Source organism: Pseudomonas sp. CIP-10, from assembly GCF_020911845.1.
GTDB lineage: Bacteria > Pseudomonadota > Gammaproteobacteria > Pseudomonadales > Pseudomonadaceae > Aquipseudomonas > Aquipseudomonas alloputida.
Map to the genome: position 1 here is coordinate 3,704,308 of NZ_CP087160.1, position 922,746 is coordinate 4,627,053.

Genomic DNA, 922,746 nt, shown 5'->3' on the forward strand with positions numbered 1-922,746 from the left:
AGCATCAACTGGACAACGGCTGGCAATTGAAACTGAATGCCGAACACAGCCGTCGCAGCTATGACGACGCCTTTGCCACCGCGGCCAGCGGCACCGTCAAGCCCGATGGCAGTGGCATCAGCACCTGGACGGGGCGTTGGGCCGGCGAGCCCCGGCAGACCTCGTTCGACCTGTCGGCGTCGGGCCCGTTCGCGCTGTTGTCCCGCGAGCACCAGGCCTACGTCGGGGCCAGTCACTACCGCGCCTACTACCGCAACGACGGTTACCCACTGTGGACGATCCAGACCATCGACAACATTTACACCTGGGACGGTTCGCTGGCGATACCAGACGCCATCCATGCCAAGTCCTCGGAAGACGCGCTGGATGAAACCCAGGACGGCCTGGTGGCTTCGGTACGCTGGAGCCTGGCCGATGACCTGTCGCTGATTACCGGGGCGCGGCTGATCGACTGGAAACGCGACGAAACCTCTACCACCCTGTCGTCCGGCGCGACAAGCCGCACCTCGCGTAGCGAAACCGGGGTCGTCACGCCCTACCTTGGCCTGGTGTATGACCTCAACGAGCACTGGTCGGCCTATGCCAGTTACACCACCATTTTCAAACCGCAGAGCAACAAGGATATCAACGGGACCTACCTGGACCCGCTGGAAGGTGTTAACTACGAGCTCGGTCTGAAGAGTGAGTTCTGGGACCAGCGCCTGACCGCGGCTTTCAGCGTTTTCGAGGTGCACCAGGACAACCTGGCGGTAGCCGACGGAAGCAACCTGGCGCCAGACGGCAACCAGGCCTACCGTGCCGAATCGGGTACCAAGACACGTGGTTTCGAGATGGAAATGGCGGGCGAGATTTTGCCTGATTGGCAGGTCTCGGCCAGCTACACCTATGCGGTGAGCAAGGATTCGGATGGCGACCGCCTGAACACTGAAATACCGCGAGACACCTTGAAACTGTTCACCAGCTACCGCCTGCCGACCCTGCCACAGTTGAAGGTCGGGGGTGGTGTGCGCTGGCAGGGTACCGAATATTACAAGAGCGCCGGGCCCAACAACGAAACGTTCACCCAGGACCCCTACAGCGTGGTCGACCTGATGGCTCAATATGCCTTCACGCCGCAGACCAGCGTTTCACTGAACCTCAACAACGTGTTGGACAAAACCTACTACACAGCGATTGGCGCGCGCGGCTGGTATGGCAGCCCACGCAGCGCCACGGCCACGTTGGTGTACGCGTTCTGACCCGCCAAGGCGACGCCTGATGGCCCCTGAGTTCGCAGATCAGAACACCGACCATCCGATCCGCGAACTGAGCAGCTCAAGCGCCGCCATCCCGGCCAGGGAGTTGCCCGCAGCGTTCAACTCTGGCGACCACACGCATACGGTAAATTGACCCGGCACGATCGCCACGATCCCGCCACCCACACCACTCTTGCCAGGCAAACCCACCCTGAAGGCGAAATTCCCCGCCTCGTCATACAGCCCGCTGGTGGCCATGATCGAGTTCACTTGTTGGGTCTGGCGCCGCGTCAGGATCTGCTCACCGCTGTGCTTGCAGAACCCATCATTGGCCAGGAAGCAGAATGCCCGCGCCAGGTCCAGGCAGTCCATTTGCAGTGCGCAGTAACTGAAGTAACTGCGCAGCACCGTCTCGACCTCGTTATGGAAGTTGCCAAATGACTGCATCAGGTACGCCATGGCAGCGTTGCGCGCGCGAAACTGATATTCCGAATCAGCGACCCGGGTATTGATCGAGATGTGGGGGTTGCCTGAAAGCCGTCGGACAAAATCGCGCATCGACAACGTGGGGGCAGCGAAGCGCGACTGATTGATATCGCAGATCACCAATGCCCCTGCATTGATGAACGGGTTACGCGGCCGCCCGCGCTCGAACTCCAGCTGCACCAGCGAGTTGAACGGCTGACCCGAAGGCTCATGCCCCAACCGCTCCCAAATGGCTTCCCCCGAATGGCCAATGGCCTGAACCAGGCTGAACACCTTGGAAATGCTCTGCACCGAGAATGGCACCCGCGCGTCGCCTGCGCAGTGATAACTGCCATCGTTGCCATAGACAGCGATGCCCAGCTGGTTCGCCGGCACGTCCGCCAGCGCAGGAATGTAGTCAGCGACTTTGCCCTTGCCGATCAAGGGACGTACTTCTTCGAGAATCTCGTTCAACAGCGTTTGCATGGAAGGCCCTGTATCAATCCCCAGACGACGGCGAGGGGCAGTCTTCTTGACGAAGACTGAGCGGGAGAGATCACACATTCAGAAACAAATCACCGTCAGCGTCTTCATCACCAGGAAGCCTGACGACGCCAGCAGCGCATCAGGTCTTTTACAGGGCAACAGCTTGCTGCCGAGCGGCACAGCTTGACGCGACATTAGCGCCACGAAGTCTGCGATAAAAAAATTGGATATCTCATTAAAGAAATCCCGCAGGCGCTGCCCTGGACCATGGGATTACAGTCCGCCCCACGCCGTCGTCCGGCGGGGTGGTTGCTGCTGGGCCATTACGCGTTCGAAGCCTTACCGGAACCCGGCGCAATTCACACCAATACAAGAACAAAGGTGACCACGCATGCTTAAGCCTCCTGTCGATGCCCCTATCGATGTCAAAGACTGGATCGATAACCGCCCCATTGCTGCCTACCAGTGGCTGATTCTGTCGCTGTGCTTCCTGATCGTGCTGTTCGATGGCTTCGATGTCGCCGTCATGGGTTTCATCGCGCCTTCGCTGATGCAGGACTGGGGCCTGTCGCGCGCCGCCTTTGGCCCGGTGATGAGTGCCGGCATGGTCGGCCTTGCCATCGGCGCACTGACCGCCGGCCCGTATGCCGACCGGTTGGGCCGCAAGAAAGTGCTGCTGATCGCGGTCAGCGGTTTCAGCCTGCTGAGCCTGGCCTGCGCCTTCGCCCGCAACCCCTATGAACTGGCTGTGTTACGGCTGCTGACCGGCATTGCCCTGGGTGCGGCCATGCCCAACTGCACCACCCTGCTCGCCGAATACCTGCCTACCCGCAACCGCTCGTTGATGATCACCATCATGTTCACCGGCTTCAACATGGGCTCGGGCCTGGGCGGCTTTCTGTCCGCCTGGCTGATCCCTCATCACGGCTGGAAGTCGGTACTGCTGGCCGGCGGCCTGCTGCCATTGGCTTTGCTGCCCCTGCTGTGGTGGCTGCTGCCAGAGTCCGCCCGCTTCCTGGCTGCACGCCAGGCACCGGCCAGCCAGATTGCGGCAGCCTTGGCCAAGCTCGGCGGCCGCTTCGCTGCCAGCACCCGCTTCATCGTCAGTGAGCCAACCACGCAGCACAAGGCACCGGCCCGGCAGCTGTTCAGCGAGCGCTACCGGTTGGGCACCCTGGCCCTGTGGCTGACCTATTTCATGGGCCTGCTGGTGATCTACCTGACCATGGGCTGGTTGCCGACGCTGCTGCGTGATGGCGGGCTGTCCATCGAGCGCGCCGCCACCATCACGGGCCTGTTCCAGATCGGCGGCGCAGTGGGCGCAATCGTGGTCGGCTGGATCATGGACCGACGCAACCCCAACCGAGTCATCGCCATCGCCTACGCCCTCGGCGGCCTGTGCATCGTCTCACTGGGCGCCCTGAGCCTGGAGTCGAGCCTGCTGGTGGTGGGCGTGGCGGCTGCCGGGTTCTGCATGAGCGGCGCGCAGACCGGCCTGAACGCCTTCGCCCCTGGCTACTACCCGACCGAGTTCCGCGCCACAGGTGTAAGCTGGATGCTCGGTATCGGGCGCTTCGGGGCCATTTTCGGCTCCCTCATCGGTGGTGCCGTGCTCAGCCTGGGGCTGGGCCTGCCGCTGCTGTTCACCCTCCTCGGCCTGCCGGCATTCGCCGCCGCCCTGGCGATCCTGGCCAACGGCCACGCCCGGCTGCGCGCGACCCCCGCAGTAACCGCGCCGTAACCTGTAACAGAGGACTTTCGCATGGCTCGTATCATTGGTGGCCTGGCCGTCTCCCACACCCCAACCATCGGCTTCGCAGTCGACCACGACAAACAGGAAGAAGCCGCCTGGGCGCCGATCTTCGAAAGCTTCGAGCCGATCCGCACGTGGCTGCAGCAGCGCCAGCCGGACGTACTCTTCTATATCTTCAACGACCACATCACCTCGTTCTTCTTTGACCATTACAGCGCCTTCACCCTGGGCGTAGACGAGCAGTATGGCGTGGCCGATGAAGGGGGCAATCCGCGGGACCTGCCGCCAGTGGGCGGCCACGCAGCGCTGTCGCGGCACATCGGCCAGAGCCTGATGGCCGATGAGTTCGACATGAGCTTTTTCCGCGACAAGCCGCTGGACCACGGCTTCTTCTCGCCCATGTCGGCGCTGCTGCCCTGCGATGAAAGCTGGCCCGTACAGATCGTGCCGCTGCAGGTCGGCGTACTGCAGCTGCCGATCCCCACGGCCCGGCGCTGCTACAAACTGGGCCAGGCATTGCGCCGCGCCATCGAGAGCTACCCCGAAGACCTCAAGGTGGCGATCGTCGCCACCGGCGGGGTGTCACACCAGGTGCATGGCGAGCGTTGCGGCTTCAACAACCCGGAATGGGACGCGCAGTTCCTTGACCTGCTGGTGAACGACCCGCAGCGCCTTACCGAGATGACACTGGCCGAGTACGCCACGCTCGGCGGCATGGAAGGCGCCGAGGTGATCACCTGGCTGATCATGCGTGGCGCATTGTCTGCCAACGTTGAGCGCAAGCACCAAAGCTACTACCTGCCGTCGATGACCGGCATTGCCACCCTGCTGCTGGAAAACCGCGACCAGGCACTGCCGGCACCGGTCAACGAACGCCACCGCCAGCACATGCAGCATCAGCTGGCAGGGGCTGAGCAGCTTGAGGGCACCTATCCCTACACCCTGGAGCGCAGTGCCAAGGGCTACCGCCTGAACAAGTTCTTGCATCGCATGATCGAGCCGCAGTGGCGCCAGCGCTTCCTGAGCGAACCCGAAGCGCTGTACCGCGAGGCAGGCCTGAGCGAAGAGGAAAGCGACCTGCTGCGCCGCCGCGACTGGCGTGGGCTGATCCACTACGGGGTGATCTTCTTCGTACTGGAGAAGCTGGGCGCCGTACTGGGTGTGTCCAACCTGGACATTTACGCCGCCATGCGCGGGCAGAGCATCGAAGACTTCATGAAGACCCGTAACCAGCAGGTTCGCTACTCGGTGGCCGGCAAAGCACCCAACTGACCGATGCAACCCGCTTGATCGTGTGACGGCGCGTCCCGCGCCGCCACCCCCACCGCTCCCTGATTCAACCTGCCCAGCGCCGATGCGCCGCTGGCAGGCAGCGCTTTGCCCATCCCTGGAGAATAAAAATAATGAAATGCCGCACCCTGTACCCGCTCGTCCCCACATTCGCACTGGCAGCCAGCCTGCCACTGCAAGCCCTGGCCGAAGGCTTCGTCGACGATGCCAAGGCAAGCCTGACGTTGCGTAACTTCTACATGAACCGCGACTACACGGGCACGGCAAGCCAAGGCAAAGCCGAGGAATGGACGCAAAGTTTCATCCTCGACTTCAAGTCCGGCTTCACCCCCGGCGTGGTCGGTTTCGGCGTTGACGTGCTGGGCCTTTACAGCATCAAACTTGATGGCGGCAAGGGCACCGCCGGCACGCAGTTGCTGCCTGTTCATGACGACGGGCGCCCGGCGGACGACTTTGGCCGCACGGCGCTGGCGGGCAAGATGCGGGTGTCCAAGACGGAACTCAAAGTCGGCGAGTGGTCACCTACCCTGCCCATCCTGCGCGCCGATGACGGCCGCTCGCTGCCACAAACCTTGCAGGGCGCGCAGGTCACCTCCAACGAGCTGGCCGGCCTGAGCCTGTATGGCGGCCAGTTCCGCCAGAACAGCCCGCGCAACGACGCCAGCATGCAGGACATGAGCCTGTTCACGCGCACAGCCTTCACCTCGGACCGCTTCAACTTCGCCGGCGGTGAATACCGCTTCAACCAGGAGCGCACCCTGGTCGGCGCCTGGTATGCCCAGCTGGAAGACATCTACCAGCAGCGCTACTTCCAGGTGCAGCATCAACAGCCGCTGGGCAACTGGGTACTGGGCGCCAACCTGGGCTATTTCTGGGGCAAGGATGACGGTGGCGCCAAGGCAGGCGAACTGGACAACCGCACCGCTTCGGGCCTGTTCTCGGCGAAGCTGGGTGGCAACACGTTCTACGTCGGCTTGCAGAAGGTCATGGGCGATGATGAATGGTTCCGGGTCAACGGCACCAGCGGCGGCACGCTGGCCAACGACGCCTTCGGCTCCAGCTACGAAAGCGCCCGCGAGCGCTCCTGGCAGGTGCGCCACGACTTCAACTTCGTGGTGCTTGGCATACCCGGCCTGACCCTGATGAACCGCTATATCCACGGCGACAACGTGCACAACGCCAGCACCCAGGACGGCACTGAGTGGGGCCGCGAAAGCGAGCTGGCCTATGTGATCCAGTCTGGGCCGTTGAAGGCCCTGAACCTCAAGTGGCGCAACTCCAGCCAGCGCCGGGACTGGGGCAGCACCAACAGTTTCGATGAGAACAGGCTGATCGTCAGCTACCCGCTGAGCCTGCTTTGAGGCCCCTCCCGAGCTTATGCCTGCTCGGTGATAACCTGGCGGATACAGGCCATCAGCGCGACTGCCGCCGGTGACTGCAGGCAGCCACTGCGCTGCATGAGGCCGATGGCGCGGGCAGTGCCGGGCAGTGCCAGCGGCAGGCGTTGCAGTTCGCCGCTGGCAATCTCGTAAGCCAACTGGTGCGCAGACACCGCCGCCAGCATGTCCGAACGCACCAGCAGGCCACGGATAACCGCCAGATCAGCGCTTTCCACCACCGGCCACGGCGCTGTCAGGCCCGCGGCGGCGAAGCAGTTGTCGAGCAGCTGGCGGGCCGGCGAACCGGCCCGCGGCAACACCCAGCGCGCGTGGTGCACGTCCTTGAGCGTCAGGTGTGTGTGCAACAGCGGGTGCCCTCGACGGGCCAGCACCACCATTTCCTCGTTGATGAGCGGCTCGCCCACCAGATCGCTGGCATAGTCGTGAGGCCGCAAGGCGCCCAAGACGAAATCCACATCCCCTACCCGCAGCTCGGTTGCCAGCAGGTCGAACGGGCTTTCGTTGGTCACCACCCGAACCTGTGGGTGCTGGGCCGTGAAGCGTAAAATGGCATCCGGCAGAATGCGCGAGCGGCCCAACGGCAACGCGCCGACATGCACCACCCCGCGCAGGGTGCCTTGCATCGCGCTCAGGTCACTGTCCAGCAGGCGCAACTCGTTCAGCGCCCGGCGGATGGGGAACAGAATGTCCCGGCTGGCCACAGTGGGCTGCAGGCCGCGCGACGTGCGCACGAACAAGGGCTGTCCGCACCCGCCTTCGAGCACTTTCAAGGCCGCACTGACCGCCGGCTGGCTAAGGCCGAAGTGCCGCGCCACGGTTTGCATGTGCCGTATTTCACAGAGCTTCACGAACACCTGCAGGCGCCGCGCCTGAAACAGGTAGAGGGGCTCGCCCTGCGCGGTGCCCAGCAAACTCGGCACGCCGTCCAGTTCCGCCAGCACGCGCTGTGCGCGCGGCAGCAGGCACTCGCCATAGTCGGTCAGGCGCATGCCATTGGCATGGCGCTCGAACAGGGGCACGGCAAAGCGCGCCTCCAGCTCGGCGATGGCGCGGGTGACCACGGACTGAGCACGGAACAACACTTCCGTCGCCCGCGAAACGCTGCCCAGCTCGGCTACCCGGATGAACGCGCGGACTTGCATCAGGTTGGGCAGTTCGACATCGATCATAAGGGCTCCCGGCGCTCGGCTCGTGACTGCGGCGACTATGCCTCTACCCCGCTTGCCCGGCAATAAATAAAACGCATAGCCGCTGCAAATGAACGCATTAGTGCCCTGCACAGGCCAATGACATCCTGCGCCCACCCCCACTGCAGGAGCCAACGAACCATGAATACCCCACAAAAATCCGCCCTGGTGGTCAGCGCACATTCGGCCGACTTTGTCTGGCGTGCCGGTGGCGCCATTGCGCTGCACGCTGAGCAAGGCTATGCCATGCACGTGGTCTGCCTGTCTTTCGGTGAGCGTGGTGAGTCTGCCAAGCTGTGGCGCAAGGGTGAAATGACCGAAGCCAAGGTCAAGGACGCACGCCGTGAAGAGGCCATGGCGGCGGCCGAAATCCTCGGTGCCAGCGTGGAGTTCTTCGACATCGGCGACTACCCGATGCGCGCCGACAAGGACACCCTGTTCCGCCTGGCCGATGTGTATCGCCGGGTACAACCGGAGTTCGTACTCAGCCACTCCCTCAAAGACCCTTACAACTACGACCACCCGCTGGCCATGCACCTGGCCCAGGAAGCCCGCATCATCGCGCAGGCTGAAGGCTACAAGCCGGGCGAGAAGATCGTTGGCGCACCGCCGGTGTACGCCTTTGAGCCGCACCAGCCCGAGCAGTGCGAATGGCGCCCGGACACGTTCCTGGACATTACCTCGGTGTGGGACAAAAAGTATGCCGCCATCCAGTGCATGGCCGGCCAGGAACACCTGTGGGAGTACTACACCCGTGTAGCCCTGCAGCGCGGCGTGCAAGCCAAACGTAACGTGGGCATCACCAGTGCACGCAACATCGTCTACGCCGAAGGCCTGCAGAGCGTGTTCCCACGCGTGACGGAGAACCTGGCATGAGCGGGCTGATCGGCAAGACCGGCATCGTCGTGCGTAATATCCCACGCGTTGAGCCACACATCATCGATGCCCTGGGCCGGCTGGGTGTCGCCACGGTGCATGAGGCCCAAGGTCGCAAGGGGCTGCTCAATACTGCCGTGCGCCCCCTCCAGCAAGGTGTGGCGGTGGCCGGCAGCGCGGTAACCGTGCTGGTGGCCCCAGGCGACAACTGGATGTTCCATGTTGCCGTGGAGCAGTGCCGCCCAGGCGACGTACTGGTGGTGGCGCCCAGTTCGCCGTGCAGCGATGGCTATTTCGGCGACCTGCTGGCGACCTCGCTCCAGGCCCGCGGCGTGCGCGGCCTGGTGATCGATGCGGGCGTGCGCGACAGCCAGACACTGCGCGACATGGGCTTTGCCGTGTGGTCCCGCGCGATCAATGCCCAAGGCACAGTGAAGGAAGTGCTGGGTTCGGTGAACCTGCCGCTGCTGTGTGCCGGGCAGCTCGTCAATGCCGGTGACATCGTGGTGGCCGATGACGACGGCGTAGTGGTGGTGCGCCATGGCGAAGCCAAGGCGGTACTCGAAGCCGCCACCCAGCGCGCCGACCTGGAAGAACGCAAACGCCTGCGCCTGGCGGCCGGCGAGCTTGGCCTGGACATCTACGAGATGCGCCCGCGCCTGGCGGCGAAGGGCCTGCGTTATGTCGACCACCTCACCGACCTGGAAGGCTGAACATGGGCCAGACCCGCATACCCTGCCTGCTGATGCGCGGCGGCACCTCCAAGGGCGCCTATTTTCTGCATGACAACCTGCCCGCCCCTGGCCCGCTACGTGACCGGGTGCTGCTGGCAGTGATGGGCTCGCCCGATGCCCGGCAGATTGACGGCATCGGCGGCGCCGACTCGCTCACCAGCAAAGTCGCCATCATCCGCGCTTCGCAGCGCGATGACGCCGACGTGGACTACCTGTTCGCTCAGGTGGTCGTGGACGAGGCGCGGGTGGACTATGGGCAAAACTGCGGCAACATTCTGGCCGGCGTAGGGCCGTTCGCCCTCGAGCGCGGCCTGGTGGCCGCCAGCGGCGCGAGCACACCGGTGCGCATCTTCATGGAAAACACCGGGCAGATCGCCGTCGCCCAGGTGCCGACCGCCGATGGCCAGGTGGAGTATGCCGGCGATACCCGTATTGATGGGGTGCCGGGCCGTGGGGCGGCGCTGGTGGTCACGTTTGCCGACGTGGCCGGCGCCAGCTGCGGAGCCCTGTTGCCCACCGGCAACAGCCGCGACTGTGTCGAGGGTGTGGAAGTCACCTGCATCGACAACGGCATGCCGGTGGTACTGCTGCGTGCCGAGGACCTTGGCGTGACCGGCTACGAGCCGTGCGACACGCTGGAGGCCGACAGCGCCCTGAAAACACGCCTGGAAGCCATCCGCCTGCAACTGGGCCCACGCATGAACCTGGGTGATGTCAGCCAGCGCAATGTGCCAAAAATGTGCCTGCTGTCAGCACCGCGCAACGGCGGCACGGTCAATACGCGCTCATTCATCCCTCACCGCTGCCATGCGTCCATCGGGGTGTTTGGTGCGGTGAGTGTTGCCACGGCCTGCTTGATTGAGGGGTCGGTTGCACAGGGCCTTGCCAGCGCGTCCGGCGGTGATCGTCAGCGTTTGGCGGTGGAGCATCCGAGTGGGGAATTTACGGTGGAAATCAGCCTGGAACATGGCGTGATCAAGGGGTGCGGGTTGGTGAGGACGGCGCGTTTGCTGTTTGACGGGGTTGTGTGCATCGGGCGAGATATTTGGGGTGGGCCGCAGAAGTGACTCATCAATGGTCGCTTGGGGTTTCAAAAATGAATGGACACCGCAAGTGCACTGACCAGCAAACAGAGGCTCGCTACAGCAGTCAGATGCACGCGCATCGGCAGATACCACCCCGGCATCGCTTGCGCCAGTTTGCGATCCTGCCAAAGATTGCCGACAAAACCAAAGGTCAACACCAGACACCCCAATGGCACAGGCAGCAACGTGCCAACCCAAGCGATCAGGGCCGGTACAACGCTCCACACCAGTCGCTCTTGACGCTGCTTTGCGGGCAAACCCTGCAACGTCATGGCAAACCCCCAGTGCAGGGCACCGACGAAGCTCAATATCACCGCGCCATAGCCAACCATCATCATCGAGAAAAACGCTCGATACTCAGCCCAAAAAAGGATGAGCAGCGTCAAACCAATAAACGGCAGCAGACCGCCGTAACCCAGGACAGCGAAGCGGCTTGGAGATAACGCAGTAGCATCGGTATTCATCTGGGCGCCCCTTCGCGACGGTTCAGGACCGGACGTCAACTGTGTCGTCCAATGAGGTTAAGGAATTCGTGCCGCGTAGAGGGGTCGTCGCGAAATTCACCTAACATCACGGATGTCATCATCACCGAGTTCTGCTTCTCTACACCGCGCATCATCATGCACATATGCTTGGCTTCGATCACGACCGCTACCCCTGCGGCATCCGTGACTTCCTGCACGGCATACGCAATTTGCCGCGTGAGGTTTTCCTGTATCTGTAAACGACGGGCGAACATATCCACCACGCGTGCAACCTTGGAAAGCCCTAACACGCGTCCTGTTGGCAGGTACGCGACATGCGCCTTGCCAATAAACGGCAACATGTGGTGTTCGCACAATGAGTAGAGTTCAATGTCACGCACCACAATCATTTCATCGTTTTCACTCTCGAACAGAGCACCGTTCACGACCTCGTGAAGATCCTGAGCATACCCGTTGCACAAGTACTGCATCGCTTTTGCCGCACGCTGGGGTGTGTCCAGAAGCCCTTCGCGCTGCGGGTTTTCACCAATACCGACCAGGATTTCATGGTAGTGCTCGGCTAACGAATGTGACATTTGGACTCCTCACCGCTACAGCGGTGACCGCCAGCGGGATGTGGTAGCCAGGCCAAGTGTGGCCTCAATCGACAGAACAGCCTGTAAAGAACCGAAAACAGGGGACGTAGCGGACGCCAAGCCAGTGGCGCGACCCACAGGCCCACATCGGCAGCACGCCAACTCCACAAGGTGGCGTCCAAGCCTGTAACCCAGTGCCCGCTCGCGAACCTTCCATGCAGGCACGACCTCAGTTGTTCAACCGTGAAGCCCAATGCCCCTGCATCGAAATCATCCGCACTGATGTCAACCAGGATGAGCTTTCCCCCGGTCGATTGCCTGCGCAGAAAGGCGATCTCCCGAGCGCACAACGGGCAGGCGCCGTCAAAGTACAGGGTGAAGGGCCACTCGCAATACATGTACAACCTCTCATGCTTGTACAGGTTTTTGTATAAGTTAGCTGAAACCAGGAAATTCGCAATGGGGGCTGGGAGATGTTCGCCGGAGGGTTTGTATTGCCGGTGAGATCGAGCGCCGCCAAACCTCCCATGGCGGACACCTTCCACTCAAGGCCGCATGAGCGGCTCGATCCCGATCCATTTCTTAACGGGGTGATAGCAGAGCTTCAGCGGCGGAATCTGCACCTTGCGGCCCTGCACATTCAGTACCCCCAGATGAATCGTCCACTTGGAATCTGCCTCGAACTTGTCCGTCTGAAAGATCACATAAGCCGAGCCATAGCGCTTGTTGTTGGTCATCCTGGGAATCATCCGGTGCACTTCATCGCTGTTGATGTCGTATGGCGATGGCCGGGCGGTCTTCACATTCACCAACGGAAAGTCGTAGGTCTCGTTGATGCCCAAGTACACCTCGGGCCGCGCATTCAGGCGCGAGCCGTCTTCAAAGGTGATGTAAGCCCGACGGCTGTCGTACAGCACCGGTATCGGCGGCTCGCCACGCTTGGCATCGGTCGACGGGCGTTGGCGGTCTTTGTTGTAGGCGATCATTTGCACAAAGAATTCCTGCCGCGAGTACTTCTCGCCCGGGTACTGCACGTACAGGCTTTGCTCATAGCGCTTTTCGCCCCATAGGGCGGCGTGGTCGTAGAGGTAGGTTTCCAGGTAGAGGGTGGTCTCCCCCTGCGGGCCTGGCACTTTGAACTGGAACTCGGATTCGCAAAGGTCCGCGTAGGCGGCGCGTTCGCGTTTCCAGGGGAGGCAGGCGGTCAATGAAGCGGCTGCCAGCAGCAGCATGAGAGAGAGTGTGCGTTGCAGGTTATTCATGACCGGCCCTGGTCCAGATGCGAATGGATCAGTTTCGAGGGCTGGGTCGCGCAAGTCCATACTGACCCTTTGCCATTATCGCGATACAGACAACACACCTTGCAACCGCTCTGGAAGTGACCACAACGCCGCAACCGGATTTGCTAAGATCGCGGCCTTTCCGCTGGGTGAACTGCATGTTCACCCGAGCCATCTGCAGCCTGCTGGAAGACCCGATGAACAAACTGATCCTGCCTTTCGCCATCTTCGTTAGCGTCATCATCACAGGGAAGATCGCCGAGCATTACGGCCTGGAGGGCAGCTGGAAAGTCGGCCTACTGTGCCTCGTTGCAGCTGCCGTCCAGATCGCGGTTACCCGCTTTCAGCGCAAACAGCGGCAGAAAGCCGAGCTTTAAAGGGCGCGGGGCCCCGCTAACGTCACTGGATGATGACGTTATGGGGACCTTTCTTTCACCCCATTTTCACAGTGGCTTGGGCAGGATGAAGCTATCCCTACGTGATAGTACTTAGCCCGCCTCGGCGGGCTTTCTTTTGCCCGCATGTTTCCTGTCGACGTTCTGGGGAACGGGAGTGGGTCGAAAAATCAGAAATTACCCCTTCCTTGTAGGCCATTTCCCAAAGATACTCCTCGCGCCTGATTTTCGTTGCACATGGAAATAGTCAGCCCTAGTCTCGGCCTGTCGCCACCCATTGGCGGCACGGTTTTGACAGACCGTGGTTCACTGAGAGCATGTGCAATGCCAGTTATGGCAGCTGTGCGTGGGGCACCTTCGTGTGCGCCGGGATTCTCAGTGCCCCCGGTCTGTCAACCCACAAACAGCTGCCACCCTTCCGTTTGACAGCGGTACTGCGGCAGCCCTGTAAGGCACTGAGAGGGTTTATGCTGAAAATAGTACCTGATCCACCCCACAACGTTCTTTCCTTGGAAGACACCCTGATTCAGGCTACGGACTACGCGTTATGCGCGGCGACCGTCGTGCATCAGGCAATGCTGCTGCAGCCCAAGTCCCCCGCGTCGATTTTGATGATGACCTCGATGCATGAACTGGAGACCTTGAGAGCTTTGCTCGAGTCCGCAATAGCCCAAGTGCAGATGCCCAGTGAGCCTCGGACTATGCATTGACGTGTCGCTGATGTACTGCCTGGGCCGGCCTCTTCGCGGATACCCCCTCCCAGGCACTCCCTCAGCCTTGAAGACTGCCGTGCTCCTGTAGGAGCGGGTTCACCCGCGAATAGGCCCGTACAGGCTGAAGCAATCTTGGGGAAACTGAAGAATGTCCACAGAAGAAACCAAATTCACCGTCGGCAAAACCACCTTCTACCAAGGTGAAAACCAGACCCATCCCCTCTTCCGCATCGAAGCCGGCATCCCTTGCCAAAGGGCCCGTGAACAGGCGTCCGAGCTGATGGGCTATGCACGGGACATGACTCTGGATGGATTGATGGAAGATAAACCTCAGTTGATCTGGGCTTCGCACTACCTTTGCGCGTTGGCCAAGGCACTGATGGATGATGCTGAACTGGGCATGATGCGCTGAATGACTCATCATTGACTGGGTGCCTTCAAGACCTATGCGACTCCCGGTTTTGAAGGCGACTCAGCGACCTAACCCCTGCCCCTTTCTTGCTAGACGTGATCCAAGATTCAGTTCCATCGATTGCGACATCAAAGCCGAACCCTCACGCAAAGGCTCCGGTGCGCCGACTGCATGAAATCCGCTCGCTTTGTACAAGTGCATCGCCGGGCTATCTGCAATCGTCACACCAAGACGGACACATGCCGCACCGCGATCTTCAGCCCATGTGATAGCCCTCTCAAGCAAGGCACTCCCGGCTCCGAGCCCACGTGCATCAGGCGCAACCCACATCTGGAAAATCTCGACAACGCTTGACTCAACGTCGGATGCCTTGCACCACACCAAGCCACACGCCTCATTATTCCAATGAGCGAAGAAAGCTTGAGCAGTGCTGGAGCTAGCGACCGCTGATACGCGGGCTAGCCAATCATCGTCGTCCCGGACTGATTCACGCTCGTGAGTACTCGCGAACGCCTCATGAGAGTCACGTAGGGCCCGCAGACGTAGATCCCGATAAGATCGCCAATCAGATGCTGCTACAGGGCGAACAAAGAGCATACCACCTCCATTGTGCATTGCTTCAGCGAGAGCTATTGGCGTGTTAGAAGATACTCATATTATTGGATTGAACGCTGTAGCTAGGCTACTGAGGTTCGACGACCCATCGTCCGCGTAACATGCCTTTCAGCTCATCGACACTGAGGGTCATGTCGCGCTTGCGGTGGACTACCGCATGACAGTTGGCACATAACGTTACGAGGTCTGTCTCAGGATTCACAGCCTGTTCTCCACCAAATTTCGAAATAGGTACTACGTGATGAACGTGAATGAAGCCCTTTGCATGTTCGCCGTAAGCCTGCTCGAAATCAAAACCGCATGCTTTGCAGTCAAGCCCGTGAATAGCGATGGCCTTCATCCTAAGATCTTTCCGGCGTTCGTATCGGGTTCCAAAGTAGCTTGTCTTGCTGCCTTCATTAGCCGATTCAAATGTAATCGGATCGTCTTCTGACTGCGGTAGAGCAGTATCCAACCGCGGATCTAAAAGCTTCGCGTGGCTTAAGATAGCGTCGTAATCAGACTGAGAAATGAGCCGAACCCCGTCACGCCAGTAGTTACTCGCGCGGCTGCCGGGGATAGTCTCCCTGTACGCGCCGTCGATTTTGGCGGGAACAGCGCTTTCAAATGGAATGAAATTTTCAATCAAAGCAAAAAGATCACCCTTATTACTACTGCTATCTGCGTAGACCTTGCCTATACGTGCCTTGCCAAAATAGTGCGGATTGGCACAAAGACGGACCGAGGCAAAGGCTTTATCTTTGATACGCCCTTTGTAGTAAACAACCTCGGTTCCCTGAGCGAGCAAGGCTTGGTAACGCTTGGGGAAGTGATAGACAGCGCCTGTCTGGTCTTCCCACTGTGATGTATCGTTTTCAACGATGACGACGGGCATTCCATTTTCCTCTCGACTGACGGCAGAAGCCTATCAAAAAAGAGGAATTTTCCTACAGCGCAGCGGAAAAAGGACAACATTCCGGCGTAATCACAGTCGCCCTAACCGCTCAAGCGAATTCTCTGCAGGGGTGGTTTTGCGTAGCTCAACGGTTTTCAAAACAGTGGTACAAGCGTCCAATCCATGCAGCCTCAGTGACGTAATCGTTTAAAAAAAGACGATACGGCACGGCTACAGGCCGTTTCGCTCAAACCTGTCCCCAGGGGAAATTGCGTTTCTGGTTGGCTTTATGAATGCCAATTCTTTCTTGCGCGCCTTCAAGCCTGAAGAGGGATGACACCGGGCGAGTGTCGACGGCAGCACAGCCACTAAACTTGAGGGCTGATGGCAGCTTTGGCCTCAGAAGCGCTCATCACCGATAGCCGGCAAGATCAGCTCCCGTACAAACGAAGCCCCGGACAAGCGCAACAGCGCGTCGACCATAGTGACCACATCATGCACCGGTACCTGGCGCCGCTCGCCACGTGCTGCGGCTTGCGCCAATGGCGTGTTCAGGGAGTCGTCGGTATTCAGATAACCCAGTTGAAGCACGGTCACCGCCAGGTTGTCATCCCTGAAACCTTCGCGCAGCGCATCAGCCATGCCGTTGAGGGCAAACTTTGAGGCGCCGAACGCTACCTCCGGGCGCCCACTCTGGCGAAGAGCTGAGGTCGAACCGGTGAGGATCAACTGCGGCCGGGGCGCACCAAGCAACTTGGGCACCAGGCGCTTGAGCAAAAGCAGCGTGGCCGTGATGTTCACCTCGACCAGCCTGGTGATCGATTCGTCGCTGTCGTCAAGGAAGGCATAGTGCTCGCTGAAGGCGTGTTCTTCCCAGATGCCAACGTTGTAGATCAGGACATCCAGATCGGCAGGTGCCCGATCCGCGATCTGTGCCACAGCCGCCGTTGGCTTGGCAAGGTCGGCATCGACCCACTGCAGATCGATGCCCGGGGCAAGGGCCAAGTCTGACGGCTGTTTGCGTGATACGCCGATCAGCGTGTCCCCTGGCTTGCCGAGCCCTTCGAGCAAAGCCCGGCCCAACCCTCTTCCGGCGCCTACGATCATCATCTTCATCTGTTGCTCCTTTTAACTGAAATGCTCCAAGCTTCCCTAGGCCGCTCAACTCCAGCGGACATTCAGTACGACGAAGTGCAGCAGGATCCAGACCATCAACAGCAGATGGGTCAGTTGCAACCCTTCCTGGCGGATCCAGTAGCCGAACCATATCCCGCCCAGCAGCATCGCGAACAGGAACCCGACCGTTGCGCTCAAGGCCAGGTTCAACCAGGGCCGCGCCACCTCCAGGCCGGCGCCAAGCAGCAGTTCATAGCAGCCAACCCAAGCCGCGAGAACGGCGGCTGCCTGTGTCAGCACGATGATCGACAAGGCCAAGCGATGGATGGCGTGAGAGGTCATCGCTCGCACCAGCAGAGGGAGGCTGATTCCGGGAGGTTGGGTCAGCGGCGCCATCGACATGGTCTCCCCGATCGCCCCGGCTGAGCTGGCAAAGGCCTGCAGGTTGTTGATCAGGCTGATACTCAGCCACAGGCTCAAGCCAATGCAGCAGGTGATCTGGAAAATCAGCAGTGAAGTCGGAGTGTCCATTCCGGGTCCTTTGTGAGTTCGTTTCCGAAAGCAGCGAGAGCGTCCGGACGCCACTCTAAAACCTTGACTTAACTCGAGGTCAATACCGGTTTACCAATAAGGCAGCCAGGGGCGACAACCTCAACCGTTTGTTCAAGCCGCCGGTAAGCCTTAGAAGTTTGTCGAGGTCTTGGGCGACCGACCGAGCCGCGCCGATCAACGCCACAGGTATGACCCACTGGAGGATCCGGGATAGAGCCAACCGGTTTGCTATGCTCTCTACTTCGGCTGGCCTGAAGGCGCCGAGCGTGTGCGGCATTGGCCAAGATGCTTGAGATTTTTCTATCCGCGTTTGTGAAAAAACGAACCAAGGAGTGGAGTAACAGACATGCCAGCTTGTCCCCTACCCGCTGATGAAGCACTTCGTCAGCGCACACTTGATGACATGGACTTGGTCGATACGCCGGCCGAGCATTATCTTGATACCTTGGTACGACTCACCCAAGAACTAGCCCAGGTGGAGACCGTTCTGATCAGCCTAATCGATCAGGATCGGCAGTGGTTCAAGGCTCGAATCGGCATCGAGGTAAGCGAGACGAAGCGCAATGTGTCCTTTTGCGGCTACGCGATTCTCGGTGAAGATACCTTGATGGTTTCCGACGCCAGGTGCGATTCACGCTTCGAGGACAATCCCCTCGTGCTGAACCCACCCTATATCCGGTTCTATGCGGGCCACCCGTTACGTGCCTCAAATGGCAAAGCCATTGGCACCCTGTGCATGTTCGATCCTCGGCCGCGGAAGCTCAGCGAGGCACAACAGGCTCATTTTCGGGACTTAGCCACGCTCACCGAGGGTTATTTGCAACTGCGGAGCCTAGCTCAGGTCAATCGCGCTCTGCGTGTTGAAATGGATCGCGGGCAGCGCAGGGCTTTGCTTGATCCTTTGACACAACTATGGAACCGCGGGGCGTTGGCAGCATTTCAGAACCGAGAGCTTCATTTGGCTGAGGAGCGAGGTTTACAGCTAGGTGCCGTATACGCAGACCTCGACCGTTTCAAATCCGTCAATGACGAGCATGGCCACGATGCCGGCGATAAAGTGCTCTGCGAGTGTGCCCGCCGACTGCGGGCTACGCTTCGGCCAGATGACCTGCTGGTACGCCAGGGAGGAGAGGAGTTCGTGGCCCTGCTACGGGTTAAAGATAGCCAAGAATTAACGCAGATTGCGGAGCGCTTGCGTCAGTCAATCGGCAGCACGCCGTTTTTGATGCCCGGCGGCCCTCGGAAGATGACCATGAGCATTGGATGCACCCTGCTCACCCAGGGTGAGCAGATTGATGATGCAATAAAGCGCGCTGACGGCGGTCTCTATGCGGCCAAACATGGGGGGCGTGACCAAGTTGTCTATGTGCCAGCGTTATCCTGAGGACGTTAAGACTCGGTAACATGGAGCGATACTCCCCTATACGAGAGCGCCTCATCTGGACAGGCGCTCGCTAAGCGAACGTTCGATGTTCGAAAGCCGCAATCGTGCGCTTCATGAAACGAATTGAGTTAGCGCCTTGAGCTTCGGCATTGAGGGGGCGCTGAAACTCAGCGGGTCCCGGCGAGCCACGAGATTCACTGATGCCGCTTCGGTGAGGGAGTGTTGATAAAGGCGGCAAACAACGTTTCAGCGACGGACTCGCGTGGGCCGTTGCTGACAATTTTGAAGAGGAGGCAGGCGTAAAATCCTGAGACGTCACGCAAAAGTCACGCACATGAAAAAGGCCATCCCTTTCGGAAATGGCCTAAGTCATTGAAATATATGGTCGGGACGGAGTGATTCGAACACTCTACCCCTTGCACCCCATAAAGGTAAATACCCATCTTATCTGATTCAACCTCATCCGAAACACAATGCTCAAACCCCTGGTTTTACTGGATTTTATCCATTCTACCGTCCAAAATAGCCCACAGCGGTTCGAGGAAAGCCGATCTCAATTGGCAACGAATTGGCAACCAGAGAATCTCAATTGGCAACCAATTGGCAACGGGAAAACTAACCAGATGGCCAAGATTACAGACCGACAAATGACCGCCAAACCCGGGGTCAGTGACAAGTGGCTCAGTGAAGTTGCCATCTGGGGGCATGGCAGCCTGGTCGCTCGCATCACCACCAGCGGAGAACGCCTCTTTTATTTCCGTTACGCGAACAGCATCGGTGAACGTATCACCTATCCCATCGGCACCTACAGCCGTGATGGGCTTGAGGGAACCATGACCCTGGCCGAAGCTGGCCAACGTGCGAAGGAACTTGCTGGCCTGCACAAGGCAGGAATTAGGGATATCCGGGAGCATTTTGAAGCTGAAGAGGCGGCGCGCGTGGCCACCCGGGACGCCGAGCTCGCTCGCCTAGCAGCAGAAAAAGCAGCCGCAGAAGCGGAGCAAGCCCGACAGGCCGCAAGAAAAAGCGTCTCCGAGCTATTCGAACACTGGGCCACAGTCGACCTGATCAACCGCAAGGATGGTGGAGCAGAGGTTCGCCGCATGTTTGAAAAGGACGTTTTGCCATTGTTAGGCAAAATAGCCGTGGCAGACGTAAAAAAAGGACACGTCACCGAAGTGACCGATGCCCTTCTCGCTCGCGGCGTCAACCGTATGGCCAAGCTCATCCTTAGCCTGATGCGACAAATGTTTCGGTTCGCAGTGGATCGAGATCTGATTGAGCACGATCCGACCGCCAGCATCCGCAAGGCCAAGATTGGCGGCAAGGATGTCGAACGCGACCGAGTGCTGAGCGATGATGAGATCCGCGCCCTCGCCCTGCTCACTCCTGAAGCCGGCCTACTCCCATCCACCGAAGCTGCAATCTGGATTGCCCTCTCCACCTGCTGCCGCATTGGTGAACTGCTCAACGCACGCTGGGAGCACCTTGACCTCGCCAAAGGCCTTTGGCTCATACCGGCAGAGAACAGCAAAAACGGAAAAGCCCACAGTATCACGCTCTCTTCATTTGCCATCCGACAGTTCGAAAAAATCAGAGTGCTTAACAGTCACTCCGCTTGGTGCTACCCCAACACGGAAGACAGCGGCCCGGTCTGTTCCAAAACCGTAACCAAGCAACTTGGCGACAGGCAGCGCCAGCCTGATCAGGGAGTGATGAGTAATCGTAGCGCCAAAGCACAAGCCCTATTGTTGAGCGGAGGGAAATGGACCCCGCATGATCTTAGGCGCACCGGTGCCACTATCATGACCGCCTTGGGAGTACTTCCTGAAGTAGCAGAACGGTGTCTGAATCACACTGAAGAAAACAAGGTTAAACGCACCTATCAGCGTCATAGCTATACAAAAGAGATGGCTGACGCTTGGCACAAGCTTGGATTACATTTGGACCAAATGACCTCAGAGACTCTCGCCACCCCATCTTCATAAGATACTGTTGCACCTGTATAGCCCACAGAAACCACGAGAGACGACTCTAGCAACAGACGCTCGATCTCACCTCTCATGCTGGCCCCACTACACTGAGGCGCCATTCGAACAATGAGGAGTATAAACTTGTCTTTCCGGAGTGAGCGTGGATCAAGGCCAGATATGCGTACAGCGACGATATTACTCGCACAAGCTGAAAACGTCGAAAAGCAGGTACGTGATTTGCAAAAGATCGCTTTGCCTGCACACCAACAACGCGTGCAGTGGTTGTATGAAAGGATGGAAAGTCTAGAGATCCAACCTTCGCAAGATCAACAAATCGAGCTGACTATCCGACAAGGTAAACATGCGATTGATGAGCAACTATCCAAGCATGCCGAGATAGCTCTACGCCAAGCAGTCTATGTGAAACATATCTATAAAAATCATTTCATCCCAATGAGTTCCCTAGGAGCCGCTGCAACTGATCATATCCTGCAGAATATGATCAATGCCCTGATGCTATCCAATCGCCACTTGGCGATGCTCGAAGTACTAAAAAACTTGGAAAACAAGCACTACAGCAATCGCGCAAGCGCCGGGGGACGGGGCAAGAATCAGCAGCCCTCTAAGAGCATGAAATCACTGCTTCTTGAATCCATGATCCGAGGCATGATATATAACGACCCTAAATGTAAAAATTTGGATAAAACCGTAGCAGCCGACGAAATGGCAACACGCATTTTCAAAGCCAACAAAGAATACCAAATGTTAGACATCACCAACCTCGAAGACTTAAAATTCCAGGTTCGCAATGTCCTGTTTGATATTGCTCGCACTGTCACACGAGGCAGTCAGCGAAAAGCGGATCGAGAACAATTAGGATACTCCCTGCGCCATTCGTTTCCCAAGCAGGATACAGAGGAGTCACGCCAGATGGACCTAGACGCCGCACGCACCCTGGGACGTATTGAAGGCGTACGAGCAACATTAATTCTGCAACTTAAGCAGCGCTTTGGGGATTTGCCGAAATCAGCAATTGAAAAGCTGGAGGCTACAAACGACATGGATCAACTGCAAACTTACGCAGAGCAGCTTGCAGAGGTCAGATCGCTGAATGACGTCATCCAGAACCTCCAGTGAACGATATTCACCTATAATGAAACGCCATCCTAACGGGTGGCGCTCTCGACTTACAAGAAACGGCAAAACTTACAACACACCAGCAAGAAACTGAGACCTTCTGGCTATTTATCACAATCGAGACCATCAAAACAAATTTATACATTGATACCTATCTTGATCTCGACACAACATCACGCAGGACAAATGCCCCCTAAATTGAAGACTTGTAAGGAGAGATAATAGTCCTAGAAGAAAAGTTACTCATCGAATACTCAGGAAGAATATCGAGATATGTGACATTTTCAAATTTTGACCGAGAAACCTTACCCTGCGCAGAGAGCACTTCAATAGCAGAATCTAAACGCTTTACTTTTCGTAACTTCCCGGGCCCCTTTTGCAGTATGATATTCTTTGGTACAAATCTCTCACCCGCCTCACGTCTTACTTGTAGCCAGTCATCCAATTCTTGTGCGTCGATCTCTTCCTGAGGCGGCGATGAAAACAAACGGAGAAACTCGCCAGAGTACCAAAAACACACATCAATAGCAGCATCCAAAGTCTCCAGAGCTATATCACCACTTCTTCTCTCAAAGAAATGAAACAAGGCCGCCACCCTTGCAATATTGTCTGCCAACTTTGACGCATGATCACCCATGCCAAAAAACCTTCCTCCCGGCCCAATAGCCGACTCAACCGTATTGAAAATTTCTATCCACTTTTGAGCCGCCGCCTGAGAAAACTTAATCACTAATCTTGACCTAGCCGGACCCATCAGGAATCCAACACTTTCTTTAAGTATCTCCCCAATGCGCTCAGAGAATTTCTCGCAACAATTCCAAGTGGCCACCCCTCCACCAATCAATCTAGTTCCCTGGGTCGATCTTGGATTGCAAACCAAAAACCTAGCCCACAAACCAGATCCCCGTGATATCTCTCCATTCTTTGCCATATAACTCAAGAAAGTTTTTTCTTGAACCATTATCGATACCGTCAGACGAGCTCTTAGCTCGTAGCTTTCAGACGATACTCGATCAACAGTTATTGCATCCCCACTCCACAAGGCATTCTGCTTCGACAAATCATTAAATGCCTTGCCAGTCAAAACTCCCCCACCCTCACTAGAAATGAGCCCTGCTGCAGGAATGTTCTGGTATAATCCCAAAAACAAAGCCTCTGAAGTAGCATCTTCGTAAATCAACTTAAAACGTCTAGGCTTGACCGGTTCATTACCCATATGCGCCATAAATATCCGATATTCCTCACTCTCTCCTTCATCACCTGAACGAAGTATTTCCTTCAACATGGCCTTCCGGCGAGCCTCCCAGACTGACCACTTCGCATTCCAATCAGAAAGCTCCTTAAGATAAATCAAGTCCTTTTCATCCTGAAAATGGCGAACTCCTCTAAGAAATATATTTTCCGCCGTAGACTTCCTCTCTCCAGAGTTCGCAATCGTCAGCAGCATAAGTGATGCTGGAACTATTTGTCCATTCGGCTTACAAACATCAATCAAACCTTGAGAAGCTATAGCGATCGCCGTCAGAGCAGATGAAAAAACGAGTGCCCTCGGGGCCTTTATATGCCCTTCCGCCTCATCCACCGCACTCACTATCACCGGTAAAGACATATACCTTGGAAAGCCCCCTTCCAAAGCAGAGACCCCCCAAGACCCAAAGCTAGAGAAACTCATAAATCATACACCTTCAGAGATCACGACAAAATCTTCCCGGCCTCTTCGATCCTAGATCCAATCCACCGATGTATATCTTCCTCAACCCAACCCACGGCAAACTTTCCTAGTTTAATTGGCCTTGGGAATGTACTGTCGTATCTAGGCGACATTGGATTTAGCCGATCATAAATTGTCGATCTACTCAGCCCAATGCACTCTCGCAACTGCCGAATGCGTAAAATTCTTAATGTTGATTTACCACTACTTTCATTGCCCATCACCACGCCCTCTTCAATTGCGAACTCAATAGGGAAGGACTCTACAGCCCGTGCCACTCAGAGTCGTCAGGGGTGCTAAATGGGTTTTCCAACGCTAAGCAGATGTATTGACATTTTAGAAACACTGCGATCTAGAAATTGTCATCCTAGCAGCTTGTCCCCGCCCCACCGGATTTAGCCGGGACCACTGCAGCTGCTATTCCTGCTACTAATAGCAGGAATAGCAGTCTTGCTTGCCGTTCAGATCCCTTCCGTCCTTCGGAACCCAGTCGCCCCATAGCCAGGAAAAACGTTGACTCTCAGTCAGAACGACTCAGGGGGCCACTGATTGCCGGTCGATCCACAACTGCAGTAAGGCTTTTCCAGGCCCAGTGGGATGACGTCGCCCCTGCTCCCAGTCCTGCAGCGTGCGAGCGCTGACCCCCAAATGCGCAGCGAGCTCTTGCTGGGTTAGCTTCAAGCGTTGGCGCAAGGAACATGCAAGCCTGATGATGCTTGAGTCTGGCGTGACTCCGTAACACATCTTTGGCCGTTTCTGCGGGAAGATCTCCGAGACCTCGAAATTAGACGAAGCAGCTCCAGGTAAAGGTAATCTGTAATTTGACTCCGGCGCTGTATTTACCCTCGCATGCCATGGGAGCGGAGCAGCCCGGACAGATGGAGATGACTTCTCCGGTTCATACCGAAGCTCCTGGCACTGTTGTTCATACTCAGGATGTTCGGTAAGAAATTTACGACGCCAATAATCACTGTAGCTCATGCGAAAGACTCCTATCTGGTGAGTTATAGTGCGGCAATGCCGGACCATACAATAGGTAAATTGAACATGTATGCCGCAGCACTCAGATTCGGCTGGTAGTGAACACAGCAAAGCCTTGCCCTAACTCTTGCGCCTTGCTGTACGTCTTGCACAAGTAGCTCATAGCGTAGACAACCGGCCTGAGCGAGTCAGGAAAGCGTCGATCCAAGCACTGGTAAACCTGCCCACTGAGTTTGTCTTGGCAGGCATGTACTAGCCCTGACATCTCGTATTCAGAACAACCAATTGCCCAGGCCCAAGCACGCACGACGCGATGAAATAAGTTGTTCCTACTGTAAGTACCGTCGTCGCTAGGCCCGTAGTTACCTAGGCCCCCGATGGCGTCGTAGTTGAGCAGCAACATGACGTGGTAATGCGGTGCTTGACTGCTGTTACGCTCTCGACACCAGATGTAGCGGATATCAGTCGTGTACTTTGTACTCGCCCAGATCAGCTCTTTACTTAGATGGTAGAAGAAGCGACTCATCACCTCATTGCTGACGAGCGCATCCGACGGCATCAGGCCGACGGGGTAACGCAAGTCTACCCTACAGACCAAGGTACGGGCCTGTACCGAGAGACAGTGCTGCAAGGTTTCGAGCCCACGTTCCAAGTAGCTTTCAATCAAAGGGCCAAGTTTCAACTGCTGCTGCACAGCGAAACCACGATACTCGTTGCCGTAGTGTAGCTTGAGTTTAGTATTGATTGGGTGACGCTTCGGTTGATGATGAAACATAGTTAATTTCCTGTCAGTCGTGTATGGAAGACTCACCGGCAGGTACACGGGACTAGGTGTATTCAAGCACCTTGCTTCGACTTATACGCTTGATCTATCAACGCTTTGACCTGCAGTCAACGCTGCACATTGCTTCTGCGATTTATGGCGACTCTGCATTGCAAACCAATAACATGATAGCGCCCTATTGGTGAGCGCTATCTATCACGGCAGAATACATAGCAACCACATCAATTATTAATTACTGCATCGATGCTTATTAGACGCATACTACTTTAACCGTAACAGTAGCTATGCCGCACATGCAGCCCTCCCCCAAGAAATACCCCCAGCAGAAATATACCCCAGGAAAAAAGCAAGAAATCTCAATCAATAAAATCAAAAAAGATTCCATTTTCATTGAAAGCCAAAGCCGTATGAGCCGACAGGCGTGCGCCGCTTGCAAACTTGAGTCATGTAGACACTTCATACCGAAAACTTGTAAAAACTTACGGCACTACCGTATTCATGTCACCACGAGGACTTCAAATGGCCAGTTATTAACGGCTGTGCCGTACATAGGTGATCCGGTACGAGCTGAATCAAAAAAAACTCAGACCTATATCACCTCTGTGAACGCCCCACAGTATCAACTGCCGCTGGGGATTTTGCGTGCCAGGCTTTGGCTCAGCACGCTCATCACTGGAGAGGATCTGCGTATGTATACACCTTGCCCAAGCTGTAATTCAGGACGTGTCATCACGAAAAATCTCGGGAAACAAACGGGCGGATTAATTGGCGCTGCAGGCGGTGCAGCCAGTGGTGCCGCCGGTGCCCTGTCAGGTGCGGAAGCTGGCGCGGTACTGGGTGTAGTCGGTGGGCCGGTGGGCATTGCGATCGGCAGCATCGCCGGGGCGATTTTGGGTGGTCTGTTTGGCGGGGTCGCGGGTGGCATTGCCGGGGCCACGCTGGGCGAGCAGATCGACGACAAGGTGCTGGCCAATTACCAATGTCTGAAGTGCGGTTACAGCTTTAGCGTCAACCGTTAAGCCGTTGTGAACAGGCGTCGCTCGTTGATGAAACGACGCTCTTTCCCCTTCATTCGTAAGGAATCATTCTCATGGCTCATCTCGTTGAAACCATGGCCTACGCTGGCGCTACTCCCTGGCATGGCCTGGGCAATCAACTTCCCCGTAACCAGCCTATCGAGGTCTGGCAACGTGAAGCCGGCATGGACTGGCAGATCCAGGAAAGCCCAGTGCACTTCAAGTCGGATACTGTCGGTCACCTTGGCACTATCCACTCCTTCCCCGAACAGAAAGTGCTCTACCGTTCAGACACCAAAGCTCCGCTGTCGGTGGTCTCGCAGCGCTACCACACGGTGCAGCCGCGTGAAGTGTTGGAGTTTTATCGCGACCTCACCGACGCCTCCGGTTACGAGTTGGAAACGGCTGGCGTGCTCAAGGGTGGGCGCAAGTTCTGGGCGCTGGCACGTACCGGCCAAGGCACAGAGCTCAAAGGTAACGACCAAGTGAATGGCTATCTGCTGCTGGCAACCTCCTGCGACGGCACCCTGGCCACCACCGCCACGCCGACCACCGTGCGCGTAGTCTGCAATAACACCCTGACCATCGCCCTCGACGGCAGCAGCCGGGCAATCAAGGTGCCACACAACACCCGCTTCGATCCCAAGGCGGTGAAGAAGCAACTCGGTATCGCCGTCTCGCAATGGGACGAGTTTATGTATCGCATGAGAGCTTTGGCCGAGCGTAAGGTGCAGTGGCATGAAGCGCTAGGCTATTTCATGAACGTGGTGTGTGAGACCAGCCCGACCGGCGCTCTGCCGGAGCAACTGCCCAACGAGCGCGCCCTACGCAAGGTCCAGGAACTGTACGAGGGCCGTGGTCGTGGCAGCCAACTGGACTCAGCACGCGGCACTGCTTGGGGCCTGCTCAATGCCGTGACCGAGTACGTCGACCACGAACGCCGTGCCCGCAGTAACGAGTACCGCCTGGACTCGGCATGGTTCGGTCAGGGGGCGCAGATCAAGCAACGCGCCCTGGATGCCGCTCTGCAACTCGCCGCCTAACCCTTACTTACCTCACCCCTTGCGCCCGGTCAGCCATGTGCTGGTCGGGCGTTTTTTATACCAGCAGGTAAAGACGATGAAAGCAACGTCATTGAATAGCAGCACCCGCCAGAAACGCCCCGCCCTGCGCCTGGTCAGCACCAAGGAGCTGCCCCGCGAGGACTGGTTGCAGATCCGCAAGCAAGGCATCGGCAGTTCGGATGCTGCCGCTGCGGTGGGTCTGAATCCCTACAAGTCGCAGCTGGAGCTGTGGCTGGAGAAGACCGGTCGCGATGCCAGCATGCCCAAGGTCGATCCTCACGATGAGCAAAGCCCGCTGTACTGGGGCAATGTGCTGGAGCCCATCGTGGCTTGGCACTACAGCAAGCGCAGCCAACACAAGGTTCGACGGATCAACGCTGTACTACAGCATCCCGATCCGGCGCTCCCCTGGATGCTCGCCAATATCGACCGCGAGGTGATCGGTGCCGACGATGTTCAGATCCTTGAATGCAAGACTGCCGGCATAAACGGGGCACGCCTCTGGAAAGAGGGCGTGCCCGAATATGTGCAATTACAAGTCATGCACCAGCTCGCAGTCACTGGCAAGCAGGCCGCTGATGTGGCCGTGCTGCTCGGTGGCCAGCATCTGGAAATCCATCGCATCACACGCGACGAGGCGCTGATTGCTCGACTGATTGACCTAGAACGGCTGTTCTGGGATTACGTCGTCAGCGACACCCCTCCACCGGCCGATGGCACAGCGTCTGCGGAAGCGGCATTGCGCTGCCTCTACCCCGAGGATAACGGACAGACGCTGGACTTCAGCCAGCACACGGCGCTGACCAGCACCTTCCTGGAGCTCAAGTCAGTTCGTCAGAACATTGCTCAGCAGGAAACGCGTGAGGCGCAGCTCAAGCAAATTCTGCAGCAGGCCATGGGGGAAGCCACCCGTGCAGAGTTTGCTGAGGGCTACATCAGCTGGAAGAAATCCAAGGACAGCATTGGTCTGGATGTCGAACAGATACTCAAAGACAAGCCCTACCTGCAGGCTCGCTACCCCAAGGCCAAAGCAGGCACTCGTCGCTTCCTGCTCGCCTGAAACAACCTGCTCACCCTAGCCACCCGGACCGTTCACGTCCCGGTGGCTTTTTTATTTTCAGATCAAGGAGCACCACCATGCTCAAAGGTTTAGCCATCACTCCGCCGGTACTCGGGCGCATTTCCATCGGTAAGATCGTCGAGAAAAACGGCAAGCGCCTGCCCGAGAAAGATGATCAGTTCACCATCACCTCGCAAGTCCAGAGCCGTGACGGCTGGTTACTGCATCCACTCAATGAGGAACTGCGCAATGGCCTGGATGGCAAGCTGCGCAGCATTCCGATCCGATTGCTGTTCAACGAACCGGACCTCAACTTTCGCGCGGACTACAGCCTGTTCGACCGTACCACCGGCAGACCGTTATGCGTCGGCAACGGTGAAACGTGCAAGCGTTTGACCAAGGATGGCATCCAATCGCTGCCCTGCCCTTCACCCGATGGCTGCCCACTGGCCCAAGGCAATGCCTGCAAGCCTTACGGTCGGCTGAACGTGGTGATTGGCGATGACGACCCACTGGGCAGTTTTGTCTTCCGGACCACTGGATTCAACAGCATCCGCACCTTGGCAGCGCGCCTGCATTACCTGCAAGCCATCTCTGGCAATCGCCTGGCCTGGTTGCCATTGGAGCTGCGTCTGCGTGGCAAATCCACCCGTCAGAGCCACGGCACGCCGATATTCTACGTCGATATCACGGTGCGCAGTGGACTTCCCCTAGAAGATGCCTTGCTCGCCGCCAAGCAACTGGAGGAAACCCGGCAAGCCTCGGGCTTTGACCAGAGCGCCTTGGATCACGCAGCCCGACAAGGTTTTAACAATGGCGCTTTTGAAGACAACGAGGAGGACAGTGGCGCCATTGTCGAGGAGTTTTTTCCCGCTGCTGAAACCCCACCCAGCAACGCAGAGGCCAAACCGACAGCACCGTCAAAGCCCTCACTGGCTCAGAAGCTGGAGGCTCAGGCTATCGAGCACAGCACTAGGCCTTCCGTTCAGTAAAGCTCTGCTCAACCTCCCCAGCTTTCCCCATTCTTACAGGAATACCGTCATGAAATATCACAAGCTCAAAGCCGGTGAAGCGAGTGGCACCTACGTCATGGAGTCCCCCGTCACCGAGGCCGACATCCTGCAGATGGCGCAACAACTGGCCATGAGTCGTCTGTCTAAAGGCCGGGCACTGACTGAGCCGAAGCAGGTGTTCAGTCACCTGCAAACACTGCTGCAGTACCACGAGTATGAAGTCTTTGCCCTTCTGCTGCTCGACTCCAAACATCGGGTCATAGGCTTTAGAGAACTGTTCAGAGGCACTCTGGATGGCGCGAGCGTGTACCCGAGAGAGGTGGTCAAGATCGCCTTGGAGCACAATGCTGCGGCCGTCATTATGGTTCACAATCATCCCTCCGGTGACCCAGAGCCCAGTCAAGCTGATCGTACCTTAACCACCACCCTCAAGAACGCTTTGAACATGGTCGGCACCCGCATCTTAGATCATGTGGTGGTTGGCCATGAAGGTTGCGTCTCGTTGGCTGAACGAGGTCTTTTGTAAAACGACATCATAATGCCTCCATGGTGATCTTTAGGGCTGAGCCCTAAAGATCACCATGGAGGCAGCTGATTCGAGGTCTTATTTTTTTGCGTCGGTGCCCCAGCTGGAGCTACTCATTTGGGCCTAGAGCCCGCGTCCGTCATTTTGTCATCGAACTTTTTCAGCCCAGCCAGCAGTGTCCGGCCGATATAGCGGCTAGGGGCGGAAGCGAGCACCTTGTAACCCAGCTCTGCAGTACCCACCAGCGCCCGTGCGGTGCCTTCAATGGCCACGCCTGCTCCTGCAAACAGAGCCTCTACGCCATCGCCGCCGTTTTCGTAGTACTCTGCGGCATGGTTGATGCCCTGAATGGTGGCAAACAACCCGAGCCCGCCAACCCCGGAGAGCAATGCATCGAGGACAGTGTCCTCGGAGTCGACCACCGAGCCGCCAAGTGCAAGGTCTACCGAATGCTCCAACTCGATATTGCTGAAGCCTGAGTCGATGGCGCGAGTCCGCTCGGCCACTTCCGAGGTTGCAATAACCGGGATGTCAGCATCTACGCTGTTGATGTAGGTGGTACTGGAAGTGGCCTTGATCTGGTAGGCCACACCGTCGATGACGATATCGGTGCCGGGGTTGTTGAAGTATTCGAAAAGGCCCCCCCCGGTATCGCTCGCCACCAGTTTCTCAAAATAGGCGCCTTTGGCCAGGGAGGTCAGCCCAACCAGGCTATCTGAGGACATGAACAGGGTTTCCAGCCAGATTTCACCATCACTCATACCAGCATAGTTGCCGTTGACGCTCCGCAGGGCGTCGTAAATGTTGCCTGCCGTGGTGAAGTCATCCCACAGGGAAAGTGGCACCGACAGGGCTGACAGCATGAACCCGGCCCTGAGCGGCAACTCATTTTCCTGCCCACGAGTCACTTCATCGGCGATGAACTGCTCAATCTGCTTTTGGCTGGTGGTGATGCGTGCTTCAGCACGATATTTGAGTTCGGAAAAGTGCTTATCGAGGCAGGTGAAGTCTTCAGCGTGCTGAGCCAGCAACCTGTCATGCATCTTCTTGAGTTGCCTGATGACTTGATCTATTTTTCTGAAATCTGGGCCGTCGGAGTACTTTATCTTGTTCAACCAGGAGAACTTCTCGTAGGTCTCTTCCCACTGGTCGCTGAGCTGATCGCACCGCTGCTGCAGGCGCTGCAGTGTTTCGCGCACAATAGTTTCCGCCTGGATCAGAGGTGTCCGGCTACGGATAGCCTGCAGGCGCTGCCGGCAATGGTTGCGAACGGTTGTCACATCGGCCGCCAGACGCAGCTGCAGGTACTGCCGGGTGAGCCCGTCCAGGTGCTGTTCCAACTGTGGTTGAAGTGCATGCAGCGCGCTTGTGTTCAGGGGGCTCTGCCCGGCCTGCTCCCGGGCGACGGCCAGTGCCTGGCGAGCCGCCAACAACTCACGAATGGCGAGGACTCAGTGGAGTCAATCGACCACCTTGGCATAACGCTGCAGATGCATCCAATGGAATAAGCAGACGCCCCATGCGAGTAGCCCGAGCAGCAGCAACAAGCCGGTAGCGACGCAAGCAGCCAGCGCGGCTCAATCTGCTGGCCAACTGACAGGAGGGGTAGCGCAACAGCCCCTGCATGGCGACGCACATCAGCAGTCCCAACGCAGTCAGCCCCAGCGCTTGCCTCAGACGCTGCTGGCAGGTTTGCCGACATTGCAGTAATTCGGTGGTGGTGACTGCATTTGAAGGCTCTCTGTAGTGGCGCCCGGCAGGAGGCGGCTGGCGAACGCGGCCCGACAGGTTCTGAAATACGTCAGAGTGGGGATAGGATGTACAACTTCACTCACCTTCCCCCTCCCTTAAACAGATCCTTGAATGCTCTTTTTTCCCCACTCAGGCAGAATCCACTGCCCAATTGAACTACAGCCAAACACTGATGAAACTGCTCAACACCTATGACGACCGGGACGAAGCCGAAGCCGCTGCCGAAAAGCTCAGCGGGAACAAGCGCCTGGCCAGCGAACGCGACGCCACCGTGGTCATCTACAACTTGTTCGGCATCCCCAGTTGGAGCAATTTCCACCGCCTGCGCATGTACAACCTGGGCGAACTCAAAGGTCTTCTGGAGCGCAGATCTACTTGGCAAGCGACTGACCAGGCACGCCATGCCGAGATTCTCGCCACTCTCAAGACCGTGGCGAAGAACTACGAGATCGAAGTACCGGAGCATTGGTTGTAATCCGACATAACAGGGACGCTCCAACGAGCGCCCCCCCACTTCGCGAGCTAACCCTGTAGCTTCTCCAAACTCAGCTGATCGATCTCTGCTCCGAGCTTCGTAGGATCCTGCACAACCAAGTAGTGCCAAAGCCCGAACTCGCCCCCGCGGTTCACTGCGTCCACCCAACGCTGGGCAGCCTTGGCTTTAAGATCTGCATCGTCGTTGTACTGCCCCTTCACCTCGATGATCAGCTTCATGCCGATGTCCAACTCGGCGATGAAGTCAGGGATGTAGCTGTGCTTGATGTTTTGCTTGCGATAGCCGACGGTAAAGCCCAGTCGATCGTTCTTGACCCACTTGGTTACGCCGGGATGGATATCCAGCAAGAACCCTACGCTTTGCTCCCATTTTGCCGTATCGGCAACCATCAAGTTCAGATGGCACTTGGTCACAGCACGCACGGGCTTGGTGGTATGGAAGTCCACGTACAACGTGCTCCCGGTATGGTGGCCTGACTCAAGCGGTTCGGATCGATGTAAAACATACGTTCTGCTAATGAGGCGAGCATGAGGGAGTAGCGCGACAAGACGTGTCGTGATCGGATGATCCATCGACGTTTTGCTTACGACTGCACCCTTTTCGCACTACTCCAGCAAGAGCCCATTGACCAATCGATAAGCCTCAGGCAACGCCATTTTCCCGCCTTCCACCGCCTCGATCAGTCGCAGCGCCTTATCGGCACTGAGGACATCTTTTTCGATCACCTCTCGCAGTGACGAAATAAATCCGGACTTGTTCAACAACGTGACCGTCCCCATGCGCTCCTTGGCCTCCACCTCGGCCAATCGTTCCTGATACACCAGCAACAACTCCCGCTTGCGCCCCTCTGACATTGCGCCGCCACGAATCCAGCGGGAGACCCCGTAGGCCAGAACGCCACCGGCTGCCGCAGTACCTAAAGCCCAGCCAAGTGGCGTCGCTGCCACGGCAGTACCACCGACCCAACTGGCGGCCGTCGTGAGAAACTCCTTAAGCTTTCATCACATTTCGCCGCCACCCAATCAACCTCAAGATCATTCACAAGGAGCGTCAACGTGTCTGAAATGCGCATCACGTTCGGAATGCAATTAGACGGCCAGCGTGCAACCCTGGCGAGCAATCGGCTGGGGGTTTTGACAGTCGGGCCACAGGGCTTGCTGGATATTCTGGAAACTCAACTGGGTCTGGTGGCATGCCAGCCTTGCGCGGCGCAACGCACAGCTACGTATCGAGATTGCCTGGCACACTGCAATAACGCCCTGCGCTTCTATCACGCCAGTTTTTCCGCAGATGAACTGGGTGTGGCCGCTGCGTTGCTGGCCTGGCGGGATGACTTGTATCTGTACGGTTGGGATGGGCGCGTAAATGCAGATGCCAGCCAGCGCCTCAAGGACCTTGCCGAAGTTGAGATCAAAGCCCGCGAGATGGTTGCGCCTTCGCTGGGGTGACGCCTGCAAATTTTGCCGTGGCTCTGGCTAAGCGATGCGCCCCCATCAAGTCCGTGCTGCTGGCTGATGATTGGGACGTGTATCGATGCCCCACTGCACGTTGATTACCGCAAGCCCCTGCAAATCTCCGACAGGTTGAACCTTGCTCGACCATTCTCCTTGGCCTGATACAAGGCTTGGTCTGCCAGCGCCACCAGCTGATGGGCGTCCTGCCCGGGTTTAGGCTGGAGGCAGCCGACCCCCTGTGAGATCGTCACCTTGTCAGCAACGAGTGACTTCACGTGAGGGATCTGCAGACGCTGTACAGCAGTGGATAGCTGCTCGGCAACGGTGGCGGCGCCATTGAGGTGGGTGCCAGGCAGAATGCAGACGAACTCTTCTCCGCCAAAGCGCGCGACCATATCGAATGGGCGCTTGATCACATCGACTAGTGCCTGCGCCACACGGCAAAGGCACTGGTCGCCTTGTAAATGCCCATAGTGGTCATTGAAGCGTTTGAAGTAATCGATGTCGATAAGGATCAGTGCCAGCCACCCTCCATCACGGCACACGTGACCCCACGTATCACTGAGGTGTTGCTCGAAGGCGCGTCGGTTGGCTATGCCTGTCAAACCATCGAGCGACGCTAGGCTCTTGAGGTAATCGCTTTGTAACTTCAAAGTCAGGTGGGTTTTCACCCGAGCACGGGCAATACCGGGATGAAATGGCTTGCTTATGTAGTCGACGGCTCCAAGCTCAAGTCCTTTTGCCTCGTCTGCTTCTTGCCCTTTGGCTGTCACGAATATCACAGGTATGTCCGCAGTCAACGGACTGGCCTTCAAACGACGACACACTTCGTAGCCATCGATGCCAGGCAACATCACATCGAGCAAGATCAGATCCGGGAACTGCGTCAGGGCGATATCCACGGCCTTATTACCATCCATGGCCATGTAAATCTCATGGTCTGCACGGAACAGCTCATTCAGTGCATGGATGTTGAGCGGCTGATCATCCACGATCAGTAAACGTGGCTTACCCCGCACGCGGCTAGATTCATCGTCCATCAACATTCCTTTTGATTGAATGAGCCAACTTATCGCACCAGACGGTCGCTGAATGGAAATCGAGGTCGTCAACGGCCTGCTTGAGCGCCTCGTAAAGCGCTTTACTCTGCAGCGGAACCCCCTCCTGCAAGGCTTCAGCCCGCTGGAGGGCGAGGAGATTGCTGTTGACCAACAGCTCACGTAAGTAACCCAAGTCACTCTCCCAGTCCCGTTCCGTCATTGCAGATTGGCGTTCAATAACGGACGCCATAGGCGCGGCAAAGGCAAGATTGAGCCGAGCGCGGTCGGACGCCAGTTGCATGTGCAGGTGCGATAGCCAGCGAGGGCTGGCCATGAACGATTGCCCGTCCTCTGCCGACGCCCACAGCAGGCGCTGCTCCAGCTCAGCAGCCAGCGCGGCCAGACCACTGGCCCCCATGGTACCTGCACTGCCCTTGATGGTGTGCAATTGCATCAGCGCACCGGATTTGTCAGCACTCCTGCAGTGTCGCTCCAACTGATCAAGATTCTGTCGCATCTCATCCGGGAAACGCTGCAGCACGTTACGCAACAGCGTCAAGTTGCCACCAAATCGCCGCAATACACTCTCGGTGGGTTCATCATCCGGCGGATCATCTGCCTGAGGAGAGGACCGGACAGGCTCTTCACGGCCCAGAAGCTGCGTGAGCACAACGACCAGTCTCTCCAGGTCGACAGGTTTGCCCACATGTTCATTCATTCCCGCAGCCAAGCACGCCTGTCGCTCGGAGAGTGAGGCGTTGGCCGTCATGGCGACAATGGGCAAGCCGGCATGCAACTTGTTTTGACGAATCCGGCGAGTCGCCTCCAGCCCGTCCATATCAGGCATCTGGACATCCATCAGTACGGCGTCGAAGGTTTGTGTGCCTTGCATCACAGCCTCAACGCCCAGCCGCCCCCCCTCGGCCAGCGTCACTTTGGCCCCCTCGAGCTCTAGCAGTTCCTGAGCCACTTGGCGATTGAGCGGGTTATCCTCAACCACCAACAACTTGATGCCCTCAAGCCTGGCTACCGGGCTCACGTGCGCAGTAGTATCAGAAGGTTGCGGTCCCGAGACGGCAAGTTCCACAGCAGTCACAAGTTGCTTCGGGGTGATGGGCTTACTCAGGACAGCGGCATAAGGCGCATGAGTTCCCTGCGGTAAATCCGCGAACACTTCGTGACTGTGCGCAGTAACCATTACCACCACCGGCGCAGTACCAACCATCGCATCCTGCATCAGGCGTGCTGCAGTCGAGCCATCGATGTCCGGCATACGCCAGTCCATCAGCACGACATCGTAAGGGGCCACATCCGCAGCCCTTACCACGCGCTCCACAGCCTCACGCCCTCTACTGGCCTGATCTACCCGCCAGCCTAACGCGACAGCCGTTCTTGCGAGTACTTCACGGGCGGTGTCGTTATCGTCGACTACCAACACCCTCAGGTCAGCGCTAGCTGTTGCTGCCGGCTCCTCAGTCTCCGTGGTATTCGCCAAGGCAAACTGCAGCTCAAACCAGAAGCAGCTGCCCTTACCCTGCTGACTCTCCACCTGCAGCGTGCCGCCCATCAGTTCAATCAACCGCTTGCAGATCACCAGCCCAAGGCCTGTTCCACCATAGCGACGACTGATGGATGCCTCGGCTTGACTGAACCCGTCGAAAATTCGCTCGATCTGCTCCTCGCTGATACCGATTCCAGTGTCGGTCACAGCAATTCGCAACCGGACAGCATCGGCATGACGAACACACTCACGCAGGCTCACGGTAATTTCACCACACTCGGTGAACTTCAGCGCATTACCAGCCAAGTTGATGAGAATCTGTTGAAGGCGCAGGCTGTCGCCAACCAGGCACTCAGGTAAGGAGGTATCGAGATCGAACAGCACTTCGACGTCTTTATCCGCCTGATTGCCCGACAGCACCACTGCGAGGTCCATCATTAACCGATTGAGCTCGAAAGGATGTGGATCGAGCTGCAACTTACCGGCCTCGATCTTGGAGTAATCAAGAATGTCATTGAGCAGCCCCAAGAGAGACTTGGCCGCACCGTGCGCTTTGCGGATATAGTCAAGTTGCCTCGAATCAAGCTGGGTGGCCTGAACCAAATGCAGCATGCCCAGTACAGCATTCATGGGAGTGCGGATCTCATGGCTCATGTTCGCCAGGAAAGCACTCTTGGCGGCACTGGCTGCGTCCGCCTGCTCCTTGGCGAAATACAAACTTGCCTGCAATTCGTGCTCTGCTGTGACATCCCGATTGATCCCCGTGACTTTCTGGCAGCCGGTTTCAGCAACATGCTCTATCCTGGCAGCGGCCTGAACATAACGGATATCGCCACTGGGTAATTGAAGACGGAACAATGTCTCGAACACGCCGTTCCCTTCCAGCAAGCCCTGGAGCCACCTGCTGGCGGTTTCCGCATCGTCGGGGTGCAACCGCTCCCGCCAGTGCTCATAACCAAGGCCTGATACTTTCAAGGCGAGCGGCTGTTGGTAAATTTCGAACATCCGATCATTCCACTGCAGATCATTTTCTTCAGGCGACCACGTCCATACTCCCAGCTTCGCCACGTCTGAAGCCAAGGCCAGCTGGTCGCGGGCCGAAGTGATGGCATCATGCTGACGGCGTTGCTCAGATAGATCGAAGAGTACGGCAACAAGCATGGGCTTACCGCCAATCTGCATGCCGCCCAGTGTGATTTGTGAGGGGAAGATGTGTCCATCTTTTCGTCGAGCCTGCACTTCTCGGGAAACCCCTGCCGTATCGCTGCTGGCTGGATCACCATGCGCATCCTTCGAGGGCGATAAGAAATCCTCGGAGAATGCGGGCAACAAAGCTCGCACATTGCTGCCAACAAGCTCGTCAGGCAGGTAGCCGAAAACGGTCTGGGTGGCACGGTTACAGGATTGAATCACCCCCGCTTGGTCGATCCTGATGACAGGGTTGACTGCAGTATCGAGAATGGTCTCTGTCAGCGTCAGGCTGTCGGCCAAACGCTGTTCTACCTGCTTGCGCTGGCTGATATCGATGGCGATGCCCAGGTAACCACTCAACATGCCATCAGCATTGTGCATACCGGTGACCAGCAAGGTCACACTGAACCGCGTGCCGTCCTTGCGCACGTATGTCCATTCCCGAACCTCCGCCTCGCCCAATGAAGCCTTCTGCACAAAGACGCGGAAACCTTTTATCGTTTCGCCATACGCCCGACTCAACGCCTCGCCACGCGTCGCCATCTCCTCAGCCAGGTGGAAAATACCAGGGGTGTGAATGCCAACAACTTCCTCGGCTGTATAGCCAAGCAATTGCTCAGCCCCGGTGTTGAAAACCGTGATTATGCCCGTGAGGTCGGTGGCGATGATCGAGACCTGTGATGCCGAGTGCAGAACGTTGGTCAGCAGGGCATTCAGCTCGCGGAGCTCTGTAGTGCGCTCGGCCACCTGATGCTCCAGGCCGACATTCAGCTCGAGAATGCGTGCCTCTGCCCGCTTCTGCGGGGTGATGTCGCGAACTGTCGTGGAGGCTCCGACGACCCGCCCGGCAGCATCACAAATAGGAGATACTGTTACCGAAACGTCCAAAGACTGGCCGTCTTTGCGCACGCGACGCGTCTCGAAATGCTCGATGCGCTCGCTCCGCGCGATCTTGCCCAGCAAATGAAATTCCTCATCCGCCAACTCGACGGGCAATACCAAGCCTACCAAGGTACGACCCAGCGCCTCGTCGCTGCTATAGCCAAAAATCTTCTCGGCCCCGTGGTTCCACGCCGTAACGATGCCATCCAAGGTCAGGCCAATGATTCCGTCGTTGGAATTTTCCACAATGGCCGCGAGCTTGGCCTGTTCAGCGAGAATGTCGCGTCGACGCCTACGGCTGACCCTGAAGATGCCCAACAATGCCATGACCAAAAAGGTGCTGCCCAGCCCAATGGCGAAGGTGCTACGCGGAGAAAACTGACGCAACTCCTTTACGAAAGAGGGATATGCAACCAACTCGATCTCCCAGCGACGACCAAAAACCACCTGGGTCAATTGGGTACGCATGACCTCCTGCTCGTCCTCGCTGCTTTGTTTACGCTCATAGAACTGCACCGGAGCAGCCGGATCAGTCGCATCACGCAACTGCAACCGCACACCATCGGAGGGCAATGGAAGCCCCGTCAGGACATCCTCGGTCAGCAGCGGCGCATAGCTCCAACCAAATCCTTGTGCCACGCGTTCGGAAACGGTGTCCGGCGTGGTGACCGTTCGGTAAATCGGCAACAGGAAAAGAAACGACTGCAGTGGCCTGCCCGTCGCCTGGACGAGCGTAATCGGGCCTGTAAGCCGCGCTTCGCCGCTCTGTAGCGCTGCCTCAGCGGCCTCTCGCCTGTTTTTCTCGGACGCGATATCCAGGCCAATCGCTGCCTGGTTCCTCGCCTGCGGCTCGACATACTGAATGATGAAGCGCTCGCCATCATGCGGGGAGAGCTGGTGTAGCGTGAAGTCAGGTTTCCCGTCGAGCCGGGCCTTTTGAAGAAAGGTGGTTTCTACACTGGCTGGGATACGACGGATGAAACCAAACCCGCGAGCCCCAGGAAACTCGGCATCAAAGTCTCGAGTCTTGCTGTAGGTTAAAAAGCCATCACGACTGGCCTGCTGCTCGCCCATGACCTGAATAGCGCCACGCGCGCCCCGCAAGCCAAATTGATAGAGATAAATGCGTGCAGCAACCGCCTCGCTCGTGCGTTGGACTGCACGGGTTAATGCGGCCTTGGCCTGCGCACTGTTGTGCTCCATCATACCGTAGGTGGCCAGAACCGTAATTACCAATCCTGACGCAAGAACAGCGCTCAGCGCTGTAACAGATCCGAATTTCAGAATGCGATCTTTCAATTTCACCCCACATCGCGGCTGGCCGAACGAGAAAAATCGATTGCCCTAAACGAGTTTCAGCTTGCCGCACTTCAACATCTGTCGCAGCTGCACAAAGGGCACTGGTCGGGCGTAGTGATACCCTTGCATGAACCTGCAACCTAATGCCATGAGTTTGTTTGCCTGCTCTTGGTTTTCCACTCCTTCGGCAATCAACTCCAACTCCAATGCCTGGCCCATGCGCACGATGGCCTCAATGATGGCGGCATCACTGTGGTCGTCGAGCATGTGTTGCACGAAACTCTTGTCGATTTTCAGCACATCGATAGGCAGTTGCTTGAGATAACTAAGACTGGAGTACCCAGTGCCAAAATCATCGATCGCGACCCGCACACCCAAGTTTTTCAGTGCCTCAAGCACCTCCCGTGCTTTGGAAACATTGTCTGCCAATACTCCCTCGGTGATTTCCAACTCAAGCATGTGTGCAGGAAGATCTGAATCCTCGAGCTCCCCACGTACCATGTCGAAGAAATTATCTTCACGGAATTGAACAGCGGAAATATTAACGCTGACAGGAACTTGAAAACCTGAATGCAACAGTGTGCATGCGTCTGCACACGACTGCGCCAACACTTGACGCCCCAACGGAACAATTAACCCAGTTTCCTCTGCGACTGGAATGAACTCAGCAGGTGAGACCAATGTACCGTCGGACTGCCGACAGCGAATCAACGCCTCCATGCCGCGCATGCATCCGGTCTGTGCATCCATCTTGGGCTGGTAGAAAACCTCGAAGAACCCCTCTTCCAAAGCGCTGCGCATATGTTGTTCGAGGATATGCCTAGCACGTGCGATGGTTTCCAATGTCCTGGAAAAAAAACGGGAACGGTTCCTACCCTCACGCTTTGCCTGGTACATAGCCGCATCTGCATGGCTGTATAGCGCCTCCAGATCGGTACTGTCCTCGGGGTAAATGCTGACGCCAATGCTTGCCGTGATGCTGTAACGCCTTTCGCCAATTTGCATGGGGGACGCAAGCGTCTTCAAGAACTGTTCGCTCAAATCACCGATAGCTTCTAGCCGAGTGACCTGCGGCAGCAAAATCACGAACTCGTCGCCTCCCTGCCGGCTCACCGTGTCCATGGGACGGAAGCTGCTGCTCAAGCGCTCGGCGACGCACTTGAGAATGGCATCTCCAACTGAATGCCCCTGTGAGTCATTGATGCTCTTGAAATGATCCAGATCCAACAGTAACAACGCGACCTTACCGCCGTTGCTCTTGGCCTGCTGGATCGCTTGGTACGAGCGGTTGGTGAACAGTTGACGGTTAGGCAAACCCGTAAGCGCATCGTAATAGGCCAATCGCTTGGCTTCGCTGCGCAGATTCAGGTGTGCACGCACATGGGCCTTTACCACAGGGACATTGATGGGCTTTTGAATAAAACCTACGCCTCCGAACTCCAAGGCGCGCACTTGGTTGTCACAATGGGTATGGGAGCTGACGAACAAAATGGCAGCATCACAGAGCTTCGGGTCGGTCTTGATCGCCCGGCACAGTTCAAAGCCATTCATGTCGGGTAACTCGATGTCGATCAGAATTAGATCTGGGCGACATTGCCCCGCCACCTGCAGCGCTTCACGGCCGTCATGGGCAACATGGACCTCACCGAGGCTGCTGATAGAATCTTGAAGAATTTCAAGATCGCTTGATTGATCATCAACGATCAGGATTACGGGGTTCATCTGCTCTGCCAGATCAAACATTTCTGACTCCTGGAAGTCCATTTCTCAGCGTCACCCTAGACGATCAACTGCGAAATGCGCAGTCAGGCAAGCCCCGCCAAAGCTTTCAGACGTGCGACCGTTTCCACGGACTCATCGTGTTCGATCGCCGCCCCCAAGCGCATGATGACCTGATCACGGTGCACGTGAGACTTCGGCAACGCGTAAACAGCGCCAATCAATTCACGCATCGACATCGGCAGCGCCCAACGCGCCTTCAGCGCAAGCGCAAAGGCCCGCCCGTACCTGGCAAGTGCCACCGATAACATCCCGTCATCAACCGCATGTCCGCGCCCAGCCCAAAGATCCACCTGATACAAGACACACAATTCGCCGATCCGGTGCAACAAAGCAGCGGCGTGCAGTGGCCCCGGATCCAAGGCGCATTGCCTGGCGAGTGATACAACTCGCTCAGCCAAACGCTCCGAGGCCACAAACTGCTCGTGTAACCATAATCCAACAAGCGGATCTTCAATCACCGATGACTGACGCAATGCCATTGCTATCGCCAAGTTAAGTGCGGTTCGCCCGCCAAGGCGCGTCAATGCTTGCGCCAAGCCCTCACAGGGGTGCAACCCTCCCCCATAAGTGGCGCTGTTCGCGGCCGAAATGAGGTAAGCGCACAGCGCCGGTTCGTTTTGCCAGTGAATAGCAAGCTCGCGAAAATCCGTCGCAACGCCACTGAACGCCTGCTGAAGGCTTTCCTTCACACTGGAAAACAGTGGCAGGTCCAGATCAGAGGCAGACAACTGCCCCAGATAAGTCTCCAGGCTATCACTGAGGGCAGGCGCCGCAGGAGCCGGCTCGTCCTCTGGCAATAGTCCATTGATCTTTGCCATGACGGCTGGAATATCAAAAGGTTTGGTGATGTAGGCACTGATACCCAACTGCCTTACTTCCAAAACGCTCTGCCGGTCAGAGCGCCCAGTTATGACCACCAAAGGTATTTCTGAATCAGACATGCGAATAGTACGAAGCAAATCTACGCCTGCGCCGTCGGGAAGATTCCAGTCCGACAGCACCAGCTGATAAAGCCCACTGCGCCAAGCAGCCAGCGCAGTTTCAACGCAGGAAAAACACTCGACCTCGGCCGCAGGTCGAGATGACTGGATCATCTGGCGAATAAGCTCAGACATCCACGGATCATCGTCCACCACCATGATGCGTATCGACAATACTGATCACTCCATTGACGAAGGCTGAGCCGGTTGCACTGATGCCCCCGATCATAATCCGCTAACGTTGATACGCGACGGCACCCAGGCTGCGGATGCATAGGGTATAGCACGCCTTGGTGAAGGATGTCTCAGCTCACGGCTTTGATAACCGTGCCTGGTCGCTCTGCCACCACCTGGTTACGCCCTAGTTGCTTTGCACGATAAAGCAGTTGATCCGCCCTCTCGAACACTTCGTCCATCGAACCGCCGGATCGCCAAAGCGCTACCCCCAGCGAAACAGTAATGTGCCCGACAGTCTCCAGAGCGGTCGATGCGATCAACAAGCGCAAACGCTCTGCGATCTCTGCCGCAGTAGCAACGGAGCTTTCGGGTAGCAGCAATACGAATTCTTCCCCACCAACCCGGCAAAGCAGGTCGGTTGGCCGGGAGTTCTGCTTCATCAGCCCAGCCACAGCACGCAGCGTCTCGTCACCGACGCCATGACCAAAGGTGTCGTTAACACGCTTGAAATGATCAATGTCCAAGGAAATCACAGCGATGGTCATCTTTGTGGACAACCAAACCGTGAGCGTTTCCTGCATGGCCCGACGATTGGCCAATCCCGTGAGTGGGTCACACTGAGCCTGGCGATTGAGTTTTCCGATCTTTTCCTGCAATAGCGTGGTGCTCAATAAAAGTGCCCGACGTAACTGCCAGCTTTCCACATAGTCGACAGGGATTGTACTGATGCGTTCGTAGCTTTCAGGTACGTCCAGGTGCTTGGCACTGTCCGCCAGCCGGGACAGCGGCCTGGAGATTCTCGTCCCAGACCACCAGATCAGTAACAAACCCAGCATGCCCAGTGGCACGATCCCTTTAGCCACCTTCAACGCGCTAACACTCAATGCATCCTGGACAACGGCCATTGGCTGCTGCGAAATAATGCCCCAATGACTACTCGGTATACCTGCGTAACCTGCAAGCATCTCTTTTCCATCCCCGTCGAGCGCCTTGAGAGAGCCAGTCGCCTGGCCCAGTGCAGCATCAACAATCCGATCAGGACCTAGCACCCGACCTATTTGCTGAGCATCAGGGTGATAAAGCACGCGCCGCTGATTGTCCACGAGAAAGACATAGGCTCCGTTTTGTCGACGGTTGAGATCCATCAGTGCTCGAAGCCTATTCTGCTGTTCCAGTCTGATGGTTCCCCCTACCAGGCCAAGATACTGCCCATTGGCATCGAAGACCGGATGCGATACAAAAACCACCAAATTGCCAGTGATCGATTGAAATGCGTTACTGATCATTGCACTTCGTCGTTCGAGGGGCTCACGGCCTTGCAAAGACTTGCCGTTCAACTGCAACCCTTCTGGTGCGGATGCCACGATGATTCCTGCAGCGTCGGTGACTAGCACGGAATTGAAACTGTTGTCTTGTTCCAGCAGCCGCCGGGCCTCGACAGCCAGTAGTTGTCGATTGGAGAACGTCGTCGAAACAACCGTCGAACTATATTTCAGGCGGTCAAGGTCAGAACTCAACACCCCCTCTAGAGCGTCGGCGATACGCGTAGCGTAAGCACGGTTGCCATCCAGCGCGCGTTCAACAAGCTCTTGCTTTTGAATGTTGAACATTACCCAAAATGTGTTGGCGAGCGTGGCAACGGCACTGAACATCGCAAACACAAGCAAAACGATGCGCAAGTTCAATCTAGGTTTTGGCTGGGAAGGCATTTGGCGTTCCGGAGGTATGAAATTCAACTTTGGCGAAATCGCAGCAATCAAAAGAGGAAGATGACCCCAAGCGTCTCTAGCCCCTTGGCAATCCTGCAACACCAGGATTTCAACGATTTTCTCATGCTTGAGCGCCCGTGACCAAGGGATAACCCTCGGCGGGTTTACTGCGGAACAAAAAATCTCGGTGGCTGACCCTACGGGAGTGAGCACACCAATAGATGACGTCACTGCACTGAGCGCAAAAATCCGCGCAGGCAGCCCCAGGCGAAATTTTCTAATGCCCGCCGACCGAAAAAGCCGCGCAAATGCCGGGCAAAAAAGATGAAAAAATGGGGGATCAACTGGGGGATTTCAGCACCTAACAGAATCTGAAAAATGTTTATTTTCATAAAGTTATGTGAATAAAAAGCTAACCAAAAGCCGGCTTTTTAATGCCCGAACCAAAGCCATTCTCGCAAAAACCTTGAACACCATTTATCTGACGCTAATCCGAGAATCGACGGATAAATGACGTTCGCATGGACCTTTCACCCTCCTGATCTAGGCTCAAGCCATATGGGAGGAGGTGTAGTCCATGCGCAAATTATTGGTTGGCTCGTCGATCCTGGCTTGTCTCGTGGTGTTGGGCGGCTGGAGGTCGAGCGGGGACCGGTGGAGACGGTGGTGGCCAATACGCGCGCGGTACGCTGAAGTCCTGTCGACGCTCGCACCTGTCCTTCAGTGTCGGCGGCCAGGTTGCCGAGTTGCTTGTCAGCGAGGGCCAGCGGGTCCAGCCGGGTGAGGTGCTCATGCGCCTGCGGCAAACCAAGCAACAGGCCAGGCTGCAGGAGGCAGAGGCGCGGCTGGAAGCCCAGCGCAACACCCGCGAACAGCGCTGCCAGCAAGCTCTCCTCTACCGGCGTGACCTTGATCGCCTGGGCCAGTTGGCCGACCGCAAGTTGATTGCCGCCGATCGCCTCGATCAGGCCGCGACCAAGGCCAAACTGGCGAAGTTGATGTGCAGTGCCAGTGCCGTGCTGATCCGCGAGGCCGACGCCAGCCTGCAGTTGTAGCGTTCACTGCTGGAACAGACGCCACTGCGTGCGCCATTCGCGGGCATCGTCGCAGAAATCAACGGCGAACTCGGCGAGTTCGTCACCCCTTCGCCGCCAGGTATTCCCACGCCGCCGGCAGTCGACCTGATAGACGACAGCTGCCCGTATGTAGAGGCACCAATCGATGAGGTGGACGGTGCCCGGGTTCACCCCGACACCACCGTACGGATCAGCCTGGATGCCTTCCGTGATCAGCATTTCACCGGGCGCGTCAGCCGCATCGCGCCCTATGTTCGCGAACTGGAGAAGCAGGCGCGCACCGTCGATGTCGAGGTGCGCTTCGACCAACCGCCAGCAGACCTGGCCCTGCTCACCGGCTATAGCGCCGATGTCGATATCCTACTGGAGCAGCACGCGGCAGCCTTGCGCATCCCCACCGATACCCTGCTGGAGGGGCAGCGCGTGCTGCGATATGACCCGAGCGCCCGGGTATTGCGCGAGGTGCAGGTGCAAACCGGGCTGAGCAACTGGGGCTGGACCGAGGTGCTGGCGGGGCTGGACGAGGACGCACGTATTGTCGCCAGCCACGAGCAAGAAGGTCTCAAAGATACCGTGGCGGTGATTCCGGTGGATGCCGAGGAGGCCGAGAAATGATCCGCCTGCGCGGCAGTAGCCGCAGCTTCCAGCTGGGCGAACAGCAGGTGATGGGGCTGGATGGTCTGGATCTGGACATCGCCGCCGGCGACTACATGGCAGTAATGGGACCGTCGGGCTCGGGCAAGTCGACCCTGCTCAACATCCTCGGCTTGCTCGATGCGCCGAGCGCCGGCGAATACTGGCTGCAGGGCGAGGCCTCGGCGGCGCTGAGCGAGGCGCGCCGCGCCCAGTTGCGCAGCCGACTGATAGGTTTCGTGTTCCAGCCCTACCACCTGATCGCGCGGCTGACGGTGCTGGAAAACATCGAGCTGCCGATGGTCCTCGCTGGCATCGGTGCCGCACAACGGCGCAAGCGCAGCAGCCAGTTGGTGGCACGCCTGGGGCTGGGCGAGCGCATTGCCCACCGCCCGGCCGAGCTGTCCGGTGGCCAGCGCCAACGCGTCGCGATAGCCCGAGCGATGGTCATGCAACCGGCGCTGCTATTGGCCGATGAGCCCACCGGCAATCTCGATAGCCAGGCCGGTGCAGAAGTCCTCAGCCTGCTGGAGGAGCTCAACGGCGAGGGCCTGACCCTGATAGTGGTGCCCCACGATTCCAACCTGGGCGCCCGCGCACAGCGCCAGCGACACATGCGTGATGGGCGGATCCACAGTATTGCGCCGCAGTGGGCGCCGACCTGATGCACGCTGCCGATGCCCTGGGCTTCTGGCTAGGTGCCTTGCGCGGGCATCGCTCGCGCAGCCTGATGCTACTGCTGGCCATCGCTATCGGGGTTGTCGCGGTCAATCTGTTCACCGGTCTTGGCGCAGGGGCGCGGGCCTTCGTCCTGAACGAGTTCTCGCTGCTTGGGCGTGACATCCTGATCGTTTTCCCGGGGCGCAAGGAAACCACCGGGCGAATGCCACCGCTCACCGGGCTGACGCCGCACGAGTTGACCTTGCAGGATGTTCAGGCCATCACCCAGTTACTGGGCATCCGCCGGGTCGCGCCGCAGCAGGCCGGGCAGATGGAGGTGATAGTCGGCAACCGCAATCGTGAGGTGCTGCCCCTTGGCACAACTCGGGACTTCTTCACCATTCGCCAACTGACGATCGTCCAGGGCCAGCCCCTGCCGACGCTGGACCCTGGGAAGGCCGAAGCCGTCTGCGTGATAGGCGGCAAACTCCGGCGCGAGCTGTTCGGGGCTCGCCCGGCCCTGGGTGAATGGTTGCGCGCCGGCGACCGGCGCTTCCGGGTGGTCGGTATCCTCGATGAGCGGGGCGAGTCGCTGGGAGTGGATTTCGCCGAGATGTTGATCATCCCGGTGGCCAGTGCCCAGGCCTTGTTCAATAGCGAGGTGTTGTCGCGGGTGTTTGTCGAGGTACATAGTCCCAGCTTTCTCAACCGTAGCCAGCAGCTGATACTCGCCGCGCTCAAGGAGCGCCACGAAGGTGAGGGGGACGTCACCCTGGTCAGCCAGGACAGCCTGCTCAGCGCCTTCGACCAGATACTCGCGGTGCTGACCCTGGCGGTAGCCGGCATAGCCGCGATCAGCCTTGGCATCCTGATCATGAACGTGACCTGGATTGCAGTCAGCCAGCGCAGCGCCGAGATCGGCCTGCTCAAAGCCATAGGCGTGACGGCGGCGCAGCTGCGACTGCTGTTCCTCGGCGAGGCGGCGCTGTTGGCCCTGACAGGGGCGCTGGCAGGGCTGCTGCTGGCCGAAACCTTGCTCTGGCTGGGGCGCCTGGCGTTCGATCTACCGCTCTATGCCCCCTGGTGGGCGCGTGCTGGCGCAGTGCTGCTGGCACTCGGCACGGCGCTGCTGTTCGCCTGGCTGCCGGCCGCTCGAGCTTCGGCGCTGGAGCCGGTGGCGGCGCTACGCCCGCCGGGGGCGCACTGATGCGCTGGCAAGATGGATTCCGGCTGACCAGCTCGGCGCTGACCTGCCCCCCGCTGCGCAGCCTGCTGACCCTGCTCGGGGTAGCGATCGGCATAGCCGCCGTGGCGCTGCTCACAGCCATAGGCGAAGGCGTACGCGGCTATGCGCTGGAGAACTTCTCGCAGTTTGGTACGCGGATCATCACCGTGCGCCCGGGCAAGCCCCAGACCAGCGGCCTCGGCGGCCTGCTCGGCAGCGTGCGGCCACTGACCATCCGTGACACCGACGCTCTGCGGCGCTTGTCGCATGTCGAGGCGGCGGTGCCGATCATTCAGGGCAGCAGGAATATCCAGTTCGGTCAACTGAGCCGGCGCAGCGACATTCTCGGTGGCGGCCATCAGATGGCGCAGGCCTGGCGCATGAAACTGAGCCTGGGCGAGTTCCTGCCGCCGGCGCGTGACGGCCGTTCGCCGCTCTATGTGGTGCTCGGCCATCAGTTGCGTACCGAACTGTTCGGGACGCGCAACCCGCTGGGTGAGCTGATCCGTGTCGGCGGCGTGCGTTTCCGGGTGATCGGCGTGATGGCGGAGAAAGGCCAGCTGCTCGGTTTCAACCTCGACGATATCGCCTACATCCCGGTGGACTGGGCGCAAAGCCTGTTCAACCGCACCGGGGTGGTCAAGGCCCATGTGGTATTCGGCGCAGGCACTACTTCACGGGCATTGAGCCGGCAGATTCGCGAGGTGCTCCGCGAACGACACAGCGTGGAGGACTTCAGCCTGACTACCCAGGACGACATGCTGCGCAGCTTCAACCGCGTTCTCCGCACACTGAGACCGGCCATCGGTGCCTTGGGGGGCATTTCGCAGAGCAAACAATTTCCGCAAACCGAGAAAATCAGCCTGAAACAGCCGAGTGCTGTCTCAGGCTGGTGGGCTGCTTTTTTCTTTCCTAGGCTTCTCCAACATCAAGCCGGCCTGAGATAACGCTTGAAAAACACACCGCCAGCTTGCCCAGTGCTCATTGCGTCGTGACCGCAAGCCCGTTGTTCTTCGATAAAAGTGAATTGTAATCCATGATCGCGGCGTCCAGAAAATTCCGCGCACTTTGAGCCAGACCTTCCGCCTCGAACTCATCCTCGCCAAACAGTCCGTCTTTGTTACCCTCGGGCAAAGCTGCAGATAAGAGCAACCTTGAGGCTCTGTGTCTCAGGCAGATCCTTCTGCTACAAAGCGAAGTCCGCGTGGTAACGCTTGGCTGCATCAGTCGATGCGCTGCCAATGAAGCTTCTGTTGCTGCTTCATTAGCAACCATCGAAACAGCCTTGTATAGATTATCCACAACCGAAAGTAGACGACCGGTCTATTTTTTTGATACGGTAAACCTATGACTCCCGATGCCCTATCATCAGTGCCTAGCAACAACCCTCGACATCGCGCGGAGCTTACGCTGCTTGGCGGCAACGCCTTTGGCTCGGGGCCAGGACTACAGGCGAATGCCACACCAACTTGGTTGCCTTTAGAAGCAAGCTCTAACCAATCTCCAGCTATTTGGTTCGTAATGCACGCCGACGAGCTTCTGCCATAAAAATTCCACCGAAAACTATACGACTGGTCTACTTTTAAGGAGTAGAGAAATCTATGCTCAATTTTGACCTCTACAACCCCACGCGAATTATCTTCGGTAACCAAACTATTGCCCGGCTGGATGAGCTGATTCCGACTGAAGCCCGCATTCTGCTGCTCTATGGTGGCCAAAGCGCTCGTGCGAGCGGGACGCTCCACGAAGTCCGAGAGGCATTAGGTTTCCGGGAGGTGCAGGAGTTCGGGGGTATAGAGCCGAACCCCAGCTACGAAACGCTAATCAGGGCCGTTGATACGGTTCGCCTCCATCGCTTGGACTTTCTACTAGCCGTTGGTGGAGGCTCGGTCATCGATGGCACTAAGTTCGTTTCCGCCGCTGTTGGCTACGACGGTGATGCTTGGGACATCCTTGAAACGCGGGGCGCAAGTATTCGGCAAGCCTTGCCATTCGGTACCGTACTAACTCTGCCCGCAACTGGCTCAGAAATGAACAACGGCGGAGTGGTAACTCGCCGAGCGACACAAGACAAGTTGCCGTTTCGCAGCCCTCACGTGTTCCCGCAATTCTCGATTCTTGATCCTACTAAGACCCAGACCCTCCCTGCCCGCCAACTCGCAAACGGCGTGGTAGATGCGTTCGTGCATGTCATGGAGCAGTACCTTACCTACCCAATCGATGCCCGCGTGCAAGATCGTTTTGCCGAAGGTCTTTTACAAACGCTGATCGAAATTGGCCCCCTTGTACTGAAAGAGTCCGCGGACTACAGCACGCGTGCCAACCTCATGTGGACGGCCACTTTGGCGCTCAATGGCCTGATCGGAGCGGGCGTACCACAGGACTGGTCCACCCACATGATCGGCCATGAGCTCACCGCGCTGTACGGCATCGATCACGCACGGACCCTGGCCATCGTACTTCCTGCGAACCTAGAGATTCGTCGTGAAGCCAAGCGCGCGAAGCTGCTGCAGTACGCCGAGCGGGTTTGGCAGATCAGCCAAGGGGACGAAGAACAACGGATTGACATGGCCATACAACAGACCCGCATGTTCTTCGAGAGCCTGGGCTTACCGACGCACTTATCCGCCTACAAGCTCGGCACTGACGCTATAGATGCGCTAATAAACCAGCTCGACACACACCACCTCACCGCGCTCGGCGAACACAACAACGTCAGCTTAGACGTCAGCCGCCGTGTGCTTGAAGCGAGCCTATAAGCCAACTTCCAGCACTGCTTATCCACACAGGCAGCGCATTACAAAACATACACAAGCACGCACAACTGCAAGGTATACGACATGAAGATTCTCCTCGTTCTGACTTCCCACGACCAGCTTGGTGACACTGGCGAGAAGACCGGTTTCTGGCTCGAAGAGCTTGCCGCGCCTTACTACGCCTTCATCGACGCTGGCGTGCAAGTGACCCTAGCATCGCCGAAAGGCGGTCAACCCCCCATCGACCCAAAGAGCAATGAGCCCGACTTCCAGACAGACGCCACCCGTCGCTTTCAGACCGATTCAGTCGCCACTCACGTGCTGGCCAACACCGAGAAACTGAGCGACGTGATCAGTTCCGAGTTTGATGCTGTGTTCTACCCTGGCGGCCATGGTCCACTGTGGGATCTTGCGGAGAACACCTTTTCTATCTCTCTGATCGAGCAATCAATCCAATCCGGCAAACCTGTCGGAGCGGTTTGTCACGCACCAGCAGTTTTGCGCCATGTCAAGAGTGTAGATGGCAAACCTCTGGTTGCAGGCAAGACAGTAACCGGTTTCAGCAATAGCGAGGAGGCTGCGGTGGGTCTAACTCAAATCGTACCTTTCCTGGTAGAGGATATGCTCAAGGCAAATGGTGGGCGCTATACCAAGGGTGCTGACTGGAGCGTTCATGTCGAAGTCGATGGGTTGCTCGTAACTGGCCAGAACCCAGCTTCCTCTGAAGCTACGGCTCACTCGCTGCTCAAACTGTTGGCCCAAGACTACGTCAATGTCCGCCTACGTAGTCTTCACACGTGAACACACCACAGACGAGGCTGAGTTGAAACTCTATGCCCGTAAAGCACCGGCAGCACGCCAGGGTCGGAACCTCACACCATTGGCCTTCTACGGCCAACTGGAGGTGCTCGAAGGCGGACCGATTGAAGGCGCAGTCATTCTTCAATTTCCGGACATAGCAGCAGCTCGAGAGTGGTACTCCAGCCCCGCCTACCAAGTGGCACTGCAACATCGTCTTAAAGGTGCGGTTTACCGAGTATTCCTGACTGATGGCATCAATTATTAGTAAATGCACCAGAAATTCCCGCAGTTTAGGCTCTGTCTACTTACCAGCCTCATTAACAAATCAAATTTACTTAAAATTACTGGAGAAACAGCATGGCATACGCATCCGTTAATCCCTATACAGGTGAAGTTCTAAAAAGTTTTCCAGATGCAACAGATATTCAGATTGAACAGGCTCTTGAGGCGTCTCACAACGCATTTCTTGTCTGGAAGAATTGCTCAATCGCAGAGCGTGGGGCCGTCCTTCAGCGAGCTGCCGACCTGCTGCGCGCGCGAGCAAACGACTATGCCCGGTTGCTAACACTGGAAATGGGCAAGATCACTGCCGAAGCATTAGGTGAAGTAGAAATTTCAGCAAGTATCTTTGAGTATTACGTTAAACATGCAGAAGCTTTGTTAACTCCGCAGAAGCTGCCGGTAGCCGACCCAGCCGAGGGTCAAGCAATCTTGGTCCATGAGCCGTTGGGCACTATCCTGGCCATTGAACCATGGAACTTTCCTTACTATCAAATTGCTCGAATTCTCGCACCGCAATTGGCAGCGGGTAATACCGTGCTGCTCAAACATGCTTCAAACGTACCGCAATGTGCCGAAGCTTTCGAACAACTACTGCTTGATGCTGGTCTACCTGCTGGCGCATTCAGCAACATGTACGCAACTCGCCAGCAAATCGAGACAATCCTCAACGACTCTCGAGTACACGGGGTGGCACTGACCGGTTCCGAAGGCGCAGGTGCCATCATCGCCTCCCAGGCTGGCAAGGCACTGAAGAAATCTACATTGGAACTGGGGGGGGCAGATGCCTTCATAGTTCTGCGCGACGCTGAACTGAAAAAGACCGTGAAGTGGGCTGTTGTAGGCCGTCACTGGAATGCTGGACAGGTGTGCATATCATCCAAACGCATGATTGTAGTGGAAGAAGTCTACGACGAGTTCCTGCGCCTTTATGCCGAAGGTGTAGCACAACTGAAGGCCGGCGACCCGTTCGATCCGGAAACAAATCTAGCTCCCCTGTCATCTCAAACTGCCGCCGACGAAATCCGCGCGAAGATTCGTGAAGCAGTCAACTACGGCGCTACGGCCACCGAGGTTGGGCCCAAGGTACCAAGCAAGGGTGCATTTGTTCAACCGACCATTCTGACCAACCTGACGCCTGATAACCCTGCCTACTACTGGGAGTTCTTCGGTCCAGTCTCGATGATCCTACGAGCTAAAGACGAAGAAGACGCGATAGCTATCGCCAACGACTCTCCGTTCGGGCTCGGTGGTTCGGTATTCACCGCAGACGCCCAGCATGGTGTTGAGGTTGCTAAGCGCATCGAGACAGGCATGGTGTTCGTCAATCACCCAACGTCATCGAAAGCCGACCTACCTTTCGGCGGAATCAAAAGATCTGGTTACGGTCGCGAGCTGATTGGTTTGGGAATCAAGGAATTCGTCAACCACAAGCTGATTAACGTCATGGATATCGACGCGCCGTTCTGACTTACATCTTCACCTAAACGCAAACAGGCCTCAGTGCTTTTATGCAGCAGCCCCCCCTCGTTGATGAAGAGATCGGGGGGGGCTGGACTACGTAGCCAAGCCTGGCGCGCAGCACAGCGCGCTCCACGCCGATCCAGAAGCAGGCTGAAAAGATACGACGATAGGAATGTCTGCACGAATACACAACTACATATTGACATATGCCAATATCTAAAATAATCTCAACCAAACCCATCGCACTCACCTCAGGAGGTAACCCATGCAAAATTCCAGTGATACCCATCCGAGCTACCTTCCCGACCACAGCTACGGCCTGTTTATCGACAACCAGTGGGTGGCCGCCGAAAACGGTGAAACCCTCAACATTATCAACCCCGCCAACGGAAAAATTCTCACCAACATCCCAAACGCCACAGCTGCCGACGTCGACCGCGCGGTGCAGGCCGCAAAACGCGCCTTCGTGACCTGGCATACCACCTCGCCAGCGGAACGCGCCAATGCGTTGCTGAAGATCGCCGACCTGCTGGAAGCCGATGCCGATCGGTTCGCCGTTCTGGAAACCCTTGATGTAGGCAAACCCATTCGTGAAAGTCGCTCCGTCGACATCCCACTGGCGATTGATCACTTCCGCTACTTCGCCGGCGCAATCCGCAGCCAGTCGGATGAGGCGGTCATGCTGGATGAGCAAACACTCAGCATCGCTCTCAGTGAACCCCTCGGCGTCGTGGGCCAAGTGATTCCGTGGAACTTCCCGCTTCTTATGGCCGCCTGGAAGATCGCTCCAGCCATCGCGGCGGGTAACACCGTAGTCATCAAACCTTCTGAGCTGACCCCGGTAACCATCCTTGAACTGGCGAAGATCTTCGCCAAGGTACTTCCGGCCGGCGTGGTCAACATCGTCACAGGCTTAGGCACCTCAGTTGGCCAGGCGTTACTGGATCATCCAGACCTGCGCAAGCTTGCCTTCACTGGCTCGACGCGTGTCGGCGAACTCGTCGCCAATGCGGCAGCGAAGAAAATCATTCCTGCCACCCTTGAACTGGGCGGCAAGTCGGCCAACATCGTTTTCCCCGATGCGAACTGGGATAAGGCCGTGGAAGGCGCAGCCCTCGCCATCCTGTGGAACCAAGGCCAAGTCTGCGAATCCGGCGCACGGCTGTTCGTTCACGAGTCCATCTACGAGCGATTCCTGGCTGAGCTCAAGCATAAGTTCGAAGCTGTGCGTGTGGGCGACCCATTGAACCCAGACACCATGATGGGCGCACAGGTCAGCAAGACCCAGATGGAACGGATCCTCGGCTACGTTGATATCGCCAAACAGGAAGGTGCCGAGGTACTGATCGGCGGCGGTCGTCTTACAGGTGCCGATTACGATGCCGGCTTCTTCATCCAGCCAACGATTCTGGTCGGTGTTCGCAACGATATGCGCGTCGCCTACGAGGAAATTTTCGGCCCTGTTCTGTGCGTCATTCCTTTCAAGGATGAAGCGGAGGTCATCGCCATGGCCAACGACTCCGAGTACGGCCTAGCGGGTGCAGTCTGGACCCAAGACATCAACCGGGCGTTACGTGTGGCACGCGCGGTGGAAACCGGACGTATGTGGGTAAATACCTACCATGAGATCCCTGCCCATGCCCCCTTTGGTGGCTATAAGAAATCTGGCCTAGGACGGGAAACTCACAAGTCAATGCTGGAAGCCTACAGCCAGAAGAAGAATATCTACGTCAGCCTCAACGAAGCACCGCTCGGGCTCTTCTGACCTCGTTAATCCATGTTTTTTTGACTTATAGCATCGAATATTTTAGATATGCAGGTAAACGAAATGACACAATCAGAACTTTTCAAAACCACTCAGCTGGGCCCGTACACCCTCAAGAACCGTATCGTTCTGCCGCCACTGACGCGTTCGCGCAGCTCCCAACCCGGCAATATTGCGAACGACCTAATGGCCACATATTACCGTCAGCGCAGCGGTGCTGGCTTCATGGTGACCGAGGGCACACAGATCGAACCCCGAGGACAGGGTTATGCCTGGACACCCGGCATTCATAGCCCAGAACAGATACAAGGCTGGCGTAAGGTCACCGACGCTGTTCACGCCGAAGGGGGGGTGATCTTTGCTCAACTTTGGCATGTAGGCCGCGTGTCGCACACATCGCTGCAACCCGGTGGTGAAGCGCCCGTCGCGCCATCATCCATCCGCGCGGACAACGTCAAGGTGTTCATCGAAACTGGCCCCGGCACGGGTGCACTGGCCGACCCATCGACCCCACGAGCCCTGTCCACCAAGGAGGTAAAGGAACTGGTTGAGCTCTACGCCCAAGCAGCCCGAAATGCTTTAGACGCAGGTTTTGACGGGGTGGAGCTTCACTGCGCGAACGGGTACCTGGTAAACCAGTTCATTTCGGCCCATGCCAACCAGCGTGATGATGAATATGGCGGTTCGCTGCAGAACCGTCTTCGCTTCCTGCGCGAAATCACCCTCGCCGTTGCTGGTGTCGTCGGCAAGGAGCGCATGGGCGTTCGCTTCGCCCCGCTGTTCGCGACCACAGACGAAGACCGCGTATACCTTGGCCTGGTCGAAGAAGATCCTCACCAAACCTACATCGAGGCAGTGAAGATCCTCGAGGAAGTGGGCATTGCCTACCTGTCGCTCGCCGAAGCCGATTGGGAAAACGCACCCGAGCTGCCTGAGACGTTCCGGGAAGATGTTCGTAAGACCTTCAGCGGCAAGATTCTCTATGCCGGCAAGTACACCGCTGAACGAGGAAATCGCGTGATAAAAGCTGGCTGGGGCGACCTGATCGCTTTTGGTCGCCCCTTCATTGCGAACCCCGACCTGCCCGCTCGTATCGCCAACAACTGGCCGCTTAACCCACTTGATCCAAGCAGCATGTACGGCGGTACCGATAAGGGCTACACCGACTACCCGATTTACAAATCCTAAACGCTCAATGCCACGCCCCATAACTCAGGGGCGTGGCTCAGCGTTTGCTGACCGAGGAAGTTAAACATGTACCAACCGAGCACGATCCCCTACCAAGAGCATAGGGGATTCAAACGAACCTTCAGGCAGGGTCATCTAAGCCTTGGGCTGTTCTTTCCCCTAGAGGCTTTCGAAGGTGATACACCGAGCATGCTAGATCAGGTCGCGCTGGCCAAACGTGCAGAGGCACTTGGTTTTTCGGCGCTCTGGTTTCGCGACGTCCCACTCAGGGACCCAAGCTTCGGCGATGTCGGCCAGGTTTTCGACCCTTGGGTGTATCTGGGCTACATGGCAGCCCATACAACAAAAATCGCACTAGGTACCGCCTCCATCGCCCTTACTTTGCGTAATCCCTTGCACACGGCAAAGGCCGCAGCGAGCATTGATCAGTTGAGCGGAGGTCGCTTGCTCCTGGGAGTAGCCTCTGGCGATCGTCCCGTGGAGTTTCCCGCATTCAGCATTGATCCAGAAAAGCGTGGCGAGACCTTTCAAGAAAACTTCAATGTGATACGCCAAGCCCATCGAACACACTTCGAGCCCATTCGCTGGAGTCACGGCGAGTTACTGGGGGCCGACCTCGTTCCCAAACCTACGACTCGGGAAATACCGCTATTCGTAACCGGACACAGCCGCCAGCCGCTCGATTGGATCGCACGTGAAAGCCATGGATGGATCAACTATCCACGTCCGCCAAAAATACAGCGACTGATCGTGGAGGATTGGAGACAGGAAATAGTTAAACAGTGTGGCACTATCTACAAGCCGTTCTTGCAATCGCTTTATATCAACCTGGACGAACACCCATCCACGCCGCCCTCGCATATCCATCTAGGATTCCGACTAGGACGTAACCACCTTCGGACCTTGCTGGATACACTTCAGGAAATCGGTGTAGATCACGTCATCCTGAACCTCAAGTATGGTAAACGCCCCGCAGCCGAGGTTATCGAGGAAATTGGCAAGCATATCGTCCCGCAATTCGGCGCACAGGTGCCCGATAGTTCTACCTGACAGGACAATAGGATTCCAGTCCAGACCAGCCAGTCATTGCCACGGGCAGGCGCGCAGAGATCACGGCGAAGCCTTCCAATTTGATGCGCGAACCAGGAAGATATCTAGATATCGTAAAAAACAGGTATTAAAAAATTCATGACTATTGACGTCAACGAAGCCCTGAAAGCATTGGCGAACCCGATGCGCCTTGCCATCCTCAATTGGCTCAAGGATCCCAGGACAGTCTTTCCTGAGCAGGAGGTCGACCCAGAAACGGTAGGTGTGTGCGTCAGTATCATCCAAGAGCGCACGGGCCTCTCGCAGTCAACGACATCGCTTTATCTCGCAGCTCTACAGCGCGCGCAATTGGTGACATCGCAGCGGATCGGCCCCTGGACCTACTACAAACGCCACGATGGGAATATCGATGCCTTCTTCAAGGCGCTGCAAGAAAGAATCTAGGGCTGCAACCCTTGTATTTCTGACTGATTTCAGTCTTTGCCGATGTCAAAAACAGCAATCTGACCAAATAACGATCAGATCATCCGAAGCTTCGAGTGATCGAACAGCATTACCAGTGATGCGGTGCGCGGAAAAAACGCTCCTATAGCAAAACTGCCACTTGACAACGCTGAAACCAGGGGCTGTATACGCAAAAGAGAGCACACTCCAGAGAGGGACGCGAAGCCCTTCAAGTGCTCTTCTACGGCCAACCTTCTTTAGGGATGGTCTGAAAAAGACTTCCTGAATCTGGTGAAATACGCCGATCCCGTTGCCCGAGTTTCCCGATGAAGCAAATGACCTTCGCCGACGCCGAGTACGCCGGCAAGCGCAAGCAGACCCGCAAGGAGTTGTTCCTGATCGAGATGGATCAGGTGGTGCCGTGGAAGGGTTTGATTGCCCTGATCGAGCCGCACTACCCCAAGGGTGAAGGTGGCCGTCCGGCGTATCCGCTGATGGCGATGCTGCGCGTACATCTGATGCAGAACTGGTTCGGCTACAGCGATCCGGCGATGGAAGAAGCGCTCTACGAGACCACCATCCTGCGCCAGTTTGCCGAGCTGAGCCTGGAGCGCATTCCCGATGAAACCACCATCCTCAATTTCCGTCGCCTGCTGGAGAAGCAAGAGTTGGCGGCTGGGATTTTGGCGGTGATCAATGGTTACCTGGGCGACCGGGGGCTGTCGCTGCGCCAGGGCACCATCGTCGATGCCACGCTGATCCATGCGCCGAGTTCGACCAAGAATCAGGACGGCAAGCGCGACCCGGAAATGCACCAGACGAAGAAGGGAAACCAGTATTACTTCGGCATGAAGGCGCACATCGGCGCCGATGCCGAGTCCGGCCTGGTGCACAGCGTGGTGGGGACGGCAGCCAACGTTGCAGACGTTACCCTGGTCGACAAACTGCTGCACGGAGAGGAAAACATGGTGGGTGCCGACGCGGGTTACACCGGCGTCGAGAAGCGCCCGGAACATGAAGGCCGGGAGGTGATCTGGCAGATCGCGGCCCGCCGCAGTACGTACAAGAAGCTGAGTAAGCGCAGCGCGCTGTACAAAGCCAAGCGCAAGATCGAGAAGGCCAAGGCCCAGGTGCGCGCCAAGGTTGAGCACCCGTTCCGGGTGATCAAGCGCCAGTTCGGTTATGTGAAGACACGCTTCCGTGGCCTGGCGAAGAACACGGCGCAGCTGGTGACATTGTTTGCGCTGTCGAACCTGTGGATGGCGCGCCGGCATTTGCTGACGAATGCAGGAGAGGTGCACCTGTAATGTGGGAAATGGCCGCAACGCGGTGCCCGCGGCGGCTAAAAACACAGGAATAAGCGGGTGATCTGATCGTTTTTGATCAGTTTGCCGCGCTTCAAAATCGGCGGAGGCTGAAGTCGACCGGAAATGCAGGGCTACTTCAGACCATCCTTAGGGGGCAGCATAGAATTTCAACATGACAGAACCGCGCCACAACCCTGAGTGTATCGGCCTGGTACTCGCCGCCGGCACCGGGCAGCGCTTCGGCAGCGACAAACGCTGCGCCAAGCTGGCCGACGGCAACAGCCTGCTACGCGCAACAGTGCTGCGCACGCAAGAAGCCTTCAGCGATGTTCGAGTCGTGCTAAAAGCCGAGGACGATGCCCAGGCCCTGGCTATTCCGCCTGGCGTTCAGCTGGTACGTGCGGCCCACGCCAAACAGGGCATTGGCTCAAGCCTGGCTGCCGGCATCCAGAGCCTGGCACACTCGCAGGCCACTGCGGTGGCGGTGCTGCTTGGAGATATGCCGTGGATTTCTGCCGCCACCCTGCGGCAACTGCGAGCGCAGGCAGACGCTGAACATATCGTCGTGGCTTACTGCGAGGGCCAGCGCGGCCACCCGGTGTTGTTCGGCCGGCGCTTCTGGCCGGAGCTGATGCAACTGCAAGGCGAGAATGGGGCCAAGGGCTTGATCGCCAGCCATGCGCAACAGGTGATTGCCGTGACGCTCGATGACCACGGCATTCTGCGGGACGTCGACAGGCCGGACGACCTCAGCCACCCACCGATTTCATAATCAGCGCGCTGCCGGTAAACGTAGCGTCCTGCTTGTCCGCCAGCGCACGGCCGAGCAACGCGGTCAGCTGCGGCTGTGCCTGCTCAGTCGGCAGATCCAACAGCGTGCCCATAAAGTGCCCGCGATTGGATGACAGGCATCCGTATAACCTGCCGGTAGACGACAGGCGCAGACGGCTGCAGCTCCGGCAAAAGGGCGCGCTTTCGTTGGCAATGATGCCGAACGCCCCGCGCTCGCCAACGCTATAACGCAGCGCGGTGGAGTCTACCGGCGCCTCAGCCTGGGTGAAGGCATAACGCTCGCCGATAAGCTCCAGCAGCTCGCGCTGGCCGACGAACTGGGTACGAAAAGCCTCTGCATGCTGGGCCAGATGGCCCATGCGCATAAGTTCGATAAAACGCAATTCGTAGCCCTGCTGAAGGCAGAACGCCAACATGGGCAAAACTTGATCGAGGTTGCTACCACGCATCGGCACCATGTTGATCTTGATGCTCATGCCGGCTCGGCGCGCCTGCTCAATGCCGTTGAGCACCGTCTGCAGGTCGCCGCCCTTGGCGATCGTGCGGAAGGCACTCGGGTCGAGCGTATCGAGGGACACATTGAGCCGCTGGATGCCGGCGCTGCGCAATAACGGCAGTTTGCCGGCCAGCAACTGGCCATTGGTGGTCAGGCTAATGTCCTGCAACGCCAGCTTACCTATGCCCTGCAGAAAGGGCTCCAGCCGGTCACTCAGCAGCGGCTCGCCGCCGGTAATGCGCAGTTCCTCAACCCCTGCAACATCCCTGAGCAACTCGACGGCACGCAGCAGCGACGCGGCCGTCAGCTCATCGCGTGCGGCCACCAAGCGACGGCCATCGGCCACACAGTAGGTGCAGGCGTAATTGCATGCGGCAGTCAGGCTCAGACGAAGTTTGCGAAAACGCCGACCATGTCGATCAACTATCACCCGACAACGCCCGTACGTGGATCAATGGCGGGTTCGATGTCCTCCGCCAGCGCTTCAAGCACATAAACCTGACGATCGCTTAGCAGCTCGCCCAAGGCATTGGCCATGGCCGTGTAATGTGGCATCTGCCGATGGCGCGCTATCGCCTCATGGCTGGCCCAGCGCTCGACGAAGACAAAACGCCCGGCCTGTTCAATACAGCGATTCAGGACGTAAGACAGGCAGCCGTCTTCGGCGCGCGATGGCTGCACACAGGCGCGCAGAATCTGCTCGACCTGCGACTCTTTGCCTGCCTTGGCTGTCAGTATCGCTACAACGCGTATGGCTTGACTCATACTGATGGGTTCCTCGGTTGATAAATTGTTAACGCTGCACGGCCACCAGCCGACAACCTTCTGCCGCAACATCCGTTTGATCCCGGCCAGCCATCAGCACAGGGTCGCTGTCATGGATGCTCGCAGATCTGAAGCGCAGGCTGCCGCCATTGCGGCCGTTGAGCACTGCCTGAATTTCCGCCAGCACCGCCATGGCCACGCTTTCCGGGGTGTCGCCACCAAGGTCCAGGCCGATCGGATAATGCAAACATTCCAGCCCCGGCAGCTCGTCCTGCGGTTTAGCCAATTGTTCGTGGATGCCGGCCAACAAGCGCTCGGTGCGCTCACGCGGCCCCAACTGACCGACATAGCAGGGTTCACTGTGCAACACACCCTGTAGCCAATGCGCGTCTTGCACCAGGCTGTGGGTCATCACCGCCACCGCAGCCCCGCGCACCAGCTCGTGGTAATCGAAAGGCTGCTCAACATCGCCGACCAGCACCTGGTCAGCCTCGGCAAAACGCTCGGCCCGGGCAAAGTGCGCCCGGCCGTCGATCACCGTCACATGCCAACCCAACAGCTTGGCCATGCGCACCAGCGGCTGGGCATCATGGCCCGCGCCGAAGATCACCAGACGCCGGACCGGCGGCAGGTACTCCAGAAGCACTTCCACTTCGCCGAGACCATTCGGGTAGAGACCACGGGATGACTTGCCGCGCAGCAAGGTCTGCTGCAGGTCGGCGCTGATTTGCTCAACCAGCACCGAGCGCAGCAACTCGCCCGCGGCCTCCTGCCCAGGCATCAAGCACAAACGCTCGCCTAAGCGTGGCGCAGCCGCGCCCGAGCTGGCGATTACCGTGGCGATGGCCGCAGGCTGCTGGCGGTCGCGCACGCTGAGCAAAGCATCGACCAAGGCGCAAGGGCCGGCCGGCAGGCGCTCGAACAGCACGTGAACCTTGCCGTTACAGCCCAGGCCGAAGCTCAGCGCTTCCTCGCTGGCGTCATCCGCCTCTGCGGTGCTGTAGCTGCGCAGCGCCGGCCCGGCTTCGGTCAGCCACCAAGCCTTTTTCGCCACTTCCGCCTCCAGGCAGCCGCCACTGATGGTGCCCTCGGGCCGGCCGAAGCGCGACACCAGCATGCGCGCACCGGGCCGCCGATACGCCGAACCTTCGACCTTGACTACAGTCGCAAGCACCGCTTCGCGGCCAGCCTCGCGCTCGGCCAGGAGCGCATCCAGCAATGTGTTCAGGCCCGACATGCAGAACCTCCGCTCAATGCAGGGACTCGGTCCGGCGCTTAGCCACAGCCGGCACCGAAACCTGCGCACCACTCTCGCCGAAACGCTGCAACATAAAGCTGCTCAACGCGGCCAACTCTTGATCGGTATAAATGTTGCCGAACGATGGCATTCGCCGATTCACTGGGGCGTCGGCGGCGCCGTGGCCACTCAACAGAATGCCGAGCAAGTTGCTGGCGGCCGGATCGTTGACCGTCTTCAAGCCCAGCAGCATGGCCGTCTGGCTCTGGTTGCCCGTGCCGTCCCAGCGGTGGCAACTGGCGCAGGCTTCGGCGAACAGCTTGTTGCCGAGTGCACTGCCGCTGCCCGGTTCTGCAAGCGTGACCTGCTGCGGGCGAGGCACGCCTTCACTGCGCGGTGGCGAGTCCTTGAGGAACACTGCAATCGCCTGACGGTCAGCGTCAGTCAGGTGGCGCAAGCTGTTTTCCACCACCTCCGCCATGGGCCCTGAAGACAAACCCAGGCCTGGCGCTGCGCCATCCTTCAAATAGCCAGCTAGCACGTCCGTGGGCCAGGCACCAATGCCGTGCACGGGGTCGGCACTGATGTTGTAGGCGTTCCAACCCTGGATCAGATTACCGGCCAGCGAGCGCTCGCTGCTGACAGCCTGAAACAGGTTGCGCGGTGAATGGCATTCGCCGCAGTGACCCGGCCCTTCGACGAGGTATTTGCCGCGATTCCACTCAGCAGAGCGCTGGCTGTCCGCCTGAAATGGCTCATCGTTAAGGAACAGCAAATTCCAGAAAACCATGCCCCAGCGCTGATTGAACGGGAAGCCGATGTGGTTTTCGCGCGGTGCTTGCTCGACCGGTTCCAGGCTATCGAGATAACCCTTGATCGCGAGGATGTCATCGCGCGACATCTTGCTGTAGGAGGTATAGGGAAACGCCGGGTAGTAGTGCTTGCCGTCACGGCCAATGCCGGTCTGCAGCGCACTGACGAACTCGTCATCGGTCCATGCACCGATGCCGGTTTGCGTGTCCGGGGTAATGTTGGGCGAAAACAGCGAGCCGAACGGCAGCTTGAACTCAACACCACCGGCGAAGGGTTGACCGCCAGGCACGGTATGGCAAGCCACACAGTTGGCAGCGCGCGTCAGGTATTCGCCCTTAGCCAGCAAGTCCTCTTGCGCATAGGCCGCTTGCGCCAGCAGAGCCGCGCTGGCGAGCGTCAGTAGGTTGCTTATTAATTTCATCAAGTGCTCCTTAAACCGGGTAGTAGCCGAAGCGGCTCAGCGGCAGGCGACGGATGCGCTGACCCGAGGCGGCGAACAGGGCGTTGACCAGGGCCGGACCGATCAACGCAGTACCGGCCTCGCCGACGCCACCCGGCGCCTCCAAGCTAGGCAGCAGGTGCACCTCCACCGCCGGCGCTTCGCTGATGCGCAGCTGCCGGTAGTTGTGGAAGTTGGTCTGCTGCACCTGGCCGTTTTCGATGAGGATTTCGTTGAATAGCGAGGCGGACAGGCCGAACAGCGTGCCGCCCTCGATCTGCGCCTTAACCGAGGTCGGGTTAGTAGCAAAGCCGCAATCCACCACACTGACCAGCCGCTTGATGCGTATGCCCAAGTCGCCCTGCATCTCCAGTTCAACCAGGGTCGCCACATAGCTGCCGAACACCGCACTGACCGCCACACCACGGCCTTGCCCTGCGGGCAACGGCTTATTCCAGTCAGTCTTTTCAGCCAGCAAACGCAGCACCGCCTGGGCACGCGGCTGCTCCGCCATCAGTTCCAGGCGGTAGGCAACCGGGTCGGCCTTGGCGTTGTGCGCCAGCTCATCAATAAAACACTCCAGGGCATAGGTGCCGCGCAGCGGGCCCACGCCGCGCCACCAGGACACGGGCACAACGCTCGGCTCCTGGCGGATATAACGAACCTGCAAATGCGCCAGGCTGTAGATGGGGTCTACCGCCACTTCCACGGCATCACTATCCACGCCATTGGGCGGCAAGCTGCCGACATAACGGGCGAGAATCGAGGCGCCGGCGATGCGGTGCTCCCAACCCAGCGGCCGTCCCTGCTCGTTGAGGGCGGCCTGCATACGGTCGGCATACAGCGGCCGGTAGAGGTCGTGGGTCATGTCTTCCTCACGGCTCCAGATCAGCTTGATCGGGTAATCGACCTGGCATGCGATGGCCACCGCTTGGGTGATGAAATCAAACTCCAGACGCCGGCCGAATGCGCCACCGATCAATTGGTTGTGCACCTGGATTTTTTCCACGGGCAACCCGGTGACTTGGGCGGCCGTCTGCTGGGCAAACACCGGTACTTGGGTGCCGACCCACAGCTCGCAGGCATCTTTGCGCACATGGGCCACACAACTCATGGGTTCAAGCGGCGAATGGGACAACAGCGCCTGCTCGTAAACCGCTTCGAACTGGCTGGCCGATTGCTGCTTGGCTTGCTCAATGTCGCCGCTGCGCTTGGCGACCACGCCATCACGGCTACTGGCGGCGAGCAGCTCCTGGTCCAGCTGCGCTGAACCAATCGCGGCATGTGGGCCGAGTTCCCACTCGATCCTCAGCGCCCTGATGGCCTGCTGACAGGCCCAGAAGTTGCTCGCAGTGACGGCCACGGCATTGTCCAGGCGCACGATGTCGCGCACCCCAGGCACTCGTCGCGCCTGACTTTCATCAACGTTGAGCAGCCGCCCGCCATACACCGGACAGGTGATACTGGAGGCCACCAGCATGCCGGGGATTTGCAGGTCGATGGTAAAGTGCGCCTTGCCGTTGACCTTCGCAGGCGTATCCAGACGCTGCGCGGGGGTGCCCAGCAACTTGAACTGCTCGGGGGTTTTCAGCGGCACTGCGTCGGGCAATGGCAGCGTCGCAGCCGCCTCGACCAAGTCGCCATAGGCCGCCTGCAGGCCATTGGGGCCAAACACCTGGCCGTTCTGCGCATGGCACAGGCTCGGCGCGACGCGCCATTGCAGAGCAGCCGCCTGGATCAACAGGATGCGCGCCGTAGCGCCCGCCCGACGCAGCGGCTCCCAGGTAACACGAGTAGAAGTCGAGCCACCGGTGGCCTGAAACTGCATCAGGCTGTCGGTATACAGCGCCGAGTTCGGTGGCGCTTCCTGGATCACTACCTGATCCAGGGGCACTTCCAGCTCCTCGGCGACCATCATGGCAATACCGGTTTGCGCACCCTGGCCCATTTCAATTTTCGGCGAGATCACCGTGACCACGCCATCGGGGCCAACGCGGACAAAGGCACCGTAACCCTCCGCGGAGTGATCACCAAGCCGACCTGCCGCAGCCGCCTCGGCGGCTGCGCTTTTGGCCACCAGCGGCGGTAGCCAGGTACTCAACACCAAGCCACCGAGGGCGATACCGCTGCCCTGCAAGAGGCGGCGACGGGAGATATCAACAGTCACTTCGTTAGGCTTTTTCATCTCACGCCTCCTCAACCTGGCCAACACTGTGAATGGCCGTGCGAATCCGGGTGTAGGTGGCGCAGCGGCACAGATTGCCCGCCATGGCGGCATCAATTGCCTGATCATCGGGCTTCGGCTGGCTCTGCAGCAGCGCCGTGGCGGCCATGATCTGCCCTGATTGGCAGTAACCGCATTGCACCACCTCATGCGCCAGCCATGCCTGCTGCACGGCTTGGCCCACGACCGTCTCACCGATGGCCTCAATGGTGGTGATCGCGCGGCCCGCCACGGCGGAAATCGGCGTCACGCACGAACGAATCGGCTGGCCATCGAGGTGCACGGTGCACACGCCGCACTGGGCAATGCCGCAGCCATACTTGGTTCCGGTTAGGCCCAGCACATCGCGCAGGACCCATAGCAGAGGCATATCGGGGGCAACGTCAACCTGCTGCGACTGTCCGTTGATGATTAGCGTTTGCATGGTATTTCCTCTGCTTAAAGTGTTGATGCCGACAACCTTGGTTATCGCTTTGATCATGTGGGTGCGCGACGTGAGGCAGACTTAAACAGCGTCATGCCCTCACGAATCTATTCGCCTTAAACGGGCAACCAGCCACCCGGCCAATGGAAAGGAAATAAGCTGGGTGACAGGCACCAATACCAGCACTTCCACCAGCACCATTACCGGGAAACTCAGATCACGGGTCAGCGGGGCTAATACACTCAGCACCAACAAGAGTGTTGGGTAAAGCCCCAGACAACCAACCACTACACGCCAGAACATGGCGTTTATTTTATGCGAGCGCTTACTGGGTGTATGCATAACTCCCCCTGCAGGCATTGCCTGTAACTTAGCAATCTGGATTTTTTTAAATAAAAAAGCCCTACCAGCAAGGAGCTTGAGCTGGCAGAGCAATAACCTGTGTTATTCCAACAAGCGGCAATCAGTCCTCACTGACGCGAACCACTAACTTGCCAAAATTTCGCCCCTCGAGCAGGCCGATAAAGGCCTTAGGCGCCTCCTCCAGACCACTCACTAATTCTTCACGGTATTTAATCCGGCCCTGCGCAAACCAGCTCGACATATCGTTAAAGAACTCGTTGTAGCGGTGGCCGTAATCATCAAAAATAATGAAACCCTGCACATGAATACGCTTGCGCAGAATGCTGCCCATCAAAGCAGGCAAACGATCTGGCCCGTTGGGTGAAGCGGTATCGTTGTAGTGCGCAATAATGCCGCAGACGGGCACTCGGGCCTTGGTATTGAGCAGCGGCAGCACCGCATCGAAGACCTTGCCGCCGACATTCTCGAAGTAGATGTCGATACCTGCCGGGCAGGCCTTGGTCAGTTGCTCGGCGAAGTCCGGCGCACGGTGATCGAGACAGGCATCAAAACCCAGCACCTCGACCGCATGTCGGCATTTTTCCGCGCCGCCGGCGACACCGACCACATGGCAGCCCTTGATCTTGCCGATCTGCCCCACAGTCGCGCCGACCGGCCCGGTGGCCGCCGCCACCACCAGGGTTTCACCCGCCTGCGGCCGGCCAATATCGAGCAAGCCCATATAAGCGGTGAAGCCCGGCATGCCAAAGATGCCCAAGGCATAAGAAGGATGCGCCGGCGACTCACCCAACGCGGTCAGATCGCTTCCATCGGACAGCGTGTAGTCCTGCCAGCCAGCAAAGGACAGCACCCAGTCACCGGCCTTGTAGGCCGGGTTTTTCGAAGCCTCCACACGGCATACAGTGCCACCCACAATCACTCCACCGACTTCCACCGGCGCAGCATAGGACGGTGCATCACTCATGCGACCACGCATGTAAGGGTCAAGTGAGAGGTAAACGGTACGCAGCAGAACCTGCCCTTCTGCTGGCTCAGGAATGGGGCTTTGCTCAATGCGAAAATTCGCTTCGAGAGGCGCACCGTGGGGACGTGAGGCCAGAACGACGCGCCGATTGATTAGCTTTGATTGGGGCATGTGCAAACTCCTGGGGTTGCTGAAGTTGGGGTTGTCTCGATCACCCGAATTAGACCAGTCGGCTAGTTGGTCAGTGAAAAAAATGCCCACCAACAGGTGGGCAACCTCGCCATCAGATGTTGTCAGAGGTCAGAATGGTCTGAGTTGTGGCCATGGCGTTTTCCAGCGGCCGACTATTACGGTGTAGCTTGCTCAGCAGACTCGCACCGAGCCACAACTGGTAAAGGGCCGTCGCAGTGTGGAAAGCATCGTCCAGTGCCAGAGAACCGTCTCGCTGCCCCTGCTCAATACATTCAGAAATCCGCGCAATGATTTGATCTGCACCATCGCGCAGCGTGAGGCGCATGGGCTCCGAAAGATCAGCTACCTCTGCGCTCAGCTTCACCACCAGGCACTTCTGGTCGTCGCAGGGCTCGCAGTAGCTGTCTAGCCACTTCTGCCAATACCCCATCAGGCGCTCGCGGGCCGTGTTGCCCGTGACGGCAAAACGCTCATCCATGCTCGCCAAATAATTGCGAAAGTAATCCTCAAGCAACGACTGGCCGTACTGCTCTTTGGACTTAAAATAATGGTAAAACGAGCCTTTCGGCACGTTAGCGGCCTGCAAAATCTCGTTAAGGCCCACACCAGTGAAGCCCTTAACCACCATCATGCGGTGGCCGGTATCGAGTAAATGCTGACGCGTATCATCGTAACGTAGTTTCATGGAATTAATGTATCAATAAATAGACCAGTCGTCTATAGTGGATTTCTGAGAGAATTGTTAGCCATTCTTGATGACCACCAGACAGTATACAGACCAACCCACACTCAGCAGGCTCATGGCGGCGCAGTACGGCGAAGCACCTACCTGAAGCTCAAGGGGAACCTTCAAACCGCCCTTCGCTCGCGCCCCAGAAGGCAAGCTCCTGGATACAGGCCTCAGTGGATTCGGAGCGAACCTAGAGGGCATCGCTGCACTCAGCTTGCCGGACTAGTAGACCGGTCGCTTAGTCAGAGGTAACATTGATGCCGGGTTGCTGCTCAAACACCCTGTCGACAGCCCTCATACAAAGCACACTTCCTTTTCCACTATAACTTAAAAGGCATAATAACGATGATAAAACTTCACCACCTCAATGACTCTAGGTCGTTTCGTATTCTGTGGCTACTGGAAGAAATAGGCCAACCATATGAAATCATTCGGTATCAGCGTGATAAAAAAACACATCTAGCTCCCGAAACGCTGAGGAACATTCACCCCCTAGGAAAATCTCCAGTTATCGAGCTTGATGGAAAAATAATTGCGGAGTCAGGCGCCATCACAGAACTCCTGATAAATAAATTTGCACCTCGCTTAGCACCCAAAGAAAGCTCTCCAGAATATCTTGACTACTTACAGTGGATACACTTTTCAGAAAGCTCAGCAATGCTCCCGCTCTTACTGAAAATATTTAATGAGTTTGAAACACAATCTGGAACCAAACTAAAATTCCTTAACAACTACGCCGAAGTAGAATTCAATAAAGTTTTTTCCCATCTAAACGAACACTTGAACAATAAAAAGTTTTTGGTCGAGGAGAGGCTCACAGGAGCAGACTTCATGCTGGGATTTGTAGTAAAGAGCGCGCTCAACCTACTCAAATCCAAGAGCGAATTTCCACATATTGAAAACTACATTAAAACCCTTGAAAACCAGACAAGCTACAAGCTAGCGCTGATTATCGACGCGAAGTGAGTTTAGCTTTTTAACAAATAGCCGTGGCAGACCATCAAACTGCCATGGCCCTTCACTATCATAGAGCTAAGACCAACAAAGCTGACAACCTTCAAGTAACGGAACACTGGAGTGATGATCAACCTGCTTAGACCCTGGCCGCCGAACTCGGAGGGGCACGCCAGCGCCGTCCAGCCGCCTTCGGCGAACTGGCGGTAGCCCTCGCGGAACCCGGCCGGCGTCTTAACAGAGCGGGTCGCCGGGTCGTAATGGCAGCCTTCCTTGTCGCCCGAACTGTTCAGCGGTGCCAGCCACCCCTCAGCCACGCGCGCCGCCTCTTCGAGGATCGCTCCGCCCAAGTCTGCGCCGAATTCCCCCTGGGATGGCAGCGCCTGCAGGTGCGTATAGGCGTCGAGTAGTTCATCGAACACAAAGCGCATGTCGCGGAGCGGCGCGCGGTAAGCCGGCATAGTCGAGCCCCATAAAGCTGTACATTCAGTAAGTTTGTATAGATTTTCTACTGACGCGTATAAGTTTTCGCAAGATACTTGTACAACTTTTCCCGCCTGGGGGATGACCGGCCAGTTCCGCTTTCAGCGCCTCGGCAGGTCGCTTTGGCCAGCCAGGCCCCTCGCCCTGTAGCTTTCGCCCACCCGCAGGGAGGCCTTGAAGGAAACGCGCGTTATAAATCACCTCACTCATCCTGGCACTCATTGCCAGTGCCACAGGCGCCGGCTACCTGTACCTCAGCCAGGTGCCCCGCCTGGCCTACCTAGTGTATCGACGGCTGGGCCATGAGCGATGGGGGCTCCTTTGGGCTGGAGGTGGTAGATGTCGAGGGCCGTGTCGTTCTGCTGGGCATCCAGGCCACCGCCCTCAATGCACCGGTGGAGCACTATCCCGCCTTAATCGGGCGACCGCTGTTCGGCATAACCGCAAGAAGTGGTGAAGATGGCATTGGAGCACAATGCTGCGGCCGTCATTATGGTTCACAATCATCCCTCCGGTGACCCAGAGCCCAGCCAAGCCGATCGCACCCTGACCACCACCCTCAAGAACGCTCTGAACATGGTCGGCACCTGCCTATTGGATCATGTGGTGGTTGGCCATGAAGGTTGTGTGTCGTTGGCCGAACGAGGTTATCTCTAGCCAACTCCGCGTAAAAGGTTGCTCCTGGGGATCCCAAGAGCAATCTTCAGGACGGGAAATCATTTATTTTTTGTTCTGAAGTGACTACACATCAGCCGAGAAAGCCGGATCGGCAGCTGCTATCGAAAATTATGAACAGGCTCCAGACCCCGACACCTGGCCGACGTTCTTGACCGACCGGTTGAAGGCACGCCCTTTGGCTCTGGTTGGTGCCGATTAGTATATTCCTGCTTGGACAGGTCAACGGCTGTCGATACTGGCTCCTCCACGATTTTTTGTCACCTCTGATTGTCGATCGCGATCTCAGATAACTCCCACACAAATAAACTTGTAATCCCCCAAAGAAACACGACAAACTCACAGGCCGACGCCCCAACATCACGATAAAAAAATAAAATGTAACTTGGTTTATTTATATTGGATCAGCTTTTGACCTACATCAATCTAACAATACATCTTACCAGAATAAACAATAACTTAAAAAATAGCACGCACTCACATGCAAAGCACTGGAGCCAGTAAAATCCTACACAACAAGTTACTGATATGCCTTCACAACTTATCAGTAACTTTCATGAACAACAAAACCCCAAAAGCACCATTCAACACTTCGCAATCACGAGCTTCGATTCAGATCGAAAATATCGTCAAGATGATTGAGAACACTAGCGAACCAGCCTTTCATATTACCGAAAACACAACTGGTTATGAGCACATAGAGCTCAGCAGCCTGTCTGCACTTTTCTTCAACATTCAGCATCTGCTCAGCATCCACACGGACCACTACGAATATAGTGAGCACCTCCAATTATTTTGGAGAGCTTGTAGTGAAGTCGGTCTTGAGCGCAGCCCAGTTGGCCCCGTATGCCTAGACCCTACGGGCCTTTACTACCTCAGCTTTCACAGTTCTATGAACGAGTTAGTAAACAGAGTCAGGCAGCTAACGCGCGAGCCTGGATACAGGCGCAAAGCGAGTGACCGCAGTTACCAAGCCCGACAGCGCGAAGCGGACGTGGAAACCTACGCCCGTGCAGTACTTAACCGCTACTCACGCACTGTCGTCATTCGAGTAGACCTTCATTATTTGGAAATAGTTGACCCTTTACTACGTATCGAAGATCTATTCAGAGACTTAGCAACCCTGATTAGATCTCGCGAACGCAATCCGATCTTCGAATATGAAACGGGCTACATTTGGTCTGTAGAGCAAGGCAAGAACAAAGGTTTCCACATCCATACTGCCTTCTTCTTTAACAGCGCGCACGTTTATAGTGACTGGCACAAGGCGCAGGAGATAGGCGCTCTCTGGGAGAAAATAACGGGTGGACGAGGTTACTTCTTCAACTGCAACGCAGACAAACAAAAATATACAAAACTCGGCATCGGCACCATTAAGCGAGCCGATACGCAGGCTTGCGAAAACGTCATCAACACCATGCGCTATCTAGCCAAGGAGGAGCAACATCTGCGCATAAAGCCAACCAGAGCACGAACCTTCGGTATGGGACACTTGCCGCACTGACGATATTCAAGTACCCATCAAATCAGATCAACATAAGAGAACAGCCTTCCGTCGGCTGTAGGGCACGTACATAATCAAGTATTCGGCTGGGTGACCGCCGAATACTCGCACCATCGTACAGCTTAATCCCTAACCACCTTCTACCGGGCACGCCAATGGCATATCGTTAAAAGCAGGACCAGTATCACCGAGAGATTTTCATGAGTTTGAAACGATCTGGATAACGTTGATGTTATCGGGGTAAGAGGTGGATGTGGTGATACGGTCCACTTTGATGGTCGTATTATAGTATCGACCCGTCTTGGCGTCCTTTCGCTCATTCAGCCCATAGGCATGGTTCGTGTACGAGCAAGCCACAAGGTAAACCGCGGCGTCATCGTCACGCCCAACAATTGCTACCCAATGATCCCCCATCCCACCTTCTTCGAACTCAGCCTTTTCCTTCACACAGAGAATCGCCACCGACTCAGTGAAATCCATCGTTGCCAGAGACTCAATATCGGAGGGAGTGACCACCGAGGACACAGCAGAGCCATCAGTCATCACCTCGAGGCAGGTAGCAATAAACGCTTGCTTGACCTTAGCGTCTGTCGCGTTCCTGAGCTTCCCGAAGTCACTACCATCGCCCAGTACGAAATTGTGAAGGGATGGCGTGCTACCAATCACCCGCCTCCAAAAATTTGAATTCCTGTAAGAAAAGTCTGAAGCTTTTTCGCTAGGGCTTCTCAGTGCTTTGTACCCATTGAACAAAGAATAAATTAGGCACAGCCCATCAAAGTGCCCCTGAGCCAAGATCCGTTGAATCGGAGTCGATTTCAAGTCTATTTTCCTTTTCTTTATGCCAAATCTGAGGCACTGGCATCCATATTAAAAACGACTCGAAGAGTTTATCCTGACTGCGGAGCTGGCTACTTGACCAGCCCCATCAGCTTCCCATACCCATCCACCACGCCGTACCTCAACTGCATCTTTTCTCAATGTAGGCCTCCACGGCATGAATCACTGGTGGCGCTCACTCTTTCATAGCCCTCCATTCTCATTGCCGTACCCAGCAGCAAACCACTCCACCCAATAGAGCCCCCAACATAATTGAAGGCAATAAATCTTTAAATCGCTTGACCGCCGGCATAAAAAGCAGAGCAAAAAGCACGTAGGAGGATGAGTAAATTACCGCAAAAAAACAATAATCTAGACTTGGCGACAGCAATAATCGCCGCAGTGGAAAAGCGAGCCTCTTGATTCTTCGTACATACCCTCCGGACGCCCCAAGAATCGATACGCCTCCAAAAGACCATACCTCACTCAGACGCATGGAGAGCACTCGATCGCTGCACATACAAATCAACGACATCAAGATTTCGCACAAAGAAATCAAAATATCGACTACCATCTGGCAACAGCACCACGATGTTTTCTTTTGCCCTAGTCAAGCCCGCATACACCAACTCTGGCCCATCCAAGTCGTTAACGATCACGAAAATCGTGGGGGATTCAAAACCTTTAAAACTATGAAGAGTCGATAACTTCATTACGCCGCTATTCAGATTGAAGCCTTGCTTACGGCTGGCGCTCAACTGGCGCAACTCCTTTTTCTCTTCCGCACGCCCAAGCCTTTTTCCGCAAACTCTCTCAACATCTTCCTTCGAGGCAAAGCTTGTAATCGTCCGCTCCTGATGCCGAGGCCCTTTTCGGATAGCAAAATCGACCTCCCTCAGAACATCTTCCCTTGACGACACAATGGTGATGTCATTCGGATGAATGCCTTCGCGCTTCGCAATAGCGACAATGAGCTCAGCAACATCAATCAACCTATCAGCTGACCATGTCCCTACGGCACTCAAGCTAATCCCTGGCAGAAAAGCGGTTTGCTGATAAGACTCATCCCCATCAAAAACATATTTCTCTGAAAGGAATTGCTTCTGAAAGGCAACAGACAACTGCAACACCGGAGAGTCCTGCTTATACCTAAAGCTCTTATTCAATTTCTGCCAGCGGCCAAAGCCGGAAATAATGTTTGCCCTCTTCTCCTCATCGACAGCACGCTCATAGATATTCTGTTTCTCATCCGCAAACAGAACCATCTCACCGCCTTCGGCCAGGAAATTCATTCTTATGATTCGCTGCCATTCAGGCTTGTAGTCCTGAGCCTCGTCAATGAGGATGGTTTTGTACTTATCAGCAACATAATTAGCTAAAACAGACTCATTCGAATAATAATGCTCTTCAAGATATGCATTGGAATCCACCAATCCCTCTGGAACCTTCACATCGATTCCTGCACTGCTTAGAGCCGCACTCATAAATTTGTGGTAATTGACTATATGGAAAGCACCCCAACTGAAGTCTTCGCGAACCTCACTAATTTTGTCTCTGATGAACATGCGAAGCGTCAGGTTGAAGGTGAGTATCAACACGGGCTCGCCGTGTCGCCTGTGCGCATTCACCGCGCGCTTCGCCAAGACGGAGGTTTTACCCGACCCAGCCACTCCGCATACCTTGGCCCGGGCGCCTTCAATGCTCTCAGATAGCCGCACCTGTGGCTTTGTGTAGAGAATGGGCTTTCCTTCATTGGCGTAATGGAATGGGGGCTGAAGTAAGCGCATAAGCTCTGCATATACGCCCTCCTCAAACTGAGGATTCTGCTTGCCGCCTGAGAATGCAATTCTTTTCAGCGAGTCTCGCGTAATGGCCAATGAGCCCAAGTCGCGCTCTAGCTGTTTTTTCTTATTGGAGAGATAGAGTCGCTTCTTCTCATACTGCTCATACCCGATTTTTTTCTCACGAAACGCCTGTTGAACCTCATCCAATTCACTTCGCAACTCACGCATTGCAGGCTCATAAAAGGCTGCAATCTCATTTTTGGTAGCATTGTGGAAGTACACATAAACCTTTATCAGGCCGTAAAATGTTTCGCTAGCCATGCTTTTGTCAAGCAGACCATTTGCGTGCACTTCAAAAAGGTTCTGTTTATAGGCGAACGCCTGAGAAAAAGGAGACCTCAGCAGAGCCTGATTTTTGAGCAGCCGCCATTGATTCTTCACATCCACGCTGTAACTACTAAGGTTCCAGTCCTTGACCTCCACAACAATAGCGCCAACACCCTTTTTTATGATTACAACGTCAGGGCGCTCGCCATTGAAGCAAGGCTGAAAGTAAACCTCAGCTTCTGGATCAAAATTCTCTCTTAAATAAAAAAGCAAAAACAGCTCACCCTCTGTTGGCGACTGCCTGGAAAGCTTTGCCTCTTCAATACCTGGAATAATCTTGGCCAAGTTTTCACCTCAATAACTTCGCGGCAAAACAATAGACTCAGCGTTAGCCAGGCCATCATCAGTTTCCAGATAGCGACTATTCAGCTCAGCCACACGACGCTCATCCAAGCAAACAACATCAGTTAAGTGCTGGCGCCGCCCATGATCCGGGGGTTCAACAAAACCACGATCAAAACGCAATCCAGCACGCGGGCTGATTACATAACGGGCATGAAAGTCTTGATCCAAAGCAGCATCAGACAATAGATGAATACGTATACAAACCCCTTGCCTCAGTATAGCGTCAAGCATCCTTCCATAATCGGCAGCAATAAGGTCAACGCGACGGTCATCAGTGCTTTTTGCGGTAAAGATGCTCACCTCAACCAGGCGATGCTCCTGCTGGCGACAAAGATCAACCATTGCCTCCAGAACCTTGCAGCACTTGGGCATGGCCTGAAAATACGGGTCGACTAGAACAATGCGATCAGAACTTAGCAACACATACCGCGCAGCCTCGGCCAAAGCTTGAGCATTACGCTTAACCTGCACATCACGACGATTTTCAAACAGCGCCTCTTCAACCTCGGCTAGACAATGAAATCGCTCTGCATCGTTCTTATCCCGCACCAAGATTGCTGACAGACGCTCGCGTACACCATCTTGTTTGGCATTGGCGATCCAATCGTCACCATCAAACGGCAGCCCCAAGCGCACCAGCCGGTCGTTCTGGGCTTGGCGCAGCTTCTCGACGATACGCGCCCGCTCCACATCCCCCACGCCGCGACGCTCACAGGCCTCAATCACCAAGCGGGGCCAGGGCTTAGGAAAGCGTGCAATCAACAAGCCCTTGCTGTAGCCGAACTTCTCTAGTGCGTACTTCAAGTCTTGCCAGTTATTGATAGCGTCCGGCTCAATGGCGAATATGGCGTGCATCAGAACAGCTCCTCGCCACGCTCGGCGAAGAAACCATTAGGCCAGCGAGTAGTGAACTCGCCATAGCGATCAATCTCGATACGCGTTGCCTTTACCCCGCCTACTGCCGTGTCGAGGTAGATAATCGACACATCCTCAGGTTTCAGCTGCTGCAGGCCATTGGGTAAATCACCCTCAGTGCTTTCGCGAATACGCCGCAAAATCCGCAAGATCAAATGTTCGCTGTGGGTCTCGATCAGGTAGCTACATTGGCGATTGGCCTGGGTTAGCAAATCACCTATGCCAACCTGAATTCGCGGATGCACATGCAGCTCTGGCTGCTCGCAAGTCACAAGCCCCTGGCGCGCGACCACTGCCGCCACAATCAGCGGAAACAGCTGTGAAATCCCCACACCAACCTCGGAGAAGGCTACCTCGCACCGCCGCGCGTCATCCCACAGCGCCCATTGATTGCGCACCTGCTCAATAACGGCACCCTTAGGGGCAGCGCTCTCAGGCGCTAGCTCCTGCAGAAGCGCTTTCAGCTTCTCCATATCTATAGGCGCTTTCTGCTCTGACGGATTGCCTTCCTCATCAGCACCGCTGAAGCTGATTTCAAGCTTATCGCCATGCGCATCGAGCATGGCGCGCAACTCGCCCAGACTGTCGTCACCACCGGAATACACCACCTTGCTCACCACCGACTTTGCACGCAGTGAATAGCCCAGGCCGAGATGCCCCATCCACTGGTTAATCTCGGCCAGCAAGGCGGGCGCTTTGTGCTGGCGGCTGAGCGCACTAACTACGTCCCAGGCAGCCGCGCCGCTGTACCAGTCTTTCTGCTCAGGGTAAGGATTAGGCTGGCGCAAGGCATCGGCCACTATGCGCAGCGGGCCGATGCACAGACTCTGATTAAGCACTGTCAGCATGTTATCTAACGGAGCTACTAACACATCCGAGAGAATTTCATGCAGTCGTGTGGTGATACGCGGGTCGTCGTGTTCGACGGTGGTTTCCAATCGCTTGCCCAGCAGCGGTAAGGCGCCAGCAAAGCCTTTAAAACCCAACTCGGCATGTGCAAAGGTCATTTCGGGCATATGCCAGGAGTCGCGGTGACTGACTTGCTGAATGGGGCGCTGAGCGTTTAATAGCTCATGCAAGGCACTTACAAAGCCTTCGGCTTCGCGCTCCGGAGCTTCATCCAAATCAAGTTCGGCTAGCAAAGCGGGATGTTGGTAATTGAGCCAGGCCAGCACCGGCTGCTTCATCCCCGCATCGCTGGTCAGTTCAGCGATCAGCGTATCGTCCAGCCACAGCTTGTAGCAGGCCACATAGGCGGTTTCGGCTGATTTAGACCAGGCGATATGCAACTCCAAAGCAAAGCGTGCGGCATCGGCAGTTGGGCTGTCGACGGTGAGGCCAAAATCCTCGTTGATCAGCTCATACAGCTGGTTGTAAGTGGCACCGATGCTGTCGTTTTTTGCGACATGAAGCTTGATGACAATGCGTTTATTCAGGTCACCGCCATTCACCAGGCTGGCAAAGCCGCCGATGTGTTTTTCGCCCAACACATCAATGCGCTGCGGGTCGCAGTGGCCTTTGGCGAGGATTTGCTGCAGATAAAACAGCGCCTGCAGCACCGAGCTTTTGCCGACGCTATTAGGCCCAAACATCAAGGTTACCGGCGCCAGCGGGATGGTTTGGGTAGCCTGAAAGGAACGAAAGTTGGTGAGGGCGATTTCTGTAATTCGCATTTTTTATGCCCTAGCTCGGCCTATGGCCGGCAAATGTCTTATTTGTAATTTTTAGATGGCAATAGCTCTGCCGTTGCATGCGCTCACGCCGTCTCTGCATGGCTCACAGGCAAACCAAACCGCATTCGGCTGGCTCTCATATCGAGCTGAGTTCACGGAACCAACGCCAGCAAGTTCTCGACTAGCTCCTTGAGCTCCGAGCGCTGCTCAGCACCCTCTTGGTACATCGAGCGCTGGAGGATCTGCTCAGCAGCCATGTGAGGCCAGAACTTGTCGATCACATCATCCGCTTTGACACGCACCGCCTGGCCTATGATTTTCTTAGCGTCGCAGGTATCGGTGAAGGCCACCCTTACCCCGGTTTGAGTATCAATCATGTCAGGGCACAGATAGTTCTCGATTTCCCGCTTACGGGTGGAATAGAAGGGCCTACCTCTTCCTTCTACTTCCTGCTTGCGCTTGGCAATTGACGCGACCTGCTCCGGGCTGCCGCCAATGTCAGAGTCTAGGAACACGCACCATGGCAACCCGAGGTCATCGGCGAGATTGAGGGTGACCCAGTGCTTCACGCTGCCACAGCCGCCAATCAGAATCGGAACGATGCCGGCATCCTCAAGACTGGACGGGAGATGTCCGCCAGCCTTCAGGGTATTGGCGGCATGACGGAGGAAGGTGACGTCTGATTTACCTTCAACAAGCACGACGCCTTTCGCCCGCTCCATCCCCGTTTCGGGGAGCACACCCAGACTCTCTGCGGCCTCCTTGAGCACATCGTTATTGGGCATCTTGACGATGGGGATACAGTTCTCATCCTTGGTCACATAGCGGATGCCATCGATGGGCATCAGGCCGGCCAGAGCAGGGACGTGGGTGGTGACGATGATCTGCCGGTTGGGTTGGTTGGAAAGCTCCAGCAACGCCTTCATCAGCATCATCTGGTAGTTCGGGTGCTGGGAGGTCTCTGGCTCTTCGATGGCGTAAATCACATTGCACTGGGAGCCCACTACTGCCTTCTCCGCCTCGGCGCGGAAGAAGTTGAGCAGGATCAGGCGGCGCACGCCGCTGCCGCGCTTGTTAATCGGAATACCGTTCTCACCATCTAGAGTGAAGCTGAAGCTCCACTTGGGCTTCTCCTTAAAGCGCGGGGTCAACTCGTTGGCCAGCTCGGGGGCCATTTCCCGCAGCTTGTCGAGGGTACGCTCAGCAACATTCAGCACACTGGCTTCGATCTGCTGCTCCAGCGCGCTGATCTGAGCCTGCAGCGCGGCCTGAGCCTCCTTGACAGCCTGCTGCAGCGGATTCTTGGCCTCGGCGTCGCCATCGCTGCTTTCACGATCCGCCTTGAACAGGGCGAAGGTGGGCAACTGGGCCTCGATCTTTTCCCAGATGGGTTTGTTGTCCGCCGAGATTCCTTTGCCGACTTCGAGCAGGGTTTCCTGGCAAACAATGGGTTGCACTGAAGCACGAATAGCCTGTCGCCACTGCGAAGCAACCCGCTGATCCGCCACCTGCTCTGCAATGCCTCGTTGTACACCGAGCTTTTTCAAAACATCCATCTTGAGGCTTAGCAGCCCAGCCAGCGCCTCATCCGCTGGATGCTGGCAGCGGATGGCGGTACGCTCCAGCTTGCCTGTACTGGCCTTGAAAGTTTTGACGATCTCCAACGCACTCTCGGCGTTGAGCAAGTATTCCTGCGCCAGGGAGGTCTGGGCATTTTCATCCAATACCAGCGCCTCAGGCAGATCATCAAACTCACAGGCGATCTCGAACTGCTCGGCACCCTCCGTCAGGCTGAAGCAGTTCATATCGCTTTTATCGGCCTTGACGTCGCCGATCTCAAAGAAGATCGCCAAGGCTTCGAGGATGGTCGATTTGCCACAGTCATTCCGACCAACGATGCCGGTCATGGCTTCGTCGATGGGAATGACTGTGGCGGCACGGTAGCCGCGAAAATGGGTGAGTTTGACTGACTTGAGGCGCATGGGGATTTCCTTATCTACAGCTGGTCAGCAAAGGCTTTTTGAGACAGCGCACTGAAGTTCAACACATCCAATTGATGTGCAGACTCTTGATTGCTCGTGAGCGATTTGCTTTTCCAGTAAACAGCTGAAAATTCTCTTTGCTTTTGCATATCCGGTACCGGAAGCTCAATAGCATAAAGCTCTTTTGTGCGAATTCCTTTTACCGTACTACCGGAAGAGCGGGCATAAATCAAATCCTTAACAAAAGGATCCAGCAACAAGAACAGGAGGTACTCCTGTGTCACCTTCCCTTTGGATCGCAGAGCTACCAAACGCTGACCAATTGCAACCTTCTCATACTCACCTAGCAAAGCAACATTTCCGAGCGGTGCTTCAGTAGTAAAAAGAACATCGTTCGCCCTGGGAAAGCCTCTCGTCATCCATGCGTCATAATTTTCTTCGGGAATGTACTCTCTCGGCTCATCATCGACATACCCACTCTTGACGTTCTTTGCCGTTATCAGAGGAATTCCATACTCGGACTTTTCGGGAGTCTTACCTCTGTAGTCAATGTAATCAACCAACTCCTGCAGCTTGTACTTTTGCGAGTTTGCATACCCAGAAGATGTGACAAGCTCGCCGAACATGTCCAGAAACACGGCGCGGAGGAAGTCGTTGGCGAGCTGGATGGCTTGCTGGCGTTTACGGCGGATGGAGTCGGCCTTGTCGAGGATGGCGGCGATGCGCTTTTGTTCGGGCAGGGGTGGGAGGGGGATTTGCATCGCCTCGAAATTGCCCTTATTAACAATCGCTACGGTAGTTGATGGAGCCATGGCCTCCATTTTCGGCTTTAAAAGCTGTAAAGCGTAGAAGCCATACTTGGCATCAACTCTATTCTCGTCAAAGATCACTGAGTTGATCTGTTGATTTGTGGCAACAGGCTTGCCCGCAATCGCCATCTTTCCAAGCGAACCTATACAGCAAACCATCACAGCATTCTTTGGCACAAGCTTAATTGCCGAGGCGCCTTTAGCAGACAAGGTTCTTGGCGCACTCGTTACATAATTATCCAGACCAAGCTCAGCAGGAGTGACAAACGGAATATCCCCGCCAAAGTTTTGATCATCCACCGTTGATGGCGTTTTTCCGGTAACAACCTTTGCCACTTCTCTTATGGCAACAAGAGGCCAACTCACAGCATCCCCTCCAGCTCATCCAGGTCCGCCAGAATTTCCTGCTCCAACCCTTTTAGCCGTTGCAGAATCACCTTCGGGTCTTCGTACTGCTCCTGCTGGTACTCCACTTCCTTGTAACGGTTGATGGAGAGGTCGTACTTGTTGGCGGCGATGTCCTCGGCTTGCACGACAAAGGCCTTTTTGCGCTTGTCGCCGAACAGGGTGTTGATGGTGCTGGTGCTGATATTGCCTTCGACCATCTTCCGGTATTTGTGCCACTGGGCGATGGCGTCGGGAAGGTCGTTGCTGCCCTCGCCTTTCAGCTCGGTGCGTTTATCGTCCAGCGAGTAACCGTCGGCTTGCAGGTCATAAAACCACACACGCTCGGTAGCGCCGCCTTTGGTGAAAATGAGGATGGCGGTGCTGACGCCCGCGTAGGGTTTGAACACACCGCTGGGCAGGCTGACGATACCTTCCAGCTGGTTGTTGTCGAGCAGCTCCTGGCGTAGTTGCTGGTGTGCCTTGCTGGAGCCGAACAGAACGCCGTCCGGCACGATCACAGCGGCGCGGCCACCGAGCGTGAGCGAGCGGAGGATATGGGCGACGAACAGCAGCTCGGTCTTTTTTGTTTTCACCAGGCCGAGAACGTCGGGGTTGGTGTTGGTTTCGTCCAGGCTGCCTTTGAACGGCGGGTTGGCCAGCACCACGTCGAAGAAATCCTGCTCCTGACGCGGATAGTGCTCCTTGATGGATTTGCTCAGGGAGTCCTGGTAACGGATGTTTGCGTCGTTCACCCCGTGCAGCATCATGTTCATGCTGGAGACGCGCAGCATGGTGGTGTCGAAGTCGAAGCCCCAGAACATCTGGCTGTTGATGTGCTGGCGGTAGGGTTCGAGCAGGTCGCCGGAGTAATGCAGGTTGCCGTCTTCGTCGCTGAAGGTGCCTTCCGGGCTGGAATGCATGCGGTTGAGGTATTCCATGGTGCGGGCCAGGAAGCCCGCAGTGCCGCAGGCCGGGTCGCAGATCAGCTCAGTCGGTTGCGGGGCGATCAGTTCGATCATCGCGTCGATGATGTGGCGCGGCGTGCGGAACTGGCCGTTGATGCCGGCGGTGGTGAGCTTGCTGAGCAGATACTCGTAGATATCGCCCTTTACGTCGCTCTGGGTCAGCGGCAGGTCGTTGACCATCTCCACGGCGGAGGTGAGCACGGACTCGTTCTTAATCTCCAGATCGGCGTCCTGCATGTACTCGCTGATATGGCCAAGGCCTTCACGCTCACCGCCCTCGCCTTCGGCGCTGCCGAGTTGGGCGAAGAACGGGTAGACCTTCTGCCTGAGGTGGCTGTGCAGCTCCTTGCCGCTCATGTTGCGGAAGTTCTTCCAGCGCAGCAGCTGGCCTTCCGGGTTATTGGGAAACAAGCGGGCAAAGTCTTTACCGGTGCGGTTGGCTTTGCGCTCGGCGACGTCTTCCTGCATGTCGAGCATGCGGGCGAACATCAGGTAGCTGATCTGCTCGATCACGGTCAGCGGGTTGGTAATGCCGCCGGTCCAGAATTTTTCCCAGAGCTTGTCGATATCGTTGCGGATTTTGCCGGTGAGCATTCGAGGTACTTCTCTCGCTAAAAAGGGGGTCAGGCCTGCGGCAGCGCTTCGCTGTCGTGACTGTTGTGATTTATTTGCAGTGGCAACTCTTCGGTGGACTCATCCGCCTCGTCGAGCGCCTCGACGATCAGCGAGAGTCGCTCGCTTTCGAAATCCATGTGGGTTGGCTCCAGCGCCGGCAGCGTCTTGCTGACCTTGGCCGACAGCTTGTTGAAGCGTTCCACCTTGCCGTACAGGCCCTGCTTGCCAGCCAGTGCCTTGACGGTGTCGTTGTAGTGGTTGCTCACGGTATTGAGCGTTCCTCCCAGCTTGCCGAGGCGCTCGGCCACGGTGCAGACCTGGTTGTAGATCTCGCCGGCCTTCTCGCTGATCTCCCGTGCTTCGGCATTGCTGCGCTCGATCATCCAAAGGTTGGAAACGGTACGCAGGATCGGGATCAGGGTGGTGTGGGAAACCAGCACGATGCCCTTCTTGTAGCCGTACTCGAACAGATCCTTGTTGTGCTTCATGGCCTCGATGTAGGCCGGCTCGATGGGCATAAACATCAGTACAAAACTGGGGCTGCGCATACCAACGAGGTTGGTGTAGTCCTTGGAAGCCAGGTCATCGATGTGCCGGCGTACCGCTTTGACGTGCTCGGCCATGGCCAGCTGGCACTCTTCGGTGGACTCAGCTGCTACCGCACGGTCATAGGCGACCAGCGAGACCTTGCTGTCGATGATGATGTGTTTGCCATCAGGCAACTTGATCAGATAATCGGTCTGCTTGGAGCGGCCCTCGGCATCTTTGAAGGCTGTCTGCACTTCGTAGTGAGCCTCTTCGATAAGGCCACTCATTTCCAGCGTGCGACGCAGTTGCGCCTCGCCCCAGGCTCCGCGCTGCTGGGAGTCGCCCTTGAGCGCCGAGGTGAGATTGTTGGCCTCTTTGCTCATCTGCAGGCCGATTTCCAGCACCTTTTTGATTTCAGAGTTGAGACTGGTGTTGCCCTGCAGGGACGCATCGTGAACTTCGTTGATGCGCTTCTGGAAGCCTTCGATCTGCTCACGGAACGGTTTAAGCATGCCGTCGATACTGGTTTGGCTGGTCTGGGTGAAGGTCTTGCCCTTCTCCTCGAAAATCTTGTTGGCCAGGTTCTCGAATTCCTGAGTCAGCGACTTGCGCGCATCTGCCAGTTGCGTCATCTGCTCCTGGAAGTGCTCCTCGCGCTGGCTCAGGGTGGTTTTGAGCTTGGTGTGCTCGGATGACAGCGTGTTGAAGCGCTCCTGGAGTTCGCCGAACGCCTTTACCTGCTCATTCAGATGCTGCTTGGTTTCAGCCAACTGCTCGCGGGCATCGCGCTCGGAGGTTTCCAGCGACTTGGCGCGCTTGCCTTCGGCAGCCAGCTCATCCTTCAGGCGGTCACGATCTGCATGCAGTTGCTCGTTGGTGGTCTGAGCCTGTGCCAGACGATCCCGCAGCTCTGTCACCTGCTTCCCACTGTTATCCAGGGCCGTCTTCAGCTCAGCGTGCTGATTACTAAGCGGCTGATAACGCCCCAGCAGCTCGTTGTACTCCAGAGCCTGTGCAGCCATCTTCTGGCGAATTTCAGCAAGCTGCTCACGGGCCTCCCGCTCCCCCGTTGCGGCCACCTTGGCGCTGGCATCCAGATTTGCCAGTTCGTCCTTGAGAGTGTCGCGCTCACCTTGCAATGAGGTGATTGCAGTTTGCGCGGCTGTCAGACGATCACGCAGTTCAGAGACTTGCTCCTGCAGCGCTCGCCCTTCGGCTTGAGCGGTTTCCAGGCGTTTGGCGGCTTCGTTATACTGTCGGCTGGAATCGTCCAGCTTCAGCTGCAACGCAGCCTGTGCGTCTTTGCCTTCCTGCTGTTCCTGATTCAGCCGAGTCACATTGTCGAAGGCGGCCTGCAGCTGCGCCTTCAGCTTAGATTCTGCGACCTGCAGTTCATGGCCGCGCGCCTCTGCCGCCTTGAGCTGCTCGCTCAGCGCTGCGCTGCCGGCCACTGCCGTCGTTTGAGCCTGCTGGGCCAGCTCAAGCTGAGCCGCCAGCAGACTGAGTTGCCGGCCCTGACGCAATGCCGCAGCGAAATAACCCAGTAACGCGCAAGCCAGTGCGAGTACGGCTGTGATAACGATGATGTCGGTAGTCCATTGACTGGCTTGCATGTGCACTCCTAGTGACTGGTAGGCGGGGTTTCCCCGCGCAAGAAGGGCTTGAGCACGGCCACCAGCTCACCCACGTCGGCTGGCGTAAACACACCGTCGATGCCTTCGTGGGAAATGCTGGAGAACGGAGCGTCGTAGAGCTTTTCGATGACGATGCTGCCGTGCTGGGCGATGTAGCTTTTGAGCAGGTTCATGAAGCGCACCTGCTGGGCCGTGAGGCTGGGGTGGGCATGCAGGAACTGGGCGAAATGCTGCTCGATGGCCTGCACGTCCAGGCCAATCAGCTCGCGCACGGTCAACTGAAGCTCGCTGGCGGTGCGGCCATAGAACTCGTTGAGCACCTGCAGGTTGACGCCGGGGTGGGTGGTGAGGATGGTCGAGGTGAGCGAATTAAGCTCCTGCTCGGCAATCGGTTCGCCCTTGTGGATCTTCTGCAGAGTCGGATTGGCGGCCAACATGCCGTCGAGGATGTCCTTGAGACGGCGGCGGTAGCTCATCGCCTCGTTGGCACCGGCGATCTTGATTTCACGCTCAGCCTCCTGCACTCCACTATCGGCGGTGCGGGTACCCGGGGTGTTGTAGAGCGGACCATCCCCCGACTTGCGATACTTCATGATCCCGCGCAGTTCCTGGCGGGCACGTTCCAGCTTATCGACGCAGGCGTTGAGCCAGAAGTCCGCGCTGCGTACCTCGGCGATCAGCGCGTCCTTTTGCCGAACGGCCTGGATATTTATGGCGAGCTTGTCGAGCTCCTCCAGCAGCGTGATCTTGCCATCCTCGAAACAGCTGGCCTTTTCCACCATGCAGATTTCGATGCCGGCGATGAGCTTGTCGAGCGCGGTAGCATGTTTGTCCCGCAGTACACGGGCCGACATCAGCGGCGCAATGGTGGTCACCAGCAGGTGCTGAACCTTGGCATCGAACCTTTGCAGTTGGTCGCCCTGCTGCAACTGGTGCACGGCCCGCAGCTCACGTTTGACAGCAACGCTGCTGTCCGGCAGGTCATTGATGTCAGCACGCAGCAGTTCGATGGCTGCATCGAAGGCAGCAGCATGGTTGTGCTTGAGCGCGGCCTGCGCCAGCTCCAGACGTGCTTCGAAGGTGGTCTGCAGGAGCGACTTGCCGCCCTTGTCCTCGGGTTCCTCGTACTCCTGCTCGAAGAAGTCGAAATTGCCGTAGTGATCGAAGATGAGGAACTCGGCCTTGTGCTTGCCTTGACCAAACAGGTTGGGACTCAGGCGCGTGCCACGGCCGATCATCTGCCAGAACTTGACCCATGATTTGACCGGTTTGGCGAATACCAGGTTGACCACTTCCGGCACGTCGATACCGGTGTCGAGCATGTCTACCGAAATGGCGATGCGGAAGTCGTTGCCCGGTTTCTTGAACTCTTTGATCAGGGTGTCCACATGCGGAATTGCGTTGTGGATGACCTTGCAGACCTTGGCCCCATACTGCGGGTAAAGCTTGCAGAAGAGTTTTTCCAGATGCTCGGCGTGGTCCTGGCGCTGAGCAAAGATGATGGTCTTGCCAACCAGTGAGCCTGTTGCATCCTTGATACCGTTGTTGATCAGGTTTTCCAGGATGATGCGGTCAGTGTCTTCGCTGAAGATTTTGCGACCGATGTCTTTGCCGGCAATGGTGGTGCGCTTGGCTTCTTCCTCGCCGAGGTCCTCTTCGAGCTGGCGCCTCTGCTCGTCACTCAGGTCGTTGTAGTGAATGCCGTCACGCAGAAAATCGGTGGTGAGATCGCGCACGCGGAACGGTACCAGATACGGCGGCTCGTTGTTGATGGCGGCATCCAGCCCGAACTCGAAGGTGGGGTCGGTGGTTTCGCAGTCGAAAATATCGAAGGTGTTTCGGCTGATGAACCTCACCGGGGTGGCGGTGAGGCCGACCTGCAGGGCATCGAAGTAGTCGAACAGGTCGCGGTACTTGTTGTAGATGCTACGATGGCTTTCGTCGGCGATGATCAGGTCGAAGAAGCCGACATCGAGCTGAGCGAAGCGGTTCATCATACCCGGATAGGTGGCGATGTAGACGCGGGCGGTCTGGTCGACCTTGTTGGTTTCACCAATCACGCAACGCGGTTCGCTGGGCAGGTTCTGCTTGAAGGCCTCATCGGCCTGTACACGCAGCTCTTTGCGGTCACAGAGGAACAGCACGCGCTTGGCCCAGCCGGTGCGCAGCAGCAATTCGGCCAACGCGATGGCCACACGGGTTTTGCCGGTGCCGGTGGCCTGGATGATGAGGGCCTTGCGGCGCTGCTGCTGGAAGTGCGCAGCGACGGTTTTGATTGCTTCGATTTGGTAGGGGCGATCAGCAATGCTGAGCTCAGGGTTGTGTTTTTCCAGCGCGGGGATGCGGTACTGGCGCTGGTAGGCCAGGTATTCCAGGCTGTCTTTGCTGTAGAGGCCGTACACCGGGCGATAGGTGTTGTATTGCTTGTCGTCCCAGATAAAGGTTTCGTAGCCGTTGCTGTAGAAAATCACCGGACGCTGCATGCCCATGCGTTCGAAACCATCAGCGTACATGCGGGCCTGTTCGCGCCCGGTTTGCAGGCTGATATTGCCGGACTTCTTGGCCTCGATCACGGCCAGGGGCTGACCGTTGTCGCCCCACAGCACGTAGTCCGCCTTACCTTTGCCGGAGACGTTCTCGGGGAAATCGACCTCCACCTCCTGGCCAACCTGCGCGGGGTTGCTGACATCCCAGCCAGCTTGCAAGAGCATGGCGTCGATCAGCAGTGAGCGGGTCTTGGCTTCACTCCAATGCAGGCTGTCGGCAACCTTCTGGCTCTGCTGCTGACGCTTTTGCTGGTCGGGCTTGGCGGGCGCTTCAATCTTGTCGAGGTGGCGGGTACGCTCCTGCTCCAGCTTGTCCATGACGCGCTGCAGCTCTTCCTGGTACTGGTTGAGGTCCTTCTCGTAGCTGGAGACGGTTTTCTGCAGGCTGGCCAGCGCAGCCGTTGGGTCCTGCACGTCAGCAAACTCGGGGATCGCTGCCTGCACGGTGCCGTAGTACTTGATGGCCATGTACATGGCCAGTTGGTAGGCAGTCTTCAGTGCCAGCTGTGCGTTGCGCAGCTCGCCTTCGGCACCATGGGCAGTGTCGTTACCCTGGATACGCAAGAAGTTGATCTGATGAACCAGGGGTTTGTTGACGCAATCAACAAACACCGGATTTTTAACCAGATCGTAGAAGCTCGACTGCGGCATACGCGGCAGAAGCTCTTCCTTGTAGATGGCCTTGGTCAGTTCTTCGGCAAAGCTACGCAGACGAGTGAGCGCACTGCCAGGATCGATGTGCAGTACGGCTTCGGCAAGACCGGCGAGGTTTGCCAGCAGCTCATTGCCGGGGCGGAGGAACTCAAAGTTGACTGATTTCATAAAGGCGATTCTGTCCATGACGACCCTATAGCGAGGACCGTGCCAGTTTTATTCAATGCCGTATTTGTCCATCCAGTTGCTCAGCGTTTGCTGGCTTTTAAGGCCTAGCAGGCCGGCCGCCCGAGTCTTGTTGTTGCCGGTAAGCTTCAAAGCCTGACGCAAATAATGCCCAGCAACCTCTGAAATTATCTCTTGCAAATCAATACCTTGAGAAACATCCAAGGAAGTTGGATTGTGCTGCCCCCGGGGTAATTGGAACAGTGCCTGCTCAATATCCGCAGCGCCAATCACGTCACCCGGACACCAGAGGGCAGCGCGCAGCAACGTCGATTGCAACTCACGCACATTGCCTCGCCAAGCGCCGCAGAGGATAAGTTTTTTTGCATCTACGGAAATTTTCTTACCCTTTAGCGATTCGTCCCGCTCTGCAATTCCGCTCAAGAGGGAATCAGCCAACAGCAGCAAATCACCCTCGCGCTCACGCAGTGGCGGTAGATGCAGGACACCGATGGCAACGCGATAGAAAAGGTCCTCCCGGAAACCACCTTCTGCCACGGCGTGCATCAGATTGCGGTGAGTCGCAGTGATTAGTCGCACATCCACTCTGACGTCCTGGCTGCCTCCGACTGGAGTTACCACCCCTTCCTGCAGCACTCGTAGCAAACGCACCTGAGCATCACAAGTCAGCTCACCAAATTCATCCAGGAACAGGGTTCCACCATCAGCCTGCTGAAAAACACCGGCGCGACTCTCAACAGCGCCGGTGAAAGCCCCTTTGCGGTGACCAAACAATGTGGAGTCAATCAGCTCCGGCGGGATAGCGCCGCAGTTGATCGCAACGAATGCCCCAGATGAACGGGGACTAGCATTGTGAATAGCTCTGGCGAATAGTTCCTTGCCAGTGCCCGTTTCACCATAGATCAGAACAGGCACCTGCTTTTGAGCAAGAACCTGCGCCTGAACCTTGAGCATGAGCATGCGCTCGCTCTGCGTAATGATGCTGTCAAAGGCCGCATTGGCTGGAGCGTGGCCGTCAGCAAGCTGAAGCAGCTTGTCGTCTGTAATCGTGTTTGCAGCCGGGACATATTCCGCTGCGATCTCGAATGGCACATCGACCTTCTGCACACCCTGTTCTAACGAGGCCTGGTAGAAGGTGACTGGGTAACGGGTCTTGCCGAGCAAAATCCAAACAGCCTGCATGGCTGGGGTGCCGGGACTGAGCAAGATGGATAGCTGTATGCCGGAGGCTTGAAGCCGCGCTAGGTGGGTATTGGCAGCCTGATAGATATCTCCGAAATGCACAGGAGACCTGAGCGATTCATAGCTGACATTGATCTGCGCACCTACCTGCTCACGCAGCCAAGCCAGGTAGGGCTCAACCTGCTCAGCTGGGTAAGAAGAAAGCAATTCAACCTGATCGAAAGACTCTGCTCTCAGCGTCGAAAGCACAGGCCCAGCATCACTTCCTGATAGTGCCTTGAGGTCGTTGCCACCCACCCAGCAGAGCAGCACATTCTGCTTTTTAGCCACGCACCTAACCCTCTATTTTTTATTCGCTTCCGCATGCGCGACTTACCAGCACCGTGCTTTGCCTCACAGTTTTCTGGACAGTAAACCTCAACCTGGCGCCAGACTTGAGCGAACCCTTGAGGCTCTCGCCAAGCAGCGAATTGACGTTGTCGATCAGCTACATAGGCACTCCCCGCCCTATTGACCAGCGCCGTCATCCACGCAACGCGCATGACGCTGATAGCACTGCGCCTTCCTAACCGATACTAATCCCCCACCGCTTGCAAGCCAATCTCAATTGGCAACCAATTGGCAACCAGAACGATCATTTTTGATAAGCCATGAAAAACAGCAGGCATAAAAAAATCCAAGCACTCGTAAGTGCTTGGATTTCTTGGAGTTTTTTGGTCGGGACGGAGTGATTCGAACACTCGACCCCTTGCACCCCATGCAAGTGCGCTACCGGGCTGCGCTACGCCCCGACTGGGCTTTGAAGCATGTTCTCAATCTTGCCGAGAACGTTGAAGAATGTACCCTAACCCTCTGATAAATGAAAGCTTTTTCTCAAAAAAATTTCCATTCATCAGAAACCCGGTTTACTTCTTCAAAACCACCAACACATCCTCCAACTCAACAATCATCTGCCGAATCAGCTGCTTGTACTGGCTGGATTCATCTTTAGCCTCATCACTGGAGAGCCTCAACCGCGCCCCGCCAATGGTGAACCCCTGATCATACAGCAGCGCACGAATCTGGCGGATCATCAGCACATCCTGGCGCTGGTAATACCGCCGGTTCCCCCGCCGCTTCACAGGGTTCAGCTGGTCGAACTCCTGCTCCCAATACCGCAGCACGTGTGGCTTTACGGCACACAACTCGCTCACTTCACCAATGGTGAAGTAGCGTTTGCCCGGTATGGGGGGCAGTTCGTCGTTATGGCTTGGTTCCAGCATAGGCCTCAACCCGGGCCTTCAACTTCTGCCCTGGACGAAAGGTGACGACGCGCCGTGCGGTGATCGGGATTTCTTCCCCTGTCTTGGGGTTACGGCCCGGCCGCTGGCGTTTGTCGCGAAGGTCGAAGTTGCCGAAACCGGACAGCTTGACCTGCTCGTTCTCTTCAAGTGCGTGCCGAATTTCTTCGAAAAACAGCTCGACCAGCTCCTTGGCCTCACGCTTGTTAAGCCCCAGCTCCTCGTACAGCCTTTCGGCCATCTCAGCTTTCGTCAGAGCACCCATGCCGTTATTTCCTTAACGTGGTGTTCAACCTTTGTTCGAGCGAGGTGAGGATGTTTTGCAGGGTAGTGTTCACCTCATCGTCGTTAAGAGTGCGCGATGGATGCTGCCAGGTCAAGCCGACGGCAAGGCTTTTTCTATCAGGATCAATGCCTTTACCTTGGTACACATCAAACAGCCTGAGGTCTGTGAGCCATTCGCCTGCATTGTCACGAATTAATTCAAGCACCGCGCTAGAAGCCACATCACGTCCTGCGATCAAAGCCAGGTCACGACGGGTTTCCGGGAACTTGGACAGTTCGCTGAATTTCGGCAGGCGGCCTTCGACCACGTCGCCCAGCACCAGCTCGAACAGGAACACCGGGCGGTCCAGGCCCAGGGCCTTGGCCAGCTCTGGGTGAATGGCGCCGAGGTAGCCGACCAGTTTACCGTCACGCTCGATGGCAGCGGTCTGGCCTGGGTGCAGGGCTGGGTGTTTGCCGGCGCTGAAGGTGAAGTCGCTCAGGGCGCCGGAGTAGCCCAGCAGGGCTTCCACGTCGGCTTTGACGTCGAAGAAGTCGACGCCGTCGCGGCCGTTGGCCCAGCCTTCTGGCAGGCGGCTGCCGGTGATGACGCCGGCAATCATTGGCTGCTGCTGCAGGTCACCCAGTTGGCCGACAAAGCGCAGGCCGCTTTCGAACAGGCGCACGCGGTCTTGCTGGCGGTTCAGGTTGTGCTGCAGTGCCTTGACCAGGCCCGGCCACAGCGAGGCGCGCATGGCGGCCATGTCGCTGGAGATGGGGTTGGCCAGCAGCAGCGGCTCTACGCCCGGGCTGAACAGTTCGAACAGTTTCGGGTCGATGAAGCTGTAGGTGATGGCTTCCTGGTAGCCGCGGGCAACCAGCAGGCGGCGCAGGGTCGGCAGGTCACCGCGGGTTTCCGGCTTGCCCTGTGGGGCCAGGCGGGCTTGCGGGTAACGAACCGGCAGGTTGTTGTAGCCGTACAGGCGGGCCAGCTCTTCGATCAGGTCCACTTCCAGGCTGATGTCGAAGCGGTGGCTTGGTACGCTGACGGTCCACTGCCCTTCCCCGCTCTTGGTCGTGGTCAGCTCGAGGGCGTTGAGCAACTGCTCGACCTGGGCTGGGTCCATTTCCATGCCAAGCATCTGGGTGATGCGTTCGGCGCGCAGGGTGACCGGGGCTACTTGTGGCAGGTGCTGTTCGCTGACCGCTTCGACCACAGGGCCGGCTTCGCCGCCAACGATGTCCAGCAGCAACTGCGTGGCGCGCTCCATGGCTTCGCGGGCCAGTTGCGAGTCGACGCCGCGCTCGTAGCGGTGCGATGCATCGGTGTGCAGGCCGTAGGAACGGGCTTTACCGGCGACGGAAATCGGCTCGAAGAAGGCGCTTTCCAGGAACAGGTCGCGGGTTTTTTCGGTGTTCACACCGCTGTGCTCGCCCCCCATGACGCCGGCGATGGCCAAGGCGCGGGTGTGGTCGGCGATGACCAGGGTGTCAGCACGCAGGGCCACTTCCTGGCCGTCGAGCAGGACGAGCTTTTCGCCCTCTTCGGCCATGCGCACGCGGATGCCGCCGTTGATTTCCGCCAGGTCGAAGGCGTGCATCGGCTGGCCGAGTTCGAGCATCACGTAGTTGGTGATGTCGACGGCGGCGTCGATGCTGCGAACGTCGCTGCGGCGCAGGCGCTCGACCATCCACAGTGGGGTTGGCTTGCTCAGGTCGACGTTACGGATAACGCGGCCCAGGTAGCGCGGGCAGGCAGCCGGGGCGCTGACTTCGACCGGGCGCACTTCGTCATGGGCGGCCGCTACGGCTGGCACCACCGGGCGGGTGACCGGGGTGTCGTACAGGGCGCTGACGTCGCGTGCCAGGCCGGCGATGGACAGGCAGTCGCCGCGGTTCGGGGTCAGGCCGATTTCGATGCTGGCATCATCCAGGCTCAGGTACGTGCGAATGTCTTCGCCAACCGGAGCGTCGGCAGCCAGTTCCAGCAGGCCGTCGTTTTCTTCGCTGATCTGCAGTTCGGCAGCCGAGCACAGCATGCCGAAGGACTCGACACCGCGCAGCTTGGCCTTCTTGATCTTGAAGTCGCCTGGCAGTTCGGCACCGATCATGGCGAACGGGATCTTGATGCCTGGGCGGGCGTTAGGGGCGCCGCACACAACCTGGAAGGTTTCCTGGCCGCTGCTTACCTGGCACACGCGCAGCTTGTCGGCGTCCGGGTGTTGTTCGGTGGCGAGAATTTCGCCCACGACGATGCCGCTGAACTGGCCGGCAGCGGGGGTAACGCTGTCAACTTCGAGGCCGGCCATGGACAGGCGGGCGACCAGTTCGTCACGGGAGACTTGCGGGTTGACCCAACCGCGCAGCCACTGTTCACTGAATTTCATGCTGTTCTCCTGAAAGTTGCGTCGATTGGGCCTAGCGGAATTGGGCTAGGAACCGCAGGTCGTTGTCGAAGAACAGACGCAAATCGTTGACGCCATAGCGCAGCATGGCCAGGCGCTCGGCACCCATGCCGAAGGCAAAGCCCTGGAACTCTTCTGGGTCGATGCCGGACATGCGCAACACATTCGGGTGCACCATGCCGCAGCCCATCACTTCCAGCCAGCCGGTTTGCTTGCACACGCGGCAGCCGTTGCCGGAACACATCACGCACTGGATGTCGACTTCTGCAGACGGCTCGGTGAAGGGGAAGAACGATGGGCGGAAACGGACCGCCAGTTCTTTCTCGAAGAATACGCGCAGGAATTCTTCGATGGTGCCCTTGAGGTCGGCGAAGTTGATATCGCGATCGATCAGCAGGCCTTCGACCTGGTGGAACATCGGCGAGTGGGTGATATCCGAGTCGCAGCGGTATACGCGGCCCGGGCACACAATGCGGATGGGCGGCTGGGTGGACTCCATGGTCCGCACCTGCACCGGCGAGGTGTGGGTGCGCAGCAGCATGTTGGCATTGAAGTAGAAGGTGTCATGCATCGCCCGCGCCGGGTGGTGGCCAGGGATGTTGAGCGCTTCGAAGTTGTGGTAGTCGTCTTCCACCTCTGGGCCTTCGGCAATGCCGTAGCCAATGTGGGTGAAGAACTGCTCGATGCGCTCGAGTGTACGGGTGATCGGGTGCAGGCCACCGGTGGCCTGGCCGCGGCCTGGCAGGGTGACGTCAATGCATTCGGCAGCCAGGCGAGCGCTGAGCTCGGCTTCTTCAAAGGCAGCCTTGCGGGCATTGAGCACAACGGTGACGCGCTCTTTGGCGTCGTTGATCAGCGCGCCGACTTTCGGCCGCTCTTCGGCTGGCAGGTTGCCCAGGGTCTTCATCACCTGGGTCAGTTCGCCCTTCTTGCCGAGATAATTAACCCGGATCTGTTCCAGGGCGTTGATGTCTTCAGCGCGTTCCACGGCCTCTAGGGCTTGGGAGACCAGCGCATCCAGGTTTTCCATGTACAGACTCCAGATACGAAAATAGGGGAAGAGCTTTGAAGGCTCTTCCCCTATCGATGACGTTCAATGCCCGGCAGCGCTAGCACCGCCGGGTGATTGTCGCGGGTACTTAAGCCAGAACGGCTTTAGCTTTCTCGACAATCGCAGCAAACGCCGCTTTTTCGTTCACTGCCAGATCAGCCAGAACCTTACGGTCGATTTCGATCGAAGCCTTTTTCAGGCCAGCAATCAGACGGCTGTAGGACAGACCGTTGGTGCGGGCACCGGCGTTGATACGAGCGATCCACAGTGCGCGGAACTGACGCTTCTTCTGGCGACGGTCGCGGTAGGCGTATTGGCCTGCCTTGATGACCGCTTGCTTGGCTACACGGAATACGCGCGAACGTGCACCGTAGTAACCTTTAGCCAGTTTCAGAATTTTTTTGTGACGCTTACGAGCGATAACGCCGCGCTTAACACGAGCCATGAGTAACTTCCTCTATCTTAACCAGAATTAACGAACGCGCAGCATGCGCTCGACTTTTGCGACGTCGGACGGGTGCAGCAAGCTGGCACCGCGCAGTTGACGCTTACGCTTGGTCGACATTTTGGTCAGGATGTGGCTCTTGAAAGCGTGCTTGTGCTTGAAGCCCGAAGCTGTCTTCAGGAAGCGCTTCGCAGCACCGCTCTTGGTTTTCATTTTTGGCATGTTGGAACTCCGCATTCGATAAAATTACACATAATCATCAGGCCTGCCGTGCCCGGGAGATTACTTCTTTTTCTTGGGGGCGATGACCATCATAAGCTGGCGTCCTTCCATCTTCGGATGCTGCTCAACGGTGCCGTATTCGGCGAGGTCGGCTTCGACCCGCTTCAACAGCTCCATGCCCAGCTCCTGGTGGGCCATCTCACGACCACGGAATCTCAGAGAGATCTTGGCCTTGTCCCCATCGGTAAGGAAACGTACCAGGTTGCGTAGTTTTACCTGGTAATCCCCATCCTCCGTCCCTGGACGAAACTTGATTTCTTTGATCTGGATCTGCTTCTGGTTTTTCTTGGCTTCGTTAGCCTGCTTCTTCTTCTCGAAGAGGTGCTTGCCGTAGTCCATGACCTTGCAGACGGGTGGTACCGCGTCTGCAGAGATTTCTACCAGGTCCAGCTTCGCTTCATCAGCGATACGCAGCGCTTCATCAATCGAGACGATGCCAACCTGCTCGCCGTCTGCGCCAATTAACCGAACCTCGCGGGCCGAGATATTCTCGTTGATCGGGGCCTTCGGTACAGCACGCTTATCGTTTCTCATTTCACGCTTAATAGTCATTACTCCGATTCTTGGCGACCACGCCGGGAAACCGCTTGTGTCAGCAGCTCAACGAATTGGGCGACGGGCATGGAGCCCAGGTCTGCGCCTTCGCGAGTACGCACAGCGACGGTTTGCGTTTCGACTTCGCGGTCCCCTATAACCAAAAGGTACGGGACCTTGAGCAAAGTATGCTCGCGGATTTTAAAGCCGATCTTCTCATTTCTCAAGTCCGACTTGGCACGGAAACCGCTTCCGTTCAGAGATTTCTCAACCTCGAGGGCGAAATCGGCCTGCTTGTCGGTGATATTCATGATCACCGCCTGGGTTGGGGCCAGCCACGCCGGGAACACGCCAGCGTAGTGCTCGATCAGCATGCCGATGAAGCGCTCGAACGAACCGAGGATGGCGCGGTGCAGCATGACCGGGCGAACTCGGCTGTTATCTTCGGCGATATAGCTGGCATCCAGACGCTCTGGCAGGTTCGGGTCGTACTGCAGGGTACCGCACTGCCAGTTACGGCCGAGGCAGTCGCGCAGGGTAAACTCGATTTTCGGGCCGTAGAAGGCACCCTCGCCCGGCTGGTATTCCCACTCAAGGCCGGATTCGTTCAGGGCGTCGGCCAGCGCTGTTTCAGCACGGTCCCACAACTCTTCAGAACCGACACGCTTGGCCGGACGAGTGGACAGTTTCATGGCGATGTCGCTGAAACCGAAGTCCTTGTACACGTCCAGGGTCAGCTTGATGAAGTCGGCGGCCTCTTTCTTCACCTGATCTTCGGTGCAGAAAATGTGCGCATCGTCCTGTACGAAGCCACGCACGCGCATGATGCCGTGCAGTGCGCCGGACGGCTCGTTACGGTGGCAGGCACCGAACTCGGCCAGACGCAGCGGCAGGTCGCGGTAGCTTTTCAGGCCCTGGTTGAACACCTGCACGTGGCACGGGCAGTTCATCGGTTTTACCGCGTAGTCACGGCTTTCCGACGAAGTGGTGAACATGTTTTCGGCATAGTTTGACCAGTGGCCGGAACGTTCCCACAGGATGCGGTCGACAACCTGCGGGGTCTTGATTTCCTGGTAGCCGTTTTCGCGCTGCACGCCACGCATGTACTGCTCGAGTACCTGGTAGACGGTCCAGCCGTTGGCGTGCCAGAACACCATGCCCGGGGCTTCTTCCTGCAGGTGGAACAGGTCGAGCTGCTTGCCGATCTTGCGGTGGTCGCGTTTTTCGGCTTCTTCGATGCGCTGGATGTACGCAGCCAGCTGCTTCTTGTCAGCCCAGGCCGTGCCGTACACGCGCTGCAGCTGCTCGTTCTTGGCATCGCCACGCCAGTAGGCGCCGGACAGCTTGGTCAGCTTGAACGCCTTGAGGAAGCGGGTGTTCGGCACGTGCGGGCCGCGGCACATGTCGACGTATTCTTCGTGGTAGTACAGGCCCATGGCCTGTTCATCCGGCATGTCTTCGACCAGACGCAGCTTGTAGTCTTCGCCACGGGCCTTGAACACATCGATGACTTCGGCGCGCGGGGTCATTTTCTTGACCACGTCGTAGTCTTTTTCGATCAGCTCCATCATGCGCTTTTCGATGGCGGCCATGTCTTCTGGGGTGAAGGGGCGCTCGTAGGCGATGTCGTAATAGAAGCCTTCGTCAATGACCGGGCCGATCACCATCTTGGCGGTCGGGTACAGCTGCTTCACGGCGTGGCCAACCAGGTGGGCGCACGAGTGACGGATGATCTCCAGTCCCTCTTCATCTTTAGGGGTGATGATCTGCAGGGTGGCGTCGTTGCTGATCAGGTCACACGCATCGACCAGCTTGCCGTCGACCTTGCCGGCCACAGTGGCCTTGGCCAGGCCAGCGCCGATGGAAGCGGCTACTTCGGCTACGGATACGGCGTGATCGAACGAACGTTGACTGCCATCGGGAAGAGTAATAACGGGCATGGCGCCTCCTCTCCTAGTGGTGACCCCTACCAAAGGTCACGTGGGTTGGGATGAGCCAGTACAAGATCCGACCTGCCTTCCGGTAAAAGGAAGCCTGCCCCACAGTGGCAGAAGCCTTTCGGCTTGTCAGGGACGAACCAGAGTGACTGGAAAGAAAAAAGATAGCTGCAACCGGCAACAGCGCGACTGCAAGCCGAGCATGCTAGCACGCGGGTTGCACCCTAGGCAGAAATATTTGGAAATTGCACCACAACGGTGAACTAACGCGGAAAAATACCGCTCAGACTTTGGGAAGCAACCTACTCTTGATGAGACCTTAACCCAAGGAGTAACTGGTGATGCGAGTTCCGTCTCTTCTGGCCCTGGCGGCCGCTGGCGCCCTGCTGCTGCCCGTGGCTGCGAACGCCGGCAACTTCCCAGCCGGGAAGGAGGCCGCCTACATGACCCAGTGCACGCAAGTGGCCAGCGGCCAGGGCGTTGACGCTGCCACCGCGAAAAAACACTGCGACTGCGGCGCGCAAGCCATCAAAAAGAACTTCACCGACGCCGAGATTGCCGACCTCGACAGCAAGGACGGCGTTGACGCCAAGCTGATGCAGAAGGCGCAGTCGGTGGTGAGACAGGCCTGCGCACCGAAGAGCTGAAACCTTAAAGCCGGTGATGACCAGCCATTCTTTGAGCTGGATCAATATCCTGCGAAGGTAAAAGGCGCTAGATGCGCAGAATTAGACTATGATGTATCCCGTGCTCCGTAGCCTCGGCCGCATTGCACCACTGAAAAAACTAAATGTTCTGGAGATTCACCCATGTCCAATCGCCAACAAGGCACCGTCAAATGGTTCAATGATGAGAAAGGCTACGGCTTCATCACCCCAGCAGGCGGCGGCGACGACCTGTTCGTACACTTCAAAGCCATCGAATCTGACGGCTTCAAGAGCCTGAAAGAAGGCCAGACTGTTTCCTTCGTCGCCGAGCGCGGCCAGAAGGGCATGCAGGCTGCACAGGTTCGTCCGGAGTAATTCGGATAGCTGTAAAAAAACCCGCCCTTGTGGCGGGTTTTTTTATGGGTGATGCATCATCTGAGTGGGGCGGGATTGCCTGCGAAACCGACAGTAGGGTGAATGGCACGGGCTTTGCTCGTGTTCGCGGGTGAACCCGCTCCTACAGGCGACCGCACAGGCTTTTCACATTTTGCGCAAGGCAGTTGCCCCCGCGTGCATCAACCGCAGTTGACGCGGGTTACCCTACCCTGCTCGTCCACGTTCAGGTTCAAGCGCTCGGAGCGGTACTCCAGGGTGACCACGTCGTGCGGCTTGAGAATGCGCGCCATCTGCGAGCCGCTGGCCTTGCGTGCCTGCTCCAGCAATTCGGCGCTGGCCTGCTTGCCCAGGGCAAAGTCGGCACCACTGGCTTCGCAGCGGCCATCGTTGCCCGCTGGCGCGGCACCACCATCAGCATTGCCACCAGTGCTGCAACCCGCCAGGACAGCAGCCACAGCCAGAGTTGCCAGGTAAGCACGGGTACGGAACATGAAGCCTCCTAAATCGGTCCGGGAACTGCCTGATCCGACAGCTCCGCTCATCATTTGTTGCAAAACCGGTCAAGTCTGCCTGAACTGCAGCGGCGAGGCGAAAAGCAATCGTGACCGGATTTTGCACAACGTGCTGTATTTGCCATATGCTTAGCCCGCACGGTCACCGGCGCAAAGCCATGATTTGCTGCAAGAAGTGGAGCGCATCCCGCCTCCATCGAACACCAGGGTCAGGTGTTCCCCCTTCGTTCCGGGCCCCCAGCGAGAGCTTTTCATGAGCACCCACAGCATCGATGCCGATATCAAGGTCAAATGGGCCGAGGGCCAGAGCGCGTACAGCCCTGGCACACCGGAAGAGTTACTGTTGATCGCCATCGACCTGTTGGTGCGCGACAACGGTGCCGAGGCGGCACGCAGCTTCATCGACCAGGTATTCGAGCGCTACGCGCCGCACGCGGCTATTCCAATCGCGCCAGACGGTCACTGAGCAGGTTGAACAGCCCCTGGGCATCACCCTGCTCCACCCACAGCACATTCGCCGGCCGCTTGAGCACACCGTACCAGTCTGCAACTGTCTGGCCGAAAGTGGCCCCTTCGCGGCTGTCGATGCTCATGTGGATACGTCGGCCACTGAACAGCTCGGGCTTTAACAGGTAGGCGATGACGCTGGCGTCGTGCACAGGGCCGCCAGGTATGCCATACACGTCCATATCGTGGGTGATGTAGGCATTGAGGATATCCACCACGCGCTTGCTGGCCTGGTTGTTTACGGCTGCCAGTTGCTTCAGGCGGGCGTTACTAGTCAGCAGCTTGTGCGTGACGTCCAGCGGCAGGTAGGTCAGCTGTACGCCGCTGGCCAGCACCACTTCGGCGGCGTGCGGGTCGGCATAGAGGTTGAACTCCGCCACCGGGGTGATGTTGCCGCCGTTGAAATGGGCTCCCCCCATGACCACCACCTCTTTGATGCCGTTGACGATGCTCGGGCGCTGGATCAGCGCCAGGGCCAGGTTGGTCTGCGGGCCGAGCATGGCGACGGTGATGCTGTGCGGTTTGGCTGCGCTGAGTGTATCGACCAGGTATTGCACGGCATTGCCCTGGGCCAGGGGCGCTTTCGGCTCGTGCACCGGTACACCGGTGAGGCCTTCTTCGCCATGAACGTCGGCGGCGTAGATCGGCGTGCGCACCAATGGGCGGCCGGCACCGGCGTACACCGGGATGTCTTCGCGCCCCGCCCATTCGCGGGCCAGGCGGGCATTGCGCGAGGTCTTGTCCAGGCGCACGTTGCCGGCCACGGTGGTGATGGCGCGGATATTGAGTTCGTTGGGCGAAGCCATGGCCAGAAACAGCGCGACCACGTCGTCCGCGCCGGGATCGGTGTCGATGATCAGGTCGATGGGTGCGGCCTGGAGGGTGGAGGCTGTGGCCATGAAGACGACTCCTTGTAGCAGGGACTTGAGCATGGATGGCACTCCTGTTGCCTATGAATCATGCGTTTACACAGCCCGGCGTCCTTTGTGGAAGCGGCTAGAAGGTGACGCCGGAGATGAGGGCGATGTTGCTGTAGGGCTGGCACTCGCCTGTACGCACCACCGCACGGGCACTGCGCGACAGCACTTTGAAATCCTCATGGGTCAGCCATTCGCGCTTGCCCAGCTTGCCCTTCAGTCGCTCGATTTCGACCAGCGCAGGTGGCACCACTTTCTGCATTTCCTCAGCCAGCACGTGCCGCTCAACCTGCAATTCGCTCAGCACCACCCGCAGCACGCTGGCGAAGTCCGGCAGGCCAGGCGTAATGGCCAGGTCGATCAGCTCGACACCCGGCGGCACCGGCAGCCCGGCATCGCCGATCACCAGGATATCGCCATGCCCCATGCCGGCAATGACTCGCGACAGGGCAACGTTCAGCAGCGGGGTTTTCTTCATGGCGTCAGCTCCGCCAGGTAGGGAATCGACGGCTGGGCACCGGCACGGGTAACCGACAATGCCGCGGCACGCTGGCCAAAGGCGATCGCCTCGCCCTCCTTCAGCCCACGCACCAGGGCGGCAGCAAAGCCACCAATGAAGGTATCGCCGGCAGCGGTGGTGTCCAGCGGTTGCACGCGCGGCGCCGGATAGTGCTGATGGCCTTGGGCAGTAACCAGCAAGGCACCTTGCGCACCCAAGGTGATGATCACTTTGCCTGCCCCCAGCTGCAGCAAGCGCTCACCTGCGCGCCGGGCACTGTCCTGGTCGGTCACCGCCACACCGGTCAAGGCTTCGGCCTCGCTTTCGTTAGGGGTAAGGTAATCGATATGCGCAAACCAGTCCGCTGGCAAGGGACCGGTAGCGGGTGCTGGATTCAGGATGACCTGCTTGCCCAGCTCACGCGCCCTGGCCAGTGTGCACGCCACAGTGTCAGTGGGCACTTCCAGCTGGCAGATGACCACCTCGGCGGCCTGCAGCAGTGCATCGAAACGCAGCACCGACTGTGGCGTCAGCAGGCCGTTGGCGCCGGGAATGATGACAATACAGTTCTGGCTGGCAGCATCCACCGTGATCAGCGCCACACCGCTGGACGTGCCCGGGCAGGTGCTGACACCCTGACAGTCGATACCCTCGACATACAAGGCCCGGTGCAGTTGCCGACCGTAATCATCATCCCCCACATTGCCGATCATCGCCACGCTGCCCCCCAGCCGCGCTACCGCCACCGCCTGGTTGGCACCCTTGCCGCCCGGCACCGTGAAAAAGCTATCGCCGGGGAGTGTTTCGCCGGCCCGGGGCAGGCGCTGGGCGCGGACCACCAGGTCCATGTTGAGGCTGCCGACCACCACAACCTTGGCATTCATGACGTTTCCTTAGCGTTAGCGGTATTCATTGAACAGGTCCGGGCGCGGCCCGGTGGATTCACGCAAGACGATACGCGGGGCGACGATACGCTGCTCCGCCGCGCCTTGCCGGGGCGTAGCGATACGCGTCAGCAGCAACGAGGCAGCGCTCTCGCCCAGCTCGAGGATCGACTGGCCCACGGTGGTCAGTGGTGGGTACACGTAGCGGCTCAGTTCGATGTCGTCGAAGCCGATCACCGACAGCTCGCCGGGTACGCTGATATTGCGTTCGGCGGCAGCGCGCAGCACACCAAAGCCGATCATGTCGTTGCCGGCAAAAATCGCCGAGGGCCGCTTGCCTTCCAGCACCTGCGCCGCCGCTGCATGGCCACCCGGGCTGGTGAAGTCGCAGTGCAGTACACGGCTGCCCAGCACAGGCGCACCGGCTTCGGCCATGGCACGGCGGAAGCCGCTCAGGCGCAGCTGGGTAACACCGGTTTCGGCGGGGCCGCCGATATAGGCGACGTCGCGATGGCCCAGCTCCAGCAGGTGCCGGGTGGCCAGGTACGCCCCCTGCTCGTGGTCAATGCGCACCAGGTCGGCATCGACGCCTTCCAGCTCACGGTCGACGATGACCATTGGCGTGCGCACACCGGCCAGGCTTTGCAGCAGGTCGTCGTCCTGGCCCACCGAGGCCACTACCAGGCCGTCGATGCGTTTTTCCAGCAGCACGCGCAGGTAGCTGCGCTGCTTCTGTGGGTTGTCGTCGGAGTTGCACAGGATCACGCAATAGCCGTTGCGCTCGCAGGCGTCTTCGATACCCCGCGCCAGCTCGGCGAAGTAAGGGTTGACGCTGTTGGGCACCAACAGGCCGATGGTGGCCGTACTGCGCGCCTTCAGCGAGCGCGCCACCGCACTGGGCACGTAATCCAGTTCGACAATGGCGGCTTCCACCTTCAGCCGCACCTGTTCGCTGACCGGACGGGTCTTGTTGAGTACATGGGACACGGTGGTGTAGGAAATACCCGCCAGTGCCGCGACGTCTTTGATAGTTGCCATGGTGTCAGTTCCGCCGGCCTGCGCGCCGGCTACGGTAAGTGTCGAGCACAACGGCGATGACGATCACCGCCCCGGTGATGATGCGTTTGGTCGGCTCGCTGGCGCCGATCTGCGCCAGCCCGGCGGCCAATACGGAAATGATCAGTACGCCAAAGAAGGTGCTGATGACCGAGCCACGCCCGCCCATCAGGCTGGTACCGCCGATCACGACGGCGGCAATGACCTGCAACTCCAGGCCAGACCCGGCGTTGGGGTCGGCGGCTTCCAGCCGCGAGATCTGGAACAGTGCGGCCAGGCCGGCGAGCAGGCCCATCAGGGCGAAACCAGCACTTTGTAAGGGCGCGGATCGATACCGGCCAGGCGCACGGCCTCTTCGTTGGTGCCGATACCGATCAGGTAACGGCCGAACACCGTGCGCGTCAGTACCAACTGGGCGAGCACGATCACCAGCAAGGCGATGATAAACGCTGGCGAAACACCAAAGGCGACCGGGTTGGAGAACCAGGCATAGGCGTCGCCGATATAGGCGGTGCGCGAGTCGGTGAACTGGTAGGCCAGGCCACGGGCCATCTCCAGCACACCAAGCGAGACGATGAACGACGGGATGCGCCAGGCTACGGTGACGCCACCGGTAATGCTGCCGGCCAATGCGGCCACAGCCATGCCCAGCAGCGCCGAGGGCAGCACGCCCCAGCCCCAGCCGAGTATCGCCACGCTCACCGTCGAGGCGGCCAGCGCCAGCACCGAGCCCACCGACAGGTCGATGCCGCCGATGATCAACACGAAGGTCATGCCCACCGCCAGCACCATCAGGTCCGGGATCTGGTTGGCCAGCGTGCTGAAGGTGCCATACGACCAGAAGTGGCTGCTGAGGAACGAGAACAGCACGATCATCGCCAGCAAGGCGCCAGCCAGGCCCAGGTAGGTGCCCAGGCCAAAGTAGGTACCGCTGCGGCGCACGGGGGCGGCTTCCTGGTTGTTGAGCGGGGTGGTTTTCATGCATCCATCCTGGGGGCTGCATCATGCAGCAGCGCGTCACGTTTCTGATAACCGGCGAAGGCGGCGGCAAGCAACTGGTCCTGGCTCCAATGATCACGCGCGAAGGTGTCGATCAGGCGGCCGGCGGACAGCACGGCGATGCGGTCGCAAATCAGCATCAGTTCGCGCAGGTCACTGGACACCACCACCAAGGCCTTGCCTTGGCGCGCCAGCTCGGCTAGCAGGCCATAAATGTCGAACTTGGCGCCCACATCGATGCCACGCGTGGGCTCGTCGAACAGCAGCACCTGGCAATCGCGCTCCAGCCAGCGGCCGATCACCACTTTTTGCTGGTTACCGCCAGACAGCTCACCCACCACCTGCTGCGCGCCGGCACTGCGAATGCGCATGGCCTGGATCTGGCGTTCGGCCAAGGCCTTTTCCGCTTCGCTATCGAGCACACCGGCGCGCGATACCGCGCCCAGGTTGCCCAACGCAATGTTGGCGCTGATCGACTGCGTCAACAGCAGGCCCTCGCCTTTGCGGTCTTCGGTTATCAGCGCGATACCGGCCCGCACTGCAGCCTTGGGCGAGTCGATGTTTACCGCCTGCGGCGGTTGGCCGAGCGCGATACCGCCGCTGTCGGCGCGATCGGCACCGTAGATCAGGCGCAACAGCTCGGTACGGCCGGCGCCGATCAGCCCGGAAATGCCAAAAATCTCCCCTGCCCTGACTTCGAACGACACCTCGCGCACCTTGTCGCCGCGGCACAACTTGTCGACCTTGAGCAGCGGTGCACCCATCTGCCGTCGGCCCAGGTCGATATGCTCGCCCAGCTCGCGGCCGACCATCAGGTTGACCAGCTCGGCGCTGCTGTAGCGCTGGATCGGCTCGTCGCACACCAGCTTGCCATCGCGCAGCACAACGATGCGTTGGGCCACCCGCTGCAACTCTTCCAGGCGATGCGAGATATAGACGATGGCCACGCCGCGCGCGCGCAGGCGCTCGATCTGGATGAACAGCAACGCCACCTCGCGCGCAGTGAGCATGGCAGTGGGTTCGTCCAGGATCAGCACATGGCAGTCACCGATCAGGTTGCGGGCAATTTCGACCATTTGCTGATGGCCGATGCCCAGTTCACCGACAGGGGTGTCCGGGTCGATGGCGTCGAGCCCGACCCGAGCCATGGCGGCCGTTGCCAGCTGGCGCAGGCGCTTGTGGCTGATCCAGCCGAAACGGCTGGGCAGGTTGTCGAGAAACAGGTTTTCGGCCACGGTCAGCGTCGGCAGCAGGTTCAGTTCCTGCATGACCATGCGCACACCAAGGCGTTCGGCCTCGCTGCGGCTGCCGGGCGCGTAGGCCTGGCCACGGTAGGTCATGTGCCCGGTGGTGGGCACCTCCAGGCCGCTGATGAGCTTGGACAACGTACTCTTGCCTGCGCCGTTCTCGCCGGTCAGGGCCAGCACTTCACCGGCGCGCAGGCTCAGGCTGACCTCGCCGAGCACGGGCTGGGCGTAGGTCTTGCCCAGGCCGCTGGCGGCAAGCACCACTTCATTGGCCGATGCAGGCATGGCCGATTCTCCTGGCAGCATCAGGGCTTCTTGGTGATGAGTTCGACCGGGGTCTGGATGACGTTGTCGGCATCCACATCAGGCTTTTCGCCCTTGACCATTTTCAGCGCCGCCTGGATGCCATACACCGCCTGCTGGCTGGCCGCCTGGTCGAGGGTGGCAAGCACGCGACCGTCTTCAAGCATTGGCTTGATGGCATTGATGTTGTCATAGCCCACCACTTGCACCTGGCCGGTCTTGCCAGCGGCACGCACGGCGGACACAGCGCCCAGGGCCATGCTGTCGTTGCCGGCCAGCAAGGCCTTCAGGTCGGGGTATTCGTTGAGCATGGAGGCGGCGACGGCGTTGCCTTTGTCGATCTCCCAATTGCCGCTTTGTACCGAGACGATGTTCATCTGCGCGGCGCCCATGGCGTCCTTGAAGCCGGCGGTGCGCTGCTGGGCATTGGTGGTGGTCGGCACGCCTTCGATAATGCCCACCTGGTCGCCGGCCTTGAGCTTCTGGCTGGCCAGGTAATCGCCAACCAGGCGGGCGCCCTTGCGGTTGTCGGGGCCGACGAAGGGAACGCTGATGCCGTTGCTCTTGAGCAAGTCAGGGTCCAGACGGTTGTCGATGTTGATCACCACCACGCCCTGGTCCATGGCCTTCTTCACCGCCGACACAAGTGCTTTCGAGTCAGCCGGGGCAATCACCAGCGCCTTGGCGCCGGCATTGACCATCTGCTCGACGATGCGGATCTGCTCGCCAGTGTCGGTCTCGTTCTTGATGCCGTTGGCGATCAGGTCGAACTCGTCGGCGTGGGTTTTCTGGTAGTCCTTGGCGCCGTCTTCCATGGTGCGGAAGAACTCGTTGGCCAGCGACTTCATGACAAGGGCGACCTTGGGCTTGTCTTCAGCGTGGGCAGCAGACAATGGCAAGGCGAGGCTAAGCGAGGAAATGACAGCGATGGCCAGCAGACGACCGGGGAACGGCAGCTTCATGAACGATGACTCCGAATCTTGTGTTTTTTATCGGATCGCAAACGTTTGCGTTGACCAACTATGGTAACAGGACCGTTGTTTGTCAAATCCGTTTGGCTGTCGGAGGCCAATGTGCTGCCGGGGCCGATTATGCAGGCTTTTCCGAAAACCCGAACACCTTTTCCTTTTTTTGTTCGGAATTACGAATGCAATGCCACCGTTTGCAGGCGCGGCTCGGTGCAACACCACACATTGCCGGGGCTGCTACGCGGCCTCTTGCAACGCAAGGCCGCTCCAACCCAGGCAACGCGTGGTGCCTTGGTACGAAAAATGCCTATAGCCCTGCGCGACTCAATAACTATCTCACTAGGAAGCGAGAACAATAACGATGAATGCCGCACTCAAAACCTTCGCCCCCAGCGCACTCGCCCTGCTGCTGATCCTGCCATCCAGCGCCTCGGCCAAAGAAGCCGAAACCCAACAGAAGCTGGCCAACGTGGTCATCCTCGCCACCGGCGGCACCATTGCCGGCGCCGGCGCCAGCGCTGCCAACAGCGCCACTTACCAGGCTGCCAAGCTGGGCGTCGACAAGCTCATCGCCGGCGTGCCAGAACTGGCCGACATCGCCAATGTACGTGGCGAGCAAGTGATGCAGATCGCCTCCGAGAGCATCAGCAATGACGACCTGCTGAAGCTGGGCAAGCGCGTCGCCGAGCTGGCCGAAAGCAAGGACGTGGACGGCATCGTCATCACCCATGGCACCGACACCCTCGAAGAAACCGCCTACTTCCTCAACCTGGTAGAGAAGACCGACAAGCCAATCGTGGTGGTCGGCTCGATGCGTCCGGGTACCGCCATGTCCGCCGACGGCATGCTCAACCTGTACAACGCCGTGGCCGTAGCCAGCGACAAGCAGTCGCGTGGCAAGGGCGTGCTGGTGACCATGAACGACGAGATCCAGTCCGGCCGCGATGTAAGCAAGGCGGTCAACATCAAGACCGAAGCCTTCAAGAGCGCCTGGGGCCCGATGGGCATGGTGGTGGAAGGCAAATCGTACTGGTTCCGCCTGCCGGCCAAGCGCCATACGGTCAATTCCGAGTTCGATATCAAGCAGATCAGCAGCCTGCCGCAGGTGGACATTGCCTATGGCTATGGCAACGTCACCGACACCGCCTACAAGGCGCTGGCACAGAACGGCGCCAAGGCGCTGATCCATGCCGGTACCGGCAACGGTTCGGTATCGTCGCGGGTAGTCCCGGCGCTGCAAGAACTGCGCAAGAACGGCGTGCAGATCATCCGCTCGTCGCATGTCAACCAGGGTGGTTTCGTACTGCGTAACGCCGAACAGCCGGATGACAAGAACGACTGGGTCGTGGCTCACGACCTGAACCCGCAAAAAGCGCGGATCCTGGCGATGGTGGCAATGACCAAGACCCAGGACAGCAAAGAGCTGCAACGCATCTTCTGGGAGTACTGATCAACCACCCATGGCCGGTGCCCCACATCACCGGCCATTCTTCCCTTCCAGATCAATCCCGCCCGGCCGCCATTCAACTGGGGCTCGCATCAGTGGGTTTCTTCTCTGGCTTGCGCAAGCGGCTCTATTTGTAATCTCTCGGATCAACGCCCCACTTCTTGAGTCGAGACGCCAAGGTTGTGGGCTTCAACCCCAGCAATTGCGCAGCACCACCCTCGCCGGAGACTTTCCCTGCTGTTCGTTTGAGCACAGAGATCGCATTCAGCTTCATCTGCCGCTCCCAGTCTTTGTCGGCAGTCGGCTCAGGCTGGCATTGTGCAATTGAAGATACTGGGCCACTGGACGGGCCGTTTGGCGCCAGAACCTCATGAAAGCTCACGCGACCGTCTCGGGAGACGATGGTCTGTCGCTCAATCACATTTTGAAGCTCGCGAATGTTGCCTGGCCAGGCGTACTGCTGAAGCACCGCGACTTGGGTCAGCGACATGCGAATGCCCGGTTTGTTAAACGCCAGGCTAGCCCTTTCAAGAAAATGGCTGGCGAGCAACGGAATGTCCTCAAGTCGCTCCCGCAGGGGCACCGAGCGTATAGGGAACACATTCAAGCGGAAGTATAAATCTTCCCGGAACGCCCCTCGGGCGACCATATCGCGCAGGTCACGGTTCGTTGCGGCGATAACTCGCACATCAACGGCCCTGGTGCGATTGTCGCCTACAGGCTCAAACTGGCGGTCCTGTAGAACACGGAGCAACTTGCTTTGTAACTCCAGCGGAATCTCTCCCACCTCATCGAGAAACAAGGTTCCGCCGTCTGCCAACTCAAAGCGACCCACTCGGTTGCTGACCGCTCCGGTGAAGGCCCCTTTGAGGTGGCCGAAGAACTCGCTCTCGAACAACTCACGGGGTACCGCGGCGCAATTGACCCGAATCAGAGGGCGGTCGCGCCGGGGGCTGCTGGCATGAATCGCGCGAGCCACAAGCTCTTTACCCGTGCCTGACTCGCCGGTGACCAACACGTTGGCGTCGGTAGCTGCGACCAGGTCGATCTGCTGTAACAGATGCTTGACCGCTGGGCTTTCGCCGACGATCTCGTGGTGATTGCCGTGGGCGTTGATTTCCTCCTGCAGGTATTGGTTTTCCATCTCCAGCCGAGTCTTCAACTGCTCTACTTCACTTAGCGCATCGCGCAGGCGCGCTTCAGTGCGCTGTCGTTCGCGGATGTCCCGAAACAACACCACCGCCCCCACCAGCCTTCCCATCTCGAAGATTGGAGTGCTGGTGTACTCGACGGCGATTGGTTCGCCGCTCTTGTGCCAGAACACCTCGTGGTCCACGCGATGAACTTGTCCATCGCTGAACGAAGCATGGATGGGGCACTGATTGACCTCGAACGCACGTCCGTCGCTATGGCTGTGGTGGAACAAATGGTGGGCATCCTGGCCAATCATGTCGACGGCACTCCACCCCAGAATACGCTCGGCGGCGGGGTTGATGAACGTGGTCTGGCCCCGGGTATCGAGCCCATAGATGCCCTCGCCAACTGCACCAAGAATCAGCCGGTTCTGCTGCTGGATGCGCTCGAACACCTGGCTGATCCGCTCCCACCCCACGTGGCCCAAACGGTGTTGGCGGCGCGCCTCAGCCCGGTTACGGCGCTGCTCCAGAAGGTCCCGGCGCTGCACCGCCAGTACAATTTTCCCGCCCTCAACCGCGCTAGCCGAAACCTCCACCGCTATTTGCCGCAGTTGCAGATCCACCAGCAGCAGGTCGTCCGACCACGCTTCGCCTTGAGTCAGCACCTCATCCGTAAAGCTCACCCACAGTGCGATTCCCCCTCGCAGAAAATGGCTAAAGGCATGACCGGGCAGCTCATTTGCAGCGCAGCCCAGTAAATCAAGCGCGGCGGTGTTGGCTTGCAGTACCCGATCATCTACCGGGTGGATTAACAGCATGGCAACGGTGGAGTCGGCAGCGACTCCGAGGGCGACGGCGTCTGTCACAGATGCATATCCTTCAGCCGATTTTCACGAAATTTCGTAAACAATATTACGAGAGTTCGTAATTCACGAAATTTCGTCAATCCAATTCGCTATTAATAAAAAATAAACTAATAAAATCAGATAGTTAAAAAATAATGGAGATTGGCACATCTCTCGCTATGGGTGTGTTCACCTTAAACCAAACTGCGGGAGCAGAAATAATGGACAAACTTGAAATGCATCACCTGATCATGGCCGCGAAAGCACGCAAGGGCCTGAGCTGGGATGATCTTGCCAACGCAGTGGGCAAGGCCCCGGTATGGCTTGCATCGGTCTGCTACGGCATGAACAGCGCGCCGCTGGAAGTGGCAACGCATCTTTGCGAGGTATTGGAGCTGGATGATCAAGTCGCCGCCACCTTAACCGCTTTCCCAGTCAAGGGCTGGGACAAGTCCATCCCTCAAGACCCGCTGATCTATCGACTGTACGAAGTCGTGGGCGTCTATGGCCCAACCCTGAAAGACGTGATCCAGGAAAAATTTGGCGACGGCATCATGAGTGCCATCGACTTTTCCATGCATGTCGAGCGAATCGAAGACCCCAAAGGCGACCGGGTTCTGTTGACCCTCAATGGCAAGTTCTTGCCGTACCGTTCCTGGTAAACCCATCCAACCCTCGGCATCCCTCCGGGGGTGCCGCCCATTACCCGCAGTTGAGGGAGCCGCCATGTCTTATCTGCTACCCACCGATTTTGTCACCAAGATGCTCGATGCCGGCGCATCAAAGGTCCACATGTCCACTCGCGACACGCTGATCCGCAGCTACATGGCCGGGGCAATTCTGGCCTTGGCGGCCGTATTCGCAATAACCATCGCAGTGCAGACAGGCTCAGCCCTGCTAGGCGCAGTACTGTTTCCGGTTGGTTTTTCAATGCTCTACCTTATGGGCTTCGACCTGCTCACTGGGGTCTTCATGCTCACCCCGCTGGCATTACTGGACAAACGTCCCGGGGTCACCGTTAGGGGAATTCTGCGCAACTGGGGCCTGGTGTTCGTCGGCAACTTCGCCGGCGCCCTTACGGTCGCCTGCATGATGGCCTTCGTCTTTACCTATGGTTTCCATGCCTCCCCCGGTGCCGTGGGAGAGAAAATTGCCAGCATCGGTGAGGCCCGCACCCTGGGTTACGAGCAATACGGGCTGGCAGGCTGGTTGACGATCTTCCTGCGTGGCGTGCTGTGTAACTGGATGGTGTCGATGGGCGTGGTCGGCGCAATGATCTCCACCTCTGTGAGCGGCAAGGTGATCGCCATGTGGATGCCGATCATGCTGTTTTTCTTCATGGGCTTCGAGCACTCGGTCGTGAACATGTTCCTGTTCCCTTCCGCAATGATCATGGGCGGCGACTTCTCGCTCATGGACTACCTGGTGTGGAACGAAATCCCCACCGTACTGGGCAACCTGGTGGGCGGCCTGGCCTTCACAGGCCTGACGCTGTACGGCACCCACATCCGTACGGCCGCGAAGAAAGCCACCAGCGCAACAACCTGCTGAAGCGATAAAGAAGGCAGGCAGCCTCAGTCGCCGCCTGTCTCACTTCATACCCAGGACAAAAAAGAGGTTTTGCTTTGCACTGCCTCTAACCCGAACATCGTTTACATTTCAGAACGGAGTCATGGCTTACAGACCAACGCTGGATTTCCCCTGACAAGCTGTTGCGAATTTACTTACAGTGAAATACTGTATGCACATACAGCAAAACAAGGAAATTCCTGTGTCCAGCACCGCCCCCGCCACCCCGAGCAGCTATGAACAGCTGGGTGTACGCATCCAGAAGATCATCAACAGCCCCACCGCCCAGCGCAGCCGTGCGGCGCTGATCTTCCGCCTGGAACAGGAAAGCCCGGATGACTGGGAGACCCTGCTTCAGGAGATCGCAGAAAACGACAACGTCACCCTCGCCCATCGCGACGATGGCGGTGTGCAGATTTTCTGGACCGTACCGAAGGAAGATTGACTGCGCATGAGAGTTTCGCTTTTCGCAGCAGCTTGCCTGTTACTGACCACTCCGCTTGTTCAAGCCGACGCCCCGCGCACCTTCCAGGAGGCCAAGAAGGTCGCCTGGAAGCTCTATGCGCCGCAATCGACCGAGTTCTATTGCGGCTGTAAATACAAAGGCAACAAGGTCGACCTGGCATCTTGCGGCTATACCCCACGCAAGAACGCCCAGCGCGCGTCGCGCATCGAGTGGGAGCACATCGTACCCGCCTGGCAGATCGGCCATCAGCGCCAGTGCTGGCAGAGCGGCGGGCGCAAGCAGTGCTCGCAGCATGACGAAGTGTACCAACGCGCCGAAGCCGACCTGCACAACCTGGTGCCAAGCATCGGCGAGGTCAACGGCGACTGCAGCAACTTCAGCTTCGGCTGGCTACCAGAACAACGCGGCCAGTATGGCCGCTGCCTGACCCAGGTCGACTTCAAGGCCAAGAAGGTGATGCCGCGCCCGTCGATCCGCGGCATGATCGCCCGCACCTACTTCTACATGAGCAAGCAGTACAACCTGCGCCTGTCCAAACAGGACCGCCAGCTGTTCGAAGCCTGGAACAAGACCTACCCGCCGCAAGCCTGGGAGCAGCAACGCAACCAACAGGTCGCCTGCGTGATGGGGCGAGGAAACGCGTTCGTGGGGCCGGTCAACCTCAAGGCGTGCGGTTGATCCTCAGACCAGCGCCTGTAAATAGGCACTGGCTTGGCGATAACGGGCCAGCCGCGCCAGGTCGGCGGGGCCCGGGCAAGGGATGCGCGAGAGGTCGCTGTTGTCGGCCAGATCAGCCAGCTTGACGGTGCGCGCCAACGGGTCTTCGCCCAGGCGCACCACGAAATCCTGGTAAGGCTCGCCTTCGCGGCGGCTAAGCGCCAGCAACGCAGCCAGGATTTTCAGCGCGAAGCCCTCACGCGCCAGGTCGGACAGGGTCAACGGGGTGTCTTCGATCACATCGTGAAGCACCGCCACAATCCGCTGCTCAGGTGTGGAAACCCGCATCATCACGCGTAACGGGTGGAGGATGTAAGCCGCCCCACCCTTATCGTATTGCCCTTCATGCGCCCTGGCGGCCACGGCAATGGCCCGCTCCAGTGTAGACATGAGGCCCTCCCCGTTTGGCATCTCCCAACCCAAGCATAGCCAAACTTGTGTGAACAGCGCCTGACACAAGCCTTGGCCGCGGCGCCACTGTACCGGCTTAGGCTCTGCACGATAAGCCTTGATACTTGTTCATGCTGCGTTGAAAACAGCCTGACCTGCGCCTCAAGACTTTGTGTACAGCCTCTAGTGTGGTGTTTCACAAATAACGACCATAACTCGCGGCGCTTTTTGCGCTCATGCGGCGTTGTCGCTCCTCACCGTAGCTGGGCTACGACTCGTCGCGACGCCTTGCCTGAGCGCAAAAATCGCTCGCGAGTTATTGGCCGTATTTGCAAAACACCACACTAACGTGCTGCGCCGTGCTGGATGACCACCGAATCGGTACCAAGCTTGGCCATCACTTCATCCCTGCGCGCTTGCGCTTCTTCGCGGGTGGGGAACGGCCCCATCAGCACCACCGGCTTGCCGTCACGGTACTCCACCGAAGAGGGGATGCCCTTTTCGATCAGGCGCGCCGTCATATCGCTGAGTGCGCCCATGTTGGCGCCCTGTACCACTTCCACATCCCACCCCTGGGGCGCCGGCTGGTCTGCCAGCGCCTCGGCACGGCGCTGCAGGTCGGCTCCGCCGCAGAGTTCACGGATACGCAGGTTGTTGCCGGTATCGTCAACGATGATGTCGTACTGGCCATCGCGCTTGATCGCCACGTAGCTGCGGTAGGCTTCGTACTGCCCGGCATCGTCCTTGCCGCGGACCTGACCGCAGATGGTGCCCTGGGTGTCGATCCGCACGTTGCCGAACTTGGCGGTCTTGGGGTTATGCAGGTGTTCGGCCACCTGCTTGTGCACGCCTTCGACCTCGTTCTCACAGCCCGCCAGGGCGAGCACTGCCATTACCACAGCCAGTTTGCGCACGCGTGTACCTCCAGATTCGAAGGGGCGGATTCTAGCACGCCGGGTATGCCCCGAACCGCGACCAAACGTTACACGCTGCTTCGGGCGCAAATGCAAAAAGGGCGATCATTTCTGATCGCCCTTTTTCGATTTGGTAGGCACAATTGGACTCGAACCAACGACCCCCACCATGTCAAGGTGGTGCTCTAACCAACTGAGCTATGTGCCTGTCGTGTGGTGCGCATATTAGTGGCCCGATGCGTACCTGTAAAGCTTTTTTTTGAGAAAAATCAAAAACTTTCGAATGAAAGCGCTTTGCGTCAATGCCGCGGTATTCCCGATCGCGCGGCAATGGACAATGAAAAAAGGGGTGACCCTTTCGGATCACCCCTTTTTCGATTTGGTAGGCACAATTGGACTCGAACCAACGACCCCCACCATGTCAAGGTGGTGCTCTAACCAACTGAGCTATGTGCCTGTCGTGTGGTGCGCATTCTACGCATTACAAAAACCCTGTCAACACTTTTTTTCGCGCTAACCTACTGAATCTTAAACTCTTTATAGAGAGGCTGGCTGAGGGGGGCCCCGTAAAGGATTTTCACCAGACGACTAGCGGGTGTTTATTATTATTGATAGCATCGGTACATTCGTTAAAAATATAAAACACGAGGTTCCTGCAGCATGGCTAACACCCCCTACCCCCAGTCCTACTACGCCGCCTCGGCCAACCCGGTGCCGCCACGTCCGGCGCTGCAGGGTGAGGTGGAAACCGATGTGTGCATCATCGGTGCCGGCTACACCGGCCTGTCCAGCGCCCTGTTCCTTCTGGAGAACGGCTTCAAGGTGAGCATCGTCGAAGCGGCCAAGGTCGGCTTCGGCGCATCGGGCCGCAACGGCGGCCAGATCGTCAACAGCTACAGCCGCGACATTGATGTCATCGAACGCACCGTCGGCCCCAAGCAGGCACAACTGCTGGGCCACATGGCCTTCGAGGGCGGGCGCATCATTCGTGAACGCGTGGCCAAGTACAACATTCAGTGCGACCTGAAAGATGGTGGCGTATTCGCTGCCCTTACCAGCAAGCAGATGGGCCACCTGGAATCGCAAAAGCGCCTGTGGGAACGCTTTGGCCATAATCAGCTGGAGCTGATGGACCAGAAGCGCATCCGCGAAGTGGTTGCCTGCGACAGCTACATCGGCGGCATGCTCGACATGAGCGGCGGCCACATCCACCCGCTGAACCTGGCCCTGGGTGAAGCTGCCGCGGTCGAGTCGCTGGGTGGCATCATCTATGAGCAAACCCCGGCCGTGCGCATCGAACGTGGTGCCAACCCGGTCGTGCATACCCCGCAGGGCAAGGTCCGCGCCAAGTTCATCATCGTTGCCGGCAACGCCTACCTGGGCAACCTGGTACCCGAGCTGGCCGCCAAGTCCATGCCATGCGGCACGCAGGTGATCACCACCGAGCCACTGGGCGAAGAACTGGCACGCACCCTGCTGCCGCAGGACTACTGCGTCGAGGACTGCAACTACCTGCTCGACTACTACCGCCTGACCAGCGACAAGCGCCTGATTTTCGGTGGCGGCGTGGTGTACGGCGCGCGTGACCCGGCCAACATCGAGGCGATCATCCGCCCGAAAATGCTCAAGGCCTTCCCGCAGCTGAAGAACGTGAAGATCGACTACGCCTGGACCGGTAACTTCCTGCTGACCTTGTCGCGCCTGCCACAGGTTGGCCGGATTGGCGACAACATCTACTACTCGCAGGGTTGCTCGGGCCACGGCGTGACCTATACCCACCTGGCGGGCAAGGTGCTGGCCGAGGCCCTGCGCGGCCAGGCAGAGCGTTTCGACGCCTTTGCCGGCCTGCCGCACTACCCGTTCCCGGGTGGCCAGATGCTGCGCGTACCCTTCAGCGCCATCGGTGCCTGGTACTACAGCCTGCGCGATCGCCTGGGCTTCTGATTCAGGCAGGCCTGGCCTCTTCGCCGGCAAACCTGCGCCCACACGGACTGTGCAATAAGCACAAATCCTGTGGGCGCGGGCTTGCCGGCGAAGAAGCCGGCACAGGCAATGCTATTCGTTCAGGCTATTGACCGCCTGCTTCGCCGCAATCTCTTGCCCGGCCTTGGCCAATTCATCCGCAGCATGCAACCACCGCTGGCGATCAACCTGGGCCGGCAGTTGCCGAGGTGGCTGCACCAGCACCGCCCAACTCCCCTGCTTCTCCCATGCCGATGCAAATTCATCGAATGCCATCACCTGCCGCCGGTGCATGCCCGAGCGCAGCAGCACCCGCTGCTTGTAACGGTCATAGCCCATCAACACCGCATAGCGCGGCTCGCTCCACCAGGCCGAACCGTCCTCGTAACGCAGCAGCACCGGGTTGCCCGCTGCCACCTGGGTCAGCAGCGCGTCCAGTTGCTTGTCCAGCGGGTACACCACCCTACCGTAGTCCCGCGCCACACGGGGAATAGCGGTATCCAGCGTTTCGGCGCCCTGAGGCAGGTTGAGCGGCTTGTCCAGCAAGCCCGGCGTAATAGGCGCCCCCTGCTGCGACAGCACTGCCGCCAGCGCCATGGCCCCGCTGTGGTTGGCGTTGCCACGGTAGAACGGCACGCTGCTGATCTCGACTCGCTGCGGCAGGCCCTTGAGGTTGCCGGGCGGTGCGCTGGCGCAGCCGGCCAGGGTGGCAGCCAGCAGGCAGGCAGCCAGTAGCCGCCGGGGGGCAGCCTTGAAGGAATGTTGCTCCATGGACACTCGCTTGTTCCAACGCCAGGCAGGCAGCGCCCGGCTCTGGCCACCGATCATAGGTCCGACAGCGGCGCGGGTATAGTCCGACAGCGCCTTGGAGCGAATCGGCCCTAGAGATAGACCATTGTACGATGGAACGTCACAGACGAAGGGCTAGACTAAAGCAGTGTCTGGAAGGTAAACGCGGCCCAATCAAGCGCTTGCCGCAAAGATGGAGGCACAGATGAGCCTGACCATGGCAATTCTCATGCTGGTAGGCATGTGGCTGAGCGTCGCAGCCGCCATGCTGTGGGGTGTACTGCGTATCGTGCGGCGTCATGCACACCACCTGCCACCGCAGGCACCCGCCAAGCCACAGCCAGTAAGACGGCCGCGGCGGCATGCCGGGGTGAGCTAACCTCAGGATTTCCCGAAGCCCACTGACTGACAAGCCCGCTGCACAGGTATTCGCGTTGCCAGTGCCACGCGAATACCTATGCAGCGGGCTTGTCCGCAAGAGGGGCGCGAGGCGCCCCTTTTTACATCAACCTTCAGCCGCCTCACGCTTCAGACGCGCTCGGCGGGCCAGGATGTTGAGGACCTCGATAGCCGTCGAGAACGCCATGGCCGCATACACATAGCCCTTGGGTACATGGGCGCCAAAGCCTTCGGCGATCAGCGTCATGCCGATCATGATGAGGAAGCCCAGCGCCAGCATGACCACGGTCGGGTTGTCGTTGATGAAGTTGGCCAGCGGGTCGGCGGCCACCATCATCACGATCACAGCCGTGATAACGGCGATAATCATGATGGGCAGGTGCTCGGTCATGCCCACGGCGGTGATGATGCTGTCGACCGAGAAGACGATGTCCAGCAGCAGGATCTGGAAGATCGCCGCAGCAAAGCCCAGGGTCACCGTGGAGGAGACTTTGGCTTCCTCCTTGGCGCCATGCGGGTCGACGTTTTCGTGAATTTCCTTGGTCGCCTTCCACAGCAGGAACAAACCACCGGCAATCAGAATCACATCCTTCCACGAGAAGGCGTTGCCGAACACTTCGAACACCGGGTCGGTCAACTGGACGATCCAGGCCACGGTGCTGAGCAAGGCCAGCCGCATGACCAAGGCCATGCTGATACCGATACGCCGCGCCTTGGAGCGGTACTCCACCGGCAGTTTGTTGGTCAGGATCGAGATGAAGATCAGGTTGTCGATGCCCAGTACAACTTCCATGGCCACCAGCGTAGCCAGGGCAACCCAGGCGGTAGGGCTAGCGGCGAGTTCCAGCAAATATTCCATTGTTCAAATCCTGCAGCAGCGGTTGGGGTCAGATTTCCTGGGTTTCTTCTTTCTTCTCGGCATCCTTGGGCTTCTGCCCTTCGCCGCCGATGGCTTCGCTCAGCGCCTGCTGGGCAGCCTTGTTGGTGTCGTCGATGGCCTGCTTGGCCGACTGCGCGGCCTGGTCGAGCATCTGCTGGGCGGATTTCTCGGCCTGGTCGCAGCCTGCCAGGGTGAACAGGGCCAAAGCCAGCACCAATGGGGTGCCAATGGATTTGAGTTGCAGCATGGTGTCCTCGCTTGAAATAACCCGGCGGCGCATGGCGCCTGATAGCCGTGCATTCTAGAGACGGCAATAGTTCAGGAAAATTCGTATTTTCATGGCATATACTTCGGTTTTTACGAATCGGGACGACCGACGGTGCTTAACTATCGCCAGCTGCATTACTTCTGGGCCGTGGCCAAGACGGGCAGCATCACCCGCGCCAGCCAACAGCTGAACCTCACCCCACAAACCATTAGCGGGCAGATCACCCTGTTCGAGCAAACCTACGGCCTGGAGCTGTTCCAGCGCGCCGGCCGGCAGCTGGAACTGACAGAAACCGGCCGCCAGGCCCTGGTGTATGCAGAACAGATGTTTCAGATCGGCAGCGAGCTTGAAGCCATGCTGCGCGCCGGCCCTCAGGAGCAGATCCTGTTTCGTGTGGGGGTGGCTGACGTGGTGCCCAAATCCATTGTCTACCGCCTGCTGGCACCGACCATGGACCTGGAGGAGGTGCTGCGCATCAACTGCCGCGAAGACAAACTTGAGCGGTTACTGGCAGACCTGGCTATTCAGCGCCTGGACCTGGTGATTTCCGACAGCCCCATGCCTAACCACCTGGACATCAAGTGCTACAGCCAAAAGCTGGGCGAGTGCGGGCTGAGCTTCTTCGCCACCCCGGCGCTGGCACAACGGCTTGAAGGGCCTTTTCCAGCTTGCCTGCAGGATGCTCCGCTGCTGGTTCCCGGCCAGGAGACCGTGGTAAGCAGCCGCTTGCTGCGGTGGCTGGGCGAGCAGCAGGTGCAGCCACGGATCGTGGGGGAGTTCGATGACAGTGCCTTGATGCAAGCGTTCGGGCAGTCGGGCAGCGGCATTTTCGTTGCGCCCAGCGTAATCGCCGAGGAGGTGTGCCGTCAGTATGGCGTGCAACTGATCGGGCAGACCGAGGCCGTGCACGAGTCGTTCTATGCCATTTCGGTGGAGCGCAAGGTCAAGCACCCAGGGATCGTGGCGATTACCGAGGGGGCGCGGCGAGAGTTGTTTCACTGGTAGCCATCCAAGCCTGATTGACTACCAACAAGGCGCGCCGTGCCCACCAGGTGCTCTATGGTAAAGTCCGCCCTTTCCAGATTCCGAGATACCGCTGCACATGACCCCTCTCCTCCGCTTCCTCAACCGCACCAGCCTGGTGACTCAGATCGTCATCGGCCTGCTCGCCGGCATCGCCCTCGCCCTGCTGGCACCTGCCATCGCCCGCGACCTGGCCTTTCTTGGCAAGGTGTTTGTCAGCGCCCTGAAGGCGGTTGCGCCCGTGCTGGTGTTCATCCTGGTCATGGCTTCGGTCGCCAACCATCGTCACGGCCAGGAAACCCACATTCGCCCGATCCTCTGGCTGTACCTGCTGGGCACCTTTGCCGCAGCAGTGGTGGCCGTGGTTGCCAGCATGCTGTTCCCGTCGTACCTGGTACTAAGCACCAGCGAAGCCACGCTGAGCGCGCCAGGCGGCATCACCGAGGTGCTGCAGAACCTGCTGCTGAGTGCGGTAGACAACCCGGTCAATGCCCTGCTCAATGCCAACTTCATCGGCGTGCTGACATGGGCCATCGGCTTGGGCGTGGCCCTGCGCCACGCCGGCGAAACCACCCGTACCGTGGTCGAAGACCTGTCCACGGGTGTAACCCTGATCGTGCGCGTGGTCATCCGCTTCGCCCCGCTGGGCATCTTTGGCCTGGTCAGTTCCACCCTGGCCCAGTCGGGCCTGGACGCCCTGCTTGGCTACCTGCACCTGCTGGCGGTACTGATCGGCTGCATGCTGTTCGTGGCGCTGGTGATGAACCCGCTGATCGTGTTCTGGAAGATTCGCCGCAACCCCTACCCGCTGACGCTGCTGTGCCTGCGTGAAAGCGGTATTACCGCGTTCTTCACCCGCAGCTCGGCCGCCAACATCCCGGTGAACCTGGCGTTGTCGGAACGCCTTGGCCTGCATGAAGACACCTACTCGGTGTCGATCCCGCTGGGCGCGACCATCAACATGGCCGGTGCGGCGATCACCATTACCGTGCTGACCCTGGCCGCCGTGCATACCCTGGGTATCCAGGTGGACCTGCCGACTGCCGTGCTGCTCAGCGTGGTGGCGGCAGTGTGCGCCTGCGGCGCCTCGGGCGTGGCTGGGGGTTCGCTGCTGCTGATTCCGCTGGCGTGCAGCCTGTTTGGCATCCCTAGCGAAATTGCCATGCAGGTAGTGGCGGTGGGCTTCATCATCGGCGTGTTGCAGGATTCTGCCGAAACGGCGCTGAATTCTTCAACCGATGTGCTGTTCACCGCGGCGGCGTGTCAGGCCGAAGAGCAGCGTAACGGCTAAGCGGGCCGGGGCCGCTTTGCGGCCCCAATTGCCTTACGCGATCGCATTACCTACCCTAGTGGCCTTTCCCCAGCCACGAGACAGGGCCATGTCAGAACACGAAACCGCAGGTGAAGGCCGCTTCAACAGCATCGAGGTCCGCGTTCTCGGCTCGCTGATCGAAAAGCAGGCCACCAGCCCGGAAAGCTACCCGCTGACCCTCAATGCCCTGGTCCTGGCCTGCAACCAGAAGACCAGCCGCGAGCCGGTGATGAACCTCACCCAAGGCCAGGTCGGCCAGGCCCTGCGCGTCCTCGAAGGTCAGGGCATGACCCGCCTGCAGATGGGCAGCCGTGCCGACCGCTGGGAACATCGGGTAGACAAGGCACTGGAGCTGGTGCCAGCGCAGTTGGTGCTGATGGGCCTGATGTTCCTGCGGGGCCCGCAAACCCTCAACGAACTGCTGACCCGTAGCAACCGCCTGCACGACTTCGACGACACCGAGCAGATCCAGCATCAGCTGGAGCGCCTGATCTCGCGGGGCCTGGCCTTGCACCTGCCACGCCAGGCCGGCCAGCGTGAAGACCGCTACACCCATGCCTTGGGCGACCCGGCGGAAATCGAGGCTATTCTCGCTGCACGGCAGCAGGAAGGCGGCGCGCGCACCAGTGGCGGCAGTGTGTCCGAAGAACGCATCGAGGCCCTCGAAGCCCGCATTGCGGCGCTGGAAGCACGCCTGGCCGAGCTGGAAGGCTGAGCCGTCACGGCTCGGGGTCGGGGAAATTGCGGCAGCTCTTGCGCTCGGCCAGCTCCCGGTCAGTGGGGCGCTGGTCGACGAACACAGCGCGACCGTCGGCGTAGATTTCCAGGTAGCCCCAGTGCAGGTCCTGCTCTTGCTGCCCGGGCTTTGGGGGGACTAGCCACCAGGGTTCGCGGCTGATCAGGGTCATCGGTTTGATTCCTGAGGGGTCTGCAGTAAGCATAGACACCTTCAGGTCCTGCTTTGCTTGCACCGGCCCTTTCGCGGGTGAACCCGCTCCTACAGCGGCCTGTGTCCAACCCTCGATGTGTATCCGCCACCAATCTGCGTAGGAGCGGGTTTACCCGCGAATACGGTGGCGGCGGCGACGGTGAACGGCAGGTGGAGATTGGCCAGCAGGCCCGGCCTCTTCGCGGGTAAACCCGCTCCTACGACGGCCTGTGTCCAGCCCTCGATGTGTGTCTACCACCGATCTGTGTAGGAGCGGGTTTACCCGCGAATACGGTAGCGGCAGCAACGGTGAAAGGCGGGTGGTGATTGGCCAGCAGGCCCGGCCACCGACAGGTGTCCACCACCGATCCGATGTAGGAGCGGGTTTACCCGCGAATACGGTAGCGGCAGCAACGGTGAACGGCGGGTGGAGATTGGCCAGCAGGCCCGGCCACCGACATGTGTCCACCACCGATCCGATGTAGGAGCGGGTTTACCCGCGAATACGGTAGCGGCAGCAACGGTGAACGGCGGGTGGTGATTGACCAGCAGGCCCGGCCACCGACAGGTGTCCACCACCGATCCGATGTAGGAGCGGGTTTACCCGCGAATACGGTAGCGGCAGCAACGGTGAACGGCGGGTGGTGATTGGCCAGCAGGCCCGGCCTCTTCGCGGGTGAACCCGCTCCTACGGGGATCTGCACAGTTTCAACAACTGCGCAGTCCTGTGAGAGCGGCTTCAACCGCGAAAGGGCCGTACAGGCTTACGCCGGTGCCGAAGTCCGAATCAGGTGGTCAAAGGCCGCGAGCGACGCCTTGGCCCCCTCACCCACCGCAATGACGATCTGCTTGTACGGCACGGTAGTCACGTCACCTGCTGCAAACACACCCGGGATGCTGGTCTGGCCCTTGGCGTCGACAATGATTTCGCCACGCGGCGACAGCTCGACGGTGCCCTTCAGCCAGTCAGTGTTGGGCAACAGGCCAATCTGCACGAAGATGCCTTCCAGTGCCACCTCGTGCTGTTCATCCGTGGTGCGGTCCTTGTAGCGCAGGCCGGTGACCTTCTCGCCATTGCCCAGCACCTCGGTGGTCAGCGCGCTGGTGATCACGTTGACGTTCGGCAGGCTGCGCAGCTTGCGTTGCAACACCGCATCGGCACGCAACTGGCTGTCGAACTCGATCAGCGTCACCTGGGCGACGATACCGGCCAGGTCGATGGCCGCTTCCACACCCGAGTTGCCGCCGCCAATCACCGCCACGCGTTTGCCCTTGAACAGCGGGCCGTCACAGTGCGGGCAGTAGGCCACGCCGCGGCCACGGTACTCTTGCTCACCCGGCACGTTCATTTCGCGCCAGCGGGCGCCGGTGGCCAGGATCACGGTCTTGGCCTTCAGCGAAGCGCCCCCCGCCAGGCGCACTTCGTGCAGACCGCCCTCGGCGGCCGGAATCAGCGCTTCACCGCGCTGCAGGTTCATGATGTCGACGTCGTACTGCTTGACGTGCTCTTCTAGCGCCGTGGCCAGCTTCGGCCCTTCGGTTTCCTGCACCGAGATGAAGTTCTCGATGGCCAGAGTGTCCAGCACCTGGCCGCCGAAGCGCTCGGCTGCAACACCGGTGCGGATGCCCTTGCGGGCAGCGTAGATGGCAGCCGCGGCGCCAGCGGGGCCACCGCCGACAACCAGCACGTCAAAGGCTTCCTTGGCGTTGATCTTCTCGGCCTGGCGGGCGCCAGCGTTGGTGTCGATCTTGCCAATGATTTCTTCCAGGCCCATACGGCCCTGACCAAACACTTCACCGTTGAGGTAGATACTCGGAACCGCCATGATCTTGCGCGATTCCACTTCGTCCTGGAACAGCGCACCGTCGATGGCAACATGGCGCACATTGGGGTTGAGTACCGCCATCAGGTTCAGTGCCTGGACGACGTCCGGGCAGTTCTGGCACGACAGCGAGAAGTAGGTTTCGAAGTTGAATTCACCTTCCAGAGCCTGGATCTGCTCGATCACTTCGGCACTGGCCTTTGACGGGTGGCCACCCACTTGCAGCAGTGCCAGCACCAGCGATGTGAACTCGTGGCCCATGGGGATGCCGGCGAAGCGCAGGCTGATATCGGCACCCGGGCGGTTCAGCGAGAACGAAGGGCGACGGGCATCGGTACCGTCCGCGCTGAAGGTAATGAGGTTCGACAGGCTGGCAATCTCTACCAGCAGGTCGTGCAATTCGCGGGACTTCGCGCCGTCGTCGAGGGAAGCAACGATCTCGATCGGCTGGGTGACCCGCTCCAGGTAGGTTTTCAGTTGCGATTTAAGCGTGGCGTCCAACATACGGGCGATTCCTTTTTCAAAACTCGGATACAAAAACGCCCAGGCGAGGTCGCCCGGGCGCTTGACGGGGCGGTAGGTACTTCAGCTTTGGCGGCTGCTTACCGCCCGCGTTATGGGCATGACCTTAGATCTTGCCTACGAGGTCCAGCGACGGCGCCAGAGTGGCTTCGCCTTCTTTCCACTTGGCCGGGCACACTTCGCCTGGGTGAGCGGCAACGTACTGAGCAGCCTTGACCTTACGCAGCAGTTCAGCAGCATCACGGCCTACACCACCGTCGTTCAGCTCGACAATCTTGATCTGGCCTTCCGGGTTGATCACGAAGGTACCGCGGTCGGCCAGGCCGGCTTCTTCGATCAGCACGTCGAAGTTGCGCGAAATGACGTGAGTCGGGTCACCGATCAGCGGGTATTCGATCTTGCCGATGGTGTCCGAAGTGTCGTGCCAGGCTTTGTGAGTGAAGTGGGTGTCGGTGGAAACACCGTAGATTTCCACGCCCAGTTTCTGGAACTCGGCGTAGTTGTCAGCAAGGTCACCCAGCTCGGTCGGGCAAACGAAGGTGAAGTCGGCCGGGTAGAAGAACACGACAGACCACTTGCCTTTCAGATCGGCTTCGCTGACCTGAACGAACTCGCCTTTGTGGTAGGCGGTGGCGTTGAAAGGTTTGACCTGGCTGTTGATGATTGGCATGAGAGACACTCCTTCATGGGGTTGGAATCAGTTGATGGATAGAATCCTAACTAATCATCCCGCTGAAGGCTCATTGGCAAAGCTCATGCTTTCGATTGGTTTTGGCTATAACCGAGGTTACTTAATAGAAGGGAACGGGCTGAGCAAAGGATTGCGGTCCTGAGCGCTGCACTGGCAAAGAAATGTAACAGCTCCCCATTCGGCATCACGGGCAAACGGGTCTAGGCTCAAGCCCATGTGATACCGGGCCCCTCTGACGGCTGCCAAGCCGCCATGTCGGATCACTGTTGCCTTGCAACGTCGACATTCAAGGAGGGGCTCATGACAGCTCTGCAAGCATTCCTCACAACACCTGTCCTCGGTACCAGCGCCTGGTTGTGGCTGGTGTTCATGGCCATCGTCATCGGTTTGTTGGTACTCGACCTGGGCGTGCTGCACCGCCACGACCGGGAAATTGAAATGCGCGAGAGCCTGCTGCTGTATTCAGGCTATTTCAGTGTCGGTGTGCTATTCGGCGCGGGGGTCTGGTACCAGTTGGGTGCGCAGTCGGCACTGGAGTTCTACACCGGTTTCCTGGTCGAACAGTCGCTGTCGATGGACAACGTGTTCGTCATGGCGATGATCTTCAGCTACTTCGCCATCCCCCGCCGCTACCAGCACCGCGTGCTGTTCTGGGGCATCCTGGGCGTGGTGTTCCTGCGGGCCATCATGATCGGCGTGGGCGCGGCGCTGGTACAGAACTTTGCCTGGGTGCTGTACATCTTCGGTGCCTTCCTGCTGTTTACCGGGGTGAAAATGGCGCTGTCGAAGGAAGACAGCCGCCCAGACCTGGCCAACAACCCGATCCTCAAGTTCGTGCGGCGGCACATGCGGGTTACCGACCAGATCCATGGCTCGCACTTCTTTGTACGCCACACCCCGGCCGGGCACAGCAAGGCGCTGCGTTATGCCACCCCGCTGTTTCTGGCACTGGTACTGATCGAACTGGCCGACCTGGTGTTTGCCGTCGACAGCGTGCCGGCGATCTTCGCCATCACCCAGGACCCGTTCATCGTCTACACCTCCAACATCTTCGCCATCCTCGGCTTACGCTCGCTGTATTTCGCGCTGGCGGCGCTAATGCATCGGTTCGTCTACCTCAAGTACGCACTGGCGCTGGTGTTGATCTTCATTGGCTGCAAGATTTTCTACCACGGCATGGTGGGCAAGGTGCCGGCGCTCCTGTCGTTGGGCGTGACATTCGGGTTGTTGCTGGGTGGGGTGGTGATTTCGTTGATCAAGACGCGGGGGCAGACGTTGAATAAAGACGACAAGACGATAGAAAAAGCAGCTAACGATAAGAAAACAACGGGAGAAAAAAGGAATGACCCACAGTTACGGGTCTGAGTTGCAATCATTGCTTGATGATGAAGTAACCAACCGCTCCCCAAAGTGAGGCAATCAAGATCAACCAAAGGGCTGCTCCCATATCTCGCCTCAACTTTGGGGGAAAATTGTCAAGCTCCGCTTCGTTCAACCATCCGAGGCGTAAATGTAACCTTGGGAATGTGACCAAAGCGCTTACTGTACTCATCAGTAGGCATCGATGCCTTAGGTTTCGTCCGACCCATACGGGTTTCATCTGCTCAAGATAGGGGTTGCTCGTGATCGCTGAAAGGGCGACATCAAAATCACTCGACAAAGCAATTTTCACATTGATAGCGATCCCCGCAAGGCCCAGGACGAAAGGCGCAATCAGGAATCCTATTTGCAACAATGGGGACCAATTGTCAAAGTCAATCATCAGTCACCTCATGAAGGAGTTCACCGGTCCGCTCTCCGAGGGCGCCAATACCAATAGCGCCTGCAGAAGAGGCGGCGCCAACGATCGCAATCCCGCACACTGCACCAAACCCACCGGTACCCACCGCAAAAATACCGCATAACGCAGCTGCTGCAGCACCTCCACCAGAGGCGCCTACCAACCCTCCCGTTAGACCCCCTACAAAATTTCCCGCTTCAGTAAACCGAACCTTTCGACAAGCACGAGTCTCCCCGGCCCGACAGACTTCTTTTACTTTCAGATAAGACGAGGTCCCGCCCAGCCCAATCGCTGCATACCCTCCGTATTGAAGGTACTTACTTAACCGCGCCACCTTCTCAAGATGTGTCGCATACCCCGGAATCTGCCCCGGTCCGCCCGCTTTCGACCAATGGTGCACCAGGCTCTTGGTAGAGATATTCAAGCTCTTCTTCAGCCGCTCATAGCTCCCCAGATTCAGTTGCTTATTAAGCAACGCCGCTTTCAACTGGCCATCCAGTTGCTGCAACAACCGCCTGCGCTCGGCGAAGAAACCCGGACTATTCAAATGGCCATGGTGCATGAACTCACGCTGGTGCAATTGCTCGATGCTGGTCAAGGTATTGCTTACTTGTTTCAAGCCTTGATCCAGCATGTCCTTGCCCACGCCCATGGACAGACTGGCGTTGCTGAGCAAGCCGGCGATTTCGGCCTGGTGCTGCATCATGAAATCCGCTTCGACGTAGTCGAGTGCCTCCAGCGCACGCCGCGCATGCTGCGCAGCCGCCATAAGCTCTCCCTCTTCGCGCGTGCAGGCATTTCCATTGTCAGGATCACCGATAACGAAGATTTCCCCAGCTTTGAACCCTTGCGCATACGTGGGGTTGAGCCGCTGTAACCGTGAGATCGGCAACGTGGAATCGTGACCGGCCAGTTGAAGCAGTATCTGGGGAAACGACATGCGTCGTGGAACCACGTAGAAGCCAGGCTCCAGCGAACCAGGCAGTGCACCTATTACCGGTTGGGAGAAGCGCTCGGGGTTGAAGGTGGGTGACAGCTCGGCAGCGTGGGTATTGGCACGCCCTGCAATGGAGTGCATGGACGGCGGAGCCTCATACAAGGGCGCGACTACCCGGTTGGTGCCCGGCGAACAGCCACAGACAACCAACGCACCATCCATAGCCACCCGCTGGCCATCTGAAATAAAGTGATCCACACCTTCGGCGACAGTTCCCGCCTGCCCACAAAGAGGGCATGGCGTGGTGTGGTCGCCTTCACGGAGCACCATTCGGCCTTCGTCTAGATAGCCGGCCCCCGTCGCAATACAGACAGCACCCGTTGTGGTGACATCGCCGTCTACCGCCTGACCTTTCCCCTCTAGATTGACGCGCAGATATGAACTCCCTGTACTTGATTCAGGTTGGAAACCTATCACCAGCAAGGGAGATTCAAGTGGCCTCAGCCAAAATTCAGATACGTCCTACAAGTTGCAGGACTTTGCGCAATCACTGCAGGCGCGGGTTTAATCGCGAATGGGCCGGCGCAGGCTGACGCGTTCACCGCCCGCTACGCAACATCTCCACCGGCACATACTTGCCAATCTCGTATTTGCCAATCGCCGCCCTGTGCACTTCATCCGGCCCGTCAGCCAGGCGCAGGGTGCGCTGCATGGCATACATGTAGGCCAGCGGGAAATCGCCGCTTACCCCTGCCCCGCCATGTATCTGGATAGCCCGGTCAATCACGTTCAAGGCCACGTTCGGCGCCACCACCTTGATCTGGGCGATCTCGCTACGGGCCACCTTGTTGCCGACGGTGTCCATCATGTAGGCCGCTTTGAGCGTCAGCAGCCGGGCCATGTCGATTTCCATGCGCGAGTCGGCGATCTTGTCGACGTTGCCGCCCAGGCGTGCCAGTGGCCGACCAAAAGCAGTACGCTCCACCGAGCGCTTGCACATCAGCTCCAGTGCGCGCTCGGCCATGCCGATCGAGCGCATGCAGTGGTGGATACGCCCTGGACCCAGGCGGCCCTGGGCAATTTCGAAGCCGCGGCCTTCGCCAAGGATCACGTTTTCGTACGGCACCCGCACATGATCGAAAAGGACTTCGGCATGACCATGGGGCGCATCGTCATAACCGAACACCGGCAGCGGGCGGACGATCTTCACGCCTGGCGTGTCGGTCGGCACCAGCACCATGGAATGCTGCTGGTGGCGTGGCCCTTCAGGGTCGGACAGGCCCATGAAGATCATGACCTTGCAGCGCGGGTCGCAGGCGCCGGAAGTCCACCACTTGCGGCCGTTGATCACCCACTCGTCACCGTCCCGTATGGCGGTAGCAGCCATGTTGGTGGCGTCCGAGGAGGCCACGTCCGGTTCGGTCATGGCAAACGCCGACCGGATCTCGCCACGCAGCAGCGGCTCCAGCCACTGGCGTTTTTGCGCCTCGCTGCCGTAGCGCACCAGCACTTCCATGTTGCCAGTGTCCGGCGCCGAGCAGTTGAACGGCTCCGGCCCGAGCAACGAGCGGCCCATGATCTCTGCCAGCGGTGCGTACTCCAGGTTGCTCAGGCCGGCGCCGTATTCCGACTCTGGCAGGAACAGGTTCCACAACCCTTCGGCGCGGGCCTTGGCCTTGAGCGCCTCCATGATTGCAGTGGGCTGCCAGCGGTCACCCTCGGCGACCTGGCGCTCGAACACGGCTTCGGCGGGGTAGACATAAGCGTCCATGAACGCAGTGACACGCTCGCGCAGTGCCTGGACCTTGGGCGAATAGGCGAAATCCATCTGGGCTACCTTCACAGTTCGGAGTACTTGGGCCAGAGCCTAGAGCAGCATTGCTCCATCCACCTAGTCTATTTTCCGCGTGTATAAACATTCATAACCGATATATGATCGGCCGATAATTCCAACAAAGAGCGGCGCCCATGAACCTTAGCAAGGTCGACCTCAACCTGTTCATCGTGTTCGATGCGATCTACACCGAAGCCAACCTGACCCGCGCCGGGCAGATTGTCGGCATTACCCAGCCGGCAGTGTCCAATGCCCTGTCGCGCCTGCGCGAAACCTTCAATGACCCGCTGTTCGTGCGTACCGCGCAAGGCATGGTGCCCACCCCCATGGCGCAGAACATCATCGGCCCTGTGCGCAACGCGCTGGCGCTGCTGCGGACCTCGGTGCAGGAAAGCCGCATTTTCAACCCGCAGCAGGCCAACAAGACCTTCCGCATCAGCATGACCGACCTGACCGAGGCGGTCATCTTGCCGCCGCTGTTCCAGCGCCTGCGCCGTCTGGCGCCGGCAGTCGTGATCGAAAGCTTCCTGTGCAAGCGCCGCGAGACCACCAAGGAACTCGCGGCCGGCCGCCTGGACTTTGCCATCGACGCGCCACTGAACACCGACCCGCAGGTGCGCCATATCAAACTGATGCAAGACCGCTATGTCTGCGCCCTGCGCCAAGGTCACCCGCTGGCCGACAGCAAGCTGACCCTCGACAGCTACCTGGGCATGACCCACATCCATATCTCCAGCCGCCGCAACGGCCTGGGTTACGTCGACCTGGCGCTGGGCAAGATGGGTGTTCAACGCAAGGTCGCCCTGCGTTCGCAACACTACCTGATGGCGTCGCAGGTGTTGCAGCAGACCGACATGGCGATGACGGTCCCCGAGCGCTTCGCCCGTCGCCATCAGTTGCGTTATCAGGCGCTGCCGGTGGAGGTCCCTGCGCTGGAAACGCACCTGTACTGGCATGAAAGCACCGACCAGGACCCGGCCAACCGCTGGATGCGCGAGCAGATCACGGAATTGTGCGAGCGCGTGGTTGCAGAGGAAGAGAAGGCTCTGGAGCCCTGACGGTGCCGGCGAGGGACCCCTCATGGCCCTCATCAGGCAAAGTAGAAAATCCCATGAAAGATCTTCGATAGAGAATTTTTTTCTAAAATAATCGCGAATCGACCTGAGGGAAACGAAAAAAATACCGCTGCTGGCAGGTACGCTTACGTCAATGATTGCCGATTTCACGGCCACTGACACGGACCCGCCCTCAATGCCTAGCGCCCCACTCTACTTCGATTACGCCGCCACTACCCCAGTCGACGACCGGGTTATCGAAACCATGCTCGCCTGCCTGGGTAACCAGGCCAACTTCGGCAACCCGGCGTCCAGCGGCCACGCCTTCGGCCAGGCTGCACGTCACGCCGTGGACCAAGCGCGCCAGCAAGTCGCCGAGTGCGTCGGCGCGCACGCCGAGCATCTGGTATGGACGTCGGGTGCGACCGAGTCCAACAACCTGGCGCTCAAGGGTATTGCCCAAGGCATCGGCCAGCCCGGGCACCTGATCACCAGCCTGCTGGAACACAAGGCCGTGCTCGACACCGTGGCCGAACTGGAGCGCCAGGGCTGGGCCGTTACACGCCTGGCAGCGGATGCCGACGGCCTGATCCAGCCCGCAAGCGTGCAGGCTGCGTTGCGCGCTGACACCCGCCTGGTGTCGCTGATGGCGGTCAACAACGAACTGGGCACGGTCACCGATTTTGCCGCGATCGGCGAGCAGGTGCGTGCCCACGGTGCCCTTCTGCACGTGGATGCCGCGCAGGCCGTGGGCAAGCTGGCGATCGACCTGCATACGATGGCCGTGGACCTGATGTCTTTTTCGGCGCACAAGGTCTACGGGCCAAAAGGCATCGGTGCGCTGTATGTCGGGCCGCGCGCCCGCGTGCTGATGCGTGCGCAGATGCACGGCGGCGGCCATGAGCAGGGCCTGCGTTCCGGCACCCTGGCGACCCATCAGATAGCGGGCATGGGCAGCGCCTTTGCCTTGGCCGGCCAACCTGGCGACAGCGAGCACCAGCGCCTCGAGCAACTGGCAAGACGCCTGCGCACAGGCCTGCTGGCCATGCCCGGCGTTACCCTGAACGGCTGCGCCAAGCAACGCATTCCCCATACCTTGAACCTGTGCATCGACAGCAAAGGCTTCAACAGTGCGGCACTGGCCGGCGAACTGGCCTTGTCGACCACCTCGGCCTGCAACTCGGCGAGCAACGCTGCCTCGCATGTGCTGCTGGCACTGGGGCTGGATGAGCGTCAGGCTCGCAACAGTGTGCGTTTGAGCATCGGCCGTTTCAGCACCGAGGCTGACGTGGACAAGGCGCTCGAAGTGTTTGGCCGAGTGCTGACGACAGCATCGGCCGCACTGTGGTGACCACCTCGGCTGTTTTCGCCTTGCCTGACCTGCGTCTCAAGACTTTTCGTACAGAGGCTAGAACAGGCGGCTGTCCGGGGTGAAATCCTCAACCTGGATTTTCGCGCTCTGCGCCTGCGGGTGCCGTGGGTTGAACAGGTAATTGGTGGTGCTGGGCATGATCGCGCTTGGCACCGGCAGCAGCAATGCCGAACCGTCATCCAGAAAGCGATTGCCCAGCGTACGGGTCAACTCAGGCTGAGCAGACCAGCCAGGCTGCAAAGCGGGCAACTGCGCCTGGGAAACCGTGTCGGGCAGTTCGATGCGAAGCAAGCGCATGGTGGTCGGGAAATCCTCGGGGTCGATCTCCAGGTGCACCAACACTTCCAGCATCGCCCCGGGAGGGCTGGTGGCGGCATACACCACCGGCCGCCCCGCCTGGTGCCAGCGGCCACTTACACGCAAGCCCCCCGTACCACTCAAGTCTGCATAGGCGCTGATTCGCCACAAAATCACAGGCCATAGCCCTCGGCAATCTGCAGCAGCATTTCTTCGACCTGCGTGGTGCCTTGCTGGGTGGTGAGCATCTGCATCGGCGTCAGCCCCGAGAAACGCTCCTTGGGCTTGGAAAGCCAGCGTTTGGCCTTGCCCGCTTCACCAAACACGGCCTCGGCCATGGCGGTGATGTGGGCCGAGCGGAACAGCCGATCGCTCTCATCCACGGTCAGCGGTTGGTCGCGCTCGATACGGGATTTGAGGGTGCGCAGCGGGATGATCTGGTCGCGCTCCACCGGCGTGAGCACACCGCGTTCGGTCAGCTTTACCAACCAGGTGGCGGCAAAACCATCGGTGATGCGGGTGTGAATCTCGAAGTCACTGGCAAGCTCGGGAATGTCCAGCAGCGCCTGCAAGCGCGCCCGGTACTCGTGGTAACCGTTGTCGCGAAGCACTTCGGCAAGCATGGCAGGCTCCTTTTCGGCATTTGCCGATAAGTATGCGGTATATGCCGGGTCATTGCCAGTTTGCCTGATCGGGCGGTCGACGTCAGGGCTTTGCCAGATTAACTGCCAGCGTTGCCAGGGCCGCACAGCGGCCCCGGAAACCTCACAGGAAGGTGAACACTTGCGATGCCGGCAACCGCGACTTGCTCAGCCCGGCATTGAAGTCCGCCTCACTGCGGTAACCCAGGCTCAGGATCACCACACTGGTAAAGCCACGCTCACGCAAACCCAGTTCGGCATCGAGGACCTTGCTGTCGAAGCCCTCGATCGGCGTGGCATCCAGCCCATGCGCCGCTGCACCCAGCAAGGCAGTTCCCAACGCCAGGTAGGTCTGCTTTTCCATCCAGTGCTGCACATCCTTCTGGTCGAAGCGGTGCAGGTTGACGTAGTGCCGGCGGCTCTGGTTTTGCCCGGCGCGCGCTTGCTCATCACGGAAACGGCCATCGGCAGCCTCTTGATCGAGCACGGCGTTCAGGTGTTCTTCAGTCATTTCGGTACGGGTGCAGAACACGATCACATGCGAGGCATCGAGAAGCTTCTGCGTGTTGTAGGCATAACCCTCAGCAGTGCTCTTGGCCAGGCGGGCCTTGCCTTCGGCCGTGTCGGCGACGATGAAATGCCAGGGCTGGGAATTGACCGACGACGGGCTGTGACGCAGTTGTTCGAGCAGGGCGTCGACGGTGGCCTGGGGAATGCGGCGTGAGGCATCGTAAGCTTTGGTGGTGTAACGGCGCTTGGCCAGCGATACGGTATCCATGCGACAACTCCGGGATGAACAGTGGATTTGCCGGGCATCTTATCTTTCCAGCAAAAAAGAAAAAGCGGCACAATGTAACAACACTTTCATCCCTGGAATGAAAATGCTGCGCATCACCGACCTCGAACTGTTTGCCCGCAGCAGCGTGCTGGGTAGCTTCACTGCCGCCGCCCATGAAGCCGGCCTGCTGCCGGGCCAGGTGGCTGCCGCGATCAAACGTCTGGAACGCGACCTGGATGTACGCCTGTTCGCCCGCACCACCCGCAGCCTGCGCCTGACCGCCGAGGGCGAGCGCTACCTGCCAACCGCGCTGAATGTGCTGGAAAGCCTGCGCCAGGGCCATGAAGATCTGCATGGCAACCCCAATAGCCTGCGCGGCACCCTGCAGGTGTCGGCGCCTTCCGACATGGGCCGCAACATGTTGTTGCCCTGGCTCAGCGCCTTCCGCCACGACCACCCGGCATTGCAACTGCGCTTCTTCCTGTCCGACCAGATGGCCGACCTCAACCGCGACCCTGTGGATGTGGCCATCCGCTATGGCCTCAACCAGGATGCCAACTACATCGCCCTGCCACTGGCCGAATGGAACCGCCGCGTGCTGGTGGCCTCGCCCGACTACCTGGCCCGTCACGGCCGCCCGCTTACCCCCGACGCACTGCAGCAGCATGCCTGCCTGCTGTACATGCAGCACAGCCGGGTGTACGACAAGTGGCAGCTGGGTAATCGCACCGTGCAGGTGCGTGGGCCGCTGGTCAGTGACGATGCCGACGTCATCCGCCGCCTGGCCATCCAGGGGGAAGGTATCGTCTACAAGTCGTGGCTGGATGTCAGCGCCAACATCGCGGCCGGTGAACTGGAAATGGTCCTGCCCGAATTGCTCGGCGAGCCTACCCCGCTGACCTTGGTCTGCCCTCATCGCAAACAACTCACACCGGCCGTGAAGCAATTGCACCTGTGGCTACGCGAACGCTTCGAGGCCCTGCGCGCCCGGGCACTGACCAACGGCTGCACAATCGTTCCAGACTGAGCCGGGGGCGTTGCGCTAAGGTAGCCATTTACCCCACGGTACACGTCCATGAGCAACTGGATCGACTTCAAACAAGACGCCGACACCGGCATCGAGTCGGTCCGCGCGCATTTTGTCGGCCATGCCTATGATCCCCACTGGCACGACAGCTTCCTGGTCGGCGTGACCGAACAGGGCGTGCAGCAGTTCAACTGCCGCCGGGTGCGCCACCGCAGCACGCCGGGGCAGGTATTTTTACTTGAGCCTGGCGACATCCACGATGGCCTGGCGCCCACCGAAGAAGGCTTCACCTATTCGACGCTGTACCTGGAGCCCGCCTGGCTCGACCAACAGCTGCGCGCGCTGTACGAGCACGCGCCGGGCGACAGCCTGCCCAGCTTCGCCGACACCCTGTGCCACGACGAACGCCTGGCACGGGCCACCGCCCTGGCCTTCAGGGCCGTGCATGACCAGGACTTGCGCATCGTCAGGCAAACGGCCATGGACGATCTGCTGGCCTGCCTGACCCGCCACCTGCACTGGCGCCGCCGCATCAACCCCGACCCGCGCCTGCCGCTGACCGCACAGCGCGCCCGGGACTTCCTGCATGCCAATCTGGAGCGCGACATCGGCCTGGAGGACCTGGCCCAGGCCTGCGGCATTGACCGCTTTCGCCTGACGCGTGCGTTCAAGGCGGCGTTCGGCATTGCACCCCATGCCTACCTGATCCAGCTGCGCCTGGCCCGCGCGCGGCGCCTGCTTGCCCAAGGCCAGACACCGGCCGAAGTGGCCGTGGCGTTGGGCTTTGCCGACCAGAGCCACCTGGGGCGCTGGTTCCGCCGCGCCTACCAGTTGACCCCGGCCGACTACCGCAGGCGCTGCTCAAACCTTCCAGACTGAGTGCCGGCGGGCAGCGAGCATGGTGCTTCGATGTTACGGAGCCCATGAACCATGTCTGAGTCGCTGTTGCCCTTCATTCTGTTTGCCCTGGTGTCCAGTATCAGCCCGGGGCCGACCAACCTGTTGATCCTGGCCCATGGCGCCCGTCGGGGCCTGCGCGCAAGCCTGGCGCCGATCGTGGCGGCGTGTGGCGCGGCTGCAGCCATTGTGCTGCTCGTCGGGCTGGGGCTGGGCGAACTGCTGCTGCGCTACCCCTTGGCGCAACAGCTGATGAGCTGGGCCGGGGTGCTGTGGCTGAGCAGCCTGGCGTGGAAGATGCTGCGCAGTGCCGCCGCCCCGCTCCACGCGGCCACGGCACAAGGCTTCAGTGCGCTCAGTGCGGCCTCGTTGCAGGTGGTGAACCCCAAGGTCTGGTTGATGGCCGTGGCGGTGGTCGGGGTATTTGCCGCTCCGTCGTTGCCCGTGTGGCAGCTGGCGCTGGTGTTCTTGCTGATCGCTCTGCCGAGCATGGCCGCCTGGGCGGTGTTGGGGGTGGGGAGCGCCCGGTGGCTGCAGGCACCGGGGCGGTTGCGGGTGTTCAACCAGGTATTGGCGGGGGTTCTGTTGATATCGGCATGGGCTGCCGTATTGGCCTGAGTCTCTACTTGACCGGCAAGGGGCCTGAGCGGCCCCGGCTCAGCGTGCCAACGCCTCGCGAAAACGCCGGGTACTGGCAACGGCCAGTACCAGCCCGACCACTGCCACGCTGCCGCCCACCAGGCCGATATCCGCCACATTCATCTGGCTGCTGACGATACTGCCCAGCAGCGCACCACCGCCAATACCGATGTTGTAGATACCCGAGAACAGCGCCATGGCCACATCGGTGGCGTCGGACGCCAGCTTCAGGGTCTTGGACTGCAGCGCCAGGCTGAAGCTGAGAATTGCCACGCCCCAGAACATGCTCAGCACTGCGAACACATAGAAGTTGCCCGACAGCGGCAACATCAGCAACAGGCACGCGGCGAGTACCCCGATCGAACCCACCAGGAAGCCATGCGGGAAGCGGTCGCTGTAACGGCTGAACAACAACGAACCAAAAACCCCGGCACCGCCGAACAACAGCAGCAACAGTGTGGTGCGGTCGCCGCCGATCTGCGCTACGTGCAGGGCGAACGGCTCGATATAGCTGTAGGCCGTGAACTGCGCGGTAATGACCAGCGTCACCAACAAGTAGGTAATGACCAGTGCCGGGCGCTTGAACAGGACCGGCAGGCTGCGCAACGAACCGGAGTTCTGGCTGGGCAGCAGCGGCAGCGATTTCATCAGGCACAGCATGGTGGCTAGCGCTACCCCGCCAATGCTCAGGAACGTGATGCGCCAGCCCAGTGCCTCGCCCACCACACGGCCCAGCGGGATGCCCAGGACCATGGCCAGGGTAGTGCCGGTGGCCAGCAGGCCCAGCGCCTTGGCCTGCTGGCCCGGCGGCGCCACACGCACCGCCAGCGAGGCGGTGATGGACCAGAACACCGCATGCGCCAGGGCAATGCCGATACGGCTGACCAGCAGCATGGCGAAGCTCTGCGAAAGCCACGACAGCAAGTGGCTGACAATGAACACCAGGAACACGAACAGCAGCAGACGCCGCCGTTCGATGTTGCGGGTCAGCAACATCATGGGCAACGAGGCCAGCGCCACGATCCAGGCATAGATGGTCAGCATCAGGCCGACCTGGGCAGTGCTCATGTCGAAGCTGCGGCCAATGTCACTGAGCAGCGCCACCGGGACGAACTCGGTGGTGTTGAAAATGAAGGCCGCCAAGGCCAGGGCGATGACGCTCAGCCAGCTGCCGCTGCCCGTTGTGGGTGGCAGGTGTGTGGGTATGGGTCCGTTCATGGGTGGAAACCGCTTCTCCGCAGACAAAGCAACAGGTCGCACGCCAGCCACCCGCTTGCAGGGGTGCCAACGTACGTTTTGTTATGGATAGGAATGCCCGGCATGGTACGCGTCAAGCTGGGGCCTCACAACCGCAGGGCAGGCAGAAGGAGTACCATGCGCGCTTTGTGTGAAACGCGCGTGCAACAAGGAGCCCGATCCGCTCATGGACAAGCAGCACCCCCAGCAGCAGTGGCAGCAGGCAGTCATCGCCTATGCCCAGGCCGTCAACGACTACGTCGCGCAGGGCCGTGCGCACGGCTGGGACAACCTCGAAGAGCCGCAGGCACCCGCCACCGAACACCTGCTCGACGCCTGGCTGGCAGCCCTGCAGGCAGCCAACCGCCCTGGCATGGACGAACCGCAGCGTCAGGCATTTCGCGAGGCCTGGCCACCCGCACACCACCCCTTGATACCGTTGCTCGAAGACCACGGCCAAGGCATCAGCCATGTCCTGCTGCTGGAAGATGGCAGCCTGCTGGCCCGCATCGGTATGCCTTACGACAAGGGTCAGGTGGTGCGTATCGATCACCATGGGGTAACCCCGGTCATCGGCATCGAACACTTTGGCCGTTGCCCGGCGCGGCGCTATTTCGCCCTGGCCAATGCCGAGGGCGTGCGTGTGACCGATGGCTGGGGCGGCCCGCAAGTGCAGCGCCTGGCCTGGCCTACCGGGCTGGAGGGGTTGCCGCCAGGCTACCCGTTCGAGCCGTTCGACCTGCCGCCCACACCGACCGCGCTGATCCCCTTCCCCGATGGCCAGCGAGTGCTGCTGGTGAGTGCCGAAGGTATCTTCGTGCTGGCCACTCAAGGTGCGACTCGCCTGCTGCCACAGCAGACACGGGTGCTCGATGAGCTGGCCGAGGGCACCGACCCGGACGACATCAGCCTGGGGCTGAGCATGGAGCATGGTGCGGTGTCGGCGGATGGCCGGCTGATCGTCGTGGGTGAGCAAGGCAGCCGACACCTTGTTCTGGACGAACGACTCAAGCCGCTGGCGCACATCGGCCCGGGCAGCGAATACCCGCACTTTGCCTTGTTCAACCGCGCGGGTGACCAGTTGATCGTCAATGCCTGCCATTTCTACAGCGGTGCCACGCTGGCCGTGAGGGTGGCAAACCTGCACGGGCTGGATACCGATTACTACAGCCAGGACCCGCGTACCCCGCTGGTGCAGGATGGCGCAAGGGTGTATGCGGGGGTTGCGCGCGATGGCGAGTACATTGTGGGTGATGCCTATGGCTACCTGCGGGCGTTTGGCGAAGAGGGTAAGGAGCATTGGCAGCATTACCTGGGATCGACCATCAGTGCGATGGATATCAGCGCCGACGGACAAACGCTGGTGGCGGCGAGCCATGCGGGGGTTATTTCGGTGATTGCGCTGGATAGCGGGCGGCCCGAGTGGCAGATCGGTACCGGGGCGCACGGCGAGGTGCGGCGATGGTTGTTCTGGAAGGGCTGGGACAAGCCAATGGCCTGGTAAAACGGCTGCATCGTTGCTGCCTGTACCGGCCCGACCTCGGGCAAGCCCGCTCCTGTGTAGGAGCGGGCTTGCCCGCGAAGAGGCCCGTACAGGCAACCGACCCATCAGCCCTGTAACGTGGCCATGTCGATCACGAACCGGTACTTCACATCCCCGGCAATCATCCGCTCATAGGCCTGGTTGATGTTGCGGATATCCAGCATCTCGATATCGCAACGGATGCCGTGCTCGGCGCAGAAGTTCAGTACTTCCTGAGTCTCGGCAATCCCCCCGATCAACGACCCCGCCAGCACCCGGCGCTTCATCACCAGGTTGGCCGCATGCAATGCCGGGTCGATCGGTTCGATCAGGCCAACCAGGATGTGCACACCGTCGAACTTCAGCGTTTCCAGGTACGGGTTGAGGTCGTGCTGCACCGGAATGGTGTCGAGCAGGAAATCGAAACGGCCAGCAGCGGCGCGCATCTGCTCGGCATCGGTGGAGACGATCACATGGTCGGCCCCTTGGCGGCGCGCTTCCTCGGCCTTGGCCTGAGAGCGCGTGAACAGGGTCACTTCCGCACCCAGGGCCTTGGCCAGTTTGATGCCCATGTGGCCCAGGCCGCCCATGCCGAGGATGCCGATCTTGTGGCCCGGGCCAACGCCGTGGTGCTTGAGCGGCGAATAGGTGGTGATGCCGGCACACAGGATAGGTGCAGCGCTGGGCAGGTCCATGCCGGCCGGTATGCGCACCACGAAGTGCTCGCTGACCACGATGCTGCTGGAATACCCCCCCATGGTGTTGCTGCCATCGACCCGGTCCGGGGTGGCGTAGGTCATGGTCGGGCCTTCGAGGCAATACTGTTCCAGGTCCTTGGCGCAGGCTTCACAGGTACGGCACGAGTCGACCATGCAGCCGACGCCCACCAGGTCACCGACCTTGTGCGTGGTGACGTTGTCGCCCACCGCCGTGACCCGGCCGATGATCTCGTGGCCCGGCATCAGCGGGTACACGGCAATGCCCCATTCGTTGCGCGCCTGGTGGATGTCGGAGTGGCACACGCCGCAGTACAGGATGTCGATGGCGACGTCATCCGGGCGCGGGCTGCGGCGTTGGAACGTCATGGGGGCCAGGGGGCTGGTGGGGGTTTGAGCGGCATAACCGATGGCGGTATACATGCAGGGCCTCGCAGTGAAGTGAAACGATTCAGGCGACGCATTTTGCGCGTCGTTCGCCGCCTCGCCCACGGCTGATTCTCCGGCATGCATGCCTGATTCTACGAAGATGCCAAGCTATAGCTGGCGCCACGCCTTCAATCTGCGATGATCAAGCTGTCTGATTCTCTGCCCTTGGTCCACCATGCAACTGACCCGTCACGTCGATGCCAATGCGCCGCTCTGCTCACTGATCCGCAGCCTCACCACGCGCCCGGGCTTCGTGCCCACCCTCCTGCCCCAGGTGCAGGTGCTGAGCTGGGACCACTATGTGGCCAGCAGCCCACAGATCTACGAACCCAGCCTCATGATCCTGGCCCAGGGCAGCAAACTGGCGCGCCTGGGGCCGCGCACCCTCGAGTACGGCGCCGGGCATTACCTGGTGCAGGCGTTGTCGGTGCCGTTCATGTGCGAAACCTTCGCCACCCCTGACGCGCCATTGCTGGGCGTGGCGGTGGGCATCGACCGTGGCGTGCTGGGCGAGTTGGTGCAGAGCATGGGCTTGGCACCGGACGCTGAAGTGCAGGCGCAAACCCCGCAATCGATGACCTCCGCAGCACTGGATGCGCCAATGCGCGAAAGTGTGGAACGGCTGCTGCACTGCCTGCAGGACCCGCTTGACGCCAAGGTACTGGGCCCGGCGCGCGTACGCGAGGTGCTGTATACCGCGCTGCGCGGCCCGCAGGCCGGTGTGTTGCGGGCACTGGTGGAGCAACAGGGGCACTTCGCCCGCATCGGCGCCGCCCTCGCCCACCTGCGCGAGCACTACGCCGAGCCGCTGAGCGTGGAGGCACTGGCCGCGCGGGCCAACATGAGCGTTTCGACCTTCCATGAACACTTCAAGCGCTGCACCGACATGGCACCGATGCAGTACCTCAAGCGCTTGCGGCTGCTCAAGGCGCAGCAGATGCTGATTGGCGAAGGCCTGGGCGTGGCACAGGCTGCGCACAGGGTGGGCTATCAGAGCACCTCGCAGTTCAGCCGCGAATACAAGCGCCAGTTCGAACGCAGCCCAGGGGATGAATTGCCTTACCAAAGCATGCCGGTGTAATCACCCGATCTGAACAGCCCCTGCAGGTACGCATCCGGGACAAGGCGTTTTTCGCCCGGCGGGTCAGCCTGCCAGCGGCCACTGCGCCAAGGGCCGGTAAGCGCCCTTGCGTGACTCGTAAAGCGTGAAGTGGCGCGCGCTGAGGTAGAACTCCGGCGCGCTGCTGGCCTCGGGGGGTTGCCCGCGGTAATCCCTGGACAGGGTCAAGTGTGGCCGATACTCACGGTTGGCCGCCTCCACCCCCAACGGCAGCAGTGCCTGCTGCAAGCCGTACACCAGTTGCAACAGGGCTGGCGGTGTCTGCTGTGGCTCCAGCACCAGCGCGCCGGCCCGCTGCCACACCTGCAAGCGGTCAAGCAGAAGCCGCGGTGCCATGGCCGGCAATGCCAGTTGATCGACTGCCGCACAGATCGCAGGCACCTGGGCGGTATCTACATCGCCGAGGAACAGCAGCGTGACATGGAAGTTGGCCGCCGGCACCGGTTTGCCGCTGCGCAGGTTCAGCCCGCGTCGCCACTGGGCCAGGTCACGGCGCTGCGCGTCGCTGACCGGCAAGGCGAAGAACAGCCGCTTGAACGGGCTACCGCTGGGGCGTATATCCTGAACCATACAAACTCCCTGACATGAAACGTTTGCGCAAGACTGTAGGGTATTACACCAATGTCGCCCCGCAGTTTGGTAACAATAAGTACAAACTGCCCCCATGATTGTTTATGCTGGCGGGCTCATGCCTCGGCGCATGGCCATTTTTCGACAAGTAAACGTCCATGAAAATTGCACTCGTACTTATCTTCGTCTTCTCGATCGCCTATGTTCACCTGCGCGGTCGGGTTCGCCACAAGCTGACTCGCCAGCTGGGCGACCACTCCAGCTTCCTGGCCCCGATCAACAGCTTCCTGTACCTGTTCTCCAAACACCCGGCCAAGCCCTACCTGCCGGTCGAGGCCTTTCCAGAACTGAAACCGCTGCAGGACCACTGGCAGGAGATCCGTGAGGAAGGCCGCCAGTTGCTGCACGTAGGCGAAATCAAGAAATCCGACAATTACGATGACGTCGGTTTCAACTCGTTCTTCAAGACCGGCTGGAAACGTTTTTACCTGAAGTGGTATGGCGAAAGCCACCCGTCGGCAATGGCCCTTTGCCCACGCACGACCGAGCTGCTGCAAGGCATCGGCACGGTCAAGGCCGCCATGTTCGCTACCCTGCCTCCGGGAGCCAAGCTGGTGCGCCACCGTGACCCGTATGCCGGCTCGTACCGCTACCATCTGGGCCTGGATACCCCGAATGACGACGGCTGCTACATCGACGTGGACGGCGAGAAATACGCATGGCGCGATGGTGAGGGGGTGATCTTTGACGAAACCTACATCCACTATGCAGCCAACACCACCGAGCACAACCGCATCATCCTGTTCTGCGACGTCGAACGCCCGCTCAAGTACCGCTGGGCAACCGCGTTCAACCGCTGGTTCAGCCGCAACGTGATGGCCGCTGCCGCTGCGCCCAACGATGCCAGCGACAAGACCGGTGGCATCAACCGCCTGTTCACCCGCATCTACAAGATCCGCGAGCGTGGCAAGGCGCTGAAGAAGCGCAACCGCCTGCGCTACTACCTGGAAAAATGGGCAGTGGTCGCGGCGTTGGTGCTGGTGTTCATCTACATCTGAAGGCTCAACGCAGGCCACTGTACGAGTGACCTGCGTTTACCCACCAAAGTACCGCCTCGCACGTGCCACGCTTCGACTAGCCTGAAAGCTCCACTCGCAACCCCCCAAGGTGAAGACGATGAGCATGATGGACTGGGACGCCTACCGTAAGCAGTTGATGGCCGGCATCAGCGATCTCAAGCAACTCTCCCCCGACACCGTAGCCGGCTACATGACCGCCAGCGGTGCAGGCGCCAAAACCAACCACCTGGATGCCAAGACCCGCGAGCTGATCTCCTTGGCCGTGGCTGTGACCACCCGCTGCGACGGCTGTATCGCCGTGCATTCGCAGCAGGCCGTCAAAGCGGGTGCCAGCCGCGAGGAAATTGCCGAGGCCCTCGGCGTGGCCGTGGCCATGAACGCCGGTGCCGCGCTGGTGTACTCGGCCCGCGCAATGGACGCGGTGGGCAAGGCCAACGGTTGAGCACAAACGGCGTCGTCGCCCTTGCGCGACGGCGCCGCGCCACCCAGACTGGGCGGCTCACCCCGCGCAGGAACCCGCATGATCCACATTCGCCCCATGACGCCGGAAGATTTTGATCGTTTCTGGCCCACCTTCCAGGCCATTGTCCAAGCCCGTGAAACCTACGCTTTCGACCCGGCCCTGAGCTTCGAACAGGCGCGCCAGCTGTGGCTGGAGCTGCCCTTGCACACGCTGTTGGCCGAAGAAGATGGCGAGCTACTGGGGTCGTATTACCTCAAGCCCAATGCTGCCGGGCCTGGTGCGCATGTAGGCAATTGCGGCTACATGGTCTGCGAACAGGCGCGCGGCCGGGGCGTGGCGCGCTTGATGTGCGAGCACTCGCAAAAGCTGGCGCGCCAGGAAGGCTTTCTGGCATTGCAGTTCAACTCGGTGGTAGCCACCAACGCAGTGGCCGTGGCGCTATGGCACAAGCTGGGCTTTGAAACAGTCGGCCGTTTGCCCAAGGCCTACCGTCATGCCCGCCTGGGGCTGGTGGACTGCCTGGTGATGTACAAATGGCTGGCGGATGAGCCGGTGGTGGAGAAGCCGCCGCTGCTGATCGGGCGCAAGAACATCGAGGCACGGGTATCGCGGCGCCGCGGGCGCTAGCTTTTCAGGCAAGCCTGCCTCCCCAGCCAACTCATCACGCTGGGGCCTGATGTTCTTGCCAAATGGGGCTCCGGCGCCGCAAAAACGCACAACCTGTTGTTTTTTCTCAGCATTCACAGCACACCAACATTTGACGCCCCAGCCTTTCAATGGTCAGATGCGCGCCAGTTTCAGGTGCCCTGCGCCGCCGCGCGCAGGGTGAAACGGGAAACCGGTGCGTCGTGTTGCCCACGACAAGTCCGGTGCTGCCCCCGCAACGGTAAGCGAGCGAACCCTTCGAGATACCACTGTGCTCAAGCATGGGAAGGTGAAGGTTTCATGCCCCTCGCAAGCCCGGAGACCGGCCTGGAGCTTCACTTGGCAACCCGCGGTGGGCGGGCGCAGGCCGGAATCCGTGCGCGCGCCTGCCTGCATGGTTCGCCTTTGCGTGTTTTCCACCGGGATCCATTCATTCCTGCAGCAGTGGAACGACATGTCCCGTATGTTCAAACTTCACCCCCTGGCGGCCTGCCTGGCCGTTGCCCTGCCGGCGCTGGCTGATGACCGCGACCCGCAGCCTCTGGCCCTGCCTTCCACGGCCATCACCGACACTCAGGACAACCGCACCATCGACCTGGCCACGCCGACCCAGGCCGGCTCGCGCCTTGGCCTCAGCGCCCTGGAAACACCGGCCAGCACCAGCAGTATCAGCGAACGGCAGATTCAGCAGCGCAACAACATCACGGTGCAGGATGCAGTGACCCGCTCGCCGGGCATTACTTTCGTCGGCTCCCCGGGGGACGGCGGTACAGGCCTGTCTGCCCGCGGCTTTGCCGGCCACAGCTCAGTGATGACCCTGTTCGACGGCGCGCGCCTGTACACCGGTGCCGGCACACAGACCTTCCCGGTCGACCCGTGGATGGTCGAACGCATCGAGGTGATTCGCGGCCCGGCCTCGGTACTGCATGGCGAAGGCGCCACCGGCGCAGTGATCAACGTGATCCCGAAAAAACCTTTTGCCGGCGAGGTGCGCAACCACCTGCGACTGGGTTACGGCTCGTGGGACCGCCAGCAGCTCGGCCTGGACAGCGGCGGCAGCCTCAGCGAGCGCCTGAGCTACCGCCTGACGCTGAACCAACAGGCCGGCAATGGCTGGGTCGACCGCACCGCTTCACGTAGCCTGGCCCTGAGCGCCGCGCTGCGTTTTGACGCCAGTGATGACCTCAGCTTCACGCTGGCCCATGACCGCGGCGATGCACAACCTGCCAACTACTACGGTACCCCGCTGATCGACGGCCACTACCGCAGCAGCCTGCGCAAAAAGAACTACAACGTGCAGAACGACGTACAGCAGTACGTTGATGAATGGACCCGGCTCACGACCGACTGGGCGCTGAACGACCAGCTCGGCGCCAGCAACCAGCTGTACTACATCAAAAGCCGCCGCCACTGGCGCAACGCCGAGGACTACAGCTGGGACGCCGGGCGTCAGCAGTTGCTGCGCGGCAGCTACCTGGAAATCAAGCACAACCAGGAACAGTTCGGCGACCGTCAAACCTTCACCTTCGACCACACCCTGTTCGGCCTGGACAGCAAGACCGTGCTCGGTGCCGAATACAACAAGGTGCGCTTCAACGTCGACAGCAATTCACCCTACAACGATGTCGGCGGCGACTACCTCGACCCATGGCAGCCGCAGCCCGGCGGGTTCCATAGCGCCTCGCCGTTGCGGCCGCAAACGCTCTCGACCACCCATACCTTTGCCCTGTTTGCCGAGAACCGCCTGCAATTGAGCGATCGCCTGTCTTTGGTTACCGGCGTGCGTCGCGACCAGAACCACATCGACCGCAACAACTTGATCAACGACAGCCGTAGCGATCGCAGCCTGCAAGGGGGCAACTGGCGCGTCGGGCTGGTGTACGCAATCAGCGACGACCTGTCGTTGTACGGCCAGTACTCAACCAGCGAGGATGGGGTCAACAACCTCATCAGCCTCAGCCCCGCGCAGATGAACTATGACCTGACCGAGGCGAAGCAGACCGAGGTCGGCCTCAAGCAGCGCTTTTGGGAGGGGCGCGGCGAATGGACGCTTGCCGCCTACCACATCGTCAAGAAAAAGCTGCTGGTGGACGACCCGATCACGCACGAAAAGCAACAAGCCGGGCAGCAGACCTCCGATGGCCTGGAAGCGACGCTGGAGCTGGCCCTGGCCCATCAGTGGCAGGTGTCGGCCAACGCATCGCTGGTACGCGCCAAGTACGACGACTTCGACGAAATGGTCGGCGGCCTGCCGCAGAATCGGGCAGGCAACCGGCCGGCCAACGTGCCACGGCGTACCGCCAACCTTTGGTTGAGCAAAGGCTTCGGCCAGCAGGTGGAGGCTGGCATTGGGGCGCGCTATGTGGATGAGCGTTATGCCGATACCGCCAATACCCAGAGCGCCCCCGGGTACACCGTGGTCGATGCCAACATCGCCTGGCAGGTGATGCCGGATGTGAAGGTGGGGTTGCAGTTGAACAACCTGTTCGATCGCGAGTATGTGCAGTCGGCGTTCAGCGGGCAGCAGTGGTTGATGGGGATACCGCGGTCGTACTTCGCGACGGTGGATTACAGCTTCTGATCTGGGTGGCTTGTGCCGCGAAGAGCCCGGCACAGGCCACACAAAAACCTCTATTCCCTTTTAGCGTCTTGTTATACGATAACGTTTCACATGAAATTCATTCCTATTAGACAACCCATGACAAGTGCCAGCGCCACGCCCACGCTGATCACCCAGCGCCTGCAGAGCATCGATGCCCTGCGCGGCCTGGTGATCCTGTTCATGCTCCTGGACCACGTCCGCGAGACTTTCCTCCTGCACCGCCAGGTCAGCGACCCCATGGCCATCGACACCACGGAACCGGCGCTTTTCTTCAGCCGCACCCTCGCTCACCTGTGTGCGCCTGTGTTCGTCCTGCTGACCGGCCTGTCGGCCTGGCTGTATGGCGAGAAGCATCAGGGCCGTGGCGACGTCTCGGCGTTCCTGTTCAAACGCGGGCTGTTCCTGGTGGTGCTGGAGTTCACCCTGGTCAACTTCGCCTGGACCTTCCAGTTGCCCCCGAGTGTGATCTACCTGCAAGTGATCTGGGCCATCGGCGTCAGCATGATCGCCCTGTCGCTGCTGGTGTGGCTGCCACGCGCCGCACTGCTCGCCCTGGGCGCCAGCATCGTCGCCGGCCACAACCTGCTCGACGGCCTGCACTTTGGCGTGGATTCAGCCCTGCATGTGCCGTGGGCAATCCTGCATGATCGCGGCTGGCTGGCGTTTTCCGAAAACCTGCACCTGCGCACGTCTTACCCGGTGCTGCCGTGGATCGGCGTCATCGCCTTGGGTTACGGCCTGGGGCCCTGGTTCGCCCGCGGCAGCGATGCCGGGCAACGCCAGCAACACCTGCTGGCGGCTGGTTTGCTCGCGCTGCTTGGCTTTGTGCTGCTGCGCATGTTCAACGGTTACGGTGAGGCGCCGTGGAGCGGTTACCCAACCTTCACGCAAACCCTGATGAGCTTCTTCAACATCACCAAATACCCACCGTCGCTGCTGTTCCTGACCCTGACCCTGGGCTGCGGCCTGTTGTTGTTACGCGCGTTCGAACGGGCCGGCCTGGCGCGCTGGATCACTGCCCTGGCGGTGTTCGGTGCGGCACCGATGTTCTTCTACCTGCTGCACCTGTATGTGCTGAAGCTGCTGTACCTGGCCTGCGTGGCGCTATTCGGGCTCAACCATGGCGACTACTTCGGTTTCAACGGTGTTGCAGCGATATGGCTGGGCGCAGTACTGCTGGCGGTTTCGCTGTACCTGCCGGTGCGCGGGTTCGCCCGACTGAAGCAGCGCCGCCGTGACATCCGTTGGCTGAAGTACTTCTGAAAAGCGTTTTCACCTGGCGGCGCGATGGTCTACCATGCGGGCCGCCGGTTTCCACCACGGAACTAACAGGGAATCCCAGGCCTGCCAATACGGGCCAAACGGAACTGCCCCCGCAACTGTAGGTGCCGAGCCTGCTCCATCAATGCCACTGGGCCTGCCGCCCGGGAAGGCCGGAGCCGGGCCGTGACGCACCAGTCAGGAGACCTGCCGGCCTACATTCACCAACCGGCGGGGTGTCAGGGATTGGCCATCCGTGTTGCCCCGGCCACCCGCTGGGCCTCGGCGATGCCTGTCCGTGCGTTCCTCACCAGAACTGTCCGATAGGAGATCGCCCAGCATGCTGCCCCGTTTCGCCACCCTGCTCGCTGGCCTAGGCTTCACTGGCCTGGCCCAGGCCGCTGCCACCCACTATCCGCTGACGGTCGACAACTGTGGCAAGCCGCAGATTTTTGCCCAGGCGCCGCAGCGCGCCGTCACCATCGGCCAGGCCGGTACCGAGCTGCTCTATGCCCTGGGGCTGGGTGACAAGCTGGCGGGCACCTCGCTGTGGTTCAACAATGTATTGCCCGAATACCAGGCGGTGAACGCCAAGGTGCCGCGCCTGGCCGACAACGACCCCAGCTTCGAGGCGGTGGTCGGCAAGCGCCCGCAACTGGTCGCGGCGCAGTTCGAATGGATGGTCGGTGCCCAGGGCGTGGTCGCCACCCGCGAGCAGTTCGATGAGCTGAAGATCCCCACCTACGTGCTGCCATCGGACTGCGAGGGCAAAAACAACCTGGTCGGTGCAGACGGCACCCGCCTGCAAGCGTTCCAGGTAGACAGCATCTACAAGAGCGTCAGCCAACTGGCCGAGATCTTCGACGTTCAGGACCGCGGCGCGGCCCTGAACGCCGAGTTGCAAGGGCGTCTGGACAGTGCCAGGGCACAACTGGCCGGCAAGGACCTGTCGGCAACTTCGGCGCTGTTCTGGTTCTCCAGCGCCGACCTGGACATCGACCCCTATGTGGCCGGCCGCCAAGGTGTTGCCGATTTCATGCTGCGCACCCTCGGTGTGCGCAACGTGGTCGAGTCCAGCGAAGAATGGCCAAGCGTAGGCTGGGAAACCCTGGCCAAGGCCAATCCGACCTGGCTGATCATCGCGCGCATGGACCGCCGCCGTTTCCCCGCCGACGACTACCAGAAAAAACTCGAATTCCTGCGCAGTGACCCGGTAACCCGCAACATGGACGCGGTGAAGCACGACCGCATCATTGTCCTCGACGCTGACGCCATGCAGGCCGGCATTCGCCTGTTCCGCGGCGTGCAGACGCTGTCCACGGCCTTCGCCAGCGGTAAAGCAGCCCCGTGATGAACCGCCTGTTACCCTGCATCGCGGTTGCCCTGGCCGCTCTGTTGGCCGCCCTGCTGGCCGGTACCGCCATTGGCGAAACCAACCTGTCGCCCAGCGTGGTTGGCCAGGTGCTGGCCAACCACCTGTGGCAAGCCGATTACCCGGTGGACCCGATCGACGCCGGCATCATCTGGAACTACCGCCTGACCCGCACCCTGGTCGCCGCCGCTTGCGGCGCCGGGCTGGCCACCTGCGGTGTCATCCTGCAGGCGATGTTGCGCAACCCACTGGCCGAGCCCTACCTGCTGGGGCTGTCTGCCGGCGCCTCGACCGGCGCGGTACTGGTCGGCCTGCTGGGGCTGGGTAGCCTGGCATTAAGCATGTCTGCTGGGGCCTTCATCGGCGCCGGGGCCGCATTCGCCCTGGTGCTGGTGCTGGCCCGCGCGGCCGGCCCCAGCAGCAACAATGCACAGGTCATCCTTGCCGGTATCGCCGGCTCGCAGCTGTTCAATGCACTGACCGCCTTCCTGATCACCAAGTCAGCCACCGCCGAGCAGGCGCGCGGCATCCTGTTCTGGCTGCTGGGCAACCTGAGCGGCGTGCGCTGGCCTTCGGTGTGGCTGGCCGTACCGGTGGCGATTTTCGGCTTGCTGGTGTGCCTGTGGCATCGCCGTGCGCTGGATGCCTTTACCTTCGGTGCCGATTCGGCCGCCTCGCTGGGCATCCCGGTGCGGCGCACCCAGTTGCTGCTGATCAGTTGTGCAGCGCTGGTGACGGCTGTGATGGTGTCCATTGTCGGCGCCATCGGTTTTGTCGGGCTGGTTATACCCCATGCCCTGCGCCTTCTGCTCGGCCCCGGGCACAGCCGTCTGTTGCCCGCCAGCGCACTGGGCGGTGCGCTGTTTCTGATTGTGGCGGACATTCTTTCGCGCACGCTGATCACCGGCCAGGTGATCCCGGTGGGCGTGGTTACGGCGCTGATCGGTGCCCCGGTATTCGCGCTGATTCTGGTCAGCCGACGGGGGCGCCCATGACAGCCATGACCGCTGTTCGCATCCCCCCGCTGGCCTGCCATGGGCTGGGGTTGCAACTGGCCGGCACTACCGTGCTCAGCGCTATCGATCTCAGCGTTGTCGCCGGTGAAACCCTGGGCATCGTCGGCCCCAACGGCTCGGGTAAGTCCTCGCTGTTGAAGTTGCTGGCAGGGCTGCGCAAACCCGCCTGCGGCAGCGTGCAGCTCCTGGGTGAGCCACTGGCACAGATGCCCCGCCGCCGTGTTGCCCAAGCGCTGGCACTGGTCGAGCAACAGGCCGACACACTCGATGCGATCAGCGTGTTCGACGCGGTTGCCTTGGGCCGCACGCCGTGGCTCTCGGCACTGGCACCGTTCTCCCGGCAGGACTGCGCCATCGTCGAGCAAGCCCTGGCCGACCTCGACGCCCTGCACCTGCGCACGCGCCTGTGGGGGTCGCTGTCCGGTGGCGAGCGCCAGCGTGTGCACATCGCCCGTGCGCTGGCCCAACGGCCGCAGGTGCTGCTGCTGGACGAACCGACCAACCACCTGGACATTCAGCATCAGCTAAGCCTGCTGCAACAAGTGCAGGCGCTGCCGGTCACCACCCTGGTAGCGCTGCATGACCTCAACCAGGCGCTGACCTGCGACCGTGTTGCGGTTCTCGACAAGGGCCGTCTGGTCGCCCTCGGCAACCCCTTCGAAGTGCTTACCCCCGAGCGCCTGTTGAGCACCTTCGGCGTCCACGCCCACTACCTCACCGACCCTTTCGACGGCGCGCGCATCCTGCGCTTTCGCGCCCCCTGAACCTGGTAGCCTTGCCCATGCTGTTGCGCCCTGTCGCCCTGCTGCTCACCAGCACCCTGCTTGCCCCGACCGCACTGGCCGAAGTGCATGAAGTGAAAATGCTCAACCGTGGCAGCGACGGCGCCATGGTCTACGAGCCTGACCACTTGCGCATTGCCCCCGGCGACAGCGTGCGCTTCCTGCCGAGCCACAGCGGGCATAATGCCGCCAGCGTGGCGGGCCTGCTACCCACCGGTGCCAAACCGTTCAAGAGCAAGCTGAACCAGCCGTTCGAGCACACCTTCCGCGTGCCGGGCGTATACGGTATTCAGTGCATTCCGCACGTGGCCATGGGCATGGTCATGGTGATCCAGGTCGGTGATACGCCTACCGCCGAATTGCCGGCCAGCTTGCCGGCGCGGGCCAAAGCCCGCTTTGCCGCACAGTTGCAAAAACTCGAGGCCGGGCAGTGAGGCGGCTATTCGGGCCGCTCACACCCTGGCCGGCTCCGCCCCGTTGCACAGCAATGGCTTTACCGAGGATGGCAACTGGAACCTCATCAACCGCCGTGCGTTCGACCCAGTGACCCAGGGCGCGATCTTCATCGTCAATAGGCACGTTCCCACAGGTCAGCGTAATCGCAACTGCATGTGCGTGGTCTGCCACACCGGGTCCTGCTCCACATCCACCACCGTGAAGCCTTGCCGCTCCCAGAACGCAATGGCACCCGGCAGAAACGGATGAGTATGCAAGTAAAGGCAGTCCAAGCCCGCTTGCATCGCCCGTTCGCGCAAGGCACCAAACAAGGCAGCCGCCAGGCCATGCCTGCGGTAGGCCGGCAACACGAACAGCCGCACCACCTCGACTACCCGCTCTGCGCGGTAATCAAGCTGGGCAAAGCGATGGTCATAGGGCAAGTAACCGATCACCGCGACCAGCCGCTCACCCTCACGGGCTTCCAGAAAGCAGCCCGCACCGTCCAGGTAAGTGTCGGCGAAATGCGCCAGGTCACGCGGCAAGGGTGCGTTGGCGAGCATCGGGAAAAGCGCGCGCCGGGCGCTGTCGACAAACACCAGCACTTCGGCAATGGCGTCACGCGCCACAGGTTGCAGGGTCCAGTTCGGCATCGGGCTATTGCCAGTGTGGTTGGGAGCGCACGGTTCTACCGCAGCGTACCGCACAAGGCAAATCACAGGGCTCGTCGTGGCAAGGCGGACATCGGTATAATCAGCAGTCTTCACTGCCCGACCAGGCCACACCATGCCTCGCCTCCCGAAGTTGCTGTTACCCCTGTTGCTGGCTGCTGCATTCACCGCCTGCGACCAGAAACCCTCCCGTGAAGATCAGATCCTCAGCCAGCTGCCGCTGCAGGACGCCTACACGCACAACATCGAGCGCATGTCCGCGCTGCTGGGCCGCACTCACCCGCAGCTGTCGCAAGCGACCATTCAGGACGTACTGCGCAAGCACCTCACCGTCGAGGACCAGCGCCGGGACCTGTTCCGCCTGTACAGCGAAAAGAACTTCAGCGACGCCGAATTCGCCACCATCGTCGCCGCCACCCAGGACCCCGCCAAAGCTCGCGCCCTGGAAGACACCGAAGCCGGCAAACGCTTGAGCGAAAAACTCACCGCCCTGATGCGCGAAACCGCCCGCGATGTGAACGTGCAAGCCTTGGTGGAGCAGCGTATGCAAGAGGTGGAAGATGAGCTTGATGCGCTGGACAAAGCAGGCTCTTGACCGCTGCCCGGCAAGGTAACTTCCGTTCAGCCGCCCTTTACGATCACCCGAGGTCAGGATTGACACACACCAAGCATGGATTGCGCCTGGATCTACGTACACTCATTCTGGTGCTCTGCGCCCTTACCGCAGTGGTCATGCTGTGCGCCAGCTATTTCGCCAGCTACCGGGTGCAGCGCCAGCTATTGATCGACAATGCCCTGGAAGCCAACCGGGTGTATGCGACCAAGCTGGCCAGCATCACCGAAACCTTCATTGGCAACGCCTTGCAGCAACTGATGTTCAGCGCCGGCGTGCAAAGCCGGCAGTTGAGCGACACCACAGCGCTACAGTTGGAAACCGACCGCGTACTGGGCCAGAGCATGGCCTTCAACTCCACCTTCGTGATCGATGCCAACGGTGTACTGCTGGCAGTATCCCCCGCCCCGCTACGCCACCTGGTCGGCACCCACGTGCAGTCACCCGGCGCTCTGGAAGCCCTGCGCGAACGCCGCCCACTGGTTTCCACGCCCTACCTGTCGGCGGCCGACAACCTGGTGGTAGCCTTATCGCAACCCATTTTCGACAGCAACGGCAACTACCTGGGGTATGTGGGTGGCAGCCTGTACCTGCGTGAACGCAACATCCTCAACAGCCTGCTGGGCGAGCATTTCTACAAGGACGGTTCGTACCTGTATGTGGTCGACCGCAACCGACGCCTGCTGTACCACCCCAATAGCGAGCGGGTAGGCACGGTGGTGGAGGGCAATGCGCTGGTCGACCAGTTGGCGACACTGGACAGCGGTACCCGGCAGCTGACCAATAGCCTGGGCGTGGAAATGCTCGCAGGCTTCGCCACCGTCCCCAGCGCCGGCTGGGGCGTGGTAGCGCAGCAGCCCTTGGTGCAGACGGTGGCGCCGTTGCACCATCTGGTGCTGAACGTGATCGCCAGTTCGGCGCCCTTGGCGCTGGTTGGCAGCCTGCTGCTGTGGTGGCTGGCCCGTACCATCGCCCGACCGCTCTGGAAGCTTGCCGCCGGTGCCCGCACGATGGACCGCGCCGCTACCGCCGAGCACTTGCATCAGGTGCGGGCCTGGTACTTCGAGGCGGCAGAGCTCAAGCGCGCGTTGCTGTTCAGCCTGAACTTGCTGCAAGAGCGTATCGGCCGGCTCAATCGGGACGCCCAGACCGATCCGCTGACCGGCCTGGGCAACCGCCGCAGCCTGGAAATCAGCCTGTCGTTACTGGAGGCTGAAAACCGGGAGTTTGCAGCCATTGCGCTGGATATCGACCACTTCAAGCGGATAAATGACAGCCATGGACACGAAGTGGGCGACCAGGTGCTGCGCCAGCTGGCGGAGCTCATGCGCCGTTGTTGCCGCGAGGGCGACCTGCTGTGTCGCACCGGTGGCGAGGAGTTCCTGATATTGCTGCCTGGGGCCACCCTGAACGTGGCGGCCGCGGTGGCCGAACGGTTGCGTGTGACCGTACAGGATATGCCGGTGGAACCGGTGGGCGCCGTGACGATTTCGCTGGGGGTGACGCACTGGGATGGCGAGACTCACGGCGAGCCCATGAACGCATTGGGCGAGGCTGACCGGGCGCTTTACCGGGCCAAGCAGGAGGGGCGCAACCGGGTCGCTTTTGCCTGAACGTCTAGAGTTGTCTGCAGGGGGCGGGCTTGCCCGTGAAATGCCGTTACAGGCAACGATGAATCGGTGGCTTGTAACAATTCCTGTCATAAAACTGCAGTGTTTCAGTCATAGGATTGACCCCGACCTGACATTTTCACTTCATGGATGAGCGTCTCATGCGTCGTGTGGTTTTCAATCAGAAAGGTGGCGTCGGCAAATCCAGCATTGCCTGCAACCTCGCCGCAGCCAGTGCCGCCGAGGGCTACCGGACCTTGCTGGTCGACCTCGACCCGCAGGCCAATGCCACCTTCTACCTCACCGGGCTGGTCAACGACGCCATTCCTGCCGGCATCGCCGACTTCTTCCGCCAGACCTTGTCGCCGGTTACCGCCGCCGGCAAGAAGCACCGCGTGGCCATCACCGAAACCCGCTACCGCAACCTGCACCTGGTCACCGCCAGCCCTGACCTCAGCGACCTGCAAAGCAAGCTGGAGAGCAAGTTCAAGATCAACAAACTGCGCAAGTTGCTGATAACGCTGAGCGAGGACTATGAGCGAATCTACATCGACACCCCACCCGCGCTGAACTTCTACACCTTCAGCGCGCTGGTGGCGGCCGAGCGTCTGTTGATTCCGTTCGACTGCGACAGTTTCTCGCGCCAGGCCCTGCACAGTGTCATGGCCGAGGTCGAAGAACTGCGCCAGGACCACAACCCCGCGCTGGTGGTGGAAGGTGTGGTGGTCAATCAGTTCGCCGGGCGCACGGCGCTGCACCAGACCTTGGTCGATCAACTGCGCAACGAAGGCATGCCGGTGCTGCCGGTGTACCTGAGCAGTTCGATCAAGATGCGCGAATCGCACCACGCCTCGGTGCCATTGGTGCATTTGGCGCCGCGGCATAAACTGGCCCTGGAATTCATCGATTTACTGGATGTGCTTGAGCGTGCGGCCTGACAGGCCGTTGGGGGTACTCCAGCTGTAACCTGCTGGACCGGTCGAATCAGGTATACCGAGGTCGCCCTCGACAAAGCGCGTTGCAGCGCTCGGCTATCTACTGGCAAGCACAATAACGATGGCGCGGCCCGACTGCGCCACTTTCAACATGGCTGCCAAAGGAAACCGGAGAGCACCCGCATGTCCGCACATCATGAGGTATCCCCCGCCACCCTGCGCAGGGTGATTGCCGCTTCGGCCATCGGCAATTTCGTCGAATGGTTCGACTTCGCCGTGTACGGCTTTCTCGCCACGCTGATCGCAAGCCAGTTCTTCGCCAGCGAAGACGCCAGCGTAGCCTTGCTCAAAACCTTCGCGGTGTTCGCCGTGGCCTTCGCCCTGCGTCCCTTGGGCGGCATCGTCTTCGGCGCCTTGGGCGACCGCCTGGGACGCAAGCGCATCCTGTCGCTGACCATCTTGCTGATGGCCGGCTCCACCACGTTGATCGGCCTGCTGCCGACCTACGCCAGTATCGGCCTGGCAGCCCCGGCGCTGCTGACCCTGGCCCGCTGCCTGCAGGGTTTTTCTGCCGGTGGCGAATATGCCGGGGCCTGCGCCTACCTGATGGAGCACGCGCCTGACAACAAGCGCGCCTTTTATGGCAGCTTCGTGCCTGTGTCGACCTTTTCCGCCTTTGCCTGTGCGGCGGTGATCGCGTATGGCCTGGAAGCCAGCCTGTCGACCGAGGCGATGAATGCCTGGGGTTGGCGCATTCCGTTCCTGATTGCAGCACCGCTGGGCCTGGTCGGCCTGTACCTGCGCTGGCGCATGGAAGAAACCCCGGCGTTCCGCGAAGCCGTCGCCCAGGGCAAGGAGCACGAGCATTCACCGCTGAAGGAAACCCTGCGCCACCATGGCCGGGTCATTCGCAACCTGGGGGCGTTCATTTCGCTGACCGCATTGTCGTTCTACATGTTCACCACCTACTTCGCCACCTACCTGCAACTGGTCGGCAACCTGACCCGCGCGCAGTCACTGCTGGTAACCACCGTGGCCCTGCTGTTCGCTGCGGTCGGCTGCCCGCTGGCCGGGGCATTTTCGGACCGGGTGGGGCGGCGCAAGACCATCGGCTTTACCTGCCTGTGGGTGATGCTGTGCGTGTTCCCGGCGTACTGGCTGGCCAGCTCTGGCTCGATGTCGGGTGCGCTGCTGGGGGTGATCCTGCTCGCGGTGGGGGCATTGTGCAGCGGCGTGGTTACCGCAGCCTTGCTCTCGGAAAGCTTCCCTACCCGTACCCGCTACACCGCTTCGGCAATTACCTACAACGTGGCCTACACGCTATTTGGCGGCACAGCGCCGCTGGTGGCAACCTGGCTCATCGGGCAGACCGGCAGCAGCCTGGCACCGGCGTTCTACCTGGTGGTGATTGCGCTGGTGGCGTTGGTGGGCGGGTTGGCGTTGCCGGAAACGTCGCGGATTTCTTTGCATGACGACCTGGGTGTGGACGGTGTACGGGCTGGTGCCCGAAGGGCCGTTTGAGGTTGTTGGGGCTGCCTTGCAGCCCCACGTACTCAGCCTTCCTGCTGCTCATCCCGCCGATACGCCCACTGATACAACGCCGGCAACACCAGCAACGTCAGCGCGGTAGAAGACAAGATCCCACCAATCACCACCGTCGCCAGTGGCCGCTGCACCTCTGCCCCGGTCCCGGTGGCCAAGGCCATCGGTATGAACCCCAGCGAGGCCACCAGCGCCGTCATCAGTACTGGCCGCAAGCGGGTCAGCGCCCCCTCCTCGACCGCCGCCCGCAGCGTGCGCCCTTCCTCGCGCAGCCCGCGGATAAAGGCAATCATCACCAGCCCGTTCAACACTGCCACTCCCGACAATGCAATGAACCCGACGCCGGCAGAAATAGACAGCGGAATATCACGCACCCACAGCGCCAGCACCCCGCCGGTCAGGGCAAAGGGGATGCCGGTGAACACCAGCAGGCCATCCCTGAGGTTGTTGAACATCATCAGCAACAGCGCCATGACCAGCAGCAAGGCCACCGGCACCACCACCTGCAAGCGCTCGGCTGCCGACTGCAACTGTTCGAACTGCCCTCCCCAACGCGTCCAGTAACCCGGTGGTACCTGCACCTGGTCGATCAGGGCCTGCTCAGCCTCTTGCACAAACGAGCCCAGGTCGCGTCCACGCACGTTGGCACTGACCACCACCACGCGCTTGCCATCCTCGCGGCTCACCTGATTCGGGCCCAGTTGCAGGTTCAGCGTGGCGACCTGCGACAGCGGGATGAAACCGATTTGCCCGGCCCCCTCAGCGGCACTGGCCGGAACCGGAATCAGCAGGCTGGCCAGCCCGTCGACATCGGTACGCAAGGTCTCCGACAGGCGCACGACCATGTCGAAGCGGCGGTCGCCTTCATACAGCGTACCGGCGGTGCGGCCGCCCACGGCAATGGCGATGGCATCCTGCACATCGCCCACATTCAGGCCATGACGTGCGGCCTTGTCACGGTCGATGTCGATGGTCAGTACCGGCAGGCCCGTCGTCTGCTCCACCTTCACCTCGGACGCGCCCGACACCCCTTGCAGGCTGGCAGCGATCTGTGCGGCAGTGCGGTTGAGCACCTCCATGTCGTCACCGAACAGCTTCACCGCCACATCACTGCGCACCCCGGAAATCAGCTCGTTGAACCGCAGCTGAATCGGCTGCGACAGCTCGTAGTTGCTGCCCGGCACACTGGCAGCGGCGCGTTGCACCTGGGCGATCAGTTCATCTCGCGGTTTGCCCGGGTCAACCCATTGTTCGCGCGGGCGCAGCATCACGTAGGCATCGGAAATGTTCGGCGGCATCGGGTCGGAGGCAATCTCGGCAGTGCCGGTGCGGGCAAACACCCGCTCCACCTCCGGCACCTGGGCGATGATCGCCTGCTCCAGGCGCTGTTGCATGTCCACCGACTGCGACAGGCTGGTGCCCGGCACGCGCAGGGCCTGCAGGGCAAAGTCACCCTCGCTGAGGCTGGGGATGAACTCGCTGCCCATGCGGCTGGCCATCACGCCCGACAACAGCACCAGGGCGGCGGCGGCGGCACATGCCAGTTTGCGCCGGCCCAGCACCCAGGCCAGCACCGGGGCATAACGCTGCCGTGCCGTACGCATCACCAGGCCTTCCTCTTCCTTGACCTTGCCGGTGACGAACAGGGCAATGGCTGCCGGAACGAACGTGACCGAAAGGATCATCGCGCCCAACAGGGCCATGACCACGGTAAAGGCCATAGGGTGGAACATCTTGCCCTCGACCCCGGTCAGGGCAAAGATCGGCAGGTACACCACCATGATGATCAACTGCCCATAGATCAGCGGCCGGCGTGCTTCGCGGGCAGCGGCAAACACCTCATGGAACCGTTCGCCGCGGGTCAGCATGCGACCGTGGCGCTGCTGGGCATGGGCCAGGCGACGGATGGCGTTTTCCACGATCACCACCGCGCCGTCGACGATGATGCCGAAGTCCAGCGCGCCCAGGCTCATCAGGTTGGCACTGACCTTGTTGCTGAACATGCCGGTAAAGGTGAACAGCATCGAAAGCGGGATAACCATGGCCGTGATCAGCGCAGCACGAATGTTGCCGAGGAACAGGAACAGCACGGCAATCACCAGGATCGCGCCTTCGATCAGGTTCTTCTTCACCGTGGCGATGGCTTTCTCCACCAGGTTGGTGCGGTCGTACACCGTCACGGCGACTACGCCCTTGGGCAGGTTGCGATTGATCTCGACCAATTTTGCAGCGACCGCCTGCGACACCGTGCGGCTGTTCTCGCCAATCAGCATGAACACCGTGCCCAGCACCACTTCCCGACCGTTTTCGGTGGCTGCCCCCGAGCGCAGCTCTTCGCCAAGGCCAACCTGGGCGACATGGCTGACGCGGATCGGCGTGCCGTCGACGCTGGAGATAACGATGTTGGCAATGTCTTCGGCCGAGGCCACCTGGCCCGGCGCGCGAATCAGCAACTGCTCGCCATTGCGCTCGATATAGCCAGCGCCAATGTTGGCGTTATTGCGCTCCAGCGCTGCAATCAGGTCGTTGAGGGTGAGCTTGTAGGCCGCCAGGCGCTTGGGCTCTGGTGCAATCAGGTATTGCTTGGCATGGCCGCCGATACTGTTGACCTCGGCCACACCCGGTACATTGCGCAGCTGCGGCTTGATGATCCAGTCCTGAATCACCCGCAGGTCAGTTGGGGTGTAAGGTGTACCGTCTTCCTTGAGCGCCCCCTCCTGGGCTTCCACCGTCCACAGGAAAATTTCCCCCAGCCCGGTGGAGATCGGCCCCATGCCCGCCTCGATGCCCTCAGGCAATTGCTCGCGGGCCACCTGCAGGCGCTCGTTGACCAGTTGGCGGGCGAAGAAGATATCGGTGCCATCATCGAAAATGACCGTGACTTGCGACAGGCCCGAGCGTGACAGCGAGCGGGTCTGCTTGAGCCCTGGCAGGCCAGCCATCGCGGTCTCGATGGCAAAGGTGATGCGCTGCTCGGTCTCCAGCGGCGAATAGCCGGGGGCGGCGGTGTTGATCTGCACCTGGACGTTAGTGATGTCCGGCACAGCATCGATTGGCAGTTTCTGGTAGCTGTGGATACCCACCGCGGCCATCAGGACCACGGCCAGCATCACCACCAGGCGCTGCTCGATGGCAAATTGAATCAAGCGTTCGAACATGCAGGTGTCCCCGTGATCAGTGGCTGTGCTCGGCCGAGCCCTTGCCCAGTTCCGACTTGAGGACAAAGCTGCCGGCGGCCGCAACCTGAGTACCGGCGGCCAGGCCGCTGGTAATTTCCACCTGGCCAGCATCGCGACGGCCAGTCTTCACCGGGCGCGCCTCGAAGCCTTCCTCCGTGCGGGCGAACACCACGGTCTGCGCCTCCCAGGTTTGCAGGGCGCTTTCCGGCACCGCCACGGCGGCATCGAAGCGGTCGACGCTGACAGCCACATTGACGAACAGCCCGGGGCGCCAGGCGCCATTGGGGTTGGCCAGTGTGGCACGCACAGTGGCGGCACGGTTCTGCTCGCCGAGCAGGCTGCCGACGTAGTTGACCTTGCCCAGAACCTGGGCGCCCAGGTCCGGCGCACTGACCGTGACTTCACGGCCGGTCACCACCTTGCCCAGGTCACGAGGGGCCACGGCGAAGGTGGCCCACACCCGGCTCAGGTCGGACAGGGTGAACGCGTTGCTGGTCTCGTCGACCACCTCGCCCACAGTCAGGTGCTTCTCCACGACGACCGCATCGAAGGGGGCGCGCAGTTCATAGCGGTTGCCGGCACCGGCCGGCCCCACCGCTGCGACCTTCTGCCGAGCATTGGCCAGGGCGATCTCGGCCTCCTGCAGCGCCTGACGTGCCTGCAGGTAATCCTGCTCGGCGCTGATTCGCTCCTGCCACAGCTGTTGTTCCCGTTGAAAGGTCAACCGCGCCAGTTCCAGGCGACGTTGAGCGGCCTGCTGCTCACTGCGCAGGTCGGAGATCTGCTGGCTGGCAATCACCGCCAGTACCTGGCCGCGCTTGACCGCCTGGCCCAGCTCGGCGTGCACCGCTTCGACCACACCCGGCACGCGGGGAACCACATGTGCGGTACGGTCCTCGTCAAAGCGGATCTCACCCGGGAAGCTGATGGCGGTGCCCAGCTCACGGGGGCCTGCGGCAGCCAGTTGTATGCCAGCCGATTCGATCTGCGCGATAGACAGGTGCAGCTGGCCTTCTTCTTCGCCGTGCTCCTTCTCTGCATGGCCTTCGACGGCCTGCGCTGCAGCATGGCCGTGGCTGTCTTCACCATGGTCGTCATGGGGGGCTTGAGCCTTGGACGCCTGGCCGAGGTTGCCGGTCCAGGCCAGGCCCGTGAGGCCAAGCGCAGCAATGGCGGCAGCCAGAAGGGCTAGCTTGCGTGGGTTAGTCATTGTTGCTCCTGCTATTGGGTTTGTTGCTCACGCCATCGAGATCGCCGTAGATGCGCTCCACTTGTGCACGCGCGTCGGTCGCCGAGGCCAGCGCCTCGAGGTACAGCCCGCGAGCCTCGATCAGCGTGCGCTGGGCGTCGAGTACATCGAGGAAAGCGAACTTGCCCATTTCAAAACCGCGGGTGGCGGTGTCCACGGCCTGCTGCGCAGCAGGCAGGATGGTGCGGTCATAGGCTTCAACGTCCTGCATCGCCGTCTCCCACTGGCTGATGGCACTACGGGTTTCACTGCGCAGACGCAGCGCCACGGCATTGCGCAGGTCACGCGCCTGGTCGGCGCGGCGCGCAGCTGCCAGAACATTGCCTTGGTTGCGGTCGAACAGCGGCAACGGCATGGACAGGCCAACCACGTTCACTCGCTCCCGGTCTTCGCGGCTGTACTGGCTGCCAAGGCTGACGGTGAGGTTGGGGATACGCTGGGCTTTTTCCGCCCCCAGGGAGGCGTCGCCGCGCTCGACCTGGGCAGCGGCCAGGCGCCATTCGGCAGTCTTTTCGACCTGGTCAAGCAAGGTGTCGGCACCCGGCGCAATGCCTGGCGAAAGGTTGGCTGCCTGCAACCGGTCGAAGCTTGCCAGCGGGCTGCCCGTCAACCGGGCCAAGGCCTGGTAGGCCACGCTGCGCTGGGTTTTCGCGCGGCGCACTTCGGCCTGGGCCTGGGCCAGTTGCACCTGGGCACGGGTGGCCTCCACCGGTGATGACTGGCCTGCCGTAACCCGCCCTTGCACCACCCGCAGACCTCGTTCAGTCAACGCCTGCGACTGCTGAGCCAACTCCAGCGCGGTCTGTGCACGCAAGGCAGCGTGGAAAGCCTGCACCACATCGGCCCGCAGGGCGTTGCGCTGGCGCTCCAGGTCAAGCTGGGCAATGGCCTGGCCGGCACCCGCCACGGCGAGACGTGCGCCGCGCTTCCCGCCCAGCTCCAGCGGCTGGCTGAGGGTGACGGTGGTGGTGCTGGTGTCGCGGCGGGTGTCCTCGACCTCCCAGGCCAGCTCCGGGTTGGGGAGCAGCCCGGCCTGGCGCCGTTCGCCATCGGCAATGCCAATTTCACGGCCGGCTGCAGCCAGCTCCGGGTTCTGGGCGAAAGCGGCGGTAAGCGCCTGGGGCAGGCTCAGCACCTGGCTGGCCTGGGCGCCGGTGGCACTGGCCAGCAGCAGACAGAGCAAGGCGATCTTGCGGGGGATGGGCACGAAACAGTCCTCTGGGCGAAGCATTGGCGAGGGACTGTAGAAAGGGCTGGTTATCGGGGCGGTGGCGGCAAGATTACAATTTTGTAATGACGCCCTGCGGTTCGTTGCAGGGGCAGCTTTGCACGGCTGGGTACAGGGCATTCAACGCCCAATAAGTTCGATAATCGCCCACTTTCCCGGTGCGACGATCTTGGCCAATTGACGAAACTAACCAGTCAGTACAAAACTACGTGCATTCAACAACAACAAAGCGATGCCCGTCATGAAGCCCCTTATTCTCGTGCTCAACGGCCCCAACCTGAACATGCTGGGCACCCGCGAGCCTGCCCAGTACGGCCACGAAACCCTCGCTGACCTGGCTCAGGGATGTGCCGACACTGCCCACGCCCACGGCCTGGAAATCGAATTCCGCCAGACCAACCACGAAGGTGAACTGATCGACTGGATCCACGCCGCCCGTGGCCGCTGCGCCGGCATCGTGATCAACCCCGGCGCCTGGACGCACACCTCGGTCGCCATCCGCGATGCCCTGGTGGCCAGCGAACTGCCGGTGATCGAGGTGCACCTGTCCAATGTGCACAAACGCGAGCCGTTCCGTCACTTGTCGTTCGTATCGTCCATCGCCGTCGGTGTCATCTGCGGCCTGGGCAGCCACGGCTACCGCATGGCGCTGAGCCACTTCGCCGAGCTGTTGCAGGAGCGTGCGGCATGAGCCAGCAAGCCATCCTCGCCGGCCTGATCGGCCGCGGCATCCAACTGTCACGTACGCCGGCCCTGCACGAACACGAAGGCGACGCCCAGGCCCTGCGCTACTTGTACCGGCTGATCGACGCCGACCAGCTGCAACTGGAGGACAGTGCCCTGCCCGGCCTGCTCGAAGCCGCGCAACATACCGGTTTCACCGGGCTGAACATTACGTACCCGTTCAAGCAGGCGATCCTGCCGTTGCTCGACGAACTGTCCGACGAGGCCCGCGGTATCGGCGCGGTAAATACCGTGGTGCTCAAGGACGGCAAGCGCGTCGGCCACAACACCGATTGCCTGGGCTTTGCCGAAGGCTTGCGCCGCGGCCTGCCCGACGTTGCACGGCGCCAGGTGGTGCAGATGGGGGCCGGTGGCGCTGGCTCGGCCGTGGCCCATGCCCTGCTGGGTGAAGGGGTAGAGCGGCTGGTGCTGTTCGAAGTGGATGCGACCCGTGCGCAGGCGCTGGTGGACAACCTGAACGCCCATTTCGGCGCGGAGCGCGCCGTGCTTGGCACCGACCTGGCCACAGCACTGGCCGAAGCGGACGGGCTGGTCAACACCACGCCGGTGGGCATGGCCAAGCTACCGGGCACGCCACTGCCGGTGGCGTTGCTGCATCCCCGCCTGTGGGTGGCAGAGATCATCTACTTCCCGCTGGAGACCGAACTGCTGCGCGCGGCCCGGGCACTGGGCTGCCGCACACTGGATGGCAGCTACATGGCGGTGTTCCAGGCGGTGAAGGCATTCGAGCTGTTCAGCGGGCGGCAGGCGGATGCGGCGCGGATGCAGGCGCACTTTGCCAGTTTTACCTGAGTAGGTCGCCGTTGGCTTCTTCGCGGGTTCACCCGCGAAGCAGCCAACAAAGGCCAATCACCCTTTTTCATCCAGCAACGCCTGTATCACCTGTTCCTGCTCGCCATAATCCCCCTCGCCAACGTGCACATGGCGCACCTGCCCCTTGCGGTCGACAAAGTAATGCGCCGGCCAGAACTGGTTGCCCCAGGCATTCCACACCTTGTAGTCATTATCTACCGCCACCGGATACCCGATACCCAACCGGGCTACCTTGTCCCGCAAAGTCGCCACATCATGCTCGTAGTCGAACTCGGGCGTGTGTACCCCCACCACCACCAGTCCTTGATCGGCATAGCGCCGCGCCCAATCATTCACATGCGGCAGGCTGCGCCGACAGTTGATGCAGTCCCAGGTCCAGAAGTCCACCAGCACCACCTTGCCCTTGAGCCCCGGGGCATCCACGGGCGGCGAATTCAACCACTGGCTGGCGCCTGACAGCGACGGCATGGCGCCGTAGCTGTCGCGTGCCTTCAGGTGCCCAGCCAACCCAAGCCCCATCAGCGCCAGCGCAAAACCACCTGCCTTGAGCATCCGGCGCCGATCAATTGTCATGGCAACCGCCCGTGGCGTAGGTGCGGTACTGCACGCTTTGCCGCTGGCCATGGGAGTCAAGGTAGTCCATTCGGGTGTTCACCAGGCCGCAGGCGTTGCTCTGATCGTCCTGCACCGACAGCACTTTCTTCACATCCAGAGGCTCACCGTAGCGGTACTGCATGACCCCGCCATCCTGCATCGGGGCCGTGGCGGCCTGGGCAGCGATGGCGCCGAAGCTGAGCACGGCGAACAGGCTGGCGCTGGCGATAGTCTTGACGTTCATGGCATCTCTCCTGGGTAACACGTGGGGGTGGGGAGTGTTGCTCCCCGGTCGAGAGCCATTTCACGTCAGCCAGGTATCCCGCATGTGTCTCCCAGCGTTGTGATATGCGTCCTGCTGTATCCCTACCCGTGCCAGATACACTGCAATACAAACTCCCGCAGTCAAGGGCGAACGCGCTCGGTACACTGCGCCCAACCCCCTTTGCACAGGAACCCAGCGCATGGAACACGTCGATCACATCCTGATCGTCGACGACGACCGCGAGATCCGCGAACTGGTCGGCAATTACCTGAAGAAGAACGGCCTGCGCACCAGCATCGTTGCCGACGGCCGGCAGATGCGCGCCTTTCTCGAAGCCAACAGCGTCGACCTGATCGTGCTCGACATCATGATGCCTGGCGACGACGGCCTGCTGTTGTGCCGCGAGCTGCGCGCCGGCAAGCACCGCAATACGCCGGTGCTGATGCTGACCGCCCGCAATGACGAAACCGACCGCATCATCGGCCTGGAAATGGGCGCCGACGATTACCTGACCAAACCGTTCTCGGCCCGCGAACTGCTCGCCCGCATCAACGCCGTGCTGCGCCGCACACGCATGCTGCCGCCCAACCTGACCATCAGTGAAAGCAGCCGCCTGCTGGGGTTCGGTCAGTGGCGTCTGGACACCACCGCGCGCCACCTGCTCGACAGCGAAGGCACCCTGGTGGCCCTGAGTGGCGCCGAGTACCGCCTGCTGCGGGTGTTCCTCGACCACCCGCAGCGGGTGCTCAGCCGCGAACAGCTGCTTAACCTGACCCAGGGCCGCGAAGCCGACATCTTCGACCGCTCCATCGACTTGCTGGTCAGCCGCCTGCGCCAGCGCCTGGGTGACGATGCCCGCGAGCCCAGCTGCATCAAGACCGTGCGCAGCGAGGGCTACGTGTTTTCGCTGCCGGTGCAATTGCTCGAGTCCCCCTCATGAAATGGCCGCGCACCCTGGCCTCGCGCCTGGCGATGATCTTCTTCACCGGCCTGGTGTTGGCTTATGGTCTGTCGTTCGGCCTGCAGGCCTACGAGCGCTACATCAGCAGCCGTTCGATGATGCTCAGCAACCTCGAACAGGACGTGGCGACTTCGGTTGCCATCCTCGATCGCCTGCCTGCAGCCGAGCGTGCCGCCTGGCTGCCGCGCCTGGAACGGCGCACCTACCGCTATCGCCTCGACCAGGGCCTGGCAGGCGAAGCGATGGCCAGCAGTGACCCACCGATGGCCGCCGCGTCGATCGTCAAGGCCATTGGCAGCGACTACCGCCTGACCTTCCTGGAAATCCCGGGGCCCAATGCGCACTTCCAGGCGCACCTGAACCTGGCCGACGGCGCGCCACTGACCATCGACGTGACGCCAGCAACAGTCCCGGTAGCCCGTTGGTTGCCCGTGGTGCTGCTGATTCAGCTGGCTGTGCTGTTGCTGTGTACCTGGCTGGCGGTACGCCTGGCCATCGGCCCGCTAACCCGTCTGGCCCAGGCAGTGGACAACCTCGACCCGGACCAGCCCGGCGTGCAACTGGATGAAAGCGGCCCACGCGAGGTGCGTTACGCTGCCGTGGCCTTCAACGCCCTGCAGGCGCGCATTGCTGCCCACCTCAAGGAACGCATGCAGTTGCTGGCAGCCATTTCCCACGACCTGCAAACACCGATCACTCGCATGAAGTTGCGGGTCGAAGTGATGGATGAGGGGGTCGAAAAGGACAAGTTCGGGAGCGACCTGGATGAAATGGAACACCTGGTGCGCGAAGGCGTGGCTTACGCCCGCAGCATGGACAGCAGCACCGAAGCGACCTGCCGGGTCAACCTTGATGCCTTTCTCGACAGCCTGGTATTCGACTACCAGGACAGCGGCGCCCAGGTTGAACGCCACGGCAGCAGCGGGACTCTGCTGGAAACCCGCCCGCATGCGCTGCGCCGGGTACTGGTGAACCTGGTCGACAACGCCCTGAAGTTTGCAGGTGCTGCCGAGCTGCAAGTGTCACGCGAGGGCAGTACCACCATCATCCGCGTGCTCGACAACGGGCCAGGGATACCCGGTGACGAGCTGGATGAAGTGCTCAAGCCGTTCTACCGGGTGGAAGGTTCACGCAATCGCAGCACGGGTGGCACCGGCTTGGGATTGGCCATTGCCCACCAGCTGATCCAGGCCATGGGGGGCCGGCTGACCCTGAGCAACCGCGAACAGGGCGGATTGTGCGCGCAGATCGAACTCTCCTGAAGTGCATCTGCGATCGTTGGCAGGAACGGCCTTGGATCTCGATCGGGCCGTTCCTGTAAACCGCGCGGTCGCCTCTACATACAGATACACAACTGCATCCCCCTGACACACTGCAGATACCCCGCCTCGAGACACTCCCGGTCACACAACCACACCCCGGGAGTCCCTGATGAAAGCCCTCACCTTGCCCTCCGGCTGGAAGCTGTTCGCCGCCCTCGCCGGCCTGACCTTGGCGATGACTGCCGTAGTCCTGGCCAGCCAACCTGACCCGGACGGCTTGCGCAGTGCCATTCGTGCCACCGCACGCAGCTCGTTCGCACTGTTCCTGCTGGCGTTCCTGGCCTCGTCGCTGGTGACCTTGCTGCCTGGCACATCAAGCCGCCGCATCCTTCAGGAGCGACGCTACCTGGGGTTGGCATTCGCGTTCTCCCACACCGTGCACGGCGTGCTGATTTATCGCTACGCCCAGCAATTTCCCGAGCTGTTCTGGGCCGGCCGCACACTCACTTCCAGCCTGCCCGGCACAGTCGGCTACCTGTTCATGCTGCTGCTCACCGCCACCTCGTTCAAGCCCCCCATGCGGCTGTTGGGCGGCCGTGCCTGGCAAGCGCTGCACAGCAGCGGCATGTGGGTACTGGCTGCCGTGTTCTGCCTGTCGTTCTACAAACGCATCCCCATGGGCGGGTGGTACCCGCTGGCGTTCGCCCTGATGTTCAGCGCCATCGCCGTCAAGCTCACCGCCAAAGTGGCCCGTAAACAACGCCGCAGCACCCGCGCCCTTGCCTGAAGAGAGCACCGCAAATGACGACCTTGACCCGTACCCTGACCACCGTTGATCGCCTCGGCAGCTGGAGTGCCGACGTGCCATTACGGGTATTTTTGGCCTGGGAGTTTTTCGAATCCGGCCTGGAGAAATTCAACGGCAGCAACTGGTTCGCCGACCTGCAGTCCAACTTCCCGTTCCCCTTCAACCTGCTGCCCGCGGAGCTGAACTGGCAGCTGTCGATGTGGGCCGAGTTGGTGCTGCCGTTGCTGCTGCTGTTGGGCCTGGGTACCCGGCTGGCATCGTTGGGTTTGATGGTGGTCACCGTTGTAGCGATAGCGGCAGTGCACTGGCCGGCGCACTGGTCGGGCCTGGCGGAGCTGGCCCAAGGCTATACCATTACCGACCAGGGCTTCGGCAATTACAAATTGCCATTGATCTACCTGGTGGCGTTGCTACCCCTGCTGCTCAAGGGCGCCGGGCGCCTTAGCCTGGATCATTGGCTTGGCATGCGGTTCGGCAGATGAGGATCGGGGGCTGCTGCGCAGCCCCCAGTGCCTTCAAACTGTTCCGACAATGACGCCCTGCTCGCGCAATGCCTCCAACAATGCCAACCCTTGCTGCACATCCCCGCCCAATACCTGCAGCCGCTCTCTTCCAGTCCCCTGCTCCACCAGCAACCGATACGCCATAGGTGCCAACCGGGCAAAACGCACCTGCAACCGGGCATCGCGATAAACCAGCAGCAAGCTCGGCGATGCTGGGGCAGCCGTTGGCTGGTAGTCCACGCCAATGCTTTCTACCGGCCAACGATAGGCCAGCACCCGCGCCACACAAGACAACAAAGGCGCTCCAGCCAGCAGGTCACCACCCGGGTCATGCGCCGGGTCCTCGGCATCGCTCAGGTACAGTTGCGCCTCGACCCACTCATAGTGCGCCAGCTCCAGCTGCCAAGGGGTGTCCAGCGCCACACGTTGCAAGTAGTCGACGAACGTCTCGGCAATTTCGGTAAACAACGGCGTCTGGCAACGGTAACTGGCGTAGAAATCACGTACTCGGGCATGCCAGCGCTGCTCGCCCAACGCCTGGCGCATGACCGGGAAGCTGCCAGCCAGCAACCCTTCGATGGCGCCATAGAACAACTCACGGTAAACCTTCAGGCGGCGGGCCTCGACGCCGGGCGGCGGGGCATGGCGCTGTGGGTCGCGTAGGTGACGGGCCAAGGCATACTGCTGCGCACGCAGGGTCTCATTCATCTGCTTGCCCTCCGGCAGCGCATTGCACAGCACGCATACGCGCCGTCTCGGCCAACAGTTCGGCCAAGGGCGGGTAGTTGAAATCACGTTCAAGCACCGTCGGCTTTACGCCAAAGCGCACGCAAGCGCTGGCGTACAGCGTCCAGACATCCTCCTTCACGGCCGCCCCGTGGGTATCCACTTTGAGGTCAGGCGCTTCATCGTAATGCCCGGCAACGTGCATCCCGGTCACGCGCGCCGGGGGCAAGCCTGCAAGGAATTGCTGGGCGTCGTAGCCATGGTTGCAGGCGTTGACATAGACATTGTTGACGTCCAGCAGCAGGTCACAATCCGCTTCTTCGAGCACCGCCTGGATGAAGTCGAGTTCGCTCATCGCCTGATACGGCGCGGCGTAGTAGCTGATGTTCTCCACGGCAATGCGCCGCTCCAGCTGCTCCTGAGCCTGGCGTATGCGCGCGGCCACATGGCGTACGGCTTCATCGGTGAACGGGATGGGCATCAGGTCGTACAGGTGCCCGTCATCACTGCAGTAGCTCAGGTGCTCGCTGTACAGTCGCACCTGGTATCGCTCGAGAAACTGCCGGGTCTGCTCAAGGAAATGGCGGTCCAGCGGGGCACTGCCACCCAGCGATAAAGACAACCCATGACAGGTGACAGCAAAGCGCTCCGCCAACTGGGCCAAGCCCTTGCCATAGGCGCCGCCCACGGCAATCCAGTTTTCCGGCGCACACTCGAGAAAGTCCACTGCATCCGCCTCCATGGCCAGCAGTTCCGGCAACAGGCCGCGACGCAAGCCTAGCCCGATGTTCAACATCGCAGGAAACATAAAAGTTCTCCAACAAGCACAACGCCCCACCTGGCCAGCAGGAGGAGCGTTGTGGCGTTTCATGGGGTAGAACGTCAGGGCTTGCCGGTCAGGTGGCTGAACAAGCCATCAGGCATGGCTTTGCCATTGGCCTGGTAAATCGCCTTGAGGTGATCGGCCGCTTCCTGCTCGGAGATGAAACCGTCATGGTTGCGGTCGATCGTGTCGAAATCACGGGCACGGTCCTTGGCCACCGCCAGAAACTCATCGCGCGAGACCTTGCCATCGTGATTGCTGTCGGTTTTGGCGAACGAGGCGTCACCGCACTTGCCTTCACCACACTTGCCCTCAGCCCCAGCCTTGGCGCCGGCGCCGCACTTACCCTCACCGCACTTGCCTTCGCTTTGGGAAGCCTTGCCGCTCCCCCCGCACTTGCCCTCACCACACTTGCCCTCGCCGGCCACTTTGGCCGAGGCCAGTTGGTAACCTTGAGCCAGCGGCTCGACGGCGAACGCACTGTTGCTCAATGCCATGCTGCCGATCAGTGCGGCGCCGAGCAGGCCGAGGGTGTTTTTTGCTTGAGTCATGATGCAGCTCCACTGGGGTTGGAAAGTGGAGCCATTAGGCCGTTGCGGTTTGTCGTGGATGTATCGTGCCAGGCGCACTTTTGTATGGCAGTAGGTCTGCAGCACAGGCAGATACAGTGCGATACACACCACTAAGCAACGGGCCCCAAGTTGCCTCGGGGCCATCAGGCGTGATCAGTCTTCCAGCGGCTTGGGCGGGGCCGCTGGCTTGGCGGGCTTGGCTGGCTTGGCTGGCTTGCTGTCCTTGTCCTTGGCTTGCGGGGCCGCCGCTACGGGCTCGGGCGCCGCCACCGCCTTTTCGCTGGCAGGCAGTTCATCGACCGCTTTGAGGATCACCTGTGGGTCGATGGCCTCGCCGGTGTCGTCGTCCTTGAGCATGTGCCGCTCACCATCCTTGCCCACCAGGATCACCTTGGTACCCTTGCTCGCACCCAGCTTCAGTTCCCGAATCAGGGCCATTGTGGTCTGCTGCTCGAGGTTCTTGTCCTCTCGCTTGCCCATCATGTTGGCGACGCTGTACAGGACAAGGTTGCGCTCCTTGAACGCTGCCTGGGTGGCCGGGTCCTCGAGCGCTTTGTTCAGCCCTCGCAACGTTGGGTCGGCACTGCTGGGAGCGATAACCACCAATGGTCTGGCCTTGCCCAGTTCCTTGGCTAGAGGCGCATCACTGTCTGCGGCAAACAGGGGGCCGGCAACAGCAAGCAAGGTTGCGAGGGTCAGTGACCGGACAAGCATGCGTATCTCCTTATTGTCTCGATAAACCAATGACTACAGATCACGGAGAAAAATCCGACAGGGAGCCTAAACCACTTCATTCCAGAACGGGGTGCGCAAAAGTAACTGTCGATTTCCGAGCCACCTGAAGCCAAGACTACGGCGCTGGTACAAACCACATTCAGCTTGACTGAGCATAGCCCAAAGCCGCTTTGGCAGGGCCGGGCAAGCCCTTACCCTGAGCGCATGTCAACGTACATCGATCGAGGGCCCCTTGGGTCCCATTTCCATCGCTTGAATCGTCATATCCAGCATCAGTCCTCTGCGTGCAGCGCGCTGAGCATCACGAATGGCATCCGCCTGGTCGATCCTGGCCCCTTCGCTCAGCGCTTCGTCGTCAAGCACGGTTTCAAGCTGCCTTCTGAACGGCAGGTCGACCGCAGCGAATCGCTCAGGATGGGAACGCTCCAGGTGCGCCTGCCAAAATTCACGGTCAACCATGGAGCGGGCAATCTCTTCCGGTGTCTCTGCATCCCGCACCGCAGCCTCTGCCTCTGCAAGGTCCGCCTCCAGGACGCCAGAGATCGCAAGAAAGCTCATTTCTCCCACCTGCAATGGCAGGTCGAGACGCTCCCTCAGCCCGATCCTGAAAGCCAACCCCACCTCGCTTCCTTCCAGCGTCCTGCCATGCTGTAGCGCCCATCGGGTAGCGAACATGTCGACTGCATCCTGGCGCCATAAACGTCTGCCCAGGTCTAGCAAAGCGCGTTCGCTTTCTCCCTGAGCCGCGTGCTCAACCTGCCAAACCAGCAAATTCAGTTCAAGGTTGCTCAAGCACCAGGTTGCACCGTCCTGGCACCCCCACTCATCATTGGCCACTGACAGCAAGTTCTGCCGCAGCTCTGGCGTAATGGCCATCGCTTGCAATACCGCCATTACCCGATTGCCCAGTGCACGCGCGTTGACACGAAAGTCTTCGGACAGCAACAACTGGCGAAGCACACGGAAAAAACGCTCGGCGTCCTGCCCTGCATCCAGCGAGTCCCAGGCAGCAAGCATCAAGCCGCGATGCTCCGGGGCCACGGCATCCCCCCAGACTTCACGCGCGTGCTGCAGGCGCAGAAGCACTTGCTCCTCGTCGAGGGCCGGATCGACGCTGCTCAACGAAGCCTGCAAGCGTAACGTCTGGGCCTCGCCCAAGGGGTTCGCATTCAAGCGAAACCGCCGCCGATGCCACACGGGCAACTGGTAGAAACCCTCTGGAATGTGCCTGATCCGGTTATCCCGCAAGTCAACGGATACCAACTGAGCGTTGTCGAACACGCCCAGTGGAAACTGCGAGATCTGTGTGTCGCGCAAGTTCAGCCAACGCAACTCAGCCAAACCCGCCAACGTGAACCGGCTCCCCAGGGGGTTGTGGGACAGGTCGAGAGACTGCAGGCTCGTGCAACTGGCCAATGTGGCGGTTTGTGCAGTGTTCAGAACGATCCGGTTGTTGGTCAGGCTCAGATGCCGCAACTGCGGTATCTGCAGCAACGGCTGCGGAAGGCGCGTCAACAGGTTCCCTCCCAGATCGAGGGTTTGCAGGTTAGGGAAAGCCAGCAATAGGCTGCTGGGCACCTCCAGAAGGTCAAGGTGCAGCAGCGACAGGCTGGTCACACCTCTGAAGCTGACCTGTGGGGGTATGTTGGGCAAGCCGCTCGATCTGAAATTGCAGAACATGACGTGGAGGTTTTCCTGTGCATTGATCTGCAGTTCCCCCACGCCCACCGACCGCCGCCAACAATTGAACAACGTCTGGCGTAAAGCCTCTCGATCTTCCCTGACATCGCCCTGCCCTCGTGCCACCCAGGTATTCAGTGTGATGCGCAGGATGGCGAACTCATTGCGAAGGTCAGTCAGTACGTGTTCAATCTGCTGCCCTGAACGCCTGGCGTCATCGGCGAAGGTCTCGACCTGCTCATCACTCAACCACGGAAAGAGATCGCGCAGCGTTGCCCTCAGGGCACTCCCCCTTGATGCGAACCCACCTACTCCGCCACCACCCAGTGGGTAGCCAATACGTCCATCGGCCAAGCGCATGGGCCCTCGGACAGCACCTGGGCGTACCGCGCCAAGCAAACGACTGATCTCATCACGATGGCGTGCCGCTTCGCGCGCCAGTATCACCCTGAGGTTGTGCGTAAATGGATCGCCGATCCCCATCGCCGCCCTCTGCGCTTCGGTATAGGCTGGCGCCATGACGTCAAACAACTCACCTGCCTCACCCAGCGCCGTGCCCTGGCTGCCATGCAGTTGAAACGTACCGTTCACGTGCACCAGATCGAACGCCCGCTGCCCTTGCTCGGTCTTCGCCAGCATCGGCCCGCCCAGGCAACCTTCGTACAGGCGCCAGCACACACCTTCACCTCCGGGTAGATACCGCAACAAGCCCAAGGCCACCCGTGCCAGGTCTGCATGCTGCGGGGTATCAAGGTACAACGCTTCAAATACCCGAGCCTGGCGGGTAGCCAGCACACTGCCCCTTGCCGCTTCGGCGAGCCCCAGTGCAACCCTGCCGCTGGACAGCAGCCGCGTGCGATCAATGCTGCTGGCGGCCTGTACCAGTGCTTGCGCAGTGCGCGCGCTCAGCCCCGGGAACACCCGGCGCAACGCCGCGCTGCCAGCGGTGTCGCTGGGCTGCAAGGCTTCGAAAAGGTGCTGCAGCAGTGTTCGGCGCTGTGTCCATGCCAACGCGGCCAGTGCCTGATCTGTCAGGCCACTCGCGCCTGGCAGGCGCCGAGCGTGATCGAGCACTGTTGTATCTGCTACCGGCTCGCCGCTGCGCAGACGGCCAATCATGCTGCGGATGCGTTGATCAAGCCTGACCCGCTCCACACTGTCGATCATCCCGGGGCTCGGTGCCTGGGCGTGTACATGCAGGCCACGCAGGTCGTCGCCATCAAGGCCATGGAACAGCAGAACCTCATCGATCTGTTCGTCATTCAGCCTATTGAAGGGTTCGCCCAAACGCCGGAACATGCGGTATTTATCGGTCCACCGAGCCGGTTGCTCGCTCCACAAACGCCAGGCACCTGCGCCATTGTGGCGCAGCAACGGCCCGTGGCCGTCGACCGGATACAACTGCCATTGATCATCACCCGCCTCTGCCACGCGATAGTGATGCCCGTCCATTTCGATCCAGGCCCGCCCGTCCTGACGCCGAATACCCAAGGCATCCCGGCTCGAGGCCGCAACGGGGGCCTGGCTTTGAAACAGGGTCAAGTCGTGTTGCCAAAGTTTCTCAGTGCCGTCCTCCAGCCGGGCCGGCACCATGGCATCGACCTTCGCAGAGCGTGCCCAAACCCGTCGAGCGACACCCACCCCGGCTACCGTGGTCGCCAGCACGGCAAGGTCTGTCGCCACGTGGGTCAAATGGTCGAGCGCCTCCTGACGATCGCCTTGCTGCCAGGCCTCGGCGCCATGGTAGACCTCACCCAGTAGTTCGTAGGCCGTCACGGCCAGCAGCGCCAGGCCAAGCCCAGGCAGAAAGAAACTGGCCAGGTTGAGCAGCGCCCATCCTTCGGCTGCAAGGCGCAGGTCATGCTGGCGCTGAACCTCACGATCCAGCCTGGCCACAGGCACTGCGATCATCGCCGCATCGTCCTTGATCTGGTGGATACGTGCCTGTGCCAGGCTGATGAACAACGGCTGCGGGTAAGCCTGCAAGCGCGGTTCGAGATCGCGAAAAGCCCAGCCCGGCAGGCCATCGAAGCGCTCCGCGACCTGGGCGAAAAAAGCCTGGCTGTCGCGCCGCAGCACGAAGCGGCTGAAAAAACGCTGGTAAGCCTTGTCTCGCAAGCGACGGCCCAGTTCGCGGTTCAGTTTGTCGAGGCTCTCGAACGCGCGCCAGGGCGAAAAAGGGTCTCCAGGCACGTAAAGCAACACCCGACGCGTCGTGTTGAACAAAACGCCCTGCTCAACCACTACGAACACGGTCACCTGCTCAATCTGGCAACCCAGCAATTTCAGTTGCCTGGCCTGCACAAGGTCGCCCGCCAAGCGCGGCAGCTCACCCTTCTCGCACACAGCCACCATCACATTGAGTTCGCTGGCATCCAGCGTTCCCTCTTGCCTGGCTTTGTAGGCGTCCACAAGCATGGTGTAGCGCGTGGCATCTACAAGCTGCGATACCAGGCGCTCGGCACTGCCAGTGGGCGTGAGGATGGCATCCAGATGACGTTGATAGCGCTCACCCAGGTCCAGCTCACGACACAGTCCGGCAAACTCGATGCTCGTAGGGGGTTTGACCGTGCCGTGGCGTGGAAGCAGCAGGCGGTTACCGCGCGGCTGGCCACCTTCCTGCGCCTGCGCGTCCGTGAAGTTGCGCAATGCCACTTCGAGCAGCGGCTTTTCTTCATAGACCACGGTAGTCAGGTGCGCGCCCACCGGCTGACTGTTGATCACAGCTTCCCGGCGGCCCTCCAGGAACCTGAGCACGTGCGGGTTACGGCCAAGCCCGTAACGCTCGTCGAGGGCCTTTCCCAGGGCTGATGCGACGAAACTGTCGAGGCCTTCGATGCCTCGCAGCACCGTGTTCACTTGCTCACAGCAGCGAAGGCTGTTTGACAATGCCCTGCCGATCTCAGGCAGTTGCTCAGCGGGTGCATGACGCAACCAGGGTGGCAGGCGCCTGCCGATGATGCCGTCCTGGAACGCGTCGATGGCGGCCTGCGCATCTGACGGCAAAGTGGTGTCCATAGCGGGGGCCTCTTCATGAAAAGAGGCCAGACTAAGTTGCCTGCTCCCCGCCAGGCGCTATATAGCTAATGCCTGCGTTCAGACAACCGCCAACCCGCTAGCTGAGCGGACGCTGCACCGTGTTCCGGTCCAGCGCCTCCAGCGTCAACTGCAGCAACACCGCATGCTCGCGTTGCTGATTGCGGATCTGCAGCCGCGCGATTTCCTCGTCCCGATTCCCCAGCGCCATCAGCCGTTCCAGCTCAGCGTGCATGGATTGGGGCACTTGCAAGCGAACCGCGCAGGCCTTGCGCAAGTAATCCTGCCAGAACCACTGGCGTGACAGGTAATCAGCAATGCCCTCCCGGGTCTGTCGCGCCAGAACCCTTTCACGGGCCAGAAGAAGGTCCTGGCTACTCAAGGCAGGGATACCTGCATAGAGCATTTCATCGGGTTGGCCAGGCAAGTCCAGAGACTTGCGCAAGCCGATTCGATAGGCCAAGGCGAATTCGATCGATTCAGCGCTCGCCCCCACCCGATGAGCATGTTCAGCGGCAATTTGCTCAAGCACCGCCAACCGCCACATCCGGGCACCGAGCTTCAGCAAGGCCCGTTCAGGCCGGGCAGATCCGCTGTGCCTCGTGCGCCATATCATCACTCGCAGTTCCAGGTTGGCGAAACGCGCGGTGGCGTTATCCTGGCAACCGGTCGCCGCAGCGTGCTCGAACAGCTCCTGCCTGAGGGCATCATGCTCAGACATCGCCTGGAACATGTCGAACATGCGGGCCGCGAGCGCGGATGCAGTCGATGAGAAACTGAAGGCGCCCGATTCTGTCAGCATCGACAGGGTATTGAAGAACGCTTCCGATTGCTCCTCGGCCTCCAGATAGGCCCACAGTGCAGCCATTTCATCTCGACGTTCGACAGGCAGCGCATCCAGAATGCGCAACCGGTAAGGCACGCGACTGGCCTCAAGCAAATGCCAGTTTGATAACCCATCCTGCGCGCCCCCCAACCGATTGCCGGAAAGCTCGACCCTGCCCAAGCGCCACAGCTGCGACTGATGAAAACCCTCGGGCAGTTCAGAAATACGGTTGTCGCTGAGGTTCAGGGTGTGCAGTTCTGGCGCGTCCATCAGCCCGTAGGGGCACTCGGGCAACTGGGTGTTCGACAGGTAGAGGGCATTCAGCTCGGTCATTGCCTGGACGGAAAATGCCCTGCGCAACGGGTTGTCCGAAAGGTTCAGGTACACCAGGGATCGGCAATCTGCCAGGACCAACGCCTGGCCTTGGTCGAGGGCGATCTGGTTACCAGACAAGTCGAGCACCTCCAGCTTCTGGACAAGCATCAGAGGCAATGGCAAACGCCGGAGTCGGCAATGGGTGATTTCCAGGTTGCGCAAGTTGGGAAACGCCCGCAGAAACTCATCCGGAACGTGCTCCACGCGCATGGCGCGCAAGGCCAGGATCGAAACGTGGGGAAAGCCCACTTGCGCGGGCAGGGCCGGCAGGTGGCCCAAGCGGCTGATGGTCTGGGTCAGCATGAAGCGCCCATCGTCCAGTGCCGCTTGCCCTTGCAGTTCCGGCACAAGACAGCGCCAGCAGTTGATCAACCCCTTTCTGAATTCACGCCGGGCGGCCAGTTCTGGTGACAGCAAGGCACTGCGTGCCCACTGGGTCAAGTGCCTCTTGAGCACCCCGTATTGCTGTTCCAGCCTATGTAACCTGGCCTGCGCGTCGCCTGATGCGAGCCAGTGCCCGATCTGCTCGTCACTGAAAGCTGGGTACAGATCACGCAGCCGAGCCTGAAGCGCCCTGGGCCTGTTCCGCCCCAGCGCCCCCCAGAACCTGCCGCCCGCCAAAGGGTAGCCAACCCTGCCATCCGCCAGACGTTGCGGCGGGAGAAACGAGCCGGTCGGCTGTTCCAACCTGAGCAGACTCACCACGGTCTGGCGTTGCTCGATAGCAACGTCGGTCAGCGCCTGGCGCAGCGCAGGCACAAACGACCGGCCTTGGCCGATGGCCACTTGCGATGCGTCGTCATAGGCTGCGGCCAAGGTCTCGAACAACTCCCCCCTCTCACCGGCAACCGTGTGCGTTCGGGTACGCAGGCGGAACAGCCCATGATGATGAAGCAAGTCAAACGTCTGCCCCGATCCCTCGACCGTCAATAACGGCTCGCTGGCATCACCGTCGTACAATCGCCACCCGGGCCCGCCAGCCCCCGGCACATGCACCAGCAGATTAAGTACCACACGCGCCAGGTCGAGGTTTTGCGGCGTATCGATGCTCAGCGCCTCATACACCCGCGCCATTCGAATTCGCGCAACCTGCAACCTTGCTGCCTCGGCCATCGGCAACGGCACGCGCCCCGTCTCACGCAAAAGCTGCAGGTCATCCTCGCTGGCATCGCGTAGCACCTCATCCGCAGCCAGGCGGTGCAGGCTGGCAAAATTCTGCCGTAAGAGACGGCCCGTTTCCGTGTCGGGATTCTGCTCTTCGTACACCGCCTGCAGCAGTGCTCGTCGCCCGGCCCAAGCCACATCGGCCAACGCTGCTCCGTCCTTGCCGGCGGCCTGTGGAAGGCGCATGACCTGCTCCAGCAGTAGCGGGTCTGCCGTTACCCCTCCCTCGCGCAAGTGGTTGATCAACGTCCCAATCCTGCCGGCGAGCCGCACGCGTGCGACGGTGTCGACCAGCGCTGCTTCCGGCGCAAGGCCATACACATGCCATGCCCGAAGGTGCTGATCATCGAGGCCATGGATCGCCAGCGACTGGTCGATCTGCGCATCGTCAAGGTCGCTGAATGGCCCGCCCAGGCGGCGGAACAACTGGCGTGTGTCGCCCCACTCGGCGGGCTGTTCGCACCACAGCCGCCACGCGCCGGCCCCATTGTGACGGAGCGGCGGCGCATAGCCCTGGTAAGGGAGCAATTGCCACTGTTCATCATCATTGTGCCAGGTCACCTCATACCAGTGGCCGTCCATGCTGATCCAGCGGCGCTCGCCAACACGGTGCACACCCTCCATGTCCAGCACCGCCGTGTCTGAAGGGCTTTCGCAGCGATAGGGGCTGAGGTCTGCGTTCCACAGCTTTTCCTCACCGTTTTCCAGCTGCGCCGGTACCAGGTTGTCCACCACACTCCAGGCGCGTCGGGCCATGGCGACTACGGCAACGGTTGCCCCGACAGCCAGCAGTCCTTTGCCAACCTTCAGCAGGTGCGCCAGTGCCGCATTGCGCTCGTTTTCCTGCCAGTCCCCTACAGCCTGGAACGCCTGCTCAAGCAGTTCCCAGGCCATCACCCCCAACAACACCGCGCCGATGCCCGGAACGAAAAACCCTGCAACACCCAACAGGGTCCAGCCTTCAGCACGCAAACGGCGGGCGTGTTCGGCCTGGACCTCGCGATCAAGCAAGGCCACGGGCGGGGCGATGACCGCAGCATCGTCCTTGATCTGCGCAATCCAGTCGTCAGCAAGGTGTTCGAACAATGGCAGGCGATAGGCAAAGGTGTGCTCATCGAGGTCGCGGGTTGCCCAGCCGGGCACGTCATCGAGGCGCTCACTGACGGCCGAGAAGAATCGCTGGCTATCGCGTCGGCGCACGAAGCGGTTGAAGAAGCGCCGGTAGTCATCTTCGCGCAGGCGTTTGCCAAGCACCCGGCGGGCATAATCTTCCAGGTCGCTGCGCACGCTCCAGGGGCCGTGCGGGTCAACCGGTACATAGACCAACACGCGCTTGCTGGTGTTGAACAACAAGCCCGCGTCGATCACGTCCAGCACGACGATCTGCTGCAAGCGGCAACCGAACACCGCCAACTGCCGCACGCGAACCGAGGCGCCTTCGAGCTTGCCGAGCGTGTCCTTGGTGCAGAGCGCCACCACCCACTGCAGTTCGTCTGCGCTCAATACGCCCTGCGCCCTGGCCTGCAGGGCATCCACCAGCATGCTGTAGCGTTGCCGTCGCGTCAGCAATCCCCTGACTTCGGGCTGAAGTACCGAATCCAGATGCGCCTGGTATTTCTGCCCAAGATCCAGCGCTCGACACAGCCTGGCGAAGCTCGGTGCAGACAGCTCACTACGCCTTGCGCCGCGCACATCGACCAGGCAATTACCCTGTGGCTGGTCGCGCTGCTGTTCTGCGGTGAAATTGCTCAAAGCGGCCTCGAGCAGAGGGATGTCGTAGTAATCGCTGCCGACAACCGGAAGCCGACTGGTTACATAATGGATCGTGGGCGAGGTAAAGGTGTACCACTGGCGAAAGGACAGGCGATCGACGTCAAGGTCGCCGTGGGCACCGAGCGCTTGCTGCAGCAAGGGCTGGGTAAATGCATTCAGGTTGCGTAGCCGCGCCAGCGATGACACCAAGCCTGCGCGGCAGGCCAGCAGTTCAGGCAGCGCCTCGCTCAGCAAGGTGAATTCGGCCATGCTCAGCCGCTTCATCCAGGCCGGCAGCCGCTGTGCAATGTAGTGGTCCTGGCATGCTTGGGCCATGGCAAGGGTATCGACCGCAGCCGATGGTTGACGGCTATTGTTCTGCATCTCTGCCTCCGCGACGACATGGAGGGCCGAGTCTGAAGACTGTAGCGTCAGGCTGACGCCTAGCTATCTACCACCTGTTCAGAACAGCAGTAACTGATGGTCGGTAAGGCGCGCGAAATCATCGCCGACAAAGGGCAGGATGGCGTCGGCCACCGGCAGTAGCTGACGGCTGATGTAGTGATCGTAATCGATCGGTGCCTGCAGGTTTTCCAGCGGCTCAGGGCCGGCGGTGGTGATCACATAACTGATCCAGCCCCCACGCTGGTACTGAAGAGGGCGCTGCAGACGCTTGTTGTAGTCGTCGGCAAGGCGTGCGGCACGCACATGCGGCGGCACGTTGCGCTGGTAATCGGCCAGCGGGCGACGCAGGCGCTTGCGATAAACCAGCAGTTCGTCCTGCTCGCCCGCCAACGTTCGCCGCACGTACTCGCGGACATAATCACGGTAGGGCTCGCTGCGGAACACTCGGCCGTAGAGTTCCTGCTGGAACTGCCGGGCCAGCGGTGACCAGTCGGTGCGCACCGATTCCAGGCCCTTGTAAACCATTTCTTCAGCACCGTCGGCCCGCTGCACCAGGCCGGCATAGCGCTTTTTGCTGCCTTCATCGGTACCGCGGATGGTGGGCATCAGGAAGCGTCGGTAATGCACCTCGAACTGCAGTTCCAGGGCGCTCTGCAGGTTCATGGTCTCGTGCAGGTGGGCTTGCCACCATTGGTTGACCTTTGCCACCAGCTCGCGGCCGATGCGCGCCGCGTCTGCCTCGGCGTGGGCACCCTTGAGCCAGACAAAGGTGGAGTCGGTGTCACCGTAGATCACATCGTAGCCACACGCCTCGATCAGGGACCTGGTCTGGCGCATGATCTGGTGGCCGCGCATGGTGATCGACGACGCCAGGCGCGGGTCGAAGAAACGGCAACCGCTGGAGCCAAGCACGCCATAAAAGGCATTCATGATGATTTTCAAGGCCTGTGACAGCGGCGCATTGCCCTCGCGCTTGGCCGCTTCCCTGCCCTGCCAGACCCGTTCGACGATGGCTGGCAGGCAGTGCTGTGTGCGTGAAAAACGCCCACCGCGAAAACCCTCGACCGAATGTGCGTCGTCAGGCAGACGCAGGCCTTCAATCAGCCCGACCGGGTCGATGAGAAAGGTACGGATGATCGATGGGTACAGGCTCTTGTAGTCCAGCACCAGCACCGAGTCGTAAAGCCCTGGCCGCGAATCCATGACAAACCCGCCGGGGCTGGCTTCGTCAGGGCGGCTGCCAAGGCTGGGCGCGACAAAGCCAAGGCGGTGCATCTGTGGAATGTACAAGTGACAGAACGCAGCTACCGACCCACCGCTGCGGTCCACGGCCAATCCCGTCACCGAGGCACGTTCGAGCAGGAAGTCGAGCAGCCGGGTATGGGCGAAAATGCGCGTGACCAGTTCACAGTCCTTCAGGTTGTAGCGCGCCAGGGCCGGTTTGTCTTCGGCGAAGCGGCGATTGATTTCGTCCATGCGTTGGTACGGTGTGTCGATGGCCTTGCCTTCACCCAGCAGGGTCTGGGCAACGTTCTCAAGGCTGAACGAGGCAAAGCTCCAGGTGGCCGAACGCAACGCCTCGATGCCATCGATCAGCAGCCGCCCCGGCGCATCGGCGAAAACATGGCCGCCACCGGCATGGCTGCGCAGGGTCATGACCGCACCGTTGCGCCCCAGGGCCAGTGGCACCTGCAACGACTTGGCGTGCTCATGCAGCAGGCGCAGGTCGAACTGCACCAGGTTCCAGCCAATGATCGCGTCCGGGTCATGCCTGGCCATCCACTGGTTGAGCCGGGTGATCAAGGCGGCGCGATCGGCGCAATACTCCAGGTCGAAGTCAAGCCCGCTGGCATCGCCGTTGGCCGGGCCGAGCATGTACACCTGGCGCTGACCACAGCCCTCCAGCGCGATGCTGTACAGCTCGCCACGCTCGCTGGTCTCGATGTCCAGCGACACCAGGCGCAGCGCCGGGCGATAGCCTGGCTGCGGCTTGAGCTGGGCGTCCCGGTAAACGCCCTGCGTATCCGGCTGACCAGTGAACTGCACCGGCGCCGTGATGAAGCGCTCCATGAGGTAACGCTCCGGCGGGCGGATATCGGCCTCGAACACGTCGATACCGGCCGTGCGCAGACGCTGCTCCAGTTGCATCAATTGGCGATGCTGGCGGGTATAGAGGCCGAGCATCGGGCGATGCTCGAAGTCCTTCAGGCGCAGTGGCTTGAGCTTCGTCCCGGTTTCGTTGGCCAGCAGCACACGGGCGTGCTCGGCCTGCGCCTGAGGAATGAAAGCCACCGACTCCTGCGCCGCCAGCCGCAACAGCCGCGGCCCGGCATCGGTGGCCAGCCAGAACTCCACGCAGGTGCCTTCCGGCGTATCGTGCCAGTGCCGGGTCAGGACAAAACCCTGCTGCAACTCCACTGCGTCGACCTCTGGATTGTCTGGAGATGGCGCTATTCTACCTGTGTCGTGCCTGGCATGAGTGTTTTAGCGCCTACCCGCCACAAAACCGCTCCCCCGCCCGGCCACGGCCAGCAGCCAGGCCAAGGCGATCAACACCAGCACCACCCCGCCAAACCACGCCACGCCGGCCCCAGCCAGCAGCAATCCGCCAATGATCCCGCCCAGGGCAATGGCGCAGTTCCACACCGTCACCAGCATCGACTGCGCCACATCACCACCCGGGCCTGCGGCGTCGGCGCACGCTGTCTGCAGCAGGGTCGGGGCGCCGCCATAGGTCATTCCCCACAAGGCGATGCTCAGGTACACAAGCCACGACGATGCCTGCCCCAATGCCAGCGTGGCCAAGGCAAAACCGGCCAGGCTCAGCAACACCAGCTTGCGCAGGTGCCGGTCGACCAGCAGCCCTACCAGGCCGATCCCGGCCAGCGCCGACAGACCAAACACCATCAGCACAGGGCCAATGTCCGCAGCCATGCCAGCCGCCGCCAGCAACGGCACGATATAGGTGTAGAGAATGTTATGGCCAAGGATCCAGGTGAGGATCACCAGCAGTACGATCAACACCCCTGGCGTGCGCAATACCTGCATGGCCGCCGGGCGCTTGTCGGCAGCCTGCCCCGGGTAGTCCGGCACGGATCGCAACACCCACACCACCAGCAGCGACGCCACCAGCGTGACGACCACGAACGTCGCGCGCCAGCCCAGCCCCGCTCCCAGCCAGGTCGCAATCGGCAAGCCGAGCGACAAGGCAATCGGCTGCCCGAGCATGGCCAGCGCCATGGCCCGGCCCTGCAACGGTACCGGCACCATGCGCCGGGCATGGCCAGCGATCAGGCCCCATGCCAGGCCGGCCGCAGCCCCCGTGAAAAAGCGCAGCACCAGGGTCAGGCTGTTGGAGTCCGATAGGGCCGTCAGCCCGTTGAACAGCACGAAGCCGATGATCGCCAGCAACAGCGCCCGGCGCCGATACCAGCCTTGGGTCAATGTCACCAACGGGATGGCGGTCAGTAACGAGCCCAAGGCATACGCCGTGACCCATTGCCCAGCCATGGCCTGGCTGATGTGCATGCCATCAGCGATCTGGTCGAGCAAACCCGCCGGCAAGGTTTCGCTGAGGATGGCGATGAAACCGGTCATGGCCAGCGCCAGCAGCCCGCCAACGGGCAAACGTTCGTTGCTGGCAGCCAGCAACGGTGCGGAAGATGTCTGGGACATTGCAAATGCCTTGAGTGAGAGACGAGGCGAACAGTCTGCAAGACCAGGCCATTGCGGAAAAAGACGGTTACAATGCCGCTCACCCAGGACACCAGCGTCCGCAATCAGGAGTGCGACATGGACAGCCTCAGCGGCTTCGTGGTCTTCAATCGGGTGGCCGAAACCCGCAGCTTCGTGGCCGCCAGCCAGTCACTGGGGATCAGTGCCTCGGCAGTGGGCAAGCGCGTGGCGCGCCTGGAAAGCCGCCTGGGCGTGCGCCTGTTCCACCGCAGCACACGCAGCATCACCCTCACCGCCGAGGGCACGATGTTCCTCGAACGCAGCCGGCGCATCCTTGCCGAAATCGAAGCCACCGAGCAGGAGCTGTCGCAGGCCAGCGAAACGCCGCGCGGGCGCCTGCGGGTGAGCATGCCGCAGGTGACCAGGCTGGTAATGCCGGCCCTGGCCGAGTTCATGGCACTGTACCCACAGGTTGAACTGGACCTGGACTTCTCCGACCGCATGGTGGATATCGTTGGTGAAGGCTTCGATGTGGTGATGCGCGGCGGGCAGCCGGTGGATTCCCGGCTCAGCGCCAAATTCCTCGGGCACTTTCAGCACCGCCTGGTAGCCTCGCCCGAGTACCTGCGCGAACGCGGCACACCCTTGCACCCACGCGACCTGGCAGCGCATACCTGCCTGCATTATCGTTTCCCCAGCAACGGCAAGCTGGAAACCTGGCCGCTGCGCCAGGAGCATCCCGAGCACGCCTATGACATCCCCATCTCGATGGTCTGCAACCACGTCGAAACACGCGTCTGCTTTGCCTTGAACCACCGCGGCATTACCTGTCTGCCGGACTTCAACGTGGGTCGTGAATTGGGCAATGGCTCACTGGTCAGTGTCCTCGACGACTTCATGGAACGGCGCGGCAGCTTCTATCTGCTGTGGCCGTCCGGGCGGCAGATGCCGCCAAAGTTACGGGTATTCATCGACTTCATGCTCGATCGGGTATTCAACCGTACAGGTAGTTGATGTCCTTGTAGGCCAGCGGCGGTACCTGGCCGAGCAGGAAGTCACGCAGCTTGTGCATTTGCCGCGCTTTTGGGCTGGCCTTGAGCCAGGTCATGTAGTAACCGTCGCCGGTGGCCACGGCATGCTTGAAAGGCGTGACCAGGCGCCCGGCGGCCAGGTCGGTGCTGGCCAGTACCAGATCGACCACTGAAATGCCTAAGCCTTGCTGGGCGGCCGATATGCCCTGGTCGAGGGTATCGAACACCTGCCCCTGGTCGATGCTGATGTCCAGCGCGTCCATTCGCGCCAGCCAACGCCGCCAGTCACGCCGGTCGGGTGACGGGTGCAGGAACTCGCATCGGGGCAGGTCGGACAGTTGCGGTTGTGCCTGCGTCATGTAATCCGGATGACATACCGGGATCAGCCATTCATCGAACAGCTTGAAACTCTCGATATCGGCAGGAAAACGCCCGCTGGCCAGGAGAATGGCGCAGTCGTAGGGCTCGGAATAGAAGTCCACGCTGTCGATATCCATCCACACACTGGACAGTTGCACGCTGCAGTTGTCCTCGACCTTCTTGAATGCATCAAGCGCCCGCAGCAGCCAGCGCACCGTGAGCGTGGACGGCGCCTTCAGGCGCAGGCCGTAGCGATCCTGACGCAGCAGTGCGCAGGCATTTTCGATGATCTTGAAGCCTACCTTCAGCTCTTGCGCCAGCAGGCGGCCGTGCTCGGTCAGGCTCAATTTCGGGCCCCGACGTTCGAACAGGTCGCAGCCGAACAGGGCTTCGAGGGTCTTGATGTGGTGGCTGACGGCGCCCTGGGTCAGGGCCAGTTCCTCAGCAGCGCGGGTGAAAGAGCCATAGCGAGAGGCCACCTCGAAGGCACGCAGCGCGTGCAAGGCCTGAATCCGTTCCGACATGGCGGCGTCCCGAGCATGAGTAAGACTAATAGTAGGTCATAACTCCACGCGTTTTACAACGACAGGAGCGTCTCGGAAAATGCCGGTAAATAACAAACATAACCAAGATCCTGCCTGCATGTGACTGGAACGTTCACTTAAATCAACGCCTGGGGAAATCATGTTTACGGGATATGGAAATTGCTATCGCCTGGATGCGCTGGAGCTCGCCGCTGAACATGGACACACCATGCAACACTGGACGTTCAAAACCATAGAACACTTTCGCAGTATTCTCGCCAACCCCGAATTCCCCTGCCTGTTCGGCCGCAAGGCGGTAAACGGCGAAACCTGCCACATTCTCTTCGCCCGCGCCGAGCAACTGGCCGATGATATCGCACAGGGCCTGGCCAATTATGTGCGCACCGTCGCACCGATCGCACCCAAGCAGCGCATCGGCAGCCCATTGGTGGTGTTTCTCGAAACCGCCGCCGGCAGCAGCCTGGCCGAGCAACAGGCCTTGGCCTGGAAGGTACTGCGCGGCGTGCATGCGCGCGACCCGCACCCTTGGCCGCAGGGCATCCCGACCGATCCCGACGATACCGGCTGGTCATTCTGCTATGCCGGCATGCCGCTGTTCATCAACATGAACTTCCCCGGCCATCAGCAGATGAAAAGCCGCAATCTGGGCCAGCACATCACCTTCGTCATCAACCCGCGGGAGAACTTCGACGAAGTGGCCAACGCCAGCACCGAGAGTGGCAAGCGCATCCGCGAACGGATTCGCGAGCGCGTGCACCACTACAACGACGGCGTTGTGCCCGACACCCTTGGCTTTTTCGGCGATACCGACAACTACGAGTGGAAGCAGTATCAACTGCAGGAGGCAGGCTCGCTCAACCCGTCACGCTGCCCCTTCCATGCCCATGCCGCACACCAGGCGACACCCGACATACTGATCGAGAACTGACCGTGAATACCGCACTCACCGCCACCTACGCCCTCACCGTGCTGCTACTGATCGCCACTCCCGGCCCGGTGGTGGCACTGATCGTCAACACTGCGGCCGCCTCCGGCTCGCGCAAGGCCATGTTCACCGCCGTCGGCACCAACTGGGCATCACTGGTGCTGATCGGCGCGGCAGCGTGGATCATCCTCACCAGTGCCGCCATCGACAAAACATGGCTCAGCACCATGAGCCTGCTGGGCTGCCTGTTCATCGGCTACATTGCCATGGGCACGTTGAGGGACGCCCTGCAGGCACCCGCGTCAGACGCGGCGAGCGAGGCCCCCAAGGCTGGGCGCGGCGGGCTGATGCAAGGCTTCATGGTGGGCATTTCCAACCCGAAAGACATCATTTTCTTCATCGCCTTCTTCCCGCAGTTCATTCAGATCACCGAATCGTTCGGCAAGAGCATGGTGGTGCTGTCGCTGCTGTGGGTGGCCATCGATTTCGCCGTGCTCAGCCTGTACATCTTCGCCATCGGCAAGATCGCCTCGCAGCGCAGCAACCGCATCATCAGCCTGGCGTCGGGCGTCGCCCTGCTGCTGATCGCCGCCGGCGGCCTGCTGTACAACCTCAAGGAACTGGCGGCCTGAATCTGCTGCAAAGTACCCGCCCAAGCGAAGGAGAGACCATGACCACGACTGACACGCGCCCGTCTCCTTCGCCGCTGCAGCAGGACTACCAGCGCTTTCTCCTGCTGGGCAGTCGCCGTGCCCCCTATACCCTGCATGTGCACGAAACCGGCTACCGCTCCGGCACCATCAACACCGATGCCCTTGGCTTGCGCTACAGCCATTGCGCCGGCAAGCGCTTTTCGGCGGCCGAGCACGGTGGTGCGTCGCGCATCAACCTGCTGGTCGGCGGCTCCACAGCCCTGGGCATCGGCGCCAGCTCCGACGAACACACGGTGGCCTCGCACCTGTCGATGCTCACGGGCGAAGTCTGGCTGAGCCTGGCCGGCTGCGGGCTGAACGCCACCCAGGAATTAATGATGTTCCTGACCCACCAGCACCGCCTTGGCCAGCTCGGCCATGTGGTGGTGCTCAGTGGCCTCAACAGCCTGGCCCACGAAGCCCTGTGTGAAGTCCTCGCAGGCACCAACGACCCGCAGCACGCCAAGGCCTACCAGGCCTTTCTCAACAGTTTCAGCGAAGGCATGCAGCCCTGCGCACCGCCCCGTCGGCAGTCGCTGTGGCGGCGCATCGGCCAGGCGCTGGCCCCTCCCGTGGTCACAGCCCCGGTCAGCTGGCCACTGTCGTCCCCGGAAAAACGACTGGCCCGTGCCGCCGACAACATTGGCCGCACCTTGCGCCAATGGGACCGTCTGCTGGCAGACAGCCACGCCACGCTCACCTTCATCCTGCAACCGCTGCTGCCCTGGTGCCGGGATACCCTGCCCGCCGGCGAGCAAGCCATGTTGACCGCGCTGCAGCAACAACCGGCCAACTTCGACCGGTTGCTGGAGGGGGCATTCGACAGACAGTTGCATTCGGCATTTTTCCGCCGCATCAAAAGCCAGGCCGACCCGGTGCCCTGCTACGACATGAACTGCATGCTCGACAGCTCGCCCGTGTTCGGCGCAGACCTGTTCATCGACCGCCTGCACCTGAACGATCTGGGCAACAATGCCTTGGCCAAGGTGATCACCGCCAAGCTTGGGCTGGCCCAGGAAAAACATGCCCAGCGCAAGGTCACGCCGATCAAGCTCGTCTGACAGTTGTCGGGTGGTCTTTCGGCCACCCCCCTTGGGTGGCTAGAATACGTCGTCGTTACGATTTGCCCGAGGCGCACGTTTGACCGCCATGAACACCGAAGCCGTCCATCCGTACCTGGCCACCCATGGGGTTTGCCTGTGAGCCTTGTGCGACGCTTGCCCCCGCTGTTGGCTGCGCTGCTGCCACTGGCCGCGCAAGCGCTGGAGGTACGCATCGACCCTCATGCCGACTTGCTCTACCGTCAGGCCTTGCCACTACTGGAGCAGGCCGATAACCAGGACGACGCTGCCAGCACGCTGCGCACAGCAGCGGGCGGCGACCCAGAGCTTAGCCGCCAGGGCCAGGCCATGGCCCACACATTGCCAACGGCGGTAGCCCTGCTGAAAAAATCGGTAGCGCTTGGCCACCCGGTCGCACAGTACCGTCTGGCGCTGTATTACATGACGTACCTGCCCGCCGCGCAAATCCCGGAGGCCGCCTGCCCGTTGCTCGAAGCCAGCCTCCAGCAGGGGTTTGCCGCACCGGCGCCCGCCATCGCCACCTGGTGCCGGCCCTACAACGTCAGCAGCGAGTACCGTACAGCGCTGGAGGCCATCCCCAGCATGGCCACCGTGTACGCCCCCTACTACCCGCAACCGGCCACGCGCCTGGCCTGCAACCGCAGCCGGCCACAAGGCCTGGAAATGCTGTGGGGGCGTCAGCGCGACTACCAGGCCGAGGTGTACCGCCTGCTTGGCGACCTCGACCCACAGCAGCGCACGAGCCTGCTGCAGAAAGCCGTAGACATCAATGGCTGCGCAACGGCGCAACAGCTGCTGACCAGCCGCCCATAACCCAGGGTCATTCGGGGCCGCCTTGCGGCCCTGTTGTCAGTTGGCCACTGAGGTTGAGACGAACACGCCTCGACCAGCAAGATCGTTCAAGCCATCCCCTGCCCCGTCTGTCATGCTGGCCTGCCTCGTAGCCGTCATGCAGCCATCATGCCCCACATCGCCCGCCAAGCCTTTCTTCACGGCGCCATTGCCATTCTCCCGTTGTCCCTGGCCGTTGCCCCTTGGGGCCTGCTGGCCGGTTCCATGGCCATCGAGGCCAACCTCAGCGCCTGGCAGGGGCAGGGGCTGTCGGCCATCGTCTTCGCCGGCGCCGCGCAGCTGGTGGCCATTGGCATGCTCAAGGGGGGTGCCAACCTGGCATCGATCCTGCTCACCACCCTGCTGCTGACCTCGCAGCACCTGCTGTATGGCCTGTCGATGCGCCCGGTACTGTCCAGCCAGCCGCTGCGCTGGCGGCTCGGCCTGGGCTTTCTGCTGACCGACGAATTCTTCGCCCTGACCAGCCAGTACGACCAGCAGCAATTCAACCGCTGGTATGCCTTGGGGGTGGGCCTGACCTTTTACATCGCCTGGAACCTGTTCACCCTGGCCGGCATACTGCTGGGCCAGAACATTCCACACCTGGACCAGTTCGGCCTGGATTTCTCCATTGTCGCCACTTTTGTCGCCCTGATCGCGCCGCTGGTGCGCAACCTGGCCACCGTGGTGTGCGTAGCCGTGTCGCTGTTCTGTTCGGTGCTGTTCAGCTACTGGCACTGGGAAACCGCCCTGGTGGTCGCAGGCCTGCTGGGCATGAGCGCCGGGTTCATCTGCCAGAAATTCGCCGGAGCCCGCGCATGACCTGGATCCTGATTTTCGCCATGGGCGCCATCGTATTTCTCAACCGCTACGCATTCCTGGAGCCGCGCCTGCCCCTGCGCCTGAGCTCGAATGCCCGGCAGTTTCTCGGCTTTGCCGTGCCGGGCATGCTCACTGCCATCTGCGGCCCGATCATCTTCATGGCTGACCACCAGCTCAACCTGAGCCTGCTCAACCCCTACCTGCTGGGCTCCCTTGTGGCCATCGCCCTGGTGCTGTTGACCCGCAGCGTATTGCTGAGCATGCTGGTGAGCATGTTGATCTTCTTCCTTCTGCGCAGCTGGCTGGCATGAGCCCGCCCTTGCGCGAGCAGACACACCTCTGGCAGGCGCCAGCCCTTGGCGACGTCGAGATGCTGCACGCTCGCTACTACCAGCAGCGCTTCGCCCCGCATGTGCACGAGGGCTATGTATTCACCGTGATCGAGTCGGGCGCCCAGCGCTTCTGGCACCGCGGCAGCGAGCACCTGGCACCGGTTGGCAGCATGGTGCTGATCAACCCCGACGAACTGCATACCGGCGCTACGGCCCATGAAGCCGGCTGGCGTTATCGCGGCTTCTATCCCGAGCACGAGCGGGTCACCGGTGTGCTCGACGAACTGGAACTGGGCCGCCACGGCATGCCCAGCTTCAAGGACAGCGTGATCCATGACCCGGCCCTGGCCTTCGCGTTCAGCCAGCTGCATCAGTTGTCCGAAGCCAGCGCCAGCGCCTTGCAGCAGCAGACGGCCTGGCGCCAGGCGGTGCTGGCCCTGGTGCAGCGGCACGGGCAGTGCGCCGAGCCTTCGGCCCCTGGCCACGAACCCCTGGCCGTAGCCCGCGCCCGCGAACTGCTGGAAAGCCAACTGGCCGACCCGCCCTCACTGGAAGCGCTGGCGGCAGCAGTCAACCTGTCGCCGTTCCACTTCGCCCGGGTGTTCCGCCAGGCCACTGGACTGCCACCCCATGCCTGGCTGAAGCAACGCCGCCTGGCCCGCGCCCGCGAAATGCTGAAGCACGGCCTGGCCGCTTCGCAAGTGGCGTTCGACCTCGGCTTTGCCGACCAGAGCCATTTGAGCCGGCAGTTCAAGCAGGCCTATGGAGTGACCCCGGGGGCGTATCGGCAAGCCTGCGTTCACTCTGCTCTACGCGCATGAAAGGGCGGCAGCGCCCTCTCGAACTTGCATCTATACGCCAGGCCCAAGCTATGCTCTGCGCGTAAGCGAAAATCAGAAACGCGGAATTTTCCTACAACAACCATGCTTTGAATGCAGACCCGACGGCATTTTCCCGACTGTGCAGTTGAGCACTTCAACAGGTCACTTTCAGATACCGAGCCCTGAATCCCTTGCACGGCACGAGCATCAACTTTAAACATGCCGTTTATAAGTAACGAGTTGTTACTGCGCCGCAAGAGCAGCCACTGGCAGCTGCCGCAGCGCGCCTTGCAAAGGCCGCAAGAGCCTGGCCAACCCTCTGCTACACTGACAAGGCTGAATGGAGGATCCTGCCATGTCCGAAAGAGAGCTCACCACCCTTCTGTCGTTGATGAACCAGCGCCAGGCCTGTCTGAGCAGTGCCTGCAAGGAGATTGCCGACTGGATCGACCGGCAGGGCGATGTGCCCGCCGCCGGCAAGATCCGCGCTAGCCTGAAGGCACTGGAGGCCGATGAGGCCCAGGTTCGAAAGACCCTGACGTCGCTGACCCTCGACAGACCGCTGCCGCGCTTTCGTAGCTGAAAGGCGCAGTTGAAAAAAAGGGCCGCTGAACGCGGCCCTTTGATCTGTCAGTGGTTCATGTGCATGTGATCATGCCCACCACCCGCGTCGGCGTTGAGTGCACGCACTTGCGCCTGAACGTCCAGGGTTTCCTTGGCGCCCTTGGCATCCTCGATGATCAGGGTCAGTGGCACTTTGTCACCCTCCTTCACCTGATTGTTCAGGCCCATCAGCATGACATGCAGGCCATTCGGGTCCAGGGTCACTGCCTTGCCGGCTGGCAATTCGACAGCCTTGACCTCACGCATGCCCATCACGTCACCGTTCATGGTCATCTCGTGCACCTGCACGGTCTTGGCCACGGGCGAAGCCACACCCACCAGCTTGCTGTCGCTGCTGGCAGTCAGGACCATGAACGCACCGGTGGACTGCTGATGCGGCACGCTGGCACGCACCCAGGCATCACTCACGGTGGTCTGGGCCAGGGCCGGCAGGGCCAGCCCCATCAGTACCAGGGCAGCCAAACCGCGTTTGATCGGTTGCATCGACATTCAGCAGATCTCCATCAGGGTGACCAGATCTTCGGCGCATTCCTTGGCGTTCAGGGAATGACCCAGGCTCAGGCGCAGGGTGCCACGTGTATCGTAGACGTAGCTGGTGGACGAATGAGAAATGGTGTAGGTGTCTCCGGCCGGAACCTTCTCGTAGAACACCTTGAATTCCTTGGCCACTGCGGCAATTTCCTCGGGGGTGCCGGTCAGCGCGGTGAACGTCGGGTCGAAGGCCTTGACGTAGGCATCGAGCACCTCGGGCGTGTCGCGCTCCGGGTCCAGGGTGATGAATACCACCTGGAACAGGTCGCGGTCGCGGCCCCTCAGCAGCTTGCGAATCTGCGCCGCGCGCGCCAGCGTGGTCGGGCAGACGGCCGGGCACTGGGTGAAGCCGAAGAAGACCATCGGCATGCTGCCGTAGAAGCTCGACAGGGTGCGCACGTTACCTTGCGGGTCTTTGAGGCTGAACTTGCGCCCGAGGATTTCGTTGCTCATGTTCTTGCCGTACTTGAACTCGAGCCCCCGGGCCGGGCTGCAGCCTGCCAGCAGGCCAAGCCCGAGAACGCCCATGCCGGCGACAACCGCACGCCGGGTCAAAAGATCATTCATGAAACCATCCTTTACAGGGAAGGTGCCGGCCCTCGGGACGGGCCGGTCGAAAAACCGGGGCATTCTGGCATGACACCCAGAGGGGTTCTACCCGACCATGGCGGGTATGGCCTGCAGCCCTTTGAATACGGGCTGCGGCCTGTTGTCGCAGGGGTTGAAACCGTAACACTTTGTTGCTAAGGGAGCCGCCTTCAACTCAGTAGTAGGCGTTTTCTTTCTGGCTGTGGTCAGTCACGTCGCGCACGCCCTTCAGCTCCGGAATACGCTCGAGCAGGGTGCGCTCGATGCCTTCCTTCAGGGTGACATCGGCCTGGCCGCAACCCTGGCAGCCACCACCGAACTGCAGCACGGCAATGCCGTCATCGACCACGTCCACCAGGCTCACCTGGCCGCCATGGCTGGCCAGGCCGGGGTTGATCTCGGTCTGCAGGTAGTAGTTGATACGCTCGTTGATCGGGCTGTCTTCGTTGACCATCGGCACCTTGGCGTTTGGCGCCTTGATGGTCAGCTGGCCGCCCATGCGGTCGGTGGCGTAGTCGACCAGTGCGTCTTCCAGGAACGGTACGCTGACGGCGTCCAGGTAAGCAGTGAAGCTTTTCAGACCCACGGCGGTGTCGTCAGGCTTCTCTTCGCCCGGCTTGCAGTAGGCGATGCACGTCTCGGCGTACTGGGTGCCCGGCTGGGTGATGAAAATGCGAATGCCGATGCCGGGCGTATTCTGCTTGGAGAGCAGATCGGCCAGGTAGTCATGGGCGGCGTCGGTAATGGTTATAGCGCTCATGTAGGTTCCTCACAGACTTGCGGCCAAGTGTACGCCAACCCAGCCTTCGAACAAAGTCCTAGCAATTGACTCGGGAAAGCGCATATTCAGGGGCCGGCCCCCGTTGCGCCGCCAGCCAGGCCTGCATTCGCCGGTACAGGCCGCGCTCCAGCCACTGGTAGCTGAACCACGACATTAGTCCAATGGACGGCACGCACAGGGCAAATGTCAGGAACGGGTTCAGATGCAGGCGCTCACTGGCGAACCAACCGGCATACAGCACCAGCACATGTATCAGGTACACCGAGTACGAACAGTCGCCAAGGGCCTTGAGCAGCCGATTGCCCTGGAACAGCGGCTCCATGGCCACGAAGGCCAGGACGACCATCGCACTCGGTAACCCCCAGTGCAGCAAGCGCTGGGAAGCGTCCAGATAGTAGATCGCCATGCCCGCCACACCCAGCAACGCCAGCGGCAACCACCGGCCCTGGCGGATCAGCCCGCGGCGGTACAGTACGCCGACACCAATGCCCAGCAGAAACTCGTAGATGATGCCGTTGTTGTAGAAGCGGCTGACCACGCCCATGCGCCCCAGTACCTCACTGACCAGCAACAGAGCGGCAGTCACCAGCAGCAGGTGATGCCGTTGGCGTACCAGGAAGGCCAGGCCGAACAGCAGGTAGAAGAACATCTCGAAGTTCAGCGTCCAGCCCACGTTCAGGGTCGGGTACAGGCCATAGCCACCTGGGTTTTCCGCCGGGATGAACAGCAGCGACAGGAACAGGTGCCGCCAGTCAAACGCCTGATGTGGCATCCATTGGCTGAATGCCAGCAGCAACATGGCCATCAGGGCTGTGTAGAACCAGTAGGCAGGGACGATGCGCAGCGCCCGATTGAGCAGGAACTGGCGCGGTTCGATGGTTTTGTCGCGGGTCGACAGGTAGATGACCAGCCCACTGATGACGAAGAAGATGTCGACGCCTACGGCGCCACGGTCGGTGAGCAGTTGGCCGATGGGGCCGGTGGCGTGGAAGTCGAAGAAGATCTGCATGAAATGGTGGCAGACCACCACCCAGGCGGCGAACGCCCGCAGTGCCTGAAGCGAATACAGCATGGAATACCCTGCGCTTGGCGGTGCATTGAGGCCCGTATCGAGTGCAGAGGCCAGCGCCAGTCTTGAGAACCGCGCCGTACCTGTTGTAGGAGCGGGTTCACCCGCGAAGGGCTGCAAAGCAGCCCCCTTTTGCAATCGATCAAGACCACCCACCCGTTCCGACCGCAAGGTACTCGGAAAGGTCAGCCAACCCGATCAGAGGTTCTCGTACCGGTTCATGTCCAGCACGCCCGCCTCGACCGGTTCGGTTTCCTTGATATAGCTGTTCAGGTCATGGAAATAGCGCCAGAACGCCGGGTGACTGCGGCGCACACCCCAGCGCATGACAATGCGCTCGAACTTCGCCGCGTCATCTTTGGCGTACTCCATGTCCTCGACGAACTCCGGCACATCCTTGGTCGGGATGTTGAAGATGAAGTTCGGGTAGCTGGAGAGCACACCCGGGTACAGGGTCAGGGTATCCAGCCCCGGCTGGTAGCGGTACGCCTCACCCAGCAGGAACGCCACGTTGCTGTGCGCGCGGTTGCGCAGCAGGCTGTACACCTGACGTTGGCCGTCCTGCCCTTCGATACGCAGCATGGTCGCCTCGGGCAACTGGTTGATCACCTTCAGCCCGGCCGCCGGGCGCGACACCAGACGGCTGAGCGACTGCTCGGCATTGCGGAATTCTTCGCTCATCTGCGGCCGTGAGCAGAACGCGCCCTGGCAGCGGTTGATCGGGTCCGGTGCGGCATTCAGGCTGCCGGTGCGCTGCAGCAGCTTCAGGCCAAAGTCGCGTTTGGGGTTGCGCGGGTCGAGCTTGATGCCACTCGGGGTGTCGGTGTCGATGTCTTCATAATCCATCCACATCTTCACCTTGCCACTGTTCTGGTACCAGTCGCCAAGGATCGCCTTGCGCTGGTCGGCCGGCATCAGGCGCAGGAAGTTGACCTCGGCGCCGTTGCGGATCAGGTCGAAGTACAGGCGCGTCTGCAACTGGTGCGAAACGTTGCCATACACATCGAAGTTGACCGCCAGCTGGTAATACGTGCGCTCGAACAACGGGTAGTCGAACAGCCACACGGTCAGCGGCACATCCCCCACCAGGCCCTTGGTCACCGATGCGCTGTCGAAGTGGCGGAAGATGCTCAGCAGCGCATTGTCGTTACCGGCCCACAGCGTCGACCATTTCGGTGCCGGCATTTCGGCATAGGCTTCACGGCGCAGTTTCTCGTAGTCGTTGCGCTTGTCACGATAGGCGTGCCACAGGCTCAGCACACTGCCCACGTCATCGATCTGACCAGGCATGGCCAGCAGCGGGGTAGCCTCGCCGCGGTACTTGGCATCGGTGATGTAGCGATCGAAGGCCGGCTCCTGGAACAGCGCCCAGAAGTTGTCGCGGATCACGTCAGTGGCAATCTGCCCGCGGCACACCGGGCCACGGATGAAGGTGCGCACGAAGTACTCGGCGTTATCCAGCATGAACTGGTAGCGCGCCACCGCCGGGATCGCCTCGAAGGTTTCAAACGGATTGGCCCGGTGGCGCGGGCCGTAGCCCGGAAGCGCGGCAGCATGCCAGTCACCGGCATAGAACAGCTGCTTCACGCGCTTGAGCTTCTGCGGCCCCATCGGGTAGGTGATGTGCGTCTTGTGCACAATCACGCCCTGCACCGGGATCAACCGGTAGTAGAAGTCCGTGCCCGGTGGGTCGTTGGGGCGGCGGGTGGCAATGATATCGACCGGCTTGCCACTTGGCGTGCGCGAGCGCACCCACTGGAAGAAGTGGCCCTGCTCGCCGCCAGCGAAATAGATGTGCGCCAAAAACAGGTGCTCGTACAGCCAGCGGCCCACCAGCGCCTCGGTGGAACCCGGGCGGTTGAGCAGTTCTTCCCACTCTGCGATCTGCCTGGCTTCGGCCGCGCTAGGCTGGATCGGCTGGTACTCCACCGGCGCACCGGCCGCCAGCCAGCGGCGCAGGGTGGCGTATTCGTCGTCGGTCAGCCCGGTCACCGCCAGCGGCATGCCCTCCTTGGGGTGTGCGCCGGCATAGGCGTCAAATTCATGGGGCAACGGGCACATGTTGTTGCGGCTCAGGCCCAGGACGATCTCTTCGGGTAGCTTGGCGTTGGGCGTAAGCGGGGTCGTGTGGCCCAACTCCAGCATGCGCGCCATCAACGCAGCCTGACCGCCCTGGTTGTCGAGCACCGAGTAGAAGCCCTTCTTGCGCCATTGCTCTTCGCTGTGTGCGTCGTAGAACAGCCGCGTGGTGGGCACCGCCTTGCTCCGCTCGCCCTGGTACACCGGGACCTTGCTGGCCCCGCGTACCGCGCCTTCAGGGCTTTCCAGCTTGAGCTGGCAGGCGGCGTCGTTGCAGGCGTGGCAGGCCACGCACTTCTCGGTGAAGATCGGTTGAATGTCCCGGGTGTAGGAAATAGCCGGGCTCGACTGGGGGGCCTGCCCGAATACCGCGCCGCTGATGAGCAAGGCGAAGGCGCCGGCAAGGATACGATGCACCATGTGCGGAAAGTCCTGGTTCTTGAAAGCCATCACGATTTGTTGCCTGGTCGTCCTGGGTGCCTTGCGCTGCCTCCACCCGCCCAACATGAGCAGTTTTCATGCAAATGGGCGACATGCCTAAAAACCGCGCAGCTTTGTTATGATTCGGCACCTTCTGATATTCGCCCGACCAGGTAGTTCCTATGTCCGACCGCAGCGCTCGTCTCCAAGCACTCCAGAACGCACTCAAAGAGCGCATCCTGATCCTCGACGGCGGCATGGGTACTATGATCCAAAGCTACCGTCTGGAGGAACACGACTATCGTGGCACGCGTTTTGCCGATTGGCCAAGCGATGTGAAGGGTAACAACGACTTGTTGCTGCTCAGCCGCCCGGACGTGATCGCAGCCATCGAGAAGGCCTATCTGGATGCTGGTGCCGATATTCTCGAAACCAACACCTTCAACGCCACGCAGATTTCCCAGGCCGACTACGGCATGGAGTCGCTGGTTTACGAGCTGAACGTCGAAGGCGCGCGCATCGCTCGCCAGGTTGCCGATGCCAAGACCCTGGAAACGCCCGACAAGCCGCGCTTCGTTGCCGGCGTGCTCGGCCCTACCAGCCGAACCTGTTCGATTTCCCCGGACGTCAACGACCCAGGGTTTCGCAACGTCACCTTCGACGAGTTGGTAGAAAACTACATCGAGGCCACCCGCGGCTTGATCGAAGGCGGCGCCGACCTGATCCTGATCGAAACCATCTTCGACACCCTCAACGCCAAGGCGGCGATCTTCGCCGTGCAGCAAGTGTTCGAGGACGACAACGTCGAACTGCCGATCATGATCTCCGGCACCATCACCGACGCCTCCGGCCGTACCCTGTCGGGTCAGACCACCGAAGCGTTCTGGAACTCGGTGCGCCACGCCAAGCCGATTTCCGTGGGCCTGAACTGCGCCCTCGGCGCCAAGGACCTGCGCCCGTATCTGGAAGAGCTGGCCACCAAGGCCGACACCCACGTGTCCGCCCACCCCAATGCCGGCCTGCCGAACGCCTTCGGCGAGTACGACGAAACCCCGGCCGAGATGGCCGCGGTAGTCGAAGAATTCGCGGCCAGCGGCTTCCTCAACATCATTGGCGGCTGCTGCGGTACCACGCCGGGGCACATCCAGGCCATTGCCGAAGCCGTGGCCAAGTACAAGCCGCGCGAGCTCCCGGAAATCGCCAAGGCCTGCCGCCTGTCGGGCCTGGAGCCGTTCACCATCGACCGCCAGTCGCTGTTCGTCAACGTCGGTGAGCGCACCAACATCACCGGTTCCGCCAAATTCGCCCGGCTGATCCGCGAAGAGAACTATACCGAAGCCCTGGAAGTCGCCCTGCAGCAGGTCGAGGCCGGCGCTCAGGTAATCGACATCAACATGGACGAAGGGATGCTCGACTCCCAGGCGGCCATGGTCCGGTTCCTCAACCTGATCGCGGGTGAGCCGGACATCTCGCGTGTACCGATCATGATCGACTCGTCCAAGTGGGAAGTGATCGAAGCCGGCCTCAAGTGCATCCAGGGCAAGGGCATCGTCAACTCCATTTCCATGAAGGAAGGCGTCGAGCAGTTCAAGCACCACGCCCGCCTGTGCAAGCGCTATGGCGCTGCCGTGGTGGTCATGGCTTTCGACGAAGTCGGCCAGGCCGACACTGCCGCGCGCAAGAAGGAAATCTGCCAGCGCAGCTATGACATCCTGGTCAACGAAGTGGGCTTCCCGCCAGAAGACATCATCTTCGACCCGAACATCTTCGCCGTCGCCACCGGTATCGAAGAGCACAACAACTACGCCGTCGACTTCATCGAGGCCTGTGCCTATATCCGCGACCACCTGCCCCACGCCCTGAGCTCGGGTGGCGTGTCCAACGTGTCGTTCTCGTTCCGAGGCAACAACCCGGTGCGTGAGGCGATCCACTCGGTGTTCCTGTATCACGCCATCCAGAACGGCCTGACTATGGGTATCGTCAACGCCGGCCAGCTGGAGATCTACGACGAGATCCCGGCCCAGCTGCGTGAAAAGGTCGAGGACGTGGTGCTCAACCGCACCCCGCATGGCACCGATGCACTGCTGGCCATCGCCGACGACTACAAGGGTGGCGGCGCAACCAAGGAAGTGGAAAACGAAGAGTGGCGCTCGCTGCCGGTGGAAAAACGCCTGGAGCACGCGCTGGTCAAGGGCATCACCGCGTTCATCGTCGAAGACACCGAAGAATGCCGCCAGCAGTGCGCGCGCCCCATCGAAGTGATCGAAGGCCCGCTGATGAACGGCATGAACGTGGTCGGCGACCTGTTCGGCGCGGGCAAGATGTTCCTGCCGCAGGTGGTCAAGTCGGCCCGCGTCATGAAACAGGCCGTTGCTCACCTGATCCCCTTCATCGAAGCCGAAAAAGGCGACAAGCCGGAAGCCAAGGGCAAGATCCTGATGGCCACGGTGAAAGGCGACGTGCACGACATCGGGAAGAACATTGTCGGCGTGGTGCTGGGCTGTAACGGATACGACATCGTCGACCTTGGCGTGATGGTGCCGGCGGAGAAGATCCTGCAGACAGCCCGCGAGCAGAAGTGCGACATCATCGGCCTGTCCGGCCTGATTACCCCGTCGCTGGACGAAATGGTCCACGTTGCCCGCGAAATGCAGCGCCAGGGCTTCGAACTGCCGCTGATGATCGGTGGCGCCACCACCTCCAAGGCGCACACGGCGGTCAAGATCGAGCCCAAGTACAGCAACGACGCAGTCATCTACGTCACCGACGCTTCGCGCGCGGTCGGCGTGGCCACCCAGTTGCTGTCCAAAGAACTCAAGCCGGGCTTCGTCGAGAAGACCCGCCTGGAATACGTGGACGTGCGCGAGCGCACCGCCAACCGCAGCGCCCGCACCGAGCGCCTCAGCTACGCCCAGGCGATCGCTGCCAAGCCGCAGTACGACTGGGCCAGCTACCAGCCAGCGGTGCCCTCCTTCACCGGCGTCAAGGTGCTGGAAGACATCGATTTGCGCACCCTGGCCGAGTACATCGACTGGACCCCGTTCTTCATCTCCTGGGACTTGGCCGGCAAGTTCCCGCGCATCCTCACCGACGAGGTGGTTGGCGAGGCTGCTACGGCGCTGTACAAGGATGCCCGCGAGATGCTCGACAAGCTGATCGACGAGAAGCTGATCAGCGCCCGCGCGGTATTCGGTTTCTGGCCGGCCAACCAGGTGGCCGATGACGACATCGAAGTCTACGGCGAAGATGGCCAGGCACTGGCCACCCTGCACCATCTGCGCCAGCAGACCATCAAGCCGGACGGCAAGCCCAACTGGTCGCTGGCCGACTTCGTCGCACCGAAAGACAGCGGCGTGACCGACTACGTAGGTGGTTTTATCACCACCGCCGGCATCGGTGCCGAGGAAGTGGCCAAGGCTTACCAGGACAAGGGCGACGACTACAGCTCGATCATGGTCAAGGCCCTGGCCGACCGCCTGGCCGAAGCCTGTGCCGAATGGCTGCACGAGCAGGTGCGTAAAGAGCACTGGGGCTATGCCCGCGACGAACACCTGGACAACGAGGCGCTGATCAAGGAGCAGTACAGCGGCATCCGCCCTGCACCGGGCTACCCAGCCTGCCCCGACCACACCGAAAAGGAAACCCTGTTCCGCCTGCTCGATGGCACCGCCATCGGTGAGACCGGGCCAAGCGGGGTGTACCTCACCGAGCACTTCGCGATGTTCCCGGCGGCGGCGGTCAGCGGCTGGTACTTCGCCCACCCGCAGGCGAAGTATTTTGCCGTAGGCAAGGTCGACAAGGACCAGATCGAACGTTACAGCGCACGCAAAGGCCAGGATATCAGCGTAAGCGAGCGCTGGCTGGCGCCTAACCTGGGGTATGACAGCTAAACGACTGCGCTGGCTTCTTCGCGGGCTCGCCCACACAGGTATGAAACAGGCCTCAAGGGCCGTGATTGACCTGTAGGAGCGGGTTTACCCGCGAAGAGGCCGGCACAGGCAACCTCACAACCATTGCCTACACTGTCTTTGATTGCCTCTGATTTCCCCAGGAGCCACCATGGACGATTCCAGCCAGGGCAAACCCCCGACCTTCTGGCAGATGCTGCACAGCATCCTCGCTGCCGCCTTCGGCGTGCAAAGCGGCAAAAACCGCGCACGCGACTTCACCCACGGCAAAGCCAGCCATTTCATTACGCTGGGGGCGCTGTTCACCCTGGTGTTCATTGCGGTATTGATCGGCCTGGTGCAATTGGCGCTGCACCTGACCCGCTAGCCTATGCCGGCCTCTTCGCGGGTAAACCCGCGCCTACAGCGGCCTGTGTCCAACCAGCGATGCGTGTGTAGGAGCGGGTTTACCCGCGAATACGGTCGCGGCGGCAACGGTGAACGGCAGGTGGTAATTGGCCAGCAGCCCCGGCCCTTTCGCGGGTGAACCCGCTCCTACGACGGCCTTTCCCCAACCAGCGATGCGTGTGTAGGAGCGGGTTTACCCGCGAATACGGTCGCGGCGGCAATGGTGAACGGCGGGGGGAGATTGGCCAGCAGGTCCGGCCCTTTCGCGGGTAAACCCGCTCCTACGACGGCCTTTCCCCAACCAGCGATGCGTGTGTAGGAGCGGGTTTACCCGCGAATACGGTCGCGGCCGCAACGGTGAACGGCAGGTGGAAATTGGCCAGCAGGGCCGGCCCTTTCGCGGGTAAACCCGCTCCTACAGCGGTGCTGCGCCATTATCAAGGCAGATGTTTTCACCGCAAAGAGACGGGCACAGGCAATACTAAAGCGCCTGCGAGATTCCCTCCCACAGGCGCCCTGCTACATCACGGTCTTGAGTTTCAAGTCACTGGTGGCTGACCCAATACACGGCAGTGACCACCACCAGAACGATCAGGCAGAGGATCGCCCAGGCATCGACGCTGCTGTCAGCTTTGCGGACCTTGGTTGAGTTTCCCATTGCATTGCCTCTTGTAGTGGTTATGGGAATGCACTTCACCACCAGCAGTTAAGACGAGCAATGCCCTTCCCTCAAGCAGGGTCATTCAATATTCGACCGGTGACGCCAGAAACGGGTAACGGTAACCGGGCGGGCGCCCTTCAGCACTGTAACGCCGAAAATCGACGCCGTAGTCGTCCCTTTCCAACAGCTTCAGCCAACGCCTGGCCTTGGCCTGATCGATTTCCTGCAATACCGGAACACGGCGCTCGCGCAGGCCGTCGCGGTTCAACGCCAGCCCGTGGGCGTCATCGTGCAGCATCACCATGGCCCAACCGCCAAGGGTGAAATGCCCCCCCATCAGCACGCTCAAGCGCCCATCGATACGTGCGCGCAACGCTTCGGGCGAGCTGTTGACGGCAGCGAACAGCACGTCACGACCCGCCGTGTACCCGGCCTCCTCGAACGCCTGCATGGCACCAAAGGCCATCTGGTCATTGGCCGACCACACCAGCCGGGTGGCCGGGTAACGCTCAAGCAACTGCTTCGCTTGCTCGTAGGCGCGCTGGCGGTTCCAGCCGCCGTATACCACTTGCCGCAAGCGCACCTGAGGGAAATCGGCCAAGGCGCGGCGCATGCCCTCAACGCGCAACTGCGAGGCCGGGGTGGTCTTGACCCCGGCAAAAGCCACCAGATCCACCGGCCCTGCGTCGCGAGGCAGCTGCGCGAGCATCAGGTGCAACATCTGGAAGCCTGCCTTCTCGTCGTTGCTCATCAAGGTACCCAGTGGCTCGGCATACTTGCCGGGCTGGGCCTCGATGCTGAGGCGCTGGCTGGCGGTCAGGCCATTATTGACCAGCAGCAGTTTCACCCCGGTGCCACGCGACAACCGCAGGATTTCCGGTGCCACGTACTGCTCATTGACCAGCACCAAGTAATCCGGACGCTGCGGCGCACTCAGGATCGCCCGGGCCTGGGCCAGTGCCAGGTCGGCTCGGCGCTCGCTGTATTGCACCTGCAGGGTCATGCCCAGCTCGTCCGCGGCAGCCTGCATGAAGCGGGTATAGCTGGTCCAGAATGTCTCGGTGGACAGCCCCGGGTTGAGGAACACCACCGAAGCCGGTTGCGCATTTGCCACCAATGGCAACACAAGGCACAAGCTTTGGCACAGGGCCTTGAGCATGGGGTCACATCTCTGCGAAGCAAACGCCGGATTATAAACGCCTGGCGATGCTCCGCGCACAAATGGCAGTCAATCTCACATAGTCCATTTGGTTCTTTTCATATGCAAAAACATCACTTTAGCGCATAACCGCAACCTGCTATCGTTCCCCGGCTCCGTACCGGAGTGCGCGGCCGTGCGCGCGAATAGCTGCATGCCTGAGACAGGACTTTTATGTACGTATACGACGAGTACGATCAGCGGATCATCGAGGACCGCGTCAAGCAGTTCCGTGATCAGACCCGCCGCTACCTGGCCGGTGAGCTGAGCGAAGAAGAATTCCGCCCTCTGCGCCTGCAGAACGGCCTATACATCCAACGTTTCGCGCCGATGCTGCGTGTCGCGGTGCCGTACGGCCAGCTGAACGCCAACCAGGTCCGCACCCTGGCCAAGATCGCTCGCGACTATGACAAGGGCTATGCCCACATTTCCACCCGCCAGAACGTGCAGTTCAACTGGCCGGCGCTGGAAGACATCCCCGACATCCTCGCCGAGCTGGCCACCGTGCAGATGCACGCGATCCAGACCAGCGGCAACTGCCTGCGCAACACCACCACCGACCAGTTCGCCGGTGTGGCCGCAGACGAGATCGTCGACCCGCGCCCATGGTGTGAAATCGTCCGTCAGTGGACCACCTTCCACCCGGAATTCGCCTACCTGCCACGCAAGTTCAAGATCGCCATCAACGGTTCGCAGGAAGACCGCGCCGCCATCGAAGTGCACGACATTGGCCTGGAGCCCGTGCGCAACGCGGCCGGCGAACTGGGCTTCCGTGTGCTGGTCGGTGGCGGCCTAGGCCGTACCCCGGTGGTGGGCTCGTTCATCAACGAGTTCCTGCCATGGCAGGACCTGATCAGCTACCTCGACGCCATCCTGCGCGTGTACAACCGTTACGGTCGCCGTGACAACAAGTACAAGGCGCGGATCAAGATTCTGGTCAAGGCCCTTACCCCGGAAGTGTTCGCCGAAAAGGTCGAGGCCGAAATGGTCCACCTGCGTGGCGGCACCACCACCCTGACCGAAGCCGAAGTGCAACGCGTATCGCGCCACTTCGTCGACCCCGAGTACCTCGCACTCGACAACGTCGACTACACCGCCCTGGATGCGGAGCACCCAGGGTTCGCCCGCTGGCGCTCGCGCAACACCCGCGCCCACAAGCGCCCGGGCTACGTGGCTGTTACCCTGTCACTCAAGCCTACCGGTGTTGCCCCGGGCGACGTGACCGACAAGCAGCTGGACGCCGTGGCCGACCTGGCCGAACGCTACAGCTTCGGCTTCCTGCGCACCTCGCACGAGCAGAACATCATCCTCGCCGACGTCGAGCAACGCCAGCTGCACGCGCTGTGGCTTGAACTGCGCGAAGGCGGCTTCGCTACCCCGAACATCGGCCTGCTGACCGACATCATCTGCTGCCCAGGTGGCGACTACTGCTCGCTGGCAAACGCCAAGTCGATCCCGATTGCCGAGTCCATCCAGCGCCGCTTCGACGACCTGGACTACCTGTTCGACATCGGCGAAATCGACCTGAACATCTCCGGCTGCATGAACGCCTGCGGCCACCACCACGTGGGCCACATCGGCATCCTCGGCGTGGACAAGAAGGGTGAGGAGTTCTACCAGGTGTCGCTGGGCGGCAACGCCGCACGCGGCGCAAGCCTGGGCAAGATCCTTGGCCCGTCCTTCGCGCAGGATGACATGGCCGATGTGATCGAGAAGCTGATCGCCGTGTACGTCGAGCAACGTACCGAGGAAGAGCGTTTCATCGACACCTACCAGCGTATCGGCATCGACCCCTTCAAGGAACGCGTCTATGCAGCGAATCATTAAGAACAACCAGATCGTCGACGAAACCTGGCACCTGCTGCCCAAGGAAACCTCGTTTGACGAGCTGACCAACTGCGACGACTACATCGTGCCGCTGCAAATGTGGCGCGACCATGCCCATGTGCTCAAGGCTCGCGATGGCGGCCTGGGTGTATGGCTGGACAGCGACCAGGAAGCGGAGGAAATCGGTGAAGACGTGCACCACTTCCAGGTCATCGCCCTGAACTTCCCGGCATTCACCGACGGCCGCAGCTACTCCAATGCGCGCCTGCTGCGTGACCGCTACAAGTTCAAAGGCGAACTGCGCGCCATCGGCGATGTGCTGCGCGACCAGCTGTTCTTCATGGCCCGCTGCGGCTTCGACGCCTTCGCCATCCGTGCCGACAAGGACCCGGAAGACGCGCTGCAAAGCCTGAAGGACTTCTCGGTGACCTACCAGGCCGCCACCGACGAACCGCTGCCGCTGTTCCGCCGCCGCTGATCGTCCCGCCCCAGCGAACAGCCCGCCTCTCGGCGGGCTGTTTCGTTCATAGGCCGTGGCGTTGAATTGCCTCTCGGCTCAATTCAAGCAAAAGCTGCCGTTTCGCGACCTCACGCGCTGCGCAGATATGCTCGACCTGGGCAAAATAGTCGCCATCGCTCAGCGTTTTCGACTGTTCGAGCAACGCATCCAGGCGCTGCTGAAAAGGCTCGTCCAAGCGGCTGAAGCGCGCCGCCTGCTGCTCGTGCAGGTAGTCCTGCCAGAAGGATCGATCTGCCAGCGCCTGCGCCAAGGCTTGTGGCGTTTCCTGCCGCAGCACCTCGCTGCGCGCGGCGTCCAGGTCTTCGCGGCCAACCCCGCTGAAACTCTCATACGAAAGATGGCTGGGCTGCACGGGAAGGTCGAGGCTATCCGCCAGCCTGACGCGATAGGTCAGGTAAACCTCAACGGGATCGTTCGAAAAGTAATCCGCAATATGCCGCGCGGCAATTGCGTTGACTTTGTCCAGGCGGAACAATGAACGCCCCAGCCTGACCAGCGCCCGCTCCTTCTGTAACCCGGTACCGGCTGTACCGGCCTTGGCGACCAGCGCGCCAACCTCCAGCTCGCTAAGCGTCAGCAGCAACTCGTCGCTGCAACTGCGCGGTCGGGCAACTTGCTCGAACAGGCTCGCCCGTACTTCAGCGTGCTGCTCGCAGGCTTCGAGGATATGCCACACCCGCGCCTGAAGGTCGCGCGGTTGTGCGTCGTATTCACGCAGGGCGCGTAAATCAGAGAAAAAGCGAAACAGATCCTGCGCCCCGGCTTCCTGGCTCAAGCGGTTCCAGCTCGCCAATCGCACCTCGCGCTGGGCTGGCGTGAACCCTAAAAACCAAGGGGCTGCAGCGTTCGGGATCGAAGTGGCATGAGCTGCACGTCGACGCTCAGCAGCCCCGGCCGACGCCCTGGCCAACTGCAAGCGCTGCAGGGTTTCGTCCGAGAGTGGATTGTCGTGCAGCTCCAGGCCCCGCCACAAGCGAAGCGGCACTAGGGACAACGCTTCAGGCAGCGTCTGGATCTGGTTGTCACGCATGTCCAGCAACTCCAGATTACCGTGCCTGGCCAGATCAGCGGGCAGTTCGCCCAGCCCGGTGTTGCGCAAGGACAGCCGGCGCAGCAGGGGGAAAGACGCCAAGGGTGGCAGCAAACCGACCGGGTTGCCGTTGAGCTCCAGGCGGCGCAGTTCCACAAGCTGGCTCAAACGCAGGTTATCCTCGCTGGAAAGCACGATCTGGTTGCCGCCAAGGCGCAGGTTTTTCAATTCGGTCAGTTGCTCGATACCTGCAGGTAGGCGTGTCAGCCGGTTGTTCCGCAAGTCCAGGTTGCGCACATTGCTGAAGCGACCAAGAAAGCCCGCATCAAGGCTCGTCAGCTGCATATCGCGCAGGGTCAGGTGCGTGATGTGGTCAAAACTCACATTTTCAGGCAAAGCCGGCAGGTCACCCACCCGCTCACCCACGAGGGTCAGGTGGTAGTCACCCGCCACCTCCCCAGGGGTAAAGCGCTGCCAGCTTGCCGTAATGCGCCTGGCAACCTTGATACGACGCAGGCGGCGAACAATGTTCAGCCCTGCGTCATTTCGCCAGGCTTGCAATGCCTGCTTGAGGCTGACCTTGGCCTGTAACAGTTGGCTGACATGGTCCCACGGGTCCACCCCCCGCTGCGCCAGGTCTTGCAGGTAGACCTCCAGCTGCTCACTGCTCATCACCGGGAACACGTGGTTCAACGTGCGCCGCAGTGCCTGGCGGGTGCCTGTCAGGTGGCCACTGAGCGGGTAGCCCAAACGCCCATCGAACAACCGCACAGGAGGGCGAATCCCCTGCCCCACACGGGCCAGCCCAATCATTCGGGCCGCCGCTTCACGGTCAGCGAGCGCCTCACGCCCAAGCCGCTCACCCAGTGCGTCATCCGTCATCTGGCTAATACCAAGCAACTGTCGCTGGCGGCTGTCCAGTTGCCGTCTCAACGTCTGCAGCAACCCACCCCTGCCCGCGGCAGGCAGCTCAACGTTGACCCCAGCCGACCAGGGGGCGATGGCATCGAGCAGGCCCAGCGCGAGCTTGCCGGTATCGTCATTTTCTGCCGCGGCCTGGCGCAACCCTGCGCAGGCACGGTCTATCCGACTGTCGCGTATTGCCCAGCGTGCACGTTCCGCCAAGGCCAAGGGCACCCGGCCTGCGCCCGTCAGGCTCTCCATCTCGACACTGCTGGCCCCCTCGACGATTTCCCGTGCGCAGCGGTGGGAAAGGCCTGGGAAGTCCCGCATCAAGACCCGGTCTGCTGCTTGCGGGCTGATCTGTCGCTCGTTGAAGACCTCCTCGAAAGCCTCACCTCGCAACGCCGGGAAATCACGGTGCAATTGCTGGCGCTCGATGGCATCGAGCAAGCGTGCCGGCGGGGGCGCATTTTCCAGTAACAAACGGCGCAGGCTGTCAGCCTCGAAACCCGTGGCCTGCAACGCCACAGACACCGCCTCATCGGGCACCTGCGCCGTGCGACTGGCAAGGCGGCGCACCATGTAGGCGGCGTCATGCCAGCGCTGCGGTTGTTCGAACTCATGCACCCATCCCCCGGCACCATTGTGCTCAAGTGCCGGTACGTAGGCCTGTGGCCTTGATGGATGATGAATACGCCATGCGCCATCGTCCCCTTCACTCACCTCATAGACAGTATCGTGCAGGCGCCTCAGCGAACGGCCAGTTTCATTCACGGCCTGTCCTACCATCAGATCGACGCCCTCACGCTGATAGCCCGACAAGGACGGGTCACACAGCCGCAACTGGCCATCGCCCAGGCTTACCGGCACCAAGGCATCCACCTGCGCCACTCGCTGGGCCAGCTTGCCAAGTGCCGTCGCCCCGGCCGTCGTCACCGCCGTCATCACAACCGTGTCGGCCACGTTGAACAAGTGGCCCAATGCGGCGTCGCGATCACCCAACTGCCAATCCTGGTAGCTTTCGTACACCTCACCTGCCAGCTGCACCACCGTAAGCCCCAGCAGGGCCTGCCCCAACACAGGCACAAACAGCGCTGCCAGGCCTGCTACGCTCAACCCCAAATCCAGATAGCCCTGCAAACGTGCGCGACGGTCGGCGACATCCTCATCCTCTGTCGATACCGCCAATACCCGTGCGTCATCCAGCATTTTGTCGATCCGGGCTTGGCGCAGCGCGACAAACACGTCGCCCTCGATCGCAAAACAGCGGCCATCCAGCTCAAGCGGGAGAACGGTATTACCGTGGCTGAGCAGCGCGTTCAGCGCCGCGCAGAAGGCGACGCGATCACGCTCTGCGACGAAGCGCTGGAAGTAGCGCCGATACGCTTCATTACGCAAACGTATGCCAAGGGTCATGTACAGCAGCTCCCAGCTGGTGTGCCAACTCACCGGGGCATACGGGTCCTCAGGGAACCACGCGATAACACCAAGCAGGCGGGCGTTCTGACGCACTTCGATCACCAGTGCGCCAATGACCTCCTTGCCCAACAGCCGCAGGGTGTGACACTTCAATACGGTGTTGTCGGCTGGCAGGAAAGACCCTGTGCCCACCACCTGGTTGATCCACTGACAGGTCTGCTCATCGATTTCACCCTTGATTCTTGCGGCGATTGCAGCAAGCGCCAGGTTGGCGCTCATCGCCTCCTCCAGGGCACTCTCGACGGCCACCCCCTCGCCTTCAAGCTTCGATTGCAAATGGCTTTGATAACGCCTGCCAATATCGATGTCTCTGCAAAGGCGGACAAAAGCTTGCGCACTTAGCGGCAGCAGGTGCCCGCTGGCAGTGACCAACTGCGACCCGGCCGCGAACCAGCCAGGCTGCATTTCCTTTTCGTGGAAGTTATGCAGTGCCGCCGAGAGAAGCGTCTGGGTGCTGACGATGCGTGTTGACGTGCTTGGTAAAGCAGGTGATATCGACGGTTTTGGCTGCAGGGTCACCAGCCTGAGCTGAGCCTGGCGCAAATCTACCTGCTTGATCGAATGGGCCTCGGGTGCACGTTTGAGCAACGACTCGGCGAACTCATCCAAGGGGGTTACAGCCCCTAACCAGGCGTCGACGTGGTCCTGCGCCCGCTGTTGGCGCAAAGCAGCGGCGCGCAGCCCTGTCAGCTCTTGGGCAGATGCGCGCTTGAGCCAGCCTGGCAGCTGACGGGCAATCAGCGCATCGATGGAGTCGGCGGGTATTACTGAAGGGGTCATGGGCAGCCTCAACGCTTGATAAAAAAGCGCTAGCTGAACAAGGTTCCAGTCCCCTCGGGCCCTATTTATGTAGTGAATGCACAGCTTGAAAATGTATTTGTGACTACAGGTCAAAGGACTTTGGCGCCATGGCGGCTTATTCGCTGCCGTTCAAACCTGCACACTGGCCATCACATGATCCTCCCCCTATTCAGGAGCAACCCCATGAGCGTTCCTTCCTTCGGCCTCGGCACCTTCCGCCTCTCCGGCCAAACCGTCATCGACTCGGTCAAGTCTGCCCTGGCAGTCGGCTACCGCGTCATCGATACCGCCCAGATCTACAAGAACGAAGCCGAAGTGGGCCAGGCCATCGCCGAAAGCGGCGTGCCGCGCAGCGAGCTGTTCATCACCACCAAGATCTGGGTCGACAACTACGCCGCCGACAAGCTGATCCCCAGCCTGCGTGACAGCTTGCAGAAGCTGCGCACCGACTACGTCGACCTGCTGCTGATCCACTGGCCAGCGCCGGGCAATGGCGTAGAACTGCCCGAGTACATGAAGGCCCTGGCCGACGCCAAGCAGCAAGGCCTGGCTCGCCAGATCGGCGTTTCCAACTTCAACATCGAGCTGACCAGGCAAGCCATTGCCGTGGTCGGCAAAGGGGAAATCGCCACCAACCAGATCGAGCTCAGCCCCTACCTGCAGAACAGCACGCTGACCGCGTTCCTCAAGGAACAAGGGATCACCGTGACCTCGTACATGACCCTGGCCTACGGCAAAGTGCTGAAAGACCCGGTGCTGGCCCAGATCGCCGCCAAGCACAAGGCTACCGTCGCCCAGGTTGCCCTGGCCTGGGCCTTGCAACTGGGCTATGCCGTGATCCCGTCGTCGACCAAGCGTGAAAACCTGGCCAGCAACCTGCTTGCCCGTGGCCTGACGCTGGACACCGACGATATGGCACGCATCGCCAAGCTGGAGCGCAACGGCCGCGAGGTCAGCCCTGACGGCCTGGCGCCAACCTGGGACTGACACTGATGACTGCTCAAACAATGAGACCCGGCCGCGTGCTCTTCGCGTTGGCCATTGGCGCCTTTGGCATCGGCACTACCGAGTTCACCCCGATGGGGCTACTGCCAGTCATCGCCCAGGGCGTGGAGGTGAGCATCCCCAGCGCCGGCATGCTGATCACCGCCTATGCCATTGGCGTGATGGTCGGCGCGCCGATCATGACCTTGCTGTTCAGCCGCTTTGGGAAGCGCGCTGCGCTGATGGCGCTGATGGCCATCTTCACCCTTGGCAACCTGCTGTCGTCACTGTCGCCGGACTACTACACCCTGCTCGCTTCGCGACTGGTCACCAGCCTCAACCATGGTGCGTTCTTCGGCCTGGGAGCCGTGGTGGCAGCCAGCGTGGTGCCCAAGGAAAAACAGGCCAGCGCCGTGGCCACCATGTTCATGGGCCTGACCATCGCCAACATCGGCGGCGTACCGGCCGCCACCTGGATCGGCCAGCAGATCGGCTGGCGCATGGCATTTGCCGGTACCGCCGTACTTGGCCTGCTGGCCATGGCCGCGCTGTGGTACGCCCTGCCCAAGGGTGAACGCGGCAGCGTGCCGCATGTGCGCAAGGAACTGGCGGTCATTGCCCGCCCCAGCGTGCTGCTGGCAATGGCCACCACCGTGCTCGGTGCCGGCGCCATGTTCACCTTGTACACCTACGTGGCGCCGGTGCTGGCCGAACTGACCGGTGCCTCGGACAGCTTCGTAACCTTGGCGCTGGTACTGATCGGCGTTGGCTTCACCCTTGGCAACAGCCTGGGTGGCCGCCTGGCCGACTGGTCGCTGGATGGCGCGGCGAAAATCTTCCTTGCCGTGCTGGCGCTGATCATGCTGCTGATGCCCCTGGTACTGAGCAGCCACCTCGGCACCGCCATCGCCCTGCTGGTCTGGGGCATGTTCACCTTCGCCGTGGTACCGCCGCTGCAAATGCGCGTCATGACTGCCGCCATCGAGGCGCCAGGCCTGGCATCGTCGATCAACGTGGGTGCGTTCAACCTGGGTAACGCCGTGGGCGCGGCGCTGGGTGGTGCGGTTATCAGCCTGAACCTGGGCTACGCCGCCGTGCCAATGGCCGGAGGTGTGCTGGCGGCTGCGGGGCTGTTGCTGGTATGGCTGGGCGGGCGCAACAAGGTCGCCGGCAAGACCGCAGCCGATATGGCCTGAAGGCAACCACCTGCAGGAGCGGCCCACCGCGATACAAGGCCGCTTCTGCACACGGGCCGCACCTGACGCCTGCGACGCACCGTTCCTCACTGCAATGATGAAATGCCGGGCGATTGCGTGCGCTTGTCAGGCTGTGGGCACGGATGCCCGAAACGCGACATTGGCTGCCCGTTCGGCGTGAGACAGGCAACCTCGGCACTGGATAACCTGCTGCGGCAATGCCTTGCTCCCTTGCCATAGAAGAACCTTGCCCATGACAACTTCCGCCGCCTCCGTAGCAGCCGCCACGCCTGCCGACCAGCCTCAGGGCTTTGTCGTGCGCATCGTCGGTGCTGCTGCATTCGCCCACCTGCTCAACGACCTGATTCAAGCCGTACTGCCGTCGATCTACCCCATGCTGAAAAGCGATTTCGCGCTGAGCTTCGCCCAGATCGGCTGGATCGCCTTGGTGTATCAGGTGACCGCTTCCCTGCTGCAACCTTGGGTCGGCATGTTCACCGACAAGCACCCACAACCCTACCTGCTGCCTGCCGGCATGGTGGTGACGCTGGTGGGCATCGCCCTGCTCGCCTTTGCCGGCAGCTATGAAATGCTGCTGGTGGCCGCCGCCGTGGTCGGCGTGGGTTCGGCCACCTTTCACCCAGAGGCCTCGCGGGTCGCCAGGATGGCTTCCGGCGGGCGCTTCGGGACCGCGCAATCAACCTTCCAGGTCGGCGGTAATACCGGCTCGGCCCTCGGCCCACTGCTCACCGCCGCCATCATCATTCCGCACGGCCAACCGGCCATTGCCTGGTTCATGCTGGCCGCTGCGCTGGCCGTTCTGGTGCTGCTGCGGGTGACGGGCTGGAGCGTGCGCCACGGCCAGGCCCGGCTCAAGAGCTTCGCGGGCCAACAGGCCCCCGGCCTGTCGCGGGGTGCCATGTGGCGCGCTGTGGTGGTGATCGCCGTGCTGATGTTCGCCAAGTTCGTCTACATCGCTTCGTTCACCAACTTCTTCACCTTCTACCTGATCGAGCATTTCGGCCTGAGTGTGCAGCACAGCCAGCTGTACCTGTTCGTGTTCCTCGCAGCCGTTGCGCTGGGCACCTTTGCCGGTGGCCCGGTGGGTGATCGCATCGGGCGCAAGGCCGTGATCTGGGTCTCGTTCCTCGGCGTGGCGCCCTTCGCCCTGGCCCTGCCCCATGCCAACCTCGCCTGGACAGCCGTACTGGCGGTGGCCATCGGCCTGGTGATGTCCTCGGCATTCGCTGCCCTGGTGGTGTATGCCCAGGAGGCGGTACCAGGCCGGGTCGGCATGGTTTCGGGGGTGATGTTCGGGCTGATGTTCGGCATCAGCGGCGTGGGTGCAGCCGGCCTGGGCGCACTGGCCGACCGGCATGGCATCGAATGGGTGTACCAAGCCATCGCGTTCCTGCCGCTGCTCGGGTTGGCCACCGCCTTGCTACCGGCCACCCGCTCGCGGGCCCGCCCTGGCCGTTGCTGCTAAAGTGGCGCTGCCAGGCTGCTTCGATACGAGGTCACGATGGTAAAGCCGCAGCGTGAATTGCTGGTGGAGGTCGATGAGTGGACCTGGGAAGTGGGTAGCCGTGCGACAGACTACCCAAGCGACTGGTTCATCGAGCCCCATAGCCATACCAAGCATCAACTGATCTATGCCATCAAAGGCCTGATGATCGTCGAGTCCGGAAACGAATGCTGGACAGTGCCACCCAGCCGCGGTGTGTGGATGCCTTGCGGCCAGGTGCACGCCATTCGCTGTGTCGGCGACGTGAAGATGCGCAGTGTGTTCGTGCGCATCGACGCGGCAACAGGCCTGCCCCTGCAGAGCAAGGCCATCAGCATCTCGCCCTTGCTCAGCGAACTGATCAAGGCCTCGGTGGGGTTCACCGCACCGTTTGCCGAGGACTCGCGCGAAGCCCGGGTCATGCGCCTGATCCTCGACGAAATCTGCGTACTGCCGACCTTGCCGCTGAAGCTGTCGCAACCCAGCGACCAGCGCCTGCGGGTGATCTGCACGGCATTGCATGAACGGCCCGACGATAACGCCACCGTTGCCGACTGGGGCGTGCAACTGGGGGTGGACGAAAAGACCATCCAGCGGTTGTTCCGCAAGGAAACCGGCATGACCTTCGGCCAGTGGCGTCAGCAGGCGCGGCTGATGCAGGCACTGGAGCGAATTGCCCTGGGCGAGCGAATCATCGATGTGGCGGGGGCCTTGGGCTATGACAGCCCAAGTGCCTTCGCCAGCATGTTCAAACGCCAGTTCGGTACCACGCCCAGCCAGTTCTTCAGATAACCTGAAGTCCACGCATTTGCCGGCACTGGCCCGCCGCATACGGGCTGTCCGCTGACGGCTCGCCCTGCCTGTTCTTGCACAGCATCCCCGCCAAGCCGTATACAGTACCCCTACAACAATGCCCGCAAAGGAGCCCGGCACATGACCGTGACGCTGTCCCCCCTGCAGATCGACTGCGATTTCGACTCCGGCAACATACAGGTACTGGATGCCAGCAACCCGGCCCAGGTACACCTGGCCATTCGCCCGGACACCCACAGCGGCCACTACCAGTGGTTCCACTTCAAGGTCAGCGGGCTCACACCGGGGCAGGTTCATCGCTTCAGCCTGGACAACGCTTCTGGCTCCTCGTACAAGAACGCGTGGAGCGGCTACAACGCTGTGGCCAGCTACGACCAGCAGCGCTGGTTCCGCGTGCCCAGCCAGTTCGACGGTACGGCGCTATCGTTCGAGGTCAAGGCTGAACAGGACCAGATCTGGTTCGCCTATTTCGAGCCCTACCCGCGTGCCCGCCACAACCAGCTGATCGAACGGGCCCGCCAACTCCCGGGTGTCGAGTTGCTGGCCAGCGGCCGCAGTATCCAGGGCCGCGATATCCCGCTGCTGCGGGCAGGCGACGGTGCCGAAGGCAAGCGCAAGCTGTGGCTGATTGCCCAGCAGCACCCGGGCGAGCACATGGCCGAATGGTTCATGGAAGGCGTGATCGACCGCCTGCAGGCCAACGACGCAGTGGTCCAGCAATTGCTCGCCAAGGCCGACCTTTACCTGATCCCCAACATGAACCCCGACGGCGCCTTCCTCGGCCACCTGCGCACCAACTTCAAAGGCAAGGACCTCAACCGCGCCTGGCAGGACGCCAGCGTCGAATTCAGCCCGGAAGTGTTCTTTGCACAGGCGCAGATGAAGCAGTACGGTGTGGATGCCTTCATCGACGTGCACGGTGACGAAGAGATCCCGCACGTGTTCACGGCCGCATGCGAGGGCAACCCCGGTTACACCCCTCGGCTGGCCAAGCTCGAAGAGCAGTTCCGTACCACCTTGTGCAGCCTGACTCGCGACTTCCAGACGGTGCATGGCTATACCCGTGACGAGCCCGGACAGGCGAACACGACGCTGGCCTGCAACGCGGTGGGCATGGCCCATGACTGCCTGTCACTGACGCTGGAGATGCCGTTCAAGGACCATGACGACGCCCCCGATGCAGTTGCCGGGTGGTCGGGAGCGCGCTCGAAGGCACTGGCCGGCGCGGTGCTGGAGACCCTGGCAAGCATGGTAGGCGATTTGCGCTGAACCTCGTCTTGCGCAGCCCTGCAGGAGCAGCCCGTCGCGACACGCGGCGGCTGCTTCGGGGGTATTGATCGCCGTTCAGAACTGCACATCCAGTATCACACTGTCGGTATAGGTCGCAGCCGGCGGTGTCGCCTGATCGGTATAGACCTTGGCGTTGTAGTTGAACACCTGGCTACCCGTGCCGGTACCTACGCCGGGGTTGATGTCGGCATCCGTACTGGAACGCCTGGCAGCCCCTGACGCCCCCCAGCGCACGGTACCGGCACTTTTGAAAATGTCATAGGCCAGGTAGTTGTTGGCCGAAGACTTCATCCGCCGCCGCCCACCGGACACGTTCTGCCCGTCACCCAGCCCTACCGTGTAGCTGCTGCCCTTGGTGCATGACACGTTTATGCTCTGGCTCACCGTGCCGAACCCCGCCACCACCGGCGCACTGGCGAAGCTGATGTCAGGCGTGGTGATCTGGCAATCGTTGGTCACCGTCAGGCTCACGTTCAAGAGCTGGCTACCCGAGCCGATGTCGCGCCCAAGGCATATCCCCAACGCGCCAATCCCCGAACAATAATCCCAGCTCCAGGCCACGGTCAGGGCCTCTTGATACAACCCGGCCGCGACATTGCTGCCAATCTGGGTGCGCATGTAGATCGGCACCGCCTTGGGCGTGGTACCGCCGAGCAGCCCCAGCAAGTCGAGGATGCCGTTGCGGGCGAAGTCGTAGGCCACACCCCGGGTAATCGGGTAGCGGGTGGTGTTGTCGGCATAGAGCGTATAGGGAATGACATCGCCTGTCGGGCCGACCAGACCGCCCGAAGCGGGCGTGATCGTGGCGTAGAAATGATCACCGCTGCTGAGCAAGGTCAGCAGCGAACCGGTGCACTGCAACCCGGAGTTGAGGCTGGAAGCCGTCTGTACCGTGTTGCGAACCTGCGTCGAATTAAGGCTGCCAAACGCTGCCGGCAAGGTGGCCACCGACGAGCAAAGCGCCCAGGCCGTACTGCTCGGCAACAGCAGCACGCTCGCCACCAGGCCCCACCGCCAGGCATTCATCGGCACACCAACGGACCAATCAAAGGGACCGAGCCTTGCGCGTCAGGCAGGTCGAACGCCACTTCGCAATGCCCACCCCCTTCAAGCGCCACCTGAAGGCGGTTATGCGACGACAGGTTCTCCAGGTACACCAACCCGTCCCACCCCACCACCGCCTGGGTGCCACTCTCTGCGTGGGTGACACGGCTACCCAGTTTGAGCACCTGCTGATTGCCATCCACCAATTCGACACTGGCCGCCATGACGCGCTTGAGGGGGAACTCCAGCAAGTAACCGCTGCCCCGTCGTACCGCCACACGCTGCTCAACGTCCGGTGCGAGGACATCCGGTGGCAGGTTCATGGGGTCGATCTCGTACTTGCCCCGGTAGTAACCACTGCTGTAAGGCACCAGCAAGTGCCCCTTGGCATCGGTACGGCCGATTTCCTGGTTTTCATAACGCACCGGCACATCGGCGTAACCTGCGGTGCTGACCACCACGAAGGCATCATCGATACGGTTGGCGGCGAACACGCCGGCATCCATCCACACCAGAGAACCACTGGCGTCGGCCCAGCGGGTCATCTCGCCGCTGCTGCCATACACACCGGCCTGCAATTGCACCGATTGCAGGCGCCAGGTGACGTCGGCCTGGCGATAGGCATCACGGTCGCTGCCTGCGGCATAGCCCAGGTTGTAACCGACGCCGACACCCGCTGGCACCGCGCGGCTGTAGTTGACCCGTTGCAGGGTCTCGCCTTCATTGCTGCGTTCCATGCTCAGCGCCAGGGTGCCGTGCAGGTCGAACGGGATCACCAGCTGCGCCTGCACCGCCCACTGGCTGTCACCCACTTCACGGTTGGCCGACAGGTACACACTGCTGCTGCCCCACAGCGGCTTGCTGTAGCTCAGGTTGATCAACCGGGTACGCGTTCCGTCACCGGCGCGCACGTCGAAGTAGCCAGCGCCAATGCTGCCGTACGCGTTCAGGTTGACACTGAGGGTAACCTGTTCGCTGCTTTTGCTCAGTTGCATGTCCGGGGAGCCCACCCGGCTCAGGTCGGCATAATCGCCATGGCGTTGCAGGCGCTGGTAACCGAAGCCGATGCGCTGGCTGTTGTACTGGTAGCCAAGGGCGACCTGGTGGCCTTTGTCGCCCTCGAACCGGCTTTGCGCCAAGGCAGCGTTGAGCACGCCGAAATTGCCCACGCGCATGTTGCCACCCAGCCCTCCCAGCATCAGCGACTCCGCCGTTTCGGCGTGGGTTTCCAGGGTGAACATGTCACTGAGCCCATAGCGCAGGCTGCCCGAGGCAATACCCGGCCCATAGCTGAAATCGCGTACGCCGTAATCCCGGCGCAGGCTGCCGGCGGCCACCGAGTAGTCCGACAGGCCCTTCTGCAGCAGGCTGCTGGTGACATAGAACGGCAAGGTGGTCGACACCTGCCGGCCAAGGGCATCCGTGGTGACCACCACCGCCTCCCCGGCCCCGTTGATGAACGGCACGTTGGTCAGGGTGTACGGGCCTGGCTGCAGTTCGGTGGTGCTGGACTTGAAACCGTTGATGAACAGGTCGAGCGACGTGGGGACCGCCGCTTCACCGGCGAACGCAGGCAACGGGTAAGTGACAAGATCCGGACGCACCGCGAAGTCGCGTGACAGCTGCACCCCGCCCACGCGCACCGAACTGCTCCAGGGCAACGCACCCGTCACGAAGTCACCAGCTTCGTAGGTCAGCAGGCGCTGCTCGTCGGTAAAGCGCCAGGTGGTGTCGTAACGCATGAAGCCACGGCGGGTATCGTCCGCCTGTGCGCCATTGAAAGACTGACGCCACTGCCCGGTGCTGGAAAAGGTACCCCAGCTGTCGAACAGGCGCAGCTCGTTCCAGGTGGCCAGGTAGGTGCCGCCTTGATCGGTGTCGTTGAGATACAGGTCGTAGTTGAACAAGGCGCCAAAACTGCTGCGCGCATCGCTGGCCGGGTAAAGGTTGCGATCACCCACTTGCTGGTCAGGCAACCAGGCCGGCGGTACCTGCAGCAACAGGCGCTGGTTCTGACTGTCGTAATCGGTATGCAGCCCCGCGATGCTGTCCAGGGCCACCTCCCCCTGGGGGTTGCCCGGCAGCGAAACGCCGGCTGCACGCAATAGGTCGCTGTCCAGGTACAACCGCCCGGCCCGCTGCTGCACCGGTATCAGGTCAACCCTGGGCATCTGGTTCACCACCAGGTCGAGGTAAAGGGTGGCCTCGGCGATGGCGGACATCTCCGTGGGCGGTGGGGGCAAGTCGTCGGCCAGCACCAGCGCGGGGCTGACCATGGCCAGCCCTAGGCACCAGCGGCACGTCGTCGCCGGGAGCCATTTCACACACGGTTTCCAACCATTGCCGGGTCCTCCTTGGCCCCTGCACTTCATTCAGCCGTTGGCTCATTGGCCTTGGCGGATGGCGTCCGCCGAGTGTTGACCATTGACCCTGCCCTTCAGCACGCTAACGTTGCCGGATGCCACGGGAGCCGGCCAGCGCATGCTTGCCCCTGGCAGTACATAACCCAGCAGGCCTTCAGCCAGTGGCTTGCTCTGGGGGCCTTGCTGCACGACCACATCGGTCAGCCGCGCATGTACCGGGCCCGTGTTACGCAGTTCAATGTAGGGCTTGCCCTGCACCGTCACCGGGCGCCAACTGAGCTGCGGCTTGCCCACGCCCTCGGCATTGCGTTTGCCTTCAGGGTCGGCCTTGCCCCACAGCCCTTCGCCATAGACGAACAGCGGCACCGAATAGCGCATCTGCAATCGAATGGCCGCCGTCGCGCCGGGCTCGGCCTTGTCGACCGGGATGGCGGGCGGAATCTCGTCGATGATGATGCGGTAGGCCTGCTCCTGGCCGGCGGGTGAAGGGCCGGTACGGGTCAGGCGGATCAGCTGCTTCTGCCCGGGTGCAATGTTGGCGACCGGCGGGCTGCCGATAATCTCGCGCTGCGCCTGGAACTGCTCCTGGTAATCACCCTGGCGCCAGGCGAATACCCGCACCTGCAGGTTTGCCGGCGCAGTGCCACGGTTTTCCAGCCACAACGCACCTGCCTTCTGGTCGGCCTCCAGCACCGGGTCGATCGGCCAGATCAGCACCGAAGTGGCCGCCCAGGCCGGCAGGCTTGCCAGCGACAATAATCCAGTCAATCCACGCGTCCACTTCGCGCCTGCCCGCATGCAGCTCTCCTTAGACACTTGTCATGGGTGGCGCTGGCCGTTACCAGGTCACCGTCACTTGCACCACATCGGTGTAGGTCCCTGCCGGCTGCGTGCCGGTCAGCTGAACCCGCCCGTACACCGGTAGCTTGATCGCCGTCGGGTCGGAATAGCTCACCGCCACGCTCTGGCCGATCCCCAAGGCCTGGCTATAGGCGGCGTCCCGGTACAACTGGTAGGCCAGCACTTGCGTGCCACTGGTGCGCTTCAGGTTGCGTGTGCCACTGGCACTGTTTTGCCCGCCGTCCAGGCTCATGCTCATGGCCACGCCCGGCGTGCACTGGAACGTCACGGTAGAACCACCCAGCGATGTGCTGAGCAGCCCCGTGGACAGCGCCGACTGCGAGCCATAATCGAGCGTGCCGTAGCTGGTGACACCCCCCACCACCAGGCACCCGGCGACAACTTGCGCCGTCACCGTGAAGGTACTGGTGGTCACTGCCCCCAATGGGGCGGCCAACAACATGCTGACGCCAGTCAGGCTACCTGCCAGCCAGCCGCGCATGGGTCAGAACGACAGCTCGACCGAGATCGTGTCGCTGTAGACCCCTGCGGGCAGGCCCGGCTTGCCGACGGCCTTGCCGTAAAGGTTGACCGTCTGAGCGGCGCCGGTACTGGTCGGCAGGGTGATGGTGTCGTCGACCGCCAGCAACGCCGTACGCCCCGCGTCGGTATAGAGGTCGTACGGTACAAAGTTGCCAGAACCATCAGCGAGCGCACGGGTGCCGCCGCTCGACTGGCCGTCATGCAGGCCGGCACGCACTTTGATCACGGGCACCGTACCTGCCGAGCACAGGATGCTCATGGCGCCCCCCCCGCCTCCCAGCACCTGGGCATTGGCGGTGACGAACAAGGCATCCTGGGTACCGAAGTTCAAGGCACCGAAGTTAAGCCCCGACGTGCCCGACGTGCCATTGACCTGGCACGCCGCAGTCAGCGTCAGGGTCGAGCTGATACTGCCCGTCACCGTGGCCGCCTGGGCCTGGGAAGCCAACGCCAGGCCCAGGCCTGCGAGGACGCAATATGAAAGGTTCGTTCGCATCGGAGTCTCCTTGCGTGGTTACCAGTCCAGGGTCACTCTGAGGGTGTCGCGGTAAAGCCCGGCCGGCAGCGCACGCGGTTGCGCCACTACCACACCGTAGATGGGGATCGGTACTTGCTGGCTGCTGCGAATGGTGAAGGCCCGCGCCTGGCCGACGCCGTAGCGGCTGTTACCGCCTGGGTCGACCGCCAGCTGATAAGGAATCAGTTCACGGCCGTTGCTCAGGCGGCGAATGCCATCGTCGCCATTGAGGCCGCCATTGATACGCACGTTGAAGGCCCGAACTTCAGGCGTGCAACTGATTTGCAGGCTACCCTGGCCGCCCACTTCGTCCACCTGGCTGCGCAACGGCTGGTCCCAGTTCGGACCGCGCTCGCCAAAGTCCAGTACGCCTGGGTCACCCAGCACGGCCGGTTGCGTCTCGTTGCTGCTGATCTGGCAAGACGCGCTGATCACCAGCCGCGCCTGGATGAAACCGGTGGTGCTGCCATGCACCGCACCGCCGGGGACCAGCAGCGGGCCGAGGGTGAGCAACAGGATCGAAGTGCGGTTCATGGCATGGCGTCCTTGTGCATGGCGGCGTCCCTACCAGGTGACGGTGACTTTCAGCAGGTCGGCATAAACCCCTGCATCCGGCACCCAGGCCAATTTGTCGATACGTGCGTACAACGGCAATTCAACCGAACCGCTGCCCGGCACACGCGCCGACTGGGCTACCCCCACCGCCAGAGGCTCACGCCAGGCAGCGTCACGGTACAAGCGGTAAGGAATGGGCCGCGCCTGGCGATCGTCGCTGGCCAGGTAGCGCAGTTCGCCGACGCCACCATGCTGGCCACCATCGACGCGCACCTGATAGGGCGTATCCGGGTTGCACTCCAGGCGCGGCGGGCGCTGGCTTAGCAGCACACCGCTCAAGGGCGCGCCAGGGCCATCCAGGCGCGCCGTCACCCCCAGGTCGATACGTCCCAGGGCCTGAGCTCCCGCATCGCGGGTCTGGTTCACCAGCATGCAGCCACGCTGCACCAGTACCCGCACTTCCACGAGAAAATCCGCCGCCACGGTACTGCCGCTGAACAACAGGCCGAACAGCGCGGCCAGCATGCGCTCCGTCACCTTGTTATCCTTATCGAAACGTCCTGAACTGAGCGTAGCAGTGAGGCGGCGCAACCGATGTGGCATAAAGCCATTTTTTTTGTATTAGCGACAAAGCGATACCGTGGCATCAAAAAAAGCCTGTACCTCACAGAACCCGTGGCCACCCCGTGCCTCCAATGGCCAGGAGCCGGTAAATTCGCCGGGATTCTGTTAGGGTGAATCGTATTCGTCCCGCGCCAGACACCTGTGCCGTACACGGACGGACATGACAGGAGCTTTTTCAATCATGACTGCAGACAACTCACTGGCAGACGCCATGGAGCGCTGTGCCCAAGAACCGATCCAGGTTCCGGGCAGCATCCAGCCACACGGCTTTCTGCTGGTGCTGGATGCCACCGACCTGTGCGTGCTGCAGGCCAGTGAAAATGTCGAGCACTGGTTGGGCTTGCCAGCCCGCGAACTGATCGGTTGCCACTTCGCCGACCTGGTTCACGAGGGCTTTGACCTGCACGCGCACCTCACACGGCTTCCCGAAGACGAAGTCTTCCCCTTCCACATTGGCGACGTGCGCTTGCGCCAGGGCGCACCCATCAGTGCCCAGCTGCACATGCTGGTCCATTGCCACGATCAGGTACTGATTGCCGAGTTCGAACCGCCCCGCCTGCCAGCAGACCTGGTCGGGCAAGGCGACTACTACCCGTTGGTGCGCAGCTTTGTCGCCAGTCTGCAACTGGCCGGCAGTATCGAAGACCTTCTGCAGCAAACGGTGCTGCAGCTCAAGCGCATCACCGGCTTTGGGCGGGTCAAGGCCTACCGTTTCGATGCCGAAGGCAATGGCCAGGTGCTGGCCGAGGTAGCCGACCCGGGCTACCCCAGCTACGCAGGCCTGTGTTTCCCGGCTGCAGACATCCCGCGCCAGGCGCGCGCGCTGTACCGGGTCAACCGTATCCGCGTGATCGAGGATGCCAACTATCAGCCCTCGCCACTGCTGCCCGCAACCAACCCGCGCACTGGCAAGGCGCTGGACATGAGTTTCGCTGTACTGCGCAGCGTGTCACCCGTGCACCTGCAGTACATGCGCAACATGGGCACGCTGGCCTCGATGTCGCTGTCGATCGTGGTCGACGGCGAGCTGTGGGGGCTGATTTCCTGCCACCATCAGCAGCCACGCCCGGTGGACCTGCGCACCCGCACGGCCTGCGAGCTGTTGGCCAGCGTACTGTCGTTGCAGATAGAGTCCCGCGAGTCCCATGCCAGCACGCGCAAGCTGCTGGCGCTGCGCCAACACATCGTACGCATGATCTCGTCCATGGCCGACCACGACAGCGTCAGTGACGGCTTGCGCGACCTGCCTCACGTGCTGCTGGCCTTCGCCGACGCCCAGGGCGCGGCAGTGATCTCGGCCGAGCGCTGTGACCTGATCGGCCAGACCCCGCCTGAGGCCCAGGTGACGGCGCTGGTGCACTGGCTAGGCCAACGTGACGAAGACAGCGTGTTTCATAGCGACAACCTGCGCCGCGACATCACTGAGCTACCCGAGCTGGCAAACCATGCTGGCGGGGTGCTGGCAGTGGCCATCTCGCAGATCCACTCGCACTACCTGCTGTGGTTCCGCCCCGAGCAGATACGCACGGTCAACTGGGCCGGCCAGCCGACCAAGCAGGTCGGGCCACAGGGCAACCTCGACCCGCGGCACAGTTTTGAACGCTGGCAGGAAGAACTGCGCGGCTATTGTCAGGCGTGGGACCCACTGGTGATCGAGGGCGTGATGGAGCTGCGCACCGCGGTACTGGGCATTGTCCTGCGCAAGGCCGAAGAGCTGGCACAATTGGCTGGCGAATTGCGCCGCTCCAACAAGGAGCTCGAAGCGTTTTCCTACAGTGTTTCCCACGACCTGCGCGCCCCGCTGCGGCACATCGCCGGCTATACCGAACTGCTTGGCGAAATCGAAGGCCAGGGCCTGAGCGAACGCGGCAAGCGCTTCCTGCAGCATATCGGTGAAGCGGCGCACTTTGCCGGCAGCCTGGTCGACAACCTGCTCAACTTCTCGCAGATGGGCCGCTCGGCCTTGCGCCTGTCCGACGTCGACCTCAACGCCCTGGTCGAGGCCATTCGCAGCGAGCTGGCCCCCGATTACGAAGGCCGCGCAATCGTTTGGGACATCGCCCCACTGCCCAAGGTGATCGGCGACCCGGCATTCATCAACATGGCCTTGCACAACCTGATAGCCAATGCCATCAAGTACACTCGCGGCCGTACGCCTGCTCGCATCGAGATCAGTGCCGTACAGCACCCTGACGAAACCGAGGTCTGCATCCGCGACAATGGCGTGGGCTTCGACATGGCCTACGCCAACAAGCTGTTCGGCGTCTTCCAGCGCCTGCACCGCATGGAAGATTTCGAAGGCACCGGCATTGGCCTGGCGAGCGTACGCCGCATCATCGAGCGCCATGACGGTCGAGTCTGGGCCACTGGCCAGATCGACCAGGGCGCCAGCTTTCACTTCACCCTACCCCGAAACACTGCTACCTGAGGCACCGCTACCATCATGCTCAAGCCCATTCTGCTGGTCGAAGACAATCCCCGAGACCTGGAGCTGACCCTGCTGGCCCTGGAGCGCAGCCAGTTGGCCAACGAAGTCATCGTGCTGCGTGACGGCGCCGATGCGCTCGACTACTTGCTGCGCCGCAACGCCTATGCCGAGCGCGATGACGGCAACCCTGCCGTGCTGTTACTCGACCTGAAACTGCCTAAGGTCGACGGCCTGGAAGTGCTCAAGGAAGTGCGCGCCACTGCCGAACTGCGCAGCATCCCCACCGTGATGCTGACCTCTTCGCGCGAAGAGCCCGACCTGCTGCGCGCCTACGAGCTGGGGGTAAACGCTTATGTGGTCAAACCCGTGGAGTTCAAGGAATTCGTCACCGCCATCTCCGACCTCGGGGTATTCTGGGCAGTGCTAAACGAACCGCCACCCGGCTCACTGCGACTGAACCGTCGCGGTAGCAACTGAGGCCGCCGCGACGATGCAGCAAACGCCGCTGAAAATACTGATGGTCGAAGACAGCTCGATGGACGCCGAGCTGACCCTGATGCGCCTGGAGCGCAGCGGGCTGCATGTTCAGTCACAGCTGGTGTTCGACCATGCAGGTGTCGAACATGCCCTGCGCCAGGCCCGCTACGACCTGATCTTGTGTGACTGCGTGCTACCAGGCTCATCCGGCACCGAAGTGCTGGCCATCGCTCAACGCCTGGCACCCGACATCCCGTTCATATTCCTGTCCGGCATTTATGGCGAAGAGCACGCGGTGGAAATGATCCGCCTGGGCGCGACCGACTATGTGCTGAAGAAGAACCTGCCACTGCTGCCCAAAGCCGTGCGCCGAGCCCTGAGCGAAGTGCAGGAACGCCAACGCCGTCGCCGCGCCGAAGAGGCCCTGGCGGACGTCGAAGCACGTGCTCGCATTGCCATCGACGCCGCCGGCATGGGCACCTGGGACCTGCGCCCGCAAGAGGGCCTGTTGCTGTGGGATGACCGCTGCAAGACCTTGTTCGGCGTGCCCACCAGCACCGAAATGAGCCTTGAAGTGTTCTACGCCGGCATCTACCCCGATGACCTGCCACTGGTGCGCGAGGCAGTGGAACATGCCATGCGCCCGGAAAGCGGCGGTCATTACCGCGTGGAGTTTCGGATCGCGCAACCCAATGGCCTGGAGCCTCGCTGGTTGCTGAGCAGCGGCCAGAGCCAGTTCGTCGATGATCAGTGCGTTCGCTTTTCAGGCGTACTGCAGGACATCCACACGCAACGCCAGGCCACCCAGGCGCTGCGTCAGCTGAACGAGATGCTCGGCGAGCGGGTTGAGCGCCGTACCCGCGAACGCGATCGTGCCTGGGAGCTGTCGCAAGACTTGCTGGCCGTGCTGAACAAAGACCTGACCCCGGTCGCACTGAACCCCGCCTGGGAAGCCAGCCTGGGCTTCTCACGCGAACGCCTGAGCCAGTCCTCCTTGCTGCACCTGCTGCCTGAGCACGACCAGGAACAGTTACTCACCGAACTGGCCGCCCTCTCCCACGGCCGCACCAGCGCACGCTTTGTCGGCCGCATCCTGCATGCCGGCGGCCAACAGCGCTGGCTGTCGTGGGTGGTGGTGCCGGAGGACACCCTGCTGTACGTGGTGGCACGCGACATCACCAGCGAGCGCGAAGCCGCCCTGGGCCTGGCAGATGCCAACGCCCGGCTGCGCGAACAGATCAACGAGCGCGAGCGCATCGAGGCCGCTCTGCAGCAGATGCAGCGGCTGGAGGCGGTTGGGCAACTGACGGCTGGCGTGGCGCATGACTTCAATAACCTGCTGACGGTGATACTCACCGGTGCCAGCTTTCTGGAGCGCGACCTGGCCAAGGCCGACCTGGAAAAGGCCCGCACTCGCCTCACCCATATCCGCGAAGCGGGCGAGCGTGGTGCCAAGCTGACCTCGCAGTTGCTGGCCTTCTCCCGCCGCCAGCGTCTGGAGCCGGTGCCGCTGAACCTCAACCGTACCCTGGCCGGCCTGGAAGAGCTGCTGCGCCGCACGCTGGGTGGCAACGTTTCGGTGCGTCTGGACCTGGACCTGGCCCTGTGGCAGGCACTGACCGACCCCACCCAGACCGAGATGATCATCCTCAACCTGGCGATCAATGCCCGCGATGCCATGCCCGACGGCGGTCAGCTGACCCTGACAACGCGCAACACCCACATCGACCAGCGCCCGCAACGTCCGGAAGACCCAGACCCGGGCGAGTACGTGATGCTGAGCATCCGCGATACCGGTTGCGGCATGAGCGAAGACGTGCTGGCCAAGGTATTCGAGCCTTTCTTTACCACCAAGGACATTGGCAAAGGTTCGGGCCTGGGCCTGGCCCAGGTGTTCGGCTTTGCCAAGCAGTCCGGTGGCGGCGTGCGCATCGACACCACACTCGGTCGCGGTACCGAGGTGGCGGTATACCTGCCGGCGGTAAAAGAGGAGATGGTGAACGAACCCGTAGCAGCAGTGCTCAGTCAGTCAATCAGCGAAAGCGGCCATAACCGCACGGTGCTGCTGGTGGATGACGACCACCTGGTGCGCGACATGCTTGGCGATGTGTTACGCCAATACGGCTACCAGGTGCGCCAGGCGCACAGCGGCGAGCAGGCATTGGCATTGCTGGATGACGATATTGACCTGCTGCTGACTGATTTCGCCATGCCGGAGTTCAATGGTGCACAACTGGCGCTGGCTGCCCGCGAACGGTACCCCCGCGTGCCGGTGGTGTTTCTTACCGGTTATGCGGAGTTGCAGGGGCTGGAACTGCCGGGCAGCCTGGTGATCCAGAAGCCGGTGCAGGCTGATGAACTGGCCAGGGCGCTGAACGAAATGCTGGGGATTTCCGGGTAACCCGGTACGGCACGACCCGCGCTCAGGAGGCGCGGAGGCGCGCAAAATCACAAAAACGCGAAAACGCGAAAACCCAGTGCTCATCTTTCCTGGCACCGGGTTAAATACGTTTGAATCTTGAAAAATGGCAGGGGCGGCTGGATTCGAACCAACGCATGGCAGGATCAAAACCTGCTGCCTTACCGCTTGGCGACGCCCCTGTATCGGATGCAGCATTTGCTGCTCTGACAATTCCAACTGAGTGACAACTGGGTTGTTGTCTTGGAATGCGCGGCACTTTAACAACAAACTTTCGGTCTGTGAACCCCCCTGATAAAAAAATTGCCAAAAAACAGCGAGTTAGTCATTTCGGCGCTGACGCAGCGACCGTCCGTCGGTTTCCGCCCGCCTCGCTTCAACACAATCGCATTCCGCACTTCCAATCAGGTAAGCCCATCGCATTGACCAAGGAGGACCCCATGCCTGTCTCTCACGACCTCTACCAGGACCTGCACTACCCGCGCGAAATCGTCCAGCAGCGCCGCCAGCAGGACAAGGCGCTGGATCGCCTGCTGGACGAGTACGTGGACATCGACAACCAGGTGCTGGCTGCCGAATCGATATCGGCCGGTAACTTCGTCGACGAAGACCTGCGCCACCTCAAGGAGCGTCGCCTGGCGGTGAAGTACATGATCGAGCGCCAGCTGGAGCGAAAGTCATAGCCCGCACAGGCACAAGAGGCGGCCAGACCTATCGCAAGAAGTGATGATTGCCCGGCACTTTCTCTATTAGTCAAAATGGCCGCTCTCGGGCAAGCTGCAGGCTGCCCCGCCATCGCCCAAGGAGCGTTGCTTTTGTCTGCCTGGATCCCCACCCCGCTGCGCCAGCTTGGCCAACGCTTGCGCGGCACCGCCAATCAACAGAGCGAGCTGCTCGGCTGGTTCGAGGACAAGGCGCACAGCCGCGGTTATCAGCTGAGTGACGGTCAGCGGCGGGTAATCCACTGCATGGCCGAACAACTGACGCAGCTTGAACAAGGTCAACCGCGCAGTCTGTACCTGTACGGCTCGGTCGGCCGGGGTAAAAGCTGGCTGCTCGATGGCTTTTTCCAGGCCGTGCCGATAGCCGCCAAGCTGCGCCTGCATTTTCATGATTTCTTTGCACGCCTGCACCAGGGCATGCACCGCCACCGGGCGCTGGACGACGCGCTGGGCGCAACGCTGGACGAGCTGGTGGGTGGTTGCCGGGTGCTGTGCTTCGACGAATTCCACGTGCATGACATAGGCGATGCCATGCTGCTCACCCGGCTGTTCAACGCCTTGTTCGCCCGTGGCGTGTACCTGCTGGTGACCTCTAACTACGCGCCCGAAGGGCTGTTGCCCAACCCGCTGTATCACGAACGTTTTCTGCCGGTCATTCGCCTGATCAACAGCTCGATGCACGTGCTCGAAGTCGGTGGCGACACTGATTTTCGCAGCTTGCCGGCCAACCGCGAGCATCAGCGTTTTACCCAGGGTCATTATGTCTGGCCGGGTAATGCGGCGCAGCGCCAGGCACTGAACGTGCCGAACGAACAACCGGTGATACTGGACGTGAACAAGCGCCCGCTGCGAGCGCTGGCCATCGATGGCCGGCGGGTGGTGCTTGGCTTTGACGATCTGTGCGAGAAGGCCACTGCGGTCATCGACTACCTGGTACTGGCCAGGGAGTATGACGAGTGGGTGATCGATGGGCTGGATGACCTCTCGGCGTGTTCGCTGGCGGCTCAGCAGCGCTTCGTCAACCTGGTGGATGTGCTGTATGACCAGGATCGGCGGGTGATTGTCATAGGTAAACGTCCGCTGGAAGAGAGCCTGGGCGGCCCGCTGGCCGACCTGATGCGTACCCGCAGCCGGTTGGGGCAACTGCACCAGATTGCCCCCTGAGCCTGCAGTGCCTGAGCCGGCCCTTTCGCGGGTGAACCCGCTCCTACAACGACCTGGTGTAGGAGCGGGTTTACCCGCGAATACGGTAGCGGCCGCAACGGTGAACGGCGGGTGGAGATCGGCCAGCAGGCCCGGCCCTTTCGCGGGTGAACCCGCGCCTACGACGGCCTCTGCCGAACCACCGATGCGCGTCCCGCCCGCGAAGGGGCCATCGAGGTCAAACCATCAACCCGCCCTGGGCAAATCCGCCAGCACCGCTTCGATCTCTCCCAGCACTGCCGGGTCATCCAGGGTCGAAGGCGGCACATAATCCTGCCCATCGGCAATCTTGCGCAGCACCGCCCGCAGAATCTTGCCGGAACGGGTCTTGGGCAGGCGCTTCACCAGCCGTACCCGATTGAAACAGGCCAGCGGGCCAATTTCCTCGCGCACGCTACCCACCAGTTCCACCAGCAACTGCGCCTCGGCAATGCCCTCGCCATCCTTGAGTACTACCAGCGCCAACGGTACCTGGCCCTTGATCTCGTCATGCACGCCGATCACAGCACACTCCGCTACCGCCGGGTGCCGGGCGACCAGGTCCTCCATTTCACCGGTGGACAAACGATGACCAGAAACGTTGATCACATCATCGGTGCGCCCCATGATGTAGACGAAGCCATCATCGTCCAGATAGCCGCCATCGCCCGTGTGGTAATACCCCGGATACGTGCGCAGGTAGGCCTGCAGGTAGCGCTCGTGATCCCCCCACAGCGTCTGGCTGCAGCCGGGGGGCAGTGGCAGTGCAATCACGATCGAACCCTGATGGTTGGCCCCGAGCAAGTGGCCTTCGTCATCCAGTACGCGAACGTGGTAACCCGGCACCGCGCGGTTGCTCGACCCTGGCTTCGCCGCGCTGCCCTCCAGCCCGACGCAAGGCGCGGTGACCGGCCAGCCGGTCTCGGTCTGCCACCAATGGTCGTGCACCGGCTTGCCACTCACCCGCTCCAACCATTCATGGGTGCTGGAATCCAGCTTTTCCCCCGCCAGGAACAGTTGACGCAGCGAGCTGAGGTCATGGTTGCGAATCAGTTCGCCCTCCGGGTCTTCCTTGCGAATGGCGCGCATGGCCGTAGGTGCACAGAACAGCGCGTTGACCTGGTACTGCTCCACCACCCGCCAATAGGCCGAAGCATCCGGGGTGCGGATCGGCTTGCCTTCGTAGAACACCGTGGTACAGCCGCTCATCAACGGCCCGTAGACGATCAGTGAATGGCCGACCACCCAACCGACGTCGGAAATACCCCACCACACATCGCCGGCCTGCATGCCATAGATATGGCGCATGGCGTAACACAGCGCCACGGCATTGCCGCCGTTTTCCCGGACGATACCTTTGGGTTTCCCGGTGGTGCCCGATGTGTACATGATGTACAGCGGGTCGCCGGCATCCAGCTCGACGGGCGCCACCGGCACGGCGCCGGCCAAGGCCGCCTGCCAGTCCAGGTCGCGGCCTGGCAGCAGTTCAGCGTGCGCCTGTGGCCGCTGCAGCACCAGCACATTGCGCGGCTGGTGCCGGGCCAGTTGCAGGGCACGGTCAACCAGCGGTTTGTAGGCAATGACCCGGTCGAACTCCAGCCCGCACGATGCCGTCAGCAACAAGGTGGGCCGGGCGTCATCGATGCGCAGGGCCAACTCGTTGGCGGCAAAGCCACCGAACACGACCGAATGCACCGCGCCGATCCGCGCGCAGGCCAGCATCGCCATGGCCGCTTGCGGCACCATGGGCATGTAGATGATCACGCCATCGCCCTTGTTCACCCCCAGCTGGCGCAGCAAACCGGCCAGGCGTGCTACCTCGTCGCGCAACTGGTTGTAGGTGTAGGTCTGCTGCGCGCCGGTCACTGGCGAATCGTAGATCAGCGCCAACTGCTCGCCCCGGCCCTGCTCGATCTGGTGATCGAGGGCCAGGTAACAGCTGTTGAGGCGGCCGTCAGCGAACCAGCGGTGGGTACCGTCGGCGTTGTCTTGCAGGGTCAAGGCAGGCTTGCGGTGCCAGGCCAGGTGTGCGGCCTGTTCCGCCCAGAACGCGGCAGGGTCGGAAATGGAATGGGCGTAGCTGTGCTGGTAGCTCATGTCGTTAGAAACCCGGTACTTGTTGTTATTGAAGGGCGAAACTTGAGTATGGACCGCTATACCCACGCCGCCATGGGACTAAAGTCACAACCGACCTGCAAATTTGCAGACAACGCAATAGCGCCCCATAACGGTGCAAAGCCTCTAGAATAGGCAACCCCTTCAAACACCGAGCAGCCCATGGACATCGATCAGGCCCGTACCTTCCTGGAAATAGTGCGTTGCGGCAGCCTGGTCGCCGCGGCCGAACGCCTGTTCGTGTCTCAAACCGCGATCACCGCGCGCGTGCAGCGCCTGGAACAGCAACTGGGTTGCCAGTTGTTCGTGCGTAGCCGCAGCGGCGCCAGCCTGACCAGCGATGGCGAAGCGTTCGTCAGTTATGCCAACCAGTTGGTGCAAACCTGGGAAGCCGCGCGCCGCGACCTGCCGTTGCCTGAAGGTTGCCAGCAGGTGCTGCATGTGGGCGGTGAGGTGAGCCTGGGCAACCCGATGATGCTCGACTGGGTAAGTGCCCTGCACCGTGAATTGCCCAGCCATGCCATCCGCAGCGAGGTGAGCGATGGAGAGTCGCTGCTGCGCAAGGTCGAGATGGGCTTGCTGGACGCCGCGCTGGTCTACCAGCCGACCTACGGTCCAGGCCTGCAGGTGGAGCAGTTGATGGAAGAGAAGCTGATTCGCGTGCGCCGGGTCGAGCGGCCCGAGCCGTACATCTACATCGACTGGGGCGAGGCCTTCCGCCGCCAGCATGATGCGGCCCTGCCCGACTGCGCACGCCCGGCGCTAAGTTTCAACCTTGGCCCGCTGGCCCTGCAGTTCATACTCGACCAAGGTGGCAGTGGCTACTTCCGCACGCGGGTGGTGCAGGCCTATCTGGACAGCGGCGTGTTCGAGCGGGTACCGCAGGCACCGGAGTTCACCTACCCGACCTTTCTGGTGTACCCGCGTAAACGTGACAGCGAAGCCCTGCAACAGGCCTTCGCGATCCTGCGTCGGCTGGTAGCTGCCGGCGCCAGCGACTGGTCACAACGCTGGGACCCGGTTATCTGAAGCCTCGGTCTTGCTGAGCAACTGACGCTTGAGGCCGGCGATCAGGTCGGTCTGGGTGATCACCCCCACCAGCGTGTCGGCATCAAGCACCGGCAAGCAGTGCAGGCCTTGTTCGCACAACAAGGGCAGCAGGCGTTCCAACGGGTGCTGGCTGCTGACACTGACAACCCGCCTGCTCATCACTTGCGCCATGCGCACCGCCTGGCGGCCGAACAGACCGCGCCAGCTGAAACGCCCACGCTGCATCGCCGGGCCAACCAGGTCGCTGAGGCTGACGATGCCTACAAGCTTGCCGTGCTGCAGGACTGGCAGGGTTTTCAGGTGATGGCTGGCGAGCATTTTCCAGGCCTGCTCCAGCGTGGTATCAGGCGTGACGAACTGCACATCGCGGGACATCACCGAGGCCGCGGTGATACCGCCAAGGCTGCGCTGCAGGGCGTGCTGCTCGGTGGCGAGGATGATGCGCTCCAGCTCGTCACGGGTGACATCGACGAACTCGCCCAGCTCTTCCAGGGCCTGGTCCAGGTCTTCACTGCGGATGCCGACCCGCTCGCCGGGCAGCGGGTCATGGGTGTGGTGCAGGTCTTTGCGTGGCACCGTGCCTTTCGGGTAGCGCACCCCCGTCAAACGGTTGTAGGCGATTGCCACTGTCACCAGGATCAGCGCATTGAGCAGCACCGGCTCCAGCAGGTGATCGCCCATGGCGGTCAACCCCGGGTCGGCCAGCACCGCGCTCACTGCCACACCGCCACCCGGCGGGTGCAGGCAGCGCAACAGGCACATGACCAGGATCGAGATGCCGAGCGCCGCAGCGGCCACCCACAGCTCGGCGCCGAAGCCTTCACGCATGGCCAGCCCCACTGCACCCGCCAGGGCGTAGCTGCCCAACACCGGCCAAGGTTGGGCCAAGGGGCCGGAATGCACCGCAAACACCAGTACCGCCGAGGCTGCCAGCGGGCCGAGCAAGTGCAGGGCGATGCTGGGGCCATAGACCATGCTGGTCAGCCAGCCCGCGAGGAAAAGGCCAAGCAGCGCACCGATTCCGGCACGCAACCATTCTTTTGGGGGGATGTTGAGAGGGGCCGGCAACAGCCGCTGCAGACGACTTTCGGAACGCGAGGCAGACATTTGGGCAATCGGGATCTTTGGTTTTTCTGTTTAAAAAGAAAGCCCAGCCGAGCTGGCCTGGGCCTCGTATTGCGCATGCAATACCACAAGGGGCTCCGTCCGTGGAGAGATGGAAACCGCAGGGTTTCGTGGGGCGATTTTGCCGGGTGGGGGGAATTTGGGCTAATTCAAAAAACTGCGGCTGTACTGCAATTTTTTTGCAGTACTGATAGGGCCAAAGGGGCGCTGCGCGCCCTTTCGCGACACAAGGCCCCCAGGGGATTGCGTACACCTGTGGGAGCGGCCTTGTGTCGCGATGGGCCGCACAGCGGCCCCGGCATTAACGAGCCTTGCGCGGCAGGTCGATGCTCACCCGCAGGCCGCCCAGCGGGCTCTCCAGCAAGGCCAGGCGGCCGCCCCAGGCATCAACGATATCGCGCACGATGCCCAACCCCAGCCCATGCCCAGCCACCTGTTCGTCCAGCCGCGAACCACGCTCCAGCACCTGCTGCCGCTGGTCTTGCGCAATACCCGGGCCATCGTCATCAACCCACAGCTGGTAGCCCTCGGCGTTCGGCGCGATACCCACGCGCACTTCGCTGTCTGCCCACTTGCAGGCGTTGTCCAGCAGATTACCCAACAGTTCCAGAACGTCCTCGCGGTCCCAGGGCAACAACAGCCCGGGCGACACATCACTTGCCAGCAGCAGGCCCTCGCCATGAATCATGCCCAAGGTCCCGAGCAATCCCGGCAGTTCGGCATCACAATCGAACTGCGCGCCCGGCAGCGCATCCCCTGCCAGGCGCGCACGGTTCAGCTCGCGCGCCAGGCGCTCCTGAATCTGCTGCAACTGCTCACGCATTTGCGCCCGTACCTCCGGCAGACCCTGCAAGCGTTCACTGGAGGCCAGGCTCAGCAGCACCGCCAGCGGCGTCTTCAGCGCATGGCCGAGGTTACCGAGGGCATTGCGTGAACGGCGCAGGCTGTCTTCGGTATGGCTAAGCAAATGGTTGATCTGCCCCACCAGCGGTACCAACTCGCTGGGCACCTCGGCATCCAGCTGCGAGCGCTGCCCCTGCTGCAGCTGGGCGATCTGCTGGCGTGCCCGCTCCAGCGGCCGCAGCGAGCGGGTAACCGTGATGCGCTGCAGCACCAGAATCAGGATCAGCGCCACCAGGCCCATGCCCAGGCCGATCTGCTGCAAGCGCCGAAAACCTTCGCGCACCGGCGAATAGTCCTGAGCCACACTGATCGAAATGTCCTGGCCCAGGCGCCGGTAGTCGGCACGCAGGGCCAGCAGTTGCTGGCCTTCCGGGCCGAGCTCATGGCTATCGGAAAGCCCGGGCGCTGCGGGCTTGGGCATGTCCAGGTCCCACAGCGAACGAGACCTCCAGGTACCCTGGTCGAAATCGATGCGGAAGTAGTAACCGGAAAACGGCCGCTGATAGGCAGCTGAGATGCGCCGCTCATCCAGCTGCAGGCCGGAAGGCCCGCGCACCAATGCCACCAGAAGGTTCTCGCTTTCGTTGCGCAGGCCGTTTTCCAGATAACGTTGCAGGCCGGCCTCGAACAGCCACAAGGTCAGTTGCGCCAGCACCACGCCGACCACCACCAATACCGCCACCAGGCCCAGGCTCAGGCGCGCCTGGATCGACTTCACTCGCCGCTCCCGGCATAGATGTAGCCTTGCCCGCGACGGGTTTCGATCACACTGCGGCCCAGCTTGCGGCGTAAATGGTTGACGTGGACCTCCAGCACGTTCGAGTCGCGCTCGGTTTCACCGTCGTAGAGGTGCTCGGCCAGGTGGCTTTTGGACAGGATCTGCTGCGGGTGCAGCATGAAGTAGCGCAGCAGGCGGAACTCGGCGGCGGTCAGTTGCACATCCACCCCGTCGCGGCTCACGCACTGACGGCTTTCGTCAAGGTGCAGACCGGCCGCTTCCAGCTTCGGCTGATTGGCCAGGCCACGGGCACGGCGCAGCAACGCCTGGATGCGCAGTTGCAGCTCTTCGGGGTGGAAGGGCTTGCTCAGGTAATCGTCAGCCCCGGCCTTCAGCCCTTCGATGCGCTCGGCCCAGGAGCCGCGGGCGGTGAGGATCAATACCGGTGTGGCCAGGCCAGCGGCGCGCCACTGGGCCAGCACGTCCAGGCCAGGCAAGCCAGGCAGGCCGAGGTCCAGGATGATCAGGTCGTAAGGCTCGCTTTGCCCCTGGTAAACCGCGTCACGGCCATCAGCCAGCCAGTCCACGGCATAGCCCTGGCGCTGCAGGCCGGCGGTCAGTTCATCGGCCAACGGTACGTTGTCCTCGACAAGCAACAGGCGCATTCAGTCATCTTCCTCGTCTTTGAGCAGGGCGCCGGTGCTGGCATCGAGCTTGATCTCGCGCACCACACCTTCAGTCGTCAGCAACTCGACTTCATATTCGTAGCGATCATCGTCTTCTTCCAGCTCGGCTTCCAGCAGACGCGCCCCGGGGTGACGCCCCAGGGCGGTCTCGAGCAGTTGTTCGAGCGGCAGGATGATGCCCTTCTGACGGAGCTTCAGGGCTTCATCCTGGTCCAGGTCGCGGGCAACAGCCAAGGAGCAGACGGCAAGCAGCGAGAGCGCCAGGTAACGTGCCGTCCGGGATACATGGATCATCAGTTGTCTCGTGCGTCCTTGAGTACCTCACCGGTCTTGGCATCCATGTCGACGTCCCATTCGACGTTCTGCGGATCACGCAGTTCGACCTTGTAGATGTAGCGGCCGTACTCGTCTTCAAGCTCCGAGTCAGTGACGGTGGCGCCTGGGTGCTTGGCCACGGCAGCGGCCTTGAGCTCGTCCAGCGACTTGATGGTCTTGGCGTTGACCAGTTTGACCACTTCGTCAGGCTGAACGTCCTTGGCGAAGGCGGCATTGGCGCCCAGGGCGAGGGCAGCGGCGGTGATCAGGGCAGTCATGGTTTTCATCGTTCTTCTCTCCTGAGAACTGTGCAAGTTGTCTACGGGGTTAAGATTAACCAGCGGTCCTTAATTCAACCTGAAAACAGCTGGCGGCATGATAGCGCAGTTACGCCGCCAACCCGACTCGGCCCCGTGCAAGGTGCGGCCTTGTGCTGCGAAAGGGCCAATACAGGCACCTACAGGTGTGTTATCTGTAACGGCTGCTTTTCGCCCAAGAGACCCGCCATGAGCGCCATCCACATCAAATACCCCGCCCTCACCTTCAAGGCCGGCCAGCGTGCCTTGCGACACATCCGCGAGCGCGGCCTGCAGGCGGCCGATGTCGGGGTATTGCCGGGCGCGGCGGGTGGGCCGAAGCCGCTGGGCATCCAGGGCCTTGACCTGGCGCTGTTCGGCGAGTGGCTACCCTCGGCACCCCGTCAACGTGCCCTGATCGGTGCTTCGATCGGTGCCTGGCGCTTTGCCAGCGCCTGCCTCGACGACCCGATCGCCGGCATCCGTCGCCTGGGCGAGCTATACACCGAGCAGGATTTCGCCAAGGGCGTCACCCCGGCCGAAATCAGCCGCAGCTGCCAACGCATGCTCGATGACCTGCTGGAAGGCCGCGACGGCCAGCTGCTGGCTGGCCCACACTACCGCCTGAACATTCTGGTGGTGAAAAGCCATGGCCAGCTCGCGCACGACCATCGCGGCCGCCTGGGCCTGGGGCTGGGCTCGGTGGTTGCCAGTAACCTCCTGGGCCGTTCGCGCCTGGCCCGCCACTTCGAGCGCATCATTCTGCACGATGGGCGCGCCGCGCCGCCGCTCGACACGCTGACCGACTTCCCCTCACGCTACCTGCCGCTGGACTTGACCAACCTGCGCCACGCCCTGCTTGCTTCCGGGTCGATACCGATGGTCATGCAGGGCGTGAAAGACATCCCCGGTGCCGGCGCCGGCACCTACCGCGACGGCGGCCTGCTCGACTATCACCTCGACCTGCCCTACCGCGGCGACGACCTGGTGCTGTACCCGCACTTCACCGACAAGGTCGTACCCGGCTGGTTCGACAAGGCCCTGCCCTGGCGCAAGGGCGATGCCACCCGCCTGCAAAACGTGCTGCTGATGACGCCTTCGCCGCAATACCTGGCCGCCCTGCCCTACGGCAAACTGCCCGACCGCAACGACTTCAAGCGCTTCATGGGCGATGCGCCAGGGCGCAAGCGCTATTGGTACAAGGCCATTGCCGAAAGCCAGCGCCTGGGTGATGAACTGCTGGAACTGACCGCCACCGGGCGGCTGCATGAACGCCTGCAAGCCTTGTAGCGGCCATGCTGGTAGACTGCGCGCATTATTGATTCACACAGAGTTATGACAGCGTGGAAATTTTTAAGGAATTCACATTCGAATCGGCCCACCGCCTGCCCCACGTCCCTGAAGGGCACAAATGCGGCCGTTTGCATGGCCACTCGTTCAAGGTCGGCCTGCACCTGACCGGCCCGCTCGACCCGCACACGGGCTGGATCCGCGACTTCGCCGAGGTCAAGGCGATCTTCAAGCCGATCTATGATCAGCTGGACCATAACTACCTGAACGACATCCCCGGCCTGGAGAACCCCACCAGCGAAGTGATCGCCAAGTGGATCTGGGACCAGGTCAAGCCGCTGATGCCGGAGCTGTCCAAGGTTCGCATCCACGAAACCTGCACCAGCGGTTGCGAATACACCGGCGACTGATTCGCCCGGCTCACTGGCCCTGCGCGCTGCCCATGGCATCGCGCAGGAAGCTGGGGGCGATGTAGCGCTGGTAGTGCGCCTCTGAAAGCAGGAAGAACTCGCGATCGATCGCATCGCGCAATTGGGGCAGTTCCCAGTCACGGAACTCCGGCAGCAACACCATGCCATAGGCCTCCAGGTCACGGATCATCCGCGCCCCGCGGGCAATCAGCTGGTAAGCCCAGCAATACACCGACTGCTGCTCGACAAAGCGGATGGAGCGCTGCTCCAGTTGCTGGCGCAGCAGGCCTTTGTCGAACACCTCAAGCTTGGCCATCATCACCTGCACCAGCAGCTGCTCAAGGCGCAACCACACGGCGCGCTTCTGCGTGTCGTCGTAGCCGTTCCAGTTGATCACTTCGTGGTGAAAACGCTTGCAGCCACGGCACACCGTGTCTCCATACACCGTGGAGCACAGGCCGACGCAAGGGGTTTTGATGGACTTGTTGGACATGAAAAACAACAGCTTGGCGATGGAACACAGGCCCATGTTAGCCCTTTGTCTAACCAGGGTCACTCGTTAAAGTCACGAACACCGCCTTACCTTCAGGCTTTTTTTACCGTAGAATCACCCGGCCTTTTCAAAGGCAACAATGTCCGTTGGAAGCTGTTTTCAAAGCGTCACGAGCACAGTTGATCCGGTAGAACGGCGTTGGCCCGGGCCATGCATCCCTCGCATGCCCGCGCCAGCCCTCATCAGTCCCCGTTCTGCAGGCGTAAAACTTTGAAAGCAGCTTCTGTAAGGATTCCTTGCGACCCTGGTTGGGCGGCCCACAAAGCCGCGGCAGCGCATGGGTGCATTGAATGCTGGATAAGCGTCCCGGACCCCCTTTAGGGACCACTGATGAGGGAAATAACTGTGCTTGAAGCCTACCGCAAACACATCGAAGAGCGCGCCGCCCTGGGTATCGTTCCCCAGCCGCTGAACGCCGAACAAACTGCAGGCCTGGTCGAGCTGCTGAAAAACCCGCCGGCCGGCGAAGAAGCCTTCCTCGTAGACCTGATCACCAACCGCGTACCGCCAGGGGTCGACGAAGCTGCCTACGTCAAGGCCGCTTTCCTCTCCGCCGTTGCCAAGGGCGAAACCAAGTCGCCACTGATCGACCGCAAGCACGCCACCGAACTGCTGGGCACCATGCAGGGCGGCTACAACATCGAAACGCTGGTCGCACTGCTGGATGACGCCGAACTGGGCGCCGTCGCGGCCGAACAGCTCAAGCACACCCTGCTGATGTTCGATGCCTTCCACGACGTGGCCGAAAAAGCCAAGGCCGGCAACACGCACGCCAAGGCCGTCCTGGAATCCTGGGCTGCCGGCGAGTGGTTCACCTCGCGCCCGGCCATCGCCGAGAAGTACACCCTGACCGTGTTCAAGGTGCCTGGCGAAACCAACACCGACGACCTGTCGCCTGCCCCGGACGCCTGGTCGCGCCCTGACATTCCGCTGCACGCCCTGGCCATGCTGAAAATGGCCCGCGACGGCATCGAGCCGCAGCAGCCTGGTTCGGTCGGCCCGCTGGCCCAGATCGAAGCCGTCAAGGCCAAGGGCTTCCCGGTTGCCTATGTCGGCGACGTGGTCGGTACCGGTTCCTCGCGTAAATCCGCTACCAACTCGGTACTGTGGTTCTTCGGCGACGACATCCCGTACGTGCCGAACAAGCGTGCCGGTGGCTTCTGCTTCGGTACCAAGATCGCCCCGATCTTCTACAACACCATGGAAGACGCCGGCGCCCTGCCGATCGAATTCGACTGCACCAACCTGGGCATGGGCGACGTCATCGACGTTTACCCATACAAAGGTGAAGTACGCCGTCACGACAGCGACGAGCTGGTCACCACCTTCGAGCTGAAAACCGAAGTGCTGCTGGATGAAGTCCGCGCTGGCGGCCGTATCCCGCTGATCGTCGGCCGCGGCCTGACCGAAAAAGCCCGCGCCGAGCTGGGCCTGGGTGCTTCCGACCTGTTCAAGAAACCAGAGCAGCCTGCCGATTCCGGCAAGGGCTTCACCCTGGCGCAGAAAATGGTCGGCCGTGCCTGTGGCCTGCCAGAAGGCCAGGGCGTGCGCCCAGGCGCCTACTGCGAGCCAAAAATGACCACCGTCGGCTCCCAGGACACCACGGGCCCGATGACGCGCGACGAGCTGAAAGACCTGGCATGCCTGGGCTTCTCTGCTGACCTGGTCATGCAGTCGTTCTGCCACACCGCGGCCTATCCGAAGCCGATCGACGTCACCACCCACCACACCCTGCCAGACTTCATCCGCACCCGTGGCGGCGTGTCGCTGCGCCCGGGCGACGGCATCATCCACAGCTGGCTGAACCGCATGCTGATGCCTGACACCGTAGGTACCGGTGGCGACTCGCACACCCGCTTCCCGATCGGCATCTCGTTCCCGGCCGGTTCCGGCCTGGTGGCCTTCGCTGCCGCCACCGGCGTCATGCCACTGGACATGCCAGAATCGATCCTGGTGCGCTTCAAGGGCAAACTGCAGCCAGGCATCACCCTGCGTGACCTGGTTCATGCCATCCCTTACTACGCCATCCAGAAGGGCCTGCTGACCGTCGAGAAGAAAGGCAAGAAAAACGCCTTCTCCGGCCGCATCCTGGAAATCGAAGGCCTGGACGAACTGACCGTCGAGCAAGCCTTCGAGCTGTCCGACGCCTCGGCCGAGCGTTCCGCTGCCGGTTGCACCATCAAGCTGCCGGAAAAGGCCATCGCCGAGTACCTGCAGTCCAACATCACCCTGCTGCGCTGGATGATCGGCGAAGGCTACGGCGATGCCCGCACCCTGGAGCGCCGCGCCCAGGCCATGGAAGCCTGGCTGGCCAAGCCTGAACTGCTGTCGGCCGACGCCGATGCCGAATACGCCGAAATCATCGAAATCGACCTGGCCGACGTCAAAGAGCCTGTGCTCTGCGCGCCGAACGACCCGGACGATGCCCGCCTGCTGTCCTCGGTACAAGGCGAGAAGATCGACGAAGTGTTCATCGGTTCGTGCATGACCAACATCGGTCACTTCCGCGCTGCCGGCAAGCTGCTGGAGAAGGTCAAGGGTGGCATTCCGACCCGTCTGTGGCTGGCTCCGCCAACCAAGATGGACGCCCACCAGCTGACCGAAGAAGGCTACTACGGCATCTACGGCAAGGCTGGTGCACGCATGGAAATGCCAGGCTGCTCGCTGTGCATGGGCAACCAGGCACGTGTGCAGACCGGTTCGACCGTGGTCTCCACCTCGACCCGTAACTTCCCGAACCGTCTGGGCGACGCAACCAACGTGTACCTGGCATCGGCCGAGCTGGCCGCTGTCGCTTCGATCATCGGCAAACTGCCGACCGTCGAAGAGTACATGCAGTACGCGAAAGACATCGACAGCATGGCTGCCGACGTTTACCGCTACCTGAGCTTCGACCAGATTGCCGAGTTCCGCGAAGCGGCAGCCAACGCCAAGATCCCGGTGGTTCAGGCGTAAGCTGAGTTACACGTTGTAAACAAAGCCCCGGCAGCGATGCCGGGGCTTTGTTGTTTTGGCCTGTGCCGGCCGCTTCGCGGCTAAAGCCGCTCTTACAGGGCCCCCACGGTGTTCGAGACCTGCGCATGCCCTTGTAGGAGCGGCTTTAGCCGCGAAGCGGCCGGCACAGGCCACCTCATATCACAAACAAGTCCACGAACCTGTGCACAGCCGTGCCTTCCAGCTTCTGCTGGTCCTTGCACAGTTCGAAAACCTGCTGGCACCGCTGCCGGGCAAAGCGGGTCGCCAGGTTGGCCCTGAACTTGGCCTCCAGCAACGGTATCCCCTCCCCCCGCCGCCGACGATGCCCGATCGGGTATTCCACCACCACTTGCTCGGTGCTGCTGCCATCCTTGAAGAACACCTGCAGCGCGTTGGCGATCGAACGCTTGTCCGGCTCCAGGTACTCGCGACTGAAGCGCGGGTCTTCCACCACCTCCATCTTCTCGCGCAGGCGGTCGATACTGGGGTGGTTGGCATGGAAGGCGTCCTCATAATGCTCGGCCACCAAATGGCCAAAGATCAGCGGCACGGCCACCATGTACTGCAGACAGTGGTCACGGTCGGCGGCATTGGCCAGCGGGCCGCTCTTGGAGATGATGCGGATCGCCGACTCCTGGGTGGTGATGACGATGCGGTCGACTTCATGCAGGCGGTTACGCACAAGTGGATGCAGAATCACTGCTGCCTCACAGGCGGTCTGGGCGTGGAACTCGGCAGGGAAACTGACCTTGAACAGCACGTTTTCCATCACATAGCTGCCCAACGCCTGGGGCAGGCGCAGCTCGTACTGCCCGGCGGGCTTGAGCGCCAGGTCTTTGTTGGTGTGGCTGAACGAAACATCGTAGAACCCCCACTGCGTCGCCGTGAGCACGCCCGGCACGCCCATCTCCCCGCGCAAGGCGATGTCGGCCAGGCGCACACCTCGGCTGGAGGCGTCACCCGCAGCCCAGGACTTGCGCGAACCGGCGTTGGGCGCGTGGCGATAGGTTCGAAGGGCCTGGCCGTCGACGAAGGCGTGGGACAAGGCCGAGAGCATCTGCTCACGATTGGCCCCCATCAGCCTGGCACACACGGCGGTCGAGGCGACCTTCACCAGAATCACGTGATCGAGGCCGACGCGGTTGAAGGCGTTTTCCAGCGCCAGCACGCCCTGGATCTCATGCGCCATGACCATGGCCTCCAGCACATCACGCATCAGCAGTGGCTGTTCACCCGCGGCAACCCGTTTCTGTGACAGGTGGTCAGCCACTGCCAGGATGCCGCCAAGGTTGTCCGAGGGATGAGCCCATTCGGCGGCCAGCCAGGTGTCGTTGTAGTCCAGCCAGCGCACCGTGCAGCCAATGTCCCAGGCAGCCTTGACCGGGTCAAGGCGATAGGAGGTGCCGGGGACGCGAGCACCATTCGGGACCAGCGTGCCTTCCACCTGAGGACCAAGGAGCTTGGTGCACTCAGGGAAGCGCAAGGCGAGAAGGCCGCAACCGAGGGTGTCCATCAGGCAGTTGCGCGCGGTGTCCAGGGCCTCGAGGGATTCGACCCGGTAGCCGATGGCGTAATCGGCCAGGGTTTGTAGCACCCGGTCGTAGTCCGGGCGGTCATTGAGGTCTACGTTGGCGCTCATATCCAGCTCCCTTCAGAATTGCCGGGGTTGCTGTGCAGCCCTTCGCCGGCTCACCCGCTGCCACGGGTTGACCACAGCATCCAGAAGCTGTGGTTGCCCTGTGGCAGCAGGCAGGCCCGCGAAGGGCCGCCAAGCGGCCCCAACGAACTAAAGCCGAGCGCCAGTGGTGCGTTAGAAGCTGTCGCCAGGCACGCGAACCCAGCCCTCCATCAGCACGCGAGCACTACGGCTCATGATTGCCTTGGTTACCGTCCACTCACCCTTCACCTGGCGTGCCTCGGCTCCGACCCGCAGGGTGCCCGAAGGATGACCGAAACGCACAGCGCTGCGCTCGCCACCGCCAGCGGCGAGGTTGACCAGCGTGCCCGGAATGGCCGCCGCAGTGCCAATTGCCACCGCAGCCGTACCCATCATGGCATGGTGCAGCTTGCCCATCGACAAGGCCCGCACCAACAGGTCGATCTCATCGGCCTGCACCGCCTTGCCACTGGACGCAGTGTAGGTGCTCGGCGGCGCGACGAACGCCACTTTCGGCGTGTGCTGACGCCCGGCAGCCTGATCGACGTTGTCGATAAGCCCCATGCGCACAGCGCCGTAGGCGCGAATGGTCTCGAAGCGCAGCAGCGCCTGCGGATCGCCGTTGATGGCGTCCTGCAGTTCGGTACCGGTGTAGCCGATATCGGCAGCATTGACAAAAATGGTCGGGATACCGGCATTGATCATGGTCGCCTTGAACGTACCGATCCCCGGCACTTCCAGGTCATCGACCAGCTTGCCAGTGGGGAACATGGCACCGCCACCGCCGTCTTCATCGGCTGCAGGGTCAAGAAACTCCAGCTGCACCTCGGCCGCCGGGAAGGTGACCCCGTCCAGCTCGAAGTCGCCGGTTTCCTGCACTTCACCTTCAGTGATCGGGACGTGGGCGATGATGGTCTTGCCGATATTTGCCTGCCAGATACGCACGGTGGCGATACCGTTGCGCGGAATACGCGCCGGGTCGACCAGGCCACTGCTGATGGCAAACGAACCGACCGCAGCGGACAGGTTGCCGCAGTTGCCACTCCAGTCGACGAAGGCCTTGTCGATGCTGACCTGGCCAAACAGGTAGTCGACATCGTGTTCGGGCTTGATGCTTTGCGACAGGATGACGGTCTTGCTGGTACTGGACGTGGCGCCGCCCATGCCGTCGATCTGCTTGCCGTAAGGGTCGGGGCTGCCGATTACCCGCAGCAGCAGTGCGTCGCGAGCGGGGCCTGGAATTTGCGCCTGCTCGGGCAGGTCTTGCAGGCGGAAGAACACGCCTTTGCTGGTGCCGCCGCGGATGTACGTGGCGGGGATTTTGATCTGGGGTACATGTGCCATTTTCTTGGGCATCCTGATAGTCCGGTGAAATACCCTGGGGCTGCCTTGCAGCCCTTTCGCGACACAAGGCCGCTCCCACAGGTACTGCGCCGCCCTTTGTGGGAGCGGCCTTGTGTCGCGAAAGGGCCGCAAAGCGGCCCCCGATTCATGCTCAGGCGGTCGCTTCGAGGAAGTCCTGGGCAAAGCGCTGCAGCACCCCGCCCGCTTCGTAGATCGACACTTCCTCGGCGGTGTCCAGGCGGCAGGTCACCGGTACCTCCAGGCGCTCGCCATTGGCACGGGTAACCACCAGGGTCAGGGTCGCCCGTGGCGTACGCGCACCCAGCACGTCATAGGTTTCGCTGCCATCCAGGCCCAGGGTGTTGCGGTCGGTGCCCGGCTTGAACTCCAGCGGCAGCACGCCCATGCCTACCAGGTTGGTGCGGTGAATACGCTCGAAGCCTTCGGCCACGATCGCCTCGACACCCGCCAGGCGCACGCCCTTGGCCGCCCAGTCACGGGACGAACCCTGGCCGTAGTCGGCACCGGCGACAATGATCAGCGGCTGCTTGCGCTGCATGTAGGTCTCGATCGCCTCCCACATGCGGGTAACCTTGCCTTCCGGCTCGATACGCGCCAGCGAGCCCTGCTTCACGCTGCCATCGTCGTTGCGCACCATTTCGTTGAACAGTTTGGGGTTGGCGAAGGTGGCGCGCTGGGCGGTCAGGTGGTCGCCACGGTGAGTGGCGTAGGAGTTGAAGTCTTCTTCCGGCAGGCCCATTTTCGCCAGGTATTCACCGGCGGCGCTGTCGAGCATGATGGCGTTGGACGGCGACAGGTGGTCGGTGGTGATGTTGTCCGGCAGTACCGCCAGCGGGCGCATGCCGCGCAACGTGCGCTCGCCGGCCAGGGCACCTTCCCAGTAGGGAGGGCGGCGGATGTAGGTGCTCATCGGGCGCCAATCATACAGCGGCGCAACTTTCGGCCCGCGGTCTTCCTCGATGGCGAACATCGGGATGTAGACCTTGCGGAACTGCTCCGGCTTGACCGCGGCACGCACCACCGCATCGATTTCTTCGTCGCTGGGCCAGATGTCCTTGAGGCGGATTTCCTTGCCGTCGACCACCCCCAGTACATCCTTCTCGATGTCGAAGCGGATGGTACCGGCTATGGCGTAGGCGACCACCAGCGGTGGCGAAGCCAGGAAGGCCTGCTTGGCGTACGGGTGGATACGCCCGTCGAAGTTGCGGTTACCCGACAACACGGCAGTGGCGTACAGGTCGCGGTCGATGATTTCTTGCTGAATCACCGGGTCCAGGGCGCCGGACATACCGTTGCAGGTGGTGCAGGCAAAGGCGACGATGCCAAAGCCCAGTTGCTCGAGCTCCTTCTCCAGCCCTGCTTCCTCCAGGTACAGCTGCACGGCCTTGGAGCCGGGTGCCAACGACGACTTGACCCACGGCTTGCGGGTCAGGCCCAGCTTGTTGGCATTGCGCGCAATCAGGCCTGCGGCAATCACGTTGCGCGGGTTGCTGGTGTTGGTGCAACTGGTGATGGCAGCGATGATCACCGCGCCGTCCGGCATCTGCCCCGGCACTTCTTCCCAGCTGCCGGCGATGCCTTTGGCCGCCAGGTCGCTGGTGGCGACGCGGGCATGCGGGTTGGACGGGCCGGCCATGTTGCGTACCACGCTCGACAGGTCGAAGCTCAGGGTGCGCTCGTAGACGGCGCCGCCCAGGCTGTCAGCCCACAGGCCGGTGGCCTTGGCGTAGGTCTCCACCAGTTTGACCTGCTGCTCTTCACGGCCGGTCAGGCGCAGGTAGTCGATGGTCTGCTGGTCGATGGCGAACATCGCCGCCGTGGCGCCGTATTCCGGGGCCATGTTGGAAATGGTGGCGCGGTCGCCCAAGGTCAGGGCACGGGCACCCTCGCCATGGAACTCCAGGTAAGCGCCGACCACTTTCTGCTTGCGCAGGAATTCGGTCAAGGCCAGCACCAGGTCGGTGGCGGTGATGTTCGGGGCCAGTTTGCCAGTCAGCTCGACGCCGACGATTTCCGGCAGGCGCATCCAGGAGGCGCGGCCGAGCATCACGTTTTCGGCTTCCAGGCCGCCTACGCCGATGGCGATCACACCCAGTGCATCGACATGCGGCGTGTGGCTGTCGGTGCCGACGCAGGTGTCCGGGTAGGCGACACCGCGGTCGCTGTGGACCACCGGCGACATCTTCTCCAGGTTGATCTGGTGCATGATGCCGTTGCCCGGCTGGATCACGTCGACGTTCTTGAACGCCTTCTTGGTCCAGTTGATGAAGTGGAAGCGGTCTTCGTTGCGGCGGTCTTCGATGGCGCGGTTCTTTTCGAAGGCCTGCGGGTCGAAACCACCGCACTCGACGGCCAGCGAGTGGTCGACGATCAGTTGCACCGGCACCACCGGGTTGACCTGGGCCGGGTCGCCGCCTTTGTCGGCAATGGCGTCACGCAGGCCGGCAAGGTCGACCAGCGCAGTCTGGCCAAGGATGTCATGGCACACCACGCGGGCCGGGAACCACGGGAAGTCGAGGTCGCGCTTGCGCTCGATCAGTTGGCTCAGCGAGGCATCGAGCGTAGCAGGATCGCAGCGGCGCACCAGGTTCTCGGCGAGCACGCGGGACGTGTATGGCAAGCCGTCGTAGGCGCCGGGCTTGATCGCCTCGACCGCCGCGCGGGCATCAAAGTAGTCCAGGTCGGTGCCTGGCAGGTGCTTGCGGTATGCAGTGTTCATCATGGAATCAGGCTCGGTCACAGGATTCGGAAGGTTTCACCGTACCTGTGGGAGCGGGCGTGCCCGCGAATGCGTCAGCAGGTGCACAGTGGTTGCAAGGCCGGCGCATTCGGGGGCACGCCCGCTCCCACAAGGGGAACGGGTTGCCTCTCTATAGCTATTCAGCGCTGCTCGATCGGCACGAACTGGCGCTGTTCGACGCCGACATACTCGGCGCTCGGGCGGATGATGCGGTTGTTGGCGCGCTGCTCGAAGACGTGCGCCGCCCAGCCGGTCAGCCGCGAGCAGACGAAGATCGGGGTGAACAGCTTGGTCGGAATGCCCATGAAGTGATACGCCGAGGCATGGTAGAAGTCGGCGTTGGGGAACAGGCGCTTCTGCTCCCACATGGTCTTGTCGATGGCTTCGGACACCGGGTACAGCACCTTGTCACCCACTTCGTCAGCCAGCTGCTTCGACCAGCCCTTGATCACCTCGTTGCGCGGGTCGGACTCTTTGTAGATGGCATGGCCAAAGCCCATGATCTTGTCTTTGCGCTCGAGCATGCGCAGCAGCTCGGCGGTGGCTTCCTGCGGGCTCTGGAAGCGCTCGATCAGTTCCATCGCAGCCTCGTTGGCACCGCCGTGCAGCGGGCCACGCAGCGAGCCGATGGCTGCGGTGACGCAGGAGTACAGGTCAGACAGGGTCGAGGCGCAGACACGGGCAGTGAATGTCGAGGCGTTGAATTCGTGTTCAGCGTAGAGAATCAGCGACACGTTCATGACCTTGACGTGCAGCTCGCTCGGCTTCTTGCCGTGCAGCAGGTGCAGGAAGTGGCCACCCAAGGTGTCTTCATCAGTGGTGCAGTCGATGCGTACACCATAGTGGGTGAAGCGGTACCAGTAGCACATCACGGCCGGGAACAGCGCCAGCAGGCGGTCGGTCTTGTCGCGCTGGGCTTCGAAGGTCAGTTCTGGTTCGAGGGTGCCCAGTACCGAGCAACCGGTGCGCATGACGTCCATCGGGTGGGCATCGCGCGGGATGCGCTCAAGCACTTCCTTCAAGGCTTGCGGCAGGTCACGCAGGCCCTTGAGCTTGCGCTTGTAGTCGGCCAGTTCGGCCTGGGTTGGCAGCTCGCCGTACAGCAGCAGGTAGGCGACTTCTTCGAACTCGGCACCGGCCGCCAGGTCACGCACATCATAACCACGGTAGGTCAGCCCGGCACCGGCCTGGCCCACGGTCGACAGTGCAGTCTGGCCGGCCACCTGGCCACGCAGGCCTGCGCCACTGAGTACTTTTGCTTCGGCCATGGTGTTTCTCCTTTCTTGAATTTGTTATGGATGCTTTCTGGCTAATTCGGGCGCTAGCGCTTAGCCCTTCTTCTGGGCAAACAGTGCATCGAGGCTCTGCTCGAAGGCGTGATAACCAATGGCATCGTAAAGCTCCATGCGAGTCTGCATGGTGTCGATCACGTTCTTTTGCGTGCCGTCACGACGCAGTGCGGCATACACGTTCTCGGCCGCCTTGTTCATGGCGCGGAACGCCGACAGCGGGTACAGCACCAACGACACGTCGACCGAGGCCAGCTCTTCGGTTGTGTACAGCGGCGTGGCACCGAACTCGGTGATGTTGGCCAGGATCGGTGCCTTCACCCGATCAGCGAAAGTCTTGTACATCTGCAGTTCGGTGATGGCTTCCGGGAAGATCATGTCGGCGCCCGCTTCGACACACGCCTCGGCACGGTCCAGGGCGGCGTTCAGGCCTTCGACGGCCAGCGCATCGGTACGCGCCATGATCACGAAGCTGTCATCGCTGCGGGCGTCGACGGCAGCTTTGATACGGTCGACCATTTCCTGCTGGCTGACAATTTCCTTGTTGGGGCGGTGGCCACAACGCTTGGCGCCAACCTGGTCCTCGATATGAATGGCGGCAGCGCCGAACTTGCTCATCGAGCGCACGGTACGGGCAACGTTGAAGGCCGAAGCGCCGAAGCCGGTGTCGACATCCACCAGCAGCGGCAGGTCGCACACGTCGGTGATACGACGCACGTCGGTGAGCACGTCGTCCAGGCCAGTGATGCCCAGGTCTGGCAGACCCAGGGAGCCAGCGGCCACGCCGCCACCTGACAGGTAGATGGCCTTGAAGCCGGCGCGCTTGGCCAGCAGGGCATGGTTGGCGTTGATGGCGCCAACCACCTGCAGCGGATGCTCAGCGGCAACGGCGTCACGGAAACGCTGACCGGGGGTGCTCTTGACTGTCATTTCTCACCTCGTGTGCTGTTGTTGTGGGCGTCCAGGTAGTGACGCTCGATATTGCGCTTGGACGCGCCGATGTGGCGGCGCATCAGGAGTTCGGCCAGTTCGCCGTCACGGTCGGCGATGGCATCAAGAATGCGATGGTGCTCGGCAAAGGCCTGGCGTGGCCGGTTGGGGGTGGCAGAGAACTGGATACGGTACATGCGCACCAGTTGGTACAGCTCGCCGCAGAGCATCTTGACCAGGGTCTGGTTGCCGCTACCCTGAATAATCCGGTAATGGAAGTCATAGTCGCCTTCCTGCTGGTAGTACCCCAGGCCGGCCTGGAACGCGGCATCGCGCTCATGGGTGTCGAGCACCCGGCGCAGTTCGTCGATGTCGGCCTGGCTCATGCGTTCGGCGGCCAGGCGGCAGGCCATGCCTTCCAGCGACTCGCGAATTTCGTACAGCTCGATCAGTTCGGCGTGGTTGAGCGATACCACCCGCGCGCCCACATGCGGCACGCGCACCAGCAGGCGCTGGCCTTCAAGGCGGTGGATAGCTTCGCGTAGCGGCCCGCGGCTGATGCCATAGGTGCGCGCCAACTCCGGCTCGGAAATCTTGCTGCCGGGGGCGATATCACCCTTGACAATGGCCGCCTGGATGCGCCGGAAGACGTTTTCGGAGAGGGTTTCCGTTTCGTCTGTCAGCACCGGGCCGGGGGTGGAAAGGTCCTGCATATTGTCGACACCTTTTAAATCTCTTCGCCAGAAACTAACGAAACGAGCCCTCCAAGTCAAAGACAAAATGAACATTGTCGACAATCGTCTAATCGCGAACTATCACCACTACAACGCTGTCAGATCGCGCACCGCTGGCGTCAAGACGTCGGCGTGATAGAATGCCGCGCCTCCGATGGGGTATGGATAGCCTGTCTGTCATGCATTCGTGCCTGTTGACAGATCAACGAGGAAGCTTGCGCAGTAATTGCCAGTCACCTTGACCTGAACCTTGCCTAGAACCTTGCAATGCACCGCGCCAGGAATATGAGACTTACACCCGTTTTATTGCTGCTATGCCTCACCCTGCTGCCGGCCCTTGGCCAGGCTGCGGGCAAGACCGTGTATGGTCTCAACGAATACGCACATCTGGGCGACCTGGACCTGGAAGTGGCCGCCAAGCTCGACACCGGTGCCAAGACCGCCTCGCTCAGCGCCCGCGACATCAAGCGGTTCAAGCGCAATGGCGAAAGCTGGGTACGCTTCTACCTCGCCATCGATGCGGCCCATTCGCACCCGATCGAACGCCCACTGGCACGCGTCAGCAAGATCAAGCGCCGGGCCGGCGACTATGATGCCGAATCAGGCAAGGCCTACACGGCCCGCCCGGTCATCGAACTCGAAATCTGCATGGGCCAGACCAGGCGCACCATCGAAGTCAACCTCACCGACCGCAGCGCCTTCCAGTTCCCGCTGCTGATCGGTTCCGAGGCGCTCAAGCACTTCGACGCACTGGTTGACCCAAGCCTTAAATATGCGGCCGGCAAACCTGCCTGTGCCACCGACGCTCCCAAAGCAGAGTAATCCCGATGCGCTCTCTCACCCTCCATCTGAAAGTCCTGATCACCGTGCTGGTGCTATTGGGCGTGGCGGTCACGGCTTATCAGATCTTCGTGCTCGGCATCCCGGTGACCGAGGATGAAACCGACGACCTGTGGAACATCGACGCCAAGGTCGAGTTCGTGGCCAGCAGCAAGGACCCGGTCAAGGTGCAGATGTTCGTGCCACCGCTGAACCGCGACTACGTCAGCCTCAACGAGAGCTTCATCTCCAACAACTACGGGGTCAGCATCAACCGCGCCGACGGCAACCGCAAGGTTACCTGGTCGGCACGTCGCGCCAGTGGCAACCAGACCCTCTACTACCGCCTGGTACTGACCAAGCGCTACAGCAACGAGAAGACCAAGATCAAAGGCCCGACCTTCCGTGACAGCCTGGCCGTCGAGGGCCCCGAGAAGATCGCCGCTGAAGCCCTGATGGCCCCGATACGTCAGCACTCGGCCGACGTCGAGACCTTTGTCAGCGAAACCATCAAGCGGGTCAACAACCTCAACGACGACAACGTCAAGCTGCTGCTGGCTGGCGACACTTCGGCGATGAAGAAGGCCCAGGTCATCGACCTGCTGCTGTCGATCGCCCACGTGCCGATGGAAAAGGTGCACACCATCCGCCTGCTGGCCGACACCCCGCAAACCCCGGAGCTGTGGCTGCGCAGCTTCAACGGCGACGACTGGCTGTACTTCAACCCGGACACCGGTGAGCAAGGCCTGCCGAGCGACCGCCTGCTGTGGTGGACCGGTGACGATAACCTGATCACCGTCGATGGCGGCAAGAAGGCTACTGTCACCTTCAGCATGAACAACAGCGAGATGAACGCCATCCGCCTGGCCAAGCTGACCGACGAGAACACCGACGCCGACTTCCTCGAATACTCGCTGTACGGTCTGCCGCTGCAAACCCAGCAAACCTTCATGATCATGGTCATGATCCCGATCGGCGTGTTGGTGATCCTGGTGCTGCGCAACCTGATCGGCATCCAGACCCTGGGCACATTCACCCCGGTGCTGATCGCCCTGGCGTTCCGCGAAACCCAGCTGGGCTTCGGTATTGTGCTATTCACGGTGATCACGGCCCTGGGCCTGTCGCTGCGCTCGTATCTGGAACACCTCAAGCTGCAGATGCTGCCACGCCTGTCGGTGGTATTGACCTTCGTCGTGGTGCTGATTGCCGCCATCAGCCTGTTCAGCCACAAGCTGGGCCTTGAACGCGGGCTGTCGGTAGCACTGTTCCCGATGGTGATCCTGACCATGACCATCGAACGCCTGTCGATCACCTGGGAAGAGCGTGGTGGCGGCCATGCCATGAAAGTGGCCATCGGCACCCTGTTCGCCGCCTCCCTGGCACACCTGCTGATGATGGTGCCGGAGCTGGTGTACTTCGTGTTCACCTTCCCGGCGGTGCTGCTGATCCTGGTGGGCTTCATGCTGGCGATGGGCCGTTATCGCGGCTACCGCCTGACCGAACTCGTGCGCTTCAAAGCCTTCCTGAAAAAGGCTGACTCCTGATGTTTGGCCTGATCAAGACGTGGAAAGCCCTGGAGGCCCGGGGCATCATGGGGATCAACCGACGTAACGCGGACTATGTGCTGAAGTACAACAAGCGCAGCCTGTACCCGATCGTCGACGACAAGATCATCACCAAGGAGCGCGCACTGGCGGCCGGCATCCATGTGCCGGAAATGTACGGCATCATCGAGACCGAAAAAGAGATCGATAAGCTCGACCAGATCATCGGCGGTCGCAGCGATTTCGTCATCAAGCCGGCGCAAGGCGCCGGCGGTGACGGCATCCTGGTAATCGCCGACCGCTTCGAGGACCGCTACCGCACAGTGTCGGGCAAGATCATCAGCCACGAGGAAATCGAGCACCAGATTTCCAGCATCCTCACCGGGCTGTACTCCCTCGGCGGGCACCGCGACCGCGCGCTGATCGAGTACCGCGTGACCCCGGACCAGATTTTCAAGAGCATCAGTTACGAAGGCGTACCGGACATCCGCATCATCGTGCTCATGGGCTACCCGGTGATGGCCATGCTGCGCCTGCCGACTCGCCAGTCCGGCGGCAAGGCCAACCTGCACCAGGGCGCCATCGGTGTGGGTGTCGACCTGGCCACCGGCGTGACCCTGCGCGGCACCTGGCTGAACAACATCATCAGCAAGCACCCGGACACCACCAACGCGGTGGACGGCGTGCAACTGCCGAACTGGGACGGCTTCATGAAGCTGGCCGCTGGCTGCTATGAACTGTGCGGCCTGGGCTATATCGGCGTGGACATGGTGCTTGACCAGGACAAGGGCCCGCTGATTCTGGAGCTCAACGCCCGCCCGGGGCTGAACATCCAGATTGCCAACGACTGCGGCCTGACTCAGCGCACCCATGCCATCGAGGCGCACATCGAAGCACTGGCCAAGGAGGGTGTGACCGAAGACGCCGAGCAGCGGGTACGGGTAGCACAGGGTCTGTTCGGGCATGTGCCCAACCGCTGAAATACAGGGGCTGCTTTGCAGCCCATTCGCAGCACAAGGTTGCTCTTGCAAGCACTGCAGTTGAATCATGCGCTTCGCTCAACCTGCAGGAACTGCCTTGTGCTGCGTATGGGCCAAACACAATGTTGAATGTCGTACCCAGCGCTAGGCGCTTTTCCTGCACAGGTCTACAATCGCCCTCCTCGCTTTTACATCGCCGTCCATACTGATGCCGACCTGCACGCTACACCCCCTGCCCTACCAACCCGACCCTGCCGCCTATTTCGCCCACCTGCGCCAGGCCCCCGGTGCGATCCTGCTCGACAGCGCCCGCCCCGGCGCCGAACGCGGGCGTTTCGACCTGCTCAGCGCCTGGCCGCTGCAACAGCTGCAGGCGCAGCCCGATGAAGATGGCCGCGTCTTCCTCCAGCGCCTGCGCGCTGGCCTGGCACAACTGGGCCACGCCGACTTGCCCAACGGTGTAGAACTGCCCTTTGCCGGGGGCCTGATTGGCTACCTGAGCTACGACTTCGGCCGCCGCCTGGAACACCTGCCAAGCCTGGCCGTGGACGACCTCGGCCTGCCAGACGCACAACTGGGCCTGTATGCCTGGGCACTGGTCAGCGATCATCTGCTCGGCACCAGCCAGCTGGTGTTCCACCCGAGCCTGGCAGACGACGAACGCCAACGCCTGATCAGGCTGTTCCAGGACACCACCACCACCACCACCGGCGACTTCCGGCTGCTCGCACCGATGGTCGGTGACCTGGAGCCCGAGCAGTACAAAACAGCGTTCGACCAGGTACAACGCTACATCCAGGCAGGTGACTGCTACCAGATCAACCTCACCCAACGCTTTCGCGCGCCCTGCCAAGGCGATCCATGGCGAGCCTACCAGGCCCTGCGCCAGGCCTGCCCGACACCCTTCTCCGGCTACCAGCAACTGGCCGACGGCAGTACCCTGCTGAGCTTTTCGCCCGAGCGCTTCATCCGCGTCAGCCAGGGCCAGGTCGAAACCCGGCCGATCAAGGGCACCCGCCCACGCGCCAGCGACCCGGCTGAAGACCAGCGTAATGCCCAAGAGCTGCTGCACAGCCCGAAGGACCGCTCGGAAAACCTGATGATCGTCGACCTGCTGCGCAACGACCTGGGGCGCACGTGTGAGATCGGCTCAGTGAAGGTACCGGAACTGTTCAGCCTGGAGAGCTACCCCAACGTGCACCATCTTGTCAGCAGCATCACCGGCCAGCTGGCCAGCGACAAAGATGCGCTGGACCTGATCGGCGACAGCTTCCCTGGCGGCTCGATTACCGGCGCCCCGAAAATCCGCGCCATGCAGATCATCGACGAACTGGAACCCGCGCGCCGCGCGCTGTACTGCGGCTCGCTGCTGTATGTGGATGTACGCGGCGAAATGGACAGTTCGATCGCCATTCGCAGCTTGCTGATCAAAGATGGACAGGTCAGTTGCTGGGGCGGCGGCGCGGTGGTAGCCGACTCGCAGTGGCAGGCCGAGTATGAAGAGTCGATCGCCAAAGTGCGGGTGCTGATGCAGACCCTGCAGAGCTTGTGAGCCCATCTAGACCACGTTTTTTTTGTTACCATCCCCCTACTACGAGCGCACAGCGCCACAGCCAAGATGGAAACCGCCTGATGAGCCAACCCTTCGACGTCGCCGCCCTGGCCGCGACCTATGCCAACAAGTCCCCGCAGGACATCCTCAAGCTTGCCTTCGAGCACTTCGGTGATGACCTGTGGATCTCCTTCAGCGGCGCCGAGGATGTGGTGCTGGTCGACATGGCCTGGAAGCTGAACAAGCAGGTAAAGGTATTCAGCCTCGACACTGGGCGCCTGCACCCGGAGACCTACCGGTTCATCGACCAGGTACGCGAACAGTACAACCTGCCGATCGAAATCCTCAGCCCGGACCGCGCCAAGCTCGACCCGTTCGTCAAGGAAAAGGGCCTGTTCAGCTTCTACAAGGACGGCCATGGCGAGTGCTGCGGCATTCGCAAGATCGAGCCGCTGCGACGCAAGCTGGCCACCGTCAGCGCCTGGGCCACCGGCCAGCGCCGCGACCAAAGCCCGGGCACCCGCAGCCAGGTGGCAGCACTGGAAATCGACAGCGCCTTTTCCACGCCTGAGCGCACGCTGTACAAGTTCAACCCGCTGGCGCAGATGAGCAGTGAAGAAGTATGGGGTTATATCCGCATGCTCGAGCTGCCGTACAACAGCCTGCACGAGCGTGGCTTCATCAGCATTGGCTGCGAGCCATGCACCCGCCCGGTGCTGCCAAACCAGCATGAGCGTGAAGGGCGCTGGTGGTGGGAAGAGTCGACGCAGAAGGAATGCGGGTTGCATGCGGGCAACCTGATCAGCAAGGCTTGAGATAGCTAGGACGGCCTGTAGGAGCGGGTTTACCCGCGAAGAAGACACCGCGGTGGATGGCACGGGCTTCGCCCGTGTTCGCGGGCAAGCCCGCTCCCACAGGGATCGCGCCAGCTTTTAGACATTGAGCAAGGGCCGTTACTCCCACAGCGACCCCATCACTCCCGAATCAGTGAACCGGCAGCTCGACACCTTCGAACAAAGCTTCCAGCTCTTGCTTGTTATGGCACTGAATGGCCTTGGCCATCACTTCACGGGTCAGGTGCGGGGCAAACTTCTCAATGAAGTCGCACATGAAGCCGCGCAGGAAGGTACCCCGACGGAAGCCGATCTTGGTGATGCTGGCTTCGAACAGCTCACTGGCATCCAGCGCCACCAAGTCACTGTCGAGCTTGGCGTCCACAGCCATGCCGGCAACGATACCCACGCCCAGCCCCAGGCGCACATACGTCTTGATCACGTCGGCGTCAGCCGCGGTGAAGACCACCTTTGGCGTGAGGCCACGGTGATTGAAAGCCTCATCCAGCTTTGAGCGCCCGGTGAAACCGAACACGTAGGTGACGATCGGGTACTCGGCGACGGCTTCCAGGGTCAGTTTCGGCAGCTTGGCCAGCGGGTGCCCCTGCGGCACCACAACGCAACGGTTCCACTTGTAGCACGGCATCATGATCAGATCGCCGAACAGCTCCAGCGCCTCGGTGGCGATGGCGAAATCGACCGTACCGTCCGCAGCCATCTCGGCAATCTGCATGGGCGAACCCTGATGCATGTGCAGGGACACCTCCGGATACTGCTTGATAAAGCTGCTGATAACCGGCGGCAACGCGTAGCGCGCCTGGGTGTGGGTGGTGGCGATGGACAGCGTGCCCTTCTTCTCGTTGGAGAACTCTTGGGCAATCTGCTTGATGCTCTCGACCTTGCGCAGGATTTCGCCTGCGGTATTGATGATGCGCTCACCGGCCGGGGTCACGCGGGTCAGATGCTTGCCGCTGCGGGCAAAGACTTCAACACCCAATTCGTCTTCGAGCAGGCGGATCTGCTTGCTGATACCTGGCTGGGAGGTATACAGGCTCTGCGCCGTCGCGGAGACGTTGAGGTCATGGTGCGCCACTTCCCAGATGTAGCGCAGTTGTTGAAGCTTCATAGGTTTCCCTCGGTTCAGCGATGAGTCCGCGGCAGCAGGCAGCGACGATATATAACTATATTAGTGGTTCTGGAAATAAATCTAGAACTATTTTGTTACATGCCCACGGAAATGGACTGCACCTATCTTCACGTTTTCCTACGCCCCAGATGCTGCGCCAAGGGCACCATGTACACCGGCACCGGCGACAGCTGCAGCAGCCGCACCGCCGTGCGCCCAAGCGGTACATCCACCCCGGCACCGGCACTGTGGCTACCGAATATCAACAGGTCGACGCTTAGCCGCTGGGCCTGGTCGAGAATCACCTGCGCCGGGTCGCCCTGACGCACACGCACGGCCTTGATCACTGCCAGGTCAGCCTCTTCGCCCAACTCGTCGCGAAAGTTTTCCAGCACACGCTGCTCTATGTTCGCCATCACTGTGTTCACCCCCTGGCTGTGCAATTGATCGAGCGTCTGCTCATCGAGGTAGCTTTGCAGGAGGGATTCGGCGAACTGGCCCATCGGCTCGACCGCGTGGATCACATACAACTCGGCACCGAACGTGCGCGCCAGGGCCAGCGCGTGTTGCATCACGAAAGGGGCGTAGACACCGAGGTCGGTGGCGTACAGCATGGAGCGGATCATTCGACCTCCTCGACTGCCGCAGCGGCAGAGCAAGCTTCAGCTTAGCAGCGCGCCGGACGCTCGCTTTGCCGTCCGGCGCGCTGCCGCCGTGGGCTGGAGGGCCCCGCCGAAGCCTCGGCCACCCTCAGGCCGGCCGGTCGCGGTTGTCGATGAAACTCAGCGCTTGGTACAGCATTTCAATGCGCGGCATGCTGCAGCCTGCCGCCCGTGCGCGTGCCAGCGGCTCGGCGTAAATGGCCCCCAGCTCCAACGGGCGTTTGTGGACATGGTCGTGATACATGCTCGGCCAGTAGTCGGGCATGCGCTCGGTCACCTGGAACAAGTGCTCGGCATAGCCCTCGGGCAGTACATGGCCACAGGCTGCCGCCCCCTGCACCACCTCGGCCATCAAGGCCTGTATCAGCTCGCGGCTATTGCTGTCGGCCATCAGTGGCGCAGTGCTGGCCCCCAGCAGCACCGACAGCCCGTTGTAAGGCACGTTCCACACCAGCTTCTGCCAACGCGCCAAGGCCAGGTTCGGCATGGCCTGCGAGTCGATCCCCGCCGCCTGGAACAACCCGGCGCCTTCATTCACCAGCGCGACACCGCAATCGGTGGCCGGCCCGCTGTGATACCCCAGGTTGACCGCCCCCAGCGCCTGGTGGCGGATTACACCTGGCGCCTGGCGGTTGACGCAGATGAAGCACAGGCCGCCGAGCAGGTGCATGTCGCTGCGCAAGGCCGGACGCAACTGCTCCTCGACACCCAGGCCGTTCTGCAACAGCACCACCTTGGCGCCGGGCGCAGCAGCCTGGACGATCAACGGTGCCAACTGCTCGTTGCTGGTGGCCTTGGCCCCGATCAGAAGCCAGTCACAGGGCGGCATGTCGGCGGCACTGACGTAAGCCTGCACCCGCATGTGCAGTGCGCCATGCACGGCACTGTCCAGGCTCAGCCCGCGTTCACAAACGGCCTGGTACTCGCTGCGCAACAGAAAATGCACATCGAAACCGGCCCGGGCCAGCATTAACCCATAAAAGCCGCCGATGGCGCCACTGCCGATGATGCCGATGCGAGGGGGGTGCGAATGCATGCCAATCTCCAGGTAAAGGGTCAGCACTCTTTTTACACAGGTTACGTAGCGCTGGGCAGTCCATTCGCGCGCAACCCCCTCGCTCAGGTAAAAACCCCACAATGACTGGGTTCAGCCCATTGTCGTGCCATCTGTAACGCGCTAAGGTTCGGCTCCCCGCTGCGATTATTCTTGCTGCTGGGCCGCACGGGGATAGTTGGCGGCCGGCACCCGTGACCTGACGAGTAACACGATGGCTGATTTACCGATCGATGACTTGAACGTTGCCTCCAACGAGACCCTGATCACCCCTGATCAGCTCAAGAAGGAAATCCCCCTCAGCGCCAAGGCCCTGCAGACCGTGACTGCCGGCCGTGAAGTGGTGCGCAATATTCTCGACGGCAAGGACCATCGCCTGTTCGTCGTGGTCGGCCCTTGCTCCATCCACGACATCAAGGCAGCCCACGAATACGCCGAGCGCCTGAAAGTGCTGGCCGAAGAAGTGTCCGATACGCTGTACCTGGTCATGCGCGTGTACTTCGAAAAGCCGCGCACCACCGTCGGCTGGAAAGGCCTGATCAACGATCCGTACCTGGATGACTCGTTCAAGATCCAGGACGGCCTGCACATCGGCCGCAAGCTGCTGCTGGACCTGGCCGAAATGGGCTTGCCGACTGCCACCGAAGCGCTCGACCCGATTTCCCCGCAGTACCTGCAAGACCTGATCAGCTGGTCGGCCATTGGTGCCCGCACCACCGAATCGCAAACACACCGCGAGATGGCCTCGGGCCTGTCCTCGGCGGTGGGTTTCAAGAACGGCACCGACGGAGGCCTGACCGTTGCCATCAATGCCCTGCAGTCGGTGTCCAAGCCGCACCGCTTCCTGGGGATCAACCAGGAAGGCGGCGTGTCGATCGTCACCACCAAGGGCAACCCATACGGCCACGTGGTACTGCGCGGCGGCAATGGCAAGCCGAACTACGACTCGGTCAGTGTCGCCCTGTGCGAACAGGACTTGGCCAAGGCCAAGATCAAGGCCAACATCATGGTCGACTGCAGCCATGCCAACTCCAACAAGGACCCGGCCCTGCAACCGCTGGTGATGGAGAACGTCGCCAACCAGATTCTCGAAGGCAACCAGTCGATCATCGGCCTGATGGTCGAAAGCCACCTGAACTGGGGCTGTCAGTCCATTCCGAAAAACCTGGACGAGTTGCAGTATGGCGTGTCGATCACGGACGCCTGCATCGACTGGTCGGCGACCGAGAAAACCCTGCGCAGCATGCATGCCAAGCTCAAGGATGTGCTGCCGCAGCGTAAGCGCGGCTGAACATTGCGGGAATAAAAAACGCCGGGCACTGCCCGGCGTTTTTTTGTTGTGTCGGGTGCCTATGGTCAGCTCAGGCCTTGCTCGAATGCCGCTGCTGGCGCTCCATGTAACGCTCCACATACGAGCAAGACGGGATCACCGTGTAGCCCATCTGCTCGGCGTACTCCAGTGCCCGCTCGGTCAGGGCGGCAGCGATCCCACGGCCGCGCAGGGCGTTGGGCACGAAGGTGCGATAGATGTCCAGCGTCTGCTTGCCCAGATCCATGTACGTCAGGTAGGCACGATGACCGTCCACGTTGGTCTCGAACTGATGACCGGCCTGGTCATGGTGGATGGTCAGCGCTTCGCTCATCACTACTCCTCGCAGGTCTTCTCGGCAGACCCTTACCTTAACCGATGGTGGTTTATCCGGCACAGAATCCTCTACGCCACCCGTTGCCGCTTCGACCATTGGACGATTGTAATCGTTCGGATCGTCTGGCACTCACAAGATAGTAGGCACCGCGAGCGGGATTGCTCAAGGTGGTGGCGCTTAAAAAAGGTCAAAACGCCGCCCGGGTGACTTTCCCAAGCCCGCGCAACAGCCACCGGATGTTCTAGGGCTTAAGACGCTGATCGACAGTTAAAGTCACCCTTAGTTCAACAAAAAAGTTCCTGTACCACAACCGCTTGCGAACCCTGCACATTTTTTTCACAGACACGTCGCAAATCTTGTCGGCGCGGAGTCAAGCAACATTTTTTTTGCAGTTCTTGCGCTCTGTCAGTTTACTTACTACAAGTAATGGGTACTATGTACGCCGGCCAGTTTCTCTTTCCTGAGAGATGGCTATTTAATAGAAAGTCCTTGAAGGGGAACACGATGAACAACGTTCTGAAATTCTCTGCTCTGGCTCTGGCCGCAGTTCTGGCTACCGGTTGCAGCAGCGTATCCAAAGAAACCGAAGCTCGTCTGACTGCGACTGAAGACGCAGCAGCTCGCGCTCAAGCTCGTGCTGACGAAGCCTACCGTAAGGCTGACGACGCAATGGCAGCCGCTCAGAAGGCTCAGCAGACCGCTGACGAAGCCAACGAGCGCGCTCTGCGTATGCTGGACAAAGCCAGCCGCAAGTAATAATCCTCACGGATTGTTAAGAAGCCGACCCACTTGTGGGTCGGCTTTTTTATTGCCTTTGAATCCGACAAACGCGGCCAACAGGTACAAAAAGGCCTGCACTAAGGCAGGCCTGGGTGTGTCGAAATCACCTTACTGCAGTTCGGGCGGAATGCTCGACACCATCGGTGCGGCCCCTTGGTTTTCCACCGGCACGGCAATTTCTACCGGCATGCCATCTTCTGCAGCCACCACGTCACGTACCATGTCCCAGTTCATGCGTAGGTTATTGGCCAGGTCTTCACGCTTGAGCAAGGCATTGATAACTGCGGTGTGTTTGTCGACCACTGACGGGTTACCCTGGTCATCCAGCGGCGTGTGTGCCTCAAGATAGACCTTGCCGGCGCTGATACCGAACTTGTAAGGCTCGTTGATGATGCGCACTGGCGTCCCCACCGGCACCATCTTCGACAGTTCAAGCACGTTGTTGTTAAGCATGCGGAAGCAACCGTGACTGGTGCGCATGCCAATGCCGAACTTCTTGTTCGAACCATGGATCAGATAGCCCGGTACGCCCAAGGTGAACTTGAACGGCCCCAGCGGGTTGTCCGGGCCAGCCGGCACTACCGTCGGCAGGATGTCACCGTCCTCAGCGTGCTCTTTGCGAATCGAAGCGGGCGGCGTCCAGGTCGGGTTGGGCGTCTTGGCGGTGATCTTGGTGTTGGCGATCGGCGACCCCCACCCCTCGCGACCAATGCCCAGCGGGAAGGTGTACACCACGCTCTCCCCCTTGGGGAAGTAGTACATGCGGTACTCGGCCAGGTTGATGACGATGCCTTCGCGCGGCCCCGGCGGCAGAACGAAACGGGTCGGCAGGATGATCTCGGTGCCGGCGCCCGGCAGCCAAGGGTCCACGCCGGGGTTGGCGGCAATCATTTCCAGGTAGCCGAGGTCGTTTGCGGTGCCGATATCGGCGAACGTGTCCTCGTACTTTGCCTTGATCACATGCACTTGGCCGACGATGTCTTCACCGGGCGGTGGCAGTGGCAGCTCCAGCGCAGCAGCGGGGCCCGCTACCAACAGGGCGGCCAGGGACAGGCTACGGGTGACGGCAGGAAAGCGCGGCAACATCCGGTAAATCCTTCGAAAGATGGGTCAAGAGAATCGATTGTACACCCGCGCCGATGCAAGCGGGAGGCATTGGCACGCTGCAAGCGTTTCAGATGATGAAAGGCGCTTGTCGTTCAGCTGCCATGCAGCTCAGGCCACACCGGGCGCATGCCGCGTCGCTGGGCATCGAGGATGGCACGGCACAGCTCACACAGGCGGCCATCGCGGTAAATCGATCGCGGCACCCCCGACCAACGCGGCTGGGCTGGCAGCAGGCCGCCACACAAGGTACGGTCGACCGGCACGCCCAGCTCAAGCTGGCGGGCCACGAGGTGGACGCGGATTTCCTGGCAGGCGAACAGGTCGAGCTGCTCGTCGGGCTCGATCAGTTGATAGGCATACAGGGACCAGGCAGGGCGCGGCATTTGGAGCACTCGAAACGGGGGGCGCAACATTAGCCGAAAGGCGCCCCCGTTTAAAGCTTCACAGCAAGGGTTTTATCGCTGGCCAGGCATTTTCCAGCAGGCGCTGCTGAGCCCCCTGGGCCGGATGGATGCCATCAGCCTGCATCAGTTCAGGTACGCCCCCTACCCCTTCGAGGAAAAACGGCACCAAAGGAACCTGTTTGTCCGCTGCCAGCTGTTCATACACCTTGGCAAAGGCGGTGGTGTAACGCACACCATAATTGGGCGGCAGGCGCATGCCCAATAGCAGCACCTTGGCCCCTGCCTGACGCGAACGCTCGATCATCGAGGCAAGATTTTGTTGCAATTGTGCAGGCGGCTGCCCGCGCAGGCCATCGTTGCCGCCCAGCTCCAGCACCACCAGGCTTGGTTTATGTGCTGCAAGCAGCGCCGGGAGCCGCGCCTGGCCACCTGCGCTGGTATCGCCACTGATCGAAGCATTGACCACTTTGTCGTCAAAACCTTCGTCCCTGAGACGGGCCTGCAAGAGAGACACCCAGCCCTGACGGCTATCCAGGCCAAAACCGGCGCTGATACTATCGCCAACAACCAGCAGTGTTCCTGCCGCTGCGCTCTGGGCCAGGCAATACAGGGCCAGACCGGCACTCAACCACCACACTCGCATCGGATTCTCCATGAGCCCCAGCATTCTCGTTGCGCAGAACCTTAGCAAAGTGGTCCCCAGCGCGGAAGGTGACCTTACCATCCTCCACGCACTGTCTCTCGACCTGGCCCAAGGCGATAGCCTGGCCATCGTCGGCGCCTCGGGCTCTGGCAAGTCGACCCTGCTCGGCTTGCTCGCCGGCCTCGACCGCCCCAGCGCTGGCAATGTCGTGCTCGCCGGCCACGACCTGGGGCCACTGGATGAAGACCAACGCGCCCGTGTGCGCGCCGAACATGTGGGTTTCGTGTTCCAGTCGTTCCAGTTGCTCGACAGCCTCAATGCACTGGAAAACGTCATGCTGCCACTGGAGCTGGACGGCCGCCGCGATGCCCGCGAACAGGCTCGCACTTTGCTGGAGCGGGTCGGCCTGGGCAAACGCCTGAGCCACACACCTCGGCAGCTGTCGGGCGGCGAGCAGCAGCGCGTGGCAATCGCTCGCGCCTTCGCCGCGCAGCCTGCGGTGCTGTTCGCCGATGAGCCCACCGGCAACCTCGACAGCCACACCGGCGAACGCATCAGCGACTTGTTGTTCGACCTGAACAAGGAGCGCGGCACTACCTTGGTGCTGGTCACCCATGACGAACGCCTGGCCCGCCGCTGCCGGCGCCAGATCCGCCTGGACGCGGGCCGCCTTGTGGCGCCGATGGAGGCCCGGTGAGCCGTATGCCGCTGTCCCGCCTGTGTGGCCTGGCACTGCGCCAGTTGCTGCGCGATGTTCGCGCCAGTGAAGTGCGCGTGCTGTTCTTTGCCCTGTTGGTGGCGGTAGCTGCCAGCACCGCCATCGGCTATTTCGGCGCCCGCCTCAACGGCGCCATGCAGCTGCGCGCCAGCGAGTTTCTGGGCGCCGATCTGGTACTGCAGGGCAGCGCACCGGCCCGCGAGCAACAGCTCGATGCCGGCAAGGCACTGGGCTTGCGCCATGCACGCGTGGTCGAGTTCACCAGCGTGGTCGGCGGCGACAATGGCATCCAGCTGTCCAGCGTAAAGGCCGCCGACGGCGCCTACCCATTGCGCGGGCAAGTACGCAGCGCTCCGGCACCTTATGCCGAAGAAACACCCGGCGGCGGCCCTGCCCCTGGCGAAGTGTGGGTGGAACCGCGCCTGTTGGCAGCACTGGGGCTGGCAATCGGCGACAGCATCGACGTGGGCATGAAAACCCTGCGCATGAGCCGTGTGCTTACCTACGAACCGGACCGCGCCAACAACTTCTACAGCCTTACCCCGCGCGTGATGATGAACCTGGCCGACCTGGAGGCCACCGGCGTGATCCAGCCGGGCAGCCGGGTCACCTACCGTGACCTGTGGCGCGGCGATACCGAGGCGCTGGCGCAGTACCGTCAGGCCGTGGAAAAAGACCTGGCCGCCAACCAGCGCCTGCGTGACACCCGCGATGGCAACCAACAGATCGGCGGCGCGCTGGGCAAAGCCGAACGCTACCTGAACATGGCCAGCCTGGTGGCTGTATTGCTGGCAGGCGTAGCCGTGGCATTGTCGGCCAGTCGCTATGCTGCACGCCGACTGGACGCCAGTGCCCTGCTGCGCTGCCTGGGCCTGTCGCGCCACCAGGCATTGGGCCTGTATTGCCTGCAACTGGCCATGCTCGGCCTGGTCGCTGCCCTGGCCGGTGCCTTGCTCGGCTGGCTGGCTCAGCTGGGCCTGTTCCGCCTGCTGCACGGCTTGCTGCCGAGCGTGGTGCCCGCTGGCGGCATCGTTCCTGCGCTGGCAGGTATCGGTACCGGGCTGGTGGCACTGGCTGGCTTTGCCCTGCCGCCCATTGCGGCGCTGGGCCAGGTGCCGCCACTGCGCGTGCTGCGCCGTGACCTGCTGCCGATACCTGCGAGCAGTTGGCTGGTGTACGGCGCCGCCCTGCTCGCCCTGGGCCTGATCATGTGGCGCCTGAGCCTCGATCTGCTGCTCACCTTCGCCCTACTCGGTGGCGGCCTGGTCGCTGCGCTCCTGCTCGGTGGCCTGCTGTTGCTCGGTTTACGCAGCCTGCGCCAGCTGCTGGCCGGGGCGCCACTCACCTGGCGTCTGGGGCTGGGCCAACTATTACGCCACCCCATGGCTGCAGCAGGCCAGGCCCTGGCCTTCGGCCTGATATTGCTGGCCATGGCCTTGGTCGCCCTGCTGCGCGCAGAGCTGCTCGATACCTGGCAAGCACAGCTACCCAAGGATGCGCCTAACCACTTCGCCCTGAACATCCTGCCAGATGACCGTGAGCTGTTCATTCAACACCTGCACCAGGTCAATGCCGCTTCAGCGCCGCTGTACCCGGTAACGCCCGGGCGCCTGGTGCAAATCAATGAAAAACCGGTACAGCAGGTGGTCAGCAAGGACTCGGCAGGCGAGCGCGCCGTGCAGCGCGACCTCAGCCTGACCTGGGCCGCCGAGTTGCCCGAAGGCAACGTGCTGACCGCAGGCAGCTGGTGGCAAGCCTTGCCAGCCGACAACGATATCCCCGGGGTTTCGGTGGAGGCGGAACTGGCCAGCAGCCTGAAACTGCAGATGGGCGACCTGCTGACGTTCGATATTGGCGGTCAGCAGCGCCAGGCCCGCGTGAGCAGCCTGCGCAACGTGCATTGGGACAGCTTCCAGCCGAACTTCTACATGATCTTCCAGCCTGGCACGCTGCAGGGGCTGCCGACCACTTACCTGACCAGCTTCTACGTGGCACCGGGGCATGACCTGGATGTCGTCGCGCTGTCACGGGCGTTTCCGGCGGTGACCATCCTGCAGGTGGATGCCTTGCTCGACCAGCTGCGCAGCATTCTCGCCCAGGTAACCCTGGCGGTGGAGTATGTGCTGCTGTTCGTGCTGGCCGCCGGGCTGGCAGTGTTGTTCGCTGGCTTGCAGGCCACGCTGGACGAGCGCATTCGCCAAGGGGCACTGTTGCGCGCACTGGGCGCGGCGCGGCCCTTGCTGGTCAAGGCCCGGCGTATCGAGTTCGGCCTGCTGGGCGCGACCAGCGGGCTACTGGCGGCCGTGGGCTGCGAACTGATTACCTGGGTGCTGTACCGCTATGCGTTCGACTTGCAGTGGAGCCCGCACCCGTGGCTGCTGGTGTTGCCGCTGACAGGGGCACTGCTGGTGGGGGGTGCGGGGGTGCTGGGAACGCGGCGGGCGTTGAATGCCAGCCCGCTGGCGGTGTTGCGCGAGGCTTGAGGCCTGGCTGGCAGCGTTTCTGCAGGCGCAACCCTGAGGGCTGAGCGATCGCCTGCCGGGACAGCACATGCCTCACGCTGGCGCAAGACGGGCCCGGTCAGTCCGTCGAGACGCCCTGGCCGTAACGGATGCTGCTCACATACCAGGTCGCTTCACCGGTAGGTGTATGCACCACCACCTCATCACCCTCCTCCTTCTTCAGCAAGGCACGGGCCATGGGTGAATCGATCGAGATGTAATCGTTGCGCCCGTAGATCTCGTCGTAGCCGACAATGCGAAACTTCATGGTCTCGCCCTCGTCGTTCTCGATCTCAACCCAGGCACCGAAAAACACTTTGCCTTCCTGCTCGGGCGAGTACGCCACCACTTTCACATCTTCAAGCCGCTTGCGCAGGTATCGCACCCTGCGGTCGATTTCGCGCAGCAGCTTCTTGTTGTACTGGTAGTCCGCGTTCTCGCTGCGGTCACCCAACGAAGCGGCCCAGGCAACCTTTTGGGTGATTTCCGGACGATACACCCGCCACAGGTGATCCAGCTCTTTCTTCAGCGCCTCATGGCCTTCTGTGGTGATGATATTGGTGCTCAATAGCGCATTCCTCAGCGGCGGGTAATCAGGCCTTGACGCGCGATGCGGGTGAGATGGCCTATGACTTCGGCGGCCTCGTCCGGTGCCGGCGCCTGGATCACAGCCAGGTCGAAACGGTCATTGCCATACTGCGCGAGGTGGCAGCCACTGTCGGCGAACTGGATCAGAAAGGCACGCGCCTGCCCCTTGCGCCGTGACAGGCCTTCAAGATGACGCAAAAGGGTGGGTTGATGCCGGCCGCCGAGCAGGATGCGCGGTGTGCGGGACGCCTGGCTAGCAGGCAAAGGGCTTAAACAGACACTGGTACGTGGGCAACTCATGGAGCTTCTCTCCGCCTCGCGAATCCCGCTGGGCAGCGGTGGGAGGCGTCACCGAACCAGCGCTTTAGCGGTATTTCGGACGGCCCGGAGGTGGGGCTTTCCTGCGCCCCGCAAGTAGCTGTTTAAATCGGCGCAGGCGGTATGCTAGAGCGATGAGCCCCAAGTTGCAAGCGACAAGCCGCAAGCAAGAACACGCCGAGAATTGGCCCGCGCTTGCCTGCGGCTCGTAGCTCACAGCTTGCAGCTGATTACCGGGCGATCAGGCGGTCGAGCGAGAAGCGGCCAGCGCCTTCGATCATGACTGCAACAGTGCCGGCCAACAGCGCCAGGGCGAACTCATAGCCGTTGTTGGACATGAACAGGCCGTTGCCGATGTGCACCGAAACGATCGCCACTACCAAGGTCACCGTCAGCGCCAGGGCCGCCGGGCGAGCCAGCAGGCCGACCACCAAGGCCAGGCCGCCGAAGAATTCGGCACTGCCGGACAGCAGGGCCATCAGATAACCCGGCGCCAGGCCGATGCTTTCCATCCATTGGCCGGTGCCTTCCAGGCCGTAGCCACCGAACAGGCCGAAGAGTTTTTGCGCACCATGAGCCATGAAGATGATGCCGACCAGGATGCGGATAACGCTCAAGCCAGCGCCAGCACGTGTAGAGAACAGCGCGTTGAGGGTAGTGTTTTTCATGTCGAAGCGTCCTTGAAGTGAAGCAGTTGTGTGGGTATGGGCGCCATCATAATCAATTCTATTGATATGAAAATCGCAAAAAACCCAACATAACAATCGATAAAATCGATTTTAACGCTTCGCCACGCGCTCCAGTGCCGCGCGTTCGCGGTTGAAGGCCAGGTAGTACTTGTTGATGCTATTGACGAAATTGACCGGTCCCATCCCCACTTGCTCCATGGCGATGCGTTCAGTCTGGAAGAACCACTGGTTACCGTTTAGACCTCGCCGTCGAGCCTCTGCGCGCATGGCCTGAACCCGCTCGGGGCCGAGGTTGTAGGCTGCCAGCACAAAGGCCATGCGCTCACGCTCGTTGATCTTGGCACTGGCAAAAAACTTGCGCCGGATAAGCGCCAGGTAACGGGCACTGGCCAGGACATTGCCATCTACCGTTGCAGTGTTGCTCACCCCCACCCGCTGGGCTGCCGAAGGGGTAATCTGCATCAGGCCATGGGCACCGCCAGTACCGCGTGCAGCCGGGTTGAGCGTCGACTCCTTGAAGGCCAATGCAGCCAGGTTGAGCCAGTCGATCTGTTGCGCCTGGCCATGCTTCTGCAACACCGCCCGCACCGATGCCAGACGCTGGCGGTCCTTGCTGGCCAACGGGTTGTGTACCCGGTACTGGCGGCGGTAGATGCGCTCGAACGCCGCATCCTGGTTATCTGGCGCGCGGTAACCTTGCAGAAAGTGATCGACTGCGGCCAACAATTGCGGCGCATCACGCCCTACATACCAGCGCATGGCTTGCGGCGCACCCAGGCGCACCCGGCTGTCCAGGCGCAGGCGCGGCATAACCCGGGCCCAACGCCGGGCAATGGGCTGCTCGACCATGGTCAGGTGGTAGATGCCTGCCTGTACCATCTCCAGCACATCCTCCACCGCCAGCGTCGAATCGACCCACTCCACTTTGATCGGCGGCCGCTTGCGCAGTGCCAGTTGCTGGTTGACCTGCTGGATCAGCGGTCCGGCGGCACTGGCGCTGGTCAACGCCACGGTACGCCCTGACAGCTGTTCGACCTTGCTGAAACTTCGCTCGCCTTTGCGCCCGACCAGCATCAGCGGCACTTGGTCGAGTATCGGCGCACTGCTGCGGACACCGCTCACCGTAGTGGGGTCAAGCAGCTCGCCTGGCGCGGCCAGGTCACCCTCGCCGCGGGCCAGGGCGCCCAGCAACTGTTCCTTGGCCCGCGGGATGAGCTTTAGCTGGATCTGCTGGTCGTCGGCAGTACGAGCATTGAGGAAATGCTCCAGGGCACGCAGCCGATAATACTCGATGCCGACTGGCTCGCCCTTGACCTCACCGGAACTGTTGCGGCTCTGGTTGACCAGCACTCGCAGTACTTTGCTGGTGCGAATCTGCGGCAGGTCACGCACCTTGGCAGGCGGTATGTGCTGCTGTGGGCCCGGCGAGCGCGCCTGGACGGGGCAGGTCAAGATCAACCCCAGCGTCAGCAGAAAAATGAGCCAGCATCGCTGCATGCGAAAACGTGTCCGTGGTCGGTGAGCGGCATCCATGGGTTGCACCGCCAAGTGATAAACGACGGTAAATGACCACGGCAACAGCATGAAGTTCTTGGTTTTTTCAGAAAAACGCGCTTTTTGCTATGCTGGCCGCCCCGCGGCACGAGATAGCACCATGCAACTGATCGATATCGGCGTCAACCTGACCAACAGCAGTTTCCACGACCAACAGGCCGCAATCGTCGAGCGCGCGCTGGAGGCCGGCGTTACGCAAATGCTGCTGACAGGCACCAGCCTGGCGGTCAGCGAACAAGCCCTGGAACTGTGCCATCAACTGGATGCAAGCGGCGCCCACCTGTTCGCCACGGCCGGCGTGCACCCTCACGATGCCAAGGCCTGGGATGCCGACAGCGAGCGCCAGCTGCGACGGTTGCTGAGTGAACCGCGCGTACGCGCGGTGGGCGAATGCGGCCTGGATTTCAACCGCGACTTTTCCCCTCGCCCGCTGCAGGAAAAAGCCTTGGAAGCCCAGCTGAGACTGGCTGCGGAGCTGCGTCTGCCGGTGTTCCTGCACGAGCGCGATGCCAGCGAGCGCTTGCTGGCGATTCTCAAGGACTACCGCGACCACCTGACCGGCGCAGTGGTGCACTGCTTCACCGGTGAGCGTGAGGCGCTGTTCGCCTACCTGGACCTGGACCTGCACATCGGCATTACCGGCTGGATCTGCGACGAACGCCGCGGCACTCACCTGCACCCGCTGGTGGGCAACATTCCTCAAGGCCGGCTGATGCTGGAAAGCGACGCGCCCTACCTGCTGCCGCGCAGCTTGCGGCCCAAGCCCAAGAGCGGGCGCAACGAGCCGGCGTTCTTGCCGGAGGTACTGCGCGAGGTGGCCTCGCATCGCGGTGAATCAGCCGAGCACACGGCGGCGCATACCACGGCAACGGCGCGGGCTTTCTTCCAGCTCCCCTGAGTCTCGCGTGTTTCTGCGGGGCGGGTGAACACAGTTGATATGCATCAACACATGTCTAGGAGGATGAGGGCACAATGATGGCACCTTGCCAATATTGTTTCCGCTCAACTCAGAGAAGACCTGCCCATGGGTGCCTGGCTTAGCAATGTTTCCCTGAAGTACAAGTTCTGGGCCGTCAACGCAGTGGCCTTTGTCACCACCTTGCTGCTGGTGCTGTACGCCGTGCACCTGGAGCAACGCGCACGTGCCGAGGCGGCTCAGAGCCAGGCGGTCGCACAAGCCCAGTTGCTGGCCGCCTGGCCAGCCGGGCAAGCACTGCCACGCCCGGCCAACGTCATCAGTTGGTCAACCGGGCAAACGCCAACCTACGCCGGGGAGGCGCTCGATGCCCTGCGCAACGCCCAAGGCTGGGTCGCATTGCCGAGCGCCTGGGTCCTCGGCGAAAACCCACTGCGTGGCGCACAGGTGCTGCGCAGTGGCGACCAGCAGTTAGCTGTGCTGGCCCAGTCACCCAGTTTGCGCCAGGTCTTCTTCGATCGTTTCAGCAATTACGCGGTGTGTGTGCTGATCCTGATGCTGGCCATGCTCGGCGCCTCCCAACTGCTGATCCGCTTCCTGCTCAGCCAACTCAACACCCTCAAGGACGTGATGCTGCACGTGGAAAAGACCGGCGACCTGTCGGCCCGCGTACCGCTAGCCAGTGGCGACGAGGTCGGCCAGATGGCTGGGGCCTTCAACGCCATGCAGTCCACCTATCACCGCGTGGTCAGCACCGTCGCCCACAGCGCAGCACAGTTGGACTCGGGCGCTGCACGCCTAGCCGCCAGCATGAGCGACGTACGCCATGGCATGCTCGGCCAGCAGAGTGAAACCGACCAGGCCGCCACTGCCATCAACGAAATGTCGGCGACCGTGCACCACATTGCCCAGCACGCCGGTGCCACCCGCGATTTGTCACAAACCGCCGACACCTTGGCCGGCAGCGGTCAAGCGGTGGTCAGCCGAGTGCAGGATTCGATTTCCGGGCTTTCCAGCGGCGTGCAACAAACTGCCGAGATGATTCGACAACTAGCCGAGGACAGCCAGAAGATCAACGGTGTAGTCAGTGTGATCCACAGTATTGCCGAACAGACCAACTTGCTGGCGCTTAACGCTGCCATCGAAGCCGCGCGCGCCGGTGACCTGGGCCGTGGCTTTGCCGTGGTGGCCGATGAAGTGCGCAACCTGGCCAAACGCGTACAAACCTCCACGGATGAGATCACCACCATGGTTTCGGCCCTGCAGTCGGGCACCCGCGATGCGGTGGAGTTCATGCAGGAGAGCTCGTACAAGGCCGACGACTGTGTGCGTCAGGCGCAGGAAGCCGGTGAGGCGCTGGCTGAAATCACCGGTGCCGTGGCGCAGATGCGCGAAAGCAATACCCAGATCGCTGTAGCGGCCGAGCAGCAAAGCCAGGTAGCCGAGGAAATGAACCGCGCGGTGGTCAGCATCCGCGATGTCACCGAGCGGACCGTGCAGCAGACGGTCGGTTCAGCGACCACCAGCAGCGAACTGGCGACCCTGGCCGGCGAACTGAACAAGGCCATTGGCCAGCTCAAGCTATAGTCACCATAGCCAGCTTCGATTGGCCCCCGCGTGGGGGCCGCACTAAGCTTTGGGCATGACCGAGAGGAAATCCCCATGAGCAAACGCCTGCCCAATCTTCCCGCCTGGCAATGGCGCGGCTATCACCATAATCACCGCCACCCGGCCAACCTGGTGTTGCACCTGATCGCTGTGCCGTTGTTCATTCTGGGGACACTGCTGGTGCTGTCCGGTCTGTTCGGTTTCGACCTCGGCCAGATCGCGGTGGGTGTGATTGCCTTGATCGCAGCGTTGGGCCTGCAGCGCCAAGGCCACCGCCTTGAAGCCCAGCAGCCCGAACCGTTCGCCAACCGCCAGGATGCCGTGCAGCGCTTACTGACCGAGCAGTTCATCACCTTTCCGCGCTTTGTGGTGAGCGGGGCCTGGTGGAGGGCCTGGCGGGAGCGGCACAAGCACCGGCACTGAGCCAGCTGCCGGAGCGCTGCTTGTGAGCAGTCTTGCAAGGGTCAGGCGAAAACGGTGACGGTCTGCCGGCTCAACGCCAACAACTCGCCCTGCGCCGTCCACAATGCCGCAGCAGCATGCCCATAGCCATCCCGCGCATGCTCGGTCTCCACACAGTACCGGCACCAATCCAGGGTCGACAGCTTCGCCGTTGGCTGGATGAACTCGATGGTCCAGGTCAACGTACTGCCCGCAGCGGGCTGCTTGAGAAACGGCATGAGGCTGGGCGGCCAGGCATCGACCAACGCCAACAGGTGCGCCTCGTTCACCTGTTCTTCCACCACATCCCGCAAGCGCACCCAGCCGCCCATCTTGCGCGACTGATTGCCACTGAACGGCAGCCCCCCTACTGCCCAGCGCAGGGCCACATGCCGCATGAACTCAGGGGTAACGCCTTTGATATAGGGCAACTCCGGGGCCGCCTCATCGAGCGCAGGCATTTCGATGGCCGGTAACGCCGGCACTTCGACCACCGAAGGGCGGCCCGCACCGAAATTGCCCTGCACCAAAGTCACCACCTGGCCATCCTGAACCGCGCGGCCCAACAGCGTGCTAACCGCCTTGCCTTCGCGCAAAACCTCCACCTCGAAGCGGATGGGCACATCCGCAGCCGCCGGCGCCACGAAGCTGATGGCCAATGAGCGTACCGGGCGGCTGTCGCAGAGCCTAAGGCGCATGGTTTCATACACCATGGCCGCCATCAGGCCACCAAAGGCAGCGCGCCCCTGGGCCCAGCTGGGCGGAATGCTGACGGAATCCGGGTTGGCCCGTACGGCGTCGAGGAGTTGGTTGAAATTCATTGGCCGGCTCCTGCCTGCAAAGAAAAAGGTCCGCTAATCCTAGCCAGCAAACGCCGGGCAATCAGCCCGCATATCGGTCATTTTCCGTGATAACGCCGCGCCAGCGCCTCTTGCAGGGCATCCAGCGTCACATCTGACTGGCGCTCCGCCTCATGCAACTCCTGCTCCCAACCAGCCTTGCAGGGGAGCAGGTCGGCATGATCGCGGGCTTGCAGCAGCCATTGCAGGCGGTCGTGCCAATCCCCCAGGTTGCCCTGTGCCTTTTTCAACAGACGTTGCAGTTTCTTCCCTGCGTGATCGAGTTGTGGGTAGGCCTCATCGCCATAGCGCGCACGCTTGATCAGCAAACGCAGGCGGTGGCGATCGTGAGCCGGGTCCTGCAACGCTTTGTGCAACTTGCGCCACTGCTTGACCAGGCGCTTGTCGATACGCTTGCCCAGCGACTTGACCAGCCCCTCCCGGTCCGCCGCCCGCAGGAACAATGGAAAGGCGTCGAGAATCGCCAATACCCTGGCCAGCTGTGGGCTGGTAGCAACACTGGCGAAGGTCCTGTCACGCCCCTCCAGACGCCGCTGCCCGGCTGCCGCATGACCGCGCCCGATCAGCTCAGCCGCCAGCACCTCGCGATCACGCAGCGGCGTGGTAAGGGTACCCAGCGAACGTGCCGCATCCTCCAGTTGCTCCACACCCGGCAGCCCACGCAGCGGCCTCAGCAGACTGCGCAGGCGCCGCGAGGTGATACGCAAGTCGTGCAAGGCCTCGCTGTCGGTATTGGCAGCCAGGCGTTCACGACAGGCCAGCAAGCGCACCTGCAAGGTCAGTATCTGGGCAACGACATGGTCGAGCATGGCAGACATACGATGCTCCCTGTTCAGCGCCCGGCGCGAGATTCACGAATGTAGAACCGCGCCTTTTCGGCTTTGCGGGTACAGCTTTCGTAGCCTTCGAACTGCTGCTGGGTCTTGGCCCCGGTCAGCAGTGACAAGGCCTTGGAATAACTTACAGCACCGGCAAAGCCTTCGGCCTTGGCCAGGTCCAGCTCCTTCCAGGCGGCATCCAGCTGGGTCGCGCAGCTGTCACGGTAGGCCGTCTTGCCCGCGCAGCCAGCTAGGGCCAAGGCAATCAGTGGAAGGCAGATCCAGGCTTTCATCAGTAATACCTCTATGGAAAAACGGTGGCTGTTCGACGCTCCGACAGCTGGAAAGTGCCATGCCCAGCCGGCTTTGCCTGGCCAGTTTTATTACAGTAGCTCAGCACGATCTACATTGAAGCACAGGCAGCGATGGGTGCATTGTAGGACCATGATGGCACTGGCCGGGGAATGTTCATGAGTAAACGTGTGGCACTGGTACTGGGATCGGGCGGCGCCCGAGGGTATGCACACATCGGCGTGATCGAAGAAATCGAGCGCCGCGGCTACGACATAGCCTGCGTCGCAGGGTGCTCCATGGGCGCGGTGATTGGCGGTATCTATGCCGCCGGCAAGCTGGATGAGTATCGCAACTGGATCGAAAGCCTCGACTACCTGGATGTGCTGCGCCTGGTCGACGTCAGCTTTCGCCTCGGTGCGATTCGCGGCGACAAGGTGTTCGGGCAGATCCGCAAGATCGTCGGCGAGATAAACATCGAGCAACTGCGCATACCCTACACCGCAGTGGCCGCCGACCTTACCAACCAGCAGGAAATCTGGTTCCAGGAGGGTTGCCTGCATCAGGCCATGCGCGCCTCTGCGGCCATTCCCAGCCTGTTCACGCCAGTGATGCAAGGCAACCGCATGCTTGTCGACGGTGGCATCCTCAACCCGCTGCCAATCGTGCCGGTGGTGTCCAGCCATTGCGACCTGATCATCGCGGTCAACCTCAACGCCACCAACCAGAAGCAGTACCAGTTGCCGGTGATCGAGCGCCCGGCGGCATTCAAGATGCGCTTTGACGCCTTGTTGAGCTCGCTGGGTTCACGCTTGCCATTCCGGCGCAAACCGGCGGAAGAGCTGATCCGCATCGAAAAGGAAATCGTCGCCGAGGGGTTGGCACCGCCAAGCCCGTGGCTTACCGACAGCGCCGACCCGGAAAACCAGCAACCGGCAGCGGCCCCGGAGCGCGAGGGCGCGCCGAAGTCGGCCACCGGCTCTTTCATCATCGACAACGTGGGGCCAGCCTCGCTGCTGGATTTGATCAACCAGAGCTTCGAGGTCATGCAGACTTCGTTGGCACAGTACAAGATTGCCGGCTATCCACCGGATGTGCTGATCAACGTGCCCAAGCGGGTGTGCCGGTTTTTCGAGTTCTACAAAGCGCCGGAGCTCATCGCCCTGGGGCGAGAGATTGCACGCGATACGCTGGACAGTTATGAAGGGGTGAATCGGTAGCACCTGGTTGGCGCCGCACCTGAAGGCGGTGTGGTGCTCGACAATGACCGTGCTCGCGGCTGGCGAAAACGAAACAGGCCGCACGAGGCGGCCTGTTTCTTCATGCAACGAACACCTTAGTAACGGGTGATGTCTGCATTGGCTTCCAGCTGCTTGCGGTAAGCCGCAAAGTCCTGCTGGCCAGCACGGGACGCGAGGTAGCGGCGAATCTGCTGCTTCTCTTCGTCGGTGGCGGTAGCGCCGTCGTTCACACCCTTGAGCTGCAACACCACCAGGCTTCCGTCACGCAGCACCACACTGCCATAAACAGGCTTGTCCTTGGCTTGCGGCTTGCCCAGACGGAACAGTGCCTGCAGTTCGGCCGGGTCAATACCGTCCTCACCACGGGTGACTGCCTCATAGGCTTTCCAGCCTTGGCCTTCGTGAACGCTGCCTGCTGCGATGGAACCGTCACGCAGGCCGGCAATCAGCTTGTCCGCCTTGGCCTTGAGTTCGGCAGTCGCCTTCTCTTTGGCCAGGTGCTCCCTGATGTTCTTGGCCACAGCGTCCAGCGGCAGTTGCTCTGGTTTGCGGTGTTCCTTGACGCGCAGCACCACGGTGGTCTCAGGGTCGAGCTCGATGGCGGTGCTATTGGCACCCTCATCCAGCACTTCTTCAGAGAACGCCGCCTGCACCACCGCACGGTTGGCGGTAATGCCTTCACCGCCCTCACGGCCGAAGGCCGCGGAGGTGTGCACCTTGAGGTTCAGGTCCTGGGCCGGCTGGGCCAGGTCGGAAGCCTCGTAGGCAGCATCCTGCAGTTGCTTGCTGGCGTCGACATAACGCTGCTCGACCAGCGGCATCTTCAGATCGCGGGTCAGTTTGTCCTTCAGGCTGGCGAAGCTCGGTACTTCTGGCGCCTGGACGCCCAGCAGCTTGATCAGATGGTAGCCAAACTCGGTGCGCACCGGAGCAGATACCTGGCCATTCTGCAGCTGGTACAGCGCCTCTTCGAAGGCCGGGTCGTATACGCCCGGGCCGGCAAAGCCGAGGTCACCACCGCTGGTGGCGGAGCCTGGGTCCTGAGAGAACTCTTTGGCCAAAGCGGCAAAGTCCTCACCCTTGGCCAGACGCTGCTCGATCTCTTCGGCGCGGGCCTTGGCCTGGGCGTCGGTGACCTTGTCGTTGACCTCGATGAGGATGTGCGCGGCATGACGCTGCTCGGCCAGGTTGGCGATTTCCTTCTCGTACTGGGCCTTGAGCTCTTCGTCGGTCACTTTGACCTGATCGAAGAACGCCGACTTCTTCAGCTCGATGTAGTCGATCACGACCTGGTCAGGCGACATGAACTCCTTGGCGTGCTGGTCGTAGTGCGCCTTGACCTCTTCGTCGCTGACCTTGACTGCGGCCGGGTCGGCCTTGAACGTCAGGGAGGCGAAGTCGCGGGTCTGCTTCTCCAGGCGAGCAAAGGCATCGACCTGTTGATCGGTGACGAAGCTGCTGCCGGCCAGGCCGGTGCGCAGTTGGCCGATGAGCATTTCCTCGCCGAGCATCTCGCGGAACTGCATGCGACCGTAGCCCATCTGGCGGATCACCTGGTCGAAACGGTCAGCGCTGAACTTGCCGTCCACCTGGAACTCAGGGGTCTGCAAGATCACCTGATCCAGCGCGGCCTCGGAGAATGCGAACTTGGCATCCTCAGCACCTTGCAGCAGCAGCTTGCGGCTGATCAGCCCCTTGAGTGCCTCCTCTCGCAGCAACTTGTCATCCAACAGCGCCGGGTCGAAATCCTTGCCCAACTGTTGCATCAGTTGACGGCGCTGCATGTCGGCCGCCTGGCTCAGCTCGTTCTGGCTGATGGTCTGGCCGTTCACCTTGGCGGCGTCCTGGCTATGAGTGGCGGCCTGGAAAATGGCTTCGAAACCGGTCAATGCCATCAACACGACGATAAGGCCGATGATGGTCTTGGCAATCCAACCTTGTGAATTGTCCCTGATATTTTGCAGCATGCGTCCCCCAGAAACGGCTGTACCACTGCGTCGACAACCGCGGAGCGTGGGTAGAATCCTGATAAAAGAAAGGCGCATCCGAGGATGCGCCTTTTCTTAGCAAACGTGTCAGGCGGGAACGTTTGCGCCCCGCCATCACCGTGCTCGGACCAGGCCAGGCCGGGTCCGGCTGAAAGACGACTTAGTTGACGGCGTCTTTCAGGCCTTTGCCTGCCTTGAAACCTGGAACCTTGGCGGCTTCGATCTTGATTGCCTTGCCGGTTTGCGGGTTGCGGCCGGTACGCTCGGCGCGCTCCTTGACCGAGAAGGTACCAAAGCCAACCAGTACCACATCGTCACCTTGCTTCAGGGCGCCGGTGACGGATTCGATGACTGCGTCCAGCGCACGGCCGGCTACAGCTTTCGGGATGTCTGCAGATGCGGCGATAGCGTCAATCAGTTCCGACTTGTTCACTCTAAGTCCCCTTATTTCTCTATTGAGTTTGTTTCTAAGTATGTAATGAAAAGCTTATGAAACGTGTGCTGGGAGGCATGGCGACAATAACGTGCCGCTTTATAGCAAGGCGCCGAAAATACTGTCAAGGAAAGCCCCCCAGCCAAAAACTACTAATGCGTGCTGATTCTTTCCTTAGCATCGCCGTCGCGCTTCTCGTCTTTCGCGACAATCTCCGGAGCCACATCTGGCAAGGGCTCCGGGGCGTATTGCAGCGCAATTTGCAGGACTTCGTCAATCCATTTGACCGGTTTGATCTGAAGATCCTGTTTGATATTTTCAGGAATCTCCTTGAGATCGCGAACATTCTCCTCGGGAATGATCACCGTCTTGATCCCGCCACGGTGTGCCGCCAGCAGTTTTTCCTTCAGCCCGCCAATGGCCAATACCTGGCCACGCAAGGTGATTTCGCCGGTCATGGCCACGTCGGCACGTACCGGAATCTGCGTCAGCGCCGACACCAGTGCGGTGCACATTCCGATACCGGCACTTGGGCCGTCTTTCGGCGTGGCGCCCTCAGGCATGTGAATGTGCACGTCATGCTTCTCGTGGAAGTCGGCGGCAATCCCCAGGCTGCGGGCGCGGCTGCGTACCACGGTCTGCGCGGCGGTAATCGACTCGACCATGACATCGCCCAGCGAGCCGGTCTTGATCAACTGGCCCTTGCCGGGGATGACCACGGCCTCGATGGTCAGCAACTCGCCGCCCACCTGGGTCCAGGCCAGGCCGGTTACCTGGCCGATCTGATCCTGCTGCTCGGCCAGGCCATAGCGGAACTTGCGCACGCCCAGCAGGTGCTCCAGCTGCTCGCTGGCCACCTTGACCTTGACCTGCTTCTGCCCGGTATGTTCCTTGACCACCTTGCGGCAGACCTTGGCAATTTGCCGCTCCAGGCCCCGCACACCGGCTTCACGGGTGTAGTAGCGGATGATGTCGCGAATCGCCGAGATGTCGACTTCCAGCTCTTCCTTCTTCAAGCCGTTGGCCTTGACCTGCTTGGGCACCAGGTACTTGACCGCGATGTTGATCTTTTCGTCCTCGGTGTAGCCAGGCAGACGGATGACTTCCATCCGGTCCAGCAGCGCCGGCGGGATGTTCATCGAGTTCGAGGTGCACAGGAACATCACGTCCGAGAGGTCGTAGTCGACCTCCAGGTAGTGGTCGTTGAAGTTGTGGTTCTGTTCAGGGTCGAGCACTTCCAGCAGTGCCGAAGCGGGGTCACCGCGCATGTCGCTGCCCATCTTGTCGATCTCGTCGAGCAGGAACAACGGGTTGCGCACGCCCACCTTGGTCATCTTCTGGATCAGGCGACCCGGCATGGAGCCGATGTAGGTACGGCGGTGGCCACGGATCTCGGCCTCGTCACGCACGCCACCCAGGGCCATGCGCACGAACTTGCGGTTGGTGGCGGCAGCGATCGACTCGGCCAGCGAGGTCTTGCCGACACCGGGTGGCCCGACCAGGCACAGCACCGGACCGCGGATCTTCTTGACGCGCTTCTGCACGGCAAGGTATTCGAGGATGCGTTCCTTGACCTCTTCCAGGCCATAGTGGTCGGCATCGAGGATTTCCTCGGCCTTGGTCAGGTCCAGACGCACCTTGCTCTGAGCCTTCCACGGCACCTGCACCAACCAGTCGAGGTACGAGCGCACCACGGTAGCTTCGGCCGACATCGGAGACATTTGCTTGAGCTTGTTCAGCTCCGCCTGAGCCTTGGTCAAGGCATCTTTAGGCAGACCTGCGGCTTCGATGCGCTTTTTCAGCTCTTCGACTTCATTGTGGCCTTCGTCACCATCGCCAAGTTCTTTCTGAATGGCCTTCATCTGCTCATTCAGGTAGTACTCGCGCTGGCTGCGCTCCATCTGCTTCTTGACCCGGCCGCGAATGCGCTTTTCGACCTGCAGGAGGTCGATTTCGGCATCCAGCAGTGCCAGCACGTGCTCGACACGGGTAGTCAAGTCGACGATTTCAAGAATTTCCTGCTTCTGCTCGATCTTCAGGGCCATGTGCGCGGCCATGGTGTCGACCAGGCGCCCTGGCTCGTCGATGCTGTTCAGCGAAGACAGCACTTCGGCAGGCACCTTCTTGCCCAGCTGAACGTATTGTTCGAACTGCGACAGCAGCGTGCGCACGAACACTTCCGACTCGCGCTCGGCAGTGTCGGTTTCGTCGATCAGGGAGACTTCGGCACGGATGTGCCCTTCAACTTCGGAGAAGCGCTCGACCGCACCCCGCTGTTCGCCTTCGACCAGCACCTTGACGGTGCCATCAGGCAGCTTCAGCAGTTGCAGCACGGTGGCAACGGTACCGACGCGGTACAGGGCGTCCTCACCCGGATCGTCGTCGGCAGGGTTCTTCTGGGCCAGCAGAAGGATCTGCTTTTCGCCCGTCATCGCCGCCTCGAGGGCTTCGATGGACTTTTCGCGCCCCACGAACAGCGGGATAACCATGTGCGGGTAAACAACGACATCGCGCAATGGCAAAAGAGGCAAGTCGAGGGTGGTCTTCATGATTTCGCCTCTACAGCGGCCTTATGGCCGGAAACCGGTGGAAATGATGCTTGGACCTAATGTGGGGGCAGGCTTGGGAAATTACAAGCGCTTGCACAGGAAAAGCAGAAAGGGGCCCGTAGGCCCCCTTCTTGCTTGCAACCGAGAACCGGCCATTGCCTGAATCAGGCGTCTGGAGCGGCTTTGGCTTGCGGTTCGCTGTTTTCGTAAATCATCAGCGGCTGCGAGGTACCCTCAATGACGCTCTCGTCGATAACCACCTTGCTGACATCCTTTTTCGAAGGAATCTCATACATGGTATCGAGCAGCACGCCTTCGAGGATCGAACGCAGGCCACGAGCGCCAGTCTTGCGCTCCAGGGCCTTGCGCGCAACGGCCTTGAGCGCATCGCTGCGGAACTCGAGGTCGACGCTTTCCATCTCGAACAGCTTGGCATACTGCTTGGTCAGGGCATTCTTCGGCTCGGTGAGGATCTGCATCAACGCAGCCTCATCCAGCTCGTCGAGGGTAGCCAGTACCGGCAGGCGGCCGACGAATTCCGGAATCAGGCCAAACTTGACCAGATCGTCCGGCTCGACCTCACGCAGGGACTCACCAACCTTCTTGCCCTCTTCCTTGCTGCGCACTTCGGCACCAAACCCGATGCCACCTTTGGTGGAGCGGTTCTGGATGACCTTTTCCAGGCCCGAGAACGCACCACCACAGATGAACAGGATGTTGCGGGTATCAACCTGCAGGAATTCCTGTTGCGGGTGCTTGCGGCCGCCCTGCGGCGGAACCGAGGCCACGGTGCCCTCGATCAGTTTCAGCAGTGCCTGCTGCACGCCCTCGCCCGAGACATCACGGGTAATGGACGGGTTGTCCGACTTGCGCGAAATCTTGTCGATTTCGTCGATGTAGACAATGCCCATCTGGGCCTTTTCCACGTCGTAGTCGCACTTCTGCAACAGCTTCTGGATGATGTTCTCGACGTCCTCACCCACATAACCGGCCTCGGTCAGGGTGGTGGCGTCAGCAATGGTAAACGGTACGTTCAACAGGCGTGCCAGGGTTTCGGCGAGCAGGGTCTTGCCCGAGCCAGTTGGCCCGATGAGCAGGATGTTGCTCTTGCCCAGTTCGACTTCGTCACCCTTCTTGTCACGCTGGTTCAGGCGCTTGTAGTGGTTGTACACCGCTACGGCCAGCACCTTCTTCGCGCGCTCCTGACCAATCACGTACTGGTCCAGGATGCCGCTGATTTCTTTCGGCGAAGGCAATTTGTGCGCGCTGCTCTCGGCCTGGGCTTCCTGCACCTCCTCACGGATGATGTCGTTGCACAGGTCGACGCACTCGTCGCAGATAAATACCGAGGGCCCGGCAATCAGTTTGCGCACTTCGTGCTGGCTTTTGCCGCAGAAGGAGCAATAAAGCAATTTGCCGCTGTCCTCGCCGTTACGGGTGTCAGTCATTCGATCGATCCAATCCGGTAGGCTTGCAACACAAGATGAAGGCAATTGCGGGCTTTTTCAAGTCCGCAGGTAGGCGCTTTCGACGCCCACCTGCTCTGACCCCCCGGTTCAGGAGGCCAGTTGCCGCTTGTCGTAGACCGAGTCGATCAGGCCGTACTCGGCTGCGCGCGAGGCGCTCATGAAGTTGTCACGCTCGGTGTCACGCTTGATGGTCTCGAGTTCCTGGCCGGTGTGATAGGCCAGCAGCTCGTTCAGACGGGCCTTGATATTGAGGATTTCCTGGGCGTGGATCTCGATATCGGTGGCCTGACCCTGGAAGCCGCCCAGCGGCTGGTGGATCATCACGCGCGAGTTAGGCAGGCAATGACGCTTGCCCTTGGCACCTGCCGCCAGCAGGAAGGCGCCCATGCTGCAGGCCTGGCCGATGCAGATGGTCGAAACGTCCGGCTTGATGAACTGCATGGTGTCGTAGATCGACATGCCGGCGGTGACGGAACCGCCCGGCGAGTTGATGTACAGATGGATATCCTTGTCCGGGTTTTCCGCCTCAAGGAACAGCAGTTGCGCAACGACGAGGTTGGCCATGTAGTCCTCTACCGGGCCAACCAGGAAGATCACTCGCTCCTTCAACAGGCGCGAGTAGATGTCGTAAGCGCGTTCGCCACGGGCGGACTGCTCGATAACCATCGGGACCAGGCCGCCTGCGGCCTGGATGTCAGAGCTCTGCTGAATATAAGAATTGCGGGACATGTCCTGCGCTCACTCCCAAATAGTCATGGCTTGAATACGCACAAGCCAGCTCGAAGGCTGGCTTGTGGAGGTTTCCTACGAGAGAAGACCGTTACTCAGCAGCGGCAGGAGCCTCGGCTGGTTTAACGGCTTCTTCGTACGAGACCGACTTGTCGGTCACAGTCGCTTTCTGCAGAACAGTATCTACAACTTGTTCTTCCAGCACAACCGAACGCACTTCGTTCAGTTGCTGGTCGTTCTTGTAGTACCAAGCGATGACCTGCTCAGGCTCTTGGTAAGCCGAAGCCATTTCTTCGATCATCTCGCGAACCTTGGCGTCGTCCGGCTTCAGCTCGAACTGCTTGACCACTTCGGCCACGATCAGGCCCAGCACGACGCGGCGCTTGGCTTGCTCTTCGAACAGTTCGACTGGCAGCTGCTCAGGCTTGATGTTGCCACCAAACTGCTGAACTGCCTGCACGCGCAGACGGTTGACTTCGTTTTCCAGCAGGGCCTTTGGCACTTCGATCGGGTTGGCGGCCAGCAGACCGTCCATGACCTGGTTCTTGACCTTGGTCTTGATCGCCTGACGCAGCTCACGCTCCATGTTCTTGCGAACTTCGGCGCGGAAGCCTTCCAGCGTCGATTCCTTGATGCCGAACTGGGCGAAGAACGCTTCGTTCAGTTCTGGCAGTACAGGTGCCGAAACGCTGTTGACGGTGATGGTGAACTCGGCGGCTTTGCCAGCCAGGTCCAGGTTCTGGTAGTCCTCTGGGAAGGTCACGTTGACAACGCGCTCTTCGCCAGCCTTGGCGCCTACCAGGCCCTCTTCGAAGCCTGGGATCATGCGGCCGGAGCCCAGCACCAGCAGGGTGCCCTTGGCCGAACCACCGGCAAACGCTTCACCGTCGACCTTGCCGACGAAGTCGATGTTGACCTGGTCGTCATTCTGCGCAGCGCGCTCGACGGCCTCGAAGCGGGTGTTCTGCTTGCGCAGCACTTCCAGCATGTTGTCCAGGTCACTGTCAGCCACTTCGGCGCTCAGGCGCTCGACCTTGATCGACTCGAGGCCCGCAACAGTGAACTCAGGGAACACTTCGAAGATGGCGACGAACTCCAAATCCTTGCCCTTTTCGAAGGACTTGGGCTCTACAGCCGGGGCGCCAGCCGGGTTCAGCTTCTGCTCGACGATGGCTTCGTAGAAGGAGGCCTGGACCAGGTCACCGAAAGCCTCTTGACGAGCGTCCGCCTCGAAACGCTGACGGATCACGGTCATCGGTACTTTACCAGGACGGAAGCCCGCAATCTTGGCGCGCTTGGCAGTCTGCTGCAGACGCTTGTTGACTTCGTTCTCGACGCGCTCGGCCGGAACGGCGATGGTCATGCGGCGCTCGAGAGCGGAAGTGTTTTCAACAGAAACTTGCATGGATATTCCTCGTTGCACAGACGTTAGCCGGCGTTAGCCCGACTCCAGAATCAAGGGCAAACATTCTAGTGAGTCACGCAGCAGAAGTCACCCCACACGGGACGACTGAAAACAACGCCGGTCGATTAACTTTCAAGGCCCGCACGGCACAGCGCCAGGCCTGCTTCCAACAGGGGCTGCACGGCGCCGGAGGGCGGCCTGCAGCCGAAATACTTTGTCAAACAACTACCCGCAACGCACTCGCCTCCTTTATTGAGGATCAATGTCGTTGAACTGGCAGTATTCCTCCCATTCCAGCCCCAGCGCCTCAGCCACTTCACGGTGCGTTTCCAGGCGCATGGCCTGCAACTGCTCCGGGGACTCAGCAATCAATTGCAGCGCCAGCTCCCAGGGCTCAATGCCCTGCTCCTCGGCGGCATCCTCGAACGCCCACTCGATCTGCTGGGCCTGTTCGCGCGCATCCAGCTCGCGGATCTCCTCGAGCAACTGCGGATTGGCGTCGGCAAAGCGCTGCAGCGCCAGGGCCTGACGGGCTTCTTTTGCAATCATCGTGATGTCCTTTGCCGGCCGAACAGGCCGGTGTTTCAACCGGCTGAAATCTAACAGCTTTTATTGGGGTGCCACCAGAGGATTACAAGGGGCAGGAGGTGTTTTGGCTGAGGCGCGGCTCATCACCGCTACGCAGACCCAAAACAAAAAGGCGCCCGATCTCACGATCAAGGCGCCTTTCAGGAATATGGGGTGGACGATGGGAATCGAACCCACGACAACTGGAATCACAATCCAGCGCTCTACCAACTGAGCTACGCCCACCATATTGCGGTCTTGCGGTACAACCTTACAGAAGCATGGTGCGGACGAAGAGACTCGAACTCTTACAGCTTGCGCCGCTGGAACCTAAATCCAGTGTGTCTACCAATTTCACCACGTCCGCGTAACGCTTAAAACAAAGGCGCCAGATGCTATCGAGGCGCCCTTGAAAAATATGGGGTGGACGATGGGAATCGAACCCACGACAACTGGAATCACAATCCAGCGCTCTACCAACTGAGCTACGCCCACCATATTGCATTACAACCTACTTGCTTGCCAAAGCTGCCTAATGGCGCACCCGGCAGGACTCGAACCTGCGACCATCCGCTTAGAAGGCGGATGCTCTATCCAGCTGAGCTACGGGCGCTTAAGCTTGAAGCCTAACCGAACGAGACGCTAACAAGGAACTGTTAAACCACTCATTCTGCCCGACTTAGCCAACCAGTGCTAGGCTGTGCCCGACAAGTGCGGCGAATCTTATAGTCGACCCCGAAAGTCGTCAACACCTTTTTCGAAAAAATTTAAATTATTTAAGGGGTTAGGGGATTTGCCCGACCACCCGCCTTTGCCCTTGGCCCATGTCGTGCGAGAATGCACGTTCATTATTGTTCCCTCTCGATGGTTAATCACGCGTCTATGACTGCACACCTAATCGATGGCAAGGCTATCGCCGCCAGCCTGCGCCAGCAGATCGCTCAACGTGTCGTGGAGCGTCGCCAGCAAGGCCTGCGTACGCCGGGCCTGGCAGTGATCCTGGTCGGCACCGACCCCGCCTCCCAAGTCTATGTCTCGCACAAGCGCAAGGACTGCGAAGAGGTCGGCTTCATTTCGCAGGCGTTCGACCTGCCCAGCGAGACCACGCAACAAGCCCTGACCGAGCTGATCGACCGTCTCAATGACGACCCGGCCGTCGACGGCATCCTGTTGCAACTGCCGCTGCCGGCACACCTGGACGCCTCGTTGCTGCTCGAGCGCATTCGCCCGGACAAGGATGTGGACGGTTTCCATCCGTACAACATCGGCCGCCTGGCCCAGCGTATTCCACTGCTGCGCCCGTGCACACCGAAAGGCATCATGACCCTGCTGGAAAGCACCGGCCAGGACCTGTACGGCATGAACGCGGTGATCGTCGGCGCGTCCAACATCGTTGGCCGCCCGATGGCCATGGAACTGCTGCTGGCCGGCTGTACCGTGACCGTCTGCCATCGCTTCACCAAGGACCTGGCCGGCCATGTCGGGCGTGCCGACCTGGTGGTCGTGGCTGCCGGCAAGCCAGGCCTGGTCAAGGGTGAGTGGGTCAAGGAAGGTGCCATCGTCATCGACGTGGGCATCAACCGCCAAGAAGACGGGAAACTGGTCGGCGACGTGGTCTACGAGACTGCCCTGCCCCGCGCCGGCTGGATCACACCGGTGCCGGGCGGCGTCGGGCCGATGACCCGGGCGTGCCTGCTGGAGAACACGCTGTACGCGGCAGAAGAGCTGCACAAGTAATACCGCGTAATGCGAAAACGGCACCTTTTGCAGGTGCCGTTTTTTTTGCCCGTGACAAATGACCTCTTCGCGGACGAGCCTGCTCTTGCAAGCGGTTGTCCGGCCCCCCAGGGGGCGGGGGAAGCCACCACGGTGTTCAGCCGATCACTTCCTGGCCGCCTCCCAGGACTTCAGCAGTTCGTTGTAGCTGACGGTCTCGCCCATGGGCTTTTCGTTGGCCAGCTTGGCTTTCGGCGCACCCGGCTGGTCGAACCAGTACTGGGCGTCCTTCTCCGGATTCAACTTGGGTGCACACGTCGCCTGGGCATTGGAGCGTTGCAGGCGCTCCATCATGCGGTCCTGGTCGCGCGCCAGCCCATCCAGGGCTTCCTGCGGGGTCTTTTCGCCACTGGCGACTTCGGCGATATGGCTCCACCACAATTGCGCCAACCGCGGGTAGTCCGGCACGTTGGTGCCGGTCGGCGTCCACTGCACCCGCGCCGGGCTGCGATAGAACTCCACCAGCCCACCGAGCTTGGGCGCCAACTCGGTCATGGCCTGGGAGTTGATGTCCGACTCACGAATCGGCGTCAGGCCGACGATGGTCTTTTTCAGCGATACGGTCTTTGAGGTGACGAACTGGGCGTACAGCCACGCCGCCAGGCGTTGCTTCTCGGGGGTGGACTTGAAGAAGGTCCACGAGCCGGTGTCCTGGTAGCCGAGTTTCATACCCTCTTCCCAGTATGGCCCCTTCGGTGAAGGCGCCATGCGCCACTTCGGCGTGCCGTCGGCATTCACAACCGGCAAGCCGGGCTTCGTCATGTCGGCGGTGAACGCGGTGTACCAGAATATCTGCTGGGCAATGTTGCCTTGCGCCGGCACAGGGCCGGCTTCGGAGAAGGTCATGCCCTGCGCTTCCTTGGGCGCGTAGGCACGCATCCAGTCCACGTACTTCTGCGTGGCATAGACGGCGGCCGGCCCATTGGTATCGCCGCCGCGGGTCACGCTGGAACCCACCGGATGGCAGTCCTCCACGCGAATGCCCCATTCATCGACCGGCAAACCATTGGGCAGGCCTTTGTCGCCGCCGCCGGCCATCGAGAACCAGGCATCGGTGAAGCGCCAGCCCAGTGACGGGTCTTTCTTTCCGTAGTCCATGTGCCCGTAGACACGCTTGCCGTCGATCTCCTTGACGTCTTCGGTGAAGAACTTGGCAATGTCCTCGTACGCCGACCAGTTCACTGGCACCCCCAGTTCATAGCCGTACTTCTCTTTGAACCTGGCCTTCAACTCAGGCCGTTCGAACCAGTCGGCGCGGAACCAGTACAGGTTGGCGAACTGCTGGTCGGGCAGTTGGTAGACCTTGCCATCGGGCGCGGTGGTGAAGGAAATTCCGATGAAGTCCTTCAGGTCGAGGGTCGGCGAGGTGTAGGCTTTGCCCTCGTTGGCCATCAGGTCGGTGATCGATTCCACTTTGCCGTAGCGAAAGTGCGTACCGATCAGGTCGGAGTCGTTGACCCAGCCGTCATAAATGTTCTTGTCCGACTGCATCTGCGTCTGCAGTTTTTCCACCACATCGCCTTCCTGCAGCAGGTCGTGGGTCAACTGGATACCGGTGATCTCACTGAAAGCCTTGGCCAGCACCTTGGATTCGTATTCATGGGTGGTGATGGTTTCCGACACAACGTTGATCTTCATCCCGCGAAACGGCTCGGCTGCCTTGATGAACCACTGCAATTCGGCCAACTGCTGTTCGGGGGTAAGGGTCGAAGGCTTGAACTCGCTGCCGATCCATTTCTTTGCCGCCTCTTCGTACTGGTCGGCCCAGGCTGTGCCTTGCACGCTGGCCAGTACCAGCAACGCGGCCAGGGTCAAATGTCGCCTGTTGTGTTTGTTGTCGAACATTGTGATCTCCCGTTTCAGTTATCCCACAGGGCCGCTCGCTCAGCCCCAGCGCAACACCACCGCCAGCCACGCCAGCGACAGCAGCGAGGCCACCCACAATGGCCAGTCGCTGACACCGACCACCAGCAGGTGCAGGTAGGCGCTGGCCAGCAGGCCGATGAACAAACGGTCACCACGGCTGGTGACCAGCGGCAAAAAGCCCCGTCGTTCTACGCAGGGGCGACGCAGTTCAAGCAGGGTCATGCCCAGCAGCAACAGGCCCACAGCGGCGAAGAACAGCGCTGTCGGCAGGGTCCAGGCCATCCACTCCATGCGTTGCCCTCCTCATACCCGGCCCAGGGCGAAGCCCTTGGCCACATGATTGCGCACGAACCAGATCACCAGCATGCCCGGCAAGATGGTCAGCACCCCCGCCGCCGCCAGCACACCCCAGTCGATGCCCGATGCCGACACTGTGCGGGTCATCACCGCGGCAATCGGCTTGGCATTCACCGAGGTCAGGGTGCGCGCCAGCAGCAGTTCGACCCAGGAGAACATGAAACAGAAAAACGCCGTGACGCCGATGCCGGAGCCAATCAGCGGTATGAAGATCTTCACGAAGAAGCGCGGAAAACTGTAGCCGTCAATGTAGGCGGTTTCGTCGATTTCCCTTGGCACGCCCGACATGAAACCCTCCAGGATCCACACCGCCAGCGGTACGTTGAACAGGCAATGGGCCAGCGCCACGGCAATGTGGGTATCGAACAGCCCGATCGACGAGTACAACTGGAAGAACGGCAGCAGGAACACCGCCGGTGGCGCCATGCGGTTGGTCAGCAGCCAGAAGAACAGGTGGCGGTCGCCGAGAAAGCGGTAGCGCGAGAACGCATAGGCCGCGGGCAACGCCACGAGCAGTGAAATCAGCGTGTTCAGGCACACGTAGTACAGCGAGTTGATGTAGCCGCTGTACCAGCTGGCGTCGGTGAAGATCACTCGGTAGTTGTCGAGCGTGAACGCCTGCGGCCACAGGGTCAGGCCGCCAAGGATCTCGGCGTTGCTCTTGAACGACATGTTCAGCAACCAGTAGATCGGCACCAGCAGGAAGAAGAAGTACAGCAGCAGGGCCATTGATTTGCGTGTGCTCATGGCCTAGTCCTTGTCGGCATGGGTCATGGCTGTGTAGAACAGCCACGACACCAGCAGGATGATCAGGAAGTACACCAGTGAAAACGCTGCCGCCGGCCCCAGGTCGAACTGCCCTACGGCCATACGCGTGAGGGTCTGGCTGAGGAACGTGGTCGCATTGCCTGGCCCGCCGCCGGTCAGCACGAACGGCTCGGTGTAGATCATGAAACTGTCCATGAAGCGCAGCATCAACGCGATCACCAGCACGTTCTTGAGCTTGGGCAGCTGGATATGGCGAAACACCGCCCAGCCCGAGGCCCGATCGATGCGCGCGGCCTGGTAGTACACGTCGGGGATCGCACGCAGCCCCGAATAGCACAGCAAAGCCACCAACGAAGTCCAGTGCCACACATCCATCACCAGCACGGTGAGCCAGGCGTCGAACGGGTCACCGGCGTAGTTGTAGCTGACCCCGAGCTTGGCCAGGGAAGCGCCGAGCAGGCCGATGTCGGCACGGCCGAAAATCTGCCAGATAGTGCCGACCACGTTCCACGGGATCAGCAACGGGATAGCCATGACGATCAGGCACACCGAGGCCATACGGCCTTTGGTTGGCATGGCCAGGGCGATGCCTATACCCAACGGAATTTCGATCAGCAGGACGCAGGCCGAGTAAATGAACTGGCGCAGCAATGCATCGTGCAGCGCCGGGTCGCGCAGTACCTGGCGGTACCAGTCGGCACCGACGAAGTAGCGGCTGGACTGGTCGAAGATGTCCTGCACCGAGTAGTTGACCACCGTCATCATCGGCACCACCGCGCTGAACGCGACCAGCAGGAACACCGGCAGCACCAGCCACCAGGCCTTGTTGTTCGGCACCTTGTTGTTCATGGCCCGGCCTCCAGCAGCACATCGTCGACATACAGCATCAGCCACTGCGCCGGCAGGCTGACCCAGGCCTTGTCCACAGGCAACGGGCGGTCCTCGCCCAGCCTCGCCTTGAGCGCGACACCGCCCAGTTCGAGGGTGACGATGCGATAGGTACCCAGGTCTTCGACGTCCAGCACCCGTGCCGGGTAGGCACCCTCGAACGGGCTGTCCCACAGCTGCACGAACTCCGGGCGAATGCCCAGCTGCAGCCGCCCGCCCGCCAATGCAGCCAGGCGCTCGCACAAGCCATCGGGCAGTACCAACTGGACATCGCCGAACACCACCGCGCCCGCCTCGGCACGCACGTCAATCAAGTTCATGCCCGGGCTACCGATGAAATAACCGACGAACGTATGCCGCGGTCGCTCGAACAGCTCGCGCGGCGTGCCGAACTGGACGATGCGTCCGCCGTGCATCACCGCGATCTTGTCGGCGAAGGTGGAGGCCTCCAACTGGTCGTGGGTGACGTAGATCATGGTGATGTTGAACTGCTCATGGATCTGCTTCAGCTTGCGCCGCAGCTTCCACTTCAGATGCGGGTCGATCACCGTCAGCGGCTCGTCGAACAGGATCGCCGACACGTCATCGCGCACCAGGCCACGCCCCATGGAGACTTTCTGCTTTTCATCGGCGGTGAGGTTGCGTGCTTTCTTGCGCAACACGGCAGTCAGCTCGAGCACTTCGGCAATTTCTTCCACCCGGGCACGCACCCGGGCTTCATCGAGCCCCTGGTTGCGCAAGGGGAAGGCCAGGTTGTCGAACACCGTCATGGTGTCGTACACCACCGGGAACTGGAACACCTGGGCGATATTTCGCGCCTGCGGGGACAGCTGGTTGACCGGCTTGCCGTCGAACAGCACCTCGCCATGAGACGGCGTCAGCAGCCCGGAAATGATATTGAGCAAGGTCGACTTGCCGCAGCCCGACGGCCCGAGCAACGCATAGGCACCGCCCTGTTCCCACACATGTTCGAGTGCGTGCAGGGCATAGTCTGCCTCGCTGGCGGGCTGGCGGCTGTAACTGTGCGCCAGCTGGCGCAGGCGGATTTCGGCCATCACCCTCTCCTCGCCTGGCGCAGCCCCGGGGCCTGCACCAACACCCCGGCGCTGTCGAAAACGAACAGCTTGTGCGTGGGGATGAACACGCGTATCGGCGTGTCCACCTGGTATTCGTGCACCCCGGGAAGGTGCAGCACCATGCGCCAGTATTCGTTGCGCACATGCAGAAATGTTTCTGACCCACTGATCTCGGCCAACTCCACCAGCACCGCCAGCTCCAGGTCATCGTCATGGGCCGGCACCAGCGCGATATGGCTGGGGCGCACGCCGAAGCGGTAGTCACCTTCGGCCAGCGGCTCCAGGTCGGCATTGCGGGCAAAGTGCACGGTCTGGGCCAGGCTCACCTCGTTACCCGTGATACGGCCAGACACCAGGTTGATCGGCGGCTCGGAAAACAGCTCGGCAGCCAGCACGCTGCTGGGGCGCTGATAGACCTCGGCGGTGGGCCCGCTCTGCACGATACGGCCTTCGTGCACAAGCGTGGTGGTGCCGCCCAGTGCCAGCGCCTCGTTGGGCTCGGTGGTGGCGTACACAGCAATGCAATGGCGCGCCGCGAACAGCTCGCGCAGCTCCTGGCGCAGGCCTTCGCGCAACTTGTAGTCGAGGTTGACCAATGGCTCGTCGAAGAGGATCAACGAGGCATCCTTGACCAGTGCCCTGGCCATCGCCGTGCGTTGCTGCTGGCCACCGGAGAGCTCCAGTGGCAGGCGTTGCAGGTAGGTTTCGATGCGCAGCATCTCGGCAGTTTCCTGCACCCGCCGTCGGATCTGGTCCTCGGCCATGCGCGCCTGGCGCAGCGGCGAGGCGATGTTTTCGTACACGCTCAAGGTCGGGTAATTGATGAATTGCTGATACACCATCGACACATTGCGCTGACGCACCGGCACACCGGTGACGTCCTGGCCATCCATCAGCACCCGCCCCCGGTCCGGACGGTCCAGCCCGGCCATCAGGCGCATCAGGCTGGTCTTGCCGGCCAGGGTGCGACCCAGCAGCACATTGAACGAACCGGGCTCGAAACGCAGTGACGCCTCGACGATCCACGGCTGGTTGTCGACGCTACGGCTGACCTGCTCCAGCACCAGGGACATGGCGTGGCCTTTTTGTGATTGTTGTCTGCCGGCTACAGCCAGTTCCGTGCCAGTCCTTGCCCGGTGCTCTGGTTCGGGGCCTGGGTGGCAGCGCTGGCAAATCGCGGGCGCGCAGGTGAACACAATCACTGCACAACTGGACACTGGCCAGTTTGACAATGAACAGCCGTGGACAACACTGAACGGCGGTCGACCCATGACAACAATCACACAGGACAGGCCCATGGCCGCATCCGCTTCGACCCACACCCGCCTGATCCAGGCTTCCTGGGACCGCTGCCGCGACCACGGCCTGCAGCCGCAGCATGCGCCGGACTTTGACTGCCTGTCCCGCGCCGAGCTCAGCGCCCTGCTGGAGCGGCGCCAAAACCTGCTACGCCTGACCCGCGAGGAAGTGCTACCGCACTATGCGCACCTCTTGGGTAACGCCAGCTACCTGGTGATGCTGGCCGATGCCAGCGGCTGCCTGCTCGACAGCTGGGGCTCGCGGCGTTTCATCGAACCGCGCCAGCACCATGGTTTCAGCGCCGGCGCCCATTGGCACGAACGTGGCGTCGGCACCAATGCCCTGGGCACCACACTGATTTGCGCCGAAGCGATTCACGTCGGCCAGGACGAACACTTCCTGCGCCAGAACCGCTACATGTCCAGCGCCGCCGCCCCCCTGTTCGACGCCGCACGGCAGCTGGTCGGAGTGCTCGACGTAGCCAGCGACGGCTACCTGCCGGCCAGCCAGACGCTTGGGCTGGTGCGCATGATGGGCCAGAGCCTGGAAAACCGCCTGATCCTCGCCGAACATGCTGACCAGCATGCACAACTGATCTTCAACAGCGCCTCCGACAACCTCGACAGCCCTTGGGCCGGCCTGCTGGTGTTCGATGAGCGCGGACAGGTGTTGGCTGCCAATCACCGGGCCGATAGCCTGCTCGGCGTAAACCCGCTGCAGCAAAACATCGAGCAACTGTTCCAGTTACCCCTGCAACAGCTGCTCAGCCATCCCCGACAACAGCCCTTCGCTCTGCAGGCCACCGGGCGCAACCGCTTTCACTGCCAGTGGCACCCCCCACGCGAAACCATTCGACGCCCCGAAGCCGGCAACGCCGAGCCGCGCCTGGAAAAAGCCTTGAAACAAGCCGGCCTGCTATTGGAGAAGGACATCCCGGTGTTGGTGGAGGGCGAAACAGGCGTAGGCAAAGAAGTGTTCGTCGACACCCTGCACCGGGCCAGCAGCCGCGCCAGGCAGCCGCTGGTCGCCGTAAACTGTGCGGCGATCCCGGCCGAACTGGTGGAGTCGGAACTGTTCGGCTATGACAAAGGCGCGTTCACCGGCGCCCACCACAAGGGCAACCCAGGGCTGATCCGCAAGGCCGACCACGGCATCCTGTTTCTGGATGAGATTGGCGACATGCCACTGCCCACCCAGGCCCGCCTGCTGCGCGTACTGCAGTCGCGCAGCATCCAGCCGCTGGGCAGTGGCGAACCGGTGCCGGTGGATATCCGCGTGGTGTCGGCGAGCAATCGCAACCTGGCCGAAGAAGTGCGCGCCGGGCGCTTTCGCCAGGACCTGTACTACCGCATCGCCGGCCTGACACTGGTGCTGCCTCCCCTGCGCGAACGCGCTGACCGGCGCCAGCTGATTGAGCAGGTGCATGCCCGCTACCGCGAGCCCGGGCAACCTGCGCGGCTGCCCCCGGCCATAATCGACCTGTTCGATCAACACCCCTGGCCGGGCAACCTGCGCGAACTGGTGAGTGTGCTACAGGTCGCGTTGGCCCTGGCGGCCAACGGGCCGGTCGGCGTCGAGCACCTTCCAGCGGGTTTTCTGGCCGAGTCGAAAACACCGGTGCCGATAGCGACTGAAGAGACGGACCTGCAGAGCCTGGTCGAGCAAGCCAATGGCAACCTGTCGGCGGTGGCCCGCCGACTGGGTATCAGCCGCACCACACTGTACAAGCGGTTGCGTGAGCGATGAATCGATTGGCCCTGAAGCGCGCCGCACAGCAGGTTTTCGAAGCCACCCCTGATCGACAGCAGGTGGCGCCCCCGTGCAGCTCAAGACCAAGGCCCGCTGATGGCCTTCAAGGGTCACGCCACTGCACTGGCTGCCGGTAGGCCTGTGCCCAGGCTTGCACGTCACTGGCGGGCATCGGCCGGGCGATGCAGTAACCCTGCGCCAGCTCGCAGCCCAGGCCCATCAGTACCCGACCGTGCTCGACACTCTCCAGCCCCTCGGCAATCACCTCGCGGCCAAACGCCCGCGCCAGGCCGATCACCGCCTCCGTCAGCGCCAGGTCGTCCTGGTCATGAAGGATGTCACGCACGAACGACTGGTCGATCTTGATCGTCTGGGTCGGCAAGCGTTTCAGGTAACTCAAGGACGAATAACCGGTGCCGAAATCGTCCAGCGAGAAACGCACACCCAGCGCACGGCAGGCATCCAGGCAGCGGCTGACATGCTGCAGGTTGTCGATGGCCACCGACTCGACGATTTCCAGGTCCAGCAGCGCCGGGTCCACCGCCGGGTACGCTGCCAGCAACTGCTGCAGGCGCTCGGCAAAGTCATTGCGCTGCAAATGCCGCGCGGCAATATTCACGCTCAGCGACCAGGGCTGCCCTTGGCGCTGCCAGGCCTGCAACTGGCTCAACGCCTGCCCGATCACCCACTCGCCGATTTCGACGATCAGGTCGGTCTGCTCTACCCATGGCAGGAAATCGCCAGGCGGCACCACACCACGGCCTGGCCGCTGCCAGCGCAATAAGCCCTCGAAGCCCAGTACCTTGCCACTGCGCAGGTTGACCTTGGGCTGGTAGTAAAGACACAGCTCACCGTTGCGCAGCGCCCGGCGCACGCGCGCCACGGTCTGGTGGGTGGCCTTGAGCTCCTGTTCCTGCGACACGTCGAACAGATGGTAACGGTTGCGCCCGCGCTGCTTGGCCACATACATGGCCTGGTCGGCGTGGCGCACCAGCGTGTCGGCATCTTCGTCATCCTGCGGGTACAGGGTCACGCCGATACTGGCGCTGAGCGACAGTGTATGCTCACGCACCACACAGGGCGCTGCCAAGGCACGCAATACCCGCTGCAGGGCTGCATGCAGCTGGTGCTCATCATCGACATCGCGCAGGATCAGCACGAATTCGTCGCCCGACAGCCGGGCCACGGCATCCCCACCACGCAGGATACTCTTCAGGCGCTGCGCCACTTCCACCAGCAGCAGGTCACCCACGGCATGCCCGTAGCCGTCGTTGACCGCCTTGAAACCATCCAGGTCGAGCATGCACACCGCCAGCGAGATGCCTTCGCGGCGCGAGTAGGCCAGGGCCTGGTTCAGCAGGTCGGACAGGTAGGCGCGGTTAGGCAGGCCGGTGAGCACATCGTGGCCCACCCGCCACTGCAAGGTATGCAGCAGCTGGCGCTTCTCCGTGACGTCAAAGCGGATCGACACATACTTGCGCACCTGGCCTGTCAGCGGATCGACCAGTGGCACCATGGTGCTGTCGACCCAGTACAACGAACCGTCCTTGGACCGGTTGCAGATTTCGCCCTTCCACACCCGCCCGGCGACCAAAGCCCGCCACATGCCGACAAAGAACGACGGTTCATGCAGCCCGGAATTGAGGATGCGGTGGTTGGCCCCCAACAGTTCTTCACGGCTGTAGCCCGAGATGCTGCAGAACTGCTGATTGACGTAGGTGATGTTCCCACGCAGGTCGGTTTCCGAAAAGATTGCGGCCGCGTCCACGGCCGCGCGATAGTTATCATCCATAAAGCATCCTGCCTTAGCGGTTGAAGCGCTCCACCAGGGCGCGCAATCCGGCGCACACATGTTCCAGTTCGGTACCGCGCGAGGCGGCGGCGTTGGCGCTGTGGGCGCTGTGCTGGGCAATACCGGCTACGCCGTTGATCTGCCGCGAAACATCTTCTGCCACCGCCGACTGCTGCTGCGAGGCGGTGGCCATCTGCTGGCTCATGTCGCTGATGCGCTGTACCGCGTCACGAATGCCATGCAGCGCCTGTCGGGCTTCCTGCACCTGGGCAACGCCTTGCTCGGCACCGTCGATGCCTCGGCTGGCGATCGCCACGGCTTCCTCGGCGCCACTGCGCAGGGCATCGATGATGGCCTGGATGTGCAGGGTGGACTGGCGGGTCTTGTCGGCCAATGCCCGGACCTCGTCGGCGACCACGGCAAAGCCCCGGCCCTGCTCGCCCGCACGGGCAGCCTCGATGGCGGCGTTGAGGGCCAGCAGGTTGGTTTGCTCGGCAATGCCGCGGATCATCCCGGCTGCCTCGGCGATGGCGCCGGTCTGACCCGCCAGGTGGCTGACCGCCTGGTTGATCTGCGTCACAGTGCTGGCCAGGTTACGAATGGCCGTGCCGCTGGCATCGGCCACCTGGCTACCTTGCTCGGCCAGCAGGTGCGCCGTGTGTGCCTCGGCGGCGGTCAACTGCACGTGGTTGGCGACTTCGCCAATGGAGGCGGCCATCTGGTTCATTGCAGTGGCGCTCAGGTCGGTTTCGGCACGCTGCTCCAGCAATGCCGCCTCGGTGCTGCGCGACAACTGCCCGGCATCGCGAGCGGCCACGGCCATTTGCCCCGCCAGATCGCTTAGCCGCGTCAATGCGGTTTTCAGGCGTGCCTCTTCGCTGATCAGCATCAGTTGCAACTGCCCGGCAGCACCCGACAGGTCGCTGTAGGTCAAGGCTGCAACCGGGTCGGCGAAGGCACCTTCGGCACCCTGCACAATCTGCTGCAGCTGCCGCCCGAGGGCATTGCGCGCCCATAGACCGCAGGCCACGAACAGCCCCACGGTCAGCCCCTGCCCCACCAGGCCAGGCCACAACTGACTGGCACCCACCGCCAGCAGCCCACCGGCCAGTGGCAAGGCCAGGGCCTGCGTCAGCAAGCTCAGACGGCGCGGCGCCGACAATGCCGCCTGACCGTTGCGCAGCCGCGCATAGAGGGCTTCGGCACGGGCTACTTGCTCGCGCGTGGGGCATACGCGCACCGACTCGTAACCCACTACCCGCCCACCTTCGAGGATGGGCGTGACGTAGGCATTGACCCAGTAGTAGTCGCCGTTACGGCAGCGGTTCTTGACGATACCCATCCAGCTCTTGCCGGCTTTCAGGTAGCGCCACATCAACTCGTACACCGCCGGCGGCATGTCCGGGTGGCGCACCAGGTTGTGCGGGCTGCCGATCAGTTCGGCCTCGCTGTAGCCACTGATGGCGGCAAACTCAGGGTTGCAGTAGGTGATCAGGCTGGCGGTATCGGTAGCAGAAATCAGCCGCTGATCGGGGGGGAAACGTTGCTCGACCGGGGTTACCGGCAGGTTGAGGCGCACGATGAGACTCCATTCGATGACAAGCCGGTACCCAGTACATCGACGGCCATCGGAACCGATTCATGAGGATCCGTTCCAATGGGCAAAAGCGCTTCCTGCCGTTACGGCACGAGGCCGAACGGTACAAGGAAGGTGACGATGACTGACCGGTCAAGCCAAGAATTCTACGAAATTCATCACATAAATAAAACAAAGGTGATCGATCATGGCGTTGCGCCACATTGATAGATATCGTTAAGTTCTTGATTCTAAATGGGAATTAAGCGATGACGAGATCAGCTTTGGGTATCGCCCTGCGCCGCTACCGCAAGCTGGCGGGCCTGACCCAGGCACAACTGGCTGAACGAACCGGCTTCGACCCCAAGACCATCAGCCGTTTCGAAACCAGCACCTACACCCCCAGCATCGATGCAATCATGGCGTTTGCCCAGGTGCTGGGCGTCAAGCCCAAGGACTTCTTCGCTGAACCGGACGACGAAGAGGAGCAGCGCGCCTACCTGTTCGGTGTCATCCACAACGCCCCACCCAAAGATCTTGGCAAGCTGATTGCAGCGGTGGATCAGGCACTGGCCAAGCCCTGAGCTATTTCAAGCGCCCCCTTTTACGGCACGCACCGAACTAGAGCATGGCAGGCTGGATTGCCCCACAACTGGTCAGACCGGTAAGGCCAAAAAACCTTGCAATCAGGTATTTTTCGCGCTTTTATGGCCTCGCGCTGAACAAACCGGTAAGACCACAATAATTAAGTCCTGCGCTCTTTCGCCCCGTGCGGCTACCGAAGCAAGGACACCGATCAGAGACTCCTCCCATGCTCAAATGGTGCTCGCGTTCGATTTTCCTGCAAGTCGTACTCGGCCTTGCCCTCGGCATCGCCTGCGGTCTGAGCTTCCCCGACCTCTCCCTGCAACTCAAACCCCTCGGCGACGGCTTCATCAAGCTGATCAAGATGCTCATCGGCCTGATCGTGTTCTGCGTGGTGGTCAGCGGCATTTCGGGTGCGGGCGACCTGAAAAAGGTCGGCCGCATCGGCCTGAAGTCGGTGATCTACTTCGAAGTGCTGACGACCCTGGCGCTGGTGATCGGCCTGGTGTTCGCCTTCACCAGTGGCATTGGCAGCGGTGCCAATATTCACCTGGATCAACTGTCCGCCGCCGATGCCAACGGCTTGGCCGAGCGCGGCCAGCACATCCATGGCGCCACGGCGTTCTTCATGGACCTGATCCCCACCTCGGTGATCGGTGCCTTCGCCGACAACAACATTCTTCAGGTGCTGCTGTTCTCGGTGCTGTTCGGCAGCGCGCTGAACCTGGTGGGTGACTCGGCCGCCGGCATTTCGCGACTGATCAACGAACTGAGCCATGTGATCTTCCGCATCATGGGCATGATCGTGCGCCTGGCGCCGATCGGCGTGTTCGGCGCCATTGCCTTCACCACCAGCAAGTACGGCCTGGCGTCGCTGCAGCACCTGGGCGGGCTGGTGGCGCTGTTCTACCTGACCTGTGCCGGCTTCGTGCTGATCGTGCTGGGCACCGTCATGCGCCTGTCGGGCCTGAAACTGCTGCCGTTGATCAAGTACCTGCGTGAAGAGCTGACCATCGTCCTGGGCACCGCCTCTTCCGACGCCGTGCTGCCACAGATCATGCGCAAGCTTGAGCACCTGGGCATCGGCAGTTCGACGGTCGGCCTGGTGATCCCTACCGGCTACTCGTTCAACCTCGATGGTTTTTCCATCTACCTCACCCTGGCGATCGTGTTCATCGCCAACGCCACCGGCACGCCACTGGAAATGACCGACCTGCTGACCATCCTGCTGGTGTCGTTGGTGACTTCCAAGGGGGCTCACGGCATCCCAGGCTCGGCACTGGTGATTCTTGCCGCCACCCTGACTGCGGTACCGGCGATCCCTGTGGTAGGCCTGGTACTGGTGCTGGCGGTGGACTGGTTCATGGGTATCGGCCGGGCGTTGACCAACCTGATCGGCAACTGCGTGGCCACCGTGGCCATTGCCCGTTGGGAGAAGGACATTGACCTGGAGCGTGCGCAGAACGTGCTCGACGGCAAGCCTGGCTTTGCCCCCACGCCACGCAAGCAACCCAACGCCCATCAACAGGAATTCTGAGCGAACGTGGCCGGCATTGATGCCGGCCCTTCCAGGAGCGAAACGTGATCAGCTCATCAACCGTCGTCAACTCAGTGGTGGAAAAACTCCGCCAGGCCCTGGCCCGCGGCCAATGGCGCACTGGCGACATGCTGCCAGGCCAGCGCGAACTGGCCGAACAACTGGGCATCAGCCGCCCCAGCCTGCGCGAAGCGGTAACCGTGCTGGAAACACTGGGCCTGGTGCGCTCGTTACCCGGCAAGGGCGTATTGGTGCTGGATGCCGATGCCCAGGCGTCGGGCGTGGAAACCAGCGCAGCGGCCAGCCTGGCCGACGTGCTGGAACTGCGCTACACACTCGAACCGTTCATCGTCGGCCTGGTGGCGCAGTCGGCCAACAGCCAGGACATCGGCCAGTTGCGCCTGACCCTGATGGACATGCGCGAAGCGCTGGAGGCCGATGACAGCGAGGCCGGGGTCAAAGCCTACATTGCCTTCCATGAGGCGCTGTTCGCCCTGACCACCAACCCGATTTTCCAGAGCGTGGTGCAGCAGACCGGCAATGCCCTGAAGCAAAGCGCCGACATGCTGCGCAACTCGCCAGAGCACCTGGCCGCGCGGCTGAAGGAAAACGAAGCGGTGGTGCGCGCCATTCGCGAACGCAGCAGCGCCCAGGCCAGTGCCCAGATGCGTCAGCACATCGTGGCCGAAGGGCTGCGCATGGGCATCGCGCTGAATATCCCGGACGAACATCCACATCCATGACCTCAGGAGAGTGCCCATGAACGCCGCCCCCCACTTGCCTGCCCTGCTCGCGGCCGGCGAAACCCGCCTGTCGGCCGAGCAGATTTATCCGCGGCTGTTCGACGCCATTCTCGAACAGCGCCTGCCGCCGGGCAGTCTGTTGCCCGAACAGGCGCTGGGCCATGCCTTTGGTGTCAGCCGCACGGTGATCCGCCGCGTGCTGGGGCGCCTGTCCGACCAGCAGGTAGTGGTACAGCGCCCCAGCCACACCGCACATCTGGCTGCACCCGACCCAGACCAGGCACGTCAGGTGCTCAGTGCCCGTCGCCTGGCGGAAACCACGCTGATCACCCTGGCCGCGCAACGCGCCCGGCCGGCGCAGGTACGCCAGCTACGGCAACTGGTGGAGCGCGAGCGCCAGCACCATGAGCGTGGCGAACGCTGCGCAGCGATCCGCCTGGGCGGCGAGTTCCACCTGAAACTGGCGCAGGTGGCGGCCAATGCACCACTGGCGCGATTTCTCAATGGGCTGGTGCCGATGACCTCGCTGATCATCGCTCGCTACGAAACGCCGTGCTGCGATCACTGCGCGTGGGAAGAGCATGCGGCAATCATCGATGCCGTGGAGCAAGGTGATGCCGAAGCGGCGCTGGGGTTGATGCACAGGCACCTTGACCGTCTGGAAGAAAAGCTCGACCTGGAATAACCCGACCAAACGGACGCGATCGCTCCCACGCAGGCCGCGCTCACGCAACCATCTGCATCAGAGCGGATGCGGGCGATGGGCTGCACAGCAGCCCCAATAACCCCACCCTATACTTCGAGAACCACCCCAGCCTCTACCAGGGAGGCGGTCGCGTGAGTTCTCGAGTCCTCCTGTTGCTCTGCCTTCTGCTGGCCCTCGGCGGTTGTGCGAGCAAGCGCCCCCCTGCCCCGCCGCCGCCCACAATACTCACCCCCGCGGCCTGGCAACGCATCGACCAGGAACTGATCGATGCCTCGGTCGGTGCCGCCGGCTCGGCCAACGACTATGCCCGGCGCTCCATGCGGGTGTGGAAGGAGCAAGTGCAGCAACGCACCGAAAGCGACTTCATCCCCTGGTTCACGGGTTACTGGACCCAGCAGTGGCTGACCCTCAAGGTGGCCTGGTACAAGCTCGACAGTGGCGAGGGGCGGGAACCGGCAGAAAAACGCCTGGCCCTGTACCTGCAGGAGCAGTATCACGCGCGGGTGATTGAGCCGGTAGCCGAGCAGATCAACCCCGAGGGCATCCGCGACCGCGCCTGCGAACTGTACCTGCAACTGCTCGGCCAGCAACTGCCGGCCATCATCAGCCGTTACAACGCGCCGCCCGAGCAGTTCAGCCAGCGCCTCAACCGTATCCCCGCCATCGCCCTGGGGCCACCGGATGCGCGCAATGCCAGCCTGTATCAGCTGCTGCGGGCCAAGTCACTGGACCAGCAGCCGGCCTGGCAAGCCATGCGCCAGCACTTGCATCAGCAGGCCAGCAAAGGCCCCGGCAGGACCGATGTCGGGCTCAACTCGGTGGCCACCCAGGCCAGCGAAAAGCTTGGCGCCACCCTGGCCCCACGCGGTATCGCCAGTGCCGTGGCATCGGCAGTGGGCAAGGTGGCAGGGGCGATGATTTCGATTGCTGCAGCCGGTTACGGGATGATGACCCATGACCGTGATCACCCGCAGATGGTCGAACAACTGCGGGTGATCCTGAACGTGGCGTTGAACCAGGAATGGCAGGAGTTGATGGAGAACCGCCAGAGCGGGGCCATGGCGGGGGTCTATTACCTGTCGGGGCAGGTTGAGGACAGCTTGCTGGCCAGTGCGCCGCGGCCGGTGGAGCAGCAGGTCGAGCAACAGCAAGCGCCTTTGATCATTCGCCTGCCACCTTAGAGGCGGCCTGTGCCGGCTCCTTCGCAGTGCAAGGCTGTATCAAGCTGTGGCCAGGGCAGCGCTTGGCAAGCCAAACACACGATCAAACGCCCAGTTGTAGGCAAAGGTGTAGCACGGCACCAGGATGATGAACGCCAAATCCACCAGCAGCGCCTCCAGCAATGTCATGTCCAGCCACCAGGCAATCAGCGGAATCAAGTAAACCACCAGGGTCAACTGGAAGCCGATGGCATGCACCACCCGCCGCGCCACGCTGCGTCCCCGCTTGGCCTGGCGGCTCTCCCAGTACTCGAACAGGGTGTTGTAGATCAGGTTCCAGAGCATGGCGATGGTGGTGATCATCACCGCCAGCGGCCCGGTATGCGACGCCTGCGTATCTGACAGGTAGGCCAGCCCGAGGGTCGACATGCACAGCCCGATCAGTTCATAGAAAGTCACGTAGACCAGCTTGCGTTTCAATCCCTGCACCCAGGTTACCTCCAAAGACAAAAAGCGACGGGGGCAATCATGCTTCAACGTACTTGACAGAAAAAGTCAGCAGCTGTCAGATCAACTGACAGGAGGCTGCCATGAACTTTTCCAGCGACAACATCCAGCTGTTTCTGGCCGTGCTCGACAACGGTTCGTTTTCTTCCGCTGCGCGCGCCCTCAAGCGCGTGCCGTCAGCCGTGAGCATGGCCATTGGCAACCTTGAAGCAGAACTTGGCTATAGCCTGTTCGAACGTGGTCCGCGTGAAGTTCGCCCAACCGCGCAGGCCTTGGCCCTTGAGCCACACGCCAGGCTGATTGCCGAACAACTTGGGCTGCTGCAGGTTCATGCCCTGGAGTTGTCCCAAGGGCTGGAGAGCAGCCTGACCCTGGCGGTGGTACCCGACATCGATCACCGCCCGCTGCTGGCGGCCATCGCCAACCTCGGTGAGCGCCACCCCTTGCTGGACATTGCCCTGCTCAGCGCCCCGCAGGAAGAAGCCCTGCACTTGCTGGACAGCGGTCGTGCCGACCTCTGCGTAGCCTTTGCCGGCCTGCAGGTCGATGCCCGCCGCGGCTTCCAGTACATCGGCATGGAGTCGCTGGTAGCCACCCTGTCGCCGGCCCACCCGGCCTTGCGTGAGGGACGTATCCACTACCTTGAGGACCTGACCCAGGTGCGTCAGATTCTGGTGCGCAGCCGCGATCTGCCACTGGCTGACCCTCGCCCGCTGATCGGCGCCACACACTGGTCCACCGACAGCTTCGACCTGGCGCTGCAGATGGTTGAAGCTGGCTTGGGCTGGGGTGATCTGCCGTTGTCGCGGGTCGCGCCGCTGCTGGCCAGCGGGCGTCTGGTGCGCCTGGAGTTCCGCAATACACACAACGCGTTGCAACTGCCCGTGCATATCCTGTGGCGCAAACAACAGCCGCTGCAGCAAGCCGCACGCCTGCTGATCGAGCAGTTGGCTGACCCGTGACTGCCGTCCGTCGAAACGCCTGTAAGAAATTTCTCTAAGCACTTCAATCTTTTACCCCTCGAGCCGATATCTCGGTCGACAGGCCCCGCATCGCGTCATGAGCGCGTTGCGCCCTCCCCTCATTGGCTCAAGGTCTCGAAACATGAACCTGAAATTTCGCCACAAGATCCTGCTCAGCGCCTGCGGCGTCGTGGTCCTGGCATTTGCCCTGTTCACGCTCTACAACGACTACCTGCAACGCAATACCATCCGCCAGAATATCGAAGCCTCGGTGCAGCAGTCCGGTGCACTGACCGCCAGCAGTGTGCAGAACTGGATGAGCGGGCGCATTCTGGTGCTGGAGAACCTGGCCCAGGACATCGGCCAGCAAGGCGCCGGCGACACCTTGGCAGGGCTGATCGAGCAGCCGTCCTACACGCGTAATTTCCTGTTCACCTACCTGGGCCAGGCCAACGGCGAATTTACCCAGCGCCCGGATGCCCAGATGCCCGCCGGTTACGACCCGCGCCAGCGCCCTTGGTATGGCGCCGCCGCCAACGCCGGGCAGACCGTGCTGACCGCCCCGTACCAGGGGGCAGTCGGTGGCCTGATGGTGACCATCGCCACGCCGGTGAAGAGCAAGCGCAATGGCGAACTGATCGGTGTGGTCGGCGGTGACGTTACCCTCGACACCCTCGTCGAGATCATCAACTCGGTCGACTTCGGCGGCATCGGTCACGCCTTCCTGGCCGACGCCAATGGCCAGGTGATCGTCAGCCCGAACAAAGACCAGGTGATGAAGAACCTCAAGGACATCTACCCAGGCAGCAACCTGCGGGTTGCCGCCGGCATGCAGGATGTCACCCTCAACGGCCAGGACCGCATCATCTCGTTCGCCCCGGTGGCCGGCCTGCCTTCGGCGCAGTGGTACATCGGGCTGTCGATCGACAGGGACAAGGCCTATGCCGCGCTCAGCCAGTTCCGCACCTCGGCGATCATTGCCATGCTGATTGCCGTGGCCGCCATCGCCGGCCTGCTCGGCCTGCTGATTCCGGTGCTGATGAGCCCGCTGACCACCATGGGCCGCGCCATGCGCGACATCGCCGAGGGTGAAGGTGACCTTACCCGCCGCCTGGCCGTGCAGAACAAGGACGAGTTCGGCGAACTGGCTACCTCGTTCAACCGCTTTGTCGAGCGTATCCATGCCTCGATCAGCGAAGTGTCCTCGGCCACCCGCCTGGTGCATGATCTTTCGGAAAAAGTGGTCAGTGCGTCCAATGCGTCGATCAGCGGTTCTGAAGAACAAAGCATGCGCACCAACAGCGTCGCTGCCGCCATCAACGAACTGGGCGCTGCCACCCAGGAAATCGCCCGCAACGCCGCAGATGCTTCGCAACATGCCAGCGGTGCCAGCGAACAGGCACACGGTGGCCGTGAAGTGGTTGAAGAAGCCATCAGCGCCATGACGGCTCTGTCGCAACGGATCAGCGAGTCGTGCGCGCAGATCGAAACGCTCAACGCCAGCACCGACGAAATCGGCAAGATCCTCGACGTGATCAAGGGCATTTCTCAGCAGACCAACCTGCTGGCACTGAACGCCGCCATCGAAGCGGCCCGTGCCGGTGAAGCCGGCCGTGGCTTTGCCGTGGTGGCCGACGAGGTGCGCAACCTGGCGCACCGTACTCAGGAGTCGGCGGAAGAAATCCACCGCATGATCACCAGCCTGCAGGTGGGCTCGCGCGAAGCGGTGCACACCATGAACACCAGCCAGGTTTCCAGCGAACAGACCGTGCAGGTGGCCAACCAGGCCGGCGAACGCCTGGCCAGCGTGACCCAGCGCATTGGCGAAATCGATGGCATGAACCAGTCGGTGGCGACAGCGACCGAAGAACAGACTGCCGTGGTCGAGAGCCTCAACCTGGACATCACCCAGATCAACGCCCTGAACCAGCAAGGGGTGGAGAACCTCAACGAGACCCTGCGCCATTGCGACCAGCTGGCCCAGCAGGCCGGGCGTTTGAAGCAGTTGGTGGGCAGCTTCAGGATCTGATGGCCTTGGGGGCGCTTCGCCCCCTTGCGCAACGCAAGGCCGCTTCCACAGGTGTTACGCGGTTGCCGTGGAAGCGACCTTGTGCCGCGATCGGGCTGTCATGCAGCCCGTTACGCCACCGCCGCTTCAACAGCCTTGCCCCGCCGCACCCAGGCCAGCAGCACCGCCGCCATCAGCACAAAGCCCAGGTAACCGAAGAACGGGTACACCTCACCCACCAGGCTGATGAACCCCACCAGGCTGCAGCCGAACGCCACCACCCCGGTCACCACCGAGCCCCAGCGGAACTTTGTCGTGCCCGCCGGTAACAGCCGCGAGAGGAAGGAAAACAGCGTGCCCACCGCGGTGTTGACGATCATGCCGAAGATGATCAGGCACATCACCAGCCCCAGCAGTGGTGACACTTCGTTGGCAATCGACAGCATGGGCATCGGCTGGTCGGCCACACTGTCCAGGCGCGACAGCAGCCCGGCACTCATCACCAGCATCAGGCCGCCTAGCGCTGCACCACCGAGCAGGCCTCCCCACACAGCGGCTTTCTCGCCCTTGGCCGAACCACCCAGAATGGCCAGGATCGGCGCACCCGCGACGATGTTATACGACACATACAAGAACGCCCCCAGCAGCCAATGGCGGGTGCCGGCCTGTTGCTGGCTGGCCACCTGATCGAGCGCAGCAAAGCTCTGCTCGCGGGTGATCACGGCATACAGCGCTATTGCCGAAGCCACCAGGATCAGCAAGGGTGTGATGGCGCCAATTGCAAGTATCATCTTGCGCACGTCCAGGCACACGATACCGACTACCACCAGCGTCACCAGCACGCTGCCGGTCAGGGCCGGGATGCCGAACTGCTGCTCCAGCAAGGCACCACCACCGGCCAGCATGACCACGGTGACGGCGAACATGAAAAAGGTGATCAACCAGTCGACGAACATGCCCAGGTGACGGCCGCAGATGGCCAGGATCACATCCTTGTGCGAGGTGGCCTGCTGGCGATTGCCCAGCCCCGCCAATGCCATGCCGAGGAAGGTGAACAAGGCGGCGCTGACCAACGCGCCAGCCAACCCCCACACGCCGAAATCGACAAAGAACAACAACAGTTCCCGCCCTGAAGCGAACCCCGCCCCCACGATCACGCCGACAAATGCGCCGGCGATCTTCAGCTGCTCTTGCATGTGAACCTCTGGATTTATTGTTGTTTTGTCATCGCCGTCGCATACCGGTTGTAGGGGCGGCCTTGCAGCCCATCGCGACACAAGGCCGCCTCTACACGGGCTCTTTGCCCTGTCAGGCGTCGCCGACGAACGCCTGCACTTCGATCTCCACATCCACGCCCAGGGCCAACGCCGAAGCCACGGTGGAACGCACCGGTAGCGCCGCGCCGAAGAACGCCTTGTACACCTCGTTGAAGCCGGCGAAATGGCGCATGTCCGACAGCCAGACCGTGGCCTTCACCACCTGGTCGAGACGTGCGCCACAGGCCTCCAGGCTTTCGGCGATACGCTCGCAGGCAGCACGGGTCTGGGTCTGGATATCACCGCGCACCACTTCGCCGCCAGCGCTCATCGGCACCTGCCCGGAGAGGAACAGAAAGCCACCGGCCTTTACGGCGCGGGAAAACGGGAACGGCAAGCTGCTGGGGAAACGCTGAATGTCATTGCTCATGGGATGCTCCTTTCAGGGTTGCTGGAAACGGGCCGGGGACAGGCGCTCGGGCGCCACGCCCTGGCTGACAAGGTCGGGACACAAGGGCTGGCCCATCAGCAAGTCGGCGGCCAGGCGCGAGGCCCCCGCTGCCGACTGGATGCCATAGCCACCCTGGGCCGCCAGCCAGAAAAACGCGGGTGCATGCGCATCGAAACCGATCACCAGGTCGCCGTCGGCAACGAATGAACGCAGCCCGGCCCAGGTGTGGCTAGGGCGGCGGATCGCCAAGGTGGTCATGGCTTCAATGTTGTAAATACCCAAGGCCACGTCGAACTCGTCGGGCGCGGCATCCTGTGGCTCAACCGGGTCGGCATTGGCTGGAGACCCCAACAGTTGGCCGGCATCAGGCTTGAAGTAGAAGCTTTCATCGACGCCAATCACTGCAGGCCAGCGGGCAAAGTTTTGTTCTGCCGGGCCGGGGAAGGTGAACGCGCTACGGCGGCACGGTTGCAAGCCGATGCGCGCCACCCCGCACTGCTCGGCCACACGGTCCGCCCAGGCACCTGCAGCATTGACCAGACATCGGGCCTGCAAACGGCTGCCATCGGCCAACTCCACCTGCCACACGCCGTCCAGGTAGCAGGCCTGGATCAGCTCGGCGTTGCAGCGCAGTTCCCCGCCGGCGGTGCGATAACCCCGCAAGAAGCCTTGGTGCAAGGCATGTACATCAAGGTCCATCGCACCTGGCTCAAGCACCGCGCCGGCCAGGGTTTCGCCACGCAGGCTGGGTATCAGTGCCAAGGCCGCGTCCCGGTCCAGCAGGCTGACCTCTGTGCCATTGGCCAGGTTCTGCGCGTAAGTTTGCTCAAGCAGTTCTCGTTGCTCCAGGCTGGCCACATACAGACAGCCTCGCGGCTCCAGCAGCGGGTGCTCGCAGAAGCCCTGCGGTGGCGCTTCGTAGAAGGCTCGGCTGGCGCGGGTCAGTGCCTGGATCTGTGGGGTGCCGTAAGCCTCCATGAACATGGCCGCCGAACGCCCGGTGGAATGGTAGCCAGGCTGCGATTCACGCTCGACCAGCAGCACGCGCTGCTGACCGGCCAGGCGGTAGCCCAGCGAGGCGCCGGCGATGCCAGCACCGATGATCAGGGTGTCGTAGGTCGGGGTCATGCACGCTCCTGCCAGGCCAGTTATCATTTATGAGAATTCTAATATATGAGAATTTAGAAATGCGCAAGGGTCCAAGGTAAGATGCCCGACCAACGCCGCATGCCGAGATCCCTGAATGCCTTCAGCTCTACCCCAGCTTGACCGTGCAGTAGTGGGCCAGCGCCTGCGCCAGGTGCGCAAGGCGCGCCAGATGACCCTCAAGCAATTGTCCGAAGCCAGTGGTGTGCCGCTGTCCACGTTGTCGAAGATGGAACTGGCGCAGGTGTCGGTCAGCTATGAAAAACTGGCCGCTGCTGCGCGGGCGCTGAATGTCGATATTGCCCAGCTGTTCCGCGCCAGCGGCACGGTCAGCGCCCCGGTGCCGGTGACCGTGGTGGTTGACTCACTGCCCGCAGCGGCGGGTTATTCGACCGGCACCTACGACTATTATCCGATTGCCGGGGATTTCCCCGCGCGACGCATGACACCGGCTTATGCCCGCATCATTGCCCGGGAACGCGGCCAGTTCGACGATTTTATCCGCCACCCCGGGCAAGAGTTCGCGCTGGTGCTGAGCGGGCGCGTGCGCATTGAGTTCGAGACCGGTGAAGCGGTCAGCATCGGGCCGCAGGAGACGGCGTATTTCGACAGCCAGGTGGGGCACATCTACCTGTCGGAAAGTGATGACGGTGGTGATGCCCATGTCATGGTGGTGATGACTGATCGTTGATCGGTCACGCCCGCCCAAGGCAAACCCGGTTATAACCTAATAACGAACAAGTCTATTTGGCTATAAAAAAATCTATATGCTGACTGGCATCCGATAACGGGCAAAGTTGGGCAGTCGAGTAGCGTATGGATGTAGGTTCTTTCGGTTTCACCATTGCTGGCCTGGTCGTGGGCTTCATCGTCGGTATGACCGGCGTCGGTGGCGGCTCGCTGATGACCCCGATCCTGTTGTGGTTTGGTATCCACCCGGCGACCGCTGTCGGTACCGACCTGCTGTATGCAGCGATCACCAAGGCCAGTGGCGTCTGGGTGCATGCGCGCAACAAGAACATCGACTGGAAGATCACCGGCCTGCTCAGCCTGGGCAGCGTGCCCGCAGCGGCGCTGACCCTGTGGTTCCTCAGCACCCTGCACACCGACACCTCGGCGCTCAACGCCATCATCAAGCAAGGCCTGGCGGTGGTGCTGATCCTGACCGCGCTGGCCATCCTGTTCAAATCGCGCCTGCAGGCCTTCGCCAGCCGCCATGCCGGTGATCACTACCACCTCAGCGACCGTAGCCTGAACACCCTCACGGTGCTGACCGGCGTGGTGCTTGGAATAATGGTCACCCTCACCTCCATCGGTGCTGGCGCCCTGGGTACAGTGGCGCTGTTCCTGCTGTACCCGTTCCTGGTCACCCGTCGCCTGGTCGGTACCGAAATTGCCCACGCCGTGCCACTGACCTTGGTAGCAGGCCTGGGCCACGCGGGCATGGGCAACATGGATTGGTCGCTGCTGGGCTACCTGCTGCTGGGCTCGCTGCCAGGCATCTATCTGGGTAGCCACCTCACCGGGCGAATCTCCGACCGCGTGCTGCGCCCTTGCCTGGCAACGATGCTGCTGCTGATCGGTTACAAGCTGGCGTTCTGAGCCTTAGCCCAGGCGCAACCGCCACTGCCCGGTAAAGCTCAGTTCCAGACGTGACAGCGGCAGCACGTCAATTCGCTGCCCGGCACTCATCGGACACCCAAGCACCTGTACCAGCATGGCGCGTATGACCATCGGGTGGGTCACGGCCAGCCAGTCACCCGGCCTGTCAAAGGCCGCCAGCCAAGCGGCCAGGCGCTGGCATAGCGCAGCGAACGACTCGCCACCATGCACGGCACTGGCCGGATCCCGCAGCCATTCTGCCAACGCCTGCGGTTGCTCGGCTTGTAGCTGCTTCAACGACAAACCCTGCCAACGCCCAAGGTCGCAATCGGCCAAGCCCGGCTCGACCTGTACCGCCCCCGTTAACCACGCCGCCGTCTCGCAGGCCCGCCGCTCTGGCGCACTCAGCAGTTGCACGCCTGATCGGTCGGCGTCTGCCTGTCGGGCTAGCGGCAGGATGCCATCATCCGTATGGTGCAGGCGCCCGTTCTTCTGGGCCTGGGTCAGGGCATGGCAGATTAGGGTCAGGCGGATGGCTTTCACCAGGCATTTCTCGCAGCGGGCTGGGGTGCATGGTTTAGCACGCTGCGAGACGTTTGGCTGCAACAATGTCGCCGGCCATTCGCGACCCGATTGACTTGCGATTGGGCCGCAAGGCGGCCCTTTGGATCAGAAGTTGATATTCAGCGCAGCAAACACCGCCCTGCCCGGCTGGTTATACGTGTTTGCCCCCGAGCTGCTGGCGTTGCCGCCGCGCAGGATCTGCTTGTCGAAGACATTGTTCACGCCTACCCGCACGTCGTAGTTGGCATTGAACTTGTACCCGGCGCTCACGTCCACCAGGCCATAGGCCTCGACGTCCTGCTGGGCGGCCTTGTCGTAGTCCTGCTGGGTGCGGTAGTTGTAGGTCGGCGATTTTTGCTTGCCGAAGTAAGTACCCGCTACCTGGAATGACAGCTGCTCGGTCGCGCGCCAGTCGAGGCTGGTGTTGACGGTGTATTCCGGGATCACCGACAGCGGCTCGCCCGTTTCGCGATCATCGTTGTCGAGCATCCAGGTCAGGTTGGTGTTCCAGTCCAGGGTCGGGGCCAACTCGATGAAGAAGTTGCCTTCGACACCTTCCACCCGCGCCTTGCCGGCGTTGTCCCACTGCGTCACGCGGCTGCCGGTACCCATGGTGTAAAGCACATCGGTATCACCGATGATCTTGTTCTTGTAGTCGTTGCGGAAGTAGGTGGCACTGGTGCGCCAGGTACCACGGTCGTACAGCAGGCCGATTTCCTTGTTGACGCTGATCTCGGGCTTGAGGTCGGCGTTGCCCTGCAGGTAGCAGCCACCATTGTTGGCCTGTTGCACGCTGCAGCCATTACCGCGGCTGTACAGCAGGTAGTTGGGGTTGGACTGGTACAGGTTCGGAACCTTGTAGGCACGGGCGATGCCGCCTTTTACCGACAGCGCTTCGGTCAGCTTGTGCGACAGGTTCAGGCTGGGGCTGAAGTTGTCACCGAAGCTTTCGTGGTGGTCGAAACGCAGGCCCGGCGTAAGGGTGGTGTCGCCAACGATGATGTTGTCTTCGACAAACAGCGCATAGCTGCGTGCGGTCATCTTCGAACTGCTGCGATCGAAGCCGACAAGGCCGTCATTGTGGGTGGGGTCGGAGCTTTGCGGGCGCAACGAACCTTGGTCGTTGAGGGTTTCGTACAGGTACTCGCCACCCAAGGTAAGCACATGTTCTGTGCTGCCCATGGCGAACGGCAGGTTCACCTCACTGCTCAGGCGTGTGTTGCGTAAACGGGACATGGCCCCACCTTCGTCGCTTGGGGCACCTTCGGTGCGGCCAGCCAAGCCCTCGTTAAGGCGCCAGTTGCGTACGTATTCGTAGGCCAGTGTGGTCTTGCTGGTACCCCAGGTGAAATCACCGAGGTGGGTCAGGTCATAAGTACTGCGCTGCATCACGTTGGTTTCGTGGCCGTAGAGGCTGGAGACGAAGTCGACGTCTCCGCCGCCGTTGCTGTTCATGGTGTCGCCGGCAAAAATGTTGCCCTGACGGCTGTAGCCGGCACTGGCTTCCAGGCGGTGCTCGTCGTTCAGTTTCCAGCTGAGCAGGCCGTTGATGTCCTTGTTGCGAACGCCTTCTCGCCCCGCAACCAGGGCGCTGGTGGCATGCCCGGCGTTGATGTCCAGATCGTCGGCGTCAGTCTTGGCCAGGCCACCGTACAGGCGCAAACCCAGGTTATCGGTCAGGCCGCCACCGAGGTTGAAGTTGGCTCGCCGGCTGGCGCCTTCTGCGCTGTCTTCGGGCAGTTGCGTGTACAGGCTGACGCTGCCTTTCAGCTCGTCGGAAGGACGCTTGGTGATGATATTGACCACCCCGCCCATGGCGCCGGAGCCGTAGCGTGCGGCGGCCGGGCCACGCAGGATCTCGATGCGCTCGACCGCTTCGGCCGGCACCCAATTGGTTTCACCCCGAGTATCACGGTCACCGTTCCAGCCATAGCGCACAGCGTTGCGCGCGCTGGATGGCTTGCCGTCGATGAGGATCAACGTGTTCTCCGGGCCCATGCCGCGCAGGTCGATCTGCCGGTTGTTTCCGCGTGCGCCACTGGCACTGTTGCCGGTCAGGTTAACCCCGGGCTCGCGGCGGATGATGTCGGACAGGTCATTGGCCGGTGGGTGGCGCTTGATGTCCTCGGCCGTGATGATCGACGTGCCCAGGGCCTGTCGCGCCTCGCGCTCGGCGGTGATCAGGGTGTCCTGGATCACCAGCGCGTTGTCGGCGACGGGCGCTTCCACTACCTCACCCGCACGCAGCTCCTCGGACTCTGCCGCAGTCGCCAGCATGGACGGCGACGCCAGCGCGACGAACGCCAGGGCCAGGCTGTTGGATGAAGTTCTGCACTGCATGGGTACATCTCCTGCGATTCATGAGCGAAAAGGCACATCCCTGTCGGAAACCGGGAGCCCTCGCCCACCGGCCCCGCACTCAGTTTGGCGGCCAACAGGGGTGGTAAATATAGAGAGTCGCAAATGCGAGTAAATCTTATTTACGAAGTTTACATGTTTGTAACTGAACTTTGCTGAACCGTGATCTTTGGCACAGCGAGGCTCGCGAGGCTCGCTGTGGGAGCAACGGTCTTGCTCAACATCTGATAAGCCTTCGCGGTCTGTAAGAGCGGGTTTACCCGCGAACACCGGCGAAGGCACCCTATGACGGAATGACCACCCTGCATTCATGGACAGTTCAGTCATGTCCGCAGGCTGTTGCTGCCATCCACCTATCCGATTTGCATCCTGTGTGCAGGCATCTACAGTTTCGACGTACAACGCTGCGGAGAGACCAGATGCGTGGCGATGACAACAGCTGCGCGAACACTGCCAAAAGCCCGCCGAAGATGCCCCGCAGTATCTGGGCGCTGGGCTTCGTGTCGATGTTGATGGACATTTCCTCGGAGATGATCCACGCCCTACTGCCCCTGTACATGGTCAGTGTGCTCGGCGCTTCGGTGATAGCGGTGGGGCTTATCGAAGGAATCGCCGAGTCGACCGCATCGTTCACCAAGGTGTTCTCTGGTGCCCTCAGCGACCGACTGGGTAAACGCAAGCTGCTGACAGTCCTCGGCTACGGCCTCAGTGCGCTGATGAAGCCGGTATTTCCCATGGCTCCCGGACTTGAGTGGCTGACTGCGGCACGCTTCGTCGACCGCGTCGGCAAAGGTATTCGGGGGGCACCACGCGATGCGCTGGTGGCCGATGTTACGCCGGTCGAGCTGCGCGGCGCGGCGTTCGGCCTGCGTCAGGCGCTCGATACCATAGGCGCTATCCTCGGGCCATTGCTGGCGATCGTGTTGATGTGGTTGACAGCGAGCCATTTCCAGACCGTGTTCTGGGTAGCTATTATCCCGGCGTTCGTGGCGGTGTATATCCTGATTGCCTTCGTTCACGAACCTGCGGCCCCAGCGATGGGGCGTCCGGTGCGCTCACCGTTGGCACTACACGAGCTGCGGCGCCTCGGGCCGGTCTATTGGCGCCTGATCGGTCTGGCCACGTTGTTCACCCTCGCCCGTTTCAGCGAGGCCTTCTTGCTGCTGCGGGCTCAGAACATAGGCCTGACACCGCTATGGGCGCCGGCGGTACTGGTATTGATGGCGATGGCCTACTCACTGTCGGCCTACCCTGCCGGCGTGTTGTCGGACCGAGTGGGGCGCCGTGGCGTGCTGATGGCCGGGCTAGGCCTGCTGATCACTGCCGACCTGCTGCTGGCCCTTTTGCCAGGATGGGCCGGGCTTGCCTTTGGGGTAACGGCCTGGGGCCTGCACCTGGGCTTCAGCCAGGGCATTTTCTCTGCCATGATCGCCGACAGCGCCCCCGCCAACTTGCGCGGTACCGCCTTCGGCCTGTTCAACCTGCTGACCGGTGCGGCGCTGCTGATAGCCAGCGTGGTAGCCGGATTGCTGTGGGAGCGTGCAGGGTTCCAGGCAACCTTCCTGGTTGGTGCAGGGTTTGCCGTCACCACCCTTGCAGGGCTGACGCTGCTGCGCTGAACCTGGCTAGCCTGGCGGTTCACGGCTGCAGCGCACGCAGGTTGAACAGTTCCATCCTGTAACCCGAACGCTCCCGCCGCAGGGGTCGAACGCCTGGCCAGGGAGCACGGCCTGCCGGTGAAGGCGTTCGAGTGGTTCGGGTCACCAAGGATGTCGGCAATGCACGCAGTGAAGGGGCCAAGCTGATCGCGATGCTGGATGGCGATCTCCCCCTCAAGCCGAACTAGGCCAGCACAGCCTCCTGCTCCAGCAACGACCAACCGCCATGCCCATCCACCTCAAGCCGGTGAGTATGGAACGCTGCCAGCGTGCTGCGGTGGCCGACACTGACCAGCAATGCACTCGGCATTTCCGAACGCAACAACGCATACAGGGCATGCTCGAGCCCCTCATCCATCGCCGAGGTGGACTCGTCGAGAAACACCACCTCAGGCCGGTTGAACAGTACCCGGGCGAACGCCAGACGCTGCTGCTCGCCCACCGAGAGGATGTGTGACCAGTCACAGCTGACGTCCAGACGCTCGGCCAGGTGGGCCAGGTTGACCTGGCGCAGTGCCTGCTGCATGAGCAACTCATCCTTGGAATTACTGGCTGCCGGGTAGGCAATGACGGTACGCAAGTCACCCAGCGGCAGGTACGGGCGTTGCGACAGGAACAGTGCCTGATGCCCCGTTGGCCGCCTGACCTTGCCTTCGGCATACGGCCAAAGACCCGCCAGGGCACGCAGCAGCGTGGTTTTACCACTGCCCGATGGCCCTTTGATCAACAACGCCTGGCCGGCATGCAGGCTCAGGTCCAGGTCGGCGATAAGGGCATGTCCGTCCGGGCGCAGCACCTGCAATCCCGCGATCTGCAGCGCATGCGCCTGGTCTTCGGTGGTGACGCGCGGCAACGCACTTGCCTGCTGGTTGGCATCGAGAAAGCCGGTGAGACGGTCAAGGGTCGCGCGGTACTGCGCGAACGCATCGTACGACTCACGGAAGAACGACAAAGAATCCTGCACCTGCCCAAAGGCCTGGGAAGTTTGCATGACGTCGCCCAGCTTGATCGCCCCACTGAAGAAGCGCGGCGCCTGAAGAATGAACGGAAACACAACGGCTACCTGACTGACACCCAAGTTGAAGCCACTGAACTTCAAGTTCCGGTACACCAATGCCCAGGCATTCACGATCAAGGCAGCAAAACGGCCGAGCAACGTGCCCCGCTCGACTTGCGAACCTTGGTAGAAGGCAATGTTCTCGGCGTTCTCACGCAGACGCATCAACGCGTAACGGAAGTTGGCGGTGAGTTTCTCGTTGAGGAAGTTAAGCCGGATCAGCGGGCGCCCAAGGCGGAAGGCGACCCAGGTGGCGACGATGACATACAGGTAAACGGCAAATACCATCGCCCGAGGGATCTCTACGCCGGCCACCGTCAACGGTGCCGACAGCCCCCATAGGATGCCGGTGAACGCCACGAGCGAAACCAGCGCACTGACTGCGCCCAGGGCAAGGGTGACCGAGTTGGTGACAAAAGCGTTAACGTCCAGTTCGATACGTTGGTCAGGGTTGTCCACTGGCTCGGCAAGGAACTGGCCACGGTAATAGGCATCGCCCTGCATCCAGTCGTGGGTCAGGCGCTCGGTCAGCCAGACCCGCCACTTGATACTGAATGCCTGGCTGACATAGAAGGTGAACAGCGAGCGCAACACATGGATGGTAGCCAGCACTGCGAAGACGCCGAGCAGGTACCAGAACGCCGCCTGGTCAAGGCCCTGCAAGGCGCTGTAGAAGCCGTTGTACCAGAACGAAAAAAGAACGTTTAGGCGAACCGAAAACAGCGTCAGGACCAGCAGCAGGGCAAACACCAGCAACGGCCGCCAACTGCGCCTGAAACTGAAATAGGGCCCGGCAAGCTGCCAGAACTGGCTGCCCCAGCGTGTACAACGCACCGCCAGAGTTGCGGCTGCAGTGAAGCTGACAAGGGTGATGAACGAGGCGATTGCCAGCCAGCTTAGGCTCTCTTGCAGGGCCTGATGCCAGTTCATTTCCATGGTAAGTATCCGTGCTGAGTATTTCCGCGAGCGTAGCATTACGCTGTCATTCGTCAGGTATAAATGACGCACATTTCATGATTTGTAGGAGCGGGGTTACCCGCGAAAGGGCCGGCCTTGCTGGCCAATCTCCACCCGCCGCTCACCGTTGCCGCCGCCACCGTATTCGCGGGTAAACCCGCTCCTACACAGATTGGTGGTGGACACACATCGGGGGGTGGACACAGGCCGTCGTAGGAGCGGGTTTACCCGCGAACACCGGCGAAGCCGGTGCCCTCCACCGAGCTGCCTGTTCCCACAGTGATTCGAGCAGGTCCAGTTTTTTGCCCACAAAGACAAAACCCCTACCTGCATGCGCAGATAGGGGTTTTGCGAAATGAATCTTGACGATGACCTACTCTCACATGGGGAAACCCCACACTACCATCGGCGATGCATCGTTTCACTACTGAGTTCGGGATGGGATCAGGTGGTTCCAATGCTCTATGGTCGTCAAGAAATTCTGTTGCCAGAATGTCCAGATGGACAGCCCAGCGAATTCGGATATGCGATATTTGCGAAGCTCTTGTGTAAAGCACAAATTTTCGGGTCTTTCGTCTTCACCACCGCAATCTGCGTCAGCAAATTGCTTGGGTGTTATATGGTCAAGCCTCACGGGCAATTAGTATTGGTTAGCTCAACGCCTCACAGCGCTTACACACCCAACCTATCAACGTCGTAGTCTTCGACGGCCCTTTAGGGGATTCAAGATCCCAGTGAGATCTCATCTTGAGGCAAGTTTCCCGCTTAGATGCTTTCAGCGGTTATCTCTTCCGAACATAGCTACCCGGCAATGCCACTGGCGTGACAACCGGAACACCAGAGGTTCGTCCACTCCGGTCCTCTCGTACTAGGAGCAGCCCCTCTCAAATCTCAAACGTCCACGGCAGATAGGGACCGAACTGTCTCACGACGTTCTAAACCCAGCTCGCGTACCACTTTAAATGGCGAACAGCCATACCCTTGGGACCGGCTTCAGCCCCAGGATGTGATGAGCCGACATCGAGGTGCCAAACACCGCCGTCGATATGAACTCTTGGGCGGTATCAGCCTGTTATCCCCGGAGTACCTTTTATCCGTTGAGCGATGGCCCTTCCATACAGAACCACCGGATCACTAAGACCTACTTTCGTACCTGCTCGACGTGTTTGTCTCGCAGTCAAGCGCGCTTTTGCCTTTATACTCTACGACCGATTTCCGACCGGTCTGAGCGCACCTTCGTACTCCTCCGTTACTCTTTGGGAGGAGACCGCCCCAGTCAAACTACCCACCATACACTGTCCTCGATCCGGATAACGGACCTGAGTTAGAACCTCAAAGTTGCCAGGGTGGTATTTCAAGGATGGCTCCATGAGAACTGGCGTCCCCACTTCAAAGCCTCCCACCTATCCTACACAAGCAAATTCAAAGTCCAGTGCAAAGCTATAGTAAAGGTTCACGGGGTCTTTCCGTCTAGCCGCGGATACACTGCATCTTCACAGCGATTTCAATTTCACTGAGTCTCGGGTGGAGACAGCGCCGCCATCGTTACGCCATTCGTGCAGGTCGGAACTTACCCGACAAGGAATTTCGCTACCTTAGGACCGTTATAGTTACGGCCGCCGTTTACCGGGGCTTCGATCAAGAGCTTCGCTTGCGCTAACCCCATCAATTAACCTTCCGGCACCGGGCAGGCGTCACACCCTATACGTCCACTTTCGTGTTTGCAGAGTGCTGTGTTTTTAATAAACAGTCGCAGCGGCCTGGTATCTTCGACCGGCATGGGCTTACGGAGCAAGTCCTTAACCCTCGCCGGCGCACCTTCTCCCGAAGTTACGGTGCCATTTTGCCTAGTTCCTTCACCCGAGTTCTCTCAAGCGCCTTGGTATTCTCTACCTAACCACCTGTGTCGGTTTGGGGTACGGTTCCCAGTTATCTGAAGCTTAGGAGCTTTTCTTGGAAGCATGGTATCAACCACTTCGTCGCCTAAAGGCAACTCGTCATCAGCTCTCGGCCTTGAAATCCCGGATTTGCCTAAGATTTCAGCCTACCACCTTAAACCTGGACAACCAACGCCAGGCTGGCCTAACCTTCTCCGTCCCTCCATCGCAATAACTGGAAGTACAGGAATATTAACCTGTTTTCCATCGACTACGCTTTTCAGCCTCGCCTTAGGGACCGACTAACCCTGCGTCGATTAACGTTGCGCAGGAAACCTTGGTCTTTCGGCGTGCGAGTTTTTCACTCGCATTGTCGTTACTCATGTCAGCATTCGCACTTCTGATACCTCCAGCAAGCTTCTCAACTCACCTTCACAGGCTTACAGAACGCTCCTCTACCGCATCATCATACGATGATACCCGTAGCTTCGGTGCATGGTTTGAGCCCCGTTACATCTTCCGCGCAGGCCGACTCGACTAGTGAGCTATTACGCTTTCTTTAAAGGGTGGCTGCTTCTAAGCCAACCTCCTAGCTGTCTAAGCCTTCCCACATCGTTTCCCACTTAACCATGACTTTGGGACCTTAGCTGACGGTCTGGGTTGTTTCCCTTTTCACGACGGACGTTAGCACCCGCCGTGTGTCTCCCATGCTCGGCACTTGTAGGTATTCGGAGTTTGCATCGGTTTGGTAAGTCGGGATGACCCCCTAGCCGAAACAGTGCTCTACCCCCTACAGTGATACATGAGGCGCTACCTAAATAGCTTTCGAGGAGAACCAGCTATCTCCGAGCTTGATTAGCCTTTCACTCCGATCCACAGGTCATCCGCTAACTTTTCAACGGTAGTCGGTTCGGTCCTCCAGTCAGTGTTACCTAACCTTCAACCTGCCCATGGATAGATCGCCCGGTTTCGGGTCTATACCCAGCGACTAAACGCCCTATTAAGACTCGCTTTCGCTACGCCTCCCCTATTCGGTTAAGCTCGCCACTGAATATAAGTCGCTGACCCATTATACAAAAGGTACGCAGTCACCTAACAAAGTAGGCTCCCACTGCTTGTACGCATACGGTTTCAGGTTCTATTTCACTCCCCTCTCCGGGGTTCTTTTCGCCTTTCCCTCACGGTACTGGTTCACTATCGGTCAGTCAGTAGTATTTAGCCTTGGAGGATGGTCCCCCCATATTCAGACAAAGTTTCTCGTGCTCCGTCCTACTCGATTTCATTGATAAGAGATTTTCGTGTACGGGGCTATCACCCACTATGGCCGCACTTTCCAGAGCGTTCCACTAATCTCAAACCAACTTAAGGGCTGGTCCCCGTTCGCTCGCCACTACTAAGGGAATCTCGGTTGATTTCTTTTCCTCAGGGTACTTAGATGTTTCAGTTCCCCTGGTTCGCCTCTTGCACCTATGTATTCAGTACAAGATAACCAGCTTATGCTGGCTGGGTTCCCCCATTCAGAGATCTCTGGATCACAGTCTGTTTGCCGACTCCCCAAAGCTTATCGCAGGCTACCACGTCTTTCATCGCCTCTGACTGCCAAGGCATCCACCGTATGCGCTTCTTCACTTGACCATATAACCCCAAGCAATCTGGTTATACTGTGAAGACGACATTCGCCGAAAATTCGTACGTTGCTCTTTCGAGCAGAACTCACAAATTTTACCTTAGCCTGATCCACCAGCAGTGAAACTGGTGTTCAGTCTATATCTATCACATATCCGAATTTTTAAAGAACGATCTGACAAAAGTCAGAAATCAACATTCGACACGAATGCTCATTTCTGAGTTTGATCAAGGTACAGCAAGTGGTGGAGCCAAGCGGGATCGAACCGCTGACCTCCTGCGTGCAAGGCAGGCGCTCTCCCAGCTGAGCTATGGCCCCGCATATTGGTAGGTCTGGGCAGATTTGAACTGCCGACCTCACCCTTATCAGGGGTGCGCTCTAACCAACTGAGCTACAGACCTATATAGGGTCTTGATCGTCTTCGACAATGAATCAAGCAATTCGTGTGGGAGCTCATCAGTAGGCTGATGTCGTCGATTAAGGAGGTGATCCAGCCGCAGGTTCCCCTACGGCTACCTTGTTACGACTTCACCCCAGTCATGAATCACACCGTGGTAACCGTCCCCCCGAAGGTTAGACTAGCTACTTCTGGTGCAACCCACTCCCATGGTGTGACGGGCGGTGTGTACAAGGCCCGGGAACGTATTCACCGCGACATTCTGATTCGCGATTACTAGCGATTCCGACTTCACGCAGTCGAGTTGCAGACTGCGATCCGGACTACGATCGGTTTTGTGAGATTAGCTCCACCTCGCGGCTTGGCAACCCTCTGTACCGACCATTGTAGCACGTGTGTAGCCCAGGCCGTAAGGGCCATGATGACTTGACGTCATCCCCACCTTCCTCCGGTTTGTCACCGGCAGTCTCCTTAGAGTGCCCACCATAACGTGCTGGTAACTAAGGACAAGGGTTGCGCTCGTTACGGGACTTAACCCAACATCTCACGACACGAGCTGACGACAGCCATGCAGCACCTGTGTCAGAGTTCCCGAAGGCACCAATCCATCTCTGGAAAGTTCTCTGCATGTCAAGGCCTGGTAAGGTTCTTCGCGTTGCTTCGAATTAAACCACATGCTCCACCGCTTGTGCGGGCCCCCGTCAATTCATTTGAGTTTTAACCTTGCGGCCGTACTCCCCAGGCGGTCAACTTAATGCGTTAGCTGCGCCACTAAAATCTCAAGGATTCCAACGGCTAGTTGACATCGTTTACGGCGTGGACTACCAGGGTATCTAATCCTGTTTGCTCCCCACGCTTTCGCACCTCAGTGTCAGTATCAGTCCAGGTGGTCGCCTTCGCCACTGGTGTTCCTTCCTATATCTACGCATTTCACCGCTACACAGGAAATTCCACCACCCTCTACCGTACTCTAGCTTGCCAGTTTTGGATGCAGTTCCCAGGTTGAGCCCGGGGCTTTCACATCCAACTTAACAAACCACCTACGCGCGCTTTACGCCCAGTAATTCCGATTAACGCTTGCACCCTCTGTATTACCGCGGCTGCTGGCACAGAGTTAGCCGGTGCTTATTCTGTCGGTAACGTCAAAACAGCAAGGTATTAGCTTACTGCCCTTCCTCCCAACTTAAAGTGCTTTACAATCCGAAGACCTTCTTCACACACGCGGCATGGCTGGATCAGGCTTTCGCCCATTGTCCAATATTCCCCACTGCTGCCTCCCGTAGGAGTCTGGACCGTGTCTCAGTTCCAGTGTGACTGATCATCCTCTCAGACCAGTTACGGATCGTCGCCTTGGTGAGCCATTACCCCACCAACTAGCTAATCCGACCTAGGCTCATCTGATAGCGCAAGGCCCGAAGGTCCCCTGCTTTCTCCCGTAGGACGTATGCGGTATTAGCGTTCCTTTCGAAACGTTGTCCCCCACTACCAGGCAGATTCCTAGGCATTACTCACCCGTCCGCCGCTGAATCAAGGAGCAAGCTCCCGTCATCCGCTCGACTTGCATGTGTTAGGCCTGCCGCCAGCGTTCAATCTGAGCCATGATCAAACTCTTCAGTTCAATACTGCTTGGGTTTTTAAGAAACCCTAAACTTGGCTCAGCAATCTCAAATGACTATGTGATTTCTCGCATGGTCACTTGTGATGCTGATAATCTTTTTGACTACCAGTCCGTACTCACAAGCACCCACACGAATTGCTTGATTCAATTTGTTAAAGAGCGTTTGGTTAAGAGCTTTTCGTCTCAACCGAGGCGCGCATTCTACGCTTTCCTCAGAGCCTGTCAAGCGTTTATTTTGAAGTTTTTGCGAGAAACTCGTTTAGCTTCAAACACTTGACTCAACACAGTGGCTAGCTTTGCTTCGCTACCGCGTTGGAGTGGTGCGCATTATAGGGAGGCCATCGAGAAGGTCAACCTTTAATTTCAATGATTTGAAATATTTCTGGCAAAACCGCTTAAGGGCTACCACCCACCCCACCAATTGCGCACTATATTGCTCAACACCTCCCTCGCCAAAGGATTGCCGCACTTAAATGAACACCCAGCCCCGCAGCCTGGCCGCCACCCTCTTCCCGATCGGCCTACTGCTTATCGCCATGGCATCGATTCAGTCCGGCGCCTCTCTGGCCAAAAGCATGTTCCCCATCATCGGCGCACAAGGCACCACCACCCTGCGCCTGATCTTCGCCAGCATCATCATGCTGCTTATACTGCGCCCGTGGCGGGTACGCATGACCGCCAACACGTTGCGCAACGTGGTCATCTACGGCATGGCACTGGGCGGCATGAACTTCCTCTTCTATATGGCCCTGCAAACGGTACCCATCGGTATCGCCGTGGCCCTGGAATTCACCGGCCCGCTGGCCGTGGCGATCTTCTCCTCGCGCCGACCGATCGATTTCCTGTGGATTGCCCTCGCCATCGCTGGGCTGCTGCTGTTGCTGCCAGCAGGTCACAGCGGCCAGGCACTCGACCCAGTGGGCGCCACCTATGCGCTGGGGGCGGGTGTGTGCTGGGCGCTGTACATTCTGTTCGGGCAACGTGCAGGGGCCGAGCACGGCATCCAGAGCGCGGCCCTGGGGGTGGTAGTCGCCGCCCTGTTCGTCGCCCCCATCGGTATCGCCCACGCCGGTAGCACTCTGCTCACACCTGCCGTGATCCCCATGGCGTTGGCCGTTGCAATACTGTCCACTGCCCTGCCATACAGCCTGGAAATGGTTGCCCTCACGCGAATCCCGGCGCGCACGTTCGGCACCCTGATGAGCATCGAACCGGCATTTGGCGCCTTGTCCGGCCTGCTTTTCCTCGGCGAGGTGCTGACGCTTACTCAATGGCTGGCGATTCTGGCAATCATTACCGCCTCGGTCGGCACCACCCTGTCCATGCGCAAGGCACCCAGCCCGGCCATCGCAGCAGACTGATATGAGAAATATTTTCATTTGAGAAAGGATTAGTGATTGTAGCAGCCCGTCTCGCTGATTAAGCTGTCACAGAATCATCATCTTTACGCTATCTACTGGGCCGAACACGGACGCTGGGGAAGGTTCAGGAAGAACCGAAGCGACAACGACAGGGTCGTGACAACTGATTTGCCCTGCATTTAAGGACAGGAATGAAACGAATTTTTCTCATCCTGGCCATCTTGGCTATTGCTGGATGTGCCGCCACAGCCAAGACCGAGGTCAAAAGGGGCAAGAAGGGCCTGCATATCAATTGCTCCGGCCTTTCTTCCTCGTGGGACAATTGCTACAGCAAGGCCGCAAGCTCTTGCAGCACGCGCGGCTACCGGGTTGTTGCGCGTTCGGGCGATAGCGATGAAGAAGCTGGTGACTACTTGTTCGGCATCAACCCGGCGGGTTACACCAGCCGTAGCATGATCGTCATCTGTAAATAGAGAAAAGGGCAGATCGCAAACTGCCCTTTTCATCTGCGTTACAGCGGTGCAGTACGCACCTCCAACCAAGCTAACGCATCCCCTTGGAGCAAGGGCGCCAGGCGCTCACGTACGCGGGCGTGATAGCCGTTCAGCCACTCCACCTCTTCCTTGGTCAGCAGCTCGGGCAACAGACAGCGGGTGTCGATAGGGCACAGCGTCAAGGTCTCGAATTGCAGGAAGTCACCGAAGGCACTCCTCCCCGCTTCGCGGTTGACCACCAGGTTCTCGATGCGAACGCCCCACTGCCCCGGGCGGTACGTACCCGGCTCGATCGAGCTGATCATGCCCGCTTGCATGGCCGTCTGCGGTGCGGGTGCCGCCTGGTAGGCGATTACTTGAGGCCCCTCGTGCACGTTCATGAAGTAGCCCACCCCGTGGCCGGTACCATGGCCATAGTCGACCTGGTCAGCCCAGATCGGCGCCCGGGCAATGGCGTCGAGCAACGGCGACAGTACCCCTCGCGGGAACGTGGCACGCGACAGCGCAATCATGCCCTTGAGTACACGGGTGCAGTCCTGCTTCTGTGCCTGGCTGGGGTTACCGACCGGCACCATGCGGGTGATGTCGGTAGTGCCGCCCAGGTATTGACCGCCCGAGTCGATCAGCAGCAAGCCATTACCCTCGATGAGCGCATGCGACTGCTCGGTGGCACGGTAGTGTGGCATCGCGCCATTGCCATTGAAGGCGGCAATGGTAGAAAAGCTCAGTGACACGAAATCAGGGCGTCGAGCACGCGCGGCACTCAATTGCTCGTCAACCGTCAGCTCCGTAATGACCTCCCGGCCGAGGTTCGCCTCGAACCAGGCGAAAAACTCGCACAAGGCTGCGCCGTCCTGCTCCATGACCTGGCGAATATGCACCAGGTCGTCGTCACCCTTGCAGGACTTGCTCAGCGTGGTGGGGTTTAGCCCCTCGACAAGAACCACCTCTGCCGCCAGGTTGTCCAGCAGGCCGCAGGTCACCCGGGCCGGGTCCACCAGCAGCCGCGCCCCCGCAGGAACGGTGCCAAGCGCCTTGCCTGCTTCGCTGTAGTCGCGCACCTCGATGCCGTCGACCTCCAGCACATGACGCAGGTGCGCGTCCACCTTGTCCTGGCCCACGAACAGGATGGCCTGCTGCTGATTGATCAGGGCAAAGGCCAGGAAAACCGGATTGTAAGAAACATCGCTGCCGCGCAGGTTGAACAGCCAGGCAATGTCATCCAGGGTTGCGATGAAGTGCCAGTCGGCCCCCTTGGCCAGGATGCCCTGGCGCAATTGCGCGAGCTTTTCCGCCCGGCTCACCGTGGCGTGTGGCGGCAGGTGCTGGTACACCGGGTTGCCTGGCAGCGCCGGGCGCCCGTCCCAGACCTGACCCAGCAGGTCCATGTCAGTCACCAGCTGCGCCCCACGCGCCTTCAGCCGCTCGGCCAGCTGGCGCGCCGAAGCCAGGGCCATGACCGCACCATCCACTGCCACGCGACCGTTGGGCTCGACGTTTTCGCCCAACCATTCCAACGCTCCGGGTTTGCCCGGCAACAGTTTCATCAGTTCGATGCCGCTGCCCTCCAGCTCCTGAGCTGCCTGCTCCCAGTAGCGGCTATCGACCCACAGCCCGGCAAACCCAGGCGTCACCACCAGTGTACCGACCGAGCCCTGGAACCCCGAAAGCCACTGGCGCCCCTGCCAGTAACCGGGCAGGTATTCGGAAAGATGGGGGTCGGCCGAGGGTACCAGCAAGGCATCGATGCCCCCTGCCGCCATGGCTTGGCGCACGTGCACCAGTCGCTGCGGCACACTTTGCTCAAGGGTGGTCTGGACGTTCATGCGCTCTCCTGCGACTTCATAACGGTTGATCCAATAGGCCGATAATGGAACAGCCACCAAGGCGCTGCAATCGCGACGACCAAGATACGGCATGCATTGCCCACCACGCCCTGTGCCAATAGGACACTTCCTACAACAGGACCAGGACCACCGATCAAGTTCCCCTGAACTTCCCCAGGACACCGGCTTCACACACAGTACATTCATTGCACACAGGCAAATGACCATGCCCAGTGCCATCGAACGGAAAGCCGGCGTGGTGTTGCTTGACACCCGCGACCACACGCCCGAACACGAGCACGGCGTTCATCTCAAGCTTGCCGAAGGCCTGGCACGCTTGCTGGGCTGCCCACTTATACAGCCCATGCGGCCGCCAGGCGCTGCCGATGCCTACTATTATCTGCCAACCGAGACCCTGATCGACCCCAGACGATATGCCGCCTTGGGTATTTGCAGCGAGCAGGACCTGTTTGGCGGCATGGTGCCGTACCCCTACATGGCGACCAAGGCGATCTCTCACCCGTTACCAGCCGGGGCCAGCTTCCCGCCGGGCTGGACCGACGACTTCGCCCGACAGGCCAGCGATGCCCTGCTGCGCGGCTACACCGTGTTCAGCAAAGCCGACGCTCGCACTGCCGCACAGTTGCTGCTGCTCGACGGCCCGCTGAGGGTCAAACCGGTACTGGCCTGCGCAGGACGTGGGCAACAGGTCATCACCACTGCAGGCGCCCTGGAGCCTCTGCTGGCCGGTATGGATGACCAAACGTTGGCGCTGTGGGGCCTGGTGCTCGAAGAAGACCTGAGCCAGGTGCAAACCTTCAGCGTCGGCCAGGTGCGCGTCGCCGGCTTGACCTGCAGCTACTACGGCACCCAGCAATTGACACGTGACCATCAGGGTACCGAGGTCTACGGCGGTTCTGACCTGGTGGTGGTACGTGGCGACTATCAGGCGTTGCTACAGCTCCCACTGGACGACCACCTGCGCCTTGCCATCAACCAGGCCATGGTTTACGAACAAGCCGCCGAGCAGCACTTCCCGGGCTTTGTCGCTTCACGTCGCAACTACGACATCGCCCGCGGCATCAGCCCTTCGGGCCACCTGTGCAGCGGGGTGCTCGAACAATCCTGGCGCCTGGGTGGTGCCAGCAGTGCCGAACTGTTGGCCCTGCAGGCGTTTGCCGATGACCCCGCATTGCAACGGGTACGTGCCTCCACCCACGAAGTATTCGGCAACCCCGACCTGCCCACTGACGCCACCCTCTTTTACCAAGGAAACGACAGTGAACTCGGACAACTCAGTAAATTTGCGCGGATTCGCGAACATGGCCATTCAGAGTGAAACCGTTGAACTGCAGGTCGAGAATGACCGCATCGCCGGCACCTTGGTCAGTCCGGGCACCAAAATGCCGGGGATTCTCTTCGTACACGGCTGGGGCGGCAGCCAGCAACGTGACCTGGCCCGCGCCCGGCATATCACCGGGCTGGGATGCGTGTGCATGACCTTCGACCTGCGCGGTCACGAAAAGACCGAAAGCCAGCGCCTCACGGTCACCCGTGAACAAAACCTGCAGGACTTGCTGGTGGCTTACGATCGACTGGTCAGCCACCCGGCTGTCGACAGCAGCGCCATCGCCATTATCGGCAGCAGCTATGGCGGTTACCTGGCGACTCTGCTGACCCGCCAACGGCCAGTCAGATGGCTGGCCCTGCGGGTACCTGCCATGTACTGGGATGACGAATGGGGCACCCCGAAGCAAACCCTTGACCGTCAACGCCTGAATGCCTATCGCCAACGCCACCTGGGCCCGGCCGACAACCGCGCGCTGGCCGCGTGTGCCGAATTCGGCGGGGATGTGCTGCTGGTGGAGTCAGAGCAGGATGACTACGTGCCGCACAGTACCTTGATGAACTACCGCTCGGCGTTCGTCAACGCCCACTCGCTCACCCATCGCATCGTCGACGGCGCCGACCACGCACTGTCCAGCGAAGAGAGCCAGAAAGCGTACAGCTCGCTCCTGGCGGCATGGATCAGCGAAATGGTCATAGGTGCCCGCCTGGATCGCTACCCGCACTACGCACCTTGGTATGCCTGAGGACCGCCCACCTGGCAATGCAGGACGCCATCGTCGCCGCGCACCAGGCTACGCAGGGCCTGGTAGGCGGCGAAGTTGACGCCGCGTGCCTGATGCTGGCCCAGCAGGTCAAGAAAGGATTCCTCGATGAAGTGCACGGCCGCCGCCGCCCAGGCCTGGCGTGACTGCCATTGCAAGTACTGCAACACCCGGCTGCCATCGTCGCTGGCCTGGATGCTCACACCCTGCAGCCCTTCGCAACGCGCAGCCAACGCTTCACTACGGGCCACCAGGGCCTGAGCCAACGCTTGCTGGCACATACTGGGCACTTCGTATTCGATCATCTGGGTAAACCACAAGGCATGAGGTGATGCCAACATCGACAGTCTCCTGGCTACGTACGCATGCAGCGCGATGCCGAGCAGGGTAAAACCTCAAGCAAAGTCAAGGTCAAGTGGTTTCTATAGAGCCTCGCCGGATACCGCAAACCGCCGCCGATATTCACTCGGGGTAAGGCCAGTGACACGCTGGAATACCTTGCGAAACGCGCCCGGATCCTGATAGCCGACACCCCACGCGATCTGTTCGACGTTGCGCCGGGTAAACTCCAGCAAGCGGCATGCACGCCCCACCCTCACCTGCTGGCAATACTCGGTCGGGCGCAGCCCGGTAGCGGCACGAAAGCGCCGCAAGAAAGTGCGCGCCTCCAGCCCCGCGCAGGCCGCCATCGTGGCCAGGTCAGCATCCTGCCCGCCATTGCCCTGCAACCAGTGCTGCACCTTCAACACGGCCTCGTCGCCGTGATCCAGGCGCGGGTTGAACACAGCGCCGGGCAGCGGCGCCGCGACCGGATCGACGGCCAGATAGCGGGCGGTCTCCTGAGCCACCGTCGTCCCCAAAAAGCGCTCCAGCAGGCGCAAGCCGAGGTCCGTCCAGGCCATCAACCCTGCCGAGGTCACGATGTCGCCATCATCCAGCAACGGCTGCTGAGCCTCTACCCGCACCCTGGGGAAGCGCTGGGCAAGCGCATGCACATAATTCCAGTGCGTGCAGGCCGGGCGCCCGTCGAGCAAACCGCTGGCGGCAATGAAAAATACACCGATGCATACCGACGCCAGCACCGTACCACGCCCGTGCAGCAGGCACAGCGGCGCGCGATGACGTTCAAGCAACTCGGCTTGCGGAGCTGACTCCAGGCTTGGCGGAATGATCAGGACCCGCAGGCCTGGTACGGTGACAGCTGAGTTATCCGACGCAGGCAACAACTGCCCCGTCTCATCTGCCTGCCAGCAACTGACGCGAATGTGCGGCAGCTCGACGGCCCCCAGTTCGGCCGCAACCCGGTTGGCCACCAGGAACAGGTCGGCCAGGCCATGCACAGCGGCGCGCTGCACGCCGGGGTATAGCAGCAAGCCGATATCCAGGTTAGCGCCGGTGTCAGTTTTTGCCCGCATAGTGTCGTTCGCGCCAATCCTCAGGTGAGTGAACACAGCCTATAACTAACGTCTCTCGACGACTACTGCCACAGGAGGCAGCATGAGCAAGCAGGCACTGATCATCATCGACATCCAGAACGACTACTTCCCGGGCGGCAAGTGGCCCCTCGATGGCGCCGACCAGGCGGCCGACAACGCCGCCCGCCTGCTGGCGGCCGCACGCCAGCGCGGCGACCTGGTGGTCCATGTGCGGCATGAGTTCGACACTGCCGATGCGCCCTTCTTTGCCCCCGGCTCGCAGGGTGCGGCCATCCACGCCAAGGTCGAGCCATTGCCGAGCGAGCCGGTGGTGCTCAAGCACAAGGTCAACGCCTTCCTCGGTACCGATCTTGAGCACACGCTGGACCGGCATGGCGTCGAGGCGCTGACCATCGTCGGCAGCATGAGCCACATGTGCATTGACGCCGCCACCCGGGCTGCAGCCGATCTGGGCTATCAAGTGACTGTGGCGCACGATGCCTGCGCGACCCTGCCACTGGCGTTCGACGGCAAGCAGGTGCCGGCGGCTCATGTGCATGATTCGGCGATGGCGGCGTTGGCGTTTGCCTATGCCAATGTGGTGAAGACCGACGAGCTGCTGAAAAGCTGATCGGCTTGAGACCTTTGGGGCTGCACAGCAGCCCCAAAGCCTGCAGGCTCAAATCGCCACATTGCGCACAAACCGAACAGCCACCACGCCATCGTTACGGTAGGCATACCGGCAGTTACTGGGGAACACATGGAACTGCCCCACCTGCAAGCGATGCTCGACCTCTTCGATGATCAGCGTCAGCTGCCCATCGATCACATAAATCTGCTCGCTCCAGCCTTCGGCATCGGCCTCACTGTGATAGCACTCCCCCGGTGCCAGGGTCCATTCCCAAAGTTCCACCTCGCGCCTTGCCGGGCTGGTGCCCAGCAACACCGCTCGGCTCTGCGGGTGTTCGCCAGCCCACGCCAGCTCTTCAATGCGCCCGGGGTCGCGCAGGTCTGGCGCCTGGATCAGGGTACTGAAAGCCACGCCCAAGGCTTCGGCAATCAGGTCCAATGTGGTCAGGCTGACATTCTTCTCGCCCGCCTCGATCGCGACCAGCATGCGCCGGCTGACCCCTGAACGCTCGGCCAGCGCCGCCTGACTCAAGCCGGCGGCGTTGCGCAGACTGCGCACATTGAGGCTGACATGTTGCAGCACCGATGCCCGGTGCGAAGAATCCTTGTGCACTATATTGCTCACTGGTCAAGATTGCGCAGTATACTGCCCACTTTTGCGGCGATTGTGCGCCGCCCTTTCCGAGTGTGCAAGACCATGAATCAGCCCAGCAGCAAGCCTACCCCTGCCGTCACCTTCCGCCTGAGCAAGGCCGAACTGGTGCTGGTATTCATCACCATGTTGTGGGGCGGCACTTTCCTGTTGGTGCATAACGTAATGACCGTCAGCGGCCCGATGTTCTTCGTCGGCCTGCGTTTTGCGGCAGCCGCGCTGTTCGTTGGTGTGGTCTCGGCGCGAGCGCTGCCCGGCCTGACCTTCACCGAACTGAAGGCCGGCATGCTGATCGGCGTGTCGATCATGCTCGGCTATGGCCTGCAGACCATGGGCCTGCAAACAATCAGCAGCAGCCAGTCAGCGTTCATCACTGCGCTGTACGTCCCGTTCGTGCCGCTGCTGCAGTGGCTGGTGCTGGGGCGGCGGCCTGGCCTGATGCCCAGCATGGGTATCTGCCTGGCATTCATCGGCCTGATGCTGCTGGCCGGGCCGGAAGGCGGCAGCCTGCGTTTCAGCGAGGGCGAACTGGTCACCCTGATCAGCGCCGTGGCCATCGCCGGTGAAATCATTCTGATCAGCCGCTACGCCGGTCAGGTCGATGTGCGCCGGGTTACGGTGGTACAACTTGCGACCGCATCGCTGCTGGCGTTTCTCATGATCGTGCCGACCCAGGAGCGCCTCCCCGACTTCTCCTGGCTGTTGCTTGCCAGCGCAGTGGGCCTGGGCGCAATGAGTGCGGTGATCCAAGTGGCAATGAACTGGGCACAGAAGTCGGTCTCGCCTACCCGCGCCACACTCATCTATGCCGGTGAACCGGTGTGGGCCGGCATCGTCGGGCGTCTGGCTGGCGAGCGCCTGCCTGGCGTGGCGCTACTCGGCGGCCTGCTGATCGTGGTTGCCGTGGTGGTCAGTGAACTCAAGATGCGGCGCCCTCGCGAAACCGTCGAAACACGTGATGTGCAGAACCCTGGCGAAGGCCAGGCGGGGCTATAAAACAGTCAACAGCGGCTATTCTTTGTAAAAAACTGTTATAAAAAAACCGCTTGTCACAGCCGGTTTGTAGGATTCTGCGACAGCTTGCGTGTTGGTGATAAACACCTCGGCACGTATGATTCTTTGCAAACTTCTCCAGAATAGGCCGCTATGTCCTTGATAGTGCTATTGCTTCTGCCGTTCGTGGGCAGTTGCCTGGCAGCTGTGCTGCCGCACAACGCACGTAACGCCGAGTCCATTCTTGCCGGGCTCGTAGCCCTGGTCGGCACCGTCCAGGTAGCACTTCTGTACCCTCAGATTGCCCATGGTGGCGTCATTCGCGAAGAGTTCCTGTGGCTACCCAGCCTGGGGCTGAACCTGGTGTTGCGCATGGACGGCTTTGCCTGGCTGTTCTCGTTGCTGGTACTGGGCATTGGCACGCTGGTATCGCTGTATGCGCGCTACTACATGTCACCGCAAGACCCGGTCCCACGCTTCTTCGCGTTCTTCCTGGCCTTCATGGGCGCCATGCTCGGCCTGGTCATCTCCGGCAACCTGATCCAACTGGTGTTCTTCTGGGAACTGACCAGCCTGTTCTCCTTCCTGCTGATCGGCTACTGGCACCACCGCGCCGACGCCCGTCGCGGCGCCTACATGGCGCTGATGGTAACCGGTGCAGGCGGCTTGTGCCTGTTGGTAGGGGCCCTGCTGCTCGGCCATGTGGTCGGCAGCTATGACCTGGACAAGGTCCTGGCTGCCGGGCATACCATCCGCCAGCATGCGCTTTACCCGGTGCTGCTGCCCCTGATACTCATCGGCGCCCTGACCAAGAGCGCACAGTTTCCCTTCCAGTTCTGGCTGCCCCACGCCATGGCAGCGCCCACACCGGTGTCGGCCTATTTGCACTCGGCCACCATGGTCAAGGCCGGGGTGTTTCTGCTGGCACGCCTGTGGCCGGTACTCTCCGGTAGCGAGGAGTGGTTCTGGATCGTCGGCGGTGCCGGCGCCCTCACCCTGCTGCTTGGCGCTTTCGCCGCCATGTTCCAAAATGACCTCAAGGGCCTGCTGGCCTATTCGACCATCAGCCACCTGGGCCTGATTACCCTGCTGCTGGGCCTTAACAGCCCGCTGGCTGCCGTCGCCGCGGTATTCCACATTCTCAACCATGCCACCTTCAAGGCCTCGCTGTTCATGGCCGCCGGCATCATCGACCACGAGAGCGGCACCCGCGACATTCGCCGCCTCAGCGGCCTGATCCGCCTGGTGCCCTACACCGCGACCCTGGCCATGGTCGCCAGCGCCTCGATGGCCGGCGTGCCGCTGATGAACGGCTTCCTGTCGAAGGAAATGTTCTTTGCCGAAACGGTATTCATCAGTTCCACCGCCTGGGTCGAGGCAACGCTGCCGGTGATCGCCACCCTGGCCGGCACCTTCAGCGTGGCGTACGCCCTGCGTTTTACCGTCGATGTGTTCTTCGGGCCGACGGCCCAGGACCTGCCCCATACCCCGCACGAGCCGCCACGCTGGATGCGTGCTCCGGTGGAGCTGCTGGTGCTCACGTGCCTGGTCGTGGGCATCTTCCCCACCCAGTCGGTCGGCCCCCTGTTGGCCGCTGCGGCCCTGCCGGTGGTTGGCGGCACCCTGCCAGAATACAGCCTGGCCATCTGGCATGGCTGGAACGCGCCAATGATCATGAGCCTGGTCGCCATGAGCGGCGGCATCGTTCTGTACCTGCTGCTGCGCAAACAACTGCGCCTGGGTCGCTTCCCGTACCCGCCCGTGATCGAGCGCTTCAATGGCAAGCGGTTGTTCGAGCACGGCCAGGTTCATCTGATGTTGCTGGCGCGTCGCATCGAACGCCTGTTCACCACCCGGCGGCTGCAGTCGCAGCTGTTCATGCTGGTATTCGCCGCGTTCCTCGCGGGCCTCACGCCGATGCTCCATAGCGGCCTGAGCTGGGGTGATCGCCCGAAGATTCCGGGTTCCGGGGTATTCGTCGCCCTGTGGCTGATCGCCATTGCCTGCGCCATCGGCGCCGCCTATCAGGCCAAGTACCACCGCCTGGCGGCACTGATCATGGTCAGCGTCTGCGGCCTGATGACCTGCATCACCTTCGTCTGGTTCTCTGCGCCCGACCTGGCACTGACCCAGTTGGTGGTGGAAGTGGTCACCACCGTGCTGATCCTGCTCGGCCTGCGCTGGCTGCCACGGCGTATCGAAGGCGTGTCACCGCTGCCGGGTAGCCTGGAGCGCGCGCGCATGCGCCGCCTGCGCGACTTGCTGCTGGCCGTGCTGGTGGGTGGCGGCATGGCCGTGCTGTCGTACGCCATGCTGACCCGGCCCACGCCCAACGACATTTCCTCGTTCTATTTGAGCCGTGCGTTGCCTCAGGGCGGCGGCACCAATGTGGTCAATGTCATGCTGGTCGACTTCCGCGGCTTCGATACCCTCGGTGAAATCACCGTGTTGGTGGCTGTGGCACTGACGGTGTTCGCCCTGCTACGGCGCTTCCGTCCTCCAAAAGAGAGCATGCAGCTGCCGGCGCAACAACGCCAATTGGCGCCGGACGTAGTCACCGACCTGATCAACCCGCGGCATGCCACCGATACCGCGCTGGGCTTCATGATGGTGCCGGCAGCGCTGGTGCGCCTGCTGCTGCCGATCGCCTTGCTGGTGTCGATGTACCTGTTCATGCGCGGGCACAACCAGCCCGGTGGCGGCTTTGTCGCTGGCTTGGTCATGTCGGTGGCGTTCATCCTCCAGTACATGGTGGCCGGCACCCAGTGGGTCGAGGCGCAGATGAGCCTGCGGCCGCTGCGCTGGATGGGTACCGGGCTGCTGTGCGCGACCCTGACCGGGGTCGGCGCCATGCTGCTGGGTTACCCGTTCCTCACCACCCATACCGCCCACTTGCACCTGCCATTGCTGGGTGATGTGCACGTGGCCAGCGCGCTGTTCTTCGATATTGGCGTATTCACCGTCGTGGTCGGCTCGACCCTGCTGATCCTCACAGCCCTGGCGCACCAGTCGGTGCGCGCCTACCGCCCGGGCAACCCGGCAAAAACCAGCCAAGCAGGAGCCGCCTGATGGAAGAAGTGATTGCAGTCGCCATCGGCGTGCTGGCTGCCTCCGGAGTGTGGCTGATCCTGCGCCCGCGTACCTACCAGGTGATCATGGGCCTGTGCCTGCTTTCTTACGGGGTCAACCTGTTCATCTTCAGCATGGGCAGCCTGTTCATCGGCAAGGAGCCAATCATCAAGGATGGCGTTACCCAGGACCTGTTGCATTACACCGACCCGCTGCCACAGGCACTGGTGCTCACCGCCATCGTCATCAGTTTCGCCATGACCGCGCTGTTCCTGGTAGTGCTGCTGGCCTCGCGAGGGCTGACCGGTACCGACCACGTGGATGGCCGGGAGCGTGACGAATGAGTGATATCAGTCAACTGATTGTCGCCCCCATCCTGCTGCCGCTGATCACGGCGGCGATGATGTTGCTGCTGGGTGAAAAGCACAGGCACATCAAAGCCAGGCTGAACCTGCTGTCCACCTTCTCCGGCCTGGTGATCGCGGTCTGTCTGCTGCTGTGGGTGCGCACCCAGGGCCAGGCAGCGTCGATCGGCGTGTACCTGCCGGGCAACTGGCCGGCGCCATTCGGCATCGTGCTGGTGGTGGACCACCTGTCCGCGCTCTTGCTGACCCTGACCGGGGTCATCGGTTTCAGCGCGCTGCTATTTGCCCGTGCCCGCTGGGACGGTGCAGGGGCCAGCTTCCATGCGCTGTTCCAGATCCAGCTGATGGGGCTGTACGGCGCCTTCCTCACCGCCGACCTGTTCAACCTGTTCGTCTTCTTCGAAGTGCTGCTGGCCGCCTCCTATGGCCTGCTGCTGCATGGTTCGGGGCGTGCGCGGGTGCGCGCCGGCCTGCACTACATCGCTATCAACCTGTTCGCCTCGTCGCTGTTCCTGATCGGCGCAGCGATGCTGTATGGCGTGACCGGTACCCTGAACATGGCGGACCTGGCGCTGAAGATTCCACTGGTACCGGAGGCCGACCGTGGCCTGCTGCATGCCGGCGCGGCAATCCTGGCCATGGCCTTCCTGGTCAAGGCCGGTATCTGGCCGCTGAACTTCTGGCTGGTGCCAGCTTACGCGTCTGCCAGCGCGCCGGTGGCTGCACTGTTCGCCATCATGACCAAAGTCGGCCTGTACGCCGTGCTGCGCCTGTGGACATTACTGTTCTCCGGGCAGGCCGGGGCCTCGGCGCATTTCGGCGGCGAATGGCTGGTTTACGGCGGCCTGGTTACCCTGGCGGTGGCAGCGGTATCAATCCTGGCGGCACAGCGCCTGGAGCGTATGGCGGCACTCAGTATCCTGGTCTCGGCCGGCACGCTGCTGGGTGCGGTGGGTTTTGCCCAGGCGGCTCTGACCGGCGCGGCGCTGTTCTATCTGGTCAACTCGACCCTTGCGCTGTGCGCACTGTTCCTGCTCGCCGAACTGGTCGAACGCTCGCGCTCGGCCAATGAAGCGCCACTGGACGACGAAGAAGACGCCATGCCGCCGCCACTGGAATCGCTGCACCCGCCCAAGGGCATCAACCTCGACGATGAACAGCAGGTGGTAATCGGCCAGATCATCCCGTGGACCATGGCCTTCCTCGGCCTCAGCTTCATCGCCTGTGCGCTACTGATCATCGGCATGCCGCCGCTGTCGGGCTTTGTCGGCAAGCTCAACCTGATCAGTGCGCTGTTCAATCCACTGGGCCTCGGCGTACCGGTCGAGCAGCCCCTGAGTGCCGCCGGCTGGGGCCTGGTGGCGTTGCTGATCCTGTCCGGCATGGCCTCGCTGATCGCCTTCGGCCGCGTCGGCATCCAGCGTTTCTGGAAGCCCGAAGAGCGCCCGTCCCCGGTGCTGCGGCGCTATGAATGCCTGCCCATTGTCATCTTGCTCGGCCTGTGCCTCATCCTCAGCTTCAAGGCCGAGCCGTTGCTGCGCTACACCCAGGACACTGCCGCCAGCCTGCAGGCCCCCGATGCCTATATCGACGCCGTGATGGCCGCCCGGCCGATTCCTGGCCCCACCTCGCGCGACGTACAGGTGCAGCCATGAACCGACTGTTCCCCGCCCCACTGCTATCGGTCTCGCTGTTCGGCCTGTGGCTGCTGCTGAACCTCTCGGTCAGCCCTGGCAACCTGCTGCTGGGCGCCGCACTTGGCATACTGGCGCCACTGTTGATGGCGCCCCTGCGTCCGCAGCATGCACACGTACGGCGCCCCCTGGTCATCGCCCGCCTGATCGTCCGGGTCGGCATCGATGTGATCAGCTCCAACCTGCTGGTAGCCCGTGGTGTGCTGCGGGCCGGCAAGCAGCCGCCACGCTCTGCGTTCGTTCACATACCACTGGCATTGCGTGACCCCCACGGCCTGGCAGCGCTGTCGATGATCACCACGGTGGTGCCTGGCACCGTCTGGTCCGAACTGGCACTGGACCGCAGTGTGCTGTTGCTGCATGTGTTTGAGCTGGACGATGAAGCGGCCTTCATACAGCACTTCAAGGACACTTACGAACGCCCGCTTATGGAGATTTTCCAATGACAGGCCTGCTCGCCAATGCCGTCCTCGCCAGCCTGTTCATCTTCGCCCTGGCCATGGGCCTGGCGTTGATCCGGCTGTTCCGTGGCCCGTCCGCCCAAGACCGCGTGCTGGCCCTGGACTACCTGTACATCCTGGCCATGCTCACCATGTTGGTGCTGGGTATCCGTTATGCCAGTGACACCTACTTCGAAGGGGCCCTGCTGATTGCACTGTTCGGTTTTGTCGGCTCGTTTGCCTTGGCCAAGTTTCTGCTGCGCGGTGAGGTGATCGAATGACTGAAGCCCTGGTACTGCCATTCTGGCTGGAGCTGGTCACCGCCGCGCTACTGCTTACCGGCAGCCTGTTCGCCTTGGTCGGTGCTATAGGCCTGGTACGCCTGAAAGACTACTTCCAGCGCATGCACCCGCCAGCGCTGGCCTCGACCCTTGGTGCCTGGTGCGTTGCACTGGCCTCGATCATCTACTTTTCGTGGCTCAAGGGCACCCCTGTGCTACACGCGTGGCTGATTCCGATCCTGCTGTCGATCACCGTGCCGATTACCACGCTGTTGCTGGCGCGGGCGGCGCTGTTTCGCAAACGCATGTCCAAAGAGCCGGTGCCTGAAGAGGTCAGCAGCGGCCGAGACCGTGGCAATTGAAGGTTTGCCGTCTCAACCTTGGCTGAGGCGCTGCAACTCGCGCCGGACCATGGCGGCATATGGCGGCGGGCTGAGGCGATAGAGCTCAGCCGCCACCCAAGTCAACCAGGCGCCTTGCAGCTTTTCACGTCCGGCCAGCAAACGTTCTGCCTCAGCCACGGCATCTGCCTGGTGCTGCCGATGAAACTCGGCCCGCGAGGCTGGTGTGTCGTCACTGTCGGTCATTCACTGGCCTTGAAGGTGGTCAGTTCACCCTTGCGCCATTTGGCGACCTTGCCAGTCACTGCTTTAAGCAACTTGCCCAGGCCTTCCTGCACTTGCTGCTGCGCGGCGAATACCAGCATCACGCCATGGCCTTCACGAAACACGATACCCTCGCCTTCCGGCACAGAAACGAAGGCGTAGTCGCCCACGCCATACACATTCAACTTGATTTCGCGAAAGCGCATTTCCAGCTTGCCACCTTCGCGGCTGGGCAATACGGCAGCACGAAAGTGGTCGCCGACTTTCAGTTCAAGGCGCTGCTTGTCATCGACCACCAGTGCACTCTCGGTGTCGATTTCGGCCATGTACAGGCCTTCAGGACTCTGTTCGGTGACATAGATGAAGCGGCCCTGAAACAGTTGGGCCAATTTACCGCGCAAGTCGCCCAGGGCGAACAACGCATGCGTATCAAGTGTGCTGACTGCCAATGAAGTAATCCTCAACCGGTTACAACCCGCCCTCACCCAAGCTCGGGGAGGCACGGCCATTTCTTATCGATAGGCAAAAAGAGTAATAAAGCGATATGCGAAATGTCTGTGCTCGCTGACGATGCAGCGTGCAGGAATCTTTACTCTGGTTTGCCAGACTCGCCCTCAACCGAAGGCGTTTGGCTCATTCCCGGCTTGGGAAGCGTGATGCCTGAAATCACTTGCCAGAAATCGCAACCAATGGCGTGAGCCTGCAAGAAGACAAGCCCTGGCATCCATGTGCGCATTACTGTAGGACAAATATGCCCGAAAACACCGAAACCCGTCGAGAGGCAATAAACATTTTCAGGCAGCCAGGCCTTTCTTCAGTTGCAGTTGCCAGGCAGCCTGACACTCAAGCGCTTCTTCGCGCGTGGCGAAGGCGGTGCCGCGGCGCTCGCCGTTGACCAGCACGACCCAGCAAATGCGCTTGCCCAGCGCCTGTAAGGTGGCCGGCACACCCGACCCTATCATCACAGCCACATCGACTCGGCTATTCATCATTCCCTCCGGAATTTAATTAGCACCCTAACGATAAAGCCATGATACGCCCGACAGTGACGCGGAAACAGCGCATCCCGGTACATCAGTGTTTCGTAAGGCGTAACAAAAACGGTATCGACGAGAAACGCAAAAAGCCCCAGGAATTGCTTCGAGGGGCTTGCACCACGCGCGGGTTTATACCTGACGCTGGTGGCGGTCGAGCTGCTCGTGGCGCTCCTGGGCTTCGATGCAGTACTTGGTGGTCGGGCTGATCAGCAAGCGCTTCAGGCCGATAGGCTCACCACTGTCATCGCACCAGCCGAAGCTTTCGTCGGCAATACGGTCCAGGGCCATTTCCAGCTGTGGCAGCAGGCGCTGGTCGCGGTCGATGGCATTTACCAGCCAGCTACGTTCTTCTTCGACCGAAGCCACGTCGGCGGGGTCTGACGGGGTGTCCAGGCCTTCGATGGTGGTGCGGCTGAGTTCGATGCGTTCATGGGTTTCGACTTTCATCGCCTGCAGCAGCTCAGTAAAGAAGGCAAGCTGGTCGGCGTTCATGTAGTCATCGGCCGACATGGCCAGCAACTGTTCCTTGGTCATCGATTTCTCTATGAAAAAATGTGCATTTGGGCGATTCATGTGCCGTCGATGCCTATGCATCGCTAGCGGAATTCTTCAAGCGCCAACCGGCACTCTTTTACAGGGGGCGGCAGTCTAAGGCGCCACGCCGCGTGGAGCAACTGCAAATGGGTGCGAATTTGCTTCCACTGCTCACAATCCGCTGGTCGGCACCCCAGCTCAGCTGCAGGGCCAGTAGTAAACTGAGATTCTGGCAGTGCCCATCCACCTGCTGTTGCTGTTGCCGTTGCTGTTGCTGTTGCCGTTGATCTTGATCTTGATCTTCGCGACTTCAGGAGGCCGAACGCAGGCCTTGCGGAGGCAGGTGACGGGCATGGATGCCCGTCAAGCGCTGAGGCCCCAGGATGGGGCCTTCGGCGCGGTCCTGCCGGGAGCAAGGCCGGAGTGAGGGGACCCCGGAGCGCAGCGCAGGGGCCGGATGATGGGAGCGCAGCGTTTTTTGGTTACTTTTTGTCGCGTTTGACAAAAAGTGACTCGCCGTAAGGGCGAAAAGGTGAGTCAACGTCGCCATCGCAAATGGACTTGTTCGCTGAGTCAAAACAGACGAGTTTGCTTCTTGCTTCTTGCTTCTTGCTTCTTGCTTCTTGCTTCTTGGATGTGGGCATTCACATCGAGTAGGTATTCATTCACGCAGGTGGCGCACAGTCACCTTTCCGCCCTTACGGCGGGTCACTTTTTGTCAAACGCGACAAAAAGTAACCATGGGCCTGCCCCGTGACAACGGACGCCAAGAAGCGATACTTACATCGCTATCTTGGAGGTTGTCATGTACCCAACCACTCGCCGCAATTACACCGATGAGTTCAAGATTCAGGCCGTTGCGCTGGCTGAAATGCTTGGCAGGACGGAAGCTGCTCGCCAGCTGGAGATGTCTGTGAAGACGTTGGACAACTGGGTCAACGCTTCCCGCAACGGCCAGCCGTTGAGCTCTCCTGACCGTCGCGCAATCACCAGAGAGGACAGCGAGTTAGCACGATTGCGAGCCGAGAACGCCGAGCTGAAACTGGAGCGTGAAATCCTAAAAAAGGCGGCGGTATTCTTTGCCAAAGAGTCCAGGTGAGATACGCCTTCGTCGCTGAAGAACGGGCTCAGTTCCCGGTGCGTCTGTTGTGCCGGGTAATGGGTGTCTCGGTTTCAGGGTTTTACGACTATCAGCATCGCCAAGGCCGTCCAGATCCGGATGCACAAATACGCATCGATCTACACAAGGTTTACGCGGCTAGCCGCAAGACCTATGGCCGACCACGGCTAGTCGAGGCGCTAAGGCAGCAGGCCTATGCGGTAGGTCATAAGCGCGTTGATCGGCTGATGCATGAAGAGCACATACAAGGCCGATCCAAGGGCGGTTTCAGGCCGTGCACCACCGACAGTCACCATGCGCTGCCAGTGGCGAGCAATTTATTGGGTCGTCAGTTCTCCGTTCAAAGCTCCACCCCAGCCTGGGTCAGTGATATCACTTACATCGCTACGAAAGAGGGCTGGCTTTATCTGGCAGTGGTACTGAGCATCCAAACCCGCCAAGTGCTGGGTTACAGCCTGGCGGACAGGATGCCTGACGACTTGGTCGAGCGCGCTTTCATGAACGCTTGGAACGCATGTTTGGGCGTCTACGGAGTGATTTTCCATTCCGACCAAGGGCGCCAGTACGCGAGCAGCAGGTTTCGTCTCGCTTTGGCCAAGAAGGGCTTCGCGCAAAGCATGAGTCGGAGAGGAAACTGCTGGGATAACGCCGTAGCTGAGAGTTTCTTCGCTACATTGAAGAGAGAGGAAGCCTGCGCGGTCTACCCCACAAAGAAACAGGCTCACCTGGCAATTGCCAGCTACATCCATGGGTTCTACAACAGCTGTCGACTGCATTCAGCACTGGGTTACCGTTCACCGAACGAATACGCAAAAGGCTTAAGGCAGTTGGCTCTGTAGCCAGCTTCTTGGCGTCCGCTGTCACGGGGCAGGCCCACCAAAACCGTCGGCTCCCATCATCCGGCCCCTACGCTACGCTCCGGGGTTCCCTCGCTACGGTCTTGCTCCCGGGAGTACGCGCTGCAGGCCCCATCCATGGGGCCTCAGCGCTTGACGGGCATCCATGCCCGTCACCTCCCTTCGCAAGCCCTACGCTCGGCCTCCTGAAGTCGCAATCTGCGTCGTCTGAACTATCGCGCGCTTAGAAGCAAAAGCCACAGCAACGGCAACGGCAACGGCAACGGCAACGGCAACGGCAACGAACCGAGTCTGATCAACGGTCCTTGAACTGTGCCTCACGCTTGGCGATGAATGCGGCCATGCCTTCTTTCTGGTCTTCGGTGGAGAACGCCGCATGGAAGACCCGACGCTCAAAGCGAACCCCCTCGCTGAGGGTGACTTCAAATGCTCGGTTGACGCTCTCCTTGACCATCATGCTCACCGGAATCGACTTGCTGGCAATGGTCGCCGCCACCTTCAGCGCCTCTTCCACCAGCTCTGCCTGCGGCACGATCCGCGCCACCAAACCTGCACGCTCGGCTTCTTCCGCGCCCATCAGGCGGCCGGTCAGGCAAAGCTCCATGGCCTTCGCCTTGCCCACCGCACGCGTCAGGCGCTGGGTACCGCCCATGCCCGGCAGCACGCCCAGGTTGATTTCCGGTTGACCAAATTTGGCATTGTCCGCCGCGAGGATAAAGTCGCACATCATCGCCAACTCACAGCCGCCGCCCAGGGCAAATCCAGACACTGCAGCAATGATCGGCTTACGGCGATTGGCAATACGGTCGGCGTCGCTGAACAGGTCGTCGACGTAGATCTGCGGGTATTGCAGCTCAGCCATTTCCTTGATGTCGGCGCCAGCGGCAAAGGCTTTGGCCGAGCCTGTCAGCACCACGCAGCCGATGTTCGGGTCGCGCTCAAGCTGGTCCAAGGCCTGGTTGATCTCACCGACAATCTGCGCGTTCAGCGCATTGAGCGCCTGCGGGCGGTTGAGGGTGATCAAGCCGACCTTGCCGTGGATGTCCAACAGGATGGTTTCGAATGCCATGCAGTCTGCTCCTTCAAAGATTGCGCGCAATGACCATGCGCTGAATGTCGCTGGTGCCTTCGTAGATCTGGCAAACCCGAACGTCGCGGTAGATCCGCTCCAGCGGGAAGTCACTCAGATAGCCATAACCACCCAGGGTCTGCAAGGCATCCGAACAGACCTTTTCGGCCATTTCCGAGGCGAACAGCTTGGCCATCGACGCTTCCACCAGCGCCGGACGCCCCGCATCACGAAGGGCAGCGGCGTGCAATACCATCTGCCGGGCAACGGAAACTTTCGTTGCCATGTCAGCCAGGCGAAACGCCACGGCCTGGTGCTCGATCAGCGGTTTGCCAAAGCTTTGGCGCTCGTTGGCATAGTCGCGCGCCACTTCGAACGCCGCGCGGGCCATACCCACCGCTTGCGAGGCGATGCCGATACGGCCGCCTTCAAGATTGGCCAGGGCGATCTTGTAGCCTTCACCCTCCGCACCCAGCCGGTTGGCCACTGGCACGTGCACATTGTCGAAAACGATCTGGCAGGTGTCGGAGGCGTGCTGGCCGAGTTTGTCCTCGACCCGCGCTACCTGGTAGCCCGGCGAATCGGTCGGCACGATGAAGGCGCTGATGCCACGCTTGCCGGCCTCCGGGTCGGTGACTGCAAACACGATCACGACGCCGGCGTTCTGCCCCGAGGTAATGAACTGCTTGCTGCCATTGAGCACGTAATGGTCGCCCTCCAGGCGTGCACGGGTCTTCAGGCTGCTGGCATCAGAGCCAGCCTGCGGCTCGGTCAGGGCGAAAGCACCGAGCATCGCACCTGTCGCCAGCGGGGTGAGGAATTGCTGTTTCTGCTGCTCGTTGCCGAAGCGCAGAATCGGCACGCAACCCACCGAGTTGTGCACGCTCATGATGGTCGAGCAGGCGCCATCACCCGCAGCGATTTCCTCCAGCGCCATGGCATAGGCCACATAACCCGTGTCGCTGCCACCCCACTGCTCGGGCACCAGCATGCCGAACAGGCCCAGTTCGGCCATTTCGTCGATGGCCTCTTTCGGAAAGCGATGGTCCTTGTCCCATTGCTCGGCAAACGGCTTCAGGCGCTCCTGGGCGAAAGCACGTACCGCGTCGGCGATCTGTTGTTGCTCGTCATTTACCAGCATGGTTCACCTCAGTACAGGCATTCAACAGCCATGGCCGTGGCCTCGCCACCGCCGATGCAGATGGCCGCCACACCCCGACGCAGATTGTTCTGGCGCAAGGCCGACAACAGGGTGACCAGAATACGTGCGCCAGAAGCGCCGATCGGGTGACCGAGGGCGCAGGCGCCGCCGTGGATATTGACCTTGTCGTGTGGCAGGTCGAGGTGTTTCATGGCCGCCAGGGTGACCACGGCGAAGGCCTCGTTTATCTCGAACAGGTCGACTTCGGCCAGGTTCCAGCCGGTGCGTTTCATCAGTTTGTCGATCGCGCCGATCGGGGCGGTCGGGAACAGCGCCGGGGTGTCGGCAAAGGCGGCGTGGCCGTGGATGACGGCCAATGCCTTGAGGCCACGTTTGTCGGCCTCGGAGCGGCGCATCAGCACCAGCGCCGCAGCACCGTCGGAAATCGAACTGGCGTTGGCCGCCGTCACGGTGCCGCCTTCACGAAACGCCGGTTTGAGCTGCGCAATCTTGTCCAGGCGTGCCTTGGGCGGCTGCTCGTCATCCTTGATGACGCGCTTTTCCTTGCCCTCGGTGACTTCCACCGGCACGATCTCGGCGGCAAAACGGCCGCTGCTGATGGCTTCCTGCGCTCGGGTCAGCGAGGCGATGGCGAACTGGTCCTGGGCCTCGCGGCTGAAAGAATTGGCCTGGGCACAGTCCTCGGCAAAGGTGCCCATCAGGCGGCCTTTGTCGTAGGCGTCTTCGAGGCCGTCCATGAACATGTGGTCGATGATCTTGCCGTGGCCCATGCGGTAGCCGCCACGGGCTTTGTCCAGCAGGTACGGCGCGTTGGTCATGCTTTCCATGCCACCCGCCACTACCACGTCTGCGGTGCCGGCCAGCAGCAGGTCATGGGCCATGATCGCGGCTTGCATACCCGAGCCGCACATCTTGTTCAGGGTGGTGCAGGTGGTGTGCTTGTCCAGCCCGGCGCCTAACGCGGCCTGGCGTGCCGGCGCCTGGCCCTGGCCGGCCGGCAGCACGCAGCCGAACAGTACCTGCTCGACACAGGCGGCATCGATGCCGGCACGTTCCACGGCACCACGAATGGCGGCGCTGCCCAGTTGCGGCGCAGTCAGGCTCTTGAGGTCGCCCTGCAACCCGCCCATGGGCGTGCGCACGGCGCTGACGATAACGATGGGGTCATTGGCGAGGGTCATGTTCGCTCTCCTTACTTGGCAGCCATGCGCAGCGCACCGTCGAGGCGGATGACCTCACCGTTGAGCATGCTGTTCTCGATGATGTGGCGGGCCAGCGCGGCGTATTCCTGCGGGCGGCCCAAGCGGGGCGGGAACGGTACGCCGGCAGCCAGTGAAGCACGTACCTCATCGCTCATGCCGGCCATCATAGGGGTTTCAAAGATGCCCGGAGCGATGGTCATCACGCGGATGCCGAAGCGTGCCAGTTCGCGCGCAGCCGGCAAGGTCAGGCTGGCAATGGCCCCCTTGGAGGCAGCGTAGGCGGCCTGGCCAATCTGGCCGTCATAGGCGGCAATGGAGGCCGTGTTGATGATGACCCCTCGCTCGCCGCTCTCATCGGCAGCCCCTTCGGCCATGGCCGCCGCCGCCAGACGCAACAGGTTGAAGCTGCCGATCAGGTTGACGTTGATGACCTTGGCGAAGCTGGCCAGGCCATGCGGGCCCTGCTTGCCCAGCACCTTCTCGGCACCGACGATGCCGGCACAATTGACCAACCCATGCAAGCTGCCAAAGGCACTGACAGCTGCATCGACAGCCGACTGGGCTGCCTGCTCGTCACTGATATCAGCCACGGCGAAACGGGCGTTGTCGCCCAGCTCGCGGGCCTTGGCTTCGACAGCCTGGGCATTGAGGTCGACCAGCATGACCTTGGCGCCAGCCTCGACCAGCATCTGTGCAGTCGCGGCACCCAGCCCGGAAGCGGCGCCGCTGACGATGAAATGTTTATTGGCGATGTGCATGAGTACTTTCCTTTCAGACGCTGACAGGGGTGGCCTGTTGCGCTTGTTGTTTGGCGACTTCCTGGTTGCGCAGGATGAAGCGTTGCAGCTTGCCGCTCGGGGTCTTGGGCAGCTCGCTGACGAATTCGATTTCCCTGGGGTAGGCATGCGCGTAGAGGCGCTGGCGCACGTGCTGGCGCAAGGTTTCTTCCAGCTCGACGCTGCCGGCGTAGCCGCTGGCCAATACCACGAACGCCTTGATCAGCTCGGTGCGCTCCGGGTCGGGCTTGCCGATCACCGCGGCCTCGATCACCGCCGGGTGCTCGATCAACGCGCTTTCCACATCGAACGGCCCCACCCGGTAACCGGAGGTGGTGATCACGTCGTCGCTACGGCCAACGAAGCTGATGCTGCCATCCGGGTTCAGCTCGACAGTGTCGCCGCTGAGGTAGTACTTGCCGACGAAGGCTTTGGTCGGCAGGCCGTGGTAACCGCCGAACCAGCACAGCGGCGACTGCTCGCGGTCAACGGCGAGGATGCCTGGCTGGCCGGCTGGCCGCTCGTTGCCCTGCTCGTCCAGCACCACGATGCGGTGACCGGGGATGGCATAGCCGGCAGAGCCCAGGTGCACCGGGTGCTGCAGACCATGGTGATTGCACAGCACCATGCCCAGTTCGGTCTGCCCGTAGTGATCGTGAATGGTCACGCCCAGCTCGTCGGCGAACCAGCGGATCACCTCGGGGTTAAGCGGTTCGCCGGCACTGCTGACCACCCGCAGACGACCCTTGATCGGTGCCGAGAAATCTTTGCCCGCCGCGATCAGCAAGCGATACGCGGTGGGCGAGCCGGCCAGGTTGGTGATGCCCAGCTTGTCGATCACCCGGGCGCAGCTCTCGACACTGAACGGGCCATCGTAGAACGTGGTGGCATGCCCCAGCGACAATGGGCCGGTAACGGCGTAATACAAGCCGTACGCCCAACCCGGGTCGGCTAGGTTCCAGAAGTTGTCCTCGGGCAGCAGCTCGATGGCATCACGCATGTAGCCCTGAAACGCGACGATCGCACGCAGTGGCACTTCCAGGGGTTTTGCCGGGCCAGTGGTTCCAGAAGTGAACATCAGCAGGAATGGATCGTTGCCTGAGCGCATCACCGGCTCACATACGTCCGCTGCGCGCTCCAGGCATTGCTGGAAGTCCAGCTCACCACTGCGGGCCTTGACAGTGATGATGGTCGGGCAGACGTGCACTTCGTCCAGCTTGGCGCGGTTGTGGCTATCGGTGACTATCACTCGGGCATGGGATTGCTCAAGCCGGTGCTCGATGGCCTTGGGGCCGAACGCGGTGAACAAGGGCTGGTAAACCGCCCCGAGGCGCCAGGTAGCGAGGATGGTCACCAACAGTTCGGGGGTGCGCGGCATCAAGCCGGCAACCCGGTCGCCTGCGCCTACCCCCTGCGCCTTTAGCACATTGGCGAACCGGGCAGCCTGCACCTGAAGCTGATCGAAGCTATAGCGCGCGCTGTTACCATCGCGGTCTTCATGAATCAGTGCCAGCTTGCCGTCACCGGCATGGCGGTCACAGCATTCGACACAGGCATTAAGGGCTTCAAGGTTGCCGTGCAATGCCGCCACAACGGCCTGGTCATGGTCAAACGTGCGAGCGGCCTCGGCGTAATCGCGCATCATCGGACTCCTGGTTTCTTGTTTTTGGAGTTGAAGCATCGGTCCGACGATGTTCGCGCCGCTCATGCGCGGCGGCAATGGCCAAAGCTGTCAATCTGGATGACTGGTTTGGCCGCCGCCCATCACCCCTCTGCGCGCTCGGCTGCACGCAGGTAGGACTGGGTGAGCCCTGCGACCAGGCGCTCGATGTCGAGATCCTGCTGTGCCTGCAGCCGGTGTAGTTGCTGCTCGAAGGCCGCCGGCGCCAAGACAGGACGTTGAGCCTGCAGCTCAAGCGTGCGCCGCGTGTAGTCCGCACTGAGGGCATCGAACATTTGGTCATGTTGCTGGCGCAGGTAACGTCGCCAGAACGCGCGCTGGCTCAGGCTATCGGTCAGGCCCTCGATGGTCTGCGCGCGCGTAACCCGCAGGAACGCATCCTCTATCTGGGCCTGTGTCAGCGCGACAGCTTCGGGATAGCGCATGGCATATGGCTGGTTGGGCAGCTGCAACCGGCTACGAAGTTGCACCCTGTAAGCCAGCCCCAATGCCAACTGGTCAATATGTTCACTGGCAGCCAGACGCTGCCGGCCATCCTGGTAGGCAATCCCTTCCAGTTGATCCAGCCGGAACAGTTGCCTACCCAGTTCGAGCAGCTCTCCCCTGCTTTCAGGGTTGGCTGCGGCGGCTTCTGCCTGCGCCTGCCTCACCGATACTTGCAGTGCACTGAAGTGACTGGCAACGGCGTCCGAACATGACAGTGGCAGGCCGGCCTGCTCGAAGATCCGCCGGCACAGCACCGGGTCGCCGTCCAGCGTAGCCAGCAGTGTCCATACGCCGTCAACCAGCGCATCACGCCCTTCACCCGCTTCGCTGTAGTCCGCTGTCATCTCCAGGCGAGCCAACAACCTGAACAACCCGCTGCTACCCGCTTGCTCCAGCAACCGCAGCCACACGCCCTCCCGCTCGGCCTGAACCGTCGCATCCGTATGGCCTACCCAACGCGTACGGGCCCTGACCAGGTCAACTGAACCCAACTGCTCAGGGGAGTGCCGGTGCTCTTCGATCACATCGAGTGCATACAACCCTCTTTGCTGCATGACCGACAAGGGGTTGTTTTCTATCAGAATGGCGCGTCGAAATGCATAAGGCATCAGCTGGATCTCGGTGGGCACTTCGCGGAGTTGATTGTTGCGCAGGTCAGCACACTCGAGTAGACCACAGAGCTCCAGGCGACGCGGCCAACTGCCCAGGCGACAATGACGCAGGTTCAGGCTAGTCAGCCGAGAAAGTTGATGAAAGCTCATGTCCAGCGCTTCCAGCCGGTTATGGCTGAGATCAAGATGCGCAAGGTTGGACAAACCATGCAAAACGCCGATCGCCTGGGCATCGAGGCGTATCTCGTTATGCGCCAACCGAAGCGATTGAAGATTCGGTAAATGGGCAATGCCTGTTGGTAGACGCATCAACGCGTTGTTGTTGAGGTTCAGGTGCGTCAGGGCAGTGAAGGGGCGAAGGAAGTCGACCGGTATGTCAGTAATCCGGGTGTCGTTCACGCTCAGCAGGGTAATGCGATGGAAATCGATGTTCGGCGGCAGTGCCGGCAGTGTGCGCAAACTCAAACCGCTCATCGACAAGCGCTGCCCTTGTGTTTGCCCCTCGCCGGCCGAAACAGGCTCGCCCTGCAGTCGCCAGACTCGCAGGATGCTATCGGCCGTCAACCTGCGGGCGGCGCGTCGACCCTCCTGCAACTCGGCACCGACCCAGCGATTCAGGTACAGCACCAGTTGGTCATGGGCTTCCTGCAGTTCTACCAGGCGCTCGAAGACTGGCTGCGGGCCTTGTTGCACACGCGCCAGCTCCACATCGAGCGCGGCCTCGTCCAGGCCAGGATAAAGCGACCGTAGCTGGTCACGAATGATCGCCCGCTCATCTCTGGGTGCAGCGCCAGGGCGGCCACTGAGCGGGTATCCCACGCGCCCATCGTCCATGCGACGCCCTGGATTGAGCCTGGCCTGCTCCTCTGGCCAGCCGAGCATGCGCGCGATATCCCAATGGGAAGCGGGTAACCGCGCCAGAAGTTTCTCACGCAATTGGCTCGCCGCAGCACTGCCCACCAGTTGCATCGCTGCGCGCTGCTCTGATGTCAGTGCGGCAAAAAGCGCCTCGAAGATACATCCAGGCTCGTCAGCGATAAGCACGTGTGGCACACCTGACCCGTTGTAGATCAGAAACCTGCCTTCATGCCGGACCACTATTCTTCTTGCCTCGGTTCGCCCGCCGCTACCGAGGCGCCTGATAGACCGACCATCCAGCCCGCTGTCACGCAAGTCGAGGTCAAGTTGCTCGAGTTCGAAGCTATCCAGCAACGCAAGGGCCAACTCGCCGGTGACATCACTGTACGCTGTGCTCAGATACAATCCCGCCAGCCCCCGGCTCAGGCGAGCCAGACGCAAGAGCGAACGGGCGTTCTTCGCGCACGGCAATGGCAGCCGCCGCTCGACCCGCGCCATTTGGTGCTCAAGCTCATGCGCTTGGCCGGTTACTTCATTTATGTAGGCCGAAGGCAAACCCGGAAAGTCCCGCTTTACCAACATGCTCAGCGGGTCTGCTGCAAGTGACTGCTCTGTCAGGTGGGCAAACAATTGCGGCCGCAACCCGGCCTCATGCACCCGGATCTGTTCCAGTCCGGCGCCCACGTCTGGCCTTGCTTCACACCAGGCCAGCAGTTCACTGTCCGATGGCACCAACGCCTTCAGTCGAACACGCTCGAAAAACGTTTGAATGCGTGCATGCGCCTGGAAGGCGCGCAAGGTTTGGCCAAGACTCACCGGCGCCGGGCGATTCTCCACGAGAACGCCGCGCAACAAATCTGCATCGATACCTGCCACCCGCATGATCTGCTCGGCCTGATGTGCGTCGACAGGGGAATGCTGTGGCCATAATGCATCCAGCATGCGAGCAGGCGCCCGCCAGCTGAGTGGTTGCTCACGCATCAGCTGCCAGCCACGCTCACCATTGTGCAACACGACCGGCCCGTAGCCGCCCTCACTCGCTACATGGCGCAGGCGATAGGGGCCATCGGCGATAGGCTGATGCACTTCGAAGTTGCGCCCATCGATACGGACCCAGCGGCGGCCCACCTCGCCATAGCGTCCCTCTTCAAACAGGTCGATAGCGCCCGGCAGTGATCGATAATTCCTGGCGTTGAACTGCCACAGGCGACCGCGCCCATTCCCAAGGCTTACCGGCTCCAGGCCCGCGACAAACGCACTGCGCACAAAACTGACACCCGCCACCGTCGCAGCGGTAGCCGCCAAGGTTTCGGCAACCCCCAGCAGATGCTGCAGCGCTTCGTGTTGGTGCCCTCTCGACCAATCCCGTGTCCCTTCGAACACTTCAGCGCACGTCTGGGCAACCACCTGACCCAGCAGCACGCCGCCCACAGCCGGGATGAACAAGCCGGCGAGGTTTACCAGGTCCAGACCTGCCGCTTTCCACTCAGCGTGTCTGGCGCTTACCGCCAGGCTATCAGCGTCGGCAGTCGGTACCAGCAGCAACCGGGCATCTTCCTTGGCCCGTTGCACTTGCCGAGTCGCCAGTTGCGTGAAGATCCCTCCTTCAGGAGTTTCACCCTCAAGCTCCAGGTCCGGCAGCTTGTCTTTCAAGCGCTTGCCGAGGGTACTGACAAAACCTGCACGGTGCTCAAGGCTGATGAGCTGTGTGAAGTACTGCCAGTAACCGGGATCTGGCAACAACATCGCCACGGTACTGTTCATGGAGGCGGCATTATCGAAGAACCGCAATGCCTGCCGGGGATCACCAGGCAGGTAAAGTACGATGCCCCGTTCATTTCCCGTCTTGTCTTGCAGGTGGATCAGCAAGCCATCGACCACAGGTTTCCCTAGTGCCCTCAGCAGCATGGGTTTGCCTTCAAGCCCTTGTTGTCGCTGCTCCTGACCGTGGTCCACCAGCTCGCGCAGTGCAAGCTGCACATCGACGCTTATGTTTCCCTGCAAAGCCGCAAGCTCGGTCGCCAGCTTCAGCCCCGAACGTTTGTCTTCAGCCAGCACCGCCTGGGTAGCTGGCTGGAAGATCCTTTGCAACGCGTCCTGATAGCACTGACCAACGTCCAGATTGCGACAGGCCGTAATCAATGCTTCCAGCGATGCATTCAATGGTTTATCGCTGCCTGGCAAAACCAGCCCCGTGCCCTCGTAGTAGCGGGTATTCGCAGCAAAGTTGCGCATCAGCCGCAGTAACCCGTTTTCACGCGCCTGGCTGTACCCGTATGTCTGTTGCAAGGTACCTGGCAGTGTGCCGAAGCGCGGCGCTACCCGCAGCCATTCGAGCTGGGCAAATACCTGCCCGTCCGGCAACGGTGCATCCAGCAAAGCCGCCAGGTGCTTCTCGGCAAACTGCTGGAGCGACAGTAACTCAAGCGTCAGGCCACTCAAGCGTGCCTGGCTGGCGTGGTGCGCGTTCAGGCTGGTGCGCAGGGTGTTGATCTGGCCCCGTGACGCGCGTTTGAGCCACTCAGGTAATCGGGCACCGATGAATGGGTCATGGTCAGTCGCATTGATAATCATGGTGGGTTCCACAGCTATTTGACGAAGCCAACCATGTTGTTCAAATGCCGGACCAGGATGCAGAGGGAACGGGTTCGATCGGCGCCTGCTCGGTAAGCCTTCTGGGCCCGCGCGGTAATGCACTACGGCAGGAAGCGTTCGCCCTTCAGTGCCCTGCCCCTCGCGCCTGGATCAATGCCCGATAATGCCCTGGGTTGCAGCCGAACCACTTGCGAAATGCCTTATAGAACGAGCTGCTGTCGGCGAACCCCAAACGCTCGGCAAGCTCGCCCATGGCCACGTCTTCCTGGCTGAGCCAGGCGATCGCCAGCTCCCGTCGTACGCTGTCCTTCAAGCCCTGGTAGTTCTGCCCCTCTTCTGCCAGGCGCCGCCGCAGGGTCGATGGCGACAGGCACAGCTGCCGGGCCAGGCGGTCAGCATCGGGCCATTGCGCAGGGGCAAGGCGCAGCAGGTCGGTGCGGATACGCCGCCCGAGGCTGGCCGGGTCACGGTATTTGACCAGGATATTGCCCGGCGCTTCGGCCAGAAAACGCTGCAGTTCCTCTTCACTGCGCCGCAGGGGCAAGTCGAGGCATTGCGAAGCGATGATCATGCGTGTGCGTGGACGCTCAAAATGCAGGTTTTCCGAAAACATGACCCGGTAGTCGTCGCAAAAGGGTGGTTCGGTACAACGCAGATCAATGCTCAGAATCGGGATACGCCGCCCGGCCAGCCAGCAGGTCACGCCATGCACGATCATCCAGAACGTGAAATAGGTGAACGCGCGGCGCGGTTCGTCACGCGGCTCATTGATGACAATTTCGGCCAGGCCTTGCTGGCGCACCAGGCTGGGCTGCATGTCTTGAAGCATCAGCGACAGAAATGCCAGCGAGGTGTCCAGGCCTGCACCCAGGGTTGGTTGGCCCATGCTGGCACGGCACATGAATGCCAGGCTGCCACTGCGCAGACCGCGCGGGTCCATCGCGAAAAATTCGTCGTTGCAGCGCCGGGCCAGCAAGCGCCACAGGCGGGCATAGGACTCGGCACTGACCCTTGCCTCTGGCAGGTGCAATTGTTCAACGGCGATGCCCGCCCTGGCCAGCAAGCCGCTGTCAGGCTCACCGGCAGGGCAGGTCTGCAACAGCGCTTCGCGCACCAGCTGCATGGAAATGGTGTCTTTGTCGCTCATCGACGGTCCTGTCGGCTGATTGCCGGCCATATTAGGGTCTGTATGAAAAGCCTTGAGACGAAGGTCAGGCAAGGCGAAAACAGCCGAGGAAGCGGAGTTTACGGGTTGTAAATGAGCATTCCGAGGCTGTTTTCAACGCAGCATCACCGAGTATCAAGGCTTTTCATACAGAGCCTAGGGTGCCCCGCAGCAAACAGCCATCATAGCCCCGCTGCCAGGCTCAGGAATGCCTGAATCAGGCGCAGTTCGCGACGGCGCTCCAGGCAGCCGATCACGTGTTGGTTGACAAGGCCCTCGCCGGCCAAGGGTCGTGCCACCACACGGGGATCATTGGCCACTTCAGTGGAAGAAACAACGCCAATACCCAGCTGCGAGGCCACTGCCTCGGTTACCGCCTCCCGGCTGTCCAGCTCCAGCAATACACGCGGTTGCACGCCCGCCTTGATGCAGGCCTTGTCGAAGGTGCGCCGGGTGGTGGAGCTGGGTTCGCGCAGCACCATGATCTGCTGGTGCAGCTCGGCCAACGGCAAGTCCTCCCGCTCGCTGGCCCAGGCGTGCCCCACGGGTAACAACGCACACAGGCGCGACTCACAGAGATTTTGCAGGTGCAGCCCTTTGCGCGGCTCGATTTCGGTCAGCACTGCCACGTCGGCATGCTCGCCGAGCAGCGCAGCCAACGTCTCCTGTGCATTGCCCAGACGCAAGTTGACGGTGACGCCAGGGTACCGCTCACGCAGCAGCGCCAGCATCGGCATGACCCGGTGCGGACCGTCGGCGGCTACCTCCAGGCGCCCGGTCAGCAACTGGCGGTTGGCCTCGAGCATGGCCTGCGCTTCTTCAGCCAGGCCGAACATGGCGCGCGTGATGGCCGCCAGGCGCGTGCCCTCTTCGGTCAGTTCCACGCGCCGTGCAGTACGCCGCAGCAAGGTGATCTGGTAGTGCTCCTCCAGAGCCTTGACGTGCCCGGTCACCGCCGGCTGGCTGATGAAGAGGCGCTCGGCAGCACGGGTAAAGCTGCCCTCACGGGCCACGGCGTCGAAGGCGCGCAGCTGGAACAGGTTCATATTTATCGGCCTGACTTATAGCTGAGATAACAACAAACAATTTGATTGATGACAGCGCGAATTGCAACCTAGGCCTCGTAGTTTCAGCCCACCGCTTGTGAGGAATAACGGAATGAGCAACGCCCCGATTCTGCTGACCCCAGGTCCCCTGACCACATCAATCCGCACCCGCCAAGCCATGCTGGTGGACTGGGGCTCCTGGGACCGTGACTTCAACCAACTGACTGCCAGCGTCTGCGAACAACTGCTGGCCATCATCGACGGCGCCAGCAGCCACCACTGCGTGCCCCTGCAAGGCAGCGGCACCTTCGCCGTGGAAGCGGCCATCGGCACCTTGGTGCCACGCGATGGCAAGGTTCTGGTACTGATCAACGGCGCGTACGGCCAGCGCCTGGCAAAGATCTGCAAAGTGCTGGGCCGCACCTACAGCACCTTCGAAACGGCCGAAGACCAGCCGACCACAGCCGCCGACGTCGACCGGCTGCTGGCCGAAGACTCGGCCATCACCCATGTGGCGCTGATCCACTGTGAAACCAGCACCGGCATCCTGAACCCGCTGCCCGAAATCGCCCAGGTGATCAAACACCATGGCAAGCGCCTGATCATCGATGCCATGAGCTCGTTCGGTGCGCTGCCGATCGATGCCCGCGAAATCCCCTTCGAAGCGCTGATCGCAGCCTCCGGCAAGTGCCTGGAAGGCGTACCCGGCATGGGCTTCGTCTTCGCCGAAAAAAACGCCCTGGTGGCCGCCGAAGGCAATGCCCACTCGCTGGCCATGGACCTGCACGACCAGCACGCCTACATGGCCAAGACCGGGCAATGGCGCTTCACCCCGCCTACCCACGTGGTCGCGGCCCTGCACGAAGCACTGCAGCAATACAACGAGGAAGGTGGCCTTCCGGCCCGCCACCAGCGCTACGCAGACAACTGCAAGACGCTGCTCGACGGCATGGCAGCCATCGGCCTGCGCAGTTTCCTGCCCGCCGAAATCCAGGCGCCAATCATCGTCACCTTCCACGCCCCCACCGATGCCCGCTACCAGTTCAAGGACTTCTACGAGCGGGTCAAGGCCAAGGGTTTCATTCTCTACCCGGGCAAGTTGACCCAGGTCGAAACCTTCCGCGTCGGCTGCATCGGCGTGGTCGGGGCGGACGGCATGCAGGCCGCCGTGAATGCCGTGGCCGAGGTGCTGCGGGAAATGGAAGTGCTGGACATCTGACGCTTTGCCCACCCGAATTCAGGAGTTAGCGCACATGAACTACAACAACCCCACCCAACTGCAAGCCGCCATCCTCGACTGGGCTGGCACCGTGGTCGATTTCGGCTCATTCGCCCCCACCCAGATCTTTGTCGAGGCCTTTGCCGAGTTCGACGTGCAGGTGTCCATCGAAGAAGCCCGAGGCCCGATGGGCATGGGCAAATGGGACCATATCCGCACCCTGTGCGACGTACCGGAAATTGCCGAGCGCTACCGCAAGGTGTTCGGCCGTACCCCGACCGATGATGACGTCACCGCCATCTACAACCGCTTCATGCCGCTGCAGATCGAGAAGATTGCCGTGCACTCGGCACTGATCCCCGGTGCGCTGGACACCCTCACCGGTCTACGCCAGGACGGCCTGAAGATCGGCTCGTGCTCGGGTTACCCGAAAGTGGTGATGGACAAGGTGGTGGAACTGGCGGCGCAGAACGGCTACGTAGCCGACCATGTCGTGGCCACCGACGAAACCCCGAACGGCCGACCATGGCCGGCCCAGGCCTTGGCCAACGTGATTGCGCTGGGGATTGACGATGTAGCGGCCTGCGTCAAGGTGGACGACACCGTGCCAGGCATTCTTGAAGGCCGCCGTGCCGGCATGTGGACCGTGGCGCTGGTCTGCTCGGGCAATGCCTTGGGCCTGACCTGGGAAGGCTTCCGGGCGTTGAGTGCCGAGAAACTGGAAAGCGAGCGCCAGCGCATCCACGCACTGTTTGCCGGCTCCCGCCCGCACTACCTGATCGACACCATCAACGACCTGCCCGAAGTGATTGCCGACATCAACCGGCGCCTGGCCAAGGGCGAGATGCCGCAAGCCTTCTGACCCTTGCGGTTTCGCAGTGGTAGCGGCCCTTGCGCGACACAAGGCCGCGCCTACGGCGGCCTGCGCCCAATCACCGACCTGTGTCCACCCTCGATCAGGTGTAGGAGCGGGTTTACCCGCGAATACGGTGGCGGCAACAACGGTGAACGCCTGGTGGAAATTGGCCAGCAGGCCCGGCCCTTTCGTGGGTGAACCCGCTCCTACACGCGGCCTGTGCCCAACCACCGACCTGTGTCCACCCCCGATCCGGCGTAGGAGCGGGTTTACCCGCGAATACGGTAGCGGCGGCAACGGTGAACGGCGGGTGGTAATTGGCCAGCAGGGCCGGCCTCTTCGCGGGTAAACCCGCTCCTACGGCCGACAAACCTGAGCTAGAACGTTATTGTGGCAATTGCACCCGCGGTTTGGTCGCGGCAAAGATCGCCCAGCTGGAGACGAACAGCGCCGCGATCAACGGACCGATCACGAAGCCGTTTAGGCCGAACACCGCCAGCCCGCCAAGGGTCGACACCAGGATCAGGTAGTCCGGCATGCGCGTATCCTTGCCCACCAGGATTGGCCGCAACACATTATCCACCAGGCCGATCACCAGCACCCCGAACGCGGTAAGCACCACCCCTGGCAGTATCGCCCCGGTCAGCAGGAAATACGCCGCCACCGGCGCCCAGATAATGCCCGCGCCCACCGCCGGCAGCAGCGACAGAAACGCCATCAGCACCGCCCACACCAACGCACTCGGGATATCCAGCACCCAGAAAATAAAGCCTCCCAACGCACCTTGGGTAATGGCCACCAGCACGTTGCCCTTCACCGTCGCCCTCACCACACGATTGAACTTCAACTGCAAACGACGCTTCTGGTGCTCGGGCAGCGGGACGGCCATCCGCACCCGGCGCGCGACTTCCGGACCATCACGCAGGAAAAAGAACAGCAAGTACATCATGATGCCAAAACTGATCAGGAACTCGAATGTGCCCTGCCCAAAGCTGAACGCCTGGCTGGCCAATACCTGGCTACCCTGGGTTGCCCACTTGGCGATCTTGTCACGCAGCCCGTCGAGGTTACCCATGCCCATATTGTCCAGGCCACGCTGGGCGAATGCCGGGAGCATGTCCTTGCCGCGCTCGACGTAACCGGCGATGTCCAGTTGCCCGCTTTCGATGCGCTGGTACAGCGTGGCGCCCTCTTGAACCAGCAGGGCGCTGGTGATGATCACCGGCAGGATCGCCACAAGCAGGCACACCAGCGTGGACGTGGCCGCGGCAAGGTTACGCCGCCGACCGCAGCGGATCAGCAAGTGACGCTGCAGCGGGGCGAACAGGATGCCGAGAATCACCGCCCAGAAGATTGCGCCGTAATACGGCAGAAGAATCCAGAAGAAGGCAATGGTCACCAACGCCAAGAGTACTGCCAGGGCTTTGTTCTGTAGCGCGGTTTCGTTCATCGCAGTTCCTCAAATGGCTTATGAGTGATTAGTGCACCGCACCTGGACAAAAGTGCCGTGCTCACTTGACGCAAATCAATACGCGCCTTGTCCATCGCCCCTAGCATCCCGGCCTTTTTGCCCCGGTGCGCACATGAACCCTACTGCCAAGCCCGAACTGCTGGCCCCCGCCGGCACCCTCAAGACCATGCGCTACGCGTTTGCCTACGGCGCCGATGCGGTCTACGCCGGCCAGCCGCGTTACAGCTTGCGGGTGCGCAACAACGCGTTCGATCACGCCAACCTGGCGCTGGGGATCGAGGAGGCGCACGCCTTGGGCAAGCGCTTCTACGTGGTGGTCAACATCGCCCCGCACAATGCCAAGCTCAAAACCTTCCTCAAGGACCTGGCACCCGTGATCGAGATGGCGCCGGACGCGCTGATCATGTCCGACCCCGGGCTGATCATGCTGGTGCGCCAGCACTTCCCACAGATGCCGGTGCACCTGTCGGTGCAGGCCAACACCGTCAACTGGGCCAGCGTGCAGTTCTGGCAGCAACTTGGCCTGAGCCGGGTGATCCTGTCGCGGGAGCTGTCGCTGGACGAAATCGAGGAAATCCGCCAGCAGGTGCCGGGCATGGAACTGGAAGTGTTCGTGCACGGCGCCCTGTGCATGGCCTATTCCGGCCGTTGCCTGCTGTCGGGCTACCTCAACAAGCGTGACGCCAACCAGGGTAGCTGCACCAATGCCTGCCGCTGGAAGTACGACGCCACGCCGGCCACCGAGAACGCCACCGGTGACATCGTGCGCCAAGTGCAGCCCACCCTGGGCCTGGGTGCGCCCACCGACCAAGTGTTCCTGCTGCAGGAAAGCAACCGCCCCGGCACTGAAATGCCGGCGTTCGAGGATGAGCACGGCACCTACATCATGAACGCCAAGGACCTGCGCGCCATTCAGCACGTCGAGCGCCTGGCCTTGATGGGCGTGCATTCGCTGAAGATCGAAGGCCGTACCAAATCGCACTTCTACTGTGCCCGCGCGGTACAGTCGTATCGCCAGGCGATCGACGACGCGGTGGCCGGGCGACCATTCGACCGCGCCCTGATGGGCAACCTCGAATCCCTGGCGCAACGCGGTTACACCGAAGGTTTCCTGCGCCGCCACGTGCACGACGAGTACCAGAACTACCAGCGCGGCAACTCGATGTCCGAGCGCCAGCAATTCGTTGGCGAGCTGACCGGCGTGCGCGTCGACGGCCTGGCCGAGGTCAAGGTGAAGAACCGCTTCGCCGTGGGCGACCATCTGGAGCTGATGACCCCGCGCGGTAACTACCACTTCGACCTGCACCGCCTGTGCAACCGCCAGCAGCACGCCATCGAGGTAGCACCGGGCGATGGCCACGTGGTGTATCTGCCGATCCCGGAACAGGTTGCCCTCGACTACGGCCTGCTGATGCGCGACCTCCGCATCGACGAAGCAGCAAGCTGACAACACTGTAATGTGCACATCAGCTACCTGACAGCTGGCGGCAGCGAACATCGTGGCGCTTCTGCATGAGGCCACGCCATGTTGCGCAACCCCTCGCGCCGTACGTTTGTCAAAGGCCTGTGCGCCGCCAGCACGCAGGCGGGCGGCAACAAACCGCGCTGCGCCTGGAAGCCGCTTACGCTATGCTGCTGACCAACCGCTGGATACTGGAGCCGACCCTGGAGGCCAACCTGTACGGGCGCAACGACGCCGGGCGCGAGCAAGGCGCGGGTTGGCCGACAGCGAGGTGGGCCTGGGCCTGCGCGACGAGATCACGCACGGCTTCGCCCCCTACGTCGGGCTCAGTTTCAACCGCCTGCGCGGCTCACGTGCCAACCAGGCCCTGGAAGACGGCGAAGAGCTGGGCCAGACCCGCCTTGTCGCCGGTATCCGCCTGCGTTTTTTAAGGAGTGCTTCACCATGCTGCGCAAACACCTGCTGACCCTGAGCCTGCTGGCCGTCACTGGCCTGGCCCAGGCCGCCGAGACCATCGACGTCTACCGCGACCCCAACTGCGGCTGCTGCAAGGCCTGGATCAGCCACCTGCGTGACAACGGTTTTAACGTCAACGACCACGTCGAGCCAAACATGAGCGCCGTCAAGCAACGCCTCGGCGTGGCGCCACGCCTTGCGTCGTGCCATACCGGGGTGATCGACGGCAAGTTCGTCGAAGGCCACGTGCCGGCCGAGCAGGTGCGCCTGCTGGCCAAGCGCAACGACCTCAAGGGCCTGGCGGTGCCGGGCATGCCCATGGGCTCGCCCGGCATGGAGATGGGTGACCACAAGGATGCCTACCAGGTCATCGGGGTGACCCAGGATGGCCAGGACACCGTGGTCGCCAACTACTGATGCTCAGCCTGGGGGCGCTGTTTCTCAGCGCCTTTGGTGCCGCCACCCTGCTGCCGCTGCAATCGGAGGCCGTGCTGGTCGGTCTGTTGCTGCGCCAGCCCGAGGCATGGGCGATCCTGCTGCTGGTAGCCACCCTGGGCAACGTGCTCGGCTCGGTGGTCAACTGGCTGCTGGGCCGGGCCATCGAGCACCTGCGCGACAAACGCTGGTTCCCTTTCAGCGCTGCCCAGCTGGCGCGTGCGCAGCAGCGCTACCAACGCTGGGGGCAATGGTCGCTGCTGCTCAGCTGGATGCCGGTGATCGGTGACCCGCTTACGCTGATCGCCGGGATCATGCGTGAGCCGTTCTGGCGCTTCCTGTTGCTGGTGACCCTGGCCAAGGCTGGCCGCTATGCAGTGCTTGCCATGATCACCCTGGGCTGGTTTCACGCCTGGTAACACCTTTCAGGTTTCGCGTGGTCCACTGCCTGTTACAGTCGCCCCATTCAACCTGGCCCTACACGGAGTGCCCCCATGCTGCGCGCAACCGCCCTCGCCCTGGCCTGCCTTGCCAGCAGTTCGGCCATCGCTGCCGAGTCGCCTACCTACGGCCCCCAGCTTGAAGGCTTCAGCTACCCGCACCCCCTCAAGCATTTCGACTTCAAGTCCCAGGGCCAGGCCCTGCAGATGGGCTACATGGACGTGCCCGCCCAGGGCCAGGCCAACGGCCACAACGTGGTGCTGATGCACGGCAAGAACTTCTGCGCCGCCACCTGGGAAACCACCATCGACGCCTTGAGCAAGGCCGGCTACCGGGTCATCGCGCCCGACCAGGTCGGCTTCTGTACATCAAGCAAACCGGCGCATTACCAGTACAGCTTTCAGCAACTGGCCGACAACACCCATGCCCTGCTCGAACAGCTGGGTGTGAAGCAAACCATTGTGCTCGGCCACTCCACCGGCGGCATGCTGGCCACCCGCTATGCGCTGATGTACCCCCAGCAGGTGGAACGCCTGGCAATGGTCAACCCGATCGGTCTGGAAGACTGGAAAGCGCTGGGGGTGCCCTACCGCACCGTGGACCAGTGGTATGCCCGCGAACTCAAGCTGGATGCCGAAGGCGTACGTGCATATGAACGCAAAACCTATTACGCCGGGCGCTGGAAGCCTGAATATGAACGCTGGGTGCAGATGCTGGTGGGCTTGAACAAAGGGCCGGGGCATGAAGCGGTGGCGTGGAACTCGGCACTGATCTACGACATGATCTTTACCCAACCGGTGTACCACGAGTTCAAGCACCTGCAGATGCCGACCCTGCTGCTGATCGGCGACCAGGACACCACGGCCATCGGCAGCGATATCGCGCCGCCGGAGGTAAAGGCCAAGCTGGGCAACTATGCAGAGCTGGGGCCGCAGGTGGCCAAGCTGATACCCAAAGGTGAGCTGATCACGTTCGAAGGCATGGGGCACGCGCCGCAAATCGAGGAACCGGTGCGGTTCAATCGCACCCTGGTCGAATGGCTGGGCAAGTGAGCCAATGATTGGCCCCTGTGGGAGCACGCAGGCTTTGGGATTTTGCGCACGCCCGCTGCTGCCACAGGGTTCCTTTACACGTTCCAGACCTGCGCTTCCGTCCAGCCCAGCTCGGCAAAGTCGCCCGCCCGCAACTCAGCCTCTTCCTCGCAGAAAAACTCATCCAGCTGTGGTGGCCTGACCGCTGTATCACTGAGCATTGCGTGCACCTGCCCACGGTGATGCACCTGATGTTCGAACAGATGCGCCAGCAACCGCAGCCGCTGCTCGCGCTGCACCCGATCGGGCCGCACGACGCTCACATAGCGGCCAAGGTCGCCATCACTCAGCCCCCGGCAGTAGGCGATCAAACGGTGGTCAGCCTGGGCCTGCTCGGCATGCAGATCGGTGCAGGTGGCAAACGGCTGCTCCGGGTCGAAAAAGCGTTCGCCGTCGGCATCGGGCTGCTCGCCGCGCTGCTCGCACTCGAGCATATGCAGGTAAAACCAATCCACCGTCAGCAAGTGGTTGAGGGTGGCCTTGATCGACGGGAAGAAGCTGCAACGCGGGGCGACGAACTCGTCCTGGGTCAGTTGCAGGCAGGCCTTGTACAGGCGGTGGTTGGCCCAGCCATTGTTATAGGCCTGGGTCAGCAGATGATGCGATAGCGGCTGCATGGTCGGCTCCTTTTCAGGCGAAGCGTTGCAGTTGCATCTCCCGTAGCCGGCTGAGGGTGCGCTGGTACGGGAACGCCAGATACCCTTGAGTGTAGAGGGCATCGAGCGGCACCTGTGCCTCCAGGTACAACGCCACCCGACGGTCATAGCATTCGTCGACCAGGGCAATGAAGCGGCGAACCGCATCGTCCTTGGGCGACAGCGCCGGCAGTTCACGGTCACCCGCCACGACCCTCGCCGCGCCATCTTCGGTGCCTCGGGCAATACGCCCCGCCCGCTGTTCCGCGCCCAGCGCCGGAATGCCGGAGACCAGAATCGAGGGAAAACGGTCGCACAAGGCCATGAACTCCATGGCCGCCAAGGGTTGATCGCACAGATCCGTGAAACGACACCAGATAGCCTGCTCACTGCGCCGCACGACGTGAATGTGCCTTGAGCCAATAATCAAGGGCTGATCCGTGCCGGCGTCTTCGGGGCTGAGCTGGCGAAACACCTCGGCCAACGGGCTGGTCTGCCCTGCCTCGGCTACCCAATAGCGCTGCCGCGCTTCACCGGGGTGCAGGCGGTGATCCTGCTCGCCCGCTACCGGCAGGACCTGCATGTGACGACCAATGGCGGCGATGGCCGGCAGGAACCGCTCGCGGTTGAAACCATCGCGGTAGAGCTGCTCCGGTGGCTGGTTGGAAGTGGCAACAATCACCACGCCCTGATCGAACAATACCTGGAACAGGCGGCCGAGGATGATCGCATCACCGATGTCGTTGACGAACAGTTCATCAAAGCACAGCACACGGATTTGCCGCGCCAGCTCCGCCGCCAGGGCCAATAGCGGGTCGGCGGTGCCGTTGAGCTGAAACAGGCGTTGATGCACCCAGGCCATGAAGTGATGAAAGTGCTGGCGCCGGCTCGGTATGCGCAGACACTGGTGGAACTGGTCCATCAACCAGGTCTTGCCGCGCCCGACCGGGCCCCAGAGGTAGAGGCCCTGGGTGGGGCGGCCCTGCTCGAGGGACTGGAAGCAGGCTTGCAAAGCCTCGACGACGCGGGCCTGGGCGGGGTCAGCGACGTAGCCCCGAGTGCTCAGGGCTTGCTGGTAGAGGGTTTGGGGGTCGATGGCCATGGCCGCATTCTACCCGACTGTCACCCTCGGTGCAGGCGCGCGTCAGTCGGCCAGGCCGACCTTGAGTAGCGCGCCGTCCTTGTCATCGGTCAGTACATACAGGTAACCATCTGGCCCCATCCGCACATCACGGATACGTGCCTTCAGGTCACCGAGCAACCGCTCTTCGTGCACCACCTTGTCACCCTCCAGTTGCAAGCGGATCAATTCCTGCGTGGCCAGCGCCCCTATGAACAGATTGTGGTCCCAGGCCTTGAACGTTGGGCTGTCGTAGAACGCCATACCGCTGATACCCGGTGACTTTTCCCATACATGGTGCGGGTCGACCATGCCGTCTACATGCTCGCCCTTGGCCTCGGGGATGGGCAGCAGCGAGTAGTTGATGCCGTGGGTCGCAATCGGCCAACCATAGTTCTTGCCAGGCTTTGGAATGTTGATTTCATCCCCTCCGCGCGGGCCGTGTTCGTGGGTCCACAGCTGGCCGGTCCAGGGGTTGAGCGCGGCGCCTTGCTGATTACGGTGGCCGTACGACCAGATCTCCGGGCGCACGTTGTCCTTGCCGACGAAGGGGTTGTCTTTGGGCACTTCGCCGTCCGGCAGAATACGCACGACCTTGCCTTGCAACTTATCCAGGTCCTGGGCAGTGGGACGTTGGTTGTTCTCGCCCAGGGCGATGAACAGGTAGCCATTGCGGTCGAACACCAGCCGCGAGCCGAAGTGGTTACCCACCGACAGCTTGGGCAGCTGGCGGAAGATCACGGTGAAATGCTCCAGCCGGGCGCGGTCCTCGGACAGCTGCCCGCGGCCGACCGCAGTACCGGCCTTGCCGTCACTGCCCTCCTCGGCGTAGGACAGGTAAACGGTGCGGTCCTTGCCGAACTCCGGTGACAGTGCCACATCCAGCAAGCCGCCCTGGCCTTCGGCCCAGACCTTGGGTACACCGCTGATCGGCGGGCCGACCTTGCCTTCGGCATTGACCAGCCGCAGGTTGCCGGCGCGCTCGGTCACCAGCATGTCCTTGCCACCGGGCAGGAAGGCCAGGGCCCAGGGGTTGCGCAGGCCATCGGCAAGCGTGTCGACGATCAAGGTGCCTTCTTCGCTGGGGAACCGCTGTTCGGCCGCCGCATGCGCCCACAGTGGCAGCAGCGCGGCGGCGGTCAGGGTGACTAGCCAGGGTGCTCGAAGCATGCCGGATTCCTTTCAAGTGGGCTTAAGGCGCACGAGGGTTGTCGCGCGGTGGCCGGGTGGGTTCCAGGTTCGGGGTTTGCTGCTGACGGCGCAGGTTGTCGCCATTGCCGATGCCGCGGTTGTCCAGGGTGGGTGGGCGCTGGTACGGGTCGGTGGACGGGCCACGTACCGGAGGCGTAGCTGGCATGCTGCCTTGACGACTGTTGGGGTTGGCCCGCTGGATCGGGCTGTTGTAAGGGTTGCTGTTGCCGGCAGCATGTTGCACGGGCTGCTGCGCAGCTGCGTGCGCGGGCAGGCACAGCGCCAGGCTGAGGGCCAGGATGGGCAATGTCGGGGTCATGCTTCACCTCCTGTACGAAAATGCCGCGCCTGGTGGGTTTGATAGCCTAAGGCGCGAGGGGTTCGCGGCAAAAGTGTGAATGCGGGTGGAGTTGATTCCTGATGTTTCAGTATGGGCCGCGGAGGGCTGCTTCGCCCTCCAATGGCCGCAACCTTCTACTGGCCGTTATCCACCTTGTGCCGCGCCGCATACAGGCACAGCATCTCCATGGCCAGGGTTGCCCCGGCCAATGCAGTGATATCGGCATGGTCATAGGCTGGCGCCACTTCCACCAAGTCCATGCCTACCAGGTTGATGCCACGCAGCCCACCCAGAATCTCCAGCGCCTGCACCGTGCTCAGCCCGCCACACACCGGCGTTCCGGTACCGGGCGCGTAGGCCGGGTCGAGGCAGTCGATGTCGAAGGTCAGGTACACCGGCCGCTCGCCCACCCGCTGGCGAATCGCTGCAATCACCGCCTCTGTGCCCTGGCGGTGCACCTGCCTGGCGTCGAGAATGGCAAAGCCCTGGCTGTCGTCATTGGTCGTGCGCAGGCCAATCTGCACCGAGTGGGCCGGGTCAACCAGGCCTTCGCGGGCGGCATGCCAGAACATGGTGCCGTGGTCTATGCGCTTACCCGCCTCGTCCGGCCAGGTGTCACTGTGCGCATCGAAATGGATCAGCGCCAGCGGGCCATGGCGGCGGGCGTGAGCCTTGAGCAGCGGGTAGCTGATGAAGTGGTCGCCACCAAGGGTCAGCATGGCGCAACCCGCCTGCAGAATGTGCTCGGCATGGGCCTCGATGCTGTCCGGTACCGACTGCGGCGTGCCGCTGTCGAAGGGGCAGTCGCCATAGTCGATGACCGCCAGGTGGTCGAACGGGTCGAACGCCCACGGCCAGTGGCGGGCCCAGGCCTGCTGGACCGAGGCAGCACGGATCGCCCGCGGGCCGAAGCGCGCGCCGGGGCGGTTACTGGTGGCCGTGTCGAACGGCACACCGCTGACCACCACATCCACACCGCGCAAGTCGCGGCTGTAGCGGCGGCGGGAAAAACTGACAACACCGGCGTAGGTGCTTTCTGCGGCGGTACCATACAGGCTATCGCGGGTCATGGCCTGGTCATTGCTTGCGGCTTGGTCCACGGTCGGGCTCCTTGATTGTCATGGGCTACTGCCGGCTGCGGAAGGCGGTCCACAGACGGTTGCGTTGGCGCAGGTCGGCCAAGGCCATGCTGCGGTCGGCATACAGGCGCTGACGCACCTCGGCCGACGGATAGATATCCGGGTCGTTGCGCACCGCTTCGTCCACCAGCGGCGTGGCAGCCTGGTTGGCATTGGCGAAGAACAGCGTGTTGGTCAGCGCTGCCACCGACTCTGGCTTGAGCATGAAGGCGATGAACGCCCGTGCGGCCTCGGGGTGCGGGGCGTCCTTGGGGATGACCAGATTGTCCTGCCATACCAGCGTGCCTTCGCGGGGGATGCGGTAGATCACCTCGAACGGCTTGCCTGCACGACGGGCCTGGTCGGCGGCCATCGCGGCATCACCGTTGTAGGTCAGCGCCAGGCACACGCTGCCATTGGCCAGGTCGTTGATCTGCCGGCCGTTGGCAACGTAGCTGACCGACGGCTGCAACTGGCTGAGCAGGTTCTGCGCGGCAGCCAGGTCATCCTTGTTCTGGCTGTAAGGGTCCTTGCCCAGGTAATTGAGGGCTACGCCGATCACCTCCTGGGGCGAGTCAGGCAAAGCGATGCCGCAACCCTTCAGGCGGGTGGCGTACTCGGGCTTGAACAACAGGTCGAGGCTGTCCAGCGGTACATCGCCAAGGCGCTGGCGTACTGCCTCCACATTTACCCCCAGGCCCAGCGTGCCCCAGGTGTACGGCACAGCATGGCGGTTGCCGGGGTCAACCTCGGCCAGTTTGCCCAGCAGGTCCTTGTCGAGGTTGCCATAGCCAGGCATGGCCTGAGCGTTCAGCGGTTGCAGGGCATTGGCCTTGAGCGCTCGGGCCAGCACGGTGGACGACGGCACCACCACGTCGTAGCCGCTACCACCGGTCAACAGCTTGGTTTCCAGCACCTCGGGGGTGTCAAAGGTGTCGTAACGCACCTTGTAGCCCGTTTCCTGTTCGAAGCGCTGCAAGGTTTGCGGGGCGACGTAATCGGCCCAGCTGTAGAGATTGACGACCTTTTCTTCGGCCTGCAGCGGCAGGACCAGAACCAGAGACAAAAGGCACAACGATCGACGCATGGCGGACACCTCGGTAAATGGGTGGATGCCGCGAGCATGCCAGCCGGGTTACATTGCACCAATGGCAAGTTTGCAAAGCTGACATTCATCAGGAGCAATGTAATGCTCGGACAAGTGCACGACCCCGACCTGCACCTGCTGCGGCTGTTCGTCACTGTAGTCGAGGCAGGTGGCTTCAGCGCCGCTCAAGGCGTGCTGGGCCTGAGCCAGCCCACCATCAGCCAGCGCATGGCGCAACTGGAGGCACGCTTGGGTTACCGCCTGTGCAGCCGCGGCAAGGGTGGTTTTCGCCTGACGGAAAAAGGTGAATTGCTATTGGAGGCGGCGCGTGGGCTGCTGCTGAACATCGAGCAGTTTCGCCAGCAGGCCAACGGCGTTGCCGGGCGGCTGCTGGGAACTGTGCGCATAGGCATGGCGGAAAATCAGGACAAGGCGGTGAGCCTGAAACTGGCGGCGGCCATTGCGGCATTTCGCAGGCGAGAAGAATCGGTGCAACTGGAGCTTGTCAGTGCACCGCCGGCGGAGCTGGAACGGCTGTTGCTGGAGCAGCGACTGGACTATGCCATCAGCTACTTTTCCGGCAACCAGGCGGCCTTTGATTACCAGCCCTTGTTCGCGGAGCGCCAGCGGCTGTATTGCGGCAAGGGGCATGTGCTGTATGGCGAGACGGATGTTGGGCTTGAGCGGTTGCTGGACATGGACCAGGTGCGCCATCCGTACCGTTTTCTCAAAGGGGGCGAACCGTTCCAGAGCAGACGCAGCACGGCAGTGGCGGAGCAGATCGAAAGCGTGCTGACGTTCATTCTGTCTGGGCGGCATATTGGCTACTTGCCATGCCATTGTGCACAGGCCTGGGAGGCCGAGGGGCTGTTATGGGCGCTGGACCCTGAGCTTGATTTTGGGGTGCCGTTCACCTTGGCCCGGCACCGGGCACAGGGGGTTGGAGAGGCAGCCCATGTATTTGCGCAGGATTTGCTGGCGGCGTTTGCCTGAACGGCCCCTTCGCGGGTAAACCCGCGCCTACACCGGATCGGTGGTGGACACCTGTCGGTGGCTGGGCACAGGCACCGTCGTGTAGGAGCGGGTTTACCCGCGAAAGGGCCGGCCCTGCTGGCCAATCTCCACCAGACGTTCACCGTTGCCGCCGCTACCGTATTCGCGGGTAAACCCGCTCCTACGCCGGATCGGGGGTGGACACAGGTCGGTGGCTGGGCACAGGCCGTCGTGTAGGAGCGGGTTCACCCGCGAAGGGGCCGGCCCTGCTGGCCAATCTCCACCAGGCGTTCACCGTTGACGCCGCTACCGTATTCGCGGGTAAACCCGCTCCTACGCCGGATCGAGGGTGGACAAGCATCGGTGGCTGGGCACAGGCACCGTCGTGTAGGAGCGGGTTTACCCGCGAAGAGGCCGGCCCTGCTGGCCAATCTCCACCCGCCGTTCACCGTTGCCTCCGCGAACAGGCCCGTTCAGGCCACCACAATCAGTAAGCCATGCTCCAGGTCAGGGTGTAGGTCCGCCCGCGCCCCTGGTAGTCATACAGATACGCCGGCCCGTAGGTCGGCGAATAGAACAACGTCGCACGCTGTCCCCATACCGTGCTGTACTGCTTGTCCAGCAGGTTCTGGATACCGGCACTGACGGTGCCGAAACCGGTGTCCTGGCTGCCCAGCAGGTCGAAGGTGGTGTAGCCGTCAATCTCGTGATCGGCATCGTCCTTCAGGCTGAAGGCATGGTTGGCCTGCAAGCGTGCACTGCGGCCATCGCCCTTCCAGCCGACAAACGCGGTGGCCTTGGACAACGAGGCATAACGGGCATCGCGCTTGATCCAGCCGCCGTCCTCGGCCTCTTCCTCGGAGCGTGTCATGTGCAATGTGCCGCCAGCTTCCCAGCCGGTCTGGAAGTGCCGGGTCAGTGCACCTTCAAAGCCGAAGTCGCGGCTTTTCTGCTCTTCCACGTCGATGGTCAGCGTTTGCGAATCGACGTTGATGATCTTGTCCGACCAGATGTAGTACAGCGCTGCCTGTGCATCCCAATCCAGGTCGGCATAGCGCCAGCCCACTTCCACCTGGCGGCTCTTGATACCGGCCAACGGGTTATCGGCCACGCTCAGACCCGGCTTGCCGTAGTACTTGGCCGGGTCAGGCAGGTCGAAGCCTTCGCCATAGTTGCTCCACACCTGGTGGCCGTTCTTGAAGTCGTAGATGGCACCGATGTTGAACAGGTTGACCTGATAGTCGTTACTGCCACCTGGCACGCCCTTGAAGTCGCTGACATCCACGTCCATCTGCTGCCGCCGGGCACCACCGGACAATGTCAGGTTGTCGGTGGCATGCCAGTCCAGCTGGGCATACACCGACACACCATCCACCCGGTAGCTGGGGTAGCGTGCGGCCTTGCTGTCTTTTTCCAGCTCCAGGCCACCCGACTCGGACGAGGTCTGGGCGTTGAAGGTGGTTTGCTCGGCATTGAAGCGCTCGCGGTCCAGGTCAACGCCGTAGGTCAGCTTCAGCGTATCCCACTGTTTGGCAAACAGGCCCTTGAGGCTGGTGACTTCGAAGTTCTGCTGCGAGGCGGCAAAGTACACCCCGCGCGAGCCGGTGGGCGTGGCACGGTTGTAGTACGGGAACGGGTAGAAGTTGTCGTCTTCCTTGCGGTACGAGGCCTGCAGGTAGAAGTCCTGGCCCAGCACGTCGGTGTGGTGGTAATTGGCGTTGAGCAGCAAGCGCCGCGTACGCGGCTCCAGGTCCGATGAATAACCGCTGCGCAGCTCGGCGTCTTCCAGGTCGGATGGCGCGTTGTAGTTCAGGTTGGGGAAGTAGATACCCGTGCTGCCGTGGTTGCCCGAGTCGTAGTACTGGGCCAACAGGTCGAGGCTCTGCTGGTCGTTCAGCTGCAGGCCCAAGGTACCGAGTACGTCGATGGTGCGGTTGTACTGCAGGTCGGTCTGGGTGTTGTCGATGAAGATCTGGTCGCCAGCACCATCGTAGAAGGCTTCGTTCTGCTCACCGGAAACGCCCAACCGGGCATTGACCCGTTCGTTGCCGCCGCTGACCGACTGGGCGAAGCGGGTGGCCAGGTCGTCGCTGTTGTTGAAACCGCTGCTGGCCCCCAACTGGGTCTCGAAGCGCGCCGGGCCAGGCTCGCCCTTTTTGGTCACGATGTTGATGATGCCGCCAGTGGCGCCACCGCCGTAGATGGCGCTGGCGCCAGACAGCACTTCTACGCGCTCGACGTTGAACGGCGAAATGCTGTCGAACTGGCGCGACAGGCCGCGGGAGCTGTTCTGGCTGACCCCGTCGATCATCACCAGCACGTTGCGCCCACGCATGTTCTGGCCGTAATTGGTGCGCCCTTCCGGCGCCAGGTCAAGGCCCGGTACCAGCTTGCCGATGGCTTCCTTCAGGCTGACGCCGCTGTCGATCTGCTCGCGCAATTGCTGCTGGTCGACCACCCAGACGGTCCCAGGGATTTCGCTGATGGCAGTGCTGGTGCGCGAGGCTACGCTGACTTCGATCGGCTTGAGGTTGACCGCCTGCGGCGCGGCCTCGGCCTTGCGCAGGGTGACGGTGCGAGCCTCGCTGAACTGCCAGCTCATGCCGCTGCCGGCCAGCAACTGCTGCAGGACCTGCTCGACACTGTAGTTGCCCTGCAACGCCGGGCTGACCTGGCCGGCGACATCGCCTGTGGTGTACAGCAGGTGCAGGCCGGCTTGGTCGGCGAAGGTGGTCAGCGCCTGGTCCAGCGGCTGGGCTGGCAGGTCGAGCTGGACCTGGCGAGCTTGCATCTGGGTCTGTTCGGCAGTCGTCGCGGCCCCTGCGTGCAGGGGGCCGAGCAACAGGGCCATGGCACTGCAAGACATCAAGGCATGGTGAAAAGGACCGCGACGGCGGTGCAAGGGCTTGAGCATCAGAGGCACGAATGAGCTTCCTGACAAGTCGTAAATGAGAATGGGTTGCTGATCAGTCTCACTACGACGATCTGGCTTGCAGGAACTTGCAGTGGCAAATGGAAAATATTTTTGTTTCTGTCCGGCCTCTTCGCGGGCAAGCCCGCTCCTGCAACGACTGCGTCCGCCTGAAAGTTGTGCGACCTGTGCAGGAACGGGCTTGCCCGTTGAGAGGCCGGCACAGGCTGATCAATGCACCACGGCCAACCATGGCAGGTAGGTCACCTTCAGGCCATACCGCTGCTCCAACGTCCGCAACAGGGCCTCAGGTTCATCCAGGTCAAACACCCCGCTCACCTCCATCGCAGCCAGCTTGCTGTCGGACAACACAATGCGCCCATGCCGGTATCGCTCAAGCTCCGTCAGCACCTGCCCCAGCGGCTTGCCGTTGAAGATCAGCTTGCCACGCTGCCAGGCCATCTGCGTGCCGGCATCGGCCGCCACCGCCAGTTCATGTTCACCCACCTTGGCTTCACCGCGTGCCAACACGACGTGGCCATCGCGGTGCACGCTGAAGGTGGCGGCATTGCCCTGCACCCGCGCACCGGCCGTTTCGACCACGAACGGACGTGAATCATCGGCGGTCTCGAACAGCGCCTCACCCGCATCGAGTACCACACGCCGCTCATGCTCGCTGAACGCCACGCTCAAGGCACTGGCGCTGTTCAGCGTCACCCGTGTGCCATCTGCCAGGGTAATGACCTGCCGCTCGCCCACGGCGGTGTGGTAATCGGCCAGCAGCATCGGGGCTTGCTGCCAACCCGCCACGGCGGCGACCAGCAACACCACCGATGCCGCCACACCCGCCTGCTTCAGCCGGACGCGGCAATGGCGCAGGGCCTGGCCGATATACTTTGCCACCATGCTCTCGGAAACCCCCAGGCGTTGAGCGACCTGCTTCTGGGTCAGGCCCTCGACACGGTTGAGCAACAGCGCCTGGCGGGCATTGTCGGGCAACTGCAACAGGGCCTGGTCAAGAATCTGCAAGCGCTCGCGGGCCAGCAACGCCGCCTCGGGTGCCGGCGCCGGGCAGGCCACCTCACAGGCTCCGTCGCTGTCGTCGTGGCTGGCGGCGATGCGTTGCTCACGGCGCAAGGCGTCAATCGCCAGGTTGCCGGCCACACGGAAGATGAAACTGCGCGCGTGCACCACCGGCACCGCCTGCTCGTCGATGTTCACCAGCTTCAGGTAGGTTTCCTGCGCCACATCGGCCGCGCGATGACGGTCGCTCATGCGCCGCGTCAGAAACTGCAGCAGGTCGTCGTAGTGCTCCTGGAAGCTTGCCAGCAGGCCCGACATGGGTGAAGTCAGCATGATTGGGGAACAGCCAGTAAGAGAGGTTATCGGGCGTTAATGAGAAACAGTATCTTTCATATGAACCGATACTTTCAACGTCGACGCGCATTTGCCACACTGCCAGCTCCACTCCGGCAAGGTCAAAGCCCATGACTGCCCGTCTGTACCGCTACACCCGCCTGTTACTGGTCCTGCTGATGGCCTTTGGCCTCGCGGCCTGCGCGCTGTTCCAGCCACGCGAGCCGGTGAACATCAGCGTGATCGGCATCGAACCACTGCCCGGGCAGGAACTGGAACTGCGCATGGCGGTGAAAATGCGGGTGCAAAACCCCAATGAGGCACCGATCGATTACAACGGCATCGCCTTGAACCTGGAAGTGAACGGCCAGCCGCTGGCCGCTGGTGTCAGTGACCAGCAGGGGCACATTGGCCGCTACGACGAAGCGGTGATCGTGGTGCCGGTAAGCATCACGGCGTTTTCCTTCCTGCGCCAGGCCTATGGGCTGGGCAAGGTAGATTCGCTGCAGGGTCTACCCTACAAGCTGCGCGGCAAACTGGCCGGCGGGCCGCTGGGGACCGTGCGTTTTACCGATGAAGGCAAGCTGGACCTGCCCAAGGGCACCTACTGATAAGCGCCGGGCGGGTGTGCTCAGCGGTTGGCGCTGGCTGCGGCCATCAGCTTGTTGACTTCGCTGCGCACCATGCTGGCGTATTCAGGCGGCGTCATGCCGTCCAGTTCGGCGCGCACCCACTCGGCCCATTTGCCCTTGCGCCGTGGCTTTTCGGCAATCAGCCGGGCGGCTTCGCCCTTGGCTTTGCCCAGGTTGTTCTGCCACATCTCGAACAACCGGGCCTTCTCTGCCTCGATCTGCGCCCGTTCCTCGAAGCTCATGTTGGCCAGATTGAAACTCATGAAGGTACCTGCAGGTTTGAAAATGGCCGCTATCTTACACCCAGGCACAGCATCACCGGAAAGCCGCCGCAACTTTCCCGACGTGGCGGCATCCATTGTTCACATCACCCCCATTGACGAGGACGAGTTCATGGCCCGGAAAAACGCCACGCTGGCGGACAGCGATCAGATCAAGGACCAGGTATTCAGCGAACTGCAATCGCTGATAGAAGAATCGGAAAAACTGCTGAACGACAGTGCCGCACTGGTCGGCGAAGAAGCAGAGACGTTGCGCGCCCAGGTGAGCCTGAAGCTGCGCCAGGCACGCCAGGCGGCGAGCAACGTGCGCAGCAAGGCGCAACCGGTGGTGGACGCCACTCAGGACTACATCGGCGGCCACCCCTGGCAGACCGTGGCCATTTCCGCCGGCCTCGGGTTGGCGGTAGGCCTGCTACTGGGCCGGCGCAGTTAAGGCCTGCGCCGCCTGGTGCCCATCAGGCGGCCAAAGCCTGCGGGATGCCGCTGTGGAAGCGCAGCTCCTGGTCTGGCGACTGGATCAGCTCCATTTCCGCAGCGCGTACCAGCTCGACACGGCGGGCGATGTCCGCTTCATCACCGTAGTTGTGCGCCAGTTTCAGGTAGCCCTGGTAGTGGCGCGCTTCGCTTTTCAGCAGCCCGTGGTAGAAGCGGCCCAGCTCTTCATCCAGATGCGGCACCAGCGCGGCAAAACGTTCGCAACTGCGCGCCTCGATGAACGCCCCCACCACCAGTGTATCCACCAGCTTGACCGGCTCGTGGGCGCGCACCAGTCGGCGCAACCCCGACGCGTAACGCCCCGCCGATACCGGGCGCAACGGCACCCCGCGACGCTTCATGAGGCGTAACACCTGTTCGTGATGCACCAGCTCCTCGCGGGCCAGGCGCGACATCATGTTGATCAGATCAAGGTGAGTGTTGTACTTGGCGATCAGGCTCAAGGCCGTGCTGGCGGCCTTGAACTCGCAGTTCTTATGGTCGATCAGCAGGGTCTCCTGGTCGGCGAGCGCCGCTTCGATCCAGGCGTCTGGCGTCGGGCAGCCAAGAAAGGCGTCGATTTCGGGGATCAGGGACATAAGCGTGCAACCACACAGAACTGGCAGGGCCGGCGATTATACCGGCGGCGGCTGGCGATGCCAGTGACTATGCTTGATGTACATCAAGCGCTGGAGGGGGAAGCGCCGACTATAGTCAGGCATTGGTCGCCATCATCGAAGGGAGTTAACGCCCATGCAAGCCGTCCGCAGCATTCTCGTCGTCCTCGACCCCGCGCACGCTCACAGCCGGGCGCTTACGCGCGCCAAGCTGATTGCAGGCGTCACGGGCGCACGCCTGCACTTGCTGATGTGTGACAAGCGGCATGATCACAGTGCGCTGCTCAGCCTGCTGAGCAGCCAGTTGCATGATGACGGCTACGCCAATGTCACCCATGAAGAGGGCTGGCGCGACAGCCTGCACGACACCATCATCCATGTACAGCAGGCCGAAGGCTGCGAACTGGTGATCAAGGAACACCGCCCGGACAACCCGCTGAAAAAGGCCCTGCTCACCCCCAGCGACTGGAAGCTGCTGCGCCAATGCCCGGGTACCGTGCTGATGGTCAAGAGCGAACGGCCGTGGACCGGGGGCAAGATTTTGGCGGCGGTGGACGTGGGTAACCAGGACGAAGACCACCGCCGCCTGCATGCCAGCATCATCGACCACGGCTTCGAGATTGCCAAACTGGCCAAGGGAGAACTGCATGTCATCAGTGCCCACCCGTCGCCGATGCTGTCAGCGTCGGACCCGGCCTACCAGCTGAGCGATACGATCGAAAAACGCTACCGTGAAGCATGCAAGGCGTTCCAGGCCGAGTACGGCATCAGCGATGAGTGCCTGCACGTGGCCGAAGGGCCAGCGGATGTGTTGATTCCGCATACCGAAAAGAAGCTCGATGCAGTGGTGACCGTGATAGGCACGGTGTGCCGCACGGGGATTTCCGGGGCGTTGATTGGCAATACCTCGGAAGTGGTGCTGGATGCGCTGGAGGGCGATGTGCTGGTGCTCAAGAGCGAAGAAGCCATTGCCCACCTGGCGGAGTTGGCCCGCGGCTAAGTAGGCAATATGCAGGCCCCTTGTAGGAGCGGGTTCACCCGCGAATGCGTCATTGATTTCAACGCCACATTCGCAGGCAAACCCGCCCCAAGGTTCCGTTGCCGCCCGGGAATCTAGACCAACGCCTCCCGCACCTTCGGGTCAAGCCCCTCCCCCGCGTGGGCCTCGCTCCACTCCGCCAATTGCCGGAGCATCGCCGGCGTCCAGAAGCTCTTCAGATGCTGCCGCACCCCTTGCACCGCCAGCGCCCGGTCTGGCTCGCTGTCGAAGTAATGGGCAATCTGGTTGGCCATCTTGACCAGGTTTTCACTGCTCATCGGCGAACCTCGGCTTTCTCCGCAGCACGGCGCTCTTTCAGCAGCCGCTGCTGTTCATCACTGAAGTCCTGATAGCGCTTCTGCCATTGCGATGGCTGGAACACTTTCACCACCTCCACTGCCGTCACCTTGTACTCGGGGCAGTTGGTGGCCCAGTCAGAGTTGTCGGTGGTGATCACGTTGGCACCCGACTCCGGGAAGTGGAAGGTGGTGTACACCACGCCCGGCGCCACACGCGCACTGACCTTGGCACGCAGCACAGTCTGCCCGGCGCGGCTGCCGATGCCGACCCAGTCACCGTCGTGGATGCCACGGCTTTCCGCGTCGGTCGGGTGGATCTCCAGGCGGTCGGCATCATGCCAGGCAACGTTGGCAGTGCGCCGGGTCTGGGCGCCGACGTTGTACTGGCTGAGGATACGACCGGTAGTCAGCAGCAACGGGTAGCGGTTGTTGACCTTTTCGTCGGTGGGCACGTAGCCGGTGAGCATGAAGCGGCCCTTGCCACGCACGAACTGGTCGATGTGCATGGTCGGCGTGCCGTCTGGCGCAGCGTCGTTGCACGGCCACTGCAGGCTGCCATGGCGGTCGATTTCCGCGTAGCTGACACGACGGAAGGTCGGCGTCAGGCGGGCGATCTCGTCCATGATCTCGGACGGGTGGCGGTAGTTCATCGGGTAGCCCAGGGCGTTGGCCAGGGCCACGGTAGCTTCCCAGTCGGCCTTGCCTGCCAGCGGCTCCATGACCTTGCGCACCCGCGAAATACGCCGCTCGGCGTTGGTGAAGGTGCCGTCCTTTTCCAGGAACGAACTGCCCGGCAGGAACACATGGGCGAACTTGGCAGTTTCGTTGAGGAAGATGTCCTGCACCACCACGCACTCCATGGCCAGCAAGGCCGCGGTAACGTGCTGGGTGTTGGGGTCGCTCTGGGCGATGTCCTCACCCTGGCAGTACAGCGCCTTGAAGCTGCCATCCAGCGCCGCCTCGAACATGTTGGGAATGCGCAGACCCGGGTCAGGCTGCAAGGTCACACCCCAGGCCCGTTCGAACTCGGCGCGCACGCCCTCGTTGGAGACATGCCGGTAGCCGGGCAGCTCGTGGGGGAACGAGCCCATGTCGCACGAGCCCTGCACGTTGTTCTGCCCGCGCAGCGGGTTCACCCCTACCCCTTCACGGCCGATGTTGCCAGTGGCCATGGCCAGGTTGGCGATGCCCATCACGGCGGTACTGCCTTGGCTGTGCTCGGTCACCCCCAGGCCGTAGTAGATGGCCGCGTTGCCGCCGGTGGCATACAGCCGGGCCGCAGCGCGGATCTGCTCAGGTGGCACGCCACAAATCGGGCCGAGCACCTCGGGAGCGTTGTCTGGCAGGCTGACGAAGTCGCGCCAACGGGCGAAGTCTTCGGTTTCGCAGCGGGCATCGATGAAGCTTTGGGCCAGCAGGCCCTCGGTAACGATCACGTGGGCCAGGGCGTTGAGCATGGCCACGTTGGTGCCCGGGCGCAGTTGCAGGTGCAGGTCGGCGCGGGCGTGCGGCGAGTCGACCAGGTCGATACGCCGTGGGTCGATCACGATCAGCCGCGCCCCTTGGCGCAGGCGACGCTTGAGTTGCGAGCCGAACACCGGGTGCGCATCGGTGGGGTTGGCACCGATCACCAGCACAACGTCGGCCTGCATCACCGAGTCGAAGCTTTGCGTGCCGGCTGACTCACCCAGGGTCTGCTTGAGGCCATAACCGGTGGGCGAATGGCATACCCGTGCGCAGGTGTCGACGTTGTTGTTACCAAACGCCGTGCGCACCAGTTTCTGCACCAGGTAGGCTTCTTCGTTGGTACAGCGGCTGGAGGTGATGCCGCCGATGGAGTCGCGCCCGTATTTGAGCTGGATGCGGCGAAACTCGCTGGCGGCATAGGTCACGGCCTCGTCCCAGCTGACTTCCTGCCATGGGTCTTCCAGGCGCTTGCGGATCATCGGTTTGGTGATGCGGTCCGGGTGGGTGGCGTAGCCCCAGGCAAAGCGGCCCTTGACGCAGGCGTGGCCGTGGTTGGCGCCACCGTTCTTGTCCGGGACCATGCGCACCAGCTGGTCACCCTTGATTTCGGCGCGGAACGAGCAACCAACGCCGCAGTAGGCGCAGGTGGTAATGACCGAACGCTCAGGCTGGCCAAGCTGCACCAGGCTCTTTTCCGTGAGGGTCGCGGTCGGGCAGGCCTGCACGCAGGCGCCGCACGACACGCATTCGGAAGCCAGGAAGTTTTCGCCACCCGCTGCCGCCACCCGCGATTCGAAACCACGCCCGGTAATGGTCAGGGCGAACGTACCCTGGATGTCCTCGCAGGCGCGCACACAGCGGCTGCAGACGATGCACTTGCTCGGCTCGTAGTCGAAATACGGGTTGGAAACGTCTTTTTTCTCGTCCAGGTGGTTGGCGCCGTCATAGCCGTAGCGCACCTCACGCAGGCCCACCTGGCCGGCCACGGTCTGCAGCTCGCAGTTGCCGTTGGCCGAACAGGTCAGGCAGTCCAGCGGGTGGTCGGAAATGTACAGCTCCATGACGTTGCGACGCAGGCCGGCCAGGCGCGGGGTTTCGGTGCGCACCACCATGCCTTCACTGACTGGCGTGGTGCAGGATGCCGGGTAGCCGCGCATGCCTTCGATTTCCACCATGCACATGCGGCAGGAGCCGAAGGCTTCGAGGCTGTCGGTGGCGCACAGTTTGGGGATGCTGGTGCCCAGCATGGCGGCGGCGCGCATGACCGAGGTGCCAGCAGGCACGCTGATGGCGCGGCCGTCGATGCTCAGGCTGATCTGCACGTCGCTTTCGCGGGCCGGGGTGCCGAGGTCGCTGCTTTTATCAGAAGCGGGGTCGAAGAAATTGATCACTGTGCGGCCTCCGTGGTGGTCAGCCCAAAATCGGCGGGGAAGTACTTGAGCGCGCTGGCCACCGGATAGGCAGTCATACCGCCCATGGCGCACAGCGAACCGTACTGCAGGGTGTCGCACAGGTCGCGCAGCAACAGCGCCTGGTCATGGCGCTCGGTGATGTCGCTGCTGGCGATCAACCGGTCGACCACTTCCATGCCCCGGGTGGAGCCGATGCGGCACGGGGTGCACTTGCCGCAGGACTCCTCGGCACAGAACTGCAGGGCGAAACGCGCCATGCTGGCCATGTTCAACGTATCGTCGGCCACCACCACACCGCCGTGGCCGAGCATCGCGCCCACAGCAGCAAACGCTTCATAGTCCAGTGGGGTGTCGAAATGGCTGGGGGGTACCCAGGCACCAAGCGGGCCACCGACCTGCGCGGCCTTCAGCGGCCGGCCACTGGCCGTGCCACCGCCATAGCCTTCCACCAGCTCGCGCAGGGTCAGGCCGAACGCGCGCTCGACCAGGCCACCCTGGCGAATGTTGCCGGCCAGCTGGAACGGCATGGTGCCCAGCGAGCGGCCCATGCCGAAATCGCGATAGAACGCTGCACCCTTGGCCAGAATGATGGGCACCGAAGCCAGGGTAAGCACGTTGTGCACCAGCGTCGGCAGGCCGAACAACCCTTGCAGCGCAGGCAGCGGTGGCTTGGCGCGGACAATGCCACGCTTGCCTTCGATGGATTCGAGCAGCGCGGTTTCTTCGCCGCAAATATAGGCGCCGGCGCCCACCCGCACCTCCAGGTCGAACGCCTGGCCGCTGCCGGCTACGTCAGCACCCAGGTAGCCAGCGTCACGCGCGATGGCGAAGGCCTGGTCAAGTACCCGGATGGCGTCGGGGTACTCCGAGCGCACATAGACGTAGCCCTTGTCGGCCCCCACGGCAAGGCCGGCAATGATCATGCCCTCGATCAGCAGGAAGGGGTCGCCCTCCATCAGCATGCGATCAGCGAACGTGCCCGAGTCACCCTCGTCGGCGTTGCACACCACGTACTTCTGCCCGGCGCCAGCATCACGCACGGTGCGCCACTTGATGCCGGCCGGGAACGCCGCACCACCACGGCCACGCAGGCCGGAATCGAGCACTGCGGCAACCACTTCGGCACCGTCCAGCGCCACGGCGGCCTCGAGGCCTGCGAAACCGCCATGGGCACGATAGTCGTCCAGTGACAATGGGCGGGTGATGCCCGCGCGTGCGAACAGCAAGCGTTGCTGGGTCTTGAGATAGGGTATTTCTTCGACCGGCCCCAGTGCCAGCGAGTGGCCACCGGGTTCGCCCGCCAAGGCATCAAGCAGTGACGGCACATCGTGTGGCGTAATCGGGCCGAAACCCAGGCGCCCTTGCGCACTGTCGCACTCGATCAGCGGCTCCAGCCAGTAAAGCCCGCGCGAGCTGGTGCGCTGGATGTCCAGCGGCAACTGGCGGCGCTCGGCCTCATGCAGCAGGGCATCGGCAACCTGATCGGCACCCACGGCACGGGCTACCGAATCACAGGAAATATACAGCTTCAGCATGCTGAGTCCTCCCGGCAACCGTTGACCAAGTCCCGCAGGCGCTCAGGGGTGAGGCGCGCGTGCACCTGGCCGTCCAGCTCCAACGCTGGCGAGCAGGCACAGGCACCCAGGCAATAAACAGGGCGCAGGCTGATGGCGCCGTCGGCGCTGGTGCCGTGGTCGTCCAGTGCCAACTGTTCACGCAATTGCGCGGCGAGGGCTTCGGCGCCACGGCTCTGGCACGACTCGGCACGGCACAGGCGCAGGGTGTGGCGAGCGGGCGGCGCGGTGCGGAAGTCGTGATAAAAACTGATAACCCCACGCACTTCAGCCAGGCTGAGGTTGAGGGCATGGGCGATCTCGGGAACAGAAGCGTCGGGGATGTAACCCAGCTCGTGCTGGACGGCATGCAGGATCGGCAACAGGGCACCCGGGGTGTCCTTGTCGCGGGCCAGAATGCGCTGGATTACAGGCAGGTGGAGCAATTCATCAGGCATACAGCGGACCTCGGCATCACGGACCCTGCCTGATTTTTTTTAAGGGGCAGGTTTCCGGCGTGTTCTGCTGCGGCGCACCGCCCACGTCACAGTTGCGTGGTACTGGCGGCCTCCTCGCCCACGGCCGCACGTCTGCGCGCACTGACCCTTGGGCATCCTGCTAGCATGGCACTTGTAGCGCCGAGGGGTTGCATGCGAGCGACCAGGCGCATTCTGAAACCGACGCACGTGATTACGCCCCGGCATCATCTGCCACGGCTTGCCGATCAGGTGGGTCTTGAAACCATCGTTGCATGCACCAGGCCCTCGAAACCGAACCTGGTCCATTGCCGGGCCTGCCAGACGGCAGCCCCGGCAATGGGCTGCCATCCAGCATGGCGACGGGGCAGAACGCGACTGAGTTCAGTCGGTAGACTGCACCGTTGCGGTGTCGGCGGCGGGAGCCGGAGCCTGGGCCTGGGCCTGGGCCTTTGACTTCGCACGATTGCGTCGATCCTGGCTGCGTTGCCGCGCAGCCTGCTGCTTGGCATGCAGCGCCTGAGCGGCGGTCACAGTACCCGCGGCCTGACCGTTCAAGTCAAGGCGCGGAGCATTCTCCACCATGCTCGCCCAGTATCGAGCGCCCCGGCACCACGTGGAAATGCCCAGCTTGAGCTGTTCACGGGTTAACCCAAGCAGCTCCAGGTGTTGCTCGGCATCCTTGAAAATGCCCTCCTTGAGCGGCACCTTGGGGGCCGGGTTGACCGGGAAAGCCAAGGGAAAATGCTTCTGCAGTGGCCAGATCGCTGCCACCGCCGGGTCCATCTCACGCGGCTTCGCCTGCGGGGGCGACTTGCGCTTAGGCGGTTTCGCGCTCTCGGCCTTTACCTGCCCTTTTTCCGCCCGCAGGCGGTCTCGTAGCTCAGCTAGTTGTTCAAAACCCATTGTTCATTCACTGCTTCGAAGTTGATTGCGTGGTGCAAGGATACCCCATGCAGCCAGCACATTGCTTGCAGGCCAACTTTCCCGGCCAGCCCAGGCACAAGCGCATGCCTGTGCGACGGCCCTCAGCTGAACACCCAAAGCACGCGTGTGGGCTTGTCGGTCAGGTTGGCATACCGAAAACGGGCGTGGGGTTGCAACTGAAAACTGTCATTGGCGTACAGCGTGACCGGGTCAGCATCGCCCAACCATACGGTCAGTTCGCCTTCGAGCACGAAGCAGCCCTGCTCCGAGCTGTCGTCCAGGTACTCCTCGCCACTGCTGGCCCCCGGCTGCAAGTGGCTATCGAGCATGGAAAACGCGCCCGTTATGGAGGGCGATGCCAGCACGTCGGTGATGCCACCTGCCAGGTGCAGCGTGCGACGCTCGTGCGGGCGGGTGACCCAGTCGAGCTCACGGGGTTTGTCCAGCTTGTAGAAGTAGGCTGTGGATACACCGAGCTCTTCGCTGATGGCTGTGAGATCGGCCACAGTCGGGCGTGACACGCCGCGTTCGACCTGGGACAGAAAGCCCACCGAGCGGCCGATGCGCTGTGCCAGCTCGCCCAGTGTCAGGCCCTTGAACTTGCGCAGGTCGCGAATCAGTACTGCCAGGCCTTCGATTTCTTCGTGCACTTTCATGGTTGAATCGCGACTTTCAGACGGGAAATGGATGCCCAGAAAAGTACAGGATTCATTTCACAAAGCAAAATGCTTTGCGGAAGGTGCCTGACGTGAAATGTACGATTGCGGCACCGATCGAGCACCGCGCAGGCGGCGCTCGATCTCACAGGTGCTGAGAACAGCTAACCAGGCCCTCCGTCCTTACCGAACAGCCTCATAGGTCAGGTCCAGGCACTTGCGGGCTTTCTCCACCAGTTCGTCGATCTCTTCGATACTGATCACCAGCGGTGGGGCAATGATCATGGTGTCGCCTACAGCGCGCATGATCAGGCCGTTGTCGAAGCAGTGCTGGCGACAGATCATGCCGACACCTTTGCCTTCATAACGGGCCCGGGTGGCCTTGTCTTTCACCAACTCGATCGCACCGAGCATGCCCAGGCCGCGCACTTCGCCTACCAGCGGGTGGTCGGCCAGTTCGCGCAGGCGTTGTTGCAGATAAGGCGCGGTTTTATCGTGCACCTGCTGGATGATCTGCTCGTCACGCAGGATCCGCAGGTTCTCCAGGCCTACCGCTGCCGCCACCGGGTGGCCGGAATAGGTGAAGCCGTGGTTGAAGTCGCCGCCTTCGCTGATCACCTTGGCCACCTCGTCACGCACGATCACCCCGCCCATGGGGATGTAACCGGAGGTCAGGCCCTTGGCGATGGTCATCAGGTCAGGCTTGAGGTCGTAATAATCGGTGCCGAACCACTCACCGGTACGGCCGAACCCGCAGATCACTTCGTCGGCGACGAAGAGGATGTCGTACCTGGCCAGGATTTCCTTGATCTTCGGCCAATAGGTCTGCGGCGGAATGATCACGCCACCGGCGCCCTGGATCGGCTCGGCGATGAAGGCGGCGACGTTGTCCACGCCAACTTCGAGGATCTTCTTCTCCAGTTGCTCGGCCGCCCACACACCGAAGTCGGCCTCGGTCATGTCGCCGCCTTCGCCAAACCAGTACGGCTGCGGGATGTGCACGACATCCGGGATCACCCCGCCCTGCTGGTGCATGCCACTCATGCCGCCCAAGGCGGCGCCCGCCACGGTAGAGCCGTGGTAGCCGTTGATGCGGCCAATGATGACCTTCTTGTTCTTCTGGCCCTTCAGAGCCCAGTAATGGCGGACCATGCGCAGCACGGTGTCGTTGCCTTCGGAGCCGGAACCGGTGAAGAACACGTGGTTCATGCCTTGCGGGGCCACCTCGGCGATCGCCTTGGCCAGCTCCAGCGCGGGCGGGTGCGCGGTCTGGAAGAACAGGTTGTAGTAAGGCAACTGCTTCATCTGCTGGCTGGCGACATCGGCCAGCTCATCGCGACCATAGCCGACCGCCACGCACCACAGGCCGGCCATGCCATCGAGAATCTTGTTGCCCTCGCTGTCCCACAGGTACACGCCCTTGGCCGAGGTGATGATGCGCGGGCCTTTCTCGGCCAGTTGCCTGACATCGCTGAACGGGGCCAGGTGATGGTCGCGGCTCATGGTTTGCCAGGCAAGGGTCTGCGAATTCTGTTCACTCATTGACTTCACTCCATCAAGTTGCGCAGCCGCGCTGCGAGGGTATTTTTTACAGGTGGGAAAGGCCGCTGCTCAGGCAGACAGCAACAGCCTCTGGCGCAGTACCGAGCGGTGCCGGCAGGCCTTGCCAAAGGACTGGAAGATGGCCAGGTAATGGGGGTTATCCATGACCTGGAACTCGGGGTGCCATTGCACACCCAGGGCAAAACCCTTGCTGTTCTCGACCGAAATCGCTTCCACCAGGCCATCGGGCGCCAGCGCTTCCACCCTCAGCCCGGGGGCCAGTACGTCGATGCCTTGGCCGTGGATGGAATTGACGTCGAATATTGCCGGCAAGCCCATACGGTCGAGCATGCCGCCAGGCTCTACATGCAGGGTGTGGCGCGGCCCATATTGCTTGTCGAGGGGCTCATCCTTGCCTTCGCGGTGGTCCATGAACATGCCGGTCTCGTGGACCTTCTGGTGCAGGGTGCCACCCAGCGCCACGTTCATTTCCTGGAAGCCACGGCAAATGCCGAGTACCGGTACACCGGCGGCGATGGCGGCGCGCATCAGCGGCAACGTGGTGGCATCGCGCAGAGGGTCGTGATGGGTGCCCGCAGCACTGGCCGGGCCGTTGTAGTGGTACGGCTCGATGTTGGACGGCGAACCGGTGAAGATCAGCCCATCCACCACGTCAAGAATATCGGCGCTGTCCATCAGCTCACCGAGGCTGGGAATGACGATGGGCAGCCCACACGCCGCCTTGGCTGCCGCGCGCGCGTACTTCTCGCTGATGGTCTGGGTTGCATGCAGCTCAATCATGCTGGTGCATGCGGTAATGCCGATCACGGGCACACGTGGCATATCTTCCTCCGGCAAATCCATATTGCGCGTTGTATTGAAACGGTAGAAAGGGAGGGTGCAGCGTCGCTGTTCCAACCTCGGCACCTACAGGAACCAGCGGTATTCGCGGGCATCGATGTGGTGCATGAAGTCCAGTTGCTCCTGGTATTTGTTTTCGCAATAGACCATCACGAACTCGCTGCCCAGGCCTTCGTTGACCACCGGGTGGTGACGCATGGCGGCCAAGGCGCTGAGGGCATCCTTGGGGAAGTCGATGCCACTCTGGCGGTTGTCGTTCAGCGGGGCGATGGGCTCCACGCCGCGATCCAGACCATGCTCCATCCCGGTCAAAATGGCCGCCAGTACCAGATACGGGTTGGCGTCGGCGCCAGCGAGGCGGTGCTCGATGCGCAGGTTGCGCGGGTCGGACTCGGGGATGCGGATGCACGCGTCACGGTCTTCGAAACCCCAGCTGGCCTTGCTCGCCGCGTTGACCATGGCGCCATAACGTCGGTAGGCATTGTGGTTGGGGGCAAAGATCGGCATGCAGTGCGGCAGCAGCTCCAGGCAGCCTGCCACCGCATGGCGCAGCTTGCGCTGTTCACTTCCCGCCAGGATGTTATTGCCGGCGGCGTCGTACAGGCTGACGTGCACATGCATGCCGCTGCCTGGCGCGTCCAGGTAGGGCTTGCTCATGAAGCTGGCACGGTAGCCGTGCTTCATCGCGATACCGCGGGTACTGCGGCAGAACAGTGCCGACCAGTCCGCCGCACTGAGGGCATCGTCGCTGTGCGAGAAGTTGATCTCGAACTGGCCTGGGCCCAGCTCTGCGGTGATGACGTTCGCCGGCACGCCCTGCTCGTTGGCGCCATCGACCATCTCGTGCAGGACCGACGAAAAGCGCGACAACCGCTCGATGTGCATGTTCGGCTGATCGTCTTCATCCTCGGTTGCCGTGTCACGTGGGTACTGTGGCAGGCCGTTATCAAGCTTGCGGTCGAACAGGTAGAACTCCAGTTCGAACGCCACCACCGGGCGGATGCCACGCTTGGCCAGACGCTGAAGCACACGCGCCAGCACTTCACGGGGCTCGAATTCGATCGGCTTTGCGGTGCCGTCGGACGTGATCAGCATCTGGGCGATCACTTCCTTCTCCCAACGCACCGGCTTTAGCGTACCCGGCACCAGGCGCCGGGCGGCATCCGGGTCGCCGTCGGCGAAGCAATAGTCACCAATCGGGTAAAGGCCGCCCTGGGTCCCCAGCAGCACGCAGTTTTGCGGCAGCTTCAGTGGCGCACCGGCTGCGACTTTTTCCAGCATGTCCATGGGGTAGCGCTTGCCGTAGAAGTGCCCGGGGATGTCCAGCGCAATCAGGTCGACATAGCGAATTGCCGGGTGTTCTGCTCGGAACGAGCGCACTTCAGCCAGCAGGTCCGGAAAGATGACACTCATCTTCTTATCCTTGTGAGGTGAACGAATTCAATTGAAGACCCAGAGCACACGGGTGGTTCTGTCCGTCAGGTTGGCGTAACGGAACGGCGCATGGGGTTGCAGCTGGAAGCAGTCGTTGGCTTGCAGGGTCACGGCATCGCCCTGGTCCAGCCACACCGTGAGTTCGCCCTCGAGCACGAAACAGCCCTGCTCGGAACGGTCGCTCAAGTACGCCTCCCCACTGGTGGCGCCCGGCTCGAGAAGGCTGTCGAGCATGGAGAAGGCGCCTGCGATGGTCGGCGAAGCCAGCACGTCGGTGATGCCCGACTCCAGGTACAGCGTGCGCCGCTCGTTAGGGCGCGTGACCCAGCCAATGCTGCGGGGCTTGCTCAGGTTGTAGAAGTACGCGGTTGATACGCCGAGCGCTTCGCTGATAGCGGTGAGGTCTGCCACGGTCGGGCGCGAAACGCCGCGTTCGACCTGGGAGAGGAAACCCACCGAGCGGTTGATGCGCTCGGCCAGTTCACCCAAGGTCAGGTTCTTGAATTTGCGCAGGTCGTGAATAAGGATCGCGAGGGCTTCAACCTCTTCGTGTCTCTTCATCGTTTCGGACTGCCGTGAAATTTTTAGACTTATTTTTCATGAAAATTTACATGAAAAATTTCACGAGTCAAGCTGAACAATGAAAATGTGCAGCCGCCAACAGAGGGCTTGCTGCGCAGCGTGGCGGATTGCCTGCGGTGGCGCGGGTTTCTTTACAGGCGCTCGGCGAGTAGCCTCGTGGGTGAATCCTCCAGCCCGACCCTGTCCATCGCCATGCCAAACGGTTTCCCTGATTTGCCCTCACTCAATGCGCTACGTGTGTTCGAAGTGGTTGCCCGCCACCTGAACTTTCGCCTGGCCGCCGACGAGCTGGGGGTGACCCAGGCGGCAGTTGCACAACAGATACGCGGGCTGGAAGCGAGCCTGAACCTTCGTTTGTTCGAGCGCCTGCCCCGGGGCCTGGCACTGACCGATGCGGGGCTGGGCTACAGCGGCAGCATTCGCAACGCCTTGGCGATGATCGATGAGGCAACCCGCCTGCTGCGGCCACAAGCGTCTCACCTGACGGTCAGCGTGACACCGACCTTTGCCTCCAAATGGCTCATTCCCCGGCTGGGCCGCTTTGCGCACAGCCATCCGGACATCGATTTACGTGTACTGGCCACAGATCGGCTGTCCCACTTCAATACCGACGGCGTGGATCTCGCAGTCCGCTATGGCAAGCCCGACATCGGCGCGGGTTTGAACAGCGAGCTGTTGATGGAACAGCGTAACGTCGCCGTGGCCAGCCCAAGGTTGTTCGAAGCCAGCAAAGTCCCCACCAGCTTCGAGCAGCTTCAAGCGTTCACCCTGCTTCACGATGCCCATGATTTCTGGCCTCGGTTCCTTGCACAACTGTTCCCGCAACACGGGCAAGCGACTGCCAAAAACCTGCGGTTCAACCAGACTTCATTGGCCATCGATGCCGCCATCAGTGGTCAGGGTATTGCGTTGGCAAGCCTGGCGTTCGTCAGTGATGACCTCGTCGCGGGCAGGCTGACCCAGGTCTTCGCTCAGCAACTCAGGCTCGATAAGTCGTTCTACCTGGTGTGGCCACGAAAGTTGCAGCAGCCGGAGTCGCTAGGCATTGTCCAGCGCTGGCTCAAGCAACAGGCAGGCAATAGTTAATCTACTGCCTTGGTGAAGTTTAGCTGTCTCCCTCGCGACCACGACTGCTGCTAATTTTAGTGCACCTAAGCATTCAGCCATTAACGTTCCGGAGGCAGCATGTCAGTAGAAAAAGTTGCGATCATCACAGCAGGTGGCAGTGGTATGGGCGCGGCTGCGGCACGGCGCCTGGCCGCTGACGGGTTCAAGGTTGGCATCCTGTCCTCCTCGGGCAAGGGCGAAGCGCTGGCTGCCGAGTTTGGCGGTGTGGGTGTAACAGGTAGCAACCAGTCGGTTGAGGACCTGAAACGCCTGGTCGATGTCGTGGTGGAAAAGTGGGGGCGCATCGACGTGCTGGTCAATAGCGCCGGCCATGGTCCGCGCGCGCCAATCCTGGAAATCAGCGACGAAGACTGGCACAAGGGCATGGACACCTATCTGCTCAATGTCATTCGCCCGACTCGCCTGGTGACGCCCTACATGCAGCGCCAGAAAGGGGGTGTGATCATCAACATTTCCACCGCCTGGGCGTTCGAGCCCAGTGAGCTGTTCCCGACGTCGGCAGTGTTCCGCTCGGGCCTGGCCGCATTCACCAAAATCTTCGCCGACCAATTCGCCGGGGACAACGTGAGGATCAACAACGTCCTCCCCGGCTGGATCGACAGCCTGCCGGCCACCGAACAGCGCCGCGACAGCGTGCCGCTCAAACGCTATGGCACCTGCGAGGAAATCGCCGCCACCATCGCGTTTCTTGCCAGCGAAGGCGCTGCCTACATCACCGGGCAGAACATCAAGGTCGATGGCGGCGTGACACGTAGCGTTTGATTGCCCGTTGGCCCGCAGGCCGGTCGACTGATCGGGCCAAGGTGTTTACGCTGGCGCTTTCCCACCAGCACGGAAGCGCCAATGACAGAGGCATACCAAGGAAGCTGCTTGTGTGCAGCAGTCTCTTACCTGCTACTCACCCCACCCAAGGCAGTGACCCACTGCCACTGCAGCCAGTGCCGCAAAAGTCACGGCGCCGCATTCGCTTCGTACGGCAGTATTCCGCGCAGCATGCTGCGAATACTGCGCGGCGCTACCAGCATCAAGGCCTTTTCTTCATCACCGACGGTTACGCGCGAGTTCTGCACGGAGTGCGGCTCGACCTTGTTCTGGTCACGCGCCCAAGGTGAGTTTGCCGACTGGATTTCGATAGCACTGGGAACGCTTGATACACCGTTCCTGCCCAGGAAGCAGAAACATGTTTACGTCGACGCTGCTGCCCCTTGGTACTCACCCTGTAACCCTGACTTATCACCCAGCGCAGGCCCGATAGAGCAATCACGGCTAGGCACCTCGGTGCCTGAACAACGGATGCTAGCGCTTACCGCACCTTCCAGAGATTCCGTTCGTTGACTGACTCACAGCACAACCCTAGCTACATGAAACGGTTCGAAACCGTGCTTGCCTACATCGACAGCCACCTCGAAGGTGACCTGTCGGTGAATGCCTTGAGCCGCATCGCCAACTTCTCGGCGTTTCACTTCCATCGGCAGTTCACGGCCTACATGGGCGTTCCGGTTTCACGGTATGTGCAACTGATGAGGCTTCGACGCGCAGCGCATCAACTGGTCGCCTCGCCCGCGACGCCCATACTGGAGGCCGCATTCGGCGCCGGCTTCGAAAGCCCCGAAGCCTTTGCCAGAGCGTTCAAGCGCGCCTTCGGCATGGCGCCGAGCGCTTTCGCCAAGGCGCCGAACTGGCAGGCCTGGAGTGCTGTATTCAATGTTCCTCAGCGATCCAGGAGTATCACCATGCAGATCCGTATCGTGAATTTCGCCGAAACCCGCGTGGCCGCGCTCGAACACCAAGGGCCGCCCGGCCTGGTCAGCGAAAGCGTCGCGCGTTTTCGCCAATGGCGCATGCACAGCGGCCAGTCGCCTGTGGCCAGCAGCCGTACCTTCGGTATCCCCTACGACAACCCCGACACCACCCCGGCCCACGCCTTTCGCTTTGCCGTGTGCGGCGAGATAGACGAGGCAGTGCAGCCCAACGATTTCGGGGTGCATGAACGGGTAATACCGGCGGGGCGCTGTGCCGTGATTCGACATACCGGTTCGCCTGACTACATTGGCGAAACTATCTACCCGCTCTACCGTGACTGGCTGCCATCGAGCAACGAAGAACTGCGTGATCATCCGTTGTTCTTTGATTACCTGAGCGTGTATCCAGAAACGCCACTGCAGCAATGGCAGACAGACATCTACGTGCCGCTGAAATAGGCTGAGCCATGGACAGCGGGCGTAGCCAACTTGGCCAGCCCAGACGCATGGCCGGGCAACCGAGCCGGGGATCAGATACGTACCCTGGATGCCTCGCCATGTGTCTGGAGGCGTGTTTGCTTGCGGTAAAAGGCGTGAATAGCCCACACCACCCCTACGAACAACAAGCCTGTTCCAAGCGCTTCCATAGGAGACGGCCAGCGTTGGTTGATGAGCAGGCCCATCGTAGTTGCATAAATGGATCCGCTGGCGATCAATTGCCCGCTCAGCGCCAGCGGTAGACGCCGCGTTGCGATTGACCATGCCCAGGCACCTGCAAGGGTGGCCCCTAACCCCTGAATCAGCCCACAGACGATCAGCGCCTGAGTACCTGCCAATCCGCTCGGATGGCTAGCGAAATGAGACAGTTTCAAGTACAGCCCAATCGGGATGAACGCCAGCATTTCGACACTGCACATGAAGATCAACATGGCTGACCACAACATGGGAGACATGCTTGGGCGTCGAGCCAAAGCACTTTCATTCAATAGACCAAAACCGGTCCAGAATGCGATTGCCAGCAACGATGCAAGCAGCCCAAGCAGTAACGATGCGGTTGGGAGCACTGCCGCCGCACGGCTAGCATCAAACACGCTCAGATTGACCAGGCTGATGCCCAGACCCGCCACCAGCAGTGGCCCGGCAATGGCGCGCCAGGGCACGCTGGCACTGCGCAGGTTGCCGGCAATCGCGAGCACGATCGGTACTGACCCCATCATCACCGGAGGGATCACCGGCCCGGCTGCCAAGACCGCAGTGGTGATCAGGAAGAAGTAGCCAATGTATCCCAAGAAGCCCAGCAGTGCGGCACAGGCCCAGTCAATCAGTCGTAATTGCCGCACTGCGCTACGGTAAACGAACAGCACCAGCAGGCTACCTAACCCGGCAAAGGCATAGCTCACCACTGCCAGGTCAAAAAGGCTGTAGTCACCGACCAGCCCCGGAAAGATGTAGAGCAGTGACCAGGAAAAGGTGGCGGCAATGGCCGCTAACAAGCCCAGGGTCATACGCCCTGCTCCTGCCTCTGGATCCAGCAATGAGCTATTTGTCGGGCAGTGTCGAATACCCGCATGTCCTGGCCCATCGCGCCGCTGACAAAACTGCCCTCCAGCAAGATAAACAGCCCTTGGGCAACTGCGTCGGGGTCGTTTATACCGGCGCTCATGGCCAAGGCAGCAAGGTTTTCGCGTATCCCTTGCTTATGCCGGCTCACTGCCAAATGCACGGGGTGGCTAAACTGGGGGAATTCAGCCGCACTGTTGACGAACAGGCACCCACGCTCGCTATCTTTTAAAAGAAAGCGTTCATACAGATCGAAAAAAGCGAGCATGCCACTGACCGGCTCAGGATGCCTGGCCAAGGTGCACGCTACCTCTTCACGCCAGCGTCGGTCACGCTCCTCAAGGCACGCCACTATCAGCGCATCCTTGGAGGGGAAATGGCTGTAGAGCGTCATTTTGGTAACACCCGCCATCGCGGCAATGGCCGTTACCCCCGTCACGTATACACCTTGCAACAGAAACAGCTTCAGCGCGGCATCAATCAAACGCTCACGGGTATTGTCCAATTCAAGGCACTCCGGCAAAGGGACGGAGCTGACTATACTGACCGGTAAGATTCAGGCCGCATCCAGATACGACCTGAAGCATGGCCGCTACGACACAGAGCGCAGCAGCAAAACGCAGGCCTGGCCAATCAGAGACTTGCTACGCCAGCTAAGCGCCCCCTGTACTTGGGATGCGAATCTGGGCTGTGTGGCTGATCGTGCCGTCTACCCGCTTGCGAAACACCGCTTGGCCCAACGTGTCTTGGGCATGCCGGTGGCAACTGTGTTTACCGAGATCGATCCCGACCCGTGCTGACTCGCTCGTGATGATGGCCTTCAAAACAAAACACCCTGCGAAAGCTTAGCCCTCGCAGGGTGTGGGGGTGACCCATTCATTTAGCCCGGTCTACGCTGGGCTTTCGTGCACGCTAAAGCCGGTACGGCATGGATGCGGTCAAATCATCGATCATTTTTTGAAGAAGACCCGACAGCGTTGCTGAGGCCTTTCGAATTATGATCGCCTGGCGTCGTTCCAGAGATGGCCGTGGACTTGGCCAAACCGCGAGTGTCCTTGGAGTGAGCGACACCCGAGGTGGTGGTGCCATGACCGTTGTCGCTGTTGCGCGAGCTTCCGTAATGATTGCCGCTTACCCCATGATCGCGTGTCGCCTTTCCAGCGTGATCACTTCCAAGGCCCTTCCCGCTTCCACTATGCCCTCCCATGCCACCGCCATGTCCGGCGCCGTTTCCACCGCCATGTCCGCCGCCACCGCCATGACCACCGCCGCCGCCACCGCCGCCGCCACCACCACCACCACCACCACCACCACCGCCCTTGGCATAGGCGGAACTGATAGGAGAGATATCGGCAGGCAAGAATGCCGTCATCCCGAGTGCCAATGCACAAGCAAAGACAGCAACCAAAGGTTTTTTCATTTTTGTTCGGCTCCGGAGGCGCGAGTGGGTAGCTAAAGTGCAGGTTGGACCTGACACAGACACCAAAGTTCTCGCATTCCGACAGACTGCCAGGGAAACGCCGATCACGTTTTCCCGAGCGCGTAATGAGCAACATCTCGACCGCGCCAGGCCCATTTTTCGGCCGATAGCGCAGCGTTCAACAACTACCGGCGCCCCATCCACAGGTCCGACAGCGCAAACAACGTGGTCCGTTGTGCAGTGTTCTTGGCCAAGCCACGAAAGCGAGCCTTCACATAACCGAACTGGCGCTTGAGCGGACGACTGTGTCAGCACAGGTAGTCTGCCCCGTCCTGACGTGTTCGGAGAAACCTCGGCCAACCAAGCAGGGCCGAGCCCGCCAGTGCTAACAGCCCTTGAGGTTCCGCCTTGCTATTGGCGTACCCCACCGTCAGGATGGATGCTTCATCAGGCTTAAGGAGAGAGCCGTGTTTCCCATGAACGTATGGTTCGCCTATACCGCCGCCTGCGTGCTGTTGGTGCTGGCACCGGGCCCTGACAACGTGTTGGCCATTGGCCGCGGTCTCAGCCAGGGTAAAGTCGCAGCGGCCGTATCCGGCATGGCGTCAGGTGCAGGCATTTTGTTTCACGTTGCAGCCGCTTCGTTAGGCTTGACCCTACTGATGCAAACCTCGGTGCTCGCATTTTGGGTGATCAAGCTCATGGGTGCCGGCTATCTGCTCTGGCTAGGGATCAAGGTTCTGCGCGCTCGTAACCTCATAAGCTTTCAGCCGGCCTCCAGGCAATCGCTGCCCAGCATTTTTCTGACCGGTCTGCTTTCGGCTGCGCTCAACCCCAAGCCAGGTTTGTTCGTGCTGGCGTTCATTCCCCAGTTCGTCGACCCCGCACGCGGGTCGGTCAGCGTGCAGATGATGGTTTACGGCGTGTGGTTCGCTGTACTCACGGCATTGGGGTTTGCCTTGATGGGTATTTTCGCCACGGGACTGTCTCGCTACCTGTACCGGCGGCCACGGCTGGTGAATGGGCTGAACGTGGGCGCAGGCCTCACCTTCGTTGCCTCTGGCGTCTCGATTGCGACGTTGAGCCAGAGATAGCAAGCAGGAGAAAGCGGCGGGGCTGCGTATGAGCCCCGCGTTTCATCACGATGCTGAAGCCTCATCGGCCAGCTTCGCATGGGTGTTGAGCTCCTCGGCGATGAAGGCCGAAATCATCGCCCGATAGACCTGTTCCACCACCTCAGCCGAGGCACCGGTTTCGTCAGCCATCTCACGAACCTTCCTGATCACTTGCTCGACCCGGGCAGGCGCACGCACATCATCGGTGGTTTTCTTGAAACCCGCTGCTTGCGTTACGAGCCTTCCACGTTTGGCGAGAAGCGAAACGAGGCTGCGGTCGATTTCATCGATCCGTTGACGGACTTCGTCCAGAGAGGTGCAAAGTACATCCATTTGCTTGACTTCCTTTTCATGAGCCTGCGATGGATTGGAGCAGGCTGTCGTGGGTGACTGGGTCGTGCAGTGTAGCTTCTATGCCAGGTTCGCTTCACGCTCCTCAGAGGGGTGTAACGCCGCAGCGAGTGGCCCGTCACGATGACCGGAAATACTGGATGCACGCGGGATATCTCACTCCATTTCGCACAACCAGCTCACGCCTGCGTGGCGCATGTCGTGAAAATGCAGATCCTCCACGCCAACCATCTTTCACCCCGGCTTGGGCAGCCTGCTGGCGGGCGAATGTCTGGGACCTTTGGTAGACTAGGACACCCTTTTTCTTGAGGCGGATCTGGACGGTATAGCTAACCGTTCCATCGGCCTTTTTCCTTGCTCTGATCGTTGCCATGATTTCCGGTGGTACGAGTGTGTTTGGCGGCGGTAGCCCGCACCACTGTCAAACCCAACACGCCCCCGGAAAATGGTACATAAATGCGTAGCCCAGAATGCTCCTAGAAAACGCTTCAAAGCCACAAACCACGCGCCCTGAGCCGTCACGCCGCTTCAGCGTTGCCCCCATGATGGATTGGACCGACAGACATTGCCGGTTCTTCCTGCGCCTGCTCTCCCGGCAAACCCTGCTCTACACCGAAATGGTCACCACCGGTGCCCTGCTGCACAACGACGCCCACCGTTTCCTGCGCCACGATGCTTCTGAGCACCCGCTGGCCCTGCAACTGGGCGGCAGTGTGCCGGCCGACCTGGCCGCTTGTGCGCGCCTGGCTGAAGAAGCGGGCTACGATGAGGTCAACCTCAACGTTGGCTGCCCGAGCGACCGGGTGCAGAACAACATGATCGGCGCATGCCTGATGGCTCACCCGGCGCTGGTGGCCGACTGCGTGAAGGCCATGCGTGATGCCGTATCGACGCCTGTCACGGTGAAGCACCGCATTGGTATCAACGGCCGTGACAGCTACGCCGAACTGAGCGACTTCGTCGGCCAGGTGCGTGAGGCCGGCTGCCGGAGTTTTACCGTGCATGCACGCATCGCGATTCTGGAAGGGCTGTCGCCGAAAGAGAACCGCGAGATCCCGCCGCTGCGCTATGACATCGCAGCGCAGTTGAAGAGGGACTTCCCGGACCTGGAGATCGTGCTCAACGGCGGGATCAAGACCCTGGACGAATGCCAGGCACACCTTGAAACCTTCGATGGCGTGATGCTGGGGCGCGAGGCGTATCACAACCCTTATCTGCTGGCCGAGGTGGACCAGCAACTGTTTGGCAGCGATGCGCCGGTGGTCAGCCGTAGCGAGGCATTGGCGCAACTGCGGCCTTACATCGTGACGCATATGGAAAGTGGCGGTGCGATGCACCACGTTACCCGGCATATTCTGGGGCTGGCCCAAGGATTCAAAGGGGCGCGGCGCTTCCGCCAGTTGCTGTCGGCAGACATTCACAAGGCGGCCGAACCCTTGGCGGTGTTTGACCAGGCCGTGGAGTTGTTGCAGGGGCGGTGACCTCAGAGGGAGGGAACCTCGGGCTTGCTTGCGACTCGAATCTTCACCTTTCGTACAGCCCTGTGCGGGCCAGCGGGTCCGCAGGGTTTCGGCGGCCCTTGAGCGGCTGTCGGGCCTCGGGTAATGTCGAGTAAATGCACAGGACAGAGCACGCCCATGACCTCCAAGCTGGAACAACTCAAGCAGTTCACCACCGTGGTCGCCGACACCGGGGACCTGGACGCCATCACCCGCCTGAAGCCGGTCGATGCCACCACCAACCCGTCACTGCTGCTCAAGGCTGCTGCCATCCCGGGCTACGCCGACCTGCTCAAGCAGGTGAAGGCCGACGCCATGGGTAATGTCGACCTGGCCTGCGACAAGTTTGCGGTGGCGGTAGGCTCAGGCATTCTCAAGGTCATCCCGGGGCGTATCTCCACCGAGGTGGATGCACGCCTGTCGTTCGATGAGCCAGCCCTGCTGAACAAGGCTCGTCAGCTGATCGCCCTGTACGAGGCGGCCGGAGTGGCAAAAGAGCGTGTGCTGATCAAGCTGGCCTCCACCTGGGAAGGCATTCGCGCCGCCGAAAAGCTGGAGAAGGAAGGCATTCAGACCAACCTGACCCTGCTGTTCTCCTTCGCCCAGGCCCAGGCTTGCGCCGATGCCGGGGTGTTTTTGATTTCGCCGTTCGTGGGCCGTATCTACGACTGGTACAAGAAGAGCACCGGCCAGGAATACGTGGGCGCCGAGGACCCAGGCGTGCAGTCGGTCACGCGCATCTACAACTACTACAAGGCCAATGGTTACAACACTGTGGTCATGGGCGCCAGCTTCCGCAATATCGGCCAGATCGAACAACTGGCCGGCTGTGACCGCCTCACCATCAGCCCCGAGCTGCTGCAGCAGCTGAGTGATGACCAGGGTGAATTGCCGCAGGTGCTGAAACCGGGCAACGCCGGTGAAGCCAAGCAGCACCTGAACGAAAGCCAGTTCCGCTGGGCGATGAACGAAGACGCCATGGGCACCGAGAAACTGGCCGAAGGTATTCGCCAATTTGCGCGGGACCAGGAAAAGCTGGAGAAGTTGATGGCTGAAAAGGCCTGATACAGTTCGTGTTTGCCTGACGGGCGGGAAGTGTTCAGTATTTTCCGCCCGTTTTGTTTGCCTCACCTTAATTGTGTATTGAATTCTCGGGCCTGTTCGCGGGCAAGCCCGCTCCTACACCGATCGATGTAAGGGCGGGCTTGCCCGCGAACAGGCCGCCATAGCCACCCGAGCTGTCGATGACCTCCCCTAACCCGTTGCCCCTCGTTCTCGCCGGCCCGGTACTGCGCCGCCTGGAACCCCAGCGTCTGGCCGTCTGGCTGGTCACTACCCAACCGCTGCAGCCCGCGTTCGTCTGCCTGGCAAGCGAGGCCCACGTCGATTGCCAGGTGGTGCCGATTGGCCAGCATGCCTACGTTCACCTGCTGGACATCCAATTCGCCAGCCCCCTGCCCTGCAACCAGTTGCTCGACTATGACCTGCTGATCAACGGCCAGGGTATCGCCGACTGGGCGCCGCACTTGCTCTACCCGGGCGCCCAGCGCCCAAACCTGGTGCTGCGTGAGCGCCTCGACCAGTTGCTGCACGGCTCCTGCCGCAAGCCGCACCACCCTGCTGCCGACGGCCTGCTATGCGCCGACCGGCTGCTGCAGGGGTGCAAGAAGCCCGAAGACCGCCCCGCCGTGCTGGTGATGACGGGCGACCAGGTTTACGCCGACGATGTCGCTGGCCCCATGCTGCGCGCCATCCATAGCCTGATCTCGCGCCTGGGCTTGTTCGACGAGCAACTGGAGGGTGCGGTGGTAGCCGACAGCCAGGCGCTGTACCAGCACCCGGCCAGCTACTATCACCGCGCCGACCTGCTGCCGGCGCTGGAACGCAACGACACCCTGCGCGAGCGTTTTTTCGGCGGCAAGCGCAAGCCGATCTTCTCGTCCAGCAACGCCGACAACCACCTGGTGACCTTCGCCGAAGTCATGGCCATGTACCTGTTGGTGTGGTCGCCGGTGCCCTGGCAGCTGGTGGACCTGGGCATCCCCAGCGGGCTCAGCGACGAGCATCAAGCCCGATACCGGCAAGAGCTGCCGCTGATCCAGGGGTTTGCCGACAATCTCGGTCAGGTGGCGCGGGTGATGGCTCACCTGCCCTGCCTGATGATCTTCGACGACCACGACATCACCGACGACTGGAACCTCTCGGCGCAGTGGGAGGAAACGGCCTACGGCCACCCATTCTCGCGAAGGATCATTGGCAACGCCTTGCTCGGCTACCTGCTCTGCCAGGCCTGGGGCAACAACCCGGACGGTTGCAATCCGCTGATCGAACAGTGCCAGGTGCTGACCCGCCAGAACCAGGATGAGCTGATTGGCGAGCTGCTGCGCTTCCAGGGTTGGCAGTTCAGCCTGCCGACAGAACCACCGCTGCTGGTACTGGATACCCGCACCCGCCGCTGGCGCAGCGAAAGTAACCTGGCCAAGCCGTCCGGCCTGCTGGACTGGGAAGCGCTGAGTGAATTGCAGCAAGCACTGCTCGATCATCCCTCGGCAGTCATCGTGTCGCCTGCGCCGATTTTCGGGGTGAAGCTGATCGAGACGGTGCAGAAGGTGTTCAGCTGGCTGGGCTACCCGCTGCTGGTGGATGCCGAGAACTGGATGGCCCACCGCGGTGCAGCGCAGGTCATCCTCAATATCTTCCGCCACTCGCGCACGCCGGGGCACTACGTGGTGCTGTCGGGAGATGTGCATTACTCGTTCGTGTATGAGGTGCTGATTCGCCACCGCCAGCGCAGCCCGCACTTGTGGCAGGTGACCAGCAGCGGAATCAAGAACGAGTTCCCCCGGCGTTTGCTGGATGTGCTCGACCGGCTCAACCGCTGGTTGTATGCGCCGCGCTCGCCGCTCAACTGGTTTACCAAGCGCCGAGAAATGGAGGTGGTGCCGCGTACGCCCAGCCACAGCAAGGCCGGGGAACGGCTGTGGAATGGTGCCGGGCTGGGACAGGTGTTTTTTGATGAACAGGGGCGGCCGGCGCGGGTGTATCAGCTGGATGCGGGCGGGGGTGAGGCTACAGAGTTTAAAAACCGGGCGTAGTGAGATTCAGAGTTTTTACAGCCTGTGCCGGCCTCTTCGCGGGTAAACCCGCTCCTACACCTGATTGGGGGTGGACACACATTGGTGTTTGGGCGCAGGCCGTCGTAGGGGCGGTTTTACCCGCGAAGAGGCCGGCACAGGCCAGAGATCAGCCCCGCTCCAGCGCATTGACCAGATCATGGAAGGCTTCGCGGTTGGAGTCATTCAGGCCCATGAGGATCTTGTGCGCCTCCAGCACCTTGGAGCGCACCACCTCTTCATTCTGGTCCTGCGACGGCAAGTCGGTCAGGCAATCGGTGCAGGGTATCGGCCGATCGACAATGTTGAACACCTGATCGAAGCCCATCGACTGCAATAGCCGTGAAATGTCCGGATTGGTAGTCACCACCGTCGGCAGCAGGCCCACCTTCTGCCGCGACAGGATCGACAGCTTCGCCAGCAGGCCCAGTGTGGTGCTGTCGATACTCTCGGTTTCAGTCAGGTCGATGACAATCGCCGAGAAGTTCAGCGCAGTGAAAATCTTCTCGATCGTCGCATCCAGCGCCGAACACAGGGTCAGGCGCACTTCACCAACGAATTTCAGTACGAAGGTACCGCTCTGCTCGGCGAACTGAATTCTACCGGTACTCATTGAAGGTTCCTGCTCAACACCAATAGGGCGATATCATCCGGCATCTCCCCAAGCGTAGCCAATCCAAATCGTTGACGCAGCCCATCCAGACTGCCACCTGCTGCCTTGACGATCTCCGGCAAGGCGGCTTCTTTATCTTTGAGCGTATCACCCGGCAAAAGGTCCAGAATGCCATCGGACATCAGGCTGAGGCTGAACTGCGGGGGCAGCTCCACCACCAGGTCCTGGTAGGTGGCCTCATCGAACAACCCCACCGGCAGGCCGCGGCCTTCCAGGTAGCGGCAATGCTCGGGGGTATACAGTACCGGCAACGGCAAATGGCCGCCGACAGCGTAGGTCAGCAGGCCGGACTCTTCGTCGATCACCCCGCCGACCATGGTGACGTGCTTGCCCAGCTTGCTGTTGATCAGGCCGCGGTTGATGTGGCTGAGCACTTCAGACGGCTTGAACTCACGCATCCTGCTGCGCTTGAGCTCGAACATGAGGCGGGTGGTCATGAATTTCAACAGCACGGTGACAAAGGCCGACGACGCCCCATGCCCGGATACATCGGCGAGGTAGAAAGCAATGCGCCGCTCGTCCACGCGGAAATAATCGACAAAATCACCCGATAGGTACAACGACGGGATGATCTGGTGCTCGAAGGCGAACTCGCCGGCCACCCAGGGGCTTTCCGGCAACATGTTCATCTGCACCTGGCGACCGGCGGTCTGGTCCTCCTGCAACAGGTGCAGGCTAGCCTCCAGTTCGCGGTTGGCGGCTTCGAGCTTGTCGCGGTAGCGCTGGTTTTCCAGCACAAGGCGCGAGCGGTCGAGGGCGCGGCGCACCGAATGCTCGAGTACGGCCAGGTCTTCCAGCGGCTTGATGAGGTAGTCGGCGGCGCCCAGGCGCAACGCTTCCACCGCATCACTCATGACGCCGGCACCGGACACCACGATCACCGGCAACTGCGGCGCACGCTCGCTGACCTGACGGATCAGTTCGAGGCCGCCCATCTGCGGCATGCGCAGATCGCAGATCACGAGGTCGGGCTGGTGTTCTTCGAAGACCTGAAGCCCCTGCTGGCCATTACTGGCCTGGAGGACGCTGAAACCACTGTCTTCAAGGTAGGCGGCGAGGCTGGCACGGACCACGTCGTCGTCATCGATGATCAGCAGCGTTGCACTGGTTTTCTGCATGTGGGCGAACGGCGCCGATTTAGGTTGGTGCAGCGGTGTCGGCAAGGCAGACGGCCAGCTACGGGAATTCTTTATGGTCACACTCTACTTGAGTTGTAGGACAAGAACACCTGCCCGGCAACTGTCAGAGGTACCTTGTAAGGCGCAGACGGTACTCCCATCCGGCAGGGGTTTCAAGCATGCTGGGGTCGACCTCGCCGCTCTTTACAGGGCAAATCACCGGGAGTTATAAGAAAGTCGACCAGCGCAACCCGACGGGAAGGATGCAGCATGCCCCACACGCCCTCCAGCCATAGCGAAAAACGCGACTTCATTCGCATGCGCATCGACACCGAGGTCAGCCTTTTGCACGAAGGCCAGGTCATTGCGGCGGTGTGCCTGGACCTGTCCAGCGGCGGCATGCAGGTGCAGGCGCCGCAGCGCTTTCTGGTGGGTGATCTGATCGAGGTACGGATCGACTCCGACCATCCGGCGCTGAAGGGGCTGCATGCCAGCACCGAGGTGGTATGGATTGCCGACCAGCCGGGCGGGCAGCAGAAGTTCGGGCTGCGGATCCTGGCCATGCATTGATCCTGAGGCCGCTTTGCGGCCCCAGGGTCACAGATCAGAAGTCGTCTTCGACTTCGCCATCCTTCACCTTGAACTCGCGATTTTGCAGGTAGGCATTACGAATGAAGATGTACTTGTCACCCTGAATCAGCTTTTCGGCCGAGAGCAGGCTGGCGCGGGTGTCGATCACGTCCAGCGCAAAGATCGAGTTGCGCGTAGGCACGTGGTCGATATAGCGATAGGGTTTGGTATAGGTGTCCGGGTACTTGGCCACACCGTCACGCACGGTGCTTGGGCCCAGCAGCGGGATGACCACATACGGCCCGCTCGGCACACCCCAGTAGCCCAGGGTCTGGCCAAAGTCCTCGTCGTTGCGCTGCAGGCCCATCTTGGTACCCACATCGAAGAAGCCACCCAGGCCGAAGGTGGTGTTGACGATCAACCGCGCCGTATCCACGCCCGCCGCATGCGGCTTGAGCTGCAGCACGTCGTTGGCCAGGTTGGTCACGTCCCCCAGGTTGCGAAAGATGTTGTGGATGCCATCTTCGAGGAACTGTGGAGTGACCGCTTGGTAGCCCTTGGCCAATGGTTTGAGGGCATAGGTGTCGAGGGTATCGTTGAAGCGGAAGATCGGGCGGTTGACCGCTTCCCAGGGATCTTCCTCGGTGGCGGCCTGGGTGGCTGCCACGGGCGCCAGCAGCATGCTGGCGCAGACACAGGCCTGGGTGACTCGTTCGATCACACTGGCACCGATCCTACGCATAGATGTTTCTCCATCGAATTTCTCGGCCGCAAGCGCAACAGGTGGCGCTGCTGTTAAGGCGGCAGTATAGAGACTTGCGGGCTGATAAACAGCCTTACACATTTTTGCTGAATATTTTGTGAACAACTGTTGCGCAGCGGCCGATGTCACAAGACGGTAACAATCAACGCATAGCCTTCGAACCATTTGGGGGAAGTTGCCATGGACACTGCGCCCGCCTTCACTGCTGTGCTGTTCGGCTTGCGCGGCTGCCTGGTGCAGGCTACCCATGGCGCGCCATCACCCGCCCCCGGCGCCCTGGCCACGCTTGCCAGCCTGCGTCAGCGCCAAGTGCCGTGCATCTGGGTGGATGACCTCAATACCGCGCAAAGCGAGCGCCTGGCCCATGTGCTGCCCGACTGGCTGCCAGGGCATGCGGTCAATGGCGTGCGCTGGCCAGCGCCGAACGCTTGCTGGCAGGCACTGATGGCGCTGGACAGCGAGCGCCTGGATGGCTGCGTATTGGTCAGCGGCGACCCCCGCCTGCTGCAGTCTGGCCTTAACGCCGGCTTGTGGACAGTAGGCCTGGCCGCCTGCAGCCCGTTATGCGACCGCACTTCTGCACAATGGCAAGCCATGAGCCCGCAAGAGCAGGATCTGGCGCGCAGCAAGGCGACACTGGCGCTGTTCAGCCTGGGCGTGCACTCAGTGATCGACCATCTGGAAGCGCTGGACACCTGCCTGGTGGACATCGCCCAGCGCCGGCGCAAGGGTGAAAAACCCTGATACAGCAGCCTTGACGCGGATCATGCAAATCGCCAGCAGGTAGATTACCCTGAAGACAGGCCAGAACCTTTGCCACGCCGCTGAGGTCCATGGCTTGCCAAGCCATTGATGGAGAATAGCCAATGCCTGCCCGCGAATTGCAAGAGCGCCTGAACAGCTTGCGCGAGCAACTGGACCGCAACGTACCGCTTTCGGAAGAAGAGCTGGCCGCCCTGCACGAAGAGGCGCGCCAGATCGAGGCGCAACTGAAACTTGAGGAAGCCACGCCAGACAACAACCTGGTGGACGGCGTGAACCTGGCGATCGAGCGCTTCGAGGCCGACCACCCCGACCTCACTGCCACCCTGCGCAGCATTGCCAACTCACTGCACAGCATGGGGATCTGAAATAGCGGGGGCCGCTAAGCGGCCCCCCTGTATTACTGCCGTACCAGGCGTTTGTTATCCGGGCTGATCCCCCCGGTGCTGCGATACGGGTTGATGTCCAGCCCACCCCGGCGCACATAACGTGCATAGACCGTCAGGTGCTCCGGCTGCAGCAGATTCTTCAAGTCCAGGTAAATCCGTTCCACACACTGCTCATGGAAGTCGGCATGCTGGCGGAAGCTGATCAGGTAGGTCAGCAGGCTGGCGTGGTCCAGCGCCCTGCCCTTGTACTCAACCACCACGCTGCCCCAATCCGGCTGGCCGGTGACCGGGCAGTTGGACTTCAGCAGATGGCTGTGCAAGGTTTCTTCCACCACCCGCGCCGGGTCGCAGCGCAACAGCTCTGGTTGCGGCTGCTCGTAGTTGCTGATGGCCACATCCAGTGCATCGATGCACTGCCCCGGTAACGCCACCACACCCTGGGCTTCAACCTCGGCCAAAGTGCGCACCTTCACCCCCACCGGCTTGCCGGCAGCGGCGGACAGGTCTTTTTCCAGGCATGCCTGCAACGCGTCCAGCGAGACGAACACCGTCTGGTTCAGCGAGTTGAGGTACAGCTTGAATGACTTGGACTCGATGATGTTTGGCGAGTCCGCCGGGATGGCGAACTCGCCGATCGCCACCACCGGCTTGCCCGAAGGCAGCAGCCAGCTCAGCTCGAAGCAGTTCCAGTAATCCACCCCCTGCCAGGGCAAGGTCTGTGCAGTGACGCCCAGCTCGGCCCACTTGGCAGTACGCGGGATCGGGAACAACTGCTCCGGGGAGTAGGTGGCGATGTATTCGCTGGACTTGCCCAGCGGGGAATGTTCGGCAGCGGGATGCATGGAAACTGACCTAGAGGTTCGAAAATGCGCCTAGTCTACCGGTTTTGCACACCGCCTTGCAGGGCCAGTCACTCAATGGTCAGTGTCCCGACCATACCCGCCTGGTAATGCCCCGGCACGTTGCAGGCAAACTCGATGGGCGCCGATTGGCGGAAGGTCCAGGTCAGTTCGGCGCGCTGGCCGGGCATGACCATCACAGTGTTGCCCCCCCCGTGACCATGGCCGTCACCATGGTCCATCATTTGGCCGTGGTTCATCATCTTGCCGTGATCCATGCCTTCGTGGTTCATCGCCTCGGTGAACATCTTGCCTTGCATGGCGACCATTTCCTTCTGGTGTTCGGCATGCATGGCCTTGTCGCCCAGGTTGAATTCGTGCGGCAGCTTGCCCTCGTTGACCAGCACGAAGCGCACCGTCTCGCCGGCTTTTACCTGCAGGCTTTTTGGCTCGAAGGCGATGTCCTTGAGCACCACGTTGACCGTGCGGGTGGCCTGGGCCGCCGGGGCAGGCTCGCCAAAGGCGAAGCTCTGCGCCTGGCCAGCGAAAGCCGGCAGGCTGCCCAGGATAAGGGTGGCGGCAATGAACAGGTGTTTCATGATGACTCCGGGGTTACACAATCGGGATTAAGCCACATTAGCCGGGGGCGACTGGCAGTTACCTGACAGGCACATTACAACTTTGTCAGCTTGGGCGGGCCGGCACATCGTCACGTATCATTTCACCCATCCCATTGCCCCTGTGCTAGCAGTAAAGCGACGCCATAGGCTACGCACAACCTTTCAGAATATGGACAGTGCATGAAACTGCTGATCGTCGAAGACCAGGCCCGCACCGGCCAGTACCTGAGCCAAGGCCTGAGCGAGGCCGGCTTTGCCACCGAATTGGCTACCGATGGCGAGACCGGCCAGTTCCTCGCCCTGACCGGCGACCACGACCTGCTGATCCTCGACGTGATGCTGCCTGGCCGCGACGGCTGGCAGATTCTTCAGGCCGTGCGCCAGGCAGGCCTGGATACGCCAGTGCTGTTCCTGACCGCCCGCGACGCCGTCGAGGATCGCGTGCATGGCCTGGAACTGGGCGCCGACGACTACCTGGTCAAGCCGTTCGCCTTTTCCGAACTGCTGGCCCGGGTACGCAGCCTGCTGCGCCGTGGCACCAGCCCGAGCCAGGACACGACCCTGAGCCTGGCCGACCTGCGCCTGGACCTGATCCGACGCCGCGCCGAGCGCGCCGGGCTGCGCATCGACCTGACCGCCAAGGAGTTCTCACTCCTTGAGCTGCTGCTGCGCCGCCAGGGTGAGGTGCTGCCAAAATCGCTGATCGCCTCGCAGGTGTGGGACATGAACTTCGACAGCGACACCAATGTGATCGAAGTGGCCATCCGCCGCCTGCGCCTGAAGATCGACGACCCGCACCCCAACAAGCTGATCCACACCGTACGGGGCATGGGTTACGTACTCGAAGAGCGCGCCGAGTGATGCGCCGGATTTCCCTCGGCAGCCGCCTGGCCCTGCTGTTCGCCGCCTGCACGGCCACCGTCTCGCTAGGCGCCGGCCTGCTATTCAGCCGGGCCAGCGAGCAGCACTTCGTCGAACTTGACCAACAACTGCTGGACTCGCGCCTGTCCTTGTTTCGTACGCAACTGGCTGATGTCAGCACGGCTGATGAGCTCCAGGCCCGCCTGCCTGCCCTGCGCGATGAACTGAGTCACCAGGCCGACCTGGCCTTGCGTATCAGCGCCAGCAATGGCGCCACCTGGTTTGAAAGCCGCAGCGGGCTGCCGCAAGCAGCGCTGGCCACCGGGCTGGCCACCCTGCATGCGCAAGGCATCGACTACCGCAGCCTGTCCGTGCCCCTGAAACAGGGCGCCATGCAGTCGCCGCGACTGACCCTGTACCTCGACATCACCCACCACCAGCACTTCCTGCAGGGCATGCAACGGCTGATCTGGCTGACGGTCGGCCTGTCGGCGCTAACCACCGCACTACTGGGTGCCTGGGCCGCCCGCAGCGGCCTGCGCCCATTGCGGCAGATGGGCCAGGTGGCCGCCAGCGTGTCAGCGCGTTCGCTCACCACCCGTCTGCCGGTGGCGCAGATGCCCGAAGAGTTGGCCGAGCTGGCCAGCAGCATGAACGCGATGCTGCAGCGCCTGGACGATGCCTTCCAGCGCCTGTCAGCGTTCTCGGCCGATATCGCCCACGAGTTGCGTACGCCGCTGTCCAACCTGCTGACCCACACCCAGGTCACCCTCACCCGCCCACGCAGCCTCGAAGAATACCGAGAGGCGCTGCATGGCAACCTGGAAGAACTGCAATGGATGGCGCAGATGATCAACGACATGCTGTTTCTGGCCAAGGCCGACCACGGCCTTCTGGTACCGGGGCACGCGCCTTTGACGCTGCATGACGAGGTGGATGCGCTGCTGGAGTACTACGCGCCTCTGGCAGAAGACAACGACGTGCAGATGCTGCGCGAGGGTGAAGCCGTACTGCACGGCGACCAGCATATGCTGCGCCGGGCGCTGTCCAACCTGCTGGACAACGCCATGCGTTTTACCCCGGCAGGAGGACAGATCAAGGTGACCCTGGGGCCGGGGCCGACGATCAACGTGGCCAATACCGGGCTGGCTATCGACCCGGCGGCGCTACCGCGGCTTTTCGACCGCTTCTACCGGGTGGACCCGGCGCGGCGGGAAGGCAGCAGCGAGCATGCGGGGTTGGGCTTGGCAATTACCCGGTCGATCGTGCAGGCCCATGGTGGGTGCATACGGGCGGAGTGCGAGGGTGGGTGGACCCGATTCGTGATCGAGTTCGCTCAAGATCGGTAACCCTGGGGCGCTTTACGCCCCCAGGATCTCAGGCAAACATCAAACCGCCAGGCCAATCGCCGGCTGCACCTGCGACGCCCGGTAGGCCGGGTAAAGGGTCGCCAGGAAACTCATCACCAGGCCGGCGGTGCAGATGATCGCCACATCCCCCCACTGCAACTGCGACGGCAAGCTGCTGACGAAGTACACATCCGACGTAAAGATGTGCTGCCCGCTCACCCGCTCCAGCCAGCCGACGATCTGGCTCACATTGAACGCCGCAATCACGCCCAGTACGCCACCGATCAGCGTGCCGACAATGCCGATCAGGCTACCCTGGACCATGAACGTGCCCATGATCTGCGCCGGCGTGGCGCCCAAGGTACGCAGGATGGCAATGTCCGGCCCCTTGTCGTTCACCACCATCACCAGGGTGGCGATGATATTGAACGCCGCTACCGCGATGATCATCATCAGCAACAGGCCGATCATGGTCTTTTCCATCTTCATGGCGCTGAACAGGCTGCCCTGGGTATGCGACCAGTCATCGGCCCGGTAGGCGTCCCCAAGCCCGGCAGCAATCGCCTTGGCCACCTGCGGAGCGGCATACAGGTCGTGCAGCTTAAGGCGCACACCTTGCACCTGGCCCGGCGCCCAGCGCTGCATCTCAGCTGCATCAGCAACATGGATATAGGCCTGCGACCCATCCAGCTCGGCGCCGACCTTGAAGATGCCAACCACGGTGAGGCGCTGCATGCGCGGGGTGATGCCACCCGGTTCCTTGCTGATTTCCGGCACGATCAAGGTCAGCTTGTCGCCGGTGTTCAGGCGGAAGCGGCGTGCGGTCAGCTCACCGATAACCACACCAAACTCACCGGGCTGCAAGCCCTGCAGACGGCCCTGGACGATGTGCTGGCCAACGATGGAAACCTTGCCCTCCTCGGCCGGGTCGATACCACCCACCTGGATCGGCTGCATGGCGCCCTTGTACGACAGCATGCCTTCCATCTCGGTAATCGGCGCCACAGCCATCACCGCCGGATTCTTCATGGCAGCGTCGGCCACCTTGTGCCAATCGTCCAGCGGCTGCACGCCCAGGATGGCGGCATGCGGCACCAGGCCGAGAATGCGCGAGCTCATTTCGCGCTGGAAGCCGTTCATCACCGACAGCACCACGATCATCGCCAGCACGCCCAGCGACAGGCCGATCATCGAAGTCATTGAGATGAACGAGATGAAGTGGTTGCGACGCTTGGCTCGGGTGTAGCGCGCGCCGATAAAGATGGGCAAGGGTCTGAACATGTACGAAATCACCCAATGGAAACAGGAAAACGGGGCAGCACCTGCCACCCCGGCAGTCGATCAGATGGCCACCAGGTGGCCATCGTCGAGCTTCAGCACACGGTCCATCTGCCGCGCCAGGTTGAGGTCGTGGGTGACCACCAGGAATGCCGTGCGCGAAGCGCTGGACAGCTCCTGCATCAGTTCCTGGATGCCTTGGGCGGTATGGTGGTCGAGGTTACCGGTCGGCTCGTCGAGCATCACCAGGCCGGGGCGGTTGACCAGCGCCCGGGCAATCGCCACACGCTGGCGTTCGCCGCCGGAAAGCTCGGCCGGCTTGTGGTTCAAGCGGTGGCCCAGGCCTACCCGCTTGAGCAGCGCCTCGGCACGCTCCCGGGCCTCGGGGATGGGCGTTCGGCCGATCAGCAGCGGCATGCACACGTTCTCGATGGCGGTGAATTCCGGCAGCAGGTGGTGGAACTGGTAGACAAAGCCCAACTCGCGGTTGCGTAGCAGGCCACGGGCACGCTCGCCCAGTGCCGACAGCTCTTCGCCAGCCAGCCACACACTACCCTGTGTCGGCCGGTCGAGGCCGCCCAGCAGGTTGAGCAAGGTACTCTTGCCCGAGCCGGAACTGCCAACGATGGCCACCCGCTCACCGGCCTGCAGTTCCAGGTTGAGCCCGGACAGCACCTGCACCGACTCCGGGCCCTCGTCGTAGGACTTGCCCAGGTTGCGGCAACTCAGAACGGCTTTATCACTCATGCGCGACTCACTCATAACGTAGCGCCTCTGCAGGCTGGGTGCGGGCCGCACGCCAGGCCGGATACAGGGTGGCGAAGAAACTCAGGACCAGTGCCGCACCGCAGACCATGTACACGTCCTGGGCCAGGATCTGCGACGGCAGGTAATCGATGAAGTACACGTCGGCGTTGAGGAACTTGTGGCCGATCAGTGTCTCGATGCCGGCGATCGCCGCGCTCACGTTCAGGGCCGCGAAGATCCCGACGACGGCGCCGATCAGGGTACCGATCACCCCGATCACCGTGCCCTGGACCATGAAGATGAGCATGATCTGCCCGGGCGTGGCGCCCAGGGTGCGCAGGATGGCGATGTCGCCGCGCTTGTCGTTGACCACCATCACCAGGGTGGAAATGATGTTGAACGCCGCCACCGCCACGATCAGCAGCAACAGCAGGCCGATCATGGCCTTTTCCATACGGATCGCCTGGTACAGGTTGCCGTGGGTACGGGTCCAGTCACGGCTATAGAACTCCTGTTCGCCCAGCTGCTGGGCGATGCTCCAGGCTTCGCGCGGCGCCTGGAACAGGTCGTCGAACTTCAGGCGCAGGCCCTGGACCTGGTCGGGCTTCCAGCGGTGCAGGCGGGACAGGTCGCTGATGTTGGTCAGGCCCAGGTAGCCGTCGATCTCCCCCGCGCCAACGTGGAAGGTGCCGACCACGGTGAAGCGCTTCATGCGCGGGAACATGCCAGCGGGGGTCACGCTGACCTCGGGGGCAACGAAGGTGAGCTTGTCGCCGATGGCAACGCCCAGCTTGGCCGCCGCCTTATCGCCGATCATGATGCCCCACTCGCCCGGCGCCAACTGGTCCAGGCGGCCTTGCAGGACGAAGTTGTCGATGATCGACACCTCGCGCTCGCGAGCAGGGTCGATGCCGTTGAGCAGCACTTTCTGCACCTTGCCATCATGGGTCAGCAGGCCCTGCATCTGGGTGAACGGTGCAACCGCCACCACCTGCGGATTCTGCTTTACTTGTTGGGCAAGGGCCTGCCAGTCGGCAATGGGCTGGCCGCTCTCCAGCGTGGCATGGGGAATCATCCCCAACACGCGGGTGCGCATCTCGTGGTCGAAACCGTTCATCACCGACAGCACCACGATCATTACCACCACGCCCAGGGCGAGGCCGATCATCGAGGTCAGGGAAATGAACGAGACGAAGTGATTGCGACGTTTGGCACGGGTATAACGCGTGCCGATGAATGCGAAAAGAGGTCTGAACATGTCGGGGCTTGTTCGGATGAAAGGGAACGTCCTTGTGGCGAGGCGCCTACGGCGGCTTTACACTCGGACCACCGCCGCTACCTTGGGTTCGCCATGACGACATTAGACGAAGAAGATCGCCGCGAATACTACCGCATCGAAGATCGGATCGCACTTCAAATAAGCCCCCTTAGCGCGGCCGAAGCCCTTGAACCAGATGTGTTGCAAGATGATTCGCCGTTGTTCAACCTGCTCAGCGAGCTGCACCTGTCCGACTTCGAGTCGCAACACCTGTTGCGCCAGCTAAGCGACAAGGACCGCACCCTCGCCGCGTTCCTGCGGGCACAGAACAAGCGCCTCGACTTGCTCAGCGCGGTGGTTGCACAAACCCTGCTTGGCGAGGTCGGCGAGCCGCTGCCGGTGGTCATTTCCGAAGGCGGCATCGAATCCGCCCAAGCCACACAGATTGCCCCCGGCACCCGGGTGAAAGTGAAAATGGTGCTGATGCCGCGCGCCCATGGCCTGCTGCTGCGCGGCAAGATCACCCATTGCGACCCTCGCCCGGAGGGCGGCTTCGAAGTCGGCACCGAGTTCATCGACATGACCGATGCCCAACGACAACTGCTGGCGCGTTACATCCTGCAGCGCCAGCAACAGCAACGGCGCCAGCAGCTGGAACTGAACGACCCCGCCTCCTGAGCCAATTTCTCCCTGATTTGAAGGAACGAACGTGACCCTGATCTACGGCCATCGCGGCGCCAAGGGCGAAGCACCCGAGAACACCCTGAAGAGCTTTCAGCAATGCCTGTCCCATGGCGTGACCCGCTGCGAGCTGGACCTGCACTTGTCATCCGACAACGAACTGATGGTCATCCACGACCCCACCCTCAAGCGCACCACGGGCCGGCGCGGCAAAGTGGTCGAGCACCCGGCCGCCGAACTGGTCAAGATCGATGCCCGCAAAGGCGGCCCGGGCCATGTGCAGCCCTGCCCGATCCCGAAACTGGAAGAGCTGTTCGAAAAATGCCCGTTCGAACACTGGCAACTGGAGGTGAAAAGCGCCTCGCGCACCCGCGCGGCCACCACCGTCCTGGCGATCCGTGAACTGGCCCAGCAATATGGCCTGCTGGACAAGGTGACCATCACCTCCAGCTCACGCGAAGTACTGGGCGCCGCCCAGGAACTGGTGCCAGATGTGAAGCGCGGGCTGGTGGCCGAATACGCCTGGCTCGACCCGCTGAAGGTGGCACAGAACTACGGCTGCGAACTGCTGGCATTGAACTGGACGCTGTGCACCCCCGAGCGCCTGCTCAAAGCACAGGGCCAGGGTTTGCATGTGTCAGTGTGGACGGTCAACGAGCCGGCACTGATGCGCCGGCTTGCTGACTTTGGTGTGGACAGCCTGATTACAGACTTTCCCGGTTTGGCCAAGACCACCCTCGGGTAGGGTTGAAATCGGTCTCTCCGACCGGCTCAGGCCACCGGTCGGAGCCGCTCAAAAAAGCCGGTTCAGGCCGTCATAGGCAGCTACCCGATAGGCTTCGGCCATGGTCGGGTAGTTGAACGTGGTGTTGACGAAGTACTTCAGGTTGTTCTGCTCACCCGGCTGGTTCATGATCGCCTGGCCAATGTGGACGATCTCCGAAGCCTGGTAGCCGAAGCAATGCACGCCGAGGATTTCCAGGGTTTCGCGGTGGAACAGGATCTTCAGCATGCCCTGCGGCTCGCCGGCGATCTGCGCACGCGCCATGCTCTTGAAGAAGGCCTTGCCCACTTCGTACGGCACCTTGGCCTGGGTCAGCTCCTGCTCGTTCTTGCCGATCGAGCTGATTTCGGGAATGGTGTAGATACCCGTCGGCACGTCGTTGACGAAGCGCCAGCTGCCGTTATCGACAATGCTGCCAGCGGCCGACCGGCCCTGGTCATGGGCGGCACTGGCAAGGCTTGGCCAGCCGATCACGTCGCCGGCACCGTAGATGTTCGGCACGGTGGTGCGGTAGGCCTCGTCGACCTCGATCTGGCCGCGGCTGTTCACCTTGATGCCGATGTTTTCCAGGCCCAGCTTGTCGGTGTTGCCGGTACGGCCGTTGCACCACAGCAAGGCGTCGGCCTTGATCTTCTTGCCCGACTTGAGGTGCAGGATCACCCCGTTGTCCAGGCCTTCGACGCGCTCGTACTCTTCGTTGTGGCGCACAGTGATGTTGTTGTTGCTGAAGTGGTAGCTCAGCGCCTGGGAAATTTCCGAGTCGAGGAAGCTCAGCAACTGGCCACGGTTGTCGACCAGCTCGACCAATACGCCCAGGCCACTGAAGATCGACGCGTATTCGCAACCGATCACGCCGGCACCGTACACGATCAGCTTGCGCGGGGTATGGCTGAGGCTGAGGATGGTGTCGCTGTCGTACACGCGCGGGTGGTGGAAGTCGATGTCGGCCGGGCGGTAGGGGCGCGAGCCGGTCGCGATGATGATGTGCTTGGCGTTGAGCTTCTCGACCACGCCGTTCGGGCACACCACTTCCACGGTTTGCTCGTCGGCAAAGCTGCCGGTGCCGAAGAACACGTCGACGCGGTTACGGGCATAGTAGCCGGTGCGCGATGCCACCTGCTTGGCGATGACCTTCTCGGCGCTTTTCAGCACGTCCGGGAACGAGAACCAGCGCGGCTCGCCGATGGCACGAAACATCGGGTTGGTGTTGAACTGCATGATCTGCCGCACCGAGTGACGCAGTGCCTTGGACGGAATGGTACCCAAGTGGGTGCAGTTGCCACCGACCTGGCGACGGTCATCGACCATCGCTACCTTGCGCCCTGCTTTGGCGGCATTCATTGCCGCGCCTTCACCGGCCGGGCCGGAACCCAGCACCACTACGTCGTAGTTGTAGACAGCCATGCGTACTCCTTCAGAACTGGCCCGCAAGCCACGGTCGCTCGCGGGGCACGATCATGCCGCCGGGGCGCCATGAGAAAATTCGGGTGCAGTCTAATCAACCCTGAACGCCGCGCACATTAACCCTTGGTCGCGTCGTAGGCCAATTTTGCCCGCACTACATATGCTTCACCCATTCCGTGGCGGCAATCATCCCTGCTTGTGCTTTCACTGGCCTTTCACTGCCCGTTCGAACGCGGGCGTAGCTCGGGAGACGAAGCCTCCCTCTGCTCGAGTCACCAAAACCGCAGCCAAGTCATGCGCCACGGCAAAATCCCAGCCTTGCTGTGGGCCCAGGATGAGTAGCAGCGTCGAATAGCCATCGGCCAGCAGTGCTGAGGCGTCCAGCACCGTAACGGCAGCCAGGTCATGTTCGACCGGGCGCCCGAGGCGGGCATCGAAGGTGTGCGAATAGCGCCGGCCATTCTGCTCGAAATAGTGCCGATAGTCACCCGAGGTTGATACTGAAAGGCTATCGACCGGGATGATCTGGCGGGCGATTTGACGGTCTTCGCGGGGCAGTTCCAGGGCAATACGCCAAGGGCTGCCGTCAGGCTTGCGGCCAACCGCCTTCAGCTCGCCAGTGGCCTCGGCGACAAAACTGCTGACACCCATGGCCTGCAGGCGCGCAGCGATCAAGTCGACAGCATGACCGGCGACGATACTGTTGAAGTCGAGCTGCACAGGGGCATCCTTGCACAGGGCTCGACCTTTGACGCGCAGGTGCTGGTAGCCCACACGCTGGCGTACCTGGGCCAGTGCCTGTGGTTCGGGCACCTGCTGGTGACGGGCCTGAGGGCCGAAGCCCCACAGGTCGAGCAAAGGCTCTACCGTGAGGTCGAAGGCGCCATCGCTCTGCTCGGCAAGGTGCTGGCCCAGGCTGACCAACGCGAGCATGTCAGGCGGCAGGGCCAGGCACTGGCCGGCAGGTAAGCGGTTGAACTGGCTTACGATGGAATCGCCGCGGTAAGTCGAGTAGTGGTGGTCGATGTCGTGCAGAATGTTTTCCACCGCCCTCTGCACCTGGGCCGGCTCCGGGCCACCAGGCTCGCGGACGTACTGGATGCTGTAGCTGCTGCCCATGGTCGGGCCACCCAGGCGTTCCAGGGTGGGGCCCTGGTTGCAGGCGGTGAGTAGCAGCAGAATGAACAGTAGGGCTGTGCGCACAGTAGGGTTTCTCGGTTGCCAGTGCTGGCCTCTTCGCGGGTAAACCCCCGCCTACAGGGGCAGCGATAATCCTGTAGGCGCGGGTTTACCCGCGAAAGGGCCGGCACTGACAACACACATTCAAAATAAAAAAAACGGGAACCCGAAGGTTCCCGTTTTTTCATTGCCTTACAAGCGAATCAGCGTGGAAACGCTGGCGGGTTCACACCGGCCATGTCTTCCATCACACGAACCACCTGGCAGCTATAACCAAATTCGTTGTCGTACCAGACGTACAGAACAACGCGGTTGTCGTTGGCGATGGTCGCCTCTGCGTCAACCACACCGGCATGGCGCGAGCCGACGAAGTCGGTCGAAACCACTTCCTGCGAAGCCACGTAGTCGATCTGCTTGTGCAGCTCCGAGTGCATGGCGGTCTGGCGCAGGTACTCGTTGATCTCATCGCGGGTGGTGGCCTTTTCCAGATTCAGGTTCAGGATGGCCATCGAAACGTTCGGCGTCGGAACACGAATCGCGTTGCCGGTCAGCTTGCCCTTCAGCACTGGCAGTGCCTTGGCAGCAGCGGTGGCGGCGCCGGTTTCGGTGATTACCATGTTCAGCGGCGCGGCACGGCCACGGCGGCTGCCCTTGTGGAAGTTGTCGATCAGGTTCTGGTCGTTGGTGAACGAGTGAACGGTTTCGACGTGGCCGTTGACGATGCCGTACTGGTCGTTGATGGCCTTGAGCACCGGCACGATGGCGTTGGTGGTGCAGGAGGCCGCCGAGATGATCTTGTCATCGGCAGTGATGTCACCGTGGTTGATACCGTGCACGATGTTCTTCAGCGCGCCCTTGCCAGGTGCGGTGAGGATCACGCGGGCAGCACCCGGGCAGGCCAGGTGCTGGCCCAGGCCGTCGGCGTCACGCCATACGCCGGTGTTGTCGACGATGAGCGCATTGTCGATGCCGTACTGGGTGTAGTCGACTTCGCTCGGGCTCTTGGCGTAGATAACCTGGATCAGGTTGCCATTGGCGGTGATGGTGTTGTTGGCTTCGTCGATGGTGATAGTGCCATCGAACGGGCCGTGCACCGAGTCACGGCGCAGCAGGCTGGCACGCTTGACCAGGTCGTTTTCGGCGCCTTTGCGCACGACGATGGCACGCAGACGCAGGCCGTCACCACCACCGGTCTTCTCGATCAGGATGCGCGCCAGCAGGCGGCCGATGCGACCGAAGCCGTACAGGACAACGTCGGTGCCTTTGCGCGCCGAAGCGTTCTGCTGACCGACCACGTCGGCCAGCTCTTCACGGACGAACTGCTCGGCAGTGCGGCCATTGCCTTCCTGCTTGAACTTGTTGGCCAGCTTGCCCAGGTCGACCGATGCGGCGCCCAGTTTCAGCTCGCTCATGGCCTTGAGCAGGGGGAATGTCTCGTGGACGGACAGTTCGGTTTCGTCGGTTTGGCGGTGGCGCGCAAAGCGGTGCGCCTTGAGGATCGAGATAACCGAACGGTTGATCAGGCTGCGGCCATAAATCGAGCTCACCACATTGTTATTGCGGTAGAGCTGACCGATAAGCGGGATCATCGCTTCAGCCAGGGCTTCACGATCAATCCACTCACCAAGACACTGGTCGGGCTTCTGAGTCACGGGAACCTTCCACATGTAGGGACAGAAAAAAGGGGCTACATTATGACGCCCCAACGCGGAACCGGCAATGAGTGCCTGTCACAGTGACGCAAGCCAGCGTTCATGCCCTTTCGAGCCTGACAGCCGGCACTGTCACCGGTACAATCGGTCTCTTTGCCGCAACGCTTGGAGTGCAATCTCCCGTGTCAGTTCTGCGCCTACCGCAAATGTCGGCCACGGCCGGCAAACAAACCTGGGGCAACCTGCCCGGTGCCGCCCTCAGCCTTGCCATCGCCGAAGCCGCCAGCAGCGCTGGCCGCTTCACCCTGCTGCTGACGGCCGACAGCCAGGCCGCCGACCGTCTGGAGCAGGAGCTGCGCTTCTTTGCCCCAGACCTGCCAGTGCTGCCGTTCCCCGATTGGGAAACCCTGCCCTACGACCTGTTCTCGCCGCACCAGGACATCATCTCCCAGCGCATCGCCAGCCTGTACCGCCTGCCGGAGCTGAGCCACGGCATCCTCGTGGTGCCGATCACCACCGCCCTGCACCGCCTGGCACCCACGCGTTTTCTGCTGGGCAGCAGCCTGGTGCTGGATGTGGGCCAGACCATCGACGTGGAACAGATGCGCCTGCGCCTGGAGGCCAGCGGTTACCGTTGTGTCGACACCGTCTACGAGCATGGCGAGTTCGCCGTGCGCGGCGCGCTGATCGACCTGTTCCCGATGGGCAGCAAGCTACCCTATCGCATCGACCTGTTCGATAACGAGATCGAAACGCTGCGCACCTTCGACCCCGAGACCCAGCGCTCGATCGACAAGGTGGATTCGGTGCGCCTGCTGCCGGCACGCGAATTCCCGATGCAGAAGGAAGAAGTGACCCGCTTCAAGGCACGCTTTCGCGAGCGCTTCGACGTCGACTTCCGCCGCAGTGCAATCTTCCAGGACCTGGCCAGCGGCATCATCCCCGCCGGTATCGAGTACTACCTGCCGCTGTTCTTCGAAGAAACCTCGACCCTGTTCGACTACCTGCCGACCGACACCCAGGTGTTCTCGCTACCCGGTGTGGAACAGGCCGCCGAGCACTTCTGGAACGACGTGCGCGGGCGCTATGAAGACCGCCGCGGCGACCTCAGCCGGCCGCTGTTGCCGCCGGCCGAGCTGTTCCTGCCGGTGGAAGATTGCTTCGCCCGGCTCAAGCAGTGGCCCCGGGTGGTGGTCAGCAGCGAAGCGCTGGAGCCTGGCGTGGGCCGCGAGCGCTTCCCGGCGCGCGCCCTGCCCAACCTGGCCATCGAGGCCAAGGCCAACCAGCCGCTGGCCGAGCTGGCCAACTTCCTCGACCAGTTCCCCGGCCGCGTGCTCTTCACCGCCGAATCAGCGGGCCGCCGGGAAGTGCTGCTGGAACTGCTCGAACGGCTGAAGCTGCGCCCGCATACCGTCGAAGGCTGGGACGATTTCATTACCGGTGCCGAGCGCCTGGCGATCACCATCGCCCCGCTGGACGACGGCCTGCTGCTGGACGATCCAGGGCTGGCCCTGATTGCCGAAAGCCCACTGTTCGGCCAGCGGGTGATGCAGCGCCGGCGCCGTGACAAGCGCGGCGAAACCGCCAACGACGCGGTCATCAAGAACCTCACCGAGCTGCGCGAAGGTGCGCCGGTGGTGCACATCGACCATGGCGTCGGGCGCTACCTGGGCCTGGCCACCCTGGAAATCGACGGCCAGGCTGCCGAATTCCTGACACTGGAATACGCCGAGAATGCCAAGCTGTATGTGCCGGTGGCCAACCTGCACCTGATCGCCCGCTACACCGGCAGCGACGACGCCCTGGCACCGTTGCACCGGCTGGGTTCGGAGGCCTGGCAGAAAGCCAAGCGCAAGGCCGCCGAACAGGTCCGCGACGTGGCCGCCGAACTGCTCGACATCTATGCCCGCCGCGCCGCGCGCAAGGGCTACGCGTTTGCCGACCCGTCCGCCGACTACGCCACCTTCAGCGCCGGCTTCCCGTTCGAGGAAACCCCGGACCAGCAGGCCGCCATCGAGGCCGTGCGCGCCGACATGCTGGCACCCAAGCCAATGGACCGCCTGGTCTGCGGCGACGTGGGCTTCGGCAAGACCGAAGTGGCCATGCGCGCGGCGTTCATCGCCGTGCACAGTGGCCGCCAGGTGGCCGTACTGGTGCCCACCACCCTGCTTGCCCAGCAGCATTACAACAGCTTCCGCGACCGCTTTGCCGACTGGCCCGTGACCGTGGAAGTGATGAGCCGCTTCAAATCGGCCAAAGAAGTGGCCGCCGCCGCCGCGGACCTTGCCGAAGGCAAGATCGACATTCTCATCGGCACCCACAAGCTGCTGCAGGACGACGTGCGCTTCAAAGACCTGGGCCTGGCCATCATCGATGAAGAGCACCGCTTTGGCGTGCGCCAGAAAGAACAGCTGAAGGCGCTGCGCAGCGAGGTCGATATCCTCACCCTGACCGCCACGCCGATTCCGCGCACGCTGAACATGGCGGTGGCGGGCATGCGCGACCTGTCGATCATCGCCACGCCGCCAGCACGCCGCCTGTCGGTGCGCACCTTCGTCATGGAACAGAACAAGAGCACGGTCAAGGAGGCGCTGCTGCGCGAACTGTTGCGCGGTGGCCAGGTGTATTACCTGCACAACGATGTGAAAACCATCGAAAAATGCGCCGCCGACCTTGCCGAGCTGGTGCCCGAGGCACGCATCGGCATCGGCCACGGGCAAATGCGCGAACGCGAGCTGGAACAGGTGATGAGCGATTTCTACCACAAGCGTTTCAACGTGCTGGTGGCCTCGACCATTATCGAAACCGGTATCGACGTGCCCAGCGCCAACACCATCGTCATCGAGCGCGCCGACAAGTTCGGCCTGGCCCAGCTGCACCAGCTGCGTGGCCGGGTTGGCCGTAGTCACCACCAGGCCTACGCCTACCTGCTCACACCTACCCGTCAGAAGGTGAGCGCCGACGCCGAAAAGCGCCTGGAGGCGATCGCCAACACGCAAGACCTTGGCGCAGGCTTTGTGCTGGCCACCAACGACCTGGAAATCCGCGGTGCCGGCGAGCTGCTGGGCGAAGGCCAGAGCGGGCAGATCCAGGCAGTGGGCTTCACCCTGTACATGGAAATGCTCGAACGTGCGGTCAAGGCAATCCGAAAAGGTACCCAGCCGAACCTTGAGCAACCCCTGGGTGGCGGCCCGGAGATCAACCTGCGCCTGCCGGCACTGATCCCCGAGGACTACCTGCCTGACGTGCATGCGCGCCTGATCCTGTACAAACGCATTGCCTCGGCTGCTGACGAAGAAGGCCTCAAGGACTTGCAGGTCGAGATGATCGACCGCTTCGGCTTGCTGCCAGAGCCGACCAAGAACCTGATGCGCCTGACGTCACTCAAGCTGCACGCGGAAAAGCTCGGCATCAAGAAAGTCGATGCGGGGCCCAACGGTGGCAAGCTTGAGTTCGAAGCCGAAACACCGGTCGACCCACTGACCCTGATCAAGCTGATCCAGGGTCAACCCAAACGCTACAAGTTCGAAGGCGCCACCCAGTTCCGCTTCCTGGTACCGATGGAACGCCCCGACGAACGTTTCAATACCCTGGAGGCGCTGTTCGAGCGCCTGACCCCACAGCCTGCCTAAGGAAGACTCATGCGTGCCATCCGTTGCCTGACCCTGCTGCTGGCGCTGTTCGCCCCAGCGGCCTTCGCCGAAGGCCTGTATCAGGTAGAAATGATTCTGGTGCGGCAGAACAGCGTGCCCGCCTTCACCAGCCCGTTCGCCCCCGAAGACTGGAGCGCTGGCGCCCCACGCCTGGCGAAAGAGGCCGAGCGCCCCCCAGCACTTGAAGATGAAGCCACCCGCCTGGAAGCCACCGCCGACTACACGGTGCTGATGCACAAGGCCTGGCAACAGCAGGTGGGCAGCGAACCCAGCCGCATCGCCCTGGGCGAAGGCACCGAACAGTTCGGGCACTTCCCTATCGAAGGCAACCTGAGCATCGCTGAAGGCCGCTTCATCACCGTCGAGGCCAACTTCTGGGTCAACCAGCTGGATGGCAACGGCAACGTGCTGCAAAGCGAGCAGTTCAGGCAAAGCAACAGCAACGTCAAGGGCGGCCAGCTGACCTTTCTCGACGGCGGGCACCTGGCGGTGCTGCTGAAGGTGACCCCACCAGGCACGCCGAAAATGCCGGTGATGGACCCGGAGATGATGGAGCAGTAAGCCCATGAAGGACGATGCCGCCGAAATGGTGAACGCCTATCCGAACTGGATTCAATCGTTCAGCAAAGCTGCCCTGCAGCGCGGTGAGCGCTATGCCGAGGAAGGCAGGGCCGAACTGGAAGGCATTCATGGGCCAACCATAACGGCCAGTTGCCAGGGGAGCGGCAACAACCACTACCGGCAACACATCAAGTTGCACGTAGCGGGCGGCCGGTGCCATGTGCGCGGTGACTGCGATTGCCCGGTACGGCAAAACTGCAAGCATTGCGCCGCTGTCCTTTTTTGCGTCAGCGAGCGCTTTTCCAGCAGTAAGGACACGCAAGCCAACCCGGGCGCCTTGTCCGCCGAACTGCAGCACTGGTTGAGCGGCCTGGAGCAGGCCCCACCCAAGACCGACGCGACCGAAGACAAACGCGGGCGCATGGTGTGCTATCAGCTGCAGCTCACCGACGATGCGGGCTGCGCCCTGCTTGTGCGCAAGGGCACGCGAACGGAGGACGGCATCCGCTTCAGCCGCGTCCAGTCCCTTTACGATTTCCTCTACGAGCCACCGCGCTTCGTAACAGACGAAGACATCCGCATTCTGCGCCTGCTCTCGGCCCTGAATCAGGGCGGCGGCCAGGATCGCGGCTACCGACTGAAGGGCCATGAAGGTGGCGAGCTGTTCCAGCGCGCCCTCGAAACCGGGCGGATGTTCTTCGACACCGACCTCCCCCTGCTTCATGAAGGCCCGGTGCGCCACGCCGAGTTTCGCTGGGTACGCCTGGACAACGGAAATTACCGGGGGCGGTGGTACAGCGGCGAAGCGATGCTGCGCTGCGTTATCCCGCTGCTGCCGCTTTACTACCTGGACCTGCCGACCCGTGAAGTGGGCAAGGTCGAGCACAGCCTAGATCCCCACGTCGCCGTACAGCTGACTATTGCACCCGACGTGCCGGAACACCTGGTCGTACCCCTGAGCCACAAGCTCAATGCCCTCAGCCATAAGGTGCCGACCCCGACGCAAGTGCAGGAGCAGTTGCTCGATAACATCCAGCCAAAGCCCCTTCTTGCTCTCGGCAGCCTTGAATACACCGCCTACATGCCGAAAACCGGTCGCATGCAACGGCAAATGCAACACCGCGCCGCATTGGCGTTCGATTATGACGGCTTGCAGGCCAGCGGCACCGACGAAAAGCCGCTGACCCGCCTGGCAGGCAGCACCAGCCAGCGCATTCGCCGACAGACTCAAGCCGAGCAGGCGCTGCGCAAGGTGCTGCGCGATTTCGGCTTCAAGCCCGCCACACGGCAGAGCAAGGCCCTACCCGACAGCGCCGGCGAAATGCACCAGTTGCCTGACGACGAAGCCTGGCTGCGCTTTGCCCGCGAAGGCCTGCCGCGCCTGCGCGAAGCCGGCTGGGACATCGATATTCATCGCGACTTCGCCTTCAACCTGCAGGAGGTGGACGACTGGTATGCAACCATCGACGAAGCGCCTGGCCATGAATGGTTCGACCTGGAACTCGGCATCGTGGTCGATGGCCAGCGCCACAGCCTGCTGCCGATCGTGTTGCACCTGCTGCGCAGCAGCCCGGAGCTGCTACGCCCTAGCGAACTGGCCCGGCGCAGCGATGATGAACACCTGCTGATCGACCTCAATCGCGGCCGTCTCGATGCCCCGGCTTTGCGCGTCGCCCTGCCCTATGGCCGCATCAAGGCAGTCATGGGCACCCTGGGCGAGCTCTACCTGCACGAGGACACTGCAGGCCCGTCCCTGCGCATGGAGCGCGCCGACGCCGCGCGCCTGAACGAAATAGAAGGCCTGCCCCTGCACTGGGAAGGTGGCGAGCACGTACGCGATCTGGGCCGGCGCCTGCGCGATGCCCGGGACCTGCAGGTAGAACCGCCCACAGGGCTGCAGGCCAGCTTGCGCCCCTATCAGCAGCAAGGCTTGAACTGGCTGCAGGCCCTGCGCGAGATGGGTACCGGCGGTATCCTCGGCGACGACATGGGCCTGGGCAAGACCCTGCAGGCCTTGGCCCATCTGCTGCTGGAGAAACAGTCCGGGCGCCTGAATGCACCGGCCCTGGCAGTCATGCCGACCAGCCTCATACCCAACTGGCTGGACGAAGCCCAGCGCTTCGCCCCCGACCTGCGCGTCCTGGCACTGCATGGGCCGGGGCGCAGCAAGCACTTCACCAAACTCCATGAGTACGATCTGGTCCTGACCACTTACGCCTTGATGCCACGCGACCTGGAACAGCTGCGCCCCCAGGCCTGGCACGTGCTGATACTGGACGAGGCGCAAAACATCAAGAGCAGCAGCAGCAAGGCTGCCCTCGCCGTCTGCGAGCTACAGGCCGGGCAGCGCCTGTGCCTGACCGGCACGCCAATGGAAAACAACCTGGGCGAACTGTGGTCGATCTTCCACTTCCTGATGCCCGGCTGGCTGGGCGACCTGAAGCGCTTCAACCAGGATTACCGCAACCCGATCGAGCGCCACGGTGACAGCGAGCGCATGGCCCACCTGGCCAGCCGCATCCGGCCGTTCCTGCTGCGCCGCACCAAGGAGCAGGTAGCCACAGAACTGCCGGCCAAGACCGAGATGGTGCACTGGGTCGAGCTCAGTGATGCCCAGCGCGATACGTACGAAGCCGTGCGAGTGGCCATGGACCAGAAAGTCCGCGACGAAATCGCCCGCAATGGCGCCGCACGCAGCCAGATCGTGATCCTCGATGCGTTGCTCAAGCTGCGCCAGGTGTGCTGTGACCTGCGCCTGGTCAAGGGGGTAGAAAGCAAAGGCAACCAGGCCGATAAGGGCAAGCTGGGTGCGCTGCTGGAGATGCTCGAAGAACTGCTCAGCGAAGGGCGCCGGGTGTTGTTGTTCTCACAGTTCACCTCGATGCTGGCGCTGATCGAGCAGGAGCTTGAGAAGCGCAAAATCCGTTACAGCTTGCTGACCGGTGATACTCGCGACCGTCGCGCGCCAGTGCAGCAGTTCCAGCAAGGTGAAAGCGAAGTGTTCCTGATCAGCCTCAAGGCAGGGGGCGTAGGCTTGAACCTGACGGCGGCGGACACCGTGATCCACTTCGACCCCTGGTGGAACCCGGCCAGCGAAAACCAAGCTACCGACCGTGCCTACCGCATCGGCCAGGACAAGCCGGTGTTCGTGTTCAAGCTGATTACCCGGGGTACGGTGGAAGAGAAGATCCAGTTGTTGCAGCAGGAAAAGGCTGCATTGGCGGCCAGCCTGCTGGACGGCGGGCAGGCTGGGCAATGGCGGCTTGGCGATGAAGAAATCGAGGCCCTGTTTGCGCCATTGCCCGGAAAGCGCGGGCGGTAGATCAAAAGCGGATACTGCCTGTGCGGACCTCTTCGCGGGCAAGCCCGCGCCTACACACGCATCGGTGGTGCGGCACAGGCCGCTGTAGGAGCGGGTTTACCCGCGAAGAGGCCGGACCTGCCGGCCAATTACCACCCGCCGTTCACCGTTGCCGCCGCCACCGTATCCGCGGGTAAACCCGCGCCTACAGGCACGCATCGGAGGTTCGGCACAGGTCGTCGTAGGAGCGGGTTTACCCGCGAAGAGGCCGGACCTGCTGGCCAATTACAATCCGCCGTTCACCGTTGCCGCCGCCACCGTATTCGCGGGTAAACCCGCGCCTACAAGCATGAGATGCGGTACCTGTGAGCGCGAACAGGCCAGCGCAGTCAATCGACCAGCTGAGCTTCCTTCAACGCCCCCAACGCCTCCAGCCAGCGCGGCTGCTGGCGATAATCGGTCCGCGCAAACCCTTGCCCACGCATCCGGGCAATCCGCGGCGATGGCTTGACCTTCATGCGCTGCGCCGCACTCAGCGCCAGCTCCGCCGCCGCCCGGTCATTGCACACCAGGCCCATATCACAACCGGCGCTCAGCGCCGCCTCGATACGGCTGGCCGCGTCGCCCACCACATGCGCACCGGCCATCGACAGGTCATCACTGAAAATCACCCCATCAAAGCCCAGCTCGCCACGCAGGATGTCCTGCAACCAACGCCGCGAGAAGCCAGCGGGCTGGTTGTCAACCTGCGGGTAGATGACATGCGCCGGCATCACTGCCGCCAGCTGCCCACTCAGGCGGGTAAACGGCACCAGGTCGGCCTGGCGCAGTTGTTCCAGGCTGCGCTCATCGGTGGGGATGGCCACGTGCGAATCGGCTTCGGCCCAGCCATGCCCCGGGAAATGCTTGCCACACGCGGCCATACCTGCCGCATTCATGCCTCGGATGAACGCGCCGGCCAGTCGCGTTGCACGCAGCGGGTCACCCTCGAAGGCGCGGCTGCCCACCACGGCGCTACGCTGGTGGTCCAGGTCGAGCACCGGAGCGAAGCTGAGGTCCAGGCCAACTGCCAGTACCTCGGTCGCCATCAGCCAGCCGCACTGTTCAGCCAGGTATTCAGCATTGTCGTTATCGGCCAGCGCACGCATGGCCGGCAGGCGCACAAAGCCCTGGCGCAGACGCTGTACGCGACCACCTTCCTGATCCACTGCCAGGATCAGCTCGGGGCGAATGGCGCGGATGGACGCGCACAGTTCGCGCACCTGGCGCGGGCTGTCGATATTGCGGGCGAAGATGATCAGGCCAGCCACTTCCGGCTGGCGAAGCAGTTGACGGTCTTCGGCGGTCAGCCATTTACCGGCGATATCCACCATCAGGGAGCCTTGCAGGCTGACAGTCATGGGTAATCCTTCATTGAAGACAGAGAGAAGCCCACCGGGGGGCAGCAGACACCGACAGACACGCGCTGTTGGCCACAGGCGAAGCCATAAAGGCGCTGGTCAGCAAGGGAAATGTGAAGTAGATCGAGATAGGGCATGGGCGCTAGCTTAGCGGAAGCGCCCCGCCACGCCCAGCCTTCAGGCCTTGGCGGTAGCCGAACTGGTCTTGGTTCGCGGACGCAGCTGCGCAGTGGCCATCGCCTCGTCGGTCACACCGCTGTCAGCGCGCATGCCTGCCGCCAGGAACGGCACCATCAGGCGCATCACCTGCTCGATCGAGGTATTGATGCCGAAGTCAGTCTCGGCAATCGCCCGCAAGGCCTTGATACCGGACATGCTGAAGGCCGCGGCACCCAGCATGAAGTGCACACGCCAGAACAGTTCCAGTGGCGGAATGCGTGGCGCAGCCTCGTTCACCAGCAGCATGTAGCGGCGGAACACCTTGCCGTACATGTCTTCCAGATAGCGCCGCAGGTGACCCTGGCTCTGGCTGAACGCCAGACCCAGCAGGCGCATGAAGATCGACAGGTCGTTGTTGCTACGCGGCTGCACGGCCAGCGCCTGCTCTACGAGCATTTCCAGCAGTTCTTCAAGGCTGGGCTTTTGCTCCGGCTTGGCCTGGCGGCGCTCCAGCTCACGCTCGAGACTGGCGCAGAATGGGCCGAGGAAACGCGAAAAAACAGCCTGGATCAGCGCCTTCTTGGAGCCGAAATGATAGTTGACTGCCGCCAGGTTGACCCCGGCCTTGCTGGTAATCAGCCGCAACGAGGTTTCGGCGAACCCCCTTTCCGCGAACAGCTGCTCGGCAGCATCGAGAATGCGTTCAACGGTTTCCGATTGGGCCATGACTACTCCGACTACTCCGCCAGACAAACAGGTGTTTGAAACATACGTTTCAGCCCTGCTTCTGTCAAGGCTCGGTGACTGGGCGGTCGCCATTTAAAAGCGCCAGCCGGCCCACTGCAAGCGCCACCTCTTCTGTTTATTGCGGCTTTTGGCTTGCAGCGCACTCAGTACTGTATATAATCCCAGTCACTGTACAAAAAGACAGAGCGCTTACCATGTTGAAACTGACGCCACGCCAAGCCGAAATTCTCGCGTTCATCAAGCGCTGCCTGGAAGACAACGGCTTCCCGCCTACCCGCGCCGAGATTGCTCAGGAGCTGGGCTTCAAGTCGCCCAATGCCGCCGAGGAGCACCTCAAGGCCCTTGCCCGCAAGGGCGCGATCGAAATGACGCCGGGCGCTTCCCGCGGCATCCGCATCCCTGGCCTGGAAGCCAAGGCCGAAGAAACCGGCCTGCCCATCATCGGCCGGGTCGCTGCCGGTGCGCCGATTCTTGCCGAACAGCACATCGAGCAATCCTGCAACATCAACCCTGCCTTCTTCCACCCCCAAGCCGACTATTTGCTGCGCGTACACGGCATGAGCATGAAGGACGTCGGCATCTTCGACGGTGACCTGCTGGCGGTGCACACCTGCCGTGAAGCCCGTAACGGCCAGATCGTGGTGGCGCGCATCGGCGACGAAGTTACCGTCAAGCGCTTCAAGCGTGAAGGCAGCAAAGTCTGGCTGCTTGCCGAAAACCCCGAATTCGCCCCCATCGAAGTCGACCTGAAAGAACAGGAGCTGGTGATCGAGGGCTTGAGCGTCGGCGTCATTCGCCGCTGATCCAGGAGGCGTCATGCAGCAGTTCATTCACGCACCCGAGCAAGTCCAGTTGCCCCTGTTCGAAGCATTCCTCGCCCAGCCCGTGCTGCCAGGCCTGAAAGCCAGGGAACCGGCGCGCAAGAGCAGCCAGCCCGAGCTGTTCAGCGAACTGTCGCTGCGCGGCGCCCCTGGCCACTGCCAAAGCCTGCTGGCGCCCGTGCTGCGCGAGCTGAGCGAAGAGGACGAGGCCCGCTGGCTGACCCTGATCGCCCCACCGCCAAGCCTGACCCAGGCCTGGCTGCGCGATGCCGGGCTCAACCGTGAACGTATTCTGCTGCTGCAACCCCGCAGCAATCAAAGCGCGCTGCAGCTGGCCTGTGAGGCTTTGCGCCTGGGCCTCAGCCACACCGTGGTGAGCTGGCTGGGCAACGTCAATGCCACTGCACGCCAGCAACTGCTACGTGCAGCCAGTGCCGGAAACGCACAAAGCCTGAACATCCGCCTCGGCTGATGTTCAGGCTTTGCCTGTCACTTCAAATAGCCTGATACGCTGCCGCACACTCAGTGCAGCACACGCGGCCCTTCATCACGCTCGAGCTCGCCATCCATCAGGCGACCGGCCATCTGCACGCCCACACTGAGCATGGCCTTGGCCACTTCCACATGCTGACCCTGCAGGAACACCTTGGCGTCTTCCGAGAAATCCAGGGTTACCAGAGAGCCCTCATCCTCGGCGCGACGAAGTTCGATGCGGCCATCAGGCAACTCGACAATTTCCAGAAAAGACGTAGACATAAATGGCAGTTCTCCGCGAAAGGCGATTATTGTACCAGCCGTTGCGTCTATCAGCACTCACTCAACGCGTCGCGGAAACGTCTCACCAAACTTTTGAGGTCGTTGCGCCAGCTTTCCAGCTCAGCACGCGACAGCGCTGGATGCTCAGGCTCATCAAGATTGACGGCTTGAATCAGAGGCTGGGTAACGTCGGTTTTCGGCGCTTTTCTGGCGACCGGTGGTCGGAACAAATCGGCATAAGCACCGAGCATTTGCGCCAGCCAGGTTTCGCGTTGGCGAGCCAGCTCCAGCAACTCGGCCACTTCCGGGATGGCGATACCGTTCAGGGCATCGTCGGCCAGGGCTTGCTCCACCGTTGCGACGACCGGCAGGCGATAGAAGCCCCCGATTTCATGGCACAGCCCCAACAGAGCGCCATACAGGTGGAACAGCGCCGACTCGCGCTCAGCCTGGACCAGGCCTTGGGCATTCATGGCCTGGCTTTGTTCAGCCTTGGCCATGGACTCGAGGGCGAGGCCGGCGAAGAACAGTTTCTGGTTGGTGCGGGTGTAGAGTTCCTGGGCCATTTCAGTGCCCTCCCATAAGGCTACAAGGCGGATATCTGCATCATAAATGATTGGGGCCGCTTTGCGCCCCTTCGCGGGCTTGCCCACTCCCACCAGTACAGCGCCACATTCAAGGGCGGCGCGATACCTGTGGGAGCGGGCAAGCCCGCGAAGGGGCGCAAAGCGGCCCCAAATCACAGCACCGATGGATCAGCGCTTGTCTTCAACCTTCCAGGCATTGCCGTCGTAAAACGCCTTCCAACCGGTCGGTTTGCCATCGACCTCGGACTGCACGTACTGCTCCTTGGTCTTGCGGCTGTAACGAATCACCGCCGGGCGGCCATCCGGGTCTTTCTGCGGCGCATCGCACAGGAAGTGGTACTTCGGATCAATCTCATGCTTGTGCGGCACAATCTCCAGCACCAGCGGCGCACGGGTTTCGCGGTTCTTGGGGAACTGGCTGGCAGCCAGGAACAACCCAGAAGCACCGTCGCGCAGCACGTAGGTATCATCGACCTTCTCGCACTTGAGCTCCGGCATGTCCACCTTGTCCATCTTCGGTGGCGCCGCCTCGCCGCTCTTGAGCAGCTTGCGGGTGTTCTTGCATGCCGGGTTGGTGCAGCCGAAGAACTTGCCGAAACGGCCGGTCTTCAATTGCATCTCGCTACCGCACTTGTCGCACTCCAGGCTCGGCCCTTCGTAACCCTTGATGCGGTAGTTGCCTTCTTCGATCTCGTAACCGACACAATCCGGGTTGTTACCGCAGATGTGCAGTTTGTGTTTCTCGTCCAGCAGGTAGGCGTCCATCGCGGTGGCGCAGATCGGGCAACGGTGCTTGCCCAGCAGTACGCGCGACTCCGACTCGCCCTCGTCGTCAGCAGCAATCTCGTCGCCCGGCACCAGGTTGACGGTAGCCTTGCAGCGCTCTTTCGGAGGCAGGCTGTAGCCAGAGCAGCCCAGGAACACACCCGTAGAAGCGGTGCGAATCATCATCGGCCGACCACATTCCTTGCATGGAATGTTGGTCATGGTCGGCTGGTTGGCGCGCATGCCGTCTTCACTGGACTCGGCAGTCTGCAGCTTTTTGCTGAAATCGCCGTAGAACTCGTCGAGCACGTTCTTCCAGTCACGCTCGCCCTGGGCCACGTCGTCGAGGTTCTCTTCCATGTCGGCGGTAAAGCCGTAATCCATCAGGTTGGAGAAGCTCTCCGACAAGCGCTCGGTGACGATATCGCCCATCTTCTCGGAGTAGAAGCGGCGGTTGTGCAGCGTCACATAGCCACGGTCCTGGATGGTGGAAATGATCGCCGCGTAGGTCGATGGACGGCCAATGCCGCGCTTTTCCATTTCCTTGACCAGGCTGGCTTCGGTAAAGCGTGCAGGCGGCTTGGTAAAGTGCTGGCTCGGGTCGATCTGGATCAGTTTCAGCGCTTCACCCTGCACCATCTCTGGCAGCACGTCGTCTTCGCCCGGCTTGCTCTGCTGTGGCAGCACACGGGTGTAGCCGTCGAACTTGAGGATGCGGCCCTTGGCACGCAGCTCGAAATCGCCGGCAGCGACGGTAACGCTGGTGGACAGGTACTGCGCTGGCGGCATCTGGCACGCCAGGAACTGGCGCCAGATCAGCTCGTACAGGCGCTCGGCGTCACGCTCCATGCCGCTGAGCTTGGTCGGGTGGGTATTCACGTCAGAAGGCCGAATCGCTTCGTGCGCCTCCTGGGCGCCCTCCTTGCTGCCGTAAACCAGTGGCGCCTCTGGCAGGTACTGCTTGCCGAACTCCCGTTCGATGTAGCTGCGTGCCATATCCAGGGCGTCAGCCGACAGGTTGGTCGAGTCGGTACGCATGTACGTGATGTAACCGGCTTCGTACAAGCGCTGGGCCATCATCATGGTTTTCTTCACGCCAAAGCCCAGGCGGTTACTGGCCGCTTGCTGCAAGGTGGACGTAATGAACGGTGCCGATGGCTTGCTGCTGGTCGGGCGGTCTTCGCGCTTGACCACGCTGTAGCTGGAAGCCTTGAGCTTTTCCAGTGCAGCCATGGCCTGAGCTTCGTTCAGCGGCTTGAAGGCCTCACCCTTCTCGCGCGCCACCTCGAAACGCACCTTGGCGTTCTTGGCGGTGCCGAGGTCGGCGTGGATCTCCCAGTACTCTTCCGGGATGAAGGCGCGGATCTCACGCTCACGCTCAACCACCAGCTTCACGGCCACCGACTGTACACGGCCAGCGGACAGGCCACGGGCAATCTTGGCCCACAGCAGCGGCGAAACCATGTAACCAACCACGCGGTCGAGGAAACGCCGCGCCTGCTGGGCGTTGACCCGGTCGATGTCCAGCTCGCCTGGCTGCGAGAAGGCTTCCTGAATGGCCTTCTTGGTAATTTCGTTGAACACCACGCGCTTGTAGCGGGTGTCGTCACCCCCGATGGCCTCGCGCAGGTGCCAGGCAATGGCTTCCCCTTCGCGGTCCAAGTCGGTTGCGAGATAGATGGTGTCGGCATCCTTGGCCAGGCGGCGCAGCTCTTCGATCACCTTTTCCTTGCCAGGCAGGATCTCGTACTTGGCCTTCCAGCCATGGTCGGGGTCGACGCCCATGCGTGCCACCAGCTGGCGGCGGGCCTTCTCTTTCGGCGAAAGCGCCGGCGCCTCACCCGCAGCCTTGCCACGCTTGGCGGCCGGCTCTTTGCTCGCGCTGGCCGAACCGCTGGTGGGGAGGTCTCGGATATGGCCGATACTCGACTTCACCACGTACTGGTTGCCCAGGTACTTGTTGATGGTCTTGGCCTTGGCCGGGGATTCCACAATGACCAGCGATTTGCCCATGGATCGGAGTATTCCTGAATCTGAAGATAAAAAACGCGCCAAGTGCCAGACGCGGCACCGCTATATATAGTGGCAAAAGTGTGAGGTCAAGCTCGGACGATCACGCGTGCGACTTGCCCAGCAACCCGGGCAGCCCCTCTTCGGCCTTGACCAAAGCAAAGCGTGGCACCTGCTCGCCGTCAAATTCGACGGACTCCTGGAACATCGAAAGGGGACGTACCCAGAAGCTGTAATCACCATACAGGCATTGGTAGAACACCATCCACTCTTCGGTTTCGGAGTGCCGCGCAACACTGAAGACACGGTACTCAGGCCCTTTGTAATGCCGGTATACGCCTGGTTGTATCTGCATGTTGCTCACCTCCTGAATAAAACCTGAAAAAACAAAACCGGGGCACTAGGCCCCGGCTGCTGTCCCGCTACGCGATCAGACGCGTTCGAAGACAGTGGTGATACCTTGGCCCAGGCCGACGCACATGGTCGCAACACCCAGCGTACCGCCATTTTGCTTCATGACGTTGAGCAGGGTGCCGGAAATCCGCGCCCCGGAGCAACCAAACGGGTGGCCCAAAGCAATGGCGCCGCCGTGCAGGTTAACCTTCTCATCCATCTTGTCGAGCACTTTCAAGTCTTTCAGCACGGGCAGGGCCTGTGCAGCGAAGGCTTCGTTGAGCTCGATGAAGTCGATATCGGCCATGGTCAAGCCCGCACGCTTGAGGGCTTTCTGGGTCGATGGCACCGGGCCGTAGCCCATGATTGCCGGGTCGACACCGGCCACTGCCATCGAACGGATCACCGCCAATGGCTGGATACCGAGGTCCATGGCACGCTGACCGGACATGACGATCATGCACGAGGCGCCGTCGGTGATCTGCGACGAGGTACCGGCCGTGACCGTACCGCCTTTCGGGTTGAATGCAGGCTTCAGCGATGCCAGGCCTTCGAGGGTGGTTTCCGGGCGAATGGTTTCGTCGAAATCGAACACCTTCAGGAAGCCGTTCTCGTCGTAGCCCTGCATCGGGATGATCTCGTCCTTGAACTTGCCTTCGACCGTGGCCTTGTGGGCCAACTGGTGCGAACGCAAGCCGAACAGGTCCTGCTGCTCACGGGTGATGCCGTGCATCTTGCCGAGCATTTCTGCAGTCAGGCCCATCATCCCGGAAGCCTTGGCGGCATGCAAGGACAGGTGCGGGTTGGGGTCTACGCCATGCATCATGCTGACGTGGCCCATGTGCTCCACGCCACCGACCACGAACACATCACCGTTACCGGTCATGATCGCCTGAGCGGCCGTGTGCAGCGCGCTCATGGACGAGCCGCACAGGCGGCTGACGGTCTGCGCCGCGGAAGTGTGCGGGATCTGGGTCATCAGCGAGGCCATGCGGGCGATGTTCCAGCCCTGCTCCAGGGTCTGGTTGACGCAGCCCCAGATCACGTCCTCGACTTCTTTCGGGTCAACCTTGCCGTTGCGTTCCAGCAGCTTGCTGATCAGGTGCGCCGACATGTCTTCGGCGCGGGTGTTGCGGTGCATGCCACCCTTGGAGCGGCCCATTGGCGTGCGACCGAAGTCGACAATCACCACGTCTCTTGGATTCAGGCTCATATCAAATCTCTCGCTCTAGCTCGTTGACCGCTCAGTTGAAGAAGCGCTGGCCGTTCTTGGCCATTTCACGCAGCTTGGCGGTCGGGTGGTACAGCGGCCCCAGGTCGGCATACTGATCGGCCAGGGCGACGAATTCGGCCACACCGATCGAGTCGATGTAACGCAGCGCACCACCGCGGAAGGGAGGGAAACCAATGCCGTAGACCAGGCCCATGTCGGCTTCGGCAGCGGTTTCGACGATGCCGTCTTCCAGGCAACGCACGGTCTCCAGGCACAGCGGGACCATCATCCAGTTGATGATGTCTTCGTCAGTGACTTCGCGCTGCTCGAACACGATCGGTTTGAGCACGTCGAGCACGGTGGCATCGAAAACCTTCTTCGGCTTGCCGCGCTTGTCGGTTTCGTAGGCGTAGAAGCCCTTACCGTTTTTTTGGCCCAGGCGGTTGGCCTCGTACAACGCGTCGACTGCCGAGCGGCGCTCGTCCTTCATGCGATCCGGGAAGCCTTCGGCCATGACGTCACGGCCGTGGTGGCCGGTGTCGATGCCGACCACGTCCATCAAGTAGGCTGGGCCCATCGGCCAGCCGAACTTCTCCATGACCTTGTCGATGCGCACAAAGTCGACACCGGCGCTGACCAGCTTGGCAAAACCGCCAAAGTACGGGAACAGCACGCGGTTGACCAAAAAGCCCGGGCAGTCGTTGACCACGATCGGGTTCTTGCCCATTTTCTTGGCGTAGGCCACGGTGGTGGCGACCGCCACTTCACTGGACTTCTCACCACGGATCACTTCCACCAGCGGCATCATGTGCACCGGGTTGAAGAAGTGCATGCCGACGAAGTTTTCCGGGCGCTTGAGCGCCTTGGCCAGCAGGTTGATAGAGATGGTAGAGGTGTTGGAAGCGAGGATCGCATCGTCCTTCACCTGGCCTTCCACTTCCGCCAGTACCGCTTGCTTGACCTTCGGGTTCTCGACCACTGCCTCGACGACGATGTCGACATTGGCAAAATCGCCATAGGACAGGGTCGGTCGAATGGCGTTGAGGGCCTCGGCCATCTTGGCTGGGGTCAGGCGGCCCTTCTCGACGCGGTTGCCAAGCAACTTGGAGGCCTCGTTCAGACCCAGCTGAATGGCTTCTTCGCGGATGTCTTTCATCAGGATCGGCGTACCCTTGACCGCCGACTGGTAGGCGATACCGCCGCCCATGATGCCGGCGCCGAGCACGGCGGCCTGCTTCACGTCGTGGGCGATCTCGTCATGCGCCTTGGCCTTGCGCTTGAGTTCCTGATCGTTGAGGAACAAGCCGATCAGGCTCTCGGCGACCGAGGTCTTGGCCAGCTTGGCAAAGCCTGCGGCTTCGACTTCCAGGGCCTTGTCGCGACCGAAGTTGGCGGCTTTCTGGATGCTCTTGATCGCTTCGACCGGAGCCGGGTAGTTCGGGCCGGCCTGGCCAGCGACGAAGCCCTTGGCCGTCTCGAAGGCCATCATCTGCTCGATGGCATTGAGCTTGAGCTTCTCCAGCTTCGGTTGGCGCTTGGCCTTGTAGTCCAGCTCGCCACTGATGGCACGCTTGATCAGGTCGAGGGCACCGGCCAGCAGCAGCTCAGGGGCGACCACCGCGTCGACGGCCCCCACTTTCAGGGCGTCTTCGGCACGGTTTTCCTTGCCGGCGGCGATCCACTCGATGGCGTTGTCCGAGCCGATCAGGCGCGGCAGGCGCACGGTACCGCCAAAGCCCGGGTAGATACCCAGCTTGACTTCCGGCAGGCCGATCCTGGCGCTGGTGGACATGACCCGGTAGTCGGCCGCCAGGCACATTTCCAGGCCGCCGCCCAGCGCGATGCCGTTGATGGCGGCAACGGTCGGCACTTCGAGGTCTTCGAAGGCGTTGAAGATACGATTGGCTTCCAGGTTGCCGGCGACCAGTTCGGCCTCAGGCAGCTTGAAGTTGTCGACGAACTCGGTGATGTCGGCGCCGACGATGAACACGTCCTTGCCACTGCTGACGATCACGCCTTTGACCGAGGCATCGGCCTGGATGGCATCGACGGCCTGGCGCAGCTCGTTCAGGGTAAGGCGGTTGAACTTGTTGACGGACTCACCCTTGAGGTCGAACTTGAGCTCGACGATGCCACTTTCAAGAGCCTTAACCGTGATGGCTTTACCTTCGTAAATCATCAACTGATCTCCACGATATGGAAGCTGAACTGTACACGCCGATCACTGCAGCAGAAGCAGGCCTAAGCTGCCTTGCCCCAGGCACACCCGTCAGCGCGCTAGTCGGAAGTATGGCTTGGCGTCATGACATACAAACGCTCAATTCATACGCCCGTTTGATTTGGGTGTGCACACATTCTCCGAAAAGATGGGCGTTGTCAAATGCTCACGAGCACGGCGAAAACGCGACTTTCCAGTCATTTTCTATCGTCCGGGTACAAAACATGATGACAGTGATCGCCGGTCATTCATGTCAGCGATTGACCACAAGCATTGGCTGACGGCTTTGCGCTTGCGCGGCGAGCCAGTGCGACTACACTGGCACTTGCTTGAATGAATAACCCGGCCTGCCTGGCCTTTTCTGCGCAGCAGAACGCAAAGCGGCGACTTGGCACCCCACCCCTTCAGGGTTATGCCGAGCCGCCGCTTTGTCGTTGCAGAACAGATTGACCAGCCTGGATGCCCCCGTAGGAGCGGGTTTACCCGCGAAGCAGGCACCGCGGAGCTTGGCACCGACTCCGCCGGTGTTCGCAAGTGTCTCCTCGCCTACAGGAGTCGCGCATGGGCGGCGCTCAAGCCAAGGTTTCGAGGGCGTAGGCAACATCCTGCAACACAGCAGTATCGCCACGTTCGGTCCAGTACAGGGCAATCATCCGCGCATCGGCCTCGACCTTGTACACACTCGCCGGCAAGCGCGACAACGCGCCCATGAAACGTGGGTCTTCGCAGGGCTCGCGCCACTGGTTCCACCACACCCCGGGGCTGACCTGCCAGAAGCTGAAGCTGTCCTCATGCCCACGGCGCCGGGCTCTGTGATACTGCGGGCAGGGGCTTGGCGGCTCCTTTTCCAGCCAGTGCGGCCACTGCTGCGGCGCCAGTTGCATGGCCAAACCCATGCGCCGCGCCTCCAGGCGCAACTTCATCTGCTCGCTCTGCTTGCGCGAGCTGCGCAGCCAGGAAAGCGGACTGAGAATCAGCGCAAGGATTGACACCACCAGCAATACCGTCATATCAGTAGTTCCCATAAAGCGTTGCAAATGAGCTGGTTAGCCATTTTTCACGGTAGGCCCGCCCTAAAGCGACCATACTTCTTCTATCGCGATTGTCAGGAGTACCGCTCATGCAATACGAACATTTGTTGGTCGCCGTCGACCTGACCGAAGAATGCGACCCGGTGATCAAGCGCGCCATGGCGCTGGCAGAGCCTTCGAAAGCCAAGGTATCCCTGGTGCACATCGTTGAGCCGATGGCCATGGCTTTCGGCGGTGACGTACCGATGGATCTGTCGCAGCTGCAACAGCAGCAGTTCGACCAGGCCAAGGAGCGCATGGACCGGCTGTTCAACAAATACCCGGGAATCAACCGCGGCGACTCGCACCTGACCTACGGCCAGCCTCGCCAGGAAATTCACCAGTTGGCCAAGGACCAGAAGTGCGACCTGATTGTGGTCGGCAGCCATGGCCGTCACGGCCTGGCATTGCTGCTGGGCTCCACGGCCAACGATGTGCTGCACGGTGCGCCGTGTGACGTGCTGGCGGTACGCTTGCTGAAGAAGGATTGACTGGACCTGAACCCGCCTCTTCGCGGGCCTGTCCGCGCCTGCAAGGGTATGGCAATCCCTGCAGGTGCGGCTTTACCCGCGAAGAGGCCGGAACAGGCTAACGCCAATCAGCCTTCCAGCTCAGCCCAGCGCTCCACCAATACATCCAGCTCGCCCTGCAGCTTCTCGATCCGTGCCAGCACCGCCGAAGTTTCTGCAATCGGCCGCTGATAGAAGCCCGCCGCATTCACTTCTTCCTGGGCTTCAGCCATACGCTGCTCCAGCTCATCAATCTGCCCCGGCAGCATCTCCAGCTCACGCTGCAGCTTGTAGCTCAGCTTCTTCTTCGAAGCGTCTTCCACCACCGGCGCCGCAACAGGCTCAGGCTTGGCCTCGACCTTCTCCACTACCGCGCTGTTGAGCGCAGACTTACCGCCCTTGCTCTCGGTCACACCCAGCAGCTTCGGCGAGCCGCCCTGGCGAATCCAGTCCTCGTAACCGCCCACATACTCACGCACCTTGCCCTCGCCTTCGAACACCAGGGTGCTGGTCACGACGTTGTCGAGGAAGGCCCGGTCGTGGCTGACCATCAGCACGGTGCCCTTGTAGTTGGACAGCACCTCTTCCAGCAGCTCGAGGGTTTCCACGTCCAGGTCGTTGGTCGGTTCGTCAAGCACCAGCAGGTTGGCCGGCTTGCTGAACAGCTTGGCCAGCAGTAACCGTGCACGCTCACCCCCCGACAACGCCTTGACCGGCGTACGCGCGCGCTGGGGGCTGAACAGGAAGTCGCCCAGGTAGCTCAGCACGTGGCGGTTCTGGCCATCGATCTCGATGAAATCACGGCCTTCCGCCAGGTTGTCGATTACGGTCTTTTCCAGGTCGAGCTGGTGGCGCATCTGGTCGAAATAGGCCACCTCAAGCTTGGTGCCGCGCTCCACTTTGCCCGCAGTGGGCTCAAGGTCGCCCAGCATCATCTTGAGCAACGTGGTCTTGCCAGTGCCGTTTGCGCCCAGCAGACCGATGCGATCCTGCCGCTGCAGGACCATGGAAAAGTCCTTGACCAGCAGGGGGCCGTCCGCGTGATGGAAGCTGACATTTTCCAGCACCATCACCTGCTTGCCGGATTTGTCCGCGGCTTCGATCTGGATGTTGGCCTTGCCCTGTCGTTCACGGCGCTCGCCACGCTCCACACGCAGGGCCTTCAGTGCACGCACGCGGCCTTCGTTGCGGGTACGGCGGGCCTTGATACCCTGGCGGATCCACACTTCTTCCTGGGCCAGGCGCTTGTCGAACAGCGCGTTGGCGGTTTCTTCGGCGGCCAGTGCGGCCTCCTTGTGCACCAGGAAGCTGGCGTAGTCACCGTTCCAGTCGATCAGGCCGCCGCGGTCCAGTTCGAGGATACGGGTGGCCAGGTTCTGCAGGAACGAACGGTCGTGGGTGATGAACAATACCGCGCCGTTGAAGCCACGCAGGGCCTCTTCGAGCCAGGCGATGGCACCGATGTCCAGGTGGTTGGTCGGTTCGTCGAGCAGCAGCAGGTCGGGCTCGGACACCAGCGCCTGGGCCAGCAGTACGCGGCGGCGCCAGCCACCGGACAGCTCGGCCAGGGTCTTGTCGGCCGGCAGCTGCAGGCGGCTGAGTGTGCTTTCCACCACCTGTTGCAGGCGCCAGCCGTCGCGGGCTTCCAGCTCGTGCTGGACGTGCATGAGTTTTTCCAGGTCTTCATCGCCCTGGATGTTCATGCTCAGGTGGTGGAACTGCGCCAGCAATTCGCCCACGCCGTCCAGACCAGCGGCTACCACGTCGAACACCGTGCGCTCGTCGGCTACCGGCAGCTCCTGTGGCAACTCACCGATCTTCAGGCCAGGCGCACGCCAGATTTCACCGTCGTCGCCCTTCTGCTCGCCCTTGACCAGGCGCAGCATGCTCGACTTGCCGGTGCCGTTGCGGCCGATGATGCACACCCGCTCGCCACGAGCGATCTGCCAGGACACTTTGTCCAGCAGCGGCATGGCGCCGAATGCGAGGGACACATCGCTGAATTTGAGCAGGGTCATGTTCGTCTCCATAAATCGGGCGCGCATTCTACCTGACTTGGCCTTCGACGGCATCCGCCAGGCCAACCGGTGAGCACCTGGTGACATCTGGTCGAACTTAATATCCCGATACAAGCACAGTGCTTTCACCCACTGCCGGCAAACAGCTAAGCTAAGGCAATAGCTTTCAATAGTGCTGGCTCCGCCGACACTTCCCATGGTTCAACTGCCCGGACGTATCATGCGCAGCCGCCTGTTACATATCGCATCCTGCCTGCTGCTTACCGCTGCCACCTGCGCAGCGCAGGCCACCGACCTGACCCTGCAACGCCAGTACTATGACGAGGCCAAGCGAGCGCTGGCCAAAGGCGACAAAGGCCCGTACCTGCGCTATGCCCAGGCCTTGAGCGACTACCCGCTGACGCCCTACCTGGTCTACGACGAACTCACCGCCCGCCTGAAGAGTGCCAGCAACCAGGAAATCGAAGGTTTCCTGGCCAAGCATGGCGACCTGCCCCAGGCCAACTGGATGAAACTGCGCTGGTTGCGCTGGCTGGCCGAACGCGGCGAGTGGGATACCTTCGTCAAGTACTACGACCCCAAGCTCAACTTCACCGAACTGGACTGCCTCAACGGCCAATACCAGCTCAGCCACGGCCTGCGCGCCGAAGGTTACGCCACCGCCGACAAGCTGTGGAGCGTCGGCAAATCGCAACCTGCCGCCTGCGACACGCTGTTTGGCATGTGGGCAGCCGAAGGCCAACTGACCGAGGCCAAGCGCTGGGAACGCACCAAGCTGGCCGCCCAGGCGCGCAACTACGGCCTGGCCAACACCCTGGTCAAGACCCTGACCACCCTCGGCCCGCAGGGGCGCCTGCTGATCGACGTCGCGCAGAAGCCCGAGCTGCTCAACCAGCCGTCGCGCTTTACCCCGGTCAACGAGGCCATGTCCGACGTGGTCAGCCTCGGCCTTCGTCGCCTGGCCCGGCAGGACCCGGAGCGGGCCATGGCGCTGCTCGACGATTACGCCCAGCGCATGCACTTCTCGCGTGACGAAAAGGTGGCCATCGCCCGCGAAATCGGCCTGACCCTCGCACGCCGCTACGACCCACGCGCGCTCGACCTGATGACCCGCTATGACCCCGAGCTGCGTGACAACACTGTCAGCGAATGGCGCCTTCGCCTGCTGCTGCGCCTGGGCCGCTGGGAGGACGCCTACGAGCTGACCAAACGCCTTCCCCAGGACCTGGCCAGCACCAGCCGCTGGAAGTACTGGCAGGCTCGCAGCCTGGAGCTGGCACAGCCAAACAACCCGCAGATCCCGCTGCTTTACAAGACCGCAGCGCGTGAGCGTGACTTCTATGGCTTCCTCGCCGCCGATCGGGCACAGACACCCTACCAGCTGAACAACAAGCCGCTGCTGCTGAGCCCACAACTGGTCAAGAAGGTCCGCAACACGCCCGGCATCCAGCGCGCACTGGAATTCCACGCCCGCGGCCAGATCGTCGACGGCCGCCGTGAGTGGTACCACGTCAGCCGCCACTTCACCCGTGACGAAATGGTTGCGCAGGCACGCCTGGGTTATGAGCTGCGCTGGTACTTCCCAGCCATCCGCACCATCAGCCAGGCCCAGTACTGGGACGACCTGGACATCCGCTTTCCCATGGCCCACCGCGACACGCTGGTGCGTGAAGCCAAGGTTCGCGGCCTGCATTCGAGCTGGGTATTCGCCATCACTCGCCAGGAAAGCGCCTTTATGGAGGACGCACGCTCACCCGTGGGCGCCAGCGGCTTGATGCAACTGATGCCGGCCACGGCCAAAGAAACCGCACGCAAGTTCAGCATCCCGCTGGCCTCACCGGCGCAAGTGCTGAACCCGGACAAGAACATCCAGCTGGGTGCGGCCTACCTGAGCCAGGTACACAGCCAGTTCAACGGCAACCGGGTGCTGGCTTCGGCAGCCTACAACGCCGGCCCCGGGCGCGTGCGACAGTGGCTCAAAGGGGCCAAGCACCTGAGCTTCGATGTGTGGGTGGAGTCGATCCCGTTCGACGAAACACGCCAGTATGTTCAGAACGTGCTGTCGTATTCGGTGATCTACGGGCAGAAGCTGAATTCACCGCAGCCACTGGTGGATTGGCATGAACGGTATTTCGATGACATGTGATTGCTGTTGAGCCTGTACCGGCCTCTTCGCGGGTGAACCCGCGCCTACAAGGGTTACGCGGTCGTTGTAGGAGCGGGTTCACCCGCGAAGAGGCCTGCACAGGCAACACACCTATTCCAGGATTTCTACCTCCATCCCCACCTCCAGCCACCCACTGCCATCCACAGCCAGGTTCTGGCCGAACAGTACGTCGCCTTCTTTTTCGCGGAAAGTCTTCAGCGTAGCCATCGGCTCACGGTCAGCGCTGCGCTCCCCGGTAGCCGGATCGATGGTCGTGAAGATGCACCGCACACTGGGCTTGAGCACGCGAAACACCAAGCTGCCGATGCGAATCCGCTTCCAGGCATCCTCGGCAAACGGCTCCGCGCCCTGCACCACCAGGTTGGGCCGAAAGCGCCGCATCGACATGGGCCGGCCAATACGCCGGTTAAGCTCGTCCAGCGAGCCCTGCCCAATCAGCAGCAAGGGGAAGCCATCCGGAAACGCCGCACGGTCACTGTTGAAGCCGTAACCATTGGGCAGGTAACGCGCACGCTGCTCCGGGCAATGCACCAGGCGTACGGCTTTGCCCAGCAACTCACTCAACCAGGCCGCCGCGGCATCGCCAGCGTCCGGCACACGCAGGGTATCGCGCCAGATCGTCACGCCGCGCAGGGCGTCATCGGCAGGCGGTACAGGCACCCGCAACGGCGCCTGTCCAGGGGCTTGCAGCAGCAACTGGCCGCTGTCGTCATCGCTCGCGTCGATCTGGCCAAGTTGTGGCCAGGCACGCTGGGTCAGGAAGCGTCCGTTTTCTTCCTCGACCACCATCCAGCGCCGGTCGCCTTGCAACCCCAGCAACCCCACCGGTGATGCCTTCAGGCTTTGCGCCTGCCCCGACTTCACCGGGTATCGATACAACTCACTGAGAAACATCCCTGCTGCCTCGCTTCATGCCAAAAGCCAAGCTTATACCTGGCCGGCACAACGTTCACGCGGCGGTGGTATCCAGCAGCAGGCGCTGCTTGACCACATCGACCAGGCGATCAGGCTGGAACTTGGAAAGGAAGTTGTCACAGCCCACCTTCTTCACCATGGACTCGTTGAAACTGCCCGACAGCGAAGTGTGCAGCACCACATAGAGCTGGCGCAGACGGGCATCGCTGCGGATCTCGGTGGTCAGCCGATAGCCGTCCATTTCCGGCATTTCTGCATCGGTGAACACCATCAGCAGCTTTTCGCACACGTCCTCGCCGGCGTCGGCCCAGCCCTTGAGCATGCGCAGCGCCTTCAGGCCATCACTGGCCACGTGCAGCTTCATGCCCAACTGAGACAGGGTATCGCGCAATTGCGCCAAGGCCACACTGGAGTCGTCCACCAGCAGCACTTCGCGGCCGCGGGCCCGGGCCAGCACTGGGTCGGCGAGCTTGTCGCCAGAAACCCGGGCGTTGTAGGGCACGATTTCGGCCAGCACCTTTTCCACGTCGATCACTTCCACCAGCTTCTCATCAACCTTGGTGATGGCAGTCAGGTAGTGCTGGCGACCGGCACTGGAAGGCGGCGGCATGATCGACTCCCAGTTCATGTTGACGATGCGGTCGACACCGCCCACCAGGAAGGCCTGCACCGAGCGGTTGTATTCGGTGACGATGATGGTGCTGTCCGGCCCCGGCTGTAGCGGGCGCATACCGATCGCCTGAGACAGGTCGATCACCGGCAGGGTCTGCCCACGCAGGTTGACCACACCACAGACATAGGCGTGGCGCTGGGGCATCAGGGTCAGCTTGGGCAGTTGCAGTACTTCCTGCACCTTGAACACGTTGATCGCGAACAGCTGGCGACCGGCCAGACGAAACATCAGAATTTCCAGGCGGTTCTCACCCACCAGTTGCGTGCGTTGGTCTACCGTGTCGAGAATGCCAGCCATTGGAAAGCCCCCAGGCTTGAGTCTTAAAAGGTGAAATCATCTACCCTGTATCGGCGGCTTCACGCACACCTTGACCCCTGCGGGAAAATGCCGCGCAGATAATTGATATCACTTTACCATCATGCTTTACTGCCGACACGCCAGGGCAAATCAGGGGCACGACAAAAGTTCCCTACCCTAGCCCTTGATCAGGGAAACCCTTAGCGGCAATCGGGTGCAACCTGATGTTCGCGATATCCTTTAGCCATTAATGTGACGCCATTCTCATTGCATGAATGGAGTCAGGCTTTTGCTAGCTATCGTTTCGGCGTGCCCGCCCCCTGCGCCTACCCCACGCGCGGGGACTTGATGATGGACACTGCCTTATCGTTCGATGACGCCCTGCAGGGCTTCCTGCTGGATGCCCAGGTACTGCTGACCCAGGCCCAGGAATGCCTGCAGCATCTGGAGCTTATAGACAATGACCCGGATGCCTGCAGTTGCCTGAACAACACCCTCGACACTATCGCCCGTCAAGCTACGCGCCTGGGCCTGCGTGAAGTCGCCCACTACACCACCGCCCTGCAACAGTTGCTCGCCCCGGCCTGTCACGGTGGTTGCCTGCAGCGTGAAGCCCTACCCGCCATAGGGGCATGCCTGACCTTGCTGGCCTGGCAGTTGGAGCTTGTCGATAGCCGTACAGGGCGGCTGAACCTGGACATCGGCGAGCAACTGGTGTTGCTGGGTGAATTGGCCAAAGTCGTACAAGCACCCTTTGCGCCAGCCTGCGCGTCCTGCGATGAAGAAGGCAGCGCGTGCATTCACCCGCACAGTGACGTGGCAACCGGCAACCGCCCCAGCCGCTCTAATCGCATGCATTAACCTGACGCAAAGTGCAACTAAGCAACTTGATTGAAACCCGACCATGGTCGAACTTGGAAAGTTCACCAGGCTTTCGGTGCATGCCGTTGAATCATTGCCGCGCTAGTTACAGCACAAGTGGGTACAACGCGATTAAAGGGTGGCACTTTGCTACCCGAAAAGGCCCGACCAGTAGGCGTTTCAACGCGTTACACGGCCGCGACCAATGCAATGCAAAGTGATAATATGCGCCCCCACAAACGCTTGCTGCCGGAACAACGGTGGCAAGAATGCGTGTTCGAAAAAACATCGAAAGTACTGCGCCAAAGCCTCTGACCAGCATTGTGCAAGGCCTCCATCAGCAATACTTCAGTGGCCTCCCTACCTATGTTTCCACGCTTGAAGACTTCTTTGCATTGCTGCTCCCGCGCCGCCGTGCTGCGTTGGGCAACGGTCGGGCTTTGCGTGGCCTCACTGGTTGCCAACATGGCGCTATACCTGGCCAACCAGACAATCCCGGCCACCCTGCTGGTGCTGCAGTTGGTCGCCACGCTGGGTGCTGTTGTACAACTGGGCCTGAGCGCCAGGTCGATCCACCTGCGCCCGGCCGAGCTGGCCGAGCGCATGCTCAAGGTGCAAGAAGACGAGCGTCAGCATCTGAGCCGGGAACTGCACGACGACATCGGCCAACTGCTCACCGCTGCCAAGCTGCAACTGCAGTGGCTGCAACGGCGCATGCCCGACGAGTTGCAGGGGCACTGCGAGGCCCTGCGCAGCACGCTGGATGACACCCTCGGTAACGTGCGCGATGTTTCCGCGCTGCTCAACCCCCGGCAGTTGGCCAGCCTTGGCCTGGAGGCCAGCCTGCGCGCGCACCTGGTACGCACCCTGGCCAGCAGCGGCGTGCACTGGAGCCTGGCGTGCAACCAGCGCCTGGGCGGCATCGACGAAGCCGTGGCCATGGCGGTGTTCCGTATTACCCAGGAGGCAGTGACCAACATGCTGCGCCACGCCCAGGCACACAACCTGGTCATCCGCCTGCAACGCACCCCTGAGGGGCTGGCGTTGTCGATCCACGACGATGGTCGTGGTTTCGCCCCTGCCCGGCACCCGGCCGAGGCCGGTCAGCGCGGCTTGGCCGGCATGCAGGAGCGGGTAATCGCGCTGCAGGGCAGCCTCGACATCACCAGTCAGCCTGGCCGAGGCACACAGATCGAAGCGATGTTCCCGTGGTCCCCGCGCACTCAGCAACGCGCCAGGAGTATTACCAACCATGACCTGTAGACTACTGCTGGTAGATGACCACTCGCTGATCCGCGCCGGGGTGCGCGCACTGGTCTGCGATATCCCCGGCTATGACGTGGTCGGCGAAGCCGACGACGGCAGCCAGCTACTCGACCAGGTACGCACACTGACACCCGACATCATCTTGCTGGACATCTCCATGCGTTCGACCAGCGGCCTGGACGCCCTCACCCAACTGCGGGCCAGCGGCAGTACCTGCAAAGTGCTGATCCTGTCCATGCACACCGACCCGGACCTGATCATGCGGGCCCTGGAAAGCGGTGCCCACGGCTACCTGCTCAAGGACACCAGCGCCACCGAGCTGGAACAGGCGCTGGGTGCCGTACGCCACGGTGAGCGCTACCTCAGCCCGGCCATCGCCCACACCGTCATCAACCAGGCGCTGCGGCACACCAAACTAGGCAAGCAAAGCGCTGGCGAACGGCATAATCTGACTTCACGGCAGCTTGAGATCCTCCGCCTGATCGTGCGCGGCAAGTCCACCCGGGAAATCGCGGCAGGCCTGGGCCTGTCGATCAAGACCGTGGAAACTCACCGCTCACAAATCATGAAGCGCCTGCAGATTCACGACGTGGCCGGCTTGGTGCTGTTCGCCGTACGCGAAAAAATCATCAGCCTGGATGACTGAGCAACGGTGACCCGGCCGGCAGGTGCAGGTGCAACGCCGCCGGCCTTGCCTGAAAGCGCAGGTTGGCAGCTTGCAACGGCTCGCCATCGAGGTTGATGTCCAACCCTTGCGAACTCTTGATCTCGACCCATGGCAGCCTGGCCCGAACGAACAGGCCGTCACCGCCCAACAGGTCCCGCAGAGCCCCCACCACTTCCTGTGGTGCAGGCAGAATAGCGACGTCAAGCAAACCGTCGTTGACCATGGCTTCGGGGCACAGCACCTGCCCGCCCCCAGCCTGTCGGCCATTGCCGATACCCAGCGCCAGCAAATCCCCTTGCCAGTGGAAGCCTGGCCCTTGTAGCTCTACTGAAGCCGCCTGTAGCTCACTGAAGCGGGATAACCCGGTGAACAGGTAGGCGGCAGCGCCCAGCACTTTCTTGAGGTCTTCGGAGGTATTGGCGGTGACCTGGCTGCCAAAGCCACCCGTGGCCATGTTGAGGAACAACTGATCGCCAGCCTGCCCCAAGTCTATTGGTTGTGGCGCGATATTCAGCAAGGCCAGCGCCGACGCTGGCTCCAGGGGGATGCCAGCGGCTTTGGCGAAATCGTTGGCCGTCCCCAATGGCAACAAGGTCAGGCTGGCGTTGGTAGCAGCCAAGCCCATGGCCTCGGCCACATCCCGCAACGTGCCGTCCCCGCCACCGGCGACGATATGGCTGTAACCCGCCGCCAGTGCCTCGGCGACCAGCCGTTGGGCGTCGCCCGCCTCCCAGGTAACCCGTACATCCAGCACCCAGCCGCTATCGCGCAGGTCGCGCACGGCGCTGCGCACGTCTTCGTTCATCGCCTGCTTGCCGTGCAGCACCAACATTGCCTTGCGCCCTTGCATGTGCGCGTCTCCGTAAAGTGGACCACCCCCTATCTCGACCACTGGCCCACCCGGATCGTTGCATGCCCTGGAAAAAACAGTGTGCCGGCGCCAGGCCTGCAACTGGTCACGTCGCCGGTCATTTTTTCCACACCTGACAATCCCGGCTATGCTCAGCAAATATCCCTATTGCCATGGACGCGCCCGGCAGTGGCTCCCCCACTGCTCCCAACGGGCGCGTTTTGCTATCTGCAGCCTTTCGCGAGGACTTCGGGTCATGCGCATTCTCTGGACACTGCCCTACCTGCCTTGGCCGACCACCAGCGGCCACAAGACCCGGCAATACCATCTGCTGCGCGCACTGGCCCAGCGCGGCCACCGGATTACCCTGCTGGTGCAGTCGAAGATCCCTCTCTGCGACGCAGCACGTGAGGCCCTTGAGCCCCTACTCGAACGCCTGATCGTGCTACCCCGCAGACCGCTGCACAGCCCACTCAACCTGCTGGCTTCACCCATCATCGATTACCCCATGCGGGCTATCATCAATGGCCTGGCGCCTTGCCTGCGGCACCGGTTCGAGCAACTGCTGGACGAACCCTGGGACGTGATCCAGATTGAGCACAGTTACAGCTTCCAGCCGTTCGAAAAAGCCCTGCAGGCCCGCAGGCTGCCCTACATGCTTAGCGAGCACACCCTGGAGTCGGTAATGGGCGGCGCCTGCCACGATCGCCTGCCGCTGTGGCTGCGCCCGCTCAACGCCTTCGACCGCTGGCGCTACCGGCGCTGGGAGCACCGTGTGCTGCGCCAGCCCACCGAACTGGTGGCTGTCAGCGCCCATGATGCCGAGCTGATCGCGCAGATCAGCGGGCGCCCGGTGAATGTGGTGATTAACGGCGTGGACTGTGATTTCTACCAGCAGGTGCAACCTGCGCTGCACAGCCAGCGTCTGTTGTTCGTCGGCAATTTCGAATATGGCGCCAATCTGGAGGCCATCGAATGGGCACTGGACGACATCATGCCGAAGGTGTGGATGAGCAACCCGGCGGTGCGCCTGGCGATTGCCGGGCACGCGATGCCGGCCAACTGGAAGCTTCACTGGAACGACCCACGCATTGAATGGTTCGGCTACCGCCCCGACCTGCGTGAACTGCAACGACGTTCAGCCCTGTTCTTTGCCCCCCTGCGCTATGCCGGTGGCTCGAAGGTGAAAATCCTCGAAGCGATGGCCGCCGGCTTACCCGTGATCACCACCGACAAGGGCGTTTCAGGCCTGACCGTGAACAACGGCGAACACTACTTGGGCAGTGACGACGGTGATCAACTGGCATTGCTGATCACCCAGCTGCTCAATCAGCCCTGGCGCATGAGCCAGTTGAGCGCCGCCGGGCGCCAGTTTGCCCGCCAGCGCCACGACTGGAGCGTGGCTGCCCAACAACTGGAGAATGTGCACATACGCCTGACCCAGGCGGCACCGGCCGAGGCCGCGCCGCTGGCCAGTGCCTGGCTGGGCCGCTCAGCCAAGTAGCTCGCTGAAGGGGATGAATGGCACGATGTCGCCCTGCTTCGGCGTGCTGCCTTCACGCACTTCCACCAGGCCCTCCGCCCAGGCTGCGCTGCGCAGCACACCCGAGCTCTGGTTCTTGTAGATGCGCACTCGGCCCTGTTCGATGCGCGCGCGCAGGTATTCGCGACGCGTACCCGGCTTGGGCCAGTCAAACCCTGCCGGCATGTCGAACCGCAACGGCGTGACGTCAATCACACCCTGACGACGCAGCAGGTAGGGCCTGGTCAGCAGACCGAAGGTGACCAAGGTCGAGGCGGGGTTGCCCGGCAAGCCAATCACCGGCACGCCCTGGAAGTGGCCGAAGGTCAGCGGCTTGCCCGGCTTGATCGCCAGCTTCCACAACGCCAGTTCGCCGGCCTCGCGCAGGGCGGCACCGAGGTAGTCGGCCTCGCCCACCGAGACGCCTCCGGTGGACAGAATCAGGTCTACGCCACCCAGTTCAGCCAGGCAGGCGCGAGTGCGGGCCAGGTCATCCGGCAGGATGCCGGCATCGACCACTTCGCAACCCAGCCGCTGCAACCAGCTGACCAGCAGCCTGCGGTTGCTGTTGTAGATCTGCCCAGGCCCGAGCGGCAGGCCTGGCTCGACCAGTTCGTCGCCGGTGGACAGCACCGCCACTTTTACCTTGCGCACCACGTCCAGACGGCCATGCCCCAAGGTCGCAGCCAGGCCCAGTTCGATCGGCCCAAGGCGGGTGCCGGCGCTCATCACCTGCTCGCCCTTGCGGGTCTCCTGACCTTGAGGGCGTATGTTCTGCTCGGTGCGCAACGCTTCGAGAAAGCGTACCCGGCCATCTTCGAGTACGTCGGTGTTTTCCTGCATCTCGACGCAGTCGGCCCCCTCCGGCACAGGCGCGCCGGTGAAGATCCGTGCGCAAGTACCCGGTTGCAGCGGCTGGGGCGCATGGCCGGCGAAAATACGCTGGCTGACCGGCAGCGGCTGGCCCTGCCAATCAGCCAGGCGCAAGGCATAACCGTCCATGGCGCTGTTCGGCCAAGGCGGCAGGTCGAGGGAGGCCACCAGGTCAGTGGCCAGCACGCGGCCTTCGGCTTCGGCCAGCGGCAGGTTTTCGGTCTCGCGGATCGGTGCAGCTTCGGCCAGCGCCAGCAGTTGCTCCAGCGCCTGTTCCACCGGCATCAGCGGCCGGGCCGGGCTGACCTCAGCCACGGCTGTCACAGGCCGCTGCCTGCTTCAGGTGCGCCACGAAGTTGCACGGGCGATGACGGGCATCAAGCTGCTCGGCAAGGATGCCATCCCAACCGGTGCGCACAGCGTTGGTCGAGCCCGGCAGGCAGCACACCAGCGTGCCGTTGGCCAGCCCGGCCAAGGCTCGCGATTGCACGGTGGAGGTGCCAATGTCTGCCACGGAAATCTGCCGGAACAACTCACCAAAGCCGTCCACTTGCTTGTCCAGCAGGCAGGCCACCGCCTCGGGGGTGCTGTCGCGGCCAGTAAACCCGGTACCGCCGGTAATCAGCACCACTTGCACGCTGTCATCGGCGATCCAGGTGGCAACCTGGGCTCGGATCTTGTACAGGTCATCCTTGAGCAGCACGCGCTCGGCAAGGCGGTGACCGGCGGCGCTCAGGCGGTCGACGAACATCTGGCCAGAGGTGTCGGTGTCGAAGGTACGGGTGTCGCTGACCGTGAGTACGGCGATGCTTAGCGCCACGAAGGGGGTATCTGCCTTGGCTTTCATGGGTGTCCGTCACAACAGGATGAGATGGACGCAGTTATATCACAGCGCACCTTTTCCAGCGTTGCCCCCCTCAGCCTTGCCTTGGGTCAAGAGAACGAATTAATCGCTATGCTGCACTTGGAGTGAACTTGCACTAACGTCCTGCGTCATAAAAGTCATCTAGCACCATCGCACTTGGAGAAACACGATGATCAAACGGACCCTACCCGCCTTCCTGCTTGCCTTGGGTTTGGGCGCCCTTGCTGGCTGCTCGACCCCAACCGTCATTACCCTGAACGATGGCCGGGAGATCCAGGCAACCGACAAACCGTCCTACGACGAAGACTCTGGCTTCTATGAATTCGAGCAACTCGACGGCAAGCGCACGCGCCTGAACAAGGACCAGATCCGCACCGTCAAAGAGCTCTGATCAAGGCCCCGTTCAGGCCATGGCCCTTTAAACAACAAGGGCTTGCGGGCAAAAACGGGATGCAGTAGGATTTTGGTCATCGGAGTGTAGCGCAGCCAGGTAGCGCGTCTCGTTCGGGACGAGAAGGCCGCAGGTTCGAATCCTGTCTCTCCGACCAAATCCTTGTCAAAAAGCCCGCCTTGCGCGGGCTTTTTGTTGTGTGCGAAAAATACGTCAGTGCGCCGCTTCAGCCTCCAGGGGCACATGCAACCCCTGCAGACCCAGTCAGGCGGTCAGCCGGGAGGTGACTTCGCCCAACTGCCCTGACAAACCATGCAGGCGCTGCCCCGCCTGCTCGGTATGCTGCACCGCTTCCTGGTTGGCTGTGGCAATCCGGGTAATTTCGATCAGGTTACGCGAGATATCTTCGGCCACGCTGGTCTGCTCCTCGGCCGCAGTGGCGATTTGCCGGTTCATGTCGCGGATCGCCTCCACCGCCTGGGTGATACGCTGCAGCATCTGCCCGGCCTGCTCGACCTGCTCAGCCCCTTCCTGGCTGCGTTGCTGGCCGCTTTCGATGGCCTTGACCGCCTCCACCGCCCCTGACTGTACCGCTTCGATGATCTGGTGAATTTCTGCAATCGACGCTGCCGTGCGCTGGGCCAGGCTGCGCACTTCATCGGCGACCACCGCAAAACCACGCCCGGCTTCGCCCGCACGGGCCGCTTCGATGGCCGCGTTAAGCGCCAGCAGGTTGGTCTGCTCAGCAATGCCGCGGATCACTTCCAGCACTTTGCCTATCCGTGTGCTGTCATGCTCCAGGTCGCGAATTACCGACGCCGTGCCGGCGATTTCGCGGTTGACCAGCCCGATGATGTCGATGGTCTGCTGCATCACCTGCTCGCCGGCCTGGGCGCTGTGGTCGGCGTCATCGGCCGCGCGGGCAGCCTCGGCGGCGTGGCGAGCGACCTCTTGGGCAGTGGCGGACATTTCGTGCATGGCCGTGGCCACCTGGTCGGTACGCTGGAACTGGTCATGAGTACCGCGGGCCATGTCACCGGCAATACTGCGCAACTGCCCGCTGGCACCTTCCAGCTCCTGAGCGTTGTCCTGCAGCCGGCCGACAGTATCGGCAAGGAAGTCACGCAGGGTGTTGGCCGCCCGCGCCAGGCGCCCCAGCTCATCCTCCCGACGGCTGTCGACCCGGGCAGCAAAGCAGCCTTGGCTGAGCTGCGCGACGTACTCGATCAACTGGCGGATCGGCTCGATCAGGCTACGGTTGACCAGCCACAGGCTGAGCAGCCCCACCAGCACCGCAGAAGCCAGCATCACCAGCAGGCCCAACCATACCGTGCGCTCGGCACTGGCATTGATGCTGGCGGCACGCTGGCGGGCATCGGCGCGCAGTTGCTCGACCAGTTCGCTCATTTGCTCACTGGCGGCACGGTCCACGCCTTTGACCGCCCGGTCGCCCGCTACCGGGTCACCGCCTGCCGCCAGGAAGGCCTGACGGCCTTGCGCATAGGCCTGGCCCAACTGGCGATGGCTGTCGCGCAATTGCTGCAGCGACGGCTTGAGCCTGGCATCGCTGTTGTCGATCAATTGCCCGAGCAGTTGTTGTACTTGCTGTTCTCGGGCCTGGAACTGCTGCCAGTACTTGTCCATCTCCGCAGGCTGGCGCCCGCGCAACAGCACGTTCTTCCATTCCTGCACCTGGATCTTGAACTGCAGGTTGGCTTCGTCAATCAATTGCGAGGCCCGCAGCGGCCCGTCGACCAGCTCGGCGTAGCCACGCACGCTGGACGACAGGAACTGGAAACACACCAGGGCGATCAGCAGCATCGCCAGCACACTGCCGCCGAGCAGCGAGAGAATTTGCACTCTGAGGGATTTACGCAACATCGAGGGTCTCGGAACCAGAGGGAGTAGGCTGAGGCCGCTGTGCAGCCTCATTACTGGCAGGCCAAAAAAAAGCTGCCATCACGCAATGGCAGCCAGGTCGAGCACTTACGCAACAGTTGAGGCAAATCTTCTCAGGCAATTACTACAGAAATGTTACAAAGCCACGACACGCTAGCCCGTGGTGAACTGCAGCGCTGCCAGCCGCGCATACAGCGGGCTGTCCTCGATCAACTGACGGTGGGTGCCCACCGCCACCAGCCGGCCTTGGTCGATGACCGCGATGCGCTCGGCATGCTGTACCGTGGCCAGGCGATGGGCGATCACCAGCGTGGTACGGCCGGCCATCAGGCTGGGCAGCGCTTGCTGGATCAAGTATTCGCTTTGTGCATCCAGGGCACTGGTGGCTTCGTCCAGCAACAGGATCGGCGCATCGACCAGCAAGGCCCGGGCAATCGCCAGGCGCTGGCGTTGCCCGCCGGAAAGGCCGATGCCGCCCTCCCCCAGTTGTGTCTGGTAGCCTTGGGGCAGTTGCCGGATGAATTCGTCGGCATGGGCGCCGCGGGCTGCTGCTTCGACTTCAGCCAGGGTCGCCTCGGGCCGGCCATAACGAATGTTGGCCTCCACCGTGCCACGGAACAGCGAGGGGTTTTGTGCCACCAAAGCGAACTGCCGGCGTAGCTGGTCGGGATCACATGCGGTAACCGGCTGGCCATCGAGCAGGATGCGCCCTTGTTGGGGGTCGTAAAAGCGCAGCAACAGATCGAACAGGGTCGACTTGCCTGCCCCGGAAGGGCCAACCAGGGCGACGGTCTGCCCGGGTTCGATGGTCAGGCTCAGGCCGTCGACAGCTGCCACCGTGGGCCGTGAAGGGTAAGCGAACACGACCTGTTGCAGTTCGATATGCCCGCTGGCCCGCGGCTGCGGCAGCACCTGCGCCACGTCGGGGGGCAGGATGGCACTTCGCGCTGCCAACAGTTCGGCAATGCGCTCGGCGGCACCCGCGGCCCGTTGCAGTTCGCCGATCACCTCACTGAGGGTACCGAAGGCACTGCCGACGATCAGGCTGTAGAACACGAATGCAGCCAGCTCGCCTGCGGATATACGCCCGGCGATCACATCCATGCCGCCGACCCACAGCATCACCCCCACCGCCCCCAACACCAGCACGATCACCAGGGTTATCAGCCAGGCACGCTGTGTAATCCGCTTGCGGGCAACAGTAAACGCTGCTTCGACCGTATCGGCGAACAGTTCGCGGTCGTGCGCCTGGTGGTTGTAGGCCTGCACGGTCTTGATCTGCCCCAGCGTTTCAGCCACGTAGCTGCCCACATCGGCGACCCTGTCCTGGCTCTGCCGCGACAGGCTGCGCACCCGACGGCCGAACAACAGGATCGGTGCCAACACCAGCGGCAGCGTTACCACCACGATGCTGGTGAGCTTGGGGTTGGTGATGAACAGCAATACCACACCGCCAATGACCATCAGCGCGTTGCGCAGGAACATCGACAGCGATGAACCGATCACTGATTGCAGCAAGGTGGTGTCCGCAGTCAGCCGAGACTGGATCTCGGAGCTGCGGTTGTCCTCGAAAAAACCTGGGTGCAGGCCGATCAGGTGATCGAAGACCGCACGACGGATATCGGCCACACAACGCTCGCCAATCCACGACACCAGATAGAAACGGCTGAAGGTACCCACCGCCAGCGCCAGCACCAGCAGCAAGAACAGCCCGATGGTCTGATTGAGCTGGTGCGCGGAGCGGGTCATGAAGCCTTGATCCACCAGCAGGCGGATGCCTTGGCCCATCGACAGGGTGATGCCAGCGGTGACTACCAGCGCCAGCAATGCCAATAGCACCTGACGGCGATAAGGGCGAACAAACTGCCAAGCCAGGCGCAAGGCACGGCGTTGGCGCGGGGAAACCGATTCGGGCATGGCGACGACCACAAAGGGTGGGGAAGCGGCAGCCTACCACTCATCCCGGTAGGGAGACTGCATGAAGGTTGCTATAACGCATCGATCTAACCAGCTTATGGAGCTTTCACAGGGTTTCTGCTGGACTGTTGCTGCCGTGACCCGGAAGCTGTCACAGGCCAGTCACGGCGCAGGGCTACCCTGAGCTTGAACCTGAAGAGGAGACAGTGCATGAGCTTGCAGCATGGCAGTGATAACCAGAAGCCCCAAACCTCCCCGCAACCGCAAGTATGCGGTTCGATCATCGACGCCAAGGGGCGCGAAGTGCCGATCACCGAGCAGATGATCCAGCAGGCCTGCAAGGCCCTGGAAGAAAGCCGTGTCGAGCGCGTACGCAAAGGTTGATCGGCGAATTCTTTGCAACCCGGCGCTTGCGCCGGGTTTTTATTGGCCCAGCCAGTGGGCTTGGCCGCCCCCACAGGTAACCGCACCTACCTGCAAGATCAAGGCAAGGCGTGCTTAGACCAACACCCCACCCAGGGCACTGACCAACTGCGCCAACTGCGGCGCCTCCCCGTGCAAGCGCACGGCCAGCCCCTCGATCTCGCGCCTTGGCGGGTATTGCTTGCGCAACTGGTCGAACGCTGCTCGCTGTTGCTGCGGATCATCGCTGAGGCTACGGCGGAAATCGGCATCATCACGGCGCGGGTCATACACGGCGCGACACAGGGTGGCCAAGGCCCAGGACAGGTCGGTGCTGGCATCCAGGTCGATCTGCGCCAGCGGTGGCTTGGGCAGCAGCTCGGCCAGTCGCACCTGCTCGTTCACACCCAGGTAGCGGCAAAGCGCCTGGTAGATCTGCGCCGTGCCACGCTGGCGGCCATCGAGGCTATAGCCGGCAATGTGCGGCGTAGCGAGGGTGCACAGGTCGGCCAACGTCAGGTCGACCTGCGGCTCCCCTTCCCACACATCCAGCACCGCGTGCACGTCTTCACGGTCCAGCAGCAGCTCGCGCAGGGCCACGTTGTCCACCACCGGGCCACGGCTGGCGTTTACCAGCCAGGCACCCGGGCGCAATTGTGCCAGCTGCGCCTGCCCCAGCAGGTGCCAGGTCGGGTACTGGCCGCCGCGTTGCAAGGGGGTATGCAAGCTGATCACATCGCACTGCTGCAGGATGGTTTCGAGGCTGACGTAGTCGCCGCCCTCCGCGGCCTGACGCAATGGGTCGCACACCAGCACCTTCCAGCCCAGGCCATGCAGCACCCGCACGAGGCGGCCACCCACTTCACCCGCGCCGACAACGCCATATACGCGCTCAGGCAATGCCACGCCATCCAGTTCGGCCAGGGTCAGCAGGCTGCCCAGCACGTAATCGACCACGCCGCGGGCATTGCAGCCAGGTGCGCTGCTCCAGCGGATGCCAGCTTCTGCAAAGTAGTCCAGGTCCAGGTGATCAGTGCCGATGGTGCACGTGCCGACAAAGCGTACACGGCTGCCTTCGAGCAACTGACGGTCGACCTTGGTCACCGAGCGCACCAGCAGGATATCGGCGTCCTTGACGCTGGCAGCATCGAGGCTTCGGCCGGGGTAGCGGCGAATTTCACCGAAACCCTGGAAGAAGGCATCGAGCAGCGGGATGTTCTCGTCGGCAACTATCAGCATGGCGCTCTCCTGTCTGGGGAGCGCAGTGTAGGCGCAACGCCGGGCGTGTTCCAGAGCGATTCAGTCGGCTTTCTTGCGGATCCAGTACAGGAAAGTGCCGGCGTCCTCTTGTTGCTGCAGCAGCTCGTGGCCGAGGAAGTTGCAGAACTTGGGGATGTCGCGGCGGGTCGACGGGTCGGTGGCGATGACCTTGAGCAGGCCGCCGGCGGCCAGGTTGCGTACGTGCTGGTGCAGCATCATCACGGGTTCCGGGCAGTTCAGGCCGGTGGCATCGAGGATGGCGTCGGGGGTGAAATCGGTCATGGGGGGCTCCGAAAATGATCGCTATTGTCGCGCATAGCGCGACGCGGTCCAAGCACGGCTTTCAAACCCAGCGCTGAGTCAGGACAGACGAATTTGCTTCTTGCTTCTTGGATGTGGGCATTTAGATTGAGCAGGTATTCGTTCACGCAGGTGGCGCATAGTCACCTTTCCGCCCTTACGGCGGGTCCCTTTTTGTCGTGGCAAAAAGGAACCAAAAACCGTCGGCTCCCATCATCCGGCCCCTGCGCTGCGCTCCGGGGTCCCCTCGCTCCGGGCTTGCTCCCGGGAGGACCGCGCTGCAGGCCCCATCCTGGGGCCCAGCGCTTGACGGGCATCCATGCCCGTCACCTCCCTTCGCAAGCCCTGCACTCGGCCTCCTGAAGTCGCAATCTGCGTCGCCTGAACTATCGCGCGCTTAGAAGCAACAGCAAAAGCAGACGCAGAAGCAGAAACAGAACGACGCGCTGGCCTCAGCGGGGCTTCAAGTCGAGCCGCCGCAGGTGGCAGGTTACTTCTTCACGGTCGTGGTACAGCTGCTTGCAGGCAATCGACACCTTGATCTTGCGTGCCTTGAATGTTGCCTCCATACGGTCGAGCAGGCGCCGTACTTCGGCATAACGCTGCTTCATCGGCAACTTCAGGTTGACCACCGCCTCGCGGCACAGCCCCTCACCCAGCCAGGTTTCAATCAGCGAGGTGGTACGCGCCGGCTTCTCGACGATATCGCACACCATCCAGTCTACCGGCTGCTTCGGCTGCCAGGTAAACCCATCGGCCATCAAGTGCTGGACCAGGCCTGTGTCCATCAGGCTTTCGGCCATCGGCCCATTATCGATGGCTGTCACCAGCATGCCACGGCGCACCAGCTGGTAGGTCCAGCCACCCGGTGAGGCTCCCAGGTCGACGCCGGTCATGTCATCCCCCAGGCGCTGCTCCCACTGCTCACGCGGAATGAACTGGTGCCAGGCTTCTTCCAGCTTGAGTGTCGAACGGCTAGGTGCCTCGCGAGGGAACTTCAGGCGCGGGATGCCCATGGGCCACAAGGCGCTGTTGCTGGCCGATGCAACGCCGACAAATACCCGGCGGCCGCTGATGAAGGTCAGCAGCAAGCGTGGGCGACCGGGGTCGTCGACCAGGCGGCCGGCCTTCTCCAGAGCCTTGCGCAACGGCACTTCGAACTTTCGGCAAAAAGTGGACAATTCCTTGCCTTCGTTGCTGTCCAGCACCTCCAGCCAAAGGCTACCGAACACCGGGAAGTCAGCCAACTGCGCCAGCAGTACGCTGATGCGGTCACTTTCCGGCAGTTCAACGTAACCGCCACGTGCCCACTGCCGCGGGAAAATCAGCTGGTTGAAACGCAGTTCCCCCATCAAGCGCTCGGCACCGCCCTCCTCGCTACAGACAAACTCGGCACTGGCACTTTGCGGCTTGCCTTTGGCATAGCCGGCAACACCCAGGCGGGCGGCATGTTCGCTGATTTCGGCGCAAACCTCGCCCTCGAAACCGGGCCGGCAATGCATGAACAGGGTATTCATCTCTCACTCCACGACGGCTGGCGCACCACAGGCGCCGGCAGGGCGGCGATGATAAAGGAAGTTCGGAACCTGCGACACGCCCCGCCGGTCCAGAAAAGGGTCAGGTAGCGTAAACCGGTCTAACCTGACCATTCAGCCAGGTCCGTGCCGTGCGGACCGATACAGAGCGGTGCTGCCGGCAAACCGTGACTATTTGCCGGGCACCGGTGCAGAAGGAGTTGGCAATGCCCTCGCTCGATAGCCTGAACACCCTCAAGCCCCTCAAGGTCGGCGACCAGACCTACCACTACTTCAGCCTCACCGAGGCCGCCCGCCAGCTGGGTGACCTGCAGCGCCTGCCCATGTCGCTGAAAGTGCTGCTGGAAAATCTGCTGCGCTGGGAGGATGGCGCGACCGTCACCGGCGACGACTTGCGCGCCATTGTCCAATGGCTTGGCGAACGCCGCTCGGACCGCGAGATCCAGTACCGCCCGGCGCGGGTGTTGATGCAGGACTTCACCGGTGTGCCCGCCGTGGTCGACCTGGCCGCCATGCGCGCCGCCATGGCCAAGGCTGGCGGCGACCCGCAACGGATCAACCCGCTGTCACCGGTCGACCTGGTGATCGATCACTCGGTAATGGTCGACCGCTACGGCACGCCGCAAGCCTTTGCCGAAAACGTCGACATCGAAATGCAGCGCAATGGCGAGCGCTATGCCTTTCTGCGTTGGGGCCAGAGCGCCTTCGACAACTTCCGCGTAGTTCCCCCGGGCACCGGCATTTGCCACCAGGTCAATCTGGAATACCTGGGCCGCACGGTGTGGACCCGTGAGGCCGACGGCCGCACCTATGCCTTCCCCGATACCTTGGTGGGCACAGACTCGCACACCACCATGATCAACGGCCTGGGCGTACTCGGCTGGGGTGTCGGCGGCATCGAAGCGGAAGCGGCCATGCTCGGCCAGCCGGTATCGATGCTGATCCCCGAAGTGATCGGCTTCAAGCTGACCGGCAAGCTGCGGGAGGGCATCACTGCCACTGACCTGGTGCTGACCGTGACACAGATGCTGCGCAAGAAAGGCGTGGTGGGCAAGTTCGTTGAATTCTACGGCGACGGCCTGGCCGAGCTGCCCCTGGCCGACCGCGCGACCATCGCCAACATGGCACCGGAATACGGCGCCACCTGTGGCTTCTTCCCGGTCGACCAGGTCACCTTGGACTATCTGCGCCTTTCGGGTCGCCCCGAAACGACCGTGCAGCTGGTCGAACAGTACTGCAAGGCGCAGGGCATGTGGCGCCTGCCCGGCCAGGAGCCGTTATTCAGCGACACGCTGGCGCTGGACATGGACGACGTCGAAGCCAGCCTGGCAGGGCCCAAACGGCCACAGGACCGCGTAGCGCTGGGCCAGGTCAGCCAAGCCTTCGACCACTTCATCGAGCTGCAGCCCAAGCCGCTGGCCAAAGAAGTTGGCCGCCTGGAAAGCGAAGGTGGTGGCGGTGTCGCGGTGGGCAACGCCGACCAGGCCGGTGCAGTCGACTACAGCCATCAGGGCCAGACCCACACCCTGCGTGATGGCGCCGTGGTGATTGCCGCGATCACCTCATGTACCAACACGTCCAACCCCAGCGTGATGATGGCTGCCGGGCTGGTGGCAAAAAAAGCACTGGAAAAAGGCCTGCAACGCAAACCTTGGGTCAAGAGCTCGCTGGCGCCAGGCTCCAAGGTAGTCACCGACTACTTCAAGGCAGCCGGGCTCACGCCTTACCTCGACCAACTGGGTTTTGATCTGGTCGGTTATGGCTGCACCACCTGCATCGGCAACTCCGGCCCGCTGGACGAGGCGATCGAAAACGCCATTGGCAGCGCCGACCTGACCGTGGCCTCGGTGCTATCGGGCAACCGCAACTTCGAGGGCCGCGTGCACCCACTGGTCAAGACCAACTGGCTGGCCTCGCCCCCGCTGGTGGTGGCCTACGCCCTGGCCGGCAGCGTGCGCCTGGACCTGACGCGCGATCCGCTGGGCTCAGGCAAGGACGGCCAACCGGTCTACCTGCGTGATATCTGGCCGACCCAGCAGGAAATTGCCGAGGCCGTGGCCAAGGTCGATACGGCGATGTTCCACAAGGAATACGCCGAAGTGTTCGCCGGTGATGCGCAATGGCAGGCCATCGAGGTGCCACAGGCCGCCACTTACGTGTGGCAGGCTGACTCCACCTACATCCAACACCCACCGTTCTTCGACGGCATCGGCGGGCCGCCGCCACAAATTGCCAATATTCACGGCGCACGGGTGCTGGCGCTGCTGGGCGACTCAGTGACCACCGACCACATTTCCCCCGCGGGCAACATCAAGACCGACAGCCCGGCCGGGCGCTACCTGCGCGAACAGGGTGTGGAGCCTCGCGACTTCAACTCCTACGGTTCGCGGCGTGGCAACCACGAAGTGATGATGCGCGGCACCTTCGCCAACATCCGTATCCGCAACGAAATGCTGGCAGGTGAAGAAGGCGGCAACACCTTGCATGTGCCCACTGGCGAGAAGCTGTCGATCTACGACGCGGCCATGCGTTACCAGCAGGAGGGCACCCCGCTGCTGGTGATTGCCGGCCAGGAGTACGGTACCGGCTCGAGCCGCGACTGGGCAGCCAAGGGTACCAACCTGCTGGGGGTCAAGGCCGTGCTGGCAGAAAGCTTCGAGCGTATTCATCGCTCCAACCTGGTGGGCATGGGCGTGTTGCCGCTGCAATTCAAGGCCGGGCACAACCGCAAACAGCTGGGGCTGACCGGCAAGGAACAGATCGATGTACTGGGGCTGGACGGCGCACATATTCGCCCCGGCATGAGCCTGCCCTTGCGCATTACCCGCGAGGATGGCCAGCAGGAACAGATCGAGGTGCTATGCCGGATTGATACCCAGAACGAGGTGGAGTACTTCAAGGCCGGGGGGATTCTGCACTATGTGTTGCGCCAGATGATCGCCGGTTGAGACGGAGCGTCTGGCCGAAGATGTGTTCCGCTCTCTAGACCGAGCGCTGCGCGGGCGGCGCTCGGTCTCCTACACGCCAATACCTCAAAGCTATATGCTTTAAAGTCCCACGCGACAGCACTGGCCCTTGGCCATCCATTCGGTCATCATCTGACTTACCCGTCATTGAGTGCAATCAATGAACCAAATATCCATTCAATAAAACCAGCGGCTTGCCGATACCTGTCGAAAGCCCTGCGGACTATCACCCATGCGTAACAACCAGCCGATTACCCAGAGAGAACGGACTTTCCCTGCCCAGCAGCGGTTGATCTCCACTACCAACGCCAAGGGTGTGGTCACCTACTGCAACGATGCCTTTATCGAAATCAGTGGATTCACCCGCGAGGAGCTGACTGGCGCACCGCACAACCTGGTGCGTCACCCCGACGTACCGCCTGCCGTGTTTGCCCATATGTGGCAAACCCTCAAGCAGGGCCAGCCGTGGATGGGCATCGTCAAGAACCGCTGCAAGTCCGGTGACCATTACTGGGTCAACGCCTATGTCACACCCATCTTCGATAACAACCAGGTTGTCGGTTTCGAATCGGTGCGGGTCAAGCCCACCGCCGAGCAGATCCGCCGCGCCGAGGCCCTGTATCAGCGCATCAACCAGGGCAAGCCACCGGTACCGCGCCGCGACAAGTGGCTGCCAGTGCTGCAGGACTGGCTACCGTTCATCCTGATCAGCCAGGTGGGCTTCCTGATCGGCAACTGGCTGGGTCATTCCTGGGGCTTTGCCTTGGCCGCAGGGCTTTCGGTACCACTGGGCCTGCTCGGCCTGAGCTGGCAGCAGCGCGGCCTCAAGCGCCTGCTGCGCCTGGCCGAGCAAACCACTTCCGACCCACTGATCGCGCAGATGTACACCGACAGCCGTGGCGTGCAGGCGCGCCTGGAAATGGCCATGCTCAGCCAGGACGCACGCATGAAAACCTGCCTGACCCGCCTACAAGACAGTGCCGAACTCCTGAGCGACCAGGCACGCCAGTCCGATGCCTTGGCGCACAAGAGCTCTACGGGGCTGGAGCGCCAGCGGGTGGAGACCGAGCAAGTCGCCACTGCGGTAAACCAGATGGCCGCCACCACTCAGGAAGTGGCCAACCATGTGCAGCGCACCGCCGATGCCACCCAGGAAGCCAACCGCCTGACCAGCCAAGGCCGGCAAATTGCCGGAGAAACCCGCGAGGCCATCGAACGTCTGTCGGCGGCAGTGGGCGAGACCGGCCAGACGGTTACGCAACTGGCCAAAGACAGCGACGAGATTGGTGGCGTGGTCGACGTGATCAAGGGCATCGCCGACCAGACCAACCTGCTGGCACTGAACGCAGCCATTGAAGCAGCGCGCGCCGGTGAAATGGGCCGTGGTTTTGCCGTAGTGGCTGATGAAGTGCGTCAGTTGGCCCAGCGCACCGCCGAATCCACCGGGCAGATCCATGGCCTGATCGCCAAGCTGCAACAGACCGCCAGTAACGCAGTGCAGACCATGGAAACCGGCCACCGCCAGGCACAGGAAGGCGTCGACCGGGTAATGCAGGCTGACGAGGCGTTGGTAGGCATCAGCGAAGCGGTGGCCAATATCACCGACATGGCCACCCAGATTGCAGCTGCAACCGAGGAGCAGACCGCAGTGGCTGACGAGATCAGCCGCAACATCAGCACCATTGCCGAACTGGCCGACCAGACCGCCGAACAGGCGCAGCACTCGGCACTGCTGAGCGAGGAACTGACCAGCACGGCGGGCAGCCAGTATTCGCTGGTGGAGCGCTTCAACCGCTGAAGCTCGCGACTTGGCCCTCCGCCGCGGTGGAGGGCACCGGCTCTGCCGGTGTTCGCGGGCAAGCCCGCCCCTACAACGGAATGTGCCGAACCACCGATGCGTGCGTAGGAGCGGGTTTACCCGCGAATACGGTAGCAGCGGCAACGGTGAACGGCGGGTGGAGATTGGCCAGCAGGGCCGGCCCTTTCGCGGGTGAACCCGCTCCTACGACGGCCTGTGCCGAACCACCGATGCGTGTGTAGGAGCGGGTTTACCCGCGAATACGGTGGCGACGGCAACGGTGAACGGCGGGTGGAGATTGGCCAGCAGGGCCGGCCCTTTCGCGGGTGAACCCGCTCCTACACGCGGCCTGTGCCGAACCACCGATGCGTGCGTAGGAGCGGGTTTACCCGCGAATACGGTAGCAGCAGCAACGGTGAACGGCGGGTGGAAATTGGCCAGCAGGCCCGGCCCTTTCGCGGGTGAACCCGCTCCTACGACGGAATGTGCCGAACCACCGATGCGTGCGTAGGAGCGGGTTTACCCGCGAATACGGTAGCGGCGGCAACGGTGAACGGCGGCTGGAAATTGGCCAGCAGGGCCGGCCCTTTCGCGGGTGAACCCGCTCCTACACGCGGCCTGTGCCGAACCACCGATGCGTGTGTAGGAGCGGGTTTACCCGCGAATACGGTAGCGGCAGCAACGGTGAACGGCGGGTGGAGATTGGCCAGCAGGCCCGGCCCTTTCGCAGGTGAACCCGCGTGCTGTGTTACCAGTCCAACCGCAACCGGCTCTCGAAGTAGCGCTCTTCGCCACTCAGCGGGTCCTCGAAACGCAGGCTCTGCGCCAACAGTTTCAGCGGCCGCTGGTAGTCATCCTCTTCATTGAGCAACTGCGGATAGAACGGGTCATTGCTGATCCCTGCCCCCAAGGCCGCCATGTGCACACGCAACTGATGGGTCTTGCCGGTCACGGGCGATAGCCCATAGCGCCATCGCTCACCGTTCTTCTCCAGCACCTCGGCCAGGGTTTCACTGTTGGCCTCACCCTCCACCTCATGCATGCGGAAAAATGGCTCGCCATGCACCAGGCGGCTTTTGTGCACCAGCGGAAATGCATGCTGCGGCATGGCAGCGGCAATGGCCTGGTAACGCTTGTCGATACGCCGCTCGGGGAACAGCCGCTGGTAGGCGCTGCGGCTGTGCGGGTTGGCGGAAAACAGCACGAGCCCAGCGGTGTGCCGGTCGATGCGGTGCAACGGCACCAGGTGCGGATTGTCCAGACGACGGATCAGGCGGCGCAACAAGGTCTGCTCGACGTATTCACCAGTCGGCGTCACCGGCAGGAAATGCGGTTTATCGGCCACCACCAGGTGCTCGTCCACATGCAGCACCACCTCCTGCACCGGAATCGGCCGTTCGTTCGGCACTTCGCGGAAGTAATGCAAACGCATGCCACGCTTGTAAGGCAGGTCGGCGGCAACTGCGTGCCCGTTGGCATCCAGCACCCGGCCACGGGCAAAGCGGTCAAGCCACTGGGCGCGGTCGATGGCCTTGAAATGGTCACACAAGCAATCGAGCACCGTCACCCAGTTACCAGGTGGCAGGCACACCGTACTGGCTTGCTGGCGGGCGGGGTCGAAAGGCGTGGTCATGGCTGGGCTCGAGACGTTCATGGCCGCGCATTATCGCCCAAGCCCGCCCCCTCAACCAGCCTGGGCCATCGCCTCGCAGCGCTCCTTCAGCCAGCGCAGTACCTGCACCGGCTCCCAGCGGCCAGGGTCGTAGAGTGCATAGAGCAACCCCTCATAACCCACCACATCCAGCCCTCGGTGGTAACCGGCCCGCTGGAACAAGGCCTCGATCTCGGCGAAGCAGGTATTGAAGTGGACTTTGCCGAACGGCGTGCAGTCGCCCGTCACCAGGCCTTCGAGGCGCAGTTCCAGAACGGCGTCAGCCACCCGATCCACGGGCATGCGGTTGACGCTGTACTTGAGTTGCTCGACATTGAGCATGGCTTCACCTCGATACTGTATTTATATACAGCATACGAACATCCCCTTGCTGCCGTCAATGCGCTTCATTGCAGCCCCGCCAGGTAGCCGCTGCCTTTACGCAGGGTCAGCACCTGCCTGCGCGGCGTGCCGCGCGTCACCGACAGGTGCACCCATTTATCGAATTCCAGGATCAGCTGATCGAAGGGCACCGTACTTTCGCTGACTCGCCGAACGGTCTCGCGCGGGCTGACCTCGATCACCGTGAAGTCCGCCGCCAGCCCTTGCACGTGCTGGCTATCGGAGGCGCCACCGATCAACCGATTGACCCTTTCACTGCGATACCCGCTGCTGATTATGATGGGTGCGTCGAACAATGCACGTACCTGTTCCAGCGCACAGCACAGCAATTGCAGGTTGGCCCTGGCTTCGAGAGGCGGTGCATTATCGAACCCTTCGCGGGCGGCGAGCTGGGAAACGGTCATTTCATCGAAGGTGAAATGTGGAGTGATGAACATGGCGAGCTATTCCGATGATGGAGAAGGTTACCGGCGACGGTGCGCCTCCACCGGATCATCAGCTCGCTTCACAGATCATGGAGCAGGGTTGCAACTCCTCTGCAGCCATCATTGCCCAAGAAAAGCCACCACTTGTTCGGTATCGAACGGCCAGTGCAGCTCGGCGCCGTTGTCACAGCGCCGCAGCACCGGAATGATCAGGCCATAACGTTCGAACAAAAGCTCGCTCTCGGCGATATCGACCAGCTCTACCAGCAGGCCATGATCGACGAGAGGCATCAACACAGCCTCGGCCACTTCGCAGAGGTGGCAGCCGAGGGTGCCGAACAGTTGACATTCAGGCAGCATGTGGCAGGTCCCGGGTTGGCATACACAGAAGCCTATTCTAGGCGCGCCACGCCCACCCTGCACCTGACCAGGCTCAATCCTGGCTGGTAGCACCGATCCGGTGCAGCGACAGGTCCGCGCCTTGGAACTCCTGCTCATGGCTCAAGCGCAGGCCATGCAACGCTCGAATGGCTCCGTACACGGCAAAGCCACCGGCCAAGGCCACCAGCACGCCCATCAGGCTGCCCAGCAACTGGCTGACCAGGCTGACACCGCCCATGCCGCCCAGCGCCACCTGGCCGAACACGCCACAGGCGATGCCCCCCCACACGCCACACAGGCCATGCAACGGCCACACACCCAGGACGTCGTCGATTTTCCAGCGATTTTGCGCGGCGGTGAAGGTCCAGACAAAGAGCGCCCCCGCCACCAGGCCGGTGACCAGCGCTCCAACCGGGTGCATCAGATCGGAACCTGCGCAAATCGCCACCAGCCCGGCCAGCGGGCCGTTATGCAGAAAGCCCGGGTCGTTGCGCCCGGCCAGCAACGCCGACAGGGTGCCACCCACCATCGCCATCAGCGAGTTGATCGCCACCAGGCCGCTGACGCCCTGCAAGGTCTGGGCACTCATGACGTTGAAGCCAAACCAGCCGATGATGAGGATCCACGAGCCCAACGCCAGAAAGGGAATGCTCGACGGCGCAAACGCCACCAATCGGCCCTCGCGGTAGCGCCCACGGCGCGCCCCCAGCAGCATCACCGCCGCCAGCGCCAGCCAGCCCCCCATGGCGTGTACCACCACAGACCCGGCAAAGTCGTGGAACGGTGCGCCGAAGCGTGCCTGCAGCCAAGCCTGCACGCCCAGGTTGCCGTTCCACACCACGCCCTCGAAGAACGGATAGACGAACGCCACGATCAACGCCGTGGCGCACAACTGCGGCACGAACCGCGCCCGCTCGGCAATGCCCCCGGAGATGATCGCCGGAATCGCCGCCGCAAAGGTCAGCAGGAAGAAGCACTTGACCAGCGCATAGCCATGGTCGACAGCCAGCGTTGTCGCCGGCTGGAAGAAGTTGACTCCGTAGGCGATCCAGTAGCCTATAAAGAAGTAGACCAGCGCCGAGATGGCAAAGTCGCTGAGGATCTTCGACAAGGCGTTGACCTGGTTCTTGTGGCGCACCGTGCCCACTTCAAGGAACGCGAAGCCGGCATGCATGGCCAGCACCAGAATGGCGCCCATGAGAATGAACAGGGTGTTGGAACCGTGGACCAGAGAGTCCATAGCGCTGTGCATGTTTTCCATGAAATAGGCAGACCTGCTGAAAAAGGCACCAGGACAGTTCAAGAACCTGCATCCCTGCACCGAATCGGTGCCAGCCCCTACCCTGTTCAGGTGAGCGGGGTGAAGCCTGCGTGGTTTTTTCTTGGGTTTGTCGTGGATTGGGTTAAGGTTTATCGGTATCCGCTGCGCGGGCGCCCTGAATCGGCGCAAAACCGGTCATAGGCGCTCCGCAACGTGGCAAAAACTTAGCAAGGCCCATACCAGCAGCCGCACTTGAACCTTCCATGCGTGCTGTCACTCGAACTACCAACACTCATCGACAGGGAGAGACCCATGGCCAGCAAATCGGCAAAGAATGCACAAGAGATATTGATGGCTGACTTCCAGGCCTTGGTGCGCGACACCGAGAAGCTGCTGGCCGACACCGCCAACCTGGCCGGCGACCAGGCCGACGAGTTGCGCGAGCAGATTCACGAGCGCCTGACCCAGGCCCGCGAAACCCTGCAACTGACCCAGGACTCGGTACGTGAACGCGGTCAGGCAGCGCTTGGCAGCGCCGAGCAGTACGTGCAGGAAAACCCGTGGCGGGCAATCGGCATCGCGGCCGGCGTCGGCCTGTTGATCGGTCTGCTGGCCAACCGGCGCTAAGGGGAACCCATGGAGAATGACGCCAACGGCGCCGGCGCTTCGGGTAAGCGCCTGGGCGCGGCCATGCTGGGGCTGCTGCACAGCCACATCGAGCTGTTCGGTATCGAGTTGCAGGAGCAGAAGGGCCGTACCTTGAGCCTGCTGCTGTTCGCCGGCCTGGCGCTGGTGTTCGCCCTGCTGCTGCTGACCGCGCTGTCCGGGCTGCTGCTGGTGCTGCTGTGGGACAGCTATCGACTGGCCGGCATCATTGGCCTGTGCGTGTTCTATGGCATTGCCGCCTTGTACTGCGGCGTGCGCCTGAAGGCGGCGGTGTTCGACGAATCATCGCCCTTCGGCGCCACCCTCGACGAACTTGCCAAGGACAGGGAGCGCCTGTTGCCATGAGTCTGCCAGAACTGCCAAACACGCGTAACCCGCGCGAACTGCGCAAGGCGCTGCTGCGCCTGCGCATGGAGATGCACCGCCAGGAAATCCGTCATGAGTCCGGTCAGTTGCTTGAACCGCTGCGCCGCGTGCGCGGCATGGGCAGCTCGCTACACGAAGGCCTGGGTATCAAGCATGCGCCACTGTGGGGCATCGGCGCTGTGGTGGCGCTGGGCTTTCTCACCGGCAAGGGCGTACGCAGCGGCAACCTGACGCGCCTGGTACGGTTGGGCAGCACCCTGCTGCCGCTGGTACGCCTCTACCTGCAAGGCGGCCGCCGGCCCTGACGCTCGCCCCGGCAGAAGCAGCCTTGTGCTGCGAAGAGGCCCGTACGAACGATACAAATGCATCAAAGGGCCGGCCTTTTCTTCGCAGCACAATGCGCTCCCTGCAGGGTATGCTGCTGCCTTCGAACGACAGGAGACCGCGCCTTGGACTGGCACACCTTGCTTACCCGCGAACGGCTGGGCAAAGCCCTGTACAGCGCCGATGAACTCGGGCGCAGCCCCTTCCACAAAGACCATGACCGCATCATTTTCTCCGGTGCCTTCCGCCGCCTCGGCCGCAAGACCCAGGTGCACCCGGTGTCGAGCAACGACCATATCCATACGCGCCTGACTCATTCGCTGGAAGTCAGCTGCGTCGGCCGCTCGCTGGGGATGCGCGTCGGCGAGACCCTGCGCGACAACCTGCCGGACTGGTGCGCCCCCAGTGACCTGGGGATGATTGTGCAGTCAGCCTGCCTGGCCCACGACATCGGCAACCCGCCATTCGGCCACTCCGGCGAAGACGCCATTCGCCACTGGTTCCAGCAGGCCGCCGGGCGTGGCTGGCTGGACGACATGAGCGATGACGAACGGGCCGACTTTCTCAACTTCGAAGGCAATGCCCAGGGCTTTCGCGTGCTCACCCAACTGGAATACCACCAGTTCGATGGGGGGACCCGGCTGACCTATGCCACCCTCGGCACTTACCTCAAGTACCCGTGGAGCGCCCGCCATGCCGACGCCCTGGGCTACAAGAAGCACAAGTTCGGCAGCTATCAGAGCGAACTGCCCCTGCTCGAACAGATCGCCCGCAAGCTCGGCCTGCCGCAGCTGGAACACCAGCGCTGGGCGCGCCACCCACTGGTGTATCTGATGGAGGCTGCCGATGACATCTGCTACGCGCTGATCGACCTGGAAGACGGCCTGGAAATGGAGCTGCTGCAATATGCCGAAGTCGAAGCGCTGTTGCTTGACCTGGTCGGCGAAGACCTGCCAGAAACCTACCGCCAGCTCGGCCCACGCGATTCTCGTCGGCGCAAACTGGCCATCCTGCGCGGCAAGGCCATCGAACACCTGACCAACGCCGCCGCCCACGCCTTCGTCGAGCAGCAGCAGGCGTTGCTGGCCGGGCAACTGGCGGGCGACCTGGTGGAACACATGCATGGCCCAGCCAAACGCTGTGTACTGCAAGCCAAGGACATGGCGCGCAACAAAATCTTCCAGGACAAGCGCAAGACCCTGCACGAAATCGGCGCCTACACCACCCTGGAGATTCTGCTGAACACGTTCTGCGGTGCGGCCCTCGAGCAGCACGGTGGACGTACGCCATCGTTCAAGAGTCGCAGGGTTCTGGACCTGATCGGCAACAATGCGCCAGACCCGCATGCCTCGTTGCACAGCGCCTTCCTGCGCATGATCGACTTCATCGCCGGCATGACCGACAGCTATGCCAGCGAAATGGCCCGGGAGATGACCGGGCGCTCCAGCCCGACCTGAAACGCGTCGGTGCAGCGCGGGCTCGGCCCGGCGCTGCACCACGCTTGCAGGAAACTTCCTACACCAACGGGAGCCACACTAAACAGCACGAATAAAAACCAATGAAAATTTACCAAAAACGCTTTGACAGCGAGTTAAGCACACCTATTCCGTAGCCCATTTTGCTTTATCTTGTAAGCCGTTTCCCATATAAGCCTAACAGCCATTCCTCGCACGCCTGACGACTTCCAACTGCGATAAGGTGCCCACTGTCACCCTCAATCGACCGCAGGGAAGTTGAACATGCATTCCATATTTATCGTTGACGACCATCCGGTGATTCGCCTGGCCGTCCGTATGCTGCTGGAAAACCAGAACTACAAGATTGTCGGCGAGTCGGACAACGGCGTAGACGCCATGCAGATGATCCGCGAGAGCAACCCCGACCTGGTCATTCTCGACATCAGCATCCCCAAGCTAGACGGCCTGGAGGTGCTGGCCCGCTTTCAGAGCATGGCCCTGCCCTTGAAGGTTCTGGTACTGACTGCACAGTCCCCGGCATTGTTTGCCGTACGTTGCATGCACTCGGGCGCAGCGGGTTATGTTTGCAAGCAGGAAGACCTGAGCGAACTGCTCAGTGCAATCAAGGCCGTACTGGCCGGTTATAACTACTTCCCCAGCCAGGCAATAAAAAACAACCAGACGACCGACAGTGACCTGCAACTTTTCCGCCAGGTAAATGACCGCGAACTGATGGTGCTTCAACTTTTCGCCCAAGGCCGCAGCAACAAGGAAATTGCCAAGGGCATGTTTCTCAGCAGCAAGACTGTCAGCACCTACAAGAAGCGCCTCATGCACAAACTGCAAGTCAATACGCTGGTCGATCTGATCGAGATGGCCAAGCGCAACGCGCTGGTCTGAACATGGTCATGGCCCGAGCTATCAACTGCCTGCTGCTAGTCCTGCTGCTGCTCAGCGGCGCGACACAGGCTGGCCATCGTGAAGCCGCGTCTTTTACGTTACTGGCGCGCTCATCGGCCCGCCCCGTCCAGCCCGTGCTCACGCCCGAACAACGGCAATGGCTCGAAGGCCAGCAGGAACTGGTACTGGGCACGTCGGCCCCCGACTATCCGCCGTTCGACATCACCGGTGGCGGCAACGACTACCAGGGCCTGACCGCCGAGTATGCAAGCCTGATCGGCAAAGCCTTGCAGTTGCCAGTGAGGGTGCTGCGTTTCTCCAGCCGGCAGGCGGCGGTGGAGGCGCTCCGGCACGGGGATATCGACCTGCTGGGCAGCGCCAATGGCTACGAAGCGGCCAGTGACGGCCTGGCACTGTCGCGCCCCTATGCCGTCGACCAACCTGTACTGGTAACGCGTGAAGACGAAAACCGGGCACTGGACATGGACCTTGCCGGCATGCGCCTGGGTATGCTCTACCACTATTTGCCCAGACAAGAAGTACTCACCGCCTACCCCAAGGCCGAGCTGCTGGCCTTTGGTTCTTCCAGCCAGGCACTGAATGCTGTCGCATTCGGCCAGGCCGACGTGTTCATCGGCGACACCATCTCCACGCACTACCAGCTCAACCGTGGTCATCTGCCCCGCCTGCGCATGGCCAACTTCGGCAAACACGAGGCCATCGGCTTCGGTTTTGCCTTGCGTCAGCAAGATACCGTGCTGCTGGACCTGGTGAACACCATCCTGGACAGGCAAAGCCCGGCCATACGCTCCAGTATCTTCAAACGCTGGAGCGCCGGCAGCGACCTGTTGCTGAGCGATCGCCAACTGCAATTGAGCGCGGCCGAGCAGCAGTGGCTGCAGAAGCATCCCGTGATGCGCGTGGCAGCCGATGACGCGGCTGCACCACTGTCCTATTTCGATGATTCGGGGCATTTCCGAGGCATCACCGCCGACCTGCTGGAACTCATTCGCCTGCGCACCGGGTTGCGTTTCGAAGTGCAGCGCGCCAGTGGCATTGCCGACATGGTCGCCCGCCTCAAGGATGGCCGGGCCGATGTCATCGCCGCACTGGCCAGCGCCGGTAAACCAGGGGACGACCTGCAAATCAGCCGCCCCTACCTCGAAAGCGCCTATGTGCTGGTCAACCACAAGGACAACAACACACTGAGTTCACTGGAGCAGTTGCAGGGGCATCGCATCGCCATTACCCGGGACAGCACCATGAACGCCATGCTGTCCCGGGACTACCCAAAGATAAGCTGGGTCGAGACCGAAAGCGCGTTCTACTCCATGGCGTTGCTCAACAGCGGGGCCGTCGATGCGGTGATCACCACCCTGATCGACGCCAACCACGCCTTGGCCAGCAACCCCGAACTGGTCATCCGCACCTCGGTCGGCAGCGAACCCGCCAACTTCGCCATGGCCACCACGGCTCCGTCACCGGCGCTGTTGTCTATCCTCGACAAGGCTTTGCTGAGTATCTCACCCGAGGAGCTGGGGGTAATCAACAACCGCTGGCGCGGCTTTGGCAGGCATGAGGATGACAACACCAAAGTCTACAGCCGCCTTGCCCTGCAGGTGGTGCTGGCCACGGTCGTGCTCTTGTTGCTGGCCCTGCTCTGGAATGCCCGCCTGCGCCTGCAGATTCGCCAGCGCCAGCGCGCCGAACGCGCGCTGAACGACCAGTTGGCATTCATGCGCGCCCTGCTCAACGGTACGCCCCACCCCATGTATGTGCGCGACCGCGAGGGTTGCCTGAAAAGTTGCAACTACAGCTACCTTGAAGCCGTGCAGGCCCGCTCCGATCAAGTGATCGGCAAAAAACTCAAGGACAGCCTGTTTGCCGATTCCGAGCAGGCTCGGCAGATCCAGGCTGATTACCAGAAAGTCATGGCGGCGGGCTCGCCGCTGATCAAGGACCGCCCACTACGGATCAAAGGCCGGGCATTGACTATCTACCACTGGATCTTGCCGTACCGCGACTCTCTGGGTGAGGTACAGGGGATCATCGGCGGCTGGATCGACATCAGCGAACGCCGACAACTGGTCATGGAGCTGCGCCAGGCCAAGCAGCAGGCCGACGATGCCAACCGCGCCAAGAGCACGTTCCTGGCGACCATCAGCCACGAAATCCGCACCCCGATGAATGCCGTCATCGGCATGCTGGAACTGGCGGTCAAGCGCGCCGACCAGGGCCGGGTGGACCGCAGCGCGCTGGAACTGGCACACCATTCGGCCAAAGACCTGCTAGGCCTGATCGGTGACATTCTCGACATCGTGCGCATCGAGTCCGGGCACTTGTCCCTGGCCCCGGAGGTGGTCGACCTGGCGGCGCTGGTCGAATCGGTGGCGCGCATTTTCGATGGCCAGGCGCGGCAGAAAGGCCTGGCCCTGGAAGTGCAGATCGCCCCGGCCGCACGCTGCCCTGTCCTGCTTGACCCGCTGCGCTTCAAGCAGGTGCTGTCCAACCTGGTGAGCAATGCCATCAAGTTCACCGAGCATGGTCAGGTGCGCATCTGCGTCAGCCTGCTGGATGACGGTACCAGCACACCCGCCGTACTGGAGCTGGAAGTGCGCGACAGTGGCATCGGCATCCACCCCGACGACCTGCAGCGCCTGTTCAACCCGTTCATCCAGGCCAACCCGCACAGCCAGGGCGCCCGCGCAGGTACCGGGCTGGGCCTGGCCATCTGCCGTAACCTGTGCGAAATGATGGGCGGCAGCCTGTCCATGAAAAGCCTGGAGGATGTCGGTACCCAGGTGCGCCTGAAGATGCCGCTGCAACGGGTGGATGGCGCAGAGCAGCCGAAACCGCTGCCCGAGCAGCTCGACGTGCCCGACCCACGGCTGAACGTGCTGGTCATTGATGATCACCCGGCCAACCTGCAACTGATGGCGCAACAACTTGGCTACCTGGGCCTGGAGCACGCCAGCGCCCGCGATGGGCGGGAAGGCCTGGCGACCTGGCGGGAAGGCGACTTCGATGTGCTGGTACTCGACTGCAACATGCCGCACATGAACGGTTACCAGCTGGCGACTGCCGTGCGCGCCGAAGAACGCCAGGGCAAGCGACCACCCTGCACCATCCTCGGCTATACCGCCAACGCACAGCCGGAAGTACGCCGCAAGTGCCTGACCGCCGGCATGGACGACTGCCTGCTCAAGCCCATCAGCCTGAGCACCCTCAGCCAGCGCCTGGCTGGCATTCGCCCGCGCCGCCAGCAACGCCTCCGACGCAAGCTGTACCAGCTGGACGGCCTGGCCGCCGTGGTCGGGCCTGACCCGGTTGACCGTCAGCGCTTCCTGGAGACCTTGCATCAGAGCCTTCAGGCCGACCTGGCCAGCCTGATGGCGCTTCACCCGCAACACGACAGCGGCGCCATTGCCGAGCAGGCCCACAAGGTGCTCAGCGCCGCACGCATGCTGGAAGCCCCTGACCTGATGGCGGCCTGTGAAGCCCTCGAGGCCAGCGACTTGCCCACTGCCCAGGTGCGCCTGCGGCGCCAGGCACTGGCACGGCATATGTGCCGAGTGGAACGTGCCCTGGCCAAGGAATTGGCCACCAGCAGAGATACTCAGGCAGGCAACCAGACGTGTTAACTGGTAGACTGCGCGGCGTTATTACCTAAGAGGATTGTTTCATGGCCACAAACCGCTCCCGTCGTCTGCGCAAGAAGCTGTGTGTCGACGAGTTTCAGGAATTGGGCTTCGAGCTGAACCTGGAATTCAAGGAAGATCTGGATGACCAGGCAATCGATGCTTTCCTCGACGCGTTCCTGGAAGAAGCCATGGACGCCAACGGCCTGGATTATGTAGGCGGTGACGATTTCGGCCTGGTGTGCTCGGTCAAACGCGGCTCGGTCAGCGAAGAACAGCGCGCTGCCGTTGAAGCCTGGCTCAAAGGCCGCAGCGAACTGACCAAAATCGAAGTCAGCCCGCTGCTGGATGCCTGGTACCCGGAAAAGCCTATCAACAAGGCTGAGTGATACTTGTCAGCTTCGAGCTGAAAGGTTGATTGCTGAAAAGGCCACCCCATTCGGGTGGCCTTTTTATTGGCGATGCTTTTCCGTCGAACGTGACGCATCGTGGCTGCGCTTGGGGCATAATGCGTAGTGTTTACGTCGTGGGGCCATCATCTCTTACAGCCCCAAAGCCCTTTTCCCTCGCCGCAGGGTATTCACTCACTATGATCAAAACGCTTCGTCCCCTCGTTCTTGCCGGCCTGCTGTTGCCACTTGCCTTGCCCAGCCACGCCGCCGTCAATACCACCCTGCCTGCCAAAGTGCAGCAGGCGCTCAAGGCCAACAAGCTGCAGGACACAGCGCTGTCGCTGGTGATGCTGCCGCTGGATGGCCCCGGCACCCCGACCGTGTTCAATGCCGATGTGTCGGTGAACCCGGCCTCGACCATGAAATTGGTCACGACCTACGCCGCCCTCGAACTGCTTGGCCCGACCTTTCAGTGGAAAACCGAGTTCTACACCGACGGCACCCTGAGCAACGGTGTGCTTAACGGTAACCTGTACCTTAAAGGTGGCGGTGACCCCAAACTGAACATGGAAAAGCTGTGGCTGCTGATGCGTGACCTGCGCGCCAATGGCGTGCGCACCGTCACCGGTGACCTGGTGCTGGACCGCAGCCATTTCGTGCAGCCCAACCTGCCGCAGTTCAACGACGACGGCGGTGATGATAACAAGCCGTTCCTGGTCAAGCCCGACTCGCTGCTGGTCAACCTCAAGGCCCTGCGCTTCGTGGCGCGCAATGATGGTGGCAAAGTCACCGTCGCAGTCGAGCCGCCGATTGCCAGTATCCGTATCGACAACCAGGTCAAGCCGGTAGCCTCAAAGAAATGCACCGGTGATGTACGCTACAACCCGGTGCCCCAGGCCGACGGCATCAGTGTCACGGTCAGCGGCCAACTGGGTGACGGCTGCAACTCGCAAACCTACCTGTCGCTGCTCGACCATTCCACCTACGCCGCCGGTGCCGTGCGCGCAATCTGGAACGAACTGGGTGGCAACATCCAGGGTGGCGACCGCATCGAGAATGTGCCCAAGAGTGCTCGCCTGCTGGCCCGCGCCTTCTCGCCAGACCTGGTGGAAGTGATCCGCGACATCAACAAGTACAGCAACAACACCATGGCCCAGCAGCTGTTCCTGAGCCTTGGCGCGCAGTTCCGCACCGATGCCGATGGTGACGACGCCCGTGCTGCCCAGCGCGTGGTACGCCAATGGCTGGCGAAAAAGGGTATTACTGCGCCGCATCTGGTGATGGAAAACGGCTCTGGCCTGTCGCGTGCCGAACGGGTCAGTACCCGGGAAATGGCCGAGATGCTGAAAGCCGCCTGGAAGAGCCCTTACGCTGCCGAATTCATGAGCTCGATGCCGCTGGTGGGCATGGACGGCACGATGCGCAAGCGTCTCAAGCGCACCGCGATGACCGGTGAAGGGCACATCAAGACCGGCACACTGAACACTGTGCGGGCGATTGCCGGCTTCAGCCGCGACAGCAACGGCCATACCTGGGCAGTGGCGGCTATTCTCAACGACCCTAAACCGTGGGGTGCCTCGCAGGTGCTGGATCAGGTGTTGCTTGACCTGTATCGCCAGCCGAAGCTGGCTGGCAGTACAGCAGCTAATTGATTGGTTAGCCTGTATTGGCCTTTTCGCGGGTGAACCCGCTCCTACAGGGGTGAGCACGGCTTACCAAACCTGTGCAACCTGTAGGAGCGGTTTTCGCCGCGAAAGGCTCGGTACCGGCAACCGACAGCGCTTAGGCCGACTCCCCCTCCACCCGGTCCCGCCCGGCCTGTTTGGCCGCATACACGCCGGCGTCGGCGCGCAACAGCAAGGCATCAGCGCCTTCGCCCGACCGCCAACCCGCCACCCCAAAGCTTGCAGTCACCTGGCCCACGCCTTCCACCGGCACATTGCGCACCCCTTGCCACAACTCCAGCGCCAGCAACCGCGCCTGATCGACATCGCTGCCCGGGCAAAGCACCATGAACTCTTCCCCGCCCAAGCGGCAAAACACATCGGTACGCCGTAAACGCTGACCGATGCGCTGGCACAGGCTACGCAGCACCCGGTCGCCGACGGCATGGCCGAAGCGGTCGTTGATGCGCTTGAAGTGATCGATGTCGAGCATGATCACCGCCAGCGCCAAGCCATCGCGCTGGGCCCGTTCCAGTTCGATCTTGAGCCGCTCCTGGAAGTAGCGACGATTATGGATACCGGTCAGCGAGTCGGTGACCGACAGCGCCCGCAACTCTTCCTCCACGCCCTTCAGGTCGGAGATGTCAGTCAGGTAGCCATGCCACAGCGTGCAGCCCTGCTCGCCCACTTCCGGGGTCGCCTCGCCACGCACCCAGCGCAGTCCGGCCCGGGGCAGGCAGACGCGATACTCCTCGCGCCAGGGTGACAGGTGTTCGGCCGAATAGCGCACCGAGCGGCGCACGCGCTCCAGGTCATCGGGGTGGATACGTTCGAACACCCCCGAGGCATCCTCACGCAATTGCATGAGGTCGACCTCATAAATGTCATACAGGCCCATGCTGGCATATGGAAAACACGAATGGCCGTTGGCATCCAGGCGATATTGGTAGATGCCGCCCGGCACCTCGGCACTGAGCTTTTCCAGCAACCGGTCACGCGCTGCCAACGCCTCATGCACCCGGCGCCGCTCGGTCACGTCAATGCAGATGGCCAGGTAGCCAACCCACAACCCCTGTTCGTCGAGCATGGCAGTCACTAGCATGTTGGCGACCAGCTGGCTGCCATCAGCCCGTAGCAAGGTCCACTCGCCAGGCTCGGCCCCGTGCTCCTGTACCGTTTCAGCGAACATCGCCTGGCCCCCAGCAATGGCGCGGCCAAAACGCAAGCTCAAGGCATGGGCACGCAGGTTCAGCTCCTCCGGCAGCACCAGGTCTTCAAGGCGCAAGCGGCCGATCGCTTCGCTGGCCGCGTAACCGAGCATGCGTTCGGCACCGGCGTTGAACGTGCTGACCACCCCCTTGAGGTTGGTGGCGATGATCGCCACCTGGGTCGCGGCATCCAGCACACTGCGCAGTTGGTTGTGGGTGCCACGCAACGACTGCTCGCTGACCTGCAACTCGGCCGTACGCTGAGCGACCAAGGCCAGGGCGCGCTGACGCTGGCTCAACAGGCTGTAGAGCAGCACGCTGAGCAACAGGCTCAACAGTCCGCCCAACAAACCGACCGCCAGCACTGCCGAGGAGCGGTTCGCCTGCACGAATGCCTGGCTCGGCTGAATGCTCAGCTGGAAATAGTGATCGGCCAGGCGCAACAACTGATTGCTGGCCAGGGCCAAGGGCGCGACCTGATTTTGCGAATCGAACATCACGACGGGGCCTTGTAACCCAGACGGGTCCGTGATGCGCACGACAAGGTTGTCATCAGTCGCTACCGGCCGACCGTCGCTGACCAGCTCGCGCATGCTCAGCAAGGCCACCACATAACCCGCTGCAGCACCGCGGGGGTCGGCATCGGAAAATACCGGCGCGACCATCAACAGGCCGCGCTCTGCCGAGTGGGTATCGAACAGGGCCAATGGCTCGGACACCGCCATGCTGCCCGGCCCCAACGCCCGCGCCAAAGCTGCCTGAGACTCGCTTCGGCCAGCGAGGTCCAGGCCGTAGGGCAACCCGGGCAGTTCGCCCGATTGGGTATAGAGTACCGGGAAGTAATGATCGCGCTGCGACGCCGGGCGCCACTGGCCTTGCGCGTCCGTGTCCCGGATCACATAGCCTGGGCCGGTATGGTCACTGGCCAGGCGCTCGAATTCGGCGCGTTGCGCAGCCTCGACGCGCGGCGCCCAGGCATAGGCCAGGGTGCGCTGTAGCAGTGGCCGCGCATAGCCGTCAAATTCGCGCGGGCTGATGTCGTTGGAAAAGCTGAAAAACCGCCGCAGCCCGTCCAGGCGCTGCTGCTGTTCGTCAAAGCGCTCGGCAATACGGCTGGCGCGCTCGCTGGCCAGCAGCTCGAAGCGCTGGCGCAGTTGCTGTTTGTAGAAGGTGTGCGCGGCAAATGCCAAGGCGGCGGTCAACAAGCCGCCCGCCACCAGTGCAATCAGCGCCATCGCCCAGGCGGACGCCCTCTCTGTGCACAAGCCAAGCAACCGCGCACGCACGCCACACTTTGACATACACCCATCTCGTCACGTCAGCGTCCTGCGGATTATCTTGCCCTGCCCTCAGTTATAGCTATTGGCCATTAGCCGTGCAATGTACCTCGTCGCCTCAACGAAGCTGCAAACGCCAGGCGCGATGGATACGGTTATTACGGGCGAAGTCCGGGTCCAGGGTCTGCGCGCTGATTTCTTCCACCACGTAACGCGCCATCAGGTGCTCGTCCAGCTGGAACTTGCGGAAGTTGTTGGAGAAATACAGCACACCCCCCGGCGCCAGACGGGCCATGGCCAGGTCCAACAGCTGAACATGGTCACGCTGCACGTCGAATACACCTTCCATGCGCTTGGAGTTGGAGAAGGTTGGCGGGTCGATGAAGATCAGGTCGTAGCTGTCACGGTTGCCTTCCAGCCAAGCCATTACATCGCTTTGCTCCAGGCGGTTGCGCTCGGAATAGCCATTAAGTGCCAGGTTACGCCGCGCCCAGTCCAGGTAGGTTTTCGACAGGTCGACGCTGGTGGTGCTGCGCGCACCGCCCTTGGTCGCGTGCACGGTGGCCGTGGCGGTGTAGCAGAACAGGTTGAGGAAGCGCTTGCCGGCAGCCTCACGCTGGATGCGCATACGCATCGGGCGGTGGTCGAGGAACAGCCCGGTATCCAGGTAGTCGGTGAGGTTGACCAGCAGTTTGACGCCACCTTCGTTCACTTCCTGGAAGCGGCCCTCGGTAGCCTGACGTTCGTACTGGCGCGTGCCGCTTTGCCGCTCGCGACGTTTGAGCACTACACGCTGCGGCGAAATGCCCAACGCCTGCGGGATGGCCGCCAGTGCATCGAGCAGACGCGCCTGAGCCTTGTCCGGGTCGACCGAACGTGGCGCGGCGTATTCCTGCACGTGTACCCAGTCCTGGTACAGGTCGACCGCCAGGGCATATTCAGGCATGTCGGCATCGTACAGGCGATAGCAGTCGACCTGCTCGCGACGGGCCCACTTGCCCAGTTGCTTGAGGTTCTTCTGCAGGCGGTTGGCAAACATCTGCGCCCCTTCCGACAGCCGCGCGGGCTCGCTGGCCTGTGGTGCCTGCTGACGGGTTTCGGTGCCTTCAGGCTGCGCTTCGCGGCGTTCACCGGTGACGAACTGGTCCGGCTGCACCTTGAACAGCAGCAGCTTGCATGGCAATGCGCCGTTCCAGAACGCGTACTGCTTGTGGCTACGAATGCCCATGCGCTTGCCCAGTTGCGGCGCACCAGTGAATACCGCTGCTTCCCAGCCCATGCAGGCCTGGCGCAGGCGCTCGCCCAGATTCTGGTAGAGGTACAGCAGGCTGGCTTCGTCACCCAGACGCTCACCGTAGGGCGGGTTGCTGATGACCAGGCCTTTCTGGTTCTGGTCCGGGCGCGGCTCGAAGGTACTGACTTCGCCTTGGTAGATCTTCACCCAGTCGCCCAAGCCGGCACGCTCGACGTTGTTGCGGCCCGGCTGGATCAGCCGCGGGTCAGCCTCGTAGCCACGGATCCACAGCGGTGGCTTGGCCAGGCCGGCCTGCGCGCGCGCCTGCGCTTCGTCATGCACCTTGCGCCACAGCGCCGGCACATGGCCGAGCCAGGCACTGAAGCCCCAGCGTTCGCGCTTGAGGTTGGGGGCGATATCGGCGGCGATCATCGCGGCCTCGACCAGGAAGGTACCCACACCGCACATCGGGTCGGCCAGCGCACCACCTTCGGCAGCAATACGCGGCCAGCCAGCACGGATCAGCACCGCTGCCGCCAGGTTTTCCTTCAGCGGCGCGGCGCCTTGCTGCAGGCGGTAGCCACGCTGGTGCAGGCTGTGCCCGGACAGGTCGAGGGACAATATGGCCTCGCCGCGGTCCAGGCGCAGGTGCACACGCACATCAGGGTCGATCTTTTCGACTGACGGGCGCAGGCCTTCGCGGTTACGCAGCTTGTCGACGATCGCATCCTTGACCTTCAGCGCACCGAAGTGAGTATTGTCGATGCCTGAGCCATGGCCGCTGAACTCCACAGCCAGGGTGCCGTCGGCTGCCAGGTGGTCAGCCCAGTCGACCGCGTGCACGCCGTCGTAAAGGTCGTCGGCGTTCTTCATCGAGAAGCGCTTGAGCACCAGCAATACGCGGTTGGCCAGACGTGACCAGACACACAGGCGGTAAGCAGTTTCCATGTCGGCGGCGCCGCGAATGGCCGAGGTGTGCTCGCGCACCTCGTCAAGGCCGAGGCCCTTGGCCTCTTCGGCGAGCAGGCTTTCAAGGCCTTTGGGACAGGTGAGGTAAAGTTCGAAACGGTCCGACATGAGTATTCCAGCGCCTTGGGCTATTTGACTGACGGGGCGACGCATCGCCCCGCGATGTTTGCCCGTACACCTTTCCAGCAGGCGTGCGGGTGGCCCTCTGCGGCACACAACGTGCTGCAGAAAAGCCGGGCCGCCTGACCGATCCGTGCTTGGCCCAGTGGCAAAGACAGCTTAGATCATCAGGCAGTACGTGTAATTCTGGCGATCTGCGGGCCAATGTGACCCTTCGTCGCATTTCAAATTATTTCTGTCATCCGCAAACAACGCTGGCGAAATGACGTCAAAGAACGGCAAACCCCGATCATTGCAGGGCTAAACACCAAACAAGGTTGAGTCGCATTTATTTACTTATCCCCTCACCCTTGGAAAGGTTACGTGCTTATGACAAATCGATCATTCACACCGTGACTCGCATTCGATAGAACTGGTCTCAGGCCGCTTCGCAACGAGGCGGCACTTTCAGCTCGCCACGCCGGCAGCGAGCGCAAACCGGCAGAACGACTCTGCCCGGCCTCGGAGAGGCCGACGGGACATTACAGTCAACAAGTGAGGGCAACACCCTATGAGAAGACTTAAGCGTGATCCGTTGGAAAGAGCATATTCACGTGGCTACCAATACGGGGTCACCGGCAAATCCCGCGAACTTTGCCCCTTCAATCTTCCTTCTGTTCGCCAAGCCTGGATCAACGGCTGGCGTGAAGGTCGCGGTGATAACTGGGACGGAATGACTGGCACCGCTGGCATCCATAGACTCAACGAAAATCACGCCGTTGGCTGAACGAGGACACTGAATTCGATTTACCATGCACGCCCCATCCGGGCGGCGGGCGAAGGCCCAGGGGCCCCTTGAAGGGGCCCTTTTTTATGCCTTGGCAAACCTCATAAGCTGTACCCACTATCCCTGCAAGAGCGGGCTTGCCCGCGAACCGGCCCGTCAGGTCACCGCGGCATTGCCGCGATAGCATCCACCGCTTCGCGAATCAGCGCCGGCCCTTTGTAAATGAAGCCCGAGTAGATCTGCACCAGGCTCGCCCCGGCCGCGATCTTCTCGGCAGCATGGCGGCCTTCGGTAATGCCACCGGCGGCAATGATCGGCAACTTGCCGCCCAGCTCACCTGCCAGCACCTTGACGATATGAGTGCTCTTCTCCCGCACCGGTGCGCCCGACAGGCCGCCCGCCTCACCACCGTACGGCAGTGCTTCGACGCCTTCACGCCCCAGCGTGGTGTTGGTGGCGATCACCGCATCCATGCCCGAGGCCATCAGCGCGGCGGCCACCAGCGCCGTTTCTTCGTTGCTCATGTCCGGTGCGATCTTGATTGCCAGGGGCACGCGCTTGCCATGTGTACCGGCCAGTTGCTCGCGTCGCTCGGCCAGGGCATCGAGCAACTGCTTGAGCGAGTCGCCGAACTGCAGGCTGCGCAGGCCCGGGGTGTTGGGCGAGCTGACATTGACCGTGATGTAGCTGGCGGCGGTGTAGACCTTGTCCAGGCAGATCAGGTAGTCATCGACGGCACGTTCGACCGGGGTATCGAAGTTCTTGCCGATGTTGATGCCCAGCACCCCCTTGTAGCGCGAGGCGCGTACGCGGTCGAGCAGGTGATCAACGCCCAGGTTGTTGAAGCCCATGCGGTTGATGATGGCCGTGGCTTCCGGCAGGCGGAACAACCGTGGCTTGGGGTTGCCTGGCTGCGGACGCGGGGTGACAGTGCCGATTTCGACAAAGCCGAAGCCCAGCTGGGCGAAGCCGTCGATGGCCGCGCCGTTCTTGTCCAGGCCAGCTGCCAGCCCCACCGGGTTGGCAAAGTTCAAGCCCATGACCGAAACCGGCAATGACGCCGGTTGCTTGCACAGCATGCCGTTGAGGCCCATACGGCCACCGGCGCCGATCAGGTCCAGGGACAGGTCGTGGGAAGTTTCCGGGGAAAGCTTGAACAGCAGCTGGCGGGCCAGGGTATACATGGGCGGGCAAGGCTCAGGGTGAGTGAGGGGGCGATTATAGCCAGCGTGGGGCTGGCAGGACAGCAAATCGTGGAGCGCTTGGCACATCGGTTGCACCTGTTCAGCCCACAGCCTTATCAGTAAGGGCGAGGACTCTTGTGAACACTGTACCCCGAGCAACGCCCCTGGCCTGGGTCAACGGCAGCGACGCGCCGGAAAAAACCAGCCTGAACATCGGCTACATGGCCCTGACCGACTGCGCCTCGGTCGTGGTCGCCGCCACCCAGGGCTTCGCCCAGCAGCACGGCCTTACCCTCAACCTCAAGCGCCAGGGCTCGTGGGCCGGGCTGCGCGACAAGCTGGTCAGCGGCGAACTGGACGCCGCGCATTGCCTGTATGGCCTGGTCTACGCCGTGCACCTGGGCATTGGCGGCGTACCCGCCAGCGACATGGCCGTGCTCATGGGCCTGAACCAGAACGCCCAAGCTATCAACCTGTCCCCTGCCTTGCAGCGCAAGGGCGTGACCAACCCTGAGGCGCTGGCGCGCCTGGTGCACCAGCATGGCGCACGCCTGACGTTCGCCCAGACCTTCCCCACCGGCACACACGCCATGTGGTTGTATTACTGGCTGGCCAGCCAGGGCATCCACCCGCTGCGTGACGTCGACAGCGTCGTGGTGCCACCGGCGCAGATGGCTGCACACCTCCAGGCCGGGCGCATTGACGGCTTCTGCGTTGGTGAGCCCTGGGCCGCCGACGCGGTGGCCAAAGGCCAAGGCTTCACCCTGGCCACCAGCCAGTCGATCTGGCCGGATCACCCGGAAAAGGTCCTGGCCTGCGCCCGCGTCTTTGCCGAGCAATACCCCAACAGCGCCCGTGCGCTGATCAAGGCGATCCTCACCGCCAGCCGGTTCATCGAGCAAAGCCCGGAAAACCGCCGCAGCACCGCGCAACTGCTCAGCGCAAGTGCCTATTTGGACACCCCGCTGGACAGCATAGCCCCCCGCCTGCTCGGCCACTATGAGGATGGCCTGGGCAACCAATGGCAAGACCCACATGCCCTGCGCCTGTTCGACCAGGGCCGGGCCAACCTGCCCTATCTGTCCGACGGTATGTGGTTCATGACCCAGTTCCGCCGCTGGGGCCTGCTGCGCGAAGACCCTGACTACTTCGGCGTGGCCCGGCAGGTCCAGCAACTGCAGTTGTACAGCGAGGCCGCACACAGCCTGGGCATCGCTTGCCCAGGCCAAACGATGCGCAGCAGCCTGCTGATCGATGGCTCCCGCTGGGATGGCAGCGACCCCTTCGGCTATGCCCGCAGTTTCAGCTTGCATGCCTTGGGTGACTTGCCCGATGCCCGTGTCGGCGCGTGAGGGGGGCGAACATGCTGCGCATCCTGCTGATCGACGACACCCAGAGCAAGCTCGGCCGCCTCAGGGCGGCGTTGAGTGAGGCCGGCTTCGAGATCATCGAAGCCCCAGACCTGACCATCGACCTGCCCGCCTGCGTCGAAACGGTGCGCCCCGACGTGGTATTGATCGATACCGACTCACCAGACCGCGATGTGATGGAACAGGTAGTGCTGGTGAGCCGTGACCAGCCGCGGCCCATCGTGTTGTTCACCGACGAGCACGACCCCGGGATGATGCGTCAGGCGATCCAGGCCGGGGTCAGCGCCTATATCGTCGAGGGTATCCATGCTGCGCGGCTGCAGCCGATCCTGGACGTGGCCATGGCCCGCTTCGAGAGCGACCAGGCACTGAAGGCGCAGCTGCTGGCGCGCGACCAGCAACTGGCCGAACGCAAGCGCATCGAACAAGCCAAGGGTTTGCTGATGAAGATGAAGGACTGCAACGAAGAGCAGGCCTATACCCTGATGCGTCGCCAGGCCATGAGCCGGCAGCAGAAGCTGATCCAGGTGGCCGAACAGATCATTGCCATGCATGAGATGCTCGGCTGATGCGCTGAAAATCTCAAGCCAGCCCACCAGAAGTTGGCCCATCTCTTGCTCAACAAAACTCACCGGTAGCCAACGGCGGTTACCCCACTTGAATCCCGACAAAGACGTCGCTCTCCCCTCCACGCCCGTGGAGCGGGTAGCGGCGTTTTTTTCGTTCCGTTGTAGTACCGAGTGAGGTGTTCGATGAGTACCAGCTTCTGGAAATCCGGGCATGTGCCCACGCTGTTCGCCGCATTTCTGTATTTCGACCTCAGCTTCATGGTCTGGTACCTGCTGGGCCCGCTGGCGGTGCAGATTGCTGCCGACCTGCAACTGAGCGCACAACAGCGGGGCCTGATGGTGGCCACGCCGATCCTGGCCGGGGCAATCCTGCGCTTTGCCATGGGCATTCTGGTCGACCGCCTGTCGCCCAAGACGGCTGGCCTGATCGGCCAGGTCGTGGTCATCGTCGCCCTCGCCGCAGCCTGGTACCTTGGCGTACACAGCTATGAACAGGCCCTGCTGCTCGGCGTGTTCCTGGGCTTTGCCGGTGCGTCCTTCGCCGTCTCGCTGCCGCTGGCCTCACAGTGGTACCCGCCACAGCACCAGGGCAAGGCCATGGGCATCGCCGGCGCCGGCAACTCCGGCACGGTGTTCGCGGCCCTGCTGGCACCGGCACTGGCAGCGGGCTTTGGCTGGAACAATGTGTTCGGCTTTGCGCTGATCCCGCTGTCACTGGCGCTGGTGGTGTTCGCCCTGTTGGCGCGCAATGCCCCGCAACGGCCCAAGCCAAAAGCCATGGCCGACTACCTCAAGGCACTGGGCGACCGTGACAGCTGGTGGTTCATGTTTTTCTACAGCGTTACCTTCGGCGGCTTCATCGGCCTGGCCAGTGCCCTGCCCGGCTACTTCAGCGACCAGTACGGCCTGAGCCCGGTCACCGCCGGTTACTACACCGCCGCTTGCGTGTTCGCCGGCAGCCTGATGCGCCCGCTTGGCGGCGCCCTGGCTGACCGTTTTGGCGGCATCCGCACCCTGCTGGGCATGTACGGCGTCGCCGCCATCTGCATTGCCGCCGTCGGCTTCAACCTGCCCTCTGCCGCGGCCGCACTGGCGCTGTTCGTCAGCGCCATGCTCGGCCTGGGTGCCGGCAATGGCGCCGTGTTCCAACTGGTGCCCCAACGCTTCCGCCAAGAAATCGGGGTAATGACCGGTCTGATCGGCATGGCCGGTGGCATCGGCGGCTTCCTGCTGGCGGCCGGGCTTGGCACCATCAAGCAGCACACTGGCGACTACCAACTGGGGCTGTGGCTGTTCGCCAGCCTGGGCCTGCTGGCCTGGTTCGGCCTGCACGGGGTGAAACAGCGCTGGCGCACCACCTGGGGCTCGACTGCAGTCACTGCAGCGCGGGTCTGAGGCACGCCGATGAGCCTGCAACTGAGCTTTGCCCAGGCCAGCGCCACCGGGCCGCGCGCGGAAAACCAGGACGCCCTGCGCCTGGTGACACCGGCACCAGAACTGGCCGCCAGCAAAGGCTACCTGTTCGCGCTGGCCGACGGCGTCAGCCAATGTGCCGACGGCGGCCTGGCGGCACGCGCCAGCCTGCAGGCACTGGCCCTGGATTACTACGCCACGCCGGCCACCTGGAGCGTGGCCCAGGCCCTCGACCGTCTGCTGCTGGCGCAAAACCGCTGGTTGCGCGCCCAGGGCAGCGGCCAGCCGTTGTTGACCACGCTTAGCGCGCTGGTGTTGCGCGGCCGACGCTTTACCCTGGCCCATGTAGGCGACTGCCGGGTGTACCGCTGGCACGGGGGGACGCTGCAATGCCTGAGCGAAGACCATGTCTGGGACCAACCGGGCATGCAGCATGTACTGAAACGGGCACTGGGCCTGGACCAGCACCTGCTGGTGGATTACCTGGAAGGCGAGCTGCAACCGGGTGAATGCTTCCTGCTGCTCAGCGACGGGGTCTGGGCCAGCCTGGGCGAACAGCACATCCAGGCCGTGCTGCGCGAGCAAACTGACCTGCAACTGGCCGCCGACACCCTGGTGGCCAGTGCGCACCTCAACGGCAGCAAGGACAACGCCAGCGCCTTGCTGGTGCAAGTCGATCAACTGGGCACGGCCAACCTGGGCGATACCCTGGCGCAACTGCAACAATGGCCAGTGCCCGGCCCGCTGCGCGAAGGCCAGGTGATCGACGGCTGGCAGGTCGAAACACTGCATGCGCACAGCCGCCAGTCCTTGCTGTACAAAGTGCGCGATAGCCAGAACCAGCCTTGGCTGCTCAAGACCCTGCCCCCGGCACGCGAACAGGAACCGGGGGCGGCACAAGGGCTGTTGCTGGAAGAGTGGTTTCTGCGCCGCATCGCCGGCCGGCACTTCCCCGAGCTACACACCGCCAGTCAGCGTCAGCACCTGTACTACGTGATGCGCGAATATCCGGGCCAAAACCTGGCGGCGTTGCTGGCCGAACAAGGCCCGCTGCCCTTGCCGCAATGGCTGGAAGTCGCCCGGCAACTGCTGCAGGCAGTCGGTGTGCTGCATCGGCGCAACTTGCTGCACCGCGATATCAAGCCAGACAACCTGCACCTGGGCCGTGATGGCCAGCTGCGCCTGCTGGACTTCGGCCTGGCTTATTGCCCGGGCCTGTCCGAAGACCCGCTGCACGAGCTGCCCGGCACACCCTCGTACATCGCCCCGGAAGCATTCGAAGGCCACCCGCCCAGCCCGCGTCAGGACTTGTATGCAGTGGGCGTGACCCTGTACCACCTGCTGACCGGACACTACCCGTACGGCGAGGTAGAGGCCTTTCAGCGCCCGCGCTTCGGCCAGCCGGTCAACGCCGCGCGCTACCGACCCGACCTGCCGGAATGGCTGCAGCACAACCTGCTGCAGGCCGTGGCGAGCGACCCGGCGCAGCGCTTCGAAACCGCCGAACACTGGTTGCTGCTGCTCGAGCGCGGCGACCGCCAGGAACTGCCCAGTCGACCCCGGCCGCTGCTGGAGCGCGAGCCGCTGAAGGTGTGGCGCACCCTGGCCCTGTTGTCGTTGCTGATCAATCTGATACTGCTGTTCACCCTGCTCAAGGGCTGAACGCACCTTGCCGATGAGGAAACCCTGATGAATGCAAAAGTATGGCTGGTCGGTGCCGGCCCTGGTGACCCTGAACTGCTCACCCTCAAGGCCGTGCGTGCGTTGCAGCAAGCCACCGTGGTCATGATCGACGACCTCGTCAACCCGGCAGTGCTCGAGCATTGCCCGCAGGCCCGGGTAATGACCGTGGGCAAGCGCGGCGGCTGCCGCTCTACACCGCAAGCGTTCATTCAGCGCCTGATGCTGCGCCACGCGCGACAGGGCCGTTGCGTGGTGCGGCTCAAGGGCGGCGACCCTTGCATCTTCGGCCGTGGCGGTGAGGAGGCACTGTGGCTGCAGGGCCATGGCATCGAAGTGGAGGTGATCAATGGCATCACTGCCGGCCTTGCCGGGGCCACGCAGTGCGGGATCCCCCTGACTTCACGGGGCGTGAGCCGAGGGGTGACGCTGGTGACGGCGCACACCCAGGACGATAGCGAGCTGAACTGGGCGGCCTTGGCTCAGGGCGGGACAACACTGGTGGTCTACATGGGGGTGGCGCGGCTGGAACAGGTGCGCCAGGGATTGCTGGCGGGGGGCATGGCGCCGGGAATGCCGGTGGCGATGATCGAAAACGCCTCGCTGCCGCAGCAGCGGGAGTGCAGAAGCGATGTGCAGGGAATGGTGGAAGCTGCGCGGGCGTTTGGCTTGCGTAGCCCGGCAATCCTGGTGATTGGAGAGGTGGTGGGAGAGCAACAGGCTGTGGGGCGGATCGCAATCGCAGGCTAACAGCAGGAACAGCCTTCGAGGCCGGTTAAACCCCAGGCAAAGAAAAACCCGGCCGAGGCCGGGTTTTTCATGAAGCTTCAAACCAATTACTTGGCCTGGGCTTCTACCTGAGCTTCAACGCGACGGTTGATAGCACGGCCTTCTTCGGTGGCGTTGTCAGCAACCGGACGGGTTTCGCCGTAGCCTACCGAGTCAACACGGCTGGATTCTACGCCGTACTGCTGGGTCAGCACTTGCTTGACAGCGTTGGCACGACGCTCGGACAGCTTCTGGTTGTAAGCGTCTGGACCCACGGAGTCAGTGTGACCTTCAACCACGGTGGTGGTTTGTGGGTACTGCTTCATGAAGTCAGCCAGGTTTTTGATGTCGCCGTAGCTGTTAGGCTTGACGACCGACTTGTCGAAGTCGAACTTGACGTCCAGCTCAACGCGAACGACTTCGGCAACAGCCGGGCAGCCGTCGGCGTCAACGGTAACGTTGGCCGGGGTGTCTGGGCACTTGTCGACGTTGTCGCACACGCCATCGTTGTCGGAGTCGGAGCAGACTTCAGCAACTGGAGCAGGAGCAGCTTCAGCTTGCTTCGGGCTACCGCCGAAGTTCAGGCCAACACCAACGCTCGGGGCCCACTCGGTGTCGCCCTGGTCGATGTTGTACTGAGCTTCTACGCCGGCACGGGCATAGAACATGTCGGTGATGTACCACTTGGCGCCAGCGCCAACGTTGGCGAAGGTGGAGTGGTCACGACCGCCACGGCCGGTCTGGCCCAGCGACTGGTGCGAGAAACCAGCGGAAACGTACGGACGGATGGCGTCGTACGGGTTGTTGAAGTGGTAAACGGCGTCCAGGGCGGTGTTCGAGCCCTTGATGTTCTTGCCGTCTTCGCCACGAGCGTTGTGCACTTCGTCGTAGCCCAGACGCAGCTCAACGTCGTCGGTCAGGAAGTAACCGATCGAGCCGCCGAACAGGTTGCCGTCGTTCTTGAAGTCGCGCTGGCTGTCGAAGAATTCTTTCTTGTAGAAGATTTCAGTCTCGACGGCGCCTTGACCTTGTGCCATAGCGCCAATCGAAGTGGCGGCTACAAGCGAACCAATGGCCAAGCCCAAGGTGTTTTTCAATTTCATCCGTTAAATCCCCATCTGGTGATAGTTAAGCAGTCCCACCACAAACAAGAGGGACAACTCGACGGCGAGTCTAGCAGAACTCGCCGGTTCGTTAGAGATATTTGCACGCCCCTAAGTTTCATCAAGGCCGGCAAATTTCTCCCGAAGCTTGTCTAGCGCGCGCTTGTAACGCATTTTCGTCGCGCTCAGGCCCATGTGCATGATGTCGGCAATTTCCTGAAATTCCAGCTCTGCGACAAAACGCAGAACCAGAATTTCCCGGTCAATCGGGTTCACATGCACCAGCCACTTGTCCAGCCCGCCTTTTTCTTCCGGCTTTGGAGCCTTGTCCTCGGACGCCTCTTCAACAGGGTCCAGACTCAAGGCATCCATCAACCGACGTTTGCGGCGCTCCTTGCGGTACTGGGTAATGCACTCGTTGTAGGTGATGCTGTAGAGCCAGGTCTTGAACTTCGACTTACCCTCGAAGTTTTTCAGCCCGTACAGCACTTTCAGCATCACTTCCTGACAGACATCGTCCGCGTCACGGTCGTTCCCCAGATAACGCGCACAGACGTTGAACAGGGTCCGTTGGTAGCGCCGCATGAGCTCTTCATAGGCGCGGGTAACGTGGTACAGCTCCTCATGCGAACGCGCCACCAACTCTTCGTCTGTGAGCTCGCGGGGGTCATAGCGCATGGGCGGCGAATGAACTTTATTCAAAACGGATCTGGCCGACAGTCAGGTCAATGTCGCCGCGCGACCCCGTGGGTCGAATTTCGCGGCGGCATACATTAACAGCTTTTGTGCGGTTAGCGGCTATTGACGCGCTGTTCAAGCAGCTCGCGGTTAGACAGCGACACCAGTTCGCCATCATCGGTCAGCAGCGTCGTCTTCACCGTACCGATCTCCTCGATATGCCCTTCGACCTCTCCAATCCGCACCTGCTGGCCCACTTGGTACAGCTCGCGCACGTAGATGCCGGCCAGGATCTGCCCGGCAATTTCGCGACTGCCAAGGCCCATGGCCAAGGCAACGGCCAGACCAACGGTAATCAGCCCGATAACGATGACGTGGTTCAGCAGGTCGGTTTTCACTTCCAGCTGGCTGATGGCTACCGAGATGCTGATGATGATCACAAGGCCTTGGGTGATACGCCCCAGGCCTGCCGAGTATTCCAGGCCGATGCCTTCGGCAGCGCCACGCACCAGGCCGTTGGCCACCTGCGCCAGCAGCACGCCGGCCAGCAGCACCAGGGCCGCGCCGAACACTTTGGGCAAGTACAGGGCGAGCATGTCGAGGGTTGCCGAAACCCGCTCCAGGCCCAGCGATTCGGCGGCCGAGACCAGGAAGATGAGCAGCACGAACCAATAGACGATCTTGCCGATCAGGGTCGAGATTGGCACCTGGATGCCGCCCCGACCGAGCATTTTGGTGAGGCCGGTACCGGCCATCAGGCGGTCCAGGCCAAATTTGGCCAACAGTTTGGACAGCAGCGTGTCGAGCAGCTTGGCCACCACGAAACCGAGCAGCACCACGACCAGCGCGCCGAACAGGTTGGGGATGAAGTTCGCTACCTTGGTCCAAAGGGCAGTCATCGCGGTGACCAGGCTCTGGGTCCAGAGATCGAGTTCCATATTCAATCGGCCTTATCTGCTTTGCTGCCGGGGGCAGCGTTGCGGGAAGAGTGTCGACGCACCGGCGCAACATGCGCCGAGCCATTGTTCACGGCAATCAGCAGCGCCTGGCTCCAACGGCCAAGCAGGCTGAACAGATCACCCGCGCCAACCTGGCGGTTGGCGGTTTTCAGCACGCGACCCAGGCAAGCGGCGTCGTCCCGGTCGTCCCGGTCATTGCCGGAGGGTGACGCCTTGAGCAGGTCGCGCAGGGATTCTTCAAACGGATCGTGCATGGGCACCTCGCGCAGTGTCAGCAAGAGACGAGACGGCCGGGCGACGGGTCACACATCCTGTTGGCACGAAGGTTTCAAATTGCACCGCTATACCCATCGCAACCGCCGGAACAGCCACCACTGCCCCACGGCCAACCCCAGCACGACGATGCAGGCGAACAGGAAGCCCAAAGGGTTTTCCGCCCCAGGGATGCCGCCGACATTGATGCCCAGCAGCCCGGTGACAAAGCTCATGGGCAGGAAGATGCAGGTGATGATGCCAAAGCGGTACATGGTGCGGTTCATCCGCTCGCTGCGCCGCCGGTCCTCGCTTTCCAGCACCAGCGCAGCGCGTTCGCGGGCCAGTTCCAGCTCTTCGAGGTAGCGGATCAGGCTGTTGTTGAGTTCATTCCAGTAATCGGCGTCGGCATTGGCGAACCAGCTCCATTTGCTGCGCGACAACTGCGCGTAGATTTCCCGTTGCGGGGCGAGAAAGCGGCGCAAGCCAGCGGCACGGCGGCGAATCTGCTGCAGGCTGCCCTGCTCCGGGGCATACCGCTCGTCGGATTCGACCTTTTCTTCCTCCAGGTCGACGAGCTCGGCCAGGTCGCTGACCAGGCCCTGGACCTTTTCGGTGAGCAACTCACCCATCAACAACAACAGTTCCGAGGCCGATTTCGGTCCCCTGCCCTGTTCCAGCAGCTGGAGAATTTCATCGCTGGCGCGCAACGGCCGCAGGCGCAGCGAGATAACCCGCTGCGCCTCGGCGAAGATGCGTACCGAAACCATGTCTTCGGGCTCGGCACCCGGGTTGAGGTTGACCCCCCGCAGGAACAGCAACAGCTGTTCGTCCGCCATGGGCAGCAGGCGCGGGCGGGTGTTTTCTTCCAGCAGCAGCTCGCAGGCGAACTCGCTCAGGCCGCTGTCGTGCAGCAGCCAGGAGCGGGTTTGCGGATGGCTGCGATCCCAGTGCAGCCACAGGCTCTGCTCCGGTTGCAACTGCAGGTCGTCCAGTTCGGTACGGGCAATAGAACGCGCGCCGCCTTTGCCATCGAGCACCAGGGCATGCACCAGCCCCCACTGCGCGTTGTCTTCCTCGAACATCAAAGCTCCATCAGCGCGTGCTGCGCATTACTCCGGCATTTTCAGCGGGCTCGGCGAGACCAGCACGCCATTGTTGTCGGCATACACATATTCGCCCGGGCGGAAGGTGACCCCGGCGAAGGTCACCACCACGTTGAGATCGCCGATACCGCGCTTGTCAGTCTTCATTGGGTGGCTGGCCAGGGCCTGCACGCCAACGTCGGTCTGGATCAGCACGTCGACATCACGCACACAGCCGTAGATCACCAAGCCTTCCCAACCGTTTTTTGCGGCTTTTTCGGCGAGCATGTCGCCCAGCAGCGCACGGCGCAGCGACCCCCCGCCATCGACCACCAGCACTTTGCCCTTGCCGTCGAGTTCGACCTGCTCCTTGACCAGCGAATTGTCCTCGAAACACTTGATGGTAACGATCTGGCCACCGAACGAATCGCGGCCACCGAAATTGCTGAACATCGGTTCCAGCACTTGTACCAGGTCCGGGTAGGCGTCACACAGGTCGGGCGTTACGTAATGCTGCATGGGAAGCTCCTGTCAGTCACAACGAAAGCGGGTATCGGCCAAGGCTACACCTTGGAGGCTGTCGTAGTCATCCGGGACCGGGCAGTCATTTGTATTCATCCTGTCTCGGCCCTTCCACGCGTGACCCGTTCCTGCACAGGAACGCGCCGTTATCCAGGTGTAGGAGCGGGTTTACCCGCGAATACGGTAGCGGCGTCAAAGGTGAACGGCCGGTGGAGATTGGCCAGCAGGGCCGGCCTCTTCGCGGGTAAACCCGCTCCTACACGACGGCCTGTGTCCAACCCCCGATGTGCGTCCACCACCAATCCGGTGTAGGAGCGGGTTTACCCGCGAATACGGTGGCGGCGTCAACGGTGAACGGCGGGTGGAGATTGGCCAGCAGGCCCGGCCCTTTCGCGGGTGAACCCGCTCCTACACGCGGCCTGTGTTCTACCACCGAGGTGTGTCCACCACCAATCTGTGTAGGAGCGGGTTCACCCGCGAAGAGGCCATGACAGGTACAGCAAACTCAGCTGGCAGGCACAGGTTCCGCAACGACAGTGGACGCATGCACCGGCAGCAGCGGGTTGCGCAGCCAGCGCTCCACCAGCGGCCACACCTGCACCTGCGCGGCCTTGCTCACCAGCATGTCGACATGCCCAAAGGCCTCGAAACCTTCTTCACGACCCAGCCGCAGGAACTGCTTGCGCTCGCCGCCCAACTGCTCGAACAGCTTGCGACAGGCCCACACCGGGTCCTGGAAGTCCCCTGCACCGGCCACTGCCAGCAGCGGTACATCCACTTCAGCCAGCCCTGCCCACCAATCGTTCTGCTTGTCGCCAAAGCGCCCGAACAGGCCGTGCCAGCGCATGCTCTCCAAGGCGAGGCCTATCGGCTCGTCTTCAGGCCCACGCTTGAAACGTGGCCCGGATATCTGCCCCCAACGCTTGAGCACCAGCTTCGCGCCCCAAGCCAGCGGCGGCACTTTCAATGGCCAATAGACACGGCTGATCTGGGTACCGAACAACGCCACACTGGCGACTTGCCCAGGCTCCAGGAAGCCGCCACCCAGTGCTGCCGCCAATGTCGTCCCCCCCAGCGAATGGCCCACCCAGTGCGGCGCCTGGCCCGATTGCTCGCGCACGAAGGCGTTGATCAGCGGCAGGTCATCACGGGCGTAGGCAGCAACACTGTTGTGCTTCCAGGCAAGGTTGCGCGGCGACAAGCCATGGCCTCGCATTTCCGGGATCCAGACATCGAAACCGGCGCGCGCAAGGTAGGCGCCCAGGCCAACCCCTTTGGGCGAATACCAGAAACGCCGATTGGAAAAACTACCGTGCAGGAGAATGACCGGCACGCCTTGGGCCTGAACCTGGTCGGCCAGTCCCAGACGGGTGATGGCGAGCTCGACGCTGGGGTCCGGGCCATTACCGGCCTTGATCCGATACACGTCTTCGCTGAGATCGCCGCGGCGCTCGGCACTGAGCAGGGCCACGGGAAATAAAGTGCTGCTGCTTTGCATAAGGTTGCTTGGTGCACAAAAAAGGGCGGGGTCCATTGCTGGAGCTCGCCCTGGAAAAAACCAGGCAGGAGGGCGCCAGACGCCCCCCCGCGTTTACTGCATCAGGCCGCGCCTTGGCCTTCGGCCAGGAAGAACCAGGTCTCGAGTACCGAGTCCGGGTTCAGCGACACGCTTTCGATGCCCTGCTCCATCAGCCACTTGGCCAGGTCCGGGTGGTCCGATGGGCCTTGGCCGCAGATGCCGATGTACTTGCCAGCCTTGTTGCAGGCGGCAATGGCGTTGGCCAGCAGCTTCTTCACCGCAGGGTTACGCTCGTCGAACAGGTGGGCGATGATGCCCGAGTCACGGTCCAGGCCCAGGGTCAGCTGGGTCAGGTCGTTGGAGCCGATCGAGAAGCCGTCGAAGTATTCCAGGAACTCTTCGGCGAGGATGGCGTTGGACGGCAGTTCGCACATCATGATCACGCGCAGGCCGTTGTCGCCGCGGGCCAGGCCGTTTTCGGCGAGCAGGTCGACGACCTGGCTGGCTTCGCCCAAGGTGCGCACGAACGGCACCATGATCTCGACGTTGGTCAGGCCCATCTCGTTGCGCACGCGCTTCAGCGCACGGCATTCCAGCTCGAAGCAGTCACGGAACGACTCGCTGATGTAGCGCGAGGCACCGCGGAAGCCCAGCATCGGGTTTTCTTCTTCCGGCTCGTACAGCTTGCCGCCGATCAGGTTGGCGTACTCGTTGGACTTGAAGTCCGACAGGCGCACGATGACCTTTTTCGGGTAGAAGGCCGCCGCCAGGGTGCTGATACCCTCGACCAGCTTCTCGACATAGAAGCCGACCGGGTCGTTGTAGCCGGCAATGCGCTTGTCGACGCTGTCTTTCAGGTCGGCAGGCAGGCCCGCGTAGTTCAGCAGTGCCTTGGGGTGCACGCCGATCATGCGGTTGATGATGAACTCCAGGCGTGCCAGACCGACACCGGCGTTGGGCAGCTGGGCGAAGTCGAAGGCGCGGTCCGGGTTGCCGACGTTCATCATGATCTTGAACGGCAGTTCCGGCATGGCATCGACCGAGTTCTGCTTGATGTCGAAGCCCAGCTCACCTTCGAAGATGAAGCCGGTGTCGCCTTCGGCACAGGAAACGGTCACGCCCTGGCCGTCTTTCAGCACCTGGGTAGCGTTGCCGCAACCGACAACCGCCGGGATACCCAGCTCACGAGCGATGATCGCCGCGTGGCAGGTACGGCCACCGCGGTTGGTGACGATGGCACTGGCGCGCTTCATCACCGGTTCCCAGTCAGGGTCGGTCATGTCGGAGACCAGTACGTCGCCCGGCTGGACCTTGTCCATTTCCGAGACGTCGTTGATGACGCGAACCTTGCCGGCGCCGATACGCTGGCCAATGGCACGGCCTTCGACCAGCACGGTGCCTTTCTCTTTGAGCAGGTAGCGTTCCATGACGTTGGCGCTGGAACGGCTCTTCACCGTCTCAGGGCGGGCCTGGACGATGTACAGCTTGCCGTCGTCACCGTCCTTGGCCCACTCGATGTCCATCGGGCGCTGGTAGTGCTGCTCGATGATCATGGCCTGCTTGGCCAGCTCGCTGACCTCGGCATCGGTCAGGCAGAAGCGTGCGCGCTCGGCGCGCTCGACTTCGACGGTCTTGACCGAACGACCGGCCTTAGCCTCGTCGCCGTAGATCATCTTGATCGCCTTGCTGCCCAGGTTACGGCGCAGGATGGCCGGGCGGCCGGCCTGCAGGGTGTTCTTGTGCACGTAGAATTCGTCAGGGTTGACTGCACCCTGCACCACGGTTTCGCCCAGGCCGTAGGCGCCGGTGATGAACACCACGTCGCGGAAGCCCGACTCGGTGTCGAGGGTGAACATCACCCCGGCAGTGCCGGTTTCCGAGCGGACCATGCGCTGCACGCCGGCAGACAGGGCCACCAGCTTGTGGTCGAAGCCCTGGTGCACGCGGTAGGCGATGGCGCGGTCGTTGAACAGCGAAGCGAACACTTCCTTGGCCGCGCGGATCACGTTATCGACGCCACGGATGTTGAGGAAGGTTTCCTGCTGGCCGGCGAACGAGGCGTCCGGCAGGTCTTCAGCGGTAGCCGAGGAACGCACGGCAACGGCCATGTTGTCGTTGCCGGCGGCCATTTCGGCGAAGGCCGTACGGATTTCCGAATCCAGGTGTGGCGGGAATTCGGCTTCCATGACCCACTGGCGAATCTGCGCGCCGGTCTTGGTCAGGGCATTGATGTCGTCAACGTCCAGCGCGTCGAGCGCGGCGTGAATGCGGTCGTTCAGCCCACTCTGCTCGAGAAAGTCACGGTACGCCTGAGCCGTAGTGGCAAAGCCGCCCGGCACCGACACGCCGGCACCGGCGAGGTTACTGATCATCTCGCCCAGGGATGCGTTCTTGCCCCCCACATGCTCCACATCATGGACGCCGAGCTTATCGAGGGAAACTACGTACTCTACCAAGGTGATCTCTCCACTAACTGTGTTGGAAAAGCTCAAAAGGCGCCCGCCTGTCTTCTATGACTTGGCCGGGCGTTTGTGGCCTGTACCTGGAAAATAGGCGCTGCAAATGTGGCAGAATGTCGACAGCCGCATTCGGCAAACCGAACTTATCATATCCAAGAATCGTCATCAGCTTAAGGCCCAGATCGCAAATGAAACGAACCGCGTTCTTCATCTCCGACGGCACCGGTATCACTGCCGAAACCCTGGGCCAGAGTTTGCTCGCGCAATTTGAGAGCATTCCCTTCAACAAATTCACCCGTCCTTACATCGATTCGCCGGACAAAGCACGGGCCATGGTCCAGCAAATCAACGCTGCGGCCGAGCGGGATGGGGTCCGCCCGATCATCTTCGACACCATTGTCAACCAGGACATCCGCGAGATCCTGGCGACGTCGAATGGCTTCATGATCGACATCTTTTCTTCGTTTTTATCCCCACTTGAGCAGGAATTGATCGCCCATTCGTCTTATTCCGTGGGCAAATCCCACTCGATTGGTGGCAATTCCAACTACATGGAACGCATCGAGGCGGTGAATTTCGCCCTGGATAACGACGATGGTGCACGCACCCACTACTACGACAAAGCCGACCTGATTCTGGTTGGCGTGTCGCGTTGCGGCAAAACCCCAACCTGCCTGTACATGGCCATGCAGTTCGGCATCCGTGCCGCCAATTACCCGCTGACCGAGGACGACATGGAGCGCCTGCAGCTGCCGGCGGTGCTGAAAAAGCACCACAGCAAGCTGTTCGGCCTGACCATCGACCCCGACCGCCTCACCGCCATCCGCCACGAACGCAAGCCCAACAGCCGTTATTCCAGCTTTGCCCAGTGCGAATTCGAAGTGCGTGAAGTGGAAAGCCTGTTCCGCAGGGAGAACATTCCCAATATCAATTCCACGCATTTTTCGGTGGAAGAGATTTCCGCCAAGATCCTGGTCGAAAAAGGCGTGGAGAGACGGTTCAAGTAACAGCCCCGCCCCCCCTGTAGGAGCGGGTTTACCCGCGAAAGGGCCGGCCCTGCTGGCCAATCTCCAGCGGCCGTTCACCGTTGCCGCTGCCACCGTATTCGCGGGTAAACCCGCTCCTACACGGAGGAGAAAACGCATCAGGGGTTGGGCCCAGCTCGGTGGTTTGGCACAGGTCGCTGTAGGAGCGGGTTCACCCGCGAAAGGGCCAGCCCAGGCATACAAAAAAAGCCCCGGCATCACTGCCGGGGCTTTGTTTTACCTCACCACAAGGCTCAGGACGGCACCACCGCTGCCTGCCCGCTCATGGCCAGGTCGACCAGCTCGCGGTTGGCCACCGCGTACATCGCATAGTCAGTGCCCGTGGCATTGCGCAGGTCGTCGAGCATGGCGCGCCAGCGCTCCACCATTCCCCGATGCTGCTCTGACCACAGCGCCACGCGGGCATCCATGTCTTGCGGTGCATCGGCCATCTGCAGGACCGAAATGGTGATCGCCCGCTGCTGCAAGTCGATATCGTCGCGGAATGCCTCGCGCGCCAGCGCCTGCCAGTTGTTTTCCACCGGCAGGTTGCTGATTTCCTGCAGGTACCAGGTCAGGTCCAGCGCGCTGCCCACGGCGAAGAATGCCTTGGCCACCTGCGCAGGCTCATGGCCGGTAACGTCGGCCGCTTCAATGATCGGCAGCAGGGTGTACAGGTGGCTGGTACCCGCCACCATACGCGCCAGCAACTCCGGCACACCGGCGTCGACAAAGCCTTGGTAGCGCACCATCCAGCGTTCGCGGGTGGGGCCTTCTAGCAGCTCATCAAGCTTCAGGCCCAGCTGCGCAATCTTCGGCCCGAAGTGCGCGGTATCGCGCCCGGCGTCCTGTTCGTTGCGGCGGCTACGCAGGAACCAGCGGGTGGCACGACGACCCAGTCGCATCAGCTCGTCCATCAGGGTGAGCTGGATTTCTGCCGGCACCTGATAGTCCAGCGCCTCGATCTGGCGGAACCAGTGCGGCAGGTGGAAGATATCGCGCACGATCACGTAAGCACCGGCCACGTTGGCCGGGCTCATGCCGGTCGACTCCTTCAGGCGCTGGACGAAGGTGATACCCATGTTGTTGACCAGGTCGTTGGCGATCTGGGTGCTGACAATTTCGCGCTTCAGGCGGTGGCGGCGCATGGCCTCGGCGAACTTGCTGACCAGGGACGGCGGGAAAGCGGTTTCCATGTCACGGGTCAGGTAGTCGTCGTCCGGCACCAGCGATTTGAGCAGTTGCTCCTTGAGGTCGATCTTGCTGTACGAGATCAGCACCGACAGCTCGGCGCGGGTCAGGCCGTGGCCGGCAGCCAGGCGTTCGGCCAACTGCTCTTCGGACGGCAGGAATTCGATGGCACGGTCCAGCTTGCCCCGCGCCTCGAGGTCGGCCATCAGGCGCTTGTACTCGGCAATCCGCTCGCGGGCGCGGCGGGCAGCCAGCGACAATGCCTGGGTCTGCTTGTAGTTGTTGCCCAGTACCAGCCCGGCGACTTCGTCGGTCATGCTGCCCAGCAGCTGGTTGCGCTGCTTCTCGGTCATGTCGCCACCCTGCACCACTTCGTTGAGCAGGATCTTGATGTTGACCTCGTGGTCGGAGCAGTCCACGCCGCCGGCGTTGTCGATGAAGTCGGTGTTGGTGGCGCCGCCGTTCAGGCCGAACTCGACGCGGCCGAGCTGGGTCATGCCCAGGTTGCCGCCCTCGCCCACTACCTTGCAGCGCAGTTCGTTACCGTTGACCCGCAGCGCATCGTTGGCCTTGTCGCCGACATCGGCGTGGCTCTCCGTACTGGCCTTGACATAGGTCCCGATGCCACCGTTCCACAGCAGGTCTACCGGGGCCTTGAGCAGCGCATTGAGCAACTCGGTCGGGGTCAGGCGGTCGGCTTCGATGGCGAAGCGCTCTTTCATCTGCGGGCTGATGGCGATGCTCTTGGCACTGCGCGGGAAGATCCCGCCGCCTTCGGACATGATGCTGGTGTCGTAGTCGCTCCAGGCCGAGCGCGGCAGGTCGAACAGGCGCTTGCGTTCAGCGAAGCTGGAAGCGGGCTCCGGGTTGGGGTCGATGAAGATATGCAGGTGGTTGAACGCGGCCACCAGTTGCAGCTTGTCGGACATCAGCAGGCCATTGCCGAACACGTCGCCGGCCATATCGCCCACACCAATGACGGTGATCGGGTCTTCCTGCACGTTGATGCCGCGCTCGCGGAAGTGGCGCTGCACGCCCACCCAGGCACCGCGCGCGGTAATGCCCATCTTCTTGTGGTCGTAACCGGCCGAGCCGCCGGAAGCAAAAGCATCGCCCAGCCAGAAACCGTAGTCGATAGCGATGCCGTTGGCGATGTCGGAGAAGGTCGCGGTGCCTTTGTCGGCCGCTACCACCAGGTACGGGTCGTCATCGTCATGGCGCACCACGTTGGCCGGCGGAACCACGCCACCGTCCTTGAGGTTGTCGGTGATGTCGAGCAGGCCGGAAATGAAGATGCGGTAGCACGCCACGCCTTCGGCGGCAATCTCGTCACGGCTGCCGCCCAGCGGCAGGCGACGCGGCAGGAAACCACCCTTGGCGCCGACCGGCACGATGACCGAGTTCTTAACCTGCTGGGCTTTCACCAGCCCCAGCACTTCGGTACGGAAGTCCTCTTCGCGGTCGGACCAGCGCAGGCCACCACGGGCAACGTTGCCAAAGCGCAGGTGCACGCCCTCGACGCGTGGCGAATAGACGAATATCTCGAACTTTGGCACCGGTTTGGGCAGTTCGGGGATCAGCTTGGGGTTGAACTTGAAGCTGAAGTACGACTTGTTCTGGCCGTTTGCGTCGGGCTGGTAGAAGTTGGTACGCAGGGTGGCCTTGATCAAGTCCAGGTAGCGCCGCAGGATGCGGTCTTCGTTGAGCACCTGCACGTCATCCAGGGCGCTCAGGATGGCCTGTTCCAGGCGCTGCTGCTTGTCGTCAAGGTCGTCCTGGGTAAGCTTGCGCGCCAGGTAGAAGCGGGTCTTGAACAACCGGGTCAGCTCACGGGCGATGTCGGTGTGGTTGTTCAGGGTGCTGGCGATATAGCCCAGATCGAAGCCCAGACGGATCTGTTTCAGGTAACGGGCGTAGGCACGCAGCAAGGCCACGTCGCGCCACGGCAAGCCGGCGGTGAGCACCAGGCGGTTGAAAGCGTCGTTCTCGGCATCACCACGGACGATGTGGATGAAGGCGTCCTGCAGGGTGTCGTTGAGCTGCTGGATGTCCAGGCTCAGGCCTTCGCTGTAGGTGAAGGCGAAGTCGTGGATCCAGTATTCGCGGCCATTGGCATGGCGCAGGCGGTACGGGAACTCGCCGAGCACGCGCAGGCCGAGGTTTTCCAGAATCGGCAGCACGTCGGACAGCGCCAGCGGGGTGTCGGCGTGGTACAGCTTGCAGTGCAGGATGCGCTCGCCTACCTGGGTCAACGGCTGGTAGAAGCTCATTGCCAGCGGCTTGCTTTCCGACAGGTTCAGCACATGCTGCAGGTCGACCACCGCCGAGTGCGCGGCGAAGCGCTCGCGGTATCCGGCCGGGAAGCCTTTGGGGAAATCGGCGAGGATGTTGGTGCCTTGGGCTTCGCCGAAGTTCTCCACCACCAGTGCCGAGTAGTCGTCATGCCACGAGCGGCAGGCCTGGATGACTTCGCGTTCCAGCTGCTGCGGGTCGATGTCGATACGGTTCTTGGGGTCGACCCGCAGAATCAGTTGCACACGGGCCAGTACCGATTCGGAGAAGAAGGTCCAGAACTCGCAGTCGCTGGCCTTCAGGCGCTCCATCAGCACCTGCTGGATCTTCTGCCGCACTTCGGTGGAGTAGATTTCCCGCGGGACGTAGGCCAGGCAGTAGCAGAAGCGGCCATACGGGTCTTTGCGCAGGAACACGCGGATCTTGTTGCGCTCCTGGATCTGCACGATTGCCATGACCGTGCTGAACAGCTCGTCGATCGGCGTCTGGAACAGGTCGTCGCGCGGCAGCACTTCCAGCACCTGGGCCAGTTCCTTGCCCAGGTGGGCCTTGGGATCGAAGCCCGAACGGCGCTCGACTTCGGCCACCTTCACGCGGATGTACGGAATGGCATGCACGCTTTCGCCATACACCGACGAGGTGTACAGCCCCATGAAGCGGTGCTCCTTGATGACCTTGCCGTCGGCGTCCAGCTGGCGGATCGACACATAGTCCGGGTAGGCCGGGCGATGCACGCGGCTGGGCAGCGCAGCCTTGGCGAACGACAGCAGCAGCGGCTCGTTGAGGTAGGCCACAGCGTAGTCTTCGATGCGCAGCTCTTCTGCGGTCAGGCCCACGCGCAGACGGCGCGGCAAGCCGAGGAACGACTGCTCGTCGTAAACCATCTGGCCGCCATCGGCGTCGCCCTTGACGGTGAATTCTTCATAGCCCAAGAAGGTGAAGTGGTTATCCAGCAGCCACTCGAGGAAGGCCTTGACTTCGCCCTTCTCGTTTTGGGCAGGACCAAAGCCGGTCTGTTCCACCTGCGCCACCACTTCACGCAGCTTGGCCTTCATCGGTTCGAAGTCGGCCACCACCACCCGTACCTCGGCCAGCACCTGCTCGATCTCGCGGGTCAGCACTGTCAGCTCGGCGGCATTGGCGCAGCGGTCAATCTCCAGGTACATCAGTGACTCGTAGCGCACGCCCTCGCCCTGGGTGCCCTTGGGCAGCAGTTCCAACAGCTCGCCCTTGGCGCCACGGCGCACACTGAGCACGGTGGTTTGCAGGGTGTGGATGCTGTAGCCACGGCGGTTGAGCTCGGTACGCACCGAGTCGACCAGGAACGGCAAGTCATGGTGCAACACTTCGACCACGGTATGGGTCGACTGCCAGCCATTACGTTCGTAATCAGGGTTGTACACCCGCACTTGCGGGTATTCGGGGTCGAAACGCTCGATGATGCGCCAGGCTGACAGGGTGCAGCCGGCCAGGTCGGAAAGCCTGCGCTGGGTGAGTTCGTCCAGAGAGATGATGCCGAAGAACTGCTCGGCGAACAGCGCCACTTGTGGCAGGGACTGCTCGCTGATGTGCTGCGCCAGGGCCGCTTGCAGTTGATGCTGGAAGTCGGCTTTGCTGGCTGCGGTGAAGAACGCCATCTGTGGTACTCCGCTTGGGCTTTGTAATAATTGAAGCGTCGCTGCGTGCGCCGTGTACGGATCAACGATAGCCAACCCGTGGCATGACGGACGGTAAAAACCAGACGTTGAACGTGCGCAGGCACGCCCAGGGCTCGCCGAAGCTTAACGACTGATCGGTCATCTACGCTTGCAGCGCTGCGACAATTTCGGTCAAGGGGCGGTAACTTTACGTTTATGCCTGTACGCAAGACTGTCAGAATTCCCTTCCGTTTCCTTTGACCCGAGCCTGCTCATGCAAATCAACACCGCCCTGCTGTTCGCCACCCCTTGCGATGACGAGGAAGACAACATGGCGACCCTGTGCTGCCACAGCGACAAGGGTCAGATGTTCCTGCTTACCCGTTACCCGGACGAGGACACCGTCGACCTGACGCTGGATGACGAGCCGTCGACGCTGGATGGCCTTAAAGTGACCCTGAGCGCCAAGCGCCTGCTGATCGAAGTGGCGGCCGGCGACCGGGACGCGCTGAAGGGGGATGAAGCACTGGAAATCAACCTGACCAGCGAGCTGAGTGACATGGATGAAGTGAAGGAAACCCTGGAGAACATCCTGGCCGGTACTGGAACCTTGGTCTGCGAGCTTTGAACCCTGCCCCTGCCTAGTGGGAGCGCGTTCCCTGTGGGAGCAACTGTCTTGCTCAACTTCTAAAAGCTGGCACGATCCCTGTGGGAGCGGCCTTGCGTCGCGATAGGGCCGCGCAGCGGCCCCAGGATCTCGACATCATGCATAGATTGCTGGGGCCGCTTTGCGGCCCTATCGCGACACAAGGCCGCCCCCACAATGATCAGGCCAGCGCCTGCTGCATCTCTTCGGCCTGCACCCGCAACGCCTCGCAAAACGGCTCCACCGCTACCGATGCCGGCCGATGGTCCGGGCGTATGAGCATCACCTGATAGGGCACCGATACCCGTAACCTGCGGATCGGCAACCCGCCTTGCGCCGCCTCCAGCCCGCTCAGTGGGTTGATGATCGCCACCCCCAGGCCTTGCCTGACCATGGCGCACACCGAAGCGGCACTGGTGGTCTCGATGACCGTGCGGCGGTTAACCCCGGCCGCACGAAAGTGCTGATCCAGACGCTGGCGGTAGGTATCCAGGCTGGCCAGGTTGATGAAATCGACCTCATGGAAATCACTCAGCTCCAGTTCAGCCTTCACCTGCAGCGGGTGATGCTCGGGCAACACGCACACCATGTTGGCACTGAACAGCAATTCACCATACGCGCCGCGCGGTATCTGTTCGACTTCAGTCAGGCCAAGGTCATGCTGCTGGGCAACCAGTGACTCCTCCAGCAAAGGCGACTCCTGCGCCAGAATGCTCACACTCACGCCGCTGTGCTGCTGGTGAAAGCGCTGGCAGGCCTTGGGCAACAAGGTTTGCGAGAACAGCGGCAGGCAGGTGATGGCCAGCCGGCCCTGCTCGAAGTTGCGGATGGCCTGGGCAAAGCGATCGATCCGCTCCAGCCCGACGTAGGCGCGCTCGACCTCTTCGATCAACAGCAGCGCCTGGGCCGTCGCCACCAGGCGCCCGCCCTCGCGCTCGAACAGGTTCAGGCCAGTCACCTGCTCCAGCCGCGCCAGTTCGCGGCTGACAGTCGGCTGCGAGGTGAACAGCAGGCGCGCCGCACCGGTGACACTACCAGCGGCCATGATGGCGCGGAACACTTCGATGTGGCGGACGGACAGTTTCACGGCAGCACCCGGTGAGTCGACAATGGGTATATCAGATATGAATGACTGGCAGAAAAATAGCTATTTTTCTGAATCCACGCTTTGATTCATCCTCGTGGCCTTCCTTATCCGAGTAGCGCCACCATGACCGCACCCTTCACCCTTCTGGCCGAGGCGGTTCGCCAGCACGGCTCGCCGCTTTGGGCGTACGACGCCAGCACCATCGCCGAGCGTGTCGAGCAGTTGAACGTATTCGACACCGTGCGCTTCGCCCAGAAAGCCAACCCCAACCTGCATGTGTTGCGCCTGATGCGCGCCCATGGCCTGGTGCTGGACGCCGTGTCGCTGGGTGAGATGGAACGGGCCTTCGCCGCGGGTGCGAGCGTGGACGGTGACCCTGCCGGCGTGGTGCTGACCTGCGACGCGCTGGACCGCCCCACCCTGGAGCGCGTGGTGGCGTCAAAGATCGAAGTCAATGCCGGCTCCATTGACATGCTGCGCCAACTGGGTGAACGCTCGCCCGGCCACCGCGTGTGGATCCGCATCAACCCGGGCTTCGGCCATGGTCACAGCCGCAAGACCAATACCGGCGGCGAAAACAGCAAGCATGGCATCTGGCACGAAGAGCTGGACGAGGCGCTGGCGTGCATCAAGGCCCATGGCCTGCACCTGGTGGGCGTGCACATGCACATTGGTTCCGGGGTGGACTACCAGCACCTGGAACAGGTGGCCCGCTCGATGATCGAGCTGATCGGCCGCCTGGGCGTGGACTTCGAGGCGTTCTCCATCGGCGGCGGGCTTTCCACGCCTTACCGCAGCACCGACAAACCGGTCGACCTGCAGCGTTATGCGCAGACCTGGGCGGTGGCGCGCAAGGAGATCGAAGCGATGCTCGGCCACCCGGTGCGCATGGAGATCGAACCCGGGCGCTTCCTGGTGGCGGAGTCGGGCTACCTGGTGGCCGAAGTCCGTGCCGTGAAACAGGTGGGGCGCAATACCTTCGTCATGATCGATGCCGGCTTCAACGACCTGATGCGCCCGGCGATGTACGGCGCCTACCACGGCATGACCCTGCTCGATGCCGATGGCCAGGCAGTAGATCGCCCGCGCCAGCCGACCGTGGTGGCCGGGCCGTTGTGTGAATCGGGTGACGTGTTCACTCAGGATGACCAGGCGCTGACCCCGCAGGACCTGCCTCAGGCACAGGTGGGCGACCTGCTGGTGATCCACGATGCCGGGGCCTATGGCGCGTCGATGTCGTCGAACTACAACAGCCGGCCGCTGCTGCCGGAGTTCCTGATCGAGAACGGTGCCCTGCGGATGATCCGCCGGCGCCAGACGGTGCAGGACCTGCTGAGCCTGGAGGCCGGGTTCTAACCACTGCCCTGCAAGCCTGCACGACTCTTTGTGGGAGCGGCCTTGCGTCGCGATAGGGCTGCACAGCAGCCCCACAAATGTAGCCGCGATGCCGAAACCCGGGCCGCTTTGCGGCCCAATCGCGACGCAAGGCCGCTCCCACAGGGTGTGTGCTCGCGGTCCTTGCAATAAGCCCCGCCTCTCGCGACAATGCGATCAATTCCCATTAATATTGCGGTCTTGACGCCATGGCAACGCTCGATCCCCAGGCCCTGCACGAGCTGTACAGCGAAAACAACAGCTGGCTGAAGGGCTGGCTGCGCGCCCGCCTGGGCAACGCCGCCGACGCTTCCGACCTGGCGCACGACACGTTCTTGCGGGTAATGACCGCGCGTAACCCGTTGCCGATCCGTGAGCCGCGCAGCTACCTCAGCGCTATCGCCCGCGCCCTTCTGATAGACAAAGCTCGCCGTCGCATCATCGAAAAAGCTTACCTGCAGGCGCTGGCCCTGCGTCCGGAACCGGTAGAGGTGTCGCCGGAGGTGCGCTTGTCCATCATAGAGATGCTGGTGGCCGTGGACAGCCTGCTCGACGAACTCGGCGCCAAGACCCGCGCCATCTTCCTTGCCGTTCAACTCGAAGGCCTGACCTACGGCGCTGCGGCCGAGCGCTTCGGCGTGTCGATCACCACCGTGAAGAATCACCTGATCAAGGCCATGACTCGCTGCCTGCTGGCAGTCGAAGGCTGACGCCCATGGATCTCAAGACACTCGAAGCCGCTGCCACCTGGTATGTTCAGCTCAACGACGGCGCCAATAGCGAGGCCCGCACCCAGGCCTGGCGACAGTGGCTGCAGGCCAGCCCCCTGCACGCAGCCGCCTGGGCGCGGGTAGAAAAGCTGCAGCAGCAATGGGCCATGGTGCCGCCGCAGGCGGCGCTGTCCGGCCTTGGCGCGGCCCAGGCGCAGCGGCGTGACGTGCTGAAAGTGCTGGGCCTGCTGATGGCCATGGGGGGCGGCAGCTGGCTGGCGGCCGAGCAGGTGCCCTATCGTGCCTTGCTGGCCCAGCACAGTACCCGCAGCGGCGAGCGCCGCGCCCTGCACCTGGAGGATGGTTCACAGCTGGAACTGAACGTGAATACCGCGCTGGATGTGCGCTACGCCACAAAGGTGAGGGCGATTCAGCTGTATCAGGGGGAAATTCTGGTGCGTCCGGTCAGCGATCGTCAGCAGCGCCCGTTTATCGTGCACACCGATGACGGCAGCGTACTGGCCCGCAGTACCGCGTTCAGCGTCCGCAAACTGGCGCAGCAGACCCGCGTGGGTGTGCTTGAGGCCAGCGTCGAAGTTCGCCCCCTGCGCCACCCTGATCGAGTGCTGCAACTGCACGCTGGCCAGCAAGTGAGTTTTGATCAGGATGTCGTCCTCGACGCCCATGCCCTCCCCGCCGATTCCACGGCCTGGTTGCAAGGCATGCTCAGCGTGAACGACTGGCGCCTTGGCGATTTCCTCGAAGAACTGGGGCGCTATCGTCCAGGTGTGCTGCGCTGTGCCTCGTCGATCCAGGCCATGAGCATTTCCGGTGCGTTCCGCATTGACGACACCGATATCGCCCTGGCCAACCTGCCGAAAACCTTGCCCGTGAAAGTGCGCTACTTAAGCCGCTACTGGGTGAGTGTGGAGCCCGCCTGAGCAACTGCAGAAAAACTTTCGCCGCAATCTTGCTGATTTCTATTCTCGTCCGTCCCTGACACAAGCCGCGACGACAGCGACTTTCTGCCATGACTCGGAAGGACCACGAAATGCCACACCTGCACCCTACCCCAGCAACCAAGCTCAGCCATGCCGTCCGCCTGGTGCTGTTCGGCATGTCCCTGGCCAGCGCGCCCGGCCTGTTGCTGATGCCTGCCCAGGCAATGGCCCAAAGCCAGGCCACCTACCATGTCCCCGCTGGCTCACTGGGCAACGCCATCACCCAGTTTGGCGTACAGGCGGGTGTGACCATTTCGTTCGACACCGCACAGACGCGCAACCTCGACAGCGCGGGCCTGGAAGGCAGCTTCAGTGTCGAGGAAGGTCTGGCGCGGCTGCTGGGCAACAGTGGCCTGCAGGCGCAGCGTCAGGGTAATGGTGGCTATGTGCTGGTCGCTGCGCAAAACGGCTCGGCCATGGAACTGGCGCCGATGAACATCGACGCCAACCGCCTGGATGCGACCAGCGAAGGCACCCAGTCCTACGCCGCCCGTGCCATCACCATCGGCAAGGGCGTACACACGCTGAAAGAAACCCCGCAGTCGGTCACCGTGATGACCCGCAAGATGCTCGACGACCAGAACCTCAACACACTGGAGCAGGTACTGGACAAGACCCCGGGCATCACCGTGTATGACTCGCCCATGGGCGGCAAGTATTTCTATTCCCGTGGTTTCAACCTGGATGGCCAGTACCAGTACGACGGCGTGCCCTTGGACGTGGGCGGCAACTACGTGCAGGCCAACAGCTTTTCCAGCGACATGGCGTTCTATGACCGCGTCGAGGTGCTTAAAGGTGCGGCCGGCATGATGAAAGGCTCTGGCTCCTCCGCCGGGGGCGTCAACTTCGTGCGCAAACGGGGGCAGGAAAAAGCCGCCACCACCGTCACCCTGTCAGCCGGCAGCTGGGACAACTACCGCGGGCAAGTGGACGTGGGCGGCCCGCTGAACGCGTCGGGCACCGTGCGGGGGCGCGCCGTGGCGACGCTGCAGGACCGCCAGTACTTCTATGACACGGCCAAGCGCCAGGACCAGATACTGTACGGCGCCATCGACTGGGACGTCACGGCCGACACCACCGTGGGCGCTGGCCTGGCTTACGAGGATGTCGATGCCACCCCTTGCTACGCCGGCCTGCCACGCTACGCCGATGGCAGTGACCTGAAGCTGTCGCGCTCCACCTGCCTGGGGGCCAGCTGGAACGACATGCAAAGCCAGCGTATTACCGGCTTTGCCGACCTCAAGCACCGCTTCAACGATGACTGGACCCTGAACTTCGCCTCGATCTACACCCACAACACCCAGGACATCGAATACGCTTATTCCGAAGGCACGGTACCCGTCGGCGCCAGCACCGCCAGCATGAACGTCCGGGCCGGCCGTTTCGACTACGACCAGGACGACTACGGCTTCGATAGCTATGTCGATGGCAAGTTCGAGGCGTTCGGCCTGCAGCACGAGCTGATCATGGGTGTCAACGCCAGCCGACAGAAAACCCATGATTACTTCGCGCTGATGCTGCTGGACGGCAAGCAGGACCCGTTCAACCCATCCGCGAACTTCACACACCCGTCCAAGGCCGATTACCTGGTCAACCCGAGCCGCGGTGGCAGTGTGCCAACCGATACCACTACCACCCAGTACGGCACTTACGCCAACCTGCGCCTGAAACTGGCAGAGCCACTGACCTTGGTGCTGGGCGCGCGGGTCAGCTGGTACCGTAACAAGAGCGACTCCTATACCCAGTTCTACGATTACTGGGTGCATAATCGCAGCCAGGAAAACGGTCAGGTCACGCCGTTTGCCGCCGTGCTGTACGACCTGAACGAGCAGTGGACCGCCTATGCCAGCTACGCCGACATCTTCCAGCCACAGAGCGACAAGGTGAATGCCGAGCGGCAGGCGTTACAACCAAAGACCGGCGCCAACTATGAAGTCGGCATCAAGGGCGAGCTGCTCGATGGCGCGTTGAACACCTCCTTCAACCTGTTCCGCACTGTCGAGAATCACCGCGCAGAAACGGACTACGTCGATACCTGCCCCTCAGGCGACGGGTATTGCTACAACGACAGCGGCAAGGTACGCGCACAGGGGTTCGAAGCCGAGATCAGCGGCTCGCCGATCGAGCGGTTGCAGCTGTTGGCGGGCTACACCTACACCCAGACGAAGTACCTGAGTACCATCGAAGACACTGACCCGACCGAACTGACCTTCACCTCCAGCTTCATCCCACGGCACATGCTCAAGGTATGGGGTGACTACCAGTTGGGCGGTGCTCTGGAGCGCTGGACCCTCGGAGCAGGCCTGAACAGCCAGAGCGAGAACTTCCGTACCACCGGCACTACCCGTGTCGAGCAGGCGGGCTACACCGTGTGGAACGGCCGTGTGCAGTACCGCCTCGACCCGAACTGGACTGTCGCGCTCAACGGCAACAACCTGTTCGACAAGAAGTACTACGCCACCATCGGCGCGCCGGCGTGGGGCAACTTCTATGGTGAACCGCGCAATTTCATGGTGACATTGCAAGGGGCGTTCTGAAGTACTTTCCGGGGAACGATCGGGCCGCTTTGCGGCCCTGTCTGGATGCGGACCGTATTTAAAATAGCGACCAGGGTGGCGCCTCCACCCAGTAACGATGGGCCTGCCCCGTGACAGCGGACGGGTTGACGTGAAAGGCGATGAAAACCCTGGTAACGTCAACGATACCGCTTAATCAGAAATTTCCTACGCACCTATCGGAAGCGCAACGCTCCTTTGAGAAGTGATTCCTCGCTAGTGTCCAGCCCTGGGTCGAATGCAACGCTTGCATGCATTTGATAATCATCCCTGCTCGCTGGAGCTATACATGGACTCGTTGAAAGAAACCCTCGAACTGTGCAGGCGCATCACCTCCGGCTACCGCCCGGCCCTGCGCAACAGCCCCGTCGCCGACTGCACCCGCCGCTTCGAACTGCTGCCCCTGCGCTACGCCGCCGTCGGCGGCAACCCGGCACAACGTGCTCGCCTGCCCAAATTGCCAGGCTATCTCAGCCCGTTCCAGGAGGTCGGCGAGCTGACCCACTCCAGCTACGCCATCCGCCCTTTGCGCGAGGGCTTTCTCTACCTGCTGATCAAGCGCCATAGCGCACCGGCCTACGAATGGCACAGCCAGTACCGCGTGGCGCCCAATGGCTCGCTGCTGTACATCAGCAGCGACGCCCCCTGGGCGCCTGCCCCCAGCGCCGGCAATCTGGATGAGATCCTTCGCGGTTTCGGCTGGACCATCACCCTCTACGACCTGGATGACATCCAGGAGCTGCGCCCACTGTTCAGCCCTTCCCCGCTGACCCCGCGCATGCTCGACAACTACCGCCTGCTCGACGAGGAATACCGCAGCAGCCTGCCCACGATCGATATCGCCCGCTTCATCCAGCCTTCCGACGCCCCGCCACAGCCCCACGTCCTCAAGCATGACCAACTGAACTGGGTAGCCGACTTCAAGGCACAAAACGATGCAGACCTGCAGGCACTGCTGGACCTGCAGCCGTTCAACAACGACCAGATCGTCTCGCCGCACGCATCACGCCAAGCGCTGGCACCGCTGGTGAACCACAGCAAACCCCGTGGCGCCGCCATCGTCATCGAAGACGCCATCGGGATCACCCAGGAGCTCAACGCCTGGCGCAACGCCGCTGTCGAGGATGTGAAGACCCAGTGGCTGGCGCGCACCGTGGAACCCGGGGTGGACAACGAACGCAAGCTGCTGGTCGCGCAGTCGTTCCTGGAAATCGAAAAACTCTACCCGCAGATGGTGGCCGAGCAGATCGTCAAGCGCGAAGTCATGGCCGAAAAAGTCCGCAACCAGCCCCACCTGCATCCCGAGATCTACTTGTTCTCCGAACGGGCCAATCAACAGGCCGATGCCCATGATGAACGCATGAAGCCCCACCTGGCGCAGTTCGAGTGCGAGGTCCGCAGCAAAGTCCAGGCCCGCCAGGATGCCGGCGAGTTCCGCAAGCGGTTCGACCAGAAATACGGCCACCTGGTCGACCGCCAGGCCATGCACGATCAGCTCGACGGTTTCGAGCAGGCCATGCAACACGCCCAGCAAGCCGCCGAGGACCGCGCCAAGGACCATACCCGCTGGGTGGTCAGCGAACGCTTGTTGCAGGCGCTGGACCGCTACGACAACGCCGACCTCATCAGCGGCCTGGCCTTTGCCGAACAGACCGGCCAGTGCGTGATCGGCATGGAGTTGAGTGAAGGGGGCACGAAGGTGCTGGACCACTGGTGGCGCAGCGACGTGGCAGACCGGGGCAACCTGGCAATACGCGGCATCACCTACAACCAGGAGGACCTGCGGGAAGCACTGGCGGCGCTGCTGGAAGCGGCTAAAAGCGAACCACAGTCAGCGTCATCCTTCGCCCTGCCGGAAGCACTTGCCCGGCAAGCCCATGCCGCTGCCAATGCCTTTGGGCGCATCAACACCCTGTACGAACAGATCCAGGCACAGAGCAGCACGGCCAGCATCGGCCTGTATGCCTGGTACGTCGCGCTGGGGCGGCAAGTGCTGCGCACCGCGACCCCCAACAGCATGGACCGCGCGTTGCACCAGGGTTTGCGGCTGACCTTGTTCGCTTCGGTGCATGAAGCGGCTGTCGATATTCGCCTGAGTGAAGCTGCACGTAGCGGGCAGGCCATTGACCCACAACGCAGTGCAGGCCAGGTATCAAGGTACCTCGACCAGGCCTGGGCTGAAGGGTTGATGCAGGCCCGGAACAGTGACTTCTACAAAGTGCGTGTCTCCGGGCTGGTGTGCCTGCTGGAGGGAATGCTGATGGCCTTTAAAGCGCGCGAACTGCCTGACAGTGATGCGCGGGTGAAGACCGAACTCCTGGCGGCCGCGATGACCACGGCAGCGGCGGGCTTTGAAGTTGGAGCCAGCTATGTGGACCAGGTGGTCGCGCGGTACGGCGCGAACAGTGTGACCGGACGAGGAGCAGCGGCCGCTTTAGGGCGTTTGAAACTATGGGGCGCCAGTTTAGCTGGCACCGGGGGTTCACTGCTGGCGTGGTGGGATTTCACTGATTCGGTTGAGCATTTCAAAAGCAGCCAGAGTGGCGCTACCAAGCAGGTTCAAAAAAACTCCAGACTCCTGGCGGCTACTTATTTTGTAAGAGGGGTCGCTACAGTGACTCTCTCACTTGCTGAGTTAGGAACGGCCGTTGCGACTGCAAAACCTTTTTTCGACTACCTTTCTCAAAATGCCAAGACCAAGCTCGTCAGGATGCTATCCACCTCCTTGGGAGCACTTGCAAAGAAGCTCGGCACGCAGGCTGCTCGGTTATTACTTGCGCGCCTCGTTCTTGGGGCGTTCTGGATTGGCCTGGTCTTCACATTGATTATTTACATACTTGAAGACGATGCTTTGGAAAAGTGGTGCAAACGCAGCAGCTTCCGCCTTGCAAAAAACTCAAAACCGTTTGAAGAACAAGAAGAGCTGAAGGCCCTGCACTCCGCATTCAGCGAGGTATTGTGATGTATCTGATCGAATGGGGTTTTTGGCAAATGGCTACTGAATCCGAAGCCGCGCGAAAAGCATATGAAGCAGAACTGACACCGAACGAAAAGCGTCAAGATTTATATGAGGGTGACCTGACTGAAGAAATGCACTTCCAATCCGTTAGTAAACAACCCTATGCAAGAGGACCTGTTTTCGCGTTCAGCGACACTATTTTAGAAATGCGCTGCGGAGGCTCAGAAGAAAAGCGTGGACTTATTACGCTCGCAACGCTCGGCGCTGTCGCCCCGGCCATTGCTGTGGGACTAATGATCACCACTGGATTTTTATGGATGGACATCACCGATCCGGATGGGCGTTCCGTAATCACTATTCTTTCAACACTTATAATGCTCTCAGTCAGCTCCACCTTAGTGTATCTTTATTCAAAGTATGGAATCCACTTAACCCGACTAGAAATGCTGACTAGCCGTCACTTGCTTATTCGCTTCAATCGAGCAACCCAACAAGTTCACCTACATCGACCGAAATACTGCGGTGGAATCGTAACTTTTCCATGGAATGCAACCGGAAGCACTGGCCTATATCCAGAAGATGACTCACTCAGCATGGGCATGCGACTAGGCCTGGTCTGGCACCCCAGCCGCACCGGCCTGCCCCACATGGAAATGGCCCTGCTGGGCAAACAAGGCCAAGGCGGCAGCGAACTGCGTGATGAGTGGGAATTCATCCGCCGTTACATGGAAGAAGGCCCACACGCCGTCCCCCGCCCCCGCCTGAGCACCCAGCTACCCTCACCCATCCAGGCATTCAGCGCCCAGTTCGAAGGCCTTGGGCGTTTCTTCCGCAAAAGCAGCTGGCTGTTCAAAGTTGCGCTGCTGTTTGTCTGGCCCGCGTTCATCATCATCGGCACCGGCCACTGGCTCAGCCTGCTGCTGTGCTGGCGACCGCGCTGGCCGAAGGTCATCCGCGAGGCCGGCCTGCCCGGCAAGCCGGTCCCCCCCGTGACAACTCTGAGCGACTACCCACCCGCAATCCAGGCACGCCTGCTCGCCAACGCCGACCGCTGGCAGCTCAAGCCCGGCAAGCGGCCGGAGAAAAAGCCACGCAAACCGCGCACGCCCAGAAGGCCCAAGGAGATCAATTGATGCCATACATCATCCTTGCAGATGGAGCGTACCCATGGACTCTTTGAACCATCACTTCCTGCTACCGCCGAGGACCGCGCCAAGGACCATACCCGCTGGGTGGTCAGCGAACGCTTGTTGCAGGCGCTGGACCGCTACGACAACGCCGACCTCATCAACGGCCTGGCCTTTGCCGAACAGACCGGCCAGTGCGTGATCGGCATGGCGTTGAGTGAAGGGGGTACGAAGGTGCTGGACCACTGGTGGCGCAGCGACGTAGCAGACCGGGGCAACCTGGCAATACGCGGCATCACCTACAACCAGGAGGACCTGCGGGAAGCACTGGCGGCGCTGCTGGAAGCCGCCAAGGCCGAACCGTCGTCAGCGTCATCCTTCGCCCTGCCGGAAGCACTTGCCCGGCAAGCCCATGCCGCTGCCAATGCCTTTGGGCGCATCAACACCCTGTACGAACAGATGCAGGCACAGAGCAGCACGGCCAGCATCGGCCTGTATGCCTGGTACGTCGCGCTGGGGCGGCAAGTGCTGCGCACCGCGACCCCCAACAGCATGGACCGCGCGTTGCACCAGGGTTTGCGGCTGACCTTGTTCGCTTCGGTGCATGAAACGGCTGTCGATATTCGCCTGAGTGAAGCTGCACGTAGCGGGCAGCCCATCAACCCACAACGCAGCGCAGGCCAGGTATCAAGGTACCTCGACCAGGCCTGGGCTGAAGGGTTGATGCAGGCCCGTAACAGTGACTTCTACAAAGTGCGTGTCTCCGGGCTGGTGTGCCTGCTGGAGGGGATGCTGATGGCCTTCAAAGCGCGCGAACTGCCTGACAGTGATGCGCGGGTGAAGACCGAACTCATGGCGGCCGCGATGACTACGGCTGCGGCGGGCTTTGAAATTGGAGCGAGCTATGTTGACCAGGTGGTCGCGCGGTACGGCGCGAACAGTGTGACCGGACGAGGAGCAGCGGCCGCTTTAGGGCGTTTGAAACTATGGGGCGCTAGTTTAGCTGGCACCGGGGGGTTGGTACTCGCGTGGTGGGATTATTCGGACAGTTCCAGACATCTCAACGAGTTGCTGGGCACCTCCAAGAACCATCCGGCATACAAGTCTGGTATTTTAGCTTTCACGTATGTAACGCGAGCCACGGCAACCATAGCGCTTTCGTTAGCCGAGCTAGGAAGCGCCATCGCCATTGCGAAGCCGTTATTCGATCTTTTATCAAAGAATAGCAGATCAAAAATCATCCATAGCCTGAGCCGCTCAGCCAGTGTACTCGCAGGAAAACTTGGCACACAGGCAGCTCGACTATTATTAGCTCGATTAGTCTTGGGCGCCTTCTGGCTTGGTCTGATCATGACAGTGATCATCCTTATCCTTGAAGACGACGCACTCGAAAAATGGTGTAAACGAAGCACTTATCGCATTAATAAAGACGCAGATGCCTACGATATAAACGACGAACTCCCCGCACTGCATTCTGCCTTTAGCGAGGTAATTTAATGTTTTTGATTGAGTGGGGCTTTTGGAAAATGGCCACTGAGTCAAGTGCTTCCTGCAAAGCAGACTATGCGCAGAGGAGCCTGCCAGATAAAAGATCTGACAGTAACGTGAGCGACGTGGATCTGGATATTAGCTTCAAGTCTGCAAGCGAGCACCCGCATACTCGGGGTCCCATTTACGCTTTCAACGAAACATATTCGACATGCGCTGCGGCGGGTCGGAAGAAAAACGCGGCCTGATCACGCTTATGACGCTCGGAGGAGTAGCTCCGACTATTTATGCATGGGCACAACTGACACATGGTTTTTTAGTTTTCAACATCTCCGCCCTACCTGAGTTCAACATACCCATCATCCTGCTTAATACACTTGCACTCTTGATTGGCGCCGGCCTCACTTACCTCTATCTCAGGTATGGTTTCCACCTTACACGCCTCGAGCTATTTACAAGCAGACACCTACTGATTCGCTTCAACAGAAAAACTCAACAAGTCCACCTGCACCGCCCCAGTTACTGCGGTGGAATAGTGACATTTCCATGGAGGGAAACTGGCAGCACATCTACTTATCAAGAGGACGATCCGCTCAGCCTCGGCACGCGACTAGGCCTGGTCTGGCACCCCAGCCGCACCGGCCTGCCCCACATGGAAATGGCCCTGCTGGGCAAACAAGGCCAAGGCGGCAGCGAACTGCGTGATGAGTGGGAATTCATCCGCCGTTACATGGAAGAAGGCCCACACGCCGTCCCCCGCCCCCGCCTGAGCACCCAGCTACCCTCACCCGTCCAGGCATTCAGCGCCCAGTTCGAAGGCCTTGGACGTTTCTTCCGCAAAAGCAGCTGGCTGTTCAAAGTTGCGCTGCTGTTTGTCTGGCCCGCGTTCATCATCATCGGCACCGGCCACTGGCTCAGCCTGCTGCTGTGCTGGCGACCACGCTGGCCGAAGGTCATCCGCGAGGCCGGCCTGCCCGGCAAGCCAGTCCCACCCGTGACAACCCTGAGCGACTACCCACCCGCAATCCAGGCACGCCTGCTCGCCAACGCCGACCGCTGGCAGCTCAAGCCCGGCAAGCGGCCGGCGAAAAAACCACGCAAGCGCTCTGCACCTCAACAGGCCAACGAAAGTGACTGATCAAACTGCACCCAGCGCGCGGGTACATTTGCGACACCTTCACTTCATCGGCAGCCAGTTGCAGCACGATGCAAAGCCATCATCCCATGACCGCTTCCCGTAGTCCGCCCATGTAGTGCTCCAGGCGACTACGCAGCCAACGCTCGGCCGGGTCGCTGTCGGTGGTGCTCAACCAGACCATGGCCAGCTCCAGTGCAGCAGTCTCGAACGGCAGCGTCTCGGCCTGCAGGTTGCCCCAGCGTTCCATACCCTGTGCGGCATAGTCCGGGCAACAGGCCAGCAGGTCGGTACCGGCCAGAATCGCCGGTAGCGAACTGAACTGCGGCACCGACAACACCACCTTGCGTTCACGGCCGATGTCTTTCAACCACTCATCGACCACACCCTGGGTGTTGGCGGTTGGCGAAACCTGGACATGCGGACGTTGGCAAAACTCATCCAGTGAAAGCGGCGTGCTGGACTTGTCGGCCCGCACTACCCTGGCTTGCAGGGTGCGTAGCACCTTGCGTTTGGCATTGGCGGGCAGGCCCTTGGTCTGGCTGATACCCACCGTCACATCGCCTGCCGCCAGCAGGTCCGGAATGCGCCAATAGTCCACATGCTGCACGACCACCACCACGTTCGGCGCCTCCACCCGCAGCGCCCGCAACAGCGGCGGCAGCAGGCCCGACTCGACATCATCGGACAAGCCGATGCGGAAGGTCATCTTGCTGGTCAGCGGGTCGAAATCATGGGTCATGCTGAGGGCGACAGACATCGCATCCAAGGCTGGCGTGAGGTACTTGATCACCTCTTCGGCCCTGGCCGAGGGCTCCATGCGGTTGCCCACTCGAACCAGCAACGGGTCGTTGAACATCGCACGCAACCTGGCCAGCGCGGCGCTGACCGTGGGCTGGGCGACGAACAGCTTCTCCGCGGCACGGGTGAGGTTGCGTTCCTGCATCAGCGCTTCGAACACCACCATCAGGTTGATATCGGCTTTGCGCAGTTCGTTGCGGTTCATGGGTGCTCCCGGGCCGTGCTTGTTGTTCGGGTTCAATTCCGGCATCGACATGCATCCTAGCCGAGTCGAAACCTGCACTGCACCTATGCGATCGCCATTGCCCCCTACTGCGCGACCGGGGTAATCTTCCGCGCTCTTCCCTTCCGGCCTCCCCTGCCGTGCACCGCCCAGGCGTTGACTCGCGAAGCGGTCATTCATGATGCCGACACTTGCATGGCCGCCGCTCACTGGCGCGCCCATCCGCCATCAATACACTCAGGATGACACCATGATCATTCGCCAAGGCATCGCTGCAGACTACCCGCAGCTGCTCGACATCTGGCTGCGCGCTGTTCGCGCGACGCACCACTTCCTGCAACCCTCCGACATCGACGCACTGTTGCCACAGCTGCGCGACGTGTACTTCCCGGCCGTCGAGCTGTGGGTTGCGGTAGACCCCGATGACCAGCCACTGGGCTTTATCGGCTTCAATGAAAACCATGTGGAAATGCTCTTCGTCGACCCAGCGCACCACCGCCAGGGCATTGGCCGTGCACTGCTGGATTTCGGCCGCCAGTCACGCAGTGCGATGAGTGTCGATGTCAACGAGCAGAACCCACAGGCAACAGCGTTCTACCAGCGCTATGGCTTCGTCCAGACCGGCCGTTCACCGCTGGATGGCGAAGGTCGCCCGTTCCCTTTGCTGCACATGAGCTTGCCCACCCGGGCGTGAGCAGGAGGCACTCACCGCGATGGCCCGTAAAGCGAAGCCCCTACCGCCGTCCGACTGGGTCATCCGTAGTGCCCAACCGGGCGGTATCGAGCGTATCGAAGCCTGGTTCGGTAGCCACGGCTACGACCCGCATCGCCACGATACCTATTCGATCGGCCGCACGCTGGCCGGCGTGCAAAGCTTCCACTACAAGGGTTCGCTGCGCCACGGCATACCGGGCAACACGCTGGTGTTGCACCCGGACGAACTGCATGACGGCATGGCCGGCACCGACGCAGGCTTTCGCTACCGCATGGCCTACGTCGACCCGGCACTGATCCAGAACGTGCTGGGTGGTCAGCCTTTGCCCTTCATCGCTGGCGGGCTGTCCAGCGACCCTCGCCTGTACCACGCCAGCGAAGCGTTCGTGCAGGCAGTGGACCACGCGCTGGAGCCATTGGAAGAACAGGACGCCCTGTATGACCTGGCGATCGCCTTGCGGGCCGTCGGCGGCAAGCCGCGCGGGCGCAAGCGCCTGGATTACCAGGCAGCCGAACGCGCCCGGGCCTTCATCATGGAACACCTGCATGTGGGCATAACACTGGACATGCTGGAACAGGCCAGCGGCCGCGAACGCTGGAGCCTGTCGCGTGACTTTCGCACGCTGTACGGCACCAGCCCCTATCGCTTTGTCACCCTGCGCCGCCTCGACAGCTTTCGCCGAATGATCCTGGACGGCTTCACCTTGGTCGAGGCAGCCCTTGCCGCAGGCTTTCATGACCAGAGCCACATGACCCGGCACTTCACCCGTTGCTACGGCGTACCGCCCTTACGCTGGCTGGAGCGTTTGCGAGCGTCACGCTGAGAAACCGCAGTCGCCCGCGTATCCCGTGGGAGCAGGCGTGCAGGATCGTACAAGAACCGGACTCGCCCGGCGCGATAGGCTGACCACTCCACTTTCCGAGGAACTGTCATGCCTGAATCCCGTCACCCACACCCCTCCCTGCCAGTGAACCTGGTCCACAAGGCCGCGCTTATCGAACAGCAATGGAGCCCCAGGGTCGTTGCCGAGATGAACGATTACCAGTTCAAGGTCGTGCGCATCGAAGGCGAATTCATCTGGCACGCGCACCCGGAGACCGACGAAGCATTCCTGGTGCTGGAAGGCACGCTGCGTATCGACCTGCCGGATGGCTGCGTGCATGTGAACCCAGGGGAACTCTATGTGGTGCCACGCGGCGTCGAGCACCGGACCGCCGCGCAAGGCGAAGCGAAACTGATGATGATCGAACCGCGGGGCATTCTGAATACCGGTCATGAAGGGGGGGATCGCACAGCACAGAGCGATGTCTGGATTTAACAACATTCACCACTTTCAAGCTGATGCCTCTAACTTCACAGCAATAATTAACCATAAACAATCGCCTTATTGCGATTTGTAACCATGGCAATTCGCTCGCCGCCCACACTTCGCAACCCGGCACAGGTTCGCCTCGATATAATTGGATCCAATAACGAGGGTAACCTGCATGCAAGCACTGGAAATGGACTACGGACACGGCGATGAAGTGGCCAGCCACTGCCACGCCGAAGACCAGCTGATTTACGCCGCCAGCGGCGTGATGCGGGTCAGCAGCGAGGGCGGCAGCTGGGTGATCCCCGGCGGGCATGCCTTGTGGATGCCTGCGGGGGTCAGCCATGCCATCCGCATGGAGGGCGTGGTCTACCTGCGCACCTTGCTGCTCGATGCCCACATCGAACGCTGCCAGGTCATCGTCGTGTCCGGCCTGCTGCGCGAACTGATCCTGGCGGCGTCACGGGTGCTGAACCTGCGCGACGGCGCGCATGCTCGTGCGCTGATCCTGTACGAACTCGCCGCCGCCCGGCGCATCGATGCCTTTGTCCCTACGCCGCAGCACGCACGCCTGCGTGCCTGGTGCGAGCGCTTCCTGCAGGACCCGGCCCAGGACCTGACCCTGGAGCAATGCGGCGCACAACTGAACATGAGTGCCCGCAGTGTGGCCAGGCTGTTCCAGCGCGAGGTGGGCATGTCGTATGGCCAATGGCGCGCCCGTGCCCGGGTGATGCTCAGCCAGCAGTGCCTGGCCGATGGCAAGCCGATCCTGAACGTTGCGCTGGAGCACGGCTACCAGAGCGCCAGTGCATTTACTGCCATGTTCAAGCGCATCCTCGGCCATGCACCGAGTGATTGGCAAAACGGTACCGCGCGCGAGCACTGAGCCTCAGGTTGTCCCGCTTGCGCGCAGGGTTGTCCCGCTTGCGACAGCGACGCCCATGCAACCCTCGTTAACCTCGCATCACGACCTTTGAGCGACAATCGTGATGCCCTTACTGCACTCATTTCCAGGCCCTGCCCGGCTTGCCACAGCCCTCGGCATGCTCGCTGCACTCGCGGCGTGCGGCCACCAACCCACGCCTGCCGAACCCCCTCTAGCGCTGCAGGCAGACCCGCTGGCGAACATGCCGGCCGGCGTCAGCAAACAGCCCCTGCCCGAACGCTGGTGGGCACTGTATCAAGACCCCCAACTCAACCGCTGGGTACAGCAAGCCCTGGCGCACAACCAAGGCCTGGCACAGGCCGAGGCCAACGTGCAGGCCATGCTGGCCGGCATCGGCGAGTTCGACGCCAGGCGCTGGCCGTCTACCGCGATGGGCGTTGCCGCTACCTATGGAAGAAGCGCCGATGACCAGACGCTGGCCGAGGCGACCGACAGCAACGCGCCGTCACAATGGCAATTCAACCCGGGCATCGAGCTGGCCTATCAGGTGGATATCTGGGGCCAGGTACGCGCCGCCATCCAACGTGCCCGGGTGCAAGCCGAAGCCAGCGCTGCGGCACTAGACCTGGTACGCCTGCAGGTAGTCGCCCAGACCACCCGCGCCTACATCGACCAGTGCACCTACGCGGCTCGCCTGGAGGCAGCGAAGCAGGCCTTGCAAACCCTCGACCACAGCGTGCAACTCAGCCAGCGTCAGCGCCAGGCCGGTGTGGCCACTGCCCTCGACAGCGAGCGCCTGTTGGGCTTGCGGGAGCAGGTGCGTGCGCAACTGCCGATGCTCTCAGCCCGGCGGCAGATGGCGCTTTACGAACTGAGCATGCTCAGTGGCCAGGCCTCGGTGGCCGAAGCCACGACCTGCGTAGCCATCCCCACACTGTCGGCGCCGCTGCCGGCTGGCGATGGCTGGCATTTGCTCGAACGCCGGCCAGATGTGCGCCAGGCCGAACGGGAACTGCAGGCGGCCACCCTGGAGACCGACATCGTGCGGGCTGACCTTTACCCAAAGGTCAGCTTCGGCGCTTCGTTGACGTCTTCGGACCATCACCTTGCCAACCTCGGCGCCAGCCGCGCGGTGATGTTCGGGATTGGCCCGCTGATCCGCTGGGAATTTCCCAACCTGCAGGCCAACCGCGCACGGGTGAGCAAAGCCGAGGCATTGCAGCAGGCGCAGGTCGCCCGTTACCACGGCGTGGCGCTGAGCGCGCTGAAAGACGTGCGCCAGGCACTGGCCCGCTACGACGGCGAGCGACAACGCTTGCAGGCGCTGGACGCAGCCCTGGTGCACAGCCAGCACAGCTTTGCCCTGGCCCAGGGTAACTACCGTGCCGGCACCGTGGACGGGCTGGCCCTGCTCGACAGCGAGCGCGAAATGATCAGCCTAAGGGCCAGCCACACCGAAGCCCGAGGGCGCCTGGCGCAAGCGCAGGTAAACCTGTTCCGCGCGCTGGGCGGGCGGTGGTAGCGAGAAGCAAGACCAACAGCGAGCACCGCCCACTGTAGGAGCGGGTTTACCCGCGAAGAATACACCGCGGTGGATGGCACGGGCTTCGCCCGTGTTCGCGGGCAAGCCCGCTCCCCCACCAATCCGCCAGCTTTTAGAAATTGAGCAAGACAGTTGCTCCCACAACGGACAGCCAGCAGGCCCAATTCGAGAATGGAAACCAACCATGAATGTTGCCGTAGACAAACCCTCACCCGCCGAAACTGAACAGCGGCCGAGCGCTAAAACCCGTCGCCGCCTGGCAGTCATCGCCAGCGGCAGCCTGGCCACAATCACCCTGCTGGCCTTCACCAGCTACTGGTTCAGCACCGGCCGCTATCTGGAAACCACCGACGATGCCTATGTCCGCGCCGACTGGGTGGCGCTGAGCCCACGCGTGCCGGGCTACGTAGCCGAGGTCGAGGTGGCTGACGACCAGCCGGTGAAAGCCGGTGATGTGCTGGTGCGCCTGCAAAACCGCGACTACCGCGCCCGCCTCGACCAGGCCCGGGCTGGCGTGACCGAGGCACAGGCGGCACTGGCCGCCGCCCAGGCCAGCCAACAGGTAGCGACCGAGCGCATCGACCTGCAACAGCAAGCCATCCTCCAGGCTGAGGCCGTCGTGCGCAGCGCCACCGCCGAACAGCGCCGCAGTGAACTGGATGTCCAACGCTACCGTGGCCTGGTGCGTGACGATGCAGCGACCGTGCAACGCCTGGAAACCGCCAGCGCCCATGCCAGCCAGGCACAAGCCGCGCTGCAAGGTGCCCAGGCCGCGCTGCGCCAGCAACGCGCTCAACTGGCAATGGCCAAGGCCCGGTCAGCCCAGGCCGAGGCCGAACTGCAACAACGGGCAGCGGCCCTGGCACGCGCCCAGGCCCACCAGCAGCTCGCCGAGCAAGACGAACAGGACACGGTGATCCGCGCGCCGATCACCGGCGTGGTCGGCCAACGCCGCGTACGCACCGGCCAGTACGTGGTGCCGGGCCAGCCGCTGCTGGCTGTGGTGCCCCTACAGCAGGCCTATGTAGTGGCCAACTACAAGGAAACCCAACTGGCCCGCATGCGCCCTGGGCAACCGGTAGAAATACATGTAGACAGCTTCGCCAGCCAGCCACTGCATGGCCATGTGGCCAGTTTTTCGCCAGCCTCGGGCAATGTCTTCGCCTTGCTGCCGTCGGACAATGCCACCGGCAATTTCACCAAGATCGTCCAGCGTTTCCCGGTGCGCATTTTGCTCGACAAACCGTTGGATGGCCCGCAGGTACTGCCCGGCATGTCGGTGGTCAGTACAGTCGACACACGCCCCGCAGAGGTTGCCGATGCGCACTGAGCAAACGGTCTCGCTGCGTGCCTGGGTAGCGGTGCTTGGCGGCCTGTTCGGCTGCTTCATGGCGGGCATGAACGTGCATGTCACCAGCGCCGCCCTGCCGGAAATCCGCGGCTCGCTGGGTGCCAGCTTCGAGGAAGGCTCATGGATTTCCACCGCCTACCTGGTGGCGGAAATCGTGATGATTCCACTGACGGCCTGGCTCGTGGAGGTTTTCTCGCTGCGACGGGTGATGTGGACCGGTTCGCTCATCTTTCTGATCGCCTCGGTGGCCTGTTCCTGGGCGCCCAACCTGGAGGCGATGATCGTAATCCGGGTGATCCAGGGGGCTGCGGGCGCGGTGCTGATTCCCCTGTCGTTCCAGTTGATCATCACCGAACTGCCGGCCAGCAAGATGGCCATGGGCATGGCGCTGTTCAGCCTGGCCAACAGCGTGGCGCAGGCCGCCGGGCCGTCGATTGGCGGCTGGCTGACCGATGCCTATTCGTGGCGCTGGATCTTCTATCTGCAACTTTTCCCCGGCATTGCGCTGCTGCTGGCCATCGCCTGGTCGATCGAAGCCAAGCCGATGAAGCTCGAACTGTTACGCAAAGGTGATTGGCTGGGTATCGCGGCCATGGTGATCGGCCTGGGCGGCTTGCAGATCGTGCTGGAAGAAGGCGGTCGGCTGGACTGGTTCGGCTCGCCGCTCATTGTCGGCATGAGCGTGGTCGCTGCCATTGCGTTGGTGGTGTTCGTGGTGACCCAGCTGTTCGGCCAGCGCGCGTTCATCAACCTGCGCTTGCTCGGGCACTACAACTTCGGCGTTGCCAGCGTGGCGATGTTCATCTTTGGCGCTGCCACGTTCGGCCTGGTGTTCCTGGTGCCCAACTACCTGTCGCAGTTGCAGGGGTTCAGCGCGCACGACGTGGGCGTGGCGCTGATCGCCTATGGCGTGGTGCAGTTGCTGCTGGCGCCGTTGATGCCCCGGCTGATGGGCTGGACCAGTGCCAAGTTCATGGTCGCCAGCGGCTTTTTGATCATGGCGCTGGGCTGCTGGCTGGGGGCTAGCCTGAGCGCCGACAGTGCCGACAACGTGATCATCCCGTCCACGGTGGTGCGCGGTATTGGCCAGCCTTTCATCATGGTTGCGTTATCGGTGCTGGCGGTGGCCGGGCTGGACAAGCGTGAAGCCGGCTCAGCCTCGGCGGTGTTCTCGATGTTGCGCAACCTAGGTGGCGCCATCGGTACGGCCGGGTTGACGCAACTGGTGGCGACCCGTGAACGCTTTCACAGTGAGCGCATTCACGAGCAGGTGACGCTGTTCGAGCCAAGCGTGCAGGCACGTATCAACCAGACGGTGCAAAGCTGGCTGCCGCCTCAGCAGCAAATGCTGGAAGCGTTGGCGGCAACCATTCGACGAGAGGCTTACCTGATGGCCTACAGTGATGCGTTCTACCTGGCGTGCCTGGCATTGGTCGGGTGTGCCCTTGCAGCGTTGCTGCTGCGGGCCAGACAGCAGCATTGAAGGCAGTATCGACCTCTGTGGGCGACCGAAGCGTTCGGCATTCGGCCGCTGTTACACTGTCAACCAATGAAATTGGCGAGCCCAAGCAAAGGTATGAACCCGACGCGCTACTCCACCGTGGCAAAGGACTTGATGCAAGCGATTGCCAGCGGCCGCTACCCAGTAGGCAGCCTGCTGCCGACCGAGTTCGAGCTGTGCGACCTTTACAATGTGAGCCGGCACACGGTGCGTGCCGCTATCGACCAGTTGCTCACCCAAGGGCTGGTGTCGCGCCGCAAGCGCGTGGGCACACGCGTGGAGGCCAGCAGCCCGCGCGACGGTTATTCGCAGTCGTTAGCCAGTGTGGCTGACCTGGCGCAACTGGCAGACACCCAGCAGCGGGAAATCCAGAACGTGCGCCACTTTGTCGCCGACCTGAGCGAGGCGGCGAGGCTGGGGCTGGTGCCGGGGGAGCATTACTTCTGCGTATCGAGCCTGCGCGTCGACAGGCAGCACCCTGCCGCGCCGCTGTGCTGGACCGACGTGTATGCGCCGCGCGACTACACCGCGGTCGTCGAACTGGCCCGCGAGCATCCTGACCAGCTGATTATCGGGTTGATCGAACAGCGCTATGGCCGGGCAATCGCAGTGGTCGACCAGCGGGTGCGCGCGGTGTTGCTGACAGCGGAAATGGCCAGGGCGCTGAAGGCAGAGGCGGGCTCACCGGGGCTGAAGATCATCCGCCAATACCGCGAGGAAAATGGTGATTTGATGGCGGTCTCAGAGACCGTGCACCCGGATGACCGCTTTACCTTGGTCACCCAGATGCGCCGCGACCGCTCCCCCGCCTGAACCCGCTCGTACAGGGATGGTGCAACTTTCAGCTGATGAACAGGCCGTTGCGCCTAAAGCGCCCCCAGTTGCCTTTCAGCTTCGACCAACTGCCTCGCCCGCGCCGTGCTCACCCGGTGATCGCGTGCCAGCCAGGCGTAGATCGTCGGTAGCACGAACAAGGTGAACAAGGTCCCCACCAGCATCCCGCACACAATCACCACCCCCAACCCGAAACGGCTGTTGGCGCCGGCGCCGCTGGCGAACAGCAGTGGCAGCACGCCAAAAGTCATCGCCGCCGTGGTCATCAGCACTGGCCGCAAGCGTATTTGCGCCGCGCGAATAATGGCGGCAGCACGATCGAGGTTGTCGCGCACCTGAATCTCGTTGGCGAACGCCACCATCAGGATGCCGTGCTTGCTGATCAGGCCGATCAGCGTCACCAGGCCAATCTGTGTGTAGATGTTCAGCGTGGCCCAGCCCAGCGCCAGCGGCAGCAGCGCACCGCAGATCGACAGCGGCACGGTCACCAGAATGATCAGGGGGTCGACCAGGCTTTCGTACTGCGCCGCCAGCACCAGATAGATCACCACCAGGGCGGCGAGAAATGCCCACATCAAGGCAAAGCCCTCCTGCACATACTGGCGCGATTCCGATTGCCAGTCGTGGCTGAAGCCCGGTGGCAGCTCGGCGGTGAGCTGTTCCAGAAATGCCACGGCGTTGCCCATCGATACACCCGGGGCCGGGATCGCCTGCAGGGTACTGGCGTTCTGCTGATCGAACTGCAACAGGCGGTTGGGTGCCACTTCGATATCCAGGCGCACCAACGTGGCTAGCGGCACCAGGCTGCCATCTTCGGCGCGCACATACTGCCGGCTCAACGCCGCAGGCGTCAGGCGTTGGTCCTGGATACTCTGCGGGATCACGTCATAAGAACGCCCGAACAGGGCGAAGCGGTTGAGGTACTGCTCGCCCACCAGCACCCCCAGCGACTCACCAATGGCCTGCATGCTGATGCCCAGGCTCGCCGCCTTGGCCCGGTCCACGCGTACCTTGACCACCGGGTTGTTGTAGTCGAGGTCGCTGTCCACCACGGCGAACAGGCCGCTGTCGCGGGCGCGTTGCTTGAGCACTTCCATGGTCTGGAACAGCTCGGGGTAATCCTGGGCGCTGCGCAGCACCATCTGCACCGGCAGGCCACCGCTGGAGCCCGGCAGCGACGCGACCTGGAAGGCGAAGATGCTGCTGCCCTCGATATCCGCAACGGCCTGCTGCAACTGCGCCTGCACCTGTGCGGCGGAACGCTCGCGCGCCTGCCAGGCGCTGAGGTTGATGCCACCGAAACTGGCGGCCGGGCCGTCGGTGCCGTTGATGATCCAGGTGTCGGTGGTTTCGGCAATGGACTTCATCACCTGGTCGAGCTTCAGCGCAAAGCGTTCTGCGTATTCGAGGCTGGCATGCTGCGGCGACTTGATGGCGGTCAGCACCGCCGCCTGGTCCTCGGGTGGCGCCAGCTCGCGCTGGGGCAGCAGGTACAGCCAGGGCAGGCTCAGGCACACCAGCAACGCCACGCCGCCACTGATCCAGCGGTGTGCCAGTGTGTAGGCCAGCACCCGTCCATAGGCCCCGCTCAGCGTGCCAAACAACCGATCGGCGACAGTGGCCATGGCGCCAGGCTGCTGACCGGGCTGCAGCAACAGCGAGCTCATCACCGGCGACAAGGTCAGCGCCACAATGCCGGACACGATCACCGCCCCCGCCAGGGTCAAGGCAAACTCACGGAACAGCGTGCCGGTCAGCCCGCCCATCAAGCCAATGGGCGCATACACCGCCGCCAGGGTCAGGGTCATGGCGATCACCGGCCCGGCGATTTCCCGCGCCCCGGCCAATGCTGCCGCGACCGGCGACTTGCCCTCCTCGATATGCCGATGCACGTTTTCCACCACCACAATGGCATCGTCCACCACCAGGCCGATGGCCAGCACCATCGCCAGCAAGGTCAGCAGGTTGAGGCTGAAACCGAACATCAACATCAGGCCCGCGGCCCCCAGCATCGACAGCGGAATAGCCACCACCGCGATCAGCACGCTGCGCAGCGAACCCAGGCACAGCCAGATCACCAACACCACGATCAGCATCGCCTCCACCAAGGTGCGCAGCACTTCATGGATCGACGCATCGATGAAGCGTGCGGTTTCATAGGCCAGCGCCACGTTCACGCCAGGCGGCAAGGTCTGCTGGATCTGTGGCAGCAGTTGGCGAATACCCTCGACGATCACCAGAGGGTTGCCGCTGGGCGTGGGGAACAGCCCCAGGTGCACGGCAGGTTTGCCGTCCATGGTGGCACTGGTCTGCGTGGCCGCCGCACTCAGCTCGACGGTGCCGATATCGCGCAGGCGCACCAGGTCGGTGCCATCGTTACGGATGATCAGCTCACGGAAGTCTTCGACCCGGGTCAGGTCGGTGTCCACCTGGATATCGGCCAGCACGTACTGCCCGCGCACCTGGCCCGGCGTTGCCTGGTAGTTGTTGGCACGTACCGCCTGCGCCACGTCCGCCGCCGTCACCCCGCGCCCAGCCATCTGCTCACTGTCCAGCCACAGGCGCATGGCCAGGCGCTGCCCGCCGAACGACTGCACCTTGGCCACGCCGTCGATACCGGAGAACTGCGGTTCCACCACCCGCGACAGGTAATCGCTCAGTTCCGGTATCGACAGGCTGTCGCTGGCAAACCCCACATAGGCCACGGCAGTGGAGTCGCCTGCTGACAGTTCCACCACCGGGTCGTAGGCTTTTTCCGGCAGGCGATAGCGCACCTGGTTGACCTTGGCCATGGTTTCGGCCAGCGCCTGGGTCGAATCGCGGTTGAGCACCATGCGCAAGGTGATCAGGCTGCGCCCCTGCTGCGACGACGAGGACAGGTAGTCGATGCCTTCGACCGACGACACTGCCTGGGTGATCGGCTGCGTCACGAAACCCTGCATCAACTCGGCGGAGGCACCGGGGTACTCGGTGCTGATGGTAATGGTCGAGCTTTCCAGCAACGGGTACTGGCGGATCGGCAACTTGCCCATGGCAAACAGCCCCATCAGGATGATCAGGCTGCTGACCACCAGCGCCAGCACCGGGCGGCGCACGAAGACGTCGGTAAACCTCACGACTGCCGCCCTCCCTGGCTGGCCTGCAGGCTGTCCTGCGCCACTGGCTCGACCGGCATGCCATCACTCAGTTTCAGCTGGCCGGAAACCACCACACGGTCACCGGGCGTCAGGCCGGAGGTGATTTCCACCCGCCCCTGCCAGCGCTCACCGGTGGTTACCTGCACCCGGCTCACCCGGGTGCCATGCTGCGGGTCCTGGGTCGCGACAAACACCGTCTGCCCATAGGCGGTGTAGGTGATTGCGGTTTCCGGCACGGCCAGCACGGTCGACGGCTGCGCAGCATCCAGCCGCACGCCGGCATACATACCCGGCTGCAACTGCCCTTGCGGGTTCGACAAGGCCGCCTGTACCTGCACAAGGCGTGCTGTGCTGACCACCGGGTCGACCGCCACCACCCGCGCCTGGAAGTCTTGCCCACGCACCGCATCCACCGTCAGTGCCAGCACTTGCCCGGCGTGCACTTCGGGGGCGGCCTGCTCGCCCAAGGCGAAGTTCACATGCAACTGGCTGATGTCGGCCAGGCTGACGATGGTCTCGCCAGCGCCCAGGTACTGGCCCTGATGCACACGGCGGATGCCGAGCTTGCCGGCAAACGGTGCACGAATGGCCTTCTGCGCGATCAGCGCCTCGACATGCTGCAGCTCACCACGGGCCACGTCCACGGCCGTGGCGGCGTTGTCCAGCAGCTCTTGCGACACGGCATTCATCGCGCGCAGTTTGCGGCTGCGCTGCAGCACCACGTCAGCGTTACGCAACCTGGCCTGCAACTGCACGCGAAGGGCCTGCTCGGGCGCGTCGTTGAGCTGCACCAGCAACTGCCCGGCCGCGACTGTCTGCCCCGACTCGAAGGCGATGCGGGTAATACGCCCTGGCATCTCGGCCGCCACCTGCACCTGGTTGACCGCCTCCAACTCCCCCGAAGCAAAGCGCTGCCGCGCCAGTTGCACCTGCTCGGCCGTGGCCAGCGCCACCTTGGTCGCCGGCCACACCGCCGCAGCGGGTGGCGCCGAGCCGCTTCCCACCAGCGCATAGGCAGCGGCCAGCGCACCGGCAATAGCGCCGGCCCAGGCCAGTAACGTCCGTTTATTCATGCACAGCTCCGATCACAGGGAAAGCGGTTGCAGGGAAGATCGGGCAGGACTATAAAAGCTCAACTTTACTTGAGGTCAACAGGCATGGCAGCGGACAACACACGGATGCTCACAGTGGGTGAAGTGGCCAAGCGCAGCGGCGTGGCGGTATCTGCGCTGCACTTCTACGAAACCAAGGGGCTGATCGCCAGCGTCCGCACGGCAGGCAACCAGCGCCGCTATCCCTCGCTGGTGCTGCGTACCCTGGCGATCATCAAAGTGGCCCAGCGCACGGGTATTGCGCTGGAGGAAATCAAACAGGCCTTCAGCCGTTATGCCCCCAACAGCAAGCTCACGGCCGCGCAATGGGGCGAGATGTCCACGGCCTGGCGCGAAGACCTGAATGCCCGCATTCGCACACTGGAAGCACTGCGCGACAGCCTCGACAACTGCATTGGTTGCGGTTGCCTGTCGCTGGAAGACTGCCCGCTGCGCAACCCCGAGGATGTGCTGGGCAAGGAAGGGACCGGGGCGCGAATCCTCGAAAAGAAGGCCCGCTAGCCTCGCACGCTCATGCCAGGTGCGCCCCTTTGCCGGCGCGCATGACCTGCAGGTGACAAACAGTCGCTTTGAACCATTGCGGCGATTCACCGCCCTAACCCTGTGCTGTTAACCCAAAGCCGCTCACAGGAAGGAACTAAGCCATCATGAAACGCGAACAGATCGAAGGTGTAGCAGAGGACCTGGCTGGCAAAGCGCAAAGCGCCGTAGGTCGCCTGGTCGAAGACCCGGCACTGGAAGCCGAAGGCGATGCGCGTCAGGCCGCAGGCCAGTTGACCAAGTCCTACGGCGACACCCTGGACACGGTGTCCTCGTTCGTCAAGGAAAAGCCCTTCGCCGCACTGGCCATCACCGCCGCCGTCACACTGGTGGTCTCTCGCCTGCTGCGCCGCTGAACCACGGCGCCTCAGGCGGTTCAGGGCCGGATACCTTGTCCGGCCTGCGCCATCACCAGATGGCGATATCGTAGGTCAGGTAAAGGCGATTGCTGTCTCGGCCGCGGGCGAAATCTGATCGATACACATAGTTTCGCAGCTTTACGCCCAGCCCTTTCAGCGGCCCACCCTGCACCACGTAGGCAATCTCGGCGTCACGCTCCCATTCTTTGATGCCCTCGCCACCTGAGCGGCCATTGTCGCCACTCAGGTAGCGCGTCATGAAGGTCAGCCCCGGCACCCCGGCGGCAGCGAAGTTGTAGGCGTAGCTGGCCATCCAGGTCTTCTCTTCCTCTTCGATGAACTTGCCGATGCCGACGTTGCTGAACGAATAGACCGTTGCCCCACTGATATACGGCAGGCCCGCTTCACCATCGAGCACCTGGTAACCTGCGCCGACGGTATGCCCGGAGTGGGCGTACGACAGTTGGCCGCTGAACATGTCGTTGTCGATGCCACCGCCATACGCCGTACCGCTGTCGCGGCTTTTGAAGTAACGCAGGTCGGTGGTCAGCACGCCGCCGCCCAGCGGCAGGTCGTGCACCAGCCCGGCGAAGTCCTGGCGGTAGAAATGCTCGAGCTCGCCATGGAAATAACTCAGGCGCAGTTGCTTGCTGACGGCATAGTCAGCACCGGCGAAGCTGAAGTCGCCAGACGCTGGGCCGCCATACCCGTCCAGGTACAACCCGGTACTATTGGATGAGTCGCGCTGTTTGAAGCGGTCCAGGTGGCCAGCGGTAAGGGTGAGGTTGTCGATGTCGGTGCTGGTCAGCTGGGTTCCCTGGTAAGTCTGCGGCAGCAGGCGTGCATCGTTGTACACCAGTACCGGTGTCTTGGGCAGCAAGGTGCCATGCTTGACCACGGTGCTGCCCAGGCGGGCTTTGGCCGTGATACCGGCGCTGGCGAATTCGTCGGCCGCGCGGCCATCGTCATGCACTGGCAGCAACCCGGTGCCGCTGCGCCCACGGCCGGAGTCGAGCTTGACGCCGACCAGGCCCAAGGTGTCGAGACCCAGGCCAAGGGTGCCTTGGGTGAAGCCGGACTGGTAATCGAGCAGAAAGCCTTGAGCCCACTCCACCCGTTCGCTTTTGGCTGTGGCGGCGGCGCGGGCGCTCATACCCTGCTCGTCACGGAAATTCTCGTTGAAATACACGTTGCGCAACTGCAGCTTGAGCTTGCTGTCATCGACAAAACCGGAAGCGCCGGCAACAGGCAGCCAGCCGCACAGCAGGCCACAGGTGGCCCCACGGAACACAGCTCGGGACATGATCGGTACTCTATTGTTGTTTTAGGGATGAGCAGGCGTTGCGCCTGGCAGCACCAAAAGCGTTCAGACGAAGAAGGACAAGGCGCCCGTCAGCAGTGCCAGCGCCGTGATCACCAGAGAGGTGAGCACGGCCCATTTCACGGTGGCTTTCTGGAAGTCACCGATATCGCGGTCGACCATGCCCACCAGCAGCAGGGTCGAGGCCACCAGCGGGCTCATGAGGTGAACCGGCTGGCCAAGCACCGAGGCGCGGGCGATTTCCACCGGGTCGATGCCGTACGCGGCCGCGGCATTGGCCAGGATCGGCACAACGCCGAAGTAGTACGCGTCGTTGGACAGCACGAAGGTCAGCGGCATGCTGGTCAGCGCCACCACCAGCGGGAACCAGTGGCTCCACGCATCCGGAATCCAGTCCACCAGCGTCTGGGCCAATGCATCGACCATCTTGGTACCCGAGAAAATACCGGCAAAGATGCCTGCGGCGAACACCAGCAGCACCACGGTCATGGCGTTGCCCGAATGGGCGAGGATGCGTTCTTTCTGCACATTCAGCTGCGGGTAGTTGATCATCAGCGCGGCGACGAAACCGATCATGAACAGGATGGCCGCATGCATCAGCCCCAGCACCAGCGCAGTCATGACGACAATCACCAGCACCAGGTTCACATAGGCAAGGCGCGGGCGCTTGTGCGGGCTGTCGCCAAGGATTTCCTTGATGTAGCAGTTGCCCCCTCCGGACTCCAGGGCAACATTGCCGATACGCCGGCGCTCGGCACGGCCCAGCAGGTAGGCGGTGAACACGACCCACGCCGCCCCACCGATGACGGTGGGCAACATCGGAATGAAGTACTCGGTCGCATCCAGACCGAGCGCTGCAATGGCACGGGTGGCGGGACCACCCCACGGGCTCATGCCGCTCATGATGCTCAATGACAGCATCGATACGGTCGCCAGGATCATCGGGTTCATGCCGATGCGCTTGTACAGCGGCAGCATGGCAGCGCAGGTAATCATGTAAGTCGTGGTGCCATCACCGTCCAGCGCCACCAGCAGCGACAGCAGAGCGGTGCCGATAGCGATCTTGATTGGGTCGCCATTCACCCGCTTGAGAATCTTGCGGATCAGCGGGTCGAACAGGCCGGCGTCGATCATCAGGCCGAAGAACAGGATGGCGAACAGCAGCAGCGCGGCAGACGGTGCGACCATTTTCAGCCCATCGAGCATCATCTTGCCCAGGTCTGGCGCGAAACCGCCAACAAGGGCGAAAACAATCGGCACGATGGTCAGTGCGACGATCGGGGACAGGCGTTTACTCATGATCAGGTAGGTGAAGGTCACCACCATGATCAGACCCAGAAGTGCGAGCATGGTTTGTTCTCTTGTTTTTATTGTCTATGTGGCCACCTGCAGCGCAGACGGCCCCCTGACCCCCACCCGGCAACGCCTGGTGGGGGCCTGTGAAAAGCTTGAGGGTGTCGAGGCTCAGCCGTGGCGGCGTGGTTCGGCGACCCAGTCGGCCGATTCATCGACGGGGGTGACCACCGGCTCGCCGTTCAGGCGGCTGTGCAGCGTCTGGCGGTCACAGGCGTTTTCCGAAAGCGATACCACCACCGTCGCCACAGCGTTGCTGGCAAGACTCGTCAGCGCACGGGCTTCCGACATGAAGCGGTCGACCCCGATCAACAGGGCCAGGCCGGCCAGGGGAATGTCATGGATCACGGTAAGGGTCGAGGCCAAGGCCACGAAACCGCTGCCGGTGACACCTGCCGCGCCCTTGGAGGACAGCAGCATGATCGCCAGCATGGTGACCACCTGGCCCAGGCTCAGGTCGATGTTGCAGGCCTGCGCGATGAACACGGCTGCCAACGACAGATAGATGGCAGTACCGTCCAGGTTGAACGAGTAGCCAGTGGGCAGCACCAGGCCAACCACGCCTTTCTTGCACCCAAGCTTCTCGAGTTTCTCGAGCATGCGCGGCAGCACCGGCTCGGTTGAAGAAGTACCCAGCACCACGAGGAACTCTTCGCGGAAATAGCGCAGCAACTTCCACAGGCTGAAGCCATGGGCGCGGCAGATGCCACCGAGCACCACCAGCACGAAGAACGCGCAGGCGATGTACAACGTCCCCACCAGCTTGGCCAGCGCGCCAAGGGACGTAATGCCGTACTGGCCCACGGTGAATGCCAGTGCGCCGAAAGCGCCGATCGGGGCAAAGCGCATCAGGTAGCCGAAGATGCGGAACACCATGGTCGAGGCCGACTCCAGAACGTCCAGTACCGGCTTGCCCTTTTCGCCCATCGACGAGAGGGCGAAACCGCTGAGTACGGCGATGAACAGGACCGGCAAGACCTCACCCTTGTTGAAGGCACCGATGAAGGTGTCCGGGATGATGTGCATGAAGAAGTCCACCACGCTCAGCTTGGCAGCCGACGCGGTGTACTGGCTCAGGCCCGCTGTGCTCAAGGTGGCAGGATCGATGTTCATGCCGGCACCTGGCTTGAACAGGTAAACCGCCGCCAGTCCGATCACCAGGCTGACCACCGTCAGGCCCAGGAACAGCAGCAGGGTCTTGCTCATCAAGCGCCCCAGGGAACGCTTGTCGGTCATGCCGGCGATGCCGGTGACGATGGTGCAGAACACCACCGGCGCGATCATCATCTTGATCAGCTTGATGAACGCATCACCCAGCGGCTTGAGGGCCACGGCCTGTTGCGCCCAGAAGTGTCCGACCACCACGCCCAGCAGGACGGCGCAGAGAATCTGGAAATACAGCGATTTGGCGAGTCTCATGGCATCACCCATTGTTGAAATTGTGCGGATGCGCTTGTTACGAATGTGCAGGTCTGGATTGGTGCCTGGAACTACCCGGCCAACCTGCGGAATGTAGGGGCGTAGACGAACCCTGAGAAGAGCCGCCGGGCGGTTCGCACCACCGAAGCCTGGATCGTCTGGCCCTCGGCACCGCTGCGCGTCAGCGCAACATCGATGCCGCCACTTGGGTGCTCCAGGCGGACCTCGGCCAGTTGCTGCGCGCCTTCGCCCAACAGGTCGGCAATCACGGTACCAGGGCTGACGCAGGCAGTCGCCAGCCCCACGGCTCCCGTGATCGCCAAGGCACGATGGCAGTTGTGCGGCATGAAATAGCGAACCTGCAGCGTGCCGTCGTAGCGCGGCTTGGACACCAGCACTGGCTTGGGGATGACCATGCCACTGACATCGCCCAGGCCCATGGCCTTTCCGGCCTTCAGCCGCAACGCTTCCAGGCGTTCGAGCAGCGCGCTGTTGGCGTCCAGCTGAGCCGGGGTTTCCGAGCCGCTGACACCCAACTGGCTGGCCTCCACCACCATCATCGGCATGGCCATGTCGATGCAGGTCACCGGCACGCCATCAATCACGTCCTTGGCCTTGCCCGTGGGGAACAACTTGCCGGTCTTGCTGCCGACCGCGTCGAGGAAGGTCAGGTGCACCGGGGCGGCAGTGCCCGGTACCCCATCGATCGCCGTGCGGCCTTCGTAGCGCACAATACCGCCGGGCGTTTCGACCAACGAATTGACGAAGGTGCCAGTGTTGAGGTTACGGATGCGCACCAAGGTCTTGCCTTCCTGGCCTTTTACCAACCCCTGTTCGATGGCGAATGGCCCAACCGCACACAGCATGTTGCCGCAGTTGGGGGCCGTATCGACCCGGCGCTGTGCGACCATCACCTGCACGAACAGGTAGTCGACGTCGGCGTCGGCGTGCAATGACGGGCTGATGATCGCCACCTTGCTGGTCTGAGGGCTGCCGCCACCGATGCCGTCGATTTCCAGCTCATGGCCAGAGCCCATGAGGTTGATCAGCAACTCGTCGCGCTCGACCACATTGGCAGGCAGGTCACAGGCGTGGAAGAACGGCCCTTTGGAGGTACCGCCGCGCATGAGTACGCAAGGAATTCGTTGCATGATTTCGCACTCTTGTTGATCAATGGACATCATTGATGCTGTGAGCAAAAGAGTGACAGGGATGGATAAATCAATCCAATGCAAATATCGTAGCTATTATTGCGATTCAAACATAAATAAAGCGCCAGGCCAGTCGAAGGTTTCTTATGGAATATGAGCTGCAAGACATCAGATCTTTCGTGAAAATCGCCGAACTGGGCAGTTTTCATGAGGCCGCAGAAGCGCTTCACCTGTCCCAGCCGGCCCTGAGCCGGCGGATCAAGAAACTGGAGGAAGGCCTGGGCACCTCGCTACTGGAACGCACCACTCGCCGGGTCAGCCTGACCAGCGTGGGCCGCGACTTCCTGCCCAAGGCCAGGCGCCTGCTGGATGATTTTGAAGACTCGATCCTCAGCATCCGCGAACTGGCCGAGCGCCAGACCGGTCAGGTTACCCTCGCCTGCATCCCTACCGCGGCGTTCTACTTCCTGCCGTCGGTGATCCGCGATTACAACGAGCAATACCCGAAAATCCGTATTCGCCTGCTGGACCTTAGCGCCAACGACGGGCTCGAAGCCGTGCTGCGCGGCGAAGCCGACTTCGGCATCAACATGATGAGCGGCCAGCACCCGGACATCGAGTTTGTCTCGCTGGTGCAGGAGCACTTTGTACTGGCCTGCCGGCGTGACCACCCACTGGCGAACCGCGCCTCCGTTACCTGGACAGAGCTGGCTGATTACCGCCTGATCGGCGTCGGCCGCCTGAGTGGCAACCGCATGCTGCTGGACCATGCGTTGTCCGGGCTCAACCTGCGGCCCAAGTGGTTCTACGAAGTGCAACACCTGTCCACGTCGCTGGGCATGGTCGAGGCCGGGCTGGGCGTGTCCGCCATGCCCAGCCTGGCCATGCCCAATGCCGACCACCCCACGCTGGTGAGCGTGCCGTTGATCGAGCCGCAAGTCACCCGCACGCTAGGGCTGGTGTACCGGCGCGGCGCATCGCTGTCGCCGGCTGCGGAAAAATTCGTTTCGATCCTGCTGCAGAAATGGCCAAATCGCTGAGGGGAGCGGCGCGCCTGGCTTAGTCGTTCTTGCCCAGCATGTACTGGTCAAAATGCTCGATATGCTCGTCTAAGTTGTCCTCGAGCATCATCCGGTACTGATCACAGAAGTACTTCAGAATCTCTTCCCGTGCCGCACCCAGCTCCGCGCCGCTCTTGAAGCTGCGGGCGCTCATCCAGGCGCTGAAGCGCGCGGCACCGAAGGTGAGCGAGGCGCTGACCTTGCCCAGGTCTTCGAACTTTTCGATCTGCTGGTTCGCCAGTTCAATGTGCGCATCGGCGCGATCGTAAAAGGCCTGGTCGGTAGCTTGGGTCATTGGGGTTCACCTTGTTGCGCAATGCGAGCGGGAGGCCAAGCCTTGCATGTCGCGGCGCATACGTGCAAGGCTGAAAAAGGATCACCCATGACGAAAAGGAAGCAAAGCACCTCATGCTTGGAATCACACGTATCCATCGCTATTTGCGCCCACTGCCTGCAAAACCGACTGCAGCCAGTGGGCGTGACCTCAAGGCCAAACGCGCCACCCACCTCGCCTCAACGGTTGCCAACCTCCTCTGCACGCCCCGCTCCGCCCCGCCTTACCTCTGCGTCACTCCTGAGCGTCCCCCCGTCGAACGTGTGCCCCCGACCTGACTGCCTCCACTGCAGCTCACACACCGTTCTCGCCTGTTGCAGGCGGGATGCCTGACGCAACGACAAGGGGCAACAGCCAATGCTTTTCTTTCACGGTAAACACATTCTCAGCGCCATCTTCGATATGGATGGCACCCTCTTCGACACCGAGCGCCTGCGCTTCAAGACACTCAAGCAAGCGTCTCTGGAAATCTTCGGCAAAGCGCTGAGCGAGCAGACCCTGATTGGCTCGCTGGGCCTGAGCGCAAAAAAGGCCGAAGCCCTTGCCAAGGCGCATAACGGCGACGACTTCCCGTACGCCGAAATCCGCCAACGCGCCGATGAACTTGAGCTGGAGTACGTGCGCAATCACGGCGTACCGATCAAGGCCGGCCTGCTGGAGGTGCTGGAGCGCCTGCGCAAGTCGGGCCTGACCATGGCAGTGGCCACCTCCAGCCGCCGTGCCATCGCCGAGGAATACCTGATCAACGCCAACGTGCTGAAGTACTTCGACATCACCGTTTGTGGCGATGAAGTCAGCCAAGGCAAACCCCACCCCGAGATTTTCCTGAAAGCCGCCCGCGCGCTCAATTGCGAGCCAGGCCAGTGCTTCATGGTCGAGGACTCGGAAAACGGCATGCTGTCAGCGATGCGCGCCGAAGGGCAGGCAATCCTGATCGAGGACATCAAGCCGCCTGCGCCGGAAATCAAGGCGGGCGCGCTCAAAGCCTACCGCAGCATGCATGAATTTCTCACCGACCTGAGCGAGTGCGTACCCGACCTGGGCATGCCTGCATTGAGTGAGCCGTTCCCGGTCTCGATGAACCAGTTCAGCGTGGGCATTCATGGTTTCGGCGCCATCGGCGGCGGTTACCTGACGCAGGTATTTTCCCATTGGGACGGCTACACCCGACCGCGTGAAATCATTGCCGCAACCCGTTCGCGCATGCTGCGCGAAAGCGTCAGCGCCTTCGGCCGCTACAGCGTGCGCTACGGTGCCATATCGTTCGACCAGACCATCGACAACGTGCGCATGATCGACATGGACGATGACGACGCGGTCATCAGCATGTACACCACTGCCGAAATCATCGGCCTGAGCCTGCCCGAGCAGGCCATCAGAAGCCAGGCCAGGGTGATCGCCCAAGGCCTGCTGCAACGCTTCGAGCGCCGAGGCCGCGAGCTGACCCTGCTGATCGTATTGAACAAGGTTGGCGGTGCGGCGTTCGTGCGGCGTCATGTGCAAGCCGAGCTGGCGTTACTGTGCCCGCCTGCGATCAGCGAGCAGGTTTTGCAAAAGACCCATTTCGCCGAAACGGTGGTCAGCCGCATCGTGTCCAAACTGGGCAATGACGCGCTGGTGCGGCAACTGCGCATCAAGTCGCAGATGTTCCAGAACAGCCTGGAAGACGAGCCCGCAAGCACCTGCAAACCTTCAGCGCCGCAACCGGAGTACGAACGGCTGATCGGCCACTTCAGGCCCTTTGCACAGCCCAGCAGCGCCATGAGCCAGCTGCATCTGGTGCTGTTCAACAGTGAAGCCGACATGCCGCTTTACGCGGAGCGCGGCAGCGATCTGCTCGAACGCCTGCGCCAGGTGAAGACAGTGCCAGACATCGCCCAGATCCAGATCATCAAGAACCGCCTGTGGAACGGCCCGCACGCCATCGTGGCCTGGTACGCCAGCCTGCTGGGCCATGCCTGGGTCGGCCAGGGCATGGGCGATGCGCGGGTGAGTGAGTTGGCCGAGCGCCTGATTCGCCAGGAGGTCGCGCCCGCACTGGTGGCCGAATACCCACAGATGGCCGAGGTGGTCAACCGCTTTGCCGAGGCATTTCTCGAGCGCTGCAAAACCTCGTTCAAAGACCCGTGCGCCCGGGTAGGCCGCGACCCCTTGCGCAAGCTGCAACGCAACGAACGCATCCTCAGCAGCATCGACCTTGCCCGCAAGCACGGTATTGCAACCCCGGCCCTGGCGTTTGGCGCCGGGCTCGCCATTCACCACGCCCTGAACTGCAGCAACAGCAAGGACCTGGAAAGCCAGGCAATCAGGCAGGTTTACCTGGATAACCAGGAAAGCGTCGAAGCCGTGCTCACCCATGCCAACAAACCGTTCCCCGGGTTGTGCCCCGTCAAGGACGCGGAACTGATCGCTGCCATCCGTGAAGGCTTCCGCCAATTGCCACAGCCAGCTTCGCGCCACGCGGTTGCTGTAGGCTCATAACCAGCCCTGGCCGGGACACCGTGGGCGCAGGTTGCGCCTGCGTCCCGGTCAGCGCCATGGGCTGGCCTTGGGTACCGGCCTAAAGCACTTCGAACAGGCCCGCTGCGCCCATGCCGCCGCCCACGCACATCGTCACGACCACGTACTTCACCTTACGTCGCTTGCCCTCCAGCAAGGCATGGCCGACCATCCGCGCGCCGCTCATGCCGTAGGGGTGGCCGATAGCAATGGCGCCGCCATTGACGTTCAGTTTCGCCGGGTCGATCTGCAACTGCTGGGCGCAATACAGCACCTGGCAGGCAAACGCCTCGTTCAGCTCCCATAGCCCGATATCGTCTACCGTCAGGCCCTGCTGGCGCAGTAGCTTGGGCACCGCCAATACCGGGCCGATGCCCATTTCCTCGGGGGCAAGGCCAGCCACGGCGATACCGCGGTAAAGCCCCAGGGCTGCGATGCCCGAGCGCGCCGCCAGCGCGCCCTCCATCAGCACGCAGGCACTGGCGCCATCGGACAACTGACTGGCATTGCCGGCCGTGACACAACCGCCTTCGACCACGGGCTTGAGCCCCTGCAGATCGGCCAGGGTCGTTGCCGGTCGGTTCCCTTCGTCCTGGGTCAGGCGCACCTCTTCATGGCTGACAACACCTGTCAGCTTGTCCACCACCTTCTTGCGTGCGGTGACCGGCACGATTTCAGCGGCGAACAACCCTGCCGCCTGCGCCGCTGCCGTGCGCTGCTGAGACTGCAGGGCGTAGACATCCTGTGCTTCGCGGCTTATGCCATAACGCCGGGCCACCCGTTCGGCCGTTTGCAACATCGGCATGTAGGCGTGCTCGCTCATGCGCAGCACTGCGGGGTCGTAAGCCTCACTGGCCAGTTGGTTGTGCACCTGCTGCACCAGGCTGATCTGCTCCTGGCCTGCGCCAATGGTCACTTGCATGCCATCAACCATGATCTGCTTCGCCGCCGTGGCAATGGCCATAAGGCCTGAAGCGCACTGGCGGTCGACGGTCTGACCGCTGACCGATTGGGGCAGGCCGGCGGCCAGCGCCGACAGCCGACCCGGGTTGATCGCGGCAGTGCCGCTCTGCATGGCAGTCCCCAGCACCAGGTCATCGACCTGCGCCGGTTCGATACCGGCACGTTCTACCGCGGCGCGGATAGCGACAGCCGTCATGCTGGGGGTTTTCAGGTCGTTGAAGGCGCCACGCATGGCCTTGCCGATAGGGGTGCGAGCAGTGGCGACGATCACGGCGTCTTTCATGATGGCTGTTCCTCAGGGGATAGGGGCTGCAGTTCGCTCAACACGCGCCGCAGGCAGTCAGGTACCGGCACCGGGCGCCGCCCTTCGCGGTCGACGAATACATGGACGAAGCGACCGGTGGCGCAGGCCAATGGCTGACCGGCAAGGAACACGGCCAACTGATAGTGCACCGAGGTGTTGCCCAACCGGTCCACCACTAGGCCCACTTCGATGTCATGCGGGAAGGCCACCGGCGCCTGGTAGTCGCAGGCGGAGCTGACCACCAGCGCGATCACCCTCCCCTGGTCGATATCCAACCCGCCCTCCCGCACCAGCAGGCGGTTTACGGCGCTGTCGAAAAAGCTGTAATAGACCACATTGTTCACGTGGCCATAGACATCGTTGTCGTGCCACCGGGTGGTTATAGGCGTGAAGTGCCGATAGTGTTCACGTTGCCGGAGGTCGCTCATCAGTAGGCTGCCTCATAGATGGCCAGCGCATCGGCCTGGGTGACTTCACGCGGGTTATTGACCAAAAGGCGCTGCTGTTGCATCGCGTCTTCGGCCAGCTGGCCAAGCCGATGACGCGGTACATCGGCGTCGCGCAGGCGGTCCGGTAACCCGCAGCGGCTACCTAGCGCGGCCAGCTCGGCCACGAATTGTTCTGCCTGCTGGCGCTGATCACCGGGCTGCAAACGGGCCCCCAGCAGCGGCACGGCCAGTTCGGCGTAGTCCACTGCCGCCACCGGCAGGTTGAAGCGCAGCACATGCGGCAACACCAGCGCGTTGGCCAGGCCATGGGGAACATGAAAGTGCCCACCCAGCGGATAGGCCAGGGCATGCACCGCCGCCACCGGTGCATTGGCAAAGGCCTGGCCGGCCAGGCAAGCCCCCAGCAGCATGGCCTGGCGGGCCTGCAGGTTGCCGCCATTGTGCACAGCCTGGTCAAGGTTATCCGCCAGCAGCCGCAGCGCCTCACGGGCCAGCAGGCTGGACAGCGGGTTACGTTTGAGGCGGCTGGTATAGGCTTCGATGGCATGCACCATGGCGTCGATACCGGTAGCAGCCGTCACCGCCGATGGCAGGCCGAGGGTACAGACGGCGTCGAGCACTGCCAGGTCTGGCAACAGCAGCGGCGAAACAATGCCCATCTTGGTGGTGGCACCGGTGGTGACGATGGCGATCGGCGTCACCTCCGAACCGGTACCTGCCGTGGTGGGCACCTGGATCAACGGCAGCCGGCGGCCCTTGGCCCTGTCGATGCCGTACAGCTCGGCGATGGGCTGCGAACAGTCGCGGTGGGCCAGCAGCGCAACCAGCTTGGCCACATCCATCGAGCTGCCGCCGCCGAACCCCACCACCAGGTCGGCGCCGATATGCCGGGCGCGCTGGGCGGCCGCCAGCACGCATGCCTCGCTAGGGTCGGCCGTAACCTCACTGAAGATCGCCACACCGACCTTGGCTGCCGTGAACCCCGGCAGCAGGTCATCGAGCATGCCAAGGCGGGCGATACCCGGGTCACTGACGATCAAAACACGCTTGGCACCGCGCTCACGGCACAGACCTGCAAGGCGCTGCACCGCGCCGGGTTCGCAGAGGATCTGCGCAGTGGTGGCAAAGCTGAAAGGCTGCATCGCACTCTCCTTGTTCGTGTGGTTTGCCGTGCGCTAGAACGCGAAATCGCTCGCCGGTAGCGCCATCAGGCAATCCGCGCCACCCAGCAGGGCCTCGCGGTGAGCAGTGGCGCGGGGCAGGATCCGCCGCCAGTAGAACGTCGCGGCGTCAAGCTTGGCCCTGTAGAAGGCTGTTTCCGCGCTGCCGGAGACAAGCGTCGCTTGAGCGCGCACAGCCGCTTGCAACCACATCGCCGCCAACAGCACGTAGGCCGAGTAGGCAAGAAAATCAACCGACACTGCCCCTGACTCCTGGGGGTCGCGTTGACAGGCCTCGACCACATGGGCGGCCAAGACGCGCCATTCCTCCAAACGTTGCCCCACGGCCGTCGCCATGGCCTGCAGGCCGTCGAGCGCATTGGCAGCCCTGACGTGCGGCGCCATTTCGTCGATCAGCAGATTGAGCTCGGCCCCGCCGTCCCCCAGGACCTTGCGGCGTATCAGGTCGAGGGCCTGTATGCCGTTGGTGCCTTCATAAAGCTGGGTGATGCGGCTATCGCGCATCAACTGCTCCATCCCCCACTCGCGGATGTAGCCGTGACCGCCGTACACCTGCACCCCAAGACTGGCGACTTCCTGACCGACGTCGGTGAAGAACGCCTTGACGATAGGGATCAGCAACGCCGCCCGCCGAGCTGCGGCCTGGCGCGCCGGTGCATTTTTCGCAGCATGCTCCAGGTCCAGTTGCCGAGCGGTGTAGATGCCCAGCATGCGACAGCCCTCGGTAAGGGTCTTCTGGGTCAGCAGCATGCGCCGCACGTCTGGATGGACGATGATCGGATCGGCAGGCTTTTCCGCTGCCACCGGCCCAGCAAGCGAGCGCGACTGCAGACGCTCCCGGGCGTAGGCCAGCCCTCCCTGAAAAGCGGCCTCGGCAATACCAAGCCCCTGCAGGCCGACCTGGAAGCGGGCATCGTTCATCATGGTGAACATGCAGGCCAGGCCCTGGTTGGCCTCCCCCACCAGCCAGCCCTGGGCACCGTCGAAGTTCATCACGCAGGTCGATGCCCCCTTGATGCCCATCTTGTGCTCCAGCGCCCCGCAGCCCAGCGCATTGCGCTCGCCACCGGGCAACAGCTTGGGCACCAGGAACAGGCTGATGCCCCTGACACCGGCCGGCGCATCAGGCAGGCGCGCGAGTACCAGATGAACGATGTTGTCGGTCAGGTCCTGCTCGCCACCACTGATGAATATCTTGCTGCCGGTAATGCGATAGCTGCCGTCCGCTTCCGGCTGGGCGCGGGTACGCAGCAACGCCAGGTCGGTGCCGGCCTGCGGCTCGGTCAGGCACATGGTGCCGGCCCACTCGCCACTGACCATCCGGCTCAGGTAGGCCTGCTTGAGTGGCTCGCTGCCATGGCGATGCAACGCCAGGACCGCGCCCTCGGTCAGGCCGGAGTAGATGCGGAACGACAACGACGCTGCCATCAGCATTTCATGGAAGCTGGCCGATGCCATCTGCGGCAAACCCTGGCCACCGTAGGCCTGCGGCCCGGTCATACTGGCCCAGCCATGTTCGACGTATTGCCGATAGGCGTCCCGCATGCCGTCCGGGGTGGTGACCTCGCCGCCCACCCACTGGCAGCCCTGTTCGTCACTGTTGCGATTGAGTGGTGCGATGATTTGGCCAGTGAAGCGTGCGGCCTCCTCAAGGATGCCGTCGAGGGTGTCGCGGTCCAGTTCGATACCGAGTTGCTGGCAATGTCCGCTCAGGTCGAACAGTTCATGCAGCACGAAACGCATGTCGCGAAGGGGCGCCTGGTAGTTCATGCCTGAACCTCCCCGCGCGGTTCGAAACGCTTGCCACCGGCCACGAGTGAGTAGAGCAGCCCTGCCGGGCGCCAATGCTCGCCAAGCACGCCCTGCAGGTATTCCAGCCGGGCCAGGATAAACGGCGCCCCCTGCTCGTCAGCCCAGCGCATGGGCCCGCCAGTGGCAGCCGGGAAGCCATAGCCGTGGAGCCAGACCCGGTCGATGTCGCTGCTGCTGGCGGCGATACCTTCCTGGAGAACCTTCGCCCCTTCGTTGACCAGTGCCAGCAGGCACCGTTCGAGGATTTCCTCGGCACTGATGCCCCGACGTCGGTAGCCAAGGTTCTGGGACACCTGCAGCACCAACGCGTCGACCTGCGGGTCATGCTCGGCCTGCCGGCTGCCGGGGGCATAGCGGTAATAGCCCTGCCCGGTCTTCTGCCCAAGGCGGCCGAGCTCGCACAGCGCATTATCGACCTGCACCAGCGGGTCGTGCATGCCTTGCCCGGCCAACTGCCGGGCGCGCCACTCCAGGTCGATGCCCACCACGTCGTACATGCGGAACGGCCCCATGGCGAAGCCGAACTGCTGCAGTACCGCATCCACCTGATGTGGCAACGCCCCTTCAAGCAGCAACTTGCGCGCTTCGCCCACATAGCTGCGCAACATGCGATTGCCAATGAAACCAGGGCAGTTGCCTGCCACTATCGCCACCTTGCCCATGCGCTCGCCCAGCGCTTTGGCGGCATCGAGCACCTTCTGATCGGTGTGCGTCCCACGCACGATTTCGAGCAGCTTCATGACATGCGCAGGGCTGAAGAAGTGCAGCCCCAGGACCTGGGACGGCCGCTGGGTGACGGCGGCAATCGCGTCGATGTCCAGCGCCGAGGTGTTGCTGGCCAGGATCGCACGTGGCTTGAGGTGTGCATCCAGTGCACGGAAGATTTCCTGCTTGAGCGCCAGGTTTTCATACACCGCTTCAATCACCAGGTCGGCCTCCGCCAACGCCGGATAGCCGTCCACTGCCTGCACACGCGCCAGGCAAGCGTCGGCCTGGGCCGGGGTGATGCGCTGCTTGTCCACCTGCTGGGCCCAGGCCTGGCTGACCATGCCCAGCCCGGCTTCGAGCGCTGCCGCGTTGCAGTCCAGCCACAGCACCGACAGCCCGGCGTTGGCCAGGCTGATGACGATGCCGCGGCCCATGGTGCCTGCACCTATCACAGCCACCTGTTTGATCGGGAAGGGAGTATTCACGCGCAACGCTCCTGCTTTTCTTGTAGGTATGAGGACTGTGATCACCCTAAGCAGGCCGAAGGTATTTTTGAAATTTCCATTTCGTATGCCATATATTTTCAGCATGAATATTTCGAACTTCGACCTGAACCTGCTGCGCGTCTTCGACATGTTGCTGCGTGAACAGAACGTATCGCGGGCAGCCGAGCGTCTGGCCCTCACCCAGCCGACCGTGAGCAATGCCCTGGCGCGCCTGCGTGACCAGCTGGGCGACCCGCTGCTGGTCCGCGTGGGCCGGCGCATGCGCCCGACGCCACGGGCCTTGGCACTGGAGGGGCCAATACGTGCGGCGTTACAGCAGATCGAGCAGACGTTGGGCACCGGCGATGGCTTCGAGCCTCAGCGCAGCCATCGCCAGTTGCGCATCGCCCTCACCGATTTCGTCGAACAGCTGTGCATGCCGCCACTCCTGGCGCGGCTGGAGCTACTGGCACCCAACGTGCGCATCGACGTGGTGCACCTGGCCCCCAACCTGCCGGCCGAGGCGCTGGACCGGGGCGACCTCGACCTGGTACTGGGCCGTTTCGACGAGGTGCCGGCGCGCTTCACCCGCCACCCCTGGCGCCGTGAAACCCTGCAGATCGCGCTGCGCCAGCAGCACCCGCACCTGGTGCCGGGCCAGGCACTGGACCTCGACGCGTTCCTGGGCTTGCGGCACATCTGGGTGCACGGCGGCCAGACCCGGGGCATGGTCGACCAGTGGCTGGCCGAGCAAGGCCTGACCCGGCAAATCGCCTATACCACGCCCAACTACCTGCAGGCCGCCCATCTGGCCGCAGCCACCGACATGTGTGTGGTGCTGCCGCGGCAACTGGCGCAGCAGTTTGCGCACCTGCTGCCATTGGCGGTGCACGAACTGCCATTTGCCCTGGAGCCTTTCGAATTGGAAGTGGTGCACCTGAGCCACCGTCAGCACGACCCCGCCCTGGCCTGGCTGGTCGAACAGATCCTCACGCTCCCCCCCGCCTGAAGCCATCAGGAAACGCGATAGCGGCCATGCCGCTCTGGTATTGGCTGGTGCGCAAGCCCCTCCCCTAGAGTGTTCTGCCCCAATAACAACAAGGACATCCCATGCGCTTTTCACTGTCGATGCTGGCGCTTGCCCTGCTGGCCCCCCTTCCGAGCCTGGCCGCAACAGCGGCCAAGGATGCCACCGCGGCCACCCTGGCCAGCAACCAGCAGTGGCTGCAACGGTTGCCTTTCGAGGATCGCGTCGATTACGAAACAGCCCGGCGTGGGCTGGTCGAGCGGTTCAACGGGCCAGTCGCCACGGCCGATGGCAAGACGGTGTGGAACCTGGCCCAGTATGCTTTTCTGGAACCGGCGCAATCCCCTGCCACGGTAAACCCGAGCTTGTGGCGCATCGCTCAGTTGAACAACATCGCCGGGCTGTTCAAGGTCACCGAGGGCATCTACCAGCTTCGCGGTCTGGACCTGGCCAACATGACCATCGTCGAAGGGAAGGACGGGCTGATTGTGCTTGACCCGCTGCTTGCCGTGGAGACCGCCAAGGCGGGCCTCGAACTGTACTTCAAGCACCGTCCACGCAAGCCGGTGACCACGGTGATCTACACCCACCCGCACGTCGACCATTTTGGCGGCGTGCGCGGGGTGATCAACGAGGCGGACGTCAAGGCTGGCAAAGTCCAGGTCATCGCGCCCGAGGGGTTCTTCGAACATGCCATCGGCGAAAACGTGCTGGCTGGACCGGCCATGAAACGCCGCGCCCAGTACATGTACGGCGCCCCCCTGCCCCGTGGGCCGCGAGGCCAGGTGGATGCCGGACTGGGCAAGGGCGTGCCGGCCAATGCCACTGTCAGCCTCATCGCGCCGACGCTCGAAATCAGCCAACCGCTGCAACGCATGACCCTGAGCGGCGTGGAGGTGGAGTTCCAGCTGACCCCGGGCACCGAGGCGCCGGCGGAAATGAACATTTATTTCCCGGTGCTCAGGGCACTGTGCATGGCCGAGAACGCCACCCATGTGCAGCACAACGTACTGACGCTGCGCGGGGCACTGGTGCGCGATCCGAAAGTGTGGGCCCATTACCTGGACCAATCGCTGGCGCGCTATGGCGACCAGGCCGAGGTGGTGTTCGCCCAGCATCACTGGCCCACTTGGGGCGGTGCGGCCATCCGCGACTACCTGGCCGACCAGCGCGATATGTATGCCTTCATCGATAGCCAGACCTTGCGCCTGATCAATCAGGGCCAGACGCCCATGGAAATTGCCCAGACCCTGGCCAGTCTGCCGCCGCGTCTGGCAAGCAAATGGTACAGCCGCGACTACTACGGCTCGCTCAGCCATAACGTCAGGGCCGTCTATCAACGCTATATGGGGTTCTACGACGGCAACCCGGCCAACCTCGACCCATTGCCACCGCAAGCCGCCGGCAAGCGTTACCTGGCGGCGATGGGGGGTGCCGATCAGGTGCTGACCCAGGCCCGCCAGGCCTTCGCCGAGGGCGACTATCGCTGGGTGGCGCAATTGGTCAACCACCTGGTATTCGCCGAGCCAGACAACACCGAGGCCCGCGAACTGCAGGCCGACGCGCTGGAGCAACTGGGTTACCAGAGTGAGAACGCCACCTGGCGCAATGCCTACCTCAGTGGCGCGCAGGAATTGCGCTCAGGCGTTGCCGCCGGTGCGGGTAGCGGCGGCAACGCCGATGACATGGTGCGGGCCCTGACACCCAGCCTGTTTTTCGACTACCTGGGCGTGCGGGTGAATGCCTACAAGGCTGCCGATAGCGACCTGACCATCAACTGGCGGTTTTCCGACCTGGACGAAGACTACGCGCTCACCCTGCGCAACGGCGTCCTCACCCACCGCGACCTGGCGCGCCACGCCAAGGCCGATGTAGAGGTGACCATGCGCAAGCAGACGCTGGACAGCATTGCCTTGAAGCAGACAGGCTTTCTCAAGGAAGCCACAGCAGGGGCAATCGACATCAAAGGCGAGCGGGTAAAGTTCCTGCAATTCATGGGCGGGCTGGAAGAGGCTGATTCACGCTTCAATATCGTCACGCCCTGAGCGGCAGCGGGCGGCGCCGGCACTGCGCTCAGCCGCCCTTCGCCAACCGGCACAAGCCTGCCAATGCCATGAGCCACACCACGCTACCCAGTGCCAGCACTTCCCACGGCGCAGGCTGGCCGCGTTCGGCCTGCAACATCGCCAGGCCCCGTTCGTAACGCCGCCCCTGGCGGGTCAGCAGCGCCAGCGCGGCCACGCCCGCCAATGCCAGCACGTACACATCGCCCTGACGACAGGCCAACCCCGCCACCGCCATCAGCGCCAGCACAGTGCGCCGCCAGGCCAACTCGGTGCGTTCTGCCTGCAGGCCCGGATCACCCATGCCAGCGTGGCCACAGGACGAGACCTGCCAGCAGTACAGCGACCAGGCAGCCCAGCGCCAACAAGGGCACCAGTGCCGGCAACGGCAATGGACGTCGATGACGCAATGCCCGCTCTACCCGCAGCCAGCGCAGGCAGGCGCCCGCGCTCAGCAATGCGCTCAGCAGCATCAGGCCAGCGACCAGCCACAGCCGCAGGGGTGTCTCGAGGACGTGGCCGGCGAAGGTTTCAATGGCGATAGCGCCACCCAGCAGCGCCAGCGCGGTGCGAATCCAGGCCAGGAAAGTACGTTCGTTGGCCAGGGTGAAGCGCGGATCAGGCGCTTCACCCTGGCCCAACAGCCGCCGCGACCAGTCAGGCCGTGGTTCAGGCACGCCCATCAGCGCACACCAAAGCTGCGCAGGGCGCCGGGCGAGAAGTACGAAAGGCTGGTGCGCACATTGAAGGCAAAGGGCCGACGCTGCTCGTTGATCAAGCCCGATGCATGGTAGCGGCCACTCTTGAGGTCGTAGGTAACCTCCATGGCGTTGACTGCCACCTGGCCGCCGGGGTGAAAGAAACCATGGGCCTGTGAGGTGCGCCACAGCTCGCCACGCGCGTCGTAGCTGTCTGTTTCGAGAATGGCCCAGGTGTCTTCATCCAGGTAGAACCGGCGCTTGGCGTAGATATGCTGCGCCCCGGGCTTCAACGTCGCCTCCACGACCCATACCCGGTGCAGTTCGTAGCGGGTTGGTGCCGGGTCGATGTGACCTGGCTTGATCAGGTCCGCATAGCGCAGCTCAGGCGATGCCAAGCGGTAACTGTTGTAGGGCACGTGCAGCGTCTGCTTGCCCAGCAGCTTCCAGTCGTACCGGTCTGGCGCGCCATTGAACATGTCGCGGCTGTCGGCGGTCCGCAGGCCGGCGGTGCCCGGGCCGGTGGTGTCATAGGCGATATTCGGCGCCCGCCGTACCCGGCGCTGGCTGGCACTGTACACCCAGGACAAGCGCGGCTCGGCGACCTGGTCCAGTGTCTCATGCACCACCATCGCATCGCCGGCAAGCCGCGAGGGCGCCGTCATGCGGTAGGTGAAGTAATAAAGTACATTGCCCGCCCCCAGGCTGGCCAAGCCTTCAGGCCGGGCCACTTCCTGACGCGCGCTCATCAGCACGAAGCGGCCATTCTTCAGCGGCGTGACGCTGTCGGAGCTCAGGCTGTAGCTCTCGTTGCGATGCCGGGTCAGGTGGTTCCAGATCACCTCCAGGCCGTTGGTTGGCCGCGGAAAGGCGATGACGCCAGTGAAACCTCGCACACCGTTGCCCTGGTCATCCAGCTGCGCCTGCTCGGCGTTGCGGGCGGCCGATGCCGCGACCGCGTCGGGTACCGCAACACTGCGGTGGGTGGGATACACCGGCAAGCTGAGGCTGGCTGGGAAGCGTTTGAGCAAGGCCACCTGGCCGTCGGTAAGCTGACCTCGGTACTGCCGGTAGTTGGCGGCCGTGATCCGGTACAGAGCCTGCTCATCGGCAAACGGATCCAGCGGCGTGCCGTTGTCGCCCAGGCGTTGCTGGGCCGTACTCAACCCACCTTGCCAGGCAGGGATGCGCCCGTCGGGGCTGGCAGCACGCTCGGCTCCCACCGGGGTGAGGTTGTCGGGCAGGCCGGCTGCTGCCAGCGTGCCACTCGCCCAGAACAGGCCGATCATCACCATGCGCATTTTCATTGTCATGCCCTCAGAAAGTGACGCCCAGGCTCAGCGAGATGAAGTCCCGGTCGCCGCGGGTGCCATAGTCGCCGTCGATAAAGTCGGTGTACGACACACTCAGGCTGTAGGTGCTGGCGAGCGTCGCATCCAACCCGACACTGATGGCCCTGGAGCCTTCGCTGAACGCCGACCCCTCCACCGGGCCGGTGCCGTGCACGTCGTGTGCCCAGGACAAGTTCGGCCGCAGGTCGAAACCGGCAATCACGTTGGGGTAGGCCCAGGTGGCACGCAGCCGGTAGCCCCAGGAAAACGGGGTCATGAAGCCTTCGTCGTTGCAGTGCTCAGGGGTTTTGGAAATGGCCACGCACACGCTGTTGTCCGCCAGTTCGCCGCTGTTGAACGTGCCCGAGCGCCCGTAACGGGGGCCATAGGCGCCCTCCAGACCGCCCACGTAGGTGGCGCCAGCCTCGCCTATCAACAGCAACTGGTTGGCCCCCATCACCTGGCTGAAAGCGTGAACAGCGGTTATCTGCAACTGGGTCATCTCTTTACGGCGGTAGCCGTCGAACAGCGTACTGGCGCTGTCTGGCCGCAGGCCGTCACCCAGCAAGGGCGAGCGGCCATCGACGTTCAACAACGACTGGATGATATCGGTACCGTTGAGCTGCATGGGCATGTTCGGCCGGTAGCTCAGCTCCCCCTGCAGCGCCGTGCCGGTGCGCAGGGTAGTGGAGAACGAAAGGCCGTAGAGGCGAATGTCCTCGGGGTATTGCACCCGGTACTGCGAGGTGCCCAGGCGTAGCGCGCCGACCAGCGACTGGCCTGCGCTGGAACCCAGAAAAGCGGCACAGTCTGCAAGCCCGATAGCGAGGTTGGCGCACAACTGCGGGGCGAAACGGCGGTTGTCGAAATACGGGCTGCTGACCGTACCCAGGTAAGGCGTGCGGCTGTGGTAGTTCGCCGCGTAAGCACCAAACTCGGTGTCCAGCGCCGCCACGTACCAGCGCAGTGAAACGCCCCACTGCCCGCTGTTGCGGGCATCCTGGTCGCTGCCGCGAGGTATGCGCACGCCTTCGCGGGTGAGGTTCACACCGAACGGCGCAAGCCCGGTCACGGCTGTGGGGTTGCCGAGCAATTTGGCGCCCACGTCCAGGCCATCACACCCATCGGGCAAAAAGTCGTTGTTCGAAAAGAACGTGCCGCAGTTGTCGAGCTGGGTCTGTTCCCAGTCCAGCTGATAGAAACCGTCGACCGACAGCGCTTCGGTAAGGTTCTGGGTGAAGTAGAACAGGTTCACCGGCACCAGCGCGTCCTTCACTTCCGAGCCGGGGCGGCGCAAGGCCGCCAGGTTGAAGGGGTTGATGACGTTCAGTCCGCCCTGGATGAAGGTGCTCTCACCCCAGTTGACCACCTGCTTGCCCAGCCTGAGCGAACCCGGCTGGCCATCGATGTCGTACAGGTAATAACCGAAGGCATCGAGCAGCTGGCTACCTGCGGTCTTGGCCGAGCGCTTGCGGTTGTTGTCCTCGACCTGCTTGAAGCGCTGATCGTGATCACGCAGGGCCGTGTCGTACCAGTAGGTACCGCGAAGGAACACCCCCAGGTTGTCGTGCTTGAGCTCCAGGTCATGGGTGCCTTTGAACACCGCTGAAAACACATCGCCAGAGGCAAAGTTCAGGCGGCCGTCATCGCTGTTGGCGCTGTTGTGCAGGGCCGGGTCAGGGTTGGCAGTCGCAATGCTGGTACCAAAGGAAAGCGCCGAGTCGAATTGCCCCTCAAGTTCACCCCAGTGAAACTGAGCGGCACAGGCAGACGCAGAAAAAAGTACTGATGAGGCAAGTACCGACAACGGTCCCGAGCGACCGAAAATACGAGATGCCATCACTCTTAACCTCTTATTGTGTTTATTAGAGAGTGAATTGCGAGTTAATGCTTAAGTACGGCGCAAAGGCCTGCAGGCAAGGGCTTGGGTAATTATTCGAACGTTTCTGTTATCCTCGTTTTGCTGCTTACCGATACTAAGTAGGCCACCGGGGCTGAACAAATAGCGTCTCCCGATGGTTGCCATATCACTTCGGCATAGCCTGAGAACCACAATGACTTTGAAACAGCTGCGTTATTTGATCGCCATTGTCGAAGCCGGCAGTTTTTCCAATGCCGCACGCCAGGCGTTCATCGCCCAACCGGCCTTGAGCCGACAGATAGGCCTGCTGGAGAGCGAACTGGAAATGCAACTGCTGGCGCGCCAGCATGACGGTATCGAACTGACCGATGCCGGGCGGCAGTTGTACGAAGTGGCCCGATCGGTCGTGCAGCAACTCGACTCGGTGAAAGACGAGCTGAAATCCAGCCGCGGCAACCCCAAGGGGCACGTGGCCATCTCGATTCCCGCCACGGCCTCGGCACTGTTGTTGCCGGCCATCATTACCCAGGCCCAGGCACGCTTCCCGGGGATCAAGCTCACCGTTTGGGATGGCCTGAGCCGCGAAGGTGGCCAGGCGATCGAGCTGGGCAAGGTGGATTTCGGCGTGGTGCCCAACGCCGAAGAACTTGTCCATGTGGTCGCCGAGCCCGTGTTTTCCGAAGACCTGTACTGGGTCGGCCTGCCTGGGCACGGCCCTGACGAGTCGCCCATCACCTTGGCTGAAGCCGCAGCGAGCCGCCTGGTAATGCCACCCCGTAGCCTGCACTTGCGCAGGCGCATCGAGCAGGCTGCCATGGAAACCGGTGTGACACTGGACTCCAGCTACGAACAGCAGTCGGCCCCCGGTATCACCAGCCTGGTCCGTGCTGGCCTGGCGGCCACCATCAGCAACTGGCCGCCGCTGCTGGATCTGGCCGCACCTGCCAGCGCGCGGCTGATAGTGGAACCGCGCATCACCCGCACCATCGCCTTGGCCCACTCGCAGCACAAGCCGCTGTCGTTCGCCGCCGCCTGCATGCGCGATCTGGTGCGCGCACTGCTGGTGGATGCGGTGCGCAGCGAGCGCTGGAAAGGCACCTTGATCGAGCGCGAGGCCCTGGCGGAGCAGAGCCTCTGAGCGCTGTGCACATCACGCTTGGGCTGGCGCAGCCGTGCCCACCTGCATCAGACGTTGCCGGGTTTTCTGCGGGTCCATCCAGGCCAGCCCGATCAGCCCGGCAATCACCAGCACCGCGCCGCACACCAGAAATCCCTGGCCAAACCCTGCCGTGTGCCCGGCCCCGGCGCCCTGCACCAGCAAACCGGTGACCACCGGTGCCGACAGCCCGGCCAACGAGGCGATACCGTTGCCGATCGCCAGAATGCCGCCGCGCTGCCCGCTGGGCGTGAACTCCGCCAGCATGGCAGGCCCCACGGAGTACATCACCAGCGCCAGCCCGCCGCTGAAGGTGAGGCTGACGATCCGCTCGACGTTGCTCAGACCGGGCAGAAACAACGCCGCTGACAGCAGCCCGCTGGCGATCAGGCACACTGAAACGAACGCACCGCGCGACCAGCGTGTGGCAACCCCGGCACGCATCATTCGCTGTGACAGCCAGGCCATGAACAGGCTCAACGGCGTGGTAACCACCACGAACAGAACGAACACCTGGCCGGTCATGATCGGGTCGATCCCCAGCCCGGTTTCCAGGTAGCTCGGTACCCAGGTCAGGGTCAACGCCAGGGACCAGTTGGCGGCGAAGTGGCACAAGTAGTTGCCCAGTACCGTGCGGTCACCGAGCAGCCGACGATAGGGAACAGGGGCCTGCCCTTCTTCACGCTGGCCCGGGCGAATGCGGTCGAGGTTGCCCTCGCTGCCCAGCCACCACCACAGCACACACCACACCGCGCCGATCACCGCCAGCACGATGAAGTTCATGCGCCAGCCGTAGTGCACACTGATCCATGGGATCATGGCACCCACTACCAACAGCCCCAGCGCACTGCCGGTATGCAACAGCGCCACGGGAAGGTTGCGACGGTCGTTGGGGAACCACTTGTACAAGGCATGTGTAGCCACCGGTGAGGCCGGTCCCTCGCCAATACCCAGCAGCACCCGGCAGGCGACGATCGCCCACAGCGAGCTGACGAACAACATGGGCAACTGGATAAGCGCCCAGAACGCGCCCATCCCCAGCAGCAGGGTGCGGGTTGGCCGGCGATTGGCCATGAAGCCACCTATCACCGCCGAGATGGCGAAGAACCAGTGCAGTGCGCCCCCTACCAGGCCGAACTCGGCAGGGGACAAGCCCAGTTCCCTGGACATCGGCACCGCCACCAGGCCGATGACCACCTTGTCCAGGAAGTTCACCAGCATCAACAGCGCCAGCAGTACCGCAATCATCCAGGCCGTGCCTGCACGTGCGGGGGTGTCAGTATGAGTCATGATGATCTCTCGTTATTGTTCTTGTCTGGAGAACCCGGCCGCCACGGGCCGGGCATACCGCGTCATTGCTCAGGCATGAGCACGCCCTTGGCGATGGTGTTGCGCTGGATCTCGCTGGTTCCCGTGAGAATGCGCATCATACGTGTGGCACGGAATATCCACTCCACCGGGTTGCCACGCAGCAGCCCGGCACCGCCGTGTATCTGCACGGCGCGATCGGCGATACGGAAGGCCGTCTCCGAAACGAACAGCTTGCACATCGGGGCCTGGGTGCGGATATTGCCACCGGCGTCATTCACCGCTGCCGTGGCGTAGACCATGCTGCGTGCAGCATGCAGCTCGGTGGCCATGTCGGCGATCATGTGGTTGATCGACTGGAACATGGCGATAGGCTGGCCGAACTGCTTGCGCGTGCGGGCATAGTCGATCGAGAGGTTCAGTGCCAGGCCGGCCAGCCCCAGCAAGGTGGGGCAATGCAGCAGGCGGTTGAGGGTGATGCGCCCCATCGCCAACTTGAAGCCCTGCCCTTGCTCACCGATGCGGTTGGCCGCCGGCACCCGTACGTCCTCAAGGATGATGTCGCCATGCGCACCACCGCCGGACATGACCGAATAATCGCTTTCAACCCTTACCCCCGATGCGCTCAGGTCGACGAAGAACGCCGAAATCCCCTGGGCACCGCGCCCGGGATCCGTCACCGCAAGCAGCACGGCGATGTCGGCATAGGGCGCCCCTGAAATGTAGCGCTTGGCGCCATTGAGCACATAGTGTTCACCTTCCCGCCGTGCGGAGGTCTTGATCGCCGTCGCATCAGAGCCGGCTTCGCTTTCAGTCAGGGCGAAGCACACGGCCTTTTCGGCACGGCACACCGGCTGCAGGAACGCCTCGATCTGGGTCGGGCTCGCCACCTTGAACAGATGGCCGATACGGGGCGGTCCGGAAAGCTCACCGAGAATGTGCGGCGCCAGCATCGAGCCGGTGAGCACCGTGGCTTCCTTGACCGCACACAGGTCTGACACGCTCAACCCGGCGCCACCTATCGCCTCGGGCAGCATGATGTTGTAGAAGCCCTGCTCGCACGAGCGCTGCCATACCTGCTGCAGCACCGCCCGCGGGTGCGGCTCTGCCCAACTGAGACCGGCTTGCTGTTCCAGGGGCAGGATTTCGTTGCGAACGAAGCCACTGATGGCCTCGATGATCTGCTGGGCCTTTTCGCTTGGCTGATACATGGTCGTTCCTCGTGTCAGATACGGCGTTCGCTGTTTTGCCAGTAGGCGTCACGGATCAACCGGCGCACCACCTTGCCGTTGGGGTTTTTCGGCAGCTCGCTGACGAAGTCCACGGCACGTGGTTTCTTGAAACCGGCCAGGGCCTGGGCGCAATGTTCGATGACGTCCTGCTCCTGCAGCGCCATGCCCGGCTTGAGCACGATCACCGCCCGCACCGCTTCGCCCCACTGCTCGTCAGGCACCCCCACCACCGCCGCCTCGAACACCTGCGGCATGCTGTAAAGCACCTGCTCGACCTCACTGGGGTAAATGTTGAAGCCACCGGAAATGATCATTTCTTTCTTGCGGTCGACGATGAACACATACCCCTGCTCATCCACCGTGGCCAGGTCGCCAGTCAGGTAGTAGCCGTCGCGCATTACCTCGGCGGTGAGGTGGGGGGCGCGCCAGTAGCCCTGCATGATGTCCGGGCCCTTGACTACGATTTCGCCCACCTCTCCCGGCTGGACGTCCTGGAAATGGTCGTTCACCACGCGCAGGTCGGTTTCGAAGTAGCAACGCCCGCACGAGGCCAGGCGCCGGTAGTCGCCGCCCTCGCACAGATGGTCCTGTTCGGTCAGGACGGTTACCAGCGAGCAGGTCTCGCCAGCACCGTAACCCTGGGCCAGGATCGGCCCGAATACCTCGATGGCCCGTTTCACCAGCGCTGGTGCCATCGGCGCGGCACCGTACATGACCAGGCGCAAGCTGCTCAGGTCGTAGCGCTCGACATCGGGGAAGTTGACCAGGCGATTGATCATGGCAGGCACCAGGAACAAGCGGGTCACGCCTTCGCGCTGGATGGTCTCGAGCAACAGCTGGTCATCGTAGCGCTCCAGCAGCAGGTTGCAGGCACCGACCGCCAGCAGCGGCATCAACTGCATGCCGCTGGCATGGGTGATAGGGCCGACGTGAGCCATGACGTCGCCCGGGGCGGCGCGACGGGTCGGGCTGGCGAGGCTCTTGCGGATTAGCGCCTTGCGGTTGCCCACGCTGAGCATCGCAGCCTTGAGCACACCAGAGCTGCCAGAGGTGTAATGCAAAACGGCAAGGGCATCGTCAGGCAGGTCGCAGCTGATTGGCTGGCTACTGCCTTGTGCCAGCAGCGCGGCATAGGTGATGTCACCGCCCCGCTCACCCAAGGTCACGATCAAGCGTAATGAAGGTACCTCCTGCCTGCGGTCCAGCAACGCCTGGGCGAGTTGCGCATCGGCGATCAGCGCGACACTGCAGGCGTCGTTGAGCACCTGAATGACTTCATCCGGTGCCAGACGCGCATTGACCGGTACCTTGACCAGGCCGGCCTTGTAGAAAGCCACCTCTGCTTCCACCAGTTCGGCGCGGTTTGGCGCCAGGATGGCGACATGCTCGCCCGTGGCGATGCCCTGTGCCAGCAAGGCCGAGGCCAGCTGGTTGGCCCGCTGTTCGAGCTGAGCGAAGGTCAGCCGGGTGTGGCGGTCGATTACCGCCAGACGTTCAGGCCAGTATCTGGCACTTCGACTGGATAGGGTTCCAAGGTTCACGTTGTTGTTCTCGTCGACGGTTAAGACCCGCTCGATGCTAAACAGCGTGAAGCCGGGGCAAGTAATACCAGTTGCGTATGCACGCCATAACAGATTGCGCTGGCACTGATGTGTTGAGGCCCTGAGGTAAGGATGACACATCGCTTGCATATGACACCTTGTGTCATTATGATCAACGCCGTGTCCTGGCGTCGCCTCCGCGCCGATCAGCCATCCCTAGTCTCCACCCCTGCAGGTACCGCCCATGACGACCACCATGCACACCCCCAAGGACCAGCTTGTCAAACTCGCCCAGCAACAGATGCTGACGGCGCTGACCGACAACACCTACACCGTACGACAAAAGCTCGCCCTCACCTGCCGCATCCTGTTCGACGGCGGCCACGACTCTGGCCTGGCCGGGCAGATCACGGCGCGTGCGCAGGAACCTGGCACCTACTACACCCAACAACTGGGGCTTGGCTTCGACGAAATCGCCGCTTCCAACCTGCTGGTGGTGGACGAAGACCTGACGGTGCTGCAAGGCCATGGCATGGCCAACCCGGCCAACCGCTTCCACAGCTGGCTGTACCGCGCCCGCCCCGACGTCAACTGCATCATCCACACCCACCCGCTGCACAGCGCCGCCTTGTCGATGCTGGAAGTTCCGCTGGCCATCTCGCACATGGACCTGTGCCCCCTGTTCGACGACTGTGCATTCCTCAAGGAATGGCCCGGTGTGCCGGTGGGCAACGAAGAAGGCGAAATCATCGCGAACGCGATTGGCGACAAGCGCGCAATCCTGCTTTCCCATCATGGCCTGCTGATCGCTGGGCGTTCGATCGAGGAAGCCTGCGTGCTCGCCCTGCTGTTCGAGCGCGCAGCAAAGATGCAACTGCTGGCCATGGGCGCCGGTGACATCCGCCCCATCCCCGAAGCACTGGGCAAAGAGGCCCACGACTGGATTTCCACCCCCAAACGTCACGGTGCCGCCTTCAGCTACTACGCGCGCCGAGCCTTGCGTGCCCATGGCGACTGCCTGGGCTGATCGAAGCTGTACTCTTTCCTCAACAACGGCAAAGGTGCCTGGTCATGTCTACACCTGTAATTCGCGGCGTTATCGGCTACACCATCACTCCCTTCACGGCAGACGGCACACTCGACCTGGATGCCCTGGGCACGTCCATCGATAGCCTGATCGCAGACGGCGTGCACGCCATCGCGCCGCTGGGCAGCACCGGCGAAGGGGCTTACCTGTCCGACAGCGAATGGGAAACCGTGGTGCGCTTCAGCCAGGCACGCATTGCCGGGCGCGTACCCAGCGTGGTCAGCGTCTCCGACCTGACCACCGCCCGCACCGTGCAGCGTGCCCGCCTGGCACAGGCCTGCGGTGCTACGGCGGTGATGGTGCTGCCCATCTCTTACTGGAAGCTCACCGAAGCCGAAGTGGTCGCCCACTACAAGGCGGTCGGCGCCGCCATCGACATTCCGATCATGCTCTACAACAACCCGGGCACCAGCGGCACCGACCTGTCGGTGGAGCTGATCCTGCGTATCCTCGGCGAAGTGCCCACTGTGACCATGGTCAAGGAAAGCACCGGTGACATCCAGCGCATGCACCGCCTGTTCACGGCTACAGATGGTCAGGTGGCGTTCTACAACGGTTGCAACCCGCTGACCCTGGAAGCCTTGGTGGCCGGCGCCACGGGCTGGTGTACCGCCGCGCCCAACCTGATCCCGGCACTCAACCTGGCGCTGTGGGACGCCGTACAACAAGGCGATCTGGCCGAAGCCCGTGCGTTGTTCTACCGCCAGTACGAGCTGCTGGAGTACATCACCCGCCGTGGCCTGCCGACCACTATCAAGGCCGGCCTGAAAATGCTCGGCCAGGATGTCGGCGCCCCACGCCTGCCCCTGCAGCCGCTGGATGCGCAAGGCAGTAATCACCTGAAAAGCTTGCTGGTGGCGCTGGCCAACTGACGCCCAAACCTGCCCGGCAGCCTGTCGCTGTCGGGCAGTCTTTTTCTTCAGGAGCAGCCTTGGGCTGCGAAAGGGCCAATGACGCTGCAGTCGGATTACCCCTTCGCCGCACAAAACTGCTCCTCATCTGACCATTACCAGAGGCAACCATGGACGCGCCTGCTCAAAGCTCTACCACCCCGCTCAGGCTGACAGACATCCTTCACCCGGTGATTGCCGGAATCGTTTCGGTGATCGTCAACTACGGCGGCACGTTCATCCTGGTGTTCCAGGCGGCCAAAGTGGCCGGGCTGAGCCCGGAGCTGACGTCATCGTGGGTCTGGGCGGTGTCGATCGGCGTCGGCCTCAGCGGCCTGGCACTGTCCTGGTACAGCCGGGAGCCGGTCATCACAGCCTGGTCCACGCCAGCCGCCGCCTTCCTGGTCACCGCCCTGGCCAGCGTGCCCTACAGCGAGGCCATAGGTGCCTACCTGCTGTCGGCCGCCGGCTTCGTGGTGCTGGGGCTGAGCGGGTGCTTCGAGCGCCTGGTGCGCGTCGTGCCCGGCGGCATTGCCGCCGGCCTGCTGGCCGGCATCCTGCTGCAGTTTGGCATCGGTGCCTTTGCCAGCCTGTCGGTCGACCCCACCCTCGCCGGACTGCTGATTGCAGCCTATGTGGCCTTCAAACGCTTCACCGCCCGTTACGCCGTGGTCGCCATATTGCTGCTGGGCCTGGGCTACCTGTTGCTGCAGGGGCAAGTCGGCCTGACCACGTTGCGGCTGGAATTCGCCTCACCGGTTTTCACCGCGCCCACCTTCTCCCTCAACGCGGCCCTCAGCGTGGCCCTGCCATTGTTCCTGATCACCCTCACCGGCCAGTACATGCCCGGCATGCTGGTGCTGCGCAACGATGGTTTCAAGACCAGCGCCAACCCGATTGTCGCCGTCACCGGCATCGGCTCGTTGCTGATGGCGCCCTTCGGTTCACACGCGTTCAACATCGCTGCCATCACCGCGGCCATCTGCACCGGCAAGGAAGCCCATGAAAACCCGGACAAGCGCTGGGTGGCGGGCATCGCTGCCGGTGTCTGCTACATCCTCGTCGGGGTGTTCGGGGTCACGCTGGCGAGTGTCTTCATGGCCCTGCCGGGCACCTTTATCACCACCCTGGCGGGCCTTGCCCTGCTGGGCACCATCGGCGCCAGCCTGGCCAGCGCCCTGGCCGATGCCCGTTCACGCGAGTCAGCACTGATCACCTTCCTGGCGGCGGCGGCCAACATCAGCCTGCTGGGTATTGGCGGGGCCTTCTGGGGCCTGGTCATTGGTCTGCTGGCCCATGTTGTCCTGAACGGTCGCCTGCCCGGTTTGCGGGGCGCCTCCCGCTAAGCGGGCTTTCCACCACCTTGCCGTGCGCCAGGGGCGCACGCTGTTCAACAGGTATCGACATGCCCCACGCTGGCCCCAAGCTGCTGACCCAAATTGCTGCCGTGCACTTCGTCAGCCACGTGCACATCATGCTGATCCCGGCGCTACTGCCCGTGCTGCCCGGCCTGCTGGGCGTGGGCTTCGTAGAGCTGGGCGTAGCCCTGGCGGTGTTCAACATCGTCTCCGCGCTGGTACAGGCCCCGCTGGGTTACGCCGTCGACCACTATGGTGCACGTAAAGTGCTCAAGGCTGGGCTGTTGCTGGGCAGCCTCAGTTTCGTGCTACTGGCGGCCAGCCCCGGGTATGCGGTATTGCTGGTGGCGATGGCCATGGCGGGCCTGGCCAATGGTGTGTACCACCCGGCCGACTATGCGCTGCTGGCCAACGGCATCGAGCCCGCACGCCTGGGGCGGTCGTTCTCTATTCATACCTTTGCCGGTTTCCTCGGTTCGGCCGTTACCCCAGCCGTATTTCTCGGCATCGCCGCGGCGCTCGGCACGCGGGCAGCCCTGGCGGCGGGCGCGGTATTCGGGGTAGCCGCGCTACTGCTGATATCGATACCAGGCAGTGGCGTTTACCGGGTCGCCAGGCCTGCCAACAAACACGACACAGGCCCGGCCGCAGCAACAGGCCGCGTACGTTTGTTCACCCCCATGATCGGCGTGCTGACGGTGCTGTTCATCCTGCTCAACCTGAGCACCAGTGCCATCGAGAAGTTCTCCGTGGCCGCCCTGGTCCAGGGCCAAGGCCTGACACTGGCCTGGGCCAACGCCGCGCTCACCGCTTTCCTGCTGAGCAGCGCAGCCGGCGTGCTGTGTGGGGGCGCTTTGGCCGACCGTACCCGGCGCCATGGCCTGGTGGCGGCGCTGGCCTTCGCGCTGGCGGCTGCGCTGACTGCTCTGGTGGCACTGGGGCTGCTGCAGGGCTGGGCATTGGTGGTCGTACTGGGTGCCATCGGCTTGCTCACCGGGGTCATCGCCCCATCACGGGACATGCTGGTCAAGGCGGCGGCGCCACCCGGGGCCGAGGGCAAAACCTTCGGCCTGGTGTCGACCGGGTTCAACATCGGCGGGGCCATCGGGCCGGTGGCGTTCGGCTGGATGCTCGATCAGCGCCTGCCCAACGGGATTTTCATCGCATCGGTGGTGTTCATGTTACTGACGGTGCTGCTGACCCTGGCACAGGAGATGTATTCAGCCAGAAGGCGCGCGACTGAACAGCTGGCGCGCGCCCTGTAGGCCCGGTGCAGCATTGCCAGGCCACGATCAATCACTCATTGCGCCGGGTTGGCATGCATCACTCGCCCGCCTGCCCCCGGCCGATTGACGAACAGCACATCCAGCACACTGTTGCGCAAGCCCTTCACTGCATTCCAGTTCGCTGACGCATGCACGTATCTGTCGCGCAACAGCCGCTGTTCTTCCTCGCTCAACCCCACCTGGCCAGTTTCCCCCAAGGCAAAGGCATGCAGTTTTCGGCTGATGCCCGACAACTCATCCGGCAGCCGATGCTCAGCCTGCGCCCCCAACGGCGCAAACGGCACACCCGCGCGCACCGCCAACGCCCGCATCACGCTCAGGTACACCCGGGACAAGTGCCCCGCCACTTGCCGCTCCCGGTACACCGCCGCATAGACCTGCTTTTGCGCCTCGTCCCGATGCCCACCGGCAATCGGCTCCTCCCAGGTCATCACGCGCGGCCTGGGTTCGCCCATGTCGGCAAACGCCGAAGCCAGCAAGGCGCTCACCTTGGCATGGACGCGGCACTGCTCGACACGCATGCCTGCGGGCACACGCTGGGACTGCGGCTTGCACAGCAGCACCTGCTCCAGGAGGGTCTCCGGGTAACCCCCCCCAATATTCGAGTGCACGCCCGGCAGCAGGATATCGTGGCCACTGCGCACCAGCGGGAAGTTATGCCGCCGCTCGTCCTCGGCCACCAGCTGCACCACGTGCCGGGCAATACCCGCCCCCAGGCCCAGGCGCAGGCCGCCGTGGCGGCCGTCTGCCGGGTCGAAGTCGCCCTGTAACGGCGCGATGATCGCCGCCACGGTGTCGAACAGGCCGATAAAGTTGATCGAGGTTTCGCACGCCACCGACAACAGCCCGCCCGCGCCCTCGTGCAGCAGGTTGGCCAGATGCCGCACCGCCGCCGCACCGCGGCTGAAACCGAAAAGATCGAACTCGACCCCTTCCAGCGTTGCCTGCGGATGCGCCCGGCGCCACGCCTGCAGTTGCTCGGCCATCGCCTGCAACGCCTCGGCAACCCGCGCCTCGGCCCCCGTGCGCCCATGCCCGGTGGCCGAGGCGTAGACATGGTCGGCTTCACCCGCCAGCGTGCCCACGCCTTCCACATAGTGCTTCAAGAACGCCTGCGGCCCCTCGGCATTGGCCGCCTCAGCCGGATACAACGCATGCAACAGGGCCACATTGCTCAAGGCGTTGCCATAGCTGCCGCCCTTGTCGCCCTGCTCACCCATCGTCATGGCATTGTGCTGGTTATTACCGGTGCCATCGAAGAAAACACCAAACCGCAAGGTGATCGGCGTAAGGTTTGGCGTGCTGGCGCTGCTCATTTTCATCATCGTGCCTCCTGCTTGTCCGAAAAGCACAAGCAGGCGCCAGCACGCCGTCACGGAACATCAGGCAATGGCCAGCCATACGTGGGACATTTCTTTGCCCGCAGGCCCGGCTGCAACGATAAATTTACCCGCCGCCATTGGTGGTCGCCCCCCCGGATAGATTAAAGTATCCCCCCTTGCCAAGGCTGCTGCCTCACGCCGCCTCAGGCCCCTACCAGGAACCGTCGCCGATGGAACACCGTGAAGCGCTGATCGCGCTGCGCACTTTTCTTTCTACCCAGATCCTAGGCCAGGAGAAACTGGTCGAACGGCTGTTGATCGTGCTGCTGGCCGACGGCCACATGCTGGTCGAAGGGGCACCGGGCCTGGCCAAGACCAAAGCCATCAAAGAACTCGCAGAAGGCATCGAAGCGCAGTTCCATCGCATCCAGTTCACCCCCGACCTGCTCCCGGCCGACATCACCGGCACGGAGATTTACCGCCCGGAAACCGGCAGCTTCGTGTTCCAGCAGGGGCCTATCTTCCATAACCTGGTGCTGGCCGACGAAATCAACCGCGCACCGGCCAAGGTGCAGTCGGCGCTGCTCGAAGCCATGGCCGAGCGCCAGGTCAGCGTGGGCCGCAGCACCTATGACCTGTCGCCGCTGTTTCTGGTCATGGCCACGCAGAACCCGATCGAGCAGGAAGGCACCTACCCGCTGCCCGAAGCCCAGCTCGACCGCTTCCTGATGCATGTAAAAATCGGCTTCCCCGACGCCGCCGTAGAGCGGCGTATCCTGGCGCAGGCCCGGGGTGAAGCCCTAGGCGGCGAGACCAAGCCTGAGCGCCGGGTCAGCCAGCAGGCCATCTTCGCTGCGCGCAAGGAAATCCTTGGCCTGTACATGGCCGACGCAGTGGAGGAATACCTGGTGCAGCTGGTCATGGCCACCCGCACCCCGGCCAAATTCGACACCGAGCTGGCCGACTGGATCGCCTACGGCGCCAGCCCGCGTGGCTCCATCTCGCTGGACCGCTGCGCGCGTGCCCACGCCTGGCTGGCCGGGCGCGACTTCGTCAGCCCCGAAGACATCCAGGCCGTGCTGTTCGACGTCCTGCGCCACCGCATCATCCTCTCGTTCGAGGCCGAGGCGGCAGGGATCGACCAGGACCGCGTAGTCCAGCGCATCCTCGACGTCGTCGCCGTTGCCTGACCCCATGCCCACTGCGCAGCTGGCCGAACACGGCATCCGCATTGGCCTTGCCGAGCTGATCGACATGCGCCACCGCGTGCGCGAAATCCAGCTGTTTTCCAAGCCCGGCCAGCGCAGCCCGCTGGTCGGCCTGCACCATTCCAGGCTGCGCGGGCGCGGCGTGGACTTCGACCAAGTGCGCGTTTACCAGGCCGGCGACGATGTGCGCAACATCGACTGGCGTGTCACTGCGCGTACCCAGGAGCCGCACACCAAGCTGTTCCACGAAGAACGCGAGCGGCCGATCTTCATCCTCGTCGAACAAAGCCAACGGCTTTTCTTCGGCTCAGGGCTGATGTTCAAGTCCGTGCTGGCGGCCCAGGCTGCGGCGCTGTTCGGCTGGGCAGCGCTGGGCCACAACGACCGCATCGGCGGCCTGGTGTTCGGCGACAACGAACACCACGAGATCAAGCCCCGACGCAGCAAACAGAGCCTGCTGCAACTGCTCAACCGCTTGGCAAAGGTCAACCAGTCACTGCACACCGAAGCCATACCCGGGGCCGACAGCCTCGGCCTGGCCCTGCGCCGCGCCCGCGAAGTGCTGCGCCCCGGCAGCCTGGCCATCGTGATCTGCGATGAGCGCTCGCTCAGCGCCCAGGTAGAACAGCACCTGGCCATGCTCTCAAGGCATTGCGACCTGCTGTTGCTGCCGGTATCCGACCCACTCGACCACGCGTTGCCCGCCGCCGGCCTGCTGCGCTTCGCCCAGCGCAGCGCCCAGCTGGAGCTCGACACCCTCGACGCCAACCTGCGCCAGGCCTACCGCCAGCAGGCCGAGGCCCGCATCGAGCGCTGGGAGCTGATGGCGCAAAAGCTGAGGGTGGTCCTGATGCCACTGAGCACGCAAAGCGAAATGATCGAGCAACTGCGCGAGTACCTGAACGCCCAGCGGCCACGGAGCGCGTCATGAACCCGCTCGACCAGTTGCACCCACTGATCGCCCCGGCACCGGTCAGCCTGTGGCCACCCGCACCAGGCTGGTGGCTGCTGCTGGCCGTCCTGCCACTCCTGGGCTGGGGCCTGTGGCGGCTGCGCCGCTGGCGCCCGGGCAAACGCCGCATCGTGCGCGCCGAACAACCCCTGGACCCGGTACGCCTGGAGGCCTTGGCCGAGCTGGCCCGCCTGCCACGCCCGTATGACGGCGCCCCGGCCGGCGCCTGGCTGCAACAGATCAACGCCTTGCTCAAACGCCTGTGCCGCAACCACTACCCAGGCGCCAACAGTCACACCCTCAACGGCCGCCAGTGGCTGGCCTTTCTCGACAACCGCTGCCCGGCCGCCGGCCTGACCCGCTGGATGGTACTGGTCGAAGGCGCCTATAAACCCGAGTGCAAGCTCGATGACAAGGCCATCGCCGGGCTCAGCCAAGCCGTCGAAACCTGGATCCGCAAGCATGTTTGAACTGGCCTGGCCGTGGGTCTTCGCCCTGTTGCCGCTGCCATGGCTGGTGCGCCTGCTGCTGCCCGCCGCCGACAGCGGTGAACCGGTGCTCAAGGTGGGCTTCCTCAACGAGCTGGAAGGCCTGGCCGGGCGCCGCGCACGGCTCAACCTGCCCACCTGGCGCCAGCAGGCACCGTTCGTCGTCATCTGGCTGTTGCTGCTGTGCGCCGCCGCTCGCCCGCAATGGCTGGGCGAACCAGTGCCGATCGCCGCCAGCGGCCGCGACCTGCTGGTGGCGGTGGACGTGTCCGGGTCGATGGACTTCCCCGACATGCAGTGGAAGAACGAGGACATCAGCCGCCTCGACCTGGTCAAGGCGCTGATGGGCGACTTCCTGCAAGACCGTGAAGGCGACCGTGTGGGCCTGATCCTGTTCGGCAGCCAGGCCTACCTGCAGGCGCCGCTCACCTTTGACCGGCGCACCGTGCGCACCTTCCTCATCGAGGCGCAGATCGGCATCGCAGGCAAGAACACCGCCATCGGCGACGCCATTGGCCTGGCGGTCAAACGCCTGCGCGAACGCCCGGCACAAAGCCGGGTGCTGGTGCTGATCACGGACGGTGCCAACAACGGCGGGCAGATTCACCCGCTGACAGCCGCTCGCCTGGCGGCCCAGGAAGGCGTGCGCATCTACACCATCGGTATCGGCGCCAACCCCGAAGCCAGTGGCACCCCAGGCCTGCTCGGCCTCAACCCGAGCCTGGACCTGGACGAAGCCGCGCTCAAGGAAATTGCCGACATCACCCACGGCGCCTACTTCCGTGCCCATGACGGCGCCGAACTGGACGCTATCGGCGATACCCTCGACCAACTGGAGCCAGTAGCCCAGCAACCGACCCAGGCGCGCACAGCCCAGGCCCTGTACGCCTGGCCCCTGGCGCTGGCGCTGCTGCTCAGCGTGTTGCTGGTGGTAGCCGTGCAGTGGCCCGACAACCTGTTGCAGCGCCTGCTGCGCAAACCGCGCTTCCTGCAGCCGCACCCGGAATGGCGCCAGCGCTTGAAGCGCCTGCGTTTAAGGAGGCGGCGATGATCGACTTGTGGCCCCAATGGCTGCGCCCGCTCTGGCTGCTGGCGGTTCCCGTGCTCGGCTGGCTGCTGTACAAACTGTGGCACCGGCGCAAGCGTGCCGGGCGCTGGCAGATGATTCTGCCGCCCGCCTTCCATGGTGTACTGCTGGGTGGCGGCAGCGGCAGCACCAGCAAACTGCCGTGGGTGGCGCTGGGCCTCGCCTGGTTACTGGTGATCCTGGCGCTGCTCGGGCCCAGCTGGCAGCGGCTGGAAGAAAGCCGTCAGCGCCCGGCCGACCCCCTGGTGATCCTTCTCGAACTGACCCCGCAAATGCTCGCCGAGGATAGCCCGCCCAACCGCCTGGAACAGGCCCGGCGCAAGATCCTCGACCTGCTTGAACACCGCCGCGACAGCCAGACGGCGCTGGTGGTGTATGCCGGCTCCGCGCACACCCTGGTGCCGCTGTCCGACGACCTGGCCACCACCCGCAATTTGCTTGAGGCCATCGACCCGTCGATCATGCCAAAACCCGGCCAGCGTGCCGACCTGGCCGTGCAAAAAGGCCTGGCGCTGCTGGCCCAGAGCGGCCTCGGCCAAGGCCGCCTGCTGCTGGTAGGCTCGGCGCTCAGCGCCGCCGAGCGCCAGGGCATCACCCAGGCCCTCGGCCGCCAGGGCCCAAGCCTGCTGATGCTGGGCATCGGCAGCCGCGAAGGCGCCCCGGTGCGCCAGGCCAATGGCGAATACCTTAAAGACGACCAGGGCGGCATCCTCTTGCCTCGCCTGGACAGCGCCAGCCTGAAGGGTTTTATCAGCGGCACGGGCGGGCGCTACCGGCACGCCCGCATCGACGACCTCGACCTGCGTGGCCTGGGCCTGTTCGACAACCCGCGGAGCGGGCGCAATGACGGCCAGACCCTGCAACTGGACAGCTGGGCCGACCAAGGTTACTGGCTGCTGATTCCGTTGTTGCTGCTGGCCGCCTGCGCTGGCCGGCGCGGATGGCTGTTCTGCCTGCCGCTGCTGCTGGCCTTGCCGCAGCCTAGCCAGGCTTTCGAGTTCAACGACCTGTGGCTGCGCCCCGACCAGCAAGGCCAGAAGCTGCTGGAGCAAAACCGCCCGGCCAGCGCTGCGCGTCACTTCCAGAACCCGCAATGGCGCGGCATGGCCCTGTACCAGGCCGGCGACTATGCCGGTGCCGCCGAGGCATTTTCCCAAGGCGACACTGCAGCAGCCCACTACAATCGAGGCAATGCCCTGGCCCACAGTGGCGAGCTGGACGCCGCCCTGGATGCCTACGAGCAAGCCCTGGAGCGTCAGCCCGACCTGCAGGCCGCGCTGGACAACCAGGCGCTGGTGCAGCAACTGCTGCAGCAACGTGAAGCCAAGGCCGAGGAACAACCGCCCGGCAGCGATGCCCAAGACACGCCCGGCAGCGAAACCGAAGGCAACAGCAGCTCGGCCAGCAGCCCGGCCCAAGGCACACCCGGCGACGACCAACAGGCCAGCCCCGAACAACCCGGCGAAAGCAGCAGCAACAGCCAGGCCGCCCCCGGCAACCAGGCCGGCGACGACAGTGTCATCCAGCCGCCACAGCGCCCGGTGTCGACCAGCCTCGACGGCGAACAGCGCCAAGCCCTGGAGCAATGGCTGCGGGAAATTCCCGACAACCCGGCAGAGCTGCTGCGACGCAAATTCTGGTATGAACAGCAATTGCATCAGGAAAAATCACGATGAGTCGCTTCGGCGTCTTTCTCCTCACCCTGCTATGGGCCGTACTGGCCCACGCCGAACCGCTGCTGCAGGCCAGCGTCGACCGCACCCGCCTGGAAGCGGGCGAAAGCCTGGAACTGACCCTGGAAAGCCAGGACGTCACCCAGTTCGGCAAGCCTGACCTGCGCGCCCTGGAAGGTGACTTCGAAGTGCGCGGCACGCGCCAGTTGAACAGCCTGCACACCCTGGACGGCGAAACCCGCGCCAGCACCCGCTGGATCATCACCCTGCTGCCACGGCGCAGCGGTAGCCTGCGCATTCCCGAGCTGCAGCTGGGCCAGTCGCACAGCCAGGCCATCGAATTGCAAGTGCTGCAGGCCGATGCCAGCCGCCAGGACAACGCTCAGGTCTTCATCGAAGCGACCCTCGACAGCCATGACGTCTATGTCCAGGCCCAAGCCGTGCTGACCCTGCGCATCTACCACTCGGTAGCGCTGTACGACGACAGCAGCCTCAGCCCACTGCAACTGGAGAACGCCAAGGTCGAGCCGCTGGGCGAGTCGCGCACGTATGAAAAGGAAATCAATGGTGTGCGTCATGGCGTGATCGAAACCCGCTATGCGGTGTATGCCCAGCAAAGCGGCACCCTCGACATCCCGCCACTGACGTTCACCGCCACGGCAGCCGCCAGCAGCGACGAAGCAGCACAGGCCAATGGCACGGCCCGCGCCGGCCACCAGGTGCAGGTCAGCTCGCTGCCCTTGCGCCTCACGGTACGGCCGATTCCGGCAGCCTGGCCGGCTGGCTTGCCGTGGTTGCCCGCCAGCAGCCTGAACCTGGAAGAGCACTGGAGCCCCGACCCGGGCAGCCAGCAGGTACAGATTGGCGACTCGCTGACGCGCAACATCACCTTGCGTGCCGAAGGCTTGTCCAGCACCCAACTGCCGCCGCTGCCGGCCACAGAAATCATCGGCCTGCGCCGCTACCCTGACCAGCCGCTGCTGCGCAACGAAATCAGCGAACGGGGCATGACCGCCAACCGCGAAGAGCGCGAGGCCCTGGTGCCCACCCACAGCGGCACGCTGGCCTTGCCGGCGCTGGAAGTGGCCTGGTGGAACACCCGCGAAGACCACCTGGAGCACAGCAGCCTGCCGGCGCGCACGCTGAACGTGCTGGACAACCCGGCACTGAGCGCCGACACCCCGGTGGGCGACAACAGCAGCGCCAGCACCCTGCTATGGCCCTGGCAGCTGTCCACACTGGTGTTCGCCCTGACCACCGTGCTGGGTCTTGCCCTGTGGTGGCGCGCCCGTTCGCGACCAGCGGTACTGCGCACCGCGCAGAACGGGCCAAGCCCACGTACCTTGCTGGACGACCTCAAGCGCGCGTGCCAGGCCAACGACCCCCAGGCTACGCGCCAGGCGCTGGATGCCTGGGCCCGGCAGCAACCGGAAACCCTGGCCGAGATGGCGGCGCGCTTCGTGCCGTTGTCGGATGCGCTGGATGGGTTGAACGGGGCGTTGTACAGCGAGAGTGGCCAGTATTGGCAGGGGGAGGATTTGTGGCGGGCGATTGGTACCATTCCTCCGGCTGAGCAGGTGCTGCTGCCGGCGGGTGAGAATGGCAGCTTGCCACCGCTCTATCCCAAGTAGGCCAGCAGGAGGTCAGCAGGTGTTCGCCATAAGGTTTTCAGTGCCTGTGACGAACACCTGCCCCCCAATCCCTCGCCCTGCACCCCGAACCCTGCTTGGGTTACCATACCGCCCTTTCTCCGCTTGCCCGACTCGACACCAACAGGTCATCCATGCGTCTGTTTCATACCTCCGACTGGCACCTGGGCCAAAGCCTGCACGGCCAGGAACGCGACTTCGAACACGCCTGCTTCCTCGACTGGCTGCTCGGCCAGCTGCGCCTGCGCCAGCCGGATGCGCTGCTGATTGCGGGCGACATCTTCGACACCGTCAACCCACCCGTCAAAGCCCAGGAACGCCTCTACGACTTCATCGTCCAGGCCCATGAGCAACAGCCCAAGCTGGACATTGTGATGATCGCCGGCAACCACGACTCCGGTTCGCGCATCGAGCTGCCCGCCGCACTCATGCGCCGCCTGCGCACCCATGCGTTGGGCCGTGTGCACTGGCTGGACGAGGGTCAGCTGGATGCCGAGCGCCTGTTGATTCCGCTGACCAACGGCCGGGGCAAGGTCGCTGCCTGGTGCCTGGCCCTGCCCTTCCTGCGGCCGGCCGAAGTCACCGGCCCGCAGCTGGGTGACGATTACCTGCAAGGCATCACCCAGGTGCACCAGCAACTGATCGCCGCCGCCCTGAAGAAACGCAAGAAAGACCAGGCGCTGATCGCCATCAGCCACGCGCACATGGCCGGTGGCGCGGTGTCGGAGGACTCCGAACGCAGCCTGATCATCGGCAACGCCGAGGCGCTACCGGCCAAGCTGTTCGACAAGGCTATCAGCTACGTCGCCCTGGGCCATCTGCACAAGCCGCAGAAGGTCAACCGCGAAGAACGCATCCGCTACAGCGGCTCGCCAATCCCGCTGTCGTTCGCCGAAATCAACTACCCGCACCAGGTCCTGGAAGTGGAGCTGGACGGCAACGGCCTGGTCAGCGTCGAGCCACGCCCCGTACCACGCGCCGTGGCCCTGCAACGGGTGGGCCCGGCACCGCTGGGCGAGCTGTTGCAGCAACTGGCCGACCTGCCCGTGGTCGACCTGCTTGAAGACCCCAACCGCCAGCCCTGGCTGGAGGTGCGGGTGATGCTCGACGAGCCGCAACCCGACCTGCGCCAGCAGATCGAAACCGCGCTTGAAGGCAAGGCGGTACGGCTGATCCGCATCAGCGCCGAGTACGCCGGCCGCAACAACGCCGAGGACGATGACCTGGCCTTTGTCGAGCTGGCCCAGATGACCCCGCAAGACCTGTTCAGCCGCGCCTGGGAGCAAGCCTACGGCAACCCCGCCGACGAGCAGGCGCTGGCCGACTTCGCCCTGCTGTTGCAGGACGTGCAGCAGGAAGAGGAACAGCCATGAAGATTCTCGCCATCCGCCTGAAGAACCTGGCATCGCTGGCCGGCCCGATCGACATCGATTTCACCGCAGAACCGTTGGCCAGCGCTGGCCTGTTCGCCATCACCGGGCCTACCGGTGCTGGCAAGAGCACCTTGCTTGACGCCCTGTGCCTGGCGCTGTTCGGCACCGTGCCGCGCCTCAATGCCATTGGCCGTGAGGCCAAGGTGCCGGACGCCGACGGCGACATCCCCACCTCCGACCCGCGCAACCTGCTGCGCCGTGGCACCGGCAGCGGGTTTGCCGAGGTCGATTTCGTCGGCATCGACGGCCGCCGCTACCGCGCCCGCTGGGAAGCCAACCGCGCCCGCGACAAGGCCAACGGCAAACTGCAGCACAGCCGTCAAAGCTTCTACGACCTCGACAGCGAGCAAGTGCTCGGCAGTGGCAAGAACGAATACAAGCAACTGGTCGAAGCCCGTCTGGGCCTGAACTTTGAACAGTTCACCCGTGCGGTGATGCTGGCCCAGAGCGAGTTCGGCGCGTTCCTCAAGGCCGACGACAAAGACCGTAGCGAGTTGCTGGAAAAGCTCACCAACACCGCGATCTACACCCGCCTGGGCCAGCGTGCCTTCAGCAAGGCGCGCGAAGCCGGCGAGGCGCACAACGCCCTGAAAGAACGCGCCAGCCATCTACTGCCGATGGCTGCCGAGGCCCGTACCGAGCTCGACCAGCGCCTGGAGCAGGCGCAACAGCAGTTCAAGGCCGACCAGGCCGGCGAGCGCCAACTGGAGCAGCAACGCAACTGGCTGAATGAACAACGCCAGCTACAGGCCCAACACACCGAAGCCAGCACCACGCTGCAGGCCGCCGAACTGGACTGGCAACAGCTGGCCGAACCACGCCTGGACCTGGCACGTCTGGAGCGCCTGGCCCCACAGCGTCACCAGTTCCACCGCCGACAGGCCCTGAGCGCACAGCTGGCGCCAGTGGCCGCGAAAATGGCCGAACAGCAACAGCAGCAAGCCGAACTGCAGGTGCGCACCCGCGAACTCGAACAGGCGCTGGACACTGCGCGCCAAGCGCTTGCCGACCGCCAGGCCCAGCACAGCGAGAACGCGCCGCGCCTGCGCCAGGCTTTTGCCGCGCAGGACAGTCTGGCACGCCTGGACCAGGAGCTGGCCGCCCAGCGTAGTATCGGCCAACAGGCGCAACAACAGGTCGCTGACGGCCAGCAGCAACTGCAGCAGCTGGAAGACAACCAGCAGCGCAGCGTGCAGCAACTGGCGCAGATCGACACCGCGCTTGCCGACAGCCAGCACCTGGCGGGCCTGGCCAATGCCTGGCACGCCTACCTGCCGCAACTGAAACAGGTGATGCTGATCGGTGGCCGCCTGACCAAGGGCCGAGAAGAGCTCCCCGGCTTGCAGGCCCAGGCCAGCCAGGCCAATGCGCACCTGCAGGCCGAGCGCGACGCCTACGACCTGTTGTTCCGTGAAGCCAAGGCCGAACCCCAGGCCCTGGCCGAACAGATCGACCTGCTCGGCGGCATGCTGCAGGACAACCGCAAACAGCAGCGCGCCGTAGAAGAAATGTCACGCCTGCACGGCCGTGAACAGGAGCTGCGCCAGCAGCTGGATGCCCTGCGCGAACGGCAGCAGCAGGCCATGCTGCAACGCCAGCAACTGATTACCGAAGGCACCGCCGCCAAGGCCGAGCTGGAGGCCGCCGAGCAGGCGTTGATCCTCACCCGTCAACTGCTGGAACGGCAACGCCTGGCACGCACCACCAGCGTCGAAGAGCTGCGTGACCAACTGCGTGACGGCGAACCCTGCCCGGTCTGTGGCAGCGCCGAACACCCCTTCCATCAGCCAGAAGCGCTGCTGCAGAGCCTGGGTCGCCATGACCAGGCCGAAGAGCACGCCGCGCAGAAGCAGGTCGAAACGCTCAACAACAAGCTGGTGGAGCTGCGTACCCAGCTGGGTGTGGTCAATGCCCAGCTCAAGGACTTTCAGCAGCAACAGCAGCAACTGGGCGAACAGTTGCAACCGCTGGTGGCTCAGGTACAGGCACACAGCCTATGGCCAGCCCTCGCCCCGCAGGACGACAAGGCCCGTAGCACCTGGCTCGACAGCCAGCTGCGTCGCCTGGATGAAGAAATCAGCCAGGACGAGAAACGCCAGAGCGCCCTGCTGGCCCTGCAAAAAGACGCCGCCCGCCTGAACCAGCAATTGCAGGCGGCCCACGACGCCCAGCAACAGGCCCAACGCCATCTGGAGCAACAGCACCAGGCCCTGGCCAACGACGAACAGCTGTTGCAGCAAGGCCTGAACGACCTGGCCGGCGTACTGCCAGAGGAAGCGCTCAAGGCCCTCAACGACGACCCGGCCAATGCCTTCCTCGCCCTCGACCAGCAGATTGCCCAGCGCCTGCAGCAACTGGAACAGCGCAAGGACGAACAGGAAGAACAGCAAGCCCGGCAAGCCCAGCTGGACAAACTGCGCGATCAGCAACAGGCGCGCGTGCAAGGCCTGCAGCAGTTGCAACACACGCTCGCGGCCCTCGACGAACAGCGCCAGCAGGCCCAGGCGTCGCTCGGCGAGCTGCTAGGCGAACATGCCAGTGCCGAAGCCTGGCAACAGCATATGGAAGCCACGCTGGAACAAGCCCGCGCCCTCGATGCCGACACCGCCCAGCGCCTGCAAGATCTGCGCACCCAAGGCGTGCAACTGGCCAGCGAGCTCAAGGCCAATACCCAGCAACAACAGGCACTGGATGCCGAATGCCAACAGTTGCAGGCCCAGATCGCCCAGTGGCGCAGCGAGCATCCGGAACTGGACGATGCCGGCCTCGATCGCCTGCTGGCCATGGATGACGCGCAAGTCAATGAATTGCGCCAGCGTTTGCAAGGCGCGGAAAAAGCCATCGAGCAGGGCCGCGTGCTGCTGCAGGAACGTGAGCAGCGCCTGCAACAACACGCCGCACAAATGACCGTGGACACCTCGGCCGAAGCCTTGGAACACCTCCTGACCGAGCTGCGCGGGCGGCTGGTCAACCATGAGCAGCAATGCGCCGAATTGCGTGCACAACAGGCCGACGATCAGCGCCGGCAGCAGGCCCACCAGGCGCTGGCGGCAGAAATCGAACAGGCCCACCAGCAGTGGCAACGCTGGGCCCGCCTCAATGCCCTGATCGGTTCGGCCTCCGGTGATGTGTTCCGCAAGATCGCCCAAGGCTACAACCTTGATCTGCTGCTGCACCACGCCAACGCCCAGCTACGTCAGCTGGCCCGTCGCTACCGCCTCAAGCGCGGCGGCAGCGCCCTTGGCCTGCTGGTGCTGGACACCGAGATGGGCGACGAACTGCGTTCGGTGCACTCGTTGTCGGGCGGGGAAACCTTCCTGGTGTCGCTGGCCCTGGCGCTGGGCCTGGCGTCGATGGCGTCCAGCACCTTGCGTATCGAGTCGCTGTTCATCGACGAAGGCTTCGGCAGCCTCGACCCCGAGTCGCTGCAACTGGCAATGGACGCCCTCGACGGCTTGCAAGCCCAGGGCCGCAAAGTGGCGGTGATTTCCCACGTACAGGAAATGCACGAGCGCATCCCGGTCCAGATCCAGGTGCGGCGCCAGGGTAATGGCCTCAGTGACGTGGAGGTGTGCGGGTGATCCTCTACTCGTTCCGCCGCTGCCCGTGGGCCATGCGTGCGCGCCTGGCCCTGCGCTATGCCGGCTGCGAGGTGGAAATCTGCGAGGTGGCGATGAAGAACAAGCCGGCAGAGCTGCTGGCCTTGTCGCCCAAGGGCACGGTACCGGTGCTGGATACCGGTGCCGAGGTACTGGAAGAGAGCCTGGACATCATGCGCTGGGCGCTGACGCAAAACGACCCGCAGGATTGGCGGCTACAGGCCAACCCTGCGGCTGCGCAGCAGGCTGAAACACTGATTGCACGCAATGACACCACGTTCAAGGCGCACGTGAACCTGTACAAGTATGCCGAACGTTACCCGGAGCATTCCCGCGAGCATTACCGCCAGCAGGCCGAGGCCTGGCTGGCGGAGCTCGAAGGCTTGCTGGTGGGGCGGGCTTACCTGCTGGCCGACCACCCGAGCATGGCCGATGCCGCGTTGCTGCCCCTGATGCGCCAGTTTGCCGGGGTCGAACCGCAGTGGTTCGCCGAGGCGGCTTATCCGCGTGTGCGGAGCTGGCTCGAGGGGTGGCTGGCTTCGGAGCTGTTCAGGTCAGTGATGGCCAAATAAGTTCACGCGATACCTTGCAGGAGCGGCCTTGTGTCGCGACGCAGGCCGCTCCTACAGGACACCGCACAAGGCTCAGTGGTGGTGCTTGCCACTCAGGGCCGCATGGAAATTGGCGCTCTGGCGCAGGTACTGCTCGGTGTAGCTGTGGGTGGCAGAAGCCTTGCTGCTGTCGGCATGGGCATGCGCTGGCAGGACGACCGATGCGGAAATGGCGGATGCGGCAATAACCGGGAAGAGATTGAAGTTCATCTGGGCTGACCTCGACGGCGGTGGTTTGACGGTGGCCCTTTTGGGCCTTGGGTCAAACTTACGCCGCCGAGGCCGCACGCAAAAATTCATTGCGGCAGTACCGATTATCACGCTGATCGATATCACTCGATGAACTTGAGGTCCGAGGGTGCATCCTGCTTCAGCGTCTGCACCGTCTCCAGCAGCTTGCCACTGCGCGGATCGCGACGTATCACCACGATCTGGTTGCTCTTCTGGTTGGCCACCAGCAGGAAGTTGTCACTCGGGTCCAGGGCAAACTCCCGAGGGTGATCACCTTCTGCCGGGCGACGCTGCAGGAACGTCAACTGGCCGTCCTGCTTGCCCACGCTGAACGCCACAATTTCATTGGCCGTGCCACGGTTGCTCACGTACAGGAAGCGCCCGTCCGCCGACAGGTGCAAGCCACCTGCCGCCTTCGCTGCGGCCTCCTGGCGCTCGGTCAGGGGTAAGCGCTGGCGTTCAACCAGGTTGCCGTCCTGCACATCGAACATCACCACCTCGGCGTTCATTTCCAGGGTGAGGTAGGCGTGCCGGCCCTTGGCGTCGAACAGCAAGTGACGCGGACCGCTGCCCGGCGGCAAGGCCACGGACGCAGGTATCGCCGCTGTCAGCGGGTGGTCCGCACTGGCACCGTCGTAGCGGTAGATAAACACCTTGTCGGCACCCAGGTCGCTGGCATACAGGTGCTGGCCATCCGGCGACAGCACCAGCGAATGCACGTGGGCACCGGCCTGGCGCTCAGGGTTGACCCCGCTCGCCTTATGCCGGGCCTGTTGCACCACGGGCTTGAGCGTGCCGTCCTTGGCCACCGGGATCACCACCAGGCTGCCACCGGGGTCGGGGTTGACCGCGTAGTTGGCCACAAACAGGTAGCGCTGGTCACGGCTGAGGCTGGCGTGGGTGGGCTCGTCGCCCTGGGTGACCACTTGGTTGAGCGGCTTGATTTCGCCGTTGCTGCTGATGCTGAAACTGCTGGCATGGCCCTGCGGGGTCTCATTCACCGCGAACAGCTGACGCTGGTCGGCCGACAGCACCAGCCACGAAGGGCTGACGCTTTTCACCACCTGCAGGGGCGTGGGGCCGATTTGGCCGGCCTTGTCGTCGAAATGGTAGCGGTAGATACCCTGGCTGGCGCCATCGGTGTAGCTGCCCACCAGCAAGGTGGCGGCGTGGGCAGAGATTGTCAGGCTCATCAGGCTAGCGGTCAGCAGGCTCGTCCAGGTCCGGTTCATCTTGGTCATCATCCGGGGCACGAAAGGCACTCATACAGACTAGCCGATGCTCGCCGTTGGCATCGTTGAGTTGCCATTCATCGCCGGTGGCGATAGCGGCGGCGACCTGTTCGGGGGTGAAGGACCAGCGGCGAAGCTGGCGGCCGTCCATGCATTCGACGGTGAGACCGGATGCGTCGGCGGTGAAATCGAAGGCATGCAGGCCGTCAATCAGGAGCATGTCGCAGGACTGCAGGGCGGTGGCGAGGGGGGACATGGGGGTACCTGTGGAAGATGTGGCGGCATTATAACCCTGGTGCTGCTTTGCAGCCCAATCGCGACACAAGGCTGCTTCTACAAGGGCACGCGAACCTAGTGGAGGAGCGGCCTTGTGTCGCGATTGGGCCGCAATGCGGCCCCCTTGCGATTCAATGGGCGAAAATCGACCCCCCCTCCTTGCCCACCATATTCTCCGGCTTGATCAGGAACCGTGCCAGCGCCGGCAGCAGCCACAGCGCGCCAAACATGTTCCACAGCAGCATGAAGGTCAGCATCAGCCCCATATCAGCCTGGAACTTGATTGCCGAGAAGATCCAGGTGCACACGCCGATGGCCAGGCACAAGCCAGTGAACAACACGGCTTTACCCGTCGAGCGCAGGGTCTGGTAATAGGCCTCCTGCAACGGCAGCCCCGCACGCAGGAAGCTTTCCAGGCGGCTGTAGATATAGATGCCATAGTCCACGCCAATGCCCACCCCCAACGCCACCACCGGCAAGGTCGCCACCTTCACCCCGATGCCCATGTAGGCCATCAGCGCGTTGCCCAGCACCGAGGTCAGCACCAGGGGCAGCACGATGCACAGCGTGGCGGCGAACGAGCGGAAGGTGATCAGGCACATCACTGCCACGCAGATGTACACCAGGATCAGGATAGTCAGCTCGGCCGACTTGATCACTTCGTTGGTTGCTGCCTCGATACCGGCGTTGCCCGCCGCCAGCAGGAACTGCAGGCCTTCCTTGTCATGGCTGTCGGCAAACGCCTTGGCCACGGCGGTGACGCGCTCCAGCGTTTCAGCCTTGTGGTCATTGAGGAACACCAGCACGGGTGCCAATGAGCAGTCGCCGTTGTAAAGGCCGTCAGCCCGGGCGATGGAGTTGTTGAGGATGTCCGGGTTACGCGACAGGGTTTCCCATTTCAGGCTGCCCTCGTTCATGCCCTTGATCACCTGCTTGGAAACGGTGACCAAGGAAATCGCCGACTGCACGCCAGGGGTGTTTTCCATGGTCCACATCAGCTCGTCGATCGGCGCCATGGTCGAGTGGACCGAGCACTTCTCCGACGGCGTCTTGACCATGATCACCAGTACATCGGAACTGGTCGAGTAGTTGCTGATGATGAAGTTGTTGTCCTGGTTGTAGCGTGAGTCGGGGCGCAGCTCCGGTGCGCCCTGGTCGAGGTCGCCGATCTTCAGGTTCTGGCTGTACCACAAGCCCCCGGCGAAGGCGAGCAGCGCCAGCACCACCGACACCGGCGCCACCTTGGCACTGGCGAAGTTCGACAACAGGCGCCAGAACGGGTGCTCGCGGGTCGCGTCTTTCTTGCTGCGTTCGATGGCCTTCTTGCTGATGCCCACGTAGGAGATGGCCACCGGCAACAGGATCAGGTTGGTGAACACGATCACCGCCACGCCAATGGAAGCGCCAATGGCCAGTTCGCGAATCACCCCGATGTCGATGATCAGCAGGGTAATGAAGCCCACCGCGTCGGCAAGGATGGCGATCATTCCCGGCAGGAACAACTGACGGAAAGTGCGCCGGGCAGCGGTAAGGGCGTTGTCGGCGTCACTCGACTGCAGGGCGATGCCGTTGATCTTCTGCACCCCGTGGGAAATGCCGATGGCGAAGATCAGGAACGGCACCAGCATCGAGTACGGGTCCAGGCCAAAGCCCACCGCATGCATCAGCCCCAGCTGCCAGACCACCGCCACCAGCGTGGTGATGAGCACGGCGACAGTGCTGCGGATGCACCAGGTAAACCAGTACAACAGCACCCAGGTGATCACCAGGGCGACGCCGAAGAACATCGCCACCATCACCAGGCCATCGATCAGGTCACCGACCTTCTTGGCAAAGCCGACAATGTGGATTTTTACATTGGGGTTCTGCGCCTGGAACTTGTCACGGATCTTCTCTTCCAGCAGGTGAGAGAACTGCTGGTAGTCCAGCTTCACCTGTTTGCCCGGGTCCTGCGGGTCGGGGTAGCTCTCCAGCAGCGGCACGTCGACGATGCTGGACTTGAAGTTGTTGCCTACCAGGCGCCCCACCTGGCCTGACTTGAGCACGTTGTCGCGCAGGGTATCGAGGCTGTCCTGCGACCCGTTGTAGGTGTTAGGGATGACCTCACCACCGGAAAACCCCTCTTCGGTGACCTCGCTCCAGCGCACGCTGGGGCTCCACAGTGACTTCAGCCCGGCCCGATCGACACCCGGGATGTAGAACACTTCGTCATGGATCTGACGCAGGGTCTCCATGTAGTCCTTGTCGAAGATGTCACCGTTCACCGCCTCCACCGAGATGCGCACGGTGTTGCCGAGGTTGGCCAGGTCGTTGCGGTGCTCCATCATCTGCTCGATGAACGGATGCTGCAGTGGGATCATCTTCTCGAAGCTGGTGGAGGGGCGAATCTGCGTGGCCTGCCAGAACAGGAAAATGCTGACCAGCACGCACAGGGCGATGACCACTGGGCGGTTGTTGAAGATCAGGCGTTCGAGCAGCGTGGCCTTGTCCTGGTGATGCGGGTGCATGGCAATGCTCTCCCTGCTGGTCATGGGCGCACCTCCCGGGCCGCCTGATCAGCCCCTTCGGCGCTGGCCAGGTGTACACCCCCCTGCCCCACCAGCAGCAGGCCGCCGTTGGCCAGGCCACTGACGCCGGCCAGGGCCAGGCGGTCGGCACGGTTGTACACGCTGAAGGTCTGGCCGTCGTCCGTGCTGCGCAGCACGCTGCCACCATTGCCGACCAGCACCAGGCTGCCATCATCGACAAGCGTAGCGCCTGCCAGGCCGAACTCCAGGGTACCGCGCGCGGCCTTGAGTTCGATCGGCTGCCAGCTGTCACCGAAGTCGCTGGAGCGGAACAGGTTGCCGCGAAGGCCGTAGGCCAGCAGGGTCTGCGGCTTGGCGGTGCCGATCACGCCGAACAACGAGCCCTCGTAGGGGCCCTGGACCTTGGCCCAGGTCTGGCCGTTGTCGGTGGAGCGGAACATGCCGCCCTGCTCACCCACGATGAACAGGCCGGCATCGCGCACGTGGGCGATACCGTTCAGGTGCAGCTGGTCCGGGTTGTCCAGCCGCTCGGCCACATCCTGCCAGTGCTGCCCGCCATCGGTGGTTTCCAGCAAGGCACCATAGGCCCCCACGGCAAAGCCGTGCTGGGCGTCAAGGAAGGTGACATCGAGCAAGGGCGCTTCACGGGCGAGGTCTTCGAACTGCTTGCTCCAGGTGGCGCCGCCGTCGCTGCTGGCGAGGATCTGCGCGTCATGGCCGACGGCCCAGCCACGCTTGTCGTCGAGGAAAAACACAGCAGTGAGCAATTGCCGGGTGGGTACCCGGGCCTGGGTCCAGGTACTGCCTTGGTCGTCGGAGAACAGAATGTGGCCGCGATCACCCACCACCACCAGGCGCTTGCCGGCATGGGTGGCGTCGATCAACAGGCTTTGGCTGGCCCTGGCCGATTCGGTGGAGTATTCGTCGGCGGCCGCGGCCTGGGCGCTGTCTGCCCACACCCCCAATGCCAATGCCAGCATCGCGCTGGCTGCCCATGGCCAGGCACCACGCCTGGCTGGCGTACGCAACTGTTCCCTCATGACTGCCCCCTTGTTGTGTTCTTTTTGGTGGGTCAATGCATTGCAGGCTTTGCAAAAAGCCTGATCTAGAGGCCTGCAATCGCTTGAGGGGATCGTAGCGGGGATGTTTGCGGGAAGACAACGGGCGGGGTGTTATGTTTTGTTGTCGGCCGGGGAAAGCCGGGGCCGCTGGGCGGCCCTTCGCGGGTAAACCCGCTCCTACAAGGTTACGCCCCCTGTAGGAGCGGGTTCACCCGCGAAGGGCTGCAAAGCAGCCCCAATTCACAACAATTACGCCAGACTCTTGCTCACAACCTCATACACATCACTGGACAACTCACCCGAAACCAGAATCCGCTCCAGCTCACCCTTCATCAGCGCCTGACGCGCATCGTCATACTTGCGCCAGCGGGTCAGCGGCGCCAGTTGCCGCGAGGCAATCTGCGGATTCAGCGCATTCAGCTCGATCACCAGGTCCGCCAGGAAGCGATACCCGGAGCCATCGGCAGCATGGAAGTTGACCAGGTTCTGCCCGGCAAAGGCACCGATCAGCGCACGCACCTTGTTCGGGTTCTTCAGGGTGAAGGCCGGGTGCTGCATCAATGCCTTGACCCGCGTCAGCCCACCCGGCAGCGTGCTGGCCGCCTGCACGCTGAACCATTGGTCCATGACCAACGGGTTGTCCTTGAAGTGCTCGGCAAACGCCGCCAGCGCTTTGGCGCGCTCGGCCTCGAACGGCGAGTTGACCAGTACCGCCAGCGCGGTAAGGCGCTCGGTCATGTTGTCGCAGTGCTCGAACTGCTCCAGGGTCGCCTCCAGCACCTGTTGCTTACCACTCTGCATCAGGTACGACAGGGCAATGTTCTGCAGGCTGCGGCGGGCAAAGTGCTTGGCCTCGGCCACATAGGCAGTACTGCGCGACACTGCACGGTTGGCCTGGTAACGCGCCCACAGGGCGTCGAACAAGTGTTCGGCGATCTGCTGGCGTGCGAACTCGCGGGCGGCGTGGATGGCGTCGACGTCGGCCACCTGGCTGATCTCGGTAAGGTACGCCTCACCTGGCAGCGAGAGCATTTCGGCCACCATGGCCGGGTCCAGCGATTCGTTGCCCAGCACAGTGCCCAGGGCGGTGATCAGGCGCTGGTCGAGCTTCAGGGCTTCACCGCGTTGATGCTGGCCGATCAGTTCCTGCAGTACCTGCACCGACAGCTGCTGGCCCGCTTCCCAGCGGTTGAAGCCGTCGCTGTCGTGCTGCATCAGGAACATCAGCTGGTCGCGGTCATACGGGAAGCTCAGCTTCACCGGGGCGCTGAAGCCACGCAGCAGCGACGGCAGCGGCTTGGCCTGAATGCCCTGGAAGGTGAAGGTTTGCTCGGCCTCGGTCACCGACAACACGCGGCTGGTCCCTTGAGCGGCGTCTTCGCCCGCCAACTGCAGCGGCAGGTCATTGCCGGCGGCATCCAGCAGGCCGAGTTCCACCGGGATCACGAACGGCAGTTTCTCGGCCTTGTCCGGGGTCTGCGGGCAGCTCTGGCGGAACGTCAGGCTGTAGGTCTGCGCGGCGGCGTCATACGCCTCGCTGACCTCCAGACGCGGGGTACCCGCCTGGCTGTACCAGCGCTTGAACTGGGTAAAGTCGACGCCGTTGGCGTCTTCCATGGCCTTGATGAAGTCGTCGGTGGTTACCGCCTGGCCATCGTGACGTTCAAAGTACAGGTCACTGCCTTTACGGAAGCCTTCGGTACCCAGCAGGGTACGGACCATGCGCACCACTTCGGCGCCCTTCTCGTAGACGGTCAGGGTGTAGAAGTTGGAGATTTCGATGAAGCTGTCCGGGCGCACCGGGTGGGCCATGGGGCCGGCGTCTTCGGCGAACTGGTGGGTGCGCAGGTAGGCGACGTCTTCGATGCGCTTGACCGTGCGCGAGTTCATGTCGGCACTGAACTCGGCATCGCGGAACACCGTGAAGCCTTCCTTCAGCGACAGCTGGAACCAGTCACGGCAGGTGACACGGTTGCCCGACCAGTTGTGGAAGTACTCGTGAGCGACCACCCCTTCGACGCGCTGGTGCGCAGCATCGGTGGCGGTTTCGGCGCGGGCCAGCACACAGCTGGAGTTGAAGATGTTCAGGCCCTTGTTTTCCATGGCGCCCATGTTGAAGTCATTGACCGCAACAATCATGAAGATGTCCAGGTCGTACTCGCGGCCATAGACTTCTTCGTCCCAGCGCATGGACTTTTTCAGGCTGACCATGGCGTGGTCACACTTGTCGATGTTCTCGGGCTCGACGTAGATGCGCAGGGTCACCTCACGGCCGGACTGGCGGGTGAAGCTGTCTTCAACGCACCACAGGTCACCGGCCACCAGGGCGAACAGGTAGGCCGGCTTCATGAACGGGTCTTCCCAGGTCGCCCAGTGGCGGCCGTCTTCGGCCGGCCCGCTGCCGATCGGGTTGCCGTTCGACAGCAAGACCGGGTAGCGATGCTGCTCGGCGATGACCGTGGTGGTGAAGGTGCTCATCACGTCCGGGCGGTCGAGGTAGTAGGTGATCTTGCGGAAGCCCTCGGCCTCGCACTGGGTGCAGAACATCTTGCCCGACTTGTACAGGCCTTCCAGGGCGGTGTTGCTTTCCGGGTGGATCTTCACGCTGGTGTCGAGGGTGAAACGCTCGGCCTTGGGCTGAATGGTCAGGCTGTCGGCGTCGAGCCGGTAGTCGCCTGGCTGCAATTCCTGGTCATCCAGGGAGGCGCGCAGCAGTTCCAGCTGCTGGCCATCGAGTTCCAGTGGCGGCAGGCCGGCACCGCGTGCCGGGTTGCGGCGCATGACCAGTTGCGCGTGAACCAGCGTGTGGTCCTCGAACAGCTCGAAGGTCAGGTGCGTCTCGTCGATCAGGTACTCCGGCGCCTGGTAATCCTTGAGGTAGATCACTTGCGGTTGTTCGGTACGCATGTGCAGGTCCTTTTTACTGGAGCACGGCCAACTGGTAGGCCGTGTACTTGCGAATATTGATCACACCGGTGTCGAAGATCAGGTACTGGCCCTTGATGCCCAGCAGCGTGCCCTCGGCCACCGGGTCCTTGTCGAGGTTGAAGCTGACAATCTTCTTCGGGTACGCCTCGACCGGGTAGTTCATCTGCACCACTTCGGCGTCCGGCAGCGGCTGGATCGCCTGCAGGCCAAAGCGCCCCTGCAGTTCGCGCAGGCCGTCGGCGCAGGCTTCGAAGACCTGCTCCCGGATGGCCGGCAGGTCGAGCACCTCGGCATCGCCCTTGAGCAGCGTGCGCCAGTTGGTACGGTCCGGCACCTGGCTGCGCAGCACGTCTTCAACCAGGCCCGATTGCTGCCGGGTGGCCACGCGCATGATCGGCAACGCCTGGCTGGCGCCCTGGTCGAGCCAGCGGGTGGGCAGCTGGGTGGCACGGGTGATGCCGACCTTGATCCCCGACGAATTGGCCAGGTAGACGACGTGGTCGGTCATGCAGAACTGTTCGCCCCACGACGGCTCCCGGCAGGTGCCGGCGTCGTAGTGGCATTTTTCCGGGGCCATGATGCACACATCGCACTGGGCCAGCTTGGTCATGCACGGGTAGCAGTAACCCTGGCTGAAGCTGGTCTTGGTGCGCTTGCCGCAATGGCTGCAATGAATGGCGCCGAGGTATTCCAGGCGCAGGCGCTGGCCGATCATGGGGTTGACCGGCACCTGCGTGTCATCCAGGCGGAAGCTGTACTGCACCACCGGTGCCTGCAGGCTTACCGCCATCTTGCTCAACGAGCCACGTGCGAGTTCGATCAATGTACCGAGTCCGACTTGAACAGAATGTTGGCGATGGGCGCGGACTTCGACGCGCACTCCTGCGGGCCCATGTAGCCGGTGCGCTGGTCTTCAGGCAGGTTCTTCATCTCCCAGGCGATGACCGCCTGCAGCGACAGCTCTTTCTGCTCGGCGGTGAGCTTGCGGCCATCGGACCATTTGCCGATTTCCACGGCCAGTTTCAGGCTCTGGTAGATTTCCGGGGTAATGTTTTCAATCATTTGCGCGAAAGTGGACATAGTGTCTCCTGATTCAAGCCGACAGTTTACGCCGGGCCAGCGCCCCACCCAAGAGCCCGGTCAGGCATCCGATGAGCAGCCCGCCGACGTGGGCGGCATTGGCGATCTGGCCAAGGCCGAGCGTGCCGACCACGCCGGTCAGGCATACCACCAGCCAGATCAGCATCATCACCAGCACGCCCTTGGGCAGGTTGAAGTAACGGTCAGGCGCCAGCCACTGGTACAGCCAGATATGCCCGAGCAGGCCGTACAGCACGCCGGACAGACCGCCAAACAAGCTCGGCCCACTCGTGTAGTGCTGGGCCAGGTTGGACACCAGGCTGAACAGCAGGGTCAGGCCCAGCAACGCCCACGGGCCCTGGCGCAGTTCGATGCGTTTGCCCAGCTCCCAGTACCACAGGCTGTTCATGGCCAGGTGCAGCACGCCGAAATGCAGCAGCATGGGCGATACCAGGCGCCACCACTGGCCGTCATCCAGGGTTTGCGCCAGCGAGGTGAAGTACAGGTAGTCGCCCTGGACACGGAAGTCGAGGAAGGTGAACCAGCTGATGGTGGTGAAGTTGTCACCAAGCCCCGTAAGGCCGGCGACGATGAAGCACAGCAGCAGGATGAGGGTGGTGATTTTGCAGGCCTTGGCCTGGGCTGCCAGAGAAGGCTGTGTGGGGGCATTCGCGGGTGAACCCGCCCCTACAGGGTCGGCGCTGGCCGGCAGGTCGGCGTTGCCGTCGGGGTAGCGCTGGTAAAGCTGCAGCACATCTTCGGCCAGGGTGTCGGGAGCCCAGAGAACCTGGGCATCACCCTCCTCGCTGACCCGGTGCGGCACCTGCAGGCGTTGCAACAGGTGGACGAAGCCGCTGAGGTCGACCGACAGCGGCAGGCGCATCACTTCGATAATGTTCATTGGTTGGCCTGTGGGCGGTCGACGTCGACCCAGACGAACTTGTGTGGGTCGATACGGGTTTCATCATCCAGCCGGTAGGCGACCAGCTTGCCGTAGAGCACGGCGCTGTAGTCCAGGCAGGCCAGGTTGGCGCGGATCGGTGCCGGGCGGCCGCTGCGCCAGTAATGCCCGACGAACAGCATCGGCTGGTCTTCGTCATAGCGCAGCAAGGCGTTCTTCTGGCTGTGGCTGAGCGGGGTGCTGGCCACTTCCTCGGGCAGGGCATCGGGCTGGAACACGATGTCACCGTAGGTTTTCGGGTCTTCTTCCCAGAACTTGGTGCGGAAGAACGCGCGGGTCAGGCCGTCGCCGCCGGTCAGCGTCAGCCCGTCCGGCAGGCGCATGTCGGTACCACGCAACAGGCGGTTGCACACCGTGTCGGCAAAACTGCCACTGACCGCCGAGGCCTGGATGAAGTGCTCATCGATGCGTCCGTCGGGGTATTGCCGGCGCAGCGGCTCGATCAGCCGCGGGTCCCAGCAGGCGTGCACCAGACGGAAGCGCCCTGCGTCGATGAACAGCGGCAGCTGGTAGAACCAGTTGACGAAATCGTGCCAATCGCCGGGGTGTTGGGCAAACTGGGTCAGGGTTTCGTCGATCAGCCGGGCATGCCGCGGCGTGTGTTCGCGGACATAGGCCTTGCCGCTGCCAGGCAGCGCCGGGGTGACCCAGCCCAGGGCATTGTATTCGTGGTTGCCCATGATGCAGAACGCCTGGCCGGCTTCGACCATGTCGTGGACGATGTGCAGCGCCTCACGAATGCGTGGCCCGCGGTCGACGATGTCGCCAAGGAACAGCGCCTGACGTCGCGGGTGGCGCCACACGCCAGCCACGCGCTTGTATCCGAGGGCGTCGAGCAGGCGTTCAAGGGTCAGTGCACAGCCGTGCACGTCGCCGATGATGTCAAAACTTCGCGCCGGATCGAGCATCAGTCGTCACTGCTCCCCAGGCGGCTGCCCCAACCCAGTTTGGTGCGGCAGACCTCGTAGTAATTGTGGTCCAGCGGGTGGATCAGGCGCAGCTTTTGCGGCTTTTTGCTGACCGTGATGGTGTCGCCTGGGGCGCACGTGAAGTGGTTCTGGCCGTCACAGGACACCTGCGGGTAGATCTGCAGGTCCTTGGACACCACGATCTTCAGCTCGCTGTTGCCGTCAACCACGATCGGCCGACCCGACAAGGTGTGCGGGTACATCGGCACGATGACGATGGCATCGAGCTTGGGGTGCATGATCGGGCCACCGGCCGACAGCGCATAGGCGGTGGAGCCGGTGGGGGTGGCGACGATCAGGCCGTCGGCCTTCTGGCTGCAGACGAACTGGCCGTCAATGTAGATCTCGAACTCGATCATGCGCGTGGACTTGCCTGGGTGCAGCACCACGTCGTTCAGCGCATCGCCCTGGCCGATGGCCTCATGGTGGCGACGCACCTCGGCCTGCAGCAGGAAACGGTTTTCTACCAGGTAGTGGCCGTCGAGCACTTCGGCGACCTTCTGTTCCAGCTCGTCGGGGCGGATGTCGGTGAGAAAACCCAGGTTGCCACGGTTGATACCCAGCACCGGAATGTTGTGCCGGGCCAGCGCGCGGGCAGCGCCCAGCAGGCTGCCGTCGCCGCCGACCACGATGACCAGGTCGCAGACCTCGCCCAGCAGCTTGCGGGTGGACGTCTGCAAGCCATGACCGGGCAGCACTTCGGCAATGGTGTCCTCGAGGATCACGTGCAGGTGGCGATCGAGGAGGAATTTTTTCAGTCGGCGAATGGTGTCGAGCACCTGCGAGCTGCCAAGGCGACCGATGATACCGATATTGCGAAATTGCTCCATGGGGCTCCTGCGAGGCTCTGCGGCGGGTGACGATGCGCCGATTATGGGCGAAACCACCGGGCAGCGGCAAACCGGCTATGCTCGCAGGATGACGCCATTCGCCCAGCTTCACGACCTGCCCCGACAACTGCAGCACTCTACCGTGCGTGACCTGGCATGGGCCCTGTTGTCGCCGCCCCTGCTCAGCGCCCCGCCCTGCCCCCAGCGACACCCGCTGGCGGGCAGCCTGTGGGCGCAGCAGCCACAACGCCTTGAACAATGGTTGCGGGCCCTGGATGCCGATGACCGACCGTTGCGCGAGTGGCTGGCGCAATTGGGCAGCCGGCGCCTGGGGCATTACTACGAACGCCTGTGGCAATTTGCCCTGGGCCAGGCGCCAGGCATCGAGCTGCTGGCCGCCAACCTGGCGATTCGCGACGGCGGGCGCACCTTGGGCGAGCTCGACGTGGTGTTGCGCGACTGCGACGGCGTGCACCACCTGGAACTGGCGATCAAGCTGTACCTGGGCCCGGAAGGCGCCGGGCACGATCCCCATGCCTGGCTGGGGCCAGGTTGCCATGACCGGCTGGGGACCAAGCTTGCGCACCTGGCGGGGCACCAGTTGCCCATGTCCAAGGGGGCGCACAGCCGTCAGGCGCTGGCCCAGCTAGGGGTGGAGCAGGTGCAGGCGCAAATGTGGCTGGGTGGTTACCTGTTCTATCCACGGCCTGGGCATGCCGAGTCGCCGGAGGGCGCCAACCCGCAACATTTGCGCGGGCGCTGGCTTCGTCGGCGGGACTGGGTGATGGCCGAAGGCGAGCGTTGGCAGCCGCTGCAGCGGCATGCCTGGCTGGCGCCGGCTAGGGTGGCGTCAGGTGAGTGCTGGCAGGCGGAGCAGTTTGCGGCGTGGCTGCATGTGCTGGAGCAGCAGGCACCGGCGCAGTTGCTGGTACGACTGGTGCCTGATGCCGAGGGCGCCTGGCAGGAGGCAGAGCGGGTGTTTCTGGTGGCTGATGACTGGCCGTATCTGCCCGGTAACTGATGTCGCCTGTTCCGGCCCCTTCGCGGGCCCGCCCGCGAAGAGGCCGGTGGCTGGCAACACAATTTTCACAGACCCAGCGCAAAGATTCGTTTCTGGTAACCATTACAATGGTGCCTGAGCGCCAGCAAGAGCGCCTTTCCGACCTGATGACGAGGACCGATCATGGTTTCATCCAACCCCGCGACCCATTACGCGCGCCTGTCCATCGCCCTGCATTGGCTGATGCTGGTGCTGCTGGCCGCTGTCTATGCACTCATCGAACTGCGTGGCCTGTTCCCCAAGGACAGCGTCGAACGCAACCTGATGAAGGACCTGCACTTCATGCTCGGGCTCAGCGTGTTCGTGCTGGTCTGGCTGCGCCTGGCCATGCGCCTGAGCCGCCCGACGCCGCCCATCGTGCCAAAACCACCGGCCTGGCAGACTGGCCTGGCGCACCTGATGCACCTGGCACTGTACCTGATGATGATCGGCCTGCCGCTGGCCGGCTGGCTGATCCTCAGCGCCGCCGACAAACCGGTGCCGTTCTTTGGCCTGGAGCTGCCCCATCTGATCGGCCCGAACCCGGACCAGGCCAAGTTCATCAAAGGCTGGCATGAGCGTATTGGCAGCTGGGGCTACTGGCTGATCGGCCTGCATGCACTGGCCGGGCTTTACCATCACTATGTGCAGCGCGACAACACGCTGTTGCGCATGCTGCCTTACAAGTAACCGCGTCGCCCCTGCAGGCCGCCTGTGTGCACGAAGATCAGGCGGCTGCCGGGCTTGAACAGCCCGGCAGCGACCTGATCACGCAAGGCCAGCAGAGCCTTGCCGGTATAGAGGGCTTCGAGCGGCACGTCAGTGTGCTGCTCGCAGTCGGCGATGAACGTCAGTAGCGCATCGTCGAATTTTCCGAAACCGCCACGGCAGGCGTCGTGTAGCTGGTAGCCGTGCGTGCCGGCCAATGCTGCCACCGTCTCCGGCACCCCATGATCCCTGGGTACGGCCAAGGCGCCGTGCACGGCATGCGCCCCTGCCTCCGCCATTACCAGCCCGGCCAAGGTAGTCCCCGTTCCGGCAGCCAACCACCAGGCGTCGTAGTCTGACCACCCCAAGGCCGAGATTTGCGCGCGCGCCTGCTGCATGATCAGCGCGCAGCCCTGCGCACCGGCCAGCCCGCCGCCCCCTTCGGGGATGCAGTGCCAGCCTGGGTAGCGCGCCTGCCAGGAAACCCAAAAGCCTGGCTCATTACGCGCACGGTAGCCGCCGTAGCCTAGCCAATGCAGTTCCATGCCCAGCGCCTGCAGGTCACGCACGGTTGGCGTGTCCTGGGCATGGCCGCGTAACAGGCCGACGGTGGCGAAGCCGAAACGCTTGCCGGCAGCGGCCAAGGCGTGCAGATGGTTGGAGTGGTTGCCGCCAAGGCTGATCAGGCCTGGAGCATGGCTGGCGCCGGCCTGTTGCAGGTGGTGGCGTAGCTTGAACCACTTGTTGCCGCTGATCAGCGGGTCAATCAGGTCCAGGCGCAGAGTGGCGGCCTGGACCTGGGCTTGCCGCAGCCAGGGCAAGTCCAGAAACTGCAGGGGGGCTGGGGGGAGGTCGAATACATGCATGGATCGCAGTGTACAGGGTAATCCCGTAAGCGCTTGTAATCGATGAGTCACCCCCGCCGAGGCTTCACAGTGCCAGGGTGGCTCGACACAGGCATCGATACCCCGGCACAGGCCGTCGTAGGAGCGGGTTCACCCGCGAACACCGGCAAAGCCGGTGCCATCCACCGCGTCACCTGTTTCGCGGGCATACCCATAGATTAAGGCGCAGGTGTCGGGTTCACGCAGCCCCAACGACCTCAGAGCTCAGCCGCCAACCGCGAGCCTTGGTTGATCGCCCGCTTGGCATCCAGCTCGGCCGCCACATCCGCGCCACCAATCAGGTGCACCGACTGCCCCGCCGCCACCAGCCCTTCCTGCAGCTCGCGCAGCGGATCTTGCCCGGCACAGATCACCACGTTATCCACCGCCAGCACCTGCGGCTCGCCGCCGTCCACACGAATGTGCAGGCCGGCATCGTCGATAGCCAGATACTCGACGCTGTTGAGCATCTGCACCCCCTTGTTCTTCAACCCGGTGCGGTGAATCCAGCCGGTCGTCTTGCCGAGCCCGTCACCCACCTTGGATTTCTTGCGCTGCAACAGGTACACCTGCCGCGCCGGGGCATGCGGCTCGGCCTTGATCCCGGCCACACCACCTCGCGCCTGAAGGTGGGTATCGATGCCCCACTCTTTCCAGAATGCCGCTCGGTCCTGGCTGGTGGCCACGCCCTCATGTACCAGGTACTCGGACACATCGAAGCCGATACCTCCCGCGCCAATCACGGCCACCGACTTGCCCACAGGCTTGCGCTCGAGCAGCACGTCCAGGTAGCTGAGCACCTTGGCATGCTCCACGCCCGCAATGGCCGGGGTACGCGGGGCGATGCCGGTAGCCAGGATGATTTCATCAAAGCCGCCGCCCACCAGTGCCTGCACATCCACGCGGGTATTCAGGTGCAGGTCGACGCCCGTGCTTTTGACCTTGTTGCGGAAGTAACGCAGCGTTTCGAAGAATTCTTCCTTGCCCGGCACCCGCTTGGCCACGTTGAACTGGCCACCGATTTCGCTGGCGGCGTCAAACAGGGTCACCGCGTGGCCCCGCTCGGCCGCCACGGTGGCCGCCGCCAGGCCAGCCGGGCCGGCGCCGACCACGGCAATGCGCTTCACCGTACGTACAGGCAGGTAGTTGAGTTCGGTCTCGTGGCAGGCACGCGGGTTGACCAGGCAACTGGTCAGTTTGCCGCCGAAGGTGTGGTCCAGGCAGGCCTGGTTGCAGCCGATGCAGGTGTTGATTTCATCCGCGCGACCGGCAGCGGCCTTGTTGACGAAGTCCGGGTCGGCGAGAAACGGTCGGGCCATCGAGACCATGTCCGCATCGCCCTCGGCCAGCACCGCCTCGGCCACCTCCGGGGTGTTGATGCGGTTGGTGGTGATCAGTGGAATGCTCACCACGCCCCGCAACTTGGCGGTGACTTTGCTGAAGGCCGCACGCGGCACTTTGGTGGCGATGGTCGGAATACGCGCCTCGTGCCAACCGATTCCGGTGTTGATCAAGGTAGCGCCGGCCTGCTCGATGGCCTTGGCCAGCAACTCGATCTCGTCCCAGGTGCTGCCACCCTCGACCAGGTCGAGCATCGACAGGCGGAAGATGATGATGAAGTTCGGCCCTACCGCGCCACGCACCCGGCTGACGATTTCCACTGCCAGGCGCATGCGGTTTTCATAACTGCCGCCCCAGCGGTCGGTGCGGTGGTTGGTGTGGGCGGCGAGGAACTGGTTGATGAAGTAGCCTTCCGAACCCATGATCTCGACACCGTCGTAACCGGCACGCTGGGCCAGCACGGCACAATTGACGAAGTCGGCAATCTGCTTCTCGATACCCTCCTCGTCCAGCGCCTTGGGCTTGAACGGGTTGATCGGCGCCTGGATCGCGCTAGGTGCCACCTGGCGTGGGCTGTAGGCGTAGCGCCCGGCATGCAGGATCTGCAGGCAGATCTTGCCACCGGCAGCGTGCACCGCCTCGGTGACGATGCGGTGCTTGTCGGCCTCTTCCTCGGTGCTGAGCTTTGCCGCACCGGAATACACCCCGCCTTCATCATTGGGCGCAATGCCGCCAGTGACCATCAGGCCAACGCCACCGCGGGCGCGCTCGGCAAAGTATGCAGCCATGCGCTCGAAGCCGCCGGGGCGCTCTTCGAGGCCAGTGTGCATCGAGCCCATCAGGGTGCGATTGCGCAAGGTGGTAAAGCCCAGGTCCAGCGGGGCAAGCAGGTGCGGGTAGCGGTCGGCGGCCATGGAAAGGTCCCCTGATGGCGTGATCACGGATTGCGGGCACCTCACTGGGTGGCGGGCCCCGTCGTTTGTCTGTCTGCGACATTAAACAGCCGTTTGAATTGCCTCAATGATCAAAACTGACAAGTTAATGATCGTGATGAACAGTAGAGGCAGCGACTGCCGGGAAGGCTCCAGAACTTCAGCGCTATAAGGTTCGCCTGGCTTGATCGCCAAACAGTCTCCTCGCGCATTTGCCAGACAACGCGGCTCTGCCAGACTCTTCAAGCACGTTTGATCATCCACCCATGGAACGTGGCGCCTACTCAGTGCGCCCGGAGGGTTCGCTCATGCTGACAAAAGGATGGGACACCATCAGCATCGTTCGCCAGGGCAGCGTGAACAGTGACCTGGCAGCCAGCTGGAACAGCCTCGACCACGAATTTTCCTATACCTCGGATGAAGGCTACGCCTGCCACGGGGTGTTCGACTGCTGGTCGATCATCAACGGTGGCGGCGGTCGCTTGCTGCGCCTGCGCATGCCTATACGTTCAGGTTTTTTCGAGGCCAGTGGCACCAGCCGCTCGCTGGCCGGCGCGGCTGCCATCATCGAGGTCACCCTGTCGCTGTTGCCACAAGGCAACGGCCAGGTGCAGTTGAAGTCGGCCTTCCTGCACAAGGCCGGAGACACTCAACCCCTGCAGGGCGACGAAGGCGGCTGGCTGCGCGGCATCACCCTGCAAGACCCCGACGGTTCACTAGGTCCTTTCGCCTCCGTGGTGTTGGACTGCATCTGCAACTACCTGGTCGAGCATCCCCGACAGTTCACCCATACCTTCGCGACCATCAACTTCAGCAAAGCCACTGCCCCGGAATGGGCCAGACCGCGAAAATGTACCTATGCGTACCTCGATTCAGGTTTCCTGGCGATCATGGCCGTATGTACCGAACGCGACATCAGTGGGCTGCCACTGGATATCGATGTGTCGGGCATCAGCCAGGGTGGACAGTCGAGCTACGTGCTGTCTCCACGCATGGTCCTGGAGCATCTGGTACTGCCCGGGCTGCTTCAGCTTTACCAGGGTGCCACGGCGCAGGACTACCGCTTCGACAATACGCAAATGGTCAACATACCGACCTTGCGCATGAAGGCCATCAAATCAGGGGCGATCTGGTACACCCCCGTTGTCTTCGCCGGTTGCAACCCTGCACGAATGCTCGGTGACTTCATCACCGTCGACTATCAGGGCAACTGTGACCTGCACGCAGGTATCGACATGAAGTGGAACGGCTGGCTGAGGATGAAGCTGGTGCTCGATGGCAACACCATCAACTTCGTCAAGCAATCATCCGACTTCAGAAAGGAAGTGCATATTCCCTGGTACCTGGCCTGGCTCTCGCCCATCGTCAGCCTGATCACCCACATCGTCGCCGCTGTGATCTCCGATGACCTGATCAGCGCCATCGCCGCGCGCGGCGGCTCGGTCAAGGCCGACACCATCGATTGCGTGTCCTGGAGCAACGACACCCATACCGCTTCGTCGAGCTACCTCGCCGAGGCCCTTGTCATCAACTACGTGTGACCCCACCAACACAAGGAGCCGTATCATGAGCAATGAAAGCAAGGTCATGCTGTCCGGGTTTGCCCAACCCATCTCGCTGCGCCTCGATCACCTCAATGAAACCGCGCGCCAGACCCTGCGCGAATCGCCCCTGTACCGCAACGCGGCGTTTGTACACAGTTCCGAAGACACCTTGCGCGCCGCGCAGCTACTGACCAATGCCGGAACACTGGCCAGTACGGTCACGACCAATGGCTGGGATACCGTGAGCATCTGCCGGGTCTCTGCGCTCAACCAGCGCATTGCCCTGGAAAAAACCTACCCCGCCAGCATAGACGCCGGGGTCGACAGCTTCTCGCTCAAGGCCGACTTCGACGCCTGGTCGATTACCACCGGCGGCGACGGACGCAACGTCAAGGTACGCATCCCCTTCGGCTCGGGGACATACAAAGGCCTGAATGGCAAAACCTACCAGGTCCAGGGAATGTCTGCGGATGTCTACGTCAAGCTCAGCTACTTCCCGGCGCCCAATCCAGTATCGGCTTCAGACGGGACGTATGAACTGCAAGTCAACACCCAGGCAACGGACCCGGATGACCCGATCGCTGCGGTGATTGCCCTGAGGGACCCGAACAACGTCTTGAGCGGCATTGACCAGAGCGTGATGCGCGGCGTACTCGAAGACTGGCTGAACCAGCCCGAGAACCTGAAGAAGTTCGACACCCTGTTCAGTACCGTACTGATCAACAACATGGGCAAGGAAAGCGAGGAATTCAAATGGCTGCGCGCCACCTCCATGAGCTATGCCTATACCGACAAGAACACTGAGGAAAGCAGCATCTTCGGGGTGCTGGCCATGACCAACGAGCGTGACTCCACGGGTTTGCCGAACCAGTTGCCTGCCGTGATGCTGGCTGCGGACAACAATGCCAACTTCCTCATCAGCCGGGAGATCTTCGTCAAGTACCAGTTGCTGGCGGCATTGCCGTTCATCTTCGAGGGTACCACCGCGGCCAACTTCACCCTGGATTCAGCGGGCACATCCATCACTGCCAACGACCTGAAGCTCGACAGCGTCAAGTTTGGGGCCATCACCTATCATCCCGTGGCCGAAAAGTTCGATATCAACTTCGACGAGTCCTATATCCGCACAGAATGCAAGGTACGCACCGATATCTCACCGGGTATCGTGGCCTATACCCGTATCGTCACCAAGCAGACGCTGCAACTGGGCGTCAACGACAAGGGCGAACAGGTGATGGTATATGCCATGGTCGGAGACCCGGATGTCCAAAACACGACAGACATCGCCACCTGGGTGGTCGTCACCGAAGCCATTCTAGGCGCGATTGCCGCCGTGGCCACCGCCGTGGCGGGTGGTGTGGGCGGCAAGGTGATGGCGTTGATCGTCGGCATCATCGCAGCGTTGGTGGTGGCCATTGTCAGTATCGTCATCCACGTGATCATCGAGCGCGTGGTGGCGGGTGGTGTAACCAACAACATTCCGTCCATAGCGCCCATGGTCAAGGTGGCGGCGAACCAGGTCAAATGGCCATTCAGTGAACCGGATGCCTTTGTCCTGACCGACATCACCTACTCCGGTGCGCTGATATTCGGTGGCTCGCTGAAGTTGCTCGAGAAATTCTGCATCCAGGACAAACGTCTCGCCCTGGCGACGCTGGCCGCCTGACCCTGCCAACACAACCCCGGGCCTCAACGCCCGGGGTTCCTTGCACGCCCATCGCCATTCCTTTGGTATGATCAAAAGTCGATTGTGCATGGATCCATGCAGTGCGCTGCTCAAACCGATCACAAGGCGCGAGGTTGCGGCTTCATCGTTCCGTATGGCCACTCCACTTTTAGCGAATACCCACGCTTGATGCGAAAACTCCTGGCAAGCGCCCTGGCGCTGGTGATGATCGCCGCCCTCTGCGGCTATGGCTTCTGGACCCAACAGCGCCCGGAAGGCCACTACCTGTCCGACCTGCGCATCGAACTGGCGCTTAACCATGGCGTCCCGGGCGAGCACGGCAACCTGCTCGGTGTCGAACCACTGCTGTACCCGGGCGACTATCAGAACTTGCAACGCCTGCACCGCAAGCTCGCAGCCTATCTGGAGCAAGCCCGCGCCCAAGGCCTGGTGAACCCGCGCACGGTGGTCGTGCTGCCGGAACACATCGGTACCTGGCTGTGGGCGCGCGGAGAGAAGAGCGAGCTGTATCAAGTTACCCAGAGCCGCGAAGCCCAACAATGGCTGGAACTGAGCAACCCGCTGCGCTATGGCCTCGCGGTTCTTGGCGCTGACGGCGACGACTGGCGCGCCGATGCGCACTTGCGCATGAAGGCCGAGCAGATGGCCGCAGACTACCAGCAGCTGTTCGGCGGCCTGGCCAAGGAATTTGGCGTCACCTTGGTGGCCGGTTCGATCGTGCTGCCCGAACCTTATGTGAAACAAGGCGTACTGCATACCGGCCGTGGCCCGCTGTTCAACAGCAGTGTGGTGTTTGCCGGTGACGGCTCGCTACTGGGGCAGCCCCAGCGTCAGCAATATCCCGACAGTGAAATGCGCCGCTACGTCCACGACGGCCGCCAGCACCCGCTGCAGGTCGTGCAGACCCCGGCCGGGCGCCTGGGGATACTGGTGGGCAGTGACAGCTGGTACCCGGAAAACCACCAGCAACTGACTGAACAAGCCGTACAACTGATCGCCAACCCAGCGTTTCTCAGTGGCAAGGGCAGCTGGCAAGCACCCTGGCGGGGAAATCGCCACCAGGATGCCAGCGCCGGGCTGGCCTTGCAGCGCGGCGAAGTCAGTGAACAGGCGGCTTGGCAACGCCTGACCGAAGTGGCCGGAACCGACATCAGCAGTATGAGCGTGTTCATGCGCGGGCAGTTCTGGGAACAGGGCAGCGATGGCCAGGGCTTTGCCCGCCAGTCGGGAGCGTTGCTTGCCGCCCCTCCCAGCCCAGGTGCCCGCCTGCTGAATGTGTGGCTGTAAGCCCATGGCCCGCCCCCGCGTGCGCCTGGGCGAACTGTCGGTGGGTTTTGTCCAGCCTTTGAGCGAAGCCCTGCGCGAGCTGGGCCACGACCCTGAACCATTGCTGCGCCGCTACGGCCTGGACGCGACACGCCTGGGCGAAGCCGGCGCACGCCTGTCCATCCCCCGCTACATGCATCTGGGCCACGCGGCAATCGAAATGAGCGGCGAGGCTGCTCTAGGCCTGCGTATGGGGCGCCTGAGCCGTCTGGCGCATGCTGGCCTGGCCGGGGTCACCGCGGCCCAGGCCCCCACCTTGGGTGAGGCGGCGCGCACCCTGCTGCGCTTCGAGCCGCTTTACGCGGCCAACTACCGTGGCCATTCCTGCTTTGTGGAAGATGCCCAGGGCGCCTGGCTGCGCTTCTACTCCATCAGCCCGTATAACGACTACAACCGCTTTGTGGTCGACTCACTGCTGGCCGGCTGGCTGGCCCAGTTGACCGACCTTGCCGGCACCCCAGTGCAGGCCGAACGCCTGGACATCGAGTTTGCCGCGCCCTCCTATGCCGCGCGCTATCAACCGCTCTGCAGCACGCCTGTGCAGTTCGCCGCCGACGGCAATCAGCTGCGTCTGAACCGCGCCACCTTGCAACTGGCCAACCCCGGGCATTGCCCAAGTACCTGGCAGCACCTGCTGCAACTGTGCGAGGCAGAGCTGCTGCAGCGCACGCGGGTGCGCAGCCTGGGTGAGCGCATCACCCACCTGCTGGGCCCGCTGCTCAATGGCGGCCGTGAACCGGACCTGGAAGAAGTGGCGCTGCACCTGCAACTGCCAACCTGGACCTTGCGCCGCAAGCTCGCCGAGGAAGGCACGCGTTTTCGCGACCTGCTCAACGAAACACGGCGCGACCTGGCCGAGACCTACATCCGTGACACGGCGCTGGCCTTTGGCGAGATTGCCTATCTGTTGGGGTTTGCTTCGGCCGAGGCCTTCCAGCGCGCATTCAAGCGCTGGACGGGCCTCACGCCGGGGGAGTTCCGCCGCAGCCAGCGGCAGCCGGGCTAGAGTTCGGTGGCGTCGTCGGCCGGTTCCGGGGTGTCCAGTTCGTAAGCCTGGGTTTCGAGTAGTTCTTCCTGGTATTCATCCATTGCCCTGCGTCCTCTTTGCTCATTTTGCCTTTGTAGGTATCGCCTTCAGCCTAAGCAGGTGGGATGAAGGGATGATGACAAGCTTATGAGTGGTAAACGTAGCAGGTGTTCAGGAAGTTATCGCGAGGCGTCTGTAACAGGGGATGTTTACAGCCTGAACCGGCCCTTTCGCGGGCTGCCGGCGAAAAGGCCGGTTCAGGCGCCCCATCAAAGGGAGGGGGCGGCGGCCTCGACCGGCTGGGCATCCTGCTGCACCTGAATGGGTGCAGCTTCCGCCGGCGGGGCCACAGGCTGCGAACCCTGGCTGTCATCCAGCACCGGCGCCGCTGCCGCCTCGCTGGCCGGGGCTACCCCCGCAGGTGCAGGCGTCGCCTCAACCAACGGTGCAGCTGCCGGGGCCGGCGCCACCGGGTTTGCCGCCGCTTGCTCCGGAAGCCCAAGGTCAGCCGCCGGTTTTTCAACCTTCGGCGCTGGCTCTTCGACCTTGGCCTTGCTCACTTTTTTCGGCTTGGGCAGGTAGCTCTCCACCAAGGCGAAATAGCGGTCATAGAACTGCGCCGCGGTCACCGTCTCACTGGCCACCTTGACCATCGAGTCGTCACTGGAGCCGATCGGCATCGACACCGAACCCAGCACCCCCACGCCCAGGCTGGCGGAGGTGTTGGACTTTTTCAGCGCATAGCGGTCCTGGAGGGCGTTGGCGAACATGGTCGAGCGCTGATCGTCGCTCACGTCCGGCGCACAGGTGACATTGAAGCTGATCTGCAGGTGGTTCTCGCTGTTTTGCTGAAAGCTCTTGTTACCCACCACCTGGTTGGCGCCGCTGCTGGTGATGATGTATCCCTGGCTAAGCAAAGCACGCCGGGCGGCCTCGCAAGAGCCAGCATCGCTCACCGGAAAGCTGCGCGAGAAGGTACCCGAGTCATCGAAGTTCTCGTGCTCGTAGACGGCCGCTTTTTTCGAGGAACAACCGGTCACGCCCGCCAGCACCAGGGCCAGCCCGAGCGCACCAAAGACGGAAGATCTGGTCATTGCGAATTCCGGGTATGTCGGGAAAGTGCCTATTGTGCAACACAGCAGGCAGGCACAGGAACCGCTGGTCGGTGAAGAATCTGTCAGGCTGGTGTAAATCTGGGTAAAGGCAGGCACTTGCCAGGCGCACCAACGAAAAAAGCGACCCGAAGGTCGCTTTAACGTTGCTTCAAGGCGTTCATGGGGCCTTAAAGCGAAGATGGCGCAGCGGACGGGACTCGAACCCGCGACCCCCGGCGTGACAGGCCGGTATTCTAACCGACTGAACTACCGCTGCGTATCATTCAGGCTTGCGCCCGATTGAAACCTGGGTCTACCCTTCCGGCGCGATGGCCTCAGGGCAGGCACAAAAAAAGCGATAACACGATCGCTTCTCTTGTGTTTGCTTCAAGGTGTTCTAGGGACCTTGAAGCGAAGATGGCGCAGCGGACGGGACTCGAACCCGCGACCCCCGGCGTGACAGGCCGGTATTCTAACCGACTGAACTACCGCTGCGTATCGTTCAGGCTTGCGCCCGATTGAAACTGGGATCAGCCCAAGGCGTGTGCCTTGTGGCTTCAGACCGGTGCCAGGCACCCATCTGTTACTGAAAAATGGCGCAGCGGACGGGACTCGAACCCGCGACCCCCGGCGTGACAGGCCGGTATTCTAACCGACTGAACTACCGCTGCGCAGTGCGTTCCTCTCTGGCTATCGGCTTCTTGCGAATCCGATGCTCCAGGAACATCTCAGGAAGTGGTGGGTGATGACGGGATCGAACCGCCGACCCTCTGCTTGTAAGGCAGATGCTCTCCCGGCTGAGCTAATCACCCTCGCGATGTTGCTTGTTGCGTTTGCTTCGCTGAGGCCGCGAAATTTACGCAGGTGGCGAAGCTAAGTCAATAGCCCCATTGAATTTTTTTCAAAAAGGCAACGTGAGGTTATTGCCTGTGCCGGCCTCTTCGTGGGTAAACCCGCTCCTACAGTCGGACATTAACCGTTGTAGGAGCGGGTTTACCCGCGAAGAGGCAGGCGCAGTTTAAAAAAGGTGCTCAGGTATAGATCATCTTCCGGGTCATGCCGCCATCGACCACAAACTCCTGGCCGGTGACAAATGCCGCCTGGCGTGACAGCAACCAGGCAACCATGGCCGCTACATCTTCCACAGTCCCTACCCTGCCCGCTGGGTGCTGGGCATGGTCAGCTTCGCTTAACGGCTCGGCACGGCGCTGCGACGGATCACGGGCATCGATCCAGCCCGGGCTCACCGCATTGACGCGAATCTCCGGGCCCAGGCTCATGGCCAGGGCATGGGTCAAAGCCACCAGGCCGCCCTTGCTTGCCGCGTAAGCCTCGGTGTCGGGTTCGGACTGCCGAGCACGGGTAGAGGTCAGGTTGACGATCGCCCCATTGTGCGCACGCAGGTACGGCGCACAATGCTTGGCCAGCAGCATGGGCCCGCTGAGGTTGACCGCCAGCACCCGATTCCATTGGGCCAGGCTCAGGCTTTCCAGCGTCTGGTTGTGCGGGTTGGCAATGGCCGCATTGCACACCAGCGCGTCCAGCCGGCCGAACTGCCCGAGTACTTCGGACACGCCGGCACTGACCTGGGCCTCGTCGGCAACGTCCATGGTGATGAACCAGGCGTTGTCGCCCAACGCCTTGGCCACTTTGGTACCACGCTGGCGGTCCAGATCACTCAGCACCACTTGCCAGCCTTCGCAGATCAGCCATGCGGCAATGCCAAGACCGATGCCGCGGGCCGCGCCCGTGACCAAGGCTACCCGGCCATTGTGGCCCGGGGTGCTGCCGCTGATTTCGATCACAATGCCGCCAGCCCGCGCGCCAGGTCAGCCTGCAGGTCGGCCACGTCTTCCAGGCCCACGGCAACGCGGATCAGGCTGTCGCGGATACCCGCCGCTTCACGCTCCTGCGGCGACAGGCGACCGTGTGAGGTGGTCGCCGGATGAGCGATGGTGGTTTTGCTGTCACCCAGGTTGGTAGTGATGGAAATCACTCGGGTAGCGTCGATGAAACGCCACGCGCCCTCTTTGCCACCCTTGACCTCGAAGCTGACCACTGCACCAAAACCGCTCATCTGGCGCTTGGCCAGTTCGTGCTGCGGGTGGCTGGGCAGGCCGGCGTAATACACCTTTTCCACGCCGTCCTGCTGCTCCAGCCATTCGGCCAGGGCCTGAGCGCTTTCGCAGTGTGCACGCATACGCAGGCGCAGCGTTTCCAGGCCCTTGGTGAAGATCCAGGCGTTGAACGGGCTGAGGGTTGGACCTGCGGTTCGCAGGAAACCCACCACTTCTTTCATTTGCTCGGCACGGCCGGCAACCACACCGCCCATGCAGCGGCCCTGGCCGTCGATGAACTTGGTGGCCGAGTGGAACACAATGTCGGCACCCAGCTTCAGCGGCTGCTGCAACGCCGGGGTACTGAAACAGTTGTCCACCACCAGCATGGCACCCTGAGCATGGGCGATTTCGCTGAGCGCAGTGATATCGACCAACTCGGCCAGCGGGTTGGAGGGCGATTCGACGATCAGCAGCTTGGTGTTGGCCTTGATGGCCTTTTCCCAACCGGTGAGGTCGACCAGTGGCACGTAGTCCACCTGTAGACCAAAGCGCTTGAAGTACTTCTCGAACAGGCTGATGGTAGAGCCGAATACGCTCTGCGACACCAGCACATGGTCACCGGCGCTGCACAGCGACATGACCACGGCCAGGATCGCCGCCATGCCGGTGGACGTACCCACGGCCTGCTCGGCACCTTCCATGGCCGCCAGGCGCTCCTCGAAGGCACGCACGGATGGGTTGGTGTAGCGCGAATAGACGTTGCCCGGCGTTTCGCCGGCAAAGCGCGCAGCAGCATCGGCTGCCGTGCGGAACACATAGCTGGAGGTCAGGAACAGCGCTTCGCTGTGCTCGCCTTCCGGGGTACGGTTTTGACCAGCGCGAACCGCCAGGGTGTCGAAACCGACACCCTCGAGGTCACTGTCCAGTCGCCCGGCATCCCATTGATCCGTCATGCCGTCGCTCCCAAAATCAGTTGTTGTAAAGGTCGATGATCGCGCTGACGGCCTGGTTCTTGACCTTGGCCAGGTCATTACGGGCCTGCTCGATGCGGTCGAGGTAGGCTTCGTCGATATCGCCAGTGACGTATTCGCCGTTGAACACCGCGCAATCGAACTGCTCGATCTTGATCTTGCCGCCGCCGACCGAATCGATCAGGTCTGGCAGGTCCTGATAGACCAGCCAATCGGCGCCAATCAACTCACCCACCTGTTCGGTGGTGCGGTTGTGGGCGATCAGTTCGTGAACACTCGGCATGTCGATGCCGTAGACGTTGGGGTAGCGTACTGCAGGGGCCGCGGAGCAGAAGTAGACATTCTTGGCGCCAGCTTCGCGGGCCATCTGGATGATCTGCTTGCAGGTGGTGCCGCGCACGATCGAGTCGTCCACCAGCATCACATTCTTGCCGCGGAACTCCAGCTCGATGGCGTTGAGCTTCTGACGCACCGACTTCTTGCGCGCGGCCTGGCCGGGCATGATGAAGGTACGGCCGATGTAACGGTTCTTGACGAAACCTTCGCGGAACTTGACGCCCAGCCGGTTGGCCAGTTCCAGCGCGGCAGTGCGACTGGTATCCGGGATCGGGATGACCACGTCGATATCATGATCGGGGCGCTCGCGCATGATCTTGTCGGCCAGCTTTTCACCCATGCGCAGACGCGCCTTGTACACCGAGACCCCATCGATGATCGAGTCCGGGCGCGCCAGGTAGACGTGCTCGAAGATGCACGGCTGCAACTTTGGCGATTCGGCGCACTGCTTGGTGAACAACTGGCCTTCTTCGGTGATGTACACCGCTTCGCCCGGTGCCAGGTCGCGGATCAGGGTGAAGCCGAGCACGTCCAGGGCGACGCTTTCCGACGCGATCATGTATTCCACACCTTCGTCGGTGTGACGCTGACCGAACACCACCGGGCGAATGCCATGGGGGTCGCGGAAGCCTACGATGCCATAGCCGGTGATCATGGCCACGACGGCGTAACCGCCAACGCAGCGGCTGTGCACATGGGAGACCGCAGCGAACACGTCTTCTTCGGTCGGCTGCAACTTGCCGCGCACCGCCAGCTCATGGGCGAACACGTTCAGCAGCACTTCCGAGTCGGAGTTGGTGTTGACGTGGCGCAGGTCGGACTCGTAGATCTCCTTGGCCAACTGCTCGACGTTGGTCAGGTTGCCGTTGTGAGCCAGGGTGATGCCGTAAGGCGAGTTGACGTAGAACGGCTGGGCCTCGGCCGAGGTCGAGCTGCCCGCAGTCGGGTAGCGCACGTGGCCGATGCCGATGTTGCCAACCAGGCGCTGCATGTGGCGCTGCTGGAACACGTCGCGCACCAGGCCATTATCCTTGCGCAGGAACAACCGGCCGTCATGGCTGGTCACGATACCGGCAGCGTCCTGGCCGCGGTGCTGGAGGACCGTAAGCGCGTCATACAGCGCCTGATTGACGTTCGACTTACCGACGATACCGACGATGCCACACATGCGACGCAACCCCTACTTTGATGAAACTTGAGTGAATAGCGCTCAGGGCTTGGACGGCCCGAGCAACTGTTCCTTGAACGGAAGATCAGCCGGAGTGCTGATCAGCCCACTGGGCGTCCATTGGCCGGTGAAACCCAGAATCAGGTTTTTCGACCAGTCGGCGACCAAGAGAAATTGTGGTATCAGGCGTGATTCCTGCCACCAGGTGTCTTGTTGAACCGGCCCCAGGCTGATCAGGCCTATGGCCACCACTACCAGCAAGGCCCCGCGCGCAGCACCAAAGGCCATGCCCAGGAAACGATCGGTGCCGGACAGCCCGGTCACGCGGATCAGCTCACCGACAAGGAAGTTGACCATGGCCCCCACCAGCAAGGTGGCGACGAAAAGAATGGCGCAGCCAGCGATGACGCGCATCGATGGCGTCTGGATATAGCTCTCAAGATACACCGAGAGCGAACCGCCGAACATCCAGGCAACCGCACCGGCAATGATCCAGATGAGCAAGGACAAGGCCTCCTTGACGAAGCCGCGCTTGAGACTGATCAGTGTGGAGACGGCGATGATCGCAATGATCGCCCAATCAACCAAGGTAAATGCCACGGTGCTGCCTGCAGACGTTTGAGGCGGCGCATTTTACCAGAGCGGCGGGCCGGGAGTAAGCGGAATGTCAGCTGGATTGGTGTTGGGCCATTGGCAGGCAAACCCGCCCCCAACTGGTTCTGGCTGAGCCTTGCAGCGGCGCAGTACCTGCAGGCGCGGGCTCACCCGCGAATGGGCGGCCTAGCCGCCCCGGGGAATCAGCTGCGCTCAGGCTGGAAGCGCACCACAAAGCCCTTGAGGCTGTTCTGACGGTTGATGGCGTCACGCACGCGCTCGGCTTCGGCGCGCTCGATCAACGGCCCCACGTACACGCGGTTCATGCCACCCGCCGTACGGATATAGGCGTTGTAACCCTGGCTACGCAGGGTTTGCTGCAGCTTTTCGGCACCGGCGCGGTTGGACAGGCTGGCCAGCTGGATCGACCAACTGACGGGCAGGCCATTGGCGTCGATCTTCGATGGCGCGGCAGGCGCTGGTGTTGCAGCAGCCTTGGCCTCCACCTTGGGCGCGGGCGCGGGCGCCTGCGGCTTGGGCGGCTGAACCTGCGCCTGGGTCTGCGGCGACGGGGTGATTGGCTGGCTGGGCGTACTCGCCGGCGCAGTGGCCTCGTCGATCACCACCGGCGCCGGCTGCGCCTCCTGCGCAATAACCTGTGGCTCCGGCACGGCAACCGGCTCCACCTTCACTTCCGGTAGGCTGGGCATGGCCGGTGCCTGCGGGGCTTCGACGTGCACCTGGCGCATCTCGTCCTCGCGGGTAAACAGCATCGGCAGGAAGATAACCGCCAGCGCCACCAGCACCAGCGCACCCACCATGCGCTGTTTCATCCCTTTATCCAGCACAGCCATCTATTCCACCCTCCTGGGCGTGCCGCTCCAGCCATTCCAGCGCCTGGGCGACACAGAAAAACGAACCGAACAGCAGGATCTGATCATCCGCCGTCGCCTGCGCACATTGCCCTTCAAGGGCGGCGTCGACGCTGGCATAAGACTTCACCGTGGCACCGAGGTTCGCCAAGGACGAGGCCAGTTCTGCGGCCGGGCGACTGCGCGGGGTATCCAGCGGCGCCACCGCCCAGTCGTCGATGAGGCCCTGCAGCGGCGCGATAACGCCCTCCAGATCCTTGTCGGCGAGCAGGCCAAACACCGCGAGGCGGCGCCCCTTGAGCGGCCGGGCCGCCAGGCGCCTGGCCAGGTACTGCGCCGCATGCGGGTTATGCCCGACATCCAGCAGCAACGCTACCGGCTTACCCTGCCAGTTCAACAGACGGAGGTCGAGACGCCCAGTGATACGGGTATCCAGCAACGCCTGGCGAACTTGCACCGCGTCCCACGGCAGCCCCATCAGCAGGTAAGCCTGCAAGGCCAGCGTGGCGTTTTCCATGGGCAGGTCTAGCAAAGGCAGGTCACGCAGCTCGACCTGCGCACCATCGGCGGCAGTACCACGCCAGCTCCAGCAGCCTTCGGCGCTGGTCAGGTCGAATTCCCGACCACGCAGGAACAGTGGCGCGGCCAGTTCGGCGGCCTTGTCCAGCAACGGCCCGGGCGGATCCAGATCACCGCACAGGGCCGGCTTGCCCGGGCGGAAGATGCCAGCCTTCTCGAAGGCCACCAGCTCGCGGGTATCACCCAGGTAATCAACATGGTCGACACCGATGCTGGTCACCAGGGCGAAGTCGGCATCCACTACGTTGACGGTATCCAGGCGGCCACCCAGGCCCACCTCCAGCACCACCGCATCCAGCTGCGACTGGTAGAACAACCAGAACGCGGCCAACGTCCCCATCTCGAAGTAGGTCAGGGAAATATCGCCCCGCGCCGCCTCGACGGCGGCGAAGGCTTCGCACAGGCGCTCATCGCTGGCCTCTTGGCCATCGATCACCACCCGCTCGTTGTAACGTAGCAGGTGCGGCGAACTGTACACACCGACCTTGAGCCCCTGGGCACGCAGCAACGACGCCACAAAGGCGCAGGTCGAACCCTTGCCGTTGGTGCCGGTTACTGTCACCACGCGCGGCGCCAGCTTGCCCAGCGCCAAGCGGGCAAGCACCTTCTGCGACCGCTCCAGGCCCATGTCGATGGCCGAGGGGTGCAACTGCTCGAGGTAGGCGAGCCATTCGCCCAGGGATCGTTGTTTCATCACGCGACGGCAGCCGCCTCACGCGCTTCTTCCGGCGTTTGCTGACCGGTCATCTGCGCCAGCAGGCGGGCCAGACGCGGGCGCAATTCGCCACGGGAGATGATCAGGTCGATGGCACCGTGCTCCAGCAGGAACTCGCTGCGCTGGAAGCCTTCAGGCAGCTTCTCGCGTACGGTCTGCTCGATCACGCGTGGGCCGGCGAAACCGATCAGGGCCTTCGGCTCACCGACGATGACGTCGCCGAGCATCGCCAGGCTGGCGGAAACACCGCCATACACCGGGTCGGTGAGGACCGAGATGAACGGGATGCCTTCTTCGCGCAGGCGCGCCAGCACGGCAGAGGTCTTGGCCATCTGCATCAGCGAGATCAGCGCTTCCTGCATGCGCGCACCGCCCGAAGCGGAGAAGCAAACCATTGGGCAGCGGTTTTCCAGGGCATAGTTGGCCGCGCGGACGAAGCGCTCGCCGACGATGGCACCCATGGAGCCGCCCATGAACGAGAACTCGAAGGCGCTAACCACGATCGGCATGCCCATCAGGGTGCCGCTCATGGAGATCAGCGCGTCCTTTTCGCCAGTCTGCTTCTGCGCGCCGGTCAGGCGGTCCTTGTACTTCTTGCCATCACGGAACTTCAGGCGGTCGACCGGTTCCAGGTCAGCGCCCAGTTCCGCCCGGCCTTCGGCGTCAAGGAAGATGTCGATGCGCGCACGTGCGCCGATGCGCATGTGGTGATTGCACTTGGGGCAGACATCCAGGGTCTTTTCCAGCTCCGGACGATACAGCACGGCCTCGCAGGACGGGCACTTGTGCCACAGGCCCTCAGGCACCGAGCTCTTTTTCACCTCGGAACGCATGATCGAAGGGATCAGTTTGTCGACTAACCAGTTGCTCATGCTTTCTTTCTCCAGTATTGGCAGGCGGGGGACGGCGTCACCGGCCCTACCCTGCCCTTGAGCTCAAAATCTTTTATGAAACGATGGTGGACCGGCCGCCGGGGTTTCCAGCGCGCCACTCCACCGCTAATGTGTTGTTTGCCACCACAGGTGCTGGCAGCGGCCCGCAGGGCTGCGAAAGCTATGGACGATGGCGCGCAGCCAGCCGTCACATCTGCCATCAAGCCTGTTTCACCGCACGCATGAAGGCCTCGATCTTCGCCGCGTCCTTGATGCCCTTGGCCTGTTCGACGCCACCACTGACATCCACCGCATAAGGCTTTACCCGGGCAATGGCCTGGCCAACGTTATCGGCCGACAGCCCACCCGCGAGAATGATCGGCTTGCCAAGACGCGCCGGTACCAATGACCAGTCGAACGCCTCGCCGGTTCCCCCTGGCACGCCTGGCACATAGGTGTCCAACAAAATGCCGCGGGCACCCGCGTAACGCTGACAGGCCGCCTCCAGGTCGTCGCCAGGGCGCACACGCAGGGCCTTGATCCAGGGGCGGTGGTAGCCTTCACAGTCCTGCGGGGTTTCATCGCCGTGAAACTGTAGCAGGTCCAGCGGAACCACTTCGAGGATCTCGTTCAGCTCACAGCGCGAGGCATTGACGAACAGCCCGACCGTGGTCACGAACGGCGGCAGCTCGGCAATGATCGCCCGCGCCTGGCGCACGTCCACCGCCCGCGGGCTCTTGGCATAGAAGACGAAGCCGATGGCATCGGCCCCCGCTTCGGCAGCGGCCAGTGCGTCTTCGATGCGGGTAATCCCGCAGATCTTGCTGCGAACATTGCTCATGGAACAAGAACCCTGATTGTTGCGGCGAAAGGGCGGATGTTAGCAAATGGCTTTTCGCTCGTCAGTCTGCCAACGCCTCGTAACCACTCAAAAAGTGTGGACCGATGTAACGCTTGGGCAACGCAAACGCTTCGGGGTACTCCACCTGCACCAGGTAAAGCCCGTATGGGTGGGCCGTTACCCCACCTTCACGGCGGTTGCGCCCTTCCAGCACCTCGCGCGCCCAGGCAACCGGACGCTCGCCGGCGCCGATGGCCATCAGCACACCGGCAATGTTACGCACCATGTGGTGCAGGAAGGCGGTGGCACGCACGTCCAGCACGATCATCTGGCCATGGCGGGTAACACGCAGGTGGTAGATGTGCTTGATCGGTGATTTGGCCTGACACTGGCTGGCACGGAAGGCGCTGAAGTCGTGGGTACCCAGCAGGAACTGCGCCGCCTCGGCCATGCGATCGACGTCCAGCGGACGGTGGTTCCAGGTCACCTCTTCGGCCAGGTGCGCCGGGCGAATCGGGTCGTTGTAGATGACGTAGCGGTAGCGCCGGGCGCAAGCCTTGAAGCGGGCATGAAAGTCGGCCGGCATTGGCCGCGACCAGACCACACTGATGTCGTGCGGCAGGTTGAAGTTGGTGCCCATGGTCCAGGCGCGCTCGTCACGCACGGCACGGGTATCGAAGTGCACGACCTGCCCGCAGCCGTGAACGCCGGCGTCGGTACGCCCGGCACAGACCACCGAAATCGGCTCGTTGGCGACCTTGGACAGCGCTTGCTCCAGGGCTTGCTGGACACTCGGCACGCCGCTGGCCTGACGTTGCCAGCCGCGATAGCGCGCGCCTTTGTATTCCACGCCCAGGGCGATGCGGGAGTAGCCTTCGGCCGCGGATTCGGCGGTAGCGGTGTCGATGATGTCCAAGAGCATGAAACCTGTGGGGTGTACGGAATGGCGGGGATTATAACGACAACGGCAGCCTCGTAGGGCTGCCGGTGGTTGCGCACTGCATGTGCGGGCCTCTTCGCGGGCGCGGTCAGCCCGCCAAGAGGCCTGACCTGCTTGCATCAGACCAGCCGGGAGAGCATGTCCTCGGCTTCCTGACGCTGGCTGTCGTCGCCATCCTTGACCACTTCATCGAGGATGTCACGCGCGCCCTGGCTGTCACCCATGTCGATATAGGCACGGGCCAGGTCGAGCTTGGTGGCGACTTCGTCACTGCCGGAGAAGAAGTCGAAGTCCAGGTCATCCAGAGGCTCGGGCTCTGGCTGCGCCACCGCGTCTTCGCTGGTGAAGTGCGGCTCCAGCGATGGCGTTTCGAGGCTCTGCGACAGCTTGTCCAACTCGGCGTTGACGTCATTGAGCTCCGAGGCAAAGCTCTTGGCGGCCGGCGAATCGTCTTCCAGCGACAGGGACAAGTCGAAGTCCGATGGCAGGTCGAACTCGGAGACCGGGTCAAACTCCGGCTCGCTGTCGAAGGCAGCCAGTTCGGACGCGACATCCAGCGGATCTTGCTCCAGCGCCTCCGGGGCAGCCGGGGCAACCGGCTCACTGACGTCGAGGTCGAAATCAGACAGGTCCACGGCAGGCTGAGGCTCGGCCTGAGCCAGCATGGCCTCGAAATCAGCGTCGGCGTCGGCTTGCAGCTCGGCATCCACGGCAAAGGGCTGTTCTTCTGGCTGAGCTTCTTCCTGTACGGGCTCATCCAGCACAGGCTCAGCGATTACCAGCTCGTCGGGTACGCCCCCCTGTGCGATCGGCTCGTCCAGCACGGACGCGGCCAGCGGGTCTTGATCGGCCAGGTCTTCACCCAGGCTCAGGTCGAAGGCGCTGTCCAGATCCTGCTCGGCCAGGTCCGTTGCATCGAGCGTTGGCACTTCATCGAAGGCGTCCAGCTCAGCGTCAGGCTCTGCTTGCGCGACAGCCTCTGGCTCAGCCTCCACGTGCGGCTCGAACCCAGACAACTCGTCAGGCACCACATCGGCAACCACCGGCGCTTCGGGCTCATCGTGCAGCAGCTCTTGCACGTACTGCTCATCCATTTCGGCAGCCAGCGCCGCCGCACCCAGGCCGGCAGCAGCCAGGCCGAGCATGGCGGGGTAACGCTCTTTCAGGCTGGCGACTTCAGCAACGTTCTGCTCGCTGGCCGGCAACTGACGCTCCTGTTCAGCGAACGCGCTCTGGTCACCCTGACGGGCGTACACGTCCATCAGCTTCAGGCGCAGGTCGTCACGCTCCGGCGCGGCGGCCACGGCGGGCTCCAGCAGCTCGGCAGCACGATTAAGGCGGCCTTCGGCCAGGCATTGGTCAACTTGCGCCAGCAGCGCGGCGTGCGGGTCTGCTTGCGGCTCAGGCTCGGGTTCTGCCTCAGCGACCGGTTCTGCCACTTTTTCCGCAGCGACGGCAGCAGCAGCCGAAGCGGCAACCACAGCCGGCGACAGGGTTACGCCAGGCTCCCGGGCTTCGACGCCGTCGAAGCTCTCGGTATCGCTGTCGAAACCTGCGCCCTGCTCTTCTTCCAGCGCCCGCGCCATGCGCAGGTGCTTCTCGGCTTCTTGCTGGGCTTTGCGCTTGCGCGCCAGCAGCCACAGCAGCAGTGCCAGCACCAGAATGCTGGAACCGGCAATCACCCCCAAAAGCCACGGGTTGCCCAGGACCGAATCGAGCGTACCCTTCGGCTGGCTGGCGGATGCTGGCTGGGCGTCCGGCACAGGCTTGGGTGCGGTATCGGCAGCAGCAGGTGCCGGATCGACCACGGGCTGCTCCGGAGTAGCGGCAGCCGCTGCCGACGCGTCTGCGCCCTGGCCTTCCAGGCGTGCCAACTGGTTGTTCTTCAGCTCGATCAGGCGCTGCAGCTTGTCCAGCTGGCTCTGCAGGTCGGCCATGCGGCTTTTCAGTTCTTCGTTGTCGCGACGGCTGGTGTCCAGGCTTTCCTGGGCCATGGCCAGCTCGTCATTCAACGCCTTGGCCTGGCCTGCACCGGCCTGCTTGCCCGGGCTGACCAGGCGCAGGTTGTCGCCCTGGGCGATACGCGACGGCGCAGCTTCGGCGGCGCCACGGCGGGTGGCATCCAGCTGGCGGGCACGCGGCCCCAGGCGACGGCCTTCACGCCAGGCCGCATACTGCTCGGCCACCTCGCGGTTCGCTTCGCCCTGGGCGATGCTCTGGATCTGCTGCTGGTCGGGCAGGCGCAGTACCTGGCCAACCTTCAGCTGGTTGATGTTGTTGCCGATGAAGGCGTCCGGGTTCAATGCCTGGATCGCGATCATGGTCTGCTGGATCGACCCTCCCTGGGCGTTACGCGCGGCAATCTGCCACAAGGTGTCGCGACGCTGGGTGGTGTAGTTGCTGGCACCGGTCATGGCCGGTGTGACATTGCCTGCCGCCGGCTTGTCGCCCTGCGCCTTGGCCTGGTCGAGCAGCACACTATAGTCACGCAGCAGACGGCCCTGCGGCCACATCACCTGCACCAGGAACTTGACCACCGGACCTGGCAGCGGCTGACTGGACGTCACGCGCAGCACACTTTTGCCGTTGGGGTTGATTACCGGTGTGAAGGTCAGGTCTTCGAGGTAGGTCGGAAACGCCACCCCGGCCTTGCTGAACTCTTCCGGTGGCGCCAGGCTCGGCGCCACCTCGGCGGCTTTGAGGTCGCGCACGTCGAGCAATTCGATCTCGGCGTCCAGCGGCTGATTCTGTGCCGACTTCAGGGTCAGCTCCCCCAGGCCCAGCGCATTCGCCATGCCAGACGACAGCGCGGATGCTGCAGCCATGGCCAGAACCAGTTTGCGAATTCGAAGCATGACCTCTTCCCTTGTATGAATCGTCCCGAAACCTGCATGCGGAGCAGGACAAAAGTGCTCGCCAGTATCTTTTACGGCATGTGTTTAATCAACAATTGCGCCACTTGCACGGCATTGAGCGCGGCGCCTTTGCGCACGTTGTCAGTGGTTAGCCAGAGGTTGAGTTGCTGGTCTTCATCGACACCGTGACGTACACGTCCAACATAGACCACGTCTTGGCCCACTGCGTCACCTACCGGGGTCGGATAATCATCGTTTTCCACCCGTTCGATGCTGTCGGCTGCCTCCAGGGCCTGGTTGACCGCTGCCAGGTCTACCGGGCGACGGCTTTGCACGGCCACACTGAAGCTATCGCCGAAAAACACCGGGACTTGAACACAGCTCACGGAAATCTTCAGGTCAGGCAGGCCCAGCAGCACGCGCAGTTCGCTGACCAGGCGGCGCTCCAGCGCGGTATGGCCCTGCTCGTCGGCAGCACCGACCTGGGCCAGCAGGTTGAATGCCACCTGGCGGTCGAAGAAGCGCGGCTCCAGCGGGCGGGCATTGAGCAGTTCGGCGGTTTGCCGGGCCAGCTCGCTGACCGCTTCACGGCCTTGCGCCGACACCGCCAACGCGGCCATCACTTGTACCCGCTCGATGTCCAGCAGGCCTTTGAGCGGCGCCAGCGCGACGGCCAGGGCTACTGCGGCCGAGCATGGGCTGACAATGCGCGCTGGCAACGACAGGCTGGCCAGGCGTTCGGCGTTGGCTTCCGGCACCAGGGCCAGGGCGTCGTCCAGGCCGCCGGACAGGTCGATGACCGTGCAGCCCGCCTGCAGCGCCTTGCCGGCAAAGCTGCGGCTGACGGCGGCGCCGGTGGCGAAGAAGGCCAGCTTGACCTGGGCGAAGTCGAAGCTGTCGACTTCGCGCACCTTCAGTTTCTTGCCAGCGAACATCACGCTGCTGCCCGCCGATTCCATGCTGGCCAGCAGGTGCAGGGTGGCAACCGGGAATGCCAGTTCCTCGAGGATCTGCACCAAGGCTTCACCGACGCTGCCGGTGGCGCCGACGACGGCGATATCCAAAGGGTGTGTCATGGAAGGGATCCTTTTGCTGTAAACGGCGGGGGCGGCACTTTACTCGGATTGCAAGGTTTTGTCTGTGCCCACCCGGCGCTGCTGTTGCTGTTGCTCGATTGCGTCTTGCTTCTTGGATGTGCGCACTCACACCGAGTAGGTATTCATTCGCGCAGGTGGCGCATCGTCACCTTTCCGCCCTTCCGGCGGGTTACTTTGGTCGTGGCCAAAGTAACCAAAGCCGTCGGCTCCCATCATCCGGCCCCTACGCTACGCTCCGGGGTTCCCTCGCTCCGGGCTTGCTCCCGGGAGGACCGCGCTGCAGGCCCCATCCTGGGGCCCAGCGCTTGACGGGCATCCATGCCCGTCACCTCCCTCCGCAAGCCCTGCGCTCGGCCTCCTGAAGTCGCAATCTGCGTCGCCTGAACTACCGCGCGCTTAGAAGCAAAAGCCAAAGCAAGAGCAAGAGCAACGGCGTTCTTCCAGGTACACCAGGCCGAGGGCAGCCATGCCGACGTATCCTTATCCAGATGACTGGGCAGAACCTCACCGAATGCATCGGCGGTGCCGGCCAATCACCGAATTCGCTTCTCGCTTTTGATCTTGCTTCTAAGCGCGCGGTAGTCCAGGCGACGCAGATTGCGACTTCAGGAGGCCGAGTGGAGGCATTGCGGAGGGAGATGACGGGCATGGATGCCCGTCAAGCGCTGGGCCCCAGGATGGGGCCTGCAGCGCGTGCTCCCGGGAGCAAGGCCGGAGCGAGGGGACCCCGGAGCGCAGCGTAGGGGCCGGATGATGGGAGCCGACGGTTTTTGGTCCCTTTTTGCCACGACAAAAAGGGACCCGCCGTAAGGGCGGAAAGGTGAGTCGGCGTCGCCATCGCAAACGGACTGTACGCCCGATCAAAACCGGCGCTTAAGCTTTTGAGCTTTTGGGTTGTACGCTTACACATCAAGCAGACATTCATTCACGATGTTGGCGCCTATTCACCTTTCCGCCCTTCCGGCGGGTTACTTTGGTCGTGGCCAAAGTAACCAAAGCCGTCGGCTCCCATCATCCGGCCCCTGCGCTGCGCTCCGGGGTCCCCTCGCTCCGGGCTTGCTCCCGGGAGGACCGCGCTGCAGGCCCCATCCTGGGGCCCAGCGCTTGACGGGCATCCATGCCCGTCACCTCCCTCCGCAAGCCCTGCGCTCGGCCTCCTGAAGTCGCAATCTGCGTCGCCTGAACTACCGCGCACTTAGAAGCAAAAGCAACGGCAACGGCAACGGCAAGAGCAAGGGGTCTGTCAGAGCAGACATTTCGCCATCAAACAGCGGCATGAATTATCCGGCGATTAGGCCCGCGAGCCAAAAGCATACTTTCAGGCATAAAAAAATACCGCACTGTCACCAGTGCGGTATTTTTCAGGTAAAGCCTGAACGATCAACGCTCCAGCAGAATCCGCAACATGCGGCGCAGCGGTTCGGCGGCGCCCCACAACAGCTGGTCACCTACAGTGAACGCGCCCAGGTACTGCGAACCCATGTTCAGCTTGCGCAGGCGACCAACCGGGATGTTCAGGGTGCCGGTGACCTTGGTCGGGGTCAGTTCCTGCATGCTGATTTCACGCTGGTTCGGCACCAGCTTCACCCAAGGGTTGTGCTGGCTGATCATGCCTTCGATGTCGGCGATCGGCACGTCCTTGTTCAGCTTGATGGTCAGCGCCTGGCTGTGGCAACGCATGGCGCCGATGCGCACGCAGATGCCGTCGACCGGGATCGGGCTCTTGAAGCGACCGAGGATCTTGTTGGTTTCGGCCTGGGCCTTCCACTCTTCGCGGCTCTGACCGTTCGGCAGTTCCTTGTCGATCCACGGGATCAGGCTGCCCGCCAGCGGCACGCCGAAGTTCTCGGTCGGGAACGCCTCGCTGCGCATGGTCTCGGCAACCTTGCGGTCGATATCGAGGATGGCGCTGGCCGGGTTGGCCAGGTCATCGGCCACTGCCGCGTGGGTAGCGCCCATCTGCTTGATCAGCTCGCGCATGTTCTGCGCACCGGCACCCGAAGCCGCCTGGTAGGTCATGGCGCTCATCCACTCGACCAGACCGGCCTCGAACAGGCCACCCAAGCCCATCAGCATCAGGCTGACAGTGCAGTTGCCACCGATGTAGTTCTTGGTACCGGCGTCCAGCTGCTGGTCGATGACCTTGCGGTTGACCGGGTCAAGGATGATCACCGCGTCATCCTGCATGCGCAGGGACGAAGCGGCGTCGATCCAGTAACCCTGCCAGCCGGCTTCACGCAGCTTGGGGAAGACCTCGTTGGTGTAGTCGCCGCCCTGGCAGGTCAGGATCACGTCGAGGGTCTTGAGTTCTTCAATCGAATAAGCGTCCTTGAGGGGCGCTGTATCCTTGCCCACGTTCGGACCCTGGCCACCAACATTGGAGGTAGTGAAGAACACCGGCTCGATAAGGTCGAAATCCTGCTCCTCCAGCATCCGCTGCATGAGCACGGAACCGACCATACCGCGCCAACCGATCAGACCTACACGTTTCATCGCAACTACACCTTTGCTAAAAGTGGGCCGCCACCGGGAATTTTGGGGGGCGGGCCAGAGAGATTACAGATTCCGCAGCGCTGCGACTACTGCGTCGCCCATTTCCTGCGTACCAACTTTGCGGCAGCCTTCCGAGAAGATGTCGCCGGTACGCAGCCCCTGGTCCAGAACCAGGCTCACGGCCTTCTCGATCGCCTCGGCGGCAGCCGACTGATTGAAGCTGTAACGCAACATCATCGACACCGACAGAATGGTCGCCAGTGGGTTGGCGATACCAAGGCCCGCGATGTCCGGTGCCGAGCCGTGGCAAGGCTCGTACATGCCTTTGTTGTCGGCATCCAGAGACGCCGAAGGCAGCATGCCGATGGAACCGGTCAACATGGAAGCTTCATCCGACAGAATGTCACCGAACATGTTGTCGGTCACCATCACGTCGAACTGTTTGGGTGCACGCACCAGCTGCATGGCAGCGTTGTCGACGTACATGTGGCTCAGTTCCACGTCCGGGTAGTCCTTGGCCACGTCTTCGACCACTTCACGCCACAGCTGGCTGGAGGCCAGAACGTTGGCCTTGTCCACCGAGCACAGCTTCTTGCCGCGCACACGGGCCATGTCGAAACCGACACGGGCAATGCGGCGCACTTCGCTTTCGCTGTACGGCAGGGTGTCGTAGGCCTGGCGTTCGCCATTTTCCAGCTCGCGCTGACCACGCGGGGCACCGAAGTAGATGCCGCCGGTCAGCTCACGGACGATGAGGATGTCCAGGCCCGATACGATTTCCGGCTTCAGCGACGAGGCATCGGCCAGTTGCGGGTAAAGGATGGCTGGGCGCAGGTTGGCGAACAGGCCCAGTTGCGAACGGATCTTCAGCAGGCCGCGCTCTGGGCGAATGTCTCGCTCGATCTTGTCCCACTTCGGCCCGCCCACAGCCCCCAGCAGCACCGCATCGGCCTTGCGCGCACGCTCCAGGGTTTCGTCGGCCAGCGGCACACCGTGCTTGTCGATGGCGGCACCGCCAATCACGTCGTGCGCCAGGCTGAAGCCGAGCTGGAACTTGTCGTTGGCCAGCTCCAGTACCTTGACCGCTTCGGCCATGATTTCCGGGCCGATACCGTCACCTGGGAGAATCAGAATCTGCTTGCTCATGCTTTCCTCTATCCATTCACGCGGCGTGGCCAAGCGGGCCCCACCGAAAAGTGCTTAACGCTCGGCCCACAACACCAGCACATCGGTGCTGAACGAGCCGTCGGCCTCGATCTGGTAATACTGCCGTACTTCTTCGCCCATGGCTTGCTGCAATTGGCGGATGGCCACGCGCATCGGCTCGGGGGTGCGCATGCGTTCAACCCAGGTGCTCCACTCCAGGCGCAACGGTTGGCGGGTGTGGCTGCGCACGTGCAGGCCGGCTTCGCTGACCTGGCGTTGCCACTCGGCGGCGGAGTAGTCGCGCACATGGCTGGTGTCGCGCAGCACTTCGACCGTTTGCAGGTAAGTGTCGAGCAGCGGGCTGCCCGGCGACATCACGTCGATGAACGCCGCCACACCACCGGGCTTGAGCACCCGGCGCACCTCGCGCAGGGCCAGGCCCAGATCACTCCAGTGGTGGGCCGAATAACGGCTGAAGACAAAGTCGAACGACGCATCGGCGAACGGCAGGCGTTCGGCAGCGCCGCGTTCGGTCGTGATATTGGCCAGGCCACGCTCGGCGGCGGCGCTGGCGACCACGTCGAGCATGGACTGCGAGAGGTCGTAGGCGACCACTTCGGCAACCAGCGGGGCGACGTGGAAGCTGACATGACCGGCACCGCAGCCCAGGTCCAGCACGCGGGCATGGGCCTGCCCTGCCAGCTCAGCCTGCAGCAGGGCGAATTCACTGCCTTGGGCGTGCACGGCGCTGCTGAGGTAGGCGCTGGCCTGCTCGCCGAACTGGCGTTGGACCACATCGATGTGCTGGGTGCTGGTCATGTCTCGTTCCTTTAGATTTTTGTTGCCTGTGCCGGCCTCTTCGCGGGTAAACCTGCTCCTACAACGACCGCGTAACTGTCTGTAGGAGCGAAGAGGCCCGCCCTGTCACCTACGAACCTCAGGCATCACGGAACAGCCAAGGCTGGCTGGCGCGGTGCTTGCTTTCGAAGGCTTTGATCGCGTCGCTGTCCTGCAGGGTCAGGCCGATATCGTCCAGACCGTTGAGCAGGCAGTGCTTGCGGAACGCATCGATTTCGAAGTGCAGCACCTTGCCATCCGGGCGGGTCACCGCCTGCGCCTGCAGGTCGATGGTCAGCTGGTAGCCCGGGTTGGCTTCGACCTGCTTGAACAGCTCGTCGACTTCCTCATCGCTGAGAATGATCGGCAGCAAGCCGTTCTTGAAGCTGTTGTTGAAGAAAATGTCGGCAAAGCTTGGCGCAATGATGCTGCGGAAGCCGTACTCGTCCAGCGCCCAAGGGGCATGTTCACGGCTGGAGCCGCAACCAAAGTTCTCCCGCGCCAGCAACACGCTGGCGCCCTGGTAGCGCGCGTGGTTGAGCACGAACTCTTCGTTGACCGGGCGCTTGCTGTTGTCCTGGTAGGGCTGACCCACGTCCAGGTAACGCCACTCGTCGAACAGGTTCGGGCCAAAGCCGGTGCGCTTGATCGATTTCAAGAACTGCTTTGGGATGATCTGGTCGGTGTCGACGTTGGCACGGTCCAACGGTGCGACGAGGCCAGTGTGCTGGGTAAAGGCTTTCATGCTGCGCTCCCTTGGATCAACTCGCGGACATCGATGAAGTGGCCGGCTACCGCGGCAGCGGCGGCCATGGCCGGACTGACCAGGTGGGTACGGCCACCGGCGCCCTGACGGCCTTCGAAGTTGCGGTTGGAGGTGGACGCACAGTGCTCGCCGCTTTCAAGGCGGTCCGGGTTCATCGCCAGGCACATCGAGCAGCCTGGTTCACGCCATTCGAAACCGGCTTCGAGGAAGATCTTGTCCAGGCCTTCACGCTCGGCCTGGGCCTTGACCAGGCCCGAACCTGGCACGACGATGGCTTGCTTGACGCTGGCGGCCACCTTGCGACCCTTGGCGATTTCCGCCGCAGCGCGCAGGTCCTCGATTCGCGAGTTGGTGCACGAGCCGATGAACACACGGTCCAACTTGATGTCGGTGATCGCCTGGTTGGCGGTCAGCCCCATGTACTTCAAGGCACGCTCGATCGAACCACGCTTGACCAGGTCGGCTTCTGCCGCCGGATCCGGTACGCGCTGGTCGACGGCCAGAACCATCTCGGGCGAAGTGCCCCAGCTGACCTGTGGCTTGATCTGGCTGGCATCCAGCTCGACCACGGTGTCGAATACGGCATCGTCATCCGACACCAGGTCTTTCCACGATTCGACCGCTTGCTTCCACTGCTCACCCTTCGGCGCGTACGGGCGCCCTTCGACGTAGGCAACGGTAGTGGCATCGGTCGCCACCAAGCCAACGCGGGCACCGGCTTCGATGGACATGTTGCAGATGGTCATGCGGCCTTCCATCGACAATTCGCGAATGGCACTGCCAGCGAATTCCATGGCGTGACCGTTGCCACCGGCAGTGCCGATCTTGCCGATCACGGCCAGGACGATATCCTTGGCGGTGACGCCGGCCGGCAATTGGCCTTCCACGCGCACCAGCATGTTCTTCATCTTCTTGGCGACCAGGCACTGGGTGGCGAGCACGTGCTCGACCTCGGAGGTGCCGATGCCGTGGGCCAGGGCACCGAAGGCGCCGTGGGTGGAGGTGTGCGAGTCACCGCAGACCACGGTCATGCCCGGCAAGGTGGCACCCTGCTCCGGGCTGATGACGTGGACGATGCCCTGGCGCTCGTCATTCATCTTGAATTCGACGATGCCGTATTCGTCACAGTTCTCGTCGAGGGTCTGTACTTGCAGGCGCGAAACCTGGTCGACGATCGCCTCGATACCGCCCTTGCGCTCTGGCGTGGTCGGTACGTTGTGGTCCGGCGTGGCGATGTTGGCGTCGATACGCCACGGTTTGCGATTGGCCAGGCGCAGGCCTTCGAAGGCCTGGGGCGACGTCACTTCGTGGATGATGTGGCGGTCGATGTAGATCAAGGACGAGCCGTCATCACGGCGCTTGACCTCATGGGCTTCCCAGAGTTTGTCGTAGAGCGTTTTGCCAGCCATCAGACTGTTCCTCATCAGCGTCTTTCTATGCCAAAGACCCCTTGGCTTGTACGGACGATGCTAGGGGGTTAGATTGAATAACTCAAATTCATAATTTTTATGCTTTGGATAACCCAAAGGAATACGACACCATGGACCTGGCCAACCTCAGCGCCTTCATCGCCATTGCCGAAACCGGCAGCTTTTCCGGCGCAGCCGAACGCCTGTTCCTGACCCAGCCGGCCATCAGCAAACGCATCGCCGGCCTGGAGCAGCAACTGGACGTGCGCCTGTTCGACCGCCTGGGCCGCGAAGTAACCCTGACTGAAGCCGGGCGCGCACTGCTGCCGCGGGCCTACCAGATCCTCAACGTCCTGGATGATACCCGACGGGCGCTGACCAATCTGACCGGGGCCGTGAGCGGTCGCCTGACCCTGGCCACCAGCCACCACATCGGCCTGCACCGCCTACCCCCGCTACTACGGGTTTTCACCCGCCAGTACCCGGCAGTGGCACTGGATATTCAGTTCATGGATTCGGAACAGGCCTACGACGAGATTCTGCATGGCCGCGCCGAAATCGCCGTGATCACCCTGGCGCCCGAGCCACACCACTTGGTCAAGGCCGTGCCGGTGTGGGATGACGCCCTGGACTTTGTCGCCGCCCCCGAGCACCCGCTGGCCAACAACCAGGCGGTCAGCCTGGCTGACGTCGCCCGCCACCCGGCGGTATTTCCCGGCGGCAATACCTTTACCCACCATATTGTCCAGCGTCTGTTCGAAAGCCAGGGCCTGACGCCGAACATCGCCATGAGCACCAACTACCTGGAAACCATCAAGATGATGGTATCGATCGGCCTGGCCTGGAGCGTGCTGCCACGCACCATGCTCGACGAACAGGTTTCACCCATCGCTTTGCCCGGCATACAGCTGTCGCGCCAGCTAGGCTACATTCTGCACACGGAGCGTACGCTATCGAATGCGGCCAGGGCATTCATGGCCCTGCTCGACAGCCACTCAGGGCCCACCTGACTGGCTGTCAGCTATTCCGATTCCAAGGACACGTCATACGCCAAAGGTCTGGTACCGATGCCCAAATCAGCAAACCGCTTTTTGCGCCTGCCGCGAATACCTGCAGCTGATCCCCAGGAGTCCGAGCAGGCCTGGCAGAACGCCCCGCAACTGCTGGCAGCGCTCAACGGTGCGCGCCTGGGTGCCTGGCTATGGGATATCGAAAGCGGCAGGGTCAGTTGGTCGCGGGGCACCCAGGCCCTGTTCGGTTTCGATCCACAACGGCCACTGCCCGCCGATATCGATTACCTCGACCTGCTGCCCGAGGAGGACCGCGCCCGCACGCGCCAGGTGTTCCAGGCGGTGGTCAATGGCGAGCCGGTGGAGCAAGCCATGCGCCACCGTATCCGCTGGCCGGACGGCAGCCTGCACTGGCTGGAGATCAACGGCAGCCTGACCCACGACCCGCACGGCCGACCGCAGATGATCGGCGTGATCCGCGAGATCACCCGCCAGCGCGAACGGGAAACAGCACTGATCAATTCGGAAAAGCGCTTCGCCACGCTGTTCCACCTGAGCCCCAACGCCATTTTGCTGACCCGTCGCCACGATGGCATGATCTTCGAGGTCAACCAGCACTTCGAAAACATGTTCGGCTGGCCCGGCAGCCAGGTGATCGGCAAGACCAGCCTGGAACTGGGCCTGTGGGTCAACCCCGACCAGCGCCACCAGATCATGGAGTCGACCCGCGCCAACGGCGGCCCGTTGATCATGGAGGTGCAATTTCGCGCGACCAGCGGCAAGGTGCATGACGGCATCCTGTGCACCCAGGGCATCGAGCTGGAAGGCGTGACCTTCCTGATCAGTACATTCGTCGACACCACCGAACGCAAGCGTGCCGAGCAGGCCCTGAAGGACAGCCAGGAGCGGCTGGACCTGGCCCTGGACTCGGCGCAACTGGGCACCTGGGACTGGCACATCCCAAGCGGCATGCTCTACGGCTCAGCCCGCGCGGCGCAGCTGCATGGCTTGCCGCCCATCCCTTTTCATGAATCGTTCGATGCGTTCTTCGAAGGTGTGCCGGAGCAAGAGCGCAACTCGATGCGACAGGCCTACCGCAGCCTGCGCGAAGGGCCTGCCGGCAACTATCAGATCACCTACCGGGTGCAGTTGGAAAACGGCACTTCACGCTACATCGAAAGCCGCGCGCGGCTGTACCGCGACGACCAGGGCATCCCCCTGCGTATGGCGGGCACCTTGCTCGACATCACCGATCAGGTGGAGCGCGAACAGCGCCTGAGCGCCTCGGAAGAGAAGTTTGCCAGCCTGTTCCAGGTCAGCCCCGACCCGATCTGCGTCACCCGCCAGGACACTGGCCAGTTCATCGAGATCAATCCGGCGTTCACCCAGACCTTCGGCTGGAGCAGCGAGCAGGTGCTTGGGCGTACCGCAGAGGAAATCGGCCTGTGGGCCGAGTCCGTCGAGCGCGCCAAACGTATCGAGCAGGTGATCCGCGAACAGGCCTTGAGCAACGTTGCCGTGGTACTCAACCACCGCAATGGCGCCCCGATGACCTGTGTGATTTCCAGCCGCCTGATCACCGTCGACGACCAGCCCTGCAGCGTGACCACCCTGCGCGACATCACCCAGCAACAACGCGCCGAAGCAGCGCTTAAGTCCAGCGAAGAGAAGTTCGCCAAGGCCTTCCACTCCAGCCCCGACGCTATCACCATCACCGAACGCCACAGCGGCCGCTACCTGGAGATCAACGACGGCTTCTGCCGCCTGACCGGCTACAGCACTGCCGACGTGATCGGCCACACGGTGTATGAGATCGGCATCTGGGCCGACGACAAGCAGCGCAGCGCGCTGCTGGCCGAATTGCACGAGCGCGGCCGGGTACACCACCGCGAGATGCTCGGGCGCAACAAGCGTGGCGATATCCTCACGGTCGAGGTTTCGGTGGAACCGATCACCCTCAACGAAGTGGATTGCCTGCTGCTGACCGCCCGCGACGTCAGCCAGCTGAAGAACGCCCAGGCGCAGATACGCCACCTGGCCTATCACGACCCGTTGACCAACCTGCCCAACCGCGCCTTGCTGATGGACCGCCTGAGCCAGCAGATCGCCCTGCTCAAGCGCCATAACCTGCGTGGCGCCCTGCTGTTCCTCGACCTCGACCACTTCAAGCACATCAACGACTCGCTGGGCCACCCGGTGGGCGACACTGTGCTGAAGATCATCACCGCCCGCCTTGAGGCCAGCGTGCGCCTGGAGGACACCGTGGCGCGCCTGGGGGGCGACGAATTCGTGGTGCTGCTCAGCGGCCTGGAAGGTAGCCGCGAACACGTGGAAGAGAAAGTGCGCGAGCTGGCCGACACCCTGCGCGAACTGCTGGCCGAGCCAATGTCACTGGATGGCCAGCGCTTGCAGGTAACGCCCAGCATCGGCGTGGCGCTGATCCCCGACCACGGCACCACACCGGCCGACCTGCTTAAACGTGCCGATATCGCCCTGTACCGGGCCAAGGACTCCGGTCGCAACACCACACAGCTGTTCCACACCACCATGCAGAAGGCCGCCAGCGAGCGCCTGCGCATGGAAAACGACCTGCGCCTGGCCCTGGCCCGTGGCGAACTGGCGCTGCACTTCCAGCCGCAGGTGGATGCCCGCGACAACCGCATCGTCGGTGCTGAAGTATTGCTACGCTGGCACCACCCGCTACTGGGCCAGCAACCGCCCTCGCAGTTCATTCAGGTACTGGAAGAAAGCGGCCTGATCCTTGAAGTTGGCAGCTGGATTCTCGACGAAGCCTGCGACGCCTGCGCCCGCATGCTCACCGACGGGTTGATCGACGCTGATGATTTCAGCCTGTGCGTGAACATAAGCCCGCGACAGTTCCGCCAGAACGACTTTGTCGGGCGGGTGCTGCGCAGCCTGGACGATTACCGCCTGCCGCGGCAGATGCTGACGCTGGAAATCACGGAAGGCATCGTCATCCAGAACCTGGAGGACACCATCAGCAAGATGCGCGAGCTGAAGCGCTACGGGGTAAGTTTTGCCATGGATGACTTCGGCACCGGCTATTCCTCGCTGACTTACCTGAAGCGCCTGCCGGTCGATGCGCTGAAAATCGACCAGAGCTTCGTGCGCGATGCACCGGTCGACCCCAACGACGCAGAAATTGTCCGCGCCATTGTCGCCATGGCACGCAGTCTGGACCTGGCGGTGATTGCCGAAGGGGTAGAGCTGACCGAACAGCTGGCGTTTCTCGAGCGGCTGGGGTGCCATCTGTACCAGGGTTATCTGCACAGCCGGCCATTACCGTTGCTGGAGTTTCGGCAGATGTTGCTGGAGGCGCCGGCAGATTACTGATCGCATGACGGCCGCGCACCTACCTGGGACCGCGTGAGAAGCACGAAAAAGGGCACCTCTGGAGGTGCCCCTTTTCATTGCTGCGCGGTCAGTTCAGCGCTGGTTTTTCGCTATTGATCGGAATGCGCTTGGCCTTGGCTTCTTCAGGCACGATGCGCAGCAGGTCGATGCTGAGCAGGCCATTGGCCAGGCCGGCAGCCTTCACTTCGATGTGATCTGCCAGGCGGAACGACAGCTTGAAGGCGCGTTGTGCGATACCCTGGTGCAGGTAGGTCACTTCAGCGGCGCTATTGTCGCGCTTGCCACCGGTCACGGTCAGGACACCTTTTTCGACCTGCAGGTCGAGGTCCTCTTCCTGGAAACCAGCTGCAGCAACCACGATGCGGTAGTGGTCATCGCCATGCTTTTCCACGTTATAGGGCGGGTAGCTGCTACCGGCCTCGTTACGTGCCGCGGATTCGAACAGGTCGTTGAAACGGTCGAAACCAACGGAATGACGGAACAGTGGAGCAAGAGAGAAAGCAGTAGTCATGGTCATAAACTCCTGAGATTCAGCAAGTAAGTCATTACGCGACCCGGCTTCGGCATCGCGTACTCAAAAGATATGGCCGAGGGAAACGCTTTCAAGGGGCAAACAGAAAAAATTTGTTTTTTTGCACGGGGCCTGATGGCCTATTTGCCGGTCAACCCGCCCCTACGACGACCTGCGCCCAACCACCGATGCGTGTGTGTGTGTGTGTAGGAGCGGGTTTACCCGCGAATACGGTGGCGGCGGCAACGGTGAACGGCCGGTGGAAATTGGCCAGCAGGCCCGGCCCTTTCGCGGGTGAACCCGCTCCTACGACGGCCTGTGCCCAACCACCGATGTGTGTAGGAGCGGGTTTACCCGCGAATACAGTGGCGGCGGCAACGGTGAACGGCAGGTGGAGATTGGCCAGCTGGGCCGGCCTCTTCGCGGGTAAACCCGCTCCTACGACGACCTGTGCCCAACCACCGATGCGTGTGTGTAGGAGCGGGCTTGCCCGCGAATACGGTGGCGGCGGCAACGGTGATCGGCGGGTGGTAATTGGCCAGCAGGCCCGGCCCTTTCCCGGGTGACCCCGCGCCTACAGGTGCAGTACCCGCGTAGCGCCCTGCTCAGGCGACGCAAGCCTCCAATGCTTGCGCCTCAACCCCTAGCAACCGGCTGATCCGCGCGCAGTCATCTTCCCGACGCAACTCGGCAAACAACACCACCGCTTCGGGGTAACTGCGAGTCAGCATCGCCAGCCACTGCTTCATCCGCCCCGGCGCATAACGCGGCGACAATTTGGCCTGGGCCTGGCGCCAGAACTCACGCAACAGTGGCAACAAATCATGCCAGCTCATCGGCTGATAGTCGCGCCCATCCCGCGCCGCTGCAATCTGCAGGCCCAGGTCCGGGCGCGATACCAGCCCACGCCCGAGCATGATGTCTTCAGCGCCACTGACCTCGCGGCAACGCCGCCAGTCATCGACCGTCCAGATCTCGCCATTGGCAAATACCGGGACCTTGACCACATCCTGCACCCGCGCCACCCACTCCCAGTGCGCTGGCGGCTTGTAGCCCTCAACCTTGGTCCGTGCGTGCACCACCAGGTGTGCCGAACCGCCCTCGGCCAGCGCCGTGGCGCACTCCAGCGCCCCATCGGGGCTGTCGAAGCCCAGACGCATCTTCGAGGTCACCGGAATGTTCGCCGGCACCGCACGCCGCACTTCACGCACAATGGCGTGCAGCAACTCCGGCTCTTTGAGCAGTACCGCGCCACCGCGCGACTTGTTCACCGTCTTTGCCGGGCAACCGAAGTTCAGGTCGATCACCGGCGCCCCAAGCTCGCAAGCCAGTGCGGCGTTTTCCGCCAGGCATACCGGGTCCGAACCCAGCAATTGCACGCGCATGGGCACACCGGAAGCCGTGCGCGCGCCCTGACGCAGTTCAGGCGCCAACTTGTCGAACGAGGACGCCGGCAGCAGGCGGTCGCACACGCGAATGAACTCGGTGACGCACCAGTCGATACCGCCCACACGGGTCAATACGTCGCGCAGGATGTTGTCGACCAGCCCCTCCATCGGGGCCAGAGCAATTTGCATGTCGGGGTCTCAGCGGAAAAAGCCGGCAGTTTAACAAAAAATGCCGGCGACTCAGGCGCCGATCAGCGCCGGACCGTAACCTTCGACGAATTCCGCCGGCATGCGCCTGGGCTTGCCGCTGGACAGCTCGATGCAGGCAAAGGTGGTTTGCGCACGCAGCAGCGTCACACCATCGCGCGGGCGCTTGAGCTGAAACCGCCGCGTCATGCGCAGGCGTTGGTCCCAGTCAATGATCCAGGTGGCCAGCTGCAGCTCATCGTCTTCATAGGCGGCGGCCAGGTAGTCGATTTCGTGGCGCACCACCGCCATCGCCCGGTCAAGGCGCCGGTACTCGGCCAGGTCCAGCCCCAGACGCTGGGAGTGGCGCCAGGCGCAGCGCTCAAGCCAGGTGACGTAGACGGCATTGTTGGCGTGGCCAAGGCCGTCGATGTCCTCGCTGCCGACGCGCAGATCGATGACGAAGGGTGTTGCCAGGTCCCAGCTCATTTTCGCTTCCTTGGCGCAAAAGGCGATTTAGCAGCGATCTGCGGGGCAATGTCCAGCCCCAGCGAGCCTGAAGCGGTCGTTGTAGGAGCGGGCTTGCCCGCGAATCAGACACCGCGGTGGGTGGCACCGGCGATGCCGATGTTCGCGGCTGAAGCCGCCCCGACACTGACCGCTTCAGCCCGAGCCAGCAATTCGAGCACGGCGTCACTCAGCCGCGGGTCGGCCAGCACTCGCTGGTGACCACCCCCTTCCAGCAGCATCAGCCGGCTGTCGAACCAGGCCTTGTGGATCACATGTGCCTCATCTGCGGGCACGAGAGCATCATCGGCGGCATGCACCACCAGCCCCGGCAGTTCCAGCTGGTAACCCGTGACATCCAGCCGCGCAATCTGCATGCCCACATCGCGCTCGATCTGGCGAATGAACGCTGCCCGTGCCCGGGCTGGCAGCCCCAGGCGATGGGCAAAACCACGCAACACACCGAGCAACCGTGCCGGCGCTGCAATGCTGACAGCCGCCTCTGTACGCAGCCCCATCTGCAAAGCCAGCAGCACGCTGGCACCGCCCATGGAATGACCTATGACCGCACGCAAGGGCGGCAACTCAGCCGCAGCCTCAAGCAGCGCCCGGGCAAACAGCACCACATTCGCCTGCTCGCCAGGCGAACGACCATGCCCAGGCCCTTCCAGCGACACCACCGTATGCCCCGCCTGCACCAAAGTCTCGATCAAGGCGGCAAACTGCGTTGGGCGCCCTTCCCAACCGTGCATCAGCAGCACGGTCGGCCCTTGACCCCAGCGCAAGGCAGACAGACCGAAGCGCAGTGTAATGCGCTCGGCCCTGGCCAGCACAGGCAGCTCCCAATCCCGCGGCGGCAGGTTGCGCGGGGTCATGAAGGCACGGCGCATCCTGCCCGCGACATGCTCGGGGGCCAGGCGGCCCAAGGTGCCATTGACACCGCGAATCCAGCTCAGGGTGGTCATCGCCATGCTCCAGGGTTAAAGCACCGCCGATTTGGCGGCGCGCAGAATACGGTCAGACAGGTCACTGGCCCCCAAGGCCCGGGCCAGCGCCAGCCCCCCCACCATCAGGGCCAGGTCGGCCAATGCTTTGTCAGCATCCTCAGGGCGGTCGACCATCGCGGCAGCCATCAACTCGATGTGCTCGGCCAGCACCTCGCGGAAGACCTCCGGTAGGCGCTGCATTTCGCCCAACGCGTTAGGCAGCGGGCAAGCATGGACTTCGCAGTCCCGGTGCTTGCGCGAGAGGTAGAAAGCCCCGGCCAGCGCTCGCCGCCCGGCGCCATCGAGATTGGGGTCGACCTGGGCGAGCAAGGCACGGCGCTCACCCAACAACTGGCGGAACGCCTCGAGCATCAGCTCGTCCTTGCTGTCGAAGTGCGCATAGAAGCCCCCGACGGTCAGGCCTGCCGCACCCATCACCTGGCTGACGCTGGGCTCGGCCGGGCCGTGCTGGATCAGCGCACTGCGCGCAGCTTCCAGAATGCGTTCGCGGGTTTTGCTCTTCTTGTCGCTCATCTGGCACACACCACACAAAATATGATGATCGAAATATTATTCTCATCATATTTTTTGGCAAGCAAAATGTGCGGCCGTTTGTCGGGGGCAAATTATTGAGAAGGAAAAAAACAAAAGGCCCATTCAATAAGCGAATGAGCCTTTAAAGTCCCGCAAAACGCGGGTAAACGTGGCGTCCCCTAGGGGACTCGAACCCCTGTTACCGCCGTGAAAGGGCGGTGTCCTAGGCCACTAGACGAAGGGGACGTAACCTTCGCGAAGATCCACTTGCGTGAACCCTGGCAGAAATGGTGGAGCTAAGCGGGATCGAACCGCTGACCTCCTGCATGCCATGCAGGCGCTCTCCCAGCTGAGCTATAGCCCCGAAACAAAAGGCTCATCAATAAGCGACGAGCCTTTTAAAGCCCTGCAAAACGCAGGAAAAGTGGCGTCCCCTAGGGGACTCGAACCCCTGTTACCGCCGTGAAAGGGCGGTGTCCTAGGCCACTAGACGAAGGGGACGTAACCTTCGTGCCGATCCGCTAACGCGAACCGCGGCAAAATTGGTGGAGCTAAGCGGGATCGAACCGCTGACCTCCTGCATGCCATGCAGGCGCTCTCCCAGCTGAGCTATAGCCCCGGATTTCTAGCCTCGCGGCCCAGCGACATAACAACATCGCTTGTGTAAAACTGGCGTCCCCTAGGGGACTCGAACCCCTGTTACCGCCGTGAAAGGGCGGTGTCCTAGGCCACTAGACGAAGGGGACGAACCTTCTTACCTTCAAGACCCGGTTGCTGGACCCGGTCTTGCTTATCAGCCTTGGCTGCTAAGCGGAATTTGGTGGAGCTAAGCGGGATCGAACCGCTGACCTCCTGCATGCCATGCAGGCGCTCTCCCAGCTGAGCTATAGCCCCACAATGTCGCTTTGAACTGAACCGCTGGCTGGGTGCCTGGCGTTTCGTTTTCGTTCATCGCTGTGGACGGGGCGCATATTAAGTTCGGATTGCAGGGCTGTCAAACGAATTTTTAAAAATATCCAAAAAATTTTTCACAGATAACAATCACTTACCGCCCTGCTCCACTCAATCCGGCTACTTGGTCCTCAGGAATATGCCTGTGGGAGCGGCCTTGTGTCGCGAAAGGGCCGCAAAGCGGCCCCGACGGATTTGCGTCGAGTCAAAGATTGTGGGACCGCGTTGCAGTCCTTTCGCGACACAAGGCCGCTTGTGTCTTGATGGGGGATTAGAATCTGGAGTGAGAGCGGTGAATGGCAAGCTGAATGCCGTAGGTGCCTTGAGCACGTGTGGGAGCACAAGCTGCCATTCACCGTTCCACTTTGGCGAGAGCCCGAACAGTTGGATGCGGCTCTGATCTCGAATCACAAGCGTGGGCCAAGCCAAAGTCCTCTCACTGTGTTGAGTTTAGGAGGTTTTGGTGATGGCTTCCTTCTTGGGTATCGATGTTTCCAGTCTCTCCCTTGATGCTGCGGTGCGGCCACAGGGCATCAAAATGCATTTAAGCAATGATCCCACAGGCTTTGAGGCGCTACTGGAGAGCCTTCGCAAGCTCAGTATCAAGCGCGTCCTGTTAGAGGCGACGGGTGGCTACGAGCGAGATGTCATGCGTTTTCTACAGGACGCTGGCTACAAGGTCATACGCGTTAATCCCAGGCGAGCCAGGTCATTCGCTGACTCTCTAGGCATCAAGGCCAAGACTGACGCCATCGACGCCGAGGTTCTGGCGCACTATGCCGAAGTCATTCCAGATCAACCCTCCCTGCGAATCAGCCCCGAACGAGCGCTTCTGCGAGAGTTGCTTCAGCAACGTGATCGGTTGGTTCAACAGCGAGATGACGACCTGCGGCGCCTGAAGCAGGTGCAATCGACTGCAGTTGCTAACTACCTGAATGCCAACCTGAAACACTTCAAAGCGCAGATCAAACTGGTTGAGCGTGAGATCGAACAGCAAACCGCGATGCTGAACGACGAACGGGTTACCCAACTGATTAAAGTGAAAGGCATTGGGATGGTGACAGCGGGCAAGCTAGTAGCGCTGCTGCCGGAGCTGGGTCGGGTTGAATCCAGAGAAATTGCCTCCCTGGTCGGAGTGGCGCCCTTCAACCACGACAGCGGGAAATTCATGGGCAAGCGCTCTATCTCTGGCGGACGATTTGCGGTCAGGCGATCGCTGTACATGGCATGCCTTGTGGCGATGAGATACAACCCAGCACTCAAGGCTCGTTATCAGTCACTGCGGGAGCGCGGAAAACTTCCCAAAGTCGCTATCGTGGCCTGCATGAGAACGTTCATCGTGCGGTTAAATGCCATGCTCAGAACGGGTACATCATGGCTCGATCTAGTGCTACCGCAGCCTGAAAGTACAACGTAAATCCAGAACGCAGCGTGAGCCGCGTGGAAGCGGGCTTGCCCGCGAAGCCAACACCGTGGTGGATTGCACGGGCTTCGCCCGTGTTCGCGGGCAAGCCCGCTCCCACAGGGAAGGCGCCAGCTTTTAGAAATTGAGCAAGACAGTTGCTCCCACAGTGCTCAACAGCGGTGCTCGGAAAACGGTCAGCCGATGGAGCCCAACAGCTTTTCCCACTCTTTGTTTTCTTTCTTCGACACACCACCCAACAGGTCCAGGGCCTGGCGCAGGCGGTAGCGCGTCAGGTCGGGGCCGAGGATTTCCATGGCGTCCAGCACCGAAACCGAGCTGGCCTGGCCCGTGATGGCGGCGAACATCAGCGGCATGGCGTCACGCAGCTTCAGCTCCAGCGCTTCGACCACAGCCTGGATGCAACCGGTGATGCGCTCTTTTTCCCACTGACGCAGGCTTTCAAGCTTCCACAGGATCAGCTGGATCACCTGGCGCACCTGGTCGGCCGACAGTTTCTTGCTTTCGAACAGTTTGGCGTCCAGCTTGAGCGCGCCTTCGAAGAAGAACCCGCCCAACGGGGCAACCTGGCTGAAGGTTTCTACCCGGCCCTGCACATGCGGGGCAATCTTCATCATGTAGTCGCTGTTGAATGCCCATTTCTGCAGGCGTGCGGCGAATTCCTCTACAGGCAGCTCGCGCAGCCACTGGCCGTTGAGCCAGGACAGCTTCTCGATGTCAAAGATCGGGCCGCCCAGCGAGATACGCGACAGGTCGAAGTGCTCGACCATTTCGGCCAGCGAGAACTTTTCGCGCTCGTCAGGCATCGACCAGCCCATGCGGCCAAGGTAGTTGAGCATCGCTTCAGGCATGAAGCCCATGCGCTCGTAGAAGGTGACCGAGGTCGGGTTCTTGCGCTTGGACAGTTTGGATTTGTCCGGGTTGCGCAGCAGCGGCATGTAGCACAGCTTGGGCTGCTCCCAGCCGAAGTATTCATACAGCTTGATCAGCTTGGGCGCCGATGGCAGCCACTCTTCACCACGCAGCACGTGGGTGATGCCCATCAGGTGGTCGTCGACCACGTTGGCCAGGAAGTACGTCGGCAGGCCGTCGTTCTTCATCAGTACCTGCATGTCCATGCGGTCCCACGGGATCTCGACATCGCCGCGCAGCATGTCCGGCACCACGCAGATACCCTCGCTCGGCACCTTCATGCGGATCACGTGCGGCTCGCCAGCGTCCAGGCGGCGCTGCACTTCTTCGGCGCTCAGCAGCAATGCACGGCCATCGTAACGCGGGGTTTCGCCGCGAGCCTGCTGCTCGGCACGCATCTGCTCCAGCTCTTCGGCAGTGCAGAAGCAGTAGAAGGCGTGGCCGGCGTCTACCAGCTCTTTAGCGTATTTGGCGTAGATTTCGCCACGCTCGCTCTGCCGGTAAGGGCCGTGCGGGCCGCCGACATCCGGGCCTTCGTTCCATTCGATGCCAAGCCAGCGCAGGGCGTCGAAGATCTGTTGCTCCGACTCACGCGTGGAGCGCAGCTGATCGGTGTCTTCGATGCGCAGGATGAACTCACCGCCGTGCTGCTTGGCGAAGCAGTAGTTGAACAGGGCGATGTAGGCAGTGCCGACATGGGGGTCGCCGGTAGGCGATGGCGCAATACGCGTGCGTACGGTGGTCATGGAGAGTCTCGAACGAAAGATGAAACAAAGGCGGGATGTTAGCAGGAGGCGGGCACCGGGCTCCAGCAATGGCGCGAACGTCACTTGTCGACAGGCCCTGTGCCGCTGTTAAATTTGTTTACATTTCTGGAACGATAGTCCCCATGCCTGCCCAACTCAAACGCCGCCTGACGCTCTTCTTCGCCCTGGTGGCCGTCATCGCCCTCGCCTTCCTGGGCCACTGGTACTTCAAGGGCCGGTTCTACGAGAGCACCGACAACGCTTACGTGCAGGGTGAGATCACCCGTATCTCCAGCCAGCTTGGCGCACGTATCGAAACGGTACCGGTCGAGGACAACCAGCACGTCAGCAAGGGCGACCTGCTGGTGCGTCTGGAAGCCGCCGACTTCGAGCTGGCGGTAGAACGCGCCCGTGCCGCCCTGGCCACCCGCGAAGCCGAGTATGCACAAGCGCAAAGCCGCCTCACCCAACAAGGCAGCCTGATTGCCGCCGGCCAGGCCCAGTTGGCGGCCACCCAGGCCACGTTCGACCGTTCACGGCTGGACCTGAGCCGCGCCGAGAAGCTGCGCAAGCCGGGTTTTGTCTCTGAGGAGCGTGTCACTACCCTGTCGGCGGACAGCCATGTCGCCGGCTCCCAGGTCGACAAGGCCCGCGCCGACCTGCAAAGCCAGCGCCAGCAGGTCACCGCCCTGAACGCCGAACTCAAGCGCCTCGATGCGCAAATCGCCAATGCCCGCACCGACCTGGCCCAGGCCGAACTGAACCTGACCCGCTGCGAAATCCATGCGCCGATCAGCGGCACCATTGGCCAGCGTAATGCGCGCAATGGCCAAGTGGTGCAGGCCGGCGCCTACCTGCTGTCGATCGTGCCGGATGAAGACATCTGGGTGCAGGCCAACTTCAAGGAAACGCAGATCGGCCGCATGCACCCCGGCCAGCGCGCGGAGCTGTTGTTCGACAGCTACCCCGACACACCGATCGAAGGCCGGGTGGACAGCCTGTTCGCCGCGTCCGGTGCGCAGTTCAGCCTGCTGCCGCCGGACAACGCCACCGGCAACTTCACCAAAGTTGTGCAGCGCATCCCGATAAAACTCACGTTCAGCGCCGACAACCCGTTGCACGGGCGTATTCGCCCCGGCATGTCGGTGACCGCCACCGTCGACCTGCGCAGCACAGACGAAGGCCACAATGGCCGGTGACCAACTGCTGCGCCCCACGGCGGAGCCAACCCGACGCGACTGGATCGCGGTGATGAGCGTGATGCTCGGTGCCTTCATGGCAGTGCTGGATATCCAGATCACCAATTCCTCGCTGAAGGACATCCAGGGCGCTCTGTCGGCGACCCTGGAAGAAGGTTCATGGATTTCAACCTCCTACCTGGTGGCGGAAATCATCATGATCCCGCTAACGGCCTGGCTGGTGCAGCTGCTGTCGGCGCGGCGCCTGGCGGTGTGGGTATCCAGCGGTTTCCTGCTGTCGTCGCTGCTGTGCTCGATGGCCTGGAACCTGGAGAGCATGATCCTGTTTCGCGCCTTGCAGGGTTTCACTGGTGGCGCGCTGATCCCGCTGGCCTTCACCCTGACGTTGATCAAGCTGCCCGAGCACCACCGCGCCAAAGGCATGGCGATGTTCGCCATGACCGCCACTTTTGCCCCCTCCATCGGCCCCACCCTGGGCGGCTGGCTGACCGAAAACTGGGGCTGGGAATACATCTTCTACATCAATATCCCACCAGGCCTGCTAATGATCGCCGGCTTGTTGTACGGGCTTGAGAAGAAGGAGGCACACTGGGAGCTGCTGAAAAGTACCGATTACGCCGGCATCGTCACGCTCGGCCTTGGGTTGGGCTGCCTGCAGGTGTTTCTCGAGGAAGGCCATCGCAAGGACTGGCTGGAGTCACACCTGATCGTCGGCCTGGGCAGTGTTGCCCTGGTCAGCCTGATCACCTTCGTCATCTTGCAGTTTTCCAAGCCACACCCCCTGATCAACCTGCGCATTCTTGGTAACCGCAACTTTGGCCTGTCGAGCATCGCCAGCCTGGGCATGGGCGTGGGCCTGTACGGGTCGATCTATCTGCTACCGCTGTACCTGGCGCAGGTACAGGGTTACAACGCCTTGCAGATTGGCGAGGTGATCATGTGGATGGGTATTCCGCAGCTGTTCCTGATCCCGCTGGTGCCGCAACTGATGAAGGTGATATCGCCCAAGGTACTATGCGCGCTGGGGTTTTGCCTGTTCGGCGCTGCTAGTTTCGGTTCGGGGGTGCTCAACCCGGACTTTGCCGGGCCGCAGTTCAACCATATCCAGATCATCCGCGCCCTGGGTCAACCGATGATCATGGTGACCATTTCGCTGATTGCCACCGCGTATATCCAACAACAGGATGCAGGGTCCGCGTCGAGCCTGTTCAATATTCTGCGTAACCTCGGTGGCGCGATTGGTATTGCCTTGCTGGCCACCCTGCTGGATGCGCGCACCAAGGTGTACTTCGACTACCTGCGGGAGGCGGTGGTGCCGAGCAACCCGCAGGTGGCTGAGCGGCTGGCGCAACTGGCGGAGCGCTTGGGCAATGACAATGCGGCGCTGGGCAAACTTAGCGAGATTACCCACCAGCAGGCACTGATCATGGCTTACAACGATGCCTTCCACTTTGTCGGGATCGGGTTGGCGGTGAGCATGGTGGCGGTGTTGCTGACCCGCAAGTTGCCGGAGGGGCTGAAGGCTGGGGAAGCCCATTGAGGCTATTACAGATCAGATGCGGTCCCTGTGGGAGCGGGCATGCCCGCGAACACCGGCGCAGCCGGTGCCAGCCACCGCGTTGAATTCTTCGCGGGCACGCCCGCTCCCACAGGGCCCGCGCCCGGCTTCAGCTGCTAATCAACCGCTCCCGCAGCTGCGCAATCTCGTCACGCAACTGCGCCGCAGCTTCGAACTCCAGGTCGCGGGCGAACTGCATCATTTTTTCTTCCAGCTGCTTGATGCGCTTGGTGATCTCGCCCGGCGTACGCAGTTCGGCCTCGTAACGGGCGCTCTCCTCCGCCGCCTTGGCCATGCCCTTGCGCTTCTTGCTGCGCGCACCAGGCACGGCGGCACCCTCCATGATGTCGGTGATGTCCTTGACCACGCCCTTGGGCACGATGCCGTTGGCTTCGTTGAAGGCGATCTGCTTCTCGCGGCGACGCTCGGTTTCGTCAATGGCCCGCTGCATCGAGCCTGTTACGTTATCGGCATACAGGATGGCCCGGCCATTGAGGTTACGTGCCGCGCGGCCAATGGTCTGGATCAGGGAGCGCTCGGAACGCAGAAAACCTTCCTTGTCCGCATCGAGGATGGCCACCAGCGACACCTCGGGCATGTCCAGGCCCTCGCGCAGCAGGTTGATGCCCACCAGCACGTCGAAGGTGCCCAGGCGCAGGTCACGGATAATCTCCACCCGCTCCACCGTGTCGATGTCCGAGTGCAGGTAGCGTACCCGCACATCATGGTCGGCCAGGTAATCGCTGAGGTCCTCGGCCATGCGCTTGGTCAACGTGGTCGCCAGCACACGCTCGCCTGCCGCGACACGCTTGCGGATCTCGGACAGCAGGTCGTCGACCTGGGTCAGCGCCGGACGCACCTCTACCTGCGGGTCGACCAGCCCGGTCGGGCGCACCACTTGCTCCACCACGCGCCCGGCATGCTCAGCCTCGTAGGGGCCCGGAGTGGCCGAAACAAAAATGGTCTGCGGGCTGACCTCCTCCCACTCGTCGAAACGCATCGGCCGGTTGTCCAGCGCTGAAGGCATGCGGAAGCCGTACTCGACCAGGGTCTCCTTGCGTGAACGGTCGCCCTTGTACATGGCGCCGACCTGCGGAACGCTGACGTGGGATTCGTCGATCACCAGCAGCGCATCAGGCGGCAGGTAATCGTACAGGGTGGGCGGCGGCGCGCCGGCCGGGCGCCCGGACAGGTAGCGCGAGTAGTTTTCGATGCCGTTGCAGTAGCCCAGCTCGAGGATCATCTCCAGATCGAAGCGGGTACGTTGCTCCAGACGCTGCGCTTCGACCAGCTTGTTGGCCTTGTGCAGGTACTCCAGACGCTCCTTCAGTTCTTCCTTGATGCCCTCCACTGCTTCCAGCAGCGTTTCCCGCGGGGTGACGTAGTGGCTCTTGGGGTAGAAAGTGAAACGTGGCAGCTTGCGGAAAACCTCGCCGGTCAACGGATCGAAGGCGGCGATGTTCTCCACTTCATCATCGAACAGCTCGATGCGGATGGCTTCCAGATCCGATTCGGCCGGGAAGATGTCGATCACGTCGCCGCGTACCCGGAAGGTGGCGCGGGCAAAGTCCATTTCGTTGCGGGTGTACTGCAGGTCGGCCAACCGGCGCAGCAGCGCGCGCTGGTCGAGCTTGTCGCCACGGTCCACGTGCAGAACCATTTTCAGGTAGGTCTCGGGGCTGCCCAGACCGTAGATGCACGACACGGTGGTCACGATGATCGCGTCACGCCGCTCCAGCAGCGCCTTGGTCGCCGACAGGCGCATCTGCTCGATATGGTCGTTGATCGAGGCGTCCTTCTCGATGAAGGTGTCTGACGAAGGGACGTAGGCTTCCGGCTGGTAGTAGTCGTAATAGGAAACGAAGTACTCCACCGCGTTGTTGGGGAAGAACGCCTTGAATTCCCCGTACAACTGCGCGGCCAGCGTCTTGTTGGGCGCCAGCACCAGCGTTGGGCGCTGCACCTGCTGGATGACGTTGGCAATGCTGAAGGTCTTGCCCGAACCGGTCACCCCGAGCAACGTCTGGTGCGACAGCCCCGCCTCGATGCCTTCGACCAACTGGCGGATAGCCTCGGGCTGGTCGCCGGCAGGCTGGAAACGTGTGACGAGCTGGAACTCGGACATGAAGGACCTCGCGGTGCAGCAGCTGTAAATTTAGCCAGTAGTCTATACCCAAATGCGCCCGTTCGGGGGCGCTTTCAAGGCACAGGTGTGGGCGCATGCAACGGTGGACACGGCATTTAGACCAATGGTCGAAAAATATTTGCGCAAATAGCTCCAAAAGCTGCGCCAGAGTGTCGCGGTGACCGGTCGGTATCACTATACTGACTCCCCGTTTGTGCACCGCTTCAGTGCATTCGGCTGGAGCGTGTACGCCCTATCACACTCCAATCAGAGCCAAGGTAACAATGAGCCTGTTTTCCGCTGTCGAGCTGGCACCCCGCGACCCTATTCTGGGCCTCAACGAAGCATTCAACGCCGACCCACGTACCGACAAGGTCAACCTGGGCGTAGGCGTGTATTGCAATGAGGAAGGCCGCATTCCGCTGCTGCGCGCCGTGATCGAAGCCGAAACCCAGCGTGCCGCCCAGCACGCTTCGCGCGGCTACCTGCCGATCGACGGCATCGCCACCTACGACCAGGCTGTGCAGAAGCTGCTGTTCGGCGCCGAGTCGCCACTGCTGGCCGCCGGCCGCGTGGTCACCGTGCAGGCCGTCGGTGGTACCGGCGCACTGAAGATCGGTGCCGACTTCCTCAAGCGCCTCTCGCCCAACGCCGTGGTTGCCATCAGCGACCCTAGCTGGGAAAACCACCGTGCGCTGTTCGAATCGGCCGGCTTCCCGGTGCAGACCTACCGCTACTACGATGCGCCGACCAACGACGTCAACCGCGCCGGCATGCTCGAAGACCTCAACGCCCTGCCGTCCGGCTCGATCGTGGTGCTGCACGCCTGCTGCCACAACCCGACCGGTGTCGACCTGAACCTGGACGACTGGAAGAACGTCCTGGAAGTGGTCAAGGCCAAGGGCCACGTGCCGTTCCTCGACATGGCCTACCAGGGCTTTGGTGACGGTATCGCCGAAGACGCCTTCGCCGTGCGCCTGTTCGCCGAGTCGGGCCTGGAGTTCTTTGTTTCCAGCTCGTTCTCCAAATCGTTCTCGCTGTACGGCGAGCGCGTCGGCGCACTGTCGATCGTCACCGCCTCCAAGGACGAGAGCACCCGCGTGCTGTCGCAGGTCAAGCGCGTGATCCGCACCACCTACTCCAACCCGCCAACCCACGGCGCAACCATTGTTGCCACCGTGCTGAACAGCGCAGAACTGCGCCAGATGTGGGAAACCGAATTGGCCGAAATGCGTGAACGCATCCACGGCATGCGCAAGCAGATGGTATCGCTGCTGGCCGAATACGGTGCAAACCGCGACTTCAGCTTCGTTGGTCGCCAGGTCGGCATGTTCTCCTACTCGGGCCTGACCGTTGAACAGGTCGCCCGCCTGAAGAACGACTTCGGCATCTATGCCCTGGACACCGGCCGTATCGCGGTGGCCGCGCTGAACCAGAGCAACATCCACGTGGTGACCAAAGCTATCGTGGAAGTGCTGTAACTCATTGTTTTGCTTGGGGGTGGGTTGACTTCTCCCAGGCAATCAGTAAGATACGCGCAGATTCCGCGATAGCTCAGTCGGTAGAGCAAATGACTGTTAATCATTGGGTCCCTGGTTCGAGTCCAGGTCGCGGAGCCAGACATTGAAGAAGCCCCCGGATGCGCAAGCAACCGGGGGCTTTTTCGTTGCGCTGGAATTATTGGCCAAGCACCTCGGTCACTGGCTTGCCCTCGTCCACCAGGCTCCAGACCAGCAAACTGGCCGGCTGGGTTTTGCTGGCGTTGCGTGAAACGCTGTGCACGGTGCCCGGCGCCTCGTACCAATAATCGCCGGCCTTGTAGGTCTTTTCCTGCTCGCTGTTGAGCTTCGATACCACCGCCCCTTCCAGGACGTAAGCCATGACTGCGCCCGGATGCTGATGCGCGGGTGATGCCTCGCCCGGGGCGTAGCTGACGGTGAGCATGACGGCGGTTTTGCCGGGGGCATTAGAGGGCTGCTGTTGTTGCAGGACCTTGACCTGGTCGGCGACATCACCGTGGGCCCAAGCGGGTGTTTGGGCGGCGAGCAGTGCGAAGAGGATGATGGCTAATGGATTCATGAGCTATCCTGGAGGACAAGTGCCTGCAGGTTAGACCCTGACTGACTGCAGACAAATGGCCAATCCGGGGGAAAAGCAGGGGGCCGATTTTCGCCTGTACTGGCCCTTTCGCGGGTAAACCCGCTCCTACGACGGCCTGTGCTGCCCTCGATGCGTGCGTAGGAGCGGGTTTACCCGCGAATACGGTGGCGGCGGCAACGGTGAACGGCGGGTGGACATTGGCTGGCAGGCCCGGCCCATTCGCGGGTAAACCCGCTCCTACGACGGCCTGTGCCGCCCTCGATGCGTGCGTAGGAGCGGGTTTACCCGCGAATACGGTAGCGGCGGCAACGGTGAACGGCGGATGGAAATTGGCCCGCAGTCCCGGCCCATTCGCGGGTGAACCCGCTCCTACATCGGCCTGTGCCGCCCTCGATGCGTGCGTAGGAGCGGGTTTACCCGCGAATACGGTGGCGGCGGCGACGGTGAACGACGGGTGGAAATTGGCTGGCAGGCCCGGCCCATTCGCGGGTGAACCCGCTCCTACGACGAGCCTGCGCCCAATCACCGATGCGTGTGCAGGAGCGGGTTTACCCGCGAAGAGGCCGGCATCGCCAACATAGACCTCAGCCGCGCCCGATCGGATAAAACGCCCCCCGACTCCACACCCCAAGCCATTCCTCCCCGTCGATCACATGCGGCACCGCCAGCTCCACCAGTTGGTAAAACACATTGCGATGTATCAGCGCCTCCAGGTTGCTGCGCATCAGCACATACGGTGATGGCTCCTGCGTCACCGGGTCGATCACTACCCGCAGGGGGTTATCCGGCCCCGCCTCGACCTGGTCCTCGACATTGCTGGTAAAGCGCAGCACCTGCTGCTCGCCTTCGCCCTGCACGTCCAGCAGCACGGCCACGAATGGCGCATCGTCGACACGAATGCCAACCTTCTCTACCGGGGTAATCAGGAAGTAGTCATCGCCGTCGCGGCGAATGATGGTAGAGAACAGCCGCACCATCGGCTTGCGCCCGATCGGTGTGCCCAGGTAGTACCAGGTGCCATCGCGGGCGATGCGCATGTCGATGTCACCACAGAAATCCGGGTTCCACAGGTGCACCGGCGGCAGCCCCTTGGCCTTGGGGATCTGCGCCAGAAGGTCATTGGCCTTGCCGGAGTCGCTCATCACGCTTGCCTCATTCACTCATGCCCAGGAGGCTACGAGCGTACTCGCGCATCGGCGCACCAAGCAAATCCTCCGGCGTGTTGTCGTGGAACGTCAACAAACCGCCACGGCTCTTGATGCGTGCGGTGTCGATCAGGTAGCGGGTACTGGTTTCGATCAGCATCATCTGCACCACGCCAGAGTCCCAGCCCAAGCGGTCGACGGCCTGCTCGTCATACCACTCGTCACCATTGCCGATGCGATCGTCGGTACGTGCGAAGCGCGTGTACAACACGTAGTCCGCACCCACCGAGCGCGCCTGGGCAATGGCCTCTTCGAGGCCCAGCGGGCCCTGGGCACGACGTACCATCGGGAAGTATTCGACGAAGCTCTTGTAGGCCTGCTGGGCCACCGCATTCTGCCGAGGCACTGGCCCCTCGCCCGGCGGCACGAATGCACCCTGGCCAATGAAAATGAACGAATCAGGCTGCAGGCGGATCGACAAGGTGCGACGGGTTTCGCTGTGGTCCAGCAGACCGGCATCGCTCATGTGATAGCGGACGCCTTCGCCCATATCGCTGACATTCATGCAGCCGCCCAGCGCCATCAGCGCCAGCAGCAAGACCAGGCTACGCATCTTTCCTCCAGTGGCCGGCGACGAAAAACCGGCGAATAGCCGGCGGATGCAGCTTTTGCGCCAGCTTCAGCCACCGATCACTTTCATGACTGTCACGCCACCGGAGAAGGCCACGTCCTGCTTGTCAGCCAAAGCCTTGACCAACAACCGCTGCAAGGCCGGCAGCGCCTGATGACGCGGCTTCTCCAGTAGGTCGCCGACGAAGTGCCGGTTACCTGACGACAGGCAGCCATGCAGCCAGCCCGTAGAAGACAGGCGCAGCCGCGAGCAGGTCCGGCAAAACGGCACGCTTTCGTTGGCAATGACGCCGAAGTGGCCCTTGCCAGGGATGTGGTAACGCATGGCCGTGGCGTCCAGCGGCGCATTCACCTGGGCGTAGGTATGCTGGCCGCCGATCAGCGCAAGCAGCTGGTCGAGGCCTACAAACTGTTGGAGGAAGGCGTTGCGATCGTGAGAGAGGTGACCCATGCGCATCAGCTCGATGAAGCGCAGCTCGAAGCCGCGCGCGAGGCAGTAATCCAGCAGCGGCAGTACCTGATCAAGGTTTTTCCCGCGCATCGGCACCATATTGACCTTGATTCGCATACCCACGGCGCGGGCCTGCTCCATTGCGTCCAGCACAGTGCCCAGGTCGCCGCCACGGGCAATCTGGCGGAAAGCCAGCGGGTCGAGGGTGTCGAGGGAAACGTTCAGCCGACGAATCCCCGCCGCCTGTAGTTGCGGCAACTTGCGCGCCAGCAACTGGCCGTTGGTGGTCAGCGAGACGTCGTCAAGGTCGAGTTTGGCCACGGCAGCCAGAAAGGCATCCAGGCGCGGGCTGACCAGTGGCTCACCGCCAGTAATCCGCAGACGCTCGATGCCGGCGGCTTCGATCAGATAGGCCACGCCACGGGCCAGGGAATCCGCAGACAGCTCGTCCTGCGCCGCCACCAGCCGCTTGCCGTCGGGTACGCAGTAGGTGCAAGCGTAGTTGCAGGCAGCCGTCAGGCTGACGCGCAGGTTGCGAAAGCGCCTGCCTTGACGATCGACAATCATGAATGACTCCGGCATGGATGAAGGGGCCGGCAAAACCTGACTCATAAATCAGGTTTTTGCAAGCCCCAATGAGCAATGCCGAATGTCCAGACGATAGCCAAACGCTTTGGGCTGCACTGCCGCGCAGAGAACGCACGACGCAGTGCTTATGGGAGCGGGCGTACCCGCGAAGAATCAAACGCGGTGCCTGGCACGGGCTGCGCCGGTGTTCGCGGGCGCGCCCGCCCCCATAGGGCCCGCGCAGTTTCGCGCAAGAGTCAGTTCGAGGGTTCCGGGTCGCGCTTGCGCTTGTTGCCCATACGCACGCCAATGTCCATCAGGAACTGGAAGAAGCCTTCCTGGTCCTCCAGCACATTGCTCCAGAACGGCGAGTGGTACAGCGCCACAGCGCCGTGCACCAGCGCCCAGGCAGCGCAGTAGTGGAAATACGGCGGCACGTCTTCGAGCTTGCCTTCGCTGATACGGCCCTTGATCAGCTGGGTCAGGCGGTCGAAGTTGGAGGCACGGATGCTGTGCAGCTGCTCGACCATTTCCGGCACCTGATTGCCCTTGACCACCTTTTCTTCAAGGCGGTCGAACAGCCGGTAGCGTTGCGGATCGCGCATGCGGAACTCGAAGTAGGCGCGCGACAGCGCTTCCTTGTCACGGTCGACGTCGGCCGAGTGCAACAGCTCATTCAGGTCACGCTCGTAATCGAGCATCAGGCGAAGGTAGATCTCCGCCTTGGACTTGAAGTGCTTGTAGATCGTGCCTTTGCCGATGCCCACGGCGTCGGCGATCATCTCGACGGTGACGCTGTCTTCACCTTGCTCGAGAAACAGCTTGAGCGCGGTATCGAGGATTTCCTGTTCGCGACGGCGAAACTCACGGACCTTACGAGGTTCTTTCTGCATGGGAAGGACTGGATGACAATCGAAGCGGTTTATTATGCCTAACTTGCGGGAAATTGCACGGATCATCCACGCATGTCTGTGTTTCACGATGCATACAGCCATACGCTGCGGGAGGAATGAAACGTTGGCGTATTCCAAATCTGTTTAAAAAACGTCCAATATGCACTGGCACTGCGCCAAACCTGACCAATACTTGAAGTGTTGGCGCGGCGCATCCCCCCCAGTGGCGCGCCGATAAAGGTGCTCAGGGACCGCGTACCTTTGTTTTACTCCTAATGGTCTTAACCCGGATTCCTCCCCCAGAACCCGGGTTTTTTTTGTGGGGAGGATGGTGTGACGGCTGCCAGGTGCGTGCCGCAAGATTCTCAGCGCCTGTGAGATCGAGCGCCGCCCGCGCGGCGCTTCGCGGGTAAACCCGCTCCTACGCTTGTTTCGGGCCAATTAGGCCTGTGGGATTTGCGCGCGAACGCCTTGGCGCACGCCTCGATATCGCGTCGTACAAACAAGGCGGTCGCGCGCGCCTGGCACAGGACGGACTGGCCCGAAACAAACGTAGGAGCGGGTTTACCCGCGAAGCGCCGCGCGGGCGGCGCTCGATCTCATAGGCGCTGCAAGGGCTGTGGCAGGCACCTTGTGCCCCTCACACAATCTCTAACCCCGGTGAATCAATCCACACGCGCCAACGGGAACAGCCGCTTGAAGTTGGCGGTAGTCTGTTCGGCCAACTGCTCATAACTGGCCCCACGCAACGAAGCCACATACTCCGCCACCTCCCGTACATACTGCGGCAAGTTCGGCTTGCCCCGGTACGGAATTGGCGCCAGGTAGGGCGAATCGGTCTCCACCAGCAAGCGATCGACAGGCACCTGCCGCGCCACTTCCCGCAAGGCATCGGCATTGCGGAAGGTCACGATGCCCGACAGCGAAATGTAATAACCCAGGTCCAGCGCCGCCTTGGCCATGTCCCAGTCTTCGGTGAAGCAGTGCAGCACGCCCGCTTGCGGCAGGCTCGCCTCACGCAGCAGCGCCAGGGTATCGGCGCGCGCCGCCCGGGTATGCACGATCACCGGCTTGCCGGTCTGCCTGGAGGCCTCCAGGTGCAGACGGAACGAGGCCTGCTGCAGCTCGGCAGCCTCCGGCTCGTAGTGGTAATCCAGCCCGGTTTCACCAATCGCCACCACATGCGGGTGGGCCAATTCGCGCAACAGCCACTCCAACGCCGGGGTTTCGCCAGGGGCCAGGTCCAGCGGGTGCACGCCCACCGAGCAGTCGACGTCAGCGTACTGCTCGCTCAGCGCCTTCACTGCACCCGCATTCTCGGCACTGACGCCAATGCACAGGAAATGCCCGACCCCACGCTCACGCGCCGCCTGCAGGGCAGCATCGAGGGAGCCCTGGTGGGCACTGAGGTCAAGACGGTCGAGGTGGCAATGGGAATCTACGAGCATGGGATAACGGCACACATGAAAAATGGGAAATCAGCGGGCACCCGGCAGTTGCAGCCAGTGAGCCAGCAGCGATTCAAGCAACAAGGCACGGTTGAGGTTGGCCTTGCCCAGCACCTTCTGGCGCTGCTCGAGGATCCAGGCCTGCACTTCCAGCACCTTGGCCTGGCGGCTCTTCTGCGCCAGGTATTGCACGACCTTGCGCATATCGGCCAAGCCTAACCCTTCCTCGTCCTGGGTCAACTGGTAGCGCAGGATCAGGTGCGACCAATCGCAGAACCAGTCGAACAGCAGCAACAACGGCACACCGCTCCAGGCATCGGCCAACTGGCTGGGCGATTGCTGCTGCTTGAGCAGCTTCTTCACCCCGTCGGCCACCAGCGCGCGTTGCTCGCGCACACCCTGCGCCTGCAGGCTGACCGCCATCAATGGCGAGCCCGCTGCCAGCGTCAGCAGCTCATCGCGCTCGACCTCGTCGCAGTCGGGTAACGCGCCAGCCAGCCATGCCTGGCTCTGGGCCAGGCTGGGCTGCGGGCAGGCCACCTGCTGGCAGCGGCTCTTGATCGTCGGCAACAGACGGCTGGGCTGGTGCGTCACCAGCAACAACACGGTGTCACCGGAAGGTTCTTCAAGGCTTTTGAGCAGGGCGTTTGAGGCGTTTACATTCATCGCCTCCACCGGCTCGATCAACACCACCTTGCGCCCGCCCAACTGCGCGGTCTGCACCACAAAGGCCACCAGCTCCCGTACCTGGTCGACCTTGATCGGCTTGTCAGCCTCCTCCGGCTCGAGGACGAAGTTGTCCGGGTGGCTGCCGGCCTTGAGCAACAGGCACGACTTACACGCCCCACAAGCGTCCAGGCCCTGCGGCTGCTGGCACAACAGGCGCGCCATCAGGCGCTCGGCCATGGCCCGCTTGCCAATACCCTGCGGCCCATGCAGCAGATAAGCGTGGGCGTGGCGGCTACGACCGGCCAGTTGCTGCCACAGCGCCTGCTGCCAAGGGTAGGCCTCAGCCACGGCAACGCTCCAGAATGCCTGGCAGCAGAGCGTCGATGTCACGCTGCACAACCTCCAGGGATTGCGCCGCATCAAGCAGGCTGTAGCGCTGTGGCGCGCCTTGGGCGCGCTGCAGGTACGCCTGGCGCACCGCCTCGAAGAAGGCCTGCCCTTCCTGCTCGAATCGGTCCAGGCGACCACGGGCGGCGGCGCGGGCAAGGCCCACTTCTACCGGCAGGTCGAAGACCAGGGTCAGGTCCGGGCGCAGGTCGCCCTGGACGAATTGCTCCAGAACCGCGATACGCTCGACCGACAAACCACGACCGCCGCCCTGATAGGCATAGGTGGCGTCCGTGAAACGGTCACACAGCACCACAGACCCGCGTGCCAGCGCCGGCCGGATGACCTGCGCCAGGTGCTGGGCGCGAGCGGCGAACACCAGCAGCAGCTCGGTGTCGGCCGCCATGCCTTCGTCGCTGGGCGTCAGCAACAGTTCACGCACCTTTTCCGCCAGCGGCGTACCGCCTGGCTCACGGGTCAGCACCACGTCCAGGCCGTGCTCGCGCAGGCGCGCGGCCAGGTAGTCGCGATTGGTGCTCTTGCCCGCGCCTTCGGGGCCTTCCAAAGTAATAAACAAGCCGCTCACAGGCAGTCCTTAATGTTGTTCGTCAGGCGTCGGCCGCTCGGCCGCTTGCGCACCGCCGGCAGGGGCATCCTGCGCGGGCGCTTGATCAGGGGCTGGCTGCGCAGCTGGCTCGTCCGCTGCTGGGGGCTCAGGGCGCTGCACATCGTCGGCGCCCGACGCCTGTTCGGCATCATCGGCCCCTGGCTTGGCCTCTTGCTGCGGCGCGGGGCTGGAGCGGTAGTCCGACCGGCGCTTGAGCTGGAACTCGCGCACTGCCGAATTGTGGTCGTCGAGGTCGTCGGAAAACACATGGCTGCCATCGCCGCGGGCGACGAAGTAAAGGCTGGTGCCATTGGACGGGTTCAGCGCCGCGTGAATCGCCTCGCGGCCGACCATGGCGATCGGGGTCGGTGGCAGCCCAGTCATGGTGTAAGTGTTGTAGGGCGTTGGCTCGCGCAGGTCGGCGCGGGTGATCTTGCCGTTATAGCGTTCACCCATGCCATAGATAACCGTCGGGTCCGTCTGCAGCATCATACCCAGGCGCATGCGCCGCACGAACACGCCGGCGATCTGCCCGCGCTCCTGCGGAATGCCGGTTTCCTTTTCGACCAGGGAGGCCATGATCAGCGCCTGGTAAGGGTCACGATACGGCAGGTCGGTGGAGCGCTCGGCCCACTCCTTGGCCAGCACTTCGTCCAGACGCATGTAGGCCTGCTGCAGCAACTCGACATCGGTCATACCCCGCACGAAGCGGTAAGTGTCGGGGAAGAAGCGGCCTTCGGGGAATACACCGGTATGGCCGAGCTTGTCCATGACCTCGGCATCCGACAAGCCGTCCAGGGTATGCTTGATCTTTTCATGCTTGGCCACGGCCGCACGCACCTGACGGAAGGTCCAGCCTTCGACCAGGGTGAGGTTGTACTGCACCACGTCGGCACGGCGCCAGGCGTCGAACAACTGCTCGACGGTCATGCCAGGGGTAAGACGGTACTCGCCAGTGTGCAGCGGGGTGCCGGCCATGTTGAAGCGCCAGTACAAACGCAACCAGACAGCATCGTCAAGCAACCCATCTCTTTGCATGCTGTAGAACATGCGGTTGGGGTTAGTGCCATTGGGCACATCCAGCAGGCGCTCCTGCGTGACGTGCAGGGGCTGCTCCAGGACCGAGTTGACCTTCCAGGCCGACCAGCCAAACGCCAGGCCGGCAAGGATCAAGCCCATTTCCAGCAACAGCAGGAATTTACGTCTCACGAATTCAGGTTTCCAGTAACGTACGGGCAACGGCCTGCAGTTTACGAGTGAGCGGGCCCGGCGACCAGTTTAGCGCGGCTACGCCACACACGGGCCAAATGCCGTAAACGCTATTGCAAACAAATACTTCATCCGCTTGCTCAAGCGCCTCGAACGACAGGTCGCAGACATGTGCCGCAATACCCAGCAGCGGGGCCTGTTCCAGCAGTGCGGCACGCATCACGCCCGCCACGCCACAACGGCTAAGGTCGGCGGTAAGCAGCACGCCATCGCGCACCAGAAACAGATTGCTGTATACCCCTTCGATCACCCTGCCCTGCGCGTCACGCATCAGGCCTTCGGCATGGTCGCTGTCCTGCCATTCGGCACGGGCCAGCACCTGCTCCAGGCGGTTAAGGTGTTTGAGGCCGGCCAGCAGTGGTTGTTCCCCAAGCCGGGTCTGGCAAGGGAACAAACGCACGCCATGCTCAGCATGCTCGACAGGATAGCGGGGTAATGGGCTGCCTTGCAGGATACGCCGCGGCGCTGCATCGACAGCTGGCGCATAGCCACGCTGGCTATCGCCACGGGTAAGGATAAGTTTGACGACACCCTCACCCAGCTGGCTGGCGTAACGCAGCAGCTCGTCGCGCACCAGCGCCAGGTCGGTGTTGATCGCCAAGCGCTGGCAGCCCAGTGCCAGGCGTGCAAGGTGGCCGTCCAGCAAGCTGGGCTGGGCACCTCGCACGGCGATGGTTTCGAACAGGCCATCGCCGTAGGCCAGGCCGCGGTTCTGCAGGTTGAGTGCAGTCGCCGGCTGGCCGTCGATCCAGCTGTGCATCAGTCGGCAAACCGGCGGAATACCAGCGAGCCGTTGGTGCCGCCAAAGCCGAATGAGTTGGACAGCACCACGTCGATCGGCATGCTGCGCGCCTGGTGGGGAACGAAGTCGAGGTCACACCCTTCGTCCGGCTCGTCCAGGTTGATGGTCGGCGGGGCCATCTGGCTATTGATTGCCAGCACGCTGAAGATCGCTTCCACCGCGCCCGCGGCACCCAGCAAGTGGCCGGTCATCGACTTGGTCGAGCTGACCGCCAGCTTGTAGGCATGCTCGCCGAACACGCGCTTGATCGCCGCCACTTCGGCCACATCGCCCGCTGGGGTAGAAGTGCCGTGGGCGTTGATGTAGCTGACGTCTTCCGGCTGGATACCGGCATCGCGCAAGGCGTTGGCCATGCAGCGGGCAGCGCCTTCGCCAGAGTCGGGCGGCGACGTCATGTGGTAGGCGTCGCCGCTCATGCCAAAGCCAACCAGTTCGGCGTAGATAGTCGCCCCGCGGGCCTTGGCGTGCTCCAGCTCCTCGAGCACCAGGGCCCCAGCACCGTCGGACAACACAAACCCGTCACGCCCCTTGTCCCACGGCCGGCTGGCCCGGCTGGGTTCATCGTTGCGGGTAGACAGCGCGCGCGAAGCGCCAAAACCGCCCATGCCCAGACCACAAGCCGCCATTTCGGCGCCACCGGCGATCATCACATCAGCTTCACCGTAGGCGATATTGCGCGCGGCCATGCCGATGCAATGGGTGCCGGTGGTGCACGCAGTGGCGATGGCATAGTTCGGCCCTTGCAGGCCCAGGTGGATCGACAGGAAACCGGAGATCATGTTGATGATCGAGCCCGGCACGAAGAACGGCGAAATGCGGCGCGGCCCTGAATCGTGCAGGGTGCGGCTGGTTTCTTCGATGTTGGTCAGACCACCGATACCCGAGCCCATGGCCACGCCAATACGCTCGCGGTTGGCATCGGTGACCTCCAGGCCGGCATTACGCACGGCCTGGAAACCAGCCGCCAGGCCGTACTGGATGAACAGGTCGAGCTTGCGGGCCTCTTTGGCCGACAGGTACTGCTCAACCTCGAAGCCTTTCACCGAGCCGCCAAAACGGGTGGAGTAGGCAGACAGGTCCGTGTGTTCGATCGGACCAATGCCACTGCGGCCAGCCAGAATGCCCTGCCAGGTGCTCGGTACATCGGTACCCAGTGGCGACAGCATACCCATACCGGTGACCACGACGCGTCTACGCGACACAGTACTCTCCTTTTCTAATAACAGAGTCTCTTGCCATTGCATTCAAGCGCTGGAATGAAATGGCAACAAGCTCTTGGTGCGCGGTGAACGAAGCCGCCTGAAAAATGCGAGGCGCTCGCAAAGAAAAAACCGCACGCCAGCGAAGGCAGTGCGGTTTTCCCCGACAAGAAACGTCGACTGTAGCGTCTTAGGCCTGGTGGGCTTTGACGTAGTCGATAGCAGCTTGAACGGTAGTGATCTTCTCGGCTTCTTCGTCAGGGATTTCGGTCTCGAATTCCTCTTCCAGAGCCATCACCAGTTCAACGGTGTCAAGCGAATCGGCACCCAGGTCATCGACGAAGGACTTCTCAATAGTCACTTCTTCTTCCTTGACGCCCAGTTGCTCGGCGACGATTTTCTTGACGCGTTCTTCGATGGTGCTCATACCTAGTTTTCACTCCTAATGGATATATGTCAGGCAGCTGGCCGGTGGCTAATTTTATAGAAAGACGTTCGCTTTTCAAGCTAAACGCACCTTCAGGCTAGTCACCACACCCGCTGCCTGGAATCTGGTTGCAGCTTTATAACGGATTTTAGGCTCGCAGTATGACTCTTTTTTTACGAAACCCGTCACATTGAGTTGCAGTATTACATGTACATCCCGCCGTTGACCGGCACGGTAGCGCCGGTCACGTAGGCGGCGCCGTCGGACGCCAGGAACGAAACCACCTTGGCAATTTCGTCAGCCTGGCCCAGGCGGCCCAGCGGAATCTGGGTCTGCAGGGCTTCGCGCTGAGCCTCTGGCAGCTCGCGGGTCATGTCGGTATCGATGAAGCCTGGGGTCACCGAGTTGACGGTGATACCACGCGAACCCACTTCACGCGCCAGGGCGCGGCTGAAACCTTCCAGACCGGCCTTGGCAGCCGCGTAGTTGGCCTGACCTGCGTTACCCATGGCACCAACGACCGAGCCGATGCTGATGATACGACCCCAACGTGCCTTGGTCATGCCACGCAGCACGCCCTTGGACAGACGGTAGAGGCTGTTCAGGTTGGTGTCGATGACATCAAACCACTCGTCGTCTTTCATGCGCAGCATGAGGTTGTCGCGGGTGATACCGGCATTGTTGACCAAGATGGCCGGCGCGCCGAACTGCTCGCCAATGGCGGCCAGTACGGCTTCAACCGATTCGGCGCTGGTCACGTTCAGCTCCATGCCAGTGCCGGTAATGCCGTGTTCTTTCAGGGTGGCAGCGATGCGCTCGGCACCGGACGCCGACGTGGCGGTACCGATCACGGTCGCGCCCTGGCGGCCCAGCTCGAGGGCGATGGCCTGACCAATACCACGGCTGGCGCCGGTAACCAGTGCAACTTTACCTTGCAGGCTCATGCAAGCTTCTCCAAATCAGGCCAGTGCCGCGCGAGTGGCAGCAACGGCGTCAGGGGTGTTGAGGTTGTAGGTGGTCACGCCGTCGGCGCAACGCTTGTTAAGGCCAGCCAGGACCTTGCCCGGGCCACACTCGACCAGGTTGACCGCACCGTTGGCGGCCAGGGTCTGCACGCACTCGACCCAGCGCACCGGCTGGTACAGCTGTGCCAGCAGGTCGTGCTTGAGGGCATCGAGGTCGGCGGCGACGGCGGCAGTGACGTTCTGCACCACCGGAATCTGCGGGGCCTTCCATTCGATGGCATTGACCGAATCGGCAAAGCGCTCGGCGGCGGGCTTCATCAGGGCGCAGTGCGACGGGACGCTGACCGCCAGTGGCAGGGCGCGCTTGGCACCTTTGGCCTTGCACAGTTCCATGGCGCGATCTACCGCTGCCTTGTTACCGGCGATGACCACCTGACCAGGCGAGTTGAAGTTCACGGCGCTGACCACTTCATCTTCAGCGGCTTCGGCGCAGATTTCCACGACCACAGCATCGTCCAGGCCGAGAATGGCAGCCATGGCGCCGTGACCGGCCGGTACGGCTTCCTGCATCAGCTGACCGCGGCGCTCGACCAGGCGAACGGCATCTTTCAGGCTGATGCTGCCGGCGGCGACCAGGGCGCTGTATTCGCCCAGGCTGTGACCGGAAACGAAGGCCGGCTTGGCACCGCCCTCTTCCAGCCACAGGCGCCACAGTGCGATGGACGCAGTAAGGATCGCCGGCTGGGTCTTGTCGGTCTGGTTAAGTTGCTCTTCCGGGCCGTCCTGGACCAGCTTCCACAGGTCGTAGCCGAGCGCTTCGGACGCTTCCTTGAAGGTTTCGATGATCACTGGCTTCTCGGCGCCGAGCTCGGCGAGCATGCCCAGCGACTGGGAACCTTGACCGGGAAAGACGAATGCGAGGGATGCAGACATTGAACAAGCCCTTATGATCTTGTCGTCGGATAGTGTGCGCCAGGCCCGAGGCCAGGCGCGGAATCTGAAAACTTGGATGGAAACACAGACCAAGCGGTCACATTTAAGCACTTCATCGGCGAAATGCCTAAGGCAACAGGTCTTCAAGGCGGCCATGCAGCCGCTGCGGCAGGTTTTCCTGAATTTCGATCAGCGCCCGCTGGATGGCACTCTGAAACCCCTGCACGCCCGCCGAGCCATGACTCTTGATGACGATACCCTGTAGCCCCAGAAAGCTCGCCCCATTATGCCGCGCCGGCGCCAGGTCGGCCTGCAGACGCTTGAGCAGCGGCATGGCAACGGCCCCGGCAACGCGGGCAAAAGCACCGCCCTTGAACAGTTTTTCGATGCGCGCACCGATCATCGTCGCCAGGCCCTCGCTGGACTTGAGCAGTATGTTGCCGACAAAACCGTCGCACACCACCACGTCTGCCTCACCCCGGTACAGGCCATCCCCTTCGACGAAACCGACATAGTTGAGCCCACGGGCGCCCTGCAACAGCGTGGCAGCCAGCTTGACCTGCTGGTTACCCTTGATGTCCTCGGTACCGATGTTCAACAGCGCCACGCGTGGCCGATGCACACCCAGGGCCTGAGCGGCCACCGAGCCCATTACCGCGAACTGGTAGAGGTTTTCGGCGCTGCAGTCGACATTGGCGCCCAGATCGAGCAATTGACAGTAACCCGTCTGGGTCGGGATCGCCGCCACCATGGCCGGCCGGTCGATACCCGGCAGGGTCTTGAGCACGAAGCGCGACAACGCCATCAGCGCCCCGGTATTGCCGGCACTGACACAGGCCTGGGCTTTTCCGTCGCGCACCAGTTCGAGGGCGATGCGCATCGACGAATCCGGCTTGCCGCGCAACGCCTGGGATGGCCGCTCGTCCATGCCGACCACCTCACTGGCGGCCACAATCTGCAGGCGCGCGCGATCCGCAGCTGGCAAGCCACTGATGAGATCTTCAAGGAGGGAGGGTTGACCGACGAGGGTCAGGTGGAGCGAGGGGGTAGCCGAAAGGCAGGCAATGCTAGCCTGGACAATGCTGCGGGGACCGAAGTCCCCGCCCATTGCGTCGATCGCGATGACCTGAGCGGACAAGGATTACTCGTCAGCGCCCTTGTCGACCACTTTACGACCACGGTAAACGCCTTCTGGCGAAACGTGGTGACGCAGGTGAACTTCACCGGTGGTTTTCTCTACCGACAGCGCGTTTTCCGACAGAGCGTCGTGCGAACGGCGCATGTCACGGGCAGAGCGGGATTTTTTGTTCTGCTGAACAGCCATAATTGATTAACTCCTAAACGTTTGGGTCACGCTTTAACTGCGCCAAAACACTGAACGGGTTGGACCGCGATACCTCGTCCTTGCTCGATTCGGGCTCGTCTGCGCCCGCCGGCTGCTGGCATTCTTCCGGATGATGAGCAGGCACGATTGGCAAGGCAAGCAAAAGCTCCTCCTCAACCAATGCCTGCAGATCCAAAGGATCTTCGCCCAGTTCCAGCACGTCATAGCCTTTCGGCAACGACTGGGTATTCGCACCCTCCTTCACCACGGCGTATGTACATTCGCTGTGGACCGGTAGGGTGACCAGCTCAAGACAACGCTGGCAAACCATCTTGACTTCGACGTCCAGCTCGCTGTGGATTACCACCACGTGCTGTTCATCTCGTTCAAAATCGAACTTCGCCTGCACCGTACCGACATTGTCGGAAAGCGGGTCGCAGAGTCTTTCCAAATCAGCGAGTTGCAGCGAACCGTTAAGGGTTACGCCACGATCGGCTAATTTGCGCGGGTCAACGTGAGGTGGAATCGGGTCATTCAACATAGGCGCAGCATTCTAGGGATGCCCCCCGCCCCTGTCAAAGGAAATTAGGCGGCATCGTGCGTGATAGAATTGGTTCAACCGAACCCGGAGTCTACCATGCTTCCTTTGTTACTGGCTTCCAGCTCTGCCTATCGCCGCGAACTGCTCGCTCGCCTGCACCTGCCCTTCACCTGGGCAAGTCCCGATATAGACGAGCAGCGCCGGCAAGACGAGCCAGCCGTTGAGCTGGTACGCCGCCTTGCCAGGCAAAAAGCCGAGGCCTTGGCGGGCAGCCATCCCAGGCACCTGATTATCGGGTCGGACCAGGTAGCTGTGTTGGGCGAACAGGTGCTGGGTAAGCCGCACACCTTCGAGCGGGCTTGCGAGCAACTGCTGGAGTGTAGCGGGCAGCAGGTGAGCTTTCTGACTGGGCTGGCGCTGCTGAACAGCGCCACCGGGCAATGCCAGGTGGATTGCGTGCCGTTTACCGTCACGATGCGCGAATTGAGCCGCGAGCGCGTGGAGCGTTACGTCGCGACGGAACAGCCGCTGGATTGCGCAGGGAGCTTCAAGGCGGAGGGGTTGGGGGTGAGCCTGTTCCAGAGCACCCATGGGTGCGATGCAACCAGCCTGATCGGGCTGCCACTGATTCGGCTGGTGGATATGCTGACCAAGGAAGGGGTGGTGGTTCCGTAGCCTGGCTGGAGATTTTGGCGCCCGACGGATCGAGCGCCGCCGGGAGGGTGAACGTTCGGGGATATTGGCCGGCAGGTCCGGCCTATTCGCGGGTAAACCCGCTCCTACAACGGGCGTGGCGACACCAGCTCATGCTCGCGAATGCGATGGTGCTGCGACGGTGAACGGCCGGGGGATATTGGACGGCGGGTCCGACCCATTCGCGGGCACACCCCACAACAGCACATGGCGACACCACCGATTGTTGTAGGAGCCCCGATCGATGAGCGCGCCGCGCGGGCGGCGCTCGATCTGCCAGACACCACAAGAACTGCGACGAACTCAACGCAACTGCGGCCCCTGGAACCCCATCCACATCGCCAGGTGCTCAGCCACGCTGGCACCCACGCGCTTGGAGAAGCGATCGAAAGGCGACTCCTGAACGGTGAAGTCCACCAACTCCTTCTCCCCCACGATCTCACGCGCCACATAGCTGGCACTGCCCAAGCCATCCACCAGCCCCAGCGCCTTGGCCTGCTCACCCGACCAGATTAGGCCACTGAACAACTCCGGGTGCTCCTTGTCCTTCAGGCGCTCGCCCCGCCCCTGCTTGACCATGGCGATGAACTGCTGGTGCGTGGTATCCAGCACGCCCTGCCAGAACCGGGTCTCTTCTGGTTTTTCCGGCGAAAACGGATCAAGGAACGCCTTGTGCTCACCCGATGTATAGGCACGCCGCTCGACCCCAAGCTTCTCCATGGTACCAACAAAGCCATAACCCGCCGCCGTCACCCCAATGGAACCCACCAGGCTGGCCTTGTCGGCATAGATCTCGTCCGCCGCACTGGCGATATAATAGGCACCGGAAGCCCCAAGGTCGGCGATCACCGCATACAGCTTGATGGCGGGATATTCGGCACGCAGGCGACGGATTTCGTCATACACGTAACCCGCCTGCACCGGGCTGCCACCCGGGCTGTTGATGCGCATCACCACAGCCTTGGTCTTGTCGTCCTTGAACGCCTCTCGCAGGCTCTTGACGATGTTATCGGCGCTGGCAGCCTCCTGATCGGCAATCACCCCCCGCACCTCGACCAACGCGGTATGACTGGCACTGCGCGAAGCGGCCTTGTCCATGTCCATCAGCGGCGAGAACAACGCCAGAATGCCAAACAGGTAGACAAAGGTCAGCAGCTTGAAGAAGATCCCCCAGCGCCGCGACCGTCGCTGCTCCTGCACGCTCGCCAGCAAGGTCTTTTCCAGGAGCTTCCAGCTGTTGCGCTCTTCGCGCTCCCCGGGCTCAGGCTCAGGGGCTTTCCATTCGTCTGCCATGCTTACCTACCTTGGAAGTGGAATTGCGGAACCACCCAGCCACTCGCGCAACTGGGAAAAGTGATCGATACACACCTGCGGGCCAAACTCGGCCAGCGCCTGCAGCGACATGGCACCATAGCCAACCGCCACCGAATGCATGCCGGCATTGCTGGCCATCTGCAGGTCGAATGCCGAATCTCCGACCATCAGCGCACGCGACGGTTCGACGCCACAATGCCCGAGGATTTCCTCAAGCATCAGCGGGTGTGGCTTGCCACGGGTCTCGTCAGCGGCACGGGTGATGTCGAAGAACCGCTCCCAGCCATTGGCCTTGAGCACCCGATCCAGCCCGCGACGAGCCTTGCCGGTGGCCACCGCCAGGCGGTAGCCCTCGGCGCGAAAGGCATCCAGCGACTCGACCACGCCATCGAACAGCGGCGAAGGTTGCTGATCCAGTGCGACGTAGACATCGGCATAGTGCTGGCGGAAGCTGGCAACCTCTGCGGGCACCAGGTGCGGGTACAAGGTGTGGATCGCCTCGTCCAAGGCCAGGCCGATGATACCCTTGACCGCATCATCGCTGCTCTGTGCCTCGCCGGCACGCTCTGCGGCGACATTCATGGCCTCGACGATACGACCAATGGAATCGGCCAGGGTGCCGTCCCAGTCGAAGATCAGTAGCTCATAGCCTTTTTTCATGGGTCAGGACGCACTCAGACGTTCAACGGTTTTCGCCCATACCTCATCCACAGGCGCCTCGAGCTTCAACTCGCCACCGTCGGGCAGCGGTACAGTCAACGCGTAGGCATGCAAGAACAGGCGCTTGCCACCCAGCTCGCGAATTTCCCGGCTGAAGTCTTCGTCGCCGTATTTGCTGTCGCCTGCGATCATGTGCCCGGCATGCAGGGTGTGCACGCGGATCTGATGGGTACGACCGGTGATCGGGCGCGCCTCGACAATGGTGGCAAAGTCACCAAAACGGCGCAGGACGCGAAACAGGGTCAGCGCCTCCTTGCCTTCATCGTTCACTTCGACCATGCGCTCGCCGGAACGCAGGTTGCTCTTGAGCAACGGCGCGTTGACCTGCTTTTTCGAGGTTGGCCAGTGGCCGCGCACCAGCGCCATGTAGCGCTTGTCGACACCATCGCCGCGCAGGGCGGCATGCAGGTGGCGCAGCATGCTGCGCTTCTTGGCGATCATCAACAGGCCAGACGTGTCGCGATCCAGGCGGTGCACCAGCTCCAGCTCCTTGGCGTCCGGGCGCAACTGGCGCAGCGCCTCGATCACCCCGAAGCTCAGGCCACTGCCGCCGTGCACGGCGATGCCGGCCGGCTTGTTCATCACGATAAGCGCTTTGTCCTCGTAGACAATGGCGGCTTCCAGACGCTGCAGCAGGCCTTGGGCCACCGGCGCCGGCTCGTCTCGTTCCGGCAAGCGGACGGGCGGAACGCGCACGATGTCGCCGGCCTGGATCTTGTACTCCGGCTTGACGCGGCCCTTGTTGACCCTCACCTCACCCTTGCGCAGGATGCGGTAGACCAGTGTCTTGGGCACGCCCTTGAGGGCCGTGATGAGGAAATTATCGATGCGTTGGCCGGCAAGCTCCGGCGCGACTTCGATCAGCTGAACGCCGGAAGTCGGAGGGGTATTGGTCGTCATTGCGAGATCATAACAATTTTTTATGGAATTGAAGCACTTAATCATTGCTGCTATAGTCGCGAACGCCGCCAAAAGCGGCAGGCCAGCGGCACCAGGCTCTTTGCCGGTCCTTGACCTTCGCAATTCTCCAGGACGCGAGGCCGTCCTACGGGGTTTTCGCCAGTTTACCGAAATGCCTGGAATCGCCACCAGCGCCGTGTAGAGAAGACCGAAAAAAAACGACAAGTGCGGTGTTTCACCTGCTTACCCGATTCTTTTCGCTGCACCTCTGCCCGCGAGTCGCTTCCACGCATCGCCCGGCGAATGCTTCGGAAATACCTGCCTTGGACATGAATGGCGCCAGCGCAGAACCAGCGCTGGCGAAAAATGCAACCCGTTGCGGATTCAGCGCGCGGCAGCACCCGAATTATCAGGGATACGTGCAGGGTGGAGATGCACAGCCCTCGGACCGTGTAGCACCGCGTCCGGCCACCAGCCCACTGACGGCTGGTGAGCGGATAAGGTCCTGAACAGATGCCCTCCGGGCGTCCACGGCTGACGGTTGATTCCTCCTCCTGACTGAGTGCACAAGGCCCGCTTGGTTGATTCGGATACCTATTCGAAGCCATCGGGGCCTTGTTGGCACCGCAGCAAACAGGACGCGTCGTCGCGACAACGGCAGGCTGGGCAACCGGCTGGTGCCGAACGTCGCTCGACACGGGGGTGGCCCGGCCACCCTTTGCGCACCTTGGCACCGACCATGAGACGTCGTGTGTGCCGAACGCCGTTTCCGGCAGCCCGGAAACCGACGGTACAACATGAAAAGAATGCTGATTAACGCGACTCAACCCGAAGAGTTGCGTGTAGCCCTGGTGGACGGCCAACGTCTCTACGACCTGGACATCGAGTCCGGCGCGCGCGAGCAGAAAAAGGCCAACATCTACAAAGGCAAGATCACCCGCATCGAACCCAGCCTCGAAGCCGCCTTCGTCGACTTCGGTTCCGAACGTCACGGCTTCCTGCCGCTGAAAGAAATCTCCCGCGAGTACTTCAAGAAGGCCCCAGAAGGCCGGGTCAACATCAAGGAAGTGCTCAGCGAAGGCCAGGAAGTCATCGTTCAGGTCGAGAAGGAAGAGCGCGGCAACAAAGGCGCCGCCCTCACCACCTTCATCAGCCTGGCCGGCCGCTACCTGGTGCTGATGCCCAACAACCCGCGTGCCGGTGGCATCTCGCGCCGCATCGAAGGCGAAGAGCGCAACGAACTGCGCGAAGCCCTGAACGGCCTGACTGTACCGGGCGACATGGGCCTGATCGTGCGCACTGCCGGCCTTGGCCGCAGCAGCGAAGAAATGCAGTGGGACCTGGATTACCTGCTGCAGCTGTGGACCGCCATCAAGGAAGCGTCCCTGGACCGCGCCGCGCCATTCCTGATCTACCAGGAAAGCAACGTCATCATCCGCGCCATCCGCGACTACCTGCGCCAGGACATCGGCGAAGTGCTGATCGACAGCATCGACGCCCAGGAAGAAGCGCTGACCTTCATCCGCCAAGTGATGCCGCAGTACGCCAGCAAGGTCAAGCTGTACGAAGACAGCGTGCCGCTGTTCAACCGCTTCCAGATCGAAAGCCAGATCGAGACCGCCTTCCAGCGCGTGGTCGACCTGCCGTCCGGCGGTTCGATCGTGATCGACCCGACCGAAGCCCTGGTGTCCATCGACATCAACTCGGCGCGCGCCACCAAAGGCAGCGACATCGAAGAAACCGCCCTGCAGACCAACCTGGAAGCGGCCGAGGAAATTGCCCGCCAGCTGCGCCTGCGTGACATCGGCGGCCTGATCGTCATCGACTTCATCGACATGACCCCGGCGAAGAACCAGCGCGCTGTTGAAGAGCGCGTGCGTGAATGCCTGGAAGCCGACCGCGCCCGCGTGCAGGTTGGCCGCATCTCGCGCTTCGGCCTGCTGGAAATGTCCCGTCAGCGTCTGCGCCCATCGCTGGGCGAAAGCAGCGGCATCGTCTGCCCACGCTGCTCCGGCACCGGCATCATCCGCGACGTCGAATCGCTGTCGCTGGCCATCCTGCGCCTGATCGAAGAAGAAGCCCTGAAGGACCGCACCGCCGAAGTACGTGCTCAAGTGCCGATCCCGGTAGCCGCGTTCCTGCTGAACGAAAAGCGTAACTCGATCACCAAGATCGAGCTGCGCACCCGTGCGCGCATCATCATCCTGCCGAACGACCACCTGGAAACCCCGCACTTCGAAGTCCAGCGCCTGCGCGACGACAACCCTGAAGTGCTGAACAACCAGTCCAGCTACGAAATCGCCGCCGCCGAAGCTGAAGAAGCGCCGCAGCCGACCGCCACCCGCACCCTGGTACGCCAGGAAGCCGCAGTGAAGACGGCCCCGGCCCGCGCCAACGCACCGGTACCGGCCGCCGCTGAAGAGCCCCAGCCTGCCGCCCCGGTCGCCCCTGCCCCGAGCGCTCCGGAGCCAAGCCTGTTCAAAGGCCTGGTGAAGTCGCTGGTGAGCCTGTTCGCCGGCAAGGACGAGCCTGCCGCCGCGCCAGTGGTGCCCGCCGCCGAAAAACCGGCTGCCGAGCGCAGCCCGCGTAACGAAGAACGCCGCAACGGCCGCCAGCAAAGCCGCAACCGCAACGGCCGCCGCGACGAAGAACGCAAACCGCGTGAAGAGCGTGCCGAGCGCGCACCGCGCGAGGAACGCGCCCCACGCGAAGAACGTGCACCGCGTGAGGAACGTGCCCCACGTGAAGAACGTGCACCGCGTGAGGAACGTGCCCCACGTGAAGAGCGTGCACCGCGTGAAGAACGTACTCCGCGCCAGCCACGCGAAGACCGCCGTAGCAACCGCGGCGAAGAGCGCGTTCGCGAGCTGCGCGAACCGTTGGACGCCACCCCGCCAGCCGAACGCGAAGAGCGCCAGCCGCGTGAAGAACGTGTAGCCCGCGAAGAGCGTGCTCCACGCGAAGAACGCGCACCTCGCGAAGAACGTGCGCCACGTGAAGAACGCGCACCGCGTGAAGAACGTGCTCCACGTGAAGAACGCGCACCGCGTGAAGAACGTGCTCCACGTGAAGAGCGCGCACCTCGGGAAGAACGCGCCCCACGTGAAGAGCGCGCCCCGCGCCCACCACGCGAAGAACGCCAACCACGCGCTGCCGAAGAAGCAACCGAGCAGGCTGCCGAACTGGCCGAAGAGCAACTGCCAAGCGAAGAGCTGCTGCAAGACGAGCAGGAAGGCACCGATGGCGAGCGCCCACGCCGCCGCTCCCGTGGCCAGCGTCGTCGCAGCAACCGTCGTGAGCGTCAGCGCAATGCCAATGGCGAGCTGATCGACGGCAGTGAAGAAGAAGGCAGCGAAGAGCAGCCACAACAGCACCAGGCCACCGAGCTGGGTGCCGAACTGGCTGCCGGCCTTGCCGTGACGGCTGCTGTCGCCAGCAGCAACATCAGCTCCGACGCAGAAGCCCAGGCCAACCAGCAGGCCGAGCGTGCTACTGCCGAAGTCACTGCCGTTGCAGAAACCGACAACAGCGAAGCCGCCCAACCGGTCGAGCAGGTCGAAGCGGTCACCAAAGCTGAAGAAGCGTCCGTGGCCCCAGCGGTCGAGCAGCCGGTCACCGAGCCAGTGGCCGCAGCCGAGGCAACTGCCGAGCCTGTGGTCGAAATGGCCCCGCAGCCTGTCGCTGAAGATGCACCTGCTGTTGAGCCGGTCGTAGTTGCAGAAACCGTGGTCACTGAAACTCCAGCAGAAGCCCCAGCGGTAGAAGCCGGCGAGATCGAACAGGCCCCGGCCGAGGTCGAAGTCGCTCCGGTTGCCGCACAGCCTGCCCCGGTTGTCGAAGCCCAGCCAGAAGTGGTGGCCGAGCCTGCACCTGCGGTGGTCGAACCTGCACCTGCAGTGGTCGAACCTGCCACTGTCATGCTGGCCAACGGCCGTGCACCGAACGACCCACGTGAAGTGCGTCGCCGCAAGCGGGAGGCCGAGGCTGCTGCCAAAGCGGCACAGGAAGCTGCTGCAGCTTCCCAGGAACCAGCCCTGGAAGCCGCCGATGAGCACAAACCTCATCACGGCTGATAGCCAAAGCTGAATGAAAAAGCCCCGCCAGTGCAAACTGGCGGGGCTTTTTTTGGTTTGCCTGACGGGCCTCTTCGCGGGTAAACCCGCTCCTACAATGGCCTGTGTCCAACCCCCCGATGTGTGTCCACCACCGATCAGCGTGTAGGAGCGGGTTTACCCGCGAATACGGTAGCGGCGGCAACGGTGAACGGCGGGTGGAAATTGGCCACCAGGCCCGGCCCTTTCGCGGGTAAACCCGCTCCTACACGACGGCCTGCGCCCAATCACCGATGTGTGTCCATCCCCGATCAGGTGTAGGAGCGGGTTTACCCGCGAATACGGTAGCGGCGGCAACGGTGAACGGCGGGTGGAAATTGGCCACCAGGCCCGGCCCTTTCGCGGGTAAACCCGCTCCTACGGGGGTTCACAGCCGGCAAATCAGTAAAGATTAGGCTCCATCTCCAGCTCAACCCCAAACCGCTCGAAGATATCCGCCTGAATCTTGCGCGCCAGCGCATGCATCTGCGCTCCGCTCGCATGGCCATAGTTGACCAGCACCAGCGACTGCAAGCGATGCACGCCAGCATCACCGTCACGATGACCCTTCCAGCCCGCCTGCTCAATCAACCAGCCCGCGGCCAGTTTCACCTGGCCATCCGCTTGGGGGTAAGCCACAACCGCGGGATACTGCGCACGAATTCGCTCGACCAGATCAGCCGTTACCACCGGGTTCTTGAAGAAGCTCCCGGCATTGCCAAGCTCTACCGGGTCTGGCAGCTTCTCGCGGCGAATGCTGCAGATTGCATCGCTGATCGCTTGCGCGGTCATCTCGGTCACACCCTGCTCAGACAGACGATGGCGCACCGGGCCATAGTCCAGATGAGCGTGCAGGGTGCGGGTCAAGGCAAAGCGCACACGCAGGATCAACCAGCGGCCGGGATTGCGCTTGAAAAGGCTGTCGCGATAGCCGAAAGCACATTCCGCCAAACTGAAGTCACGCAGCGCGCCCGTCTCACGGTCCAGGGCTGTCAGCCCGGCGAATACGTCCTTGATTTCCACCCCGTAAGCGCCCACGTTCTGCATCGGCGCAGCACCCACGGTGCCGGGGATCAGGCTGAGGTTCTCCAACCCGCAATAGCCCTGCGCCAGCGCCCATTGCACAAACGCGTGCCATGGCTCACCGGCCTCGGCTTCGACCACGATACGCTCGCCATCGTCACTGAGCACACGCCGACCGCGGCTGGCCATGTGCAGCACCAGTGCATCGATATCGCGGGTCAGCAGCAGGTTGCTGCCACCCCCGATCACCAGTACCGGCAAGCCCCTCTGCTGTGCCTGGCCCAGTGCCTGACGCACCTGCTGGTCGTCCTGCACCTGGCTGAAATAGCGCGCCTTCACGTCGATGCCGAAGGTATTGTAAGGCTTGAGCGATACCTGCTCCTGCCACTGCACTGTCATAGACGCCCCTTGATTTCCAGTACCAGCGCCTGGCAAGCCGCTTCCACCAGGTCCAGCACCTGCTCGAAGCCGTCGGCGCCACCGTAGTACGGGTCTGGCACTTCATCCAGGGCTGCACCGTAGCGGCGCAGGAACAGGTCGAGTTCGCCCACTGCCGTGGACGGGCGCAGGGCGCGCAGATCGCGCAGGTTGTGCTCATCCATGGCCAACACCAGATCGTATTCGGCGAAGTGCGATGCCTTGACCTGTTGGGCGCGTTGCTGCGACAGGTCGTAACCGCGCGCCAGCGCCGCCTTGCAGGTGCGGCTGTCTGGCGCCTTGCCGACATGCCAATCGCCGGTGCCGGCAGAAGCCACCTGCACCTTGTCAGCGAGCCCGGCGGCGTGCAATTGATGGCGCAGCACGCCTTCGGCGGTAGGCGAGCGGCAGATGTTGCCCAGGCACACGAACAGGACGCGCATCAGGCCTCCAGCAAGCGCCGTACGCGCTCCAGATCCTCAGGGGTGTCGACACCCACGGCAGGCGCCTCGATGGCGTCCTCGATGTGAATGCGTACGCCGTGCCACAGGGCACGCAGCTGCTCCAGCGCTTCAGCCTGCTCGAGCCAGCATGGGCCCCAGCTGACGAAGTCGTGCAGGAAGCCGACACGGTAGGCGTACATGCCAATATGACGGCGATAGGGCACCCCTTCCGGCAGCACGTCGCGGGCCTTGGCAAAGGTATCGCGGGCCCAGGGCAGCGGCGCTCGGCTGAACGTCAGGGCCAGGCCGTTCTTGTCACTCACCACCTTGACCGCGTTCGGGTTGAACACGGTTTCCGGTTCATGGATCGGCTCGGCCAGGGTGGCGATACCGGCTTCCGGATGCGCCGCCAGGTTGGCCGCCACCTGGTCGATGATCACCGGCGGGATCAGCGGCTCGTCGCCCTGCACGTTGACCACAATGGCGTCAGCCGGCAACCCTAGGTACGCGGCCACTTCGGCCAGGCGGTCAGTGCCCGATTCATGATCGGCACGGGTCATCAGCACTTCGGCACCGAAGGCCTGGCAGGCTTCGAGGATGCTGGTGTCGTCGGTGGCGATGACCACACGGCTGGCACCGCTCTTGCGGGCCTGCTCCCACACATGTTGCACCATTGGCTTGCCGGCAATCAGCAACAGCGGTTTGCCTGGCAGGCGGGTGGAGCGCAGCCGGGCGGGGATTACTACCGTAAATTCCAGGCTCATTTGTCAAGACGCTCGTCGTCGGTCAGGGTGCGTGCCTCGCTTTCCAGCATGACCGGGATACCGTCGCGAATCGGGTAGGCCAGGCCAGCGCCTTTGCTGATCAGCTCGGTCTTGTCGGCGCTCAGCTTGAGCGGGCCCTTGGTGATCGGGCAGGCCAGGATATCAAGCAGTTTGGTGTCCATTGGAGGCTTCCTTTAGGCCAGGTGGCCGGAAATTGAAAACGGGCTCAGGGTTTGCGCAACAAGCGTTGCAGCTGGTTGTCGAACCAGGCGCTGAAAGCCGGCGTAGGCTGCGCTTCGACGGCCAGGTACCACCAGTCGTCAGCGGCAAAGGCCCGGCATTTCACCGCGTCCTTCTCGGTCATGACCAGCGGCAGTGGCGGGCTGAAAACCAGGCTCCGGGCACTGAACTGCGCATGGTCGGCGAAGGGATGCGGCACCGGCTGCCAGTTTAGCCCCAGCAGGGTGTTGAAGAAACGTTGCGGGTTGCCGATACCGGCCACCGCATGCAGGCGCTGGCCGGCGGGGAAATGGTCGAGCGCACGGCGCTCGCCAGTGCGCACGTTGACCAGGGCCGACGGCTGCAGGCGGAAACCAAAACCCTCGGTGCGGTCTTCGCTGGCGCCGTTGAACAGCACCGCGTCAGCCTCACGCAAGCGGTCGGCCGGCTCACGCAACGGCCCCGCCGGCAGGCAGCGGCCATTGCCCAGGCCGCGGGCAGCGTCGATCAGCACCAGTTCCAGGTCACGGGCCAGGCGGTAATGTTGCATACCGTCGTCGCACAGGATCAGGTCGAGGGGTTCGCTGGCCAGCAATGCCTGCACGGCCCGGGCGCGATCCGGGTCGATCATCAGTGGCACGCCGGTGCGTTGCACGATCAGCAGCGGCTCGTCGCCCGCCTCATCGGCCGGCTGATCGGCCTGCACCCGCCAGGGCAGCCGTGGAGGCCTGGCACCATAACCGCGGCTGACTACGCCCACCTTCAGCCCTTGCTGGCGACAGTGTTCGATCAACCAGAGAATCATCGGCGTCTTGCCGGTGCCACCGACGGTGATGTTGCCCACGACAATGACCGGTACCGGTGCCCGGTAGCTGGCACTGTCACCCCTTAGAAAACGTGCCCGCTTGCGCGTGACCACGCGGCGATACAAGGCCTCCAGCGGACGCAGCAGCGCCAGCGCCGGATGCCCGGCGTACCAGGCAGCGAGCAAGCGGTCGGCGAACGCCATCAAGGCGTGCCCTGGGCCGCCTCGACGGTGGTCATGCGCAACTGGCTGAAACCGAGCTTGCCGGCAGCATCCATTGCGGTGACCACAGCCTGGTGCGGGGTCTTGCCGTCGGCGCTGATGGCCAGCGGCAGCGTGTTGTCGCCGCCCGACTCGCGCGCTATGGCCTCGCTCAGGGTGGCCAGGTCGCTTTTGGGCAGCAGGTGGTTGTTCACCGAATACACGCCTTCGGCGCTGATGGTGATTTCCACCAGCTTGCCCGGGTCGGCCGGCGCCGGCTCGGCGCTGGTGGCTTCGGGCAACTCGACGCGCAGTTGCGTTTCGCGGGTGAAGGTGGTGGTAACCACGAAGAACAGCAGCAGGACGAACACCACGTCGATCAGCGACGCCAGGTTGATGTCGACGTTCTCCCGCTGGCGATTGCGCCGGAACTTCACGCCTTGCCTCCGGCCACTTCCACTTCACGGTCGCCCTGGATCACTTCCACCAGCTTGATCGCCTCCTGCTCCATGCCGACCACCAGCTCATCGATGCGGCGCAGCAGGAAGCGGTGGAAGAACACCGCCGGGATACCGACCATCAGGCCTGCCGCAGTGGTGACCAGGGCCTTGGAGATACCACCGGCCAGCACGGCGGCGTTGGCGGTCATCTGCGAGCCCATGAAGGCGCTGAAAATGTCGATCATGCCCAGCACGGTGCCCAGCAGGCCCAGCAGAGGCGCCATGGCGGCGATGGTGCCGAGGGTGCTGATGTAGCGTTCCAGTTCGTGGATGACGCGCGAGGCGGCCTCCTCGATGCACTCTTTCATGATTTCACGACCATGGCGCGAGTTGGCGAGGCCCGCTGCCAGGATTTCGCCCAGTGGCGAATCGGCCCGCAGCGCCTTGAGCTTGTCACTGGTCAGTTGCTTGTCCTTGATCCACATCCACACCTGGCCCAGCAGGTGGGGCGGGGTGACGCGGCTGGCACGCAGGGTCCACAGGCGCTCGACGACGATAGCCATGGCAACGATGGAACTCAGAATGATCGGCAGCATCATCCAACCACCGGACTTGACCAATTCCCACACAGTAAACGCCCCTTCGGAAAAAGGCCGCCACTCTACCATAGGCGCGCCGAGGGCTCATCTGCCGGAGGTCAGGGAATTAGGCTGTCGGGCTACCGGGTCGGCCCTCTGGGCCGTGCAGTACCTGTGGCAGCGGCTTTACCCGCGAAAGGGCCAGATCAGCCACCCCCCACATCACGCCAGAATCGCCGCTGTCGGCGCACACCCTCAACCTCCCCATGCCGCCCCAGCACCAACCGCAATGCCCCCTCCACTGCCGTATCATGCATCACCACCCCATGCCGCTTATACCGCTCGACCACCTGCACGTGGGGGTGCCCGAAGCTGTTGTTGCGCCCCCGCGAAATCAATACCCCGCGCGGTGCGGTAGCCCGGACGAACGCCTCGGTGGACGAGCTGCGACTGCCATGATGCGGCGCCTGCAGCCAGTCGATACGCGGCACTTCAGTGTCCGCCAGCCAGGCCCGTTCGGCAGCAACTTCCATATCCCCCGCCAGCAGCAAGCGCTCGCCCTGCGCCTCGACCAACAGCACACAGGAACGGTCATTACTGCTCTGCCCGTCCACCCAGCGCCACAACGAAAAACGCACGCCATCCCAGTCCCATTGCTCGCCACTGGCACAAGGCTGCAACGGAACATCAACCAGCGCTTCCCCACCGATTATCCGCCTGATCGGCAAACCACGCGCAATGGCCTCGGCCCCGCCCGCATGATCGGCATGCGCATGGCTGATCACCATCACGTCAAGGCCGCCCACCCCCAGCTTGCGCAAGGTTGGCAGCACCACGCGTTCCCCCAAGTCGCTTTCCCCCCTGGCCGGCCCGGCATCGTAAAGCAGGCTGTGATGCCGCGTACGCAAGAGCACCGCCAGCCCCTGGCCGACATCCAGCTGCCAGACCTCGATTTGGCCAAACGGCACCGGCTCCCTGGGTACCCACAGCGCCAGCAGCATCACCCCTCCCAACCCGCGCAGCGGCACACCACGAGGCAGCAAAAGCAACAGCGCACCCAGACATACCAGCAGCCAGGCCCACCACGGCAGGGCCGGCGGCACCCATGCCGGGCGCTGTTGCGCCACCAGCGCCAGCCCGCGGAACAGCACATCCAGCAGGCCACCTGCCAGCCAGAGCAACGCCTCGCCAACGCCCGCCAGCGGCAACATCAGCGTGCCCAACAACGCCAATGGCAAGACCGCCAGGCTGACCCACGGCACCGCCACAAGGTTGGCCAGCGGTGCACTGAGGCTCACCGGCAAGCCGGTGGCCAGCAACACCGGCAGCAAGCCGACGGCGATCACCCATTGCGCTCGTGTCCAGGCCTGCCAGGGCCGCCAACCCCCCAACCGGGCACTGAAGCAGTAGATGAGCGTGGCCACGGCGGCGAACGACAGCCAGAACCCAGGCAGCAACGCCGCCAGTGGCTCGAATACAAGCACAGCGACCAGTGCAAGCAGCAACGGAAAAAAAGCGCCAAGGTGGCGAAAGCGCAGACGCCAGAGCAGCACCACGGCCAGCATCAGGCAGGCCCGCTGCACTGGCACCCCACCACCCGCCAGCCAGCCGTAGGCCAGCGCTGCGGCCATGGCCAGGCCGCAGGCCCAGGGTAACCACGGTAGCCTTGCCGGCCATAGCCCCCAACGTGCCAGCCCGGCGACCAGGCCATAGAGCAAACCGGCGACCAGGCCGATGTGCTGGCCGGAAATCACCAGCAGGTGCACCGTGCCGGTGGCCTGCAACGTCTGCCAGTCCTCCCGGGCCATGCCCGCACCGTCGCCAAGCACCAAGGCCACCAGCGCTGCCTGTCGGCCATTGGCTTCGACCATCAGCAAGCGCTGACGCAGCGCATCGCGCCAACCACCGGCCACTGGCGCCAGCAACTGCCCCGCCTTGACCGTACCCGTAGCCCCCACCCGTCGCGCCAGCAACTGCGCTTCCCGGTCAGGCCCGTGCGGGTTCAGCAGCCCGGCCGGGCGTTGCAAGGTCACCGCCAGCCGCCACTGCTCGCCCGCCCGCAGCGGCGGCCCATCGAACCAGCTCAGTTGCAAACGCTGAGGCAGTTCGGCCCGCCGCGAGCGTGGCGCTTCCAGCTCGAAACGCACGCCTTGTGCAGTGCGGGCCGGCAAACCCGCCACCCGCCCCTCCAGCCACAAGGTGCGCCCCTCCAGGCCGGCAGCCAGACGATCATCAAGGGCCTGCTGAGCAGACCAGCACGCCCAACACAAGCCCAGCAGAAACCATCCCAACGCCCATACGCGGGTAAACAGGCTGCCGACAGCGCAGGCTGCCAGGGTTATCAACCATCCGACCGATGGCAATGCGGGCAGAAAGCCCAGGCACAACAGCCCGAGCGCGAGCGCAAACATCCCTGTGCGCATGAGGTAGAGCTCCAGAAGGCGAGTCACCTCCTGAGGCATAGCTCAATTGCCGGCATCGCTTGCTCAACAATTGTCACAAACTCTAAACGAGGCGGAGCAGGATTAAGGGCATACTGCCAGGGTCAACGCTCCGGGAGCCTACATGCCGCGCCGACTTTTCAAACGCTACATGCCGGACCCGACCAGCATTCGGGAACACAAGTCCTTACGCTTTTTCGGCAAATTGCTGCACGACCCCAACCTCTGGCACCTGAACCGCCATTCGGTGGCCAGAGCCATGGGTGTGGGCCTGTTCGCGGCGCTTATTCCCATCCCGATGCAGATGCTGCTGGCGGCGGCCCTGGCGATCCCGGTGCGCGGCAATCTGCCGGTCGCCGTCAGCCTGGTGTGGCTGACCAACCCGTTGACCATGCCGCCGGTGTTCTTCGTCACCTACATGACCGGTGCCTGGCTGATGCAGGTACCGCCGCGCACCCTGCCCGACGAGCTGACCTTCCAGTGGATCACCGACCAGCTGTCGACGCTGTGGCAACCCTTCCTGCTCGGCTCGGTGGTGTGCGGCGTGGTGCTGGGCATCCTTGCCTACTTCACCACCATGTTCTACTGGCGCTGGTGGGTGGGCCGGCAGTGGCGTCGTCGCCAATGCCGGTGCAAGGCTTCAGGCCCGCATGCCACGGCCGCTGACCAGCAAGCGAACGCAAACAACGTAGAGCACCGCAGTGGCCACCAGCATGAAGGTGATCGCCGTGCCAATGCTGATATCCGACACCCCTAGAATGCCGTAGCGGAACGAGTTGACCATGTGCAGCACCGGGTTGGCCAACGACACGGTCTGCCAGAACGGCGGCAGCAGGTTGATCGAGTAGAACACCCCGCCCAGGTAGGTCAGCGGCGTCAGCACGAAGGTCGGGATGATCGAGATATCGTCGAAGTTGCGCGCGAACACTGCGTTGACGAAGCCAAGCAGCGAAAAGATGGTGGCTGTCAGCAGCACAACCACCACGGTCACGCCCAGGTGGTGCACCTGCAGGTCGGTGAAGAACATCGACAGGATGGTCACGATCACCCCCACCGCCAAACCACGCAGCACCCCACCCAGCACATAGCCGATGAGAATGGTGTGCGGCGACACCGGCGACACCATCAGTTCTTCGATCGAGCGCTGGAACTTGCTGCCGAAAAAGCTCGACACCACGTTGCCGTATGAGTTGGTGATCACCGACATCATGATCAGCCCCGGCACGATGTACTGCATGTAGGTGAAGCCACCCATGTCGCCGATCTGCCGGCCAATCAGGTTGCCGAAGATGACGAAGTACAGAACCATGGTGATCGCTGGTGGCAGCAACGTCTGCGGCCAGATGCGTAGGAAGCGCCGCACTTCGCGGTAGACGATGGTGTTCAGGGCGACCCAGTTGGTGCGCAGTTCCACACTCATACGGCCACCTTCGACAGGTTTTTTTCCACCAGGGACACGAACAGCTCCTCAAGTCGGTTGGTCTTGTTGCGCAGGCTCTGTACCTCGATGTTCTGCAGCGCCAGCTGGCCGAACAGCGCGGTGATGCCGATGTCCTTCTCCACCTGCACTTCCAGGCTATGCGGGGTCAGCAGCCGGCACGGGTAGCCCTGCAGTACCGGCGCCGTGGCCAGGTCCTGCTTGAGGTCGAGCACGAAGGTTTCGACATGCAGCTTGCCCAGCAACTGGCGCATGCTGGTGTTCTCGACGATGGTGCCGTGGTCGATGATGCCGATGTTACGGCACAGCTGTTCAGCCTCTTCCAGGTAGTGGGTGGTGAGGATGATGGTGATGCCCTTCTGGTTCAGCTCGGTGAGGAAGCTCCACATCGAGCGGCGCAGCTCGATATCCACCCCCGCGGTGGGTTCGTCCAGGATCAGCAGACGCGGTTCGTGGATCAATGCGCGGGCAATCATCAGACGCCGCTTCATGCCGCCGGACAACGAACGCGACTGCACATCACGTTTGTCCCACAGGCCCAGCTGGGTCAGGTACTGCTCGGCGCGCTCCTTGGCCAGCTTGGGCGGGATGCCATAGTACCCGGCTTGGGTCACGACGATGTCGAAGGTCTTCTCGAACTGGTTGAAGTTGAACTCTTGCGGCACCACGCCCAGGCAACGCTTGAGCGCGGAGGGCTCGCGGTCCAGGTCGTGACCGAACACGCTCACTGTGCCGCTGGTCTTGTTCACCAGGGTCGAGAGAATGCCGATGGTGGTGGATTTGCCGGCGCCGTTGGGGCCGAGCAAGGCGAAGAAGTCGCCTTCGGCAACATCGAGGTCGATGCCTTTGAGGGCCTGAAAGCCATTGCCGTAGGTCTTGGTCAGCTGTCGGATGGACAGGGCGGAACTCATAGCGGGTCACTTACCGAAGAAAAAGGTGCAGGACACGCCAGGTAAAGTCACTGGCGCAGTGAGTGCAGCCATGGTGCAAGGCCAGGCTGCACAAGTACAGTCACATCTATTGATAATGACTATCGAAGCGGGTTCAAGTGAGCGCGGTCATCACGGCGGCCTGGTAGGCCGGGCGTTGCTTCAGGCGCTCATACCAGGCTTGAAGGTGGTACATGTCCGGGCGCTCGATGGGCAGTTCGAACCAGGCATAGATGAAGCTACCCAGTGGGATGTCGCCCATGCCGATCTGGTCACCGGACAGGTACGGCTGATTGGCCAGGGTTTCGTCGGCAATGGCCAGTAATTGCGCGCACTGCTTGTGCGCGGCGTTGATCGCCACCCAGTCGCGCTGGTCTTCCGGCGTGCGCAGCAGCCCCCAGAACAGGGGCCGGAATGGGGTAGCGAAGGACGATGTGGTCCAGTCCATCCACTTGTCGGCCAGGGCGCGCTGGCGAGGGTCTGCCAGATACCAGCCCTGCTCCGTGCCATATTCCGCGCACAGGTAGCGAACGATGGTGTTGGATTCCCACAAAGTCAGGTCGCCGTCTTCGAGCATCGGCACCAGGCCGTTGGGGTTGCGGGCACGGTAGTGCGGCTCGTTGACCACGCCGAAGGCGCCGCCGGCGTCGATGGATTCGAAGTCCAGGCCCAGCTCGTGGGCGATCCACAGCGCCTTGCGCACATTGCTCGAATTCTTGCGGCCCCAGATCTTCAGCATGGCAACATCCTTTTGAATGCGGAGGTGGCACAGTCTACTCCAGACCTTCGCCGCCTGTACGGGCCTCTTCGCGGGCAAGCCCCTGCATCGCTCGGTGATGTTGCCACGTACCGTCGTAGGAGCGGGTTTACCCGCGAAAGGGCCGGACCTGCCGGCCAATATCCCAGATCATTCACCGTCGCAGCACCATCGCATTCGCGGGCAAGCCCGCACCTACATCGATCGGGGGGCTCGCCACATACCGTTGTAGGAGGGAATGGAACGGTACAGGCGAACACATGAACTGAAACTCCCACCGCCACACCCTGTCACTGTTCTGAACATGCCGTTCACAGCATTGCGTCTAAGCTGTCTGGGACGGCTCAAGCCCTTGGTTCCAAGGAGGACCGATTATGTTGCTGTTGTGGTTGGTGGTGCTGGTGATCGGCGCGGCGTACCTCACGCACCGGCGCCTGGCGCCCTTGCAGATTCTCGGCATCCTGGCGGCCTATGTGCTGTTGATGGGCATTTTCAGCAGTGCCCCCGGCTGGCTGCTGGCCCTGATCTGGGTGGTGCTGGCCCTGAAGATCGCCCTGGTTGCGCTCCCGCAGTGGCGGCGCAAGGTGTTTACCGCCCCGGTATTTCGCTGGTTCCAGCGCACCCTGCCACCCATGTCCCAGACTGAGCGCGAAGCCATCGACGCCGGCACCGTGTGGTGGGACGGCGAACTGTTCAGTGGCCGCCCCGACTGGCGCACCTTGCTGGCCTACCCGGCACCGAAACTGACCGAAGAAGAACAGGCCTTCATCGATGGCCCGACCGAAGCACTGTGCGCCATGGTCAGCGACTGGCAGATCGGCCAGGACCTGGACCTGCCGCCCGAAGCCTGGGCACATATCAAGCAGCATGGCTTTTTCGCCCTGATCATCCCCAAGGAATACGGCGGCAAGGGCTTCTCCGCCTACGCCCACTCCCAGGTGGCGATGAAACTGGCCACCCGCAGCGGTGATCTGGCCTCCACGGTGATGGTGCCCAACTCCCTCGGCCCTGCCGAACTGCTGCTGCACTACGGCACCGACGAACAACGCAACCACTACCTGCCCCGCCTGGCCCGAGGCGAGGAAATCCCCTGCTTCGCCCTCACCGGCCCACTGGCCGGCTCCGACGCTGGCGCCATGCCCGACACCGGCATCATCTGCAAAGGCCAGTGGCAAGGCGAAGAAGTGATCGGCCTGCGCCTGAACTGGGAAAAGCGCTACATCACCCTCGGCCCGGTCGCCACCCTGCTGGGCCTGGCATTCAAGGCCTACGACCCGGACCACCTGCTGGGCGATGAGGAAGAACTGGGCATCAGCCTGGCACTGATCCCCACCGATACCCCCGGGGTGGAAATCGGTAAACGCCACCTGCCACTGGGCGCCGCGTTCATGAATGGCCCCAACAGCGGCAAGGACGTGTTCGTCCCGCTGGACTTCCTCATTGGCGGCCAAGCGATGCTTGGCAAAGGCTGGATGATGCTGATGAACTGCCTGTCGGTAGGTCGCTCCATCTCACTGCCTGCCGTGGGTACAGGGGCTGCCAAGTACACCAGCCTGGTGACCGGCCAGTACGCCAATATCCGCGAGCAATTCAACGTGCCACTGGCTGCCTTCGAAGGTATCCAGGCATCGCTGGCACGCATTGGCGGCAACGCCTGGCTGATGGACAGTGCCCGCCTGCTGACCGCCAAGGCCGTAGACCTGGGCGAGAAACCCTCGGTGCTGTCGGCGATCCTCAAGTACCACCTGACCGAACGAGGCCGCGAATGCATCCAGCACGCCATGGACGTGCACGGTGGCAAGGGCATCATCATGGGCCCGAACAACTACCTGGGCCGCAACTGGCAAGGAGCGCCGATCTTCATCACGGTCGAAGGCGCCAACATCCTTTCGCGCAACCTGATGATCTTCGGCCAGGGCGCCATTCGCTGCCACCCGTTCGTGCTCAAGGAGATGGCGTTGGCCGGGCGTGAAGACCACGATCACGCACTTCAGGAATTCGATGACCTGCTGATGAAACACATCCTGTTCGCCGCCGGCAATGCGGCCAGCACTGTGGTGTTCAACCTGGGGCTGGGGGTTTTCGAGAAAGTACCGGGAGACACGCTGAGCCAAGGCTACTTCCGGGCCCTCAACCGCCAGGCCGCCGCCTTTGCCCTGCTGGCGGACCTGTCGATGATGCTGCTGGGCGGGGCGCTCAAGCGCCGGGAGCGCCTGAGTGCGCGGCTGGGCGATGTACTCAGCTACCTGTACCTGTCCAGTGCCGCACTCAAGCGCTACCACGATCTCGGTTCGCCCGAGCACATGCAGCCCCTGCTGCGCTGGGCCATGGAAGAAAGCCTGGGCCAGGCGGAGCACGCCCTGGACCGGTTGCTCGACAACTTCCCCAACCGTTTCGTCGGCTGCGCGCTACGGGTGCTGGTGTTCCCCTTCGGCCGCCGTCATACCGGGCCGAGCGATGAACTGGACGCCGAGGTGGCAGCGCTGATCGGACGCAGCAAAGGCGACCCTGCGCTGGAAGAGCTGCTTGCCGGTTGCTTCAGGCCGCAAGCCGACGGCGACCCGGTGGCAGCCCTGCAACGGGCCTGCGACCTGCTGGAGGCGTCGACGCCGCTGCACAACGCGCTGCATCAGGCAATCAAGGAAGGCAAGGTACGACCGGCGCCCGGGCAGTCGGTGATCGATGCGGCAGTCGACAGTGGTGTACTTCAGCCTGATCAGGCGCAACGCCTGCATGCAGCCGAGCAAGCGCGCCGTGCGGTGATCGACGTGGACGCCTTCGACAAGGCACAGCTGCTGCCGGAGCAAGGCAAGGTACGCTGAGACAGGGGCCGTTTTGCGGCCCCTTCCCCAACCGGCGTATACTCCGCGCCCCGTTTCAACCACCCCGAGGACCGCCCCAATGGCTAACCCCCACCTGGAATATCACCTGCAACTGCTGAACCACCTGCGCACCATATTGGTGGCCCTGGGTGAAGCCGAGCAGGTGCCGGAGGAAAGCCACGCCCTGTTCCTCGAACGCTTCGACGAACTGCTGACCCTGCTGCCGCAAGCCCCGCTCGAAAGCCAATACCTGGGCCAGGACCTGATCTGCCAAGTCATCCAGCGCTACCCACAAATCGCTCACCTGGTGCCCCGCGATTTGCTGTGGTTCTTTGCCGGTGACTGCTTGCATTTCATGCCAGACGAAGAACTGGACCTTTACCAGAGACTGGAGGAGCGTCGCTACGAAGCGGAGCAGAGCGATGAACCCTTCGACTGGAATCAGGAAAAGCAACTGCTGAACGCCTCGAACCAGGGCCGCAGCCACTAAACCGGGTTACGGCTGCCCAGCTTTCTGGGCAGCGCCCCGGGCTGTGTATTTGTGACACGCACACTGTTCTTAAATCTCGCCAAAACGAAAACCTTCTCCTACAGACCTTACCTTGCGCCTTCTCTACCCTGCATCAGGTGCCATCCCCCCCAAAATACGGGCACGAATGGAACATACCTGTTCAAGCTTCACGCTTGGCTTCACTTAGGAAGACGCATGAAAAAAATACTCTCCATACTCGCCATCACGTTGACCAGCAGCGCAGCAATGGCCAACAACGGCACGATGAGTTTCACCGGAACTGTCAGCCCTGGCGGCACTTGCCCTATTGATGTCGTGACACCAGGCACCGGCGTCCCCATGCCAGTGTTGAATTTGGGCAACTACAAGACACAGGACTTTGTCGGTGCCGGCCAAGAAACCCCACGGATCGGTTTTGCGCTACGGCTCACCCCTGGCGGTAGCTGTACCATCGGCACAGGTGCAGTCGCGAACGTCACCTTCACCCCAGCTTACGGCCAAGCCGGCACCAGCGGCGACCTCTACGGCCTGCAAGATGGCATCGGTTACACCAAGGGCTTGGGCCTGAAAATTTCTGACCGAACCGGTGCGCAGCTCGCACCAGACACCCCGTCCATGGACTACCCACTGAGCCAAACTGATCCGACCGAGATGGTTTTCTCGGCCCGCCTGCAGCAAATAGCGCCAGCGGTGGAACAAGGTGATATAGCGTCGACCGTCACCTTCGTGGTCGCGATCAACTGATCATTGCCCCACGTGCTGGAACTCGGCACCTGGGGCCTCCAGATACAAAAAACCTTGAACGAAGGTTCACCCTCTCGATGTCCATCATTCAGCGATTCTTCACTTTACGGGTTGTCGCATTTGCAAGCTGCCTGGCGACCACGGTATCTCCAGCACAAGCAGCGTTGACAATCGATTCCACACGTATCGTACACGGTACCGATTCGCGCAACTCATCGGTAATCGTCGCCAATCCCAGTAACTCCACCTTCGCCGCACAGGCTTGGGTCAACACTGAAGAAGACGACACTGTCACCCCCGTCCCCTTGATCGCTTCACCCGCACTGTTCCGCCTCGACCCGGGCAAACAGCAGATGGTCCAGATCAATCGGTTGCCTAACGACTTGCCGGAAGACCGGGAGTCATTGTTCTACTTCAATGTGCAGGAGATTCCCCAGCAGTTAGAAACCAACGCGAACCTCCTTAACATCGCCCTGCGCACCCGCATCAAGCTGTTCTATCGCCCTAGCCACCTGAAAAGCCGACCCGAAGAACACCTCAAAGCGCTGAAATGGTCGGTGCAGACACTCAACGGCAAGGCCAACCTGATTGTCGACAACCCCTCGCCTTATCATTTCACCTTCAACCAGGTGCAAGTCGGTGCGCACAACCTGCAAGCGAGAGCGATGGTGGCGCCTTTCTCTCAACAAATGTATCCGTTACCAGGCAAACAGCTTGCACCCGATACCAAGGTAACCTTCTCGATCATCAACGACTACGGCGCGACATCCGAAAAACAGACAAGCGATGTTCATCACTAGGTGGATCAAGGGACCAATGTGAGCGACGTTTCGTAATAGGCACTTCCGGGCCATGTCTGACCGCCGTCCAGGCTCACCGTTGTCCGCACGAAGAATGTAATGCCCTCATTCAGCGTATCAAAAAAGGACCGCGGCAGGATCAGCGTTCCCCCTTGTCCAAACCCGTCCAGCATTTCCGGCTCGGTGACGGCATGCTGATCGAGCACTATATGCTCCTGCAACTGGGACTGCGCGTCGTAAGCGTATGCCCTGATCGTGACACGCTGGTCGGTACTGATGAGCCCCCAAGCGACTTGGGTAACATGAACACCCTCCCCTACATCCTTCAGGCTTAGATATTGAGTGCCCGCTTCTTTTATCTGAGGCCCCGGCGCAGAGGGCCTGAATACAGTCAGCCTGACCTGGCGCTTGATCGACATATCGCCGCTGGCCAAGTAATACAGCGGGATGGTCTTGCCACTGTGGGCGGGCACATGCTTCAGCGGGACCATAAAGCTTCGGGTACCAGGCTCACCCTGAATGGTCACAGCCCCGACCTGGCCTGGTTCGCCCCACTGCATCTGCACAGGCTCCAGGCTACCGACGCCTGCATCCTCGGGGATCAATGCCTCCAGATCTTCCTCTAACGAACCGGTTTCCAGCACAATCGTTTCTTCATCACTCTCCACCCCCGACAGTTCAGGCCAGGAGAGCGTGCGTGGAGCAGGCGTGGCCGCCACCGTCAGTTGCAGGGCAGTGGATGCGGCGCTCTGATTGCCAGCACGATCATCGACTCGATAGTGCAGGAATCGCGGACCATCTCCACGCTCACGAATCATTTCACCGCCGTATTTCAACTTCGGTAGCGTCCCCGCCGCCACATCAGCCTGGGTGAGGCTGAGCACATCAACCAGTTCGTCACTACCCAGCTGCCGGTCCCAGTAATAGCTGATGCGGTCACCTACCTGGGGGGTATCGTAGGCGGGCAACGTCACCAACAACTCATCGCCGTTCTGTTCCAGGTACACCACGGTCACACCGCCGGTAACCACCTCGGGAGGCGGCTGCACCTTATTGTCGCTCGCCAGGATTGGGGCCTGGCGGTCGATGGTCAGCATAAGTGGGTCTGAGTCTTCAGGTACACCATTGAAGATTTTTACCTGGTATTTCAGAACAGGCTCGCCCTCCCCGAGCCGATTGGCAGGAACATGCATGATGAGGTCAGCGTCCGTGACTGGAACGGTGAATGTTCTTTGCTCGACGACATCAGTGTTCCAGAACAGCGTGAGCGTTTCCGGACCCAGGTCAGGGTTGCTGTTTGGCCACATCGGCACTTCGACCCGCAGTGGATCCTTCAGCGCACTGACAGGCAACAAGTTCATCTGCCCGCCGGGCACGTTTTCCAGCATCTGGGGGACACGCGGCGTCTTGTCAATCGACAGCCCCCGCCTACCGTCTGACGACCTGACCATAACCTTCAGCCAGGTACGAAGCTTTGTGAACCACCCCTGAGCATTGAGCATGATGCAAGCACTCCCGCAATCCAAAAAAAAGGGAAAGCAACGCTTTCCCTTGTTCAGTGTCACCAGCTGTAGTGCAAACCGACGTTAGCGCCCCAAGGCTGCTCGATCCGCTCACCGTTGCTGTAGTCAAAGTCGGCATGCAGCTGCCAGCGCTCAGCCAACGATACGGCGAGGCCAACGCCCAACTCCCCCCGGGAGCCTGCCAGGTCGCTGTCGAATTGATGATCATTGACCTTGGCATCATTGTTAGTGGCAAACTCATGGGCATAAGCCAGGCGCACATAGGGCTGGGCGACGTGCCCGTTACCCAGGTCGAAGTTGCGCCCCACGGTCGCTCCCGCCTTGCCCAGCAGTGAACGGGTGTCACCGCCCTTGACCCGCAGACCATTGTCCAGGCTATAGCTCGCGCCCTCGATGCTCACCACCGACCACTGCGTATACGGTTCGACGAAGTAGCCATCGCTCAGCGGGATATTACGACCGAACTCCAACGAGGCGCCGAGCCCGTGGTTGTTGAAATCACCATCACTGCGCTGGCCATCGCTCAGGTTGACCTCGGTGCTGTTATCGAACCGGTTGAACTTGACCACGCCATCGAAGTAGTAGCCGCTGGCGGCATCCAGCCACGTTGTGTACAGACCCACGTAATAGCTTTTAACCTCTGCAGAAGCCCCCCGCGCCACATCCAGGTCAGAGCTGCTGTAACCCGCCAGTACACCGGCCATCCATTGCCCGTCCCCCAAGGGTAGGGGGGCGTCGGCGCCCAACGATATGCCCTGCTGCACCTGCGAGTAGGCCGCCCCCGAAGCCGGCGTGGCGTTGTACTTGTTGCCATAGGTGCGTATCCAGCCACCCGACTTGCGCTCATCCATTCGCAACTCGCCCATGCGCGTGCGCAACGTGCTCAATTCGCCGTACCACACGGTAGGTGCGGTGTTGAACAAGGCAAGGCTCGCCGCCGTCCCCGGGCTGATGACTTTGCGCGAACCATCGAGGAACCAGTCATTACCGCGCTGCGCGAGTTCGTAGGAGAAGGCGCCCAGGTCAACCGAGCCATTGAGCAACGAAAAGCTCGCATCCCCTGCACCTGCATGTACCAGGTGCAGCGAGTTCTGCTCGCTCGGCTCGTTGCCGCTACTGCCCACTTGCAACGTGTGGCTGCCGGTTGCGCTGCCCACCTCCAGAAAGTCGGTCTGGCCATTGGCAAAATCGGCATCCATGATGAAAGTACCGTTGCCACTCAGCGTGCCCAGGGTAAGGCGCTGGTACTGCCCTGGCTCACCAAAGCGCACCGAGCCACCGTTCATCGCCATGCTCCCCACCTGGCTGTCTTCCACCATGTTCCAACGTGCCTGGCTGTTGAGCGTAAGGCCTGCAACATTTTCCAGGCGGCCGGTAAGGCTGGCCTGGTTCTCCAGGGTCAAGTTGGCAGTGGAACCCGCTTCGGCGACTACATCCCCAAGCAGTTGGGTGGCATCGACGCGCATGTTGGCCGTCGAGCCGCCCGCCACTTGCAACAGTACATTGTCACCACCCACCAGGGTCGAGCCCGGGCCAACCACGATATCCGCCGTCGCCGCCGGTAACGTATCGCTGCCCACGACGATCGCCGGGCCCGTCAAACCTTCCACTCGGCTATTCACCAGGGTCACCTGCGCCGTGCCGCCAGCGGCATCGCCAAACAAGCGGATGCCCGCGCCACCGCCGGTGAACACGCTGTCCTGCGCGGTAAGTTCGCCATTACCGAACAGGTCCACCACCGCTCGGCTACCGTCCCCCACAAAGGTACTGCGCAGCGCGGTCAGGGCCGAGTTCGAGGATACATAGGCCCCGCCACTGGCCCCTTGTACATGGCTATCGGTGACCAGGGCCGAAGCCCCGACAGTGCCGTCCTGCAACAGGCGGATGCCGTACAGGTCCGACTTGATGGAAGCGCCCCCCTGCACTGTCGCGCTGCTGCCAGCCATCAGCCTGACGCCGTCGTGGGCACCGGTCGCGTTGATCGAGCCGCCCGTCATGCTAAAGGTCGAGCTCGATCGCGCTACCACATAGTCGATCGTGGCGCCCGTGGCGGTCAATGACGCGCCATCGCTCAACAGGTAGTCATCGACTGGCGTCGAGGGGCCAATCACCCGCTCCCCCGAGACCGGCGTCGTGGCCATCGCCAGCGGGCTCAGTGCAAGCGCCAGGGGCGCGAACACGGCCCAGGCCAATGCCTGCGTCGTGTGGGCAACAGGACGATAACTGCTTGGGGACATTGGGTAACACCTCTTCTGCTGGAAAACTCGCGACCCAGCTGGGCAGGCCGCAAGAAAAGACGGCAAATCTACTCAAACCAGCCGACTAGTTATGTCGGAAAAGTCTGAATTCATCATTGCAATGAGGCGTCAGCTATTATTTTGGGGGCGGTTGAACGCTACTGGGCATGGGCCCCAAACACCATGCATGGCAATTTTTTGCTCAATGACCTCAGATACGATCAGCGCATCCAAACCTTGTTCGCGCAGGGAAGGGTCTTCGAACTCGTACCAGCTAAACGCCCGTCCGGTGTGGTCATCATCATCAAACTCATACAGAGGCAGGATGTAATCTTCGTACGGTTCAACCCGCCAGATGAAGCCGCTTGGTGGGTATTCAGTTCCGAGCTTGATCTCTTGCTCCCAGGACAGAACTTCCACATCCCCGGACTGGGCATGCAGCAGTTTCCAATGCATTGTCACCAGATGATTCTCTTTCAGGCCATATTGGCTAAGGTCCCCGACCTTGACCCTTACCGCCGCTGGCAAACTCGGATCAGCAGGGTCTACAAGCGCCTCGCAGGCCAGCCACCCCGTGTCACTCACACCTTCGAACCCAGGCGCGTCCGGATGCACCACAACTGCGCTCACCGTTACGCTTTGGTTCTTGGAGGCAGGCTTGTTCGGAACGCCAGCTCGGGTAATCTCGTAGTGCACGGGCACGGTGGTATTACCGGTTCTCTGGATGTAACTCCACAGAATTTCCGCCGTGATGTTGTCACCCGCGCTATCGGTAGCCTTCACCTGGTAGTCAGCTTGCGTGATGTGGGTATTGCCCCAGTAGAACTCCATGAGGTCATGCTCTTCCAGCCCCTCATACAAGTCGACTTTCAACGTCGCGTTCAGGCGGTCATCCACGGGGAGCAACTCGTTTGCCTGGTTCGATTTTGCGCCGTACACACTGCACAGGGGGAGCCGCGAGTTGATCGGGTCTGGCCAATCCGGGTCTGGATCGGTACCAGGGTCCACCGGCCCGAAGGTTTCAAAGTTGACATTGACGTCTATTGCCTTGGAGCCGCGCGATTTCCCACCCCGCAAGACCTCATAGCTCACATTGACAACCTGGGTACCCAGGACGTCCTCGTCATACTCACCCCTCAGCACCGTTGGGTCGATGCTAAAGACCACAGGGAAATTCTGCCCTTCTCCAATAGGTCGCATTTCGAGTGGCGTCGCCCCCCAGCTCACGCTGATCTCGTCGGTAGACTTCCAGTTATCGTATTCCAGCACATGCACCTGAACACCCTGCTTGGCATCCAGCCGATCAATCAGATCATCGGCAGCCAATGGCACCTCAGGTAACTTGAGGTTCGCCGGCATTGCCCCCAATGCCACGACAACCGACATCGGCTTGGACACTCGACTGATGTTACCGGCCTTGTCCACAAGCACGTACACCACGAACCACTCACCGTCGCCGCCCGCCTTGATCAGCGTATCAGGGATGGGAAGGCTCTGATTTGCGGCGGTGACTTCGACATTGTCAACCGGGGGGATGTTGTCAATATTCTCGGGCACACGGTCGAGCCAGTAATAGTAGACAACATCTTTGGGGGCACGGTCTGGGTAATCCGGAAGAATGGCACTGACCGAACTTACGTTGCCATCAACTACTTCAACAATAGGAGGCACCGCGTCAGGTGGGTTGTCCAGGTTCGGAGGCATGCGGTCGAAAATCAACGTCAACGGATCGGAAGGTTGTGGGATGCCCGTGTTGAATGGAGTGACCACGAAAATGAAGTTGTGCTGCCCATCTGCGCCGTATTCATCCGCGTCTTTCTCCAGTACCACGCGAAGTGGAAAATCACCCGCTTGGTCCTGGTTAAAGGCTCCCGAGAAGATATCCTGCTCGAACTCTCCTATACGGTGATAGACGGTCAGGGCATCCTCGCCAGCATCTGGGGATGGCAGGCCCCATTTGGGGATCGAGATCGCAAGCTCTTTGGCCGGGTCTTTCAACACCGATGCCTTCACTGTGAAGTCACTTGGATCCGCCAGCACATCATCAGGCTTATCCACACCAGGCCCGACCTTGATCACTGGCGCCTTGCGAACCTTACGGGCCTCCCGGCGAACTCGCTGGGCTTCCGCAAATGCTTCCCTCGAACTTTTCATTGCGATCATCTCCTTAGTCAGGGGCCGAAACCAGCCACCACAAACCTGCCGATGAACACTATTGAACGCGCCGCAAGTTACAACTACAACTGGCATTTTTATCAGTTTGACAGTGCGCGTTATACGCACTACCGCCCTATAAAAAAGAAAAAACCTGCACAGTGACCAAGATGCCTCTCAGCCACCGTGCAGGTGAGGAACCGCTTATTCAGATGATGTTGCCTGCTCTTTCTCCGTGGGCGCCGCCACCGCACTCGCGCCCTGACTGGCCAGGCGGTCAAGGGGATCGTAACCGTACAGCGCGTACTCACCATCCGGCAGATCGACACGCTCCAATTGCCCCAGGGCGTTGTAAGTCAGTGTGCGCCCCTGCTCGTCATTGGTCAGGTTACCGTCACCGTCGTAATGCAGTTCGACGGTGGTACCGGCGCGGGTGATGCCGGTCAACTGTGCCGGGTCCAGGGGGTTGCCGAACAAGTACTCTACCGAACTCTTGTCTTCTCCCCCTGCGCCATCGGGCGACCACGTTTCCAGAAACTTGATATTGTCCAACTCATCGAAGGTAAACTCTTGTGCAGCAATGACCTTGCCGTAGTGATCAACCGGCGACAGCTCACCTTCACATTCGTAATACTCCAGGCGTGCACGCACGTCATACCAGTAGTTTTCCCTGCGCAGGGTGGCGCCGTCCCCGGTTTTCAAATGGCGTTCAATCAGCGCATCGGCAGCGTCATACTCTTGTTCGAGCACCTGGACTTCATCCTGCAACTCGAAACGGCGCTCGATTTCGCGGTCGAAGTCATCGTAGGTCAAGAAGGTGCCCAGGCGCTGTGCACCGTCGGTGGTCACATAACTTTTCGTGCGCCCCAGTTCGTCGTACTCGAACTGCGCCTGAGTGGTGCCAAGCTCGGTGCTGATCAAACGCCCCGTTGAGTCATATGTGTAAATCTGCGCGCCACCCAATACGTCCACATAGGCCAGCTCCCGACCGAGTAGACTGTAGTTGTACTGCATGGTATAGGTCTTGGCTTCCGCCCCGTCCTCGCGCACCGTGCGTTTTTCCACTTTCATCTTGCCCGTACTGAAGTAATCACGCTGCAGCACCGTCTGGCCATTTTCCTTGCATTCTTCCAGGCGTGCATTCAAGGGGTTGTAGATGAAGTTGAGGTCGCTGTTACTCACGCGACGCTGGGTGGGTTCCTCACCCAACTGCGGCTTGTAAACGTAGTCGATCCGTGCATTGCGCGGGGTGATCACCCAGCTTGCCTGGCGGTGGCCCGGCAGGTAATGCATCACTCGCTTTCGCCCGCCGGTCTTGGACTCGATCATGCGGTCCAGGCCGTCGAAACGCTGCTCACCCAACAGCTTGCCATTTACCGCAATACTGGTCGGCAAGTCTTCACCACTGTGCTGAGCGTACTCGCGATGTACCGTGCTGCCATCGGCCAATATTTTATCGACCACGCGGTCAAACACGTCGTACACCGAACGCTCCGTCGCACCACGGGCATCGATCTCCCGCACGTTGCGACCCAGGCCATCGTAGAAGTACCGATGGCGGCTGATTCGCTTGCCTGTGGTATCCACCCGTTGTTCTTCGATCGGGTGGTCGAAGGTGTTGAGCCATTGCATCGTCTTGCCCCCCTTGATCTTGCCATCGGGGGTTTGCTTCCAGCTGGTGCGCAATGCCTGCGGGCCGTCCGCGAGCGTCTGGCCTGGGCGCAGCCCATTGGCATGCCGGGGCGCTTTGCGTGGGCTGTCGACGGCGAGTGCCTGCGCACTGGGCGATGAACCAATCAGGTCGGTTCGCTCCACGATCATCACGCCGTCGGCACCGATCTCGGCGTACTGTTGATTCCAACCGTCATACTTGATGGTTTTGGGCAATTCCAAGGTGATGCGCGTTACCGGTCCGCCTGGGTTGTCAGGATCGATTTCGTCCATCCAGTCAAACTGCACTTCCTTCACCAGGTTGCCGAACACATCGTAGTCGGCGGTGTAGTTGGTACGGAATTCGACCTTGCGCTTTTCATCCTGGGCGTCAGCGTCATGCCGTTCGGTCTTGACCACCCGACTCATCCCATCGAGCTCGGCCCGCGTGGCCACACCTTTGACGTCGACTTCGGTTTGTCGCGCCAGCTGCCCGTCGGTCGCCACCAGGGTATAGCTGTAGCTTCGCGACGCTGTGTACTCAGGTTCTCTGGGCGCAACGGTTTCCTTGGTGACTCGACTCAACTCGTCGTATTCGTATGCGATTTCCACCTCGTTGTCGTCGAGATTGAGCAGCGGCTGGTTGATCAGCACGCACTGGCGCAGCGTAATCTGCTTGGTCGAGTTGCGCGGCTCCGCTTCGCCCTCGACCGGCTCACCGTCATCGAAGCCGATCACTGTCTGCAGCGTTTCCAGCACGGTACTGTTGTCGAGGGTGTCATATTCGAATTCAGTCAAAGTCATGGCCTCTGGCTTGCCATGCATGACGACTGCCTGAGCCTGCACTCGGCCGTGAAGCAGCGAATCAGAGGGGTTCGCGATGTACTCGAACGTGGTGTCACGCACGGTCGTTTGCATCGACAGCCACGCATTGGCTGGCAGCTCGATCAGCTTCTCCTGCTTGGGCTGCAACCAATATTCCCCCACCTTTCGCCGCAGTGTTCGCTGGCGTGACGGTAAAACCGAACCGTGACGGCCATAGCGGTAGTTCGTGCGCAAAATGGGCGCCGGTGGTTGAGCCTCGAACCCGGGCGATGGATAGACCGTGCGGTTTTTCAAGTGCCGTACGAAGCCGTGCGGGTCTGGCGGGCAATCCTCCTCGTTGTCTCCAGGCTGGTAGTACTCGCTGACCGTTCGCACACCATTGGCCTGAACCTCCAGCGTCTGGTTGCCGGCATCGTCATAGCCGTATTCGCGCACCTCGCTTCGTTGGCGCGTCGAATCGTGGCGCATTCGCCATTGCTCGGTAACCTGCTTGGGTAGCTGGAAGTAAGGCGGTTGCAGGGCGAACTCTACGTTGGCGTCGCCGTGGTAGGCCGTAGTGGTCTGCGTCACGTACCATTGCTGTTCGGGTGCATCGGCCTTGTCGTAATCGAGCACGTCACCCAGTTGTTCGGTTACCTGCCGGGTCATCAGATGATGGCGGTCATACGTGCGGACGATCTGGCGCACGACCTCATCTTGTACAACCAACTGCTCGGTGCTGGAATACACGTACGACGCGCCAACTTGATAGAGGTTGTCCTCCCCCTCCCTCCAAGAGGCTGAGCTGTTCCCGCCCATGAAGTTCTCGGCGCTGTAGGTATACTCCGTTTCGATCAACTTCTGCCCGCCCTGAGGGTCAAGCACGTGGCGCTTCACCCGCGGCAGCCGTTCGACAGGCGCACCCGCTGGCAACCGATGGCCGGCATTATCATAGGTAATGGTCTCGACGCTGCCGGTCGGCGCGGCCACGCGCTGCAGACAGGTCATGTTTTGCGTGCTCGGGTCCTTGAGGTAGTCAAACCGCCAACTGCCTTGGTCCTGGGTTGGCAGTACCACTTTCCTGACGTCCCTCCCGGCCAGTTGCACCGAGTAGGTCGCCCGTGACGGGCCGGTCTTCGCTCGGGTGGCCACATGGAAGTTGTAACGGTCGCGGTTAACGTATTCCACCTCCAGCAAGGATTTACCGGCCATGTCCTTTATGGACTTCAGGCACTTGTGAGTAGTGTCCGGTGGATCGGTGTAGTCCAACTCGATCCAATGCCCACTCTGTGCATAGACACGATGGGGCAGCGCCACCGGTTTGCCATTACTTGAGCGGACACGCAGGTGTTCCACCTGGCCAGACTTGTGCACCACCCGATAATTATTGTCGTCGTCACGGTAAAACTTGAAACTTACGAGTTTCTGTTCATCGATGACCGCCGGCTGGCTAGTGATGCTGGAAACGACGAACTGCTCGCCCGTATACAAATACAAGGTGCGGGTCAGGGGCATGTATTGGCTGAGGCTCATGTTCCAGCCTTTGCCATAACCACTGTCTTCGGTATTCAAAGGGTTGAAGGCCAGCTGCACAGGCAGTTCAGGCCCCTGTAAATGGTTGGCTGGCACAGTGGGTAACTTGAGTGTAACCGTATATTGCCCCGTACGCGGATCGACACTGTTACTGATGAAACTCATGAAATTGAAGGCGTTGGAATGCACAACCGATGTGACTGTCATCGTATTGATCTCTGGGAATTCATGTTCGGCGGTGGCTTGCCAAGGCAAGCCACCGCCCTGTGGCTTCAGCTAGCGGCTACTGCAGATCAAGCATGAAATGGTTGCGATTCAGCCCGACATACATCACTCTCAGATAATGGCGATTGCCTTCCTGATCGAGCAGACTGAACTTGAACGGACGTAATAGGGTAGGCCGCACTTCTTCCTCGAAATCGTACAAGGGGTCAGGGTGATGCTCCAGTTGGTGCCGAAAAGGGAAGTTTATTATCCGCGTCAGGCTGATCATCAAGGCATTATCATGGGGAGCATAATTCGGGTGCAATGCCTTCAATGGCACACCACGATGTGCTGACATGAGAACCAGCTGGGGATCATAAATCATCTCTTCGTTCCAGTTTCCAAATACGTAGCCGCTGTAACTGCACAGCGTGTCCTCGTATTCCTCGGTCTCCCAGCGCATCACTGACAGGTTATCATCCGTCTCGACCCTTATCTCCACGAAGTAGATGACATTCAGCTCCCTCGTGAGATGTTTCAAATACCAGTAGTCTACCGTTAGGGTTTTATAGCTGAACGTATCACCCCCATGCTCCGCGCCTTCATGCTCGACCCGAACAGGTTGCTTAGACCAGTCAAAAGCTTCGATGGCAACCCCCGGCCGCATGATGCCTGTTACCTTCACCTCGCCATCTTGGTGACTTATTCTTTGCGAGTGTTGCCACTGCCCGCCCAACCCCGCTTTTTTGAACTGAGCGTATATAGTGACGTCCTGCGTAGCAGTGGTTTGGAGCCAGAAGTGTCTGATCAACTCGCCTTGTTCTTCCGCAGGTGCGCCCCCCCGAACACCCCCCGGCTGCGTTTTCAACTTCGGATTTTTTGTACGGCGCACCACCCAGGTTTCTGGCTTATCCCCTGGCTCGATACCCTCATCCACGAAGTCTAACTGACCGCCTCCTTCCAGATAAAAACCGAACGTTCGCATATCGTCTTCGCCGATCGGTTCAACAATCGAATCCCCCTGTTCGGTGATAATGCTAACTTCCACCTGAATTTGCTGCATGCCGTTGGCGAAGCACCTAGGCGCCGATAATGTCCTGAGCGTGAAGTTCGATAGCGCCTTCCAGCCTGATGCGATTGACGACCGCGTGCCAGTACCCATGCCATCTTCGCCATGTTCGACAATGGCGTACCCGAAAGCCATGCCCATCAAGTCTGCCATCACCACGCTTGCTGAAGACTCCGGCTTGAGCGGTGGGGTGTACAGCCCGTCAGGTGTGATCTCACCCTCGCCGACCACTGTCCATTCAATTTTAGCTTCCTGCAGGGTGGCTGGTGGCGTCTGACCCGCGGCCAACAATGCCTCGCGCCAATTCAAGGAAGAGAACTGAATGGGTGCTTGCGCGTTCTCGCGGGGCACATGAAAGGGCTCAACGTATATGGCAGCAGCCGTGTTGACGATGACCACACACGCCTCGGCGGACGACTGAATACCTTCGTTGTCGTACCTCACACGAATTCGCTGACGCTGAATACCCGATGTGTGTTGTGCCGTGTAGGTGAATGTCGCCTTGTTCCCGTTTTTATCCAACTTACCCAGTTCTTCGCCTTCGAGCGACCAGTCTACGGCCGCACTACCGCTCACGACGAACTCGATGGGCCCGTCACCGTTTGACCAGTTCACGGTCTGTGGGGCAATGGTCAGGGGCTTGTCGGTTTCCACCACGAGTGCGGATGCAACCAAGGATTCGTCATCGTCCAAAGCATGACCCGTCACCAGTATCATCTGTGTCGGCCTGGCGAAGCTTTCCCGGGCAGTCGCTTGATAAAGGCCGCCATTCATCGTGCCCGTCGCCCCCGGACGGAATAAATTGCGCGCCTGCCATTCAACCACCCCGCTGCCGCCTGACATAGCGAACGGCTGTTTCATAGCAGCCCCCAGCGTGGAGATGGCAGGCTGCACTTCACGACTGAGCGCGCCACGCGCCAGCGCCCCGAAACTTACCGAGGCATCAGCCAGCAGGTGGGTTTCACTCAAGGCCACCCTACGGTCATTTCCCAGCGCTAACGAGCGCACTACATCGGCGGGCTCGCCCAGCTGGAGTTCCTGCATAATGGGTGGCGTAAGCAGCATGACGTCGGTGCTGGCTTCATTGGGCAACGGATAAGGGTAGGGTTGCGACGGCATATTACCCCCCTTGAAGTCCACGCCTTTTTGCATGAACACTACCAGTGCACCATCACCCTCAAAGCCTGGGGTTGCCGCCCATGGCGCGGGAAGGGTTATCAAGGCCCCCTTGCGCAGGTCCAACGGCTCATAGTTGCGCAAGTTGAACGAGCCCATTTTCAAAACCCTGCGCTCTTCGTTCTGTTGAACCAGCCACTGGCCCAGGCGTTTGCCAATTTGGGTGCGTTCGTAGTTGTCTAAACCAAGGTTGCAGATATAACGACTGGCCTGGGCGATGTCGATCACGATCTCTTGCTTCATGCTGATCGGGTCTAACCGCAGTTCGAATTTGCACTGCGCCTCCAGGTAGAAGCCCTGTGTTTCGCGAATAGTGAAGCTGCGATGCAGACGAGGCGGTTGGCCGGCCAGCTGAAGCCGGTAGCGGAAATCGCCAGCCAATAGGTTCATGCGTACGGTGACGAGCCGGTCTGTCGACACAGCGCCCTCGAACGATACGTGTGCTGCGCCCAGGACCAATCCCTCGATCTCGATTATCTGCTCACTGCCTTCATTGATCGAGAAGGCATCATCAAAAGGCTCGAGATAAGTCAGTTTGCCCAACGACTGCAAGTAGTGGTCCTGCAGTGAAGTATTCAACGCCTTGCGGCTGAGCGCCATCACGGCGCCCCAACCGAAGAACCGATCTTCCTCACTTAACCGCTGTAAAAGCGCCGATGTAGAGAACGGATTCATAGGTCACGCTCCTGCAAGTTCAGTAATGTAGCGAGGGAGAGTGGAATAATGACGAAGTTCCAAAATGGGATGAAGCCGGTGTCATAAAACGCAGCCACGGCAATATAATGCTCCCCCCCGGCGGCCGGCGGGGTGTACTTTCCAGACTGGCTCAAGTCGCCCTTACCACTCAGCTTGTACCAATTGGCAGGCGACAGTTCCATCTCGCTGCCGTCGTTTTTTGTCCCCCAAAAGGAAAATTGTATTCCGTCCTCCTCTTCGGTGTATCTGAAGAAGCAATTGGGTGTGGCCAGTTTTGGAAGAAACATTTCGCATACGACTGGTGGACCGTCGCCCTGTTTGACTTCTATTCTGTCGATGCGAATCGCTTGGTCCAGCTCCTCATTGCTATCATCCGGGAACTCTATTGGGGCGTAATAGACGCGTGCATCCTGAACGTCGGCATTTTCATCCAGCTCCAACCTACCGCCGGCATTGCCGGAGAGAGTCCAATCAAGTGCCTGCTTGTTGGCGCTACCGGCCCAGACCACATACCCTGCATCAGGGTCACCTGGTAGGGTCAAGTTGACCGTGTTGACCATAGGGAATACCGAAACCGAAGAGGCAACCACATGGACCATGGCCTTGGCGGACCAGTCGCCTTTGCTGGCCGTTACAATCACTCGCCGGTAAGCGAAGTTGAAACTGGCCGCCGTTGGGGCTCGATAGATACCGTTCTCGATTGCCCCCACGTATTCTTCACCTGTCGGGTCACCCTCCAGCGCGGCCACGGACCATTGCACGCCCTCCAAGGGAGGGATCACCTCGAAGGTAAAGGTGCCATTGGCCACCACGACGGGTTCATTGTTAGACAGTCGGTTGGTTGTCAGCTTCGGGGCCAGGTCGCCCAATGCCGTCAAGTCACCGGGCTGATAAATGACGCGAGGCTCCACCACCGAATCGTCTGCGAATAGAAGGCCATTGAGACGGAATGCGTCAATGGAAAGTGAAACGTTTTCGAGTTCCTCAGCAAGTTGTTCCAGCCGCATGACAGGTAATTCATACGTTGCGAGGAAAGCGTCCAAATCCGATTTTAGATCATCGTGCCCCGTTCCGCCTTGGGTCTCAGTTGCGAATTGTTTCTCAACGTCAGTTTGAATCCGGATCACAGAGCGTCCGGCCTGATCTTTACCTAGCACTGGAGTGAACCTGCACTTTAAGTTCCAGTCAATCAGAACGGTAGCTTCATACTCATACTCTATCCACCCGCCCGCTGAAAAAACTGTTTCGGCCGCAAGCCCCCGCGTCTCGACACGGCCGGCCCACCGTATCTCCATCGCACCATTGACCAACGAGAAAGACCATGGGTCGCGACTGACAAAGGGAATTTCAACACCCTCTACCCCCGCGACCGGCCCCGTCCCAGGTATAACTATGGGTAATTTACTTTCACTATCAACCCCCCCTTTCGTAGCCTCGTACCGCATGAACTTTCCTGCGACGACACTCTGATATTCGAGCGTCTCGAACATTTTTAAACCTTTTATCGTCTTGAGCAGCATACGGCTGACGACCTGCTCAAAACTAATAACCAAATTACTTGAAAAACCCTCCGGCAAAAAATAGGGCAAGCTGCCTTCCCCAGAGGGGATGTCACCAGATCTGTCATCCAAACCAATGAGCAGCAGCACCTCACCATCACCAAAATTATCGGCGCCACGTACAGCCGCACCGCGCGCCGGCCGCGTCAAAACTCGAAAATCCCCAGGTTGTAAAGCGTCCTCGGGGTTCGGGCGCAACTCACCCAACGTGAATTTTTTCTGGGAATCCTCCAGTGTTTTAAACCATTCAAGAAGGTGTGCGCCCAGTTTACCTTCTTCGAATCGAGTATCGACGCCGGTGAAAAGAAACTCCGTGGCTCCATTGCCTGCCAGGTCAAGCTCCACCGAGCCCTCATTGGTCACATGTCCAGGCGCATTCACTAAAAAAATAGTCATCGTCATGATAGGCCCGACAAGGCCATCAACAAAGCCTAAACGTTTAATCTGGGCGCGCTGGATCCCTTGCGTATTTGAGGTCTCGTAAACAATGCCCCCGACAGCTCGCATCATGCAGCGGGCTCGTCCATCGGTAAGGGTGGCCCCCTCAAACCGCAGGCGCGGTGAGTCGAATTGTACATCGCGCAAATAATGCACAGTACCTGACGTCCCCACAAAACTATCGTAAGGCGGAATAATCGATGCTGTATTGAAGCGAGAGATATACTCTTGCAACAATAGGTAGTTGGTCTTGTCACGGTCAAACGCAGCGATCACGTCCCATCTAAGCGTTTTGGACTCCGCCGCCATTTCCTTCAAAAAATCGTCCAACGATTGCTTGCTCATTTAACTATTCTCCGTTGACAACAGATCTTTCTATGCTTGTTGGATACACAGAGTCGGGGTCAATCTCTGATCATTACCCTGCCATTCGGCAGTACGTGGAATGATTCGCCGTCATCGAAACTGATCGTTGCCCACAAGTGCAGGTCAGTGTCGCTCTTTAAGTTTTTCACGTCCGCCAGAGGAACCGTCGCTACCACCATCCCTTCTTTAACATCATCAACTTCAACTTTCACGGCGTCACGTATGGTTCTTTCGTAAGTAACACCAGTCGTCAGCATGCCGGTGACCTTTAGGGTCACTGTGTTACCCACCGCCATGAATGGCCAGACAGGCAGCACAATGTTAGGGTCTGTCACTAATTTCTTTTTAGAGAGTTCGCCGTTTGATTCCGCATCATCACAGAACGCCGGATGGTATCCACCTGGCGGCACTGGCTGTATTCTTAACTTCAACGCATCCGAAGTGAGTTCGCCCTCATTGGTAACGAGGGTGTAGGTCACCGGAAAGCGCTTGAGCGAACTCGCATTGTTCAGCTCCATGTTGGCCGCGATGTAGTCGGGGGGTATCGTGAAGAGCAAAGGGGCTGTTGGGTCGTCAGGCTCTTCGACCGTCACGTTGCCGGCGTAGGCATTGCCTTGCCAGTTCACTTTGATGCGGTCCCCTTCCCTTACCCCACTGCTAGGGACTTGTACCTTGGCCCCCTTCTCGAACTGGGTGGCGGACCCCACAGCTCCGTGGTCCTCCCCCGTGGTATCGATTACGTTCGGTGGCAAAAGGTGCCCGCGCACGCGCTCGACCTTGAACGACAACGGCTGCGAATTTACCGCCCAGCCCTGCCGCGCAATCTGGAAAAACACGTCAACGTCATCGCCAACACTGACGTCCAGTGACGCGGGGCTCACGCCGAACTGCATGACGCCATTCGGCTGGCTGCTAGCATCCAGACGCTGCACCATGACGTGGCGGTTATCCACCGTGTCGCCTAGCCAGTGGCAGAGCACTACGTCACCGGCTTCGGCGCGCACGGGGCACTTAGCCTTTATCACAAGCCCGGTCTTGAAGGCCTCCGGGTCCAGCACACCGCCCGAGAAACCCACGATCTCCATGGCCGGCAGGTAGGGTTCGGTGGCAGCGACCTCTAGCACTTCGAACGTTTGAGTCGGCGAGCGCAGCGCGATTTTGCTGCCCTTCAATATGATGGTGTAGTGAAGGTCGATGCTACGGCCTTTAAAATCACGCAACTGGCTCCTGGGGATCGAGCCGCTCAGCACAGCCGCTGCACCACCTTCTTTAGGTGAAACGTTGAACTCCTTCTGAACTGGCGAGCCGCTATCGTCCTCGCCATTGAGCACCACCTTGACCACATCACCTATTTGCAAGGCCTGGTAGTAGGGGATAATCACGGTGGCACCCGAACCCAGCGTACTGTAATCAATAACACGATCATGGGATTCGAGCACTTGCACCACCGGCAGTTGCTCATTCCATTCGGGTCTTTCGACTAAACCCACCAAACAGTGCAGCCGCAGCGACTCAGGTTGCTGGGTACCCTCCCAATCAAGCACCTGATAGGAATAAAACGCCGCCCCACCCCTGGCCCACAGAAGTGTCTCTTTTTTGATCTGCACCCGTTGGCCCAGCACCGGATCAGGATTAAAGACCGGGGTGGCCGAGTCGATGTCGTCGAACGGCAGGCCCTGCCCATCCGTGCCTCGCCATTTCACGGTGATGGTATCGTTATTGTGGATTCCGGGATAATTGACATAAGTATCAAGATCCCCCTCCAACGCATCCACATCGATTTCACGTCTGTCCGTCAATGTGGGAATAAACGGCAACGGCGGATTGATCGTTTGGGCGCGGGTAGCGGCACGCCCGCCATCTCTCTGATTTTTCAGGCTCATGCAGTTGAACTCCACAGGTTTGAAGTCTTTTTACCCCGTGATTCAACACCTGCCTACTAGCAGAAATAACAGGTAGCGGCTGATACCCCGGGGGGCAGCGAGCAGCAGGTACCTAGTATTTCTATCAGGTGCGCGAATGAGCGCGTGCTTTTACTCTCCAGATTCGTAGCACTCGACACGCGGCGGAGCGACCACGGCGCCACCCGCAGTTCAGGCTTATTACTTCGATAGCAAGCCCCCGTCAGGAGACATATCTATGTTATTCAACGCACCCGCAAACCCCCTGCTCATACGAAGCCTCATGGTGCTAGCCCTTGCCACGGTCAGCACCGTGAACAGCAACTTGGTACACGCCACCACGCCCACCAGCACACTCCCGGGGACCATCACGTTGTATGGCAAAACAGGGGACATTTCAGACCCTGAAAACGACAGTAATAGCCACTGTGTTATTGAGGTTCTGCCCGGTGGCACTGGCCGAACAGTTGATTACATGCTCAGCAACCCAGACTCGAAATGCTTTCAATTGCGGGTTGAAAGTATCTCAATGGAGCACATGCCGCCTGCCACGCAGGTGCTGCTGACGGACGATTACTTTTGCGACACCACGCTGGGTGACGATTACCAGCCGAAACTTGATCCTAGCACGAACAAGAACTTCTGGATCAAGCTAAAAACCGGAGCCGACGGTTCCATACTTGCAAAACGAAGTATCAGCGGACTGAACACGAAAGGGTTCCTTTACAACCAAGCAGAGGAAAAAGTCACCAAAGGCATACAATTGGTGGACATGGCCCTGTCGGGCTCCCCCCAGGAAATGACCCACACGCTATCCTGCGTGCGCGTCATAACTTCCAGCAACAAGGATACGAAATTTGGAGAAATCTTAACGCTTGGAAAACAAGAATGGACGTCCAAATGGAGAGAAGGTGATGAAGATGCTGCGCCGAGGAAGGAGTGCGCAAAAGGCGTCATGTCCGGGCGTTATCACTTGGGTAGTGAACAAGGTGATACTATGCACAAGTGTGCTGAGTTCAATACAGCTGTAGCCATTGAAAGAACGCCGTGGTCAACTATGTTTCGCGAATGCGGTATTCCCTTGAGCGGCGCTTACGTCAGCGACAAGGGCAGATACCAGGACTGTAATGAGGCTGACGTGACTGATTGGGAAAGTTTTGAGTACCGCTACTTCACCTGCCCTGTCGACCAAGTCATGGTTGGCCGCGGCCACGCCTATCAAAAATACGACGATACCGATGATACCGGTGCCGACGTAGGCGATGAAAACGGGCGTACTGACTACCGATGTGCAAAGCTTTATGAGGGTGTCGTATCCGAAAGTAATCGGATCAGTGTGTTGCCAGGTAAATGGACCGACCCCATAACCGAGGACGGCACTGACCATCATGGTGATGAGCATGATGGTTATTTTAACTGTCCTGCAAACGAGGTGCTGGTAGGCCGTGCCCACCGCGGTGACGAAAGGAACTTAACCCGTTATCAATGTGCCAAGTTGCGCTTGCCCGCTCATTAATCCATTCACCAGGGTAAACTACCATGATCGCCACCTCGTCCGCGCACTCCAATGCGTTCAACTTTCTCGGTTTCATGCAAGGCGGAGTTGATCCGCGCACCGGCCAGTACACACTGGGCATCGAACTGCCCAAAATAGTCGCCAACAACCTGATCGGCCCTAACTTACCCCTTGCACTGAACTACAGCCCGTTGCAAGATGAAGACCATGGCTATGGATCAGGCTGGAGCATCAACCTCAGCCGCTATGATGTCAGTAGTCGGGCCTTGTCGCTCATCAACGGTGAAAGCTATCGTGTGACCAGCGTCTCATCCAAACCTGCTTATATTCATGAGCAGAAAATTGTGAGCTTCGAGTTTTACAAAGACGACGAATTCAACTACCGCGTCATTCATCGCTCGGGCATGATTGAACACCTGCGCACTTATTCTGAAAATGGCAAGCAAATTGCGCTGCCGTATCGAATCTATTCCTCGACTGGGCACTGGGTCGAACTCACCTACGAGGCCAAACCTGAAAACAAAAATCACCAGTGCCTAAGCGAAGTTCACGATGCAACGGGCAAGCGCCTGTTATGGGTGGAATACCAGAGCGTCGACCGCTACAGCATCCATTTGTACCCGGACGATAACGCCAGCACTTATGTGGTCTCGCTCAAAGCACGCGACGTCAGCGAGGTCTTGCTACCCGATGACCGCGGTGCGAAATGGCGTTTCGGCTATCTCAAAGATGCCTCTACCCAGAACATGCAGTGCTTGCAGACCATACACACGCCTAGCGGCAGCTTCGAACACCTTAGCTATGACAATGCAGGCCACCTAATGCCCAAAGGTAGCCCCATACCCAGGCTGCCCAGGGTCGAAACACACCAGGTGAACCCGGGTTTCGAACAGCCTGCAATGGTGACCCGTTACAGCTACTCCGCAGAAAATTTCATGGGCGGAAATAGCAACATGCCTTGGACGGAGGGGGAAGATACACTCTTCAAGCTACCAGGGGTTTATACCTACAGCTCCTCGCAACTACATGAAGTAGGTGGTGAGCTGGTTCGAAAGGTCACTCGCATTTACAACCGCTACCATCTGATGACCAAAGAGATTACCGAAGAGTTCGGCCGGGTCGCTCAGCCAGTAGCGCCGCTGGATGGCACAGCCGCAGAGCCGAAGGACGACTGGCACATCCGTGAGACCGAGACGTCATACCACGAAAACCCGAACGTGGAGTTCGCCCTGCAGCCTCGGTACTACCAGGCGCCAAAGTTCGTTGTCGAGCGCTGGAAGCTAAAGGACGATCCCACTCAGCTGCGCCAGGAAGTCACCACAACCCTGTACGATGACCACGGTAATCAGACCCTGGAGCTACAGCCTGACGGTGTGTTTACCGTCAGCGAATACTACGAGGCCGGGGAGCAGGATGGCTGCCCTGCAGACCCGCTAGGCTTCAAGCGCAGCCTCGCCAAGCGCACGGTGTACCCATCGGGGACACAGCCACCCTCCTGGGTCCCGCCCGAGGACATGCCCGCCACCGTCCCCGCGCCTGTGGCGGTCGAAAGTGGCGCACCGATAATGACCACGTATCTGCGCTATCAGCTGTTCGACATGCTGTCCGAAGAAAGCCGTCTTGTCGGTGCACCGAGCCAATACCTGGTTGAAGAGAGCATCACTGAGTGCAGCGGCCTCGGGGACGACGAGCGACTGCTGGAGCGGACCACGCAGGGTTACCACCATGCGCCAGACCAACCGGCGCTGCACGGCCGTCAAATCACTGAAGAAAAAATCCTGTACAACCCCCAGGCCAAAGGCTTGCTGGCCAGCGAGGAAAAAGTTTCCACACGCTGGAGCTACCCGGGCGCGACCACGAAGAAACGTGAGGCACCGCTTGAAATCAAAGAAACCGTAACCTGCAGAGGCGTGCAAAAAAGCTTTGTACGCTCGGTTTCCAGCCTGACAGGCCAAACGCTGATGGAGCAAGATGTTCACGGTGTAGCCATCGAGTACGAGTATGACGCGCTGCAACGGGTGATCAAACAAACCCTCGCTGCGGGTAGCCCGAATGCGTCCGTTCGCTCGTATAGCTATCGCTTGGTCGCCGCCGAGGGCCAGCAGGCCGGGATGACGGTTACCGACCCTTCCAACGTGGTCACCCATACCTTTTACGATGGTCTCAACCGCGCCATCAGCCAGACACGCCAAACTGAAAACGCAGAGCAACCCCAGCTGGTTTACGAGGCAATGCATGACGCATTGGGGCAGTTGATCCGCGATACTACCTACGACTACCATCCTCGCCTCAAGGGCGGCATGCTGGCCATCGATACCCACTACAGCTATGACGCCTGGGGCGAGCTTTGCGAAACCCTGAATGCTGACGGCACCCGACAACACACTGCCTTCTCCCCGTTTGGCACCCAGGGTGACATGGTCGCCAACTGGATGACCAGTCCCACCCAGCCGGAGCTGCGCCAGCATTTCACCCTGATCCAAAGCAATTTAAAGGAAAAGCCGTGGCAAATAGAGCGCTTTGATGCCGGCCGCAAACAAGTCGCGCGTCAGAACTTCTTTTACGATGGCCTAGGCCAAAGCACCCGTGAAGAGCAGCGGATTCGAGACCCGGAAAGCAACAATGAAACACTGACGGTCAGCAAATACCAGTACGATGAGTACGGCCGCATGACGTACACCGAACGACCAGACGGCACTGCGATGAGCAGAACATTTGCGCCGCACAGCCGCAATGAACTGGTCGAAACGATGTATGTGCACGAGAAACGCAAAGGTAAACGAACGCTGGCTGCTGGCGAGTTGGCCCATGCGCGTACGTACGATGGGCAAGAGCGCATGCTGACCTTCAGTGACGGTAAACGCACGGAACACTACGAGTACAAAGACAAGGCTGGCAACGACAGCGAGCAACAACTGGCCAGCAAACGTATCACTCCAAGCGAGCGAGAATTCAACTTCACCTACGACCCCACCCTTTCCCTGCAACCCACTTCCATCACGGTAGGGCAAAACCAGCCGACCGCTTATGAATACGGACGTCATTCCCCTGCCATCAGCCGTGCCGTCAACGACCATGGCACGCGCACCTATGACTACACCGACCAAGGCTACCTGCGACAGGAGACCTGGGACGACGCGCAGGCTGCCAAGCAGTATGTTTGCACGCATACCACCTCGCTTCAGGGCCGACAGTTACTGCGCGAGAGCAGTGATAACATCACGACTGAACACGGTTACGATGACATCGGCCGCCTTCACTGGACCACCCAGGGCAACCTGCGCTCAGACTTCGAGTACAACGATGATGGGCGGCTGAAACTGACCAAAACCCAAGACCTGAAAACCTTGCATCGTGTCGACTGCGAGCAGGTCTACGATAGCCATGGCCAGGAGATCGACCGCATTCTGAGCCGCTACAATGATCAGCTCAAAACGACTGAACACCGTATTAGCCAAGTCTGGCGTAACGACGGCCTGCTCCATAGCCGCACGCTGTACCACGAGGGTGAACTGCAGCTCACGGAATTTTTCGACTACGATCCACGCAAACGGCTTGAGTCGTATTGGTGCGAGGGTAAGCAGGACGCGTTCCCCCGCAACGCCAAAGGGGACCCGATCGAAGAGCAAGTGTTCACTTACGATGATCTGGATAACCTGGTGAAATGCGAAACCTGGTTCCCCGATACCCCTAAGCATACCGCCACGTATCGCTGTGAAGGCTTCCAGTTGATGCAGGTGACGCATTCTCCCCCTGGCTACCTGCCCGACCGCGATATTCGCTACGATGATGATGGCAACATGCTCAACGACGAAGCCGGCAACCAGCTCGTCTATGACGACCATGGCCGCCTCGCACAAGTGTTGAGCGAGGGTGGCGACACGCTGTTCAGTTACCGCTACGACGGCCACGATCACCTTGTAGGCGTGCGCCACGGCAATGGTGCAGAGGTGCTGCGCCGCTATCAAAACGACCGTTTGCACACCACGATCGACAACGATGTACGGACCGAGTACTTGTATGAGGGCAGCCGCCCACTGGGCTTGCAATCGAGCAACGACAGCGATGGTAGTCGCCTGCTACTGACCAATATGAGCAATAGCGTGCTGGGTGAGAGCACAAAGGACACGGTGTGCGAAGCCCGTTACAGCGCTTATGGCGACAACGGCAAAGAAGACCCTGACAACGCGCTGCACGGCTTGTTGGCCTTCAACGGCGAGGCGCGTGAACGCGCCTTGGGTTGGTACCTGCTGGGGCGAGGTTACCGCGCCTATAACCCGCAGCTGATGCGCTTCCACAGCCCGGACTCGATGCCACCTGAGATCGCGGGTATCAACCCCTATCAATACTGCCTTGGCGACCCGGTGAACTGGCGCGATCCCAGCGGGCATGCGAGCTACAGGGCACCTTCAGACGAACCGGCGATCGGGTTCAGGAAGAGGAAAGGTCCCAGTAAAACCGGGGCGTGGATTCAGTTGGGCGTTAGTATCGCTGTCGCGGTGGTTAGCGCCATCCCATTTGTAGGGAGCTTGATAAAAGTCTCAGCTACGGTTGGGCTCATGGCGGCGTCGATGACTACGAAGGTATGGATGGTCGTGGGCGCGGTAGGGGTGGCTGCCATGGCTGCGGGCCTTGGACTTCAGACTATGGCTATTTTCGAGAAGAACCAAGCAAAACAAACGTTGTATCAGTCGATCGGTGGCGGGCTCTCCATGCTAGGTGGGATAGCCGCCGGTTTCTCAGGGTACAAGACGTGGTCATACGCGAAAGCTGAAAAAGCAAAGAAAGCCGCTAATGCAAAAGCCGCAGAAGCCGCAACTGAAAAACCTGCCACGAGCGCTGATACAGGCCCTTCTGGTGTTGCCAGCGACGTTGATGCGATTAAAAGCTCGGTAGAGGCGGCGAACGCTAAAGCCACCGATGCACTGAGGAAAGTTGACGAGCTCGCGCTGCAGCAGGGCCCTCAAGGTGACAGGGGCCCAGCCGGACCAGCCGGACCAACCGGACCAGCTGGAGCCGATGGACAGCGAGGACCCCGTGGCCCCCGGGGGCACTCCACTTCCATATCAGACGTAAAGGATGCGGTGTTTGACATTCTAAGAAATTTTGGCCTTATACCAACCCCCTCTGGCGGATCGGAAAACAGTGCGAAAGCTAGTACGCCAGTAGTCACGAGTTTCGGGATGACTCCTGCTGGCGCTCGTGATCTAGCGAACAGCTTCAAGAAAGATAACTAGAACCAGAAATGATATACGGCCGTCTGCCTCGCAAGAGGCAGACGGCTTACAGTTTCATGGACTAATCCCACCCCCGCTCAGAACCCTCCTACATACCGTTCCCACTCCTCTCTCTACCCTCCTCACATCGCCTGACTCACCGCCCAAGGCCGCGAGTCTGGTCAACACAACACGCCTCCTGCCCTGAGCACACGGCAGCGACGCGGCCACCTTCGACACCATTCGAGACATCCCCATGCTACGCGCCAAACGGCGTCGGCAGCTGCCGTCGCGCCTTCGTTTCGCACGCTTGCTGGCCTTGGGTGGCAGCTGTCTGCTGCCGGCTGCCCAGGCCAACGAACCCGAACTGACATTCCACAGTGGTTTCCTGCGCCAGTCCCCTGGCCAGGCGCATGGCAGTGCCGAGTTGGCCCTGCAGGCCCTGGCGGCCCACCAGCCAATGGCAGCCGGGCGCTACACCGTGCAGGTGCGGGTGAACCTGGCCCACGCCGGTGACTATGCCCTCGACTTCCAGGAGCATGGCTCAGACCAAGGGCTGGTCCCCTGCCTGGGTCCAGAACTGATGGCCGAACTGGGCCTGCGCCTGGACCGCCTGGCGACCCCCATGGCGCCCAACCAGCAATGCCTTGACCTGGCCGCCCAATTGCCCGGTGCCCAGGTCGAGTTCGACAACAGCCAGTTGCAACTCGACATCGCCATCCCCCAAGCGGCGTTACGCCGCGATGCGGCAGGCAATGTGGCGCCAGAGCGCTGGAGCCAGGGCATCAACGCTGGCTTCGTCAACTACCAAGCCTCCGCCATGCACAGCAGCCAGAAGGGTGGCCCAACCCGCAGCCAGCAAGACCTGTATCTGAACAGCGGGCTCAACATTGGCGGCTGGCGCCTGCGCAGCAACCAGAGCCTGCGCGAGGATGAACACGGACAACGGCGCTGGACCCGCAGCAATACCTATGCCCAGACTGACCTCCCCGGCACCTGGGGCACACTGACCCTGGGCGAAACCTCCAGCAATGGCGAGGTGTTTCGCAGCCTGCCGTTCAAAGGCGTGCAACTGGCCTCGGACCTGGGCATGCTCCCTGACGTGTTACAAAGCTATGCCCCGGTAATCCGTGGCGTCGCTCAAACCCGCGCCAAGCTCGAAGTGCTGCACAATGGCTACCCGATCTACAGCACCTACGTCGCGGCTGGCCCCTATGAAATCGACGACCTGGGCATTGGCGGCGGCAGCGGCGAGCTGGAGATCGTGCTGACCGAAGCCGACGGGCAGGTACGTCGCTTTCTACAGCCTTACTCCAGCCTGGGCAGCTTGCTGCGCGAGGGCGTATGGCGCTACAGCGCAGCGTTCGGGCGCTACAACGCCCTCAACGGGCAGGACAAGCCGCAACTGTGGCAGGCCACCCTGGCACGCGGGTTGGGTTGGAAAACAACGCTGTACACCGGCGCTCAAGGTGGCGAGCATTACCGGGCCGGGCTGCTGGGCCTGGGCCGCGACTTCGGCCCCGTGGGTGCTGTGTCGTTCGACGTCACCCACGCCAGCAGTGACGTGGGTCAAGCCCTGGGCACCGTGACTGGGCAGAGCTTCGCCGCACGCTACGGCAAGACGTTCCAGACCCGCACCAACCTGCGCTTCGCCGGCTACCGCTATTCCACCGAAGGCTACCGTGACTTCGATGAAGCGATAGCCCAACGCAGTGCCGACAGCCATTACAGGGGTAACCGCCGCAGCCGGGTAGAAGCCTCGGTACAGCAGCCACTGGGTTCACGCAGCTCACTGAGCCTGAACCTGACCCAGGACGACTACTGGAACAGTAACCGGCAGCGCCGGCAGTACCAGCTTCAGCTCAATACACAGCATCATGACATCAGCTACAACCTGTTCGCCTCGCAGTCACTTGGCCGCAACAACTTCGACGATCGCATGGTTGGCCTTAGCGTCACGATTCCGTTGAACCTGGGCAACAGCAGCAGTGCCACCTTCGATGTGCAACAACGCGGCGGGCATCACAATGAACGCGCCAGCCTCAGCGGCAGCGACCTGGACTACCGTTTGGGCTACCAGGCAGCTGTCAGTCGGGATGACCAGGGCCGCAACAACCTGGAGCTCTCGGCGAATTACCGAAGTGCGCACGCCAGCTATGGCGCGGGGCTCAGCGAAAGTAGTGACCGCCGCACGCTCTCTGTCAACGCCAGCGGCGGCCTGCTGGCCCACGAGGGCGGCATCACCTTGACGCCCTATCTGGGAGAAACCAGTGCCTTGGTCCAAGTGCCGTCTATCGCGGGTGTAGGCGTGGAAAACGCCCCGGGCGCGCGCACCGATGCCAACGGATATGTCGTGGCACCGCATCTGCGCCCGTACCGGGTAAACCAGTTGAACCTGCTTACCGACCAACTTGGCCCAGAGGTCGAGGTAGAAAACGGCACCCAACCGGTCGTACCGCGCCGCGGCGCCATCGTCAAGGCCACCTTCCCCGCACGGCAAGTCACCCGCCTGATACTCACGTTGCAGGACAGCAGCGGGCAACCGTTGCCATTTGGTACGCAGGTCAGCGACGCGCAAGGCACTAGCCTGGCGATCGTCGGCCAGGGTGGCCAGGCACTGATCGCCACCGGCACAGATCCGCAAACCCTGAACGTGCGCTGGGGCAAGGCTGATGACCAAGCGTGTCGGCTACCTATCGCCCCGGCGCAGATGGAGCTTCGCCAAGGCTACCGCTCACAGACGCTCACCTGCCCACCCCTTTGAACACATCGCCCCAACACTGGCGCTTCACCTACGGATTTTCCCATGCCCGCAATCAGACACCTCTGCACGGCCTTTGCCATGCTCGCTTTCGCCGGTCAGGCGTATGCGGCACCCAGCTGCACCTGGGCTAGCACAGCCGGCCCGCTGAGTTACTACATAGACCTTGGCGCGCCCTGGGTAGCCCGGGACGCACCCATCGGCACCCTCATTGGCACGGTGCAAACGTTCGCCACACCCGAGGTGACCGGGCGCGAAATCCGCTGCGTCAATGACGGCACTGGCACATTAACTTTCCAGGCTTCGCCCACTGGCGCCCTGTACCCTGGGCCCCTGCCTCAGGTAGGCCCCTGGGACGTCAATGGCAAGGTGATGGAAACCGGGATAAAGGGGGTAGGCCTGTATATCCGCTTGGGCTTCCCTTTCAACGGAGCTGGTAGCAATACATTCACACCGACAGATGACGTAGCTATTCCCTATACGGGTGAGAACAACCGGGACTCAGGCGTAACCCCCCTGCAGATCAAAGAACTTTACAGCACCATGGCACTGATCAAGACCGGACCGATCCCTACCGGGCGGCAATTCTTCAGCGGCCAGATGGTCCGTAGCCAAATCAGCTTTCTTGGCGATGCACTGAACATTCATGTCAGCGGCGTAGTGCAGCAAGCACATTGCACCCTGTTGGCGAACCCGGTGAGCGCCGACCCGGTGCAGCTGGGAACCTATACCCTCGCAGATTTCACGGGGCCCGGCAGCTACACCGATGCGAAGGACTTCTACGTCACCCTCAGCGATTGCAGAGACGACCCAGCCGGCGGTATCGCCAGCGCCTATATTCGCCTGGAAGGGGCAAAAGGGTCGGTGCCCTTGGAGCCAGCACAGGGCGTGTTCAGCCTGGACAACAAGCCGGGTAGCGCAACGGGTATAGGCATCCAGCTACTGCGTAGTAACGATAGCCCGATGCCCCTTCAGCAGGATGAAGCGGTCACGCCACTGGTTGTCGACAAGACCGTGTTGCATTTCAAGGCGCGCTTCTTTCAGACAGCGCCAACGGTGACCGCAGGGCCGGCCAACGGGGCGCTGGACTTCACCATGACCTACCGATAAATGAGCCTGGCGTGGGCACGGGAAGTGCCCACCAGGACAAAAAATATTGGCCATAAAAAAAAGGCAGAGACTTTCGTCTCTGCCTTTTTTACTATATGGAGCGGGAAACGAGACTCGAACTCGCGACCCCGACCTTGGCAAGGTCGTGCTCTACCAACTGAGCTATTCCCGCAATTTGAAGCTTTACCACGTTCGGCGTGAAGCGCCTTTACAGCCTTCACCACCACTGCACCGCATAGACGCCACAGTATTTAAACTGGAGCGGGAAACGAGACTCGAACTCGCGACCCCGACCTTGGCAAGGTCGTGCTCTACCAACTGAGCTATTCCCGCATTTGGCGTCCCCTAGGGGACTCGAACCCCTGTTACCGCCGTGAAAGGGCGGTGTCCTAGGCCACTAGACGAAGGGGACACACAACACTTTTCAGTGCACCAGAACATGAACCTCACGATTCAGCCTGGATTTTCTTTTCCTGCCCCGCCGTTAAGCAGTGCCGGAGAAACTGGAGCGGGAAACGAGACTCGAACTCGCGACCCCGACCTTGGCAAGGTCGTGCTCTACCAACTGAGCTATTCCCGCATTGGCGTCCCCTAGGGGACTCGAACCCCTGTTACCGCCGTGAAAGGGCGGTGTCCTAGGCCACTAGACGAAGGGGACACGCTACAAGCATTACTGCTTGCTTTCACTCCCTGCTGCGTTTCGCTGTGTGCTTTACGCTGCAAGTGGCGCGCATTCTATGGATGGTTCGGGGAGGCGTCAACCCCTTTGTAGAAATTTATTTAAATCAATGACTTCCGGGCACACCCAGCGCTGTTTCGGCAGCCCCGGCGGGGTTTGGCGTTGATTTTCTGGCGTCAAGTCAGCATTAATGTGCCAGCATCCAGTCATGGCACAGTTTGCCGATAGAAAAAGAGAATGGCTGTCAGGGCCTCTCGCGAGCACGCTCGCTCCTACACTCAATCATGCAAACCTATTCATGAGGCATTAACGGTGACACCACTTCTGATCACCCTGCTCATCGTGGCGGGCATCGCGTTGCTGATCGTAATCGGCTACCTCAACAATGTGGTCGAAAATGGCAAGCTTGAGCGCGCCCGGACGAAGATCGAGCTCGCCGACCGCCTGCGCCGCTGCGGCGAGATCACCGAGACGTTCCCCGGCCAGTTCATGACCCCGCCCCTCAAATTGCTGCTGACCCGCCTGGAGCTGAACCTCAACCAGCGCCTGCTGGCGGTGGACAAGCGCAATACCGAATTCAAGGCGCGCATCGCCGAACTGGAAGGGCTGATTGCCCTGGGCGACAAGATCCCGGTCAACAACCCACCTAACCCGATCCACACCGAGATCAAGGCCAAGGACGTACGCTTCTTGCTGGAGGCGCTGCACAATCAGGTGACCCGCGCTGCCCATGAGGGCTTCTTGCCTGCCGTCGAGGCCAAGCATTGGGTCAAGGAAATCCGCCATATCCTGGTGCTGCTGCATATAGAGTTCTTCAACAACCTCGGCCAACAGGCCCTGCAAAAAGGCCAGCCCGGCCAGGCGCGCCTGGCCTTCGAGCGCGGCGTACAGTATTTGCGCAAGCAGCCGGAGCCGAAAGCGTATGAAGAGCAACTGACGTATCTTGAGAAACTGCTGGCTCGGGCCAATGCACAGGTGCTGGACCGCATGGCCCCGGCCGAGGACGAACACAACGAATTGACCGATGGGCTGAAGACCGATGAGGAGGAGACCTGGAAAAAGAAAGTCATCTATGACTGAGGCTTTGTCTGCAAGGGCGATGCCGGGTGGGCCGCTTGCCTCCTGTCAGTTCTGCCAGTTGTGAACGAACGCAAAGGGGGGCTACGGTGCATGGCAGCTAACCCAACCGCAGGTGCCCCATGGAAGCCCCTAAAACTGCCACCGCTTATGAAATGCATGGATGGCGAGCCCACCTTGTTTGCGACACAGTGGAATTGAACGAAGCGCTATCCAGGGTCCATGGCACTCATCCAGACGACCTCCCGGAAGACTGCGATACGCTGGAATTTGAGATCCCAACGTCATTGGGCTTTGCCTCGCACTTGGTCAGTTGCAGGCTGGGCCGACCACTGCTGAGTTTTTCGACCTCACCCGGAAAAGACACAATCTGTGTTCGCCGGCGATTTCTGAACTACCAACACATCACCCTACGCCGAAAGCCGGGAAGCACATCAGCCGCTATAGAGGCGATCACTGTTTCGTATGAAAGTAGCCATTTGAACTTGTTTCGTGAATTTGATGCTGGCGCATGCAAAGGACTGTACGAGCCAGGTAAAAGGGTGAGGCTTGAAATTGAGCAAGGACGATCGAGCTTCTCTATCGGCTACCCGTGGCGCGCGCAGCGGGAACGCAGTTACGACTTCGACGTGCGCTACCTGACGCTACCGCCCAGCGAGCAACATGTCACGCTGCATGACGTGGATGCGCTACCCGCCAGTGAATGGCTAATGCGTCCCTTGCGCTTCTACCCGCGGGCCTCGGAGAACTCAGCACACTCTATTTTCTATATCGCCTGGCGTGAAGACAACAATGGTATCTTCGCCCCACTCACGATGACCTCCGCGAGCGCTCCTGCTGTAAGCAAGCAACCCTACGCAACCAACACCTCGTACATGAATACCTATGTCGGCCTGGATACAGTCCCTGACGCAGGTTATAGGCTCAGCGACTTCTACAGCTTGAGCCTATTGATCCACCCACGCACTTTGCATGGCTGCACAGGGGCGAAAGAACTCGACAATGTTATGTGTGGCCTGTTCGAGAAAACCCCACCTTCCATAGTGGCCGTTGAGGCGGGCACGCCCCCGGCCTCTGGTGTGGCGCCGCTCGTCAAGATGGTGAGTGCAAGCGAGTTATATAATAAAGCCTCAAACCCAGGTGCAGAAGCCAGCAACCAGGAACCTGTATGGATAGATGTTGTACCCACAGGCAATCTCACCTTTCCTCTGTACAGTACTTATGTGGTGCTCAATAGAGCGCCAACACATGAGTTCAAGTTAAGCAAAAGCGGCGACAAGCTAAAACTGGTTATGACTCACCTCGACGCCAATGGGCTCGAGCGTGAAGTCGATCCGCTTGCCACTGAATGGAGCCTCTTGGCAGGCGGTGGGCAGATTGATGCCGACGGGGTCTTCACGCCAAGCTCATCGAACAAGTTCGCGGTGATACTCGCCATCGAACCCAACCCAGAGCACCATTTCTGGGCGGTGGTGATCGTGCCCGTTCCATTGATGTCGGTGGATGATTTCCTGAAGCTCACCAGAAGGAGTTGAACCGCTGCAAGCGGTATGACTCACCCACATCGGTTACAAATCAGTTCACGCACATAGGTAACAGTCTTTTACTGGCAAGGTCGGTTTTCGAGGATCTGACCAAGCCTTGGCGAGAGCTGAAACCTATGGACCTGAAAATGCTTTTCATCGCGGATTACCTGCAGGGGCCGCCCAGTTCAGGTCGTCCACCTGGTTATACAGAAATGGCGATGAAGTCACGCTCGTCGGCGAACAGCACCTGCACTTGCGCCGCCAGAAAGGGCCGGGGCTGCTGGCCAGTATTCCTGGTCATTCATCGTTGCCGCCGCCACCGTATTCGCGGGTAAACCCGCTCCTACAAGCGAAGAGGCCGGCACAGGCAACATCGATCAGCAGTCAGTCAACGCCAGAAAGATCGCCGCCAACCGCTCCAGCCCCGCCTGGTCCGCCTCGCTGAACCGCCCGACCGTCGGGCTGTCCAGGTCCAGCACGCCAATCAACCTGCCGTCCTTCACCAACGGGATCACCAGCTCGCTGTTGGAGGCACTGTCACAGGCAATGTGGCCAGGGAATGCATGTACATCCTCGACCCGCTGGGTCTGCCGCGTTGCCGCCGCGGCACCACACACACCTTTACTGAACGGAATGCGCACGCACGCCACCTGGCCCTGGAACGGGCCCAGCACCAGCTCTTCGTTGCGGTTGAGGTAGAACCCCGCCCAGTTCAGGTCGTCCACCTGGTTATACAGAAACGCGGAAAACTGCGCGGCGTTGGCGATGAAGTCACGCTCGTCGGCGAACAGCGCCTGCACTTGCGCCGCCAGCAGGTTGTAGCCGTCGAGGCCGGCGCCACTGGCATTGAGGTCGATCATTTACTTTTGCTCCAGCAATTGCAGCCCGACCCAGTAGCGGGCGAACTGATAGGCACAACGGCCATTACGGTTACCGCGGCCGGTGGCCCAGCGCACGGCGAGGATGTCGAGTGCTTCGGTGCGCTGCCACACAAGGCCCGCAGGTTGTGCCAACTGGCCAATCCAGTGCTCGACAACGTTCAGGAAGTGGTCCTGGGTAAACGGGTAGAACGACAGCCACAGGCCAAAACGGTCAGACAGGGCAATCTTGTCCTCCACCGCTTCGCTGGGGTGCAGTTCGCCGTCCACACGCTTCCAGTTCTCGTTGTCGCTCTCCTTCTCGGGCACCAGGTGGCGGCGGTTGGAGGTGGCGTACAGCAGCACGTTGTCCGGGGCCTGCTCCAGCGAGCCGTCGAGCACACTCTTGAGCACCCGGTAGTCGCCCTCCCCGGCTTCGAACGACAGGTCGTCGCAGAACAGGATGAAGCGTTGCGGCAACTTCTGCAGTTGCTCGACCACCCGCGGCAGGTCGGCCAGATGGTCACGTTCGATTTCGATCAGGCGCAGGCCGGCGCTGGCGTGCTCGGCCAGCAGGGCACGTACCAGCGACGACTTGCCGGTACCACGCGAGCCCCACAGCAACGCGTGGTTGGCCGGCAGGCCGTTGATGAACTGGTGGGTGTTGCGGCCCAGCTGGTCACGCTGTTTGTCGACGCCGATCAGGTCGGTCAGGCGGATATCCAGGCTGACGTCCAGCGGCAGCAGGTAGCCGCTGCGGCCATCACGCTGCCAGCGCGCGGCCAGTGTGGTGCCCCAGTCGATGTGCGGGCGTTGTGCCGGCAACAGGGGTTCAAGGCGCGCCAGTACCGATTCGGCGCGGTCCAGAAAAGCGATCAAGCGAGCGTCCATGACGACTCCTAACAATTTCAGTTTTTTGGGGGCCGCTGCGCGCCCCTTCGCGGGCTTGCCCGCTCCCACAGGGCTTGCAGCCTGGGGCTAAGCTGTACCTGTGGGAGCGGGCAAGCCCGCGAAGGGGCGCCAAGCGACCCCCGCTTGGCGATCAACTGAAATGAACAGACAGACCCACCAGCAGCCGGGGCTATTCGGCTATGCTTGCGCAGCGCAAGGAACGGGAAACCGGCTCGGGACTCATGGATATCAAGTTCACCAATCGCCTGTCATACAAGCAAGCCCGGTTGACAGTCCTGGTCGGCTTCATCCTGGGAACATTGCTCAGTCTCATCCAGATCGGCATCGATTATGCCAGCGAAGACGCGTCCATCAACCGTGAAGTGAACGCGTTGCTGCAAATCAGCCACAACCCGGCCTCACGCATCGCCTACAACATCGACTCGGAACTGGCGCTGGAGCTGACCCGCGGCCTGCTGCAGTCGCCAGCCGTCATCCGCGCACGGCTGATCGACAACAACGAAACGGTACTGGCCGATGTCGAGCGGCCAAAACTGCAGGACCGCTACCGGCCACTCAGCGACTTCCTGTTCGGCGAGCAACGCCAGTTCAAGGAGCGCCTGTACCTGACCCACATGCCAGAGCAATACCTGGGCACCCTGTACCTGGACATCGACACCTTCGCCTTCGGCAGCCGCTTTCTCGACCGTGCCGGCATCACCCTGCTCAATGGGTTCGCCCGCAGCCTGGTGCTCACCGGCCTCCTGTTGGCGCTGTTCTACATGATGCTGACCAAGCCGCTGGTGACGGTGATTGGCGCACTCAGCGGCAGCGACCCGCGCAAACCCCGGCAAACGCGCCTGGAATGCCCACACGGACACGAGCATGACGAAATCGGCGTGCTGGTGAAGGTCGCCAACCAGCAGTTCATCAGCATGGCCACCGAGATCGAACAGCGGCGCACTGCGGAAAACCGTCTGACCCAGTACCTGAACGAGCTGGAAGACATCGTGTCGGCGCGCACCAACGAGCTCAAGGCCAGCAACAGCAGCCTGAGCCTGTCCAATCAGGAGCTGGAACAAGCCCGCAGCCGAGCGCTGGACATGGCCCAGGCACGCGCCGCCTTCCTGGCCAACATGAGCCATGAAATCCGCACCCCGCTCAACGGCATGCTGGGCATGATCGCCCTGGCGCTGGACAACCCGCTGCCCAGCGAGCAACGCCAGCAACTGGCTATCGCCCATGACTCGGGCAAGGTGCTGGTAGAGCTGCTGAACGATATTCTCGACTTGTCCAAGTTCGATGCCGGCCAGCTGGAACTGGAACGCATTGCGTTCGACATGGGCTCGATGGTGGAAGACACCGCCAACCTGCTGTCGCAGAACACCGCGCAAAGCGTGGAACTGACCTGCCTGATCGCCAGCGACTTCCCCAGCAGCGTGCTCGGCGACCCCACGCGTGTGCGGCAGATCGTCAGCAACCTGCTGTCCAACGCGCTGAAGTTCACCCGCTTCGGCCGTGTTGATGTGCGCTTGATGGCCATTGTCGGTGGTGTACGTCTTGAGGTACGGGATACCGGCATCGGCATCCCCGAAGACGCCCAGGCGCGCATCTTCCAGCCCTTCACCCAGGCCGGTGCCGGCATCACCCGCCAGTACGGTGGCACCGGCCTGGGCCTGGCGCTGACGCGCAACCTGTGCAAGGCCATGCAGGGCCACCTGCACATTCGCTCCGAGCCGGGCTTTGGCAGCTGTTTCACCGCCGAATTGCCGCTGACCGTGCACACCGAAGCCATCCCGCCAGCGCCCTTGCATGGCCGCGTGGCCGCACTGAGCGCAGCCGGCAGCGGGCTCAATGAACTGTTGCAGCACTTGCTGCCTGCCTGGGGCCTGACCTACCAGCGCCATGACAGTTGCGCCACGCTGGATGCCGCAGTGATCGACCTGTTGATCACCGACGACGTCGAGCACCTGTTCGAACTGCGCCCGGCATTGAAAACCCCGATTCTGCTGGTGACTGCCTACGGCAACTTCCTGCCCAACGAGCAGTCCTTGGCTTTGGCCCCGCTGCACCAGCTGGCCCGACCATTGGCACGCAACGCCCTGTACCAGACCCTGCGCCGCACCTTGCAAGGCCATGAGCCCGAACACCCGCTGGCCATCCCGGCCATTACCCAGGAGCAAGGCCGTGCGAGGATCCTGCTGGTAGAGGACAACCCGGTGAACCAGCTGGTGGCCAAGGGCATGCTGGCCAAGCTCGGCTGCCAGGTGCAACTGGCCACCCAGGGCGCGGAGGCCCTTGAGCTGCTGGCGCGTGAGGAATTCGACCTGGTGCTGATGGACTGCAACATGCCGGTGATGGACGGCTACGAGGCCAGCCGGCGTATCCGCCAAAGCGGCCGCTGGCCCGAGTTGCCGATCGTCGCCCTCACCGCCAACGCCATGCCCGAAGAGCGCGAACGCTGCCGGGCGGCGGGCATGAACGACTACCTGGCCAAGCCATTCCGTCGCGAAGAGCTACTGGCCCTGGTTGAACATTGGGTGCCCTTCAGCGGCTGAGCAAACGCTCGATGTCCGCCTGCAGGGCCTGTGGCTTGGTGGAGGGGGCATAGCGCGTGACCTGGCCACTGGCCGGGTCGACCAGAAACTTGGTGAAGTTCCACTTGATCTTCTGGCTACCCAAAATACCCGGGGCGCGTTGCTTGAGTTCGACGAACAGAGGGTGAGCGCCTGGGCCGTTGACCTCGACCTTGCGAAACAGCGGAAAACTCACGCCGAAATTACGCTCGCAGAACTGCGCAATGTCCCGCGCATCGCCAGGTTCCTGCTTGCCGAACTGGTTGCACGGAAAGCCCAGTACCACCAGACCACGGTCGCGGTAGGCCTGCCACAGTTGCTCCAGGCCCTTGTACTGCGGGGTAAAACCGCACTGGCTGGCGGTATTGACCACCAACAGCACCTTGCCCGGGAAGTCGCCCAGCGTCTTGTGCTCGCCGCCCAGGGTCACGCAGGGGATGTTCAGCATCGTTGCAGCCATGATCGGGCTCCGGTCAGTCGCGCGGACGAAGGTCGATGCACACCGAGTTGATGCAGTAGCGCAGGCCGGTCGGTGGCGGGCCGTCAGGGAACACATGCCCCAGGTGCGCGTCGCAACGGGCACAGGTGACCTCGGTGCGGATCATGCCGTGGGAGGTGTCGCGAATCTCGATCATCGCGCTGTCCTCGATCGGCGCGTAGAAACTTGGCCAGCCGCAGCCGGCGTCGAACTTGGTCTGCGCATCGAACAGCGCCAAGCCGCAGCAAATGCAATGGTAGATGCCATCGCGGCGCTCGCTGTTGTACTTGCCGCTGAATGGCCGTTCGGTGCCCTTGAGGCGGCAGACCTGGTACTGCTCGGGGTCGAGCATCGACCGCCATTCGTCCAGGGTTTTTTCGATCTTTTTCATGTAGAAACCTCGGCAGGCTGAATTTCACCCCGCACCGTCTTTTCCGGGGCGCGGGTGGCACGTATATTAGTTGGCTTCGTGTGCCAGGCGTTCAGTCTGGCACCCGCTTCCTGCCCTTTCAAACCTTTCGGCGGGGCGTAGCGCGTTTTCTCAATCGGGATCCCATCATGCAGTTCAGCAAATCGAACAAGCTCGCCAATGTCTGCTACGACATTCGCGGCCCAGTGCTCAAGCACGCCAAACGCCTGGAGGAGGAAGGCCACCGCATCCTCAAGCTGAACATCGGCAACCCGGCGCCGTTTGGCTTCGAGGCGCCTGATGAAATCCTTCAGGATGTGATCCGCAACCTGCCCACCGCACAGGGCTACAGCGACTCCAAAGGCCTGTTCAGCGCACGCAAGGCGGTGATGCAGTACTGCCAGCAGAAAGAAATCGAAGGCGTCACCATCGAGGACATCTACCTGGGTAATGGTGTGTCCGAGCTGATCGTCATGTCGATGCAGGCGCTGCTCAACAACGGCGACGAAGTGCTGATCCCGGCCCCCGACTACCCGCTGTGGACTGCCGCCGTGAGCCTGGCCGGCGGCAAGCCGGTGCACTACCTGTGCGACGAGCAGGCCGACTGGTTCCCTGACCTTGAGGACATCAAGGCCAAGATCACCCCGAACACCAAGGCGCTGGTGATCATCAACCCGAACAACCCGACCGGCGCCGTCTACTCCAAAGAGCTGCTGCTGGGCATGCTGGAGCTGGCCCGCCAGCACAACCTGGTGGTGTTCTCCGACGAGATCTACGACAAGATCCTGTACGACGAAGCCGTGCACATCAGCACCGCCTCGCTGGCCCCGGACCTGCTGTGCCTGACCTTCAACGGCTTGTCCAAGTCGTACCGGGTGGCGGGCTTCCGCTCTGGCTGGCTGATCATCTCCGGGCCCAAGCACCACGCACACAGCTACATCGAAGGCATCGACATGCTGGCCAACATGCGCCTGTGCGCCAACGTGCCGGCCCAGCATGCCATCCAGACCGCGCTGGGCGGCTACCAGAGCATCAACGACCTGGTGCTGCCACCGGGGCGCCTGCTGGAGCAGCGCAACCGCACCTACGAACTGCTCAACGACATCCCTGGCGTCAGCTGCGTGAAGCCGATGGGCGCGCTGTATGCGTTCCCGCGGATCGACCCGAAGGTTTGCCCGATCCTCAACGACGAGAAGTTCGCCCTTGACCTGTTGCTGTCGGAGAAGCTGCTGATCGTACAAGGAACGGCGTTCAACTGGCCGTGGCCGGACCACTTCCGCGTGGTGACCTTGCCGCGGGTGGATGACCTGGAAGCAGCCATTGGCCGGATCGGCAATTTCCTGAAGGGTTATTCGCAGTAGGGTTCGACGGGGGGGCGCCGGGGGGGAGGGGGCGCCGGGGGCCACGAGAGGTTCGACGCGGGGGTGGTGGTGGGGCGCAGATCGAGCGCCGCCCGCGCGGCGCTTCGCGGGTAAACCCGCTCCTACGTTTGTTTCGGGCCAGTCCATCCTGTACCAGGCGCGCGATCGCCTTGTTTGTACGACGCGATATCGCGCCATGCGCCAGGGCGTTCGCGCGCAAATCCCACAGGCATAATTGGCCCGAAACAAACGTAGGAGCGGGTTTACCCGCGAAGCGCCGCGCGGGCGGCGCTCGATCTCACAGGCGCCACACCCCTTGCGGCAAACACCCAGCGGCCTTGACGCAACCCCAAGCCGAATGTTTCTTACATCCTGCAACGCTCTATCCCACAGCCCCCACGCCATCCTCTGCCATACTCCGCCGTACACAGTTTGAAATAGTCCCCCGATTGAATCGGCGCGGCAGGCCCCTTATATACCCCGCAGTAAGCGACAACTCATCCGTCAGGAGAACGTAACAACCATGATGCGCATTCTGTTGTTTGTAGCCACCAACCTCGCGGTGGTGCTGGTTGCAAGCATTACCCTGAGCCTGTTCGGTTTCAACGGGTTCATGGCCGCCAACGGGGTCGACCTGAACCTCAGTAGCCTGCTGGTGTTCTGCGCCGTGTTCGGCTTTGCCGGCTCCCTCGTCTCGCTGTTCATCTCCAAGTGGATGGCGAAGATGACCACCGGCACCCAGATCATCAGCCAGCCGCGCACCCGCCACGAGCAGTGGCTGCTGCAAACGGTCGAAGAGCTGTCCCGCGAAGCGGGCATCAAAATGCCTGAAGTGGGTATCTTCCCGGCTTACGAGGCCAACGCCTTCGCCACCGGCTGGAACCGCAACGACGCGCTGGTCGCGGTGTCCCAGGGCCTGCTGGAGCGCTTCTCGCCCGATGAAGTGCGTGCGGTACTGGCCCACGAAATCGGCCACGTTGCCAACGGCGACATGGTCACCCTGGCGCTGGTGCAGGGCGTGGTGAACACCTTCGTGATGTTCTTTGCCCGCATCATCGGCAACTTTGTCGACAAGGTGATCTTCAAGAACGAAGAGGGCCAAGGCATTGCCTACTATGTAGCAACCATCGTTGCCGAGCTGATCCTTGGCATCCTGGCCAGCATGATCGTGATGTGGTTCTCGCGCCGCCGCGAATTCCGCGCAGACGAAGCCGGTGCGCAACTGGCCGGTACTGCGGCAATGATCGGCGCCCTGCAGCGCCTGCGCGTGGAACAAGGCCTGCCAGTGCACATGCCTGACACCATGAAGGCTTTCGGCATCAATGGCGGCCTCAAGCACGGCCTGGCAGGGTTGCTGATGAGCCACCCGCCGCTGGAAGAACGCATTGAGGCCCTGCGCCGCCGCGGCTGATCCACCTGAGAAAACAAAGGGCGACTCCGGTCGCCCTTTTTTATTCCCGGCCTTACGCAGCTTCTGTGGGAGCGGGCGTGCCCGCGAACACCGGCAAAGCCGGTGCCATCTAACGCGCCGCCCGCTCCCACATGGGCCGGGGCAGCCTGCCCTACCTGCTTACCGGCTGAGCCGGTACACCCGCTCCAACAAACTCGACGCCCCGGCCTGCACAAACTTCGGGCTCTCCTCAATCACCTCAACAGCCTCCAACTGCTCCACCTGCCACCCCGCAAACCCCTGCCTCAGCTCTTCATCCCTGACCGAAAACGGCGGCCCGGCCAACAATGACTGGTCATACTCCAGCGTCACCACCAACCCCCGGCAGCTTGTCGGCAGCAACCCCGACAACAGCTGCATATACCGCGCACGCATCTGCACCGGCAGCGCAATCACCGCCGCCCGGTCATACAGCCCCACGCAGTCAGCCACATCCTCTGCCCGCAAGGCAAAGAAGTCGCCACACCACAGCTGCACATCTCCACTGCGCCAAACCTCGAATGCGCCCTGCTGCCGCACCTCGGCCTCAAGCCCTTGCTCACGGAAAAAATCCTCCACCGCCCGCCGCGACAGCTCCACACCCAATACACGATGGCCCTGACCGGCCAGCCAGGCCAGGTCCAGGCTCTTGCCACACAACGGCACCAGCACGCGGCTGCCGGGCGCCAACTGCAGCTGTGGCCAATACGTCTGCAGATAGGGGTTCACCTGCGCCTGGTGAAAGCCGATCTGGTTATCGGCCCACCGCTGCTGCCAGAACGCTGGTTCCATGATTACTCCCGATTTTTAGATGATTTGTCGGTAAAACTTGGTTTGGATTTCGATCTGTAGTTAATCGATGATGGTTGCATCTTAACCTTCAGGACCCCGCCATGCTGCCCAGCCTGTTCATTTCCCATGGTTCCCCCATGCTTGCCCTGCAACCCGGCGCCAGCGGGCCGGCACTGTCCGGGTTGGCCAACGCCCTGCCCCGGCCGAAAGCGATCGTGGTGGTGTCGGCACACTGGGAAAGCCGCGAGCTGCTGGTCACCGGCAGCGCACAGCCGGAAACCTGGCATGACTTCTACGGTTTCCCACCGGCCCTGTATGCGGTGCAGTACCCGGCACCGGGCGAGCCCGGGCTTGCTGGCCAGGTCAGCGAACGGTTGAAGGCTGCGGGGTTACCCGCGCACCTGGACATGCAACGCCCATTCGACCATGGCGCCTGGGTGCCACTGTCGCTGATGTACCCGGATGCGAGCATTCCCGTGGTGCAGGTTTCACTGCCCAGCCACATGGGGCCGGCGCTGCAGCTAAAAGTGGGCCAGGCACTGGCGGGGTTGCGTACCGAGGATGTACTGCTGATAGGGTCAGGCAGCATTACCCACAACCTGGGTGAGCTGGACTGGCATGCAGGGCCGGATGTGATCGAGCCATGGGCGCTGGCGTTCAGGGATTGGGTGGTAGACCGGCTGCAGGAGGATGACCAGGCGGCGTTGCTGGATTACCGGCAGCAGGCGCCGTTTGCGGTGCGCAACCATCCCAGTGATGAGCATTTGCTGCCGCTGTTCTTTGCCCTCGGGGCCGGGAGCAAGTTCGGCGTGGTGCATCAGGGGTTTACCCTGGGCGCGCTGGGGATGGACATCTATCGGTTCGACTGAAGGGCCTCTTCGCGGGCAAGCCCGCTCCTACAGGTACTGAAATCTGTGGGGTACCTGTAGGAGCGGGCTTGCCCGCGAAAGGGCCGGTACAGGCAAAAAAAATCCCCGACCTAAGCCGGGGATTTTTTCGTTACGCCAGGATCAATCCTCGCGGTAGCGACGCAGCTTCAGCTGCTTGCCAGCCACGCGGGTGTCCTTGAGCTTGGACAGCAGCTTCTCGAGGCCGTCTTCCGGCAGCTCGACCAGGCTGAAGCTGTCGCGCACCTGGATGCGGCCGATAGCGTCACGCGCCAGGCCACCTTCGTTGAGGATCGCCCCCAGCAGGTTCTTGGCAGCGATGCCATCACGGGCACCCAGGGCGGTACGGCAACGCACGCGGCCTTCGGCCAACGGCAGCGGTGCACGGCGCTCACGATCACCACGGTCAGGACGCTCGCCACGCTCACCGCGCTCGGTACGCTCACCACGCGGGGCGAAGCTCGGCACCAGTGGCTGCTCGCGCTCTACCGCCGCCAGGTCCAGCGCCTGGCCATTGGTGGCCTTGCGCAGCAGGGCCGAAGCCAGGGCACGCGCGCTGCAACCGAGGTCTGTGGTCAGACGGTCGAACAGCTCGCCGTGGGTGGCTTCTGCTTCGGCTACCAGCGGCGCCAGGCTCGAGGTCAGCTTCTTGATGCGGGCATCCAGCACGGCCTGGGCATTCGGCAGGCGCGCTTCGGCAACCTTCTGCCCGGTAACACGCTCGATCACCTGCAGCATGCGGCGCTCACGCGGGGTAACCAGCAACAGTGCACGGCCATCGCGACCGGCACGGCCAGTACGGCCGATACGGTGTACGTAGGATTCCGGGTCGTACGGCATGTCAACGTTGAACACGTGAGTGATGCGCGGTACGTCCAGGCCACGGGCAGCGACGTCGGTGGCGACGACGATGTCCAGGCGGCCATCCTTGAGCGAGTCGATCACGCGCTCACGCTGGTTCTGGGCGATATCGCCGTTCAGTGCAGCAGCCTTGTAGCCTTTGGCTTCCAGCGCGGCGGCCAGGTCCAGGGTGGCTTGCTTGGTACGCACGAAGGCGATCAGCGCGTCGAACTCTTCCACTTCCAGCAGACGCAGCACAGCCGGGATCTTCTGGTCCGCGTGGACCATCAGGTGGGCCTGCTCGATCGCGGTAACGGTCTGGGTCTTGGTCTGGATCTTGACGTGCTTGGGTTCACGCAGGTGACGCTCGGCGATCGAACGGATCGACGACGGCAGGGTAGCGGAGAACAGTACGGTCTGACGGGTAGCCGGGATTGCGTCGAAGATCACTTCGAGGTCGTCCATGAAGCCCAGCTTCAGCATCTCGTCGGCTTCGTCCAGTACCAGGTACTGTACGGTCGACAAGACTTTTTCGTCACGACGCAGGTGGTCGCACAGACGGCCCGGGGTGGCCACGACGATTTGCGCGCCGTTGCGGATCGCACGCAGCTGTGGGCCCATCGGGGCACCACCGTAGACGGCGACAACGTTCACGCCCGGCATCTGCTTGGCGTAGGTTTCGAAAGCGGTAGCAACTTGCAGCGCCAACTCACGGGTTGGCGCCAGGATCAGGGCTTGCGGTTCGCGCTTGCTCACATCGATCTTGTTCAGGATCGGCAGGGCGAAGGCAGCGGTTTTGCCGGTGCCAGTCTGCGCCTGGCCGATCATGTCGTGACCGGCGAGGATGATCGGGATCGATTGTTGCTGAATGGCGGACGGCTCTTCGTAGCCGGTAGCCACAACGGCAGCAACAATGTTCGGGTTAAGATCGAGAGCGGCGAAGCCGCCGGTTTCCTGGGTCATGGGTCTGCCTCTAGGTGCATCCGCAAAGACCCATGCTCCAAAGCTGCACATGCCTTGAAAGACCGTCAGGTCACCCAGGCAGCTTTGGCGGCGGGGATTTGCGAAAACGATTGAAAAAGAAAACTTGGGAAGGTCCGCCTAGCGGACGCGCAGCCGAAGCTGGACTCGGAGGATTTGCACCACCTGATTTTGAGGTCCGCTAAAAGACCGGCGCGTACTATACCTGAAATAGTCGCGTACGTGAGGAATATTTTCATGGAGGCAGGGCCAGTATCGGGCCATCAAGCACGACAGGCTGAATCGATAATCCCCTGAAGCCTGGCGCGCTCGGTGTCGGCGCGCGTCAGCCACTCACGTCGCCGGCCGAATCTCGCGGATCAGCCCCTCGAGGCTGTACCCCAAACGGGGCGCCAGCGCCTCGGCCCGGGCTCTCAAACCGTCCAGGTCCAGCGACTGCTCCAGGTCTGCCGGCACCAGCAAAATCACATTGCCCTCCTTCACAGGCAGTTCCCAGTAATGCCGGTGGTACAACCCGCGCAACAACGCCGCGCCCAGCGGCCTGCCATCATCGGTGGCCCACTGGTTGATCACCAGCCAGCCGCCCGGGTTCAGGTGCTGCTGGCAGTTCTCCAGAAAGTTCCACGCCAGGTGCCCGACCCCAGGACCATGGTCGGTGTACAAGTCAACGAACAGCAGGTCGGCCTTCTCTGCCGTGGGCAGCAGCTCCAGGGCATCGCCGATACGCACATACAGCCGCGGGTCGTCGTCCAGGCCCAGGTAATCCATGGCCAGGCGCGGCACATCCGGGCGCAGCTCGATGGCCTCGATGTCTTCCAGCGGCAGGAACTTCATGCAGGCCTGGGTCAGCGTGCCGGCGCCCAGGCCCAGAAACAGTGCACTCTCAGGCAGTTCGTGGCACAGCGCCCCCACCAGCATGGCGCGGGTATAGTCGTACTCCAGCCAGCTGGGGTCGGCGGTGAACACGCAGCTTTGCTCGATCGCATCGCCGAATTCCAGAAAGCGGTAGTCGTCTACTTCGTACACGCTGATGACGCCAAACGCATCTTCCACCCGTGCCAGCAGCCGCTCTTGCCGTTCCGCCGTCATGTCCACCACCCACCTGCGCAAAAACGCGCATTGTCCGCCAACACCCTTGATGCAACAAGCGCAGCGCCAACTGTTACCATGGCCCATAGCCTACAACCGACAAGACCGAGCCCAAGATGAACCAACCGTGGAGCCCCGACAGCTGGCGTGCCCTGCCGATCCAGCAGCAACCGACCTACCCCGATGCCGCGCACCTGCTGAAGGTTGAACAGACCCTGGCCAGCTACCCGCCGCTGGTGTTCGCGGGTGAGGCGCGCGAGCTGCGCCGGCAGTTCGCCGAGGTCACCGAAGGCCGTGCCTTCCTGCTTCAGGGCGGCGATTGCGCCGAGAGCTTCGCCGAGTTCTCGGCTGCAAAAATCCGCGACACCTTCAAGGTGTTGCTGCAAATGGCCATTGTCATGACCTTTGCCGCCGGCTGCCCGGTGGTGAAAGTGGGGCGTATGGCCGGGCAGTTCGCCAAACCGCGCTCATCTGGCGATGAAACCATTGGCGACATCACCCTCCCCGCCTACCGTGGCGACATCGTCAACGGCATCGGTTTCGACGCCAAAAGCCGCATTCCGGACCCGGAACGCCTGCTGCAGGCCTACCACCAGGCCACCGCCAGCCTCAACCTGCTGCGCGCGTTCGCCCAGGGCGGGTTTGCCGATCTGCACCAGGTGCACAAGTGGAACCTGGACTTCATCGCCAACTCGGCGCTGGCCGACAAGTACCACCAGTTGGCCAATCGCATCGATGAAACCCTGGCGTTCATGCGTGCCTGTGGCCTGGACAGTGCGCCGCAACTGCGCGAAACCAGCTTCTTCACAGCCCACGAGGCGCTGCTGTTGAACTATGAAGAAGCCTTCGTGCGCCAGGACAGCCTGACCGGCGACTACTACGACTGCTCGGCGCACATGCTGTGGATCGGCGACCGCACCCGCCAGCTCGATGGGGCCCATGTGGAGTTCCTGCGTGGCGTGCACAACCCGATTGGGGTCAAGGTTGGCCCGAGCATGAACCCCGAAGAGCTGATCCGCCTGATCGACACGCTCAACCCGGCGAACGACCCGGGGCGTTTGAACCTGATCGTGCGCATGGGCGCGGGCAAGGTTGGCGACCACTTGCCGGGGCTGATCCGCACTGTCGAGCGCGAGGGGCGCAAGGTGCTGTGGAGTTCCGATCCGATGCACGGCAACACCATCAAGGCCAGCAGCGGTTACAAGACCCGCGATTTTGCGCAGATTCTGGATGAGGTGAAGCAGTTCTTCCAGGTACACCAGGCCGAGGGCAGCCATGCTGGCGGTATCCATATCGAGATGACTGGGCAGAACGTCACCGAATGCATCGGCGGTGCCCGGCCGATCACCGAGGATGCGTTGTCTGACCGGTATCACACCCATTGTGATCCGCGGATGAATGCTGATCAGTCGCTGGAGTTGGCATTCCTGATTGCCGAAACCCTCAAGCAGGTGCGGCGCTGAGCGCTTTTCGCTTTTGATCTTGCTTCTAAGTGCGCGGTAGTTCAGGCGACGCAGATTGCGACTTCAGGAGGCCGAGTGGAGGCCTTGCGGCCATCGCAAATGGACTGTACGCCCGATCAGAACGAGCGCTTAAGCTTTTGGGCTTTTGGGCTTTTGGGCCTTTGGGTTGTGCGCTTTCACATCAAGTAGACATTCATTCACGATGTAGGCGCCTATTCACCTTTCCGCCCTTCCGGCGGGTTACTTTGGTCGTGGCCAAAGTAACCAAAGCCGTCGGCTCCCATCATCCGGCCCCTACGCTACGCTCCGGGGTCCCCTCGCTCCGGGCTTGCTCCCGGGAGGACCGCGCTGCAGGCCCCATCCTGGGGCCCAGCGCTTGACGGGCATCCATGCCCGTCACCTCCCTCCGCAAGCCCTGCGCTCGGCCTCCTGAAGTCGCAATCTGCGTCGCCTGAACTACCGCGCGCTTAGAAGCAAAAGCCAAAGCAAGAGCAAGAGCAAGAGCAAGAGCAAGAGCAAGAGCAAGAGCAAGAGCAAGAGCAAAAGCAAGAGCAAAAGCAAGAGCAAGAGCAAAAGCAAAAGCAAAAGCAAAAGCTGGAGCTGGAGCTGGAGCTGGAGCAAAAGCGACTGCCACGCATGGCATCACTTCCTCAAAGGATCATCCCAGAAATGCCGCTCGGCCTCTTGCTGGATATCCGCCCGACTCAACCCCAAGTCGCGCAAGGTTGCATCACTGAGGCTGGCCAGCTCCTGACGCTGACGGTACAACTGCAGCCAGCGCGCCGGACGCTGCAAGGCCGCATGCCACAGGTAGCTCAGGGAAAAGGCAGGTTGCTGGATGCTGCTGACATGACCTTTCATCGTGAAGCCCTCCGTGTTGATGGCCTCAGTCTCACGCCAGGCATAAGATCAATCCAACGAATGTTTCTGATGCGATGCATCTCGGAGATTGATGCAATGTCCCAGTACCAGAGCCTCGACGCGGATGTCCTGCGCACCTTCGTCGCCATTGCCGAGCAAGGCGGCTTTACCCGCGCAGGCGAAGTGGTCAACCGCACCCAGTCAGCGGTCAGCATGCAGATGAAACGCCTGGAAGAAGACATTCTGCAGCGCCAGCTATTCGAACGTGATGGCCGTCAGGTGCGGCTGACCGCCGAAGGCCAGGTACTGCTGGGGTATGCCCGACGCATTCTCAAGTTGCATGGCGAGGTGTTCAACACCCTGCGCATGCCACACATGGTTGGGCTGGTGCGCATCGGCACACCAGACGACTACGCCATGCGCTTCCTGCCGACCATCTTGTCGAGCTTTGCCCAAGCCTACCCGCTGGTGCAGGTGGAAGTGCATTGCGATTCGTCCAAGCAGTTGATGCTGCGCCAGGACCTGGACCTGACCATCGTCACCCGCGAGCCCGGCAACGAGATTGGCCAGTTGCTACGCCAGGAACGCCTGGTGTGGGCCGCGGCAGAAGGCTTTTGCCCGCACGAACAGCGGCCGATGCCGGTGGCGCTGTTCAACACCGACTGCTTCTGTCGCGCCTGGACCTGCAATGCGCTGGAGGCACAGGGCATCGATTACCGTATTGCCTACACCAGCCCAAGCCTGGCGGCAATCTTTGCCATCGTCACCGCCGGGCTGGCAGTGACCGCGCAGCTGCAGAGCCTGATCGGGGGCAACATCCGCATTCTGGGTGAGAGCGAAGGGCTGCCACAGTTGCCCATGGCCAATGTAATGCTGGTGCGCAGTACGCAGACCCCCTCGCCAATCACCGACTGCATGGCCGACTACATCGTTGAGGGTTTCAAGTGATCGGGGGCCGAAAAACGGCCCCAACCTCTCAAAGCTCAAACCCCAGCATCACCGCACAGACCACCAGGAACACACAGAACATCGCCCGCAATACCTTCTCCGGCAACGCGTGGGCCAGCTTCACGCCCCAGCTGATACTGAGCAAGCCCCCCACCGCCAAGGGAATCCCCACCCCCCAGTCAACACTATGGTGCACGCCATAGGTCACCAGCGTGACCAAGGTACTCGGCGCCGCCAGCGCCAGTGACAGCCCCTGCGCCACCACCTGAGTAGCGCCGAACACACTGGTCAGGATCGGCGTGGCCACCACGGCCCCACCCACCCCGAACAAGCCGCCCATGGTGCCGGCAAAGCTGCCCAGCACACCCAGCCACGGCCAGGCATGACGCAGCTCGGCACTCGGCGGCGACACCTTCATGAACATCCGCACCACGTTCCACACCGCCAACGCTACCAGGAAGCCGACAAAACCCAGGCGCATGGAATGCGCATCAAGCCCCACCGCCCAGATCGACCCCAGCCAGGCAAACAAGAAGCTGCACGCCGACAGCGGCAACGCATGGCGCAACGCGATGCGGTTGCGCTGGTGATACCGCCACAGCGCCAGCAGCACATTGGGTACCACCATCACCAACGCGGTCCCCTGCGCCAACTGCTGGTCCAGGCCAAACAGCACGCCCAATGCCGGAATCGCAATCAGCCCGCCACCAATGCCGAACAAGCCCCCCATGGTGCCCAGGGCAGCGCCCAGCACGATATACAACAACCACTCGATCATCAGGGCCTCGTCCGCCTGTACCAATAATGCGAGCATGCTAACGAGTGTGCGCTGGCGGGGAAACGCACAGCAGCGCACAATGGCTGTGCGTTTTTCGCAAAAGCAAGGCAGCCATGAACCCCGATACCCTGACCGACCAATTGAGCCTGTTCCTCGATGTGCTGGAAACCGGCAGCTTTTCTGCCGCCGCCCGTCGCCACCCGCTGACCCCGTCTGCGGTAGCACGGCGCATCGACAACCTGGAAAGCGCCGTCGGCAGCCGCCTGTTCACCCGCAGCACCCACGCGGTGCGGGCCACGCCTGCAGGCAACGCCTTTGCCGAGCGGGCCAGGCGCATCATCGAGGAGTTGCGCCTGGCCCGGGCTGAAGCGGTGTCACTGAGCAATGCCCCGGAAGGCCTGATCCGCATCGACGCCCCTGCCGCGTTTGGCCGCCGCCACCTGGCCCCGGCCATTGCCGACTTCCTGGTGGCCTACCCGGGCCTGGACGTGCAACTGCGGTTGATCGACAGCTTCGTCGACCTGCAGGGCAGCCACCTGGGCGAGGTCGACCTGGTGCTGCGCGCCGGCCCCTTGGCCGACACCCGTCTGGTCGCCACGCCGCTCGCCTACATGGTGCGCATTGCCTGCGCCAGCCCCGCCTACCTGGCCAGCCGCGGCATCCCCACCTGCCCCAGCGAACTGCCCGGGCATGACGGGCTGGACTGGGATGGCCTGGCGCCGCCGTTCGCCTGGCGCTTCAGTGTGGCCGGGCAAACCCGCCTGTACCGCCCCGCGCGCATGCGCATGGCCGCCAACAATGCCGAAACCCTGCTGTTCGGCGCCCTCGCCGGCCTGGGGATAGCCCACCTGCCCACCTGGCTGATCAGTGAATACCTGCTGCGCGGCGAGCTGATCCCGTTGTTTTGCGACGGCGGCATGCCTGAAGCCGAGACCAGCGGCATTTACGCGCTACGCCTGGCACATGAAACGAACTCTCGCAGCCGTTTGCTGCTCGAATTCCTCAAGAGCCGCTTCAGCCCGATTCCACCCTGGGACCTGGCCTTGCGCAGTGAACTGCGCGATTAATTCGCGCACTGATGATCAGCGTGCCAGAATTTTCCATTGATGACTTTCAAGGACCTGCATGAACGCCGACACCCAAGCCTCCTGTGACGAGCTGCTGCTGGACAACCAGGTCTGTTTCGCCCTGCACTCCACCTCGTTGCTGATGACCAAGGTCTACAAGCCGCTGCTGCAGGCGCTGGGCCTGACCTACCCGCAATACCTTGCCATGCTCGTGCTCTGGGAGCGTGACGGCCTGACCGTGGGCGAAATCAGCCAGCACCTGCTGACCGACCCAGGCTCGCTGACCCCGCTGCTCAAGCGCCTGGAAAGCGAAGGCCTGTTGCAGCGCAACCGCAGCCGCGAAGATGAACGGGTAGTGATGGTACAGCTGACCGACAAAGGCCGCGCCCTGCAACAGCAGGCCAAACAGGTGCCGCAATGCATTCTCAAGGCCAGCGGGCGGAGCCTTGAGCAGTTGCAGAAACTGCAAGCCGACCTGCTGAACCTGCGCGAAAACCTGCAGAAAAACCTCTGAGCGCTATGCTGTGAAATGGCCGTTCCGATGAACGGTGATTATTTATCTTGCGCGCTAACTAATTGCGCGCTAATTTAAATCCCACACCAACCCCCGCCCTCCTGCAAACGGGAGTGCACAGCACATTAGCGAGGCTCAAGATGCAAAAGGTCACTCCGCTGTACATCGCAGAAGCAACCTCCACCGGTGGGCGCGACGGCAAATCCCGCTCCAGCGACGGCAAGCTCGTCGTCAGCCTGAGCACCCCCAAGGAACTGGGCGGCGCGGGCGGTGACGGCACCAACCCCGAGCAGATGTTCGCCGCTGGTTACTCGGCCTGCTTCATCGGCGCCTTGAAGTTCGTGGCCGGGCAAGAGAAGAAAGCCCTGCCGGCAGATGCCTCGATCACCGCCAAGGTGGGCATCGGCCAGATCCCGGGCGGTTTCGGCCTGGACATCGACCTGCTCATCAACCTGCCGGGCCTGGCACAGGCCGATGCCGAAGGGCTGGTGGAAAAGGCGCATCAGGTTTGCCCGTATTCCAATGCCACCCGCGGTAATGTGGATGTGCGCCTGCACGTAACCGTCTAAGGCGCAAAGGCTGGCGCGATCCCCTGTGGGAGCGGCCTTGCGTCGCGAACGGGGCGCGAAGCGGCCCCAGGCGTTCGGCATGTAGGCAGAAATTGCCGGGGCCGCCTTGCGGCCCTATCGCGACGCAAGGCCGCCCCCACAAAAGCGCGAGCACAAGCACGCGCTGAGGATTGGGAAAACACAGGCATAAAAAAACCCGGCTTGCGCCGGGTTTTTTGCGTCTCGCAAGAAGCATTACTTCTTGGAACGGCCTTTGAAGCTGTTGTCGCGAGTGTCGATGTCGATCCACTCGTCGATCTGGATGAAGTCGGCAACCGAGATCTCGGTACCGTTCGCCAGCTTGGCAGGCTTCATGACTTTGCCGGAGGTGTCACCGCGAGCAGCGTTCTCGGTGTAGACAACTTTACGGCTGATGGTGGTCGGCAGCTCAACCGACACCAGACGGCCTTCGAAGAACACGGCTTCGCAGACGTCTTCCATGCCTTCTTCGATGTACGGCAGAACGGCTTCGATGTCCTCGGCGTTCAGCTCGTACATGGTGTAGTCGGTGGTGTCCATGAAGGTGTACTCGTCACCATTGATGAACGACAGGGTCGCTTCTTTGCGATCCAGGATCACGTCGTCCAGCTTGTCGTCCGCACCGTATACGGTTTCGGTCTTGTAGCCGGTCAGCAGGTTCTTCAGCTTGGTCTTCATGATCGCGCTGTTACGGCCCGACTTGGTGAACTCAGCTTTTTGAACCAGCCACGGGTCGTTGTCGATCCGCAGTACGGTACCGGGTTTCAGTTCTTTACCAGTTTTCATTACGAAGTATCCGAATCTGGATGGATTTATAAAAATCGAGGCCGCGTATCATAGCGAATTTCGGTAAAAGTGTACTAGCGCTTCGGCAAGGTCCGGCTGAGCGGCCTGTCGCGCCCCCCAAAGGCGGGCATGCTGCTGCAGTTCCGGCCAATGCTGGCGGGCCGCCCGCCAGGCCTGGCCCATGTCGATATTCATGTTCCAGGCACGCCACAGGCCCAGTAGGGCTGCATCGGCATCGTCTGACAGGCCGCAGCGATAATGCGCGAGGAACGCTTCGAGTTTTTCCCAATGGGCATTCTCGTCCTGCACATAGATGTGCCACAGCATCGGCTGCCCCGCCCACTGCGCACGCACGAACGAGTCTTCGCCACGCACGGCATTGAAATCGCAGCTCCATAACAGCCGGTCGAAGTCGTCCTGGCTGACGAAAGGCAGCACCTGAACGGTCAGCGCCCCACGGGTGCGCACATCACCCACGTGCAGCGGCCCCTCGCCCAACCACTGGCTGAGCCCCGCGACGATGCGCCCTTGCGGGACCAACAGGTGGCAGGCCTGGTCAGCTGTAGCCAGGGCATCAAGCCAGTTGCCCAGCTGCGGGTTTTCATAGGCAAACAGCGAGATCAGCAGCGCATCCGGCACAAGGTCTACACCAAGCCCCTGCAAAAAGGCACGGCGCGCCTCCGCCGACTGCTGGAACGCGTCACGCCGGGCCAGCAGCGAACCCTCGCGCAGCAAACCACCCGTTTTGTCGGTAAAGCCCGGGAAGAAAAATACCTTGCGCAAACCGTTGGGCTGCGGCGAAGGCAAACCATGGCAACCCTCCACCCAGTCCTCGGCACTCAGGTACTCGAGGTTGAGCCAGAGCGGCGGCTGCGGAAGGGCGCGCATGGCCTCGACATACGCCGCGGGCAACTGGCAGGCGAACGCGCCGATCACCACATCGGCCGGCGCCACCGGCAACCACGCTGCCGGCCAGTGGCGCACATCCACGCCGTGTTGCCACTGTTGGGCCGCCGTGGCATCGGCGCCAGGGCACATGGGCGTGAAAGCGTTGAGGTCATCCACCCACAGGCGCACCGCCAGGCCGTGCTCGGCCACCAACTGCCGGGCCAGGCGCCAGGTCACGCCAATATCGCCGTAGTTGTCGACGACGCTGCAGAAGATGTCCCAGGTGGCTTTCATGCGCCCCTCCCGTGCGGGTGCAAAAACAGCGAATTCTGCGCATAAATTGGCGCAGACAAAAGCACCTGCGCAGAAAAATGCCCAAGCGCATGCGACAATGCCCCCCTACCACGCTGCCAGGAGGCTGCCATGCCGCGCCACCGTGAATTGAAGATCACCCTCAAGCCGTTGCCGTTGATCATGTGCGTTGCCTTGGGCCTGTGGCTGGGCGCCATGGCCATTGCCGCGAGCCTGTGGCTGGCCCAGCAGTTGTGGCCACAGCAGGTGCAACCTCTGGCCCAGGTGGTAGCCCCGCATGCAGACCGCCCCGTTGCAACGCCTGCACCGGCCACTGCCCAGGATGCCCAGGCCGAGATGTTCGAACGCTACAAGGACATCCTGCACAAACAGGCGCTGCAACAGGCCGCCGATGCCGCCCAAGGCAACCCGCGCAACCTCAACAGCCCCAAGTGCCAGTTCTGGCTGCAGCAAAACCGTACCGCGCCCACCGAAAAAAGCCAGGCCAACGTGCTGGAGTTCTGTTACTGACCATGGACAAGCCCCACCTGCTGGCGCTGATTGTCGCCACCCTCGCGCATGACCTGGACGTGCTGACCCGCGCGGCGCAAACCGCCTACGAGGCCGCCACCGCCGAAGAGAACATTGCCGAGAACAAGTATGACACGCTGGGCCTGGAGGCCTCGTACCTGGCCACCGGCCAGGCCCGCCGCAGTGCCGAGATCCGCCAGGCGCTGGTGATCTACCAGCAGTTGCTGCTGCGTGATTACGACCCAGCGCGCGGTGTGCAGGTAAGCAACCTGGTGACCCTGGAAAATGAAGATGGCGCGCAACGCCAGCTGTTTCTCGGGCCTGAGGCAGCGGGGTTGAAGATTGGCGAGGGTGACGGACTGGTGACGGTGATTACCCCACGATCGCCGCTGGGGCAGCAACTGCTGGGCAAGCGCGTGGATGACGAGGTGAACCTGGGCGCACAGGTATCGTTCATTGTCGATGTTGTCTGAACCGGCCTCTTCGCGGGCGCGGGCGGGCCCGCAAAAGGGCCGGCACAGGCAATAATTCTCTAAAGCACCTGCAAGGCATCGAACCGCCCCGCCAGCCCCTGTTCGGCAAACTGCTGCACCACAAAATCGATGAACGCCCGGGTCTTGCCCGGCAACAGCTTGTGCTCGGCGAAATACAGGCTGATATGCCCATCGTCCACATACCAGTCCGGCAACACCCGCAGCAGGCGCCCGGCCAGCAAGTAGGGCACGGCAAACGGCAGGCTCACCAGGGCAATGCCCAGCGCCTGCTCGGCCACCGCGCACGCCGCGTCCGAATCGCTCATGGTCATCGCCTGACGCAATTGCAGCGGCTGCTGCGCCTGCCAACGGCTGGTCAACGGCCACGAGCGCACCCGCCCGGTCTGCGGTGACCGCACCAGGATGCCGTCATGGCGTTGCAGCGCCTGCGGGTCTTCTATCGGCGCGTGCCGCTGCAGATAGGCCGGCGCCGCCACCAACACCCGGTGCGCGGGGGTCAGCTTGCGCGCCACCACCCCTGGCGGCAGTTCGAAACCACCGCCAATCGCTGCATCGAAACCCTGGCCGATCAGGTCGACCTGGCGGTTGTCGAAATGCCAATCCGGGGTAATCGCCGGGTAACGGCGCAAGAATTCCCCCAGCAACGGCAACACGTACAAACGCCCGAACACCGTGCCCATACTCACCCGTAACGACCCGGCCGGCTGGCCTTCTGCACTGGCCAGGTTGGCCACGGCGTACTGAATGGTGCGAAAGCTGTCACTGACCTCGCCAAGAAAACGCTGCCCCGCTTCGGTCAAGGTCAGCTTGCGGGTACTACGCTGGAACAACCGCACACCCAGGCGCGCTTCCAGCTGCGCAACGTGCTTACCCACGGCAGCCGGGGTAAGGCTCAGGCGCCTGGCGGCTTCGGCAAAACTGCCGACCTCGGCACTGCGGATGAAGCACTCCAACGCGCTGAATGATTCCATGGCCATAATTAGCAACCAAAGGTTTACTCTGCTGATAGTTATTACCATCTTATCAGTAGGCAATCGAGCGCCGATACTGTGCCCATCCAAGGCATTTCGGCCTGGCTTCCAGCAGGAGAACAGCATGTCCAAGCAACTTACACTCGAAGGCAAAGTGGCCCTGGTTCAGGGCGGTTCCCGAGGCATTGGTGCAGCCATCGTGCGGCGCCTGGCCCGCGAAGGCGCGCAAGTGGCCTTCACCTATGTCAGCTCTGCCGGCCCGGCCGAAGAACTGGCCCGGGAAATTACCGAAAACGGCGGCAAAGCCTTGGCCCTGCGGGCTGACAGCGCTGATGCCGCAGCCGTGCAACTGGCGGTGGATGACACCGTAAAAGCCTTGGGCCGGCTGGATATCCTGGTCAACAACGCCGGCGTGCTGGCAGTGGCCCCGGTGACAGAGTTCGACCTGGCCGACTTCGATCGCATGCTGGCCGTGAACGTACGCAGCGTGTTCGTCGCCAGCCAGGCCGCCGCACGCTATATGGGCCAGGGGGGTCGTATCATCAACATTGGCAGCACCAACGCTGAACGCATGCCGTTTGCCGGTGGCGCACCGTACGCCATGAGCAAGTCGGCACTGGTTGGCCTGACCCGCGGCATGGCACGCGACCTCGGGCCGCAGGGCATTACCGTGAACAATGTGCAGCCCGGCCCAGTGGACACCGACATGAACCCGGCCAGTGGCGAGTTTGCCGAGAGCCTGATTCCGCTGATGGCCATTGGGCGGTATGGCGAGCCGGAGGAGATTGCCAGCTTTGTGGCATACCTGGCCGGGCCTGAAGCCGGGTACATCACCGGGGCCAGCCTGACTGTGGATGGTGGGTTTGCAGCCTGATTGAACGGTTGCCTGTGCCGCGACAACGCCGGCACAGGCTTAGCCTTTGTGTGCCCCCAGGCACTGTTCCATCACGTCCAGAAAAGCCCGGGCAGCCGGTGTGGGGCTGGACGACCACACCGCATACAAGTGCCGCACCGGGGCATCCACCAACCGCGCCACTGCCACCCCTTCGATGCCTTGAGCCACCCGCTCGGGCACCAGGCCGACGGCCATGCCCCGCTGCACGAATTTCTCCACCAGACGAACATGCCCGATCTCGAACTGCACCCGACGCTGCAACCCCACTGCTTCAAACGCCTCGTCGGTCTGGCGTCGCGCCCCGGTGCCTTCGGGGAAGTCCACCAACACCTCACCTGCCAGGTCAGCCAGCGCCAGTTGTGCCCTGCCCGCCAGGCGATGCCCCAACGGCAACACCGCCACCAGTTCTTCCCGGGCCAGCAACCGATGCTGCACCCCCTGCACCACCTCGCCCTGCCACAGCCCGATAAAACCCACGTCCAGGCGCCGCTCGAGCACATCAGCAATCAGCAATTCGCTCTTGGCCGTGAGCCAGCGTACATCCACATCCGGGAAACGACCGTGAAACACCGCCAACAGGTCGACCAGGTCCAGCGCGGTGAGCGAGCTGATTTCACCAATCGCCAGCCGCCCGCGCACCTGGCCGCAGGCCGCTGCCACGTCATCGGCAATGCGCCGGGCCGCCTCCACCGCGGGCCGTGCACTGAGCACAAAGGCCTCCCCCGCAGGTGTCAGGCGTACCCGCCGCGAACTACGCTCGAACAGGCTCACCCCCAGCTGCGCCTCCAGCCGCGCCACCTGATGGCTAAGGGCCGACTGCACCACATGGCAGCGCTCCGCCGCGCGGGTAAAACTGCCGGTGTCGGCCACGGCAAGGGCATATTCGAGCTGCTTGAGGTTCATCGATCTATCTGCTTTCAAGATGAATAGGTTGAAAACTATACATTGGTGTCATGCCTGACACTTCCTGATAATCATCACCACACACCACTGCCCCCACGAGAATTGCATGCACACCCCCACTCTCAGCCGCGCCTTGATCCTGCTGATGGCTACCGCCACAGGCCTGGCCGTGGCCAGCAACTATTACGCCCAACCGCTGCTGCACAGCATCGCCCAGCAGTTTGGCTTGAGCACCGCCAGCGCCGGCAGCATCGTGATTGCCGCGCAGCTCAGCTATGGCGCCGGCCTGTTACTGCTGGCACCGCTGGGCGACCTGTTCGAGCAGCGCCGGCTGATTACCGTGATGACCGTTGTCTCCACCTTGGGCCTGGTCATCAGCGCCTGTGCACCCAGCCTGCCCTGGCTGCTGCTCGGCACGGCGCTGACCGGGCTATTCTCGGTGGTGGCACAGATCCTCGTGCCGATGGCAGCGACCCTGAGCGAGCCGCATCAGCGTGGGCGCGCGGTCGGCACGCTGATGAGCGGCCTGCTGCTGGGCATCCTGCTGGCGCGTACTGCTGCCGGCTTCATGGCCGAGCTGGGTGGCTGGCGCAGTATCTACGTGCTGGCCGCCGTGCTGATGGCAGTTACCGCCGTGGCGCTGTACCGCAGCCTGCCACAGCACCACAGCCACGCCGGGCTGAAATACCCGGCCCTGATCGGCTCCGTGTTCCGTCTGTTCATCGAAGAGCCCGTGCTGCGCCTGCGCTCGCTGCTCGGTCTGTTGGCATTCAGCCTGTTCGCCCTGTTCTGGACACCCCTGGCGTTTCTGCTGGCGAAAGGCCCCTACCACTATTCGGATGCAGTGATCGGCCTGTTCGGCCTGGCCGGTGCGGCGGGTGCGTTGTCGGCCAACTGGGCCGGGCGCCTGGCAGACCGCGGCAAGGGCGCGCTGGGTACCACCGTGGGCCTGGTGGTGTTGCTGCTGTCGTGGGTGCCGCTGGGGTTTGCCGAACAGTCCCTGCTCGCCTTGCTGCTGGGTGTGCTGATGCTCGACCTGGCGGTACAGCTGGTGCATGTGAGCAACCAGAACGCAGTGATCGCCCTGCGGCCCGAGGCACGTACGCGGCTGAATGCCGGTTATATCACCTGCTACTTCATTGGCGGGGCGCTTGGGTCGTTGCTGGGCACCCAGCTGTTCCAGCGCCAGGGCTGGATGGGGATCGTGGTGGCCGGGCTGGTGATTGGCGGGCTGGCGTTGCTGGCCTGGGGATGGGCCGAACGCAAGCGCAAGAATGCCTTGCAGGTGGCCTGAAAAACGCTCGCTGGATTCTTCGCGGGCACGCCCGCTCCCACAGGTGCCTCACAAACCTCAGGGCACTGATACGCCTGTGGGTACGGGTGTGCCCGCCAAGAGGCCAGCCACGGCGACAAAGTACCGCACTACCCTCCGTCGCAATGCCGTTGACTTGCCTGCCTGGGCAGCGCTCATTAAGCGCTGGAATGCCCTTTCCCTGACAGGATGAATTTATGACAAGACTCACGGTACAGTCCGGCGATTTCTTGCAAGGTGAAGGCGAGTATCGCAATGGATCGCTCACACTCAAGACCGCGCGCAGCCCCTCACCCGGTGAGCGGATTTCCCTGGCACGCATCAGCGACTTGCGGCTGGCCAGCCTGGAAACCAACCGCAGCCTTGGCAGCGCCTTGGGCTGGGGCGTGGCCGGCGCCCTGGTGGCAGGGCCAGTAGGGCTGCTGGCCGGGCTGTGGTTGGGTGGCAAGGAAGAAGAAGCAACCTTTCTGGCCACCTTCAAGGATGGACGCAAGCTGATGGCCATTACCGATGGCAAGACCTGGTCGAAGATCGATGACAACTGGCGGCAGCACAAGCGGCCGATCAAGACAGGCTGACTGAATACGCCGGGCCTGGATCGTTTTATGTAGAGGGCGGCTGGTAAGATGCCGCCTTTTTCATGGCCTGTTCCGGCCTCTTCGCGGGTAAACCCGCTCCTACAGGGGTATCACCAACCGGTGTATCACCACCTGGTGCATCACCAACCGGTGTATCGCCACCCGGTGCATCACCAACGGGTGTATCGCCGCCCGGTGCATCACCAACTGGTGTATCCCAACCGGTGTACCACCAACCAGTGTAGGAGCGGGTTTACCCGCGAAAGGGCCAGTACAGGTATCGCGCATCCAGGAGCCCCACCGCATGCCCCCGCATCACCCCCGCCTGCCCCTGAGCCTGCTCAGCCTGGGCCTGGCCCTGCAGTGCCCCTCTGTGTTTGCCGAAGACAGCGTGATGCTGGCCCCGTTGCAGGTCTCCGACACCTACGCCAATGATGGCTACCAGGCACGCCAGGCCGCTGTGGGCGGCTTCCAGCCCGCGCCACTGCTCGACACCCCCGCCTCTGTCAGCGTGTTCAGCCAGCAGTTGCTGGAAGACCGCCAGGTACGCAAGCTTAGCGAAGTGTTGCAAAGTGATGCCTCGGTCGGCGAAAGCTATGCCCCCATCGGCTACTACGAAAACTTCAATGTGCGCGGCTTCGAGCTGAACGCCGCCAGTAGCTATCGCATCAATGGCCAGACCATTGCCGGCGAACAGAACGTAGCCCTGGAAAACAAGCAGCAGGTGGAATTGCTCAAGGGCCTGTCCGGGCTGCAGACCGGCGTGTCGGAGCCGGGCGGCTTGATCAACTATGTGACCAAGCGGGCCCAAGACATACGCAGCGTCACGGTATCGACCAACGAACAGGGCGAACGCTATCTGGCCACCGACCTTGGCGGCTGGTTCGGCAGCGAAAAGCAGTTCGGCCTGCGCGCCAACCTGGCCCATGAAGACATCCGCACCTACGTCGACCACGCTGACGGCAAGCGCGACTTCGCCTCGCTGGCATTCGACTGGCAGATCAACCCGGATGCCACCCTGCAGCTGGATGCCGAGTATCAACACCGCGAACAGTCGTCGGTGCCGGGTTACCAGCTGCTCGGAGGCACTGAAGCGCCACACGGCGTCAACCCGGAAGACCGCCTGGCCTACCAGCATTGGGCAAAGCCCGTGCAGAACGACTCACTGAACCTGGGCGGCCGCTTCGAATACCGCTTCAACGATACCTGGACCGGCACCTTGAGCGCCTCCCGCAGCAAAGTGGTGATCGACGACTACAGCGCGTTTGCCTGGGGTTCGAGCGAGGGGGCGTTTTTCGGCAGCAATGGCGACTACGACATCTATGACTTCCGCAGCCCCGACGATACCCGCCGTACCGACGAGGCACAGGCCATGCTCAACGGGCACTTCGATGCGCTGGGGGTGGGGCACGAGCTGACCGTGGGTACCAGTGCGCAGCGACGCACACTGGATCAGCGCCCGTACTACAACGAATGGCTTGGTACTGGCAACATCCATACCGGCGCCCCGGACCTCGATCCGTCCGACAAACCCGTCGGCGCCAGCGAACGCCGCCTGGACAGCCGCCAGTACGGCTTGTTCGTCAGCGACCGCATCAGCTTCAACGAACAATGGCAGACCGTGCTGGGCGCCCGTGAAGTGCGCCTGGATGAAAAGACTTGGGACGAGAACGGCGTAGCCGGGCGCCATACCCGCCAATACGAGCTGCTGCCCAACGCTGCGCTTATCTACAAACCGCAGCCGAACACCACGGTATACGCCAGCTACGCCAAGGGCCTGTCTGCCGGAGGCACGGCCCCCTGGTTCGCCAGCAATGCAGCTGAGATCCTGGCGCCCACCACCTCCCGCCAACTTGAACTTGGCCTCAAGCACGACTGGCAAGGCCTGAGCCTGAGTGCCGCCCTGTTCCAGATCCGCCAGGCGTACCAGTACGCGCGCCCGGACGGCACCGGAAACTTCACCTACGTGCAGCAAGGCCAGCAGAAAAATACCGGCCTGGAACTGGGTGCCAGCGGCCGGGTGACCCCGAACCTGCAGGTACAGGCCAGTGCGGCAGCCATTCGGGCGCGGGTGCAGAACAGCGGTACCGAAGCCTATGAAGGGCACCAGGCGATCAACGTGCCTAAATTCCGGGCGGCGCTGCATGCGGAATATGCCCTGCCGGTTCCGGGGCTGGCGCTGCTGGGCGGGGCGCGGTATAGCGCCAGCAAGTATGCGAGCCAGGCAGGCAATGTGGAGGTTGGCGGGTATACCGTGTTCGACCTTGGCAGCCGCTACAGTACCCGTGTTGGCGGGTATGACACGGTGCTGCGGCTGACGGTGGATAACGTGCTGGACAAGCGATACTGGCGCGATGTGGGCGATTACCTGGGGGATAACTACCTGTTCCAGGGGGCACCGCGTACCGCTCGGCTTTCGGCTTCGATCAGCTTCTAGATTGCCGGGGCCGCTCTGCGGCCCTTTCGCGACACAAGGCCGCTCCCACAGGTGTGGACTGCTCCCAAGGGGTTGGATTGGTGTCCAACTTCTTGGGGGCACTCCAATTGCCTGTGGGAGCAACTGTCTTGCTCAATTTCTAAAAGCTGGCGCGATCCGTGTGGGAGCGGCCTTGTGTCGCGATGGGCTGCGCAGCAGCCCCAATGGCCTTGAAAACAAAAAGCCCCCGTGCTTTTCAGCGCGGGGGCTTTTCGTAGAATGTGGCGGTGAAGAAGGGATTTGAACCCTTGATACGATTTCTCGTATACACACTTTCCAGGCGTGCTCCTTCGACCACTCGGACACTTCACCGTTTCTCTTCAAGCCTTGCGGCCTGTCGAGGTGCGCTAATTTAGTGAAAGACTTTCCCTTTGGCAAGCATTTTTTTCAATTTTTTCATGTATTTGCACTTGGGCTGCCATGAGCACTGACCGACCAGTCAGCCTTGCTGCTTTACCTCGCCCCTGGCGCTGGGTAACGTCGTCGCCACGCCAACAAAAGGACTCTGCCATGAGCGAGCTGATTACCTACCACGCCGAAGACGGCATCGCCACCCTTACCCTGAACAACGGCAAGGTCAATGCCATCTCGCCGGACGTCATCACTGCCTTCAATGCAGCGCTGGACCGCGCTACCGAGGAGCGTGCAGTAGTGATCATCACCGGGCAGCCGGGCATTCTGTCAGGCGGTTACGACCTCAAGGTAATGACCCGCGGCCCCAAAGACGCCATCAGCCTGGTCACCGCCGGTTCCACCCTCGCCCGCCGGCTGCTGTCGCACCCGTTCCCGGTGGTGGTCGCCTGCCCCGGCAATGCCGTGGCCAAGGGCGCCTTCCTGCTGCTGTCGGCCGACTACCGCATTGGCGTCGATGGGCCATACAAGGTATGCCTGAACGAAGTGCAAATCGGCATGACCATGCACCACGCCGGCATTGAACTGGCCCGCGACCGCCTGCGCCGCTCGGCCTTCCACCGCTCGGTGATCAATGCCGAAGTGTTTGACCCGCAGGGTGCCGTGGATGCCGGCTTCCTCGACAAGGTGGTACCGGCCGAGCAGTTGCAGGAAGCGGCAATGACTGCAGCACGAGAGCTGAAGAAGCTGAACATGCTGGCGCACAAGAACACCAAGCTGAAAGTGCGCAAAGGGCTGCTGGAGGCGCTGGACAAGGCGATCGAGCTGGATCAGCAGCATATGGGCTAGACGCACGGGCCCTTTTCGCGGGCTTGCCCGCGAAAAGGCCGGAACAGGCCTGCACCAAGGTTTGCCCCAACCAGTGCACACCCGTACACTGCCCCGCGACCGTCTGGTGTGAGCCGTACCATGCTTTATTCATTGCGTATGTTCCTGCTGGGGCTGCATTTTCTTGCCGTTGGCGCCGTGGGCCTGCTCATTGGCCTGTGCCGCCCCTTCAACCCTGACAACAGCCGCGTTTTCGCCCGGCTCTACAGCTTGCCGGCCACCTGGCTGATGCGCATCAAGGTCAAGGCCGAAGTCGGCCCATTGTGGGACCATCCACCCGGGTGTGTGATCGTGGCCAACCACCAGTCCAACTTCGACCTGTTCGTGCTGGGCCAAGTGGTGCCGCAACGCACCGTCGCCATCGGCAAGAAGAGCCTGGGCTGGATCCCGCTGTTCGGCCAATTGTTCTGGCTGGGCGGCAACGTGCTGGTCGACCGCAAGAATGCCTATCAGGCACGCAGGGCCATACAGAAGACCACCCGGGTTCTGCAGGACGACACCTCGATCTGGATTTTCCCCGAAGGCACCCGCAATCCCGGCGAGCATTTGCTGGCGTTCAAGAAAGGCGCGTTTCACATGGCCATCGAGGCCGGTGTGCCGATCGTGCCGGTCTGCGTCAGCCGCTATGCCAGGCGCCTGAGCCTGAACAGCTGGCGCCAGCGCACGGTGATTGTGCGCTCGCTGCCGCCCATTGCCACGACGGGCATGACGCTGCAGGACCTGCCCGCGCTGATCGAGCAATGCCGGGTGCAAATGCAGCAGTGCATTGACCGCATGGAAAAAGAACTGGCCTGATCCGGGGTTGCTCTGGAGCCGGGTACAGCCCAAGCTGTATCCGTGTTCAATCGAATAAGCGGACAACCATGGGTCGAGTCGTGGCATCGGCGGTGTACAGCGCCGGCAGAAAGGTCACCAACATCAGCATCGACGAAGGCAGCGAGTGGGCGCGCAAGCCGGGGCATTTTGTGTGGATCGGCCTGGAAGAGCCCAATGCCGAAGAGCTGGCCAACCTGCAGTCGCAGTTCAACCTGCACGAACTGGCCATCGAAGATGCCCTGGAAAAACACAGCCGGCCCAAGCTGGAAACCTTCGGTGACGCGTTGTTCATCGTCACTTATTCGCCAGTGCGCCACGAAGGCAAACTGGAATTCATCGAGACCCATATCTTCGCGGGCAACGGCTACATCATCACCTGCCGCAACGGCCACTCCAAATCCTACGCCATGGTCCGCCAGCGCTGCGAAGCTCGGCCCCTGCTGCTGGAACATGGCGAAGACTTCGTGCTGTACGCCCTGCTCGACTTCGTCACCGAGAACTACCAACCGGTCAGCGAGGCCATTCATGGCGAGATCGAAGCGCTGGAGGAAAGCGTACTGGGCGGCTCGCTGCGGGAAGACGACATCCGCCGCCTGCACAGCCTGCGCCGTGACATCCTGCGCCTGCGCCGCTACGTGGCACCCCTGGTTGAAGTGAGCGAAGAACTGCAGCGCCTGAGCTTCCCGTTCATCGACAAGAACATGCGCCCGTACTTTCGTGATGTGCAAATTCACGTGACACGGCAGATGGAAGACTTGGCCGGCATACGCGACATTGCCAGCCAGACGATCGAGATCGGCATGCTGCTGGAATCGTCACGGCAAAGCATCGTGCAGCGCAAATTCGCGGCCTGGGCGGCGATTCTGGCATTCCCTACGGCCATTGCCGGGGTTTACGGGATGAACTTCCAGAACATGCCGGAGCTGAGCTGGCACTACGGTTACTTCGCGGTATTGGGGGTGATTGTGACGGGGTGTGCCGGGTTGTATGCCAGCTTCAAGAAATCGGGTTGGCTTTGATGGCCTCTTCGCGGGCGTGCCCGCGAAGGGTTGCCACCGCTTAAGCGGCGCTGTCGCTGGCCTTTGATGGCTGCTGGATGAACCGCAACATCCACTCCCCTACCAAATCACCCTGGTGCTCGGTGGCCAGGCTGGCAACGGCCTTGTGGTACACCTCGTCACCCAGGTATTCCTGGCGCGCATCGAGCAGTGCGCGGGAGTAGTCATGCACGAATTCCGGGTGGCCCTGGAAGCACAGCACCTGGTCGCGAATGTGGTACGCCGCATTCGGGCAGAAATCGCTGGAGGCGATCACCGTAGCGCCTTCCGGCAGTTCGGTCACCTGGTCCTGGTGACTGATCAGCAAGGTCAGCTCCGACACCTCCGGGTCCATCCAGGGCGCATGCGCCGCCAACGAGTAGCGATGAATACCCACGCCCCAGCCTTGCTCAGCCCGCTCGGCCTTGCCACCCAGGGTCAAGGCCAGCAACTGGTGGCCAAAACACACGCCCAGCAGCTTTTCACCGCGCTCGTACAACTTGAGCAGGTAGGCCTTTAGCGTCTGGATCCACGGGTCGGTACCGAACGAATCGGCCTTGCTGCCCGTCACAAGGTAGGCATCGAACTTTTCACTGTCGGCGGGATAGTCGCCGTGCATCACGTTGTACACACAAAATTCGGCGGCAATCGGCTGACGCGAGAAGAGCTGCTCGAACATCCTGCCGTAGCCCTGATATTGCGCCGTCAACTCCGGTCGCAGGACATCGGTTTCAAGGATGCAGATGCGTAACGACATAGGGGTAGTCCTGAACGACATGGGTGGGAATCTGCTGTAGAGACTGCCGCGAAAGGCACGTACAAGCAAGTAGGCTGCACTGACGAACGGTCACATTTCGTCGGCGCCTGCCGGGTACTTGCGCCACTGTCTAGATAGAGCGTGTCAGCTAGATAGCACTTAGCCTCATAGCCAGAGGAATGGTTTTAGTGCACGGTTAGAACAAAGGGTTCTCAAATATGGATAACGCACACCCTACTGTTGAAGGTATATCCACTTTCAAGCGGCAAGCAGTCCGGCGCCATTCAACGCCGCTGTGATCGACCCGAAGCGCGACAAGGAAGCCAACGGGTATTCAGGAATAACAACAAGAAGGCGGTCCGCCATGTTCAGACAATCGAAAATTCGCCAAGCTGGGCTCATTTTATTTGCCACCACGTTGCTGTTGATCTTGCCGAACCTGACACGTTTGTTTGGCTGACTGCGGCGGTGGCGCCAACGGGCAACGCACAGGTAACCTGCTGGCCTTGATGGTCGGAGATCGCCTATGCGCCACTGCCTTGCCCTGCTAGCGTTGCTCCTGAGCCTGCCATTGTCGGCGGCGCAACTGCACCTTGAACTGGGCGCGACACCGCGCCAGTGGAGCAGCGCCGAACTGCTTGGCCACCCTGAGGCCCAGGACATCAGCATCGAACAGGACGTATCCTACAAACGCCCCATGCACTATCGGGCGGTGCCACTGGTCATGCTGCTGAAAGGCGTGACTGCCAGCGATCACCTGCAGGCCGTGGCGCTGGATGGTTTTGCCGCCGAAATGCCCGCTGCGCCCTTGCTGCAGCAAGGGCCGGCACGGGCCTGGCTGGCCGTGGAAGACCCCGACACGCCGTGGCCGTCACTGGGTCCAGGCAAGCCAAGTGCCGGGCCGTTCTACCTGGTGTGGACTGCGCCGCAGGCCAGCGGCATCCGCCCTGAACAGTGGCCATTCCAGATCGCCACCCTTCGCAAGCTGGCCCCGGTGGACCAGCGGTTTCCTGCGCTGCTACCCGACCCGAAGCTGCCGGCCGACAGCCCGGTGCGCCAGGGCTTTGCCCTGTTCCAGCAGAATTGCCTGGTGTGCCACCGGTTGAACGGTGCGGGGGATGGGCAGGTGGGGCCGGACTTGAATGTGCCGTATAACCCGACCGAGTATTTTCAGCCGGTTTATTTACGCAAGTTGATACGCGACCCGCAAAGCCTGCGGCGGTGGCCGCAGGCGAAGATGCCGGGGTTTGCCGAAAGTGTGTTGAGTGAACAGGAACTGGATGCGCTGCTGGCCTATTTGGGGCACATGGCAGCGCGTAAGCCTTGAGGGCCTCTTCGCGGGTAAACCCGCGCCTACACGGTGGTGGAGGGTGGACACAGGCCGTCGTAGGCGCGGGTTCACCCGCGAAAGGGCCGGTCCTGCTGGCCAATATCACCGGCCGTTCATCGTTGCCGCCGCCACCGTATTCGCGGGTGAACCCGCTCCTACAACGGCAGGGAGTGTCCACCCTCCATCAATGTGTAGGCGCGGGTTAACCCGCGAACGGGCCAACACAAAACTGTCAGGCCGTGAGCCGTTCGTGCTTGACGCCCCACCCTTCCACCTCACCCCCATACGGTGTCACCAACTGCTCGAAGGCCTCTTCAAAGTCGCCAATCCCGCCATGGGTGGCGTACATGACCTTGCTCAGTTCCAGGTGCCAGGCACCGTCGCCCAGCTCCTTCACCTGGGCATTGAGCGATTCCCCGCGAAACTGCCCGGCTGCACGACGGGCCCCTGCTTCGTCCGGGAATACGGCATAGAACTCGATGGGGTGGATCTGGGTGAAGTCGAAACCGCCTGCTTTCATCTGGCGCAGGACGTTGCTGCTGATATCGTCGTTCTGGCTGCTCATGAATCGTCCTCCTGAATAAAGCAATGGATAGACTTTCCGTGCACTACGCACCTGCCGGCAAAGGCCGTGCAGTTCGAGCTGATGCAAGACGCGAATTGTAGCGGCGCCAACCCGCAGAACAGGCAGGCCCTTCTCCAGCGTAGTGCCTGCCAAGGCACCACGCAAACGTGTGGTTCAGGGGACTTCGTGAATGCTGGTGATGGTCACACCGCTATGCTCTTTGAGCCAGCGTGCGGTCGGGGAGATGATACGGTCCTGGAAGTCGTTGAGGTCCAGCTCGTCCATCACCGGAAACAGGTGTGAGCGGATGGCCCGCGCAACGTCTTCCTCGCTGGGGCAATGCTCGGCATGCAACAGCAATGTGGACGGTTCGCCCTTCTGGTCGGCAAAAATGACTTCCCACTCTTTCATTGAACGGACCCTCTCAGTCAACGAACACCAGGTGTGTGATGCCTGAATAACTGACCTTGGGGCGGGGATAATGTTCAGTCCGGGAAATTGTGCGGGGCCCATTTGCAGGCTTGCCCGCGCCAACAGGGCCAGCACAAGGTTCGAACCCTGTGCAAGCCTGTGGGCGCGGGCAAGCCCGTGAATGGGCCGCAACGCGGCCCTGGTTTACTTCGGTGTGCCGTGCACCACGCCAGCGGTGTTATCCAGCAGGCTCTTGGTCGCCGTCTGGATATACGCTTCCAGCTTCTTGAGCATTTCCGCCTGGTCCGGGCTTTCGATCAGTTCGGCCTTGAACTCGCTGCCCAACTGGTAGCGGTACATCCGCGGGCTCATGTCCTTGGACTCGATCAGGATACGGTCACCCTGCACCAACCCGACAATCTGCTCGCTGCCCGACGGTTTGATCATGCCCACGCCCTGGTCACCCTCGGGCAGATTGAGCAGGTCGCGCCCCCAGCACTGGTGGCGAGCCTTGCCACCCAGGCGGCCCATGATGGTCGGCACGATGTCGACCTGGGTACCCACAGTGTGGTTCACCGCACCGAACTTCTCCTGAATGCCCGGGGCAATCAGCAGCAGCGGCACGTTGAAGCGGCCCAGGTCCAGCTCGGTAACCTGCTGGTTGTTGCCAAAGCCATGGTCACCGACGATGACGAACAGGGTGTCCTTGAAGTAAGGCTCCTTACGCGCCTTCTCGAAGAACTGGCCCAGCGCCCAGTCCGAATAACGCATGGCGGTCAGGTGCTCGTCCAGACGGCCCTGGCCGGTCACTTTCTCTACCGGCAAGTCCTTCGGCAGGGCGTACGGCGTGTGGTTGGACAGCGTCTGCAGCAGCGCGTAGATCGGCTTCTTGCCATCATGCTTGGCCAGCTCTTCGTTGCCGCGGTCGAACATGTCCTGGTCGGACACACCCCAGGTCGGGTCGGAGAACACCGGGTTGACGAAGTCATTACGGCCGATGAAGGTGGTCATCCCCTGGTTGCCGAAGAACCCGGACTGGTTGTCCCAGGCAAAGTCGCCGTTGTAGACGTACACGTCGTCGTAGTCACGGGCGCTGAGCAGCGCCGGCAGGCCCGACAGCTTATGGCCGCCTTCCGGGGTCTGCATCAGGTATTCGAAACCTGGCAGGTTGGGGAAGCAGGCCATGGTGGCGAACATGCCCTGGTGGGTATGGGTGCCGTTGGAGAAGAAGCGGTCGAACAGCAGGCCTTCTTTGGCCAGCTTGTCGAAGTACGGGGTGATGTTGTTGGGGCTGCCAAGCGCGCCTACCGAGTGGCCGGCGAAGCTTTCCATCAGGATCACCACCACGTTCTTGATCGGCAGGGTACGGTCAGCCGGCGGCACAAAGTCGCGGCGGATAGCGGCTTCGTCGGCGTCGACCAGCGTGTCGTGGGCGGTCAGCAGTTGCTCACGCACACTTTGCGTGGCCACGTCCTGCTCCAGGACTGGCTTCCAGATGTTGGCACGGTCCTCGCCAAAACGGCTCTTGGCAGCGTCGATCAGGGTCAGGGTGCCGTTCAGGCCCAGCTGGTTGACGAAGTTGGAGTCCGTGGTGAAGGCATCACCCCAGCGCATCGGCGGGCCCTGGCGCAGGGTGCCACGGGCAGCGACCACGGCCACCAGCAAGATCACCATGAATACCGCCAGGCGCTTGTACCACGGGGCAACGCGGTACAGGCCTTCGGCACGGGTGGCGCGATCGATACCTTTGAACAGCAGGCTCAGCAGCCAGGTCCCGAAGGCCCAGGCCAGCAGGTAGCGGACCACCGGGAAACCGTACCAGAGCATGCTCATGACGGTTTTCGGGTCTTCCTTGATGTATTGGAAAACCAGGCCGTTGAGGCGCTGGTGGAACTCGCGGTAGAAGTCCATTTCCATCAGGCCGAGGAACATCACCACGCTCGAAGCGAGGGTCAGCCAGAAACGGAACACGCCACGCCGGGCCATGGCCCAGGGACTGAGGATGGCCAGCAGCAGCGGAATACTGATGTAAACCACCACCCGCAGGTCGAAGCGCAAGCCGTTGAGGAAGCCTTCGGCGACCGTCGAATAAGGGGTATCGCCGACCATGTCGTTGTTGTAGGCCAGCAGCGCCAGGCGCACGAGGCTGAGCATCAGCATGATCACCAGGCCACTGAGCAGCGTGTAGGCCAGGTGGGATTTCAAGGTCGGCGAAAATGACGTTCGCGCGCCCTGTTGCTTCAAGGCGTCCGTGTTAGCCATGAATGGGAAGGTCCTAGGATTGCGGTTTGCGAAGAGGCGATGGCGCTAGGCCAACGCAGCATTATGCGGGTGCGGATTCTGTTTAAACCAATGTGAAAATTTTGTCACGGCCCTATTACTGGCTATGTCAGTAACGCGCCTAGAGCCGCACATTCCCCCGCGGCCCGGCAATCGCCCAGATCACCAGCCCCACCACCGGCAGCAAGGCGATCAACAAGATCCACAACACCTTGATGCCCACCTCGCTGCCACTCTTGATCACGTTGAGAATGGCCCAGATATCCAGCGCCAGAATGATCAGCCCGACCAGGCTGTTGAAGGTAGATCCCATGTCTGAATTCCTGTCCAGAGGCTTTGCTGCACAGCATAGTCAGCTATCGCAGCAATAGAAGGGAATCCTTGGCGGATGTCGCAGGTCCCTCGGTAGACTGACTGCATTCACTGATTCGAGGTTCGCATGCCACCCACCCACAGCCAAAGCGCCGCCCCCTCTTCACTGCTGCAGGCCTGGCGCCAGCAGGTTACCGATACCCCCTGGCTCAGCGCCGGCCTGGGGCTGAGCCTGCTGGCGGTGTGCGTGCTGCTGGCCGCCAGCCTCTGGAACGCGGTGAACGGCGACCATGCCGACAACCTGCACCTGGCCATGCTGGGCGGGTTGTCCGGCTTTGGGGCCACCGCACTGGGCGCCGTGCTGGCAGTGGTGCTGCGCGATGTCAACGCGCGCACCCAGGACGTGATGCTGGGCTTTGCTGCCGGCATGATGCTGGCCGCCAGCTCGTTTTCGCTGATTTTGCCGGGCCTGGAGGCTGCCCGAGAGATCACGGGCAACGGCCCGGCCGCTGCGTTTACCGTGGTGCTGGGCATGGGCCTGGGTGTGCTGCTGATGCTGGGCCTGGACCGCTTCACCCCGCATGAACACGAAAGCACCGGCCCGTGCGGCCCCGAAGCCGAGCGCATCAGCCGGGTGTGGCTGTTTGTGCTGGCGATTACCCTGCACAACCTGCCTGAAGGCATGGCGATTGGCGTGAGCTTTGCCAATGGCGACATGAACATCGGCCTGCCACTGACCAGTGCCATCGCCATTCAGGACATCCCCGAGGGGCTGGCCGTGGCGCTGGCCTTGCGCGCCACGGGGCTTTCCAACCTGAAGGCCGCGTTGGTGGCGATAGGGTCGGGCCTGATGGAGCCGCTAGGGGCGGTGATCGGGCTGGGGATTTCTACAGGCTTTGCCCTCGCCTACCCGATCAGCATGGGGCTGGCGGCGGGGGCGATGATCTTTGTGGTCAGCCACGAGGTGATCCCCGAAACCCACCGCAACGGGCACCAGACAGCGGCGACCCTGGGGTTGATGGGTGGGTTTGCGGTGATGATGTTTCTCGACACTGCGCTGGGCTGAAGATTGATATTTCGTGAGCCGGCCTCTTCGCGGGCTCGCCCGCTCCCACAGGGATATCACAGGGCCTGATGCGGTGGAGTATCTGTGGGAGCGGCCTTGTGTCGCGAAAGGGCCGCGAAGCGGCCCCGGCATTATTTGCATCGACGCTGAAATCCCGGGGCTGCTGTGCAGCCCTTTCGCGACACAAGGCCACACACACGGCTCGCGCCAGCTTTCAGAAATTGAGCAAGACAGTTGCACCCACAAGGCCTGTGCCAGGCTTTAGATGTGTACGGCGACCTTCAGTGCTTCCAGCGCCGGCTCGACCTTGATGCCCAGCGCTGCCCCCAGTTCCATTACCCGCGCCAGGTCCTGCTGCCCCACCATGACCATCTGCAGTTCATCATCGAGCAACTGGCTGAAGTTGAGCAGCACATAACCCCCGGCCTCCTTGTTCAGCGCGCCCATCTGCACCTGGATACGGTTGAGCGCGGTCAGTGGCTCGGTACGGGCCAGTTGCTTGGGCTTGAGGGTAAACGGCACGCTGTTGTCGAACGAGTCGCTGATCTGCTGGAACAGCGCCTGGTAGCTGTCGGCCTGGAACACCACGGTATCCGGCAGGCTGCCCAGCACCACCCATTCGCCCAAAGGCATCGGGAAAGTGTCGTCGTAGTTGATGTCGGGGTTGGCGGCCAGGAAGGCGACAGGGTCGGCGTAGGCCTGGGCGGCCTCGTCGGCGATACGCTCGATATCTGCCTCACGCATGCAGCCGGCGCCAATGAGGCTGATGAATTCGAGCAACTGAGTTTTCATGAAAGGGGGCCTGCGACGGGTGAAAAGTCGCCAAGGATAGCCGCAAATGCCCCCTGGCGGTTAGCCGGCCAGCGTTTGCAGGCGCGCGGCGGTGTCTGCTGCACCCATGGTTTGCGCCGCCATCAGGGCGGTGATGCCGCGGGCATCCTGGTGCGCCGGGTTGGCCCCTTGTGCCAGCAGGTAGTCGAGGATTTCGCTGCGGTTGAACATGGCCGCCAACATCAGCGCGGTGCGACCGTCCTGCGCGGCAGCGTCCACCGGCACGCCATGCTCCACCAGCAGGCGAATCATCGCAAGGTCCCCTTTGAATGCGGCACCGGCAATCGGCAGCTGGCCATTGTCGTTGGCAATCAGCGGGTCGGCACCTTGCGCCAGCAGCACGCGCACCGCCTCGTGGTGACCGTGGTAGCTGGCCAGCATCAGCAAAGTATCGCCCTTGTGGTTACGCAGGTTGGCCGGAAGGCCACTGGCAAGCAGGCGCTCGAGCATTTCGGCATCGCCCTGGCGGGCACGTTCGAACACCTGCTCGGCGAACGCAGCGGTTTCGTCATCGGTCATGGTAGCGGGTGCGGTCTGGCTGGACATAGGGAACCTCCTGGCATAATTGATGGCCCAAGTGTTCGTCAGGCATGCCAGGGCGGTCAAAGGTTCAGATTCTATAGGGCTGATAGGCACGTACTGACCCGTGCAAAATGCACTGTGCAAAATGCACGACCATGCAGCTTGCACGATACCGTTTCTGAAAATTCTCCGTAACAGCCTGTATTTACTGGGTTTTTCGCCAAACAGGATTCTGGCACGGTCACTGCAACCATCAACTCATGTCTGCCACACACCAGCCAGGAGTTGATATGGACCTCATCCAGCAAAAGTTCGCCTCGGTATTTTCGGCCTATCAGGTAAATACCCAAGCCCGGCCCGATGGCGGTGTACTGCTTACCCTGCGCGCAGCGGATGGCAAGGTTACCCGCCGGGTGCTGACTTATGGGCAATTGCACAGTGCCGAACAGCTGTCCTGGGCGATCAGTGCCATCCGTCGTGACCTGGCTGAAGAAGCAAGCGAATTGCCGGTCATCTCGATGCTGCAGAGCCAGCAGCGGTTTGCCTTGCCGACTTACCGCTGAGGGGTGTATTGCCTGAACCGGCCTCTTCGCGGGTGAACCCGCTCCTACATTGACTGTGCGATGCCTAAGGGCGGCGCAACATTGACTGCGCGATGCCTAAGGGCGGCGCAACCGCTGTAGGAGCGGGTTCACCCGCGAAGAGGCCGGCAATGCCATTACAACTCGTCGATCCCCAGAAACGCTCGCGCCGTTACATCCCCGGTAAACCGCGCCTGCATGCCCTGCTCGCTGCCGTACAAGCGAAACGCCAGGCAAAACGGTGCATCCCCCAGCTCAACCCAGCGCCGCGTCCCGGCCGGCACCAGCAGCTGGTCACCTTTTTCGCACAGCACCGAATACACCCAGTCGCCCAACCGCAGGCCAATCTGCGCCCGCCCGCTGACCACGGCGAACAGCTCGTCGACCTCATGCACATGTTCATCACGCACATCGACCTGTGCCGGATCTTCACCGTCACGGTTGAGCAGCGTGAAAGCCTTGCTGCCATGCGCCGTCATCAACTCATCCAGGTACTCGCGGCAAACATCCAGCACCTCGTCCTGGGCGGTGCCCGGGCGCACCCGCAGGCCAGGTTCGGCATGCACGAAGCGCACGCCCTGTTCAGCCAAGGTGGCAGCGATATCGTCGTGGTGAGTCAGCACCTTGTTCGGCAGTGCCGGGCTGGCGGGGTGGAAAACGCTGAGAATGCTCATCAGGGGCGGGTCCTGGTCGGTTGCGAACAAAGGGCAATGATAACGGCTGCGGCCAAGGCTGCGGCACTGGCCATACCAAAGGTGAAGGTGGGGCCCAGCAGCTTCCAGCTGTAGCCTGAGTACAGCGCCCCCAGCGCACCGCCGGTACCCGACAGCGCTGCGTAAAGCGCCTGGCCCTGGCCCTGCTGGCGGGCGCCGAAGCTGGCCTGGACGAACGCGATACTGGCAGCATGGAAGCAGCCAAAGGTGGCCGCGTGCAGCAACTGGGCGAAGATCAGTACTGCTGGCTCCTGGGCCAGGTTGCCCAGCAGCAGCCAGCGCAATGCCGCCAGCAGGAAGCTGACCAACAGTACACGCTGTACGCTGAAACGGGCGAACAGGCGGCTCATGACCATGAACATCAGCACCTCGGCCACCACCCCAAGCGCCCAGAGCAGACCGATGGCACCGCGCGTGTAGCCCAAGTGCTCCAGGTGCAGGGTAAGGAAGGTGTAGTAAGGCCCGTGGCTGAGCTGCATCAGTGCCACGCACGCGTAGAACGCGATCACCCCCGGGGCACGCAACTGCTGCAGGAAGCCCCCCGTGCCGCTGCGCCCGCCCTGCTCCACCGGCTGGGCATTGGGCACCCACAGGCTGGCGGCAACGATACCGGCCATGATCGTGACCAGCGCCACCGGGTAGATGTCCAGGCTCAACCATTCGAACAAGCGGCCCAGGCCGACCACGGTGAGGATGAAACCGATCGAACCCCACAGACGTACCTGGCTGTAGCGCGACGTTTGCCCGTGCAGGTGGGCCAGGGTGATGACCTCGAACTGCGGCAGCACCGCATGCCAGAAGAACGCGTGCAGGGCCATTACCAGCGCCAGCCAGGCGTAGCTTTTGCCGAAGAAGATCAGGGCGAAGGTGGCCAGGGTGCACAGCGCGCCAAGGCGTACGATCAACAGGCGCTGGCCTGTGCGGTCGCCCAGCCAGCCCCACAGGTTAGGGGCGACGCAGCGCATCAGCATGGGGATGGCCACCAGCTCGCCGATGCGTGCCGGGGAGAAGCCCAGGTGGTCGAAGTACAGCGCCAGGAAGGGGGCGGTGGAGCCAAGCAGGGCGAAGTAGAACAGGTAGAAGCTGGACAGGCGCCAGTAGGGGACGGGTTGCATGGGATGGCCTTGTGGGGACCTGGGCCGGCCTCTTCGCGGGTGAACCCGCTCCTACGCGGATTCCACCCTGTCACTGCACCTGAGGGCAGTGATATCCCAATGTAGGAGCGGGTTTACCCGCGAAGAGGCCGGTGCAGGTGGATCAGCGCTGGCCCAGCACCGGGGTATTCACTTGCACATCGGCATTCTGCGCACGGTGGCGCAGCAGGTGGTCCATCAACGCGATGGCCATCATCGCCTCGGCAATCGGTGTGGCGCGGATGCCCACGCACGGGTCGTGGCGGCCTTTGGTGATGACGTCCACCGGGTTGCCATCGACATCAATCGAGCGGCCCGGGGTGGTGATGCTGGAAGTGGGCTTCAGTGCCAGGTGGGCAACGATCGGCTGGCCCGAGGAAATACCTCCCAGAATGCCGCCTGCATTGTTGCTGAGGAAGCCGTCCGGGGTCAGTTCGTCCCGATGCTCGGTGCCGCGCTGGGCCACACTGGCGAAGCCGGCGCCGATCTCCACGCCCTTGACCGCGTTGATGCTCATCAGCGCATGGGCCAGCTCTGCATCCAGGCGGTCGAAAATCGGCTCGCCCAGGCCGGGCATCACGCCTTCCGCAACCACGGTGATCTTGGCGCCCACCGAGTCCTGGTCGCGGCGCAGCTGGTCCATGTAGGCCTCCAGCTCAGGTACTTTGTCCGGGTCGGGGCTGAAGAAGGCGTTCTGCTCCACCGACTCCCAGGTCTTGAACGGGATTTCGATCGGGCCCAGCTGGCTCATGTAGCCACGCACGGTGATGCCCTGGGTGGCCAGGAACTTCTTGGCGATAGCACCGGCGGCTACGCGCATGGCGGTTTCACGGGCCGAGCTGCGGCCGCCGCCGCGGTAGTCGCGGATACCGTACTTGTGGTGGTAGGTGTAGTCGGCGTGGGCCGGGCGGAACAGGTCCTTGATGGCCGAGTAGTCCTTGGACTTCTGGTCGGTGTTGCGGATCAGCAGGCCGATCGAGCAGCCGGTGGTGCGGCCTTCGAACACGCCGGAAAGGATTTCTACCTCGTCGGCTTCCTGGCGCTGGGTGGTGTGCCGGCTGGTGCCGGGCTTGCGCCGGTCAAGGTCGTGCTGCAGGTCGGCGAGGGAAATTTCCAGGCCCGGTGGGCATCCATCGACAATGGCGACCAACGCCGGGCCATGGCTCTCGCCAGCGGTGGTGACAGTGAACAGCTTGCCGTATGTATTGCCGGACATGGACGCTCCGCGAGTTCTGCCTGAAATGGACGAAAGCAGCAGTATACAGATGGTTGGGCGGCCTGTGCTGGCCTCTTCGCGGGTAAACCCGCTCCTACGCGGTCACCACCAGATTCCAATGGTGTGCAGCCCCCGTAGGAGCGGGTTCACCCGCGAAGAGGCCGAACCTGCCATGCACACCCGAGAACCTTCCCGCAAACAGTGGGTCAAACCCACATCTCCCCAAGTAGTACCGCATGATGTCGCGCCTCGTCGCCTTGCTCTTCCTGCTGTGCACCGGCCTGGCCCAGGCCGCCGCCCCCACTGTGCTGCAACGCCCGATCGACCTGGACACCGGTCAGGGCGTGCTGCATGGCAGCCTGCTGCTGCCGCAACAGGCCACCCCGCCGCCCGTGGTGCTGATCATCGCCGGCTCCGGCCCCACCGACCGCGACGGCAACAACCCGGCCTCCGGCAAGGTCGACAACCTCAAGCGCCTGGCCCTGCTGCTGGCCAACGAGCACATTGCCAGCGTGCGTTACGACAAACGCGGGGTGGCCGCCAGCCAGCCGGCCACGCCTGACGAGCGTGACCTCAGCGTGGAGCGCTATGTGGCCGATGTGGTCGCCTGGAGCCGCAAGCTCAAAGCCGACCCGCGCTTCGGCCCGCTGATCCTGATTGGCCACAGCGAAGGCGCGCTGATTGCCAGCCTGGCCGCCGAGCAGGCAGGGGCCAGCGCGGTCATCACCCTGGCCGGCAGCGGCCGGCCGCTGGCCGAGGTACTGCGCGAACAACTGGCCAAGCGCCTTCCGCCGGCGCAACTGGCCGGTGGCAGTGCCCTGCTCGACCGCCTGCAGGCCGGGCAGACCAGCCTGGATGTGCCAGCGCCGCTGCGCCAGGTGTTTCGTCCCAGCGTGCAGCCGTACCTGATTTCGCTGTTCCAGCAAAACCCGGCAGCCGCCTTTGCCCGCCTGCCCATGCCGGCGCTGATCGTGCAGGGGCGCAATGACGTGCAGGTGGACGTGGCCGACGCCCAACGGCTGAAAGCGGCCAAGCCAGATGCGCAACTGGTCCTGATCGATGGCATGAACCACATGCTGCGCATCAGTCCCAAGGGCATGAGCCAGCAGCGCGACAGCTACCTCAACCCCGAGCTACCGCTGGCGCGCGAGCTGGGTGAGCGAATTGTGACATTCATCCAGCATTTGCCTGCGGCGTAAGTCAAACAGGCTCAGGTCTCGGGCATGCCTGCCGATACAGCAGGCATAGCTGAGGACAACCCCTGATGACCACCTCCCCCACCGCCGTCGAGCCGGCCGAAGAACCCCGTGAAATCCCCGCCCTGCCCTGGGCCGAGCTGACCGTCGAGCATTTCCAGCTGCTACGCCTGGCAGCACTGCCGACCGACCGCAGCACCGGCGCGCGGCCGCTGCGCTTTGTGCAGTTCGGCTATGCCGAGCGCCATGACAAGGCACACAGCCTGCTGCGCATGGAAATCCAATTGCCCGGCCAGAAGGTGCACAAAGAGCAGAACCGCCTGGACATCCGCGTCGACCATGCCGAGCGCCTGGTACGCATTGGCAATGAACATGGCCTGCAAGTGGAACCCGTGAACCGCGGCATCGGCCGCTTCATGCTGGCCCAGGCCGCCCAGTGGCTGCAGCGCAAGTGGTCGCACTACCGGGTGGAAGGCATGGCGCTGCCGAGCAAGGATGCCCTGAACGAGGACTCGCGCCTGCGCCGTGACCACTGCTTGCGCGGGGTGGGTATCGAGGTGGAGTACGAGGACAGCCAGCAGCTGAAAGGCCGTACCGCGGATATGACGGTGGGCCAGCTCAAGGCCGCCTGGAGCAGCGAGCGCCTGCAGCGGGTGGAGATTCTGGATGCCGCCAGCCTCCTGCAGCAGGCCGACCAGCAACTGCAGGAAAAGGACGGGCAACTGCGCGAGCGGGATGAGCGGGTGGCCAAATATCAGCGTGAAGACGGCGGATTGCGTTTCACCATTACCTGCCTGGTGGCGTTTGCCGTATTCCAGGCAGGGCTGTTGATCTGGATTGCAACCCGCTAAGACCGCATCAGCCGGTGGAGATCGGGGCCGCTTCGCGGCCCATCGCGACACAAGGCCGCTTGTGTCTTGCTCAATTTCTAAAAGTTGGCGCGATCCGTGTAGGAGCGGGCTTGCCCGCGAACACGGGCGAAGCCCGTGCCATCCACCGCGGTGTCTTCTTCGCGGGTAAACCCGCTCCCACACGGATAACGCTTGTGTCGCGATGCGCTGCACAGCAGCCGCAAATAGCCTAAACGCGGGCCTTGAACAATTCCTGATGCTGGCGGCACTGCTCGGCAGTGAGCATGAACACCCCGTGCCCGCCACGCTCGAACTCCAGCCAGGCAAAGTCCACCTCGGGGTACAACGCCTCGACATGCACCTGGCTGTTGCCCACTTCGACAATCAGCAAACCCTTCTCGGTCAGGTGGTCAGCCGCTTCGGCCAGCATCCGCCGTACCAGGTCCAGGCCGTCGCTGCCGCAGGCCAGGCCCAGCTCGGGCTCATGGTGGTACTCGGCCGGCATGTCGTCGAAGTCTTCAGCATCGACATACGGCGGGTTGGACAGGATCAGGTCGAAACGCTGCCCCGGCAAACCGCCAAAGCCATCGCCCTGCACGGTGTACACGCGCCCGTCCAGGCCATGGCGTTCGATGTTCTGGTTGGCCACTTCAAGGGCCTGGAACGACAGGTCGGCCAACACCACCTCGGCCTCGGGGAACACGTCGGCAGCGACGATGCCGATGCAGCCCGACCCCGTGCACAGGTCCAGAATGCGCGCCGGGTCGCTGGCCAGCCACGGCTCGAAACGTTTTTCGATCAGCTCGCCAATGGGCGAACGCGGCACCAGCACCCGCTCGTCGACGATGAACGACATGCCGCAGAACCACGCCTCGCCCAGCAGGTAGGCGGCCGGTACACGCTCTTCGATACGGCGCTTGAGCAGGTGCTGAAGGCGTACCCGCTCGTCGTCCTCGAGCATGCAGTCCAGGTAGCTGTCGGCCACCTCCCATGGCAGGTGCACGGCACCGAGCACCAGCATGCGGGCCTCGTCCCAGGCATTATCGGCACCGTGACCGAAGAACAGATCATGCTCGTGGAAGCGGCTGACCGCCCAGCGGATGTAGTCGCGCAGCGTGCGCAGACGGGATGTGATCACGGGGTACTCCTATTTTCAGACCGGACAAAAGTCTAACAGCCCCACCCGCACATTTGTTCCTTTGCCTTGCCCAAAGGCTAGCCACAAGCCAGTAACCATGCCGCCTGCGTTGTCAACCATTCCCATTGGCGCCAAGGCAGGGGAGAATAGGTATACAAAAGCCCTATCCAAGGAGCCCTTGATGTCCGTTCCAACCACGATGTTCCGCCTCACTGGCCGCGACTATCCGCCGGCCAAGCTGAGCCACGCCAGCCTGATCATCATCGATGCACAAAAGGAGTACCTCAGTGGTCCCCTGAAGCTGTCGGGCATGGACGAGGCCGTGGCCAACATCGCCAGGTTGCTCGACGCCGCCCGTAAAAGCGGCCGTCCGATCATCCATGTTCGCCACCTGGGCACTGTCGGGGGCCGCTTCGACCCCCAGGGGCCGGCTGGCGAGTTCATTCCGGGGCTGGAGCCGCTGGAAGGTGAAATCGTCATCGAAAAGCGCATGCCCAACGCGTTCAAGAACACCAAGCTGCATGAAACATTGCAGGAGCTGGGCCACCTTGACCTGATCGTCTGTGGTTTCATGAGCCATTCCAGCGTCAGCACCACCGTTCGCCGCGCCAAGGACTATGGTTATCGGTGCACCCTGGTAGAAGACGCGTCGGCCACCCGCGACCTGGCATTCAAGGACGGCGTCATTCCGGCCGCACAGATTCACCAGTGCGAAATGGCCGTGATGGCTGACAACTTCGCTTGCGTGGCACCCACCGCCAGCCTGATCTGAGCGGCTTGCAGGACCGCCCGGCAGCCGGGCGGAACCCGATGGGCAGCAGCAGGTCGAATTCCGGATATCCACCGAGGAGAGCGGAATGAAGCTTAAAGGCAGTTTCGACGCCAAGCGCCTGCGCCCGCGCGAACCGCGTAACTGGGGCGCCCGCCTGGCGGCCGGCCTGTCGGCCCTGCTGGCGACGCTGGGCGTATTGCTGGCCATGGCCGGCGTCGCCGGCCTGCTGGGCAACTACCCTGCCCTGCAGGAATTGAATGCCAATAAACCGTTGTCCGGCACCCTGACCGTGGCCGGCCTGCTGTTGCTATGGCTGGGCGTGCGCTTCTGGCGGCGCAGCCGTATCCGCTTGCGCCGCGGGCGGGAGCTGAACCTGTCGCCGCACCTGATGAAGAAGCACGATTGAGATGCTGCTTACGCGGTCCTTGTAGGCGCGGGTTTACCCGCGAAGAATACACCGCGGTGGATGGCACGGGCTTCGCCCGTGTTCGCGGGCAAGCCCGCTCCCACACGGATCGCGCCAGCTTTTAGAAATTGAGCAAGGCAGTTGCCCCCCCCGATCGCACCGGCCTCACGCCCTACGCAATCCATGCTAGGAGCGGTTCACCCGCGAAGAGGCCCGCACAAGCTGCACACGGCCCCACAGTCGCGTAAACTACGCCGCCTACGTGGAGGCATCATGCAAGACGACGATTTTTCCCTGTTCAAGGCCGAAGTGCGCGGCGTAAAACCGATCCGCCACGATCGTGCCGAAGTCGGCAAGCCCAAGGCCGACCGCCAAAAGCTGGCCGGCCTGCGCCAGGCGGCAACCGTGCGCAGTGACAAGGCTTTGGTCATCGATGGCATGTCCGACCAGTTCGTCATCGACGTCGGCGCCGAAGACGAACTGATGTGGCGCCGCGATGGCGTGCAGGAAGGCCAGCTGCGCAAGCTGAAGCTGGGGCAGATCCCGTTCGAGGGCAGCCTCGACCTGCACGGCATGACGGTGGAAAAGGCCCGCGAAACCTTGTGGGACTTCATCGCCGAAGCCACCAAACTGGAGGTGCGCTGCGTACGGGTGACCCACGGCAAGGCCGCGCGCCTGGACGGCAAGCGCCCGATGATCAAAAGCCACGTCAACACCTGGCTGCGCCAGCACCCGCAAGTGCTCGGTTTTGCCTCGTGCAGTGCCCGCCACGGCGGCACTGGCGCTGTGTATGTGATGCTGAAGCGAACCATGCTCGAAGGGCGCGACGAGTAACGCCGCGCTTGCAGCGCCGCCCTCACCGCCGTACCCTTCGTTTTTGCGATTTTTTCCCACAGGTAGATCCATGTCCCTGGAACAGAACTACACCGAGATCCTCAGCCAGATTGGCGAGGACGTCTCCCGTGAGGGCCTGCTCGACACGCCCAAGCGGGCTGCAAAGGCGATGAAGTACCTTTGCCGCGGTTATGAGCAAACACTGGAAGAAGTCACCAACAACGCTTTGTTCAGCTCTGACAACAGCGAAATGGTGCTGGTCCGGGACATCGAGCTGTATTCGATGTGCGAACACCACATGCTGCCGTTCATTGGCAAGGCACACGTTGCCTACCTGCCAAAAGGCAAGGTACTGGGCCTGTCGAAGGTGGCACGTATCGTCGACATGTACGCCCGCCGCCTGCAAATCCAGGAAAACCTCAGCCGCCAGATCGCCGAAGCCGTGCAGCAGGTAACCGGTGCCGCAGGCGTGGCCGTGGTGGTCGAAGCCAAGCACATGTGCATGATGATGCGCGGTGTCGAGAAGCAGAATTCGACCATGATCACCTCGGTGATGCTGGGTGAGTTCCGCGATAACGCCGCCACCCGCAGCGAGTTCCTCAGCCTGATCAAGTGATTGGTTGCTGGCCCCAAGCCGACCCTTCAGGGTCGGCTTTTGCATTTCAGGAGTTGTCCATGATCGTCAAAGCCCTGCGGGTTGGCCTCGGCCAGCTCATCGTGTTCGGTGACTGGATCAGCCGCCCGGCCAAGCGCAAGCGCGACGCCGCCGCCCAGGCCCGCATCGAGCAAGCAGCCAAGGGGCTGGCGCTGTACCAGTTCCACGCCTGCCCATTCTGCGTCAAGACCCGCCGCACCCTGCACCGGTTGAACGTGCCGGTGGCGCTGCGCGATGCCAAGAACGATCCGCTGCACCGCCAGGCCCTGCAAGAAGGTGGCGGCCGGGTGAAAGTGCCATGCCTGCGCATTGAAGAAGCCGGCAAGGTGACCTGGATGTATGAGTCCAAGGCCATCATTGCTTACCTGGATGAGCGGTTTGCCGCCATCTGACTGACGCAGCAGATCCCTGTGGGAGCGGGCGAGCCCGCGAAGCAGACACCGCGGTGGTTGGCACGGGCTACGCCCGTGTTCGCGGGCACGCCCGCTCCCACAACGATTGCGCAAGCGCCTGGAAAACAGGTCGGTTTTCAACCCACCATCGGCACATGCCGTGGGTGGCTGCTGACCCGCTCAAGCCAGGCCCTTACCGCCGGAATAAGCGGTTTGCTGCCATCTGACTGACGCTGCAGATCCCTTGTGGGAGCGGGCGAGCCCGCGAAGCAGGCACCGCGGTGGTTGGCACGGGCTACGCCCGTGTTCGCGGGCACGCCCGCTCCCACAAGCCTGGAAAACAGGTCGGTTTTCAACTCACCATCGGCACATGCCGCGGGTGGCTGCTGACCCGCTCAAGCCAGGCCCTTACCGCCGGAATAAGCGGTTTGCCGCCATCTGACTGACGCTGCAGATCCCTCTGTGGGAGCGGGCGAGCCCGCGAAGCAGGCACCGCGGTGGTTGGCACGGGCTACGCCCGTGTTCGCGGGCACGCCCGCTCCCACAAGCCTGGAAAACAGGTCGGTTTTCAACCCACCATCGGCACATGCCGAGGGTGGCTGCTGACCCGCTCCAGCCAGGCCCTTACCGCCGGGTACTCTGCCAGGTCGAACCCGCCCTGCTGCGCCACATGGGTGTAGGCATACAACGCCACATCGGCAATCGAGTACTGCTCACCCACCAGGTAAGGCGTCATCTGCAACTGTCGCTCCATCACCCTCAACGCCTTGTAGCCGCCCTTGTGCAACTTGCGGTACTCGTCCAGGCGCTCGTCCGGCAGCCCCAGGTAGAACTGGATGAACCGCGCCACGGCAATGTACGGCTCATGGCTGTACTGCTCGAAAAACTGCCACTGCAGCACCTGGGTACGCAGGCGCGGCTCGCTGGGCAGGAACTCGCTGCCATCGGCCAGGTAGTTGAGAATGGCGTTGGACTCCCACAGGTAGCTACCGTCTTCCAGTTCCAGTACCGGCACCTTGCCGTTGGGATTCATCGCCAGAAACTCGGGCGTTTCGGTCTCACCCTTGAGAATGTCCACCGGGTGCCATTCATACGGCCGGCCCAGCAGGCTCAACATCAGTTTGACCTTGTAACAGTTACCCGACTGGTAGTCGCCATAGACCTTGTACATCGACCCTCCCTGCAAAGCAGTTTCGCAATTGCGCCCAATATTTGGCGACTGTACGGCTAAAAGCAATGGCCGCTGTATGGCAAGGATCAACCTTGCTCGCTGTAGTCTGAAAAAACTGCTTACACCTTTACAAGGATTTTGTTCATGACCGATGCCACTTCCGCACGCCTGCGGCCCCTGGCAGACACCTCCCCGTCGGCGGTGGTCGCCGGCTTCATTGCCATGCTTACCGGTTATACCAGTTCACTGGTGCTGATGTTTCAGGCCGGCCAGGCGGCCGGGCTGACCACCGCGCAGATTTCGTCATGGATCTGGGCGCTGTCGATCGGCATGGCGGTGTGCAGCATCGGCCTGTCGCTACGCTACCGCACGCCGATCACCATCGCCTGGTCCACCCCCGGCGCGGCACTGCTGATCACCAGCCTGGGTGGGGTCAGCTATGGCGAGGCCATTGGTGCCTACATTACCTGTGCCTTGCTGGTGCTGGTGTGTGGCCTGACCGGCAGCTTCGAGCGCCTGGTCAAGCGTATTCCGGCCTCGCTGGCCTCGGCGCTGCTGGCGGGCATCCTGTTCAAGATCGGCAGCGAAATCTTCGTGGCCGCGCAGCACCGCACATTGCTGGTACTGGGCATGTTCTTCAGCTACCTGCTGGTCAAACGCCTGTCGCCGCGCTATTGCGTGCTGGCCGCGCTGTTGGTGGGCACGGCATTGTCCGGCGCGTTGGGCCTTCTGGACTTCAGCGGCTTCCACCTTGAAGTGGCCAAGCCGGTGTGGACCACGCCAAGCTTTTCGCTGGCGGCAACCATCAGCATCGGCATTCCGCTGTTCGTGGTGGCCATGACCTCACAGAACATGCCCGGCGTGGCCGTACTGCGTGCCGACGGCTACCAGGTACCGGCCTCGCCGCTGATCTCGGCCACCGGCTTTGCCTCGCTGGTGCTGGCGCCGTTCGGCTCGCATGGGGTCAACCTGGCGGCGATCAGCGCGGCGATCTGCACCGGGCCGCATGCCCATGAAGACCCGAACAAACGCTACACCGCGGCGGTGTGGTGCGGGATTTTCTACGGCATTGCCGGGGTGTTCGGGGCCACCTTGGCGGCACTGTTCGCGGCATTGCCGAAAGAACTGGTGCTGTCGATTGCAGCACTGGCGCTGTTTGGCTCGATCATGAACGGTTTGACCGTGGCCATGAGCGAAGCGCGCGAGCGAGAGGCAGCGGTGATCACCTTCATGGTGACCGCTTCGGGGCTGACCTTGTTCTCGATTGGTTCGGCGTTCTGGGGGATTGTGGCGGGGGTGTTGGCCCTGGTGATTCTTAACCCGCGCAGGGGGTGAGGGTAGTTGTTGCCTGTGCCGGCCTATTCGCGGGTAAACCCGCTCCTACAACGGGAAATCACAAAACCCGCGAATGGGCCGCCACAGGCAACGAGATTACAACCTGAAATGCCCCACCATGCCCTTCAAATCGGTGCCCAGCTGCGCCAGCTCGACACTGGACCGGGCATTGTCCTGCATCGCCAATGCCGCCTGGTCCGCACTGCCGCGAATCTGCGTGACACTGCGGCTGATCTCTTCCGCCACCGAACTCTGCTGCTCGGCGGCTGCGGCAATCTGCTGGTTCATCTGCTGAATCAATGACACCGCTGCGGCAATGCTGCCCAGCGCACTTTCGGTCTGCAGTGCATCGGCCACGGCCAGCCGTACCAACTCGGTGCTGCCACGGATCTGCGCCACCGACTGCTGGGCATTGCCGCGCAGGCTGGCCACCAAGGTTTCGATCTGCTCGGTGGATTGCCGGGTACGCCGCGCCAGCGCGCGCACTTCATCGGCCACCACGGCAAAGCCACGCCCCTGCTCGCCGGCGCGGGCAGCCTCGATGGCGGCATTGAGAGCCAGCAGGTTGGTTTGCTCGGCCACGCTCTTGATCACTTCCAGCACGTCGCCAATGGTGTGGATTTCGGCACTGAGGCTGTCGATGCCGGCGCTGGCGGCTTCTGCTGCCGACGCCAGTTGCTCGATGCGCTGCATGCTCTGGCGCACCACCTGCTGACCGGTGTCGACCTTCTCGTCCGCCGCCTGGGCCGCCTGCGCCGCCTCCTCGGCATTGCGCGCCACATCGTGCACGGTGGCAGTCATCTGCTGCATGGCGGTAGCCACCTGTTCGGTTTCCTCTTTCTGGCTACCCACCTCGCGGTTGGTCTGCTCGGTCACCGTCGACAACGCCTGGGCACTGCCGGCCAACTGTTCGATGCCCTGCTGCAAGCCGCTGACAATGCCCGAGAGGCCCGCCGCCATCTGCTGCATGGCCTGCATCAGTTGCCCCACCTCATCCCGGCGCGGCGCCTGGGCGTCGAAGCCCAGCTCACCTGCAGCAATGCGCTGGGCGCGGGCAATCACATGCTTCAACGGGCCGACCACAGCCCGGGTAATCAGCCAGGCCGCCAACACGCCTACAAGCAACGCCAGCGCCGTCGCCAGGCCGATGGCCAGGGCATTACGCTGCAGCTCGCCTTGCAGGGCCTGCTCTTGCCCAAGGTAGGCTTGGTCGACACGCCCGGTCACCCGCTCGGCGCTGGCTTGCAACTGCGCCTTGAGCCCCTGCTCGCGGGCCAACTGGTCGGTGTATTCGTTGAGTTTTTCCGAGAAGCTGCCAATGTGCCCAGCCACTTCACCCAGCACGCTCTGGTAGCCGGCATCGCCAACTGCGCCTTGCAACTGGCTGACCAGGCCGGCGGCCTCCACCGTCTGGGCAATACGCTCCTGGCTCACACCCTCCTCGCCCTTGCGGCTTTTATCCAGACGCACCCGTGCTTCGTCCATGGCCTGCAGCATCAGCCGCGACACCTGGGCCACCTGCGCGGCTTGCTCAAGAAACTCGCTACCCTGCTGGCCCTGGGACTGCTTGAGGGTGTACGCGCCGTCATCGGCCAGGCCAGCCTGCAGCACATCAAGGTTATTGGACACGTTGGACACCGACCAGCTGGCCATGTCCAGCGCCAGCTCCTTGGCCTGCACAGCCTCGACAAAGGCTTCGAATGCCTGGCCATAGGCGGCAAGATCGGTTTGCGCCGCCGCCAGCGCCGGCAGGCCTTGGGCGCGTTTGACCAAACCCTGTAAGCCGCCACGCAAGGCGTCTGCCTGCTGAATGTCGGAGCGCAGGGCAAATGCCTGCTCATGCTCGCGCAAGCGCAGCAGGTCGGTATTGAACTGGGCCAGCTGACGCAAACTGTCGAAGCGCTGGCCAACGCTTTGCAACGCCACAACGCCGATAGCCGCCACCGCCAGCGTCAGCAGCAGCACCAGGGCAAAGCCCAGGCCAAGTTTGCGGGCCATGCCCAGGTTGGCCAGCACACCGTGCTTGCTCGCGCCCATCGCCGATCCCCTTTCAGCCAGTGAGGTTATCCCGAAGGCTAAGGGTGGCAACGTTATCTGCCAATGAACAAGGGGGTGGCGCCAGAATAGTGTCAAATAGCTATGTATTGTCGTTTTTGGCTGCAAAGGGGTCGCTTTCAGTGCCCGCTGTGCGCGATATCACTAGGCCATTAATGATAGCCCGCCCATCAACCTGCATTGGCGCTCGCCCATATTAAATCGACGCAAGTAAGCCATTAATTTATTCCAATCCACACTTTATAAAATACTATTGACGCCATTAAATTTGCGCCAAATGTGGGGTATTTAATTTTTTTTAAATACACCTGCACGCATTAAAAACGTCGCTATCGTGATCGGTAACTGGCCCGTTCTCCGGACCTGCAGTGCACCCTGGAGTTTGTAAATGAAAACAGCCATATTTACTGCTGTGGCCACCCCGTTGCTGCTGTTTACTGTACCAACAGCGGGGTACGCCGAAACTTCCACCGCACCGTTGTTTACCCTCGGCGTACAAGGGAGCTACACCCAACTGGAGCTAAACGGCCGCAATAATGAAACCGAAGATATGCCCGAAGGTGGCTTATTCATCAACTACGGCAACAAGATGACGGCCAGGCAAGGCCTTGTCAACCAGGCCGAAGCCAGCGGCATGTACTCGAAACAGCATGACCAGAAGCTCAAGGACGGTCAGGCCGACCTGGACCTGGGCTGGCGGCTGGCGCTGGCCGAACGGCATTCAGTCGACCTGCTGTTGGGCGCCGGCTATAAATGGAACCGGCTGGAACCCAATACCAGCCGTCATGATGTCGACCTTACCAACCGCACGCCGTTCGCCAAGCTAACAGCGGGGTACAATTACCGCTTCAATAATGCCACCTTGCGTTTTGAAGCCGGTATACGCCGGGTTATCAATGGCGATTCGCAATTGAAAATACATGGCATCAGCAGCGAAGAGGTTGATTTGAAAGATACCACCAACCCCTTTGCCGAACTTAGCGTGCTATTCAACCAACAAGGGACTGTGCCGGTATACGCTTCGCTTTACTTCAGCCGCTACAACTATGAGTTGGATAGGCAGTTCCAGATGACCGACTCGGACGAACAAACCCGTGACGAGTATGGCCTGAAGATAGGTGTCAGCTTTTAGCCGGGTGGTCAGCTGACTGCGCGGCCCGCTCAGGAAAGGCCTGGGCACACGCAACCTGTCCATACGCGACATTGTGGGCTTTGGCCTGGCGATCACACTTGTCAGGGGTGGGCTTGCCCGCGAGCAGCCCGCACGGTATATCCACTCAGATCGCCGTTGCCCCACCATCCACCGCCAGGCAATGCCCGGTGGTAAACGCCGCGCCGTCACTGCAAAGGTACAGCACGGCACTGGCGATTTCCTCGACCTTGCCAATGCGGCCCACCGGGTGCATGGCTGCGGCGAACTCGGCCTTGCGTGGGTCGGCCTGGTAGGCGCGGCGGAACATGTCGGTATCGATCACGGCCGGGCACACGGCGTTCACGCGGATGCCCTTCTTGGCGTACTCGATGGCCGCCGACTTGGTCAGGCCGATTACCGCATGCTTGCTGGCGCTGTAGATGCTCATCTTCGGCGCCGCCCCAAGCCCCGCCACCGACGCGGTATTGACAATGGCCCCGCCACCTTGGGCCAGCAACAAGGGCAACTGATACTTCATGCACAACCACACGCCCTTTACGTTCACACCCATGATGGCATCGAACTCCGCTTCGCTGCCTTCGGCCAGGCGGTGTTGCTCGATCTCGATCCCGGCGTTGTTGAAGGCGTAGTCCAGCCGGCCGTACGCGGCAATCAGGCGCTCATGCAACTGGCGCACCTCGGCGTCGCGGGTAACGTCGCAGGCAATGAACAGCGCTTCGCCGCCCGCCGCGTGGATCAGCGCCACGGTGGCCTCGCCGCCAATCGGGTCGAGGTCGGCCACCACCACTTTCATGCCCTCGTGGGCGAACGCCAGGGCGGTTGCCCGGCCGATGCCAGCAGCCGCGCCGGTCACCAGGGCTACCTGGCCAGAAAAGGTCATGCTCATCACGTGCTCCTGTGAGGGTTTGGGTGGGGTTCAGAGCATAGTCAGCCACCACTCGGCCGGGCAGCATCATCACAGCAACGGTTGGGCTACCATGCTTGTCAGTGATTTTAAGGAACCGCCTTCATCAACAAGGTAGATTGAACACCTAATGCCCTCCACTGCCCACAAGGACCCGCCATGACCCAGACCAACCGCCGCTTCCTGCTTGCCAAACGCCCGGTCGGCGCCGTGCGCCGTGACGACTTCAGCTTCGAGACCGTACCCGCCGAACAACCCGGCGAAGGCCAGATACTGGTGCGCAACCTGTACCTGTCGCTGGACCCGGCCATGCGCGGCTGGATGAACGAAGGCAAGTCCTACATCCCGCCCGTGGCCCTGGGCCAGGTAATGCGTGCGCTGGGCGTCGGTGAGGTGGTTGCCTCCAATCACCCCGGCTACCAGCCCGGCGATTACGTAAGCGGCGCCCTCGGCGTGCAGGACTACTTCACCGGCGAGCCCCAGGGCCTGCACAAGATCGACCCCAAGCTGGCCCCCCTGCCCCGTTACCTGTCAGCGTTGGGCATGACCGGCATGACCGCCTACTTTGCCCTGCTGGACGTCGGCCAACCCAAAGCTGGCGACACCGTGGTCATCTCCGGCGCGGCCGGTGCGGTGGGCAGCATTGTCGGGCAGATTGCCAAGATCAAAGGCTGCCGCGTGGTCGGCATTGCCGGCGGTGCCGAGAAGTGCCAGTACCTGAAGGACGAACTGGGCTTTGACGGCGTGATCGACTACAAGGCCGAAGACGTGCTGGCCGGCCTGAAGCGCGAATGCCCCAAAGGTGTGGACGTGTACTTCGACAACGTGGGCGGCGACATCCTCGATGCCGTGCTGACGCGCATCAACTTCAAGGCACGCATCGTGATTTGCGGCGCGATCAGCCAGTACAACAACAAAGAAGCGGTGAAAGGCCCGGCCAACTACCTGTCGCTGCTGGTGAATCGCGCGCGCATGGAAGGCTTTGTGGTGATGGATTACAGCAAAGACTACGGCAAAGCCGCGCTGGAGATTGCCGGCTGGCTGGCCAGCGGGCAGGTGAAGAGCAAAGAGGATGTGGTGGAAGGGCTGGAAACCTTCCCGGAGACCTTGTTGAAGCTGTTCAGCGGGGAGAATTTTGGCAAGCTGGTGTTGAAGGTTTAACCCCCTGCATGGCACCGATGGCCCGGCACAGCCCGTCGTAGGAGCGGGTTCACCCGCGAAAGGGCCGGGCCTGCCAGCCAATTTCCACCAGCCGTTCACCGTTGCCGCCGCTACCGTATTCGCGGGTAAACCCGCTCCTACACGGATCGGGGGTGCAGCCACATCAATGGTTCGACACAGGCATCGGTGGCCCGAAAGGGCCAGGCCTAGCGGCCAATCTCCATCCGCCGTCCACCGTTGCCGCCACCACCGTATTCGCGGTGACACACATCGATGGCCCGGCACAGCCCGTCGTAGGAGCGGGTTCACCCGCGAAAGGGCCGGGCCTGCCGGCCAATTTCCACCGGCCGTTCACCGTTGCCGCCGCTACCGTATTCGCGGGTAAACCCGCTCCTACACGGATCGGGGGTGCAGCCGCATCAATGGTTCGACACAGGCATCGGTGGCCCGAAAGGGCCAGGCCTGCCGGCCAATTTCCACCCGCCGTCCACCGTTGCCGCCGCCACCGTATTCGCGGTGACACGCATCGGTGGCTGGGCACAGCCCGTCGTAGGAGCGGGTTCACCCGCGAAAGGGCCAGGCCTGCCGGCCAATTTCCACCGGCCGTTCACCGTTGCCGCCGCTACCGTATTCGCGGTGACACGCATCGGTGGCTGGGCACAGCCCGTCGTAGGAGCGGGTTCACCCGCGAAAGGGCCGGGCCTGCCGGCCAATTTCCACCCGCCGTCCACCGTTGCCGCCGCCACCGTATTCGCGGGGACACACATCGGTGGCTGGGCACAGCCCGTCGTAGGAGCGGGTTCACCCGCGAAAGGGCCAGGCCTGCCGGCCAATTTCCACCGGCCGTTCACCGTTGCCGCCACCACCGTATTCGCGGTGACACGCATCGGTGGCTGGGCACAGCCCGTCGCAGGAGCGGGTTCACCCGCGAAAGGGCCGGGCCTGCCGGCCAATTTCCACCCGCCGTCCACCGTTGCCGCCGCCATCGTATTCGCGGTGACACACATCGATGGCTGGGCACAGCCCGTCGTAGGAGCGGGTTCACCCGCGAAAGGGCCGGGCCTGCCGGCCAATTTCCACCCGCCGTCCACCGTTGCCGCCGCCATCGTATTCGCGGTGACACACATCGATGGCTGGGCACAGCCCGTCGCAGGAGCGGGTTCACCCGCGAAAGGGCCGGGCCTGCCGGCCAATTTCCACCCGCCGTTCACCGTTGCCGCCACCACCGTTTTCGCGGTGACACACATTGATGGCTGGGCACAGCCCGTCGTAGGAGCGGGTTCACCCGCGAAAGGGCCGGGCCTGCCGGCCAATTTCCACGGGCCGTTCACCGTTGCCGCCGCTACCGTATTCGCGGGTAAACCCGCTCCTACACGGATCGGGGGTGCAGCCACATCAGGGGTTCGACACAGGCATCGGTGGTGGGCCCACATCGGTGGTTCGGCGCAGGCCCTTGCTGGACAGCCGCAGGTTAATTACCCGCGGATCTCCGCCACCACCGCTGCCAACGCTTGCGTAGGGTCTGCCGCCTGGCTGATCGGCCGGCCGATCACCAGGTAATCCGAACCGGCATCCAGTGCCTGACGCGGGGTAAGGATACGGCGTTGATCATCCTGCGCGCTGCCCGCTGGGCGAATGCCTGGGGTCACCAATTGCAGCGACGGGTGCGCCGCCTTCAGTGCCGGGGCCTCGAGCGCCGAGCACACCAAACCGTCCATCCCCGCTTTTTCCGCCAGTGCCGCCAAACGCAGCACCTGCTCTTGGGGGTCGATATCCAGGCCAATGCCGGCCAGGTCTTCACGCTCCATGCTGGTCAGCACGGTCACACCAATCAGCAGCGGCTGCGGGCCGCTGCGCTTGGCCAGCTCTTCACGGCAGGCCGCCATCATGCGCAGGCCACCGGAGCAATGCACGTTGACCATCCACACGCCCATCTCGGCGGCAGCCTTTACCGCCATGGCGGTGGTGTTGGGAATGTCGTGGAACTTGAGGTCCAGGAACACTTCGAAGCCCTTGTCACACAGGGTTTCGACAATGCCCGAAGCGCTGCTGGTGAACAGCTCCTTGCCAACCTTCACCCGGCACAGCGCAGGGTCAAGCTGGTCAGCCAGCTTCAGGGCGGCCTCACGGGTAGGGAAATCCAGGGCGACGATCAGGGGCGTCTGGCAGGCGGACATGGGCAGGGTCTCTTGGCAAGTCGAAATCGGCGCGCATTGTAAACGAAGTGAAGCAGGCTTGGGGGCCCGCAGGTCACGGAATTGGCCCCGCACGGCCTGGCACCTATAATTGAACCAACGGAACGGGCAATTGCTCAAAATTCATGTAACCGTTGCCCATGACCCGACTTGAGGAGAACGACAATGCCCTGGTATGCCTGGCTGATACTCATCATAGCCCTCGGCTCGATTGTCGGCGGGTTGATGATGTTGCGCGACACGGCCAAGAAACTGCCGCTGACCGAAGAGCAACTGCGCAAGGTACATGAGCGCAATGCCGAAGCGGATGCCAAGGACGCAGAAGACCGTTAAAACACCCAGCCCTTCAGGCGCTGCGCCTGTGGAAGCCCCCATTCCCGGCACATAAAGGCCGGGCCAGGGCATCACCCCGGCCCCTGCCCGCTTACTCCACCATCACCTTGTCCCGGTTGCGCTCCAGCAACGCGTTGCCTATCCCCTTTATCTCCAGCAGCTCATCCACCGAAGCAAACGGCCCATTGGCCTCGCGGTAGGCCACGATAGCCTCCGCCTTGGCCTTGCCAATGCCATTCAGCTCCTTTTGCAGGGTGAGTGCATCCGCCGTATTCAAGTCCAGCCTCGGCGCCTGCTGTGCCTGAGCCTGGGCCACCACCGGCACCGGTTCGGCCACTGCCATGGTGCTGGCCGGGGCGGCGCTAAGGGAGAACGACAAACTGGCGAACAGCGGCAGCAGCAGGTACGACAGAACGTTATTGCGCATGGTCAACACTCCTTGGGTTGGTCATTTTCCAGCAACCGCTTTCCTTCGGCTGCGCAACCAACCCTAGCGGGTAACCCGGCCGCACAATACCCAACTACCCCGGCGAATGGTTACCGAATCGGTCAGCAGAACGCTCAACTTCGCCCACCCACCAACCGTGGCCGTTTACGCCCCGCTCGGCCCGGCCCTGAACGCACAAGGCCCTGGCCCTGTGCCTGTAGCCAAATCCCCGTTTGTCCGATACCCGCTGCCCACCATTGCCCGGCCATTCTCCTACAACGCCCGCCGAACAAGGCCCGCCCGGCAAACCGCCCTCCCCCAGTCGGTAAGCTTCCCCCCGGCAAACTGGCATGCCATTGCCCGCCTGCTAGATTTTTGAGCAATGGAAACCGGCCTGCTTCAAGGACCCGAGCAAGAGGATCACTGCCGTGCCCCTCAAGACCCTGACTGTTTTCGGTACCCGCCCAGAAGCCATCAAGATGGCCCCGCTAGCCCTGCAACTGGCGCAGGACAGCCGCTTCGAAGCCCGCGTGTGCGTCACCGGCCAGCACCGGCAAATGCTCGACCAGGTGCTGGAGCTGTTCGGCATCAGCCCGGATTACGACTTGAACATCATGAAAGCCGGCCAGGACCTGACCGGTGTGACCACTGCCATCTTGCAAGGCATCCAACCGGTGCTGGCTGCGTTCAAGCCCGACGTGGTGCTGGTGCACGGCGACACCGCCACCACCTTTGCCACCACTCTGGCGGCTTACTACCAGCAAATCCCCATTGCCCATGTAGAGGCCGGCCTGCGCACCAACAACCTGTATTCACCCTGGCCCGAAGAAGGCAACCGGCGCCTGACCGGGGCCCTTGCCGCGCTACACTTTGCGCCCACCCCCACCTCGCGCGACAACCTGTTGCGCGAAGGCACCGACCCGGCGCACATCTTCACCACCGGCAACACCGTGATCGACGCCTTGCTGGGGGTGGAGCAAAAGCTGCAAAACCCCGCGCTGAAGGCCCGTTTCGCCAGCCAGTTCAGCTACCTGGCAACCGAACGCCGGCTGTTGCTGGTCACCGGCCACCGGCGCGAGAACTTTGGTGGCGGCTTCGAGCGCATCTGCCAGGCCCTGGTGCAGACTGCGCGGCAATTCCCCGAGTTGGACGTGGTATACCCGGTACACCTCAACCCCAACGTGCGCGAGCCGGTCAACCGGCTGTTGGGGGATGTGAACAACATCCACCTTGTCGAACCGCTGGATTACCTGCCGTTCGTTCACCTCATGACCCGGGCCTATGTGATTCTGACCGACTCGGGTGGCATTCAGGAGGAAGCACCGGCCCTGGGCAAACCGGTGCTGGTGATGCGCGACACAACCGAGCGGCCAGAAGCCGTAGCGGCAGGTACGGTGAAGCTGGTGGGCACCGAAGTGGCATCGATTGTGCGGGCGTTGATTACCTTGCTGACCGATGAGGCGGCGTATCGCGAAATGAGCGTTGCCCATAACCCCTATGGCGATGGCCAGGCCTGCGCGCGCATACGCGAAGCCCTGGCCACCTGGAAAACCCCACACCGCTCAATGTAGGAGCGGGTTTACCCGCGAATACGGTAGCCGCAGCACCGCTGAACACCCAGTAAAAACTGGCCAGCAGCCCCACCCCGACCTGAGCCTCCCCCGCTCGGCGTAGGAGCGGGTTCACCCGCGAATACGATAGCCGCAGCCCCGCTGCCCCCCCCAGTAAAAACTGGCCAGCAGCCCCACCCCGACCTGAGCCTCCCCCGCTCGACGTAGGAGCGGGTTCACCCGCGAATACGGTAGCCGCAGCGCCGCTGAACACCCAGTAAAAACTGGCCCGCAGCCCCCCTTCCGCGTGTAAACCCACCCCAACAACGGTCAACAATCACGGCGAAGAGATTTGCCTTGGGATGCACATCCCGCACGTCAGACTTTCCTGAAACCCTGCCCCACCCCTTCAGCTCGGACAACCAAGCGAACTATCCTACACACCAGTCAGAAGCAGCTGAATTGTCGGGGAAATACCTCAGGGATAACGTCACCGGGTCGCCATGTTGGTGACCGGGTGTGAGAACCTGATGCGCACTGCTGCTCTACTGTTCAATGGCAGCCATTCGCGGGCAAGCTTCGGCTTGGCCGGTTTCAGTGCATCGGTTTCTCACCCCGCGCAATGGCTGCCACCTTTGTCCGTGAGAAAGATCGAGGTGGTGGGTTCTGTCAACGCACTGGAATATCACCATGAAAAACAACAACCAATCCCCCCTCCTCACCGCAGGCATCGAAACCTTCCTCGAAGCCGGCAACCCCACCCTGAACCTGCTCCGCGTCCAACCCGGCGTCCCCATCGATGACGCCTATGAACACGTCTCCGTCCTGCTGGGCTACTGCAAGCACTTGGTACGCGAAGGCGACATGGAAGACGACCACAAGATGCTGGGCGCAGCGGATTACCTGCTGGCCACCGCAAAAGCCCTGATGAACGACATCGAGATTGCGAAGAACAGGCATGCCTGAAGGGTATGACGCGAGACCAGGCGAGGCTATGCCTCGCTTGCAGTCAGATGGAATGGGCAATATCAGACCAGACGTGCCGAGGGGAGCCCCCTATATTGAGCAAGCCCACACTGTGGGAGATCACCCAGCCCTTCCGGGCTGCGCTGTCGCGCAGCAAACATGAGGTGTACGGCTTTAGATCCGCAGCGACGCTGACATTTTGAAAAAGAAAAGGCGGTTGGCCCGGTAGGGCCAGCCGCCTTTTGCTTTGTTAGGGTTCGTGTGCGCGGGACAGAGATCGTAGCCAGCACTGGTGTGTGTCCGCACACCCGCGTGGGAGAGTGATCCGCACGGTATCGGCGTGAAGTCCCTGTAGGCATCAGCTGATTCAGCTGTGACCACGTATGAGAGAGTGAACCCTTTCGCCACCGTGTGCCCCGCGCGCCCTTTATCCTGCGAGGATTCATCATGGCGCGCAAGCCTTCCAAGCAACGCTTTACCGTCGTCCATCCCGATTGCGCAGCGATCGATGTCGGTGGTCGAGAGCATTTCGTGGCGGTCGACCCCCGGCACGAAAATCCCGTCCAGTCGTTCACGTCCTTTACTGACGACCTGCTCAAGATGGCTAACTGGCTTGAAAGCCTGGGGATCAAGGTCGTTGCCATGGAATCCACGGGAGTTTATTGGATTCCAATTTACGAGATTCTCAGCGAGCGCGGTTTTGAGGTTTATCTCGTCAATGCCAGAGCAACTCGGCAAATCACGGGCCGTAAATCAGATGTGCTGGATTGCCAGTGGATTTGGCAGCTGATGACTCATGGACTGCTCAGAGGCGCATTCCGCCCCGATGATCTGACCTGCTGCGTCCGGTCATTGGTCAGGCAGCGTGCTTCCAAAGTGAAAGACCAGGCGCAGACGCTGAACCGGATGCAAAAGGCCATGAGCCAAATGAACATCCAGCTGGCCAATGTCATCAGTGATATTTCCGGCGTAACTGGCATGAAGATTTTGCGAGCCATCTGCGCAGGTGAACGGGACCCAGTGCAACTGGCTGAACTGACCGACCGCCGCATCAAGGCAGGCAAGGAGGCTGTCGCTCGGAGTCTTCATGGCAATTGGCGGCGCGAGCATTTGCATGCGCTAACTCAGGAATTGGCTGCCTATGACTTCCTGGAGCAGCAAATTGCTGATTGTGACGACGCCATAAAAGCCGCGTTAGAGCAGTTACCGGTGCTGCAAAACAAGCCAGAGCCATCCAATAAGCCTTTACGGAGCCCACACCGAAACGGTGCCCAACAGACTGAATTGCATCAGACATTATGGAAAGTTCTTGGCGTGGACCTAACCGCAATTCCAACCATTGGGGTGGACACTGCATTAGTGCTGGCAGGGGAGATCGGTACAGATCTATCACGCTTCCCGTCCTCACAGCACTTCTGCTCTTGGTTGGGACTGGCTCCCCCTACTCGAATTTCCGGCGGTCATCGACTGGCAGGTGGTGGGCCAAAAATAGTCAATCGAGCAGCTCAAGCACTCAAGCAGGCTGCATCCAATGCCCGTAACGACAAGGGTTTCATTGGTGCATCGCACCGAGCCAGACTGACTCGAATGGATACCAGCTGCGCCATCAAGGCCACTGCGCATCAGTTGGCACGTCTGGTGTACAACCTTTTAACCAAGAAGCAGGCTTATGTTGAAAAAGGTCTTGAGGAGTTCGAAACCAGAAGCCAGGACCGGCAGGTCCGGGCTTTGCTTCGCAAAGCCCGGAAACTGGGGTATCAGCTGGTGGCCGCTTGAGTGCTTAGAAAACAGTGGGTTGCATTTTGTTTGATGAGAGCGGGCGTGCCCGCGAACACCGGCGCAGCCGGTGCCACCCACAACAATCCCGCAAACAATCAAAGCCCCGTTCCAGCCCCGCCCCTCAAATCAACGTTCGCGGATAAACACTGATAAACGCCGAAATGGCAATCGCATCCCCATCATCCACCTTCACCCGCGGGCTCTGCGTCGAGCGTTTGATATCCGAAGCAAAATCAGCGGCCTTGAATGCCTGCTCACGCTCGTCACCGCCCACCCCGGCATAAACGACCACCTGGGTACCGGTATTGTGCTTCTGCAGAGCCAACTGCCTGATCTGAACCTGCACACCCGCCTTGGTCAGCGCAACGGCAATTTCCTTGGCAAAGCGCACAGCTTCCTTGTCATCTTTGTGGATATTCAGCAACACCACCGGCGCCAGCGTCTTAGCCTTCAACTCGCCCGCCAATGCCTTGAACGCATCATGTGCCTGCGGCGTCAGCGCTCTGGGCTTCAGGCTGGCCTCCAGCTTCAACCGCTCGGCCCTCTCGCGCTCCAGTTCGGCCCTGAGCGCATCGTTCTGCTCCATGAGCTGCTCGATCTCCAGCCTGGCCTGCACGTCCGACTCCTGGACGACAGTAACCACCTGCGCCCCACGGGAAACGGGCACTTCGGCTTGCTGGTTTTTTGTAAGCGCTCCATGAACCCCACATTCAAAGCGCTTACCTGATCCCCGATGCTGTGCTCCCGATTTCTTTCTGGAGCTCGCCGACCATGATGCGACCCGACGCCAAAGTCGAAAAAGTGTACCTCTACCCCAAGCCTGTCGACTTTCGAAAATCCATCGATGGCCTGGCCGCGCTGGTCGAACTCGATATCAAGGTGGCGGTGTTCGACCCAGTGCTTTTCGTCTTCCTCAACAAGCCGCGCAACCGCGTGAAGATCCTGTATTGGGAACGTAACGGCTTCTGCCTCTGGCTCAAACGCCTGGAGTCCGAACGGCTCAAAACTTCACCTGATCCGACTGACGTCGCCATTGTCCTGACCGTTCAGGAACTGAACTGGCTGCTCGATGGCTTCGACCTCTGGCGCAACCGTCCGCATCAGGTTTTGACGCCTCGATACGTCGCCTGATTCGGTATAATCCGCGGCATGATTTCCATGCCCGAAAACCTCCCTGACGATCCTGTTCTGCTCAAGCAACTGCTTGAGCAGATGATCCACGAGCGCGCGTCCGACAAGGGCAAGATCGTTCATCTCGAAGAGGAAGTTGCGCTGTTGCGCCAGCGCTTGTTCGGGCGCAAGACCGAGCAGACTGGCGATGCGGCGACACCACAGTTGCCACTCTTCGACGAAGCGGAAAGCCTGGCCGAGCCCTTGGATGAGGCTGACGACGAAGAAGTCGTTGCGCCAACCAAACGCCGTGGCAAGCGCAAGCCGCTGCCAGCTGATTTGCCGCGTATCGAAGTTGTCCACGAACTGCCCGAGCATGAACTGACCTGCGCTTGTGGCTGCCGTAAACATGCCATCGGTGAAGAAGTCAGCGAACAACTTGAAATCGTCCCGATGCAGATTCGCGTCATCAAACATGTTCGCAAGGTGTACGGCTGCCGGGACTGCGAGTCAGCGCCCGTAACGGCGGACAAGCCCGCCCAGATGATCGAGAAAAGCATGGCCAGCCCGAGTGTGCTGGCCATGCTGCTGACCACCAAATACGTAGACGGCTTGCCGCTTCACCGCTTCGAAAAAGTGCTGGGGCGTCACGGTATCGATATCCCGCGCCAAACCCTGGCACGCTGGGTGATTCAATGCAGCGAGCACTTTCAGCCGCTGCTGAATCTGATGCGCGAAAGCCTGTTGAACAGTCGGATCATCCACTGTGATGAAACACGTGTGCAGGTGTTGAAAGAGCCGGGGCGTGAGCCCAGCAGCCAATCCTGGATGTGGGTACAAACCGGCGGCCCACCTGATCGCCCGGTGATCCTTTTCGACTACGCCACCAGCCGAGCGCAGGAGGTGCCGGTGCGCCTGCTGGACGGCTATCGCGGCTATGTCATGACCGACGACTACGCCGGTTACAACGCGCTGGCTGCACAGGACGGCGTGGAGCGGTTGGGCTGCTGGGCGCACGCACGTCGTAAGTTCGTCGAAGCGCAGAAAGTGCAGCCCAAGGGTAAAACTGGGCGGGCAGACATCGCACTGAATTTGATCAACAAGCTCTATGGCATCGAGCGCGACCTTAAGGAAGGCAGCGATGAAGATCGCAAGCTGGCCCGCCAAGCGCGCAGTCAACCAGTGCTGGCCCAGTTGAAAAGCTGGACAAAGAAAACGCAGCCCCAGGTCACGAGCCAGAATGCGTTGGGTAAAGCCATCGGCTATCTGGCCAGCAACTGGAGCAAGTTAGAACGCTACGTCGAGCAAGGAGACTTGCCGATCGACAACAACGCTGCCGAGCGCGCGATCCGCCCGTTTGTCATCGGCAGAAAGAACTGGTTGTTCAGTGACACGGCCAGAGGGGCGACGGCCAGTGCGCAACTTTACAGCCTGGTCGAGACGGCCAAAGCCAACGGCCAAGAGCCCTATGCGTGGCTGCGCCACGCACTAGAGCGCCTGCCGCAGGCGTCCTCCGTGGAAGACTACGAAGCGCTGCTGCCGTGGAATTGCAAGCCTAAAATACATAGTTAAGTGCTACCCCCATCGTGGGTCAGATGGGGCCTACGAAGCGCTGAAGGACAAGAGCGGGGGTGACGACCATGGAATACGACGAAAAACTGATTGAAGACGCAGTGCTTGCCTTGTTGGCAGCCTATAGCTCCGACAAAGGTAACGCGTGGAAAGGATTTGACTTCGAGATCATGAATCGACTGCATGAACAGGGTTTCATCAGTGATCCAGTTAATAGAAACAAATCCATCTGGTTGACGGCGGAGGGGCTGGAGCGAGGCCGACAGCTAGCTGACCAGTTGTTCGGGTTGAAGAGTCAAGCGGGGCAGGTGCCCGACTCGAATACCTGATTTTCCCGTCCTTCATGTAACGGGTTGGGTTTATGGATCGCTTACGGTTTTTTACATCCGAGGTCATATGGGCAATGATCATCGCACTGGCGGCGATCAGCGCAGCGATTACCGCAGTGGCAGAGGCTATGGCATGGATAAGGCTGGCTGCGTCTGCTGAAGTATCAGGCATAAACAACTTCTTGAAGTTAGGGATGTTCATCGTTTCACGGTCAGGCAGGCGTGCCGGGCAGATGCCACGGAACGGGTACAAGTCGAGCCAGAAGGCTAGCGAGACCTGGCAGAGTGCGATAATTTTGCGGGTTTTGCTGGAAAACACAAATACTCCGCCACCAATGTTGCATGCCACACTGCGCCCGCTACGCTCCCTCCAGTGAATAAACCCAGCGGCCGCGCAAGGACAATGTCGGTTGTTGCCCACTCGCATTCGCGCTGCAGCCCTTCGGTAGTGGACCTGCCTGGCAGCCCTATCAGCCATCACGCAGTTTAATCAGTGGATCTCCCTTAATAGCCTCAGAAGACTTAAGGCTGGTATGGGGTGAAAACTATTGCGTGGAATTACAGACTTGATCTGAGAAAGCGATACATCCTCTTACGCGCCAAAAGATAACCGTACAATGCCGCTCAGGCTGAACAAATAAAATTTTGTACTCAGCTGCGCTCCTTTTGATCTCATCGGTTACCTACGTGAGTGGCCTCACTTAAATATTCACGCCCTGCGTAACCTCATAACAAGGAATCATGAACTAGACAAATAGCCCCTCAGCCTTCCCTATACTGCTTCAGCATGCCCTCAACCAGCCGCAGCCCCCTGCGCGTAGCGGCACAACGCCAGTTATCCCGTAAGGCTGGCAACCTGACGCGATCTGCTGTATCTATGATGCCCTTTCGACCCGGGGAGAAGGCTGTGGAGTGGTACGAGTCGCTTTTTTTGCAAATGTGTAGTCATGTTCTAACCCAGTCCAAGATGGCAAATCGCCGCGGACTCACTGGGGCTTTGACTATGGACACCCCATCGACTCGCGATCTGGTGGAGAGTTACGAGCGTAATGTGGCAGTAGCGTTCAGCGCAGCAGAAATGAAAGACCATCTTTCACAAGGTGCAAACTGCGTGGTCCTGATCATTGTGAAAGAGCACCAATTTCAGAATTTCTTGACCGATATCAACCGTCAGCAAGAGGTCGTCTTGAGTGCCACATTGCGTACGGATGCCCGATCCACCGAGTTTGCCAATTACCATGTCGACATCGCGATTATCCGACCCACCTCGTCAGGCCCCATGGACATCGCTCACTAAAACATGACGTTCGTTATAGCCCCTAACGCCGGGCAAGCGCCGCTTACATTCATCCTCCGAAAGTGTAGGCGGCAGAAATTGCAGCGCTCACCTGGCGGCGCCCTGAGCATCCTATGGAAACTCCAGCTATGATGCCCCCGGGCCCTGATCGATGTGCAAAGCGACGGCTCATTCAGCGTGAGTAGCCCCCTCGCCTGCATCATGGACCTGAACGCTCGTGGCAATAACCAAGCCATGGCTTTTACAAGCTGGCTCCACCTGCCTCAACGAGGTAGCGCAGCAAAACTCATGCGGCTAATCATTTTGCCCATCATCCCCTTCTTGACGGCGCCTTCAGTCGGCACCGCATATGACGGAGGATTGCTCATCAGCCTTTAAAGTACTCCAGGCTGCAGCAGCAAAGCCCAAAGCGTTGACGCAGCCAGCAAGATATAGAAAAGTCTGTGGTAAGGGAGCGCTCCCCCGGCCCAGAACATCCCCGAGAGCATCACCAACCAGCCCAACGGTAGAAGGTAACTGTGGGCCTGTCCTGTGTCGCGGAATCGACTAATACATCGGTCGACCTCTGACTTTCTTGATAGAAAGGGTGAGGTTCACTGGCTGTCTATAGGGTGATGCCGTAACACAGGATTGTGAATATCACGCTTTACGCAAAAGGTCTTTGTTTACTGGCCATTTGACACTCAGTTACGAAATTTCTACCAAGACCGCACCGCGTGTCAGCGCCAGCTTTGCGATCTGGATGCCAACCTTCACCCGGCACAGCACAGGATCTAACTGCTCAGCCAGCCTCAGAGGGGTCTCGGCAGGCGGACACGAGCAGGGGCCCTTAGCTAGTCGAAATAGGCAAGCCGTGTAACCGAATTTGCGCATGCTTTGGAGCCAGCGGGTCACGAAAATGACCGAGCGCTGTGGTATCGCCGAGCGCCTAGGAATATGATGTGATCATCACTTACAGATGACTATCATACTTCGGCTAGTGAAGCCGGCAGGATTAATACCGAACAAATAATCCCCAGCCTCCTCCTCGGTATCACCGGACCGCGCTACAACGCGGTATCCTCGTGTACTACAGGAGGCCTCAGCTCTCTGGTAACAGCGGTCCCATGACGAAGATAGGCCTGAGCAGTTGATGTGAACGCCTGTCTTACCTCTCACCGTCTTCATTTCCGAGGACGCAGCGCATCCGGTAAGGGCAATTACAGCGATTAGCAGAAGTGCATTGTACATTCAGATCCTCTAGTCTCAACTGGGACTGAGCCCCATCCAAGAGCATTAGCACTTGGATGGATGACAAAATCTGCGAACTACCTACCCTGTTGACTGTACCACCTCTGCGTCGAAATGCGGCCTGCTATTCACCGCCATGATGCGCTAGTGTTTCCGGCGACCACCAGCTCCGCTCGGACGCCCCCTCCCGCCGGGCCAGTATCAAGCAGTGTCAGCCACGGTGTTTACCACGAAAGTAATTGATCAGGCCTTGGGTGGAACCGTCTTCGGCGCTGTCTTCCAGGCTACCGACCAAGCGCTGGTAAACGCCCTTGCCCAGTTCCTTGCCCAGCTCGACGCCCCACTGGTCGAAGGCGTTGATACCCCAGACAACGCTCTGTACGAACACCTTGTGCTCGTACATGGCCACCAGCGCACCCAGCCGGCGCGGGCTGATGCGCTCGACCACCAATGTGTTGCTCGGGCGGTTACCCGGGATCACCTTGTGCGGAGCCAGCTTTTCGATGTCTGCTTCGTTGAGGCCTTTAGCGCGCAATTCGGCTTCGGCTTCCTCGCGGGTTTTGCCCAGCATCAGCGCCTGGCTCTGCGACAGGCAGTTGGCGTACAGCCACTGGTGGTGGTCGGCCACCGGGTTGAAGCTCACCACCGGCACGATGAAATCGGCCGGAATCAACTGGGTGCCCTGGTGCAGCAACTGGTGGTAGGCATGCTGGCCATTGCAGCCCACGCCGCCCCAGATCACCGGCCCGGTGTCGGTTTTCACCGGGGTACCGTCTTGCAGCACGCTCTTGCCGTTGGATTCCATGTCCAGCTGCTGCAGGTGCTTGGTGATGTTGCGCAGGTAGTGGTCGTACGGCAGGATCGCGTGGCTGTTCGCGTCCCAGAAGTTGCCATACCACACGCCCAGCAGGGCCAGTAGCACCGGCATGTTCTTGTCGAACGGTGCGGTCTGGAAGTGCTGGTCCATGGTGTAGGCGCCGGACAGCAGTTCCTTGAAGTTAGCGGTGCCGATGGCCAGGGCGATCGGCAGGCCGATGGCCGACCACAGCGAGTAGCGCCCCCCCACCCAGTCCCACATCGGGAAGATGTTTTCTTCGCGGATACCGAACGCTACAGCAGCGGCCTTGTTGCTGGATACGGCAATGAAGTGGCGGTACAGCTCGGCTTCCGAGCCGCCTTGGGCCAGGTACCAGGTCCGCGCGGCCATGGCGTTTTTCAGCGTCTCGAGGGTGTTGAACGACTTCGACGAGACGATGAACAGGGTGGTTTCGGCGCGCAGGTTGGCCGACAGCTCGTGGAACTCGCTGCCGTCGATATTGGCCAGGTAGTGGCAGCGCACGCCGCGCTGGGCGTAGGGTAGCAGCGCTTCGGAAACCAGCTCGGGGCCGAGGAACGAGCCGCCAATGCCAATGTTGACCACGTCGGTGATCGGTTTTTCGCTGTAGCCGCGCCACAGGCCATCGTGAATGCGGCCGACCAGTTCGGTAATCTGGTTGAGCACCTTGTGCACTTCCGGCATGACGTTCACGCCGTTGACGCTGAGTTTGTCACCTACGGGCCGGCGCAAGGCGGTGTGCAGCACCGGGCGGCCTTCGGAGGCGTTGATGATCTCACCGCCGAACATCGCCTTGATGGCGTCCTGCAGGCCTACTTCATTGGCCAGGCTGACCAGCAGGTCGCGGCTTTGCTCGGTGATCAGGTTTTTTGAATAGTCGAGGAACAGGCCGCAAGCGCTGAGGGAAAACTGGTCGAAGCGCTTGGCATCGGCGGCGAAGGCTTCGGACATGCTGAAGCCTTGCATGGCTTCGCGGTGTTGCTGAAGCGCCTTCCAGGCTGGCAGAGCAGTGACATCGTGAGGTGTACGGTAGAACGCCATTGCAAAAAGATCCTTGATACGGGTAAAGCCAGAACCTATCAATCGTTGTCAGGTTCCACGTCGGCGACATTATAGGCAATGCCCATGCGCAAGAAAGGGAAAAGCCGCATTCATGCGCGCAAAATACCGCTCAAAAACGCCTGGCAGCCTCGCCATGCTCGAAAGGCAGCAGAAAAATTGTAGAATCGGCACAACCACAGTTAGCAAGGGCGCGCTGACTATTATCCCTTTGCCATGTCCTGCGGGTTGCCCCCTAAGGACCTATCGAGTAAAAAATGATCAAGATCAACTCCACAATCGAATGCTCCAACTCGGCTCCTTTTGTGCTATTCGGCGGCATCAACGTGCTCGAGTCTGAAAACCTGGCCCTTACCGCCTGTGCAGAATATGTGCGCGTCACGCAGAAGCTGGGCATCCCGTATGTGTTCAAAGCCAGCTTTGATAAAGCCAACCGCTCATCGATCCATTCCTACCGTGGCCCCGGCATGGAAGAAGGGCTGCGGATCTTTGAAAAGGTGAAGGCAGAATTTGGCGTGCCGATAATCACCGACGTTCACGAAATCTACCAAACGGCCCCGGTGGCGGAAGTCGTCGATGTGCTGCAGCTGCCGGCATTCCTCGCCCGTCAAACAGACCTGGTTGTTGCCTTGGCCAAAACCGGCAAGCCGGTGAACATCAAAAAGCCCCAATTCCTCAGCCCTTCGCAGATGCAGAACATCGTGCATAAGTTCAAGGAAGCGGGTAATGACCAGTTGATCCTTTGCGACAGGGGCACTTGCATGGGCTACGACAACCTGATCGTGGACATGCTTGGCTTCGGCGTCATGAAGCGTACTTGCCAAGATCTGCCGATCATCTTTGACGTCACTCATGCCCTGCAGAATCGCGACCCATCGGGTGCGGCTTCTGGCGGTCGGCGCGAGCAGGTGGTAGAGCTGGCACGTGCCGGCATGGGAGTCGGATTGGCTGGCCTGTTCCTGGAAGCCCACCCAAACCCTGATCAGGCCAAGTGTGATGGCCCGAGCGCACTGCCATTGGACAAGTTGGAACCCTTCCTGGCACAAATCAAAGCGCTGGATGATCTGGTAAAATCATTCCCGCAATTGACTATTGCCTAATCTGCGACGGTGAGTAAAGCCGCTTCTGGACAAGAAGCGGCTGCCTACCCAGGCAACGATAATTACCGGCTGTTTCACGCTACGGGATTGCCGTCAAAAATCTCGACGACGCCAACAATAGCCCCGCAATCGTCGACCACCGCCAAGGCACGGATTTTGTTCTCCAGCATGTAAGCTTCAGCGACCGACACGCGGCAATCCGCTGGAATGGTGTGGGGGTTCAGCGTCATGAACTCAGTTACAGAGGCATGAATAACTTGGTTATTTTTTAACAAGGCACGACGCAGGTCGCCATCCGTAACAATACCGACAAGTTCATTACCATCCATCACCATGGCTAAGCCAAGCCGGCTTTGCGTCATCATCAGCAGGCAGTCTTGAAAACTGCTCGCTGGCGAAACAATCGGTGCCGGCGAATGCATTACGTCAGCTACGCGAGTCAACAATTTTCGACCAAGGCTTCCGCCGGGATGGTAACGGGCAAAGTCCATCGGCTTGAACTGATTCGCGGTAATCAAAGCCACTGCCAGCGCATCCCCCATGGCCATGGTGGCTAATGTGGACGTGGTAGGCGCTAGGTTATTTGGACAAACTTCGCGATCCACCGAAATATCAAGCCAAATGTCTGCATGTTTGGCTAGCGTGGAGTTGCCGCTCCCGGTCATCGCAATAAATTTATTGCCGAATGACTTGAGGCTGGGAATCAGCTTGATCAGCTCTTCGGTTTCTCCGCTGTAACTTATCAGCACCAGCACATCAACGGGCTTGAGCATCCCCAGGTCGCCGTGAAAAGCTTCTGCCGGGTGCAGGAAGAAGCTAGGCGTACCGGTAGAGGCAAAAGTAGCGACCATTTTTTTGCCAATCAGGCCGGATTTGCCCATACCACAAACTACTGTCCGCCCTTCACAGGCAAGAATCAAATCGACCGCGCTTTGGAACTGACCATCAAGACGATCCGCTAGTTTGGCGACCGCCTGGGCCTGGGCAACGAGGGCTTCTTTGGCGATATCAAGATGGTTCATCTTCACTCTTTAACTCATTAACTCATTAACTCATTAACTCATTAACTCATTAACTCATTAACTCATTAACTCATTAACTCATTAACTCATTAACAGAAAAGGTATGCTTCAACGGGACGCGGCATCAACTGTCCTGCCGCTGCTGTTGGTAGATCCAGTCGACAATTTCTCCTTCCGGCACATACCCGTTCACTAGTTCACGCAACAGTTGCCGGATACGGCCAAAGTCATCCACCGCCACTGCATTGAGTAACACGGCAATACGTTCACGCAAGACGTCCCAAGTGACGTAGTCTTCATTCGCTACCATGATCATCGGGTGGACGGTAGGCGAAACGTCATCGCCAATCAACAACTCTTCAAAAAGCTTCTCACCTGGGCGCAACCCCGTGAACTCGATGGCGATATCACCATTGGGGTTACCCGAGCTACGTACGCTAAGGCCCGAGAGATGAATCATTTTCTCAGCCAGCTCAACAATTTTTACCGGCTCCCCCATGTCGAGAACAAATACGTCCCCGCCCTGCCCCATCGCCCCTGCCTGAACCACCAGTTGAGCGGCTTCGGGGATAGTCATGAAATAGCGGGTAATCTTCGGGTGGGTAACCGTAATTGGGCCACCGGCCTTGATCTGCTTGTGGAACAACGGGATCACCGAGCCAGAGGAGCCCAGCACATTGCCAAAGCGCACCATGGTGAAGCGGGTTTTGTTCACCCGGGCGATCTTGCTGCTGTCACCGTACATGACGGGTGCCGCCTCGCGGCTTAGTGCTTGCAGAATCAACTCGGAAAGACGCTTGGTACCGCCCATCACGTTCGTGGGGCGCACCGCCTTGTCAGTCGAGATAAGCACGAAGTTGGCAACGCCTGATTGCAAAGCAGCCTGTGCGGTACAAAGCGTGCCGAACACATTGTTGAGTATGCCCTCCGCCATGTTGTGCTCAACCATGGGCACATGTTTGTAAGCCGCCGCGTGGTAGACGGTGGCTACCCGCCAAGTGGACATAACGTGGGCAAGATGCTGCTGATTGCGTACCGACCCCAGAATGGGCAGCAGTCGCACCGGCAGCGACTCGCGCGCAACGCGTTGCTCCAGCTCACTGAGGATGGCGTAGAGGTTGTACTCGCTGTGGTCGAACAGCAGCAATGTCGTTGGCCCAAGCCCTATGATCTGGCGGCAAAGCTCGGAGCCGATGGAGCCACCGGCCCCGGTGACCAGTACCGTTTGCTTGTGGATGCAGCGTTCGAGCAGCCCTTCCTTAGCGGGTACCGGGTCACGCCCAAGCAAATCGGCAATGTCCACGTCTTGGATGTCATCCACTTTGACCCGGCCACTTGCCAGGTCGGCAAAGGCCGGCACGCTGCGCACGTGCAACGGGTAAGGTTCGAGCAAGGCGAGAATCTCCTTGCGCCGGGCGCGCGATACCGAAGGCAGGGCGAGGAGGATTTCCTGTGCACCGGTTTCCTTGATCATCTGCTGCAGATGCTTGGGCTTGTACACCTGCAAACCGGAAATGACCCGGTTGGCAAGGTCACTGTCATCATCAATGAACGCCACCGGGCGCATCGCCCGCCCCATGCGCAACGCTGCCAGCAGCTGGTTGCCGGCGGTGCCTGCACCATAGATGGCTACCTTGACCAGGCCATCATCGCGGTTGGCGAACGGTATCTGATGGGCGCCGGTAAACCAGTCACCCAGGAAATACTGGCGCATGATCAGGCGCAGGCCCCCGATGATGACCATGCTCAACCACCAGTAGTTGAAAATGATCGACCGCGGCACGACAACTTGATGGTTGCTGTACCAGTACACCACCACCGCCAGAATCAGTGACGACAGTGTCACAGCCTTGATGATGGTCACCAGCGCATCATTGCCGAAATAGCGCATGACCGCCCGGTACATGCCAAAGCGGATAAACAACGGAATGGCAACCACCGGGGCGGCGAGGAACAGCCAGCCATGCTCGACAATAGGGTTGTACATTTCATCGATGCCCAGGCGCACGATAAAAGACAGCCACAACGCAAACCAGATGAGCACGATGTCGGTGCACACTTGTACCAGGCGCTTTTCCCGCCGGGACAAGTTGACAAGGTACTCACGCACTTTTTGATTTTTAGCGTCGCTCATCCAGCTATCCTCTGCGCATCGGGGCTTCGATTGACTGACCAGAGCGCTTCTGAGCAGAACCGAAGGTTCAGCAGCGCGATACGACGCCTTCCTTGTTCGACCATCCTATTCCTTTTCCCCTGCCTGGTAGATCAGCGCCAGCACTACAAGAGGCGCGTACGCCACCATCGTTCCCAGCGCACCATCGAGTTTCAACAGCACCACCGCGCTGGCCACAGGCAACAGCCAGCCAAGGTTGATGGCCGCCACTGCCAGGCTGACCGGGCGGTGGCCGGCGTAGCGACGCGAGGCATACTGGTAGGCATGGCTGCGGTGCGCCTGGTAAACCTTGTCGCCCCGCAGCAGGCGGCGTGCGAGGGTGAACGTGGCGTCCACCACGAACACCCCCAAAAGTATTAACCACCCCCAGAATAATAGCGGGTTTATCCAGCCTGCCATTAATGCCAGCAGGCCCAGGACAATACCCAGGAAACCACTGCCGGCATCGCCCATGAAGATGCGTGCAGGAGGAAAGTTCCAAACCAGGAAGCCGGCCACGGTGGCCGCCAGCAACATAGGCAACACGGCCTCTTGGGCATGACCGGTCAGCCAGTACAGCAGGCTGCCCCCAAGGCATATGCAAATAGCCTCGATGCTGGCGATACCATCGATGCCGTCCATGAAATTGTACAGATTGAGCAACCACACCAAGTACAGCAGCCCGATGATGATACTGAGCCAGGCTGCAGACAACGGCACGCCAAAAATCGTAATCGGTGGCAAGCCGCCGATCCAGAAAAGCCCCCAGCCAGCCGCAATGAAATGCCCCAGCAAGCGCCAGCGCGCGGCGATGTGGCCATGGTCGTCCATGAAGCCGACCAGCGCTACCAGCCCCCCCGCACCCAGCAGACTGACGAGCACCGATGGCGTAACGTAACCCCACCCACCCAGAACTGACAGCGCTACGAGAAAGGTGATCACGAACGACAAGCCGCCACCACGAGGTGTCGCCAGGGTATGCGAGCTACGTTCATTGGGGATGTCCAACAAACTGCGGGACAATGCATAGCGCCGCAACATCGCTGTCATCAGCCACGCCAAAACGCCTGCAACCATTATCAACCCAATCATCGGCGATGGGCCCGGAGGAAAGATTGAGCGGTCATGTTGAGCCCTTGTTCCAAGGTATGAGGAGGTCGCCAGCCGAGCAACCGCCGGTTTTTTTCAATGTCCACTTGCAGCGAGCCGAGCAGACGCTGGGCGAGATCGCGCCGACCAAGCAGCAGCGCAGCGCCACGCAGCACACCCGATGGCACCGGTAGCAGCCGCGCCGGCCGACCCAGCGCGCGGCCCAGCGCACCCAAAAGCCGGGCCAGCGAAACGTCGTCACCATCACTGGCCAGAAACGTCTGGTTGGCAGCCGCCGGATGGTCGAGGCAGGTCACCACAAGGTCGACAAGATTGGCCAGCGACACCAGGCTACGGCGGTTATCCACTGCGCCGAATGGCAAGGGCACCCCGAGCTGCACCCAGCGCATCATGCTCTGGAAGTTAGCTTTGACCCCAGGGCCATAGACCAGTACGGGGCGTATTATCACAACCTCCATGGCCGTGCTCGCAGCCAATTGGCGCAACCCTTGCTCTGCTTCGTACTTGGACAAGCCGTAAGCGTCCTTAGGTGCAGGCACATCATCGGCGCGTAGCGGCACGCCGGGCTGGCTTGCTTCGCCGTTGACCTTGATAGAGCTGATGAAGATAAACCGACGCACACCTGCTGCAGCGGCCTGCCGCGCCAGATTGAGGGTGCCATCGACGTTTACCCGGCGGAACTCGGCCAAGCTATCAGCGGCGTCTTCCTTCATGACGTGCACGCGGGCTGCGGCATGCACCACCAAATCGACACCGGCCAGCGCTGGCCCCCAAGGGGTGGTCGCATCCAGGTCCGCAACCGTAACGGCCTGAACACCGGCTACAGGCGCATGGCACGTACCGCGCAAAGCCGCCCGGGTGGCAAAGTTGGCCATGGTAGCCAATCGGCTGCACAGTGCGCTGCCGACAAACCCATTGGCGCCTGTGACAAGTATTGTGCGTCTTTCCATGAAGTTCGATCTCGGTTCAAACAGGTGTTACCTGTATCGGGGCCGCTCAGGCTCCCTTTCGCGGCGCAAAGCCGTTGCTATAACAGGCTACGGTAGAGATCGGCATAAGCACCGGCCATGGCAGATGCGGTAAATACTTCCTCGTAACGTCGCAATGCATTAGCACCCATTGCCTGTGCCATGGCGGGGTCGTCCCACAGACGCTGCATGGCTTGCGACAGTGCACGGGCATCACGCGGCGGCACCACCAACCCTGTCTGGTCCGCCAGGTTGATGAACGTGGTACCCGAACCCATTTCACAGGAAATCAGCGGCTTGCCATACATTGCCGCTTCCAGTAGCGAAATACCGAACGATTCGGAGCGCAGGTGAGAGGGGAAGGCAAATGCGTAACACAACTCCAGCAACGCCGCTTTATCGTCATCTGCCAAGCCGCCCAGAAAATGTACATTGGCAAGCCCAAGCTCCGCTGCCTGCTGCTTGAGCTGCCCCTCAAGGAAGCCCCCGCCCAGGATCACCACCGGTAAGCGGTTTATGGCTGTAGCCTGCAGCAGGTAATCCAGCCCCTTGTAATAGCGCAGTGCGCCTACAAACAGGAAGAACCGTTCGCCCAGACGCGCACGCCAGTAAGCCAGCTTTTCTGCGGTTGCCCGGGGATAGGTGGCGCGGTCAAGGCCGAAGGGGATGACTGCAAGCTTGTCCTTGAAGTGTGTCAGCACTGGGCTGTGCGCAGCATAATTGGGCGAGGAAACGACAATACGGTCAACACTGGAAAGAAAACGGTTCATCAACGGCTGATACAGCTTGAGCAGCCATTTTTGCTTGATGATATCGGAGTGGTAACTGACGACCGTGGGCTTGTTCAGCCGCGCCAGAAAATGCACCAGGTCCATGTAGGGCCAAGGGAAGTGGTAGTGCACGATGTCAGCCTGGCCGGCCAGTTCGGCAAAGTCCTTCATTGCCGACAGCGAGAAACCCGTTGAGGCCACATGCAAGTCCAGCTTGGAGCGGTGCGTCAGGTGGCTGCCTAAAGGCTCATTGCGTGCCGCACCTCGCGGGCTGAGGTAAAGCACCTCTGACTGAACACCAAGAGCCCGAGTGCCTTCCGCGATCTGGAAAATGACCTGCTCGATGCCCCCCATGGAGTCGGGGTAATACGTTTTGAAAAAATGCAGAACCTTGATCATCGCGCCCTGACCGACTTATAAACCTCGACGGTGGCCTGTGCGCAGCGTTCCCACGAAAAGCCACTGGCATGCAACAGCCCTTGCTGCACTGCAGCAGACCGCCACGCTTCATCCTCGAGGCCCTGGTGCAGCAACCCGGTCAGGCCTTCTACATCATCAGGCGCGCACATCAACGCCGCCGAACCCGCTACCTCTGGCAGCGACGAGCTGTTGGAGCATACCACCGGTACCCCCGAGCTCATGGCCTCGAGCACTGGCAGACCGAACCCTTCATAGTGCGACGGGAAGGTGAACAGCCGAGCGCCGGCAAACAGCAGCGGCAAGTCTTCACTGGCAACGAAACCGAGGTAGCGCGCCCAACCTTCCTGCTGCGCCTGGGCAATACGGCTGTGGATCGCCTCGCTGCGCCAGCCATGGTAACCGCTGAGGATCAAGGGCCAACGCTGGCGCAACGCAAGCGGCAATCGGCCGTAGGCATTGAGCAGGTTCTCGATGTTCTTGCGCGGCTCGATGGTACCGACGAACAGGCTATAACCGCCTGGCTCCAGGCCATGGCGTGCGAGGGTTTCGCGTAACGCCTGGGGTGTGCGAGGGTGGAACTGCGCAGAGCTGGCCAACGGTACCGCATGAATGCGCTCCAGGGGCCAGCCGAAGTACTCCGCCAGCTCCTTGCGAGTATGGTGCGAAACCGTAATCAGGGCATCAGCACGCTCGAGGGTTAGCGTCAGCTCTTTTTGCAGGTAACGGGCCAGCTGTGGCGTATGGCAATGGGCCCAGGTAAAGGGTGACAGATCGTGGAAGGTCGCCACCCTGGGCCCTGCGAAAGGCGGCAGGTAGAAATTGGTGCTGTGGTAGATGAAATCTTCGTGGCCGCGCAACGCGCGCTTGCGCAGCAAAGGCATCAAGCGCCGGTAAGCTTCCACCGCCAGGGCGTTTTTCTGCACAAAACGCTTAAGGCCATGCACAGCGTCGGACTGGTCCGAAGGCTTGAGCAATTCGGGTACGAACCTGCGCCCGGCGAATAGCCGCAAGTCGCTGATTTCGTCAGCATGCTGCAGCCGTGACGCCAGTTCATAGGTATAGCGCCCGATACCGGTCAACGGGAAGCGAACCGATTCGACTGAAAGGATGAGCTTCATTGATCAGCAAGCATCCAACCCAGGGTTTCGTCCAGCGAAGGCGTTTGCCAACCCGGCACAAGCTCACGCAGCTTGCCATTGTTGCCACACAAGGTTTTCACCTCGTTGGCGCGGACAAAGGCCGGGTTAACTTGCACGTCCAGCTGATGCCCGGTAATGGCCGAACACTTGGCGATGACCTCGCGCAACGAATGCGTTTGCCCGGAGCTGACGTTGACTGTCTGCCCCAGCGGCCGTGCCTCTATCAAGCCGCGATAGGCCTGAACGACCGCGCGTACGTCGCTGAAATCGCGCCATACGTCGAGGTTGCCCAGTTCGATGGTGTCAGCCTTGCGACGGAAATGCGAAACGATTTTCGGCAGCAGAAAGTTGTCTGCCTGCCCAACACCGGTGTAATTGAAAGGACGCGTGATGACGATCGGCAACCGGTCAGCCCACAGCCGGGCCATGTATTCCATGGCGAGCTTGCTGACCGCGTAATCATTGGCCGGCGCAGGCAAGGCCTGCTCGTCCAGCATCCCTTCGGAAATGTTGCCATACACGTTAGCACTGCTGGCGATCAACACGCACTCAGGCGTTTCGCCACAGGCCGCGATGGCTTCGAGCAGGTTGCGCGTACCTATCAGGTTGACCTGGTAGAACGCGTCGGCGGTACCATGCCCGACAAAAGCAATGGCAGCCAGATGCACAACTACATCCGGCTGCAGTTCGGCCAGCAACGCGCGCAGACCCGGCCCATCGGTCAGATCGGCCTGACGATAGTCGGGGGCCTGCAAAGGCTGGCTCCCAGTCCCGAAAACTTCATAGCCACTGGCCCGCAATTCGGCCGCCATGTAACGGCCGGTGAACCCGTGAATACCTGTAATCAGCGCGCGTTTACTGGCCATTTGCATCAGAACGAGAACCCTTTTTCGTTACGACGCAGGTCGGCTTCGACCATCATGCGGCACAGTTCTTCCAGGCTGGTTTTCGGCTCCCAGCCCAGCACTTGCTTGGCTTTGTCGGGGTTGCCGATGAGCAGCTCGACTTCGGCCGGGCGGTAGAATTTCGGGTTGATGACAACCAGTACCTTGCCGCTGGCGGCGCAGGTGCCCTGCTCTGCCTCGTCCTTGCCGCTCCACTTGATTTCAATGCCGACAGCCTTGAACGCCATGGACACGAAGTCACGTACGGTTTCGGTGCGGTTGGTGGCGAGTACGAAGGTATCAGGCTGTTCAGCCTGCAACATGCGCCACATGCCTTCGACGTACTCTTTGGCAAAGCCCCAGTCGCGCTTGGCATCGAGGTTGCCCAGCTCCAGCTTGTCCAGCAGGCCCAGTTTGATCTTGGCAACGGAGTCAGTGATCTTGCGGGTCACGAACTCACGGCCGCGCAGTGGCGACTCATGGTTGAACAGGATGCCGCTGGTGGCAAAGATGTTGTACGACTCGCGGTAGTTGATGGTCATCCAGTGGGCGTACAGCTTGGCCACACCGTAAGGGCTACGCGGGTAGAACGGGGTGGTCTCTACCTGCGGAATTTCCTGGACCTTGCCGAACATTTCCGAAGTCGACGCCTGATAGAAACGTGCTTTCGGATTGACGATACGGATGGCCTCAAGCAGGTTCACAGCACCCAGGCCGGTGATTTCGGCGGTGGTCAGTGGCTGTTCGAACGATACGCCAACGAAGCTTTGCGCAGCGAGGTTGTATACCTCGGTGGCTTCGGTGGTTTGCAGCAGGCGAATGCTGGCCGACAGGTCGGTGAGGTCGTACTCGACCAGGTGCAGGTTAGGGTTGGTGTGAATCCCCAACTCCTCGATGCGCCAGAAGTTAACCGAGCTGGTACGACGATAGGTGCCATAGACTGTATAGCCCTTTTCCAGCAGCAGTTCCGCCAGGTAGGCGCCGTCTTGACCAGTGATCCCAGTAACGATTGCTTTCATGCGACTTAACCAACTCCGATAGTGCCGTGCGGGCATGTGTTAATAGGTTGTGATGCGGGCAGTTCCAGCCACGCATTTTCGGTTCCATGCCGAAGTATACATAGGTCGTACGCACTACTCGACTTACAAAGTACTGGCGCGACGCAAGCTGGCAGCTGCTGGGGCGCTTGGAACCGGCCAAAGCATGGCAGGCGCCACCGAACGGTTTGGCGCCAAGGAGGGAGAATAAGTGCCACGGCCCGAAGCCGCCACTACAAAGCGTGTAGGAAGATTCCGAACCGGACGGTTGTTGGGGTTAGCCAAGGCGTTCGCGTGCAAATGGCACAGGAATGATTGGCCCGAAACAAACGTAGGAGCGAGCGCAGCTCGCGATGCGCCGCGCGGGCGGCGCTCGATATTTGCCCCACCTTCATACCCAAGACGAACACCCGCAGCCCGATCAGCTACGTGCATCCACCCGCGCAACCTCGCCACCCGGCAAGCTGGTTTCCGGCACGGGGCTTAGCCACACATTGACGTTATCCACACTTTCCTGCGTCAACTCCCCCGCCCAACGGTTGAGCAGGAACAGGTTGGTGATGAAGTCGTACTGTGTCTTCAGCAGGTCGCGCCGCGCCTTGAACTCGTTCTGAACGGCAGTGAGCACATCCACGGCGTTGACCACACCGAAGGTGAACGCCTTCTGCGCTGCAATGCTGGACTGCTGCGCCGATGACAGTGCGTTGCGGTTAGCGCGAATCTTCTCGACCGCAGCCTGTGCAGTCAGATAGGCGGTAGTGGTTTCCTTGACCACCTGACGCCGAGCACCTTCCAGTTGCTCCTCGGCTGCCAGCTGATCATCGTAAAGCCCACGCACCCGAGCGGAGGTAGAGCCACCGCTGTAGATCGGGATTTTCACCCCCAGCGAAGCCACATAGCTATTACTGCGAGGCGTCTGGGTATTGTCATAACCTTGGTCGTTCTGCTGCGCACTGACACTCAATCCCACTTGCGGATAGTGCTCGCCCTTGCCTTCGCGCACCGCCGCATTGGCCGCCTCTGCCCCACTCTGATACGACTTCAGCAAAGGGTTGGTTTCGATAGCCTGGGTTACCCAGCTCTGCAAAGGCCGGGTGGGCGCCTGCAACGTGACATCATTGCGCACCCGACTGAGCGGCTCGGTAACCGGTCGCCCAACAATCTCGGCCAAGGCCTCGCGACTCACTTGCACCTGATTACGCGCCTCCACTTCTTGCGCAAGCAAGAAGTCCACTCGCGCCTGCATGTCGAGCTTGTCGGTGATCTTGGCCATTTGCCGATCGAACATACTGCTGACGCGGTCGAGGTTTTTCTGGGTCGCCCGGCGCTCAGCTTGCACCAGCGTCAGCTCGTCGTCTGCGGCCAGCGCCACGAAGTAGCGCTTGGCGAGGTCAACCGTGGCCTCTGCCAAGGTATCTTCGGCTTCATGACCCTTCTGGTCTTTCACGCTCTTGGATTTCTGGTACCGCTCCCAGGCCGGCTTGTTATACAAGTACTGGGTGAGGCTAAGCGAGTAGGTTTCGGTGTTGTAGAGGTCACGGGTAGCCTCGTTCTTGCGCAGGATGCGGCTAGAGTTGGCATTGGCCGACACCTGGGGCAGCAAGCCGCCGAGTGCCGCCCGCTGCTGCTCGCCGGCAGAGCGCGCACGTGCGTAAGCGCCGAGGACCCGCGGGTCCTCCAGGCGCGCTTCACGGTACAGCCCCGACAGGTCCAACGCATAGGTGGACGCCGAAACACCTTTCGGCTGCTCACCTACAGCCGCCTTCCCTTCCACGGCCACCGCCTGCCAGGCGACCATGCACATCATTACTCCCGGTAGCAAACGTAGCACAATCATTCCTCGATCAGCGATTCAGCGAACATGTTGCGCGCCGGTTTCAACAGGTACTGCAGCATGGTGCGGTCACCTGCATTGATGAGGACCTCGGCTGGCATGCCGGGTTGCAGCTTGCGGTTACCGAGCTTTTTCATGCCGTCTTCGGTGACTTTCACCCGCACCAGGTAATACGCGTCGCCTGTGCGCTCCTCAATCAAGCTGTCTGCAGAGATGCGCGTCAACTTACCCTCGATGACGGGGGTGGTGGCATTGTTAAATGCGGAGAAGCGGATATCGGCAGTTTTGCCGAGCTCCAGCCGGTCGATATCCTTGGTCGCCACCTTGGCTTCGATCACCAGTTCGGACTGCGCCGGTACGATGTCGAGCAAAGGTGTCGCTGCACTGACCACGCCGCCAATGGTGTGCACCTTCATGTCCAGCACCATGCCGCTTTCCGGCGCGCGAATGACCACACGAGAAAGGCGGTCGCGCAGGGCTGCTTCCTTTTCCTGAAGGTCGAACACCTGAGCCTGCACGTCCGACAGCTCCTTGGCCACGTCTGAATCGAACTTCTTCTTCAACTGCACGATCTGCAGTTCGGTTTCCCCGATTTGCAATTTGGTCTTGGTGATCGTCGATTCGTGATCAGCAACCTCCGTCTTCAGCATGTCCAGCTTGCGTTCCTGCTCCAGCAGCCGCTGGTTGTCGACAAAGCCTTCCGCCAGCAGCTCTTTCAGCTGCTTGATTTCACCGGTATAGGACTTTTCCAGGCTGCGCTTGGTGCGAATCATGTCGTTCAGGCCAGCAATTTGCTGCTTCATCTGCTCGATACGTTCGCGGTTGACCGAAATCTCGCCCTGCAAAGAATCGTGACGGGCCTTGAACACTTGCTGCTCGCCGGCCAGCGCCTCCACGGCCCGATCCGAATCGGTACCTTCCATGGATACAGCCGGGATGGTACTCATGCCGTCACGCTCAGCCCGCAGCCGCGCTTCTTTATAGCGGGCCACAATCAACTGGTTGCGGGTGGATTCGTACTCCGCACTCAGTTGAGACTCATCCAGCACAATCAGGGGGTCACCCTTTTTAACCAGATCACCATCACGGGCGTAAAGTTCTTTGACGATGCCACCCTCCAGGTGCTGCACGGTCTTGCGGTAATTCTGCACCGTCACAGTACCGGCGCCGTGTACGGCATTACTTAATGGCGCAAACGCGGCCCAAGTGCCGAAGATACCGAAGGTGACAAACACAATGGTCAGCCCGATGCGGCGAATGCCGCGATCGGAGGTGGGCATGTCATCGAAATTGTGGTCGAACGTGGTGATAGCTTTGCTGCTCATCTAGGAATCCTTTCAAGCGCCAGTGCTGGTCGTGACGGCAGGCGCAGCGGCTGGGGCCGCAGGTGGAGCGGGGTTAGGCACTGCCGGGGCAGCCGCCGGCGGCTGAGGTGCAGCAGGCTGGGCAACGCGCTGCTGGGCCTTGGCCTGCTGCGCGAGCTCGGCGATAACGCGGTCGCGCTCGCCATAAAGCGAAATGGTACCGCCGGCCATGACCAGCACGCGGTCCAGGCGGGTGAGAATATTGGGGCGGTGCGAGACAATGAATACAGTTGCACCCGACTCTTTAAGCTTTTGCAGGGCAATACCCAAGGCGCGCTCGCCAACATCGTCGAGGTTCGAGTTAGGCTCATCAAGCACGACCAGGCGCGGCTTGCCATAGATGGCGCGTGCCAAGCCGATACGCTGACGCTGGCCGCCGGAGAGGTTCACGCCCTCGCTGCCAATGACGGTGTCATAACCGTCAGGAAGCATCAGGATCATCTCGTGTACGCCAGCCATCTGTGCTGCCTCGACCACCTTCTGCGGGTCGACCTTGTCGAAACGGGCGATGTTCTCGCTGATGCTGCCTTCGAACAGCTCGATGTCCTGCGGCAGGTAACCGACATAGGGACCCAGCGCCTGCTTGTCCCAAGCAGCGATGTCGGCACCATCCAGGCGCACCACGCCGTGCTGCGGCGGCCAGATACCCATCAGCGCACGCACCAGGGTGGACTTGCCCGCAGCGCTGGGGCCAACAATGCCGACAATGGAGCCAGCTGGCGCCACGAAACTGATGCTGCGCAATACCGGGGACTTGGCACCCGGCGGGGTTACGATCAGGTTCTCTACCTGAATGTAGCCCTCAGGCGCTGGCAGAGGCATGCGCTCCGGCTCGTTCTTCAGATCGTCCATCACTTTGCTCAGGCGATCGTACTGGACCTTGGCAGCTACGAAACCTTTCCAGCTGCCAATCATCTGGTCGATAGGCGAAAGCGCCCGGCCCAGCAGCAGCGAACCGGCCATCAGCAGCCCCGGGTTGATCTCATGAGTGATAGTGAGGTACGCACCGATAGCCAGCATGATTGACTGCGCCCAGATCCGGAACGTCTTGGACGTGGAACTGACCGCCCCCCCCTTATCGCTCGCCTCGGACTGCAACATCATGATCTGGCGCTGGCGCTTGGCCCAGCGGTTCATCAAGGTTTCGAGCATGCCCATGGACTCGATGACCTCGGCATTACGAAGCGCCTTGGTGGTCACCACGTTGGAGGCCACGTTTTGCTTGTTCGCGCTTGCCAGCGCACTGCCAGTTATCCGGTGATTGACCACGGCGAGGATGGTCAGCACTGCACCACACGCCAGGGTCATCCAGCCAAACCAAGGGTGGAAGAGGAACATGACAATGGTATAGATGGGGAACCACGGCGCATCGAAGAATGCAAACAAGCCCGGACCAGTGAAGAACTGGCGCAACGACGTCAAGTCGTTGAGTGACTGCGCAGTAGCATCGGCCCCTCCACTGGTCAGCGCGCGCTTAAAGCTCGCGCGGTACACGTCGCGGCTGAGCATGACGTCCAGGCGATTGCTGATCCTGACCATGATACGCGAGCGCACCCATTCCAGCGCGCCCATCGTCACAACCAACACCGTCAGGATCAACGTCAGCATAAGCAACGTAGAGGTACTGCTTGACGGTACGACGCGGCCCGACACCTGGATCATGAAGAAGGTGGGCACCAGCATGAGGGCGTTGACGAAGAAGCTGAAAAAGCCGACCGAGAGAAAGCTGCTTTTACAGGCTTTGAGGGCGGCATGCAGGTTGTTGTCGGATTGTGAACTCATGGTATCCATACTGAGAAAGGCGAAAGCGGCGGGCAGTGTACCACCCACACAAAGGAGCAGCGTGTCAGATTATCTTTGAAACGCCCCGCCTAGCCGACTAGCTGCATCGAACATGAATTTTTCCGTCAAGTGGGTTGGGGCCAATGCAATCGGGACTCCTGACCGAAACCAGCAAATGGCCACCATGAAGAATTTGCGAGCCGACAAACGGCGCAACCCTGCCCTTAGAGGCTGGCGACATGCGCCATCAAAACTTGAAAAAGACGTGAAAATCTCATCAAATTACCCAAATACCTGTTTCCCAAGGCATTTTAGAATCAAAATGATAGCCCAGCGCCACACTCAGGAATTACAAAAACGGGCATTGGGAGCGCTCCAAGATTGCGTAAGTTCCGTTGGCGCATGAAATTTTTTTTAGATTCTTTGGTTGACATCTTTTCCCTCTGACTGCATCTTCGCCACTCGCAGGGAGCCATCACTGGCCGTTTAGTGTATGCACGGGTCTGAGCAAGTTAGCTGCCAGTGTTTTTGCTTAAAAGGAGCTTAACAACGCCATGTCTATGCCATCACAGACCCTTGACGGCCTGAAGATCAGCTCACGGGTGACGCTGCTCGAACCTGGCATGTACATCTTCCGCTACGCCTCGCAGCCGCCTGCCGAAAAGCCTGTGTGCATTGCGCTGCAGCAAGCGCCGCTGGGCAAAGGCTCCATAGATTTCTTCCCCGCCGAAGGCATCAGCAAGAACATGCTGACCAAGCTCGGCGACACCCTCGTGGCGCGCGTCAAAGGCGGCGTGACGACGGTACTGATCACCGAATATCACATGTTTGACGACGTGATCGAGCCCATCGACCTGCGCATCGACCGCATCGATACCTCCCCAGCCATCATGCGCACCTTCGCCGTGGTCGCCACCGCCGAACCCGCTCAAGCCCTCGCCGACAACAACGCGCCCATGCCCTTGGTGGTCACCGCCCAGTTGCAGCACGCAGGCGAAGTGGTGTCCAGCGAAGGCTGGGTAGGTGCACCCGAAAGCGAATACTTCATTGAAGGCTTTGCCATTGAATGGCCGAATAAGCCGGCCGGGGTCGATTTGCTTTATACCTGCATGGTGGCCGGCTCTGGCCCCAGCCGCAATGTTGCCACGGGCACCTTCGTAGGCGCCCGCGGCCAGGGCCTGCCCCTGATCTGCGCAGGCTTCAGCCTGGTAGGTCCCCTGCGCAAGCACTACGAATTAACCGGCCTGATCGCATTCGGCACTGCCGAGCCACAGCGCCTGGTAACCAATCAGATGATGCATGGCCCCAGCGGCAACGAGCCGCTGGTGGCACTGCATATCGCCATTACTCCCGTTACGAAGATGAACGCTGCCCGCTCTAAATCTCCGTGGGAAAACTCTGCGCCTCAGCAGAAAATCAGTGCAGCAAGCCAACTGGCTTGAAGTAACAGGAACAAATCATGCAATACGATAACCCCGTAGCGGCCTCCCAGCTGCAAGAGCACCTGGACAACTCCACCCTGTCGGCCGGCACTGTTGCCGCTATCAGCTCGCTGCTGAACCTGACCGGCGAAGATACCACCGTTGGTGTGGCTTCGTTCGATGGCGTTAACCTGCAGCTGCCAACCAACGCCCCTACTCAGGTAGTAACCGGCGCGATCGCTGGCCAGAAAGGCGACCAGGTCACTCTGGACCTGTCCGCTGCCGAAGCCGCTGGCGCTAGCACCTACATCCTGGAAAGCGATGCCAACCTTGTTGTCACCCTGCAGGGCAACTCCGCTGCCCCTGCTACCTTCGCTGCCTTCGCTGCTGCTGACATCGCCGTAACTGCCGATGACAGCGCTATCGAACTGGTAGTGGCCACCGGTAACGGCGATGACGTCATCACCGTGAATGGCGACCAGAACACCCACATCGACGCAGGTGACGGCAACGACACCATCGTTACCGGCAACGGCAACAACACCGTTATCGCTGGCGCTGGCAACAACAACGTGAAGACCGGTTCGGGCAACGACACCGTTGTACTGAGCGGCATCAACCACGCTGACATCGTCGATACTGGCGCTGGCTTCGACGTTGTGCAGCTGGACGGCTCGCGTGCCGACTACAACTTCGCCACCGGCAACAGCTTCAACGTGAACCTGACCAGCGCCGCTCCAGGTGTTGGCCAAACCGCTTCGATCACCAACGCCGAGCTCCTGACCTTCGTCAACGGCGACCAGGTTGAAACCGTTGCCTTGGCTCACAGCGAAGCCGAAGCCTCGGCTCTGCGCCTGTTCCAAGGCATCCTGGATCGCGACGTTGACCAAGACGGCGCCAAGTTCTTCGTTGACCAAGTCAACCAAGGCACTTCGCTGACCGATATCGCCAACCAGTTCCTGAACTCTTCCGAGTTCGCTGGTGCCGCGAACGAAGCCAGCATCAACGAGCTGTACGCTTCCCTACTGGGTCGTACCGCTGACGAAGACGGCGCTGCATTGTTCCAGGAATTCCTGGCTAACGGTGGCTCGCTGGCCGATGCTGCTGCCCTGATCTCGGTTTCCGAAGAAGCGCAGAACCGCGACCAGTCGAACGGTGACTTCGTCCGCGACCTGTACACCAACGTATTGGGTCGTGACGCTGACGAAGACGGCCTGACCACTTACGTGTCCGCGCTGTTCAACGGCACCAGCCGCGCCGATGTTGCCAAGTTCATCGTTGGCTCGGAAGAGGCTGCTCAGAAGTCCACCAGCGAGTTCATTGACGCACTGTACGGCTCCGCTCTGGGCCGCGGTGCTGACGAAGCTGGCAAGGCCTTCTGGACTGCACAACTGGAAAGCGGCTTGAGCCAGGCCGATGTTGCCCTGAGCATCATTGGTTCGCCTGAAGCTGCAGACCACATCGACAACGTCGTTGTGCTGCACGGCCAGGTGTAACTAGCCCTGCTCTAGCCAAGGATACGCCCAGCCGCAAGGCTGGGTCGTATGCAAAAAGGGGCGACTTTCGGGTCGCCCTCTTTTTATTTTTTGTATTAAAGCCAAGCCTATGTCCAAACATCCCGACCATGGGCGCGAAACGCTCATGGATATTTTCCACCGACACCGCCAGGCCAACGAACCCGGCCTTGCCGCTGCCGTGCTGGAACGCGCCTTGCAAATTGCCGAATACCGGCCGGAAGCACAGGTTTGGAAGGGTATAGCGGCGCTCCCGGATGCGCCTGCGCTGGCTTTTTTATTTTTTGGCAACGCCGTACAGGCGCTACCTGACCGCGCTGACATTCATGCACTCATCGGGCGCAGCCTGTTGGCCCAAGGGCACGCTAACCTGGCAAGCCGGTACCTCACCGAAGCCTGGCGCAAGCAGCCCAACGACCCCGCGCTGCGCATGTCCCTGTGGCAGGCATGCAGCCAGTCCGAATCCCCCACAGCCCTGCGACAGATGATTCTCGCGCACCTGCCCGAGATCACCGCTGCCAACGAGCTGGCCTTTGTACTCAAGCTGCTCGCGGGCCAGCCTGAGCCACTGACAACCCTTGGTGTGGTCCGCTACCTGCCCGAGCAACGGGAGATTCACGGCTGGGCAATTGACCTGCGCAACCTGCAAAGCCCCCCAGCCCTGAAAGTGGAAGTGAATGGCCGGCAAATCGACACCTTTGCCAGTGCGCCACACCCACTGCTGACTGCAGCCGGACTGCCAGGCACACACGGCGGCATCCGCATTCGCGTACCCAACCCGACCCCAGAGGTAAAGGTCAGCCTTGCCAATGGCAGGGCACTGCTTGGCAGCCCTGTGTACGCAATGCCGGCGTTCGTACCGCCCGCCCCGCTGCCTGAGCACGGCAAGGCACTGGCTGTAGATGTATTGATACCGGTGTACAACGGCCTGAATGAAACCCTGGAATGCATCAACAGCGCCCTGGAGGCCCGCAAGCGCAACCGCACACCGCATCGGTTGGTTGTGATCGAAGACGCCACCCCGGTACCTGCGCTGGCCAAAGCACTCAAGGTTCTGGCTGGCAAGGGCAGGATCACATTGGTGAACAACCCCGTGAACCTGGGTTTTATCCGCAGCATGAACAGGGGCATGGCGCTAAGCCCGGGCAAGGACGTAGTTTGGCTGAACGCTGACACACGCGTTCACGGCGACTGGCTCGACCGCCTGCGCCAGGCCGCCTACAGCGATGCCAGCATCGCCTCGGCAACGCCCTTTACCAACAATGGCGAGCTGATGAGCTTCCCGCGAAGCCAAATCAGCCACGGTATGCCCAGCGCAGCCGAACAAGCCGAACTGGACGACCTTGCGCGCAACACCGACAGCACGCCGGTTGATATCGAAACCGGTTGCGGCTTTTGCCTTTACATCAAGCGCGAAGCACTGGACTCGGTTGGCTACCTGGACGAACTGCACCTGGCCCGCGGTTACGGCGAAGAAACCGACTGGTGCTTGCGCGCCCGCAGCCTGGGCTGGACTCACGTGGGGGCGCCCAACGTATTTGTGGCGCACCAAGGTGGCATTTCCTTCGGCGCGGAAAAAATGCTGCGCGTAGCACAGAACAACGCCGTATTGCGCAAAAGGTACCCGGATGCGTCGGCCCGTTATCAGGCCTTCTGCCTGCGCGACCCCATCAAGCCGGCACGCGACGCCCTGCAACGAGCACGCCTGACGCAGCTTGCACGCAACGCAGGCAAGCAACAGGGGGAATGGCCAGCACGGGGCAAAAAGGCCCTGCACCTGAACAGCAGCCAGGCCAACGACGCCCGCTTCAGCCTGACATGGCAGCATGACACGCATCGAACCTGGGTCAGCTTGCAGGCACCTTTGGCTGCCCTACCCCTGACGCTCGATTTCGAACTGCCACAAGACTTCGACAAACTGGTAGAAGCGCTTTACCTGCTCCCGCAAGACGAGCTCGTATTCGAAAGCCTGCACCGCTGCCCTACCGAACTCTGCCGGCTTCCTGCCCTGCTGGGCACACCCTATCGCATTGCTTGCAGTGACCCGCACCTGCCGGATAATGACGCCTCGTATGACTGGCAGCGGTTCGCAAGCGAGGCCACCAGCATCCAACTGCCGTGGCAAGCGCTGCATTGTGCAAATGAAACCGCTCTCCACAATAGCCTGCTGTTGACCGACGCCACGCCAGAATCAACAGAATTGCCGACCGGCTTACCTCGCGCAATCCTGATCGGCGACAACCTAGACGCCACAACAGGGCGCCAATGGCTGGCATTGGCGCGCCACCTGGCGCGCCAAGCACTGCCCACGGTATTGCTGGCAAAGGCAGAGACGCCCTGGCTGAAACCCCTGCAAGCCACTGGCACAGTACAGCTGCTGCCGCAGGTAGCAACCTTCTCATTTGCCGAGCGGGCCAAAGCAGCAGGCTGTGAAGCCGTACTGAGTCTGACTGAAAACCCAGAGGCAGGCTGGCCCGCAGCGGCACTTTCGACCGAGCTGGGCGTGCCGCTATACGCTAATTCCGGGGCGGTTGCCGACACACTCGGCGCAACCCCGATCACCCAATTACCTTTCTACTGAGCCAAGCCTGATGCCCCATGCAGCCCTTGATACGCCCCAGACGGGCGACCCTATCGTCAGCCCCGCCACTGCAACCGGTGCCATCATCGGCCTGCAGGGCGACGTATTGCAGGGCTGGGCATTGGACGCCGCTCAACCTGAGCAACGCCTGATCGTTGAAGTACTCATCGACGGCGCCAGCGTCGCAATTGCCCGCGCCGACCAATACGAACCGGGCGCTCCAGAGGGAGACCAATTCCACGGTTTTGCCGTGCAACTGCGCCAAAGCTGGTTGAACGAAGCCCGCACGATCACCGCGCAAATCGCCAATACAGACTTGCCGCTTCAAGGCGAGGTGCAAATCCCTGCCGCACCAGCTCTGGACACTTCAGCCGTTGCTTCGCAGGTGTGGCATACAGGCGGCCTGCGCTTGAGCGGCTGGGCATGGGACCCCAAAGCGCCCCGCCGACACCTTCAAATCAGCGTACGCGAAGGCGGCCGTGAGGTCGCGCAAGCAACTTGCGACCAACATCACCAGGCACTGGCCTATCGAGCTAGCGCCGACCACGGCTTCTCCCTAGACCTGCCCTGGGAACTTGCCGATGGTGAACTGCATGTTCTGGAGGTGGTGAATGACCTTGGCCAGCCACTGCCAGGCAGCCCGGTGCGCTTGCGTTGCCTGCCGGAGGGGCTGGAGGGGCTGCTTCAACAGCTACCCGTAGCCGAAGGCGATCAAACCCTGGCCCTATTAGGCGGCATCGCCAGGGAGCAGGCTTTGCGCCTGCCCAAAAGCGCCGGCTGGCATCTGTATCCACAGTGGTTTGACGCTTTCCAGCGCCTGGACGAAGTACCAACCCCTACTCTGCAGGGCGCTCTGGGCATCCTGTTGATCAGCGACGGTGACAACACCCTTGAGCAGGCCAGCCTGGCAAGCCTGGGTGCCGACCGAATCGGCGTACAGGCCCTCGCAACCACGCCACCGCACATGCTCACCCCCGGGTTGAGGCAGTTGCTCGAGGCGGGCTGTGATCGCATTCTGCCGCTGGTTGCAGGGGACCGGCTGGCGGGGCATGCACTTACCCACCTCAGCGCCCTGCTGGACGACGGCAGTGCCTGGGGTTACGCCGACTGCGACCGTGATGGCGCGCAAGGCGAACGCAGCTTCCCCTGGTTCAAACCCACCTGGGACATTGACTTGTTCATCGGCGCCGACATCTTCATGCCGGGCGCAATATTTGGCAAAGCGGTTATTGAGCAAGCGATGCTGCTGCTACCTGCAAGGTCGGACACACAGGCTTGCAACTGGCACGAGCTGAGCGCAGCGGTTGCGCTCGCCACGCAGAGTAATCAACTGTGCGTGAGCCACTTGCCCCGTGTGCTGTACCACCGGGCCCACCCTGCAGCCGCCAGCCCCGAGCAGGCAGCAACCTGCCCCGAACGGCAGCAGGCGATCAGCTGGCTGTGCGAACGGTTGGCAGCTGGTGCAACCGTGAGCACGGTGGACAATTACCCAGCATTGCTACGAGCCCACTGGCCATTACCCGTGGAACTGCCCCGCGTCAGCCTGATCGTGCCAACGCGTGACCAGCACAAACTGCTGGCCGCGTGCATGGAAGGCTTACTTAACGACACCGACTACCCGAACCTCGAACTCATTGTTGTGGATAACCAATCCAGCGACCCACAAACGCTGGAATATTTGACGGCATTAAGTGAGCGTGGCGTTACAGTGCTTCGCCACCCGTTCCCGTTCAATTACTCAACCATCAATAACCGCGCTGCAACTCTGGCCACGGGTGACATGATCGGCTTGGTGAACAACGATATCGAAATCATCGACAGCGGCTGGCTGAAAGAAATGGTGGCGCAACTTCTGCGCCCGAACGTAGGCGCAGTGGGGGCGAAGTTGTTGTGGCCCAACCGCATGGTGCAGCATGGCGGTGTAGTAGTAGGTATCAATGGCCTGGCTGCACACAGTGGCAATACGCTATCAGAAGAGGACCCGGGATATTTGGGCTTCAATCAGCTAACGCGTCGGCAAAGTGCAGTGACGGCAGCCTGTATGCTCATGCGCAAAGCAGTGTTCGACGAAGTGGGCGGGCTTGATGAACTCACATTCCCCGTGGCATTCAACGATGTCGACCTTTGCCTGAGAATTCAACAACTAGGGCTGCACCTGGTGTGGAGTGCATTTGCACGGCTGATCCACGCAGAGTCCGCCAGCCGCGGCAAAGATTTGGCGCCTGAAAAGCGCGCACGCGCTCAACGCGAACAGCAAAAATTCATTGAGCGTTGGACAATCGGTCTTTACAATGATCCATTTTACCATCCCGCCTTAGCATCGGATTATTTGACCGGGCCCTACGGCGGGTTAATGATGCCGCTCGGGGGCATCCACGCAAGGAAGCAAGATCCGCAGTCCGTATGTTCAAAGGATGGAAGGTAGCTTAAATGTACGGGATTATTTGTCGAGAGCAATATCTCTTGCTAAGGCTTCTGAAGCAAAGCAGGGAATTGTGTGAAAAGTGCTTAGATATCACAGGAACAGGTCGCGACCTTGGATTCCTGCTCGCACTCAGTTCCGGGCGCACCCCCAATCGAGAAACGCCAGCTCAGCCTTGCACTGTGGATGCAAAAATCAGTAAGGGCTACGCCATCAAATCCCACTGGTTGAAATGGCAAAGTTTTAGGACTAGCCATGCACCAAAATTTTTGATGCATTTTTTCTTCAGAAAGCCAAGATTGGTTGACGAGCTCCAAACCGTCTTGAACCTAGCACTTCAGGCACTAGGTCACCATAGCCTTCCACAATCAATTCGCACTCACTAGCAGATCGAAAATTTATGAACGCTATTTCTGCGACAACAATTTCATCAACCGAAGTTCGCGGGCACTTTGACTATGTCTCCGACGGACGAGCTTATGGTTGGGCGTACTCTACAACCATACCTAAGAAAAAGATGACTATCGAGATTCTCGAAAGTGACGAGGTGATAGGCCATGGGGTCGCAGATGAATTTCGCCAAGACCTGCAAGCCGCCAACATAGGCGACGGCTACCACATGTTCTCCGTGCAATTATCACATGAACTTTTCGATGGCCAGGCACATAGCTTAGTAGCCCGCGATGCAGATACCGGTTCGATACTTACTGGCAGCCCAATTCTCTTCTGCTCCGAAAAAAAAGAAACAGCGTACCCACAAGTGCCCAGAGCCTTGGGTTTGAGTGCCCTGGAAAGCTTCATTAAACGCTCAGAAGTCTTAAGCCACACCGACAGACTTCATAGCTTCGTTCAAGCTTATAAATTGGCGTCCCGCCTTCAAGAAACCGGCGAACTAGCATTTGCGCGCAGTGCATGGAACACGATAAATAGTGCCCTAGGTGAAAACCCGATCGGATTTTGCAAACTAGGTGAGTGTTTAATGCTGGAGGAGAACCCAGCAGAAGCACTGAATGCGTTTCAAATTTCCGCCGGGGCTGACTTGAGATTTCACTGGGCTCATCTCGGCATCGCAAACAGCCAGCTCGCGCTTTCGAACTTTGAAGAAGCCGAACAAGCACTGAATGTAGCGGCAGCGCTTTGTCCCGGCGACATAAATATTCGTACACAGCTCGCTAAAACTCAGAGCCAAAGAGTTTCAGTAAGGACGCATCAACTAGTCTCCGAAGACAACCCGGACGCAGCAATTAGCATACTCCAGTCATTCCTATTGGCAAGCCCTAACAACCAAGAAGCAATAGCACTACTAGGTGATTTACTGCATCAACCAACATCTAATAGCTTCCCTGGGAGCCAGCAACTTCAAGAGCACATTAAGATGCGTCGAATTCTTGAATCTATTTTAGATATAATTGAATCGCAACCATGATATTACTTAAGACCACTAACGCTGCACTGTAGCGAAGAAGCAAGCGGAGACTGGCTTAGGACGTTTACCTGAGGGAACACCTTTAACTGAGGGCGTAATGGTGAAATCTGATAAAACTGGCATTTCAAATCTCAGATCGCATGCTGGATCGGATGAGGACTATTGGACCACTCGGTATGAGGATAATGGGACCTCCGGAGCGGGATCGTACGGAAAGCTTGCAGAATTTAAAGCAAAAACCATTAACGAGTTCATCACCTCAAAAAATATCGAAGGTATCATTGACTTCGGGTGCGGCGACGGAAACCAAGCGTCTAAATTTTCAGTGAAAAGATACACTGGATTAGACATTGCGAGCACTGCAATCGCCTTATGTAGAACAAAATTCCAAGATGACCCGACAAAGAAATTTTTGTCGCTAACCGAATTTGGCACCAAGCGCTTCCAAGAAGACTTAACCATCTCGCTCGATGTTATTTTTCACATCACTAGCGACGAAAACTTCACACAATATATGGAAATACTTTTTTCCTCATCAACAAGATTTTGCATTATTTACTCAAGCAACTGCAAGGACCTGGACACGAACTCCGCTCACGTGAAGGGAAGGAAATTCACAGACTGGATTGAGAAAAACAAACCGAATTGGTCTTTAATTACCATAGTGAAAAATGAGTTCCCATATAGCATAATAAAAAATAGCAGGGAGTCATCTTTCAGTGATTTTTACATCTACGAGCTCGTTTCGGAATAACATGGACAAACTAAACACTCCAAGCAACCTTGCAACAGCCAACCAGCTGTTCCGTGCAAAAAAGTACAGCGAAGCTGCACTTTTTTATAAAAAATCCATACAAGAAAGCCCGGAACTAGCCGAGGCAATACGGATTAACTTGCATTTGTGCGCCAAGCGCGCACCAGCGGGTGAAATCGAGCAAATAACATTCCAAAACAACAACGAAGATAATATCTTCGTAGGAATCGCAGCAATTCCTGAACGAGAGACCGCACTCAAACAGACGATTGCATCCCTAATTAATCAAGCTCCAAGGATAGGAGTTTATCTTAACGGCTGGAAGAGAATCCCTGATTTCCTTCGTCACGAAAAAATCGAGATTGCTGGTTTCCACGACGCTGATCTCGGCGATGTTGGAAAATTCCACTGGGTAGATAATCATGATGGTTTGTATTTCACCTGCGATGATGATCTTGTCTACCCGCCCGATTACATTAAACGCACGGCAGCAAAACTTAAGGAACATAACTATAGAGCCGCAGTTGGTTGGCATGGATCTTTGATTAAGGAACCATTCGTCAACTACTATGACGGTGCGTCAAGACGCGTTTTTGTATTTTCAGCTCACCGCCCTGTCGACACACCTGTACATATCCTAGGAACAGGCTGCTGCGCCTTCCACACCCGCGAACTATCGATAAAGAAGAGCGATTTCGTCCATCCTAACATGGCAGATATTTTCTTTTCGATTAAAGGACAAGAGCAGAACATCCCTTTCATTGTTATAAAACATGAAAAGAATGAGATAACCGAGGTAGAGGGCAGCAAAGAAAGCTCTATTTTTGCACACTCCCACACCGATCAAGCAAGCAAGAAAAATACCAAAGAAATTCAAAACACTTTTGTATCCAACAATCTCCCTTGGGTATTGAAAAGTTTTCAGCCCTTCTCCATCCTTATTATCGGGCGTTTTGAGAGCTATTCAAAAGGCGGAATCTATAAATCCTGCCATTTGATAAAAAAACACCTTACAGAATTGGGTCACAACGTATCGATTCTCGATACCGGGAATGAGATGACGGCTGAACACGTCTCAGGCCACGATATTTGTTGGATCTATCCTGGAGACCCAGAGCGCCCTGACTTCTCTACTGTGGACGATAAAATCCACCTGTTAAGAAAGCACGGCGTCCCAGTGCTACTAAATTTATCGTATCTGTATGAAAGCCACCGGAGCCAGTGGATTGTAGAAAAACTAAAAGAGTATAACAGCCAAGCCGGCACTCCGGTCCTCGCTGCTGTATTCACAGAGTCGGCGGCCAATGACCCACTGCTGAACTCGGTGCGGGATTACGTATGTGTCGTTCCTAAAACTCTTTTGCCCACCCCGTATGAAATGGTGCCTAGCTTTGACCAGCGTGAAGGTATCTGTCTAGGCGATGCAACAAAGCTGGGCAACCCGATAGTCATCGGAGGAAGCATAAACCCTTGGATTGATGCTATCCACAATAGGCTGCCACATGTAAATATTTATGCTTACAAGCAATACCAGGGTAATAACCCACACCCTAAGGTCAAATACGTTTCACACATGAAGGAAAATTTTGGCGAATGGCTGGCGCAACGCAGGCTTTTCATCTGCGCTAACGTACATTTGACTTTTGAGATGGTCGCTTGTGAAGCGCAGCAGTACGGTACTCCAACCTTGTATAGGCACATGCCCCACTCTCTAAGCGAATATATTTCGGCGACTGGCATGGCAGTACGGACTCCAGGAGAAATGGGCGAAATGGCTGCATGGCTCTACAACAGTAGAGCCACCTGGGACAAACTCAGCGCTTCTTCTATTCACAACGCTAATAGTAAACATGTGGACCTACTTGATGCTTCGTTAGAGGGTTATATTCGACTTGCAATCTATCGCGCAAGCCTGTTGAAGTCCAAGTTTCTAACCAAAAAATAATATACAAATTATGAGACATTCTAAAAATCTTGTAGATGGACTAAAATTTTTAGGCGGCTATGAGCCGCCGTCTGGCTTTAGATACGAATCAGGCGTCTCTTTAGGCGAATGCGAAATTCACCAAGGTTGCGCCTTTGGGTTACATTCCTACATGAACAGTGGCCTGGTGCGCAGCCAAGTAATAGTTGGCCGCTATTGCTCAATCGGCCGAAATGTTATCATTGGTTCTGGATCGCACGACTTTGGTGCTTTATCTACAAGCCCTGTATTTAAGAAAAACTCCAACCCGCCAGTGCTCAAATATGCTCATCTTGAAAAAAAAATCAGGGTCAAAATTGGGCATGACGTATGGGTAGGTGACAATGCTTACATTATGTCAGGCATAACAATTGGTGACGGTGCGATAATTGCCTCGGGCTCAGTGGTGACCAAAAACGTTCCGCCATACGCAATTGTGGGCGGAATTCCTGCAAAAGTCATAAAAATGCGATTTACGCAAGATTTGATTTTTGCGATACAGGCTGTTCGTTGGTTCGATTTCACGCCCGATCAATTGCAAAACATTGATATTGGTAATATTGCGGTGTCTATTGATGAAATTGGTACTTGGCCTGAAAGCTCTAGAAGACGCGACCCTGACTACACCAACTTCAATGCCAACAGTATAGAAAAGTAACTTACTTTCAAGGATCGAGAAATGAAAATTGCTGTAGCAGGCACAGGTTATGTCGGACTTTCAAATGCTGTATTACTATCTCAGCATAACGAAGTCGTAGCTCTGGACGTAGTACCTGAGAAAGTGGCCTCGCTCAATAATGGCATTTGCCCTATAGTCGATACTGATCTCGAAAACTATCTGCAGAACAAAAATTTAAATCTCAGAGCGACGCTTGACAAAACCGAAGCATACACAAATGCTGAGTTTGTAATCGTCGCCACCCCAACCGATTACGACCCGAAAACAAACTTTTTCAATACGAGCGCTGTAGAAGTTGTTATTCGAGATGTATTGAATATCAACCCCTCCGCCTCCATCATTATCAAGTCTACAGTTCCGGTTGGCTTTACGGAACGAATGAAAAAACAATTCGACTGCACAAACCTCATCTTTTCTCCAGAATTTTTACGTGAGGGACTTGCACTCCATGACAACTTATTTCCTTCGCGCATCGTAATTGGCGAACGCTCTCAACGCGCAGAATTATTTGCAGAGCTGATGCTGCAGGGTGCTATTAAAAAAGACGTCAAAGCACTTTTCACCGACTCAACCGAAGCTGAAGCCATAAAGCTTTTTTCAAACACCTATCTTGCAATGCGCGTCGCCTATTTCAACGAGCTTGATAGCTATGCTGAGATCCACGGCTTAAGCACCCAGCAAATCATCGAAGGGGTTAGCCTGGACCCGCGTATTGGCGGCCATTACAATAATCCTTCTTTTGGCTATGGCGGTTATTGCCTACCGAAAGACACCAAACAACTCCTTGCCAACTATCAAGACGTCCCTCAGACGCTTATACAAGCCATTGTTGACTCTAACCGAACACGGAAGGATTTCATTTCCGACTCTATCATCAAGCGAAATCCTAATCGAGTTGGAATTTATAGACTGATCATGAAGTCCGGATCCGACAACTTCCGCACATCGTCAATCCAGGGAATCATGAAACGCCTCAAAGCAAAAGGCATCGAGGTCGTAGTTTATGAACCAGTTCTAAAAGACGAGAATTTTTATAACTCTCGCGTAATACGCGACCTAGACGCATTTAAGTCGAGCTGCGACGTCATCGTTGCCAACCGTTTAACTGATGACATCCATGATATCCGCGATAAGGTGTATACCCGCGATATCTTCAGTAAAGACTGATATTCAGGCCAATATTATCTACGAGGCGACTTCGATGCAAAATGTTTTTTCAGGGCTGAGTGAGCTAATTTTCCGTCAATTCATGGGCTTGTCCTCTGTGGACGCAGTGCCCTTCAGTTGGCAACCAGCTTCACTCTTTATCGCTGAAGCCGAGATGTCGCGTGGAGAATCGTCCCGGCAGTATATCTGGCTGTATCGAGCGCCTTGGGTATGGCTGGCTGAAGGTGGAAGCGCGGACGCGAAGGTGGATCTACAGCAGTGGCAAGCCCAGCAGCGCGCTATTCTCCAGCTTCGCCGTACTCATCGAAGTGGTCTCACGTTGATTAACGTAGATCGAGTAAATCCACAGGTACTGGCTGAACGGTTTGGATTCATCGGTTCGCCTGACGGGACTGCCTTAGCCGTTAGCCCTTTAGCTCCAACCCTTTCAGGCCTATTTGAACTAGCAGCTCCAGAGTGCTGGACTATCTACGAAGCGCTGGAAGCGGCGGCCTGGACTCCGGAAAGTGAACCAGATCTGCGCACCAACGTAGCGCTGCCCTCTTATGATGGACTGATGGATTTATTAAACCTTCTCAATCTGCCCAAGAAACTTTCCAACACTATCAATTTCTTCGAGCGAAGCGAGCAGCTTCTAGCGTCAGTGCGTGATGAGCTAGAAGCCTCCCAGCGAAGCGAACTGTTGCAGAAGGAAGAGAACGATTACCTTCTCACTCAGCTGCATAAAACTCAAGAACAACTTGAAGAGCTTCATCGCGCTATAGTTTCACACAAAAGCAACAGCCTTTTACTTGAGCAGTCACTGTCCACCGCAAGTGAAAAACAGGAACTACTCCTACAAGAAATACAAGAAATACAATCGAACACTCTCCTCTTTACCAATGAGAATGACTTACTTATTTCTCAACTACACAAAGTACAAGAGGAGCTTGAGAGCTACTATCTCGCCAACCGTGAAATTCTTAAGGAAATGGATAAGTCCGGTGAAACTCTGAATCGAACCAGAGTCGTAATGAGCAGGCTATACAACCATGGATAAGACCAATTCCAAAGCAAGAATACTTGGCTCAGTGGACTCCGCTTGGTACTTGACTGAGTACCCAGACGTCGCAGCTGCGGAGATTGATCCGCAACAACATTATGATGAGCGAGGACACCATGAAGGACGCTTTCCACGCGCTCTCTCGGCACACCGCCAAGAAACAGCGCTTTGGGGTGGGTTCTCACAACTGGCGGTTAACGAACTTGATGAATTGTGGTCATCAACTTCCGATCCGGATGAAAGAGAGTATGCTGCTTGGGCCCTGGCCCGCTGGCATGCCAGTGCCTCGCAATGGTCGAGCGCACTGCCGTACATCGACGCCCTCGCACAGCCACTGCCACCTTACATCGGCACCCTTGGCCCAATATTGCTAAGGGCCGAGGTGCTGCTGCGCAATGGCCAGCAGTCGCTTGCGCAAGCCTGCATCGCCGAAGCCATTGCGGCAAAAGGCCTGCAAGTCGACTTGTGCCTGGCAGCCGCCAATGTGTCGCTGGCCACCAAGGGCACCCAACACCAGCCGCCAGCCGCTATGCGCCTGTTCTGGATTAACCGTGCGCTTGCCGCTGCCGACTTGGCACCGGTTGCCCTGCGCGACCCCGCAGCTGCGCTCACCCTGGATAACCTCCAGGCCGCGTCTGCCGCGAAGGTTCCGCCCCAGGCCCAGCCAAAAATCAGCGTGATCATGCCAGCGTTCAACGCCGAGGCGTTCATTGAAACGGCCCTGCGCAGCCTGCTGGCGCAAAGCTGGAGCAACCTGGAAATCCTGGTTGTCGATGACTGCAGCAGCGATGCCACGGTCGAGCGTGTTTCTGAGCTGGCCCGCGAAGACGCGCGCATCGTGCTGCTACAGGAACCGGTAAACCGCGGTGCTTACGCGGCGCGCAATACAGCGTTGAAACACGCGACCGGCACGTTCGTGGTCAACCATGACAGCGACGACTGGTCCCACCCTCAGCGCCTGGAGCTCATGGCCACTCCATTGCTGCAGAACCCGGGCCTGGTCGGTACCCTGGCTGAGTGGGTCAGGGCCGATACCGAGCTGCACTTCCAATGCTGGCGCATGGAAAACAGCCTGATCGAACCGAGCGTTTCCACCATCATGATGCGCTGCGATGCCGTGCGCGAACTTGGCGGCTGGGATGAGGTGCGTGTCGCGGCCGACCATGAGCTGCGTCAGCGCCTGCAACGCCGCCATGGCGACGAGGCACTGCTTTACCTGCTGCCAGGGGTGCCGCTGGTCATTGCCCGTCACCTGCCACAGTCGCTGACCATGGCTTCCGGCACGCATCTGCGCTCGACGTTCTTCGGCCTGCGCCAGCTGTACAGCGCTCTGGCCGATACCTGGCATGCAATGGCAGAAGATGCGGCTGACCTGCGCTTGCCTGAAAGCGCGGGTGAACGCGCCTTCCCGGCACCCGCACCGATGCTGCGTACGTCATCTGCCCAAGCCAGCTACGACTGGCTGCTGATCAGCGACCTTGGCGACACAGCGCGCAGCGCCAAGGCCCTGCGCCTGATACTGGACAGGTTGCAACGGCAAGGTGACCGTGTTGCCTTGCTGCATTGGCCAGACTATCAGCGCCCCGGCCCGGTGGGCCCCGACATACTTCGCAAGGCCGTCCTCGGTGCGGTGGACATCGTGCTGGCCGAGCAGCAACTGGTAGCCCAGCGTGTGGTGGTCGTAGGGCGTCATCTGTTGGCCTCCCCATTGGATCAAGTACCGGCCCTTCAAGGCTTGCAAAGCTGCCAGGTAGTGGACTCCGTGCGTGAAGCCAAGCTGCTGGCAATTGCACCAGTAGCTCAGGACCTTCTGCCAAGCGAAGAGCAGCACCCAGTAGCCGAGCACCCCGCCCCTGCTCCTGCCTTGGTGGAACCTGAGGCGCTCGAGCCGGCCCCGGTGCAAGATAACACCACAGGGCTACCAGCCTTGTTCGATGCAGCTTGGTACCTGCAACGTTACCCCGACGTAGCAAAAGCCGGCATCAGCCCTTGGGAACACTATGTTGCCAACGGTTTTGCCGAAGGCCGCGAGCCGGGCCCGAACTTCAATACAGCCTGGTATCTGGAACAGTGCATAGAGGCCCGCGACAGTGGGCTGCCGCCGCTGGTGCATTACGAACAGGTCGGTCGCCAAGCAGGTTATAATCCCACCCACCCTACTTTCACGGGTAGCCAGGCGAATCGACCAGGCAGGCCAACCGTGTTGCTGTGCGCCCACGCGGCCGATGTGCAACTGTTTGGCGCCGAACGCAGCCTCCTGGATGTACTCGATGCCTGCAACGCCCTGCAACTCAACGTGTTGGTCAGCGTGCCAAGCGTTGCCAACATGGCCTACATCGATGAATTGCGCGCCCGCGCGCTGTTCGTGGCCTGTATTCCAACACAACCATGGTCAGCCAGTACAGCGCCATGCCCGCTGGCAGTGGAACGCTTCCGCACGCTGATCCGTGACCATTCGGTAGAGTTGGTGCAGGCCAACACCCTGATGCTGCGCGAGCCATTGCTGGCTGCACGTAACGAGAACGTACCGGCAGTGCTGCATGCACACGAATCCCCGGCCCATGACCCGGCACTCTGCGCCGCGATTGGCCTGGCTGCGCCGCAGATTGTGGAGCAAGCCCTGGAACGTGCCGACCACGTACTGGCCAACTCGGCCTTTACTGCTGAGCATCTATCCAAGCCAGGGGCCACCCACGTGGTCAGCAACATCATTGACCTGAAGGCGTTCGACCTGCCTAACGTCATTGACAACAAGCGTGTCACGGCTGCGTTGATCAGCAGCAATTTGCCGAAAAAAGGTATCCAGGACCTGCTGCAGCTGGCCTGCGACACCGCAAGAGACACGCCTAAACTTCAGTTGTTGCTGATTGGGCCAGATACGCCAAGCGTTTCCGCCCTTAGAACCCTGGAAGCGCGCGGCCAACTGCCGGCCAACTTGAGCCTGTTGCCTTACGCAACCAGCCCGCAAACTGCCATTTCTCAAGCTAACATTGTGCTCAACCTGTCGCACTGCCAAGAAACCTTTGGCCGTACGCTGCTCGAAGGCATGGCCGCCAGCCGCCCAGTATTGGCTTACCGCTGGGGGGCACTGCCCGAACTGGTTGATGAAGGCGTCAATGGCCATACCTTCGAACACGGTGACACCAAAGCGATCGCCAACAGGCTGCGCCAGCTTTGCCGTAACCCGAAAAAAATTCGCACGCTGGGGGCTGCCGGGCGAAAACGTGCCAAGCAGTACAACTTGAAGCGTTTGAGCAAGCAGTTGGGCGCGGCCTATACATCGATACTTGATTATCCCCTGCTGCAGACAGAGGAACTGACATGATTCTAGTCACAGGCGGGGCCGGCTTCATCGGTTCCAACTTCGTACTGCAATGGTGTGCGAACGGTGGCGAAGAGGTGCTGAACCTTGATGCCCTGACCTATGCTGGCAACCTGTCCAACCTGCAATCGCTGGAAGGCAACGACCAGCATCGGTTCATTCAAGGCAACATTTGCGACGCCGACTTGCTTGCGCGGCTGTTCGCCGAGCATCGCCCCAGGGCAGTGGTGCACTTTGCCGCAGAATCGCACGTCGACCGCTCCATTGCAGGCCCTGAAGCATTCATTGAAACAAACGTGGTCGGCACCTTCCGCTTGCTGGAAGCGGCTCGCGCCCACTGGAACCAGCTGGAAGGGGAAGCCAAGGCAAACTTCCGCTTCCTGCATGTTTCTACTGATGAGGTCTATGGCACGCTGGGTAGCAACGACCCGGCGTTCACCGAAGCCACGCCATACGCCCCGAACAGCCCCTATTCGGCTAGCAAGGCCGCCAGCGATCACTTGGTGCGATCGTACTTCCATACCTATGGCATGCCAGTACTGACCACCAACTGCTCGAACAACTATGGGCCGTTCCACTTCCCGGAGAAGTTGATTCCGCTGATGATCGTGAACGCTCTGGCGGGGAAGGCATTGCCTGTGTACGGGGATGGCCAGCAGATTCGCGACTGGCTGTACGTCGAAGACCACTGCGCTGGTATCCGCCGAGTGCTGGAAGCCGGTGCCTGCGGGGAAACCTACAACATTGGCGGCTGGAATGAAAAAGCCAACATCGACATCGTGCGCACACTGTGCACGCTGCTCGATGAAATGGCGCCTGCCAGCGAGCGAGATGTCATCAATGTGAAGACCGGTGAACCAGTCAAGCAGTATGCAGAGCTGATCACCTATGTCACAGACCGCCCGGGCCATGACCGCCGGTACGCCATCGATGCACGCAAGATTGAGCGAGAGCTTGGCTGGAGGCCCGCAGATACATTTGACACGGGCATCCGCAAGACCGTGCAGTGGTACTTGAACAACCAGCAATGGGTAGCTAGCGTCATGGATGGCAGCTACCGGGACTGGGTAGCGCAGCAATATGGTTCGGGCAAACAGTGAAAATTCTGCTTTTGGGTAAAAATGGTCAAGTGGGTTGGGAACTGCAACGTTCACTGGCACCGCTTGGCCATGTGATTGCACTGGATCGTCAAGGATGCCTGGACCTGAGCGGCAATCTGGGGGACCTGGATGCCATAGCGGCCACGGTTCGGGCGTTAAAGCCAGATATCATCGTCAACGCGGCCGCCTACACTGCGGTAGACAAGGCGGAAAGCGAAGCAGCCTTGGCTGTACGCATCAATGCCCAAGCGCCTGGGGTATTGGCGCGTCAGGCGGCTGCTATCGGCGCTTGGCTGATTCACTACTCTACAGATTATGTATTCGATGGCAGCGGCTCGACCCCCTGGCCTGAAGAGGCGCCCACCCATCCGCTTTCGGTCTATGGCCGTAGCAAGCGCGATGGTGAAGCAGCCATCGCTGCCAGCGGTGCCCGCGCCGTGGTGCTTCGCACCAGCTGGGTATACGCCGCCCGCGGTCAGAACTTTGCCAAGACCATGCTGCGGCTGGCTAAAGAGCGCGACGCACTGAACGTGGTAGCTGACCAGTATGGTGCACCCACCGGGGCGGAGTTGATCGCTGATGTAACGGCACACATCATCAGGCAGATCTGCAGCTCCGCGAATGCTAACCAGCTAGCGGGTATCTATCACTTGGCAGCAGCGGGTGAAACCAGCTGGCATGGCTACGCGCAGTTTGTACTGCAACATGCCAGCCGCCAGGGTTGTGCGTTGAAGGTAAGCCCCGAACAGGTGGGGGCAATCGCCACTGAGGATTATCCGGTCCCGGCCGCCAGGCCGCGAAACTCTCGCCTGGATTTGGCTAAACTCGAAAAGGTATTCAACCTCAAGATGCCACCTTGGCAACAAGGTGTGCAACGCATGCTGGACGAGATCCAGCTTTAAGGACGGCATATGGCGCGTAAAGGAATTATTCTGGCGGGAGGTTCGGGCACGCGCCTGCATCCCGCCACATTGTCGGTTTCCAAGCAACTGCTGCCGGTATACGACAAGCCCATGATTTATTACCCGCTCAGTACGCTATTGCTGGCGGGTATCCGCGACATCCTGATTATCTCGACGCCTCAGGATACGCCCCGGTTCGAGCAACTACTGGGTGATGGCAGCCAGTGGGGGCTGAACCTTTCCTATGCGGTACAACCAAGCCCGGATGGCCTGGCCCAGGCGTTCACCATCGGCGCAGGGTTCATTGGCAAGGATCCATCGGCGCTGGTGTTGGGCGACAATATCTTCTATGGCCATGACTTCCAGGCGCTGCTGCTCAATGCAGACAAGCGACAGGACGGCGCTTCGGTGTTCGCTTATCACGTTCAGGACCCTGAGCGGTACGGGGTGGCTGAGTTCGATGGGCACGGCTGCGTGCTGTCCATCGAGGAAAAGCCGAAAGTACCAAAGTCCAGCTATGCCGTAACGGGCCTTTATTTCTATGACAACCAGGTCGTTGACCTTGCCCGGCAGTTGCAACCTTCTGCGCGGGGTGAACTGGAAATCACCGACCTGAATAACCTGTACCTGCAACAAAAGCAGCTGCACGTAGAGATCATGGGCCGCGGGTACGCCTGGCTAGACACTGGCACTCACGATAGCCTGCTTGAAGCCAGCCAGTACATTGCGACCATTGAGCGCAGACAAGGACTGAAAATAGCCTGCCCCGAAGAAATCGCTTATCGCGCCGGGTGGATCTCTGCAGAACAAATCGAACGCCTGGCGCAACCCATGATGAAAAATGGTTATGGGCAATACCTGCGTAATTTGCTTGAGGTGAAAGTTTTCTGATGCGTGCAATACCTTTAGCCATCAAGGACGTGGTGCTCATCGTTCCCAAGGTGTTCGGCGACGAACGTGGTTTCTTCTACGAAAGCTTCAACGCCAGTGTATTCAGCGAAGTGACTGGCCTGCAGCCCGACTTCGTACAAGACAACCACTCGCGCTCGGTAAAAGGCGTGCTGCGTGGCCTGCACTACCAGCTGGCACCTCACGCCCAGGGCAAGCTGGTGCGTGTGGTGCAGGGCGAGGTCTTCGATGTTGCGGTGGATATCCGTCGCTCTTCCCCTACCTTCGGTAAATGGGTAGGTGCGGTGTTGTCGGCCGAGAACAAGAACCAACTGTGGATCCCGCCAGGGTTCGCACACGGGTTCGTCACGTTGAGTGAAACCGCAGAGTTCCTCTACAAGACCACCGACTTCTACTCGCCGCAGTGCGAGCGCTGCATTGCCTGGGATGATCCGGCAGTCGGCATCGAATGGCCCATCGACTTCGCACCAAGCCTGTCTGGCAAAGACAAGCTTGGCGTCCCACTGGCTGAGGCCGAGCTGATCGATTGATGGTCCCGGCGGGGCCGCAGAGCGTTAGCGCAGCCTCGCCGCACCCATCATTGCTGAGACATCGCGAGCCTCCATTGCTTGGCGTGCAAGCCCGGAGCCTGCGCGCAACATTTCCGCTGCCAGCCTTAAGTTTGCGCTTGCATTGACAGGGTCTTGCGCAGGGTGCCAGCATTTCATTTTTGTCCGCCAGTGACCACTCTCATGCCTGCTGCATCCAAACGTAAGGGATCCATCATCCCCACATTCCAACCGTCCACCTGATTCCCGATGCTGTGCTCCCGATTTCTTTCTGGAGCCAGCCCGCCATGATGCGCCCCGACAGCAAAGTCGAAAAAGTCTACCTCTACCCCAAGCCCGTGGACTTTCGAAAGTCCATCGACGGCCTCACAGCCTTGGTCGAACTGGACATCAAGGTCGCCGTGTTCGACCCGGTACTTTTCGTCTTCCTCAATAAAGCCCGTAACCGCATCAAGGTGTTGTATTGGGAGCGCAACGGCTTCTGCCTTTGGCTCAAGCGCCTCGAAGCCGAGCGTTTCAAAACTTCACCCAACGCGACCGACGAAGCTATCGTACTGACCGTCCAGGAACTGAATTGGCTACTCGACGGTTTCGATCTCTGGCGCAACCGTCCGCATCAGGTTTTGACTCCTCGTTTCGTCGCCTGACCGGGTATAATCCGGGCCATGATTTCAGTGCCCGATAACCTTCCTGACGACCCTGCCGCGCTCAAACTACTGCTTGCGCAGTTGTTGGCCGAGCGCACGGTCGACAAAGGTCAGATCGTCGATCTTAAAGAACAGGTCAAGCTGCTGCGTGACCGATTATTCAATCGCAAGTCCGAGCAAACCGTCGAGTCCAACACGCCCCAACTGGCGTTGTTCAATGAACCCGAAAGTCAGTGGGTTCCTACCGCTGATGATGCCGACGAAGAAGTTGTTGCGCCAAGCAAGCAGCGCGGCAAACGCAAGCCACTGTCGGCTGACCTGCCACGCATTGAAGTCATTCATGACTTGCCCGAGCACGAACTGACTTGCGCCTGTGGTTGCCGCAAACACGTGGTTGGCGAGCAAACCAGCGAACAACTCGACATCGTGCCGATGCAGATCCGTGTGCTTAAACACGTACGCAAAATCTATGGCTGCCGTGGCTGCGAATCCGCGCCGGTCACCGCTGACAAGCCGGCCCAATTGATTGAAAAGAGCATGGCCAGTCCCAGCGTGCTGGCGATGTTGCTAACCACCAAGTACGTCGATGGCCTGCCGCTGCACCGCTTCGAGACGGTGCTGAACCGACATGGTATCGAGATCCCCCGGCAAACCCTGGCCCGCTGGGTCATCCAGTGCAGCGAACACTTTCAGCCACTGCTGAACCTGATGCGTGACCGCCTGCTGGAAAGCCCGGTGATCCATTGCGATGAAACTCGCGTGCAGGTGCTCAAAGAGCCGGATCGTGATCCGACCAGTCAATCCTGGATGTGGGTGCAGGCCAGTGGCCCACCTGGTCGACAAGTCGTGCTGTTCGATTACACCACCAGCCGCGCGCAGGAGGTGCCGCTGCGCCTGCTGGAGGGCTATCGCGGTTACGTGATGACCGATGATTACGCCGGTTACAACGCGTTGGCGCTACAGCCGGGCGTTGAACGACTGGCGTGCATGGCGCATGTTCGGCGTAAATTCGTCGAAGCGCAGAAGGAGCAGCCTAAGGGCAAGACCGGTCGCGCCGATGTTGCGCTGACGATGATCAACAAACTGTATGGCATCGAACGCGACCTCAAGGATGCCAGCGATGAACAGCGATTCATCGGTCGTCAGGAACGAAGCCTGCCGATCCTTGAGCAGTTGAAAAGTTGGCTCGACAAGACGCACTCACAGGTGACACCGCAAAGCGTACTGGGCAAGGCGGTGCTTTACCTGGCAAACAACTGGAACCGCTTGGAGCGGTATGTCGAGGCGGGCCACCTGCCGATCGACAACAACCTGGCAGAGCGGGCCATAAAGCCGTTTGTGATCGGGCGCAAAGCTTGGCTGTTCAGTGACACGCCCAAGGGAGCCACGGCTAGCGCGCAGATCTACAGCTTGGTCGAAACCGCCAAGGTCAACGGCCAAGAGCCCTATACGTGGCTGCGCCACGTCCTGGAGCGACTGCCGCACGCCTCATCGGTAGCAGACTACGAAGCGCTGCTGCCATGGAACTGTTCGCCAGAGATGCCACGGTAACCTTGGCTTCCACCTTGTGGTAGGTGGGGTTCATGGATCGGTTACATCCAAACCGGCCGAACGGCTCTACACGCTGGATACCTTGCGTGGTATCGCCGCGCTCAGTGTCGTGTTCTGGCATTGGCAACACTTTTTCTACGTGGGCGACTGCCCGGCAGGCTTCGAGGTTTCACGCCAACCCTTCTTTGCCACGCTTGCGCCGCTCTACCAATACGGCGGCCTGGCTGTACAGTTGTTTTTCTCCATTTCGGGGTTTGTGTTCTTCTGGTTGTTCGCCCAAGGCGTAGCGAGCGGACGAATCGGCTTGCGCAACTTCGCTGTAGACCGCTTCAGCCGCCTTTACCCGTTGCACTTGCTGACATTGGGCGGGGTTGCTGCACTGCAATGGGTGTATTCAGCAAGCCACAGCAGTTATTTTGTCTACCCCTTCAACGATGCCTACCATGCACTGCTCAACCTGCTGCTTGCGCCAGCCTGGGGGCTTGAAAAAGGTTGGTCATTCAACGCCCCTGTCTGGTCGGTATCGGTCGAAGTGTTGCTGTACGCCTTGTTCTTTGTCATCTGTCTGGCCGGCCGTTGGCGTTGGCCACTTGCCGCCTTGGCTTGCGCCGCGGGCCTTATGCTATACCCCGGCAGCTATAAGGTCGGCAGTGGGCTGCTGTGCTTCTTCATCGGGGGGCTCGCCTATGGCGTTATGTGCCAACTACGACGCTGGTTTGGCAGCGGCCTCACGCTGCTTGCATGCTGCATCGTCGCGTTGGGCGCCTGGGCTGCGCAAATAGGGTACTACGACGCGCTAAACGCCTACCTGGTGATGTGCCTGTGCTTTCCGGCTACGGTGGCTGCGCTGGCGGCTGCCGGCCTGCACTGGCCTGGGCTGTTGCGCAGCACTGGGTGGGTCGGTGATATCAGCTATTCCTCTTACCTCCTGCACTTCCCATTGCAAATCGTGTTTGCGCTTGTGCTTGATCGACTGGTTTTCAGCCGAGAAATCTTCTACCAGCCCTGGCTGATGTTGTCGTTCTTTGTCGTGCTCATTCCCATGAGCCTTGCCTGCCATCGATGGGTCGAGCGCCCAGCCCAACGCTTCCTGCGCAACAGTCGCTTGGCAAAGGCACGCCAACCTGGCGTCCACACAGCTGCCTGACGCTGCAGTGCACAGGCGCTCGTTTTAACTGAGATGAACAGCCTGGCTCCGCAGCGGGGCGAACAACGAACCCCATGCACAACGGGATGGTACCTGCCAGGCCAACCTTGCCCGACGAGGCTGCATTCTCTGGTATCCTCAAGGCTTTTATTGCCTGGCAGCCTGGGGTTGCGGTGTCTGCTTCCTTGCCTGATCGCCTTGCTACAAGCCGAGGTCCATGCATACGCCCGCCGGGTGGCCTCGGCAGGCGATTTTGGCCTTTAGTCTGTCGGCCACATCGCAAGCCTCTCAAGACGCTTGCACATGACCCGAATCCGAATCAGATAAGGAAGGTGGCTACAGTCTTTGACGGAAAAACGGGTCAATCTGCCAGGCAACATTCAGCACTGCTTTTCAACTGACACCTAGCAACATCCGGTCAGTAAAGAACCAACGCACTGAAAAAGCGTCTCATGACGCTCCAGTACCTTAAGGAGATCACATGTTTGGATTATTGAGAGGGCTATTCAGCTACCGAAGCTTTATCGCCACCTCGATCCGCAACGAGTTTGTTTCTCGGTTTTCGCGGAGTAGCCTTGGCGGGCTTTGGATGATTATCAACCCGTTGGCGAACGTGCTGATCTATGCACTGATCCTGTCAAACGTGCTGGCTGCAAAGCTGCCAGGCATTGATAACAAATACGCCTATGCGCTTTATCTCATGGCAGGCACGCTGGCCTGGAGCCTGTTCTCCGAAATCATCAATCGATGCCTGACGCTCTTCATCGAAAACGGCAACCTCATGAAAAAAATGAAGTTCCCGAGAATCACACTGCCCTTCATCGTATTGGGCTCTGCCCTGCTCAACAATTTCCTGCTGCTGCTTTCTGTCCTGGCGGTCTTCATATGCCTCGGCCATTGGCCCACCTGGCAGATGCTGTGGGCTGTTCCACTGATTCTGACAGTGGCGGCCTTGGCGATGGGGCTGGGTCTTGTACTGGGTGTGTTGAACGTTTTTGTGCGGGATATTGGCCAGGTGGTGCCGATTGTGCTTCAAATCCTGTTCTGGTTCACACCCATTGTTTACCCCATCAATATCATTCCCGAGAATCTGAAATCACTGCTCGCCTATAACCCCATGCTGCCACTGGTAAGTGCGTATCATGACGTATTTGTCTATGGCCTTTCTCCCAACTTCCTGGCTTTGGCCAGCACGGTAGCCCTCACTTTGGTTTTGCTGGCGCTGGGTCTTTATATTTTCCGCCGCGCGGCGCCTGAAATGGTGGATGCACTATGACTTTGCTAAGTGCTAAAGATTTGGGTAAAGCCTACCGTACCTATAGAAGTGAATGGCAACGGATCGCACGCTGGTTAGGCATCCGGATCAATCCTCGCGAAGAACACTGGGTGCTCCAGCACATCAATTTCGTCATCAACGCAGGTGAGGCAATCGGCATCGTTGGCCAGAATGGCGCTGGCAAATCAACGCTACTCAAAATGCTCACTGGCACGCTGCAACCCACCACGGGGGAGGTGCAGGTGAACGGGCGCATCGCGGCGATTCTGGAGCTGGGCATGGGCTTCAACCCAGAATTGACCGGCCGCCAGAACGTCTATCACGCCGCTGGCCTGATGGGGTTCAATGCCCAGGAAATTGAGGCATTCATGCCAGATGTCGAGAAGTTCGCTGAAGTCGGCGAGTATTTCGATCAGGCAGTGCGGACTTACTCAAGTGGCATGCAAATGCGGGTGGCCTTTGCAGTAGCGACAGCCCGTCGCCCGGAGATACTGATCGTAGATGAGGCCCTCTCGGTCGGCGACAGTTACTTCCAGCACAAGAGCTTTGACAGAATCCGCGAATTCCAGGAGCAAGGCACCACACTACTGATCGTGTCTCATGATCGCAGCTCCATTCAGGCATTGTGCGACCGAGTACTCCTGATAGAAGGCGGCACCGTGATCAAGGACGGCGCCCCCGAAGAAGTGATGGATTTCTACAACGCCATCATTGCCGAAAAAGAGAACGCGACCGTTCAAGTCCACACGCTGGCCGATGGTACCGTGCAGACGCGCTCGGGTTCGGGTGAGGCTACCATCGATAGCCTTGCGCTTTACAACGAGGCCGACGCGCCAATCGAATTTGTCAGCGTCGGCCAATCGGTCAGTTTGAAAATCAGAGTCAAGGTGAACCAGGCAATTCCGGAACTGGTGGTCGGCTACATGATCAAGGACCGCCTGGGTCAGCCAATTTACGGCACCAATACTCACCATCTTGATAAAAAAATGGGGGCATTGGAGGCGAATACTGAACTGGAATATACGTTCAAATTCGAGGCCAACATTGGCGTAGGCTCCTACTCGATCGCTGTCGCGCTTCATACAGCGGACACACACCTCAATGCCAACTACGAATGGCGGGATCTCGCACTCGTGTTTAATGTTATCAATTCAGACAAGGTACCCTTTGTAGGCTCAGCCTGGATTCAACCCACTGTGGAGTGTGTCCAATGAGCCAGTTTTATCGCGCTTTCGAGGACGAGCACCGCGGTTCGCATGAGACCATCAAGCAGCGTTTACAGGTTTATCTGCCGTTCATCACACCGCTGTTGAAGCTGTACCCAGAGGCCCACGCACTGGACGTAGGCTGTGGCCGTGGCGAGTGGCTGGAAACGTTAATCGAAAATGGTTTCAAAGCCACTGGCGTCGATCTGGACGAAGGGATGCTGGAGGCCTGTCAGGCCCGCGCACTGCCAGCAAAAAAAGCAGAAGCTCTCTCCTACCTGCAATCATTGCCAAGCGACAGCCTCACCGTATTGAGCGGCTTTCACATCGTTGAACATATTCCGTTTGACGCGCTGAAGGCTTTGGTCAGCGAGGCCAACCGGGTACTGAAGCCTGGCGGGCTGTTGATTCTCGAAACCCCAAACGCCGAAAACCTGATAGTCGGCACTCAGAATTTTTACCTGGACCCCACTCACGAACGCCCAATCCCGCACATGCTGCTGGAGTTTCTGGCGAAGTTCAGCGGTTTCTGGCGCACAAAGCTATTACGTCTACAAGAAAGCCCCAGGTTGATCGACGCGCCTTCGCTGACATTGATGGAAGTGCTCGGCGGTGCCAGCCCCGACTATGCGATCGTCGCCCAGAAGGCCGCCGGCCAGCTAGACATTTCAGCGTTCAACGCAGTGTTCGAAGGCAGCTACGGCTTGAGCTTGGCCGATCTGGCTCAGCGCTATGAAGCCACTCTGTTTAACAGAGCCGAGGAGCAGCGTCAGCTGCTGGACCACAACAACGCACGCGTCAGCGCTGTGGAGCGCGAAAACGCAGCGCTGCAGACCCAGGTGCACGACCTCAAGGTCTCTGTGCTGAACTTGAGGCTGGATGAGCTCAAGCTTGCCAACGACACGCTACAGCGCTCGTTGGACGAGGCATTGAAAAACGCTCACCACTGGCACACGGAGGCAGAGGTTCGTCAGCAGCACGTAGTAGCGCTCAGTGACGCCAATGCTTACAAGGATCAGACCGTCAGCGCGCTGACTGAACACCTCCAGAAACTGAAGACAAGCACCTCGTGGCGGGTTACAGCCCCCATGCGCCAAGGCGTGATCGTAACGAGAAAGCTGATTTTCTCGCCAACAAAAACATCGAAGCAGCTCATACGAGCGGGCCTCAAGGGGGTTCTGAGCCGGCCAACCTTGCGCAGGTTCATCAAAAAGGTTCTGGCGCGCTCCCCGTCGACCTACGCACACTTGCAAAAACTGGCGGCACGCCTGCGATCTGAGTCTGCCCTGGCCTCCCAGACGGTGCAGTACACAGAACCTTATGCCAGCACAACGTCCGCCCCGGGCGATGCCCCGGCAGCTCCGGCTGATTTCACGGAAAACGCCAAGGCCATCTACTTGCGATTGAACAGCAACGAACCACGTAAGGATATGAATTGATGCGCGTAGTCATTGACCTTCAAGGCGCCCAAGCTGAAAACAGAAATCGGGGCATCGGGCGTTACGCGCTTTCGTTCACCAAGGCTTTTATTAAAAACCGTGGCGATATAGAAGTTATCGTCGTGCTCAACGGCCTGTTTGGCGACTCGATCGACGCCATTCGCGATGAGCTGCATGGCCTTCTGCCTGACAGCCACATTCGGGTTTGGGCGCCCAGCAGTAACGTCAGCGCACTGACGAATGATCACCGATGGCGCACGCAAGCTTCCGAGCGGGTGAGAGAAGCGTTCATAGGCGAGCTGCGCCCAGACCTGGTATTGGTCACCAGCCTGTTCGAAGGGCTGGTGGACGATGCCGTCACCAGCATCAAGACGCTGAGCTCAGCCCCACCAACAGCGGCCATCGTTTATGACCTGATTCCGCATATCAATCCAGAAACCTATTTGAGCTCGCCTGCGGTCCGTCAATGGTACGAAACAAAGCTGAAGCAGCTTCGCCGCGCGGACCTGGTGCTGGCCATTTCAAATTCTTCACGTTCAGAGGTGATTGATCACCTAGGCTTCCTGCCCAGCCAGGTGGTCAATATTTCGACAGCGATCGACACCGATCACTTCCGCCCAACACTTGTCGACGCACAAGGTGCAGCACTTAAAAGCCGCCTTGGTATTACCCGCGAGTTCGTGATGTACACAGGCGGCATCGACCCTCGGAAAAACATTGAAGGGCTGATCAGCGCCTACGCCAAACTCAGCGCACCTCTGCGCCGCGAGCACCAGTTGGTAATCGTGTGCAATATTCGCCCCGAAGACCACTCGCGCCTTGAGGGCCTTGCCACTTCCAATGGCCTGAAAAAAGGCGATGTCTGCTTCACCGGCTTTGTTAGTGAAGAGGACCTGCTTGCGCTGTATAACCTGTGCAAGCTTTTCGTGTTCCCGTCCTTGCATGAAGGCTTCGGCCTCCCCGCACTGGAAGCCATGGCGTGTGGCAAACCGGTAATCGCATCGAATACCTCCAGCCTGCCAGAAGTCGTGGGGAATGCTGAAGCGCTCTTCGACCCGTACCAACTGTCGTCCATCACGACAAAGATGGAAGCCATTCTCGGGGATGATGCGCTGAGGGCCAGGCTGTCAAGTTTTGCAGTTGAGCAGGCGCGCAAATTCAGCTGGGACCGGACAGCAACGTCCGCACTACAAGCGATTCAGAAGTGGGTAGGCGAATTCGGTACCCAGCCCAAATCCGTCCGTTCGACAAAGCGCCCGCGCCTTGCATATGTGTCACCCCTTCCACCTGGCCGGAGCGGCATCAGCGACTACAGCGCCGAGTTGCTTCCTGAGCTCGCTCAGTATTATGAGATTGATGCCATTGTCGCTCAGGAGTCGGTCACAACGTTCGACGCCAGCGTCAACTATGCCATCCGCTCGGTCGCCTGGTTTGAAGAACATGCGCATCGGTTCGACCGCGTCATCTATCACTTTGGCAATTCCACATTCCATGAACACATGTTCCGGTTACTGGATAAAATCCCTGGAACCGTAGTGCTGCACGATTTCTTCTTATCAGGCGTTGTAGCGGACATCGAGATTCATCAAGGGCAGCCAGGGTTCTGGACGCGCGCGCTGTACCAAAGCCATGGGTATAACGCAGTCCAGGAGCGTATCAATGGCCTGGACAGTGCCGATGCCGTCTGGAAATACCCGTGCAATCTACGCGTGCTCCAGAAAGCCGAGGGGATCATTGTTCACTCAAACTATTCGATCCGTTTGGCGCAAGAATGGTACGGTGAGTGCGCGGGCCGCAACTGGAAAGAAATTCCGCTACTGCGCACACCGCGGTTCCCTGACGCGCGCAAGCGCGTTGCTGCTCGGGACAAGCTCGGGTTTGCCGAGAATGATTTCGTCGTATGCAGCTTTGGCCTGCTGGGCCCTTCCAAACTGAATAATCGCCTGCTTGACGCCTGGCTTGAGTCCGAGTTGTCGAGGGATGAAAATTGCCACCTGGTCTATGTCGGGCAGAACAATGAAGGTCTCTACGGTGAAAGCCTGCTGAAGAAGATCAATGCCAGCCACTGCCGCAACCGCATCAAGATTACCGGATGGGCGGACGCTGACATGTTCAAAGCCTATCTGGAAATCGCAGATGCCGCAGTGCAGTTGCGATCCTTGTCGCGCGGTGAAACATCGGCAGCGGTGCTCGATTGCCTGAATTACGGTATCGCGACGATTGTCAATGCGAACGGCAGCATGTCGGACATCCCGGACGCCAGCATTGTCAAACTGCCAGACTCGTTCGAAGACGCTGCGCTGTCCGAAGCACTGAATACGTTGCGCAATGACGCGAACACTCGTGAGCAGGTGGGTGCAGAGGCTAAACGACTGATCCATACCAACCACGCCCCACGAGCCTGTGCAGCCCTTTACCGTGACGCTATCGAAGCCTTCCACGAGGAAGCGTCCCACTCCATAGCAGGCGTTGTCAGCGCAATTGCGGAGCTGGACAAAGCCAACTTCAAATTTGAAGACTCCATGGCCCTTGCCCAGTCCATTGATCGCAGCCTCACTCCGCCAATGTCTCAGCCTCAGTTGCTAATCGACATTTCAGAACTGGTTAATCGAGATGCCAAAAGCGGCATTCAGCGGGTCGTCCGCAGCATCCTCGAAATATGGCTTACGACACCGCCTGCCGGCTATCGCGTCGAGCCGGTCTATGCAACGGATGACAGCGCGGGTTATCGATATGCTCGGCACTTCACCCTGGGCTTCCTGAACTGCCCTAATCACCTGCTCCAGGATGAGGCGGTGGTGCTGCGCAGTGGCGATCGTTTCCTTGGTCTGGATTTGCAGCCCGCCATCGTGCCAAAACAGCACCAGGCGCTGGCAGACATGAAGCGCCGCGGGGTAAATGTGCAGTTCGTGGTTTATGACCTGCTGCTGAAGAAACTGTCTCATTGCTTCCCCGAAGGTGCAGCGGATGCGCTGGACAGATGGCTGGAAGTGGTATCGCAATCCGACGGCGTCGTTTGCATTTCCAAAGCCGTCGCAGATGAAATGGGGGAATGGGTTGCCGAGCATCGCAAACCTGGCAAGCGCCCATTCGATATATCGTGGTTCCACCTGGGTGCCGATATTTCAACACCGACGCAACCTGGGGCTCACAGCGCGATACCAAAGCCGGTGCTCTCGCAACTGCAGGCCCGCCCTTCGTTCTTGATGGTCGGCACTGTTGAGCCAAGAAAAGGGCACGCGCAAGTACTCGACGCATTTGAGTTGCTTTGGGCCAACCAGAAGGATGCCAATCTGCTTATCGTTGGCAAGCAAGGCTGGATGGTCGAGTCGCTTGTGCAACGCCTGAAGAACCACCCTGAGAACGGTAAACGTCTGTTCTGGTTCGAAGGCATCGATGACGATTACCTTTGCAGCCTCTATGCACAAGCCGATGCTTTGATAGCCGCATCGCTTGGCGAAGGGTTTGGCTTGCCACTCATTGAAGCGGCGCAGTATGGGCTACCGCTGATCGTCAGGGATATCCCGGTATTCCGGGAGGTGGCAGGCAACCATGCGTTCTACTTCGAAGGGGAACAGCCAAAGGATCTTTGCGAAAGCCTCACCACTTGGCTGGACCTTCATCGTGATGCCCAGCACCCACAATCCAATGGGATGCCGTGGATTACCTGGGAGCAGAGCGCACAACAACTGTTTGCCGCCATACAGGCGACCGTGAAGTAGCTGTAAACTGGCGTCCCTCTTCACCCTGAGAAGGGGGACGCCATTGCTGCATCAAGCCAAAACTTTGGAATCGGCAGCAGAGAAGTATCTCTTCTTCATATCAAGTGCAGGCTTTTCTACGAAGTGCCATGATGCGGCACCCGCAAGCACAGATAGCACTAACGACAGAACCGTGAACACATAGACATCCGTGATGGATGGGAAAACGCTAGCCAACACCTGCTGGATGACAAAGCCGTACACGTATATCCCGTACGAATAATCAAACCTGTTCAAAAAGCTCATTTTCTTTGCAAGCAAGCAGATCGAAATCAAGCAATATGGCCAAAGCACCAGATAGAAACCTGCAGAGAAGTGCCAGTCACCACCATTATTAAAGAACGACCAGATGATTACAGCAATGGCTGGAATCGTTATAAACCAGGACATATAGACCTTGTCCTTAAGATGCGCCAGGAGCGCGCCATACAGGAAAAGATAGCCTAACTCGTTCAAGAACAGCTTGGACACGGTAAAGACATAACTGTCACGCATGAACGTGTCATGCAAGTGCAGCGTCAGCATGACCAGCATGGCCAGCAGGATGAATCGCCAGTTGAAGGATCTTGACCAGGCCAGCACCATGATCCCGACATAACACAGCACTTCCAACGGCAATGTCCAAAGGCACCCATTCACCACCTGCACGGCGTTTTCAGTAAAGACGCCAGGTATGAAAGGATGCAAATCAAATAAGGTTGCATTACGAAGGTACTGCCAGGTTTCCGCTTGAGTGATGTACTCGGAATAGCTAGGTGCCAACAACCCCAGCACAAGCAGGGTCACCAGCACCGAAACGAACAACCCAGGAAATATACGGGTCACTCGGTTAGTGAAGAACGTGAAAAGGCTCTGCCCTCTTAACATCGAAAGGGTCACTAAATACCCAGAAATAACAAAAAACGCATCAACGCCAATTTTGCTGAAGCCTATAAGTCCATTTCGCTCAAAAATATCGCCATGATCCAAACCGAGCACGACATACGTATGAGTAATGATTACTAATGATGCGGCGATAAGCCTCACCATAGTAAAGCCATTTCTCTTGTCAGCAATCACGTTTTCCCCTCCAATGGAAGCTTTAAAAATACCCGCCCTGAGCCACGTCATAGCAACGTGACCCTCAACGTTCAGGCGGTAATCTTATACGCAATCCAGGTGCGTCAGCCAACCGACGGCCGACGCAGGGTGACGTGAAGTGCACCTGAGGCCTCGGTAACCCTCCGACCTCATGCCTCAACGAAGCTGCTTACCCTTGAATCAGCTTGGCGATTTCTGCCACACGCTCTGCAACCAGAGCCTCATCCGCGCGGCTTTCAACGTTCAAGCGCAGCAGCGGCTCAGTGTTCGAACCACGCAAACTGAAGCGCCACTGCTCAAACTGGACACTGATTCCATCTGTGCGGTCTACCGTTGGATTATGCGGCAGGTAATGGGCAAGGATTTTATCGATGGTGCCTTTGACATCCGCTACTTCGTAGTTGATTTCACCACTGCACGGGAACGCCGCAATGCGCTCGTCCACCAGCTGTGCCAGGCTTTTGCCGGACAGGCTCATCAATTGGGCCACCAACAACCATGGGATATTTCCGCTGTCGCAGTAGGCAAAATCTCGGAAGTAGTGATGGGCACTCATTTCGCCGCCGTAGACGGCGTCTTCGGCACGCATGCGCTCCTTGATGAAGGCATGACCGGTTTTGCTCTGGATAGCCACCCCCCCGGCAGCCTCAACCTGTTCGATCGTGTTCCAGGTCAGGCGCGGGTCATGGATGATTTTGCTGCCCGGGTGTTTTGCCAACAGCATTTCAGCCAACAGCCCAACCACGTAGTAGCCTTCGATGAAGCGCCCCTGGTTGTCGAAGAAGAAGCAGCGGTCAAAATCGCCGTCGAAGGCAATGCCCATGTCTGCGCCCGTATCAAGCACAGCTTGGCGGGTCAGGTCACGGTTTCCTGGCAGCAATGGGTTGGGGATGCCATTGGGGAAGTTGCCGTCGGGTTCACCATTGATGATGATGAGTTCCAAGGGCAGGCGCGCCTTGAGCAGTTCCAGCACCGGGCCAACAGCACCATTGCCTGGGTCAGCCAGCACTTTCAATGGCTTAAGCTGGGCCGGTTCGATGTAAGTGAGCAGGTGGTCAATGTAGGCGGTTTTATCGAGTGCCTCCCGAACGCTGCCGGCGGTAGTGGCAGCAGTCCCCAAGTCACCCGCTTCGACTCGCATGCGGATGTCGTTGAGGCCCGTGTCACCACTGATTGGCCGCGACTGCTCGCGCACCAGTTTCATACCGTTGTAGCCTTTCGGATTATGGCTGGCCGTTACCATGATGCCACCGTCCGCCCGGTAGTGGCTGGTGGCAAAATACACCTCTTCGGTACCGCAAAGGCCAATGTCGATCACATCAGCACCGCCTTCGGTCAGGCCCTTCATCAGGGCCAGGGACAGGCCGGGGCTTTCGAGGCGCATGTCACGGCCGACCACATAACTACGCCCGCCCAGCTCTGCCACCAGGGCACGGCCAATTCGATAGGCAATGTCGTCATTGAGGTCCGCCGGTACCTGGCCGCGGATGTCATAGGCTTTGAAGCAGCGGGTCTGGATAGGTGGGTGCATACAGCTCACTTGTATACGGCGACGCTTGCGCGAACGCCAATCAGAAAGGGGGAAGTCGGCGAAAGGCTTGCCGAATGGAGTCAGCCCCGCGCCTGGCTCAGGCGCTTGGGGCTAACTGGAGCGCCAGAATTCAGGCGTCGCAACGACCGTAATTGTCCTCGAAGCGGACGATGTCGTCTTCGCCGAGGTAGTCGCCGCTTTGAACTTCGATCAGCACCAGGTCGATTACACCCGGATTCTGCAGGCGGTGTTTGTGGCCAGCACGAATGAAGGTGGATTCGTTGGTGTTGAGCATCAGCTCCTGGTCGTCGTTGACCACGACAGCCATTCCGCTGACGACGATCCAGTGCTCACTGCGGTGGTGGTGCATCTGCAGCGACAGCGACGCCTTGGGCTTGACCACGATACGCTTGATCTTGAAGCGGTCGCCGTCCTCCAGAGTGGTGTAGGTGCCCCACGGGCGGTGGACCGTACGGTGCAGCAAGTGGGCAGAGTGGCCATCGCTCTTGAGGCGCTTGACGATATGCTTGACGTCCTGAGCATGGTCTTTATGGGCAATCAGCAGCGCATCCGGGGTATCTACCACCAGCAAGTCCTGCACGCCTACCAACGCAGCCAAGCGGTCCTCTGTGCTCACGTAGTTATTGCGCGAATCATGAGCCATTACTTCGCCTTCGAAGCGGTTGCCCTGATCGTCGGCGGGCGTCAGCTCGCTGACCGCGTTCCAGGAACCGATATCGCTCCAACCGATATCGCAGGGAATAGTTGCCACTTTCTGCGAGCGCTCCATCAAGGCGTAGTCGATGGAAATATCCGGCACCTCGGCGAAACGTTCGGCATCGAGCGCAAGGCAGCTATAGCCTTTTGAAGTTGAACGGCGCGAAGACTCAAGCGTACGCTCTACAGCCTCGAGCACATCGGGAGCGTGTGCCTTGAACTGTTCGAGTACAGTACCCACCTGGAAGCAGAACATACCGGCGTTCCAGTAATAGTTACCGGCCGCAACGTAGGATTCGGCTGTTTTGGCGTCTGGTTTTTCGACGAAACGCTCGACTTTGAGCCCGCCCTCAAGCAAACCGCCAGATGCTGCTTCGATGTAGCCGAACCCGGTTTCAGGGTATTGCGGCCTGATGCCGAATGTAACAAGCCAACCCTGCTCAGCCAACTGAACGGCCTTCGCAACCGAGTCGGCAAAAGCGGCTTCGTTCTGAATCAGGTGGTCGGCGGCCAGCACGAGCATGTACGCCTGCGGGCCACGGGACTCCAGAAGCTGCAGTGCCGCAGCCGCTACCGCAGCGGCGGTATTGCGGCCGAAGGGCTCGAGGATGTAGCCCTGGCTCAGGTTATGTTTGTTGATGGAGCGATATTCGTCCTCGGTCTTGAACAGTAGTTCGCGGTTGGTCACTGTGAGGACTTCAACCACACCGCTCAGATCGGCGGCGCGCAGGAAGGTTTTCTGGATGAGGTTCTGCCCGTCTGGCAGGGTCATGAACGGCTTCGGATGAGCCTCACGCGATACAGGCCACAGACGGCTACCAACGCCACCGGATAGAATTACCGGGATCAATTCCATATTCGAGTCCTTAACGGCAACTTGAAGTTTCAAACCTCAGGAAACCTACATGTGTCTTATATATCTGACAGCCGCCGCGTTCGGATGCAGCGGCAATAAATGTACGCGCCCAGCGAGATGATTCCTGGCCATCCATAGGCTCAAGACGCAAACTCAGGCTCGTAGAATAACAGAGATTTTTTCACGTAGCTTGTGCTGGAGACGGATGAGACCGCACCACCGACCGTCAGCTCCAGGCCGGTTTCGGCGCAGCTCCAATGACCTCCAAACCTTGACAATACGCATGAGACAACGGTACGCGTCAACGTTCAACGGTAACCCCAATAATTAGGGAATAAGTACTTCCCAGTCGGGATTACGCTTGACCAGACGCGACCTGAGCGCCTCCTGCAATGCCACTTTCGCACGCTGATGGCCGTGTACTAACGCTACACGTCCAGGCACATCCGGTATCCCCTGTACGAACTCTACCAGCCCCGCCTGGTCCGCATGCCCCGAATACCCACTCAACGTGACCACCTTCGCACGGACCTCGTACAGGCTTCCATCCAGATCAATCTGCACAAACCCTTCTGCCCCTTCACTGGCCTGTATCACCGCCCCCGGCGTACCCTTGGCCTGATAGCCGACGAACATCACCTCATGCCGCGCATCCCCGAGCATGGCCTTGAGGTAATTGACGATGCGCCCACCCGAGCACATGCCATTGCCAGCTATCACGATCGCCGGTCGCCCGGTGCTTTTGAGGTAATTGACCACCTGCTGATGCCGGGCATGGGTATCCACGCTGATCAACTGGCTGAAATCCAGCGGGTCCCGCCCTTCGGCAAGCCGCGCCCTTGCTTCGGCATTCCAGTAGTCGTGCAGCTCCCGGTATACGCTGGTGATGCGCTGAGCCAGGGGCGAATCGAGGATGATAGGCAATTGCGACCAGTCGAGCGGGTCGCCAACAGGCCCGGGGCCAGCGCTGCCCAACAACGCCTTGCGATGAAGGATGTCTTCCAGCTCGTACAGCAGTTCCTGGGTGCGGCCCAGGCTAAAAGCCGGGATGAGGATGGTACCTTTGTCAGCCAACGCGCGATCGATGGCGGCTTCCAGCCGCTGCCTGCGGTCGCCGGCCTGCGCATGCAGGCGGTCGCCATAGGTACTCTCCAGCACGAGCACATCAGCTCGCTCCGGCGGCTGCACCGGGCGCAGCAATGGGTTGCCACACGCACCCAGGTCGCCGGAAAACACATAGCGGCTATTGACCTGCCCGTGCTGCATGTCGCACTCGACGTAAGCCGAACCCAGCAGATGCCCGGCGCGCTGCAGGCGAATACGACAAACCAGGCCAGGGCGCTCAAGCACCGCGTGCCACTGCTCGAAAGGCAGCGGCACGATCAGGTCACGGATGAAATCGATGTACCGCGCCACCTGCGCAGGCTCGCTGCTGATGCTCAGCTTGTAGGCATCTTCCAGTACAAGGGGCAGCAGCCGCGCAGAGGGCTCACTGCACAGGATGGGGCCGCGATAGCCGGCAGCCAGCAGTGCAGGAATGCGACCAACGTGGTCGAGATGAACATGGGTAATAACCAGGGCCTGGATGCCTTGGATATCGAAGCCGAGCGCAGCGCTTTGCGCACCCGGCGCAGCTTCGCTCCCCTGCTCAAGCCCGCAATCGATCAGCACACTGGCGGAGGGACCAAGGTGCAACTGATGACAAGACCCGGTGACGCCGCGGGTAGCACCGTGATGGGAAAGGCTGGGATATTCCATGCTGCGCACACTCGCCGGGGCCGAAAATGAAGTGGGCTATTACTCCATGAAGGCCGATGCGTGCATAGGTGATACTTTCCTCAGCAGGCGTAGGAAGTTTCCTTAGTTGCTGCTGAGTGCCGCCTGACGGGCAGACTCTCTGATCTTGCGCTTGCTGCGTTGCACGCCGTAGGCACCCAGCAACGGCCCGACTGCCAGGCCAATAACCAGGGCGGCCAATACCAGCACAGCAACCGGCATTTCCGGCGCAGCCCAACCGAACAGGACCAACGACACGGCTTGCTGGTTCTCCAGCACGAAGAACAGCACCACAGCCGCCAACAGCAGCACGAACACCGCCGCCAGGGCGCGCTTGAGGTTACGCATCAGAATGCTCCTTGATTGATCAGGCTTCAGCCTCGTCTTCTTCGTTGACCCGGTCTCGCAGCTCTTTGCCAGGTTTGAAGTGCGGCACAAACTTGCCCTCGAGGCTGACCGACTGGCCGGTCTTCGGGTTACGGCCCACGCGGGGGGCGCGATAGTGCAGCGAGAAGCTGCCAAAACCGCGGATCTCGATGCGATCGCCAGTGGCGAGGCATTGTGACATCTGCTCAAGCATGGTCTTGATGGCCAGCTCCACGTCCTTGGACGAGAGCAGCCCCTGATGGGTGACAATACGTTCGATCAGCTCCGACTTCGTCATATTTTTCCCTTCGTTATCAAGCAGCTAGATCATTGCTTAACCAGTTTGTAGCACGCCGGGAAGGATTTGAACAGAGTGGATCTTGACTTAATAAAAAAATTCAAGATTGAAGTAATTCAAGAATGGTCTACCGCTTAGACAGGCCAGCGCTGCCTGATTCGCGGGTGAACCCGCTCCTACAATGGGGGGGTGTCAGCCTGAAGTTAGCGTGGTCCGGCGCCATCGGCGCAGGCGCGGGTTTACCCGCGAACACCGGCGATGCCGGTGCCATCCACCGTGGCGCCTGATTCGCGGGTGAACCCGCTCCTACAATGGGGGTGTCAGCCTGAAGTTAGCGCGGTCCGGCGCCATCGGCGTAGGCGCGGGTTTACCCGCGAACACCGGCGATGCCGGTGCCATCCACCGTGGCGCCTGCTTCGCGGGTGAACCCGCTCCTACAATGGGGGGTGTCAGCCTGAAGTTAGCGTGGTCCGGCGCCATCGGCGCAGGCGCGGGTTTACCCGCGAACACCAGCGATGCCGGTGCCATCCACCGTGGCGCCTGATTCGCGGGTGAACCCGCTCCTACAATGGGGGGGGTCAGCCTGAAGTTAGCGTGGTCCGGCGCCATCGGCGTAGGCGCGGGTTTACCCGCGAACACCGGCGATGCCGGTGCCATCCACCGTGGCGCCTGATTCGCGGGTGAACCCGCTCCTACAATGGGGGGTGTCAGCCTGAAGTTAGCGTGGTCCGCGCCATCGGCGTAGGCGCGGGTTTACCCGCGAACACCGGCGATGCCGGTGTCATCCACCGCACACCGGGTTGTGCCAGCCTGAAGCTGGCGTGGCCCAGCGGCGCCAACCGCCGCGCCGCTTGATTGCAGGCATAAAAAAGGGCGACCCGAGGGTCGCCCTTTTTACCGATCAAACAGAACTCAGTTCTGCTTGGCCATTGCTTCGCGCAGCAGCGCAGCCATGGTGGTGTCGGCAGCAGCTTCCGGAGCGTTTTTCAGGCTCTGGATAGCTTCGCGCTCTTCAGCGTCGTCTTTCGATTTGATCGACAGGCTGATAACGCGGGACTTGCGGTCAACGCTGATGATCTTGGCTTCGATCTCTTCGCCTTCCTTCAGAACGTTACGCGCGTCTTCAACGCGGTCACGGCTGATTTCGGAAGCTTTCAGAGTGGCTTCGATGTCGTCGGCCAGGGTGACGATGGCGCCTTTGGCGTCAACTTCTTTCACGATGCCCTTGACGATAGCGCCCTTGTCATTGACAGCAACGAAGTTGGAGAACGGATCGTCTTCCAGCTGCTTGATGCCCAGGGAGATGCGCTCGCGCTCTGGGTCGACCGACAGGATGACGGTTTCCAGCTCGTCGCCCTTCTTGAAACGACGTACGGCTTCTTCGCCGGTTTCGTTCCAGGAGATGTCGGACAGGTGAACCAGGCCGTCGATGCCGCCGTCCAGACCAATGAAGATACCGAAGTCGGTGATCGACTTGATGGTACCGGTGATCTTGTCACCCTTGTTGAACTGGCCGGAGAAGTCTTCCCATGGGTTGGACTTGCACTGCTTGATGCCCAGGGAGATACGACGACGCTCTTCGTCGATGTCCAGAACCATGACTTCCACTTCGTCGCCAACCTGAACGACTTTCGACGGGTGGATGTTCTTGTTGGTCCAGTCCATTTCGGAAACGTGTACCAGACCTTCAACGCCTTCTTCCAGCTCAGCGAAGCAGCCGTAGTCGGTCAGGTTGGTAACGCGAGCCTGTACGCGAGTACCTTCTGGGTAACGGGCAGTGATAGCTACCCACGGATCTTCGCCCATCTGCTTCAGACCCAGCGAAACGCGGTTGCGCTCACGGTCGAACTTCAGAACGCGTACGTCGACTTCATCGCCAACGTTAACGATTTCCGATGGGTGCTTGATGCGCTTCCAAGCCATGTCGGTGATGTGCAGCAGGCCGTCGATACCGCCCAGGTCCACGAATGCGCCGTAGTCGGTGAGGTTCTTGACGATACCTTTGACTTGCTGGCCTTCCTGCAGGGTTTCCAGCAGGGCTTCGCGCTCGGCGCTGTTCTCGGCTTCCAGCACGCTGCGACGGGAAACGACAACGTTGTTGCGCTTCTGGTCCAGCTTGATGACCTTGAATTCCAGCTCTTTGCCTTCCAGGTGGGTGGTGTCGCGCACTGGGCGGACATCAACCAGGGAGCCCGGCAGGAACGCACGGATGCCGTTAACGTCGACAGTGAAGCCGCCCTTAACCTTACCGTTGATAACGCCCTTGACCACTTCTTCGGCGGCGAAAGCTGCTTCCAGAACAATCCAGCACTCGGCGCGCTTGGCTTTTTCACGGGACAGTTTGGTTTCGCCAAAGCCGTCTTCGACCGCGTCCAGCGCAACGTGAACTTCGTCACCGACCTTGATGGTCAGCTCGCCAGCTTCGTTGTAGAACTGCTCGAGCGGGATGACGCCCTCGGACTTCAGGCCAGCGTGTACGGTAACCCAGTCGCCGTCGATGTCGACAACGATACCGGTGATGATCGCACCCGGCTGAAGATTGAGGGTTTTCAGGCTTTCTTCAAAGAGTTCTGCAAAGCTTTCGCTCATTTTAATTCCTGTAGATTCGGGCGAAACAAACGCCCATAACCACATTCCAGACAATGTGGGTTCGTTTTAAGTAAAGGAAAGCCGGCAGGACGTTGACTGGTGCCCCTGCCTGTTTTCCTGGCTATCAGATAAGGTCGCGCTGGGCGATCTCGCTTCTGATACGTTGCAACACCTGCTCGATGGACAACTCGGTAGAGTCCAACTGAATGGCATCGGCCGCTGGTTTCAGCGGGGCCACTGCACGTTGGGTGTCACGTTCATCACGTGCACGAATCTCATCCAGCAGACTCGACAGACTAACATCTTCACCCTTGCCCTTCAACTGCAGGTAGCGGCGACGTGCGCGCTCCTCCGCACTGGCGGTGAGGAAGACCTTCAATGGCGCGTCCGGGAACACCACGGTACCCATGTCGCGCCCGTCAGCAATCAGCCCCGGCACTTCGCGGAACTCACGCTGACGTACCAGCAGCGCATCACGCACCGCCGGCAGCGAGGCCACCATCGATGCACCGGCACCGACGGTTTCGGTACGGATGACGTTGCTGACGTCCTCACCCTCAAGGATGATCTGTTGCAGCTTACCGGGCTCGGCAGCGATGAACTGCACATCCAGATGGGCGGCAAGCTTGGTCAGCAGCTCTTCGTTGGTCAGATCGACCCCGTGGTTGCTCGCATTGAATGCCAGCAAGCGATACAGCGCGCCGGAGTCCAGCAGCTTCCAGCCCAGCTCGCGGGCCATCAGCCCGGCGACCGTGCCCTTGCCCGAGCCGCTTGGCCCGTCGATAGTGATAACCGGTGCCATTGAATTCACGACTTGCCCTCTTCTGCCACGCGAATCCCCACTTCGGCGCACAGCGCCAGGAAGTTGGGGAACGAGGTGGCGACGTTGGCGCAGTCGTGAATGCGGATCGGCGCACTGGCGCGCAGCGAGGCCACACTGAAGGCCATGGCAATGCGGTGGTCACCATGCCCATGCACTTCGCCGCCGCCCATCTGGCCGCCATCGATGATGATGCCGTCCGGGGTCGGCTCGCACTTGATGCCCAAGGTGGTGAGGCCATCGGCCATCACCTGGATACGATCGGACTCCTTCACGCGCAGCTCTTCGGCGCCACGCAGCACGGTACGCCCTTCAGCGCAGGCAGCGGCCACGAACAAGACCGGGAATTCGTCGATGGCCAGCGGCACCAACGCTTCAGGAATGTCGATACCCTTCAGCTTGGCACCGCGCACACGCAGGTCGGCCACGGGTTCGCCACCCACTTCACGCTGGTTTTCCAGGGTGATGTCGCCGCCCATCAGGCGCAGGATGTCGATCACGCCGGTACGGGTCGGGTTGATGCCGACATGCTCCAGCACCAGCTCGGAGCCTTCAGCGATAGACGCTGCCACCAGGAAGAACGCTGCCGAGGAAATGTCAGCCGGCACTTCGATGCGGGTAGCGGTCAGCTTGCCACCGGACTGTAGCGAGGCAACCGGGCCATTGCTGTCGACCGAGTAGCCAAAACCGCGCAGCATCCGCTCGGTGTGGTCACGGGTAGGCGCAGGCTCGGTGACAGTGGTCTTGCCTTCGGCGTACAGGCCGGCCAGCAGCAGGCAGGATTTGACCTGGGCGCTAGCCATCGGCAGCGTGTAGGTCAGCCCTTTGAGCTTGTGGCCACCACGGATGGTCAGCGGCGGGCGGCCGTCCGGGCCGGTCTCGACCACAGCACCCATTTCGCGCAGCGGGTTGGCCACACGGTTCATCGGGCGCTTGGACAGCGAGGCGTCGCCGGTCATGGTCACATCGAACGACTGACCGGCCAACAGGCCCGACAGCAGGCGCATCGAGGTACCTGAGTTACCCACGTACAGCGGCCCTGGTGGCGGCTTGAGGCCATGCAGCCCCACGCCGTGAATGGTCACACGACCGTGGTTGGGGCCTTCGATGACCACACCCATATCACGGAATGCCTGCAGGGTCGCCAGCGCGTCTTCGCCTTCGAGGAAGCCTTCGACCTCGGTAGTACCTTCGGCCAGCGAGCCGAGCATGATCGAGCGATGGGAAATCGACTTGTCGCCCGGTACACGGATCCGCCCGTTCAGGCGGCCACCCGGTTGGGCCTGGAAAATCAGATCGTTGGCGTTCATAGCGTCCACATAGGCCCGGCGGGCCAGGATTTTACTGAAATGCTCGCGGGCAGCCCGTGCGCGGGTGAATACACCCAGCAGCTGGTGCCCATCCCCTTCAGCGATCGCGTCGCGCAAGGCGTCGAGATCGCTGCGATATGTATCAAGTGTGCGCAGGACAGCGTCGCGGTTGGCGAGGAAGATGTCATGCCACATGGTCGGGTCGCTGCCGGCGATTCTTGTGAAATCGCGGAATCCACCCGCAGCGTACCGGAAGATCTCGAGGTTTTCATTGCGTTTGGCCAGCGAGTCGACCAGGCCAAAGGCCAGCAGGTGTGGCAGATGGCTGGTGGCGGCCAGTACTTCGTCATGGCGCTCGACCGACATGTGCTCCACATCGGCATCCAGCGCACGCCAAAGGCGGTCAACCATGGCCAGCGCGGCGGGGTCGGTTTCGGCCAGCGGCGTGAGGATGACCTTGTGCCGGCGGAACAAGGTGGCGTTGGAGGCCTCTACCCCGCTCTGTTCGGAACCGGCGATGGGGTGACCCGGGACGAAGCGCGGCAGGCGCGCACCGAAGACGGCGCGTGCCTCACGCACGACGTTGCCCTTGGCACTGCCGACGTCGGTGATGATTGCATCACCCAGGTCGAGCACGGCCAGGCGCGCCAGGACTTTTTCCATGGCCAGGATCGGTACGGCCAGCTGGATGACATCGGCCCCCACGCAAGCGGCGGCGAGGTCTTCTTCGCAGCGGTCGACCACCCCCAAGGCCACAGCCTGCTTGCGCGAGGGGGCATCCAGGTCGACACCGACCACTTCACGGCACAGGCCGCTCTCACGCAGGCCCTTGGCGAACGAGCCACCGATCAGGCCCAGGCCGACCACGACCAGACGGTCGATGATGGGTGCGGGTTTGGTTTTTGCTGCATTTACCACTGGTGCGAACCCTGTTCAGAAATCTAGGTAGCCTGTGAGGGCCATTGGGGCCGCGGCGCGGCCCTTCGCGGGCTCGCCCGCTCCCACAGGGATCGGCATCACATGCTCACTGTGGGAGCGGGCATGCCCGCGAAGGGCTGCAAGGCCCCTGAATCAAAGCACCGCCTTCGGATAAGAGCCCAGCACCTTCAGCGCCACAGCCTCCTGGCTGATCTGCTCGAGCACCGCCTTGATCAGCGGGTCGCGGTGGTGGCCGACGAAGTCGATGAAGAACACGTAGGTCCACTTGCCGCTGCGCGACGGGCGGGTCTCGATACGGGTCAGGTCGATGCCGTTCTGATAGAACGGCACCAGCAACTCATGCAAGGCACCTGGCTTGTTGCTCATCGAAACGATGATCGAGGTCTTGTCGTCGCCGGTCGGCGGTACTTCCTGGTTGCCGATCATCAGGAAGCGCGTGGAGTTGTCCGGGCGATCTTCGATCTTCTCGGCCAGACGGGTCAGGCCGTACAGGTTGGCCGCCATGTCACCGGCGATCGCCGCCGAATTCCACTCGCCCTTGACCCGCTTGGCCGCTTCGGCATTGCTCGATACAGCCACACGCTCCACGTTCGGGTAGTGCGCGTCCAGCCACTTGCGGCACTGGGCCAGCGACTGGGCGTGGGAGTAGATGCGGGTGATGCTGTCGGTCTTGGTGTTCTCGCCCACCAGCAGGTGGTGGTGAATACGCAGCTCAACCTCACCGCAAATCACCATGTCATGCTCGAGGAAGCTGTCCAGGGTGTGGCTGACCGCACCTTCAGTGGAGTTTTCCACCGGCACCACACCGAAGTTGACGGCACCGGCCGCCACCTCACGGAACACTTCGTCGATGGCCGCCATCGGCCGACTGATCACCGCGTGACCGAAGTGTTTCATGGCCGCAGCCTGGGTGAATGTGCCTTCAGGGCCGAGGTAGGCGATTTTCAACGGCTCTTCCAAGGCCAGGCACGACGACATGATTTCGCGGAACAACCGCGCCATCTCTTCGTTGCCCAGCGGGCCTTTGTTGCGCTCCATCACGCGCTTGAGCACCGCAGCTTCACGCTCGGGACGGTAGAACACCGGTTTCTCGCCTTCTTTCAGCGAGGCAGTCTTGACCCGGGCAACTTCTTCGGCGCAGCGGGCGCGGTCGCTGATCAGCTCGAGGATTTTCTCGTCGAGGCTGTCGATGCGCACGCGCAGCGCCTTGAGCTCCTGTTCGGACATATCAGCCATGCTCCTTCTCGAATTCAGCCATGTAGCCTACCAGCGCTTCTACCGCTTCCAGGCCCAGGGCGTTGTAGATGGAGGCGCGCATGCCGCCAACCGAACGGTGGCCCTTGAGGTTGAGCAGGCCACGCGCGTCGGCGCCCGCGAGGAAGGCCTTGTCCAGGCGCTCGTCAGCCAGGCGGAACGGTACGTTCATCCACGAACGGGCGTTGACGCTGATCGGGTTGGTGTAGAACTCGCTGCGGTCGATGAAGCCGTAAAGGCGATCTTTCTTGGCACGGTTGCGCTGCTCCATGGCATCAACACCACCCTGCTCTTTCAGCCACTCGAAGACCAGACCCGAGAGGTACCAGGAGTAGGTGGCCGGGGTGTTGTACATCGACCCGTTGTCAGCCGAAACCTTGTAATCGAGCATGGTCGGGCAACTGCTGCGGGCATGGCCCAACAGGTCTTCGCGCACGATCACCACCACCAGGCCGCTTGGGCCGATATTCTTCTGCGCGCCGGCGTAGATCAGGCCGTACTGCGACACATCGATCGGGCGCGAGAGGATGTCGGACGACATATCGACCACCAACGGCACGTCACCGGTCTGCGGCACCCAGTCAAACTGCAGGCCACCGATGGTCTCGTTGGACGCATAGTGCACGTAGGCAGCGTTTTCGGTCAGGTTCCACTCGTTCTGGCCTGGGATGGCCAGGTAGTCGTAAGGCTTGGCAGTGGCGGCGACGTTGACGTTGCCGAAACGGCGCGCTTCCTCGATGGCCTTTTTCGACCAGATGCCGGTTTCGATGTAGTCGGCAGTGCCGTTTTCCGGCAGCAGGTTCAGCGGGATTTCAGCAAACTGCTGGCTGGCGCCCCCTTGCAGGAACAGTACCTTGTAGTTGGAGGGGACGGACAGCAGGTCACGCAGGTCCTGCTCGGCCTTTTCGGCGATGGCCACATAATCGTCGCTGCGATGGCTCATTTCCATCACCGACAAGCCCTTGCCACGCCAGTCCAGCATCTCGGCCTGTGCGCGCTGCAGGACAGCGTCAGGAAGCGCGGCAGGGCCTGCGCAGAAGTTAAAGGCTCGTTTGCTCACATCCACTCTCGCTCTGCCAAATAGAACAAAAACTATCACATGGGTTAGCAGCGACCCTGTGGGAGCGGGCGAGCCCGCGAACACCGGCAAAGCCGGTGCCATCTACCGCAGTGTCTGCTTCGCGGGCATGCCCGCCCCCACAAGGTCGGGCTTTGCCAGCTGTTATCAGTCAAACGGGGCGACCTTGGTCGCCCCGTTCGGGTTTCACGCTTGATTACTCTTGCGGGGCCTCTTCGGCGCCTGCAGCTTCGTCTGGCGCCTCGGCTTCGACACCCTCCTCGTCCGTCTCGATCACTTCATCGAGTTCGTCCTCGGACGGCTCCTGGATACGCTCCAGGCCCACCAGTGTCTCATCGGCCGCCAGCTTGATCAGCGTAACACCCTGGGTGTTGCGGCTCAGGCTGGACACCTCGCCAACCCGGGTGCGAACCAGCGTGCCCTGGTCGGAAATCAGCATGATCTCCTCGCCTTCCTGCACCTGGATAGCACCGATCAGCAGACCGTTGCGCCCCTTGGTACCCATGGCGATCACACCCTGGCCACCGCGGCCGCGACGCGGGAACTTGGACAGCGGAGTGCGCTTGCCAAAGCCACGCTCGGAGGCGGTGAGGATCTGCGAGCCGGACTCCGGGATCAGCATCGAAATGATCTGCTGACCTTTGCCCAGCTTCATGCCGCGTACACCACGGGCGTTGCGACCCATTTCACGCACGACGCTCTCGGCAAAGCGGATGACTTTGCCAGCGTCGGAGAACATCATGACTTCCTTGGCACCATCGGTGATGGCCGCGGCAATCAGGGTGTCGCCTTCTTTCAGCTTCAGGGCGATCAGGCCGTTGGAGCGCGGACGGGCGAACTGCACCAGCGGGGTCTTCTTGACGGTACCGGAAGCCGTCGCCATGAATATGTAAGCGCCGGTCGGCTCTGCAACCCACTCCGGGGTGTCGCCGTCTTCTTCGTCGACTTCCTCGGCCTCTACCAGCTCACCCTCGAGCACGGTGTCATCAGCTTCTTCCAGTTCTTCGTCGAGGTCGGCGTTCTGCTGCAGCGCTTCGAGATCGATCTGCAGCATGGCGGTGATGCGCTCACCCTCCTCCAGCGGCAGCAGGTTGACCAGCGGACGCCCACGGGCAGCGCGGGACGCTTCGGGGATTTCGTAGGTCTTCTTCCAGTACACCTTGCCCTTGCTGGAGAACAGCAACAGGGTGGCGTGGCTGTTGGCGACCAGCAGGTGCTCGATGTAGTCCTCGTCCTTCACGCCGGTCGCCGACTTGCCTTTGCCGCCGCGGCGCTGGGCCTGGTAGGCGGACAATGGCTGGGTCTTTGCATAACCACCATGGGAGATGGTGACCACGCGCTCTTCTTCCGGGATCATGTCGCCGTAATTGAGGTCGTGGCTGGCGTTGAGAATTTCGGTGCGGCGGGCATCGCCGTACTCGGCACGGATGGCCTCCAGCTCCTCGCGAATCACTTCCATCAGGCGCTCGGCGCTGCTGAGGATGCGGATCAACTCGCCGATCTGCTCGAGGATTTCCTGGTACTCGGCCAGCAGCTTCTCGTGCTCCAGGCCGGTCAGGCGGTGCAGGCGCAGGTCGAGAATGGCCTGGGCCTGTTCCGGCGACAGGAAATACTTGCCGTCATGCAGGCCGTACTGCTCCGGCAGGTCCTCAGGACGGCAGGAGTCGGCGCCGGCGCGCTCGACCATGACCTGCACGGCACTGGATTCCCACGGCGTGGAAACCAGGGCTTCCTTGGCTTCGGACGGCGTCGGCGAGGCCTTGATCAGGGCAATGACCGGATCGATGTTGGACAGCGCGACCGCCTGGCCTTCAAGGATATGGCCGCGTTCACGGGCCTTGCGCAGCTCGAATACCGTACGACGGGTCACCACTTCACGGCGGTGGCGGACGAACGCTTCGAGCAGGTCCTTGAGGTTGAGCAGGCGCGGACGGCCGTCGACCAGGGCCACCACGTTGATGCCAAACACGCTCTGCAGCTGGGTTTGCTGGTAGAGGTTGTTGAGCACCACCTCTGGCACCTCGCCGCGACGCAGCTCGATGACGATGCGCATGCCGTCCTTGTCGGACTCGTCGCGCAGCTCGGTGATGCCTTCGATCTTCTTCTCTTTGACCAGCTCGGCGATCTTTTCGATCAGGCGCGCCTTGTTCAGCTGGTACGGCAGCTCGGTGATCACGATCTGCTGGCGACCGCCAACCTTGTCGATGTCTTCGATCTCGGAGCGGGCGCGCATGTAGATGCGGCCACGGCCGGTGCGATAGGCCTCGATGATGCCCTGGCGACCGTTGATGATGCCGGCAGTCGGGAAGTCCGGGCCAGGGATGTGCTGCATCAGCTCATCGATGGTGACTTCCGGGTTGTCGATGAGCGCCAGGCAGCCATCGATGACCTCGCCGAGGTTATGCGGCGGGATATTGGTCGCCATGCCCACGGCAATACCGCTGGAACCGTTGACCAGCAGGTTGGGAATACGCGTCGGCATGACCGCCGGGATCTGCTCGGTGCCGTCGTAGTTGGGCACCCAGTCGACGGTTTCCTTGTGCAGGTCGGCCAGCAGTTCGTGGGCCAGTTTGGTCATGCGCACTTCGGTGTATCGCATGGCAGCAGCGTTGTCGCCGTCCACCGAACCGAAGTTGCCCTGGCCGTCGACCAGCAGGTAGCGCAACGAGAACGGCTGGGCCATACGCACGATGGTGTCGTAGACCGCAATGTCGCCGTGCGGGTGGTACTTACCGATCACGTCACCGACCACACGGGCAGATTTCTTGTATGGTTTGTTCCAGTCGTTGCCCAGTTCGCTCATCGCATAGAGAACGCGGCGATGCACGGGCTTCAAGCCGTCACGCGCATCGGGCAGCGCTCGCCCGACAATCACGCTCATCGCGTAGTCGAGGTAAGACTGTCTCAGTTCGTCTTCGATATTGACCGGGAGGATTTCTTTGGCCAGTTCGCCCATGAGAAGCCTGATTCCTTTTTCTGGTGAAACTTCGCAGCTCCATCAAGGGCCGAACGAAGCTCGCCGCCGCAGCGCATAAGGGTGCGACGACTTACGACAAATCAATGAGTTGTGCCATGGATCTGCGCAATGAAGGCCGCCGTGATGGGCGGTCTTGGAAACTGCCGGATGTTATCACAAACGCGGGGGCGGTGGGGAGAGGTGGCAGTTGGTCTCAGCCGCGTTTGAAACCTGGTTTTTGTATTGCCTGCACCGGCCTCTTCGCGGGCTCGCCCGCTCCCACAGGTTCACCACAGCCCTAAGGCCATGCGATATCCCTGTGGGAGCGGGCAAGCCCGCGAAAAGGCCGGTGAGGCGATACAAAATCAGTGCAGGCGCTTGCGGCAAATCAACTGGGCCAGTTTGGCGGTATCCGGGCGCTCGACAACCCCCCGCTCGGTCACGATAACGTCAATCAGGTCGGCCGGGGTCACGTCGAACACCGGGTTGAATACCTGCACACCCCGTACCGCCGGGGCACCGCCAAAGTCCAGCCACTCGTCGGCGTCACGTTCCTCCAGCGGGATATCCTCGCCCGTGGCCAGGTTCAGGTCGATGCTGGTGCTCGGCGCCACGACCATGAAGCGCACGCCATGGTGCATGGCACTGACGGCCAGCTGATAGGTGCCGATCTTGCCGGCCATGTCGCCATTGGCAGCGATGCAGTCCGCCCCCACCACCACCCAGGTGATGCCCTTGGTCTTCATGAGGTGGGCCAGCGCAGAGTCGGCACAAAGGGTCACCGGGATGCCCTCATTGGCCAGCTCCCAGCCGGTCAGGCGCGAACCCTGCAGCCAAGGGCGAGTCTCACCGGCATATACCCGCTCGACCATGCCTTCCAGGTAACCGGCACGGATCACCCCCAGCGCGGTGCCAAAGCCGCCACTGGCAAGGGCGCCGGCGTTGCCGAAGGTGAGCAGGGCCTGGGCATTGCCCTGATGGCGACGGATCAGTTCGATACCCTGCTGGGCCATGGTCAGGTTGGCCTCACGGTCGCTTTCGTGAATGGCCACCGCTTCGGCCTCCAGCGCTGCCAGAATGTCCTCTTCCGGACGCAGGCGCTGCAGGCGCTCGCGCATGCGGTTCAGCGCCCAGAACAAGTTGGCGGCGGTAGGACGCGCTTCGGCCAGGGTGAGAAAGTCGTCTTCCAGGTCCATTTCCCAATCGCCGCCTTCGGCCAGCCGCTCTTCAAGCGCCAGTACCAGGCCGTAAGCTGCGGCAATACCGATTGCCGAGGCACCGCGCACCGCCATGTCGCGGATGGCTGCGGCCACCTGCGCAACATTGTCGCAGGCCAGCCAACGCTCCTCCGACGGCAGCAGGCGCTGGTCGAGCAGGTGCAAGGCGCCGCCCTGCCAGCGGATCGCGGTCACCTTCTCCGCCGCCAAAAGTCGCTCGCGCATTGCCTCTCCCCGTCATTCGGATATCAAAAGCCGGCGATTATAGCGACCCTCGGGGCCGAGCGCTCGGGTATACTCCGACGCAATTTTGCGAAGTTTCAGAGGACTGTTCAATGAGCAACGTCGACCGCGCCGAAATCGCCAAGTTCGAAGCGCTGGCCCACCGCTGGTGGGACCGCGAAAGCGAGTTCAAGCCGCTGCACGAAATCAACCCGCTGCGCGTCAACTGGATCGACGAGCGCGCCAGCCTGGCCGGCAAGAAAGTGCTGGATGTGGGTTGCGGTGGCGGCATCCTCAGCGAAGCCATGGCCCTGCGCGGTGCCACGGTCACCGGTATCGACATGGGCGAGGCGCCATTGGCGGTGGCCCAGCTACACCAGCTGGAATCGGGCGTGCAGGTGGAATACCGGCAGATCACCGCCGAAGCCTTGGCCGAGGAAATGCCTGAACAGTTCGATGTGGTCACCTGCCTGGAAATGCTCGAGCACGTGCCCGACCCGTCTTCGGTGATTCGCGCCTGCTACCGCATGGTCAAGCCTGGTGGCCAGGTGTTCTTCTCCACCATCAACCGCAACCCCAAGGCCTACCTGCTGGCCATCGTCGGCGCCGAGTACATCCTGAAGATGCTGCCGCGCGGCACCCATGACTTCAAGAAGTTCATCCGCCCCTCCGAGCTGGGCGCCTGGAGCCGCGATGCCGGCCTGCAGGTGAAGGACATCATCGGCCTCACCTACAACCCGCTGACCAAGCACTACAAGCTCAACAGCGACGTCGACGTCAACTACATGATCCAGACCCTGCGCGAGGAATAAGCATGCGTTTGCGAGCAGTACTCTTCGACATGGACGGCACCTTGCTGGACACGGCGCCGGACTTCATCGCCATTTGCCAGGCCATGCTCGCCGACCGCGGGCTGCCGGCCGTTGACGACAACCTGATCCGTGGCGTGATCTCGGGTGGCGCCCGCGCCATGGTTGCCACTGCGTTCGCCATGGACCCGGATGCTGACGGCTTCGAGGCCTTACGCCTGGAGTTCCTCGAGCGTTACCAGCGCGACTGCGCGGTGCACAGCAAGCTGTTCGAGGGCATGGCCGAACTGCTGGCCGACATCGAAAGAGGCAACCTGCTGTGGGGCGTAGTCACCAACAAGCCGGTGCGCTTCGCCGAGCCGATCATGCAGCAACTGGGCCTGGCCGAGCGTTCGGCGCTGTTGATCTGCCCGGACCACGTGAAAAACAGCAAACCCGACCCCGAGCCGCTGATCCTGGCCTGCAAGACGCTGAACCTGGACCCGGCCAGTGTGCTGTTCGTCGGCGACGACCTGCGCGACATCGAGTCTGGCCGTGACGCTGGCACCCGCACGGCGGCAGTGCGCTACGGCTATATTCATCCAGAGGACAACCCCAACAACTGGGGTGCCGACGTGGTGGTCGACCACCCGCTGGAACTGCGCAAAGTGATCGACAGCGCGCTGTGCGGCTGCTGAACCCAGACCGATGACCGGGCACCGCCTCTTTGTAGGAGCGGGTTTACCCGCGAATGCGCCAGCCCAGACAACACTGGCACCTGATCGGACGCATTCGCGGGTAAACCCGCTCCTACAATAGGCCCAGGCCGCCCACACGAACTCGAAGGACAGAACCATGTTCGACTACACCGCCCGCCCCGACCTGCTGCAAGGCCGGGTCATCCTGGTTACCGGTGCCGGCCGTGGCATTGGTGCCGCGGCTGCCAAGGCCTATGCCGCACTGGGCGCCACCGTGCTGCTGCTGGGCAAGACCGAGGCCAACCTGAACGAGGTCTACGACCAGATCGAAGCCGCCGGTCACCCGCAGCCGGTGGTCATCCCGTTCAACCTGGAAACCGCCCTGCCACACCAATACGACGAGTTGGCGGCCATGATCGAAGACCAGTTCGGCCGCCTCGATGGCCTGCTCAACAATGCGTCGATCATCGGCCCGCGCACGCCGCTGGAACAGCTGTCAGGCGACAACTTCATGCGTGTGATGCATATCAACGTCAATGCCACCTTCATGCTCACCAGCACCCTGCTGCCGCTGCTGAAGCTGTCGGAAGACGCCTCGGTGGTGTTCACCAGCAGCAGCGTCGGGCGCAAGGGCCGGGCTTACTGGGGCGCCTATGGCGTGTCGAAGTTCGCCACCGAAGGCCTGATGCAGACCTTGGCCGATGAACTGGAAGGAGTGGCGCCGGTGCGCTCCAACAGCATCAACCCGGGCGCCACGCGCACGGCGATGCGGGCCCAGGCCTACCCCGGCGAGAACCCGCAGAACAACCCGCTGCCCGAAGAAATCATGCCGGTATACCTGTACCTGATGGGGCCGGACAGCACAGGAGTGAACGGGCAGGCGTTCAACGCCCAATAAACCTGCACTGGCCTCTTCGCGGGCTTGCCCGCTCCCACAGGTATGGCTCAGTCCTTGAGGGCTGCGCAGTGCCTGTCGGAGCGGGCAAGCCCGCGAAGAGGCCGCTACAGGCGAACGATCAGCCGGCAGCCAACGCCGGCCGCATACGGCCTTGCTGGCGCCCTTCCAGCTGCATGCAGCGCTCCAGGAACAGGTACATGCAGTCGTAGCTCTTGCAAATGGCCCTGCGCAGCTCGTTGCGCAACCCCAGGGTCGGGTTTTCACCGGCCAGGGTACAAATGATCTCCAGCGCCTCCCACGGGTGCGCATCGTCATACTGGGCATGCATCTTCAGCCACTTCATCGCCCGCTTGCGCCCTTCTTCCGGAAAACCCTGCGCATAGGTGTCGGTCGAGCACACCACCGCCGACCATTCACCGGTCGCACCTTCGATGGCGTAGTTGGTAGCCGCCATGGAAATGGCCAGGTTCTCGGTGGCGCACACCCGCCAGCACCAGTCGTTCAGGCCGTTCAGCTCGGGCGGCACTTCTTGCGCCTGCAACTCGTGCAGGTGCACACCGTGCGCCTGGCACCAGTTCACCCAGTAGTCGGCATGGTTGAGCTCGACGCGGATGTTGCGCATCAGCCAGCGCCGCGCCATGTCCTCGCCCTGGTGCCGGCCATAGCGGGTTTTGGTCAGGTTATGCGCCATGTACAACGAAAACTGCTCCACCACCGGCCAGCCACCGATCAGGTACTGACGGATGGTCGATTGCTTCAGCTGGCCATCGCGTAGACGGGCATAAAACTCATGCTCAACCACCCGGCGCTTGCTCTCGCGGCAGTCTTCAATCAGCTGCTGGGCCCATTGGGGGTAACTGGCGGGGTCCATCAAAGGCCCGATACGAACGAATGCATCAATCACTTTCAGCTCCTTGATCCTTGTGATTTCCAACTAGCGAAACGTGCCAGGTGCTCGCTGCAACAGAGGCCGGGCGGCTATCCGTTGGCGCTGCAGACTGTCACAGGTGAACACCTGGGGGCGTTCGATCAGGTAGCCCTGGGCGTAATCCACGCCTATTTCCTGCAAGGCCTGCTCGATCAAGGGTGTTTCGACGAACTCGGCAATAGTGCGTTTACCCATCACATGGCCGATATGGTTGATGACCTCGACCATGGCCCGATTGACCGGGTCGTCGAGCATATCCTTGACGAAACTCCCGTCAATCTTCAGGTAATCCACGGGCAAATGCTTGAGATAGGCGAACGACGACATGCCGGCGCAAAAATCATCAAGCGAGAAACGGCAACCCAGCCCTTTCAGCTCGTTGATGAAGCGAATGGCGCTGCCCAGGTTGGCAATGGCGCTGGTTTCGGTAATTTCGAAACAGATCATCCGCGGCGGAATGGCGTATTCGACGAACAACCGCTGGAGGTATTCAAGGAACTTGTCGTCGCCAATGCTGGAGCCCGACAGGTTGATGGCACAGGTCGACAACGGCCCTTCACGCCCTTCTTCCAGGCACTGGCGTATGACCATGAACACATTGCGCACCACCCAGCGGTCCAGCGCAGTCATCAGGCCGTAGCGCTCGGCGGCCGGGATGAAGCTGCTGGGCAGGATGGTGCGGCCGCTTTCGTCGTGCAGGCGCAACAGAATTTCGATATGACCCGGGCCCTCGAAGGTTTTAAGCGGGGCGATTTCCTGGGCGTAGAGGCAAAAGCGGTTTTCTTCCAGGGCCACATGCAGGCGCTGGATCCAGGCCATCTCGCCAAAACGCATGGACAGTTCGCTGTCGTCGGCGTGGTACACCTGCACACGGTTTCGGCCCTTTTCCTTGGCCATGTAGCAGGCCATGTCGGCGGCGCGCAGAGAGGCCTCCAGGGTGCCGGGGGCCTGGGCCATATGCACCAGGCCAATGCTGACCGTGGTCACGAACGGCCGCCCTTTCCATACGAAGTGCAGGCTCTGCACCAGCTGACGCAGTTGTTCGGCAATGCGCTCGGCCTGGTCGGGCGGGCAGTTTTCCAGCAGCACGCCAAATTCATCGCCGCCCAGCCGCGCCAGCGTATCGCCCTCACGCAGGCCGGATTGCAGCACTGCGCAGATGTGCCGCAGCAACTCATCGCCGGCCGCGTGGCCACAGGTGTCGTTGACCAGCTTGAACTGGTCTAGGTCAAGGAACATCAGCGAGTGCCGCCCGGCCTGACGCGCCAGGTCGTTGAGCGCCTGCTCCAGGCGGTATTCGAACTCGCGGCGGTTGGCCAGCCCGGTCAGGGCGTCATGGGTTGCCTGCCAGGACAGATTGGCGATGTACTGGCGCTCCTGGGTCATATCGTGCAGCACCAGCACAATGCCACTGACCTGGCCATCACTGACAATCGGCGAGCCTACCAGGTTGATCGAAACAGTACTGCCGTCCAGGCGCTGGATCAGCCGGGCATGCTCGGAGCCGCCCTTGAGGCTACCGCCGAGCACCTGTTCGACCAGGCTGCGACCATCATCCTCGGCGTGCTCATCAACCAGGCTGAACAGCGCTGACAGTGGCAGGCCCTGAGCCTGGCCGGATTGCCAGTGGGTCAATTGTTCGGCGGCCGGGTTCATATAGCCGATATTGCCCTCGACATCGGTGGTGATCACCGCATCACCGATGGCCTGCAGGGTAATCTGCGCACGCTCTTTTTCTTCCTGCAGGGCACTGGCAAAGGCCTGGCGCTGGGCCAGCAGCTTGCTGGAGCGCCCCCAGGCAATCGCTATCAGGAACATCGCAGTCAGCAGGTTGGTGATCAGCAGCACCCGGAGCAGTGCGCGCGAGCCCTCGCCCAAGGCATCGCTGAAGGCCTTGGCCGCTGGGGTCACGCCTTCGTTGATGGCGACAATGCGGGCCTTCCAATCGCTGACGGTGTCGGCATCCACCGGGCCACTGGCAAAACGCTGGCGCATTTCACCGGCCAGCACATCCAGTTTGGCCAGATAGTCGTCGCCGATGTCCCAGTAATCAATGGCTGTCTGCATATAGCTGACATGGCGGAAATTGCTGTAGAACCAGATGATCCGCGTGACATCGTCAGGGTGGTTGCCACCTTGCAGTACCGCCTGTCGCGCGGCGTCCAGATCAGGGTTGGGGTGGTCGAGCACCTCGCGCAGGCGATGGTCACCCTGAGGCACGGTAATGGCCTGGCGATAGCGTTGGTAGGTGCTGTCGTCGCGCGTCTCGCTGTACAGATTGAGGTAGTAGATGGCATCTTTCTGCGCCTTGGACCACAGGCTTTCGCCCGCGACATAGGCGCGCACGGCCGAAAGCGTATAAAGGCTGAGGCTGCCCAACGCGACCTGAAGGACCACGACGGCGATGAAAGGCCATGTGATGCCGAGCAACTTTGGCGCTTCGAGTGTGCGATTTCCCTTCATGGAGTCCCTGTCACAGAGCAGATAAGGCGTAAATCGACCCAGACAAGCACAGCGTAGGCCATTTGCCATCGCTGTGGAGGGGATTTTTATGACAAGGAATCGGGGAATTTGTACAGCATATGCGCTGGCCATTGTAGGAGCGGGTTTACCCGCGAAGAAGACACCGCGGTGGATGGCACGGGCTTCGCCCGTGTTCGCGGGCAAGCCCGCTTCCACAGGGATCGCACCAGCTTTTAGAAATTGAGCAAGACAGTTGCTCTCACAAGCCCGGTGAAGGCAGCCAGATAATCAGCTCTGCTGCAGGTGCCCGTAAAGCTTGGCGTATAACCCACCCTCGGCTATCAACTGCTGATGGTCGCCGTCTTCGGCCACGTGCCCGCCATCGAACACCAGCACCCGGTCGGCCTGTTTCACCGCCGACAACCGATGGGCGATGATCAGCGTGGTGCGGCCGCTGAGGAAGCGCGCCAAGGCCTGATGCAGGTTGTACTCGGTGGCAGCATCCAGGGCTGAGGTGGCCTCGTCGAGGATCACCACCTTGGGCTCAGCCAGCACCATGCGGGCAATGGCCAGGCGCTGGCGCTGGCCACCGGACAAGCGCACGCCTGAACGCCCCACCACACTGTCCAGGCCCTGCGGCAAGGCGGCGATGGTGGCATCCAGCTGGGCGATGCGCAGCGCCTGCCAGCACGCATCATCGCTGCAGTCGCGGCCCATGGTCAGGTTGGCACGCACGCTGTCGTTGAACAGCGACGGGTGCTGCAACACCACCGCGACGTTCTCGCGCAAGGTTTCCAGGCCGATTTCCTGCAGGCTGGCACCGCCAAAGCGAATGGTCCCGGCCTGGGCGCTATAAAGGCCCAGCAACAGCTGCACCAACGTGCTCTTGCCGCCGCCGCTGGCACCGACAATCGCCACCTTCTCACCCGCAGCGATAGACAGGTCGAGGTGGTCGAGCACCGGCTCGTCGGCATAGGCAAAGCGCAAATCGCGCACTTCAATGCCTACCGTTTCGCGCCCGGCGAACGGGTTGCTGGCGGCCGGGTATTGCGGCTCGTCGGCACGCGCCAGCAGTTCGTTGAGGCGGCTCAGCGCACCGCCTGCGGCGTAGTACGCATATTGCAGATTAAGCAGTTGCTCCACCGGGCCGATCATGAACCACAGGTAGCTGAACACCGCCAGCATCTGGCCGATCGACAGATCGGAAAACAGCACGGTCAGCATGGCCGCCGCGCGGAAAATGTCGATGCCGAACTGGAACAGCAGGCCACTGGCACGGCCACTGGCATCGCTTTTCCATTGCGAGTCCACGGCGTAATCGCGCACTTCGCGGGCGCGCAGGCCCAGGCGGCCAAGGAAGTAACCCTGGCGGTTACCGGCGCGGATTTCCTGGATGGCATCGAGGGTTTCCGCCAGCGCCTGGGTAAAGCGCGCGGTGCTGTCGTTCTCAAGCTTTTTCAGGTGTTTGACGCGCTTGCCCAACTGCACCGTGAAGTAGATCACCAGCGGGTTGAACAGCAAGATCAGCAAGGCCAGCTGCCAGTGCATCCAAATCAGGATGGCCGCCGTGCCGGTCAAGGTCAGCATGGCCACCAGGAAGCGGCTGAGGGTTTCGCCAACGAACTTGTCGAGGGTGTCCAGATCAGTGACCAGGTGGGTGGTCACCGTGCCGCTGCCCAGGCTTTCGTATTCCTTCAGCGAAATACGCTTGAGCCGCTCGATCAGGCGGATGCGCAGGCGGTAGACAATGTCCTTGGCCAGCCCGGCGAACAGCTTGGACTGGATGACGTTGAACGCCAGCGCGGCCAGGCGCAGGCACAAGGTGAGCGCCAGCATCAGGCCGATGTAGCCGGCTGCCACCTGCCAGCCGGACGGCAGCAGGTGGTTCATCCACTTCAGCGCGGCGTCACCATGGCCGAGCAGCACTTCGTCCACCAACAGCGGCAGCAGCAGCGGAATGGGCACGCTGCAACATGCCGCCAGTAACGCTATAAGGTTGGCGGACCAGAGGTTTTTCTTGTGATGCAGGGCCAGGCGGCGGATTTCCGCCCAGCTCAGTCGATCGCCCGCAGTGTAAGGCTTGCCCGGTACCGGGTCGGGTGACCCAGGCACATCAAGCACAGGCTGCCTGCTGCAGCCAGCGGCCGAGCAAGGGTTGCAGGCGCTCCAGCGGCTGATAGCCGTTGGTCAGCAAAGCCAGTTGGCCATTGCGCTCGGCCAGCAGGGTCGGGAAACCGGCAATACCCAGGTCCTGAGCCCAGGCGAAGTCGGCCGCGGTGGCGGCACGGGTATCGGCACGGGCGAAGGTTTCGGCGAACGTGGCACGGTCGAAGCCACACTGCGAGGCTAGCTCGACCAGCTGCGGCGCGATGGTCACATCGACGCCCTGCTCGTAGAACGAACGCTGGATCAACGCCAGCAGCGGCCAGACGCGTTCGGCATCCAGCTCGCGGGCCGTGACCAGGGCGCGGCAGGCCGGCTCGGTGTCGTAGACGAAGCCGTCAGGCATGGCCCCCTCGAAGCGGAACGGCTGGCCGGTAGCATCAGCCACCGCCTGCCAGTGTTCCAGGATGTACTTGCGAGTGGAGCTGTCCAGGGCGCTGCCGCCAGTGCGCAGCCCGCCCGGTACCAAGTGGGCAGGCACGCCTGCCTCACGCGCCTGGGCGATCAGGGCCGCAGCCACTGGCGCAAAACCCCAGCACCAGGAGCACATCGGGTCCATCACATAGATCAGGCGTGCAGACATGCTTCAAGCCTCGGCTTTGTAGTTGTAACCGATCGGGTGCGGCAGGTTGCGGGCCTTGGCCAGCTCGATCTGCTTCTGCCGGTCGATGGCACTGCGCCGGGTCTTCTCGCTCAGGCTGTCCCAGCAATGCGGGCAGCTGACACCTGGCGAATAGTGCTCGGACGCGCGCTCCTCTGCATTGATCGGGTGGCGGCAGGCGTGGCACTGGTCGTACTCGCCTTCGCTCAGGTCATGGCGCACCGTAACCCGGTTGTCGAAGACGAAGCAGTCGCCGTCCCACAGGCTTTCTTCCTGAGGCACTTCCTCGAAGTATTTCAGGATGCCGCCCTTAAGATGATAGACCGACTCGAAGCCTTCACCGAGCATGTAGCTGGAGGCCTTTTCGCAACGGATGCCGCCGGTGCAGAACATGGCGACCTTCTTGTGCTTGCTCGGGTCGAAATTGGCCTTGATGTACTCCGGGAACTCGCGGAAGGTTTCGGTCTTCGGGTCGATGGCGCCCTTGAATGTACCGATGGCCACTTCGTAGTCGTTGCGGGTGTCGATCAGCAACACTTCCGGGTCGCTGATCAGGGCGTTCCAGTCCTTGGGCTCGACATAGGTACCAACGGCCTGGTTGGGGTCTACGCCCGGCACGCCGAGGGTGACGATCTCTTTCTTGAGCTTGACCTTGGTGCGGTAGAACGGCTGTTCGTCGCAGTACGACTCTTTATGGTCGATATCGACCAGACGCGGGTCGTTGCGCAACCAGGTCAGCAGGCCATCAATGCCCTCCCGGGTGCCTGACACGGTGCCGTTGATGCCCTCCTGGGCCAGCAGCAGGGTGCCTTTGACGTTGTTGTCGAGCATGGTCTTGAGCAGCGGCTCGCGCAGCTCGACGTAGTCTTCCAGGGTGACGAACTTGTACAGCGCCGCGACGACGATGGCTTGAGACATGTAACGGAATCTCCAGGTGGTTGCCCTCGTAAGGGGCGGACCGGGTTTGACAGTTGCACAAAAAGCAGGGGGCCGCTAAGCGGCCCCCTTTGGGTGATGCAGATTCTACCAGAACAACAAAACGGTTTCAGTGCCCGCCGCCCGCACACACGGGCGAGGCCGGTGCAACGCCGACCTTGGCCCACTCTTCGGCGGTGTAGGTGTGGATGGCCAGGGCGTGGATCTCGCCCATCAGCTCACCCATGGTGGCGTACACCTTCTGGTGGCGCTTGACGCTGTTCAGCCCGGCGAACTGCTCGCTGACGATCACGGCCTTGTAGTGGGTCTCCTGACCACGACTGTGCATGTGACTTTCATTGAGCACTTCCAGGTGTTGCGGCGCCAGCGCGGCCAGTTGCTGTTCGATACGTTGTTGCATAGTCATTGCGGCGTACTCACTTCTTCGCTGGGGCAGCGGCCTTGCCTGCGTTCGGGTCCAGCTCTTTGGTCATGTCTTCCAGCAGCTTGTTCACCACCGGAACGGCTGGCTCCAGGCTCTGCTGGGTCAGCTGTGCCGACTGCTGGGTGACCTTGGGCATTTCACGCAGCACTTTCTTGCCCAGCGGCGATTCGTAGAACTTGACCAGGTCCTTCAGTTCCTGCTCGGTGAAGGTGCGGGTGTACAGGTCGACCATCTTCGGCTTCAGCTTGTTCCAGCCGATGGCGTTGTCCAGCGCGGCATTGGCCTTGGCCTGGTAGCTTTCCAGTACGGGCTGCTTGGCGGCCGGGGCCTTGGTCTGGGCGAAACGCTGGGCAAACATCTGCTGCACTTGCATGTACACCGGGGTGCCCAGCTTGTCGGCGTTGGCCAGGGTCAGGAATTTCTCGGCAGCAGCGTTGTGACTGGCGGTGGCAGCGAGTACCTGGCCGCTGGCGCAAACCAGGGCAACGGCGGCACAAAGGACACGGAGACGGGTCATTGCATTTCCTTCAAAGAGAGGGAGGCGGGCACCTCAGAGTAGAGCATTCTGCGCCGTGGTGGCGATGTGCTCAAGTGGCACGACGAGCGACGGAACCGCTCGGTCGAATCAGGGCCTAAACTGCGATTTCGAACTACACAGGAGTGAGTACAGAATGAGCCGTATCGAGACAGACAGCCTGGGCCCGGTCGAAGTTCCGGAGGACGCCTACTGGGGTGCGCAGACCCAGCGTTCGCTGATCAACTTCGCCATTGGCAAGGAGCGCATGCCCCGCGCGGTATTGCACGCCCTGGCACTGATCAAGAAGGCCGCGGCGCGCGTCAACGACCGCAATGGCGACCTGCCGGCCGACATCGCCCGGCTGATCGAGCAGGCCGCCGATGAGGTGCTGGATGGCCAGCACGACGATCAGTTCCCGCTCGTCGTCTGGCAGACGGGCAGCGGTACCCAGAGCAACATGAATGTCAACGAGGTGATCGCCGGGCGCGCCAACGAACTGGCCGGCAAAGGCCGTGGCGGCAAGGCGCCAGTACACCCCAATGACCACGTCAACCGCTCGCAGAGCTCCAACGACTGCTTCCCCACCGCCATGCACATTGCGGCAGCCCAGGCGGTGCATGAAAAGCTGCTGCCGGCCGTCACCGAACTCTCTTCGGGGCTGGCCGAGCTGTCGATGCGTCACCACAAGCTGGTGAAAACCGGCCGCACGCACATGATGGACGCCACGCCGATTACCTTCGGCCAGGAAGTGTCGGCCTTCGTCGCCCAGCTCGATTACGCCCAGCGCGCCATCCGCGCCACCCTGCCGGCGGTGTGCGAACTGGCCCAGGGCGGTACTGCCGTGGGTACCGGGCTCAACGCTCCGCAGGGTTTTGCTGAGGCCATCGCTGCCGAGCTGGCGGCGCTGTCCGGGCTGCCGTTCATCACGGCACCCAACAAGTTCGCCGCTCTCGCCGGCCACGAACCGCTGACCAGCCTGGCGGGGGCCCTTAAGACCCTGGCCGTGGCCCTGATGAAAATCGCCAACGACCTGCGCCTGCTGGGGTCCGGCCCGCGCGCCGGGCTTGCCGAGGTGCGCCTGCCAGCCAACGAGCCGGGCAGCTCGATCATGCCGGGCAAGGTCAACCCCACTCAGTGCGAGGCGCTGTCGATGCTGGCCTGCCAGGTACTGGGCAACGACGCGGCCATCGGCTTTGCCGCCAGCCAGGGGCATTTGCAGTTGAATGTGTTCAAGCCGGTAATCATCCATAACCTGCTGCAGTCCATCGAGTTGCTGGCCGATGGTTGCCGCAACTTCCAGGCACATTGCGTGGCGGGTATCGAGCCGGATGCCGAGCAGATGGCCGCGCACCTGGAGCGCGGGTTGATGCTGGTGACGGCGCTGAACCCGCATATCGGCTATGACAAGGCGGCAGAAATTGCCAAGAAGGCTTACAGCGAGGGCACGACCTTGCGCGAGGCGGCATTGGCGTTGAAGTACCTGACCAATGAGCAGTTCGACCAGTGGGTGCGGCCGGAGGACATGCTGGCGCCGGGCGGCAAGGGCTGACTGCTCTGTAGCCTGTACCGGCCCTTTCGCGGGTAAACCCGCTCCTACGCCGAGAGGCGATCCATTGTAGGAGCGGGTTTACCCGCGAAAGGGCCGGCACAGGCAATCGACAGACCTAGGCCAACCGCGCCCTGCGGGCCCGCCAACCCGCCACCAGCGAGGGCCCCAGCGCCACCAGCGCCGAACCGAACACCACCGTGACCGCCCCCACATAGCCCAGGGCGTTGATGTCCTCGGCATGCACATAGTCAGGCCACACCAATGCCGCCAGCGCCACCGCAACGAAGGTCACCAGCGGGGTAAGCGCCAGCGTGGCACTTACCCGTGAGGCCTCCCAGTGCGCCAGCGCTTCGGCAAAGGCGCCGTATGCCACCAGGGTGTTCAGGCAACAGGCCAGCAGCAGCCAGCCTTGTACCGGGGTCAGTTGCAAGGCCTCCAGCGGGTGCACCCAAGGTGTCAGCAACGCAGCACAGCTGAGGTAGATCACCATCATCACCTGCTGCGAATGCCACACGGTCAGCAACTGCTTCTGGCTCAGGGCGTAGAACACCCAGATACTGGTCGCCAGCAAGATGGTCAATACGCCCGTGGTATAGGCACCCAGTGAAGTCAGCAATTCCTCCAGGCGCTGGTTGAAGAACAGGCCAAACCCTGCCAGCAGCACCAACAGCCCCATGCCCTGCCCCACACTGAAGCGCTCGCGGAACACGAACACGCTGGCCACCAGCAACAGCACCGGGCCGATCTGTACCACCAGTTGTGCGGTGCCCGGGCTAAGCAGTTTGAGACCGATCAGGTAAAGCACGTAGTTGCCCATCAGGCCGAACACCGCAACCAGCACCAGGCCCTTGCCCCTGGGCGCCAGTTTGCGGATGGACGGCAAACGCCGTTGAGCCGCCAGCCAGGCGAACAGCAGGCCACCGGAGACCAGCAGCCGGTACCAGGTGACGGTGATCGGGTCGACCACTTGCAATACCTGCTTGAGCTTGATCGGCAGGATGCCCCAGAGCAGCGCCGTCAGAAGTGCCAGGAACAGCCCATAGCCCCAGCGGCCAGAAGTGGTGTGCATAAAATCCTCGATCAAGCCCGTGGTGGGGGTGATTGAATTCTACGGGGTTGGAGGACGGGCACGGTGCAGAGTGCCGAGAAAAGAATTCATCAGGTCATTCTTCCAGGGCATGGCTGGGGGGGCGAGGTGTTGCCTGTGCTGACCGCGAAAGCGCCAGAACAGGCAACATCACATTGGGCTATTTCTTGTGCTTGGCAAACGCCTCTTCCAGCGCCTGGTTGATGGTGCGCAACACCTTCACCCGCGCCCAGCGCTTGTCATTGGCCTCCACCAGCGCCCACGGGGCAATCTCGCTGCTGGTACGGTCGACCATGTCGCCCACAGCCTGGGTGTACTCGCCCCACTTGTCGCGGTTGCGCCAGTCATCCTCGGTGATCTTGTAGCGTTTGAACGGAATCTGCTCTCGCTCTTCGAAGCGCTCCAGTTGGGTCTGCTGATCGATCGCCAGCCAGAACTTGACCAGCACAACGCCGGCATCCACCAACTGCTCTTCAAAGTCGTTGATCTCGCTGTAGGCACGCATCCAGTCAGCCGGGCTGCAGAAGCCTTCCACCCGCTCCACCAGCACCCGGCCATACCAGGAGCGGTCGAAGATGGTGAACTTGCCCCGTGCCGGGATGTGCCGCCAGAACCGCCACAGGTACGGCTGGGCGCGCTCTTCTTCGGTGGGTGCGGCAATCGGCACGATGCGGTACTGACGCGGGTCCAGCGCCGCCGCCACGCGTCGGATGGCGCCCCCCTTGCCGGCCGCGTCGTTGCCCTCGAACACCGCCACCAGCGCGTGCCGGCGCATGCGCTTGTCACGCAGCAGACCGGCCAGACGGGCCTGTTCGGTGATCAACTGTTCCTGATAGTCGGCCTTGTCCAGGCGCAACGTCATGTCCAGGGCGCCAAGCAGGCTGCGGTCGTCGATGCTATGGCTCAGCGGGGCCACGTTGCCCTGGTGCTTGCCCTTGGGATTATTGGCCAGCGCGGCTTGCAGGCTTTCCAGCAGAATGCGCCCCACCGCCAGGCTGCGGTAATTCGGGTCTACCCCTTCGATGATGTGCCATGGTGCATAGTCGCGGCTGGTGCGGCGCAGCACGCGCTCACCAAAGCGCACGAAGCGGTCGTACGTTTGCGACTGCTGCCAATCCAGCGGGCTGATCTTCCAGCTGTGCAGCGGGTCGTCCTTGAGCGATTTCAGCCGTGCCTTCATCTGCTTCTTGGACAGGTGGAACCAGAACTTGATGATCAGCGCACCCTCATCGCAAAGCATCTCCTCCAGGCGTTCGGCACCGGTAATGGCCTGATCGAGCACGGCATCCTTGAACACCCCGTGCACCCGTCCCTGCAGCATCTGGCTGTACCAGTTGCCAAAGAACACCCCCATCCGCCCCTTGGGTGGCAAGGCCCGCCAGTAGCGCCAGGCGGGCGGGCGGGCCAGCTCTTCGTCGGTCTGCTGGTCGAAGGTGAGCACATCGATCATGCGCGGGTCCATCCACTCGTTGAGCAGCTTTACCGTCTCGCCCTTGCCGGCGCCTTCGATGCCGTTGATCAGCACGATCACCGGAAACCGCGCCTGCTGCTTGAGTTCGTACTGGGCTTCGAGCAGGGCCTCGCGTAAAGCGGGTACCTCGGCGTCGTAAGCCTCCTTGTCGATGCTGTGGCCGATTTCGGCAGATTCGAACATGCACTGGCTCCTTCAATGGATAAGCAAGACTAGCGGATTTCATTTCGGCCTGTATTGACCTCTTCACCAGTGAACGCGCTCCCACAGCTCATCCGGATGGCATAAAATCCCGCCATCCGCTGCAACCGAGCCCACCATGCCCACCCTCCTCCAGCACGCCCAGATCGACTGGGACGACCAGGGCCGCCCCCATTCGCGGCACTATGACGACGTCTATTTCGCAGTCAACGAAGGCATCGAAGAAACCAAGCACGTGTTCCTCGGCCAGACCCGCCTGGCCGAGCGTTTTGCCAACCTGGCGCCGCATGCCTGCACGGTGATCGGCGAAACCGGCTTTGGCACCGGCATGAATTTTTTCTGCGCCTGGCAGCTGTTTGACCAGCACGCACACAGCGACGCGCGCCTGCACTTCGTCAGCGTTGAGAAGTACCCACTCGCCCACGCCGACATGGCCCGCGCAGTAAGCCTGTGGCCTGAACTGGCCGCCTATACGGGGCCGCTGCTGGAACAGTACGTGGCGGTGCACCCGGGCTTTCAGCAGTTCACCTTTGCCGATGGCAGGGTCACCCTGACCCTGTTGATAGGCGATGTGCTGGAACAGCTGCCGCAGCTCGATGCGCAGATCGATGTGTGGTTCCTCGACGGCTTCGCCCCCGCCAAGAACCCCGACATGTGGACCCCGGCGCTGTTTGCGCAACTGGCGCGGCTATCGCATCCGGGCACGGTGCTGGGTACCTTCACCACCACCGGCTGGGTACGCCGCAGCCTGGTCGAAGCTGGCTTCGCCATGAAGAAGGTGCCAGGCATCGGCAAGAAGTGGGAGGTGATGAGCGGCGCCTACGTCGGCCCCCTGCCCGGCCCATGCGCCCCTTGGTACGCGCGCCCCGCTGTTGCGCAGGGGCCGCGCGAGGCGCTGGTGATCGGTGCCGGACTTGCCGGCAGCAGCAGCGCCGCCAGCCTGGCCCGGCGTGGCTGGCAGGTTACCGTGCTGGAGCGCCACGAAGCCCCGGCCCAGGAAGCTTCGGGCAACCCGCAAGGGGTGCTGTACCTCAAGCTGTCCGCCCATGGCACCGCACTGTCGCAGATGATCCTGTCCGGGTTCGGCTACACCCGGCGCCAGCTGCAGCGGTTGCAGCGCGGCCGTGACTGGGATGCCTGCGGGGTGCTGCAACTGGCCTTCGACAGCAAGGAGGCCGAACGCCAGGGCAAGCTGGCTGTCGCCTTCGACCACGGCTTGCTGCACTGCCTGGCGCGCGCCGAGGCCGAAGCCATCGCCGGCGTGGCGTTGCCTGGCGGCGGGTTGTTCTACCCCGAAGGTGGCTGGGTGCACCCACCGGCGCTGTGCCAGCAGCAGTTGCAGCACCCCGGTATTCACCTGGTGGCCCACCAGGAAGTGCTCGAACTGCGCAAAGTGGGTGAACGGTGGCAGGCCTGGGCTGGCGACCAACTATTAGCCAGCGCTCCAGTGGTGGTCCTGGCCGGCGCGGCCGATGTGCGGCGCTTCGAACCTTGCGCGCAGTTACCACTCAAGCGCATTCGTGGGCAGATCACCCGCTTGCCGGCCACCGCCAGCAGCCAGGCGCTACGCACCGTGGTGTGCGCGGAGGGCTATGTGGCACCGCCGCGCGAGGGTGAACATACACTGGGGGCAAGTTTTGACTTCCACAGTGAAGACCTTGCGCCGACGGTGGCCGAGCACCGGGGCAACCTGGCGTTGCTGGATGAGATTTCTACTGACCTGGCCCGGCGCCTGGGCGTGGCCGAGCTGAACCCCGAGCAATTGCAAGGGCGCGCGGCGTTCCGTTGTACCAGCCCGGATTATTTGCCGATTGTCGGGCCGATGGCCGACGCGCAGACGTTTGCCGAAGCTTATGCCGTGTTGGGGCGTGATGCCCGGCAGGTGCCGGATGTGGCCTGCCCTTGGCTGGAGGGGTTGTATGTGAACAGCGGGCATGGGTCGCGCGGGTTGATCACGGCACCTTTGAGCGGGGAACTGGTGGCCGCCTGGGTGTGCGGCGAGCCGTTGCCGTTGCCGCGGGAGGTGGCGCAGGCGTGTCATCCGAACCGGTTTGCCTTGCGCAGGCTGATCCGGGGTAAGTGATTGCTTCGGGCGCATGGCGTTGAATTTATTGCGCCGGTGAGATCGAGCGCCGCCCGCGCGGCGCATCGCGAGCTGCGCTCGCTCCTACGTTTGTTTCGGGCCAATTATTCCTGGGGGATTTGCGCGCGAACGCTTTGGTGTATGACTCTGTATTGCGTCGTACGAGCAAGGCGGTCGCGCGCGCCTGTTACAGGCGTTACTGGCCCGAAACAAACGTAGGAGCGAGCGCAGCTCGCGATGCGCTGCGCACGCGGCGCTCGATTTCTGCAATACTGCGAGATCCCAGGCAAAAACCTGCCACCTCAACCTTATATAACAAACTGTTCTAAAACTCTAAAAAAGCAAACAGGTCAGTTCATTAAGGTGCCCTAATCCGGGGCATCACCTCCCCAACGGAAAAACCGGTAAGGACTTATGTGCGGATTAGCAGGAGAATTACGTTTCACCCCCATCGACCAAGCCCCTCGCCCAGCCGACCTGGCTGCGGTAGAGCGCATTACCCATCACCTGGCCCCGCGTGGCCCGGATGCCTGGGGCTTCCATAGCCAAGGCCCGATCGCCCTGGGCCACCGGCGGCTGAAAATCATGGACCTGTCCGACGGCTCGGCGCAGCCGATGGTCGACAACACCCTGGGCCTGTCATTGGCCTTCAACGGCGCCATCTACAACTTCCCCGAACTGCGCGAGGAACTACAGGCACTGGGCTACAGCTTCTGGTCCGACGGCGACACCGAGGTGCTGCTCAAGGGCTACCACGCCTGGGGCGCTGCCCTGCTGCCCAAGCTCAACGGCATGTTTGCCCTGGCCATCTGGGAGCGCGACAACCAGCGCCTGTTCCTGGCCCGCGACCGCCTCGGTGTCAAACCTCTGTACCTGTCGCGCAACGGCGAGCGCCTGCGCTTTGCCTCGACCCTGCCGGCACTGCTCAAGGGCGGCGACATCGACCCCATGCTCGACCCGGTGGCACTCAACCACTACCTGAATTTCCACGCCGTGGTACCGGCACCGCGCACCCTGCTGGCCAACGTGCAGAAACTGGAGCCTGGCACCTGGATGCGCATCGACCGGCATGGCGAAGTGGAGCGCCAGGTCTGGTGGCAACTGCACTACGGCCCCCACCCCGACGAGCGTGAACTGGACCTGGAAGGCTGGACCACCCGCGTGCTCGACGCCACCCGGGACGCCGTAGCCATCCGCCAGCGGGCTGCTGTGGATGTTGGCGTATTGCTGTCCGGTGGGGTCGACTCCAGCCTGCTGGTGGGCCTGTTGCGCGAAGTGGGGGTGGAAGACCTGTCGACCTTCTCCATCGGCTTCGAGGATGCCGGCGGCGAGCGCGGCGATGAGTTCCAGTACTCCGACCTGATCGCCAGGCACTACGGCACCCGCCACCACCAACTGCGCATTGCCGAACACGAGATCATCGACCAGTTGCCGGCCGCGTTTCGCGCCATGAGCGAGCCGATGGTCAGCCACGACTGCATCGCGTTCTACCTGCTGTCGCGGGAAGTGGCCAAGCACTGCAAGGGCGTACAGAGCGGCCAGGGTGCCGACGAGCTGTTCGCCGGTTACCACTGGTACCCGCAGGTGGACGGCGCCGACGACGCCTATGCAGCCTACCGAGATGCGTTCTTCGACCGCAGCCACGCCGAATACCGCGACACCGTGCAGGCTCCCTGGCTGCTGGAAACCGACGCCGCCGGCGACTTCGTACGCGAACACTTCGCCCGCCCCGGCGCACCGGCTGCCGTGGACAAGGCCCTGCGCCTGGACAGCACCGTGATGCTGGTCGACGACCCGGTCAAACGGGTGGACAACATGACCATGGCCTGGGGCCTGGAGGCGCGCACGCCGTTCCTCGATTACCGCCTGGTGGAACTGTCGGCACGCATTCCCGCACGCTTCAAGCTGCCCGATGGCGGCAAGCAGGTGCTCAAGCAGGCGGCGCGACGGGTGATCCCGCATGAGGTGATCGACCGCAAGAAGGGTTACTTCCCGGTACCGGGCCTGAAGCATCTGGAAGGTGCCACCCTGGGCTGGGTACGCGAGCTGTTGACCGACCCCAGCCAGGACAGAGGGTTGTTCAACCCGGCCATGATCGACCGCCTGCTGAGCAACCCGCACGGTCAACTGACGCCATTGCGAGGTTCCAAGCTGTGGCAACTGGCAGCGCTTAACCTGTGGTTGAGCGAACAAGGAATCTGACCGATGAAAGCCCATGAAATCGCTTATGGTCAGCGCCTGCTGCGCGGCCAGGCGCCGTCCTACGAGCGCCTGCAAGCGCGCCTGGCCGGCGACGGCAGCCAGCCCCACGACCAACCGCGTGCCGTGCACTGCGGCTGGGGCCGGCTGCTGATAGGCCACACCTACCCCGACCCGGTTTCCCTGGCCGAGGATTTGCTCGACGAGCACCCAGGCGAACGCGACATCGCCCTGTACGTGGCCGCACCGCAGCAGGTGCTGGCCCAGGCCCCACAGCAGCTATTCCTCGACCCGTCCGACACCCTGCGCCTGTGGTTCACCGACTATCGCCCGGCGCAGCGGGTATTTCGCGGCTTTCGCGTGCGCCGGGCACAGAACCCCGCCGACTGGCAGGCGATCAACACCCTGTACCAGGCGCGCGGGATGCTCCCCGTCGACGCCGAGCTGCTTACCCCCCGGCACTTGGGTGGCCCGGTGTACTGGCTGGCAGAGGACGAAGACAGCGGCTCGGTGATCGGCAGCGTCATGGGCCTGAACCACACCAAAGCGTTCGATGACCCCGAGCATGGCAGCAGCCTGTGGTGCCTGGCGGTGGACCCACACTGCACACGCCCGGGCGTGGGCGAGGTGCTGGTGCGCCACCTGATCGAACACTTCATGAGCCGTGGCCTGGCCTACCTGGACCTGTCGGTGCTGCACGACAACCGCCAGGCCAAGCGCCTGTACCAGAAACTGGGTTTTCGCAACCTGCCCACCTTCGCCGTCAAGCGCAAGAACGGTATCAACGAGCAGCTGTTCCTCGGGCCTGGCCCGCAAGCCGACCTCAACCCCTACGCACGCATCATCGTCGACGAGGCGCTACGCCGCGGCATCGAAGTGCAGGTGGATGACGCCGCTGGCGGCCTGTTCACCCTGAGCCTGGGCGGGCGGCGCATTCGCTGTCGGGAATCGCTCAGCGACCTGACCAGTGCCGTGACCATGACCCTGTGCCAGGACAAGCGCCTGACCCAGCACGCGCTGCACAATGCTGGGCTGCAGGTGCCAGCGCAACAGCTGGCGGGCAATGCCGATGACAACCTGGCGTTTCTCGACGAGCATGGCGCGGTGGTGGTCAAGCCGGTCGATGGCGAGCAAGGCCAGGGCGTGGCGGTGAACCTGACCTGCATCGACGACATCACCCGTGCCGTGGCGCACGCCCGCCAGTTCGACAGCCGCGTGCTGCTGGAAAGCTTCCACGCCGGGTTCGACCTGCGCATCGTGGTGATCGGCTACGAGGTGGTGGCCGCCGCCATCCGTCACCCGGCGCAGGTGCTGGGCGACGGCAAACACAGCGTGCGCCAGTTGATCGAAGCCCAGAGCCGTCGCCGCCAGGCCGCCACCGGTGGCGAAAGCCGCATTCCGCTGGACGACGAAACCGAGCGCACCTTGCGCGCAGCGGGCGTTGGTTATGACGACGTGTTGCCGGCCGGCCAGCGTCTGGCCGTGCGGCGTACGGCCAACCTGCACACCGGCGGCACCCTGGAGGACGTCACCGAACGCCTGCACCCGGTGCTGGCCGATGCTGCCGTGCGCGCGGCACGGGCACTGGAAATTCCGGTGGTGGGGCTGGACTTCATGGTGCGTGATGCCGGGCAGCCGGAGTACGTGATCATCGAGGCCAACGAACGTGCTGGCCTGGCCAACCATGAACCGCAGCCCACGGCCGAGCGTTTTATCGACCTGCTGTTTCCCCATAGCCGGCCTTTGGCGTAAACCCGTGCCGGCCTCTTCGCGGGCAAGCCCGCTCCCACAGGGATATCACCGCCCTTGAAGGCAGCGCTGGCCCTGTAGGAGCAGATTTCCCGCGAAGGCAGCGCTGTACCTGTAGGAGCGGGCTTGCCCGCGAAGGCAGCACTGTACCTGTAGGAGCGGGTTTACCCGCGAAGAGGCCGACACAGGAGTAAAGGAGTCCCCAATATGTCCGAGCGACACCCCGAACCCGATCTCGACTACCTCAAACGCGTGCTGCTGGAAATGCTCGCCATCCCCAGCCCCACCGGTTTCACCGACACCATCGTGCGCTACGTGGCCGAACGCCTTGACGAACTGGGCATCCCCTTCGAGCTGACCCGCCGCGGCACCATTCGCGCCACCCTCAAAGGTCGGCAGGCCACCCCCGACCGCGCCGTCTCTGCCCACCTGGATACCATCGGCGCCAGCGTGCGCCAGTTGCAGGACAATGGCCGCCTGGCCCTGGCGCCGGTCGGTTGCTGGTCCAGCCGTTTTGCCGAAGGCAGCCGGGTTAGCGTGTTCACCGATACCGGAGTATTCCGTGGCAGCGTGCTGCCGCTGATGGCCAGCGGGCATGCCTTCAACACGGCCATCGACCAGATGCCGATCAGCTGGGACCACGTGGAAGTGCGCCTGGATGCCTACTGCGCCACGCGCGCCGACTGTGAGGCACTGGGCGTGAGCATTGGTGATTTCGTGGCCTTCGACCCCTTGCCCGAGTTCACCGAAAGCGGCCACATCAGCGCCCGTCACCTGGACGACAAGGCTGGCGTAGCCGCATTGCTGGCGGCATTGAAGGCCGTGGTGGAAAGCGGCCGCCAGCCGCTGATCGACTGCCACCCGCTGTTCACCATCACCGAGGAGACCGGCTCGGGTGCAGCCGGCGCCCTGCCCTGGGACGTCAGCGAGTTCGTCGGCATCGACATCGCCCCGGTGGCGCCTGGGCAGGCGTCCAGCGAGCATGCGGTCAGTGTGGCCATGCAGGACTCGTCGGGGCCTTACGACTACCACCTGTCCCGGCACCTGCTGAAACTGGCCGGCGACCACGACTTGCCGGTGCGGCGCGACCTGTTCCGCTATTACTTCAGCGATGCCCATTCGGCGGTGACGGCCGGGCACGATATCCGTACCGCGCTGGTGGCCTTTGGTTGCGATGCCACCCATGGTTACGAGCGCACCCATATCGACAGCCTGGCAGCGCTGAGCCGGCTGTTGTCAGCCTACCTGCTGAGCCCGCCCGTGTTTGCCAGCGACTCGCAGCCGGCCAATGCATCGCTCGAGCGCTTCAGCCACCAGCTGGAACATGATGCGCAGATGGAAAGCGACACGCGGGTACCGGCGGTGGACAGCCTGGTCGGAAACAAAGGCTAAACGCCCATGGGGCTGCAAAGCGGCCCCAACACCTCGAATGTTTCGCGTAGCATGCTCATACCCACTTCAGACACCACCCGACCATGCTGATCCCCTACGACCAACTGCAAGCCGAAACCCTGACCCGCCTGATCGAGGACTTCGTTACCCGCGACGGCACTGACAACGGCGACGATACCCCGCTGGAAACCCGCGTGCTGCGAGTACGCCAAGCGTTGGCCAAAGGCCAGGCTTTCATCCTTTTCGACCTGGAAAGCCAGCAGTGCCAGTTGCTGGCCAAGCATGATGTGCCCCGCGAACTGCTCGAATAGCAGGTCCGGCCTGTTCAGGCCTTGTTCTGCTTGGACGCCTTGATGCGCTTGTAAACTTCGGCTCGATGCACCGGCACCTCACGCGGGGCATCCACACCAAAGCGCACCACGCCGTCCCGGGTCTCCACCACCATGATCCGGATATCATCGCCAATCATGATGACCTCCCCCACTTCACGCCCTATTACCAGCATGTTCCGATCCTCCTGCAAAAGGGAAAACCGGAGCCTGCCCCGTAGGCATTCAGCTACTCAATAGCTCCACTGCGATTCAGAAGCCCCTTACGCATTTGAGTAACTTCTCCTACAGACTAATCATCGCGACTGGGCTTTTGCCCGCATTTTTACCGCCATTTCGGCCATCTCGTCATACAGCCGCTCAGGGGCCTGGCGTTTCAGTTGCCAGGCCTGGCGCCCTGCCTCATGGGGCAGGATGAGGAACTCGCCTGCAGCGACCTGCTGATGGATATAGTCGGCAATGTCTGCCGCACTGATCGGCGAACCTTCGAGCAGCTTGCCCACCTGTGCCTTCATCGCCGGGTTCGGCCCGCGGAACGAGTCCAGCAGGTTGGTCTGGAAGAACGACGGGCACACCACGTGCACCGCCACCTCAATCTGGCGCAACTCCACCAGCAGGCTTTCCGACAATGCCAGCACACCGGCCTTGGCCACGTTGTAGTTGCTCATGCCCGGGCCCTGCATCAGTGCAGCCATCGAGGCGACGTTGATAATGCACCCCTTGCTGCGCTCCAGCAGCGGCAGGAACGCCTTGCAACCCTTGACCACGCCCATCAGATTGACGGCGATCTGCCAGTCCCAGTCTTCCAGCGACAGCTCGGCGAAGAACCCGCCCGAAGCGATACCGGCGTTGTTGACGATCACATCGACCCCACCAAATTTCTCTTCGCAGGCCTGGGCAAGGGCCGTCAGCTGGCTATAGTCGCGCACATCGCAGCGCTGGACGAAGCCGTCGCCACCGGCCTGATGAACCTGCTCCAGCGTTTCGCGCAGGCCGGTTTCGTTAACATCGGCCAGTGCCAGGCGCCAGCCCTCACGTGCCCAGCGCAGGGCGATCTCGCGGCCGAGGCCGGATCCGGCGCCGGTGATCATGATGCGTTTTTGCATGGTCGCAGGCCTTGTTCTGACAGGTAGTCAGGTGAGTCTAATCAAGGCGTTGCCATCCAGCAGGATTCATCAGGGTAGTGAATGGGCGGGCATGATTGGGTAGACGGCTGCACGGGGATGGAATCTTTGCCAACCCGCACCGGTCCGAATTATCGAGAGGCCAGCATTCTCAGGCTCTTGCCCCCTAATCATGCAAGGACTTTGACATGACCACGATCCTTATCATCATCCTGATTCTGCTGCTGATCGGTGGCTTACCGGTCTTCCCCCACTCGCGCAGCTGGGGCTATGGCCCTTCCGGCATTATTGGCGTGGTGTTGGTGATTCTGCTGGTACTGCTGTTGCTTGGGATGATATGACTCGCTGCGGATAGCCACTTCATCCAACCATTTGAGGTGAATGGCAAGCGGGTCGCAACACCCGGTTGCCGTCCTACAGGTTCGCATCGAACACCATTGTCACGACGGCGTGATACTCGATATCAGGCAGCATGTCCTGTTCCTGGGTGTGGCCGCGAGGGTATACATGAAAATGCAACTGCCCTTGGCTGCCGGTCACACCCTCTGGCGGGACTTCCAGGCTCATGGCGTTCTCAGCTCCGCCAAAGGACATTGCCTGCCGATAGAGCGAACGGCCATGGTAGGAAACACCTGGCAAAGTCATGGCCAGATACAGCGGTATGTCATGGCCCTTGGCCGAGCGTAGATTGCACGTGCTGCCCAGCCCCGTGCTGCACAGCGCCCAGACGTTGAAAGGCCCACTGGCAGTCAGGCTGAAGGTCACGTCTTTTTCCAGCTTGTCTGCCGCACCCCGCCCTCGGCTCCCATGCCCCTGCGCGTGCCGCGGCACCAGAGCCACCTGCTCGGAACCCGGCTCAAAACGCACCTCAAGGTCATGCACCACCTCCAGTTCGACGTTGATCGCCACTGAATCGTCCGTGAGCCCGGAGACCGTTCGGCTCGAACCCAGGCTTATATCCCTGTCAGGGCCTATCGAATAGACCACGCGCCCTCGGTACACGCCCGACTTCAAGCTCGCCGGTAAAGGCGTCTTCAACCTGTAGCCCAGCGTCAGGTGACTCACGTGGTAAGTGCTCGCATTCGCCGCGTTGACGTTGGCCCAGCACCCGTTGCTGGCTGGCGACCACAGAAACAGGCGATGGGCCGCGCTGGCCAACGCAACCTGGCAACCACTCGAGTCCAGGCCCGTGCGCGCCGCAAGCGTAGGCGCCCCATCGTCCGAAGTTACCGCACCGCCCAGGTGGGTAATGGCAAAGTCCATGCTGACTTGCTCACCGGTCTGGTCACGGACCATCAGTAGCGTAGTCGGCTGGACAGGGGCCGAGAGGTAGAAGCCGTCGGCGCCTTCGCCATCGACTGTTTTCGAGTACTCGACCCCCACATCCAGCAGGTCCTGCAGCGGATCGCCACAAAGCTGCGGCAACTGAGTACAGACAGGGGACGACCGGGGCGTCAGGTTTTCAAACTGCCGGGTCTCGCCGCGGTAACGCAGCTTGAGCGTAATATCGGCCGCTTGCGCCCACGACGAACCCAACACCCCAGACAGCAGTACCAGCATTGCACACTTGCGAAACATGCCCCTACCTCTCACTCTGCCTTGAAGCTCATGGCCTTGCGTGCATCGCCTTCCACCAGCTCGAAGCGGTATTCGACACCGGGCTTCTCGACGAACTCGCGCTTACGCCCGGGGCGAAGATGGTGCTTGGCCGGAGGCTCACACTCCTCCTCGTTCAGCACACAGACCTGGACGTTGTCGAGCAGCACCGTCGCATTGCCCTCGTTGCGCACGGTCCATTTTCCACCCGCTCGCTCGATCGAGGTCTGGTACCGCGTGGCAGCAGGTTTGGTAATCAAAATGGTGCCGTAGCCAGCCAGAAACTGCACACCGGCACTGAGTTCTTTGCGGTAAGCGTCAAGCTCCGTTTTATCCAGTGCGAAGCTGTCATCCCGTTCCGGTACTACCGGGATGAAGCGCAGCCGGTAGTAACGCTCCTGGTCTCGTTCACCGCGATACAGCAGCCGCACGGCCTGCATGCCACGTGCCGGGATGATCATCCGCGCAGGGCTGGCAACAACACTGCGCTGATCGAAGGGCAGCTCATCGACGTCCACCTCACGGGGTTCGGCCTGGCCGTCGTAGACCAGCTCCAGCACGCTGACCTTGACGAACGCAGTACTGTCCCCCCGGTTGTAGATACGTTTGGCATAGGTGCCCTTGCCTGGTTCGAGGTAGTCATAGAGCGTGCCGACATCCAGCTGTGGCCCGGCCTGGGCAAACCACGGCAGCATCAGCGCTACGAACAACAAGGGTGACAAGTGAAATGTGAACCTGTGCATCTTCAACCTCTGTTTACTCAATATCGAATCCACCGACCCGGGAATCGGGCCCTCTACAGCGTCATGCCGAATGCCGGCTCAGCCCACACTGGGCACACACCGCTGCTCACCCACAATCAGCAAGTCATCCTCGCGATCAAAGTTGTCCGGCGGTAATGTCAGAAGGCAGTTGCCTGCCGTGCCATGGCGAATTTCCAAGGTGGGCCGTGACTCACTCATTTCCACGTTGAAATAGCCATCCACCTCGACAACCGTGCGCCCGGCGTCATTGACCACATGCGCGCCGTGCAGTGGCTGGCCTTGCCCATCCAGCAGCCGGCCAAACACAGTGACCGTTCGCATGACCTTCACTGTGTGGTACCCCACCCCACCGCGGTTGAGGTGGTAGTCCACAGCAAGGGGTTGGATCTGTGCTGGCGGCACGTCCTTTGTGTCGAAGTCGAAGCGCACATGGCCAGACTTGAACGCCGTCACCGGTACGATATTGCGCCCGGGGTGCAGCACTGCACTCATGCCCTGGCCATCGTTGGCGCGCAGCTTCACACCGTGCAGATCGCTTTCGACATCGATGATCAAACCGGCTTCGAGCGGCAGGCTGCTGCCACCCATGGCCAGCTTCCCGTCGCCAAGCGCCAGGGTACTTTCCAGGTTGAGGCCACCGCTGAGGTTATTGTTGAAAGAGGAACTCTGGGCGTAGGCATCGCCCTGCAGCGCCTGGCTGTGGAAGCGCCCATTGGCCGTCAGGCTGGTGCCATAGCCGTCGAGCGTCGCGCTGCCCCCCAGGCTGTGCACGGGGCCCAGGTCGACGTTCTGCCGATACCACAGCGAAGCGTAGGGGTCATTGCCCCCCTCACGCGAGGCGCGGCTACCCACATCGACCCCAAGCTGCCTGCCATCGCGCTCAAGCTTCATGCTTACAGCAACGTTGACGCCGCGGCTGCGGACACCGGCGCTGCTGCGCGTTCCGGGCCTGTCGAAAAGTGACAGGCGAACACTGCTCTGATGCCCCCGCAGTTTCCCGTAGAACGCCCAGCTCAGGTCGGCACCCAGGCCGCTTGCCGAGCCCGCACTGTGTTCCAGGCGCAGCGTCGCTGAACTGCGCGCGGTTATCCGCTGGTTGATCGAAAAGGCGGTGCGGCTGCGCACCTGGCGCTGTGAAGTATCGTCGCGACCGCTACTGCCAGGCTCCAGCCAGGTCTGATTGTGGCTCAGCAACAACGAGCCCCAAGGATGGGTGTAGGTCAACTGCAGATCGCCGCCGTTGCCCAGGCCCTGGGTCTGATTGAGGCTGGCGTAAAGCTTGAACCGTTCATGCACGTCCCAGTCCAGCGAGGTACCCAACTGCAGGTCAGCATCGACCTGTTGCACTGACAGCCCCAGCACCGCAGCAGGATGCATCAGGTAGTTGGAAAGGGCCCCGAACACCGGGCTCTGTTCGCGTTCGCCATCCCCGTTGCTCAGCAGCTCGACCTGCTGGCCCAGGTACAGGTTGTAACGCCAGCGGTTATCCATGTTCTGCCACCGGCTGGGCTTGTAGATGGACACTTCGCTGCGCGAGGTCTCCAGGCCGTCTTCGAGCAAACGCAGCTCTACATCATAGATGCCGCCAGGCAATACCCGCGTGTCGAGCGCCTGTAAACCGGGCTGTACCGGCTGACTGTTGATCAGCGAACCATTGCGATAGATTTCGACGATACCCGGGCGGTTCGGCGTGACATAGACCGGGATGGCGCTGGCTTGGCCATTGTCGACCAGCAGGCTGTCACTGCTGCCCAGCATCAAGCCAAGCGTGCTATCAGGGCGGCGCCCGAGCAGCGCTGGCTGGCGCACCAGGCCTTGTGAGTCAGTGGAGAAGTAACCCAGCCGAAAGAAATGCGCTTCATGCAGGCTCTGCGCGTAAAGCTGGTTCATGCGGTAACGCATATCGCCTTGCTCAGATGGGCTACGATCCACGCGTGCATCGGCAAGCGTCGTCCAGTTATGCAGGTTGCCCTGACCGAGCAGGCCGATTCTGCCCGTGGTCTGATTGCCATCATTGACCAGGTTGAGCTGGTTACGCAGCAGCAACCCAGCGTCACTCTGCTCCGGGAGGCGGTGAAAGAGCGCGTCCTGCTCCAGCTTCTCGGCATTGGACGTCAGCAATGACAACTGGGAATTGGCCAGGCTGTAATGGATAGCCTGCAACCCGTCCGGGCAGTTTTGCAGGCAGTCGCCCAGCATGCGCCCGCCCTCCAGGCGCTGTTGCCACAACTGCCTGAGTGTGGCCGGCTCTGCGCTCTGCTCAGTGTCGGTAAACGCCAGCAACTGCACACGGTTATCACGGCTCAGCACCACCATGGCATCACCGAGGTAGCGTTGATCCAGCTCCACCCGCACGGCAAGTGGCACATCGAAAAAGTGCGCCTCGAAGTCTTCTGGCAAACGCCCGAATGTATTCAGATCAATGGCATTGGACGCGCGCGCGGCCAACACTTCGAGGGGCATAAGGCAGGCAGCACCCAGCAGCCAGACAGCGAGTGCGCGGCCGGGTGCAGCAAACTGGAACATGATTCAATCCACTTCAACACCTGCCCTTACACTGGTAAACATCCAGTAAGTTGAGGCAGGCGGCACTGCTTCAATCAAAGGCTGGCGGAGGAAGTTTCAAACAACACGCTCACTGTCCCGGCATACTCACCCTTTACATAACCATCGGCAGGCTTTACGGCATTAAACGTAATGGGAAGTTCGTTGCCGGCTTTAGCATCTTCCGCGCTCATGACCTCCGTGGACGTCAACTCCATCTTTTTATCCCCAACAGTGATGATAAGATCAATCTTCTTGTCGGTTTGCCCGTCTTGCAGCGATGCTGTGTGCAGCAGGCGGGCCTGAATAGCGCCGACATCACTCTGTGCCGAGAACTTTTCACTGACCGCCTTGAAGTCTTCGCGCTCCGGCTCATATTCAAGCGTCACGCCTTTCTCCAGCCAGCCCCCTACAGGGGTCACTGAAAAATCATTCCCGGGAATGACCGCCGTCACTGAAATACTCTGGGTGATCGGCTCAGGGGCGGACGCGACAGCGGCACCGGCAAACAATGCAAGGAACGGGACAGCCAATACATAGGATTTCACATCAAACTTCCTTTAACGGTTGCACATCAATTAGCGGGCACCCTGGAGCACCCGAATGGAATTGCGAATCAGGGCGCCCCTGTTTCAAACATCAAGGTGGCTTGCGTGACATAGGTGCCAGGCACGCGAGTCGACGCCGATCCCCCCATCGGATAGAACCTGAACTGAATGGTTTTCCCCTGAGCGGCTTCAGCAGCACTGACGATTTCAACCGGTGCCGTGCCCATTCTTATGCGATTCAACATGATGTGGTATCGACGGGACGCTTCCCCACCGCCCACCCGCGTGAACTGATACTCCGAACGATCTGTTTTCGCGTAAATCGGGCCGTAGGTACTTTTTACAAACACTTCTTTTTCAATTTGCTTGAAGATGCCCCGGTCCGGGTCATATTCAGCCTGAAGTACGTCTTCCCACCAACTGTCAACCGAGTTCACCTGAAATTCAGGTACCGACACGACAGCCTGGACACTGATGTCCTGCGGTATTTCCTTTGCCCCTGCAGCGCCCGCCACGCCAAGGAGAGCGAAGGTGATCAAACAGCGTAACTTCATTGAACATTCCCCAAATGTGCCGGCATCTATAGAGCACTTACGACATGAGGGAACTTTATGGGCAGAGCATCAGTATGTATGTAGGCTATTTCTGACTGCATAAAATAAAAAACGCCCCGACAGGCGGGGCGTTTTTCAGTGCAGGGGATTGACGTTAGTGCGAGACCGCCCCGCTGGCACCCAGGCCAGTCTGCGAACGCACGAACTGCGGGAAGAACAGCGCGCGCTCATCCTCAGCCGCCTTGGACTTGTCGGTGACCGAGAAGAACCAGATGCTGACGAAGGCAATGGCCATCGAGAACAGCGCCGGGTACTCGTACGGGTAGATGGGTTTCTCGTGGCCGAGAATCTGTACCCAGATGGTCGGGCCAAGGATCATCAGCGTCACCGCACTCACCAGGCCCAGCCAGCCGCCGATCATGGCGCCGCGGGTGGTCAGCTTCTTCCAGTACATCGAAAGCAGCAGTACCGGGAAGTTGCAGCTGGCCGCAATGGAGAACGCCAGGCCGACCATGAAGGCGATGTTCTGCTTCTCGAACAGAATCCCCAGGCCAATCGCCAGCACACCCAGGGCGACAGTGGTGATCTTCGATACGCGGATCTCGTCCTTGTCGTTGGCTTTGCCCTTGCGCCAGACGCTGGCGTACAGGTCGTGGGACACCGCCGAGGCACCGGCCAGGGTCAGGCCAGCCACCACCGCCAGGATGGTGGCAAAGGCCACCGCCGAGATGAAGCCGAGGAACACACTGCCACCCACCGCATTGGCCAGGTGCACCGCAGCCATGTTGTTGCCGCCCAGCAGAGCGCCTGCGGCGTCCTTGAATTCCGGGTTGGTGCTGACCAGCAGGATAGCGCCAAAGCCAATGATGAAGGTGAGGATGTAGAAGTAGCCGATGAAGCCGGTGGCGTACAGCACGCTCTTGCGCGCTTCCTTGGCATCACTGACGGTGAAGAAGCGCATCAGGATGTGCGGCAGGCCGGCAGTACCGAACATCAGTGCCAGGCCCAGGGAGAATGCCGAGATCGGGTCCTTGACCAGGCCGCCGGGGCTCATGATCGCCTCACCCTTGGCGTGTACCTTGATCGCTTCGGTGAACAGCGTGTTGAAGTCAAAGCCCACGTGCTTCATGACCATCAGCGCCATGAAACTGGCACCGGACAGCAGCAGCACAGCCTTGATGATCTGTACCCACGTAGTGGCCAGCATGCCACCGAACAGCACGTACAGGCACATCAGGATACCCACCATGACCACCGCCACATGGTAGTCCAGGCCGAACAGCAACTCGATCAGCTTGCCGGCGCCGACCATTTGCGCGATCAGGTAGAACGCCACCACCACCAGCGAACCGGAGGCCGACAAGGTGCGGATTTCCTTCTGCCCGAGGCGGTACGAGGCCACGTCGGCAAAGGTGTACTTGCCCAGGTTGCGCAAGCGTTCGGCAATCAGGAAAAGAATGATCGGCCAGCCGACCAGAAAACCGATCGAGTAGATCAGGCCGTCATAACCCGAGGTGAACACCAGCGCGGAAATACCCAGGAACGAGGCGGCTGACATGTAGTCGCCAGCGATCGCCAAACCGTTCTGGAAGCCGGTGATCTTGCCGCCGGCAGCATAGTAGTCCGATGCCGACTTGTTGCGCTTGGAGGCCCAGTAGGTGATGCCGAGCGTGAAGGCGACGAAGGTCACGAACATGGCAATGGCGGAAACGTTCAGCGGTTGTTTCTGCACCTCGCCGGTCAGGGCATCTGCGGCCCACACGGCGGGTGCAAAGGCTCCGCAGGCCAGTACGGCCAGGGCTTTGACAGAGCGAATCATTGTTGCGCCTCCTTCAGGATTTCCTTGTTCAGCTCATCGAACTCGCCGTTGGCGCGGCGCACGTAGATGGCGGTCAGGACGAATGCCGAAACGATCAGGCCGACGCCCAGGGGAATGCCCCAGGTAATCGATGACTCAGGACTGAGCTTGGCGCCCAGCACATGAGGACCGTAGGCGATCAGGAGGATGAAGGCGCAGTACAGGCCGAGCATGATCGCCGAGAGAATCCAGGCGAACCGTTCGCGTTTGGTGACCAGCTCCTTGAAACGGGGGCTGTTTTGTATCGAGAGGTAAATGCTGTCGTTCATTGTTTTTGTCCTAGCAGCACAGGTAGGGGAAGAACCCACACCCTTACTTTATGCGGCTGCCGGACGCCAACCAGACGACCTTAGTCTTAGATGCAACGGTGTTTTACCGATTGCGTAACAAAGAAGAGATTTGGCCAGGGGTGGCAAGGGACCGGTTCAGGTTTTGCGGTCGGGCATAAAACCAGCGCCGCCCGCGCGGCGCATCGCGAGCTGCGCTCGCTCCTACGTTTGTTTCGGGCCAGTCATTCCTGTGGCAGGCGCACGCGACCGCCTTGTTTGTGCGACGCGATATTGCGCCATGCGCCAAGGCGTTCGCGCGAAAAACCCACAGGTATAATTGGCCCGAAACAAACGTAGGAGCGAGCGCAGCTCGCGATGCGCCGCGCGGGCGGCGCTCGATCTAACTGGCGTTAAAAAAACAACGTGAAACGCCCAAAGTTACTTGCCAGTCCACTCCTTCACACGATCAGGGTGCTTGGCTACCCAGTCCTTGGCTGCCGCTTCAGGCTTGGCCCCTTCCTGAATCGCCAACATCACCTCGCCAATCTCGTCCTTGGACTGCCAGTTGAACTTCTTCAGGAACTCCGCCACTTCCGGTGCCTTGGTTGCCAGTTCCTTGCTGCCGATGCTGTTAACGGTTTCCGACGCGCCATATACGCCTTTCGGATCTTCGAGGAACTTCAGCTTCCACTTGGCGAACATCCAGTGCGGAACCCAACCGGTCACCGCAATCGACTGGTGCTTGGCATAGGCACGGCCCAGCTCCGCAGTCATCGCAGCGCCCGAGCTGGCCTGCAACTTGTAACTCGTCAGGCCATAGTCCTTGATTGCCTGGTCGGTCTTGAGCATCACACCGGAGCCTGCATCAATGCCGACGATCCTGTCCTTGAAGCTGTTATCGGTCTTGAGGTCGGCGATGCTCACTGCCTTGACGTACTCGGGGACGATCAGGCCGATCTTGGCGTCCTTGAAGTTCGGGCCGTAGTCGACCACGTTGTCCTTGTTCTTGGCCCAGTACTCGCCATGGGTCACCGGCAACCAGGCCGACAACATGGCATCGAGCTTGCCAGTTGCCACACCCTGCCACATGATCCCCGTGGCAACGGCCTGCAACTTCACGTCGTAGCCGAGTTTTTGCTTGATTACTTCGGCAGCCACGTTGGTGGTCGCCACGCTGTCGGCCCAACCATCCACGTAACCAATGCTTACTTCTTTGGCCATAGCCTGTGCAGCGCTCATGGCCATTACCAGGGCGGTGCCCACACCCAGTAAACGTCGCATTTTCTTCAAAGTTGCCATCAAAGCATCCCCTCGTCAGGTCTTGGAGATTCCATCATCTTCCTGCAACACAAGACGACCTGATCCAGCTGCGACCTGTACCCGCCCCATATGCGACAGCACTATGCCATTAGCGCCATCGGCCGGCAGCGGCCTGCGCGATCCTTGCATGCCAAAGGTTTGGCGCCGGGCTACTATCTAACCTTTTGTGCCAGACGATGGACCGCCCGATGCCCAGTTGTAGCCGCCTGTTGTTACCGTTGTACCTGCTTGCCTGCCTGCTGGCCCTGTTCGGGCTGGGGGGGCTCTGGTACGGGCTGGGCAAGCCAGTGCACCTGCCCGATGCGGCCAGCCCTGCACACAAGCTGCAGTGCGCCTCGTACACACCTTTTGACAAAGACCAATCGCCTTATGACCAGCCGTTTCGCCTGCGCCCGGCGCGGATGGACGCCGACCTGGCGTTACTGGCCGAGCGGTTTCAGTGCATCCGTACCTATTCCATGAGCGGTCTTGAGGCAATCCCGGCGCTGGCACGCAAGCACGGTCTGAAGGTGATGCTGGGCGCCTGGGTGAACGCCCACCCGGCCGACACCGAGAAGGAAATCAACCTGCTGATCGCCGCTGCCAACGCCAACCCTGACGTGGTCAGCGCGGTGATCGTCGGCAATGAGACACTGTTGCGCAAGGAGGTGACCGGTGCCCACCTGGCCAAGCTGATCGCGCGGGTGAAGAGCCAGGTCAAGGTACCGGTGACCTACGCCGATGTCTGGGAGTTCTGGCTGCAGCACCCGCAGGTGGCCCCGGCAGTGGACTTCCTGACCATCCATCTGCTGCCCTACTGGGAGGACGACCCGCGTGGCATCGACGAGGCCTTGGCCCACGTCGCCGACGTGCGCCGGGTATTCGGCACACGCTTCGCGCCCAAGGACATACTGATTGGCGAAACCGGCTGGCCCAGCGAAGGCCGCCAACGCGAAACTGCGGTACCCAGCCGGGTCAATGAAGCGCGCTTCATCCGCGGCTTTGTGGCCATGGCCGAGCGCAATGGCTGGCACTACAACCTGATCGAAGCCTTCGATCAGCCATGGAAACGCGTCAATGAGGGCGCGGTGGGCGGCTACTGGGGGTTATACGACGCGGACCGGCAGGACAAGGGTGTGCTCGAAGGGCCAGTGAGCAACCTGCATGACTGGCCGCGGTGGCTGCTGGCCAGTGCCGTGCTGATGGTGATCATGCTGGTGCTGGCCGGGCGCCCCGCTACACCGATGGCGGCCTTGCTGCTGCCATTGCTGGCGGCGTTTGGCGCCGCTTGCCTGGGCCTGTGGGGCGAGTTGATGCGTACCCATGCGCGCTTTGCCGGGGAGTGGTTATGGGCACTGATGCTGGCCGGGCTGAACCTGCTGGTGCTGGCCCATGCGTTGTTGGCGCTGGCGCGGCGAGCCGGCTGGCGTGAGCGCTTGTTCGCCCGGCTGCAGGTGCAAGCTGGCTGGCTGTTGCTGGCGGCGGGCTTTGCGGCGGCGGTGAGCATGTTGGCACTGGTGTTCGACCCACGCTACCGCAGCTTCCCCAGCGCGGCGCTGGCGTTGCCGGCGCTGGTGTATGTGCTGTGGCCGGTGCGGGCGCGACGGGCGGAGGTGGCGTTGCTGGCGTTCATCGTCGGCGCCGGGGTGGCGCCGCAGTTGTTCGTCGAAGGGCTGGAGAACCAGCAGGCCTGGGGCTGGGCGGTGGTGAGTGTGCTGATGACAGCGGCGTTGTGGCGAAGCTTGCGGATGCGACAGGCTTGATACTGCATAGTCCTCAAGCCCGGCGCGTACCTTGTGTGAGTAAACTGTCTTGCTCAATTTCCAAAAGCTGGCGCGATCCCTGTGGGAGCGGCCTTGTGTCGCGATAGGGCCGCGCAGCGGCCCCAGGATCTCGGCATCATGTATAGATTGCTGGGGCCGCTTTGCGGCCCTATCGCGACACAAGGCCGCTCCCACAGGCTGGTGCTCAGCCTCAGCCCAGCGCGGTATCGAGAAACATCATCACCGCAAAACCACCCATCAACCCCAGGGTCGCCGTTGTTGCCCACAGGTATGAACTGCAGATGATCATGGTGGGGCAGCCGGACCTGGCACGGGTAATGGAACTGGGGGGGTAGTGCTGGGCATCAAGGTCGAACCGGCGTTGGAAGCCCTGAAAGTCGCCTTCCACATCTAAAGCCTGGCGCAGTCCCTGTGGGAGCGCCAGCTTTTGGAAATTGAGCAGGACAGTTGCTCCCACAAGGTACGCGCAGCTGCTTACATTGGGGGTTGCCTGACCAGGCGCAACCCCGCCAGTACCAGCGCAAACACCGCAATGCTGGCGGTGTACAGCACCAGCGCCGGCACCGCGAACACCAGTGCCAACACTGCCAGCCACCAGCCGGCACGCGCGGAAACGAACTGGGCCAGAAGCGCCAGGCCCAATCCGCCCCAGGCCATGACTTGATGGTGAATGCCCAACCCCAGCAGCGAACGCACCTCGCACTGCCAGTAGGCCGTCGGCACTGCGCACAGCCCTACCCACTGGCCATCCTCCATCAGGCCGTAACGCACACCATAGCTGGCCGCGAGCCAAAGCCCCAGAAACAGCACCAGCAGCACCGTCGGCAGCGAACGAGACATCCTGTTCTCCAATAGCGGTAATCGAAAGCATCCATGATCGCTTATGCCCGTTTCTAAGGCAAAATCACACCCCGGCGGCTATGTTGCAGATAGCAAGTACGCCAAAGGCCACCGCAGCGGGCAACTTTGCCCGCTTGGCTGTGGTCCTAGCCTGCACACTGCTCGACCTTGCGTTCTTTTGGGGGATTACATGCTTCGATCTTTGCGCCTCGCTGCCCTGCTCGGCAGCTTGCTCATGGCTGTGGCCGCTTCAGCGCGGGACATCGACGCTGCCAGCTATGGCTACCCTCTTACCAACCCGTTCGAGGCCACCATCGCCACCACGCCGCCGGACAAGCGCCCTGAGCTGCCCAGCGACGATGACATCAATCAGTCCGACTACAGCCTGAACTTGCGCCCGGAACGTGAGTTCACGTTGCCCGACAACTTCTGGGCAGTGAAGAAGCTTAAGTACCGCCTGGCCCGCCAGGATCGAGAAGCGCCGCTGATCTTCATCATCGCCGGCACCGGTGCGCCCTACAGCAGCAGCATCAATGAATACCTGAAAAAGCTGTTCTACCAGGCCGGCTTCCACGTGGTGCAACTGTCATCGCCCACCAGCTATGACTTCATGAGTGCAGCCTCGCGCTTTGCTACCCCCGGCATCAGCCAGGAAGACGCCGAAGACATGTACCGGGTCATGCAGGCCGTGCGCGCCCAGCATCCACGCCTGCCAGTCAGTGATTTCTACCTCACCGGTTACAGCCTGGGTGCGCTCGACGCCGCCTTCGTCAGCCACCTGGACGAAACCCGCCGCAGCTTCAACTTCAAACGTGTGCTGCTGCTCAACCCACCGGTCAACCTCTACACCTCGATCAACAACCTCGACAAGCTGGTGCAAACCCAGGTCAAGGGCATCGACCGCAGCACCACGTTCTACGAGCTGATGCTGGAAAAACTCACCCGCTACTTCCAGGACAAGGGCTACATCGACCTGAACGACGCCCTGCTGTACGACTTCCAGCAGTCGCGCCAGCACCTGTCCAACGAACAGATGGCCATGCTGATCGGCACTTCGTTCCGCTTCTCGGCAGCGGACATCGCTTTCACTTCCGACCTGATCAACCGCCGCGGCCTGATCATTCCGCCGAAGTTCCCGATCACCGAAGGCAGCAGCCTCACGCCGTTCTTCAAGCGCGCCCTGCAGTGCGACTTCGACTGCTACATGACCGAACAGGTGATTCCGATGTGGCGCGCCCGCACCGACGGCAACAGCATCCTGCAGTTGGTCAACCAGGTCAGCCTGTATGCCTTGGAAGACTACCTGCGCAGCAGTGACAAGATCGCTGTGATGCACAACGCCGACGACGTCATTCTCGGCCCTGGCGACATTGGCTTCCTGCGCAAGGTGTTCGGTGAACGGCTGACCCTCTACCCCCATGGCGGCCATTGCGGCAACCTCAACTACCGCGTCAACAGTGACGCCATGCTGGAGTTCTTCCGTGGTTAACAAACTCCTCTTCGCCACTGCCCTGCTTGCCGCTGGCCACACCCTGGCCGCCGAAACCGCACCCAGAGCCAGCGTGGTCGAGGCCGACCCGCAGGTGATCGGCACCGCGCCACTGGCGCCCGAAGCCGATGGCTTCCTCGACCCGCTGCGTGAGCTGAAATTCAACCCGGGGCTGGACCAGCGCGAATTCGAGCGCTCAACCCTGCAGGCGCTCAACGTGTACGACCCGCTGGAGTCGATCAACCGGCGCATCTACCACTTCAACTACCGATTGGACCAATGGGTGCTGCTGCCGCTGGTGAATGGCTATCAGTATGTAACCCCAAAGTTCGTGCGCACGGGGGTGAGCAACTTCTTCAACAACCTTGGCGATGTGCCGAACCTGTTCAACAGCGTGTTGCAGCTCAAAGCCAAGCGCTCGGCAGAAATCACTGCGCGACTGATGTTCAACACGATTATCGGCGTGGGTGGGCTGTGGGACCCGGCGACCAGCATGGGCCTGCCGCGCCAGAGCGAGGACTTTGGCCAGACCCTGGGCTTCTATGGCGTGCCGGATGGGCCGTACCTGATGCTGCCGGTGCTAGGGCCATCGAACCTGCGCGATACCACCGGGCTGGTGGTGGACTATGCGGGAGAGCAGGCGGTCAACTACCTGAACGTGGCCGAAGCCAGCACCGATCACCCGGAAATCTTCGCCCTGCGTGTGGTGGACAAGCGCTACACCACCAACTTCCGTTACGGCCAGCTGAATTCGCCGTTCGAGTATGAAAAGGTGCGGTATGTGTATACCCAGGCGCGCAAGTTGCAGATAGCCGAGTAAGCCTGCTGCGGCCCTTTCGCGGGTGAACCCGCGCCTACACAGGTATTGGCGCAACCCCTTGTCGCGAAAGGGCCCGCACAGGCAACATCAAATCCCCAGGAATTCGCAAAGCTCGCGCTTCTTGGCCAAGGCATCCTTGCGCCCCAGCTCGATCAGTTCACTGCAATAGCTGGCCTCGAACAGCAAATAGCTCAACACCCCCGCCCCGCTGGTGCGCGTCGCCCCCGGCCCCCGTAAAAACAGGCGTAACGCCGCCGGCAACTCGCGGCGGTGCCGAGCGGCAATCTCATCCAGCGGCTGGCTGGGCGCCACCACCAACACGTCGATCGGTGCCAGCCCCAGGCGCCGGGCATCCAGGTGCGCCGGCAACAGCCCGCTCAAGTGGTTGAGGCGCTGCAGCAGTTCGATATCGTCTTCCAGGCTGTCAATGAACGTACTGTTGAGCAGGTGCCCGCCGATCTGCGCCAGGCTCGGCTGCTGCCCGCTGAACACACGCTGGGGCGGCACCGGTGGCGCTGGCCGCTGCGGGTTTCCGCTGACCCCGACCACCAGCACCCGGCTGGCGCCCAGGTGCAAGGCCGGGCTGATCGGCGCCGACTGGCGCACTGCACCGTCGCCGTAATACTCGCCGCCCAGTTGCACCGGGGCGAACAACAGCGGGATCGCCGCACTGGCCAGCAAGTGGTCGATGGTCAACGGTGCGGGTACGCCGATACGCCGGTGGCGCAGCCAGGCCTCGATGGTGCCGCGGCCCTGGTAGAAGGTCACCGCCTGGCCAGACTCGTAGCCAAAGGCGGTCACTGCCACGGCGCGCAGTTGCTCGGCGGCCAAGGCGTGGCCGATGCCATCCAGGTTCAGGTGCGTTTGCAACAGGCTGCGCAAAGGGCTGCTGTCGAGCAGCGCCACGGGCGCCTGGCCGCCCAGCCCCAGCAGGCTGTGGCCGACGAAGCGGGTGGCCTGGCGCACGACCCCGGGCCAGTCGCTGCGGATGACCAGATGGCTGCGAAAATTCTGCCAGAAGGCAGTGAGCCGTTGCACGGCCTCGTTGAAGTGCACGGCACCACTGGCCAGGGTGACGGCGTTGATGGCCCCGGCGGAGGTGCCGACAATGACCGGGAACGGGTTGTGCGCGCCGGCGGGCAGCAACTCGGCGATGCCCGCCAGCACGCCGACCTGGTAGGCAGCGCGGGCGCCGCCGCCAGAAAGGATGAGACCGGTTACCGGGGGTGGAGCCATGGCGTCCTTCCTGGGGTCAAGGTGCTTTCATGCCCGGCCTCTTCGCGGGTGAACCCGCTCCCACAGGGCCCCGCAATATGCAGAACCCGTGGTAATCCTGCAGGAGCGGGTTTACCCGCGAAGAGGCCAGGCCTGCTTACAAGGTTCAGCGCTTTTTCTTGTCATACAGCCGCGGCGCCCCTTCGGGCCGCGACTTGAACCGCCGGTGCGCCCAGAGGTATTGCTCGGGGCACTCGCGCAACACACGTTCAACCCACTGGTTGATGCGCAGGCAGTCGGCTTCCTCGCTCTCGCCGGGGAAGTCCGTCAGCGGCGGGTGGATGACCAGACGATAGCCGCTGCCATCCTCCAGGCGCTTCTGGGTGAACGGAATCACCTGCGCCTTGCCCAGCCGGGCAAACTTGGTGGTAGCGGTGACCGTCGCTGCGGGGATGCCAAACAACGGTACGAAGATGCTCTGTTTGGCGCCGTAGTCCTGGTCCGGTGCGTACCAGATCGCCCGGCCCGAACGCAGCAGTTTGAGCATGCCACGCACGTCCTCGCGCTCCACCGCCAGCGAATCAAGGTTGTGACGCTCGCGGCCGCTGCGCTGGATGAAGTCGAACAGTGCATTGCCGTGTTCGCGGTACATGCCGTCGATCGTGTGCTGCTGGCCGAGCAGCGCGGCGCCGATTTCCAGGGTAGTGAAGTGCACCGCCATGAGGATCGCGCCCTGCCCCGCCTGCTGGGCGGCCTGCAGGTGCTCAAGGCCCTCGATATGAGCCAGGCGCGCCAGCCTGGCCTTTGGCCACCACCAGCTCATGGCCATTTCGAAGAAGGCGATGCCGGTAGAGGCGAAGTTGGCCTTGAGCAAACGCTGCCGTTCGTCGATCGACAGCTCCGGGAAGCACAGCTCCAGGTTGCGCGCGGCGATGCGCCGACGTTCACCGGCAAAGCAATACATGACGGCGCCCAGCGCGGCACCGATCTTCAGCAGCACCCGGTACGGCAACTGAACCACCAGCCACAGCAGGCCCAGGCCCAGCCAAAGGCCCCAGAACTTGGGGTGAAGGTAATAGGGACGAAAACGCGGGCGTTCCATTGAAGCATCCGGAAAGACAAAGGCCGCGCATTCTACAACGGATCAGCGCATGTTGCGGGCAACCGGTGTTCTCGTTATAAGTCAGGGCACTTTTTTCGCAACAAGCCGTCTATGCAGACCATGAGCCCAAACCACACACCCGACACCGCCTCCGTGTTCCAGCTCAAGGGCAGCATGCTCGCCATTACGGTACTGGAACTGGCGCGCAATGACCTTGAAGCCCTCGACCGCCAATTGGCGGCCAAAGTCGCCCAGGCCCCGAACTTCTTCAGCAATACACCGCTGGTGCTGGCGCTGGACAAGCTGCCGGCCGACGAAGGGGCAATCGACCTGCCCGGCTTGATGCGGATCTGCCGACACCACGGCCTGCGTACCCTGGCCATCCGCGCCAACCGCATCGAGGACATCGCCGCCGCCATCGCCATCGACCTGCCGGTGCTGCCGCCCTCGGGGGCCCGCGAACGGCCGTTGGAGCCCGAGCCCGAGGTAGTCAAAAAGCCCGAACCGGCCCCTGCCCCGGCGCCAGCGCCTGCCCCTGAACCCGAGGTGCGCCCGACCCGCATCATTACTTCGCCAGTACGCGGCGGCCAACAGATCTATGCTCAGGGCGGTGATCTGGTGGTGACGGGTTCGGTCAGCCCAGGTGCGGAACTTCTGGCCGATGGCAACATCCATGTGTACGGCGCCATGCGCGGCCGCGCCCTGGCCGGCATCAAAGGCAACACCAAGGCGCGTATCTTCTGCCAGCAGATGACCGCCGAAATGGTCTCGATCGCCGGCCAGTACAAAGTCTGCGAAGACCTGCGCCGAGATCCGCTGTGGGGGACCAGCGTGCAAGTCAGCCTGTCTGGTGACGTGTTGAACATCACCCGTCTTTAACGGATACTTGCCAGCATTTTTAGAGCAACTTTTTTACCGTTGCCTTTATTTAGCTATTTCAGTTTTTTGCAGGGACAAGTGTCCCGACTATTTTTAGGGGTGAAACACCTTGGCCAAGATTCTCGTGGTTACTTCCGGCAAGGGGGGTGTGGGCAAGACCACTACCAGCGCCGCCATTGGTACCGGCCTCGCACTGCGCGGCCACAAGACCGTCATTGTCGACTTCGACGTGGGCCTGCGTAACCTCGACCTGATCATGGGCTGCGAACGCCGCGTGGTGTACGACTTCGTCAACGTGGTCAACGGCGAAGCCAACCTGCAACAGGCCCTGATCAAGGACAAGCGCCTCGAGAACCTGTACGTGCTGGCCGCCAGCCAGACCCGTGACAAGGACGCGCTGACCCAGGAAGGCGTGGAAAAGGTACTGATGGACCTGAAGAAGGACTTCGAGTACGTCATCTGCGACTCGCCGGCCGGTATCGAAAAAGGTGCTCACCTGGCCATGTACTTCGCTGACGAAGCCATCGTGGTGACCAACCCGGAGGTTTCGTCGGTACGTGACTCCGACCGCATGCTGGGTATTCTGTCGAGCAAGTCGCGCCGCTCCGAAAACGGTGAAGAGCCGATCAAGGAGCATTTGCTGATCACCCGCTACCACCCGGAGCGCGTCGTCAAAGGCGAAATGCTGAGCGTGGCCGACGTGGAAGAAATCCTGTCGATCAAACTCAAGGGTGTGATCCCGGAATCGCAGGCCGTCCTCAAGGCGTCCAACCAAGGTATCCCGGTCATTCTCGATGACCAGAGCGATGCCGGCCAGGCCTACAGTGATGCGGTCGACCGCCTGCTGGGCAAAGAGAAGCCGATGCGCTTCATCGATGTACAGAAGAAGGGATTCTTCGAGCGCATTTTCGGGAGCAAATAAACCATGAACCTTTTTGACTTCTTTCGTGGCAGACAGAAACAGACCAGCGCGTCGGTAGCGAAAGAGCGTCTACAGATCATCGTGGCGCACGAGCGCGGCCAACGCAGCGAACCGGACTACCTGCCCGCGCTGCAGAAAGAACTGCTGGAAGTGATCCGCAAATATGTGAACATCGGCAACGATGATGTGCATATCGAGCTGGAAAACCAGGGCAGCTGCTCGATTCTGGAGCTGAACATCACCCTGCCGGATCGCTGATCCGCGTAGTCGACAATTTGGGGCTGCCTTGCAGCCCTTCGCGGGCAAGCCCGCTCCTACAGGGGAATGCATAGCCTTTGTAGGAGCGGGCTTGCCCGCGAAGGGCCGCAAAGCGGCCCCAGCGTTTACTGCTATTTTCGTGAGACCTGTAATGCCGCTGTCGAATGTCCAGATCCTCTTCGAAGACGCCGCCATCCTGGTGATCAACAAACCGACCCTGCTGCTGTCGGTACCTGGCCGTGCCGAGGACAACAAGGACTGCCTGATCACCCGCCTGCAGGAAAACGGCTACCCCGATGCGCTGATCGTGCACCGTCTGGACTGGGAAACCTCCGGCATCATCCTGCTGGCCCGCGATGCCGACAGCCACCGCGAGCTGTCGCGCCAGTTTCACGACCGTGAAACCGAAAAAGCCTACACCGCACTGTGCTGGGGCCAGCCGACGCTGGACAGCGGCAGCATCGACCTGCCACTGCGCTACGACCCACCGACCAAACCACGGCATGTGGTGGACCACGAGCAGGGCAAGCACGCCCTGACCTTCTGGCGTATCGTCGAACGCTGCGGCGATTACTGTCGGGTGGAGCTGACGCCAATTACCGGGCGTTCGCACCAGCTGCGCGTGCACATGCTGTCGATCGGGCACCCGCTGCTGGGTGATCGGCTGTACGCCAACCCGCAAGCCCTGGCGGCCCATGAGCGGCTGTGCCTGCATGCCTCGATGCTGAGCTTTACCCACCCGGTGTCCGGGCAGCGGTTGAAGTTCGAGTGCCCGGCACCGTTCTGATTTCGCAGGGCCTGTACCGGCCTCTTCGCGGCTGAAGCCGCCCCCACAGGGACCGCGCTGCGCTCAGGGGCTGTGTAATACCTGTGGTAGCAGCGTTAGCCGCGAAGATGCAGACACAAATTGTCGACATTCTGCGTTAAACTCGCGCCACTGCTGTCTGGAGTGAGCTATGCGCGACGCACTGAATACCGGCCTCATCGAATTTCTCAAGGCCTCCCCCACGCCCTTCCATGCCACCGCCAGCCTGGTCCAGCGCCTTGAGGCGGCCGGCTACAAGCGCCTGGACGAGCGCGACAGTTGGGACCCCGAGACTGGCGGCCGCTACTACGTCACCCGCAACGATTCTTCAATCATCGCCATCAAACTGGGCAAGCAGTCGCCGCTGCTCAATGGCATCCGTATGGTCGGCGCCCACACTGACAGCCCGTGCTTGCGGGTCAAGCCTCAGCCCGAGCTGCAGCGCCAGGGTTTCCTGCAACTGGGCGTGGAAGTGTATGGCGGCGCGTTGCTGGCCCCCTGGTTCGACCGCGATCTGTCGCTGGCCGGCCGCGTCACCTACCGCCGTGACGGCAAGGTCGAAAGCCAGCTGATCGACTTCAAGCTGCCAATCGCGATCATCCCCAACCTGGCGATCCACCTGAACCGCACCGCCAACGAAGGCTGGGCGATCAACCCGCAGAACGAACTGCCCCCCATCCTCGCCCAAGTGGCCGGTGACGAACGCATCGACTTCCGCGCCCTGCTCACCGAGCAACTGGCCCGCGAGCACGAGCTGATCGCCGACGTGGTGCTGGACTACGAGCTGAGCTTCTATGACACGCAGGACGCCGCGCTGATCGGTCTGAATGGCGACTTCATCGCTGGCGCCCGCCTGGACAACCTGCTGTCGTGCTACGCCGGTTTGCAGGCCCTGCTGGCCGCCGACAGCGACGAGACCTGTGTGCTGGTGTGCAACGACCACGAAGAAGTCGGCAGTTGCTCGGCCTGTGGTGCCGATGGCCCGATGCTGGAGCAGACCCTGCAGCGCCTGCTGCCCGATGGCGACACCTACGTGCGCACCGTCCAGCGCTCGCTGATGGTGTCGGCCGACAACGCCCACGGCGTGCACCCCAACTATGCCGACAAGCATGACGGCAACCACGGGCCGAAGCTCAACGCCGGGCCCGTGATCAAAGTGAACAACAACCAGCGTTACGCCACCAACAGCGAGACTGCCGGATTCTTCCGCCACTTGTGCATGGCCGAGGAAGTACCGGTGCAGAGCTTTGTGGTGCGCAGCGACATGGGCTGTGGCTCGACCATCGGGCCGATCACCGCCAGCCACCTGGGTGTGCGCACGGTGGATATCGGTTTGCCGACCTTTGCCATGCACTCCATTCGCGAGCTGTGTGGCAGCCATGACCTGGCGCACCTGGTGAAGGTACTGACCGCGTTCTACCGTAGCCGCGAGCTGCCTTGATGTAAGCAGGCCCGGCCTGTTCGCGGCGGTTCGACGCGAACAGGCCGAGCCTGCTTACACATGCTCAAGGTCAATCACGCCTCGCTTGCCAAGCGCTATGCTTGTTACATGGCCCCACTGCAAAAGGATTGCTGTCCATGTCCCCGTTCCTGTCACTGTTCGTCCCGGTGTTCCTGTTCCTGATGCTGCTGACCATCGGCTTCAGCATGCGCGAACGCAACATCGGTGTACTGATGATGTGGGTCGGCACCTTGGGTATTTTCGGCCTCACCTGCTGGAAGATCCTCGAGAAACTGCCGACATAAACCTCTACACTCGGTCAATCGTTTGACCTGAGGTAGATTTGCCAGTGCCTGCCCTCCTGCGTTACCTGTTCCTGTTGCTTTTGCTGTTCATCGCCCCGGTACAAGCGGCGGGCTTGCCTGGCCTGCTGGGCGGCAGCGCGCCCGCGCAGCCAGAAGCCACCGAGCCGCTGGGCAAGTCGCTGGACGAGGTGATCAAGAACCTCGAAAACGACCAGCAACGGGCCAAGCTGCTGGCCGACCTGAAAAAACTGCGCGACGCCACCCGGCAATCGCAACCCAGCGTTGAACAGGGCGTGCTCGGCCTGATCGGCGGTGCCCTGCATGACTTTGAAAAACAGTTCAGCGGCGATGCCAGTCCATTCCACCGCTGGGCCGCGGAAATCGAACAAGCCCAGGCCGAACTGACCGAACTGGTGGTGCCCGTGCACCAGTGGCCGCCAATCCTGTTCGGTTTTGCTGCAGTGATTGTCGTGTGGAGTGTGCTGGCCTACGCCTTCAACTGGGTCGGCCATCGGGTACGCCTGCGCTTTGGCCTGAGCGAAGAACTGCCACAGCACCCGCGTACCTGGGACCTGGTGCGCTTTGCCTTGCGCAAGCTCGGCCCCTGGCTGGTAGCGCTGGTGTTCACGGTGTACCTGAGTTTCGTGCTGCCGCCATCGCTGGGCAAATCCCTGGCCATGGTGCTGGCCTACGCACTGGTGGTCGGCACCTGCTTTTCGGCCATTTGCGTCATCGCCTTTTCCTTGCTGGACGGCCCACACCGCCACCGCGCCCTGCACATCCTGCGGCGCCAGGCGTTTCGCCCGTTGTGGCTGATCGGCAGCTTCGCCGCGTTTGGCGAGGCGATGAGCGATCCACGCATGCTGGTTGCCCTCGGTACCCACCTGGCCCACGCCCTGGCTACCCTGGCCAATGTGATTGCGGCACTGTGCACCGGGCTGTTCATCCTGCGCTTCCGCCGGCCGATCGCCCACCTGATCCGCAACCAGCCACTGTCGCGGCGCCTGACCCGACGCACCCTCAGCGATACCATCGAGATCCTCGGCAGCTTCTGGTTCATTCCGGCGCTGATCCTGGTGGCCATTTCGCTGTTCGCCACCTTCGTCTCCGCCGGCGACACCAGCACCGCCCTGCGGCAGTCGCTGATGTGCACGGTGCTGGTGGTGGTGTGCATGGTGCTCAACGGCCTGGTGCGCCGCCATGCCGCCAACCCCAAGCGGGCCGGCAAGCGCCAGGCGGTGTACACCGAACGCCTGCGCAACTTCGGCTACCTGCTGGTGCACCTGTTCATCTGGTTGGTGTTCATCGAGTTGGGCCTGCGCGTGTGGGGCGTGTCGATGATCAGCTTCGCCGAGGGCGACGGCCATGACATCAGCCTGCGCCTGCTGGGCCTGGCCGGCACACTGATCGTGGCCTGGCTGGTGTGGATCCTTGCCGACACCGCCGTACACCATGCCCTGGTGCGCTCGCGCCGGGGGCTGGCCAACGCCCGTGCGCAAACCATGATGCCGTTGATCCGCAACGTGATGTTCGTGGTTATCTTCATCATTGCGGTCATCGTCGCCCTGGCCAACATGGGCATGAACGTCACCCCGCTGCTGGCCGGTGCCGGTGTGATCGGCCTGGCCATCGGTTTTGGCGCCCAGTCGCTGGTGGCCGACCTGATCACCGGCCTGTTCATCATCATCGAAGATTCGCTGGCCATCGACGACTACGTGGATGTCGGCGGCCACCTGGGCACGGTGGAAGGGTTGACCATTCGTACCGTGCGCCTGCGCGACATCGACGGCATTGTGCATACCATCCCGTTCAGCGAAATCAAGAGCATCAAGAACTACTCGCGGGAGTTCGGCTACGCGATCTTCCGCGTGGCAATCCCGCACAGCATGAACATCGACCAGGCGATCACGTTGGTTCGCGAAGTGGGGCAGAAGCTGCGCAATGACCCGCTGATGCGCCGCAATATCTGGTCGCCGCTGGAGCTACAGGGGGTGGAGAGCTTCGAGTCAGGGTCGGCAATCTTGCGGGCGCGGTTCAAGACCGCGCCGATCAAGCAGTGGGAGGTGTCGCGGGCGTTCAACCTGGCCTTGAAGCGGCAGCTGGATGAAGCCGGGCTGGACCTGGCGACGCCGCGGTTGTCGGTGCAGGTGGTGACAGCCGGTGGGGGTGGGATGACAGAGGCCGGCTCGTAGGAGCGGGTTTACCCGCGAAGAAGGCAACACCTCATCCAGCCTGGGCCCGAATGCGGATCGCATCATGCCGCCAATACTCGAGGTCACAGTCGATCAAGTGCCCATGCTGGTCGCTGTTGACCCGGGTAATGTGTAACCCCGGGCTGCCCGCCGACACTTTCAAAGCGCTTGCCGCCTCCACCGGCAACGCTGTCGGCAGGATCTCGAAGCACACCTGCCCGTACTCGATGCCATACACCCGCCCATAAATCTCGGTCAGTGACTGCGCCAGGTCGTGTTCGAGAATGCCTGGAAAGTACCGGGGGTTGAGGTAATGCTCGGCATACAGCACCGCCCGCCCGTCAATCCGCCGTAACCGGCAGACGCGCACCACGCTGGACAACGCCGGCAGCTGCAAGCGTGCACAGATGGCCGCCGAAGCCGGCTGCAGCCTCGCCGACAGCAGTTCGGTACTGGCCACCCGCCCCTGATCGCGCACCATGGCATGGAAATGGCTGCGCTCGATGAGGTCGTAGGTCAAGCGCTGCGGCGCAACGAACCAGCCTCGGCGCTCTTCGCGGTAAATCAAGCCTTGGGCCTCCAGCTGCACCAACGCCTCACGCAGGGTAATGCGCGTGGTGTCGAACACCTCGCTGAGCCGCCGCTCGGCCGGCAGCTTGCCGCCCGGCGCCAGCAGGCCATGCTCGATCTGCTCCTGCAGGGCATGGCAGATGGCTGTTACCGCACGCGGGGGCGTCGACTGCATCGAAAGGTTACCTATCTGGACTAGTCCAGCCCCATCACAGGGCAGGTTGAGAATAGTGCAAGCCTAGGCAGGGCTGATGAACATCCTGTGACAAAGCTTGGGCCAGGCACTGCCAGAAACGCGCCAAGCCAGCAGAACCGGGGCGATTACCTGGTCTACGCTGTAGCTTCAGGGCCCTTGCCGGCCCCCTCCCTACATCAAACTGTCACGCAAGCGGCCTACCTTGGCTCAAGGTTTGCTGACCTAGACCAAAGGTGCCAGTCAAAGGCTTGCAACGGCTTTACCCAGAACAACGATCGCAAAGGCACCCACCCAAAGGAGCTTCGGATGAAAAAGTTCTTCATGGCGTCACTGCTTGGTTCGGCCATCGCGTTGTGCACCACGGCCATGGCCGCCGGCACTGACCTCAAGGCCCTGGAAGACGCCGCCCGCAAGGAAGGCACTATCAACAGCGTGGGCATGCCCGACGCCTGGGCCAACTGGAAAGGCACCTGGGAAGACCTGGCCAGCAAGTACGGCCTCAAGCACAGCGACACCGACATGAGCTCGGCCCAGGAACTGGCCAAGTTCGAAGCCGAGAAGGACAACGCCAGCGCCGACATCGGTGACGTGGGTGCCGCCTTCGGCCCGATCGCGGTGACCAAGGGCGTCAGCCAGCCTTACAAGCCAAGCACCTGGGACCAGGTGCCAGAATGGGCCAAGGACAAGGACGGCCACTGGGCGCTGGCCTATACCGGCACCATCGCTTTCATCATCAACAAGGACCTGGTCAAGGAAGAGGAACGGCCGAAAACCTGGCATGACCTGGAAAAAGGCAAGTACAAGGTCGCTATTGGCGACGTCGGCACCGCCGCCCAGGCCGCCAACGGTGTGCTGGCTGCGGCCATCGCCTACAAAGGTGACGAGACCAACGTGGCGCCAGGCCTGCAACTGTTCACCAAGCTGGCGCAGCAGAAGCGCCTGTCGCTGGCCAACCCGACCATCCAGACACTGGAGAAGGGCGAGGTGGAAGTTGGCGTGGTGTGGGACTTCAACGGCCTGAGCTACCGTGAACAGATCGACCCAAAACGTTTTGAAGTGCTGATCCCCTCGGACGGCTCGGTGATTTCCGGCTATACCACGGTCATCAACAAGTACGCCAAGCACCCCAACGCGGCCAAGCTGACCCGTGAATACATCTTCAGCGACGCCGGGCAGATCAACCTGGCCAAGGGCCATGCACGGCCGATCCGGGCCGAGCACCTGAAGCTGCCGGCGGATGTGCAGGCCAAGCTGCTGCCTAACGAGCAGTACGGTGCCGCCCAGCCGATCAAGAATGCCGAAGCCTGGGAAGCCACCTCGAAGAAACTGCCGCAGATGTGGCAGGAGCAGGTGATCATCGAGATGGAGTAAGGGGCTGGGCTTTGTAGCGCCTGATCCGGCCCTTTCGCGGGTAAACCCGCTCCTACACAGGGATACGCGATACCTGTAGGAGCGGGTTTACCCGCGAAGGTGCCAACGCGGTTCATGACTGGAGAAAACATGCAACACAACGTCATCCTGGTCCTGCTTGACGGCCTCAACTACCAGGTCGCCCACCATGCGATGGGCCACCTGCACGCCTACGTCGAAGCAGATCGCGCCGCGCTGTACCGCGTGGAATGCGAGCTGCCATCGCTGTCGCGGCCGCTGTACGAATGCATCCTCACCGGCGTGCCACCGATCGACAGCGGCATCGTGCACAACAACATCAACCGCCTGTCCAACCAACGCAGCGTGTTTCACTACGCACGCGAGGCCAACCTGGGCACCGCAGCGGCCGCCTACCACTGGATGAGCGAGCTGTACAACCGCTCGCCCTTCGATCCGCAGCGCGACCGCCATACCCACGCGCCGAAGCTGCCGATCCAGCACGGGCTGTTCTACTGGGACGACCGCTACCCCGATTCGCACCTTCTGGCCGATGGCGAGTACCTGCGCCGCCGTCACGCCCCCAACTTCCTGCTGGTGCACCCGATGAGCGTTGACGACGTGGGTCACCGCCACGGCCTGGACAGCAGCCAGTATCGCAACGCTGCGCGCAGCGTTGACATTCTGCTGGCCGACTACCTGCCTGGCTGGCTCGAAGAGGGCTATCAGGTATTGGTTACCGCCGACCACGGCATGAACAACGACCGCTCGCACAACGGCCTGCTGGCTGAAGAACGTGAAGTGCCACTGTTCGTCTTCGGCGACGCCTTCAGCTTGGACCCGGCCGCCAAGCCGCTGCAAACCGAACTGTGCGGCACCATCTGCGAGCTGCTGGGCGCCGCGCACGACAAGACGGTTTGCCGGGAGTTGCTGAAGTGAATGGCGGCATGCGTGGCCGCTACCTGGCCCTGCTCTGCCTGCTGCCGTTCGCCGTGTTCTTCGTCATTTTCCAGGTCGCCCCGCTGGCCTGGGTGGCGATCAACAGCCTGCAATCGGAGGCCGGCTGGGGCATCGACAACTTCAGCAAGGTGTTCGCCTCCAAGTTCTACCTGCAGGCGTTGCAACGCAGCCTGGAAATCAGCTTCTGGTCGAGCGTGTTCGGCATCGTCATCGCTACCCTCGGCGCCTACTCGCTGCGCCAGGTGGACTCGAAGCTGCGCGACTTCGTCAGCGCCTTCGCCAACATGACCAGCAACTTTGCCGGCGTACCGCTGGCCTTTGCCTTCATCATCCTGCTTGGCTTCAACGGCGCGCTGACGCTGCTGCTGAAGCAGGTCGGCCTGCTGGAAGACTTCAGTATCTATTCCAAAAGCGGGTTGATCCTGGTGTACACCTACTTCCAGATCCCGCTGGGCGTATTGCTGCTGTACCCCGCCTTCGACGCCCTGCGCGAAGACTGGCGCGAGTCAGCCGCGCTGCTGGGCGCCAACCACTGGCAGTACTGGCGACACATCGGCCTGCCGGTGCTGGCCCCGGCACTGCTGGGCACCTTCGTCATCCTGCTGGCCAACGCCCTCGGCGCCTACGCCACCGTGTACGCACTGACCACCGGCAACTTCAACGTACTGCCAATCCGCATCGCCGGCCTGGTGGCGGGCGACATCAGCCTCGATCCGAACCTGGCCAGCGCCCTGGCGATGGTGCTGGTGGGGCTGATGACGCTGGTCACGGTGGTGCATCAATGGCTGCTGAAAAGGAGCTACCATGCGCGCTGACATCCGCTCCGGCGGCTGGTACCACCGCCTCGTGGTCTACCTGCTGTTCCTGATCCTGCTGCTGCCCCTGGCCGGCACCCTGCTCTACTCGCTGGCCACCAGTTGGTCGGCAAGCCTGCTGCCCAGTGGCCTGACCCTGAAGTGGTATGCGGCGCTATGGAGCGAGCCGCGTTTCCTTGCCGCGTTCGGCCAGTCGCTGCTGGTGTGCGTAGGCGCACTGCTGCTGTCGGTGGTGCTGATCTTGCCACTGCTGTTCGTGGTGCATTACCACTTCCCGCGGCTCGACGCGCTGATGAACATCCTCATCCTGCTGCCATTCGCGGTCCCGCCGGTGGTGTCGTCGGTGGGGCTGCTGCAGCTGTATGGCAGCGGGCCGATGGCCATGGTCGGCACACCGTGGATCCTGATCGGCTGCTACTTCACCATCGCCCTGCCGTTCATGTACCGGGCCATCACCAACAACCTGCAGGCCATCAACCTGCGCGACCTGATGGACGCCGCGCAGCTGCTCGGCGCCAGCACCTGGCAGGCCGCATTGCTGGTGGTGCTGCCGAACCTGCGCCAGGGCCTGATGGTGGCAGTGCTGCTGTCGTTCTCGTTCCTGTTCGGCGAATTCGTGTTTGCCAACCTGCTGGTCGGTACCCGCTACGAGACCCTGCAGGTGTACCTGAACAACATGCGCAACAGCAGCGGCCACTTCAACAGCGCGCTGGTCATCTCCTACTTCGCCTTCGTGCTGGTACTGACCTGGGTCGCCAACCGCCTGAACAAGGACAAGACCTGACATGAGCTTCGTCAGCGTACAGAAACTGCAGAAAAGCTACGCCGGCAGCCCGGTGTTCGAGCGCATCGACTGCCACATCGAACGCGGCGAATTCGTCACCCTGCTCGGCCCGTCCGGCTGCGGCAAGTCCACCCTGCTGCGCTGCATTGCCGGGCTGACCTCGGTGGACAGCGGGCAGATACTGCTCGACGGCCACGACATCGTGCCGCTAAGCCCGCAAAAGCGTGGCATCGGCATGGTGTTCCAGAGCTACGCGCTGTTCCCTAACATGACCGTGGAGCAGAATGTCGCCTTCGGCCTGCGCATGCAGAAGGTCAAGGCCGATGAAAGCCAGCTGCGGGTACGCGAGGTGCTGGAGTTGGTGGAGCTGGGCAAGTTCGCCGGGCGCTACCCGCACCAGCTTTCCGGTGGCCAGTGCCAGCGCGTGGCCCTGGCACGCTCACTGGTCACCCGCCCGCGCCTGCTGCTGCTCGACGAACCGTTGTCGGCGCTGGATGCGCGTATCCGCAAGCACCTGCGCGAGCAGATTCGCGCCATCCAGCGCGAACTGGGGCTGACCACCATATTCGTCACTCACGATCAGGAGGAAGCGCTGACCATGTCCGACCGCATCTTCCTGATGAACCAGGGGCGCATCGTCCAGAGCGGCGATGCCGAAACCCTCTACACCGCCCCCGTGGACCTGTTTGCCGCCGGTTTCATCGGCAATTACAACCTGCTCGACGCCGACAGCGCCAGCCGCCTGCTGCAGCGCCCGGTGGCCAGCCGCCTGGCGATCCGCCCGGAGTCGATCACCCTTGGCGAGCATGGCGAGCTGGACGCCGAGGTGCGCAGCCACAGCCTGCTGGGCAACGTGATCCGCTACCGGGTGCGGGTGCGCGACGTGGAGCTGGTGGTCGATGTGCTCAACCGCTCGCCGGCCGACTTGCATGCGGACGGAAAACGGGTAAGCGTGTCGATCGACCCCACTGCGCTGCGGGAAGTGGCTTAAGGAGACTCAACACAATGGCACTGGCAATTTTCGATCTGGATGAAACCCTGATCCACGGCGACTGCGCATCACTGTGGAGCGAGCAGATGGCCCGGCTGGGCTGGGTCGACGGCAAGGATTTCCTGCGCCGCGACCATGAACTGATGGAAGCCTATGGCAGGGGCCACCTGCAGATGGAGGACTACATGGCCTTCAGCCTGGAGCCGATTGCCGGGCGTACCCTGGAAGAAGTCGAGCACCTGGTGGCACCGTGGGTCGAAGAAGTGATCGAGCCGATCATCTACGGTGACGCCTGCCGCTGCATTGCCAAGCACCGCAAGCGTGGGGATCGCATCCTGATCATTTCCGCTTCGGGTACGCACCTGGTCGGGCCGATTGCCGCGAGACTGGGCGTGGATGAATACCTGGCTATCGAGCTGGAGGCAGTGAACGGGGTGTACACCGGCAAGACCCACGGGGTGCTGACCTATCGTGAGGGCAAGATCACGCGGTTGCTGGAATGGCTGGATCAGGAGCAGGAGAACCTGGAGGGCGCGAGTTTCTATTCCGATTCGAGGAATGACTTGCCGTTGTTGTTGAAAGTGGATCACCCGCATGTGGTGAACCCGGATGCGGTGTTGCGCGAACATGCCGAGATCAATGGGTGGCCGATTCTGAGCTGGAGCTGAAGGTCTTTGTGGGCTGTGCCGGCCCCTTCGCGGGTAAACCCGCTCCTACATCGCATCGCACAGTGTTCACAGTTGTGGCGATCCCAAGGTAGGAGCGGGTTTACCCGCGAAGGGGCCAGGCCTGCTTACACCAGGCTAGGGTCGATCACCATCACCAGCTTGCCCGACACCTGGTTGGTCTCCAGCTCGGCATACGCCGCCTGGGCAAACTCCACCGGGTAGGTATCGACCAGCTGCGGCGACAACCGCCCCTCGGCGAACAGCGGCCATACTTGCTGCTGCAGTTCGCGCAGCAACTCGGCCTTGAAGCCGTCATCACGGTTGCGCAGGGTGGAACCGGTAATTTCCAGACGCTTGCCCAGCACCTGGGCCAGGTCCAGTTCAAACTTGCGTCCGCCCATCAGGCCGATGATTACCCAGCGCCCGTCACGGGCCAGCAGCTTGAGGTTCAGCTCACCGTAGCCAGCGCCTACCGGGTCGAGAATCACATCGAACGGGCCGAAACCTTCCAGCGCGTCCAGGTTCTCGTTACGTACCACACCCCCCGCAGCGCCCAGCGCCTGGCAGTAGGCCAGGCGGTCCTGCGAACCGACGCTGACCCATACCGGGCTGCCGAACGCCTTGCACAGCTGGATGGCGGCCGAGCCAACGCCACTGGCGCCGGCGTGCACCAGCACCTTCTCGCCAGCCTTCACTGCACCGAGCTGGAAGATGTTCAGCCAGGCGGTGGCATACACCTCCGGCAACGCTGCCGCTTCATGCAGGCCAAGGCCCTCGGGAACCGGCAGTACATGACGGGCGTCGACCACCACTTCCTCGGCCATGGCGCCACTGGCCAGCAGGGCGCAAACGCGGTCACCCACGCGCCAGGCGGCGCCAGCCCCCACTTCTTCAACCACCCCGGAACACTCCAGCCCCATGTATGGGCTGGCACCTGGTGGTGGCGGGTACAACCCTTTCATCTGCAGCAGGTCGGCGCGGTTCAGCCCCGCAGCGGCCACGCGAATGCGCACTTGGCCCGCGTCACAGGTCGGGCGTTCGGCCTCGACCCACTCCACATGTCCGTCAACGCCTTGCAATGCCTTCACAGTGCCTCCATAGTTGAATCATGACTGGGCCTGAGGTCGCTTACCTCAGGCCTTTTGCAGTATTTGCCCGGCTCCATGGAACCGGCAACGGAAAAGACGGCCTACTATGCGTGATCAATTGCCTCCACGTCGAATCAGCATGAAGCATTTCCTTCCAAGCACCGCACTGGCTGTGATGATCGGCCTGGGCAGCCTCACGCTCGGCGGCAATGCGGCGGCCGCCAACAAGTGGGACAGCCTGCAGCCCGACCGCGACGAGATCGTCGCCAGCCTCAACGTGGTGGAATTGCTCAAGCGCCACCACTACAGCAAGCCCCCCCTGGACGATGCCCGTTCGGCCATTATCTACGACAGCTACATCAAGCTGCTGGACCCGGCGCGCAGCTACTTCACCGCTGCCGACATTGCCGAATTCGATAAATGGAAAACGCAATTCGACGATTTCCTCAAGAGCGGCAACCTGGACCCGGGCTTCACCATCTACAAACGCTACCTCGACCGCGTCAAGCAACGCCTGGACTTCGCCCTTGCCGAGCTGAACAAGGGCGTGGACAAGATTGACTTCACCACCAACGAAACCTTGCTGATCGATCGCAAGGATGCGCCGTGGATGAAGAACCAGGCCGAGCTCGATGACTTGTGGCGCAAACGCGTGAAAGACGAAGTGCTGCGCCAGAAGATCGCCGGCAAGGAACCCAAGCAGATCCAGGAAACCCTGATCAAGCGCTACAAGAACCAGCTCGCGCGCCTGGACCAGACCCGTGCCGAGGACATCTTCCAGGCCTACATCAACACCTTTGCCCAGTCCTACGACCCACACACCAACTACCTGTCGCCGGACAACGCCGAAAACTTCGACATCAACATGAGCCTGTCGCTCGAAGGCATTGGTGCAGTGCTGCAAAGCGACAACGACCAGGTCAAGATCGTGCGCCTAGTGCCAGCAGGCCCGGCAGCCAAGACCAAGCAGGTGGCCCCGGCTGACAAGATCATCGGCGTGGCCCAGGGCAACAAGGAAATGGTCGACGTGGTGGGCTGGCGCCTGGACGAAGTGGTCAAGCTGATCCGCGGCCCGAAAGGCTCGGTGGTGCGCCTGGAAATCATCCCGGCCAGCAATGCGCCTAGCGACCAGACCAGCAAGATTGTGTCGATCACCCGTGAAGCGGTGAAGCTTGAAGAACAGGCGGCGAAGAAGTCGGTGCTCAAGCTCAAGCAGGACGGGCGTGACTACAAGCTGGGCATCATCGAGATCCCGGCCTTCTACCTGGACTTCAAGGCCTACCGCGCTGGCGACCCGGAGTACAAGAGCACCACGCGTGACGTGAAGAAGCTGCTCACCGAGCTGCAGAAAGAGAAAGTCGACGGCGTGGTCATCGACCTGCGCAACAACGGCGGCGGCTCGCTGCAGGAAGCCACCGAGCTGACCAGCCTGTTCATCGAGAAAGGCCCGACCGTGCTGGTACGCAACAGCGATGGCCGCGTCGACGTGCTGGAAGACGAAAACCCGGGGGCCTTCTACAAGGGCCCGCTGGCACTGCTGGTCAACCGCCTGTCGGCCTCGGCATCGGAGATCTTCGCCGGTGCCATGCAGGACTACCACCGCGCGCTGATCATCGGTGGCCAGACCTTCGGCAAAGGCACCGTGCAGACCATCCAGCCGCTCAACCATGGCGAGCTGAAGCTGACCCTGGCCAAGTTCTACCGGGTTTCCGGGCAGAGTACCCAGCATCAGGGGGTGCTGCCGGACATCGACTACCCCTCGATCATCGACACCAAGGAAATCGGCGAGAGCGCCCTGCCAGAGGCCATGCCGTGGGACACCATCCGCCCGGTGGTCAAGCCTGCGGCCGATCCGTTCAGGCCGTTCCTGGCCCAGCTCAAGGCGCAACATGAGGCGCGCAGCGACAAGGATGCCGAGTTCACCTACATCCGCGACCGCCTGGCCCTCACCCAGAAGCTGATGAACGAAAAAACCGTCAGCCTCAACGAGCAGGAACGCCGTGCACGCCACGACAGCATCGAGGCCAAGCAACTGGCGCTGGAAAACACCCGCCGCAAGGCCAAGGGTGAAGAGCCGCTGAAAGAGCTGAAGAAAGAGGACGAAGATGCACTGCCGGTCGAGGATGAAAACACCAAGCCGGAAGACGACGCTTACCTCGCAGAAACCGGTCGCATCCTGATCGACTACCTCAGTGCCAGCACCAAGGTGGCCAAGAAGTAAGGCACCTCAGCAAGGATGGCAGAATAATGCGACCTGTCATCAAACAGTCATCGCGCTGTCGTGAAATATGAGGGCCGGGCATGCAGATGCCCGGCCCTCATTTTTCAGGAATCCATCATGACCGTTGCCGAACAGCTCAGTGCCTTGAGTGCCATCCTGGCTCAACGCCGTATTCACAGTCTGTTCCAGCCAATCATGTGCCTGAGTGAACATAGGGTGTTTGGCCATGAGGCGCTGAGCCGTGGCCCATCCAATAGCCCGCTGCATGCGCCGCTCAACCTGTTCACCATCGCCCGCCAGGCCGGCCGCCTGACCGAGTTGGAAGCCGCTTGCCGAGAAAGCGCCTGCCGACGCTTCAGCGAGCAGCAACTGCAGGGCAAACTGTTTCTCAACATCTCACCCGAATCGCTGCTGGAGCCGCACTACCCCTCTGGCCTGACCCTGAAACTGCTCGAACAGGTTGGCCTGCCGCCCAACCGGGTGGTGATCGAGTTGACCGAGCACACGCCCACCGACGACTTCCAGCTGCTGTCCAATGCCCTGCACCACTATCGCGACATGGGCTTCTCGATTGCCCTCGACGACCTGGGCGCGGGCTATTCCAGCCTGCGCCTGTGGTCGGAGCTGCGCCCCGAATACGTGAAGATCGACCGGCACTTCATCGACGGCATCCACCGTGACCCGCTCAAGCGCGAGTTTGTAGGCTCTATCTTGCAGATCGCCCGGGCATCGAAGGCACAGGTGATTGCCGAGGGCATCGAGCTGGCGGAAGAGCTGGCGGTGCTGGTGGAGATGGGCGTGGACCTGGTGCAGGGTTATTTGCTAGGGCGGCCACAGGAGATGGGGGTACGCGACAGCGGGCTTTTACCAGCACTGACGCAGGTGCCACTGGCTGAACAACCGACAGTGCACTTGAATGCCACGATCGGGCAGCTGCTGGAGCTGTTTGGCCGATACCAGCACCTGGAGGCATTGGAAGTGGTGGATGCCGATGGCAGGGGGTGCGGGTTGATTCACAGGGATGCGCTGCCTGTGCCGGCCTCTTCGCGGGTGAACCCGCTCCTACAACACCGACAGGTGTCCACCCTCGATCAGGCGTGTAGGAGCGGGTTTACCCGCGAATACGGTAGCGGCAGCAACGGTGAACGGCGGGTGGAGATTGGCCAGCAGGCCCGGCCCTTTCGCGGGTGAACCCGCTCCTACGACGGCCTGAATCCGACCCCAGATGCGTGTCCACCACCGATCTGCGTAGGAGCGGGTTTACCCGCGAATACGGTAGCGGCGACAACGTTGAACGGCGGGTGGAAATTGGCCAGCAGGCCCTGCCCTTTCGCTCAGGGTCAACACCTGTAGCGAACAGGCTGGAATGGGTAACGCTTCAGGCCGTTTCGGGATAGCTGTACTCGAACACCCGAACCACCTCAGAAGCATGCCACGAGGCAGCCTCCATGCCATCGACCGGCCCGGTAAACCGCCCCAGGCGCTCGACACACTCAAAGAAGCCAGTTCGCGGCAAACGGCTGGCGCCTTGGCTGATCACCAGCGAACTGCGCAATGGCTGCTCGGCACGGGCATCCAGTACCGCCAGGTATTCCAGCGCGGCAGTCAGCGTCTGCATGGCCGGGCTGGGTAGCTGCAAGCGCTCGATCAGCGCTCGGTATGTCAGCAAGTGACGTTGACGACGGGCCAGGTCAAGCTCGCCCAGCAGGTTATCCCAGTGCTGACGGCTGATCCTGACCTGGCTCATGATGGCTCGCTCCAGCCAGCCACCCCCAGATGCCAGGCCAGGGCACGGCGGATGGCAGCATCTGGCTGGCGTTCACCCGATTCGATCATGGCCAGATACGCCGGGCTCACCCCGACATTGCGCGCCAGTTGCTCCGGGGCAATGCCCTTGGCCTGGCGAATCTGCGCGACTTCGCTGAAGGCTGGCAGGGGCGCACTGGCAGCAACGCCCTGCGCCTCACTGGAAACCGCCTCGGCAGGTGCCTGCCCTGCCGCGCGGAGCAACGCCTGGTATTGCTCCCAGGGAACGACGGCGTACTCGGGCTGACCGTCCCGGCTGATGACCTGAATACCCATTACAAACCCCTTTAAAAAGGATTACAGCATGTAATCCGTAGGCATAACCCTTATGCCAATTATATTACCAACTCCGAGGTCTGTGCAGTTGAGGTGAGATTCAGGCCGGTTTCATTACCTGTTGCGCTCCAGCCGCAGCGCTTCCGGGGTAGCCGGCAGGCGCTCGACCACGCGTAGCCGCTCGGGTGCCTGGCTATCGCGCCAGGCCTTGAAGCGCGCCAATTCGTCGGCCACGGTTTTCAGCACCCAGCCCAAGACCGCGATGTCATCGAGGAAACCCACCCCCAGCAACCAGTCCGGGATGGCATCGATGGGGCTGACGAAATACAGCAGGCCCGCCACGACAGTGACCAGTGCCTTGGGGCTGATGGCGCGGTACTCCCCCCTCCACCAGGCCAGGCACAGCGACTGCAGCAGCTTCACATCTTCACGCAGTTGGCCGAGGCGCGGGCCTTTGCGCGCCACCGCAAACAACAAGGCCGGCAAACGACCGCGGCTGAGCAGGCGCTCGGCCAATGGCAGGAAACGGGCAAAATTCCAGGGTGCGCTCATGGAGCCTCCGAGAGGAAAAGGTTATCCACATTTATTGTGGATAACCTTGTGAACAGGGCGACGTTTCCGACCCCAGGTGCCTGCCAGGCAAGGGGCCCGGTCAGATCGGGCGTTTTTTACACAGTCGTTTCACGCCATGACTACCTGCGCCGCAAACGATTTGCGTCAGAAACATCCTACTTCTTCACGCTGCATTTCCTCGGACAGTATCAGCTGTTGCAGGTTCGTCCAATCGGCACAAACGAAAACGCCCCAACAATGTGGGGCGTTTTCCGACAACCAGCCAATGTTACTGGGCAGGTGCTTCTTCAGGGGCTTCGGCCTGCGGCTCGGCACCTTGCAACTGGGCCGGATCCTTGATGGCGATCAGTTCCAGGTCGAACACCAGTACCGAGTTGGCCGGGATCAGCGGGCTTGGGCTTTGTGCGCCATAGGCCAGTTCAGCCGGGATGAACAACTTGTACTTCTCGCCGACGTGCATCAACTGCAAACCTTCGACCCAACCTGGGATCACACCGCTGACCGGCAGGTCGATCGGGCTGCCACGCTCGACGGAGCTGTCGAATACCTTGCCATCGATCAGCTTGCCTTCGTAGTGGACAGTGACCACGTCAGTCGGTTTGGGCTGCGGGCCGTCGGCCTTCTTGACCACTTCGTACTGCAGGCCCGAGGCCGTGGTGACCACGCCTGGCTTCTTGGCGTTTTCTTCCAGGAATTTCTTGCCGGCGGAGGCGGCTTCTTCGCTGGCCTTGGCAAGGCGCTCCTCGGCGCGTTTCTGCAATGCGGTGAAGGCCTCTACCAGCTCTTCGTCCTTGATGCGTTGTTCTTTCTTGCTAACGGCGTCTTCGATGCCGAGGGCGACTGCTTTCGAATCAAGGTCTTCCATGCCTTCCTGAGCCAGGCTCTTGCCCATGTTCAGGCCGATACCGTAGGAGGCTTTCTGCGCCGGAGTCTTCAGCTCGGGGCTGCTGGCTTGTTGATCGCAGCCAGCCAGTACCAGGCCTACCAGGGCAACCGCAGCCGCCAAACGATGCTGTTTCATGCTATTTCCTTGTTCATGCGCCATGAGGGCAATCAGGGTAAAGCCGCGAGCTTATCAGGCGGCCATGACCAATGGCTACCGGCATAGGAGCGGGTTTTCGTAAGGAAGTTCAGTCATTAAAAGCTTCTTCATCGAAGCTTTACAGCCATTGGCCAGTATTGACCCTTTGTGCCGGGTTTGCCGGGCTTTTGTGGCTTTTTATTTCTGCAGGTTCTGAGGTCGGAAACATCGGGGTGATCGGCGCTTTTCACAGGGGCTAAAACAGGTCAGGGAGCCCCCGAAAACCTCAAGGATACCGACCCTCTCGATATTCCCCCGCCACCTCCCGCAGCACCTCTCCCACCCACTGGCCCGGCAAACTCAACGGCAAGGCGGCATTGCGGCAAATCCCCACCGACCCTCCCGGCTCGCGCACCCCCAGGTCAAGCTCGACCAGTTCGCCACGGCGCAGGTCGAGCAGCACGGCATCACGCGGCGCCACCCACAGGCCATCGCTGCCCAGCAGGTAGCGCCGGCTCAGGGCAAGCGACAGGGTTTCCAGGCGCTGCGCCGGCATCTGGATGCCGCATTGCACGAACAGGCTGTCGGCGTGCTGGCGGATGGTGGTGCCAGCGGGTGGCAGCACCAGCGGGTAACGCCCCACCTGCCCCCGCTCCACGGGCGTGCTGGCCAGCAGCGGGTGACCCGGGCGCACCACCAGGCTCATCGACTCGCTGTACAGGTGCTCGAACGACAACCCCTGGATTTGCGGACTGTCGGTCATGCGCCCCACCACCAGTTCCAGCTCCCCCAGGTGAAGCTGGCCAAGCAACTGCGCGCTGACCCCGGTGACCACGCTGATCACCAGCGCTTCATGGCGCTGATGCAGGCGGCACAGCACCTCAGGCATGAGCAGGCCTTCGACCGTGGACAGCACGCCGATGCGCACCTGCGACGGCGCCCGCGCTTCACCGCGAAGGCTGCTGACGCCATCGCGCAGCGCCTGCACGCTGGGCCCGGCGTAACGCATGAAGCGGGTGCCGGCCGGGGTCAGCTCGACACCCTGGCGGCTGCGCTCGAACAGGCGCGCCTCGAGCAGGTCCTCAAGCTCCTTGAGGGTCTTGGAAATCGCCGGCTGGCTGATCGACAGGATATCGGCCGCCCTGGCCAGGCTGCCCTGCCGGGCAATCTCCAGGAAGCACAGCAGGTGGCGGTATTTGATGCGGGTGTCGAGGTTCATGGCAGCAAGCTTACCGCATCGCTACCTGCGGCGTATCCAGGTCTGCCGCCCCGTGCTCCCCGTTGCAGCCCAAACTCCAGGACCGGATCGTTATCCATCGACCACCAACGCCTATCATTTTTGCCAGTACCCACAACCATCCGGATCGCATTAAATGAGATCGCAAAAACCACTTCCCCAAGTGACAGGTCATATCATGCATCCAAATATGGTTTTTTTTGCCCAGACTCAACACACCCCCCGTGATTACCAAGGCGAGAGTCAGGAACTCAAGGCGCCCATTGACGTAACCTATGCCGACAAAGGGCACCTTCACATCGGCGAGCCTATCGCGGATCCTAGAAACGCGGTTTCGCAAATCCTGGCAAGCAACTACTATCCCGAGCGATTTTACTTGAGAGGCGTCCACAACGGCACGAAACCTTTCATTGCGCGCACCTTGAAAGATGGCGAGCTGGATACGTCTTTCAACAAAACAGGTCTTGTCTATCTGACTGACCTGAGCACAGTTTTTGATTATCATAGTTTCTCTCATATGGCCGAGGATGCGGAGGGTCACATCCTGCTCACTATGATTGATCGAACCCAAGGCTTCACCCACCTGTGGAAGCTTAAGCCAAACGGAAAGCCAGATACTGATTTCGGCAGCAACAACGGCTACATCATCCTAAATAATTTTTTCAATTTTAAAGATATCACGCTCTACCAATTCACCACTTACAAGAACGACTATATCTTCTCAGGTTCCCTTGAAAACGCTCCCATCCTTTTCGTGCTCACCCATGAAGGTGTCCCACGCCAGAGCTTTGGTAAGCTAGGCATCCTCAAGATGCAAGATCTTATTCCGGACCTCCGTTATGTCATTGGGGCGCCTAAGATGCTGGAGGTTGGTGAGAAGGTGCGCATCATCATCTACACGCGCTATTTCAACGATTCGTCGAGCATAAACGGAATCGCAGCACTGACATTGTCCGGAGCGCTCGACCAGCGCTTCGCTGACAACGGGGTCTATTGGTCAAAGCCTGGCATTATCATTTATGATTTCACGCTAAATAACGCCAGTCAGCGCATCACCGTCCACGGCCAGGTGTGGTCCGAAGGGACCAGTACTCCCATGATCTATCGGCTAGACTACACAGGAAAACCTGCTAAAGAATTCAACGAGGGTCGTGTCGTATTATTCCCCATTGAGGGTGGCTGGGACTATATGACAGAGGCCGATGGAAAACTGGTAGGTTATGGTTCATTTCTCGATCGCGGCATGGCGGTGCGTTACCGTCTGGACGGCCAACTTGATACTACATTCGTGCCGCCGAATGGTTACGGTGTTTTTACGGCAATCGGGTCGCAACCAGGATTCTATGGTAACAGCCATTCCGCGACGGTAATGCCAGAAAGCCAACGCCTACTCGTAGCGGGGCGGGAAATACAGACGGGTTCCACCCCTTGTGTCATTGCCGTCTCATTGAAGCAATAAAAATGAGACTAACTGGCACTTCACCAGAGACTGCATGAAAGTCTTAAGACGAAGTTCAGGCAATGCGAAAACAGCCAAGGAAGCGGAGTTTACGGGCTGTAAACCGACATCCCGAGGCTGTTTTCAACGCAGCATCAACGCGTATCAAGACTTAAGTGCTCGACAGGATATCGGCCGCCCCGGCCAGGCTGCCCTGCATGTCCAGATCGTTGACGCACCTGTCACTTCTGCCAGTAGCCGATCCTACCGAAACATCGCTCAATAGGCGTTCAGCGGTTTTATTGTGAATGGAGCTCAACGCCATGATCCGAGTCAAGAATCACTTCCCTTCAATCCATTCAGCGCACCCGTATCGCAAGGCTGTTCAGCAGCAACCCAAGGCCCCCATCGATACCCGCTATGGCGACAACGGCCATGGCCACTTCACCAAAAGCGACCCGGGCACCTTAGGGGCAGCGACCAGCGTGCTGAGGAGCAAAGTGCGGCCGGGCCGTTTCTACGTGACTGGCCAGAAAGCCGATCCCGATGGGCTACACAGTGTTTTCATTGCCTGCCTGGACGCAAGTGGAAAGCTTGACATCACGTTCATTGGCAGCGGCATGGTCGACTTCAACACGTTGTCCACGGGTTTCTATCTGGACGCCAATGCGGTAGCGGAAGACATGTCGGGCAATCTGCTGGTGACTGTGGCGCCTCATGAGCAATCAACCACTCACTTGTGGAAGCTGACAGCCCAAGGCGAAGCCGATCCGAGCTTTGGTCAAGGGAAGGGCTATATCGACAGTCGCGCTTTGTTCGGTGTGGATCTGCTGCTGGAGAGGCTGGCCTGCCACCAGGAAGGGGTGGTGGCGACTGCGGTCAGATACGAAGCGGGGGGGCTCAAAGCAGTGGTTGTCGCCCTGGACGCTCACGGTGGAAAGGACCACGGTTTCGGTGAAGATGGGCTGCTGGCCTTGAGCACTCTAATTCCCGAAAGTTCATCGCACGCGCTTGACGGCATTGCCGTTATATCCCCAGCCGCCGGCGTGCAGCGCATCGTGATATCGACTACGTTGCGACGCGGTCCGGACTGGTATGGAGTAACCAGTGGCCTGTCGCTGGCGGGGGTACTTGATGACGCATTCGGCGAGGGGGGTCACCACTGGTCAGACGCGTGGATTCTCAATAACGGCTTTTCCATAGAGGACAGCAGCAAACGCATCACGTTATGCACTACTCGGAAGACGACGATAGCGGCAAACCGACCCTCTACCGGTTGGATTATGAAGGTAGGCCTGCTCTTGAGTTCAATCAGGGCCAGGTAGTGCGTTTTCACATCGACGGCGGGTGGAGCCATATTGAAGAAGCCGAGGGTGGCCTGATCGGTTACGGTGGTTTCTATGCCTTCAACATGGCGGTGCGCTACCACTCAAGCGGTCAACTTGACACTCGCTTTGCCCCCCCATATGGCTACGGTCAGTTTGGAGCGTTTTCGGGGGAATTTGGCTTCATCACTCACACCGACTCGATGGTAATCGATACCGACAACCAGCGCATGCTGGTGAGCGGGCAAGACGTACAGCAGGGCTACCGACTCCCCTGCCTGCTCGCCCTCTCTCTGAGACCGGTCCAGTAGTACGCCACGGCAGAAGCGGGCAGGCTTAAAGCATTGCCGCCTGCGGCGTATCCGGGTCGCGTTGCTGGCGTCGGAACTGGCCAGGTGGCAGGCCGTGGATCTGGCGGAAACGTCGAGAGAAGTAGGCTTCGTCCGCAAAGCCACAAAGCCGCGCCACCTCGCCCACTGGGCGGCTGCCGTTGAGCAGGTAGTTGCGTGCGGCGTGCATGCGCCGCTCCAGCACCAGCTCGCTGAAGGTCTTGCCGATTTCCTTGCGCAGCCAGTGGGTCAGGTAGGTCGGCGACAGGTAGGTGGCGGCAGCGACTTTCTGCAGGTTCAGGTCGGGGTCGTCGATATGCCGGCGCAGGTAGTCGCTCATGCGGCCCAGCGCAGCACGGCGGCTGAGCTGGGCAGCGTTGCTGTCGGCCAGTTCGCGCAGCGGCTCGGCATACAGGCCACAGACCTGGCCGATCAGCTGCAGCAACAGGCCTTTGAGGATTTCGCGGGTGCCGAAACGGCGGTTGGCATCCAGCGCACGCATGCGCTCGAGGGTTTGCCGTACCTCGGCAAAGTCCGGCTCACTCAGGTAGAAGTCGAGATGCTCCTGAAAGCGGAACGGCGACAGCTCCGGCGCCTGCAGGATCGACACTTCCTCCAGGTCCATCGGGTCGCAGGCCAGGTGCGGCAGCAGGAACGTCTGGGAGAAATTGATCACCACGAAGTCGCTGTCCTCCGGATGCGGGATCACATGCACCCGGTGCGGCAGGATGAAGGCCAGGGTGTTGCGTCTGAATGGGCGTTGCACGCTGCCGATGTGTTGCACCGTGTCGCCGCCGAGATTGACCTGGATCTGGAAGTACTCATGACGATGCGGCGCGGTCTCGGCGGGACGCCCGCGCTGGTCGCGGATGTAGAAATCCATCAGCTCGCTGCGCTGCTGCATGACATAGGTCGGAACCTCGCGCTTGGGGGGCATGGGCAATCTCCGGGATACAGGCGCTTTAAGTTGTACGACGTCCAAACTCTGCAATTTAACCCCTTATGCAAAAACCTGCGCAACCGCAAATCCACGCAGCCCTCTGAGAATGCGCTATTCAACCAATATTTCAGGCGAAACCCCGGCTGAGAAATTTCTTGGACAGCACAGCACTGCCCCGCCTCCAATGAAAAAAACGGTCTAAATACCCCGTTGCATTCACCGCGTTGTACGACCACCTTAGAAAAGGGACTGCAGCCCAACCTCTACCAACAACAACAAACGAGGTCGACTCATGTCGAGCACGCCTACCCCCCGCGCCGCGTCGTCGTACACGCTGGACGCGGCCCCTGCCCAGCGCCTGCCTACCCGCCGCCGCTGGTTCATGCTGTCGCTGCTGCTGGTGGCGACCATCATCAACTACGTCGACCGGGTGAACATTTCCATCGCCGCGCCGTTCATGGCCAAAGACCTGGGCCTGGACAAGGTCGAGATGGGCCTGATTTTCTCCGCCTTCGCCTGGACCTACGCGTTGGCCCTGGTACCGGCTGGCTTCATTGCTGACCGCTTCGGCTCGCGCCTGACCTATGGCGTGTCGCTGATCAGCTGGTCGGCGGTCACCGTGGCCCAGGGCCTGGCCAGTGGCTTCGCCTCGCTGTTCGGCCTGCGCCTGGCGGTCGGCGCCATGGAGGCCCCGGCCTTCCCGGCCAACAGCCGTGCGGTTACGGTATGGTTCCCCGCCCGCGAGCGCGGCATGGCCAGCAGCATCTACGTATGTGGCCAGTACCTGGGCACCGCGCTGTTCACCGGCGCGCTGCTGTGGCTGGCGACCACCTATGACTGGCGCCACGTGTTCTACAGCACCGGCCTGGTGGGCATCCTGTTCGGCGTCGTGTGGCTGGTGCTGTACCGCGACCCGCTGAACTGCAAGAAGGTCAGCAAGGAGGAACTGGCCTATATCGAGCACGGTGGTGGCCTGGTGAAGAGCAGCCAGCAACGTACCCGCTTCGACTGGCGACAGGTTGCCGAGCTGTTCCGCTATCGCCAGATCTGGGCGATCTGCCTGGGCAAGTTCGCCAGCACTTCGGCGCTGTACTTCTTCCTCACCTGGTTCCCCACCTACCTGATCGAAGAACGCCAGCTGACGCTGATCAAGGTCGGCATCTTCGCGGTCATGCCGTTCATTGGTGCCACGGTCGGCATCCTCCTGGCGGGCATCGTCTCCGACCTGCTGATCCGCAAGGGCTACTCGCTGTCGTTTGCCCGCAAGCTGCCGCTGGTGGTGGGCTCGATGCTGGGGATGTCGATCGTGCTGGTGAACTTCACCGACTCCAATGTGCTGTGCATCGCCGTGCTGACCCTGGCGTTCTTCGCCCAGGGCATCGCCTCGTCGTCGTGGGCTGCCGTCTCGGAAGTGGCGCCAAAGGAGCTGATCGGCCTGACCGGCGGCATTACCAGCCTGGCGGCGAACATCGGCGGCATCGTCACACCGATCGTGATCGGCGCGATCGTGCACGCCAGTGGCTCGTTCGCCATGGCGTTCTGGTTCATCGGTGGTGTGGCGTTGATGGGCACACTGTCTTACTCGTTGCTGCTTGGGAAGCTGTATCGCATCGAGCTGAAGGCTGCGGGCTGAGCCAAGGCGTGTATTGACGGTACCGGCCTCTTCGCGGCTAAAGCCGCTCCTACGGGGGGACGGTATTGCCCCTGGGTTTGACGCTATCCCTGTAGGAGCGGCTTTAGCCGCGAAAGGGCCGGTCCAGGTGCCTTGGATAGTCCAACCCAACCCCGCTTTCGTCCAACTTTGCCGGCCAGCCGCTGGATACGCTGTCCACTCCAGTACGGAGGATCCACCCATGACCTACCTGTTCAACCCGCCGGCCATCGTCAGCCTGCCGATCCGCGGCAGCGATGCGCGCTTCCCGGTCGGCCGGGTGTTCTGCCTCGGCCGCAACTACCCGTGGCCGGAATCCTACGGCGCGGCGCCGCAGGAGCCTGTGTTTTTCATGAAACCGGCAAGCAACGTGGTCGAGGCACTGGGCGAACTGCCCTTCCCGCCGCAGACCGACGAGTTCTGCCATGAAGTCGAGCTGGTCGCGGCCATCGCCAAAGGCGGCGCCAACATCGCCAGCGAGCATGCCCTGGAGCACGTGTTCGGCTTTGCCGCCGGTCTAGACATGACCCGTCGCGATCACCAGCGCAAGGCCAAGGCCGAGGGCCTGCCGTGGGAAGGCGCCAAGGTGTTCGAGGCTTCGGCACCGATGACTGCCATCGTCCCCGCCAGCGAATGCGACTGGCCGCTGGATGCGTCCCTATGGCTGCAGGTCAATGGCCAGGAGCGCCAACGGGCACACCTCAGCCAGCAGACCTGGGCATTGGCCGAAGTGATCAGCAGGCTGTCTCGCCAACTGCCACTGCGCCCGGGCGACCTGATCATGACCGGCAGCCCGCCCGGCGTGGCCCCGCTGAACCCGGGCGACACGATACACGCCGGGATCGACGGTATTGGCGAGCTGCACCTGCGTGTCGGCCCCCGCCCTGCCGGGCAAACAGCCAACGCAGCCTGAACCTGACGGAGACCCGACATGACCCAGAACAAGAAAATCGCCCTGGTCACCGGTGCCGGTAGCGGCATCGGCCGCGCCGTCGCCCTCGCCCTGCTGGAGGATGGCTTCAGCCTGGTGCTCGCCGGGCGCCGCGCCGAACCCCTGCAAGCCGTGGTTGCACAGGCGCTGGCAGCAGGCGGTGAGGCACTGGCCGTGCCCACCGATGTACGCGACGAGCAGAGCGTCGCGCAGCTGTTCGCCACCATCGAAGAAGTGCACGGCCGGCTCGATGTGATCTTCAACAATGCCGGCATCAACGCGCCCGCCGTGCCGGTGGACGAGCTGCCGCTGGAGAACTGGCGCAACGTCATCGCCACCAACGTCGACGGGGTGTTCCTGTGCGCCCGCGCTGCCTTCGGCCTGATGCGCCGCCAGCAACCGCAAGGTGGGCGAATCATCAACAACGGCTCGATCTCGGCGCACACCCCACGCCCGTTCACTGCACCCTACACGGCCAGCAAGCATGCGGTGCTTGGCCTGACCAAGGCGCTGGCGCTGGATGGCCGGCCGTACAACATCGTGTGTAGCCAGGTGGACATCGGTAACGCCCTGACCGAGTTGTCCGAGCGCATGACCCGGGGGGTACGCCAGGCCAATGGCGAGATCGCAGCCGAGCCGATGCTGGACGTGCGCCATGTGGCCGATGCAGTGCGCTACATCGCGGCGCTGCCGCTCGACGCCAACGTACTGAACATGACCGTGATGGCCAGCAACATGCCGTTCGTTGGCCGTGGCTGATCCCTGTTTATGATGGAGTGACCGATGAAACCCGAAGTCCTGCAACTGAGCCCTATCCTGATCCCGCAGATCCGTGAGCGCCTGGAACAGCTGTTCACCGTACACCGCTACTACGAACAGGTCGACAAGGAGGCCTACGTCAGCCAGCATGCCGGCAATATTCGCGGCGTGATCACCGGCGGCCACACCGGTATCAGCCAGGCGCTGATGGCACGCTTGCCCCACCTTGAAGTGATCGCGGTCAATGGTGTCGGTACCGACGCGGTAGACCTGGCCTATGCTCGCGATCGTGGCATCCAGGTGACGGCAACCATCGGTGCCCTCACCGAGGACGTCGCCGATCTTGCGATTGGCCTGCTGATCGGCTTGTGCCGGGGTATCTGCACCGGTGACCGCTTCGTTCGCGCCGGCCATTGGGCCACCAGTGCCACGCCGCTGGCACCGTTGCCACTGGCCCGGCAGGTGTCGGGCATGCGCGTGGGCATCGTCGGCATGGGCCGGGTCGGGCGGGCGGTAGCACAGCGGGCGACAGCCTTCGGTTGCCCGATCCGCTACACCGATCTACAGGCGCTGGATGTGCCCTACGGGTTCGAGGCAGATCTGCTGCAGTTGGCCAAGGACAGCGATGCGCTGATACTCGCAGCGGCGGCTGACAAGGGCGAGGCGCTGATCAATCGCGACGTGCTGCGGGCGTTGGGCGCCGAGGGGTATCTGATCAATATCGCACGCGGCAAGCTGGTGGATGAACCCGCGTTGGTCGCGGCGTTGCAGGCCGGCGAGATCGCTGGCGCGGCGCTGGATGTGTTTGCCGATGAACCGCGAGCGCCCGAGGCGTTGTTCGAGCGCGAAGATGTAGTCCTGCAACCGCATCGCGCCAGTGCCACGGTACAGACACGCACGCGCATGGGCGAGATGGTGGTGGCCAGCCTGGTGGATGTATTTGCCGGACGCAAACTGCAGGGGTTGGTTATCTAGTCGGCTTGTGCTGGCCTCCTCGCGGGAAGGCCCGTTCCCACAGGTGCAGCGCCGTATTTGAAGGCGGTGCAGATTCCGTAGGCGCGGGCGTGCCCGCGAAGAGGCCGGCACAGGCAGCAAAGGGGTATCAGGCCACCGCCAGCTCCACCGCCTCCCCCTTCAACCGCACCGGCCACACCCGCAACCTCTGCCCGGCATCCTCCAGGCACTCCCCACTCAGCAGGCTGAAGTGCTGCTTGTAGAGCGGCGCTGCCACCACCAGCTCACCTTGCACACTGCCCACCAGCCCGCGGCCGATGATGTTGGCGCCGGAGCGTGGGTCGCGGTTGTCCACTGCATACAGCGGCTGGGACTGCCCCGGCAGGTAGAACAACGCCACCTGGGCCCCATCGAACCAAACCACGACGCCGGAGTCGGCCACCAGGTCTTGTGCCTGGCACACCGGCTGCCAGTTTTCTTGCGTGTTCACAGCAGCATTGGCCAGGTTCATCAGACAGCCTCCTCGACAGTTGGGATCAGGTGCAGCGGCGCAGCAGGCCGGCGTTGCTCGCGTTCGCGCACGAAGTGCACGTCCGGGTCGGCGCGTCGGTCGTTGACGAAGGTGCGGAAGCGCTTGAGCTTCTCCGGGTCGTTGAGGGCATTGGCCCACTCGCATTCATACTGGTCGACCACCTGCTGCATCTGCGCTTCCAGCTCATTGGCCAGGCCCAGGCTGTCGTCGATGATCACCTGCTTCAGGTAGTCCAGCCCGCCTTCCAGGTTTTCACGCCACACCGAGGTGCGCTGCAGCTTGTCGGCCGTGCGGATGTAGAACATCAGCACGCGGTCGATCAGGCGTACCAGGGTTTCGTCGTCCAGGTCGGTGGCGAACAGCTCGGCATGCCGCGGGCGCATGCCGCCGTTGCCGCACACGTACAGGTTCCAGCCCTTGTCGGTGGCGATAACGCCGATGTCCTTGCTCTGCGCCTCGGCGCATTCACGGGTGCAACCGGATACCGCGAACTTGAGCTTGTGGGGGCTGCGCAGGCCCTTGTAGCGGTCTTCCAGGCGCAGGGCCATGGCGACACTGTCCTGCACGCCGTAACGGCACCAGGTACTGCCCACGCACGACTTCACCGTGCGGGTCGACTTGCCGTAGGCGTGGCCGGTTTCGAAACCGGCCTCGATCAGTTCGCCCCAGATCAGCGGCAGCTCGTGCAACTGGGCGCCGAACAGGTCGATGCGCTGGCCACCGGTGATCTTGGTGTACAGGTCGTATTTCTTGGCCACCTGGCCGATGACGATGAGCTTGTCGGGGGTTATTTCACCACCGGGAATGCGGGGTACCACCGAATAGGTGCCGTTTTTCTGCATGTTGGCCATGAAGGTGTCGTTGGTGTCCTGCAGCGGTACCAGTGCCGGGTCCATGATCGGCTGGTTCCAGCACGAGGCGAGAATGTTGCCCACCGCCGGCTTGCAGATGTCACACCCCAGATGGCCCTTGCCATGGCGCTCGAGCAGTTCACTGAAGGTGCGGATACCCTCCACCCGCACCAACCCGTACAGCTCCTGCCGGGTGTAGGCAAAGTGCTCGCACAGGCTCTTGTCCACCGCCACGCCGCGGGCCGTCAGTTCGTGCTCGAAGACTTGCTTGAGCAGGGCCGCGCAACCGCCGCAGCCGGTCGCGGCCTTGGTGCAGCCCTTGACCGCAGCCAAGTCGCTACAGCCACTGTCGATCGCGGCGCACACCGCCCCCTTGCTGACGTTGTGGCAGGAGCAGATGGTCGCGCTGTCGGGCAGCGCATCGGCGCCCAACGCCGGCGCACCACCGCCTTGCGGCAGGATCAGCGCTGCCGGGTCGGCCGGCAGGGCGATGCCGTTCTGGGCGTACTGCAACAGGGTGTCGTAATAGCTGTTGTCGCCGACCAGCACCGCGCCGAGCACGTGCTTGCCGCTGGCATCCACCACCAAACGGCGGTAAGCGCTGTTGGCTTCATCGATGAAGCGATAGCTGCGCGCGCCCGGCGTGGCACCGTGGGCATCGCCGATCGAACCGACATCCACCCCCAGCAGCTTGAGCTTGGTCGACATGTCGGCGCCGGTGAACGCCACCGCCGCCTCGCCCATCAGCAACGCAGCCAGGTTGCGCGCCATGCTGTAGCCTGGGGCGACCAGGCCGAACACACTGCCGTTCCACGAGGCGCACTCGCCGATGGCGAAGATGCGTGGGTCGCTGCTGCGGCAGTGGTTATCGATGACCACGCCACCGCGCGCGGCGATGTCCAGGCCGCAACCCCGGCCCAGTGCATCCTGTGGGCGGATACCGGCGGAGAACACGATCAGGTCGGTTTCCAGGTGCTCACCGCCGTCGAAGTTCATGCGGTAGCCGTAGGTTTCACCGGCACTGACCGACTGGGTGGCGCGCGCCAGGTGCACCCCCACACCCAGCGCTTCGATCTGCGCCTTCAACGCGGCACCGCCCTCGCCGTCCAGCTGTACCGGCATCAGCCGTGGGGCGAATTCCACCACGTGGGCTTCCAGCCCCAGCGACTTGAGGGCGTTGGCCGCTTCCAGGCCAAGCAGGCCACCGCCGACCACCACCCCTCGGCGGGCACCGGCTGCGGCAGCACGAATGCCATCGAGGTCGTCCAGGGTGCGGTAGACCAGGCGGGCATTGCCGCTGGAGCCTTCGATCGGCGGTACGAAGGGATAGGAGCCGGTGGCCAGCACCAGTTGGTCGTAGCCATAGCGACCTTCGGCAGTGACGACTTCGCGGCGCTCACGGTCGATCTCCAGCACGGCCTCACCCAGGTGCAGGTGCACGCCATTGGCGTCGTAGAAATCGTGCTCACACAGGGCCAGGGTTTCGGCACAGCTGCCGCCGAAGTATTCGGACAGGTGCA

Annotated in this window: 777 protein-coding genes, 28 tRNA genes, 3 rRNA genes, 22 pseudogenes and 2 riboswitches (2 of these 832 cut by a window edge); of the genes and pseudogenes, 364 read left to right on the top strand and 466 right to left on the bottom strand. The window is 61.5% G+C overall.

The features are described from left to right. A protein-coding gene (locus LMH93_RS16715; protein ID WP_185280209.1) for a TonB-dependent siderophore receptor crosses the window boundary here: on the top strand, positions 1-1,238 show its 3' portion. Its footprint begins 1,174 nt before the window's first position; the window shows 1,238 of its 2,412 coding nt (coding positions 1,175-2,412); its start codon lies off the left edge, out of view; it ends in the stop codon at positions 1,236-1,238. A gap of 39 nt (positions 1,239-1,277) precedes the next feature. Here the strand turns inward: LMH93_RS16715 and glsB are convergent, their stop codons facing one another. After that, on the bottom strand, positions 1,278-2,186 hold the full coding sequence (gene glsB, locus LMH93_RS16720) for a glutaminase B (protein ID WP_003250725.1): 909 nt from the start codon (positions 2,184-2,186) through the stop codon (positions 1,278-1,280). A gap of 391 nt (positions 2,187-2,577) precedes the next feature. Between glsB and LMH93_RS16725 the strand changes: the two genes are divergently transcribed. The 3 genes from LMH93_RS16725 (at position 2,578) to LMH93_RS16735 (ending at position 6,590) form a co-directional block, all read left to right on the top strand. Then, complete coding sequence (locus LMH93_RS16725) at positions 2,578-3,927, top strand: MFS transporter (RefSeq protein WP_230064391.1); 1,350 nt, start codon at positions 2,578-2,580, stop codon at positions 3,925-3,927. A 21-nt stretch (positions 3,928-3,948) separates the two neighbouring features. After that, positions 3,949-5,211, top strand: coding sequence for a gallate dioxygenase (locus LMH93_RS16730; protein ID WP_004575382.1), 1,263 nt, complete (start codon positions 3,949-3,951; stop codon positions 5,209-5,211). A gap of 131 nt (positions 5,212-5,342) precedes the next feature. Continuing rightward, positions 5,343-6,590 (top strand): OprD family porin, encoded by a 1,248-nt coding sequence (locus tag LMH93_RS16735; protein ID WP_070095711.1) that lies wholly within the window; start codon positions 5,343-5,345, stop codon positions 6,588-6,590. A 14-nt stretch (positions 6,591-6,604) separates the two neighbouring features. Here the strand turns inward: LMH93_RS16735 and LMH93_RS16740 are convergent, their stop codons facing one another. Then, positions 6,605-7,798 (bottom strand): LysR family transcriptional regulator, encoded by a 1,194-nt coding sequence (locus tag LMH93_RS16740; RefSeq protein WP_230064392.1) that lies wholly within the window; start codon positions 7,796-7,798, stop codon positions 6,605-6,607. A gap of 117 nt (positions 7,799-7,915) precedes the next feature. Here LMH93_RS16740 and galB point away from each other — a divergent pair, with 117 nt between their 5' ends. Genes galB through LMH93_RS16755 form a run of 3 tightly spaced genes read left to right on the top strand, consistent with a single transcriptional unit; the run spans position 7,916 to position 10,493 of the window. After that, positions 7,916-8,692 carry a 4-oxalmesaconate hydratase gene (gene galB / locus LMH93_RS16745; protein ID WP_103518093.1) on the top strand — a complete coding sequence of 259 codons (777 nt, stop codon included), beginning with the start codon at positions 7,916-7,918 and terminating at the stop codon, positions 8,690-8,692. After that, on the top strand, positions 8,689-9,405 hold the full coding sequence (locus LMH93_RS16750) for a 4-carboxy-4-hydroxy-2-oxoadipate aldolase/oxaloacetate decarboxylase (RefSeq protein WP_212627775.1): 717 nt from the start codon (positions 8,689-8,691) through the stop codon (positions 9,403-9,405). The genes galB and LMH93_RS16750 overlap by 4 nt, the downstream gene beginning before the upstream one ends. 2 nt (positions 9,406-9,407) lie before the next feature. Continuing rightward, a complete protein-coding gene (locus LMH93_RS16755) occupies positions 9,408-10,493 on the top strand; it encodes a 4-oxalomesaconate tautomerase (RefSeq protein ID WP_230064393.1) in 1,086 nt (361 codons plus the stop codon). 23 nt (positions 10,494-10,516) lie between these two features. Here LMH93_RS16755 and LMH93_RS16760 read toward each other — a convergent pair whose 3' ends face one another. From LMH93_RS16760 to LMH93_RS16775, 4 genes are all read right to left on the bottom strand, one after another. After that, positions 10,517-10,975, bottom strand: a complete 459-nt coding sequence (locus LMH93_RS16760) for a DUF3429 domain-containing protein (RefSeq protein WP_230064394.1) — start codon at positions 10,973-10,975, stop codon at positions 10,517-10,519. A gap of 35 nt (positions 10,976-11,010) precedes the next feature. Further along, on the bottom strand, positions 11,011-11,571 hold the full coding sequence (gene folE / locus LMH93_RS16765) for a GTP cyclohydrolase I FolE (RefSeq protein ID WP_004575375.1): 561 nt from the start codon (positions 11,569-11,571) through the stop codon (positions 11,011-11,013). After that, on the bottom strand, positions 11,556-11,969 hold the full coding sequence (locus tag LMH93_RS16770) for a thiol-disulfide oxidoreductase DCC family protein (protein WP_102885236.1): 414 nt from the start codon (positions 11,967-11,969) through the stop codon (positions 11,556-11,558). The genes folE (LMH93_RS16765) and LMH93_RS16770 overlap by 16 nt, the downstream gene beginning before the upstream one ends. A gap of 147 nt (positions 11,970-12,116) precedes the next feature. Next, positions 12,117-12,833 (bottom strand): hypothetical protein, encoded by a 717-nt coding sequence (locus LMH93_RS16775; RefSeq protein WP_230064395.1) that lies wholly within the window; start codon positions 12,831-12,833, stop codon positions 12,117-12,119. Between the two features lie 176 nt (positions 12,834-13,009). On the opposite strand from LMH93_RS16775, the gene LMH93_RS16780 reads away from it, so the two are divergent. The 3 genes from LMH93_RS16780 (at position 13,010) to LMH93_RS16790 (ending at position 14,371) form a co-directional block, all read left to right on the top strand. Beyond that, on the top strand, positions 13,010-13,228 hold the full coding sequence (locus tag LMH93_RS16780) for a hypothetical protein (protein ID WP_003250698.1): 219 nt from the start codon (positions 13,010-13,012) through the stop codon (positions 13,226-13,228). 485 nt (positions 13,229-13,713) lie between these two features. Continuing rightward, positions 13,714-13,956 (top strand): hypothetical protein, encoded by a 243-nt coding sequence (locus LMH93_RS16785; protein WP_041167026.1) that lies wholly within the window; start codon positions 13,714-13,716, stop codon positions 13,954-13,956. Positions 13,957-14,107: 151 nt separating this feature from the next. Then, on the top strand, positions 14,108-14,371 hold the full coding sequence (locus LMH93_RS16790) for a DUF3077 domain-containing protein (RefSeq protein WP_230064397.1): 264 nt from the start codon (positions 14,108-14,110) through the stop codon (positions 14,369-14,371). Positions 14,372-14,431: 60 nt separating this feature from the next. Here LMH93_RS16790 and LMH93_RS16795 read toward each other — a convergent pair whose 3' ends face one another. The 4 genes from LMH93_RS16795 to LMH93_RS16810 form a co-directional block, all read right to left on the bottom strand. Continuing rightward, a complete protein-coding gene (locus LMH93_RS16795) occupies positions 14,432-14,986 on the bottom strand; it encodes a GNAT family N-acetyltransferase (protein WP_003250692.1) in 555 nt (184 codons plus the stop codon). A gap of 67 nt (positions 14,987-15,053) precedes the next feature. Then, positions 15,054-15,860, bottom strand: a complete 807-nt coding sequence (locus tag LMH93_RS16800) for an HNH endonuclease (RefSeq protein ID WP_012052874.1) — start codon at positions 15,858-15,860, stop codon at positions 15,054-15,056. Positions 15,861-16,259: 399 nt separating this feature from the next. Next, positions 16,260-16,976, bottom strand: coding sequence for an SDR family NAD(P)-dependent oxidoreductase (locus LMH93_RS16805; protein ID WP_070095703.1), 717 nt, complete (start codon positions 16,974-16,976; stop codon positions 16,260-16,262). A 45-nt stretch (positions 16,977-17,021) separates the two neighbouring features. Then, positions 17,022-17,507 carry a DUF2165 domain-containing protein gene (locus tag LMH93_RS16810; RefSeq protein WP_230064399.1) on the bottom strand — a complete coding sequence of 162 codons (486 nt, stop codon included), beginning with the start codon at positions 17,505-17,507 and terminating at the stop codon, positions 17,022-17,024. Positions 17,508-17,874: 367 nt separating this feature from the next. Here LMH93_RS16810 and LMH93_RS16815 point away from each other — a divergent pair, with 367 nt between their 5' ends. The 3 genes from LMH93_RS16815 (at position 17,875) to LMH93_RS16825 (ending at position 22,022) form a co-directional block, all read left to right on the top strand. Continuing rightward, entirely contained in the window at positions 17,875-18,912 is a 1,038-nt protein-coding gene (locus LMH93_RS16815) for a sensor domain-containing diguanylate cyclase (RefSeq protein ID WP_019751946.1), read from the top strand. Between the two features lie 623 nt (positions 18,913-19,535). Then, positions 19,536-20,900, top strand: a complete 1,365-nt coding sequence (locus LMH93_RS16820; RefSeq protein WP_070095701.1) for a site-specific integrase — start codon at positions 19,536-19,538, stop codon at positions 20,898-20,900. A 162-nt stretch (positions 20,901-21,062) separates the two neighbouring features. Continuing rightward, positions 21,063-22,022, top strand: coding sequence for a hypothetical protein (locus LMH93_RS16825; RefSeq protein WP_230064400.1), 960 nt, complete (start codon positions 21,063-21,065; stop codon positions 22,020-22,022). A gap of 193 nt (positions 22,023-22,215) precedes the next feature. On the opposite strand, the gene LMH93_RS16830 is transcribed toward LMH93_RS16825, so the two are convergent. The 4 genes from LMH93_RS16830 to LMH93_RS16845 all read right to left on the bottom strand — a co-directional run bounded on the left by LMH93_RS16830 (position 22,216) and on the right by LMH93_RS16845 (position 25,489). After that, the gene (locus LMH93_RS16830) at positions 22,216-23,694 is read right to left on the bottom strand and encodes a YfjI family protein (protein ID WP_070095699.1); all 1,479 of its coding nucleotides are present in this window, start codon (positions 23,692-23,694) and stop codon (positions 22,216-22,218) included. Positions 23,695-23,714: 20 nt separating this feature from the next. Next, the gene (locus LMH93_RS16835; protein WP_083285019.1) at positions 23,715-23,954 is read right to left on the bottom strand and encodes a helix-turn-helix transcriptional regulator; all 240 of its coding nucleotides are present in this window, start codon (positions 23,952-23,954) and stop codon (positions 23,715-23,717) included. Positions 23,955-24,267: 313 nt separating this feature from the next. After that, positions 24,268-24,762 carry a helix-turn-helix domain-containing protein gene (locus tag LMH93_RS29725; RefSeq protein WP_308115333.1) on the bottom strand — a complete coding sequence of 165 codons (495 nt, stop codon included), beginning with the start codon at positions 24,760-24,762 and terminating at the stop codon, positions 24,268-24,270. 34 nt (positions 24,763-24,796) lie between these two features. Continuing rightward, complete coding sequence (locus tag LMH93_RS16845; protein ID WP_070095698.1) at positions 24,797-25,489, bottom strand: YagK/YfjJ domain-containing protein; 693 nt, start codon at positions 25,487-25,489, stop codon at positions 24,797-24,799. A gap of 698 nt (positions 25,490-26,187) precedes the next feature. Here LMH93_RS16845 and LMH93_RS16850 point away from each other — a divergent pair. From LMH93_RS16850 to radC, 5 genes are all read left to right on the top strand, one after another. Next, positions 26,188-26,517 carry a hypothetical protein gene (locus LMH93_RS16850; RefSeq protein WP_070095697.1) on the top strand — a complete coding sequence of 110 codons (330 nt, stop codon included), beginning with the start codon at positions 26,188-26,190 and terminating at the stop codon, positions 26,515-26,517. 71 nt (positions 26,518-26,588) lie between these two features. Continuing rightward, complete coding sequence (locus LMH93_RS16855; protein WP_070095696.1) at positions 26,589-27,557, top strand: DUF932 domain-containing protein; 969 nt, start codon at positions 26,589-26,591, stop codon at positions 27,555-27,557. A gap of 76 nt (positions 27,558-27,633) precedes the next feature. Next, complete coding sequence (locus LMH93_RS16860; RefSeq protein ID WP_070095695.1) at positions 27,634-28,638, top strand: YqaJ viral recombinase family nuclease; 1,005 nt, start codon at positions 27,634-27,636, stop codon at positions 28,636-28,638. Between the two features lie 77 nt (positions 28,639-28,715). Next, complete coding sequence (locus LMH93_RS16865) at positions 28,716-29,630, top strand: recombination directionality factor (RefSeq protein ID WP_070095694.1); 915 nt, start codon at positions 28,716-28,718, stop codon at positions 29,628-29,630. Between the two features lie 49 nt (positions 29,631-29,679). Beyond that, positions 29,680-30,177 (top strand): RadC family protein, encoded by a 498-nt coding sequence (gene radC, locus LMH93_RS16870; protein WP_070095693.1) that lies wholly within the window; start codon positions 29,680-29,682, stop codon positions 30,175-30,177. A 113-nt stretch (positions 30,178-30,290) separates the two neighbouring features. On the opposite strand, the gene LMH93_RS16875 is transcribed toward radC, so the two are convergent. Continuing rightward, positions 30,291-31,607, bottom strand: a complete 1,317-nt coding sequence (locus LMH93_RS16875; RefSeq protein WP_230064401.1) for a hypothetical protein — start codon at positions 31,605-31,607, stop codon at positions 30,291-30,293. A gap of 494 nt (positions 31,608-32,101) precedes the next feature. On the opposite strand from LMH93_RS16875, the gene LMH93_RS16880 reads away from it, so the two are divergent. Further along, positions 32,102-32,404: a hypothetical protein gene (locus tag LMH93_RS16880; RefSeq protein ID WP_070095750.1), complete on the top strand. Its 303-nt coding sequence runs from the start codon at positions 32,102-32,104 to the stop codon at positions 32,402-32,404. A gap of 47 nt (positions 32,405-32,451) precedes the next feature. Here the strand turns inward: LMH93_RS16880 and LMH93_RS16885 are convergent. Continuing rightward, positions 32,452-32,886: pseudogene (locus LMH93_RS16885) on the bottom strand (restriction endonuclease); the annotation flags it as partial. A 144-nt stretch (positions 32,887-33,030) separates the two neighbouring features. Next, a complete protein-coding gene (locus LMH93_RS16890; protein WP_230064402.1) occupies positions 33,031-33,372 on the bottom strand; it encodes a hypothetical protein in 342 nt (113 codons plus the stop codon). 108 nt (positions 33,373-33,480) lie between these two features. On the opposite strand from LMH93_RS16890, the gene LMH93_RS16895 reads away from it, so the two are divergent. Continuing rightward, positions 33,481-33,873, top strand: a complete 393-nt coding sequence (locus tag LMH93_RS16895) for a hypothetical protein (RefSeq protein ID WP_230064403.1) — start codon at positions 33,481-33,483, stop codon at positions 33,871-33,873. A gap of 104 nt (positions 33,874-33,977) precedes the next feature. Here the strand turns inward: LMH93_RS16895 and LMH93_RS16900 are convergent, their stop codons facing one another. The 5 genes from LMH93_RS16900 to LMH93_RS16920 form a co-directional block, all read right to left on the bottom strand. Next, complete coding sequence (locus LMH93_RS16900) at positions 33,978-34,919, bottom strand: diguanylate cyclase domain-containing protein (RefSeq protein WP_070095688.1); 942 nt, start codon at positions 34,917-34,919, stop codon at positions 33,978-33,980. Beyond that, positions 34,909-39,792 (bottom strand): PAS domain S-box protein, encoded by a 4,884-nt coding sequence (locus tag LMH93_RS16905; protein ID WP_230064404.1) that lies wholly within the window; start codon positions 39,790-39,792, stop codon positions 34,909-34,911. The genes LMH93_RS16900 and LMH93_RS16905 overlap by 11 nt, the downstream gene beginning before the upstream one ends. Before the next feature lie 45 nt (positions 39,793-39,837). Beyond that, complete coding sequence (locus LMH93_RS16910) at positions 39,838-41,535, bottom strand: putative bifunctional diguanylate cyclase/phosphodiesterase (RefSeq protein WP_070095686.1); 1,698 nt, start codon at positions 41,533-41,535, stop codon at positions 39,838-39,840. 62 nt (positions 41,536-41,597) lie between these two features. Continuing rightward, on the bottom strand, positions 41,598-42,728 hold the full coding sequence (locus tag LMH93_RS16915; protein WP_139139753.1) for a response regulator: 1,131 nt from the start codon (positions 42,726-42,728) through the stop codon (positions 41,598-41,600). A 131-nt stretch (positions 42,729-42,859) separates the two neighbouring features. Further along, the gene (locus LMH93_RS16920; protein WP_070095685.1) at positions 42,860-44,440 is read right to left on the bottom strand and encodes a sensor domain-containing diguanylate cyclase; all 1,581 of its coding nucleotides are present in this window, start codon (positions 44,438-44,440) and stop codon (positions 42,860-42,862) included. A 746-nt stretch (positions 44,441-45,186) separates the two neighbouring features. Here LMH93_RS16920 and LMH93_RS16925 point away from each other — a divergent pair. From LMH93_RS16925 to LMH93_RS16945, 5 genes and pseudogenes are all read left to right on the top strand, one after another. After that, entirely contained in the window at positions 45,187-45,495 is a 309-nt protein-coding gene (locus LMH93_RS16925; RefSeq protein WP_230064405.1) for a biotin/lipoyl-binding protein, read from the top strand. 57 nt (positions 45,496-45,552) lie between these two features. Then, entirely contained in the window at positions 45,553-46,131 is a 579-nt protein-coding gene (locus tag LMH93_RS16930; RefSeq protein ID WP_230065369.1) for an efflux RND transporter periplasmic adaptor subunit, read from the top strand. Beyond that, the gene (locus LMH93_RS16935) at positions 46,128-46,814 is read left to right on the top strand and encodes an ABC transporter ATP-binding protein (RefSeq protein ID WP_070095684.1); all 687 of its coding nucleotides are present in this window, start codon (positions 46,128-46,130) and stop codon (positions 46,812-46,814) included. The genes LMH93_RS16930 and LMH93_RS16935 overlap by 4 nt, the downstream gene beginning before the upstream one ends. Further along, entirely contained in the window at positions 46,814-48,016 is a 1,203-nt protein-coding gene (locus tag LMH93_RS16940) for an ABC transporter permease (RefSeq protein WP_070095748.1), read from the top strand. The genes LMH93_RS16935 and LMH93_RS16940 overlap by 1 nt, the downstream gene beginning before the upstream one ends. After that, positions 48,016-48,861, top strand: a pseudogene (locus tag LMH93_RS16945) (ABC transporter permease); the annotation flags it as partial. The gene LMH93_RS16940 and the pseudogene LMH93_RS16945, both read left to right, overlap by 1 nt. 154 nt (positions 48,862-49,015) lie before the next feature. Here the strand turns inward: LMH93_RS16945 and LMH93_RS16950 are convergent. Then, positions 49,016-49,309: a hypothetical protein gene (locus tag LMH93_RS16950; protein WP_175442710.1), complete on the bottom strand. Its 294-nt coding sequence runs from the start codon at positions 49,307-49,309 to the stop codon at positions 49,016-49,018. Positions 49,310-49,635: 326 nt separating this feature from the next. Between LMH93_RS16950 and LMH93_RS16955 the strand changes: the two genes are divergently transcribed. The 10 genes from LMH93_RS16955 to LMH93_RS17000 all read left to right on the top strand — a co-directional run bounded on the left by LMH93_RS16955 (position 49,636) and on the right by LMH93_RS17000 (position 59,860). Beyond that, positions 49,636-50,793 carry an iron-containing alcohol dehydrogenase gene (locus tag LMH93_RS16955; RefSeq protein ID WP_070095683.1) on the top strand — a complete coding sequence of 386 codons (1,158 nt, stop codon included), beginning with the start codon at positions 49,636-49,638 and terminating at the stop codon, positions 50,791-50,793. Between the two features lie 81 nt (positions 50,794-50,874). After that, positions 50,875-51,591 carry a type 1 glutamine amidotransferase domain-containing protein gene (locus tag LMH93_RS16960; protein ID WP_070095682.1) on the top strand — a complete coding sequence of 239 codons (717 nt, stop codon included), beginning with the start codon at positions 50,875-50,877 and terminating at the stop codon, positions 51,589-51,591. Next, entirely contained in the window at positions 51,563-51,856 is a 294-nt protein-coding gene (locus tag LMH93_RS16965) for a DUF1330 domain-containing protein (RefSeq protein ID WP_083285012.1), read from the top strand. The genes LMH93_RS16960 and LMH93_RS16965 overlap by 29 nt, the downstream gene beginning before the upstream one ends. Before the next feature lie 92 nt (positions 51,857-51,948). After that, positions 51,949-53,340: an NAD-dependent succinate-semialdehyde dehydrogenase gene (locus LMH93_RS16970; protein WP_070095681.1), complete on the top strand. Its 1,392-nt coding sequence runs from the start codon at positions 51,949-51,951 to the stop codon at positions 53,338-53,340. A 259-nt stretch (positions 53,341-53,599) separates the two neighbouring features. Beyond that, on the top strand, positions 53,600-55,099 hold the full coding sequence (locus tag LMH93_RS16975) for an aldehyde dehydrogenase family protein (RefSeq protein WP_070095680.1): 1,500 nt from the start codon (positions 53,600-53,602) through the stop codon (positions 55,097-55,099). 63 nt (positions 55,100-55,162) lie between these two features. Continuing rightward, a complete protein-coding gene (locus LMH93_RS16980; protein WP_070095679.1) occupies positions 55,163-56,287 on the top strand; it encodes an alkene reductase in 1,125 nt (374 codons plus the stop codon). A 66-nt stretch (positions 56,288-56,353) separates the two neighbouring features. Continuing rightward, positions 56,354-57,337 (top strand): LLM class oxidoreductase, encoded by a 984-nt coding sequence (locus tag LMH93_RS16985; protein ID WP_070095678.1) that lies wholly within the window; start codon positions 56,354-56,356, stop codon positions 57,335-57,337. A 138-nt stretch (positions 57,338-57,475) separates the two neighbouring features. Next, on the top strand, positions 57,476-57,781 hold the full coding sequence (locus LMH93_RS16990; RefSeq protein WP_010953420.1) for an ArsR/SmtB family transcription factor: 306 nt from the start codon (positions 57,476-57,478) through the stop codon (positions 57,779-57,781). A gap of 326 nt (positions 57,782-58,107) precedes the next feature. Then, positions 58,108-59,088, top strand: coding sequence for an IS5 family transposase (locus LMH93_RS16995; RefSeq protein ID WP_070095677.1), 981 nt, complete (start codon positions 58,108-58,110; stop codon positions 59,086-59,088). 172 nt (positions 59,089-59,260) lie between these two features. Then, a complete protein-coding gene (locus LMH93_RS17000) occupies positions 59,261-59,860 on the top strand; it encodes a nucleotidyltransferase family protein (RefSeq protein ID WP_070095676.1) in 600 nt (199 codons plus the stop codon). On the opposite strand, the gene LMH93_RS17005 is transcribed toward LMH93_RS17000, so the two are convergent. The 9 genes from LMH93_RS17005 to LMH93_RS17045 form a co-directional block, all read right to left on the bottom strand. Continuing rightward, positions 59,838-60,806, bottom strand: coding sequence for a GTP 3',8-cyclase MoaA (locus LMH93_RS17005; RefSeq protein ID WP_070095675.1), 969 nt, complete (start codon positions 60,804-60,806; stop codon positions 59,838-59,840). The two genes, LMH93_RS17000 and LMH93_RS17005, sit on opposite strands and share 23 nt — an antisense overlap. Then, positions 60,803-61,141, bottom strand: a complete 339-nt coding sequence (locus LMH93_RS17010) for a putative quinol monooxygenase (protein WP_004574290.1) — start codon at positions 61,139-61,141, stop codon at positions 60,803-60,805. Before LMH93_RS17010 ends, LMH93_RS17005 begins: the two co-directional genes overlap by 4 nt. A gap of 28 nt (positions 61,142-61,169) precedes the next feature. Next, on the bottom strand, positions 61,170-62,378 hold the full coding sequence (locus LMH93_RS17015) for an XdhC family protein (RefSeq protein WP_031689751.1): 1,209 nt from the start codon (positions 62,376-62,378) through the stop codon (positions 61,170-61,172). A gap of 13 nt (positions 62,379-62,391) precedes the next feature. Further along, complete coding sequence (locus LMH93_RS17020) at positions 62,392-63,612, bottom strand: cytochrome c (RefSeq protein ID WP_230064407.1); 1,221 nt, start codon at positions 63,610-63,612, stop codon at positions 62,392-62,394. Between the two features lie 10 nt (positions 63,613-63,622). Then, on the bottom strand, positions 63,623-65,815 hold the full coding sequence (locus LMH93_RS17025) for a xanthine dehydrogenase family protein molybdopterin-binding subunit (protein ID WP_070096943.1): 2,193 nt from the start codon (positions 65,813-65,815) through the stop codon (positions 63,623-63,625). A 1-nt stretch (position 65,816) separates the two neighbouring features. Next, positions 65,817-66,278: a (2Fe-2S)-binding protein gene (locus LMH93_RS17030; RefSeq protein ID WP_010487142.1), complete on the bottom strand. Its 462-nt coding sequence runs from the start codon at positions 66,276-66,278 to the stop codon at positions 65,817-65,819. A 99-nt stretch (positions 66,279-66,377) separates the two neighbouring features. Then, positions 66,378-66,713 (bottom strand): hypothetical protein, encoded by a 336-nt coding sequence (locus LMH93_RS17035; protein WP_230064408.1) that lies wholly within the window; start codon positions 66,711-66,713, stop codon positions 66,378-66,380. 28 nt (positions 66,714-66,741) lie between these two features. After that, positions 66,742-67,776, bottom strand: coding sequence for an NADP-dependent oxidoreductase (locus LMH93_RS17040; protein ID WP_230064409.1), 1,035 nt, complete (start codon positions 67,774-67,776; stop codon positions 66,742-66,744). A 112-nt stretch (positions 67,777-67,888) separates the two neighbouring features. Continuing rightward, positions 67,889-68,482, bottom strand: coding sequence for a TetR/AcrR family transcriptional regulator (locus LMH93_RS17045; RefSeq protein WP_033975250.1), 594 nt, complete (start codon positions 68,480-68,482; stop codon positions 67,889-67,891). A gap of 390 nt (positions 68,483-68,872) precedes the next feature. On the opposite strand from LMH93_RS17045, the gene LMH93_RS17050 reads away from it, so the two are divergent. Further along, positions 68,873-69,493 (top strand): glutathione S-transferase family protein, encoded by a 621-nt coding sequence (locus tag LMH93_RS17050; RefSeq protein WP_033975249.1) that lies wholly within the window; start codon positions 68,873-68,875, stop codon positions 69,491-69,493. A 2-nt stretch (positions 69,494-69,495) separates the two neighbouring features. On the opposite strand, the gene LMH93_RS17055 is transcribed toward LMH93_RS17050, so the two are convergent. Next, positions 69,496-69,942, bottom strand: a complete 447-nt coding sequence (locus LMH93_RS17055; RefSeq protein WP_070096941.1) for an acyl-CoA dehydrogenase N-terminal domain-containing protein — start codon at positions 69,940-69,942, stop codon at positions 69,496-69,498. Positions 69,943-70,405: 463 nt separating this feature from the next. Between LMH93_RS17055 and LMH93_RS17060 the strand changes: the two are divergent. Together LMH93_RS17060 and LMH93_RS17065 are read left to right on the top strand one after the other, a co-directional pair. Continuing rightward, positions 70,406-70,621, top strand: a pseudogene (locus LMH93_RS17060) (JAB domain-containing protein); the annotation flags it as partial. A gap of 574 nt (positions 70,622-71,195) precedes the next feature. Further along, positions 71,196-72,143: a YagK/YfjJ domain-containing protein gene (locus LMH93_RS17065; RefSeq protein WP_070096944.1), complete on the top strand. Its 948-nt coding sequence runs from the start codon at positions 71,196-71,198 to the stop codon at positions 72,141-72,143. Positions 72,144-72,341: 198 nt separating this feature from the next. Here the strand turns inward: LMH93_RS17065 and LMH93_RS17070 are convergent, their stop codons facing one another. The 19 genes from LMH93_RS17070 to thrS all read right to left on the bottom strand — a co-directional run bounded on the left by LMH93_RS17070 (position 72,342) and on the right by thrS (position 97,752). Further along, entirely contained in the window at positions 72,342-72,962 is a 621-nt protein-coding gene (locus tag LMH93_RS17070; RefSeq protein ID WP_070096940.1) for a hypothetical protein, read from the bottom strand. 479 nt (positions 72,963-73,441) lie between these two features. Beyond that, entirely contained in the window at positions 73,442-75,415 is a 1,974-nt protein-coding gene (locus LMH93_RS17075) for a nuclease-related domain-containing DEAD/DEAH box helicase (RefSeq protein WP_070096939.1), read from the bottom strand. 9 nt (positions 75,416-75,424) lie between these two features. Next, positions 75,425-76,330 carry a hypothetical protein gene (locus tag LMH93_RS17080; protein ID WP_070096938.1) on the bottom strand — a complete coding sequence of 302 codons (906 nt, stop codon included), beginning with the start codon at positions 76,328-76,330 and terminating at the stop codon, positions 75,425-75,427. Continuing rightward, entirely contained in the window at positions 76,330-78,063 is a 1,734-nt protein-coding gene (locus LMH93_RS17085; protein WP_230064410.1) for an AAA family ATPase, read from the bottom strand. Before LMH93_RS17085 ends, LMH93_RS17080 begins: the two co-directional genes overlap by 1 nt. Positions 78,064-78,215: 152 nt before the next feature. Beyond that, the gene (locus tag LMH93_RS17090) at positions 78,216-80,045 is read right to left on the bottom strand and encodes an AAA family ATPase (RefSeq protein ID WP_070096660.1); all 1,830 of its coding nucleotides are present in this window, start codon (positions 80,043-80,045) and stop codon (positions 78,216-78,218) included. Positions 80,046-80,059: 14 nt separating this feature from the next. After that, the gene (locus LMH93_RS17095; RefSeq protein ID WP_070096659.1) at positions 80,060-81,220 is read right to left on the bottom strand and encodes a restriction endonuclease subunit S; all 1,161 of its coding nucleotides are present in this window, start codon (positions 81,218-81,220) and stop codon (positions 80,060-80,062) included. Then, positions 81,217-82,800, bottom strand: coding sequence for a type I restriction-modification system subunit M (locus LMH93_RS17100; RefSeq protein ID WP_070096658.1), 1,584 nt, complete (start codon positions 82,798-82,800; stop codon positions 81,217-81,219). The genes LMH93_RS17095 and LMH93_RS17100 overlap by 4 nt, the downstream gene beginning before the upstream one ends. Before the next feature lie 29 nt (positions 82,801-82,829). Next, entirely contained in the window at positions 82,830-84,962 is a 2,133-nt protein-coding gene (gene rmuC / locus LMH93_RS17105) for a DNA recombination protein RmuC (protein WP_230064411.1), read from the bottom strand. Positions 84,963-84,970: 8 nt separating this feature from the next. Next, entirely contained in the window at positions 84,971-88,351 is a 3,381-nt protein-coding gene (locus LMH93_RS17110) for a type I restriction endonuclease subunit R (RefSeq protein ID WP_070096657.1), read from the bottom strand. Between the two features lie 48 nt (positions 88,352-88,399). Beyond that, positions 88,400-89,881, bottom strand: a complete 1,482-nt coding sequence (locus tag LMH93_RS17115; protein WP_070096656.1) for a sigma-54 interaction domain-containing protein — start codon at positions 89,879-89,881, stop codon at positions 88,400-88,402. Between the two features lie 384 nt (positions 89,882-90,265). Beyond that, a tRNA-Pro gene (locus tag LMH93_RS17120) sits at positions 90,266-90,342 on the bottom strand. Between the two features lie 114 nt (positions 90,343-90,456). After that, complete coding sequence (locus LMH93_RS17125; protein WP_003250681.1) at positions 90,457-90,813, bottom strand: MerR family transcriptional regulator; 357 nt, start codon at positions 90,811-90,813, stop codon at positions 90,457-90,459. Further along, positions 90,794-91,096: an integration host factor subunit alpha gene (ihfA, locus tag LMH93_RS17130; RefSeq protein ID WP_003250679.1), complete on the bottom strand. Its 303-nt coding sequence runs from the start codon at positions 91,094-91,096 to the stop codon at positions 90,794-90,796. Before ihfA ends, LMH93_RS17125 begins: the two co-directional genes overlap by 20 nt. A 4-nt stretch (positions 91,097-91,100) precedes the next feature. After that, entirely contained in the window at positions 91,101-93,482 is a 2,382-nt protein-coding gene (gene pheT, locus LMH93_RS17135) for a phenylalanine--tRNA ligase subunit beta (protein ID WP_004574323.1), read from the bottom strand. A gap of 31 nt (positions 93,483-93,513) precedes the next feature. Continuing rightward, on the bottom strand, positions 93,514-94,530 hold the full coding sequence (gene pheS / locus LMH93_RS17140) for a phenylalanine--tRNA ligase subunit alpha (protein ID WP_003250674.1): 1,017 nt from the start codon (positions 94,528-94,530) through the stop codon (positions 93,514-93,516). A 109-nt stretch (positions 94,531-94,639) separates the two neighbouring features. Further along, complete coding sequence (gene rplT, locus LMH93_RS17145) at positions 94,640-94,996, bottom strand: 50S ribosomal protein L20 (protein WP_003250671.1); 357 nt, start codon at positions 94,994-94,996, stop codon at positions 94,640-94,642. Positions 94,997-95,023: 27 nt separating this feature from the next. Continuing rightward, positions 95,024-95,218 (bottom strand): 50S ribosomal protein L35, encoded by a 195-nt coding sequence (gene rpmI / locus LMH93_RS17150; protein ID WP_003250667.1) that lies wholly within the window; start codon positions 95,216-95,218, stop codon positions 95,024-95,026. Positions 95,219-95,278: 60 nt separating this feature from the next. Continuing rightward, on the bottom strand, positions 95,279-95,830 hold the full coding sequence (gene infC / locus LMH93_RS17155; protein WP_012052879.1) for a translation initiation factor IF-3: 552 nt from the start codon (positions 95,828-95,830) through the stop codon (positions 95,279-95,281). Next, positions 95,830-97,752 carry a threonine--tRNA ligase gene (gene thrS / locus LMH93_RS17160; RefSeq protein WP_010953409.1) on the bottom strand — a complete coding sequence of 641 codons (1,923 nt, stop codon included), beginning with the start codon at positions 97,750-97,752 and terminating at the stop codon, positions 95,830-95,832. Before thrS ends, infC begins: the two co-directional genes overlap by 1 nt. Before the next feature lie 338 nt (positions 97,753-98,090). Here thrS and LMH93_RS17165 point away from each other — a divergent pair, with 338 nt between their 5' ends. Further along, positions 98,091-98,396, top strand: a complete 306-nt coding sequence (locus tag LMH93_RS17165) for a hypothetical protein (protein WP_003250658.1) — start codon at positions 98,091-98,093, stop codon at positions 98,394-98,396. Positions 98,397-98,558: 162 nt separating this feature from the next. Then, positions 98,559-98,771, top strand: coding sequence for a cold-shock protein (locus LMH93_RS17170; RefSeq protein WP_003250656.1), 213 nt, complete (start codon positions 98,559-98,561; stop codon positions 98,769-98,771). Positions 98,772-98,971: 200 nt separating this feature from the next. Here the strand turns inward: LMH93_RS17170 and LMH93_RS17175 are convergent, their stop codons facing one another. Then, the gene (locus LMH93_RS17175) at positions 98,972-99,283 is read right to left on the bottom strand and encodes an I78 family peptidase inhibitor (protein ID WP_003250651.1); all 312 of its coding nucleotides are present in this window, start codon (positions 99,281-99,283) and stop codon (positions 98,972-98,974) included. Between the two features lie 274 nt (positions 99,284-99,557). On the opposite strand from LMH93_RS17175, the gene LMH93_RS17180 reads away from it, so the two are divergent. Next, positions 99,558-99,770, top strand: a complete 213-nt coding sequence (locus LMH93_RS17180) for a hypothetical protein (RefSeq protein ID WP_003250649.1) — start codon at positions 99,558-99,560, stop codon at positions 99,768-99,770. On the opposite strand, the gene LMH93_RS17185 is transcribed toward LMH93_RS17180, so the two are convergent. The 7 genes and pseudogenes from LMH93_RS17185 to LMH93_RS17215 form a co-directional block, all read right to left on the bottom strand. Next, the gene (locus LMH93_RS17185; RefSeq protein ID WP_100773406.1) at positions 99,742-100,743 is read right to left on the bottom strand and encodes a nucleoside hydrolase; all 1,002 of its coding nucleotides are present in this window, start codon (positions 100,741-100,743) and stop codon (positions 99,742-99,744) included. The genes LMH93_RS17180 and LMH93_RS17185 overlap by 29 nt on opposite strands. A 64-nt stretch (positions 100,744-100,807) precedes the next feature. Then, entirely contained in the window at positions 100,808-101,206 is a 399-nt protein-coding gene (rbsD, locus tag LMH93_RS17190) for a D-ribose pyranase (RefSeq protein ID WP_003250646.1), read from the bottom strand. Then, the gene (rbsK, locus tag LMH93_RS17195) at positions 101,203-102,111 is read right to left on the bottom strand and encodes a ribokinase (RefSeq protein WP_003250643.1); all 909 of its coding nucleotides are present in this window, start codon (positions 102,109-102,111) and stop codon (positions 101,203-101,205) included. The genes rbsD and rbsK overlap by 4 nt, the downstream gene beginning before the upstream one ends. A gap of 15 nt (positions 102,112-102,126) precedes the next feature. Further along, complete coding sequence (locus tag LMH93_RS17200; protein ID WP_185280199.1) at positions 102,127-103,149, bottom strand: LacI family DNA-binding transcriptional regulator; 1,023 nt, start codon at positions 103,147-103,149, stop codon at positions 102,127-102,129. A 4-nt stretch (positions 103,150-103,153) separates the two neighbouring features. Further along, positions 103,154-104,148: pseudogene (locus tag LMH93_RS17205) on the bottom strand (ABC transporter permease). Further along, positions 104,145-105,698 (bottom strand): sugar ABC transporter ATP-binding protein, encoded by a 1,554-nt coding sequence (locus tag LMH93_RS17210; RefSeq protein ID WP_185280198.1) that lies wholly within the window; start codon positions 105,696-105,698, stop codon positions 104,145-104,147. The pseudogene LMH93_RS17205 and the gene LMH93_RS17210 overlap by 4 nt, the downstream one beginning before the upstream one ends. Before the next feature lie 20 nt (positions 105,699-105,718). Continuing rightward, positions 105,719-106,678 carry a sugar ABC transporter substrate-binding protein gene (locus LMH93_RS17215; RefSeq protein WP_230064412.1) on the bottom strand — a complete coding sequence of 320 codons (960 nt, stop codon included), beginning with the start codon at positions 106,676-106,678 and terminating at the stop codon, positions 105,719-105,721. Between the two features lie 367 nt (positions 106,679-107,045). Between LMH93_RS17215 and LMH93_RS17220 the strand changes: the two genes are divergently transcribed. Beyond that, positions 107,046-108,134: an asparaginase gene (locus tag LMH93_RS17220; RefSeq protein ID WP_003250634.1), complete on the top strand. Its 1,089-nt coding sequence runs from the start codon at positions 107,046-107,048 to the stop codon at positions 108,132-108,134. Between the two features lie 124 nt (positions 108,135-108,258). Here LMH93_RS17220 and LMH93_RS17225 read toward each other — a convergent pair whose 3' ends face one another. After that, positions 108,259-110,133, bottom strand: coding sequence for a sigma 54-interacting transcriptional regulator (locus tag LMH93_RS17225; protein ID WP_230064413.1), 1,875 nt, complete (start codon positions 110,131-110,133; stop codon positions 108,259-108,261). A 200-nt stretch (positions 110,134-110,333) separates the two neighbouring features. Here LMH93_RS17225 and cynS point away from each other — a divergent pair, with 200 nt between their 5' ends. The 4 genes from cynS (at position 110,334) to LMH93_RS17245 (ending at position 112,825) form a co-directional block, all read left to right on the top strand. Then, positions 110,334-110,774, top strand: coding sequence for a cyanase (gene cynS / locus LMH93_RS17230; RefSeq protein ID WP_003250631.1), 441 nt, complete (start codon positions 110,334-110,336; stop codon positions 110,772-110,774). A gap of 64 nt (positions 110,775-110,838) precedes the next feature. Beyond that, on the top strand, positions 110,839-111,663 hold the full coding sequence (locus LMH93_RS17235) for a formate/nitrite transporter family protein (protein ID WP_108191401.1): 825 nt from the start codon (positions 110,839-110,841) through the stop codon (positions 111,661-111,663). Positions 111,664-111,883: 220 nt separating this feature from the next. Next, on the top strand, positions 111,884-112,126 hold the full coding sequence (locus LMH93_RS17240; protein WP_080637253.1) for a DUF1654 domain-containing protein: 243 nt from the start codon (positions 111,884-111,886) through the stop codon (positions 112,124-112,126). A gap of 6 nt (positions 112,127-112,132) precedes the next feature. Continuing rightward, a complete protein-coding gene (locus tag LMH93_RS17245; protein WP_230064414.1) occupies positions 112,133-112,825 on the top strand; it encodes an endonuclease in 693 nt (230 codons plus the stop codon). Positions 112,826-112,828: 3 nt separating this feature from the next. Here the strand turns inward: LMH93_RS17245 and LMH93_RS17250 are convergent, their stop codons facing one another. The 4 genes from LMH93_RS17250 to LMH93_RS17265 form a co-directional block, all read right to left on the bottom strand. Beyond that, a complete protein-coding gene (locus tag LMH93_RS17250) occupies positions 112,829-113,254 on the bottom strand; it encodes a GTP pyrophosphokinase (protein WP_185280196.1) in 426 nt (141 codons plus the stop codon). A 344-nt stretch (positions 113,255-113,598) separates the two neighbouring features. Then, positions 113,599-114,168, bottom strand: a complete 570-nt coding sequence (locus LMH93_RS17255) for an SPOR domain-containing protein (RefSeq protein ID WP_003250559.1) — start codon at positions 114,166-114,168, stop codon at positions 113,599-113,601. A 131-nt stretch (positions 114,169-114,299) separates the two neighbouring features. Then, positions 114,300-114,376: transfer RNA gene (locus tag LMH93_RS17260), tRNA-Val, on the bottom strand. A gap of 172 nt (positions 114,377-114,548) precedes the next feature. Next, positions 114,549-114,625 (bottom strand) — tRNA-Val (locus LMH93_RS17265). A gap of 203 nt (positions 114,626-114,828) precedes the next feature. On the opposite strand from LMH93_RS17265, the gene LMH93_RS17270 reads away from it, so the two are divergent. Then, positions 114,829-116,112: an NAD(P)/FAD-dependent oxidoreductase gene (locus tag LMH93_RS17270; protein ID WP_003250557.1), complete on the top strand. Its 1,284-nt coding sequence runs from the start codon at positions 114,829-114,831 to the stop codon at positions 116,110-116,112. A 111-nt stretch (positions 116,113-116,223) separates the two neighbouring features. Here the strand turns inward: LMH93_RS17270 and LMH93_RS17275 are convergent, their stop codons facing one another. Continuing rightward, positions 116,224-116,958, bottom strand: coding sequence for a peptidase C39 family protein (locus LMH93_RS17275; protein WP_003250555.1), 735 nt, complete (start codon positions 116,956-116,958; stop codon positions 116,224-116,226). 166 nt (positions 116,959-117,124) lie between these two features. Between LMH93_RS17275 and LMH93_RS17280 the strand changes: the two genes are divergently transcribed. Then, a complete protein-coding gene (locus tag LMH93_RS17280) occupies positions 117,125-117,298 on the top strand; it encodes a hypothetical protein (protein ID WP_003250553.1) in 174 nt (57 codons plus the stop codon). A 126-nt stretch (positions 117,299-117,424) separates the two neighbouring features. Here the strand turns inward: LMH93_RS17280 and LMH93_RS17285 are convergent, their stop codons facing one another. Together LMH93_RS17285 and LMH93_RS17290 are read right to left on the bottom strand one after the other, a co-directional pair. After that, a complete protein-coding gene (locus LMH93_RS17285) occupies positions 117,425-118,177 on the bottom strand; it encodes a TerC family protein (RefSeq protein ID WP_003250551.1) in 753 nt (250 codons plus the stop codon). A 28-nt stretch (positions 118,178-118,205) separates the two neighbouring features. Then, positions 118,206-118,445, bottom strand: coding sequence for a hypothetical protein (locus LMH93_RS17290; RefSeq protein ID WP_003250549.1), 240 nt, complete (start codon positions 118,443-118,445; stop codon positions 118,206-118,208). A gap of 132 nt (positions 118,446-118,577) precedes the next feature. On the opposite strand from LMH93_RS17290, the gene nhaR reads away from it, so the two are divergent. From nhaR to LMH93_RS17305, 3 genes are all read left to right on the top strand, one after another. Next, complete coding sequence (gene nhaR / locus LMH93_RS17295; protein ID WP_004573709.1) at positions 118,578-119,471, top strand: transcriptional activator NhaR; 894 nt, start codon at positions 118,578-118,580, stop codon at positions 119,469-119,471. A gap of 97 nt (positions 119,472-119,568) precedes the next feature. Continuing rightward, positions 119,569-120,780: a serine/threonine transporter SstT gene (gene sstT, locus LMH93_RS17300; RefSeq protein WP_003250545.1), complete on the top strand. Its 1,212-nt coding sequence runs from the start codon at positions 119,569-119,571 to the stop codon at positions 120,778-120,780. Positions 120,781-120,868: 88 nt separating this feature from the next. Further along, positions 120,869-121,516, top strand: coding sequence for a YceH family protein (locus LMH93_RS17305; RefSeq protein ID WP_004573713.1), 648 nt, complete (start codon positions 120,869-120,871; stop codon positions 121,514-121,516). Between the two features lie 4 nt (positions 121,517-121,520). On the opposite strand, the gene LMH93_RS17310 is transcribed toward LMH93_RS17305, so the two are convergent. The 3 genes from LMH93_RS17310 to ahpC form a co-directional block, all read right to left on the bottom strand. Beyond that, a complete protein-coding gene (locus tag LMH93_RS17310) occupies positions 121,521-121,709 on the bottom strand; it encodes a hypothetical protein (RefSeq protein WP_003250541.1) in 189 nt (62 codons plus the stop codon). Positions 121,710-122,493: 784 nt separating this feature from the next. Beyond that, positions 122,494-124,056, bottom strand: coding sequence for an alkyl hydroperoxide reductase subunit F (gene ahpF, locus LMH93_RS17315; protein ID WP_003250539.1), 1,563 nt, complete (start codon positions 124,054-124,056; stop codon positions 122,494-122,496). A 124-nt stretch (positions 124,057-124,180) separates the two neighbouring features. Further along, positions 124,181-124,744: an alkyl hydroperoxide reductase subunit C gene (gene ahpC, locus LMH93_RS17320; protein ID WP_003250537.1), complete on the bottom strand. Its 564-nt coding sequence runs from the start codon at positions 124,742-124,744 to the stop codon at positions 124,181-124,183. Positions 124,745-125,065: 321 nt separating this feature from the next. Here ahpC and LMH93_RS17325 point away from each other — a divergent pair, with 321 nt between their 5' ends. Continuing rightward, complete coding sequence (locus tag LMH93_RS17325) at positions 125,066-126,130, top strand: TerC family protein (protein ID WP_004573717.1); 1,065 nt, start codon at positions 125,066-125,068, stop codon at positions 126,128-126,130. Between the two features lie 7 nt (positions 126,131-126,137). Here LMH93_RS17325 and LMH93_RS17330 read toward each other — a convergent pair whose 3' ends face one another. The 3 genes from LMH93_RS17330 to LMH93_RS17340 form a co-directional block, all read right to left on the bottom strand. Further along, on the bottom strand, positions 126,138-126,527 hold the full coding sequence (locus LMH93_RS17330) for a hypothetical protein (protein WP_230064415.1): 390 nt from the start codon (positions 126,525-126,527) through the stop codon (positions 126,138-126,140). Then, positions 126,520-127,917 (bottom strand): PAAR domain-containing protein, encoded by a 1,398-nt coding sequence (locus LMH93_RS17335; RefSeq protein WP_230065370.1) that lies wholly within the window; start codon positions 127,915-127,917, stop codon positions 126,520-126,522. The genes LMH93_RS17330 and LMH93_RS17335 overlap by 8 nt, the downstream gene beginning before the upstream one ends. Positions 127,918-128,080: 163 nt before the next feature. Next, entirely contained in the window at positions 128,081-129,310 is a 1,230-nt protein-coding gene (locus LMH93_RS17340) for an acyl-CoA dehydrogenase (protein WP_230064416.1), read from the bottom strand. 140 nt (positions 129,311-129,450) lie between these two features. Here LMH93_RS17340 and LMH93_RS17345 point away from each other — a divergent pair, with 140 nt between their 5' ends. Both LMH93_RS17345 and LMH93_RS17350 read left to right on the top strand, forming a co-directional pair. Then, on the top strand, positions 129,451-130,374 hold the full coding sequence (locus LMH93_RS17345) for a LysR family transcriptional regulator (protein ID WP_004573723.1): 924 nt from the start codon (positions 129,451-129,453) through the stop codon (positions 130,372-130,374). A 193-nt stretch (positions 130,375-130,567) separates the two neighbouring features. After that, entirely contained in the window at positions 130,568-131,722 is a 1,155-nt protein-coding gene (locus tag LMH93_RS17350) for a cysteine desulfurase family protein (protein ID WP_098091291.1), read from the top strand. A 57-nt stretch (positions 131,723-131,779) separates the two neighbouring features. Here LMH93_RS17350 and LMH93_RS17355 read toward each other — a convergent pair whose 3' ends face one another. The 3 genes from LMH93_RS17355 to LMH93_RS17365 form a co-directional block, all read right to left on the bottom strand. After that, the gene (locus LMH93_RS17355) at positions 131,780-132,217 is read right to left on the bottom strand and encodes an RES family NAD+ phosphorylase (RefSeq protein WP_012052908.1); all 438 of its coding nucleotides are present in this window, start codon (positions 132,215-132,217) and stop codon (positions 131,780-131,782) included. Next, complete coding sequence (locus LMH93_RS17360; protein WP_003250525.1) at positions 132,214-132,663, bottom strand: antitoxin Xre/MbcA/ParS toxin-binding domain-containing protein; 450 nt, start codon at positions 132,661-132,663, stop codon at positions 132,214-132,216. The genes LMH93_RS17355 and LMH93_RS17360 overlap by 4 nt, the downstream gene beginning before the upstream one ends. Positions 132,664-132,805: 142 nt before the next feature. After that, positions 132,806-133,459 carry an oxygen-insensitive NAD(P)H-dependent nitroreductase NfsB gene (locus tag LMH93_RS17365; protein ID WP_004573726.1) on the bottom strand — a complete coding sequence of 218 codons (654 nt, stop codon included), beginning with the start codon at positions 133,457-133,459 and terminating at the stop codon, positions 132,806-132,808. 103 nt (positions 133,460-133,562) lie between these two features. On the opposite strand from LMH93_RS17365, the gene LMH93_RS17370 reads away from it, so the two are divergent. The 3 genes from LMH93_RS17370 to LMH93_RS17380 are packed head-to-tail and all read left to right on the top strand — an operon-like array spanning position 133,563 to position 136,001. Then, the gene (locus LMH93_RS17370; protein ID WP_004573727.1) at positions 133,563-134,486 is read left to right on the top strand and encodes a LysR family transcriptional regulator; all 924 of its coding nucleotides are present in this window, start codon (positions 133,563-133,565) and stop codon (positions 134,484-134,486) included. Positions 134,487-134,534: 48 nt separating this feature from the next. Then, positions 134,535-135,365 (top strand): AraC family transcriptional regulator, encoded by an 831-nt coding sequence (locus LMH93_RS17375; RefSeq protein WP_003250518.1) that lies wholly within the window; start codon positions 134,535-134,537, stop codon positions 135,363-135,365. A gap of 51 nt (positions 135,366-135,416) precedes the next feature. Next, positions 135,417-136,001, top strand: a complete 585-nt coding sequence (locus LMH93_RS17380) for a LysE family translocator (protein WP_003250516.1) — start codon at positions 135,417-135,419, stop codon at positions 135,999-136,001. Between the two features lie 39 nt (positions 136,002-136,040). On the opposite strand, the gene LMH93_RS17385 is transcribed toward LMH93_RS17380, so the two are convergent. Further along, the gene (locus LMH93_RS17385; protein WP_014861778.1) at positions 136,041-137,240 is read right to left on the bottom strand and encodes a sugar transporter; all 1,200 of its coding nucleotides are present in this window, start codon (positions 137,238-137,240) and stop codon (positions 136,041-136,043) included. A gap of 205 nt (positions 137,241-137,445) precedes the next feature. On the opposite strand from LMH93_RS17385, the gene LMH93_RS17390 reads away from it, so the two are divergent. Next, the gene (locus tag LMH93_RS17390; protein ID WP_230064418.1) at positions 137,446-138,762 is read left to right on the top strand and encodes a hypothetical protein; all 1,317 of its coding nucleotides are present in this window, start codon (positions 137,446-137,448) and stop codon (positions 138,760-138,762) included. Between the two features lie 104 nt (positions 138,763-138,866). Here LMH93_RS17390 and calA read toward each other — a convergent pair whose 3' ends face one another. Next, positions 138,867-139,919, bottom strand: coding sequence for a vanillin reductase (gene calA / locus LMH93_RS17395; protein WP_230064419.1), 1,053 nt, complete (start codon positions 139,917-139,919; stop codon positions 138,867-138,869). A 181-nt stretch (positions 139,920-140,100) separates the two neighbouring features. Between calA and LMH93_RS17400 the strand changes: the two genes are divergently transcribed. Continuing rightward, a complete protein-coding gene (locus tag LMH93_RS17400; protein ID WP_003250509.1) occupies positions 140,101-141,006 on the top strand; it encodes an AraC family transcriptional regulator in 906 nt (301 codons plus the stop codon). 63 nt (positions 141,007-141,069) lie between these two features. On the opposite strand, the gene thpR is transcribed toward LMH93_RS17400, so the two are convergent. Next, positions 141,070-141,615: an RNA 2',3'-cyclic phosphodiesterase gene (gene thpR, locus LMH93_RS17405; RefSeq protein ID WP_004573730.1), complete on the bottom strand. Its 546-nt coding sequence runs from the start codon at positions 141,613-141,615 to the stop codon at positions 141,070-141,072. 158 nt (positions 141,616-141,773) lie between these two features. On the opposite strand from thpR, the gene lpxO reads away from it, so the two are divergent. The 9 genes from lpxO (at position 141,774) to LMH93_RS17450 (ending at position 151,268) form a co-directional block, all read left to right on the top strand. Then, positions 141,774-142,673 carry a lipid A hydroxylase LpxO gene (gene lpxO / locus LMH93_RS17410; RefSeq protein ID WP_003250504.1) on the top strand — a complete coding sequence of 300 codons (900 nt, stop codon included), beginning with the start codon at positions 141,774-141,776 and terminating at the stop codon, positions 142,671-142,673. Positions 142,674-142,791: 118 nt separating this feature from the next. Then, positions 142,792-143,136, top strand: coding sequence for a carboxymuconolactone decarboxylase family protein (locus tag LMH93_RS17415; RefSeq protein WP_185280190.1), 345 nt, complete (start codon positions 142,792-142,794; stop codon positions 143,134-143,136). 78 nt (positions 143,137-143,214) lie between these two features. Next, complete coding sequence (locus LMH93_RS17420; RefSeq protein ID WP_003250500.1) at positions 143,215-143,784, top strand: GNAT family N-acetyltransferase; 570 nt, start codon at positions 143,215-143,217, stop codon at positions 143,782-143,784. 155 nt (positions 143,785-143,939) lie between these two features. Continuing rightward, positions 143,940-144,147: riboswitch (cobalamin riboswitch) on the top strand. 109 nt (positions 144,148-144,256) lie between these two features. Continuing rightward, positions 144,257-146,383 (top strand): TonB-dependent receptor, encoded by a 2,127-nt coding sequence (locus LMH93_RS17425; protein WP_230064420.1) that lies wholly within the window; start codon positions 144,257-144,259, stop codon positions 146,381-146,383. A gap of 117 nt (positions 146,384-146,500) precedes the next feature. After that, complete coding sequence (locus LMH93_RS17430; RefSeq protein ID WP_060537704.1) at positions 146,501-147,667, top strand: DUF1624 domain-containing protein; 1,167 nt, start codon at positions 146,501-146,503, stop codon at positions 147,665-147,667. Between the two features lie 28 nt (positions 147,668-147,695). Next, positions 147,696-147,893, top strand: a riboswitch (cobalamin riboswitch). 111 nt (positions 147,894-148,004) lie between these two features. Further along, on the top strand, positions 148,005-149,015 hold the full coding sequence (locus LMH93_RS17435) for an ABC transporter substrate-binding protein (RefSeq protein WP_047604003.1): 1,011 nt from the start codon (positions 148,005-148,007) through the stop codon (positions 149,013-149,015). After that, positions 149,015-150,031 carry a FecCD family ABC transporter permease gene (locus tag LMH93_RS17440; RefSeq protein ID WP_003250493.1) on the top strand — a complete coding sequence of 339 codons (1,017 nt, stop codon included), beginning with the start codon at positions 149,015-149,017 and terminating at the stop codon, positions 150,029-150,031. The genes LMH93_RS17435 and LMH93_RS17440 overlap by 1 nt, the downstream gene beginning before the upstream one ends. Further along, positions 150,028-150,816 carry an ABC transporter ATP-binding protein gene (locus tag LMH93_RS17445; RefSeq protein ID WP_054888682.1) on the top strand — a complete coding sequence of 263 codons (789 nt, stop codon included), beginning with the start codon at positions 150,028-150,030 and terminating at the stop codon, positions 150,814-150,816. Before LMH93_RS17440 ends, LMH93_RS17445 begins: the two co-directional genes overlap by 4 nt. A 17-nt stretch (positions 150,817-150,833) precedes the next feature. Continuing rightward, positions 150,834-151,268, top strand: coding sequence for a pseudoazurin (locus LMH93_RS17450; RefSeq protein WP_102885228.1), 435 nt, complete (start codon positions 150,834-150,836; stop codon positions 151,266-151,268). A gap of 156 nt (positions 151,269-151,424) precedes the next feature. On the opposite strand, the gene LMH93_RS17455 is transcribed toward LMH93_RS17450, so the two are convergent. Next, complete coding sequence (locus tag LMH93_RS17455) at positions 151,425-151,922, bottom strand: GNAT family N-acetyltransferase (RefSeq protein WP_087535157.1); 498 nt, start codon at positions 151,920-151,922, stop codon at positions 151,425-151,427. 133 nt (positions 151,923-152,055) lie between these two features. Here LMH93_RS17455 and LMH93_RS17460 point away from each other — a divergent pair, with 133 nt between their 5' ends. From LMH93_RS17460 to LMH93_RS17475, 4 genes are all read left to right on the top strand, one after another. Beyond that, positions 152,056-152,535, top strand: coding sequence for a hypothetical protein (locus LMH93_RS17460; protein ID WP_003250484.1), 480 nt, complete (start codon positions 152,056-152,058; stop codon positions 152,533-152,535). Positions 152,536-152,594: 59 nt separating this feature from the next. Then, complete coding sequence (locus tag LMH93_RS17465; RefSeq protein WP_087535159.1) at positions 152,595-154,166, top strand: sensor domain-containing diguanylate cyclase; 1,572 nt, start codon at positions 152,595-152,597, stop codon at positions 154,164-154,166. Between the two features lie 158 nt (positions 154,167-154,324). Continuing rightward, complete coding sequence (locus tag LMH93_RS17470) at positions 154,325-155,101, top strand: ParA family protein (RefSeq protein ID WP_230064421.1); 777 nt, start codon at positions 154,325-154,327, stop codon at positions 155,099-155,101. A gap of 180 nt (positions 155,102-155,281) precedes the next feature. Beyond that, a complete protein-coding gene (locus LMH93_RS17475) occupies positions 155,282-156,619 on the top strand; it encodes an MFS transporter (protein WP_003250478.1) in 1,338 nt (445 codons plus the stop codon). Between the two features lie 32 nt (positions 156,620-156,651). On the opposite strand, the gene LMH93_RS17480 is transcribed toward LMH93_RS17475, so the two are convergent. The 3 genes from LMH93_RS17480 to LMH93_RS17490 are packed head-to-tail and all read right to left on the bottom strand — an operon-like array spanning position 156,652 to position 162,275. Beyond that, the gene (locus tag LMH93_RS17480) at positions 156,652-159,798 is read right to left on the bottom strand and encodes an efflux RND transporter permease subunit (protein WP_054888678.1); all 3,147 of its coding nucleotides are present in this window, start codon (positions 159,796-159,798) and stop codon (positions 156,652-156,654) included. A gap of 16 nt (positions 159,799-159,814) precedes the next feature. Then, complete coding sequence (locus LMH93_RS17485) at positions 159,815-161,029, bottom strand: efflux RND transporter periplasmic adaptor subunit (RefSeq protein WP_054888677.1); 1,215 nt, start codon at positions 161,027-161,029, stop codon at positions 159,815-159,817. Then, the gene (locus LMH93_RS17490) at positions 161,022-162,275 is read right to left on the bottom strand and encodes a TolC family protein (protein ID WP_003250472.1); all 1,254 of its coding nucleotides are present in this window, start codon (positions 162,273-162,275) and stop codon (positions 161,022-161,024) included. The genes LMH93_RS17485 and LMH93_RS17490 overlap by 8 nt, the downstream gene beginning before the upstream one ends. Before the next feature lie 262 nt (positions 162,276-162,537). Here LMH93_RS17490 and aroQ point away from each other — a divergent pair, with 262 nt between their 5' ends. Beyond that, the gene (gene aroQ / locus LMH93_RS17495) at positions 162,538-162,987 is read left to right on the top strand and encodes a type II 3-dehydroquinate dehydratase (RefSeq protein WP_003250469.1); all 450 of its coding nucleotides are present in this window, start codon (positions 162,538-162,540) and stop codon (positions 162,985-162,987) included. Next, on the top strand, positions 162,984-163,832 hold the full coding sequence (locus LMH93_RS17500) for a shikimate dehydrogenase (RefSeq protein ID WP_185280186.1): 849 nt from the start codon (positions 162,984-162,986) through the stop codon (positions 163,830-163,832). Before aroQ ends, LMH93_RS17500 begins: the two co-directional genes overlap by 4 nt. A gap of 57 nt (positions 163,833-163,889) precedes the next feature. Here LMH93_RS17500 and LMH93_RS17505 read toward each other — a convergent pair whose 3' ends face one another. Both LMH93_RS17505 and LMH93_RS17510 read right to left on the bottom strand, forming a co-directional pair. Beyond that, positions 163,890-164,405 carry a thioredoxin family protein gene (locus LMH93_RS17505; RefSeq protein WP_003250466.1) on the bottom strand — a complete coding sequence of 172 codons (516 nt, stop codon included), beginning with the start codon at positions 164,403-164,405 and terminating at the stop codon, positions 163,890-163,892. A gap of 10 nt (positions 164,406-164,415) precedes the next feature. Next, positions 164,416-164,691, bottom strand: a complete 276-nt coding sequence (locus tag LMH93_RS17510) for a DUF2790 domain-containing protein (protein WP_004573749.1) — start codon at positions 164,689-164,691, stop codon at positions 164,416-164,418. A gap of 220 nt (positions 164,692-164,911) precedes the next feature. On the opposite strand from LMH93_RS17510, the gene LMH93_RS17515 reads away from it, so the two are divergent. The 4 genes from LMH93_RS17515 (at position 164,912) to LMH93_RS17530 (ending at position 168,225) form a co-directional block, all read left to right on the top strand. Further along, on the top strand, positions 164,912-165,652 hold the full coding sequence (locus LMH93_RS17515; protein WP_003250463.1) for a response regulator: 741 nt from the start codon (positions 164,912-164,914) through the stop codon (positions 165,650-165,652). Then, on the top strand, positions 165,649-166,935 hold the full coding sequence (locus LMH93_RS17520; RefSeq protein WP_004573750.1) for a sensor histidine kinase: 1,287 nt from the start codon (positions 165,649-165,651) through the stop codon (positions 166,933-166,935). The genes LMH93_RS17515 and LMH93_RS17520 overlap by 4 nt, the downstream gene beginning before the upstream one ends. A 169-nt stretch (positions 166,936-167,104) precedes the next feature. Continuing rightward, positions 167,105-167,722, top strand: a complete 618-nt coding sequence (locus LMH93_RS17525) for a ferric reductase-like transmembrane domain-containing protein (protein ID WP_230064422.1) — start codon at positions 167,105-167,107, stop codon at positions 167,720-167,722. 14 nt (positions 167,723-167,736) lie between these two features. Next, a complete protein-coding gene (locus tag LMH93_RS17530) occupies positions 167,737-168,225 on the top strand; it encodes an HvfX family Cu-binding RiPP maturation protein (protein ID WP_003250457.1) in 489 nt (162 codons plus the stop codon). 33 nt (positions 168,226-168,258) lie between these two features. On the opposite strand, the gene LMH93_RS17535 is transcribed toward LMH93_RS17530, so the two are convergent. From LMH93_RS17535 to LMH93_RS17570, 8 genes are all read right to left on the bottom strand, one after another. Beyond that, entirely contained in the window at positions 168,259-168,954 is a 696-nt protein-coding gene (locus LMH93_RS17535; RefSeq protein WP_230064423.1) for an HvfC family RiPP maturation protein, read from the bottom strand. Then, positions 168,947-169,780 (bottom strand): HvfB family MNIO-type RiPP peptide maturase, encoded by an 834-nt coding sequence (locus LMH93_RS17540; RefSeq protein WP_173880781.1) that lies wholly within the window; start codon positions 169,778-169,780, stop codon positions 168,947-168,949. The genes LMH93_RS17535 and LMH93_RS17540 overlap by 8 nt, the downstream gene beginning before the upstream one ends. Positions 169,781-169,854: 74 nt before the next feature. Continuing rightward, positions 169,855-170,346, bottom strand: coding sequence for an HvfA family oxazolone/thioamide-modified RiPP metallophore (locus LMH93_RS17545; RefSeq protein ID WP_003250451.1), 492 nt, complete (start codon positions 170,344-170,346; stop codon positions 169,855-169,857). 174 nt (positions 170,347-170,520) lie between these two features. Continuing rightward, positions 170,521-171,081, bottom strand: coding sequence for a DUF4174 domain-containing protein (locus LMH93_RS17550; protein ID WP_016500470.1), 561 nt, complete (start codon positions 171,079-171,081; stop codon positions 170,521-170,523). A 228-nt stretch (positions 171,082-171,309) separates the two neighbouring features. After that, the gene (locus LMH93_RS17555; protein ID WP_230064424.1) at positions 171,310-175,800 is read right to left on the bottom strand and encodes an NEL-type E3 ubiquitin ligase domain-containing protein; all 4,491 of its coding nucleotides are present in this window, start codon (positions 175,798-175,800) and stop codon (positions 171,310-171,312) included. Positions 175,801-175,897: 97 nt separating this feature from the next. After that, on the bottom strand, positions 175,898-180,319 hold the full coding sequence (locus tag LMH93_RS17560; RefSeq protein WP_230064425.1) for an NEL-type E3 ubiquitin ligase domain-containing protein: 4,422 nt from the start codon (positions 180,317-180,319) through the stop codon (positions 175,898-175,900). A 78-nt stretch (positions 180,320-180,397) separates the two neighbouring features. After that, a complete protein-coding gene (locus LMH93_RS17565; protein ID WP_003250444.1) occupies positions 180,398-182,758 on the bottom strand; it encodes a DNA polymerase II in 2,361 nt (786 codons plus the stop codon). A 66-nt stretch (positions 182,759-182,824) separates the two neighbouring features. Further along, positions 182,825-184,015 carry an MFS transporter gene (locus LMH93_RS17570; RefSeq protein ID WP_003250442.1) on the bottom strand — a complete coding sequence of 397 codons (1,191 nt, stop codon included), beginning with the start codon at positions 184,013-184,015 and terminating at the stop codon, positions 182,825-182,827. A gap of 117 nt (positions 184,016-184,132) precedes the next feature. Here LMH93_RS17570 and LMH93_RS17575 point away from each other — a divergent pair, with 117 nt between their 5' ends. Beyond that, entirely contained in the window at positions 184,133-185,029 is an 897-nt protein-coding gene (locus LMH93_RS17575; protein ID WP_003250440.1) for a LysR family transcriptional regulator, read from the top strand. Here LMH93_RS17575 and LMH93_RS17580 read toward each other — a convergent pair. Continuing rightward, a complete protein-coding gene (locus tag LMH93_RS17580) occupies positions 185,010-185,930 on the bottom strand; it encodes a LysR substrate-binding domain-containing protein (protein ID WP_003250438.1) in 921 nt (306 codons plus the stop codon). The two genes, LMH93_RS17575 and LMH93_RS17580, sit on opposite strands and share 20 nt — an antisense overlap. A 160-nt stretch (positions 185,931-186,090) precedes the next feature. Between LMH93_RS17580 and LMH93_RS17585 the strand changes: the two genes are divergently transcribed. The 8 genes from LMH93_RS17585 to LMH93_RS17620 all read left to right on the top strand — a co-directional run bounded on the left by LMH93_RS17585 (position 186,091) and on the right by LMH93_RS17620 (position 192,039). Next, the gene (locus tag LMH93_RS17585; protein ID WP_014861807.1) at positions 186,091-186,879 is read left to right on the top strand and encodes a YqcI/YcgG family protein; all 789 of its coding nucleotides are present in this window, start codon (positions 186,091-186,093) and stop codon (positions 186,877-186,879) included. A gap of 2 nt (positions 186,880-186,881) precedes the next feature. Next, positions 186,882-187,508, top strand: a complete 627-nt coding sequence (locus LMH93_RS17590; protein WP_003250434.1) for a LysE family translocator — start codon at positions 186,882-186,884, stop codon at positions 187,506-187,508. Positions 187,509-187,546: 38 nt separating this feature from the next. Then, entirely contained in the window at positions 187,547-188,629 is a 1,083-nt protein-coding gene (locus tag LMH93_RS17595) for a hypothetical protein (RefSeq protein ID WP_003250433.1), read from the top strand. A gap of 138 nt (positions 188,630-188,767) precedes the next feature. Then, on the top strand, positions 188,768-189,463 hold the full coding sequence (locus LMH93_RS17600; protein WP_004573761.1) for a hypothetical protein: 696 nt from the start codon (positions 188,768-188,770) through the stop codon (positions 189,461-189,463). Between the two features lie 147 nt (positions 189,464-189,610). After that, positions 189,611-190,303, top strand: coding sequence for an AzlC family ABC transporter permease (locus LMH93_RS17605; RefSeq protein ID WP_004573762.1), 693 nt, complete (start codon positions 189,611-189,613; stop codon positions 190,301-190,303). Then, positions 190,300-190,614 (top strand): AzlD domain-containing protein, encoded by a 315-nt coding sequence (locus LMH93_RS17610; RefSeq protein ID WP_020193370.1) that lies wholly within the window; start codon positions 190,300-190,302, stop codon positions 190,612-190,614. Before LMH93_RS17605 ends, LMH93_RS17610 begins: the two co-directional genes overlap by 4 nt. Then, entirely contained in the window at positions 190,611-191,456 is an 846-nt protein-coding gene (locus LMH93_RS17615; protein ID WP_014861810.1) for an AraC family transcriptional regulator, read from the top strand. Before LMH93_RS17610 ends, LMH93_RS17615 begins: the two co-directional genes overlap by 4 nt. Positions 191,457-191,811: 355 nt before the next feature. Then, positions 191,812-192,039 carry a hypothetical protein gene (locus tag LMH93_RS17620; protein WP_003250422.1) on the top strand — a complete coding sequence of 76 codons (228 nt, stop codon included), beginning with the start codon at positions 191,812-191,814 and terminating at the stop codon, positions 192,037-192,039. Positions 192,040-192,086: 47 nt separating this feature from the next. Here LMH93_RS17620 and LMH93_RS17625 read toward each other — a convergent pair whose 3' ends face one another. The 5 genes from LMH93_RS17625 to LMH93_RS17645 form a co-directional block, all read right to left on the bottom strand. Then, positions 192,087-192,569, bottom strand: a complete 483-nt coding sequence (locus tag LMH93_RS17625; protein WP_100773402.1) for a copper chaperone PCu(A)C — start codon at positions 192,567-192,569, stop codon at positions 192,087-192,089. Then, entirely contained in the window at positions 192,570-193,178 is a 609-nt protein-coding gene (locus LMH93_RS17630) for an SCO family protein (RefSeq protein WP_003250418.1), read from the bottom strand. A gap of 196 nt (positions 193,179-193,374) precedes the next feature. Then, positions 193,375-193,959: a Fe-S biogenesis protein NfuA gene (nfuA, locus tag LMH93_RS17635; RefSeq protein WP_003250416.1), complete on the bottom strand. Its 585-nt coding sequence runs from the start codon at positions 193,957-193,959 to the stop codon at positions 193,375-193,377. Positions 193,960-194,017: 58 nt separating this feature from the next. Beyond that, positions 194,018-195,052: an acyltransferase family protein gene (locus LMH93_RS17640; protein ID WP_004573784.1), complete on the bottom strand. Its 1,035-nt coding sequence runs from the start codon at positions 195,050-195,052 to the stop codon at positions 194,018-194,020. A gap of 195 nt (positions 195,053-195,247) precedes the next feature. Continuing rightward, positions 195,248-197,548, bottom strand: coding sequence for a fatty acid cis/trans isomerase (locus LMH93_RS17645; RefSeq protein ID WP_230065371.1), 2,301 nt, complete (start codon positions 197,546-197,548; stop codon positions 195,248-195,250). A gap of 182 nt (positions 197,549-197,730) precedes the next feature. Here LMH93_RS17645 and metH point away from each other — a divergent pair, with 182 nt between their 5' ends. Next, positions 197,731-201,438 carry a methionine synthase gene (gene metH / locus LMH93_RS17650; protein ID WP_047604036.1) on the top strand — a complete coding sequence of 1,236 codons (3,708 nt, stop codon included), beginning with the start codon at positions 197,731-197,733 and terminating at the stop codon, positions 201,436-201,438. Positions 201,439-201,607: 169 nt separating this feature from the next. Beyond that, positions 201,608-201,823 (top strand): DUF2970 domain-containing protein, encoded by a 216-nt coding sequence (locus tag LMH93_RS17655; RefSeq protein ID WP_003250401.1) that lies wholly within the window; start codon positions 201,608-201,610, stop codon positions 201,821-201,823. Positions 201,824-202,586: 763 nt separating this feature from the next. Here the strand turns inward: LMH93_RS17655 and LMH93_RS17660 are convergent. Beyond that, positions 202,587-203,663, bottom strand: coding sequence for an ABC transporter substrate-binding protein (locus LMH93_RS17660; RefSeq protein ID WP_230064426.1), 1,077 nt, complete (start codon positions 203,661-203,663; stop codon positions 202,587-202,589). A gap of 213 nt (positions 203,664-203,876) precedes the next feature. Here LMH93_RS17660 and LMH93_RS17665 point away from each other — a divergent pair, with 213 nt between their 5' ends. Next, the gene (locus LMH93_RS17665) at positions 203,877-205,529 is read left to right on the top strand and encodes a nitrite/sulfite reductase (RefSeq protein WP_012052949.1); all 1,653 of its coding nucleotides are present in this window, start codon (positions 203,877-203,879) and stop codon (positions 205,527-205,529) included. Then, the gene (locus LMH93_RS17670; RefSeq protein WP_003250391.1) at positions 205,513-206,007 is read left to right on the top strand and encodes a DUF934 domain-containing protein; all 495 of its coding nucleotides are present in this window, start codon (positions 205,513-205,515) and stop codon (positions 206,005-206,007) included. Before LMH93_RS17665 ends, LMH93_RS17670 begins: the two co-directional genes overlap by 17 nt. Positions 206,008-206,053: 46 nt before the next feature. Here LMH93_RS17670 and LMH93_RS17675 read toward each other — a convergent pair whose 3' ends face one another. Next, positions 206,054-210,241, bottom strand: a complete 4,188-nt coding sequence (locus LMH93_RS17675; protein WP_230064427.1) for an NEL-type E3 ubiquitin ligase domain-containing protein — start codon at positions 210,239-210,241, stop codon at positions 206,054-206,056. 204 nt (positions 210,242-210,445) lie between these two features. Here LMH93_RS17675 and dkgB point away from each other — a divergent pair, with 204 nt between their 5' ends. The 5 genes from dkgB to LMH93_RS17700 all read left to right on the top strand — a co-directional run bounded on the left by dkgB (position 210,446) and on the right by LMH93_RS17700 (position 216,028). After that, entirely contained in the window at positions 210,446-211,249 is an 804-nt protein-coding gene (gene dkgB, locus LMH93_RS17680; RefSeq protein ID WP_047604040.1) for a 2,5-didehydrogluconate reductase DkgB, read from the top strand. Between the two features lie 20 nt (positions 211,250-211,269). Next, positions 211,270-212,442, top strand: a complete 1,173-nt coding sequence (locus tag LMH93_RS17685) for an MFS transporter (RefSeq protein WP_100773397.1) — start codon at positions 211,270-211,272, stop codon at positions 212,440-212,442. 253 nt (positions 212,443-212,695) lie between these two features. Next, positions 212,696-213,928 carry an MFS transporter gene (locus LMH93_RS17690; RefSeq protein ID WP_230064428.1) on the top strand — a complete coding sequence of 411 codons (1,233 nt, stop codon included), beginning with the start codon at positions 212,696-212,698 and terminating at the stop codon, positions 213,926-213,928. 36 nt (positions 213,929-213,964) lie between these two features. After that, complete coding sequence (locus LMH93_RS17695) at positions 213,965-214,738, top strand: AraC family transcriptional regulator (RefSeq protein ID WP_004575751.1); 774 nt, start codon at positions 213,965-213,967, stop codon at positions 214,736-214,738. Positions 214,739-214,879: 141 nt separating this feature from the next. Further along, positions 214,880-216,028: a M14 family metallopeptidase gene (locus tag LMH93_RS17700; RefSeq protein WP_003250378.1), complete on the top strand. Its 1,149-nt coding sequence runs from the start codon at positions 214,880-214,882 to the stop codon at positions 216,026-216,028. Between the two features lie 75 nt (positions 216,029-216,103). Here LMH93_RS17700 and LMH93_RS17705 read toward each other — a convergent pair whose 3' ends face one another. The 7 genes from LMH93_RS17705 to LMH93_RS17735 form a co-directional block, all read right to left on the bottom strand. Beyond that, positions 216,104-217,075: a Csu type fimbrial protein gene (locus LMH93_RS17705; RefSeq protein WP_230064429.1), complete on the bottom strand. Its 972-nt coding sequence runs from the start codon at positions 217,073-217,075 to the stop codon at positions 216,104-216,106. Beyond that, a complete protein-coding gene (locus LMH93_RS17710; RefSeq protein WP_230065372.1) occupies positions 217,072-219,369 on the bottom strand; it encodes a fimbria/pilus outer membrane usher protein in 2,298 nt (765 codons plus the stop codon). The genes LMH93_RS17705 and LMH93_RS17710 overlap by 4 nt, the downstream gene beginning before the upstream one ends. Before the next feature lie 108 nt (positions 219,370-219,477). After that, the gene (locus LMH93_RS17715; protein ID WP_014861818.1) at positions 219,478-220,254 is read right to left on the bottom strand and encodes a fimbrial biogenesis chaperone; all 777 of its coding nucleotides are present in this window, start codon (positions 220,252-220,254) and stop codon (positions 219,478-219,480) included. A gap of 40 nt (positions 220,255-220,294) precedes the next feature. Next, a complete protein-coding gene (locus LMH93_RS17720) occupies positions 220,295-220,798 on the bottom strand; it encodes a Csu type fimbrial protein (RefSeq protein ID WP_014861819.1) in 504 nt (167 codons plus the stop codon). A gap of 3 nt (positions 220,799-220,801) precedes the next feature. Beyond that, the gene (locus tag LMH93_RS17725) at positions 220,802-221,335 is read right to left on the bottom strand and encodes a Csu type fimbrial protein (protein ID WP_012052960.1); all 534 of its coding nucleotides are present in this window, start codon (positions 221,333-221,335) and stop codon (positions 220,802-220,804) included. An 18-nt stretch (positions 221,336-221,353) separates the two neighbouring features. After that, a complete protein-coding gene (locus tag LMH93_RS17730) occupies positions 221,354-221,890 on the bottom strand; it encodes a Csu type fimbrial protein (protein ID WP_003250366.1) in 537 nt (178 codons plus the stop codon). Positions 221,891-221,920: 30 nt separating this feature from the next. Continuing rightward, positions 221,921-222,448 (bottom strand): Csu type fimbrial protein, encoded by a 528-nt coding sequence (locus tag LMH93_RS17735; protein ID WP_221100237.1) that lies wholly within the window; start codon positions 222,446-222,448, stop codon positions 221,921-221,923. A gap of 268 nt (positions 222,449-222,716) precedes the next feature. Here LMH93_RS17735 and LMH93_RS17740 point away from each other — a divergent pair, with 268 nt between their 5' ends. From LMH93_RS17740 to LMH93_RS17750, 3 genes are read left to right on the top strand one after another with little or no spacing between them, the layout of a single operon-like run. Then, positions 222,717-224,963: an ATP-binding protein gene (locus LMH93_RS17740; protein WP_230064430.1), complete on the top strand. Its 2,247-nt coding sequence runs from the start codon at positions 222,717-222,719 to the stop codon at positions 224,961-224,963. A 15-nt stretch (positions 224,964-224,978) separates the two neighbouring features. Then, the gene (locus tag LMH93_RS17745; RefSeq protein WP_003250360.1) at positions 224,979-225,440 is read left to right on the top strand and encodes a response regulator; all 462 of its coding nucleotides are present in this window, start codon (positions 224,979-224,981) and stop codon (positions 225,438-225,440) included. Between the two features lie 13 nt (positions 225,441-225,453). Further along, a complete protein-coding gene (locus LMH93_RS17750) occupies positions 225,454-227,841 on the top strand; it encodes a hybrid sensor histidine kinase/response regulator (RefSeq protein ID WP_185280176.1) in 2,388 nt (795 codons plus the stop codon). Between the two features lie 125 nt (positions 227,842-227,966). Here LMH93_RS17750 and LMH93_RS17755 read toward each other — a convergent pair. After that, positions 227,967-228,041 (bottom strand) — tRNA-Gln (locus LMH93_RS17755). 258 nt (positions 228,042-228,299) lie between these two features. Here LMH93_RS17755 and LMH93_RS17760 point away from each other — a divergent pair. Beyond that, complete coding sequence (locus LMH93_RS17760) at positions 228,300-228,542, top strand: hypothetical protein (protein ID WP_003250356.1); 243 nt, start codon at positions 228,300-228,302, stop codon at positions 228,540-228,542. Between the two features lie 132 nt (positions 228,543-228,674). Next, positions 228,675-229,745: a cell division protein ZapE gene (gene zapE / locus LMH93_RS17765; RefSeq protein WP_070096129.1), complete on the top strand. Its 1,071-nt coding sequence runs from the start codon at positions 228,675-228,677 to the stop codon at positions 229,743-229,745. Between the two features lie 225 nt (positions 229,746-229,970). Here zapE (LMH93_RS17765) and LMH93_RS17770 read toward each other — a convergent pair whose 3' ends face one another. Further along, positions 229,971-231,860 carry a propionyl-CoA synthetase gene (locus LMH93_RS17770; protein ID WP_070096128.1) on the bottom strand — a complete coding sequence of 630 codons (1,890 nt, stop codon included), beginning with the start codon at positions 231,858-231,860 and terminating at the stop codon, positions 229,971-229,973. A 180-nt stretch (positions 231,861-232,040) separates the two neighbouring features. On the opposite strand from LMH93_RS17770, the gene LMH93_RS17775 reads away from it, so the two are divergent. After that, the gene (locus LMH93_RS17775; RefSeq protein ID WP_004573884.1) at positions 232,041-232,907 is read left to right on the top strand and encodes a LysR family transcriptional regulator; all 867 of its coding nucleotides are present in this window, start codon (positions 232,041-232,043) and stop codon (positions 232,905-232,907) included. Here LMH93_RS17775 and LMH93_RS17780 read toward each other — a convergent pair. The 5 genes from LMH93_RS17780 to LMH93_RS17800 form a co-directional block, all read right to left on the bottom strand. Continuing rightward, a complete protein-coding gene (locus LMH93_RS17780; protein ID WP_019752037.1) occupies positions 232,881-234,035 on the bottom strand; it encodes an HPP family protein in 1,155 nt (384 codons plus the stop codon). The two genes, LMH93_RS17775 and LMH93_RS17780, sit on opposite strands and share 27 nt — an antisense overlap. 319 nt (positions 234,036-234,354) lie before the next feature. After that, positions 234,355-235,674: an ATP-binding protein gene (locus LMH93_RS17785; RefSeq protein WP_003250347.1), complete on the bottom strand. Its 1,320-nt coding sequence runs from the start codon at positions 235,672-235,674 to the stop codon at positions 234,355-234,357. After that, positions 235,671-236,339, bottom strand: coding sequence for a response regulator transcription factor (locus LMH93_RS17790; protein WP_010953307.1), 669 nt, complete (start codon positions 236,337-236,339; stop codon positions 235,671-235,673). Before LMH93_RS17790 ends, LMH93_RS17785 begins: the two co-directional genes overlap by 4 nt. Next, a complete protein-coding gene (locus LMH93_RS17795; RefSeq protein WP_003250344.1) occupies positions 236,340-236,654 on the bottom strand; it encodes a PepSY domain-containing protein in 315 nt (104 codons plus the stop codon). After that, the gene (locus LMH93_RS17800; RefSeq protein ID WP_047604055.1) at positions 236,654-236,962 is read right to left on the bottom strand and encodes a PepSY domain-containing protein; all 309 of its coding nucleotides are present in this window, start codon (positions 236,960-236,962) and stop codon (positions 236,654-236,656) included. Before LMH93_RS17800 ends, LMH93_RS17795 begins: the two co-directional genes overlap by 1 nt. A gap of 219 nt (positions 236,963-237,181) precedes the next feature. Between LMH93_RS17800 and LMH93_RS17805 the strand changes: the two genes are divergently transcribed. Both LMH93_RS17805 and queD read left to right on the top strand, forming a co-directional pair. Next, entirely contained in the window at positions 237,182-238,261 is a 1,080-nt protein-coding gene (locus LMH93_RS17805) for a patatin-like phospholipase family protein (protein WP_185280166.1), read from the top strand. Positions 238,262-238,314: 53 nt separating this feature from the next. Then, complete coding sequence (gene queD / locus LMH93_RS17810; RefSeq protein ID WP_003250327.1) at positions 238,315-238,671, top strand: 6-carboxytetrahydropterin synthase QueD; 357 nt, start codon at positions 238,315-238,317, stop codon at positions 238,669-238,671. A 10-nt stretch (positions 238,672-238,681) separates the two neighbouring features. Here the strand turns inward: queD and LMH93_RS17815 are convergent, their stop codons facing one another. After that, positions 238,682-239,164 (bottom strand): DUF1289 domain-containing protein, encoded by a 483-nt coding sequence (locus LMH93_RS17815; protein ID WP_003250325.1) that lies wholly within the window; start codon positions 239,162-239,164, stop codon positions 238,682-238,684. 405 nt (positions 239,165-239,569) lie between these two features. Between LMH93_RS17815 and acnB the strand changes: the two genes are divergently transcribed. Beyond that, positions 239,570-242,179 carry a bifunctional aconitate hydratase 2/2-methylisocitrate dehydratase gene (acnB, locus tag LMH93_RS17820; protein ID WP_003250324.1) on the top strand — a complete coding sequence of 870 codons (2,610 nt, stop codon included), beginning with the start codon at positions 239,570-239,572 and terminating at the stop codon, positions 242,177-242,179. Positions 242,180-242,354: 175 nt separating this feature from the next. Here acnB and prpD read toward each other — a convergent pair whose 3' ends face one another. The 6 genes from prpD to LMH93_RS17850 form a co-directional block, all read right to left on the bottom strand. Beyond that, positions 242,355-243,839: a 2-methylcitrate dehydratase gene (gene prpD, locus LMH93_RS17825; RefSeq protein ID WP_003250321.1), complete on the bottom strand. Its 1,485-nt coding sequence runs from the start codon at positions 243,837-243,839 to the stop codon at positions 242,355-242,357. A 171-nt stretch (positions 243,840-244,010) separates the two neighbouring features. Then, on the bottom strand, positions 244,011-245,201 hold the full coding sequence (gene prpF / locus LMH93_RS17830; protein WP_003250318.1) for a 2-methylaconitate cis-trans isomerase PrpF: 1,191 nt from the start codon (positions 245,199-245,201) through the stop codon (positions 244,011-244,013). Between the two features lie 151 nt (positions 245,202-245,352). Beyond that, positions 245,353-247,941, bottom strand: coding sequence for a Fe/S-dependent 2-methylisocitrate dehydratase AcnD (acnD, locus tag LMH93_RS17835; protein ID WP_003250315.1), 2,589 nt, complete (start codon positions 247,939-247,941; stop codon positions 245,353-245,355). Between the two features lie 161 nt (positions 247,942-248,102). Next, positions 248,103-249,230, bottom strand: a complete 1,128-nt coding sequence (prpC, locus tag LMH93_RS17840; RefSeq protein ID WP_185280165.1) for a bifunctional 2-methylcitrate synthase/citrate synthase — start codon at positions 249,228-249,230, stop codon at positions 248,103-248,105. Positions 249,231-249,290: 60 nt separating this feature from the next. Beyond that, positions 249,291-250,181 carry a methylisocitrate lyase gene (gene prpB, locus LMH93_RS17845; RefSeq protein WP_003250310.1) on the bottom strand — a complete coding sequence of 297 codons (891 nt, stop codon included), beginning with the start codon at positions 250,179-250,181 and terminating at the stop codon, positions 249,291-249,293. After that, on the bottom strand, positions 250,178-250,894 hold the full coding sequence (locus tag LMH93_RS17850) for a GntR family transcriptional regulator (protein WP_003250308.1): 717 nt from the start codon (positions 250,892-250,894) through the stop codon (positions 250,178-250,180). The genes prpB and LMH93_RS17850 overlap by 4 nt, the downstream gene beginning before the upstream one ends. Positions 250,895-251,200: 306 nt before the next feature. On the opposite strand from LMH93_RS17850, the gene rloA reads away from it, so the two are divergent. From rloA to LMH93_RS17875, 5 genes are all read left to right on the top strand, one after another. Next, positions 251,201-251,737: a retropepsin-like aspartic peptidase RloA gene (rloA, locus tag LMH93_RS17855; RefSeq protein ID WP_010953297.1), complete on the top strand. Its 537-nt coding sequence runs from the start codon at positions 251,201-251,203 to the stop codon at positions 251,735-251,737. A 5-nt stretch (positions 251,738-251,742) separates the two neighbouring features. Beyond that, positions 251,743-253,278: an osmotic stress tolerance membrane protein RloB gene (gene rloB, locus LMH93_RS17860; RefSeq protein ID WP_003250305.1), complete on the top strand. Its 1,536-nt coding sequence runs from the start codon at positions 251,743-251,745 to the stop codon at positions 253,276-253,278. Beyond that, positions 253,278-254,258, top strand: a complete 981-nt coding sequence (locus tag LMH93_RS17865) for an alpha-L-glutamate ligase-like protein (protein WP_003250303.1) — start codon at positions 253,278-253,280, stop codon at positions 254,256-254,258. Before rloB ends, LMH93_RS17865 begins: the two co-directional genes overlap by 1 nt. A gap of 208 nt (positions 254,259-254,466) precedes the next feature. Beyond that, the gene (pabB, locus tag LMH93_RS17870; RefSeq protein ID WP_003250301.1) at positions 254,467-255,810 is read left to right on the top strand and encodes an aminodeoxychorismate synthase component I; all 1,344 of its coding nucleotides are present in this window, start codon (positions 254,467-254,469) and stop codon (positions 255,808-255,810) included. 80 nt (positions 255,811-255,890) lie between these two features. After that, positions 255,891-256,625, top strand: coding sequence for a phosphoadenylyl-sulfate reductase (locus tag LMH93_RS17875; protein WP_003250299.1), 735 nt, complete (start codon positions 255,891-255,893; stop codon positions 256,623-256,625). Positions 256,626-256,794: 169 nt separating this feature from the next. Here the strand turns inward: LMH93_RS17875 and cysB are convergent, their stop codons facing one another. The 3 genes from cysB to LMH93_RS17890 all read right to left on the bottom strand — a co-directional run bounded on the left by cysB (position 256,795) and on the right by LMH93_RS17890 (position 259,467). Further along, positions 256,795-257,769: an HTH-type transcriptional regulator CysB gene (gene cysB / locus LMH93_RS17880; protein ID WP_003250297.1), complete on the bottom strand. Its 975-nt coding sequence runs from the start codon at positions 257,767-257,769 to the stop codon at positions 256,795-256,797. Between the two features lie 128 nt (positions 257,770-257,897). Beyond that, positions 257,898-258,395: a universal stress protein gene (locus tag LMH93_RS17885; RefSeq protein WP_003250295.1), complete on the bottom strand. Its 498-nt coding sequence runs from the start codon at positions 258,393-258,395 to the stop codon at positions 257,898-257,900. Between the two features lie 124 nt (positions 258,396-258,519). Then, positions 258,520-259,467, bottom strand: coding sequence for a putative 2-dehydropantoate 2-reductase (locus LMH93_RS17890; protein ID WP_230064431.1), 948 nt, complete (start codon positions 259,465-259,467; stop codon positions 258,520-258,522). 232 nt (positions 259,468-259,699) lie between these two features. Here LMH93_RS17890 and LMH93_RS17895 point away from each other — a divergent pair, with 232 nt between their 5' ends. Next, positions 259,700-260,776: a 3-deoxy-7-phosphoheptulonate synthase gene (locus LMH93_RS17895; RefSeq protein WP_003250292.1), complete on the top strand. Its 1,077-nt coding sequence runs from the start codon at positions 259,700-259,702 to the stop codon at positions 260,774-260,776. Between the two features lie 70 nt (positions 260,777-260,846). Here LMH93_RS17895 and LMH93_RS17900 read toward each other — a convergent pair whose 3' ends face one another. After that, positions 260,847-261,128: a GNAT family N-acetyltransferase gene (locus LMH93_RS17900; protein WP_003250290.1), complete on the bottom strand. Its 282-nt coding sequence runs from the start codon at positions 261,126-261,128 to the stop codon at positions 260,847-260,849. Between the two features lie 507 nt (positions 261,129-261,635). Here LMH93_RS17900 and LMH93_RS17905 point away from each other — a divergent pair. Next, the gene (locus LMH93_RS17905; RefSeq protein WP_003250288.1) at positions 261,636-261,887 is read left to right on the top strand and encodes an Lpp/OprI family alanine-zipper lipoprotein; all 252 of its coding nucleotides are present in this window, start codon (positions 261,636-261,638) and stop codon (positions 261,885-261,887) included. Between the two features lie 132 nt (positions 261,888-262,019). On the opposite strand, the gene LMH93_RS17910 is transcribed toward LMH93_RS17905, so the two are convergent. The 3 genes from LMH93_RS17910 to LMH93_RS17920 all read right to left on the bottom strand — a co-directional run bounded on the left by LMH93_RS17910 (position 262,020) and on the right by LMH93_RS17920 (position 264,065). After that, on the bottom strand, positions 262,020-262,997 hold the full coding sequence (locus tag LMH93_RS17910; protein ID WP_003250286.1) for a L,D-transpeptidase family protein: 978 nt from the start codon (positions 262,995-262,997) through the stop codon (positions 262,020-262,022). 113 nt (positions 262,998-263,110) lie between these two features. After that, entirely contained in the window at positions 263,111-263,401 is a 291-nt protein-coding gene (locus LMH93_RS17915; protein WP_003250283.1) for a hypothetical protein, read from the bottom strand. A 58-nt stretch (positions 263,402-263,459) separates the two neighbouring features. After that, the gene (locus tag LMH93_RS17920) at positions 263,460-264,065 is read right to left on the bottom strand and encodes an arylesterase (RefSeq protein WP_003250280.1); all 606 of its coding nucleotides are present in this window, start codon (positions 264,063-264,065) and stop codon (positions 263,460-263,462) included. Between the two features lie 10 nt (positions 264,066-264,075). Between LMH93_RS17920 and LMH93_RS17925 the strand changes: the two genes are divergently transcribed. Further along, positions 264,076-264,762: an ABC transporter ATP-binding protein gene (locus LMH93_RS17925; protein ID WP_014861838.1), complete on the top strand. Its 687-nt coding sequence runs from the start codon at positions 264,076-264,078 to the stop codon at positions 264,760-264,762. Continuing rightward, positions 264,759-267,266 carry an ABC transporter permease gene (locus LMH93_RS17930; RefSeq protein WP_230064432.1) on the top strand — a complete coding sequence of 836 codons (2,508 nt, stop codon included), beginning with the start codon at positions 264,759-264,761 and terminating at the stop codon, positions 267,264-267,266. The genes LMH93_RS17925 and LMH93_RS17930 overlap by 4 nt, the downstream gene beginning before the upstream one ends. Before the next feature lie 97 nt (positions 267,267-267,363). On the opposite strand, the gene greB is transcribed toward LMH93_RS17930, so the two are convergent. The 4 genes from greB to LMH93_RS17950 all read right to left on the bottom strand — a co-directional run bounded on the left by greB (position 267,364) and on the right by LMH93_RS17950 (position 270,376). After that, complete coding sequence (greB, locus tag LMH93_RS17935) at positions 267,364-267,852, bottom strand: transcription elongation factor GreB (protein ID WP_010953283.1); 489 nt, start codon at positions 267,850-267,852, stop codon at positions 267,364-267,366. Positions 267,853-267,863: 11 nt separating this feature from the next. Then, the gene (locus LMH93_RS17940) at positions 267,864-268,172 is read right to left on the bottom strand and encodes a hypothetical protein (protein ID WP_003250272.1); all 309 of its coding nucleotides are present in this window, start codon (positions 268,170-268,172) and stop codon (positions 267,864-267,866) included. A 248-nt stretch (positions 268,173-268,420) separates the two neighbouring features. Beyond that, positions 268,421-268,858: a DoxX family protein gene (locus LMH93_RS17945; RefSeq protein WP_003250269.1), complete on the bottom strand. Its 438-nt coding sequence runs from the start codon at positions 268,856-268,858 to the stop codon at positions 268,421-268,423. 111 nt (positions 268,859-268,969) lie between these two features. Next, entirely contained in the window at positions 268,970-270,376 is a 1,407-nt protein-coding gene (locus LMH93_RS17950; RefSeq protein WP_054888657.1) for a transglycosylase SLT domain-containing protein, read from the bottom strand. Positions 270,377-270,533: 157 nt separating this feature from the next. Here LMH93_RS17950 and LMH93_RS17955 point away from each other — a divergent pair, with 157 nt between their 5' ends. The 3 genes from LMH93_RS17955 (at position 270,534) to LMH93_RS17965 (ending at position 273,380) form a co-directional block, all read left to right on the top strand. Continuing rightward, a complete protein-coding gene (locus tag LMH93_RS17955) occupies positions 270,534-271,331 on the top strand; it encodes a TatD family hydrolase (protein WP_054888656.1) in 798 nt (265 codons plus the stop codon). A 126-nt stretch (positions 271,332-271,457) separates the two neighbouring features. Beyond that, a complete protein-coding gene (locus tag LMH93_RS17960; protein ID WP_003250263.1) occupies positions 271,458-272,936 on the top strand; it encodes a methyl-accepting chemotaxis protein in 1,479 nt (492 codons plus the stop codon). 75 nt (positions 272,937-273,011) lie between these two features. Next, complete coding sequence (locus tag LMH93_RS17965) at positions 273,012-273,380, top strand: Mpo1-like protein (RefSeq protein ID WP_010953277.1); 369 nt, start codon at positions 273,012-273,014, stop codon at positions 273,378-273,380. 41 nt (positions 273,381-273,421) lie between these two features. Here LMH93_RS17965 and LMH93_RS17970 read toward each other — a convergent pair whose 3' ends face one another. From LMH93_RS17970 to LMH93_RS17980, 3 genes are all read right to left on the bottom strand, one after another. Then, a complete protein-coding gene (locus LMH93_RS17970; protein WP_070096115.1) occupies positions 273,422-274,219 on the bottom strand; it encodes an acyl-CoA thioesterase in 798 nt (265 codons plus the stop codon). Between the two features lie 77 nt (positions 274,220-274,296). Further along, positions 274,297-275,076 carry a CHAD domain-containing protein gene (locus LMH93_RS17975; protein ID WP_230064433.1) on the bottom strand — a complete coding sequence of 260 codons (780 nt, stop codon included), beginning with the start codon at positions 275,074-275,076 and terminating at the stop codon, positions 274,297-274,299. 14 nt (positions 275,077-275,090) lie between these two features. Further along, positions 275,091-275,369: a lipoprotein gene (locus tag LMH93_RS17980; protein ID WP_003250254.1), complete on the bottom strand. Its 279-nt coding sequence runs from the start codon at positions 275,367-275,369 to the stop codon at positions 275,091-275,093. 177 nt (positions 275,370-275,546) lie between these two features. Here LMH93_RS17980 and LMH93_RS17985 point away from each other — a divergent pair, with 177 nt between their 5' ends. Next, a complete protein-coding gene (locus LMH93_RS17985; protein WP_230064434.1) occupies positions 275,547-276,587 on the top strand; it encodes a patatin-like phospholipase family protein in 1,041 nt (346 codons plus the stop codon). 116 nt (positions 276,588-276,703) lie between these two features. Here the strand turns inward: LMH93_RS17985 and LMH93_RS17990 are convergent, their stop codons facing one another. The 11 genes from LMH93_RS17990 to LMH93_RS18040 all read right to left on the bottom strand — a co-directional run bounded on the left by LMH93_RS17990 (position 276,704) and on the right by LMH93_RS18040 (position 286,361). Then, positions 276,704-278,575 (bottom strand): SurA N-terminal domain-containing protein, encoded by a 1,872-nt coding sequence (locus LMH93_RS17990; RefSeq protein ID WP_003250248.1) that lies wholly within the window; start codon positions 278,573-278,575, stop codon positions 276,704-276,706. A 181-nt stretch (positions 278,576-278,756) separates the two neighbouring features. Next, the gene (gene hupB / locus LMH93_RS17995; protein WP_003250246.1) at positions 278,757-279,029 is read right to left on the bottom strand and encodes a nucleoid-associated protein HU-beta; all 273 of its coding nucleotides are present in this window, start codon (positions 279,027-279,029) and stop codon (positions 278,757-278,759) included. Positions 279,030-279,181: 152 nt separating this feature from the next. Beyond that, on the bottom strand, positions 279,182-281,578 hold the full coding sequence (gene lon / locus LMH93_RS18000) for an endopeptidase La (RefSeq protein WP_004576798.1): 2,397 nt from the start codon (positions 281,576-281,578) through the stop codon (positions 279,182-279,184). Positions 281,579-281,742: 164 nt separating this feature from the next. Beyond that, a complete protein-coding gene (gene clpX, locus LMH93_RS18005; protein WP_003250242.1) occupies positions 281,743-283,026 on the bottom strand; it encodes an ATP-dependent Clp protease ATP-binding subunit ClpX in 1,284 nt (427 codons plus the stop codon). A gap of 108 nt (positions 283,027-283,134) precedes the next feature. Then, positions 283,135-283,776 (bottom strand): ATP-dependent Clp endopeptidase proteolytic subunit ClpP, encoded by a 642-nt coding sequence (gene clpP, locus LMH93_RS18010; RefSeq protein ID WP_003250240.1) that lies wholly within the window; start codon positions 283,774-283,776, stop codon positions 283,135-283,137. A gap of 91 nt (positions 283,777-283,867) precedes the next feature. Beyond that, entirely contained in the window at positions 283,868-285,181 is a 1,314-nt protein-coding gene (gene tig, locus LMH93_RS18015) for a trigger factor (RefSeq protein WP_003250238.1), read from the bottom strand. A 249-nt stretch (positions 285,182-285,430) separates the two neighbouring features. Then, positions 285,431-285,730 carry a DUF6388 family protein gene (locus tag LMH93_RS18020; RefSeq protein WP_012053070.1) on the bottom strand — a complete coding sequence of 100 codons (300 nt, stop codon included), beginning with the start codon at positions 285,728-285,730 and terminating at the stop codon, positions 285,431-285,433. 188 nt (positions 285,731-285,918) lie between these two features. After that, a tRNA-His gene (locus LMH93_RS18025) sits at positions 285,919-285,994 on the bottom strand. Positions 285,995-286,030: 36 nt separating this feature from the next. Then, positions 286,031-286,115, bottom strand: a tRNA-Leu gene (locus LMH93_RS18030). A 52-nt stretch (positions 286,116-286,167) separates the two neighbouring features. Next, positions 286,168-286,243: transfer RNA gene (locus LMH93_RS18035), tRNA-His, on the bottom strand. 41 nt (positions 286,244-286,284) lie between these two features. Continuing rightward, a tRNA-Arg gene (locus tag LMH93_RS18040) sits at positions 286,285-286,361 on the bottom strand. A gap of 269 nt (positions 286,362-286,630) precedes the next feature. Between LMH93_RS18040 and folD the strand changes: the two genes are divergently transcribed. After that, positions 286,631-287,485: a bifunctional methylenetetrahydrofolate dehydrogenase/methenyltetrahydrofolate cyclohydrolase FolD gene (folD, locus tag LMH93_RS18045; protein WP_003250234.1), complete on the top strand. Its 855-nt coding sequence runs from the start codon at positions 286,631-286,633 to the stop codon at positions 287,483-287,485. Positions 287,486-287,629: 144 nt separating this feature from the next. Here the strand turns inward: folD and LMH93_RS18050 are convergent, their stop codons facing one another. From LMH93_RS18050 to LMH93_RS18075, 6 genes are read right to left on the bottom strand one after another with little or no spacing between them, the layout of a single operon-like run. Beyond that, positions 287,630-289,369, bottom strand: a complete 1,740-nt coding sequence (locus LMH93_RS18050; RefSeq protein ID WP_003250232.1) for an ABC transporter substrate-binding protein — start codon at positions 289,367-289,369, stop codon at positions 287,630-287,632. Positions 289,370-289,408: 39 nt separating this feature from the next. Next, positions 289,409-289,681: a DUF2160 domain-containing protein gene (locus LMH93_RS18055; RefSeq protein ID WP_003250230.1), complete on the bottom strand. Its 273-nt coding sequence runs from the start codon at positions 289,679-289,681 to the stop codon at positions 289,409-289,411. Between the two features lie 12 nt (positions 289,682-289,693). Then, a complete protein-coding gene (locus LMH93_RS18060; RefSeq protein WP_003250228.1) occupies positions 289,694-290,494 on the bottom strand; it encodes a carbohydrate ABC transporter permease in 801 nt (266 codons plus the stop codon). Between the two features lie 3 nt (positions 290,495-290,497). Continuing rightward, positions 290,498-291,364 (bottom strand): carbohydrate ABC transporter permease, encoded by an 867-nt coding sequence (locus tag LMH93_RS18065; RefSeq protein WP_003250226.1) that lies wholly within the window; start codon positions 291,362-291,364, stop codon positions 290,498-290,500. Next, a complete protein-coding gene (locus LMH93_RS18070; protein ID WP_003250224.1) occupies positions 291,361-292,458 on the bottom strand; it encodes an ABC transporter ATP-binding protein in 1,098 nt (365 codons plus the stop codon). The genes LMH93_RS18065 and LMH93_RS18070 overlap by 4 nt, the downstream gene beginning before the upstream one ends. After that, positions 292,458-293,552, bottom strand: coding sequence for an ABC transporter ATP-binding protein (locus LMH93_RS18075; protein ID WP_003250223.1), 1,095 nt, complete (start codon positions 293,550-293,552; stop codon positions 292,458-292,460). The genes LMH93_RS18070 and LMH93_RS18075 overlap by 1 nt, the downstream gene beginning before the upstream one ends. A 223-nt stretch (positions 293,553-293,775) precedes the next feature. On the opposite strand from LMH93_RS18075, the gene LMH93_RS18080 reads away from it, so the two are divergent. Further along, positions 293,776-295,524 (top strand): sigma-54-dependent Fis family transcriptional regulator, encoded by a 1,749-nt coding sequence (locus LMH93_RS18080; protein WP_004576801.1) that lies wholly within the window; start codon positions 293,776-293,778, stop codon positions 295,522-295,524. 106 nt (positions 295,525-295,630) lie between these two features. On the opposite strand, the gene LMH93_RS18085 is transcribed toward LMH93_RS18080, so the two are convergent. From LMH93_RS18085 to LMH93_RS29945, 3 genes and pseudogenes are all read right to left on the bottom strand, one after another. Further along, positions 295,631-297,319 carry a putative bifunctional diguanylate cyclase/phosphodiesterase gene (locus LMH93_RS18085; protein WP_100773388.1) on the bottom strand — a complete coding sequence of 563 codons (1,689 nt, stop codon included), beginning with the start codon at positions 297,317-297,319 and terminating at the stop codon, positions 295,631-295,633. 13 nt (positions 297,320-297,332) lie between these two features. Then, the gene (locus LMH93_RS29940; protein ID WP_370588368.1) at positions 297,333-298,208 is read right to left on the bottom strand and encodes a methyl-accepting chemotaxis protein; all 876 of its coding nucleotides are present in this window, start codon (positions 298,206-298,208) and stop codon (positions 297,333-297,335) included. Between the two features lie 360 nt (positions 298,209-298,568). Continuing rightward, a pseudogene (locus LMH93_RS29945) lies at positions 298,569-298,898 on the bottom strand (PAS domain-containing protein); the annotation flags it as partial. A gap of 266 nt (positions 298,899-299,164) precedes the next feature. Between LMH93_RS29945 and LMH93_RS18095 the strand changes: the two are divergent. The 5 genes from LMH93_RS18095 (at position 299,165) to LMH93_RS18115 (ending at position 303,647) form a co-directional block, all read left to right on the top strand. Continuing rightward, positions 299,165-299,479 (top strand): helix-turn-helix domain-containing protein, encoded by a 315-nt coding sequence (locus LMH93_RS18095; RefSeq protein WP_003250216.1) that lies wholly within the window; start codon positions 299,165-299,167, stop codon positions 299,477-299,479. Positions 299,480-299,706: 227 nt separating this feature from the next. Then, the gene (locus tag LMH93_RS18100) at positions 299,707-301,017 is read left to right on the top strand and encodes a C4-dicarboxylate transporter DctA (RefSeq protein ID WP_012053078.1); all 1,311 of its coding nucleotides are present in this window, start codon (positions 299,707-299,709) and stop codon (positions 301,015-301,017) included. A 44-nt stretch (positions 301,018-301,061) separates the two neighbouring features. Further along, positions 301,062-301,760, top strand: coding sequence for a FadR/GntR family transcriptional regulator (locus tag LMH93_RS18105; protein WP_003250211.1), 699 nt, complete (start codon positions 301,062-301,064; stop codon positions 301,758-301,760). A 16-nt stretch (positions 301,761-301,776) separates the two neighbouring features. Further along, a complete protein-coding gene (locus tag LMH93_RS18110) occupies positions 301,777-302,445 on the top strand; it encodes a GntR family transcriptional regulator (RefSeq protein ID WP_003250210.1) in 669 nt (222 codons plus the stop codon). Between the two features lie 152 nt (positions 302,446-302,597). Continuing rightward, positions 302,598-303,647: a hypothetical protein gene (locus LMH93_RS18115; RefSeq protein ID WP_047604075.1), complete on the top strand. Its 1,050-nt coding sequence runs from the start codon at positions 302,598-302,600 to the stop codon at positions 303,645-303,647. Between the two features lie 39 nt (positions 303,648-303,686). Here the strand turns inward: LMH93_RS18115 and LMH93_RS18120 are convergent, their stop codons facing one another. Next, positions 303,687-304,115: a PACE efflux transporter gene (locus tag LMH93_RS18120; protein WP_012053081.1), complete on the bottom strand. Its 429-nt coding sequence runs from the start codon at positions 304,113-304,115 to the stop codon at positions 303,687-303,689. Between the two features lie 101 nt (positions 304,116-304,216). On the opposite strand from LMH93_RS18120, the gene LMH93_RS18125 reads away from it, so the two are divergent. The 3 genes and pseudogenes from LMH93_RS18125 to mcpA (LMH93_RS29955) all read left to right on the top strand — a co-directional run. Further along, positions 304,217-305,095, top strand: coding sequence for a LysR family transcriptional regulator (locus LMH93_RS18125; RefSeq protein WP_185280161.1), 879 nt, complete (start codon positions 304,217-304,219; stop codon positions 305,093-305,095). 142 nt (positions 305,096-305,237) lie between these two features. Next, a pseudogene (mcpA, locus tag LMH93_RS29950) lies at positions 305,238-306,269 on the top strand (methyl-accepting chemotaxis protein McpA); the annotation flags it as partial. A gap of 258 nt (positions 306,270-306,527) precedes the next feature. Next, a pseudogene (mcpA, locus tag LMH93_RS29955) lies at positions 306,528-307,124 on the top strand (methyl-accepting chemotaxis protein McpA); the annotation flags it as partial. A 110-nt stretch (positions 307,125-307,234) separates the two neighbouring features. Here mcpA (LMH93_RS29955) and LMH93_RS18135 read toward each other — a convergent pair. The 3 genes from LMH93_RS18135 to LMH93_RS18145 all read right to left on the bottom strand — a co-directional run bounded on the left by LMH93_RS18135 (position 307,235) and on the right by LMH93_RS18145 (position 309,938). Then, positions 307,235-308,299: a YkvI family membrane protein gene (locus tag LMH93_RS18135; RefSeq protein ID WP_003250201.1), complete on the bottom strand. Its 1,065-nt coding sequence runs from the start codon at positions 308,297-308,299 to the stop codon at positions 307,235-307,237. Between the two features lie 112 nt (positions 308,300-308,411). Further along, entirely contained in the window at positions 308,412-308,789 is a 378-nt protein-coding gene (locus LMH93_RS18140; protein WP_003250199.1) for a RidA family protein, read from the bottom strand. Between the two features lie 12 nt (positions 308,790-308,801). Further along, entirely contained in the window at positions 308,802-309,938 is a 1,137-nt protein-coding gene (locus LMH93_RS18145) for an NAD(P)/FAD-dependent oxidoreductase (protein ID WP_185280160.1), read from the bottom strand. Between the two features lie 115 nt (positions 309,939-310,053). Between LMH93_RS18145 and LMH93_RS18150 the strand changes: the two genes are divergently transcribed. After that, positions 310,054-310,647 (top strand): helix-turn-helix domain-containing protein, encoded by a 594-nt coding sequence (locus LMH93_RS18150; RefSeq protein WP_012053085.1) that lies wholly within the window; start codon positions 310,054-310,056, stop codon positions 310,645-310,647. Between the two features lie 125 nt (positions 310,648-310,772). Next, complete coding sequence (locus LMH93_RS18155; protein ID WP_003250191.1) at positions 310,773-311,558, top strand: sulfite exporter TauE/SafE family protein; 786 nt, start codon at positions 310,773-310,775, stop codon at positions 311,556-311,558. Positions 311,559-311,561: 3 nt separating this feature from the next. Here LMH93_RS18155 and LMH93_RS18160 read toward each other — a convergent pair whose 3' ends face one another. Next, complete coding sequence (locus LMH93_RS18160; RefSeq protein ID WP_003250189.1) at positions 311,562-312,101, bottom strand: histidine phosphatase family protein; 540 nt, start codon at positions 312,099-312,101, stop codon at positions 311,562-311,564. A gap of 126 nt (positions 312,102-312,227) precedes the next feature. Further along, positions 312,228-314,462 carry a TonB-dependent siderophore receptor gene (locus LMH93_RS18165; RefSeq protein ID WP_173880825.1) on the bottom strand — a complete coding sequence of 745 codons (2,235 nt, stop codon included), beginning with the start codon at positions 314,460-314,462 and terminating at the stop codon, positions 312,228-312,230. Between the two features lie 437 nt (positions 314,463-314,899). Here LMH93_RS18165 and LMH93_RS18170 point away from each other — a divergent pair, with 437 nt between their 5' ends. Next, positions 314,900-316,099 (top strand): MFS transporter, encoded by a 1,200-nt coding sequence (locus LMH93_RS18170; RefSeq protein ID WP_230064435.1) that lies wholly within the window; start codon positions 314,900-314,902, stop codon positions 316,097-316,099. A gap of 223 nt (positions 316,100-316,322) precedes the next feature. Here the strand turns inward: LMH93_RS18170 and LMH93_RS18175 are convergent, their stop codons facing one another. The 6 genes from LMH93_RS18175 to LMH93_RS18200 form a co-directional block, all read right to left on the bottom strand. Further along, positions 316,323-318,131 carry an ABC transporter ATP-binding protein/permease gene (locus LMH93_RS18175; RefSeq protein ID WP_108191185.1) on the bottom strand — a complete coding sequence of 603 codons (1,809 nt, stop codon included), beginning with the start codon at positions 318,129-318,131 and terminating at the stop codon, positions 316,323-316,325. Between the two features lie 381 nt (positions 318,132-318,512). Next, positions 318,513-318,628: ribosomal RNA gene (gene rrf, locus LMH93_RS18180) — 5S ribosomal RNA — on the bottom strand. 143 nt (positions 318,629-318,771) lie between these two features. Beyond that, a 23S ribosomal RNA gene (locus LMH93_RS18185) occupies positions 318,772-321,664 on the bottom strand. 234 nt (positions 321,665-321,898) lie between these two features. Next, positions 321,899-321,974, bottom strand: a tRNA-Ala gene (locus LMH93_RS18190). 6 nt (positions 321,975-321,980) lie between these two features. Continuing rightward, positions 321,981-322,057, bottom strand: a tRNA-Ile gene (locus LMH93_RS18195). Between the two features lie 77 nt (positions 322,058-322,134). Further along, a 16S ribosomal RNA gene (locus LMH93_RS18200) occupies positions 322,135-323,671 on the bottom strand. The 16S, 23S and 5S rRNA genes sit together here with 2 tRNA genes alongside, the layout of an rRNA operon. Positions 323,672-324,144: 473 nt before the next feature. Here LMH93_RS18200 and rhtA point away from each other — a divergent pair. Both rhtA and LMH93_RS18210 read left to right on the top strand, forming a co-directional pair. Further along, the gene (gene rhtA, locus LMH93_RS18205; RefSeq protein ID WP_185280158.1) at positions 324,145-325,032 is read left to right on the top strand and encodes a threonine/homoserine exporter RhtA; all 888 of its coding nucleotides are present in this window, start codon (positions 324,145-324,147) and stop codon (positions 325,030-325,032) included. A 191-nt stretch (positions 325,033-325,223) separates the two neighbouring features. Beyond that, positions 325,224-325,505, top strand: a complete 282-nt coding sequence (locus LMH93_RS18210; RefSeq protein WP_108191639.1) for a hypothetical protein — start codon at positions 325,224-325,226, stop codon at positions 325,503-325,505. A gap of 38 nt (positions 325,506-325,543) precedes the next feature. Here LMH93_RS18210 and LMH93_RS18215 read toward each other — a convergent pair whose 3' ends face one another. Beyond that, positions 325,544-327,352, bottom strand: coding sequence for an aminopeptidase P family protein (locus LMH93_RS18215; protein WP_019752064.1), 1,809 nt, complete (start codon positions 327,350-327,352; stop codon positions 325,544-325,546). A 220-nt stretch (positions 327,353-327,572) separates the two neighbouring features. Here LMH93_RS18215 and LMH93_RS18220 point away from each other — a divergent pair, with 220 nt between their 5' ends. Continuing rightward, positions 327,573-328,691, top strand: coding sequence for a DUF3182 family protein (locus LMH93_RS18220; protein WP_185280157.1), 1,119 nt, complete (start codon positions 327,573-327,575; stop codon positions 328,689-328,691). Further along, the gene (locus tag LMH93_RS18225; RefSeq protein ID WP_180689557.1) at positions 328,675-329,445 is read left to right on the top strand and encodes an alpha/beta hydrolase family protein; all 771 of its coding nucleotides are present in this window, start codon (positions 328,675-328,677) and stop codon (positions 329,443-329,445) included. The genes LMH93_RS18220 and LMH93_RS18225 overlap by 17 nt, the downstream gene beginning before the upstream one ends. On the opposite strand, the gene LMH93_RS18230 is transcribed toward LMH93_RS18225, so the two are convergent. Then, positions 329,424-329,804: an antibiotic biosynthesis monooxygenase gene (locus tag LMH93_RS18230; RefSeq protein ID WP_014753863.1), complete on the bottom strand. Its 381-nt coding sequence runs from the start codon at positions 329,802-329,804 to the stop codon at positions 329,424-329,426. The two genes, LMH93_RS18225 and LMH93_RS18230, sit on opposite strands and share 22 nt — an antisense overlap. Positions 329,805-329,885: 81 nt before the next feature. Continuing rightward, positions 329,886-330,878 carry a GlxA family transcriptional regulator gene (locus LMH93_RS18235; RefSeq protein WP_004577150.1) on the bottom strand — a complete coding sequence of 331 codons (993 nt, stop codon included), beginning with the start codon at positions 330,876-330,878 and terminating at the stop codon, positions 329,886-329,888. A gap of 82 nt (positions 330,879-330,960) precedes the next feature. On the opposite strand from LMH93_RS18235, the gene LMH93_RS18240 reads away from it, so the two are divergent. Beyond that, positions 330,961-331,509 (top strand): cysteine hydrolase family protein, encoded by a 549-nt coding sequence (locus tag LMH93_RS18240; RefSeq protein WP_003250137.1) that lies wholly within the window; start codon positions 330,961-330,963, stop codon positions 331,507-331,509. A gap of 48 nt (positions 331,510-331,557) precedes the next feature. Here the strand turns inward: LMH93_RS18240 and LMH93_RS18245 are convergent, their stop codons facing one another. Continuing rightward, positions 331,558-332,121, bottom strand: coding sequence for a helix-turn-helix domain-containing protein (locus LMH93_RS18245; RefSeq protein WP_003250134.1), 564 nt, complete (start codon positions 332,119-332,121; stop codon positions 331,558-331,560). An 84-nt stretch (positions 332,122-332,205) separates the two neighbouring features. Here LMH93_RS18245 and LMH93_RS18250 point away from each other — a divergent pair, with 84 nt between their 5' ends. From LMH93_RS18250 to LMH93_RS18280, 7 genes are all read left to right on the top strand, one after another. Then, positions 332,206-333,156: a DMT family transporter gene (locus LMH93_RS18250; protein ID WP_070096890.1), complete on the top strand. Its 951-nt coding sequence runs from the start codon at positions 332,206-332,208 to the stop codon at positions 333,154-333,156. Between the two features lie 150 nt (positions 333,157-333,306). After that, complete coding sequence (locus LMH93_RS18255; protein WP_003250131.1) at positions 333,307-336,222, top strand: monovalent cation/H+ antiporter subunit A; 2,916 nt, start codon at positions 333,307-333,309, stop codon at positions 336,220-336,222. Beyond that, on the top strand, positions 336,222-336,566 hold the full coding sequence (locus LMH93_RS18260; RefSeq protein ID WP_003250128.1) for a Na+/H+ antiporter subunit C: 345 nt from the start codon (positions 336,222-336,224) through the stop codon (positions 336,564-336,566). Before LMH93_RS18255 ends, LMH93_RS18260 begins: the two co-directional genes overlap by 1 nt. Further along, complete coding sequence (locus tag LMH93_RS18265; RefSeq protein ID WP_004577151.1) at positions 336,563-338,242, top strand: monovalent cation/H+ antiporter subunit D; 1,680 nt, start codon at positions 336,563-336,565, stop codon at positions 338,240-338,242. The genes LMH93_RS18260 and LMH93_RS18265 overlap by 4 nt, the downstream gene beginning before the upstream one ends. After that, on the top strand, positions 338,239-338,727 hold the full coding sequence (locus LMH93_RS18270) for a Na+/H+ antiporter subunit E (RefSeq protein WP_161775355.1): 489 nt from the start codon (positions 338,239-338,241) through the stop codon (positions 338,725-338,727). Before LMH93_RS18265 ends, LMH93_RS18270 begins: the two co-directional genes overlap by 4 nt. Further along, a complete protein-coding gene (locus LMH93_RS18275; RefSeq protein WP_003250109.1) occupies positions 338,724-339,002 on the top strand; it encodes a K+/H+ antiporter subunit F in 279 nt (92 codons plus the stop codon). The genes LMH93_RS18270 and LMH93_RS18275 overlap by 4 nt, the downstream gene beginning before the upstream one ends. Beyond that, positions 338,999-339,364, top strand: coding sequence for a Na+/H+ antiporter subunit G (locus LMH93_RS18280; RefSeq protein ID WP_003250107.1), 366 nt, complete (start codon positions 338,999-339,001; stop codon positions 339,362-339,364). Before LMH93_RS18275 ends, LMH93_RS18280 begins: the two co-directional genes overlap by 4 nt. Positions 339,365-339,376: 12 nt before the next feature. Here the strand turns inward: LMH93_RS18280 and LMH93_RS18285 are convergent, their stop codons facing one another. The 4 genes from LMH93_RS18285 to LMH93_RS18300 form a co-directional block, all read right to left on the bottom strand. Beyond that, positions 339,377-339,589 carry a hypothetical protein gene (locus LMH93_RS18285; protein ID WP_143496056.1) on the bottom strand — a complete coding sequence of 71 codons (213 nt, stop codon included), beginning with the start codon at positions 339,587-339,589 and terminating at the stop codon, positions 339,377-339,379. After that, entirely contained in the window at positions 339,586-340,056 is a 471-nt protein-coding gene (locus LMH93_RS18290) for a hypothetical protein (RefSeq protein ID WP_003250101.1), read from the bottom strand. The genes LMH93_RS18285 and LMH93_RS18290 overlap by 4 nt, the downstream gene beginning before the upstream one ends. A gap of 345 nt (positions 340,057-340,401) precedes the next feature. Then, entirely contained in the window at positions 340,402-340,596 is a 195-nt protein-coding gene (locus tag LMH93_RS18295) for a hypothetical protein (RefSeq protein ID WP_003250100.1), read from the bottom strand. A 177-nt stretch (positions 340,597-340,773) separates the two neighbouring features. Next, positions 340,774-341,178 carry a TraR/DksA family transcriptional regulator gene (locus LMH93_RS18300; RefSeq protein WP_003250099.1) on the bottom strand — a complete coding sequence of 135 codons (405 nt, stop codon included), beginning with the start codon at positions 341,176-341,178 and terminating at the stop codon, positions 340,774-340,776. Positions 341,179-341,983: 805 nt separating this feature from the next. Here LMH93_RS18300 and LMH93_RS18305 point away from each other — a divergent pair. Beyond that, complete coding sequence (locus LMH93_RS18305; protein ID WP_230064436.1) at positions 341,984-342,277, top strand: transposase; 294 nt, start codon at positions 341,984-341,986, stop codon at positions 342,275-342,277. Further along, entirely contained in the window at positions 342,274-343,137 is an 864-nt protein-coding gene (locus tag LMH93_RS18310; RefSeq protein ID WP_004577668.1) for an IS3 family transposase, read from the top strand. The genes LMH93_RS18305 and LMH93_RS18310 overlap by 4 nt, the downstream gene beginning before the upstream one ends. A 313-nt stretch (positions 343,138-343,450) precedes the next feature. Here the strand turns inward: LMH93_RS18310 and LMH93_RS18315 are convergent, their stop codons facing one another. From LMH93_RS18315 to LMH93_RS18350, 8 genes are all read right to left on the bottom strand, one after another. Further along, on the bottom strand, positions 343,451-344,224 hold the full coding sequence (locus LMH93_RS18315; RefSeq protein WP_003250095.1) for an enoyl-CoA hydratase: 774 nt from the start codon (positions 344,222-344,224) through the stop codon (positions 343,451-343,453). Positions 344,225-344,237: 13 nt separating this feature from the next. Continuing rightward, entirely contained in the window at positions 344,238-345,365 is a 1,128-nt protein-coding gene (locus tag LMH93_RS18320) for an acyl-CoA dehydrogenase (protein ID WP_003250094.1), read from the bottom strand. An 8-nt stretch (positions 345,366-345,373) separates the two neighbouring features. After that, a complete protein-coding gene (locus LMH93_RS18325; RefSeq protein ID WP_014859318.1) occupies positions 345,374-346,567 on the bottom strand; it encodes an acetyl-CoA C-acyltransferase in 1,194 nt (397 codons plus the stop codon). An 11-nt stretch (positions 346,568-346,578) separates the two neighbouring features. Beyond that, positions 346,579-347,346: an SDR family NAD(P)-dependent oxidoreductase gene (locus tag LMH93_RS18330; protein ID WP_003250091.1), complete on the bottom strand. Its 768-nt coding sequence runs from the start codon at positions 347,344-347,346 to the stop codon at positions 346,579-346,581. Between the two features lie 13 nt (positions 347,347-347,359). Further along, positions 347,360-349,006, bottom strand: coding sequence for an acyl-CoA synthetase (locus LMH93_RS18335; protein ID WP_064614126.1), 1,647 nt, complete (start codon positions 349,004-349,006; stop codon positions 347,360-347,362). A gap of 122 nt (positions 349,007-349,128) precedes the next feature. Continuing rightward, a complete protein-coding gene (locus LMH93_RS18340) occupies positions 349,129-353,574 on the bottom strand; it encodes an NEL-type E3 ubiquitin ligase domain-containing protein (protein ID WP_185280155.1) in 4,446 nt (1,481 codons plus the stop codon). Between the two features lie 145 nt (positions 353,575-353,719). Continuing rightward, positions 353,720-354,742, bottom strand: a complete 1,023-nt coding sequence (locus tag LMH93_RS18345; RefSeq protein WP_003250084.1) for an AraC family transcriptional regulator — start codon at positions 354,740-354,742, stop codon at positions 353,720-353,722. Positions 354,743-354,942: 200 nt separating this feature from the next. After that, positions 354,943-355,806: a LysR substrate-binding domain-containing protein gene (locus LMH93_RS18350; protein ID WP_003250081.1), complete on the bottom strand. Its 864-nt coding sequence runs from the start codon at positions 355,804-355,806 to the stop codon at positions 354,943-354,945. A gap of 112 nt (positions 355,807-355,918) precedes the next feature. Between LMH93_RS18350 and LMH93_RS18355 the strand changes: the two genes are divergently transcribed. Together LMH93_RS18355 and phnX are read left to right on the top strand one after the other, a co-directional pair. Beyond that, a complete protein-coding gene (locus LMH93_RS18355; RefSeq protein ID WP_003250079.1) occupies positions 355,919-357,025 on the top strand; it encodes a 2-aminoethylphosphonate--pyruvate transaminase in 1,107 nt (368 codons plus the stop codon). Between the two features lie 34 nt (positions 357,026-357,059). Next, positions 357,060-357,887 carry a phosphonoacetaldehyde hydrolase gene (phnX, locus tag LMH93_RS18360; protein ID WP_003250077.1) on the top strand — a complete coding sequence of 276 codons (828 nt, stop codon included), beginning with the start codon at positions 357,060-357,062 and terminating at the stop codon, positions 357,885-357,887. 379 nt (positions 357,888-358,266) lie between these two features. Here the strand turns inward: phnX and LMH93_RS18365 are convergent, their stop codons facing one another. Beyond that, positions 358,267-359,331 (bottom strand): AI-2E family transporter, encoded by a 1,065-nt coding sequence (locus LMH93_RS18365; protein WP_004576775.1) that lies wholly within the window; start codon positions 359,329-359,331, stop codon positions 358,267-358,269. Positions 359,332-359,464: 133 nt separating this feature from the next. Between LMH93_RS18365 and trhP the strand changes: the two genes are divergently transcribed. From trhP to LMH93_RS18390, 5 genes and pseudogenes are all read left to right on the top strand, one after another. Continuing rightward, a complete protein-coding gene (gene trhP, locus LMH93_RS18370) occupies positions 359,465-360,799 on the top strand; it encodes a prephenate-dependent tRNA uridine(34) hydroxylase TrhP (RefSeq protein ID WP_003248916.1) in 1,335 nt (444 codons plus the stop codon). A gap of 65 nt (positions 360,800-360,864) precedes the next feature. Further along, a pseudogene (locus tag LMH93_RS18375) lies at positions 360,865-361,280 on the top strand (copper resistance protein B). Continuing rightward, positions 361,259-361,687 carry a DUF411 domain-containing protein gene (locus LMH93_RS18380; RefSeq protein WP_060538870.1) on the top strand — a complete coding sequence of 143 codons (429 nt, stop codon included), beginning with the start codon at positions 361,259-361,261 and terminating at the stop codon, positions 361,685-361,687. The pseudogene LMH93_RS18375 and the gene LMH93_RS18380 overlap by 22 nt, the downstream one beginning before the upstream one ends. Next, positions 361,687-362,124, top strand: coding sequence for a YqaA family protein (locus tag LMH93_RS18385; RefSeq protein ID WP_003248912.1), 438 nt, complete (start codon positions 361,687-361,689; stop codon positions 362,122-362,124). The genes LMH93_RS18380 and LMH93_RS18385 overlap by 1 nt, the downstream gene beginning before the upstream one ends. 75 nt (positions 362,125-362,199) lie before the next feature. After that, complete coding sequence (locus LMH93_RS18390; protein WP_012053114.1) at positions 362,200-363,198, top strand: alpha/beta fold hydrolase; 999 nt, start codon at positions 362,200-362,202, stop codon at positions 363,196-363,198. Between the two features lie 74 nt (positions 363,199-363,272). Here the strand turns inward: LMH93_RS18390 and LMH93_RS18395 are convergent, their stop codons facing one another. From LMH93_RS18395 to LMH93_RS18420, 6 genes are all read right to left on the bottom strand, one after another. Then, on the bottom strand, positions 363,273-363,854 hold the full coding sequence (locus tag LMH93_RS18395; protein WP_004576772.1) for a DinB family protein: 582 nt from the start codon (positions 363,852-363,854) through the stop codon (positions 363,273-363,275). A 13-nt stretch (positions 363,855-363,867) separates the two neighbouring features. Next, a complete protein-coding gene (zapE, locus tag LMH93_RS18400) occupies positions 363,868-364,974 on the bottom strand; it encodes a cell division protein ZapE (protein ID WP_185280154.1) in 1,107 nt (368 codons plus the stop codon). Between the two features lie 42 nt (positions 364,975-365,016). Further along, a complete protein-coding gene (locus tag LMH93_RS18405; RefSeq protein WP_047604604.1) occupies positions 365,017-366,162 on the bottom strand; it encodes a PQQ-dependent sugar dehydrogenase in 1,146 nt (381 codons plus the stop codon). A gap of 22 nt (positions 366,163-366,184) precedes the next feature. Next, positions 366,185-366,502 (bottom strand): hypothetical protein, encoded by a 318-nt coding sequence (locus LMH93_RS18410; protein ID WP_014861516.1) that lies wholly within the window; start codon positions 366,500-366,502, stop codon positions 366,185-366,187. 155 nt (positions 366,503-366,657) lie between these two features. Beyond that, entirely contained in the window at positions 366,658-367,623 is a 966-nt protein-coding gene (gene speB, locus LMH93_RS18415; protein ID WP_004576768.1) for an agmatinase, read from the bottom strand. A 25-nt stretch (positions 367,624-367,648) separates the two neighbouring features. After that, complete coding sequence (locus LMH93_RS18420) at positions 367,649-368,728, bottom strand: extracellular solute-binding protein (protein ID WP_230064437.1); 1,080 nt, start codon at positions 368,726-368,728, stop codon at positions 367,649-367,651. A 102-nt stretch (positions 368,729-368,830) separates the two neighbouring features. Between LMH93_RS18420 and LMH93_RS18425 the strand changes: the two genes are divergently transcribed. Next, a complete protein-coding gene (locus LMH93_RS18425) occupies positions 368,831-369,721 on the top strand; it encodes a LysR family transcriptional regulator (protein WP_019752083.1) in 891 nt (296 codons plus the stop codon). A 487-nt stretch (positions 369,722-370,208) separates the two neighbouring features. Here the strand turns inward: LMH93_RS18425 and LMH93_RS18430 are convergent, their stop codons facing one another. Together LMH93_RS18430 and LMH93_RS18435 are read right to left on the bottom strand one after the other, a co-directional pair. Then, positions 370,209-372,635 (bottom strand): TonB-dependent receptor, encoded by a 2,427-nt coding sequence (locus tag LMH93_RS18430; protein WP_230065373.1) that lies wholly within the window; start codon positions 372,633-372,635, stop codon positions 370,209-370,211. A gap of 228 nt (positions 372,636-372,863) precedes the next feature. Beyond that, a complete protein-coding gene (locus LMH93_RS18435) occupies positions 372,864-373,988 on the bottom strand; it encodes a sigma-70 family RNA polymerase sigma factor (RefSeq protein WP_185280153.1) in 1,125 nt (374 codons plus the stop codon). A gap of 131 nt (positions 373,989-374,119) precedes the next feature. Between LMH93_RS18435 and LMH93_RS18440 the strand changes: the two genes are divergently transcribed. After that, a complete protein-coding gene (locus LMH93_RS18440; RefSeq protein WP_230064438.1) occupies positions 374,120-374,599 on the top strand; it encodes an LEA type 2 family protein in 480 nt (159 codons plus the stop codon). Between the two features lie 20 nt (positions 374,600-374,619). Here the strand turns inward: LMH93_RS18440 and LMH93_RS18445 are convergent, their stop codons facing one another. Next, the gene (locus tag LMH93_RS18445) at positions 374,620-374,883 is read right to left on the bottom strand and encodes a hypothetical protein (protein WP_003248880.1); all 264 of its coding nucleotides are present in this window, start codon (positions 374,881-374,883) and stop codon (positions 374,620-374,622) included. Positions 374,884-375,013: 130 nt separating this feature from the next. On the opposite strand from LMH93_RS18445, the gene LMH93_RS18450 reads away from it, so the two are divergent. Further along, complete coding sequence (locus tag LMH93_RS18450; protein WP_003248878.1) at positions 375,014-375,334, top strand: DUF883 family protein; 321 nt, start codon at positions 375,014-375,016, stop codon at positions 375,332-375,334. 22 nt (positions 375,335-375,356) lie between these two features. Here LMH93_RS18450 and LMH93_RS18455 read toward each other — a convergent pair whose 3' ends face one another. Beyond that, positions 375,357-375,974 carry a tRNA-(ms[2]io[6]A)-hydroxylase gene (locus LMH93_RS18455; RefSeq protein ID WP_003248869.1) on the bottom strand — a complete coding sequence of 206 codons (618 nt, stop codon included), beginning with the start codon at positions 375,972-375,974 and terminating at the stop codon, positions 375,357-375,359. 154 nt (positions 375,975-376,128) lie between these two features. Between LMH93_RS18455 and LMH93_RS18460 the strand changes: the two genes are divergently transcribed. Continuing rightward, complete coding sequence (locus LMH93_RS18460) at positions 376,129-376,992, top strand: universal stress protein (protein ID WP_004576762.1); 864 nt, start codon at positions 376,129-376,131, stop codon at positions 376,990-376,992. A 113-nt stretch (positions 376,993-377,105) separates the two neighbouring features. Here the strand turns inward: LMH93_RS18460 and LMH93_RS18465 are convergent, their stop codons facing one another. From LMH93_RS18465 to LMH93_RS18510, 10 genes are all read right to left on the bottom strand, one after another. Continuing rightward, positions 377,106-377,309: a formate dehydrogenase subunit delta gene (locus LMH93_RS18465; RefSeq protein ID WP_003248864.1), complete on the bottom strand. Its 204-nt coding sequence runs from the start codon at positions 377,307-377,309 to the stop codon at positions 377,106-377,108. Next, positions 377,306-380,188, bottom strand: a complete 2,883-nt coding sequence (gene fdhF / locus LMH93_RS18470) for a formate dehydrogenase subunit alpha (protein ID WP_185280151.1) — start codon at positions 380,186-380,188, stop codon at positions 377,306-377,308. The genes LMH93_RS18465 and fdhF overlap by 4 nt, the downstream gene beginning before the upstream one ends. Further along, on the bottom strand, positions 380,185-381,744 hold the full coding sequence (locus LMH93_RS18475) for a formate dehydrogenase beta subunit (RefSeq protein ID WP_182375223.1): 1,560 nt from the start codon (positions 381,742-381,744) through the stop codon (positions 380,185-380,187). The genes fdhF and LMH93_RS18475 overlap by 4 nt, the downstream gene beginning before the upstream one ends. Continuing rightward, entirely contained in the window at positions 381,738-382,220 is a 483-nt protein-coding gene (locus LMH93_RS18480; RefSeq protein ID WP_003248859.1) for a formate dehydrogenase subunit gamma, read from the bottom strand. The genes LMH93_RS18475 and LMH93_RS18480 overlap by 7 nt, the downstream gene beginning before the upstream one ends. 402 nt (positions 382,221-382,622) lie before the next feature. Further along, a complete protein-coding gene (locus tag LMH93_RS18485) occupies positions 382,623-383,144 on the bottom strand; it encodes a ProQ/FinO family protein (protein WP_012053130.1) in 522 nt (173 codons plus the stop codon). A gap of 122 nt (positions 383,145-383,266) precedes the next feature. Next, complete coding sequence (locus LMH93_RS18490) at positions 383,267-383,821, bottom strand: helix-turn-helix domain-containing protein (RefSeq protein WP_003248854.1); 555 nt, start codon at positions 383,819-383,821, stop codon at positions 383,267-383,269. A gap of 183 nt (positions 383,822-384,004) precedes the next feature. Then, positions 384,005-385,363, bottom strand: coding sequence for an aspartate aminotransferase family protein (locus LMH93_RS18495; RefSeq protein ID WP_003248853.1), 1,359 nt, complete (start codon positions 385,361-385,363; stop codon positions 384,005-384,007). Positions 385,364-385,432: 69 nt separating this feature from the next. After that, the gene (locus LMH93_RS18500; protein WP_012053133.1) at positions 385,433-386,206 is read right to left on the bottom strand and encodes a gamma-glutamyl-gamma-aminobutyrate hydrolase family protein; all 774 of its coding nucleotides are present in this window, start codon (positions 386,204-386,206) and stop codon (positions 385,433-385,435) included. 84 nt (positions 386,207-386,290) lie between these two features. Then, a complete protein-coding gene (locus tag LMH93_RS18505) occupies positions 386,291-387,637 on the bottom strand; it encodes a glutamine synthetase family protein (protein WP_003248849.1) in 1,347 nt (448 codons plus the stop codon). 27 nt (positions 387,638-387,664) lie between these two features. Continuing rightward, positions 387,665-388,219, bottom strand: coding sequence for a helix-turn-helix domain-containing protein (locus tag LMH93_RS18510; protein WP_003248847.1), 555 nt, complete (start codon positions 388,217-388,219; stop codon positions 387,665-387,667). Positions 388,220-388,432: 213 nt separating this feature from the next. Here LMH93_RS18510 and LMH93_RS18515 point away from each other — a divergent pair, with 213 nt between their 5' ends. From LMH93_RS18515 to LMH93_RS18530, 4 genes and pseudogenes are all read left to right on the top strand, one after another. Then, the gene (locus LMH93_RS18515; protein WP_185280363.1) at positions 388,433-389,326 is read left to right on the top strand and encodes a LysR substrate-binding domain-containing protein; all 894 of its coding nucleotides are present in this window, start codon (positions 388,433-388,435) and stop codon (positions 389,324-389,326) included. 99 nt (positions 389,327-389,425) lie between these two features. Next, a complete protein-coding gene (locus tag LMH93_RS18520; RefSeq protein WP_230064439.1) occupies positions 389,426-390,130 on the top strand; it encodes an SDR family oxidoreductase in 705 nt (234 codons plus the stop codon). 81 nt (positions 390,131-390,211) lie between these two features. Next, positions 390,212-390,598, top strand: a pseudogene (locus tag LMH93_RS18525) (GFA family protein); the annotation flags it as partial. Positions 390,599-390,729: 131 nt separating this feature from the next. After that, the gene (locus tag LMH93_RS18530; protein ID WP_185280150.1) at positions 390,730-391,569 is read left to right on the top strand and encodes an AraC family transcriptional regulator; all 840 of its coding nucleotides are present in this window, start codon (positions 390,730-390,732) and stop codon (positions 391,567-391,569) included. 71 nt (positions 391,570-391,640) lie between these two features. Here LMH93_RS18530 and LMH93_RS18535 read toward each other — a convergent pair whose 3' ends face one another. From LMH93_RS18535 to LMH93_RS18550, 4 genes and pseudogenes are all read right to left on the bottom strand, one after another. After that, positions 391,641-392,615, bottom strand: coding sequence for a DMT family transporter (locus LMH93_RS18535; RefSeq protein ID WP_070096253.1), 975 nt, complete (start codon positions 392,613-392,615; stop codon positions 391,641-391,643). Beyond that, positions 392,612-393,175, bottom strand: coding sequence for a TetR/AcrR family transcriptional regulator (locus LMH93_RS18540; protein WP_003248835.1), 564 nt, complete (start codon positions 393,173-393,175; stop codon positions 392,612-392,614). Before LMH93_RS18540 ends, LMH93_RS18535 begins: the two co-directional genes overlap by 4 nt. 438 nt (positions 393,176-393,613) lie before the next feature. Next, entirely contained in the window at positions 393,614-394,090 is a 477-nt protein-coding gene (locus tag LMH93_RS18545; protein WP_230064440.1) for a hypothetical protein, read from the bottom strand. A gap of 185 nt (positions 394,091-394,275) precedes the next feature. Beyond that, positions 394,276-394,392, bottom strand: a pseudogene (locus LMH93_RS18550) (IS5/IS1182 family transposase); the annotation flags it as partial. A gap of 174 nt (positions 394,393-394,566) precedes the next feature. Here LMH93_RS18550 and LMH93_RS18555 point away from each other — a divergent pair. After that, a complete protein-coding gene (locus LMH93_RS18555) occupies positions 394,567-395,184 on the top strand; it encodes a LysE family translocator (RefSeq protein WP_428846648.1) in 618 nt (205 codons plus the stop codon). A 45-nt stretch (positions 395,185-395,229) separates the two neighbouring features. Here LMH93_RS18555 and LMH93_RS18560 read toward each other — a convergent pair whose 3' ends face one another. The 3 genes and pseudogenes from LMH93_RS18560 to LMH93_RS18565 all read right to left on the bottom strand — a co-directional run. Next, positions 395,230-395,538, bottom strand: coding sequence for a chorismate mutase (locus tag LMH93_RS18560; RefSeq protein WP_173880848.1), 309 nt, complete (start codon positions 395,536-395,538; stop codon positions 395,230-395,232). Between the two features lie 101 nt (positions 395,539-395,639). After that, positions 395,640-395,790 (bottom strand): annotated as a pseudogene (locus LMH93_RS29960) (tyrosine-type recombinase/integrase); the annotation flags it as partial. Between the two features lie 7 nt (positions 395,791-395,797). Then, positions 395,798-395,929, bottom strand: a pseudogene (locus LMH93_RS18565) (site-specific integrase); the annotation flags it as partial. A gap of 97 nt (positions 395,930-396,026) precedes the next feature. On the opposite strand from LMH93_RS18565, the gene dusA reads away from it, so the two are divergent. The 3 genes from dusA (at position 396,027) to LMH93_RS18580 (ending at position 400,150) form a co-directional block, all read left to right on the top strand. Next, positions 396,027-397,037, top strand: a complete 1,011-nt coding sequence (dusA, locus tag LMH93_RS18570) for a tRNA dihydrouridine(20/20a) synthase DusA (RefSeq protein ID WP_182375230.1) — start codon at positions 396,027-396,029, stop codon at positions 397,035-397,037. Between the two features lie 156 nt (positions 397,038-397,193). Next, a complete protein-coding gene (tal, locus tag LMH93_RS18575; protein WP_088513656.1) occupies positions 397,194-398,120 on the top strand; it encodes a transaldolase in 927 nt (308 codons plus the stop codon). A gap of 179 nt (positions 398,121-398,299) precedes the next feature. Beyond that, positions 398,300-400,150, top strand: coding sequence for an alkaline phosphatase D family protein (locus tag LMH93_RS18580; RefSeq protein ID WP_230064442.1), 1,851 nt, complete (start codon positions 398,300-398,302; stop codon positions 400,148-400,150). Between the two features lie 148 nt (positions 400,151-400,298). Here the strand turns inward: LMH93_RS18580 and rssC are convergent, their stop codons facing one another. Then, entirely contained in the window at positions 400,299-400,781 is a 483-nt protein-coding gene (rssC, locus tag LMH93_RS18585) for an anti-sigma factor antagonist RssC (protein WP_003248823.1), read from the bottom strand. Then, positions 400,778-401,959 carry a two-component system response regulator RssB gene (gene rssB / locus LMH93_RS18590; RefSeq protein WP_003248822.1) on the bottom strand — a complete coding sequence of 394 codons (1,182 nt, stop codon included), beginning with the start codon at positions 401,957-401,959 and terminating at the stop codon, positions 400,778-400,780. Before rssB ends, rssC begins: the two co-directional genes overlap by 4 nt. A gap of 270 nt (positions 401,960-402,229) precedes the next feature. Here rssB and LMH93_RS18595 point away from each other — a divergent pair, with 270 nt between their 5' ends. Continuing rightward, a complete protein-coding gene (locus tag LMH93_RS18595) occupies positions 402,230-402,529 on the top strand; it encodes a PilZ domain-containing protein (RefSeq protein ID WP_003248821.1) in 300 nt (99 codons plus the stop codon). A 34-nt stretch (positions 402,530-402,563) separates the two neighbouring features. Here LMH93_RS18595 and LMH93_RS18600 read toward each other — a convergent pair whose 3' ends face one another. Further along, positions 402,564-403,271: an MlaA family lipoprotein gene (locus LMH93_RS18600; RefSeq protein ID WP_003248818.1), complete on the bottom strand. Its 708-nt coding sequence runs from the start codon at positions 403,269-403,271 to the stop codon at positions 402,564-402,566. A 201-nt stretch (positions 403,272-403,472) separates the two neighbouring features. Between LMH93_RS18600 and LMH93_RS18605 the strand changes: the two genes are divergently transcribed. Then, positions 403,473-404,036: a hypothetical protein gene (locus tag LMH93_RS18605; protein ID WP_060545651.1), complete on the top strand. Its 564-nt coding sequence runs from the start codon at positions 403,473-403,475 to the stop codon at positions 404,034-404,036. A gap of 122 nt (positions 404,037-404,158) precedes the next feature. Continuing rightward, complete coding sequence (locus tag LMH93_RS18610; RefSeq protein WP_003248815.1) at positions 404,159-404,422, top strand: DUF4404 family protein; 264 nt, start codon at positions 404,159-404,161, stop codon at positions 404,420-404,422. Positions 404,423-404,454: 32 nt separating this feature from the next. Here LMH93_RS18610 and queF read toward each other — a convergent pair whose 3' ends face one another. Then, positions 404,455-405,285, bottom strand: a complete 831-nt coding sequence (gene queF / locus LMH93_RS18615) for an NADPH-dependent 7-cyano-7-deazaguanine reductase QueF (RefSeq protein ID WP_185280147.1) — start codon at positions 405,283-405,285, stop codon at positions 404,455-404,457. Positions 405,286-405,353: 68 nt separating this feature from the next. Then, positions 405,354-405,881: a cupredoxin domain-containing protein gene (locus tag LMH93_RS18620; RefSeq protein ID WP_003248812.1), complete on the bottom strand. Its 528-nt coding sequence runs from the start codon at positions 405,879-405,881 to the stop codon at positions 405,354-405,356. A gap of 201 nt (positions 405,882-406,082) precedes the next feature. On the opposite strand from LMH93_RS18620, the gene cinR reads away from it, so the two are divergent. After that, on the top strand, positions 406,083-406,763 hold the full coding sequence (gene cinR / locus LMH93_RS18625) for a two-component system response regulator CinR (RefSeq protein WP_003248810.1): 681 nt from the start codon (positions 406,083-406,085) through the stop codon (positions 406,761-406,763). Then, positions 406,760-408,112, top strand: coding sequence for a two-component system sensor histidine kinase CinS (gene cinS / locus LMH93_RS18630; protein WP_230064443.1), 1,353 nt, complete (start codon positions 406,760-406,762; stop codon positions 408,110-408,112). Before cinR ends, cinS begins: the two co-directional genes overlap by 4 nt. A 39-nt stretch (positions 408,113-408,151) precedes the next feature. Here the strand turns inward: cinS and LMH93_RS18635 are convergent, their stop codons facing one another. The 3 genes from LMH93_RS18635 to LMH93_RS18645 are packed head-to-tail and all read right to left on the bottom strand — an operon-like array spanning position 408,152 to position 411,395. Continuing rightward, the gene (locus LMH93_RS18635) at positions 408,152-409,393 is read right to left on the bottom strand and encodes a lipoprotein-releasing ABC transporter permease subunit (RefSeq protein ID WP_003248806.1); all 1,242 of its coding nucleotides are present in this window, start codon (positions 409,391-409,393) and stop codon (positions 408,152-408,154) included. 60 nt (positions 409,394-409,453) lie between these two features. After that, on the bottom strand, positions 409,454-410,137 hold the full coding sequence (gene lolD / locus LMH93_RS18640; protein ID WP_014753922.1) for a lipoprotein-releasing ABC transporter ATP-binding protein LolD: 684 nt from the start codon (positions 410,135-410,137) through the stop codon (positions 409,454-409,456). A gap of 7 nt (positions 410,138-410,144) precedes the next feature. Next, entirely contained in the window at positions 410,145-411,395 is a 1,251-nt protein-coding gene (locus LMH93_RS18645) for a lipoprotein-releasing ABC transporter permease subunit (RefSeq protein ID WP_185280145.1), read from the bottom strand. Between the two features lie 93 nt (positions 411,396-411,488). On the opposite strand from LMH93_RS18645, the gene LMH93_RS18650 reads away from it, so the two are divergent. Together LMH93_RS18650 and LMH93_RS18655 are read left to right on the top strand one after the other, a co-directional pair. Next, positions 411,489-412,073: a PilZ domain-containing protein gene (locus LMH93_RS18650; protein WP_003248801.1), complete on the top strand. Its 585-nt coding sequence runs from the start codon at positions 411,489-411,491 to the stop codon at positions 412,071-412,073. A gap of 31 nt (positions 412,074-412,104) precedes the next feature. After that, complete coding sequence (locus LMH93_RS18655; RefSeq protein WP_004576988.1) at positions 412,105-412,821, top strand: glycerophosphodiester phosphodiesterase; 717 nt, start codon at positions 412,105-412,107, stop codon at positions 412,819-412,821. A gap of 48 nt (positions 412,822-412,869) precedes the next feature. Here LMH93_RS18655 and sthA read toward each other — a convergent pair whose 3' ends face one another. The 3 genes from sthA to LMH93_RS18670 all read right to left on the bottom strand — a co-directional run bounded on the left by sthA (position 412,870) and on the right by LMH93_RS18670 (position 417,110). Then, on the bottom strand, positions 412,870-414,264 hold the full coding sequence (gene sthA, locus LMH93_RS18660; RefSeq protein WP_003248797.1) for a Si-specific NAD(P)(+) transhydrogenase: 1,395 nt from the start codon (positions 414,262-414,264) through the stop codon (positions 412,870-412,872). A gap of 204 nt (positions 414,265-414,468) precedes the next feature. Beyond that, positions 414,469-415,467 carry an FAD:protein FMN transferase gene (locus LMH93_RS18665; protein ID WP_230064444.1) on the bottom strand — a complete coding sequence of 333 codons (999 nt, stop codon included), beginning with the start codon at positions 415,465-415,467 and terminating at the stop codon, positions 414,469-414,471. A gap of 179 nt (positions 415,468-415,646) precedes the next feature. Next, a complete protein-coding gene (locus LMH93_RS18670) occupies positions 415,647-417,110 on the bottom strand; it encodes a glyceraldehyde-3-phosphate dehydrogenase (RefSeq protein WP_010953137.1) in 1,464 nt (487 codons plus the stop codon). 167 nt (positions 417,111-417,277) lie between these two features. Here LMH93_RS18670 and mfd point away from each other — a divergent pair, with 167 nt between their 5' ends. Genes mfd through LMH93_RS18685 form a run of 3 tightly spaced genes read left to right on the top strand, consistent with a single transcriptional unit; the run spans position 417,278 to position 424,631 of the window. Further along, complete coding sequence (gene mfd, locus LMH93_RS18675; RefSeq protein ID WP_012053155.1) at positions 417,278-420,727, top strand: transcription-repair coupling factor; 3,450 nt, start codon at positions 417,278-417,280, stop codon at positions 420,725-420,727. 9 nt (positions 420,728-420,736) lie between these two features. Further along, positions 420,737-421,309 carry a CsiV family protein gene (locus LMH93_RS18680; protein ID WP_003248789.1) on the top strand — a complete coding sequence of 191 codons (573 nt, stop codon included), beginning with the start codon at positions 420,737-420,739 and terminating at the stop codon, positions 421,307-421,309. Positions 421,310-421,313: 4 nt separating this feature from the next. Then, entirely contained in the window at positions 421,314-424,631 is a 3,318-nt protein-coding gene (locus LMH93_RS18685; protein WP_019752113.1) for a DEAD/DEAH box helicase, read from the top strand. A 368-nt stretch (positions 424,632-424,999) separates the two neighbouring features. Here the strand turns inward: LMH93_RS18685 and nagZ are convergent, their stop codons facing one another. Continuing rightward, complete coding sequence (gene nagZ, locus LMH93_RS18690) at positions 425,000-425,998, bottom strand: beta-N-acetylhexosaminidase (protein WP_172402813.1); 999 nt, start codon at positions 425,996-425,998, stop codon at positions 425,000-425,002. A gap of 189 nt (positions 425,999-426,187) precedes the next feature. Next, positions 426,188-426,895 (bottom strand): TetR/AcrR family transcriptional regulator, encoded by a 708-nt coding sequence (locus LMH93_RS18695; RefSeq protein WP_003248784.1) that lies wholly within the window; start codon positions 426,893-426,895, stop codon positions 426,188-426,190. 215 nt (positions 426,896-427,110) lie between these two features. Between LMH93_RS18695 and lexA the strand changes: the two genes are divergently transcribed. Together lexA and sulA are read left to right on the top strand one after the other, a co-directional pair. Beyond that, positions 427,111-427,719, top strand: coding sequence for a transcriptional repressor LexA (gene lexA / locus LMH93_RS18700; RefSeq protein WP_003248781.1), 609 nt, complete (start codon positions 427,111-427,113; stop codon positions 427,717-427,719). Between the two features lie 13 nt (positions 427,720-427,732). Beyond that, positions 427,733-428,209, top strand: coding sequence for an SOS-induced cell division inhibitor SulA (gene sulA / locus LMH93_RS18705; RefSeq protein WP_003248779.1), 477 nt, complete (start codon positions 427,733-427,735; stop codon positions 428,207-428,209). 50 nt (positions 428,210-428,259) lie between these two features. On the opposite strand, the gene LMH93_RS18710 is transcribed toward sulA, so the two are convergent. The 7 genes from LMH93_RS18710 to LMH93_RS18740 all read right to left on the bottom strand — a co-directional run bounded on the left by LMH93_RS18710 (position 428,260) and on the right by LMH93_RS18740 (position 436,689). Further along, positions 428,260-428,493, bottom strand: coding sequence for a hypothetical protein (locus tag LMH93_RS18710; RefSeq protein ID WP_003248777.1), 234 nt, complete (start codon positions 428,491-428,493; stop codon positions 428,260-428,262). A gap of 50 nt (positions 428,494-428,543) precedes the next feature. After that, complete coding sequence (locus LMH93_RS18715; RefSeq protein WP_003248773.1) at positions 428,544-429,059, bottom strand: DUF6586 family protein; 516 nt, start codon at positions 429,057-429,059, stop codon at positions 428,544-428,546. A 189-nt stretch (positions 429,060-429,248) separates the two neighbouring features. Then, on the bottom strand, positions 429,249-431,858 hold the full coding sequence (gene topA / locus LMH93_RS18720; RefSeq protein WP_003248770.1) for a type I DNA topoisomerase: 2,610 nt from the start codon (positions 431,856-431,858) through the stop codon (positions 429,249-429,251). A gap of 100 nt (positions 431,859-431,958) precedes the next feature. Then, on the bottom strand, positions 431,959-432,210 hold the full coding sequence (locus LMH93_RS18725; protein WP_003248769.1) for a DUF1653 domain-containing protein: 252 nt from the start codon (positions 432,208-432,210) through the stop codon (positions 431,959-431,961). A 75-nt stretch (positions 432,211-432,285) separates the two neighbouring features. After that, on the bottom strand, positions 432,286-433,461 hold the full coding sequence (fadA, locus tag LMH93_RS18730) for an acetyl-CoA C-acyltransferase FadA (RefSeq protein WP_003248768.1): 1,176 nt from the start codon (positions 433,459-433,461) through the stop codon (positions 432,286-432,288). Positions 433,462-433,492: 31 nt separating this feature from the next. After that, entirely contained in the window at positions 433,493-435,640 is a 2,148-nt protein-coding gene (gene fadB / locus LMH93_RS18735; protein ID WP_003248763.1) for a fatty acid oxidation complex subunit alpha FadB, read from the bottom strand. A gap of 611 nt (positions 435,641-436,251) precedes the next feature. Further along, positions 436,252-436,689 (bottom strand): hypothetical protein, encoded by a 438-nt coding sequence (locus LMH93_RS18740; RefSeq protein WP_003248762.1) that lies wholly within the window; start codon positions 436,687-436,689, stop codon positions 436,252-436,254. 110 nt (positions 436,690-436,799) lie between these two features. On the opposite strand from LMH93_RS18740, the gene LMH93_RS18745 reads away from it, so the two are divergent. Continuing rightward, complete coding sequence (locus LMH93_RS18745) at positions 436,800-437,240, top strand: universal stress protein (protein WP_047604588.1); 441 nt, start codon at positions 436,800-436,802, stop codon at positions 437,238-437,240. A gap of 107 nt (positions 437,241-437,347) precedes the next feature. Here LMH93_RS18745 and LMH93_RS18750 read toward each other — a convergent pair whose 3' ends face one another. Further along, positions 437,348-439,276 carry an ATP-binding cassette domain-containing protein gene (locus LMH93_RS18750; protein WP_003248759.1) on the bottom strand — a complete coding sequence of 643 codons (1,929 nt, stop codon included), beginning with the start codon at positions 439,274-439,276 and terminating at the stop codon, positions 437,348-437,350. 220 nt (positions 439,277-439,496) lie between these two features. Between LMH93_RS18750 and LMH93_RS18755 the strand changes: the two genes are divergently transcribed. Then, on the top strand, positions 439,497-441,422 hold the full coding sequence (locus LMH93_RS18755; protein ID WP_003248757.1) for a transglycosylase SLT domain-containing protein: 1,926 nt from the start codon (positions 439,497-439,499) through the stop codon (positions 441,420-441,422). A gap of 111 nt (positions 441,423-441,533) precedes the next feature. On the opposite strand, the gene LMH93_RS18760 is transcribed toward LMH93_RS18755, so the two are convergent. Continuing rightward, the gene (locus tag LMH93_RS18760) at positions 441,534-442,337 is read right to left on the bottom strand and encodes an MOSC domain-containing protein (RefSeq protein ID WP_014859340.1); all 804 of its coding nucleotides are present in this window, start codon (positions 442,335-442,337) and stop codon (positions 441,534-441,536) included. 55 nt (positions 442,338-442,392) lie between these two features. Continuing rightward, complete coding sequence (locus LMH93_RS18765) at positions 442,393-443,328, bottom strand: chemotaxis protein CheV (RefSeq protein ID WP_003248753.1); 936 nt, start codon at positions 443,326-443,328, stop codon at positions 442,393-442,395. 351 nt (positions 443,329-443,679) lie between these two features. Between LMH93_RS18765 and LMH93_RS18770 the strand changes: the two genes are divergently transcribed. The 3 genes from LMH93_RS18770 to LMH93_RS18780 all read left to right on the top strand — a co-directional run bounded on the left by LMH93_RS18770 (position 443,680) and on the right by LMH93_RS18780 (position 446,101). Further along, a complete protein-coding gene (locus tag LMH93_RS18770) occupies positions 443,680-444,189 on the top strand; it encodes a hypothetical protein (RefSeq protein WP_003248752.1) in 510 nt (169 codons plus the stop codon). A gap of 366 nt (positions 444,190-444,555) precedes the next feature. After that, positions 444,556-445,452, top strand: a complete 897-nt coding sequence (locus tag LMH93_RS18775; RefSeq protein WP_230064445.1) for a sensor histidine kinase — start codon at positions 444,556-444,558, stop codon at positions 445,450-445,452. Next, entirely contained in the window at positions 445,442-446,101 is a 660-nt protein-coding gene (locus LMH93_RS18780; RefSeq protein WP_014859337.1) for a response regulator, read from the top strand. The genes LMH93_RS18775 and LMH93_RS18780 overlap by 11 nt, the downstream gene beginning before the upstream one ends. Here the strand turns inward: LMH93_RS18780 and yegS are convergent. Beyond that, positions 446,085-446,972 (bottom strand): lipid kinase YegS, encoded by an 888-nt coding sequence (yegS, locus tag LMH93_RS18785; RefSeq protein ID WP_003248746.1) that lies wholly within the window; start codon positions 446,970-446,972, stop codon positions 446,085-446,087. The two genes, LMH93_RS18780 and yegS, sit on opposite strands and share 17 nt — an antisense overlap. A gap of 256 nt (positions 446,973-447,228) precedes the next feature. Between yegS and LMH93_RS18790 the strand changes: the two genes are divergently transcribed. Continuing rightward, positions 447,229-448,476, top strand: a complete 1,248-nt coding sequence (locus LMH93_RS18790; RefSeq protein ID WP_003248745.1) for a glycosyltransferase family 4 protein — start codon at positions 447,229-447,231, stop codon at positions 448,474-448,476. Here the strand turns inward: LMH93_RS18790 and LMH93_RS18795 are convergent. Together LMH93_RS18795 and moaB are read right to left on the bottom strand one after the other, a co-directional pair. Next, entirely contained in the window at positions 448,465-449,691 is a 1,227-nt protein-coding gene (locus LMH93_RS18795) for a molybdopterin molybdotransferase MoeA (protein WP_230064446.1), read from the bottom strand. The two genes, LMH93_RS18790 and LMH93_RS18795, sit on opposite strands and share 12 nt — an antisense overlap. Beyond that, positions 449,675-450,214, bottom strand: a complete 540-nt coding sequence (gene moaB / locus LMH93_RS18800) for a molybdenum cofactor biosynthesis protein B (protein WP_003248741.1) — start codon at positions 450,212-450,214, stop codon at positions 449,675-449,677. Before moaB ends, LMH93_RS18795 begins: the two co-directional genes overlap by 17 nt. 187 nt (positions 450,215-450,401) lie before the next feature. On the opposite strand from moaB, the gene LMH93_RS18805 reads away from it, so the two are divergent. Then, on the top strand, positions 450,402-450,623 hold the full coding sequence (locus LMH93_RS18805) for a YgdI/YgdR family lipoprotein (RefSeq protein ID WP_003248738.1): 222 nt from the start codon (positions 450,402-450,404) through the stop codon (positions 450,621-450,623). 80 nt (positions 450,624-450,703) lie between these two features. Then, positions 450,704-450,780: transfer RNA gene (locus tag LMH93_RS18810), tRNA-Pro, on the top strand. A gap of 107 nt (positions 450,781-450,887) precedes the next feature. Here the strand turns inward: LMH93_RS18810 and LMH93_RS29965 are convergent. The 3 genes and pseudogenes from LMH93_RS29965 to LMH93_RS18820 form a co-directional block, all read right to left on the bottom strand. Further along, the gene (locus LMH93_RS29965) at positions 450,888-451,655 is read right to left on the bottom strand and encodes a methyl-accepting chemotaxis protein (RefSeq protein ID WP_370626779.1); all 768 of its coding nucleotides are present in this window, start codon (positions 451,653-451,655) and stop codon (positions 450,888-450,890) included. Between the two features lie 117 nt (positions 451,656-451,772). Then, positions 451,773-452,555, bottom strand: a pseudogene (locus LMH93_RS29970) (methyl-accepting chemotaxis protein); the annotation flags it as partial. A gap of 120 nt (positions 452,556-452,675) precedes the next feature. Next, positions 452,676-454,439 (bottom strand): ABC transporter transmembrane domain-containing protein, encoded by a 1,764-nt coding sequence (locus LMH93_RS18820; RefSeq protein WP_047604622.1) that lies wholly within the window; start codon positions 454,437-454,439, stop codon positions 452,676-452,678. A 210-nt stretch (positions 454,440-454,649) separates the two neighbouring features. Here LMH93_RS18820 and LMH93_RS18825 point away from each other — a divergent pair, with 210 nt between their 5' ends. Then, the gene (locus LMH93_RS18825; protein ID WP_003248731.1) at positions 454,650-454,823 is read left to right on the top strand and encodes a PA1571 family protein; all 174 of its coding nucleotides are present in this window, start codon (positions 454,650-454,652) and stop codon (positions 454,821-454,823) included. 114 nt (positions 454,824-454,937) lie between these two features. On the opposite strand, the gene pdxB is transcribed toward LMH93_RS18825, so the two are convergent. The 3 genes from pdxB to rlmM form a co-directional block, all read right to left on the bottom strand. Further along, positions 454,938-456,080, bottom strand: coding sequence for a 4-phosphoerythronate dehydrogenase PdxB (pdxB, locus tag LMH93_RS18830; RefSeq protein ID WP_230064447.1), 1,143 nt, complete (start codon positions 456,078-456,080; stop codon positions 454,938-454,940). Between the two features lie 60 nt (positions 456,081-456,140). Beyond that, positions 456,141-456,383: a sulfurtransferase TusA gene (gene tusA / locus LMH93_RS18835; RefSeq protein WP_003248727.1), complete on the bottom strand. Its 243-nt coding sequence runs from the start codon at positions 456,381-456,383 to the stop codon at positions 456,141-456,143. A 470-nt stretch (positions 456,384-456,853) separates the two neighbouring features. Continuing rightward, positions 456,854-457,918 (bottom strand): 23S rRNA (cytidine(2498)-2'-O)-methyltransferase RlmM, encoded by a 1,065-nt coding sequence (rlmM, locus tag LMH93_RS18840; protein WP_003248725.1) that lies wholly within the window; start codon positions 457,916-457,918, stop codon positions 456,854-456,856. A 224-nt stretch (positions 457,919-458,142) separates the two neighbouring features. Between rlmM and acnA the strand changes: the two genes are divergently transcribed. Then, entirely contained in the window at positions 458,143-460,884 is a 2,742-nt protein-coding gene (acnA, locus tag LMH93_RS18845) for an aconitate hydratase AcnA (RefSeq protein WP_230064448.1), read from the top strand. 250 nt (positions 460,885-461,134) lie between these two features. Further along, positions 461,135-462,700 (top strand): methyl-accepting chemotaxis protein, encoded by a 1,566-nt coding sequence (locus tag LMH93_RS18850; protein ID WP_185280140.1) that lies wholly within the window; start codon positions 461,135-461,137, stop codon positions 462,698-462,700. Between the two features lie 748 nt (positions 462,701-463,448). Here the strand turns inward: LMH93_RS18850 and LMH93_RS18855 are convergent. The 5 genes from LMH93_RS18855 to LMH93_RS18875 all read right to left on the bottom strand — a co-directional run bounded on the left by LMH93_RS18855 (position 463,449) and on the right by LMH93_RS18875 (position 466,820). Then, a complete protein-coding gene (locus LMH93_RS18855) occupies positions 463,449-464,333 on the bottom strand; it encodes a pseudouridine synthase (RefSeq protein ID WP_003248719.1) in 885 nt (294 codons plus the stop codon). A 51-nt stretch (positions 464,334-464,384) separates the two neighbouring features. Continuing rightward, positions 464,385-464,693, bottom strand: a complete 309-nt coding sequence (locus LMH93_RS18860) for a hypothetical protein (RefSeq protein ID WP_003248718.1) — start codon at positions 464,691-464,693, stop codon at positions 464,385-464,387. A gap of 65 nt (positions 464,694-464,758) precedes the next feature. Beyond that, positions 464,759-465,190, bottom strand: coding sequence for a D-Ala-D-Ala carboxypeptidase family metallohydrolase (locus tag LMH93_RS18865; RefSeq protein WP_003248716.1), 432 nt, complete (start codon positions 465,188-465,190; stop codon positions 464,759-464,761). Between the two features lie 108 nt (positions 465,191-465,298). Beyond that, positions 465,299-465,538 carry a glutaredoxin family protein gene (locus LMH93_RS18870; RefSeq protein WP_003248714.1) on the bottom strand — a complete coding sequence of 80 codons (240 nt, stop codon included), beginning with the start codon at positions 465,536-465,538 and terminating at the stop codon, positions 465,299-465,301. Between the two features lie 73 nt (positions 465,539-465,611). After that, entirely contained in the window at positions 465,612-466,820 is a 1,209-nt protein-coding gene (locus tag LMH93_RS18875) for an ammonium transporter (RefSeq protein WP_060546421.1), read from the bottom strand. Positions 466,821-467,132: 312 nt separating this feature from the next. Between LMH93_RS18875 and LMH93_RS18880 the strand changes: the two genes are divergently transcribed. The 8 genes from LMH93_RS18880 (at position 467,133) to dacB (ending at position 476,215) form a co-directional block, all read left to right on the top strand. Further along, positions 467,133-467,447, top strand: a complete 315-nt coding sequence (locus LMH93_RS18880; protein ID WP_003248709.1) for a DUF883 family protein — start codon at positions 467,133-467,135, stop codon at positions 467,445-467,447. Between the two features lie 9 nt (positions 467,448-467,456). Further along, positions 467,457-467,831 carry a phage holin family protein gene (locus LMH93_RS18885; protein WP_003248706.1) on the top strand — a complete coding sequence of 125 codons (375 nt, stop codon included), beginning with the start codon at positions 467,457-467,459 and terminating at the stop codon, positions 467,829-467,831. Beyond that, the gene (locus LMH93_RS18890) at positions 467,828-468,157 is read left to right on the top strand and encodes a hypothetical protein (protein WP_003248704.1); all 330 of its coding nucleotides are present in this window, start codon (positions 467,828-467,830) and stop codon (positions 468,155-468,157) included. Before LMH93_RS18885 ends, LMH93_RS18890 begins: the two co-directional genes overlap by 4 nt. A 144-nt stretch (positions 468,158-468,301) precedes the next feature. Beyond that, the gene (locus LMH93_RS18895) at positions 468,302-469,633 is read left to right on the top strand and encodes a deoxyguanosinetriphosphate triphosphohydrolase (protein ID WP_003248702.1); all 1,332 of its coding nucleotides are present in this window, start codon (positions 468,302-468,304) and stop codon (positions 469,631-469,633) included. Positions 469,634-469,915: 282 nt separating this feature from the next. After that, positions 469,916-470,533 (top strand): response regulator transcription factor, encoded by a 618-nt coding sequence (locus LMH93_RS18900; protein ID WP_003248700.1) that lies wholly within the window; start codon positions 469,916-469,918, stop codon positions 470,531-470,533. A gap of 8 nt (positions 470,534-470,541) precedes the next feature. Then, positions 470,542-474,174 (top strand): ATP-binding protein, encoded by a 3,633-nt coding sequence (locus tag LMH93_RS18905; RefSeq protein ID WP_185280137.1) that lies wholly within the window; start codon positions 470,542-470,544, stop codon positions 474,172-474,174. A 41-nt stretch (positions 474,175-474,215) separates the two neighbouring features. Next, positions 474,216-474,560, top strand: a complete 345-nt coding sequence (locus LMH93_RS18910; RefSeq protein WP_003248695.1) for a YggL family protein — start codon at positions 474,216-474,218, stop codon at positions 474,558-474,560. Between the two features lie 200 nt (positions 474,561-474,760). Then, positions 474,761-476,215, top strand: coding sequence for a D-alanyl-D-alanine carboxypeptidase/D-alanyl-D-alanine endopeptidase (gene dacB / locus LMH93_RS18915; protein WP_004576444.1), 1,455 nt, complete (start codon positions 474,761-474,763; stop codon positions 476,213-476,215). A gap of 130 nt (positions 476,216-476,345) precedes the next feature. Here dacB and LMH93_RS18920 read toward each other — a convergent pair whose 3' ends face one another. Next, on the bottom strand, positions 476,346-478,736 hold the full coding sequence (locus LMH93_RS18920; RefSeq protein WP_185280136.1) for a sensor domain-containing diguanylate cyclase: 2,391 nt from the start codon (positions 478,734-478,736) through the stop codon (positions 476,346-476,348). Positions 478,737-478,830: 94 nt separating this feature from the next. Continuing rightward, positions 478,831-481,023 carry a bifunctional 23S rRNA (guanine(2069)-N(7))-methyltransferase RlmK/23S rRNA (guanine(2445)-N(2))-methyltransferase RlmL gene (rlmKL, locus tag LMH93_RS18925; protein ID WP_230064449.1) on the bottom strand — a complete coding sequence of 731 codons (2,193 nt, stop codon included), beginning with the start codon at positions 481,021-481,023 and terminating at the stop codon, positions 478,831-478,833. Between the two features lie 562 nt (positions 481,024-481,585). Here rlmKL and rmf point away from each other — a divergent pair. Next, positions 481,586-481,801, top strand: a complete 216-nt coding sequence (gene rmf / locus LMH93_RS18930) for a ribosome modulation factor (RefSeq protein WP_003248687.1) — start codon at positions 481,586-481,588, stop codon at positions 481,799-481,801. A 161-nt stretch (positions 481,802-481,962) separates the two neighbouring features. Here rmf and LMH93_RS18935 read toward each other — a convergent pair whose 3' ends face one another. Further along, positions 481,963-482,985 (bottom strand): quinone-dependent dihydroorotate dehydrogenase, encoded by a 1,023-nt coding sequence (locus LMH93_RS18935; protein WP_185280135.1) that lies wholly within the window; start codon positions 482,983-482,985, stop codon positions 481,963-481,965. A gap of 137 nt (positions 482,986-483,122) precedes the next feature. On the opposite strand from LMH93_RS18935, the gene LMH93_RS18940 reads away from it, so the two are divergent. The 5 genes from LMH93_RS18940 to cobA all read left to right on the top strand — a co-directional run bounded on the left by LMH93_RS18940 (position 483,123) and on the right by cobA (position 488,767). After that, positions 483,123-484,337 (top strand): CmpA/NrtA family ABC transporter substrate-binding protein, encoded by a 1,215-nt coding sequence (locus LMH93_RS18940; RefSeq protein WP_070096379.1) that lies wholly within the window; start codon positions 483,123-483,125, stop codon positions 484,335-484,337. An 11-nt stretch (positions 484,338-484,348) separates the two neighbouring features. Then, entirely contained in the window at positions 484,349-484,924 is a 576-nt protein-coding gene (locus tag LMH93_RS18945; RefSeq protein WP_003248677.1) for an ANTAR domain-containing response regulator, read from the top strand. Between the two features lie 183 nt (positions 484,925-485,107). Further along, positions 485,108-486,319 carry a nitrate/nitrite transporter gene (locus LMH93_RS18950; protein ID WP_019752136.1) on the top strand — a complete coding sequence of 404 codons (1,212 nt, stop codon included), beginning with the start codon at positions 485,108-485,110 and terminating at the stop codon, positions 486,317-486,319. A gap of 9 nt (positions 486,320-486,328) precedes the next feature. Further along, positions 486,329-487,999 carry a bifunctional protein-serine/threonine kinase/phosphatase gene (locus LMH93_RS18955; protein WP_003248671.1) on the top strand — a complete coding sequence of 557 codons (1,671 nt, stop codon included), beginning with the start codon at positions 486,329-486,331 and terminating at the stop codon, positions 487,997-487,999. A gap of 27 nt (positions 488,000-488,026) precedes the next feature. Beyond that, positions 488,027-488,767, top strand: coding sequence for a uroporphyrinogen-III C-methyltransferase (gene cobA, locus LMH93_RS18960; RefSeq protein WP_060546417.1), 741 nt, complete (start codon positions 488,027-488,029; stop codon positions 488,765-488,767). Between the two features lie 86 nt (positions 488,768-488,853). On the opposite strand, the gene LMH93_RS18965 is transcribed toward cobA, so the two are convergent. The 8 genes from LMH93_RS18965 to ppsA form a co-directional block, all read right to left on the bottom strand. Continuing rightward, positions 488,854-489,888: an OmpA family protein gene (locus LMH93_RS18965; RefSeq protein WP_003248667.1), complete on the bottom strand. Its 1,035-nt coding sequence runs from the start codon at positions 489,886-489,888 to the stop codon at positions 488,854-488,856. Between the two features lie 111 nt (positions 489,889-489,999). After that, positions 490,000-490,566 (bottom strand): RNA polymerase sigma factor SigX, encoded by a 567-nt coding sequence (sigX, locus tag LMH93_RS18970; RefSeq protein WP_003248665.1) that lies wholly within the window; start codon positions 490,564-490,566, stop codon positions 490,000-490,002. A 113-nt stretch (positions 490,567-490,679) separates the two neighbouring features. Further along, positions 490,680-491,504, bottom strand: a complete 825-nt coding sequence (locus tag LMH93_RS18975; protein ID WP_003248659.1) for a mechanosensitive ion channel family protein — start codon at positions 491,502-491,504, stop codon at positions 490,680-490,682. Between the two features lie 2 nt (positions 491,505-491,506). After that, positions 491,507-491,779 (bottom strand): hypothetical protein, encoded by a 273-nt coding sequence (locus LMH93_RS18980; RefSeq protein ID WP_003248657.1) that lies wholly within the window; start codon positions 491,777-491,779, stop codon positions 491,507-491,509. Between the two features lie 87 nt (positions 491,780-491,866). Further along, positions 491,867-492,862, bottom strand: a complete 996-nt coding sequence (locus tag LMH93_RS18985; protein WP_003248655.1) for a zinc transporter ZntB — start codon at positions 492,860-492,862, stop codon at positions 491,867-491,869. Positions 492,863-492,889: 27 nt separating this feature from the next. Next, on the bottom strand, positions 492,890-493,381 hold the full coding sequence (rraA, locus tag LMH93_RS18990) for a ribonuclease E activity regulator RraA (RefSeq protein WP_003248652.1): 492 nt from the start codon (positions 493,379-493,381) through the stop codon (positions 492,890-492,892). A 508-nt stretch (positions 493,382-493,889) separates the two neighbouring features. Beyond that, entirely contained in the window at positions 493,890-494,882 is a 993-nt protein-coding gene (locus LMH93_RS18995; RefSeq protein WP_014753965.1) for an alpha/beta fold hydrolase, read from the bottom strand. 101 nt (positions 494,883-494,983) lie between these two features. Next, a complete protein-coding gene (gene ppsA / locus LMH93_RS19000) occupies positions 494,984-497,359 on the bottom strand; it encodes a phosphoenolpyruvate synthase (RefSeq protein ID WP_185280134.1) in 2,376 nt (791 codons plus the stop codon). 191 nt (positions 497,360-497,550) lie between these two features. Between ppsA and ppsR the strand changes: the two genes are divergently transcribed. Next, positions 497,551-498,369 carry a posphoenolpyruvate synthetase regulatory kinase/phosphorylase PpsR gene (gene ppsR, locus LMH93_RS19005; protein ID WP_003248634.1) on the top strand — a complete coding sequence of 273 codons (819 nt, stop codon included), beginning with the start codon at positions 497,551-497,553 and terminating at the stop codon, positions 498,367-498,369. A 272-nt stretch (positions 498,370-498,641) separates the two neighbouring features. Here the strand turns inward: ppsR and LMH93_RS19010 are convergent, their stop codons facing one another. Continuing rightward, complete coding sequence (locus tag LMH93_RS19010; RefSeq protein ID WP_004576879.1) at positions 498,642-503,507, bottom strand: NAD-glutamate dehydrogenase; 4,866 nt, start codon at positions 503,505-503,507, stop codon at positions 498,642-498,644. A 274-nt stretch (positions 503,508-503,781) separates the two neighbouring features. Here LMH93_RS19010 and LMH93_RS19015 point away from each other — a divergent pair, with 274 nt between their 5' ends. Then, complete coding sequence (locus tag LMH93_RS19015) at positions 503,782-504,135, top strand: hypothetical protein (RefSeq protein WP_003248629.1); 354 nt, start codon at positions 503,782-503,784, stop codon at positions 504,133-504,135. A gap of 199 nt (positions 504,136-504,334) precedes the next feature. Here LMH93_RS19015 and LMH93_RS19020 read toward each other — a convergent pair whose 3' ends face one another. Continuing rightward, complete coding sequence (locus LMH93_RS19020; RefSeq protein WP_230064450.1) at positions 504,335-505,240, bottom strand: LysR family transcriptional regulator; 906 nt, start codon at positions 505,238-505,240, stop codon at positions 504,335-504,337. A gap of 123 nt (positions 505,241-505,363) precedes the next feature. Between LMH93_RS19020 and lysA the strand changes: the two genes are divergently transcribed. From lysA to LMH93_RS19060, 8 genes and pseudogenes are all read left to right on the top strand, one after another. Next, complete coding sequence (gene lysA, locus LMH93_RS19025; protein WP_230064451.1) at positions 505,364-506,596, top strand: diaminopimelate decarboxylase; 1,233 nt, start codon at positions 505,364-505,366, stop codon at positions 506,594-506,596. Positions 506,597-506,823: 227 nt separating this feature from the next. Further along, a complete protein-coding gene (locus LMH93_RS19030; protein ID WP_014859059.1) occupies positions 506,824-507,324 on the top strand; it encodes a sigma-70 family RNA polymerase sigma factor in 501 nt (166 codons plus the stop codon). Between the two features lie 5 nt (positions 507,325-507,329). Beyond that, complete coding sequence (locus LMH93_RS19035) at positions 507,330-508,265, top strand: FecR domain-containing protein (protein WP_100774536.1); 936 nt, start codon at positions 507,330-507,332, stop codon at positions 508,263-508,265. Between the two features lie 110 nt (positions 508,266-508,375). After that, positions 508,376-510,862, top strand: a complete 2,487-nt coding sequence (locus tag LMH93_RS19040; RefSeq protein ID WP_230064452.1) for a TonB-dependent siderophore receptor — start codon at positions 508,376-508,378, stop codon at positions 510,860-510,862. 307 nt (positions 510,863-511,169) lie between these two features. Beyond that, complete coding sequence (locus LMH93_RS19045) at positions 511,170-513,842, top strand: T6SS effector BTH_I2691 family protein (protein WP_230064453.1); 2,673 nt, start codon at positions 511,170-511,172, stop codon at positions 513,840-513,842. Next, entirely contained in the window at positions 513,842-514,972 is a 1,131-nt protein-coding gene (locus LMH93_RS19050; protein WP_230064454.1) for a DUF6708 domain-containing protein, read from the top strand. Before LMH93_RS19045 ends, LMH93_RS19050 begins: the two co-directional genes overlap by 1 nt. A gap of 66 nt (positions 514,973-515,038) precedes the next feature. After that, positions 515,039-516,463 (top strand): annotated as a pseudogene (locus LMH93_RS19055) (T6SS effector BTH_I2691 family protein); the annotation flags it as partial. Continuing rightward, positions 516,463-517,592, top strand: a pseudogene (locus LMH93_RS19060) (DUF6708 domain-containing protein). The pseudogenes LMH93_RS19055 and LMH93_RS19060, both read left to right, overlap by 1 nt. 79 nt (positions 517,593-517,671) lie before the next feature. On the opposite strand, the gene LMH93_RS19065 reads toward LMH93_RS19060, so the two are convergent. Continuing rightward, positions 517,672-518,595 carry a LysR family transcriptional regulator gene (locus LMH93_RS19065; RefSeq protein ID WP_230064455.1) on the bottom strand — a complete coding sequence of 308 codons (924 nt, stop codon included), beginning with the start codon at positions 518,593-518,595 and terminating at the stop codon, positions 517,672-517,674. A 268-nt stretch (positions 518,596-518,863) separates the two neighbouring features. Here LMH93_RS19065 and LMH93_RS19070 point away from each other — a divergent pair, with 268 nt between their 5' ends. From LMH93_RS19070 to LMH93_RS19105, 8 genes are all read left to right on the top strand, one after another. Next, entirely contained in the window at positions 518,864-519,307 is a 444-nt protein-coding gene (locus LMH93_RS19070) for an acetyltransferase (protein ID WP_012053200.1), read from the top strand. Between the two features lie 19 nt (positions 519,308-519,326). Then, entirely contained in the window at positions 519,327-520,151 is an 825-nt protein-coding gene (locus tag LMH93_RS19075; RefSeq protein ID WP_004577449.1) for an AraC family transcriptional regulator, read from the top strand. A 108-nt stretch (positions 520,152-520,259) separates the two neighbouring features. Further along, on the top strand, positions 520,260-520,646 hold the full coding sequence (locus tag LMH93_RS19080) for a cupin domain-containing protein (protein ID WP_003247285.1): 387 nt from the start codon (positions 520,260-520,262) through the stop codon (positions 520,644-520,646). A 169-nt stretch (positions 520,647-520,815) separates the two neighbouring features. Then, positions 520,816-521,526, top strand: a complete 711-nt coding sequence (locus LMH93_RS19085; protein ID WP_003247284.1) for an AraC family transcriptional regulator — start codon at positions 520,816-520,818, stop codon at positions 521,524-521,526. Positions 521,527-521,629: 103 nt separating this feature from the next. After that, positions 521,630-523,048, top strand: coding sequence for an efflux transporter outer membrane subunit (locus LMH93_RS19090; RefSeq protein WP_230064456.1), 1,419 nt, complete (start codon positions 521,630-521,632; stop codon positions 523,046-523,048). Between the two features lie 205 nt (positions 523,049-523,253). Continuing rightward, entirely contained in the window at positions 523,254-524,399 is a 1,146-nt protein-coding gene (locus LMH93_RS19095; protein WP_230064457.1) for an HlyD family secretion protein, read from the top strand. Continuing rightward, positions 524,389-525,903, top strand: a complete 1,515-nt coding sequence (locus tag LMH93_RS19100) for a DHA2 family efflux MFS transporter permease subunit (protein ID WP_014753980.1) — start codon at positions 524,389-524,391, stop codon at positions 525,901-525,903. Before LMH93_RS19095 ends, LMH93_RS19100 begins: the two co-directional genes overlap by 11 nt. A gap of 93 nt (positions 525,904-525,996) precedes the next feature. Continuing rightward, positions 525,997-526,734 carry a GntR family transcriptional regulator gene (locus LMH93_RS19105; protein ID WP_185280125.1) on the top strand — a complete coding sequence of 246 codons (738 nt, stop codon included), beginning with the start codon at positions 525,997-525,999 and terminating at the stop codon, positions 526,732-526,734. 53 nt (positions 526,735-526,787) lie between these two features. On the opposite strand, the gene LMH93_RS19110 is transcribed toward LMH93_RS19105, so the two are convergent. Beyond that, positions 526,788-529,871 carry a MexW/MexI family multidrug efflux RND transporter permease subunit gene (locus LMH93_RS19110; RefSeq protein ID WP_230064458.1) on the bottom strand — a complete coding sequence of 1,028 codons (3,084 nt, stop codon included), beginning with the start codon at positions 529,869-529,871 and terminating at the stop codon, positions 526,788-526,790. Beyond that, entirely contained in the window at positions 529,868-530,965 is a 1,098-nt protein-coding gene (locus LMH93_RS19115) for an efflux RND transporter periplasmic adaptor subunit (RefSeq protein ID WP_064614068.1), read from the bottom strand. Before LMH93_RS19115 ends, LMH93_RS19110 begins: the two co-directional genes overlap by 4 nt. Before the next feature lie 84 nt (positions 530,966-531,049). Here LMH93_RS19115 and soxR point away from each other — a divergent pair, with 84 nt between their 5' ends. Together soxR and LMH93_RS19125 are read left to right on the top strand one after the other, a co-directional pair. Continuing rightward, a complete protein-coding gene (soxR, locus tag LMH93_RS19120; RefSeq protein WP_004577443.1) occupies positions 531,050-531,505 on the top strand; it encodes a redox-sensitive transcriptional activator SoxR in 456 nt (151 codons plus the stop codon). A 146-nt stretch (positions 531,506-531,651) separates the two neighbouring features. After that, the gene (locus LMH93_RS19125) at positions 531,652-531,900 is read left to right on the top strand and encodes a CsbD family protein (protein WP_004577442.1); all 249 of its coding nucleotides are present in this window, start codon (positions 531,652-531,654) and stop codon (positions 531,898-531,900) included. 52 nt (positions 531,901-531,952) lie between these two features. Here the strand turns inward: LMH93_RS19125 and LMH93_RS19130 are convergent, their stop codons facing one another. The 4 genes from LMH93_RS19130 to LMH93_RS19145 all read right to left on the bottom strand — a co-directional run bounded on the left by LMH93_RS19130 (position 531,953) and on the right by LMH93_RS19145 (position 537,147). Next, complete coding sequence (locus LMH93_RS19130; protein ID WP_185280123.1) at positions 531,953-533,206, bottom strand: OprD family porin; 1,254 nt, start codon at positions 533,204-533,206, stop codon at positions 531,953-531,955. A gap of 63 nt (positions 533,207-533,269) precedes the next feature. Beyond that, entirely contained in the window at positions 533,270-534,574 is a 1,305-nt protein-coding gene (locus tag LMH93_RS19135; RefSeq protein ID WP_230064459.1) for a CitMHS family transporter, read from the bottom strand. Positions 534,575-534,688: 114 nt separating this feature from the next. Beyond that, a complete protein-coding gene (locus tag LMH93_RS19140) occupies positions 534,689-535,996 on the bottom strand; it encodes a dicarboxylate/amino acid:cation symporter (RefSeq protein WP_230064460.1) in 1,308 nt (435 codons plus the stop codon). 71 nt (positions 535,997-536,067) lie between these two features. After that, positions 536,068-537,147 carry a 4-oxalomesaconate tautomerase gene (locus tag LMH93_RS19145; RefSeq protein ID WP_230064461.1) on the bottom strand — a complete coding sequence of 360 codons (1,080 nt, stop codon included), beginning with the start codon at positions 537,145-537,147 and terminating at the stop codon, positions 536,068-536,070. Between the two features lie 146 nt (positions 537,148-537,293). On the opposite strand from LMH93_RS19145, the gene LMH93_RS19150 reads away from it, so the two are divergent. Then, positions 537,294-538,187, top strand: a complete 894-nt coding sequence (locus tag LMH93_RS19150) for a LysR family transcriptional regulator (protein ID WP_003247268.1) — start codon at positions 537,294-537,296, stop codon at positions 538,185-538,187. A 19-nt stretch (positions 538,188-538,206) separates the two neighbouring features. Here the strand turns inward: LMH93_RS19150 and LMH93_RS19155 are convergent, their stop codons facing one another. Beyond that, entirely contained in the window at positions 538,207-538,503 is a 297-nt protein-coding gene (locus LMH93_RS19155) for a DUF3144 domain-containing protein (protein ID WP_003247266.1), read from the bottom strand. A 396-nt stretch (positions 538,504-538,899) separates the two neighbouring features. On the opposite strand from LMH93_RS19155, the gene mtlD reads away from it, so the two are divergent. Further along, positions 538,900-541,023: a bifunctional mannitol-1-phosphate dehydrogenase/phosphatase gene (mtlD, locus tag LMH93_RS19160; RefSeq protein ID WP_230064462.1), complete on the top strand. Its 2,124-nt coding sequence runs from the start codon at positions 538,900-538,902 to the stop codon at positions 541,021-541,023. A gap of 79 nt (positions 541,024-541,102) precedes the next feature. Here mtlD and LMH93_RS19165 read toward each other — a convergent pair whose 3' ends face one another. From LMH93_RS19165 to LMH93_RS19185, 5 genes are read right to left on the bottom strand one after another with little or no spacing between them, the layout of a single operon-like run. Then, complete coding sequence (locus LMH93_RS19165; protein WP_185280119.1) at positions 541,103-542,287, bottom strand: acetyl-CoA C-acyltransferase; 1,185 nt, start codon at positions 542,285-542,287, stop codon at positions 541,103-541,105. Further along, the gene (locus LMH93_RS19170; RefSeq protein ID WP_100773480.1) at positions 542,284-542,736 is read right to left on the bottom strand and encodes an acyl-CoA thioesterase; all 453 of its coding nucleotides are present in this window, start codon (positions 542,734-542,736) and stop codon (positions 542,284-542,286) included. The genes LMH93_RS19165 and LMH93_RS19170 overlap by 4 nt, the downstream gene beginning before the upstream one ends. Then, positions 542,736-543,899, bottom strand: a complete 1,164-nt coding sequence (locus tag LMH93_RS19175) for an iron-containing alcohol dehydrogenase (protein ID WP_088513121.1) — start codon at positions 543,897-543,899, stop codon at positions 542,736-542,738. The genes LMH93_RS19170 and LMH93_RS19175 overlap by 1 nt, the downstream gene beginning before the upstream one ends. 33 nt (positions 543,900-543,932) lie before the next feature. Next, complete coding sequence (locus tag LMH93_RS19180) at positions 543,933-545,708, bottom strand: acyl-CoA dehydrogenase C-terminal domain-containing protein (RefSeq protein ID WP_230064463.1); 1,776 nt, start codon at positions 545,706-545,708, stop codon at positions 543,933-543,935. Further along, the gene (locus tag LMH93_RS19185; RefSeq protein WP_100773481.1) at positions 545,705-546,943 is read right to left on the bottom strand and encodes a 3-hydroxyacyl-CoA dehydrogenase; all 1,239 of its coding nucleotides are present in this window, start codon (positions 546,941-546,943) and stop codon (positions 545,705-545,707) included. The genes LMH93_RS19180 and LMH93_RS19185 overlap by 4 nt, the downstream gene beginning before the upstream one ends. A gap of 85 nt (positions 546,944-547,028) precedes the next feature. Between LMH93_RS19185 and LMH93_RS19190 the strand changes: the two genes are divergently transcribed. Beyond that, entirely contained in the window at positions 547,029-547,952 is a 924-nt protein-coding gene (locus LMH93_RS19190; protein ID WP_003247259.1) for a LysR family transcriptional regulator, read from the top strand. A gap of 101 nt (positions 547,953-548,053) precedes the next feature. Then, positions 548,054-550,015: an alkyl/aryl-sulfatase gene (locus LMH93_RS19195; RefSeq protein WP_230064464.1), complete on the top strand. Its 1,962-nt coding sequence runs from the start codon at positions 548,054-548,056 to the stop codon at positions 550,013-550,015. A gap of 28 nt (positions 550,016-550,043) precedes the next feature. On the opposite strand, the gene LMH93_RS19200 is transcribed toward LMH93_RS19195, so the two are convergent. The 4 genes from LMH93_RS19200 to LMH93_RS19215 are packed head-to-tail and all read right to left on the bottom strand — an operon-like array spanning position 550,044 to position 553,902. Further along, a complete protein-coding gene (locus LMH93_RS19200) occupies positions 550,044-550,337 on the bottom strand; it encodes a DUF202 domain-containing protein (RefSeq protein ID WP_003247257.1) in 294 nt (97 codons plus the stop codon). Beyond that, positions 550,330-550,716: a YidH family protein gene (locus LMH93_RS19205; protein ID WP_003247256.1), complete on the bottom strand. Its 387-nt coding sequence runs from the start codon at positions 550,714-550,716 to the stop codon at positions 550,330-550,332. Before LMH93_RS19205 ends, LMH93_RS19200 begins: the two co-directional genes overlap by 8 nt. Further along, positions 550,716-552,026 carry a DUF1329 domain-containing protein gene (locus tag LMH93_RS19210; protein ID WP_003247255.1) on the bottom strand — a complete coding sequence of 437 codons (1,311 nt, stop codon included), beginning with the start codon at positions 552,024-552,026 and terminating at the stop codon, positions 550,716-550,718. The genes LMH93_RS19205 and LMH93_RS19210 overlap by 1 nt, the downstream gene beginning before the upstream one ends. Before the next feature lie 22 nt (positions 552,027-552,048). Continuing rightward, positions 552,049-553,902 (bottom strand): DUF1302 domain-containing protein, encoded by a 1,854-nt coding sequence (locus LMH93_RS19215; RefSeq protein ID WP_003247254.1) that lies wholly within the window; start codon positions 553,900-553,902, stop codon positions 552,049-552,051. A gap of 214 nt (positions 553,903-554,116) precedes the next feature. Between LMH93_RS19215 and LMH93_RS19220 the strand changes: the two genes are divergently transcribed. Further along, a complete protein-coding gene (locus LMH93_RS19220; protein ID WP_003247253.1) occupies positions 554,117-555,061 on the top strand; it encodes a LysR family transcriptional regulator in 945 nt (314 codons plus the stop codon). Between the two features lie 12 nt (positions 555,062-555,073). On the opposite strand, the gene LMH93_RS19225 is transcribed toward LMH93_RS19220, so the two are convergent. The 3 genes from LMH93_RS19225 to LMH93_RS19235 form a co-directional block, all read right to left on the bottom strand. Next, entirely contained in the window at positions 555,074-556,327 is a 1,254-nt protein-coding gene (locus tag LMH93_RS19225; protein WP_230065374.1) for an MFS transporter, read from the bottom strand. Positions 556,328-556,431: 104 nt separating this feature from the next. Further along, positions 556,432-557,598 (bottom strand): acyl-CoA dehydrogenase family protein, encoded by a 1,167-nt coding sequence (locus LMH93_RS19230; protein WP_003247251.1) that lies wholly within the window; start codon positions 557,596-557,598, stop codon positions 556,432-556,434. Between the two features lie 14 nt (positions 557,599-557,612). Next, the gene (locus tag LMH93_RS19235) at positions 557,613-559,160 is read right to left on the bottom strand and encodes an AMP-binding protein (protein ID WP_012053225.1); all 1,548 of its coding nucleotides are present in this window, start codon (positions 559,158-559,160) and stop codon (positions 557,613-557,615) included. A 244-nt stretch (positions 559,161-559,404) separates the two neighbouring features. Between LMH93_RS19235 and LMH93_RS19240 the strand changes: the two genes are divergently transcribed. The 4 genes from LMH93_RS19240 (at position 559,405) to LMH93_RS19255 (ending at position 563,760) form a co-directional block, all read left to right on the top strand. Beyond that, positions 559,405-560,187: an aldolase gene (locus tag LMH93_RS19240; RefSeq protein WP_003247249.1), complete on the top strand. Its 783-nt coding sequence runs from the start codon at positions 559,405-559,407 to the stop codon at positions 560,185-560,187. A 44-nt stretch (positions 560,188-560,231) separates the two neighbouring features. Further along, the gene (locus LMH93_RS19245) at positions 560,232-561,119 is read left to right on the top strand and encodes a dihydrodipicolinate synthase family protein (RefSeq protein ID WP_185280116.1); all 888 of its coding nucleotides are present in this window, start codon (positions 560,232-560,234) and stop codon (positions 561,117-561,119) included. Positions 561,120-561,268: 149 nt separating this feature from the next. Beyond that, entirely contained in the window at positions 561,269-562,483 is a 1,215-nt protein-coding gene (locus LMH93_RS19250; protein WP_019752170.1) for a benzoate/H(+) symporter BenE family transporter, read from the top strand. 59 nt (positions 562,484-562,542) lie between these two features. Next, positions 562,543-563,760 carry an MFS transporter gene (locus tag LMH93_RS19255; RefSeq protein ID WP_185280115.1) on the top strand — a complete coding sequence of 406 codons (1,218 nt, stop codon included), beginning with the start codon at positions 562,543-562,545 and terminating at the stop codon, positions 563,758-563,760. Positions 563,761-563,795: 35 nt separating this feature from the next. Here the strand turns inward: LMH93_RS19255 and LMH93_RS19260 are convergent, their stop codons facing one another. Continuing rightward, positions 563,796-565,106, bottom strand: a complete 1,311-nt coding sequence (locus LMH93_RS19260; RefSeq protein WP_033725200.1) for a phospholipase effector Tle1 domain-containing protein — start codon at positions 565,104-565,106, stop codon at positions 563,796-563,798. 227 nt (positions 565,107-565,333) lie between these two features. Between LMH93_RS19260 and LMH93_RS19265 the strand changes: the two genes are divergently transcribed. From LMH93_RS19265 to LMH93_RS19305, 9 genes are all read left to right on the top strand, one after another. Next, positions 565,334-566,293, top strand: a complete 960-nt coding sequence (locus LMH93_RS19265; RefSeq protein ID WP_003247242.1) for an AAA family ATPase — start codon at positions 565,334-565,336, stop codon at positions 566,291-566,293. A gap of 4 nt (positions 566,294-566,297) precedes the next feature. Next, positions 566,298-567,242 carry a DUF58 domain-containing protein gene (locus LMH93_RS19270; protein WP_004577431.1) on the top strand — a complete coding sequence of 315 codons (945 nt, stop codon included), beginning with the start codon at positions 566,298-566,300 and terminating at the stop codon, positions 567,240-567,242. After that, the gene (locus LMH93_RS19275; RefSeq protein WP_003247240.1) at positions 567,239-567,733 is read left to right on the top strand and encodes a DUF4381 domain-containing protein; all 495 of its coding nucleotides are present in this window, start codon (positions 567,239-567,241) and stop codon (positions 567,731-567,733) included. The genes LMH93_RS19270 and LMH93_RS19275 overlap by 4 nt, the downstream gene beginning before the upstream one ends. After that, positions 567,726-568,802 (top strand): vWA domain-containing protein, encoded by a 1,077-nt coding sequence (locus tag LMH93_RS19280; RefSeq protein ID WP_014860951.1) that lies wholly within the window; start codon positions 567,726-567,728, stop codon positions 568,800-568,802. The genes LMH93_RS19275 and LMH93_RS19280 overlap by 8 nt, the downstream gene beginning before the upstream one ends. Next, on the top strand, positions 568,799-570,514 hold the full coding sequence (locus LMH93_RS19285; RefSeq protein ID WP_014860950.1) for a tetratricopeptide repeat protein: 1,716 nt from the start codon (positions 568,799-568,801) through the stop codon (positions 570,512-570,514). Before LMH93_RS19280 ends, LMH93_RS19285 begins: the two co-directional genes overlap by 4 nt. Further along, complete coding sequence (locus tag LMH93_RS19290) at positions 570,511-572,142, top strand: BatD family protein (protein ID WP_185280114.1); 1,632 nt, start codon at positions 570,511-570,513, stop codon at positions 572,140-572,142. Before LMH93_RS19285 ends, LMH93_RS19290 begins: the two co-directional genes overlap by 4 nt. A 152-nt stretch (positions 572,143-572,294) precedes the next feature. After that, positions 572,295-573,533 carry an exonuclease SbcCD subunit D C-terminal domain-containing protein gene (locus LMH93_RS19295; RefSeq protein WP_003247235.1) on the top strand — a complete coding sequence of 413 codons (1,239 nt, stop codon included), beginning with the start codon at positions 572,295-572,297 and terminating at the stop codon, positions 573,531-573,533. After that, entirely contained in the window at positions 573,530-577,174 is a 3,645-nt protein-coding gene (locus LMH93_RS19300) for an AAA family ATPase (protein WP_230064465.1), read from the top strand. Before LMH93_RS19295 ends, LMH93_RS19300 begins: the two co-directional genes overlap by 4 nt. Beyond that, positions 577,171-577,764: a glutathione S-transferase gene (locus LMH93_RS19305; RefSeq protein WP_003247233.1), complete on the top strand. Its 594-nt coding sequence runs from the start codon at positions 577,171-577,173 to the stop codon at positions 577,762-577,764. Before LMH93_RS19300 ends, LMH93_RS19305 begins: the two co-directional genes overlap by 4 nt. 72 nt (positions 577,765-577,836) lie before the next feature. Here LMH93_RS19305 and LMH93_RS19310 read toward each other — a convergent pair whose 3' ends face one another. From LMH93_RS19310 to LMH93_RS19360, 11 genes are all read right to left on the bottom strand, one after another. Continuing rightward, positions 577,837-578,013: a hypothetical protein gene (locus tag LMH93_RS19310; RefSeq protein ID WP_003247232.1), complete on the bottom strand. Its 177-nt coding sequence runs from the start codon at positions 578,011-578,013 to the stop codon at positions 577,837-577,839. Between the two features lie 122 nt (positions 578,014-578,135). After that, positions 578,136-579,266: a lactonase family protein gene (locus tag LMH93_RS19315; protein ID WP_003247230.1), complete on the bottom strand. Its 1,131-nt coding sequence runs from the start codon at positions 579,264-579,266 to the stop codon at positions 578,136-578,138. Then, on the bottom strand, positions 579,232-579,522 hold the full coding sequence (locus LMH93_RS19320; protein ID WP_004577427.1) for a DUF5629 family protein: 291 nt from the start codon (positions 579,520-579,522) through the stop codon (positions 579,232-579,234). The genes LMH93_RS19315 and LMH93_RS19320 overlap by 35 nt, the downstream gene beginning before the upstream one ends. 151 nt (positions 579,523-579,673) lie before the next feature. Next, positions 579,674-582,073 (bottom strand): efflux RND transporter permease subunit, encoded by a 2,400-nt coding sequence (locus LMH93_RS19325; protein WP_177331685.1) that lies wholly within the window; start codon positions 582,071-582,073, stop codon positions 579,674-579,676. After that, positions 582,070-583,110, bottom strand: a complete 1,041-nt coding sequence (locus tag LMH93_RS19330; RefSeq protein ID WP_108190913.1) for a WD40/YVTN/BNR-like repeat-containing protein — start codon at positions 583,108-583,110, stop codon at positions 582,070-582,072. Before LMH93_RS19330 ends, LMH93_RS19325 begins: the two co-directional genes overlap by 4 nt. A 270-nt stretch (positions 583,111-583,380) precedes the next feature. After that, the gene (pepN, locus tag LMH93_RS19335) at positions 583,381-586,038 is read right to left on the bottom strand and encodes an aminopeptidase N (protein WP_230064466.1); all 2,658 of its coding nucleotides are present in this window, start codon (positions 586,036-586,038) and stop codon (positions 583,381-583,383) included. Between the two features lie 13 nt (positions 586,039-586,051). Further along, positions 586,052-586,882, bottom strand: coding sequence for a DUF2797 domain-containing protein (locus tag LMH93_RS19340; RefSeq protein WP_070096347.1), 831 nt, complete (start codon positions 586,880-586,882; stop codon positions 586,052-586,054). After that, complete coding sequence (locus LMH93_RS19345; protein WP_003247224.1) at positions 586,879-587,139, bottom strand: YeaC family protein; 261 nt, start codon at positions 587,137-587,139, stop codon at positions 586,879-586,881. Before LMH93_RS19345 ends, LMH93_RS19340 begins: the two co-directional genes overlap by 4 nt. A gap of 13 nt (positions 587,140-587,152) precedes the next feature. Next, the gene (locus tag LMH93_RS19350; RefSeq protein WP_003247223.1) at positions 587,153-588,040 is read right to left on the bottom strand and encodes a rhomboid family intramembrane serine protease; all 888 of its coding nucleotides are present in this window, start codon (positions 588,038-588,040) and stop codon (positions 587,153-587,155) included. Next, positions 588,037-589,008, bottom strand: a complete 972-nt coding sequence (locus tag LMH93_RS19355; RefSeq protein WP_003247221.1) for a metallophosphoesterase — start codon at positions 589,006-589,008, stop codon at positions 588,037-588,039. Before LMH93_RS19355 ends, LMH93_RS19350 begins: the two co-directional genes overlap by 4 nt. After that, positions 589,008-589,898 carry an NAD(+) kinase gene (locus tag LMH93_RS19360; protein ID WP_003247220.1) on the bottom strand — a complete coding sequence of 297 codons (891 nt, stop codon included), beginning with the start codon at positions 589,896-589,898 and terminating at the stop codon, positions 589,008-589,010. Before LMH93_RS19360 ends, LMH93_RS19355 begins: the two co-directional genes overlap by 1 nt. Here LMH93_RS19360 and LMH93_RS19365 point away from each other — a divergent pair. Both LMH93_RS19365 and LMH93_RS19370 read left to right on the top strand, forming a co-directional pair. Beyond that, the gene (locus LMH93_RS19365; protein ID WP_047604542.1) at positions 589,897-590,919 is read left to right on the top strand and encodes a DUF1853 family protein; all 1,023 of its coding nucleotides are present in this window, start codon (positions 589,897-589,899) and stop codon (positions 590,917-590,919) included. The two genes, LMH93_RS19360 and LMH93_RS19365, sit on opposite strands and share 2 nt — an antisense overlap. Before the next feature lie 162 nt (positions 590,920-591,081). After that, positions 591,082-591,627: a cytochrome b gene (locus LMH93_RS19370; protein ID WP_003247218.1), complete on the top strand. Its 546-nt coding sequence runs from the start codon at positions 591,082-591,084 to the stop codon at positions 591,625-591,627. Here LMH93_RS19370 and LMH93_RS19375 read toward each other — a convergent pair. Both LMH93_RS19375 and LMH93_RS19380 read right to left on the bottom strand, forming a co-directional pair. Beyond that, entirely contained in the window at positions 591,618-592,511 is an 894-nt protein-coding gene (locus tag LMH93_RS19375; protein ID WP_019752186.1) for a 1-aminocyclopropane-1-carboxylate deaminase/D-cysteine desulfhydrase, read from the bottom strand. The genes LMH93_RS19370 and LMH93_RS19375 overlap by 10 nt on opposite strands. Before the next feature lie 236 nt (positions 592,512-592,747). Then, positions 592,748-594,784 (bottom strand): NADPH-dependent 2,4-dienoyl-CoA reductase, encoded by a 2,037-nt coding sequence (locus tag LMH93_RS19380; RefSeq protein WP_230064467.1) that lies wholly within the window; start codon positions 594,782-594,784, stop codon positions 592,748-592,750. Positions 594,785-595,110: 326 nt separating this feature from the next. Between LMH93_RS19380 and LMH93_RS19385 the strand changes: the two genes are divergently transcribed. The 4 genes from LMH93_RS19385 (at position 595,111) to LMH93_RS19400 (ending at position 600,365) form a co-directional block, all read left to right on the top strand. Then, positions 595,111-596,343, top strand: a complete 1,233-nt coding sequence (locus tag LMH93_RS19385) for a TULIP family P47-like protein (protein ID WP_230064468.1) — start codon at positions 595,111-595,113, stop codon at positions 596,341-596,343. Between the two features lie 25 nt (positions 596,344-596,368). After that, on the top strand, positions 596,369-598,012 hold the full coding sequence (locus tag LMH93_RS19390; protein WP_003247214.1) for a TULIP family P47-like protein: 1,644 nt from the start codon (positions 596,369-596,371) through the stop codon (positions 598,010-598,012). A gap of 189 nt (positions 598,013-598,201) precedes the next feature. Further along, positions 598,202-599,320, top strand: a complete 1,119-nt coding sequence (locus LMH93_RS19395) for a nitrilase-related carbon-nitrogen hydrolase (RefSeq protein WP_003247213.1) — start codon at positions 598,202-598,204, stop codon at positions 599,318-599,320. A 4-nt stretch (positions 599,321-599,324) separates the two neighbouring features. Next, positions 599,325-600,365, top strand: a complete 1,041-nt coding sequence (locus tag LMH93_RS19400) for an AraC family transcriptional regulator (RefSeq protein WP_230064469.1) — start codon at positions 599,325-599,327, stop codon at positions 600,363-600,365. A 290-nt stretch (positions 600,366-600,655) separates the two neighbouring features. On the opposite strand, the gene LMH93_RS19405 is transcribed toward LMH93_RS19400, so the two are convergent. From LMH93_RS19405 to LMH93_RS19480, 16 genes are all read right to left on the bottom strand, one after another. Continuing rightward, a complete protein-coding gene (locus LMH93_RS19405; RefSeq protein WP_004574902.1) occupies positions 600,656-601,480 on the bottom strand; it encodes a DUF2242 domain-containing protein in 825 nt (274 codons plus the stop codon). Positions 601,481-601,680: 200 nt separating this feature from the next. Further along, positions 601,681-601,757 (bottom strand) — tRNA-Asp (locus LMH93_RS19410). 141 nt (positions 601,758-601,898) lie between these two features. Beyond that, positions 601,899-601,975 (bottom strand) — tRNA-Asp (locus LMH93_RS19415). A 99-nt stretch (positions 601,976-602,074) separates the two neighbouring features. Continuing rightward, a tRNA-Asp gene (locus LMH93_RS19420) sits at positions 602,075-602,151 on the bottom strand. 65 nt (positions 602,152-602,216) lie between these two features. Continuing rightward, positions 602,217-602,292 (bottom strand) — tRNA-Val (locus tag LMH93_RS19425). Positions 602,293-602,511: 219 nt separating this feature from the next. Then, positions 602,512-603,285 carry an SDR family oxidoreductase gene (locus tag LMH93_RS19430; RefSeq protein ID WP_185280106.1) on the bottom strand — a complete coding sequence of 258 codons (774 nt, stop codon included), beginning with the start codon at positions 603,283-603,285 and terminating at the stop codon, positions 602,512-602,514. Continuing rightward, complete coding sequence (locus tag LMH93_RS19435) at positions 603,282-604,493, bottom strand: O-succinylhomoserine sulfhydrylase (protein WP_230064470.1); 1,212 nt, start codon at positions 604,491-604,493, stop codon at positions 603,282-603,284. Before LMH93_RS19435 ends, LMH93_RS19430 begins: the two co-directional genes overlap by 4 nt. A gap of 16 nt (positions 604,494-604,509) precedes the next feature. Then, the gene (gene purF / locus LMH93_RS19440; RefSeq protein ID WP_003247207.1) at positions 604,510-606,015 is read right to left on the bottom strand and encodes an amidophosphoribosyltransferase; all 1,506 of its coding nucleotides are present in this window, start codon (positions 606,013-606,015) and stop codon (positions 604,510-604,512) included. A 42-nt stretch (positions 606,016-606,057) separates the two neighbouring features. Further along, positions 606,058-606,615, bottom strand: a complete 558-nt coding sequence (locus LMH93_RS19445) for a CvpA family protein (RefSeq protein ID WP_003247206.1) — start codon at positions 606,613-606,615, stop codon at positions 606,058-606,060. A 197-nt stretch (positions 606,616-606,812) separates the two neighbouring features. Further along, positions 606,813-607,463: an SPOR domain-containing protein gene (locus LMH93_RS19450; protein WP_054889705.1), complete on the bottom strand. Its 651-nt coding sequence runs from the start codon at positions 607,461-607,463 to the stop codon at positions 606,813-606,815. Then, a complete protein-coding gene (gene folC, locus LMH93_RS19455; RefSeq protein WP_003247203.1) occupies positions 607,447-608,754 on the bottom strand; it encodes a bifunctional tetrahydrofolate synthase/dihydrofolate synthase in 1,308 nt (435 codons plus the stop codon). The genes LMH93_RS19450 and folC overlap by 17 nt, the downstream gene beginning before the upstream one ends. Then, a complete protein-coding gene (accD, locus tag LMH93_RS19460) occupies positions 608,754-609,647 on the bottom strand; it encodes an acetyl-CoA carboxylase, carboxyltransferase subunit beta (protein ID WP_003247202.1) in 894 nt (297 codons plus the stop codon). The genes folC and accD overlap by 1 nt, the downstream gene beginning before the upstream one ends. 220 nt (positions 609,648-609,867) lie before the next feature. Further along, positions 609,868-610,488 carry a phosphoribosylanthranilate isomerase gene (locus LMH93_RS19465; protein WP_003247201.1) on the bottom strand — a complete coding sequence of 207 codons (621 nt, stop codon included), beginning with the start codon at positions 610,486-610,488 and terminating at the stop codon, positions 609,868-609,870. A gap of 61 nt (positions 610,489-610,549) precedes the next feature. Continuing rightward, positions 610,550-611,410 carry a tRNA pseudouridine(38-40) synthase TruA gene (truA, locus tag LMH93_RS19470; protein ID WP_033726402.1) on the bottom strand — a complete coding sequence of 287 codons (861 nt, stop codon included), beginning with the start codon at positions 611,408-611,410 and terminating at the stop codon, positions 610,550-610,552. A 137-nt stretch (positions 611,411-611,547) separates the two neighbouring features. Next, a complete protein-coding gene (locus LMH93_RS19475) occupies positions 611,548-614,283 on the bottom strand; it encodes a FimV/HubP family polar landmark protein (protein WP_230064471.1) in 2,736 nt (911 codons plus the stop codon). Between the two features lie 71 nt (positions 614,284-614,354). Continuing rightward, on the bottom strand, positions 614,355-615,359 hold the full coding sequence (locus tag LMH93_RS19480; RefSeq protein ID WP_014754044.1) for an aspartate-semialdehyde dehydrogenase: 1,005 nt from the start codon (positions 615,357-615,359) through the stop codon (positions 614,355-614,357). 456 nt (positions 615,360-615,815) lie between these two features. On the opposite strand from LMH93_RS19480, the pseudogene LMH93_RS29975 reads away from it, so the two are divergent. Then, a pseudogene (locus LMH93_RS29975) lies at positions 615,816-615,921 on the top strand (3-deoxy-7-phosphoheptulonate synthase); the annotation flags it as partial. Positions 615,922-616,760: 839 nt separating this feature from the next. On the opposite strand, the gene asd reads toward LMH93_RS29975, so the two are convergent. The 5 genes from asd to leuC form a co-directional block, all read right to left on the bottom strand. Continuing rightward, positions 616,761-617,873 carry an aspartate-semialdehyde dehydrogenase gene (gene asd / locus LMH93_RS19485; RefSeq protein ID WP_003247195.1) on the bottom strand — a complete coding sequence of 371 codons (1,113 nt, stop codon included), beginning with the start codon at positions 617,871-617,873 and terminating at the stop codon, positions 616,761-616,763. A 63-nt stretch (positions 617,874-617,936) separates the two neighbouring features. Then, a complete protein-coding gene (leuB, locus tag LMH93_RS19490; RefSeq protein ID WP_230064472.1) occupies positions 617,937-619,019 on the bottom strand; it encodes a 3-isopropylmalate dehydrogenase in 1,083 nt (360 codons plus the stop codon). 54 nt (positions 619,020-619,073) lie between these two features. After that, on the bottom strand, positions 619,074-619,838 hold the full coding sequence (locus tag LMH93_RS19495; RefSeq protein WP_014754047.1) for a class I SAM-dependent methyltransferase: 765 nt from the start codon (positions 619,836-619,838) through the stop codon (positions 619,074-619,076). 118 nt (positions 619,839-619,956) lie between these two features. Then, positions 619,957-620,601 carry a 3-isopropylmalate dehydratase small subunit gene (gene leuD, locus LMH93_RS19500; RefSeq protein WP_004576935.1) on the bottom strand — a complete coding sequence of 215 codons (645 nt, stop codon included), beginning with the start codon at positions 620,599-620,601 and terminating at the stop codon, positions 619,957-619,959. After that, positions 620,598-622,031, bottom strand: coding sequence for a 3-isopropylmalate dehydratase large subunit (gene leuC / locus LMH93_RS19505; protein ID WP_003247191.1), 1,434 nt, complete (start codon positions 622,029-622,031; stop codon positions 620,598-620,600). The genes leuD and leuC overlap by 4 nt, the downstream gene beginning before the upstream one ends. 131 nt (positions 622,032-622,162) lie before the next feature. On the opposite strand from leuC, the gene LMH93_RS19510 reads away from it, so the two are divergent. Both LMH93_RS19510 and LMH93_RS19515 read left to right on the top strand, forming a co-directional pair. Continuing rightward, the gene (locus tag LMH93_RS19510) at positions 622,163-623,041 is read left to right on the top strand and encodes a LysR family transcriptional regulator (protein ID WP_003247190.1); all 879 of its coding nucleotides are present in this window, start codon (positions 622,163-622,165) and stop codon (positions 623,039-623,041) included. Positions 623,042-623,098: 57 nt separating this feature from the next. After that, a complete protein-coding gene (locus tag LMH93_RS19515) occupies positions 623,099-626,395 on the top strand; it encodes a bifunctional diguanylate cyclase/phosphodiesterase (protein WP_003247189.1) in 3,297 nt (1,098 codons plus the stop codon). A gap of 88 nt (positions 626,396-626,483) precedes the next feature. On the opposite strand, the gene LMH93_RS19520 is transcribed toward LMH93_RS19515, so the two are convergent. The 11 genes from LMH93_RS19520 to LMH93_RS19570 form a co-directional block, all read right to left on the bottom strand. Next, positions 626,484-626,927 (bottom strand): Hsp20 family protein, encoded by a 444-nt coding sequence (locus LMH93_RS19520; protein WP_003247188.1) that lies wholly within the window; start codon positions 626,925-626,927, stop codon positions 626,484-626,486. Positions 626,928-627,532: 605 nt separating this feature from the next. Next, positions 627,533-628,504 (bottom strand): tRNA dihydrouridine synthase, encoded by a 972-nt coding sequence (locus LMH93_RS19525; RefSeq protein ID WP_003247187.1) that lies wholly within the window; start codon positions 628,502-628,504, stop codon positions 627,533-627,535. A gap of 51 nt (positions 628,505-628,555) precedes the next feature. Next, positions 628,556-628,990, bottom strand: coding sequence for an acyl-CoA thioesterase (locus LMH93_RS19530; protein WP_003247186.1), 435 nt, complete (start codon positions 628,988-628,990; stop codon positions 628,556-628,558). 104 nt (positions 628,991-629,094) lie between these two features. After that, positions 629,095-629,973, bottom strand: a complete 879-nt coding sequence (locus LMH93_RS19535; protein WP_003247185.1) for an alpha/beta fold hydrolase — start codon at positions 629,971-629,973, stop codon at positions 629,095-629,097. Between the two features lie 15 nt (positions 629,974-629,988). After that, a complete protein-coding gene (locus tag LMH93_RS19540) occupies positions 629,989-630,528 on the bottom strand; it encodes a TetR/AcrR family transcriptional regulator (RefSeq protein WP_003247184.1) in 540 nt (179 codons plus the stop codon). Positions 630,529-630,698: 170 nt separating this feature from the next. Next, a tRNA-Glu gene (locus tag LMH93_RS19545) sits at positions 630,699-630,774 on the bottom strand. 42 nt (positions 630,775-630,816) lie between these two features. Further along, positions 630,817-630,892: transfer RNA gene (locus LMH93_RS19550), tRNA-Ala, on the bottom strand. A 61-nt stretch (positions 630,893-630,953) separates the two neighbouring features. Further along, positions 630,954-631,029: transfer RNA gene (locus LMH93_RS19555), tRNA-Glu, on the bottom strand. 42 nt (positions 631,030-631,071) lie between these two features. After that, positions 631,072-631,147 (bottom strand) — tRNA-Ala (locus LMH93_RS19560). A gap of 51 nt (positions 631,148-631,198) precedes the next feature. Further along, positions 631,199-631,274 (bottom strand) — tRNA-Glu (locus LMH93_RS19565). A gap of 72 nt (positions 631,275-631,346) precedes the next feature. Next, positions 631,347-631,422, bottom strand: a tRNA-Ala gene (locus tag LMH93_RS19570). Between the two features lie 523 nt (positions 631,423-631,945). On the opposite strand from LMH93_RS19570, the gene LMH93_RS19575 reads away from it, so the two are divergent. Beyond that, the gene (locus tag LMH93_RS19575; protein ID WP_004577666.1) at positions 631,946-632,896 is read left to right on the top strand and encodes an IS110 family transposase; all 951 of its coding nucleotides are present in this window, start codon (positions 631,946-631,948) and stop codon (positions 632,894-632,896) included. Positions 632,897-633,078: 182 nt separating this feature from the next. On the opposite strand, the gene gltX is transcribed toward LMH93_RS19575, so the two are convergent. Next, positions 633,079-634,560, bottom strand: a complete 1,482-nt coding sequence (gene gltX, locus LMH93_RS19580) for a glutamate--tRNA ligase (protein ID WP_003247183.1) — start codon at positions 634,558-634,560, stop codon at positions 633,079-633,081. A 143-nt stretch (positions 634,561-634,703) separates the two neighbouring features. Here gltX and LMH93_RS19585 point away from each other — a divergent pair, with 143 nt between their 5' ends. Together LMH93_RS19585 and LMH93_RS19590 are read left to right on the top strand one after the other, a co-directional pair. Beyond that, the gene (locus tag LMH93_RS19585) at positions 634,704-635,759 is read left to right on the top strand and encodes an HlyD family secretion protein (protein WP_230064473.1); all 1,056 of its coding nucleotides are present in this window, start codon (positions 634,704-634,706) and stop codon (positions 635,757-635,759) included. A 49-nt stretch (positions 635,760-635,808) separates the two neighbouring features. Continuing rightward, positions 635,809-637,299: an MDR family MFS transporter gene (locus tag LMH93_RS19590; protein ID WP_176393467.1), complete on the top strand. Its 1,491-nt coding sequence runs from the start codon at positions 635,809-635,811 to the stop codon at positions 637,297-637,299. Positions 637,300-637,426: 127 nt separating this feature from the next. On the opposite strand, the gene uvrB is transcribed toward LMH93_RS19590, so the two are convergent. Continuing rightward, positions 637,427-639,442: an excinuclease ABC subunit UvrB gene (uvrB, locus tag LMH93_RS19595; RefSeq protein ID WP_143494808.1), complete on the bottom strand. Its 2,016-nt coding sequence runs from the start codon at positions 639,440-639,442 to the stop codon at positions 637,427-637,429. Between the two features lie 284 nt (positions 639,443-639,726). Between uvrB and LMH93_RS19600 the strand changes: the two genes are divergently transcribed. Further along, positions 639,727-640,923, top strand: coding sequence for an amino acid aminotransferase (locus LMH93_RS19600; protein ID WP_003247178.1), 1,197 nt, complete (start codon positions 639,727-639,729; stop codon positions 640,921-640,923). Positions 640,924-640,985: 62 nt separating this feature from the next. Beyond that, a tRNA-Asn gene (locus tag LMH93_RS19605) sits at positions 640,986-641,061 on the top strand. A 58-nt stretch (positions 641,062-641,119) separates the two neighbouring features. Here LMH93_RS19605 and LMH93_RS19610 read toward each other — a convergent pair. The 17 genes from LMH93_RS19610 to LMH93_RS19690 all read right to left on the bottom strand — a co-directional run bounded on the left by LMH93_RS19610 (position 641,120) and on the right by LMH93_RS19690 (position 655,799). Then, positions 641,120-641,521, bottom strand: a complete 402-nt coding sequence (locus LMH93_RS19610) for a cupin domain-containing protein (protein WP_003247176.1) — start codon at positions 641,519-641,521, stop codon at positions 641,120-641,122. 605 nt (positions 641,522-642,126) lie between these two features. Then, complete coding sequence (locus tag LMH93_RS19615) at positions 642,127-642,684, bottom strand: DUF1285 domain-containing protein (RefSeq protein ID WP_003247173.1); 558 nt, start codon at positions 642,682-642,684, stop codon at positions 642,127-642,129. A gap of 10 nt (positions 642,685-642,694) precedes the next feature. Continuing rightward, positions 642,695-643,300 carry a DUF4823 domain-containing protein gene (locus tag LMH93_RS19620; protein ID WP_014861671.1) on the bottom strand — a complete coding sequence of 202 codons (606 nt, stop codon included), beginning with the start codon at positions 643,298-643,300 and terminating at the stop codon, positions 642,695-642,697. A 66-nt stretch (positions 643,301-643,366) separates the two neighbouring features. Beyond that, entirely contained in the window at positions 643,367-644,335 is a 969-nt protein-coding gene (locus tag LMH93_RS19625; protein WP_230064474.1) for a GTP 3',8-cyclase MoaA, read from the bottom strand. Between the two features lie 257 nt (positions 644,336-644,592). Continuing rightward, complete coding sequence (locus tag LMH93_RS19630) at positions 644,593-645,228, bottom strand: TetR/AcrR family transcriptional regulator (protein WP_003247170.1); 636 nt, start codon at positions 645,226-645,228, stop codon at positions 644,593-644,595. Between the two features lie 665 nt (positions 645,229-645,893). Continuing rightward, positions 645,894-646,676, bottom strand: a complete 783-nt coding sequence (locus LMH93_RS19635; protein WP_003247169.1) for a TatD family hydrolase — start codon at positions 646,674-646,676, stop codon at positions 645,894-645,896. 30 nt (positions 646,677-646,706) lie between these two features. After that, positions 646,707-647,693, bottom strand: coding sequence for a DNA polymerase III subunit delta' (locus LMH93_RS19640; RefSeq protein WP_003247167.1), 987 nt, complete (start codon positions 647,691-647,693; stop codon positions 646,707-646,709). After that, on the bottom strand, positions 647,686-648,318 hold the full coding sequence (gene tmk, locus LMH93_RS19645) for a dTMP kinase (protein ID WP_230064475.1): 633 nt from the start codon (positions 648,316-648,318) through the stop codon (positions 647,686-647,688). Before tmk ends, LMH93_RS19640 begins: the two co-directional genes overlap by 8 nt. A gap of 9 nt (positions 648,319-648,327) precedes the next feature. Further along, positions 648,328-649,548: an endolytic transglycosylase MltG gene (gene mltG / locus LMH93_RS19650; protein WP_230064476.1), complete on the bottom strand. Its 1,221-nt coding sequence runs from the start codon at positions 649,546-649,548 to the stop codon at positions 648,328-648,330. Between the two features lie 4 nt (positions 649,549-649,552). Further along, a complete protein-coding gene (gene pabC, locus LMH93_RS19655; RefSeq protein WP_003247163.1) occupies positions 649,553-650,368 on the bottom strand; it encodes an aminodeoxychorismate lyase in 816 nt (271 codons plus the stop codon). Continuing rightward, the gene (fabF, locus tag LMH93_RS19660) at positions 650,368-651,612 is read right to left on the bottom strand and encodes a beta-ketoacyl-ACP synthase II (RefSeq protein WP_003247162.1); all 1,245 of its coding nucleotides are present in this window, start codon (positions 651,610-651,612) and stop codon (positions 650,368-650,370) included. Before fabF ends, pabC begins: the two co-directional genes overlap by 1 nt. Positions 651,613-651,799: 187 nt before the next feature. Next, on the bottom strand, positions 651,800-652,036 hold the full coding sequence (acpP, locus tag LMH93_RS19665) for an acyl carrier protein (RefSeq protein ID WP_012053292.1): 237 nt from the start codon (positions 652,034-652,036) through the stop codon (positions 651,800-651,802). 203 nt (positions 652,037-652,239) lie between these two features. After that, complete coding sequence (fabG, locus tag LMH93_RS19670) at positions 652,240-652,980, bottom strand: 3-oxoacyl-ACP reductase FabG (RefSeq protein WP_003247160.1); 741 nt, start codon at positions 652,978-652,980, stop codon at positions 652,240-652,242. A gap of 15 nt (positions 652,981-652,995) precedes the next feature. Beyond that, a complete protein-coding gene (gene fabD / locus LMH93_RS19675) occupies positions 652,996-653,934 on the bottom strand; it encodes an ACP S-malonyltransferase (protein ID WP_012053294.1) in 939 nt (312 codons plus the stop codon). 127 nt (positions 653,935-654,061) lie between these two features. Next, complete coding sequence (gene plsX / locus LMH93_RS19680; protein WP_080634975.1) at positions 654,062-655,072, bottom strand: phosphate acyltransferase PlsX; 1,011 nt, start codon at positions 655,070-655,072, stop codon at positions 654,062-654,064. A gap of 3 nt (positions 655,073-655,075) precedes the next feature. Continuing rightward, positions 655,076-655,258 carry a 50S ribosomal protein L32 gene (rpmF, locus tag LMH93_RS19685; RefSeq protein ID WP_003247154.1) on the bottom strand — a complete coding sequence of 61 codons (183 nt, stop codon included), beginning with the start codon at positions 655,256-655,258 and terminating at the stop codon, positions 655,076-655,078. A gap of 13 nt (positions 655,259-655,271) precedes the next feature. Next, positions 655,272-655,799: a YceD family protein gene (locus tag LMH93_RS19690; RefSeq protein ID WP_003247153.1), complete on the bottom strand. Its 528-nt coding sequence runs from the start codon at positions 655,797-655,799 to the stop codon at positions 655,272-655,274. A gap of 96 nt (positions 655,800-655,895) precedes the next feature. On the opposite strand from LMH93_RS19690, the gene LMH93_RS19695 reads away from it, so the two are divergent. Next, the gene (locus tag LMH93_RS19695; RefSeq protein WP_070096885.1) at positions 655,896-656,474 is read left to right on the top strand and encodes a Maf family protein; all 579 of its coding nucleotides are present in this window, start codon (positions 655,896-655,898) and stop codon (positions 656,472-656,474) included. Positions 656,475-656,795: 321 nt separating this feature from the next. Here the strand turns inward: LMH93_RS19695 and LMH93_RS19700 are convergent, their stop codons facing one another. Genes LMH93_RS19700 through rluC form a run of 3 tightly spaced genes read right to left on the bottom strand, consistent with a single transcriptional unit; the run spans position 656,796 to position 659,426 of the window. Continuing rightward, positions 656,796-657,785, bottom strand: a complete 990-nt coding sequence (locus LMH93_RS19700) for a S49 family peptidase (RefSeq protein ID WP_004576624.1) — start codon at positions 657,783-657,785, stop codon at positions 656,796-656,798. A 6-nt stretch (positions 657,786-657,791) separates the two neighbouring features. Beyond that, positions 657,792-658,466, bottom strand: a complete 675-nt coding sequence (locus tag LMH93_RS19705) for an HAD family hydrolase (protein WP_004576623.1) — start codon at positions 658,464-658,466, stop codon at positions 657,792-657,794. Positions 658,467-658,469: 3 nt separating this feature from the next. After that, on the bottom strand, positions 658,470-659,426 hold the full coding sequence (rluC, locus tag LMH93_RS19710) for a 23S rRNA pseudouridine(955/2504/2580) synthase RluC (RefSeq protein ID WP_003247149.1): 957 nt from the start codon (positions 659,424-659,426) through the stop codon (positions 658,470-658,472). Positions 659,427-660,223: 797 nt separating this feature from the next. Here rluC and rne point away from each other — a divergent pair. After that, on the top strand, positions 660,224-663,499 hold the full coding sequence (gene rne, locus LMH93_RS19715) for a ribonuclease E (protein WP_230064477.1): 3,276 nt from the start codon (positions 660,224-660,226) through the stop codon (positions 663,497-663,499). 420 nt (positions 663,500-663,919) lie between these two features. Here the strand turns inward: rne and murB are convergent, their stop codons facing one another. The 8 genes from murB to LMH93_RS19755 form a co-directional block, all read right to left on the bottom strand. Next, positions 663,920-664,939, bottom strand: a complete 1,020-nt coding sequence (gene murB / locus LMH93_RS19720) for a UDP-N-acetylmuramate dehydrogenase (RefSeq protein WP_230064478.1) — start codon at positions 664,937-664,939, stop codon at positions 663,920-663,922. Then, entirely contained in the window at positions 664,936-665,400 is a 465-nt protein-coding gene (locus LMH93_RS19725; RefSeq protein WP_004575950.1) for a low molecular weight protein-tyrosine-phosphatase, read from the bottom strand. Before LMH93_RS19725 ends, murB begins: the two co-directional genes overlap by 4 nt. Then, positions 665,400-666,164 carry a 3-deoxy-manno-octulosonate cytidylyltransferase gene (gene kdsB / locus LMH93_RS19730; protein ID WP_003247143.1) on the bottom strand — a complete coding sequence of 255 codons (765 nt, stop codon included), beginning with the start codon at positions 666,162-666,164 and terminating at the stop codon, positions 665,400-665,402. The genes LMH93_RS19725 and kdsB overlap by 1 nt, the downstream gene beginning before the upstream one ends. Next, on the bottom strand, positions 666,161-666,346 hold the full coding sequence (locus tag LMH93_RS19735) for a Trm112 family protein (protein ID WP_003247142.1): 186 nt from the start codon (positions 666,344-666,346) through the stop codon (positions 666,161-666,163). Before LMH93_RS19735 ends, kdsB begins: the two co-directional genes overlap by 4 nt. 44 nt (positions 666,347-666,390) lie before the next feature. After that, entirely contained in the window at positions 666,391-667,392 is a 1,002-nt protein-coding gene (gene lpxK / locus LMH93_RS19740; protein ID WP_014859650.1) for a tetraacyldisaccharide 4'-kinase, read from the bottom strand. After that, positions 667,392-667,826 (bottom strand): ExbD/TolR family protein, encoded by a 435-nt coding sequence (locus LMH93_RS19745; RefSeq protein ID WP_014859651.1) that lies wholly within the window; start codon positions 667,824-667,826, stop codon positions 667,392-667,394. The genes lpxK and LMH93_RS19745 overlap by 1 nt, the downstream gene beginning before the upstream one ends. Continuing rightward, positions 667,823-668,458 (bottom strand): MotA/TolQ/ExbB proton channel family protein, encoded by a 636-nt coding sequence (locus tag LMH93_RS19750; protein WP_003247132.1) that lies wholly within the window; start codon positions 668,456-668,458, stop codon positions 667,823-667,825. The genes LMH93_RS19745 and LMH93_RS19750 overlap by 4 nt, the downstream gene beginning before the upstream one ends. Positions 668,459-668,613: 155 nt before the next feature. Beyond that, the gene (locus tag LMH93_RS19755) at positions 668,614-670,830 is read right to left on the bottom strand and encodes a DNA internalization-related competence protein ComEC/Rec2 (protein WP_230064479.1); all 2,217 of its coding nucleotides are present in this window, start codon (positions 670,828-670,830) and stop codon (positions 668,614-668,616) included. 142 nt (positions 670,831-670,972) lie between these two features. On the opposite strand from LMH93_RS19755, the pseudogene LMH93_RS19760 reads away from it, so the two are divergent. Further along, a pseudogene (locus tag LMH93_RS19760) lies at positions 670,973-671,479 on the top strand (DUF2062 domain-containing protein); the annotation flags it as partial. 9 nt (positions 671,480-671,488) lie between these two features. Here LMH93_RS19760 and LMH93_RS19765 read toward each other — a convergent pair. The 3 genes from LMH93_RS19765 to LMH93_RS19775 all read right to left on the bottom strand — a co-directional run bounded on the left by LMH93_RS19765 (position 671,489) and on the right by LMH93_RS19775 (position 673,954). Next, positions 671,489-672,268, bottom strand: a complete 780-nt coding sequence (locus LMH93_RS19765) for an ABC transporter permease (RefSeq protein WP_047604512.1) — start codon at positions 672,266-672,268, stop codon at positions 671,489-671,491. Further along, the gene (locus LMH93_RS19770) at positions 672,265-673,197 is read right to left on the bottom strand and encodes an ABC transporter ATP-binding protein (protein WP_003247127.1); all 933 of its coding nucleotides are present in this window, start codon (positions 673,195-673,197) and stop codon (positions 672,265-672,267) included. Before LMH93_RS19770 ends, LMH93_RS19765 begins: the two co-directional genes overlap by 4 nt. A 133-nt stretch (positions 673,198-673,330) precedes the next feature. Then, positions 673,331-673,954 carry a glutathione S-transferase gene (locus LMH93_RS19775; protein ID WP_020192795.1) on the bottom strand — a complete coding sequence of 208 codons (624 nt, stop codon included), beginning with the start codon at positions 673,952-673,954 and terminating at the stop codon, positions 673,331-673,333. Positions 673,955-674,346: 392 nt separating this feature from the next. Here LMH93_RS19775 and LMH93_RS19780 point away from each other — a divergent pair, with 392 nt between their 5' ends. The 4 genes from LMH93_RS19780 (at position 674,347) to LMH93_RS19795 (ending at position 678,849) form a co-directional block, all read left to right on the top strand. Continuing rightward, positions 674,347-676,794: an acyl-CoA dehydrogenase gene (locus LMH93_RS19780; RefSeq protein WP_230064480.1), complete on the top strand. Its 2,448-nt coding sequence runs from the start codon at positions 674,347-674,349 to the stop codon at positions 676,792-676,794. Between the two features lie 79 nt (positions 676,795-676,873). Next, the gene (locus LMH93_RS19785; protein WP_003247124.1) at positions 676,874-677,284 is read left to right on the top strand and encodes a PA2817 family protein; all 411 of its coding nucleotides are present in this window, start codon (positions 676,874-676,876) and stop codon (positions 677,282-677,284) included. 216 nt (positions 677,285-677,500) lie between these two features. Next, positions 677,501-678,049 (top strand): fimbrial protein, encoded by a 549-nt coding sequence (locus tag LMH93_RS19790; RefSeq protein ID WP_230064481.1) that lies wholly within the window; start codon positions 677,501-677,503, stop codon positions 678,047-678,049. A 77-nt stretch (positions 678,050-678,126) separates the two neighbouring features. Beyond that, positions 678,127-678,849 carry a fimbrial biogenesis chaperone gene (locus LMH93_RS19795; RefSeq protein WP_230064482.1) on the top strand — a complete coding sequence of 241 codons (723 nt, stop codon included), beginning with the start codon at positions 678,127-678,129 and terminating at the stop codon, positions 678,847-678,849. A gap of 5 nt (positions 678,850-678,854) precedes the next feature. On the opposite strand, the gene LMH93_RS19800 is transcribed toward LMH93_RS19795, so the two are convergent. From LMH93_RS19800 to LMH93_RS19830, 7 genes are all read right to left on the bottom strand, one after another. After that, complete coding sequence (locus tag LMH93_RS19800) at positions 678,855-680,351, bottom strand: hypothetical protein (RefSeq protein WP_230064483.1); 1,497 nt, start codon at positions 680,349-680,351, stop codon at positions 678,855-678,857. Between the two features lie 59 nt (positions 680,352-680,410). Further along, entirely contained in the window at positions 680,411-682,609 is a 2,199-nt protein-coding gene (locus tag LMH93_RS19805) for an autotransporter outer membrane beta-barrel domain-containing protein (protein ID WP_230064484.1), read from the bottom strand. A gap of 129 nt (positions 682,610-682,738) precedes the next feature. Next, on the bottom strand, positions 682,739-684,763 hold the full coding sequence (locus LMH93_RS19810; RefSeq protein ID WP_054889447.1) for a hypothetical protein: 2,025 nt from the start codon (positions 684,761-684,763) through the stop codon (positions 682,739-682,741). A 204-nt stretch (positions 684,764-684,967) separates the two neighbouring features. After that, entirely contained in the window at positions 684,968-688,957 is a 3,990-nt protein-coding gene (locus LMH93_RS19815; RefSeq protein WP_064614049.1) for an RHS repeat domain-containing protein, read from the bottom strand. Between the two features lie 76 nt (positions 688,958-689,033). Continuing rightward, positions 689,034-691,874 carry a hypothetical protein gene (locus tag LMH93_RS19820; RefSeq protein ID WP_230064485.1) on the bottom strand — a complete coding sequence of 947 codons (2,841 nt, stop codon included), beginning with the start codon at positions 691,872-691,874 and terminating at the stop codon, positions 689,034-689,036. After that, complete coding sequence (locus tag LMH93_RS19825; RefSeq protein ID WP_003247113.1) at positions 691,871-694,237, bottom strand: hypothetical protein; 2,367 nt, start codon at positions 694,235-694,237, stop codon at positions 691,871-691,873. The genes LMH93_RS19820 and LMH93_RS19825 overlap by 4 nt, the downstream gene beginning before the upstream one ends. 59 nt (positions 694,238-694,296) lie before the next feature. Continuing rightward, positions 694,297-696,141, bottom strand: coding sequence for a hypothetical protein (locus LMH93_RS19830; RefSeq protein WP_230064486.1), 1,845 nt, complete (start codon positions 696,139-696,141; stop codon positions 694,297-694,299). Between the two features lie 331 nt (positions 696,142-696,472). Between LMH93_RS19830 and LMH93_RS19835 the strand changes: the two genes are divergently transcribed. The 4 genes from LMH93_RS19835 (at position 696,473) to LMH93_RS19855 (ending at position 706,762) form a co-directional block, all read left to right on the top strand. Continuing rightward, positions 696,473-697,675, top strand: coding sequence for a hypothetical protein (locus LMH93_RS19835; protein WP_230064487.1), 1,203 nt, complete (start codon positions 696,473-696,475; stop codon positions 697,673-697,675). 23 nt (positions 697,676-697,698) lie between these two features. Beyond that, positions 697,699-702,912, top strand: a complete 5,214-nt coding sequence (locus LMH93_RS29670; protein ID WP_268256886.1) for an RHS repeat-associated core domain-containing protein — start codon at positions 697,699-697,701, stop codon at positions 702,910-702,912. A 235-nt stretch (positions 702,913-703,147) separates the two neighbouring features. Further along, the gene (locus tag LMH93_RS19850) at positions 703,148-705,655 is read left to right on the top strand and encodes a fimbria/pilus outer membrane usher protein (protein WP_003247109.1); all 2,508 of its coding nucleotides are present in this window, start codon (positions 703,148-703,150) and stop codon (positions 705,653-705,655) included. Positions 705,656-705,697: 42 nt separating this feature from the next. Continuing rightward, a complete protein-coding gene (locus tag LMH93_RS19855) occupies positions 705,698-706,762 on the top strand; it encodes a fimbrial protein (RefSeq protein WP_003247108.1) in 1,065 nt (354 codons plus the stop codon). A 96-nt stretch (positions 706,763-706,858) separates the two neighbouring features. On the opposite strand, the gene LMH93_RS19860 is transcribed toward LMH93_RS19855, so the two are convergent. The 5 genes from LMH93_RS19860 to LMH93_RS19880 all read right to left on the bottom strand — a co-directional run bounded on the left by LMH93_RS19860 (position 706,859) and on the right by LMH93_RS19880 (position 707,420). Further along, positions 706,859-706,934: transfer RNA gene (locus LMH93_RS19860), tRNA-Gly, on the bottom strand. Positions 706,935-707,019: 85 nt separating this feature from the next. Then, a tRNA-Gly gene (locus LMH93_RS19865) sits at positions 707,020-707,095 on the bottom strand. Between the two features lie 3 nt (positions 707,096-707,098). Then, a tRNA-Glu gene (locus LMH93_RS19870) sits at positions 707,099-707,174 on the bottom strand. A gap of 92 nt (positions 707,175-707,266) precedes the next feature. Next, positions 707,267-707,342: transfer RNA gene (locus tag LMH93_RS19875), tRNA-Gly, on the bottom strand. A 2-nt stretch (positions 707,343-707,344) separates the two neighbouring features. Further along, positions 707,345-707,420 (bottom strand) — tRNA-Glu (locus LMH93_RS19880). A gap of 333 nt (positions 707,421-707,753) precedes the next feature. Here LMH93_RS19880 and LMH93_RS19885 point away from each other — a divergent pair. Then, positions 707,754-708,521 carry a hypothetical protein gene (locus LMH93_RS19885; RefSeq protein WP_003247107.1) on the top strand — a complete coding sequence of 256 codons (768 nt, stop codon included), beginning with the start codon at positions 707,754-707,756 and terminating at the stop codon, positions 708,519-708,521. Positions 708,522-708,640: 119 nt separating this feature from the next. After that, positions 708,641-710,053 (top strand): hypothetical protein, encoded by a 1,413-nt coding sequence (locus LMH93_RS19890; protein WP_185280093.1) that lies wholly within the window; start codon positions 708,641-708,643, stop codon positions 710,051-710,053. Positions 710,054-710,421: 368 nt separating this feature from the next. Here LMH93_RS19890 and LMH93_RS19895 read toward each other — a convergent pair whose 3' ends face one another. Both LMH93_RS19895 and LMH93_RS19900 read right to left on the bottom strand, forming a co-directional pair. After that, positions 710,422-710,904: a GAF domain-containing protein gene (locus tag LMH93_RS19895; RefSeq protein ID WP_060546573.1), complete on the bottom strand. Its 483-nt coding sequence runs from the start codon at positions 710,902-710,904 to the stop codon at positions 710,422-710,424. Further along, positions 710,905-711,792 (bottom strand): ATP-binding protein, encoded by an 888-nt coding sequence (locus LMH93_RS19900; RefSeq protein ID WP_003247104.1) that lies wholly within the window; start codon positions 711,790-711,792, stop codon positions 710,905-710,907. A gap of 200 nt (positions 711,793-711,992) precedes the next feature. On the opposite strand from LMH93_RS19900, the gene LMH93_RS19905 reads away from it, so the two are divergent. Beyond that, positions 711,993-714,350 carry a hybrid sensor histidine kinase/response regulator gene (locus LMH93_RS19905; RefSeq protein WP_230064488.1) on the top strand — a complete coding sequence of 786 codons (2,358 nt, stop codon included), beginning with the start codon at positions 711,993-711,995 and terminating at the stop codon, positions 714,348-714,350. On the opposite strand, the gene LMH93_RS19910 is transcribed toward LMH93_RS19905, so the two are convergent. After that, positions 714,340-714,828: a glutathione peroxidase gene (locus tag LMH93_RS19910; RefSeq protein WP_014859862.1), complete on the bottom strand. Its 489-nt coding sequence runs from the start codon at positions 714,826-714,828 to the stop codon at positions 714,340-714,342. The two genes, LMH93_RS19905 and LMH93_RS19910, sit on opposite strands and share 11 nt — an antisense overlap. 13 nt (positions 714,829-714,841) lie before the next feature. Then, on the bottom strand, positions 714,842-715,237 hold the full coding sequence (gene msrB / locus LMH93_RS19915) for a peptide-methionine (R)-S-oxide reductase MsrB (protein WP_003247101.1): 396 nt from the start codon (positions 715,235-715,237) through the stop codon (positions 714,842-714,844). Positions 715,238-715,404: 167 nt separating this feature from the next. On the opposite strand from msrB, the gene LMH93_RS19920 reads away from it, so the two are divergent. Together LMH93_RS19920 and htpX are read left to right on the top strand one after the other, a co-directional pair. Continuing rightward, positions 715,405-716,616, top strand: coding sequence for a pyridoxal phosphate-dependent aminotransferase (locus LMH93_RS19920; RefSeq protein ID WP_003247100.1), 1,212 nt, complete (start codon positions 715,405-715,407; stop codon positions 716,614-716,616). 523 nt (positions 716,617-717,139) lie between these two features. After that, positions 717,140-718,027, top strand: a complete 888-nt coding sequence (gene htpX, locus LMH93_RS19925) for a protease HtpX (RefSeq protein ID WP_004575939.1) — start codon at positions 717,140-717,142, stop codon at positions 718,025-718,027. Positions 718,028-718,186: 159 nt separating this feature from the next. Here htpX and LMH93_RS19930 read toward each other — a convergent pair whose 3' ends face one another. Further along, positions 718,187-718,837: a thiopurine S-methyltransferase gene (locus LMH93_RS19930; protein ID WP_230064489.1), complete on the bottom strand. Its 651-nt coding sequence runs from the start codon at positions 718,835-718,837 to the stop codon at positions 718,187-718,189. A 101-nt stretch (positions 718,838-718,938) separates the two neighbouring features. Here LMH93_RS19930 and LMH93_RS19935 point away from each other — a divergent pair, with 101 nt between their 5' ends. Further along, positions 718,939-719,706, top strand: a complete 768-nt coding sequence (locus LMH93_RS19935; protein ID WP_064614035.1) for a DODA-type extradiol aromatic ring-opening family dioxygenase — start codon at positions 718,939-718,941, stop codon at positions 719,704-719,706. Between the two features lie 141 nt (positions 719,707-719,847). Here LMH93_RS19935 and LMH93_RS19940 read toward each other — a convergent pair. Then, a pseudogene (locus tag LMH93_RS19940) lies at positions 719,848-721,561 on the bottom strand (DEAD/DEAH box helicase). A gap of 317 nt (positions 721,562-721,878) precedes the next feature. Then, positions 721,879-722,634 carry a spermidine synthase gene (locus tag LMH93_RS19945; RefSeq protein ID WP_003247095.1) on the bottom strand — a complete coding sequence of 252 codons (756 nt, stop codon included), beginning with the start codon at positions 722,632-722,634 and terminating at the stop codon, positions 721,879-721,881. A 116-nt stretch (positions 722,635-722,750) separates the two neighbouring features. Here LMH93_RS19945 and LMH93_RS19950 point away from each other — a divergent pair, with 116 nt between their 5' ends. Beyond that, entirely contained in the window at positions 722,751-724,097 is a 1,347-nt protein-coding gene (locus LMH93_RS19950) for a class II 3-deoxy-7-phosphoheptulonate synthase (RefSeq protein WP_003247094.1), read from the top strand. 642 nt (positions 724,098-724,739) lie between these two features. Here LMH93_RS19950 and LMH93_RS19955 read toward each other — a convergent pair. Then, positions 724,740-724,958 (bottom strand): DUF1127 domain-containing protein, encoded by a 219-nt coding sequence (locus LMH93_RS19955; protein ID WP_003252881.1) that lies wholly within the window; start codon positions 724,956-724,958, stop codon positions 724,740-724,742. Positions 724,959-725,054: 96 nt separating this feature from the next. On the opposite strand from LMH93_RS19955, the gene LMH93_RS19960 reads away from it, so the two are divergent. Then, complete coding sequence (locus tag LMH93_RS19960; protein ID WP_003252879.1) at positions 725,055-725,906, top strand: LysR substrate-binding domain-containing protein; 852 nt, start codon at positions 725,055-725,057, stop codon at positions 725,904-725,906. A gap of 28 nt (positions 725,907-725,934) precedes the next feature. On the opposite strand, the gene LMH93_RS19965 is transcribed toward LMH93_RS19960, so the two are convergent. Next, positions 725,935-726,684: a sulfite exporter TauE/SafE family protein gene (locus tag LMH93_RS19965; RefSeq protein ID WP_003252877.1), complete on the bottom strand. Its 750-nt coding sequence runs from the start codon at positions 726,682-726,684 to the stop codon at positions 725,935-725,937. 113 nt (positions 726,685-726,797) lie between these two features. Here LMH93_RS19965 and LMH93_RS19970 point away from each other — a divergent pair, with 113 nt between their 5' ends. The 3 genes from LMH93_RS19970 to LMH93_RS19980 all read left to right on the top strand — a co-directional run bounded on the left by LMH93_RS19970 (position 726,798) and on the right by LMH93_RS19980 (position 728,834). Continuing rightward, positions 726,798-727,751 carry a LysR family transcriptional regulator gene (locus LMH93_RS19970; RefSeq protein ID WP_003252875.1) on the top strand — a complete coding sequence of 318 codons (954 nt, stop codon included), beginning with the start codon at positions 726,798-726,800 and terminating at the stop codon, positions 727,749-727,751. A 58-nt stretch (positions 727,752-727,809) separates the two neighbouring features. Beyond that, positions 727,810-728,265: a MarR family winged helix-turn-helix transcriptional regulator gene (locus LMH93_RS19975; RefSeq protein WP_003252873.1), complete on the top strand. Its 456-nt coding sequence runs from the start codon at positions 727,810-727,812 to the stop codon at positions 728,263-728,265. Positions 728,266-728,405: 140 nt separating this feature from the next. Next, positions 728,406-728,834, top strand: coding sequence for an organic hydroperoxide resistance protein (locus LMH93_RS19980; protein ID WP_230064490.1), 429 nt, complete (start codon positions 728,406-728,408; stop codon positions 728,832-728,834). 234 nt (positions 728,835-729,068) lie between these two features. On the opposite strand, the gene efp is transcribed toward LMH93_RS19980, so the two are convergent. Both efp and earP read right to left on the bottom strand, forming a co-directional pair. Then, positions 729,069-729,638 (bottom strand): elongation factor P, encoded by a 570-nt coding sequence (efp, locus tag LMH93_RS19985; RefSeq protein ID WP_003252871.1) that lies wholly within the window; start codon positions 729,636-729,638, stop codon positions 729,069-729,071. Between the two features lie 48 nt (positions 729,639-729,686). Continuing rightward, a complete protein-coding gene (earP, locus tag LMH93_RS19990; RefSeq protein ID WP_003252869.1) occupies positions 729,687-730,820 on the bottom strand; it encodes an elongation factor P maturation arginine rhamnosyltransferase EarP in 1,134 nt (377 codons plus the stop codon). A 129-nt stretch (positions 730,821-730,949) separates the two neighbouring features. Here earP and LMH93_RS19995 point away from each other — a divergent pair, with 129 nt between their 5' ends. Both LMH93_RS19995 and LMH93_RS20000 read left to right on the top strand, forming a co-directional pair. Further along, a complete protein-coding gene (locus LMH93_RS19995) occupies positions 730,950-731,348 on the top strand; it encodes a hypothetical protein (protein ID WP_014754109.1) in 399 nt (132 codons plus the stop codon). Positions 731,349-731,350: 2 nt separating this feature from the next. Continuing rightward, positions 731,351-731,821, top strand: a complete 471-nt coding sequence (locus LMH93_RS20000; protein WP_004577091.1) for a GreA/GreB family elongation factor — start codon at positions 731,351-731,353, stop codon at positions 731,819-731,821. Between the two features lie 59 nt (positions 731,822-731,880). Here LMH93_RS20000 and LMH93_RS20005 read toward each other — a convergent pair whose 3' ends face one another. Then, positions 731,881-732,819: a LysR family transcriptional regulator gene (locus LMH93_RS20005; RefSeq protein WP_033725819.1), complete on the bottom strand. Its 939-nt coding sequence runs from the start codon at positions 732,817-732,819 to the stop codon at positions 731,881-731,883. A 118-nt stretch (positions 732,820-732,937) separates the two neighbouring features. Here LMH93_RS20005 and LMH93_RS20010 point away from each other — a divergent pair, with 118 nt between their 5' ends. Beyond that, positions 732,938-733,687 carry a 3-oxoacyl-ACP reductase family protein gene (locus LMH93_RS20010; RefSeq protein WP_003252861.1) on the top strand — a complete coding sequence of 250 codons (750 nt, stop codon included), beginning with the start codon at positions 732,938-732,940 and terminating at the stop codon, positions 733,685-733,687. A 39-nt stretch (positions 733,688-733,726) separates the two neighbouring features. Here the strand turns inward: LMH93_RS20010 and LMH93_RS20015 are convergent, their stop codons facing one another. After that, positions 733,727-734,611, bottom strand: coding sequence for a LysR family transcriptional regulator (locus LMH93_RS20015; RefSeq protein ID WP_003252859.1), 885 nt, complete (start codon positions 734,609-734,611; stop codon positions 733,727-733,729). A gap of 106 nt (positions 734,612-734,717) precedes the next feature. Here LMH93_RS20015 and LMH93_RS20020 point away from each other — a divergent pair, with 106 nt between their 5' ends. From LMH93_RS20020 to LMH93_RS20030, 3 genes are all read left to right on the top strand, one after another. Beyond that, entirely contained in the window at positions 734,718-735,905 is a 1,188-nt protein-coding gene (locus LMH93_RS20020; protein WP_014754115.1) for an MFS transporter, read from the top strand. Between the two features lie 215 nt (positions 735,906-736,120). Then, the gene (locus LMH93_RS20025; RefSeq protein ID WP_003252855.1) at positions 736,121-736,501 is read left to right on the top strand and encodes a hypothetical protein; all 381 of its coding nucleotides are present in this window, start codon (positions 736,121-736,123) and stop codon (positions 736,499-736,501) included. Positions 736,502-736,805: 304 nt separating this feature from the next. Further along, on the top strand, positions 736,806-738,938 hold the full coding sequence (locus LMH93_RS20030; protein ID WP_230064491.1) for a TonB-dependent siderophore receptor: 2,133 nt from the start codon (positions 736,806-736,808) through the stop codon (positions 738,936-738,938). A 261-nt stretch (positions 738,939-739,199) separates the two neighbouring features. Here LMH93_RS20030 and LMH93_RS20035 read toward each other — a convergent pair. After that, positions 739,200-739,289: transfer RNA gene (locus tag LMH93_RS20035), tRNA-Ser, on the bottom strand. A 198-nt stretch (positions 739,290-739,487) separates the two neighbouring features. Here LMH93_RS20035 and LMH93_RS20040 point away from each other — a divergent pair. From LMH93_RS20040 to LMH93_RS20050, 3 genes are all read left to right on the top strand, one after another. After that, positions 739,488-740,177, top strand: coding sequence for a crotonase/enoyl-CoA hydratase family protein (locus LMH93_RS20040; RefSeq protein ID WP_003252834.1), 690 nt, complete (start codon positions 739,488-739,490; stop codon positions 740,175-740,177). A 120-nt stretch (positions 740,178-740,297) separates the two neighbouring features. Further along, positions 740,298-741,011, top strand: a complete 714-nt coding sequence (locus tag LMH93_RS20045; RefSeq protein ID WP_003252832.1) for a lysophospholipid acyltransferase family protein — start codon at positions 740,298-740,300, stop codon at positions 741,009-741,011. A gap of 68 nt (positions 741,012-741,079) precedes the next feature. Then, on the top strand, positions 741,080-742,051 hold the full coding sequence (locus tag LMH93_RS20050; protein WP_003252830.1) for a magnesium and cobalt transport protein CorA: 972 nt from the start codon (positions 741,080-741,082) through the stop codon (positions 742,049-742,051). A 40-nt stretch (positions 742,052-742,091) separates the two neighbouring features. Here LMH93_RS20050 and LMH93_RS20055 read toward each other — a convergent pair whose 3' ends face one another. Next, positions 742,092-742,826 (bottom strand): amidotransferase, encoded by a 735-nt coding sequence (locus tag LMH93_RS20055; RefSeq protein WP_003252828.1) that lies wholly within the window; start codon positions 742,824-742,826, stop codon positions 742,092-742,094. 526 nt (positions 742,827-743,352) lie between these two features. On the opposite strand from LMH93_RS20055, the gene LMH93_RS20060 reads away from it, so the two are divergent. After that, positions 743,353-744,153, top strand: coding sequence for a cytochrome c (locus LMH93_RS20060; protein ID WP_230064492.1), 801 nt, complete (start codon positions 743,353-743,355; stop codon positions 744,151-744,153). A gap of 235 nt (positions 744,154-744,388) precedes the next feature. Here the strand turns inward: LMH93_RS20060 and LMH93_RS20065 are convergent, their stop codons facing one another. From LMH93_RS20065 to LMH93_RS20080, 4 genes are all read right to left on the bottom strand, one after another. Next, positions 744,389-744,721 carry a ribonuclease E inhibitor RraB gene (locus LMH93_RS20065; protein ID WP_003252824.1) on the bottom strand — a complete coding sequence of 111 codons (333 nt, stop codon included), beginning with the start codon at positions 744,719-744,721 and terminating at the stop codon, positions 744,389-744,391. A gap of 174 nt (positions 744,722-744,895) precedes the next feature. Beyond that, a complete protein-coding gene (locus LMH93_RS20070; RefSeq protein ID WP_003252823.1) occupies positions 744,896-745,132 on the bottom strand; it encodes a hypothetical protein in 237 nt (78 codons plus the stop codon). A 204-nt stretch (positions 745,133-745,336) separates the two neighbouring features. Next, positions 745,337-747,394 carry an LTA synthase family protein gene (locus LMH93_RS20075; protein WP_054889470.1) on the bottom strand — a complete coding sequence of 686 codons (2,058 nt, stop codon included), beginning with the start codon at positions 747,392-747,394 and terminating at the stop codon, positions 745,337-745,339. Positions 747,395-747,533: 139 nt separating this feature from the next. Next, positions 747,534-747,725: a PLDc N-terminal domain-containing protein gene (locus tag LMH93_RS20080; protein WP_003252818.1), complete on the bottom strand. Its 192-nt coding sequence runs from the start codon at positions 747,723-747,725 to the stop codon at positions 747,534-747,536. Positions 747,726-747,851: 126 nt separating this feature from the next. Here LMH93_RS20080 and LMH93_RS20085 point away from each other — a divergent pair, with 126 nt between their 5' ends. Continuing rightward, complete coding sequence (locus tag LMH93_RS20085; protein WP_003252816.1) at positions 747,852-748,790, top strand: ZIP family metal transporter; 939 nt, start codon at positions 747,852-747,854, stop codon at positions 748,788-748,790. A gap of 261 nt (positions 748,791-749,051) precedes the next feature. Here LMH93_RS20085 and LMH93_RS20090 read toward each other — a convergent pair whose 3' ends face one another. Next, on the bottom strand, positions 749,052-749,582 hold the full coding sequence (locus LMH93_RS20090; protein ID WP_004577082.1) for a hypothetical protein: 531 nt from the start codon (positions 749,580-749,582) through the stop codon (positions 749,052-749,054). A 60-nt stretch (positions 749,583-749,642) separates the two neighbouring features. After that, the gene (locus LMH93_RS20095) at positions 749,643-750,167 is read right to left on the bottom strand and encodes an ankyrin repeat domain-containing protein (protein ID WP_230064493.1); all 525 of its coding nucleotides are present in this window, start codon (positions 750,165-750,167) and stop codon (positions 749,643-749,645) included. Between the two features lie 266 nt (positions 750,168-750,433). Between LMH93_RS20095 and LMH93_RS20100 the strand changes: the two genes are divergently transcribed. Continuing rightward, a complete protein-coding gene (locus LMH93_RS20100; RefSeq protein WP_021783091.1) occupies positions 750,434-750,706 on the top strand; it encodes a DUF3509 domain-containing protein in 273 nt (90 codons plus the stop codon). A gap of 155 nt (positions 750,707-750,861) precedes the next feature. Here LMH93_RS20100 and LMH93_RS20105 read toward each other — a convergent pair whose 3' ends face one another. From LMH93_RS20105 to aroC, 3 genes are all read right to left on the bottom strand, one after another. Continuing rightward, entirely contained in the window at positions 750,862-751,398 is a 537-nt protein-coding gene (locus LMH93_RS20105) for an oxidase (RefSeq protein WP_230064494.1), read from the bottom strand. Continuing rightward, the gene (locus LMH93_RS20110; protein ID WP_230064495.1) at positions 751,398-752,552 is read right to left on the bottom strand and encodes an MFS transporter; all 1,155 of its coding nucleotides are present in this window, start codon (positions 752,550-752,552) and stop codon (positions 751,398-751,400) included. Before LMH93_RS20110 ends, LMH93_RS20105 begins: the two co-directional genes overlap by 1 nt. 142 nt (positions 752,553-752,694) lie before the next feature. Then, positions 752,695-753,786, bottom strand: a complete 1,092-nt coding sequence (aroC, locus tag LMH93_RS20115) for a chorismate synthase (protein ID WP_129933735.1) — start codon at positions 753,784-753,786, stop codon at positions 752,695-752,697. 236 nt (positions 753,787-754,022) lie between these two features. Between aroC and LMH93_RS20120 the strand changes: the two genes are divergently transcribed. Next, on the top strand, positions 754,023-754,985 hold the full coding sequence (locus tag LMH93_RS20120) for an alpha/beta hydrolase (RefSeq protein WP_053870500.1): 963 nt from the start codon (positions 754,023-754,025) through the stop codon (positions 754,983-754,985). A gap of 65 nt (positions 754,986-755,050) precedes the next feature. Then, a complete protein-coding gene (locus LMH93_RS20125; RefSeq protein WP_230064496.1) occupies positions 755,051-755,833 on the top strand; it encodes a hypothetical protein in 783 nt (260 codons plus the stop codon). A gap of 229 nt (positions 755,834-756,062) precedes the next feature. Here the strand turns inward: LMH93_RS20125 and prmB are convergent, their stop codons facing one another. After that, on the bottom strand, positions 756,063-756,971 hold the full coding sequence (gene prmB / locus LMH93_RS20130; RefSeq protein WP_021783085.1) for a 50S ribosomal protein L3 N(5)-glutamine methyltransferase: 909 nt from the start codon (positions 756,969-756,971) through the stop codon (positions 756,063-756,065). Positions 756,972-757,152: 181 nt separating this feature from the next. Between prmB and LMH93_RS20135 the strand changes: the two genes are divergently transcribed. The 5 genes from LMH93_RS20135 (at position 757,153) to LMH93_RS20155 (ending at position 760,030) form a co-directional block, all read left to right on the top strand. Then, positions 757,153-757,743 carry a cysteine hydrolase family protein gene (locus tag LMH93_RS20135; RefSeq protein ID WP_021783084.1) on the top strand — a complete coding sequence of 197 codons (591 nt, stop codon included), beginning with the start codon at positions 757,153-757,155 and terminating at the stop codon, positions 757,741-757,743. Positions 757,744-757,828: 85 nt separating this feature from the next. Continuing rightward, positions 757,829-758,149, top strand: coding sequence for a hypothetical protein (locus LMH93_RS20140; protein ID WP_230064497.1), 321 nt, complete (start codon positions 757,829-757,831; stop codon positions 758,147-758,149). A gap of 273 nt (positions 758,150-758,422) precedes the next feature. Next, on the top strand, positions 758,423-758,983 hold the full coding sequence (locus tag LMH93_RS20145; RefSeq protein WP_010952859.1) for a Smr/MutS family protein: 561 nt from the start codon (positions 758,423-758,425) through the stop codon (positions 758,981-758,983). 70 nt (positions 758,984-759,053) lie between these two features. Next, positions 759,054-759,599, top strand: a complete 546-nt coding sequence (gene folE, locus LMH93_RS20150; RefSeq protein ID WP_003252789.1) for a GTP cyclohydrolase I FolE — start codon at positions 759,054-759,056, stop codon at positions 759,597-759,599. Positions 759,600-759,658: 59 nt separating this feature from the next. Continuing rightward, positions 759,659-760,030, top strand: coding sequence for a glutaredoxin (locus tag LMH93_RS20155; RefSeq protein WP_021783081.1), 372 nt, complete (start codon positions 759,659-759,661; stop codon positions 760,028-760,030). 568 nt (positions 760,031-760,598) lie between these two features. Here the strand turns inward: LMH93_RS20155 and LMH93_RS20165 are convergent. Then, positions 760,599-761,201 carry a glutathione S-transferase family protein gene (locus LMH93_RS20165; RefSeq protein WP_021783080.1) on the bottom strand — a complete coding sequence of 201 codons (603 nt, stop codon included), beginning with the start codon at positions 761,199-761,201 and terminating at the stop codon, positions 760,599-760,601. Positions 761,202-761,345: 144 nt separating this feature from the next. Between LMH93_RS20165 and LMH93_RS20170 the strand changes: the two genes are divergently transcribed. Next, entirely contained in the window at positions 761,346-762,536 is a 1,191-nt protein-coding gene (locus LMH93_RS20170) for a benzoate/H(+) symporter BenE family transporter (protein ID WP_230064498.1), read from the top strand. A 96-nt stretch (positions 762,537-762,632) separates the two neighbouring features. Here the strand turns inward: LMH93_RS20170 and LMH93_RS29980 are convergent, their stop codons facing one another. Next, positions 762,633-763,514, bottom strand: a complete 882-nt coding sequence (locus tag LMH93_RS29980) for a methyl-accepting chemotaxis protein (RefSeq protein WP_371264248.1) — start codon at positions 763,512-763,514, stop codon at positions 762,633-762,635. Between the two features lie 27 nt (positions 763,515-763,541). Then, positions 763,542-764,573 (bottom strand): annotated as a pseudogene (locus LMH93_RS29985) (methyl-accepting chemotaxis protein); the annotation flags it as partial. 406 nt (positions 764,574-764,979) lie between these two features. Between LMH93_RS29985 and LMH93_RS20180 the strand changes: the two are divergent. Continuing rightward, the gene (locus LMH93_RS20180) at positions 764,980-765,723 is read left to right on the top strand and encodes a hypothetical protein (RefSeq protein ID WP_230064500.1); all 744 of its coding nucleotides are present in this window, start codon (positions 764,980-764,982) and stop codon (positions 765,721-765,723) included. 145 nt (positions 765,724-765,868) lie between these two features. Here the strand turns inward: LMH93_RS20180 and LMH93_RS20185 are convergent, their stop codons facing one another. Beyond that, positions 765,869-766,630, bottom strand: a complete 762-nt coding sequence (locus LMH93_RS20185) for an SDR family oxidoreductase (RefSeq protein ID WP_230064501.1) — start codon at positions 766,628-766,630, stop codon at positions 765,869-765,871. Between the two features lie 177 nt (positions 766,631-766,807). Here LMH93_RS20185 and LMH93_RS20190 point away from each other — a divergent pair, with 177 nt between their 5' ends. Both LMH93_RS20190 and LMH93_RS20195 read left to right on the top strand, forming a co-directional pair. Further along, a complete protein-coding gene (locus tag LMH93_RS20190; protein ID WP_230064502.1) occupies positions 766,808-767,809 on the top strand; it encodes an NADP-dependent oxidoreductase in 1,002 nt (333 codons plus the stop codon). 408 nt (positions 767,810-768,217) lie between these two features. Beyond that, positions 768,218-769,369, top strand: a complete 1,152-nt coding sequence (locus LMH93_RS20195; RefSeq protein ID WP_230064503.1) for a hypothetical protein — start codon at positions 768,218-768,220, stop codon at positions 769,367-769,369. Here the strand turns inward: LMH93_RS20195 and pyrF are convergent. Further along, positions 769,285-769,986 carry an orotidine-5'-phosphate decarboxylase gene (gene pyrF, locus LMH93_RS20200; protein WP_230064504.1) on the bottom strand — a complete coding sequence of 234 codons (702 nt, stop codon included), beginning with the start codon at positions 769,984-769,986 and terminating at the stop codon, positions 769,285-769,287. The two genes, LMH93_RS20195 and pyrF, sit on opposite strands and share 85 nt — an antisense overlap. A gap of 183 nt (positions 769,987-770,169) precedes the next feature. Between pyrF and LMH93_RS20205 the strand changes: the two genes are divergently transcribed. Beyond that, positions 770,170-770,337 carry a DUF2897 family protein gene (locus tag LMH93_RS20205; RefSeq protein WP_230064505.1) on the top strand — a complete coding sequence of 56 codons (168 nt, stop codon included), beginning with the start codon at positions 770,170-770,172 and terminating at the stop codon, positions 770,335-770,337. Positions 770,338-770,428: 91 nt separating this feature from the next. On the opposite strand, the gene LMH93_RS20210 is transcribed toward LMH93_RS20205, so the two are convergent. Next, complete coding sequence (locus tag LMH93_RS20210; protein ID WP_019752969.1) at positions 770,429-770,764, bottom strand: ComEA family DNA-binding protein; 336 nt, start codon at positions 770,762-770,764, stop codon at positions 770,429-770,431. Positions 770,765-771,192: 428 nt separating this feature from the next. Here LMH93_RS20210 and wecB point away from each other — a divergent pair, with 428 nt between their 5' ends. The 3 genes from wecB to LMH93_RS20225 all read left to right on the top strand — a co-directional run bounded on the left by wecB (position 771,193) and on the right by LMH93_RS20225 (position 775,056). Then, positions 771,193-772,335: a non-hydrolyzing UDP-N-acetylglucosamine 2-epimerase gene (gene wecB, locus LMH93_RS20215; protein WP_268256887.1), complete on the top strand. Its 1,143-nt coding sequence runs from the start codon at positions 771,193-771,195 to the stop codon at positions 772,333-772,335. 669 nt (positions 772,336-773,004) lie between these two features. Continuing rightward, the gene (locus LMH93_RS20220) at positions 773,005-773,280 is read left to right on the top strand and encodes a DUF3077 domain-containing protein (RefSeq protein WP_230064506.1); all 276 of its coding nucleotides are present in this window, start codon (positions 773,005-773,007) and stop codon (positions 773,278-773,280) included. A gap of 447 nt (positions 773,281-773,727) precedes the next feature. Continuing rightward, on the top strand, positions 773,728-775,056 hold the full coding sequence (locus LMH93_RS20225; protein WP_230064507.1) for an IS110-like element ISPpu9 family transposase: 1,329 nt from the start codon (positions 773,728-773,730) through the stop codon (positions 775,054-775,056). A 124-nt stretch (positions 775,057-775,180) separates the two neighbouring features. Here the strand turns inward: LMH93_RS20225 and LMH93_RS20230 are convergent. Beyond that, a pseudogene (locus LMH93_RS20230) lies at positions 775,181-775,744 on the bottom strand (hypothetical protein); the annotation flags it as partial. A gap of 86 nt (positions 775,745-775,830) precedes the next feature. Here LMH93_RS20230 and tnpB (LMH93_RS20235) point away from each other — a divergent pair. The 3 genes from tnpB (LMH93_RS20235) (at position 775,831) to LMH93_RS20245 (ending at position 778,070) form a co-directional block, all read left to right on the top strand. Then, on the top strand, positions 775,831-776,190 hold the full coding sequence (tnpB, locus tag LMH93_RS20235; protein WP_230064509.1) for an IS66 family insertion sequence element accessory protein TnpB: 360 nt from the start codon (positions 775,831-775,833) through the stop codon (positions 776,188-776,190). 18 nt (positions 776,191-776,208) lie between these two features. Further along, positions 776,209-777,741 carry an IS66 family transposase gene (gene tnpC, locus LMH93_RS20240; RefSeq protein ID WP_230064510.1) on the top strand — a complete coding sequence of 511 codons (1,533 nt, stop codon included), beginning with the start codon at positions 776,209-776,211 and terminating at the stop codon, positions 777,739-777,741. Between the two features lie 68 nt (positions 777,742-777,809). Beyond that, the gene (locus tag LMH93_RS20245) at positions 777,810-778,070 is read left to right on the top strand and encodes an IS66 family transposase (RefSeq protein ID WP_010954796.1); all 261 of its coding nucleotides are present in this window, start codon (positions 777,810-777,812) and stop codon (positions 778,068-778,070) included. A gap of 42 nt (positions 778,071-778,112) precedes the next feature. On the opposite strand, the pseudogene LMH93_RS20250 reads toward LMH93_RS20245, so the two are convergent. Continuing rightward, positions 778,113-778,389: pseudogene (locus LMH93_RS20250) on the bottom strand (hypothetical protein); the annotation flags it as partial. Between the two features lie 684 nt (positions 778,390-779,073). Here LMH93_RS20250 and LMH93_RS20255 point away from each other — a divergent pair. After that, on the top strand, positions 779,074-779,367 hold the full coding sequence (locus LMH93_RS20255; protein ID WP_223279208.1) for a hypothetical protein: 294 nt from the start codon (positions 779,074-779,076) through the stop codon (positions 779,365-779,367). A 948-nt stretch (positions 779,368-780,315) separates the two neighbouring features. Here LMH93_RS20255 and LMH93_RS20260 read toward each other — a convergent pair. After that, positions 780,316-780,597 carry a hypothetical protein gene (locus tag LMH93_RS20260; protein ID WP_230064511.1) on the bottom strand — a complete coding sequence of 94 codons (282 nt, stop codon included), beginning with the start codon at positions 780,595-780,597 and terminating at the stop codon, positions 780,316-780,318. A 211-nt stretch (positions 780,598-780,808) separates the two neighbouring features. Next, positions 780,809-782,473 (bottom strand): glucose-6-phosphate isomerase, encoded by a 1,665-nt coding sequence (gene pgi, locus LMH93_RS20265; protein WP_230064512.1) that lies wholly within the window; start codon positions 782,471-782,473, stop codon positions 780,809-780,811. Between the two features lie 275 nt (positions 782,474-782,748). On the opposite strand from pgi, the gene kdsA reads away from it, so the two are divergent. Then, positions 782,749-783,591, top strand: a complete 843-nt coding sequence (gene kdsA / locus LMH93_RS20270) for a 3-deoxy-8-phosphooctulonate synthase (protein ID WP_230064513.1) — start codon at positions 782,749-782,751, stop codon at positions 783,589-783,591. 74 nt (positions 783,592-783,665) lie between these two features. On the opposite strand, the gene LMH93_RS20275 is transcribed toward kdsA, so the two are convergent. The 11 genes from LMH93_RS20275 to LMH93_RS20325 all read right to left on the bottom strand — a co-directional run bounded on the left by LMH93_RS20275 (position 783,666) and on the right by LMH93_RS20325 (position 798,073). Beyond that, positions 783,666-784,613: a KpsF/GutQ family sugar-phosphate isomerase gene (locus LMH93_RS20275; RefSeq protein ID WP_049587275.1), complete on the bottom strand. Its 948-nt coding sequence runs from the start codon at positions 784,611-784,613 to the stop codon at positions 783,666-783,668. A 124-nt stretch (positions 784,614-784,737) separates the two neighbouring features. Beyond that, positions 784,738-786,747 carry a nucleoside-diphosphate sugar epimerase/dehydratase gene (locus tag LMH93_RS20280; protein WP_230064514.1) on the bottom strand — a complete coding sequence of 670 codons (2,010 nt, stop codon included), beginning with the start codon at positions 786,745-786,747 and terminating at the stop codon, positions 784,738-784,740. A gap of 105 nt (positions 786,748-786,852) precedes the next feature. Next, complete coding sequence (locus tag LMH93_RS20285; RefSeq protein WP_230064515.1) at positions 786,853-787,857, bottom strand: MraY family glycosyltransferase; 1,005 nt, start codon at positions 787,855-787,857, stop codon at positions 786,853-786,855. Then, positions 787,854-788,825, bottom strand: coding sequence for a UDP-glucose 4-epimerase family protein (locus LMH93_RS20290; protein ID WP_230064516.1), 972 nt, complete (start codon positions 788,823-788,825; stop codon positions 787,854-787,856). Before LMH93_RS20290 ends, LMH93_RS20285 begins: the two co-directional genes overlap by 4 nt. 77 nt (positions 788,826-788,902) lie before the next feature. Next, the gene (locus tag LMH93_RS20295) at positions 788,903-790,012 is read right to left on the bottom strand and encodes a glycosyltransferase family 4 protein (protein WP_326839524.1); all 1,110 of its coding nucleotides are present in this window, start codon (positions 790,010-790,012) and stop codon (positions 788,903-788,905) included. Continuing rightward, a complete protein-coding gene (locus LMH93_RS20300; RefSeq protein ID WP_059395266.1) occupies positions 790,009-791,151 on the bottom strand; it encodes a glycosyltransferase family 4 protein in 1,143 nt (380 codons plus the stop codon). Before LMH93_RS20300 ends, LMH93_RS20295 begins: the two co-directional genes overlap by 4 nt. Beyond that, entirely contained in the window at positions 791,148-792,044 is an 897-nt protein-coding gene (locus LMH93_RS20305; protein ID WP_230064517.1) for a GDP-mannose 4,6-dehydratase, read from the bottom strand. Before LMH93_RS20305 ends, LMH93_RS20300 begins: the two co-directional genes overlap by 4 nt. Then, the gene (gmd, locus tag LMH93_RS20310; protein ID WP_059395268.1) at positions 792,044-793,075 is read right to left on the bottom strand and encodes a GDP-mannose 4,6-dehydratase; all 1,032 of its coding nucleotides are present in this window, start codon (positions 793,073-793,075) and stop codon (positions 792,044-792,046) included. The genes LMH93_RS20305 and gmd overlap by 1 nt, the downstream gene beginning before the upstream one ends. Before the next feature lie 439 nt (positions 793,076-793,514). Further along, positions 793,515-794,930, bottom strand: coding sequence for a TolC family outer membrane protein (locus LMH93_RS20315; RefSeq protein ID WP_230064518.1), 1,416 nt, complete (start codon positions 794,928-794,930; stop codon positions 793,515-793,517). After that, on the bottom strand, positions 794,927-796,252 hold the full coding sequence (locus LMH93_RS20320) for an HlyD family type I secretion periplasmic adaptor subunit (RefSeq protein WP_230064519.1): 1,326 nt from the start codon (positions 796,250-796,252) through the stop codon (positions 794,927-794,929). The genes LMH93_RS20315 and LMH93_RS20320 overlap by 4 nt, the downstream gene beginning before the upstream one ends. A gap of 12 nt (positions 796,253-796,264) precedes the next feature. After that, positions 796,265-798,073: a type I secretion system permease/ATPase gene (locus LMH93_RS20325; RefSeq protein ID WP_230064520.1), complete on the bottom strand. Its 1,809-nt coding sequence runs from the start codon at positions 798,071-798,073 to the stop codon at positions 796,265-796,267. Positions 798,074-798,633: 560 nt separating this feature from the next. Here LMH93_RS20325 and LMH93_RS20330 point away from each other — a divergent pair. The 22 genes and pseudogenes from LMH93_RS20330 (at position 798,634) to LMH93_RS20440 (ending at position 830,810) form a co-directional block, all read left to right on the top strand. Next, positions 798,634-799,515 (top strand): hypothetical protein, encoded by an 882-nt coding sequence (locus LMH93_RS20330; RefSeq protein WP_230065377.1) that lies wholly within the window; start codon positions 798,634-798,636, stop codon positions 799,513-799,515. Positions 799,516-799,532: 17 nt separating this feature from the next. Next, positions 799,533-800,990 carry a DUF4214 domain-containing protein gene (locus LMH93_RS20335; protein WP_230064521.1) on the top strand — a complete coding sequence of 486 codons (1,458 nt, stop codon included), beginning with the start codon at positions 799,533-799,535 and terminating at the stop codon, positions 800,988-800,990. 145 nt (positions 800,991-801,135) lie between these two features. Then, positions 801,136-803,589, top strand: a complete 2,454-nt coding sequence (locus LMH93_RS20340; RefSeq protein WP_230065378.1) for a glycosyltransferase family 2 protein — start codon at positions 801,136-801,138, stop codon at positions 803,587-803,589. 10 nt (positions 803,590-803,599) lie between these two features. Then, a complete protein-coding gene (locus LMH93_RS20345) occupies positions 803,600-806,014 on the top strand; it encodes a glycosyltransferase family 2 protein (protein ID WP_230064522.1) in 2,415 nt (804 codons plus the stop codon). Between the two features lie 397 nt (positions 806,015-806,411). Beyond that, entirely contained in the window at positions 806,412-807,437 is a 1,026-nt protein-coding gene (locus LMH93_RS20350; protein ID WP_230064523.1) for a hypothetical protein, read from the top strand. Positions 807,438-807,537: 100 nt separating this feature from the next. Continuing rightward, complete coding sequence (locus LMH93_RS20355; protein WP_230064524.1) at positions 807,538-808,191, top strand: methyltransferase domain-containing protein; 654 nt, start codon at positions 807,538-807,540, stop codon at positions 808,189-808,191. 1 nt (position 808,192) lies between these two features. Next, positions 808,193-810,136 carry a hypothetical protein gene (locus tag LMH93_RS20360; RefSeq protein WP_230064525.1) on the top strand — a complete coding sequence of 648 codons (1,944 nt, stop codon included), beginning with the start codon at positions 808,193-808,195 and terminating at the stop codon, positions 810,134-810,136. 334 nt (positions 810,137-810,470) lie between these two features. Beyond that, positions 810,471-810,630, top strand: a pseudogene (locus LMH93_RS29990) (DapH/DapD/GlmU-related protein); the annotation flags it as partial. 203 nt (positions 810,631-810,833) lie between these two features. After that, positions 810,834-812,000, top strand: a complete 1,167-nt coding sequence (locus LMH93_RS20375; protein WP_230064526.1) for a nucleotide sugar dehydrogenase — start codon at positions 810,834-810,836, stop codon at positions 811,998-812,000. A gap of 34 nt (positions 812,001-812,034) precedes the next feature. Next, a complete protein-coding gene (locus LMH93_RS20380) occupies positions 812,035-813,039 on the top strand; it encodes a hypothetical protein (RefSeq protein WP_230064527.1) in 1,005 nt (334 codons plus the stop codon). A 214-nt stretch (positions 813,040-813,253) separates the two neighbouring features. Continuing rightward, positions 813,254-816,367 (top strand): glycosyltransferase, encoded by a 3,114-nt coding sequence (locus tag LMH93_RS20385; RefSeq protein ID WP_230064528.1) that lies wholly within the window; start codon positions 813,254-813,256, stop codon positions 816,365-816,367. Beyond that, positions 816,364-817,464: a dTDP-glucose 4,6-dehydratase gene (gene rfbB / locus LMH93_RS20390; protein WP_230064529.1), complete on the top strand. Its 1,101-nt coding sequence runs from the start codon at positions 816,364-816,366 to the stop codon at positions 817,462-817,464. Before LMH93_RS20385 ends, rfbB begins: the two co-directional genes overlap by 4 nt. Further along, on the top strand, positions 817,461-818,366 hold the full coding sequence (gene rfbD, locus LMH93_RS20395; RefSeq protein ID WP_230064530.1) for a dTDP-4-dehydrorhamnose reductase: 906 nt from the start codon (positions 817,461-817,463) through the stop codon (positions 818,364-818,366). Before rfbB ends, rfbD begins: the two co-directional genes overlap by 4 nt. 9 nt (positions 818,367-818,375) lie before the next feature. Then, positions 818,376-819,257: a glucose-1-phosphate thymidylyltransferase RfbA gene (gene rfbA / locus LMH93_RS20400; protein ID WP_230064531.1), complete on the top strand. Its 882-nt coding sequence runs from the start codon at positions 818,376-818,378 to the stop codon at positions 819,255-819,257. Further along, positions 819,257-819,805, top strand: coding sequence for a dTDP-4-dehydrorhamnose 3,5-epimerase (gene rfbC / locus LMH93_RS20405; RefSeq protein ID WP_230064532.1), 549 nt, complete (start codon positions 819,257-819,259; stop codon positions 819,803-819,805). Before rfbA ends, rfbC begins: the two co-directional genes overlap by 1 nt. Before the next feature lie 305 nt (positions 819,806-820,110). After that, the gene (gene tnpB / locus LMH93_RS20410; RefSeq protein WP_010954878.1) at positions 820,111-820,470 is read left to right on the top strand and encodes an IS66 family insertion sequence element accessory protein TnpB; all 360 of its coding nucleotides are present in this window, start codon (positions 820,111-820,113) and stop codon (positions 820,468-820,470) included. Between the two features lie 18 nt (positions 820,471-820,488). Next, positions 820,489-822,021: an IS66-like element ISPpu15 family transposase gene (locus tag LMH93_RS20415; protein ID WP_230064533.1), complete on the top strand. Its 1,533-nt coding sequence runs from the start codon at positions 820,489-820,491 to the stop codon at positions 822,019-822,021. A 16-nt stretch (positions 822,022-822,037) separates the two neighbouring features. After that, on the top strand, positions 822,038-823,168 hold the full coding sequence (locus tag LMH93_RS20420; RefSeq protein ID WP_268256888.1) for an acyltransferase family protein: 1,131 nt from the start codon (positions 822,038-822,040) through the stop codon (positions 823,166-823,168). Positions 823,169-823,649: 481 nt separating this feature from the next. Continuing rightward, complete coding sequence (locus tag LMH93_RS20425) at positions 823,650-824,444, top strand: ABC transporter permease (RefSeq protein WP_177010435.1); 795 nt, start codon at positions 823,650-823,652, stop codon at positions 824,442-824,444. Then, positions 824,441-825,658 (top strand): ABC transporter ATP-binding protein, encoded by a 1,218-nt coding sequence (locus LMH93_RS20430; protein ID WP_197863303.1) that lies wholly within the window; start codon positions 824,441-824,443, stop codon positions 825,656-825,658. Before LMH93_RS20425 ends, LMH93_RS20430 begins: the two co-directional genes overlap by 4 nt. Beyond that, positions 825,655-827,088 carry a class I SAM-dependent methyltransferase gene (locus LMH93_RS20435; protein WP_197863304.1) on the top strand — a complete coding sequence of 478 codons (1,434 nt, stop codon included), beginning with the start codon at positions 825,655-825,657 and terminating at the stop codon, positions 827,086-827,088. The genes LMH93_RS20430 and LMH93_RS20435 overlap by 4 nt, the downstream gene beginning before the upstream one ends. Next, positions 827,088-830,810 carry a glycosyltransferase gene (locus LMH93_RS20440; protein ID WP_230064535.1) on the top strand — a complete coding sequence of 1,241 codons (3,723 nt, stop codon included), beginning with the start codon at positions 827,088-827,090 and terminating at the stop codon, positions 830,808-830,810. Before LMH93_RS20435 ends, LMH93_RS20440 begins: the two co-directional genes overlap by 1 nt. A 51-nt stretch (positions 830,811-830,861) precedes the next feature. On the opposite strand, the gene LMH93_RS20445 is transcribed toward LMH93_RS20440, so the two are convergent. The 13 genes from LMH93_RS20445 to mtnA all read right to left on the bottom strand — a co-directional run bounded on the left by LMH93_RS20445 (position 830,862) and on the right by mtnA (position 849,861). Beyond that, on the bottom strand, positions 830,862-831,908 hold the full coding sequence (locus LMH93_RS20445; protein ID WP_230064536.1) for an acyltransferase family protein: 1,047 nt from the start codon (positions 831,906-831,908) through the stop codon (positions 830,862-830,864). A gap of 190 nt (positions 831,909-832,098) precedes the next feature. Next, positions 832,099-833,460 carry a phosphomannomutase gene (locus LMH93_RS20450; RefSeq protein ID WP_230064537.1) on the bottom strand — a complete coding sequence of 454 codons (1,362 nt, stop codon included), beginning with the start codon at positions 833,458-833,460 and terminating at the stop codon, positions 832,099-832,101. A 130-nt stretch (positions 833,461-833,590) separates the two neighbouring features. Further along, positions 833,591-835,033, bottom strand: a complete 1,443-nt coding sequence (locus tag LMH93_RS20455; protein ID WP_230064538.1) for a mannose-1-phosphate guanylyltransferase/mannose-6-phosphate isomerase — start codon at positions 835,031-835,033, stop codon at positions 833,591-833,593. Positions 835,034-835,360: 327 nt separating this feature from the next. Beyond that, positions 835,361-836,791: an MBL fold metallo-hydrolase RNA specificity domain-containing protein gene (locus LMH93_RS20460; RefSeq protein WP_230064539.1), complete on the bottom strand. Its 1,431-nt coding sequence runs from the start codon at positions 836,789-836,791 to the stop codon at positions 835,361-835,363. Positions 836,792-836,893: 102 nt separating this feature from the next. Beyond that, entirely contained in the window at positions 836,894-837,157 is a 264-nt protein-coding gene (locus LMH93_RS20465) for a lipopolysaccharide assembly protein LapA domain-containing protein (RefSeq protein ID WP_059395294.1), read from the bottom strand. 19 nt (positions 837,158-837,176) lie between these two features. Next, a complete protein-coding gene (gene ihfB / locus LMH93_RS20470; protein ID WP_003252675.1) occupies positions 837,177-837,473 on the bottom strand; it encodes an integration host factor subunit beta in 297 nt (98 codons plus the stop codon). Between the two features lie 912 nt (positions 837,474-838,385). Beyond that, a complete protein-coding gene (gene rpsA / locus LMH93_RS20475; protein ID WP_003252673.1) occupies positions 838,386-840,062 on the bottom strand; it encodes a 30S ribosomal protein S1 in 1,677 nt (558 codons plus the stop codon). A gap of 124 nt (positions 840,063-840,186) precedes the next feature. Continuing rightward, a complete protein-coding gene (gene cmk, locus LMH93_RS20480; protein ID WP_218115529.1) occupies positions 840,187-840,864 on the bottom strand; it encodes a (d)CMP kinase in 678 nt (225 codons plus the stop codon). A 5-nt stretch (positions 840,865-840,869) separates the two neighbouring features. Continuing rightward, positions 840,870-843,077: a bifunctional prephenate dehydrogenase/3-phosphoshikimate 1-carboxyvinyltransferase gene (locus tag LMH93_RS20485; RefSeq protein ID WP_230065379.1), complete on the bottom strand. Its 2,208-nt coding sequence runs from the start codon at positions 843,075-843,077 to the stop codon at positions 840,870-840,872. Between the two features lie 186 nt (positions 843,078-843,263). Next, positions 843,264-844,358, bottom strand: coding sequence for a prephenate dehydratase (pheA, locus tag LMH93_RS20490; protein ID WP_003252669.1), 1,095 nt, complete (start codon positions 844,356-844,358; stop codon positions 843,264-843,266). Between the two features lies 1 nt (position 844,359). Continuing rightward, positions 844,360-845,445 (bottom strand): 3-phosphoserine/phosphohydroxythreonine transaminase, encoded by a 1,086-nt coding sequence (gene serC, locus LMH93_RS20495; RefSeq protein WP_101195972.1) that lies wholly within the window; start codon positions 845,443-845,445, stop codon positions 844,360-844,362. A 214-nt stretch (positions 845,446-845,659) separates the two neighbouring features. Continuing rightward, positions 845,660-848,419, bottom strand: coding sequence for a DNA gyrase subunit A (gene gyrA / locus LMH93_RS20500; RefSeq protein ID WP_230064540.1), 2,760 nt, complete (start codon positions 848,417-848,419; stop codon positions 845,660-845,662). Positions 848,420-848,784: 365 nt separating this feature from the next. Then, positions 848,785-849,861 carry an S-methyl-5-thioribose-1-phosphate isomerase gene (gene mtnA, locus LMH93_RS20505; protein ID WP_230064541.1) on the bottom strand — a complete coding sequence of 359 codons (1,077 nt, stop codon included), beginning with the start codon at positions 849,859-849,861 and terminating at the stop codon, positions 848,785-848,787. 110 nt (positions 849,862-849,971) lie between these two features. Between mtnA and ubiG the strand changes: the two genes are divergently transcribed. From ubiG to LMH93_RS20520, 3 genes are all read left to right on the top strand, one after another. Continuing rightward, positions 849,972-850,670, top strand: coding sequence for a bifunctional 2-polyprenyl-6-hydroxyphenol methylase/3-demethylubiquinol 3-O-methyltransferase UbiG (gene ubiG, locus LMH93_RS20510; protein WP_012271034.1), 699 nt, complete (start codon positions 849,972-849,974; stop codon positions 850,668-850,670). 2 nt (positions 850,671-850,672) lie between these two features. Continuing rightward, positions 850,673-851,344, top strand: a complete 672-nt coding sequence (gene mupP / locus LMH93_RS20515) for an N-acetylmuramic acid 6-phosphate phosphatase MupP (protein ID WP_028698296.1) — start codon at positions 850,673-850,675, stop codon at positions 851,342-851,344. Between the two features lie 157 nt (positions 851,345-851,501). After that, positions 851,502-852,242, top strand: coding sequence for a YciK family oxidoreductase (locus LMH93_RS20520; protein ID WP_021782446.1), 741 nt, complete (start codon positions 851,502-851,504; stop codon positions 852,240-852,242). Between the two features lie 118 nt (positions 852,243-852,360). Here LMH93_RS20520 and LMH93_RS20525 read toward each other — a convergent pair whose 3' ends face one another. The 7 genes from LMH93_RS20525 to LMH93_RS20555 form a co-directional block, all read right to left on the bottom strand. Further along, positions 852,361-853,146 (bottom strand): TenA family transcriptional regulator, encoded by a 786-nt coding sequence (locus tag LMH93_RS20525; RefSeq protein ID WP_021782447.1) that lies wholly within the window; start codon positions 853,144-853,146, stop codon positions 852,361-852,363. Positions 853,147-853,176: 30 nt separating this feature from the next. Further along, on the bottom strand, positions 853,177-855,633 hold the full coding sequence (locus LMH93_RS20530; protein WP_230064542.1) for an EAL domain-containing protein: 2,457 nt from the start codon (positions 855,631-855,633) through the stop codon (positions 853,177-853,179). A gap of 288 nt (positions 855,634-855,921) precedes the next feature. After that, positions 855,922-857,754: an ABC transporter ATP-binding protein gene (locus tag LMH93_RS20535; RefSeq protein ID WP_021782449.1), complete on the bottom strand. Its 1,833-nt coding sequence runs from the start codon at positions 857,752-857,754 to the stop codon at positions 855,922-855,924. After that, a complete protein-coding gene (locus LMH93_RS20540; protein ID WP_028698294.1) occupies positions 857,747-858,379 on the bottom strand; it encodes a DsbA family protein in 633 nt (210 codons plus the stop codon). The genes LMH93_RS20535 and LMH93_RS20540 overlap by 8 nt, the downstream gene beginning before the upstream one ends. Before the next feature lie 3 nt (positions 858,380-858,382). Then, a complete protein-coding gene (gene trhO, locus LMH93_RS20545; RefSeq protein ID WP_021782451.1) occupies positions 858,383-859,315 on the bottom strand; it encodes an oxygen-dependent tRNA uridine(34) hydroxylase TrhO in 933 nt (310 codons plus the stop codon). A 127-nt stretch (positions 859,316-859,442) separates the two neighbouring features. Beyond that, entirely contained in the window at positions 859,443-859,739 is a 297-nt protein-coding gene (locus LMH93_RS20550; protein WP_010952797.1) for a BolA family protein, read from the bottom strand. A 10-nt stretch (positions 859,740-859,749) separates the two neighbouring features. After that, positions 859,750-860,274, bottom strand: coding sequence for a DUF2059 domain-containing protein (locus LMH93_RS20555; RefSeq protein WP_010952796.1), 525 nt, complete (start codon positions 860,272-860,274; stop codon positions 859,750-859,752). A 154-nt stretch (positions 860,275-860,428) separates the two neighbouring features. Between LMH93_RS20555 and LMH93_RS20560 the strand changes: the two genes are divergently transcribed. Beyond that, on the top strand, positions 860,429-861,823 hold the full coding sequence (locus LMH93_RS20560) for a class II fumarate hydratase (protein ID WP_021782452.1): 1,395 nt from the start codon (positions 860,429-860,431) through the stop codon (positions 861,821-861,823). 115 nt (positions 861,824-861,938) lie between these two features. Here LMH93_RS20560 and LMH93_RS20565 read toward each other — a convergent pair whose 3' ends face one another. Next, positions 861,939-862,892, bottom strand: a complete 954-nt coding sequence (locus LMH93_RS20565) for a DMT family transporter (RefSeq protein ID WP_084850783.1) — start codon at positions 862,890-862,892, stop codon at positions 861,939-861,941. Between the two features lie 178 nt (positions 862,893-863,070). Continuing rightward, on the bottom strand, positions 863,071-864,564 hold the full coding sequence (gene pap / locus LMH93_RS20570) for a polyphosphate:AMP phosphotransferase (RefSeq protein ID WP_230064543.1): 1,494 nt from the start codon (positions 864,562-864,564) through the stop codon (positions 863,071-863,073). A 136-nt stretch (positions 864,565-864,700) separates the two neighbouring features. Here pap and mnmC point away from each other — a divergent pair, with 136 nt between their 5' ends. The 5 genes from mnmC to LMH93_RS20595 all read left to right on the top strand — a co-directional run bounded on the left by mnmC (position 864,701) and on the right by LMH93_RS20595 (position 872,316). Beyond that, positions 864,701-866,665 (top strand): bifunctional tRNA (5-methylaminomethyl-2-thiouridine)(34)-methyltransferase MnmD/FAD-dependent 5-carboxymethylaminomethyl-2-thiouridine(34) oxidoreductase MnmC, encoded by a 1,965-nt coding sequence (mnmC, locus tag LMH93_RS20575; protein ID WP_230064544.1) that lies wholly within the window; start codon positions 864,701-864,703, stop codon positions 866,663-866,665. Between the two features lie 414 nt (positions 866,666-867,079). Further along, positions 867,080-868,867 (top strand): N-acetylglutaminylglutamine amidotransferase, encoded by a 1,788-nt coding sequence (locus LMH93_RS20580; RefSeq protein ID WP_021782456.1) that lies wholly within the window; start codon positions 867,080-867,082, stop codon positions 868,865-868,867. 3 nt (positions 868,868-868,870) lie between these two features. Then, complete coding sequence (gene ngg / locus LMH93_RS20585) at positions 868,871-870,616, top strand: N-acetylglutaminylglutamine synthetase (protein WP_021782457.1); 1,746 nt, start codon at positions 868,871-868,873, stop codon at positions 870,614-870,616. Positions 870,617-870,820: 204 nt separating this feature from the next. Next, positions 870,821-872,005 carry an osmoprotectant NAGGN system M42 family peptidase gene (locus LMH93_RS20590; RefSeq protein ID WP_021782458.1) on the top strand — a complete coding sequence of 395 codons (1,185 nt, stop codon included), beginning with the start codon at positions 870,821-870,823 and terminating at the stop codon, positions 872,003-872,005. A gap of 83 nt (positions 872,006-872,088) precedes the next feature. After that, positions 872,089-872,316, top strand: a complete 228-nt coding sequence (locus LMH93_RS20595) for a YheU family protein (protein ID WP_004575803.1) — start codon at positions 872,089-872,091, stop codon at positions 872,314-872,316. 14 nt (positions 872,317-872,330) lie between these two features. Here the strand turns inward: LMH93_RS20595 and csrA are convergent, their stop codons facing one another. Together csrA and LMH93_RS20605 are read right to left on the bottom strand one after the other, a co-directional pair. Beyond that, positions 872,331-872,510: a carbon storage regulator CsrA gene (gene csrA, locus LMH93_RS20600; protein WP_021782459.1), complete on the bottom strand. Its 180-nt coding sequence runs from the start codon at positions 872,508-872,510 to the stop codon at positions 872,331-872,333. Positions 872,511-872,630: 120 nt separating this feature from the next. Further along, positions 872,631-873,440, bottom strand: coding sequence for an SDR family oxidoreductase (locus tag LMH93_RS20605; RefSeq protein WP_084850779.1), 810 nt, complete (start codon positions 873,438-873,440; stop codon positions 872,631-872,633). Positions 873,441-873,646: 206 nt separating this feature from the next. Between LMH93_RS20605 and LMH93_RS20610 the strand changes: the two genes are divergently transcribed. Beyond that, the gene (locus tag LMH93_RS20610; RefSeq protein WP_003252624.1) at positions 873,647-873,799 is read left to right on the top strand and encodes a DUF3309 family protein; all 153 of its coding nucleotides are present in this window, start codon (positions 873,647-873,649) and stop codon (positions 873,797-873,799) included. A 73-nt stretch (positions 873,800-873,872) separates the two neighbouring features. Here LMH93_RS20610 and LMH93_RS20615 read toward each other — a convergent pair whose 3' ends face one another. From LMH93_RS20615 to LMH93_RS20650, 8 genes are all read right to left on the bottom strand, one after another. Continuing rightward, on the bottom strand, positions 873,873-875,036 hold the full coding sequence (locus LMH93_RS20615; protein WP_103462923.1) for a hypothetical protein: 1,164 nt from the start codon (positions 875,034-875,036) through the stop codon (positions 873,873-873,875). Between the two features lie 11 nt (positions 875,037-875,047). After that, positions 875,048-875,797, bottom strand: a complete 750-nt coding sequence (locus tag LMH93_RS20620; RefSeq protein WP_103462924.1) for a pilus assembly protein — start codon at positions 875,795-875,797, stop codon at positions 875,048-875,050. Positions 875,798-875,875: 78 nt separating this feature from the next. Continuing rightward, complete coding sequence (locus LMH93_RS20625; RefSeq protein ID WP_230064545.1) at positions 875,876-878,344, bottom strand: CS1-pili formation C-terminal domain-containing protein; 2,469 nt, start codon at positions 878,342-878,344, stop codon at positions 875,876-875,878. Between the two features lie 74 nt (positions 878,345-878,418). Further along, positions 878,419-878,910, bottom strand: a complete 492-nt coding sequence (locus LMH93_RS20630; protein ID WP_230064546.1) for a CS1 type fimbrial major subunit — start codon at positions 878,908-878,910, stop codon at positions 878,419-878,421. Positions 878,911-878,978: 68 nt separating this feature from the next. Further along, entirely contained in the window at positions 878,979-879,464 is a 486-nt protein-coding gene (locus tag LMH93_RS20635; protein WP_103463476.1) for a hypothetical protein, read from the bottom strand. A gap of 154 nt (positions 879,465-879,618) precedes the next feature. Next, a complete protein-coding gene (locus LMH93_RS20640; RefSeq protein WP_084850774.1) occupies positions 879,619-881,283 on the bottom strand; it encodes a cation acetate symporter in 1,665 nt (554 codons plus the stop codon). Next, positions 881,280-881,591 (bottom strand): DUF485 domain-containing protein, encoded by a 312-nt coding sequence (locus LMH93_RS20645; RefSeq protein ID WP_010952786.1) that lies wholly within the window; start codon positions 881,589-881,591, stop codon positions 881,280-881,282. The genes LMH93_RS20640 and LMH93_RS20645 overlap by 4 nt, the downstream gene beginning before the upstream one ends. Positions 881,592-882,029: 438 nt before the next feature. Next, positions 882,030-882,890, bottom strand: a complete 861-nt coding sequence (locus LMH93_RS20650) for a glycine betaine ABC transporter substrate-binding protein (RefSeq protein ID WP_021782468.1) — start codon at positions 882,888-882,890, stop codon at positions 882,030-882,032. Positions 882,891-883,087: 197 nt separating this feature from the next. Between LMH93_RS20650 and LMH93_RS20655 the strand changes: the two genes are divergently transcribed. Then, positions 883,088-884,653, top strand: a complete 1,566-nt coding sequence (locus tag LMH93_RS20655; RefSeq protein WP_230064547.1) for a glycoside hydrolase family 17 protein — start codon at positions 883,088-883,090, stop codon at positions 884,651-884,653. Between the two features lie 211 nt (positions 884,654-884,864). Here the strand turns inward: LMH93_RS20655 and LMH93_RS20660 are convergent, their stop codons facing one another. After that, the gene (locus LMH93_RS20660; RefSeq protein ID WP_230064548.1) at positions 884,865-885,062 is read right to left on the bottom strand and encodes a hypothetical protein; all 198 of its coding nucleotides are present in this window, start codon (positions 885,060-885,062) and stop codon (positions 884,865-884,867) included. 86 nt (positions 885,063-885,148) lie between these two features. After that, entirely contained in the window at positions 885,149-885,514 is a 366-nt protein-coding gene (locus LMH93_RS20665) for a hypothetical protein (protein ID WP_003252585.1), read from the bottom strand. A gap of 190 nt (positions 885,515-885,704) precedes the next feature. Between LMH93_RS20665 and LMH93_RS20670 the strand changes: the two genes are divergently transcribed. Both LMH93_RS20670 and LMH93_RS20675 read left to right on the top strand, forming a co-directional pair. Continuing rightward, positions 885,705-887,003, top strand: coding sequence for a serine protein kinase PrkA (locus LMH93_RS20670; RefSeq protein ID WP_003252583.1), 1,299 nt, complete (start codon positions 885,705-885,707; stop codon positions 887,001-887,003). A gap of 73 nt (positions 887,004-887,076) precedes the next feature. Continuing rightward, positions 887,077-887,823, top strand: coding sequence for an MlaA family lipoprotein (locus tag LMH93_RS20675; protein WP_042162639.1), 747 nt, complete (start codon positions 887,077-887,079; stop codon positions 887,821-887,823). Between the two features lie 87 nt (positions 887,824-887,910). Here LMH93_RS20675 and LMH93_RS20680 read toward each other — a convergent pair whose 3' ends face one another. Both LMH93_RS20680 and LMH93_RS20685 read right to left on the bottom strand, forming a co-directional pair. Next, positions 887,911-889,059, bottom strand: a complete 1,149-nt coding sequence (locus tag LMH93_RS20680; RefSeq protein WP_019752356.1) for a patatin-like phospholipase family protein — start codon at positions 889,057-889,059, stop codon at positions 887,911-887,913. Between the two features lie 145 nt (positions 889,060-889,204). Continuing rightward, positions 889,205-890,140 carry a lipid A biosynthesis lauroyl acyltransferase gene (locus LMH93_RS20685; RefSeq protein ID WP_003252578.1) on the bottom strand — a complete coding sequence of 312 codons (936 nt, stop codon included), beginning with the start codon at positions 890,138-890,140 and terminating at the stop codon, positions 889,205-889,207. 111 nt (positions 890,141-890,251) lie between these two features. Between LMH93_RS20685 and minC the strand changes: the two genes are divergently transcribed. From minC to LMH93_RS20720, 7 genes are all read left to right on the top strand, one after another. After that, entirely contained in the window at positions 890,252-891,019 is a 768-nt protein-coding gene (minC, locus tag LMH93_RS20690; protein WP_012053412.1) for a septum site-determining protein MinC, read from the top strand. Positions 891,020-891,128: 109 nt separating this feature from the next. Continuing rightward, positions 891,129-891,941, top strand: coding sequence for a septum site-determining protein MinD (gene minD, locus LMH93_RS20695; protein WP_003252574.1), 813 nt, complete (start codon positions 891,129-891,131; stop codon positions 891,939-891,941). Between the two features lie 3 nt (positions 891,942-891,944). Next, on the top strand, positions 891,945-892,199 hold the full coding sequence (gene minE / locus LMH93_RS20700) for a cell division topological specificity factor MinE (protein WP_003252572.1): 255 nt from the start codon (positions 891,945-891,947) through the stop codon (positions 892,197-892,199). A 151-nt stretch (positions 892,200-892,350) separates the two neighbouring features. Then, positions 892,351-892,986 carry an RluA family pseudouridine synthase gene (locus LMH93_RS20705; protein ID WP_070095922.1) on the top strand — a complete coding sequence of 212 codons (636 nt, stop codon included), beginning with the start codon at positions 892,351-892,353 and terminating at the stop codon, positions 892,984-892,986. A gap of 169 nt (positions 892,987-893,155) precedes the next feature. After that, positions 893,156-894,445, top strand: a complete 1,290-nt coding sequence (locus LMH93_RS20710; protein WP_004575813.1) for a M18 family aminopeptidase — start codon at positions 893,156-893,158, stop codon at positions 894,443-894,445. Positions 894,446-894,582: 137 nt separating this feature from the next. Next, on the top strand, positions 894,583-894,750 hold the full coding sequence (locus LMH93_RS20715) for a hypothetical protein (RefSeq protein WP_003252566.1): 168 nt from the start codon (positions 894,583-894,585) through the stop codon (positions 894,748-894,750). A gap of 44 nt (positions 894,751-894,794) precedes the next feature. Further along, positions 894,795-896,942, top strand: coding sequence for a mechanosensitive ion channel family protein (locus LMH93_RS20720; RefSeq protein ID WP_003252564.1), 2,148 nt, complete (start codon positions 894,795-894,797; stop codon positions 896,940-896,942). A gap of 31 nt (positions 896,943-896,973) precedes the next feature. Here the strand turns inward: LMH93_RS20720 and LMH93_RS20725 are convergent, their stop codons facing one another. Continuing rightward, positions 896,974-897,687: a UTRA domain-containing protein gene (locus tag LMH93_RS20725; protein WP_003252562.1), complete on the bottom strand. Its 714-nt coding sequence runs from the start codon at positions 897,685-897,687 to the stop codon at positions 896,974-896,976. A gap of 327 nt (positions 897,688-898,014) precedes the next feature. On the opposite strand from LMH93_RS20725, the gene LMH93_RS20730 reads away from it, so the two are divergent. From LMH93_RS20730 to LMH93_RS20755, 6 genes are all read left to right on the top strand, one after another. Further along, positions 898,015-899,079 (top strand): ABC transporter substrate-binding protein, encoded by a 1,065-nt coding sequence (locus tag LMH93_RS20730; RefSeq protein ID WP_230064549.1) that lies wholly within the window; start codon positions 898,015-898,017, stop codon positions 899,077-899,079. Between the two features lie 129 nt (positions 899,080-899,208). Next, positions 899,209-900,015, top strand: a complete 807-nt coding sequence (locus LMH93_RS20735; RefSeq protein ID WP_003252558.1) for an alkaline phosphatase family protein — start codon at positions 899,209-899,211, stop codon at positions 900,013-900,015. 8 nt (positions 900,016-900,023) lie between these two features. After that, positions 900,024-900,851, top strand: coding sequence for an ABC transporter permease (locus tag LMH93_RS20740; RefSeq protein WP_012053417.1), 828 nt, complete (start codon positions 900,024-900,026; stop codon positions 900,849-900,851). Next, positions 900,841-901,635, top strand: coding sequence for an ABC transporter permease (locus LMH93_RS20745; protein WP_003252553.1), 795 nt, complete (start codon positions 900,841-900,843; stop codon positions 901,633-901,635). Before LMH93_RS20740 ends, LMH93_RS20745 begins: the two co-directional genes overlap by 11 nt. Position 901,636: 1 nt before the next feature. Beyond that, positions 901,637-902,626: an ABC transporter ATP-binding protein gene (locus LMH93_RS20750; RefSeq protein WP_054888722.1), complete on the top strand. Its 990-nt coding sequence runs from the start codon at positions 901,637-901,639 to the stop codon at positions 902,624-902,626. A 14-nt stretch (positions 902,627-902,640) separates the two neighbouring features. Continuing rightward, on the top strand, positions 902,641-903,294 hold the full coding sequence (locus tag LMH93_RS20755) for an HAD family hydrolase (RefSeq protein ID WP_230064550.1): 654 nt from the start codon (positions 902,641-902,643) through the stop codon (positions 903,292-903,294). Positions 903,295-903,419: 125 nt separating this feature from the next. On the opposite strand, the gene LMH93_RS20760 is transcribed toward LMH93_RS20755, so the two are convergent. Continuing rightward, entirely contained in the window at positions 903,420-904,382 is a 963-nt protein-coding gene (locus tag LMH93_RS20760) for an NAD(P)H-quinone oxidoreductase (protein WP_003252545.1), read from the bottom strand. 139 nt (positions 904,383-904,521) lie between these two features. Here LMH93_RS20760 and LMH93_RS20765 point away from each other — a divergent pair, with 139 nt between their 5' ends. Then, positions 904,522-906,603 carry a carboxy terminal-processing peptidase gene (locus LMH93_RS20765; RefSeq protein ID WP_003252543.1) on the top strand — a complete coding sequence of 694 codons (2,082 nt, stop codon included), beginning with the start codon at positions 904,522-904,524 and terminating at the stop codon, positions 906,601-906,603. Between the two features lie 117 nt (positions 906,604-906,720). Further along, complete coding sequence (locus tag LMH93_RS20770; RefSeq protein WP_230064551.1) at positions 906,721-907,794, top strand: EAL domain-containing protein; 1,074 nt, start codon at positions 906,721-906,723, stop codon at positions 907,792-907,794. A 187-nt stretch (positions 907,795-907,981) separates the two neighbouring features. Here the strand turns inward: LMH93_RS20770 and LMH93_RS20775 are convergent, their stop codons facing one another. From LMH93_RS20775 to pcaQ, 5 genes are all read right to left on the bottom strand, one after another. Then, positions 907,982-908,350 carry a hypothetical protein gene (locus LMH93_RS20775; RefSeq protein WP_003252539.1) on the bottom strand — a complete coding sequence of 123 codons (369 nt, stop codon included), beginning with the start codon at positions 908,348-908,350 and terminating at the stop codon, positions 907,982-907,984. Continuing rightward, positions 908,347-908,685 (bottom strand): helix-turn-helix domain-containing protein, encoded by a 339-nt coding sequence (locus LMH93_RS20780; protein ID WP_003252538.1) that lies wholly within the window; start codon positions 908,683-908,685, stop codon positions 908,347-908,349. The genes LMH93_RS20775 and LMH93_RS20780 overlap by 4 nt, the downstream gene beginning before the upstream one ends. A gap of 114 nt (positions 908,686-908,799) precedes the next feature. Beyond that, entirely contained in the window at positions 908,800-909,237 is a 438-nt protein-coding gene (locus LMH93_RS20785; RefSeq protein WP_003252536.1) for a YkvA family protein, read from the bottom strand. A 289-nt stretch (positions 909,238-909,526) separates the two neighbouring features. Continuing rightward, positions 909,527-910,279 carry an FKBP-type peptidyl-prolyl cis-trans isomerase gene (locus LMH93_RS20790; protein ID WP_003252534.1) on the bottom strand — a complete coding sequence of 251 codons (753 nt, stop codon included), beginning with the start codon at positions 910,277-910,279 and terminating at the stop codon, positions 909,527-909,529. 286 nt (positions 910,280-910,565) lie between these two features. After that, on the bottom strand, positions 910,566-911,498 hold the full coding sequence (pcaQ, locus tag LMH93_RS20795) for a pca operon transcription factor PcaQ (RefSeq protein WP_010952764.1): 933 nt from the start codon (positions 911,496-911,498) through the stop codon (positions 910,566-910,568). A 154-nt stretch (positions 911,499-911,652) separates the two neighbouring features. Between pcaQ and LMH93_RS20800 the strand changes: the two genes are divergently transcribed. From LMH93_RS20800 to LMH93_RS20810, 3 genes are all read left to right on the top strand, one after another. Next, positions 911,653-912,975 (top strand): hypothetical protein, encoded by a 1,323-nt coding sequence (locus LMH93_RS20800; protein ID WP_230064552.1) that lies wholly within the window; start codon positions 911,653-911,655, stop codon positions 912,973-912,975. Between the two features lie 302 nt (positions 912,976-913,277). Further along, positions 913,278-914,279, top strand: a complete 1,002-nt coding sequence (locus LMH93_RS20805) for a hypothetical protein (RefSeq protein ID WP_230064553.1) — start codon at positions 913,278-913,280, stop codon at positions 914,277-914,279. Beyond that, the gene (locus LMH93_RS20810) at positions 914,279-914,590 is read left to right on the top strand and encodes a hypothetical protein (RefSeq protein WP_230064554.1); all 312 of its coding nucleotides are present in this window, start codon (positions 914,279-914,281) and stop codon (positions 914,588-914,590) included. Before LMH93_RS20805 ends, LMH93_RS20810 begins: the two co-directional genes overlap by 1 nt. A gap of 25 nt (positions 914,591-914,615) precedes the next feature. On the opposite strand, the gene LMH93_RS20815 is transcribed toward LMH93_RS20810, so the two are convergent. Beyond that, a complete protein-coding gene (locus LMH93_RS20815; protein WP_012053423.1) occupies positions 914,616-915,545 on the bottom strand; it encodes a helix-turn-helix transcriptional regulator in 930 nt (309 codons plus the stop codon). 295 nt (positions 915,546-915,840) lie between these two features. Between LMH93_RS20815 and LMH93_RS20820 the strand changes: the two genes are divergently transcribed. From LMH93_RS20820 to LMH93_RS20835, 4 genes are all read left to right on the top strand, one after another. Next, the gene (locus LMH93_RS20820) at positions 915,841-917,181 is read left to right on the top strand and encodes an MFS transporter (RefSeq protein WP_021782494.1); all 1,341 of its coding nucleotides are present in this window, start codon (positions 915,841-915,843) and stop codon (positions 917,179-917,181) included. 220 nt (positions 917,182-917,401) lie between these two features. Then, on the top strand, positions 917,402-918,112 hold the full coding sequence (locus tag LMH93_RS20825; protein ID WP_230064555.1) for a fumarylacetoacetate hydrolase family protein: 711 nt from the start codon (positions 917,402-917,404) through the stop codon (positions 918,110-918,112). A gap of 18 nt (positions 918,113-918,130) precedes the next feature. Then, the gene (locus LMH93_RS20830; RefSeq protein WP_185280066.1) at positions 918,131-918,889 is read left to right on the top strand and encodes an SDR family oxidoreductase; all 759 of its coding nucleotides are present in this window, start codon (positions 918,131-918,133) and stop codon (positions 918,887-918,889) included. Positions 918,890-918,913: 24 nt separating this feature from the next. Continuing rightward, a complete protein-coding gene (locus LMH93_RS20835) occupies positions 918,914-919,864 on the top strand; it encodes a 2-hydroxyacid dehydrogenase (protein ID WP_230064556.1) in 951 nt (316 codons plus the stop codon). Positions 919,865-919,991: 127 nt separating this feature from the next. Here LMH93_RS20835 and nirD read toward each other — a convergent pair whose 3' ends face one another. Together nirD and nirB are read right to left on the bottom strand one after the other, a co-directional pair. After that, positions 919,992-920,354, bottom strand: a complete 363-nt coding sequence (gene nirD / locus LMH93_RS20840; RefSeq protein WP_230064557.1) for a nitrite reductase small subunit NirD — start codon at positions 920,352-920,354, stop codon at positions 919,992-919,994. Then, on the bottom strand, positions 920,354-922,746 hold the 3' portion of the coding sequence (nirB, locus tag LMH93_RS20845) for a nitrite reductase large subunit NirB (RefSeq protein ID WP_230064558.1). The gene runs 160 nt beyond the window's last position; the window shows 2,393 of its 2,553 coding nt (coding positions 161-2,553); its start codon lies off the right edge, out of view — the gene reads right to left on this strand; the stop codon is at positions 920,354-920,356. The genes nirD and nirB overlap by 1 nt, the downstream gene beginning before the upstream one ends.

Coding starts and splice junctions, on each gene's coding strand:
- glsB (WP_003250725.1), bottom strand. CDS start 2,186: ATGCAAACGCTGTTGAACGAGATTCTCGAAGAAGTACGTCCCTTGATC.
- LMH93_RS16725 (WP_230064391.1), top strand. CDS start 2,578: ATGCTTAAGCCTCCTGTCGATGCCCCTATCGATGTCAAAGACTGGATC.
- LMH93_RS16730 (WP_004575382.1), top strand. CDS start 3,949: ATGGCTCGTATCATTGGTGGCCTGGCCGTCTCCCACACCCCAACCATC.
- LMH93_RS16735 (WP_070095711.1), top strand. CDS start 5,343: ATGAAATGCCGCACCCTGTACCCGCTCGTCCCCACATTCGCACTGGCA.
- LMH93_RS16740 (WP_230064392.1), bottom strand. CDS start 7,798: ATGATCGATGTCGAACTGCCCAACCTGATGCAAGTCCGCGCGTTCATC.
- galB (WP_103518093.1), top strand. CDS start 7,916: ATGACATCCTGCGCCCACCCCCACTGCAGGAGCCAACGAACCATGAAT.
- LMH93_RS16750 (WP_212627775.1), top strand. CDS start 8,689: ATGAGCGGGCTGATCGGCAAGACCGGCATCGTCGTGCGTAATATCCCA.
- LMH93_RS16755 (WP_230064393.1), top strand. CDS start 9,408: ATGGGCCAGACCCGCATACCCTGCCTGCTGATGCGCGGCGGCACCTCC.
- LMH93_RS16760 (WP_230064394.1), bottom strand. CDS start 10,975: ATGAATACCGATGCTACTGCGTTATCTCCAAGCCGCTTCGCTGTCCTG.
- folE (WP_004575375.1), bottom strand. CDS start 11,571: ATGTCACATTCGTTAGCCGAGCACTACCATGAAATCCTGGTCGGTATT.
- LMH93_RS16770 (WP_102885236.1), bottom strand. CDS start 11,969: ATGTATTGCGAGTGGCCCTTCACCCTGTACTTTGACGGCGCCTGCCCG.
- LMH93_RS16775 (WP_230064395.1), bottom strand. CDS start 12,833: ATGAATAACCTGCAACGCACACTCTCTCTCATGCTGCTGCTGGCAGCC.
- LMH93_RS16780 (WP_003250698.1), top strand. CDS start 13,010: ATGTTCACCCGAGCCATCTGCAGCCTGCTGGAAGACCCGATGAACAAA.
- LMH93_RS16785 (WP_041167026.1), top strand. CDS start 13,714: ATGCTGAAAATAGTACCTGATCCACCCCACAACGTTCTTTCCTTGGAA.
- LMH93_RS16790 (WP_230064397.1), top strand. CDS start 14,108: ATGTCCACAGAAGAAACCAAATTCACCGTCGGCAAAACCACCTTCTAC.
- LMH93_RS16795 (WP_003250692.1), bottom strand. CDS start 14,986: ATGCACAATGGAGGTGGTATGCTCTTTGTTCGCCCTGTAGCAGCATCT.
- LMH93_RS16800 (WP_012052874.1), bottom strand. CDS start 15,860: ATGCCCGTCGTCATCGTTGAAAACGATACATCACAGTGGGAAGACCAG.
- LMH93_RS16805 (WP_070095703.1), bottom strand. CDS start 16,976: ATGAAGATGATGATCGTAGGCGCCGGAAGAGGGTTGGGCCGGGCTTTG.
- LMH93_RS16810 (WP_230064399.1), bottom strand. CDS start 17,507: ATGGACACTCCGACTTCACTGCTGATTTTCCAGATCACCTGCTGCATT.
- LMH93_RS16815 (WP_019751946.1), top strand. CDS start 17,875: ATGCCAGCTTGTCCCCTACCCGCTGATGAAGCACTTCGTCAGCGCACA.
- LMH93_RS16820 (WP_070095701.1), top strand. CDS start 19,536: ATGGCCAAGATTACAGACCGACAAATGACCGCCAAACCCGGGGTCAGT.
- LMH93_RS16825 (WP_230064400.1), top strand. CDS start 21,063: ATGCGTACAGCGACGATATTACTCGCACAAGCTGAAAACGTCGAAAAG.
- LMH93_RS16830 (WP_070095699.1), bottom strand. CDS start 23,694: ATGAGTTTCTCTAGCTTTGGGTCTTGGGGGGTCTCTGCTTTGGAAGGG.
- LMH93_RS16835 (WP_083285019.1), bottom strand. CDS start 23,954: ATGGGCAATGAAAGTAGTGGTAAATCAACATTAAGAATTTTACGCATT.
- LMH93_RS29725 (WP_308115333.1), bottom strand. CDS start 24,762: ATGGTCCGGCATTGCCGCACTATAACTCACCAGATAGGAGTCTTTCGC.
- LMH93_RS16845 (WP_070095698.1), bottom strand. CDS start 25,489: ATGTTTCATCATCAACCGAAGCGTCACCCAATCAATACTAAACTCAAG.
- LMH93_RS16850 (WP_070095697.1), top strand. CDS start 26,188: ATGTATACACCTTGCCCAAGCTGTAATTCAGGACGTGTCATCACGAAA.
- LMH93_RS16855 (WP_070095696.1), top strand. CDS start 26,589: ATGGCTCATCTCGTTGAAACCATGGCCTACGCTGGCGCTACTCCCTGG.
- LMH93_RS16860 (WP_070095695.1), top strand. CDS start 27,634: ATGAAAGCAACGTCATTGAATAGCAGCACCCGCCAGAAACGCCCCGCC.
- LMH93_RS16865 (WP_070095694.1), top strand. CDS start 28,716: ATGCTCAAAGGTTTAGCCATCACTCCGCCGGTACTCGGGCGCATTTCC.
- radC (WP_070095693.1), top strand. CDS start 29,680: ATGAAATATCACAAGCTCAAAGCCGGTGAAGCGAGTGGCACCTACGTC.
- LMH93_RS16880 (WP_070095750.1), top strand. CDS start 32,102: ATGAAACTGCTCAACACCTATGACGACCGGGACGAAGCCGAAGCCGCT.
- LMH93_RS16900 (WP_070095688.1), bottom strand. CDS start 34,919: ATGGACGATGAATCTAGCCGCGTGCGGGGTAAGCCACGTTTACTGATC.
- LMH93_RS16910 (WP_070095686.1), bottom strand. CDS start 41,535: ATGTTTGATCTGGCAGAGCAGATGAACCCCGTAATCCTGATCGTTGAT.
- LMH93_RS16920 (WP_070095685.1), bottom strand. CDS start 44,440: ATGCCTTCCCAGCCAAAACCTAGATTGAACTTGCGCATCGTTTTGCTT.
- LMH93_RS16935 (WP_070095684.1), top strand. CDS start 46,128: ATGATCCGCCTGCGCGGCAGTAGCCGCAGCTTCCAGCTGGGCGAACAG.
- LMH93_RS16940 (WP_070095748.1), top strand. CDS start 46,814: ATGCACGCTGCCGATGCCCTGGGCTTCTGGCTAGGTGCCTTGCGCGGG.
- LMH93_RS16950 (WP_175442710.1), bottom strand. CDS start 49,309: ATGGTTGCTAATGAAGCAGCAACAGAAGCTTCATTGGCAGCGCATCGA.
- LMH93_RS16955 (WP_070095683.1), top strand. CDS start 49,636: ATGCTCAATTTTGACCTCTACAACCCCACGCGAATTATCTTCGGTAAC.
- LMH93_RS16960 (WP_070095682.1), top strand. CDS start 50,875: ATGAAGATTCTCCTCGTTCTGACTTCCCACGACCAGCTTGGTGACACT.
- LMH93_RS16965 (WP_083285012.1), top strand. CDS start 51,563: ATGTCCGCCTACGTAGTCTTCACACGTGAACACACCACAGACGAGGCT.
- LMH93_RS16970 (WP_070095681.1), top strand. CDS start 51,949: ATGGCATACGCATCCGTTAATCCCTATACAGGTGAAGTTCTAAAAAGT.
- LMH93_RS16975 (WP_070095680.1), top strand. CDS start 53,600: ATGCAAAATTCCAGTGATACCCATCCGAGCTACCTTCCCGACCACAGC.
- LMH93_RS16980 (WP_070095679.1), top strand. CDS start 55,163: ATGACACAATCAGAACTTTTCAAAACCACTCAGCTGGGCCCGTACACC.
- LMH93_RS16985 (WP_070095678.1), top strand. CDS start 56,354: ATGTACCAACCGAGCACGATCCCCTACCAAGAGCATAGGGGATTCAAA.
- LMH93_RS16990 (WP_010953420.1), top strand. CDS start 57,476: ATGACTATTGACGTCAACGAAGCCCTGAAAGCATTGGCGAACCCGATG.
- LMH93_RS16995 (WP_070095677.1), top strand. CDS start 58,108: ATGAAGCAAATGACCTTCGCCGACGCCGAGTACGCCGGCAAGCGCAAG.
- LMH93_RS17000 (WP_070095676.1), top strand. CDS start 59,261: ATGACAGAACCGCGCCACAACCCTGAGTGTATCGGCCTGGTACTCGCC.
- LMH93_RS17010 (WP_004574290.1), bottom strand. CDS start 61,141: ATGAGTCAAGCCATACGCGTTGTAGCGATACTGACAGCCAAGGCAGGC.
- LMH93_RS17015 (WP_031689751.1), bottom strand. CDS start 62,378: ATGTCGGGCCTGAACACATTGCTGGATGCGCTCCTGGCCGAGCGCGAG.
- LMH93_RS17020 (WP_230064407.1), bottom strand. CDS start 63,612: ATGAAATTAATAAGCAACCTACTGACGCTCGCCAGCGCGGCTCTGCTG.
- LMH93_RS17025 (WP_070096943.1), bottom strand. CDS start 65,815: ATGAAAAAGCCTAACGAAGTGACTGTTGATATCTCCCGTCGCCGCCTC.
- LMH93_RS17030 (WP_010487142.1), bottom strand. CDS start 66,278: ATGCAAACGCTAATCATCAACGGACAGTCGCAGCAGGTTGACGTTGCC.
- LMH93_RS17040 (WP_230064409.1), bottom strand. CDS start 67,776: ATGCCCCAATCAAAGCTAATCAATCGGCGCGTCGTTCTGGCCTCACGT.
- LMH93_RS17045 (WP_033975250.1), bottom strand. CDS start 68,482: ATGAAACTACGTTACGATGATACGCGTCAGCATTTACTCGATACCGGC.
- LMH93_RS17050 (WP_033975249.1), top strand. CDS start 68,873: ATGATAAAACTTCACCACCTCAATGACTCTAGGTCGTTTCGTATTCTG.
- LMH93_RS17055 (WP_070096941.1), bottom strand. CDS start 69,942: ATGCCGGCTTACCGCGCGCCGCTCCGCGACATGCGCTTTGTGTTCGAT.
- LMH93_RS17065 (WP_070096944.1), top strand. CDS start 71,196: ATGAACAACAAAACCCCAAAAGCACCATTCAACACTTCGCAATCACGA.
- LMH93_RS17080 (WP_070096938.1), bottom strand. CDS start 76,330: ATGCACGCCATATTCGCCATTGAGCCGGACGCTATCAATAACTGGCAA.
- LMH93_RS17085 (WP_230064410.1), bottom strand. CDS start 78,063: ATGCGAATTACAGAAATCGCCCTCACCAACTTTCGTTCCTTTCAGGCT.
- LMH93_RS17090 (WP_070096660.1), bottom strand. CDS start 80,045: ATGCGCCTCAAGTCAGTCAAACTCACCCATTTTCGCGGCTACCGTGCC.
- LMH93_RS17100 (WP_070096658.1), bottom strand. CDS start 82,800: ATGCTCACCGGCAAAATCCGCAACGATATCGACAAGCTCTGGGAAAAA.
- rmuC (WP_230064411.1), bottom strand. CDS start 84,962: ATGCAAGCCAGTCAATGGACTACCGACATCATCGTTATCACAGCCGTA.
- LMH93_RS17110 (WP_070096657.1), bottom strand. CDS start 88,351: ATGAAATCAGTCAACTTTGAGTTCCTCCGCCCCGGCAATGAGCTGCTG.
- LMH93_RS17125 (WP_003250681.1), bottom strand. CDS start 90,813: ATGCTGGAACCAAGCCATAACGACGAACTGCCCCCCATACCGGGCAAA.
- ihfA (WP_003250679.1), bottom strand. CDS start 91,096: ATGGGTGCTCTGACGAAAGCTGAGATGGCCGAAAGGCTGTACGAGGAG.
- pheT (WP_004574323.1), bottom strand. CDS start 93,482: ATGAAATTCAGTGAACAGTGGCTGCGCGGTTGGGTCAACCCGCAAGTC.
- pheS (WP_003250674.1), bottom strand. CDS start 94,530: ATGGAAAACCTGGATGCGCTGGTCTCCCAAGCCCTAGAGGCCGTGGAA.
- rplT (WP_003250671.1), bottom strand. CDS start 94,996: ATGGCTCGTGTTAAGCGCGGCGTTATCGCTCGTAAGCGTCACAAAAAA.
- rpmI (WP_003250667.1), bottom strand. CDS start 95,218: ATGCCAAAAATGAAAACCAAGAGCGGTGCTGCGAAGCGCTTCCTGAAG.
- infC (WP_012052879.1), bottom strand. CDS start 95,830: ATGACTATTAAGCGTGAAATGAGAAACGATAAGCGTGCTGTACCGAAG.
- thrS (WP_010953409.1), bottom strand. CDS start 97,752: ATGCCCGTTATTACTCTTCCCGATGGCAGTCAACGTTCGTTCGATCAC.
- LMH93_RS17165 (WP_003250658.1), top strand. CDS start 98,091: ATGCGAGTTCCGTCTCTTCTGGCCCTGGCGGCCGCTGGCGCCCTGCTG.
- LMH93_RS17170 (WP_003250656.1), top strand. CDS start 98,559: ATGTCCAATCGCCAACAAGGCACCGTCAAATGGTTCAATGATGAGAAA.
- LMH93_RS17175 (WP_003250651.1), bottom strand. CDS start 99,283: ATGTTCCGTACCCGTGCTTACCTGGCAACTCTGGCTGTGGCTGCTGTC.
- LMH93_RS17180 (WP_003250649.1), top strand. CDS start 99,558: ATGAGCACCCACAGCATCGATGCCGATATCAAGGTCAAATGGGCCGAG.
- LMH93_RS17185 (WP_100773406.1), bottom strand. CDS start 100,743: ATGCTCAAGTCCCTGCTACAAGGAGTCGTCTTCATGGCCACAGCCTCC.
- rbsD (WP_003250646.1), bottom strand. CDS start 101,206: ATGAAGAAAACCCCGCTGCTGAACGTTGCCCTGTCGCGAGTCATTGCC.
- rbsK (WP_003250643.1), bottom strand. CDS start 102,111: ATGAATGCCAAGGTTGTGGTGGTCGGCAGCCTCAACATGGACCTGGTG.
- LMH93_RS17200 (WP_185280199.1), bottom strand. CDS start 103,149: ATGGCAACTATCAAAGACGTCGCGGCACTGGCGGGTATTTCCTACACC.
- LMH93_RS17210 (WP_185280198.1), bottom strand. CDS start 105,698: ATGCCTGCATCGGCCAATGAAGTGGTGCTTGCCGCCAGCGGCCTGGGC.
- LMH93_RS17215 (WP_230064412.1), bottom strand. CDS start 106,678: ATGAAGCTGCCGTTCCCCGGTCGTCTGCTGGCCATCGCTGTCATTTCC.
- LMH93_RS17220 (WP_003250634.1), top strand. CDS start 107,046: ATGAATGCCGCACTCAAAACCTTCGCCCCCAGCGCACTCGCCCTGCTG.
- cynS (WP_003250631.1), top strand. CDS start 110,334: ATGGACAAACTTGAAATGCATCACCTGATCATGGCCGCGAAAGCACGC.
- LMH93_RS17235 (WP_108191401.1), top strand. CDS start 110,839: ATGTCTTATCTGCTACCCACCGATTTTGTCACCAAGATGCTCGATGCC.
- LMH93_RS17245 (WP_230064414.1), top strand. CDS start 112,133: ATGAGAGTTTCGCTTTTCGCAGCAGCTTGCCTGTTACTGACCACTCCG.
- LMH93_RS17250 (WP_185280196.1), bottom strand. CDS start 113,254: ATGTCTACACTGGAGCGGGCCATTGCCGTGGCCGCCAGGGCGCATGAA.
- LMH93_RS17270 (WP_003250557.1), top strand. CDS start 114,829: ATGGCTAACACCCCCTACCCCCAGTCCTACTACGCCGCCTCGGCCAAC.
- LMH93_RS17275 (WP_003250555.1), bottom strand. CDS start 116,958: ATGATCGGTGGCCAGAGCCGGGCGCTGCCTGCCTGGCGTTGGAACAAG.
- LMH93_RS17280 (WP_003250553.1), top strand. CDS start 117,125: ATGAGCCTGACCATGGCAATTCTCATGCTGGTAGGCATGTGGCTGAGC.
- LMH93_RS17285 (WP_003250551.1), bottom strand. CDS start 118,177: ATGGAATATTTGCTGGAACTCGCCGCTAGCCCTACCGCCTGGGTTGCC.
- LMH93_RS17290 (WP_003250549.1), bottom strand. CDS start 118,445: ATGCTGCAACTCAAATCCATTGGCACCCCATTGGTGCTGGCTTTGGCC.
- sstT (WP_003250545.1), top strand. CDS start 119,569: ATGACCCCTCTCCTCCGCTTCCTCAACCGCACCAGCCTGGTGACTCAG.
- LMH93_RS17305 (WP_004573713.1), top strand. CDS start 120,869: ATGTCAGAACACGAAACCGCAGGTGAAGGCCGCTTCAACAGCATCGAG.
- LMH93_RS17310 (WP_003250541.1), bottom strand. CDS start 121,709: ATGACCCTGATCAGCCGCGAACCCTGGTGGCTAGTCCCCCCAAAGCCC.
- ahpF (WP_003250539.1), bottom strand. CDS start 124,056: ATGTTGGACGCCACGCTTAAATCGCAACTGAAAACCTACCTGGAGCGG.
- ahpC (WP_003250537.1), bottom strand. CDS start 124,744: ATGCCAATCATCAACAGCCAGGTCAAACCTTTCAACGCCACCGCCTAC.
- LMH93_RS17325 (WP_004573717.1), top strand. CDS start 125,066: ATGACAGCTCTGCAAGCATTCCTCACAACACCTGTCCTCGGTACCAGC.
- LMH93_RS17330 (WP_230064415.1), bottom strand. CDS start 126,527: ATGATTGACTTTGACAATTGGTCCCCATTGTTGCAAATAGGATTCCTG.
- LMH93_RS17340 (WP_230064416.1), bottom strand. CDS start 129,310: ATGGATTTCGCCTATTCGCCCAAGGTCCAGGCACTGCGCGAGCGTGTC.
- LMH93_RS17345 (WP_004573723.1), top strand. CDS start 129,451: ATGAACCTTAGCAAGGTCGACCTCAACCTGTTCATCGTGTTCGATGCG.
- LMH93_RS17350 (WP_098091291.1), top strand. CDS start 130,568: ATGCCTAGCGCCCCACTCTACTTCGATTACGCCGCCACTACCCCAGTC.
- LMH93_RS17360 (WP_003250525.1), bottom strand. CDS start 132,663: ATGCTTGCCGAAGTGCTTCGCGACAACGGTTACCACGAGTACCGGGCG.
- LMH93_RS17365 (WP_004573726.1), bottom strand. CDS start 133,459: ATGGATACCGTATCGCTGGCCAAGCGCCGTTACACCACCAAAGCTTAC.
- LMH93_RS17370 (WP_004573727.1), top strand. CDS start 133,563: ATGCTGCGCATCACCGACCTCGAACTGTTTGCCCGCAGCAGCGTGCTG.
- LMH93_RS17375 (WP_003250518.1), top strand. CDS start 134,535: ATGAGCAACTGGATCGACTTCAAACAAGACGCCGACACCGGCATCGAG.
- LMH93_RS17380 (WP_003250516.1), top strand. CDS start 135,417: ATGTCTGAGTCGCTGTTGCCCTTCATTCTGTTTGCCCTGGTGTCCAGT.
- LMH93_RS17385 (WP_014861778.1), bottom strand. CDS start 137,240: ATGAACGGACCCATACCCACACACCTGCCACCCACAACGGGCAGCGGC.
- LMH93_RS17390 (WP_230064418.1), top strand. CDS start 137,446: ATGGACAAGCAGCACCCCCAGCAGCAGTGGCAGCAGGCAGTCATCGCC.
- calA (WP_230064419.1), bottom strand. CDS start 139,919: ATGTATACCGCCATCGGTTATGCCGCTCAAACCCCCACCAGCCCCCTG.
- LMH93_RS17400 (WP_003250509.1), top strand. CDS start 140,101: ATGCAACTGACCCGTCACGTCGATGCCAATGCGCCGCTCTGCTCACTG.
- thpR (WP_004573730.1), bottom strand. CDS start 141,615: ATGGTTCAGGATATACGCCCCAGCGGTAGCCCGTTCAAGCGGCTGTTC.
- lpxO (WP_003250504.1), top strand. CDS start 141,774: ATGAAAATTGCACTCGTACTTATCTTCGTCTTCTCGATCGCCTATGTT.
- LMH93_RS17415 (WP_185280190.1), top strand. CDS start 142,792: ATGAGCATGATGGACTGGGACGCCTACCGTAAGCAGTTGATGGCCGGC.
- LMH93_RS17420 (WP_003250500.1), top strand. CDS start 143,215: ATGATCCACATTCGCCCCATGACGCCGGAAGATTTTGATCGTTTCTGG.
- LMH93_RS17425 (WP_230064420.1), top strand. CDS start 144,257: ATGTCCCGTATGTTCAAACTTCACCCCCTGGCGGCCTGCCTGGCCGTT.
- LMH93_RS17430 (WP_060537704.1), top strand. CDS start 146,501: ATGACAAGTGCCAGCGCCACGCCCACGCTGATCACCCAGCGCCTGCAG.
- LMH93_RS17435 (WP_047604003.1), top strand. CDS start 148,005: ATGCTGCCCCGTTTCGCCACCCTGCTCGCTGGCCTAGGCTTCACTGGC.
- LMH93_RS17440 (WP_003250493.1), top strand. CDS start 149,015: ATGAACCGCCTGTTACCCTGCATCGCGGTTGCCCTGGCCGCTCTGTTG.
- LMH93_RS17445 (WP_054888682.1), top strand. CDS start 150,028: ATGACAGCCATGACCGCTGTTCGCATCCCCCCGCTGGCCTGCCATGGG.
- LMH93_RS17450 (WP_102885228.1), top strand. CDS start 150,834: ATGCTGTTGCGCCCTGTCGCCCTGCTGCTCACCAGCACCCTGCTTGCC.
- LMH93_RS17455 (WP_087535157.1), bottom strand. CDS start 151,922: ATGCCGAACTGGACCCTGCAACCTGTGGCGCGTGACGCCATTGCCGAA.
- LMH93_RS17460 (WP_003250484.1), top strand. CDS start 152,056: ATGCCTCGCCTCCCGAAGTTGCTGTTACCCCTGTTGCTGGCTGCTGCA.
- LMH93_RS17470 (WP_230064421.1), top strand. CDS start 154,325: ATGCGTCGTGTGGTTTTCAATCAGAAAGGTGGCGTCGGCAAATCCAGC.
- LMH93_RS17475 (WP_003250478.1), top strand. CDS start 155,282: ATGTCCGCACATCATGAGGTATCCCCCGCCACCCTGCGCAGGGTGATT.
- LMH93_RS17480 (WP_054888678.1), bottom strand. CDS start 159,798: ATGTTCGAACGCTTGATTCAATTTGCCATCGAGCAGCGCCTGGTGGTG.
- LMH93_RS17485 (WP_054888677.1), bottom strand. CDS start 161,029: ATGACTAACCCACGCAAGCTAGCCCTTCTGGCTGCCGCCATTGCTGCG.
- aroQ (WP_003250469.1), top strand. CDS start 162,538: ATGAAGCCCCTTATTCTCGTGCTCAACGGCCCCAACCTGAACATGCTG.
- LMH93_RS17500 (WP_185280186.1), top strand. CDS start 162,984: ATGAGCCAGCAAGCCATCCTCGCCGGCCTGATCGGCCGCGGCATCCAA.
- LMH93_RS17505 (WP_003250466.1), bottom strand. CDS start 164,405: ATGCTCAAGGCAGGTGGTTTTGCGCTGGCGCTGATGGGGCTTGGGTTG.
- LMH93_RS17510 (WP_004573749.1), bottom strand. CDS start 164,691: ATGAACGTCAAGACTATCGCCAGCGCCAGCCTGTTCGCCGTGCTCAGC.
- LMH93_RS17515 (WP_003250463.1), top strand. CDS start 164,912: ATGGAACACGTCGATCACATCCTGATCGTCGACGACGACCGCGAGATC.
- LMH93_RS17520 (WP_004573750.1), top strand. CDS start 165,649: ATGAAATGGCCGCGCACCCTGGCCTCGCGCCTGGCGATGATCTTCTTC.
- LMH93_RS17525 (WP_230064422.1), top strand. CDS start 167,105: ATGAAAGCCCTCACCTTGCCCTCCGGCTGGAAGCTGTTCGCCGCCCTC.
- LMH93_RS17530 (WP_003250457.1), top strand. CDS start 167,737: ATGACGACCTTGACCCGTACCCTGACCACCGTTGATCGCCTCGGCAGC.
- LMH93_RS17535 (WP_230064423.1), bottom strand. CDS start 168,954: ATGAATGAGACCCTGCGTGCGCAGCAGTATGCCTTGGCCCGTCACCTA.
- LMH93_RS17540 (WP_173880781.1), bottom strand. CDS start 169,780: ATGTTTCCTGCGATGTTGAACATCGGGCTAGGCTTGCGTCGCGGCCTG.
- LMH93_RS17545 (WP_003250451.1), bottom strand. CDS start 170,346: ATGACTCAAGCAAAAAACACCCTCGGCCTGCTCGGCGCCGCACTGATC.
- LMH93_RS17550 (WP_016500470.1), bottom strand. CDS start 171,081: ATGCTTGTCCGGTCACTGACCCTCGCAACCTTGCTTGCTGTTGCCGGC.
- LMH93_RS17555 (WP_230064424.1), bottom strand. CDS start 175,800: ATGGACACCACTTTGCCGTCAGATGCGCAGGCCGCCATCGACGCGTTC.
- LMH93_RS17560 (WP_230064425.1), bottom strand. CDS start 180,319: ATGCAGAACAATAGCCGTCAACCATCGGCTGCGGTCGATACCCTTGCC.
- LMH93_RS17570 (WP_003250442.1), bottom strand. CDS start 184,015: ATGTCCCAGACATCTTCCGCACCGTTGCTGGCTGCCAGCAACGAACGT.
- LMH93_RS17575 (WP_003250440.1), top strand. CDS start 184,133: ATGGACAGCCTCAGCGGCTTCGTGGTCTTCAATCGGGTGGCCGAAACC.
- LMH93_RS17580 (WP_003250438.1), bottom strand. CDS start 185,930: ATGTCGGAACGGATTCAGGCCTTGCACGCGCTGCGTGCCTTCGAGGTG.
- LMH93_RS17585 (WP_014861807.1), top strand. CDS start 186,091: ATGTTTACGGGATATGGAAATTGCTATCGCCTGGATGCGCTGGAGCTC.
- LMH93_RS17595 (WP_003250433.1), top strand. CDS start 187,547: ATGACCACGACTGACACGCGCCCGTCTCCTTCGCCGCTGCAGCAGGAC.
- LMH93_RS17605 (WP_004573762.1), top strand. CDS start 189,611: ATGCCCCACATCGCCCGCCAAGCCTTTCTTCACGGCGCCATTGCCATT.
- LMH93_RS17610 (WP_020193370.1), top strand. CDS start 190,300: ATGACCTGGATCCTGATTTTCGCCATGGGCGCCATCGTATTTCTCAAC.
- LMH93_RS17615 (WP_014861810.1), top strand. CDS start 190,611: ATGAGCCCGCCCTTGCGCGAGCAGACACACCTCTGGCAGGCGCCAGCC.
- LMH93_RS17620 (WP_003250422.1), top strand. CDS start 191,812: ATGTCCGAAAGAGAGCTCACCACCCTTCTGTCGTTGATGAACCAGCGC.
- LMH93_RS17625 (WP_100773402.1), bottom strand. CDS start 192,569: ATGTCGATGCAACCGATCAAACGCGGTTTGGCTGCCCTGGTACTGATG.
- LMH93_RS17630 (WP_003250418.1), bottom strand. CDS start 193,178: ATGAATGATCTTTTGACCCGGCGTGCGGTTGTCGCCGGCATGGGCGTT.
- nfuA (WP_003250416.1), bottom strand. CDS start 193,959: ATGAGCGCTATAACCATTACCGACGCCGCCCATGACTACCTGGCCGAT.
- LMH93_RS17640 (WP_004573784.1), bottom strand. CDS start 195,052: ATGCTGTATTCGCTTCAGGCACTGCGGGCGTTCGCCGCCTGGGTGGTG.
- LMH93_RS17645 (WP_230065371.1), bottom strand. CDS start 197,548: ATGGTGCATCGTATCCTTGCCGGCGCCTTCGCCTTGCTCATCAGCGGC.
- metH (WP_047604036.1), top strand. CDS start 197,731: ATGTCCGACCGCAGCGCTCGTCTCCAAGCACTCCAGAACGCACTCAAA.
- LMH93_RS17655 (WP_003250401.1), top strand. CDS start 201,608: ATGGACGATTCCAGCCAGGGCAAACCCCCGACCTTCTGGCAGATGCTG.
- LMH93_RS17660 (WP_230064426.1), bottom strand. CDS start 203,663: ATGCTCAAGGCCCTGTGCCAAAGCTTGTGCCTTGTGTTGCCATTGGTG.
- LMH93_RS17665 (WP_012052949.1), top strand. CDS start 203,877: ATGTACGTATACGACGAGTACGATCAGCGGATCATCGAGGACCGCGTC.
- LMH93_RS17670 (WP_003250391.1), top strand. CDS start 205,513: ATGCAGCGAATCATTAAGAACAACCAGATCGTCGACGAAACCTGGCAC.
- LMH93_RS17675 (WP_230064427.1), bottom strand. CDS start 210,241: ATGACCCCTTCAGTAATACCCGCCGACTCCATCGATGCGCTGATTGCC.
- dkgB (WP_047604040.1), top strand. CDS start 210,446: ATGAGCGTTCCTTCCTTCGGCCTCGGCACCTTCCGCCTCTCCGGCCAA.
- LMH93_RS17685 (WP_100773397.1), top strand. CDS start 211,270: ATGAGACCCGGCCGCGTGCTCTTCGCGTTGGCCATTGGCGCCTTTGGC.
- LMH93_RS17690 (WP_230064428.1), top strand. CDS start 212,696: ATGACAACTTCCGCCGCCTCCGTAGCAGCCGCCACGCCTGCCGACCAG.
- LMH93_RS17695 (WP_004575751.1), top strand. CDS start 213,965: ATGGTAAAGCCGCAGCGTGAATTGCTGGTGGAGGTCGATGAGTGGACC.
- LMH93_RS17700 (WP_003250378.1), top strand. CDS start 214,880: ATGACCGTGACGCTGTCCCCCCTGCAGATCGACTGCGATTTCGACTCC.
- LMH93_RS17705 (WP_230064429.1), bottom strand. CDS start 217,075: ATGAATGCCTGGCGGTGGGGCCTGGTGGCGAGCGTGCTGCTGTTGCCG.
- LMH93_RS17710 (WP_230065372.1), bottom strand. CDS start 219,369: ATGGTCAGCCCCGCGCTGGTGCTGGCCGACGACTTGCCCCCACCGCCC.
- LMH93_RS17715 (WP_014861818.1), bottom strand. CDS start 220,254: ATGCGGGCAGGCGCGAAGTGGACGCGTGGATTGACTGGATTATTGTCG.
- LMH93_RS17720 (WP_014861819.1), bottom strand. CDS start 220,798: ATGCGCGGCTGGCTGGCAGGTAGCCTGACTGGCGTCAGCATGTTGTTG.
- LMH93_RS17725 (WP_012052960.1), bottom strand. CDS start 221,335: ATGCGAACGAACCTTTCATATTGCGTCCTCGCAGGCCTGGGCCTGGCG.
- LMH93_RS17730 (WP_003250366.1), bottom strand. CDS start 221,890: ATGAACCGCACTTCGATCCTGTTGCTCACCCTCGGCCCGCTGCTGGTC.
- LMH93_RS17740 (WP_230064430.1), top strand. CDS start 222,717: ATGACTGCAGACAACTCACTGGCAGACGCCATGGAGCGCTGTGCCCAA.
- LMH93_RS17745 (WP_003250360.1), top strand. CDS start 224,979: ATGCTCAAGCCCATTCTGCTGGTCGAAGACAATCCCCGAGACCTGGAG.
- LMH93_RS17750 (WP_185280176.1), top strand. CDS start 225,454: ATGCAGCAAACGCCGCTGAAAATACTGATGGTCGAAGACAGCTCGATG.
- LMH93_RS17760 (WP_003250356.1), top strand. CDS start 228,300: ATGCCTGTCTCTCACGACCTCTACCAGGACCTGCACTACCCGCGCGAA.
- LMH93_RS17770 (WP_070096128.1), bottom strand. CDS start 231,860: ATGAGCTACCAGCACAGCTACGCCCATTCCATTTCCGACCCTGCCGCG.
- LMH93_RS17775 (WP_004573884.1), top strand. CDS start 232,041: ATGGACATCGATCAGGCCCGTACCTTCCTGGAAATAGTGCGTTGCGGC.
- LMH93_RS17780 (WP_019752037.1), bottom strand. CDS start 234,035: ATGTCTGCCTCGCGTTCCGAAAGTCGTCTGCAGCGGCTGTTGCCGGCC.
- LMH93_RS17790 (WP_010953307.1), bottom strand. CDS start 236,339: ATGCGCCTGTTGCTTGTCGAGGACAACGTACCGTTGGCCGATGAACTG.
- LMH93_RS17795 (WP_003250344.1), bottom strand. CDS start 236,654: ATGATCCATGTATCCCGGACGGCACGTTACCTGGCGCTCTCGCTGCTT.
- LMH93_RS17800 (WP_047604055.1), bottom strand. CDS start 236,962: ATGAAAACCATGACTGCCCTGATCACCGCCGCTGCCCTCGCCCTGGGC.
- LMH93_RS17805 (WP_185280166.1), top strand. CDS start 237,182: ATGAGCGCCATCCACATCAAATACCCCGCCCTCACCTTCAAGGCCGGC.
- LMH93_RS17815 (WP_003250325.1), bottom strand. CDS start 239,164: ATGTCCAACAAGTCCATCAAAACCCCTTGCGTCGGCCTGTGCTCCACG.
- prpD (WP_003250321.1), bottom strand. CDS start 243,839: ATGAGCGCCAACGTAGACCTCAATGACCGCCCGGACTACGACCGGGTG.
- prpF (WP_003250318.1), bottom strand. CDS start 245,201: ATGGCACATGTACCCCAGATCAAAATCCCCGCCACGTACATCCGCGGC.
- acnD (WP_003250315.1), bottom strand. CDS start 247,941: ATGAACACTGCATACCGCAAGCACCTGCCAGGCACCGACCTGGACTAC.
- prpC (WP_185280165.1), bottom strand. CDS start 249,230: ATGGCCGAAGCAAAAGTACTCAGTGGCGCAGGCCTGCGTGGCCAGGTG.
- prpB (WP_003250310.1), bottom strand. CDS start 250,181: ATGACAGTCAAGAGCACCCCCGGTCAGCGTTTCCGTGACGCCGTTGCC.
- LMH93_RS17850 (WP_003250308.1), bottom strand. CDS start 250,894: ATGCAGGACCTTTCCACCCCCGGCCCGGTGCTGACAGACGAAACGGAA.
- rloA (WP_010953297.1), top strand. CDS start 251,201: ATGAGACTTACACCCGTTTTATTGCTGCTATGCCTCACCCTGCTGCCG.
- rloB (WP_003250305.1), top strand. CDS start 251,743: ATGCGCTCTCTCACCCTCCATCTGAAAGTCCTGATCACCGTGCTGGTG.
- LMH93_RS17865 (WP_003250303.1), top strand. CDS start 253,278: ATGTTTGGCCTGATCAAGACGTGGAAAGCCCTGGAGGCCCGGGGCATC.
- pabB (WP_003250301.1), top strand. CDS start 254,467: ATGCCGACCTGCACGCTACACCCCCTGCCCTACCAACCCGACCCTGCC.
- LMH93_RS17875 (WP_003250299.1), top strand. CDS start 255,891: ATGAGCCAACCCTTCGACGTCGCCGCCCTGGCCGCGACCTATGCCAAC.
- cysB (WP_003250297.1), bottom strand. CDS start 257,769: ATGAAGCTTCAACAACTGCGCTACATCTGGGAAGTGGCGCACCATGAC.
- LMH93_RS17885 (WP_003250295.1), bottom strand. CDS start 258,395: ATGATCCGCTCCATGCTGTACGCCACCGACCTCGGTGTCTACGCCCCT.
- LMH93_RS17890 (WP_230064431.1), bottom strand. CDS start 259,467: ATGCATTCGCACCCCCCTCGCATCGGCATCATCGGCAGTGGCGCCATC.
- LMH93_RS17895 (WP_003250292.1), top strand. CDS start 259,700: ATGGCTGATTTACCGATCGATGACTTGAACGTTGCCTCCAACGAGACC.
- LMH93_RS17900 (WP_003250290.1), bottom strand. CDS start 261,128: ATGAGCGAAGCGCTGACCATCCACCATGACCAGGCCGGTCATCAGTTC.
- LMH93_RS17905 (WP_003250288.1), top strand. CDS start 261,636: ATGAACAACGTTCTGAAATTCTCTGCTCTGGCTCTGGCCGCAGTTCTG.
- LMH93_RS17910 (WP_003250286.1), bottom strand. CDS start 262,997: ATGTTGCCGCGCTTTCCTGCCGTCACCCGTAGCCTGTCCCTGGCCGCC.
- LMH93_RS17915 (WP_003250283.1), bottom strand. CDS start 263,401: ATGCCGCGCCCTGCCTGGTCCCTGTATGCCTATCAACTGATCGAGCCC.
- LMH93_RS17920 (WP_003250280.1), bottom strand. CDS start 264,065: ATGCGAGTGTGGTGGTTGAGTGCCGGTCTGGCCCTGTATTGCCTGGCC.
- LMH93_RS17925 (WP_014861838.1), top strand. CDS start 264,076: ATGAGCCCCAGCATTCTCGTTGCGCAGAACCTTAGCAAAGTGGTCCCC.
- LMH93_RS17940 (WP_003250272.1), bottom strand. CDS start 268,172: ATGAGTTGCCCACGTACCAGTGTCTGTTTAAGCCCTTTGCCTGCTAGC.
- LMH93_RS17945 (WP_003250269.1), bottom strand. CDS start 268,858: ATGAAAAACACTACCCTCAACGCGCTGTTCTCTACACGTGCTGGCGCT.
- LMH93_RS17950 (WP_054888657.1), bottom strand. CDS start 270,376: ATGCAGCGATGCTGGCTCATTTTTCTGCTGACGCTGGGGTTGATCTTG.
- LMH93_RS17955 (WP_054888656.1), top strand. CDS start 270,534: ATGCAACTGATCGATATCGGCGTCAACCTGACCAACAGCAGTTTCCAC.
- LMH93_RS17960 (WP_003250263.1), top strand. CDS start 271,458: ATGGGTGCCTGGCTTAGCAATGTTTCCCTGAAGTACAAGTTCTGGGCC.
- LMH93_RS17965 (WP_010953277.1), top strand. CDS start 273,012: ATGAGCAAACGCCTGCCCAATCTTCCCGCCTGGCAATGGCGCGGCTAT.
- LMH93_RS17970 (WP_070096115.1), bottom strand. CDS start 274,219: ATGAATTTCAACCAACTCCTCGACGCCGTACGGGCCAACCCGGATTCC.
- LMH93_RS17975 (WP_230064433.1), bottom strand. CDS start 275,076: ATGTCTGCCATGCTCGACCATGTCGTTGCCCAGATACTGACCTTGCAG.
- LMH93_RS17980 (WP_003250254.1), bottom strand. CDS start 275,369: ATGAAAGCCTGGATCTGCCTTCCACTGATTGCCTTGGCCCTAGCTGGC.
- LMH93_RS17985 (WP_230064434.1), top strand. CDS start 275,547: ATGAGTAAACGTGTGGCACTGGTACTGGGATCGGGCGGCGCCCGAGGG.
- LMH93_RS17990 (WP_003250248.1), bottom strand. CDS start 278,575: ATGCTGCAAAATATCAGGGACAATTCACAAGGTTGGATTGCCAAGACC.
- lon (WP_004576798.1), bottom strand. CDS start 281,578: ATGAAGACCACCCTCGACTTGCCTCTTTTGCCATTGCGCGATGTCGTT.
- clpX (WP_003250242.1), bottom strand. CDS start 283,026: ATGACTGACACCCGTAACGGCGAGGACAGCGGCAAATTGCTTTATTGC.
- clpP (WP_003250240.1), bottom strand. CDS start 283,776: ATGTCCCGCAATTCTTATATTCAGCAGAGCTCTGACATCCAGGCCGCA.
- tig (WP_003250238.1), bottom strand. CDS start 285,181: ATGCAAGTTTCTGTTGAAAACACTTCCGCTCTCGAGCGCCGCATGACC.
- LMH93_RS18020 (WP_012053070.1), bottom strand. CDS start 285,730: ATGATTGCAAAAGAAGCCCGTCAGGCCCTGGCGCTGCAGCGCTTTGCC.
- folD (WP_003250234.1), top strand. CDS start 286,631: ATGACTGCACACCTAATCGATGGCAAGGCTATCGCCGCCAGCCTGCGC.
- LMH93_RS18050 (WP_003250232.1), bottom strand. CDS start 289,369: ATGTTCGACAACAAACACAACAGGCGACATTTGACCCTGGCCGCGTTG.
- LMH93_RS18055 (WP_003250230.1), bottom strand. CDS start 289,681: ATGGAGTGGATGGCCTGGACCCTGCCGACAGCGCTGTTCTTCGCCGCT.
- LMH93_RS18060 (WP_003250228.1), bottom strand. CDS start 290,494: ATGAGCACACGCAAATCAATGGCCCTGCTGCTGTACTTCTTCTTCCTG.
- LMH93_RS18065 (WP_003250226.1), bottom strand. CDS start 291,364: ATGAACAACAAGGTGCCGAACAACAAGGCCTGGTGGCTGGTGCTGCCG.
- LMH93_RS18070 (WP_003250224.1), bottom strand. CDS start 292,458: ATGGCCGAAATCCGCCTGCGCCAGCTGGCGCACAGTTACAGCCGCCAG.
- LMH93_RS18075 (WP_003250223.1), bottom strand. CDS start 293,552: ATGTCCCTGGTGCTGGAGCAGGTCAGCCGTAGCGTCGACAACCAGCCG.
- LMH93_RS18080 (WP_004576801.1), top strand. CDS start 293,776: ATGGCCGCATCCGCTTCGACCCACACCCGCCTGATCCAGGCTTCCTGG.
- LMH93_RS18085 (WP_100773388.1), bottom strand. CDS start 297,319: ATGGATGATAACTATCGCGCGGCCGTGGACGCGGCCGCAATCTTTTCG.
- LMH93_RS29940 (WP_370588368.1), bottom strand. CDS start 298,208: ATGCTGATCAGCGAAGAGGCACGCCTGAAAACCGCATTGACGCGGCTA.
- LMH93_RS18095 (WP_003250216.1), top strand. CDS start 299,165: ATGACGAGATCAGCTTTGGGTATCGCCCTGCGCCGCTACCGCAAGCTG.
- LMH93_RS18100 (WP_012053078.1), top strand. CDS start 299,707: ATGCTCAAATGGTGCTCGCGTTCGATTTTCCTGCAAGTCGTACTCGGC.
- LMH93_RS18110 (WP_003250210.1), top strand. CDS start 301,777: ATGAACGCCGCCCCCCACTTGCCTGCCCTGCTCGCGGCCGGCGAAACC.
- LMH93_RS18125 (WP_185280161.1), top strand. CDS start 304,217: ATGAACTTTTCCAGCGACAACATCCAGCTGTTTCTGGCCGTGCTCGAC.
- LMH93_RS18135 (WP_003250201.1), bottom strand. CDS start 308,299: ATGCAAGAGCAGCTGAAGATCGCCGGCGCATTTGTCGGCGTGATCGTG.
- LMH93_RS18140 (WP_003250199.1), bottom strand. CDS start 308,789: ATGAGCAATGACATTCAGCGTTTCCCCAGCAGCTTGCCGTTCCCGTTT.
- LMH93_RS18145 (WP_185280160.1), bottom strand. CDS start 309,938: ATGACCCCGACCTACGACACCCTGATCATCGGTGCTGGCATCGCCGGC.
- LMH93_RS18150 (WP_012053085.1), top strand. CDS start 310,054: ATGCCTTCAGCTCTACCCCAGCTTGACCGTGCAGTAGTGGGCCAGCGC.
- LMH93_RS18155 (WP_003250191.1), top strand. CDS start 310,773: ATGGATGTAGGTTCTTTCGGTTTCACCATTGCTGGCCTGGTCGTGGGC.
- LMH93_RS18165 (WP_173880825.1), bottom strand. CDS start 314,462: ATGCAGTGCAGAACTTCATCCAACAGCCTGGCCCTGGCGTTCGTCGCG.
- LMH93_RS18170 (WP_230064435.1), top strand. CDS start 314,900: ATGCGTGGCGATGACAACAGCTGCGCGAACACTGCCAAAAGCCCGCCG.
- LMH93_RS18175 (WP_108191185.1), bottom strand. CDS start 318,131: ATGGAAATGAACTGGCATCAGGCCCTGCAAGAGAGCCTAAGCTGGCTG.
- rhtA (WP_185280158.1), top strand. CDS start 324,145: ATGAACACCCAGCCCCGCAGCCTGGCCGCCACCCTCTTCCCGATCGGC.
- LMH93_RS18210 (WP_108191639.1), top strand. CDS start 325,224: ATGAAACGAATTTTTCTCATCCTGGCCATCTTGGCTATTGCTGGATGT.
- LMH93_RS18215 (WP_019752064.1), bottom strand. CDS start 327,352: ATGAACGTCCAGACCACCCTTGAGCAAAGTGTGCCGCAGCGACTGGTG.
- LMH93_RS18220 (WP_185280157.1), top strand. CDS start 327,573: ATGACCATGCCCAGTGCCATCGAACGGAAAGCCGGCGTGGTGTTGCTT.
- LMH93_RS18225 (WP_180689557.1), top strand. CDS start 328,675: ATGGCCATTCAGAGTGAAACCGTTGAACTGCAGGTCGAGAATGACCGC.
- LMH93_RS18230 (WP_014753863.1), bottom strand. CDS start 329,804: ATGTTGGCATCACCTCATGCCTTGTGGTTTACCCAGATGATCGAATAC.
- LMH93_RS18235 (WP_004577150.1), bottom strand. CDS start 330,878: ATGCGGGCAAAAACTGACACCGGCGCTAACCTGGATATCGGCTTGCTG.
- LMH93_RS18240 (WP_003250137.1), top strand. CDS start 330,961: ATGAGCAAGCAGGCACTGATCATCATCGACATCCAGAACGACTACTTC.
- LMH93_RS18250 (WP_070096890.1), top strand. CDS start 332,206: ATGAATCAGCCCAGCAGCAAGCCTACCCCTGCCGTCACCTTCCGCCTG.
- LMH93_RS18255 (WP_003250131.1), top strand. CDS start 333,307: ATGTCCTTGATAGTGCTATTGCTTCTGCCGTTCGTGGGCAGTTGCCTG.
- LMH93_RS18260 (WP_003250128.1), top strand. CDS start 336,222: ATGGAAGAAGTGATTGCAGTCGCCATCGGCGTGCTGGCTGCCTCCGGA.
- LMH93_RS18265 (WP_004577151.1), top strand. CDS start 336,563: ATGAGTGATATCAGTCAACTGATTGTCGCCCCCATCCTGCTGCCGCTG.
- LMH93_RS18270 (WP_161775355.1), top strand. CDS start 338,239: ATGAACCGACTGTTCCCCGCCCCACTGCTATCGGTCTCGCTGTTCGGC.
- LMH93_RS18275 (WP_003250109.1), top strand. CDS start 338,724: ATGACAGGCCTGCTCGCCAATGCCGTCCTCGCCAGCCTGTTCATCTTC.
- LMH93_RS18280 (WP_003250107.1), top strand. CDS start 338,999: ATGACTGAAGCCCTGGTACTGCCATTCTGGCTGGAGCTGGTCACCGCC.
- LMH93_RS18285 (WP_143496056.1), bottom strand. CDS start 339,589: ATGACCGACAGTGACGACACACCAGCCTCGCGGGCCGAGTTTCATCGG.
- LMH93_RS18295 (WP_003250100.1), bottom strand. CDS start 340,596: ATGAATAGCCGAGTCGATGTGGCTGTGATGATAGGGTCGGGTGTGCCG.
- LMH93_RS18300 (WP_003250099.1), bottom strand. CDS start 341,178: ATGACCAAGGAACAGTTGCTGGCCATGTCGGCCGATGACTACATGAAC.
- LMH93_RS18305 (WP_230064436.1), top strand. CDS start 341,984: ATGTACCCAACCACTCGCCGCAATTACACCGATGAGTTCAAGATTCAG.
- LMH93_RS18315 (WP_003250095.1), bottom strand. CDS start 344,224: ATGGCATTCGAAACCATCCTGTTGGACATCCACGGCAAGGTCGGCTTG.
- LMH93_RS18320 (WP_003250094.1), bottom strand. CDS start 345,365: ATGCTGGTAAATGACGAGCAACAACAGATCGCCGACGCGGTACGTGCT.
- LMH93_RS18325 (WP_014859318.1), bottom strand. CDS start 346,567: ATGACCCTCGCCAATGACCCCATCGTTATCGTCAGCGCCGTGCGCACG.
- LMH93_RS18330 (WP_003250091.1), bottom strand. CDS start 347,346: ATGCACATCGCCAATAAACATTTCATCGTCAGCGGCGCCGCTTCCGGG.
- LMH93_RS18335 (WP_064614126.1), bottom strand. CDS start 349,006: ATGCGCGATTACGCCGAGGCCGCTCGCACGTTTGACCATGACCAGGCC.
- LMH93_RS18340 (WP_185280155.1), bottom strand. CDS start 353,574: ATGATTATCAATGCGACTGACCATGACCCATTCATCGGTGCCCGATTA.
- LMH93_RS18345 (WP_003250084.1), bottom strand. CDS start 354,742: ATGAGCGACAAAGACACCATTTCCATGCAGCTGGTGCGCGAAGCGCTG.
- LMH93_RS18350 (WP_003250081.1), bottom strand. CDS start 355,806: ATGAACCTGTTCCAGCTGCGCGCCTTCGACGCCGTGGCCCGTGAGGGC.
- LMH93_RS18355 (WP_003250079.1), top strand. CDS start 355,919: ATGAGCAACGCCCCGATTCTGCTGACCCCAGGTCCCCTGACCACATCA.
- phnX (WP_003250077.1), top strand. CDS start 357,060: ATGAACTACAACAACCCCACCCAACTGCAAGCCGCCATCCTCGACTGG.
- LMH93_RS18365 (WP_004576775.1), bottom strand. CDS start 359,331: ATGAACGAAACCGCGCTACAGAACAAAGCCCTGGCAGTACTCTTGGCG.
- trhP (WP_003248916.1), top strand. CDS start 359,465: ATGAACCCTACTGCCAAGCCCGAACTGCTGGCCCCCGCCGGCACCCTC.
- LMH93_RS18380 (WP_060538870.1), top strand. CDS start 361,259: ATGCTGCGCAAACACCTGCTGACCCTGAGCCTGCTGGCCGTCACTGGC.
- LMH93_RS18385 (WP_003248912.1), top strand. CDS start 361,687: ATGCTCAGCCTGGGGGCGCTGTTTCTCAGCGCCTTTGGTGCCGCCACC.
- LMH93_RS18390 (WP_012053114.1), top strand. CDS start 362,200: ATGCTGCGCGCAACCGCCCTCGCCCTGGCCTGCCTTGCCAGCAGTTCG.
- LMH93_RS18395 (WP_004576772.1), bottom strand. CDS start 363,854: ATGCAGCCGCTATCGCATCATCTGCTGACCCAGGCCTATAACAATGGC.
- zapE (WP_185280154.1), bottom strand. CDS start 364,974: ATGGCCATCGACCCCCAAACCCTCTACCAGCAAGCCCTGAGCACTCGG.
- LMH93_RS18405 (WP_047604604.1), bottom strand. CDS start 366,162: ATGCTTCGAGCACCCTGGCTAGTCACCCTGACCGCCGCCGCGCTGCTG.
- LMH93_RS18410 (WP_014861516.1), bottom strand. CDS start 366,502: ATGACCCCGACATTGCCCATCCTGGCCCTCAGCCTGGCGCTGTGCCTG.
- LMH93_RS18420 (WP_230064437.1), bottom strand. CDS start 368,728: ATGCGTCGATCGTTGTGCCTTTTGTCTCTGGTTCTGGTCCTGCCGCTG.
- LMH93_RS18425 (WP_019752083.1), top strand. CDS start 368,831: ATGCTCGGACAAGTGCACGACCCCGACCTGCACCTGCTGCGGCTGTTC.
- LMH93_RS18430 (WP_230065373.1), bottom strand. CDS start 372,635: ATGCTCAAGCCCTTGCACCGCCGTCGCGGTCCTTTTCACCATGCCTTG.
- LMH93_RS18435 (WP_185280153.1), bottom strand. CDS start 373,988: ATGCTGACTTCACCCATGTCGGGCCTGCTGGCAAGCTTCCAGGAGCAC.
- LMH93_RS18440 (WP_230064438.1), top strand. CDS start 374,120: ATGACTGCCCGTCTGTACCGCTACACCCGCCTGTTACTGGTCCTGCTG.
- LMH93_RS18445 (WP_003248880.1), bottom strand. CDS start 374,883: ATGAGTTTCAATCTGGCCAACATGAGCTTCGAGGAACGGGCGCAGATC.
- LMH93_RS18450 (WP_003248878.1), top strand. CDS start 375,014: ATGGCCCGGAAAAACGCCACGCTGGCGGACAGCGATCAGATCAAGGAC.
- LMH93_RS18455 (WP_003248869.1), bottom strand. CDS start 375,974: ATGTCCCTGATCCCCGAAATCGACGCCTTTCTTGGCTGCCCGACGCCA.
- LMH93_RS18460 (WP_004576762.1), top strand. CDS start 376,129: ATGCAAGCCGTCCGCAGCATTCTCGTCGTCCTCGACCCCGCGCACGCT.
- LMH93_RS18465 (WP_003248864.1), bottom strand. CDS start 377,309: ATGAGCAGTGAAAACCTGGTCAAGATGGCCAACCAGATTGCCCATTAC.
- LMH93_RS18475 (WP_182375223.1), bottom strand. CDS start 381,744: ATGCTGAAGCTGTATATTTCCTGTGATTCGGTAGCCCGTGCCGTGGGT.
- LMH93_RS18480 (WP_003248859.1), bottom strand. CDS start 382,220: ATGCCTGATGAATTGCTCCACCTGCCTGTAATCCAGCGCATTCTGGCC.
- LMH93_RS18485 (WP_012053130.1), bottom strand. CDS start 383,144: ATGGGTTTTGAACAACTAGCTGAGCTACGAGACCGCCTGCGGGCGGAA.
- LMH93_RS18490 (WP_003248854.1), bottom strand. CDS start 383,821: ATGAAAGTGCACGAAGAAATCGAAGGCCTGGCAGTACTGATTCGCGAC.
- LMH93_RS18495 (WP_003248853.1), bottom strand. CDS start 385,363: ATGAGTGAACAGAATTCGCAGACCCTTGCCTGGCAAACCATGAGCCGC.
- LMH93_RS18500 (WP_012053133.1), bottom strand. CDS start 386,206: ATGCCACGTGTGCCCGTGATCGGCATTACCGCATGCACCAGCATGATT.
- LMH93_RS18505 (WP_003248849.1), bottom strand. CDS start 387,637: ATGAGTGTCATCTTTCCGGACCTGCTGGCTGAAGTGCGCTCGTTCCGA.
- LMH93_RS18510 (WP_003248847.1), bottom strand. CDS start 388,219: ATGAAGAGACACGAAGAGGTTGAAGCCCTCGCGATCCTTATTCACGAC.
- LMH93_RS18515 (WP_185280363.1), top strand. CDS start 388,433: ATGCCAAACGGTTTCCCTGATTTGCCCTCACTCAATGCGCTACGTGTG.
- LMH93_RS18520 (WP_230064439.1), top strand. CDS start 389,426: ATGTCAGTAGAAAAAGTTGCGATCATCACAGCAGGTGGCAGTGGTATG.
- LMH93_RS18530 (WP_185280150.1), top strand. CDS start 390,730: ATGAAACGGTTCGAAACCGTGCTTGCCTACATCGACAGCCACCTCGAA.
- LMH93_RS18535 (WP_070096253.1), bottom strand. CDS start 392,615: ATGACCCTGGGCTTGTTAGCGGCCATTGCCGCCACCTTTTCCTGGTCA.
- LMH93_RS18545 (WP_230064440.1), bottom strand. CDS start 394,090: ATGAAAAAACCTTTGGTTGCTGTCTTTGCTTGTGCATTGGCACTCGGG.
- LMH93_RS18555 (WP_428846648.1), top strand. CDS start 394,567: ATGAACGTATGGTTCGCCTATACCGCCGCCTGCGTGCTGTTGGTGCTG.
- LMH93_RS18560 (WP_173880848.1), bottom strand. CDS start 395,538: ATGGATGTACTTTGCACCTCTCTGGACGAAGTCCGTCAACGGATCGAT.
- dusA (WP_182375230.1), top strand. CDS start 396,027: ATGCTCCTAGAAAACGCTTCAAAGCCACAAACCACGCGCCCTGAGCCG.
- tal (WP_088513656.1), top strand. CDS start 397,194: ATGACCTCCAAGCTGGAACAACTCAAGCAGTTCACCACCGTGGTCGCC.
- LMH93_RS18580 (WP_230064442.1), top strand. CDS start 398,300: ATGACCTCCCCTAACCCGTTGCCCCTCGTTCTCGCCGGCCCGGTACTG.
- rssC (WP_003248823.1), bottom strand. CDS start 400,781: ATGAGTACCGGTAGAATTCAGTTCGCCGAGCAGAGCGGTACCTTCGTA.
- rssB (WP_003248822.1), bottom strand. CDS start 401,959: ATGCAGAAAACCAGTGCAACGCTGCTGATCATCGATGACGACGACGTG.
- LMH93_RS18595 (WP_003248821.1), top strand. CDS start 402,230: ATGCCCCACACGCCCTCCAGCCATAGCGAAAAACGCGACTTCATTCGC.
- LMH93_RS18600 (WP_003248818.1), bottom strand. CDS start 403,271: ATGCGTAGGATCGGTGCCAGTGTGATCGAACGAGTCACCCAGGCCTGT.
- LMH93_RS18605 (WP_060545651.1), top strand. CDS start 403,473: ATGGACACTGCGCCCGCCTTCACTGCTGTGCTGTTCGGCTTGCGCGGC.
- LMH93_RS18610 (WP_003248815.1), top strand. CDS start 404,159: ATGCCTGCCCGCGAATTGCAAGAGCGCCTGAACAGCTTGCGCGAGCAA.
- queF (WP_185280147.1), bottom strand. CDS start 405,285: ATGCATCCCGCTGCCGAACATTCCCCGCTGGGCAAGTCCAGCGAATAC.
- LMH93_RS18620 (WP_003248812.1), bottom strand. CDS start 405,881: ATGAAACACCTGTTCATTGCCGCCACCCTTATCCTGGGCAGCCTGCCG.
- cinR (WP_003248810.1), top strand. CDS start 406,083: ATGAAACTGCTGATCGTCGAAGACCAGGCCCGCACCGGCCAGTACCTG.
- LMH93_RS18635 (WP_003248806.1), bottom strand. CDS start 409,393: ATGTTCAGACCCTTGCCCATCTTTATCGGCGCGCGCTACACCCGAGCC.
- lolD (WP_014753922.1), bottom strand. CDS start 410,137: ATGAGTGATAAAGCCGTTCTGAGTTGCCGCAACCTGGGCAAGTCCTAC.
- LMH93_RS18645 (WP_185280145.1), bottom strand. CDS start 411,395: ATGTTCAGACCTCTTTTCGCATTCATCGGCACGCGTTATACCCGTGCC.
- LMH93_RS18650 (WP_003248801.1), top strand. CDS start 411,489: ATGACGACATTAGACGAAGAAGATCGCCGCGAATACTACCGCATCGAA.
- sthA (WP_003248797.1), bottom strand. CDS start 414,264: ATGGCTGTCTACAACTACGACGTAGTGGTGCTGGGTTCCGGCCCGGCC.
- LMH93_RS18670 (WP_010953137.1), bottom strand. CDS start 417,110: ATGTGGAAGGTTCCCGTGACTCAGAAGCCCGACCAGTGTCTTGGTGAG.
- LMH93_RS18680 (WP_003248789.1), top strand. CDS start 420,737: ATGCGTGCCATCCGTTGCCTGACCCTGCTGCTGGCGCTGTTCGCCCCA.
- LMH93_RS18685 (WP_019752113.1), top strand. CDS start 421,314: ATGAAGGACGATGCCGCCGAAATGGTGAACGCCTATCCGAACTGGATT.
- LMH93_RS18695 (WP_003248784.1), bottom strand. CDS start 426,895: ATGGCCCAATCGGAAACCGTTGAACGCATTCTCGATGCTGCCGAGCAG.
- lexA (WP_003248781.1), top strand. CDS start 427,111: ATGTTGAAACTGACGCCACGCCAAGCCGAAATTCTCGCGTTCATCAAG.
- sulA (WP_003248779.1), top strand. CDS start 427,733: ATGCAGCAGTTCATTCACGCACCCGAGCAAGTCCAGTTGCCCCTGTTC.
- LMH93_RS18710 (WP_003248777.1), bottom strand. CDS start 428,493: ATGTCTACGTCTTTTCTGGAAATTGTCGAGTTGCCTGATGGCCGCATC.
- LMH93_RS18715 (WP_003248773.1), bottom strand. CDS start 429,059: ATGGCCCAGGAACTCTACACCCGCACCAACCAGAAACTGTTCTTCGCC.
- topA (WP_003248770.1), bottom strand. CDS start 431,858: ATGGGCAAATCGCTGGTCATTGTGGAATCCCCGGCCAAGGCCAAGACC.
- LMH93_RS18725 (WP_003248769.1), bottom strand. CDS start 432,210: ATGCAGATACAACCAGGCGTATACCGGCATTACAAAGGGCCTGAGTAC.
- fadA (WP_003248768.1), bottom strand. CDS start 433,461: ATGAGCCTGAATCCAAGAGACGTGGTGATTGTCGACTTCGGTCGCACG.
- fadB (WP_003248763.1), bottom strand. CDS start 435,640: ATGATTTACGAAGGTAAAGCCATCACGGTTAAGGCTCTTGAAAGTGGC.
- LMH93_RS18740 (WP_003248762.1), bottom strand. CDS start 436,689: ATGACGGTATTGCTGGTGGTGTCAATCCTTGCGCTGATTCTCAGTCCG.
- LMH93_RS18745 (WP_047604588.1), top strand. CDS start 436,800: ATGCAATACGAACATTTGTTGGTCGCCGTCGACCTGACCGAAGAATGC.
- LMH93_RS18750 (WP_003248759.1), bottom strand. CDS start 439,276: ATGACCCTGCTCAAATTCAGCGATGTGTCCCTCGCATTCGGCGCCATG.
- LMH93_RS18755 (WP_003248757.1), top strand. CDS start 439,497: ATGCGCAGCCGCCTGTTACATATCGCATCCTGCCTGCTGCTTACCGCT.
- LMH93_RS18760 (WP_014859340.1), bottom strand. CDS start 442,337: ATGTTTCTCAGTGAGTTGTATCGATACCCGGTGAAGTCGGGGCAGGCG.
- LMH93_RS18765 (WP_003248753.1), bottom strand. CDS start 443,328: ATGGCTGGCATTCTCGACACGGTAGACCAACGCACGCAACTGGTGGGT.
- LMH93_RS18770 (WP_003248752.1), top strand. CDS start 443,680: ATGGACACTGCCTTATCGTTCGATGACGCCCTGCAGGGCTTCCTGCTG.
- LMH93_RS18775 (WP_230064445.1), top strand. CDS start 444,556: ATGTTTCCACGCTTGAAGACTTCTTTGCATTGCTGCTCCCGCGCCGCC.
- LMH93_RS18780 (WP_014859337.1), top strand. CDS start 445,442: ATGACCTGTAGACTACTGCTGGTAGATGACCACTCGCTGATCCGCGCC.
- yegS (WP_003248746.1), bottom strand. CDS start 446,972: ATGCAAGGGCGCAAGGCAATGTTGGTGCTGCACGGCAAGCAGGCGATG.
- LMH93_RS18790 (WP_003248745.1), top strand. CDS start 447,229: ATGCGCATTCTCTGGACACTGCCCTACCTGCCTTGGCCGACCACCAGC.
- moaB (WP_003248741.1), bottom strand. CDS start 450,214: ATGAAAGCCAAGGCAGATACCCCCTTCGTGGCGCTAAGCATCGCCGTA.
- LMH93_RS18805 (WP_003248738.1), top strand. CDS start 450,402: ATGATCAAACGGACCCTACCCGCCTTCCTGCTTGCCTTGGGTTTGGGC.
- LMH93_RS29965 (WP_370626779.1), bottom strand. CDS start 451,655: ATGGCCCGCGGTACTCATGACCAGTTCCAGCGTACCGACCAGGTGGCC.
- LMH93_RS18820 (WP_047604622.1), bottom strand. CDS start 454,439: ATGCCCGAATCGGTTTCCCCGCGCCAACGCCGTGCCTTGCGCCTGGCT.
- LMH93_RS18825 (WP_003248731.1), top strand. CDS start 454,650: ATGAGCTTGCAGCATGGCAGTGATAACCAGAAGCCCCAAACCTCCCCG.
- pdxB (WP_230064447.1), bottom strand. CDS start 456,080: ATGCTGATAGTTGCCGACGAGAACATCCCGCTGCTCGATGCCTTCTTC.
- tusA (WP_003248727.1), bottom strand. CDS start 456,383: ATGACCGATTTCACCCCCGACGCCATCCTCGATGCCACCGGCCTGAAC.
- rlmM (WP_003248725.1), bottom strand. CDS start 457,918: ATGAATACCCTGTTCATGCATTGCCGGCCCGGTTTCGAGGGCGAGGTT.
- acnA (WP_230064448.1), top strand. CDS start 458,143: ATGCCCTCGCTCGATAGCCTGAACACCCTCAAGCCCCTCAAGGTCGGC.
- LMH93_RS18850 (WP_185280140.1), top strand. CDS start 461,135: ATGCGTAACAACCAGCCGATTACCCAGAGAGAACGGACTTTCCCTGCC.
- LMH93_RS18855 (WP_003248719.1), bottom strand. CDS start 464,333: ATGACCACGCCTTTCGACCCCGCCCGCCAGCAAGCCAGTACGGTGTGC.
- LMH93_RS18860 (WP_003248718.1), bottom strand. CDS start 464,693: ATGCTCAATGTCGAGCAACTCAAGTACAGCGTCAACCGCATGCCCGTG.
- LMH93_RS18865 (WP_003248716.1), bottom strand. CDS start 465,190: ATGTTCATCACTCCACATTTCACCTTCGATGAAATGACCGTTTCCCAG.
- LMH93_RS18870 (WP_003248714.1), bottom strand. CDS start 465,538: ATGCTGCCTGAATGTCAACTGTTCGGCACCCTCGGCTGCCACCTCTGC.
- LMH93_RS18875 (WP_060546421.1), bottom strand. CDS start 466,820: ATGGAAAACATGCACAGCGCTATGGACTCTCTGGTCCACGGTTCCAAC.
- LMH93_RS18880 (WP_003248709.1), top strand. CDS start 467,133: ATGGCCAGCAAATCGGCAAAGAATGCACAAGAGATATTGATGGCTGAC.
- LMH93_RS18885 (WP_003248706.1), top strand. CDS start 467,457: ATGGAGAATGACGCCAACGGCGCCGGCGCTTCGGGTAAGCGCCTGGGC.
- LMH93_RS18890 (WP_003248704.1), top strand. CDS start 467,828: ATGAGTCTGCCAGAACTGCCAAACACGCGTAACCCGCGCGAACTGCGC.
- LMH93_RS18900 (WP_003248700.1), top strand. CDS start 469,916: ATGCATTCCATATTTATCGTTGACGACCATCCGGTGATTCGCCTGGCC.
- LMH93_RS18905 (WP_185280137.1), top strand. CDS start 470,542: ATGGCCCGAGCTATCAACTGCCTGCTGCTAGTCCTGCTGCTGCTCAGC.
- LMH93_RS18910 (WP_003248695.1), top strand. CDS start 474,216: ATGGCCACAAACCGCTCCCGTCGTCTGCGCAAGAAGCTGTGTGTCGAC.
- dacB (WP_004576444.1), top strand. CDS start 474,761: ATGATCAAAACGCTTCGTCCCCTCGTTCTTGCCGGCCTGCTGTTGCCA.
- LMH93_RS18920 (WP_185280136.1), bottom strand. CDS start 478,736: ATGTCAAAGTGTGGCGTGCGTGCGCGGTTGCTTGGCTTGTGCACAGAG.
- rlmKL (WP_230064449.1), bottom strand. CDS start 481,023: ATGTCGGACCGTTTCGAACTTTACCTCACCTGTCCCAAAGGCCTTGAA.
- rmf (WP_003248687.1), top strand. CDS start 481,586: ATGAGAAGACTTAAGCGTGATCCGTTGGAAAGAGCATATTCACGTGGC.
- LMH93_RS18935 (WP_185280135.1), bottom strand. CDS start 482,985: ATGTATACCCTGGCCCGCCAGCTGCTGTTCAAGCTTTCCCCGGAAACT.
- LMH93_RS18945 (WP_003248677.1), top strand. CDS start 484,349: ATGCTGCGCATCCTGCTGATCGACGACACCCAGAGCAAGCTCGGCCGC.
- LMH93_RS18950 (WP_019752136.1), top strand. CDS start 485,108: ATGAGTACCAGCTTCTGGAAATCCGGGCATGTGCCCACGCTGTTCGCC.
- LMH93_RS18955 (WP_003248671.1), top strand. CDS start 486,329: ATGAGCCTGCAACTGAGCTTTGCCCAGGCCAGCGCCACCGGGCCGCGC.
- cobA (WP_060546417.1), top strand. CDS start 488,027: ATGAATGCAAAAGTATGGCTGGTCGGTGCCGGCCCTGGTGACCCTGAA.
- LMH93_RS18965 (WP_003248667.1), bottom strand. CDS start 489,888: ATGAAATTGAAAAACACCTTGGGCTTGGCCATTGGTTCGCTTGTAGCC.
- sigX (WP_003248665.1), bottom strand. CDS start 490,566: ATGCGCTATGACCCCCGCGAGCTCACAGACGAAGAGTTGGTGGCGCGT.
- LMH93_RS18975 (WP_003248659.1), bottom strand. CDS start 491,504: ATGGAACTCGATCTCTGGACCCAGAGCCTGGTCACCGCGATGACTGCC.
- LMH93_RS18980 (WP_003248657.1), bottom strand. CDS start 491,779: ATGCACGATCCGTTTGAAGAATCCCTGCGCGACCTGCTCAAGGCGTCA.
- LMH93_RS18985 (WP_003248655.1), bottom strand. CDS start 492,862: ATGTTCGAGGAAGACAACGCGCAGTGGGGGCTGGTGCATGCCCTGGTG.
- rraA (WP_003248652.1), bottom strand. CDS start 493,381: ATGCAGCATTACGTAACGCCCGACCTGTGTGACGCCTACCCGGACCTG.
- LMH93_RS18995 (WP_014753965.1), bottom strand. CDS start 494,882: ATGCAAAGCAGCAGCACTTTATTTCCCGTGGCCCTGCTCAGTGCCGAG.
- ppsR (WP_003248634.1), top strand. CDS start 497,551: ATGAAACGAACCGCGTTCTTCATCTCCGACGGCACCGGTATCACTGCC.
- LMH93_RS19010 (WP_004576879.1), bottom strand. CDS start 503,507: ATGGCGTTCTTCACCGCAGCCAGCAAAGCCGACTTCCAGCATCAACTG.
- LMH93_RS19015 (WP_003248629.1), top strand. CDS start 503,782: ATGCAAATCAACACCGCCCTGCTGTTCGCCACCCCTTGCGATGACGAG.
- lysA (WP_230064451.1), top strand. CDS start 505,364: ATGACCGCACCCTTCACCCTTCTGGCCGAGGCGGTTCGCCAGCACGGC.
- LMH93_RS19030 (WP_014859059.1), top strand. CDS start 506,824: ATGGCAACGCTCGATCCCCAGGCCCTGCACGAGCTGTACAGCGAAAAC.
- LMH93_RS19035 (WP_100774536.1), top strand. CDS start 507,330: ATGGATCTCAAGACACTCGAAGCCGCTGCCACCTGGTATGTTCAGCTC.
- LMH93_RS19040 (WP_230064452.1), top strand. CDS start 508,376: ATGCCACACCTGCACCCTACCCCAGCAACCAAGCTCAGCCATGCCGTC.
- LMH93_RS19045 (WP_230064453.1), top strand. CDS start 511,170: ATGGACTCGTTGAAAGAAACCCTCGAACTGTGCAGGCGCATCACCTCC.
- LMH93_RS19050 (WP_230064454.1), top strand. CDS start 513,842: ATGTATCTGATCGAATGGGGTTTTTGGCAAATGGCTACTGAATCCGAA.
- LMH93_RS19065 (WP_230064455.1), bottom strand. CDS start 518,595: ATGAACCGCAACGAACTGCGCAAAGCCGATATCAACCTGATGGTGGTG.
- LMH93_RS19070 (WP_012053200.1), top strand. CDS start 518,864: ATGATCATTCGCCAAGGCATCGCTGCAGACTACCCGCAGCTGCTCGAC.
- LMH93_RS19075 (WP_004577449.1), top strand. CDS start 519,327: ATGGCCCGTAAAGCGAAGCCCCTACCGCCGTCCGACTGGGTCATCCGT.
- LMH93_RS19080 (WP_003247285.1), top strand. CDS start 520,260: ATGCCTGAATCCCGTCACCCACACCCCTCCCTGCCAGTGAACCTGGTC.
- LMH93_RS19085 (WP_003247284.1), top strand. CDS start 520,816: ATGCAAGCACTGGAAATGGACTACGGACACGGCGATGAAGTGGCCAGC.
- LMH93_RS19090 (WP_230064456.1), top strand. CDS start 521,630: ATGCCCTTACTGCACTCATTTCCAGGCCCTGCCCGGCTTGCCACAGCC.
- LMH93_RS19095 (WP_230064457.1), top strand. CDS start 523,254: ATGAATGTTGCCGTAGACAAACCCTCACCCGCCGAAACTGAACAGCGG.
- LMH93_RS19100 (WP_014753980.1), top strand. CDS start 524,389: ATGCGCACTGAGCAAACGGTCTCGCTGCGTGCCTGGGTAGCGGTGCTT.
- LMH93_RS19105 (WP_185280125.1), top strand. CDS start 525,997: ATGAACCCGACGCGCTACTCCACCGTGGCAAAGGACTTGATGCAAGCG.
- LMH93_RS19115 (WP_064614068.1), bottom strand. CDS start 530,965: ATGAATAAACGGACGTTACTGGCCTGGGCCGGCGCTATTGCCGGTGCG.
- soxR (WP_004577443.1), top strand. CDS start 531,050: ATGGCAGCGGACAACACACGGATGCTCACAGTGGGTGAAGTGGCCAAG.
- LMH93_RS19125 (WP_004577442.1), top strand. CDS start 531,652: ATGAAACGCGAACAGATCGAAGGTGTAGCAGAGGACCTGGCTGGCAAA.
- LMH93_RS19130 (WP_185280123.1), bottom strand. CDS start 533,206: ATGTCCCGAGCTGTGTTCCGTGGGGCCACCTGTGGCCTGCTGTGCGGC.
- LMH93_RS19135 (WP_230064459.1), bottom strand. CDS start 534,574: ATGCTCGCACTTCTGGGTCTGATCATGGTGGTGACCTTCACCTACCTG.
- LMH93_RS19140 (WP_230064460.1), bottom strand. CDS start 535,996: ATGAGACTCGCCAAATCGCTGTATTTCCAGATTCTCTGCGCCGTCCTG.
- LMH93_RS19145 (WP_230064461.1), bottom strand. CDS start 537,147: ATGCAACGAATTCCTTGCGTACTCATGCGCGGCGGTACCTCCAAAGGG.
- LMH93_RS19150 (WP_003247268.1), top strand. CDS start 537,294: ATGGAATATGAGCTGCAAGACATCAGATCTTTCGTGAAAATCGCCGAA.
- LMH93_RS19155 (WP_003247266.1), bottom strand. CDS start 538,503: ATGACCCAAGCTACCGACCAGGCCTTTTACGATCGCGCCGATGCGCAC.
- mtlD (WP_230064462.1), top strand. CDS start 538,900: ATGCTTTTCTTTCACGGTAAACACATTCTCAGCGCCATCTTCGATATG.
- LMH93_RS19165 (WP_185280119.1), bottom strand. CDS start 542,287: ATGAAAGACGCCGTGATCGTCGCCACTGCTCGCACCCCTATCGGCAAG.
- LMH93_RS19170 (WP_100773480.1), bottom strand. CDS start 542,736: ATGAGCGACCTCCGGCAACGTGAACACTATCGGCACTTCACGCCTATA.
- LMH93_RS19175 (WP_088513121.1), bottom strand. CDS start 543,899: ATGCAGCCTTTCAGCTTTGCCACCACTGCGCAGATCCTCTGCGAACCC.
- LMH93_RS19180 (WP_230064463.1), bottom strand. CDS start 545,708: ATGAACTACCAGGCGCCCCTTCGCGACATGCGTTTCGTGCTGCATGAA.
- LMH93_RS19190 (WP_003247259.1), top strand. CDS start 547,029: ATGCCATATATTTTCAGCATGAATATTTCGAACTTCGACCTGAACCTG.
- LMH93_RS19195 (WP_230064464.1), top strand. CDS start 548,054: ATGCGCTTTTCACTGTCGATGCTGGCGCTTGCCCTGCTGGCCCCCCTT.
- LMH93_RS19200 (WP_003247257.1), bottom strand. CDS start 550,337: ATGGGTGATCCGGGCCTGCAGGCAGAACGCACCGAGTTGGCCTGGCGG.
- LMH93_RS19205 (WP_003247256.1), bottom strand. CDS start 550,716: ATGGGCGTGCCTGAACCACGGCCTGACTGGTCGCGGCGGCTGTTGGGC.
- LMH93_RS19210 (WP_003247255.1), bottom strand. CDS start 552,026: ATGGTGATGATCGGCCTGTTCTGGGCGAGTGGCACGCTGGCAGCAGCC.
- LMH93_RS19215 (WP_003247254.1), bottom strand. CDS start 553,902: ATGGCATCTCGTATTTTCGGTCGCTCGGGACCGTTGTCGGTACTTGCC.
- LMH93_RS19220 (WP_003247253.1), top strand. CDS start 554,117: ATGACTTTGAAACAGCTGCGTTATTTGATCGCCATTGTCGAAGCCGGC.
- LMH93_RS19225 (WP_230065374.1), bottom strand. CDS start 556,327: ATGATTGCGGTACTGCTGGCGCTGTTGATGCTGGTGAACTTCCTGGAC.
- LMH93_RS19230 (WP_003247251.1), bottom strand. CDS start 557,598: ATGTATCAGCCAAGCGAAAAGGCCCAGCAGATCATCGAGGCCATCAGT.
- LMH93_RS19240 (WP_003247249.1), top strand. CDS start 559,405: ATGACGACCACCATGCACACCCCCAAGGACCAGCTTGTCAAACTCGCC.
- LMH93_RS19245 (WP_185280116.1), top strand. CDS start 560,232: ATGTCTACACCTGTAATTCGCGGCGTTATCGGCTACACCATCACTCCC.
- LMH93_RS19250 (WP_019752170.1), top strand. CDS start 561,269: ATGGACGCGCCTGCTCAAAGCTCTACCACCCCGCTCAGGCTGACAGAC.
- LMH93_RS19255 (WP_185280115.1), top strand. CDS start 562,543: ATGCCCCACGCTGGCCCCAAGCTGCTGACCCAAATTGCTGCCGTGCAC.
- LMH93_RS19260 (WP_033725200.1), bottom strand. CDS start 565,106: ATGATGAAAATGAGCAGCGCCAGCACGCCAAACCTTACGCCGATCACC.
- LMH93_RS19265 (WP_003247242.1), top strand. CDS start 565,334: ATGGAACACCGTGAAGCGCTGATCGCGCTGCGCACTTTTCTTTCTACC.
- LMH93_RS19270 (WP_004577431.1), top strand. CDS start 566,298: ATGCCCACTGCGCAGCTGGCCGAACACGGCATCCGCATTGGCCTTGCC.
- LMH93_RS19275 (WP_003247240.1), top strand. CDS start 567,239: ATGAACCCGCTCGACCAGTTGCACCCACTGATCGCCCCGGCACCGGTC.
- LMH93_RS19280 (WP_014860951.1), top strand. CDS start 567,726: ATGTTTGAACTGGCCTGGCCGTGGGTCTTCGCCCTGTTGCCGCTGCCA.
- LMH93_RS19285 (WP_014860950.1), top strand. CDS start 568,799: ATGATCGACTTGTGGCCCCAATGGCTGCGCCCGCTCTGGCTGCTGGCG.
- LMH93_RS19290 (WP_185280114.1), top strand. CDS start 570,511: ATGAGTCGCTTCGGCGTCTTTCTCCTCACCCTGCTATGGGCCGTACTG.
- LMH93_RS19295 (WP_003247235.1), top strand. CDS start 572,295: ATGCGTCTGTTTCATACCTCCGACTGGCACCTGGGCCAAAGCCTGCAC.
- LMH93_RS19300 (WP_230064465.1), top strand. CDS start 573,530: ATGAAGATTCTCGCCATCCGCCTGAAGAACCTGGCATCGCTGGCCGGC.
- LMH93_RS19310 (WP_003247232.1), bottom strand. CDS start 578,013: ATGAACTTCAATCTCTTCCCGGTTATTGCCGCATCCGCCATTTCCGCA.
- LMH93_RS19315 (WP_003247230.1), bottom strand. CDS start 579,266: ATGAACCGGACCTGGACGAGCCTGCTGACCGCTAGCCTGATGAGCCTG.
- LMH93_RS19320 (WP_004577427.1), bottom strand. CDS start 579,522: ATGTCCCCCCTCGCCACCGCCCTGCAGTCCTGCGACATGCTCCTGATT.
- LMH93_RS19325 (WP_177331685.1), bottom strand. CDS start 582,073: ATGACCAGCAGGGAGAGCATTGCCATGCACCCGCATCACCAGGACAAG.
- LMH93_RS19330 (WP_108190913.1), bottom strand. CDS start 583,110: ATGAGGGAACAGTTGCGTACGCCAGCCAGGCGTGGTGCCTGGCCATGG.
- pepN (WP_230064466.1), bottom strand. CDS start 586,038: ATGCGTACCGAACAACCGCAAGTGATCTACCTCAAGGATTACCAGGCG.
- LMH93_RS19345 (WP_003247224.1), bottom strand. CDS start 587,139: ATGTCCACTTTCGCGCAAATGATTGAAAACATTACCCCGGAAATCTAC.
- LMH93_RS19350 (WP_003247223.1), bottom strand. CDS start 588,040: ATGAACATTATCGAAGTGATGCGCCTGCCGCTGTCGGTCGACCTCAGC.
- LMH93_RS19355 (WP_003247221.1), bottom strand. CDS start 589,008: ATGCTCGATCCGGCGCGAAGTTTTGACATCATCGGCGACGTGCACGGC.
- LMH93_RS19365 (WP_047604542.1), top strand. CDS start 589,897: ATGGGGCTCCTGCGAGGCTCTGCGGCGGGTGACGATGCGCCGATTATG.
- LMH93_RS19360 (WP_003247220.1), bottom strand. CDS start 589,898: ATGGAGCAATTTCGCAATATCGGTATCATCGGTCGCCTTGGCAGCTCG.
- LMH93_RS19370 (WP_003247218.1), top strand. CDS start 591,082: ATGGTTTCATCCAACCCCGCGACCCATTACGCGCGCCTGTCCATCGCC.
- LMH93_RS19375 (WP_019752186.1), bottom strand. CDS start 592,511: ATGCATGTATTCGACCTCCCCCCAGCCCCCCTGCAGTTTCTGGACTTG.
- LMH93_RS19380 (WP_230064467.1), bottom strand. CDS start 594,784: ATGGCCGCCGACCGCTACCCGCACCTGCTTGCCCCGCTGGACCTGGGC.
- LMH93_RS19385 (WP_230064468.1), top strand. CDS start 595,111: ATGCTGACAAAAGGATGGGACACCATCAGCATCGTTCGCCAGGGCAGC.
- LMH93_RS19390 (WP_003247214.1), top strand. CDS start 596,369: ATGAGCAATGAAAGCAAGGTCATGCTGTCCGGGTTTGCCCAACCCATC.
- LMH93_RS19395 (WP_003247213.1), top strand. CDS start 598,202: ATGCGAAAACTCCTGGCAAGCGCCCTGGCGCTGGTGATGATCGCCGCC.
- LMH93_RS19400 (WP_230064469.1), top strand. CDS start 599,325: ATGGCCCGCCCCCGCGTGCGCCTGGGCGAACTGTCGGTGGGTTTTGTC.
- LMH93_RS19405 (WP_004574902.1), bottom strand. CDS start 601,480: ATGACCAGATCTTCCGTCTTTGGTGCGCTCGGGCTGGCCCTGGTGCTG.
- LMH93_RS19435 (WP_230064470.1), bottom strand. CDS start 604,493: ATGACGGATCAATGGGATGCCGGGCGACTGGACAGTGACCTCGAGGGT.
- purF (WP_003247207.1), bottom strand. CDS start 606,015: ATGTGTGGCATCGTCGGTATCGTCGGTAAGTCGAACGTCAATCAGGCG.
- LMH93_RS19450 (WP_054889705.1), bottom strand. CDS start 607,463: ATGGCTGTGCTGGATAAAGGGATGAAACAGCGCATGGTGGGTGCGCTG.
- folC (WP_003247203.1), bottom strand. CDS start 608,754: ATGAAACAACGATCCCTGGGCGAATGGCTCGCCTACCTCGAGCAGTTG.
- accD (WP_003247202.1), bottom strand. CDS start 609,647: ATGAGCAACTGGTTAGTCGACAAACTGATCCCTTCGATCATGCGTTCC.
- LMH93_RS19465 (WP_003247201.1), bottom strand. CDS start 610,488: ATGAGCAATGTTCGCAGCAAGATCTGCGGGATTACCCGCATCGAAGAC.
- truA (WP_033726402.1), bottom strand. CDS start 611,410: ATGCTCTTGGACATCATCGACACCGCTACCGCCGAATCCGCGGCCGAA.
- LMH93_RS19475 (WP_230064471.1), bottom strand. CDS start 614,283: ATGCTTCGAATTCGCAAACTGGTTCTGGCCATGGCTGCAGCATCCGCG.
- LMH93_RS19480 (WP_014754044.1), bottom strand. CDS start 615,359: ATGACACACCCTTTGGATATCGCCGTCGTCGGCGCCACCGGCAGCGTC.
- asd (WP_003247195.1), bottom strand. CDS start 617,873: ATGAAACGTGTAGGTCTGATCGGTTGGCGCGGTATGGTCGGTTCCGTG.
- leuB (WP_230064472.1), bottom strand. CDS start 619,019: ATGAGCAAGCAGATTCTGATTCTCCCAGGTGACGGTATCGGCCCGGAA.
- LMH93_RS19495 (WP_014754047.1), bottom strand. CDS start 619,838: ATGACCAGCACCCAGCACATCGATGTGGTCCAACGCCAGTTCGGCGAG.
- leuD (WP_004576935.1), bottom strand. CDS start 620,601: ATGAAAGCCTTTACCCAGCACACTGGCCTCGTCGCACCGTTGGACCGT.
- leuC (WP_003247191.1), bottom strand. CDS start 622,031: ATGGCTGGCAAAACGCTCTACGACAAACTCTGGGAAGCCCATGAGGTC.
- LMH93_RS19510 (WP_003247190.1), top strand. CDS start 622,163: ATGGACCTGGCCAACCTCAGCGCCTTCATCGCCATTGCCGAAACCGGC.
- LMH93_RS19515 (WP_003247189.1), top strand. CDS start 623,099: ATGCCCAAATCAGCAAACCGCTTTTTGCGCCTGCCGCGAATACCTGCA.
- LMH93_RS19520 (WP_003247188.1), bottom strand. CDS start 626,927: ATGACTACTGCTTTCTCTCTTGCTCCACTGTTCCGTCATTCCGTTGGT.
- LMH93_RS19525 (WP_003247187.1), bottom strand. CDS start 628,504: ATGCAAATTGCTCTGGCCCCGATGGAGGGGCTGGTCGACAACATCCTG.
- LMH93_RS19530 (WP_003247186.1), bottom strand. CDS start 628,990: ATGAGCTGGGACCTGGCAACACCCTTCGTCATCGATCTGCGCGTCGGC.
- LMH93_RS19535 (WP_003247185.1), bottom strand. CDS start 629,973: ATGACCACCCTGAGCTGGATTCGCGGTGTCAATGGCACCTTGGGCCGC.
- LMH93_RS19540 (WP_003247184.1), bottom strand. CDS start 630,528: ATGAGCGACAAGAAGAGCAAAACCCGCGAACGCATTCTGGAAGCTGCG.
- LMH93_RS19575 (WP_004577666.1), top strand. CDS start 631,946: ATGGCTTCCTTCTTGGGTATCGATGTTTCCAGTCTCTCCCTTGATGCT.
- gltX (WP_003247183.1), bottom strand. CDS start 634,560: ATGACCACCGTACGCACGCGTATTGCGCCATCGCCTACCGGCGACCCC.
- LMH93_RS19585 (WP_230064473.1), top strand. CDS start 634,704: ATGCCTGCCCAACTCAAACGCCGCCTGACGCTCTTCTTCGCCCTGGTG.
- uvrB (WP_143494808.1), bottom strand. CDS start 639,442: ATGTCCGAGTTCCAGCTCGTCACACGTTTCCAGCCTGCCGGCGACCAG.
- LMH93_RS19600 (WP_003247178.1), top strand. CDS start 639,727: ATGAGCCTGTTTTCCGCTGTCGAGCTGGCACCCCGCGACCCTATTCTG.
- LMH93_RS19610 (WP_003247176.1), bottom strand. CDS start 641,521: ATGAATCCATTAGCCATCATCCTCTTCGCACTGCTCGCCGCCCAAACA.
- LMH93_RS19615 (WP_003247173.1), bottom strand. CDS start 642,684: ATGAGCGACTCCGGCAAGGCCAATGACCTTCTGGCGCAGATCCCCAAG.
- LMH93_RS19620 (WP_014861671.1), bottom strand. CDS start 643,300: ATGCGTAGCCTGGTCTTGCTGCTGGCGCTGATGGCGCTGGGCGGCTGC.
- LMH93_RS19625 (WP_230064474.1), bottom strand. CDS start 644,335: ATGATTGTCGATCGTCAAGGCAGGCGCTTTCGCAACCTGCGCGTCAGC.
- LMH93_RS19630 (WP_003247170.1), bottom strand. CDS start 645,228: ATGCAGAAAGAACCTCGTAAGGTCCGTGAGTTTCGCCGTCGCGAACAG.
- LMH93_RS19635 (WP_003247169.1), bottom strand. CDS start 646,676: ATGCTCGTAGATTCCCATTGCCACCTCGACCGTCTTGACCTCAGTGCC.
- pabC (WP_003247163.1), bottom strand. CDS start 650,368: ATGCACAGCTGGATCGACGGCCAGCCGGCGACTGCACTCAACCTGCAG.
- acpP (WP_012053292.1), bottom strand. CDS start 652,036: ATGAGCACCATCGAAGAACGCGTCAAGAAAATCGTCGCCGAGCAACTG.
- fabG (WP_003247160.1), bottom strand. CDS start 652,980: ATGAGCCTGCAAGGTAAAGTTGCACTGGTTACCGGCGCCAGCCGTGGT.
- fabD (WP_012053294.1), bottom strand. CDS start 653,934: ATGTCTGCATCCCTCGCATTCGTCTTTCCCGGTCAAGGTTCCCAGTCG.
- rpmF (WP_003247154.1), bottom strand. CDS start 655,258: ATGGCTGTTCAGCAGAACAAAAAATCCCGCTCTGCCCGTGACATGCGC.
- LMH93_RS19690 (WP_003247153.1), bottom strand. CDS start 655,799: ATGTTGAATGACCCGATTCCACCTCACGTTGACCCGCGCAAATTAGCC.
- LMH93_RS19695 (WP_070096885.1), top strand. CDS start 655,896: ATGCTTCCTTTGTTACTGGCTTCCAGCTCTGCCTATCGCCGCGAACTG.
- LMH93_RS19700 (WP_004576624.1), bottom strand. CDS start 657,785: ATGGCAGACGAATGGAAAGCCCCTGAGCCTGAGCCCGGGGAGCGCGAA.
- LMH93_RS19705 (WP_004576623.1), bottom strand. CDS start 658,466: ATGAAAAAAGGCTATGAGCTACTGATCTTCGACTGGGACGGCACCCTG.
- rluC (WP_003247149.1), bottom strand. CDS start 659,426: ATGACGACCAATACCCCTCCGACTTCCGGCGTTCAGCTGATCGAAGTC.
- rne (WP_230064477.1), top strand. CDS start 660,224: ATGAAAAGAATGCTGATTAACGCGACTCAACCCGAAGAGTTGCGTGTA.
- murB (WP_230064478.1), bottom strand. CDS start 664,939: ATGACAGTGCAGTGGCAGGAGCAGGTATCGCTCAAGCCTTACAATACC.
- LMH93_RS19725 (WP_004575950.1), bottom strand. CDS start 665,400: ATGCGCGTCCTGTTCGTGTGCCTGGGCAACATCTGCCGCTCGCCTACC.
- kdsB (WP_003247143.1), bottom strand. CDS start 666,164: ATGAGCCTGGAATTTACGGTAGTAATCCCCGCCCGGCTGCGCTCCACC.
- LMH93_RS19735 (WP_003247142.1), bottom strand. CDS start 666,346: ATGGACACCAAACTGCTTGATATCCTGGCCTGCCCGATCACCAAGGGC.
- lpxK (WP_014859650.1), bottom strand. CDS start 667,392: ATGGCGTTCGCCGACCGCTTGCTCGCTGCCTGGTACGCCGGGCATCCG.
- LMH93_RS19755 (WP_230064479.1), bottom strand. CDS start 670,830: ATGCGCACAGGGATGTTTGCGCTCGCGCTCGGGCTGTTGTGCCTGGGC.
- LMH93_RS19765 (WP_047604512.1), bottom strand. CDS start 672,268: ATGAGTGTGGAACTGCGCACCAACTGGGTCGCCCTGAACACCATCGTC.
- LMH93_RS19770 (WP_003247127.1), bottom strand. CDS start 673,197: ATGAGTTCCGCCCTGTCCATCCGACAGCTGACCAAGACCTACGGCAAT.
- LMH93_RS19775 (WP_020192795.1), bottom strand. CDS start 673,954: ATGCTGAAGATCTGGGGCCGCAAGAATTCGAGCAATGTGCGCAAGGCG.
- LMH93_RS19780 (WP_230064480.1), top strand. CDS start 674,347: ATGTTGCTGTTGTGGTTGGTGGTGCTGGTGATCGGCGCGGCGTACCTC.
- LMH93_RS19785 (WP_003247124.1), top strand. CDS start 676,874: ATGGCTAACCCCCACCTGGAATATCACCTGCAACTGCTGAACCACCTG.
- LMH93_RS19790 (WP_230064481.1), top strand. CDS start 677,501: ATGAAAAAAATACTCTCCATACTCGCCATCACGTTGACCAGCAGCGCA.
- LMH93_RS19795 (WP_230064482.1), top strand. CDS start 678,127: ATGTCCATCATTCAGCGATTCTTCACTTTACGGGTTGTCGCATTTGCA.
- LMH93_RS19800 (WP_230064483.1), bottom strand. CDS start 680,351: ATGCTCAATGCTCAGGGGTGGTTCACAAAGCTTCGTACCTGGCTGAAG.
- LMH93_RS19805 (WP_230064484.1), bottom strand. CDS start 682,609: ATGTCCCCAAGCAGTTATCGTCCTGTTGCCCACACGACGCAGGCATTG.
- LMH93_RS19810 (WP_054889447.1), bottom strand. CDS start 684,763: ATGAAAAGTTCGAGGGAAGCATTTGCGGAAGCCCAGCGAGTTCGCCGG.
- LMH93_RS19815 (WP_064614049.1), bottom strand. CDS start 688,957: ATGACAGTCACATCGGTTGTGCATTCCAACGCCTTCAATTTCATGAGT.
- LMH93_RS19820 (WP_230064485.1), bottom strand. CDS start 691,874: ATGAATCCGTTCTCTACATCGGCGCTTTTACAGCGGTTAAGTGAGGAA.
- LMH93_RS19825 (WP_003247113.1), bottom strand. CDS start 694,237: ATGAGCAAGCAATCGTTGGACGATTTTTTGAAGGAAATGGCGGCGGAG.
- LMH93_RS19830 (WP_230064486.1), bottom strand. CDS start 696,141: ATGAGCCTGAAAAATCAGAGAGATGGCGGGCGTGCCGCTACCCGCGCC.
- LMH93_RS29670 (WP_268256886.1), top strand. CDS start 697,699: ATGATCGCCACCTCGTCCGCGCACTCCAATGCGTTCAACTTTCTCGGT.
- LMH93_RS19850 (WP_003247109.1), top strand. CDS start 703,148: ATGCTACGCGCCAAACGGCGTCGGCAGCTGCCGTCGCGCCTTCGTTTC.
- LMH93_RS19855 (WP_003247108.1), top strand. CDS start 705,698: ATGCCCGCAATCAGACACCTCTGCACGGCCTTTGCCATGCTCGCTTTC.
- LMH93_RS19890 (WP_185280093.1), top strand. CDS start 708,641: ATGGAAGCCCCTAAAACTGCCACCGCTTATGAAATGCATGGATGGCGA.
- LMH93_RS19895 (WP_060546573.1), bottom strand. CDS start 710,904: ATGATCGACCTCAATGCCAGTGGCGCCGGCCTCGACGGCTACAACCTG.
- LMH93_RS19900 (WP_003247104.1), bottom strand. CDS start 711,792: ATGGACGCTCGCTTGATCGCTTTTCTGGACCGCGCCGAATCGGTACTG.
- LMH93_RS19905 (WP_230064488.1), top strand. CDS start 711,993: ATGCTTGCGCAGCGCAAGGAACGGGAAACCGGCTCGGGACTCATGGAT.
- LMH93_RS19910 (WP_014859862.1), bottom strand. CDS start 714,828: ATGGCTGCAACGATGCTGAACATCCCCTGCGTGACCCTGGGCGGCGAG.
- msrB (WP_003247101.1), bottom strand. CDS start 715,237: ATGAAAAAGATCGAAAAAACCCTGGACGAATGGCGGTCGATGCTCGAC.
- LMH93_RS19920 (WP_003247100.1), top strand. CDS start 715,405: ATGCAGTTCAGCAAATCGAACAAGCTCGCCAATGTCTGCTACGACATT.
- htpX (WP_004575939.1), top strand. CDS start 717,140: ATGATGCGCATTCTGTTGTTTGTAGCCACCAACCTCGCGGTGGTGCTG.
- LMH93_RS19930 (WP_230064489.1), bottom strand. CDS start 718,837: ATGGAACCAGCGTTCTGGCAGCAGCGGTGGGCCGATAACCAGATCGGC.
- LMH93_RS19935 (WP_064614035.1), top strand. CDS start 718,939: ATGCTGCCCAGCCTGTTCATTTCCCATGGTTCCCCCATGCTTGCCCTG.
- LMH93_RS19945 (WP_003247095.1), bottom strand. CDS start 722,634: ATGACGGCGGAACGGCAAGAGCGGCTGCTGGCACGGGTGGAAGATGCG.
- LMH93_RS19950 (WP_003247094.1), top strand. CDS start 722,751: ATGAACCAACCGTGGAGCCCCGACAGCTGGCGTGCCCTGCCGATCCAG.
- LMH93_RS19955 (WP_003252881.1), bottom strand. CDS start 724,958: ATGAAAGGTCATGTCAGCAGCATCCAGCAACCTGCCTTTTCCCTGAGC.
- LMH93_RS19960 (WP_003252879.1), top strand. CDS start 725,055: ATGTCCCAGTACCAGAGCCTCGACGCGGATGTCCTGCGCACCTTCGTC.
- LMH93_RS19965 (WP_003252877.1), bottom strand. CDS start 726,684: ATGATCGAGTGGTTGTTGTATATCGTGCTGGGCGCTGCCCTGGGCACC.
- LMH93_RS19970 (WP_003252875.1), top strand. CDS start 726,798: ATGAACCCCGATACCCTGACCGACCAATTGAGCCTGTTCCTCGATGTG.
- LMH93_RS19975 (WP_003252873.1), top strand. CDS start 727,810: ATGAACGCCGACACCCAAGCCTCCTGTGACGAGCTGCTGCTGGACAAC.
- LMH93_RS19980 (WP_230064490.1), top strand. CDS start 728,406: ATGCAAAAGGTCACTCCGCTGTACATCGCAGAAGCAACCTCCACCGGT.
- efp (WP_003252871.1), bottom strand. CDS start 729,638: ATGAAAACTGGTAAAGAACTGAAACCCGGTACCGTACTGCGGATCGAC.
- earP (WP_003252869.1), bottom strand. CDS start 730,820: ATGAAAGCCACCTGGGACATCTTCTGCAGCGTCGTCGACAACTACGGC.
- LMH93_RS19995 (WP_014754109.1), top strand. CDS start 730,950: ATGCCGCGCCACCGTGAATTGAAGATCACCCTCAAGCCGTTGCCGTTG.
- LMH93_RS20000 (WP_004577091.1), top strand. CDS start 731,351: ATGGACAAGCCCCACCTGCTGGCGCTGATTGTCGCCACCCTCGCGCAT.
- LMH93_RS20005 (WP_033725819.1), bottom strand. CDS start 732,819: ATGGCCATGGAATCATTCAGCGCGTTGGAGTGCTTCATCCGCAGTGCC.
- LMH93_RS20010 (WP_003252861.1), top strand. CDS start 732,938: ATGTCCAAGCAACTTACACTCGAAGGCAAAGTGGCCCTGGTTCAGGGC.
- LMH93_RS20015 (WP_003252859.1), bottom strand. CDS start 734,611: ATGAACCTCAAGCAGCTCGAATATGCCCTTGCCGTGGCCGACACCGGC.
- LMH93_RS20020 (WP_014754115.1), top strand. CDS start 734,718: ATGCACACCCCCACTCTCAGCCGCGCCTTGATCCTGCTGATGGCTACC.
- LMH93_RS20025 (WP_003252855.1), top strand. CDS start 736,121: ATGACAAGACTCACGGTACAGTCCGGCGATTTCTTGCAAGGTGAAGGC.
- LMH93_RS20030 (WP_230064491.1), top strand. CDS start 736,806: ATGCCCCCGCATCACCCCCGCCTGCCCCTGAGCCTGCTCAGCCTGGGC.
- LMH93_RS20040 (WP_003252834.1), top strand. CDS start 739,488: ATGAGCGAGCTGATTACCTACCACGCCGAAGACGGCATCGCCACCCTT.
- LMH93_RS20045 (WP_003252832.1), top strand. CDS start 740,298: ATGCTTTATTCATTGCGTATGTTCCTGCTGGGGCTGCATTTTCTTGCC.
- LMH93_RS20050 (WP_003252830.1), top strand. CDS start 741,080: ATGGGTCGAGTCGTGGCATCGGCGGTGTACAGCGCCGGCAGAAAGGTC.
- LMH93_RS20055 (WP_003252828.1), bottom strand. CDS start 742,826: ATGTCGTTACGCATCTGCATCCTTGAAACCGATGTCCTGCGACCGGAG.
- LMH93_RS20060 (WP_230064492.1), top strand. CDS start 743,353: ATGCGCCACTGCCTTGCCCTGCTAGCGTTGCTCCTGAGCCTGCCATTG.
- LMH93_RS20065 (WP_003252824.1), bottom strand. CDS start 744,721: ATGAGCAGCCAGAACGACGATATCAGCAGCAACGTCCTGCGCCAGATG.
- LMH93_RS20070 (WP_003252823.1), bottom strand. CDS start 745,132: ATGAAAGAGTGGGAAGTCATTTTTGCCGACCAGAAGGGCGAACCGTCC.
- LMH93_RS20075 (WP_054889470.1), bottom strand. CDS start 747,394: ATGGCTAACACGGACGCCTTGAAGCAACAGGGCGCGCGAACGTCATTT.
- LMH93_RS20080 (WP_003252818.1), bottom strand. CDS start 747,725: ATGGGATCTACCTTCAACAGCCTGGTCGGGCTGATCATTCTGGCGCTG.
- LMH93_RS20085 (WP_003252816.1), top strand. CDS start 747,852: ATGCCACCCACCCACAGCCAAAGCGCCGCCCCCTCTTCACTGCTGCAG.
- LMH93_RS20090 (WP_004577082.1), bottom strand. CDS start 749,582: ATGAAAACTCAGTTGCTCGAATTCATCAGCCTCATTGGCGCCGGCTGC.
- LMH93_RS20095 (WP_230064493.1), bottom strand. CDS start 750,167: ATGTCCAGCCAGACCGCACCCGCTACCATGACCGATGACGAAACCGCT.
- LMH93_RS20100 (WP_021783091.1), top strand. CDS start 750,434: ATGGACCTCATCCAGCAAAAGTTCGCCTCGGTATTTTCGGCCTATCAG.
- LMH93_RS20105 (WP_230064494.1), bottom strand. CDS start 751,398: ATGAGCATTCTCAGCGTTTTCCACCCCGCCAGCCCGGCACTGCCGAAC.
- LMH93_RS20110 (WP_230064495.1), bottom strand. CDS start 752,552: ATGCAACCCGTCCCCTACTGGCGCCTGTCCAGCTTCTACCTGTTCTAC.
- aroC (WP_129933735.1), bottom strand. CDS start 753,786: ATGTCCGGCAATACATACGGCAAGCTGTTCACTGTCACCACCGCTGGC.
- LMH93_RS20120 (WP_053870500.1), top strand. CDS start 754,023: ATGATGTCGCGCCTCGTCGCCTTGCTCTTCCTGCTGTGCACCGGCCTG.
- LMH93_RS20125 (WP_230064496.1), top strand. CDS start 755,051: ATGACCACCTCCCCCACCGCCGTCGAGCCGGCCGAAGAACCCCGTGAA.
- LMH93_RS20135 (WP_021783084.1), top strand. CDS start 757,153: ATGTCCGTTCCAACCACGATGTTCCGCCTCACTGGCCGCGACTATCCG.
- LMH93_RS20140 (WP_230064497.1), top strand. CDS start 757,829: ATGAAGCTTAAAGGCAGTTTCGACGCCAAGCGCCTGCGCCCGCGCGAA.
- LMH93_RS20145 (WP_010952859.1), top strand. CDS start 758,423: ATGCAAGACGACGATTTTTCCCTGTTCAAGGCCGAAGTGCGCGGCGTA.
- folE (WP_003252789.1), top strand. CDS start 759,054: ATGTCCCTGGAACAGAACTACACCGAGATCCTCAGCCAGATTGGCGAG.
- LMH93_RS20155 (WP_021783081.1), top strand. CDS start 759,659: ATGATCGTCAAAGCCCTGCGGGTTGGCCTCGGCCAGCTCATCGTGTTC.
- LMH93_RS20165 (WP_021783080.1), bottom strand. CDS start 761,201: ATGTACAAGGTCTATGGCGACTACCAGTCGGGTAACTGTTACAAGGTC.
- LMH93_RS20170 (WP_230064498.1), top strand. CDS start 761,346: ATGACCGATGCCACTTCCGCACGCCTGCGGCCCCTGGCAGACACCTCC.
- LMH93_RS29980 (WP_371264248.1), bottom strand. CDS start 763,514: ATGCAGGCCATGCAGCAGATGGCGGCGGGCCTCTCGGGCATTGTCAGC.
- LMH93_RS20180 (WP_230064500.1), top strand. CDS start 764,980: ATGAAAACAGCCATATTTACTGCTGTGGCCACCCCGTTGCTGCTGTTT.
- LMH93_RS20185 (WP_230064501.1), bottom strand. CDS start 766,630: ATGAGCATGACCTTTTCTGGCCAGGTAGCCCTGGTGACCGGCGCGGCT.
- LMH93_RS20190 (WP_230064502.1), top strand. CDS start 766,808: ATGACCCAGACCAACCGCCGCTTCCTGCTTGCCAAACGCCCGGTCGGC.
- pyrF (WP_230064504.1), bottom strand. CDS start 769,986: ATGTCCGCCTGCCAGACGCCCCTGATCGTCGCCCTGGATTTCCCTACC.
- LMH93_RS20205 (WP_230064505.1), top strand. CDS start 770,170: ATGCCCTGGTATGCCTGGCTGATACTCATCATAGCCCTCGGCTCGATT.
- LMH93_RS20210 (WP_019752969.1), bottom strand. CDS start 770,764: ATGCGCAATAACGTTCTGTCGTACCTGCTGCTGCCGCTGTTCGCCAGT.
- LMH93_RS20220 (WP_230064506.1), top strand. CDS start 773,005: ATGAAAAACAACAACCAATCCCCCCTCCTCACCGCAGGCATCGAAACC.
- LMH93_RS20225 (WP_230064507.1), top strand. CDS start 773,728: ATGGCGCGCAAGCCTTCCAAGCAACGCTTTACCGTCGTCCATCCCGAT.
- tnpB (WP_230064509.1), top strand. CDS start 775,831: ATGATGCGACCCGACGCCAAAGTCGAAAAAGTGTACCTCTACCCCAAG.
- tnpC (WP_230064510.1), top strand. CDS start 776,209: ATGATTTCCATGCCCGAAAACCTCCCTGACGATCCTGTTCTGCTCAAG.
- LMH93_RS20245 (WP_010954796.1), top strand. CDS start 777,810: ATGGAATACGACGAAAAACTGATTGAAGACGCAGTGCTTGCCTTGTTG.
- LMH93_RS20255 (WP_223279208.1), top strand. CDS start 779,074: ATGGACACCCCATCGACTCGCGATCTGGTGGAGAGTTACGAGCGTAAT.
- LMH93_RS20260 (WP_230064511.1), bottom strand. CDS start 780,597: ATGTACAATGCACTTCTGCTAATCGCTGTAATTGCCCTTACCGGATGC.
- pgi (WP_230064512.1), bottom strand. CDS start 782,473: ATGGCGTTCTACCGTACACCTCACGATGTCACTGCTCTGCCAGCCTGG.
- kdsA (WP_230064513.1), top strand. CDS start 782,749: ATGATCAAGATCAACTCCACAATCGAATGCTCCAACTCGGCTCCTTTT.
- LMH93_RS20275 (WP_049587275.1), bottom strand. CDS start 784,613: ATGAACCATCTTGATATCGCCAAAGAAGCCCTCGTTGCCCAGGCCCAG.
- LMH93_RS20280 (WP_230064514.1), bottom strand. CDS start 786,747: ATGAGCGACGCTAAAAATCAAAAAGTGCGTGAGTACCTTGTCAACTTG.
- LMH93_RS20285 (WP_230064515.1), bottom strand. CDS start 787,857: ATGATTGGGTTGATAATGGTTGCAGGCGTTTTGGCGTGGCTGATGACA.
- LMH93_RS20290 (WP_230064516.1), bottom strand. CDS start 788,825: ATGGAAAGACGCACAATACTTGTCACAGGCGCCAATGGGTTTGTCGGC.
- LMH93_RS20295 (WP_326839524.1), bottom strand. CDS start 790,012: ATGATCAAGGTTCTGCATTTTTTCAAAACGTATTACCCCGACTCCATG.
- LMH93_RS20300 (WP_059395266.1), bottom strand. CDS start 791,151: ATGAAGCTCATCCTTTCAGTCGAATCGGTTCGCTTCCCGTTGACCGGT.
- LMH93_RS20305 (WP_230064517.1), bottom strand. CDS start 792,044: ATGCAAATGGCCAGTAAACGCGCGCTGATTACAGGTATTCACGGGTTC.
- gmd (WP_059395268.1), bottom strand. CDS start 793,075: ATGAAAGCAATCGTTACTGGGATCACTGGTCAAGACGGCGCCTACCTG.
- LMH93_RS20315 (WP_230064518.1), bottom strand. CDS start 794,930: ATGATTGTGCTACGTTTGCTACCGGGAGTAATGATGTGCATGGTCGCC.
- LMH93_RS20320 (WP_230064519.1), bottom strand. CDS start 796,252: ATGAGCAGCAAAGCTATCACCACGTTCGACCACAATTTCGATGACATG.
- LMH93_RS20325 (WP_230064520.1), bottom strand. CDS start 798,073: ATGAGTTCACAATCCGACAACAACCTGCATGCCGCCCTCAAAGCCTGT.
- LMH93_RS20330 (WP_230065377.1), top strand. CDS start 798,634: ATGCCATCACAGACCCTTGACGGCCTGAAGATCAGCTCACGGGTGACG.
- LMH93_RS20335 (WP_230064521.1), top strand. CDS start 799,533: ATGCAATACGATAACCCCGTAGCGGCCTCCCAGCTGCAAGAGCACCTG.
- LMH93_RS20340 (WP_230065378.1), top strand. CDS start 801,136: ATGGATATTTTCCACCGACACCGCCAGGCCAACGAACCCGGCCTTGCC.
- LMH93_RS20345 (WP_230064522.1), top strand. CDS start 803,600: ATGCCCCATGCAGCCCTTGATACGCCCCAGACGGGCGACCCTATCGTC.
- LMH93_RS20350 (WP_230064523.1), top strand. CDS start 806,412: ATGAACGCTATTTCTGCGACAACAATTTCATCAACCGAAGTTCGCGGG.
- LMH93_RS20360 (WP_230064525.1), top strand. CDS start 808,193: ATGGACAAACTAAACACTCCAAGCAACCTTGCAACAGCCAACCAGCTG.
- LMH93_RS20375 (WP_230064526.1), top strand. CDS start 810,834: ATGAAAATTGCTGTAGCAGGCACAGGTTATGTCGGACTTTCAAATGCT.
- LMH93_RS20380 (WP_230064527.1), top strand. CDS start 812,035: ATGCAAAATGTTTTTTCAGGGCTGAGTGAGCTAATTTTCCGTCAATTC.
- rfbB (WP_230064529.1), top strand. CDS start 816,364: ATGATTCTAGTCACAGGCGGGGCCGGCTTCATCGGTTCCAACTTCGTA.
- rfbA (WP_230064531.1), top strand. CDS start 818,376: ATGGCGCGTAAAGGAATTATTCTGGCGGGAGGTTCGGGCACGCGCCTG.
- rfbC (WP_230064532.1), top strand. CDS start 819,257: ATGCGTGCAATACCTTTAGCCATCAAGGACGTGGTGCTCATCGTTCCC.
- tnpB (WP_010954878.1), top strand. CDS start 820,111: ATGATGCGCCCCGACAGCAAAGTCGAAAAAGTCTACCTCTACCCCAAG.
- LMH93_RS20415 (WP_230064533.1), top strand. CDS start 820,489: ATGATTTCAGTGCCCGATAACCTTCCTGACGACCCTGCCGCGCTCAAA.
- LMH93_RS20425 (WP_177010435.1), top strand. CDS start 823,650: ATGTTTGGATTATTGAGAGGGCTATTCAGCTACCGAAGCTTTATCGCC.
- LMH93_RS20430 (WP_197863303.1), top strand. CDS start 824,441: ATGACTTTGCTAAGTGCTAAAGATTTGGGTAAAGCCTACCGTACCTAT.
- LMH93_RS20435 (WP_197863304.1), top strand. CDS start 825,655: ATGAGCCAGTTTTATCGCGCTTTCGAGGACGAGCACCGCGGTTCGCAT.
- LMH93_RS20440 (WP_230064535.1), top strand. CDS start 827,088: ATGCGCGTAGTCATTGACCTTCAAGGCGCCCAAGCTGAAAACAGAAAT.
- LMH93_RS20450 (WP_230064537.1), bottom strand. CDS start 833,460: ATGCACCCACCTATCCAGACCCGCTGCTTCAAAGCCTATGACATCCGC.
- LMH93_RS20455 (WP_230064538.1), bottom strand. CDS start 835,033: ATGGAATTGATCCCGGTAATTCTATCCGGTGGCGTTGGTAGCCGTCTG.
- LMH93_RS20460 (WP_230064539.1), bottom strand. CDS start 836,791: ATGGAATATCCCAGCCTTTCCCATCACGGTGCTACCCGCGGCGTCACC.
- LMH93_RS20465 (WP_059395294.1), bottom strand. CDS start 837,157: ATGCGTAACCTCAAGCGCGCCCTGGCGGCGGTGTTCGTGCTGCTGTTG.
- ihfB (WP_003252675.1), bottom strand. CDS start 837,473: ATGACGAAGTCGGAGCTGATCGAACGTATTGTCACCCATCAGGGGCTG.
- rpsA (WP_003252673.1), bottom strand. CDS start 840,062: ATGAGCGAAAGCTTTGCAGAACTCTTTGAAGAAAGCCTGAAAACCCTC.
- cmk (WP_218115529.1), bottom strand. CDS start 840,864: ATGGCACCGGTTATCACTATCGACGGGCCAAGCGGCTCGGGCAAGGGC.
- pheA (WP_003252669.1), bottom strand. CDS start 844,358: ATGTCCGAACAGGAGCTCAAGGCGCTGCGCGTGCGCATCGACAGCCTC.
- gyrA (WP_230064540.1), bottom strand. CDS start 848,419: ATGGGCGAACTGGCCAAAGAAATCCTCCCGGTCAATATCGAAGACGAA.
- mtnA (WP_230064541.1), bottom strand. CDS start 849,861: ATGCGCGAGCGACTTTTGGCGGCGGAGAAGGTGACCGCGATCCGCTGG.
- ubiG (WP_012271034.1), top strand. CDS start 849,972: ATGAGCAACGTCGACCGCGCCGAAATCGCCAAGTTCGAAGCGCTGGCC.
- mupP (WP_028698296.1), top strand. CDS start 850,673: ATGCGTTTGCGAGCAGTACTCTTCGACATGGACGGCACCTTGCTGGAC.
- LMH93_RS20520 (WP_021782446.1), top strand. CDS start 851,502: ATGTTCGACTACACCGCCCGCCCCGACCTGCTGCAAGGCCGGGTCATC.
- LMH93_RS20530 (WP_230064542.1), bottom strand. CDS start 855,633: ATGAAGGGAAATCGCACACTCGAAGCGCCAAAGTTGCTCGGCATCACA.
- LMH93_RS20540 (WP_028698294.1), bottom strand. CDS start 858,379: ATGTCTGCACGCCTGATCTATGTGATGGACCCGATGTGCTCCTGGTGC.
- trhO (WP_021782451.1), bottom strand. CDS start 859,315: ATGTCTCAAGCCATCGTCGTCGCGGCGCTGTACAAGTTCGTCACCCTG.
- LMH93_RS20550 (WP_010952797.1), bottom strand. CDS start 859,739: ATGACTATGCAACAACGTATCGAACAGCAACTGGCCGCGCTGGCGCCG.
- LMH93_RS20555 (WP_010952796.1), bottom strand. CDS start 860,274: ATGACCCGTCTCCGTGTCCTTTGTGCCGCCGTTGCCCTGGTTTGCGCC.
- LMH93_RS20560 (WP_021782452.1), top strand. CDS start 860,429: ATGAGCCGTATCGAGACAGACAGCCTGGGCCCGGTCGAAGTTCCGGAG.
- LMH93_RS20565 (WP_084850783.1), bottom strand. CDS start 862,892: ATGCACACCACTTCTGGCCGCTGGGGCTATGGGCTGTTCCTGGCACTT.
- pap (WP_230064543.1), bottom strand. CDS start 864,564: ATGTTCGAATCTGCCGAAATCGGCCACAGCATCGACAAGGAGGCTTAC.
- mnmC (WP_230064544.1), top strand. CDS start 864,701: ATGCCCACCCTCCTCCAGCACGCCCAGATCGACTGGGACGACCAGGGC.
- LMH93_RS20580 (WP_021782456.1), top strand. CDS start 867,080: ATGTGCGGATTAGCAGGAGAATTACGTTTCACCCCCATCGACCAAGCC.
- ngg (WP_021782457.1), top strand. CDS start 868,871: ATGAAAGCCCATGAAATCGCTTATGGTCAGCGCCTGCTGCGCGGCCAG.
- LMH93_RS20590 (WP_021782458.1), top strand. CDS start 870,821: ATGTCCGAGCGACACCCCGAACCCGATCTCGACTACCTCAAACGCGTG.
- LMH93_RS20595 (WP_004575803.1), top strand. CDS start 872,089: ATGCTGATCCCCTACGACCAACTGCAAGCCGAAACCCTGACCCGCCTG.
- csrA (WP_021782459.1), bottom strand. CDS start 872,510: ATGCTGGTAATAGGGCGTGAAGTGGGGGAGGTCATCATGATTGGCGAT.
- LMH93_RS20605 (WP_084850779.1), bottom strand. CDS start 873,440: ATGCAAAAACGCATCATGATCACCGGCGCCGGATCCGGCCTCGGCCGC.
- LMH93_RS20610 (WP_003252624.1), top strand. CDS start 873,647: ATGACCACGATCCTTATCATCATCCTGATTCTGCTGCTGATCGGTGGC.
- LMH93_RS20615 (WP_103462923.1), bottom strand. CDS start 875,036: ATGTTTCGCAAGTGTGCAATGCTGGTACTGCTGTCTGGGGTGTTGGGT.
- LMH93_RS20620 (WP_103462924.1), bottom strand. CDS start 875,797: ATGCACAGGTTCACATTTCACTTGTCACCCTTGTTGTTCGTAGCGCTG.
- LMH93_RS20625 (WP_230064545.1), bottom strand. CDS start 878,344: ATGTTCCAGTTTGCTGCACCCGGCCGCGCACTCGCTGTCTGGCTGCTG.
- LMH93_RS20635 (WP_103463476.1), bottom strand. CDS start 879,464: ATGAAGTTACGCTGTTTGATCACCTTCGCTCTCCTTGGCGTGGCGGGC.
- LMH93_RS20640 (WP_084850774.1), bottom strand. CDS start 881,283: ATGATTCGCTCTGTCAAAGCCCTGGCCGTACTGGCCTGCGGAGCCTTT.
- LMH93_RS20645 (WP_010952786.1), bottom strand. CDS start 881,591: ATGAACGACAGCATTTACCTCTCGATACAAAACAGCCCCCGTTTCAAG.
- LMH93_RS20650 (WP_021782468.1), bottom strand. CDS start 882,890: ATGGCAACTTTGAAGAAAATGCGACGTTTACTGGGTGTGGGCACCGCC.
- LMH93_RS20655 (WP_230064547.1), top strand. CDS start 883,088: ATGGACCGCCCGATGCCCAGTTGTAGCCGCCTGTTGTTACCGTTGTAC.
- LMH93_RS20665 (WP_003252585.1), bottom strand. CDS start 885,514: ATGTCTCGTTCGCTGCCGACGGTGCTGCTGGTGCTGTTTCTGGGGCTT.
- LMH93_RS20670 (WP_003252583.1), top strand. CDS start 885,705: ATGCTTCGATCTTTGCGCCTCGCTGCCCTGCTCGGCAGCTTGCTCATG.
- LMH93_RS20680 (WP_019752356.1), bottom strand. CDS start 889,059: ATGGCTCCACCCCCGGTAACCGGTCTCATCCTTTCTGGCGGCGGCGCC.
- LMH93_RS20685 (WP_003252578.1), bottom strand. CDS start 890,140: ATGGAACGCCCGCGTTTTCGTCCCTATTACCTTCACCCCAAGTTCTGG.
- minC (WP_012053412.1), top strand. CDS start 890,252: ATGCAGACCATGAGCCCAAACCACACACCCGACACCGCCTCCGTGTTC.
- minE (WP_003252572.1), top strand. CDS start 891,945: ATGAACCTTTTTGACTTCTTTCGTGGCAGACAGAAACAGACCAGCGCG.
- LMH93_RS20705 (WP_070095922.1), top strand. CDS start 892,351: ATGCCGCTGTCGAATGTCCAGATCCTCTTCGAAGACGCCGCCATCCTG.
- LMH93_RS20710 (WP_004575813.1), top strand. CDS start 893,156: ATGCGCGACGCACTGAATACCGGCCTCATCGAATTTCTCAAGGCCTCC.
- LMH93_RS20715 (WP_003252566.1), top strand. CDS start 894,583: ATGTCCCCGTTCCTGTCACTGTTCGTCCCGGTGTTCCTGTTCCTGATG.
- LMH93_RS20725 (WP_003252562.1), bottom strand. CDS start 897,687: ATGCAGTCGACGCCCCCGCGTGCGGTAACAGCCATCTGCCATGCCCTG.
- LMH93_RS20730 (WP_230064549.1), top strand. CDS start 898,015: ATGAAAAAGTTCTTCATGGCGTCACTGCTTGGTTCGGCCATCGCGTTG.
- LMH93_RS20735 (WP_003252558.1), top strand. CDS start 899,209: ATGCAACACAACGTCATCCTGGTCCTGCTTGACGGCCTCAACTACCAG.
- LMH93_RS20740 (WP_012053417.1), top strand. CDS start 900,024: ATGCGTGGCCGCTACCTGGCCCTGCTCTGCCTGCTGCCGTTCGCCGTG.
- LMH93_RS20745 (WP_003252553.1), top strand. CDS start 900,841: ATGCGCGCTGACATCCGCTCCGGCGGCTGGTACCACCGCCTCGTGGTC.
- LMH93_RS20750 (WP_054888722.1), top strand. CDS start 901,637: ATGAGCTTCGTCAGCGTACAGAAACTGCAGAAAAGCTACGCCGGCAGC.
- LMH93_RS20755 (WP_230064550.1), top strand. CDS start 902,641: ATGGCACTGGCAATTTTCGATCTGGATGAAACCCTGATCCACGGCGAC.
- LMH93_RS20765 (WP_003252543.1), top strand. CDS start 904,522: ATGAAGCATTTCCTTCCAAGCACCGCACTGGCTGTGATGATCGGCCTG.
- LMH93_RS20770 (WP_230064551.1), top strand. CDS start 906,721: ATGACCGTTGCCGAACAGCTCAGTGCCTTGAGTGCCATCCTGGCTCAA.
- LMH93_RS20775 (WP_003252539.1), bottom strand. CDS start 908,350: ATGAGCCAGGTCAGGATCAGCCGTCAGCACTGGGATAACCTGCTGGGC.
- LMH93_RS20780 (WP_003252538.1), bottom strand. CDS start 908,685: ATGGGTATTCAGGTCATCAGCCGGGACGGTCAGCCCGAGTACGCCGTC.
- LMH93_RS20785 (WP_003252536.1), bottom strand. CDS start 909,237: ATGAGCGCACCCTGGAATTTTGCCCGTTTCCTGCCATTGGCCGAGCGC.
- LMH93_RS20790 (WP_003252534.1), bottom strand. CDS start 910,279: ATGAAACAGCATCGTTTGGCGGCTGCGGTTGCCCTGGTAGGCCTGGTA.
- pcaQ (WP_010952764.1), bottom strand. CDS start 911,498: ATGAACCTCGACACCCGCATCAAATACCGCCACCTGCTGTGCTTCCTG.
- LMH93_RS20800 (WP_230064552.1), top strand. CDS start 911,653: ATGAGATCGCAAAAACCACTTCCCCAAGTGACAGGTCATATCATGCAT.
- LMH93_RS20805 (WP_230064553.1), top strand. CDS start 913,278: ATGATCCGAGTCAAGAATCACTTCCCTTCAATCCATTCAGCGCACCCG.
- LMH93_RS20815 (WP_012053423.1), bottom strand. CDS start 915,545: ATGCCCCCCAAGCGCGAGGTTCCGACCTATGTCATGCAGCAGCGCAGC.
- LMH93_RS20820 (WP_021782494.1), top strand. CDS start 915,841: ATGTCGAGCACGCCTACCCCCCGCGCCGCGTCGTCGTACACGCTGGAC.
- LMH93_RS20825 (WP_230064555.1), top strand. CDS start 917,402: ATGACCTACCTGTTCAACCCGCCGGCCATCGTCAGCCTGCCGATCCGC.
- LMH93_RS20830 (WP_185280066.1), top strand. CDS start 918,131: ATGACCCAGAACAAGAAAATCGCCCTGGTCACCGGTGCCGGTAGCGGC.
- LMH93_RS20835 (WP_230064556.1), top strand. CDS start 918,914: ATGAAACCCGAAGTCCTGCAACTGAGCCCTATCCTGATCCCGCAGATC.
- nirD (WP_230064557.1), bottom strand. CDS start 920,354: ATGAACCTGGCCAATGCTGCTGTGAACACGCAAGAAAACTGGCAGCCG.